This window comes from Citrobacter sp. Cpo074 (genome assembly GCF_030332745.1).
GTDB lineage: Bacteria > Pseudomonadota > Gammaproteobacteria > Enterobacterales > Enterobacteriaceae > Citrobacter > Citrobacter portucalensis.
The window spans coordinates 1-922,746 of record NZ_JAOWHG010000027.1 but is presented as its reverse complement, the minus strand read 5'-3'; the positions used below and the strand labels follow the sequence as shown (position 1 = coordinate 922,746).

870 protein-coding genes, 8 tRNA genes, 3 other RNA genes, 11 pseudogenes and 2 other annotated features (1 of these 894 only partly in view) are annotated in these 922,746 nt (G+C 51.1%); of the genes and pseudogenes, 451 read left to right on the top strand and 441 right to left on the bottom strand.

All coding sequences use genetic code 11. The features are described 5' to 3' along the window. Nucleotides 1-422: the 3' portion of a phosphate starvation-inducible protein PhoH gene (gene phoH, locus OGX83_RS09065; RefSeq protein ID WP_003832078.1), read on the top strand. 367 nt of this gene lie to the left of the window's left edge; the window shows 422 of its 789 coding nt (coding positions 368-789); its start codon lies off the left edge, out of view; it ends in the stop codon at nucleotides 420-422. A 326-nt stretch (nucleotides 423-748) separates the two neighbouring features. On the opposite strand, the gene OGX83_RS09060 is transcribed toward phoH, so the two are convergent. Beyond that, a non-coding RNA gene (locus tag OGX83_RS09060) (RtT sRNA) lies at nucleotides 749-885 on the bottom strand. A gap of 227 nt (nucleotides 886-1,112) precedes the next feature. Beyond that, nucleotides 1,113-1,200 (bottom strand) — tRNA-Ser (locus tag OGX83_RS09055). 236 nt (nucleotides 1,201-1,436) lie between these two features. Between OGX83_RS09055 and ghrA the strand changes: the two genes are divergently transcribed. The 4 genes from ghrA (at nucleotide 1,437) to OGX83_RS09035 (ending at nucleotide 4,485) form a co-directional block, all read left to right on the top strand. Continuing rightward, nucleotides 1,437-2,375 carry a glyoxylate/hydroxypyruvate reductase GhrA gene (ghrA, locus tag OGX83_RS09050; protein ID WP_286587833.1) on the top strand — a complete coding sequence of 313 codons (939 nt, stop codon included), beginning with the start codon at nucleotides 1,437-1,439 and terminating at the stop codon, nucleotides 2,373-2,375. A gap of 210 nt (nucleotides 2,376-2,585) precedes the next feature. Next, nucleotides 2,586-3,323, top strand: a complete 738-nt coding sequence (locus tag OGX83_RS09045; RefSeq protein WP_008784332.1) for a phosphatase — start codon at nucleotides 2,586-2,588, stop codon at nucleotides 3,321-3,323. A gap of 23 nt (nucleotides 3,324-3,346) precedes the next feature. Further along, complete coding sequence (locus tag OGX83_RS09040; RefSeq protein ID WP_003832084.1) at nucleotides 3,347-3,901, top strand: TorD/DmsD family molecular chaperone; 555 nt, start codon at nucleotides 3,347-3,349, stop codon at nucleotides 3,899-3,901. Between the two features lie 101 nt (nucleotides 3,902-4,002). After that, the gene (locus OGX83_RS09035) at nucleotides 4,003-4,485 is read left to right on the top strand and encodes a DUF1097 domain-containing protein (RefSeq protein WP_071444799.1); all 483 of its coding nucleotides are present in this window, start codon (nucleotides 4,003-4,005) and stop codon (nucleotides 4,483-4,485) included. Between the two features lie 46 nt (nucleotides 4,486-4,531). Here OGX83_RS09035 and csgG read toward each other — a convergent pair whose 3' ends face one another. The 4 genes from csgG to csgD are packed head-to-tail and all read right to left on the bottom strand — an operon-like array spanning nucleotide 4,532 to nucleotide 6,883. Then, on the bottom strand, nucleotides 4,532-5,365 hold the full coding sequence (csgG, locus tag OGX83_RS09030; RefSeq protein ID WP_003036082.1) for a curli production assembly/transport protein CsgG: 834 nt from the start codon (nucleotides 5,363-5,365) through the stop codon (nucleotides 4,532-4,534). 25 nt (nucleotides 5,366-5,390) lie between these two features. Beyond that, a complete protein-coding gene (gene csgF, locus OGX83_RS09025) occupies nucleotides 5,391-5,804 on the bottom strand; it encodes a curli production assembly/transport protein CsgF (protein ID WP_003832089.1) in 414 nt (137 codons plus the stop codon). Between the two features lie 25 nt (nucleotides 5,805-5,829). Beyond that, nucleotides 5,830-6,228, bottom strand: coding sequence for a curli production assembly/transport protein CsgE (gene csgE, locus OGX83_RS09020; protein WP_008784336.1), 399 nt, complete (start codon nucleotides 6,226-6,228; stop codon nucleotides 5,830-5,832). A gap of 4 nt (nucleotides 6,229-6,232) precedes the next feature. Next, nucleotides 6,233-6,883 carry a biofilm master transcriptional regulator CsgD gene (gene csgD, locus OGX83_RS09015; RefSeq protein ID WP_003832092.1) on the bottom strand — a complete coding sequence of 217 codons (651 nt, stop codon included), beginning with the start codon at nucleotides 6,881-6,883 and terminating at the stop codon, nucleotides 6,233-6,235. Between the two features lie 760 nt (nucleotides 6,884-7,643). Here csgD and csgB point away from each other — a divergent pair. The 6 genes from csgB to OGX83_RS08985 all read left to right on the top strand — a co-directional run bounded on the left by csgB (nucleotide 7,644) and on the right by OGX83_RS08985 (nucleotide 11,519). Beyond that, nucleotides 7,644-8,099 (top strand): curli minor subunit CsgB, encoded by a 456-nt coding sequence (gene csgB / locus OGX83_RS09010; protein ID WP_032941802.1) that lies wholly within the window; start codon nucleotides 7,644-7,646, stop codon nucleotides 8,097-8,099. Between the two features lie 40 nt (nucleotides 8,100-8,139). Continuing rightward, nucleotides 8,140-8,589, top strand: a complete 450-nt coding sequence (gene csgA / locus OGX83_RS09005; RefSeq protein ID WP_008784338.1) for a curli major subunit CsgA — start codon at nucleotides 8,140-8,142, stop codon at nucleotides 8,587-8,589. A gap of 60 nt (nucleotides 8,590-8,649) precedes the next feature. Next, nucleotides 8,650-8,982, top strand: a complete 333-nt coding sequence (gene csgC, locus OGX83_RS09000) for a curli assembly chaperone CsgC (protein ID WP_286574442.1) — start codon at nucleotides 8,650-8,652, stop codon at nucleotides 8,980-8,982. A 150-nt stretch (nucleotides 8,983-9,132) separates the two neighbouring features. After that, on the top strand, nucleotides 9,133-9,453 hold the full coding sequence (locus OGX83_RS08995) for a YmdA family protein (RefSeq protein WP_057069114.1): 321 nt from the start codon (nucleotides 9,133-9,135) through the stop codon (nucleotides 9,451-9,453). A gap of 100 nt (nucleotides 9,454-9,553) precedes the next feature. Next, complete coding sequence (gene ymdB / locus OGX83_RS08990; RefSeq protein ID WP_286587832.1) at nucleotides 9,554-10,096, top strand: O-acetyl-ADP-ribose deacetylase; 543 nt, start codon at nucleotides 9,554-9,556, stop codon at nucleotides 10,094-10,096. Further along, on the top strand, nucleotides 10,029-11,519 hold the full coding sequence (locus tag OGX83_RS08985; protein WP_204191349.1) for a phospholipase D family protein: 1,491 nt from the start codon (nucleotides 10,029-10,031) through the stop codon (nucleotides 11,517-11,519). The genes ymdB and OGX83_RS08985 overlap by 68 nt, the downstream gene beginning before the upstream one ends. 19 nt (nucleotides 11,520-11,538) lie before the next feature. Here OGX83_RS08985 and mdoC read toward each other — a convergent pair whose 3' ends face one another. Further along, nucleotides 11,539-12,699 carry a glucans biosynthesis protein MdoC gene (mdoC, locus tag OGX83_RS08980; protein ID WP_032942947.1) on the bottom strand — a complete coding sequence of 387 codons (1,161 nt, stop codon included), beginning with the start codon at nucleotides 12,697-12,699 and terminating at the stop codon, nucleotides 11,539-11,541. 271 nt (nucleotides 12,700-12,970) lie between these two features. Between mdoC and mdoG the strand changes: the two genes are divergently transcribed. From mdoG to OGX83_RS08965, 3 genes are all read left to right on the top strand, one after another. After that, complete coding sequence (gene mdoG / locus OGX83_RS08975; protein WP_103014639.1) at nucleotides 12,971-14,506, top strand: glucans biosynthesis protein MdoG; 1,536 nt, start codon at nucleotides 12,971-12,973, stop codon at nucleotides 14,504-14,506. Next, complete coding sequence (gene mdoH, locus OGX83_RS08970) at nucleotides 14,499-17,027, top strand: glucans biosynthesis glucosyltransferase MdoH (RefSeq protein WP_032941800.1); 2,529 nt, start codon at nucleotides 14,499-14,501, stop codon at nucleotides 17,025-17,027. Before mdoG ends, mdoH begins: the two co-directional genes overlap by 8 nt. A gap of 76 nt (nucleotides 17,028-17,103) precedes the next feature. After that, nucleotides 17,104-17,331 carry a YceK/YidQ family lipoprotein gene (locus OGX83_RS08965; RefSeq protein WP_003832117.1) on the top strand — a complete coding sequence of 76 codons (228 nt, stop codon included), beginning with the start codon at nucleotides 17,104-17,106 and terminating at the stop codon, nucleotides 17,329-17,331. Here the strand turns inward: OGX83_RS08965 and OGX83_RS08960 are convergent, their stop codons facing one another. After that, nucleotides 17,332-17,709, bottom strand: coding sequence for a MysB family protein (locus OGX83_RS08960; protein WP_008784346.1), 378 nt, complete (start codon nucleotides 17,707-17,709; stop codon nucleotides 17,332-17,334). A gap of 692 nt (nucleotides 17,710-18,401) precedes the next feature. Between OGX83_RS08960 and OGX83_RS08955 the strand changes: the two genes are divergently transcribed. After that, a complete protein-coding gene (locus tag OGX83_RS08955) occupies nucleotides 18,402-19,733 on the top strand; it encodes a sensor domain-containing diguanylate cyclase (RefSeq protein ID WP_032944370.1) in 1,332 nt (443 codons plus the stop codon). A gap of 63 nt (nucleotides 19,734-19,796) precedes the next feature. Here the strand turns inward: OGX83_RS08955 and mdtG are convergent, their stop codons facing one another. Together mdtG and OGX83_RS08945 are read right to left on the bottom strand one after the other, a co-directional pair. Beyond that, nucleotides 19,797-21,017, bottom strand: a complete 1,221-nt coding sequence (gene mdtG, locus OGX83_RS08950; protein WP_032942948.1) for a multidrug efflux MFS transporter MdtG — start codon at nucleotides 21,015-21,017, stop codon at nucleotides 19,797-19,799. Between the two features lie 155 nt (nucleotides 21,018-21,172). Beyond that, on the bottom strand, nucleotides 21,173-22,093 hold the full coding sequence (locus OGX83_RS08945; RefSeq protein WP_003036136.1) for a Kdo(2)-lipid IV(A) acyltransferase: 921 nt from the start codon (nucleotides 22,091-22,093) through the stop codon (nucleotides 21,173-21,175). Nucleotides 22,094-22,313: 220 nt separating this feature from the next. Between OGX83_RS08945 and trhO the strand changes: the two genes are divergently transcribed. Further along, complete coding sequence (gene trhO / locus OGX83_RS08940) at nucleotides 22,314-23,366, top strand: oxygen-dependent tRNA uridine(34) hydroxylase TrhO (protein ID WP_071444803.1); 1,053 nt, start codon at nucleotides 22,314-22,316, stop codon at nucleotides 23,364-23,366. 45 nt (nucleotides 23,367-23,411) lie between these two features. On the opposite strand, the gene OGX83_RS08935 is transcribed toward trhO, so the two are convergent. The 9 genes from OGX83_RS08935 to mdtH all read right to left on the bottom strand — a co-directional run bounded on the left by OGX83_RS08935 (nucleotide 23,412) and on the right by mdtH (nucleotide 30,158). Continuing rightward, nucleotides 23,412-23,987, bottom strand: coding sequence for a YceI family protein (locus OGX83_RS08935; protein WP_100272655.1), 576 nt, complete (start codon nucleotides 23,985-23,987; stop codon nucleotides 23,412-23,414). A gap of 1 nt (nucleotide 23,988) precedes the next feature. Beyond that, on the bottom strand, nucleotides 23,989-24,555 hold the full coding sequence (locus OGX83_RS08930; RefSeq protein WP_048214474.1) for a cytochrome b: 567 nt from the start codon (nucleotides 24,553-24,555) through the stop codon (nucleotides 23,989-23,991). A gap of 262 nt (nucleotides 24,556-24,817) precedes the next feature. Continuing rightward, nucleotides 24,818-24,931: a YceO family protein gene (locus OGX83_RS08925; RefSeq protein WP_003036148.1), complete on the bottom strand. Its 114-nt coding sequence runs from the start codon at nucleotides 24,929-24,931 to the stop codon at nucleotides 24,818-24,820. Between the two features lie 55 nt (nucleotides 24,932-24,986). Further along, nucleotides 24,987-26,102, bottom strand: a complete 1,116-nt coding sequence (solA, locus tag OGX83_RS08920; RefSeq protein ID WP_286587827.1) for an N-methyl-L-tryptophan oxidase — start codon at nucleotides 26,100-26,102, stop codon at nucleotides 24,987-24,989. 114 nt (nucleotides 26,103-26,216) lie between these two features. Beyond that, the gene (gene bssS, locus OGX83_RS08915; protein ID WP_003036154.1) at nucleotides 26,217-26,471 is read right to left on the bottom strand and encodes a biofilm formation regulator BssS; all 255 of its coding nucleotides are present in this window, start codon (nucleotides 26,469-26,471) and stop codon (nucleotides 26,217-26,219) included. Nucleotides 26,472-26,811: 340 nt separating this feature from the next. Continuing rightward, the gene (dinI, locus tag OGX83_RS08910; protein ID WP_003036157.1) at nucleotides 26,812-27,057 is read right to left on the bottom strand and encodes a DNA damage-inducible protein I; all 246 of its coding nucleotides are present in this window, start codon (nucleotides 27,055-27,057) and stop codon (nucleotides 26,812-26,814) included. A 65-nt stretch (nucleotides 27,058-27,122) separates the two neighbouring features. Continuing rightward, a complete protein-coding gene (gene pyrC, locus OGX83_RS08905) occupies nucleotides 27,123-28,169 on the bottom strand; it encodes a dihydroorotase (protein ID WP_032942952.1) in 1,047 nt (348 codons plus the stop codon). Nucleotides 28,170-28,274: 105 nt separating this feature from the next. Continuing rightward, complete coding sequence (locus OGX83_RS08900) at nucleotides 28,275-28,835, bottom strand: lipoprotein (protein WP_020996498.1); 561 nt, start codon at nucleotides 28,833-28,835, stop codon at nucleotides 28,275-28,277. Between the two features lie 114 nt (nucleotides 28,836-28,949). Further along, nucleotides 28,950-30,158, bottom strand: a complete 1,209-nt coding sequence (mdtH, locus tag OGX83_RS08895; protein ID WP_003832142.1) for a multidrug efflux MFS transporter MdtH — start codon at nucleotides 30,156-30,158, stop codon at nucleotides 28,950-28,952. Between the two features lie 259 nt (nucleotides 30,159-30,417). Between mdtH and rimJ the strand changes: the two genes are divergently transcribed. The 4 genes from rimJ (at nucleotide 30,418) to murJ (ending at nucleotide 34,367) form a co-directional block, all read left to right on the top strand. Then, nucleotides 30,418-31,002: a ribosomal protein S5-alanine N-acetyltransferase gene (rimJ, locus tag OGX83_RS08890; protein WP_003832145.1), complete on the top strand. Its 585-nt coding sequence runs from the start codon at nucleotides 30,418-30,420 to the stop codon at nucleotides 31,000-31,002. A gap of 34 nt (nucleotides 31,003-31,036) precedes the next feature. Then, on the top strand, nucleotides 31,037-31,684 hold the full coding sequence (locus tag OGX83_RS08885; protein ID WP_032942953.1) for a YceH family protein: 648 nt from the start codon (nucleotides 31,037-31,039) through the stop codon (nucleotides 31,682-31,684). A 1-nt stretch (nucleotide 31,685) separates the two neighbouring features. Further along, complete coding sequence (locus OGX83_RS08880; protein ID WP_032942955.1) at nucleotides 31,686-32,609, top strand: Gfo/Idh/MocA family protein; 924 nt, start codon at nucleotides 31,686-31,688, stop codon at nucleotides 32,607-32,609. Nucleotides 32,610-32,831: 222 nt separating this feature from the next. Continuing rightward, complete coding sequence (gene murJ / locus OGX83_RS08875; RefSeq protein WP_003832150.1) at nucleotides 32,832-34,367, top strand: murein biosynthesis integral membrane protein MurJ; 1,536 nt, start codon at nucleotides 32,832-32,834, stop codon at nucleotides 34,365-34,367. Nucleotides 34,368-34,452: 85 nt separating this feature from the next. Here the strand turns inward: murJ and flgN are convergent, their stop codons facing one another. The 3 genes from flgN to flgA all read right to left on the bottom strand — a co-directional run bounded on the left by flgN (nucleotide 34,453) and on the right by flgA (nucleotide 35,925). Next, a complete protein-coding gene (gene flgN / locus OGX83_RS08870) occupies nucleotides 34,453-34,875 on the bottom strand; it encodes a flagella biosynthesis chaperone FlgN (protein WP_003036178.1) in 423 nt (140 codons plus the stop codon). 3 nt (nucleotides 34,876-34,878) lie between these two features. Then, the gene (gene flgM / locus OGX83_RS08865) at nucleotides 34,879-35,172 is read right to left on the bottom strand and encodes a flagellar biosynthesis anti-sigma factor FlgM (protein WP_032942956.1); all 294 of its coding nucleotides are present in this window, start codon (nucleotides 35,170-35,172) and stop codon (nucleotides 34,879-34,881) included. Nucleotides 35,173-35,265: 93 nt separating this feature from the next. After that, entirely contained in the window at nucleotides 35,266-35,925 is a 660-nt protein-coding gene (gene flgA, locus OGX83_RS08860) for a flagellar basal body P-ring formation chaperone FlgA (protein WP_008784358.1), read from the bottom strand. A gap of 157 nt (nucleotides 35,926-36,082) precedes the next feature. On the opposite strand from flgA, the gene flgB reads away from it, so the two are divergent. The 11 genes from flgB (at nucleotide 36,083) to flgL (ending at nucleotide 46,009) form a co-directional block, all read left to right on the top strand. Continuing rightward, nucleotides 36,083-36,499 carry a flagellar basal body rod protein FlgB gene (gene flgB / locus OGX83_RS08855; RefSeq protein ID WP_003036189.1) on the top strand — a complete coding sequence of 139 codons (417 nt, stop codon included), beginning with the start codon at nucleotides 36,083-36,085 and terminating at the stop codon, nucleotides 36,497-36,499. A gap of 3 nt (nucleotides 36,500-36,502) precedes the next feature. Next, nucleotides 36,503-36,907, top strand: coding sequence for a flagellar basal body rod protein FlgC (gene flgC, locus OGX83_RS08850; RefSeq protein ID WP_003036191.1), 405 nt, complete (start codon nucleotides 36,503-36,505; stop codon nucleotides 36,905-36,907). A gap of 11 nt (nucleotides 36,908-36,918) precedes the next feature. After that, nucleotides 36,919-37,617 carry a flagellar hook assembly protein FlgD gene (gene flgD, locus OGX83_RS08845; protein WP_003832158.1) on the top strand — a complete coding sequence of 233 codons (699 nt, stop codon included), beginning with the start codon at nucleotides 36,919-36,921 and terminating at the stop codon, nucleotides 37,615-37,617. A gap of 26 nt (nucleotides 37,618-37,643) precedes the next feature. Continuing rightward, complete coding sequence (gene flgE, locus OGX83_RS08840; RefSeq protein ID WP_125363407.1) at nucleotides 37,644-38,930, top strand: flagellar hook protein FlgE; 1,287 nt, start codon at nucleotides 37,644-37,646, stop codon at nucleotides 38,928-38,930. Nucleotides 38,931-38,950: 20 nt separating this feature from the next. Continuing rightward, entirely contained in the window at nucleotides 38,951-39,706 is a 756-nt protein-coding gene (locus OGX83_RS08835; protein ID WP_003832161.1) for a flagellar basal body rod protein FlgF, read from the top strand. Nucleotides 39,707-39,719: 13 nt separating this feature from the next. Then, nucleotides 39,720-40,502, top strand: coding sequence for a flagellar basal-body rod protein FlgG (flgG, locus tag OGX83_RS08830; protein ID WP_003036202.1), 783 nt, complete (start codon nucleotides 39,720-39,722; stop codon nucleotides 40,500-40,502). A gap of 57 nt (nucleotides 40,503-40,559) precedes the next feature. Next, the gene (locus tag OGX83_RS08825; protein WP_032934415.1) at nucleotides 40,560-41,258 is read left to right on the top strand and encodes a flagellar basal body L-ring protein FlgH; all 699 of its coding nucleotides are present in this window, start codon (nucleotides 40,560-40,562) and stop codon (nucleotides 41,256-41,258) included. 33 nt (nucleotides 41,259-41,291) lie between these two features. Next, a complete protein-coding gene (locus OGX83_RS08820) occupies nucleotides 41,292-42,368 on the top strand; it encodes a flagellar basal body P-ring protein FlgI (RefSeq protein WP_050579918.1) in 1,077 nt (358 codons plus the stop codon). Continuing rightward, a complete protein-coding gene (flgJ, locus tag OGX83_RS08815) occupies nucleotides 42,368-43,318 on the top strand; it encodes a flagellar assembly peptidoglycan hydrolase FlgJ (protein ID WP_016152632.1) in 951 nt (316 codons plus the stop codon). Before OGX83_RS08820 ends, flgJ begins: the two co-directional genes overlap by 1 nt. A gap of 64 nt (nucleotides 43,319-43,382) precedes the next feature. Further along, a complete protein-coding gene (gene flgK / locus OGX83_RS08810; RefSeq protein WP_008784364.1) occupies nucleotides 43,383-45,041 on the top strand; it encodes a flagellar hook-associated protein FlgK in 1,659 nt (552 codons plus the stop codon). Nucleotides 45,042-45,055: 14 nt separating this feature from the next. Then, a complete protein-coding gene (gene flgL / locus OGX83_RS08805; protein ID WP_008784365.1) occupies nucleotides 45,056-46,009 on the top strand; it encodes a flagellar hook-associated protein FlgL in 954 nt (317 codons plus the stop codon). 78 nt (nucleotides 46,010-46,087) lie between these two features. On the opposite strand, the gene OGX83_RS08800 is transcribed toward flgL, so the two are convergent. After that, the gene (locus OGX83_RS08800) at nucleotides 46,088-47,287 is read right to left on the bottom strand and encodes an MFS transporter (RefSeq protein ID WP_286587824.1); all 1,200 of its coding nucleotides are present in this window, start codon (nucleotides 47,285-47,287) and stop codon (nucleotides 46,088-46,090) included. 99 nt (nucleotides 47,288-47,386) lie between these two features. Here OGX83_RS08800 and OGX83_RS08795 point away from each other — a divergent pair, with 99 nt between their 5' ends. Continuing rightward, on the top strand, nucleotides 47,387-48,334 hold the full coding sequence (locus OGX83_RS08795; RefSeq protein ID WP_502873518.1) for a LysR family transcriptional regulator: 948 nt from the start codon (nucleotides 47,387-47,389) through the stop codon (nucleotides 48,332-48,334). Nucleotides 48,335-48,374: 40 nt separating this feature from the next. Here OGX83_RS08795 and rne read toward each other — a convergent pair whose 3' ends face one another. After that, nucleotides 48,375-51,638, bottom strand: a complete 3,264-nt coding sequence (gene rne / locus OGX83_RS08790; protein ID WP_286587820.1) for a ribonuclease E — start codon at nucleotides 51,636-51,638, stop codon at nucleotides 48,375-48,377. Nucleotides 51,639-52,212: 574 nt separating this feature from the next. On the opposite strand from rne, the gene rluC reads away from it, so the two are divergent. Beyond that, a complete protein-coding gene (gene rluC / locus OGX83_RS08785) occupies nucleotides 52,213-53,166 on the top strand; it encodes a 23S rRNA pseudouridine(955/2504/2580) synthase RluC (protein ID WP_003036228.1) in 954 nt (317 codons plus the stop codon). Between the two features lie 82 nt (nucleotides 53,167-53,248). Here the strand turns inward: rluC and OGX83_RS08780 are convergent, their stop codons facing one another. Beyond that, nucleotides 53,249-53,833, bottom strand: a complete 585-nt coding sequence (locus OGX83_RS08780; RefSeq protein ID WP_003832177.1) for a Maf family protein — start codon at nucleotides 53,831-53,833, stop codon at nucleotides 53,249-53,251. 197 nt (nucleotides 53,834-54,030) lie between these two features. On the opposite strand from OGX83_RS08780, the gene yceD reads away from it, so the two are divergent. The 14 genes from yceD to ptsG all read left to right on the top strand — a co-directional run bounded on the left by yceD (nucleotide 54,031) and on the right by ptsG (nucleotide 66,646). Then, nucleotides 54,031-54,552, top strand: coding sequence for a 23S rRNA accumulation protein YceD (gene yceD / locus OGX83_RS08775; protein ID WP_003036239.1), 522 nt, complete (start codon nucleotides 54,031-54,033; stop codon nucleotides 54,550-54,552). Nucleotides 54,553-54,568: 16 nt separating this feature from the next. Continuing rightward, nucleotides 54,569-54,742 carry a 50S ribosomal protein L32 gene (rpmF, locus tag OGX83_RS08770; protein WP_003036242.1) on the top strand — a complete coding sequence of 58 codons (174 nt, stop codon included), beginning with the start codon at nucleotides 54,569-54,571 and terminating at the stop codon, nucleotides 54,740-54,742. A 123-nt stretch (nucleotides 54,743-54,865) separates the two neighbouring features. Continuing rightward, a complete protein-coding gene (gene plsX / locus OGX83_RS08765; protein ID WP_071846967.1) occupies nucleotides 54,866-55,945 on the top strand; it encodes a phosphate acyltransferase PlsX in 1,080 nt (359 codons plus the stop codon). Nucleotides 55,946-56,022: 77 nt separating this feature from the next. Then, nucleotides 56,023-56,976, top strand: coding sequence for a beta-ketoacyl-ACP synthase III (gene fabH, locus OGX83_RS08760; RefSeq protein WP_003832181.1), 954 nt, complete (start codon nucleotides 56,023-56,025; stop codon nucleotides 56,974-56,976). A gap of 15 nt (nucleotides 56,977-56,991) precedes the next feature. Beyond that, nucleotides 56,992-57,921 (top strand): ACP S-malonyltransferase, encoded by a 930-nt coding sequence (fabD, locus tag OGX83_RS08755; RefSeq protein ID WP_003832182.1) that lies wholly within the window; start codon nucleotides 56,992-56,994, stop codon nucleotides 57,919-57,921. Between the two features lie 12 nt (nucleotides 57,922-57,933). Then, the gene (gene fabG, locus OGX83_RS08750; protein ID WP_003036255.1) at nucleotides 57,934-58,668 is read left to right on the top strand and encodes a 3-oxoacyl-ACP reductase FabG; all 735 of its coding nucleotides are present in this window, start codon (nucleotides 57,934-57,936) and stop codon (nucleotides 58,666-58,668) included. 154 nt (nucleotides 58,669-58,822) lie between these two features. Further along, nucleotides 58,823-59,059: an acyl carrier protein gene (gene acpP, locus OGX83_RS08745; protein ID WP_000103754.1), complete on the top strand. Its 237-nt coding sequence runs from the start codon at nucleotides 58,823-58,825 to the stop codon at nucleotides 59,057-59,059. Between the two features lie 85 nt (nucleotides 59,060-59,144). Continuing rightward, nucleotides 59,145-60,386, top strand: a complete 1,242-nt coding sequence (fabF, locus tag OGX83_RS08740; RefSeq protein WP_003036260.1) for a beta-ketoacyl-ACP synthase II — start codon at nucleotides 59,145-59,147, stop codon at nucleotides 60,384-60,386. A 135-nt stretch (nucleotides 60,387-60,521) separates the two neighbouring features. After that, entirely contained in the window at nucleotides 60,522-61,331 is an 810-nt protein-coding gene (pabC, locus tag OGX83_RS08735; protein WP_048214459.1) for an aminodeoxychorismate lyase, read from the top strand. A gap of 2 nt (nucleotides 61,332-61,333) precedes the next feature. After that, the gene (yceG, locus tag OGX83_RS08730; RefSeq protein WP_008784373.1) at nucleotides 61,334-62,356 is read left to right on the top strand and encodes a cell division protein YceG; all 1,023 of its coding nucleotides are present in this window, start codon (nucleotides 61,334-61,336) and stop codon (nucleotides 62,354-62,356) included. Further along, nucleotides 62,346-62,987 carry a dTMP kinase gene (gene tmk, locus OGX83_RS08725; RefSeq protein ID WP_008784374.1) on the top strand — a complete coding sequence of 214 codons (642 nt, stop codon included), beginning with the start codon at nucleotides 62,346-62,348 and terminating at the stop codon, nucleotides 62,985-62,987. Before yceG ends, tmk begins: the two co-directional genes overlap by 11 nt. Further along, nucleotides 62,984-63,988, top strand: coding sequence for a DNA polymerase III subunit delta' (gene holB / locus OGX83_RS08720; protein WP_286587816.1), 1,005 nt, complete (start codon nucleotides 62,984-62,986; stop codon nucleotides 63,986-63,988). The genes tmk and holB overlap by 4 nt, the downstream gene beginning before the upstream one ends. Before the next feature lie 10 nt (nucleotides 63,989-63,998). Next, the gene (locus OGX83_RS08715; RefSeq protein WP_020996495.1) at nucleotides 63,999-64,796 is read left to right on the top strand and encodes a metal-dependent hydrolase; all 798 of its coding nucleotides are present in this window, start codon (nucleotides 63,999-64,001) and stop codon (nucleotides 64,794-64,796) included. 416 nt (nucleotides 64,797-65,212) lie between these two features. Next, complete coding sequence (ptsG, locus tag OGX83_RS08710; RefSeq protein WP_003836725.1) at nucleotides 65,213-66,646, top strand: PTS glucose transporter subunit IIBC; 1,434 nt, start codon at nucleotides 65,213-65,215, stop codon at nucleotides 66,644-66,646. A 55-nt stretch (nucleotides 66,647-66,701) separates the two neighbouring features. On the opposite strand, the gene OGX83_RS08705 is transcribed toward ptsG, so the two are convergent. The 4 genes from OGX83_RS08705 to OGX83_RS08690 all read right to left on the bottom strand — a co-directional run bounded on the left by OGX83_RS08705 (nucleotide 66,702) and on the right by OGX83_RS08690 (nucleotide 71,693). Next, nucleotides 66,702-68,480 carry an aminopeptidase P family protein gene (locus OGX83_RS08705; RefSeq protein ID WP_286587814.1) on the bottom strand — a complete coding sequence of 593 codons (1,779 nt, stop codon included), beginning with the start codon at nucleotides 68,478-68,480 and terminating at the stop codon, nucleotides 66,702-66,704. Between the two features lie 15 nt (nucleotides 68,481-68,495). Beyond that, complete coding sequence (locus tag OGX83_RS08700; protein WP_032942969.1) at nucleotides 68,496-69,950, bottom strand: AMP nucleosidase; 1,455 nt, start codon at nucleotides 69,948-69,950, stop codon at nucleotides 68,496-68,498. Nucleotides 69,951-70,068: 118 nt separating this feature from the next. Next, nucleotides 70,069-71,385: a shikimate transporter gene (shiA, locus tag OGX83_RS08695; RefSeq protein ID WP_003832199.1), complete on the bottom strand. Its 1,317-nt coding sequence runs from the start codon at nucleotides 71,383-71,385 to the stop codon at nucleotides 70,069-70,071. Between the two features lie 80 nt (nucleotides 71,386-71,465). Next, nucleotides 71,466-71,693, bottom strand: a complete 228-nt coding sequence (locus OGX83_RS08690) for a hypothetical protein (RefSeq protein WP_234095939.1) — start codon at nucleotides 71,691-71,693, stop codon at nucleotides 71,466-71,468. A gap of 97 nt (nucleotides 71,694-71,790) precedes the next feature. Between OGX83_RS08690 and OGX83_RS08685 the strand changes: the two genes are divergently transcribed. The 3 genes from OGX83_RS08685 (at nucleotide 71,791) to OGX83_RS08675 (ending at nucleotide 74,830) form a co-directional block, all read left to right on the top strand. After that, a complete protein-coding gene (locus OGX83_RS08685) occupies nucleotides 71,791-72,012 on the top strand; it encodes a hypothetical protein (RefSeq protein WP_286587811.1) in 222 nt (73 codons plus the stop codon). 621 nt (nucleotides 72,013-72,633) lie between these two features. Next, the gene (locus tag OGX83_RS08680; protein WP_103285023.1) at nucleotides 72,634-73,506 is read left to right on the top strand and encodes a hypothetical protein; all 873 of its coding nucleotides are present in this window, start codon (nucleotides 72,634-72,636) and stop codon (nucleotides 73,504-73,506) included. Nucleotides 73,507-73,753: 247 nt separating this feature from the next. Further along, nucleotides 73,754-74,830, top strand: a complete 1,077-nt coding sequence (locus tag OGX83_RS08675) for a hypothetical protein (protein WP_286587809.1) — start codon at nucleotides 73,754-73,756, stop codon at nucleotides 74,828-74,830. A 614-nt stretch (nucleotides 74,831-75,444) separates the two neighbouring features. On the opposite strand, the gene OGX83_RS08670 is transcribed toward OGX83_RS08675, so the two are convergent. From OGX83_RS08670 to OGX83_RS08600, 15 genes and pseudogenes are all read right to left on the bottom strand, one after another. Then, complete coding sequence (locus tag OGX83_RS08670) at nucleotides 75,445-76,020, bottom strand: hypothetical protein (RefSeq protein ID WP_286587807.1); 576 nt, start codon at nucleotides 76,018-76,020, stop codon at nucleotides 75,445-75,447. A gap of 261 nt (nucleotides 76,021-76,281) precedes the next feature. Then, the gene (locus OGX83_RS08665) at nucleotides 76,282-78,771 is read right to left on the bottom strand and encodes a hypothetical protein (protein WP_286587805.1); all 2,490 of its coding nucleotides are present in this window, start codon (nucleotides 78,769-78,771) and stop codon (nucleotides 76,282-76,284) included. Nucleotides 78,772-79,006: 235 nt separating this feature from the next. Beyond that, a pseudogene (locus OGX83_RS08660) lies at nucleotides 79,007-79,609 on the bottom strand (tyrosine-type recombinase/integrase). 104 nt (nucleotides 79,610-79,713) lie between these two features. Then, a complete protein-coding gene (locus OGX83_RS08655) occupies nucleotides 79,714-81,663 on the bottom strand; it encodes a hypothetical protein (RefSeq protein ID WP_286587801.1) in 1,950 nt (649 codons plus the stop codon). Then, nucleotides 81,660-82,280: a hypothetical protein gene (locus tag OGX83_RS08650; RefSeq protein WP_286587799.1), complete on the bottom strand. Its 621-nt coding sequence runs from the start codon at nucleotides 82,278-82,280 to the stop codon at nucleotides 81,660-81,662. The genes OGX83_RS08655 and OGX83_RS08650 overlap by 4 nt, the downstream gene beginning before the upstream one ends. A 1-nt stretch (nucleotide 82,281) precedes the next feature. Beyond that, the gene (locus OGX83_RS08645) at nucleotides 82,282-83,886 is read right to left on the bottom strand and encodes a VPA1262 family N-terminal domain-containing protein (protein WP_103285029.1); all 1,605 of its coding nucleotides are present in this window, start codon (nucleotides 83,884-83,886) and stop codon (nucleotides 82,282-82,284) included. A gap of 579 nt (nucleotides 83,887-84,465) precedes the next feature. Beyond that, complete coding sequence (gene fecE, locus OGX83_RS08640) at nucleotides 84,466-85,233, bottom strand: Fe(3+) dicitrate ABC transporter ATP-binding protein FecE (RefSeq protein ID WP_286587796.1); 768 nt, start codon at nucleotides 85,231-85,233, stop codon at nucleotides 84,466-84,468. Further along, nucleotides 85,234-86,190, bottom strand: coding sequence for a Fe(3+) dicitrate ABC transporter permease subunit FecD (gene fecD / locus OGX83_RS08635; RefSeq protein ID WP_286587794.1), 957 nt, complete (start codon nucleotides 86,188-86,190; stop codon nucleotides 85,234-85,236). Continuing rightward, on the bottom strand, nucleotides 86,187-87,185 hold the full coding sequence (fecC, locus tag OGX83_RS08630) for an iron-dicitrate ABC transporter permease FecC (RefSeq protein ID WP_286587792.1): 999 nt from the start codon (nucleotides 87,183-87,185) through the stop codon (nucleotides 86,187-86,189). Before fecC ends, fecD begins: the two co-directional genes overlap by 4 nt. Further along, complete coding sequence (locus OGX83_RS08625; RefSeq protein ID WP_008784385.1) at nucleotides 87,182-88,081, bottom strand: Fe(3+) dicitrate ABC transporter substrate-binding protein FecB; 900 nt, start codon at nucleotides 88,079-88,081, stop codon at nucleotides 87,182-87,184. Before OGX83_RS08625 ends, fecC begins: the two co-directional genes overlap by 4 nt. A 75-nt stretch (nucleotides 88,082-88,156) precedes the next feature. Then, entirely contained in the window at nucleotides 88,157-90,481 is a 2,325-nt protein-coding gene (gene fecA / locus OGX83_RS08620; RefSeq protein ID WP_286587790.1) for a TonB-dependent Fe(3+) dicitrate receptor FecA, read from the bottom strand. Nucleotides 90,482-90,567: 86 nt separating this feature from the next. Next, nucleotides 90,568-91,521, bottom strand: a complete 954-nt coding sequence (gene fecR / locus OGX83_RS08615; protein ID WP_218659375.1) for a ferric citrate uptake sigma factor regulator FecR — start codon at nucleotides 91,519-91,521, stop codon at nucleotides 90,568-90,570. Beyond that, nucleotides 91,518-92,039, bottom strand: a complete 522-nt coding sequence (gene fecI, locus OGX83_RS08610) for a ferric citrate uptake sigma factor FecI (RefSeq protein WP_008784388.1) — start codon at nucleotides 92,037-92,039, stop codon at nucleotides 91,518-91,520. Before fecI ends, fecR begins: the two co-directional genes overlap by 4 nt. Nucleotides 92,040-92,328: 289 nt before the next feature. Beyond that, the gene (locus tag OGX83_RS08605) at nucleotides 92,329-93,312 is read right to left on the bottom strand and encodes an alpha/beta hydrolase (protein ID WP_174770456.1); all 984 of its coding nucleotides are present in this window, start codon (nucleotides 93,310-93,312) and stop codon (nucleotides 92,329-92,331) included. A 346-nt stretch (nucleotides 93,313-93,658) separates the two neighbouring features. Continuing rightward, nucleotides 93,659-93,734 (bottom strand) — tRNA-Asn (locus tag OGX83_RS08600). 326 nt (nucleotides 93,735-94,060) lie between these two features. Here OGX83_RS08600 and nac point away from each other — a divergent pair. Both nac and cbl read left to right on the top strand, forming a co-directional pair. Further along, on the top strand, nucleotides 94,061-94,978 hold the full coding sequence (gene nac / locus OGX83_RS08595; RefSeq protein WP_008784390.1) for a nitrogen assimilation transcriptional regulator NAC: 918 nt from the start codon (nucleotides 94,061-94,063) through the stop codon (nucleotides 94,976-94,978). A gap of 101 nt (nucleotides 94,979-95,079) precedes the next feature. Then, nucleotides 95,080-96,030 carry an HTH-type transcriptional regulator Cbl gene (gene cbl / locus OGX83_RS08590; protein ID WP_020996493.1) on the top strand — a complete coding sequence of 317 codons (951 nt, stop codon included), beginning with the start codon at nucleotides 95,080-95,082 and terminating at the stop codon, nucleotides 96,028-96,030. Between the two features lie 618 nt (nucleotides 96,031-96,648). Here cbl and OGX83_RS08585 read toward each other — a convergent pair. Further along, nucleotides 96,649-96,724 (bottom strand) — tRNA-Asn (locus OGX83_RS08585). Nucleotides 96,725-96,823: 99 nt separating this feature from the next. Next, nucleotides 96,824-98,311, bottom strand: coding sequence for an EmmdR/YeeO family multidrug/toxin efflux MATE transporter (locus OGX83_RS08580; protein WP_003846749.1), 1,488 nt, complete (start codon nucleotides 98,309-98,311; stop codon nucleotides 96,824-96,826). Nucleotides 98,312-98,471: 160 nt separating this feature from the next. Between OGX83_RS08580 and OGX83_RS08575 the strand changes: the two genes are divergently transcribed. Beyond that, a tRNA-Asn gene (locus tag OGX83_RS08575) sits at nucleotides 98,472-98,547 on the top strand. Between the two features lie 82 nt (nucleotides 98,548-98,629). Here OGX83_RS08575 and paaZ read toward each other — a convergent pair. After that, nucleotides 98,630-100,675, bottom strand: coding sequence for a phenylacetic acid degradation bifunctional protein PaaZ (paaZ, locus tag OGX83_RS08570; RefSeq protein WP_286587786.1), 2,046 nt, complete (start codon nucleotides 100,673-100,675; stop codon nucleotides 98,630-98,632). 285 nt (nucleotides 100,676-100,960) lie between these two features. Here paaZ and paaA point away from each other — a divergent pair, with 285 nt between their 5' ends. From paaA to paaY, 13 genes are all read left to right on the top strand, one after another. Beyond that, nucleotides 100,961-101,890, top strand: a complete 930-nt coding sequence (gene paaA, locus OGX83_RS08565; RefSeq protein WP_195994528.1) for a 1,2-phenylacetyl-CoA epoxidase subunit PaaA — start codon at nucleotides 100,961-100,963, stop codon at nucleotides 101,888-101,890. A 10-nt stretch (nucleotides 101,891-101,900) separates the two neighbouring features. After that, a complete protein-coding gene (paaB, locus tag OGX83_RS08560; protein ID WP_032943000.1) occupies nucleotides 101,901-102,188 on the top strand; it encodes a 1,2-phenylacetyl-CoA epoxidase subunit PaaB in 288 nt (95 codons plus the stop codon). A gap of 7 nt (nucleotides 102,189-102,195) precedes the next feature. Beyond that, the gene (gene paaC, locus OGX83_RS08555; protein WP_020996485.1) at nucleotides 102,196-102,951 is read left to right on the top strand and encodes a 1,2-phenylacetyl-CoA epoxidase subunit PaaC; all 756 of its coding nucleotides are present in this window, start codon (nucleotides 102,196-102,198) and stop codon (nucleotides 102,949-102,951) included. 12 nt (nucleotides 102,952-102,963) lie between these two features. After that, entirely contained in the window at nucleotides 102,964-103,461 is a 498-nt protein-coding gene (gene paaD, locus OGX83_RS08550; RefSeq protein ID WP_286587782.1) for a 1,2-phenylacetyl-CoA epoxidase subunit PaaD, read from the top strand. Between the two features lie 7 nt (nucleotides 103,462-103,468). After that, nucleotides 103,469-104,539, top strand: a complete 1,071-nt coding sequence (paaE, locus tag OGX83_RS08545; protein WP_286587780.1) for a 1,2-phenylacetyl-CoA epoxidase subunit PaaE — start codon at nucleotides 103,469-103,471, stop codon at nucleotides 104,537-104,539. Continuing rightward, nucleotides 104,536-105,303: a 2,3-dehydroadipyl-CoA hydratase PaaF gene (gene paaF, locus OGX83_RS08540; RefSeq protein ID WP_286587777.1), complete on the top strand. Its 768-nt coding sequence runs from the start codon at nucleotides 104,536-104,538 to the stop codon at nucleotides 105,301-105,303. Before paaE ends, paaF begins: the two co-directional genes overlap by 4 nt. A gap of 2 nt (nucleotides 105,304-105,305) precedes the next feature. Next, on the top strand, nucleotides 105,306-106,094 hold the full coding sequence (gene paaG, locus OGX83_RS08535) for a 2-(1,2-epoxy-1,2-dihydrophenyl)acetyl-CoA isomerase PaaG (RefSeq protein WP_048214432.1): 789 nt from the start codon (nucleotides 105,306-105,308) through the stop codon (nucleotides 106,092-106,094). A gap of 3 nt (nucleotides 106,095-106,097) precedes the next feature. After that, nucleotides 106,098-107,516: a 3-hydroxyacyl-CoA dehydrogenase PaaH gene (paaH, locus tag OGX83_RS08530; RefSeq protein WP_286587775.1), complete on the top strand. Its 1,419-nt coding sequence runs from the start codon at nucleotides 106,098-106,100 to the stop codon at nucleotides 107,514-107,516. Next, nucleotides 107,509-107,931: a hydroxyphenylacetyl-CoA thioesterase PaaI gene (paaI, locus tag OGX83_RS08525; RefSeq protein ID WP_003832239.1), complete on the top strand. Its 423-nt coding sequence runs from the start codon at nucleotides 107,509-107,511 to the stop codon at nucleotides 107,929-107,931. The genes paaH and paaI overlap by 8 nt, the downstream gene beginning before the upstream one ends. After that, nucleotides 107,931-109,136 carry a 3-oxoadipyl-CoA thiolase gene (gene pcaF / locus OGX83_RS08520; RefSeq protein WP_286587773.1) on the top strand — a complete coding sequence of 402 codons (1,206 nt, stop codon included), beginning with the start codon at nucleotides 107,931-107,933 and terminating at the stop codon, nucleotides 109,134-109,136. The genes paaI and pcaF overlap by 1 nt, the downstream gene beginning before the upstream one ends. Before the next feature lie 28 nt (nucleotides 109,137-109,164). Next, complete coding sequence (gene paaK / locus OGX83_RS08515; RefSeq protein WP_003832244.1) at nucleotides 109,165-110,484, top strand: phenylacetate--CoA ligase PaaK; 1,320 nt, start codon at nucleotides 109,165-109,167, stop codon at nucleotides 110,482-110,484. A 156-nt stretch (nucleotides 110,485-110,640) separates the two neighbouring features. Then, nucleotides 110,641-111,567 carry a phenylacetic acid degradation operon negative regulatory protein PaaX gene (gene paaX, locus OGX83_RS08510; protein WP_165612492.1) on the top strand — a complete coding sequence of 309 codons (927 nt, stop codon included), beginning with the start codon at nucleotides 110,641-110,643 and terminating at the stop codon, nucleotides 111,565-111,567. Between the two features lie 11 nt (nucleotides 111,568-111,578). Continuing rightward, nucleotides 111,579-112,175 (top strand): phenylacetic acid degradation protein PaaY, encoded by a 597-nt coding sequence (paaY, locus tag OGX83_RS08505; RefSeq protein WP_191221591.1) that lies wholly within the window; start codon nucleotides 111,579-111,581, stop codon nucleotides 112,173-112,175. Between the two features lie 22 nt (nucleotides 112,176-112,197). Here paaY and fhuE read toward each other — a convergent pair whose 3' ends face one another. Beyond that, on the bottom strand, nucleotides 112,198-114,363 hold the full coding sequence (gene fhuE, locus OGX83_RS08500; RefSeq protein WP_191226156.1) for a ferric-rhodotorulic acid/ferric-coprogen receptor FhuE: 2,166 nt from the start codon (nucleotides 114,361-114,363) through the stop codon (nucleotides 112,198-112,200). 349 nt (nucleotides 114,364-114,712) lie between these two features. On the opposite strand from fhuE, the gene hinT reads away from it, so the two are divergent. The 8 genes from hinT (at nucleotide 114,713) to OGX83_RS08460 (ending at nucleotide 120,758) form a co-directional block, all read left to right on the top strand. Next, a complete protein-coding gene (hinT, locus tag OGX83_RS08495; protein WP_003030826.1) occupies nucleotides 114,713-115,072 on the top strand; it encodes a purine nucleoside phosphoramidase in 360 nt (119 codons plus the stop codon). A gap of 2 nt (nucleotides 115,073-115,074) precedes the next feature. Then, nucleotides 115,075-115,449 (top strand): YcfL family putative periplasmic lipoprotein, encoded by a 375-nt coding sequence (locus tag OGX83_RS08490; protein ID WP_286587771.1) that lies wholly within the window; start codon nucleotides 115,075-115,077, stop codon nucleotides 115,447-115,449. A gap of 13 nt (nucleotides 115,450-115,462) precedes the next feature. Further along, nucleotides 115,463-116,104 (top strand): penicillin-binding protein activator LpoB, encoded by a 642-nt coding sequence (gene lpoB, locus OGX83_RS08485; protein ID WP_008784426.1) that lies wholly within the window; start codon nucleotides 115,463-115,465, stop codon nucleotides 116,102-116,104. Next, entirely contained in the window at nucleotides 116,085-116,909 is an 825-nt protein-coding gene (gene thiK / locus OGX83_RS08480) for a thiamine kinase (RefSeq protein ID WP_286587769.1), read from the top strand. Before lpoB ends, thiK begins: the two co-directional genes overlap by 20 nt. A 10-nt stretch (nucleotides 116,910-116,919) precedes the next feature. Next, nucleotides 116,920-117,945 (top strand): beta-N-acetylhexosaminidase, encoded by a 1,026-nt coding sequence (gene nagZ, locus OGX83_RS08475; protein WP_286587767.1) that lies wholly within the window; start codon nucleotides 116,920-116,922, stop codon nucleotides 117,943-117,945. Between the two features lie 21 nt (nucleotides 117,946-117,966). Continuing rightward, nucleotides 117,967-118,509, top strand: a complete 543-nt coding sequence (ycfP, locus tag OGX83_RS08470; protein WP_003030817.1) for an alpha/beta hydrolase YcfP — start codon at nucleotides 117,967-117,969, stop codon at nucleotides 118,507-118,509. Between the two features lie 236 nt (nucleotides 118,510-118,745). Next, the gene (ndh, locus tag OGX83_RS08465) at nucleotides 118,746-120,050 is read left to right on the top strand and encodes an NADH-quinone dehydrogenase (RefSeq protein ID WP_003832263.1); all 1,305 of its coding nucleotides are present in this window, start codon (nucleotides 118,746-118,748) and stop codon (nucleotides 120,048-120,050) included. A 168-nt stretch (nucleotides 120,051-120,218) separates the two neighbouring features. Next, on the top strand, nucleotides 120,219-120,758 hold the full coding sequence (locus OGX83_RS08460; protein WP_003030814.1) for a glycine zipper 2TM domain-containing protein: 540 nt from the start codon (nucleotides 120,219-120,221) through the stop codon (nucleotides 120,756-120,758). A gap of 57 nt (nucleotides 120,759-120,815) precedes the next feature. Here OGX83_RS08460 and OGX83_RS08455 read toward each other — a convergent pair whose 3' ends face one another. Together OGX83_RS08455 and comR are read right to left on the bottom strand one after the other, a co-directional pair. After that, nucleotides 120,816-122,996, bottom strand: coding sequence for a TonB-dependent siderophore receptor (locus OGX83_RS08455; RefSeq protein ID WP_048235621.1), 2,181 nt, complete (start codon nucleotides 122,994-122,996; stop codon nucleotides 120,816-120,818). Nucleotides 122,997-123,251: 255 nt separating this feature from the next. Further along, nucleotides 123,252-123,887 (bottom strand): TetR family copper-responsive transcriptional repressor ComR, encoded by a 636-nt coding sequence (gene comR, locus OGX83_RS08450; protein WP_274659814.1) that lies wholly within the window; start codon nucleotides 123,885-123,887, stop codon nucleotides 123,252-123,254. Between the two features lie 243 nt (nucleotides 123,888-124,130). Here comR and bhsA point away from each other — a divergent pair, with 243 nt between their 5' ends. Then, nucleotides 124,131-124,388 (top strand): multiple stress resistance protein BhsA, encoded by a 258-nt coding sequence (gene bhsA, locus OGX83_RS08445; protein ID WP_003030810.1) that lies wholly within the window; start codon nucleotides 124,131-124,133, stop codon nucleotides 124,386-124,388. An 86-nt stretch (nucleotides 124,389-124,474) separates the two neighbouring features. Here the strand turns inward: bhsA and ldtC are convergent, their stop codons facing one another. From ldtC to OGX83_RS08430, 3 genes are all read right to left on the bottom strand, one after another. Continuing rightward, nucleotides 124,475-125,440 (bottom strand): L,D-transpeptidase LdtC, encoded by a 966-nt coding sequence (ldtC, locus tag OGX83_RS08440; protein WP_032944376.1) that lies wholly within the window; start codon nucleotides 125,438-125,440, stop codon nucleotides 124,475-124,477. Nucleotides 125,441-125,595: 155 nt separating this feature from the next. Next, nucleotides 125,596-129,042 (bottom strand): transcription-repair coupling factor, encoded by a 3,447-nt coding sequence (mfd, locus tag OGX83_RS08435; RefSeq protein WP_079935354.1) that lies wholly within the window; start codon nucleotides 129,040-129,042, stop codon nucleotides 125,596-125,598. 117 nt (nucleotides 129,043-129,159) lie between these two features. Then, nucleotides 129,160-130,224, bottom strand: a complete 1,065-nt coding sequence (locus OGX83_RS08430) for an acyltransferase family protein (protein ID WP_153753298.1) — start codon at nucleotides 130,222-130,224, stop codon at nucleotides 129,160-129,162. Between the two features lie 261 nt (nucleotides 130,225-130,485). Between OGX83_RS08430 and lolC the strand changes: the two genes are divergently transcribed. The 5 genes from lolC (at nucleotide 130,486) to cobB (ending at nucleotide 135,461) form a co-directional block, all read left to right on the top strand. After that, nucleotides 130,486-131,685, top strand: a complete 1,200-nt coding sequence (lolC, locus tag OGX83_RS08425) for a lipoprotein-releasing ABC transporter permease subunit LolC (RefSeq protein ID WP_153753296.1) — start codon at nucleotides 130,486-130,488, stop codon at nucleotides 131,683-131,685. Next, nucleotides 131,678-132,379 (top strand): lipoprotein-releasing ABC transporter ATP-binding protein LolD, encoded by a 702-nt coding sequence (lolD, locus tag OGX83_RS08420; protein WP_003832278.1) that lies wholly within the window; start codon nucleotides 131,678-131,680, stop codon nucleotides 132,377-132,379. The genes lolC and lolD overlap by 8 nt, the downstream gene beginning before the upstream one ends. Next, entirely contained in the window at nucleotides 132,379-133,623 is a 1,245-nt protein-coding gene (gene lolE / locus OGX83_RS08415; protein ID WP_003030804.1) for a lipoprotein-releasing ABC transporter permease subunit LolE, read from the top strand. The genes lolD and lolE overlap by 1 nt, the downstream gene beginning before the upstream one ends. 89 nt (nucleotides 133,624-133,712) lie before the next feature. Then, complete coding sequence (nagK, locus tag OGX83_RS08410; protein ID WP_020996481.1) at nucleotides 133,713-134,624, top strand: N-acetylglucosamine kinase; 912 nt, start codon at nucleotides 133,713-133,715, stop codon at nucleotides 134,622-134,624. A gap of 15 nt (nucleotides 134,625-134,639) precedes the next feature. Beyond that, nucleotides 134,640-135,461, top strand: coding sequence for a Sir2 family NAD+-dependent deacetylase (cobB, locus tag OGX83_RS08405; RefSeq protein ID WP_003832281.1), 822 nt, complete (start codon nucleotides 134,640-134,642; stop codon nucleotides 135,459-135,461). Between the two features lie 21 nt (nucleotides 135,462-135,482). Here cobB and OGX83_RS08400 read toward each other — a convergent pair whose 3' ends face one another. The 5 genes from OGX83_RS08400 to potA form a co-directional block, all read right to left on the bottom strand. Continuing rightward, the gene (locus OGX83_RS08400) at nucleotides 135,483-135,989 is read right to left on the bottom strand and encodes a methyltransferase family protein (protein WP_008784438.1); all 507 of its coding nucleotides are present in this window, start codon (nucleotides 135,987-135,989) and stop codon (nucleotides 135,483-135,485) included. Nucleotides 135,990-136,126: 137 nt separating this feature from the next. Beyond that, complete coding sequence (potD, locus tag OGX83_RS08395) at nucleotides 136,127-137,173, bottom strand: spermidine/putrescine ABC transporter substrate-binding protein PotD (protein ID WP_003030797.1); 1,047 nt, start codon at nucleotides 137,171-137,173, stop codon at nucleotides 136,127-136,129. 27 nt (nucleotides 137,174-137,200) lie between these two features. Next, nucleotides 137,201-137,980 carry a spermidine/putrescine ABC transporter permease PotC gene (gene potC, locus OGX83_RS08390; RefSeq protein WP_111465768.1) on the bottom strand — a complete coding sequence of 260 codons (780 nt, stop codon included), beginning with the start codon at nucleotides 137,978-137,980 and terminating at the stop codon, nucleotides 137,201-137,203. Continuing rightward, nucleotides 137,977-138,834: a spermidine/putrescine ABC transporter permease PotB gene (potB, locus tag OGX83_RS08385; RefSeq protein ID WP_032943032.1), complete on the bottom strand. Its 858-nt coding sequence runs from the start codon at nucleotides 138,832-138,834 to the stop codon at nucleotides 137,977-137,979. The genes potC and potB overlap by 4 nt, the downstream gene beginning before the upstream one ends. Beyond that, nucleotides 138,818-139,954, bottom strand: a complete 1,137-nt coding sequence (potA, locus tag OGX83_RS08380; RefSeq protein WP_003832287.1) for a spermidine/putrescine ABC transporter ATP-binding protein PotA — start codon at nucleotides 139,952-139,954, stop codon at nucleotides 138,818-138,820. Before potA ends, potB begins: the two co-directional genes overlap by 17 nt. A 250-nt stretch (nucleotides 139,955-140,204) precedes the next feature. Between potA and pepT the strand changes: the two genes are divergently transcribed. Continuing rightward, on the top strand, nucleotides 140,205-141,431 hold the full coding sequence (pepT, locus tag OGX83_RS08375; protein WP_286587762.1) for a peptidase T: 1,227 nt from the start codon (nucleotides 140,205-140,207) through the stop codon (nucleotides 141,429-141,431). A gap of 102 nt (nucleotides 141,432-141,533) precedes the next feature. Here the strand turns inward: pepT and roxA are convergent, their stop codons facing one another. The 9 genes from roxA to rluE form a co-directional block, all read right to left on the bottom strand. Continuing rightward, the gene (roxA, locus tag OGX83_RS08370; RefSeq protein WP_003030786.1) at nucleotides 141,534-142,655 is read right to left on the bottom strand and encodes a [50S ribosomal protein L16]-arginine 3-hydroxylase; all 1,122 of its coding nucleotides are present in this window, start codon (nucleotides 142,653-142,655) and stop codon (nucleotides 141,534-141,536) included. A gap of 92 nt (nucleotides 142,656-142,747) precedes the next feature. Next, the gene (gene phoQ / locus OGX83_RS08365; protein WP_008784442.1) at nucleotides 142,748-144,211 is read right to left on the bottom strand and encodes a two-component system sensor histidine kinase PhoQ; all 1,464 of its coding nucleotides are present in this window, start codon (nucleotides 144,209-144,211) and stop codon (nucleotides 142,748-142,750) included. Beyond that, complete coding sequence (phoP, locus tag OGX83_RS08360) at nucleotides 144,211-144,882, bottom strand: two-component system response regulator PhoP (protein ID WP_003846709.1); 672 nt, start codon at nucleotides 144,880-144,882, stop codon at nucleotides 144,211-144,213. The genes phoQ and phoP overlap by 1 nt, the downstream gene beginning before the upstream one ends. 195 nt (nucleotides 144,883-145,077) lie before the next feature. Beyond that, complete coding sequence (gene purB / locus OGX83_RS08355) at nucleotides 145,078-146,448, bottom strand: adenylosuccinate lyase (protein ID WP_032943086.1); 1,371 nt, start codon at nucleotides 146,446-146,448, stop codon at nucleotides 145,078-145,080. Nucleotides 146,449-146,451: 3 nt separating this feature from the next. Continuing rightward, nucleotides 146,452-147,093 (bottom strand): high frequency lysogenization protein HflD, encoded by a 642-nt coding sequence (gene hflD / locus OGX83_RS08350; RefSeq protein WP_003832401.1) that lies wholly within the window; start codon nucleotides 147,091-147,093, stop codon nucleotides 146,452-146,454. A 34-nt stretch (nucleotides 147,094-147,127) separates the two neighbouring features. Then, nucleotides 147,128-148,234: a tRNA 2-thiouridine(34) synthase MnmA gene (gene mnmA, locus OGX83_RS08345; RefSeq protein ID WP_003832402.1), complete on the bottom strand. Its 1,107-nt coding sequence runs from the start codon at nucleotides 148,232-148,234 to the stop codon at nucleotides 147,128-147,130. Nucleotides 148,235-148,287: 53 nt separating this feature from the next. Beyond that, nucleotides 148,288-148,749: an NUDIX hydrolase gene (locus tag OGX83_RS08340; protein ID WP_286587760.1), complete on the bottom strand. Its 462-nt coding sequence runs from the start codon at nucleotides 148,747-148,749 to the stop codon at nucleotides 148,288-148,290. A gap of 9 nt (nucleotides 148,750-148,758) precedes the next feature. Further along, nucleotides 148,759-149,697, bottom strand: a complete 939-nt coding sequence (locus OGX83_RS08335) for a hypothetical protein (RefSeq protein ID WP_286587758.1) — start codon at nucleotides 149,695-149,697, stop codon at nucleotides 148,759-148,761. A 34-nt stretch (nucleotides 149,698-149,731) separates the two neighbouring features. Then, nucleotides 149,732-150,355 carry a 23S rRNA pseudouridine(2457) synthase RluE gene (gene rluE, locus OGX83_RS08330; RefSeq protein ID WP_137378236.1) on the bottom strand — a complete coding sequence of 208 codons (624 nt, stop codon included), beginning with the start codon at nucleotides 150,353-150,355 and terminating at the stop codon, nucleotides 149,732-149,734. A 202-nt stretch (nucleotides 150,356-150,557) separates the two neighbouring features. Here rluE and icd point away from each other — a divergent pair, with 202 nt between their 5' ends. The 3 genes from icd (at nucleotide 150,558) to OGX83_RS08315 (ending at nucleotide 156,018) form a co-directional block, all read left to right on the top strand. Then, a complete protein-coding gene (gene icd, locus OGX83_RS08325; RefSeq protein ID WP_079935311.1) occupies nucleotides 150,558-151,808 on the top strand; it encodes an NADP-dependent isocitrate dehydrogenase in 1,251 nt (416 codons plus the stop codon). A 623-nt stretch (nucleotides 151,809-152,431) separates the two neighbouring features. After that, nucleotides 152,432-154,732 (top strand): SIR2 family protein, encoded by a 2,301-nt coding sequence (locus OGX83_RS08320; RefSeq protein ID WP_158654534.1) that lies wholly within the window; start codon nucleotides 152,432-152,434, stop codon nucleotides 154,730-154,732. A 569-nt stretch (nucleotides 154,733-155,301) separates the two neighbouring features. After that, a complete protein-coding gene (locus OGX83_RS08315; RefSeq protein WP_045281728.1) occupies nucleotides 155,302-156,018 on the top strand; it encodes an HNH endonuclease in 717 nt (238 codons plus the stop codon). Nucleotides 156,019-156,392: 374 nt separating this feature from the next. Here the strand turns inward: OGX83_RS08315 and OGX83_RS08310 are convergent, their stop codons facing one another. Then, nucleotides 156,393-156,734, bottom strand: coding sequence for a hypothetical protein (locus tag OGX83_RS08310; RefSeq protein ID WP_231587310.1), 342 nt, complete (start codon nucleotides 156,732-156,734; stop codon nucleotides 156,393-156,395). A 150-nt stretch (nucleotides 156,735-156,884) separates the two neighbouring features. Between OGX83_RS08310 and OGX83_RS08305 the strand changes: the two are divergent. Both OGX83_RS08305 and tnpA read left to right on the top strand, forming a co-directional pair. After that, nucleotides 156,885-157,052 (top strand): annotated as a pseudogene (locus OGX83_RS08305) (isocitrate/isopropylmalate family dehydrogenase); the annotation flags it as partial. 193 nt (nucleotides 157,053-157,245) lie between these two features. Continuing rightward, a pseudogene (gene tnpA, locus OGX83_RS08300) lies at nucleotides 157,246-157,610 on the top strand (IS200/IS605 family transposase); the annotation flags it as partial. 248 nt (nucleotides 157,611-157,858) lie between these two features. On the opposite strand, the gene OGX83_RS08295 reads toward tnpA, so the two are convergent. Further along, a complete protein-coding gene (locus OGX83_RS08295; protein ID WP_103285070.1) occupies nucleotides 157,859-158,263 on the bottom strand; it encodes a DUF1398 family protein in 405 nt (134 codons plus the stop codon). Between the two features lie 151 nt (nucleotides 158,264-158,414). Beyond that, the gene (locus OGX83_RS08290) at nucleotides 158,415-158,687 is read right to left on the bottom strand and encodes a hypothetical protein (RefSeq protein WP_063941461.1); all 273 of its coding nucleotides are present in this window, start codon (nucleotides 158,685-158,687) and stop codon (nucleotides 158,415-158,417) included. Nucleotides 158,688-158,928: 241 nt separating this feature from the next. Here OGX83_RS08290 and pdeG point away from each other — a divergent pair, with 241 nt between their 5' ends. Further along, on the top strand, nucleotides 158,929-160,452 hold the full coding sequence (gene pdeG / locus OGX83_RS08285) for a cyclic di-3',5'-guanosine monophosphate phosphodiesterase PdeG (protein ID WP_020996464.1): 1,524 nt from the start codon (nucleotides 158,929-158,931) through the stop codon (nucleotides 160,450-160,452). Between the two features lie 169 nt (nucleotides 160,453-160,621). After that, on the top strand, nucleotides 160,622-160,819 hold the full coding sequence (locus OGX83_RS08280) for a hypothetical protein (RefSeq protein WP_003832412.1): 198 nt from the start codon (nucleotides 160,622-160,624) through the stop codon (nucleotides 160,817-160,819). Nucleotides 160,820-160,935: 116 nt separating this feature from the next. Here the strand turns inward: OGX83_RS08280 and OGX83_RS08275 are convergent, their stop codons facing one another. Continuing rightward, nucleotides 160,936-163,023 (bottom strand): TonB-dependent receptor, encoded by a 2,088-nt coding sequence (locus OGX83_RS08275; RefSeq protein ID WP_234610398.1) that lies wholly within the window; start codon nucleotides 163,021-163,023, stop codon nucleotides 160,936-160,938. Nucleotides 163,024-163,418: 395 nt separating this feature from the next. Between OGX83_RS08275 and OGX83_RS08270 the strand changes: the two genes are divergently transcribed. The 11 genes from OGX83_RS08270 (at nucleotide 163,419) to OGX83_RS08220 (ending at nucleotide 171,813) form a co-directional block, all read left to right on the top strand. Next, nucleotides 163,419-165,041: an ABC transporter substrate-binding protein gene (locus tag OGX83_RS08270; protein WP_234102939.1), complete on the top strand. Its 1,623-nt coding sequence runs from the start codon at nucleotides 163,419-163,421 to the stop codon at nucleotides 165,039-165,041. Continuing rightward, nucleotides 165,041-166,015, top strand: a complete 975-nt coding sequence (locus tag OGX83_RS08265) for an ABC transporter permease (protein ID WP_071444754.1) — start codon at nucleotides 165,041-165,043, stop codon at nucleotides 166,013-166,015. The genes OGX83_RS08270 and OGX83_RS08265 overlap by 1 nt, the downstream gene beginning before the upstream one ends. Beyond that, entirely contained in the window at nucleotides 166,005-166,817 is an 813-nt protein-coding gene (locus tag OGX83_RS08260) for an ABC transporter permease (protein WP_060682335.1), read from the top strand. Before OGX83_RS08265 ends, OGX83_RS08260 begins: the two co-directional genes overlap by 11 nt. Then, nucleotides 166,811-167,605, top strand: a complete 795-nt coding sequence (locus tag OGX83_RS08255; protein WP_286587751.1) for an ATP-binding cassette domain-containing protein — start codon at nucleotides 166,811-166,813, stop codon at nucleotides 167,603-167,605. The genes OGX83_RS08260 and OGX83_RS08255 overlap by 7 nt, the downstream gene beginning before the upstream one ends. Beyond that, a complete protein-coding gene (locus OGX83_RS08250; protein ID WP_286587749.1) occupies nucleotides 167,589-168,176 on the top strand; it encodes an ATP-binding cassette domain-containing protein in 588 nt (195 codons plus the stop codon). The genes OGX83_RS08255 and OGX83_RS08250 overlap by 17 nt, the downstream gene beginning before the upstream one ends. 31 nt (nucleotides 168,177-168,207) lie before the next feature. Next, nucleotides 168,208-168,723 carry a phospholipase D family nuclease gene (locus OGX83_RS08245; RefSeq protein WP_003832425.1) on the top strand — a complete coding sequence of 172 codons (516 nt, stop codon included), beginning with the start codon at nucleotides 168,208-168,210 and terminating at the stop codon, nucleotides 168,721-168,723. A 77-nt stretch (nucleotides 168,724-168,800) separates the two neighbouring features. Next, entirely contained in the window at nucleotides 168,801-169,451 is a 651-nt protein-coding gene (zinT, locus tag OGX83_RS08240) for a metal-binding protein ZinT (protein WP_003832427.1), read from the top strand. A 139-nt stretch (nucleotides 169,452-169,590) separates the two neighbouring features. Then, nucleotides 169,591-170,229: a leucine efflux protein LeuE gene (gene leuE / locus OGX83_RS08235; RefSeq protein WP_003832429.1), complete on the top strand. Its 639-nt coding sequence runs from the start codon at nucleotides 169,591-169,593 to the stop codon at nucleotides 170,227-170,229. A 173-nt stretch (nucleotides 170,230-170,402) separates the two neighbouring features. Further along, entirely contained in the window at nucleotides 170,403-170,765 is a 363-nt protein-coding gene (gene yeaR, locus OGX83_RS08230) for a DUF1971 domain-containing protein YeaR (protein WP_003030735.1), read from the top strand. A 3-nt stretch (nucleotides 170,766-170,768) separates the two neighbouring features. After that, nucleotides 170,769-170,951 carry a DUF1869 domain-containing protein gene (locus OGX83_RS08225; RefSeq protein ID WP_003832433.1) on the top strand — a complete coding sequence of 61 codons (183 nt, stop codon included), beginning with the start codon at nucleotides 170,769-170,771 and terminating at the stop codon, nucleotides 170,949-170,951. 217 nt (nucleotides 170,952-171,168) lie between these two features. Continuing rightward, entirely contained in the window at nucleotides 171,169-171,813 is a 645-nt protein-coding gene (locus OGX83_RS08220; protein ID WP_208744395.1) for a hypothetical protein, read from the top strand. A 52-nt stretch (nucleotides 171,814-171,865) separates the two neighbouring features. On the opposite strand, the gene fdhF is transcribed toward OGX83_RS08220, so the two are convergent. Beyond that, nucleotides 171,866-174,013, bottom strand: coding sequence for a formate dehydrogenase subunit alpha (gene fdhF, locus OGX83_RS08215; protein WP_286587748.1), 2,148 nt, complete (start codon nucleotides 174,011-174,013; stop codon nucleotides 171,866-171,868). A gap of 361 nt (nucleotides 174,014-174,374) precedes the next feature. Between fdhF and OGX83_RS08210 the strand changes: the two genes are divergently transcribed. Further along, nucleotides 174,375-174,623, top strand: coding sequence for a GlsB/YeaQ/YmgE family stress response membrane protein (locus OGX83_RS08210; protein WP_003832440.1), 249 nt, complete (start codon nucleotides 174,375-174,377; stop codon nucleotides 174,621-174,623). Between the two features lie 48 nt (nucleotides 174,624-174,671). Here OGX83_RS08210 and yoaJ read toward each other — a convergent pair whose 3' ends face one another. Genes yoaJ through OGX83_RS08195 form a run of 3 tightly spaced genes read right to left on the bottom strand, consistent with a single transcriptional unit; the run spans nucleotide 174,672 to nucleotide 175,920 of the window. Further along, on the bottom strand, nucleotides 174,672-174,746 hold the full coding sequence (gene yoaJ, locus OGX83_RS08205; RefSeq protein WP_095533175.1) for a protein YoaJ: 75 nt from the start codon (nucleotides 174,744-174,746) through the stop codon (nucleotides 174,672-174,674). 2 nt (nucleotides 174,747-174,748) lie between these two features. Then, on the bottom strand, nucleotides 174,749-174,847 hold the full coding sequence (locus tag OGX83_RS08200) for a YoaK family small membrane protein (RefSeq protein WP_032941789.1): 99 nt from the start codon (nucleotides 174,845-174,847) through the stop codon (nucleotides 174,749-174,751). Between the two features lie 47 nt (nucleotides 174,848-174,894). Then, nucleotides 174,895-175,920, bottom strand: coding sequence for a sensor domain-containing diguanylate cyclase (locus tag OGX83_RS08195; protein ID WP_191226113.1), 1,026 nt, complete (start codon nucleotides 175,918-175,920; stop codon nucleotides 174,895-174,897). A 186-nt stretch (nucleotides 175,921-176,106) separates the two neighbouring features. Here OGX83_RS08195 and OGX83_RS08190 point away from each other — a divergent pair, with 186 nt between their 5' ends. Further along, complete coding sequence (locus tag OGX83_RS08190) at nucleotides 176,107-176,355, top strand: putative hemolysin (protein WP_071444728.1); 249 nt, start codon at nucleotides 176,107-176,109, stop codon at nucleotides 176,353-176,355. A 7-nt stretch (nucleotides 176,356-176,362) separates the two neighbouring features. Here the strand turns inward: OGX83_RS08190 and OGX83_RS08185 are convergent, their stop codons facing one another. Beyond that, nucleotides 176,363-176,710 carry a DUF488 domain-containing protein gene (locus OGX83_RS08185; RefSeq protein ID WP_008784512.1) on the bottom strand — a complete coding sequence of 116 codons (348 nt, stop codon included), beginning with the start codon at nucleotides 176,708-176,710 and terminating at the stop codon, nucleotides 176,363-176,365. 198 nt (nucleotides 176,711-176,908) lie between these two features. On the opposite strand from OGX83_RS08185, the gene OGX83_RS08180 reads away from it, so the two are divergent. Then, nucleotides 176,909-177,616: a CTP synthase C-terminal region-related (seleno)protein gene (locus OGX83_RS08180; RefSeq protein ID WP_286587747.1), complete on the top strand. Its 708-nt coding sequence runs from the start codon at nucleotides 176,909-176,911 to the stop codon at nucleotides 177,614-177,616. Between the two features lie 37 nt (nucleotides 177,617-177,653). On the opposite strand, the gene OGX83_RS08175 is transcribed toward OGX83_RS08180, so the two are convergent. Then, nucleotides 177,654-178,841 (bottom strand): CynX/NimT family MFS transporter, encoded by a 1,188-nt coding sequence (locus OGX83_RS08175; RefSeq protein ID WP_128611864.1) that lies wholly within the window; start codon nucleotides 178,839-178,841, stop codon nucleotides 177,654-177,656. Nucleotides 178,842-178,940: 99 nt separating this feature from the next. Between OGX83_RS08175 and OGX83_RS08170 the strand changes: the two are divergent. Further along, nucleotides 178,941-179,739 (top strand): annotated as a pseudogene (locus tag OGX83_RS08170) (AraC family transcriptional regulator). Here the strand turns inward: OGX83_RS08170 and OGX83_RS08165 are convergent. From OGX83_RS08165 to dgcJ, 3 genes are all read right to left on the bottom strand, one after another. Further along, entirely contained in the window at nucleotides 179,716-180,162 is a 447-nt protein-coding gene (locus OGX83_RS08165) for a DUF441 domain-containing protein (RefSeq protein WP_003832453.1), read from the bottom strand. The pseudogene OGX83_RS08170 and the gene OGX83_RS08165 overlap by 24 nt on opposite strands. Before the next feature lie 138 nt (nucleotides 180,163-180,300). Then, complete coding sequence (locus OGX83_RS08160) at nucleotides 180,301-180,804, bottom strand: YbaK/prolyl-tRNA synthetase associated domain-containing protein (RefSeq protein WP_032943105.1); 504 nt, start codon at nucleotides 180,802-180,804, stop codon at nucleotides 180,301-180,303. Between the two features lie 44 nt (nucleotides 180,805-180,848). Then, nucleotides 180,849-182,339 (bottom strand): diguanylate cyclase DgcJ, encoded by a 1,491-nt coding sequence (dgcJ, locus tag OGX83_RS08155; protein WP_174770367.1) that lies wholly within the window; start codon nucleotides 182,337-182,339, stop codon nucleotides 180,849-180,851. A gap of 164 nt (nucleotides 182,340-182,503) precedes the next feature. Here dgcJ and OGX83_RS08150 point away from each other — a divergent pair, with 164 nt between their 5' ends. Continuing rightward, on the top strand, nucleotides 182,504-183,274 hold the full coding sequence (locus OGX83_RS08150) for a class I SAM-dependent methyltransferase (RefSeq protein ID WP_008784518.1): 771 nt from the start codon (nucleotides 182,504-182,506) through the stop codon (nucleotides 183,272-183,274). 94 nt (nucleotides 183,275-183,368) lie between these two features. On the opposite strand, the gene OGX83_RS08145 is transcribed toward OGX83_RS08150, so the two are convergent. Together OGX83_RS08145 and yeaG are read right to left on the bottom strand one after the other, a co-directional pair. Continuing rightward, nucleotides 183,369-184,652: a YeaH/YhbH family protein gene (locus tag OGX83_RS08145; protein ID WP_008784519.1), complete on the bottom strand. Its 1,284-nt coding sequence runs from the start codon at nucleotides 184,650-184,652 to the stop codon at nucleotides 183,369-183,371. 121 nt (nucleotides 184,653-184,773) lie between these two features. Then, on the bottom strand, nucleotides 184,774-186,708 hold the full coding sequence (gene yeaG, locus OGX83_RS08140; protein WP_003030707.1) for a protein kinase YeaG: 1,935 nt from the start codon (nucleotides 186,706-186,708) through the stop codon (nucleotides 184,774-184,776). 433 nt (nucleotides 186,709-187,141) lie between these two features. Between yeaG and OGX83_RS08135 the strand changes: the two genes are divergently transcribed. From OGX83_RS08135 to OGX83_RS08120, 4 genes are all read left to right on the top strand, one after another. Beyond that, the gene (locus OGX83_RS08135) at nucleotides 187,142-187,888 is read left to right on the top strand and encodes a MipA/OmpV family protein (protein WP_008784520.1); all 747 of its coding nucleotides are present in this window, start codon (nucleotides 187,142-187,144) and stop codon (nucleotides 187,886-187,888) included. Between the two features lie 581 nt (nucleotides 187,889-188,469). Then, complete coding sequence (locus OGX83_RS08130; protein WP_071444724.1) at nucleotides 188,470-188,712, top strand: hypothetical protein; 243 nt, start codon at nucleotides 188,470-188,472, stop codon at nucleotides 188,710-188,712. 10 nt (nucleotides 188,713-188,722) lie between these two features. Next, on the top strand, nucleotides 188,723-189,073 hold the full coding sequence (locus tag OGX83_RS08125) for a hypothetical protein (RefSeq protein ID WP_204191786.1): 351 nt from the start codon (nucleotides 188,723-188,725) through the stop codon (nucleotides 189,071-189,073). A 179-nt stretch (nucleotides 189,074-189,252) separates the two neighbouring features. Continuing rightward, nucleotides 189,253-190,107, top strand: coding sequence for an aldo/keto reductase (locus tag OGX83_RS08120; protein ID WP_100272589.1), 855 nt, complete (start codon nucleotides 189,253-189,255; stop codon nucleotides 190,105-190,107). Between the two features lie 746 nt (nucleotides 190,108-190,853). Here OGX83_RS08120 and OGX83_RS08115 read toward each other — a convergent pair. Both OGX83_RS08115 and gapA read right to left on the bottom strand, forming a co-directional pair. Beyond that, the gene (locus tag OGX83_RS08115) at nucleotides 190,854-191,738 is read right to left on the bottom strand and encodes a D-hexose-6-phosphate mutarotase (protein ID WP_153687143.1); all 885 of its coding nucleotides are present in this window, start codon (nucleotides 191,736-191,738) and stop codon (nucleotides 190,854-190,856) included. Nucleotides 191,739-191,810: 72 nt separating this feature from the next. Further along, nucleotides 191,811-192,806, bottom strand: coding sequence for a glyceraldehyde-3-phosphate dehydrogenase (gene gapA, locus OGX83_RS08110; protein WP_003030697.1), 996 nt, complete (start codon nucleotides 192,804-192,806; stop codon nucleotides 191,811-191,813). 341 nt (nucleotides 192,807-193,147) lie between these two features. On the opposite strand from gapA, the gene msrB reads away from it, so the two are divergent. Continuing rightward, nucleotides 193,148-193,561, top strand: a complete 414-nt coding sequence (gene msrB / locus OGX83_RS08105) for a peptide-methionine (R)-S-oxide reductase MsrB (protein ID WP_003832475.1) — start codon at nucleotides 193,148-193,150, stop codon at nucleotides 193,559-193,561. A 42-nt stretch (nucleotides 193,562-193,603) separates the two neighbouring features. Next, a complete protein-coding gene (locus OGX83_RS08100; RefSeq protein ID WP_003030693.1) occupies nucleotides 193,604-193,879 on the top strand; it encodes a YeaC family protein in 276 nt (91 codons plus the stop codon). Between the two features lie 44 nt (nucleotides 193,880-193,923). Here OGX83_RS08100 and yajD read toward each other — a convergent pair whose 3' ends face one another. From yajD to ansA, 4 genes are all read right to left on the bottom strand, one after another. Continuing rightward, nucleotides 193,924-194,268 (bottom strand): HNH nuclease YajD, encoded by a 345-nt coding sequence (gene yajD / locus OGX83_RS08095; protein ID WP_003832478.1) that lies wholly within the window; start codon nucleotides 194,266-194,268, stop codon nucleotides 193,924-193,926. Between the two features lie 94 nt (nucleotides 194,269-194,362). Continuing rightward, nucleotides 194,363-195,616: a chitinase ChiD gene (gene chiD, locus OGX83_RS08090; RefSeq protein WP_020996455.1), complete on the bottom strand. Its 1,254-nt coding sequence runs from the start codon at nucleotides 195,614-195,616 to the stop codon at nucleotides 194,363-194,365. A gap of 258 nt (nucleotides 195,617-195,874) precedes the next feature. Continuing rightward, nucleotides 195,875-196,513, bottom strand: a complete 639-nt coding sequence (pncA, locus tag OGX83_RS08085) for a bifunctional nicotinamidase/pyrazinamidase (protein WP_373878423.1) — start codon at nucleotides 196,511-196,513, stop codon at nucleotides 195,875-195,877. 14 nt (nucleotides 196,514-196,527) lie between these two features. Beyond that, nucleotides 196,528-197,544: an asparaginase gene (gene ansA, locus OGX83_RS08080; RefSeq protein WP_286587746.1), complete on the bottom strand. Its 1,017-nt coding sequence runs from the start codon at nucleotides 197,542-197,544 to the stop codon at nucleotides 196,528-196,530. A gap of 237 nt (nucleotides 197,545-197,781) precedes the next feature. On the opposite strand from ansA, the gene OGX83_RS08075 reads away from it, so the two are divergent. After that, complete coding sequence (locus tag OGX83_RS08075; protein WP_286587745.1) at nucleotides 197,782-198,849, top strand: GlxA family transcriptional regulator; 1,068 nt, start codon at nucleotides 197,782-197,784, stop codon at nucleotides 198,847-198,849. Between the two features lie 35 nt (nucleotides 198,850-198,884). Here OGX83_RS08075 and sppA read toward each other — a convergent pair whose 3' ends face one another. After that, nucleotides 198,885-200,741, bottom strand: a complete 1,857-nt coding sequence (sppA, locus tag OGX83_RS08070) for a signal peptide peptidase SppA (protein ID WP_286587744.1) — start codon at nucleotides 200,739-200,741, stop codon at nucleotides 198,885-198,887. 175 nt (nucleotides 200,742-200,916) lie between these two features. Here sppA and OGX83_RS08065 point away from each other — a divergent pair, with 175 nt between their 5' ends. The 3 genes from OGX83_RS08065 (at nucleotide 200,917) to topB (ending at nucleotide 204,579) form a co-directional block, all read left to right on the top strand. Then, nucleotides 200,917-201,468, top strand: a complete 552-nt coding sequence (locus tag OGX83_RS08065; protein ID WP_008784540.1) for an NAD(P)H nitroreductase — start codon at nucleotides 200,917-200,919, stop codon at nucleotides 201,466-201,468. Between the two features lie 116 nt (nucleotides 201,469-201,584). Next, entirely contained in the window at nucleotides 201,585-202,628 is a 1,044-nt protein-coding gene (gene selD / locus OGX83_RS08060; RefSeq protein WP_186413482.1) for a selenide, water dikinase SelD, read from the top strand. A 4-nt stretch (nucleotides 202,629-202,632) separates the two neighbouring features. Next, nucleotides 202,633-204,579 carry a DNA topoisomerase III gene (gene topB / locus OGX83_RS08055; RefSeq protein WP_032934436.1) on the top strand — a complete coding sequence of 649 codons (1,947 nt, stop codon included), beginning with the start codon at nucleotides 202,633-202,635 and terminating at the stop codon, nucleotides 204,577-204,579. 88 nt (nucleotides 204,580-204,667) lie between these two features. On the opposite strand, the gene gdhA is transcribed toward topB, so the two are convergent. Beyond that, on the bottom strand, nucleotides 204,668-206,011 hold the full coding sequence (gdhA, locus tag OGX83_RS08050) for an NADP-specific glutamate dehydrogenase (RefSeq protein WP_003832501.1): 1,344 nt from the start codon (nucleotides 206,009-206,011) through the stop codon (nucleotides 204,668-204,670). Between the two features lie 252 nt (nucleotides 206,012-206,263). Between gdhA and OGX83_RS08045 the strand changes: the two genes are divergently transcribed. Then, nucleotides 206,264-206,524 carry a YnjH family protein gene (locus tag OGX83_RS08045; RefSeq protein WP_170974251.1) on the top strand — a complete coding sequence of 87 codons (261 nt, stop codon included), beginning with the start codon at nucleotides 206,264-206,266 and terminating at the stop codon, nucleotides 206,522-206,524. Here OGX83_RS08045 and OGX83_RS08040 read toward each other — a convergent pair. Continuing rightward, entirely contained in the window at nucleotides 206,484-206,897 is a 414-nt protein-coding gene (locus OGX83_RS08040; protein WP_057068380.1) for a pyrimidine (deoxy)nucleoside triphosphate diphosphatase, read from the bottom strand. The two genes, OGX83_RS08045 and OGX83_RS08040, sit on opposite strands and share 41 nt — an antisense overlap. 79 nt (nucleotides 206,898-206,976) lie before the next feature. Here OGX83_RS08040 and OGX83_RS08035 point away from each other — a divergent pair, with 79 nt between their 5' ends. Continuing rightward, the gene (locus OGX83_RS08035; protein ID WP_020996450.1) at nucleotides 206,977-207,546 is read left to right on the top strand and encodes a carboxymuconolactone decarboxylase family protein; all 570 of its coding nucleotides are present in this window, start codon (nucleotides 206,977-206,979) and stop codon (nucleotides 207,544-207,546) included. Continuing rightward, complete coding sequence (locus OGX83_RS08030; RefSeq protein ID WP_008784544.1) at nucleotides 207,539-208,162, top strand: CDP-alcohol phosphatidyltransferase family protein; 624 nt, start codon at nucleotides 207,539-207,541, stop codon at nucleotides 208,160-208,162. The genes OGX83_RS08035 and OGX83_RS08030 overlap by 8 nt, the downstream gene beginning before the upstream one ends. A 100-nt stretch (nucleotides 208,163-208,262) precedes the next feature. On the opposite strand, the gene OGX83_RS08025 is transcribed toward OGX83_RS08030, so the two are convergent. The 7 genes from OGX83_RS08025 to xthA all read right to left on the bottom strand — a co-directional run bounded on the left by OGX83_RS08025 (nucleotide 208,263) and on the right by xthA (nucleotide 215,393). Continuing rightward, nucleotides 208,263-209,570: a sulfurtransferase gene (locus tag OGX83_RS08025; protein WP_057068361.1), complete on the bottom strand. Its 1,308-nt coding sequence runs from the start codon at nucleotides 209,568-209,570 to the stop codon at nucleotides 208,263-208,265. A gap of 87 nt (nucleotides 209,571-209,657) precedes the next feature. Beyond that, nucleotides 209,658-210,290: an ATP-binding cassette domain-containing protein gene (locus OGX83_RS08020; protein ID WP_057068359.1), complete on the bottom strand. Its 633-nt coding sequence runs from the start codon at nucleotides 210,288-210,290 to the stop codon at nucleotides 209,658-209,660. After that, the gene (locus OGX83_RS08015) at nucleotides 210,290-211,825 is read right to left on the bottom strand and encodes an ABC transporter permease family protein (protein WP_286587742.1); all 1,536 of its coding nucleotides are present in this window, start codon (nucleotides 211,823-211,825) and stop codon (nucleotides 210,290-210,292) included. Before OGX83_RS08015 ends, OGX83_RS08020 begins: the two co-directional genes overlap by 1 nt. Next, the gene (locus tag OGX83_RS08010; RefSeq protein ID WP_286587741.1) at nucleotides 211,798-212,967 is read right to left on the bottom strand and encodes an ABC transporter substrate-binding protein; all 1,170 of its coding nucleotides are present in this window, start codon (nucleotides 212,965-212,967) and stop codon (nucleotides 211,798-211,800) included. Before OGX83_RS08010 ends, OGX83_RS08015 begins: the two co-directional genes overlap by 28 nt. Before the next feature lie 32 nt (nucleotides 212,968-212,999). Further along, nucleotides 213,000-213,710: a TVP38/TMEM64 family protein gene (locus tag OGX83_RS08005; RefSeq protein ID WP_286587740.1), complete on the bottom strand. Its 711-nt coding sequence runs from the start codon at nucleotides 213,708-213,710 to the stop codon at nucleotides 213,000-213,002. Beyond that, on the bottom strand, nucleotides 213,707-214,363 hold the full coding sequence (locus OGX83_RS08000; RefSeq protein WP_286588147.1) for a TVP38/TMEM64 family protein: 657 nt from the start codon (nucleotides 214,361-214,363) through the stop codon (nucleotides 213,707-213,709). Before OGX83_RS08000 ends, OGX83_RS08005 begins: the two co-directional genes overlap by 4 nt. A gap of 223 nt (nucleotides 214,364-214,586) precedes the next feature. After that, nucleotides 214,587-215,393 (bottom strand): exodeoxyribonuclease III, encoded by an 807-nt coding sequence (xthA, locus tag OGX83_RS07995; protein WP_003030642.1) that lies wholly within the window; start codon nucleotides 215,391-215,393, stop codon nucleotides 214,587-214,589. A gap of 444 nt (nucleotides 215,394-215,837) precedes the next feature. Here xthA and astC point away from each other — a divergent pair, with 444 nt between their 5' ends. From astC to ves, 7 genes are all read left to right on the top strand, one after another. Then, entirely contained in the window at nucleotides 215,838-217,058 is a 1,221-nt protein-coding gene (gene astC / locus OGX83_RS07990; protein WP_258735621.1) for a succinylornithine/acetylornithine transaminase, read from the top strand. Beyond that, nucleotides 217,055-218,089: an arginine N-succinyltransferase gene (astA, locus tag OGX83_RS07985; protein ID WP_060682309.1), complete on the top strand. Its 1,035-nt coding sequence runs from the start codon at nucleotides 217,055-217,057 to the stop codon at nucleotides 218,087-218,089. Before astC ends, astA begins: the two co-directional genes overlap by 4 nt. Beyond that, a complete protein-coding gene (gene astD / locus OGX83_RS07980) occupies nucleotides 218,086-219,564 on the top strand; it encodes a succinylglutamate-semialdehyde dehydrogenase (RefSeq protein ID WP_286587737.1) in 1,479 nt (492 codons plus the stop codon). Before astA ends, astD begins: the two co-directional genes overlap by 4 nt. After that, nucleotides 219,561-220,904, top strand: coding sequence for an N-succinylarginine dihydrolase (astB, locus tag OGX83_RS07975; RefSeq protein WP_003832532.1), 1,344 nt, complete (start codon nucleotides 219,561-219,563; stop codon nucleotides 220,902-220,904). The genes astD and astB overlap by 4 nt, the downstream gene beginning before the upstream one ends. Then, nucleotides 220,897-221,862, top strand: a complete 966-nt coding sequence (gene astE / locus OGX83_RS07970) for a succinylglutamate desuccinylase (RefSeq protein WP_286587735.1) — start codon at nucleotides 220,897-220,899, stop codon at nucleotides 221,860-221,862. Before astB ends, astE begins: the two co-directional genes overlap by 8 nt. Before the next feature lie 349 nt (nucleotides 221,863-222,211). Continuing rightward, nucleotides 222,212-222,697 (top strand): ATP-independent periplasmic protein-refolding chaperone Spy, encoded by a 486-nt coding sequence (gene spy / locus OGX83_RS07965; RefSeq protein WP_048226767.1) that lies wholly within the window; start codon nucleotides 222,212-222,214, stop codon nucleotides 222,695-222,697. Nucleotides 222,698-223,050: 353 nt separating this feature from the next. Then, nucleotides 223,051-223,626 carry an environmental stress-induced protein Ves gene (gene ves, locus OGX83_RS07960; RefSeq protein ID WP_003030626.1) on the top strand — a complete coding sequence of 192 codons (576 nt, stop codon included), beginning with the start codon at nucleotides 223,051-223,053 and terminating at the stop codon, nucleotides 223,624-223,626. On the opposite strand, the gene cho is transcribed toward ves, so the two are convergent. After that, complete coding sequence (gene cho / locus OGX83_RS07955; RefSeq protein WP_286587733.1) at nucleotides 223,586-224,473, bottom strand: excinuclease Cho; 888 nt, start codon at nucleotides 224,471-224,473, stop codon at nucleotides 223,586-223,588. The two genes, ves and cho, sit on opposite strands and share 41 nt — an antisense overlap. Nucleotides 224,474-224,604: 131 nt before the next feature. Then, nucleotides 224,605-225,435 (bottom strand): NAD(+) synthase, encoded by an 831-nt coding sequence (gene nadE / locus OGX83_RS07950; RefSeq protein ID WP_100272572.1) that lies wholly within the window; start codon nucleotides 225,433-225,435, stop codon nucleotides 224,605-224,607. A gap of 210 nt (nucleotides 225,436-225,645) precedes the next feature. Between nadE and osmE the strand changes: the two genes are divergently transcribed. The 8 genes from osmE (at nucleotide 225,646) to cedA (ending at nucleotide 231,990) form a co-directional block, all read left to right on the top strand. Next, the gene (gene osmE, locus OGX83_RS07945) at nucleotides 225,646-225,987 is read left to right on the top strand and encodes an osmotically-inducible lipoprotein OsmE (RefSeq protein WP_003030621.1); all 342 of its coding nucleotides are present in this window, start codon (nucleotides 225,646-225,648) and stop codon (nucleotides 225,985-225,987) included. 298 nt (nucleotides 225,988-226,285) lie between these two features. After that, on the top strand, nucleotides 226,286-226,606 hold the full coding sequence (chbB, locus tag OGX83_RS07940) for a PTS N,N'-diacetylchitobiose transporter subunit IIB (protein ID WP_003832547.1): 321 nt from the start codon (nucleotides 226,286-226,288) through the stop codon (nucleotides 226,604-226,606). Nucleotides 226,607-226,693: 87 nt separating this feature from the next. Further along, complete coding sequence (gene chbC, locus OGX83_RS07935; protein ID WP_003030619.1) at nucleotides 226,694-228,052, top strand: PTS N,N'-diacetylchitobiose transporter subunit IIC; 1,359 nt, start codon at nucleotides 226,694-226,696, stop codon at nucleotides 228,050-228,052. Between the two features lie 54 nt (nucleotides 228,053-228,106). After that, nucleotides 228,107-228,454, top strand: coding sequence for a PTS N,N'-diacetylchitobiose transporter subunit IIA (chbA, locus tag OGX83_RS07930; RefSeq protein WP_048214339.1), 348 nt, complete (start codon nucleotides 228,107-228,109; stop codon nucleotides 228,452-228,454). Between the two features lie 10 nt (nucleotides 228,455-228,464). After that, nucleotides 228,465-229,307, top strand: coding sequence for a transcriptional regulator ChbR (gene chbR / locus OGX83_RS07925; protein ID WP_085951046.1), 843 nt, complete (start codon nucleotides 228,465-228,467; stop codon nucleotides 229,305-229,307). Nucleotides 229,308-229,431: 124 nt separating this feature from the next. Next, nucleotides 229,432-230,787 (top strand): 6-phospho-beta-glucosidase, encoded by a 1,356-nt coding sequence (locus tag OGX83_RS07920; protein ID WP_032943151.1) that lies wholly within the window; start codon nucleotides 229,432-229,434, stop codon nucleotides 230,785-230,787. Between the two features lie 12 nt (nucleotides 230,788-230,799). Continuing rightward, the gene (gene chbG / locus OGX83_RS07915) at nucleotides 230,800-231,558 is read left to right on the top strand and encodes a chitin disaccharide deacetylase (protein ID WP_032943153.1); all 759 of its coding nucleotides are present in this window, start codon (nucleotides 230,800-230,802) and stop codon (nucleotides 231,556-231,558) included. 168 nt (nucleotides 231,559-231,726) lie between these two features. Continuing rightward, entirely contained in the window at nucleotides 231,727-231,990 is a 264-nt protein-coding gene (cedA, locus tag OGX83_RS07910; RefSeq protein WP_008784569.1) for a cell division activator CedA, read from the top strand. 63 nt (nucleotides 231,991-232,053) lie between these two features. On the opposite strand, the gene tcyP is transcribed toward cedA, so the two are convergent. From tcyP to hxpB, 4 genes are all read right to left on the bottom strand, one after another. Further along, the gene (gene tcyP, locus OGX83_RS07905) at nucleotides 232,054-233,445 is read right to left on the bottom strand and encodes a cystine/sulfocysteine:cation symporter (protein WP_006684833.1); all 1,392 of its coding nucleotides are present in this window, start codon (nucleotides 233,443-233,445) and stop codon (nucleotides 232,054-232,056) included. Nucleotides 233,446-233,580: 135 nt separating this feature from the next. Next, complete coding sequence (locus OGX83_RS07900) at nucleotides 233,581-234,180, bottom strand: metal-dependent hydrolase (protein WP_008784570.1); 600 nt, start codon at nucleotides 234,178-234,180, stop codon at nucleotides 233,581-233,583. Nucleotides 234,181-234,263: 83 nt separating this feature from the next. Further along, a complete protein-coding gene (gene kduD / locus OGX83_RS07895) occupies nucleotides 234,264-235,025 on the bottom strand; it encodes a 2-dehydro-3-deoxy-D-gluconate 5-dehydrogenase KduD (RefSeq protein WP_103285098.1) in 762 nt (253 codons plus the stop codon). 146 nt (nucleotides 235,026-235,171) lie between these two features. Continuing rightward, nucleotides 235,172-235,840: a hexitol phosphatase HxpB gene (gene hxpB, locus OGX83_RS07890; protein ID WP_103285099.1), complete on the bottom strand. Its 669-nt coding sequence runs from the start codon at nucleotides 235,838-235,840 to the stop codon at nucleotides 235,172-235,174. A 166-nt stretch (nucleotides 235,841-236,006) separates the two neighbouring features. On the opposite strand from hxpB, the gene OGX83_RS07885 reads away from it, so the two are divergent. After that, nucleotides 236,007-236,543, top strand: a complete 537-nt coding sequence (locus OGX83_RS07885) for a YniB family protein (RefSeq protein ID WP_008784573.1) — start codon at nucleotides 236,007-236,009, stop codon at nucleotides 236,541-236,543. Nucleotides 236,544-236,607: 64 nt separating this feature from the next. On the opposite strand, the gene OGX83_RS07880 is transcribed toward OGX83_RS07885, so the two are convergent. Both OGX83_RS07880 and pfkB read right to left on the bottom strand, forming a co-directional pair. Next, on the bottom strand, nucleotides 236,608-237,468 hold the full coding sequence (locus OGX83_RS07880; protein WP_286587731.1) for a fructosamine kinase family protein: 861 nt from the start codon (nucleotides 237,466-237,468) through the stop codon (nucleotides 236,608-236,610). Nucleotides 237,469-237,738: 270 nt separating this feature from the next. Next, complete coding sequence (gene pfkB / locus OGX83_RS07875; RefSeq protein WP_100272567.1) at nucleotides 237,739-238,668, bottom strand: 6-phosphofructokinase II; 930 nt, start codon at nucleotides 238,666-238,668, stop codon at nucleotides 237,739-237,741. A 287-nt stretch (nucleotides 238,669-238,955) separates the two neighbouring features. On the opposite strand from pfkB, the gene OGX83_RS07870 reads away from it, so the two are divergent. Further along, nucleotides 238,956-239,714 carry a DUF481 domain-containing protein gene (locus OGX83_RS07870; RefSeq protein ID WP_286587728.1) on the top strand — a complete coding sequence of 253 codons (759 nt, stop codon included), beginning with the start codon at nucleotides 238,956-238,958 and terminating at the stop codon, nucleotides 239,712-239,714. 163 nt (nucleotides 239,715-239,877) lie between these two features. Here OGX83_RS07870 and yniD read toward each other — a convergent pair whose 3' ends face one another. Next, nucleotides 239,878-239,985: a small membrane protein YniD gene (gene yniD, locus OGX83_RS07865; RefSeq protein ID WP_003030590.1), complete on the bottom strand. Its 108-nt coding sequence runs from the start codon at nucleotides 239,983-239,985 to the stop codon at nucleotides 239,878-239,880. 304 nt (nucleotides 239,986-240,289) lie between these two features. On the opposite strand from yniD, the gene thrS reads away from it, so the two are divergent. From thrS to selO, 14 genes are all read left to right on the top strand, one after another. Continuing rightward, nucleotides 240,290-242,218, top strand: coding sequence for a threonine--tRNA ligase (thrS, locus tag OGX83_RS07860; protein WP_003832572.1), 1,929 nt, complete (start codon nucleotides 240,290-240,292; stop codon nucleotides 242,216-242,218). Between the two features lie 3 nt (nucleotides 242,219-242,221). After that, complete coding sequence (infC, locus tag OGX83_RS07855) at nucleotides 242,222-242,764, top strand: translation initiation factor IF-3 (RefSeq protein WP_048997935.1); 543 nt, start codon at nucleotides 242,222-242,224, stop codon at nucleotides 242,762-242,764. 96 nt (nucleotides 242,765-242,860) lie between these two features. Further along, on the top strand, nucleotides 242,861-243,058 hold the full coding sequence (gene rpmI / locus OGX83_RS07850; RefSeq protein WP_003030583.1) for a 50S ribosomal protein L35: 198 nt from the start codon (nucleotides 242,861-242,863) through the stop codon (nucleotides 243,056-243,058). 55 nt (nucleotides 243,059-243,113) lie between these two features. Further along, nucleotides 243,114-243,470, top strand: coding sequence for a 50S ribosomal protein L20 (gene rplT, locus OGX83_RS07845; protein ID WP_003030578.1), 357 nt, complete (start codon nucleotides 243,114-243,116; stop codon nucleotides 243,468-243,470). A gap of 120 nt (nucleotides 243,471-243,590) precedes the next feature. Further along, nucleotides 243,591-243,715 (top strand) — a sequence feature (Phe leader region). After that, complete coding sequence (gene pheM, locus OGX83_RS07840; protein WP_001386830.1) at nucleotides 243,596-243,640, top strand: pheST operon leader peptide PheM; 45 nt, start codon at nucleotides 243,596-243,598, stop codon at nucleotides 243,638-243,640. Its footprint overlaps the feature before it by 45 nt. Nucleotides 243,716-243,839: 124 nt before the next feature. Beyond that, nucleotides 243,840-244,823, top strand: a complete 984-nt coding sequence (gene pheS, locus OGX83_RS07835) for a phenylalanine--tRNA ligase subunit alpha (RefSeq protein WP_003832580.1) — start codon at nucleotides 243,840-243,842, stop codon at nucleotides 244,821-244,823. Nucleotides 244,824-244,838: 15 nt separating this feature from the next. Next, the gene (gene pheT, locus OGX83_RS07830) at nucleotides 244,839-247,226 is read left to right on the top strand and encodes a phenylalanine--tRNA ligase subunit beta (RefSeq protein ID WP_032943162.1); all 2,388 of its coding nucleotides are present in this window, start codon (nucleotides 244,839-244,841) and stop codon (nucleotides 247,224-247,226) included. Nucleotides 247,227-247,230: 4 nt separating this feature from the next. Continuing rightward, nucleotides 247,231-247,530, top strand: coding sequence for an integration host factor subunit alpha (ihfA, locus tag OGX83_RS07825; protein ID WP_003030571.1), 300 nt, complete (start codon nucleotides 247,231-247,233; stop codon nucleotides 247,528-247,530). A gap of 121 nt (nucleotides 247,531-247,651) precedes the next feature. After that, nucleotides 247,652-248,632 (top strand): vitamin B12 ABC transporter permease BtuC, encoded by a 981-nt coding sequence (gene btuC / locus OGX83_RS07820; RefSeq protein WP_003832584.1) that lies wholly within the window; start codon nucleotides 247,652-247,654, stop codon nucleotides 248,630-248,632. A gap of 60 nt (nucleotides 248,633-248,692) precedes the next feature. Further along, a complete protein-coding gene (locus tag OGX83_RS07815; protein ID WP_003832585.1) occupies nucleotides 248,693-249,244 on the top strand; it encodes a glutathione peroxidase in 552 nt (183 codons plus the stop codon). Next, nucleotides 249,244-249,993 (top strand): vitamin B12 ABC transporter ATP-binding protein BtuD, encoded by a 750-nt coding sequence (gene btuD / locus OGX83_RS07810; protein ID WP_008784579.1) that lies wholly within the window; start codon nucleotides 249,244-249,246, stop codon nucleotides 249,991-249,993. The genes OGX83_RS07815 and btuD overlap by 1 nt, the downstream gene beginning before the upstream one ends. Before the next feature lie 77 nt (nucleotides 249,994-250,070). Next, on the top strand, nucleotides 250,071-250,535 hold the full coding sequence (locus tag OGX83_RS07805) for an NlpC/P60 family protein (RefSeq protein WP_003832591.1): 465 nt from the start codon (nucleotides 250,071-250,073) through the stop codon (nucleotides 250,533-250,535). A 318-nt stretch (nucleotides 250,536-250,853) separates the two neighbouring features. Beyond that, nucleotides 250,854-251,567, top strand: coding sequence for an EAL domain-containing protein (locus OGX83_RS07800; RefSeq protein WP_063941497.1), 714 nt, complete (start codon nucleotides 250,854-250,856; stop codon nucleotides 251,565-251,567). A 61-nt stretch (nucleotides 251,568-251,628) separates the two neighbouring features. Continuing rightward, nucleotides 251,629-253,071 (top strand): protein adenylyltransferase SelO, encoded by a 1,443-nt coding sequence (selO, locus tag OGX83_RS07795; protein ID WP_286587726.1) that lies wholly within the window; start codon nucleotides 251,629-251,631, stop codon nucleotides 253,069-253,071. Here the strand turns inward: selO and OGX83_RS07790 are convergent. The 8 genes from OGX83_RS07790 to ppsR form a co-directional block, all read right to left on the bottom strand. Continuing rightward, nucleotides 253,068-253,847: a heme ABC transporter ATP-binding protein gene (locus OGX83_RS07790; RefSeq protein WP_286587724.1), complete on the bottom strand. Its 780-nt coding sequence runs from the start codon at nucleotides 253,845-253,847 to the stop codon at nucleotides 253,068-253,070. The two genes, selO and OGX83_RS07790, sit on opposite strands and share 4 nt — an antisense overlap. After that, the gene (locus tag OGX83_RS07785; RefSeq protein WP_003832595.1) at nucleotides 253,840-254,832 is read right to left on the bottom strand and encodes a FecCD family ABC transporter permease; all 993 of its coding nucleotides are present in this window, start codon (nucleotides 254,830-254,832) and stop codon (nucleotides 253,840-253,842) included. Before OGX83_RS07785 ends, OGX83_RS07790 begins: the two co-directional genes overlap by 8 nt. Continuing rightward, nucleotides 254,832-255,653, bottom strand: a complete 822-nt coding sequence (locus OGX83_RS07780; RefSeq protein ID WP_048235502.1) for a heme/hemin ABC transporter substrate-binding protein — start codon at nucleotides 255,651-255,653, stop codon at nucleotides 254,832-254,834. Before OGX83_RS07780 ends, OGX83_RS07785 begins: the two co-directional genes overlap by 1 nt. After that, complete coding sequence (gene chuS, locus OGX83_RS07775) at nucleotides 255,650-256,681, bottom strand: hematinate-forming heme oxygenase ChuS (protein ID WP_048226740.1); 1,032 nt, start codon at nucleotides 256,679-256,681, stop codon at nucleotides 255,650-255,652. Before chuS ends, OGX83_RS07780 begins: the two co-directional genes overlap by 4 nt. Nucleotides 256,682-256,728: 47 nt before the next feature. Continuing rightward, on the bottom strand, nucleotides 256,729-258,711 hold the full coding sequence (locus tag OGX83_RS07770; RefSeq protein ID WP_286587722.1) for a TonB-dependent hemoglobin/transferrin/lactoferrin family receptor: 1,983 nt from the start codon (nucleotides 258,709-258,711) through the stop codon (nucleotides 256,729-256,731). 74 nt (nucleotides 258,712-258,785) lie between these two features. After that, nucleotides 258,786-258,974, bottom strand: a complete 189-nt coding sequence (gene hemP / locus OGX83_RS07765; RefSeq protein ID WP_032943171.1) for a hemin uptake protein HemP — start codon at nucleotides 258,972-258,974, stop codon at nucleotides 258,786-258,788. Between the two features lie 170 nt (nucleotides 258,975-259,144). Then, nucleotides 259,145-260,191, bottom strand: a complete 1,047-nt coding sequence (gene aroH / locus OGX83_RS07760; protein ID WP_111465733.1) for a 3-deoxy-7-phosphoheptulonate synthase AroH — start codon at nucleotides 260,189-260,191, stop codon at nucleotides 259,145-259,147. Between the two features lie 126 nt (nucleotides 260,192-260,317). Next, nucleotides 260,318-261,151: a posphoenolpyruvate synthetase regulatory kinase/phosphorylase PpsR gene (ppsR, locus tag OGX83_RS07755; RefSeq protein ID WP_003832602.1), complete on the bottom strand. Its 834-nt coding sequence runs from the start codon at nucleotides 261,149-261,151 to the stop codon at nucleotides 260,318-260,320. A gap of 328 nt (nucleotides 261,152-261,479) precedes the next feature. Here ppsR and ppsA point away from each other — a divergent pair, with 328 nt between their 5' ends. Next, entirely contained in the window at nucleotides 261,480-263,858 is a 2,379-nt protein-coding gene (ppsA, locus tag OGX83_RS07750; RefSeq protein ID WP_234692323.1) for a phosphoenolpyruvate synthase, read from the top strand. 67 nt (nucleotides 263,859-263,925) lie between these two features. On the opposite strand, the gene fadK is transcribed toward ppsA, so the two are convergent. The 5 genes from fadK to OGX83_RS07725 all read right to left on the bottom strand — a co-directional run bounded on the left by fadK (nucleotide 263,926) and on the right by OGX83_RS07725 (nucleotide 269,004). Beyond that, a complete protein-coding gene (gene fadK, locus OGX83_RS07745; RefSeq protein ID WP_060682297.1) occupies nucleotides 263,926-265,563 on the bottom strand; it encodes a medium-chain fatty-acid--CoA ligase in 1,638 nt (545 codons plus the stop codon). An 82-nt stretch (nucleotides 265,564-265,645) separates the two neighbouring features. Then, entirely contained in the window at nucleotides 265,646-265,939 is a 294-nt protein-coding gene (locus tag OGX83_RS07740) for a ferredoxin family protein (RefSeq protein ID WP_003832609.1), read from the bottom strand. Further along, a complete protein-coding gene (locus OGX83_RS07735) occupies nucleotides 265,936-267,225 on the bottom strand; it encodes an FAD-dependent oxidoreductase (RefSeq protein WP_286587719.1) in 1,290 nt (429 codons plus the stop codon). Before OGX83_RS07735 ends, OGX83_RS07740 begins: the two co-directional genes overlap by 4 nt. Nucleotides 267,226-267,282: 57 nt before the next feature. Next, a complete protein-coding gene (locus tag OGX83_RS07730; protein ID WP_057067844.1) occupies nucleotides 267,283-268,218 on the bottom strand; it encodes an electron transfer flavoprotein subunit alpha in 936 nt (311 codons plus the stop codon). Nucleotides 268,219-268,239: 21 nt separating this feature from the next. Beyond that, nucleotides 268,240-269,004, bottom strand: coding sequence for an electron transfer flavoprotein (locus OGX83_RS07725; RefSeq protein ID WP_286587717.1), 765 nt, complete (start codon nucleotides 269,002-269,004; stop codon nucleotides 268,240-268,242). 506 nt (nucleotides 269,005-269,510) lie between these two features. Between OGX83_RS07725 and OGX83_RS07720 the strand changes: the two genes are divergently transcribed. Beyond that, the gene (locus OGX83_RS07720; RefSeq protein WP_008784594.1) at nucleotides 269,511-270,401 is read left to right on the top strand and encodes an AraC family transcriptional regulator; all 891 of its coding nucleotides are present in this window, start codon (nucleotides 269,511-269,513) and stop codon (nucleotides 270,399-270,401) included. Nucleotides 270,402-270,455: 54 nt separating this feature from the next. Here OGX83_RS07720 and OGX83_RS07715 read toward each other — a convergent pair whose 3' ends face one another. The 9 genes from OGX83_RS07715 to ydiK all read right to left on the bottom strand — a co-directional run bounded on the left by OGX83_RS07715 (nucleotide 270,456) and on the right by ydiK (nucleotide 279,715). Beyond that, entirely contained in the window at nucleotides 270,456-271,607 is a 1,152-nt protein-coding gene (locus OGX83_RS07715; protein WP_286587715.1) for an acyl-CoA dehydrogenase, read from the bottom strand. Nucleotides 271,608-271,620: 13 nt separating this feature from the next. Continuing rightward, entirely contained in the window at nucleotides 271,621-273,216 is a 1,596-nt protein-coding gene (locus OGX83_RS07710; protein WP_008784596.1) for an acyl CoA:acetate/3-ketoacid CoA transferase, read from the bottom strand. A gap of 155 nt (nucleotides 273,217-273,371) precedes the next feature. Further along, a complete protein-coding gene (gene aroD, locus OGX83_RS07705) occupies nucleotides 273,372-274,130 on the bottom strand; it encodes a type I 3-dehydroquinate dehydratase (protein ID WP_060682293.1) in 759 nt (252 codons plus the stop codon). 36 nt (nucleotides 274,131-274,166) lie between these two features. After that, complete coding sequence (gene ydiB / locus OGX83_RS07700; RefSeq protein ID WP_003836604.1) at nucleotides 274,167-275,033, bottom strand: quinate/shikimate dehydrogenase; 867 nt, start codon at nucleotides 275,031-275,033, stop codon at nucleotides 274,167-274,169. Nucleotides 275,034-275,054: 21 nt separating this feature from the next. Next, nucleotides 275,055-276,290, bottom strand: coding sequence for an MFS transporter (locus OGX83_RS07695; protein WP_286587712.1), 1,236 nt, complete (start codon nucleotides 276,288-276,290; stop codon nucleotides 275,055-275,057). 240 nt (nucleotides 276,291-276,530) lie between these two features. Beyond that, nucleotides 276,531-277,751, bottom strand: a complete 1,221-nt coding sequence (locus tag OGX83_RS07690; protein WP_286587710.1) for an MFS transporter — start codon at nucleotides 277,749-277,751, stop codon at nucleotides 276,531-276,533. 48 nt (nucleotides 277,752-277,799) lie between these two features. After that, nucleotides 277,800-278,156 (bottom strand): YdiL family protein, encoded by a 357-nt coding sequence (locus tag OGX83_RS07685; protein ID WP_128316675.1) that lies wholly within the window; start codon nucleotides 278,154-278,156, stop codon nucleotides 277,800-277,802. A 157-nt stretch (nucleotides 278,157-278,313) separates the two neighbouring features. Further along, an RNA gene (gene rprA, locus OGX83_RS07680) (antisense sRNA RprA) lies at nucleotides 278,314-278,421 on the bottom strand. A gap of 184 nt (nucleotides 278,422-278,605) precedes the next feature. Further along, the gene (ydiK, locus tag OGX83_RS07675) at nucleotides 278,606-279,715 is read right to left on the bottom strand and encodes an AI-2E family transporter YdiK (protein WP_003832632.1); all 1,110 of its coding nucleotides are present in this window, start codon (nucleotides 279,713-279,715) and stop codon (nucleotides 278,606-278,608) included. Between the two features lie 213 nt (nucleotides 279,716-279,928). On the opposite strand from ydiK, the gene ydiJ reads away from it, so the two are divergent. The 3 genes from ydiJ (at nucleotide 279,929) to OGX83_RS07660 (ending at nucleotide 283,658) form a co-directional block, all read left to right on the top strand. Next, on the top strand, nucleotides 279,929-282,985 hold the full coding sequence (ydiJ, locus tag OGX83_RS07670; RefSeq protein WP_267452055.1) for a D-2-hydroxyglutarate dehydrogenase YdiJ: 3,057 nt from the start codon (nucleotides 279,929-279,931) through the stop codon (nucleotides 282,983-282,985). Further along, a complete protein-coding gene (gene menI / locus OGX83_RS07665; protein ID WP_008784603.1) occupies nucleotides 282,982-283,392 on the top strand; it encodes a 1,4-dihydroxy-2-naphthoyl-CoA hydrolase in 411 nt (136 codons plus the stop codon). The genes ydiJ and menI overlap by 4 nt, the downstream gene beginning before the upstream one ends. Before the next feature lie 77 nt (nucleotides 283,393-283,469). Next, nucleotides 283,470-283,658 (top strand): YdiH family protein, encoded by a 189-nt coding sequence (locus OGX83_RS07660; protein ID WP_003030540.1) that lies wholly within the window; start codon nucleotides 283,470-283,472, stop codon nucleotides 283,656-283,658. 66 nt (nucleotides 283,659-283,724) lie between these two features. On the opposite strand, the gene OGX83_RS07655 is transcribed toward OGX83_RS07660, so the two are convergent. Beyond that, nucleotides 283,725-284,576 (bottom strand): Vmh family MBL fold metallo-hydrolase, encoded by an 852-nt coding sequence (locus OGX83_RS07655; protein WP_032943195.1) that lies wholly within the window; start codon nucleotides 284,574-284,576, stop codon nucleotides 283,725-283,727. 121 nt (nucleotides 284,577-284,697) lie between these two features. Here OGX83_RS07655 and OGX83_RS07650 point away from each other — a divergent pair, with 121 nt between their 5' ends. From OGX83_RS07650 to ldtE, 8 genes are all read left to right on the top strand, one after another. Beyond that, nucleotides 284,698-285,573 (top strand): LysR family transcriptional regulator, encoded by an 876-nt coding sequence (locus OGX83_RS07650; protein WP_048214311.1) that lies wholly within the window; start codon nucleotides 284,698-284,700, stop codon nucleotides 285,571-285,573. A gap of 488 nt (nucleotides 285,574-286,061) precedes the next feature. Next, nucleotides 286,062-286,430, top strand: a complete 369-nt coding sequence (gene sufA, locus OGX83_RS07645; protein WP_003832645.1) for a Fe-S cluster assembly scaffold SufA — start codon at nucleotides 286,062-286,064, stop codon at nucleotides 286,428-286,430. A gap of 8 nt (nucleotides 286,431-286,438) precedes the next feature. Further along, nucleotides 286,439-287,926 carry a Fe-S cluster assembly protein SufB gene (gene sufB, locus OGX83_RS07640; RefSeq protein ID WP_286587707.1) on the top strand — a complete coding sequence of 496 codons (1,488 nt, stop codon included), beginning with the start codon at nucleotides 286,439-286,441 and terminating at the stop codon, nucleotides 287,924-287,926. Between the two features lie 16 nt (nucleotides 287,927-287,942). Next, complete coding sequence (gene sufC / locus OGX83_RS07635) at nucleotides 287,943-288,689, top strand: Fe-S cluster assembly ATPase SufC (RefSeq protein WP_003832649.1); 747 nt, start codon at nucleotides 287,943-287,945, stop codon at nucleotides 288,687-288,689. After that, nucleotides 288,664-289,935, top strand: a complete 1,272-nt coding sequence (gene sufD, locus OGX83_RS07630) for a Fe-S cluster assembly protein SufD (protein ID WP_032943209.1) — start codon at nucleotides 288,664-288,666, stop codon at nucleotides 289,933-289,935. Before sufC ends, sufD begins: the two co-directional genes overlap by 26 nt. Further along, entirely contained in the window at nucleotides 289,932-291,152 is a 1,221-nt protein-coding gene (gene sufS, locus OGX83_RS07625; RefSeq protein WP_008784609.1) for a cysteine desulfurase SufS, read from the top strand. The genes sufD and sufS overlap by 4 nt, the downstream gene beginning before the upstream one ends. Nucleotides 291,153-291,164: 12 nt before the next feature. Next, a complete protein-coding gene (sufE, locus tag OGX83_RS07620) occupies nucleotides 291,165-291,581 on the top strand; it encodes a cysteine desulfuration protein SufE (protein WP_003832654.1) in 417 nt (138 codons plus the stop codon). A 124-nt stretch (nucleotides 291,582-291,705) separates the two neighbouring features. Continuing rightward, nucleotides 291,706-292,710 (top strand): L,D-transpeptidase LdtE, encoded by a 1,005-nt coding sequence (gene ldtE / locus OGX83_RS07615; RefSeq protein ID WP_032943210.1) that lies wholly within the window; start codon nucleotides 291,706-291,708, stop codon nucleotides 292,708-292,710. A gap of 67 nt (nucleotides 292,711-292,777) precedes the next feature. Here ldtE and lpp read toward each other — a convergent pair whose 3' ends face one another. The 3 genes from lpp to ynhH all read right to left on the bottom strand — a co-directional run bounded on the left by lpp (nucleotide 292,778) and on the right by ynhH (nucleotide 294,938). Beyond that, nucleotides 292,778-293,014 (bottom strand): murein lipoprotein Lpp, encoded by a 237-nt coding sequence (gene lpp, locus OGX83_RS07610; protein WP_003029373.1) that lies wholly within the window; start codon nucleotides 293,012-293,014, stop codon nucleotides 292,778-292,780. A gap of 309 nt (nucleotides 293,015-293,323) precedes the next feature. Then, entirely contained in the window at nucleotides 293,324-294,736 is a 1,413-nt protein-coding gene (pykF, locus tag OGX83_RS07605; protein ID WP_003029366.1) for a pyruvate kinase PykF, read from the bottom strand. A 7-nt stretch (nucleotides 294,737-294,743) separates the two neighbouring features. Beyond that, the gene (ynhH, locus tag OGX83_RS07600) at nucleotides 294,744-294,938 is read right to left on the bottom strand and encodes a protein YnhH (protein ID WP_244293978.1); all 195 of its coding nucleotides are present in this window, start codon (nucleotides 294,936-294,938) and stop codon (nucleotides 294,744-294,746) included. A 375-nt stretch (nucleotides 294,939-295,313) separates the two neighbouring features. Between ynhH and OGX83_RS07595 the strand changes: the two genes are divergently transcribed. Genes OGX83_RS07595 through OGX83_RS07585 form a run of 3 tightly spaced genes read left to right on the top strand, consistent with a single transcriptional unit; the run spans nucleotide 295,314 to nucleotide 297,831 of the window. Then, a complete protein-coding gene (locus OGX83_RS07595) occupies nucleotides 295,314-296,336 on the top strand; it encodes a methionine ABC transporter ATP-binding protein (protein WP_191214753.1) in 1,023 nt (340 codons plus the stop codon). Next, nucleotides 296,329-296,997: a methionine ABC transporter permease gene (locus OGX83_RS07590; protein WP_003029361.1), complete on the top strand. Its 669-nt coding sequence runs from the start codon at nucleotides 296,329-296,331 to the stop codon at nucleotides 296,995-296,997. Before OGX83_RS07595 ends, OGX83_RS07590 begins: the two co-directional genes overlap by 8 nt. Before the next feature lie 21 nt (nucleotides 296,998-297,018). Then, nucleotides 297,019-297,831, top strand: a complete 813-nt coding sequence (locus OGX83_RS07585) for a MetQ/NlpA family ABC transporter substrate-binding protein (protein WP_003029358.1) — start codon at nucleotides 297,019-297,021, stop codon at nucleotides 297,829-297,831. Between the two features lie 94 nt (nucleotides 297,832-297,925). Here OGX83_RS07585 and ttrA read toward each other — a convergent pair whose 3' ends face one another. The 3 genes from ttrA to ttrB are packed head-to-tail and all read right to left on the bottom strand — an operon-like array spanning nucleotide 297,926 to nucleotide 302,741. After that, nucleotides 297,926-300,991 carry a tetrathionate reductase subunit TtrA gene (gene ttrA / locus OGX83_RS07580; RefSeq protein ID WP_286587704.1) on the bottom strand — a complete coding sequence of 1,022 codons (3,066 nt, stop codon included), beginning with the start codon at nucleotides 300,989-300,991 and terminating at the stop codon, nucleotides 297,926-297,928. Continuing rightward, on the bottom strand, nucleotides 300,984-302,006 hold the full coding sequence (gene ttrC, locus OGX83_RS07575; RefSeq protein WP_286587702.1) for a tetrathionate reductase subunit TtrC: 1,023 nt from the start codon (nucleotides 302,004-302,006) through the stop codon (nucleotides 300,984-300,986). The genes ttrA and ttrC overlap by 8 nt, the downstream gene beginning before the upstream one ends. Further along, complete coding sequence (gene ttrB / locus OGX83_RS07570; protein ID WP_020996438.1) at nucleotides 302,007-302,741, bottom strand: tetrathionate reductase subunit TtrB; 735 nt, start codon at nucleotides 302,739-302,741, stop codon at nucleotides 302,007-302,009. Nucleotides 302,742-302,968: 227 nt separating this feature from the next. Between ttrB and ttrS the strand changes: the two genes are divergently transcribed. The 9 genes from ttrS to ydhT all read left to right on the top strand — a co-directional run bounded on the left by ttrS (nucleotide 302,969) and on the right by ydhT (nucleotide 311,913). Next, nucleotides 302,969-304,702 (top strand): tetrathionate respiration histidine kinase TtrS, encoded by a 1,734-nt coding sequence (ttrS, locus tag OGX83_RS07565; protein WP_286588144.1) that lies wholly within the window; start codon nucleotides 302,969-302,971, stop codon nucleotides 304,700-304,702. Then, complete coding sequence (gene ttrR, locus OGX83_RS07560) at nucleotides 304,677-305,261, top strand: tetrathionate respiration response regulator TtrR (protein WP_008784617.1); 585 nt, start codon at nucleotides 304,677-304,679, stop codon at nucleotides 305,259-305,261. The genes ttrS and ttrR overlap by 26 nt, the downstream gene beginning before the upstream one ends. Before the next feature lie 92 nt (nucleotides 305,262-305,353). Beyond that, nucleotides 305,354-305,563 carry a fumarate hydratase FumD gene (gene fumD / locus OGX83_RS07555; RefSeq protein ID WP_003029345.1) on the top strand — a complete coding sequence of 70 codons (210 nt, stop codon included), beginning with the start codon at nucleotides 305,354-305,356 and terminating at the stop codon, nucleotides 305,561-305,563. A 494-nt stretch (nucleotides 305,564-306,057) separates the two neighbouring features. After that, on the top strand, nucleotides 306,058-306,684 hold the full coding sequence (locus OGX83_RS07550) for a ferredoxin-like protein (RefSeq protein ID WP_016152920.1): 627 nt from the start codon (nucleotides 306,058-306,060) through the stop codon (nucleotides 306,682-306,684). A gap of 119 nt (nucleotides 306,685-306,803) precedes the next feature. Further along, nucleotides 306,804-308,906 carry an aldehyde ferredoxin oxidoreductase gene (locus OGX83_RS07545; protein WP_003832676.1) on the top strand — a complete coding sequence of 701 codons (2,103 nt, stop codon included), beginning with the start codon at nucleotides 306,804-306,806 and terminating at the stop codon, nucleotides 308,904-308,906. 10 nt (nucleotides 308,907-308,916) lie between these two features. Next, a complete protein-coding gene (locus tag OGX83_RS07540) occupies nucleotides 308,917-309,582 on the top strand; it encodes a YdhW family putative oxidoreductase system protein (protein WP_286587700.1) in 666 nt (221 codons plus the stop codon). Between the two features lie 64 nt (nucleotides 309,583-309,646). After that, complete coding sequence (locus tag OGX83_RS07535; protein ID WP_020996435.1) at nucleotides 309,647-310,315, top strand: 4Fe-4S dicluster domain-containing protein; 669 nt, start codon at nucleotides 309,647-309,649, stop codon at nucleotides 310,313-310,315. Then, complete coding sequence (gene phsC / locus OGX83_RS07530) at nucleotides 310,312-311,097, top strand: thiosulfate reductase cytochrome B subunit (RefSeq protein ID WP_048235471.1); 786 nt, start codon at nucleotides 310,312-310,314, stop codon at nucleotides 311,095-311,097. Before OGX83_RS07535 ends, phsC begins: the two co-directional genes overlap by 4 nt. A gap of 3 nt (nucleotides 311,098-311,100) precedes the next feature. Continuing rightward, nucleotides 311,101-311,913 (top strand): protein YdhT, encoded by an 813-nt coding sequence (gene ydhT, locus OGX83_RS07525; protein WP_286587698.1) that lies wholly within the window; start codon nucleotides 311,101-311,103, stop codon nucleotides 311,911-311,913. Nucleotides 311,914-311,922: 9 nt separating this feature from the next. Here ydhT and OGX83_RS07520 read toward each other — a convergent pair whose 3' ends face one another. Genes OGX83_RS07520 through OGX83_RS07505 form a run of 4 tightly spaced genes read right to left on the bottom strand, consistent with a single transcriptional unit; the run spans nucleotide 311,923 to nucleotide 315,028 of the window. Continuing rightward, nucleotides 311,923-312,600, bottom strand: coding sequence for an amino acid ABC transporter permease (locus OGX83_RS07520; RefSeq protein ID WP_286587696.1), 678 nt, complete (start codon nucleotides 312,598-312,600; stop codon nucleotides 311,923-311,925). Further along, complete coding sequence (locus tag OGX83_RS07515) at nucleotides 312,590-313,375, bottom strand: amino acid ABC transporter permease (RefSeq protein WP_167819870.1); 786 nt, start codon at nucleotides 313,373-313,375, stop codon at nucleotides 312,590-312,592. The genes OGX83_RS07520 and OGX83_RS07515 overlap by 11 nt, the downstream gene beginning before the upstream one ends. Then, complete coding sequence (locus OGX83_RS07510) at nucleotides 313,375-314,193, bottom strand: amino acid ABC transporter ATP-binding protein (protein ID WP_071446911.1); 819 nt, start codon at nucleotides 314,191-314,193, stop codon at nucleotides 313,375-313,377. Before OGX83_RS07510 ends, OGX83_RS07515 begins: the two co-directional genes overlap by 1 nt. A gap of 1 nt (nucleotide 314,194) precedes the next feature. Then, nucleotides 314,195-315,028 carry an ABC transporter substrate-binding protein gene (locus OGX83_RS07505; protein ID WP_020996433.1) on the bottom strand — a complete coding sequence of 278 codons (834 nt, stop codon included), beginning with the start codon at nucleotides 315,026-315,028 and terminating at the stop codon, nucleotides 314,195-314,197. Nucleotides 315,029-315,333: 305 nt separating this feature from the next. Here OGX83_RS07505 and OGX83_RS07500 point away from each other — a divergent pair, with 305 nt between their 5' ends. Continuing rightward, nucleotides 315,334-316,227 (top strand): LysR family transcriptional regulator, encoded by an 894-nt coding sequence (locus OGX83_RS07500; protein ID WP_286587693.1) that lies wholly within the window; start codon nucleotides 315,334-315,336, stop codon nucleotides 316,225-316,227. Between the two features lie 52 nt (nucleotides 316,228-316,279). On the opposite strand, the gene OGX83_RS07495 is transcribed toward OGX83_RS07500, so the two are convergent. Beyond that, nucleotides 316,280-316,420, bottom strand: coding sequence for a hypothetical protein (locus OGX83_RS07495; RefSeq protein WP_003832695.1), 141 nt, complete (start codon nucleotides 316,418-316,420; stop codon nucleotides 316,280-316,282). Nucleotides 316,421-316,752: 332 nt separating this feature from the next. Between OGX83_RS07495 and OGX83_RS07490 the strand changes: the two genes are divergently transcribed. Beyond that, on the top strand, nucleotides 316,753-318,234 hold the full coding sequence (locus OGX83_RS07490; protein WP_003832697.1) for an APC family permease: 1,482 nt from the start codon (nucleotides 316,753-316,755) through the stop codon (nucleotides 318,232-318,234). A gap of 21 nt (nucleotides 318,235-318,255) precedes the next feature. Here the strand turns inward: OGX83_RS07490 and OGX83_RS07485 are convergent, their stop codons facing one another. Together OGX83_RS07485 and OGX83_RS07480 are read right to left on the bottom strand one after the other, a co-directional pair. Then, nucleotides 318,256-318,954 (bottom strand): cache domain-containing protein, encoded by a 699-nt coding sequence (locus OGX83_RS07485; RefSeq protein WP_103014626.1) that lies wholly within the window; start codon nucleotides 318,952-318,954, stop codon nucleotides 318,256-318,258. A 24-nt stretch (nucleotides 318,955-318,978) separates the two neighbouring features. Further along, nucleotides 318,979-319,704 carry a FadR/GntR family transcriptional regulator gene (locus OGX83_RS07480; protein ID WP_208744355.1) on the bottom strand — a complete coding sequence of 242 codons (726 nt, stop codon included), beginning with the start codon at nucleotides 319,702-319,704 and terminating at the stop codon, nucleotides 318,979-318,981. A gap of 315 nt (nucleotides 319,705-320,019) precedes the next feature. Between OGX83_RS07480 and OGX83_RS07475 the strand changes: the two genes are divergently transcribed. The 4 genes from OGX83_RS07475 (at nucleotide 320,020) to OGX83_RS07460 (ending at nucleotide 325,125) form a co-directional block, all read left to right on the top strand. Continuing rightward, entirely contained in the window at nucleotides 320,020-321,447 is a 1,428-nt protein-coding gene (locus OGX83_RS07475; protein ID WP_208744354.1) for a gamma-aminobutyraldehyde dehydrogenase, read from the top strand. An 11-nt stretch (nucleotides 321,448-321,458) separates the two neighbouring features. Then, nucleotides 321,459-321,932 (top strand): ester cyclase, encoded by a 474-nt coding sequence (locus OGX83_RS07470; RefSeq protein ID WP_032943249.1) that lies wholly within the window; start codon nucleotides 321,459-321,461, stop codon nucleotides 321,930-321,932. 88 nt (nucleotides 321,933-322,020) lie between these two features. Then, complete coding sequence (locus OGX83_RS07465; RefSeq protein WP_286587690.1) at nucleotides 322,021-323,913, top strand: NAD(P)-binding protein; 1,893 nt, start codon at nucleotides 322,021-322,023, stop codon at nucleotides 323,911-323,913. A gap of 3 nt (nucleotides 323,914-323,916) precedes the next feature. Further along, nucleotides 323,917-325,125: a c-type cytochrome gene (locus OGX83_RS07460; RefSeq protein ID WP_167819873.1), complete on the top strand. Its 1,209-nt coding sequence runs from the start codon at nucleotides 323,917-323,919 to the stop codon at nucleotides 325,123-325,125. Nucleotides 325,126-325,168: 43 nt separating this feature from the next. Here OGX83_RS07460 and pdxR read toward each other — a convergent pair whose 3' ends face one another. Continuing rightward, the gene (gene pdxR, locus OGX83_RS07455) at nucleotides 325,169-326,644 is read right to left on the bottom strand and encodes a MocR-like pyridoxine biosynthesis transcription factor PdxR (protein WP_103285127.1); all 1,476 of its coding nucleotides are present in this window, start codon (nucleotides 326,642-326,644) and stop codon (nucleotides 325,169-325,171) included. Between the two features lie 106 nt (nucleotides 326,645-326,750). On the opposite strand from pdxR, the gene puuE reads away from it, so the two are divergent. From puuE to OGX83_RS07425, 6 genes are all read left to right on the top strand, one after another. Further along, entirely contained in the window at nucleotides 326,751-328,013 is a 1,263-nt protein-coding gene (gene puuE / locus OGX83_RS07450) for a 4-aminobutyrate transaminase (protein ID WP_003832711.1), read from the top strand. 213 nt (nucleotides 328,014-328,226) lie between these two features. Beyond that, complete coding sequence (locus OGX83_RS07445; protein ID WP_174770321.1) at nucleotides 328,227-330,359, top strand: TonB-dependent receptor; 2,133 nt, start codon at nucleotides 328,227-328,229, stop codon at nucleotides 330,357-330,359. Between the two features lie 9 nt (nucleotides 330,360-330,368). Beyond that, nucleotides 330,369-331,379: an ABC transporter substrate-binding protein gene (locus tag OGX83_RS07440; protein WP_079933958.1), complete on the top strand. Its 1,011-nt coding sequence runs from the start codon at nucleotides 330,369-330,371 to the stop codon at nucleotides 331,377-331,379. 157 nt (nucleotides 331,380-331,536) lie between these two features. Then, entirely contained in the window at nucleotides 331,537-332,592 is a 1,056-nt protein-coding gene (locus OGX83_RS07435; RefSeq protein ID WP_286587684.1) for an ABC transporter substrate-binding protein, read from the top strand. Next, nucleotides 332,579-333,583, top strand: a complete 1,005-nt coding sequence (locus OGX83_RS07430) for a FecCD family ABC transporter permease (RefSeq protein WP_003832715.1) — start codon at nucleotides 332,579-332,581, stop codon at nucleotides 333,581-333,583. The genes OGX83_RS07435 and OGX83_RS07430 overlap by 14 nt, the downstream gene beginning before the upstream one ends. Continuing rightward, the gene (locus OGX83_RS07425) at nucleotides 333,580-334,332 is read left to right on the top strand and encodes an ABC transporter ATP-binding protein (RefSeq protein ID WP_286587680.1); all 753 of its coding nucleotides are present in this window, start codon (nucleotides 333,580-333,582) and stop codon (nucleotides 334,330-334,332) included. Before OGX83_RS07430 ends, OGX83_RS07425 begins: the two co-directional genes overlap by 4 nt. Here OGX83_RS07425 and OGX83_RS07420 read toward each other — a convergent pair. From OGX83_RS07420 to OGX83_RS07395, 6 genes are all read right to left on the bottom strand, one after another. Next, complete coding sequence (locus tag OGX83_RS07420) at nucleotides 334,319-335,041, bottom strand: substrate-binding domain-containing protein (RefSeq protein ID WP_286587678.1); 723 nt, start codon at nucleotides 335,039-335,041, stop codon at nucleotides 334,319-334,321. The two genes, OGX83_RS07425 and OGX83_RS07420, sit on opposite strands and share 14 nt — an antisense overlap. 186 nt (nucleotides 335,042-335,227) lie before the next feature. Then, nucleotides 335,228-335,304 (bottom strand) — tRNA-Val (locus OGX83_RS07415). A gap of 4 nt (nucleotides 335,305-335,308) precedes the next feature. Next, a tRNA-Val gene (locus OGX83_RS07410) sits at nucleotides 335,309-335,385 on the bottom strand. A 199-nt stretch (nucleotides 335,386-335,584) separates the two neighbouring features. Further along, the gene (locus tag OGX83_RS07405; RefSeq protein WP_100272531.1) at nucleotides 335,585-336,067 is read right to left on the bottom strand and encodes a glutathione peroxidase; all 483 of its coding nucleotides are present in this window, start codon (nucleotides 336,065-336,067) and stop codon (nucleotides 335,585-335,587) included. 168 nt (nucleotides 336,068-336,235) lie between these two features. Then, on the bottom strand, nucleotides 336,236-336,784 hold the full coding sequence (locus OGX83_RS07400) for a GNAT family N-acetyltransferase (protein ID WP_286587675.1): 549 nt from the start codon (nucleotides 336,782-336,784) through the stop codon (nucleotides 336,236-336,238). A 33-nt stretch (nucleotides 336,785-336,817) separates the two neighbouring features. Next, nucleotides 336,818-337,150 carry an EmrE family multidrug efflux SMR transporter gene (locus OGX83_RS07395; RefSeq protein WP_063941528.1) on the bottom strand — a complete coding sequence of 111 codons (333 nt, stop codon included), beginning with the start codon at nucleotides 337,148-337,150 and terminating at the stop codon, nucleotides 336,818-336,820. Nucleotides 337,151-337,707: 557 nt separating this feature from the next. Here OGX83_RS07395 and OGX83_RS07390 point away from each other — a divergent pair. Beyond that, nucleotides 337,708-338,298, top strand: coding sequence for a GNAT family N-acetyltransferase (locus tag OGX83_RS07390; RefSeq protein ID WP_048227035.1), 591 nt, complete (start codon nucleotides 337,708-337,710; stop codon nucleotides 338,296-338,298). A 226-nt stretch (nucleotides 338,299-338,524) separates the two neighbouring features. Beyond that, on the top strand, nucleotides 338,525-338,866 hold the full coding sequence (locus OGX83_RS07385; protein WP_048226653.1) for a DHCW motif cupin fold protein: 342 nt from the start codon (nucleotides 338,525-338,527) through the stop codon (nucleotides 338,864-338,866). Between the two features lie 393 nt (nucleotides 338,867-339,259). On the opposite strand, the gene OGX83_RS07380 is transcribed toward OGX83_RS07385, so the two are convergent. Then, a complete protein-coding gene (locus tag OGX83_RS07380; RefSeq protein WP_103014934.1) occupies nucleotides 339,260-340,174 on the bottom strand; it encodes a LysR family transcriptional regulator in 915 nt (304 codons plus the stop codon). Between the two features lie 114 nt (nucleotides 340,175-340,288). On the opposite strand from OGX83_RS07380, the gene OGX83_RS07375 reads away from it, so the two are divergent. From OGX83_RS07375 to OGX83_RS07360, 4 genes are all read left to right on the top strand, one after another. Next, nucleotides 340,289-341,437 (top strand): M20 family metallopeptidase, encoded by a 1,149-nt coding sequence (locus OGX83_RS07375; protein WP_111465698.1) that lies wholly within the window; start codon nucleotides 340,289-340,291, stop codon nucleotides 341,435-341,437. 108 nt (nucleotides 341,438-341,545) lie between these two features. Beyond that, a complete protein-coding gene (gene dcuC, locus OGX83_RS07370) occupies nucleotides 341,546-342,928 on the top strand; it encodes a C4-dicarboxylate transporter DcuC (protein ID WP_286587674.1) in 1,383 nt (460 codons plus the stop codon). A 40-nt stretch (nucleotides 342,929-342,968) separates the two neighbouring features. Continuing rightward, nucleotides 342,969-344,663 carry an NAD-dependent malic enzyme gene (locus OGX83_RS07365; protein WP_286587673.1) on the top strand — a complete coding sequence of 565 codons (1,695 nt, stop codon included), beginning with the start codon at nucleotides 342,969-342,971 and terminating at the stop codon, nucleotides 344,661-344,663. Nucleotides 344,664-344,818: 155 nt separating this feature from the next. Continuing rightward, nucleotides 344,819-345,862 (top strand): ParB/Srx family N-terminal domain-containing protein, encoded by a 1,044-nt coding sequence (locus tag OGX83_RS07360; protein WP_286588142.1) that lies wholly within the window; start codon nucleotides 344,819-344,821, stop codon nucleotides 345,860-345,862. Nucleotides 345,863-345,971: 109 nt separating this feature from the next. Here OGX83_RS07360 and trpS read toward each other — a convergent pair whose 3' ends face one another. The 5 genes and pseudogenes from trpS to OGX83_RS07340 form a co-directional block, all read right to left on the bottom strand. Continuing rightward, nucleotides 345,972-346,976 carry a tryptophan--tRNA ligase gene (gene trpS, locus OGX83_RS07355; protein WP_286583874.1) on the bottom strand — a complete coding sequence of 335 codons (1,005 nt, stop codon included), beginning with the start codon at nucleotides 346,974-346,976 and terminating at the stop codon, nucleotides 345,972-345,974. A 215-nt stretch (nucleotides 346,977-347,191) separates the two neighbouring features. Further along, the gene (locus OGX83_RS22875) at nucleotides 347,192-348,019 is read right to left on the bottom strand and encodes a sensor domain-containing diguanylate cyclase (protein WP_407197669.1); all 828 of its coding nucleotides are present in this window, start codon (nucleotides 348,017-348,019) and stop codon (nucleotides 347,192-347,194) included. A 207-nt stretch (nucleotides 348,020-348,226) separates the two neighbouring features. After that, a pseudogene (locus tag OGX83_RS22870) lies at nucleotides 348,227-348,412 on the bottom strand (HAMP domain-containing protein); the annotation flags it as partial. A 683-nt stretch (nucleotides 348,413-349,095) separates the two neighbouring features. Then, a complete protein-coding gene (locus tag OGX83_RS07345; RefSeq protein WP_003832733.1) occupies nucleotides 349,096-350,205 on the bottom strand; it encodes an AI-2E family transporter in 1,110 nt (369 codons plus the stop codon). Between the two features lie 299 nt (nucleotides 350,206-350,504). Next, the gene (locus OGX83_RS07340; protein WP_048214280.1) at nucleotides 350,505-350,870 is read right to left on the bottom strand and encodes a VOC family protein; all 366 of its coding nucleotides are present in this window, start codon (nucleotides 350,868-350,870) and stop codon (nucleotides 350,505-350,507) included. A 320-nt stretch (nucleotides 350,871-351,190) separates the two neighbouring features. On the opposite strand from OGX83_RS07340, the gene OGX83_RS07335 reads away from it, so the two are divergent. Then, nucleotides 351,191-352,150 (top strand): YbgA family protein, encoded by a 960-nt coding sequence (locus OGX83_RS07335; RefSeq protein WP_032943299.1) that lies wholly within the window; start codon nucleotides 351,191-351,193, stop codon nucleotides 352,148-352,150. 12 nt (nucleotides 352,151-352,162) lie between these two features. Here the strand turns inward: OGX83_RS07335 and OGX83_RS07330 are convergent, their stop codons facing one another. The 7 genes from OGX83_RS07330 to OGX83_RS07300 all read right to left on the bottom strand — a co-directional run bounded on the left by OGX83_RS07330 (nucleotide 352,163) and on the right by OGX83_RS07300 (nucleotide 358,556). Next, nucleotides 352,163-354,091 carry a putative bifunctional diguanylate cyclase/phosphodiesterase gene (locus OGX83_RS07330; RefSeq protein WP_286587672.1) on the bottom strand — a complete coding sequence of 643 codons (1,929 nt, stop codon included), beginning with the start codon at nucleotides 354,089-354,091 and terminating at the stop codon, nucleotides 352,163-352,165. Nucleotides 354,092-354,108: 17 nt separating this feature from the next. Continuing rightward, the gene (locus OGX83_RS07325) at nucleotides 354,109-354,603 is read right to left on the bottom strand and encodes a putative pterin-binding protein (RefSeq protein WP_003832739.1); all 495 of its coding nucleotides are present in this window, start codon (nucleotides 354,601-354,603) and stop codon (nucleotides 354,109-354,111) included. 410 nt (nucleotides 354,604-355,013) lie between these two features. Beyond that, nucleotides 355,014-355,655 carry a helix-turn-helix transcriptional regulator gene (locus tag OGX83_RS07320; RefSeq protein ID WP_191214726.1) on the bottom strand — a complete coding sequence of 214 codons (642 nt, stop codon included), beginning with the start codon at nucleotides 355,653-355,655 and terminating at the stop codon, nucleotides 355,014-355,016. A gap of 127 nt (nucleotides 355,656-355,782) precedes the next feature. After that, nucleotides 355,783-356,751, bottom strand: a complete 969-nt coding sequence (locus OGX83_RS07315; protein WP_100272521.1) for a threo-3-hydroxy-L-aspartate ammonia-lyase — start codon at nucleotides 356,749-356,751, stop codon at nucleotides 355,783-355,785. Between the two features lie 27 nt (nucleotides 356,752-356,778). Next, the gene (locus OGX83_RS07310) at nucleotides 356,779-357,174 is read right to left on the bottom strand and encodes a RidA family protein (protein ID WP_003832744.1); all 396 of its coding nucleotides are present in this window, start codon (nucleotides 357,172-357,174) and stop codon (nucleotides 356,779-356,781) included. 245 nt (nucleotides 357,175-357,419) lie between these two features. After that, entirely contained in the window at nucleotides 357,420-357,728 is a 309-nt protein-coding gene (locus tag OGX83_RS07305) for a monooxygenase (protein WP_057067232.1), read from the bottom strand. Between the two features lie 36 nt (nucleotides 357,729-357,764). Beyond that, nucleotides 357,765-358,556: a PhzF family phenazine biosynthesis protein gene (locus OGX83_RS07300; protein ID WP_208744339.1), complete on the bottom strand. Its 792-nt coding sequence runs from the start codon at nucleotides 358,554-358,556 to the stop codon at nucleotides 357,765-357,767. A gap of 129 nt (nucleotides 358,557-358,685) precedes the next feature. Here OGX83_RS07300 and OGX83_RS07295 point away from each other — a divergent pair, with 129 nt between their 5' ends. Then, a complete protein-coding gene (locus tag OGX83_RS07295; RefSeq protein WP_286587671.1) occupies nucleotides 358,686-359,384 on the top strand; it encodes an RluA family pseudouridine synthase in 699 nt (232 codons plus the stop codon). A 36-nt stretch (nucleotides 359,385-359,420) separates the two neighbouring features. Here OGX83_RS07295 and mdtK read toward each other — a convergent pair whose 3' ends face one another. Beyond that, complete coding sequence (mdtK, locus tag OGX83_RS07290; protein ID WP_008784661.1) at nucleotides 359,421-360,794, bottom strand: multidrug efflux MATE transporter MdtK; 1,374 nt, start codon at nucleotides 360,792-360,794, stop codon at nucleotides 359,421-359,423. Nucleotides 360,795-361,011: 217 nt separating this feature from the next. Between mdtK and OGX83_RS07285 the strand changes: the two genes are divergently transcribed. Continuing rightward, nucleotides 361,012-361,659, top strand: a complete 648-nt coding sequence (locus OGX83_RS07285) for a riboflavin synthase (protein ID WP_003832752.1) — start codon at nucleotides 361,012-361,014, stop codon at nucleotides 361,657-361,659. A gap of 41 nt (nucleotides 361,660-361,700) precedes the next feature. Here the strand turns inward: OGX83_RS07285 and cfa are convergent, their stop codons facing one another. After that, on the bottom strand, nucleotides 361,701-362,849 hold the full coding sequence (gene cfa, locus OGX83_RS07280) for a cyclopropane fatty acyl phospholipid synthase (RefSeq protein ID WP_008784662.1): 1,149 nt from the start codon (nucleotides 362,847-362,849) through the stop codon (nucleotides 361,701-361,703). Nucleotides 362,850-363,139: 290 nt separating this feature from the next. Then, nucleotides 363,140-364,345 (bottom strand): purine nucleoside transporter PunC, encoded by a 1,206-nt coding sequence (punC, locus tag OGX83_RS07275; RefSeq protein ID WP_032943314.1) that lies wholly within the window; start codon nucleotides 364,343-364,345, stop codon nucleotides 363,140-363,142. Between the two features lie 112 nt (nucleotides 364,346-364,457). Here punC and punR point away from each other — a divergent pair, with 112 nt between their 5' ends. Continuing rightward, nucleotides 364,458-365,390: a DNA-binding transcriptional activator PunR gene (gene punR / locus OGX83_RS07270; protein ID WP_003029215.1), complete on the top strand. Its 933-nt coding sequence runs from the start codon at nucleotides 364,458-364,460 to the stop codon at nucleotides 365,388-365,390. Here punR and purR read toward each other — a convergent pair. Then, a complete protein-coding gene (purR, locus tag OGX83_RS07265; RefSeq protein WP_003832757.1) occupies nucleotides 365,387-366,412 on the bottom strand; it encodes an HTH-type transcriptional repressor PurR in 1,026 nt (341 codons plus the stop codon). The genes punR and purR overlap by 4 nt on opposite strands. A 297-nt stretch (nucleotides 366,413-366,709) precedes the next feature. Between purR and cydH the strand changes: the two genes are divergently transcribed. Further along, a complete protein-coding gene (cydH, locus tag OGX83_RS07260; RefSeq protein WP_003029209.1) occupies nucleotides 366,710-366,799 on the top strand; it encodes a cytochrome bd-I accessory subunit CydH in 90 nt (29 codons plus the stop codon). 175 nt (nucleotides 366,800-366,974) lie between these two features. After that, nucleotides 366,975-368,144: an MFS transporter gene (locus tag OGX83_RS07255; protein WP_008784665.1), complete on the top strand. Its 1,170-nt coding sequence runs from the start codon at nucleotides 366,975-366,977 to the stop codon at nucleotides 368,142-368,144. A 39-nt stretch (nucleotides 368,145-368,183) separates the two neighbouring features. Here the strand turns inward: OGX83_RS07255 and sodB are convergent, their stop codons facing one another. Both sodB and OGX83_RS07245 read right to left on the bottom strand, forming a co-directional pair. Further along, on the bottom strand, nucleotides 368,184-368,765 hold the full coding sequence (gene sodB / locus OGX83_RS07250) for a superoxide dismutase [Fe] (protein WP_003029205.1): 582 nt from the start codon (nucleotides 368,763-368,765) through the stop codon (nucleotides 368,184-368,186). A 127-nt stretch (nucleotides 368,766-368,892) separates the two neighbouring features. Then, nucleotides 368,893-369,723 (bottom strand): C40 family peptidase, encoded by an 831-nt coding sequence (locus tag OGX83_RS07245; protein WP_003832759.1) that lies wholly within the window; start codon nucleotides 369,721-369,723, stop codon nucleotides 368,893-368,895. Nucleotides 369,724-370,057: 334 nt separating this feature from the next. Here OGX83_RS07245 and grxD point away from each other — a divergent pair, with 334 nt between their 5' ends. Next, entirely contained in the window at nucleotides 370,058-370,405 is a 348-nt protein-coding gene (gene grxD / locus OGX83_RS07240; protein WP_003832760.1) for a monothiol glutaredoxin 4, read from the top strand. A 53-nt stretch (nucleotides 370,406-370,458) separates the two neighbouring features. On the opposite strand, the gene rnt is transcribed toward grxD, so the two are convergent. From rnt to OGX83_RS07220, 4 genes are all read right to left on the bottom strand, one after another. After that, a complete protein-coding gene (gene rnt / locus OGX83_RS07235) occupies nucleotides 370,459-371,106 on the bottom strand; it encodes a ribonuclease T (RefSeq protein ID WP_003029200.1) in 648 nt (215 codons plus the stop codon). Nucleotides 371,107-371,201: 95 nt separating this feature from the next. Further along, nucleotides 371,202-371,609 (bottom strand): lactoylglutathione lyase, encoded by a 408-nt coding sequence (gene gloA, locus OGX83_RS07230; RefSeq protein ID WP_003832762.1) that lies wholly within the window; start codon nucleotides 371,607-371,609, stop codon nucleotides 371,202-371,204. A 97-nt stretch (nucleotides 371,610-371,706) separates the two neighbouring features. Then, entirely contained in the window at nucleotides 371,707-372,804 is a 1,098-nt protein-coding gene (locus OGX83_RS07225; RefSeq protein WP_008784667.1) for an alkene reductase, read from the bottom strand. Nucleotides 372,805-372,858: 54 nt separating this feature from the next. Next, the gene (locus OGX83_RS07220; protein ID WP_003832766.1) at nucleotides 372,859-373,458 is read right to left on the bottom strand and encodes a TetR/AcrR family transcriptional regulator; all 600 of its coding nucleotides are present in this window, start codon (nucleotides 373,456-373,458) and stop codon (nucleotides 372,859-372,861) included. Nucleotides 373,459-373,559: 101 nt separating this feature from the next. Here OGX83_RS07220 and OGX83_RS07215 point away from each other — a divergent pair, with 101 nt between their 5' ends. From OGX83_RS07215 to sodC, 3 genes are all read left to right on the top strand, one after another. Continuing rightward, nucleotides 373,560-373,799: a DUF1289 domain-containing protein gene (locus OGX83_RS07215; RefSeq protein WP_003832768.1), complete on the top strand. Its 240-nt coding sequence runs from the start codon at nucleotides 373,560-373,562 to the stop codon at nucleotides 373,797-373,799. 49 nt (nucleotides 373,800-373,848) lie between these two features. Continuing rightward, nucleotides 373,849-374,745: an aldo/keto reductase gene (locus tag OGX83_RS07210; protein ID WP_048214269.1), complete on the top strand. Its 897-nt coding sequence runs from the start codon at nucleotides 373,849-373,851 to the stop codon at nucleotides 374,743-374,745. An 81-nt stretch (nucleotides 374,746-374,826) separates the two neighbouring features. Then, nucleotides 374,827-375,351, top strand: a complete 525-nt coding sequence (sodC, locus tag OGX83_RS07205; protein WP_234095854.1) for a superoxide dismutase [Cu-Zn] SodC — start codon at nucleotides 374,827-374,829, stop codon at nucleotides 375,349-375,351. Here sodC and OGX83_RS07200 read toward each other — a convergent pair. The 3 genes and pseudogenes from OGX83_RS07200 to OGX83_RS07190 all read right to left on the bottom strand — a co-directional run bounded on the left by OGX83_RS07200 (nucleotide 375,327) and on the right by OGX83_RS07190 (nucleotide 378,466). Then, nucleotides 375,327-377,367 (bottom strand): annotated as a pseudogene (locus tag OGX83_RS07200) (FUSC family protein). The gene sodC and the pseudogene OGX83_RS07200 sit on opposite strands and share 25 nt — an antisense overlap. Further along, nucleotides 377,364-378,227, bottom strand: coding sequence for an efflux RND transporter periplasmic adaptor subunit (locus OGX83_RS07195; RefSeq protein WP_286587670.1), 864 nt, complete (start codon nucleotides 378,225-378,227; stop codon nucleotides 377,364-377,366). Before OGX83_RS07195 ends, OGX83_RS07200 begins: the two are co-directional and overlap by 4 nt. Before the next feature lie 2 nt (nucleotides 378,228-378,229). Continuing rightward, on the bottom strand, nucleotides 378,230-378,466 hold the full coding sequence (locus tag OGX83_RS07190) for a DUF1656 domain-containing protein (protein ID WP_003029180.1): 237 nt from the start codon (nucleotides 378,464-378,466) through the stop codon (nucleotides 378,230-378,232). A gap of 192 nt (nucleotides 378,467-378,658) precedes the next feature. On the opposite strand from OGX83_RS07190, the gene slyA reads away from it, so the two are divergent. Beyond that, nucleotides 378,659-379,099, top strand: a complete 441-nt coding sequence (gene slyA, locus OGX83_RS07185) for a transcriptional regulator SlyA (RefSeq protein WP_008784672.1) — start codon at nucleotides 378,659-378,661, stop codon at nucleotides 379,097-379,099. 46 nt (nucleotides 379,100-379,145) lie between these two features. On the opposite strand, the gene slyB is transcribed toward slyA, so the two are convergent. Continuing rightward, complete coding sequence (gene slyB / locus OGX83_RS07180; protein WP_003029175.1) at nucleotides 379,146-379,613, bottom strand: outer membrane lipoprotein SlyB; 468 nt, start codon at nucleotides 379,611-379,613, stop codon at nucleotides 379,146-379,148. A 274-nt stretch (nucleotides 379,614-379,887) separates the two neighbouring features. On the opposite strand from slyB, the gene anmK reads away from it, so the two are divergent. From anmK to pdxY, 5 genes are all read left to right on the top strand, one after another. Next, nucleotides 379,888-381,009: an anhydro-N-acetylmuramic acid kinase gene (gene anmK / locus OGX83_RS07175; protein WP_008784673.1), complete on the top strand. Its 1,122-nt coding sequence runs from the start codon at nucleotides 379,888-379,890 to the stop codon at nucleotides 381,007-381,009. An 87-nt stretch (nucleotides 381,010-381,096) separates the two neighbouring features. Next, the gene (mliC, locus tag OGX83_RS07170; RefSeq protein ID WP_003029170.1) at nucleotides 381,097-381,426 is read left to right on the top strand and encodes a C-type lysozyme inhibitor; all 330 of its coding nucleotides are present in this window, start codon (nucleotides 381,097-381,099) and stop codon (nucleotides 381,424-381,426) included. Nucleotides 381,427-381,485: 59 nt separating this feature from the next. Beyond that, on the top strand, nucleotides 381,486-382,142 hold the full coding sequence (gene pdxH, locus OGX83_RS07165) for a pyridoxamine 5'-phosphate oxidase (RefSeq protein WP_003029169.1): 657 nt from the start codon (nucleotides 381,486-381,488) through the stop codon (nucleotides 382,140-382,142). Between the two features lie 126 nt (nucleotides 382,143-382,268). Beyond that, nucleotides 382,269-383,543, top strand: coding sequence for a tyrosine--tRNA ligase (gene tyrS / locus OGX83_RS07160; RefSeq protein ID WP_020996426.1), 1,275 nt, complete (start codon nucleotides 382,269-382,271; stop codon nucleotides 383,541-383,543). Nucleotides 383,544-383,607: 64 nt separating this feature from the next. After that, complete coding sequence (gene pdxY, locus OGX83_RS07155) at nucleotides 383,608-384,468, top strand: pyridoxal kinase PdxY (RefSeq protein WP_008784675.1); 861 nt, start codon at nucleotides 383,608-383,610, stop codon at nucleotides 384,466-384,468. An 83-nt stretch (nucleotides 384,469-384,551) separates the two neighbouring features. Here the strand turns inward: pdxY and gstA are convergent, their stop codons facing one another. The 12 genes from gstA to blr form a co-directional block, all read right to left on the bottom strand. Next, entirely contained in the window at nucleotides 384,552-385,157 is a 606-nt protein-coding gene (gene gstA, locus OGX83_RS07150; protein ID WP_003832787.1) for a glutathione transferase GstA, read from the bottom strand. A gap of 104 nt (nucleotides 385,158-385,261) precedes the next feature. Beyond that, a complete protein-coding gene (dtpA, locus tag OGX83_RS07145) occupies nucleotides 385,262-386,767 on the bottom strand; it encodes a dipeptide/tripeptide permease DtpA (protein WP_020996425.1) in 1,506 nt (501 codons plus the stop codon). A gap of 613 nt (nucleotides 386,768-387,380) precedes the next feature. Next, on the bottom strand, nucleotides 387,381-388,016 hold the full coding sequence (gene nth / locus OGX83_RS07140) for an endonuclease III (protein WP_003029161.1): 636 nt from the start codon (nucleotides 388,014-388,016) through the stop codon (nucleotides 387,381-387,383). Beyond that, a complete protein-coding gene (locus OGX83_RS07135; protein ID WP_008784678.1) occupies nucleotides 388,016-388,708 on the bottom strand; it encodes an electron transport complex subunit E in 693 nt (230 codons plus the stop codon). The genes nth and OGX83_RS07135 overlap by 1 nt, the downstream gene beginning before the upstream one ends. Nucleotides 388,709-388,710: 2 nt before the next feature. After that, the gene (gene rsxG / locus OGX83_RS07130; protein WP_071446499.1) at nucleotides 388,711-389,331 is read right to left on the bottom strand and encodes an electron transport complex subunit RsxG; all 621 of its coding nucleotides are present in this window, start codon (nucleotides 389,329-389,331) and stop codon (nucleotides 388,711-388,713) included. A gap of 9 nt (nucleotides 389,332-389,340) precedes the next feature. Further along, the gene (gene rsxD, locus OGX83_RS07125; RefSeq protein ID WP_008784680.1) at nucleotides 389,341-390,393 is read right to left on the bottom strand and encodes an electron transport complex subunit RsxD; all 1,053 of its coding nucleotides are present in this window, start codon (nucleotides 390,391-390,393) and stop codon (nucleotides 389,341-389,343) included. Beyond that, on the bottom strand, nucleotides 390,394-392,511 hold the full coding sequence (rsxC, locus tag OGX83_RS07120) for an electron transport complex subunit RsxC (RefSeq protein ID WP_174770301.1): 2,118 nt from the start codon (nucleotides 392,509-392,511) through the stop codon (nucleotides 390,394-390,396). It lies immediately after the preceding gene. After that, a complete protein-coding gene (gene rsxB / locus OGX83_RS07115) occupies nucleotides 392,504-393,082 on the bottom strand; it encodes an electron transport complex subunit RsxB (RefSeq protein WP_032943340.1) in 579 nt (192 codons plus the stop codon). The genes rsxC and rsxB overlap by 8 nt, the downstream gene beginning before the upstream one ends. Beyond that, nucleotides 393,082-393,663, bottom strand: a complete 582-nt coding sequence (gene rsxA, locus OGX83_RS07110) for an electron transport complex subunit RsxA (RefSeq protein ID WP_003029144.1) — start codon at nucleotides 393,661-393,663, stop codon at nucleotides 393,082-393,084. Before rsxA ends, rsxB begins: the two co-directional genes overlap by 1 nt. 75 nt (nucleotides 393,664-393,738) lie before the next feature. Next, on the bottom strand, nucleotides 393,739-394,179 hold the full coding sequence (locus OGX83_RS07105) for a DUF2569 domain-containing protein (protein WP_020996422.1): 441 nt from the start codon (nucleotides 394,177-394,179) through the stop codon (nucleotides 393,739-393,741). 91 nt (nucleotides 394,180-394,270) lie between these two features. Beyond that, nucleotides 394,271-394,486, bottom strand: a complete 216-nt coding sequence (ydgT, locus tag OGX83_RS07100) for a transcription modulator YdgT (RefSeq protein ID WP_008784684.1) — start codon at nucleotides 394,484-394,486, stop codon at nucleotides 394,271-394,273. A 291-nt stretch (nucleotides 394,487-394,777) separates the two neighbouring features. Continuing rightward, entirely contained in the window at nucleotides 394,778-394,903 is a 126-nt protein-coding gene (gene blr, locus OGX83_RS07095; protein ID WP_003029134.1) for a division septum protein Blr, read from the bottom strand. A 241-nt stretch (nucleotides 394,904-395,144) separates the two neighbouring features. On the opposite strand from blr, the gene OGX83_RS07090 reads away from it, so the two are divergent. Beyond that, nucleotides 395,145-396,185, top strand: coding sequence for an oxidoreductase (locus OGX83_RS07090; protein ID WP_186413426.1), 1,041 nt, complete (start codon nucleotides 395,145-395,147; stop codon nucleotides 396,183-396,185). A gap of 104 nt (nucleotides 396,186-396,289) precedes the next feature. On the opposite strand, the gene add is transcribed toward OGX83_RS07090, so the two are convergent. Beyond that, the gene (gene add / locus OGX83_RS07085) at nucleotides 396,290-397,291 is read right to left on the bottom strand and encodes an adenosine deaminase (RefSeq protein WP_079934112.1); all 1,002 of its coding nucleotides are present in this window, start codon (nucleotides 397,289-397,291) and stop codon (nucleotides 396,290-396,292) included. A 442-nt stretch (nucleotides 397,292-397,733) separates the two neighbouring features. Here add and OGX83_RS07080 point away from each other — a divergent pair, with 442 nt between their 5' ends. Continuing rightward, complete coding sequence (locus OGX83_RS07080; protein WP_048235434.1) at nucleotides 397,734-398,150, top strand: hypothetical protein; 417 nt, start codon at nucleotides 397,734-397,736, stop codon at nucleotides 398,148-398,150. Between the two features lie 44 nt (nucleotides 398,151-398,194). Here the strand turns inward: OGX83_RS07080 and OGX83_RS07075 are convergent, their stop codons facing one another. The 3 genes from OGX83_RS07075 to malX all read right to left on the bottom strand — a co-directional run bounded on the left by OGX83_RS07075 (nucleotide 398,195) and on the right by malX (nucleotide 402,518). Next, nucleotides 398,195-399,544 (bottom strand): sensor domain-containing diguanylate cyclase, encoded by a 1,350-nt coding sequence (locus tag OGX83_RS07075; protein ID WP_071446494.1) that lies wholly within the window; start codon nucleotides 399,542-399,544, stop codon nucleotides 398,195-398,197. Between the two features lie 198 nt (nucleotides 399,545-399,742). Beyond that, nucleotides 399,743-400,915 carry a MalY/PatB family protein gene (locus OGX83_RS07070; RefSeq protein ID WP_060682248.1) on the bottom strand — a complete coding sequence of 391 codons (1,173 nt, stop codon included), beginning with the start codon at nucleotides 400,913-400,915 and terminating at the stop codon, nucleotides 399,743-399,745. 10 nt (nucleotides 400,916-400,925) lie between these two features. Continuing rightward, entirely contained in the window at nucleotides 400,926-402,518 is a 1,593-nt protein-coding gene (gene malX / locus OGX83_RS07065; protein WP_191219412.1) for a maltose/glucose-specific PTS transporter subunit IIBC, read from the bottom strand. 169 nt (nucleotides 402,519-402,687) lie between these two features. Here malX and OGX83_RS07060 point away from each other — a divergent pair, with 169 nt between their 5' ends. Continuing rightward, nucleotides 402,688-403,716 (top strand): Mal regulon transcriptional regulator MalI, encoded by a 1,029-nt coding sequence (locus OGX83_RS07060; RefSeq protein ID WP_125363523.1) that lies wholly within the window; start codon nucleotides 402,688-402,690, stop codon nucleotides 403,714-403,716. A 47-nt stretch (nucleotides 403,717-403,763) separates the two neighbouring features. On the opposite strand, the gene OGX83_RS07055 is transcribed toward OGX83_RS07060, so the two are convergent. Together OGX83_RS07055 and manA are read right to left on the bottom strand one after the other, a co-directional pair. Next, nucleotides 403,764-405,272, bottom strand: coding sequence for a YdgA family protein (locus OGX83_RS07055; protein ID WP_060683731.1), 1,509 nt, complete (start codon nucleotides 405,270-405,272; stop codon nucleotides 403,764-403,766). Between the two features lie 106 nt (nucleotides 405,273-405,378). Beyond that, the gene (gene manA / locus OGX83_RS07050; RefSeq protein ID WP_032943354.1) at nucleotides 405,379-406,554 is read right to left on the bottom strand and encodes a mannose-6-phosphate isomerase; all 1,176 of its coding nucleotides are present in this window, start codon (nucleotides 406,552-406,554) and stop codon (nucleotides 405,379-405,381) included. A 262-nt stretch (nucleotides 406,555-406,816) separates the two neighbouring features. On the opposite strand from manA, the gene fumB reads away from it, so the two are divergent. Together fumB and fumC are read left to right on the top strand one after the other, a co-directional pair. Next, nucleotides 406,817-408,463, top strand: coding sequence for a class I fumarate hydratase (gene fumB / locus OGX83_RS07045; protein ID WP_008784695.1), 1,647 nt, complete (start codon nucleotides 406,817-406,819; stop codon nucleotides 408,461-408,463). A 141-nt stretch (nucleotides 408,464-408,604) separates the two neighbouring features. Continuing rightward, the gene (gene fumC, locus OGX83_RS07040; protein ID WP_286587667.1) at nucleotides 408,605-410,008 is read left to right on the top strand and encodes a class II fumarate hydratase; all 1,404 of its coding nucleotides are present in this window, start codon (nucleotides 408,605-408,607) and stop codon (nucleotides 410,006-410,008) included. Here the strand turns inward: fumC and tus are convergent. The 3 genes from tus to OGX83_RS22780 form a co-directional block, all read right to left on the bottom strand. Further along, nucleotides 410,005-410,934 carry a DNA replication terminus site-binding protein gene (gene tus, locus OGX83_RS07035; protein WP_286587665.1) on the bottom strand — a complete coding sequence of 310 codons (930 nt, stop codon included), beginning with the start codon at nucleotides 410,932-410,934 and terminating at the stop codon, nucleotides 410,005-410,007. The two genes, fumC and tus, sit on opposite strands and share 4 nt — an antisense overlap. A 73-nt stretch (nucleotides 410,935-411,007) precedes the next feature. After that, nucleotides 411,008-412,309 carry a two-component system sensor histidine kinase RstB gene (gene rstB / locus OGX83_RS07030; RefSeq protein ID WP_103285163.1) on the bottom strand — a complete coding sequence of 434 codons (1,302 nt, stop codon included), beginning with the start codon at nucleotides 412,307-412,309 and terminating at the stop codon, nucleotides 411,008-411,010. A gap of 230 nt (nucleotides 412,310-412,539) precedes the next feature. After that, nucleotides 412,540-413,058, bottom strand: a complete 519-nt coding sequence (locus OGX83_RS22780) for a hypothetical protein (RefSeq protein WP_103014909.1) — start codon at nucleotides 413,056-413,058, stop codon at nucleotides 412,540-412,542. A gap of 234 nt (nucleotides 413,059-413,292) precedes the next feature. On the opposite strand from OGX83_RS22780, the gene OGX83_RS07020 reads away from it, so the two are divergent. Then, a complete protein-coding gene (locus OGX83_RS07020) occupies nucleotides 413,293-413,649 on the top strand; it encodes a DUF1294 domain-containing protein (protein WP_286588140.1) in 357 nt (118 codons plus the stop codon). A 13-nt stretch (nucleotides 413,650-413,662) separates the two neighbouring features. On the opposite strand, the gene OGX83_RS07015 is transcribed toward OGX83_RS07020, so the two are convergent. Further along, on the bottom strand, nucleotides 413,663-414,454 hold the full coding sequence (locus tag OGX83_RS07015) for an MBL fold metallo-hydrolase (protein ID WP_286587663.1): 792 nt from the start codon (nucleotides 414,452-414,454) through the stop codon (nucleotides 413,663-413,665). 189 nt (nucleotides 414,455-414,643) lie between these two features. Here OGX83_RS07015 and OGX83_RS07010 point away from each other — a divergent pair, with 189 nt between their 5' ends. Further along, complete coding sequence (locus tag OGX83_RS07010; RefSeq protein WP_286587661.1) at nucleotides 414,644-415,486, top strand: aminoglycoside phosphotransferase family protein; 843 nt, start codon at nucleotides 414,644-414,646, stop codon at nucleotides 415,484-415,486. A gap of 120 nt (nucleotides 415,487-415,606) precedes the next feature. Continuing rightward, nucleotides 415,607-416,635: a HoxN/HupN/NixA family nickel/cobalt transporter gene (locus tag OGX83_RS07005; protein WP_137377877.1), complete on the top strand. Its 1,029-nt coding sequence runs from the start codon at nucleotides 415,607-415,609 to the stop codon at nucleotides 416,633-416,635. Nucleotides 416,636-416,701: 66 nt separating this feature from the next. On the opposite strand, the gene rstA is transcribed toward OGX83_RS07005, so the two are convergent. After that, the gene (gene rstA, locus OGX83_RS07000) at nucleotides 416,702-417,445 is read right to left on the bottom strand and encodes a two-component system response regulator RstA (protein ID WP_003832842.1); all 744 of its coding nucleotides are present in this window, start codon (nucleotides 417,443-417,445) and stop codon (nucleotides 416,702-416,704) included. Nucleotides 417,446-417,562: 117 nt separating this feature from the next. Between rstA and OGX83_RS06995 the strand changes: the two genes are divergently transcribed. Then, nucleotides 417,563-417,898, top strand: coding sequence for a GlpM family protein (locus OGX83_RS06995; RefSeq protein ID WP_008784705.1), 336 nt, complete (start codon nucleotides 417,563-417,565; stop codon nucleotides 417,896-417,898). Here OGX83_RS06995 and folM read toward each other — a convergent pair. The 6 genes from folM to ydgH form a co-directional block, all read right to left on the bottom strand. Beyond that, the gene (gene folM, locus OGX83_RS06990) at nucleotides 417,895-418,617 is read right to left on the bottom strand and encodes a dihydromonapterin reductase (RefSeq protein WP_048214244.1); all 723 of its coding nucleotides are present in this window, start codon (nucleotides 418,615-418,617) and stop codon (nucleotides 417,895-417,897) included. The genes OGX83_RS06995 and folM overlap by 4 nt on opposite strands. Before the next feature lie 255 nt (nucleotides 418,618-418,872). Then, nucleotides 418,873-419,352: a hypothetical protein gene (locus OGX83_RS06985; RefSeq protein WP_048235422.1), complete on the bottom strand. Its 480-nt coding sequence runs from the start codon at nucleotides 419,350-419,352 to the stop codon at nucleotides 418,873-418,875. A 53-nt stretch (nucleotides 419,353-419,405) separates the two neighbouring features. Continuing rightward, on the bottom strand, nucleotides 419,406-419,933 hold the full coding sequence (locus OGX83_RS06980; protein ID WP_286587659.1) for a hypothetical protein: 528 nt from the start codon (nucleotides 419,931-419,933) through the stop codon (nucleotides 419,406-419,408). A 45-nt stretch (nucleotides 419,934-419,978) separates the two neighbouring features. Continuing rightward, nucleotides 419,979-421,124 carry a hypothetical protein gene (locus tag OGX83_RS06975; protein WP_139762104.1) on the bottom strand — a complete coding sequence of 382 codons (1,146 nt, stop codon included), beginning with the start codon at nucleotides 421,122-421,124 and terminating at the stop codon, nucleotides 419,979-419,981. Nucleotides 421,125-421,777: 653 nt separating this feature from the next. Further along, on the bottom strand, nucleotides 421,778-423,160 hold the full coding sequence (locus tag OGX83_RS06970; RefSeq protein WP_079934001.1) for an amino acid permease: 1,383 nt from the start codon (nucleotides 423,158-423,160) through the stop codon (nucleotides 421,778-421,780). Between the two features lie 245 nt (nucleotides 423,161-423,405). Beyond that, a complete protein-coding gene (gene ydgH / locus OGX83_RS06965) occupies nucleotides 423,406-424,350 on the bottom strand; it encodes a DUF1471 family protein YdgH (RefSeq protein WP_003832856.1) in 945 nt (314 codons plus the stop codon). A 525-nt stretch (nucleotides 424,351-424,875) separates the two neighbouring features. On the opposite strand from ydgH, the gene pntA reads away from it, so the two are divergent. Together pntA and pntB are read left to right on the top strand one after the other, a co-directional pair. Beyond that, nucleotides 424,876-426,405: a Re/Si-specific NAD(P)(+) transhydrogenase subunit alpha gene (pntA, locus tag OGX83_RS06960; RefSeq protein WP_003028945.1), complete on the top strand. Its 1,530-nt coding sequence runs from the start codon at nucleotides 424,876-424,878 to the stop codon at nucleotides 426,403-426,405. 10 nt (nucleotides 426,406-426,415) lie between these two features. Next, on the top strand, nucleotides 426,416-427,804 hold the full coding sequence (gene pntB, locus OGX83_RS06955) for a Re/Si-specific NAD(P)(+) transhydrogenase subunit beta (RefSeq protein WP_286587656.1): 1,389 nt from the start codon (nucleotides 426,416-426,418) through the stop codon (nucleotides 427,802-427,804). 41 nt (nucleotides 427,805-427,845) lie between these two features. Here the strand turns inward: pntB and OGX83_RS06950 are convergent, their stop codons facing one another. Continuing rightward, nucleotides 427,846-428,697 (bottom strand): aldo/keto reductase, encoded by an 852-nt coding sequence (locus tag OGX83_RS06950; protein ID WP_079934003.1) that lies wholly within the window; start codon nucleotides 428,695-428,697, stop codon nucleotides 427,846-427,848. Between the two features lie 262 nt (nucleotides 428,698-428,959). On the opposite strand from OGX83_RS06950, the gene OGX83_RS06945 reads away from it, so the two are divergent. Beyond that, a complete protein-coding gene (locus OGX83_RS06945; RefSeq protein ID WP_048235417.1) occupies nucleotides 428,960-430,156 on the top strand; it encodes a multidrug effflux MFS transporter in 1,197 nt (398 codons plus the stop codon). 31 nt (nucleotides 430,157-430,187) lie between these two features. Here OGX83_RS06945 and OGX83_RS06940 read toward each other — a convergent pair whose 3' ends face one another. Then, nucleotides 430,188-431,222 carry an AI-2E family transporter gene (locus tag OGX83_RS06940; RefSeq protein WP_003832866.1) on the bottom strand — a complete coding sequence of 345 codons (1,035 nt, stop codon included), beginning with the start codon at nucleotides 431,220-431,222 and terminating at the stop codon, nucleotides 430,188-430,190. A 138-nt stretch (nucleotides 431,223-431,360) separates the two neighbouring features. Here OGX83_RS06940 and OGX83_RS22865 point away from each other — a divergent pair, with 138 nt between their 5' ends. The 3 genes from OGX83_RS22865 (at nucleotide 431,361) to mdtI (ending at nucleotide 432,320) form a co-directional block, all read left to right on the top strand. Beyond that, a complete protein-coding gene (locus OGX83_RS22865; protein ID WP_087050578.1) occupies nucleotides 431,361-431,531 on the top strand; it encodes a protein YdgV in 171 nt (56 codons plus the stop codon). A 107-nt stretch (nucleotides 431,532-431,638) separates the two neighbouring features. Then, entirely contained in the window at nucleotides 431,639-432,004 is a 366-nt protein-coding gene (gene mdtJ / locus OGX83_RS06935) for a multidrug/spermidine efflux SMR transporter subunit MdtJ (RefSeq protein WP_162623449.1), read from the top strand. Next, complete coding sequence (gene mdtI / locus OGX83_RS06930) at nucleotides 431,991-432,320, top strand: multidrug/spermidine efflux SMR transporter subunit MdtI (protein ID WP_008784713.1); 330 nt, start codon at nucleotides 431,991-431,993, stop codon at nucleotides 432,318-432,320. Before mdtJ ends, mdtI begins: the two co-directional genes overlap by 14 nt. Before the next feature lie 34 nt (nucleotides 432,321-432,354). Here mdtI and OGX83_RS06925 read toward each other — a convergent pair whose 3' ends face one another. The 6 genes from OGX83_RS06925 to msrP form a co-directional block, all read right to left on the bottom strand. Continuing rightward, nucleotides 432,355-433,176 (bottom strand): trypsin-like serine peptidase, encoded by an 822-nt coding sequence (locus OGX83_RS06925; protein ID WP_286587654.1) that lies wholly within the window; start codon nucleotides 433,174-433,176, stop codon nucleotides 432,355-432,357. A 100-nt stretch (nucleotides 433,177-433,276) separates the two neighbouring features. Next, the gene (gene ydgU, locus OGX83_RS22860; protein WP_049259791.1) at nucleotides 433,277-433,360 is read right to left on the bottom strand and encodes a small membrane protein YdgU; all 84 of its coding nucleotides are present in this window, start codon (nucleotides 433,358-433,360) and stop codon (nucleotides 433,277-433,279) included. A gap of 86 nt (nucleotides 433,361-433,446) precedes the next feature. After that, on the bottom strand, nucleotides 433,447-433,842 hold the full coding sequence (gene asr / locus OGX83_RS06920) for an acid resistance repetitive basic protein Asr (RefSeq protein ID WP_048214236.1): 396 nt from the start codon (nucleotides 433,840-433,842) through the stop codon (nucleotides 433,447-433,449). Nucleotides 433,843-433,979: 137 nt separating this feature from the next. Next, nucleotides 433,980-435,467, bottom strand: coding sequence for a carboxypeptidase M32 (locus OGX83_RS06915; protein WP_286587652.1), 1,488 nt, complete (start codon nucleotides 435,465-435,467; stop codon nucleotides 433,980-433,982). Nucleotides 435,468-435,514: 47 nt separating this feature from the next. Then, nucleotides 435,515-436,141 (bottom strand): protein-methionine-sulfoxide reductase heme-binding subunit MsrQ, encoded by a 627-nt coding sequence (gene msrQ, locus OGX83_RS06910; protein ID WP_008784717.1) that lies wholly within the window; start codon nucleotides 436,139-436,141, stop codon nucleotides 435,515-435,517. Then, nucleotides 436,142-437,146, bottom strand: coding sequence for a protein-methionine-sulfoxide reductase catalytic subunit MsrP (gene msrP, locus OGX83_RS06905; RefSeq protein ID WP_003832879.1), 1,005 nt, complete (start codon nucleotides 437,144-437,146; stop codon nucleotides 436,142-436,144). A gap of 188 nt (nucleotides 437,147-437,334) precedes the next feature. Here msrP and OGX83_RS06900 point away from each other — a divergent pair, with 188 nt between their 5' ends. The 3 genes from OGX83_RS06900 to OGX83_RS06890 all read left to right on the top strand — a co-directional run bounded on the left by OGX83_RS06900 (nucleotide 437,335) and on the right by OGX83_RS06890 (nucleotide 440,374). Then, the gene (locus tag OGX83_RS06900) at nucleotides 437,335-438,057 is read left to right on the top strand and encodes a winged helix-turn-helix domain-containing protein (RefSeq protein ID WP_286588138.1); all 723 of its coding nucleotides are present in this window, start codon (nucleotides 437,335-437,337) and stop codon (nucleotides 438,055-438,057) included. Then, nucleotides 438,054-439,544 (top strand): sensor histidine kinase, encoded by a 1,491-nt coding sequence (locus tag OGX83_RS06895; protein WP_286587650.1) that lies wholly within the window; start codon nucleotides 438,054-438,056, stop codon nucleotides 439,542-439,544. The genes OGX83_RS06900 and OGX83_RS06895 overlap by 4 nt, the downstream gene beginning before the upstream one ends. Before the next feature lie 143 nt (nucleotides 439,545-439,687). Next, nucleotides 439,688-440,374, top strand: coding sequence for a CPBP family intramembrane glutamic endopeptidase (locus OGX83_RS06890; RefSeq protein WP_286587648.1), 687 nt, complete (start codon nucleotides 439,688-439,690; stop codon nucleotides 440,372-440,374). 33 nt (nucleotides 440,375-440,407) lie between these two features. On the opposite strand, the gene ynfM is transcribed toward OGX83_RS06890, so the two are convergent. Continuing rightward, on the bottom strand, nucleotides 440,408-441,661 hold the full coding sequence (ynfM, locus tag OGX83_RS06885) for a multidrug efflux MFS transporter YnfM/SxtP(Kp) (protein ID WP_003832886.1): 1,254 nt from the start codon (nucleotides 441,659-441,661) through the stop codon (nucleotides 440,408-440,410). Nucleotides 441,662-441,768: 107 nt separating this feature from the next. On the opposite strand from ynfM, the gene ynfL reads away from it, so the two are divergent. From ynfL to bioD, 3 genes are all read left to right on the top strand, one after another. Next, nucleotides 441,769-442,668, top strand: a complete 900-nt coding sequence (ynfL, locus tag OGX83_RS06880) for a multidrug efflux transcriptional activator YnfL/SxtR(Kp) (RefSeq protein ID WP_032943386.1) — start codon at nucleotides 441,769-441,771, stop codon at nucleotides 442,666-442,668. Nucleotides 442,669-442,796: 128 nt separating this feature from the next. Next, on the top strand, nucleotides 442,797-444,017 hold the full coding sequence (gene mlc / locus OGX83_RS06875) for a sugar metabolism global transcriptional regulator Mlc (protein ID WP_003832888.1): 1,221 nt from the start codon (nucleotides 442,797-442,799) through the stop codon (nucleotides 444,015-444,017). 125 nt (nucleotides 444,018-444,142) lie between these two features. Further along, entirely contained in the window at nucleotides 444,143-444,838 is a 696-nt protein-coding gene (gene bioD / locus OGX83_RS06870) for a dethiobiotin synthase (protein ID WP_020996409.1), read from the top strand. Here the strand turns inward: bioD and clcB are convergent. From clcB to OGX83_RS06840, 6 genes are all read right to left on the bottom strand, one after another. Further along, nucleotides 444,794-446,083, bottom strand: a complete 1,290-nt coding sequence (gene clcB / locus OGX83_RS06865; protein ID WP_137377883.1) for a voltage-gated ClC-type chloride channel ClcB — start codon at nucleotides 446,081-446,083, stop codon at nucleotides 444,794-444,796. The genes bioD and clcB overlap by 45 nt on opposite strands. A 119-nt stretch (nucleotides 446,084-446,202) precedes the next feature. After that, nucleotides 446,203-446,817, bottom strand: a complete 615-nt coding sequence (dmsD, locus tag OGX83_RS06860; RefSeq protein WP_186413412.1) for a Tat proofreading chaperone DmsD — start codon at nucleotides 446,815-446,817, stop codon at nucleotides 446,203-446,205. Nucleotides 446,818-446,859: 42 nt separating this feature from the next. Continuing rightward, nucleotides 446,860-447,714 (bottom strand): dimethyl sulfoxide reductase anchor subunit family protein, encoded by an 855-nt coding sequence (locus tag OGX83_RS06855; protein ID WP_048235411.1) that lies wholly within the window; start codon nucleotides 447,712-447,714, stop codon nucleotides 446,860-446,862. A gap of 1 nt (nucleotide 447,715) precedes the next feature. Further along, nucleotides 447,716-448,333 carry a dimethylsulfoxide reductase iron-sulfur subunit DmsB gene (gene dmsB / locus OGX83_RS06850; protein WP_008784727.1) on the bottom strand — a complete coding sequence of 206 codons (618 nt, stop codon included), beginning with the start codon at nucleotides 448,331-448,333 and terminating at the stop codon, nucleotides 447,716-447,718. 10 nt (nucleotides 448,334-448,343) lie between these two features. Then, a complete protein-coding gene (gene ynfE / locus OGX83_RS06845; RefSeq protein WP_153687223.1) occupies nucleotides 448,344-450,782 on the bottom strand; it encodes a selenate/tellurate reductase subunit YnfE in 2,439 nt (812 codons plus the stop codon). Nucleotides 450,783-450,930: 148 nt separating this feature from the next. Then, nucleotides 450,931-451,239: a DUF1161 domain-containing protein gene (locus tag OGX83_RS06840; protein ID WP_008784729.1), complete on the bottom strand. Its 309-nt coding sequence runs from the start codon at nucleotides 451,237-451,239 to the stop codon at nucleotides 450,931-450,933. A 102-nt stretch (nucleotides 451,240-451,341) separates the two neighbouring features. Here OGX83_RS06840 and OGX83_RS06835 point away from each other — a divergent pair, with 102 nt between their 5' ends. Beyond that, nucleotides 451,342-452,052: a YnfC family lipoprotein gene (locus tag OGX83_RS06835; protein WP_081003631.1), complete on the top strand. Its 711-nt coding sequence runs from the start codon at nucleotides 451,342-451,344 to the stop codon at nucleotides 452,050-452,052. A gap of 6 nt (nucleotides 452,053-452,058) precedes the next feature. On the opposite strand, the gene speG is transcribed toward OGX83_RS06835, so the two are convergent. Together speG and OGX83_RS06825 are read right to left on the bottom strand one after the other, a co-directional pair. Continuing rightward, entirely contained in the window at nucleotides 452,059-452,619 is a 561-nt protein-coding gene (gene speG, locus OGX83_RS06830) for a spermidine N1-acetyltransferase (RefSeq protein WP_008784731.1), read from the bottom strand. Nucleotides 452,620-452,654: 35 nt separating this feature from the next. After that, nucleotides 452,655-452,996 (bottom strand): DUF1283 family protein, encoded by a 342-nt coding sequence (locus tag OGX83_RS06825; protein WP_003032382.1) that lies wholly within the window; start codon nucleotides 452,994-452,996, stop codon nucleotides 452,655-452,657. A 153-nt stretch (nucleotides 452,997-453,149) separates the two neighbouring features. Between OGX83_RS06825 and OGX83_RS06820 the strand changes: the two genes are divergently transcribed. The 4 genes from OGX83_RS06820 to OGX83_RS06805 all read left to right on the top strand — a co-directional run bounded on the left by OGX83_RS06820 (nucleotide 453,150) and on the right by OGX83_RS06805 (nucleotide 457,821). Next, a complete protein-coding gene (locus tag OGX83_RS06820) occupies nucleotides 453,150-453,476 on the top strand; it encodes a YnfA family protein (protein ID WP_008784733.1) in 327 nt (108 codons plus the stop codon). Between the two features lie 107 nt (nucleotides 453,477-453,583). After that, nucleotides 453,584-454,798 carry a starvation-sensing protein RspA gene (rspA, locus tag OGX83_RS06815; RefSeq protein WP_043016367.1) on the top strand — a complete coding sequence of 405 codons (1,215 nt, stop codon included), beginning with the start codon at nucleotides 453,584-453,586 and terminating at the stop codon, nucleotides 454,796-454,798. 60 nt (nucleotides 454,799-454,858) lie between these two features. Next, a complete protein-coding gene (locus OGX83_RS06810; protein WP_051642672.1) occupies nucleotides 454,859-456,193 on the top strand; it encodes an MFS transporter in 1,335 nt (444 codons plus the stop codon). Nucleotides 456,194-456,354: 161 nt separating this feature from the next. Next, nucleotides 456,355-457,821 carry a mannitol dehydrogenase family protein gene (locus OGX83_RS06805; protein ID WP_286587644.1) on the top strand — a complete coding sequence of 489 codons (1,467 nt, stop codon included), beginning with the start codon at nucleotides 456,355-456,357 and terminating at the stop codon, nucleotides 457,819-457,821. Between the two features lie 74 nt (nucleotides 457,822-457,895). Here the strand turns inward: OGX83_RS06805 and ydfZ are convergent, their stop codons facing one another. The 3 genes from ydfZ to ydfG all read right to left on the bottom strand — a co-directional run bounded on the left by ydfZ (nucleotide 457,896) and on the right by ydfG (nucleotide 459,810). Then, nucleotides 457,896-458,099: a putative selenium delivery protein YdfZ gene (ydfZ, locus tag OGX83_RS06800; protein ID WP_003032393.1), complete on the bottom strand. Its 204-nt coding sequence runs from the start codon at nucleotides 458,097-458,099 to the stop codon at nucleotides 457,896-457,898. A 191-nt stretch (nucleotides 458,100-458,290) separates the two neighbouring features. Then, nucleotides 458,291-458,977, bottom strand: coding sequence for a GntR family transcriptional regulator (locus OGX83_RS06795; protein ID WP_003032396.1), 687 nt, complete (start codon nucleotides 458,975-458,977; stop codon nucleotides 458,291-458,293). An 86-nt stretch (nucleotides 458,978-459,063) separates the two neighbouring features. Next, nucleotides 459,064-459,810, bottom strand: coding sequence for a bifunctional NADP-dependent 3-hydroxy acid dehydrogenase/3-hydroxypropionate dehydrogenase YdfG (gene ydfG, locus OGX83_RS06790; protein ID WP_125363458.1), 747 nt, complete (start codon nucleotides 459,808-459,810; stop codon nucleotides 459,064-459,066). 137 nt (nucleotides 459,811-459,947) lie between these two features. Here ydfG and dcp point away from each other — a divergent pair, with 137 nt between their 5' ends. The 3 genes from dcp (at nucleotide 459,948) to OGX83_RS06775 (ending at nucleotide 463,554) form a co-directional block, all read left to right on the top strand. Next, nucleotides 459,948-461,993, top strand: a complete 2,046-nt coding sequence (dcp, locus tag OGX83_RS06785) for a peptidyl-dipeptidase Dcp (RefSeq protein WP_286587642.1) — start codon at nucleotides 459,948-459,950, stop codon at nucleotides 461,991-461,993. Between the two features lie 218 nt (nucleotides 461,994-462,211). Then, nucleotides 462,212-462,472, top strand: coding sequence for a hypothetical protein (locus OGX83_RS06780; protein WP_071446472.1), 261 nt, complete (start codon nucleotides 462,212-462,214; stop codon nucleotides 462,470-462,472). 155 nt (nucleotides 462,473-462,627) lie between these two features. Further along, a complete protein-coding gene (locus OGX83_RS06775; protein WP_048235406.1) occupies nucleotides 462,628-463,554 on the top strand; it encodes a diguanylate cyclase in 927 nt (308 codons plus the stop codon). Between the two features lie 284 nt (nucleotides 463,555-463,838). Here the strand turns inward: OGX83_RS06775 and mgtS are convergent, their stop codons facing one another. Beyond that, entirely contained in the window at nucleotides 463,839-463,934 is a 96-nt protein-coding gene (gene mgtS / locus OGX83_RS06770; RefSeq protein ID WP_003032406.1) for a protein MgtS, read from the bottom strand. A 486-nt stretch (nucleotides 463,935-464,420) separates the two neighbouring features. Here mgtS and urtA point away from each other — a divergent pair, with 486 nt between their 5' ends. Genes urtA through urtE form a run of 5 tightly spaced genes read left to right on the top strand, consistent with a single transcriptional unit; the run spans nucleotide 464,421 to nucleotide 469,888 of the window. Continuing rightward, entirely contained in the window at nucleotides 464,421-465,692 is a 1,272-nt protein-coding gene (gene urtA, locus OGX83_RS06765; RefSeq protein ID WP_267449113.1) for an urea ABC transporter substrate-binding protein, read from the top strand. 43 nt (nucleotides 465,693-465,735) lie between these two features. Continuing rightward, nucleotides 465,736-467,310, top strand: coding sequence for an urea ABC transporter permease subunit UrtB (urtB, locus tag OGX83_RS06760; protein ID WP_270423423.1), 1,575 nt, complete (start codon nucleotides 465,736-465,738; stop codon nucleotides 467,308-467,310). Beyond that, on the top strand, nucleotides 467,310-468,383 hold the full coding sequence (urtC, locus tag OGX83_RS06755) for an urea ABC transporter permease subunit UrtC (RefSeq protein WP_048214208.1): 1,074 nt from the start codon (nucleotides 467,310-467,312) through the stop codon (nucleotides 468,381-468,383). The genes urtB and urtC overlap by 1 nt, the downstream gene beginning before the upstream one ends. Then, the gene (gene urtD / locus OGX83_RS06750) at nucleotides 468,383-469,180 is read left to right on the top strand and encodes an urea ABC transporter ATP-binding protein UrtD (RefSeq protein ID WP_286587639.1); all 798 of its coding nucleotides are present in this window, start codon (nucleotides 468,383-468,385) and stop codon (nucleotides 469,178-469,180) included. The genes urtC and urtD overlap by 1 nt, the downstream gene beginning before the upstream one ends. Before the next feature lie 9 nt (nucleotides 469,181-469,189). Continuing rightward, a complete protein-coding gene (gene urtE / locus OGX83_RS06745; RefSeq protein WP_048214207.1) occupies nucleotides 469,190-469,888 on the top strand; it encodes an urea ABC transporter ATP-binding subunit UrtE in 699 nt (232 codons plus the stop codon). A gap of 40 nt (nucleotides 469,889-469,928) precedes the next feature. Here the strand turns inward: urtE and ydeE are convergent, their stop codons facing one another. Beyond that, nucleotides 469,929-471,116 (bottom strand): efflux MFS transporter YdeE, encoded by a 1,188-nt coding sequence (gene ydeE / locus OGX83_RS06740; protein ID WP_032943415.1) that lies wholly within the window; start codon nucleotides 471,114-471,116, stop codon nucleotides 469,929-469,931. 198 nt (nucleotides 471,117-471,314) lie between these two features. Between ydeE and eamA the strand changes: the two genes are divergently transcribed. Continuing rightward, on the top strand, nucleotides 471,315-472,214 hold the full coding sequence (eamA, locus tag OGX83_RS06735; protein WP_071446469.1) for an O-acetylserine/cysteine exporter: 900 nt from the start codon (nucleotides 471,315-471,317) through the stop codon (nucleotides 472,212-472,214). A gap of 518 nt (nucleotides 472,215-472,732) precedes the next feature. Here eamA and marB read toward each other — a convergent pair. The 3 genes from marB to marR are packed head-to-tail and all read right to left on the bottom strand — an operon-like array spanning nucleotide 472,733 to nucleotide 473,818. Next, the gene (marB, locus tag OGX83_RS06730; protein WP_003832934.1) at nucleotides 472,733-472,951 is read right to left on the bottom strand and encodes a multiple antibiotic resistance protein MarB; all 219 of its coding nucleotides are present in this window, start codon (nucleotides 472,949-472,951) and stop codon (nucleotides 472,733-472,735) included. A gap of 30 nt (nucleotides 472,952-472,981) precedes the next feature. Then, nucleotides 472,982-473,365: an MDR efflux pump AcrAB transcriptional activator MarA gene (marA, locus tag OGX83_RS06725; RefSeq protein ID WP_003032424.1), complete on the bottom strand. Its 384-nt coding sequence runs from the start codon at nucleotides 473,363-473,365 to the stop codon at nucleotides 472,982-472,984. An 18-nt stretch (nucleotides 473,366-473,383) separates the two neighbouring features. Further along, on the bottom strand, nucleotides 473,384-473,818 hold the full coding sequence (marR, locus tag OGX83_RS06720; protein ID WP_003832935.1) for a multiple antibiotic resistance transcriptional regulator MarR: 435 nt from the start codon (nucleotides 473,816-473,818) through the stop codon (nucleotides 473,384-473,386). A 257-nt stretch (nucleotides 473,819-474,075) separates the two neighbouring features. Between marR and OGX83_RS06715 the strand changes: the two genes are divergently transcribed. Next, on the top strand, nucleotides 474,076-474,741 hold the full coding sequence (locus OGX83_RS06715; protein WP_003832936.1) for a MarC family NAAT transporter: 666 nt from the start codon (nucleotides 474,076-474,078) through the stop codon (nucleotides 474,739-474,741). A 37-nt stretch (nucleotides 474,742-474,778) separates the two neighbouring features. Here the strand turns inward: OGX83_RS06715 and OGX83_RS06710 are convergent, their stop codons facing one another. Further along, entirely contained in the window at nucleotides 474,779-475,975 is a 1,197-nt protein-coding gene (locus OGX83_RS06710; RefSeq protein WP_008784749.1) for a sugar transporter, read from the bottom strand. A gap of 222 nt (nucleotides 475,976-476,197) precedes the next feature. After that, on the bottom strand, nucleotides 476,198-477,073 hold the full coding sequence (gene ptrR, locus OGX83_RS06705) for a putrescine utilization regulator PtrR (protein ID WP_008784750.1): 876 nt from the start codon (nucleotides 477,071-477,073) through the stop codon (nucleotides 476,198-476,200). A 102-nt stretch (nucleotides 477,074-477,175) separates the two neighbouring features. On the opposite strand from ptrR, the gene sad reads away from it, so the two are divergent. The 7 genes from sad (at nucleotide 477,176) to OGX83_RS06670 (ending at nucleotide 484,889) form a co-directional block, all read left to right on the top strand. Further along, nucleotides 477,176-478,564: a succinate-semialdehyde dehydrogenase gene (sad, locus tag OGX83_RS06700; protein WP_286587636.1), complete on the top strand. Its 1,389-nt coding sequence runs from the start codon at nucleotides 477,176-477,178 to the stop codon at nucleotides 478,562-478,564. A gap of 103 nt (nucleotides 478,565-478,667) precedes the next feature. Then, nucleotides 478,668-480,245: a methyl-accepting chemotaxis protein gene (locus OGX83_RS06695; protein WP_208744316.1), complete on the top strand. Its 1,578-nt coding sequence runs from the start codon at nucleotides 478,668-478,670 to the stop codon at nucleotides 480,243-480,245. A 62-nt stretch (nucleotides 480,246-480,307) separates the two neighbouring features. Beyond that, complete coding sequence (glsB, locus tag OGX83_RS06690) at nucleotides 480,308-481,234, top strand: glutaminase B (protein WP_003832944.1); 927 nt, start codon at nucleotides 480,308-480,310, stop codon at nucleotides 481,232-481,234. Next, nucleotides 481,234-481,593 (top strand): DUF4186 domain-containing protein, encoded by a 360-nt coding sequence (locus OGX83_RS06685; protein WP_008784753.1) that lies wholly within the window; start codon nucleotides 481,234-481,236, stop codon nucleotides 481,591-481,593. The genes glsB and OGX83_RS06685 overlap by 1 nt, the downstream gene beginning before the upstream one ends. 80 nt (nucleotides 481,594-481,673) lie before the next feature. After that, nucleotides 481,674-482,201 carry a GNAT family N-acetyltransferase gene (locus OGX83_RS06680; RefSeq protein WP_286587631.1) on the top strand — a complete coding sequence of 176 codons (528 nt, stop codon included), beginning with the start codon at nucleotides 481,674-481,676 and terminating at the stop codon, nucleotides 482,199-482,201. Between the two features lie 106 nt (nucleotides 482,202-482,307). After that, nucleotides 482,308-483,759, top strand: a complete 1,452-nt coding sequence (locus OGX83_RS06675; protein ID WP_008784755.1) for a tagaturonate reductase — start codon at nucleotides 482,308-482,310, stop codon at nucleotides 483,757-483,759. A gap of 215 nt (nucleotides 483,760-483,974) precedes the next feature. Beyond that, complete coding sequence (locus OGX83_RS06670) at nucleotides 483,975-484,889, top strand: bestrophin family protein (protein WP_286587629.1); 915 nt, start codon at nucleotides 483,975-483,977, stop codon at nucleotides 484,887-484,889. Here the strand turns inward: OGX83_RS06670 and OGX83_RS06665 are convergent. Both OGX83_RS06665 and tam read right to left on the bottom strand, forming a co-directional pair. Next, entirely contained in the window at nucleotides 484,886-485,263 is a 378-nt protein-coding gene (locus OGX83_RS06665) for a GFA family protein (RefSeq protein WP_003832953.1), read from the bottom strand. The genes OGX83_RS06670 and OGX83_RS06665 overlap by 4 nt on opposite strands. A 131-nt stretch (nucleotides 485,264-485,394) precedes the next feature. Then, on the bottom strand, nucleotides 485,395-486,153 hold the full coding sequence (tam, locus tag OGX83_RS06660) for a trans-aconitate 2-methyltransferase (RefSeq protein WP_057067518.1): 759 nt from the start codon (nucleotides 486,151-486,153) through the stop codon (nucleotides 485,395-485,397). A gap of 110 nt (nucleotides 486,154-486,263) precedes the next feature. Here tam and OGX83_RS06655 point away from each other — a divergent pair, with 110 nt between their 5' ends. Then, nucleotides 486,264-486,785 carry a GNAT family N-acetyltransferase gene (locus OGX83_RS06655; RefSeq protein ID WP_048226507.1) on the top strand — a complete coding sequence of 174 codons (522 nt, stop codon included), beginning with the start codon at nucleotides 486,264-486,266 and terminating at the stop codon, nucleotides 486,783-486,785. A gap of 9 nt (nucleotides 486,786-486,794) precedes the next feature. On the opposite strand, the gene OGX83_RS06650 is transcribed toward OGX83_RS06655, so the two are convergent. The 11 genes from OGX83_RS06650 to OGX83_RS06600 form a co-directional block, all read right to left on the bottom strand. Beyond that, complete coding sequence (locus tag OGX83_RS06650) at nucleotides 486,795-487,631, bottom strand: DMT family transporter (protein ID WP_153753091.1); 837 nt, start codon at nucleotides 487,629-487,631, stop codon at nucleotides 486,795-486,797. 52 nt (nucleotides 487,632-487,683) lie between these two features. Continuing rightward, entirely contained in the window at nucleotides 487,684-488,061 is a 378-nt protein-coding gene (locus tag OGX83_RS06645; RefSeq protein ID WP_048235393.1) for a hypothetical protein, read from the bottom strand. 23 nt (nucleotides 488,062-488,084) lie between these two features. Beyond that, nucleotides 488,085-489,086 carry an HAD family hydrolase gene (locus OGX83_RS06640; protein ID WP_048235392.1) on the bottom strand — a complete coding sequence of 334 codons (1,002 nt, stop codon included), beginning with the start codon at nucleotides 489,084-489,086 and terminating at the stop codon, nucleotides 488,085-488,087. Then, entirely contained in the window at nucleotides 489,083-490,096 is a 1,014-nt protein-coding gene (locus OGX83_RS06635) for an oxygen tolerance domain protein (RefSeq protein ID WP_270423418.1), read from the bottom strand. Before OGX83_RS06635 ends, OGX83_RS06640 begins: the two co-directional genes overlap by 4 nt. Next, a complete protein-coding gene (locus tag OGX83_RS06630; RefSeq protein WP_286587624.1) occupies nucleotides 490,093-491,607 on the bottom strand; it encodes a tetratricopeptide repeat protein in 1,515 nt (504 codons plus the stop codon). The genes OGX83_RS06635 and OGX83_RS06630 overlap by 4 nt, the downstream gene beginning before the upstream one ends. Then, complete coding sequence (locus OGX83_RS06625) at nucleotides 491,604-492,581, bottom strand: VWA domain-containing protein (RefSeq protein WP_286587623.1); 978 nt, start codon at nucleotides 492,579-492,581, stop codon at nucleotides 491,604-491,606. Before OGX83_RS06625 ends, OGX83_RS06630 begins: the two co-directional genes overlap by 4 nt. After that, nucleotides 492,574-493,014, bottom strand: a complete 441-nt coding sequence (locus tag OGX83_RS06620) for a DUF4381 domain-containing protein (protein WP_048235388.1) — start codon at nucleotides 493,012-493,014, stop codon at nucleotides 492,574-492,576. Before OGX83_RS06620 ends, OGX83_RS06625 begins: the two co-directional genes overlap by 8 nt. After that, the gene (locus OGX83_RS06615; RefSeq protein WP_286587621.1) at nucleotides 493,015-493,920 is read right to left on the bottom strand and encodes a DUF58 domain-containing protein; all 906 of its coding nucleotides are present in this window, start codon (nucleotides 493,918-493,920) and stop codon (nucleotides 493,015-493,017) included. It abuts the gene before it with no gap. Continuing rightward, complete coding sequence (locus tag OGX83_RS06610; protein ID WP_286587619.1) at nucleotides 493,920-494,924, bottom strand: AAA family ATPase; 1,005 nt, start codon at nucleotides 494,922-494,924, stop codon at nucleotides 493,920-493,922. Before OGX83_RS06610 ends, OGX83_RS06615 begins: the two co-directional genes overlap by 1 nt. After that, complete coding sequence (locus OGX83_RS06605) at nucleotides 494,921-496,216, bottom strand: anaerobic sulfatase maturase (protein ID WP_079934030.1); 1,296 nt, start codon at nucleotides 496,214-496,216, stop codon at nucleotides 494,921-494,923. The genes OGX83_RS06610 and OGX83_RS06605 overlap by 4 nt, the downstream gene beginning before the upstream one ends. Before the next feature lie 81 nt (nucleotides 496,217-496,297). After that, nucleotides 496,298-497,890 (bottom strand): arylsulfatase, encoded by a 1,593-nt coding sequence (locus tag OGX83_RS06600; protein WP_079934031.1) that lies wholly within the window; start codon nucleotides 497,888-497,890, stop codon nucleotides 496,298-496,300. Between the two features lie 626 nt (nucleotides 497,891-498,516). Here OGX83_RS06600 and OGX83_RS06595 point away from each other — a divergent pair. From OGX83_RS06595 to OGX83_RS06570, 6 genes are all read left to right on the top strand, one after another. Further along, the gene (locus tag OGX83_RS06595) at nucleotides 498,517-500,130 is read left to right on the top strand and encodes a mechanosensitive ion channel family protein (protein WP_032943434.1); all 1,614 of its coding nucleotides are present in this window, start codon (nucleotides 498,517-498,519) and stop codon (nucleotides 500,128-500,130) included. Then, the gene (locus OGX83_RS06590) at nucleotides 500,130-501,245 is read left to right on the top strand and encodes a BamA/TamA family outer membrane protein (protein WP_502873515.1); all 1,116 of its coding nucleotides are present in this window, start codon (nucleotides 500,130-500,132) and stop codon (nucleotides 501,243-501,245) included. Before OGX83_RS06595 ends, OGX83_RS06590 begins: the two co-directional genes overlap by 1 nt. A gap of 28 nt (nucleotides 501,246-501,273) precedes the next feature. After that, the gene (locus tag OGX83_RS06585; protein WP_286587617.1) at nucleotides 501,274-502,212 is read left to right on the top strand and encodes a hypothetical protein; all 939 of its coding nucleotides are present in this window, start codon (nucleotides 501,274-501,276) and stop codon (nucleotides 502,210-502,212) included. Nucleotides 502,213-502,229: 17 nt separating this feature from the next. Beyond that, nucleotides 502,230-503,342, top strand: a complete 1,113-nt coding sequence (locus OGX83_RS06580; RefSeq protein WP_225280800.1) for a BamA/TamA family outer membrane protein — start codon at nucleotides 502,230-502,232, stop codon at nucleotides 503,340-503,342. After that, a complete protein-coding gene (locus tag OGX83_RS06575; protein WP_174770263.1) occupies nucleotides 503,343-504,458 on the top strand; it encodes a DUF4056 domain-containing protein in 1,116 nt (371 codons plus the stop codon). A 92-nt stretch (nucleotides 504,459-504,550) separates the two neighbouring features. Beyond that, nucleotides 504,551-505,738 (top strand): OmpP1/FadL family transporter, encoded by a 1,188-nt coding sequence (locus OGX83_RS06570; protein ID WP_060682211.1) that lies wholly within the window; start codon nucleotides 504,551-504,553, stop codon nucleotides 505,736-505,738. 297 nt (nucleotides 505,739-506,035) lie between these two features. Here the strand turns inward: OGX83_RS06570 and OGX83_RS06565 are convergent, their stop codons facing one another. The 3 genes from OGX83_RS06565 to OGX83_RS06555 form a co-directional block, all read right to left on the bottom strand. Continuing rightward, nucleotides 506,036-506,518 carry a GNAT family N-acetyltransferase gene (locus OGX83_RS06565; RefSeq protein ID WP_063941970.1) on the bottom strand — a complete coding sequence of 161 codons (483 nt, stop codon included), beginning with the start codon at nucleotides 506,516-506,518 and terminating at the stop codon, nucleotides 506,036-506,038. Further along, the gene (locus OGX83_RS06560) at nucleotides 506,506-506,772 is read right to left on the bottom strand and encodes a type II toxin-antitoxin system TacA family antitoxin (RefSeq protein WP_008784769.1); all 267 of its coding nucleotides are present in this window, start codon (nucleotides 506,770-506,772) and stop codon (nucleotides 506,506-506,508) included. The genes OGX83_RS06565 and OGX83_RS06560 overlap by 13 nt, the downstream gene beginning before the upstream one ends. Before the next feature lie 153 nt (nucleotides 506,773-506,925). Then, on the bottom strand, nucleotides 506,926-508,908 hold the full coding sequence (locus tag OGX83_RS06555; protein WP_286587614.1) for an alkyl/aryl-sulfatase: 1,983 nt from the start codon (nucleotides 508,906-508,908) through the stop codon (nucleotides 506,926-506,928). Between the two features lie 254 nt (nucleotides 508,909-509,162). Here OGX83_RS06555 and OGX83_RS06550 point away from each other — a divergent pair, with 254 nt between their 5' ends. Next, nucleotides 509,163-509,549 carry a KPN_03583 family lipoprotein gene (locus OGX83_RS06550; RefSeq protein ID WP_008784771.1) on the top strand — a complete coding sequence of 129 codons (387 nt, stop codon included), beginning with the start codon at nucleotides 509,163-509,165 and terminating at the stop codon, nucleotides 509,547-509,549. Nucleotides 509,550-509,661: 112 nt separating this feature from the next. Here the strand turns inward: OGX83_RS06550 and OGX83_RS06545 are convergent, their stop codons facing one another. Next, nucleotides 509,662-510,291 (bottom strand): winged helix-turn-helix transcriptional regulator, encoded by a 630-nt coding sequence (locus tag OGX83_RS06545; RefSeq protein WP_003832974.1) that lies wholly within the window; start codon nucleotides 510,289-510,291, stop codon nucleotides 509,662-509,664. A gap of 237 nt (nucleotides 510,292-510,528) precedes the next feature. Beyond that, a complete protein-coding gene (locus OGX83_RS06540; protein ID WP_048235374.1) occupies nucleotides 510,529-511,716 on the bottom strand; it encodes an OmpP1/FadL family transporter in 1,188 nt (395 codons plus the stop codon). Nucleotides 511,717-512,348: 632 nt separating this feature from the next. Here OGX83_RS06540 and OGX83_RS06535 point away from each other — a divergent pair. From OGX83_RS06535 to OGX83_RS06515, 5 genes are all read left to right on the top strand, one after another. Further along, the gene (locus OGX83_RS06535; protein ID WP_286587613.1) at nucleotides 512,349-517,682 is read left to right on the top strand and encodes a peroxidase family protein; all 5,334 of its coding nucleotides are present in this window, start codon (nucleotides 512,349-512,351) and stop codon (nucleotides 517,680-517,682) included. Between the two features lie 10 nt (nucleotides 517,683-517,692). After that, nucleotides 517,693-519,432 carry a type I secretion system permease/ATPase gene (locus OGX83_RS06530; protein WP_128611581.1) on the top strand — a complete coding sequence of 580 codons (1,740 nt, stop codon included), beginning with the start codon at nucleotides 517,693-517,695 and terminating at the stop codon, nucleotides 519,430-519,432. After that, nucleotides 519,432-520,760, top strand: coding sequence for an HlyD family type I secretion periplasmic adaptor subunit (locus tag OGX83_RS06525; RefSeq protein WP_171845945.1), 1,329 nt, complete (start codon nucleotides 519,432-519,434; stop codon nucleotides 520,758-520,760). The genes OGX83_RS06530 and OGX83_RS06525 overlap by 1 nt, the downstream gene beginning before the upstream one ends. A 134-nt stretch (nucleotides 520,761-520,894) precedes the next feature. Further along, entirely contained in the window at nucleotides 520,895-521,182 is a 288-nt protein-coding gene (locus OGX83_RS06520; protein WP_032943454.1) for a VF530 family protein, read from the top strand. Between the two features lie 12 nt (nucleotides 521,183-521,194). Then, nucleotides 521,195-522,562: a glycoside hydrolase family 10-like protein gene (locus OGX83_RS06515; RefSeq protein ID WP_153753065.1), complete on the top strand. Its 1,368-nt coding sequence runs from the start codon at nucleotides 521,195-521,197 to the stop codon at nucleotides 522,560-522,562. On the opposite strand, the gene OGX83_RS06510 is transcribed toward OGX83_RS06515, so the two are convergent. From OGX83_RS06510 to hdeB, 5 genes are all read right to left on the bottom strand, one after another. Then, the gene (locus tag OGX83_RS06510) at nucleotides 522,559-523,077 is read right to left on the bottom strand and encodes a hypothetical protein (protein WP_153753063.1); all 519 of its coding nucleotides are present in this window, start codon (nucleotides 523,075-523,077) and stop codon (nucleotides 522,559-522,561) included. The two genes, OGX83_RS06515 and OGX83_RS06510, sit on opposite strands and share 4 nt — an antisense overlap. A 54-nt stretch (nucleotides 523,078-523,131) precedes the next feature. Continuing rightward, on the bottom strand, nucleotides 523,132-524,403 hold the full coding sequence (locus OGX83_RS06505; protein ID WP_286587609.1) for a type II toxin-antitoxin system HipA family toxin: 1,272 nt from the start codon (nucleotides 524,401-524,403) through the stop codon (nucleotides 523,132-523,134). Beyond that, nucleotides 524,396-524,710, bottom strand: a complete 315-nt coding sequence (locus OGX83_RS06500; RefSeq protein WP_195994653.1) for a helix-turn-helix domain-containing protein — start codon at nucleotides 524,708-524,710, stop codon at nucleotides 524,396-524,398. The genes OGX83_RS06505 and OGX83_RS06500 overlap by 8 nt, the downstream gene beginning before the upstream one ends. Nucleotides 524,711-524,886: 176 nt before the next feature. Further along, nucleotides 524,887-526,833: a methyl-accepting chemotaxis protein gene (locus OGX83_RS06495; RefSeq protein ID WP_284878802.1), complete on the bottom strand. Its 1,947-nt coding sequence runs from the start codon at nucleotides 526,831-526,833 to the stop codon at nucleotides 524,887-524,889. A gap of 155 nt (nucleotides 526,834-526,988) precedes the next feature. After that, on the bottom strand, nucleotides 526,989-527,318 hold the full coding sequence (hdeB, locus tag OGX83_RS06490; protein WP_003019999.1) for an acid-activated periplasmic chaperone HdeB: 330 nt from the start codon (nucleotides 527,316-527,318) through the stop codon (nucleotides 526,989-526,991). Nucleotides 527,319-527,719: 401 nt separating this feature from the next. On the opposite strand from hdeB, the gene OGX83_RS06485 reads away from it, so the two are divergent. The 7 genes from OGX83_RS06485 to OGX83_RS06455 are packed head-to-tail and all read left to right on the top strand — an operon-like array spanning nucleotide 527,720 to nucleotide 534,637. Then, a complete protein-coding gene (locus tag OGX83_RS06485) occupies nucleotides 527,720-528,586 on the top strand; it encodes a MurR/RpiR family transcriptional regulator (RefSeq protein ID WP_003832990.1) in 867 nt (288 codons plus the stop codon). Nucleotides 528,587-528,600: 14 nt separating this feature from the next. Then, nucleotides 528,601-529,188 carry a D-alanyl-D-alanine dipeptidase gene (gene ddpX, locus OGX83_RS06480; protein WP_008784783.1) on the top strand — a complete coding sequence of 196 codons (588 nt, stop codon included), beginning with the start codon at nucleotides 528,601-528,603 and terminating at the stop codon, nucleotides 529,186-529,188. A 15-nt stretch (nucleotides 529,189-529,203) separates the two neighbouring features. Beyond that, the gene (locus OGX83_RS06475; RefSeq protein ID WP_003832992.1) at nucleotides 529,204-530,766 is read left to right on the top strand and encodes an ABC transporter substrate-binding protein; all 1,563 of its coding nucleotides are present in this window, start codon (nucleotides 529,204-529,206) and stop codon (nucleotides 530,764-530,766) included. 44 nt (nucleotides 530,767-530,810) lie between these two features. After that, on the top strand, nucleotides 530,811-531,833 hold the full coding sequence (locus OGX83_RS06470) for an ABC transporter permease (RefSeq protein ID WP_003020008.1): 1,023 nt from the start codon (nucleotides 530,811-530,813) through the stop codon (nucleotides 531,831-531,833). Next, nucleotides 531,830-532,726, top strand: coding sequence for a D,D-dipeptide ABC transporter permease (gene ddpC, locus OGX83_RS06465; protein ID WP_003832993.1), 897 nt, complete (start codon nucleotides 531,830-531,832; stop codon nucleotides 532,724-532,726). Before OGX83_RS06470 ends, ddpC begins: the two co-directional genes overlap by 4 nt. Beyond that, nucleotides 532,723-533,709, top strand: a complete 987-nt coding sequence (locus OGX83_RS06460) for an ABC transporter ATP-binding protein (RefSeq protein ID WP_181511109.1) — start codon at nucleotides 532,723-532,725, stop codon at nucleotides 533,707-533,709. Before ddpC ends, OGX83_RS06460 begins: the two co-directional genes overlap by 4 nt. Beyond that, entirely contained in the window at nucleotides 533,702-534,637 is a 936-nt protein-coding gene (locus tag OGX83_RS06455; RefSeq protein ID WP_125363645.1) for an ABC transporter ATP-binding protein, read from the top strand. Before OGX83_RS06460 ends, OGX83_RS06455 begins: the two co-directional genes overlap by 8 nt. 19 nt (nucleotides 534,638-534,656) lie before the next feature. Here the strand turns inward: OGX83_RS06455 and OGX83_RS06450 are convergent, their stop codons facing one another. Further along, nucleotides 534,657-535,547 (bottom strand): LysR family transcriptional regulator, encoded by an 891-nt coding sequence (locus tag OGX83_RS06450; RefSeq protein ID WP_003020016.1) that lies wholly within the window; start codon nucleotides 535,545-535,547, stop codon nucleotides 534,657-534,659. A 142-nt stretch (nucleotides 535,548-535,689) separates the two neighbouring features. On the opposite strand from OGX83_RS06450, the gene OGX83_RS06445 reads away from it, so the two are divergent. From OGX83_RS06445 to OGX83_RS06420, 6 genes are read left to right on the top strand one after another with little or no spacing between them, the layout of a single operon-like run. Next, a complete protein-coding gene (locus OGX83_RS06445) occupies nucleotides 535,690-536,397 on the top strand; it encodes a CoA transferase subunit A (protein ID WP_008784788.1) in 708 nt (235 codons plus the stop codon). A gap of 1 nt (nucleotide 536,398) precedes the next feature. Further along, complete coding sequence (locus OGX83_RS06440) at nucleotides 536,399-537,055, top strand: CoA transferase subunit B (RefSeq protein WP_008784789.1); 657 nt, start codon at nucleotides 536,399-536,401, stop codon at nucleotides 537,053-537,055. A gap of 10 nt (nucleotides 537,056-537,065) precedes the next feature. After that, entirely contained in the window at nucleotides 537,066-538,271 is a 1,206-nt protein-coding gene (locus tag OGX83_RS06435) for an acetyl-CoA C-acetyltransferase (RefSeq protein WP_286587605.1), read from the top strand. Next, entirely contained in the window at nucleotides 538,261-539,184 is a 924-nt protein-coding gene (locus tag OGX83_RS06430; protein ID WP_286587603.1) for a 3-hydroxyacyl-CoA dehydrogenase family protein, read from the top strand. Before OGX83_RS06435 ends, OGX83_RS06430 begins: the two co-directional genes overlap by 11 nt. A 43-nt stretch (nucleotides 539,185-539,227) precedes the next feature. After that, the gene (locus OGX83_RS06425; protein WP_199771095.1) at nucleotides 539,228-540,622 is read left to right on the top strand and encodes a GntP family permease; all 1,395 of its coding nucleotides are present in this window, start codon (nucleotides 539,228-539,230) and stop codon (nucleotides 540,620-540,622) included. A gap of 11 nt (nucleotides 540,623-540,633) precedes the next feature. Then, nucleotides 540,634-541,404, top strand: coding sequence for a 3-hydroxybutyrate dehydrogenase (locus OGX83_RS06420; protein ID WP_286587600.1), 771 nt, complete (start codon nucleotides 540,634-540,636; stop codon nucleotides 541,402-541,404). An 84-nt stretch (nucleotides 541,405-541,488) separates the two neighbouring features. Here the strand turns inward: OGX83_RS06420 and OGX83_RS06415 are convergent, their stop codons facing one another. After that, nucleotides 541,489-541,920: an OsmC family protein gene (locus tag OGX83_RS06415; protein WP_005126807.1), complete on the bottom strand. Its 432-nt coding sequence runs from the start codon at nucleotides 541,918-541,920 to the stop codon at nucleotides 541,489-541,491. Between the two features lie 227 nt (nucleotides 541,921-542,147). Between OGX83_RS06415 and sra the strand changes: the two genes are divergently transcribed. The 5 genes from sra to OGX83_RS06390 all read left to right on the top strand — a co-directional run bounded on the left by sra (nucleotide 542,148) and on the right by OGX83_RS06390 (nucleotide 546,973). After that, entirely contained in the window at nucleotides 542,148-542,288 is a 141-nt protein-coding gene (gene sra / locus OGX83_RS06410; protein WP_003833009.1) for a stationary-phase-induced ribosome-associated protein, read from the top strand. Nucleotides 542,289-542,467: 179 nt separating this feature from the next. Continuing rightward, nucleotides 542,468-544,165, top strand: a complete 1,698-nt coding sequence (maeA, locus tag OGX83_RS06405; RefSeq protein ID WP_003833011.1) for a malate dehydrogenase — start codon at nucleotides 542,468-542,470, stop codon at nucleotides 544,163-544,165. A 309-nt stretch (nucleotides 544,166-544,474) separates the two neighbouring features. Next, entirely contained in the window at nucleotides 544,475-546,190 is a 1,716-nt protein-coding gene (locus OGX83_RS06400; protein ID WP_286587598.1) for an ABC-F family ATP-binding cassette domain-containing protein, read from the top strand. Between the two features lie 220 nt (nucleotides 546,191-546,410). Then, complete coding sequence (locus tag OGX83_RS06395) at nucleotides 546,411-546,689, top strand: type II toxin-antitoxin system RelE/ParE family toxin (RefSeq protein ID WP_003833016.1); 279 nt, start codon at nucleotides 546,411-546,413, stop codon at nucleotides 546,687-546,689. Then, nucleotides 546,689-546,973 carry a HigA family addiction module antitoxin gene (locus OGX83_RS06390; RefSeq protein WP_003833018.1) on the top strand — a complete coding sequence of 95 codons (285 nt, stop codon included), beginning with the start codon at nucleotides 546,689-546,691 and terminating at the stop codon, nucleotides 546,971-546,973. Before OGX83_RS06395 ends, OGX83_RS06390 begins: the two co-directional genes overlap by 1 nt. Before the next feature lie 41 nt (nucleotides 546,974-547,014). Here the strand turns inward: OGX83_RS06390 and OGX83_RS06385 are convergent. From OGX83_RS06385 to fdnG, 4 genes and pseudogenes are all read right to left on the bottom strand, one after another. After that, nucleotides 547,015-547,615 (bottom strand): annotated as a pseudogene (locus OGX83_RS06385) (inorganic diphosphatase); the annotation flags it as partial. Between the two features lie 129 nt (nucleotides 547,616-547,744). Continuing rightward, a complete protein-coding gene (gene fdnI / locus OGX83_RS06380) occupies nucleotides 547,745-548,401 on the bottom strand; it encodes a formate dehydrogenase-N subunit gamma (protein ID WP_003020054.1) in 657 nt (218 codons plus the stop codon). Continuing rightward, a complete protein-coding gene (fdnH, locus tag OGX83_RS06375; RefSeq protein WP_003833024.1) occupies nucleotides 548,394-549,278 on the bottom strand; it encodes a formate dehydrogenase N subunit beta in 885 nt (294 codons plus the stop codon). Before fdnH ends, fdnI begins: the two co-directional genes overlap by 8 nt. Before the next feature lie 13 nt (nucleotides 549,279-549,291). Beyond that, nucleotides 549,292-552,339 (bottom strand): formate dehydrogenase-N subunit alpha, encoded by a 3,048-nt coding sequence (gene fdnG / locus OGX83_RS06370; protein ID WP_095533095.1) that lies wholly within the window; start codon nucleotides 552,337-552,339, stop codon nucleotides 549,292-549,294. A gap of 288 nt (nucleotides 552,340-552,627) precedes the next feature. Between fdnG and yddG the strand changes: the two genes are divergently transcribed. The 3 genes from yddG to OGX83_RS06355 all read left to right on the top strand — a co-directional run bounded on the left by yddG (nucleotide 552,628) and on the right by OGX83_RS06355 (nucleotide 555,576). Then, complete coding sequence (yddG, locus tag OGX83_RS06365; protein WP_048214181.1) at nucleotides 552,628-553,509, top strand: aromatic amino acid efflux DMT transporter YddG; 882 nt, start codon at nucleotides 552,628-552,630, stop codon at nucleotides 553,507-553,509. A 460-nt stretch (nucleotides 553,510-553,969) separates the two neighbouring features. Beyond that, nucleotides 553,970-555,052, top strand: coding sequence for a porin OmpD (ompD, locus tag OGX83_RS06360; RefSeq protein ID WP_103770613.1), 1,083 nt, complete (start codon nucleotides 553,970-553,972; stop codon nucleotides 555,050-555,052). A gap of 83 nt (nucleotides 555,053-555,135) precedes the next feature. Beyond that, nucleotides 555,136-555,576 carry a GFA family protein gene (locus OGX83_RS06355; RefSeq protein ID WP_003833032.1) on the top strand — a complete coding sequence of 147 codons (441 nt, stop codon included), beginning with the start codon at nucleotides 555,136-555,138 and terminating at the stop codon, nucleotides 555,574-555,576. Between the two features lie 3 nt (nucleotides 555,577-555,579). Here OGX83_RS06355 and OGX83_RS06350 read toward each other — a convergent pair whose 3' ends face one another. After that, entirely contained in the window at nucleotides 555,580-557,064 is a 1,485-nt protein-coding gene (locus OGX83_RS06350; protein ID WP_057068229.1) for an MFS transporter, read from the bottom strand. Between the two features lie 117 nt (nucleotides 557,065-557,181). On the opposite strand from OGX83_RS06350, the gene OGX83_RS06345 reads away from it, so the two are divergent. The 7 genes from OGX83_RS06345 to OGX83_RS06315 all read left to right on the top strand — a co-directional run bounded on the left by OGX83_RS06345 (nucleotide 557,182) and on the right by OGX83_RS06315 (nucleotide 567,101). Then, nucleotides 557,182-557,760, top strand: coding sequence for a TetR family transcriptional regulator (locus OGX83_RS06345; protein ID WP_057068227.1), 579 nt, complete (start codon nucleotides 557,182-557,184; stop codon nucleotides 557,758-557,760). A gap of 212 nt (nucleotides 557,761-557,972) precedes the next feature. Continuing rightward, complete coding sequence (locus tag OGX83_RS06340; RefSeq protein ID WP_208744297.1) at nucleotides 557,973-559,358, top strand: NarK family nitrate/nitrite MFS transporter; 1,386 nt, start codon at nucleotides 557,973-557,975, stop codon at nucleotides 559,356-559,358. Between the two features lie 96 nt (nucleotides 559,359-559,454). Continuing rightward, nucleotides 559,455-563,195 carry a nitrate reductase subunit alpha gene (locus tag OGX83_RS06335; RefSeq protein ID WP_008784806.1) on the top strand — a complete coding sequence of 1,247 codons (3,741 nt, stop codon included), beginning with the start codon at nucleotides 559,455-559,457 and terminating at the stop codon, nucleotides 563,193-563,195. After that, nucleotides 563,192-564,736 carry a nitrate reductase subunit beta gene (gene narH, locus OGX83_RS06330; protein ID WP_008784807.1) on the top strand — a complete coding sequence of 515 codons (1,545 nt, stop codon included), beginning with the start codon at nucleotides 563,192-563,194 and terminating at the stop codon, nucleotides 564,734-564,736. The genes OGX83_RS06335 and narH (OGX83_RS06330) overlap by 4 nt, the downstream gene beginning before the upstream one ends. Then, the gene (gene narW, locus OGX83_RS06325) at nucleotides 564,736-565,431 is read left to right on the top strand and encodes a nitrate reductase molybdenum cofactor assembly chaperone (protein WP_048214176.1); all 696 of its coding nucleotides are present in this window, start codon (nucleotides 564,736-564,738) and stop codon (nucleotides 565,429-565,431) included. Before narH (OGX83_RS06330) ends, narW begins: the two co-directional genes overlap by 1 nt. After that, on the top strand, nucleotides 565,428-566,108 hold the full coding sequence (gene narI / locus OGX83_RS06320; protein WP_003833047.1) for a respiratory nitrate reductase subunit gamma: 681 nt from the start codon (nucleotides 565,428-565,430) through the stop codon (nucleotides 566,106-566,108). Before narW ends, narI (OGX83_RS06320) begins: the two co-directional genes overlap by 4 nt. 99 nt (nucleotides 566,109-566,207) lie before the next feature. Next, entirely contained in the window at nucleotides 566,208-567,101 is an 894-nt protein-coding gene (locus tag OGX83_RS06315) for a PhzF family isomerase (protein WP_137377935.1), read from the top strand. A gap of 58 nt (nucleotides 567,102-567,159) precedes the next feature. Here the strand turns inward: OGX83_RS06315 and nhoA are convergent, their stop codons facing one another. Next, a complete protein-coding gene (nhoA, locus tag OGX83_RS06310; RefSeq protein ID WP_286587587.1) occupies nucleotides 567,160-568,005 on the bottom strand; it encodes an N-hydroxyarylamine O-acetyltransferase in 846 nt (281 codons plus the stop codon). A gap of 157 nt (nucleotides 568,006-568,162) precedes the next feature. Between nhoA and OGX83_RS06305 the strand changes: the two genes are divergently transcribed. Together OGX83_RS06305 and OGX83_RS06300 are read left to right on the top strand one after the other, a co-directional pair. After that, nucleotides 568,163-568,735, top strand: coding sequence for a flavin reductase family protein (locus OGX83_RS06305; protein WP_003833054.1), 573 nt, complete (start codon nucleotides 568,163-568,165; stop codon nucleotides 568,733-568,735). Between the two features lie 213 nt (nucleotides 568,736-568,948). After that, nucleotides 568,949-570,925 carry an alkyl/aryl-sulfatase gene (locus tag OGX83_RS06300; RefSeq protein WP_057068212.1) on the top strand — a complete coding sequence of 659 codons (1,977 nt, stop codon included), beginning with the start codon at nucleotides 568,949-568,951 and terminating at the stop codon, nucleotides 570,923-570,925. Between the two features lie 37 nt (nucleotides 570,926-570,962). Here OGX83_RS06300 and pptA read toward each other — a convergent pair whose 3' ends face one another. Next, on the bottom strand, nucleotides 570,963-571,190 hold the full coding sequence (pptA, locus tag OGX83_RS06295) for a tautomerase PptA (RefSeq protein ID WP_286587585.1): 228 nt from the start codon (nucleotides 571,188-571,190) through the stop codon (nucleotides 570,963-570,965). A 34-nt stretch (nucleotides 571,191-571,224) separates the two neighbouring features. Next, nucleotides 571,225-572,229: a LacI family DNA-binding transcriptional regulator gene (locus tag OGX83_RS06290; protein WP_162623432.1), complete on the bottom strand. Its 1,005-nt coding sequence runs from the start codon at nucleotides 572,227-572,229 to the stop codon at nucleotides 571,225-571,227. A 320-nt stretch (nucleotides 572,230-572,549) separates the two neighbouring features. Between OGX83_RS06290 and OGX83_RS06285 the strand changes: the two genes are divergently transcribed. Both OGX83_RS06285 and OGX83_RS06280 read left to right on the top strand, forming a co-directional pair. Then, nucleotides 572,550-573,746, top strand: coding sequence for an L-talarate/galactarate dehydratase (locus tag OGX83_RS06285; protein ID WP_071445651.1), 1,197 nt, complete (start codon nucleotides 572,550-572,552; stop codon nucleotides 573,744-573,746). Nucleotides 573,747-573,820: 74 nt separating this feature from the next. After that, nucleotides 573,821-575,131: an MFS transporter gene (locus OGX83_RS06280; protein WP_008784815.1), complete on the top strand. Its 1,311-nt coding sequence runs from the start codon at nucleotides 573,821-573,823 to the stop codon at nucleotides 575,129-575,131. Nucleotides 575,132-575,200: 69 nt separating this feature from the next. Here OGX83_RS06280 and OGX83_RS06275 read toward each other — a convergent pair whose 3' ends face one another. Continuing rightward, nucleotides 575,201-575,818 carry a glutathione S-transferase family protein gene (locus tag OGX83_RS06275; protein WP_071445649.1) on the bottom strand — a complete coding sequence of 206 codons (618 nt, stop codon included), beginning with the start codon at nucleotides 575,816-575,818 and terminating at the stop codon, nucleotides 575,201-575,203. Between the two features lie 112 nt (nucleotides 575,819-575,930). On the opposite strand from OGX83_RS06275, the gene OGX83_RS06270 reads away from it, so the two are divergent. Both OGX83_RS06270 and OGX83_RS06265 read left to right on the top strand, forming a co-directional pair. After that, entirely contained in the window at nucleotides 575,931-576,860 is a 930-nt protein-coding gene (locus tag OGX83_RS06270; RefSeq protein WP_071445647.1) for a LysR family transcriptional regulator, read from the top strand. Nucleotides 576,861-576,949: 89 nt separating this feature from the next. Further along, nucleotides 576,950-577,939, top strand: a complete 990-nt coding sequence (locus tag OGX83_RS06265; RefSeq protein ID WP_060682186.1) for a zinc-dependent alcohol dehydrogenase family protein — start codon at nucleotides 576,950-576,952, stop codon at nucleotides 577,937-577,939. 35 nt (nucleotides 577,940-577,974) lie between these two features. Here the strand turns inward: OGX83_RS06265 and OGX83_RS06260 are convergent, their stop codons facing one another. From OGX83_RS06260 to OGX83_RS06235, 7 genes are read right to left on the bottom strand one after another with little or no spacing between them, the layout of a single operon-like run. After that, nucleotides 577,975-578,748 (bottom strand): amino acid ABC transporter ATP-binding protein, encoded by a 774-nt coding sequence (locus OGX83_RS06260; protein WP_008784819.1) that lies wholly within the window; start codon nucleotides 578,746-578,748, stop codon nucleotides 577,975-577,977. Continuing rightward, nucleotides 578,732-579,658, bottom strand: a complete 927-nt coding sequence (locus tag OGX83_RS06255) for an amino acid ABC transporter permease (RefSeq protein ID WP_008784820.1) — start codon at nucleotides 579,656-579,658, stop codon at nucleotides 578,732-578,734. Before OGX83_RS06255 ends, OGX83_RS06260 begins: the two co-directional genes overlap by 17 nt. A 9-nt stretch (nucleotides 579,659-579,667) precedes the next feature. After that, entirely contained in the window at nucleotides 579,668-580,177 is a 510-nt protein-coding gene (locus OGX83_RS06250; protein ID WP_003833076.1) for a GNAT family N-acetyltransferase, read from the bottom strand. A gap of 10 nt (nucleotides 580,178-580,187) precedes the next feature. Beyond that, a complete protein-coding gene (locus OGX83_RS22855; protein WP_079934057.1) occupies nucleotides 580,188-581,120 on the bottom strand; it encodes an ABC transporter substrate-binding protein in 933 nt (310 codons plus the stop codon). 12 nt (nucleotides 581,121-581,132) lie between these two features. After that, nucleotides 581,133-582,446 carry an LLM class flavin-dependent oxidoreductase gene (locus OGX83_RS22850; RefSeq protein ID WP_502873514.1) on the bottom strand — a complete coding sequence of 438 codons (1,314 nt, stop codon included), beginning with the start codon at nucleotides 582,444-582,446 and terminating at the stop codon, nucleotides 581,133-581,135. Nucleotides 582,447-582,471: 25 nt separating this feature from the next. Then, the gene (locus OGX83_RS06240; protein ID WP_032943504.1) at nucleotides 582,472-583,593 is read right to left on the bottom strand and encodes an amidohydrolase; all 1,122 of its coding nucleotides are present in this window, start codon (nucleotides 583,591-583,593) and stop codon (nucleotides 582,472-582,474) included. After that, entirely contained in the window at nucleotides 583,590-584,591 is a 1,002-nt protein-coding gene (locus OGX83_RS06235) for an MsnO8 family LLM class oxidoreductase (protein ID WP_286587580.1), read from the bottom strand. Before OGX83_RS06235 ends, OGX83_RS06240 begins: the two co-directional genes overlap by 4 nt. A 514-nt stretch (nucleotides 584,592-585,105) precedes the next feature. Here OGX83_RS06235 and OGX83_RS06230 point away from each other — a divergent pair. Both OGX83_RS06230 and ansP read left to right on the top strand, forming a co-directional pair. Then, nucleotides 585,106-586,647 carry a methyl-accepting chemotaxis protein gene (locus OGX83_RS06230; protein WP_048235339.1) on the top strand — a complete coding sequence of 514 codons (1,542 nt, stop codon included), beginning with the start codon at nucleotides 585,106-585,108 and terminating at the stop codon, nucleotides 586,645-586,647. Nucleotides 586,648-586,927: 280 nt separating this feature from the next. Further along, entirely contained in the window at nucleotides 586,928-588,370 is a 1,443-nt protein-coding gene (gene ansP / locus OGX83_RS06225; protein ID WP_003833088.1) for an L-asparagine permease, read from the top strand. 41 nt (nucleotides 588,371-588,411) lie between these two features. Here the strand turns inward: ansP and OGX83_RS06220 are convergent, their stop codons facing one another. The 4 genes from OGX83_RS06220 to OGX83_RS06205 all read right to left on the bottom strand — a co-directional run bounded on the left by OGX83_RS06220 (nucleotide 588,412) and on the right by OGX83_RS06205 (nucleotide 591,753). Beyond that, nucleotides 588,412-588,633 carry a YgdI/YgdR family lipoprotein gene (locus tag OGX83_RS06220; RefSeq protein ID WP_003020157.1) on the bottom strand — a complete coding sequence of 74 codons (222 nt, stop codon included), beginning with the start codon at nucleotides 588,631-588,633 and terminating at the stop codon, nucleotides 588,412-588,414. Nucleotides 588,634-588,770: 137 nt separating this feature from the next. Beyond that, nucleotides 588,771-589,832: a 7-bladed beta-propeller protein YncE gene (gene yncE / locus OGX83_RS06215; RefSeq protein ID WP_003833093.1), complete on the bottom strand. Its 1,062-nt coding sequence runs from the start codon at nucleotides 589,830-589,832 to the stop codon at nucleotides 588,771-588,773. Between the two features lie 252 nt (nucleotides 589,833-590,084). Next, nucleotides 590,085-591,119, bottom strand: a complete 1,035-nt coding sequence (gene curA / locus OGX83_RS06210) for an NADPH-dependent curcumin/dihydrocurcumin reductase (RefSeq protein ID WP_071445629.1) — start codon at nucleotides 591,117-591,119, stop codon at nucleotides 590,085-590,087. A 58-nt stretch (nucleotides 591,120-591,177) separates the two neighbouring features. After that, nucleotides 591,178-591,753 carry a helix-turn-helix domain-containing protein gene (locus OGX83_RS06205; protein WP_003833097.1) on the bottom strand — a complete coding sequence of 192 codons (576 nt, stop codon included), beginning with the start codon at nucleotides 591,751-591,753 and terminating at the stop codon, nucleotides 591,178-591,180. Nucleotides 591,754-591,790: 37 nt separating this feature from the next. Here OGX83_RS06205 and OGX83_RS06200 point away from each other — a divergent pair, with 37 nt between their 5' ends. Then, nucleotides 591,791-592,309, top strand: a complete 519-nt coding sequence (locus OGX83_RS06200) for a GNAT family N-acetyltransferase (protein ID WP_048235335.1) — start codon at nucleotides 591,791-591,793, stop codon at nucleotides 592,307-592,309. Further along, nucleotides 592,306-592,755: a DMT family transporter gene (locus OGX83_RS06195; protein ID WP_048227592.1), complete on the top strand. Its 450-nt coding sequence runs from the start codon at nucleotides 592,306-592,308 to the stop codon at nucleotides 592,753-592,755. The genes OGX83_RS06200 and OGX83_RS06195 overlap by 4 nt, the downstream gene beginning before the upstream one ends. A 64-nt stretch (nucleotides 592,756-592,819) precedes the next feature. Here the strand turns inward: OGX83_RS06195 and OGX83_RS06190 are convergent, their stop codons facing one another. Together OGX83_RS06190 and OGX83_RS06185 are read right to left on the bottom strand one after the other, a co-directional pair. Further along, a complete protein-coding gene (locus tag OGX83_RS06190) occupies nucleotides 592,820-593,053 on the bottom strand; it encodes a YdcY family protein (RefSeq protein WP_048235333.1) in 234 nt (77 codons plus the stop codon). A gap of 17 nt (nucleotides 593,054-593,070) precedes the next feature. Beyond that, entirely contained in the window at nucleotides 593,071-594,669 is a 1,599-nt protein-coding gene (locus OGX83_RS06185) for an ABC transporter substrate-binding protein (RefSeq protein WP_286587576.1), read from the bottom strand. A 282-nt stretch (nucleotides 594,670-594,951) separates the two neighbouring features. Between OGX83_RS06185 and OGX83_RS06180 the strand changes: the two genes are divergently transcribed. The 3 genes from OGX83_RS06180 to OGX83_RS06170 are packed head-to-tail and all read left to right on the top strand — an operon-like array spanning nucleotide 594,952 to nucleotide 601,404. Next, complete coding sequence (locus tag OGX83_RS06180) at nucleotides 594,952-596,259, top strand: SrfA family protein (protein ID WP_286587574.1); 1,308 nt, start codon at nucleotides 594,952-594,954, stop codon at nucleotides 596,257-596,259. 4 nt (nucleotides 596,260-596,263) lie between these two features. Then, nucleotides 596,264-599,245, top strand: coding sequence for a virulence factor SrfB (locus tag OGX83_RS06175; protein ID WP_137377949.1), 2,982 nt, complete (start codon nucleotides 596,264-596,266; stop codon nucleotides 599,243-599,245). Further along, nucleotides 599,242-601,404, top strand: coding sequence for a virulence factor SrfC family protein (locus tag OGX83_RS06170; RefSeq protein WP_286587571.1), 2,163 nt, complete (start codon nucleotides 599,242-599,244; stop codon nucleotides 601,402-601,404). Before OGX83_RS06175 ends, OGX83_RS06170 begins: the two co-directional genes overlap by 4 nt. A 19-nt stretch (nucleotides 601,405-601,423) precedes the next feature. On the opposite strand, the gene OGX83_RS06165 is transcribed toward OGX83_RS06170, so the two are convergent. Further along, nucleotides 601,424-601,597: a GhoT/OrtT family toxin gene (locus OGX83_RS06165; protein WP_181511168.1), complete on the bottom strand. Its 174-nt coding sequence runs from the start codon at nucleotides 601,595-601,597 to the stop codon at nucleotides 601,424-601,426. A 192-nt stretch (nucleotides 601,598-601,789) separates the two neighbouring features. Here OGX83_RS06165 and yncL point away from each other — a divergent pair, with 192 nt between their 5' ends. Then, complete coding sequence (gene yncL / locus OGX83_RS06160; RefSeq protein ID WP_071524268.1) at nucleotides 601,790-601,885, top strand: stress response membrane protein YncL; 96 nt, start codon at nucleotides 601,790-601,792, stop codon at nucleotides 601,883-601,885. A gap of 119 nt (nucleotides 601,886-602,004) precedes the next feature. On the opposite strand, the gene OGX83_RS06155 is transcribed toward yncL, so the two are convergent. Then, complete coding sequence (locus OGX83_RS06155) at nucleotides 602,005-602,784, bottom strand: AraC family transcriptional regulator (protein ID WP_286587567.1); 780 nt, start codon at nucleotides 602,782-602,784, stop codon at nucleotides 602,005-602,007. A 101-nt stretch (nucleotides 602,785-602,885) separates the two neighbouring features. Between OGX83_RS06155 and OGX83_RS06150 the strand changes: the two genes are divergently transcribed. Then, nucleotides 602,886-604,013: a multidrug effflux MFS transporter gene (locus OGX83_RS06150; protein ID WP_286587564.1), complete on the top strand. Its 1,128-nt coding sequence runs from the start codon at nucleotides 602,886-602,888 to the stop codon at nucleotides 604,011-604,013. A 193-nt stretch (nucleotides 604,014-604,206) separates the two neighbouring features. Here the strand turns inward: OGX83_RS06150 and patD are convergent, their stop codons facing one another. The 7 genes from patD to OGX83_RS06115 form a co-directional block, all read right to left on the bottom strand. Further along, a complete protein-coding gene (gene patD / locus OGX83_RS06145; RefSeq protein ID WP_003833127.1) occupies nucleotides 604,207-605,634 on the bottom strand; it encodes an aminobutyraldehyde dehydrogenase in 1,428 nt (475 codons plus the stop codon). A gap of 21 nt (nucleotides 605,635-605,655) precedes the next feature. Continuing rightward, nucleotides 605,656-606,462 (bottom strand): ABC transporter permease, encoded by an 807-nt coding sequence (locus OGX83_RS06140; RefSeq protein ID WP_003020204.1) that lies wholly within the window; start codon nucleotides 606,460-606,462, stop codon nucleotides 605,656-605,658. Continuing rightward, entirely contained in the window at nucleotides 606,452-607,396 is a 945-nt protein-coding gene (locus OGX83_RS06135; RefSeq protein ID WP_003833133.1) for an ABC transporter permease, read from the bottom strand. The genes OGX83_RS06140 and OGX83_RS06135 overlap by 11 nt, the downstream gene beginning before the upstream one ends. Then, nucleotides 607,397-608,413, bottom strand: coding sequence for an ABC transporter ATP-binding protein (locus tag OGX83_RS06130; RefSeq protein ID WP_048235324.1), 1,017 nt, complete (start codon nucleotides 608,411-608,413; stop codon nucleotides 607,397-607,399). 16 nt (nucleotides 608,414-608,429) lie between these two features. Next, nucleotides 608,430-609,575, bottom strand: coding sequence for a putative ABC transporter substrate-binding protein YdcS (ydcS, locus tag OGX83_RS06125; protein ID WP_286587562.1), 1,146 nt, complete (start codon nucleotides 609,573-609,575; stop codon nucleotides 608,430-608,432). 327 nt (nucleotides 609,576-609,902) lie between these two features. Continuing rightward, the gene (locus tag OGX83_RS06120) at nucleotides 609,903-611,312 is read right to left on the bottom strand and encodes an aminotransferase-like domain-containing protein (protein WP_103015370.1); all 1,410 of its coding nucleotides are present in this window, start codon (nucleotides 611,310-611,312) and stop codon (nucleotides 609,903-609,905) included. Between the two features lie 136 nt (nucleotides 611,313-611,448). Further along, a complete protein-coding gene (locus OGX83_RS06115) occupies nucleotides 611,449-612,456 on the bottom strand; it encodes a stealth family protein (protein ID WP_195994675.1) in 1,008 nt (335 codons plus the stop codon). 213 nt (nucleotides 612,457-612,669) lie between these two features. Between OGX83_RS06115 and OGX83_RS06110 the strand changes: the two genes are divergently transcribed. From OGX83_RS06110 to OGX83_RS06095, 4 genes are all read left to right on the top strand, one after another. Beyond that, on the top strand, nucleotides 612,670-614,073 hold the full coding sequence (locus tag OGX83_RS06110; protein WP_060682173.1) for a cytochrome ubiquinol oxidase subunit I: 1,404 nt from the start codon (nucleotides 612,670-612,672) through the stop codon (nucleotides 614,071-614,073). Beyond that, complete coding sequence (cydB, locus tag OGX83_RS06105) at nucleotides 614,073-615,083, top strand: cytochrome d ubiquinol oxidase subunit II (protein ID WP_103285248.1); 1,011 nt, start codon at nucleotides 614,073-614,075, stop codon at nucleotides 615,081-615,083. The genes OGX83_RS06110 and cydB overlap by 1 nt, the downstream gene beginning before the upstream one ends. Next, entirely contained in the window at nucleotides 615,083-615,208 is a 126-nt protein-coding gene (locus OGX83_RS06100; RefSeq protein ID WP_003020230.1) for a DUF2474 domain-containing protein, read from the top strand. The genes cydB and OGX83_RS06100 overlap by 1 nt, the downstream gene beginning before the upstream one ends. Nucleotides 615,209-615,399: 191 nt before the next feature. Next, nucleotides 615,400-615,630: a DUF2554 family protein gene (locus OGX83_RS06095; protein ID WP_003020233.1), complete on the top strand. Its 231-nt coding sequence runs from the start codon at nucleotides 615,400-615,402 to the stop codon at nucleotides 615,628-615,630. Between the two features lie 3 nt (nucleotides 615,631-615,633). Here the strand turns inward: OGX83_RS06095 and rlhA are convergent, their stop codons facing one another. Both rlhA and OGX83_RS06085 read right to left on the bottom strand, forming a co-directional pair. Then, nucleotides 615,634-617,595, bottom strand: coding sequence for a 23S rRNA 5-hydroxycytidine C2501 synthase (rlhA, locus tag OGX83_RS06090; RefSeq protein WP_286587557.1), 1,962 nt, complete (start codon nucleotides 617,593-617,595; stop codon nucleotides 615,634-615,636). Between the two features lie 79 nt (nucleotides 617,596-617,674). Beyond that, on the bottom strand, nucleotides 617,675-618,211 hold the full coding sequence (locus tag OGX83_RS06085; protein WP_071446326.1) for a helix-turn-helix domain-containing protein: 537 nt from the start codon (nucleotides 618,209-618,211) through the stop codon (nucleotides 617,675-617,677). A gap of 105 nt (nucleotides 618,212-618,316) precedes the next feature. On the opposite strand from OGX83_RS06085, the gene OGX83_RS06080 reads away from it, so the two are divergent. Further along, nucleotides 618,317-619,483 (top strand): benzoate/H(+) symporter BenE family transporter, encoded by a 1,167-nt coding sequence (locus tag OGX83_RS06080; protein ID WP_286587555.1) that lies wholly within the window; start codon nucleotides 618,317-618,319, stop codon nucleotides 619,481-619,483. Here OGX83_RS06080 and OGX83_RS06075 read toward each other — a convergent pair. Beyond that, nucleotides 619,466-620,335, bottom strand: coding sequence for an AraC family transcriptional regulator (locus tag OGX83_RS06075; protein WP_057068172.1), 870 nt, complete (start codon nucleotides 620,333-620,335; stop codon nucleotides 619,466-619,468). The two genes, OGX83_RS06080 and OGX83_RS06075, sit on opposite strands and share 18 nt — an antisense overlap. Before the next feature lie 184 nt (nucleotides 620,336-620,519). Here OGX83_RS06075 and OGX83_RS06070 point away from each other — a divergent pair, with 184 nt between their 5' ends. Next, the gene (locus OGX83_RS06070; RefSeq protein WP_032943534.1) at nucleotides 620,520-621,428 is read left to right on the top strand and encodes a DMT family transporter; all 909 of its coding nucleotides are present in this window, start codon (nucleotides 620,520-620,522) and stop codon (nucleotides 621,426-621,428) included. Between the two features lie 37 nt (nucleotides 621,429-621,465). Here OGX83_RS06070 and OGX83_RS06065 read toward each other — a convergent pair whose 3' ends face one another. The 3 genes from OGX83_RS06065 to tehA form a co-directional block, all read right to left on the bottom strand. Beyond that, complete coding sequence (locus OGX83_RS06065) at nucleotides 621,466-622,140, bottom strand: DUF3313 domain-containing protein (protein WP_003833157.1); 675 nt, start codon at nucleotides 622,138-622,140, stop codon at nucleotides 621,466-621,468. Nucleotides 622,141-622,295: 155 nt separating this feature from the next. Beyond that, nucleotides 622,296-622,892: a tellurite resistance methyltransferase TehB gene (gene tehB, locus OGX83_RS06060; protein ID WP_204192517.1), complete on the bottom strand. Its 597-nt coding sequence runs from the start codon at nucleotides 622,890-622,892 to the stop codon at nucleotides 622,296-622,298. Continuing rightward, on the bottom strand, nucleotides 622,892-623,893 hold the full coding sequence (gene tehA, locus OGX83_RS06055; protein WP_008784854.1) for a dicarboxylate transporter/tellurite-resistance protein TehA: 1,002 nt from the start codon (nucleotides 623,891-623,893) through the stop codon (nucleotides 622,892-622,894). The genes tehB and tehA overlap by 1 nt, the downstream gene beginning before the upstream one ends. A gap of 113 nt (nucleotides 623,894-624,006) precedes the next feature. Here tehA and ydcK point away from each other — a divergent pair, with 113 nt between their 5' ends. Further along, a complete protein-coding gene (ydcK, locus tag OGX83_RS06050) occupies nucleotides 624,007-624,987 on the top strand; it encodes a YdcK family protein (protein WP_286587553.1) in 981 nt (326 codons plus the stop codon). Here ydcK and rimL read toward each other — a convergent pair. Further along, entirely contained in the window at nucleotides 624,979-625,524 is a 546-nt protein-coding gene (gene rimL, locus OGX83_RS06045; RefSeq protein WP_286587551.1) for a 50S ribosomal protein L7/L12-serine acetyltransferase, read from the bottom strand. The genes ydcK and rimL overlap by 9 nt on opposite strands. 218 nt (nucleotides 625,525-625,742) lie before the next feature. On the opposite strand from rimL, the gene alr reads away from it, so the two are divergent. After that, a complete protein-coding gene (gene alr, locus OGX83_RS06040) occupies nucleotides 625,743-626,969 on the top strand; it encodes an alanine racemase (protein WP_286587549.1) in 1,227 nt (408 codons plus the stop codon). Nucleotides 626,970-627,035: 66 nt separating this feature from the next. Here the strand turns inward: alr and OGX83_RS06035 are convergent, their stop codons facing one another. The 4 genes from OGX83_RS06035 to OGX83_RS06020 form a co-directional block, all read right to left on the bottom strand. Further along, entirely contained in the window at nucleotides 627,036-627,260 is a 225-nt protein-coding gene (locus OGX83_RS06035; RefSeq protein WP_003833168.1) for an HP1242/YdcH family protein, read from the bottom strand. Nucleotides 627,261-627,427: 167 nt separating this feature from the next. Next, nucleotides 627,428-629,083 (bottom strand): glucan biosynthesis protein D, encoded by a 1,656-nt coding sequence (locus OGX83_RS06030; RefSeq protein ID WP_047411098.1) that lies wholly within the window; start codon nucleotides 629,081-629,083, stop codon nucleotides 627,428-627,430. Nucleotides 629,084-629,276: 193 nt separating this feature from the next. After that, nucleotides 629,277-630,620, bottom strand: coding sequence for a 2-oxoadipate dioxygenase/decarboxylase HglS (gene hglS, locus OGX83_RS06025; protein WP_153687277.1), 1,344 nt, complete (start codon nucleotides 630,618-630,620; stop codon nucleotides 629,277-629,279). A 120-nt stretch (nucleotides 630,621-630,740) separates the two neighbouring features. Then, a complete protein-coding gene (locus OGX83_RS06020) occupies nucleotides 630,741-631,643 on the bottom strand; it encodes a manganese-dependent inorganic pyrophosphatase (protein WP_003020285.1) in 903 nt (300 codons plus the stop codon). Between the two features lie 231 nt (nucleotides 631,644-631,874). Between OGX83_RS06020 and pcaQ the strand changes: the two genes are divergently transcribed. Continuing rightward, nucleotides 631,875-632,798: a pca operon transcription factor PcaQ gene (gene pcaQ / locus OGX83_RS06015; RefSeq protein ID WP_003020288.1), complete on the top strand. Its 924-nt coding sequence runs from the start codon at nucleotides 631,875-631,877 to the stop codon at nucleotides 632,796-632,798. A gap of 56 nt (nucleotides 632,799-632,854) precedes the next feature. Here the strand turns inward: pcaQ and OGX83_RS06010 are convergent, their stop codons facing one another. The 3 genes from OGX83_RS06010 to OGX83_RS06000 form a co-directional block, all read right to left on the bottom strand. Then, nucleotides 632,855-634,540: a methyl-accepting chemotaxis protein gene (locus tag OGX83_RS06010; protein WP_286587546.1), complete on the bottom strand. Its 1,686-nt coding sequence runs from the start codon at nucleotides 634,538-634,540 to the stop codon at nucleotides 632,855-632,857. A gap of 169 nt (nucleotides 634,541-634,709) precedes the next feature. Then, nucleotides 634,710-635,828, bottom strand: coding sequence for an S-(hydroxymethyl)glutathione dehydrogenase/class III alcohol dehydrogenase (locus OGX83_RS06005; RefSeq protein ID WP_008784862.1), 1,119 nt, complete (start codon nucleotides 635,826-635,828; stop codon nucleotides 634,710-634,712). Nucleotides 635,829-635,860: 32 nt separating this feature from the next. After that, nucleotides 635,861-636,136 (bottom strand): metal/formaldehyde-sensitive transcriptional repressor, encoded by a 276-nt coding sequence (locus OGX83_RS06000; RefSeq protein ID WP_003833178.1) that lies wholly within the window; start codon nucleotides 636,134-636,136, stop codon nucleotides 635,861-635,863. Between the two features lie 721 nt (nucleotides 636,137-636,857). Between OGX83_RS06000 and OGX83_RS05995 the strand changes: the two genes are divergently transcribed. Continuing rightward, the gene (locus tag OGX83_RS05995; protein WP_286587544.1) at nucleotides 636,858-637,220 is read left to right on the top strand and encodes a CHAP domain-containing protein; all 363 of its coding nucleotides are present in this window, start codon (nucleotides 636,858-636,860) and stop codon (nucleotides 637,218-637,220) included. Nucleotide 637,221: 1 nt separating this feature from the next. Beyond that, nucleotides 637,222-637,674, top strand: coding sequence for a DUF3828 domain-containing protein (locus tag OGX83_RS05990; protein WP_182315638.1), 453 nt, complete (start codon nucleotides 637,222-637,224; stop codon nucleotides 637,672-637,674). A gap of 491 nt (nucleotides 637,675-638,165) precedes the next feature. Here OGX83_RS05990 and OGX83_RS05985 read toward each other — a convergent pair whose 3' ends face one another. The 4 genes from OGX83_RS05985 to OGX83_RS05970 form a co-directional block, all read right to left on the bottom strand. Further along, nucleotides 638,166-638,954: a hypothetical protein gene (locus tag OGX83_RS05985; protein ID WP_286587540.1), complete on the bottom strand. Its 789-nt coding sequence runs from the start codon at nucleotides 638,952-638,954 to the stop codon at nucleotides 638,166-638,168. A gap of 185 nt (nucleotides 638,955-639,139) precedes the next feature. Continuing rightward, entirely contained in the window at nucleotides 639,140-640,186 is a 1,047-nt protein-coding gene (gene ompA, locus OGX83_RS05980; protein WP_032943541.1) for a porin OmpA, read from the bottom strand. Nucleotides 640,187-640,336: 150 nt separating this feature from the next. Continuing rightward, nucleotides 640,337-641,605 (bottom strand): Y-family DNA polymerase, encoded by a 1,269-nt coding sequence (locus OGX83_RS05975; RefSeq protein ID WP_063940790.1) that lies wholly within the window; start codon nucleotides 641,603-641,605, stop codon nucleotides 640,337-640,339. Between the two features lie 2 nt (nucleotides 641,606-641,607). Then, nucleotides 641,608-642,027, bottom strand: a complete 420-nt coding sequence (locus OGX83_RS05970; RefSeq protein ID WP_032943548.1) for a translesion error-prone DNA polymerase V autoproteolytic subunit — start codon at nucleotides 642,025-642,027, stop codon at nucleotides 641,608-641,610. A gap of 260 nt (nucleotides 642,028-642,287) precedes the next feature. On the opposite strand from OGX83_RS05970, the gene OGX83_RS05965 reads away from it, so the two are divergent. Beyond that, nucleotides 642,288-643,214 carry a DMT family transporter gene (locus OGX83_RS05965; protein ID WP_079934082.1) on the top strand — a complete coding sequence of 309 codons (927 nt, stop codon included), beginning with the start codon at nucleotides 642,288-642,290 and terminating at the stop codon, nucleotides 643,212-643,214. Between the two features lie 38 nt (nucleotides 643,215-643,252). Here the strand turns inward: OGX83_RS05965 and cybB are convergent, their stop codons facing one another. Continuing rightward, nucleotides 643,253-643,783 (bottom strand): cytochrome b561, encoded by a 531-nt coding sequence (gene cybB, locus OGX83_RS05960; RefSeq protein WP_008784870.1) that lies wholly within the window; start codon nucleotides 643,781-643,783, stop codon nucleotides 643,253-643,255. 189 nt (nucleotides 643,784-643,972) lie between these two features. On the opposite strand from cybB, the gene gap reads away from it, so the two are divergent. Further along, on the top strand, nucleotides 643,973-644,974 hold the full coding sequence (gene gap, locus OGX83_RS05955) for a type I glyceraldehyde-3-phosphate dehydrogenase (protein WP_286587537.1): 1,002 nt from the start codon (nucleotides 643,973-643,975) through the stop codon (nucleotides 644,972-644,974). Nucleotides 644,975-645,100: 126 nt separating this feature from the next. Beyond that, entirely contained in the window at nucleotides 645,101-646,027 is a 927-nt protein-coding gene (locus OGX83_RS05950; protein ID WP_204192504.1) for an alpha/beta hydrolase, read from the top strand. Between the two features lie 41 nt (nucleotides 646,028-646,068). Here the strand turns inward: OGX83_RS05950 and aldA are convergent, their stop codons facing one another. From aldA to hrpA, 3 genes are all read right to left on the bottom strand, one after another. Continuing rightward, nucleotides 646,069-647,508 (bottom strand): aldehyde dehydrogenase, encoded by a 1,440-nt coding sequence (gene aldA / locus OGX83_RS05945; RefSeq protein WP_234691977.1) that lies wholly within the window; start codon nucleotides 647,506-647,508, stop codon nucleotides 646,069-646,071. A 199-nt stretch (nucleotides 647,509-647,707) separates the two neighbouring features. Next, the gene (locus OGX83_RS05940) at nucleotides 647,708-648,505 is read right to left on the bottom strand and encodes a YdcF family protein (protein WP_286588134.1); all 798 of its coding nucleotides are present in this window, start codon (nucleotides 648,503-648,505) and stop codon (nucleotides 647,708-647,710) included. 79 nt (nucleotides 648,506-648,584) lie between these two features. After that, on the bottom strand, nucleotides 648,585-652,487 hold the full coding sequence (gene hrpA / locus OGX83_RS05935; RefSeq protein ID WP_286587534.1) for an ATP-dependent RNA helicase HrpA: 3,903 nt from the start codon (nucleotides 652,485-652,487) through the stop codon (nucleotides 648,585-648,587). Between the two features lie 201 nt (nucleotides 652,488-652,688). On the opposite strand from hrpA, the gene azoR reads away from it, so the two are divergent. Then, complete coding sequence (gene azoR, locus OGX83_RS05930) at nucleotides 652,689-653,294, top strand: FMN-dependent NADH-azoreductase (RefSeq protein ID WP_003020341.1); 606 nt, start codon at nucleotides 652,689-652,691, stop codon at nucleotides 653,292-653,294. A gap of 43 nt (nucleotides 653,295-653,337) precedes the next feature. Here azoR and OGX83_RS05925 read toward each other — a convergent pair whose 3' ends face one another. The 4 genes from OGX83_RS05925 to OGX83_RS05910 form a co-directional block, all read right to left on the bottom strand. Continuing rightward, the gene (locus tag OGX83_RS05925; RefSeq protein WP_008784880.1) at nucleotides 653,338-653,529 is read right to left on the bottom strand and encodes a hypothetical protein; all 192 of its coding nucleotides are present in this window, start codon (nucleotides 653,527-653,529) and stop codon (nucleotides 653,338-653,340) included. Nucleotides 653,530-653,653: 124 nt separating this feature from the next. Continuing rightward, on the bottom strand, nucleotides 653,654-653,980 hold the full coding sequence (locus OGX83_RS05920; protein ID WP_286588132.1) for a YdbL family probable chaperone protein: 327 nt from the start codon (nucleotides 653,978-653,980) through the stop codon (nucleotides 653,654-653,656). Between the two features lie 7 nt (nucleotides 653,981-653,987). Further along, nucleotides 653,988-654,179, bottom strand: a complete 192-nt coding sequence (locus OGX83_RS05915) for a YnbE family lipoprotein (protein ID WP_008784882.1) — start codon at nucleotides 654,177-654,179, stop codon at nucleotides 653,988-653,990. Beyond that, complete coding sequence (locus OGX83_RS05910; RefSeq protein WP_286587532.1) at nucleotides 654,176-656,815, bottom strand: YdbH family protein; 2,640 nt, start codon at nucleotides 656,813-656,815, stop codon at nucleotides 654,176-654,178. The genes OGX83_RS05915 and OGX83_RS05910 overlap by 4 nt, the downstream gene beginning before the upstream one ends. A gap of 616 nt (nucleotides 656,816-657,431) precedes the next feature. Between OGX83_RS05910 and OGX83_RS05905 the strand changes: the two genes are divergently transcribed. Both OGX83_RS05905 and hslJ read left to right on the top strand, forming a co-directional pair. Beyond that, nucleotides 657,432-658,421 (top strand): 2-hydroxyacid dehydrogenase, encoded by a 990-nt coding sequence (locus tag OGX83_RS05905; RefSeq protein WP_003833196.1) that lies wholly within the window; start codon nucleotides 657,432-657,434, stop codon nucleotides 658,419-658,421. Between the two features lie 112 nt (nucleotides 658,422-658,533). Then, nucleotides 658,534-658,950, top strand: coding sequence for a heat shock protein HslJ (gene hslJ / locus OGX83_RS05900; RefSeq protein WP_286587530.1), 417 nt, complete (start codon nucleotides 658,534-658,536; stop codon nucleotides 658,948-658,950). A 13-nt stretch (nucleotides 658,951-658,963) separates the two neighbouring features. On the opposite strand, the gene OGX83_RS05895 is transcribed toward hslJ, so the two are convergent. Next, nucleotides 658,964-659,230, bottom strand: a complete 267-nt coding sequence (locus OGX83_RS05895; RefSeq protein WP_003833199.1) for a putative hemolysin — start codon at nucleotides 659,228-659,230, stop codon at nucleotides 658,964-658,966. A gap of 274 nt (nucleotides 659,231-659,504) precedes the next feature. Here OGX83_RS05895 and nifJ point away from each other — a divergent pair, with 274 nt between their 5' ends. From nifJ to ttcA, 7 genes and pseudogenes are all read left to right on the top strand, one after another. Next, on the top strand, nucleotides 659,505-663,029 hold the full coding sequence (gene nifJ, locus OGX83_RS05890) for a pyruvate:ferredoxin (flavodoxin) oxidoreductase (RefSeq protein ID WP_286587528.1): 3,525 nt from the start codon (nucleotides 659,505-659,507) through the stop codon (nucleotides 663,027-663,029). Between the two features lie 367 nt (nucleotides 663,030-663,396). Beyond that, nucleotides 663,397-664,521, top strand: a complete 1,125-nt coding sequence (gene ompC, locus OGX83_RS05885) for a porin OmpC (RefSeq protein WP_048235297.1) — start codon at nucleotides 663,397-663,399, stop codon at nucleotides 664,519-664,521. Between the two features lie 147 nt (nucleotides 664,522-664,668). Continuing rightward, nucleotides 664,669-664,881, top strand: coding sequence for a KTSC domain-containing protein (locus tag OGX83_RS05880; protein WP_003833205.1), 213 nt, complete (start codon nucleotides 664,669-664,671; stop codon nucleotides 664,879-664,881). Between the two features lie 81 nt (nucleotides 664,882-664,962). Next, nucleotides 664,963-665,397, top strand: coding sequence for a universal stress protein UspF (gene uspF, locus OGX83_RS05875; RefSeq protein ID WP_003833207.1), 435 nt, complete (start codon nucleotides 664,963-664,965; stop codon nucleotides 665,395-665,397). 185 nt (nucleotides 665,398-665,582) lie between these two features. Continuing rightward, nucleotides 665,583-665,825: a DinI family protein gene (locus OGX83_RS05870; protein WP_032943565.1), complete on the top strand. Its 243-nt coding sequence runs from the start codon at nucleotides 665,583-665,585 to the stop codon at nucleotides 665,823-665,825. Between the two features lie 321 nt (nucleotides 665,826-666,146). Next, nucleotides 666,147-666,410 (top strand): annotated as a pseudogene (locus OGX83_RS05865) (tyrosine-type recombinase/integrase); the annotation flags it as partial. 49 nt (nucleotides 666,411-666,459) lie between these two features. Next, entirely contained in the window at nucleotides 666,460-667,395 is a 936-nt protein-coding gene (gene ttcA, locus OGX83_RS05860; RefSeq protein WP_286587527.1) for a tRNA 2-thiocytidine(32) synthetase TtcA, read from the top strand. Nucleotides 667,396-667,473: 78 nt separating this feature from the next. Here ttcA and dbpA read toward each other — a convergent pair whose 3' ends face one another. From dbpA to OGX83_RS05840, 4 genes are all read right to left on the bottom strand, one after another. Further along, nucleotides 667,474-668,847: an ATP-dependent RNA helicase DbpA gene (gene dbpA / locus OGX83_RS05855; RefSeq protein WP_008784890.1), complete on the bottom strand. Its 1,374-nt coding sequence runs from the start codon at nucleotides 668,845-668,847 to the stop codon at nucleotides 667,474-667,476. A gap of 28 nt (nucleotides 668,848-668,875) precedes the next feature. After that, nucleotides 668,876-669,043 (bottom strand): proline-rich small protein YnaL, encoded by a 168-nt coding sequence (ynaL, locus tag OGX83_RS05850; RefSeq protein ID WP_191553967.1) that lies wholly within the window; start codon nucleotides 669,041-669,043, stop codon nucleotides 668,876-668,878. Between the two features lie 275 nt (nucleotides 669,044-669,318). Next, entirely contained in the window at nucleotides 669,319-670,302 is a 984-nt protein-coding gene (gene zntB / locus OGX83_RS05845) for a zinc transporter ZntB (RefSeq protein ID WP_003833215.1), read from the bottom strand. A 154-nt stretch (nucleotides 670,303-670,456) separates the two neighbouring features. Then, nucleotides 670,457-671,566 carry a methyl-accepting chemotaxis protein gene (locus OGX83_RS05840; protein ID WP_103285283.1) on the bottom strand — a complete coding sequence of 370 codons (1,110 nt, stop codon included), beginning with the start codon at nucleotides 671,564-671,566 and terminating at the stop codon, nucleotides 670,457-670,459. A gap of 411 nt (nucleotides 671,567-671,977) precedes the next feature. Between OGX83_RS05840 and OGX83_RS05835 the strand changes: the two genes are divergently transcribed. Both OGX83_RS05835 and OGX83_RS05830 read left to right on the top strand, forming a co-directional pair. Beyond that, a complete protein-coding gene (locus OGX83_RS05835; protein WP_286588130.1) occupies nucleotides 671,978-674,092 on the top strand; it encodes a putative bifunctional diguanylate cyclase/phosphodiesterase in 2,115 nt (704 codons plus the stop codon). A 67-nt stretch (nucleotides 674,093-674,159) separates the two neighbouring features. Next, nucleotides 674,160-675,392: a GGDEF domain-containing protein gene (locus OGX83_RS05830; RefSeq protein ID WP_234096147.1), complete on the top strand. Its 1,233-nt coding sequence runs from the start codon at nucleotides 674,160-674,162 to the stop codon at nucleotides 675,390-675,392. Between the two features lie 12 nt (nucleotides 675,393-675,404). On the opposite strand, the gene smrA is transcribed toward OGX83_RS05830, so the two are convergent. Further along, nucleotides 675,405-675,968, bottom strand: coding sequence for a DNA endonuclease SmrA (gene smrA / locus OGX83_RS05825; RefSeq protein WP_008784894.1), 564 nt, complete (start codon nucleotides 675,966-675,968; stop codon nucleotides 675,405-675,407). A gap of 225 nt (nucleotides 675,969-676,193) precedes the next feature. On the opposite strand from smrA, the gene ogt reads away from it, so the two are divergent. The 3 genes from ogt to uspE all read left to right on the top strand — a co-directional run bounded on the left by ogt (nucleotide 676,194) and on the right by uspE (nucleotide 678,758). Then, entirely contained in the window at nucleotides 676,194-676,709 is a 516-nt protein-coding gene (gene ogt / locus OGX83_RS05820; RefSeq protein WP_008784895.1) for a methylated-DNA--[protein]-cysteine S-methyltransferase, read from the top strand. A 194-nt stretch (nucleotides 676,710-676,903) separates the two neighbouring features. Then, entirely contained in the window at nucleotides 676,904-677,656 is a 753-nt protein-coding gene (fnr, locus tag OGX83_RS05815) for a fumarate/nitrate reduction transcriptional regulator Fnr (protein ID WP_003020397.1), read from the top strand. A gap of 151 nt (nucleotides 677,657-677,807) precedes the next feature. Beyond that, nucleotides 677,808-678,758 (top strand): universal stress protein UspE, encoded by a 951-nt coding sequence (gene uspE, locus OGX83_RS05810; RefSeq protein WP_003833229.1) that lies wholly within the window; start codon nucleotides 677,808-677,810, stop codon nucleotides 678,756-678,758. Between the two features lie 48 nt (nucleotides 678,759-678,806). Here uspE and OGX83_RS05805 read toward each other — a convergent pair whose 3' ends face one another. Continuing rightward, complete coding sequence (locus OGX83_RS05805; RefSeq protein WP_003020403.1) at nucleotides 678,807-679,067, bottom strand: DUF2534 family protein; 261 nt, start codon at nucleotides 679,065-679,067, stop codon at nucleotides 678,807-678,809. A 244-nt stretch (nucleotides 679,068-679,311) separates the two neighbouring features. Between OGX83_RS05805 and OGX83_RS05800 the strand changes: the two genes are divergently transcribed. Then, nucleotides 679,312-680,343: a mechanosensitive ion channel family protein gene (locus OGX83_RS05800; protein ID WP_219988312.1), complete on the top strand. Its 1,032-nt coding sequence runs from the start codon at nucleotides 679,312-679,314 to the stop codon at nucleotides 680,341-680,343. A 38-nt stretch (nucleotides 680,344-680,381) separates the two neighbouring features. Here the strand turns inward: OGX83_RS05800 and OGX83_RS05795 are convergent, their stop codons facing one another. The 4 genes from OGX83_RS05795 to OGX83_RS05780 all read right to left on the bottom strand — a co-directional run bounded on the left by OGX83_RS05795 (nucleotide 680,382) and on the right by OGX83_RS05780 (nucleotide 683,102). Next, entirely contained in the window at nucleotides 680,382-681,434 is a 1,053-nt protein-coding gene (locus OGX83_RS05795; RefSeq protein WP_286584907.1) for an NAD(P)-dependent alcohol dehydrogenase, read from the bottom strand. A gap of 43 nt (nucleotides 681,435-681,477) precedes the next feature. Beyond that, nucleotides 681,478-681,885 (bottom strand): cupin domain-containing protein, encoded by a 408-nt coding sequence (locus tag OGX83_RS05790; protein WP_020996378.1) that lies wholly within the window; start codon nucleotides 681,883-681,885, stop codon nucleotides 681,478-681,480. Nucleotides 681,886-681,917: 32 nt separating this feature from the next. Beyond that, nucleotides 681,918-682,547, bottom strand: coding sequence for a carboxymuconolactone decarboxylase family protein (locus tag OGX83_RS05785; RefSeq protein WP_502873517.1), 630 nt, complete (start codon nucleotides 682,545-682,547; stop codon nucleotides 681,918-681,920). A 171-nt stretch (nucleotides 682,548-682,718) separates the two neighbouring features. Then, nucleotides 682,719-683,102, bottom strand: a complete 384-nt coding sequence (locus OGX83_RS05780; protein ID WP_048235289.1) for a VOC family protein — start codon at nucleotides 683,100-683,102, stop codon at nucleotides 682,719-682,721. A 120-nt stretch (nucleotides 683,103-683,222) separates the two neighbouring features. Between OGX83_RS05780 and OGX83_RS05775 the strand changes: the two genes are divergently transcribed. Further along, nucleotides 683,223-683,993: a DeoR/GlpR family DNA-binding transcription regulator gene (locus OGX83_RS05775; RefSeq protein WP_008784903.1), complete on the top strand. Its 771-nt coding sequence runs from the start codon at nucleotides 683,223-683,225 to the stop codon at nucleotides 683,991-683,993. On the opposite strand, the gene OGX83_RS05770 is transcribed toward OGX83_RS05775, so the two are convergent. Next, nucleotides 683,990-684,274 (bottom strand): Rho-binding antiterminator, encoded by a 285-nt coding sequence (locus OGX83_RS05770; RefSeq protein ID WP_057067376.1) that lies wholly within the window; start codon nucleotides 684,272-684,274, stop codon nucleotides 683,990-683,992. The genes OGX83_RS05775 and OGX83_RS05770 overlap by 4 nt on opposite strands. 66 nt (nucleotides 684,275-684,340) lie before the next feature. Beyond that, nucleotides 684,341-684,571 (bottom strand): glutaredoxin family protein, encoded by a 231-nt coding sequence (locus OGX83_RS05765; RefSeq protein WP_008784905.1) that lies wholly within the window; start codon nucleotides 684,569-684,571, stop codon nucleotides 684,341-684,343. A gap of 114 nt (nucleotides 684,572-684,685) precedes the next feature. On the opposite strand from OGX83_RS05765, the gene OGX83_RS05760 reads away from it, so the two are divergent. Both OGX83_RS05760 and OGX83_RS05755 read left to right on the top strand, forming a co-directional pair. Then, complete coding sequence (locus OGX83_RS05760; RefSeq protein WP_286587521.1) at nucleotides 684,686-685,249, top strand: MarR family winged helix-turn-helix transcriptional regulator; 564 nt, start codon at nucleotides 684,686-684,688, stop codon at nucleotides 685,247-685,249. Between the two features lie 80 nt (nucleotides 685,250-685,329). Continuing rightward, nucleotides 685,330-685,494: a hypothetical protein gene (locus OGX83_RS05755; protein WP_156183241.1), complete on the top strand. Its 165-nt coding sequence runs from the start codon at nucleotides 685,330-685,332 to the stop codon at nucleotides 685,492-685,494. A gap of 530 nt (nucleotides 685,495-686,024) precedes the next feature. Here OGX83_RS05755 and OGX83_RS05750 read toward each other — a convergent pair. Continuing rightward, entirely contained in the window at nucleotides 686,025-686,600 is a 576-nt protein-coding gene (locus tag OGX83_RS05750; RefSeq protein ID WP_111465502.1) for a hypothetical protein, read from the bottom strand. Nucleotides 686,601-686,794: 194 nt separating this feature from the next. Continuing rightward, entirely contained in the window at nucleotides 686,795-688,408 is a 1,614-nt protein-coding gene (mppA, locus tag OGX83_RS05745; RefSeq protein ID WP_008784907.1) for a murein tripeptide ABC transporter substrate-binding protein MppA, read from the bottom strand. A gap of 184 nt (nucleotides 688,409-688,592) precedes the next feature. On the opposite strand from mppA, the gene mpaA reads away from it, so the two are divergent. Beyond that, entirely contained in the window at nucleotides 688,593-689,321 is a 729-nt protein-coding gene (mpaA, locus tag OGX83_RS05740; protein WP_048216283.1) for a murein tripeptide amidase MpaA, read from the top strand. Here mpaA and ycjG read toward each other — a convergent pair. Further along, nucleotides 689,296-690,261 (bottom strand): L-Ala-D/L-Glu epimerase, encoded by a 966-nt coding sequence (ycjG, locus tag OGX83_RS05735; RefSeq protein WP_008784909.1) that lies wholly within the window; start codon nucleotides 690,259-690,261, stop codon nucleotides 689,296-689,298. The two genes, mpaA and ycjG, sit on opposite strands and share 26 nt — an antisense overlap. 115 nt (nucleotides 690,262-690,376) lie before the next feature. Between ycjG and tpx the strand changes: the two genes are divergently transcribed. Continuing rightward, on the top strand, nucleotides 690,377-690,883 hold the full coding sequence (gene tpx / locus OGX83_RS05730; RefSeq protein ID WP_003020437.1) for a thiol peroxidase: 507 nt from the start codon (nucleotides 690,377-690,379) through the stop codon (nucleotides 690,881-690,883). Between the two features lie 53 nt (nucleotides 690,884-690,936). Here tpx and tyrR read toward each other — a convergent pair whose 3' ends face one another. The 4 genes from tyrR to pspE form a co-directional block, all read right to left on the bottom strand. Beyond that, a complete protein-coding gene (gene tyrR, locus OGX83_RS05725; protein ID WP_008784910.1) occupies nucleotides 690,937-692,481 on the bottom strand; it encodes a transcriptional regulator TyrR in 1,545 nt (514 codons plus the stop codon). 147 nt (nucleotides 692,482-692,628) lie between these two features. Then, entirely contained in the window at nucleotides 692,629-693,690 is a 1,062-nt protein-coding gene (locus OGX83_RS05720; RefSeq protein WP_286587517.1) for a YcjF family protein, read from the bottom strand. Further along, nucleotides 693,687-695,084 (bottom strand): YcjX family GTP-binding protein, encoded by a 1,398-nt coding sequence (locus tag OGX83_RS05715; protein WP_286587516.1) that lies wholly within the window; start codon nucleotides 695,082-695,084, stop codon nucleotides 693,687-693,689. Before OGX83_RS05715 ends, OGX83_RS05720 begins: the two co-directional genes overlap by 4 nt. A 142-nt stretch (nucleotides 695,085-695,226) precedes the next feature. After that, a complete protein-coding gene (gene pspE / locus OGX83_RS05710; RefSeq protein WP_008784913.1) occupies nucleotides 695,227-695,544 on the bottom strand; it encodes a thiosulfate sulfurtransferase PspE in 318 nt (105 codons plus the stop codon). A 155-nt stretch (nucleotides 695,545-695,699) separates the two neighbouring features. On the opposite strand from pspE, the pseudogene OGX83_RS05705 reads away from it, so the two are divergent. Next, nucleotides 695,700-695,825 (top strand): annotated as a pseudogene (locus OGX83_RS05705) (LacI family DNA-binding transcriptional regulator); the annotation flags it as partial. A 165-nt stretch (nucleotides 695,826-695,990) separates the two neighbouring features. On the opposite strand, the gene pspD reads toward OGX83_RS05705, so the two are convergent. Genes pspD through pspA form a run of 4 tightly spaced genes read right to left on the bottom strand, consistent with a single transcriptional unit; the run spans nucleotide 695,991 to nucleotide 697,536 of the window. Next, nucleotides 695,991-696,221, bottom strand: a complete 231-nt coding sequence (gene pspD, locus OGX83_RS05700) for a phage shock protein PspD (protein WP_003833267.1) — start codon at nucleotides 696,219-696,221, stop codon at nucleotides 695,991-695,993. A gap of 8 nt (nucleotides 696,222-696,229) precedes the next feature. After that, entirely contained in the window at nucleotides 696,230-696,589 is a 360-nt protein-coding gene (pspC, locus tag OGX83_RS05695; RefSeq protein WP_003020497.1) for an envelope stress response membrane protein PspC, read from the bottom strand. Beyond that, a complete protein-coding gene (gene pspB, locus OGX83_RS05690; RefSeq protein WP_003020509.1) occupies nucleotides 696,589-696,813 on the bottom strand; it encodes an envelope stress response membrane protein PspB in 225 nt (74 codons plus the stop codon). The genes pspC and pspB overlap by 1 nt, the downstream gene beginning before the upstream one ends. A 54-nt stretch (nucleotides 696,814-696,867) precedes the next feature. Further along, the gene (gene pspA / locus OGX83_RS05685) at nucleotides 696,868-697,536 is read right to left on the bottom strand and encodes a phage shock protein PspA (RefSeq protein ID WP_003020532.1); all 669 of its coding nucleotides are present in this window, start codon (nucleotides 697,534-697,536) and stop codon (nucleotides 696,868-696,870) included. A gap of 155 nt (nucleotides 697,537-697,691) precedes the next feature. On the opposite strand from pspA, the gene pspF reads away from it, so the two are divergent. Together pspF and OGX83_RS05675 are read left to right on the top strand one after the other, a co-directional pair. Continuing rightward, nucleotides 697,692-698,681, top strand: a complete 990-nt coding sequence (pspF, locus tag OGX83_RS05680; RefSeq protein WP_208744255.1) for a phage shock protein operon transcriptional activator — start codon at nucleotides 697,692-697,694, stop codon at nucleotides 698,679-698,681. Between the two features lie 94 nt (nucleotides 698,682-698,775). Then, nucleotides 698,776-699,420, top strand: coding sequence for a quinolone resistance pentapeptide repeat protein QnrB9 (locus tag OGX83_RS05675; RefSeq protein ID WP_004201260.1), 645 nt, complete (start codon nucleotides 698,776-698,778; stop codon nucleotides 699,418-699,420). Nucleotides 699,421-699,461: 41 nt separating this feature from the next. Here the strand turns inward: OGX83_RS05675 and OGX83_RS05670 are convergent, their stop codons facing one another. Continuing rightward, nucleotides 699,462-699,914 (bottom strand): SgcJ/EcaC family oxidoreductase, encoded by a 453-nt coding sequence (locus tag OGX83_RS05670; protein WP_286587513.1) that lies wholly within the window; start codon nucleotides 699,912-699,914, stop codon nucleotides 699,462-699,464. Nucleotides 699,915-700,448: 534 nt separating this feature from the next. Here OGX83_RS05670 and sapA point away from each other — a divergent pair. Genes sapA through sapF form a run of 5 tightly spaced genes read left to right on the top strand, consistent with a single transcriptional unit; the run spans nucleotide 700,449 to nucleotide 705,731 of the window. After that, complete coding sequence (gene sapA, locus OGX83_RS05665; RefSeq protein ID WP_003833288.1) at nucleotides 700,449-702,092, top strand: ABC transporter substrate-binding protein SapA; 1,644 nt, start codon at nucleotides 700,449-700,451, stop codon at nucleotides 702,090-702,092. Continuing rightward, complete coding sequence (gene sapB / locus OGX83_RS05660; RefSeq protein ID WP_003020545.1) at nucleotides 702,089-703,054, top strand: peptide ABC transporter permease SapB; 966 nt, start codon at nucleotides 702,089-702,091, stop codon at nucleotides 703,052-703,054. Before sapA ends, sapB begins: the two co-directional genes overlap by 4 nt. After that, nucleotides 703,041-703,931, top strand: coding sequence for a peptide ABC transporter permease SapC (gene sapC / locus OGX83_RS05655; RefSeq protein WP_003833291.1), 891 nt, complete (start codon nucleotides 703,041-703,043; stop codon nucleotides 703,929-703,931). Before sapB ends, sapC begins: the two co-directional genes overlap by 14 nt. After that, nucleotides 703,931-704,923, top strand: coding sequence for a peptide ABC transporter ATP-binding protein SapD (sapD, locus tag OGX83_RS05650; protein ID WP_003020556.1), 993 nt, complete (start codon nucleotides 703,931-703,933; stop codon nucleotides 704,921-704,923). Before sapC ends, sapD begins: the two co-directional genes overlap by 1 nt. A 1-nt stretch (nucleotide 704,924) precedes the next feature. Beyond that, on the top strand, nucleotides 704,925-705,731 hold the full coding sequence (gene sapF / locus OGX83_RS05645; RefSeq protein ID WP_003020558.1) for a peptide ABC transporter ATP-binding protein SapF: 807 nt from the start codon (nucleotides 704,925-704,927) through the stop codon (nucleotides 705,729-705,731). Nucleotides 705,732-705,769: 38 nt separating this feature from the next. Here the strand turns inward: sapF and OGX83_RS05640 are convergent, their stop codons facing one another. Further along, nucleotides 705,770-706,462: an EAL domain-containing protein gene (locus tag OGX83_RS05640; RefSeq protein WP_032943595.1), complete on the bottom strand. Its 693-nt coding sequence runs from the start codon at nucleotides 706,460-706,462 to the stop codon at nucleotides 705,770-705,772. A gap of 442 nt (nucleotides 706,463-706,904) precedes the next feature. Between OGX83_RS05640 and fabI the strand changes: the two genes are divergently transcribed. The 7 genes from fabI (at nucleotide 706,905) to osmB (ending at nucleotide 715,034) form a co-directional block, all read left to right on the top strand. Beyond that, on the top strand, nucleotides 706,905-707,693 hold the full coding sequence (gene fabI, locus OGX83_RS05635) for an enoyl-ACP reductase FabI (RefSeq protein ID WP_003020565.1): 789 nt from the start codon (nucleotides 706,905-706,907) through the stop codon (nucleotides 707,691-707,693). A gap of 213 nt (nucleotides 707,694-707,906) precedes the next feature. After that, nucleotides 707,907-709,052, top strand: coding sequence for a carboxymuconolactone decarboxylase family protein (locus OGX83_RS05630; protein WP_286587510.1), 1,146 nt, complete (start codon nucleotides 707,907-707,909; stop codon nucleotides 709,050-709,052). Nucleotides 709,053-709,141: 89 nt separating this feature from the next. Then, complete coding sequence (locus tag OGX83_RS05625) at nucleotides 709,142-711,076, top strand: exoribonuclease II (protein WP_057067367.1); 1,935 nt, start codon at nucleotides 709,142-709,144, stop codon at nucleotides 711,074-711,076. A 265-nt stretch (nucleotides 711,077-711,341) separates the two neighbouring features. Continuing rightward, nucleotides 711,342-713,333 (top strand): cyclic di-GMP phosphodiesterase, encoded by a 1,992-nt coding sequence (pdeR, locus tag OGX83_RS05620; RefSeq protein ID WP_008784927.1) that lies wholly within the window; start codon nucleotides 711,342-711,344, stop codon nucleotides 713,331-713,333. Between the two features lie 183 nt (nucleotides 713,334-713,516). Beyond that, nucleotides 713,517-713,699 (top strand): YciZ family protein, encoded by a 183-nt coding sequence (locus OGX83_RS05615; protein WP_003833313.1) that lies wholly within the window; start codon nucleotides 713,517-713,519, stop codon nucleotides 713,697-713,699. 95 nt (nucleotides 713,700-713,794) lie between these two features. After that, entirely contained in the window at nucleotides 713,795-714,547 is a 753-nt protein-coding gene (gene yciT, locus OGX83_RS05610) for a DNA-binding transcriptional regulator YciT (protein ID WP_003020580.1), read from the top strand. A gap of 268 nt (nucleotides 714,548-714,815) precedes the next feature. After that, on the top strand, nucleotides 714,816-715,034 hold the full coding sequence (gene osmB, locus OGX83_RS05605; protein ID WP_003020583.1) for an osmotically-inducible lipoprotein OsmB: 219 nt from the start codon (nucleotides 714,816-714,818) through the stop codon (nucleotides 715,032-715,034). A gap of 91 nt (nucleotides 715,035-715,125) precedes the next feature. Here the strand turns inward: osmB and yciH are convergent, their stop codons facing one another. The 5 genes from yciH to pgpB all read right to left on the bottom strand — a co-directional run bounded on the left by yciH (nucleotide 715,126) and on the right by pgpB (nucleotide 718,778). Next, entirely contained in the window at nucleotides 715,126-715,452 is a 327-nt protein-coding gene (yciH, locus tag OGX83_RS05600; RefSeq protein ID WP_003833315.1) for a stress response translation initiation inhibitor YciH, read from the bottom strand. Further along, nucleotides 715,453-716,190: an orotidine-5'-phosphate decarboxylase gene (gene pyrF, locus OGX83_RS05595; protein ID WP_003833316.1), complete on the bottom strand. Its 738-nt coding sequence runs from the start codon at nucleotides 716,188-716,190 to the stop codon at nucleotides 715,453-715,455. A gap of 189 nt (nucleotides 716,191-716,379) precedes the next feature. Continuing rightward, nucleotides 716,380-717,549, bottom strand: coding sequence for a lipopolysaccharide assembly protein LapB (gene lapB / locus OGX83_RS05590; protein ID WP_003833317.1), 1,170 nt, complete (start codon nucleotides 717,547-717,549; stop codon nucleotides 716,380-716,382). Between the two features lie 6 nt (nucleotides 717,550-717,555). Continuing rightward, on the bottom strand, nucleotides 717,556-717,864 hold the full coding sequence (locus tag OGX83_RS05585; protein ID WP_003020595.1) for a LapA family protein: 309 nt from the start codon (nucleotides 717,862-717,864) through the stop codon (nucleotides 717,556-717,558). Nucleotides 717,865-718,013: 149 nt separating this feature from the next. Beyond that, complete coding sequence (gene pgpB / locus OGX83_RS05580) at nucleotides 718,014-718,778, bottom strand: phosphatidylglycerophosphatase B (RefSeq protein ID WP_003833318.1); 765 nt, start codon at nucleotides 718,776-718,778, stop codon at nucleotides 718,014-718,016. Nucleotides 718,779-718,979: 201 nt separating this feature from the next. Here pgpB and ribA point away from each other — a divergent pair, with 201 nt between their 5' ends. Next, entirely contained in the window at nucleotides 718,980-719,570 is a 591-nt protein-coding gene (ribA, locus tag OGX83_RS05575; RefSeq protein WP_003020601.1) for a GTP cyclohydrolase II, read from the top strand. 48 nt (nucleotides 719,571-719,618) lie between these two features. Here ribA and acnA read toward each other — a convergent pair whose 3' ends face one another. From acnA to topA, 5 genes are all read right to left on the bottom strand, one after another. Continuing rightward, complete coding sequence (gene acnA, locus OGX83_RS05570) at nucleotides 719,619-722,294, bottom strand: aconitate hydratase AcnA (RefSeq protein WP_057067364.1); 2,676 nt, start codon at nucleotides 722,292-722,294, stop codon at nucleotides 719,619-719,621. 308 nt (nucleotides 722,295-722,602) lie between these two features. Continuing rightward, nucleotides 722,603-722,773, bottom strand: coding sequence for a YciX family protein (locus tag OGX83_RS05565; RefSeq protein WP_165755481.1), 171 nt, complete (start codon nucleotides 722,771-722,773; stop codon nucleotides 722,603-722,605). A gap of 2 nt (nucleotides 722,774-722,775) precedes the next feature. Next, nucleotides 722,776-722,916 carry a YmiA family putative membrane protein gene (locus OGX83_RS05560; RefSeq protein ID WP_213732144.1) on the bottom strand — a complete coding sequence of 47 codons (141 nt, stop codon included), beginning with the start codon at nucleotides 722,914-722,916 and terminating at the stop codon, nucleotides 722,776-722,778. Nucleotides 722,917-723,227: 311 nt separating this feature from the next. Further along, nucleotides 723,228-724,202: an HTH-type transcriptional regulator CysB gene (gene cysB, locus OGX83_RS05555; RefSeq protein WP_003020610.1), complete on the bottom strand. Its 975-nt coding sequence runs from the start codon at nucleotides 724,200-724,202 to the stop codon at nucleotides 723,228-723,230. Between the two features lie 208 nt (nucleotides 724,203-724,410). Further along, entirely contained in the window at nucleotides 724,411-727,008 is a 2,598-nt protein-coding gene (gene topA, locus OGX83_RS05550) for a type I DNA topoisomerase (RefSeq protein WP_003833325.1), read from the bottom strand. Between the two features lie 398 nt (nucleotides 727,009-727,406). Between topA and OGX83_RS05545 the strand changes: the two genes are divergently transcribed. Next, entirely contained in the window at nucleotides 727,407-727,658 is a 252-nt protein-coding gene (locus OGX83_RS05545) for a YciN family protein (RefSeq protein ID WP_003020616.1), read from the top strand. 108 nt (nucleotides 727,659-727,766) lie between these two features. On the opposite strand, the gene sohB is transcribed toward OGX83_RS05545, so the two are convergent. After that, the gene (sohB, locus tag OGX83_RS05540; protein WP_286587508.1) at nucleotides 727,767-728,813 is read right to left on the bottom strand and encodes a protease SohB; all 1,047 of its coding nucleotides are present in this window, start codon (nucleotides 728,811-728,813) and stop codon (nucleotides 727,767-727,769) included. A gap of 221 nt (nucleotides 728,814-729,034) precedes the next feature. Here sohB and OGX83_RS05535 point away from each other — a divergent pair, with 221 nt between their 5' ends. Together OGX83_RS05535 and cobO are read left to right on the top strand one after the other, a co-directional pair. Further along, a complete protein-coding gene (locus tag OGX83_RS05535; protein ID WP_048216262.1) occupies nucleotides 729,035-729,796 on the top strand; it encodes a YciK family oxidoreductase in 762 nt (253 codons plus the stop codon). Next, nucleotides 729,793-730,383 carry a cob(I)yrinic acid a,c-diamide adenosyltransferase gene (gene cobO / locus OGX83_RS05530; protein WP_003833333.1) on the top strand — a complete coding sequence of 197 codons (591 nt, stop codon included), beginning with the start codon at nucleotides 729,793-729,795 and terminating at the stop codon, nucleotides 730,381-730,383. Before OGX83_RS05535 ends, cobO begins: the two co-directional genes overlap by 4 nt. An 83-nt stretch (nucleotides 730,384-730,466) precedes the next feature. Here the strand turns inward: cobO and rluB are convergent, their stop codons facing one another. The 3 genes from rluB to rnm all read right to left on the bottom strand — a co-directional run bounded on the left by rluB (nucleotide 730,467) and on the right by rnm (nucleotide 732,938). Continuing rightward, on the bottom strand, nucleotides 730,467-731,342 hold the full coding sequence (gene rluB, locus OGX83_RS05525) for a 23S rRNA pseudouridine(2605) synthase RluB (protein ID WP_003020625.1): 876 nt from the start codon (nucleotides 731,340-731,342) through the stop codon (nucleotides 730,467-730,469). Between the two features lie 100 nt (nucleotides 731,343-731,442). Continuing rightward, complete coding sequence (locus tag OGX83_RS05520) at nucleotides 731,443-732,063, bottom strand: L-threonylcarbamoyladenylate synthase (protein ID WP_003833336.1); 621 nt, start codon at nucleotides 732,061-732,063, stop codon at nucleotides 731,443-731,445. After that, on the bottom strand, nucleotides 732,060-732,938 hold the full coding sequence (gene rnm / locus OGX83_RS05515) for an RNase RNM (RefSeq protein WP_060682125.1): 879 nt from the start codon (nucleotides 732,936-732,938) through the stop codon (nucleotides 732,060-732,062). Before rnm ends, OGX83_RS05520 begins: the two co-directional genes overlap by 4 nt. A 135-nt stretch (nucleotides 732,939-733,073) precedes the next feature. Between rnm and trpL the strand changes: the two genes are divergently transcribed. From trpL to trpA, 6 genes are all read left to right on the top strand, one after another. After that, complete coding sequence (gene trpL / locus OGX83_RS05510; RefSeq protein ID WP_012905981.1) at nucleotides 733,074-733,118, top strand: trp operon leader peptide; 45 nt, start codon at nucleotides 733,074-733,076, stop codon at nucleotides 733,116-733,118. Continuing rightward, nucleotides 733,095-733,189, top strand: a sequence feature (Trp leader region). Its footprint overlaps the gene before it by 24 nt. Before the next feature lie 23 nt (nucleotides 733,190-733,212). Further along, on the top strand, nucleotides 733,213-734,775 hold the full coding sequence (locus OGX83_RS05505; RefSeq protein ID WP_057067329.1) for an anthranilate synthase component 1: 1,563 nt from the start codon (nucleotides 733,213-733,215) through the stop codon (nucleotides 734,773-734,775). Continuing rightward, nucleotides 734,775-736,370: a bifunctional anthranilate synthase glutamate amidotransferase component TrpG/anthranilate phosphoribosyltransferase TrpD gene (gene trpD, locus OGX83_RS05500; protein WP_057067328.1), complete on the top strand. Its 1,596-nt coding sequence runs from the start codon at nucleotides 734,775-734,777 to the stop codon at nucleotides 736,368-736,370. The genes OGX83_RS05505 and trpD overlap by 1 nt, the downstream gene beginning before the upstream one ends. A gap of 3 nt (nucleotides 736,371-736,373) precedes the next feature. After that, complete coding sequence (gene trpCF, locus OGX83_RS05495; protein WP_458411004.1) at nucleotides 736,374-737,732, top strand: bifunctional indole-3-glycerol-phosphate synthase TrpC/phosphoribosylanthranilate isomerase TrpF; 1,359 nt, start codon at nucleotides 736,374-736,376, stop codon at nucleotides 737,730-737,732. A 10-nt stretch (nucleotides 737,733-737,742) separates the two neighbouring features. Next, entirely contained in the window at nucleotides 737,743-738,936 is a 1,194-nt protein-coding gene (gene trpB, locus OGX83_RS05490) for a tryptophan synthase subunit beta (protein ID WP_003020645.1), read from the top strand. Then, nucleotides 738,936-739,742 carry a tryptophan synthase subunit alpha gene (trpA, locus tag OGX83_RS05485; protein WP_008784942.1) on the top strand — a complete coding sequence of 269 codons (807 nt, stop codon included), beginning with the start codon at nucleotides 738,936-738,938 and terminating at the stop codon, nucleotides 739,740-739,742. Before trpB ends, trpA begins: the two co-directional genes overlap by 1 nt. Before the next feature lie 32 nt (nucleotides 739,743-739,774). Here trpA and OGX83_RS05480 read toward each other — a convergent pair whose 3' ends face one another. The 4 genes from OGX83_RS05480 to ompW all read right to left on the bottom strand — a co-directional run bounded on the left by OGX83_RS05480 (nucleotide 739,775) and on the right by ompW (nucleotide 744,092). Continuing rightward, the gene (locus tag OGX83_RS05480; RefSeq protein ID WP_213752781.1) at nucleotides 739,775-741,247 is read right to left on the bottom strand and encodes a GGDEF domain-containing protein; all 1,473 of its coding nucleotides are present in this window, start codon (nucleotides 741,245-741,247) and stop codon (nucleotides 739,775-739,777) included. 186 nt (nucleotides 741,248-741,433) lie between these two features. Continuing rightward, a complete protein-coding gene (locus OGX83_RS05475; protein ID WP_103285304.1) occupies nucleotides 741,434-741,709 on the bottom strand; it encodes a hypothetical protein in 276 nt (91 codons plus the stop codon). Nucleotides 741,710-742,313: 604 nt separating this feature from the next. Next, the gene (locus OGX83_RS05470) at nucleotides 742,314-743,030 is read right to left on the bottom strand and encodes a YebC/PmpR family DNA-binding transcriptional regulator (protein WP_003020658.1); all 717 of its coding nucleotides are present in this window, start codon (nucleotides 743,028-743,030) and stop codon (nucleotides 742,314-742,316) included. Nucleotides 743,031-743,453: 423 nt separating this feature from the next. Continuing rightward, complete coding sequence (ompW, locus tag OGX83_RS05465) at nucleotides 743,454-744,092, bottom strand: outer membrane protein OmpW (RefSeq protein WP_128611646.1); 639 nt, start codon at nucleotides 744,090-744,092, stop codon at nucleotides 743,454-743,456. Nucleotides 744,093-744,384: 292 nt separating this feature from the next. On the opposite strand from ompW, the pseudogene OGX83_RS05460 reads away from it, so the two are divergent. From OGX83_RS05460 to yciA, 4 genes and pseudogenes are all read left to right on the top strand, one after another. Beyond that, nucleotides 744,385-744,462, top strand: a pseudogene (locus tag OGX83_RS05460) (YkgJ family cysteine cluster protein); the annotation flags it as partial. A gap of 28 nt (nucleotides 744,463-744,490) precedes the next feature. After that, nucleotides 744,491-745,234 carry a YciC family protein gene (locus OGX83_RS05455; RefSeq protein WP_003020663.1) on the top strand — a complete coding sequence of 248 codons (744 nt, stop codon included), beginning with the start codon at nucleotides 744,491-744,493 and terminating at the stop codon, nucleotides 745,232-745,234. 54 nt (nucleotides 745,235-745,288) lie between these two features. Further along, a complete protein-coding gene (locus OGX83_RS05450; protein WP_048235264.1) occupies nucleotides 745,289-745,828 on the top strand; it encodes a septation protein A in 540 nt (179 codons plus the stop codon). A 165-nt stretch (nucleotides 745,829-745,993) separates the two neighbouring features. Further along, nucleotides 745,994-746,395, top strand: coding sequence for an acyl-CoA thioester hydrolase YciA (gene yciA / locus OGX83_RS05445; RefSeq protein ID WP_008784945.1), 402 nt, complete (start codon nucleotides 745,994-745,996; stop codon nucleotides 746,393-746,395). A 64-nt stretch (nucleotides 746,396-746,459) separates the two neighbouring features. Here yciA and tonB read toward each other — a convergent pair whose 3' ends face one another. Beyond that, nucleotides 746,460-747,188 (bottom strand): TonB system transport protein TonB, encoded by a 729-nt coding sequence (gene tonB / locus OGX83_RS05440; protein ID WP_170974248.1) that lies wholly within the window; start codon nucleotides 747,186-747,188, stop codon nucleotides 746,460-746,462. Between the two features lie 215 nt (nucleotides 747,189-747,403). Here tonB and OGX83_RS05435 point away from each other — a divergent pair, with 215 nt between their 5' ends. Then, nucleotides 747,404-747,700 (top strand): YciI family protein, encoded by a 297-nt coding sequence (locus OGX83_RS05435; protein ID WP_003020675.1) that lies wholly within the window; start codon nucleotides 747,404-747,406, stop codon nucleotides 747,698-747,700. A gap of 295 nt (nucleotides 747,701-747,995) precedes the next feature. Next, nucleotides 747,996-750,005: an acyltransferase family protein gene (locus OGX83_RS05430; protein WP_286587504.1), complete on the top strand. Its 2,010-nt coding sequence runs from the start codon at nucleotides 747,996-747,998 to the stop codon at nucleotides 750,003-750,005. Between the two features lie 277 nt (nucleotides 750,006-750,282). Here the strand turns inward: OGX83_RS05430 and OGX83_RS05425 are convergent, their stop codons facing one another. Further along, nucleotides 750,283-750,897 carry a serine acetyltransferase gene (locus OGX83_RS05425; RefSeq protein ID WP_286576865.1) on the bottom strand — a complete coding sequence of 205 codons (615 nt, stop codon included), beginning with the start codon at nucleotides 750,895-750,897 and terminating at the stop codon, nucleotides 750,283-750,285. 236 nt (nucleotides 750,898-751,133) lie between these two features. Continuing rightward, complete coding sequence (locus tag OGX83_RS05420; protein ID WP_122984013.1) at nucleotides 751,134-751,307, bottom strand: YciY family protein; 174 nt, start codon at nucleotides 751,305-751,307, stop codon at nucleotides 751,134-751,136. Nucleotides 751,308-751,449: 142 nt separating this feature from the next. Between OGX83_RS05420 and cls the strand changes: the two genes are divergently transcribed. Together cls and OGX83_RS05410 are read left to right on the top strand one after the other, a co-directional pair. Beyond that, entirely contained in the window at nucleotides 751,450-752,910 is a 1,461-nt protein-coding gene (gene cls / locus OGX83_RS05415) for a cardiolipin synthase (protein WP_003020687.1), read from the top strand. 34 nt (nucleotides 752,911-752,944) lie between these two features. Beyond that, nucleotides 752,945-753,274: an HI1450 family dsDNA-mimic protein gene (locus OGX83_RS05410; protein WP_003020691.1), complete on the top strand. Its 330-nt coding sequence runs from the start codon at nucleotides 752,945-752,947 to the stop codon at nucleotides 753,272-753,274. A 37-nt stretch (nucleotides 753,275-753,311) separates the two neighbouring features. Here OGX83_RS05410 and OGX83_RS05405 read toward each other — a convergent pair whose 3' ends face one another. The 7 genes from OGX83_RS05405 to ychE form a co-directional block, all read right to left on the bottom strand. Continuing rightward, nucleotides 753,312-754,148: an ion transporter gene (locus OGX83_RS05405; RefSeq protein ID WP_003833361.1), complete on the bottom strand. Its 837-nt coding sequence runs from the start codon at nucleotides 754,146-754,148 to the stop codon at nucleotides 753,312-753,314. Between the two features lie 45 nt (nucleotides 754,149-754,193). Further along, entirely contained in the window at nucleotides 754,194-755,198 is a 1,005-nt protein-coding gene (gene oppF, locus OGX83_RS05400; protein ID WP_008784949.1) for a murein tripeptide/oligopeptide ABC transporter ATP-binding protein OppF, read from the bottom strand. Beyond that, entirely contained in the window at nucleotides 755,195-756,208 is a 1,014-nt protein-coding gene (oppD, locus tag OGX83_RS05395; RefSeq protein WP_003833364.1) for a murein tripeptide/oligopeptide ABC transporter ATP-binding protein OppD, read from the bottom strand. Before oppD ends, oppF begins: the two co-directional genes overlap by 4 nt. 11 nt (nucleotides 756,209-756,219) lie before the next feature. Further along, nucleotides 756,220-757,128, bottom strand: a complete 909-nt coding sequence (gene oppC, locus OGX83_RS05390; RefSeq protein ID WP_003020701.1) for an oligopeptide ABC transporter permease OppC — start codon at nucleotides 757,126-757,128, stop codon at nucleotides 756,220-756,222. Between the two features lie 14 nt (nucleotides 757,129-757,142). After that, entirely contained in the window at nucleotides 757,143-758,063 is a 921-nt protein-coding gene (gene oppB, locus OGX83_RS05385) for an oligopeptide ABC transporter permease OppB (protein WP_003020708.1), read from the bottom strand. Between the two features lie 232 nt (nucleotides 758,064-758,295). Beyond that, on the bottom strand, nucleotides 758,296-759,927 hold the full coding sequence (gene oppA / locus OGX83_RS05380; RefSeq protein ID WP_286587502.1) for an oligopeptide ABC transporter substrate-binding protein OppA: 1,632 nt from the start codon (nucleotides 759,925-759,927) through the stop codon (nucleotides 758,296-758,298). Nucleotides 759,928-760,698: 771 nt separating this feature from the next. Beyond that, nucleotides 760,699-761,346 (bottom strand): NAAT family transporter YchE, encoded by a 648-nt coding sequence (gene ychE / locus OGX83_RS05375; protein WP_286587500.1) that lies wholly within the window; start codon nucleotides 761,344-761,346, stop codon nucleotides 760,699-760,701. A gap of 486 nt (nucleotides 761,347-761,832) precedes the next feature. On the opposite strand from ychE, the gene adhE reads away from it, so the two are divergent. Then, nucleotides 761,833-764,511, top strand: coding sequence for a bifunctional acetaldehyde-CoA/alcohol dehydrogenase (gene adhE, locus OGX83_RS05370; protein ID WP_008784953.1), 2,679 nt, complete (start codon nucleotides 761,833-761,835; stop codon nucleotides 764,509-764,511). Nucleotides 764,512-764,747: 236 nt separating this feature from the next. Here adhE and tdk read toward each other — a convergent pair whose 3' ends face one another. Next, complete coding sequence (tdk, locus tag OGX83_RS05365; RefSeq protein ID WP_286587498.1) at nucleotides 764,748-765,365, bottom strand: thymidine kinase; 618 nt, start codon at nucleotides 765,363-765,365, stop codon at nucleotides 764,748-764,750. A 610-nt stretch (nucleotides 765,366-765,975) separates the two neighbouring features. Between tdk and hns the strand changes: the two genes are divergently transcribed. Further along, complete coding sequence (gene hns, locus OGX83_RS05360) at nucleotides 765,976-766,389, top strand: histone-like nucleoid-structuring protein H-NS (RefSeq protein WP_003020723.1); 414 nt, start codon at nucleotides 765,976-765,978, stop codon at nucleotides 766,387-766,389. Between the two features lie 137 nt (nucleotides 766,390-766,526). Here the strand turns inward: hns and galU are convergent, their stop codons facing one another. The 3 genes from galU to rssA all read right to left on the bottom strand — a co-directional run bounded on the left by galU (nucleotide 766,527) and on the right by rssA (nucleotide 769,655). Then, entirely contained in the window at nucleotides 766,527-767,435 is a 909-nt protein-coding gene (gene galU, locus OGX83_RS05355; protein ID WP_003020727.1) for a UTP--glucose-1-phosphate uridylyltransferase GalU, read from the bottom strand. A gap of 204 nt (nucleotides 767,436-767,639) precedes the next feature. Beyond that, on the bottom strand, nucleotides 767,640-768,653 hold the full coding sequence (gene rssB / locus OGX83_RS05350; protein ID WP_286587496.1) for a two-component system response regulator RssB: 1,014 nt from the start codon (nucleotides 768,651-768,653) through the stop codon (nucleotides 767,640-767,642). A gap of 90 nt (nucleotides 768,654-768,743) precedes the next feature. Then, entirely contained in the window at nucleotides 768,744-769,655 is a 912-nt protein-coding gene (rssA, locus tag OGX83_RS05345; protein ID WP_008784956.1) for a patatin-like phospholipase RssA, read from the bottom strand. A gap of 111 nt (nucleotides 769,656-769,766) precedes the next feature. Here rssA and OGX83_RS05340 point away from each other — a divergent pair, with 111 nt between their 5' ends. From OGX83_RS05340 to OGX83_RS05320, 5 genes are all read left to right on the top strand, one after another. Further along, nucleotides 769,767-770,222, top strand: a complete 456-nt coding sequence (locus tag OGX83_RS05340) for a YchJ family protein (protein WP_286587494.1) — start codon at nucleotides 769,767-769,769, stop codon at nucleotides 770,220-770,222. A 55-nt stretch (nucleotides 770,223-770,277) separates the two neighbouring features. Beyond that, nucleotides 770,278-771,120, top strand: a complete 843-nt coding sequence (gene purU / locus OGX83_RS05335) for a formyltetrahydrofolate deformylase (protein WP_048224038.1) — start codon at nucleotides 770,278-770,280, stop codon at nucleotides 771,118-771,120. Between the two features lie 156 nt (nucleotides 771,121-771,276). Next, a tRNA-Tyr gene (locus tag OGX83_RS05330) sits at nucleotides 771,277-771,361 on the top strand. Between the two features lie 36 nt (nucleotides 771,362-771,397). Further along, nucleotides 771,398-771,482: transfer RNA gene (locus OGX83_RS05325), tRNA-Tyr, on the top strand. Nucleotides 771,483-771,526: 44 nt separating this feature from the next. Then, nucleotides 771,527-771,657: non-coding RNA, RtT sRNA (locus tag OGX83_RS05320), on the top strand. Between the two features lie 669 nt (nucleotides 771,658-772,326). Here the strand turns inward: OGX83_RS05320 and narI (OGX83_RS05315) are convergent. The 5 genes from narI (OGX83_RS05315) to OGX83_RS05295 form a co-directional block, all read right to left on the bottom strand. Then, nucleotides 772,327-773,004 (bottom strand): respiratory nitrate reductase subunit gamma, encoded by a 678-nt coding sequence (narI, locus tag OGX83_RS05315; RefSeq protein ID WP_003833386.1) that lies wholly within the window; start codon nucleotides 773,002-773,004, stop codon nucleotides 772,327-772,329. Further along, nucleotides 773,004-773,714, bottom strand: a complete 711-nt coding sequence (narJ, locus tag OGX83_RS05310; RefSeq protein ID WP_048235259.1) for a nitrate reductase molybdenum cofactor assembly chaperone — start codon at nucleotides 773,712-773,714, stop codon at nucleotides 773,004-773,006. Before narJ ends, narI (OGX83_RS05315) begins: the two co-directional genes overlap by 1 nt. Further along, a complete protein-coding gene (narH, locus tag OGX83_RS05305; protein ID WP_003833388.1) occupies nucleotides 773,711-775,249 on the bottom strand; it encodes a nitrate reductase subunit beta in 1,539 nt (512 codons plus the stop codon). The genes narJ and narH (OGX83_RS05305) overlap by 4 nt, the downstream gene beginning before the upstream one ends. Further along, nucleotides 775,246-778,989 (bottom strand): nitrate reductase subunit alpha, encoded by a 3,744-nt coding sequence (locus OGX83_RS05300; RefSeq protein ID WP_063940833.1) that lies wholly within the window; start codon nucleotides 778,987-778,989, stop codon nucleotides 775,246-775,248. The genes narH (OGX83_RS05305) and OGX83_RS05300 overlap by 4 nt, the downstream gene beginning before the upstream one ends. Before the next feature lie 395 nt (nucleotides 778,990-779,384). Continuing rightward, nucleotides 779,385-780,776: a NarK family nitrate/nitrite MFS transporter gene (locus OGX83_RS05295; protein WP_003833390.1), complete on the bottom strand. Its 1,392-nt coding sequence runs from the start codon at nucleotides 780,774-780,776 to the stop codon at nucleotides 779,385-779,387. A 340-nt stretch (nucleotides 780,777-781,116) separates the two neighbouring features. Here OGX83_RS05295 and narX point away from each other — a divergent pair, with 340 nt between their 5' ends. Both narX and narL read left to right on the top strand, forming a co-directional pair. Beyond that, nucleotides 781,117-782,913, top strand: a complete 1,797-nt coding sequence (narX, locus tag OGX83_RS05290) for a nitrate/nitrite two-component system sensor histidine kinase NarX (RefSeq protein ID WP_003833391.1) — start codon at nucleotides 781,117-781,119, stop codon at nucleotides 782,911-782,913. Next, complete coding sequence (narL, locus tag OGX83_RS05285) at nucleotides 782,906-783,556, top strand: two-component system response regulator NarL (RefSeq protein ID WP_003833392.1); 651 nt, start codon at nucleotides 782,906-782,908, stop codon at nucleotides 783,554-783,556. Before narX ends, narL begins: the two co-directional genes overlap by 8 nt. A gap of 21 nt (nucleotides 783,557-783,577) precedes the next feature. Here the strand turns inward: narL and OGX83_RS05280 are convergent, their stop codons facing one another. Then, a complete protein-coding gene (locus tag OGX83_RS05280) occupies nucleotides 783,578-784,963 on the bottom strand; it encodes a YchO/YchP family invasin (protein WP_137377198.1) in 1,386 nt (461 codons plus the stop codon). Between the two features lie 218 nt (nucleotides 784,964-785,181). On the opposite strand from OGX83_RS05280, the gene OGX83_RS05275 reads away from it, so the two are divergent. Together OGX83_RS05275 and OGX83_RS05270 are read left to right on the top strand one after the other, a co-directional pair. After that, complete coding sequence (locus OGX83_RS05275; RefSeq protein ID WP_048235258.1) at nucleotides 785,182-785,535, top strand: DsrE/DsrF/TusD sulfur relay family protein; 354 nt, start codon at nucleotides 785,182-785,184, stop codon at nucleotides 785,533-785,535. Nucleotides 785,536-785,796: 261 nt separating this feature from the next. Further along, the gene (locus OGX83_RS05270) at nucleotides 785,797-786,042 is read left to right on the top strand and encodes a DUF1883 domain-containing protein (RefSeq protein WP_038641131.1); all 246 of its coding nucleotides are present in this window, start codon (nucleotides 785,797-785,799) and stop codon (nucleotides 786,040-786,042) included. Nucleotides 786,043-786,096: 54 nt separating this feature from the next. On the opposite strand, the gene OGX83_RS05265 is transcribed toward OGX83_RS05270, so the two are convergent. Further along, the gene (locus OGX83_RS05265; protein WP_016156738.1) at nucleotides 786,097-786,792 is read right to left on the bottom strand and encodes a gamma-glutamylcyclotransferase; all 696 of its coding nucleotides are present in this window, start codon (nucleotides 786,790-786,792) and stop codon (nucleotides 786,097-786,099) included. Between the two features lie 403 nt (nucleotides 786,793-787,195). Here OGX83_RS05265 and chaA point away from each other — a divergent pair, with 403 nt between their 5' ends. Further along, on the top strand, nucleotides 787,196-788,296 hold the full coding sequence (chaA, locus tag OGX83_RS05260; protein ID WP_048216245.1) for a sodium-potassium/proton antiporter ChaA: 1,101 nt from the start codon (nucleotides 787,196-787,198) through the stop codon (nucleotides 788,294-788,296). A 54-nt stretch (nucleotides 788,297-788,350) separates the two neighbouring features. Here chaA and OGX83_RS05255 read toward each other — a convergent pair whose 3' ends face one another. Both OGX83_RS05255 and OGX83_RS05250 read right to left on the bottom strand, forming a co-directional pair. Further along, nucleotides 788,351-790,042 (bottom strand): amidohydrolase, encoded by a 1,692-nt coding sequence (locus OGX83_RS05255; protein ID WP_286587491.1) that lies wholly within the window; start codon nucleotides 790,040-790,042, stop codon nucleotides 788,351-788,353. 28 nt (nucleotides 790,043-790,070) lie between these two features. Further along, nucleotides 790,071-790,661, bottom strand: coding sequence for a TetR/AcrR family transcriptional regulator (locus OGX83_RS05250; RefSeq protein ID WP_286587489.1), 591 nt, complete (start codon nucleotides 790,659-790,661; stop codon nucleotides 790,071-790,073). 72 nt (nucleotides 790,662-790,733) lie between these two features. Here OGX83_RS05250 and bdcA point away from each other — a divergent pair, with 72 nt between their 5' ends. After that, complete coding sequence (gene bdcA, locus OGX83_RS05245) at nucleotides 790,734-791,447, top strand: SDR family oxidoreductase (RefSeq protein ID WP_048216243.1); 714 nt, start codon at nucleotides 790,734-790,736, stop codon at nucleotides 791,445-791,447. A gap of 67 nt (nucleotides 791,448-791,514) precedes the next feature. On the opposite strand, the gene kdsA is transcribed toward bdcA, so the two are convergent. The 6 genes from kdsA to hemA are packed head-to-tail and all read right to left on the bottom strand — an operon-like array spanning nucleotide 791,515 to nucleotide 796,819. Beyond that, a complete protein-coding gene (gene kdsA / locus OGX83_RS05240; protein ID WP_003020772.1) occupies nucleotides 791,515-792,369 on the bottom strand; it encodes a 3-deoxy-8-phosphooctulonate synthase in 855 nt (284 codons plus the stop codon). A gap of 35 nt (nucleotides 792,370-792,404) precedes the next feature. Beyond that, the gene (gene sirB1, locus OGX83_RS05235; protein ID WP_003020775.1) at nucleotides 792,405-793,214 is read right to left on the bottom strand and encodes an invasion regulator SirB1; all 810 of its coding nucleotides are present in this window, start codon (nucleotides 793,212-793,214) and stop codon (nucleotides 792,405-792,407) included. A 2-nt stretch (nucleotides 793,215-793,216) separates the two neighbouring features. Further along, nucleotides 793,217-793,609 carry an invasion regulator SirB2 gene (gene sirB2 / locus OGX83_RS05230; RefSeq protein ID WP_032943708.1) on the bottom strand — a complete coding sequence of 131 codons (393 nt, stop codon included), beginning with the start codon at nucleotides 793,607-793,609 and terminating at the stop codon, nucleotides 793,217-793,219. Beyond that, nucleotides 793,606-794,439 (bottom strand): peptide chain release factor N(5)-glutamine methyltransferase, encoded by an 834-nt coding sequence (prmC, locus tag OGX83_RS05225; protein WP_137377202.1) that lies wholly within the window; start codon nucleotides 794,437-794,439, stop codon nucleotides 793,606-793,608. Before prmC ends, sirB2 begins: the two co-directional genes overlap by 4 nt. After that, entirely contained in the window at nucleotides 794,439-795,521 is a 1,083-nt protein-coding gene (prfA, locus tag OGX83_RS05220) for a peptide chain release factor 1 (protein ID WP_003020786.1), read from the bottom strand. Before prfA ends, prmC begins: the two co-directional genes overlap by 1 nt. A gap of 41 nt (nucleotides 795,522-795,562) precedes the next feature. Then, nucleotides 795,563-796,819: a glutamyl-tRNA reductase gene (gene hemA, locus OGX83_RS05215; protein WP_003833420.1), complete on the bottom strand. Its 1,257-nt coding sequence runs from the start codon at nucleotides 796,817-796,819 to the stop codon at nucleotides 795,563-795,565. A 211-nt stretch (nucleotides 796,820-797,030) separates the two neighbouring features. On the opposite strand from hemA, the gene lolB reads away from it, so the two are divergent. The 4 genes from lolB to dauA all read left to right on the top strand — a co-directional run bounded on the left by lolB (nucleotide 797,031) and on the right by dauA (nucleotide 801,526). Then, nucleotides 797,031-797,654 carry a lipoprotein insertase outer membrane protein LolB gene (gene lolB, locus OGX83_RS05210; protein ID WP_286587486.1) on the top strand — a complete coding sequence of 208 codons (624 nt, stop codon included), beginning with the start codon at nucleotides 797,031-797,033 and terminating at the stop codon, nucleotides 797,652-797,654. After that, the gene (ispE, locus tag OGX83_RS05205; protein WP_032943712.1) at nucleotides 797,651-798,502 is read left to right on the top strand and encodes a 4-(cytidine 5'-diphospho)-2-C-methyl-D-erythritol kinase; all 852 of its coding nucleotides are present in this window, start codon (nucleotides 797,651-797,653) and stop codon (nucleotides 798,500-798,502) included. The genes lolB and ispE overlap by 4 nt, the downstream gene beginning before the upstream one ends. A 269-nt stretch (nucleotides 798,503-798,771) precedes the next feature. Next, nucleotides 798,772-799,719, top strand: coding sequence for a ribose-phosphate diphosphokinase (gene prs, locus OGX83_RS05200; RefSeq protein WP_001518537.1), 948 nt, complete (start codon nucleotides 798,772-798,774; stop codon nucleotides 799,717-799,719). Nucleotides 799,720-799,843: 124 nt separating this feature from the next. After that, nucleotides 799,844-801,526, top strand: coding sequence for a C4-dicarboxylic acid transporter DauA (dauA, locus tag OGX83_RS05195; RefSeq protein ID WP_218659190.1), 1,683 nt, complete (start codon nucleotides 799,844-799,846; stop codon nucleotides 801,524-801,526). 97 nt (nucleotides 801,527-801,623) lie between these two features. On the opposite strand, the gene OGX83_RS05190 is transcribed toward dauA, so the two are convergent. Both OGX83_RS05190 and OGX83_RS05185 read right to left on the bottom strand, forming a co-directional pair. Beyond that, a complete protein-coding gene (locus OGX83_RS05190; protein ID WP_032943714.1) occupies nucleotides 801,624-803,087 on the bottom strand; it encodes a pyridoxal phosphate-dependent decarboxylase family protein in 1,464 nt (487 codons plus the stop codon). 15 nt (nucleotides 803,088-803,102) lie between these two features. After that, on the bottom strand, nucleotides 803,103-804,488 hold the full coding sequence (locus OGX83_RS05185) for a diaminobutyrate--2-oxoglutarate transaminase (RefSeq protein WP_286573529.1): 1,386 nt from the start codon (nucleotides 804,486-804,488) through the stop codon (nucleotides 803,103-803,105). Nucleotides 804,489-805,096: 608 nt separating this feature from the next. Here OGX83_RS05185 and lysC point away from each other — a divergent pair. After that, complete coding sequence (gene lysC / locus OGX83_RS05180; protein ID WP_286587483.1) at nucleotides 805,097-806,458, top strand: lysine-sensitive aspartokinase 3; 1,362 nt, start codon at nucleotides 805,097-805,099, stop codon at nucleotides 806,456-806,458. A gap of 126 nt (nucleotides 806,459-806,584) precedes the next feature. Here the strand turns inward: lysC and ychH are convergent, their stop codons facing one another. Continuing rightward, nucleotides 806,585-806,866, bottom strand: a complete 282-nt coding sequence (gene ychH, locus OGX83_RS05175) for a stress-induced protein YchH (protein ID WP_003833480.1) — start codon at nucleotides 806,864-806,866, stop codon at nucleotides 806,585-806,587. 274 nt (nucleotides 806,867-807,140) lie between these two features. Between ychH and pth the strand changes: the two genes are divergently transcribed. Continuing rightward, nucleotides 807,141-807,725: an aminoacyl-tRNA hydrolase gene (gene pth / locus OGX83_RS05170; protein WP_003020814.1), complete on the top strand. Its 585-nt coding sequence runs from the start codon at nucleotides 807,141-807,143 to the stop codon at nucleotides 807,723-807,725. A gap of 115 nt (nucleotides 807,726-807,840) precedes the next feature. Further along, the gene (gene ychF, locus OGX83_RS05165; RefSeq protein WP_003020818.1) at nucleotides 807,841-808,935 is read left to right on the top strand and encodes a redox-regulated ATPase YchF; all 1,095 of its coding nucleotides are present in this window, start codon (nucleotides 807,841-807,843) and stop codon (nucleotides 808,933-808,935) included. 171 nt (nucleotides 808,936-809,106) lie between these two features. Here the strand turns inward: ychF and OGX83_RS05160 are convergent, their stop codons facing one another. Genes OGX83_RS05160 through OGX83_RS05145 form a run of 4 tightly spaced genes read right to left on the bottom strand, consistent with a single transcriptional unit; the run spans nucleotide 809,107 to nucleotide 813,044 of the window. Further along, nucleotides 809,107-809,373, bottom strand: coding sequence for a YkgJ family cysteine cluster protein (locus OGX83_RS05160; RefSeq protein WP_048224059.1), 267 nt, complete (start codon nucleotides 809,371-809,373; stop codon nucleotides 809,107-809,109). Beyond that, nucleotides 809,370-810,941, bottom strand: a complete 1,572-nt coding sequence (locus OGX83_RS05155; RefSeq protein WP_286587480.1) for a cobalamin adenosyltransferase — start codon at nucleotides 810,939-810,941, stop codon at nucleotides 809,370-809,372. The genes OGX83_RS05160 and OGX83_RS05155 overlap by 4 nt, the downstream gene beginning before the upstream one ends. 46 nt (nucleotides 810,942-810,987) lie before the next feature. Continuing rightward, nucleotides 810,988-812,085: a hypothetical protein gene (locus OGX83_RS05150; RefSeq protein ID WP_048216231.1), complete on the bottom strand. Its 1,098-nt coding sequence runs from the start codon at nucleotides 812,083-812,085 to the stop codon at nucleotides 810,988-810,990. Between the two features lie 38 nt (nucleotides 812,086-812,123). Then, nucleotides 812,124-813,044, bottom strand: a complete 921-nt coding sequence (locus OGX83_RS05145; RefSeq protein WP_103285325.1) for a helix-turn-helix transcriptional regulator — start codon at nucleotides 813,042-813,044, stop codon at nucleotides 812,124-812,126. Nucleotides 813,045-813,573: 529 nt separating this feature from the next. Here OGX83_RS05145 and OGX83_RS05140 point away from each other — a divergent pair. Next, nucleotides 813,574-814,185, top strand: a complete 612-nt coding sequence (locus OGX83_RS05140) for a GntR family transcriptional regulator (protein WP_048216229.1) — start codon at nucleotides 813,574-813,576, stop codon at nucleotides 814,183-814,185. 53 nt (nucleotides 814,186-814,238) lie between these two features. On the opposite strand, the gene fucO is transcribed toward OGX83_RS05140, so the two are convergent. The 7 genes from fucO to OGX83_RS05105 all read right to left on the bottom strand — a co-directional run bounded on the left by fucO (nucleotide 814,239) and on the right by OGX83_RS05105 (nucleotide 822,333). Further along, entirely contained in the window at nucleotides 814,239-815,390 is a 1,152-nt protein-coding gene (gene fucO / locus OGX83_RS05135) for a lactaldehyde reductase (protein WP_286587478.1), read from the bottom strand. Nucleotides 815,391-815,469: 79 nt separating this feature from the next. Further along, nucleotides 815,470-816,366 carry a dihydrodipicolinate synthase family protein gene (locus OGX83_RS05130; protein WP_286587476.1) on the bottom strand — a complete coding sequence of 299 codons (897 nt, stop codon included), beginning with the start codon at nucleotides 816,364-816,366 and terminating at the stop codon, nucleotides 815,470-815,472. Nucleotides 816,367-816,395: 29 nt separating this feature from the next. Beyond that, nucleotides 816,396-817,496, bottom strand: a complete 1,101-nt coding sequence (locus tag OGX83_RS05125; RefSeq protein WP_125362587.1) for a mandelate racemase/muconate lactonizing enzyme family protein — start codon at nucleotides 817,494-817,496, stop codon at nucleotides 816,396-816,398. 47 nt (nucleotides 817,497-817,543) lie between these two features. Next, entirely contained in the window at nucleotides 817,544-818,539 is a 996-nt protein-coding gene (locus tag OGX83_RS05120; protein ID WP_079934766.1) for an aldo/keto reductase, read from the bottom strand. Nucleotides 818,540-818,567: 28 nt separating this feature from the next. Then, on the bottom strand, nucleotides 818,568-819,947 hold the full coding sequence (locus tag OGX83_RS05115) for a PTS transporter subunit IIC (RefSeq protein ID WP_053069329.1): 1,380 nt from the start codon (nucleotides 819,945-819,947) through the stop codon (nucleotides 818,568-818,570). Between the two features lie 13 nt (nucleotides 819,948-819,960). Further along, on the bottom strand, nucleotides 819,961-820,815 hold the full coding sequence (locus tag OGX83_RS05110; protein ID WP_103014332.1) for an amidohydrolase family protein: 855 nt from the start codon (nucleotides 820,813-820,815) through the stop codon (nucleotides 819,961-819,963). Between the two features lie 522 nt (nucleotides 820,816-821,337). Continuing rightward, the gene (locus OGX83_RS05105; RefSeq protein WP_234096198.1) at nucleotides 821,338-822,333 is read right to left on the bottom strand and encodes a LacI family DNA-binding transcriptional regulator; all 996 of its coding nucleotides are present in this window, start codon (nucleotides 822,331-822,333) and stop codon (nucleotides 821,338-821,340) included. Nucleotides 822,334-822,507: 174 nt separating this feature from the next. Between OGX83_RS05105 and OGX83_RS05100 the strand changes: the two genes are divergently transcribed. The 3 genes from OGX83_RS05100 to OGX83_RS05090 all read left to right on the top strand — a co-directional run bounded on the left by OGX83_RS05100 (nucleotide 822,508) and on the right by OGX83_RS05090 (nucleotide 826,247). Next, nucleotides 822,508-823,944 carry a glycoside hydrolase family 32 protein gene (locus tag OGX83_RS05100; protein WP_208744223.1) on the top strand — a complete coding sequence of 479 codons (1,437 nt, stop codon included), beginning with the start codon at nucleotides 822,508-822,510 and terminating at the stop codon, nucleotides 823,942-823,944. A gap of 30 nt (nucleotides 823,945-823,974) precedes the next feature. After that, nucleotides 823,975-824,922: a PfkB family carbohydrate kinase gene (locus OGX83_RS05095; protein ID WP_071446229.1), complete on the top strand. Its 948-nt coding sequence runs from the start codon at nucleotides 823,975-823,977 to the stop codon at nucleotides 824,920-824,922. A 65-nt stretch (nucleotides 824,923-824,987) separates the two neighbouring features. Further along, nucleotides 824,988-826,247, top strand: a complete 1,260-nt coding sequence (locus OGX83_RS05090) for an MFS transporter (protein WP_071446227.1) — start codon at nucleotides 824,988-824,990, stop codon at nucleotides 826,245-826,247. A 76-nt stretch (nucleotides 826,248-826,323) separates the two neighbouring features. Here the strand turns inward: OGX83_RS05090 and OGX83_RS05085 are convergent, their stop codons facing one another. From OGX83_RS05085 to ycgZ, 4 genes are all read right to left on the bottom strand, one after another. After that, nucleotides 826,324-826,875 carry a LuxR C-terminal-related transcriptional regulator gene (locus OGX83_RS05085; protein WP_071446225.1) on the bottom strand — a complete coding sequence of 184 codons (552 nt, stop codon included), beginning with the start codon at nucleotides 826,873-826,875 and terminating at the stop codon, nucleotides 826,324-826,326. 133 nt (nucleotides 826,876-827,008) lie between these two features. Further along, nucleotides 827,009-827,275 carry a biofilm development regulator YmgB/AriR family protein gene (locus OGX83_RS05080; RefSeq protein WP_008784990.1) on the bottom strand — a complete coding sequence of 89 codons (267 nt, stop codon included), beginning with the start codon at nucleotides 827,273-827,275 and terminating at the stop codon, nucleotides 827,009-827,011. A 34-nt stretch (nucleotides 827,276-827,309) separates the two neighbouring features. Then, complete coding sequence (locus tag OGX83_RS05075; RefSeq protein ID WP_008784991.1) at nucleotides 827,310-827,582, bottom strand: hypothetical protein; 273 nt, start codon at nucleotides 827,580-827,582, stop codon at nucleotides 827,310-827,312. A 40-nt stretch (nucleotides 827,583-827,622) separates the two neighbouring features. Further along, nucleotides 827,623-827,859, bottom strand: coding sequence for a regulatory protein YcgZ (gene ycgZ, locus OGX83_RS05070; protein ID WP_003833500.1), 237 nt, complete (start codon nucleotides 827,857-827,859; stop codon nucleotides 827,623-827,625). A 318-nt stretch (nucleotides 827,860-828,177) separates the two neighbouring features. Between ycgZ and OGX83_RS05065 the strand changes: the two genes are divergently transcribed. The 17 genes from OGX83_RS05065 to OGX83_RS04985 all read left to right on the top strand — a co-directional run bounded on the left by OGX83_RS05065 (nucleotide 828,178) and on the right by OGX83_RS04985 (nucleotide 848,846). Further along, complete coding sequence (locus OGX83_RS05065; RefSeq protein ID WP_286587472.1) at nucleotides 828,178-829,407, top strand: diguanylate phosphodiesterase; 1,230 nt, start codon at nucleotides 828,178-828,180, stop codon at nucleotides 829,405-829,407. Nucleotides 829,408-829,610: 203 nt separating this feature from the next. After that, nucleotides 829,611-830,342, top strand: a complete 732-nt coding sequence (locus OGX83_RS05060; RefSeq protein WP_008784993.1) for a MerR family transcriptional regulator — start codon at nucleotides 829,611-829,613, stop codon at nucleotides 830,340-830,342. Between the two features lie 309 nt (nucleotides 830,343-830,651). Next, on the top strand, nucleotides 830,652-831,182 hold the full coding sequence (locus tag OGX83_RS05055) for a Csu type fimbrial protein (RefSeq protein WP_003833507.1): 531 nt from the start codon (nucleotides 830,652-830,654) through the stop codon (nucleotides 831,180-831,182). 14 nt (nucleotides 831,183-831,196) lie between these two features. Then, the gene (locus OGX83_RS05050) at nucleotides 831,197-831,919 is read left to right on the top strand and encodes a fimbrial biogenesis chaperone (protein ID WP_267449578.1); all 723 of its coding nucleotides are present in this window, start codon (nucleotides 831,197-831,199) and stop codon (nucleotides 831,917-831,919) included. A 55-nt stretch (nucleotides 831,920-831,974) separates the two neighbouring features. Beyond that, complete coding sequence (locus tag OGX83_RS05045) at nucleotides 831,975-834,260, top strand: fimbria/pilus outer membrane usher protein (protein WP_286587469.1); 2,286 nt, start codon at nucleotides 831,975-831,977, stop codon at nucleotides 834,258-834,260. A gap of 13 nt (nucleotides 834,261-834,273) precedes the next feature. Next, nucleotides 834,274-835,242, top strand: coding sequence for a Csu type fimbrial protein (locus OGX83_RS05040; RefSeq protein WP_286587468.1), 969 nt, complete (start codon nucleotides 834,274-834,276; stop codon nucleotides 835,240-835,242). 321 nt (nucleotides 835,243-835,563) lie between these two features. Next, a complete protein-coding gene (locus OGX83_RS05035) occupies nucleotides 835,564-836,838 on the top strand; it encodes a Glu/Leu/Phe/Val family dehydrogenase (RefSeq protein WP_032943729.1) in 1,275 nt (424 codons plus the stop codon). Between the two features lie 325 nt (nucleotides 836,839-837,163). Then, nucleotides 837,164-838,234 carry a dihydroxyacetone kinase subunit DhaK gene (dhaK, locus tag OGX83_RS05030; RefSeq protein WP_008784998.1) on the top strand — a complete coding sequence of 357 codons (1,071 nt, stop codon included), beginning with the start codon at nucleotides 837,164-837,166 and terminating at the stop codon, nucleotides 838,232-838,234. 11 nt (nucleotides 838,235-838,245) lie between these two features. Continuing rightward, complete coding sequence (gene dhaL, locus OGX83_RS05025; RefSeq protein ID WP_020996617.1) at nucleotides 838,246-838,878, top strand: dihydroxyacetone kinase subunit DhaL; 633 nt, start codon at nucleotides 838,246-838,248, stop codon at nucleotides 838,876-838,878. 10 nt (nucleotides 838,879-838,888) lie between these two features. Further along, nucleotides 838,889-840,319: a dihydroxyacetone kinase phosphoryl donor subunit DhaM gene (gene dhaM / locus OGX83_RS05020; RefSeq protein ID WP_048235235.1), complete on the top strand. Its 1,431-nt coding sequence runs from the start codon at nucleotides 838,889-838,891 to the stop codon at nucleotides 840,317-840,319. 170 nt (nucleotides 840,320-840,489) lie between these two features. Beyond that, a complete protein-coding gene (locus tag OGX83_RS05015) occupies nucleotides 840,490-842,202 on the top strand; it encodes an alpha,alpha-trehalase (protein ID WP_128612278.1) in 1,713 nt (570 codons plus the stop codon). A 207-nt stretch (nucleotides 842,203-842,409) separates the two neighbouring features. Continuing rightward, complete coding sequence (locus OGX83_RS05010) at nucleotides 842,410-843,432, top strand: ABC transporter substrate-binding protein (RefSeq protein ID WP_008785002.1); 1,023 nt, start codon at nucleotides 842,410-842,412, stop codon at nucleotides 843,430-843,432. 26 nt (nucleotides 843,433-843,458) lie between these two features. Continuing rightward, a complete protein-coding gene (locus OGX83_RS05005; RefSeq protein ID WP_502873516.1) occupies nucleotides 843,459-844,418 on the top strand; it encodes a FecCD family ABC transporter permease in 960 nt (319 codons plus the stop codon). Continuing rightward, nucleotides 844,415-845,176 (top strand): ABC transporter ATP-binding protein, encoded by a 762-nt coding sequence (locus tag OGX83_RS05000; RefSeq protein WP_286587465.1) that lies wholly within the window; start codon nucleotides 844,415-844,417, stop codon nucleotides 845,174-845,176. The genes OGX83_RS05005 and OGX83_RS05000 overlap by 4 nt, the downstream gene beginning before the upstream one ends. Nucleotides 845,177-845,185: 9 nt before the next feature. Beyond that, the gene (locus OGX83_RS04995) at nucleotides 845,186-845,998 is read left to right on the top strand and encodes a class I SAM-dependent methyltransferase (protein ID WP_275398082.1); all 813 of its coding nucleotides are present in this window, start codon (nucleotides 845,186-845,188) and stop codon (nucleotides 845,996-845,998) included. After that, nucleotides 845,995-846,852: a ModD protein gene (gene modD, locus OGX83_RS04990; RefSeq protein WP_286587464.1), complete on the top strand. Its 858-nt coding sequence runs from the start codon at nucleotides 845,995-845,997 to the stop codon at nucleotides 846,850-846,852. The genes OGX83_RS04995 and modD overlap by 4 nt, the downstream gene beginning before the upstream one ends. A gap of 23 nt (nucleotides 846,853-846,875) precedes the next feature. Beyond that, on the top strand, nucleotides 846,876-848,846 hold the full coding sequence (locus OGX83_RS04985; RefSeq protein WP_286587463.1) for a TonB-dependent receptor plug domain-containing protein: 1,971 nt from the start codon (nucleotides 846,876-846,878) through the stop codon (nucleotides 848,844-848,846). A 41-nt stretch (nucleotides 848,847-848,887) separates the two neighbouring features. On the opposite strand, the gene OGX83_RS04980 is transcribed toward OGX83_RS04985, so the two are convergent. Next, a complete protein-coding gene (locus OGX83_RS04980) occupies nucleotides 848,888-849,142 on the bottom strand; it encodes a GlsB/YeaQ/YmgE family stress response membrane protein (protein WP_048212573.1) in 255 nt (84 codons plus the stop codon). Between the two features lie 201 nt (nucleotides 849,143-849,343). On the opposite strand from OGX83_RS04980, the gene ycgR reads away from it, so the two are divergent. Further along, complete coding sequence (gene ycgR, locus OGX83_RS04975; protein ID WP_048235228.1) at nucleotides 849,344-850,078, top strand: flagellar brake protein YcgR; 735 nt, start codon at nucleotides 849,344-849,346, stop codon at nucleotides 850,076-850,078. Between the two features lie 11 nt (nucleotides 850,079-850,089). On the opposite strand, the gene emtA is transcribed toward ycgR, so the two are convergent. After that, a complete protein-coding gene (emtA, locus tag OGX83_RS04970) occupies nucleotides 850,090-850,701 on the bottom strand; it encodes a membrane-bound lytic murein transglycosylase EmtA (protein WP_016153365.1) in 612 nt (203 codons plus the stop codon). Nucleotides 850,702-850,799: 98 nt separating this feature from the next. On the opposite strand from emtA, the gene ldcA reads away from it, so the two are divergent. Both ldcA and OGX83_RS04960 read left to right on the top strand, forming a co-directional pair. Further along, entirely contained in the window at nucleotides 850,800-851,714 is a 915-nt protein-coding gene (gene ldcA, locus OGX83_RS04965; protein WP_286587462.1) for a muramoyltetrapeptide carboxypeptidase, read from the top strand. A gap of 97 nt (nucleotides 851,715-851,811) precedes the next feature. Further along, complete coding sequence (locus OGX83_RS04960; protein ID WP_008785011.1) at nucleotides 851,812-853,545, top strand: potassium/proton antiporter; 1,734 nt, start codon at nucleotides 851,812-851,814, stop codon at nucleotides 853,543-853,545. A 104-nt stretch (nucleotides 853,546-853,649) separates the two neighbouring features. Here OGX83_RS04960 and dadX read toward each other — a convergent pair whose 3' ends face one another. Both dadX and OGX83_RS04950 read right to left on the bottom strand, forming a co-directional pair. Next, nucleotides 853,650-854,720, bottom strand: coding sequence for a catabolic alanine racemase DadX (gene dadX / locus OGX83_RS04955; protein WP_048235226.1), 1,071 nt, complete (start codon nucleotides 854,718-854,720; stop codon nucleotides 853,650-853,652). 12 nt (nucleotides 854,721-854,732) lie between these two features. Next, on the bottom strand, nucleotides 854,733-856,031 hold the full coding sequence (locus tag OGX83_RS04950; RefSeq protein WP_003833553.1) for a D-amino acid dehydrogenase: 1,299 nt from the start codon (nucleotides 856,029-856,031) through the stop codon (nucleotides 854,733-854,735). A gap of 322 nt (nucleotides 856,032-856,353) precedes the next feature. Between OGX83_RS04950 and OGX83_RS04945 the strand changes: the two genes are divergently transcribed. Further along, a complete protein-coding gene (locus OGX83_RS04945; protein ID WP_003833557.1) occupies nucleotides 856,354-857,886 on the top strand; it encodes a SpoVR family protein in 1,533 nt (510 codons plus the stop codon). 102 nt (nucleotides 857,887-857,988) lie between these two features. Here the strand turns inward: OGX83_RS04945 and fadR are convergent, their stop codons facing one another. Beyond that, complete coding sequence (fadR, locus tag OGX83_RS04940) at nucleotides 857,989-858,708, bottom strand: fatty acid metabolism transcriptional regulator FadR (RefSeq protein ID WP_003833559.1); 720 nt, start codon at nucleotides 858,706-858,708, stop codon at nucleotides 857,989-857,991. Nucleotides 858,709-858,944: 236 nt separating this feature from the next. Between fadR and nhaB the strand changes: the two genes are divergently transcribed. The 3 genes from nhaB to OGX83_RS04925 all read left to right on the top strand — a co-directional run bounded on the left by nhaB (nucleotide 858,945) and on the right by OGX83_RS04925 (nucleotide 861,613). Next, nucleotides 858,945-860,489 (top strand): Na(+)/H(+) antiporter NhaB, encoded by a 1,545-nt coding sequence (gene nhaB / locus OGX83_RS04935; RefSeq protein WP_008785014.1) that lies wholly within the window; start codon nucleotides 858,945-858,947, stop codon nucleotides 860,487-860,489. A 141-nt stretch (nucleotides 860,490-860,630) separates the two neighbouring features. Then, the gene (gene dsbB / locus OGX83_RS04930) at nucleotides 860,631-861,161 is read left to right on the top strand and encodes a disulfide bond formation protein DsbB (RefSeq protein ID WP_003844060.1); all 531 of its coding nucleotides are present in this window, start codon (nucleotides 860,631-860,633) and stop codon (nucleotides 861,159-861,161) included. 110 nt (nucleotides 861,162-861,271) lie between these two features. After that, a complete protein-coding gene (locus OGX83_RS04925) occupies nucleotides 861,272-861,613 on the top strand; it encodes a TehB family protein (protein WP_003020940.1) in 342 nt (113 codons plus the stop codon). Nucleotides 861,614-861,642: 29 nt separating this feature from the next. Here OGX83_RS04925 and ycgN read toward each other — a convergent pair whose 3' ends face one another. The 3 genes from ycgN to OGX83_RS04910 all read right to left on the bottom strand — a co-directional run bounded on the left by ycgN (nucleotide 861,643) and on the right by OGX83_RS04910 (nucleotide 863,204). Beyond that, nucleotides 861,643-862,089 (bottom strand): cysteine cluster protein YcgN, encoded by a 447-nt coding sequence (ycgN, locus tag OGX83_RS04920; protein WP_003020944.1) that lies wholly within the window; start codon nucleotides 862,087-862,089, stop codon nucleotides 861,643-861,645. A 92-nt stretch (nucleotides 862,090-862,181) separates the two neighbouring features. Next, nucleotides 862,182-862,841 carry a fumarylacetoacetate hydrolase family protein gene (locus tag OGX83_RS04915; protein ID WP_100272295.1) on the bottom strand — a complete coding sequence of 220 codons (660 nt, stop codon included), beginning with the start codon at nucleotides 862,839-862,841 and terminating at the stop codon, nucleotides 862,182-862,184. 69 nt (nucleotides 862,842-862,910) lie between these two features. Further along, nucleotides 862,911-863,204: a YcgL domain-containing protein gene (locus tag OGX83_RS04910; protein WP_003833735.1), complete on the bottom strand. Its 294-nt coding sequence runs from the start codon at nucleotides 863,202-863,204 to the stop codon at nucleotides 862,911-862,913. A gap of 126 nt (nucleotides 863,205-863,330) precedes the next feature. Here OGX83_RS04910 and minC point away from each other — a divergent pair, with 126 nt between their 5' ends. The 3 genes from minC to minE are packed head-to-tail and all read left to right on the top strand — an operon-like array spanning nucleotide 863,331 to nucleotide 865,144. Next, nucleotides 863,331-864,038 (top strand): septum site-determining protein MinC, encoded by a 708-nt coding sequence (gene minC, locus OGX83_RS04905; protein ID WP_003833736.1) that lies wholly within the window; start codon nucleotides 863,331-863,333, stop codon nucleotides 864,036-864,038. 23 nt (nucleotides 864,039-864,061) lie between these two features. After that, nucleotides 864,062-864,874, top strand: coding sequence for a septum site-determining protein MinD (gene minD, locus OGX83_RS04900; protein ID WP_003020956.1), 813 nt, complete (start codon nucleotides 864,062-864,064; stop codon nucleotides 864,872-864,874). A gap of 3 nt (nucleotides 864,875-864,877) precedes the next feature. Further along, on the top strand, nucleotides 864,878-865,144 hold the full coding sequence (gene minE, locus OGX83_RS04895; protein ID WP_003833739.1) for a cell division topological specificity factor MinE: 267 nt from the start codon (nucleotides 864,878-864,880) through the stop codon (nucleotides 865,142-865,144). 86 nt (nucleotides 865,145-865,230) lie between these two features. Here the strand turns inward: minE and OGX83_RS04890 are convergent, their stop codons facing one another. Further along, nucleotides 865,231-866,148, bottom strand: a complete 918-nt coding sequence (locus OGX83_RS04890; RefSeq protein WP_020996618.1) for a LysR family transcriptional regulator — start codon at nucleotides 866,146-866,148, stop codon at nucleotides 865,231-865,233. A gap of 103 nt (nucleotides 866,149-866,251) precedes the next feature. On the opposite strand from OGX83_RS04890, the gene OGX83_RS04885 reads away from it, so the two are divergent. The 4 genes from OGX83_RS04885 to OGX83_RS04870 all read left to right on the top strand — a co-directional run bounded on the left by OGX83_RS04885 (nucleotide 866,252) and on the right by OGX83_RS04870 (nucleotide 871,393). Next, nucleotides 866,252-867,334 (top strand): tartrate dehydrogenase, encoded by a 1,083-nt coding sequence (locus OGX83_RS04885; RefSeq protein WP_079934746.1) that lies wholly within the window; start codon nucleotides 866,252-866,254, stop codon nucleotides 867,332-867,334. Nucleotides 867,335-867,585: 251 nt separating this feature from the next. Next, on the top strand, nucleotides 867,586-869,187 hold the full coding sequence (locus OGX83_RS04880; RefSeq protein ID WP_286587459.1) for a BCCT family transporter: 1,602 nt from the start codon (nucleotides 867,586-867,588) through the stop codon (nucleotides 869,185-869,187). A 44-nt stretch (nucleotides 869,188-869,231) separates the two neighbouring features. Then, nucleotides 869,232-870,356, top strand: a complete 1,125-nt coding sequence (gene yeaW / locus OGX83_RS04875; protein ID WP_286587456.1) for a carnitine monooxygenase, oxygenase subunit YeaW — start codon at nucleotides 869,232-869,234, stop codon at nucleotides 870,354-870,356. 71 nt (nucleotides 870,357-870,427) lie between these two features. Next, entirely contained in the window at nucleotides 870,428-871,393 is a 966-nt protein-coding gene (locus tag OGX83_RS04870) for a PDR/VanB family oxidoreductase (RefSeq protein WP_079934745.1), read from the top strand. A 49-nt stretch (nucleotides 871,394-871,442) separates the two neighbouring features. On the opposite strand, the gene rnd is transcribed toward OGX83_RS04870, so the two are convergent. The 5 genes from rnd to yoaA all read right to left on the bottom strand — a co-directional run bounded on the left by rnd (nucleotide 871,443) and on the right by yoaA (nucleotide 877,876). Continuing rightward, nucleotides 871,443-872,558, bottom strand: a complete 1,116-nt coding sequence (rnd, locus tag OGX83_RS04865; protein WP_286587454.1) for a ribonuclease D — start codon at nucleotides 872,556-872,558, stop codon at nucleotides 871,443-871,445. 84 nt (nucleotides 872,559-872,642) lie between these two features. Then, nucleotides 872,643-874,328, bottom strand: a complete 1,686-nt coding sequence (gene fadD, locus OGX83_RS04860; protein ID WP_125362605.1) for a long-chain-fatty-acid--CoA ligase FadD — start codon at nucleotides 874,326-874,328, stop codon at nucleotides 872,643-872,645. 204 nt (nucleotides 874,329-874,532) lie between these two features. Continuing rightward, entirely contained in the window at nucleotides 874,533-875,117 is a 585-nt protein-coding gene (locus tag OGX83_RS04855) for a Slp family lipoprotein (RefSeq protein WP_003020975.1), read from the bottom strand. A gap of 94 nt (nucleotides 875,118-875,211) precedes the next feature. Then, on the bottom strand, nucleotides 875,212-875,907 hold the full coding sequence (gene tsaB, locus OGX83_RS04850; protein ID WP_032943756.1) for a tRNA (adenosine(37)-N6)-threonylcarbamoyltransferase complex dimerization subunit type 1 TsaB: 696 nt from the start codon (nucleotides 875,905-875,907) through the stop codon (nucleotides 875,212-875,214). 58 nt (nucleotides 875,908-875,965) lie between these two features. Then, entirely contained in the window at nucleotides 875,966-877,876 is a 1,911-nt protein-coding gene (gene yoaA / locus OGX83_RS04845; RefSeq protein ID WP_286587452.1) for a DNA repair helicase YoaA, read from the bottom strand. Nucleotides 877,877-878,017: 141 nt separating this feature from the next. Here yoaA and OGX83_RS04840 point away from each other — a divergent pair, with 141 nt between their 5' ends. After that, nucleotides 878,018-878,362 (top strand): RidA family protein, encoded by a 345-nt coding sequence (locus tag OGX83_RS04840; protein WP_003020984.1) that lies wholly within the window; start codon nucleotides 878,018-878,020, stop codon nucleotides 878,360-878,362. A gap of 6 nt (nucleotides 878,363-878,368) precedes the next feature. On the opposite strand, the gene OGX83_RS04835 is transcribed toward OGX83_RS04840, so the two are convergent. Next, on the bottom strand, nucleotides 878,369-878,548 hold the full coding sequence (locus OGX83_RS04835) for a YoaH family protein (protein WP_003020986.1): 180 nt from the start codon (nucleotides 878,546-878,548) through the stop codon (nucleotides 878,369-878,371). A gap of 83 nt (nucleotides 878,549-878,631) precedes the next feature. On the opposite strand from OGX83_RS04835, the gene pabB reads away from it, so the two are divergent. The 4 genes from pabB to pdeD all read left to right on the top strand — a co-directional run bounded on the left by pabB (nucleotide 878,632) and on the right by pdeD (nucleotide 883,855). Next, nucleotides 878,632-879,993, top strand: coding sequence for an aminodeoxychorismate synthase component 1 (pabB, locus tag OGX83_RS04830; RefSeq protein ID WP_071446194.1), 1,362 nt, complete (start codon nucleotides 878,632-878,634; stop codon nucleotides 879,991-879,993). A 3-nt stretch (nucleotides 879,994-879,996) separates the two neighbouring features. After that, the gene (locus tag OGX83_RS04825) at nucleotides 879,997-880,575 is read left to right on the top strand and encodes a CoA pyrophosphatase (RefSeq protein WP_003020991.1); all 579 of its coding nucleotides are present in this window, start codon (nucleotides 879,997-879,999) and stop codon (nucleotides 880,573-880,575) included. A gap of 183 nt (nucleotides 880,576-880,758) precedes the next feature. Then, nucleotides 880,759-882,123, top strand: a complete 1,365-nt coding sequence (gene sdaA, locus OGX83_RS04820; protein WP_003833765.1) for an L-serine ammonia-lyase — start codon at nucleotides 880,759-880,761, stop codon at nucleotides 882,121-882,123. A gap of 130 nt (nucleotides 882,124-882,253) precedes the next feature. Then, nucleotides 882,254-883,855 carry a cyclic di-3',5'-guanosine monophosphate phosphodiesterase PdeD gene (gene pdeD, locus OGX83_RS04815; RefSeq protein WP_008785025.1) on the top strand — a complete coding sequence of 534 codons (1,602 nt, stop codon included), beginning with the start codon at nucleotides 882,254-882,256 and terminating at the stop codon, nucleotides 883,853-883,855. Nucleotides 883,856-883,861: 6 nt separating this feature from the next. Here pdeD and yoaE read toward each other — a convergent pair whose 3' ends face one another. Next, on the bottom strand, nucleotides 883,862-885,421 hold the full coding sequence (gene yoaE / locus OGX83_RS04810; RefSeq protein WP_008785026.1) for a CNNM family cation transport protein YoaE: 1,560 nt from the start codon (nucleotides 885,419-885,421) through the stop codon (nucleotides 883,862-883,864). Then, complete coding sequence (locus OGX83_RS22845; protein WP_370766360.1) at nucleotides 885,409-885,567, bottom strand: protein YoaL; 159 nt, start codon at nucleotides 885,565-885,567, stop codon at nucleotides 885,409-885,411. Before OGX83_RS22845 ends, yoaE begins: the two co-directional genes overlap by 13 nt. 313 nt (nucleotides 885,568-885,880) lie before the next feature. On the opposite strand from OGX83_RS22845, the gene manX reads away from it, so the two are divergent. The 5 genes from manX to mntP all read left to right on the top strand — a co-directional run bounded on the left by manX (nucleotide 885,881) and on the right by mntP (nucleotide 890,085). Then, nucleotides 885,881-886,843, top strand: coding sequence for a PTS mannose transporter subunit IIAB (manX, locus tag OGX83_RS04805; protein WP_003833768.1), 963 nt, complete (start codon nucleotides 885,881-885,883; stop codon nucleotides 886,841-886,843). 58 nt (nucleotides 886,844-886,901) lie between these two features. After that, nucleotides 886,902-887,702 carry a PTS mannose/fructose/sorbose transporter subunit IIC gene (locus OGX83_RS04800; protein ID WP_003021004.1) on the top strand — a complete coding sequence of 267 codons (801 nt, stop codon included), beginning with the start codon at nucleotides 886,902-886,904 and terminating at the stop codon, nucleotides 887,700-887,702. Between the two features lie 12 nt (nucleotides 887,703-887,714). After that, entirely contained in the window at nucleotides 887,715-888,566 is an 852-nt protein-coding gene (locus tag OGX83_RS04795) for a PTS mannose transporter subunit IID (protein WP_003833769.1), read from the top strand. A gap of 60 nt (nucleotides 888,567-888,626) precedes the next feature. Then, a complete protein-coding gene (locus OGX83_RS04790; protein ID WP_048216190.1) occupies nucleotides 888,627-889,085 on the top strand; it encodes a DUF986 family protein in 459 nt (152 codons plus the stop codon). A 433-nt stretch (nucleotides 889,086-889,518) separates the two neighbouring features. Next, nucleotides 889,519-890,085: a manganese efflux pump MntP gene (mntP, locus tag OGX83_RS04785; RefSeq protein ID WP_020996621.1), complete on the top strand. Its 567-nt coding sequence runs from the start codon at nucleotides 889,519-889,521 to the stop codon at nucleotides 890,083-890,085. Here the strand turns inward: mntP and rlmA are convergent. The 6 genes from rlmA to mgrB form a co-directional block, all read right to left on the bottom strand. Next, nucleotides 890,082-890,891, bottom strand: coding sequence for a 23S rRNA (guanine(745)-N(1))-methyltransferase (rlmA, locus tag OGX83_RS04780; protein ID WP_048216189.1), 810 nt, complete (start codon nucleotides 890,889-890,891; stop codon nucleotides 890,082-890,084). The genes mntP and rlmA overlap by 4 nt on opposite strands. A 63-nt stretch (nucleotides 890,892-890,954) precedes the next feature. Next, on the bottom strand, nucleotides 890,955-892,700 hold the full coding sequence (ftsI2, locus tag OGX83_RS04775; protein WP_003833773.1) for a peptidoglycan DD-transpeptidase FtsI2/PBP3(PARA): 1,746 nt from the start codon (nucleotides 892,698-892,700) through the stop codon (nucleotides 890,955-890,957). A 219-nt stretch (nucleotides 892,701-892,919) separates the two neighbouring features. Next, nucleotides 892,920-893,129 (bottom strand): transcription antiterminator/RNA stability regulator CspE, encoded by a 210-nt coding sequence (gene cspE, locus OGX83_RS04770; RefSeq protein ID WP_001062678.1) that lies wholly within the window; start codon nucleotides 893,127-893,129, stop codon nucleotides 892,920-892,922. Nucleotides 893,130-893,141: 12 nt separating this feature from the next. Beyond that, nucleotides 893,142-893,285, bottom strand: coding sequence for a DUF2627 domain-containing protein (locus tag OGX83_RS04765; RefSeq protein ID WP_003034983.1), 144 nt, complete (start codon nucleotides 893,283-893,285; stop codon nucleotides 893,142-893,144). 636 nt (nucleotides 893,286-893,921) lie between these two features. After that, nucleotides 893,922-894,206, bottom strand: coding sequence for a YebO family protein (locus OGX83_RS04760; RefSeq protein ID WP_003833774.1), 285 nt, complete (start codon nucleotides 894,204-894,206; stop codon nucleotides 893,922-893,924). Between the two features lie 74 nt (nucleotides 894,207-894,280). Next, entirely contained in the window at nucleotides 894,281-894,424 is a 144-nt protein-coding gene (gene mgrB / locus OGX83_RS04755) for a PhoP/PhoQ regulatory lipoprotein MgrB (RefSeq protein WP_003034977.1), read from the bottom strand. A gap of 164 nt (nucleotides 894,425-894,588) precedes the next feature. Here mgrB and OGX83_RS04750 point away from each other — a divergent pair, with 164 nt between their 5' ends. After that, nucleotides 894,589-894,828, top strand: a complete 240-nt coding sequence (locus OGX83_RS04750) for a YobH family protein (RefSeq protein WP_003034975.1) — start codon at nucleotides 894,589-894,591, stop codon at nucleotides 894,826-894,828. Nucleotides 894,829-894,942: 114 nt separating this feature from the next. Here OGX83_RS04750 and kdgR read toward each other — a convergent pair whose 3' ends face one another. Then, on the bottom strand, nucleotides 894,943-895,734 hold the full coding sequence (gene kdgR, locus OGX83_RS04745; protein WP_003833778.1) for a DNA-binding transcriptional regulator KdgR: 792 nt from the start codon (nucleotides 895,732-895,734) through the stop codon (nucleotides 894,943-894,945). Between the two features lie 174 nt (nucleotides 895,735-895,908). Between kdgR and OGX83_RS04740 the strand changes: the two genes are divergently transcribed. After that, nucleotides 895,909-897,282, top strand: coding sequence for an MFS transporter (locus tag OGX83_RS04740; RefSeq protein WP_286580110.1), 1,374 nt, complete (start codon nucleotides 895,909-895,911; stop codon nucleotides 897,280-897,282). Between the two features lie 47 nt (nucleotides 897,283-897,329). Here OGX83_RS04740 and htpX read toward each other — a convergent pair whose 3' ends face one another. The 4 genes from htpX to msrC form a co-directional block, all read right to left on the bottom strand. Beyond that, the gene (gene htpX / locus OGX83_RS04735; protein WP_003034964.1) at nucleotides 897,330-898,211 is read right to left on the bottom strand and encodes a protease HtpX; all 882 of its coding nucleotides are present in this window, start codon (nucleotides 898,209-898,211) and stop codon (nucleotides 897,330-897,332) included. Nucleotides 898,212-898,403: 192 nt separating this feature from the next. Beyond that, a complete protein-coding gene (prc, locus tag OGX83_RS04730; RefSeq protein WP_048235216.1) occupies nucleotides 898,404-900,452 on the bottom strand; it encodes a carboxy terminal-processing peptidase in 2,049 nt (682 codons plus the stop codon). A 19-nt stretch (nucleotides 900,453-900,471) separates the two neighbouring features. Next, a complete protein-coding gene (proQ, locus tag OGX83_RS04725) occupies nucleotides 900,472-901,158 on the bottom strand; it encodes an RNA chaperone ProQ (protein WP_286587448.1) in 687 nt (228 codons plus the stop codon). Between the two features lie 96 nt (nucleotides 901,159-901,254). Then, complete coding sequence (gene msrC, locus OGX83_RS04720) at nucleotides 901,255-901,752, bottom strand: free L-methionine (R)-S-oxide reductase MsrC (protein WP_003833782.1); 498 nt, start codon at nucleotides 901,750-901,752, stop codon at nucleotides 901,255-901,257. Between the two features lie 128 nt (nucleotides 901,753-901,880). On the opposite strand from msrC, the gene yebS reads away from it, so the two are divergent. The 5 genes from yebS to OGX83_RS04695 all read left to right on the top strand — a co-directional run bounded on the left by yebS (nucleotide 901,881) and on the right by OGX83_RS04695 (nucleotide 907,898). Next, on the top strand, nucleotides 901,881-903,164 hold the full coding sequence (gene yebS / locus OGX83_RS04715) for a membrane integrity lipid transport subunit YebS (RefSeq protein WP_032943765.1): 1,284 nt from the start codon (nucleotides 901,881-901,883) through the stop codon (nucleotides 903,162-903,164). Further along, nucleotides 903,133-905,766, top strand: a complete 2,634-nt coding sequence (locus tag OGX83_RS04710; protein ID WP_063940870.1) for a PqiB family protein — start codon at nucleotides 903,133-903,135, stop codon at nucleotides 905,764-905,766. Before yebS ends, OGX83_RS04710 begins: the two co-directional genes overlap by 32 nt. Nucleotides 905,767-905,845: 79 nt before the next feature. Next, nucleotides 905,846-907,267 (top strand): 16S rRNA (cytosine(1407)-C(5))-methyltransferase RsmF, encoded by a 1,422-nt coding sequence (gene rsmF, locus OGX83_RS04705; protein ID WP_286587446.1) that lies wholly within the window; start codon nucleotides 905,846-905,848, stop codon nucleotides 907,265-907,267. Nucleotides 907,268-907,367: 100 nt separating this feature from the next. Next, nucleotides 907,368-907,604, top strand: a complete 237-nt coding sequence (locus tag OGX83_RS04700; protein WP_165612495.1) for a YebV family protein — start codon at nucleotides 907,368-907,370, stop codon at nucleotides 907,602-907,604. Between the two features lie 102 nt (nucleotides 907,605-907,706). Beyond that, nucleotides 907,707-907,898, top strand: coding sequence for a YdfD/YebW family protein (locus tag OGX83_RS04695; RefSeq protein ID WP_003034941.1), 192 nt, complete (start codon nucleotides 907,707-907,709; stop codon nucleotides 907,896-907,898). Here OGX83_RS04695 and pphA read toward each other — a convergent pair whose 3' ends face one another. Continuing rightward, a complete protein-coding gene (gene pphA / locus OGX83_RS04690; RefSeq protein ID WP_286587444.1) occupies nucleotides 907,899-908,540 on the bottom strand; it encodes a protein-serine/threonine phosphatase in 642 nt (213 codons plus the stop codon). It lies immediately after the preceding gene. A 340-nt stretch (nucleotides 908,541-908,880) separates the two neighbouring features. Here pphA and OGX83_RS04685 point away from each other — a divergent pair, with 340 nt between their 5' ends. Continuing rightward, nucleotides 908,881-908,988 (top strand): DinI-like family protein, encoded by a 108-nt coding sequence (locus OGX83_RS04685; RefSeq protein ID WP_080626304.1) that lies wholly within the window; start codon nucleotides 908,881-908,883, stop codon nucleotides 908,986-908,988. 181 nt (nucleotides 908,989-909,169) lie between these two features. Here the strand turns inward: OGX83_RS04685 and OGX83_RS04680 are convergent, their stop codons facing one another. Together OGX83_RS04680 and OGX83_RS22775 are read right to left on the bottom strand one after the other, a co-directional pair. Then, nucleotides 909,170-909,442 carry a hypothetical protein gene (locus tag OGX83_RS04680; RefSeq protein ID WP_172313143.1) on the bottom strand — a complete coding sequence of 91 codons (273 nt, stop codon included), beginning with the start codon at nucleotides 909,440-909,442 and terminating at the stop codon, nucleotides 909,170-909,172. Between the two features lie 79 nt (nucleotides 909,443-909,521). Further along, a complete protein-coding gene (locus OGX83_RS22775) occupies nucleotides 909,522-909,698 on the bottom strand; it encodes a YnfU family zinc-binding protein (protein WP_216350677.1) in 177 nt (58 codons plus the stop codon). A gap of 153 nt (nucleotides 909,699-909,851) precedes the next feature. Between OGX83_RS22775 and OGX83_RS04675 the strand changes: the two genes are divergently transcribed. After that, complete coding sequence (locus tag OGX83_RS04675; protein ID WP_080625052.1) at nucleotides 909,852-910,085, top strand: YnaE/YdfK family cold shock protein; 234 nt, start codon at nucleotides 909,852-909,854, stop codon at nucleotides 910,083-910,085. 19 nt (nucleotides 910,086-910,104) lie between these two features. Here the strand turns inward: OGX83_RS04675 and OGX83_RS04670 are convergent, their stop codons facing one another. Continuing rightward, nucleotides 910,105-918,687 (bottom strand): glycoside hydrolase family 94 protein, encoded by an 8,583-nt coding sequence (locus OGX83_RS04670; RefSeq protein WP_286503290.1) that lies wholly within the window; start codon nucleotides 918,685-918,687, stop codon nucleotides 910,105-910,107. Nucleotides 918,688-918,842: 155 nt separating this feature from the next. Continuing rightward, complete coding sequence (locus OGX83_RS04665; protein ID WP_216350678.1) at nucleotides 918,843-919,007, bottom strand: YnfU family zinc-binding protein; 165 nt, start codon at nucleotides 919,005-919,007, stop codon at nucleotides 918,843-918,845. 365 nt (nucleotides 919,008-919,372) lie between these two features. Between OGX83_RS04665 and OGX83_RS04660 the strand changes: the two genes are divergently transcribed. The 3 genes from OGX83_RS04660 to OGX83_RS22770 all read left to right on the top strand — a co-directional run bounded on the left by OGX83_RS04660 (nucleotide 919,373) and on the right by OGX83_RS22770 (nucleotide 920,988). Next, nucleotides 919,373-919,591 (top strand): cold shock domain-containing protein, encoded by a 219-nt coding sequence (locus OGX83_RS04660; RefSeq protein ID WP_080625051.1) that lies wholly within the window; start codon nucleotides 919,373-919,375, stop codon nucleotides 919,589-919,591. Between the two features lie 300 nt (nucleotides 919,592-919,891). Beyond that, complete coding sequence (locus OGX83_RS04655; protein WP_080625050.1) at nucleotides 919,892-920,119, top strand: hypothetical protein; 228 nt, start codon at nucleotides 919,892-919,894, stop codon at nucleotides 920,117-920,119. A gap of 752 nt (nucleotides 920,120-920,871) precedes the next feature. Beyond that, nucleotides 920,872-920,988 (top strand): YnaM/YnfT family protein, encoded by a 117-nt coding sequence (locus OGX83_RS22770; protein WP_352477250.1) that lies wholly within the window; start codon nucleotides 920,872-920,874, stop codon nucleotides 920,986-920,988. Between the two features lie 47 nt (nucleotides 920,989-921,035). On the opposite strand, the pseudogene OGX83_RS04650 reads toward OGX83_RS22770, so the two are convergent. Continuing rightward, nucleotides 921,036-921,409 (bottom strand): annotated as a pseudogene (locus tag OGX83_RS04650) (HumD family translesion DNA polymerase). Between the two features lie 264 nt (nucleotides 921,410-921,673). Further along, complete coding sequence (locus OGX83_RS04645) at nucleotides 921,674-922,258, bottom strand: DUF4376 domain-containing protein (protein ID WP_286587441.1); 585 nt, start codon at nucleotides 922,256-922,258, stop codon at nucleotides 921,674-921,676. Nucleotides 922,259-922,746 lie beyond the last annotated feature (488 nt).

The window sequence follows — 922,746 nt, the reverse complement described above, 5'->3', positions numbered from 1 at the left end:
TACCTGGAGATGTTTCCGAGAAGTTTGCTCCCTATTTTCGCCCCGTGTATGACGTGCTTGTCAAACGGCTGGGAGCCTCCTTCATGCAATATTGCCTGCGACCTGAGATTGGTAAGGTGGAAATCGCGCCGTTCGCCTATATGCGTGGACGTACATTTGAAAATGCAGTGGTCATTCTTGACGAGGCTCAGAACGTCACTGCTGCGCAAATGAAGATGTTTTTGACCCGCCTCGGGGAGAATGTGACGGTGATTGTGAATGGGGATGTGACCCAGTGCGATCTACCAGCTCACGTTCGCTCAGGGCTTAGCGATGCGCTGGCCCGTTTCGAAGAAGATGAGATGGTTGGGATTGTTCGTTTCAACAAAGACGATTGCGTCCGCTCTGCGCTCTGTCAGCGGACGCTCAACGCTTACAACTGATAAGTACTCTGTCTTCAAGGCCCGGGAAACCGGGCTTTGTTGTTTGACGCCAGCACATGACCGGTCGGGGCTTCTCATCCCTCCGTAGATGTGCACATGCGAAAAAAAAGCCCGTACTTGTGTACGAGCTCTTCTCAAAATATGGCGGTGAGGGGGGGATTGACTCGCTTTACTCGCCCCTGCGGGGCAGCCCGTTCGCTGCGCTCCCGGTCTGTCCAGCTGGCTGTGCCAGCAGTCGAACCCCGGTCGGGGCTTCTCATCCCCCCCGCAGATGTGCAACATGCGAAAAAAAAGCCCGTACTTGCGTACGAGCTCTTCTCAAAATATGGCGGTGAGGGGGGGATTGACTCGCTTTGCTCGCCCTTCGGGCAGCCCACTCACTCCGTTCGCGGTCTGTCCAGCTGGCTGCGCCAGCAGTCGAACCCCGGTCGGGGTTTCTCATCCCCCCGCAGATGTGCAATATGTGAAAAAAAAGCCCGTACTTTCGTACGAGCTCTTCTTAAAATATGGCGGTGAGGGGGGGATTGACTCGCTTTGCTCGCCCCTGCGGGGCAGCCCGTTCGCTGCGCTCCCGGTCTGTCCAACTGGCTGCGCCAGTAGTCGAACCCCGGTCGGGGCTTCTCATCCCCCCGTAGATGTGCAACATGCGAAAAAAAAGCCCGTACTTTCGTACGAGCTCTTCTTAAAATATGGCGGTGAGGGGGGGATTCGAACCCCCGATACGTTGCCGTATACACACTTTCCAGGCGTGCTCCTTCAGCCACTCGGACACCTCACCATATTGTTGTTCCTGTGCTACCGGAACGGGCGCTAATGTAGGGGAAACACCGCCCCGCCGTCAATCAACTTTTTGAAAAAAATGTGCATTTACACAAACTTCAAGCAACATGGAGCATAAATAAGCGGGAATTGTTTTTTTTGCCAGCACCCTAAAATTTGCTACTCTGATGTTCCCTCGAAAAATGATGATAATAAGTGCGAGAAAGTTCCGCACAACAATGTTCAGGAGACAATATGGATATAATTTTCTATCACCCAACATTCGATACGACCTGGTGGATTAATGCGTTGGCAAAGGCCATACCTGGTGCGAACGTACGTGAGTGGAAAGCGGGTGATAATGCACATGCTGACTATGCGCTGGTCTGGCATCCGCCGGTTGAAATGCTCGCAGGACGAAAATTAAAAGCCGTATTTGCGCTGGGCGCGGGCGTCGATTCTATTCTCAGTAAACTCAATGTTCATCCGGAAATGTTGGATGCGTCGATCCCGCTTTTCCGTCTGGAAGATACGGGTATGGGCCTGCAAATGCAGGAATATGCGGTCAGTCAAGTGCTGCACTGGTTTCGTCGCTTTGATGATTATCAGGCATTGAAAAATCAGGCGAAATGGCAACCGTTGCCAGAATATACTCGCGAGGAGTTTACCGTCGGGATCATGGGGGCAGGGGTATTGGGCGCAAAAGTTGCCGAAAGCCTGCAAGCATGGGGATTCCCACTGCGCTGCTGGAGTCGTACGCGTAAATCCTGGTCTGGCGTGGAAAGCTTCGCCGGTACTGAGGAACTGGGCGCATTTTTGAGTCAAACTCGCGTGCTGATCAACCTTCTGCCTAATACGGCAGAAACCGTAGGCATTATTAACGCTGATTTACTTAGCCAATTGCAGGATGGCGCCTACGTGCTGAACCTTGCACGCGGTGTTCATCTCAATGAAGACGATCTTCTGGCATCGCTGGAAAGCGGCAAGGTGAAGGGGGCCATGCTGGATGTTTATAGTCGTGAACCGCTGCCAGAAAACAGCCCATTATGGAAACATCCGCGTGTGGCGATGACGCCACATATTGCCGCAGTTACCCGTCCGGCAGAAGCGGTGGACTATATCTCCCGCACGATTATGAACCTGGAGAGCGGGCAAGTCGTAACAGGTCAGGTCAATCGCGTTCGGGGATATTAATGGTAACCCGGCAAGTACCGGGTTTCAGCTAAAATACCCGTCATACTTCAAGCTGCATGTGCGTTGGCTACGGTTGTTCACCCGAATCACTTACTTAAGTAAGTGATTCGGGTATCACTCCCTTGCCACCTGCCTGCGACTCGAATTTTTAGGGTATTAATGGCGGCGATACCTGCTATCCTTGACGGAAAATGACTACAGGAGAGAGTTATGTATCCCGTTGACCTGCATATGCATACCGTCGCCAGCACCCACGCCTACAGCACCTTAAGTGATTACATCGCGGAAGCTCGTCGCAAAGGCATCAAGCTGTTTGCCATTACCGATCATGGACCGGACATGGCGGATGCGCCTCACCACTGGCACTTTATCAATATGCGTATTTGGCCGCGTGTCGTGGATGGCGTGGGGATCCTGCGCGGAATAGAAGCCAATATTAAGAATATTGAAGGTGAAATTGACTGTTCAGGTCCGATGTTTACCTCCCTGGACCTCATTATTGCGGGCTTCCATGAGCCGGTTTTTGCACCTCACGATAAAGACACCAATACCCAGGCAATGATAGCTACGATGGCCAGCGGTAATGTGCACATCATCAGTCATCCGGGAAATCCCAAATATCCTGTTGATATTAAAGCAATTGCGCAGGCGGCGGCAAAGTACCAGGTCGCACTGGAAATCAATAACTCTTCGTTTTTGCATTCGCGTAAGGGCAGTGAGGATAATTGCCGTGCGGTTGCTGCGGCTGTGCGTGATGCTGGTGGCTGGGTGGCGTTAGGGTCGGATTCACATACCGCTTTCACGCTGGGAGAATTTGGCGAATGCCGTAAAATCCTGGATGATGTTAATTTCCCTGAAGACAGAATTTTAAACGTCACACCTAAACGTCTATTGGCGTTTCTGGAATCGCGAGGCATGGAGCCGATCGCGGAATTTGCTGAACTGTAATTGTTACTAACTGGAATATATCAATGAACGAGTTTTCTATCCTGTGTCGTGTACTGGGCTCGCTGTTTTACCGCCAACCGCAGGACCCTTTACTGGTTCCCCTGTTTACCCTGATTAGTGAAGGTAAACTGTCCGCCAACTGGCCGCTGGAACAGGACGAACTGCTCACCCGTTTACAGAAGAGCTGCGATATGCCCCAGTTGGCTGCAGATTACAACGCGCTGTTTGTCGGTGACGAGTGTGCAGTGCCGCCTTATCGTAGTGCCTGGGTAGAAGGGGCGAAAGAATCCGATGTTCGTGCATTTCTTTCAGCCCGGGGCATGCCGCTTGCTGATACACCGGCAGATCACATTGGTACGCTGTTGCTGGCGGCTTCATGGCTTGAGGACCAGTCTGCGGAAGATGAAAGTGAGGCGCTTGAAACCTTGTTTGTAGACTACTTGCTGCCCTGGTGCGGTACGTTCCTTGGTAAAGTTGAAGCGCACGCGAACACGCCTTTCTGGCGTACGATAGCACCGCTGACGCGTGATGCCATTGGTGCGATGTGGGACGAATTGCAGGAAGATACAGACGAATAAATGTGACGTGCGTCACTTAAAGGTGCAACTCAATTTATAAGCTTGCATAAATTGTGTGCGCGATCTCATTACCATGCCGTTTTTCTGCTAAGATGCGCGGCATGAACATACTTCTCTCAATTGCAATCACAACGGGCATTCTCTCCGGGATCTGGGGATGGGTGGCCGTTTCTCTTGGTTTACTCAGTTGGGCTGGCTTTCTGGGTTGCACGGCTTATTTCGCCTGCCCGCAAGGTGGGTTAAAAGGACTGTGGATCTCGGCGTGTACGCTGCTAAGCGGTGTGGTGTGGGCGTTGGTGATTATTAACGGTAGTGCGCTTGCTCCGCATATGGACATTATTGGTTATGTCATGACAGGAATTGTCGCGTTTCTGATGTGTATCCAGGCAAAGCAATGGCTGCTTTCATTTGTACCGGGCACGTTCATTGGCGCATGTGCAACATTTGCAGGGCAGGGCGACTGGCGACTGGTTGTACCGTCACTGGCACTGGGCCTCGTATTCGGCTATGCAATGAAAAACAGTGGTCTGTGGTTGGCATCTCGCCGTGAAAATAGAATATCACCGACGCTGACCAGTAAATAAAAAAGCGTGAGGGTTTTCCTCACGCTTTTTATGCTGTATAGACCCATCAGGATTCTGGCGGTACCGACATATGACGGTATTTAACCAGAATGTCATTATCAACTTGTTTCTTATCCTGCAAATCCCACAATCCGCGATCGATGCCGTCATTAATCAGGAAGATGACGCCCGTTTCAATCGCTGACATCAGACAAAGCATAACCGGTTCGTTAGAGGTGTAGCCAATTTCACCTTCCAACAGACGCTGGTAGTCAATAAAGCGGAACACCCCAGCCTGTACTTCATAAGACAGAATGGTTTTACTGGTATTCACTGACGACAGGATCTCACCGGTGCTGACGTTAACTACGCGCAGGTTTACCGCTATCTGGTCGAGCTGGTATTGCGTATCGGCGCCAATACCAAAATAACGTGCACCGACACCACCCGATTTAACGTTGCTTTCATAACCGATAATTGACCCTTCCACCATGACGTTTGCCGCGGTCAGGGACTGTAGCGGGATCCGGTTATTAATCGCAACCGTACCGTTTTCCTGAGCTGCACGAATGATTTTGCGTTCGTTAAGCAAGTTCTGTAACCCCTGACGTTCCAGTGGGACGAACCAACGAGAATCTTTCAATGCGGTGACAAGCATAGCCGTGGCGCTTTGCGGGACGGCGGTTGAGAAGTTACTTGCCGGGTAAGGTTTAAATTGGCCAGTCTCATCCTGAATGTTGTATACCGACACAAAGATCTTACCTGTAGGCATAGGCAGATGCGTCAAGTCTTTATAGCTTTGGGCTCGGGGCATTAATGTCGGCTTAGCGGCTTCTTGAGGCGGAGCTGTTAAACATCCGCTGAGTAAAATTACTGCCACCATGATAAGTAAACGCTGCATGATTATTTCCTTTCGTGGCTATAACTTAGAAGTCGGTCGACTGTGTTTGTAAACCCGACACTTCAATTGTCGAAGTTTTCCCCGATTTCCTGTCGGTGACATTCAATTGCAGTTGTCCGTCCCGGTTGGCGATATCAATGATAAAATCATTGGTCACCATTCTTCCTGGTTTACCGGTATTAATGTTGGTGAGTAGGCCACCGAGAATTTGTGACTGAATCGCCTGAGTAAAGTTATCCAGAGCTGACGGGGTTTCAATACCGTAATCGTCATAGCTTGGATCTTTATATGAGTTCTGGGCCTGGGCGCTGTTCAACAGAAAAGCACCATTATTCGGGTTGCCACCAAAGTTTGGGTTGCGAAACTGGAACGTCATGTTTCCGGCCCAACTTAATGGTGAAATTAGCATGAGCAAAACCACTGCATGTTTAACACGCATGAAAGCCTCCGGACAAAATCATGTTTTAGAATTCATCACGCGCTAAATCGCTTGTGCTTAATAGTGTTTGATCTATTTGCCGGCGATTTAATGCTTCCTCAGTTTGTGCCAATGCGAAGACTACAATTTTGTCGAAGTCTTTTTTCGTCGGAAATAAAAAAGTCTGGAAGATAACGTCCTGATTGACCGTTATGGTGATCCAACTTCCCCAACGCGCACTGGGTCTTTCATTAATGGTTAAGTTTCCTGTGTACTCGCTTTCCCACTTATCACTAAAGGCCCGATAAAAATCATGCCCGATTGAAGAGACAGTGTGGTCAGTTAACAGCCCGGGAACCTCCACCTCTACGGTTGTCGCTGCGTGCAGACTCCCGGCAGCAAAGAATAAATTTGCTGCCACAATCCAGGTCAAATACCGTTTCATGGCTTTATCGCCTGAGGTTATCATTGGCCCATGAGACCGCCTGCGTACGGTTTTTGACAGCTATCTTTTTGAAAAGATTATAAAGATGTGTTTTTACCGTATTTTCACTGATAAACAGTGAACGAGCGATTTCAATATTTGAGGCGCCGATACGCAATTTATTAAGGATCTCTTTTTCACGGTGCGTCAGCAGTGCCGACTCCGTGCTGTTATAACGATAATTTCCAGAGTGCGTGATCAGATAACTGGCAAGTTTTTGCGTGAAGTAACATTCACCGCGCAAGATACCCTGCAAGCCGCTTACGACACGCTGCTCGTCTTCAGTTGCGTAAAAAACACCATTGATATGCGGCCAGTTTTCGATATCCCGATAAGGGTAATCATCAGGAGTATTCAACAATAACGTCTTTATATTGTTGTTTTTTCTACTCAAATTATCTTGCCAGTAATGGATCAGTTTTTTATCTGCCTCCATCATATCCAGTAAAACAATGCAGCTGGAGGATATATCATCCAGAGAACGTTGAATATTATGTAGTTTTCCGGTGAGTGCCAGTGATTGTTTTAAATGCTGTAATAATGCAGTTGCCTGCAAAGAAGGTTTTGTGATCAACAATAATGTATGACCATGAATACTATGGACTTCATTAAACATGATGAAACTCCACTTTTTAGTCGCACACCTGACAGCTGTCTCTACTAAAATAGAGGCACCAGAAGTACTGACAGATGTTGCACTGCTGTGTAGATATAAAATATCGACCCAAAGGGGTGAAAATATTAAAACAAATGGACTTCAACTGATTTCAATCTAGCTATTACAAATCTTAAAGCAAGTGTTAAACATGTAACAACTTGTAAAATTATATATTGAAATGTGATTTTATGGTTTTATTAGAGTTTAGATTTGATAGGAAAGTTGTACATTTTACCTTTGCTGCATAGATTTAAAAAATCATACAAATTATAGTAACACATTGATTTTAAGTCAGTTAATTAATAGATGTTGAGTTTTAGATTTCTAATGAATTCTAAAATCCTTGTCTCAATTTACGTTGGTCAATTTTAGATGGAAAAAAATGACCTTTGTCACGACTTGTACCGATGTCTATCTCGACGTTGTACTGAGAGGCCCTGATATCGTGCAAAATGCACTTTCTCAGTGACTGCATAGAAATTCATTACTGATAGCAAAATAAAAATAAAAGCCAGACCTGAAGCGGTGTTATTCACTGTTAATTAGTACTTTGGTGTGAATCCGGATATAAAAATACCACTCGCGGGTGAGTTATTTAAAATGTTTCCACGGACATACTCTTCATCGTAACGTGGCGTTAACAAATGTAAGTCATGTTAACAACAATTTGAGTGGTAATTAATTTAACTTCATGTACGACCAGGTCCAGGGTGACAACATGAAAAACAAGTTGTTATTTATGATGTTTACAATACTGGGAGTGCCTGGGATTGCATCCGCAACCAGTTATGATTTAGCTAATTCAGAATATAACTTTGCGGTAAATGAATTAAGTAAGTCTTCATTTAATCAGGCAGCCATTATTGGTCAGGTTGGTACTGCTAATAGTGCAAATACTCGCCAGGAGGGCACCAAGTTATTGTCGGTCATTTCGCAAGAAGGTTCAGGTAACCGGGCGAAAACAGACCAGACGGGATCAAATAACTTTGCATATATTGATCAAACGGGTAGCTCTAATGATGCGAGTATTAAACAAAGCTCTTACGGTAATACGGCGATGATTATCCAGAAAGGCTCTGGTAATAAAGCCAATATTACCCAGTACGGTACACAAAAAACAGCAGTTGTGGTGCAGAGACAGTCGCAAATGGCAATTCGCGTTACTCAACGCTAATCCATAAACGACGTTTAAATCAATCCGATGGGGGTTTACCATGAAACTTTTAAAAGTGGCAGCATTCGCAGCAATCGTAGTTTCTGGCAGTGCTCTGGCAGGTGTTGTTCCGCAATGGGGCGGTAATCATCATGGTGGCGGTAGCAACTATGGCCCAGACTCTTCAATGAGTATTTACCAATTTGGTTCTAGTAACGTTGCGAATGCGCTGCAAAGTGATGCACGTAAATCAGACGTGACTATCACACAACACGGACATGGTAACGGTGCGACCGTCGGCCAAGGTGCTGATGACAGTACCATTAGCCTGAAACAGACCGGCTTCCAGAACAGTGCTGATATCAATCAGTGGAATGCAAAAAATGCTGATATCAGCGTAACTCAGTTCGGTGGTCGTAACGGTGCTGTGGTTAATCAGACAGCGTCTGACTCCAATGTGCTGATTCAGCAGGTTGGTTATGGCAACAATGCTACAGCTAACCAGCACTAATTCAGTTTTCTGACTGATAATAAACAGGGCGAAAGCCCTGTTTTTTTTCGGGAGAATATTATGCACACGCTATTACTCATTGCCGCGTTGGCAAATCAAATAACATTCAATACAACTCAGCAAGGTGACATGTACACCATTATTCCTCAGGTGACATTAGCTCAACCGTGCGTATGTGAAGTGCAAGTCCTTGCCATACGTAAAGGAAAGGGCGGACAAAGTCAGTCACAGCAGAAAACAAGCCTTTCGGTCCCTGCTAATCGGCCAATTGAATTAACAAAAATGAGCTTTAATATTTCACCGGAGGATTCGGTCAAAATTATCGTTACCGTTTCTGACGGGCAGTCTCTGCATCTGTCGCAACAATGGCCTGACTCAAACAGTCACCCATAATTTTTTGCCGGATTTGCATTAAGGGTGTGGCTGGGAGTGCAGTGCTGTTCTATGAATATAGAAACGAACAAACGGTTTATTTGATCGTAACTCGCAGCGGTGAAGGATCATTGCGATCCCTCAAGGATGATTAATCATTGAGGAACCCTTATGTGTACATTATTAAAGCGTATTTTAAATACCGGTTTGTGGGCTTTTTCTCTTTTCACCCTCCCCGCAATGGCGACGCAAATCTTACCCGGCGGGGTTATTCATTTTCGTGGTGCAATAGTTGAAGCACCTTGCGACGTTAACACTCGACAACAACAGATTGAATTGTCATGTATGCGTGATGGCACGATGAGTAATAGTCTCTACGACCTGCAACAGGTCACGACAGCGCCTCAGAGTGTGCAACAAATTGCCACGGTGAAAATGCATTACCTCAATGAACAGAAAAGCATGGCTATTCTGAATATTGAATATAAATGAATCATTCTGGCGTAGGTATGCACGCTTATGGCTAAAAAGTGAGATTTCAAGGAAAACCCTGCTGTACACTTAACGGAGAGTGTTTTGTCAGGGGGAACTTATGCAATCGCGTGTTCATGTGTTACAGGGCGACATTACGACGATCGCGGTAGATGTGATCGTCAATGCGGCCAACTCCTCGTTACTGGGAGGAGGTGGAGTCGATGGCGCAATTCATCGTGCTGCCGGGCCTGCGTTGTTGGAGTCCTGCAAACAGGTTATACAACAACAGGGAGAATGCCCGACCGGGCATGCCGTTATCACGTTGGCTGGAGCGCTTCCGGCAAAAGCAGTTATTCACACCGTAGGACCCGTCTGGCAAGGCGGTGATCACCACGAGGCTGAACGACTTGAAGAGGCCTATCTAAATACATTGCAACTGGCCTTAGCCAATGGTTATCAATCCATTGCTTTTCCAGCTATAAGCACCGGAGCTTATGGTTACCCACGTGCTGCAGCGGCAGAGATCGCGGTGAAAACGGTGTTGAAATTTATCACCCGACGTACGCTTCCCGATCAAATATACTTCGTGTGCTTTGATGAAGAAAACGCTCGACTATACAAGAGATTACTTACCCAACAAGGCGATGAACGCACGGACTGATATGACGCGACTTGAGCGTGCCATCACGCCGCTATGCGTAAACCACCCGGGAGAATGCGGCATTCTGACGTTGGATGACAGCCTGGATGCGTTTGCTGCTCGCTATCGGTTGACGGAAATGGCGGAACGTACCCTGGATGTTCAGTATTACATCTGGGAAAGCGACATGTCCGGGCTATTGTTATTTTCCGTTTTGCTGGCCGCAGCGAAGCGGGGCGTCCGGGTGCGTTTGTTGCTGGATGATAACAACACGCCAGGTCTGGATGACACGCTGCGTTTGCTGGACAATCACCCTAATATTGAAGTCCGCCTGTTTAATCCCTTTTCCTTTCGCATCCTGCGTGCCCTGGGCTATTTAACCGATTTTGCCCGGTTGAATCGGCGTATGCACAACAAAAGTTATACCGCTGACGGCGTCGTAACTCTTGTGGGGGGGCGAAATATAGGCGATGCCTATTTTGGCGCAGGCGAACAACCACTGTTTTCCGATCTGGACGTTATGGCAATTGGACCGGTTGTCCAGGATGTTGCAGACGACTTTGACCGTTACTGGCACTGCCGCTCGGTTTCAACATTGCAAAACGTACTTGAGGTGGCTGAACCAGCTTCTACGCAAAAAATCGAACTTCCCGAATCCTGGTATAATGATGACATCACGCGTCGCTATCTACATAAGCTGGAAACCAGCCAGTTTATGACCCATCTCGATCAGAGGTCGCTGCCGCTAATTTGGGCGAAAACGCGCTTGCTGAGTGATGATCCTGCAAAAGGAGAGGGGAAAGCGCCGCGCCACTCACTATTACCACAGCGTTTGTTTGACGTGATGGGATCTCCGACCGAGCGTATTGATATTATTTCCGCCTACTTTGTACCAACTCGCGCCGGTGTGGCGCAGCTCCTGAGACTGGTGAGAAAAGGCGTTAAGATCGCAATTTTAACTAATTCTCTGGCAGCGAATGATGTCGCGGTTGTTCACGCAGGCTACGCGCGCTGGCGAAAAAAACTCTTGCGCTACGGTGTGGAGTTATACGAGCTCAAACCAACCCGCGATCGCGTTTCAGCAGTTCATGACCGGGGATTAACCGGTAATTCAGGCTCCAGCCTGCATGCGAAAACCTTCAGTATTGACGGTCGTAAAGTGTTTATCGGTTCGCTTAATTTTGATCCCCGTTCAACGCTGCTCAATACGGAAATGGGGTTTGTGATTGAGAGTGAAGTACTGGCCGAGTTGATTCATAAACGTTTTATGCAAAGTCAGCGTGACATGGCCTGGCAACTACGTCTTGACCGTTGGGGCAGAATCAACTGGGTTGATCGGCTTTCTGGCAGCGAACAGGTACTGAAAAAAGAACCCGCTACAGGATTCTGGAAGCGGGTTCTGGTGAGGCTTGCATCCGTGTTGCCCATTGAATGGCTGCTCTGAACCATTCAATGCAAGAAAACTAACCGGCTACCGCCTTGTTTTTGTCCTGCTTAATGGGCGGTTTACCCGAAAAGAGAAACTTCAGCACCGGGATCCGTAAATGGATTTCGTACAGTATGACCGCAATTCCAACCACAAAAAGCAGACCGCAGAGAAAACCCAGCAGATTCGACTTGATATGCGGTGTGATATACGCGCCAAAAAACAGCGTTAACGGGTGGTGCACCAAATAGATGAACAGCGACGCGTTGACAAAATAGGTCACGCGAGCCGACTGGAAATTCAGTAAACGGTGGCCAAGCGAAAAGACGACATTCACCATCCATAGCCCCATGACCATGGTAATGACATATTCGGTTTCATACATCCAGGCATCGCCGTTGCCGTAACGTTGATTGAGCAGGTATGCGACAAATGCGAATGCGGCGCCTAGCGTGCAGCCGCGCGATGGCGTGGTAAACAGTGCTTTCAGATTCGGATTGATAAACGCCAGCGCACCGAGCATAAAGAAAGGCACATAGAACAGCGTTTGCATAACGATAAAATTAAACATGCCATCGCTGAGAATCGAAGGGTAGAGGATGAAAATCGTTCTTCTGACGGCGGCATAGCCGACACCCAACAATATAAAAATCAGCGTTAATTTGGTCATTGACACCCCCGATGCAGGGGTACCGTCTCCACGCGATAGTCTGTTTTTCATCTGGGTAAACACCCACATGCTCAGGGTCGTTAACACCACCAGAACCAGTAAAAACCACAGATGGGAAATCAGCTCCCAGGCCAGCGCATTGTATTTGTCATAGCCGCTGAGGGTATGCCAGCTGTCTGCTTTCCCTTTCACGTATTGCAGCATGATAAATTGCGGCAGTGTAAGCAGCGGAATCGCGGTCAGCATGGGGATCCCCACGCGTTCTACACGCACCTTCCACCAGCGTTTTAACGGATAGCGCAAAAAAAGCATGTAGGAAAAATAACCTGAAATGACAAAGAAGACCTGCATGCGAAATGCATGGATAAAGTCGTTAAAAAGGGTTAACCACCACGAAGGTTCTGCGCTGTTCACGTGCCAGGTGTGGGTGGAGTAGATCAATGAAATATGGAATGGGATCCCTAACAACATTAGCCAGGCACGGATGGAGTCAAGAAAATATTCACGTGGTGGTGATACAGAGCTCATAGACAGTTACGTATTCTCAGACTTTTCGTCTTATCCCTAAGACGAATAATGGTTACATTCGAGGGCAACCCTACACGAAGTCCAACAACCTGTCTCCAGGATAAGCACGCAAAGTGAAAACAGGCAGATGAACCTGCTTAAACCATGAGCCAGCGCGCGAACAATACAGGGATTCAGTTGTCGGAGTACCCGATTATCCATTAAAATGGATCGGATCAATATAAGCACACAAAGGGGGAAGTGCTTACTAATTATGAAACATAAACTACAAATGATGAAAATGCGTTGGTTGGGTGCAGCAGTCATGTTAACGCTGTACACATCATCGAGCTGGGCGTTCAGTATTGATGATGTTGCAAAACAAGCTCAATCCTTAGCCGGGAAAGGCTATGAGGCGCCAAAAAGTAACTTGCCCTCCGTTTTCCGCGACATGAAATATGCGGATTATCAACAGATCCAGTTCAATCGCGATAAAGCGTACTGGAGCAATCTCAAGACCCCATTTAAGCTCGAGTTCTACCACCAGGGTATGTACTTCGACACGCCGGTCAAAATCAACGAAGTTACCGCCACGGCGGTGAAAAGAATCAAATACAGCCCGGATTATTTTAATTTTGGCGATGTTCAGCATGATAAAGACACGGTAAAAGATCTCGGCTTCGCCGGGTTCAAAGTGCTGTATCCGATCAACAGCAAAGATAAAAACGATGAAATCGTCAGCATGCTCGGTGCCAGCTATTTTCGCGTTCTGGGTGCAGGTCAGGTCTACGGCCTGTCAGCGCGTGGCCTCGCGATTGATACCGCTCTGCCTTCTGGTGAAGAATTTCCCCGCTTCCGTGAGTTTTGGATCGAGCGTCCGAAACCGACTGATAAACGTTTAACCATTTATGCTTTGTTGGATTCTCCGCGTGCAACCGGAGCGTATCGTTTTGTCATTATTCCAGGCCGTGACACGGTCGTGGATGTTCAGTCCAAAGTTTACCTGCGCGACAAAGTGGGCAAACTGGGTGTGGCACCGTTAACCAGTATGTTCCTGTTTGGACCGAACCAGCCGTCTCCGGCGACAAACTATCGTCCGGAACTGCATGATTCTAACGGTTTGTCTATCCACGCGGGCAATGGGGAGTGGATTTGGCGTCCGCTGAATAACCCGAAACATCTCGCGGTGAGCAGCTTCGCAATGGAAAACCCGCAAGGATTCGGACTGTTGCAGCGTGGCCGTCAGTTCTCGCGTTTTGAAGATATCGACGATCGTTACGATCTGCGCCCAAGCGCCTGGATCACGCCAAAAGGTGACTGGGGTAAAGGTAAGATTGAGTTAGTTGAAATCCCAACTAACGATGAAACGAACGATAACATCGTTGCGTACTGGACGCCGGATCAACTGCCTGAAGCGGGCAAAGAGATGAACTTCAAGTACACTTTGACGTTCACGCGTGATGAGGACAAGCTTCATGCGCCGGAAAGCGCCTGGGTACAGCAGACTCGTCGTTCTACCGGTGATGTAAAACAGTCCAACCTGATTCGTCAGCCTGACGGTACCATCGCGTTTGTGGTGGACTTTACCGGCACAGATATGAAAAAGCTGCCGCAGGATACCCCGGTTACCGCACAAACCAGTATTGGCGACAACGGTGAAATCGTTGAAAGCACTGTGCGCTATAACCCGGTATCTAAGGGTTGGCGTTTGATGCTGCGCGTGAAAGTGAAAGACGTGAAGAAAACCACTGAAATGCGTGCTGCCTTGGTCAATGCCGATCAGACGCTGAGTGAAACCTGGAGCTACCAGTTACCTGCCAATGAATAAGACAACTGAGTATATTGACGCAATGCCGCTTTCGGATATCGAGAAAGCGGCACTGCCGAAAACTGACATCCGCGCCGTTCATCAGGCGTTGGATGCCGAGCATCGTACTTACTCGCGCGAAGATGATTCACCGCAGGGTTCTGTGAAAGCTCGCCTTGAGCAAGCATGGCCGGATTCTTTGGCTAAAGAGCAGTTGGTTAAGGACGATGAGGGCCGCGATCAGCTGCAGGCGATGCCAAAAGCAACGCGTACCTCTATGTTCCCCGATCCCTGGCGTACCAACCCGGTTGGTCGTTTTTGGGATCGCTTGCGTGGGCGCGATGTGACGCCGCGTTATCTTTCGCGTTTGACGAAAGAAGAACAGGAGAGCGAGCAAAAATGGCGTACCGTAGGCACCATCCGCCGCTATACGCTGTTGATTCTAACGCTGGCGCAAACGGTCGTAGCAACCTGGTATATGAAGACGATCCTCCCGTATCAGGGGTGGGCATTTATTAATCCGGTAGACATGATGGGGCAGGATTTATGGGTCTCCTTTATGCAATTGCTGCCCTACATGCTCCAGACCGGCATTCTTATTTTGTTTGCTGTGCTTTTCTGTTGGGTGTCTGCGGGATTCTGGACTGCGCTGATGGGCTTCTTGCAACTGTTGATTGGACGAGATAAGTACAGTATCTCGGCTTCAACGGTTGGGGACGAACCGCTGAATCCTGAACACCGTACCGCGCTGATTATGCCTATCTGTAACGAGGACGTTGACCGCGTATTTGCGGGACTTCGCGCCACGTGGGAATCGGTCAAAGCAACGGGCAACGCCGAACATTTCGATGTTTATATCCTGAGCGACAGCTACAATCCTGATATCTGCGTGGCAGAACAAAAAGCGTGGATGGAGCTGATTGCTGAGGTGCAGGGCGAAGGACAGATTTTCTACCGCCGTCGTCGTCGTCGCGTGAAGCGTAAAAGCGGCAACATTGATGACTTTTGTCGTCGCTGGGGAAATCAGTACAGCTACATGGTGGTGCTGGACGCTGACTCAGTGATGAGTGGTGACTGTTTGAGCGGCCTGGTGCGTCTGATGGAAGCGAATCCGAATGCCGGGATTATCCAGTCTTCACCGAAGGCTTCCGGTATGGATACGCTGTATGCGCGCTGCCAGCAGTTTGCGACCCGTGTTTATGGACCGCTGTTTACCGCCGGGCTTCACTTCTGGCAGTTAGGGGAATCACACTATTGGGGCCACAACGCAATTATCCGCGTGAAGCCATTTATCGAGCACTGTGCGCTCGCGCCGTTACCGGGCGAAGGCTCGTTTGCGGGATCGATCCTCTCCCATGACTTCGTGGAAGCGGCATTGATGCGTCGTGCTGGCTGGGGCGTGTGGATTGCTTACGATCTGCCGGGCTCTTATGAAGAGCTGCCGCCGAACCTGCTGGATGAACTCAAGCGTGACCGCCGCTGGTGCCACGGCAACCTGATGAACTTCCGTTTGTTCCTGGTGAAAGGGATGCACCCGGTTCACCGTGCGGTGTTCCTGACCGGTGTAATGTCCTATCTGTCTGCGCCGCTTTGGTTTATGTTCCTCGCGCTCTCTACCGCATTGCAGGTGGTGCATGCGTTGACGGAGCCGCAGTACTTCCTGCAACCGCGTCAGCTGTTCCCGGTTTGGCCGCAGTGGCGACCTGAACTGGCGATCGCGCTGTTTGCTTCAACGATGGTGCTGCTGTTCCTGCCGAAGCTGCTGAGTATTTTGCTCATCTGGTGTAAAGGGACGAAAGAGTACGGCGGGTTTATCCGCGTCACGCTGTCGCTACTGTTGGAAGTTCTGTTCTCCGTGTTGCTGGCGCCGGTGCGTATGTTGTTCCACACCGTCTTCGTCGTGAGTGCCTTCCTCGGTTGGGAAGTTGTGTGGAATTCGCCGCAGCGTGATGACGATTCGACCCCGTGGGGTGAAGCGTTTATGCGTCACGGTTCTCAGTTACTGCTGGGGCTGGTGTGGGCTGTGGGTATGGCCTGGCTGGATCTGCGTTTCCTGTTCTGGCTGGCACCGATTGTCTTCTCGCTGATCCTGTCACCGTTTGTTTCCGTGATTTCCAGCCGTTCCACGGTGGGGTTACGTACCAAGCGCTGGAAGCTGTTCCTGATCCCGGAAGAGTATTCTCCGCCGCAGGTGCTGGTGGATACCGATACTTATCTGGTGATGAACCGTAAACGTACGCTGGACGATGGCTTTATGCATGCGGTGTTTAATCCGTCGTTTAACGCACTGGCCACGGCCATGGCGACTGCACGCCACCGCGCCAGCAACGTGCTGGAGATTGCACGCGATCGTCATGTGGAACAGGCACTGAACGAAACGCCGGAGAAACTGAATCGCGATCGTCGCCTGGTGTTGTTGAGCGATCCGGTGACCATGGCGCGTTTACATTACCGTGTCTGGAATTCACCTGATAAGTATTCTTCGTGGGTGAACTACTATCAGGGACTGACACTGAACCCGCTGGCGCTCAGGAAAAAATAAGCGTTCTGTAACGTGAAAATACCGGCCTGGTGCCGGTATTTTTTTATATTGAATAGAATGAGTCGTGAGGTAGCAGGTGCGAATATTGGCTGTAGGAATAATGATCTTCTTCCTGAGCGGATGCGGCAGCATTATTAGTCGTACCATCCCAGGGCAAGGACACGGAAACCAATACTATCCTGGTGTGCAATGGGATGTTAGGGACTCCGCATGGCGCTACGTCACTATCCTCGATCTGCCATTTTCGCTGGTGTTTGATACGTTGCTGCTGCCGCTCGACATACATCATGGACCTTACGAGTAATTATCGCTCATCCCATTCATCGGCTGCGGTCTGTCCCTCTTCAGTATCAAGGGGAGGTTCCAGCTGGAATTCACCTTCATCCCATTCGTGAAGCGTATTTTCTTCCTGCCACTCCTGGCGGATTTCAATTTCATCATAGTCGCCATCAAAAACGCTCTGGGCCGCTTCTCCGCTCAGGATTGGAAGACATTCACCATCTACATCATCCTCGTCAGCAAAGAATTCCGCCTGCCACATAATGTCGCCATCCTGTAGCACGTATTTTTGGACGCTTAGCTGTTGAACGCTGGCGTCGTCTGACTCAAGGTCAGGGTTATCAGCCAGAAACACTTCACGAGCTGCATCAATAGCCTCTTCCAACGTGGCATAAAAATTCATGTCATTCTTTGCCATATTTCTTCTCCTAAGGCGAACAATAAAGGGGGATGATTCAATCTATAGACGGCGATCCGCAGAGCGTCAAACCCGTTAGCTGCATGGCTCACTCAATCAGATGATTACTGCCTGCAATGCCTACGAGACTGGGGGAAAGTAACTTCGGTTGTTTATGAAAAAATTTACATTGGCAGATACTGAAGCCGACGTAATATCAGGAAAAAAATTCAAGAAAAAATAGTAATGTATGTGGTTTGCAATGTAGTAATGAAAATCGAAAAATTAAAAAATGACGTTATATAAGGAAATCTTCAGGGTTAAACGTTATCTTTTATGTGTTTTAGAGGGGGAATCCGATCGCTTATGACGTAATATTTCATAACTTAATAAAAATAAAGAAGAAAATTAATGCCCAATACGGAAGTGTCGCAGGGGCAATCAATGAAAGTGGCTAAACTTAGTGGTGTCTCTGGTAGTGACAAAGTATCTTTTGTGTATGGGGACTGTGAATGGTGTGAGTGATACTAAAATAGTATACATAATAAAATGTTATTAATGACAAAGGTTATAAATCTATAAGAAACCATTAAATAAGAAATGAATTAGTGTCATTGAATCTGTGCAGATATAATAGTTTGCAAAATCTTATGCTTTATTATATAAAATGCAAAATTAAGAGAGCCCTTAAGGTTGTTATGGATAACGGCAATTCAAATAATAGAAGGTTAATGGCTTTCTATATAATCTGTTTGGCTAGCTATGTTCTTGGTGGAGTGTGTCTTACACAATTTAAATTAACGATACAAAGTGTGCCGCAAACAGTATATCTGATTATAATTGTAGGGTTATTCTTTTTATATGGGATAATCTTCCTGTTTATGTTATTCCAGTATCTTTGTAGAAAAGATCTCACCTGCCTTATGATATTAGGTATGGCGTTTCTTGGGAATAACATATTTTTCATCGAGACTATCTACATCGTTCAGGACTTGATTAATGATTATGCCTCAATCGAAAAAAGAACTAACGATATAGCCATATTCTATTACTTTCGGCAGATTAGTTTCATCGCTCTGCTATTTGTTTCATTAAAATCTTATAAAGTATCCTCGACAGTTATTGAAACCAAAGAAAGAGAACCTTGCTATATCGTTCTGTCTTTTTTAATCATGCTTGTTATTGCGGTGGTGGCGCACGCTCTGGCCAGTTACAACCCTAATTTTACACTCGAGATCACAAGCCTGAAGCCTGATAATGTCACCGTGCACTGGCATATTGGGTACATTTATTCGCTTATTGTATCCTGGGGACTGGTCCTGTTGTATTTAATCATTAAAACCAGAACGCATAACATCTTGTGGAAAAGTATAGGGCTACTGTGTTGCTCAGCAATATTGACCAATGTACTACTTCTGAGCCTGGATGAATATAGCATGTATATTTGGTATGTAAGCCGGGGGATTGAGGTGATAAGTGCCCTGTGTATAATCTCAATACTGATGTACAACACCTTCATCATCTTAAAAAAAGAAACGGATTCAGCTATTAAAGACGCAATGACTAAAATATATAATCGTAAACTATTCTATAAGTCATTAAAATCATCATTAGCAAAAGGCGCAGTATGTGTGATGGTTCTGGATATTGATAAATTCAAACGGATTAACGATACCTACGGCCATCAGGAAGGTGACAGAGTGATAATCAGCATTGTCGACATTGTCAATAAATCAATCAGAGATACGGATATTTTTGCCAGAGTAGGCGGCGAAGAATTTGCGATCCTTCTTAAGTGTAACGATAAAGATGAGGCAATTGTTGTTGCAGAGCGAATTAGGCGAAATGTAGAGAATGGTACGACAATACCAAATTCGTATGAGTTAAAAGAAAAAATGACGATAAGTATCGGTGTATATTGCAGTAAGATTGATGATGAATCAGCGGATAAAGTTGTTTCATACGCCGATGCCGCATTGTATGAAGCCAAAAATTCTGGCAGAAATAAGGTGTGTTACTATTATCATTAAGGTGAAATATACGCCGTGTAAGATAAGTTTATTATTCCGAACCGGCGAATACAAATACACAAATCATCCCACGACCTCTGTACTCCGACGACGGCGCAGGCTATTCCACGAGTACAGGGCGTTAAACAGTACGACGCCCGCGGTCACACAGAAAACGGCACGAAAACCGTAGTTGGCGGATATCGCTGCCCCCATTAGAGGTCCTGTTACGTTACCGATATCGCGAAATGACTGGTTATAACTGAAAATACGTCCAGCTATTTGATTGGTCGAGTTGTAAACCAGCAGCGTTTGTACCGCTGGGAGCAGAGCGCCGTCGGCCGCACCCAATAAAAAGCGCAGAACACCAAGCTGCCAGGGCGTATGGACAAATGACATTGGAATAAGCAGTAACACTGAAACGATCAGCGCGACGATCAGGATCTTCTCCGGGCCAATTCGATCGCCTAATTTGCCAAGTTTCGGGGCGCTGATTAATGCCGCAACGCCGGGGACAGAGGCTATCATCCCACTGATAAACGCAATATTGCTGACGTTGCCAGCCAACTCTCGAACGTACAGAGTCAGTATTGGCGCGATAGAACCGGTGGCTACCTGAATGATCAAAGTGGTGATAAACAGGCTCAGCACCAGTTTGGGGTTCTTTAAAGAGGCCACGACTTCACGAATGTGCAGCATCTCCTTCTTGCTCACCGGCTGGAAACGCTCGCGGATAAAAAATAGCGTCAGGATGAAGCAGACCAGCAGCACGCTGGCGGTGATGAAAAATACAGGGCGTAATCCGTACTGATCCGCGAGCAGCCCGCCCGCTAGCGGCCCGAGCAGTGCGCCACTAACGCCACCGGTTGAAAGCGTTCCCAGTGCCCAGCCGCTTTTATTGCGTGGAACCTGGGTGGCGATCAGTGCATTCGCATTGGGGATGAATCCACCAAGCAGCCCTAACAAGGCGCGCAGGATTAAGAACTGCCAGATATTTTGCGCCAGCCCCATCAGCAGCATCACAATTGCCATGCCCAACGCGGAACGCAGCAGCATGATTTTTCGTCCTTTGCGATCGGCAAGACCACCCCAGAAAGGAGAGGCAATGGCTGAAAAGAGAAAGGTGATGCTGAAGACCAGGCCTGACCACATATTCAGGGCGCTATGACCCGTGACGCCGAGACTCTCGACGTAAAGAGGCAAAAAGGGCATGACCAGGCTAAATGCTGCTCCGGTTAAAAAACAACCTAACCAGGCAACGGTGAGGTTGCGTTTCCAGTTTATGGGGGCATCTGAGGGTGACATAGCGATCCGCAGTGTGATGCGCTGTTTGCGCTATCGATTGAATATAAGTAAGCAGGCTAATTATGCGCCTGGTTGATAGTTGCTGCAATGCGGATAGCAGTTAAACCTAAAACGGGTTGGGAGGGTGTTGCAGCCCACTGGACTGCAACACTGCGTCAGTACAGAGAAGGGGAGCCTTCAGGACGCGTCTTGAAGCGACGATGCAGCCACATATACTGCTCTGGCGCCATCATTATGCATTGCTCAACAATTTTGTTCATCCACGCAGCAGTGGTTTCTGCGTCGTCCAACGGTGGTGAGCATTCTGGAGGCAACATAATCAATTGATACCCTTTACCGTCAGGTTTGCGGCGGGGAACAAACGGTACCAGGCAGGCATTGGACATGCGCGAAAGCATCCAGGTCCCTGAGGTTGTTGCGGCTTGTTCAACGGCAAAAAGTGGTACAAACACGCTGGCGCGAGGGCCGTAATCATGATCCGGCGCGTACCAGACCACTTCGCCCTTTTTCAAGGCTTTAATCATCCCTTTCAGGTCTTTACGATCGAGCATTGATTTATTCGAGCGCATGCGGCCCCAGGTTTGTAGCCAGTCCAGCAGCGGATTATCATTAGGGCGATACACACCAATACCCGGCTCCTGCAAGCCAAACTGGCGCGCACCCAGTTCCAGAGTCAGAAAGTGCAGACCCACTAACAGAATCCCGCGTTTTTGCGCCTGAACATCACGGATATGTTCCATTCCGATCACTTCCGTCCAGCGCGAAATACGCTTATCGGACCAAAACCAGGCCATCCCGGTTTCCATTACGCCCATGCCTACTGATTCAAAGTTCTTGACGACCATCTGCTGGCGTTCCTGCTCACTCATCTGCGGGAAGCACAGTTCCAGATTTCGGGAAACAATTTTTGCCCGACGTTTCATCAAACGTAGCGCCAGTCGACCTAATGCACAGCCCAACTTAAAGAGGATGGGGTAGGGTAACTGCACGATTAACCAAAGGATGCCAATACCCAGCCAGGTTAACCAATAGCGTGGATGCAGTAACGCAGCCGAAAACTTGGGTAAATTCGTCATGTCTATCCTGTCTTCAAACGACCAATTCCCTGTATTGTCGCATTTTTTCGCGCGTATCAAAAATTTGTGACGGGAGAACGGTGATTAATTCCGCAATTGTTGTTGCGATTTTATCGTGAAGTATGAAATGTAGCGTAAAATGTGTGGATGTAAATTGGCGATGTTTGCTTTATTATGCCGCCGATTTTCATTTATTCCTTATTTGCAGGATACGTACACCATGCCAGTGTTACACAACCGCATTTCGAACGACGCCCTCAAAGCCAAAATGCTGGCCGAGACCGAGCCGCGCACGACGATCTCATTCTATAAATATTTCACCATTGCCAATCCTCAGCACACGCGTGATGCGCTGTACCAGATGTTCATCGCATTGAACGTCTTCGGGCGAGTATATCTTGCCCATGAAGGAATTAACGCGCAAATCAGCGTACCGCAAAGCAACGTCGAGGCATTTCGACAGCAGCTCTATGCGTTTGATGCTGCATTGAAGGATTTACGTCTGAATATTGCGCTGGATGATGACGGTAAATCGTTCTGGGTACTGCGTATGAAAGTCCGCGAACGTATCGTGGCGGATGGTATTGACGATCCAGACTTTGACGCCAGCAACGTGGGGGATTATCTCAAGGCTGCAGAAGTAAATGCCATGCTGGACGATCCTGAAGCGGTATTCATTGATATGCGCAACCACTATGAATATGAGGTGGGTCATTTCGAGAATGCGCTGGAGATCCCGGCAGACACGTTCCGCGACCAGTTGCCGAAAGCTGTTGAAATGATGCAGGCGCATAAAGATAAAAAAATCGTGATGTACTGCACGGGTGGGATCCGCTGTGAGAAAGCCAGCGCCTGGATGAAACACAATGGATTTAGCAGAGTCTGGCACATTGAGGGCGGTATTATTGAGTATGCCCGCAAGGCGCGTGAACAGGGACTTCCGGTACGTTTTGTCGGTAAAAACTTTGTCTTTGATGAGCGTATGGGCGAAAGGATCTCTGAAGATGTTATCGCACATTGCCATCAGTGCGGCACGGCGTGCGATAGCCATACTAATTGCAAAAATGATGGCTGCCATCTGTTGTTTATTCAGTGCCCGGCTTGTGCGCAGAAATATAAAGGCTGCTGTAGCGAGCTGTGTAGCGAAGAGAGTGAGTTGCCGGAAGAGGAACAACGGCGTCGTCGTGCGGGGCGTGAAAATGGCAATAAAATCTTCAATAAATCACGCGGTCACCTGAATACCAAACTGGGTATTCCAGACCCTGCGCAATAACATGATGCCGGATGAGGGGCAGATCCTCATCCGGTAATTCATGCGTTACTTCTGCTGAACACCTTCCACTGAGATGATCAAATCGACTTCCTGCGATGCAGGGCCGAGATCGGTGGTGATGTTGAAATCCTTCAGCTTAATCTTACCTTGCGCTTCAAAACCAGCGCGCGTACCGCCCCAGGGATCGCCACCCTGACCGATGAGCTTCGCGTCCAGCGTAACCGGTTTGGTAACGCCGTTCAGGGTCAAATTACCGGTGATATCCAGGTCATTCCCCTCTTTTTTCACGCTGGTGGAGCTGAAGGTCGCCTGCGGGAATTTTGCCACGTTAAGGAAATCTGCACTGCGCAGATGCTTGTCGCGTTCGGCGTGATTAGTGTCAACGCTGTTGGTGTTGATGGTTACGTTAACCTTATCGGCTGCGGGATTTTTCTCATCAAAGGTAAACGTACCGTCGAAATCTTTGAAAGTGCCGTACAGCCAGCTGTAACCCAGATGCTGAATACGGAAATTAACAAAGGCATGCTGTCCTTCCTTGTCAATTTTGTAATCTGCCGCCACGGCCGACCCGGTGGTTAATAACAGAGAAGCGAGTGTAAGTCCCAGCAGGTTTTTTTTCATTTTAAGCTCCATAGTCAGATGACGATTTTCCCAACATGCGATTGAGGGTATCGTCGTTATCAATAAAGTGATGTTTCAGGGCCATCAGTCCGTGTAGTAGGGATAAAATCACCACGGTCCACGCAAGCCACAGGTGCAAGCTACCGGCGAGGTCGGCCTGGGTACCCGCATTGGCCAGGGTGGCAGGAATGTCAAACCAGCCAAAGACGCTTATCGCTTTGCCATCTGCGGTGGAAATCAGATATCCACTGATGACAATCGAAAAGAGCAGCAAATAAAGTGCGAGGTGACCCAGTGCCGCGGCGATACGGGTTAAACGGGAGTAGCTTGCCAACGCAGCAGGCGGAGGGGAGAACAACCGCCAGACAACGCGGATAACCAGTCCCATCATGAGTAGGATGCCGATGCTTTTATGCAGTTCGGGAGCCTGGTGATACCAGCCGTCGTAATAGCTGAGCGTGACCATCCATAACCCCAACGCAAACATGCCATATACAGCAATCGCAATCAGCCAATGTAATGTGGCTGACACTACGCCATAGCGCTGTGGAGTATTATTGAATTGCATAAGCACACCGATTGATATTTCAGAAGTGAATGAAAATGGCGTGTAAAAGACATTAATGCAACTAATAAATAACAATAGTGATGATATTTATTTTTTGTTCAATAAAGTTGACTGATTGTTGAGGTAATCATCAAGGGATTAGTGCGAAAATATGTGGCGGGGCTTAGTCTATGGGATGTTATGGTTTTTGTTATTGTTCAGTTTATTGCAATGAAAATTAAGCTAATCTCAATTTTTGTCAATTATTGTCAGCGCGCAGGAATCAGAAAAACATAATATATATTACATCCATAATGGCCAGCAGTGACCATAAAATAATGTAGAGCATAAGATGTTCGCGAATATTATTAACCAGATAGTGAAAGATACGGCGCATTGACGTTATTCCTGTCATTAAAAATGGCCTCACCAACGAGGCCATTCATTTATTATCACTTAAAACGGCTTAGCCTGAAGGGGGTCAGGTCAAAGTCAGACGGTTTGTCCTGAGCGAAGTCTGCCGCAATCTCTCCCAGTACAGAGGCAAACTTAAAGCCATGTCCGCTCAGTCCGGTAATGATCAGCGTGTTGTCATGTTCCGGCAGAGTATCAATTATAAAGTCTTCATCTGGTGAATTATCGTAAGTGCAGGATGCGCCGTGCAGGCAACAGCCAACGCCAGGCAGAATTGTGCGCAGGAATGGGAAGGCTTCAGAACCGTCGCTGGCTACAGCGGCAAATGGCTTACGCTCTTCTGCAGAGTGGATTACCTGTCCGCCATTGTGCTTACCAATTTTCAGCTCGTCGTTTTCAGCCGGGAAACCGTAGTATTGATCGCCATTTGGCAGCTCGCCGGTGAAAGCCGGGAAGTTATTCTTAACGCTGTAGCGCCCATCGGCCTGATACCAGGCGAACACTTTGCGCACAGGTTGTATCGGTATTTCAGGGACTAAAGCCTGCACCCAGGTACCGGCGCTGATCACTGCTTTCTTCGCGTGGTAGTCACCGTCAACCGTTTCTACCGTGATGCCATCATCACCGTGATGAATTGCGCTGACCGGGCATTTAAACAGTTGCGCACAGCCTGCTTCTTCCGCCAGACGGATCCAGGTTTTAATTGCTAACTCACTGCGTAAAAAACCGGACTCCGCTTCAAACAGACCGATATAGTTGTCAGGTACGCGAATTTCCGGCCAGCGAGCCATGATGGCCGCTGCATCTAATTGTTCAACGTTAAGTTGCCACTGTTTTGCGCTTTGCGCTGCAGTTGCTAAGAAGGTTGACTCTGCCGGACCGAGGTTGATAACTCCGGAGCGAACAAAAATCGGTTCTTCATTATGGGTGGACAGTTCATCCCACAATGTTTGCGCACGTAGCACCAGCGGAACGTATTTTTCGCCTTCGCCATAAGCATGACGGATTAATCGAGTATCGCCGTGGTGGCTGCCCTGTTGATGTGGTGGCATATGCGCATCGATCATCAGAACCTTCAGACCGGCACGAGTGGCATAGTATCCAGCTGCGGCGCCTACCGAACCGCTGCCAATAATGATTAAGTCGTATTTCATCCGCTTCTCTCTGCAATCGCGATAGTAGAAGGGTAAATAACTGACCTGGAATATTCAACCTGGAAATAAGAAAGGCACCGCTAAGGTGCCTTTTGATGGTTGGATGTATCAGGTTTAATGTCGCTGATACTCATTTACCTGGTAATCGCCAGATTCAATTTTGGCGATTCCTGCTTCTAATATCGAAATAAATTGCCTGGCAACATCAGTGGTTAACCAGAGCGTTTGACCAACTTCAGTCCCATCCGGGTCAGGGCGGTTCGGGGTTTGGTAGTGCAAACGCAACATCAGCGCATCGTAGCTATCAACAGTGCTGATGTCCCACCCTACAAGCGGATGAGTCTGAATGACTTCATTATTCTTTTCCATCATGCCCCCTAATTCGTGTTACTAGACAACGGTTTTCGAGGTTCAATGCGTTTTTTTCTGAAGCAACTTCAGTATATCAATAAATAAGGGTATTCATTGAAAATTTAAAGAGGGAAGGGCATAAATTTTTTGTTTTCAGCGTTATCTGACTAAGAAACCGACATGTTATTCATTTTTTTTTAGTATGTTGCACAATTATTTTGTTGTTTTGGTTAAAAGATAATCGGTGGGTTAATATTAAATTAAATGTTCGTCAGAAGAAATGCGCGATTGATTACAAGATAGCGTGTATAAAAAAGCCGGGGCGACCCGGCAAACAAACATCACTGCATATCATTATTTATTCGTTGATGAACCAGTCATCCGCGCTTTCCCAGGTTTCCTGTAGGATCTCGCTGATGCGCTCTTTGTCCTCTTTGGTCGCGCCAATAACCGACAGATTGTTTGCGCCGGCATAACGGACGGTAACGTTACCTTCGTTATCCGGAAAATGGTGCTGAATACGGCGGGAGAGTTCACCTGCCAGTGCGTCAATTGCACCGGCAGGTAAAGGTGAAGTTTTGGCAATAGTGACTTCAATACGCATAGTAGCCCCCTGTGGAATATACTGTTTATTTATACAGTTATTCGAATCGGTTGGCTACACTTTTTTTAGCTTTTTACTGACCAGCGTACCGTTTCGCCACCCAGGAAAGGCACCAGCGTATCGTCTTCCAACGCTATGCTCTCAGGAACCAGGTGCTCCACGCGTTCCAGCTCAATAAAGGTCTCATTTACCGGCAAACCATAGAACTGTGGGCCGTTGAGTGAGCAGAAGGCTTCGAAATGGTCCAGCGCATTCATCTCTTCAAACACGGTGGCATAGCTGCCTAGTGCGGTCGGTGCATTAAAGCATCCAGCACAGCCACAGCTTGACTCTTTGCGATGACGTGCGTGCGGCGCTGAGTCGGTACCGAGGAAGGCGCGCGTAAACCCGCTGGCAACCAGTTCACGCAGCGCCTGTTGGTGGACGTTACGTTTGAGGATCGGCAGGCAGTACAGGTGAGGACGAATCCCGCCAACCAGCATGTGGTTGCGGTTAAACATCAGGTGCTGTGGCGTAATAGTCGCTGCCAGAAGCTCGTTACCGTCGCGCACGTATTCGGCAGCATCTTTGGTAGTGATATGCTCGAACACTACTTTCAGCGAGGTCAAACGCTGGCGCAGCGGTTCCATCACCGTTTCAATAAAGCGCGCTTCGCGATCGAAAATATCGATATCTGCATGCGTCACTTCGCCGTGCACCAGCAGCGGCATACCCAATTTTTCCATCCTCTCCAGCACCGGCATGATGGCGTCAATAGAGGTTACGCCATGCGTCGAGTTGGTGGTGGCATTGGCCGGATAGAGTTTTGCTGCGGTGAATACGCCTTCGTTAAATCCACGTTCCAGCTCGTTGGGATCCAGCGTATCCGTTAAGTAGCAGGTCATTAATGGTGTGAAGTCGTGTCCAGCAGGTACCGCGTCAAGAATGCGCTGGCGATAAGCGATAGCCGCGTCAACCGTGGTGACGGGCGGTGCCAGGTTCGGCATGACAATGGCGCGACCATAAATTTCACTGGTGTAGGGCACGACAGTTTTTAACATGTCGCCATCGCGAAAGTGAAGATGCCAGTCGTCTGGGCGGCGGATCTTTAAAACCTGGGATGGTGCAGTCATTAATATGCTCCGGCTGAGGATAGTCTTTTTTGCCGGAAACAAAGGATAAGCGGAAACGTTTTCGTTTGCACGAAAAAAAAGGGCGCATCGGCGCCCTCAGTTTTATTAGTCGGTGAACGGGATGATGATTTCCCCCGGTTTCACCTCAATTCCCTTCGCCAGTTTTTTCGCCAGTGCTTCACCCTGGCTACTGTCATCCTGCAGAATGTAGGCTGGCTGCTGGTTGAAATAGTTACGCAGCGACTGGTTTAAATAAGGCATCAGCGTTTGCAGTACCGACTGCATTTTTTCTGGTGTAACGGTCGCATCCACGACTTCCATCTCTTGCAGATAAATTGCGCCTTTCTCTTTGTTGAATACCGGTAAGGCTTTTAACTTCAGCTTCATGGTCGCTTTTTGGCTGCCAAACAGGGAATTCATGTCCAGGTTGGCATCTCCGGTCAGCGTCACTTTATTGGGTTCTTCACGGCCAATCTGACTGGCGAGATTATTTAGTACGATGTGTGCTTCAGCAACGCCGGGCAAGCCGATATCTTTAGAAAAGTTATTATGCTTTGCCAGGGCCTGATTAATTTCTTGCTCGCTAACCGTGTATTGCGTGAGTTGATTACAACCAACCAACAGGCCGCTGACAATCAGTGCAGCGGCAAAAAAAAACTTTTTCATGGGGTTCCTCAACATGATGCATGTGGCGTAATCGTGACACAAAGCATCATCGAGTACCAGCGCCCCGGACGCCAGCAGAAAAAACTGAAAAGCGCCCGGAAGCAGGTTCGGCTATCAGGCGTCTGGCTCCAGCATGCCTCTCGTTGGGCGTTTGAGACTGAATTGCCAGCCCAGCGCCAGGAAGGTGATGAGGCCGATAATACCGAGCATCATCCAGGGCAACTCAGGCTGTGCCAGGGCCTTGCCCATATCAAACAGCCAGCCGCCGCCGATATATCCAATTGCGCCGCCGATAGCGAGCCCCAGTCGACTGAAGCCCATATAGCTTCCTCGGGCACGTGCATTCGCCAGTGAGGCGCTAAGGGTTTCACGCGCTGGTTCGGCGATGATCGAGCCAATATAGAACGTACAGATCAGGGTGAACAACTGCTGCAAATTCCCCACCAGACCGATCGGCATCATGCTCAGAGACATCACCAGCAGACCGGCCATCAGACGATGTTCAAGGCGAAAACGTTTTTCACTCCAGCGGGCAATTGGGTAGAGCAGCGTCAATGAGAGGCACGCCTCGATGGCATACATCCATTTCACGGCGGCCGGTGAACCTGCGATGTCGTTCACCATGATTGGCAGCATCAGCATCACCTGTACCGCCAGCATGTAATAGCCCGCCAGCGTCAGCACATAGGTGACAAAGCGCTTGTCATGCATCACGTGGCTCATCCCTTCGCGCACTGGAATTTTCACCGTCGACAGCTTCCATGCCGGGAGCAGCCAGGCGTTAAACGCCGCGCACAGAACGAACAAAATTGCGCCGGTGGCACAGACCAGACGGAAATCGTATTGCAATAACCAGCTGCCAAGCAACGCGCCAACCACGGCCCCGGCGCTATCCTGCATCATCAGAATAGAGAAAAAGCGCCCGCGCTTTTCCGGGCGGATCAGTTTAACCACCAGCGCCGAGCGGGGTGGGTCGAATAGTGTACCGCCCAGTCCGGAGAGAAAGCAGGAAAACCACAGCAGCCACGGCTCATGGGCAATGCCCATGGTGGCGAACCCGGCAGCGCGCATCAGCATGCCGGTGACGATCATCGGTTTTGCACCGAAACGGTCCGCAATAGCACCGCCGAAAATACCCAACCCCTGCTGGATAAATTGACGTAATCCTAGTGCAATACCGACCATCACGGCGGCCCAGCCCATTTGGTCGACGAAACGAATTGAGATCAGCGGGAAAACGACGAAGAAACCCAGCACGACCAGCATATTATCGATGAGAAGGAAGTATTTACCCAGGTTCCTTGCCTGCGAGACTTGCGACATTTCCCCTCCAGGGAAAAACTCGTCACTCTGGATAGAGTTTAAAAGATAAGCACCTCCTATTCTGCGGTGTCGTCATCGCTTTTCCCACCCTTCGCGGGACAATATTTTTTTATCAAAAGTCCGTCTTGATAGAGAGTTTTCATCAAAATGTGTGAATAATTCAAAAAATGGCATTTTGCTCTTTTCACAGGGCGTATTCGCACAGGTATAGTAATGCGAATAGCGTATTGAAGACGTTACGGGAAGGAGTAGGTATAGAATGTTTGGCTATCGCAGTAACGTGCCAAAAGTGCGCTTAACCACCGACCGCCTGGTCGTGCGTTTAGTGCATGAGCGTGATGCCTGGCGTCTGGCAGATTATTACGCAGAAAATCGTCATTTCTTAAAACCCTGGGAACCTATTCGCGATGAAAGCCACTGCTATCCGTCCGGCTGGCAGGCGCGTCTGAGCATGATTTCTGAGTTTCATAAACAGGGCACCGCCTATTATTTTGCGCTGCTCGATCCGGACGAAAAAGAAATTATCGGCGTTGCGAACTTTTCAAACGTGGTGCGGGGATCCTTCCATGCCTGTTATCTCGGCTACTCCATTGCGCAGAAATGGCAGGGGCAGGGGCTAATGTATGAAGCCTTAACCTCGGCCATCCGTTATATGCAGCGCACGCAGCATATTCACCGCATTATGGCTAACTACATGCCACATAATAAGCGCAGCGGTGACCTGCTGGCGCGACTGGGTTTTGAAAAAGAAGGGTATGCCAAAGACTACCTGCTGATTGACGGGCAGTGGCGCGATCACGTGCTGACGGCGTTGACCACATCAGAATGGACCCCCGGCCGCTAAGTTTCAGATGCAGCCATGATTAATGGAGAAGACGATGAAATACGAATTAACCGCCACCGAAGCACGAGTGATTGGCTGTTTATTAGAAAAACAAGTGACCACGCCGGAACAGTACCCACTCTCCGTTAATGGAGTCGTAACAGCCTGCAATCAAAAAACGAATCGTGAACCGGTGATGAACCTGTCGGAATCGGACGTGCAGGAGCAGTTGGATAACCTGGTTAAGCGACATTTTCTGCGCACGGTGAGCGGTTTTGGCAATCGCGTCACGAAATATGAGCAGCGTTTCTGCAACTCTGAATTTGGCAATCTGAAGCTTAGTGCCGCAGAGGTGGCCATAATCACCACACTGCTGCTGCGGGGCGCTCAGACGCCTGGTGAACTGCGTAGCCGCGCATCCCGTATGTACGAATTCAGCGATATGGCCGAAGTGGAGTCGACGCTGGAAAATCTGGCGAACCGGGAAGATGGGCCTTATGTGATCCGCCTGTCGCGTGAGCCGGGCAAACGTGAAAGTCGCTATATGCACCTGTTTTGTGGTGAGGTTGATGAAGCCATTGCCGCGGCAGATGAACTCCCTGTAGCCTCCGGTGATCTGCAGGCGCGCGTGGAAGCGCTGGAAACGGAAGTCGCAGAACTTAAGCAGCGACTTGATTCCTTGCTGGCGCACCTGGGAGACTAACGTGAAAAAATTACGTATCGGCGTAGTCGGCCTGGGCGGTATTGCGCAAAAGGCCTGGCTACCCGTGCTAGGCACCTCCGCGGACTGGACGCTGCAAGGCGCCTTTTCACCTTCGCGCGATAAAGCGCAGCGTATCTGTGATACCTGGCGAATACCCTACGTGGATTCATTGAAGAATCTGGCGCAAACCTGCGACGCGGTTTTCGTCCATTCCAGTACCGCGACGCACTATGCGGTAGTCAGTGAATTGCTGAATGCCGGAGTTCACGTGTGTGTGGATAAACCGCTGGCGGAAAACCTGCATGAGGCTGAGCAACTGGTCGAGCTGGCCGCGCGGAAAAAACTCACGCTGATGGTCGGGTTTAACCGTCGATTTGCACCGCTGTACCAGGATCTCAAAACCCAGTTGGGCACCGCAGCGTCTGTACGTATGGATAAGCACCGTACGGATAGCGTTGGGCCGCACGATCTGCGCTTCACTCTGCTGGACGACTATCTGCACGTGGTCGATACCGCTTTGTGGCTGGCGGGAGGGCAGGCGCAGTTAAATAACGGCACGCTGCTGACCAATGAATCTGGTGCGATGCTCTACGCCGAGCATCATTTTTCTGTCGGTCAAATGCAGATAACGACCAGTATGCATCGCCGTGCCGGTAGCCAGCGCGAGAGCGTGCAGGCGGTGACGGACGGCGGCCTGATTGACGTCACTGATATGCGGGAATGGCGGGAGGAGCGTGGGCAAGGTGTTGTTCATAAGCCGATAGCGGGCTGGCAAACGACCTTAGAACAGCGTGGTTTTGCCGGATGTGCGCGTCATTTCATTGAGTGCGTGCAAAATCAGACGGTTCCCCAGACGGCAGGCGAGCAGGCGCTACTGGCCCAGCGTGTTGTTGAAAAGCTGTGGCGGGAGGCGATGGCTGAATAACCCCCTGTAACATCTGGCGGTAGTAATTCATTGTAATCCAGGTACTATATGCCCACTCAAAATAACACCTCTTTTCAACCATAGGCTGGTTTGTCGGCCTGATAAGGTGCCAGGGTGTCGCCATCAGGCACAGCAAAAGTGTCGGATGGCGGCGAGAATGCCTTATCCGACCTACGGGCAGGTTTGTCGGGGTTTTGCCTCAGAGTCTGGAATACAACATAGATGAATTTATTAAAGTCGCTGGCAGCCGTCAGCTCGATGACGATGTTTTCACGTGTGCTGGGTTTTGCGCGTGATGCGATTGTCGCCAGAATCTTTGGTGCAGGGATGGCGACAGATGCCTTTTTTGTGGCATTCAAACTTCCTAACCTGTTGCGCCGAATTTTTGCCGAAGGCGCATTTTCGCAGGCGTTTGTGCCGATTCTTGCTGAGTACAAAAGCAAGCAGGGGGAAGATGCTACCCGCGTGTTTGTTGCCTACGTTTCCGGACTGTTGACGCTGGCGCTGGCCGTGGTGACGGTAGCCGGGATGTTGGCTGCGCCATGGGTGATATTAGTCACCGCGCCGGGATTTGCCGACACAGCGGATAAATTTGCGCTGACCACTCAACTGCTGCGGATCACTTTTCCCTATATTCTACTGATTTCACTGGCCTCACTGGTTGGTGCGATCCTTAATACCTGGAACCGCTTTTCCATTCCTGCGTTTGCCCCGACCTTTCTGAATATCAGCATGATCGGCTTCGCGCTATTTGCGGCACCCTATTTTAACCCGCCGGTGCTGGCGCTGGCGTGGGCCGTTACGGTTGGCGGCGTGCTACAGCTGATTTATCAGCTTCCGCACTTGAAGAAAATTGGCATGCTGGTGCTGCCGCGCGTGAACTTCCGTGATGCGGGGGCGATGCGTGTCGTCAAGCAAATGGGCCCGGCGATCCTTGGGGTATCGGTCAGCCAGATTTCACTGATCATCAATACGATTTTCGCCTCGTTTCTGGCCTCTGGCTCAGTTTCATGGATGTATTATGCCGACCGTCTGATGGAGTTTCCGTCCGGTGTTCTGGGCGTGGCGCTGGGGACTATCCTGCTGCCATCGCTGTCCAAAAGCTTTTCCAGCGGTAATCATGATGAATATTGTCGCCTGATGGACTGGGGCCTGCGCTTGTGTTTCCTGTTGGCATTACCGAGTGCCGTAGCGTTGGGTATTCTGGCCAAACCGCTGACGGTGTCTCTGTTCCAGTACGGTAAATTTACCGCCTTTGATGCCGCGATGACCCAGCGTGCGCTGGTGGCGTACTCGGTAGGTTTGATTGGCTTGATCGTGGTGAAAGTGTTGGCTCCGGGCTTTTACTCGCGCCAGGATATTAAAACGCCAGTGAAGATTGCCATTGTGACGCTGATTATGACCCAGGTGATGAACCTGGCGTTTATCGGGCCGTTAAAGCATGCCGGGCTGTCGCTGTCGATTGGTCTGGCGGCATGTCTGAACGCTTCACTGCTGTACTGGCAACTGCGGAAACAGAAAATCTTTACCCCACAACCGGGCTGGAGCTGGTTCCTGGCGCGTCTGGTGATTTCCGTGCTGGTGATGTCTGCGGTGCTGGTTGGGATGCTCTACATCATGCCGGATTGGTCGCAGGGAACGATGTTGTGGCGTCTGCTGCGTCTGATGGCGGTCGTGGTGGCAGGTATTGCCGCTTACTTCGCAGCACTCGCCGTACTGGGCTTTAAAGTAAAAGAGTTTGTGCGTCGGACGGCGTAAAGGATCAATGCCGGATGGCGGCATAACGCCGTATCCGGCCTACAAAAGGCGTAGGCCTGATAAGCAAAACGTTATCAGGCTGACATCAAATAGAGAATTTTTTCCCGCCGCGGTGCGCAGCAGAGGTTTGACCGTTTGCGCCATACAACGCTGGTTCCTGGTGCGGTTTCAGCACTTGTATTGCTTGTTGATTACGCTCGATCTGCCCTTCCAGCAGCCAACCGTTGTGCTGGTTGAGGTCGCGTAAATGCTGTGTTTTCTTGGTGATAGTCTGCCAGCGTTCAGCAATCTCATCATTGGCGCTGCGCGTGGCGTCATGTTCCAGGCGGCGCTGCTGCTCAAGATAATCAAGGGTTGCCAGCAAGGAGCTTTTTTCTTCTGTAATACGTTGTAGCTGGCTGCCGTTGATATGCCCTGCGGAAAGCTGCTGCTGTTCAGCATCCATTACCGTTTTCAGGTCATTGAGGACGGTCGTCATCTGGTCAAGTATTTCTGACAAACGAGTCATACTTTATTTACTCTGTAGGTAGCTCTGCGCCTCGCGAATCAGCGAGTCGGCAATTTTTCCGGTATCCATTTTCAATTCACCGTTACGGATTGCGGTTTTCAGTGCTTCCACGCGTTCCATATTGATGTCATTGCTGCCGGGCTGCATCAGTTTGGCCTGGGCGTCGCTCAGCATGACGCTGGTGCTGGTGGTCGCGGTGGTTTTTTCCTTCCGCGCTTTTTGTACCGGCGCATCGCTGGTTTCACGCGGCTGAACGGTGCTTACTGGCTTCAATGGTGAGGTACGATCAATGCTCATTTTATTTTTCCTCATCGAGGGGTTACGCTATAGCGGCCCGCTGTAATCATTGGTTGTTTATCTATCGGCACACGCTAAAAAATCTTTAACCTATTATAGGTTAATAAGAATATTCCCATCAGAATCGACGACGCCGCTCACCACCTGGCCTGAAATCATCCGCACTCGCGCATTCTGTGCGACAGCGGCGTTGTTCAGCGCTTTACCTTCGGCATTGACCCGAAATCCATCTCCGTTGGCAATAACCAGTACGCGCTGACCGGCCTTGATCCGCCATGCCTGGCGTAACATCGAAAGCTGTATCGGTTGGCCCGGCACCAGATCGCGCAGGCTCACTGCATCCTGCACCTGACTCATATCCAGCACCGCGCGCGGCGGTAGTTGGTCCAGTCGACCACGTTTCAGCGTTACGCTGGCTGGGGTCAGGGTGCTACCTCGCGCTACGGATGCAGCGGCAACAACGTAGTTTCCTGTCGCCTGCACGTTCACTTGCAGATAACGTTTTTCGTTGGCACAGCGGGCCAGCACATTCACATTGCCCCACAGTTTTGCGCTACCGGACACGCTTAATGCCGGTTGTTCGCAGTTGGGCAATAAGTTTGGTGACGTTCGGATAGTGACTACCACCTCATCGCTAAATCCGGCCAGGCGCTGGGAAAACCATGCCGTTAGCTGCGAATTCAGGTCTTGCGCCAGCGTCATAGGGCTGAACAGCAGTGCTGCCACGACTATTCCACGTTTAAACGTTTGCATCAAAACCTCGCGCTTTTTCAGGTAGTGGCAGGATTTTACCTGTGTGACGCAGTCATCAACGCAACAAATAGCGACGCATTTTGCGTTTATTCCGGCGATAACGCGCGCGTAATGGGATTTAAGCTGTCGGCTGAATTTTGTCATTTGCGGAGGAGATATGCTCGATAAGCTCGACGCCGCCTTACGTTTTCAACAGGAAGCGCTGAATTTGCGCGCCCAACGCCAGGAAATATTGGCGGCCAACATTGCCAATGCCGACACGCCGGGGTATCAGGCGCGCGACCTGGATTTCGCCAGTGAATTAAAAAAAGTCATGGTGCGAGGACGGGAAGAAACCGGCGGCGTTTCGTTGACGCTGACCTCTGCACAACACATTCCGGCCCAGACCGTTTCTGCGCCGTCTACGGAGCTGCTCTACCGTATTCCTGACCAGCCATCTCTTGATGGCAACACGGTAGATATGGACCGGGAGCGCACGCAATTTGCAGACAACAGCCTCAAATATCAAATGGGGCTGACGGCGCTGGGTGGACAAATCAAAGGCATGATGAACGTGCTGCAAGGAGGGAACTAATTCGTGGCGCTGTTAAATATTTTTGATATCGCAGGTTCTGCGCTGACGGCTCAGTCTAAACGCCTGAACGTCGCGGCCAGCAACATGGCGAATGCGGATAGCGTCAGCGGACCCGACGGTCAGCCGTATCGCGCGAAGCAGGTTGTTTTTCAGGTAGATGCTGCGCCAGGTGCGGCAACCGGTGGCGTAAAAGTCGCTGACGTCATTGAAAGTCAGGCACCGGATAAGCTGGTTTATGAACCCGGTAATCCGCTGGCCGATGCGAACGGCTACGTAAAAATGCCGAATGTGGACGTTGTTGGCGAGATGGTCAACACCATGTCTGCCTCACGTAGCTACCAGGCAAACGTCGAAGTGCTCAACACCGTGAAAAGCTTGATGCTTAAAACGCTGACGCTAGGCCAGTAAAGGAGGCGCACATGTCTATTGCTGTAAAAATGAATGACCCGAGCACGACGGGGGTTAATGCCGCCACGGGGAATAGCTCACTGACGGGCAGCAACGCCGCTGACCTGCAAAGCAGCTTTCTTACGCTGCTGGTTGCACAACTGAAAAACCAGGACCCTACCAACCCGCTGCAAAACAACGAACTGACTACCCAGTTGGCGCAAATCAGTACCGTGAGCGGGATTGAGAAGCTGAACACCACGTTAGGGTCAATCTCTGGGCAGATCGACAACAGCCAGTCGCTGCAGGCCAGTACGCTGATTGGCCACGGTGTCATGATCCCGGGTACGACCATTCTGACCGGTAAAGGGACAGAAGAAGGTGCCAAAACTACGACAACACCATTTGGCGTTGAGCTGCAGCAACCGGCAGATAAGGTTACCGCAACCATTACCGATAAAGACGGCAAAGTGGTACGCACCATTGACATTGGTGGATTGAAAGCGGGCGTTCATACCTTTACCTGGGACGGCACCATGACCGATGGCACGGATGCACCAAGCGGTTCTTACAACGTGTCAATTGCTGCCAGTAATGGCGGAACGCAACTGGTGGCCCAGCCGCTTCAGTTTGCGCTGGTGCAGGGCGTTATTCGCAGTAACGGCGGTAATACGCTGGATCTGGGCACCTATGGAACCACCACCCTCGACGAAGTACGGCAGATAATTTAAGCCTTCACACTTATCAGGAGTAAGTCATGGCCTTTTCTCAAGCGGTCAGCGGTCTGAACGCTGCAGCGACCAACCTCGATGTCATTGGTAACAACATCGCCAACTCCGCCACCTACGGTTTTAAATCTGGCACGGCATCTTTTGCCGATATGTTTGCCGGTTCGAAAGTCGGTTTGGGCGTTAAAGTTGCGGGTATTACTCAGGACTTTACCGACGGTACTACCACCAACACCGGACGTGGTCTGGACGTTGCTATCAGCCAGAACGGTTTTTTCCGTATGGTAGACAGCAACGGTTCCGTTTTCTACAGCCGTAACGGTCAGTTCAAACTCGATGAAAACCGCAATATCGTTAACATGCAGGGGCTGCAGCTGACGGGCTATCCGGCTACCGGTACACCGCCAACAGTTCAGCAGGGTGCGAACCCGGCACCGATCACTATCCCGAATACGCTGATGGCGGCTAAATCAACCACCACTGCGTCAATGCAGGTCAACCTGAACTCCACTGACAAGGTCCCTACCAAGACCCCGTTTAACCCAAGCGATGCCGATTCCTACAACAAAAAAGGCAGTGTTACCGTTTTCGATAGCCAGGGTAACGCTCATGACATGAACATTTTTTATGTCAAAACAGGCCCTAACAAATGGGATGTCTACACCCAGGACGCCAGCGTTGCGGGTTCAGTTGCCAGTAAGAATGCGGTTATGAACTTTAGTGCTAACGGTACGCTGACTTCTGTGAATAATTATGTTGAAGAGCCAGTAGACCCCTTAGATCCAACCGGACCAAAACATATCGTGGAAGGACCAGCCAACCCTCAACCGCAAATTCAGATCTCCACCGGTACGATCAATGGCGCAGTTCCGGCGAACTTCTCTCTGAGCTTCCTGAACTCCATGCAGCAGAACACCGGTGCCAACAACATCGTTGCCACGAATCAGAACGGCTACAAGCCGGGCGATCTGGTGAGCTACCAGATTAATAATGACGGTACGGTGGTCGGTAACTACTCCAACGAACAGCAACAGGTTCTGGGGCAGATCGTGCTGGCAAACTTTGCCAACAACGAAGGTCTGGCGTCTCAGGGCGACAACGTCTGGGCGGCGACTCAGTCTTCCGGCGTGGCGCTGCTGGGTACCGCAGGCGAAGGTAACTTCGGCAAGCTGACCAACGGCGCGCTGGAAGCGTCAAACGTGGATTTGAGTAAAGAACTGGTGAATATGATTGTCGCCCAGCGTAACTATCAGTCGAACGCGCAGACCATCAAAACCCAGGATCAGATCCTCAACACGCTGGTCAACCTGCGCTAAGCGCCTGACGGGATGGCTTAATGGATCACGCAATTTATACCGCTATGGGCGCGGCCAGTCAGACGCTGAATCAACAGGCGGTGACGGCCAGCAACCTGGCAAACGCCTCCACGCCAGGGTTTCGTGCGCAGCTCAATGCACTGCGCGCGGTTCCTGTAGAAGGATTGTCTTTACCAACGCGTACGCTGGTGGTGGCCTCCACGCCGGGGGCCGATATGACGCCCGGTCAGATGGACTATACCTCCCGCCCGCTGGATGTGGCGCTGCAACAAGATGGCTGGTTGGCTGTGCAGACTGCGGACGGTAGTGAAGGATATACCCGTAACGGCGCTATTCAGGTAAGCCCAACGGGTGAACTGACTATTCAGGGACACCCGGTAATTGGCGAAGCCGGACCGATAGCCGTACCGGAAGGTTCAGAAGTCACCATTGCGGCGGACGGGACCATTTCTGCACTTAACCCAGGCGATCCGGCTAATACGGTCGCGCCAGTGGGGCGGTTGAAGCTGGTGAAGGCTACAGGGCTTGAAGTACAACGTGGCGATGACGGTATGTTCCGTCTGACCCAGGCCGCACAGGCAACCCGTGGTGCGACGTTACAGGCTGACCCCAGCATCCGTGTGATGTCTGGCGTGCTGGAAGGCAGTAACGTTAAACCGGTTGCTGCGATGAGCGACATGATCGCCAACGCCCGCCGCTTTGAAATGCAGATGAAAATTATCAGTAGCGTGGATGATAACGCGGGCCGCGCCAACCAACTGCTGTCGATGAGTTAATACAGGACATTTTATGATCAGTTCATTATGGATCGCCAAAACAGGCCTGGATGCGCAGCAAACCAACATGGATGTGATTGCCAACAACCTGGCAAACGTCAGCACCAACGGATTTAAGCGCCAACGTGCCGTATTTGAAGATCTGTTGTACCAGACGATTCGTCAGCCTGGCGCACAGTCTTCTGAGCAGACCACACTGCCGTCTGGTTTGCAGATTGGTACCGGCGTACGTCCGGTTGCGACCGAGCGTTTACACAGCCAGGGTAACCTGTCGCAGACCAACAACAGTAAAGATGTGGCGATTAAAGGCCAGGGCTTTTTCCAGGTCATGTTGCCCGATGGTACGTCCGCTTATACCCGCGACGGTTCTTTCCAGGTGGATCAGAACGGTCAGTTGGTGACGGCGGGTGGTTTCCAGGTTCAGCCTGCCATCACCATTCCGGCTAACTCGCTCAGTATCACCATTGGACGTGACGGCATTGTCAGCGTGACTCAACAGGGGCAGGCGGCGCCTGTTCAGGTCGGGCAGCTTAACCTGACAACCTTCATGAACGATACCGGTCTGGAAAGCATTGGTGAGAATCTGTACACCGAAACGCAGTCATCCGGTGCGCCGAATGAGAGCACGCCAGGGCTGAACGGCGCGGGTCTGCTGTATCAGGGCTATGTTGAAACCTCTAACGTCAACGTGGCGGAAGAGCTGGTAAACATGATCCAGGTTCAGCGCGCTTACGAAATCAACAGTAAAGCGGTATCGACCACCGATCAGATGCTGCAAAAACTGACGCAACTCTAAAGTGGAGCCCGGTGGGGTGAAAACCTCACCGGCACACTGATTTTGAAGATGACCGCAATGCGAAAATACGCGCTTCACCCATACCCAATTTTAGCCCTGCTGGTGGTTTCACTAACAGGATGTGCCTGGATCCCGGCCACGCCGCTCGTGCAGGGCGCAACGTCTGCCCAGCCAGTTCCAGGTCCAACGCCGGTGGCGAATGGCTCAATCTTCCAGTCGGCACAACCGATTAACTATGGTTATCAGCCACTCTTTGAAGATCGTCGTCCACGCAATATTGGCGATACGCTGACCATCGTATTGCAGGAAAACGTCAGCGCGAGCAAAAGCTCTTCGGCGAACGCCAGCCGCGACGGCAAGACAAACTTTGGCTTTGATACCGTACCGCGCTATCTGGAAGGATTGTTCGGTAACGAACGTGCCGACGTAGAAGCCTCCGGCGGCAACTCCTTTAACGGTAAAGGCGGCGCGAACGCCAGAAATACCTTCAGCGGTACGCTGACCGTAACGGTCGATCAGGTACTGGTGAATGGCAACTTACATGTCGTGGGTGAAAAACAGATCGCTATAAATCAGGGCACTGAATTCATCCGCTTCTCCGGGGTTGTTAACCCGCGCACCATCAGTGGCAGCAACTCCGTACCGTCAACCCAGGTTGCGGACGCGCGTATTGAGTACGTCGGTAACGGCTACATCAATGAAGCGCAGAATATGGGCTGGTTGCAGCGTTTCTTCCTTAACTTGTCGCCGATGTAAGCGAGGTACCCAGTGTTTAAATCTTTTGTTGGAATGGTACTGGTGCTGATAACCACCTTTGCGCATGCTGACCGTATTCGTGACCTGACCAGCGTTCAGGGCGTGCGGGAAAACTCGTTGATAGGTTATGGGCTGGTGGTGGGTCTGGATGGAACGGGTGACCAGACCACACAGACGCCGTTTACGACGCAAACGCTCAATAACATGCTTTCGCAGTTGGGGATAACCGTGCCAACTGGCACCAATATGCAGCTGAAAAACGTGGCGGCGGTGATGGTTACCGCGTCGTTTCCTGCATTCGGTCGTCAGGGACAAACCATCGACGTAGTGGTCTCCTCTATGGGGAACGCCAAAAGCCTGCGCGGCGGTACGCTGCTGATGACCCCGTTAAAAGGGGTCGATAGTCAGGTGTATGCCTTGGCACAGGGGAATATTTTGGTGGGCGGTGCGGGCGCGGCTGCAGGTGGCAGTAGCGTACAGGTTAACCAGCTCAATGGTGGACGCATTACCAACGGCGCGATTATCGAACGTGAATTACCCAGCCAGTTCGGCGGTGGTAACACCATTAATCTGCAGCTTAATAATGAAGATTTCACGATGGCGCAGCAGATTACCGACACCATCAACCGCGCGCGTGGCTTTGGTAGCGCAACAGCATTGGATGCCCGAACCATTCAGGTGCGCGTGCCAAGCGGCAACAGCTCGCAGGTGCGTTTCCTCGCTGATATCCAGAATATTGAGGTGAACGTCACGCCGCAGGATGCGAAAGTGATTATCAACTCGCGCACCGGATCTGTCGTCATGAACCGTGAAGTGACGCTGGATAGCTGCGCTGTGGCACAAGGCAACTTGTCGATTACGGTAAACCGCCAGGCGAACGTCAGCCAGCCGGACACACCGTTTGGCGGTGGACAAACCGTGGTGACGCCCCAAACCCAGATTGACCTGCGCCAGAGCGGTGGTTCACTGCAAAGCGTGCGTTCCAGCGCCAACCTGAACAATGTGGTGCGTGCGCTGAATGCGCTGGGGGCAACGCCGATGGATCTGATGTCCATTCTGCAATCGATGCAGAGCGCGGGTTGCTTACGCGCCAAACTGGAAATCATCTAATGATTGGTGACAGCAAACTGCTGACCAGCGCGGCCTGGGATGCGCAATCACTGAACGAACTGAAAGCGAAAGCGGGTCAGGATCCGGCGGCGAATATCCGTCCGGTCGCCCGTCAGGTTGAAGGGATGTTCGTGCAGATGATGCTGAAAAGCATGCGTGAAGCGCTGCCGAAAGATGGCGTGTTTAGCAGCGATTCAACGCGCTTGTATACCAGTATGTATGACCAACAAATTGCGCAGCAAATGACCGCAGGCAAAGGTCTGGGGCTGGCTGAAATGATGGTCAAGCAGATGACTGAAGGGCAAGCGCAACCTGCGGATGACGCGCCGCAGGTGCCGATGAAGTTTTCACTGGAAACGGTGACCAGCTATCAAAATCAGGCATTGACGCAACTGGTCCGCAAAGCCATCCCCCGGGCGACGGAAAGCAATGATGAGCCGCTGTCAGGTGACAGTAAAGACTTCCTCGCCCAGCTATCGCTGCCGGCTAAGCTGGCCAGCCAGCAAAGCGGCGTCCCGCATCATCTGATTCTGGCACAGGCGGCGCTGGAATCCGGATGGGGGCAGCGACAAATTCGCCGTGAGAACGGTGAACCGAGCTTTAACATTTTTGGCGTGAAGGCTTCAGGAAGCTGGAAAGGTCCAACCACTGAAATCACCACGACTGAATATGAGAACGGTGAGGCGAAAAAGGTGAAAGCCAGATTCCGCGTCTATAGCTCTTACCTTGAGGCGTTGTCGGATTATGTCGGTCTGATATCGCGTAACCCGCGCTATGCGGCAGTGACCGCTGCCGCGACAGCCGAGCAAGGGGCGCAGGCATTGCAAAATGCGGGTTACGCCACGGACCCTAACTATGCGCGAAAATTAACCAGCATGATCCAGCAGTTGAAATCGATGAGTGAAAAAGTGAGCAAAACCTACAGCACGAACATCGATAATCTCTTTTAAATAGCTCAAGTCTACCGACCTGCTGCCGATAATAACGAGTATTGAAGGATTACAAGGAACCTCCATGTCCAGCTTGATTAATAACGCGATGAGTGGACTCAGCGCAGCGCAGGCCGCGTTGAATACTGCCAGTAACAACATCTCCAGCTATAACGTTGCCGGATATACCCGACAGACGACAATTATGGCGCAAGCGAACAGCACGCTGGGTGCGGGGGGCTGGGTAGGCAATGGTGTCTATGTTTCTGGTGTACAACGTGAATATGACTCCTTTATCACTAACCAGTTGCGAGCAGCGCAGAACCAGAGCAGCGGTCTGACGACACGTTATGAGCAAATGTCAAAAATCGACAATCTGCTCTCCAGCAAAACCAGTTCTATTTCGACCTCCATGCAGGACTTTTTTACCAGCCTGCAAACGCTGGTCAGCAACGCCGAAGATCCGGCGGCACGCCAGGCGCTAATCGGTAAAGCTGATGGATTGGTAAATCAGTTTAAAACGACCGACCAGTATCTGCGCGATCAGGATAAGCAGGTCAATACCGCGATTAAAGCCAGCGTTGATCAGATCAACAACTATTCGAAACAAATTGCCAGCCTCAACGACCAGATTTCTCGTATGACAGGCGTCGGCGCAGGTGCGTCTCCTAACGACCTGCTTGACCAGCGCGATCAGCTGGTCAGTGAATTGAATCAGATTGTCGGTGTTGAAGTCAGCATTCAGGATGGAGGCACTTACAACCTGACCATGGCCAACGGCTATTCGCTGGTGCAGGGCAGCAATGCGCGTCAACTGGCGGCAGTGCCTTCCAGCGATGATCCTAATCGTACAACCGTGGCCTACGTTGATGGCGTTGCCGGAGCTGTTGAAATTCCGGAGAAACTGCTGAATACCGGTTCACTGGGCGGACTGCTCACCTTCCGTTCTCAGGAGCTGGATCAGACGCGTAATACCCTCGGCCAACTGGCGCTTGCATTTGCCAGTGCATTTAACGCCCAGCATAAAGAAGGTTTTGATGCCAACGGCGATCAGGGTAAGGATTTCTTTGCTATCGGCAGCCCGGAAGTCTTCAACAACGCGAAAAATACGGGTACAGGATCGTTAAGCGCTAAGATCACTGACAGCTCCGCTGTGCAGGCGACAGATTATAAAATCGTTTTTGATGGGACGGACTGGCAGGTTACTCGCCTGGCGGATAATACCAGCTTCAAAGCCACCGTGACCGGTGGAAAAATGTCCTTTGACGGGATGGAAATCACCGTTAATGCTGGCGCGAAAGCTAATGACAGTTTTACTGTAAAACCCGTGAGTAACGCTATCGTTGATATGAAAGTTATGGTGACCGACGAGTCGAAAATCGCCATGGCTCAAGTGTCTAAAAATGATACGGACCCCACCATCGATAAAGGCAAGAGCGACAACCGTAACGGTCAGAAACTGTTAGATCTGCAAACCAAAGCGACTGTCGGCAATAAGACCTTCAACGATGCATATGCCACGCTGGTAAGCGATGTCGGGAACAAAACCGCTACGCTGAAAACCAGTGCCACCACCCAGAACAACGTGGTGACACAGCTTTACCGGCAGCAACAATCTATTTCCGGCGTTAACCTCGACGAAGAGTACGGTAATTTACAGCGTTTTCAGCAGTATTACCTGGCTAACGCGCAAGTGCTGCAGACCGCGAATGCGTTGTTTGATGCACTGATTAATATCCGCTAAGGGAGAGGGACACAATGCGTATCAGCACCCAGATGATGTACCAGCAGAATATGCGTGGCATCACTAACTCTCAGGCTGAATGGATGAAGTTCGGCGAGCAGATGTCAACGGGCAAACGCGTGATCAACCCATCAGACGATCCGATTGCCGCCTCGCAGGCCGTGGTACTTTCTCAGGCTCAGGCGCAGAACAGCCAATATACGCTGGCACGCTCATTCGCGACGCAAAAGGTGTCGCTGGAAGAGAATGTTCTGAGCCAGGTGACGACGGCAATTCAGGCTGCACAGGAAAAAATCGTTTATGCCGGGAACGGAACGTTAAGTGATGATGACCGTGCATCGCTGGCCACCGACCTGCAGGGGATCCGCGATCAGCTGATGAACCTGGCAAACAGTACCGACGGTAATGGTCGCTATATTTTCGGTGGATATAAAACAGAATCCGCACCGTTTGCCCAGGCAGATGGCGCTTACAGCGGCGGTACAACAAACGTTACCCAACAGGTCGATGCCTCCCGAACCATGGTGATTGGTCATACTGGCGATAAAGTATTCGCCAACCTGACCAGCAACGCTGTACCGGAACCTGGTGGCGGCACTCAGGAAAAGAACCTGTTCAAAATGCTGGATACCGCTATTGATGCGCTCAAAACCCCTATTGAGGGTAATGACGTGGCAAAAGCTACCGCCGCTGCTGCCATTGATAAAACCAACCGTGGCCTGAAAAACTCGTTGAATAACGTCCTGTCCGTTCGTGCAGAATTAGGTACGCAGCTGAGTGAATTAAGCTCGCTGGATTCACTGGGTGCCGATCGTGCATTAGGCCAAACTCAGCAGATGAGTAATCTGGTGGATGTCGACTGGAACGCCGCGATCTCGTCTTATGTCATGCAGCAAGCTGCGCTACAGGCATCATACAAAGCGTTTACCGATATGCAGGGAATGTCGTTGTTCCAGCTCAATCGTTAACGCCTCGTTTTGAAACATATCTTGAAACTGGGTATGTTTGTCTGCCCGCTCCTTTAACACCCCGGAGCGGGCATTTTTTTAGGCAACCGACGTATTACTAAGCGACGGGTTCCCCGTCAGTCTTATGACCAACGCAATTGCACTGCTGAAGGTAGCCAACGCAACGACACCTTCCCAATTGGCCAGGGCGTAGACCTGACTTCCGAGAACCGAACCCAGCGCCATACCGATAAACACCATCGTAAACAGCAGAGCGTTCAATCGTCCTCGTGCCAGAGGTTCCAGGCTATAGACCAGATTCTGGTGGGCAACCAGGCTGGATTGCAATCCGAGATCAAAACCTACAGCCGAAAGGGCGATGAGCAGCCACTGCCCCTGAACGGGCAGGGCGGGTAACAAAAACATCAGTGCGAAAGATACCGTTACCAGCAAAGCACCCAATTGCGTTACTTTTGCCGCACCCACTTTATCGGCAAGATGGCCCGCCATCGGTGCGGCAAGCGCTCCGGCTGCTCCCGCGATACCAAAAGCACCCGCTATAGCGCTACCCATGTGGTAATGCTCAGATAACATCACCGCCAGCGTAGACCAGAAGGCGCTAAAAGCAATGGACAGAAAGCCTTGTGCCAGTGCTGCGCGGCGCAAGGTGGAATATCGTTGCCAAAGTTGCGCCATTGAGAGCATTAATGATGGATAGCTCAACGTGGAATGGACCGTAAAGCGAGGCAGTACTTTCCACATAATCGCGGTAATTACGGCAATGCTGACGGCAGCGAGTTGATACATCTCGCGCCAGCCAAACGCTTCGCCCACCAGCCCACTGACGGTACGTGAGAGTAAAATCCCCAGCAGAAGGCCCGTCATCACGGTGCCCACCGTTTTTCCCTGCTTGCCTTCGGGCGCCAGTATTGCCGCCGCAGGCACAATATCTTGTGCCATGGTTGCCGCCATCCCCATCAGCAGGCTCACCAGTAATAGCGAATGCAACTGACCGGTAAAGCTACAGGCCAGCAGCAGCACGGCAAGAGAGATGCTTTTCAGCAGGATTAATGTCCGGCGGTCATAACGATCGCCTAATGGCAATAAAAACAATATACCTAACGCATATCCCGCCTGGGTCAGCGTCGGGACCAACCCCATACCGGTGAGACTTAAGGCCAGATCCTGACCCATTAAAGGCAGAAGAGGCTGGGCGTAATAGATAGCGGCCACGCTGAATCCGGCGCCCATTGCCAGAACAAAAATGACCCAACGGGAAAGTGCGGTATGTGTGTTCACAAATGATTCCTCAATCACAGGATGTGCGGCTATTTTTATCCTTAAGCGAGTGGCGCGGTAGCGAGCGCAGTGGTAAAACAGTTATACGTCAGACGTATGATGAAACTGAAAATGATAAAAAATGAGCGTATAGATAGGGTGGAGCTGATGCGTACGTTTGTACGTATTGTCGAAGCAGGATCGCTTTCGGCAGCGGCAAAACAGATAGGGACGACGCAGGCGACCGTTAGCCGACGGCTGCAATCGCTGGAAACGCTGCTGGGTGTGAAACTGCTTATGCGTACCACGCATGCGATGAAATTGACCGACGATGGTGAAAGAGGCTATCAGCATGCTAAGAAGATTATTGATGTCTGGCTGGCGCTGGAAGATGGACTTAATGTCACAGAAGATGAACCGGTGGGGACGTTGCGAGTCCGCGCACCGCATGCGTTCGGGCAACAACAACTACTTGAGCCGCTTTTGCAGTTTCTTTCGCGCTATCCCCAGTTGGCAGTAGAGTGGATGCTCAACGATAAAACCGTTGATTTTCTGAGCGATAATATTGATTGCGCGATCAGGGTTGGTGCTGAGGTGGATCCGGCCACGGTTTCCGTCTTACTGGCTGAAGTTCCCCGTAGTATGGTGGTGAGTCCAGGACTGCTGGAGCAATATGGCGAGCTTTCTCATCCTGAGCAGTTATCAGCGCTGCCCTGGATTGCCGTGAACACGTTTTATCAGCATAGCGTTTCGTTGTTGCACCAATTGCGTAATGAGCCAGTCACGCTGAATATTTCACCCAGATTAAGCACAGACAGTATTTATGTCGCAAGAAATGCCGCGCTGGCGGGGTTGGGAGTGACTATTGTTTCAAGCTGGATGGTGGCGGAGGATATTGCCAATGGACGTCTGGTTGCGTTGCTACCTGAGTGGCATGCGGCGCCGTTGCCTGTACATTTGGTTTATCCGTGGGCGCGTTACTATCCGACCCGCTTACGCAAGTTTCTGGCCCTAATGAAGGATGTTATGCCGCAGCTGACGGGGATGAAAGGTGTAGATCAGATATAAAAAAGCCGACCCGAGGGCCGGCTTTGATATTGATTATGGCTTACTCAACAGGCTGTGGACGTGTTGCTGGCGCAGTCGCTTGATGCGTTGCGCTGTGTCCACCTGCGGCACCTTTGCCTTCAAAGGCGAATGCCGGACGCTGCCAGTCACTATGACGCGGCGCTTCTGGCACATATTCCGGTGCCGGAGCGCGGGTCATTGGCGCGGTTGCATGGCTGTGCAGGTGTTCAGCATCAGCGCTGGCTGCGACAACTTCAGCCTTAACGACTTCAGTTTCGACGACAGGCGCGGCAACAACGTCTTTCGGCGCTGCAACTTCTTCAACAACTGGCGCTGTTTCCACAACCTCAGTAATCTCTTCAACCACTTCTGGCTGGGGAATAACAACCTCTGCAGGCTCTTCGGCAACCGGTGCAGTCACAACGTCAACCACAGGTTCGGCTTCAGCGGCGATTTCTTCTGCTACGGGTGCATCAGATGCAGCGATAATTTGCGGTTGTTCCTCGACCGGGGTCGCAATCACTTCCGGATGCGTGGTTTCAACCTGTGTGGTTTCAACAACGGCGGCCTGAGGCTCAGCTACGACAACCTCTGGTTGCACGGTTTCAACCGGCGCAGGGGTATCCACAATGTGTTCAACGGCAGCGGCAGCAACCTGAGGCTCTGCGGCGACAGGTGCAGCTTGCTGCTGGACCATTTCCTGTTCGCGCTGTTCTTCAACCTGCTGATCCTGAGGACGTGCAACAGGGTAGCGGATCCAAACCTTACCGGACGCTAATTCAGGAGATGCACAGGCGACCGTTAACGGCATCGGCGACTGAACCGGATAACGCTCGTCACGGTAACGACGACGACGCTGTCCACTGACGCGCAGATGGCGAGGAGAGCGGCGAGAACGACGCGGCATACCGTTGGAGTCACGAGCTTCGCTGTTGTCTTCCTGCTCAGTCGCAACGACGGCTGGCAGATCAACTTTCGCCAGTTCGGTGCGCTGTGCCGGTACCGGCTGCTCTGTTGGTTGAGCAACAGCAGTTTCAGCGATTGCAGCAACAGCAGCCACTTCGGCTTCAACCGCCGGGCTGTCTGTGAAACGAACTTTCTGAGTCAACTGACGCTGTTTGCGGCGGGTTTGAGGCTGACGTACGCGCTCTTCCTGCTCGGTATCCTGCACAGGTTGTTCAGCCTGGTTCAGCTCTTTAACTTCCTGCTGAGCCTGACGCTTGTCATCGTTACGACGGCGGTTACGTTCGCGACGCGGCGCCTGCTGTTCATCACCGGATTTCGCTTTGTCTGCAACATCAGTGGTTTGCTGGCGGTTATCGCGAGCTTCCGCATTTTGCTGCTGGGACTGACGACGGTTACGGCGGTTATCTTCACGGTTTTCGCCGTTTTCTGAACGTTCGCTACGGTTGTCGCGGTCACCGCGATTATCACGGTTATCACGACGATCGTTACGGTCGCGACGATTGTTCTGACGCGGTTTACGACGATCCTGCTGGCGTTCGGTTTTCTCTTCAGCTTTCGGCGCAGGTTGTTCAACCGGTTTCACTTCTTCGCTACCACCGAAGATGGACTTCAGTGCGCCAAAGAAACGGCTAATCAAACCGGGCTGTGCGGCAACGGCTGCGGTTGCTGCTGCAGCTTTAGGCGCGGTGGCTTTCGCGGCAGGTTCCTGCAGAGCAGGGGCTGGCGGAACGTCTGGCATAGCGAAGGTGGCCAGCGCCGGTTGCTCAGGCTGTTTACGCTCGACGTACTCTTCTTCCGTCGGCAATGCCATTGCCTCTTCATGCAGTTTCGGCAGCAGGTAGCTCAGGGTCGGTGTTTCTTCCCCTTTGCGTACGCGCAGCACAGAATAGTGCGGGGTTTCCATCTGATCGTTTGGCACAATCACACAGCGCACGCCATTCTGACGCGTTTCGATAGCATTAACCGCGGTACGTTTTTCGTTAAGCAGGTAAGAGGCGATTGGCACAGGAACAATAGCATGAACTTCTTGCGTATTTTCTTTCAGTGCTTCTTCTTCGATCAGACGCAGAATAGACAGCGACAGTGATTCGTTATCACGTACGGTACCGGTGCCGGAACAGCGCGGGCACACGTGATGGCTGGATTCACCCAGAGACGGGCTCAGACGCTGACGAGACATCTCCAGCAGACCGAAGCGAGAAATATGGCTGATCTGAATACGCGCTCTGTCCTGGCGTACGGCCTCGCGCAGACGGTTTTCAACCGCGCGCTGGTGGCGAACCGGCGTCATATCAATGAAGTCGATTACAATCAGACCGCCGAGGTCGCGCAGACGTAGCTGACGGGCAATTTCATCGGCTGCTTCAAGGTTAGTGTTGAACGCAGTTTCTTCGATGTCGCCGCCGCGAGTTGCACGCGCGGAGTTGATATCGATAGCGGTCAGGGCCTCTGTGCTGTCAATAACGATTGAGCCGCCGGACGGCAGGCGCACTTCGCGCTGGAACGCGGATTCAATCTGAGACTCGATCTGATAGTGGCTGAACAGCGGGATTTCGCCGGTGTACAGTTTGATTTTGCTGCTGAAATCCGGACGACCCAATGCGGCGATGTGCTGACGCGCCATCTCCATCACTTTCGGGTTATCGATAAGGATTTCGCCGATGTCCTGACGTAAGTAGTCACGGAAAGCGCGAACGATAACGTTGCTTTCCTGGTGGATCAGGAACGGAGCAGGGCGGCTGTCAGCGGCTTTTTGAATCGCTTCCCAGTGCTTCAGGCGGAAGCTCAGGTCCCACTGCAGTGCTTCGGCGGATTTGCCGACCCCTGCGGTACGCACGATAAGGCCCATGCCATCAGGCAGTTCCAGGCTTGCCAGCGCTTCTTTTAATTCGGTACGGTCGTCGCCTTCAATGCGGCGGGAGATACCGCCCGCGCGCGGGTTGTTCGGCATCAGAACCAGATAACTACCCGCCAGGCTGATAAAGGTAGTCAGCGCAGCGCCTTTATTGCCGCGTTCTTCTTTATCGATCTGAACGATGACTTCCTGACCTTCGCGCAACACGTCTTTAATGTTGGGACGACCATGGGAGTTGTAGTTAGCGGGGAAGTATTCGCGGGCAATTTCTTTTAACGGGAGGAAACCGTGACGTTCAGCGCCGTAATCAACAAAAGCAGCTTCCAGACTCGGTTCAATACGGGTAATTTTGCCTTTATAGATGTTGGCTTTTTTCTGTTCGTGTCCAGGACTTTCGATATCCAGATCGTACAGACGTTGCCCATCTACAAGGGCGACACGCAACTCTTCCTGCTGAGTTGCGTTAATTAACATTCTTTTCATCGTAACTTACTCATTATTCTTACATTGACGACTAAGCTGCGGGCAGAGTAATGCCTTTCCGGGTGTGAACCGATGGCCTCGTGTCTATTCGCGTCGCCAACCTCACGGTTATCGTCAGCTCAAAGAGGCGCAGAGTGTCGGTTGCCTGTATTTCATACGGAAACACAGCGCAATTATCAGGGGAACAGTCTGGGTGTTACTCTCCAGAAAAGCTTCCATATTACCGGTAAGGACTGCAACCCGCAGCCCGCTAACTGCCTGAAAGATCAATACGTCTTACGCCATTGCTGCGTTGATGATCGGTCGGGCAAAATTGGGTCATTCCGGAAAAGTTCTTGTTTTAACAAGATTCAACACGGAAACAACCTCATTATTCCACTGCTAACCTTGTTATAGCAAGATGACTTTTGCCATTTATCACCCGGTTACTCACAGTTTTTTCACTTCCGCGTAGTGATTGCTTTAATAACCACCAAATCGGCTATGTCAAACTTAAGTAATAAGGTATAGCAGTTAATATAAGCATAGAAAAATGTGTGGCGCGAATCTTGATGGCTATTTAAAATCGGCCCCCATGAAAACAGAGACTCCAGCCGTAAAAACAGTTGCCATTACTGCCGACGAAGCAGGGCAACGCATCGATAACTTTTTGCGCACCCAGCTTAAGGGCGTGCCGAAAAGTATGATTTATCGCATTTTGCGTAAAGGCGAAGTGCGGGTGAATAAAAAACGCATTAAACCCGAGTACAAACTCGAAGACGGGGATATTGTGCGTATTCCACCTGTGCGGGTCGCTGAACGTGAAGAAGAGGCCATTTCACCGAACCTGCAAAAGGTCGCGGCGCTGACCGACGTCATTTTATATGAAGATGACCACATTCTGGTGCTTAACAAACCTTCAGGTACGGCCGTACATGGCGGAAGCGGGTTAAGCTTTGGCGTCATTGAAGGATTACGTGCGTTGCGACCTGAAGCGCGTTTCCTTGAACTGGTGCATCGCCTCGACCGGGATACCTCCGGCGTTTTGCTGGTGGCTAAAAAGCGCTCAGCCTTGCGTTCATTGCATGAACAACTGCGTGAAAAAGGCATGCAGAAAGACTATCTCGCGCTGGTTCGAGGCCAATGGCAGTCGCATGTCAAAACCGTGCAGGCGCCGCTGTTAAAGAACATTCTGCAAAGCGGCGAGCGTATCGTGCGGGTGAACCAGGAAGGCAAACCGTCAGAAACACGTTTTAAAGTGGAAGAGCGCTATGCGTTTGCCACGCTTGTGCGCTGTAGCCCGGTGACCGGACGTACGCACCAGATTCGTGTGCATACCCAGTATGCCGGTCATCCAATTGCTTTTGACGATCGCTACGGTGACCGTGAGTTCGATAAGCAACTGGCGGATACGGGGTTGAATCGACTTTTCCTGCACGCCGCAGCGTTGAAATTTACCCATCCGGGAACGGGTGAAGTGATGCGTATTGAAGCGCCGATGGATAAGCAATTGAAGCGCTGCCTCGAGGTTTTACGTAGTAAAGCCTGATGCGCGTTGCTTATCAGGCCTACAATCGTGTGATGCACCGTAGGCCTGATAAGACGCATCGCGTCGCCATCAGGCAGATCAATCAGGCATTCAACGGGTTCATCTCTTCCCGCCGCAGCATTTGACACAACGCGATAAGCGGCAAACCGATCAGGGTATTTGGGTCACGACCCTCCAGGCGTTCAAAGAGTGCAATACCTAACCCTTCACTTTTGAAGCTACCTGCACAATGGAGCGGGCGCTCTTTGCGCAGATAATCATCAATTTCCGCCTCGCTTAAATGACGGAAATGCACGTCAAAAGGTTCTACTTCGGTTTGTAAATGTCCGGTCGCAGAATTATACAGCGCCAGTCCGGTGTAAAACGTCACAATATTGCCACGGGCTTTGAGTAATTGTTGGCGCGCATTTTCTTCAGTTAATGGTTTGCCGGTTATTTCACCATCAAGAACACAAATTTGATCGGAGCCAATAATCAGATGCGATGGGTAACGGTGGGCGAGAGATTGCGCTTTTTTCTGCGCCAGTCGCAAGACTAAATGGCGTGGTGCTTCGCCGGGCAACGGCGTTTCATCAACCTCTGGCGCAGCGCATTCAAACGGGATTGCCAGTTTTTCGAGTAAAGCGCGACGCCAGGGGGAGGTAGAAGCAAGAATAAGTTGAGGCATATTTTTTCCCTCGCATATAGCGTATTGATGAGAGCCATTTTAAACTATGGACTTCGACCTACAAGCTGGCTGTAGTGGCTTGTCTTGAGTGATTTTAAGTCGATGACCCGCAATGTGTGCGAATTATTGGCAAAAGGCAACCACAGGCTGCCTTTTTCTTTGACTATATGACGTTACAAAGTTAATATGCGCGCCCTATGCAAAAGGTAAAATTACCCCTGACTCTTGATCCGGTTCGTACGGCTCAAAAACGCCTCGATTATGAAGGTATCTATACTTCTGATCTGGTTGAGCGCGTCGCCGATTCTGTAGTCAGTGTGGACAGTGATGTGGAATGCTCCATGTCGTTCGCTATCGATAACCAGCGTCTCGCCGTTATAACCGGTGATGCGAAGGTATCGGTTACGCTCGAATGTCAGCGTTGCGGGAAACCGTTCCCACTTCATGTTCACACAACATATTGTTTTAGTCCTGTCCGTTCTGACGAGCAGGCTGAAGCACTCCCGGAAGCGTATGAGCCGATTGAGGTTAACGAATTCGGTGAAATCGATCTGCTTGCAATGGTTGAAGATGAGATTATCCTCTCCTTGCCGGTAGTTCCGGTGCATGATTCTGAACACTGTGAAGTGTCCGAGGCGGACATGGTCTTTGGCGAATTGCCTGATGAAGCGCAAAAACCAAACCCATTTGCCGTATTAGCCAGCTTAAAGCGTAAGTAATTGAGGAGTAAGGTCCATGGCCGTACAACAGAATAAACCAACCCGTTCCAAACGTGGCATGCGTCGTTCTCATGACGCTCTGACCGCAGTCACCAGCCTGTCTGTAGACAAAACTTCTGGTGAACAACACCTGCGTCACCACATCACTGCCGACGGTTTCTACCGTGGCCGTAAGGTAATCGCTAAGTAATCACGCATGACTCAATGGCTTTCCCACTTCTGGTGAGAAAGACAAAGAGTGAACGCGTGATGAAGCTTAGTGAGGCTTTCCCCGGGTGACTGGGGAAACACCTAACCGGGCAGCGACGATACCTTGACACGTCTAACCCTGGCGTTAGATGTCATGGGGGGAGATTTTGGCCCTACCGTGACAGTGCCTGCAGCATTGCAGGCACTGAATTCTAATTCGCAACTCACACTTCTTTTAGTCGGGGATCCCGATACAATCACGCCATTACTTGCCAAAGCTGACTTCGAACAACGTTCGCGTCTGCAGATTATCCCTGCTCAGTCAGTTATTGCCAGTGATGCCCGGCCCTCGCAAGCTATTCGCGCCAGTCGTGGAAGCTCAATGCGTGTTGCCCTGGAGCTCGTGAAAGAAGGTCAGGCACAAGCTTGTGTCAGCGCCGGTAATACGGGCGCACTCATGGGACTTGCGAAGTTATTGCTCAAACCTCTTGAGGGGATTGAGCGTCCTGCGTTGGTGACGGTGTTACCCCATCAGCAAAAGGGCAAAACGGTGGTGCTGGATTTGGGCGCCAACGTAGATTGTGATAGCACGATGTTGGTGCAATTTGCCGTCATGGGTTCCGTGCTGGCAGAAGAGGTTGTTGGCATTGCCAATCCTCGCGTAGCGTTACTCAACATCGGCGAAGAAGAAACGAAAGGTCTCGACAGTATTCGAGATGCTTCAGCTGTGCTAAAAACAATCCCTTCCATTAATTATATCGGCTATCTTGAAGCCAATGAGTTACTGACTGGCAAAACCGATGTGTTGGTCTGTGACGGGTTTACAGGTAATGTCACATTAAAGACGATGGAAGGTGTTGTCAGAATGTTCCTTTCACTGCTGAAATCTCAGGGTGAGGGCAAAAAACGGTCGTGGTGGCTTCTGTTATTAAAACGTTGGTTACAAAAAAGCCTGACAAGGCGATTTAGTCACCTCAACCCCGACCAGTATAATGGCGCCTGTCTGTTAGGATTGCGCGGCACGGTGATTAAGAGTCATGGTGCGGCCAATCAGCGAGCATTTGAAGTCGCGATTGAACAGGCAGTGCAGGCGGTGCAGCGACAAGTTCCTCAGCGAATTGCCGCTCGCCTGGAATCTGTATACCCAGCTGGATTCGAACTGCTGGACGGTGGCGAAAGCGCAAAATCACGAGCACACAGATAACGGTGCGTTTGTGAATGTGGCCAACGTATCAGCGATTTGCTCGTAGCGGTATATAACCAAAAAGTGACTGAGCGTACATGTATACGAAGATTATTGGTACTGGCAGCTATCTGCCTGAACAAGTGCGTACTAACGCCGATTTGGAAAAAATGGTTGAGACGTCTGATGAGTGGATCGTCACTCGTACAGGTATCCGTGAACGCCATATTGCAGCGCCAAATGAAACAGTTGCGACGATGGGCTTTGCCGCCGCAAACCGTGCGATTGAAATGGCGGGCATCGACAAAGAACAAATTGGTCTGATTGTGGTTGCTACCACATCATCCACTCACGCATTTCCAAGCGCGGCGTGCCAGATCCAAAGTATGCTGGGGATCAAAGGCTGTCCGGCGTTTGACGTTGCAGCCGCTTGTGCTGGCTTCACTTACGCCCTGAGCGTTGCCGACCAGTACGTTAAATCTGGCGCAGTTAAGCATGCTCTGGTCGTTGGCTCCGATGTCCTGGCCCGTACCTGCGATCCAACCGATCGCGGAACGATCATCATTTTCGGTGATGGGGCTGGTGCGGTTGTACTGAGCGCATCAGAAGAGCCAGGCATTCTCTCCACGCATCTGCACGCTGACGGTCGCTACGGCGAACTGTTGACGCTGCCTAACGCCGATCGCGTGAACCCGGAAAACCCGATCCACCTGACGATGGCGGGTAACGAAGTATTTAAAGTCGCGGTGACCGAGCTTGCGCACATCGTTGATGAAACGCTGGAAGCCAATAATCTCGACCGTTCTGCGCTGGACTGGCTGGTGCCGCATCAGGCTAACCTGCGCATTATCAGCGCGACAGCTAAAAAGCTGGGTATGTCGATGGATAATGTTGTCGTGACGCTCGACAGACATGGTAATACCTCTGCTGCCTCCGTACCGTGCGCGCTGGACGAAGCCGTCCGCGACGGGCGTATTAAAGCTGGGCAGTTGATATTGCTTGAAGCCTTCGGGGGTGGATTCACCTGGGGCTCCGCGCTGGTTCGTTTCTAGTATAAGGATTTAAACATGACGCAATTTGCATTTGTGTTTCCGGGGCAGGGTTCCCAGACCGTTGGGATGTTGTCTGAAATGGCAGCAAACTACCCAATTGTTGAAGAAACATTTGCTGAAGCATCAGCTGCACTGGGCTATGATCTGTGGGCGTTGACTCAGCAAGGTCCGGCTGAAGAACTGAATAAAACCTGGCAGACGCAGCCCGCGCTGTTGACCGCATCCGTTGCGCTTTATCGCGTATGGCAGCAGCAGGGGGGTAAAACACCTGCGCTGATGGCGGGTCATAGCCTGGGCGAATATTCTGCTCTGGTATGTGCGGGTGTTATCGGTTTTGCCGATGCCGTACGTCTGGTTGAACTGCGTGGCAAATTCATGCAGGAAGCGGTTCCGGAAGGCACTGGCGGCATGTCTGCTATTATCGGTCTGGACGATGCTGCTATCGCTAAAGCGTGCGAAGAGTCTGCCGAAGGCCAGGTGGTTTCACCGGTAAACTTTAACTCACCGGGTCAGGTGGTTATTGCCGGGCATAAAGAAGCCGTAGAACGTGCTGGTGCTGCCTGTAAAGCCGCGGGCGCTAAGCGTGCGCTGCCGCTGCCAGTCAGCGTTCCTTCTCACTGCGCGCTGATGAAGCCTGCCGCTGAGAAACTGGCCGTTGAGCTGCAGAAAATCACCTTTAACGCACCGACTGTTCCGGTTGTGAACAACGTCGACGTGAAGTGTGAAACTACGGCAGACGCAATTCGCGATGCGCTGGTTCGTCAGCTGTATAGCCCGGTTCAGTGGACTAAAACCGTTGAATTTATGGCATCCCAGGGCGTAGAGCACCTGTATGAAGTCGGTCCGGGTAAAGTTCTGACCGGCCTGACGAAACGTATTGTTGACACCCTGACTGCTTCGGCACTGAATGAGCCGGCGGCATTGTCTGCGGCGCTAGAGCAATAAAAGAGGAAGACCATGAGTTTTGAAGGAAAAATCGCGCTGGTTACCGGTGCAAGCCGTGGCATTGGCCGCGCAATTGCTGAGACACTTGTTGCCCGTGGCGCGAAAGTTATCGGTACTGCTACCAGCGAAAGCGGCGCGCAGGCCATTAGCGATTACTTAGGTGCAAATGGTAAAGGTCTGATGTTGAATGTGACCGATCCGGCATCTATCGAATCTGTTCTGGAAAATATTCGCGCAGAATTTGGTGAAGTCGATATCCTGGTCAATAATGCCGGGATTACTCGTGATAACCTGTTAATGCGCATGAAAGATGACGAGTGGAACGATATCATCGAAACCAACCTGTCATCTGTTTTCCGTCTGTCAAAAGCGGTAATGCGAGCTATGATGAAAAAGCGTCATGGGCGTATTATCACTATCGGTTCTGTGGTTGGTACCATGGGAAATGCGGGTCAGGCTAACTACGCTGCGGCGAAAGCGGGTCTGATCGGCTTCAGTAAATCACTGGCGCGCGAAGTTGCGTCTCGTGGCATTACTGTAAACGTTGTTGCTCCGGGCTTTATTGAAACGGACATGACGCGTGCGCTGTCTGATGATCAGCGTGCGGGTATTCTGGCGCAGGTTCCTGCGGGTCGCCTCGGTGGCGCTCAGGAAATCGCCAGTGCGGTTGCATTTTTAGCTTCTGACGAAGCAAGTTACATCACAGGTGAGACTTTGCACGTCAACGGCGGGATGTACATGGTTTAACCACGATGAAAAATATTTGCGTTATTGTAGGTCTTGGCCTCAAAATAACGTAAAATCGTGGTAAGACCTGCCGGGATTTAGTTGCAAATTTTTCAACATTTTATACACTACGAAAACCATCGCGAAAGCGAGTTTTGATAGGAAATTTAAGAGTATGAGCACTATCGAAGAACGCGTTAAGAAAATTATCGGCGAACAGCTGGGCGTTAAGCAGGAAGAAGTAACCAACAATGCTTCCTTCGTTGAAGACCTGGGCGCAGATTCTCTTGACACCGTTGAGCTGGTAATGGCTCTGGAAGAAGAGTTTGATACTGAGATTCCGGACGAAGAAGCTGAGAAAATCACTACCGTTCAGGCTGCCATTGATTACATCAACGGCCACCAGGCGTAAGTGAACATCTCCAGGCGGTCATTCGACCGCCTGAGTTTTATCTTTTTATCCCACTTGAATTATTTTCCCTCCCTGGAGGACAACCGTGTCTAAGCGTCGTGTAGTTGTGACCGGACTGGGCATGTTGTCTCCTGTCGGCAATACCGTAGAGTCTACCTGGAAAGCTCTCCTTGCCGGTCAGAGTGGCATCAGCCTGATCGACCATTTCGATACTAGCGCCTATGCAACGAAATTTGCTGGCTTAGTAAAGGATTTTAACTGTGAAGACATTATCTCGCGCAAAGAGCAGCGCAAGATGGATGCCTTCATTCAATATGGAATTGTCGCTGGCGTTCAGGCCATGCAGGATTCTGGCCTCGAAATTACGGAAGAGAACGCTCATCGTATTGGCGCCGCTATCGGCTCTGGTATTGGCGGTCTCGGTCTTATCGAAGAAAACCATACCTCACTGGTAAACGGTGGACCGCGTAAGATCAGCCCGTTCTTCGTTCCGTCGACGATTGTTAACATGGTGGCTGGTCACCTGACCATCATGTACGGCCTGCAAGGGCCAAGCATCTCCATTGCGACAGCCTGTACTTCAGGCGTGCATAACATCGGTCATGCCGCACGTATCATTGCATACGGCGATGCAGACGCGATGGTTGCGGGTGGTGCTGAAAAAGCCAGTACGCCGTTGGGTGTGGGTGGCTTTGGCGCGGCACGTGCACTGTCTACGCGTAATGATAACCCGCAAGCGGCAAGCCGCCCATGGGACAAAGAGCGTGACGGCTTTGTGCTGGGCGACGGTGCTGGCATGGTGGTACTGGAAGAGTACGAGCATGCGAAAGCGCGCGGTGCAAAAATCTATGCTGAAGTCGTTGGCTTCGGTATGAGCAGCGATGCTTACCACATGACGTCGCCACCGGAAAACGGTGCAGGCGCTGCGCTGGCAATGGTCAACGCACTGCGCGATGCGGCTATCGAAGCGGGTCAGATCGGCTATGTCAACGCACATGGTACGTCTACGCCTGCAGGCGATAAAGCTGAAACCCAGGCAGTGAAATCTGTCTTTGGCGATGCGGCAAGCCGTGTGATGGTAAGCTCCACCAAATCCATGACCGGACACCTGTTGGGTGCGGCGGGCGCGGTAGAGTCTATTTTCTCTATCCTGGCGCTGCGCGATCAGGCTATTCCGCCAACCATCAACCTGGATAACCCGGATGAAGGTTGTGACCTGGACTTCGTACCTCACGAAGCGCGTCAGGTTAGTGGTCTGGAGTATGCGCTGTGTAACTCCTTTGGCTTCGGTGGTACCAACGGCTCTTTGATCTTTAAAAAGATTTAAGTCCGTCAGGTGATGCGCTAGCATCGATAGCAAATTGAAAAGGTCCGCTTGTCGGGCCTTTTTTTATTCGGTTTTCCGCCCTTGTCCTGCGTTACTCATCCTGCCAAACTAGCGGACCAGAAATAAGGAGCCACCATGTTCTTAATTAATGGCTGCGAGCAAGATATGCTGGCCGCAAGCGATCGAGCGACCCAATTTGGTGATGGCTGTTTTACCACTGCCTGTATTATCGACGGTGAAATCCCTCTCTTTGCAGCGCATCTTGAGCGTTTACAAGACGCTTGCCAAAAACTGCTGATCTCTTTTGAAGATTGGTCCGAGCTGCAAAATGAAATGAAAATGCTGGCGAAAGGGCACGTACGCGGTGTGTTGAAAGTGATTATCAGCCGTGGCAGTGGAGGCCGGGGTTACAGTGGCAAAAATTGTCATAGTGCCACACGCATCCTCTCCGTTTCAGCCTGGCCCGATCATTACGATCGTTGGCGGCAAGAAGGCATTACGCTGGCGCTAAGCCCTGTTCGGCTGGGACGTAATCCACTGCTTGCCGGGCTTAAACACCTGAATCGACTGGAGCAGGTGTTGATTCGCTCTCATCTTGAACAGACGGACGCCGATGAAGCGCTGGTTCTTGACAGCGAGGGATGGGTTACGGAATGCTGTGCGGCTAATTTGTTCTGGCGTAAAGGCGATGTGGTTTACACGCCCCGGCTGGACCAGGCCGGAGTGAACGGTATTATGCGACAATTCTGTATCCGGATGCTGGCACAATCGCCATTCAGTATTGTCGAAGTGTATGCCGGGTTGGAGGAGATAATGCAGGCTGATGAAATCGTCGTCTGTAACGCGTTAATGCCCATTATTCCCGTGCGTGCCTGTGGCGACACGTTGTTGTCTTCACGTTTGTTATTCGATTATTTAGCCCCACTTTGTGAGCACCCGAATTAGTCATGAAAAAACTGTTACTTGTTGTCCTGTTATTGCTGGTTGTGCTGGGCATTGCCGCTGGAGTGGGAATGTGGAAAGTTCGCCATCTGGCGGACAGCAAATTATTGATTAAAGAAGAAACGATTTTTACGCTGAAAGCGGGGACGGGCCGTCTGGCTCTCGGCGAACAGCTGTATGCAGACAAAGTTATCAATCGTCCGCGCGTGTTCCAGTGGCTGCTGCGTGTGGAGCCCGAGCTGTCGCATTTTAAGGCCGGAACATATCGCTTCACGCCTGACATGACGGTGCGGGACATGCTGCAACTGCTGGAAAGCGGCAAAGAGGCGCAGTTCCCGTTACGTCTGGTTGAAGGGATGCGCCTGAGCGATTACCTCAAACAGCTGCGTGATGCCCCGTATATCAAACATACGCTGAGCGACGATAGCTATGAGACCGTGGCCGAGGCGCTGAAGCTGGAAAACCCGCAATGGGTGGAGGGCTGGTTCTGGCCAGATACCTGGATGTATACCGCCAATACTACTGACGTAGCGTTGCTAAAACGCGCGCATCAGAAAATGGTTAAAGCGGTGGATACTGTCTGGGAGGGGCGCGCTGATGGCCTGCCTTATCAGGACAAAAATCAGCTGGTAACCATGGCTTCTATTATTGAAAAAGAAACTGCGGTTGCCAGCGAGCGCGACCAGGTGGCTTCGGTCTTTATTAACCGCTTACGTATCGGTATGCGTTTACAAACCGATCCGACCGTGATTTACGGGATGGGTACACGGTATAATGGCAAATTGTCGCGTGTGGATTTAGACACCCCGACCGCCTATAACACCTATACCATTACGGGACTGCCGCCAGGCCCGATTGCCATGCCGGGAGAGGCTTCATTGCAGGCCGCGGCGCATCCGGCAAAAACGCCGTATCTCTATTTTGTGGCTGACGGTAAAGGCGGCCACACGTTTAACACCAATCTTGCCAGCCATAACCGGTCCGTGCAGGATTACCTGAAAGTGCTTAAGGAAAAAAATGGGCAGTAACTATATCGTCATTGAAGGCCTGGAAGGCGCCGGAAAAACCACCGCGCGTAACGTGGTGGTGGAGACACTTGAGCAACTCGGTATTCGTGACATGGTTTTCACCCGTGAACCTGGTGGAACGCAGCTGGCTGAGAAACTAAGAAGTCTGGTGCTGGATATTAAATCGGTCGGTGACGAGGTCATTACCGATAAAGCCGAAGTTCTGATGTTTTACGCGGCGCGTGTACAGTTGGTCGAAACCGTTATTAAACCTGCACTGGCGAAAGGCGCGTGGGTAATTGGCGATCGTCACGATCTGTCGACCCAGGCGTATCAGGGCGGCGGACGCGGTATCGATCAAAACATGCTGGCAACCCTGCGCGATGCGGTGCTTGGTGATTTTCGCCCGGACCTGACGATCTATCTGGATGTGACGCCAGAAGTCGGGTTGAAGCGTGCCCGTGCCCGCGGCGAGCTGGATCGTATTGAGCAGGAATCTTTCGACTTCTTTAATCGTACTCGCGCGCGCTATCTTGAGCTGGCTGCCAAAGACACCAGCATTCGTACTATAGATGCTACGCAGCCGTTGGAGGCTGTGATGGCTGATATCCGTCATACCATCACCCAATGGGTGAAGGAGCAGGGCGCATGAAATGGTACCCATGGTTACGACCGGATTTTGAAAAACTGGTAGCCAGCTACCAGGCTGGTCGTGGTCACCATGCGTTACTGATTCAGGCGTTACCCGGAATGGGCGACGACGCGCTGATTTACGCCCTCAGCCGCTATTTAATGTGCCAGCAGCCGGAAGGGCATAAAAGCTGCGGACAGTGCCGCGGCTGTCAGCTAATGCAGGCGGGGACGCACCCTGACTACTATTCGCTGCTGCCGGAAAAAGGCAAAAGCACGCTCGGGGTTGATGCGGTACGCGAAGTCAGTGAAAAGCTGTACGAGCATTCGCGTCTCGGCGGTGCGAAGGTCGTGTGGATCCCGGATGCTGCCCAGTTAACCGATGCCGCCGCCAACGCCTTGCTGAAAACGCTGGAAGAACCCCCTGCACAAACCTGGTTTTTCCTCGCCAGCACAGAGCCAGCTCGCTTGCTGGCGACATTACGCAGTCGTTGCCGGTTACATCATCTTGCGCCACCTCCGGAGTCGTATGCGATCTCCTGGCTTGCTCGTGAGGTGACTGCATCGTCAGAAGCGCTGCTGAGCGCGTTACGCCTGAGTGCAGGTTCGCCAGGCGCGGCACTCACGTTGTTACAGGCTGAAAGCTGGGCGCACCGCACAGATTTTTGTGCGGCACTGGTGAACACATTAAACACAGGCGACTGGTATATACTGCTCGCGGCGTTAAACCACGATCAGGCTGCCGCTCGTTTACACTGGCTGGCAACGTTGTTGACCGATGCGTTGAAACGTCCGTATGGCGTTTCCTATTTAACGAATCCTGATGCGCTGGACCTGATATCTTCTATCGCAGAACGGTTATCCGTTGCCCAGATACAGGCGATACTCGGTGACGTTTGTCATTGTCGTCAGCAACTGCTGAACGTAACAGGCGTAAACCGTGAGCTGGTGTTAACCGATCTTATTCTTCGTATTGAGCATTACCTGCAACCAGGCACCGTACTGCCTGTTCCCCATCTTTGAGAGAGACATTATGTTTTTAGTCGACTCACACTGCCATCTTGATGGCCTGGATTATCAATCTCTGCATAAGGACGTGGATGACGTGCTGGCAAAAGCGGCCGCACGTGATGTGAAATTCTGTCTTGCCGTCGCGACAACTCTGCCTGGATATCGCAGTATGCGCGAACTGGTCGGTGAGCGTGACAATGTCGTTTTCTCTTGCGGCGTGCATCCGTTAAATCAGGATGAAACCTATGATGTTGAGGACCTGCGTCGTTTTGCCGCCGAAGAGGGGGTTGTGGCGATGGGAGAAACCGGGCTGGACTATTTTTACACGCCGGAAACAAAGGTGCGCCAGCAGGAATCTTTTATCCACCATATTCAGATCGGCCGTGAGTTACAGAAGCCGGTTATCGTGCATACCCGCGATGCGCGAGCCGATACGCTGTCTATTCTGCGCGAAGAAAAAGTGACGGATTGTGGCGGCGTACTACACTGTTTTACAGAGGACAGAGAAACGGCGGGCAAATTACTGGACCTTGGATTCTATATCTCGTTTTCCGGCATCGTCACGTTCCGAAATGCAGAGCAGCTCCGTGATGCCGCCCGCTATGTTCCTCTGGACCGGTTATTGGTCGAGACGGATTCTCCCTACCTTGCGCCTGTACCGCATCGTGGAAAAGAGAACCAGCCCGCCATGACTCGTGACGTTGCAGAGTACATGGCCGTAGTGAAAGGTGTTGCCGTTGAAGAACTGGCGCAGGCAACCACTGATAACTTTGCCCGCCTGTTTCACATCGACGCTTCTCGCCTGCAATCTGTTCGTTAACTGACTTTTTTTAAAGCTCGTAATTAATCACTAATGCGAGTAAAGTTCACCGCCACAAAATGGGCGGTGAATAATCAGTTTGACACATTCAGAAACGCATTTTATCGGAATGTGCGGATTTTGCGGCCATTCACGACTGAACTGTGATAGCCGTCAAACAAAAACAAACTGAATTATTTTACTCTGTGTAATAAATAAAGGGTACTTAGATGCCCTGTACACGGCGAGGTTCTCCCCCCTCGCCAATGCGTGAGAACGTAGAATACACAAAGTCAATCAAGCTGCATCAAGGCGGCAAGTGAGTGAATTGCAGGAGCTTACTAGAGTAAGTGACTGGGATGAGCGAGCGCAGCCCGCCCTGAGGCGGTTTGAAGGATGAAGTGTATAAGCACAAATACTCAGGAGCACTCCTAATTATGTTTAAGAATGCATTTGCTAACCTGCAAAAGGTCGGTAAATCGCTGATGCTGCCGGTATCCGTACTCCCGATTGCAGGTATCCTGCTGGGCGTCGGTTCCGCTAACTTCAGCTGGCTGCCAGCCGTTGTATCGCACGTAATGGCAGAAGCAGGCGGTTCTGTTTTTGCGAACATGCCGCTGATTTTTGCTATCGGTGTTGCGTTAGGCTTCACTAATAATGACGGTGTATCTGCACTGGCATCCGTTGTTGCTTACGGCATCATGGTTAAGACCATGGCTGTTGTTGCGCCGCTGGTTCTGCATTTACCTGCTGAAGAGATCGCCGCTAAACACCTTGCTGATACGGGTGTTCTCGGGGGGATTATCTCCGGTGCGATTGCAGCGTATATGTTCAACCGTTTCTACCGTATCAAATTGCCTGAGTATCTTGGCTTCTTTGCGGGTAAGCGCTTCGTTCCTATCATTTCTGGTCTGGCTGCCATCTTCACAGGTGTGGTTCTGTCCTTCATTTGGCCGCCGATTGGTACTGCTATTCAGACGTTCTCTCAGTGGGCTGCATACCAGAACCCGGTCGTGGCGTTCGGTATCTATGGCTTCATTGAGCGCTGCCTGGTACCGTTTGGTCTGCACCATATCTGGAACGTTCCATTCCAGATGCAGATCGGTGAATACACCAACGCTGCGGGTCAGGTGTTCCACGGTGATATTCCTCGCTATATGGCGGGTGACCCGACTGCGGGCAAACTGTCCGGTGGCTTCCTGTTCAAAATGTACGGTCTGCCGGCTGCTGCTATCGCTATCTGGCACTCTGCTAAACCAGAAAACCGCGCGAAAGTGGGCGGTATCATGATCTCCGCGGCGCTGACCTCGTTCCTGACCGGTATTACCGAGCCGATCGAGTTCTCCTTCATGTTCGTGGCGCCGATCCTGTACATCATCCACGCGATTCTGGCTGGTCTGGCATTCCCGATCTGTATCCTGCTGGGTATGCGCGACGGTACGTCGTTCTCCCACGGTCTGATCGACTTTATCGTTCTGTCCGGTAACAGCAGCAAACTGTGGCTGTTCCCGATTGTCGGTATCGGTTATGCGATTGTTTACTACACCATCTTCCGTGTGCTGATCAAAGCGCTGGACCTGAAAACGCCAGGTCGTGAAGATGCTACCGAAGACAGCAAAGCAGGTGCGACCGGTGAAATGGCTCCGGCTCTGGTTGCTGCATTCGGCGGTAAAGAAAACATCACTAACCTCGATGCGTGCATCACTCGTCTGCGTGTCAGCGTGGCTGACGTTGCTAAAGTGGATCAGGCTGGCCTGAAGAAACTGGGTGCGGCAGGCGTTGTGGTAGCTGGTTCCGGTGTTCAGGCTATCTTCGGGACTAAGTCCGATAACCTGAAAACTGAAATGGATGAGTACATCCGTAACAGCTAAGCAGTAAGAAGTTGGGGAGAACTAAGGCAGCCTGCGGGCTGCCTTTTTTATTGCATTAATTAGCCTGAATGCGAATCGGTGCGGTGGCGGCGAACAGCCAGGGACGAGCCTCTGCGTTCACGCGCGGGGATAGCGTCTCTCTGACCTGCTGGTGGTAATCATCAATCCACTGTTTCTCAGCATCACTCAGCAGATGCAGTTCGACCAGATTCAAATCAATCGGTACCAGCGTCAGCGTTGAGAAACGACAGAAACCAGGACGACTGTTGATAATCTCCACCTGATTCTCAATACGGATCCCATATTGTCCGGCCAGATAATAACCCGGCTCGATGGTGATGATGTTGCCTGCGACCAGTGGCCACGGGTTTACTTTTTTGGCAATGCGATGTGGCTGCTCATGAATAAGCAACTGGTGACCCACGCCGTGTCCCGTGCCATGATCAAAATCCAGACCCAGCTCCCACAACGCCCGGCGACTAAAAGCATCCAGTTGATGGCCCTGAGTCCCGCTGGGAAACTGCAGCGAAATTAGCGACAAAAAGCCTTTCAACACGGCGGTGTAATGCAGGCGACGTTGCGGGTCCTGTGGGCCAAATGCGAGGGTACGCGTCGTATCCGTCGTACCATTGTGGTACTGGCCACCGGAATCATTCAGATACATGGCCTGCGAGGTAATTGGCGTATTGGTTTTTTCACTGGAGTGGTAATGGCACATTGCGGCATTGCTGGCAGAGGCCGAAATCGTGCTGAAACTTTGCTCGATAAATCCCGGCTGCTGCTGGCGAAATTCCAGTTGCTTGGCCTGCGCTTCCAGCTCGGTGACCGGATTGCCTGCCGCTTCGCGCAAAGGAACTTCATGGGCCAGCCAGGCAAGGAAGTTTACCCAGGCTGCGCCATCTTGTTCATGGCATTCCCGATAGCCTGCCAGTTCAACGTCATTTTTGTGGGATTTCATCAGAGTGATGGGATCGGGCGCCCAAAGAACGTTGCCACCGTGTTCTTCAATGGCAAAACGCAATGCGACCGGGGCGTAGTCTTTATCGACCAGGAAACGCTTCCCATTAGCTAATTGCTGGCAGCGAGTCAGAAAATTCTCTTGCGGGGCCAGAGTAAGCGTATCCAGCAGTGATGCGGGGAGCTGTTGCGTTTTATTGCTATCCACAAACCATTCCAGCTCACCGCTGCGATGGAGCAGGGCAAACGAAAACGGCACTGGTACCATGGACAGATCCGAACCACGCACATTCAATAACCAGGCAATGTTATCCGGCAGAGTAATTGCCAGCACGTCAGCCTGGTGTTGAGCGAGTTGTTCCACGACGCGGGCACGCTTTTGCGTGCTGCTTTCCCCGCTGATTTCAATGGGCATTTCACGAATGATGCCGCAGGGTGCTGCCGGGCGGTCTAGCCATACCTGGTCAAAAGGATCTTGCTCAAGAGGCACCAGCTCGCAGTGGGTTGCCGACAGTGCTTCAAACTGACTATTGACCATCAGCATTGGTTCAAAGCCGATACGTTTACCTGCTGCAACATGAGACTGCAAATAGTCGGCCAGCGGCTCATCGTGTAAATGATGAATTTCAAAATCATCCAGCGAGACTTCATTGCGTACCTGGACCTGATAGCGTCCATCGACAAACATTAACGCGCGATCCCGAAGGACCAACGCGAGGCCAGCAGAGCCGCTAAAACCGGTCAGCCAGGCTAGTTTATTGTCATGCGGCGTACAATCTTCACTTTGATGAGCATCGGCGCGCGGAACAATCATGCCATCCAGCCCCTGCGCTATCAGCAGGTTGCGCAGGGCGGAAAGAGGAGTTGAGTTGTGCATAGTTACCTTCAGGTCTTAACGGAACGGCGGTTCGTTGAATGTACGTAATTTACGGGAGTGCAGTCGGTCGCCTTCAGCACGCAAACGATCGATAGCCCGGATACCTATTTGCAGATGCTCAGAAATGGCACCTTCATAAAAACGGTTGGCCTGACCAGGCAGTTTGATCTCACCGTGCAGCGGCTTGTCGGAAACGCACAGCAGCGTGCCGTACGGAACGCGGAAACGATATCCTTGGGCGGCGATGGTGGCACTTTCCATATCGATAGCCACCGCGCGGCTGAGGTTAAAGCGTAGCGCAGAAGCGGAATAGCGTAGCTCCCAGTTGCGATCGTCAGTGGTGACGACGGTACCGGTACGCAGGCGTTGTTTAACCTCTTCGCCGGGCATACCGCTGACTTCTTTGGTAGCGTCATACAGTGCGCGCTGCACTTCCGCGATGCTCGGAATTGGAATATCTGGCGGTAGAACTGCATCCAGCACGTGGTCGTCACGCAGATAAGCGTGGGCCAGAACATAGTCGCCAATCGCCTGGCTTTCACGCAGTCCGCCACAGTGACCAATCATCAGCCAGACGTCAGGACGCAGTACGGCCAGATGATCGCAAATGGTTTTGGCGTTAGACGGGCCAACGCCGATATTGACCAGCGTGATCCCCTGACCGTCGGCGGTGATTAAATGCCAGGCGGGCATCTGGTGTTTCTTCCAGGCGAGATCGGAGATCGCTTCTTCAGGCGCTTCAGTTTCAGCGGTGATCCAGATCCCGCCCGCACAAGAAAGCGCGATATACGGGCTGTCCGGGTCGAGGATCTGGCTGCAACCCCAACGCACAAACTCATCGACGTAGCGGGTGTAGTTGGTGAACAGCACAAACGGCTGAAAATGTTCAACCGGTGTTCCCGTGTAGTGGCGCAGTCGCGCCAGCGAAAAATCTACTCGTCGGGCGTCGAAGTGCGACAACGGGGAGAATTCCGCCGGATGATAGGTACCGTCGGCTGTTTCATCGCCAATCTGTGACAGCTCGGTTGTGGGGAAGTGGCGCGTTAGGCCGGCACTCATCGAGCGGTCGAGCGTCAGTTCAGAACCGTCAATGACATACGGATAGGGGATTTCATGCTGCGACGGCTCAACGGAGATATGCGCATCATAATCCTGATACAGCAGCGTGAGTTGTTCTTCAAGATACGGACGAAAAAGCGACGGACGGGTAATCGTAGTGGTGTAGCAGCCCGCATGGGTAAAACGACCATAGGCGCGGGTTTTAGGGGGATTGGTGGCGCTGCCATCCCAGGTGACACACAGTGATGGGTAAACAAAAAGACCGTTATGGCGGGCGATTACGTCAGGGAGCGTCCCTGTTTCAATATACTTACCAATGGCGCTACGCAGTGCTTTTACCGACTGCTCGTACAGCGCGTCCAGTTTATCCAGTGCCTGAGCTGGGGTCAGGCTGGAGCCCTTATTGTTCATGTCTGTCTCCTTGTTCCACAGATGTACTGCTCTCCCGATAGTATGTCACAGGAATGTGAAACAAAAGTCAGACGTTGAGGAAGATTGTGCGAAGACCGGACGGCCTCCGCACCCGGGCTTAACCGTGCTGCTTATCCCGCATCAGCAATGCTGTAGTGGCGGAAATAAGACAACCCGCCATCAGATAAATGGCCACACTGTGCCAGTCTCCGCCGGAGAATGTTACCAGCGCAGCAGCAATGAAGGGGGTAAAACCGCCGCCAACCACGCTTGCTACCTGATAACCAACGCCTGCGCCGCTGTAGCGATAGCTTGCGCCAAACAAACCGGTAAACATAGGTTGCTGCACGCAGACCACCATATCGTGTGCAATGTTGGCCAACATAATCGCGAAGAAAACGATCCAGAAAATGGATTGCGCTTCTAACGCCATAAAGAACGGGAATGCGCTGAGCGTCCCGACCAGTGCGCCGGTAATGTAAACGCGCCGGCGACCAAAACGGTCGGCGAGCCAGGCAAAGCAGGGGATGGTCAGACAGCTCAGCCCTCCCACCAACAAGCCGATATTCAGAAACAGTTCACGGGGTAAGCCCAGATTCTGCGTGGAGTAATTTAGAGCAAACGCAGTGACGATATACATCGTCAGCAGTTCACACAGGCGCAGAGCGATAATTTTCAAAAAGGCACCTGGATGACGGATTAACGCCTCGACTACCGGTAGTCTCTTTTTCTCTGGTTGCGGTGCCTGCTGCTGCTGTTCGAATTCGGCTGATTCATCCATTCGGTTACGCATCCATAACGCGCCCAATACCAGCACGATGCTGAACAGGAATGGAATACGCCAGCCCCAACTCAGGAACTGCTCATCGGTGGTTTGCGAGCTAATCAGCGAGACCAGACCGGTAGAAAGCAGTAGCCCGACGCCATAACCGACCTGAACACCGCTGCTGTAGAAGGCTTTTTTATTTTTCGGCGCGCTTTCGACCGAGAGCAACGCCGCGCCGCCCCATTCACCGCCAACGGCGAATCCCTGAATAGCACGCAGCGTCACCAGCAGAACGGGAGCCCACCAGCCAATGGTGTCAAAGGAAGGAATAATCCCTATCAGTGCAGTGGCGATCCCCATCATCCAGACGGTGAGCATCAGCATACGTTTACGCCCCAGGCGATCGCCGAAGTGGCCGAAGATCACCCCGCCTAGCGGGCGGAACAAGAATCCGACGCCAAAGGTGGCAAATGCGGCAAGTGTCCCCATCGCCGGGCTGACTTGCGGGAAGAACTCGCGGTTAAAGACCAGTGCGGCAGTGATGCCGTAAAGCAGAAAATCATACCAGTCGACCACGGCACCCGCGAAGCTACCAAGCGCAGCGCGTCGGGCGCGGTTAAGTGAAGAGGCGTCCTGTTGGGGACCCGTGGAGGTGAGGGAGGAATCCATAGTTATCCTGTCTGTACTGTTTTTTAGTTATTAGTATTTGAGTTGGGTTACACACATTGCAGTCGCAATATTAACGACCGTTATGAGATTACCGCGACAGACGGGAAGTGAAAACGATTATCTCCCTCATCTGATGGCAACATGAAAAATAAGATGAATGAGAAAACAGAAAAGCAAAAAAACCGCTCGAAAGCAGGGTGTTCAAAAATTGTTGCCTTTTGTTCAAAGTGTGCGCAGTAGATGCGGTAGCCCAGCGTATTAAGCAACATCGCGTCGGCAGGTGTGGCTTCACGGATTTGTAATGTCATGAATGATTCCTGTCCTGGTAATAAATTAACGATTACTGAACTATATCAAAACTGTCAGTGATACAGTGGCATGCGAACATTTCAGAGGCTTATCAGTATGAAGGTTGTTTTTATCCCTGCGTTGATCGTAGTTCTGATTGATAAAGAACAGGACATAGGACGGGAATTGACCCGCTATGAGGTTGAGTCCATTCGTGATGGTGCTACAGCCATCCGCCTGCCAGCCGAAGCAGCCGAGGATATAATCAGAGAGCGTGGCTACCGCGATATTGATCCTGAGAATGTCTGGCGCGAGTGGCAGGCGTATAAAGCTGACTGAATGTTGATGGGAACACACTGCTTTAGTGACACATGAAAATTGTGCACTTACACGGATGGGTTTACTACGCACCTGTCGTGGAGCTGAGGGGCAACTTTGAGCGAGGAACGGAAGTTCGTTTTCAGGTAACATAATCCCTATGCAAGAGGATTTCTAAAAGAGAATGGGGCGTCTTCACATGAACGATGTATAATAAATAGCGCGTCCGACCTGCAGTCTAATACCCTCCTTCTACGGAGTTTGTGCTTTATGAACCTCAATCTTAACTCAGGAGTAAGATAGTGGACACTTTGTCTTATTAGATAGTTTTCTCATGAATGATGAAGTTAATCCGTATTACTTTGAACCAGCCAAGATTGTGAACCTGATTAAAAGATTGTAGCTTCGTTCAAACCCCGCCCTTGCGGGGTATTTGCATCATGCGTCAATAACAGCTATTTGATCTGCGTCCCGTTGATCCGCGCAATATCCTATTAGATAATGCCGCTTTTGCACGGAGCGGATACGCTTGTGACAGAGGGACTGCTCTGAGTGATCAACAGGTATTGCTAACTGCATTCAGTGTGGAACAACGAGAAGCAGGTCAGACCATTATCGACTACTAAGATCCAAGGAGAGCTTGTGCAATTCAGTGACATAATAAAAATGGTGCAAGACATTTGGTCATTTTCCTGGCCCCCTCTGGGAATTTGTGGCCTTGCATATTTTATGGCTCGTTTCTTTCACCCTGCCGGTACCACCAGTTCGTTACAGAAAATTTTATCAGGAATGAAAAAATACGGAGATAAGCTTGAAAGTACTCGCACGATCCTTGAACCATATGGCCTAACGAAGTTAGTGCCTGCTATTTCAATTATTATGCTCGTTAGTTGCATGTTTCTTCTAAACGGGCCGATTACTAGCCTTGTCAGCAACATTCCTCCATATGTTTCTTATAACCCCGCCTTACTTGCCACTAAGACAATGTCAGAAGCTCAGCAACTCGCGCTAATTCGAAAGTACCCAATGGCACAAAGTGTTGTCGAGGCATACTACCTCGCGCTCAGAAGTGCTGAATTGGAATCGAAAATAAAACCAGACTACGAAGGATTAAGTCTATGGAACCAAGCGCAAGACCTTCTCAAGTTCGCACTGGTTTTTGCCACTATCATGCTTATCGTTAGTCTCAAGGCGAAGCTTCCCATTGGTAAACAAATTACAAAATATTTATTGGTTTTAGTTGTGCTTATGTTCCTATGGACAATTTCCTTAGCTGGTCTTCTCTTTCAACAAGAACGAGTCATTAATGAGGAATCAGATATGGTGGTCATTCCTTTAATAAAGGATGCAAGTCCCTTACTTACATTGCCTATTACAGAAAAAGAAATGGATGAATTAAACCAAGTATCTCATGAGATGAGCCAGAATTGGTGGCAGGTCTATGTTATAGATGAGTATCGCTGGGAGTGGGTGAAAAAGACATTCTATCCTAATAGTGAACCTAAATGGCATTGACCTGCTCCCCTGTTGATCCACACTAATTTTATTAGCTACTTCCGCTTCTGGCACTAAGTGGCTAGGCATGAAGGTCTTCTATAAGCGAGGATGGAAGTTGCCTCTGATTATCAATAGCCAAGATCCAGAGTATTAAATTAACAAAATGGTTACAAAAACAACAACTACTTAGTTGCTGATTAAATCGGGTAGAGGTATAACATAACAAGTAAGATCTCTAATAACTTTCTAAAATTTTTGGAGTGACATGAAAACAACCCTTCCCTTTTGGTCAGTTGATGCATTTTTGTATTGGGTCACGCCTCGCAGATATACAGCTGAATGGTCTTCAGAGCTCATGTCACGCGTTTCTGGTTTTTTAGATGCATACATAATGTTTGACACTGTCATTATTCCAGAAAGATATAAAGAGGAAGGTATATTAAAAAAACTTGACCCCAACCGATCTATATTTGAATATGTTAAATCAAATGCTCTCATAAACTCCGATGATCTGTGCAATGGACTGACAATAGATTTATCACTTAATATCCCTGATATAAACGCTTTAAAAAAAGATGATTACTTATGGTTTTCTCAACATACTGGATATTGCAGTCCAGAAGATTTTGATGAAATGGTAAGTGAAAATTTCATGTCATTTTCATTGTTAAGGCTGTGGCAGTTGTCTTTAATTAATGAAATTACTGAACTTACAGAGTGTTGTGCGATCCTCCCATTGTCACTTCGTGACATAGATCTATTTCAAATAAAAGAACCACCTTTTCACTTAAATAAAATTAACGAACTGAATGTCCATTATCAATCGATGATAAAAACTGTGTCAGTAGCTGTCGGTGAACAATTTAATGATTACCTAGAAAATATTCCGCCATTTCTATCATTAGTCATCGATCAATCATTAAGCCAAGAACATTCAATCGAGGTCATTGCCAAAATTAGAGAGGATTATAAGGAATTACGATCTAGCGGATCGTTATACAGCTCAGAAATAATTCGAAGCAAGGGACTTAGGAATAAGAAAGAAATAATTGACGAATGGAATGAATCATGGGATAAATTGCTTAAGAGTAGTTTTAAAAAACCTTCTTTGTTCAAACGAAAGCTTTCTTTAGGTGATATTTCAAAGGCTGTAGTCACGCCACAAAAAGCAGGAATTTCAAGTATAATCCAGCTTTTTCTAGAGCATATTGAAGAATACTCTTCCTATAAACGGTTTAGGATATACTGTGATTTATATACTGAACTGGATAGCATTACGTTTTCAAAAAATAAATTAGAAAAAACATTCTCTGTCAACCTAAAAAACAAGTTGTCAATCTAATCTGTTAATCCTAGCTTTTTTGGAGAATCAGCTACGACTAACATACAGCTAGTTATCAGCCGATAGCCCTTCAACTTTTAATATTGTTTAAAATAATTGTTTGATGTATCTATCGAAACTACTATCTAAGGACAATTATCCCCCCTGCATATGGCACTTTAAATTTATTTAGGGCATATGGTTACTGATTGCAAATATCGAGCCCTAAGTTAATTTAAGGCAAAACCAGCTTGGATTTTTTCTAAAATTAAAGTTCATATAAAGCCTAAAAAAGGGGACTTTGATCATATAGAAAAACATTACCAATGTCCGCTCCTGGCACTCAGCAGACCTTCAGAATGAAATGAAGGTCTGCTTTGAGCGAGGAGCAGACATAATTTTTACTTAACTGGTTTATTGGTTACGGTTCAACAATATCCCATATTGAATGTAATAAAAATAATTGGTATAAAAATTAACACTTGGTTTTTATGCTTTCACTTATAGTTTTTCATTTCAACTATGTGCAGCCTAATAATGATAATGAAAGCCAAAAACATTAGCGATGTCTTTTAAAGGGGCATTAACTAGAATTTTCAAAAAGAAAAAGGAAAGAACTTACATTAATTTAGCTATCAATGTTTACTATACTTCTCGTATATCTCAGCATAAAAATGAGCTATCCATTCTTCATAGCTACTGAGGTGTACAACTAACCCACGAATGTCTGCCACATCGAAAATAACATAAGCAGCAACGTTAGCATTAATTTTCCCTCCAAAAACTTTTTTATAATCGTGGGCATCACTTGCAAAAAAAATCATTCCATCTTCATTAGGTATTCTTTTTGCAGCCCAATGTGCAAAGATATTTCTATAATCTCTGCGATATTTTATTTCTTGTAGTTTTCCTTTAACCTCATCAACTTTAGAAGACTCAATAAGGTCTTCACTCACTAACGCTATGAGCTTGCCTAAAATATATGGAATGTTCACCTTATCCTTTGGTTTTGTTTTAATAATTCCCGTTGACTCAAGTTTATTAAACAATCTATGCATATTTAGCTCTATAAAACAATACATCTGTATATATTGACCTAAGAGCATAAAATCCTCGTTTGTTAGGTTCCACAATTCATGTGCTTGATATTTATTTGCTTCTTGTTCTAAATATTCTACTCTTTCATTTCTGTATTCAATCGGTAATGCCATTATAATATCCTTGTTTTAGCTCGGATGACTTAGGTAAGAATAGCATACTTCAAGAAGCCATGCATTCCTCTATGATTATATAGTGCTTGCGCGAGCTATATACGTCAATATAAAATATAGATCTTTATAATCAGTTCCAAAATAAGTACTTTTTAAGTCTACTTCTGGCATGAAGGGTCTGCTTTGAGCGAGGAGCAGACATTGTGCTCATGCGGAAAACCGGAGGATTTAGCATCCGATTTTCCACACTCTTGGGTTACATTAATGATCTTCAGCATCTCGTATAGGCACCGCAGCAGCTTGTCGTACCTGACGACGCTGATTTCTTTTTTCCCACTTTGCTCGTAACCATTCGCTATATGACGGCATGTTAAGATATAGCTGCTGTGTCATATCGGCCAGAATGCGAAGATTATCTGTATAGCTGAAGTGTCCCTTTCCAATTTCAGCATGGCGGCCACCTGCAGTATCCCAGGCTTGAGAAAGCGAATATGGTGCGAACAGCTCTAGGCCAGTTAGGAGGATTACAGGAGCCCTTGTTTGTCGACGCTCGTGGATATATTCACGCCCCCAAGAAGCGAGTTTTGTAATCCGCTGAATTTCGGCCGGAGAAAGATCGCCTGCCTGCTTCATGGTCGCAAAAACCAAAATTGCGCCAGGGAAGCGGATAGCAAGTTGTTTCATTCTCTCAACATCTTCGACTTCAAATGCATCCACAACTACTTTTTTCTCTTCAGAATTCTCGCCCCTAAAGCTTTTTGCCTCTCCAAATACGAGTTCTGCGTGGTGATCCAGCCCATTGAAAACTTTGCGTTGGTGCCAGAGTATTAGGTCTGCTTCAATATTTTGTTTTGGGGCCAATGTCAGTATTTGACCGGTTGACCATGTAATGGTGGTATCGTGGCTTGCAAATGTGTTGGCAAGAAATCTTAGCGTTAGGGACGCAGCGTACCCCCCACGAGCATAATCGGGAAGGGCAAAGGGGCCTATCAGCCTGTAAGCCCAACGGGACAACTGACTCGAACTTGGATCGATCGTTGGAAAGCTGAACTTATTTAGGCAAAGGCCGCATGCTACTACATGATCCAGTTCGCGTAGCGCGTGCCACCCCCAAGTAGAACATTTTGCACATTTTAGTTCTAAGCCAAGCTCAACAGCACCAAGCTCAACTAAAGTTTCTGCATTTTTATTTCGCCATATATCACCCTTCACCACATTTTTAATTTTATTCTGAAATTCTTGGTATTGAATCGAGGGTGAAATGGGCCGTCGCGAAATTTTATTGAGAAGTTTCACTACCTCTGCATGGGCAAAACTACTAATTCCCCTGAAGCCTCCGAGTGTATTAATAATTTGCTGTGTAGCTTGCCCTGCATCAGAGATTTGGCTTTCGACTCCATTATTTTTTAGCCATTCACTTATCGCAGTTGTGCCATCACTTAGACGCCATAGGTCAGATATATTTTTGTACTTACAAAAGGTAACAAAACCTTCAGTCGTAGACAAAATTTTTCCCTGTAACGCATGAAAACGAGAGATCTTTGGTGACCGATAATCACAGGGAAAAACGGTTGCGACTCGGCTTGAATTTAACCAATCTTTAAATCTCACAACGTTTGCCCAGCGAGCGTTGCTGGCAGCATATCTCTCAGCGAAATCTGGATAGAGATTGTCAAACCGAACTTCGGTTCGGTCATCATCAATTTGTATGTCGAACGTTTTCTCTCCTGCAGAGAGAATGGGGCGCGTATTACGAACGGCAAAATGTGGGGACGGACGCCAAATTGGAGGGTACCAATCTTGTCGGACGTTTGCCCCATCACGATCCACACGCAAGTAGTCAGCATACAGTTGTTCGATGGCAGCAGAAGTGAGGGACCTTGCAAACAACACATTAGCATGGGTCATTACGCCATGTGGATTTCCTCGAAGCGGTCGGTAGCAATGTTCTATGTATTCTCTACAATACGGGGAAAGCACATCGAGCCATTGGATTGGGATGGGGCGGACATTCCTCCTTACTGCACGAAGATTCCAGTAGTCAATTAGATCGCGCGAGTCCTGTGCATCCATGACGAAGAGTGTTGGATCAGTATGATCTTGATAATTAATCTCAATATTCGAGTGACCGATTTGTAGTGCGGAATTAAATCCTTCATTGTACAGCTCTGCTAGAGCTTCTGGAGATAGTTCAACCTGTTTGGGATCAAAAGCATCACAGAATCCTTGGCCAAAATATTTAAGGTCTTCATCCTCAGGGAAGCTGCCGGCTAGGCAAGCACAAAACGATTTCAATGCATTCGTCCGAGGTATTAGTTCCACGATATTGTGCTCATGTCGACGCACGAATTGGAATTGCTTCTTATACAGATCTTTATATAGATCGAAGACATCAAGCCCAACTTGGCCTCGCGGTTCGTTAGATCGCCTTAGCATGGCTGAAAGTTGCAGTATTCGGTCTGGATCATAGCCAAGCCCTTTAGCCAGCCCTGCTTCAGCTTCTACAAGGAAATCAGGTTCGAAAGCATCAAGATAGCCATTGACGATCTGCAAAGCGCTCTCAGGTTTGTAGTCATCCCTATCCCACCATTTAGGCACATGGCCAAAAATTGGAATTATAGGGTTAAATTTACCGCCCCAAAGGCATGTGTTTATTTGGAAGATTTCCAGTAACCGTTTACTATCATTGGGTTTAACGAGGAATGCGAATCGAATTGGTCGTAGGGTTACGACGGCGCTGATATGAGCCATAATTCTTCCTGTCAGAATATAATGCGTTCACCTTGAGGTTGCATAATTGATTTGTCACGCACCGCTTAACTGAGCGTTTACCAGCATTCTACTTTGATTTACCTGCCGTTTAAAAATGGTTTAAGCATTATGTTGTATGGAAAAAGAGGCTACTGATCTACGCCTAGAATTAAATTTGCGTTCAGTTAATAACGTCCGCATTTGGCACAGGGCTGCTGTTGCAGCCCTGACAGTCCTAGACTTCAATCGATTCAGAGATCTCTAACACATCATCGACTTCAATGCCCAGATAACGGGCTGTGTTTTCCAGTTTCTTATGGCCCAACAGAAGTTGGATTACCCGAAGATTCTTAGTTTTCTTGTAGATCAGGTAAGGTTTTGTTCTTCTCATGGAATGTATACTTTAAAGCGAATCTTCGAGACCAAGCTTTGCTACCCACTCATGAAAAATTCGATTGTATTGGCGGGTTAAGATGTGCTGATCAGTACCGACCCGAGACCGGAACAAGAAGTCTTTACTGCGCAAATTGCCAAGCTTTATCAATGCGGCAACAACTTCTCTTGTCCCTTTGGTTATCTCAAATTGCGCAGGGCTACCGGTTTTCTGTTGCAACACCGTTGCTCTGCTTGAAACAGAGCTACCATATGCGCCATCAGATACTTTGAGTTTGACCAGATCATAGCCCCGAAGCTTACTGTCCTGGGTCATATTGAACAGATTCAGGTCGCGCGTTTTACCTTCAAGTTCAAGCCTGATTCTGATCACCCAGATATGAGATATCTGAAGTGGTCTTTTTTGGCCGATGATACGGTCTTTGTTCCACGGTGACGTGTTCATACTCAAATCTCCTGCAATGGGGAGATTTGAGTATGATTGCAGGTGCTAATTCTTAGCGAAGAGGCCGTCGGCAAAGTCTTATGTGACTTCTGCCAGAACCGGTACTACAGCAGAGGGTGGAGGTCCGCTATTTCCTTTTGATTGAGCGGATAACGCTGCCCATCAATGCCATTTAACTTCTTTATATGATCGATTATTTGGGACAGTTCGATGTCTGATTCAAGAAGAACCGCTTTTAGAGCCACAGGACTTATATTGTTTCTCATACAGCTTGAAAGCATAACAATGAAATCCTTCAGGTCAGAACGATAATAGCGAAGGTATTGATTGAACGTCGGGTATTCTGACGGGACGAACAGCGATTCAGTTGAAGCATCCCCCAAAGATTTGTCCCAGATGGCACGCCTTAGGCAAAGATGCAGATAGGCTTCCTTCCAGTATTTGGTATTGATGGTGTCATCAATAGTCATCATCTCCGTCACGGCATCATACAGATGCTGGTGCAGGTCGATAACGTCCTGCTGATAGCGCTGTTGCCCATCGGTAAATAGCCCTGCGAGTTGGTCCAGCGCAGCAATACCGGTTGTACACAACACTAAAAGCATCTCACCTACCTGATGGCGTAACGTATATTTTTCTGAAGGCGAATCAGCAAAACCGAATTCCGCAACCTCCCTGATTAAATAAGCTGAATTCCACAAGGCCAGCCATTCTTCGGCTGTATTGCCCTGTTGGACAAGTGGGAAGGCAAACAGATGTGAAGCGAGCCCAGGAAAAGGTTGTCCCTCTCTCCTGTAAAACATTGAGAGGCGTGAGGAGAATTGATCCAATGCCACCTTGCTGATTTCACTGGATTCCGGACGCCATAACCGATTAAAGATGGTTACATCCTGTAGAGGATAGCTGTTGTCATGAGCATAGTTAGAACGGGCAGCATAATAGCTGAGGACTTCCCATGCAGGGGCTTGGGGCGGGCTGCTATCGGGTAAGGATATGGCAGAGGCTTTTCTGCCCAATGCATCGTTTAGCAGTGAGTATGCGAAACTCGGGCGGGATAGATCTTCGCATCCCCGTTCATCCAGCAGAATCTGGCGCGTTAACCAGGCCGACCAACGGGTTACAATTCCGGCGTAGTCCGGACGAAGGCTTAGCGTTTTGGCAATAATTTCCGTCAACGCCTCCAGTTCGGCCCTAAAAATTTCTTCTGGGACTTTTTCTCGTTTCAATAGTTGGTGAGGAAGTTCCTGCAATCTTGACATGACGTGCGAAAGTAACAGGGGCAGGAATATATTTTCATTCCACTCACCCTCATCAGAAAACGCAGGAGCCGCGCTAGCTGCCAATCTTTTCCATCGTTCAAGCCGGGGTGTAAACATTCCCGCACCTGAGACCATCAGGATAGAATCAAGCAAAAATGGGTTTTCAGATGAATTCAGAAGAGCTATCAGTTTCTCGAAATCAATATCGGCCAGCAGCGCAAACAGCTCAGCCTCCTGAAAACCTGTTGGGTCTGCCAGGTGTATGCCGCGCCAGACTTGTTCAAGCTTTTCACGAGTGTTCGCCCAGGCGGAAAGACGATTGGCATTATCATTTCGTTGTCGGTGAAAAGACGGGATGAGCTTTCCGCACTCAATGGCGTTAAAAACAGAAGTTATCAGTTGGACATATATTTCTTCAACGTCAGAGTTCTGTTTGCAGAGCGCCAGCATAGCATTTCGTAATCCATACTCAACGACAGCCGAATTCGCTGCCAGGCTGCGCACTTTTTCCCAAGTTTGAATGTCCGGATACAGATTAAGAATCTTCGCGCAGAACAGAGGAGCAATGAACTCATAATCAGTGTCTTGAGTGTTACCATCACACCATGACGCTATAAGCGGTTCCACATCGGTTTGACTTGCGATGAATGCGTGCTGCAGATCCGCTACAGCATTCTCCAGTAAGCCATCAAACGAAATCAGCCAAGAAAAAAACGAATCCGCTGAAGAGGCAGGGTCGCTGACTGCTGAATAAATTTTACGACTAATGTCAGGCCATTCCACTAGTTCATTCACACCATCACCTTCCAGGCCAAATTAAAGAAATCTGCAGCGCCAGTTTCTATCGCACACCAGCCCCTGCTGACCGCGCTCAGAGAGGTATGAAACCCACCGACGGTCGCCCCGAAGTGCCAGAGTTCATCATCAATTATTGCAAATCGGTCATGTATTAAATCGTTATCCATTTTTTGCCTGATGACTAAGGAAAACTTCGTTTGTCCGGAAGCGCGCCTCTGGTTTATGTCGCCAACAAGGGCATCAAAAATGGAGCGCTGGGAAGCATCAAATCCAGGATCATGACATGTCAGAATGCGTATATCAGTGGCATCAATCCGAGGGTGAAACCATCCTGCAATATCAAGCACATAATCATCCTGTTTGATATTATCACTGGGTGAGGACAAGAAATGGCTATCCATTATCCAGACTCGGTTTTTAGCTTGTTTAACTGCCTCGACGAAATGTGACAAGGGGAGAGGAGCACTTAAGCCGCGGCGTTGATGCAATGCGCTTATGTCTGGTGGAAACCGTTCAGGATCACCGTCCGGCAGGCACCCCCAATAAATTGCCTGAGCAGGAAGTGTTCTTGGACTTGGAACGGGCACTTGGACTGGAGATGAAAATCTTCCCATCTTATTCATCCTCCTTATCCAATCGCTCGCCTGTATTCACATTAAAGTAGACGTTTATAGGCTGCCCCCTAGTCTTCAGTTTCTTGAGGTTATCAATGATTGGCTGCGGGTCTGGGAGCTTAACGATTACGGAAGCCTGTTTGCCAAATGCATTCAGCGAATTTCCAGAAAACCAGACCTCGCTGTCAATAACCACAAAGCGATCGTGCAAGAGGTTGCCTGGTAGAATATGTGTATTAACGGTTATATGCTGCGTCTGGCGAAGATGATCAATTCTTTGGCTGAAGACTGCGGCCTTTTCTTCAGAAGATTTTCCTTTGAAAGATTTACTCGTGGTGAGAATGTCCACAATGACTTCAGGAGAACTCACTTTGTATAAATACTGAGCGAACTGAAGCCCACTGAAATAGGGATCAGCAATGATAATTTGTTTTTTTGCTCCCTGAATAAGGGAATGGAAAAAGCGCATTGCGTCTATACGGCTATCATCATTGAACCACCGCTGACCTTGTGTATCAGCTTGGAGCTTTCGTTCACGCCGAATATGCTGCTCGCGCCGTAACGCTCTGTACCTCAGAGATTCTGTTTTATTGGCTACCACTGAAGTGGTGTTGTGAAGCGTGCTCCGTGAAGCGTGATAAGTCATACGGGGTGAGCCTGGGGAATCATCGATAGGAACGTCAATGATGTGCTGATTTCTGTCAGCAACCCCAACACCTACATTAATACTACGGAGGAAAGGCGCGGGAGCACTGAAAGCCAGAATCCCATGTTCCTGAGAGCGGAGTACGTATCCATATTCACCATCACATGTCCCTTTCATCTGCTGGACGATCCCATCCTCCTGCAGCGACACCGTCTGGAAGTCGGTCAGTAGATTCATATCCTTATCAAACGTAGTGAGTTGGAGTCCTTGCACTGTCTGACCGGGTCTGGGGACAAAACGAAAGAACAGCGATTCTTCGCCGGTAGTTATATCTTCAGTTATGAAATTTTCAATCTGACGGATGACAGGTTGAGGGCTGACATAACACGCACTACCAAGGTACTCCTGATAGGCACGAAAATTTATGTGCATACGACTAGCTATAAAAGCGCAGGCTTGATCATCAAGTAAAAAATGCTCAAATTCCCGGGCACCACTACTGAATCGGCGGTGTATACAGGATGTCATACTGCCAATAAAGGGAGCTGGGTCATTTTCTGCAGAGGGCAGGCTGAATAAACCCTCTCCAATGGGTAAACTCATCAGAGGCCAAGGTTTTTCATCAAATAATGGACCGACAAAAAACTTTATCCCATCGTATTTTTCATTCCTGTCCACTTCACGAGTTGGTAAGGGAGTTTTAGAAAAACCATCACTCAGAGAACGGTACCATTCCAATGCCTCTGATTCTAAAAGTAATACTCGCCGAAAATAAATATTTTCATCAGATCTTTTGACGCGAATCCGGTCAACCCCAGCCATTGGAGGAGGCGGCATTCTCTCTGGAGCAAGCGCAGTCACAGTGGCGAACAATAATCTGGCTGGCCCCTTGCCTTTAGGGGGCGAGATCGTTGCGAGTCTGATAATTGCCCAGCGTTCCGGTGTGTCGAGTAAGTCCATTACTAATAGCCGTCGCGATTTTAATGAGAAAAACACAATATACGCTGGGCCATAGACTGAAATCTAGAGAGTTTCAGATCATCGCTGGTTCAGTCTAGTCAGTCCATGCTTCGTTTGTGCTGACTGCATAAAGATCTCACTTGAGAAAATTTCAGTGATCTGGCATACGAACGATCTTTCCAAAAACTCCAATAATAAAGGTGCAGCTCGTTTTATCTCACTGGTTTCTCTAACCACAACTTAATCCATTTTAAACTGTTCTCACTTGCTTCACACAGACTGCTGTTAGCTACTTCCGCTTCTGGCACACAGCGGACGTTGGTATGAAGCAACACGGCGCCTGTTAATATTAAGCGGAAAGATTAATTAACGTGTCTCCCCGTTTTGTCATCCTCTTCGCTTTTTCCTTTATCCTGCTTCTCTTGCTGCGCATACAGCGACGTGTTCTCACTCGGTAAATGAAAAAATTACCGAAGTTACGAGAACTTGCCTCTGCCACGGGTAATCAGCGTACCGAAACCTGGGCAGAGTGAAGTCATCGCAGCACGAGTGATATGAAGGCGACCCAGACGGTGTCATCTACCTCACTACACACATCGGCCTGCCAGATACTGGTTCGGGGTGTATCTCCGTATCCACGCTGAATATGGTTCTCAGCAATCCAGGGTTCATCACCTCTTCTGGTGTGCCTTGCGCCATAATATGTCCGTTCGCCATGACCACCAGATGGTCACAGTACCGGCTGGCCTGATTAAGGTCGTGCAGCACGGCGACCACCGTTTTCCCCTGAGCCCGGAGTTCGCCCATCAGCCGCATCAGTTCCACCTGATGATTGATATCGAGATAGGTGGTTGGCTCATCGAGTAGTACAACGGGCGTATCCTGCGCCAGGACCATTGCCAGAAATGCGCGCTGTCGCTGACCGCCAGAAAGATCGGTTAACCGTCGGTCGGCAAGATGTTGGATCCGGGTCTGGTTCATAGCATCATGGACCCGCGTATTGTCTTCAACGGAGAGACGCCCCCAGAGTGACAACCACGGGTTGCGACCGTACGAAACAAGCTCCTGGACGGTGATCCCCTCGGGAGTTAAATGGTGCTGGGGCAGCAGCGCCAGCCTGCGGGCTAGCTGGCGTGATGAGAGCGTATTGATGGCACTATCGCCGAGAAATACGCCTCCGGACTGCGGCGTTAACAGTCGTGAAAAACAGTTTAACAACGTTGACTTCCCGCAGCCGTTAGGGCCGAGCAGGGCGGTTGTCTTCCCCGCTGGTAGGGCGAGTGAAACGCCATCAAGCACCTTGTTTGTACCGTAACAGACCGTCAGATTTTCAGTTCGTAATGTCATTTATCGCATTCTCACAAGCAGCCAGACAAACCATGGTGCACCGATAATGGCGGTCAGCACGCCAGCCGGAAGTTCCAGAGGAGGATGAATAATTCGCGCCAGCAGGTCGGCAACCACCAGCAGCAACGCACCTGTCATGGCTGAAACGGGCAGCAGCCAGCGGTGACGTCCACCGGTAATGCTGCGCACCATATGCGGCACCACAAGACCAATAAAGCTAATTGGGCCGCAGACGGCCACGCCGGTCGATGTCATGGCGACGGCCAGTAGCAAAGCCTGGAGCCGAATACGCGGCACCGACACACCGAGCGTGGTGGCGCGCGCATCGCCCAATGCCAGGAGGTCGAGATCGCGGCAAAAACGCAGACTCAGCGGCAGAAACAAAATCAGCAGTGGGGCGGCTATTTTCACAAAGCTCCAGTCACGGCCCCATAAGCTGCCGGTCAGCCACAGCAGGGCGCTGTTCACATCCTGCGGACGCGAAAGCATCAGATAATCCGTCAGGCTGGCCCAGCAGGCAGAGAGCGCAACACCCGTGAGCGCCAGCTTCATCGGCTGGCTGGTGTTCGCCAGTATTCTCAGCAGGAGCAGGCCCGCCATGCCACCGGCAAAGGCCAGTAGCGGCAGAGTAATCACCGGTAGTGACGGTAAGAGAAGCAGCGCGCCCACAGAGGCAAGACTAGCAGCATGGTTTACGCCGAGGATATCCGGTGATGCCAGAGGGTTACGCACGATCCCTTGCACCAGCACGCCTGCCACTGCGAGGGCTGCACCAACAAGCAGCGCCAGCAGCAGTCGCGGCAGGCGGTACGACGTTAATACGAAATGATATTCGCGCCCGGTTTGCCAGTCGCTCAGCAGAGCACGCCAGGGAACGGCGATCACCCCCATTTGTAGTGACAAAACCGAAAGTCCTGCCAGCGCGAGGGCGATGAAAATGACGAACGCAATTTTCATCCACGCCTCCTGACCAGCCAGACAAAACAGGGTGCACCAATCAGCGCCACTACTGCCCCCGCGGGCAATTCGCCAGGGAAGGCCAGCGCTCGGGCCAGAACATCAGCCAGCAGCAGCAGCGTGGCGCCCATAAGCATGCTCATCGGCAGGACCTTGCGCTGATCGAATCCCACCCAGAAGCGAGCCAGATGCGGCATCAGCAGACCGATAAACGCCACCGGACCTGCCACGCTGACGCAGGTACCGACCAGAAGCAGCACCAGAATATTGATGATCAAACGGAGCTTCGGCAGATTCACCCCCAGCGTGCGGGCGGTGCTGTCACTGACGTTAATCAGGTTCAGTTGATTAGCCAGCAGCAATACCACCGGTACAGCAACCACTACCATTGGGAAAAGCTGCCAGAACTCCTGCCAACGTGCGTGGGATACGCCTCCCGCAAGCCAGTAAAAAATGCCGTAGGCGTGATCTTCCGTCAGCAGCAGAGTGATGCGGGTAAGGGCCATGCAGAAAGCCGAGAACGCAATGCCCGCGAGGATCAGTTTGTTTCTGTCCTGGGTGTGGCGAAATCCACCACCTGCGGTCATCACCATCAGCCAGCTTACGCCGCCACCGCAGGCGGCGATAAAGGCGATGGAGTAACCCGTAACGGGCGCAGGGCTGATAGCGCTGGTAAGCGCCATCGCCAGCGCTGCGCCACTGTTAATACCGAGTAGTGAAGGGGAGGCCATTGCATTATGCGTCAGGGTCTGCAGCAGCGTTCCCGCCAGAGCCAGGCTTGCGCCGATCAAAATGGCGACCAGGCTTCTCGGCAAACGAAGGTTTTGCACCAGCGCTTGTGGAAGTGTCGGCGTATGGCCTGGCAGCAGGGCGTGAATGGCATCAACGCCAGAAACAGGAATGGCCGAGTAGCAAAATAGACTCAGCCAGAAGATAGCGATAAGCGCGACAAGGGGAAGCCCCCACTGTAGCGCTGGATGTTTGAAAATTGTCATTTCACATCGGATAAAGGCTGGTGGTGAAAGATTTTTACCGTGTCGCTGGCAATGCGTTCGGCTGCGAAAATGCCGCGCATCCGCGCCCAGGCGTTACTGTCGACCGACGCCGTCTGCTGTTTTTGCGCCGCAGTTAACATCTGCCACAGCGGGTCTTGTTGCCAGCGTTTCACGATGCTCTCTTCACGATAGTGCGCGACCAGCAGCCATGCCGGATTGAGCGCCAGCAGCTGTTCCAGACCGATGGACGGCATAGACGAACCCGCCATAGCCGCAGGCACCGTCAGCCCCAGAGAGGTCAGGACGCCCCCGGTCCAGGTCTCCTGAGTATGCAGGTTGAACTGCTGCTCCCGGGACGTACCAAACACCACCATCGTGTCTTTTGGCAGTTGGCTGGCCCACGCTGACATCTGTTGTTGGTGTTGCGCCAGGCGTGACTGCATCTGTGCTTTTTTACCCACAATTTCACCGATGATGGCCGCAGATTGCAGATTTTCAGCGTAGGTTTCATTGCGAGACTTGAGCAGCAGCACAGGTGCTATTTGCTGTAAGGCGATGTAAATACCCGCATGGCGGCTGCTGTCGGCAATGATCAGATCCGGTTTCAGCGCGCTGATGGCTTCTAAACTCGGCTGCGCACGCGTGCCGACAGACTGCCAGGGTTTCAGATGGGCACGAACCTCTGGAAGAATGCGTGTGGCATCGTTATCGTCGGCAATGCCGACCGGACTGACATCGACAGCAGCCAGTGCGTCCGCGAACGACAGTTCCAGCACCACTATCCGTTGTGGCGTTTTATCAAGCGTAAAGGTGCCATGTTCGTCATGAACCGTGGCGGCAAAAGCATGGCCGGTGAGCAGCAGAGCGGCGAATAGCGTGCGTAATGGTGTGAACATGTAAATTGCCTGCGTCGGGTGGCGTTTCGTTTGCCCGACCTACAAAAACAGCATGCAGGCCGGGTAAACGGGGGGTTAGAACTTCAACGAACCCTGCATATACAGCGTGCGCGGCTGGCCTGCGTAGATGCCTTTGTTGTTGTCGTCGTAAGAGCGGGTGAAATACTCTTGGTCGAAGATATTTTTCACACCGAACGCCAGGTTCAGGTCTGCCATCTGCGGGCCGAAGTCATAGGCTACGCGTGCGCCCCAGAGCATAAAGCCAGGGATGCGACCGGTACTGCCGTCAGCGCTCTCTTTAACGGTGTTGGCGTTATCCGCAAACTGGCTGGACTGGAAATCACTATTCAGATTGAAGGTCCAGTTGCCCGGCTTATAGTCCACGCCCAACGTGCCTTTGTGTTTTGGTGAGAAGGGCACCTGATTGCCATAGGTATCGCCTTTCTCGCGAATCTCAGCGTTCACATACGCATAGCTTGCGTAGACTGAAACGTTGTCGAGCGTTGGCGTCAATGTGCCGAGATCATAGCGAGTCTGAGTTTCCAGTCCGGTATGACGCGTTTTACCGCGTGCGGTAACGGTGTCGTTGGTTTGGTTGGAATCGTACTGATTATTAAAGTTAATCAGGAACAGCCCCATTTCCGCCGTCAGCGCGCCATCGTCGTATCGGGTTCCGAGCTCCCAGGTTCGCGCTTTTTCCGGTTCCACATTGCCGCTTTGCACAGCCTTGCCAATTTGGCTGTACTGTACGGTGCCGAATGAGCCTTCAGTGTTTGCATAAAGATTCCAGCTATCAGTCAGGTGATAAAGTACATTTAGCGCCGGAAGTGGGGCGTTGTAGCTTACTTCCTCATGTGTGCCTTTGATGGCGTTGTTCTGGTATGACTCGATATGTTCAAAGCGCATACCCGGTGTGATAGTCCAGTTGCCAATGTCGATTTTGTCATCCAGATACCAGGCGTGCGCTTCGGTGCCCGAACGAGTGTCGCGATCGTAAGGGCTGGCGCTGGACGGCAGTTGTCCACTGCTGGTGGCCGTGTAGTAACGCATTTCATGCGTCGACTCGCTCACATAGCGGTATCCCACGCCCACTTCGTGCGCGGAAGGACCCACCATAAAGCTCTGACTGTAGCGTGGTTCAATGCCGCGTACCCAGTAGTTACGCGGTGAAAGGGTGAGGCGTTTTCCCTGTTCCAGGTAGCCGCTGCGCAGGGTTTCAGTGTAGAAGCCCTGAATATTGAATTTATGTTGGCTGTCCGGCTGGAACTGATAGCCGAGGCTTGCCAGCTTGCGGCGCCCCCAGAAGCGATCGTAAGGGCGCGTGGATTGCCAGCGGTCGGCATCGTAATCCGCGCGAGACAGGCCGCCGGGCATGTCAGCTTCACCGTCGTAGTATTGCAACAGACTGTTGAAGGTATGCACTTCGTTTGGCGCATATTTGCTTTTCAGCATCAGGTCGTCGATGCGGGTCGCGCTGTGTTCGCGCCAGTCGCTTCCACGTGTACCGGAGTAAAGCAGGGCGATACCAAAACCGTTGTCCGCCGTGCCGCCCACCATCAGGTTGTGCGTTTCTTTTGGGTTATTTTGTGAAGATGTTGGGCTGAGCTGGCCTTCCACGCCGGCTTCGATGCCGAAGTCTTGCGGAATAGCGCGGGTAACAAAGTTCACCACACCGCCCACGCTCTGTGGCCCGTAACGCACCGCGCCACCGCCGCGAACCACGTCGATGGCGTCCATATTTCCGAGTGAGACGGGCGCCAGTGAAAGCTGCGGCTGGCCGTAAGGGGCAAACGGCACGGGAATACCGTCCATCAGCACCGTTGAACGGCTGGCCAGGCGCGGATTCAGGCCGCGAATACCAAAGTTCATTGCCAGATCGTGGCTACCGGTGCCGTTGTTTTCTGGGGCGGTAACGCCAGGAATGCGGTTCAGTACCTCGCGCATGGATGTTGCGCCGGTTTTGTCAAAATCCTCACGGCGGATAACGTCACGTGCGCCGGCATGCTCGAATACGTCGTTTTCGCGCGCATCCCCCAGCCAGTCGCCCACCACGGTCAGGGCATCTTCTTGCGGTGTTGGTGCGGGCTCCAGCGTCCAGCTGTTATTACCCAGCGGTTTCACCTGCAGGCCACTACCGTTCAGCAGGTGTTGCAGGCCGGTTTCGACGTCGTAGTCACCGTGAAGACCGTTACTCTGTTTGCCGCGCGTCAGGCTGGCGTCAACCGACAGGGTAATTCCGCTGAGCGCGGCATACTGATTAAGGGCTTTGTCGAGCGAACCCGGTGCAATATCAACCTGCGCTGCGAAGGCGGATAACGACAGCCCGGCCAGCGGTAGCAGGCTCAGGCGAACGGCGTTAACCAAAGGTGTTGTTTTGCGAAAAACGCGTAAAGGCGTCATACCTTCTCCATCATCATTTTTGTTGTGTTCATCTATGAGTCGAATGAGAAGGGGAAAAAGGACAATCGAAATGAGAATTATTTTTCTTACAATGCGGAAATATTTACCCAGTACCGCGTAACTGACTGAATTTTCACTGGAAGAGTCTTGGCAATAACATCCAGGATTGCATCAGTATTTTTCAGCGGGAAAGTGCCACTCAGGCGTAATCCGGCCACAGCCGGATCGCAGCGCAGCACGCCGTTGCGATAACGGCTCAGCGTGGCAATCACTTCACCCAAAGGTTTATCGCTGAAGCTCAGAATGCCCTGCGTCCAGGTGGCGCTTTCATCATCCGCTAAGGCTATTGCACCAAATTCAGACGCGCTAAACTGCAGGCTCTCGCCAGCGCTGACGATGCGTTTTTCCTGCGGACGATTTGCCAGTAAGACTTCAACAGCGTGTTGTTGAACGACAACGCGTGTGACGTTGTCATGCTGGTAGACGGTAAATTCTGTGCCTAATGCGGTGAGCTGGCCCTGGCGGGTCACAACGCGGAAAGGTCTCTGCTGCGCGTCTTTTGCGGTAGTAATAGCAATTTCGCCGTACCAGAGATGGACAGCGCGTTGACGCGTATCAAAACGAACGTCCGCGGCGCTTTGTGTGTTGAGCGTCAGCAGAGAACCATCTTCCAGCCTCTGATGGCTGACCGCGCCTTTGGCGGTGCGGTAATCCGCGCGCAGACCTTCACCGGCTTCAGACTGCCAGAGCTGCCAGCCGCCGCCCACGCCGAGCAGCAGCAGTAGCCCTTTCATGACATGACGACGGGTAAAGCGCGTATCGTGCAGCGCCCGGCTGGCAACATCGCCCGGTACGCGGCTGAGCTGGCTGCGCAGGTTTTCAACCTGTTGCCAGGCCCACTGATGATCTTTGTCCTCTTCGTACCATTGTTGCCAGCGCGCTTCTTGCTGTGGGCTGACACGCTCGCCGCTCAATACAGCATACCAGTGCGATGCCGAGCGCAATGCCTGGCGGCGAGAATCGGTGATAGAAGCGTTCACAGACCGTGCTCCAGACGAAACAGCAGACAATGTTCGATAGCCTTTGCCATATACTTTTTCACCGAACTGACGGAGATACCGAGCTTCAGCGCGATCTCGCTGTATGTCAGACCATCCAGTTGCGAAAGCAGAAACGCCTCTCGTGTTTTTCCGTTCAGCCCGTCAAGCATGCTGTCGATGAGTTGCAGGGTTTCGAGCTGGCTCTCGCGTTCCTCGGGGGAAGGCGCGAGCGCCTCCGGCATAAGCGCCAACATCTCCAGATAGGCTTTTTCCAGCGCGTTTCGGCGAAACAGGTCGACCATCACCCGTTTGGCGAGAGTGCACAGAAAGGAGCGCGGATCGCGGATCGTCGAGAGCGAGTCGCTGCCCATTACCCGTAGAAAAGTGTCCTGGGCAATGTCATCTGCATCAAAGGCGGACTGGAGTTTGCGCGTCAGCCAGCTTTTCAACCAGCCGTGATGTGCGCCATAAAGCGACTCGAGCGTAAAGGAAGCAGTGGTAGTGGCGTGGTCAGACATGTGGAATGTATCAAAAGTTAATTATCACGCGATTATAGTAATATGAGAATGGTTATCATTACAATTAGAAATATAATTGTATTACGTTGAACTTCTTAATGCGTTGTTATTTATAAAAATGTTATGAGGTGGATATCGGATGGGGAAGGGGAGTCTGCTTCTGGCATGTGACGGTTGGAATGACATCTGACCATGTCTGCTGTGAGCATGGAGCAGACGAATGCTTTAAAGCATGCTGAACTCTTTAAAAGTAAACCGTCTTGGGAGGACACCGAGAGCAGAGCAGCTGTTACTTTTCGGGAAAAGGTGAGTTGCGGATCAGGAAATGCTCAATCGAGTCGATTAAACCGGGAGCTAAGGGGAGCGCGGGTTCAGCGTATGTCGCGATATTCGCTTTGCGATCGTCCGAAGTCACCTCTTTCATAACATGGTTCATATTGGGCAGTATAACCAGGGACGCTTGAGGATTCGCGGCCTTAAGCAGTCTTGCATCCGTTTCTTCCACCTGGAGATCGCGTTGCCCTTGTAGCACTAACACGGGTTTGGAAATACTCGAAATGAGATGACCCGGATTATATGAAAATGCATTGATCAAAAACCCCTGAACAGCAGGATTAAAGATACTTTGCAGTGCTGGGTGAATATTCGTAATATCGACTCGCCGCCGATGCTCCAGAGCATCAATTATCGGCAGCGCCTGCTTTAATAGAATTTCATTTTCCGGATTAGCGTTAAGTTGCCCCCTCAACACCTCGCCCATCGGCCTCCCAGGCGTTGCGATAAGAACCACACCGCACACATTCTCTTCTTGAGCCGAGGCAAGTGCGACTACACCCCCTTCGCTGTGTCCTAAAACCCAAACACAGGGAGTGTGCATGTGACGTCTAAGCACGTCTACCCAGGATCGAATGTCGTCAACATAGTCAGCAATCGTCACCGCATTGGCATCGTCTACGGCCATTGCGCTAGCGAACATTCCACGTTTGTCGATACGAAGCGTCGCAAAACCTTTGGCAGCCAGGCCTTCAGCAAGAAGTCGGTAAGGCGATGCCTTCACACCAAGCGGGTTGTTTCCATCCCGATCGGTTGGCCCGGAGCCAGGAACGATAAGAACAACGGCTGTTGGTTTTGAATTCGGGGTGAGTAACGTGCCTTTCAAAGGGCCTTTTGGCCCTGCGGCATCCAGGGCAGTTTCGGAAAAGGTCACCGGTACTGCCGCCAGACTCACAAATGGGCAAGCGCCCAAAAGGGCAATTGAGGCGGCAATATTCATTGGAGATGTTCCTGTAAAATTCAGCGTACCCGTCAATTTATATTATAAATATGGCCTGCTCTACATTGATTAATATATCAGCGGCGATAGAAAACGCCGCTTCTGGGCACAGAGCGGACGTACTGGGTGAGTTTAAAGTCTACTGTGAGCGAAGAGTGGACATCTCAACTCATTGTTGTTCCTGTTTATTGATATGGAAGCCTGGAACGGCAAGCGTCTGGAACAAATACCTGCGGCTATTATGAATGAAGTGTTGGCCAGACTAAGTTGAGGTTTTGATATGCGCACTGAGCAATGGCATAAAAGCAAAAAGCCTGCTTAGTTTCCTAAGCAGGCTTCTTAAATATGGCTCCTCTGACTGGACTCGAACCAGTGACATACGGATTAACAGTCCGCCGTTCTACCGACTGAACTACAGAGGAATCGTTTGAACGAGGCGCATATTAGCGAGGGTGGTGAGGCTTGTCAAAGGGGTAAATACATTTGTGTGTTCGTTTGCTGACAAAATCAGCAAAGCGGCGATCTTTCCGTCTTTTTATGCTTTTGCCCCATTCTGGTGCGTGTCTACCTCTTCCAGGGCAGCCTGAATGAGATACTTAGGTACACAGAATGATCTTCCTTCGCTTTTACTCCTGACTTTACGCGGCTTTAACCGTAAAACATCATTTTAGACGAAAGTGGCAAGCATCTTGCAATCCTGAATTTAATGACTGCCAGCACGGGTTCTGGTATTCCGACAGGAGGCAAAATGAACTTCAGACGACTGAAATATTTCGTGAAAATCGTCGATATTGGTAGCCTGACCCAGGCAGCGGAAGTGTTGCACATTGCGCAACCCGCGCTGAGCCAGCAGGTCGCTACGCTGGAAGGTGAGCTGGATCAGCAATTGCTGATTCGTACCAAGCGTGGCGTCACGCCGACGGAAGCAGGAAAAGTGCTATATACCCACGCCCGGACGATTTTACGTCAGTGCGAACAGGCGCAACTTGCGGTTAATAACGTGGGCCAGACCTTGAGTGGACAGGTCTCTATCGGCCTTGCGCCGGGGACAGTCGCGTCATCCATTACCATGCCGTTATTACAGACGCTACGTGCCGAACTGCCTGATGTGCTGGTCTATTTGCATGAAAACAGTGGGGCAGTGCTGAATGACAAGCTGCTCAGCGGGCAATTAGATATGGCAGTGCTCTATGAGCGTTCACCCGTGGCGGGCATCAGCAGTCAACCGTTGCTTAAAGAGGATCTGTACCTGGTTGGCACGCGTGAGTGTCCTGGCCAAAGCGTCGATTTAGCCGCAGTGGCGCAGATGAATTTGTTCTTGCCACGGGATTACAGCGCGGTTCGCCTGCGCGTGGATGAAGCTTTTTCGCTACGTCGCTTAACGGCTAAAGTGATTGGCGAAATTGAGTCTATCTCCACCCTAACGGCCGCCATTGCCAGTGGTATGGGTGTCACAGTGTTGCCTGAGTCGGCCGCCCGTTCATTATGCAATGCGGCTAACGGCTGGATGGCGCGCATCACAACACCGTCGATGAATCTGCCATTATCGTTGAACGTATCCGCCAGAGGGAGCTTATCGCCCCAGGCGCAGGCCGTGAAGGAGATCCTGTTGTCGCTGGTCAGCCGTCCGGCGCTGGAAAATCGCGAGCTGCAGCTGGTCAGCTAAACCTTATTCCCGCAAGGAATAAGATGCAGGTTTTTATTATTTGTTATGCCGGGCATCAGACTTTAACAATAGCGTAATGTCTGATGTGCCCGGAGCGAAACGTGAATTTCCAGCAACTTAAAATAATCCGCGAGGCGGCCCGTCAGGATTACAACCTGACAGAGGTCGCGAATATACTGTACACCTCGCAGTCGGGCGTCAGCCGACACATTCGTGAACTTGAAGATGAACTTGGCATCGAGATTTTTATCCGTCGCGGTAAACGCCTGTTGGGCATGACCGAACCGGGTAAAGCCTTGCTGGTTATTGCCGAGCGTATTCTGAATGAGGCCAGCAATGTTCGTCGACTGGCGGATCTGTTTACCAATGACACGTCCGGCGTTCTGACGATTGCCACCACGCATACCCAGGCACGCTATAGCTTGCCTGCGGTGATAAAAGCTTTTCGTGAGCTGTTCCCTGAGGTGCGTCTGGAACTTATTCAGGGTACGCCACAGGAGATTGATGTCCTGCTACAAAATGGCGGGGCAGATATCGGAATTGCCAGTGAGCGGCTGAGCAGCGATCCATTGTTGGTGGCTTTTCCCTGGTTTCGTTGGCACCACAGCCTGCTTGTTCCTAATGACCATCCATTAGTGAAAGCCTCTCCGCTCACGCTGGAGTCTATTGCTCACTGGCCGTTAATTACCTATCGTCAGGGGATTACAGGGCGTTCCCGCATCGATGAAGCATTTGCTCGCAAAGGGCTGATACCGGATATTATTCTCAGCGCCCAGGACTCGGATGTGATTAAAACTTACGTGTCGCTGGGGTTGGGGATTGGGCTGGTGGCAGAGCAATCCAGCGGCGAGCAGGAAGAGGGGACCTTAACCCGTCTGGATACCCGGCATTTGTTTGATGCAAATACCGTTTGGCTGGGGCTTAAACGCGGACAGCTGCAGCGCAACTACGTCTGGCGATTCATCGAGCTATGCAATGCAGGGCTATCCGTCGATGAAATTAAGCGCCAGGCGATGGAGCCAGATGAGGCGGTGATTGATTATCAGATTTAACTACAAAAGCCCGTGAGCGATCGGGCTTCTCTGACGTCGCTGAATGGCGGGTAGAAAGCTGCGTTACCTCAAGGTCTCCAGCCTCAGATCCTGCGTCGGCACCCGCGACAATATCGAACAAGACACCGCCCGTCCCGAATCCGCATAAATAAACTGAAATCCATTCTTCACCGAAAGAACATCTCGATTGGTAAACGTATAGAATTTATTACTCTGACTACGGCGGGCATCGGAAACATAAAAACTATTGTTTTCCCACAGCACGCTAACGTGCTGGAACAAATGAAATGTCACCTCCGCCCAGCCTCTGTCCGGGCAACGTAGCGTGACTTTCTCACCGGCTATTGTACTCAGTGGAATTACTAATAAAGTGGTTAGCGCTGCTTTCAGCAGTATCGGCATGGGCAAGTATGGGTCTCATTCTGATGTCGTTGCACGATAAGATACTTAACCATGACGTTAACGAATTGGATCATAGAGACATTTTGCATAAGCAGACGGACATTCTCCCGTAGCCAGTATGGAAAAACCTGGTGTGGAGTGAAGCGTTCTACCTGGCGAATAGGATCGCAGAAAAGCAAAAAGCCTGCTTAGTTTCCTAAGCAGGCTTCTTAAATTTGGCTCCTCTGACTGGACTCGAACCAGTGACATACGGATTAACAGTCCGCCGTTCTACCGACTGAACTACAGAGGAATCGTGTGAACGAGGCGAATATTAGCGATGCCGCTCAGCGTTGTCAAAGCCTGAATAGATAAATGCGATCGTTTGCTGAAATATTCCCCATTTCGCCGCTTATTCAGACGCAACCGGTTGTTTTATGCACTTTTCGCGTTCGGGGCGCGGGTATTTCCACAGCCAGCGGCCGGTGACCATACGCCAGTAAAATAACGCGGCGCGTACGGCCCAGTCGAAGAACATGCCTAACCAAACGCCGACAACTCCCCATCCTAATACGATACCCAGGGTGTAACCCGCGACTACGCGGCAGCCCCACATGCCCAGCATCGATACCCACATAGCAAAACGTGCATCTCGCGCACCTTTAAAGCCTGCTGGTAACACCCAGGAGGCTGCCCATATCGGCATAAATGCTGCGTTGAGCCAAATCAGGATGACTATGACCTCTTTTACATCCTGATCGTGGGTATAAAATGAGGCCATCACCCCGGCGAAAGGAGCGGTTAACCAGGCAATTGCCGTCAGGCCGATCGTCGACAGCCAAAATACATGCCGTAGCTGGATTTCAGCCTGGGCAATCTGGCCATTTCCCAGACGCCTGCCGGTAATGATTGTCGACGCGGAACCTAAAGCATTCCCCGGTAAGTTGATAAGCGCGGCGATAGAAAATGCAATAAAGTTCCCGGCGATAACGCTGGTTCCCATGCCTGAAACAAACATCTGCGTCAAAAGTTTACCGCCATTGAACAGCACTGACTCGATACTTGCCGGAATGCCGATCCCCATCACCTCCCAGATAATGGCGAGATTGAGTGGCTTAAAATAGCTTTTGAAGGGGATTCGCAGCGCGGGGTTAAAACCAATCATCAGTACCCAGATGATGGCAATCGCCCCGATGTAGCGCGAAATGGTCAGTCCCAGGCCTGCTCCCACAAATCCCAGACCTTGCCAGGAAAAGATCCCGTAAATCAGGATGCTACTGATGATGATATTCAGGATGTTCATGCCGCCGTTAATCAACAACGGTATTTTTGTATTTCCGGCTCCACGTAGTGCGCCACTGCCAATCAGCGCAATGGCTGCCGCCGGGTAGCTGAGCACCGTCAGCTCCAGATAGGTGAGTGCCAAAGCTTTAACATCTGGCGTTGCTTCACCTGCGACAACGTCAATAATCTGTTGACCAAAATAGTGAATGACAGCTGCCAGAACGGTAGCAAAAATTGTCATGATCACCAGTGATTGTCTGGCCGCGGCTCTGGCCCGTCGACGATCTCGTTTCCCGAGGCTAAATGCTACAACCACGGTGGTGCCCAGATCGATGGCGGCGAAAAATGCCATGATGACCATATTAAAGCTGTCGGCGAGTCCAACCCCGGCCATCGCTTCTTTTCCCAACCAGCTGACCAGGAAGGTACTGAGAACACCCATCAATAGCACACAGGTGTTTTCCAGAAAAATGGGGACAGCCAGCGGAGTGATTTCGCGCCAAAAGAGAACCTTATAACTCTTGCGTTTGGCATACCAGGGCGTGCGGGAAGCGACCTGGCGTAAGGCAGCGGAGACGTTCAAAGTGGACCTTAACGAAGAAAGTTGAAACCTCATTTCAAATGATGAGGGAGAATCAAAAAAGCTGCAAAGTTTTTTCTATTTAAAATGTCTGTAAATGCAACAAACTGTCGAGAGAAGCATCAATTGATTCGCATTCGAGGAAATGGGGTTTGACAAAATTTTTTTCGCCGCTAAGATAAGCCTCCACAACGATTCCTCTGTAGTTCAGTCGGTAGAACGGCGGACTGTTAATCCGTATGTCACTGGTTCGAGTCCAGTCAGAGGAGCCATATTTAAGAAGCCTGCTTAGGAAACAAAGCAGGCTTTTTGCTTTTTGTTTCAAGCCTGATCGAGCGAACCTACACCGGAATCTTACGCCGGGAAATCCCCATGCTGACGCGCAACCAACGTCAGAATGGAATACAGCGCCACCGCCTGCTGGTGCTGATTAAAGATCTCCACCGACCACTCCACCACGCCGGTCGCTTTTTCTTCGGCATTGCGCTGACGTTTCACCGTTTTGCGTTTGCAGGTTAAACGCACCTGGATAGTGTCGCCCGGCTTAACCGGCTCGATAAAGCGCAGGTTTTCCATGCCATAGTTGGCAATCACCGGACCGACGCCCGCGTCAACAAACAGACCGGCTGCGGCGGAAATCAGGAAGTAACCGTGCACCACGCGCTCGCCGAAAATGGAATCGGCTGCTGCAATCTTGTCCATATGGGCGTAGAAGTGGTCACCGCTGAGGCAGGCAAAGTTAACGATATCCGCTTCGGTCAGTGTACGACGTGGCGTCAGCAGGCTGTCGCCCGGCTGGATCTCTTCGAAGTATTTACGGAACGGGTGAATACGATCTTCCTCCACCCGAGCGCCACGTACCCACTGTTGGCTTACCGCCGCGAGCATGGTTGGGCTGCCCTGAATGGCGGTGCGTTGCATGTAGTGTTTCACCGCGCGCAGACCACCCAGCTCTTCACCGCCGCCTGCACGTCCAGGCCCGCCGTGGACCAGCTGTGGCAGCGGAGAGCCGTGACCGGTCGATTCCGCCGAGGACTCTTCGTTCAGCACCTGAATACGCCCGTGGGCGCGGGCCGCACCGAGGACAAACTCTCGCGCCAGTTCGCCGCTCGCCGTCACCAGCGTTCCTGCCAGACTGCCTTCACCGGCGCGTGCCAGCGTCATGGCATGCTCGGTATTTTGATACGGCATCAGCGTGGCGACCGGGCCAAAGGCTTCAATTGCATGTACCGCGGCAATTTCATCCGGCTGCGGACAAAACAGCAGAGTTGGCGGGAAGAAAGCCCCAGCCGTGCTCAGATCTGCTTTTCCACCCAGCAGCACCTCACACCCGGCTTCAACCAGACGATTCACATTTTCCTGCACGTCCTGACGCTGATCGTTATTCACCAGCGACCCCATCTTCACGCCTTCCTGCGCCGGATCGCCCACTACCACTTTTTGCAGACGGGTAATCAGCGCCTCGCTGACCGCTTTCACCTGCGCCTGTGGCACGATAATGCGGCGGATAGCGGTACATTTCTGCCCGGCTTTGGTCGTCATCTCGCGCACTACTTCACGTACAAACAGTGCAAACTCAGGCTGTTCTGGGGTGACGTCATCACCCAGCACGCAGCAGTTGAGTGAATCCGCTTCCATGGTGAAAGGAACCGATTTAGCCACCAGATTGGGGTGCACGCGCAGCTGCTGTCCGGTATGAGCAGAACCGGTAAAGGTCACCACATCCTGGCTGTCGAGGTGATCGAGCAGGTCACCCGCGCCGCCGCAGATAAGGCTAATTGCGCCGTTCGGTACCAGACCACTGTCGATAATCGCTTTCACCATTGCCTGAGTGAGCTGCGCGGTGGCGGTTGCAGGTTTGATAATGGCGGGCATCCCGGCAAGCCAGGTTGGCGCCAGCTTCTCCAGCATACCCCAGCAGGGGAAGTTAAAGGCGTTGATATGCACCGCAACACCGGATTTGGAGGTCAGCACGTGGCGTGCGGCAAAACCGCCCTGTTTGGAGAGCGGGATCAGTTCGTCTTCCGGCCACAGCGTATCGTCCGGCAGCTCGCGGCCACCGAGACTGGCATAAGTGAAAAGCGTGCCAATGCCGCCTTCGATATCGACCCAGCTGTCACCGCGCGTTGCTCCGGTTTGCGCGGATATGGCATAGAAATCGGCTTTCAGTTCCATTAAATGCTTCGCCACCGCTTTTAGCATCGCGCTGCGCTCAATAAAACTCATTGCCTGTAACGCTTTGCCGCCGTGCTCAATCGCAAAGCGGCGCGCCTGCGCCATATCCAGTCCAACGCTTGTCACTTCCCAAAGCGCTTCACCGGTAAGGGCGTGGTGGATGGTGCGGGTGCGGCCCCGGCCTGTCTGCCAGGCACCGGATAAATAACTGGCTAACTGCTGCATCGTTAATCTCCAGATGTGTTCCGTAATATCTCTTTAAATAGTTCTTTTATGAATCACAAAATGCAAGCGAGATTTTAATAATTTGTTAACAATGAGATCGCGAACACTTTACCTTCATTGGTTATCTATCTGTTATTAATGGATAAACAAAAACCCTTTGCGACAAGTATCGCAAAACCAGCAAACAAAATTTGTGGTTTTATTTAACCAAGATGTAACTTTTATAAAACAAAGTGATTCACAAATATTGATTTGTTGAAATTATCGGAATCATAAGGTGATGACGTGACTGAAGAACAACGCTTTGACCAGCGCATCGCGCAGGAAACGGCCATCGAGCCGCAGGACTGGATGCCGGACGCATACCGTAAGACGCTGATCCGCCAGATTGGCCAGCATGCGCACTCGGAAATTGTCGGCATGTTGCCGGAAGGCAACTGGATAACCCGCGCACCCACGCTGCGGCGTAAGGCCATTCTGCTCGCAAAAGTACAGGACGAGGCCGGACACGGTCTGTACCTCTACAGCGCGGCGGAAACACTGGGCTGCGCGCGTGAAGATCTGTACCAGAAGATGCTCGACGGCCAGATGAAATACTCCTCCATCTTCAACTACCCAACCCTGAGCTGGGCGGATATCGGTGTGATCGGCTGGCTGGTCGATGGCGCGGCGATTGTTAACCAGGTGGCGCTGTGTCGTACCTCCTACGGCCCGTATGCCAGGGCGATGGTCAAAATCTGCAAAGAAGAGAGCTTCCATCAGCGTCAGGGCTTCGAAGCGTGTATGGCGCTGGCTACTGGTAGCGAGGAACAGCGTCAGATGCTGCAGGACGCCATCAACCGTTTCTGGTGGCCTGCGTTGATGATGTTTGGCCCGAACGACGACAACTCACCGAACAGTGCCCGCAGTATGGCGTGGAAAATCAAACTGCACTCCAACGACGAACTGCGTCAGCGCTTTGTTGATAACACGGTCCCGCAGGTAGAAATCCTCGGTATGACCGTGCCGGACGCCGACCTACAGCTTGATGAAGTGACGGGGAAATATCGATTCGGTGAGATCGACTGGCAGGAATTTAATGAGGTCATCAACGGTCGTGGTGTCTGCAACCACGAACGTCTGGGCGCAAAGCGTAAGGCCTGGGAAGAAGGGGAATGGGTGCGCGAGGCCGCACTGGCGCACGCCGAAAAGCAACAGGCCCGCGACGCGGCGTAAGGAGAGAGTCATGAGCAAAACATACTGGCCGTTATACGAAGTTTTTGTCCGCAGCAAACAGGGGTTATCACACCGTCACGTTGGCAGTCTGCATGCCGCCGATGACCAGATGGCGCTGGAAAATGCCCGCGATGCCTATACACGCCGCAGCGAAGGCTGCTCCATCTGGGTGGTGAAAGCCAGCGAAATTGTTGCGTCACAGCCGGAGGAACGCGGTGAATTTTTCGACCCGGCGGAGAGCAAAGTCTATCGCCATCCCACGTTCTACACCGTGCCGGACGGCATGGAACATATGTGAGGCAACGATGAATAACCTGAATCCCGTTGCAACCTATGCCCTGCGTCTGGGCGATAACGGCCTGGTGCTGGCTCAGCGTCTGGGTGCCTGGTGCGGCCATGCGCCGGAGCTGGAGATTGATCTGGCGCTGGCTAATATCGGCCTCGACCTGCTGGGGCAGGCGCGCAACTTCCTCAGCTACGCAGCCGAACTGGCGGGTAGCGGCGACGAAGACACGCTGGCTTTTGGTCGTGATGAGCGTCAGTTCCGCAATCTGTTGCTGGTGGAACAGCCTAACGGCAACTTTGCCGACACGATCGCTCGCCAGTTCTTTATCGACGTCTGGCACGTGGCGCTGTTCACTCGTTTGGTTAACAGCCGCGATAAGCAGATTGCGGCTATCGCTGCCAAAGGACTGAAAGAAGTGCGTTATCACCTGCGCTTCAGCCGCGGCTGGCTGGAGCGACTGGGGAATGGTACTGACTACTCCGCACAACTGATGCAGAAGGCGGTGGACAATCTGTGGCGTTACACCGGCGAATTGTTCCTTGCCGACGAACTGGAGATCGCTCTGGCCAGGCAGGGCATTGCCGTCGATCCGCGCGAACTGCAAACCGAATGGCAGACGACGGTACACACTGCGCTGATTGATTCTGGTTTACACGTTCCGCAAGAGGCGGCGTTTCGCAACGGCGGTAAGCAGGGGCTACACAGCGAACATCTCGGGCCGATGTTGGCCGAGATGCAGTACTTGCAGCGTGCGTATCCTGGTCAGCAGTGGTAGCAGGGGGTGGCTATGCAACGTCTTACCGCGATCGCACCGCCAGAGGTGCACGCCGTTTGGGGGCTGTTAAGTGTGATTTCCGATCCGGAAGTGCCGGTGCTGACCATCACCGATCTCGGCATGGTACGCAGCGTTGAGCGCTGCGGCGACGGCTGGGTAATCGGCTTTACGCCGACGTACTCCGGCTGCCCGGCCACCGAGCATCTACTGGGTGAAATTCGCATGGTGATGGCGGAGCACGGCTATACGCCAGTACATATCGTCCTGCAGCTTGACCCACCGTGGACCACTGACTGGATGAGCCCGGACGCCCGCGAACGCCTGCGCCAGTATGGTATCAGCCCGCCGCAGGCCCACGCCTGTCATGCCGAAATGCCAACTGACGTACAGTGCCCGCGCTGCGCCAGCCCCCATACTTCGCTGATTAGCGAATTCGGATCCACGGCCTGTAAAGCGTTGTATCGCTGCGACAGCTGCCGTGAACCCTTTGATTACTTTAAATGTATTTGAGGTTGCGATGACAACATTTCATTCGCTTACCGTGGCCAACGTCGAAGCGGAAACGCGCGATGCGGTGACCATCACTTTCACCATTCCCGACGCGCTGCGTAATGCCTACGCCTTCCGACCGGGCCAGCATTTGACGCTGAAAGCTCACCTCGGTGGAGAAGAGCTGCGTCGGTGTTACTCCATTTGTCGCAGCCGCTCGCCGTCGGAAATTAGCGTCGCGGTTAAAGCTATCGACGGTGGGCGTTTCTCCCGCTATGCCCAGCAGGATATCCAGCAGGGTATGGCGCTGGAAGTGATGGTGCCGCAAGGGCACTTCGGCTACCAGCCGCAGGCCGAGCGCGAAGCCGAATATCTGGCGATTGCCGCCGGGTCCGGCATTACGCCGATGATGGCGATTATTGAAGCGACGCTGACGACCGAACCGGCCAGCCAGTTCACGCTGATCTACGGCAACCGCAGCAGCCACAGCATGATGTTCCGTCAGGCGCTGGCCGATCTGAAAGACCGCTATCCGCAGCGTTTACAGGTGGTGCACCTGTTCAGTCAGGAGTCGATGGACAGCGATCTGCTACAGGGTCGTATTGACGGCGACAAACTGCGTGCGCTGGGCAAAAACCTGCTCGATTTCAGCCGCTTTGACGACGCCTTTATCTGTGGCCCATCGGCAATGATGGATGAAGCTGAAGTGGCACTGCGCGAACTGGGCATAGCGGAAAAATCCATTCACCTTGAGCGTTTCAATACGCCGGGGACCAGCGTGAAACGCGTCACCGGCGTGCAGGCGGAAGGCCGCACGGTCACCCTTCGTCAGGATGGGCGCGATCGCCTGATTTCACTGAATGCGGAAGATGACAGCATTCTCGACGCCGCGTTGCGCCAGGGCGCTGACCTGCCGTTCGCCTGTAAAGGCGGCGTGTGCGCCACCTGCAAATGCAAGGTGGTCAGCGGCGAGGTGGCTATGGCCGCCAACTACAGCCTTGAAGCCGATGAACTGGCGGCGGGCTATGTGCTGAGCTGCCAGGCGCTGCCAACCAGCGGTGACGTAGTGGTCGACTTCGATGCGCGGGGGATGGCATGAGCGAACTGCTGATTTCCCGTCACGACCGTGTACTGCAACTGACTCTGAACCGTCCGCAGGCGCGTAACGCCCTGAACAATGCGCTGCTAACGCAGATTGCTGACGCGCTGGAAAGCGCGGCGGCGGACGCCAGCATCAGCGTTTGCGTGATTAGCGGCAACCCGCGCTACTTCGCTGCCGGAGCCGATCTCAACGAAATGGCGGAAAAAGATCTGCCCGCCACTTTCGACGATATTCGCCCACGCCTGTGGGCACGTATTGATGCCTTCAACAAGCCGTTGATCGCGGTGGTTAACGGTTACGCGCTGGGAGCCGGGTGCGAGCTGGCTCTGCTGTGCGACCTGGTGATTGCCGGGGATAACGCCCGCTTTGGTCTGCCGGAGATTACTCTCGGCACCATGCCAGGGGCGGGCGGTACGCAGCGGCTTATCCGTTGTGTTGGCAAAGCGCTGGCCAGCCGAATGGTGCTGAGCGGTGAAAGCATTGATGCCGAACGAGCGCAACAGGCCGGGCTGGTGAGTGATATTCACCCGGCGAACCTCTCCGATGAATACGCGCTCAAGCTGGCGGCGACCATCGCCCGTCACTCACCGCTGGCGCTGCGGGTGGCAAAGCAGTCTCTACGCGCTGCGCAAGAAGTGGGTCTCCAGGCCGGTCTGGTGCAGGAACGTCAGCTGTTTACGCTGCTGAGCGGCACCGAAGATCGTCGTGAAGGCGTCAGCGCCTTTTTAGAAAAACGCACACCGGAATTTAAAGGACGCTAATCGTGGACGTATTTATTCTCAGCGAAGTGGAGCAGGGCGTGATGACTATCACCCTGAACCGCCCGGACCGACTCAACAGCTTTAACGACGTGATGCACCAGCAGCTCGCCGACTGCCTGAAACAGGCCGAGCGCGACGACACCATTCGTTGTCTGCTGATCACCGGCGCCGGACGCGGATTTTGCGCCGGACAGGATCTGAACGACCGTAACGTTGACCCGAGCGGTCCCGCGCCGGATCTGGGCATGTCGGTGGAACGCTTCTACAACCCGCTGGTGCGCCGCTTAGCCGCGCTGCCGAAGCCGGTTATCTGTGCCGTCAACGGCGTTGCCGCTGGTGCCGGTGCCACACTGGCCTTGGGCTGCGACATCGTCCTCGCCGCGCGCTCGGCGAAGTTTGTTATGGCCTTCAGCAAACTCGGCCTGGTGCCGGACTGCGGCGGAAGCTGGGTGCTGCCGCGCGTAGCCGGTCGCGCTCGCGCCGTGGGTTTGCTGATGCTTGGCGATAACCTCAGCGCCGAACAGGCCGCGCAGTGGGGCATGATCTGGCAAGTGGTCGACGATGCCGAGTTGAAAGATACCGCGTTGACCATGGCGCGCCATTTCGCGACGCAGCCGACCTATGGCCTGGGGCTGATTAAGAAAGCCTTGCAGCTTTCCGAAACCAACACGCTGGATCAGCAGCTTGAGCTTGAGCGCGACTACCAGCGCATGGCCGGTCGCAGCGACGACTATCGCGAAGGGGTCAGCGCCTTTCTCGGCAAACGCCCACCACAGTTCAGCGGGAAATAAGCCATGACGCAAACTCTTCATCGCGTTGCCGTGATCGGCGGCGGAACAATGGGTGCAGGCATTGCCGAAGTGGCTGCCAGCGCCGGACATTCGGTCCTGCTGTATGACATTTCCGCTGAGGCGATTACTCGCGCCATTGAGGGTATTCGCCAGCGACTCGACGTTCGTGTTGGTCGTGGAAAAATCAGTGCGGAACAGGCCAGTGAATTACTGGCACGGATCGCCCCCGCGACTGAACTGAATCAGCTTGCCGATGCACAACTGGTGATTGAAGCCGCTTCCGAGCGGCTGGAAATTAAAAAAGCGCTGTTTAGTCAGTTGGCGGAGATCTGTTTGCCGTCAACGCTGCTGACCAGTAATACCTCGTCGATCTCAATCACCGCAATTGCGGCGGGAGTGAAGCATCCGGAACGTGTGGCGGGGCTGCACTTCTTTAACCCTGCACCGGTGATGAAACTGGTGGAAGTGGTGAGCGGCCTTGCCACCTCAACGGAAGTGGTCGAGCAGCTTTGCCAGTGCGTGACCGCCTGGGGCAAACAGCCGGTGCGCTGCCGCTCAACGCCGGGTTTTATCGTCAACCGCGTGGCACGTCCGTATTACGCTGAAGCCTGGCGCGCGCTGGAAGAACAGGTTGCGTCAGCGGAAGTGATTGATGCGGCTCTGCGTGACGGCGGCGGCTTCCCGATGGGACCGCTGGCGCTGACCGACTTGATTGGCCAGGACGTCAACTTTGCCGTGACCTGTTCGGTGTTTAACGCCTTCTGGCAGGACCGCCGTTTTCTGCCGTCTTTGCTGCAACAGGAGCTCGCTCTGGCGGGGCGTCTGGGAAAGAAGAGCGGTTACGGCGTCTATCGCTGGCCTGCTGAGGTATCGCCTGAACTGGCTGTTGCAGCGGTAGCGCCTGAAAATGCAGCAAAAAATATCAAGCGTGACGTTGTCACTGAACTGGATGATGTGCTGCTCCTTGAAACGACCGGTGAAACCGCGCTGGCCTTAAGCGTGCAGCACCAGCGCCCGGTGGTGGTGTATGACCATGCTGCGGGCGACACCGTCGTGCTGGCAAGCGCACCAACCAATCCGGATTCTGCCACCGACAAAGCAGTGTACTACTTCCAGCAGCAGGGCAAAAAAGTGCTGCGTATTGCCGACTATCCAGGGCTGCTGGTATGGCGCACGGTAGCGATGCTGGCGAACGAAGCGCTGGATGCGCTGCAAAAAGGAGTCGCCAGCGCCGAGGATATCGATACCGCCATGTGTTTGGGGGTCAACTACCCGCACGGGCCGCTGGCCTGGGGTGAATCGCTCGGCTGGGGACGTGTGCTTCGTCTGCTGGAAAATCTACAACAGCACTATGGCGAAGAACGCTATCGCCCGAGTGCGCTGCTGCGCCAGAAAGCGCTGATGGAGATGCGTCATGAGTAATGAAGCCTGGCGCAACGCCCGCGCCATGTATGTGAAAGACACCTGCGCGCAGGCGCTGGGGATTGAAATTATTGAGATGGACGACGGTTATTCGCAGATGACAATGACCGTGTCGCCGTCGCAGCTGAATGGACATCAGACCTGTCACGGTGGGCAACTGTTCTCGCTGGCGGATACCGCCTTTGCTTACGCATGCAACAGTCAGGGACTGGCAGCAGTAGCCTCAGCGGCCAGTATCGACTTTCTGCGTCCGGCTTTTGCAGGTGACAAACTGACCGCCACCGCGCGGGTTAAGCAGCAAGGCAAACTCACTGGCGTTTACGACATTGAAATTGTCAATCAGCAACACAAAACCGTGGCTCTGTTTCGCGGCAAATCCCACCGCATCGGTGGCACGATTACAGGAGAAGTCTAATGCGTGACGCATTTATTTGTGACGGTATTCGTACCCCGATTGGTCGCTACGGCGGGGCGCTGGCAGGCGTGCGTGCCGACGATCTGGCGGCCATCCCGTTGCGTGAATTACTCAACCGCAACCCACGCCTGGATCCCAGCGCTATTGACGATGTGATCTTCGGTTGCGCCAACCAGGCGGGCGAGGATAACCGCAACGTGGCGCATATGGCGACCCTGCTGGCGGGTTATCCGCACAGCGTTGCCGGCACGACCATCAACCGTCTGTGCGGCTCCGGGCTTGATGCGATCGGCTTCGCTGCTCGCACGATCAAAGCCGGTGATGCCGACCTGCTGATCGCTGGTGGTGTTGAGTCAATGTCACGCGCGCCGTTTGTAATGGGCAAAGCCACCGCGCCGTTTCAGCGTCAGGCAGAAATGTTTGATACCACCATTGGCTGGCGTTTTGTGAACCCGCTCATGCAGCAACAATTCGGAACTGACAGCATGCCGGAAACGGCGGAGAATGTAGCTGAATTGTTAAATATAAGCCGAGAGGACCAGGACGCCTTTGCGTATCGCAGCCAGCAGCGCACGGCGAAAGCCCAGCGTGACGGCATTCTGGCGCAGGAAATTGTGCCGGTACAAATCATTGGCAAGAAAGGGGCAGTTAGCGCAGTACGTGAAGATGAACATCCGCGTACAGAAACCACGCTGGAGCAACTCGCACAACTGAAAACACCGTTTCGTAAGAACGGCGTGGTCACCGCAGGCAATGCCTCTGGGGTGAACGACGGCGCGGCAGCAATGATCGTAGCCAGCGAGCAACACATAAAGGCCCAGGGACTAACGCCGCGTGCACGCATTGTCGCGATGGCGACGGCGGGCGTGGAGCCGAAGTTTATGGGGCTTGGGCCAGTTCCTGCGGTACGAAAAGTGCTGGAGCGCGCCGGGCTGAATATCAACGATATGGATGTGATTGAGCTGAATGAAGCCTTTGCCGCCCAGGCGTTGGGTGTGATGAGACAGCTTGGACTGGCAGATGACGCAGAACACGTGAATCCCAATGGGGGGGCTATCGCTTTAGGTCACCCGCTGGGGATGAGCGGTGTGCGGTTAGCGCTGGCCGCAACGCTGGAGCTGGAACGACGCAATGGACGTTATGCGCTGTGTACGATGTGTATTGGCGTGGGTCAGGGCATTGCCATGATCCTTGAGCGAGTGTGAGCTAATTGACCTGCGAGTGCCCTACAAAATGACAACGACAACAACAAAATTAGATCCGATTGAAACCGCATCGCGTGACGAATTACAGGCTTTGCAAACCGAGCGCCTGAAATGGACGTTAAAACACGCCTATGAAAATGTCCCGATGTACCGCCGTAAGTTCGACGCGGCGGGGGTTCACCCGGATGATTTCCGTGAGCTGAGCGATCTGAGCAAGTTTCCCTGCACCACCAAGCAGGATCTGCGTGACAACTATCCCTTCGACACCTTCGCGGTACCGATGGAGCAGGTGGTGCGTATCCATGCATCATCCGGCACCACGGGTAAACCGACGGTGGTGGGCTATACGCAAAATGATATCGATACCTGGGCTAACATCGTCGCCCGCTCGCTGCGTGCCGCAGGCGGTACCGCGAAAGATAAAATCCACGTCGCTTATGGCTATGGCCTTTTCACCGGCGGACTGGGCGCGCACTACGGCGCGGAACGCCTGGGGGCAACGGTTATCCCGATGTCCGGCGGTCAAACCGAGAAACAGGCGCAGCTGATTCGCGATTTCAAACCTGACATGATTATGGTCACGCCATCCTACTGTCTGAACCTGATTGAAGAGCTGGAGCGCCAGATGGGCGGTGACGCGCGGGGTTGTTCGCTGCGTACCGGTGTCTTTGGCGCAGAGCCGTGGACAACGGGGATGCGCGCGGAGATCGAACGTCGCCTGGGTATTACGGCGCTGGATATTTATGGCCTCTCGGAAGTGATGGGGCCGGGCGTGGCGATGGAGTGCATCGAAACGGGTGATGGTCCGACAATATGGGAGGATCATTTCTTCCCGGAAGTGGTCAATCCGGATGACGGTACGCCACTGGCCGACGGAGAGCACGGCGAACTGCTGTTCACCACGCTGACGAAAGAAGCGCTACCGGTCATTCGTTATCGTACCCGCGACCTGACGCGCCTGCTGCCGGGTACCGCACGCACGATGCGTCGTATGGATCGCATTAGCGGGCGCAGCGACGATATGCTGATTATTCGCGGCGTCAACGTCTTCCCATCGCAGGTGGAAGAAGAGATCCTCAAGATTGAACATCTGGCTCCGCATTACCAGTTGGAAGTGGATCGCCGAGGACATCTTGATTCGCTTTCGGTACGCGTGGAGCTTAAAGAGAGTAGCCTGGTGCTAAGCCATGAGCAGCGCTGCCAGATTTGCCATCATTTGCGTCATCGTATTAAGTCGATGGTCGGTATTTCAACGGACGTAAGCATTGTTAACTGCGGCAGCATCCCGCGCTCAGAAGGAAAGGCGTGTCGGGTGTTCGACCTGCGCAAAGTTGCCGCCAACGGCTAAGCCTCGTAGGCCTGATAAGCGCAGCGCCATCAGGCGAGAGCGCACAAGTTGCCGGATGGCGCGTTGCCTTATCCGGCCTACAAATTCCTGCCATATCGCGGAAATTTTCCTGTGCTATGATTCAAAAAGGACAAAAAAGACAACAGTATGAATCATATGGAAAAACTCGATAGTTTTATTCAGCAGGCGGTAACCGCAATGCCGGTCAGCGGCACCTCGCTTATCGCCTCGCTTTACGGGGACTGTTTATCGCAACGCGGTGGAGAAGTCTGGCTCGGTAGCGTTGCCGCGCTGCTGGAAGGGCTTGGCTTCGGTGAACGTTTTGTACGTACCGCGCTGTTTCGCCTTAATAAAGAAGAATGGCTGGACGTAGTACGTATCGGCCGTCGCAGTTTCTACCGCCTGAGTGATAAAGGGCTACGCTTGACGCGCCGCGCCGAGAGCAAAATCTACCGTGCCAACGCCCCTGAGTGGGACGGTACCTGGCTGCTGCTGCTGTCGGAGGGGCTGGAGAAAAATACCCTGGCCGAAGTTAAAAAGCAGCTGTTATGGCAAGGTTTTGGCGTGCTGGCGCCGAGTCTGCTGGCGTCGCCATCGCAAAAGCTGGCGGACGTACAGTCGCTGCTCCATGAAGCTGGGGTGGCGGAAAACGTCATCGTTTTTGAGGCGCATTCGCCGTTGGCACTCTCCCGCGCTGCGCTGCGTGAGCGGGTAGAAGGGTGCTGGCACTTAACCGAACAAAATGCCATGTACGAGGCGTTTATCACGCTGTTCCGTCCGTTGTTACCGCTACTGCGTGACGCCGGGCCGGACGAACTTACGCCAGAGCGCTGCTTCCAGATCCGCCTGTTGCTCATTCACTTCTATCGTCGGGTTGTGCTCAAAGATCCGCTGCTGCCGGAAGAATTGTTGCCTGCTCACTGGCTGGGTCAGACGGCGCGTCAGCTGTGCATTAATATTTATCAACGTGTTGCGCCCGGCGCCCAGGTTTTCGTCAGCGAAAAAGGCGAGAGCTCGGTGGGGGAACTGCCCGCGCCGGGTCCGCTCTATTATCAACGCTTCGGCGGATTAGCCGAGGTGTAACAGGAGAAGCCATGCCGATTTACCAGATTGACGGGATGATCCCGGTAGTTCCTGCAGAAAGCTATGTTCACCCAACCGCAGTGCTGATTGGCGATGTCATTCTCGGCAAAGGTGTTTATGTTGGTCCCAACGCCAGCCTGCGCGGAGATTTTGGGCGTATCGTGGTTAAAGATGGGGCGAATATCCAGGATAACTGCGTGATGCACGGATTTCCCGGCCAGGATACGGTGGTGGAAGAGGACGGACATATCGGCCACGGCGCGATTCTGCATGGCTGTGTGATTGGGCGTAACGCGCTGGTCGGCATGAGCGCGGTGATTATCGATGGCGCGACCATCGGTGAAAACAGTATCGTTGGTGCTTCGGCGTTTGTGAAAGCGCGCGCTGAGATGCCTGCCAACCATCTGATTGTCGGCAGCCCGGCAAAAGCGATTCGCATGTTAACTGAGCAGGAACTGGTGTGGAAAAAACAGGGCACTCGCGAGTATCAGGTGCTGGTGGAGCGCTGTCAGCAGACGCTTGCAGAAGTGAAGCCGCTGACTGCGGTAGAACCCGACAGAAAGCGGCTGGAGTTTGATGAGAATTTGCAACCTAAGTCAGCGAGTTAGCGATTCTACGCAATACCCGGTGTCAGAACTGATAGCTGGCGGTAACGCTGACGTTACGCGGCTCACCATAAACGATAGAACCGTCGATATTCGTGTCGTAGGTTTTATCGAACAGGTTATTAAGGTTACCCTGCACTGAGAAGTTTTTTGTTACCTGGTAGCGGGTGAACAAATCTACCAGGGCGTAGCTTCCTTGTTCCGCGCGGAATGTGCCATAAGGCGTGACCGTATCGCTGTAAACACGATTCTGCCAGTTAACTCCACCGCCGACGGTCAGTTCCGGCATGGCTGGCAGGCGATAACGGGTAAACAGTTTTACCGTGGTCCGCGGCAGGTTTGGGTTTACTGCATTGCCTTCGTTGTCTTCTGCAACATAGCGTGTCGCACCAAACGTCATCTGCCAGTTATCGGTGATCGCACCGTTAATCTCGAATTCGACCCCTTTGCTGACCGTACCATCCATCGCTTTAAAGGCCGTGTCGCCATTGCTACCGGCGATTGGCACACCGGTTGATTGCGCTACGTTATCCTGTTCAATGCGGAACACCGCGAGCGTGGTGGTTAAACGGCTGTTCATCCAGTCGGACTTCAGGCCAAGCTCATAGTTGTTGCCGGTGATCGGAGAGAGATATTTACCGGAACTGTCGCGCTTGTTCTGCGGCTGGAAGATTGAGGTATAGCTGGCGTAGGTAGACCAGTTATCGTCAATGTCATAGACCAGACCCGCATACGGCGTGGTGTGGTTTTGCTCCATGCTGTAGGTCAGGGTGTCGATACGCCAGTTGGTGTAACGTGCGCCAACAATCAAATGCAGTGGGTCGGCCAGCGAAATACGCGTTGCGGCGTATAGCGATTTCATGTGCGTGGTATCGTCCTGAGCCAATGACTGCGGGTTCCAGTTGGTTTCCGGGAAGTTACCATCGTAGGTATAGAAGCTGCCGATTTCGTTGGGGAAAACGTTCGCCCACGAGCTTTCATAACGGTTATTCTGTTTACTGTAGCTGCCGCCCAGCATCAGATTATGCTGACGACCAAACAGATCGTAACCGCCGTCGGCAAATAGATCGACAGCATCCACTTTACGTTTGCCGCTGTTCCAGCCGGTTCCTCCGACATTACCATATGGGCCAATCAGCGTGCCGTCGGCCTTATTAACATAGGCATCGACGTACATCATTTTACTGTCGAACTTGACCTCGGAGTGGGTGGCGTTCATGGTCGCCTGCCAGGTATCGGCAAAACGTTGTTTGATGGTGACAAACACTTTGTTGAAGTCTTTATCGTTGTAAGCCCAGTCCGGCGCAGTGCTACGCGAGCGGTCGTAGCTGTTTTTACTGCCATCGGTATTCCAGCGCGGCAATCCACCCCAGGTTGGGCTGTTGATATCAATGCGCTGATATTCATAGCCCGCAGACAGGCTGGTGGTGTCACCCAAATCGGCATCGACAATCCCGGAGAAGAACATTTTTTCGCTATTGTAGCGATCAAGCCAGGAGTCGTTATTCTGGTAACCCGCCACGATGCGGCCGCGCACGTTGCCGTCTGCTGTAAGCGGGCTTTGCAGATCGGTCACATAGCGTTGTTTGTTCCAACTGCCATATTCCGCTGAAACATTACCGGTGAACTCGCGGCTGGTGGCATGCTTACGGATCATGTTAATGGAGGCTGAAGGGTTACCCGTCCCGGTCATTAGCCCGTTTGCGCCACGGACCACTTCGACACGCTCAAAAAGGGCGGTGTCAGAAAGGGCGTCACCGAGATTCCAGCGGGATTCAAAATAGGTCGGGATCCCATCGACCATATAGTTATCAATCTGAAATCCGCGCGAGTAATAGCTGCTGCGATCTGAATCCGCCTGGCTTTTGCTTATCCCCAACGTGTTATCCATCACATCGCCCAGCGTTTGCAACTGCTGATCTTCCATGCGCTGCTGGCTGACAATGCTGACTGATTGCGGGATATCGCGCTGTGTCATCTGCATTTTTGTGCCAGCGGTCGTCGATTTAACGCTGTAATCCTGCTCCTCACTGGATGCGGCTGGAGCAGAACCCTCCACGATCACTGTCTCTTCAGCAGGGGCTGCGAGGCTGGTGGAAGGTAAAAGCGCTAGCGTGATGCATGCTGCCAGCAAAGAAGGGGCAAGGCCCGGTTGGCGTTGAACATTCCCGTTGAGTGTTGTGAAAGACATCGAAAAGTCCTTGATAATTATTAATATTAAGTTCAAATCACCGGTAGTTGTGATGAACCCTTTGGTTGTAAATTATTAAATGCGCATGTAAATACAAATGCGAAATATACGCATTAGCACTCAATGTGTAAACAGATGCTACGGCATAAATGAAATATTGTTTCAGTACTATGCTTGAGCAATAGCGCAGGGAAATGGTTATAAGAGCAGCACTGACTGGGGTTTTCGCTTAAAAAATCGAGGGTTAAAGTTGAAAGAGCGTGAGTAACTCGCTCATACTCTATACTCGCAGAGTTACCCGGCGTAGCATGGCAAAACGCTTGGGCTGTTAATGAAAAAGGAAAACGTCGTGGCAGAAGAAACTATATTCAGCAAAATTATTCGTCGTGAGATTCCGTCGGATATCGTATACCAGGATGAACTGGTCACTGCGTTTCGTGATATTTCCCCTCAGGCACCAACGCATATCCTGATCATTCCTAACATTCTGATCCCCACTGTCAATGATGTGACGGCGGAACATGAACAGGCATTGGGCCGCATGATCACCGTTGCGGCGAAAATTGCTGAGCAGGAAGGCATTGCTGCAGATGGGTACCGCTTAATCATGAACACCAACCGCCACGGGGGGCAGGAGGTGTATCACATTCATATGCACCTGCTGGGTGGACGTGCGCTTGGCCCAATGCTTGCGCATAAAGGTCTGTAAGCATGACCAGAGGATGCATTGCGCTTTCACTAGGTTTGTTGTTGCTGGCGGGTTGTCGAACACATCCTGAAATCCCGGTAAGTGATGAACAGTCGCTGGTGATGGAATCAACAATTCTGGCGGCGGGTATTACAGCAGAGCAGCCCACGTTAACAACGTCTGATATTCAGGCCTCGGCATCCTCGCGACTCTATAACGAAAGGCAAGAACCCGTTACCGTTCATTATCGGTTTTACTGGTATGACGCCAGAGGGCTGGAAATGCACCCTCTGGAAGTGCCACGCAGTGTGATTATTCCGGCCCATTCGTCGGTGACGCTGTACGGCAGCGCCAATTTTCTGGGGGCGCACAAGGTTAGACTTTATCTTTATTTGTAAGGGGTGAATCTTGATGAACAAAATGAATCGCTACGCACTGATTGCCGCGCTGGCGATGTTTCTCTCTGGCTGTGTGGCGCAACGTGAGCCCGCGCCGGTAGAGGAAGTGAAGCCGGTACCGGAACAGCCTGCGCAGCCGCAACAGCCGGTGCCGGTTGTGCCAACGGTGCCAAGTATACCGCAGCAGCCGGGCCCAATTGAGCATGAAGACCAAACGGCGCAGCCTACGCCACGTCAACGTCACTATGACTGGAACGGGGCTATGCAGCCGATGGTCGGCAAAATGCTGCAGGCAGACGGCGTCAAAGCGGGCGGCGTTCTGCTGGTTGATAGCGTGAATAACCGCACCAACGGCTCGTTGAACGCGGGTGAAGCCACCGAAACCTTACGTAACGCACTGGCGAATAACGGTAAGTTTACGCTGATTTCTGCCCAACAGCTGGCTGTCGCCAAACAGCAGTTAGGTCTGTCGCCGAATGACAGTCTGGGAACGCGCAGTAAAGCGATTGGTATCGCCCGTAACGTTGGCGCGCAGTATGTGCTTTATTCCAGCGCATCCGGCAACGTCAATTCGCCTGCGCTGCAAATGCAATTAATGCTGGTACAAACTGGCGAGATAATCTGGTCAGGTAAAGGTGCCGTTCAGCAACAATAACAGACTCACGCGCGGCGAAGTGTTGTCGCGCTATTTCCCGCAGTATCATCCCGTCGCAACCAGCCAAACCGGCCTGAGCGGCGGGAGCTGCATCATTGAACACCGTTCCCACCGACTGGTACTGCGCTGCCATCACGACCCTGACGCGCCGGAATCTCATTTCTTACGCCAATATCATGCGCTAAAACACCTGCCAGAAAGCCTTGCGCCACGTCCTCACTTTTATACGCGTGGGTGGATGGCAGTCGAGTTTTTTCACGGTAAGGTAGAATCCAGATTACCGGACGCCGACGAACTCGCAGGCTTACTGTATCATCTGCACCAGCAACCCCAGTTGGGCTGGCGAATCAACCTGCTTCCGCTACTTGAACAGTACTGGCAGTGTGGCGATCCGGCGCGTCGTACACCATGCTGGCTGCGCGCGCTGAAGCGGCTAAGGAAACGAGGTGAGCCTCGACCTTTGCGTCTGGGGCCGCTGCATATGGATGTTCACGGTGACAACATCGTACGTACGGCATCAGGGCTGCGGCTGATTGACTGGGAATACGCCGGAGACGGTGATATTGCCCTGGATCTGGCGGCAGTATGGGTTAGCGATGAATCCCAGCACCAACAGTTGGTTAGCACCTACGCCCAACGAGCGCACATTGAGCCAGACGTTTTGTGGCGACAGGTCAGACAATGGCAACCCTGGATAATGATGCTGAAGGCGGGGTGGTTTGAGTATCGCTGGCGGCAAACCGGCGATCGACAATTTATCAGGCTGGCCGATGAAACCTGGCGGCAGCTAACAATGAAAGGATAAGGAGAGCAGTGTGGGCCCAGTAATGTTGGATGTCGAAGGGTATGAGCTGGACGCTGAAGAGCGTGAGATTCTGGCACATCCGCTGGTAGGTGGGTTGATCCTCTTTACCCGAAATTATCATGATCCGGAACAGCTGCGTGAATTAGTGCGTCAGATCCGGGCTGCGTCACGTAACCATCTGGTGGTGGCGGTAGATCAGGAAGGCGGACGCGTACAGCGTTTTCGTGAGGGCTTTACCCGCCTGCCTGCAGCTCAATCCTTTGCTGCGTTGCACGGTCTGGAAGAGGGCGGCAAACTGGCTCAGGACGCAGGGTGGTTGATGGCCAGCGAAATGATCGCGATGGACATTGATATCAGCTTTGCACCCGTGCTGGATGTGGGCCATATCAGCGCGGCAATCGGCGAGCGTTCTTACCATGCCGATCCGCTAAAAGCGCTGGAGATGGCGACCCGCTTCATTGACGGGATGCATGCTGCTGGCATGAAAACGACCGGTAAACATTTCCCAGGACATGGGGCGGTGACGGCGGATTCACACAAAGAAACCCCAACCGATCCGCGCCCAGAAGCCGAGATTCGTGCGAAAGATATGTCCGTGTTCCAGACGTTGATTACGGAAAACAAACTGGATGCCATTATGCCTGCGCATGTCATCTACAGTGATGTCGATCCGCGTCCGGCGAGTGGCTCACCTCACTGGTTGAAAACGGTGCTACGTCAGGAACTTGGCTTCGATGGTGTCATTTTCTCCGACGATTTGTCGATGGAAGGGGCGGCGATTATGGGAAGCTATGCGGAGCGTGGACAGGCGTCGCTGGATGCAGGTTGCGATATGATCCTGGTCTGCAATAATCGTAAGGGAGCGGTCAGTGTGTTAGATAATCTGTCGCCGATCAATGCAGAACGTGTTACACGTTTGTATCATAAAGGTTCATTTTCACGTCAGGAACTGATGGACTCGGCACGCTGGAAGACGGTAAGCGCTCAGCTTAACCAACTTCATGAGCGCTGGCAGGAAGAGAAAGCAGGTCATTAACGCAAGTTTGGCGAGGATGCGATGATTATCTATTTACACGGTTTTGACTCTAACAGCCCGGGCAACCATGAGAAGGTGTTGCAGCTGCAATTCATCGACCCGGATGTCAGGCTGATTAGCTACAGTACGCGGCATCCTAAACATGATATGCAGCATCTGCTGAAAGAAGTGGACAAAATGCTGCAGCTGAATGTGGATGACCGTCCGCTGATTTGTGGTGTGGGGCTCGGGGGATATTGGGCTGAACGGATTGGTTTCCTGTGTGATATTCGTCAGGTAGTGTTTAATCCCAACCTGTTCCCGTATGAGAACATGGAAGGCAAAATCGACAGACCTGAGGAGTATGCAGACATCGCAACAAAATGCGTGACCAATTTCCGTGAGAAGAATCGCGATCGCTGCCTGGTGATCCTGTCACGTCATGATGAAGCGCTTAACAGTCAGCGTTCGTCGGAAGAGCTGCATCATTTTTACGAGATAGTCTGGGACGAAGAGCAGACGCATAAGTTTAAGAATATCTCTCCGCATTTGCAGCGCATTAAAGCGTTCAAGACGTTAGGTTAATCCTTATTGAGTGTGTAAAAAACCAGCCATCGGGCTGGTTTTTTTGTTCTTAAAGTTCCGGTTGTCTATCTTTTCAGCATCAAAACTTGATACATATCAATTTTGGTATGACCAATGCACCGTTCGTGTTATTCTCACTCTCGAAGAACATTTTCATTACCGTAACTTGTTGTTAATTAAAGGCTATGCTCATAACTTTTAATTAACAATTGGTTAATAAATTTGAGGGGGTCACGTTGACTACACCATTGAAAAGGATCGTGATTGTCGGCGGCGGTGCTGGCGGACTGGAAATGGCGACGCAGCTGGGTAAAAAACTCGGGCGTAAGAAAAAGGCCAAAATCACACTAGTAGACAGAAACCACAGTCACTTGTGGAAACCGTTACTGCATGAAGTGGCGACGGGTTCACTGGACGAAGGTGTGGATGCGCTGAGTTATCTGGCTCATGCTCGTAACCATGGCTTCCAGTTCCAGTTAGGCTCGGTGGTGGATATCGATCGTGAAGCGAAGACCATTACTCTCGCTGAGCTGCGCGATGAGAAGGGTGAGCTGCTGGTTCCTGAGCGTAAAGTGCCGTATGACACGCTGGTGATGGCGTTGGGCAGTACGTCCAACGATTTCAACACCCCTGGCGTGAAAGAAAACTGCATTTTCCTCGATAACCCGCATCAGGCGCGTCGTTTCCACCAGGAGATGCTGAATCTGTTCCTGAAGTATTCCGCGAATCTGGGCGCTAACGGAAAAGTGAATATCGCCATTGTGGGCGGCGGTGCGACGGGTGTTGAACTCTCCGCTGAGCTGCACAATGCGGTAAAACAACTGCACAGCTATGGTTACAAAGGGCTGACCAATGACGCGCTGAACGTTACGCTGGTCGAAGCCGGTGAGCGTATTCTGCCTGCGTTGCCGCCGCGTATTTCCGGTGCTGCGCATAATGAGTTAACCAAACTGGGCGTACGCGTACTGACCCAGACGATGGTAACCAGCGCTGACGAAGGGGGACTGCACACCAAAGATGGCGAATACATTAAAGCCGATCTGATGGTGTGGGCGGCGGGTATCAAAGCGCCAGACTTTATGAAAGACATTGGCGGTCTGGAAACGAACCGTATTAACCAACTGGTGGTTGAGCCAACTCTGCAGAGCACGCGCGATCCTGACGTGTACGCGATTGGCGACTGCGCTTCCTGCGCTCGCCCGGAAGGCGGTTTTGTGCCTCCGCGCGCTCAGGCAGCACACCAGATGGCGACCTGCGCGATGAACAATATTCTGGCACAGATGAACGGTAAGCCGCTGAAAGCGTATCAGTACAAAGATCACGGCTCTCTGGTCTCGCTCTCTAACTTCTCTACCGTGGGTAGCCTGATGGGCAACCTGACCCGTGGTTCGATGATGGTGGAAGGACGTATTGCGCGCTTTGTGTACATCTCACTGTACCGCATGCACCAGATTGCTTTGCACGGCTACTTCAAAACCGGCCTGATGATGCTGGTCGGCAGTATCAACCGGGTGATTCGCCCGCGTCTGAAACTGCATTAATATCGACCTGTGGCGTCGGATGATTTTACGCATCCGACGCCTTCCTTCAGAGTTGTCTGAATCATTCCGCTTTCGCTCCACCTCCCGCTATTTTCATCCGTAATCTGATTGGCATTCCTTACCTTCTGTTGCAAAGTTGTTGCTAATAGCAAAAAAGGAGGTAGTCCCGTGAATAAATCAATGTTGGCGGGTATAGGGATTGGCGTAGCTGCTGCGCTGGGTGTTGCAGCGGTGGCCAGTCTGAACGTTTTCGAGCGTGGCCCACAGTATGCGCAAGTTGTCTCTGCAACACCGATTAAAGAGTCGGTAAAAACACCGCGTCAGGAGTGCCGGAACGTAACGGTCACCCACCGCAAGCCGGTACAAGATGAAAACCGTATCGCGGGTTCCGTACTGGGCGCGGTTGCGGGTGGTGTTATTGGGCATCAGTTTGGCGGTGGACGTGGTAAAGATATTGCTACCGTGGCCGGTGCTTTAGGCGGCGGCTATGCAGGTAACCAGATTCAGGGTTCGATGCAGGAAAACGATACTTACACCACCACGCAGCAGCGTTGTAAAACGGTGTATGACAAATCTGAAAAGATGCTGGGCTACGACGTGACGTACAAAATTGGCGATCAGCAGGGGAAAATCCGTATGGATAAGGACCCCGGCGCGCAAATTCCGTTGGATAACAACGGACAGTTGGTACTGAATAACAAAGCGTAAAATAGCATTATCCTGAACATTAGCCCCCCATTCGCTCAGGCTGGGGGGCTTTTTTTATCAGAAGGTTAAGGCGTAGTTCAGACCAAAAGTACGACCCCGGCCCTTGTATTCATACAGTGACGGGCTGCCGTAGGTTGGGCTATACAGCAGTGGCGCACGTTGTCCCCACAGTGTGGTGTACTCTTCATTCAGCAGGTTTTCCACGCTGAAGGTCAGCTTACCCAACGGGAGCTGATAGCTGCCGATAAAGTCCATCGTGTTATAGCCATCCAGCTTGTTACCGCTGGCGTCGGTCAGATCAAATGTTTGCTGGCTCTGTACGCGCAAGGTCCACGGTTCTGGTGCCCAGCCGACCCACGCGGTTGCTTTGGACGGTGAGGCCAGCGTGACATCCCATTTTTGCCATTTACCGTTCTGTTTCACTTCCGATTTAATGACGTTGAAGTTGCCACCCAGGCTCCAGTCCGTGTCCGCAATGAAATAATCCACCGCACCTTCAACGCCATAAATGCGGCGATCGTCGGGCTGAACGTTAATGGTCATATCGCTGCGGTTGATAACGATCGATTTATCTGAAGTCGAGTAGTAAGCGGCCAGTTGCGTGCGCAGACTATCGCCGGTGTAGCGCCACCCCAGTTCGTACGAGTTAACTTTAATCCCTTCCAGACGTGAATCCGCCACGTTGACGCTGCGCTGGAGCTGGTAATGATCGCCAACCAGCGAATAGGTACCATTACCGTAATATTTCCCTGGGTCCGGAAGCTCCACGCCCTGAGAAAAGTTAAACCACGTTTGCTGACGGTCGGTCAGGTGGGCAAGGATACCGGCGTTGAACAGGAAATTATCGTAATCGGTTTTGCCGCCCGGAATAGTATCGGCAGAGTTCGCAAGCCCGGTCGCGATTCCCTGCTGTTGAGCATAGCCAACGAAATCATCAACCCTGTTTTCGGTCCACTGATAGCGCACGCCGCCGCTGAGGGTAAAAATGTCGTTAATGTCATAGCTGTTTTGCAGGAAAGGCGCGAAGTTGGTGATGCTGTAACCGGGGTAACGCCCGGTGGTATAAGCGGTACGGTTGTCCATGCCGCCGGAGGGCAGGGACCAGGCCAGATCGAAGAATTTCTGATTGGAGTCGAAGGTTTCGTGATCGGCATCGACACCCCACGTCAGCTCCCAGTTATCCATCAACTGGCTGTTGAGGGTAATTTTGGCACCAAACTGGTCTGTGTCCTGCTGTGATGCGGAGAAACTGGTGACTTTGCCTTTGCTGAGCGTAGGGAAGGGGTAGAATTTCAGCGATTCGTCACGGTAATAGATTTGGCTGACCAGGTTCTGGCCAAAAAAATCCGCATCCGAATATTGCAGGCTAATAAGATGACGTTCGGTGCCGGGAATACGATCGGAATTCAGTCCGCTGCTGGTGTATGCTTTGCCGTTTCCGGTCACGGCGGACATGTTCTCGCCGAGATCCAGCCCGTAATCGTCATCCCCCTGACTTTTATAGTACTGCGTAACCAGTTGCAACTGACGGTTGTCGTCAAGTTCAATCGTCCCTGTGCCCATGACGTCCAGGCGATCGGAGTGCTGTAGCCCGGTTTGGGTGTTATCGAGCAGCAGGGCATCGTGATTACCGTCATACCAGCCGCCAAATCGTTGATACGCGACGGACATACGCCCGGAAGCGCGATCGGTTCCGCCACTCACCGCCGCGGCAACGCGTTCATCATGATCGTTGCTATTGTTGAAGCCGCTTTTGCTCCCCAGTTCGAGTTCTACTTCACGCTCCGGCTGACCTTTTTTGGTGACAATGTTGATTAATCCGCCGGTACTGCCACCGCCATAAAGAGAGGTTGCGCCTGAAATGACTTCAATATGCGCAATGTTAAATGGGTCAATGGAGTCAAGCTGACGGCTGTCGGTTCGCGAGGAGTTCAGACGGACGCCGTCAATTAGCACGACAATGGCGCGACCGCGCATGTTCATGCCGTAGTTTGTGCGTCCCTGGCTACTAACATCGATTCCTGGGATTAGCTGAGCAAGAACATCCTTGAACTCTTTTCCTCCCTGAACCTGTTGTTCAATCTCGCTTCCTTCAATAACCCAGGTTGTTTGCGCCATTTCTGCCACTGTGCGCTGGCTACGGTTGGCGCTGACGATGAGGTTCTCTTCCTCAGCCGCAACAGCGGGTAGAGTTAAAGATAACAGGAGAGGATTGAGCACCCAGAGACGCTTATGCATTTGTATTCCTTTTAAAAAAAGTCGGTCTGTTTTTGTTATAGCGGTAGAGAAACCGATGGTTACATTGTGAAACAGGCATTAAAACAAATGCGAATATTGCTGATAATAATTGTCGTTATCAATACTTTTTACAAAAAATGATCGGGTAACACGATGAAAACAATGAGAAATGTAGGGACAATAGAACGGGAATCTAACCGGGGGCTTTATCAGCTCCCGGTGGTGTGAGTACAGCGGGGGAATTGCGGGAAAGGGTTAAGCTTTGACGAGTTCGGGCCACAGCCGCAGAGTTGTGTGTGCGATCTGCATCAGTTTTTCAAACGTTGCGCCTTCACGGGCGCTGATCGACATACCTTGTAAAATACAGTTCAGGTATTCGGCCAGTTTTTGCACGTCGCAATGGGCCGGAATTTCGCCTCGTTGCTGGCGCTGGTGAAGGAACTGGGTAAGCGTCTGTTCCTGCATTGCATGGCGGGATTTCACCGTGTGTGCAATATCGCGGGAAGAGGCTGCCAGCGTCGCAGAAGTATTAATCATGAAACATCCCGCCGGGGTGTCCTTGCTGGTAAAGCAGGTCGCTATAGCGGTGAAATAGTCTTCCAGTGCAGACTCAAGGCTTTTTTCTTCACAAAACAGCTGGGCTTCGTGTTTCGCCGCAAAGCGGGTGATGTAGCGGTCCAGTACGGCACGGAACAACCCTTCTTTATTGGTGAACTCCGCATACAGCGTGGGCGCTTTTGCGCCGGTGGCTTCCACGAGATCGGCGAGCGAGGTCGCTTCATATCCGTGCTGCCAGAAGAGTGTCATGGCCTTATCAAGCGCGGCTTCCCTGTCGAACACTTTTGGTCGGCCACGGCTTTTTTTTGCACAAACTGTCGTTTCAGTTGTCATGGCGCCGATGTACCTTTGTTGGGTTTATTGAATAACCATTATAAAAATATTCGACTGCACACTCCAGCGGATTCACGATAAAAATAATTTATAGCTATTAGTATGAAAAATAAGACCTTTATATTTTATATAACGATCATTATAAAAAAATGTTGACGTGTGACCTGGATCACACCTATGATTTACCTATCGATCGTTAAGTTAATCTTTTCGACACCCATTCATCTGCTAAAGGTCACTATCATGAAAAACGTAAAAACACTGTTTGTCGCTGCTGTTCTTAGCTCACTGTCATTTGCAAGCTTTGCCGCTGTTGAAGTTCAGTCCACTCCTGCGGGCCAAGAGAAAGTCGGTACTATTTCTGCGAATGCGGGGACTAACTTAGGTTCTCTGGAAGATCAACTGGCGCAGAAAGCCGATGAGATGGGTGCGAAGTCTTTCCGTATTACTTCCGTTACCGGTCCTAACACTCTTCACGGAACTGCTGTTATCTACAAATAAGATTTAACCCATCGCAATGCCACTGCGAGTTAAATAAAAAACCCCCGCGGAATAAAATCCAGCGGGGGTTTTTTTATACACTACGTTTACAGCGGTTGTTGAGCAACATCATGATGACGAGTCACATCGACCGGCATGCCTGAGCGAATCTCCATCGCATGATCCATGACGGCGGTATCTGTTTGCGCCGCATTTTTAAATGTCTGCATGGACGCGTTCAGCACGATCGGCAGCAGTTGTGGGTCGTCATTGATTTTTTCGGACAGCGGTTGGTGTACTTCCACCAGGCGCACGCCGTTAGGCTCAACGGATGCTTTGATCGGCGTATTGATAATATTGACCTTAGTTCCGGGCGTTACCTGACGGAACAGGGTTTCTATATCACCGTCGCGCAGACGAATACAGCCGGAACTGACGCGCATTCCGATGCCAAAATCAGCATTTGTACCGTGCAACAGGTACACGCCGCCGTATGCCGCTAAGCGAATCGCATGATGGCCCATCGGGTTATCCGGACCGGCAGGCACAACGGCAGGCAGGTCAATCCCGTTTGCTTTGTATCGCGCGCGGATATTTGCCGTCGGCGTCCAGGTGGGGTTGGCGCGTTTATCAGAGATGGTGGTTACCATCGTAGGCGTCAGCGTGTCACCACCTAACTGACCAATACCAATAGGATACACGGTCACCGAATTGGTCCCCGGCTGGTAATAATAAAGACGCAGTTCAGCGAGGTTGATAACAATACCTTCGCGCGGGGCATCAGGTAGCAGAGTTTGTAACGGGATCGTCAAAACGCTGCCCGGACGTGGTACGTAAGGGTCAACGCCAGGGTTGGCCTGCAGCAGCGCGAGAAAGCCGACATTGTACTTTTTCGCAATCGCTTCCAGAGAACCGCCATTGTCTTCAACAACGTGAACGGCATTCTGACCCACCAGACGGCTTCCCGGTGGCGGCAGCGGCCAGGTGTTTGCCTGAGCCGGAAGTGCTAACGCGAATGTCGCTGCAAGCGTAAAAAACGCGAGCCAGCGAGAGAGTCGTTTATTGTTTAACATCACCATAAATCCATTGTTTTTACGTGGTTTTTATTATGTAAAAGTAAACGAGAATTATGGCTGTTTGCTGTGTCGGGAAGTGCAGGGAAGTGCAAAGAGTTTGTAAATTCATCAGGCCGGGTGAGTGGTGTGCTCACCCGGCCTGTTCACTATGCTTATGCTACGGCGTTTTCTTCAAGCTGACGCATAAACTGGCGGACCCATTCGATCCGCGTTTTACGCTCGCTCAACTCCTGCATGAATTTCAGCCGGGTTGGACCGTCCAGACGGAAGTGCTGCGGCTGCTTTTGCAGTAAACCAATCAGCCAGACCGGGTTGACGTGGTTTTTCTCGGCAAATTCAATGGTACCGCCTTTTTCATTGCCTTCGAGCTTTCTGATCCCCAGTTTCTGCGCCTGCTGGCGTAAACGGGCGATATCCAGCAGCGTACGAGCCGGGTCGGGCAGCAAGCCAAAACGGTCTATCAGCTCAACCTTAATTTCTTCCAGTTCGTTTTCGCCTTTCGCACTGGCAATGCGCTTGTAGAACGACAGTCGGGTGTTTACATCCGGGATATAGTCATCCGGCAGCAGAGACGGCATGCGCAGTTCAACTTCGGTTTGCTGGCTGGTGAGATCTTCCAGTGACGGCTCACGCCCTTCTTTGAGCGCATCGACCGCGTTTTCCAGCAGTTCCATATACAGTGAGAAGCCGATGCTTTCCATGGAACCACTCTGATCTTCACCCAGTAATTCCCCGGCGCCGCGAATTTCGAGGTCGTGGGTCGCCAGCGCAAAACCTGCACCCAAATCTTCCAGCGAGGCGATGGCTTCCAGACGTTTTTGCGCGTCGGTGGTCATCGCTTTCGGATGCGGCGTCAGCAGCCAGGCGTAAGCCTGGTGGTGAGAACGTCCCACACGACCGCGCAACTGGTGTAATTGCGCTAAACCGAAGTGATCCGCTCGTTCGATGATGATGGTGTTAGCGGTGGGGATGTCGATCCCGGTTTCGATAATGGTGGTACACACCAGCACGTTAAAACGCTGATGGTGGAAATCATTCATCACGCGTTCCAGTTCGCGCTCGCGCATTTGTCCGTGACCGATACCAATACGCGCTTCCGGCACCAGTTCAGCTAATCTGTCAGCGGTTTTCTGGATGTTTTCGACGTCGTTAAACAGATAATAAACTTGTCCCCCGCGCAGAACTTCACGCAGGATCGCCTCGCGTACCACCAGGTTGTCGTATTCGCGCACGAAGGTTTTGACCGCCAGACGACGAGCGGGCGGCGTGGCGATAATCGACAGATCGCGCATGCCGCTCATTGCCATATTGAGCGTACGTGGAATTGGCGTTGCCGTCAGGGTCAGAATATCGACATCTGCGCGCATCGCCTTGATGCGTTCTTTGTGGCGCACGCCGAAACGGTGCTCTTCATCGACAATCAGCAGACCCAGATCTTTTAACTTCACATCCGCTTGCAGCAGTTTGTGCGTGCCGATGAGAATATCAATTTTTCCCTCGGCAACTTGCTCCAGAATCTGCGCTTGCTCTTTGGCGCTACGGAAACGGGACAACATCTCAATGCGTACCGGCCAGTTGGCAAAGCGGTCGCGGAAGTTGTCGAAGTGCTGCTGTGCGAGCAGGGTGGTCGGCACCAGCACGGCAACCTGCTTGTGGTTCTCTACGGCGAGAAAGGCCGCGCGCATCGCGACTTCGGTTTTACCAAAGCCGACGTCGCCGCACACCAGGCGGTCCATGGCCAGCGGTTGACACATATCGCTGAGTACCGCGTTAATCGCCTGCGCCTGGTCAGGCGTGGTTTCAAACGGGAAACTGTCGCAAAACAGCTGATACTGTTCACGGTCATGCTTAAAGGCAAAGCCTTCTTTCGCCGCGCGCTGGGCATAAATATCCAGCAGCTCTGCCGCAACATCGCGCACCTTCTCAGCGGCTTTCTGTCGGGCACGTGACCAGGCATCGCCGCCAAGTTTATGCAGCGGCGCATTCTCTTCTGCGCCACCTGCATAGCGGCTGATCAGATGCAGTGACGACACCGGCACGTACAGTTTGGCGTCGTTGGCATAGGTGAGCATCAGATATTCACCGGTGATGCCGCCCGCTTCCAGCGTGGTCATACCGGCATAACGACCCACGCCATGCTCCAGATGCACCACCGGCTGACCGGGATGCAGCTCTGCGAGGTTACGAATTAACGTATCCGGGTTGATGGTGCGACGAGAATCCTGGCGGCGGCGCGCCACGCGTTCCCCAAGCAGATCGCTTTCACAAATCAGCGCCAGATTGCGTTTGCTATCGATGAAGCCGTGCTCAGCTGCGCCAATCATCAGATAACGACCGTTATCTACGGCTTCATCGAGTCGCAATATCCGCTTCGGCGCCACTTTGATACGGGCGAGCAGTTCGCCAAGTGCTTCACGGCGGCCTTCACTTTCCACCGAGAAAATCACCGGACCGGTGAAGCCTTCAAGGAATTTACGTAACGCATCTAACGGCGCTTTTTGCTGTGCCTGAACGGCGATATCCGGCAGCTTCTGGAACCCGAGGTTAGTATTCGCTGCTTTGTTCGCCAGACTCTCGGTTTTCAGTTGAACGCGCGGCCAGCGTTTAAGTTCAGAAAACAGCTCATCAACCCGCAGCCACAGCGATTCCGGCGGCAGAAGCGGGCGCATCGGATCAACACCGCGATTTTCAAAGCGTGACAGGGTATCGGCCTGGAAGCGTTCTGCGCTGGTCTCGATATCACCGGTATTGACCAATAACGTATTGGCGGGGAAGTAGCTGAACAACGGCGGCAGCGGCTCGCTGAAAAACAGCGGTTGCCAGTATTCAATACCCGCAGGTAACGTGCCTTTGCTGACCTGCTGGTAAATATGTTCGGCGTCGCGTTTCACCTCAAAGGTATCGCGCCACTGGCTGCGGAATAGCTCGATGGCCGTTTTGTCAGTCGGGAATTCGTGTGCGGGAAGCAAATTAATGGCATCGACTTCTTCCAGCGTGCGCTGGGTGTCGGTATCAAACAGACGCAGGCTGTCGATTTCGTCATCAAAGAAATCCAGACGATAAGGCAACTCGCTGCCCATCGGGAACAAATCCAACAACGCGCCGCGTGTGGCGTATTCGCCGTGCTCCATCACCTGATCAACATGGCGATAGCCCGCACTGTCCAGCTGTTCACGCAGAGCGTCACGTGAAAGTCGCTGGCCCTTTTTCATGACCAGCGCATGACCGTGCAGATAGCTGTGCGGACAAACGCGCTGCATCAGTGTATTTACCGGAACGATCAGCACGCCGCGCTGCATGGCAGGCAGTTGATACAGCGTGGAGAGCCGCGAGGAGATAATCTCCTGATGGGGAGAAAAGCTGTCGTAGGGTAGCGTTTCCCAGTCGGCCAGGTTCATCACCATCTGGTCAGTAAACTGACGAATTTCATCATGCAAACGCAGCGCATTTTGCATGTCCGGCGCGATCAGGACCACTGGACCCGCGTGATGTTCGGCGATTTCGGCGACCAGCGTTGCGCAGGCGGCACCGGTAAGCTCACCTAACTGGCGCTGATCGCCAGCTTTCGCCGGGAGCGTGTAACGATGTTGTTCAGGCATTCGGTTGTCAGGATCTCGTTTAGATATACATCTGATAAGCAATGTTCTTTATTATCCGTGATCGTTTCTCATAAGCAAATTGATTCGCCCCCTGATGGGGGCAAAAGCGCGTAGGGGTTAGCGCGAGACAGCCGATAAAGAAGGCGGGGAAAAGAGCAGGTCGGCCACTGTTTTTTGTGAAATTTTACGTACCAACAGGCCAAACAAGGTGCACAGTAGCAGGCAGGCGAACGGATACACCAGCAGCAGGGCCAGCTCCGCATATACAGGCCAGGCGGTATGATTGATTTTGGGGATTAGCGTTAAGCTGAACAGCTCAACCAGAATACGGTGGGTGGTGTAGATGGCGATGGTATTGGCACCAATCACGCTTAACGGGCCGGACTCACGCATACCAAAGCGCAGCTCAAATTGATAAAACAGCTTCATGATCAGCACAATGGAAAGCAGAGAAAGTAATAGTGAGACATTTGCCAGCCACGCGACGACGGCGGCGATTGCGCTAACCAGAACAATGACCGCATGGCGGCGCAGGGGCACCTCCTTAATCCATACCATCAGCGTTGCGCCAAACCATGCACCGAGGCTGTACCAGGGCAGATTGCGAATCACGCTGTTCATTCCCCACCACGGCGTCGGGACAAAATTGATCGCCACGCTTAGCACCACAAATACCGCCAACAGCGGCACCGCCCAGCGGCTGAAAATTTTACACAGAACAAAATAGACAATCAGCGCGTACAGATACCACAAGCTGGTACTGGCGGTCAGCATTCCGTGGGTAAAACCCGCGATCGAATCGGCATACGCGGCGTTGGCAGCATGGCTCAGATCGCGCTGTGGGGCCAGCCAGTTATTGAGCGCGACTAACGCCAGCCATTGCACTACTCCCCAAAGCACCAGCACCCAGGCAATGCTCCAGATCCGCTTATCCACGCAGGTGGTCCACGGGACGCTATCAATGTAGCGACGGATCAGATACCCCGAAATAAAGAAAAAGACCGGCATGCGAAACGGCGCCAGGTACAAATTGAGGTAAATCCAGCATTTGCTCAGCAGCTCTGAAAGCGGATGCTGAAAAGTAGTGAGGTGCGGGTAAAACGTGATTACCGAGTGGTAAATCACCACCAGACAAATACATAACCCTTTGATTTGATTAATCCATAGTTCTTTTTTCTTCATCGAGACGGCGTATCCATATTGTTGGCTATAGCCTGCCATCCTGCGCAACCCGCTGTGCGCTGTAATGCGTAACTGTCTGCATTTTGTTTTTTTAAGATAAAGATCAGGGACCCGGGCTGAAGGGTAGAGGGACAACTTTAGCGAATTGATTTATTTATACTTTTAGGAATAGTGCTGACGAACACTTACGGTTCAGTCATTTACCCATTCCGCTTTCGCTTATATACTCGTGACTTTGCTAACAGCAACCAGACGGATTTCATGTACCAACCTGTCGCTCTATTCATCGGCCTGCGTTATATGCGTGGGCGTGCAGCAGATCGCTTCGGTCGCTTCGTTTCCTGGCTCTCCACCATAGGCATTACTCTCGGGGTAATGGCGCTGGTCACGGTGTTGTCGGTGATGAACGGTTTCGAGCGCGAGCTGCAAAACAATATTCTTGGCCTGATGCCTCAGGCCGTACTCTCGTCTGAACAGGGTTCCCTCAACCCGCAACAACTGCCGGAAAAAGCGGTGGTGTTGAACGGCGTCAACCGCGTTGCACCTATAACTACGGGAGATGTGGTGCTGCAAAGTGCGCGTAGCGTGGCGGTCGGCGTGATGCTCGGTATCGATCCGGCGCAAAAAGATCCGTTAACGCCGTATCTGGTCAATGTGAAGCAAACAGATCTGCAACCGGGTAAGTATAATGTCATCCTCGGCGAGCAGCTTGCCGGGCAGTTGGGCGTGAACCGTGGCGATCAAATCCGTGTGATGGTGCCCTCGGCCAGCCAGTTTACGCCGATGGGACGTTTGCCGAGCCAGCGTTTGTTTACAGTGATTGGCACTTTCGCCGCCAACAGCGAAGTCGATGGCTACCAGATGCTGACCAACATTCAGGATGCCTCGCGTCTGATGCGTTATCCGGTGGGTAATATCACTGGCTGGCGTCTGTGGCTGAACGAACCGTTAAAAGTTGACACGCTGAGCCAGCAAACGCTGCCGCAAGGCACCAAATGGCAGGACTGGCGCGAGCGCAAAGGGGAACTGTTCCAGGCCGTGCGCATGGAAAAGAACATGATGGGGCTGCTGCTTAGCCTGATCGTGGCGGTGGCGGCTTTTAATATTATTACCTCGCTGGGTCTGATGGTAATGGAGAAGCAAGGGGAAGTGGCGATTTTACAAACGCAGGGGCTAACGCCGCGGCAGATAATGATGGTGTTTATGGTTCAGGGGGCCAGTGCCGGGGTGATTGGCGCGCTGCTGGGCGCTGTACTGGGTACCTTGCTCGCCAGCCAACTGAACAATCTGATGCCAATTATTGGTGTGCTGCTGGATGGCGCTGCGCTGCCGGTCGCTATCGAGCCGCTGCAGGTTATCGTCATTGCGCTGGTGGCGATGGCCATCGCGCTGCTGTCTACGCTTTATCCTTCCTGGCGCGCTGCCGCCACTCAACCCGCTGAGGCTTTACGTTATGAATAAGATCCTGTTGCAATGCGACAACCTGTGCAAACGCTATCAGGAAGGCACTGTGCAGACCGATGTACTGCACGATGTCAGTTTTTGCGTCGGCGAAGGTGAGATGATGGCGATTGTCGGCAGCTCAGGCTCCGGCAAGAGTACGTTGCTGCATCTGTTAGGTGGGTTGGATACCCCGACTTCCGGTGACGTCATTTTTAGCGGTCAGCCAATGAGCAAGCTCTCGTCGGCGGCGAAAGCGGAACTGCGCAATCAGAAGCTGGGCTTTATTTACCAGTTCCACCATTTGCTGCCGGATTTTACCGCGCTGGAAAACGTAGCGATGCCGCTGCTGATCGGCAAGAAAAAACCGGCTGAAATCACCGAGCGCGCACGGGACATGCTGAAAGCGGTAGGGCTGGATCATCGTGCCAGTCATCGCCCGTCTGAACTGTCTGGCGGCGAACGCCAGCGTGTGGCCATCGCGCGTGCGCTGGTGAATAACCCGCGCCTGGTCCTGGCAGATGAGCCAACGGGTAACCTGGATGCGCGTAACGCGGACAGCATTTTCGAGCTTCTGGGTGAGCTGAACCGCTCTCAGGGCACGGCATTTCTGGTGGTGACGCACGATCTGCAACTGGCGAAGCGGATGAGTCGCCAGCTTGAAATGCGCGATGGTCGCCTGACGGCTGAACTGAGCCTGATGGGAGCTGAGTAATGGCTTCGCCTTTATCGTTATTGATTGGTCTGCGCTTTAGCCGTGGTCGGCGGCGCGGCGGTATGGTTTCGTTAATTTCGGTGATATCTACCGTTGGCATCGCGTTGGGTGTGGCGGTGTTGATCGTCGGTTTAAGTGCCATGAACGGATTTGAGCGTGAGCTGAACAACCGTATTCTGGCCGTAGTCCCACACGGAGAGATTGAAGCCGTAAATCAGCCGTGGAATAACTGGCAGGAAGCGCTCGACAAGGTACAAAAAGTGCCGGGTATTGTCGCCGCGGCGCCTTATATCAACTTTACCGGACTGGTGGAGAGCGGGGCGAACTTACGCGCGGTGCAGGTGAAGGGCGTAGACCCGAAACAGGAACAGCGTTTAAGCGCGTTGCCATCCTTTGTGCAAAACCACGCCTGGGATAATTTTAAAGCCGGTGAACAACAAATCATCATTGGTAAGGGTATTGCCGATGCGCTGAAGGTGAAGCAGGGTGACTGGGTGTCGATTATGATCCCTAACGCCAGTGCGGATCATAAGCTACAGCAGCCTAAACGCGTGCGTTTGCACGTGACGGGGATCCTGCAACTGAGCGGTCAGCTCGATCACAGCTTTGCCATGATCCCAATGGAAGATGCGCAGCAATATCTTGATATGGGAACCAGCGTCTCCGGGATCGCGCTGAAGGTTAACGACGTGTTTAACGCCAATAAGCTGGTGCGAGACGCGGGTGAAGTCACCAATAACTATGTTTACATCAAGAGCTGGATCGGCACCTACGGCTATATGTACCGCGATATTCAGATGATCCGCGCCATTATGTATCTGGCTATGGTGCTGGTGATTGGCGTGGCCTGTTTTAATATCGTTTCCACGTTAGTGATGGCGGTAAAAGACAAAAGCGGCGATATTGCGGTATTAAGAACCCTCGGGGCGAAAGATGGGTTGATCCGTGCCATTTTTGTCTGGTACGGCCTGCTGGCGGGTCTGTTCGGTAGCCTGATAGGCGTCGTCATCGGGGTGGTTGTCTCGTTGCAACTGACGCCGATCATAAACGGGATTGAGGCGCTTATCGGCCATCAGTTCCTGTCCGGCGATATCTATTTCATTGACTTCCTGCCATCGGAATTACACTGGCTGGATGTGATTTACGTGCTGGTGACAGCACTCGTGCTGAGTCTTTTGGCAAGTTGGTATCCGGCGCGTCGCGCCAGCAATATTGATCCTGCGAGAGTACTTAGCGGCCAATAACAACAATAATACACGACAGCATTCATGCTGCATCAAGGCGTAGCCAACGCAGAGGCATCTTGAAGGATGACGTGTATCAAGGAGCGGTGATGTATTACGGATTTGACATCGGCGGGACCAAAATTGCGCTGGGCGTGTTTGATAAGCAACGTCGTCTGCAATGGGAAACTCGCGTTCCTACGCCTCGCGACAGCTACGACGCTTTCCTTGATGCGGTCTGCAATCTGGTGACGGAAGCGGATCAGCGGTTCGGCATCAAAGGTTCGGTAGGCATCGGCATTCCGGGCATGCCGGAAACCGAAGACGGCACGCTGTACGCGGCCAATGTTCCTGCCGCCAGTGGCAAACCGCTCCGCGCCGATCTCAGCGCTCGCCTTGACCGCGATGTGCGTCTGGATAACGATGCGAACTGTTTTGCTCTCTCCGAAGCCTGGGATGACGAGTTCACCCAATATCCGCTGGTGATGGGGTTGATCCTCGGTACGGGCGTCGGCGGCGGCCTGGTGCTTAACGGGAAATCCATCACCGGGCGCAGCTATATCACCGGTGAGTTTGGTCATATTCGTTTGCCGGTCGATGCGCTGACGCTGATGGGCTTTGATTTCCCGCTGCGCCGCTGCGGATGCGGTCAACTGGGATGCATCGAAAGCTATCTTTCCGGCGGTGGATTTGCGTGGTTGTATCAGCATTACTACCATCAACCGCTGGATGCCCGCGAAATCATCGCGCTGTGGGAGCAGGGTGACGAACACGCGCGTGCCCACGTTGAACGCTATCTGGATTTGCTGGCAGTGTGTCTTGGGAATATCCTGACTATCGTCGATCCTGATTTGGTGGTGATTGGCGGAGGCTTGTCGAATTTTACCGCTATTACGACGCAACTGGCGGATCGACTGCCACGTCATCTGCTGCCGGTTGCCCGGGTACCGCGTATTGAGCAGGCACGGCACGGTGATGCCGGCGGGATGCGCGGGGCTGCTTTCCTACATCTTACCGATTAATACAAAGAGGTTGTTATGCTGTCGCGTCGGGGTCATCGGTTAAGCCGCTTTCGTAAAAATAAACGCCATTTGCGCGATCGCCTGCGTCAACGAATCTTTTTCAGAGACAGAGTGGTGCCTGAATTGATGGAAAAACCAAGAGTGCTGGTACTGACTGGAGCGGGAATCTCCGCTGAGTCAGGAATTCGAACATTCCGCGCGGCGGATGGTCTCTGGGAAGAACATCGGGTAGAGGACGTTGCGACTCCGGAAGGATTTAGTCGAAACCCGGAACTGGTTCAGTCGTTTTATAACGCCCGTCGCCATCAGTTGCAGCAGCCTGAAATCCAACCCAACGCGGCGCATATCGCACTGGCAAAACTCGAAGCCGAGCTGGGCGATCGTTTTTTACTGGTGACGCAGAACATTGATAATCTGCATGAGCGTGCGGGCAGCCAGAACGTTATCCATATGCACGGCGAGCTGCTCAAAGTTCGCTGTTCGCAAAGCGGGCAGATTCTGGAGTGGACGGGCGATGTGACCCCGGAAGATAAATGTCATTGCTGCCAGTTTCCGGCACCGCTGCGACCACACGTAGTGTGGTTTGGTGAAATGCCGCTGGGTATGGATGAAATTTATATGGCGCTGGCAATGGCAGATGTGTTCATTGCGATTGGCACATCGGGACATGTTTATCCGGCAGCGGGTTTTGTGCATGAGGCGCGGCTGCATGGGGCACATACGGTAGAACTCAATCTCGAACCGAGCCAGGTAGGCAGTGAGTTTGAAGAGAAGTATTACGGTCCGGCAAGCCAGGTAGTACCTGAGTTCGTTGAGAAGTTATTGAAAGGGCTGTAACGGCTATCCGGATAATACTGTTTAAGCCTGTACAAGCTGGCGGTCCTCACGCAGGGCCGCCATAATCAAAAATCCTACGATGTAAAAACAACAGATCAGCCCCAGTGCGCTCAGCCATATGGGTAGTCGGGTAATGTAAACCAGGCTGCACGAGATAATCACCAGAATAATTCCGGTATACATGGGGTGCGCAATCCAGGCAAAAATGCCGCGCGTGACCCTTTTTGCACGGGGTAAATAGTAGCCTGTCCATGTATGGCTCTCCCCCAAATCCCATTTTCCTTTGATGACCAGCGCGTTACCTACGATCGCCAAAATCAGACATCCCCACTCCACCGGACCAATCTGATGACTGAAAAACAGGCTATAACCAAAAACCAGGATCGGTATTAAAAAGGTGAGCCGTAGCAGGCGGGTTGCGGTGACAGGCAGCAAAGGACGAGCGTTTACCGGCTGCTTACGTGGGAGAATCACCAGCGTAAATACGATCAGATTAGCCAACTCAAGTAGCAGCCAGAGCGTTGTCATTGGAAGCCTCAGAAGCCGGCCTGGAATACTGTAAGCATAGCCAGAAACTGGGGAGCGGGAATCAGCCGAAAGGCGTAAAAAGTAGGGATTGGCAGGTAGCAACCCGGCGCAGCGACGCCTGCCGGGTTGCACGAGTATTAGCGTCCTGCTTTTAGCTTCTGATAATACTCTTCGTAGATAGCGCTGGCGGAACCGACATCGTTTTGCCATTCCCCTTTGTTGATGGTTTCCGCGTCAGGGTAGAGCGTTTTGTCGTTCGCGACCTCAGGACTTAACAGCTTGCGTGCTGCCAGGTTCGGCGTCGGGTAACCGATAGTTTCTGCGACTTCTTTCGCGACGTCCGGGCGCAGCAGGAAGTTAATCAGCTTCAGCGCACCTTCTTTGTTTTTCGCGTTAGCCGGAATAGACAGGCTGTCCATCCAGAAAATGCCACCTTCTTTCGGCCATACCACTTCCAACGGTGTGCCCGCCTGACGCGCAACATACGCGGAGCCGTTCCACACCATCCCCAGATTAACTTCGCCTTCCATATACGGGTTGGCCGGGTTGTCAGAGTTAAATGCCGCAACGTTAGGCATCAGCTTCTTCAACTCGTTATAGGCGGCTTCAATCTCTTTAGGATCGGTGGTATTGCCGGAATATCCCAGCTTGCGCAGCGCCATCTGGAACACTTCTCGCGCATCATCCGTTAACAGCAGACTGCCTTTGTACTCCGGCTTCCACAGATCGGCCCAACTGGTGACGGTTTTCGGATCGATAGCATCGCTGTTGACGCCAATGGCCGTCGCACCCCAGATATACGGGATGGAGTAGTCATTGTTTGGGTCAAACGGCTTGTTGAGCATTTCCGGATCGAGGTTGTGGAAGTTGGTCAACGTCGACTTGTCGATCTTCTGGATCATGCCTTCTTTACGCATTTTATCGACGTAATAGGTGGACGGAACCACCAAATCGTATGCGCCGTCTTTATAGGTTTTGAGCTTGGCGTACATGGTTTCATTCGACTCGTAGGTCGAATAGATAACCTTAATGCCGGTTTCTTTAGTGAACTGTTCCAGCAGACCCGGTGGGACGTATTCAGTCCAGTTATAGAAATAGAGCGTGTTGTTGTCATTCGCGTGAGCGGCGCTCATGCCCAGTGCCAGAGCACCCGCCGCGAGCAGGTGGCGTGACCATTTTTTCATCATTTAACGTCCCCTGAATTAAGGGCCTTAGCGGCCCTTGGTTTTATCACGTGCAATAAGCTGGCTGGCAATAACCATAGCCAGCGACAGAACCAACAAAATGGTCGCCAGCGCGTTCACCTCTGGTGACACGCCGACTTTAACCATTGAGTAGATTTTTAATGGCAAAATTTCATAACCCGGTCCGGTGACGAAAGATGAAACAACAACATCATCCATCGACAGCGTAAAACTCAGCAACCAACCCGCAGCCACCGCAGGCATAGCCAGTGGCAGTATTATCTTGCGCAGAATAGTTACTTCGCTGGCACCCAAATCTTTAGCCGCCTCAAGCATGCGGACATCAAAACCTTTCAGGCGAGAGTAAACCGTCACCACCACAAAAGGCAGACAAAAAGTGATATGCGAGAACAGCAGCGACCAGAAGCCCAGTTGAATGCCGATCAGCATAAACAGCACCAGCAGAGATATTGCCATCACAATATCCGGCGACATCATCACCACGAACAGCATGCCACTGACGAACGGTTTACCGCGAAAACGGTAACGGTACAGCGCAACCGCAGTGAGTGAGCCAATCAAGGTGGCAAAGGTGGCGGATAGCACCGCCATCGTCAGCGAGTGCTGCGCCGCCTGCAACAGGCTGTCGTTATTCATCAGCAGGCCGTACCATTTAGTAGTAAAACCCTGCCAGTTGATGCCAAAGCGCGAACTGTTAAAGGAGTTCACAATCAGAATGATGATTGGAATATACAGATACGCGTAGATAGCGGTCATAAAACCGCCGCGAAGCAGTCGACCGATCATTCGAGTTCCACCTTCTTGTTCAGTAAGCGGGAGGCGCGCCAGTAGATCAGCAGCATCAGACCCATCACGATGGTCAGCGTAATGCTGGTGGCTGCACCAAACGGCCAGTCGCGGATGTTCAGGAACTGAACTTTAATTACGTTACCAATCAGCAGGTTTTTCGCGCCGCCCATTAAGTCGGAAACGTAAAACAGCCCCATTGCGGGCAGCATGACCAGCAAACATCCGGCGATAATCCCCGGCATCGTTAACGGAATAATGATGCGGGTGAAGGTCTGAAGCTTACTGGCGCCTAAATCGCGTGCGGCTTCCAGCAGCGGTTTATCGAGCTTTTCAATGCTGGAATAGAGCGGCATCACCATAAACGGCAGCAGGATGTATACCAGCCCGATAATCACCGCGCTGGGAGTAAACATAATGCGAATGGGTGTATCGATAACGCCGAGCCATAACAGAAACTCGTTGAGATAACCTTTGGTACTGAGGAAAATTTTGAGTCCGTAGATGCGAATCAGAGAATTGGTCCAGAACGGAACAATCAGCAGGAACAGCAGCAGCGGGCGTACTTTTTCCGGCAGTTTTACCAAAAACCAGGCAAACGGGTAGCCGAGTACCAGACAGGCGAGCGTGGCAATCAGCGCCATATTGAGGGAGTGAACCAGTACCTCAAAATAGAGCGGATCGAGCAGGCGCGTATAGTTCTCCAGCGTAAAGACCATTTTGACGAAATTGGCGTCGTCACGGGTCAAAAAGCTGGTGCCGATGATCATCAGGTTGGGCAGAAAGACAAATAACACAAGCCAACCGACAATGGTGAAGATCACCACACTCTGGAATTTACTTGTGCTCTTCATCAGCCAGTACGACCTCCCAGCTTTCTACCCAGTTAATTGCCATTTTCTGGTCGAGCGAGTGGTCAAAGTCAGGATCGTCTTCGTTGAAGAATTCGCTGACCATCACCATCTTGCCATTTTCCAGTTCCACAACCGACTCCAGCGTCATGCCTTTGTAGTTGCGTTCACGCACGTAGCCGATCAGGCCTTCGATATGATTATCATCGTTGATTTCATCAACGCGCAAATCTTCAGGGCGTAACAGGACGTGCAGCTTTTGTCCGGGAACTACCGCGAAGTTGACATAAATATTGCACTCGCGGCCTTCAACGTTAGCACGAACACGCTGTTCATCCAGACGTTCAATCACCGTGGCGTTAAACATATTGATCTCACCGATAAACCCGGCGACAAACAGATTCTTTGGCTCTTCGTAGATTTCGCGCGGCGTACCGTCCTGCTCAATCTTACCATCGCGCATCACCACGATGCGGTCAGACATAGTCAGCGCTTCTTCCTGATCGTGTGTGACAAAGACAAAAGTGATACCAAGCTTACGCTGCAGTGCTTTCAGTTCATTCTGCATCTGCTTACGCAGTTTGTAGTCCAGCGCAGAGAGGGATTCATCTAACAAGAGTAAGCGGGGTTTGTTGACCACTGCTCGGGCAATCGCTACGCGCTGCTGCTGTCCGCCGGAAAGTTGATGCGGTTTTCGCTGGGCGAACTCTTCCAGTTGCACCATGCGCAGGGCTTCGGTAACGCGGGGAGAAATGTCGGCTGCGGGCGTTTTTTGCATGCGCAAACCAAAGGCCACATTTTCAAACACAGTCATGTGGGGGAATAGCGCATAGCTTTGGAAGACGGTATTCACGTAGCGATTTTCCGCTGGAACGTGAGTGATGTCCTCGTTGTCCAACAAAATATGACCGGAATCAACCGTTTCCAGACCGGCAATCAGGCGAAGAACGGTTGTTTTACCGCAGCCAGAGGGGCCAAGTAGCGTAAGAAACTCGCCATTATTGATGGTCAAATCCAGGCTGGAAATCACCTCTTTGCCATCGAAACTTTTGCGAATTCCCGCTAATTGCACCAGTGGAGAAAGCGAACGCGGTTGTTTATTCAATTTTTTACTCTGTCCCATGTAAACGCAACGGATGGCTGACCGATGCGGGGTTTGTGGTTAACCACCTTGATGACTCTTAATGAGGGCCGTTATTCTACGGCAAACCATTGTAATCGCCAATCCTTGTTGCGAATTACTGACTTAGCCCTATAGTCAGAGGGGATGTCAGGGCGAAATATTCTCACTTGCGGGGATAAAAGTGACCTGACGCAATATTTGTCTTTTGTTGCTTATTGATAATGTTGTCACAAAAAGTGAGGGTGACTGCATGGATAAACTACTTGAGCGTTTTTTACACTACGTGTCGCTGGACACCCAATCAAAATCGGGCGTGCGGCAGGTTCCCAGCACCGAAGGACAGTGGAAATTATTACAACTGCTCAAACAACAGCTCGAAGAGATGGGGCTGGTTAATATTTCACTGAGCGAAAAAGGTACGCTGATGGCAACGTTACCCGCGAACGTTGCTGGTAATATTCCTGCGATCGGCTTTATTTCCCATGTGGATACCTCACCGGATTTCAGCGGTAAAAATGTCAATCCGCAAATCGTTGAAAACTATCGCGGTGGCGATATTGCGTTAGGCATTGGTGATGAAGTTTTATCGCCGGTGATGTTCCCGGTGCTGCATCAACTTCTGGGTCAGACGCTGATCACCACAGACGGTAAAACGTTGCTGGGCGCGGATGATAAAGCAGGCGTGGCGGAAATCATGACCGCGCTGGCTGTGCTTATCCAAAAAGATATTCCGCACGGTGATATCCGCGTAGCCTTTACGCCGGACGAAGAAGTGGGTAAAGGGGCGAAGCATTTTGATGTTGCGGCATTCGATGCGCAGTGGGCCTATACCGTTGACGGTGGTGGCGTAGGTGAGCTGGAGTTTGAAAACTTCAACGCCGCGTCGGTCAATATCAAAATTGTTGGCAACAATGTGCATCCCGGCACCGCAAAAGGGGTGATGGTGAATGCGCTGTCGCTGGCGGCGCGTATTCACGCTGAGGTCCCGGCAGATGAAAGCCCGGAGAAGACGGAAGGCTACGAAGGCTTTTATCATCTGGCGAGCATGAAAGGGACGGTCGATCGGGCGGATATGCACTACATTATTCGTGATTTTGACCGTAAGCAGTTTGAAGCGCGTAAACGCAAGATCATGGATATCGCCAAGAAGGTCGGCAAAGGGTTACACCCGGACTGCTATATCGAACTGGTGATTGAAGACAGTTACTACAATATGCGCGAAAAAGTGATTGAGCATCCGCACGTGCTGGATATCGCCCAGCAGGCGATGCGCGATTGCGATATTGAGCCGGTGCTGAAACCGATCCGTGGCGGCACTGACGGCGCACAGCTGTCATTTATGGGATTACCGTGTCCGAATCTGTTCACCGGTGGCTACAACTATCATGGTAAGCATGAGTTTGTAACCCTGGAAGGAATGGAAAAAGCGGTGCAGGTGATTGTGCGTATTGCTGAATTGACCGCGAAACAAAAATAAAATATGTGTAGTTGCCGGATGGCGCTTTGCTTATCCGGCCTACAATATTTCACTCCAGTAGGCCTGATAAGACGCATTGCGTCGCATCAGGCACAGTCCGCATTACCCTTCGAAGAACCAGTACCCGCTGTTGACCAGCGCGGCAAGCATGGCAAGGAAAGAAGGATCTTCCAGCGCATCCTCAAAGTTCTCAGCCGTCAGCACAATATGACTGGCCAGCGCTTCCAGCGCAGGGCGATGCGGTGAATCAATTTTCTCACCGTTAGCGTAGACGTCGTCGCCAATGCGCAATACGCGCAATCCGCCCAGACGCACTAACACATCACCTTGTTTCAGGGCATCATAAATTTCGTCTGGCTGATACGGTGGCTCCGGCGGGGCAATATCCAGCTCATGACGAGACTGAGAAATAAACTCGCCAAACCACTGCTGGAAATGTTCTGGCTGATTAATCAGGCCCAGCATCATTTCGCGCAGCTTGTCCATTTCCTGCGGCAGAACATCTGCCGGATGATCGCGCGGTGGCAGATCAGGATCGCTGTAATAGGTGCTGCCCAGTTCGCGTTGTAAAACGTAATCGGCGAAGCCGCTGATCAGCTCGCGAGTGTTTGGCGCACGGAAGCCAACCGAATAGTTCATCGCGTTTTCTAACGCATAGCCTTCGTGCGGGAATCCCGGTGGAATGTACAGGATATCGCCGGGTTCCAGCTCTTCATCGATGATAGCTTCAAACGGGTCGACCTGAAGGAGATCCGGGTGAGGGCAGTGCTGCTTCAACTGCAGCTTTTCGCCTACGCGCCAGCGACGACGACCGGTTCCCTGAATGATAAATACATCGTACTGATCCAGGTGCGGGCCAACGCCGCCACCGGGTACAGAGAAAGAAATCATCAGATCGTCGATACGCCAGTCCGGTAATTCACGGAACGGGCGCATCAGCGCGGCGGTAGGTTCGTGCCAGTGGTTGACCGCCTGCACCAGCAAAGACCAGTTGTTCTCGCCAAGATGGTCGTAGCTTTCGAAGGGACCGTGGCTAACCTGCCATTTACCATCCTGATGGCTGACGAGTCGGCTGTCGACTTCGCTTTCCATTGCCAGTCCAGCCAGTTCGTCAGGAGAAAGAGGATCAATAAAGTTATTAAACCCGCGTTTTAAGACCACCGGGCGTTTCTGCCAGTGGCGTTCAAGAAAATCGGGCCAATTAAGTGTGAGTTGGTATTCCATAGTGAGCATCCCGCAGGCTGGTATCTGCAACCGATTATAACGGATACTTAACCTCAAGCGTGAAGTCAGTACATATTTATTACATGCGATGATTACTCGTCTTTCTGGCCCGGCTGCTGGCGGCCAAAAATAACTTCCATGCGCGCACCACCCAGCAGGCTATCACCAGCAATAATCTGCCCGTCATACTGTTCGGTGATTTCTCGCGCCACCGCCAGACCGACGCCTTGTCCTGGACGTAGCGTATCTACGCGCTGTCCGCGGTCAAACACCACTTCCCGTTTGCTTTGCGGAATACCAGGACCATCGTCTTCGACCAGAATATGCAGCTGATCCTCAGACAGTTGCGCCGAAATCTCGACAAACTCCAGACAATATTTACAGGCGTTATCCAAGACGTTGCCCAATACCTCGACAAAATCATTCTGTTCGCCCACAAAGCTGATCTCAGGTGAGATATCGAGATTAATGTTGACCCCTTTACGCTGATACACTTTATTCAGCGCCGAGGTGAGCTTATCCAGCAACGGCGCGACCGGGTGCAGCTCGCGGCTGAGTAGGGCACTGCTGCCACGCATACTGGCGCGATGCAGGTAATAGCCTATCTGTTGGGAAATACGGCTGATTTGTTCCAGCATGATAGGCTCTGCGTCGCTGACGTTCATCTTTTCATTACGCATTGAGCGCAACGTACTTTGCAGTACCGCCAGTGGCGTTTTCAGGCTATGAGTGAGATCGGTTAACGTGGTGCGGTATTTATCGTAGCGCTCACGTTCACTTTTTAAAAGTCGATTGAGATTACGAACCAGGCTGGTCAATTCGCGTGTGGTGGCGGGGTTTAGCATCTCACGATGATGTTCCTCAAGCTCACGGACTTCACGCGCTAGCGATTCAATTGGCCGCAGGCTCCACCAGGCTGCTACCCATAACAACGGAATGACCAGCAACAGATTGGCGACCAGCACATAAATAAACCAGCTCCAGACCATATACGAGCGCTTCAGCTCTATAGGAATGGTATCGACAACTACAATGGTCAGTTGCGGCATTCTGGCTGTGGCGGGGTAGACGTTCACCGCCACGGAGTGGGTCATTTCGGCGTCGTCATCATCTTCTCTGACTTCTTTTAACTGCTGCTGAGCGGAGTGATCTTCGCCCAGTAAAGTGCTGGTGGCGTCTACATTGGCTTCAATTTCATGAAAACCGTTCGTTTTTAGCCAGTCCGGTTGGATACTTTTCGTCAGCCAGGGAACATTGCGCTGAGCCCACAACAACTCACCGCTTTCGTTATAGATCAGCGACATTGTTGGGCTTTGCATATCGAGATTTTCAGGCAACTCGACGTTTATCTTGCCGTTTTCCCACTTTGCCAGGGTATAAAACAGATTACTTTCACCCCGCAGCAGGCGAAACGTTGTCTTATCAAAGCTGACGCTGTAGCCCACCAGAGCAACCATGCCGTAGGCCAGCGAGAGCACTAATACAACGCCTGCGGTTGCCAGTAAAAAGCGCAACCGTAGCGATAGCGGGAAAAAATGACGCAATAGTTTATTCATTAGCGCAGTTCAAAAAGATATCCCTGACCACGCACGGTGGTGATGACGTCGTCCGGATATTGCGCCTGAATTTTCTTACGCAGACGTCCCATTAGAACATCAATGGTGTGACTTTCGCGCAGCTCGGCATCCGGGTAAAGCTGCAGCATGAGCGAATCTTTACTGACCACTTTGCCATTATTACGGATGAGCGTTTCCATAATGGTGTATTCAAACGCAGTGAGCTTGATAACTTCATCATTGACGGATAACTCGCGTCGAGAGAGATCCACCTGAAAAGGCGGAAGGGAGATAATTTGCGATGCCAGACCGCTGTTGCGGCGCATCAGTGCCTGCATGCGCGCAGCCACTTCTTCGATGTGAAACGGTTTGGTGACGTAATCGTCAGCGCCAGCGCTGAGGACTTCCACTTTATCCTGCCAGCCTTCACGCGCGGTTAATACCAGAATCGGCAGCGAAACCTCATTACTGCGCCAGCGGCGGATCAGCGACAAACCATCTTCATCGGGGAGTCCTAAATCAACGATCGCGATATCCGGCAGATGTTCATTCAGATAATAGTCCGCTTCCTTCGCATCTTCTGCATCATCCACCTGATGCCCTAAATCCTGCAACTGAACCTTGAGGTGGTGGCGTAATAAAGCATTATCCTCGACAACCAGTACGCGCATCATCGTTTCTCCCTAAAATAATGGTATGAATAGTTTAACGCTGATTATGTGGCTGTGGGGATAAACATTTAATAAACCGGACAAAGGGATAATCTCGTGGGCAATAAAAAAGCCGGAAACGCTGATGCATTCCGGCTTACTACGATATGAACGAAATACCGGAACAGGTGCAAGCGCGCTCCGGCATCAAACAGATTACTTCAGTTCATCAACCATGGTGATGGCACGACCAATATAATTGGCAGGCGTCATTGCTTTCAGGCGAGTTTTCTCTTCTTCCGGCAGCGCCAGACTGTCGATAAACTGCTTCATACCTTCGGCGTCAACGCGCTTACCGCGGGTCAGTTCTTTCAGCTTCTCGTACGGCTTCTCAATACCGTAGCGACGCATCACGGTCTGAATCGGCTCTGCCAGAACTTCCCAGTTATGGTCCAGTTCATCCAGCAGATGATCGCGGTTCACTTCCAGTTTGCTCACGCCTTTCAGCGTGGACTGATAGGCGATCAGCGCATAGCCAATACCTACGCCCAGGTTACGCAGAACGGTAGAGTCAGTCAGGTCACGCTGCCAGCGGGAGACCGGCAGTTTGCTTGCCAGATGCTGCAGTACCGCGTTAGACAGACCCAGGTTACCCTCGGAGTTTTCGAAATCAATAGGGTTAACTTTGTGCGGCATGGTGGAAGAGCCGATTTCACCCGCGATGGTTTTCTGTTTGAAATGGTTCAGCGCCACGTAACCCCAGACATCGCGGTCAAAGTCGATCAGGATGGTGTTGAAACGGGCGATGCAGTCAAACAGCTCGGCAATGTAGTCGTGCGGCTCAATCTGCGTGGTGTACGGGTTCCACTGGATGCCCAGCGAGGTGACAAACTCTTCGCTGAACTGATGCCAGTCAACTTCCGGGTAAGCGGCGATGTGGGCGTTATAGTTACCGACTGCACCATTGATCTTACCAAGAATTTCAACCTGGTTGAGCTGACGATACTGACGCTCCATACGGTAAGCCACGTTAGCCATTTCTTTGCCTAGCGTAGACGGGGTGGCTGGCTGACCGTGGGTACGGGAGAGCAGAGGAATATCGCGATACTGTACAGACAGATCTTTCACCGCGTCGATAAGCTTACGCCAGTACGGCAGAACCACTTCGTCGCGTGCGGTTTTCAGCATCAGCGCGTGAGACAGGTTGTTGATGTCTTCTGAGGTACACGCAAAGTGGATAAATTCGGAAACGGCATGCAGTTCCGGGATATCCGCCACTTTCTCTTTCAGGAAATACTCAACTGCCTTCACATCATGGTTGGTCGTACGCTCAATGGTTTTGATGCGCGCAGCATCTTCTTCATTGAAGTTAGCGACGATCGCATCAAGGAAACCGATTGCGTCGGCAGCAAAAGCAGGAACTTCCTTGATCGCTGCGTGCGCGGCCAGTTTTTGCAGCCAGCGTACTTCAACCTGTACACGGAATTTCAGCAAACCGTATTCGCTGAAAATCCCGCGCAGCGCGCTGACTTTATCGCCGTAGCGTCCATCGACAGGGGAAACGGCGGTCAGTGAGGATAATTCCATAGATCACAACTCCGGGGTTAAATGAGCAAGAATTTGTTTTGCCTGAGTCGTCAGGCGATTACGAGAAAACATGAGTTGCAGACGGCCTCCACCAACCTGATGCCAGAGCACGGCAGCACGGATGCCAGCCAGCAGCGAAGCGCGTACTTTAGCCTGTACTTGTGGGCTCTGAAGGATGGCCGGGGAACCCGTGACCTGAATACGCGGGCCGAGTGGGCTGATGACGTCAACATAAATGCCAGCCATCGCACTCATCAACGTTTCTGACTGCAAATCAAAATGGTCCAGCTGGCGCTGCAAGCCGCTAATACGGTCTCCCAGCGTGTCCATAGCGCCCTTGGCTGCTGACAGCTTACGCTCCAGCACCATCAGGCTTAGCGTATAGCGGGTGAGTTCCGCATTCAGTCCCTGACGACTGCTGGCGTTCAGCACGCCAAGCAGCGTTTCAAGGCCAAGACGCAGGTTGGCTTCGCTGCCGCCAAACACGCCCAGCGTAGAGCTGGGATTCATGTCGATGACACTGTTCAGTGAAACGTGTAATGCATCGGCATCACAATGCCCCTGGTGCGCCAGTTCCTGCACCAGGCGTGCCGACTGACAAATGCCTGCCAGGGCGAGGGTGATGTCATAATAATTCTTTGCCACGTTCACTGCTTCCTTGTATCAAATGTGTAAGTAATTATACCGGCAGAGGCAATCGTTGTTCGATAATGCCGCCGCCGAGGCACACTTCGCCATTGTAAAAGACAGCCGACTGACCCGGCGTGACCGCCGCGACTGGCTCGTCGAAAATGACTTCAATACGCTCAGCATCCAGTGCCTTAACGGTGCACGGAATGTCGGTCTGACGATAGCGGGTTTTCACCGTGCAGCGCATGGTGCCGGTGAACGGTTCGCGATCGACCCAATGCAACTGTTGCGCCACCAGGCCAACGGACATCAGACGTGGATGTTCATGACCCTGAGCGACAACCAGAATGTTATTCTCAACGTCTTTATCCACCACATACCATGGATCTTCTGTCCCTTCTTTCGTTCCGCCAATACCCAGACCTTTACGCTGACCCAGAGTGTGGTACATCAGCCCCTGATGCTGGCCAATCTCTTCGCCGTCAACGGTGATGATTTTGCCTGGCTGAGCCGGCAGATAACGACCAAGAAACTCGCGGAACTTACGTTCGCCAATGAAGCAGATGCCGGTGGAGTCTTTTTTCTTGGCCGTAATCAGACCAAGATCTTCGGCAATTTTACGCACCTGCGGTTTTTCCAGTTCACCGACCGGGAACAGGCTTTGCGCGATTTGCTCATGGCCGAGCGTATAGAGGAAATAACTCTGGTCTTTATTGCCATCGAGCCCACGCAGCAGGCGGCTTTTGCCGTCGACATCCGCGCGACGCACGTAGTGACCGGTGGCGATGTAATCGGCACCTAAATCTTCGGCGGCAAACTCAAGGAAGGCTTTAAACTTAATTTCTTTATTGCACAGAATATCCGGGTTCGGCGTACGGCCCGCTTTGTACTCTTCAAGGAACAGTTCAAAGACGTTGTCCCAGTATTCTGCGGCAAAGTTGACGGTATGCAGTTCAATGCCGAGTTTGTCACAGACAGCCTGCGCATCCGCAAGGTCGGCGGCCGCTGTGCAGTATTCCTCGCCATCGTCCTCTTCCCAGTTCTTCATGAACAGGCCTTCTACCTGATAGCCCTGTTGTTGTAACAGCCAGGCAGAAACGGAGGAATCGACACCGCCGGACATGCCGACGATCACTTTTTTTGGACTTTCAGACATAGGAATACTCACGACATTGAACTTCAAGGCGGCATATTCTAGCACGCAGCCCTTTACTTGACACCCTCTGTAAACGGCCAGTTAAATTCGCCGATCATGGCCAGTGGGTAGCGCTGTCCGCTCAGATAACAGCGAATACTCTCCGCAACCAACGGCGAACGCAGGTTTGGCGCAGAGAAAATCTCTTCTGCGCTGACCCAACGACAGCAATCTATATCGCTGTCATGGGGTTCTGTAGCGCACATATTGGCAAGCTCGATAGAGAAAAGAAAACGCAAAAAGGGCGTTCTGTCCAGTGCAATCCATTGATGCATACGAATGAAATGCTGCGGCTGCGCTTTAATGCCCGTTTCTTCCCACAGTTCGCGTGCTGCGGCTTGCACCAGCGTTTCATCGGCTTCCAGGTGTCCTGCAGGTTGATTCCACAAGGCTTTGCCATTGATCGTTTCTTCAACGACTAAGAATTTATCTTCTGCATGCACAATGCAGGCGACCGTGACGTGCGGTTTGAACATGTTTTCCCCTTATTCCTCAGCAAATCCTTCGGTAACATCTGGCCAGCTAATTTCGCCGCTGGCCTTGTCAATACTGATATAAGCCACGGGAGGTGACGTTTGTGGGTCGGCCCCTCCACGGCACAATGCGGTTTGATGATCCTCGCGCACGATAATCTCAATGGCCTTTTTAGCATTCCAGCTTTCATAAAAGATACATTGGTGGTCGTGACGTAGCCCAAGGGTGGCGACTCTCGTTGCTTTTTCTGTCGACAGCGGGTTGATGTCGTCGCGATAGTGGTCACCGCTGTTTATAGCCTGTAACTGCGACTTTTTTAACCAACCGCGTATAATTTGGCGATCGGTGGTGTAATAGACCGCTTCCATAAAATCATCGTTGGATTGTTCTTGTACAGAGACGAGGTCGCCGGGCACTAAAAATACGGACGGGCTGCGACACTGTTCGGTTGGCATCGCATAGAACCATGCGCGGGTGTCTCCTGTTACCTGATAGTGGTTTGTGGAGGAGGAGGGTAAGAACCCGCGCTGCGACATCGCTTTATTTGCCCATGTCTGGCAAGACGCGCTTACTGCAAGCGGACTGGATAACGGCGTTAATCCATTAACCGAGACCCAGCCAGTGGCGAAGGTTCCTTTAGCGTCCCGATAACGTACGTAACGATAAGGCTCATCTTTGGAAAGCATGCCCGTGCTTTTGTAGCGCTGTGAACTCCTGAGCACCTCGACGGTGTCGCCATTGACCATGAACGCGGGGAGTTTACACTCTGTTGCTGGTGCAGAATAGAAATGCAGGCGTGAGTCGGTTTTTACTTTGGCAGACTCATAAAGGTAGTTTGCCTCTCCGGCTGCTGTTCCGGCAATTGTCTCACAGTCCAGTTTTGCTGAACAAAACGGTGACGCGCCGAGCAGGATGAATGCTGCAAAAAGCTGCTTATCCATTTTTTTCATTCTTCCCTGTTAACACTCACGTTAAACCGTACGGTTACGATTTCAGTTCCCGCCACTCGCCGTTAGCAAGATTTTCCAGCGTGTAATCCCCCATGGCATAGCGGATGAGGCGCAGCGTAGGAAATCCAACATTCGCTGTCATACGACGTACCTGACGGTTGCGACCTTCATATAAGGTAACTTTCAACCAGCTGGTGGGAATGTTTTTCCGTTCCCGAATCGGCGGATTTCTCGGCCACAGCCATACGGGCTCCTCTACTACTTCAATGCCTGCGGGTAGCGTGGGGCCATCATTGAGCGTTACTCCGTTACGCAGGGCGTCCAGCGCTTCTGCTGTCGGCTCGCCTTCAACCTGGACGTAATAAATTTTCCCGGTACGCTTACCAGGTTGCGTTAACCGCGCCTGCAGCGCGCCGTCATTGGTCAGCACCAAAAGCCCTTCGCTGTCCCGGTCGAGTCGGCCCGCCGCATAAATTCCCGGCACGGGAATAAAATCTTTTAACGTGCTTCTGCCAGCCTCGTCAGTAAATTGTGGCAAAACATCGTAGGGTTTATTGAACAAAACCACGCGTTTTGGCTGGTTTTCTTTACGCTGCTTAGTGACTTGTCGTGAGCTGAATCGCTCAACCCGGTGATTTCTAAAAGAAGTTTTTTGCATGGTATTTTCAGATTATATCAATTGCCGCATTATAGCCTAAGAACGAGTGTCTTTCATGGCGGCGAACAATAGGGTAGTATTGACACGCTCATTACAAATCATTAACAAAAAGTTGCTCTAACGCATCCGTGTAGCAGGACGCAAACGCACATGCAGCGTGATGACAGACGAGCAGAACCAGAAGCGCTCGAAGGAGAGGTGAATGGAAAGCAAAGTAGTTGTTCCGGCGGAAGGTAAGAAGATCACCCTGCAAAACGGCAAACTCAACGTTCCTGAAAATCCGATTATCCCGTTCATTGAAGGCGACGGTATCGGCGTTGATGTAACCCCACCGATGATCAAAGTTGTCGATGCTGCTGTCGAGAAAGCCTATAAAGGCGAGCGTAAAATCTCCTGGATGGAAATCTACACCGGCGAGAAATCCACTCAGGTTTATGGCCAGGACGTCTGGCTGCCTGCTGAAACCTTAGATCTGATTCGTGAATATCGTGTTGCCATTAAAGGCCCTCTGACCACCCCTGTTGGCGGCGGTATTCGCTCTCTGAACGTAGCTCTGCGTCAGGAACTTGACCTGTATGTCTGCCTGCGTCCGGTGCGTTATTATCAGGGCACACCAAGCCCGGTTAAACACCCTGAACTGACCGACATGGTCATCTTCCGCGAAAACTCCGAAGACATCTACGCGGGTATCGAGTGGAAAGCTGACTCTGCCGATGCTGAGAAAGTGATTAAATTCCTGCGCGAAGAGATGGGCGTGAAGAAAATCCGCTTCCCGGAACATTGCGGCATTGGTATCAAACCGTGTTCTGAAGAAGGGACTAAACGCCTGGTGCGTGCAGCGATTGAATACGCCATCGCCAACGATCGTGATTCAGTTACCCTGGTACACAAAGGCAACATCATGAAGTTCACCGAAGGCGCGTTCAAAGACTGGGGTTACCAGTTAGCACGTGAAGAATTCGGTGGTGAACTGATCGACGGCGGTCCATGGGTGAAAATCAAGAACCCGAAAACCGGTAAAGAGATCGTGGTTAAGGACGTTATCGCCGATGCGTTCCTGCAACAGATCCTGCTGCGTCCGGCTGAGTATGACGTGATTGCCTGTATGAACCTGAACGGTGACTACATCTCCGATGCGCTGGCCGCACAGGTTGGTGGTATTGGTATCGCGCCGGGTGCAAACATCGGTGACGAATGCGCTCTGTTCGAAGCAACCCACGGTACTGCACCGAAGTATGCAGGTCAGGATAAAGTGAACCCAGGTTCCATCATTCTGTCTGCTGAAATGATGCTGCGCCACATGGGTTGGACTGAAGCGGCTGACCTGATTGTTAAAGGTATGGAAGGCGCGATCAACGCCAAGACCGTAACTTACGATTTCGAACGTCTGATGGAAGGCGCTAAACTGCTGAAATGTAGCGAGTTTGGCGACGCAATCATCGAAAACATGTAATGCGGTAATTTGTTAAATTCATTAACGGGAGCGTAACGCTCCCGTTGTTTTTTGTTAGGCTGCTAACGGTTATCAAAATTTTATCAAAATAAGTTATCAAAACCCCCTTGGGAGTTTGGAGTAGGATGGTCGGTCAGATGCCAGTTCTACTGCCAGGTCCCCATTTGACATTCTTCAGCTTTTTATTATTTCTGGTACACGCTTGTTAATGTTTAGGTCCGTTCTGTGCCAGAAGCGGACGTTGATGACATAGCAGTGTGTTAAACAACCGCAAACAGGTCAGTCAGTTGGTGATGGGTATGAGTTGTCAAAAGTTGTCGCCCGCCATCACCGCCAGAGGCGATTCTTGACTGTACGAACTCGAAGTTATAATGTCTTCAATGTGTGTTTTTAACTTTACGGACAGAATTAACATTGTTATTAGGTGATATGATTTAGATACGATAAAGCATTGTATTTCAATTGGTTGTGTTATTTTTAAATCCTGCCAATCAACATTTGAAAGTTCGTAAAATAAAGGATAAAGTTAAAATCATAGGCTTTTCTGACCAGAAGTTTCACTAAAATCAATGCTATCTCTTAAAATAAAGCCTCAACTTCTAAACAAATATAGGGAATCTCTAATGGAAATTGAAAGTAAAAATACTTTTGAGCGAGTTTTGCGAGAAGGTATTAATGTTTTTACCGGGGCTGGGTTTTCTGTTTTAGCTTCTGATAAAAATGGGGAAATACTTCCGATTGGTGATGGGCTTAGAAAGGAAATTATCAGAGAGTTTCCAGGTTCTCCATCCATACTACAGCTACCTCAATTGTGTACTTTAATCTCTAGATCCAGGAGAGAGGACCTTTACCGTTACATACGAGCTAGATATGAAGTTGGCGATTTTAGTTCTAAATATCAGCAATTGGCGAATGTAAACATTAAGAATATATTTACTACAAATATAGATAATCTTGTAGAGAAAATATTCAAAGGAAATCCTCATAAATATGTTAATAATGCAATGTTTAATGGCGTAAGCTTTAGAGATAAGATTGCTATAGATTATTTTTATTTACATGGGTCGGTCAGTGATCCTGAGTCTCATTTAATATTTGGTGACCTTGATATTGCTAATGCTTTTTCAACTGAACCAACAAAGTGGAATTATTTAAAATCTGTAATGAATAAATTCCCAACTGTTTTTTGGGGGTATGCACTAAAGGATGCGGGAACTTTACAGGTATTTGCAGATGCACTGAATGATAAAAACAGGAAAAATGCTTGGATAATTGTACACCCTAAGTTTGTTGATGAGGGTGAGATTGAATATTATCAATCATTAGACCTTAAGATAATACGTGCAGATACAGAGGAGTTTTTAGATTATTTATCTAGCTTCGAAGGTATTGATTCCGTTGATGGTACAATTAATAAGTATCAAAATCCGTTTATGGAATATTCTGTACCGTCTCATTCAGAAATAGAAAGACGGTCAATTAATGACTTTTACCAAGGGGCCAATCCCTCCTGGAGTGATATTTATTCATCTCGCGTAATTAGATTGAGTTATTATTCAATTGTTGAGGAATATATAAATAGCGGGAAGAATATACTAATTACAGGCGGGCCTGCTACAGGGAAATCAACCCTATTAATGCAGTTGGCAGCATTTCATGACTTTAATGGCGTCAAATTATTTCTCTCGGATATATCTATAACTAAAGCTGAAACTCTAGCTGCAAGATTAAAAGATATTCCAGTTCTTCTGTTTGTAGATAACATGCAAACTTCAATGGATGCTCTTAATAACCTTTCTCTCAAGTCAAATATTAAATTAGTTATAGCTGAAAGAGATTATGCTTACCTCTCAGCTTCTAGGGCAAACTTTTTAAGGAAAAACATCGAGATAATTGATATCACTCAAATAACTGATGCTGATTGCCAAGGGATTACGGATAATATACCAGTGGATTTAAAATCAAGAAAATTTTATAATAAGAAAGATGGCGATTCATTATTTGAATTAATTGAGCATAACTGTCGCACTCCAAGTATTAAAGAAAGATTTAAGAATGTTCTGAATGAATTAAAGAAGAGGGATGAGAAGTTAGTGCAACTATTTTTGCTGGCTTGCTACCTTCATAATAGCCGAAGCGTGACATCAATGGATGTTATTTACAGTTATTTCCAAGGGGAACGTGTTGGGCATGAAGAAATATATGCTTTAATACAGATATTGAGTAGTTGCTTATCTGAGAACGTTGGTGAATATTCTGATAGTGATCAGGATTGCTTCTCAATTCGCTCAAACCTACTGGCGGAACATATTACAACTATAGCTCCAGAAAAAGAACTTGCTTGTATGTTAGTTAACTTCCATAATAATGTATCACGTTTTTGTATTCCTAATTATGATGCTTTTAAAAGACGCGCTTATGATGCCAGGTTATTTGAAAAAGCATTTCCAGAAACCAATGATGGTGAGGAAATATATGATATTATCTTTAGAAAACATGCTTCCCCCTTTAACTTGCAGCAGAAAGCGCTCTATTTGAGTAGAAGAGGTAATCATGAAAGAGCATTTATTGTTATTGATGAGGCCATAGCGAAAAGTGGAAGCGGTAACTGGTCTGTCAGAAACTCTTACGCGATTATTAAGTTTAAAGCAAATATTGGCAGAGCGGATTCAAATGATGTTAGAAAAGCATTGGATGAAAGTATGGAGTCGTTAGAGCAATGTCATGATGCTGATTTAAGAAAGGCATTTCATGCTATGTCATATGCAGATCAGTCCCTGAAGTATTGGAGAAAATATAGGGATGATACGGCTCGAGGATATCTTAGAAAGTCCAAAGAATGGCTGGGAGAAGAGGCCGATAAAGATAATAAAATTGGAAATGTCGGAAGACTCCTAAAACAAATCAATAAGTCTTTAGGATAAATAAAAACCGCCATTAAAGCAAGTTTGTTTGTATGCCTAATGGCGGTTTTTAACATTAACATATAATACTTGACCAAATATTGGTGTTCATTTTAGTTTAAAGCTGTAGAAAATTTTTTAAATAGACTTAAGAAAAATCTAAGTGACTAATGATCACTTTATGCAGGGTGCATAAAATCAGTTAAGGATACTCTCAGGGATTTAGTGCGATTACAATCTCATAACCCCCTTTTGAATCTGTGTTTTCTTACTCTGATCTTTTCATATTATCACCAAAATTAACCAACCAGCCCCTGATTACTACCCAACTGTATAACGGCAATCTTTACATATAGTCCTGACCAACCACTAACAACTGTAGTGAATAGCTAAATTTGGTTACTATAACAGATATGTCAATGTTCGCTTCTCGCTCACAGCGGACCTTAAGCTCAGTATGTCAGCCCGCTTTGTGCCAGGAGCGGAACTTGCTTACATCATGCTATGTTAGTTTGCTGGGAGCAGGTCAAAGATGTTCACCGCGCCTATGCTTCAGCAACACCTTCCAGAACTTTTCAAGGAATAGAGAAATGGCTCGTAAGTATGTTTATGGTGATAAACCAATCCGCACAACAACCGCTGAGATAGTTGAAAACGAGTTTGCTGGAAAAGCTACGGCTGCTCAGGTCGATGCAATTTTAAAGAAAAGATTTCCACATTACAAAGACAATACTTATTTGAATCTGATAGTTAACGCAGTTAACTGCAATCGTGGTCACTGGAGTTTTAACAGGACTGCCAGACGAACAGATGATGCCACCCATCGCCACCATGAATATGATCGACTTTTCAAGCGCGGAAACGTTTTCGAGGTCTATGATTCCGCACTTCATGGTGTTTTTGAAATCTATGAAGCTTCAGACGGCAAATGGCTAACACGTCCGGTTAAAAGTGAGTTTGAAAAGGCCATAGAAACAGCGTCTCAACTTACCTCAGAACAACGTAGAGAGAAGCTGGCTACAGCCAACACCACGCCAGAAAGGGTCATTATAAAGAGCTATACCTTCAAGCGTAATCCCCTCGTTGTAGCAGAGGTATTAGCCTTAGCTGGAGGTAAGTGTCAAAGCTGCCTACGTGATGCACCATTCAAGCGGGAAGATGGTAGACCGTATCTTGAAGTGCATCATGTGGAGTGGCTTGCTAACGGTGGAGAAGACTCTGTTGAAAATGCTATCGCACTCTGTCCGAACTGTCACCGCGAAGCACACTACGGCACGCTTGTGTTGAAGCCGACTAACATTAAGTAGTCTTCTTATAGCCCTCAACGTCTGCACTTCGCTCATAGCAGACGCTCACATAAGTTATGGCTAAAAAGCAGGAATGAGGGGAAGGTGACAGGCTATGGTGAAAGAAAAGTGGGCTGCTGTTTGTGGTCGCATTGAGCGTGGCGAATGAGGCAAAGGAGCAAAAACAAAAAAGCCCGCATCAGCGAGCTTTCATGTCACTCTGGAGCCACGGCTCCTTTGTGTATCCTTTTTTGCCCCATCACCGTCTGGTCGGTGTCCTGCTGAGACTGCTAACTTCCTGTTATTGCTGGTGATGTACTATCACTTTCCAATCATGATTGGTGGAGCAGGCGGGAGTTGAACCCACTGCCGGTATGAAGAACATAGAACATGAATTATTGTTTCAAAATTGCCTCAGCCATTGCTCTCAGACGTTCAATTTGAACGTTTATTTCCGAAACAATTTCTTCAGGCTTCAGCCCCTTGTTAGATTGCACAAAATCTCTAATTTGCATCATTTGATGTGCACGAATTTCTAATTCGCTATAAATACTTAGCTCGTCAGGATCATCTGGCGATTGTTCACCTGTTTCAAATTCTACATAGGTATGTGGCGGATTGTGATAAACACGAGAAATAGGGGTCGGCCACCATTCCTCACCGGTCACTACGTCCGCATCGAATGGCACAGTTTTGTCAATTTCCATTAATTTCTGAATGAGAACAGAAGTTTTCAAGCGAACCTCCATTTAGCCCTAAAGTGGTTATCAAAATGCTACGTAAACTATACAAAATCAGTGAGTTATCGTGAAGGTAAAAAAACAAGTTTAGATACTTGCTAAGCATAAAATCGTTTTAATTCAATTGGATATAATAAATTGCTAAATCTACTGTTACGCCACATGGGTTGGGTCGAAGCGGCTGACCTGATTGTTAAAGGTATGGAAGGCGCGATTAACGCCAAGACCGTAACCTATGACTTCGAACGTCTGATGGACGGTGCTAAGTTGCTGAAATGTTCAGAGTTTGGTGACGCGATCATCGAAAACATGTAATCCAGATCCTGGGTTATATGAGAACGGGAGCCGAGAGGTTCCCGTTTTTTTGTGCACAGAAAACCCCCAGCTAGACTGGGGGGCCGGAAAGCTTTCAGCTTTGGGCCAGTTATTAAAACCCCTTTTGATTTGTTAAAACACCTTGCGGTCTGGCAACTGCAAGGATTAAACAAGAAATCAAAAGAGGGTCCCAATGGGAGACGAAAAGAACTTAGTGCACACCCGATGGAACTGTAAATATCACATAGTTTTTGGGCCTAAATACCGAAGACAAGCATTCTACGGGGAGAAAGGTAGGGCGATAGGCAGCATCTTAAGAAAGCTGTGTGAGTGAAAAACGTGCGGATCCTGGAATAGGAGTGCTGTGCAGATCGTATCCATATGCTTATGGAAATCCTGCCCAAAATGAGCGTATCCGGCTTTATGGGGTATCTGAAAGGGAAAAGCAGTCTGATGTTGTATGAGCAGTTTGGTGATATGAAGTTTAAATACAGGAACAGGGAGTTCTGGTGCAGAGGTTACTACGTCGACATGGTAGGTAAGAAAACGGCGAAGATAACTACCTGCAGGAGTATATCAGGACGCAATGCCTGAATTAACTGAGCCAGCTTAATTGCGGATTTCATATACCTGGGTGTCCAATCAATTAAGCACAGTACAATGACATAATCATGCGTTATGTCGCCGCAGTGTTCCGCATTAACTATGACAGTAGCCCGATGTGGTGATCCTTCACGCGGGTTTGTCCCTTAAGCCAGCTTCTACGGTGCTGAGTGGAAGAAATCGGACTACTAGTTCAACTATCATTATATTAATGGATTATTGTTCTCAACATCTTCCATGTATAAAAGCGTATCGTCAACAGAGTAGTAATGCCGTTTGTTATCATTGACATCCGTAACCCATCGGAAAACGCCAGCATTGACAAGTGTTGCAGTATATTCACGAAATGTGGATTTCCCGGAATAATGAATCTGGGCTGCTTTTTTTACTTGTTCCGGGTTCTTGTTTGTACTGACTTTCAATAAGTCTCTTTTCCCTCTTATTAATATTACTTCATCATTTTCTGTCACAACTCTGATGTTATCAGTAGCCAGGTAGTAAATATAATAAGCAATATTCTGGCGTTTTAGTTCAGAGTAAAACCACGGAAAGTTATGTTCCTTTCTCACTTGCTCAAACATCTTTTCAAGAACATCAACCTGATCCATCAGGGTTATAACCTATTGTTAGTCATGAGAGCGTATAGTGTGCACGAACGGTTTTATCACTTCAATCTGGTCTGACTTCTTGGTGCGGACAGCAAAGCCATGAGAGCAATTGCGTACAGCCCATTTACGCGTGCGCACCCGGTGTGTGCAATTATTCTTTTGCTGAAAGTTTGTACGGAAATACATGCAGAGCGTTGGCTGCGATGGGATAAACGCCCAGGCCTTCTGTTCTGGCTTTGATTTCCTCGAAAGAGAGTGAAGGGGAGGGTTCTCGTCCGCCCCACAGATTAATGCCTTCAGGAACATCGTCCCGGCTGTACTCCTCGGCGATCTCGATGGTTCCGCCACTATTCAATTCGATGACAACGCTTTTTCCGTCAACAGGAATCAGGTTCCCGTCATTGTCAGTGATAAAGATTTTCATTTGATTACCTCTTATTAGTGCATTCCTATGATAGCAAAATTGGATGAGGTGAAACGCCGGTTTTGTACTGCGAATTTCAGTAATGATTTTATCAATAAATTAGTAAGTTACGTTGTTATTGAGGAAATGTGACTGGGCGCATGGCGGCTTTTGTTTCTGTCTACCATGCTCTGTAGATATAAATTAGAACACGTCAATGCTCATCGCAACGACCGATCGGCTTTCACCACAGGATATGAGAATGCGCAAAGCACTTTTACCGGTAACTGCTGCGGTGTGTCTTTTTTTAATCGGTGTTTTTATTCTTAATATGCAGCTTTGGTATTCATCTTCGATGGAAAACCTCGGGGGGGCCAGATATGCCGCGAAAAATATGGATAACATACTTGATGAAGCTTTCCAGGCAACCCGTACCGCTATGAACATCGCTGAAAAAAAATGCGATTTGGAGGGGCAATACCAACTTGGAACCGAAGCTGCGCTCCGACCCCATTTGCGAACGCTGATCATTATTCGACAGGGGAAGGTTTGGTGTACATCTTTGCCGGGTAATCGGATATTACTTAAGCATATTCCCGTTATAGCTGATACTAATTTACAACTGACTCCCGCAAGCAATACCGAGAATGAAATACCTGTTCTGCTGTATCAAACACGTTTTCACACAGGCCGTATCATCGTCACCATAAGTGGCGTGCATATCCGAGGGGCAATGAATGTCCCGTTAGCGGGAGTAACGTACTCGTTGCTTGTGGGTGACGCAGCACTCGGTTTATTGGGCGATGTAAAAACCGTTACAACAAGCGCACGTGCGTCTGGTCAAGTTAATTCCGCAAAGTATCCGTTCAGTATTATTTATAATAAACCGCCACTGTTTAGTGCAAAAAGACTGGTTACACAGGGTTCAGGGATTCTGGTTTTTATCCTGTTAATGTCTTTTGCAGCCGCTTATGCCATTGATAAGTATCTGAACAAGAACGATACCCCTGAAGAAACGTTGCGCAGGGCGATAGTAAAAGGAGAGATCGTGCCTTTTTATCAACCTATCGTAAATGGTCGCGAGGGGACGTTACGCGGTGTTGAAGTGCTGGCCCGATGGAAACATCCAAAAGCCGGGTATATTTCTCCTGCTTCCTTTATACCTGTAGCGGAAAAATCAGGCCTGATAGTGCCACTAACTCAAAGTCTGATGAGGCAGGTCGCTGCGAATATGAACGCCATTGCCAGCAAACTGCCATCCGGCTTCCATGTCGGCATTAACTTCAGCGCATCCCATATCACATCCCCTACATTCGTGCAGGAGTGCCTGCATTACAGGGATAGCTTTAACCGCGATGACCTCAATCTGGTAATCGAAGTTACTGAGCGCGAGCCGTTAGATGTGGATGAAGATCTTGTGCAGAGGCTCAATATCCTGCATGAGAATGGCTTTGTGATTGCGCTGGATGATTTTGGTACGGGCTATTCTGGGCTTTCTTATTTGCATGACCTGCACATTGATTACATTAAAATCGATCAGAGCTTTGTGGGAAGGGTAAATGAGCTTCCCGATTCAACCCGAATTTTGGATTGTGTTCTCGATTTGGCGCGCAAGCTGTCTTTAAGCATCGTTGCTGAAGGGGTTGAAACGAAGGCTCAGCTTGATTATCTCAACAAAAACAACATTGTTTTCCTGCAAGGGTACTATTTCTATAAACCAGTAACCTTCACTGAGTTCGTCATGATTCTGCTGTCAAAGCCTAAAGTGAAGGTTTTTGTCGAATAAATACAAGATAACCTAATTGATGAAAAGTGAGCATGAAATCTGCTTCGGTAGCAAAAATCCGACGATTATCTTTATCGTGAGGCAAATCTCGGATTCTGTTATTTAAAATCTATACCCTTATCGATGTGGTGGTTATTTGTGTTTTCATATACAGCAACTGGATAATGGTATGGCAGATATAACATTCGCGATGGAGCGTGATTCAAGTCACAAAGCGGCGAAAAATAAGTTGGATGTGCGAAGCAAAGCGAAGAACACAAATCGCAATCAGCTTGCGATTGCCGCAGTCCTGTTTTTAGGCGGTATCGTCGGGATTATTGTTTTGGCATTATATCTAATGGTGCAGGAAGGGGTATTTCTGTATTAATTGTTTAAATATTCTTATATGTTAAAATAAGATGATGATTATATCTTGTGTCTTCTCTCAATAATATTCTGCTGGTCGGGGTATTAGTGTGCCCCGACCAACAGGATCTTATAAAATTAGAACTGATAATTTAAAGACACCCAGTAGTTACGACCAGGGTTTACGTATCCGGTAGTGGATTGTGCAGTCTGATAATAATCACCTGCGTAGGTACTATTACGCCCCACCTGGTACAATTTGACCTCACTAAAGTCTTTATCCAGCACGTTATTAACCGCCGTATTAAGCGTCAGATCTTTAGTCAGCTTATAAGACATCCCCATATCGACAACGGTCCAGGCTTTTAAATCAGCGCCTTTATCGTCATAGACGGCCTTTTGTACCGCGCTAAGGTTGTCGTAATTTTCGGTAAAGCGTGGGGCTTTGCCGCGATAACGTGCGCTGAGCCAGGCGTTCATATCTTCCGTTGCCTGCCAGTTCAGGCGGGCGTTAGCCATATGTTTTGGGGTGTAACTTAATGGCGCGCCTTTATTGTCACCATCTTTTTGCTTGCTCTGAGTGTAGGTGTAGTTGAGAGATAGGGTCAGCACATCCGACCATAGAGGGAAGGTGCTGGCAAATTCAACGCCATCGGTCCTCGCCTTGCCGCTGTTGGTATAGCTGTTGGTATTATCATCGATAGAATATGAGACAATTTTATTTTTGTATTCGGTATAGAAGCCGGTAATGTTGGCGTTAAGCCCGGCGTCGTTCTCGTAATACAGCCCGGTTTCGTAGCTGATACTTTCCTCAGGTTTGAGGTCCGGGTTACCGACCGTATTCACCGTTCCCTGTGCGGTTACACCGCTGATCCCGTTATGCAACTGGCTTAGTGATGGTGCTTTATAACCTGTCGTTACGCCGCCTTTGAGCGTCCAGTCGTCGGAAACGTCCCAGACCATATAGGCACGCGGGCTGAGATGACCGCCAAAGACATCGTTATGCTCATAGCGTGTTCCTGCGGTTAAGGCCAGCGAGTCGAGAATATGCCATTCATCTTCCGCATAAGCTGCCCACGTTTTTTGATGGAACGTCTCGCCGGTATTGGCCAGTACCACACCATCTTTCATCCGTGCATCCCAGTATTCTCCGCCAAGGGTTAAGAGGTGTGAATCACCTAATGGCGTCAGCAGCACTGAGTCAAGAATGACGTTGGTGTTCTTCAGTTCACGCGCGTCACCGGCCCGGCCTGCGTTCTCTGGTGTGAGTGCGGAAGATACCAATTGCCGGCCTTTGTTTTCGGTTTCATTCCAGCCGAGGGAGGATTTCCAGGTGCCGAACGTTAAGGCTGTATCGTGGCCGAGGGTCACTTTGTTACGCTCATAGCGTAGCGTTTTATCATACCCCCCTGTCAGGTTGCCCAACTGCCCATCATCGTTGTCATAGCGCTGTCTGGCGGAGTCGAGATCTAACCACAGCGTATTGTTCTCATTGGTTTTCCAGTCGAGGCGCGTGCCAATATTATAGTTTTCCGATTCGGTAGGATAAGGTACGCGGGTGGAGGCGGTATCGCTGAGGGAGGTGACGCTGGAACCCTGACGCTGGGTTGTGCTCCCCCGAACCTGCATATCCAGTACGCCCGCAATCAACGGGCCGCTTGACCAGAAGTTGGCGACCGTACTGTTACCCCATTTATTACTCTCTTGCAGGTTAACGCCGGTATTGATGGAAGTGCTCCATTTATCGGTGCTTTTTTTGGTGATGATATTCACCACGCCACCGATTGCGTCGGACCCATAAAGCGTCGACATCGGGCCGCGGATTACCTCAATATGATCGATCGCCGCCAGCGGGGGCATAAAGCTGGTATTCATGGCAGAGAAACCGTTTGGCGTTACGTCGCTGCTGCCGTTTTGACGAATACCGTCAATCAGGATCAAGGTATAGCTGGCAGGCATGCCACGGATGCTGATCTCCAGACCGCCGGTTTTACCGGTGCTGCTTTCAACATCTACCCCTTCAACAGAACGCAGGGCTTCACCTAAGTCATTATATTTATTGGTTTGTAACTCTTGCTGAGAAATAACAGAGACGCTGGCGGCGGCATTGGTGATTTTCTTTTCATAACCGGAAGCGGTTACCACCATGACATCTTCAGCAAATACCAGGGGGCTGGAAAATCCTAAACAGGACAGAACGACAGAGGCAACAGGTTTTAAACGCATAGTCAAACTTCCTTTGTTAAAATTCAAAGGCAGTAAGATAATTGATGGAAATGATAATACAAATAATTATCATTACAAATTTACATAACTTGTCACTTCTGGTGTTTTTCTTGAATAAATATACATAAATTGTCATGAGTTTTAGATAAGGAATTAGCAGGAAGGGCCAATAGTCCGCACAGGCAATTATTAGTTCGGGATTAATATTCCTGTGAATAAATGGCGAGGGATTAATCTATTTTCTGAGATTCACATCGTACTCATAACGGAGTATCAGAAAAAAGTATGATAATTTTAGAAAATCGTCATACTTTTCTGCGCCGCATCATTTTTTTCATCATTTCTGTCCGCCATAATCCCTTCCCCAGGAGACTGCTTAACGACGGTAAATCGTTATGCGGCATAAAAATAACGTAAATCTGGATAACATAATGATCAAAGGCAAGCTGGCACTGCTTACGTGCGCATTGACTCTCGCATTAACTTCACCACTTCTTGCCGCGCAAAATGCGAACGAAGGGCAGACGTTAAAACTGGCAATTGGCCCAGAACCAACGGAAGGTTTTGACCCGATGCTGGGCTGGAGTCATGGCAGCTATTTGCTTTTGCATGCACCATTATTAAAACAAAATGCAGATATGAGCTGGGGAAACCTGCTGACGGAAAAAGTAGAGACCAGCGCAGACGGCAAAACCTGGACGTTGACGTTAAAACCTGACCTTAAATTCTCTGATGGTTCCCCGCTAACCGCTGAAGATGTGGTGTTCACCTATAACAAAGCAGCAAAAAGCGGCGGCAAAATCGACATGGGAAACTTCACCCATGCCAGCCTGAAAGATAATCGCACGGTAGAAATTACGCTAAATAGCCCACAGAGCACCTTTGTGAATGTGCTGGGTTCTTTGGGTATTGTTCCGGCGAAACGGTATGACGAAAAAACATTTGCCAAAAATCCGATTGGCGCGGGTCCTTATCGACTGGTGAGTTTTCAGCCGGGACAGCAGTTGATCGTGGAGGCTAACCCCTGGTATGCCGGTAAGAAAAATGATTTCAGTAAGCTGGTGTTTGTCTTCCTTGATGAAGATAACGCTTATGCCGCAGCGCTCAGTGGCCAACTGGGACTCGTACGTATCGCGCCGTCGATGGCGGTCGCTCCTCAGCAGACAAATTTGAAACTTTGGGTACGCGATAGCGTGGAAAACCGGGGCATTGTGTTCCCGATGGTTCCTGCAGGTAAAAAAGACGCCAATGGCTATCCGATTGGGAACGATATCACTGCCGATGTTGCCATCAGGCGCGCCATAAACTATGCCATCGACCGTAAGCAGCTTGCCGATCAGGTCATGGAAGGTCATGCGATTCCTGCATATAGCGCAGTGCAAGGGCTGCCATGGCAGGGGCAATCCGTTGCGTTCAAAGATGGTGATAGCGAAAAAGCACGTACGATTCTGGAAGAAGCCGGCTGGAAGGTAGGTAAAGATGGCGTGCGAGTGAAAGACGGCAAAGAGGCTCGACTGACTTTATGGTACGCCAGCGGTGACAGTACGCGCCGGGATTTAGCCGAAGCTGTTCGCGCAATGCTGGAGCCGGTGGGTATTCAGATCTCGCTGCAATCAGGAAGCTGGGAAACCGTTGAACGTCACATGCATGCGAACCCGACGTTATTTGGTTGGGGAAGCCTGGATCCGATGGAGCTTTTCCATCATTACAGTAATCAGGCCGCGGGCGTGGAATATTACAACCCAGGTTATTACAGCAATCCTGTTGTTGAACAGCACCTTAAACAGGCTATCGACGCCCCAGACTGGCAAAAGGCGTTACCTTTCTGGCAACAGGTGGAGTGGGATGGTAAGCAAGGGGCTGGCGTGCAGGGCGATGCTGCCTGGGCATGGCTGCTGAATATTCAGCACACTTATCTGGCAAATCCGTGTATTGATTTAGGCAAAGGCGCACCGGAGATTCACGGTAGTTGGTCACTGCTCAATAATTTGGACGAATGGACCTGGACCTGCCGTTGATGAAGTCTGTTGTGGGCCATTTTCTACGGCTGATAGTGTTATTAGTGCTGGTTGCGGCTGGCACTTTTGTGCTGCTCAGCTTTTCTCCAGTCGATCCGATTCGCGCTTATATCGGCAACGATCTCCTGCATGTGCCGCCGGAGCAATATGCACGCATTGCTGCTCGCTGGGGATTGGACCAGCCGCTATGGGAGCGTTTTGGTCACTGGTTTGTTCGTGTATTGCAGGGCGATCTCGGCTATTCCATGTTGTTTAATGCGCCGGTTGCCAGCGTGATCAAGGAACGCTTTTCCACCTCGTTTGCGCTGCTTGGCGGCGCGTGGCTACTCTCCGGCATATTGGGAACGGCAATGGGGTTTGTCGCGGGTCGCTACCTGAATCGCTGGCCGGACAAAGCAATCTGTCGCCTCAGCTATCTGCTTTCTTCGCTGCCGACCTTCTGGATTGGCATGTTGCTGCTGGCGCTATTTGCCGTGCGCTGGCCGGTATTTCCGGTCTGCTGCGCGTGGGAGCCGGGCAACAGCGGCGATATGGTGACGCTGACCGAGCGTCTGCGTCATCTGGTGCTTCCCGTTTGCGCGCTCAGTTTGCTGGGACTGGGGCAAATTACGCTTCACACGCGGGAAAGCATCGCCAGCGTAATGAAAAGCGAATTTGTCCGTTTTGCGCGTTCCCAGGGAGATAAAGGCTGGTCACTGTTACGCCATCAGGTTCTGCGTCATGCAATTACGCCTGCGCTGTGTTTGCAGTTTGCCTCACTGGGAGAACTGTTGGGAGGTGCACTATTGGCCGAAAAAGTCTTTGCTTACCCAGGACTGGGGCAGGCCACTATTGATGCCGGGTTACGCGGCGATCTGCCGTTACTGATGGGGATTGTGTTGTTCAGTACCGTACTGGTGTTTATTGGCAACTCGCTGTCTACCTGGCTTGTCCGTATGTTGAACCGTGCTCTGGAGCGACCTGATGCTCTATAACCCGACGCCGACGCTAATTCGTCTTTTGTTCTCTTTTAGCTGCCTGTTATTCATTGCAGTGTATGGTGCCGCAATGCTGGATAACCCGTTGAGCGTTAATCTGCTTGCCCGTCATCTTCCACCTGATGCGATGTACTGGTTTGGCACCGATAACCTCGGTCGCGATCTGTGGATCCGTTGTTTTCAGGGTGCACTGACCAGTCTGCAAATTGGTATTGGTGCGGCGTTGTGCAGTGGCTTGATTGCGCTACTAATGGCGGCGGTTTCGCGCATACATCCGCGTCTGGATGTGCTTATGCGTCTAATTACTGATGCCATGCTATCGATGCCGCATCTGCTGTTGCTTATTTTGATCTGTTTTACGCTGGGTGGTGGGAAAAACGGGGTAATCATGGCGGTTGCACTAACGCACTGGCCGCGTCTGGCGCTGATCCTGCGTGCTGAAGCGCAGCGCGTGGCCCACAGTGACTATCTGACGTTGACCTGGCGTCTGGGACACGGCCATTTTTACTGCTGGCGGCATCACTATCTACCGGCGTTGTTACCCCAGTGGCTAACCGGGACATTGCTGATGTTTCCCCATGCAGTGTTGCACAGCGCGGCGTTAAGCTTCCTCGGTTTTGGACTGGCACCGCATGAACCGTCGCTGGGCCTGCTGCTGGCGGATGCGCTGCGGTTTATCAGTCATGGTGACTGGTGGTTAGTGCTGTTTCCAGGACTGATGCTGTTCAGTCTGGTGATGTTATTCGATCAGCTCGCAAGGGCGGTGCATCGTTTGTGGTTACGAGGTGACGCATGTTGAGTTTAAGGCAGGTCTCGCTGGACGTGGCGCGTTATCGCTGGTACGGCGCGAAAAACTGGTCTTCGCTGTTGCAGGATATCTCTTTCGACGTAGCGCCTGGTCAGATGGTGGCGCTAGTTGGAGGAAGTGGAGAAGGTAAAAGCCTGTTGCTGCAATGTCTACTCGATCTCTTACCAGACAATTTGCGTTTCAACGGCGTTATTACCCTGGAAGGTAAAACGCTGGGCAGTGATGATATTCGCAAATGTCGTGGCAATACCTTCAGCTACGTCCCGCAAGGTATTCAGGCACTTAACCCGCTGCTATCAATTGAAAAGCATCTGCGCAGGGCATGCCAGCTTTCTGACCAGCAATGGAATGCCGGAAAAATTGAACGATTGCTCCAGCGTAGCCGACTGGAAAGTCGCGTATTAGATGCTTTTCCGCGTCAGCTTTCAGGCGGTATGGCAAAACGTGTTCTGGCTTGTCATGCGTCTCTGAGTCAGGCTCGCTATATTCTGGCGGATGAAATTACCGCCTGGCTTGATGCACCTCTCGCTAATCAACTGCTTGAGCAGTTGCGTGGTTTATGTGAACAGGGGGCTGGTGTTTTATGGGTAACGCACGATCTCACGCTGGCGGCCCGCCATGCGGATCGCATCGTCGCGCTGCACCAGGGAAGCGTGTCGGATAACGTTAGTCGTGAACAGCTGTTGCGCGGGGAAATTAGCGAGCATCTGCAACGTCAATGGCAGGCTCTGCCTGAAAGAAATCAACTTTTTGGAGAGCGCGATGCTGTGCTGTCGTGATGTCGTGATTAGTCAGGGAGGGAAGGTGCTGTGGCAAAACCTTTCTTTCTCATTGCACCCCGGTGAACGTATTGGGATTTGTGCGCCCAGCGGAACCGGCAAAACGACGTTGGGACGTGTGCTGGCGGGCTGGCAAAAGCCGACCTCGGGCGACATTCTTATCGATGACCAGCCGCTACCGACGCATCAATATTGCCCGGTGCAACTGGTACCGCAGCATCCGGAATTAACCTTTAACCCACGGCGTAGCACCGGTGATGCGGTTCATGACGCCTGGCGGCCTGGCGCAGAAATCCTTACCCGCCTGCATATCAAACCGGAATGGTTAACCCGTCGCCCTGGACAGCTTTCTGGTGGTGAACTGGCGCGAATTGCTTTACTTCGCGCGCTGGACCCGCGGACACGTTTTCTTATTGCCGATGAAATTACAGCCCAGCTTGATCCTTCTATTCAACGGGATATCTGGGCGCTGCTGCTTGAAGAATCTCAGCGTCGGCCATTGGGTATGCTCATTATCAGTCATCAGCAGGCGCTGCTTGATCAGATCTGCACGCGAGCGCTACTCTCTTAGGTCTCTTTCGCATTTCAGGCAAATAACTAACGTGATTGTAAAAACTATCGCTGTGGCTGCGCTAATGTACGGGGCGGGTGCTTTTGCAGCACATGCTTCCATTCAGGTGGGTTTTTCACCGGAAGGGTCGGCTCGGGCTTTAGTGCTGGATTCAATTAACCATGCGCAGCACAGCATCGATATGATGGCTTATTCATTTCAGTCTGCAGATATTGTTCAGGCCCTGGTAAACGCTGAAAAGAGAGGCGTAGTGGTTCGGGCTGTTATCGATAAGAAACGTAACCAGGGCAAGGTTAGCCAGAAGGCCATCGCGTTTGCTGCCGCGAATGGGGTTGATGTGCAACTGGATGGTCACTACCACATCCAGCATGACAAGGTAATGATTATTGATGGCGACACGCTGGAAACCGGTTCATTCAACTTTGCCAAATCCGCAGAATTTGCCAACTCTGAAAATGTGTTAGTTATTCGTGACGAACCTGCCGTTGTTGCGCAGTATCAGGCCCATTTTGACAGCCGTTGGAAAATCGCGCACCAGAGCGGTTAAATGCTTCACAACGCCGTTGATTTAAATGTGATGTTATATTATAACAATTCACTCGCAAATGATTTGAGGGTGAAATTTTGGCTATTCGTTTTAAGAAACTGACAATCGCTCTGGGGATGCTTTTAGTCAGTAGTTCGGTTCTGGCGCATGGTCATCATTCCCATGGTGCGCCAATGAGTGAAGCAGAACAAAAGGCGTCGGAAGGGGTATTTGATGACAACCAGGTGCAGAACAGGGCGCTGACCGACTGGGATGGCATGTGGCAATCTGTTTATCCGTATCTGGTCAGCGGCGAACTTGACCCAGTATTCAAAAAGAAAGCGGAGAAAGATAAAAGCAAAACGGCAGAACAAATCAAAGCGTATTACCGTACAGGCTATGCAACCAACGTAGACACTATCGGTATTGAAAATGGCGTGATGGAGTTTCATACCGGGAATCAGGTTGCATCATGTAAATACGACTACGCCGGATATAAGATCCTGAATTATAAATCAGGCAAGAAAGGTGTACGGTATCTGTTTGAGTGTAAAGCTGCTGACAGCAAAGCGCCTAAATATGTGCAATTTAGCGATCATATTATCGCGCCGCGTAAATCGAGCCACTTCCATATCTTTATGGGAAATACCTCGCAGGCAGCCTTGCTTGAAGAGATGGAAAACTGGCCTACCTACTACCCTTATCAGTTGAAGGGAGAAGAGGTTGTGGATGAGATGCTGCACCATTAATCCGGACTAACCTTATCTGTACACACCCGTCACCAGTGGCGGGTTTTTTAATTCATAACCTTCTCTTTCCATCACCCGATGCATTCGTTAGCATATTGTATCGCAGCAAGTGCATGTGTTTTTTCAGGAAGAGGTTAACGTGTTCGCAGAGTATGGAGTTCTGAATTACTGGACGTATCTGGTGGGAGCCATTTTTATCGTGTTGGTACCGGGGCCAAATACGATATTTGTGTTGAAGAACAGCGTCGGTCGGGGAGTGAAGGGTGGTTATCTCGCCGCAAGCGGTGTGTTTATCGGTGATGCCGTGTTGATGTTTTTGGCCTATGCCGGTGTTGCCGCATTGATCAAAACAACGCCCGTTTTGTTCAACATCGTTCGTTATCTCGGCGCTTTTTATCTGCTGTATCTCGGTGCGAAGATCCTGTATGCGACACTGAAATCGAAAGCAAGCGACGCCGCACCTGAGGAAGTCCCGTTTGGCGCTATTTTTAAGCGAGCATTAATTCTAAGCCTGACGAATCCCAAAGCTATTTTGTTTTATGTTTCGTTCTTCGTGCAGTTTATTGATGTCAATGCACCGCACTCAGGGCTGTCATTCTTTATTTTGGCCATTACGCTTGAAGTAGTGAGTTTTTTCTATCTGAGCTTCCTTATTTTCTCCGGCGCGTTCGTGACGCAGTATATTCGCACCAAGAAAAAACTGGCCAAAGTGGGTAATTCCCTAATCGGCCTGATTTTCGTTGGTTTTGCCGCTCGTCTGGCCACGCTTCAGTCGTGATGCTATCGGCCCGCTGGTTGCGGCGGGCCTTCAATATGACGCTTTGCTTTTCATTTGTAATTGCAGGGTTATAACCAATAAATGGTATTTTAAATGTATATTTTGAGGCGTACCCTGTGTACAGCAGCGATTCAATAAGACTCGCTGGTTGTCGACTGGAAAAGGGAAGAAAAATGCTTCAAATTCCACAGAATCATATCCATACACGCTCTACACCATTCTGGAACAAAGAAACTGCGCCTGCCGGAATTTTCGAACGCCACCTTGATAAAGGAACTCGTGCCGGGGTTTATCCACGACTTTCGGTTATGCAGGGGGCGGTCAAATATCTCGGATACGCCGATGAACACAGTCCGGAGCCAGTAGAGGTGATGGTTATTGAAGCCGGTCAGTTTGGCGTTTTTCCGCCGGAAAAATGGCATAACATCGAAGTGATGACCGACGACACTTACTTTAATATCGATTTTTTCGTTGCCCCGGAAGTTCTGATGGAGAGTGCAAATCAACGAAAAGTCGTGCGCACCGGCAAGGAGTAAATCATGGGCAAAGCAACCTATACCGTAACAGTGACCAATAACAGCAACGGTGTTTCTGTGGATTATGAAACAGAAGCGCCCATGACATTACTGGTGCCGGATGTGGCAGCAGAAGTGGTCAAAGACTTGGTCAATACCGTCCGTTCGTACGATACCGAGAATGAGCACGAAGTCTGCGGATGGTAGGTATTAAATACTCTTACTGATTGAATACACAGAATTTTAATGTACTAACCGCACAGCGTTTTGACGGCGCCGTGCGGTTTTTTTATTTGTGTTGAACGTAGTGATGTCCGAAAAAGATTTCTTAAGAATACCTTAAGAAATCCGCATTGAATGCTAATTGTCGATCATTCACAGGAGTTATGATCGCAAAACAGTAACAATACAGAACATCGCGCTTATGAAACTGAATACCCAAATTACATTCCCCACACTTATTCTAGGACTGGTCATTGTGGCGATCCCGTTCACCGCGAACTGGAATCTTCCGCTGCTTAACGGCACTGTCGTCAGATGGATCGAAAATGGGCAGGCGCTATGGCTACTGTTTGGTGCCGTATTTACCCTTGGCTATATCCGGCCTTTATCACGCCCTGAAGGCGAGAAGCAATTTTGGCTTTGGGCAGCCGTGTGGTGGTTGGTATTGCTGGGGAGAAGCACCAGTTGGGGCCGTGACTATTTCCCGGAGCAGCCTAAACTTCTGTTCAGAGCTATCTCTGTTGTAATGATTTCCATGATTATTCTGCCGGTGCTGATGTCGAAGCGCTTACGCCTGGATATTGTCCGACGCGTGCGTAATGAACCGCTACCGCTCTGGCTGCTGGCGATCACCGCCTGCGCATTTTTGATTTCCGATACGGTAGAGCATCATCGTCTGCTGGCTCCCATCTTCCTGCACAATGTCCAATATGGCGATATGATTGAAGAATTGTACGAACTGCCGTTTATGGCTGGCCTGTTTCTGATGAACCTCGGTTTTATGCAGCGGGATATGCAGGAGGAATCTGCCTCCATCCGCTTCAGTGAACCACACCTGGTAAAGTAATGAGATAAAACCTGAGTCTGGGTATCCAGACTCAGGTGGCGATGGTGGGGAATTACGCAATGGCCTCACATAAGCGCGATTTCATGTCGCTATACGATTGAGCGGCATACTTTTCAGCCCATCCCTGATCGCTAATGTGCTCGATATTTACGGCACAATATTTGGTTTCCGGCGTTTTCGAGATTGGATCGAGGTTATCCTGGGTCAACTCGTTGCATGCACCAATCCACCATTGATAGGTCATATACACCGTTCCGGAATTGATACGCTCGGATACATCCGTACGGCTGATGACCTTACCCCGACGCGAGCTGACCCACACCAGATCACGATGACGGATACCCAGTTTTTCGGCATCATGGGTATTGATTTGCACATATCCTGGTTCATCAGCCAACGCTTGTAACGCTGCGCAGTTACCGGTCATCGAGCGACAGGAGTAATGCCCAACTTCACGCACGGTACACAACACCAGCGGATAATTGTCATCCGGGACTTCTGCGGGCGCTCGCCACGGTGCGGCAAACAGTTTGCCTTTGCCGTTGACGGTATCAAACTGGCTGTGCGCGTAAAGGTACGGCGTACCAGGACTATCGAGATCGGGGCACGGCCACTGAACATGCCCCATTTCCCCCATTTTCTCATAGGTCACGCCGTAGAACAGCGGGCACAGCTCGCGCATCTCATCCCAGATTTGCTGGTTATTTTGATACTGCATTGGATAGCCCATTTCGCTGGCCAGCAGGCTGATAATCTCCCAGTCACGCTTTACATCACCGGTGGGTTCAATCGCTTTCTCAAAACGCTGGAAGCCACGATCGGCGCAGGTAAAGACACCGCCATGTTCGCCCCATGAGGTGGCCGGCAGGAGGACGTCGGCCATTTCCGCTGTCTTAGTCATGAAGATATCCTGCACGACGATAAAATCGAGCGCGTTAAACCCTTCGCGAACCAGGCCCAGGTCCGCCTCGGTTTGCAGCGGATCTTCTCCCATGATGTAGTAGGCTTTTATTTTGCCTTCGAGAGCCAGATGAGGAACTTCAGTGATGCGCGTTCCAACCTTGTCATCCATCTGATTAACGTCAATGCCCCATGCGCTGGCGAATTTTTCCCTGACGGCGGAATCGGTCACGTCCTGATACCCCGGGAACTGGTTAGGTAGTACCCCCATATCGCACGCTCCCTGCACGTTATTTTGCCCGCGAACGGGACCAACGCCGACGTTAGGGCGACCCAGATTCCCGGTCAACAACGCCAGGCTCGACAAACCGCGAACCACATCAACGGCCTGACCAAACTGGGTGACGCCCATCCCCCACATTACGGTTGCCGATGGTGCTGCGGCAAATGTACGCATTGCCTGACGAACCTGCTGTGCGGGAATGCCGGTCAAATGTTCAACGGCTTCAGGCGCATAGCCCTTAACGGTTTCCCAGTATGTTTCCAACCCTTCCGCATGCTTTTGCACATACTCGCGATCGTAGAGTTGCTCTTCGATAAGAACATGACCAAAGGCATTAACCAGCGCCATGTTGCAACCGTTTTTCAACTGCAAATGTTGGTCAGCAATACGGGCGGTTTCAATACGACGTGGGTCGCAGACAATGATTTTTGCGCCATTCTGGCGAGCTTTAATCACTCGTCGGGCCACGATTGGGTGCGAGTCGGCGCAGTTATAACCAAAGATCAGCAGGCATTTTGAGTTTTCAATGTCGCTGATGGAATTGCTCATGGCGCCATTGCCTAACGTTTCCTGTAATCCGGCAACGGAAGGGCCATGACAGACGCGGGCACAACAATCGACATTATTGGTATGAAGTACGCCACGTGCGAATTTTTGCATCACGTAGTTGGTTTCATTTCCGGTTCCCCGGGAAGAGCCGGTAGTCATGATGGCGCGAGGGCCATAGGTATTTTTGATTTCAGATAAGCGTTTTGCGGTGTAACGAATGGCTTCATCCCAGCTAACGGGCGTGAATTTGCCACCTTTTTCATAACGGATCATCGGGCGAGTCAGACGGGGAGTCAGGAGGCGTGTGTCGTTAAGAAAGTCCCAACCATAATAGCCTTTCAGGCATAACTGATTTTGGTTCGTTACACCCTCTGCGGCTTCGGCGCGGATGATTTTGTTATTTTCGACAACAAGCTTGAGCTTGCACCCGGCCCCACAGTATGGGCAAACACTGGTGATTTTTTTCATCAATAACAGACCTGTTAAATGCTGAAATAGCGCGAATTGTAGACGCAGCCACGCGATAAGCACCGCGGACTACGATTTGTCGTATCGACGGGTTGTTTAAGCATAAAGTGTGCCAGAAGTGAAAACCCAGCAATAACGGGGCTGACGGCAAAAGAGTTAAGCATAATGACTGACGATTCGACATTAATGACGAGGAGCGGCAAAAATTTAGCCTGCCGGTCAGCAGTCATAACCTTATGAAACATCGGAAAAAGATGAAAATATGAAGTGATGACGATCACAAATTTTAATTTTTCAGCGCTATGCTATGCTTTTATACAACGAGTGAATCGTTAATTTAAAAACATAAGTGAGGAAAATTATGGGCATTATTTCATGGGTGGTTTTCGGTCTTATCGCTGGGATTTTGGCAAAATGGATTATGCCGGGTAAAGATGGCGGCGGATTCTTTATGACCATTATCTTAGGGGTTGTTGGTGCGGTAGTGGGTGGCTGGATCAGTACCTTCTTTGGTTTTGGTAAAGTTGATGGTTTCAACTTCGGCAGTTTCGTCGTAGCGGTTATCGGTGCGATTGTGGTATTGTTTATCTACAGAAAAATCAAAAGCTAAGTAAACATACAGACAATAGGGGCCACTGATAAGTGGCCTTTATTTTGGTTACCACCACCCCAGTTCCGTGCCCAGAACCACGATGATCGCCACGCCAATCATAATAATCGTTGTTTTTTTCATCGTTATGCTCCCGGCGCAGCGTAGCCGCCAATAAAAAACCAGGATAAGAAAACGACAGCGGAAATGAAAATAATGACAGGGAAAATAATACCGAGTCGCATACGATTATCTACCAGAGTTATTTAAAGACGAGCCAGCATAGCAGGGCTTAATGTACGACAAAAGGGGTTTTATCCTGACGCTTTTTATCCTGATACATTGCGCTGTCTGCAAGATGAAGCGCACAGTTTACATCAGTCTCCAGCGGATCAATTTCCACCACACCCAGACTGGCACCAGGATAATACAGATGAATGTCACCCAGGTGGTAGTCACCGCAAATCTGCTGTTGTAGCTGATTTTTCACCTGCTGCAGACGCATAAGTTGATCCAGTTCATCTTCCGCTGACAGGCGAACGACTAAAAATTCGTCACCGCCCAGTCGACCGAGAATGTCATTATCATTACATTCACGGAGCAGGCGCTGCCCAATCTGGATCAGGAACTGGTCACCTACCTCGTGGCCAAAGCGGTCATTGATCAATTTGAAATCATCCAAATCGATATAGGCGACAACTATCTTCTGCCTGAGATGGCGGGCAAGCGAAAAAAGGGTCTCTACATTTTCAAAAATTGCGCGCCGATTCGGTAACCCTGTCAGGGCATCGGTGTAGGAGTGAGCAATCAGCGCAGCGTTCGCTTCACGTAACTGAGCAACCAGCGACTCTTTTTGAATCGACTGGGCGATCAGACCGGCAAACAGATGTAATACTTGTTCTCCACGTTGGCTCAATGCCTGCTGGCGGCGGCTGGTAGCGCAGAGTGTACCGTAAAACGTTCCGTCAGGAAGATGAACGGGAGTGCTCAGAAAGGTGGTGATGTCCAGTGCGCGAGCGGCGGTACATTCCGGCCAGCGTGCGGGCACGTTGTCACTGTACAGACAGTTTTCCTCAATAGCGCGTTTGCACAGCGTTTCATCCCACGGCACGGATAGCCCTTCGGGGATCTGCATTTGGCGGCTATTACGCGCATACAGAATATGCTGCAGACGGGCATCCAGATCGACCTTGGTCAGGTAGGTCGATTCCATCTCAGTCACCATCTCCAGCATCTCCAGAAGTTGCCGAACCAGACTTTCAACAGACTGCTCCGTGGCTAAGGATTGTGAGACTCTGGCAAGGATCATGTCCGACATGAGATGTAAATGCTCCTGAGTAATGACTGGGCTGACGTTGCCCGCATGATAGAACATCAAGGTGAAAGATGAAACACGCCATCCAGCTCAGAATGTAAACATAAAATGGATAGCTGGCAGGAAAACATGGAGATAGATGGAAAGTCGGGGTAACCTGCCAGGATAAGGTTTTTAACAGGAGTAAATATGAAACTGGCATCTATTGTTTTGCCCGGCTTGCTGGTGCTGGCGGGGTGTACCACACAACCTGAAGCCCCTAAACCACCAAAAATTGGCATGGCGAATCCAGCATCGGTGTATTGCGAACAAAAGGGTGGTTCTCTGATTGCGGTGCAGACTCCGCAAGGTGTTAAGTCTGACTGCAAACTACCCAACGGGGAAGTAATTGATGAATGGTCACTCTGGCGTAGAGATCATCCGGCAACGGCCAAGTAATACGCGGTCAGCATTGACGTAGCCACTCAGCGAGCACCAGCGCGTGGTTTTGCTGGGTATTCTTCGCCGCATACAGTAGCGTTAAGGTTTGCTGCTGGGCAATCTCTGCGAGGCGCTTTCCTTCCTGCTGCTGTTGGGCCAGCTCTGCACGATACTGTTCGGAAAAGTGTGAAAAATCGATCAGTTCTGCGTGGAATGCTTTGCGCAATTCAGAGGATGGCGTCAGCGTTTTATTCCATTCGTTGAAAGCAAGGTCAGTCTTTTTTATCCCGCGTGGCCACAACCGGTCGACCAACACGCGATAACCATCGCTTTTTTCTGCCGGGTCATACACGCGTTTACACTGAATCTTCATCTCTTCATCCGCTCCTTTCAGCTACCGCTCAGGTATTGCTCATCAACTTTATTACGGTTAAATAAGATCGTAAAACGTGACCATTATAGCATTTTGCCCGCCCTGACTCCCAATTTAAGGGATTGTGATACCACTAAAAAGTCGGTAGGCTGAGGCTCCTTATGCTGTCCCTTATTGTCAGGACACAAGGAAAGCTTAATGGAAATTTCCCCAATTAAAGATACGCTTCGCATTGCGCTGGTGGGCGATTACAGCCCCGATATTGTGGCGCACCAGGCTATTCCCCTTGCTATCGATGATGCTGCCGCCGTCCTGGAATTGGTGGCTGATTACGACTGGCTAACCACATCTGATATCAACAGCAGTGAGGACTTGATTGGCTATGATGCCATCTGGGTCGTTCCAGGCAGTCCATATCGCCATCTTGAAGGGGCGCTGATAGCGATACGCTACGCGCGTGAAAACAGCATCCCGTTCCTGGGGACCTGCGGCGGCTTTCAACATGCGATTCTGGAGTACGCCCGCAACGTGCTGGGCTTGAGCGATGCCGCCCACGCCGAGACGGACACCACGGGTCGGATGGTGATAGCACCATTGACCTGCTCGCTGGTAGAAAAAACGGATGATATTGAGCTGCGGGCCAATACGCTGATTGCCAAAGCCTACGGGCGGGATGTTATCACCGAGGGATATCACTGCAACTATGGCGTATCGGAGGATTTTGCCGCCGAGCTTGAAAGCGGCGATCTTCGGGTGACCGGTTGGGATGAGGCTGGTGATATTCGTGCCATTGAGCTGGTGACGCATCCATTTTATGTTAGCACGCTCTTTCAGCATGAACGCGGAGCGTTGGCGGGAAAACCCGTGCCGTTAGTTCAGGCGATGCTGCGCGCCGCGCGCGGATAAAAAAACGGGCAGGTTGTTCACGAACCTGCCCTGTGCATTATGCGCTCGCGATCTCCCGATTGCGCCCCGCGCACAAACCAAATACCGCCATCAGCATCGCTAACACGGCGACCCCGCCAAGAGGAATCAGCCAGCTATCGTTGAGGTCGTGAATTTTCCCCATCAGTGGTGGTCCGCAGGCCGCCAGTAAATATCCGACAGACTGTGCCATGCCGGAGAGGGCAGCAGCCTGATGCGCTGAGCTTGCGCGCAGGCCAATAAAGGTCAAGCCGAGGATCATCGTCGCGCCCGAGCCAAAGCCAAACAGAATGGTCCATAGCAATGCCTGGTCGGGCATTATGGCGAATCCCGCCGCGCCGACGGCGCACATTAATGAAACCAGAGCGGCGATGGCGCGCTGATCCTTAAATCTGTTCAGGACGAGAGGAATCAATAATCCCGGCGCGGCGGTCGCCAGCTGCAGTAAACCATGCAGCGAACCGGCCTGCGCCTCGCTGTAACCGTGGCTGATCAAAATGGCGGGCAGCCAGCCGATGATGACGTAGTAGATAAGCGAATTGATCCCCAGAAACAGCGTCACCTGCCAGGCGAGGCTGGAGCGCCAGATCGCGCGGGAATGCAGAGCGCGCGAGTTGCTCAAGCTGGCATTGGCCGTCTGGCGGCATTGGGGTAACCAGATAATCAGCGCCAGCAGCGGAAAGGCCATCAGTACCATCAGCGCGCCGCGCCAGCCAAACCCGTTCAATGCCAGCGGTACCACAATGGCGGAACCCAGTGCCGCTGCTGCGCCCATGGTCAGCGAGTATGCGCCAGTGAGTTTCGCCACATGCTGAGCAAAATCACGCTTAATCAGTCCGGGTAAAAGCACATTGCCCAAGGCGATTCCGCAACCAATGATCGCGGTGCCGCTAAACAGGAACCCTGGTGAGGGCAGCGAACGTATCGCAATACCCGCGCAAATCAGTAGCATAGCGACAAACAGGCTGCGTTCGATACCCCAACGGCGCGCAACGGCGGCAGCCAGAGGTGAAACCAGTGCGAAAGCCAGCAGTGGCAGGGTGGTCAGAAGCCCCGTCTGGGCGGTACTCAGACCGTAGTCGGCGCGAATTGCATCCAGCAACGGGGCTGCACCGGTAAAGGTGACGCGCAATGTGGTGGCAATCATCAGGATCCCCGCGATCAGCAACGCTGCGTTCTTGCCACGGGAGGAAGGTGTATTTGTCATTTTTTTCTCATATCGTCAGGCGAGGCGATACCTTAGCGTTTTTACTCAATGGATGAATCAAGCTAAAATGACAGTTTATCGCTTAAATCGGACATTTTTATGTTAGGACTGAGGCTGGATGGATACGAACCCGATCTTCACCACGATGCAGCGGTGGCGTTTTGTATTCAGGCCCGGGAAGATGAACTTTTCAGTCCGCTGCATCAGCACCGTAAAGGCCAGTTGATTCTGGCGCTGCATGGCGCGATCACCTGTGAGGTTGAGAATGCTATGTGGATGGTGCCCCCGCAATATGCGGTGTGGATCCCCGGTGAAATTCCACACAGCAACCACGTTACCGTTGGCGCACAATTGTGCTTTTTGTTTATTGAGCCGCAGGCCGTCGTGATGCCCGATCGTTGCTGCACGCTGAAAATTGCTCCGTTGTGCCGGGAGCTTATTCTGGCGCTGGCATCCAAAACGGATGCCCAACGGCTGGAGCCGGCAACCCAGCGGCTGACGCAAGTGTTGTTTGATGAACTGCCGCAGCAACCCCAGGAGCAAATGCAGTTGCCGGTTTCCGATCACCCGAAAATTCGCAGAATGGTCGCAACGATGGCGAGAGAGCCTGCACAATGGCAGACGTTGGGACAATGGGCCAGCGTATTTGCGATGAGTGAACGTAACCTTTCTCGCCTGGTCGTCAAAGAAACGGGGTTAAGTTTTCGCCGCTGGCGTCACCAGCTCCAGCTGATTCTGGCGCTGCAGGCGTTAATTGATGGTCGCAATGTACAACAGGTCGCGCAAATGCTCGGGTACGATTCGACCACGGCATTTATCACTATGTTCAAAAAAGGCCTGGGACAGACGCCAGGCCGTTATCTGAACGGGCTGGCTACTGCTTCCCAACAATCAATGAGACCAGACCTGCCGCAATAAGCGGCCCCACTGGCACACCGCGAAACAGCGCCACGCCCAGTACCGTGCCCACCAGTAAACCAGCAACAAGCTGAGGCTGGCTGCCCATTAGCGTAACGCCGCGTCCGCCAAGCCAGGAGACAAATACCCCAACGGCAATAGCAACCAGTGATTTCCAGTTCACAAAGGAGTGGATGAGCGTGGAGGGCGGTAGCGTTCCGCTGGCGATCGGCGCCATGACGCCAATGGTCAGAATTATAATCCCGACGGTCAGGCCCTGTTTTTCAATCCAGGGAAAGAAGGTATTCAGTGGGGTAACACGGACTATGATCAGCACCAGAATTGAAACAGCGACAGTGGTGTTGTGGCTGACAAAGCCCAGAGCTGCCAGTCCGAGCAGGATCAGCAGAGTGACATCAAACATCGTAGTTTCCTTGCCAAAAGAAAAAATAAGCCTGCTTACTGTACGCGTAAATGCGTGACGGAACAGGCTTTTTTTAATGATTATGATTTTTTTTGGGCTAACGCACGAAGCGATGTTTTTTACTGCTAACTTGTGCAGTTATTGTTCTCTGCGGAACGGGATTAATTCCGGTTGCGCGATGCGCAGGTAATCTGCGGTATCCATGATCACAGATTTTTCCAGCATTCCGGCATTGAACGCAATTTCATTAAAACGCTCAAACAACAGTGGGTCGGCGACCAGCTTGAGGTTCGGATGAAAACTGAACGGTGGGATAGCGCCAAATACGCAGCCAGTCAGTTCATCTACCTCCGCCGGGCTGGCAAGTGACGCTCTCAACCCGCCAATATGGCTGGCCAACAGGCTCAGGTCGGCCTGCTGATCGGCAGAGAGGATCGCCAGAACATGCTGATTGACGCCGTTGCCTTTTACTTTGCAGACCAGCGCTTTTGCACCCTGACCCAGTGCGGTACCGCGAATTTCAGAGACAGCTTCACATTTGCCTACGGCTTCATGGCTGACTACGCGGTAGGTCGCACCGTGTTCTGACAACAGGGAGATTAAACGCTGGTGCGTTGCGTTACCTTTGTTTACTTCCGTCATGACTTACTCCTGGTACAACAATGAAAATCCTGTCAGAAAAATAATTACGCATCGGTGCGTTTTTTCTGTTTGTTCAGGTAGAGCTGTGCATCAGATGCTTTGTAGGCATCATCAATGGTGTCGTTTGGCTGCATATTATAAATCCCGACAGAGAAGCTGATTGATCTATCTTGCGCAATAATTTGTAAGTTATAGCGAATCCTCTCCAGCAGGCGGGGCGTTAATTCACTGGGGTGATCGATGAGGATAATGCAAAACTCATCGCCGCCGAGGCGGATGGCATAGTCGCTTTTGCGAATGGACGTTTGAATAGCTTTGGCCAAAATGGTGATAATGCGATCGCCTTCCTTATGCCCCAACGTATCATTAATAACTTTTAGTTTGTCGCAATCAATGGCGATAAAGGTCACGAGCGTTCCTGTGTTCACCAACTGTTGCAAACGCTGCTCAAGCGCTGGCGTTAAAATTTTACGGTTGTAGAGCCCTGTCATCGCATCACTGACATTTTCCCGTGTGACGTTGTGATACAAGCGAAAATGCGTTCTGACCATATTCAGCAGCAATATCGTTGCCAGTAGATAGAAGGCGAATATCTTCCAGGACGAGACAATAAAGTACATAACATCAAGTGAGAGGGTGATACGTATACCGCCAGGTATGTCCTTCTCATAGTGAACATAGCGGAACAGATCGGTTTCACTTTTGTGAACGAGGATCTCTTTACCTGAACTGGTGTCAGAGACCGTTACGTTAAGATAACGCCAGACGAGAGGGCGGTCGCTGGTATAGAAAATATTCTGTAAATTCTCTTTATTAATATCCACCATCACCACGCCTTTTAGCTTATTGGCGTAGTAAACCGGTGTTAAAAAGCTCATCACCTTTTTCTCGGTCAGGTTATCTTCATAAATACTGGAGATCACCGTGCGGCCAGTAAAAATACCGTCAATATCATTCTGGTCGATTCCCAACGTACCTTTTTGCAAAAACGACCAGTTGTGTATCGCAAATCTCCGCGAGTCGATCACATCATAGAAATAAACGTAGTTATTTTTGAGATCGACGTAATATCGAAATTTATACTCCAGCGTCCCTAATCCCTGACCGTAATCTTTCTGCTGGCGATTAACATTGACCGCCCGGTCAAAAGAGGGCAGCAGAAAAATGTCATCAAGCTGTTCGCTACATTTTGTTGAGGTGGTCTGCAACGTACCGTGTAATGGCAGATAGTTGCGCTTAGTGAGATTGAGCCCATGAGTGCCGTTAACGCTGTCGAAAGCGTTGCAAAGTACTTTTTGCTGTTCGAGAGAAGCAGGCCCCTGAGGGGATGAAAATGTGCGCATCAGATGGGCTGCGATGCTCTGATTTGTGTACTTATCATAGAGAAACGAGGAGTCGGCTTTCTCATTGATATAGCGCATGTACGCATTCATTGCTTTATCACTAGCAATGAGCTCATAAACCAAAAAAGAAGATGTCAAAACAATTACGCTGACGGAGATAAAGATCCTGAGCGCTTTATGATGCAATTTCATAATGATTTACAGCCCTGTAAGTCTGATACTTCAGTCTATCACACGGCATACATCCGCTCTAACGCTACGGGAAAGGACATTTTGAAATAAAAATCATTCGCGTACTTCACCTTTAACTCTTAATGTTGTATTTATAATGCAACTTATAAAAAGGAGACAGGCCAATGAGCGCGACTGAAAAAGCGGGTCATACATTTTTAGCCAGCCTGGGCAAAACCCGTCTGCGTCCGGGCGGTGTTGAAGCAACAGAATGGTTGTTTAGCCAGTCACAGCTGACGCCCGGCAGCCAGGTACTTGAAGTGGCGTGCAACATGGCCACGACGGCGATAGAGTTAGTTCAACGCTATGGCTGTACCGTATACGCCATTGATATGGATAAAACCGCACTGTCAAATGCAAGGAATAACGTAGCGGCAAATGGTCTGGAAAATCATATTCATGTGATGGCTGCTAACGCCAACACTCTTCCTTTTGCGGATAACAGTTTCGATGTTGTGATTAACGAAGCCATGCTGACAATGTATGCCGATAAAGCGAAGGCGAAGTTAATTGCCGAATATTATCGCGTGTTGAAGCCCGGTGGGCGTCTGCTCACCCACGATATTATGTTCACCGCCCAAAAACTGGGCGCGGGCGATCAGGGCCAGCTTGTCGATGTGGTGAAATCAAACGTTAGTCCAATGACCAGACAAGGCTGGCGTGATTTGTTTCTTAACTGCGGGTTCGAACAGGTCCTGCAGCAGAATGGCAACATGTCGCTGATGTCGCCGCGCGGATTAGTTCGTGATGAAGGGCTTACGGGGGCGGTAAAAATTGTGTTTAACGGCTTACGCACGAGCGAAAATCGTCGTCGTTTCCTGAAAATGTTTCGCTTCTTCCGTTCGCAACGTCATCAACTCAATTACATTGCCTGCTGCTCTGTAAAGGGAAAATAAAAAGGATAAACGGATGAATATTGATAAGATGAAAAAACAGCACCCGTAAAAAATCAGCCAGAGAAGATAACCTCTGGCTGATTTGTTTAGGTGGTTAACTATTGCTGGTCGTACTTTGTTTATGAAACAGTTCGCGGAATACCGGGTAAATATCATCCTGGTCGCGAATATGTTGCATCGCAAAGTTATCAAAAGTTGATTGCAGATGTTCGTATTCACGCCACAAGGTTTGGTGAGCGCGGCGAGTGATTTCGATATAGCTGTAATAGCGGACCACTGGCAGCAGTTTTTTCGCCAAAATCTCATGACACAGCGGTGAATCATCAGCCCAGTTATCACCGTCCGATGCCTGTGCAGCATAGATGTTCCACTGGGCAGGGTTGTAGCGCTCTTTCACCACTTCATCCATTAACTTCAGCGCACTGGAGACAATGGTTCCCCCGGTTTCCTGAGAGTAGAAGAACTCATGCTCATCCACTTCTTTCGCCTGGGTATGGTGGCGAATATAAACCACCTCCACGTTCTTATAGGTCCGGCTTAAGAACAGATACAGCAGGATATAAAAACGTTTAGCCATATCTTTGGTCGACTGATCCATTGAACCAGAGACGTCCATCAGGCAGAACATCACCGCCTGGCTGGAAGGATCGGGGCGTTTTTCATAATTCTTGTAGCGTAAATCAAAGGTGTCGATAAATGGCACGCGTTCGATTTTTGCCCGTAGTTCAGCAATCTCTTTGCGTAACCGTTCCTCTTCCAGCAACTGCGCTGGTTCGCTTTTCGCGATGGTTTCCAGATCCGCTTCGAGAGCATGCAGTTCGCGACGCTTACCCGCTGTCATCGCCGTGCGGCGCGCCAGTGAGTTTTGCAGGGATCGCACCACGCTGATGTTGGCAGGCACACCGTTAGAGGTAAAACCTGCCCGGTGCGTTTTGTACTCCGTTAACTGACGCTGCTGATTCTGCTTCAGGTTAGGAAGTGCTAAATCTTCGAACAACAGATCGAGATATTCATCTTTAGAGATCTGAAAGACGAACTCATCCTGACCCTCACCATCCTGGCTGGCCTGGCCTTGTCCGCTTCCTGAACCGCCACCGCCGCCCTGTGGGCGTTCAATGCGGTCATTCTGCACAAAATGGTCATTACCCGGATGCACGCGATGGCGCAGGCCACCACGTCCCTGATGAAACATTGGTTCGCTAATATCATCAGTCGGAATAGAGACAGATTCGCCGCTATCCACATCAGTCACCGAACGCTTGTTAATGGCCTCGGAGATCGACTGTTTAATTTGCGATTTATAACGGCGTAAGAAGCGCTGGCGGTTTACCGTGCTCTTGTTTTTGCCGTTAAGACGCCGGTCAATAAACCAGGTCATAAGCCCCCCGTACTGCCAACTGTTCGCCATGTCTGTAAGTGCCGGATGGCGCTGGCGCTATCCGGCCTACGGAACATTGTTTTGCAAGCCCGGTAAGCGCATGCGCCACCGGGCACTTATGTTAAGACGATTTACGTACGCGCAAATACCATTCGCACAGTAAACGCACCTGTTTACGCGTGTAGCCTTTTTCCATCATACGGTCGACAAAATCGTCGTGTTTTTTCTGCTCGTCAGTCGAGGTTTTAGCATTGAACGAAATGACCGGCAGCAGCTCCTCGGTATTGGAGAACATTTTCTTCTCAATAACCGTGCGCAGTTTTTCGTAACTGGTCCAGTTTGGATTGCGGCCGCTGTTATTCGCTCTGGCACGCAGAACAAAGTTGACGATCTCGTTACGAAAATCTTTCGGGTTACTGATACCCGCCGGCTTCTCAATTTTCTCCAGTTCTGAGTTCAGTGACTCGCGGTCAAACAGCTGACCGGTATCCGGGTCGCGATACTCCTGATCCTGAATCCAGAAATCCGCATAAGTGACATAACGGTCGAAAATGTTCTGTCCGTACTCGGAATAGGATTCGAGATAAGCCGTCTGGATCTCTTTGCCGATGAATTCAGCATATTTCGGGATCAAATAGCCTTTCAGGAACTCAAGATAACGCTCAGCTTGCTCCTGCGGGAACTGTTCACGTTCGATTTGCTGCTCCAGTACGTAAAACAGATGTACCGGGTTAGCTGCCACTTCGGCATGGTCAAAGTTAAAGACGCGAGAGAGGATCTTAAACGCGAAACGCGTGGAAAGACCGTTCATTCCCTCATCAACCCCGGCGTAATCCCGATACTCCTGATAGGATTTCGCTTTCGGATCGGTATCTTTCAGGCTTTCGCCATCGTAAACGCGCATCTTCGAGTAAATGCTCGAGTTCTCAGGTTCTTTCAGGCGAGAAAGAATGGTAAAGCGAGAGAGCGTTTCCAGTGTGCCCGGTGCGCAAGGCGCATGGGTCAGCTCACTGTGGTTAAGCAGTTTTTCGTAAATTTTGATCTCTTCAGAGATACGCAGGCAATAAGGCACTTTGACGATGTAAACACGGTCAAGAAACGCCTCATTGTTTTTGTTATTACGGAACGTTACCCATTCGGACTCGTTCGAGTGGGCAAGAATAATCCCGTTAAACGGCAGGGCAGAGATACCTTCTGTCCCGTTGTAGTTTCCTTCCTGGGTGGCGGTCAGCAGAGGATGCAGCACTTTAATCGGTGCTTTAAACATCTCAACGAATTCCATAATCCCCTGGTTTGAACGACACAGTGCACCCGAATAACCGTAGGCATCAGGATCGTTCTGGGCGTGGTGTTCGAGTTTACGAATATCCACTTTCCCGACCAGCGCAGAAATATCCTGGTTGTTTTCATCACCAGGCTCCGTTTTGGCGATTGCGATCTGCTCCAGAATAGACGGCCAGACTTTGACGACGCGGAATTTTGTAATGTCCCCGCCGAAATCGTGCAGACGTTTCGCAGCCCAGGGCGACATGATCGTACCGAGATAGCGACGCGGGATCCCATACTCTTTTTCCAGGATCTGCGCGTCTTCCTGCGGATTAAACAGGCATAACGGATGATCGTTGACCGGGCTACGTTCGCCATTGGCACTCAGGACATAAATCGGTACTCTCTGCATCAGCGACTTCAGTCGCTCAGCAAGAGATGATTTCCCCCCTCCCACAGGCCCCAGCAGATACAGGATCTGCTTCTTCTCTTCCAGACCCTGAGCCGCATGTTTCAAATAAGAAACAATTTGCTCAATGGCATCTTCCATGCCGTAAAACTCTTCAAAGGCGGGATAGCGTGCAATTACCCGATTCGAAAAGAGTCGAGAAAGTCGAGGTTCGTGGGCAGTGTCGACCATGACAGGCTCACCAATAGCCATTAATAGCCGCTCTGCCGCGTTGGCATAAGCACTGCGATCTTGCCGACAAGTGGTAAGAAACTCCTGCAGCGTGAACTCTTCGTCCTTGGCAGCTTCATAACGCTGGCGATAGTGATCGAATATATTCATGGTATGCCGTCCTTTCGTTTTTTAGCACATGTTAAGAGCCGTTCATATGAATAGTAGAGGCCCCTGAAGAGGTAAACTGAACGACGTCGCTGCTGAAGAAATAAGCAACTCTCATGCCATTTTGGTGGTCAGGAGATCAACGTATTCGGTGATACACCTTCTAAAATTAAGCGTAGATGGCATTTGCAAAACTTGCCTGTGTGCGCAAATGAATTTCAATGGCATATCAATAACTCATCAGCAAAAAAAGCACATCTTATGTAAAGAATTGGAGCGGGATTCATGCGGTGTTCACCGTCCTGCAAGCAAAATGTCATCACTCGCTGAGAAATTAGGGGGTTACATTCTGGGGCGAATACGTAAAATAGTTGGGCTGAAGCGTATTGGCGGTTACACTTTGACCGCTACACATTTGAATAAGGAATTATGGATTGTGACCAAACTCAAACTTCTGGCACTTGGCGTCCTTGCCGCAACCGCAGTTAGCACCGCACAGGCGGAAAGTCAGTGGACTGTTGGCGCGGGTGTCGGCGTGATTAACAGCCCGTACAAACAGTATGACCGCGATGTTTACCCTGTTCCGGTTGTCACCTATGAAGGCGATAATGTCTGGTTCCACGGCTTGGGTGGCGGCTACTATCTGTGGAATGACACGGCAGATAAGCTTTCCATCATGGCGTACTATGATCCGACGCATTTCAAGCCGGGTGATAGCGATAGCCATGCTTTGCGCCAACTCGACAAGCGTAAAAGCAGCTTGATGGCTGGCCTCTCGTATGTACATAACACCCAGTATGGTTTCCTGCGTACTGCACTGGCGGGTGATACTCTGGATAACAGCAACGGCTTTATCTGGGATCTGGCCTGGCTCTACCGTTACACTAATGGTGGGCTGACTCTGACGCCGGGTATCGGTGTGCAGTACAGCAGCGAAAACTACAACGACTATTATTATGGCGTGTCCAATCACGAGTCTCGCCGCAGTGGTCTGAAAAGCTACAACGCTGACGATGGATGGGATCCGTACCTGGAGTTGACCGCGAGCTATAACTTCATTGGAAACTGGAACGTATACGGAACTGGCCGTTATGTGCGCTTGAGTGATGAAGTGAAGGACAGTCCGATGGTCGATAAGTCCTGGTCTGGCATCTTCTCAGTGGGTGTGACCTACAAGTTCTGATGACATTCAGTGTTGAACACAAGCCCGCAGACATGCGGGCTTTTTTGTGCGCTACTGATATGAATATTGATCTAAAACATGAGATTTCATCTTTTGTGCTGATTTGACATTCTGTCAGGCTACAACGAATTTTTAACGTATTATTCCTGTCGCTGTTACTAAAAATAAACCTGCTATTTTATTAGCCTGTTATCTATTCATTTTTGAATGAAATAAAGTCGTGAAGGTTTAGCAAATCATTGTCATGAGGTAATGGTTTGTAGCTATACAATGCGTTGATAATACTAGGGTTTACGATCGAGGTAAGCGTTGTTTTCTTATTGTTAAGCACAATGAAAATTATTGATAACTCTTTTAGCATGTTTATCTCATGGCGAAAGTTAACTTTCATGTGAAAAAAACAAAAATTAATCAATTGATTTTAATTTTACATCTTTAGGTATTTATCTGAAAAAATTAAAATTGACATTAAATATTCCATTGCAGATATTAATTAAACTTTAAAGTATCGACAGCAACTCTTCATGGCATTAAATATAATGCGCCATGTGGATTTTTTGAGAATAAACCTGGTATATATAATGAAAAAGTTAATCATGATAGCTGTGATGGGCGGGATTCTGGCTGGTTGTTCCACCGAGGCTTCACGCATGAATGCTTGCGAAAGCAAGGGTGTGAGCCGTGATGCCTGTTATGTTGCGGAGCAAAACCGTCAGGCGACAATCAATGCTGCCGCTGAAAAACAGGCTATGGAAAACGCGCAAAACTTGTATGGCACAAATGATACAAATTCCAGTCACCACCACAAACACGATAAATATTAAGGTTTAACTAATGAAGAAATTAATTATTATCGCTGCGTTGGTGGCTTTCTCTGCTGCGCCTACGTATGCCATCAGTGAGGCTTATCGTCAACAGTTACAGCATGAACATAAAACCATGGTCAGTGACACGAATGCCCCGGTACACGCCAGTAAAATCACGCCCGTGCATGCGAATAAACTTGGAGTGGACTTTAAACGTGGTGCTGATGGCATTGCTTATATTAATGGCAAACCTGCGGCAAATGATGAGAATAGTGCAGAAGCTCAGTCTTATAGCGCAGGTTTGATTTCCGTTATCGTCTATAAAAACGGAAAAATCAACGCTATGAAAGAGGGGAAATATTTAGGTCGGTTGAAATAACCACTTCGTAGATAAGATTTTGTATTTTTTCGGCCCGGGAACATCTGCTGTTCCCGGGCTTTTTATTTCGCTCGCCTTAACGATCGGTTTCCAATCCATGATGGTGCAATTTGTGCACCCTAACAGGACACATGCACGTTGTTTTGCTTTACTGTGGTGCATTAACACAGGAGGGTGCGATGACAGCGAAACAGGTGACGTTTACAAACCAGGTATCGCTTCCTGCTATTGGGCAGGGAACATGGTACATGGGCGAGGATCCAAGCCGACGCCGGGATGAAGTGTCTGCGCTGCAGGCCGGACTGGATCTCGGCCTGCGATTGATTGATACAGCAGAAATGTACGCTGATGGTGCAGCGGAAGAGGTGGTGGGTGAAGCATTAACGGGACGGCGTGATAGCGCTTTTTTAGTCTCGAAAGTTTACCCATGGAATGCCGGTGGACAGAAAGCCATTGCCGCCTGCGAAGCGAGTCTGCGTCGACTGAAAACTGATTATCTGGATCTCTATTTGCTGCACTGGATGGGCGATTTTTCATTTGCAGAGACCATCGATGCCATGGAAACACTGATTGCGCAGGGGAAAATCCGCCGTTGGGGCGTCTCAAATCTCGATTATGATGATATGCAGGCGTTATGGCAGGTACCCGGTGGACGAGAGTGTGCGACTAACCAGGTGCTTTATCATTTAGCCTCGCGCGGTATTGAATATGATTTACTGCCGTGGTGCCAGCAGCAGCAGATGCCGGTCATGGCATACAGTCCGCTGGCTCAGGCGGGACGACTGCGTGGCGATTTGCTTTCTAACTCTGTGGTGAATGACATCGCGCGTGCGCACAATGTTAGCGCTGCGCAGATTTTGCTGGCATGGGTGATTCGTCAGTCGGGTGTAATAGCCATCCCGAAAGCCGCAAGCGTAGCGCATGTCGAACAAAATGCCGCCGCGCTGGAGATAACGCTCTCTGTAGATGAGTTGAAGCAGTTAGATAAGGCGTATCCGGCGCCAAACGGTAAAACCGCGCTGGATATGGCCTGATTTGCCAAATGCCGATGTTCCCGCAGCTTATCAGGCCTACGGCTGCATGTAGTTTGTAGGCCGGATAAGGCATTAGCCGCATCCGGCATGGTGCGCGGAACTGCCTGATGCACTGTGCTTATCAGGCCTACGGCTGTATGTAGTTTGTAGGCCGGATAAGGCATTAGCCGCATCCGGCACGATGCGCGGAACTGCCTGACGCGCTGTGCTTATCAGGCCTACGGCTGTATGTAGTTTGTAGGCCGGATAAGGCGTTAGCCGCATCCGGCACGGTGCGCGGAACTGCCTGATGGCGCTGTGCTTATCAGGCCTACGGCTGCATGTAGTTTGTAGGCCGGATAAGGCGTCAGCCGCATCCGGCACGGTGCGCGGAACTGCCTGATGCGCTGTGCTTATCAGGCCTACGGCTGCATGTAGTTTGTAGGCCGGATAAGGCGTTGGCAGCATCCGGTACGGTGCGTAGAGCTGCCTGATGGCGCTGCACTTATCAGGCCTACGGCTGCGTGTAGTTTGTAGGCCGGATAAGGCGTTAGCCGCATCCGGCATGGTGCGGGGAACTGCCTGATGGCGCTGTGCTAATCAGGCCTACGGCTGCATGTAGTTTGTAGGCCGGATAAGGCGTCAGCCGCATCCGGCATGATGCGCGGAACTGCCTGATGGCGCTGTGCTTATCAGACCTGCGGCTGCGTGTAGTTTGTAGGCCGGATAAGGCGTTAGCCGCATCCGGCATGGTGCGCAGAGCTGTGTTAGCGTTTAGCTACACGAATAGTTTGCGCGAGGCGAGATGGTTTTTCTTCGGTGGTTTTCTGCGGAGCGGTCGCGTAAGCCGTTTCTACACAAACAAACGTTTTGTAGCCATCATCCGGCATGTCGCCCATGCTGACGGACAGCGCCGGGCCAGGGTTCCAGCCCACGACATTCAGGTGGTGGTGATGGACAACATCTATATTGCGATTCAACGCATCATCATGAATCACACTGCACGCTTCCGGATTCAGATAAACGCGATCGGTGCGGTCCGGGAAGGTCTGGATACCATCAGCCAGCACATCTTCTTTAGCATCATTCACTTTATCGATCAGGCGATCGCCAAGACCACTGACTTTCACTGCCGCAATATCACCAACGTTGAAATAGGTATGCAGTGCCGAGGTGGTTTCAAACTCACCATGAGCTTCCAGCTCCATTTCACAGGTGGCTCCCACTTTGAAGCGGGCCAGCAGGCAGAACTCGTGTGGCCATAACTGACGCGTTTCAGCGTTGCTCTGCAGTTCAAACGTCAGCACCACGCCATTGTCGTCTTCGTTGTGCGCTTTCAGCGTCCATGGCAGGTTGCGGGCAAAACCATGCGAAGGCAGGCCCTGCTTAGCAGCCGGACCAAACCACGGCCAGCAAATTGGTACGCCGCCACGCAGCGCTACGCCGGTTTTAAACGGGGTATTATTACTTAACCACAGGACTTCCTCTTCACCATTTGGTTTCCAGGAAAGAAGATGTGCGCCCTGCAGCGCGAAAGAAGCTTTAACCTGTGGGTGATCGACAACAAGAACCTCAAGCTCATCAAGCTGACGGCGGGAGAGGACAGGGGTAATTTGTTCGATTACCGGAAGTGCAAAAATTTTATTAATCATTACGCAATCCTTTCTTCAGGCAAAAAAAAGAGCGACCTGAGTCGCTCTTACAGATTACTGTTTCATCTCAACTTATTTGGAGATGTGAGCAATCAGGTCCAGAACTTTGTTGGAGTAGCCGGTTTCGTTGTCGTACCAGGATACCAGTTTCACGAAGTTGTCGTTCAGTGCGATACCTGCTTTAGCATCGAACACGGAAGTGCAAACTTCACCGTTGAAATCGGTAGATACTACGTCGTCTTCGGTGTAACCCAGAACGCCTTTCATCGGGCCTTCGGAAGCAGCTTTGATTGCTTTCTTAATTTCTTCGTAAGAAGCAGCTTTTTCCAGACGAACGGTCAGGTCAACAACGGATACGTTCGGGGTAGGAACGCGGAACGCCATACCAGTCAGTTTGCCGTTCAGTTCTGGCAGTACTTTACCTACAGCTTTAGCTGCACCGGTAGAGGACGGGATGATGTTCTGGGATGCGCCGCGGCCGCCGCGCCAGTCTTTGTGAGACGGGCCATCAACGGTTTTCTGAGTAGCGGTGGTCGCGTGAACAGTAGTCATCAGACCTTCGATGATGCCGAAGTTGTCGTTGATAACTTTAGCCAGCGGAGCCAGGCAGTTAGTGGTGCAGGAAGCGTTAGAAACGATGTCCTGACCTTCGTATTTGTCAAAGTTAGCGCCTTTAACAAACATCGGAGTGTTATCTTTGGACGGACCAGTCAGAACCACTTTTTTCGCGCCAGCAGTGATGTGCTTACGAGCGGTTTCATCTGTCAGGAACAGGCCAGTAGCTTCAGCTACTACGTCAACACCAACTTCGTCCCATTTCAGGTTAGCCGGATCACGTTCAGCGGTAACACGGATTTTTTTACCGTTTACGATCAGATGACCGTCTTTCACTTCAACGGTACCGTTGAAACGGCCGTGAGTGGAGTCATATTTCAGCATGTAAGCCATGTAGTCAGCGTCTAACAGGTCGTTGATTGCAACGATCTCGATGTCAGAGCGTTCTTGAGCAGCACGGAAAACAATGCGACCGATACGGCCAAAACCGTTGATACCTACTTTGATAGTCATATATTCCACCAGCTATTTGTTAGTGAATAAAAGGTTGCCTGTAAAATTACAAAAACCTTACGCAGCGTCAAGCGGAATCGTGTCAATCATTGCGACAAATCAATCTGCTGCCTAAGCTTTGCGCAACTGACTCGCCTCACTCTTCCTTTGGGCTTGAAACCACATGGGGTCGGCGGCCCGAATTTTAAAGGGCAATCAAGATAAAAACGTGATTCTGATCACGAATTGCAGGCTGCCATTTCGCAAGGATCAAGTTTAGAACAAAAGTTCGCACTCCGGTGTTAATGTTTTGTTAGAATCTGTCTCGCGATGTGAGTTTAGATAAAGCGAGATGTGAGCAAATGGCTAATCAACCTTCTCCAGAAGAACTGAAAAAAAATTTAACCGAAATGCAGTTCTATGTGACGCAGAATCACGGGACAGAACCGCCATTTACCGGACGTTTGCTACATAACAAACGTGACGGCATCTACCACTGTTTGATCTGCGACAATCCGCTATTTCGTTCCGAGACAAAATATGACTCAGGCTGCGGCTGGCCCAGCTTTTACGAGCCTGTCAGCGATGAGGCTATCCGTTACATAAAAGATACGTCACACGGCATGCAGCGCATTGAAATCCGCTGCGGAAACTGTGATGCACACCTGGGACACGTCTTCCCGGATGGTCCGAAACCTACCGGTGAACGGTACTGCGTTAACTCAGCGTCTTTGAACTTCACCGATGGTGAAAACGGTGAGCAAACCAAGGGTTGAAGAAACGATTCAGCAAATTATTCTACGGAGAGTGGTTTTAATATGAATCTTGATGAGATGATCAACAGCATGACGCCGGAAGTTTATCAGCGCTTATCGACTGCCGTTGAACTCGGAAAATGGCCGGATGGCGTAGCGCTAACGGCAGAACAAAAAGAGAATAGCTTACAGCTGGTGATGTTATGGCAGGCGCGAAACAATATTGACGCGCAGCATATGACGATTGATACCAACGGTGAGATGGTGATGAAGAGCAAGCAGCAGTTGAAGGTTGAGTTTGGTATTACGCCAGAACCGATTGCGACGTTTAAATCCTGATTACCCAGGCCCGGCAAACATCTGTGTCGGGCCTGCAGTTGATGTTATTTCTTGTTCATCATCGCTTTCAGATCGGCGAACGGGTTGTATTTCGCTTCGCCCACGGCCTTTTGCGCATCTTCTCCTGCAACCACCGTTGAACCATACTGGTCCGCTTCCGTATATTTGGAATGCTCGTGATCGTGGCAGTACAGGCACAACATTTCCCAGTTGCTACCATCTTCCGGGTTATTTGAGTGATCGTGATCGATATGGTGTACCGTCAACTCGCGCAAATTTGAATACACGAACTCACGGGAACAGCGTCCGCAGACCCAGGGAAAGAGTTTAAGCGCCTTTTCCCGGTAACCGACTTCCAGACGGGCGTAATTTTTAGGGATAAAAGCCATAAAAGCGCATGCCTCCAGTAGAAAATGAAGAGCTGCGCCAAAAGCTGGCGCAGCAGAATGCGCTAATCATAACCTATTGTGTCAGGCGTTGGGATCAGTGTTTGATGCCTAACGAATCGGCTAACTGCTTCGCCAACTGATTATTGTCATCTGCGCCGTACTCCCAGAACATGGCGCCTGCCAACCCTTTGCTTTTGATGTAGTCGGCTTTGATCGCCACCGAACGCGGGTTTTCATAGGAGAGGGCAAAGAGTTTTTTTCCATCCGCAGACTGTACCGACAGCCACGGCACTTTCGCTTCATCATCCCAATGTTGGCTAAAGCGTTTTTGCGGATCGTTGATCAACTTCGCCACGATATCGTTGTACTTCACGTAGGTGTCTTTGCTCAGGTCGACGCCCAGTGATTTGAACAACTCAATTTGAGCTGACTCGAAATAGGGTTGGGTAGCCGGGTTTTTCTGCGCGTCAGGTTTGCTCCAGTCAATACCTGGCTCAACGGCGCGTTTTGGTACGCGTCCATAAAAGCCAATGCCCAGATTCATTTGACTCGGTTTCAGACCGGCTGCGAGATAGTTATTGACCACAAAATCGGCGCTGTACTTATCCGCCGCGGCGACCGTTGGCCATTGCGTCGAATCGTACAGGTTCGAGTTGAAATATTGGGTGCCGTAAGCCATGTCATAGGTCATCAGGTTGATGTAGTCGAGCGATGGTGCAATGGCTTTTACATCCACCCAGCTTTTCGGACTTTCCGCATTCGCGCCCACGGCGATGGTCAGCAGTTTTTTATGCCCCAATGCGGCACGCAGCTCTGTTAACAGCGCGGTGAAGTTAGCGCGGTCAGCCGGTTGGCTTTCGACCAGTCCCCAGGCGCCGTTAACTGGATATTCCCAGTCGAGGTCGATGCCATCCAGACCATATTTCGCAATTATCTCCTGTGCAGACTGAATAAACACTGCGCGTGTTTCCTTCGTTGCTGCCGCGCCAGAGAATCCACGCGCTCCCCAGCCGCCGACGGAAAGCAAAACTTTCAGGTTTGGATTTTGTTTACGCAGCTGTGGAATTTTCAGCAAATCATCCTGCACTTTCTGTGAAAGCCAAATCTGATGCAGTTTGCTGGCGTCTTTTAAGGCGTCATTGGTCTCGTCTTTTTCGTTGTTGTAGACAAGGCCAAACGAATAGTTGAGATGGGTTATCTGGCGAACATCCAGTTTATTGATGTCGCCACCGGGACCGGCAGTGACGTCGCCGCCACCATTAAAGTAGCCAACTGACATCAGTGAACTGGCGGAAACAACGCTGGCGCAGAGCAGGGGTAATGCTGCCAACAAAGGCAATAGTTTCATCGGTGTTCCTCTTTGACATTTAAACAAGCAAACACGCCACGGAAATGGCGTGGCGAAAAAAACAGCACCCGCAGGTTAACAGTTTCATAACAGGAAAAATGCGAAGGGGTTCACGCCATGCTGGAGCAGCGGCAAACCAATTTTGGTAGGTTGTATTGGTTAGAGGAGTACTGGTTGAAAGGGAGATGCGTATTAATCCGGCCTATAAATTTGCAAAAATGTGCAGTTTCAATCGACCGGATATAACGTTTTAAAGCATTAGCGCTGGGTTTCCAGCCAGTCGTCCAACGTATACAGCGTTGCGCCCGCAGCCGCCATTTCCATAAAGGCGTTTGCACTGTCCTGGGGTTGAATATTAACGCCACGGCAGCCGTCGGTTATAACGCTGACGGTGTAGCCAAGATCGAGCGCATCCAGTACGGTGAATTTGACGCAATAGTCGGTAGCCAGACCCATGATGATGAGCTCGGCAATGCGGTGTTCGAGTAGCCATGCATTCAGCGCGGTTGCCTGACGACGACCGTTATCAAAAAAAGCACTGTAGCTGTCGACCAGCGGGTTCTCACCTTTAGTGAACGTTTGAGTTATCGCACGCTGGTTCAGCAGCGGATGCAGGGCAGCACCTTCGCTGTTTTGTACGCAATGATCGGGCCAGAACGTCTGCGCCAGGCCATCGAGTTGTCCCTGGCTGTAGGGCTCGACCTGATGCTGGCTGGCAAAACTACCGTGATTAGCCGGGTGCCAGTCCAGACTGGCAACGACCGTGTCGCCGCGTATGGCACACCAGTCAATCAGGCGGTTGGCGATATCGATTGTGCTGTCACCTTGTGGGACCGCGAGGGCACCACCGGCACAAAAGTCATTTTGTAAATCGACCAACAGTAAGGCTCGGGCCATGGGCATAGACTCCTTTAATCGTCAGACGTGAGTTCACCACGCAGATTTTGCGTCATTGCTTCACGAATTGTCTGCGTATCCAGTCGCTGACTCAGCAAATAGTGCAGTTTGGTGAGTGTGGCTTCGACGGTCATATCCGCGCCGCCAATCACGCCAGCATGCGCCAGCGCATTCCCTGTCGCGTAGCCCCCCATGTTCACCTTGCCGGACATACACTGCGTAAGGTTCACCACCACAATGCCACGCGAGCTTGCATCTTCAAGTTCTTTCAGGAACTCTTTATTCTGCGGCGCATTGCCCACGCCGTAGGAGCGCAAAATTAATGCTTTTACCGGCTGGCGCAGGAAGTTGCGTACTACATCAGCGGAGATCCCTGGATAAATGGTGACCACGCCAATCGGTTGTGGAGTGATAGGATGGACAATCAACTCACCTGTGCCGTGAGGTGCGGGCGGTGTTCCCAGCCGACGAATGTGGATCCCGGCTTCCAGCAGTGGTGCAAGGTTGGGTGAGGCAAACGCGTCAAAACCATCAGCATGCGCTTTAGTGGTCCGGTTACCGCGAAACAGTCGGTTGTTGAAAAACAGGGTCACTTCATTGATCGGATAATTTGCTGCAACGTACAACGCATTCAGCAAATTGATTTGTCCGTCAGAACGTAGCTCTGCTAATGGGATTTGTGACCCTGTCACAATGACTGGCTTGCCCAGATTCTCCAGCATAAATGAGAGCGCCGAAGCCGTAAACGCCATGGTGTCAGTGCCGTGCAGAATGACAAAACCATCGTAATCGTCGTAGTGCGTCTTAATGTCTTCAGCAATATGCTGCCAGTCTTCTGGCGTCATATCGGAGGAATCCATCAGCGGGACGTATTCGTGGATGGTGAAGTCTGGCATCTCTGGGCGGTGGAATTCAGGCATCAGTGCCAACTGACGCTGGAGATGACCGGAAACAGGAATATAACCCTGTTCTGAGCGCTGCATACCAATGGTACCGCCGGTATAGGCAACGTAAATCGATTTCTTTTGCATGGGCGTCACAGGTTAAGTTGTGCATAAACAGGCGCAGTATAAAGTTCCCCCCGAAAAAATACAGTGCAAATGACGCATACCTGCCATCCGATCAATATGTCATTTATGTTCAGTGCCTTGTCCCGTTTGTTCAGTGTGGTTTTGCTCCCTCGGCCCTACAGTAGCAGCCTTGCTTTTTGGATATAGCGATTGCCGTTATCATGTTTCGTCGTAATGACAATACGCATGGAGCCTGAAGTGAAGAAAGACCTGAGAATTTATCAGCCAGGCGAGTGGGCGGATGGAGACATCATTACGGCTATCGATGCGAGTCAGACAGAGACACCGCACAGACCACAGTTGAATGTCGGCATTCTTCTGTGGCCGGAATTTCCTCTGCTGGCGCTGGCGGGGTTAACCGATGCGTTACGTCATGCGGCGGATATGGGGGATGATAGCCAGAAAATTCGCTGCTCCTGGCGTCTGATGAGCGCTACACCAGACCGACCTGTTCTAAGCAGTTCAGGAATGGCGATGATGCCGGATAGCGAATTCGTTGCACCGGAACAATTTGATTATGTGGTGGTGATTGGCGGCTTGCTGCGCAGTATGGCGAAAGCCGATCGGGCCGCGCGACGTTACCTGCATCTTGCGCATCAGCTCAACATTCCGCTGGTAGGTATCTGCACGGGCAGCTTTGTTCTGGCGCAAGAAGGTTTCCTCAATGGGTTGATGGCGGCGATTCATCCCTGGCATCTGAATGATTTTAAAACGCAATTTCCTCAGCTGGCTGCCCGTAGCGGGGTCGATTTTGTTGAGGAAAAAGGGATTCTGACATGTCCGGGGGGCATTTCGACGATAGGGCTGGCAACAGAGCTTATTCGCCGCCACTGTGGTCCCGACAGGGCGACAAAAGCCATCTTCCAGATGTCCGTCCCCAACCGCATAGACAGCACGTCAGTGGCGGTCTCCAGAGCGATAGGTTTTACCCACGTGAGCGACAGTCGGTTACGCAAAGCGGTCTTTTTAATTGAGCAAGGACTGGTAAAGCCCATTTCGACCCGCTGGCTGGCCGCTGAAGTCAACCTGAGCCCGCGACAGCTTACCCGGTTGTTTAACGCCGAGTTCGCCCAATCGCCGGGAGAGTTTATCCGACGTGCGCGTTTGCGTTATGCCCACTGGCTGCTAATGAATTCTGGAGAGAGTGTCACGGAGATTGCGCTGCGTCTGGGATTTAGCGACTGTGCGCACTTTATTCGTTTGTTTAGTCGGGAGTTTGGCTGTACGCCAGGAGATTGTCGCAGTACGCGACATCAGAATGCATAAAAAATGCTGCCCCGACTTGGGGCAGCATTGGCAGATTAGCGAACGTTGGCGCAGGTCAGGCAAAACGCATAGCGGTTTTGCGGATCGTTAAACGCGGCCAGCTTATCGCTCTCCGCTTTAACCGTACTCGCCGCAGAAGCGAGCGGCGCCGGGAGCATCGCCTGGATAGCTTCAGGCAGCATGGCACGAACGGAACCGGACATGCTATCCATCACCATATCAACGAATGTCGGTTCGTCCTGATAATACTCAATGTGCCATTGCTTCAGTTTGGCCAGCTCAGCCGCTTTCGCCACGGCGTCATCAAAATCACCCAGACTGTCTACCAGACCGTTGGCTTTCGCATCCTGGCCGGTCCAGACGTGGCCCTGCGCGATTTTGTCAATCTGCTCAGGCGTTGTCTTACGCGCATCTGCGACCAGCGTGATAAAGCGCTTATAGCCGTTCTCGATGCTCAGTTGCATCATTTGCTGCACTTCAGGTGGTAACGCTTTGGTGATGGAGATATCCGCCAGTGGGGATGTCGCCACACCGTCGGTGTGTACACCAATGGAATCCAGACTGTTCTCGACGGTGTTGATCACGCCAAAGATCCCGATTGAACCGGTCAGCGTGCTGGGGTTCGCCACAATGTAGCTTGCTGGGGTGGAGATCCAGTACCCGCCGGATGCCGCCATGCCCCCCATGGACACGACAACCGGCTTGCCTGCTGCTTTTGCCGCAGCCAGCTCAGCGCGAATGACTTCGGAAGCGCTGACGCTGCCGCCAGGGCTGTTCACGCGCAGCACAATTGCTTTCACTTTCGGATCAAGACGCGCTTCGCGGATCTGCGCGGCAGTCGTGTCACCGCCCACATTCCCAGGGGTTTCTTCACCGTCCATAATTGCGCCATTCGCGAAGACGACGCCAATGCTGTCCCCAGTATCCGCTGGCGTTTTCAGCGAGTAATCGTAATAGCTGACGGCGCGATAATTTTTATCCGCTTTGCTCCAGCCAAACTGTTTGGTCAGCATTTTTTCGACTTCAGCGCTGGAAGCGAGTGCATCCACCAGTTTGTTGTCGAGCGCATATTTCGCGGTATCACCATCGACTTTTGTCAAACCGTCCAGCATGGCCTGTGCGCCCGGGAACACCTGCTGAGCAGGGATCTGGCGGTTGGCAGCGACCGTGTCGAGATAGTTCTGCCACAGCTCGCCGATCCAGCGGCTGTCGGCCTCGCGCGCGGCAGGAGACATATCATCACGAATGAACGGTTCTACGGCAGACTTATAAGTCCCGACACGGAACACGTGTGTGGAAACTTTCAGCTTGTCGAGCAGGGACTTGTAGTACAAACCGTTGGTGGCAAAGCCGTGCAGATCAACGGAACCCTGCGGAGAGAGATAAATTTTATTGGCGAAACTGGCGAGGTAGTACTGCCCCTGGCTGAAGTTATCGCCCACGGCAAAGACCGGTTTGCCGCTGTCGCGGAATTCCCGCAGCGCTTTACCGATATACTGCATGGAAGGCTGGTCGGCCCCGGCAAAATTTTTCAGATCCATCACAATGCCGGTGATGTTGCGATCATTTTTTGCCTGGCGAATAGTATTCACGATATCGAACAGGGAGTTTTCCTGCAGACGATCGGAACTGGCGCAAAACAGCTGACGACCAATAACGCTTAAGCGACTGGTGCTCGAAGGCTTATCGACAATCACCCCCGAGATATCCAGCAGCAGTGCGCCTCGCTCAGCGTGTTCACTGGTATTGCTGCTGCTGACCTGCATCCAGATGCCCACGCCCACCAGCACCAAGAAGATGAAGAACAGGTTAAGCACAAATTCACGGACGAAATTGAGTAATCGCCATGTCCATTTAAAAAATCCGGCAATAAATCGCCACAGGGTTCGCATGTATTCTCCCTACCGATTAACAACACGCCACCCCGAAATTCCGGAGAAAGGCGATAAGATGAGGCTATCGTAATGACCCGACAGGCACTTGTCAGCAGGAATCACCGCCTGTGCTGTAACAAAATCCGCTCACGTGTTAATTTTGTGAACAAATCTCATTGTTGGAGTTAAGCAAATGGATGCACTCGAATTACTGATTACCCGTCGTAGCGCCTCTCGTCTCGTCGAGCCAGCCCCGACAGGAGAGCAGCTGCAAAACATTCTGCGTGCGGGAATGCGCGCGCCAGACCACAAAACGCTGCAACCGTGGCAATTCTTTGTCATTGAGGGCGAAGGGCGTGAGCGTTTTAGCGCGGTGCTTGAAAAAGGGGCGATTGCCGCAGGCAGTGACGAGAAAGCCCAGGAAAAAGCGCGCAGCGCACCGTTTCGCGCGCCGTTGATTATTACCGTGGTGGCGAAATGTGAAGAAAATGACAAGGTTCCTCTGTGGGAACAAGAAATGTCTGCCGGTTGTGCGGTGATGGCTATGCAGATGGCCGCAATTGCCCAGGGCTTTGGCGGTATCTGGCGCAGTGGTGCATTAACCGAAAGTGCGGTCGTTCGCGAAGCATTCGACTGTCGCCCGCAAGATAAAATCGTCGGTTTCCTCTATCTGGGCACACCGCAGCTAAAAGCATCCACGACGATTAACCTTGCCGATCCGAGCGCATTCGTCCGTTATTTCTGATATCAACGGCAAAACTGTCTGGATTCTGAGCAAAGACACCCGAATTCAGACAGTCACTCTTACCACATCAAAGAATGAGCGCTACCATATCCGGATTGCAATGACAGGAGATGTCCATGAGCGAGCAAGCTATTCGTTTAACGCAATACAGCCACGGAGCCGGTTGCGGTTGTAAAATTTCCCCAAAAGTGCTGGAAACCATCCTGCACAGCGAGCAGGCGAAGTTTGTTGATCCGAACTTACTGGTGGGTAATGAAACCCGCGACGACGCGGCCGTATACGATCTGGGAAACGGCACCAGCGTTATCAGCACCACCGATTTCTTTATGCCGATTGTCGATAATCCGTTTGATTTTGGACGCATCGCCGCGACTAACGCCATCAGCGATATTTTCGCCATGGGCGGCAAACCGATTATGGCAATTGCTATTCTGGGCTGGCCGCTGGATAAGCTGGCACCGGAAATCGCCCGCGAAGTAACCGAAGGCGGACGCTTTGCCTGCCGTCAAGCGGGTATTGCGCTGGCGGGCGGCCACTCTATCGATGCCCCAGAGCCTATCTTTGGCCTTGCGGTAACCGGCGTTGTGCCGACCGAACGCGTGAAGAAAAACAGCACCGCTGAGGCAGGGTGTAAGTTGTTCCTGACCAAGCCTCTGGGTATTGGCGTTCTGACAACTGCAGAGAAAAAATCACTGCTGAAGGAAGAACACAAAGGACTGGCGACAGAAGTTATGTGCCGGATGAACATTGCCGGTGCGGCATTCGCCGATATTGACGGCGTGAAAGCCATGACCGATGTTACCGGTTTTGGTCTGCTGGGGCATCTGAGTGAGATGTGCCAGGGCGCAGGCGTTCAGGCGCAGATCGTCTACCAGGATATTCCTAAGCTGCCTGGCGTTGAAGAATACATCGCGCAGGGCGCGGTGCCGGGTGGTACCCAACGTAACTTTGCCAGCTACGGACACCTGATGGGTGAAATGCCGCAATCGGTACGCGATCTGCTGTGCGATCCGCAAACTTCCGGTGGCCTGTTGCTGGCGGTAACGTCGGAAGCTGAAGCCGAAGTGAAAGCGGCAGCGGCGCAGTTCGGTATCGATCTCACCGCCATTGGTGAGTTAGTGGAAGCTCGTGGCGGTCGCGCCATGGTTGAGATTCGTTAACTCGATGCGGTTGTTTATTGCCGAAAAACCAAGTCTGGCGCGTGCTATCGCCGATGTGCTGCCGAAGCCGCATCGCAAAGGCGATGGTTTTATCGAATGCGGAAATGGACAAGTGGTGACCTGGTGTATTGGTCACCTGCTTGAACAGGCGCAGCCGGATGCCTACGACAGTCGTTATGCTCGCTGGAGTCTGGTCGATCTGCCGATTGTCCCTGAAAAGTGGCAACTGCAACCGCGCCCCTCGGTGACCAAACAGCTCAACGTCATTAAGCGCTTTTTGCATGAGGCCAGCGAAGTTATTCACGCCGGTGACCCCGATCGTGAAGGGCAACTGCTGGTGGATGAAGTGCTGGATTACCTGCAACTGGCGCCTGAAAAGCGCCAGAAGGTGCAGCGTTGCCTGATTAACGACCTCAACCCGCAGGCCGTTGAGCGGGCTATTGAGCGGCTGCGCGCCAACAGTGAGTTTATCCCGCTGTGCGTGTCAGCACTGGCGCGAGCGCGTGCGGACTGGTTGTACGGTATCAATATGACGCGCGCTTACACCATTCTTGGACGTAACGCGGGCTATCAGGGCGTACTTTCGGTCGGGCGCGTACAAACGCCGGTGCTCGGGCTGGTTGTGCGTCGCGATGAAGAGATAGAGAACTTCGTCGCCAAAGACTTCTTCGAAGTGAAAGCGCATATCGTAACGCCCGCCGATGAGCGGTTCACCGCTATCTGGCAGCCGAGCGAAGCGTGTGAGCCGTATCAGGATGAAGAAGGGCGCTTGCTGAATCGCACGCTGGCTGAACACGTGGTGAACCGCATTAACGGTCAACCGGCGATAGTCACCAGCTATAACGATAAACGGGAATCAGAATCCGCGCCGTTGCCGTTCTCGCTGTCGGCGTTGCAGATTGAAGCGGCGAAGCGCTTCGGTTTAAGTGCGCAAAACGTTCTGGATATCTGCCAGAAGCTGTATGAAACCCATAAGTTGATTACCTATCCGCGTTCGGATAGCCGTTATCTGCCGGAAGAACACTTTGCCGGACGTCACGCGGTACTGAACGCGATTAGCGTCCATGCGCCGGATCTGCTCCCGCAGCCGGCGGTCAATCCCGATACGCGAAATCGCTGTTGGGACGACAAAAAAGTGGATGCGCACCACGCCATCATTCCTACCGCGCGCAGTTCGTCCATCAACCTGAATGACAACGAAGCGAAAATTTACAACCTGATTGCCCGTCAGTATCTGATGCAATTTTGCGCAGATGCGGTATTCAGGAAGTGCGTCATTGAGCTGGACATCGCCAAAGGCAAGTTTGTCGCTAAAGCCCGTTTTCTGGCGGAAGCCGGATGGCGCACGCTGCTCGGCAACAAAGAGCGCGACGAAGATAATGACGGGACGCCGCTGCCGGTGGTGGCAAAAGATGACGAACTGCTGTGCGAAAAAGGCGAAGTAGTTGAACGTCAGACCCAGCCCCCGCGGCACTTTACTGATGCAACTCTGCTGTCAGCGATGACCGGGATTGCGCGATTCGTGCAGGATAAAGATCTGAAAAAGATCCTGCGCGCAACGGATGGTTTAGGTACGGAAGCGACGCGCGCCGGAATTATCGAGCTGCTGTTTAAGCGCGGGTTCCTGGTGAAAAAAGGACGTTATATCCATTCGACTGACGCGGGAAAAGCGCTGTTCCACTCGCTGCCAGAAATGGCGACGCGCCCGGACATGACAGCGCACTGGGAATCTATCCTGACCCAAATCAGCGAAAAGCAGTGTCGCTATCAGGATTTCATGCAGCCGCTGGTGGGAACGCTGTATCAGCTTATCGATCAGGCGCGCAGCACACCGGTACGACGCTTTCGTGGAATTGCCGCGCCGGGCGGTAGTGGTAGCGATAAGAAAAAAAGCGCGCCGCGTAAACGTCCGGCGAAAAAAAGCCCGCCATCTGAAGAGGCGGGCCTGTAAGTTTGTAAGCCTGATAAGCATAGCGCATCAGGCTTAGCCGGATGCGGCACCCGTGCCTAATCCGGCCTACTGGCCTGCAGAGACAATATTAAATCACGCCCTGACCCAGCATCGCGTCGGCAACCTTCACGAAGCCCGCGATGTTGGCGCCACGTACGTAGTTGGTCTGCTTGCTTTCGCCGCCGTATTCAACGCAGGCATGGTGAATATCCAGCATGATGTGGTGCAGGCGCGCATCCACTTTCTCCGCTTTCCAGCCCAGACGAGCGGCGTTTTGCGCCATTTCCAGACCGGATGTCGCTACGCCACCGGCGTTGGCGGCTTTACCCGGTGCGAACAGTACGCCCGCTTCGAGGAACAGATCGGTGGCCTCGATAGTGGTCGGCATGTTTGCCCCTTCGGCGACAGCTTTCACGCCGTTGGCGATCAGTACGCGCGCTGCATCGACATCCAGTTCATTCTGAGTGGCGCACGGCAGGGCGATATCGACCGGAACCGACCACGGCTGTTTGCCTTCCAGATAGGTCAGGCCAAACTCACGGGCGTAATCCGCCACGCGACCGTCACGGCTGTCTTTGATCGCGCACAGACGCGCCAGCTTTTCTTTAGTAAATCCGCTTTCGTCGACCACGGTACCGCTGGAATCGGAGGCGGTAACTACTCGCGCGCCAAACTCCATGGCTTTCTCAATGGCGAATTGCGCCACGTTGCCGGAGCCAGAAACCGCCACGCGCATGCCTTCAAAGCCCAGACCATGGCGTTTGAGCATTGCTTCGGTGAAGTACACCAGACCGTAGCCGGTGGCTTCCGGGCGGATCAGGCTGCCGCCAAAAGAGAGACCTTTACCGGTAAAGACGCAGGCGCTGTTGTTGGACAGTTTTTTCATCATCCCGGCCATAAAGCCGACTTCACGACCACCCACGCCGATATCGCCCGCCGGGACGTCGGTATCAGGACCTAAATGGCGGAATAGTTCGGTCATCAGTGCCTGGCAGAAACGCATGATTTCGCCTTCGCTTTTACCTTTCGGATCGAAATCGCTCCCGCCTTTACCTCCGCCCATTGGCAGCGTGGTGAGGGCGTTCTTAAAGGTCTGCTCGAAACCCAGGAATTTCAGGATCGACAGGTTCACGGAAGGGTGGAAACGCATACCGCCTTTGTACGGGCCAATGGCAGAGCTAAACTGTACGCGCCACGCGCGGTTGACCTGCACCTGATTGCGATCGTCCAGCCAAACTACGCGGAACTGGATCACGCGCTCCGGTTCAACCAGACGTTCCAGCAACGACATCTGACGATAACGCGGGTTCTGCTCAAGAAAGGGCCACAGCGTCGTCATTACCTCACGAACGGCTTGCGCGAACTCGGTTTGATTCGGGTCGCGCTTTTGCACATGGTTGAGAAATGACTCCAGAGAACATGTCTGATCCATAGATATAAGAACCTCTTATGTATTGATATGGTTATATTTTTGATATTTATGTTATGTGTTGTGCAGTTTTTGACTATACCATCAGCAGTGTGACGTGACGCAAGAAAAAATTAACCCCGCTAAGTAAATTAATATTGCGCCGTGGGTCATAACCAAAAGCGATGATGGAAGGGACTAAAGTTTCTGCCGATTTATACCGTTATACTGAGCATAAATGTCAGTTAAAAAGGAAAGACAATGCGCCGTTTAATCATGGCAGGAGCGTTGGTACTGGTGTCCAGCGCGACGCTGGCAAATCAGCTTTATCGCCCGGATGTGCAGGTGAATGTACCGCCGGAAGTGTTCAGTTCCAGCGGTCAGCGGGCTCAGCCCTGTAGCCAGTGCTGTATTTATCAGGATCAAAACTACTCTGAAGGGGCGGTGATTAAAGCCGATGGCGTTCTGTTGCAGTGCCAGCGCGATGATAAAACGATCAGCACGAATCCGCTGGTCTGGCGGCGTGTAAAAGGATAAACGTCTCTAACAACGGGATATCGGCGGGTGCCAGCGGATAACGCAGCGCCTCTTCGGGTGAGCACCAGACGATATCCTGATGTTCATGCGCTCTAAGTTCCCCTTGATACGAAGGCACATGCCAGGCATGCAGGTGAATCAATCGGCCTGAAACCTCGCGCTGATGACTGGCAATGTAGCGCCCCACGACTGCCTCAATACCCAACTCTTCACGCAGTTCGCGGATCAGCGCCTCGGGCTGACTTTCGCCCGGCTCAACCTTACCGCCGGCAAACTCCCACATGCCTGACTGATCCGCATGCAGCGGACGCTGAGCCAGTAAAATTTTGCCATCACGTTCAATGATAGCGGCAACCACGTCGAGGGTTTTCATCATATTCATCAAGATCTAACAGCAGAAAATGACATACTATCGTTATCTTTGTTTTATCTAAAGTATTCAGGAGCCACCGTTGAACGAACCTCAGTCGTGGGTAAAGCCGTTAACGCGTATCCCTTCCAGTTTAAAACCGCTCGTTGCCACGCAGAAAAAACATTATGGCGATGTGCTGCATCCAACGCGCTGGTGGGGGCGGATGCCGTTTCTGTTCTGGCTGGTGGCGCTGTTTGTCGGGTTTCTGGAGCGTAAAAAGGCGCGCTTAACGCCGGTGATGCGCGCGCTGTTGATGACCCGCGTTTCTCAGGTCTGCCACTGCGCTTTCTGTGTTGATGCGAATAGTTTACGGCTGGCAGAACGCTGTGGCGCGCTGGATAAAGTCATGCAGGTTGCCACCTGGCAAGATTCGACGCTGTTCAGTGCAGAAGAGCGCGTAGCGCTGGCCTATGCCGATGCGGTTACCGCAACGCCTCCACAGGTTGACGATGCGCTGAAAGTGCAGATGAAGCAGCATTTTACCGATGATGCCATTACGGAAATGACCGCGCTGATTGCGTTTCAAAATCTCTCGGCGCGTTTTAATGCCGCTCTCGATATTCCCTCGCAGGGACTGTGCGACAGTTTTAAAGGACGCCCGCATGCTTGACCGCCATCTTCATCCACGATTAAAACCGCTGTTGCATCGGTGCGTAGGTATTATCGATAAACCGGCGATTACCCCGGACGGACTTACGCTGGTAGGATTTGCCATTGGCGTGCTGGCGTTGCCATTTCTGGCGTTAGGCTGGTATCTGGCGGCGCTGGTGGCCATTGTGCTCAATCGGTTGTTTGACGGACTGGATGGGGCGCTGGCACGGCGCAGAGGGCTATCCGACGCGGGGGGATTTCTCGATATCTCGCTCGATTTTTTATTTTACGCCCTTGTGCCGTTTGGTTTTATTCTTGCCGCTCCGGCGCAGAATGCGCTGGCAGGCAGTTGGCTGTTGTTCGCGTTTATTGGCACCGGTAGCAGCTTTCTGGCCTTCGCCGCACTGGCAGCGAAACATCAGATTGATAACCCCGGTTACGCACATAAATCGTTTTATTATCTGGGCGGGCTGACCGAAGGAACTGAGACAATTTTGCTGTTTGTGTTGGGGTGTCTGTTCCCTGACTATTTTGCCGTGCTGGCGTGGGTCTTTGGCGCGCTGTGCTGGATGACAACGTTCACCCGGATCTGGAGCGGATATCTGACGCTGAAAACCGTTCAGCGTCAGGCGTAAGGTAATGCGTTGCCGGATGCGCTTCGCTTATCCGGCCTACAACGATGATATATCCAGGCTGGGTAAAGCGTTCTCGCCGCATCCGGCAATAATGCCAGTCTTACTTGCTAGCGTCCGGACCCCGTTCACCGCTGGTGACCGGGTTTTTCGGATTGCTGCTCCACTCGTACCAGCCACCATCGTAAACAGAGACGTTTTTCCAGCCCATCGCGCGGGCATACATAAACGTTTCTGAAGCACGCCAGCCGGTACCGCAATAGAAAGCGACCTGTTGATTCGGCAGGATATTCCATTGCTTCCACATGGCGGCGATGTCATCCGCGCTGCGCATGGTGCCATCCGGGTTATGGAAATCTTCCATGTGGGTGGAGTCGCTGCCCGCGTGGCCCCAACGCGCGCCTGCGATCTCACCTTTTGGCTTAATGTAGCTGTAACCGCTGGTGGTACCGACAAATTCCGGCCATGAACGAATGCTCACCAAAGATGCATCCTGGCGATGCAGCAGACCGCGAGCCTGTTCCGTATCGAGCATCAGTTGCGGCTGGGCAGGGATTTTCACGCCGAAATCAGGCTCTGGTTTCACCGTTGGCGGAGTGCCGCGTTCGACCGGTAAACCTGAGTCGGACCAGGTTTGCCAACCGCCGTCGAGCAGACGAACGTCTTTCACGCCTGCGTACAGCATAATTTGCGCCACGCGAGCGGCGGCATAGACATCGCGGCCGTATAAAATTACCGTGGTGTCGTGGCGGATACCGTGTTTCGCCAGCATCGCTTTAAGCTGCTCGTCGGAAACTTTATTCCACAGCGGTTCGCTTTCAACTTCATTGGTATCAATGTAACCCGCGCCGGGGATGTGGCTGAGCAGATACAGCTTCGGCGCGCCCCAGGCGGCTTCAATCACTTTCCAGTCACCCGCTGGTTTGGCAGTCACGTCTTTACCCTGCTGAAGATTGTGCAGCCACTGTGGGTAAACCAACTGTTCGAAGTGCGGCAGACGTTGCAGACGCGCAGGATCTGTCAGCGCATCGCTGAGGGTTGAAATCTGGTTAAAGCCAACTTTTTGCAGACGGGATTTAACGGCCTGCATGTCGTTATCACTGCCATATAGCGCCACCGGAGCGTCGGTCTTAAGTTGATGTGACTTAACCCAGGCGCTGAGTTGTTCATCATTCATCTTGTCGAGCCAGGCGGCAGACAGGTTCAGTGCGGAAGGTTCGTGTCCTGAAGGACCATTGAGCGATTGTGGCCAGCCGTTGTAAAAAGCGCTCTGACGGGTATCGATCGCCGCGCCTTGCTTTTGCTGTAACTGGTTGAGGGTGAGCGTCTGTGCTGTTTCAGCAGCCCAGGAAGAAGCGCAAGCGAGCCCTAAAGCCAGTGCCAGCGCGGTCATTTGAGAAACACGTTTCATCGAATAGCCCGACGTTGAAAAAAGAAGACGACATTCTGTGCCGCCAGTTACGTAAAAACCTTGCGTTAACGCAGCATATCGCCACATTCACGCCCAGTTTTCCATCTGAAATACGCGGCCTGCAGGCGGGACATCCTGCGCATCATGCGTGACTTGTACCACCGGGATCCCCAGCTTACGCACCTCGGTGAAGACCCATTGGCGAAAGTTATCGCGTAGCGACGCATCCAGCCTGCTAAAGGGTTCATCAAGTAACAGCGCCTGGGGCTGAGCCAGCAGCGCGCGGAGCAGGGCGACACGCGAGCGTTGTCCGCCGGAGAGTGACGCCGGATCGCGCGAATAAAAACCTGCCAGGTCAGCGCGTGCGAGAGCGCATTCAATCTCATGGCGTCTGGCGGGACCTTGCAGGCTGGCGGGTAAGGCCAGCAGTAAATTCTGCCCAACGCTGAAATGGTCAAACAGCAGCGCATCCTGGAACAAAATGCCAATCTGGCGCTGCGCGGTAGGTAACGTATCGATGCGTCGTTCATTAAGCCACAGTTCGCCTGAGGCCTGAAACTGGGGAGACAACCCCCCGATCATCCATGAAAACAGCGAAGATTTCCCGCTGCCGGAAGGCCCCATAATTGTGACAATGTCACTTTTGTTAACCTGAAAATTAACGTCTTTCACCAGCGCTTTCACGCCCTGGTACAACGAAACGCCTCGTACGGTAAGCATTAGCGGAGTCCTTGTCGAAAGCGGCCGATCCACGTGGCGAGAAAGGCTGCAAGTGCGAAAACGAGCAGTGGTAGAAGCAGCTGCCACAACGCTTGTGTTGCCAGAATCGCACTGCTACCGCCGCTGCTTAATGCCACCGCTTCGGTGGTTAACGTGGGATAGCGGCCGGCACCTAGCCACAGCGTTGGCATATACTGGGCGATACTAACCGAGAAGCCAACCGCGAAGGCAATCAATGCCGGGCGCGCCAGCTGTGGGCATTTCACCAGCCAGAATATCCGCCCCCGCGTCCAGCCCAGGGTTTGTGCAATCAAAATTAATCGTGGGTCAATGCGCTGCCACGCCGGTTTAAGCACAAATAGCATCCAGGGCATCACCCACAGCAGATGGCCCCAGATAATGGTCGTCATCAGTCCATCTTGTTCGGCATATAACGCCAGCAGGTATTGTCCGGTTACCAGCGGTAGCGCAGGCAAAATGAGCGGTAGCCAGACCCAGCGGTGTCCGGTTTGTGGACCCCATTCCAGCCAGGCAAAAAGTATCAGAAGCGCCAGCACGCTGGAAAGGAGCCCCAGTTGCAGGCTGTTGCTGAGCGCCTCGCTGTTTAGCGAGGAATAGCTGGCGATAAGCGCCAGTACCAGCGCGCATACCACACCGCTGACGGGCAAAATCTGTACCAGCGGGCGTGCGATTGTCATAGATGAAAAATGCTGGCGTTCACCGTTTACTGCCGGAATAGTATGTCGCCAGGCACGCCAGAGCAGATAACCCACCAGCGCGATAACAAGGAGCAACAGCACCAGCAACAGACTGGCAAGTGCGCCTTTCGCCTGCTGTTCGACGTCGCCCTGACTGAGCCACTGCCAGCTCAATACGGCAAGCGTTGGCGGATTGCCGGGGCCAAGAACGATTGCCACATCAACAACGGAGAGCGACCAGGCGACAATCGCCAGCATAGCTTTGCCTAATGCCGGGCCAATAGCGGGCAGTACCAGCCAGTTCAGGCATTGCAGTCGGCTGTAACCCAGCGAATCCAATACGATAACCTGCTGCGAAAGTTGTTTTTCACTCAGTAGAGCCGAGAGTATCCATAACAAAAAAGCGCTCTCTTTCACCGCCAGCGTTACGCCAAGTCCAATACCGTAGCGGTCCGGCTGGGGACTGAGGAACGGGAGCCATTGCCAAAGCATACCGCCTTCGGCAAAAACCAACAGCACGCTGGTGGCGAAGGCAACGTGCGGGATCGCCAGCAGCCACGGAAGACGGGTGCACAGCCGCGCCCAGCCTGCGCCGGGCCATAAAGTGAGGATCGCCAGCAGCGCGATGATCAGCGCGCCGCCAGCCGCGAGGCCTACGGAAACCAGCGTTGCCAGTAACGCCTGCGGGAGTTGAGGATCGGCAAAGAGCGCCAGCCAGTGTGTGGTACTAAGCGCTGGTGTTATCAGAGACCATGCCGCTGGCGCCAACGGCAGATAAACTGCCGCCATGATGGCCCAGAGTAGCAGAACTAATGCGTACCGTAGCGGCGTAGCCATTCTTGTTCCAGAGCGTTTACCCAGGCTGCATGCGGTTCTGGCAACACGGCAGGGAGCCCCTGAGGGATCCGCGCCAGCAGCGCATCACGCTGTTCGTCAGGCAATTTTTGTGGATCAAGCACCGAAGGATCTCCCCAGACAGCCGGGTCAGCTTTGCGCAGTTGTGCTTCAGGAGAAAGCAGGAAGTTTGCCACGACTTTTGCTCCGGCACTGGCGTGGGCATTCGCCGGAATGGCAACAAAGTGCACGTTGCCGAGCATGCCCTGTGAGAAACCAAAACTGTAGCTGCTTTTAGGCAACTCGCCGCTGGCTACTTTTTGCTGCGCGTGGGCAGGGTTAAAGGTCAATGATAAACGCAGGGTACCGCTATTGAGCAGTGAATCCATTCGTGCTGGCGTGGGCGGAAAATCTTTGCCTTCACGCCAAAGTACAGGATGCAAGGTATCAAGATACTGCCACAATGGCGCGGTAACTTCGGCGAATGTCGCCGCATCTGGCACAACTTTCAATGCCTGTGGTTTGGTGGTGAGCGAAATTAGCAACTGTTCAAGGAAAGCCGTTCCGGTAAAGTCTGGCGGGCGTGGATAGGTCACCGTGCCAGGGTGCGCCTGCGCAAATTCAAGAAGTGCCTGCGGAGATAACGGCGGCTGCGCGGTGAGATCGCGCCGGGCAATAAAGGTGAATTGGGCACCGCCCCACGGTGATTCAGCCCCCTCTGTTGGAACGGAGAAATCTTCGGTCACCGGTTTTTGTGTATCAACATAGCGCCAGTTAGGCAGCGTTTGCGCCCACTGGGTTTGCAGCAGCCCGGCTTCTTTTAGCGTACGGAAGTTTTCGCCGTTAACCCACAGTAAATCGACAGAGCCGCCGGTTTTTCGCCCGGATGCCGCTTCCGTCTGGATGCGTTTTACGGCATCGGCGGCGTCTGCCAGGCGCACGATTTTCAGGTTAATGTCGTAGTGCGTTTTCATCTCGCCGCTAACCCAGTCGAGATACTGGTTAACTGCATTGTCGCCACCCCAGGCGTTGAACCACACCGTTTGACCACGGGCGTCATTTTTGATTTGTTGCCAGCTGGCGTCCTGGGCAAACGTCGCCAGCGGGCAGAGCAACAAACTCAGACACAATAAGCAGTAACGCATAATATCTCCATGGCTAAAAATGGGGGAAGGTCTCAGCTTTTTTTCCGTTGGCGATCAAGATAAAGGCTTCTCGCCACCGATATCACCACGCTTAGGGCAAACAGGACAAACAGACCCGTCACAAACCAAAATGTGCCGCCAGTTAACAGGCTTCCCGCCCATGAGTAGACGATAGTGGCGGGTAACTGTCCGATGCCGGTGGCGATGAAAAAATGGCGAAAACGAATTGAGGTCAGGCCAGCCGCGTAGCTTACCGGGTCGAACGGCACAAAAGGTAACAGGCGGCAGACCAGAATAGTGTGCTTACCATAGCGCTCGAAAAAAGCGTCCATATTGTTCAGCACCGTTTTTCCGGTCAGCTTTTCTACCGCACCGCGACCTAAAGTGCGGGCGATAAAAAAGCACAGCGCCGCACCTGCCATTGCGCTGCTCCAGGATAGTACGCCGCCCCAAAATGCGCCAAACAGCGAGGCATTGGCAAACGTGATCACAAACGCAGGAAGCGGTGCAACGATGGCCTGTAAGATCATCAGGAAGAACGACACCACCGCCGCCTGGGTTCCATAAGAACGAATAAAGTTCTCAAGAGCATGCTGATCGAGTGTGGTAAATGCTGTCAGGCTGCCGTGGAGAAAATCACTCACGCCAGGTATCCATGCCCATGCCATTAGCGCGAGCAGTAGCAGAGCAATCAAACCCGCCCGGTAATAGCGAGCCAGCCGCGCTTTATTCCGTTTTATCATTTACCCGTACACTCATGGTTGGCTGACGGATCGATATGCTTATATCGGGCCCAGGCTTTGGCTGCCTGAACGAGGACGAATAACGCCAGCCCTGCCACGCTGAGCTTACCGATGAATACCAGGGTAATGCCTTCGCTGGCGAGTTCATGCGACATCAGCGTATAGATAAAGATACCGGGTAAGGTGGTAAGTGCCGATATTACGGTAAATGACCAGAACGGAATGGCCGTCAGCCCATAGGCGTAATTTTGAATATTATAGGGGAACAGCGGCACGAGCCGGGTCAGGATTAGAAAGTCTACTCCGCTATGGGCAATGCCTTTTTCGATAGCCTGAAACGTCGCAGTGTGCCCAACGTATTTCAGTAGTAGATCCCGTCCAAGCCAGCGAGCCAGCAAAAACGACAGCGCCGAGGCCACGGTTGCTGCCACTAACGAGATAAGCGTCCCAGCCACGGGGCCAAACAGCACACCGCCGACGATCACCAGGATGCTGCCTGGGATCAGACACAGCGCAGCAACAATAAACAGCAGGATATAAAGCGTATAGCCGAACATACCGCTTTGGCGGATGACGTCTTGTAAATGATGGAAATTGGTTATCAGGTCGGTCAGACCATAATGATGGAAAACTCCCGCCAGAACGCAGAACAGGACCGCGACAATCAGCAGCCGGTATTCTGCTTTATGCGAACTTCTTTTTCATGGGGGTTCTCCTGTAAAACCGAGTGCAATGGAGCATTTTCATCAGCGAAAAGCGCGCGCGAAGATATAATAAATTCCCGGCCGTAACAATGTATTACCGTCACTTTATTGATTTTGCACAGAATAAACAGACTCTCCAGGCCGGGCCTGGAGAGTAAAAAGACGCAGAAGGTCAGACGCGGAATTTAGCCCATACAGGCGCATGGTCGGACGGTTTTTCCATGCTGCGAATTTCATAGTCGATGCCGGTTTCTTCGCAGCGTTCCGCCAATGGGTTGCTCGCCAGCAGCAGGTCGATACGCAGGCCACGGTTATCGTCAAAGCCTTTTGAGCGATAGTCGAACCACGAGAACTGGTCATTCTTTTCAGGATTTGCGTGACGGTAAGTGTCCACCAGACCCCAGCCCAGCAGGCGTTCCATCCACTCACGCTCCTCCGGCAGGAAGGAACATTTACCGGTGCGCAGCCAGCGTTTACGGTTTTCTTCACCGATGCCGATATCGAGATCGGTTGGGCTGATATTCATATCGCCCATAATCAATACCGGATTGTCGCGCTTCAGTTCAGTCTCCAGATAGTTTTGCAGGTTCTGATAAAACGCAGCTTTGGCCGGGAATTTGGTTTCATGGTCACGGCTTTCGCCCTGCGGGAAATAGCCGTTGATCACCGTGATGCTGCCCAGAGGGGACGGAATTTCTGCCATGATGATCCGACGCTGCGCTTCTTCGTCATCGCCCGGGAAGCCACGACGTACCGCAATTGGCGTTTCTTTCGTTAACAACGCCACGCCGTAATGACCTTTCTGACCGTGATAAAAGACGTTGTAACCGAGCTTTGCTACCTCTTCGAGAGGGAACATATCGTCGTGGACTTTTGTCTCCTGTAAGCCAATAACATCCGGTTGATGTTTTTCGACAATGGCTGCCAGTTGATGGGGACGGGCACGCAGGCCGTTGATATTAAAAGAGACAAATTTCATAGTCGCTGCCACTTTGCAAGATGAATAGTGCAAGGATGGTAGCAGAATTTCTGCAGCCTGACTGCTTCTTGTCACCTGATTCCAACAATGATTGCTAATGGTGTTAACGATGGAGCAAAAACTGCACCGTTTTGGCGCGAAGCGCGTCGGAATGGAGCAATAATTTCCGAAAAATTTCGTATACGATCACAATTCCAGAATTATATTTGGCGACTGAATAAAACTGCGTTTTTTCCTCTGTTTAGTCGCCTGATGCGCAAACATATTCACTTTATATGCACATGCAGTGAATATCGCCACGTTGTAACCTGTTGATATTCCGTCATCGACCTCCGTTTATGCACTTTTTTCGCTGGCTGGCACGAACCCTGCAATCTACATTTACACCGCAAACACTATATTTATTAACATATAAATAACCTTTTATTTACCGTTGAGGTCGCTATGTCTCTGTCAATTACGCGTGAAAATTTTGATGAATGGATGATGCCCGTATACGCTCCGGCCCCTTTTATTCCGGTGCGGGGTGAAGGTTCACGTCTGTGGGATCAGCAGGGTAAAGAGTATATCGATTTCGCGGGAGGCATTGCGGTTAACGCGCTGGGTCACGCCCACCCGGCATTGCGCGAGGCATTAAACGACCAGGCGAGCAAATTCTGGCATACGGGAAATGGCTACACCAACGAGCCGGTACTGCGTCTGGCGAAAAAGCTGATTGACGCCACCTTCGCCGAGCGCATTTTCTTCTGTAACTCCGGTGCAGAAGCCAACGAAGCGGCACTAAAACTGGCGCGTAAATATGCCCACGATCGTTTTGGCAGCCAGAAGAGCGGGATTGTAGCGTTTAAAAATGCTTTCCATGGCCGCACGCTGTTTACCGTCAGCGCCGGAGGACAGCCTGCCTATTCACAGGATTTCGCGCCGCTGCCGCCGGATATCCGTCATGCCGTATACAACGATCTCGATTCTGCCAGCCAACTGATTGATGACACCACCTGTGCGGTTATCGTGGAGCCTGTGCAGGGTGAAGGCGGTGTGGTACCGGCAACAAAAGCCTTTTTGCAGGGGCTACGTGAGTTATGCGATCGCCATAATGCGCTGCTGATTTTTGATGAAGTTCAGACCGGCGTTGGCCGTACCGGGGAGCTGTATGCCTATATGCACTACGGCGTGACGCCGGATCTGCTGACGACAGCAAAAGCGCTGGGCGGTGGTTTCCCCATCGGCGCACTGCTGGCGACAGAGCGTTGCGCCACCGTGATGACGGTTGGTACACACGGTACAACGTACGGCGGAAACCCGCTGGCGACGGCGGTGGCAGGTAAATTGCTGGAAATTGTGAATACACCGGAAGTGCTCAACGGAGTAAAACAGCGCCACGACTGGTTTGTGGAGCGTATAAACGCCATTAACGAACGTTTTGGACTGTTTAGTGAAATTCGTGGACTCGGACTGCTGATCGGCTGCGTGCTGAACGAGGAATTTGCCGGGAAAGCGAAACTCATCTCGCAAGAAGCGGCTGTTGCCGGGGTGATGGTACTGATCGCTGGCGCTAACGTGGTGCGTTTTGCGCCAGCGCTCAACGTCAGCGAAGAAGAAGTCGCCACCGGACTGGATCGCTTTGCGCTGGCCTGCGAACGCATTAAAGCAGGAGGTTCATCATGATGGTGATTCGTCCCATTGAACGCGCGGATATCACCGCGTTGATGCAGCTTGCCAGTAAGACCGGCGGCGGGTTGACCTCGCTACCGGCGAATGAAGCTACGCTGATGGCGCGTATCGAACGTTCACTCCAAACCTGGCGCGGTGAGTTGCCAAAAAGTGAGCAGGGATATGTGTTTGTGCTTGAAGACAGTACCAGCGGAACCGTGGCCGGGATTTGCGCCATTGAGGTGGCGGTAGGGCTAAACGATCCCTGGTACAACTATCGGGTTGGTACGCTGGTCCACGCCTCGAAAGAACTGAATGTCTATAACGCGCTGCCGACGCTGTTTCTGAGTAACGATCATACGGGCAGTAGCGAACTTTGCACTCTGTTTCTCGATCCGGACTGGCGTAAAGAGGGCAACGGTTATTTGCTGTCGAAGTCGCGTTTTATGTTTATGGCGGCCTTTCGCGATCGATTCAATGAGAAGGTCGTGGCCGAGATGCGCGGCGTGATCGATGAGCATGGCTACTCGCCGTTCTGGCAAAGCCTCGGCAAACGATTTTTCTCGATGGAGTTTAGCCGGGCGGATTTTCTCTGCGGAACAGGACAGAAAGCCTTTATTGCTGAACTGATGCCCAAGCATCCTATTTATACCCATTTTCTGTCTGATGAAGCGCAAGGCGTGATTGGTCAGGTGCATCCGCAAACTGCCCCGGCGCGGGCGGTGCTGGAGAAAGAAGGATTTCGCTACCGCAACTATGTCGATATTTTCGACGGCGGGCCAACGCTGGAATGCGATATCGACCGGGTTCGGGCTATTCGTAAAAGCAGGCTGGTGGAAGTGGCGGAAGGTCAGCCAGCAACCGGCGATTATCCGGCCTGTCTGGTTGCCAATGAAAACTATCAAAATTTCCGCGTCATGCTGGTTCGCGCAGACCCGGATACCCAACGTCTGGTACTGACGGCGGCGCAACTGGATGCCCTGAAATGCCACGCGGGCGACCATGTACGTTTTGTACGTCTTTGTGCAGAGGAGAAAACAGCATGACACTATGGATAAACGGTGACTGGGTGACGGGTCTGGGCGAGCGTCGGGTGAAAACCAACCCGGTAAGCGGTGATGTGCTGTGGCACGGTAATGATGCAGATGCAATGCAGGTGACGCAAGCGTGCCAGGCCGCACGCGCAGCCTTTGCCGGTTGGGCTAAACAGCCTTTCAGCGCACGCCAGACTATTGTTGAAAAGTTTGCTTTATTGCTGGAAAGCAATAAAGCCGAGCTAACTCAGATTATCGGCAAGGAAACCGGAAAACCTCATTGGGAAGCCGCGACTGAACTGACGGCGATGATCAATAAAATCGCCATCTCCGTCAAAGCTTATCACGCCCGTACCGGTGAGCAGCACAGCGAACTACCGGATGGTGCGGCAACGTTGCGCCATCGCCCACACGGCGTGCTGGCGGTTTTTGGTCCGTATAACTTCCCCGGACATTTACCCAATGGTCATATTGTTCCGGCATTGCTGGCAGGCAATACGTTGATTTTCAAACCCAGCGAGTTGACGCCGTGGACCGGTGAAGCAGTAATAAAACTGTGGGAGCAGGCGGGGTTGCCGCCGGGCGTGCTGAATCTGGTGCAGGGCGGACGTGAAACGGGGCAGGCGCTGAGTGCGCTGGAAGACCTCGATGGCCTGCTGTTTACCGGCAGTGCGAATACCGGTTATCAGCTGCATAAGCAGTTATCCGGCCAGCCGGAAAAAATCCTTGCGCTGGAGATGGGGGGCAACAACCCGCTGATTATTGAGAATCCGGAGGATATTGATGCCGCGGTGCATCTGACTATTCAATCCGCATTTGTCACCGCCGGACAGCGCTGTACCTGTGCCCGCCGCCTGCTCGTAAAAAAAGGCGCGCAGGGTGATGCGTTCCTGACGCGTCTGGTGGAGGTTAGTCAGCGTTTAGTGCCCGGCAACTGGGATGCACAACCGCAGCCATTTATGGGTGGACTGATTTCCGAACAGGCCGCGCAGCACGTCTATGATGCCTGGCAGCGTCTGGCGTCGTTGGGCGGTCGTACGCTGTTAGCGCCACGTCTGGTAAATGCCGGAACGTCACTGCTGACCCCTGGAATCATCGAACTGACCGGGGCGGGGAACGTACCTGATGAAGAGGTTTTCGGTCCGCTGCTCGGCGTCTGGCGTTATGACAGCTTTGATGATGCGATTCGTCTGGCGAACAACACCCGCTTTGGATTGTCGTGTGGGTTAGTTTCGCCCGATCGCGGCCAGTTTGAACAGCTACTTTTGGAGGCGCGGGCAGGGATCGTCAACTGGAATAAGCCGTTAACCGGCGCTGCGAGTACCGCACCGTTTGGCGGTGTAGGCGCTTCCGGGAACCATCGCGCCAGCGCGTGGTATGCCGCAGATTATTGCGCCTGGCCGATGGCAAGTCTGGAATCCCCGGCCTTAACGCTGCCATCGGCGCTTAGCCCCGGACTGGATTTTTCTCGCGAGGATAAGCTATGAAAGCCCGTGAGGTAAATTTTGATGGTCTGGTGGGGCTAACTCACCACTATGCTGGATTGTCATTTGGTAATGAGGCCTCAACCAAACATCGATTTCAGGTGTCGAACCCGCGTCTGGCGGCAAAGCAAGGTCTGCTAAAGATGAAAGCACTGGCGGATGCAGGATTTCCTCAGGCGGTGATCCCGCCCCACGAGCGGCCTTATATTCCGGTTCTGCGTCAGTTGGGTTTTAGCGGCAGTGACGAACAGGTGCTGGATAAAGTGTCGCGTCAGGCGCCTCACTGGCTCTCCAGTGCCAGCTCCGCATCGCCTATGTGGGTAGCGAATGCGGCAACGGTTTGCCCTTCGGCAGACTCGCTGGACGGGAAAGTGCATCTGACGGTGGCGAATCTGAATAATAAGTTCCACCGTTCACTGGAAGCGCCTACTACCGAAGCATTGTTACGGGCGATTTTCCGTGATGAGAATAGCTTTGCGGTCCACGGCGCGTTGCCCCAGGTTGCGCTTTTCGGTGATGAAGGGGCGGCAAACCATAACCGGCTGGGTGGAGATTACGGTGACCCCGGCGTACAGCTGTTTGTTTACGGTCGTGAAGAAGGCAATGCATCCCAACCGAAGCGCTATCCGGCAAGGCAATCCCGTGAGGCCAGCGAAGCGGTCGCGCGACTGAATCAGGTCAACCCACATCAGCGCATTTTTGCCCAGCAAAACCCGGACGTTATCGATCTTGGCGTGTTCCATAACGATGTGATTGCGGTATCGAATCGCCAGGTGCTGTTTTGTCATCAGCAGGCGTTTGTCAGACAGCAGGCATTGTTAGAGCAGTTGCGCAGTCAGGTGGCAGGTTTTACCCCGCTGGAAGTCCCGACAGCGGAAGTGTCGGTGCAGGATGCCGTGACCACTTATCTGTTTAACAGTCAGTTGCTGAGTCGTAGTGACGGTTCGATGATGCTGGTCCTGCCGCAGGAGTGTCGGGAGCATGCTGGCGTGTGGCGGTATTTGAACCGGCTTCTCGAGGAAGACAATCCGATCGATGACCTGCGGGTATTCGATCTGCGTGAAAGTATGTCCAACGGCGGTGGTCCGGCATGCTTGCGCCTGAGAGTGGTGCTCACTCCGCAGGAACAGCAGGCGGTGAATCCGGCGGTTATCATGAACGACACGCTGTTTAACACGTTGAATAACTGGGTTGACCGTTACTATCGCGATCGTCTTACCGCTGCCGACCTTGCCGACCCACAGCTGTTGCGCGAGGGGCGTGAAGCGCTGGATACGCTGACGCAATTGCTCAACCTCGGCTCAGTGTATCCTTTCCAGCAGGAGGGGATGCGCCATGGATAACTTTCTGGCGATCACGCTCGCAGGCGCCACTCCAGAGAAAACGCAAGGAACCACTCATGGTTTTGACTGGCAGTGGATCGGTCACGGAATTCTGGAACTGACGCCGCTTGCACCCGTTGAACATTCACTGGTGCTGTCTGCGGGGATCCATGGCAATGAAACCGCGCCGGTAGAGATACTCGATTCATTGCTTTCCAGTCTGTTTAGCGGCGAGCTGACACTGACATGGCGGCTGCTGGTGATTCTGGGAAACCCGCAGGCGCTGGCTGCGGGAAAACGATATTGTCATAGCGACCTGAATCGTATGTTTGGCGGCCGGTGGCAGATTTTTACCGCGAGTGAAGAAACGCACCGAGCCCACGAGCTTGAGCTGTGTCTTGAAGATTTTTATTCGCGCGCAAAGGAGCCTGTGCGCTGGCATTTGGATCTGCACACCGCGATCCGCGGTTCACAGCATCTGCGCTTTGGCGTATTGCCACAACGCAACGTTGCCTGGGACGAGGATTTTCTTGAATGGCTGGGAGATGCGGGACTGGAAGCGCTGGTTTTCCATCAGACGCCTGGCGGCACGTTCACCCATTTTAGCGGGGAACATTTTGGTGCGTTGGCCTGTACGTTGGAACTGGGTAAAGCGCTGCCGTTTGGACAAAACGACCTCACCCAGTTTGCACAAACGGCAGACGCACTGGAGAAACTGCTGCGGGGTGAGCGGGTGCCGACGAAAGAAATATCCCCGCTGCGTTATCGCGTGGTGTCGCAAATCACGCGTCGTAGCGACGATTTCATTCTCCACATGGATAACCAGACGCTAAACTTTACCCCCTTTAAAGAAGGCACCTTGCTGGCGCAGGACGGAGATGAACGTTTTATCGTCACCCATGATGTTGAATACGTTCTCTTTCCCAACCCTAACGTGGCCTGTGGTTTACGTGCCGGATTGATGCTCGAAAAGTTGTGACAAATATATTCGCCCTGCAGGTTTATCCTTTAGGGCTTATTTTTGCGTGCTGTTTTTATTTATTACGGATTATTCCTGGTGAATTGCTTTCTTAATAATCAGGGTTCAGGTATAGTTCTCCATAATTCTTTCAAAATCATCCGGTTGTAATTTTTTATTGCAACTCTGCGCAATTTATTCTTTTTTTCTTCATAATTGATGAAAGTTTGTTTTTTACACTTTCACTGTTTTACCGTTGCTCTGATTAATTGACGCTTAAGCCGGTAAAGTTAATCTCGTCAACACGACATCACATTGCATAAGAGTCGCATGAGTGTCGTAAAAATAACTGAAAGAAAGGATAAAAATTATGCGTAAACTGACTGCTCTGGTTGTTGCCTCTACTCTGGCGCTGGGTGCTGCGAACCTGGCTCATGCTGCTGACACTACAACAGCTGCACCAGCGGATGCCAAACCGATGATGCACCACAACGGCAAGTTCGCCCCGCATCACGACATGATGTTCAAAGACCTGAACCTGACCGACGCGCAGAAACAGCAGATTCGCGAAATCATGAAAGGCCAGCGCGATCAGATGAAACGTCCGCCGCTGGAAGAACGCCGTGCAATGCACGATATCATCGCCAGCGATAGCTTCGATAAAGCGAAAGCCGAAGCGCAGATTGCGAAGATGGAAGAACAGCGCAAAGCCAACATGCTGGCGCATATGGAAACCCAGAACAAAATTTACAACATTCTGACCCCGGAACAGAAAAAGCAGTTTAATGCCAATTTTGAGAAGCGTCTGACAGAACGTGCAGCGCAGAAAGGTAAAATGCCGGAAGCTGCCGAGTAATCGATCAGCGTCTACACTAAATCATTCACACTGTGTCGCGCTGATTGCCGCACAGTGTGAAACCAAACTCAAGACCGCCGCTCTTGTCCACAACACGTATAACGATGTGGGCAGGATCGGCGGTTTTTTCATTTCTGCCTATTGCACCGGACGCACGACACGCTATTCTCCTGAAGCCCGCGAAAATTCTACCTGGATCAGCGCGTTATTCTTTTTTGCAAAATGCCGGGTTCATCGCTAAGGCAAATCAACTCTGCTGCCGATAACAATAATCTGCAGGGTGAACATAATAATGATGATTTATGGCTGTCTGTTTACGGCAGGCTGCCATGCTGCTCCTTTCTGGAGGGATGATGGAATACTTTGATATCCGCAAAATGCCGGTTAACCTCTGGCGGAATGGTGCGGGAGAAACGCGTGAGATTTGCTGTTTTCCGCCAGCAACACGAGATTTTCACTGGCGGGCGAGTATCGCCTCCATTGCAGCAAACGGCGAGTTTTCACTTTTCCCGGGTGTAGAGCGCGTGATTACCCTGCTGGAAGGCGGAGAAGTGACCCTGGAAGAGTCGAACACCTTCACGCATACCCTGAAACAGCATCAGCCTTTTACCTTTGCCGGTGACAAGGTGGTAAAAGCGAAGCTGACGGAAGGGCAGATGTCGATGGATTTTAATATCATGACCCGACGAGATGTTTGCCAGGCAAAAGTCAGAGTGGCCGATCGCACCTTTACGACCTTTGGTTCACGCGGCGGCGTGGTGTTTGTTATCAGCGGCGCCTGGCAACTGGGCGATAAACTGCTAACGGCCGACCAGGGTGCGAGCTGGCATGACGGCAAACACACATTACGACTGCTGGAACGCGAGGGAAAATTGCTGTTCAGCGAGATTAACTGGATGCCGGGGCATTCTCCGGATGCAGTTCAATAATGTCATATTGACCAGACAGAACAGGCCGGCAGAGAATTTTGTAGCCATCATGGTCAAAGCCTGCTGGCATACGCGCCAGGGTAGTCGCTTCATCCAGCGTTGAAACGGCTCCCAGCCACAGCCAGTTGTTGATGATATGGTACTGTGTCATTTCGGCACCGGTTTCTTGCAAGGCAATGGCATTGCTCCATGGCCAGCAAATCACTCTCACTCTTTCCAGCGCCGCTAACAGACGCAAATGATGCGCTTCATGACTCTCTTTCCCGCAGCACGCTCCGGCGCAGCGTTTAAGCGCGGAGCGAAAACAGGCGCGCCCGCGGCTCAGGGGTTCCAGCCCCAACAGGCCGTAGCACAGCTGTTGTTCATCCGCGAGGCTTTGCAACGCTTGTAGCGCTGCGCGACGATTGGCAAACAGGCCAAACAGATTGGGTGCATGGGAGAAATCAATATCTCGTGCGTAGACAACCTGAACAGTTCGGTCGGTAAGCTGCAAGGCGCAAAGCTGACGATTGCGCCGCAGTCGTTTATTAAACAACGGCTGTTGTTCTTTGATCAACCGCGCTTCCAGCAGCAGGGCACCAATTTCTCCCGCCGTACAAATCCAGCTAATGCGTTTGGCCTGACGCAGCATTGCCGCTTCGTCTGCGGTACGCAGGTGTGCCAGCACGCGGCTGCGAATATTGACGCTTTTACCAATGTAGAGCGGCATAGTGTCACTTTCACTGTGAAACAGATAGACGCCTGGCGCGGTGGGCAGCGCACTCAAAAATGGACGCAGGTGTTCAGGATATTCATAGATTGCCGCTGCCTCAAATGTCAGGCGTGGGGCTGATTGACGCCGTACCACTTCTCACTCCGGATGCTGGTTATTCATCCAGTGTAGCAGTTTGAAACCGATTAAAAAAGCGGCATCAGACAAGGAAGAGTGGCCGGACAGCGGTGATCCCAGTGCTATCCGGCAATATGTGACTAAAAAAATTACGCTTTTTTCCAGAAGTCATCAAACACCGTAATCGGTGTGCGACGTTTGTGTTCGGTCTTCAGATACCAGCCTTCAATTTTTTTCGCGATGTCGGCAGCCAGCGTTTTTCCTTCCAGATAATCGTCGATGTTGTCATAGGTGACGCCTAATGCGGCTTCATCCGGCAGAGAAGGGCGATCGTCTTCGAGGTCGGCCGTTGGCGCTTTCTTATATAAATGTTCCGGGCAACCCAGTGCGGCAAGCAGCTGCTTACCCTGACGCTTGTTCAGGCGGAAAATAGGGTTAATGTCAGTACCGCCATCGCCGTATTTGGTGAAAAATCCGGTGATGGCTTCTGCTGCATGATCGGTACCCACGACAACACCGCTGGTCATTCCGGCGATACTGTACTGGGCCTTCATACGTTCACGGGCTTTTTCATTGCCACGGACAAAATCGCTCAGTTCAATACCCGCTTCACGCAGGGCCTGTTCACTGGCCAGTACCGCACCCTTAATATTTACTGTGAGCACGCGGTCAGGTTGGATAAAGGCGATGGCATCCTGACAGTCCTGTTCATCAGCCTGAACGCCATACGGCAGACGTACGGCAATAAACTGCAGCGCGTCATTCCCCGTTTCTTCGCGAAGCTCGGAAATAGCCATCTGGCAAAGTTTTCCCGCGAGCGTTGAGTCCTGTCCGCCGCTTATCCCTAATACCAGTGATTTCAGAAAAGGGTACGTTTGCAGGTAGGATTTCAAGAAATCCACGCTGCGGCGAATTTCCTCTTCTGCATTAATTCGCGGTTTTGCGCCAAGCGCCTGGATTATCTCTTGCTGCAGAGTCATTTAACCCCCTCCGAAAAATGAAATGATCAAAAAAATGATGTGTTAAAGCTAACGCGTTGGGACCCAAACGACAAGGGATGCAGGCCTGATCTAACATCATTTTGTTTTAATAGAATTTTCCGAAACGACCTAAGTATCATCTGATTGCTTGAAAAATGTGTTGTTGTGCTCCAGGCTTATATAACACGCTGAAATACAAGAGGACGGAATATGAACAAGAACCTAACAGGAATTCTAAGCGCAGCGGCTGTTTTGACTATGCTGGCAGGGTGTACGGCCTACGATCGCACCAAAGACCAATTTGTTCAGCCCGTGGTGAAAGATGTGAAGAAAGGGATGAGCAGGGCGCAGGTGGCGCAGATTGCCGGTAAACCTTCTTCTGAAGTCAGTATGATTCATGCGCGCGGGACATGCCAGACCTACATCCTGGGTCAACGAGATGGTAAAGCTGAAACCTATTTTGTTGCTTTAGACGACACCGGACATGTGATTAACTCCGGTTACCAGACCTGCGCAGAGTACGACACTGACCCGCAGGCGGCGAAGAAGTAACAACTGCTTATTGCCTGAGCATTCAGAAGAACCGGCCATCGCGCCGGTTTTTTTGTGCCGAACGATCTTATTTATTGCCGCGAATTATTTGCCCGAAATGTGAGGGGGGTCATAACGACAGGTCAAGGAGAGACAATTTAGTTGGTCAAGGAAATACCATCCACCGGTGCAATCCCGTATACTCATTTCAGCCACCTAAAAAAGTAATTTAGCTGACGCAAGTTACCCAGAGCATGGATGCAGGTTATGGCTTGCGGAGTGTCTGGTTGACAGATAATCGCACATGAGGATCGTTTTAATGGAAAAGAAACACATTTATCTGTTTTGTTCTGCGGGCATGTCGACTTCATTGTTGGTTTCGAAGATGCGTGCTCAGGCCGAAAAATACGAAGTGCCGGTTATTATTGAAGCATTTCCTGAAACGCTGGCCGGAGAAAAAGGTCCTGTCGCCGATGTCGTGTTATTAGGTCCACAAATTGCTTATATGTTGCCCGAAATTCAGCGTTTGTTACCCAACAAGCCTGTGGAAGTGATTGACTCGCTGCTGTATGGCAAAGTCGATGGTTTAGGCGTGCTTAAGGCTGCTGTTGCAGCAATTAAAAAAGCCGCAGCAAATTAATTATTTTATTTTAATTTTTCCCGTCAAAGAGTTATTTCATTAACATTCACCGCAATTATTAATTGCGGTATTTAAGGGTATTTTTCTATGAGTAACGCTATTGCTTCACTTGAAAAGGTACTCCTTCCTTTTGCTGTAAAAATTGGAAAGCAGCCACACGTTAATGCAATCAAGAACGGTTTTATTCGTTTAATGCCGTTAACCCTCGCAGGGGCCATGTTTGTATTAATCAATAACGTTTTCCTGAGCTTTGGGGAGGGGTCGTTTTTTTATTCAATGGGCATTCGACTTGATGCTTCGACTATTGAAACTTTGAATAGCTTGAAAGGCATTGGTGGAAACGTCTATAACGGTACGCTGGGTATCATGTCATTGATGGCACCGTTCTTTATCGGCATGGCGCTGGCAGAAGAACGTAAAGTCGACTCACTGGCTGCCGGGCTGTTATCCGTCGCCGCGTTTATGACCGTAACGCCTTATAGCGTGGGGGAAGCCTATGCCGTTGGCGCGAACTGGCTCGGCGGTGCCAATATTATTTCCGGTATTATTATCGGCCTTGCGGTCGCGGAAATGTTCACCTTTGTGGTTCGTCGCAATTGGGTCATTAAATTACCTGATAGCGTACCGACATCCGTATCGCGCTCTTTCTCTGCGCTGATTCCTGGCTTCCTTATCCTCTCCATTATGGGGATCATCGCCTGGGCATTGAACACCTGGGGTACGAACTTCCACCAGATCATTATGGATTCCATTTCAACTCCGCTGGCGTCGTTGGGCAGCGTGGTGGGCTGGGCCTACGTGATTTTTGTTCCGCTGCTGTGGTTCTTCGGTATTCACGGTTCACTGGCGCTGACTGCGCTGGACAGCGGTATCATGACGCCATGGGCGCTGGAAAACATCTCTATCTACCAACAGTTTGGTTCCGTAGATGCCGCGCTGGAAGCCGGTAAGACGTTCCACGTCTGGGCGAAACCGATGCTCGACTCCTATATTTTCCTTGGGGGTAGCGGAGCAACGCTGGGTCTGATTATCGCTATCTTCCTGGCATCGCGTCGTCCTGACTATCGTCAGGTTGCTAAACTGGCACTGCCGTCAGGTCTGTTCCAGATTAACGAACCTATCCTGTTCGGTCTGCCGATCATCATGAACCCGGTGATGTTTATCCCGTTCATTCTGGTGCAACCGATTCTGGCGGCGATTACGCTGGCAGCTTACTACTCAGGCATTATTCCACCGATTACCAACATTGCACCGTGGACTATGCCAACCGGTTTGGGCGCGTTCTTTAACACCAACGGTAGCGTCGCTGCTCTGCTGGTCGCGCTGTTCAACCTCGGTATCGCAACGCTGGTTTACCTGCCGTTCGTGGTGGTAGCCAACAAAGCGCAGAACGTTATTGACCAAGAAGAAAGCGAAGAAGATATCGCTAACGCATTAAAATTCTAAATTTAATCCGGCATGGCTTTACGGTCATGCCGGACTGAACCAGAGGAAAAAAGTATGTTGGATATCGAGAATATCGTCGACACGCAGTCAGAAGCAGAAGAACTTGAAGAAGTGGTGATGGGCCTCATCATCAACTCCGGTCAGGCGCGTAGCCTGGCGTACGGGGCACTCAAAATGGCCAAGCAAGGTGATTTTGAGTCGGCCAGGGCCATGATGGACCAGTCTCGTCTGGCGCTGAACGAAGCGCACCTCGTGCAAACGAAATTGATTGAAGGCGATCAGGGTGAAGGTAAAATGAAAGTCAGCCTGGTGCTGGTCCACGCACAGGACCACCTGATGACATCAATGCTGGCGCGTGAGCTGGTGACTGAACTGATTGAGCTTCACGAAAAGCTGAAATAGCGAGGAGTGCATAATGCAGCTACAGATTAACGCACCGGAAATCAAAACCGTTTATGAACAGCAGCTGTTTAATGGCAAAAATTTCCATGTGTTCATCTATAACAAAACTGAGAGCATCAGCGGGCTGCATCAGCATGACTACTATGAGTTTACCCTGGTTTTAACCGGGCGCTATTATCAGGAAATCAACGGTAAACGCGTACTGCTCGAGCGTGGAGACTTTGTCTTTATCCCGTTGGGATCGCACCACCAGAGTTTTTATGATTTTGGTGCGACAAGGATCCTTAACGTCGGTATCAGTAAACGTTTTTTTGAACAGCACTATCACCCGCTGCTGCCATTTTGTTTCGTTGCATCGCAGGTCTATCGGGCGAATAACTCGTTTCTTACCTACATTGAAACGGTTATTGCATCACTGAACTTTCGTGAGAGCGGGCTGGATGAATTTGTAGAAGTGGTCACCTTCTATATTATTAATCGGTTACGCCATCATCGCGAAGAGCAGGTGCTGGATGATATTCCGCAGTGGCTTAAAACCACCGTCGAGACCATGCACGACAAACGGCAGTTTAGCGAGAATGCGCTGGAAAATATGGTACACCTGTCCGCGAAATCCCAGGAGTATCTGACCCGCGCTACCCAGCGTTATTACAGCAAAACGCCGATGCAGATTATTAATGAAATCCGCATTAACTTTGCTAAAAAACAGCTGGAAATGACGAACTATTCTGTAACGGATATTGCTTACGAGTCTGGCTACAGTAGCCCAAGCCTGTTTATTAAAACGTTTAAAAAGCTGACGTCGTTTACACCGAATAGCTACCGTAAGAAATTAACTGAATTTAATCAGTAGATATTATTTGCCAATAACCCATTTTTTATAGCTTGCCCAAAATAGCGTCGGGACAGCCACGCTATACCTGACAAACGGGTTGAGCATAATACACGTCAGTGTTTTTACACTGAAGGGAGAAAGTATGAGCCAGAAATTAAAAGTCGTCACTATCGGTGGCGGGAGCAGCTACACCCCTGAATTACTTGAAGGCTTTATTAAGCGCTATCATGAATTACCGGTTTCTGAGTTGTGGCTGGTTGATGTCGACGGTGGAAAAGAGAAGCTGGACATTATTTTTGACCTTTGCCAGCGCATGATCGACAAAGCCGGCGTACCGATGAAGTTGTTTAAAACGCTGGACCGCCGTGAAGCACTGAAAGATGCTGATTTCGTTACCACCCAACTGCGCGTAGGGCAACTGAAAGCCCGTGAAAAGGATGAACGCATTCCGCTGAGCCACGGTTATCTGGGACAGGAAACCAACGGTGCGGGTGGGCTGTTCAAAGGTCTGCGTACCATTCCGGTTATCTTTGATATTATTAAAGATGTGGAAGAACTGTGCCCGAATGCCTGGGTGATTAACTTTACTAACCCGGCAGGGATGGTGACTGAAGCGGTCTATCGCCACACGAATTTTAAGAAATTCATCGGCGTGTGTAATATTCCTGTCGGCATGAAAATGTTCATTAGCGATGTGCTGGCGCTGAAAGAGAGCGATGATTTATCCATCGATCTGTTCGGTCTGAACCACATGGTCTTTATTAAAGACGTGCTGGTGAACGGTACATCGCGCTTTGATGAACTGCTGGACGGCGTGGCTTCTGGACAACTGAAAGCTTCCACCGTGAAGAACATTTTCGACCTGCCGTTCAGCGAAGGGTTGATTCGTTCGCTGAAGCTGCTGCCGTGCTCGTATTTGCTGTACTACTTTAAGCCAAAAGAGATGCTGGCGATCGAAATGGGCGAGTACTATAAGGGCGGCGCACGTGCCCAGGTAGTACAAAAAGTAGAAAAACAATTGTTTGACCTCTACAAAAATCCTGAGTTAAACGTTAAGCCGAAAGAGCTGGAGCAGCGCGGTGGCGCGTATTACTCCGATGCGGCCTGTGAAGTGATCAACGCCATCTACAACGACAAACAGACCGAGCACTACGTCAACATTCCACATCATGGACATGTTGATAACATTCCTGCGGACTGGGCGGTTGAGATGACCTGCACGCTCGGACGTAACGGTGCTACGCCGCACCCACGTATTACCCATTTTGATGAGAAAGTACTTGGCCTTATCTACACCATTAAAGGCTTTGAGGTTGCGGCGAGCAATGCGGCATTGAGCGGCGAGCTGAATGATGTGCTGTTGGCGTTAAACCTGAGTCCGCTGGTGCATTCTGACAGCGATGCCGAGATTCTGGCGCGTGAGCTAATCCTGGCGCATGAAAAATGGTTGCCAAACTTCGCCGGGTGCATTGAGAAACTCAAAAGCGAACAACACTAACTGAGGTCGGCTATGGAACGCGTACTGATAGTGAATGCGGATGATTTTGGCCTGAGTAAAGGACAAAACTACGGCATTGTTGAAGCCTGTCGTAATGGCGTTGTCACCTCGACAACGGCACTGGTTAACGGTGCGGCGATTGACCATGCGGTACAGCTGAGTCGCGACATACCTGCACTTGCCGTCGGAATGCATTTTGTTCTGACGCTGGGTAGGCCGTTGACGGCAATGCCGGGCCTTACCCGTGACGGATTACTGGGGAAATGGATCTGGCAGATGGCAGAGGAGGACACTTTGCCGCTGGATGAAATTTCTCAGGAACTGGCCGCGCAGTATCAGCGTTTTATTGACCTGTTCGGGAGGGAGCCGACGCATCTGGATAGCCATCACCATGTGCATATGTTCCCGCAAATTTTCCCTATCGTAGCCGGGTTTGCTGCCGAGAAGGGGATTGCATTGCGTATCGATCGTCAGACCGTGTTTCAGGCGTCTGATTTTCCGGAAACGTTACGTACCTCCCAGGGATTCAGCAGCGAGTTTTACGGCGAAGCGATTTCCGAGGCTCTGTTTTTACAGACGCTGGATGCGTCAGCCGACCGGGGAGAGTCTTCGCTGGAAGTGATGTGTCATCCGGCCTTTATCGATGACATTATTCGTCAAAGTGCCTACTGTTACCCCCGCTTAACTGAGCTCGACGTGCTGACGTCTTCGTCACTGAAATATGCAATTGCGGAGCGCGGTTATCGTCTTGGCAGTTTTCTGAACGTGTAATTCCTGAGTTTGCGGCGCTTAATGCGCCGCATTTTTTTGCTTGTGGCACAAATAGCACCTGCAACCCGTCTGCGATCCCCGATATAGTCATTCCCTTCATGAATACGCTGTTTTTGCACCGCCCAGTGGCAAAATCGGCTAAGATAGCGGTTTTCTGATTTTTAGAATTTGTCTTTAGTGAAGCAACTGATTATGAAACCTCTTCGCCAACAAAATCGTCCGGTTATCAGCTATGTTCCTCGCGTGGAGCCCGCGCCACCAGAGCATGCGATTAAAATGGATGCGTTTCGTGACGTATGGATACTACGCGGAAAATATGTCGCTTTTGTCTTAATGGGGGAGGCGTTTCAACGTTCGCCTGCATTTACGGTCCCGGAATCAGCACAGCGCTGGGCTAATCAGGTTCGCCAGGAAAATGAACTAAGGGATTAATGGATTTAAAAAAACCGCCGGAGCATGATACTCCGGCGGTTTTTTGTTTTTTAGCTGACAGACTTAGCGATGCGCCAGTTCGGCGTTATCGTCGCTGTCCAGAATCGTTTTATCAGTCTGCTTGAGCCATTGGCTGGTCAGCGTACCGGCAGTCATGGAACCGCTTACGTTCAGCGCGGTACGACCCATATCGATCAGCGGCTCAACGGAGATCAGCAGCGCAACCAGCGTGACCGGCAGACCCATAGCGGGCAGGACGATCAGCGCGGCAAATGTTGCACCGCCACCCACACCCGCAACCCCTGCGGAGCTCACGGTCACGATACCAACCAGCGTGGCAATCCACATTGGGTCCAGTGGGTTGATACCGACGGTCGGTGCAACCATTACTGCCAGCATTGCCGGGTACAGGCCCGCACAACCGTTCTGACCAATCGTGGCACCAAACGAGGCGGCAAATGAGGCGATGGATTCAGGCACGCCCAGACGACGGGTCTGCGCTTCAACGTTCAGCGGAATTGAGGCTGCGCTGGAGCGGCTGGTGAAGGCGAACGTCAGCACTGGCCATACCTTGCGGAAGTATTTCAGCGGGCTAACGCCGTTCACACCCAGCAGGATCCCGTGAACCACGAACATAATGCCCAGACCGAGATAAGAGGCCACGACGAAGCTACCCAGCTTGATGATGTCCTGAAGGTTAGAACCCGCAACCACTTTGGTCATCAGCGCCAGAACACCGTACGGCGTCAACTGCATCACCAGACGAACCAGTTTCATCACCCAGCTTTGCAGGGTATCGATAGCGACCAGAACGCGCTCGCCTTTTGGTGCATCATCTTTCAGCAGTTTCAGTGCGGCTACACCCAGGAATGCGGCGAAGATAACCACGCTGATAATCGACGTCGGGTTCGCGCCAGTCAGATCGGCAAACGGGTTTTTCGGAATAAACGACAGCACCAGTTGCGGAACGCTGAGGTCAGCCACTTTGCCAACATAGTTGGTTTCAATCGCGTTCAGACGGGCGGTTTCAGCACCACCTTGCACCAGACCTTCGGCGGTCAGGCCGAACAGGTTGGTCACCAGAACACCTACCAGTGCGGCAATCAGCGTGGTAAACAGCAGCGTGCCGATGGTCAGGAAGCTAATTTTACCTAACTGAGAGGCGTTGTGCAGACGCGCAACGGCGCTGAGAATAGACGCAAATACCAGCGGCATAACAATCATCTGCAGCAGTTGGACATAGCCGTTGCCGACAATGTTGAACCACTGTACTGAATCTTTAAGAACCTGGCTGTCGGAGCCATAAATGGTGTGCAGGGCAAGGCCGAACACGACACCCATGACCAGACCGACCAGTACTTTTTTGGCCAGACTCCACTGTTTGTGACGGGCTTGCGCCAGCACGAACAGCAGCACTACGAACACGATAATGTTCGCGATTAATGGAAAGTTCATCCCCGTTCTCCTGATCTTATTATGCGTATCACCGTTTAAAGGTGATTCTGTTGGCGCAAGATTAGCAGAACTGTGACTTGCCTCTTATATTCAAATGGAATTGTTTATACCTAAAATGATTTTTTGGCTGATTTATTAGTCAATCTGATGCGTTATGAAACGATTGAACTGCATTTGTAGCGTATTAATCATCTGCGAAGACCAGCGTACCGCGCTGTTCTCTTGTACGGTTTGCGGCATCCAGATTGCCCACGCGAACAGTGCCATGCACAGAAACCGCTCCAGTTGATTGCCTTTTTGCGGCACGAGGATGGGCAGACGAAAACGCCAGCGGCAGGGCCAAAGCAGGGGAACGCCTGCTGGGGTCAGCATGTCGGCCAGAATGTGACTAAGATAGCCGAGTACCATACCTTGTAAGGCATCGGCAGGTATTATCCAGGTATCCGGGACTTTCAGGTAGAACGTGGCCAGCAGGGCAAAAACCGCCAGCAGGCTATGTGTAAACCCGCGATGACCAAATGCCCGGGCAATGGGTTTTGATATCCACTTCAGACGCTGCCCCAGCAGAGATTTGGGATGATCGATATCCGGCAGCAGGCACGTTAAAATGGCTGAAGGAACAATATGCCACCAGTCACCCTGCGCAAGAACGGGCGTTAGCTCGGCATTCTTGGCAAATACCGCACAGGCAATAGAAAAAAGAAGGTGGCCTTCCGCCGTCATGATAAAACCCAATAAACTGTCGATTCATACAGTATAGGGGTTTTATACAGTAGGCGGAAGAGGTGACGTTGTAACCCTTTGTCACAAGTGCGCCTTTACCGCGCCAGCCAACCGCCATCCACCGCCAGCGTATAACCATGAATATAGTCAGAGGCGGGACTTGCAAGGAAAACAACCGGGCCTTTCAGGTCATTTGGCGTGCCCCAGCGTCCGGCGGGAATACGATCGATAATCTCCTGATTGCGCTCGCTGTCTGCGCGCAGTTGCTGGGTGTTGTTGGTCGCCATATAGCCGGGCGCGATGGCGTTGACATTAATTCCTTTGGCCGCCCATTCATTGGCGAGCAGGCGAGTGATGCCCAGAACGCCGCTTTTTGATGCGGTATAGGAAGGTACACGGATACCCCCCTGAAAAGAGAGCATCGAGGCAATGTTAATGATTTTTCCGCCATTGCCCTGAGCCAGAAACTGACGCGCCACAGCCTGCGACAGAAAGAAAACGGATTTGAGATTCAGATTCATCACGTCATCCCAATCTTTTTCACTGAAGTCCAGTGCATCCTGACGGCGTATAGTTCCTGCATTGTTGACCAGAATATCGACCCGGCCAAACGCCGATACCGTTTGTGTCACGATGCTGGTGAGAGCATCTTGTTGACTGAGGTCGGCCTGAATGGCCATAAAGCGTCGACCGAAGGCGTTAATTTTCTCTGCGGTTTCATGCGGTATTTTACGATTCACGCCGACTACATCGCAGCCCGCTTCAGCCAGCGCCACTGCCATACCCTGCCCGAGGCCGGTGTCACATCCAGTGACGATGGCGACTTTACCCTCGAGACGAAAAGCTTCCTGAATCATGTTTACCTCAACTATTTATGTCATTAACGCTTGCGCTATAGGGCAAGGATAGGAGAGGTTAAACAGAAATACAATTAAAAATGAAACGGCGTTTTAAAATAGAAAGTCTGAAAAGACGGGCAATACGATCATTGCCCGTTACAGGATTAGCCGCGCAGATGAGCGGCTGTGAGTTCGGTGAGCGAGGTTAGTTTGACGTCGGCAAGCACGAAGCGAGGATCGTCCTGATTCTCATGCGCTGGTACGACGATGGAACGCATACGGGCAGCTTTCGAGGCAATCATGCCGTTCACTGAGTCTTCCAGTGCTACGCAGTTTAACGGGCCAATGCCCAGTTTTGCCGCACAATCGAGGTAAACTTGCGGGTGCGGTTTGCTGTAAGGCAGTTTTTCTGCAGAAGCCAGCGCGTCGAAGTCATCGCGCAGATCAAACATGGTCAGCACTTTTTCCAGCATATGTAGCGGCGAGGCGGATGCCAGTCCTACTTTGATTCCCTGAGATTTGCACAGTGCCACAGCTTCACGAACGCCTGGCAGCAGCGGTTTTGTCTCTTCAACCAACGCAATGGCCCGGGTAATGATGCGCTCGGTGACTTCCTGACGTGAGGGGCCGTTCCAGGGTTGCTGCGCAAACCACAAATCAACCACCATGTCGATGCGTAAGCCAAGGGTATCGGGAAGTTCATGGCGGCGGGAGATATCAACGCCTAAACTTGCTATCACATCCAGTTCAGCCTGATCCCAAAGCGGTTCAGAATCGACCAGTAACCCATCCATATCGAAAATTGCAGCAAGAATTTGACGCGGGGTTGACATTACAACCTCTCCTTTACGGTGATAAAAGGGATTAGAGCCAGCCTGGACGGACTCTGAGCGTTCATTATGGCTAATTCAGAAGTATACCGCCTTTAAAGATCAGGCGAAAACGGTAATCAACGGGTAAACTTAGGCCAAAATGACACGTCTTAATCAAGGGGAACTCATGACGTATCAACAAGCTGGACGCATTGCCATCTTGAAAAGGCTGGTGGGATGGGTGGTTTTCATTCCCGCGCTGATTTCAACGCTGGTTTCAGTACTGAAGTTTATGTACGCGCACAGCGAAAAGCAGGAAGGGATTAACGCGGTCATGCTCGATTTTGCCCATGTGATGATCGACATGATGCGGGTGAACACACCTTTTCTTAACGTGTTCTGGTATAACTCGCCAACGCCCGATTTTCAAAGTGGGCTGAATCTCGTTTTTTGGCTGATATTCATCCTGATTTTTATCGGCCTGGCGTTGCAGGACTCAGGCGCCAGAATGAGCCGTCAGGCGCGTTTCTTACGCGAAGGCGTAGAAGATCAGCTAATTCTGGAACAGGCAAAGGGCAGTGAAGGATTATCCCGCGAGCAACTGGAGTCGCGAATTGTGGTACCGCACCATACGATCTTCTTACAAATTTTCCCGCTTTATATTCTGCCGGTGATCGTTATCGTGATCGGCTACTTCTTCTTCTCATTGCTGGGCTTTTTGTAAGTGCCGAACTATCGGGCCTGCCACGTTGCGAAACGGCAGGCCTGATAAGCAACGCGGTACGTCGTTAAGCCGCCAGTAATCTATCCAGTGCTTTCTGCGCCACAACCAAATGCTGTCCCCCGAACAGAATTGCCCGATTCAGCAGCGTATAGAGCTGGTAGATTGGCTGCCTGTCGAGAAAGTCCAGCGGCAGTGGCGAGACAGACTGGTAACCGTCATAAATTTGCGGCGGCTGATCGGTATGTAACGGCAGCATTGCCAGGTCACACTCTCTGTCCCCCCAGTAGCAGGCAGGGTCAAAGATGTACGGACCGTTAGGACCGAGGGCGCAGTTCCCGGACCACAAATCACCGTGCAGGAGAGACGGCTGCGGCTGATGAGAAGAGAGACGTTGCTGAACGTGTTCGACGATGGCGTCAATATTGCCAAACGCTATGCCTTTTTCAGCGGCGAGTTCCAGCTGCCAGCCTATACGCTGCTCGGCGAAAAAGGTTGACCAGCGACGTTGCCAGGTATTTGGCTGCGGCGTGGTAGAGAGCGCGTTATCGAAGTCGAGACCAAACTGAGGCTGGTCGCTCCATTCGTGCAAATGCGCAAGCTGTTGACCGAGGATAAACGCGTTATGCGCATCAAGCGGACGGGGAGGGAGGAAATCCATCACCAGAAAGCTGTAATCTCTGTCTGCGCCTACTGCCCAGATTTTCGGTACAGATACAGTTTGACTGCGGGAAAGTAGCTCCAGCTGATCGGCTTCTGCCGTAAAGCCGGTTAACAGCTCTCTTTCATCGCATTTGACGAAAAAATCTCGCCCCGCATAGCGTAAATGCCATGCGGCGTGGATCTCTCCGCCGGGCAGTTCATTACGCAGTTCGATTTCGCCTTCACCTAATTGCTCGCTTAAAAGACGACTGATAGCCTGCCACATGATGTCTCTCCCCATGTTGTCTGCCAGATCATAAGGTTAGCGCAAGAATGCGGTTAAAAAACACGAACTGACGCACACCACGGACGCGTCATCGCTGGAAAGGCACTTAATGTTTGTCGTTCTTCTTCACCTCGCACCGTTGTGGAGACGTCTGACTGCACATGATTCACTTCTTTGTAATCACGTGATTTTTTATCATAGTCGCATAACACCCATGCTGACAGTTTTACGCGAGAATCCCCCTTTTTCTTCAAAAGAGGGACGGTGTTATTACTGAGCGAGATACGAATATATTTTTTGCGTGTCGTCCAAAGAGCACAGGCGAGTACCCTGATTCAGCGTTGCTGCGCTGCCCGCGGCGACACCGTAACGGACAATATCCTCAAAAGGCGCGTTCTCTGCCAGTTTAAGCGTCATGGCCCCGACCATACTGTCGCCTGCACCTACGGTACTTTGACTTTTCACCGGTGGCGGAACCACCTGAACGCAGGTATCGCGATCTACACCCAGCGCCCCTTGCGGCCCAAGCGATACCACAACGCGGTGCGCTTTTCCGCTTTGCACGATTTCCTGCGCGGCCTTGCGCACATCATCGGGCTGTGTCAGTTCGCGGTTTACCAGCGCACTCAGTTCTTTGAGGTTGGGTTTGACCAGTTCGATATTGCCGATGGCTAACGCCGCCGTCAGTGCTTCGCCTGAACTGTCGACAATACAGCGGATCCCCTGTTTTTGTGCGGTGGTAATGAGTCGGGTCAACTTCTCAAGCTGTACGCCGGGCGGCAAACTGCCGCTGATGACCAGCAGCGCACCAGACTCAATTTCCAGCACCTGATCCTGAAGCTGGTAGAACTCTTCATCGGTCAGCGCAGCGCCTGGCATGACAAAACGATATTGTTCGCCGCTGGACTCCACGTGGACATGAAGATTTTGTCGGGTCCAGTCTTTGGCTTCGACGGTAGATACGGGAACATTTTCGTCGGCGAGCAATGCAACAAGATGCTCTCCGGTTGCTCCCCCCGCGGGGAAAATCGCCGTTGCGGTTCCGCCAAGATGGGCAATTGCGCGAGCGACGTTGATACCGCCGCCGCCGGGTTCAAAAACCGGCGAGGTACAACGAAGCTTACCTTCCGGGTAAATTTGCGGGGTGATTGTTGCGCTATCGAGAGAGGGCGCAAGTGTTAACGTATAGATACGTACCATCTTTACCTCCTGTTAGGCTGAACTCAGTCTGGCACTTAACCTCCCGAAAGTGAAGTAATTAACAACATGATTTTTCATATCTTTATTTAAAATTATCGTCATAAAGATATATAAATAAAATAAAGGTTTAGGAACGCTCTTATTCAAAAAATGAAATAAGAATTTATTGCTATGTTATTCGAGTCTTTTTATAATTTGTTACCTTTCAAGGGTCTTTTGTCATTGATCCATATGAAAGTTTCCGAGACCGTAATGGTCTCTTTTTTTGTTGTACGGACTCTTAATAAATGAAGCTTTTGAAGACAGTGCCCGCAGCATTACTGCTGACGGGAGGCCTGCTTGCGTCAATGCATGCTGTAGCCGATGATTCCGTTTTTACTGTCATGGATGACCCTTCCAGCGCGAAAAAACCCTTTGAAGGTAACCTGAACGCGGGATATCTCGCCCAGTCAGGCAACACAAAAAGTTCTTCTTTAACCGCAGATACCACCATGACCTGGTACGGCCAAACGACCGCATGGTCTCTGTGGGGAAATGCCAGCAATACCTCCTCAAATGATGAGCGTTCATCGGAGAAATATGCCGTAGGTGGCCGTAGTCGTTATAACATGACCGACTATGACTATATCTTTGGGCAGGCAAGCTGGTTGACCGACCGTTACAACGGTTATCGCGAGCGTGACGTACTGACCGCAGGTTACGGTCGTCAGTTCCTCAACGGACCTGTGCACAGCTTCCGTTTCGAATTCGGTCCTGGCGTGCGCTATGACGAGCACACGGATGGCACCACCGAAACACAGCCGTTGGGCTATGCGTCCGGGGCCTATGCATGGCAGATGACGGACAATACCAAGTTTACTCAGGGTGTGTCGGTATTCGGCGCTGACGATACCACGCTCAACTCTGAAACTGCCCTGAACGTTGCCATCAACGAGCACTTTGGGTTAAAGCTGGCTTACAACGTGACCTGGAACTCTGAACCGCCGGCAACAGCGCCGGAGCATACCGATCGTCGCACGACAGTTTCCCTCGGCTATCGGATGTAATGACAAGCCGGGTCAAATAAATGACCTGGCTTTTCTAAGTTAAAGTTAAGTTTATTTAATATTTAATTTGCGTTTTATTTTTTATCTGGTCATAACGCGCTATTTTCAGACAAATTCGATTAATCGATAAATAAACGAAAGCGGAACCGTGGGTGAGCGTCATTTAGCCCCAGATCATCGCAGCCCAGCGCAGCATCAACATGGCCGCACAAATAACGAGCAGAATCACAACCATCTTCCAGTGTTTCTTCGCAAAGCGATTTGTGGGCATTGTTTTTTTCCTGCTCAGGTTAGATGACTTTGTGCAAGTGTAACAAAGACGGTTGGGTGTCAGTGAATTGATTTACATCATAGAGCGCGCGTTGATTGTTGCTTTGATCGACCCGTAATGCCGTGTACACTGTCAAGCGGTGTTATCAAAAAGCGGGTGTAGGTCCAGTGTGGTCTTTAAGGCAACCAGTGACATATTTCGCAGAGTGAAGCGGGAATCAGCCCACACCTTTTTGATAATTTTAAATATTGAATCTTTGTATGTGATCTTACGTGTGGGTCACCACTGCAAATAAGGATATAACATGCCTGTTATTACTCTTCCTGATGGCAGCCAACGCCATTACGACCACGCTGTAAGCCCCATGGATGTTGCGCTGGACATCGGTCCAGGTCTGGCGAAAGCCACTATTGCTGGCCGTGTTGACGGTGAGCTGGTAGATGCTTCCGATCTGATTGAGCATGATGCGAAGCTCTCCATCATCACCGCGAAGGATGAAGAAGGTCTGGAGATCATTCGTCACTCCTGTGCGCACCTGTTAGGGCACGCGATCAAACAACTCTGGCCGCACACCAAAATGGCGATCGGACCGGTTGTTGATAACGGTTTTTACTACGATATCGATCTTGACCGTACGTTAACCCAGGAAGACGTCGACGCGCTCGAGAAGCGGATGCACGAGCTCGCTGAGAAAAACTACGATGTCATTAAGAAGAAAGTCAGCTGGTACGAAGCGCGTGAAACCTTCGTGAAGCGTGGCGAGACCTATAAAGTCTCCATTCTTGATGAAAACATTGCCCATGATGACAAGCCTGGCTTGTACCATCATGAAGAATATGTCGATATGTGCCGTGGCCCGCACGTGCCGAACATGCGTTTCTGCCATCACTTCAAACTGATGAAGACCGCAGGGGCATACTGGCGTGGCGACAGCAATAACAAGATGCTGCAGCGTATTTATGGTACTGCATGGGCAGATAAAAAAGCCCTGAATGCCTACCTGCAACGTCTGGAAGAAGCGGCCAAACGCGATCACCGTAAAATCGGTAAACAGCTTGACCTGTATCATATGCAGGAAGAAGCACCGGGTATGGTGTTCTGGCACAACGATGGCTGGACTATCTTCCGTGAACTGGAAGTATTCGTTCGTTCAAAACTGAAAGAATACCAGTATCAGGAAGTGAAAGGTCCGTTCATGATGGACCGCGTGCTGTGGGAAAAAACAGGTCACTGGGATAACTACAAAGATGCAATGTTCACCACCTCTTCTGAGAACCGTGAATACTGCATTAAGCCAATGAACTGCCCAGGCCACGTGCAGATCTTTAATCAGGGTCTGAAATCCTATCGCGATCTGCCGCTGCGTATGGCTGAGTTTGGTAGCTGCCACCGTAATGAACCGTCAGGTGCGCTGCATGGCCTGATGCGTGTTCGTGGCTTCACTCAAGATGATGCACATATCTTCTGTACTGAAGAGCAGATTCGTGATGAAGTTAACGCGTGCATTCGTATGGTCTACGATATGTACAGCACCTTTGGCTTCGAGAAAATCGTCGTCAAACTGTCCACTCGCCCCGAAAAACGTATCGGTAGCGATGAAATGTGGGACCGTGCTGAAGCTGACCTGGCCGTTGCGCTGGAAGAAAACAACATCCCGTTTGAGTTCCAACTGGGTGAGGGCGCGTTCTACGGTCCGAAAATTGAATTTACCCTGTATGACTGCCTCGATCGTGCATGGCAGTGCGGTACTGTACAGCTGGACTTCTCCCTGCCGTCCCGTTTAAGCGCCTCTTACGTTGGCGAAAACAACGAGCGTCAGGTTCCGGTTATGATTCACCGTGCAATTCTTGGGTCGATGGAACGTTTCATCGGTATCCTGACCGAAGAGTTCGCTGGCTTCTTCCCGACCTGGCTCGCACCAGTTCAGGTTGTGGTCATGAACATCACCGATTCTCAGTCTGAATACGTTAACGAATTAACGCAGAAACTACAAAATGCGGGTATTCGTGTAAAAGCAGACTTGAGAAATGAGAAGATTGGCTTTAAAATCCGCGAGCACACTTTACGTCGTGTCCCTTACATGTTGGTCTGTGGCGACAAAGAGGTAGAAGCAGGCAAAGTTGCCGTGCGCACCCGTCGTGGCAAAGACTTGGGCAGCCTGGACGTAAATGAAGTGATTGAGAAGCTGCAACAAGAGATTCGCAGCCGCAGTCTTCAACAACTGGAGGAATAAGGTATTAAAGGCGGAAAACGAGTTCAAACGGCACGTCCGAATCGTATCAATGGCGAGATTCGCGCCCTGGAAGTTCGCTTAACAGGTCTGGAAGGCGAAGCTTTGGGTATTGTGAGTCTGAGAGAAGCGATCGAAAAAGCTGAAGAAGCTGGAGTAGATTTAGTTGAAATCAGCCCTAACGCCGAACCGCCAGTTTGTCGTATTATGGACTACGGCAAGTTCCTTTATGAAAAGAGTAAGTCTTCTAAGGAACAGAAGAAAAAGCAAAAAGTTATCCAGGTTAAGGAAATTAAATTCCGTCCTGGCACCGACGATGGCGATTACCAGGTAAAACTCCGCAGCCTGGTACGCTTTCTGGAAGATGGCGATAAGGCTAAGATCACGCTGCGTTTTCGCGGTCGTGAGATGGCCCACCAACAGATTGGTATGGAAGTGCTCAACCGCGTCCGTGACGATCTGAGTGAACTGGCAGTAGTCGAATCCTTCCCTACGAAGATCGAAGGCCGCCAGATGATCATGGTGCTCGCTCCTAAGAAGAAACAGTAAGGCCTTCAAGTAGCAATGTCTGTGGAGCCTACGGGTTCCACAGCCGTTGTTCGCCTACGTTTCGTTTATTAACAATGCGAAGTGGAAGTTATTAAAATGCCAAAAATTAAGACCGTACGCGGTGCTGCTAAGCGTTTCAAAAAAACCGGTGGTGGTGGATTTAAGCGTAAGCACGCAAACCTGCGTCATATTCTGACCAAAAAATCTACTAAGCGTAAACGTCACCTGCGTCCAAAAGGCCTCGTGTCTAAAGGCGATCTGGGTCTGGTTATCGCGTGCCTGCCGTACGCATAAGCCGTTAACGTTTAATTCATTTTTTTACTAAGAATATAGATACAGGAGAGCACATATGGCTCGCGTAAAACGTGGTGTAGTTGCCCGTGCACGTCACAAGAAAATTTTGAAACAAGCTAAAGGCTACTACGGTGCGCGTTCTCGCGTATACCGCGTTGCCTTCCAGGCTGTTATCAAAGCTGGTCAGTACGCTTATCGTGACCGTCGTCAGAAAAAGCGTCAGTTCCGTCAACTGTGGATTGCGCGTATCAACGCAGCAGCACGTCAGAACGGTATTTCTTACAGCAAATTCATCAACGGCCTGAAAAAAGCCTCTGTTGAAATCGACCGTAAGATCCTGGCTGACATCGCAGTATTCGACAAAGTAGCGTTCACCGCTCTGGTCGAAAAAGCGAAAGCAGCTCTGGCATAAGCCGGTGAAAAGAGGGAGCCTGGCTCCCTCTCTTTTATTTGTAGTGCAATCAATTAGTTGACAATTTATCCGTAAGCCTTTTCAATAAAGGTTGTCCGGTTTTTACCACACAAGGTAACGCAAGCATGAATGCTGCTATTTTCCGCTTCTTCTTTTACTTTAGCACCTGAACTCAGGAGGCTTGCGCGTGAAAGAAGAAACGGAAAACAGCGCCTAAAAGCCTCCCTGGTGGAGGCTTTTTTTATACGCGTCATCCTTCAAGTTGTCTCTGTATTGGCTGCATTCGCTCTTTGGCCGCGTTGATACAACTTGAATGATTTTGCGTATATACGAGCGACTAGTGAATATCGCAACATAACGAGGAAAACCATGTCACATCTCGCAGAGCTGGTTGCCAGTGCAACGGCCGCCATTAACCAGGCTTCAGATGTTGCCGCGTTAGACAATGTCCGCGTCGAATATTTGGGCAAGAAAGGGCACCTGACCCTTCAGATGACAACCCTGCGCGAACTGCCGCCAGAAGAGCGCCCGGCAGCAGGTGCGGTGATTAACGAAGCCAAAGAGCAGGTACAGCAAGCGCTGAACGCGCGTAAGGCCGAATTAGAAAGTGCTGCGCTGAATGCTCGTCTGGCTGAAGAAACGATCGATATCTCCCTTCCTGGGCGTCGTATCGAAAACGGCGGTCTGCATCCTGTAACGCGTACAATCGACAGGATTGAAAGTTTCTTCGGTGAGCTGGGCTTTACCGTGGCGACTGGTCCGGAAATCGAAGATGACTATCATAACTTCGATGCGCTCAACATTCCTGGCCATCACCCGGCGCGCGCTGACCACGACACTTTCTGGTTTGACGCGACGCGTCTGCTGCGCACACAGACTTCCGGCGTGCAGATCCGTACCATGAAAGAAAAACAGCCGCCGATCCGTATTATCGCCCCGGGCCGCGTATATCGTAACGATTACGATCAGACACACACACCAATGTTCCACCAGATGGAAGGGCTGATTGTTGATACCAACATCAACTTCACCAACCTGAAAGGCACGCTGCACGATTTCCTGCGCAACTTCTTTGAAGAAGACCTTCAGGTTCGTTTCCGTCCTTCCTACTTCCCGTTCACTGAACCATCTGCGGAAGTTGACGTGATGGGCAAAAACGGCAAATGGCTGGAAGTGCTGGGCTGCGGGATGGTTCACCCGAACGTGTTGCGTAATGTTGGCATCGATCCGGAAATCTATTCCGGCTTTGCATTCGGTATGGGTATGGAGCGTCTGACCATGCTGCGTTACGGCGTTACCGATCTGCGTTCTTTCTTCGAAAACGATCTGCGTTTCCTCAAACAGTTTAAATAAAGGCAGGATAAAACAATGAAATTCAGTGAACTGTGGTTACGCGAATGGGTAAATCCGGCGATTGATAGCGATGCGCTGTCAAACCAAATCACGATGGCGGGTCTTGAAGTTGACGGTGTGGAACCTGTTTCCGGCGCGTTCAATGGCGTTGTGGTAGGTGAAGTGGTTGAATGCGGCCAACACCCTAACGCTGACAAACTGCGCGTCACCAAAGTGAATGTAGGCGGCGACCGCCTGCTGGATATCGTCTGCGGTGCGCCAAACTGCCGTCAGGGGTTGAAAGTGGCTGTGGCAACCGTTGGTGCCGTTCTGCCGGGCGATTTCAAAATTAAAGCCGCGAAACTGCGCGGTGAACCGTCTGAAGGCATGCTGTGCTCGTTCTCCGAGCTGGGTATTTCCGACGATCATAACGGGATTATCGAACTGCCTGCCGATGCGCCAATTGGCACCGATATCCGTGAATACCTGAAGCTTGACGACAACACCATCGAAATCAGCGTCACGCCGAACCGCGCCGACTGCTTAGGCATCATCGGTGTAGCGCGTGATGTTGCTGTACTGAACAAAGCCCCGCTGGTTGAACCGGAAATCGCGCCAGTAGCCGCGACCATTAGCGACGTCCTGCCGATTCAGGTTGAAGCCGTGGAAGCCTGCCCACGCTATCTGGGCCGCGTGGTGAAAGGCATCAATGTTAAAGCGCCGACCCCGCTGTGGATGAAAGAAAAACTGCGCCGTTGCGGTATTCGTTCTATCGATGCCGTGGTTGACGTGACTAACTATGTGCTGCTCGAACTGGGCCAGCCGATGCACGCATTCGACAAAGACCGCATTGAAGGCGGAATTGTTGTCCGTATGGCAAAAGAGGGTGAGACCCTGGTATTGCTGGACGGCAGCGAAGCGAAGCTGAATGCAGATACGCTGGTGATTGCGGACCACAACAAAGCGCTGGCGATGGGCGGCATCTTTGGTGGCGAACATTCCGGTGTGAACGATGAAACACAAAACGTCCTGCTGGAATGTGCATTCTTCAGCCCGCTGTCTATTACCGGTCGCGCGCGTCGTCACGGCCTGCACACCGATGCATCTCACCGCTATGAGCGTGGTGTCGATCCTGCGCTGCAACATAAGGCCATGGAACGTGCAACGCGCCTGCTGATTGATATCTGCGGCGGTGAAGCGGGCCCAGTCATTGACGTGACGAACGAAGCCACGCTGCCAAAACGCGCAACCATTACGCTTCGTCGTAGCAAACTGGATCGTCTGATCGGACACCATATTGCCGATGAGCAGGTGAGTGACATTCTGCGTCGTCTGGGTTGTGACGTGACGGAAGGGCAGGATGAGTGGAAAGCGGTCGCGCCGAGCTGGCGTTTCGATATGGAAATCGAAGAAGACCTGGTCGAAGAAGTCGCCCGCGTATACGGTTATGACAATATCCCGAACACGCCGATTCAGGCGGGTCTTATCATGGGTACGCATCGTGAAGCGGATTTGTCGCTGAAACGTGTAAAAACCATGCTGAATGACAAAGGCTACCAGGAAGTCATTACCTATAGCTTCGTCGACCCGAAAGTCCAGTCGCTGCTGCACCCGGGTGAAGAAGCGCTGCTGCTGCCAAGCCCAATCTCTATTGATATGTCGGCAATGCGTTTGTCCCTGTGGACCGGCTTGCTGTCTACGGTAGTGTATAACCAGAATCGTCAGCAGAACCGCGTACGTATTTTCGAAACGGGTTTACGTTTCGTGCCAGATACGCAGGCCAACCTCGGGATCCGTCAGGATCTGATGCTGGCTGGCGTGATCTGCGGTAACCGTCATGATGAACACTGGAATCTGGCAAAAGAGACCGTTGATTTCTATGATCTGAAAGGCGATCTGGAAGCGGTTCTCGACCTGACAGGCAAACTGGCAGACATTCAGTTCAAAGCTGAAGCGAATCCAGCACTGCATCCGGGTCAGTCTGCGGCGATTTATCTGAAAGGTGAACGTATTGGTTTCATTGGGGTTGTTCATCCTGAACTGGAACGTAAACTGGATCTGAACGGTCGCACTCTGGTGTTTGAACTGGAGTGGAATAAGCTCGCAGACCGCGTGGTGCCTCAGGCGCGTGAAGTTTCTCGCTTCCCAGCGAACCGTCGCGATATCGCAGTCGTTGTGGCAGAAAACGTTCCCGCTGCGGATATTTTATCCGAGTGTAAGAAAGTTGGCGTAAATCAGGTAGTTGGCGTAAACTTATTTGACGTGTACCGCGGTAAGGGTGTTGCGGAGGGCTATAAGAGCCTCGCTATCAGCCTGATCCTTCAGGATACCAGCCGTACACTTGAAGAAGAGGAGATTGCCGCTACCGTCGCCAAATGTGTAGAGGCATTAAAAGAGCGATTCCAGGCATCATTGAGGGATTGAACCTATGGCGCTTACAAAAGCTGAAATGTCAGAATATCTGTTTGATAAGCTTGGGCTTAGCAAGCGGGATGCCAAAGAACTGGTCGAGCTGTTTTTCGAAGAGATCCGTCGTGCTCTGGAAAATGGTGAGCAGGTAAAACTCTCTGGTTTTGGTAACTTCGATCTGCGTGATAAGAATCAACGTCCGGGCCGTAACCCGAAAACGGGCGAAGATATTCCCATTACAGCACGGCGCGTGGTGACCTTCAGACCCGGACAGAAGTTAAAAAGCCGGGTTGAAAACGCAACGCCCAAAGAAGAGTGATTTAACGATACGCAGAGTATGACGCGTATAACTAAAAAGGCCGCTATGCGGCCTTTTTCCTTTTCACTACCGAATCAGCACCGTAGAATCACCTCCATCTCTTTTCAGCAGAATGGAAAACATGCTGACTTTCGCCCATCAACAACAGCGCCGAAACGTGCGCTGGATACTGTCACTGTCAGTACTTATGCTACTGGCAACGATTCTAAGCTTGTGCGCAGGAGAACAATGGATCGCTCCCGGCGACTGGTTCAGCGCCCGCGGCGATCTGTTCGTCTGGCAAATTCGACTTCCCCGTACCCTTGCCGTTTTGCTGGTAGGCGCTGCATTGGCCTTATCTGGCGCAGTGATGCAAGCTCTGTTTGAAAACCCGCTCGCAGAGCCTGGATTACTGGGCGTATCTAACGGCGCGGGAGTCGGGCTTATCGCGGCGGTGCTGCTGGGGCAGGGGCAACTCCCCGGCTGGGCGTTGGGCCTTTGCGCCATTGCCGGAGCGCTGATTATCACACTTATTCTGCTACGTTTCGCCCGTCGACATCTGTCTACCAGTCGTCTGCTGCTGGCGGGAGTGGCGCTGGGGATTATCTGCAGCGCGCTGATGACATGGGCTATCTACTTCTCTACCTCGTTTGACTTACGACAGCTGATGTACTGGATGATGGGGGGCTTCGGTGGCGTAGACTGGCATCAGGCCTGGCTCATGGTGGCGTTGATTCCGGTGCTGGTGTGGATCTGCTGTCAGTCGCAGCCGATGAATATGCTGGCGTTAGGAGAGACTTCTGCGCGTCAGCTAGGACTGCCATTATGGTTCTGGCGCAACCTGCTGGTGGTTGCCACAGGCTGGATGGTTGGCGTGAGCGTGGCTCTGGCAGGGGCGATTGGTTTTATTGGGCTTGTGATCCCGCATATTTTGCGACTGTGCGGCCTCACCGATCACCGTGTTTTACTGCCAGGTTGTGCGTTGGCTGGCGCAATCGCATTATTGTTTGCTGATGTTGTCGCGCGTTTGGTGCTGGCCTCGGCTGAGTTACCTATCGGCGTGGTAACGGCCACCATGGGTGCACCGGTATTTATCTGGCTATTGTTAAAAGCCGCGCGCTAGAACGCGTTGGTTCGGTCTATGATTAAAAACTGAAAATCCACCTGTTGTTCTGGAGATGCTATGCAAAACACTATCCTCGATACAGAAGTGACGACCATCGACGGCGAGGTTACCTCACTGCAGCCGTATTCCGGGAATGTGCTGTTAATCGTCAACGTTGCTTCAAAATGTGGACTGACGCCGCAGTACGAGCAACTGGAAAATCTGCAGAAAGCCTGGCACCAACAGGGCTTCAGCGTTCTTGGTTTCCCTTGCAATCAGTTTCTGGGCCAGGAGCCGGGCAGCGAAGAGGAAATAAAAACGTACTGCAGTACCACATGGGGCGTAACTTTCCCGATGTTCAGCAAAATTGACGTCAACGGCGAGGGACGCCATCCGCTGTATCAGAAGCTGATTGATGCCGCGCCAACGGCCGTTGCGCCTGCGGATAGTGGGTTCTACGAGCGAATGGCGAGCAAAGGTCGTGCGCCGCTCTACCCGGACGATATCCTGTGGAATTTCGAGAAGTTTTTAGTGGGTCGCGATGGAAAAGTGCTGCAACGATTCTCACCGGATATGACGCCTGAGGATCCCATCCTGGTGCAAACCATCAAGCAGGCGCTGGCAAACTAATGTCTCGATTGATGCAGCTACAGGACGTCGCGGAATCGACCCGTCTCGGCCCGCTTTCTGGTGAGATCAAAGCAGGAGAGATCTTGCATTTAGTGGGACCAAACGGTGCCGGAAAAAGTACGCTGTTGGCGCGTATGGCGGGTCTGACAAACGGAGAAGGCAGTATCACTTTTGGTGATATGCCGTTGGAGGAATGGCCCGCCGCCAGGCTGGCGCAATATCGCGCCTATCTTGCGCAACAGCAAAATCCGCCGTTTGCCATGCCGGTCTGGCATTTTCTGACGCTGCATCAACCCGACAAAGCACGCACCGATCTGTTACAGGAGATCGCCGATGCGCTCGGCCTGGGAGATAAACTGGGGCGCGGCGTGAACCAACTCTCCGGCGGTGAGTGGCAGCGTGTGCGCCTGGCTGCGGTTATCCTGCAGATTTGCCCACAAGCGAATCCATTAGGTCAGCTTTTACTGCTGGATGAGCCGATGAACAGTCTGGATGTCGCGCAACAAAACGCACTGGACCGCTTGTTGAGTCAGCTTTGTTTGCAGGGCATAGCGATTGTGATGAGTAGCCACGACCTTAATCACACCTTACGCCATGCGCATAAAGCCTGGCTACTCAAACGCGGGAAACTGCTTGCCAGTGGTTCACGAGATGCGGTACTGACGCCGGCCAATCTGTCTGCGGCCTATGGCGTCAACTTCCGACGTTTGGATATTGAAGGGCACAGAATGCTCATATCAACCACTTAAGTGAAATGGGTTCTTGAAAATCATATAATTTCCACGCTAAATTGGCATAAAAATAAAATTCAGAGGATTCGTACTGAATGCGCTTTTGGCTCCTTTTCATCACAGCATTGTTTTTGGCGGGCTGCAGCAGCCATCGTGCGCCTGCGCCAAATGCCCGCTTGTCGGATTCTATTGCCGTTATCGCCGGTCTTAATGATCAGCTACAAACCTGGCATGGCACACCCTATCGTTATGGCGGTATGAGTCGTAGTGGGGTGGATTGTTCTGGATTTGTTTTGATGACGATGCGCGATAAATTCGACCTGCAACTTCCGCGCGATACGCGTACGCAATCAAAGATTGGTACCGAAATTGATAAAGACGATTTGCTGCCCGGCGATCTGGTTTTCTTTAAAACCGGGTCTGGGGAAAGCGGTCTGCATGTTGGTATTTACGATACCAATAATCAATTTATTCATGCTTCAACCAGCCGTGGCGTGATGCGCTCGTCTCTGGATAACGTTTACTGGCGTAAAAACTTTTGGCAGGCACGACGTATTTAATCCCCCGCAACTCCGAGGCTGCCATCGAGTGCGCAGCCTCAACATCACCATTTGAAAGTTAACTTTTATTTCTGCTTTTGGTTAGACAATACCCCTGAACATTAAGAGCGTATCTTGCTAAAAATATGATTTATTCCGAGATATTAAAAAGTGCAAAGCTGGATATTCGCTTATAATCAGGATAAGCTAAAAAAAAGGATTCGATTTACCGGCTAAAAAGGGAAAAATGAAAGGGCCTCTACTTGCATCAGCAGTAACGTATTTCTCCATCCTTTGCTACAGGATGCCGGATAACACCCATGCAGCGGGGCTGGCACGATGATTGTTTCACTGGATAATCTTTACCATTCTGAGTTCTCTTTTCTTCCTGCGAGAAGCGAAAAAGGCGATCTTGAATTCGTCGATATCATCACCAGTTTCGCCAGTGCGCATGGGGATGTGCGTATACCCACCGAGCTGGTCCTACCTCGGATGTCAGACGACGAACAATGTCGTTTATTTGTAGAAAAACTAGAATTAATCGAAACGTGCCAACATTTTTTTATTCAGCGAAAAGTATCCGCCTGGATTAATTTAACGCCAGCAGTTGCTAATACTTTATTATCAGATACTGAACTTGCTTCACAAGTTGAACGATTTTCATTTCTGGAGCTGACTATTAATGAAAGCTATCCGGAGTTAAACAAAGGTAAAGATAATCCAATATTGGCCGCACTTGCTGCGCGATTTCCATTAGTCCTGACAAACTATGGTTCTGGCGGTATATCAACCCGGGCAATTTTTGACGGCCTGTTCAAACGCGTCGTGCTGGATAAAAACTTTGTTCAACAAAGGATTGCACATATTTCGTTTGAACCGTTTATGCGGGCTATTCTGGCGCAACTATCGCCCAGCTGTGAGTCAATAATCATTAGCGGAATTGATACACAAGAGATGCTGGAGCGCGTCTTGCCTGTGGGATTTAGTGCCATGCAGGGAGGATTGTGGCCTGCGGTGCCTCCTGCGCAGATAATTTCGCTCGCTAAGATATAACCCTTTTATTTGCTGGTGTTTAACAGCCTATTAACAGTCTACACTAGAGGCAGGAGGCCCTATGACCCTGTCTTTTACCACTCGCTGGCGTGATGAACTACCAGCAACCTATACCGCGCTTTCACCCACCCCTCTGAAAAACGCGCGCCTTATCTGGCATAACGATGCGCTGGCGGAGCAATTAGCAATTCCTGCGGCGCTATTTGATATTCCGACTGGTGCAGGCGTTTGGGGCGGCGAATCGTTGCTTCCCGGGATGTCGCCTTTAGCCCAGGTTTATAGTGGGCATCAGTTCGGCGTCTGGGCTGGTCAGCTTGGCGACGGACGAGGGATCCTGCTGGGCGAACAACAGCTCGCGGATGGTTCAACGTTTGACTGGCACCTGAAAGGCGCCGGACTCACGCCGTATTCCCGCATGGGTGATGGGCGTGCCGTGCTGCGCTCGACCATTCGTGAAAGCCTGGCCAGTGAAGCGATGTACTACCTGGGAATACCGACCACGCGGGCATTGTCGATTGTCACCAGTGACACGCCGGTTTATCGCGAAACGGTCGAAGCAGGGGCGATGCTCATTCGTGTGGCGCAAAGCCATATGCGGTTTGGCCATTTTGAGCATTTTTACTATCGCCGAGAGCCGGAAAAAGTGCGCGAGTTGGCTGACTTTGCGATTCGCCATTACTGGCCGCAATGGCAGGAAGAAGCCGATAAGTATCAGCTGTGGTTTAACGATGTTGTCACGCGTACTGCGACGTTAATCGCTGACTGGCAGGCGGTAGGATTTGCGCATGGTGTTATGAACACGGACAACATGTCGATTCTGGGTCTGACGATGGATTACGGTCCATTCGGTTTTCTTGATGATTACGTGCCCGATTATATCTGCAACCACTCTGACAATCAGGGGCGATACAGCTTCGATAATCAACCGGCTGCCGCGTTGTGGAACCTGCAACGTCTGGCGCAAACTCTGTCGCCGTTTATCCCGGTCGAGGCGCTAAATGATGCGCTGGACAGTTACCAGCTGGCGCTGTTAACTCGCTATGGTCAGCGGATGCGGCAAAAGCTCGGCTTCTTTAGCGAGCAGGAAGACGATAACGAACTGCTTAGCGAACTGTTTAGCCTGATGGCGCGAGAAAGAAGCGACTATACGCGAACGTTTCGCATGCTCAGCGAAACGGAGCAGCACAGTGCGCAATCTCCGTTGCGCGATGAGTTTATCGACCGCGCAGCATTTGACGACTGGTTCACGCGGTATCGCTCGCGCCTTCAGCAAGACAATATTGCCGATGCAGTCAGACAAACACAGATGAAGGCGGTAAATCCGGCGATGGTATTACGTAACTGGCTGGCGCAACGGGCGATTAGTCAGGCAGAGCAGGGGGATTATGCCGAACTGCATCGGTTGCACCAGGCGTTGCGTACCCCGTTTGCCGATCGCGATGATGACTATGCCAGCCGTCCACCTGACTGGGGCAAACGGCTGGAAGTAAGTTGTTCAAGCTAAGGGGCCAGAAATACCTGCGGGGAGGCGTTGGCCGGATGCTGGCCAACGTGTACCTGAGCACCGTACCAGCGCTTCAGATCATCGGCCTTTAACACAGTTTCCGGTGTTCCCTGCGACACCAGCCTGCCGTTGTGCAGCAGCACTATTCTGTCTGCCCACAGTGCGGCGAGGTTCAGATCGTGAAGCACAATGCACACATGCAGCTCACCCGAAGCGGTTAGCGTTTTTAGCATGCGCAACAGATGCTGCTGGTGGTAAAGATCCAGCGCGGAGGTCGGTTCATCAAGGAATAACCAACCGCGAGGCGCACCGTCGTACCAGAGTTGCGCCAGCGCACGGGCTAACTGCACTCGCTGTTGCTCGCCGCCGGAAAGCGCGGCGTATTGCCGGCCTGCCAGAGGCGTACATCCGGTCATCTCCATTACCTGTGCAATAAGCCCAGGTTCCGGTCGTTGGGTCCAGGGCGCGCGACCCATCGCGATGACGGCCTCTACCGGCCAGTCAAATCCAAGTTGCGTTTGCTGACGCATTACCGCCCGGTGTCGCGACAGCATTTGGGTAGGCCACTCCTCCAGCAGTTTGCCCGCCAGCACGCAGCGCCCGGTAGCCGGTTTCAGAAAACCGGTCAGCAAGCGTAGCAGAGTGGATTTCCCCGCACCGTTTGGGCCGATGAGCGCCACCAGTTCACCTTTTGTAAGGGCGAGTGATACGTCGTCGATCACCGCTCTGCCAGCTACGTGATAGTGAAGCCCTTCAGCGATGAAATGTTCAGCCATGCGGTCCTCGCTGACGAAAAATAAGCCATAAAAACCACGGTGCGCCGAGAAGACTGGTCAACAGACCGACCGGCATCTCCGCAGGCGCAACCGCCGTACGGGCCAGTGTGTCTGCAATCAGCAATAAAAACGCGCCCGCCAGCACGGAACCCGGAATAACGGCCCGATGGTCTGAGCCGAGCCACATACGTATTAAATGTGGGATGACCAACCCGATAAAGCCAATCACGCCGCTTACCGCCACGGCTGAGGCAACCAGTAGTGCGCTACAAAGCAGCAAAATACGCTGGATTGTACGCACATCAACGCCGAGATAATGCGCCTCTTCCTCACCCAGTTGCAGAAGATTCAGCGCCGGAGCAAGTCGCCAGATGATCAGCACTGTCGGGATTGTCAGTGAAGTGACAGCCAACAGTGTGGACCACTGCGCGGCCCCCAGACTTCCCATTCCCCATAGCGACAGCTGGCGCAGTTGCGCATCATTACTGACCCACGACAAAACGCCAACCGCCGCCCCACAGAGCGCGTTAATGGCAATGCCGACCAGCAGCAGGCGTGAGAGTGAACCGTCGCGCTGTTGGCTAAGGATAAAAATCACTACGGTTGCCGCCAGCGCGCCGAAAAAAGCGGCCAGCATTGGAGCATACAACATCAGCAGCGCGGGCAAGGATACAGGCAGCACCACCCACAGGGCCACAGCGCAGGCGGCGCCACTGCTTATTCCCAGTAATCCAGGGTCTGCAAGTGGATTGCGAAACAGCCCCTGCATCACGCAGCCCGCGAGCGCCAGAGAGCCGCCAATCACCAGCGCCAGCAGGACGCGGGGCAGACGAATCGTGAGCCAGATTTGACGCAATGCCTCATCGCCATCACGCCAGAGCAGACTTACCGGCAGGCGCAACGCGCCAAAACCGGTAGCCAGAACCGTCATTACAACCAGCATCAATGCCAACATCCACAATGAACAGGTGATCCGCCGGGACATCAGGGCAATTGCTCCGCTTTAGCACGAAGCTGCAAAATAGCCTGTGGCGTGCGAACGCTGAAGCCCAACAGCGCCATATCGTCAACCTGCAATACCTGTTTATTCCTTCCGGCAGGTGTTTGCGCAAGTCCCGGTAGCGCCCACAGATTTGCCTCGCCACCCATCGCCTTAACACCTTCTTGTGAAATCACTACCAGATCGGGCTGGCTGGCAATGACGCCTTCTTGTGACAGCGGCTGATAGCGATTAACGCCCTGCATCGCGTTGCGTAGACCTGCGGCACGAATCGCCGCATCGGCTCCGGTTTGCTGGCCCGCCGCCATCGCGGTCATCCCGCCATGATTGAGAATAAACAGCACACGTTTATTAAGTTCAGATGACGGGAGCGTCGCCAGTTCCTGACGTAACGTTGCGCGCAGCGTTTCGCCGTCGGCCTCCCGATGAGTAGCCTCGGCGATAACCCGAACTTTTTCATCAATCGCGTTAAGATCGTTGCTTGCTGGGATCGTGACAACCCTGACGTTGCTCTGCTCGAGCTGTTTTAACACCAGAGAAGGCTGCGCCTGCGCGCTGGCAAGGACCAGCGTAGGGCGTGTGGCAAGGATCCCTTCGGCGTTGAGCTGGCGCAAATAACCAACATCAGGTAACGCGGTTGCCGCAGCAGGCCATTGGCTGGTGCTGTCTCTCGCCACAAGGGAGGGTTGTGCTCCCAGTGCGTATACGATCTCGGTGACATCGCCACCGAGGGCAACAACTCGTTCCTCGGGCGCAGCCAGTGCGGCGAAGGGCAGCAGCACGATCAGGGCCAGCAGTTTTTTCATGCGGCCAGTCCTTTCGGCGTTAGCGCGTCAATCTGTGTGCGCCATTGCGTCTGTTCCGGCTCGCCTTCCGTACGTTGACCATACAGTTGTGCGATTTGCGTACCGTCGGCAGCAAACAGTTCCAGACTGGTGACGTGACCATCGGCGGTCGGTTTGCGCGTCACCCACGTTTCAGCCACGCTCTCTTCCAGCAGATGTAGGGTAAAGGTTGGGTTGAAGATGTTTAGCCAGCCTTTCATCGGTACCAGTTTTTCAATCACGCCGGTAAAAATCTGTACACAGCCGCGATTACCCACAAAAACCATAATTTCGTTGCCATCCTGACGCGCGGTGTCGAGTAACTGCGCCAGTGCACTATTAGAAACCTTACAGGCCAGATCGTCGCCCACCAGATTAAATGCCTGTTGGCGAGTGAGTTCATGGCGTTTCAGCAGACCGAAGAACTGGTGGACATCGGTCATCGCTCGCCACTCTTGATCAACGGTCTGCGCATCGACCGTGACGGCGGCAGGCGCAGAATTGTTGGCGGGTTGCAGTGCCAGCGGCGGGTTTTCTGCAAAGATGAAACGGGTCAGCAACGCTGCCCATTCCTCAACGAGGGTATTTTGCGTGGTATAGACCTTCAGCAGCGCATCTCCCTGATGGTCGAAGAACTGAATGCTCTGACGCTCACCATGGGCGGTTGTTTCGCTGATATGAAAGGTGCTGGCCCACTGATTCAGGAAAAGACGCAGATCGAGGGCGCGCGGATTGAGAACCAGTCCGGCATGACCGTTGAGGTGCTGATTGGTAAAAGCACCCACCTGCTCATGTACTGCGTATTCATTGCGGCAAATACATTTGGTTTCGCCAACTGCTTCCAGTGCGCTGAGAATTTCACGCACTTCGCCACGTAAGCGCCAGGCATCGTGACCGACGCGTGCAAAGGTCAGTTCGGCTTCGCTAATATTCATCAACCCCGCAATATCACGTGCGTATTTGCCAGGATTTTCTTTCTTCAGTTCCAGCCAGCGTGTGTAATGATTCATTGTCTCTTCCTTCCAGATTGCGGCCCCGGCGAACCGGGGAAAAGTGATTACCACTGATAACTCACGAAAATTTTGCCATTACGACCATCCTGCGGAATGCCTTGCGGCGACCAGTACTCTTTGTCGAAGGCGTTGCCCAGTACCAGCGTGGTGGTCATGCCTTTCAGCGCTTGTTGGCCCTGATAGCTGACGTAGAAATCGTTTACCGCATAGCCGGGCTGTTTAGCGTAGGTGCTGCTGATATGCGTTGAACGGTCAGCAAATGTCCCTATCCAGCCGACAGAGAAACCGCTGTGCGCAACTGGCACATTCAGTTTGCTGGTGACGGTGTCCGGGTTAATGCTGGAAATGTATTCGCCGGTGTCAGTATCTTTTCCGCGTGTGCGGTTATAGGCCATGTCGAGGCTGAACAGATCGGTGGAATATTTCGCCATCACATCCCAGCCCCAGATTTTGGCGTTGGGTACGTTATAGGACATGGTTGTCGCAGCGGCGAAATCGACGCTGGTGGAGATGTAATCTTTCGCTTTGGTGTCGAAATAGCTGGCTTTAAATTCGAGCGCGTCGCTCGCCATCAGAAGATCGTCAAAGCGCAGGCCAAATCCGTATTCCTGTGTTTCGTTGGTTTCCGGGCGCAGGTTAGGGTTCGGCACCCAGTAGTTGGTGTAAAAACGACCAATCGAGAAGTGTTTCGCATCGTTATACATCTCGCCCATAGTCGGGGCACGGAAAGCCTGAGCGTATGAACCGAACAGCATCAGCCAGTCAGTTGGCGCAACCGTTAATCCGGCGCGGGACGACCATTTATCGGCATCGACATCTTCATAACCGTCGCTGCTGCCGCGATAAGAGTCATAACGGGTACCGCCCAGCAGCGTAACCGGCAGGTCGCGCAGGGTGATTTCATCCTGGAGCCAGCCGGAGCTGAAATCGATCTTAGCCTCCGGGAAACCAGTTGTTGCTCCTCCCGGTTGTTGTTCCTGACGATAGTATTCACCGCCGTAGGTCAACAGGTGAGATGCAAAAGAGTCGGTAAACAGGCGGCTGCGGTTGTCGATCTTCCCGCCTTTGGTGGTTTGCTTGCGGAATTCGCCAGTGTTATCTGCATTCTGAGCATTAATGCGCGCTTCGGACCAGTAGATACGGGCGTCAGCGTTCAGCCAGTTATTGTCCGCCGGAGCGAGCGAGTAGGTCAGTTGCGCATCACGCTGGATCGTTGAACGGTTGGTCATCGGATTGCTGGCATCCGCCGCGCTGGTCTGCGGGTTTTTAGGTTCCCGGGCGTCATTATTGTAGTAACGCAGCGAACCGGCCAGCGTCTGGGCGCTGTCAATTTTCCAGCTACCTTTCGCCAGCATATTGTTAATTGCTTCGTCATTCGGCGCAGTAGTACCGTCACTCTGGCGTAAATCACCGCGATCGCGGCTGGACCAGGCAAGCAGTCCGTCCAGCGTATCGGTACGGCCATACGTGCTGGCGCCCATGCCGAGACTGTGATCGCCGGTCGCCGAGGTACCGAACACGCGATAACCACTGTTTTTCCCGACTTCCAGTAGATCTTTGGCATCTGCAGTGTCATAGGCGATCACGCCGCCTAGCGCGCCGCTACCGTACAGTAGTGCGGAAGGGCCACGCACGACTTCGATGCGTTTGATAAGCGCCGGGTCGAGGAAGGTACTGTTCAGGTGTCCGGTGTCGGTTCCCTGACGAACGCCGTCAACCAGTACCAGAACTCCGCGTCGATCATAGCCGCGCAGATTCACGTCCTGGCCGTTGGTACGGCCCGTACCGTCAAGGGTCAGGCCTGGAACCTTACGTAACAGGTCGGCAGCGGAGCTGGCGGTTTGGTTTTCTGGGGCGGTGGCGTCAATGACGCTAACCATCATTGGCGCTTCAAAGGCGCTACGGGCATTGCCGGTGGCGGTAACGGTCATATCCTCGACCGCCGCCCAGGCGACGGCGGGCAGGTTACTGATAATCGCCAGCGCCAACAGCGATGGGCGCAGGGAAGCGGTGTGCAGGTAAGGCATAGCAACTCTCCATTAGGAAATCGAAAAGCGCTGGCTGCCTGGGTATGACCTGGGTGGCTGGCGAAATGTGTTGTTTATTTAGTCAGAATGAGTTTTCCGGCTTGTGTCTGGCGCAGCAGGTAGTGCTGACCATCATGTTCTATGATCACGCGTCCTTCGTTACCAAGCAGGGTTTTACTGTCAATTCGTCGCTCGTTTGGCGCGACGGAAGGCGGTGTTTTGTCTTTTGCAGGCGTTGCCGTTGTGTTATCCATACGTGATATAGTGTTTAAAAATAACAATCAATGTAACAATGATAATCATTATCATCAAACTACAAATTTGCGGCAAGCGTTTTTGTGAAATAATTGTGACGAGAACGTTTTTTGCGCAATAAGCAAGGGGAAAACAAGGGATTAGCGCCGGGCAAGGTGATATTGCCCGGCGAACAGCATTAAAAACGGCTATCAACCGCAGAGGCGAGTTTTTCAACCAACAGTTCAGTATCTTCCCAGTTCAGGCACGGGTCGGTAATGGACTGACCGTAAACCAGCGGCTGGCCGCTAACGATTTTTTGCGTACCTTCACGCAGGAAACTCTCCGCCATAATCCCGGCAATCGCCGTCGAACCATTGCGAATTTGCTGGCATACATCATCACAAACGTCCAACTGACGGCGATGCTGCTTCTGGCAATTACCGTGGCTAAAATCGACCACCAGATGCTCAGGCAGGGAAAATTCGTGCAGGGTATCGCAGGCGGCTGCAATATCTTCAGCATAATAATTCGGCTTTTTACCGCCACGCATGATGATATGCCCGTAAGGGTTACCGCTGGTCTGGTAAATGGTCATCTGACCGGTTTTATCCGGCGAGAGGAACATGTGACTGGCGCGGGAGGCGCGAATCGCATCGACGGCGATGCGCGTGTTGCCATCCGTTCCGTTCTTAAAGCCAACCGGGCAGGAGAGCGCGGAGGCCATTTCACGATGGATCTGACTTTCGGTGGTGCGCGCGCCAATAGCTCCCCAACTGATTAAATCGGCAATAAACTGGCCGGTCACCATGTCGAGGAATTCAGTCGCCGTGGGGACGCCCAGTTCGTTGACCTGCAACAGCAGTTTGCGCGCCAGTTCAATACCGTGGTTTACACGATAACTGCCGTTCAAATCCGGGTCGGAAATCAGGCCTTTCCAGCCTACGACGGTGCGTGGTTTTTCAAAATAGGTACGCATCACGATTTCCAGACGCGCCTCGTGCTTAGTGCGCAGCGCCTGTAACCGTGTCGCGTATTCCATCGCGGCATCAAGATCGTGAATCGAGCAGGGACCTACGATCACCAGTAAACGGGGGTCTTCACCATTTAAAATTCTTTCTATCCGACGTCGGGAGTCCGTAACATGACGGGCGACGGAGGACGAAACAGGATGCCGTTGCGCAAGCTCTGCTGGAGTGACCAGGTTGTCAATACGCGCAGTACGGAGTTCATCGGTTCTGTTCATTACTTGTCTCAGAAATTTGTTGCTTCAACGGCAGGACTACCGGGAAGTGATGTACATCACAATATCACACTCATCCTGCCTGGTGGCGAGCATAATAACAAAAAATCGAACCAATGCACTAGCATTCTAGTACATGCGGCGATTCAGTCCCATGATATCGAGGATCTTGGTAGCAATCTCTTCTACCGAATAATTGGTACTGTTCAGCCAGGGGATCTGGTTTTTCCGGTACAGCGCTTCTACCTCAGCGACTTCCATACGGCACTGACGCAGCGAGGCGTAACGGCTGTTCTCACGGCGTTCTTCGCGGATGGCCGCCAGGCGCTCAGGGTCGATAGTCAGACCGAACAGCTTATGCTGCAACGGCTTCAGGGAGGTGGGCAGCACCAGATTATCCATATCATCGGCAATAAAGGGGTAGTTGGCCGCGCGGATACCAAACTGCATGGCCAGATACAAACTGGTCGGGGTTTTGCCGCAACGGGAAACGCCGAGCAGGATTACCTGCGCCTGATCGAGGTTGCGCAACGAAATACCGTCGTCGTGGGCGAGGGTGTAGTCAATGGCAGCGATGCGCGCGTCGTACTTGTTGAGGTTACCGGGATTCAGACCGTGCGTGCGGTGGGCGATAGGCGTAGGGTCGAGTTTCATCTCGTGCTGCAGTGGGGCAACCAAGGCCTGCACGATATCCTGACAAAACCCTTCGCTTTGCAGAATGATCGAGCGAATTTCCGGCAGGACGATGGAGTAAAACACTAAAGGGCGCACGCCAGTTTGTTGGTAGATAGCGTCAATCTGGTCTTTAACCGCGCGCGCACGACTCTCATTTTCCACAAACGGCAGCGTAATACTGCTGATCGTGACCGGAAATTGCGACATCACCGCGTGACCCAATACCTCGGCGGTGATGGCCGTACCATCAGAAATATAAAATACGTGACGATCAACAGCATTATCCATTTTGCTCATCCTGGGGCAGATATAATTCTCTGAAAGCATAAATTAAAATTCGCCAGAAGCGAATATTGCGGCATCTATTTTATAAAATGAAACGGTATTTTTATATTTAATGAAAAGTACATTTCATTTTTCGGAACAAATGTTTATACCGGTCATTTTTGTGGTGATCCCGTGTGGCTCGCGGGTTTGCGCAAATGCGGAAACAATCTGAAAAAATAAAAAATAAAGTTGCTTGAACGATTCACCGTTTTTTTCGCCGGAGTAAATATGCCAAGATAATTACGCAAAATTGAGTTTCCTAACCTCGTTCATATATAAGGATTGTTCGATGTCCAACAATGGCTCGTCACCGCTGGTGCTTTGGTATAACCAACTCGGCATGAATGATGTAGACAGAGTTGGAGGCAAAAATGCCTCCCTGGGTGAAATGATTACTAACCTTTCAGGTATGGGTGTTTCCGTACCGAATGGTTTTGCAACGACCGCCGATGCGTTTAACCAGTTTCTGGACCAGAGCGGTGTAAACCAGCGCATTTATGAGCTGCTGGATAAAACGGATATCGACGATGTCACTGAGCTTGCGAAAGCCGGGGCACAGATCCGCCAGTGGATTATCGACACTCCTTTCCAGCCCGAACTGGAAAATGCCGTCCGCGATGCCTACGCGCAGCTGTCAGCGGACGATGCCAATGCCTCTTTTGCCGTGCGTTCTTCCGCTACCGCAGAAGATATGCCAGATGCGTCATTTGCCGGTCAGCAGGAAACCTTCCTCAACGTCCAGGGATTTGATGCCGTACTGGTTGCCATCAAACACGTATTTGCCTCGCTGTTTAACGACCGCGCGATCTCTTATCGTGTTCACCAGGGCTATGACCACCGTGGCGTCGCACTTTCTGCTGGCGTTCAGCGGATGGTGCGTTCTGACCTCGCGTCCTCAGGCGTAATGTTCTCCATCGATACCGAATCCGGTTTCGACCAGGTTGTCTTTATCACGTCCGCCTGGGGCTTGGGCGAAATGGTCGTGCAGGGCGCCGTTAACCCGGATGAATTCTACGTGCACAAACCGACCCTGGCGGCTAACCGTCCGGCGATCGTCCGTCGCACAATGGGATCGAAAAAAATCCGCATGATTTACGCGCCGACCCAGGAACACGGTAAGCAGGTGACCATTGAAGATGTCCCGCAGGAACAACGCGACATTTTCTCCCTGACTAACGAAGAAGTGCAGGAACTGGCCAAGCAAGCGGTGCAGATCGAGAAGCACTACGGTCGTCCAATGGACATCGAATGGGCGAAAGACGGCCATACCGGCAAGCTGTTCATTGTTCAGGCGCGTCCAGAAACCGTGCGCTCTCGCGGTCAGGTGATGGAGCGTTATACGCTGCATGCTCAGGGTAAAATTATTGCTGAAGGTCGCGCCATCGGCCACCGCATTGGCGCGGGTCCGGTCAAAGTCATTCATGACATCAGCGAAATGAACCGCATCGAACCAGGCGACGTACTGGTTACCGACATGACCGACCCGGACTGGGAACCGATCATGAAGAAAGCGGCAGCAATTGTCACTAACCGTGGCGGTCGTACCTGTCACGCGGCAATCATTGCCCGTGAACTGGGGATCCCGGCCGTGGTTGGCTGTGGCGATGCGACCGAGCGCATGAAAGATGGTGAGAAGGTAACTGTCTCCTGTGCCGAAGGTGACACCGGTTATGTTTACGCTGACATGCTCGATTTTAGCGTAAAGAGTTCCAGCGTGGAGACCATGCCGGATCTGCCGTTGAAGGTGATGATGAACGTCGGTAACCCGGACCGGGCTTTCGACTTTGCCTGTCTGCCAAACGAAGGCGTCGGCCTGGCGCGTCTGGAATTTATCATCAACCGCATGATTGGCGTACACCCGCGTGCGCTGCTGGAGTTCGATGACCAGACGCCTGAGCTGCAAAATGAAATCCGCGCCATGATGAAAGGTTTCGATTCTCCGCGTGAATTCTATGTCGGTCGTCTGATGGAAGGGATCGCGACGCTGGGTGCGGCGTTTTATCCAAAACGCGTCATCGTGCGTATGTCTGACTTTAAGTCCAACGAATATGCCAACCTGGTCGGCGGTGAGCGTTATGAACCGCATGAAGAGAACCCGATGCTGGGCTTCCGTGGGGCGGGCCGTTATGTTGCCGACAGCTTCCGCGACTGCTTCGCGCTGGAATGCGACGCAGTAAAACGTGTCCGTAACGACATGGGCCTGACTAACGTTGAAGTGATGGTACCGTTTGTACGTACCGTTGCCCAGGCGAAAGCGGTGGTGGAAGAGCTGGCACGCCAGGGGCTGAAACGCGGCGAGAACGGACTGAAGATCATCATGATGTGTGAGATCCCGTCTAACGCCTTGCTGGCCGAGCAGTTCCTCGAGTACTTCGACGGCTTCTCCATCGGCTCAAACGACATGACGCAGCTGGCGCTGGGTCTGGATCGTGACTCTGGTGTGGTTTCTGAACTGTTTGATGAGCGTAACGACGCGGTGAAAGCGCTGCTGTCGATGGCGATTCGTGCAGCCAAGAAACAGGGTAAATACGTGGGTATTTGCGGCCAGGGACCTTCTGACCACGAAGACTTCGCGGCCTGGCTGATGGAAGAGGGGATCGACAGTCTGTCGCTGAACCCGGACACCGTCGTACAAACCTGGCTGAGTCTGGCGGAACTGAACAAGTAATATCATGCCTTATCCGGCCTATTCAACGTAGGCCGGATAAGATGCGTGAGCATCGCCATTCGGCGCTTTATCCTGTAATACTCTCCACGCTCAAACGCTGAATAATATCCTGACGAAGCTGGTATTTTTGTACTTTACCGGACGCCGTGCGCGGTAATTTCTCCACGATCACAATGTGCTCAGGGTATTTGTACTTTGCCACCCGCTTGCGGCTAAAAAAGGCCACCACTGATTCCAGCGACAACGAATGATGCGGGGGTTTTAGGACCACGTAAGCACACGACCTTTCACCTAACCGTTCGTCCGGCATCGCGACAACACAGGCATCGTGAATGCGAGGATGCTGCAATAAAATATCCTCAACTTCGCGGCTGCTGATGTTTTCTCCACCGCGGACAATGATATCTTTTTTCCGTCCGGTGATTTTGATGTACCCCGCATCGTCCATTCGGCATAAGTCGCCGCTGTAATACCAGCCGTCTTGATCCAGCGCGCGGGCGGTGAGTTCGGGTTCATCGAGGTAGCCCATAAACACATTGGGACCACGCGAAGCTTCTTCACCTTCTACCCCCGCGGGCAACGTATTGCGTGCTTCGTCGACCACTTTAATTTCGACGCCTGCAGCAGCATATCCGTCGGTATTCATCATGCGAGAAAGCGAATCATCGAGATTGACCAGCGCATGCGGTGAACTCTCTGTCGAGCCATAAATGCTTAATAATTTTATGCCGAGCAGCTGGCAGTCACGGGCAATCTTTTGTGGAATGGTTGTGCCCCCACATAAGAAAAAGCGTAGCGATGAGAGGTCGCGTGGTCGTTTTTCCATGCTACACAACATGTCGTAGACGAAGGGCGTTGCGCCGAGCACACAGGTACAGTGTTGTTGCTCCAGCAGTTCAAGACAGGCGATTGGGGTGAAAATGTCTAACAATACGCTGCGTGCGCCGATTAAAAACGGTGCGGTAACGCCATGCAGAAAACCGGTAGCGTGTCCCAGTGGTGCGGGCATCAAAAACACATCCTGCCAGGTGAGATTGAGGCGGGCACAATAGGCGCGCTCGCTGGCAAGGATGTTGTTGTGGGTCAGCATTACGCCTTTTGGCATTCCCTCGGTACCGGAGGTAAACAACACCGCCGCCAGTTCATCGGCGTGAACATTAATCGTCTGGGTTAAAGGCGGAGCTAAAAGCAGTTGACTGAGCGCCAGCGAGGTAGTTGCCGGAGCCAGTTTATCCACGGCAACGATCTGTTGCAGATGCGGCAACTGGTTTTGTAAGGGGAGGATCAGATCGACCGGTCGGGTCTGTTTAAACAGCGTCGGTGCGAAAAAAATCTTCGCTTTGCACTTATTTAGCACCCATACCAGCTCTGCTTCACGCCACGCTGGCAGCAGCGGTACGGAAACGGCCCCGGTTTTCAGGCAGGCCAGGTAGATAATCGTAAACTCGCACCAGCCCGGTAACTGGAAGGCAATGCGATCGCCGGGTTGAATACCGCAGGCTAAAAACCAGGTTGCCAGACTGCTGGCCGCGCTGTCGAGTGCAGCATAGGTGTATGAAGCGCCATGGTTATCAACCACGGCGATTTTATCTGGCATGGCTCTGGCAGTTTGGTTCCAGTAATCGCCAAGCGAAGCATCTCCCCATAAACCCTGTTGCCGCCAGACTTCGCGGCGTTCGGCGTTAAACGTTAGTGTGATACTCATGAAGTTATTCCCAGGATGATTTCGGCATACATCTGACCGGATGGCCGGCGTGGCCGATCCGGTGTACTACAGGCAAAATCCATTAGCCGTAGCGAAAATCAACGCCAAATGTTCCGACCGGATATTCCCATTGGTCGAGGATTGTGTCGCCGCACAGTACTCGACACGTTCCGCACTCCAGGCAACCAGCAGAATCAAAATGAATGTTTCCACTCTCGTCCTGCTTATACAGCCCGGCGGGGCAGGCTTTCAGCAGCTTGCGAAATTCATTAAGGTCTGGATGTTCGGCCAGGATGATGTGCGGGTGGCCTTCATCGACATTGAATTTATTGACGCCCAGTTTGACGTCAACGTTAACGGTATTGTCCTGATTCATAGTGCAGTTGCCCCCTTGATACCGTCTCTCAGTAAGTTCATCAGCCCGATTTGTTTTGCGTGGGACATAATCATCTTGCGAACCGGTTGATTTGGACGTCCGTCAACGGTGAACATATCGCTCATGATGTCGGCCACCATACGCGGATACTGAGTGAACAACCGTGGGTTTTCCATTAACGCCGGGATCTTGCGAAAATGCTGTAAATCACGCATCACACAGCCCTGTTCGAGCGCGCGCTTGTAGTCCATCAGGCTGCTGGCAGAGAAATCCTGGCGTTCTTTTGCTGCAATAGCTGTTTGGGCAGCGGCTTCTGCGGAAGCGATGGCCAAATCCATACCTCGCACCGTGAAACCCAGGTTCAAACAGAAACCGGCGGCATCGCCCACGATCATCACACCGTCATCGACCAGCTTTGGAACCATTGCCAGACCGCCTTCCGGCACCATATGCGCGGAATATTCCAGTAGTTCTCCACCGGCAATCAATGGCCGAATAGTTGGATGTCGCTTAAAGTCTTCCAGCATTTGTGGAATGCTTTTTGTGGCATGGGCAATATCCCCCAGACCACACACCAGACCCAGAGAGATGGAGTCCTGGTTGGTATACAAAAATCCGCCTCCCATCAACCCATCAGACGGTGAGCCTGCAAACAGCCAGGCCGCGCCTTCATTACCTGAAAGATTGAAGCGATCTGCAATGACCGCTGGAGGTAAGCCGATCAGCTCTTTTACGCCAACGGCATAGTGATGTGCAGAAGAGGGCGGAACCATCCCCAGAGAACGCCCCAGCATAGAGTTGACGCCATCGGCAAGGATGACAATATTGGCTTCCAGGATATCGTCACCGGCCTGAACTCCGGTAACCTTATTACCTTCGCGGATCAGGGCATCGACGCGCACGCCGGGGATGAACTGCACGCCAGCTTGTTCCGCCTTATCCATTAGCCATGGGTCAAGTCTGTTGCGCAAAACGGTATACGAATCCTGCGTTGGTGCGTCAGCTTTTTCACGATGGAAATCGAGAGTGACGGCGCTTTCTTCGGTCAGAAAGGAGATTTTTTCGCGGGTGACTTTACGCTCGAGCGGCGCTTCCTGCGCGAACCCCGGCATGATGCGCTCAAGACTATGTGCATAGAGTCTTCCGCCGGTCATATTTTTACTGCCTGCATTGTTTCCGCGCTCGATGACCAGTACGTCCAGTCCGGCCTGAGCCATCACGTAGCCTGCAACCGTACCCGCCACGCCAGCACCGACCACAATGGCATCAAATTTTTCATCTGACATGCTTTATGCTCCTTTCCCGCTGCGAGGGCAGCGGGATATGTGCGTTAAATGTGGGGGTTAGCGGCTGAGATGCTCGATAAGAGCCGGAACGACTTTGTAGATGTCGCCGACCAGTCCGTAATCGGCGTAATTGAAAATAGGGGCTTTCTTATCTTTGTTGATGGCAACAATGACTTTCGCGCCGTTACCGCCAACCATATGCTGAATTTGTCCTGAAATGCCGAGGGTGAGGTAAAGGTCCGATTTCAGTAACACGCCAGAAACGCCGATGTAGCGTTCGCGTTCCATCCAGTTTTCGCCTTCGGCAATCGGTCGTGAACAACCCACTTCTGCACCCAGTACAGACGCCAACTGGTGCACCATCTCCAGATCGTTTTGCGCAACCAGGCCGCGGCCCACACCCACCACACGTTTGGCTTTGCTGAGATCCACGCTGCTCACGGATTTGGCGCGACGTTCCTGGCACATAATTTCATGGTGTGGTGCGATGTAAGGTGCAGAGACAACAGGGCAGGTATGTGAAGCATTAGCCTCTACCGGTTCAAGTACGCCTGGGGCAAGGGTGATAATTGCCTGAGTTGTTTTGATTTTTTCTTTGCCGAATGCCAGGCCACCGTACATACGGTGTTCTGCGAACAGTGAGCCATCATCAAGCGTTACCGACGTGGCGTCATTTACCATCGCTGCATTGAGCTGAATACTTAACCGCGCACCAAGGGATTTAGCGCGTTTTGTAGCTGGCATCAGCAATAGCCCGGTGTGTTCTTGTATCAGGGCGGCGATGGTCTCGGCAAAATTTTCAACACGCTGTAAACCAGACGTTGTTTCAAGCACGACAATCTCATCGGCACCCAGAGGTTTAACCTGATTGGCCTGTTCGTTGCCTTGTACAATAAGGTGTACCTGTTCACCCCACAGGCGTGCGCCGGCCATTAATTCTGCATAGCGTTCTACGTTATCGCTGAACACCCATACGTTAGCTAATTTACTCATGATAATTTCTCTCCGTTGGGCTTAGTTCAGGGCTTTTTTCAGATGCTCAGCCAGCTCGGCGATGGCTTCTGCTGAGTCATTTTCCAGAATGATGTGCTTACGTTCTGTTTGTGGCGGAACGGTGAGGCTCACCAGTTCTGCTAACGGTGAGGCAGGTGTCCAGCCAATATCGCTGGCTTGCCACGGTGTGACCGGTTTTTTACCTGCGCCCAGAATGGCTTTCATCGAGGGAATACGCGGCGTGTTGATATCCGAGGTTACGCACAGCACGGCGGGGAGCGGCAGTTCAATCACTTCAACTTCGTCTTCCAGCGTACGTTCAACCACAATGCGATCGCCGTTACGTTGGATGTTGCTGACGGCGTTAATCACCGGAAGTTGTAAGAGTTCGCCAACCAGTAAGCCAACCTGCTGGGCGTAGATGTCTCCAGACCCTTCGCCGAACAGCATCAGGTCGAATTCAATGTTTTTGGCCGCGCAGGCCAGCGCCTGAGCCGTGTCTCGCGGTAATGAATGCTCCAGTTGGGGATCCTGCACCATAAACAAACTGTCCGGCCCGCGGGACAGTACGTCTTTACGCACTTTGGAGTTTTGCAGTAGCGAGCCGCCAACCGTTAAGGCGACAATTTCATCACCTTCCGCACTAAATTGCGTCGCGGCCTCTATTGCATTCAAATCAAACTGACTGATTTTGGCATCGGCCCGGTCAAAGTTAAGCGAACGTTCTGGGGTAACAACAATGTCCTGTTCTTCAGGCACCAACTTAAAGCAGGTTATTAGTTTCATGGCATCTCCAGTGATTCTCGTGTTGATGATGACGGGGAGTGCCATCATCAACAGTAGGGAAAATTGACTGAAAATAGTGTGCGGCAGAGGGAGACTGTTTTCGACGGGGCAATCTGTTTTCATTCCCAACAATCTTGCAAAAAAAAGGACTTTAGGAATGCTGAGTTTATGAACGTAAAGACGACGTCGGGTGTTAAAGTGATAAATATGGAAATAAAATCGAGACTTTTTTTTGAGAAATGGATCATATTTTTATCCGTTTCTGCATGCACTTTGTTTCTGGTGTGTAAATTATTATTGCTGACTTAATAACATTTACACTTTCCTGTTATTTTAAAATAAAAACAATTTGTGCGAGCAGCGTGCTGAAGTTGGAGGTGTCATCTTGCAGACGACGCAAATAATTTTGTTTCGCCTGGACAGAATAACGTTGTATAACGTCTTCATCGTTTTTACTTTTCGATATTAATTATCCGCAAAATTACTGCCTTTCGGTGGAGGTTGTCATGTATCAACGCTGTTTTGATAATGCCATGGAGACCCTTTTTGAACAGGGAAAAACCCCGAGATTTTCGCGATTCGTCATCAGTGATGATCCTAACTGGGAGTCGGGTCATCATGTTCATGACAATGAAACAGAGCTTATCTATGTAAAAAAAGGTGTCGCAAGGCTAATTATCGACTCTTCGCTGTATGTCGCACATGCGGGTGACATCGTAGTGATAGAACAAGGGCGGTTACATGCGGTTGCTTCCGATAGCAGCGCACCTGCAACCACTTACACCTGTGCGCTCTACGGCTTTCGTTTTAACGACTGGCAGGAGAACCAACTCTTGCAGATGCACTCGTGTCCGGTTATTAACGTCAGCCAGGGCAAAGAGGTTATTAAAAGTATCTTTAATGAACTGAGTGTTATGATCCCGCAGAGCAAGAATAACCTGACGTCTTCCGCTTATGACGCCTTCGCTTATGCATTAACTGTTTTATATTACGAAAACTTTAAAAATGCTTATCGTTCTGAGCAGGGATATATTAAAAAAGATATCTTAATTAAAGATGTGTTGGTTTATTTAAATAACAATTTCCGAGAGAAAATTACGCTGGAACAGTTGTCTAAGAAATTTCGTGCCAGCGTGAGCTATATCTGTCACGAGTTTACTAAGGAGTATCGTATTTCGCCGATTAATTATGTGATTCAGCGGCGAATGACAGAGGCAAAATTTGCCCTGACGAATACGGAGTCCTCGTTGGCAGAAATTTCCTGGCGGGTAGGGTATGAAAATGTCGATCACTTTGCCAAACTCTTTCAGCGGCATGTGGGTTGTACCCCCAGCGATTATCGTAAGCAGTTTAAAAATAACCTTGTAGAACAAGAATGTTTGATGCCAGAAATATGATTCACCTGGCACGTGCCGGATAACGCATTTGCGCTATCCGGCAAGCATTACTGCTTACTTATTCTGATAATCTTTCAGGATTTGGCGACCCGCGACGTAAATCATGATTTCATCTGTGCCACCGCCAATGCGTTCACAGCGAACATCGCGCCAGAAGCGGGAAACGCGTGCTTCGTCGGTGTAACCCAGCCCACCCATAATCTGAATGGCGTCATCAATCACTTCCATTGCAGTACGTGCACAATACAGTTTTGCCAGCGCTGCACTGGTGCGCAGAGACTGTTCCTGATCGGCCTGCCAGGCGACTTTTAACACCATATTGCGCATGTTATCGATTTTAATCGCCATCAGCGCCAGTTTTTCCTGGATCATCTGATTGTGACCAATTGGCTTACCGAATGCGATGCGCTGGTTGGCGTAACGGGCGGCATCTTCGAAGGCGCATTCAGCAAAACCGGTACTGCGCGCAGCGTTGATCAAACGTTCCATTTCGAAGTTGTACATGACGTTGAGGAAACCCATGCCTTCCTCTCCGACCATATCACTTTCATCCACTTCAACGTCATCAAGATAGACTTCGCAGGTGCTGAGCATATGCCAGCCGATTTTGTGCAGCGGATTAACCTTAATGCCGGGTTTCTTCGAATCGACCCACCACAGCGTAAAAGCTTTTTTCGGATCTTTTGGCTCCGGATCGCGGGCCAGTACCAGCATATAGGGATACTCTTTCGCGCCGGTAATAAAGGTTTTCTGCCCGTTGAGATAGACCTTACCGTTTTTGCGGGTGTAGCTGGTGGTCGCGCTGTTGTTGTCGGAGCCAGCTCCCGGTTCGGTTAATGCCAGCGCATACGCTGGATCGCCCGTTTCCAAGGTGCTTTCTGCGGTCTTACGCAGCTGTTCGGCGGATCCAAAACGACGCATACTGTGAATGCACTGACCGTTAGTGATCAAAAAAGCGGGTGCGCCGCATTTTGAAACTTCCATCAGTGCCAGCATCTGTGTGACGTAATCCGCCGGGATGCCACCAAACTCTTCCGGAACGCCCAGCATCGAAATACCGTTGTCCGCCAGGGCACGCATAAACTCTTTCGGGTAGGTCGCCGTTTGATCGCAGGTACGGAAATATTCTTCCGGGAAATTGCTGGTAATCAGTTCTCGAATACTGGCAAGCAGCAGTTCTTGTTCTTCAGTTAAAGAAAAGTCCATCAGGGTACTCCTTTTAATTGGCGGCGTCGGGTAATACAAAACCCATCGAGGCATCGATAAATAATCTTTCGTCCATCAGCTTCAGATTTGGCGAAATAATTGGCGTGAAATCCATCTTGTCCAGGATGTCTTCCTGTAAAGAGACTCCCGGTGCAATTTCGATTAAATGAAGACCATCTGCTTTTAACGTAAAGACAGCGCGTTCAGTGATGTAACGCACATCAAGTCCACGTTCGAGAGCAATTTTTCCGCTGAAAGTCACTTCAGGTAATTCGTTGACGAATTTTTTCACCCGACCTTCCTGCACAATATTTAACTTGCCATCGGCAACTTCCGTTTTCAGACTTCCGGCAGTTAACGTGCCGCAGAAAATAATTTTTTTGGAAGTGGCGCTAATATCTATAAAACCGCCGGTACCCATGATCTTGCCATTGAATTTGTGTACGCCGACGTTGCCGTGGCGATCGACTTCGGCAAAACTTAAATAGCACACGTCCAGTCCACCACCGTGATAGAAGTCAAACTGGGAGGTCATATCCAGAATAGCGCGGGTGTTGACGTTGGCGCCGAAAGCAATACCTTGAGAGGTGATGCCGCCAATCGGACCCGTTTCGACTGTCAGAATAAAATCGTCAGCACAGCCTTCTTCGCGCGCGACGAGGCCAATGCCATCGGCAATGCCTACGCCAACGTTGCCGACCGCACCTTTGCGCATTTCAAACAGGGCGCGTCTGGCCACCAGTTTACGCTGATTGAGCGGCAGGGCAGTCTGTTGGCTGTCATCGAGAACAAAATCGCCGGAGATAAAGCGGTTAACCGGCGCGCCACCATACAGTTGCGTTTGGTCGGGGTCGATGACCACAATATCGACCAGATAGCCGGGAATACGCACCGATTTCGGATGCAACGTGGCTTTCTTCACCATCTTTTGCACCTGCATCATCACGATGCCACCGTTATTGTGTACGGCCTGGGCAATCACCAGCGCATCAAGATACATCACTTCATCTTCAAAGGTGGCGTAGCCTTCACTGTCGCAAGTGGTGGCGCGAATAAAGGCGATGTTTGGCGCAATGGCCTTGTAATACAGGTACTCTTTGTTATCAATTTCCACCAATTTGATCAGATCTTCGGTGGTCACTTCATTCAGCTTACCGCCCTGTTGGCGAGGGTCAACGAATGTACCGATGCCGATATCACTAAGGATCCCTGGCTGGTGAGCCGCCGATGCACGCAGGGTTTGGGTTAATACGCCCTGAGGATAGTTATAGGCGGCAATTTTATTTTGTTCAGCCAGATCGGAGATTCGCGGTGATTGTCCCCAGTGTCCGCATAATGCCCATTTGACTAAACCTTCCTGTGCCAGTGGGCTAATTCCCCGGTCGGCACGGTCACCCAAACCTGTAGGACTAATCAACGCTAAATTTCGCGGTGACTGTGAGTTTTTATATTTTTCAGCCAGTGCATTAATTAATGTTGTTGCTTCGAGAATACCCCCGCCTGCACCTAATACACAAAGCGTTGCTTCATCAGGGATATAATTGACTGCATCTGCAGCGGATAATACGGGTACCCGACCATCTATACGATTTGGCCTTGAAAATTTCATGTGAACTCCAGATTATATGCGTGCGACTACCTGTCACTATATTCGACAATAATATTGTGAGTTATTTAATAACGCTTAATTACCGGCCAGATATCCGTGGTTAAACGAATATCTGGGGTAGGGCATTACTGATATTTATATGGATATATCTGTAATTAAGCCTGATGCAATATTGTCAATACAGTACGCAGGTCGGTGACCGAAATTTGTCCTGGTGCGGAGGCTTTTTTTACTGCCCCAAAGGTTGCCGCTGAACCGAAAACCTCACCAGACAGACGTGAAATCACCCCTGTTTTAGCCATCGACATGGTGATTATCGGGCGATCGGCATAGCGTTCTTGCATTTCCAGCGTGGCACTAAGCAGCGTCAGAACATCCGTTTTATTTTGCGGCATCAAGGCAATCTTCGGGATATCTGCACCCAGCTCCTGCATTTTACGCAGGCGCTGGACAATCTCTTCCGCGGCTGGTGTCTTATGAAAATCGTGATTGGACATAATCACAAAGACATTTTTCGCATGCGCATGCTCGACGGTCGCTTTGACCAGTTCGTCTCCGGTAAACAGTTCCAGATCGATCATATCCACCAGACCGCTGTCTACCGCCGCGCGGTTAAGTGCAACATAGTGCTCGACAGACAGAGCCTGTTCACCGCCTTCTTTGGCGCTACGGAAGGTGAAAAGCAGTGGTTTGTCAGCCATCACATCGCGGATGGTGCGCGCAGCTTCCAACACCGCCTCAATGGAAGAGACATCAGTGAAATGGTCTACGCGCCATTCCAGAATGTCGAAATCCGCTTTGCGATAGGTCAGCGCTTCGCTTTTTACCGTTGCGATGTCTTTACCCATCAGCGAGACAATGATCTTCGGCGCACCCTCGCCAATAACGAGGTTTTTTACGGTTACGGTTTTCATTGATTACCCTTTAACTATTGTACAAATGCTTGCCTGTCAGGCGGCAAAACCCATAACCTGTTTCACATACTCCAGTGGGAAATCTTTCCCGGTCCAGAGCTTGAACTGTTCAGCCCCTTGCCACAACAACATGCCGTAACCATCAATTGTTTTGCAACCAGCACTTTGTGCCTGCTGCAATAATTTGGTCATATGCGGGTTGTAGACGCATTCGGTTACCAGCAGTTCCGGACGCAGCAGGGACGCGTCGGTCACGAGAGATTCATTTTCCAGCGGCTTCATGCCGACTTTAGTGCCGTTGGTCAAAATATCTGCGCTGGCAAGTGCGTCAGCAAAAGCCTGGCGATCGGCGAGATCGATAACGGTGACCACGCAGTCGGTGTTTTCATTGACGCGTTTGGCAAACTCCTGCGCTTTGGCAAAAAACTCATCCTGGCGGTTAAAGAGTTTAATTTCTTTGATGCCTTCAATCGCTGCCTGTGCACCAATAGCCGTCGACGCACCGCCTGCGCCCAACAGTACCATGGTTTTACCTTTGATATCGAAACCACTTTCCTTAATTGCACGAATATGGCCTGTGCCATCGGTATTGTAACCACGCAGGTAACCATCATCATTGACGATAGTGTTAATTGCGCCGACCAGCTTGGCTGCGGGTGTTAATTCATCAACATACTCACATGCCAGCTGCTTGTTGGGCATTGAGACCCCGGTACCCCGCATCTTTAAGGCCTTCAGCCCGGCAATTGCATTAGCAAACGTTGAGTTATCAACTTCAAATGCCATGTAAGTGAATGGCAATCCCGCTTTTTCTAATGCCTTATTTTGCATTTCAGGCGACAGACTGTGTCTGATAGGGTAAGCCATCAAACCAATCAGTTCATATTTAGCAGTTACGTCCATTTGATACTCCTTCTAAACAATTTATTGAAAATAACGCTCGCCCAACCGCACATCATTTTTGGGGATATCAAATACGCGGTAGTAACGAATAAAGACGATGATGGCGGTGACAAAAGCCAACAGAGCAAATGCAAGGTCCAGCAAAATAATGTATTGCAGACCAATGTTAGAGAGGTATCCGGTGATTAATGGGATAATAAAGTTGGCTACGCCACCCATCATCATATAAATACTGGTGACTTTGGCTTTGCTCTTGGGAAAGAACTCTGACATCACCGAGACACCGAGCTGTAAAATACCGCCAGCGGCAGAGAATCCAATGAGAAATGAACCGGCGTTACATACCAGCGGAGATGGGTATAAATAGATCACGGCTGCGGTGATGGTTGCCAGTCCGGCATTAAATACATTCGCCCAAATAGGCCGTACCCATTTTTTCAACAGTGCGGCAAAGATAAATACGCAGACCAACGAACCCATACTGTAGTAAGAGATTGTTTTCAGTGCGTCGGATTCTGCCATGCCAGCAAAGGCCATCGCATATTTCGGCATCCAGACCACGATGACGTAAAAAGTCGAAAAGGCAGCAACACCAAACATGACGGATGCCACACCTTCCAGCCAGACCAACGGTTTACTGTTCATCTGTGGCAGATCTTTTGCGATGCCGGCATCCACCATCTGGCTGGGGAAACGACTTTTTAGCAGCATCAGGGTAATGACTACAAACAACGCACCTGGGATAATGACCGCATAACCGTACCAGATATGGTTGAGCAGCATGGTGCTGACGACGATGGGGTAGATCATCTGCCCAAACGAGACCATAGCTTTCACCAGGATAACGGCTGAGCCAGAGGCTTTAGGGAAGCATTCCATTAACGCCGGGTACCCACCGGTATCCAGTGCCGAGTTTGCCACGCCAACGCAAACGGCCAGAATAAAGGCAATCATCAGATTAGGGCTGGCGGGAATACCGAAGAAGAACAGTATATAAAGAATAGCCCCTAACAGAATGATAGCCCGACGACCAAATTTATCTGAGAGCACGCCAAAGAATAAGATGCTCACCAGTCGCCCCAGACCAATGCCTGAAATTAAATAGGCAATTCCTGCATTGTCGGTGGAAAACTTTTCTGCAAGAGAGGTCATATTTTGCGCCAGTGTAATGACGCTAATGCCGTGTAGGAAATAACTTAAATAAATACAGGTTATCGCCAAAAGAAATGGCGTATTAAAGGCCTTGCTTTGAGACATTTTCACAACTCCTTGCGGATTTTAAAATTGTTCTGTGCTCGTCGATATTGTTTAAATTGCGGCGACCTTGTAATTAATATACCGGGCAGCAGCCACAGAGCCTACATAGCATGGCGTTTAAGTTACCAGGTATATTGCATAACACACTGTGAAATTGAACTCTGCCAGCCGGTGTTTTGTTGATGTTTTAAAACATATGCCAATTATTTTGCAGAAGGGGGGAACAATATTGCATCCACGCTATTCTACGGCTTGTATCATTTTTAGCTGATGCTTTGACGCGATGTGGCTGCGATAACCAATAAACAACGCCAACAGGAACCCAACAGCGGCTATACCAGTATCAAACCACATGATGTGAGCAATACTGGTTTCTGAGAGTTTTGCTGTTATCAATGGAATGGTGAAGGTCGCAATGCTGCCCGCGCTATAGTAAATCCCGGTCGCTTTACCCTTCGCATGCGGAAAGCGTGCGGCCATGAGCGTTAAACCGATTTGCACAACGCCCCCAGCGGAAGAAAAACCGATGACAAACGCAAAGATAATGACCACGTAGGGTGTCGGATGCAGACAAACCATCAGCAATGCGACAAATGAGATAAACGTATACAGCATCAGCATCGATGTCGCGCGTTCTGCTTTTCGCGCCAGCGGGGCGGTGATCAGCACGCACAGTAGAGAGCCGCAGGTATAAATGCTTAACAGTTTGATAGATAACGTATAGGACATTCCTGCGACAAACTGTCCGTATTGCGCCAGCCACTGGCTTACCAGGTAAAATGTTGCCATTGCGATGTAGCCGTATAGGGTGTAACTGGCAAGGTCGAGCAGGGAGCAACGATGTTTAGGTTGTGCGGTTTCTCGTTTAGCAGGTTGTGCCCGGATGACGATATGAGGCCCTGGGTGTGGAGGAAACCGACAGCGAAACAAAAACACGCCGTTGAGTATCATAACGGCAGCCGCCAGCAGGAAGGACCAGCCAAACCAAAGTTCGCTCCACACCAGCAGGCTGATGATCATCGGCAGCAGGAACTGACCGCTGGAGACGAAGGCTTTTATCAAAATATTGGCTGTGCTGGGGGAACGGGGGAATGCCTCCATCAGGCTGGGATAGGTTCCGGCATCGAGAAAACTGTTTGCCATTCCTGCTAAAAAACCAAAAGCATAGGCAAGAAAAATACTGTGAGTATTGATGATGCCAATAAAGAAAATCAGGTAGCAGGTCATACCAAGGATAATGAATGGTCTGCGACCGTAGCGATCGGAAAGCATCCCTGCCACTAATAAAACGCTTAAGCGGCCGATACCGAGTGAGGAAATAACAATCGAGACGCCCGCAGCATTGGTTTGCCACTGTTGTTCCAGCGAAGACATATTGAGGCTCATCAGAATGACCCCCATGCCGTGCACCAGGTAATTTAGGTACAGCCCTATCGCAGTGGAGAAATAGGTGTTTTTCATAATGTGTTACTCAGCGAAGAGGCTAAATAGGTATGGCGTTGCTATCTCTTAACACATACGCTCGAGATCGTGAGCATAGAGTTCAACGGCAGCCGACTGATAGATTTTCCAGTCGAGAAAACTATCGTGGTGATAAACCGCCTGAAAAGCGTTCAGATCGGGGAAAAAACGCATGGTGTTATTACCGATACGATTATTTATTTTGTCGATAATTGCATTAATTCTTAACTTCCTCCTTGCTTTCATTTCTGAACAAATGCGGATGATGTCTTCTGGAATTTCTCTTTCACCCTTTTCCCATTGCTGCCAGGCGGCAACATTGTTATCGCGCGCGATATACCTGGCGCTTTCTTCCACCGTCATAGCAAAAATATGGCGGATCGCCTGTAGTTCTAATGCGTTCATTATTTGGTCACTTCATAAAAGACGGTGGAATAGTAATAACATTGCTGTGGATATTTCTGCTTGAAGAGAGTCACAGTATTTTGTGCAATATTATTTGTTTCTTGACGGGGAAGATAATGTGTTGGTGCGTTAAGGTTGGTGGAGTGGCGCGCGAAGGACAAAAAAAAGCCCAACGTGGGAGTTGGGCAAAGACTACACACAGCAATTCGTTGTTTCACTCAGGGGATTTCCATGCTTATAAATCAATGTGTTGATCTAAAGCCATGGGCTAATAGTAGGCATAGTGATTTTTTACGTCGATCAGATTCATCTCAATAGTTTAAAAACTGTAAAGAATTTGCGACACAAATGATTATTTTAAGAAAGACGAGATTGGGTCTAATCCCGTAAGAGGGAGGGATTGATTAGTATTGTTAAACAATCAGGCGGCGCTGCCGCCTGGTGTTGGATTACTTATTGCGTTCGATTTCAGCAATTTCTTCGAGGATTTCATCCGGATTGGTACCTGGCGCAGGGGCTTCGTTTACCCAGGCGGAGAACAGACGCCAGGAAACGGCCAGCACTACTGGACCGATAAACAGACCAATCATGCCGAAGGCAATCAGTCCGCCGATGACCCCGGAGAGAATCAGGATCAGTGGCAAATCGGCACCCATACGAATCAGCATTGGTCGAATTACGTTATCCAGCGTTCCGACTACGCCGCTCCAGACCAGCAGAACAGTGCCCCAGGTTGAATCACCCGTCCAGTACAGCCATATAATGGCCGGAATCAGCACCGGCAACGGCCCCAGTTGCACCAGACAAGACAGGATCATCAATACCGCCAGCAGCGTGGCGTAAGGCACGCCTGTTACCGCAAGACCAATTCCCCCGAGCACTGCCTGCACCAGAGCGGTGACCACAACGCCCAATGCGACGGCGCGAATGGCTTGCGCGGCCAGCAGAATGGCAGCATCGCCACGTTTTGAGGCAAGGCGGCAAGCGAAGTGACGAATACCTAATGCGACCTGTTCACCGCGCCAGTACAACAGGGCGCTGAACAGCAGCATCAGACCACAGTGCATCATAAAGCGGCCGATATGGGCGGCCTGACCGACAAACCAGGTGGTGGTGGTACCGATATAAGGACGAACTTTGGCCATAATGGCCGAACCGCCCATATCCAGTAAACTGTGCCATGCGCCATACATCTTGGCACCCACCAGTGGAATGCTGTTCAACCATGCCAGATCCGGTAGTGTCATATCACCTGCGGTTACGGCATGGATCAGCGGCCCGCTGCCATCGACGATACTGTTAACCAGCAGCGCGATAGGGATGATGAACAACAGCACTAACAACAGTGTCATCACCAGTACGGCAAGTGAACGACGTCCCCAGAGCAATTTTTGTAAGCGTAGCAGGATAGGCCATGTCGCAATGACAATCGTGCCTGCCCAGGCAAAACCGAGGATAAAGGGTTGCACAATCCAGAGACAGGCCACAATCAGGATGGCTAAAAACAGCACCGATAGCAGCACTTGTGCAATATCCCTGGGCTGACGGAAATTTACCATAAATACTTTTCACCTTTGTCTTTGCGCCAGAACGTTGACGCGACGTGAACACGTTAATCACACTCTATAATGATGAGCAATTTCAGCGGTTTTGAACAGGCGGATTCTGCCTGTAAATCTGCTGAGCGTATTAGAAAAAAATGTGATACAACAAACAAAGCAACACGCAAACGATTAAATTCACAACACAGACCGCAGGAAAGGGTCACTATAATGATTCCACAAATTTCTCAGGCGCCAGGTGTCGTTCAGCTGGTGCTCAATTTTTTGCAGGCGCTGGAGCAGCAAGGATTCACGGGTGATACGGCAACGAGCTATGCCGATCGTCTGACAATGTCGACGGATAACAGTATTTATCAGCTGCTTCCTGATGCTGTCGTTTTCCCTCGTTCAACCGCAGATGTGGCGTTAATCGCCCGTCTGGCGGCAGAACCGCTATTCTCGTCGTTGATTTTTACCCCGCGCGGCGGCGGCACCGGGACCAACGGTCAGGCGCTGAACCAGGGCATTATTGTTGATATGTCCCGCTATATGAGCCGGATTATTGAAATCAACCCGCAAGAAGGTTGGGTGCGGGTAGAAGCCGGGGTGATAAAAGACCAGCTCAACCAGTTTCTGAAGCCATATGGCTATTTCTTTGCCCCGGAATTATCCACCAGTAACCGGGCAACGCTCGGCGGGATGATCAACACCGATGCGTCCGGGCAAGGATCGTTGGTTTACGGTAAAACTTCCGATCATGTGTTGGGCATCCGTGCGGTGCTGATGGGCGGTGATATTCTGGATACCCAGCCCATGCCGGTCGAGCTTGCCGAAATGCTGGGTAAAAGCAATACCACGATTGGCCGTATCTATAAGACCGTTTATGAGCGTTGTCGTGATAACCGACAGCTGATCATGGATAAATTCCCGAAACTTAATCGCTTCCTGACGGGTTACGATCTGCGGCACGTCTTTAACGATGAGATGACCGAATTTGATTTAACCCGCATTCTTACCGGCTCTGAAGGTACGCTGGCGTTTATCACCGAAGCCCGCCTTGATATCACGCCACTGCCCAAAGTCAGACAGTTGGTTAACGTTAAGTACGATTCGTTTGATTCGGCGTTGCGTAACGCGCCGGTGATGGTGGAAGCGCGCGCATTGTCGGTAGAAACCGTCGACTCCAAAGTACTCAATCTGGCGCGTGAAGACATCGTCTGGCACTCGGTAAGCGAACTGATTACCGATGTCGCGGATAAAGAGATGCTGGGCCTGAATATTGTCGAGTTTGCCGGTGACGACGAAACCTTGATTAATTCGCAAGTCAGCGCACTCTGCGAACGCCTGGATGGGTTAATCGCTCGCCAGGAAGCGGGCGTTATTGGCTGGCAGCTATGTACCGAACTGGCGGGCGTCGAACGAATTTACGCCATGCGCAAAAAGGCTGTCGGTCTGCTGGGCAATGCAAAAGGTTCCGCGAAGCCCATTCCGTTCGCCGAGGATACCTGCGTTCCTCCGGAGCATCTGGCTGACTATATTGCCGAGTTTCGCGCGCTGCTCGACAGCCATGGTCTGAGTTACGGTATGTTCGGCCACGTGGATGCTGGCGTGCTGCACGTCAGGCCGGCTTTAGATATGTGCGACCCGCAGCAGGAAGTGCTGATGAAACGCATTTCTGATGATGTCGTCGCGCTGACGGCAAAATATGGCGGTTTGTTGTGGGGTGAGCACGGGAAAGGTTTTCGTGCGGAATACAGTCCGGCGTTTTTCGGTGATGAACTGTATCGTGAACTGCGCAAAGTGAAATCGGTGTTTGATCCGCAAAACCGGCTCAACCCCGGCAAAATCTGTCCACCGGAGGACGTTGATGCGCCGATGATGAAAGTGGACGCGGTGAAACGCGGAACGTATGACCGTCAAATCCCGCTGGCCGTACGCCAGGAGTGGCGTGGGGCAATGGAGTGTAATGGCAACGGGTTATGCTTTAACTTCGATGCGAAAAGCCCCATGTGTCCGTCGATGAAAATCAGCCTTAACCGTATCCATTCTCCGAAAGGGCGAGCTACGCTGGTACGTGAATGGCTGCGTCTGTTGGCCGATCGCGGGATCGATCCTGTGCAACTGGAAAAAGAGCTACCGGAGAAACGCGCCAGTTTACGCACGCTGATTACCCGTACCCGCAACAGCTGGCATGCACGCAAGGGCGAATACGATTTCTCGCACGAAGTAAAAGAGGCGATGTCAGGTTGCCTGGCGTGTAAAGCCTGTTCCACACAGTGTCCGATTAAAATTGATGTGCCGGAGTTCCGCTCACGCTTCCTGCAACTGTACCACACGCGTTATCTGCGCCCGTTGCGCGATCATATGGTGGCGACCGTTGAGAGCTATGCACCGCTAATGGCGCGGGCGCCTAAAACGTTTAACTTCTTCATCAATCAGCCGCTGGTGCGAAATCTGGCTAAAAAGCACATTGGAATGGTTGATTTACCGCTGTTGTCTGCGCCGTCGCTGCAACGCCAACTGGTGGGGCATCGTTCTGCCAATATGACGCTGGAACAGCTCGAATTACTCAGCCTCGAGCAAAAAGCCCGCACGGTGCTGGTGGTACAGGATCCGTTCACCAGCTATTACGATGCGCAGGTGGTGGCTGATTTTATACGTCTGGTAGAAAAACTGGGTATGCAGCCGGTACTGCTGCCGTTTTCGCCAAACGGCAAGGCGCAGCACATTAAAGGCTTTTTAAACCGTTTTGCCAAAACGGCGAAAAAGACATCCGAGTTTCTTAACCGGGTAGCGAAGCTGAATATTCCGATGGTGGGTGTTGATCCGGCGCTGGTGCTTTGTTATCGCGATGAATACAAGCTGGCGCTGGGAGAACAGCGGGGTGATTTCCATGTGCTGCTGGCCAACGAATGGTTATCAAAAACTGTGGAAACACAGCAGTCAGTCGCTGTTGGCGGTGAACCGTGGTACTTCTTTGGCCACTGTACCGAAGTGACGGCTTTACCGGGCGCGCCTGCACAATGGGCGGCTATTTTTGCTCGCTTTGGCGCAAAGCTGGAGAACGTCAGCGTGGGGTGCTGTGGTATGGCTGGCACTTACGGTCACGAAGTGAAGAATCACCAAAACTCATTGGGTATCTATGAGTTATCATGGCACCAGGCAATGCAACGATTGCCACGTAACCGTTGTCTGGCTACAGGGTACTCCTGTCGCAGCCAGGTTAAACGCGTTGAAGGTACGGGCGTTCGCCACCCATTACAGGCACTGCTGGAGATTATAGGATGATCTGGAAACGTGAAGTCACACTCGAGGCGCTCAATGCCATGGGTGAAGGAAATATGGTTGGGTTGCTCGATATTCGTTTTGTGCACATTGGCGACGATACGCTGGAAGCTACGATGCCGGTGGACCATCGCACCAAACAACCCTTTGGGTTGTTACACGGCGGCGCATCCGTGGTGCTGGCGGAAAGCATTGGTTCGGTAGCTGGCTACTTGTGTACTCAGGGTGAGCAGAAAGTGGTGGGCCTGGAGATCAACGCCAACCATATCCGTTCTGCACGGGAAGGGCTCGTCAGGGGCGTATGTCGCGCGTTACATACAGGTTCTCGTCACCAGGTGTGGCAAATAGAAATCTTCGATGAGCAGGGTCGATTGTGCTGCACGTCGCGTCTGACGACCGCAATTTTGTGATGCATATTGCTTTTGGTCATTATCTGCACAGGGAATGGTGTTATACTGTGCAGGTTTTGAACACAAGCGAGGATGATATGTCTACCCAATTAGACCCTGCCCAACTGGCAATAGAATTTTTACGTCGTGATAAAACCGATCTTTCACCGGCTCAGTACCTGAAAAGGCTGAAACAGCTTGAGCTGGAGTTTGCAGATCTGTTGGCGCTCTCTTCCACTGAACTGAAAGAAGAGATCTATTTTGCCTGGCGCATGGGCGTTCATTGATTCCGGTATGCTTATCGTAACGAAACCCCGACACGCGTTCGGGGTTATTTTTGCCTTAAATCTTCATTACCACTTCATCTCGCCGCTGTTAACTTTTGCACTTAGTTCCAGCGAGCTTACGTCTGCAAGGCCTGGCCATGCTGCCGTCATGGTTTTAATCACATAACCCGATCCTTTTTTCGCCCCTAGCGCCTGCTCAAACGACTGCAAATAGTCCTGGGTGAAGCGAATAGCTTTATCACCGGTTGGGCGGTCGCCAATGTAATGACCCGGTACCACCTGAGTGGGCTGTAAGCTCTGCATTTCGCTCAGTACGCTACGCCATGCACTACGTTGTTGTTCAGACTGTGTGTCCGCCGTCCAGACGTGAATACCTGAAGCCACGCCTGTGCCGCCAATAATGGCTCGATTCGCCGGGATCCAGATATACGCTGCATAATCGTTGGCGTGACGCAGTTCCAGCGTTTCGTCATCAACCGTGAACTGCGTTTGCGTAGTCGCCTGCGGAACGGTGAGCGATGTTGGTGCGCCGTCCTTCATTTGCGGGCCCCAGAACTGCAGCTTGGCCTCTTTGGTGGCGCGGATATGGTCTACCACCTGCGGCGTTGCCAGGACTTTTACCTGTGGGAAGGCCTCAACGATGGGCTGCAAACCAAAATAGAAATCCGGATCGCCGGAGGTGATCACAATAGCCTTCAGCGTTTTACCGCTGGCTCGAATCATTTGCACCAGTTGTTCGCCATCTTTGGTACTGAACTGGGCGTCAAACAAAATCGCCTCTTTTGGGCCAGACACCAGCGTCGAAGAAACCGGGAAAATAGCCTTATCCTGTGGATTATAGACGTCCAGCTGTAGTGGCGCGGCGAAAGCTGAAGACGCAAACAGAGGTAACAGCAGGGCCAGAGTTTTAACTTTCATACCAGGTAACCTTGTGCAGGAAATTGTCTTTTGATAGTTCCCGTATTTTAAGGATATTCGGATCTGTTAGAATTCCCTCATTAGGACATGCTGAGTTTCATAAAACGATCGGATGGGAACAATGGACAGAGTGATGGCGGCAACGGTATTCAACCATATCTGTGATTTGGGTAGCCTGAGCGCAGCCGCGCGTGCGTTGGGGCTTTCCCGTCCGATGGTCAGTCGTTATCTCGACGAGATGGAAAAATGGGCAGGCGCAAGGCTTATCCATCGCTCATCGCGTCGTTTGACGATCACGCCAGCGGGTGAAGAGGCATTAGTGAAAACACGTTCTCTGGCGCAACTTTCGCTGGATATTGGTGCCGCCAGTGCCGCGCAAATTCCCTCCGGCACGCTACGTGTAGCCTGCGCCCATTTTACCGCGATGCATATTCTTGCTCCGGTTCTGCCGACGTTTATGGCGCAATATCCGCAATTACGTATTGAGGTGGAGATCAATAATCAACCGGTAAGCCTTGTGGGGGAACGCATCGATGTGGCGATCCGCATAACAGATAATCCAGAGCCAGGGACTATTGCCCGTCGGTTGGGCGACTGTAAATCGGTGCTTTGCGCGTCTGCAGATTATCTGCATCAACATGGCACACCTGAGACAATCGACGATCTCACACGGCACAATTGCCTGTACTACAGCGGTTTTGCCGGGCAATCCTGGCACTTTTTGGATCCTCAGGGGCAGTCTGTCTCCGTTGCAATCAAAGGGAATTTGAGTGCAGGGATCTCTTCGCTGCTCTGCGAGTCGGCGGTGGCCGGAATGGGGATCGCGTTGGTGCCAGAGCTGGAGGCGCAGGAAGGGCTGGAGCAGGGAAAGCTAATTCGATTACTGCCAGAACTTCAACCTAAATGCCTGCCGATTTATGGTTTGTACCTTTCACGTGAACATCAACCCGCAGGGCTACGCCTGCTGCTGGACACGCTCAGTGAGGCACAGCGTTAAATATGTGATTGAACGCGTTTATAAAAGAGTCAAACCGCAATTAGTGTTAAAAAAAACTAATCGGTGTATGAGATTCTTCTTATCGCCCCTTCAAGAGCTAAGCCAATATGAGTGCCGGAGATAAGCGCCGGATGGGGCCGGAACCCTTAAGCCTGCCAGCAAGCAGACTTAAGGGTTTTTTGTTGTTTGTTTATTATTTGAATTGTTTTTCCCTACCTTCATCCCCACCTATCCTTTAAATAGACATTTTCTATACATCTTATGTCATTTGACCTGACTGAACGATTGGATTTTCATAATCCATTATTAATCAATGCATTGAACAAAATAATCCATCCCTGTAAACCCTCGCTGCAGGGTCTATGCTTAGTAAAAGTAGTCAGAAAGGGCGATTAACCCGAATGCCCCTGCTGTTGAGGGGTTGAAGTGATAATCATTATCACTAACATGGTGTTATAGCTTAAAAGCTAGTGACTCGAGGTAACTCTATGGAATTGCATTCAGGAACATTTAACCCGGACGATTTTGCCTGGCGTGGGCTGACGTTAACGCCAGCGGCTGCGGCGCATATCCGTGAACTGGTGGCAAAGCAACCTGACATGTTGGGTGTGCGTCTAGGTGTGAAGCAAACAGGGTGCGCGGGATTCGGCTACGTGCTGGATACCGTCCGCCAACCCGAAAAAGACGATCTGCTGTTTGAAACGGAGGGCGCCAGACTTTATGTGCCGTTGCAGGCGATGCCGTTCATTGACGGTACAGAAGTCGATTTCGTTCGCGAAGGATTAAACCAGTTATTTAAATTTCATAACCCGAAAGCCCAGAACGAATGCGGCTGTGGCGAAAGTTTTGGGGTATAGGCGGTACTATGTCTCGTAATACTGAAGCAACTGACGATGTCAACACCTGGGCTGGCGGGCACCTTAATTACAAAGAGGGCTTCTTCACCCAACTGCAAACCGATGAGCTGGCAAAAGGGATCAATGAAGATGTCGTGCGCGCGATTTCGGCAAAACGAAATGAACCCGACTGGATGCTGGAATTTCGCCTGAATGCCTTTAAAGCGTGGCTGACCATGGAAGAACCACACTGGCTTAAAGCGCATTACGACAAACTGAATTATCAGGAGTATAGCTATTACTCCGCACCTTCCTGCGGTAACTGCGATGAAACCTGTGCGTCCGAACCGGGAGCGGTACAGCAAACGGGCGCGAATGCATTTTTAAGCAAAGAGGTTGAGGACGCATTCGAACAGCTTGGCGTGCCGGTACGTGAAGGCAAAGAAGTGGCGGTTGATGCTATTTTCGACTCGGTATCGGTAGCGACCACCTATCGCGACAAACTGGCGGAGCAGGGCATTATTTTCTGTTCGTTCGGTGAGGCCATTCACGATCATCCTGAGCTGGTAAAACAGTACCTGGGCACGGTTGTCCCCGGCAATGACAATTTCTTTGCCGCGCTGAATGCGGCGGTGGCATCTGACGGCACGTTTATTTATGTACCGAAAGGCGTACGTTGCCCAATGGAGCTGTCGACCTATTTCCGTATCAATGCGGAAAAAACCGGGCAGTTTGAACGCACCATTCTGGTTGCGGATGAGGGCAGCTACGTCAGCTATATCGAAGGCTGTTCAGCCCCGGTGCGCGACAGTTACCAACTACACGCGGCGGTGGTGGAAGTCATCATTCACAAAGATGCCGAAGTGAAATACTCCACGGTGCAAAACTGGTTTCCCGGCGATGGCAATACGGGCGGTATTTTGAATTTCGTCACCAAGCGCGCACTCTGCGAAGGCGAAAACAGCAAAATGTCGTGGACGCAGTCGGAAACCGGCTCGGCCATTACCTGGAAATACCCAAGCTGCATTTTGCGTGGCGACAACTCGATCGGCGAATTCTACTCCGTCGCGCTGACCAGTGGACATCAGCAGGCCGATACCGGCACCAAAATGATCCACATTGGCAAAAACACCAAATCGACCATTATCTCGAAAGGGATCTCCGCCGGACACAGCCAGAACAGTTATCGCGGCTTAGTGAAAATCATGCCGGCCGCTACTAACGCCCGCAACTATACCCAATGCGACTCGATGTTGATCGGTGCGGATTGTGGGGCACACACCTTCCCGTATGTGGAGTGTCGTAACAATAGCGCCCAGCTTGAACATGAAGCCACCACGTCGCGTATTGGTGAAGACCAGTTGTTTTACTGCCTGCAGCGCGGCATCAGTGAAGAGGATGCCATTTCGATGATCGTGAATGGTTTCTGTAAAGACGTGTTCTCTGAACTGCCGCTAGAGTTTGCTGTGGAAGCGCAAAAACTTCTCGCCATAAGTCTTGAGCACAGCGTCGGTTAAATTTTAAGGAAAGCACATGTTAAGCATCAAAGATTTACAGGTCAGTGTGGAAGATAAGGCGATCCTGCGTGGGTTGAGCCTTGAGGTTCGACCCGGAGAAGTTCACGCCATTATGGGACCAAACGGTTCGGGGAAAAGTACGCTTTCCGCAACTCTCGCTGGACGGGAAGACTACGACGTCACTGGCGGAACGGTAGAGTTCAACGGCAAGGATTTACTGGAACTGTCGCCGGAAGACCGGGCCGGTGAAGGGATCTTTATGGCATTCCAGTATCCGGTGGAAATCCCTGGCGTCAGTAACCAGTTTTTCCTGCAAACGGCGCTGAATGCGGTGCGGAGTTACCGTGGCGAAGAGTCGCTGGATCGATTCGACTTCCAGGATCTGATGGAAGAGAAAATAGCGCTGCTGAAGATGCCGGAGGATTTGCTCACGCGCTCGGTAAACGTCGGTTTCTCCGGCGGTGAGAAAAAACGTAATGACATTCTGCAAATGGCCGTGCTGGAGCCTCAGTTGTGCATTCTTGATGAGTCAGACTCCGGGCTGGATATTGATGCGCTGAAAATCGTTGCGGATGGCGTGAACTCGCTGCGTGACGGGAAACGCTCATTCATTATCGTCACTCACTATCAGCGCATCCTGGACTATATCAAACCCGATTTTGTTCACGTTCTCTACCAGGGGCGAATTGTGAAGTCCGGTGATTTTACGCTGGTCAAACAACTGGAGGAGCAAGGTTATGGCTGGCTTAGCGAACAGCAGTAACGTGCTGCAACAGTGGCATCATCTGTTTGAGACGCAAGGGGAGACACGCTCACACCATGCGCAGCAGCACTTGCAACAGATGCTGCGTCTGGGGCTGCCAACGCGGAAGCATGAGGACTGGAAATACACGCCGCTGGAGGGATTAACCAACAGCCAGTTTGTCAGTCATGTCGCTGAGATAACGTCAGCCCAATGTGCAGCGTTGTCGCCGACAATTGATGCTGTACGACTGGTGTTTGTTGACGGACAATTCTCTCCGACGCTCAGCGACAGTACAGACGGTAGCGGTTTTGACATTACCATTGACGATGCGCGCCAGGCGCTGCCAGCGGCTATCCAACCGGAAGTGTTTTTGCACCTTACCGAAAGCCTGTCCCGTAGCGTAACGCACATTCAGGTGAAGCGTAACCAGCGCCCCGCGAAACCGCTGCTGCTGCTGCACATAACCCAGGGGCTGGCGGGCGATGAGGTGAATACGGCGCACTATCGCCACCATCTGGAGCTAGCGGAAGGCGCAGAAGCCACCGTCATTGAACACTATGCCAGCCTCAGCGAGCGTCGCCATTTCACCGGCGCACGCTTAACGATGAACGTCGCGGCAAACGCCCATTTGCGCCATATCAAACTGGCGTTCGAAAATCCGTTTAGTCACCACTTCGCGCATAATGACATTCAATTGGGCGCGGATGCTACTGCCGTTAGCCACAGTTTCTTGCTTGGTGATGCGGTATTGCGCCATAACACCAGTACGCAGCTTAACGGTGAAAACACCACGCTTCGGCTGAACAGTCTGGCGATGCCGGTGAAAAATGAAGTCTGTGATACACGGACCTGGCTTGAGCACAACAAAGGGTATTGCAACAGTCGCCAGCTGCATAAAACGATTGTCAGCGATAAGGGACGAGCGGTCTTCAATGGTCTGATCAACGTCGCCCAGCACGCCATCAAAACCGACGGTCAGATGACCAACAATAATTTGTTGCTCGGAAAGCTGGCGGAGGTGGATACCAAGCCACAGCTCGAAATTTACGCCGACGATGTGAAATGCAGCCACGGGGCGACGGTAGGGCGGATCGACGACGAACAGATGTTCTATCTGCGTTCGCGAGGGATCGGCCAGCAGGATGCTCAACACATGATTCTCTATGCGTTTGCCGCTGAGCTGACGGAAGCCCTGGGCGATGAAACGCTGAAACAACAGGTACTGGCACGGATCGCCCAACGCTTGCCGGGAGGCGCAGCATGACATTTCCCATTGAAAAAGTACGGGCTGACTTTCCGGTCCTGACGCGTGAAGTGAACGGTTTACCGTTGGCGTATCTGGACAGCGCTGCCAGCGCGCAAAAACCCAATCAGGTGATTGATGCCGAGGCCGAGTTTTATCGTCACGGCTATGCGGCGGTCCACCGCGGTATTCATACGCTGAGCGCCCAGGCCACGGAAAAAATGGAAAATGTGCGCAAGCTTGCCTCGTTGTTTATTAACGCCCGCTCAGCGGAAGAGCTGGTGTTTGTTCGTGGTACGACGGAAGGCATCAATCTGGTGGCGAACAGCTGGGGCAGCAGCAATGTGCGAGCGGGCGATAACATTATCATCAGCGAAATGGAGCACCACGCCAATATTGTGCCCTGGCAGATGCTGTGTGCCCGCGTAGGGGCAGAGCTGCGCGTTATTCCGCTCAATGCCGATGGTACGTTGCAGCTGGAGACGCTGCCGACGCTGTTTGACGATCGTACGCAACTGCTGGCGATTACCCACGTTTCTAACGTGTTGGGTACCGAGAACCCGTTATCAGAAATGATTGAGCTGGCGCATCAATACGGCGCAAAAGTGTTGGTGGATGGCGCACAGGCGGTGATGCATCATCAGGTGGATGTCCAGGCACTGGATTGCGATTTTTATGTTTTCTCCGGGCATAAACTTTATGGACCAACCGGTATTGGCGTTCTGTATGCCAGAGAGTCGCTGTTGCAGGAGATGCCACCCTGGGAAGGCGGTGGTTCAATGATTGCGACGGTGAGTTTGAGTCAGGGAACAACGTGGGCTAAAGCCCCCTGGCGTTTTGAAGCCGGAACGCCAAATACCGGAGGTATTATCGGACTCGGCGCGGCTATTGAGTATGTTTCAGCACTGGGGCTTACTGAAATCAGCGAATATGAACAGTTCATGATGCGCTATGCGTTGGAGCAGCTGGCGGATGTGCCGGATTTGACACTCTACGGACCGGATAACCGCTTGGGTGTGATTGCATTTAACCTTGGTAAACATCACGCCTTTGACGTCGGCAGTTTTCTTGATAACTATGGAATAGCCGTGCGGACGGGGCATCACTGCGCTATGCCGCTGATGGCCTACTATAACGTTCCTGCTATGTGCCGGGCGTCGATTGCAATGTACAACACCCATGAAGAAGTGGATCGCCTGGTAACGGGCCTCAAGCGTATTCATCACTTACTGGGCTAACAGGGAGGCGTTATGGCTGCGCTACCGGATAAAGAAAAGTTGTTGCGTAATTTTCTGCGTTGCGCTAATTGGGAAGAGAAATACCTGTACATTATTGAGCTGGGTCAGCGTTTGCCGGAATTAAACGACGACTTACGCTGCCCGGAAAATAGCATCCAGGGATGTCAAAGTCAGGTATGGATTGTTATGAACCAGAATGGCGAAGGGATTATTGAATTACAGGGCGACAGTGATGCGGCAATTGTGAAAGGACTTATTGCCGTGGTGTTCATTTTGTATGATCGCATGACGGCCCAGGATATTGTGAATTTTGATGTGCGTCCGTGGTTTGAAAAAATGGCGCTCGCACAGCACCTCACGCCGTCTCGTTCACAAGGGCTGGAGGCGATGATTCGGGCTATTCGCGCCAAAGCCGCAACTCTTAGCTAAACTGATAAAACACGTTAACTTTCAGACCGACTTGAAAGCGTTCGTGTAAGGCAACGCAGTGACTCGTAAGCCGGATTGGGCGCTCGCCGCCGTCCGGCAAGAACGCCAGGGGGGGTGAGTGAGTATGAAACGCGCGTCTGTTATTACGTTAATGCTAATCGGCGCTTACAGCGCTATTCAGGCCGCATGGGCGGTCGATTATCCTTTGCCCCAGGCGAACAGCCGCCTTGTTGGGCAAAACCAAACCTACACCGTGCAGGAAGGCGATAAAAACCTACAGGCGATAGCCCGTAAGTTTGATACCGCTGCCATGCTGATCCTTGAAGCCAACAATACTATTGCCCCCGTACCTAAACCCGGAACCCTGATTACTATTCCCTCACAATTACTGCTGCCGGATGCACCACGCGAAGGCATTATTGTGAATCTGGCGGAACTGCGTCTGTACTACTTCCCGCCGGGAGAGAATATTGTTCAGGTATTCCCAATTGGTATCGGTTTGCAGGGGCTGGAAACGCCGGTAATGGAAACCCGGGTTGGGCAGAAAATCCCAAATCCTACCTGGACCCCTACACCAGGCATCCGTAAACGCTCTCTGGAGCGCGGCATCACATTACCGCCTGTTGTACCTGCCGGGCCAAATAACCCGTTAGGACGCTTTGCACTGCGTCTGGCGCATGGAAACGGTGAGTATCTGATCCATGGCACCAGCGCGCCGGACAGCGTGGGCCTGCGTGTGAGTTCTGGTTGTATTCGCATGAACGCGCCGGACATTAAAGCACTGTTTGCTCAGGTCCGCACAGGCACGCCGGTCAGGGTGATTAATGAGCCGATAAAATATTCGATTGAGCCGAACGGCATGAGGTATGTCGAAGTGCATCGACCGCTGTCGCCGGAAGAGGAGCAAAACGTCCAGACCATGCCGTATGTGCTGCCAGCCGGTTTCACCCAGTTTAAAGATAATAAAGCGGTGGATAACAGTCTGGTGGAAAGGGCGTTGTATCGTCGCGCAGGTTATCCAGTCACCGTCACTGCCGGGCAAGCATCGGTCGCGAGCAATGGGCCAGAAGTGAAGTCTGCGCAAAATGGCGTGCCGGGAGGAGATGCTGAGGTGCGCGCTACGCAATAACAGGGAAGGGGAATTCAGAGCAAAAAAATGGCGCACAATGTGCGCCATTTTTATTACACAGATACTATTACTTGCGGTATTTAGTAGCTGCGTTGTCCAGACGCTGGTTAGCGCGAGCTGCGTCATCTTTAGCAGCCTGAACGTCGGAACGCATTGCGTTCACGTCGTTGCTCAGCTGGTCAACTTTAGCGTTCAGAGTCTGAACGTCAGAAGACAGCTGATCGATTTTAGCGTTGCTGGAGCAACCTGCCAGCAGAGTAGAACCCAGGATTACCGCGCCCAGTACCAGTTTAGTACGATTCATTATTAATACCCTCTAGATTGAGTTAATCTCCATGTAGCGTTACAAGTATTACACAAACTTTTTTATGTTGAGAATATTTTTTTGATGGGAATGCACTTATTTTTGATCGTTCGCTCAAAGAAGCATCGAATTGTGCAAAAACGGCTAAAAACCCGAGTGAAAACAGAAAGCTTCCATCGGATTCATCTTAGATAATCACGGATTAGATAGTGAAATCCGATTTGATTTTTTATTAATTGTGGCTATCGATAAAATAAAAAAAGCGCCACCAGGGCGCTTTTTTTAGCAAATTAATTCGCGATGGAATTATTACAGCACGTGAACAGATGCGGTGTTGGTGGTGCCACTCGGAACCAGTGCACCAGAAACCATAACCACAACGTCACCTTTTTGAGCCAGACCGCTTTCCAGAGCGACTTCTTTACCCAGACGATAGAAATCATCGGTAGAGCTGATTTCTTTAACCACCTGTGCAACAACGCCTTTGCTCAGCACCAGCTGACGCGCGGTAGTTTCGTTGGTGGTCAGCGCCAGGATGGTGGCATCCGGGAAGTATTTACGTACTGCGCGAGCGGATTTACCACCCTGGGTTGCGACGACGATCAGCGGCGCGTCCAGTTTTTCAGCAGTTTCAACCGCGCCACGGCAAACGGCTTCGGTGATGCGCAGTTTGCGGCTGTCGTTGTTGAAGTCCAGACGGCTGGTCATCACACGGTCAGTACGCTCACAGATGGTCGCCATGATGGTAACGGCTTCCAGCGGGTATTTACCTTTTGCAGACTCGCCAGACAGCATTACTGCGTCGGTACCGTCGAGGATGGCGTTCGCTACGTCACCGGCTTCAGCGCGGGTCGGACGCGGGTTTTTGATCATGGAGTCCAGCATCTGGGTCGCAGTGATAACGACTTTACGTGCACGGATACATTTTTCGATGATCATCTTCTGCGCGAAGATAACTTCTTCAACCGGGATCTCAACGCCCATATCGCCACGCGCAACCATGATGCCGTCAGACGCTTCGAGGATTTCGTCGAAGTTGTTCAGGCCTTCCTGGTTTTCGATTTTGGAGATGATCTGGATGTTTTCGCCGCCGTGTGCTTTCAGGTGCTCACGGATTTCAACGACGTCAGAACGTTTACGGATAAAGGACGCTGCAACGAAGTCAACGCCTTGCTCGCAACCGAAGATCAGGTCTTGTTTGTCTTTTTCAGCCAGTGCTGGCAGCGCGATGGAAACGCCCGGCAGGTTAACGCCTTTGTTTTCGCCCAGGTCGCCGTTGTTCAGCACTTTACAGATAACTTTGTTACCTTCGATAGCGGTAACTTCCATGCCGATCAGACCATCATCAACCAGAACGGTGTTGCCGACGGACAGATCTTTAGTGAAGCCTTCGTAAGTTACAGCAACGATTTCGTTGTTACCTACGACAGATTTGTCGGTGGTGAAGGTGAAGGTCTGGCCCGCTTTCAGGGAAACGTCGTTACCGCCTTCCAGTTTGATGGTACGGATTTCCGGACCTTTGGTGTCGAGCAGGATTGCGGCTTTCTTGCCGGTTTTGCTCATAACGTTGCGCAAATTCTTGATGCGCTGACCGTGTTCTGCGTAGTCGCCGTGGGAGAAGTTCAGACGCATGACGTTCATGCCCGCGTCCAGCATTTTGGTTAACATCTCTTCGGATTCGGTTTTCGGACCGATGGTGCAAACAATTTTCGTCTTTTTCATGACAGTCTTAGTCTTTAAGTTGAGAAGGATATGGAAATCTGGCTCCCATCGCGCACGGATGGGAAGCTAAACCTGAGTTACGAAAGTTGTGATGCCTCGCTCTAAGGATAGGTGACATCGAAAAAGCGTGCAGAGGAATGTGTGCTTGTGTTTCAGCCCAACGGGATGGTGAGTTCTGTAGTCGTTGAGTTTTACAGGTCAATGTGCTGAAACCATTCAAGAGACAATTGGCGCGCATTATACGCTGAAAATTATCAAAAAGGAAAATGGAAACAGCGTTTCAAAACACTTCTGTGCAGTTTTACAAAAATTATTCATTAATTTGTTCATCGGTATGGATAAAGAGGTTATCCGGCGTTGCGATTTGTTGCGCAACAAACTGCATTTAACATCTCGATGACTACGTTTTATGCCGTTGACGTCGATGCAGTACTATATTTCTAAAAGTTATATCAAATGCGTTTTAATTCATTTTAAAAGCCAATTCCACTGATTACACTCGTTTGGACATCCATACTGCTAAACAGCCAAAAGCGCTAGCAGAAGAACAATAAGCAGCAGCGGATACCCAAACGACATGATTGTCCTGAAAAATATTTCGAAAGTGTTTACGCCAGGCAGGCTTGCCATCACCGCTGTCGATAACGTCAACCTGACGGTTGAACAGGGGCAGATTTACGGCATTATTGGTTACAGCGGGGCAGGTAAAAGCACCTTAATTCGTTTGCTCAATGGTCTCGAAAAACCGACCTCCGGCAGCGTGACGATTAACGGCCACGATATCTCGGCCGCCAGTGGGGAATCGTTACGCCAGGCGCGACTGAAAATCAGCATGGTGTTTCAACACTTCAATTTGCTGTGGTCGCGGACCGTTAGCGAAAACATTGCGTTCTCTATGCAAATCGCCGGTGCGTCCAAAGCGTCCATCAAAACGCGGGTTGCTGAACTGATTACGCTGGTTGGGCTGAGCGGTCGTGAAAATGCGTATCCTTCCCAGCTCAGCGGTGGGCAAAAACAGCGTGTAGGAATTGCTCGTGCGCTGGCGAACAATCCAGATGTCCTGCTGTGTGACGAAGCCACCTCGGCGCTGGATCCGCAAACTACCGATCAGATCCTCGATTTACTCCTCGATATTAACCGTCGTTTCAAATTGACCATAGTGCTGATCACTCATGAAATGCACGTGGTACGCAAAATCTGCGACCGCGTCGCGGTAATGGAAAACGGCAAGGTCGTTGAGGAAGGTGATGTGCTCAGCGTCTTTACCCATCCTCAGCAGCCTATTACCCGACAATTTGTTCGTCAGGTGAGCCAGTACACCGAAGAAGACGAGTTTAATCCGCAACTGGCAAGCGAGTTGGGTGGGTTGGTTATCAAATTAACCTTTACCGGGCAACGTACCCACCGCCCTGTGGTTGGGGAATTGACCCTGCGCTATGGCCTGCCGTTCAACATCTTGCACGGCAAGATGACGCAAACCGCACATGGCGTGTTTGGGCAACTCTGGGTGCACGTGGTGGCCTCTGAGGAACAATTGAACAATATTTTGGCCGACCTGCGCCAGAGCGACATTGAAGGCGAGGTGATTCAACATGGCTGAAGAACTGTTTCCCCATCTGAAGTGGGAACAACTGTTAGCGGCAACCCAGGAAACGCTGTATATGACAGCTCTTTCGGGGGCGGCGACCTTTATCTTGGGCATCGCGCTTGGCCTGGCATTGTTCCTGACCGCGCGCGGCGGATTGTTCCCTAATCGCGCGGTATATAGCGCTATTTCGCTGGTGGTGAATATCTTTCGTTCGATCCCATTCATCATTTTGATCGTGCTGCTGATCCCGTTTACCAAAGCGATGGTAGGCACCATCCTCGGCGCCAATGCCGCGTTGCCTGCGCTGATCGTGGGGGCAGCGCCGTTTTATGCGCGTCTGGTCGAAATCGCTCTGCGTGAAGTGGATAAAGGCGTTATTGAAGCGACGCGTTCAATGGGTGCACGACTGAGCACACTTATTTTTCGAGTTTTACTGCCGGAATCATCTCCTGCTCTGGTGTCCGGGATCACCGTGACGCTAATTGCGCTGGTGAGCTACAGCGCGATGGCAGGGGTAATTGGTGCCGGTGGTTTAGGGAATTTGGCCTATCTGGAAGGATTCCAGCGCAACCACAGCGACGTCACGCTGGTGGCGACGGTGACGATTTTGCTCATTGTCTTCATCATCCAGCTTTGCGGCGATGTGATCACCTCTCTGTTAGATAAACGCTAATAAAATACGGAAACCATAATCATGAAAAAATCACTGACGTTACTCGCCGCAGCAACCTTAAGCGCCCTGAGCTTTGCCTCCTGGGCTGATACTCTGACCGTTGGCGCGTCTAACGTGCCGCATGCGGAGATCCTTGAACAGGCCAAACCGATTTTGGCGAAGCAGGGGATCGATCTGGAGATTAAACCGTTCCAGGATTACATTCTGCCGAACACTGCGCTGGCTGGCCGTGAGATTGACGCCAACTACTTCCAGCATATTCCGTACCTGAACAGCGTGATTAAAGACCATGCAGGCGATAAAACGTATGACTTCGTCAGCGCCGGAGCGATTCACATTGAGCCGATTGGTATCTATTCGAAAAAAGTGAAATCACTTAAAGATCTGCCGGAAGGCGGCAAAGTCATCATGCGTGACGCGGTATCTGAGGAAGGCCGTATTCTGTCGATTTTCGAAAAAGAGGGGGTGATCAAGCTGAAGCCGGGCGTGGATAAAGTAACTGCGCGCATTAGCGATATCGTCGAAAACCCGAAAAAGCTGAAGTTCCTGCCAAACGTGGAAGCCGCGCTGTTACCGCAGATGTATAACAACGACGAAGGCGATGCGGTGGTGATTAACGCCAACTACGCCATCGACGCCGGGCTGGATCCAGTGAAAGATCCTATTGCTGTTGAAAGTGGTGAAAACAACCCGTATGCCAACATCATTACCGTGCATCGTGGCGACGAGAAGAAAAAGGATATCGTAGCGCTGGTTGATGTCCTGCATTCAAAAGAGATCCAGGACTGGATCCGTACTAAATATAAAGGTGCGGTGATCCCGGTAAACAACTGATCTGCTTTTTGCCGGGTGGCGGCAGTGCTTTATCCGGCCTACGATGTCCTGTAGGCCGGGTAAAACGCGTTCGCGTTGCCATGTGGCACCAGAGCTACACTCGCTCAATTCTCGCTGGCAACCCCTGACGCACCGACGCACCCGACACCCAGTCAAGCCAGGTATTGGCTACCTGTCGGGTTGGGTCCGCAAAACCCAACTCGTTGAGATTAATCCCCGACTTAATCTGCTCATCAAACGCCATCGGCTCACCGTCGAGGGTATGCCGTGCCGCGCCCATTTCTTTATGCCCGTAACCATGCTCGATGGCGATAACACCCGGCATGACGCCATGCAGCAGGCTTATCTGCGCTTGCGCCTGACCACCTGGGGTGGTAATACGCACGATATCGCCGTGTGCTAAACCATACCGCTGACCATCCTGTGGATTGAGCGCCACCAGATTAACCGGCTTCAGATGATGAAGGCGTGGGATAACCGCCGTGGCGCTGGACATGGTATTGGATTTAAAGGAAATCAGTTTCAACGGCCACTCTTGTTCCGGGAACAACTCCTCGACCGCACGTCCATCTGACAGACGTGAAGGATACCAGGCCGGGCAGCCGCTGAAGCGCTCGCCGGTAATCGCATGGCGGTGCGCGGCGACGTTCGCATTCCAGATTTGGAGCGGTTTTTCCCAGGCATTGCCGACGCGGTTATCAACTCGCCCGCTGTTGTCCGGCGCAAAGCGCCCGCCGCGGGAGTAGATAAACGCCACTCGGCTGATTTCATCGGTTTTCAACGTTTGGGTCATCACAGGCATGATCCGCTGGACCCCGGTCAGCGCTATGTCTTCCGGCTGTGCTTCAGCAACCGGAGCTTTGCCCATAAACGCAATATTGGCCGCGAGACGCAGGTAGTAATCTTCCGCACGGTTTAACGGATAGTGATTACCTTGCGGATCGGTAATTGCATTGTCGCCGAATCCAGGTAGCCCGATGCGCTTTGCCACTGCGATACAGAAAGACTCCATCGAGGCCGGTTGACCGTCAGCCGTGAGGCTGGTCGCCGATCTGACAACTGGCCAACGCGCGGTGGTGGCTTTGCTGGCCACGCCCGCCCACGGAGCGCTGAATCCCCAGCTTTCGAAGTTGTGGGTATCCGGCACGATGTAATCTGCCAGCGCCGTGGTTTCGTTCATAAAGGCGTCAATGGCAATAAACAGCGGCAGACGAGCAGGATCCTTGAGCTTTTCTTCCGCCACGCCGCGTAACCCCGCAATGCCGTAAAACGGGTTGGTCATGTTGGAGATCCAGGCTTTCAGCGGATAAGGGTAACCTTCAAGCGCCGAGACGAGGAGTTCGGTAAGCTGACCGGCGACAAACGGATACCACGGCGCTTTAGCCGGGAAGGGCGATTGCCCGGCAGCCACCTTATTGCGGTACTCTTCCGAAGACTCATAAGCGGTTTTACTGCGCGCGATGCTTAACCCTTTCGGTTTTACCTTCCCGGCGAAGCTGTCCATGTTGTAGCGCGGACCGTCGGTGGCGCCATTAAACTTGCCGCCGCCGACGAACACGCCGCCTTCAAGGCTGAGGTTGCCAATCAGCGCATTGAGCATCATCACCGACCAGGCGTTATAAAATCCATTGCCTGCCATCATTCCGCCGTGCGTGATCACTGCCGCTTTACGCCCGTGGCGGGTGAATGCGTCGGCCAGAGCGGCAATGTCTGCTTCTGACACCCCACACTGCTGGCTGTACTGCGTTAGCGACAGTTTTTCTGCGGACTCACGCAGACACTGGAAGCTGCTTTTTACCGTTACTGTCTGCCCGTCGGCCAGCGTCACTTCACGGGTAACAAACAGCTGAGCGCGCGGGCAACTGCTGGCGGCGACAATCTCACCGGCCTCGTTGACGACCACCGGCTCCTGGGCTGCGTTTGCACTCAGATGGGCGAGGGTCAGGTGTTGTCCGGCAAGCGTTGGAATTTCATCGGTAATTACCAGATGCGTAGCGTTAGTCCAGCTTTTTTCTCCAGCCTGCTGCATGGCCTGCACGCCGGGAATGGCGAGATAATCAGCGTTATAGCGTTGTTTATCGATAATCCAGCTTATCATTCCCATAGCCAGCGCGGAGTCGCTTCCCGGTCGTACGGGTTGCCAGTGGCCGCGATCGTCAGCCAGCACCGTGGTTAATGGCAGGGCTGGTGCCACCACAACATAGCGGAAGTCGTCACGTAAACGGGCGCTGGCCAGCTGGCGGGCCTGGCGCTTAAACGGGTTGCCGGATTGCGCCGGAGAGGTGCCCATAAACAGCGCGAATTCGACGTTATCCCAGTCGGGTTTCACGTGGGTATTTTTATCCAGATCGCCCATTAACGCGCCGGAACCGGCCCGATAGGCCAGGCCGCAGTAAGCGCCATGAGCACCGAAGTTTTTACTGCCGAAACTGTTCAGTGCGAAGCGACGTAAAAAGGTATCACGTCCTTCATCGCTGGTATTGGTGACCAGCAGTTGATTGGATTTTGGGCCAAAGCCGGGATGTTTCGCATCAAGCGGTGTAGTGGGATCGTGGATGGCTCTCAGACCATCAACGTGGCCTTCACCAAACAAATCGCCACCTTCCACCACCTCTTTGATCAGCTGTTCGAAGCTGATGCGCTGCCATTTTCCTTCACCGCGTTTACCGACGCGCTTCATAGGCTCCAGAATTCGTAGCGGGCTGTACAGACCTTCGAGTAAGGTTGCGCCACGGGCGCAGGCGGTAGAACGTGCGTCAAGACCTGACTCCCCGGTCAACTGTTCCATTGCCGTGGCAAAGGGGACGGAGGCGTCTATATGGTGCTCGTGCGACAACGGATGATAAGGGTTGCCCGCAATGCGCAGCACTTTGCCTTGCTCTGTGTCAACGCGAACCCGTACACCACACTGCGTCCAGCAACCAAAGCACTGCGTCATCGAGATCACCTGCTGCGGGTTTTGCTGCCAGTGAGGCCGGGCGTTGGCTTCGGGGATGAGCGCGTTGGCAAAAATGCGGTCACGGGTAATTTTGCCCGAGGTTCCGTCCAACAAACCGTCTATCGCGCGCTTTGCCACATCCCGATAACTCAGGCCAAAAGTCACCATACCACCTACGGCAAGGCCCACCTTAAGCCACTGACGACGGGTTAAATTAGCCATGTTGCATTCTCCTTGCGATCGCGTTCAGGGCTTCACGAACAATAATAATCAGTGCTATCCACAGGCCGAAGGTACCCACAATAGCCAGCCAGCCATCGGTGCCGCCGGGCAGGGTATAGGGATTAAACTGCGCGTTAAATTTCGGTACGGTCTGCACCTGGATGAGTAACGTCCAGCGCATTAGCCAGCACAGCGCCATAGCGCTAAAAGCGAGTAATATGCGCAGCGGTAGCGACAAGGGGTATCGTACAACCAACCCGCAAAGAGCAAGCGAAACAAGCCATAGCGCAACCCAACCGATAGCGTAGTGTTGTGCTGAAGAGGCAACATCCAGCCACTGACGGATAGCCGAACCGGAAAGCGTATTACCACTCGCCCAGGTCGCCACCACGATAGCAAGCGCAATCAACGTGACCATTTGCCCCCACGCTAGCTTACGCGGTAGTGCGTCCTTGCTATTTGTCGTGGCAATAAGCAGGGCAAGAAATGTTTGCAGCGCGCTGAGGAACATCGCAACCGGAAAGGCGTAACTGAACCAAATGGGACGCGCCTGTAACACCGACACTTCACGGCCGGTGTAAACCAGCAATCCGATGGCGGACAGCGCGCTACCAAGCGCTAACCATTTTGTGACGCTGTAACTTTTTAGCGTTAGCCGTTTCACATGTTGCGCCAGAAACCACAGACCTAAAAAACCGGTAAACAGCGGTAAAAACAGTGCGCCCCACGGCATCCAGGACCATGGCGTCGGATACGCATAGAAATGCCAGACGCGGGCGGTTTGGTGTAGATCAGCGGTCAGCGCCAGTGGCGCGGTAATCGCGCAGGTCAGGGCGATTAACAGCGTCAGATTCTCCAGGTCTGCCGTTTCTTTTTTGCGCCAGTGAAGAACGCAGGCGAACAGCGCGGCGCAGGCGGCAATGCCGATGAAAAAGAAATATTGTACGGCCCAGGGTAACCAGCTTACGTCCTGGGGATGGGCCAGAACCTCGTCGATAATCAGTGAATGGTTCATTTAAACCTCCTGCCAGAGAGCGGGTTGAGCTCGTCCCATCAATGGGGTGACAAACGCCTCATCCAGTCCCAGATAGAACACGTGAGGAGACGTACCGCTTTCCGGCTTCAGGACTTTGATGGCGTCATGGTGTTCATGCAGCATTTGTGAAATGCGGCTGTGCGGATCTTTAATATCGCCAATGATGCGCGCGCCGCCGACACAGGATTCCACACAGGCCGGGAGCAGCCCCGCTTCTAGGCGGTGAACGCAAAAGGTACATTTATCGGCGGTTTGCGTTTCATGGTTGATGAATCGCGCATCATAAGGGCAGGCCTGCACGCAATAGGCGCAGCCCACGCAGCGTGTGTTGTCGACCACCACAATACCGTCTTCGCGTTGGAAAGTGGCCTGTACCGGGCAAACGGGCACGCAAGGGGGATTATCACAATGGTTGCACAGTCGCGGCAGCAGGACGTTGGTAACGCTTTGCTGGCCTTCAATCTGTACTTGATACTGGTTGACGAGGGTACGAAATTCGCCCTGTGGCGTCTGGTTTTCAATGGCGCAACTGACGGTACAGGCCTGGCAGCCGATACAGCGTCGCAGGTCAACCAGCATGGCGTAGCGATGCTGTTGTGAGCCTTCGTGGCGTTCAGGCGAAAAGGGAAATTGCGCCTGAGCCAGCGGAACCAGTGATGCGCCAGCGGTCAGGACGCCCAGTTGCTGGAGAAACTGCCGTTTACTGCTGTCCATATTTTCTCCCGTCACGATGCAACAACGAAACATTGGTCACGCCGTTGATTTGCGTGTGATGAATAAAGAATCTCAATGATTTACAGTGTAAAAATCGTGACGGGGTATACTCTATTGTGGTTAACCACATACCCGGCTTGTTGTTGATCTAAAACAACATAATTGACAGGGACAATTGAGTGGGACGCAACGTAGTAAGATGTCTGACGGTGCTGGCGTCGCTGTGGATGCTAAGCGGCGCGGTCAGGGCGCAGACATGGAACATTGGCGTTTTGGCGATGCGCGGGGAGGTTTCAACACGTAATCACTGGCAGCCGCTGGAAACCTTGTTGAATCAGCAAATCCCCGGTGAGCAGTTTCATATTCAACCGCTGGACCTGCGGCAGATGCAGGAGGCGGTGAATCGTGGAACGGTACACTTTGTGGTCACCAATCCGGCGCAGTTTGTCCAGCTTAACAGCCGCTCGGCGCTACGCTGGCTGGCGTCGTTACGCTCCACCCGTGGTGGGAAAGCCACCAGTAACGTGATTGGCAGCGCCATTCTCGTCAGGCGCGACAGTGGGTTAACCTCCGCACACGATCTGATCGGCAAAACGGTTGGCGCCATTGATGCTCAGGCGTTTGGCGGCTATTTGCTGGGATATAAAGCGCTCAGTGATGCCGGTCTGCGCCCTGAACGTGATTTACGTCTGACGTTTACCGGATTTCCCGCCGATGCCTTACTCTATTTATTACGTGAAAAAGCCGTGCAGGCGGTGATCGTGCCGGTGTGCCTGCTGGAAAAAATGGATGAAGAAGGCCTCATCCGTAAAACCGATTTTATGACCGTGTTGAATCATCCGACTTCAATTCCCTGTTTAACCAGTACGCCGCTCTATCCGGACTGGTCATTTGCCGCACTACCTGCAGTGAGTGACGAGCTGGCCGATCGCGTGACGCGGGTACTGTTCAATGCACCGCAAAACGCGGCGTTTCGCTGGGGCGCGCCCGCCTCGACCCGTGAAGTAGAAGCGTTGCTGCGCGACGTCCGCCAGCATCCGCAGCAGCGTCAGCTGTGGCTGGATGTCAAAAGCTGGTTTATTCAACACCGACTGGCGATGGGGGGCGTGGTCATCGTATTGCTGTTGCTTACGCTCAATTACATCTGGGTGATGCTGTTGGTTCGCCGACGTGGCAGGCAGCTGGAGCGGAACAACGTGTTGTTGCACAAACAGGAACAGGCGCTGGAGACTGCCCGCCAAATGAGCGTGCTGGGGGAGATGACCTCCGGTTTTGCCCATGAGCTCAATCAGCCGTTGTCGGCTATCCGCCATTATGCCCAAGGCTGTCTGATTCGCCTGCGTGGTCAGGATGAGCAGCATCCGTTGCTGCCCGCGCTTGAGCACATAGACGCCCAGGCACAACGAGGAGCCGATACGCTGCGCAATCTCCGGCAGTGGGTCAGCCAGGCACAGGGCAATCCGGTACTCTCCGATGACTGGCAAGCCATCAACGTTCACGATGCTATCCATCACGTCTGGCAATTACTGCGCATGCCCCAGCAATTCCCGGCGGTAACGCTGCACACGCAGGTTAGCAAGGCGTTAACGTTGATGCTGCCAAGCGTTCTTCTTGAGCAGGTGCTGGCTAATCTGGTACTCAATGCCGCCCAGGCAGGCGCTACGACGGTATGGTTTAGCGCCCTGCACAAGGATGGTGGCGTGCGTATTCAGGTGCAGGATAATGCCGGAGGCATTGACGAGGCTCAGTTGTATCAGGCGTTTCAGCCGTTTATGACCACCCGTAAAGAAGGTATGGGACTAGGACTGGCAATTTGTCAGCGACTGGTGCGCTACGCAAACGGAGATATTGAGATCAAAAATCAGCAGGCCCCGGACGGTAAAGCGGGGGCGAGAGTGACATTGTATTTTAAACCAAATCAGGAAGGAGGCCGTAGTGGCGATAATTCATCTGCTGGATGACGACATTGCCGTCACCCAGGCCTGTGCGTTTTTATTGGAAAGTCTGGGATATGAAGTGTCTTGCTGGGAGCAAGGCGAGAAATTCCTCGCCGAGGCAAATCTGCACCAGGTGGGCGTACTACTGCTGGATATGCGTATGCCGGTACTGGATGGGCACGCTGTGCATGAAATCATGCGTCAGAAAGCAAGTACGCTGGCGGTGGTCTTTCTCACCGGGCACGGCGACGTGCCGATGGCGGTTGAGCAAATGAAACGTGGCGCGGTCGATTTTTTGCAAAAACCCGTGTCAGCCGTGCCGCTTCAGGCAGCATTAGAACATGCCTTGCAGGTCTCGGCAGCGGCGTTCTCGCGACAAGAGATCATCTCATGCTACCAACAACTTACGCCAAAAGAACGGGAACTGGCGCATCTGGTAGCAAAAGGGTTAATGAATCGGGAAATTGCTGATGCCATGAATATTGCCGTGCGTACGGTTGAAGTGCACCGGGCGCGGGTGATGGAAAAAATGCAGGCAGGAAGTCTTGCTGAGCTCGTTAATCGACTTCAGAGAGTTCAGTAGAATGATGACATTTATTTGATTTTCATTGAATTTTGTCTAAATCGTCAGAGTGATATATGCTGTTGGTTTGAGTTAATGACGAGCGGGCAAAAATGGGAAATCAGACGAAAGACGACGAGTTGTACCGTGAAATGTGCAGAGTAGTCGGTAAAGTAGTGCTGGAAATGCGCGATCTGGGACAAGAACCTAAGCATATCGTCATTGCGGGAGTACTGAGAACCACCCTTGCTAACCAGCGCGTGAAGCGCAGTGAGTTAGAAAAACAGGCTATTGAGACTGTAATTAAAGCATTGGCCGGTTAATTCATAAAAAGAGGACCGCAGAAATTTTTTGCCGTCCTCTTATTCTCGATACGTTAATCTATCAATCTATATAATTTATCTCCGTTAATAATTGGTTGTAGAGAACTATAAATCGATATGTATTTATTTATATATCGGTTGTCGTACGGCATTATATTTGGGAGAGGGTTCACAAATATTTGTAATTTAAATGGGCTGCTATTTCACTCTATTTCTTAATGATAATAAATCTCACTCCGCATTAATTATATCCCTTCCGTTTTTTAATTGATGACGATCAAGACTATGCATGCTGAATAACCACATTATTTCTGCGCCTAACCCTAAAGGATTAGATTCATTCAGTTTAACCACCGTCATTTACGCGATCAGGTTAGGGCAAAAATTTACGTGTTGTTGGCAACATTAACCGCCCGATATGGCTTGAGCTGCGCTGGTTTAAATTAGCCTGGAGGTGTTGCTACCACAGCATTTGCGAAGAGGATGCGAAATAAATGAACCAGGTTGATCGTCCATTTTTAGATTGTGGTTTAACGCGACTAGAATTCCTGCGGATATCAGGGAAAGGACTGGCGGGATTAACGATTGCCCCCGCGCTGTTATCCCTATTTGGTTGTAAGCAGGAAGATATCGATAGTGGGACCGTGGGGCTTATCAATACGCCGAAAGGGGTTCTGGTGACCCAGCGAGCGCGCTGTACGGGCTGTCACCGCTGTGAAATATCCTGTACCAATTATAACGATGGTGCCGTAGGGACCTTCTTTTCCCGGATAAAAATCCATCGCAATTTCTTCTTTGGCGATGATGGCGTCGGGTCCGGTGGTGGGCTGTATGGCGATTTAAACTATACCGCTGATACCTGCCGGCAATGCAAAGATCCTCAGTGCATGAAGGTCTGCCCAATTGGTGCAATTACCTGGAAACAGGAAGATGGTTGTATCGCGGTGGACCACAAACGCTGTATTGGCTGTAGTGCGTGTACCACAGCCTGCCCGTGGATGATGGCGACCGTAAATACCGAAACGAAAAAGTCCTCAAAATGTGTGTTATGCGGGGAATGCGCCAATGCTTGTCCGACTGGAGCATTAAAAATTATCGAGTGGAAAGATATTACTGTTTGATAGATGACAGGCATACCTGATTCGCGCCATTAATTGCCAAAAATACTGCAGTTTTGGATAAAAAACTGCCTGAAGAATGGCGGGTATATCTATTAAACCTTCTTGCAAAGGAAAACATGATGGCTAATGGTTGGACAGGTAATATTTTACGGGTCAATCTCACCACGGGTAATATCACCCTTGAAGATTCCAGTAAATTTAAAAAATTTGTCGGTGGGATGGGCTTTGGTTATAAAATTATGTACGACGAAGTCCCGCCAGGCACCATGCCTTTTGATGAAGGGAATAAGCTAGTTTTTGCCACCGGACCATTAACGGGGTCTGGCGCTCCCTGTAGCTCCCGCGTCAATATCACCTCCTTATCGACGTTTACCAAAGGTAACTTAGTCGTAGATGCCCATATGGGCGGTTTCTTTGCTGCACAAATGAAATTCGCCGGTTACGACGCAATTATTATTGAAGGCAAGTCTGCATCACCGGTCTGGATCAACATCAAAGACGATAAAGTCAGCATCGAAAAAGCCGATTTCTTGTGGGGCAAGGGGACTCGCGCCACAACCGAAGAGATTTGCCGGATTACCAGCCCGGAAACCTGCGTTGCCGCTATTGGGCAGGCGGGTGAGAATCTGGTGCCACTGTCCTGCATGATCAACAGCCGCAACCACAGCGGCGGTGCCGGTACGGGTGCGGTGATGGGTTCGAAAAACCTGAAGGCCATTGCGGTAGAAGGGACTAAAGGCGTCAACATTGCCGATCGTAAAGAGATGAAGCGGCTCAATGACTACATGATGACCGAGCTTATCGGCGCCAACAACAACCACGTTGTGCCAAGCACCCCGCAGGCCTGGGCAGAATACTCTTCGCCAAACTCGCGCTGGACAGCCCGTAAGGGACTTTTCTGGGGCGCGGCAGAAGGGGGGCCAATCGAGACCGGTGAAATCCCGCCGGGAAACCAAAATACGGTGGGTTTCCGTACCTATAAATCGGTGTTCGATCTGGGTCCAGCCGCAGAAAAATACACGGTCAAAATGAGCGGCTGCCATTCATGCCCTATTCGTTGTATGTCGCAGCTCAATGTCCCGCGGGTGAAGGATTTTGGCGTGCCGAGTACCGGCGGCAACACCTGCGTGGCGAACTTTGTTCACACCACCATTTTCCCCAATGGCCCGAAAGATTTTGACGATAAAGACGATGGGCGAGTCGTTGGGAACCTGATCGGACTGAACCTGTTTGACGATTACGGTATCTGGTGTAACTACGGCCAGTTGCACCGTGACTTTACCTACTGCTATTCGAAAGGCGTCTTTAAACGCGTGCTGCCAGCCGAAGAGTACGCGGAGATCCGTTGGGATCAACTGGAGGCGGGCGATCCTAACTTTATCAAAGATTTCTACTATCGACTGGCGCATCGTGTGGGGGAACTCAGTCATCTTGCGGACGGCTCGTATGCCATTGCTGAACGCTGGGATTTGGGCGAAGAGTACTGGGGTTATGCCAAAAATAAACTGTGGTCGCCGTTTGGTTTTCCGGTCCATCATGCAAACGAAGCCTCGGCGCAGGTGGGGGCGATCACCAACTGTATGTTTAACCGTGACTGTATGGCGCACACCCATATCAACTTCATTGGTTCCGGCTTACCGCTGAAATTACAGCGCGAAGTGGCGGGCGAGTTATTTGGGTCGCAGGACGCCTACGACGAGACCAAAAACTATACCCCAATCAATGCCGCCAAGATCAAATATGCCAAATGGACGCTGCTGAAAGTCTGCCTGCATAACGCGGTTACGCTGTGTAACTGGGTTTGGCCGATGACGGTTTCACCACTCAAGAGCCGCAACTATCGCGGAGATTTGGATCTGGAAGCGAAATTCTTCCAGGCTGTCACCGGTGATGAAACCACGCAGGCGAGTCTGGACCTGGCCGCTGAACGCATCTTTACCCTGCATCGTGCCTATACGGTCAAACTGATGCAAACCAAAGATATGCGTAATGAACACGATCTCATCTGCTCCTGGGTGTTTGATAAAGACCCGAAAATTCCGGTCTTCACCGAAGGCACCGACAAGATGGACAGAGAGGATATGCGTCAGTCACTGACGATGTTCTATCAGGAAATGGGCTGGGATCCCGAGTTGGGTTGCCCAACGCGCGAAACCCTGAACCGACTAGGGCTTGAAGACGTGGCAGCCGATTTGGCTGCGCAGGATCTGTTGCCAGCGTAAGGAACGCGAGATGACTAACGTGAGCAACGTTCAGGCACCCGTTGGGGCGCTTCCTGACGAGGTTGATAGCCAAAAGAGACACTGGCTACAGGCGTTTCACCCGCCGGTCGAGCAGGTGACTGTGCCGCAGGTTCAGGAAGCCGCCAGCCCGGAGTCGATTGTTGCAGATTTTATCCGTCAGCATTCGGCATCGGGGCACCTGGTAGCGCGCAGCGTGTTTCTGCAGCCACCTTATTCGGTTCCTGAAGCCGATCTCTCCGCGCTGCTGGATGTGCTGTGCCAGGAAGCGAATAACGCGGATATCACCCGTGTGCAGGGTGCGGAAGATGTCTATTTCTACTCAACGCAAACCATGACGGCAAACTACGCCGACATGTGCGTGCAGGTGGTGGAAAACGACATCTGCCGTGCGATTGCCGAGGCGGTACGCTTCGACGGTCGTACGTATCCTCGCCCCTATAAGGTCGCCATGTTGACGCAGCCGCCGTACAGCTTCGAGTCCCAACAAATTACAGCGGCGCTAACGGCCATGGAAACGCATCCTGATTACGCAGATATACGTACTGTGGAATCGTCAAATGCGGAGCCTTATTTGTTCAGCGAACGTTTTATGAGTTATGGCAAAGCGTACGGCCTGTGTGAATGGTTTGAGGTTGAGCAGTATCAGAACCCCTGAATTCTTCAGGTTGATGTCATGGAATGTGTGGACGACCACTGTCACAGCATTAGAGGATAACCCGATGTCCTTCACCCGACGAAAATTTGTCATTGGCATGGGGACGGTGATTTTTTTTACCGGCCCAGGTCAAAATCTGTTAGCGAGTACCAGGAGCCCTAAAGCCGTTCGTTACGTCATGATTCACGATGAATCACTGTGTAACGGATGCAATATTTGCGCTCGTGCATGCCGGAAAACCAACCATGTACCTGACCAGGGCAGCCGTTTGTCGATCGCTCATATTCCTGTAACCGATAACGACAACGAAACGCTGTATCACTACTTCCGTCAGTCCTGCCAGCATTGTGATGATGCACCTTGTATTGAGGTGTGTCCGACCGGTGCCTCCTGGCGAGATGAGAACGGTATTGTGCGAGTAGATACGTCTTGCTGTATTGGTTGCAGTTACTGTATTGGCGCGTGTCCTTATCAGGTGCGTTATCTCAACCCGCAAACCAAAGTGGCGGATAAATGCGACTTCTGCGCTGAATCTCGGCTGGCGAAAGGTTTCCCTCCGATCTGTGTTAACGCTTGCCCGGAACATGCGCTGATTTTCGGTCGTGAAGATAGCCCGGAAATTCAAACCTGGTTGCGAGAAAACAAGTATTACGAATATCAACTTGCAGGCGCCGGGAAACCCCATCTGTATCGTCGGTTCGGTCAACATTTGATTAAAAAGGAAAATGTATGAACGCGTCGCAGAATGCCGAACAGTTTCACGCCCAGCTTGCACAGTATGTTCCCCTGTTTTCACCGGACTACTGGCCTGTGTGGTTAGTCGTTGCCGGGTTAATGCTGGTGGGAATGTGGCTGGTGCTGGCGCTTCACGCCATGCTGCGCTTTCGGGCGGCTCATAAAGCGTCGGCAGGGCACGGTGAGAAGGTCTATTTATATTCGAAGGCTGTCCGCCTGTGGCACTGGTCGAATGCGCTGCTGTTTCTGTTGCTTCTGGTTAGTGGCCTGGTCAATCACTTTTCTGCCGTCAGCGCGCCGGTAATGAAAAGCCTGCTTACCGTTCATGAGGTCTGCGGCTTTTTGCTACTTGCCTGCTGGATTGGTTTTGTGCTGATCAACCTGATTGGCGGCAACGGACATCACTATATTATTCAACGTCAGGGCTGGATCGCACGTGCGCAAAGACAAACTCGTTTTTACCTGTTTGGCATTATGCAGGGCGAGTCACACCCATTTCCGGCCTCACCTCGCTCTAAATTTAATCCGTTACAGCAGGCGGCCTATGTTGGCGTGATGTATGGTTTGTTGCCACTGCTACTGATCACTGGATTGTTATCGCTTTACCCGGTAGCTGTCGGCGATCTGTTCCCCGGGGTGCGTTACTGGCTGCTTCAGGCGCATTTTGCGCTGGCAATAGTCAGTCTGTTTTTCATTTTTGGGCATCTTTATCTCTGCACTACGGGGCGCACGCCGGGCGAAACCTTTAAGTGTATGGTGGATGGCTACCACCGGCATTAAGCGATGATGATTACGCGAAGTGACTTACGGGCCTGGCGTGTTGGGCCCGTCATGTACCGCTGGTTTCTACGTGCGTTTCCCGCAGGAGGAAGCTATGCCGATGTTCATCGTGCGCTCCAGCGGGAAGGGTATACCGATTGGGCAAATAGCCTGGTGGAATACGGCTGGTCAAAATGGCGGGAAGAGGCGAGTTTTGCTCAGCAGGATATTGACGCAATGGGGAATATTTCCTGTGAGCAAGCTGCAGGGGAAACCAGTCGTCCGTTGGCGAGTGCGGAAGATTATGCCCGATTTAGCAGTGCGGGTGACAACGTTAAAATTGCCAGCGCCGGGTATGCTGCGCAGATCGCCAGTGCCGGTTATAGCGCACGGATTGGCAGTGTAGGCTATAACACGCATATCGGCAGTTCAGGCGATCGCGGGCGAATAGCGATTGCGGGAAACTCGGCGCGTATCAGCAGTGTGGGCGACGGAACGCGTATTGCCAGTACCGGCATGCGCGTACGTATCAGTTCGCTCGGCGACCGAAATCGGATTGCCAGTAGCGGTGATTTAACCCAGCTGGCCTGTTTTGGCGCAGAGGCGAAAATCGCTAACTGCGCGGACAATATCCACATTATTGCCAGCGGAGAGAACGCCGTTGTTGCCAGTACCGGTGCTGTCGACTCGATAATTCTTGGTCCCGGCGGATGTGCGGCGCTGGCTTATCACGATGGCGAAAGAATGCGTTTTGCGCTTGCCGTTGAAGGGGAAAATAACATTCGGGCGGGCGTGAAATATCGGCTCAACGAAGACCATCAGTTCGTGGAATGTTGAGCCGAGAGGTCATTTTAGTGCGAATCGGCGCTGGGTGATTTTTTCAAGGCTAAAGCACAGCAGGTAATAAACCAGCCCGGTAAAGATAAAAATGGCGGCGGGGTATATTTGCACCCGGCTGTTAACCTGACCGGCAACCGTCGTGAGTTCCGGCACGTTAACGATAAACGCCAGTGACGTGTCCTTCAGTAGCCCAATAAAAATCCCTGTCAGCGACGGCAGTACGTTACGCAGCACCTGCGGCAGCAAGATAAGCCACAGGGCCTGTTCCGGGCGAAAACCCTGAACGACTGCCGCTTCATATTGCCCGCCAGGCAGTGCGCTAATTCCAGCATACACCGAGTGCATCACCGAGGCGGCGGTGAACCATGCCAGCGCCAGCGTCACTGTAACGGCACCGGGCAGATCGCTTCCGGTCAGCATGGGTAGCAAATACCACATCCAGAAAATTACAAAGATGAGCGGAATGCCGCGAATAAATTCCGCCCAGATAAACAACCCGCTGCGAACCGCGCCCGGAAATCGCCAGGCGCAACAGGCAAGAACGATCCCGCCAGGCAGCGCCAGCAAAGCCGCACCGATAGCCATCAGCAAAGTGAGCAGGACGCCACCGGGTTGCCCCTCAGCTACACGTCCCCACAGGAGATAGTCAAGATTGTCGGTAATGACCGAAATATTAGCGATCATGCAGTATGCTCCTGACGCTGAAGATGCGCATTCTTATCTTTGACGATTTACCCGACGCAGACTGCGGGCCAAGGCGGGTAAGCAGCATACCCAGAACGATGCCGGTAAACAGATAGAGTGCGGTGCCAACGGCAAAGGCTTCCAGCGCGTGCGCGTTGTAGCTCTCAATTTGCCGTACCTGGTAGGTGAGCTCAGCAAATCCAATACCGCTGGCAAGCGAGGAAAGCTTCATCAGGTTGAGATATTGCCCAACAATCGGTTGCCAGGCGTTTGCCAGCCCCTGAGGCAGCAGAATGTGACGAAATATCGCCCAGGATGAAAACCCCTGCGCCACGGCAGCCTCGCGTTGTCCGGCAGAAACAGCCTGTAAACCCGAAGCGATCTCTTCAACCAAAAATGCTGAGGTAAATACCCCCAACCCCCATGCTGAACAGATAAATTCCGGCGTTAACCACCAGACATCACCCGGCAAAATTGACCATGGATGATCGGCATTGATAAAGCTAATGACGTTACGGGGTAGCCAGTTCCAGGCGGCAAAATACCAGAACATCAGTTGCACCAGTAAAGGCGTGTTGCGAAACACCGAGACCCACACCCCGACCATCGCTTTAGCGAGACGATTGCCCGTCAGGCGCAGGCCGAGCAGTGAGATGGCAATGAGCGTGGCGAGCACGATACCTGCCAGCGTCACCCAGAGCGTGGTGAGAAAACCGGAAATTATCCATTGCAGGGGTTGCCCGCTCAGCACTCCCTGCCAGTCCATTGCATGCATTATGACGATGACTCCTGGTGTAACGGGTCGAGCACTTTTTTCAGGAAACGCTGGGTTCTCGGGTGCTGTGGTCGGACGAAAAAATCCTCCGGCGCGGCCACTTCCAGAATATCGCCACCATCGATGAAAACCACCCGATCGGCAATTTCGCGGGCAAAATGCATTTCGTGGGTCACGACGATCATGGTGATACCGCTGTGGGCCAAATTTTTCATTACCTGTAATACCTCGCCGATCATTTCCGGATCCAGCGCGGAAGTGGGCTCATCAAACAGAATAATTTGTGGCGACGAGGCCAGTGCGCGGGCGATGGCCACGCGCTGCTGTTGCCCACCGGACAACTGCGCGGCATAGGCGTTGGCTTTTTCCGCCAGTCCCACTTTTTCCAGCAACTCAAGTGCCCGACGATCCGCTTCCGTCTTGTTCCAGCCGTGAACATATTCCAACGCCAGTGCGATGTTCTGCAGCGCAGTCAGGTGCGAATAGAGATTGAATTGCTGAAATACGAAACCGATACGGCTACGTAGCTGGCGTAACGCCGCCCCGCGCAACTGGCCAATCGGTTTACCATCAATGAAGATTTCGCCACCGCTGAGCGACTCAAGCTGGTTGATAAGACGAATAAGAGTGGACTTTCCTGAGCCGGAAGGCCCCAGAATAGTCACCACTTCACCGGGTTCAACCGCCAGGCTAACGCCGTTAAGGACGGTGTGAGCGTCATACTGTTTAATCACATTGCGTAGTTCGACGCTCGCCTGGCGCAAATGGGTAAAATCCGCAGCCGAAGCTGCGGATCGAGGAAAAAGGGCTGAGAGCATATTACTTGGCTTCTATTTTAAAGGCGCGGGCTTGCGGATTTTTGGTTTCAGGACCAAACCAGACATCATAAATTTTGGCTGCCTGCCCGGTAGATTCCAGCTTCAAAAGTTCATCGTTGACGGCTTTTAACAACGCTGGCTCACCTTTTTTCACCCCCACGCCGATCTCTTCTTTGCTCAGCAGGTCCGGCAGAATTTTGAAATCAGCTTTATCCGGCGCAGCGCCTAATAACCCGGCCAGAATCGTACTGTCCTGGGTAATGGCCTGAACATTGCCGTTGCGTAACGCGGTTAACGCCAGCGGGATATCGTCGTAGGCCAACACGCGCGACTGCGGGAAGCGCTGATGCAGTGCCTGTTCACCAGTAGTGCCTTTTACCGCGCCGATGCGTGCTTTACTGTATTCATCGAGCTTATCCGGAGATTTTGCTGGCACAAGGAACTGCTGGCCGGTAACAAAATAAGGGACGGAGAAATCTATTACCTGCGCCCGTTCAGGTGTAATCGTGATATCCGCGACGATTAAATCAGCTTTACCAGATTGTAATAACGGAATGCGGTTTGCCGGATTGGTCGCTACCAGTTCCAGTTTTACACCAAGGGATTTGGCCAGCGCTTCGGCAAAATCAACGTCGTAGCCGACAATCTTATGGGTTTTGGCATCGACGGAGCCAAACGGAGGATTCGCGTCAAATGTCGCGACTTTTACGACGCCTGCGGCTTTGATATCGGCCAGTTGGTCAGCCTGAACCTGCGAGACGGTAAGTCCTGAGGCCAGCAGCACGCCCAATGCCAGCAGTGTTTTTTTAGCGCGGTTAGTTTTCGTTGCCATCATTGTATGAAATCCCTGTAGTTTTTGGTTTGTGCTTTTTACGCTCCCATAACTTACGGTTGGGACAAAATAAGAAAAAATTCTTATCTATATACAAAATGTTATTAGTGAAGGATGTGTTAATAGCGGGTGAAAATAATGCATGAGTGAAAGGTAAAATCGTGCATAAGCCTGGTAATAATTCGCATTTTGTTTTTGTGTGAGAGCACGCTTGAATAAGATTGAGCTGTGCTAATGTCCAGAAATGCTACTGGAATACCCTCCGGACCTGTACCATATATCACAACAGGTCTGGAGTGGGGATAAGCATGCTGCGTGATAATTTTAACGATCTCTATTATCTCATTATCGTTGCCCGCGAGCGTAGTTTTACCCGGGCAGCGGCAAAACTTGGGGTTTCGCAATCCGCGCTAAGCCATGCGATTCGTGGGCTTGAAGAGCGGCTGGATGTACGGCTTCTGACCCGCACCACGCGCAGCGTTGCGCCGACCGAAGCCGGAGAACGGCTTATCAACAGTATCAGCCCGCGTTTTGATGACATTGAAACAGAGCTGCTGGCATTAACCGATGTCCGTCAGCGCGTGGCCGGTAACATCCGCCTGACGCTGGGCGAACATGCATTGCAATCTACCGTCTGGCCCGCGCTGGAGCCGTTTTTGCAGGCTTACCCTGATGTTAATGTGGAAATGACCATCGACAATAGTCTGACGGATATTGTGACTGGCCGTTATGACGCGGGTATTCGGCTCGGTGAGCAGGTGGCAAAAGACATGGTAGCCGTCAGAATTGGCCCGGACTGGCGCATGGTAGTGGTGGGGTCACCGGCGTATTTTGCTCGTCATGGCAAACCGCAAACCCCTCACGACCTGCAAAATCACAGCTGTATTAACATGCGCATGCCGACGTTGGGCGGATTATACGCCTGGGAGTTTGCTAAAGACGGGCAAGATTTGCGCGTACGGGTGGAAGGGCAGCTTATTTTTAACAATCTACCCCCGCGAATTAGCGCAGCGATGGCGGGAATGGGGCTGGCTTTTGTGCCGGAAGACACCGTCGAGCAGGCTGTTGCAGAGGGGGCATTGGAAAAAGTGTTGGAGGACTGGTGCGAACCTTTCCTTGGCTATTATTTGTACTATCCCAGCCGAAAACAACATACCGCCGCCTTTGCGCAACTGATTGAGGCCTTACGGTATACGGGCTGAAGTGGGTGGGGTTAACAGGCGATAAAAAACCGGCATTGCGCCGGTTTGGAAATCAGATTTTGCAGGCGTCGCCGCAGTCATTATCAGCAATAATTTCCTGCGCTTTCTTGTCTGCATCTTCCAGACGTTCAGCGTTACGCTCTTGCGCTTCTTCCAGTCCATCAAAGACCAGATTATCGAGATCAATTTCCATCATTCACCTGCTCAGGTTCAGCGTTTAACATCACGTTATTATATTGCAAAAATGTTGCTTAACAGCAGCGATTCTTGCTACTTAGCATCGAACGCAATCCGCTGTGCGTATTTATCCGCCAAAATAGCCTATGGTTCGCAATTGCTAAAGAATCGTTGGTTGTAAATACCGCAAAATCCTCGCTCTCTCTACCGTTTTATCTCCACTTTTTCATTAACGTGATGCGCGATCATTTTTAACAAACCTGCGACAAAATCACTATACATATAACTTAATATCTTTTATACATTAATTGTTCAACCCTGCGACTATTCCACAAAAGAGAAAGCAATATGGAACAGACACCTGATAAGAAAAATGATAATTTTCAAAAAGATGGCAAAGAACAGTTCAATCGCTCGATCGGTCTTATTTCAAACTTTGCGTTGGGTTTTACCTACCTGTCGCCGCTTACTGCCGTCTATTCGCTGTTTGCACTGGCCGTAACGCTGGCGGGGCCGCCCGCAGTATGGTGGATTTTAATCGTCGCATGTGGGCAACTTTTGGTGGCATTGGTGTTTGGTGAGGTCGCTTCCCAGTATCCGATAACCGGCGGGCTTTACCCCTGGGCCAGAAGGTTGTGGGGCAAGAAGTATGCGTGGATCGCCGCCTGGATCTACCTGTGGGCGCTGGTGGTCACCATTACGTCGATCGCGGAATATACATCAACGTTTGTTGAATCACTCTTCCACTATGGTCAGACGCCGGCCACGATGTTGGTGACTTCCGTCCTGCTGCTGCTGTTGATGATGGCCGTTAATATGTCCGGGACTAAAAATCTGGCCCGGGTGGCAAAAATTGGCTTCTGGTGTGAAATTGTCAGTGTGATCGCGCTGGGGATTTATCTGCTGATTTTCCACCGTTCACAGCCGTTCTCTGTGATTTTTGACTCGATGGGCGTGCTGGCTCATGACGGCAGCTACTCCACCGCATTTATGTCTGCTGCGCTGATGGGACTGTTTATGTTCTTTGGCTTTGAGGCCTGCGGTAACGTTGCGGAAGAGGTGCAGAATCCGAGTAAAAAGATCCCGGTGGCGATGATTTTAAGCATCGTATTCGGCGCGATTTCCGCCATTATTTCTGTTATGGGTTATTTGCTGGCTTCACCGAATCTAGTCAGCATCGTGAATGGCAAAACGTCCGATCCGATCCCGGCAATCCTTAATGAAGCTCTGGGCGAAACTGGCGCGACTGTCTTTATCGTGGTTGCAATTATCGCTATGTTGTCGTGCATTTTGTCTCTGCAGGCTGCGTTAAGCCGTCTTATCTTTTCTTTCTCCCGCGACAGAATGCTGCCGGGAAGTGAATGGATGGCCAAAATCTCTAAAAATGGTGTTCCGGATAATGCCATGGTCGTCAGTTGCCTGCTGCCAGTGATCATCTGCGTTTGGGTTTATTTCCAGCCAGATAACCTGTCGCGTATCACCGCGTTTGCTGTTATCGGGATTTACATCTCGTTCCAGATGGTTGTGCTGGCCGCGCTGCGTCAGCGTCTGAAAGGCTGGAAACCGGCGGGGGAGTGGACCATTGGCGGTTGGGGCGTAATCGTGAATGTGCTGGCGTTAGCTTACGGATTGTGCGGGATCTGGTTACTGGCGCAACCGGCAGACAGCAGCGACTTCATCGACCGTTGGACGGTCCTGTTCGGCCTGGCGATTGTTGTTGGCTCGGGGCTTATTTATATGTTCCTGACCCGTCCGTTTGGTCGTTCAGCGGCGCCGGAAAACGACGCCATTGCCTACGCCAATAAGCTCAATATGGGGCAGGATAACTAAAAACTAAGGGCCTTCGGGCCCTTAGTTTTGATAGTGATAAAGGATAAAGTAGTCGCTCCGATACACCACGGTACTGTTTGCAGGTGACAGCAATTCACCCACGCGAAAACGTGGCCAACTGGAGAAAATGATCCTGTTTTCCAGATTAGTCAGAATCACATAGTCAGGATGGGCACAGGAAAGCAGTTCGGCTTCTATCTGACTGACCAGCAGATCGACCGCGGCAACACCGAGAAACTGGTTGTTGTAGTAGACCGGGACGGCTGACGTTAGGGTATAGGAGATATTGCAAATATAGTCGACGTAGGGGCCGTGGATATAGGCTTTGCCTGCCGGAGGAGAATGCTTAAACCACTCAAAGGTTCTGAAATCCAGTCGTTGTTGCGTGGCCTGATCCAAATCCAGATGCGCCTGGCTTAAACCATTATCTTTCTTATACCACCACTCCAGCAACCAGTACTCTTTTGTGGTTGCGGTGCTCTCAATATGGCTGGCGAATCCTGCCCCTGAGCAGTAATGGTTGTTATTGAGCGTGCGCTTGATGTGCTGTTGAACGGTGGATCTGACTGAGGGGTCGAGAACGACCTCGGCTGAGGCCTTTTGTACCCCTGAAATCGCCTCATGGATGCTCCTCGCCAGCGCAACGGTAGAATCTACGGTAGAAACAGTAATGTCATCAATTTTACGAATTAATGCGCTTAGGGATGTCGAAGAGCTCATTGTCTGTCCTGCCTTCACTGATTGTCAGTTCGAGTTATATTTCAGCTTTTTTTCAATAAGGTAGTAGGTAAACGTGTCGATGATCTGCGTGGCAAACTGTACTGACTCTGCCTCGTTGTGAGCAGCCAGCGCATCGGCCAGCGCCGAATAAAGCGCGATAATTTCTGCATGAATACTGTCTGTGCGATAAAGTATCGCCACCAGCGATGCCCATTCAGCCTGAACCTGCAGCTCCTGATTGGCCAGTCGCGCTGAATGCGAACTGGCGGCAATCGCCAGCAGACAACGCATATCGGCCTGGGTCATCAGCTCAGGTGAGTTTGCCTTTCTGAGCACCTCGACAAACTCGCGAAATTTGGCGATATCCGCACCGGTCATCCGTCGGGAAGCCAGCCTCGCGCTATGGCTAATAATGGCGCAATGCATTTCACCCAGATCAGACAGATAATCCGTACTGATCGCCTTGAACGGATGCAGGGCGCTATTTTTGCCATCAATATATTCGCAAACGAAACTCCCGCCATTACGACCACGAACCGTATGGATAAGATTATTAGCCCGAAGCGTGTTTAGCGCTTCCCTGATAGTGATATGTGAGACACCCATCATCTTTGCCAAATCAGTTTCGTTGGGGAGCTGTTCTTTTGGCTCCAGCAACCCCGTGATAATGGCATTTGAAAGGCGTTGGACTATCTGGTCTGAACGACTGACCTGCCCGATAGGCGCAAATATGACCGCGTGAGTAATCATAATCTTTTCTGTACTCAATTCCCTGAAACAACGACCATTTTTAACACATGCCCGTCGGGCAAGGAAGGTAAGAATGGCCGAGTTATTTTACATGCCTGGGCGCAACGTCACTGCACAAGCGGATGTGTGTCCCGATAACCTTATGATGAGCTGGGCGTAACGCGTCAGCTGGCAATAAAAAGCCTCATCCTGCAAATGTGAAGATTAAGTTAAAAATGCGAGGCTTATCATAGTGTCAATGTTGCGCATTTGAAAAAATTTTACAATATATATATTACATAAGATTCTTTATGTATTAATTGGCAGGAGACAAACATGAAAACCCTGAAGCATTTTATTAATGGGCACTATGTAGCAGGCAGTAGCGAAGATAGCTTCGAACTGGTGAGTCCGGTTGACGGTGAAACGTACGCAATATCTCCCAACGCTAACGAGGCGGAGGTAGAGCAGGCTTACTCAGCGGCGGAGGCGGCGTTTAGCATCTGGAGAAAATCGACGCCGGCACAGCGGCAAAAGGCGTTATTGCGGCTGGCCGATGAGATTGAACGTAACGTTGAGCGACTGGTAACCGCGCAGAGTCAGGAAACCGGTCAGCTTCGCCATTTTATTGAGAAAGAGGAGATCGCGGCATCTTGCGATGCCATCCGCTTTTTTGCCGGAGCGGCGCGCTGTCTTGAAGGAAAGGCGGCCGGAGAATATTCCGCAGGATTTACTTCAACCATTCGTCGTGAACCGCTGGGTATTGTTGGGCAAGTGACGCCGTGGAACTACCCGTTCATGATGGCGGTGTGGAAGATTGCACCAGCGCTGGCGGCAGGCAACACGGTGGTGTTAAAACCAAGCGACACCACGCCAGTCAGTACGCTGCTGTTGGCTGAACTGGCCGCACCATTGTTCCCGAGAGGGGCGTTTAACGTTGTGTTGGGCAAAGCCAGCACTGGTTCGCTGGTGGTTTCAAACCCGAAAGCCTCACTGGTCTCGATTACCGGTTCGGTCCGTGCGGGTTTGCAGGTTGCGGCTTCGGCGGCGGCAAATCTGACCCGAGCACACCTGGAATTGGGCGGGAAAGCGCCCGCAATCGTGTTCGCCGATGCGGATATGGACAAGGCGATTGCGACGATTACCACAGCAGGCTTTTTCAATGCCGGGCAGGATTGCACAGCGGCAACGCGGATTCTGGTAGAGCAATCCATCTACGCAGAGTTTCTGGAAAAACTGATCCAGAAAACAAAAAGTATCAAATATGGGCCGCCAGAAGATCAAAATGCACTGTACGGCGCATTGAATAGCCGGAATCAGCTGGAGCAGGTGAAAGGCTTTATTGAGCGTTTACCGGCACATGCAAAAATTGAAACCGGTGGGCGCGCAGGATCTGGTCCAGGCTTCTATTTTGAGCCGACGATCGTCTCCGGTTTGCATCAAAATGATGAAGCTATTCAGCATGAAGTATTTGGCCCGCTAATGACTATTCAGTCGTTTTCTACTGACGAAGAGGTACTACACAAAGCGAATGATGTGGAGTATGGTCTTGCCGCAAGCGTCTGGACCAGTAACCATGGTCGCGCCCAACGCTTCAGCATTGACCTCGATTTTGGCACGGTGTGGATTAACAATCACATTCCTCTGTGTGCCGAAATGCCGCACGGCGGGTTCAAAAAATCGGGGTACGGCAAAGATCTCTCATCTTATTCACTCGAGGAATACACTCGGGTGAAACATATCATGTGCGACATTTCTGAATAGAGAGGATTACGATGAAAACATTAAAAATCGCGGTGCTTTCATTAGTGATGTTCTCGGGCTATAGCCTGGCAGAAAGTACATCGCTGAATACCGTAAAAGAGTATATGGCGGCGTGGAATGCGCATGATGCTTCGCGAGCCGCTCAATTTCTTGCTGATGATGCGGTCTATTATGATGCCGCCGCAGGGGAACCGATAAACGGCAGGGAAAAAGCAGAAAAAGAGGTTATCGGCGCTTTTATTAAGGCGGTTCCAGATCTTAGCTGGAAAATGGTTGGAAAACCCGTCTACGACGAAGATACCGTGGCCTTTCGTTGGGAATTTTCAGGCAAAAATAGTGGTGAATGGGCAGGGAGTCCGCCGACAAATAATCCGATCAAATTTGAAGGCGTCAGCTATATTCATGTTAAAGCAGGAAAAATCACCTGGCAGGGTGATTATTATGATTCTAAAAAACTGGATGAAGAGTTAAAGCCAGTGAAGTAGTCGGTTGTACCCCTTTATAAATAAGAAGGGGTATCTCTCTTATTTGTGTCGTATTAAAGGCAGTGTGTAGCAATAAGGAAAAAAGTTAATGGCAATTACCAGACGTGATTTTCTCAACGGCGTCGCGGTGACTATTGCGGCGGGACTTACCCCGCTGGAGTGGGTCAGGGCGGCAGGAAAGGGAAACGCATTTATAGATGGAAATTATTATCCTCCTGCGCTGACGGGGCTGCGGGGTAATCATCCTGGATCGTTTGAAATGGCGCATGCGCTAGGCCGCGAGCATAAACATTTTGATTTAAACGCTCTGCCCGTTGAGGAAGAGTACGATCTGGTGATTGTGGGTGGCGGGATTAGCGGGTTAGCTGCCGGTTGTTTTTGGCGTCAAGTTGCCGGGCAAAATAGCCGGATCCTGATCCTCGATAACCATGACGACTTTGGTGGACATGCCAAACGTAATGAATTTACCAGCTCGGGTAAGAAATTACTCGGTTATGGTGGCAGCGAAGCATTCCAGTCACCTGCGCATAATTTCAGCCCTGAAGTACAAAAGTTGATGGAAACCGTGGGCGTCAGCGTCACGCGGTTAAAAGAGAGTTTTGACGTAAACTTCTACCCCGACTGGCAGCTCAGTCGCGGCGTTTTCTTCGATAAGAAGAATTTTGGCGAAACAAAAATCGTCAGCGGCGATCCGGGACGCGCGGTATCTGATGATATTCCGCCGGACAGGCTCAATGGGCGTAAAATTGAAGACTTTATCAATGATTTTCCGCTAAGTGAGAACGACAGAAAAGCGCTGATCGACCTGCACGTCCGGCCCGGTGATTACCTGCCGGGGATGACGGTCGATGAGAAAATGGAATGGCTGGATACCCACAGCTACAGTGAATTTTTGGCAACAAAAGTTGGTTTGAGCAAAATGGCGCTGCTCTATTTCCAGCAGCGTTCCAACGACTTCTTTGCTATTGGTATTGAAGGTATTTCCTGTAGCGATGCCCGTGCGTGCGCCTTACCCGGCATGGAAGGGATGGGGTTACCGCCGTTGGACGGTGAGTCACTGGCCGACCTCGAAGAGCCGTATGTTTACCACTTCCCGGACGGTAACGCCGGGTTAGCCCGCCTGTTAGTCAGATATATGCTGCCGGATGCGCTATCGGGCAACACGATGGAAGACTCTGTCCTCGCCAGACTACATTACGAAAAGCTGGATCTGCCGGAAAACACCACGCGCCTGCGCCTGAACAGCACGGTGATTAATGCGGCCAACGTGCAGGATGGCGTGGCGGTGACCTATCTGCGTGACGGTAAAATGCACCGTGTGCGCGGTAAGAACACCATCATGGCAGGCTATAACATGATGATCCCGTATCTGGTGCCTGAGATGCCGGAACAGCAGCAGGCGGATCTTAAACTGAACGTGAAGGCACCGCTGGTGTACACCAACGTGGTGGTCAAAAACTGGCAGGCGTTCAAACAGCTTGGCGTACATGAGTTTTATTCTCCGGCGGCACCTTATAGCAGGGTTAAGCTCGACTATCCGGTCAGTATTGGTGGGTATCAACATCCGGCCTCCCCGGACGATCCGATGGTCATTCATATGGTCTATGTGCCGACCTATCCGGGCAGTAACCTGTCGGCCAGAGAGCAGTTCCGTCTGGGACGAGCCTATTTGCTGGGGACCACCTTTGCGGCGCATGAGGAGATGATTCGCTCCCAGTTGCAGGAGATGTTTGGCTCAACCGGATTTGATAATCAACGCGATATTTCCGCCATTACGGTTAACCGCTGGGCGCATGGCTATGCGTACTACGCCAACTCGCTGTTCGATGATATGGATAAGATGCCAGAAATTATCGAACGGGCGCGTAAGCCAGTCGGTCGCATTGCCATCGCTAACTCTGATTCTGACTGGAGTGCTTATGCCCACACGGCAATCGATCAGGCATGGCGTGCGGTTAATGAACTCAAGGATATGGGGTGATCTATGCGTAATGTAACCATTCTCGCCGCCTGTTTATTTACCGCTTCGGTTTCCGCTGCTGAATCTAACGGTGAATACATCGCGCGAATTTCAGACTGCGTCGCCTGTCACACCGCTGAAGGTGGTGCGGCGATGGCGGGGGGCAAAAAGTTTCCTACTCCGGTGGGGGATATTTATTCGACCAATATTACCCCGGACAAAACGCAGGGTATTGGAAATTATTCTTACGAGGATTTTGAAAAGGCCGTACGGCAGGGGATCGCCAAAGATGGTCATCCGCTCTATCCGGCTATGCCTTATCCCTCCTATGCGAAACTTTCTGACGAGGATGTTAAGGCGCTGTATAGCTATTTTATGCATGACGTCACGCCGTCAGCACAGCCCAATAAAGAGAATGCCATTCCGTGGCTACTCTCCGCCCGCTGGCCGCTGCATATCTGGAACTGGCTGTTTACCGACGCGCCAGTGACGGCTGTAGAGGGCGCGAAAACGGATGATAATGCTGCCCTGGTAAAACGAGGTGCTTATCTGGTGGAAGGCCCCGGACACTGCGGTTCATGCCATACCCCGAGAGGCATGGCGATGAACGAAAAAGCGTATACTAATGCTGATGCCGAATACCTGAGCGGCGCGATGATTGACGGCTGGTATGCACCGTCGCTGCGCGGCACCGGTATGTCTGAGCAGGAGTTAAAATCGCTGTTGCTGACCGGTAAAAGCAAGCATGCCGCGGTTTCAGGTTCGATGGCTGAAGTCGTCACGCAGAGTACACAGTATCTGACCGACGAAGATGCCACGGCGATCGCCCAATATCTGTTGAGCCTGAAAAGTGCGAAGCCTGAAACGGTACGTGCTGCGGCGACTACAGCATCCTGGTCGAATTCACCTGAGGCGGGCAAAGTGACCTATAACCGCTACTGTTCAACTTGTCACGGTCTGGAAGGGAAAGGTACGGATGATAACGCGCCTTCTTTAGTTAACAATCCACTGGTGATGGTTGATGACCCGACACCGCTGTTCAGAGTGATTGCTCACGGCGCAGAAACACCGACAACGCGTGGCAGCGTCTCCTTTAAGATGCCTGCCTACGGTGGCTTGTTAAGCGATAACGAAATGCGCGACGTGATCAACTACGTGCGTAAAAGTTGGGGTGAAGGGAATAGCGAAGTAAGCCAGGAAGACCTGGCTGGCGTTAAAAAAGCGTCACATTAAACAGTATGCCGGAGAAGGTGCTTGCACCGTCATCCGGCAGTGCTTACACGGTGTTTACCCTGATAATATCCGCGAGTCGGGTAAACGCCGCCGTCATTTCATTTTCTTCTATACTGGCAAATCCCAGCAACAGGCCGCTGCGTTTCTCTTCATTCACGTAGTAGCGTGACAGTGGGCGCACCAACAACCCTTGCGCATTCGCCTGTTGGGCAATGACCGCATCATCGCTCCCGGTGGGTAGCTGTAAGATCATATGCAGTCCGGCGTTGCTGCTGAAAGAACCAAGAAAATGTTCACCAAGCTGGCGGCTGATAAGCTCTACCAGCATCTGGCGACGACGACTGTATAGCTGACGCATTTTCCGAATGTGTGCCGCGTAATAACCCTCGCGAATAAACTCCGCCAGTGCGGCCTGAATCAACAGATGCCCACCACGATAGAGGTCGTTATGAACCTTTTTCAGCGGAGCGGCTAACGATTTAGGTAGCACGACATACCCGAGTCGCAGTGCGGGATAGAGTGTCTTACTGAATGTCCCGATGTAAATGACCGGTGTCTCTTCTTCCAGCCCCTGCAAAGAGGGAATCGGCTGGCCGGAAAAGCGGAACTCACTGTCGTAATCATCTTCCACTATCCAACTTCGCGTTTCACGTGCGCGAAAGAGAAGTTGCCGGCGGCGGCTCAGACTCATTACCGAACCGAGCGGGTATTGATGTGACGGTGTCACAAAAATAAGTTTTGGCGGTGTTTCACCTGCATCCGGCGGGACCATGCCTTGTTCATCAACCGGGATAGCCGAAAAATTAACGGCATTGATGCGCAGAATATTTTTGATTCCCCAGTAGCCCGGTTCCTCAATCCAGGCGTGATCGCCGGGGTTGCATAAAGTCCGGGTCACCAGATCCAGGGCCTGGTGAATACCTTCAGTAATCAGAATTTGCTCCGGTGAGCACCGTACGCCGCGAGCGGTGCGCAGATAGTCTGCCAGTGCTTCTTTTAGCTCATTCACGCCGCCTGTGGCATCGTAAGTGAGATACTCCGGGCGCAGTCGTCTTGCCAGCCTGTCCTGAATTTTCTTGAGCACCCGGTGGGGGAAATGCTCTACATCAGGTACGCCTGGAATAAATGCCCCCCACTGACGGGGACTGGCGCTGGCATGACCCAGCAGCTCAAGGCAGCGGTCGGATAAGCGGGTGTGATCTTCCAGAGCGGCAGCAACAGGCTCTTTTTCAGGACGCAGGTCGAGATTGTCCAGCACGCTGTCGGTCACAAATGTGCCGCTGCTGGTGCGCGCGGAAATATACCCTTCAGCTTGCAACTGTTCGTACACCCGCAGGACGGTATTGCGCGATAGCGTCAGCTCTCCTGCCAGGTCACGCGACGGAGGCATTCGGGTAGCCGGTTTCAGGCTACCTTCGAGGATGCAACTACAAATGGCGGCATACAGGCGGCGATGTAGTTTTTCGTCAGTCTGCTGATTAAATGCATGCTTGATCACATCTCCGGCAAGTGAACGCATTTGGATCCTTAAAATAAAACGATTTGGCTCTCGATTAAAGTACCAGACGGCGTCTAAATTTAAAGGGTAATTCAACCGAAATGTATTAATGGACAAGGTGTAGAGAATGAACAATAAAAACCTGCAACAACGTCGTCTGGATGCCACCCCGCGTGGCGTGGGTGTGATGTGTGATTTTTATGCCCAGTCGGCAGAAAACAGCACGATTACCGATATCGAAGGCAATCAGTACATCGATTTTGCCGCCGGGATCGCCGTGCTGAACACCGGACACCGCCATCCTCGCCTGGTGCAGGCAGTCGAAGCGCAACTTCAGGCTTTTACCCATACGGCTTATCAGATTGTCCCGTACGAAAGCTATGTGTCTTTAGCTGAGAAAATCAACGCCGTTGCGCCAATCGACGGCAAGCGTAAAACCACATTCTTCACTACCGGGGCTGAAGCGGTAGAAAACGCGGTGAAAATTGCGCGCGCGCATACCGGCCGTCCTGGCGTTATCGCATTTGGCGGTGGTTTTCATGGGCGAACTTACATGACGATGGCGTTAACCGGCAAGGTGGCACCCTATAAAAAAGGTTTCGGCCCGTTCCCTGGCTCTGTTTACCATGCGCCGTATCCTTCTGAATTGCAGGGTATTTCCACGGCGGATTCCCTAAAAGCGATTGAGCGTCTGTTTAAAGCCGATATCGATCCAACCCAGGTTGCGGCGATTATTTTCGAACCCGTCCAGGGCGAAGGAGGCTTCGTGGTGGCACCGCCAGAATTTGTGGCTGCCATCCGCCGTATTTGCGACGAGCATGGCATCGTGATGATCGCTGATGAAGTACAAAGCGGGTTTGCCCGTACGGGTCAGCTGTTTGCGATGGATCATTACGCCGATAAAGCGGACCTGATGACCATGGCGAAAAGCCTTGCGGGCGGCATGCCGCTGTCAGGCGTCGTGGGCAAAGCCGAAATTATGGATGCGCCTGCGCCGGGTGGTCTGGGGGGAACCTACGCCGGAAACCCGCTGTCGATCGCAGCGGCCCATGCGGTGCTGGATATCATTCGTGATGAGCAGCTATGCCAGCGTGCGGCGGCTCTCGGCGAACAGCTGCGCGCCGCTCTGACAGACGCGCAAGCAGGGTGTCCTGAACTGGCCGAAGTGCGAGGTTTAGGCTCTATGATTGCTGCTGAATTCTGTGATGCAGCGACAGGAGAACCCAACGCTGCCGCCGCACAACGCGTGCAGAAGAAAGCCCTTGAGCAAGGATTGCTGCTACTGACCTGCGGTCAGTATGGCAACGTTATTCGTTTCCTTTACCCGCTGACAATTCCGCAGGATCAGTTCGCTAAGGCGCTCGATATTATCAAAGCAGCAACCAAGTAATTCGTTAGTTGTCATTTACCCAAAGCCGACGGTCGTCATCACCGTCGGCTTTTTTGTTGCCGTGGATTTACCAACCACATGCCGTTATATATTTACATATATATCGATTGGATCTATTCTATTCATCATACAAATATAATAACTGTACTCTTCAAGAGAAGGCGCTTGCGTTAGCGGCCTCCAGTCTTCCTATCTAACGAATTGAATTAACGAATGTTAAATAACAAATTTACCCCAGTGGCCTCTGGGTTGTTAACCTTTGCCTGTTTTTCCACCGCCGTCACGGCTCATGCTGAAGATACCGTCATCGTTTCGGCGCCAGCCACGTCACAATCCTCGTTATCGGAACATGAACCTCCGGCGAGCGAAAAAAAAGTCACGTTAGGTAGCCTCGGCGAGCGAGAGTTGATAGACGTTCCCTGGTCGGTGCAGACGTTGTCGAAAAAAGTGCTGGATCAGCAACAAATCAAAGATGTGAAAGACGCCTATCGCTACCTACCGTCCGTTCAGGGTGACGGCGTCCGCCCACAAACCCGCGGCATGCAGGGGAGCGTGGTACAAAACCATATGATTGATGGCCTGAACGCCGTCTCCACGACGGAATATTCGACCGAACAGTTCCAGAACATTGAGGTGTTGAGCGGCATCGCTGGATCGCTGTATGGCCCTGCTAATCCAGCAGGGATGTTTAATTTGGTGTCTAAACGACCTGTCGATACACCGTTGCATCGTGTCACAGTAGGGCAAGGTACAGGGTCGGGAACGTTGGCATCGATGGATTTCAGCGGCCCAATCGATGCGGGAGACCGGGTGAAATATCGCCTCAACTTGCTGAACGATGAGGGCCATAGCTACACCACCGATAGCCATGTCCGTCGACAGTACGCTGGCTTGGGGCTGGACTTTCAACTGACAGATCAAACGGTGCTGGAGAGTAATTTCAGCTATTACCATTATTACGAAAAAGGCATGCCGGGTAGCTTTGCCCTGGCGAAAGGCGTTCACTTTCCCGCGGCATTTGATCCTACGGACAGTAAATATGGTCAATCTTATGCGGGTCATGATGACGAAACGACTACCGTCGATATGCATATTAAGCATGATTTTGACGGCAACTGGATGCTGGATCTGGGGGCGCTGCACCAGGTTGCAGACCGCGAGTCGACGGCCGTGACCAACACCCTGACGGATAACCGGGGCGATTACACCACTACAACCTCTAATTCGGCGGCCAGTCGGTTTACCATCAACAGTTATTTAGCGAACCTGACCGGTAGCATTGATACCGGCTGGCTGACGCAGGATATTGCTACCGGAATGCGTGGATTTGTGTGGAAAAACTATAATCCAAGAAACGGCGGCACTTTCACTCTGGGGCATTCTTCCCTCGATCAACATCCCGACTACCCACGACCACCGTATCCAGATTTTAACGATCGCTATCATTCAGCGACCACCACTCAACATGCATTTTTGCTCAGCGATACGCTGCATTTTTCCCCGCAGTGGAGTTTGCTGCTTTCCGGCAGCGAGAACCTGTTTACCGTCAGTAACTACAACAAAGCTGGACATGAAAGCAGCCGTCAGCAGGACAATGGCATGAGCGGTTCTACCAGCCTGATGTATAAACCGGTGGAGAACGTCACGCTGTATACCACCTGGGCGGACAGTTTGCAGCAGGGCGATACCGCGCCCGCTGGGGCGCGCAATGCCGGGCAGGTGTTAGATCCCTACCGTAGCCATCAACTGGAGGTGGGCGCAAAATATGCGCCAGTAAAAGATCTGCTGCTCACCGCTGCGCTTTTTGAAGCCAAACGCCCCTTTGCCTATACCAACGACAATGGCGATTTTGCTCAGGATGGTACGCAGAAAAACCGTGGGCTGGAACTGATGGCTGATGGGCATATCACCCGTAATTTGCGCGTGTTAGGCGGCGGAGCCTGGCTTGATCCAACGCTTCATAATACCGCGGCCAGCAATGCGGATGGTAAGCAAGTTGTTGGTTTGCCGCGCTTCGCCTCGAATATCCTCGCAATCTACACCATCGAACGGGTTCCGGGACTGGATATCGACACGAACGTGCATTACGTCGGACGTCGGGCTACCGATAATGCCAACGACAGCTGGGTCGGGAGTTACACCACGGTGGACATCGGTACGCGTTATGCCACCAGACTGTGGAACACATCAACCACTTTCCGGTTTGATATCACCAATCTCACCGACCGTCACTATTGGACCAATATTGTTCCGGGCGCATTGACTGGTTACACCGGCGCAGGGGCTGCCAGCGCTCAACTTGGCGCACCGCGCCAGGCTCAGTTTTCTGTTCAGGTTGATTTTTAGGGGTTGCTTATGAAAACGTGCCACACATGGCTGCTTTGTGTGTGGCTGGCGTTTCCTGCCCTGGCAACACGCCAGGTTGTGGATGATGCTGGCCACACAGTTACCGTTCCCGCGCATGTTGAACGTATCGCGGATGGGTGGTTTGCCCATCATTCGGTGCTGATGACGCTGGGTGCTGGTCGTAACATTGTTGCGACGGTCAACCATGAGGAAAACCAGCCATGGATGTTCAAAATCAATCCTTCTCTGAGACAAGCCTTACAGATACGAGGAACATCATTTAATAGCGAGGATTTGCTGGCCCGGCACGTCGACGTCGTGTTTGTGGCAAAAGGAAAAGGGGATGCTCAAAGCTACAGTCAGGCGGGTATTCCGGCCCTTGAAATGGCATTTACTGACTATGCTTCGATGGAAAAATCGGTCACTACGACCGCAGAGGTTCTGGGTACCGAGCAGGCTCGCGTCCGTGCAACGGCTTACAATCAGTATCTCAACCGTGTACTCGCGGATGTGCAGGCTAAAACTGCGGAGCTGGCGGAAAATCAGCGCCCTCGGGTACTTCATATTCAATCGCTAAATCCGCTTAAAGTCGACGGCAGGAACACGTTGATCGATACCTGGATTACGCTGGCGGGTGGACGGAATGCGGCAGGTGAAGTTGACGGCAACATGAAAGAGGTGTCGCCCGAGAGGGTGCTCTACTGGCAACCGCAGGTCATTATTCTCGGTGCGGGGTGTGGTGATATCGCCAGTTCGCCATACGCAGCATTGTTCAAAGAACTTAACGCAGTGAAACAGGGTAACGTCTGGCGCAATCCGGCGGGCGTGTTCCCCTGGGATCGCTACGGCACTGAAAGCGCGTTGCAGCTACAGTGGGCTGCATCGAAACTGCATCCGGCATTGTTTAGCGGCCTGGATATGGTCAGCGTAACGCGAGATTTTTATCGCCAGTTCTTCGATTATTCGCTCACTCAGGAGCAGGCGATGCGAGTTTTAAACGCGTTACCCCCACAGGAGTAGCGCTCACGTATAAAGACAGGCGTGATAAGGATTGCACGCCATTTTTACCCCTCTGAAATGTGGGGTTTGGTGCGCTCATGATGAAAATGGTTTGCCAGGCCTCTCGTTATATAATTTAATACATATCGTTTTTACTCCTCTATTCATATGGTATCCCATGTTAACTTTCCGCTCTTTTGTGCTGGTTTGCGCCAGCATGTTGTTTGCGTTTTCTGCTCAGGCCGACCGAACGATCACCGATCAGCTTGGTCGACAGGTCACGATTCCTGACCACGTGGACAAAGTGGTCGTGCTGCAACACCAGACGTTGAATATTCTGGTCCAGCTCAATGCCCAGCAGGACATTGTTGGTGTGATGTCGAGCTGGAAAAAGCAGCTCGGGCCTGAATTTGCGCGCTTTATGCCGACGATTACTACATTGCCGACGCCAGGCGATCTCACCAGCGTGAACATCGAAAGCCTGTTGGCGATTCATCCGCAGGTGGTTTTTGTCGCCAACTATGCGCCCGCGGAAATGATCCAGCAGATTCAGAACGCCGGTATTCCGGTCGTGGCTATCTCATTACGCAAGGATGCCACCGGGCAACAGAATAAAATGAACCCGACCATGGCCGATGAAGAGCAGGTCTACAACGAAGGGTTGAAGCAGGGTATTCGCCTGATTGCGGACGTGGTTGGGTGCAAACCGCAGGCCGAAACGTTAATCGACTACGTTTTTGCCGCGCGGGCAAAATTCAATGCGCCGGTTGCAAAAATCCCGGATGCACAAAAAGTCCGTATTTATATGGCTAACCCCGATCTGATGACTTACGGCTCCGGGAAGTACACGGGACTGATGATGCAGCACGCGGGGGGATTAAATGTGGCGGCTGCCAGTGTGAAAGGTGCCCGTCAGGTTGCGCTGGAGCAGGTATTAGCGTGGAACCCGCAGGTGATTTTTGTCCAGGATCGCTATCCGCAGGTGGTAACTGAGATCCAAAACGATCCGAACTGGCAGGGGATTGATGCGGTGAAAAATCATCGCGTCTGGTTGATGCCTGAATATGCCAAAGCCTGGGGCTATCCGATGCCGGAAGCGTTGGCGATCGGTGAACTTTGGATGGCCAAAAAACTGTATCCGGATGCCTATAAAAACGTGGACGTTGATGCGCAGGCCCAGGACTACTATCAACGTTTTTATCGTGTGAACTGGCAGCCTGATGCAGCTAAGTAACCGTATTTTGCCCCAGCAACCGCTCTTAATCGTTGTGGTCCTGTTGCTGGGCGTCAGTTCGCTATGCCTCGGACAGTATCCGCTGTCGTTAAGCGAAGTGTTTTACCACCTGACGCACTATAGCGACGCTGAGGGAATAGGCAGCCAGGTTATCTGGACGGTCAGGCTACCGCGTATTCTGATGGCACTGCTGGCGGGGGGCGCGCTTGGGTTATGCGGCGCGACGCTGCAAGGGGTATTTCATAACCCTCTGGTCGACCCGCATATTATCGGCGTGACGTCGGGGGCGGCCTTTGGTGGAACACTGGCCATCCTGCTCGGTCTTTCGCCCTGGCTGATGATGGGATCAACGTTTTTCTTTGGTCTGACAGCGTTGATCCTGGTGTATGCCATTGCTGCGTTACAGGGGCTGGAGAATACGCTGGTATTGATCCTGTCGGGTATCATTTTGAGCGGTTTTTTTGCCGCGCTGGTGAGCCTGATCCAGTATCAGGCTGATACCGAAGAGACGTTACCTAATATTGTGTTCTGGCTACTGGGCAGCTTCGCGACGGCCAACTGGCATAAAGTGCTGCTGTTGGCGGTCCCGGTCGGTATCGCCGCGACGGTTTTGTACCAGCTACGCTGGCGGATAAACCTGTTGTCGCTCAATGACAAAGATGCCAGAGCACTGGGTGTGGCGGTGGTTCCTCTGCGACGCAGCGTTTTGGTGTGCTGCGCATTTTTGGTCGCTGCTCAGGTGGCGGTCAGCGGCAGTATTGCCTGGGTTGGATTAGTGATTCCGCATCTGGCGCGTTTGCTGGTGGGGGTTGATCATCGTCGTTTACTACCGTGCGCCTTCTGGTTGGGGGGCGGATTTATGATTGTGGTGGACGATATTGCTCGCACCCTGATGCACGCGGAGATACCGTTGGGGATTATTACCGCATTGTTCGGCGCGCCGTTGTTTGCTTTCTTACTCATTCGTACCAGCCGTCGGGAGAAATCATGATACCTGCCGCACTGCGTGTAAATCAGCTTACTTATGGGTATCGTACGCCGCTATTTGAGCCGCTAACGTTCTGTTGCCAGAAAGGTGAGATCTGGGCCGTGCTGGGACGCAACGGCTTGGGTAAAAGTACACTGCTCGATACATTAACCGGCACGTTGCCTGCTTTAGGCGGGAGTATTGAAAATAACGGTGGGATAGGGATTGTGGCACAGCATAGCCATCTGCCGTTTCCGTACACGGTCAGTGACGTGGTGCTGATGGGGCGAGCACAGCACGTGAAGCTGTTTGCGCAACCCAGTCCGCAGGATCAAAAAAGAGCAATGCAGGCGTTAGAGCAGTTGAATATCGCGTATCTCGCCTCCAGCTCATTTGGCTCACTTTCTGGCGGGCAGCAACAGTTGGTGATGATTGCCCGGGCTTTGGTGACAGAGTGTCAAACGCTGTTACTGGATGAACCGTGTTCCGCGCTGGATCTCGCCAATCAGCAGGTGGTGCTGCAGCTCATCAGCGATCTGGCCCATCAACAGGGATGCAGCATTCTCTTTTCGACCCACGATCCGCTTCATGCGTTACAGGTTGCTTCCCATACTTTGCTGCTACTCCCTGAAGGAAAATGGCGGGCAGGGCCCACGAACAGCATTGTGACGGAGGAGAATTTATTCCTGGCCTATGGCTTAACGCTGAGAAAACTCAGCGTGGAGAACTACCAGACGCCGTTTATCGCACCGTTGTTTTCTATTCGTCGTTAAGCGTTAAGAATCCTGCGGCGCTAAGAAATTCCTGCCCGCCGCGGGAGAGTATGAATTCAACCAGCGCCATGACTTCATTGGATGCATCAAGCACCGCCAGTTGGTATTCGCAGCGAATATTGTGCTCATCGGGAATAGCCACGTAATGTACGTCGGGCATTGCGCGCAGCGCGTGTGCGTAATGCGCGTAACCGATAAACAGATCGGCCAGTCCCTGGCGCAGGATCCAGGCGCTCGCCAGTTCTCCTTGCGGGATTTTTACCGTATCACGACCACCCACCAGCGGGATTGCGCGTGTCCGAAGCTGTTGCCCGAGTCCTGGTTCCAGTACATCCATATTGTCGAAAAATGCCCAGGTATAGTCTCCGGAAGGGTCGCAGCCGGGCGTTGATGTACCAGGTCGCAGCGTTGGGTCGTGGAGTAAATCCAGCCAGACACCGGTTCGGTTGCTGACAAGGCTCAGTTTGTTCCAGCAAAAAGTGTGCGTAGAGACGGCTTTATTACGTGCTAACAGGTTTTGCGGATGTTCCCTGTTGGCCGAGGCAAAGAGCGCACACGGTTCTCCCGCTTCAATACGTTCACGCAATAAACCGGCCGGACCATATTCAACCTTAACGTCTATTCCACTCATGCGCGTGAACTGGCTTATCAGTGGCGTAAATGCAGGGCGCAAACTGCCTGCGGCTAACAGGAATATGGAAGAGGGCATGGTATCCGATCTCTGGCGAATGACATTATGCGAAGAAGATGAATGATACGCGTTGAGCATGGAATTTAGAATGATTTAGCGCAGTGCTATTGAATCATCAAAGGAAATGATAAAACTGACGGATACAAACTGAAGATAAAAAGATAGTTTTGAAGTGAAATAGCACCAAATCAAAGGGATATGATTTGGTGCGTCCGAGTGGACTCGAACCACCGACCCCCACCATGTCAAGGTGGTGCTCTAACCAACTGAGCTACGGACGCAAAATGGTGCGTTCAATTGGACTCGAACCAACGACCCCCACCATGTCAAGGTGGTGCTCTAACCAACTGAGCTATGAACGCAACGTTGTAGGTGACAACGGGGACGAATATTAGCGGCACAGACCGAATGAGGCAAGAGGGAAATAGCATTTTTCTTCCTGATCTCACGCGATTGCAGAGTAATTAAGCAAGTTGATTATATTTTGTTGATTTTGCAGCGTGTTTTTTATTCAGACAGCGAACTGGGGCATACCAGGGGCGGTTTGAATTACAGAGGTGCTCAGACTTTAAGCGCTGTAAGGATAGTGGTTTCAATTTTCTCTGGGGTAGTGAAGGGGGCAAATCGCTTAAGCGGCTTGCCGTCACGCCCGATCAGGAACTTAGTAAAATTCCACTTGATCCGACTACCCAGCACGCCAGGTAATTCGTCTTTCAGGTAACGAAATACCGGGTGCGTAGCGGCACCGTTGACTTCCACTTTCTCAAACATCGGGAAGCTTACACCGTAGTTGATGTGACAGGTTTGCGCGATTTCGTCGGCTCCACCGGGCTCCTGGTTACCGAACTGGTTGCAGGGAAAACCAAGCACCACCAGACCCTGCGCGGCGTACTTCTTGTAGAGCGCTTCGAGGCCTGCATATTGTGGAGTGAAACCACAATGGCTGGCGGTATTAACCACCAGAACCAGTTTGCCAGCGTAGTCGGCCATACAGATGGGCTGGCCATGCAAACTGGTGGCAGTCAGTTGATGAAAGGGGGCCATGCCAGAATCCTCAAATAAGATAGCATTACTCATGTTGCCCGCGAGTGACAGGCTTCGCTGCGTATCTATTTATTATGATCGCAACTGTAGTTTTAATAAACTTGCCATTGGTGCAGGGCAAAAATAGAAATTCTCTGCGGTTCGGTTATGGACATTCCATAATTTATTTTAACCAACCTGACGAGCGTTCCATTCGTCGCGCGTGATTTCCCAAAGTTCAGAATCCAGCAAACCGCTGACATACTCTTTCTTTTCCGTTTTGATAAGCCGCATGCCGCTACTGTCTGAAATACGTTTGGAACGGATATTGAGAGAGGCTTTCGGCGCACGCAATACCGTCTTATTTAACGTATTAAACCAGTAATCCGTAGCGACATTACTGGCTTCACGCATAAAACCCTGCCCCTGATATTCCGGAGCTAACCAAAATCCACGGTTATTATCCTCAACGTCATAAAGGCAAATTAAACCTATGAGAACGTCAGGGGCCTCACGGAGTCTGATAGTCCAGATCCACGCAATCCCTTTATCCATATCAGGCAGGGCAACGTTATTGACGTAATTCTCCGCACCGTTATCAGGATAGGGCCAGGGTACTGAGGAGACCATATAACGAACTATCTCCCAGCGGGGATAAAGCACCTGAATCTGCGAGGCATCTTTGGCTTCTAATGGTTTTAACAGCAAGCGTTCCGTATGGAGTATTGGTATTTTCATATGCACTTTTCCTACTCGATCAAGATAAGAGGATCAATGTGGGGAGGATTTTGAAAAAATATTAATAACCAGAACCCCAGCACAAATAAGAAGCATACCTGCGATCGCCGGAAAATCTAGCTTTTGCCCACTTACCAACCAGCCCAAAAGACTGATTAATACGATTCCAGCACCTGACCAAATTGCGTACGCAATACCCGTTGGAATGGTCGACAGAGTTTGGGAGAGAAGATAAAAGGCCGTGCAGTAGCACACAATAGTTGCTACAGATGGCCATAGGCGTGTGAATCCGTCAGAGAACTTCATCAGGGTTGTACCTATGACTTCAGCTACGATGGCCCCGGCAAGGAAAATGTATGAATTCAAAATCTGATCCCATGTGACAATCTAAAGCAAATATCGTATCACAAAGGGGTGGGTGAGTTTGAACACAGAAGTTATCCGCCCAAGACTTCGAAGCTGCCGTACTGAACTCATAGCGATTAGATTTCCGTTGGTGAGTTCTCCTGCCAAGAGCAAAAGAAAACTCCGGCTGATAATGCGATGGACATATCCATACAACGCAGATCTGTTTGGGCAAGTCTTGATGGGGATGTCGATTCCTTGATAAACATAAAACCATGCTTTTCGTAGAAAGTTTGCGCGTTTGGTGTTGAGGTCAAGGTTAACTGTTTCAGCCCTCTTTTAATCGCCTCATTACATTTATAGATTTATCATGAAACGGTTTCGTTTCAACATCGTTGTTTTACAAAAGAGGGAAGTCCATTACTGGCACGGAGTGGACAAGTTACCATCATGAGCAGTGAGCAGATAATCGACTCTTGATGAGTCGATTATTCAATGCAAACGGGGCATAGTAATTCATTCAGTACAGGATTATGCAGCTCAATCCATCGACACAAAATAATTGTGAGGTCACAAATATGACGCCTACATTGCAAGGATCTCTTGTCACGCTCCGTCCTCTGCTTGAGACAGATGCTCAGCTATTGATTGATGCGGCAGCGGATGGGGAACTCTGGTCTCTGCCATTTACGGTAGTTCCGTCTGCTGATACCGCAGATTTGTACATTCAGAAAGCCCTCAAGGGGCAGATCGAAGGCACAGTCATGCCGTTTGCTGTAACGCTTTTGTCCGATCAACGTGTCATTGGATCAACACGTTTCTGGAAGATTGATAGAGAAAACCGAAAGCTCGAAATTGGTCATACCTGGTATTCACAAAGCTGGCAAAAAACAGCTGCAAATACCGAGAGTAAACTGTTATTGCTGCGGTACGCCTTTGAGCAACTGAAGTGTGTTCGCGTTCAGTTTACGACTGATGTATTGAATGAGCGCTCGCAGGCTGCCATTCTCCGTATTGGTGCGATCCAGGAAAGCATCATCAGAAATGAACGAATTATGCCTGATGGTCGAAAACGTACTTCCATACGGTACAGCATAATTGATGATGAGTGGCCGCAGGTTCGGACCAACCTTGAGCACCGCCTTTCCAGTTACAGGAAAGAGAAATAACTCGAGGTTTTGCGGACAGAAGGTCTGCTGTGAGCGAACAGCGGTCGTTACCGACACCAGCGGATTTTCATTAATGTAGCACTTCAAATTGGTATATAACTTGAATCAGGTTCAACTTCGTCACTACATATGGAAAATAAAGTGTTGATGTATAATTATTTTTTCTTATGTTAATTCATTCTAACCTGAGCTCAAGAAATCATTCTTAACGACGGAAGGTCATAAAATGAATATCGAAGCATTTGCTTTTGGTACCACCAACTGGGGTGAAGTCGAAAAAACAGAACATCCAGGGGAAACAGGCATAGCCTACTGGCGCACACAATTTTTTGGCCACAAGCCGAACCAAATCCGTGTGCGAATGGTTGAATATACCCCAGGCTACCTTGCGGATCATTGGTGCAGTAAAGGTCATGTCCTTTTATGCCTGGAGGGAGAACTCGAAACACTGCTCGCAGATGGCCGCAAATTCACTTTAACTGCGGGGATGAGTTATCAGGTTGGTGATAACGCAGAACCACATCAGTCCAGAACGGAGACAGGAGCAAAACTCTTTATTGTGGACTGACGGATTCGTCGTTGTTGCGTTTGCGATGTCCGCTCCTGGCTCTGAGCAGTCGTATGAGGAGGTACTGTTTTTCACGTGAAATTTGAATAGTTGAAGGCCATAAGTACGGATGATGAGAGGCTTGAATAACCTGTGTGGTTTTGGAGTGGTTTTACCCCACTTGAGGCGTGATTTTGGGGGCATCTTTAGGAGCAGGGACATAAAAAGGGACACATTAATAGCTGCTATAACCCGCTATTAACTGTCCCAGTAATTGTTTATCGTAATGATTTATATGTTTTTTTTGAGTTTTGAAATGATTGTATTTTGTTAATTTTGCAGAATGCTATTTACTCAGGCTGTGCGTCGGGCGAGTCACACCTGATTGTTAAACTGCGTGATGTTTTTACATTTCTACGTGCTGGAGTCACTTAAATAATTACACAGCAACTTCCATAAGTAATGAGCAGCCGGTGTAAAACGATGATCGGAGCTACGCAATACATGCCACTGACACTCTCTGGCAATATGATGATCAATCGGTATTGCCGTCAATTCCCCAGGATAAGAATTTGCATTAGCGGTTTGTTCTGTCATAAAAGCAATCCCCAGTCCCGCACGGCACAGGGCTATTGCGCTGGTAAACAAATTACAGCAGTAGGATGGCCTGAACATAATCGCTTCATCGCGAAACATCGCAGTGAGATATCGCTGAAGCCCAAAATTGTCATGCATAGCAATCAGGCGATGCCGGGAAAGTTCCTGAAGCGTTACTTTCTTTAAATCAGAAATAACATGATCCTTCCTGACAATGGCACAAATGGCTCCCCGATTATAGCTATATCGTTTAAGTGCCGGTTGCCCAACGGGACCAAATCCCACGGCCATATCCACTTCACCTCTTGCAATGAGTTCCATCGACGTTTCCATGTTGCCAGAGGTGATATCGACAAACACATTCGGGTAGATTTGGGCAAAATCGCTCACGACGTGGGTAATGATTTCCTGGACCATTCCTTGTCCAACGCGCAGCGTAACGGTCCCTCCACGCATATGGCGCATATCGCTGAGTTGCCGCTCAAGTTCATTGCGTTTTTGTTGAGTAATGGCGTAGTCATCAGCCAGTAATCTTCCCGCCTCGGTGAGGACAACGTTACGTCCTCTTTTCTCCAACAATGGCAGCTGTATTGTTCTTTCCAGAAGAGAGATTTGGCGACTGACAACCGAAGGGTTAAAGCCAAGGATGTCGGCGGCTCTGCGGATCCCACCGTACAATCCGACCATATATAGATAACGGATCGCTTTTTCTGGATAGGTGCTCAATGTCATGTTTTTGCCATTATTGTTGACCTGAAGGCAACAATAATAGCATAGAAGCCTGATTCTTTTTCAACCGGGATTCATTACATACTAATGCTAAATACCTATACGGAGAGTGTGGCAATGAAGAGCGTTGTTAATTACTTACAGAAACATACTGACCTTATCATGGAAGATATCAGCGATTTGGTACTGGCTGAGTCTCCTTCAACGGATAAAGCTGCTGTTGACCACTGTGGTGACGTTTTAAAAGCTATTTTCGAAAAGCGTCTGGGTATACAGGCTGAAACTGAAAAACAGACACATTACGGTAACCAGTTAAAATTTGTTCTGGGAAAAGAGGGCCCGCAAACCACAATTTTGGGGCATTTTGATACGGTCTGGGATAAAGGGGTACTCTCACTTCGCGAAGAAGAGGGGAAATGGTATGGCCCGGGGATCCTCGATATGAAAGCCGGGATGATTCAATCTATCTGGGCAGTTCGTGCGTTAAAAGAGAGCGGGCAGCTCGGCGGTAAGCGCATTGTTTTCCTGTGCAATAGTGATGAAGAACTCGGAAGTCCAAGTTCGAAGGAATGGATTATCCGTAATGCTACAGGATCTGAGCAAGTATTGGTTGTTGAACCGGCGACAACTCATGGTGATTTAAAAATTGCCCGTAAAGGCACTGGCCGCTACCGCATTGCTATCACAGGTCTTGCTGCGCATGCAGGCAATAATCCTGGTGAGGGGGTTAGTGCTATTGAGGAAATGGCTTTTCAGATCCTCAAATTGCGAGAGTTGAATGATCCTGAGCGCGGTACCACCGTTAACGTTGGTATTGTACGGGGTGGCAGTAGGGTCAATGTCGTCGCGGATTATGCCGAATTAGAAATTGATACCAGAGTGGAAAATCAGTCAGAAGCTGCACGGATCCATGATGCTATCACCCGTTTGACACCTCATTTGCAGGGTAGCCAACTCAGGATTGAAGGAGGGCAAACTCGCCCACCGATGGAACGTTCTTCAGCTTCCGAACAGCTATTTGAAAAAGCGCAAAAGATTGCGGAAATACTGGGCATTACGATTACCGCGAAATCGGCTGGAGGTGGTAGTGATGGAAACTTCACCGCGGCGTTAGGTATTCCTACATTAGATGGCCTTGGTGCGACAGGAGCCGGTATCCATGCGCTCCATGAGCATATATTACCCGAAAATATCGTTACCAGAACCGCACTGGTTGCTGGAATGATGCTTAACGATATTAATTCTGATGATGGGGCAAAATTTTAGCTAAATACATCATGCTCACTCAACGACATTATTGTTTGTTATCCTCATGTAACCACTGTGGCTATATGGATTATTAATATCTTGACGAATAAATAACAGGACATATCCATGAGTGCTTTTATTATTACGATAGTTATTACTGTCGTTGCGGCTTGGTTAATTATCAAGAATTACCAGCCGCAAACTATTTTGCTGTTAGCGGGGCTTTCCTTGTTAACAATTACAGCTATTTTCTACCCTGAAAAAAGTATCTTATATGGAAATGCAAAATCCACAGGGTCTGTCTGGATTGATATATTTGCTTTTGTAAAAGGTTCATTATCAACGCAGGTAGCAGGGATCGGTTTGATTATTATGGCGGCCGGTGGTTTCGCCAGCTATATGGATCATATTAAAGCTTCAAAGGCCATGGTTGACGTCTGCATTAGGCCGCTGGAGGCTTTAAAAGCACCTTACCTGATCCTTGCCATCGGCTACATTTTTGCGCAATTGCTCCATGTTGCCATCTCCAGTGCTGCGGGCCTTGCAATGTTATTGCTGGTGACATTTTTCCCGGTCTTGGTTCGGCTTGGGGTAAGTAAGGCTGCTGCCGCGGCTATGATTGGCATGTGTGCCTTTATGGATCTTGGGCCGGCCGTTGGCACCGCGAACTTAGCTGCTGAATATGCTGGCATGGAAACAGCACTGTATTTTGCTCATTATCAGATGCCGGTAGCTGCGGCGGTGATGGTTGTCGTTTCTATATTAATCTATTTTACGGCGAAATATTTTGACAAAAAAGATGGACATGTTGTTGCGTCACAACGTGCTATGCCTCCCGAGATTGCTGAAAAAGATGACGCGCCAGCACCTAAGTTCTACGGGTTATTGCCCATTTTTCCTGTCGTTCTGGTATTGGTGTTCAGTCCGTTGGTTGTTGATACCATTAAAGTCGATGTCGTGACTGCAATGGTTATCGGAACTATTGTCGCCTTTATTTTTGAGCTATGTGTAAAACGAAACTTTAAAGAGTGCTGCAAGGGAGTACAAGTCTTCTTTAAAGGTATGGGGAGTATGTTTACCAGTATCGTTTCATTACTGGTATGCGCCGAAATTTTCGCACAGGGATTACAAAAAATTGGTGCAGTGGATTATTTACTCGATGCGACACATAACGCTGGCTTTGGTTTCACCAGCATGACGATTGTAATGGCATGTTTGGTCGGGGTAACGGCTGTACTGACAGGATCGGGGGTTGCAGCCTTCTTTTCATTTGCCGGTATGGCGCAGTCTATTGCAACAAAGTTTGGTATGAACGCCGTACATATGCTTCTGCCGATGCAACTGATGGCTGGGATGGGGCGCGCAATGTCGCCTGTAGCCGGTATTATTATTGCCGTCAGTAAATCGGGTGAGTGTTCCCCATTTATGATCGTGCGCAGAACGGTCATTCCGGCACTTGGTGGAATCATAACTATGCTAATCGCTAATACGCTAATTTCCAGTATGTAATAGTAACTGAATACGGAAGATTTTTATCTGGATGAACACTATGTTAAATGAAAATGTAGATAATTTACTCTATATTCCTTACTCAGGTTCTGTCCTACTCGAATCTCCTCTTCTTAATAAAGGAAGTGCTTTTAGCAAAGAGGAACGAGTGATATTCAATCTGGAAGGATTGCTACCCAATGCAGTTGAAACAATTGAGGAGCAATCCCATCGAGCATATCGCCAGTTTAGCGATTTTAAGTCTGCTATCGCACAGCATATCTACCTTAGGAACATTCAGGACACTAACGAAACGCTATTCTATTATCTGGTAAATAAACATTTAGCAGAAATGCTCCCTATTATTTATACACCTGTTGTTGGCCATGCATGTGAACATTTTTCTGATATTTACCGTAGGGCCAGAGGGTTATTTATCGCATGGCCGGATCGCCATAAAATTGATGATATATTGCATAATGCCACGAAACAGCATATTCGTGTCATCGTCGTCACCGATGGTGAACGGATCCTGGGACTTGGGGATCAAGGTATTGGCGGTATGGGGATTCCAATCGGAAAACTGTCTTTGTATACCGTCTGCGGTGGTATAAATCCGGCAAATACATTACCCATTCTGCTGGATGTTGGAACCAATAATTCTCAACTGCTAAATGATCCTCTTTATATGGGATGGCGTCACCCAAGAATTACCGGGGAGGAATATTTTGAGTTTGTGGATATGTTCATAAACGCGGTTAAACGTCGATGGCCTGAGGTCCTACTGCAATTCGAGGATTTTGCTCAGCAAACGGCACTTCCTCTTCTGGAGCGATACAGAGATGAGATGTGCTGTTTTAATGACGACATCCAGGGAACTGCTGCCGTCGCGCTAGGATGTTTAATGGCGGCAAGCTCAGTCTCTGGTCGTTCATTATGCGAGCAAACAGTCGTATTTCTGGGGGCCGGATCGGCTGGTTGCGGTATTGCTGAGCATATTGTTCAACAGATGGTCGCTGAAGGCTTGTCTGAAGTGGAAGCTCGCGCCAGAATTTTTATGGTGGATCGGTTCGGATTGTTGACTGATGACCAGGCAAACCTTCCACCTTTTCAGCGACAACTGTCACAGCCTCGAACGATCGTCGAAAGCTGGGGTGTGGAAAGCGAAAAAATGACGCTGATGGATGTTGTTTGTCACGCGTATCCTACGGTGTTGATAGGTGTTACCGGCCAACCAGGCTTGTTTAGCGAAGCTATTATTAGGGGAATGTACAAGTACTGTAAGCTCCCAATAATCATGCCGTTATCCAACCCAACTTCACGGGTCGAGGCGAGGCCGGAAGATATTATTGAATGGACAGAGGGAAACGCCATTGTTGCAACGGGAAGTCCATTTAATCCCGTAATATACAAAGGAAAGGAGTATCCCGTTGCACAATGTAATAATGTTTACATCTTCCCTGGTATTGGACTAGGGTGTCTGGCAAGCCGCGCCACACGAATTACAGAAAATATGCTAATAACGGCAAGCCGAACGTTAGCCTCTTTTTCGCCAATGAAAAGCAATAAAGATTCTCCATTATTACCGGATATAAATAATATTCAGGAAGTAACAAAGGCCATTGCCTTTAGTGTTGGTATTGCAGCGCAACGTGATGGCGTAGCCATTCGTATACCGGAGGAATCATTACGAGGCAAAATTGACGAGATTTTTTGGCATCCGCAGTATCGTCAATACAGACGGACCTCATACTGACGCTAATCAACCCCCTCTCTGGAGGGGGATTGACGCCACTCATCGATAGGGAGGTTGGATTTTGGCACAATGCATCTTATTCTCAACGCAAGATACCCTTGCTGACCGATGGCGAAGCTCATGGGATATTAACCCGTTACTCAGGGAAGGCGGCAATGACAGATTATTGGTGGAAAGACCTGGTTGATCGTAATAACCAGTGGCAAGGGTTGGAACTGATCTTCAAAGAAAATCAAAGAACTGAGCCAGCGATGGAAATGCTCAGTGGCCATTTTGGGCGTATGGCATTGCAGCTCGCCGGAGAGCCGTTATTCTGGGCCTCAATGCTTGAAGATCATTCCGGCGTTTGGCTGGTTTTTAATGCAGATCATCCACGGAGCCAGGAGATATTACCTGAGGTAACTTCTGAAGATATTGAACGGATAAAAGCCAAAGGCGAGCAGGTGCGGATCGGCGAATGGTGCCGGTATTTTGTTCGTCAGTTAATGAATGCGCCAACACCATTACTCTCACCGCAGCGTTGGTTGATAAGACCGATGTTACCGATTCAATGTTCATCGCGCTATTCCAGTCCCCAACCCGTTGCGTTAGAAAACTGGCGTTTCTCAGCGCCAGAAAGCACTGAAAATATTAACTGCCAGTGGACGCTGTACGGTGAAGATTTCCCTGATCTGACGCAGCCGGAAAACGTCAGATTAGTTGACTGGTGGTGGGGCGGTTATTTGCTGCGGGGGCGTTATGCCATTCAACCCAATACGGGGAGAGTAAAATGGTGGCGTAAAAAATGCCGAGAGGGGACGTTGCCGCCGATACTGGTCTGGTATATCGCCGGATTAGGATCTTATGTGATCCTTGATGGGCATTATCGATTACAGGCGGCGATCGAAGAGCAGATCCCCCCTTTATTTCTGGTGCTGAGCGAGCTTAATGAAACGGAATATCCTGCCGATGCTGCCCATCAGGCGCGTATCGTTCAGTCGCTGGAAAAGCAGCTGGCTAACAACTCCAATTACAGTGTCAATGCGGTAAATCAGACGCTGATTAGTCTCTATGACAGACGATATCTTTACGCGTCAACGCATAGCCGCGCTACTCTCGGTGAGGGAACCCAATGGGCTACGGAGGTGGAACGTTATCTGCAAAAACATCATCTTGATGCGTATCGGGACAAGATTTTTCAGCGGGTTAAGGGAGATTGATTTTTACCCTACATTTTGTCGATAAAACGCGAGCCAGCTTCTGATAACTCCCGGCGGTGGCATTCAGACGGGAGTCATCGTTACTTATCGCTCCTGTTGCAACTCGATATCAGAACACCGGCAAACCCAGTCCTTGCTTCACTTCTCTTAATGTCTGCTGCGTAATCTCGTGCGCCTGCTCGCTTCCTTTTTTGAGCATCGCCATCAGCATGCCTTTATCCTGAATGTAGGTTGCACGCCGCTCGCGCATTGGCGCGATGAGTTCTTGCAAGCACACTTCCAGCTCGTTTTTGCATGTCCGGTCACCCAGTCCACCCCGTTGGTAATGCGCTTTCATTTCCGCCACTTTTGCTTTATCCGGATGAAAAGCATCGAGGTAAGTGAATACCATATTGCCGTCTATTTGCCCTGGGTCGGACACTTTCAGATGATTAGGGTCGGTGTACATTGCGCTGACCGCGCGGTGAATGGTTTCTTCGCTGGCTGACAGGAGCAATGTGTTACCAAGCGATTTTGACATTTTGGCATTTCCGTCGATCCCTGGAAGGCGGCTGGTTTCACTCAGCAGCGCTTTGCAGTGCGATAAGACGGGGGCCGGTAACAGGCTATTCATCTTATGTACTATCTCATTAGTCTGTTCAATCATTGGCAACTGATCGTCGCCGACGGGAACGACTTCGGCTTTGAAGGCCGTAATATCTGCCGCCTGACTGATGGGATAAACCAGAAAACCAACCGGTAATGAGCGAGCGAACCCTTTCTGCGCAATTTCGTTTTTGACCGTAGGATTACGCTCCACGCGAGCCACGGTGACGATGTTCATATAAAGCGCGGTTAACTCTGCGAGAGCAGGCAGTGCCGATTGCAGACAGATGGTAGTAAGTGACGGGTCTATTCCTGCGGCAAGATAGTCGGCAAGTACTTCGGGAATATTGTTGCGGATCTTTTGCGGTGTGCTGCCGTTATCGGTTAACCCTTGTAGGTCAGCCACCAATATAAACTGCTGATAATCGTATTGCAGCGTGGCGCGCTGGCGCAATGACCCCACATAATGGCCAAGATGCAGCGGGCCGGTGGGACGATCGCCTGTGAGGATGATGGTTTTATTGTTCATGTCAGACTCCTTAGTCATAAAACCGAAAGGGGTCTCTAAATGCAAATAACCGCCTTTCGGCGGTTATTTAAAATGAGGAAAACACATTCTGACCGCCTTTAAGAAGGCAGCCACCACAGGTTGTGATTAAAACCGTTGATATCGTGTTTTGTGTTCATCCAATTAACATACCACCTGGCGTAGAGGTAAAGCAATGCCCGAAGTGCTGGCGCATATCAGCTCGCTTCCAGCATGCCAAAGCTCACAATGCGCGAACGACCTAACTCTTTCGCGCGGTACAGTGCGACATCTGCGGCGCGTAACAGGTTGTCGCTCTGGGCGTGCTGCGGGTAACTGGCGACACCTATAGAGACATCCACGTGTCCAATATCGGAAACGCCAAAGCGCAGCGACAGTTCGCGTACGCCGTTGTAGATTTCCGTAGCAAAGCGGTTAGCGGCCTGTTCATCCGTATTGGCCAGCAGTACCAGAAACTCTTCACCGCCGTAGCGGAAGGCCATGCCGCTGTCGTGGACAACGCGCTGAATAGTCGCAGCGATACTTTTAATCACACTATCGCCAGCCTCATGGCCAAAGCGGTCATTAATACTTTTAAAATGATCGATATCGATCATCAAGCAACTGATTGGTTCTTTGTTACGCACTGCCTGGCTCATCTGGGTACGCAGTGTATCTTCAAGATGATGACGGTTGCGCAGTCCGGTTAGCGGGTCGTAGAGCGCTTTCTCCAGCAGGGCGTCACGCAGACGCTGGTTGGCTAATGCGAGGCCGAGTGCTTCTGCCATCAGCTCCAGATATGCACGGGAGGGGGCGGAATCATCGCTAAGGTTCTGGAATGAGAGCAGACCGATGGCTTCGCCCTGGGCAATCAGCGGGACGCACAGAGTATGGTGCTGGCATGACTCTGGCAGATGGTAGCAGGCGATATCGGGTTCACCTTGTACCGGAGGATGACTCTGGCCGCGGCGCACAGCCCAGCATTCGTCCGGGTGGAACGCATCCGCTTTACCCTGCGGAGAAAGCCATTGTGCAACGCAGCGCATTTGCCAGGGTTCCTGGTCCAGTATGTAAAGCCGCCCGGCGATACCTGGAGCAATATTCGGTGCAAACAGCTCTGCCACATTGATGACATCGGCAAAACTCTCGCAACCCTGCAGACGTTGCGTCATGCGCGCCAGCAGATCGCGGATTGCCCAGTCGGCATCTCGCTCTTTCTCCAGTCTCTGACGCGCCAGACCGTTCTCGCGAAATATCCGGATCGCCTGCGCCATGTCGCCTATTTCATCTATCTGGTTAAAGCTGGGCGTCTCAACGGCATAATCCTGCGATGCGAGACGGTTTACGACATCGCTCAAACGCACGACGGGACGCAGTACGCGACGCTTTAAAATGAAACCAAGAACGAATAAAAACAGCAGCGCTGTCAGACCGACCATCACTTCAGAGGCTGTTCGTAGCATGCGGGATGACTGGGTTGCATCTTCAATCGTATTACGTACGCGGTTATCGAGCAGTTGGCGGAAATGATCTATCCGGTCCTGGGCGCGTTCCAGTTCCTGTTCATAGCTTTTCCCATAGAGCAGGGCAATAGCCTGCGACTCTTCTGCGCGCGCGACGCTGGCAAACGCCGCAGCTTGCTCGTCCTGCAGGGCATCAACAATCTGCAGCCCTTCGTGCAATAGCGCCAGCTCTTCATCCGTTGCCCCAAGGTCTTTGAGCTTTGACAGCCGATGCTCAACAGCTTTCAGCGTCGCTTCTTTCTGACGGTAGGCGTTAAGCACCTCAGGATCTTTTGCAATAACATAGTCGCGTGCCAGGTCTGACAGCGACCAGGCATCGAGTTCGACTTCTTCGGTAAGTTGATCGAACTGATAACGCTGTTCTACCACCTGGCGTTCTGTGTTATCGGCGCTGGATGCCATCAGCATGACAACGCCTGAAGCGATGGTCAGGCATACCGTCGCGCTATAGGCCCAGTTGGTGATTGTGGCAATTCGCACTGATTAGTTCCTTCTGCGACGATTAATGAATACGCATGATTGCAATTATAGGAAACGCATGATTTTGCGTGAAAATAAAAAAGGCGGTCCCGAAACCGCCTTCTGTTATCGTCCTGCAATCATAAATCTGGAGGATTTTTTCCTTCTTCCATAAAGGCTTCGTCGATTCCTTCCACGTTACCTTCATGGTCACGCCCGGAAAACAGGTTCCAGCAGGTTATGAATAGTGCAGCAATCAGGGGGCCAATCACAAAGCCGTTAATGCCGTAGATCTCCATGCCGCCGAGAGTGGTAATCAAAATCAGATAGTCCGGCATTTTGGTGTCTTTACCTACCAGCAGCGGGCGCAGGATATTGTCCACCAGCCCAACGATAATCACGAAGAAGCCAACGATAAACAGCCCTTGCCATAGCTGGTGGGTGGCGAACAGGAATATTGCTGCAGGTACCCAGACGATCGCTGAGCCCACGGCAGGCACGAGCGAGAGAAACGCCATCAACGCCCCCCACAGAACGCTGCCGTCGATATCCACAATTGCAAACGCGATGCCGCCAAGAATACCCTGAACCAAAGCGACGACCGCCGTGCCCTTGACGGTTGCCCGCGTCACGCCGACGAATTTGGCAAACAGGTGCTGTTTGGCAAAATCAGAAAGGGGTAATGAGTCCAGAATCTGGCGCACCAGATACGGTCCATCCTTCAGTAAGAAGAACAGCAGATACAGCATGATGCCAAAACTGATAGCAAAGCCGAATGTCCCTTTCCCAATCAGAAATGCACTGCCAGCAAGGTACTGCCCGCCTTGCAGCACGACATCGGACAGTTTTTTCTGGATCTGCGCGACATCATCCAGATTGTGTTCTGCCAGAAATCCTCTGGCCCAATCAGGAAGGTACGAAAGAATAGAAGTGACGACTTCCGGGAACTGCGTGTCATTCTGTTGCAGTTTGGTGTACACCACGTTCAGTTCAATGGCCAGCGATGACAGGATTACCATCAGCGGGATAAAGACAATCAGACAGATAATGACGATGGTAATCAACGATGCCAGCCCGTTGCGTTCGCCAAGCGCGCTACGCAGTCTGTTTTTTACCGGGTTAAAGATAGTCGTTAATATCGCGGCCCACAAAATGGCGGAAAAGTAGGGGGACAATACATCGAAGAACGCCCAGGTCACGAGGGCAAGTATGAAAATGAAGAAACCTTTAGTCAGTCCGTTAAATCGCATTAGTAAACCCTGTAATGAGAAGCAGTCCCGACTATAGAACCGTTCAGGGGATTTACCAACTTTAGCTGCAGATATTTAGAATAAAGATGTTGCACTAAGGCTACATTCTTATTGTCCTTGCTTCACTGGCGGGAGAGCTATCCTCGCCTCAGTTCAAACTTAATCTTAGACATATACGAATTCCTTCTTTTCAACGATACTCTTATGTCTTGACTTCAAATAAGCAGCGTTATTACAGCTCTTCAGACAGATTCAATATCAACGTCGAATAATTTTTCGATATCCAAACTGCACCTTAATCAGTCCGGCGCATGGCAGACAGCCTCAATATTATGGCCATCAGGTGCAATGACAAATGCGGCATAGTAGTTTTCACTATAGGAACGTAAGCCAGGTGCTCCGTTATCCTGGGCTCCCGTGCGCAAAGCAGCATTGTAAAATTCATCAACTTGCTGCCGGGTTTTTGCGACAAACGCCAGATGCAGAGGAGCCGGCTTGTCATTCGTCTGGAACAGACAAAGTGAAACATTCTCGGAGCCCATTTCAACACCGTAGCTTGGTGTGCCTTCATCGATGAGTTCTACGCCAAGCGGCTGAAGCGCGTTGAGAAAGAAAATTTTACTTTTTTCGTAATCACTTACACCGATTTTCACATGATCGAACATACTTTATTCCTCATGAAGATATGAACAAATAAAGAGTATATAAAGAGATTGAAGTCGCATTCACGTAAGAACCTGTCAATGTGATGAACATCAATTTAGAGATCTATATATCTACAGTACCTGCCTTTGCTGTTTTAATTGGATTCTTTGATTGCCTGGTTTGTATCCCGCCTAAATATTCATTAGGAATGGCACGATTATGGGGGATACTTACACTTGCATCTATCAGTTCAACTCACAGCAGATAACTTACGCTATGATTTAATAGTGAAACCGTCATTTTTTCCCGAAAAGGGTCGTCAATTAACGAGGGGGTCGCTATGAACACTCAGCCTGTCATCGGGATTAGTGGATGTTTAACTGGTTCAGCCGTGCGATTCGACGGTGGGCATAAACGGATGGGGTTTGTAACGGACGAGCTGGCTCAGTGGGTGACTTTCAAACCTGTCTGCCCAGAGATGTCCATCGGTTTGCCTGTACCACGTCCCGCGTTGCGTCTGGTTCAAACCGCCCAAGGGAATGTCCGCATCTGTTTTAGCCATGCGCCTGGTGAGGATGTAACCGATAAAATGTCCGATTTCACCAACTCATATCTTCAGGGACTTGGTGGCCTCTCGGGTTTTATCGTCTGTGCTAAATCACCGAGTTGCGGTATGGAAAGAGTGAGACTGTATGACGAGAAGGGAAATCGTGGGCGAAAAGAAGGGACTGGTCTGTTTACTGGCGCGTTAATGGAAACCTACCCGTGGTTGCCAGTCGAAGAAGATGGCCGCTTGCACGATCCAGTGCTGAGGGAGAACTTTGTCGAACGTGTGTTCGCATTGCATGAGCTTAATAGGCTGCGGGCCAATGGTCTTACTCGCCATGGCTTACTCAACTTTCACAGTCGCTATAAGCTACAGCTTCTGGCTCATCACCAGGCCGGTTACCGGGAAATCGGCCCATTCGTTGCCTCGCTTCACCAGTGGGATGATTTGGACGCTTTTTTCGTTGTCTATCGTGAAAAGCTCATGACGATCCTCAAAAAGCCCGCCTCACGAAAAAATCACACCAACGTACTGATGCATATCCAGGGCTACTTCCGCGAACGGTTGAACTCCCGCCAGCGCGGAGAGTTACGTGACGTTATCCTCAACTATAGCGGTGGGCTGCTGCCAATATTGGCGCCTCTGACGCTACTCAAGCACTATCTGGCTGAATACCCAGACAGCTATCTGCTTACCCAGAACTATTTTGATCCTTATCCGAATGATTTAGCGCTACGGTTGATGATCAAATAGTCTGAGAGCGATTCAACCGTTTCTGATTTTCTCATCGATACAAGGCTGAGGTTTACCAAACAGATATCCTTGGGCGAAATCGCAGCCCAGCGCCTGAAGGCTTTTTAGTTGTTCCTGCGTTTCAACACCTTCAGCAACAGCCTTCATATTGAGGGATTTCGCCATGCCGGTGATCAGTTTGATGATATTAAGCGCATCTTCCTGTGTGGATATTGAATGGACAAACGACTTGTCTATTTTAATTTTATCGAAGGCAAGCCTGCTCAGGCGCGAAAGGGAAGAATATCCGGTGCCAAAATCATCGATCGAGATTTTTACACCCATGGCTCTGAGTTTATTAAGTGTATTCATCGGCGTCGTACTCTCAGTGAAGAGAGAGGATTCTGTTACTTCCAGTTCAAGACGATCGGCTGGGAGTCCAGTTTCTTTCAGAATAGACAGTACGATACCGACAAAGGCTTTGCTGCTTAGCTGGACAGGAGAGACATTCACTGAAATTTTAGCCGGAACCGCCCAACAAGCCGCTTCCCGGCAGGCAATTTCAAGCACAGCTTTCCCCATCTCATTAATCATTCCGGTTTTTTCAGCAACAGGAATAAAGTTATCCGGCGACAGGAGGCCCTTTAGAGGATGGAGCCAACGAATTAGGGCTTCATAGCTATAAATTTCCTGGCTGAAGGAGTCAACAATGGGCTGATAATAAACCACGAATTCTTTGTTCACTATTGCCAATGCCATATCATGCTCAAGCGTTCTGCTTTCTTGTAGTTTATCTAACATTCGTTGTCGGAAGACTTTTATCTTACCAGAGCCTTCACCTTTGGCTTCATAAAGGGCCAGATCGGCAAATTTATAAAGATAGTCGGAACGACGTTCAGTGTCTGAGATAACAATGCCAACACAGGTGGTTATGTTGATAATCGTGTTATAAATAGTGTAGGGCTGGCTGATAAATTCACATATTTTCTGGGCGCGCGAAACAGCGTGGCTTTCTGTCAGGCCACTTGAGAGAAACGCAAATTCATCTCCACCCAGGCGATACAGCGTATCCGAAGTAAGGCTCATCGAAACCAGTCGGTCAGATATCTGGCGTAGCAACATATCACCGGCATCATGACCATACGTATCATTTACTTCTTTGAATCGATCTAAATCAAACAACATCACAGTCACAGAATCGTGATTTTTTTCTGCTCTCTCAATTGTTTTATTTAAATCGCTCCAGAATAGCTGACGGTTATTCATCTCGGTAAGAGAGTCATGGTAGACGTCATATTCCAGTTTAGCATTCTGAATTTGCAGTTTTTCTTTAGATTTCTGCAGTTCTTCGGCAAGACTCTTGACCTGCAGGTGCGCCCGCAGAATATTTCTGTTTTGATAGAAAATGAGCACGCCCAGAATCGCACTCAGTATTATCAGCAGCACAGAGGTTGCAGAATAAATATAGTACAGCGTCTGAATTTTTTGGTTGGCGTTATTGATCGAGTTAACATCTTTGTTTAACGCACCAGATGAAAGACGACCCAGTGGCGCATCCAGAGTATGCATTTTTTTCAGATAAGCCTGGAGTGCTGAACGGTTCATTTTCTCTAGATTAACATCCAGAAAACTAAGGGTATTTTCAAGTTTTACCGCCAGTTCACGGTGGGCTATATTGCTTTCGATGTAGCGCCCCAGGTCACCTTCTTTTATCAAATCACTCTGGCTAAGCATAATGTCGAGGCGCATGCGTACATCATCGAGATTCATCGTATCATCGATAGTGTAAAGACCAAGCAACGATTCAAATCGGTAATATTGTGATACCAGCTGAGCAGCAGACCAGGAATCGGTGTAGTGAGTCAGTTTCTGTAACTCTTGTTGCCGTTCATGCACGAGGAAAGAGATATACCCGGTAGATATAAAAAGAAAAAAGATGATGCCAGCCAGTATTCTGTTCATGATGTTCCTCTGAACGCTTACTCAATATCCATACTACTGACCTGCCATGCAGACCTTGAATAATAAATCTGATTATTCAATTCTGGCATGCTGTCATAGGGGTACACAATGAATAACGGGCCTTTGTCACGGATGCGCATATATTTTCCGTTGATTTTTAACGCAAGGATAGCATTGTATTTTTTGAAATCACTAAGAGGGATAACAGTGGTGTAGTCATTGAGTGCAGTGACCTTAACAACAGAGCCGTTCGCCCCGACATAATCCATGAGCTTTTGTAGCGGAATACCCGTAAAGGTAGTGCGCCCATTATACCAGGGGGAGGTGGTCTGGAAACTGACCATGCCCAGCTTCTCAAGGCTGGCGGTATCAAAAACGGCTTTCCCGTCTGCATTTGTATTTTCAATATTACCCGACAGCGTTAAAAGCACTTTACCGGTGGGCCTGGAAAGTTCACCTGCCCATAGCTGGGTGGAGAGTACAAAGCTTACCAACATGACCATTAATCGCATTCTTACCTCACCAATCAGCCGGATGTTAAAGAATTATAATTTAGATATCACGCTATTTATATATATTGCATGGGTATTATTGGTGTAATAACTTCAATGGTTTTTTAACTCTTTTAAATCAGTTAGTTAGTTGTTACCTGTTCTGCTGTGGTGCATTAAAATGCTAGTGTGTTATTTGAGTAAAGCTAAATTTCACTATGTATGTACAAAAATAAATCATCTATTTACTCAGTGCCAATAAATGCGCACGAAAATAAAGGTTAATTTTTTTCACTGTAGCTGGATTTGGTTGTTTACTGGTGGGTAACTATATCGGGCACGAAGCCGCCTTTAGTGGAGCGGGAGCGCTTCGTGTCGGTAATCAAGGACAGAAATTCTCTACGTGGCAAGTGTGGTCTATCTGAACCCGTTTATTCACCCGCCTGAGCTGACTGGCGGGCATACAGATAGGCGGTGGCCCTCGATACGCCCAGATGCTGTGCAACCGTATCCATAGATTTGCGTACGTTCAGCAAACCGTCCTGGCGTAATTGTTGAATCAGCAGCTTACGGTCTTGAGGTTTAAGGGCTCGGGCCGTCGTCGCGCGTTTAGCGGCAAAGTCATCAATACGCTGGCGGATGACTTCATTACTGCCGGGATCGATATGTTCCTTAATGGGGGAATTTTCAGTTTCAGTAAAACGCGCAAGAGCACTCTGCATACCACGGAACAGCGTCATATCGACATTCAGGCAAAGTGCCGCTACGTATTTGCCGTCTTCGTCCTTGATGCCAATGGAGGTACTTTTCACCGGGCGGCCATCGGCAAACTGATTGCTGTAGTTCGCAATGATGCTGGGAAAGTCAGGTGACGCGATTCTCGCCAGGCCAAGCTCGGTTGCTGGCTGGCCGGGTTGACGTCCGGAAAGATTATTATGGATGGACAAAATGGCATGTTCAGGATTTTTGAGGTCATGAACCACCACTTCGCAAAACGGAGAGAAGGTCTCACTCAATCCCCTGGCGATAGTATCAATTTGGCTGAGAAGCGAGTTATTGTCGTTTTTTGGCATGCCAGTCTCCTGCGGTGATGTCTGTTGCCATGATTGCGAGCAGTTTACAGTGACCTGGGAGCGTTTTTCCAGACGGGAGTGTACAGACAGTAAAAGTAGGGTATCTGCATGGCAGATACCCTGTTTATCATCCGGCCAGAAATTCACTGTAGCGACTGATATCCACATTTCCGCCGCTGATGATAATGCCGATTTTCTTGCCGCGAAGCTCAGCTTTACGCGCTCTGGCGGCAGCAAAACCCAGACACCCGGTTGGCTCTACGACGATTTTCATGCGTTCAGCGATAAATTTCATTGAGGCAACTAACTCAGCGTCTGAAACAGTCAGAATATCGTTCACATTTTGCTGGATAATCTGAAATGTATAGTTCCCGAGATGTTGAGTCTGAGCACCGTCAGCAATGGTTTTGGGCGTATCGATATGAACTATTTTTCCACTTCGGAACGACTGTTGACCATCGTTACCCGCCTCAGGTTCGACACCATAGATGATGCAGTCAGGAGACAGATGTCTGGCCGCCAGGGCGGATCCTGAGAGCAGGCCGCCACCGCCCAGACACACGAAAAGAGCGTCTAACTGACCCACTTCTTCAATTAGCTCTTTTGTGGCGGTGCCCTGGCCTGCTATCACGTGCGGATGGTCGTAAGGGGGGATTAGCGTTAACCCCTGTTTCTCTGCCAGGTCCCGACCAATTTTTTCACGATCTTCAGTATAGCGATCGTAAGTTACCACTTTTCCGCCATAGCCTTTCGTCGCCGCAACTTTGGCCGCCGGGGCATCATGCGGCATGATAATTGTTGCTGGAATACCCAACAACTTTGCCGACAGGGCAATGGCCTGTGCATGGTTGCCGGAAGAAAATGTCACGACGCCCGCAGCGCGTTGTTGTGGCGTGAACTGGCGTAGCGCATTCATAGCGCCGCGAAATTTGAAGGCGCCCATTCTCTGGAAGTTTTCGCACTTAAAGAAGACTTCCGCGCCAAATTCTTCGTTAACCGTTCGGGAGGTCATCACCGGCGTTTTGTTAGCATAATCTGCGATGCGCTCTGCCGCAGCGGCAACATCGTTATAATCAGGCAGTGTCATTTCAGTCATTGTTGTTCACCTGTATGTTGTTAAACGTCACGCTTGCGGGGCCAACGCAATAGCTTCAACTTCCAGCGCAAAACCATAATGAAGTTCCGCAACACCTGCTACTGCACGAGATGGACGGAAATCGCCGATCCACTCTCCATAGATTTTGTTAAACGTCGGCCACTGGTTCATATCCGTCACATAGACGCGAACAGACACCAGATGCTGACGTGATGCCCCAGCACCAGCCAGACAAGCATCAATATTCTTGAGTACCAGCCGGGTTTGATCTTCAAAAGAGGCATCCGCTTTTTTCTCGCCGTCGAAAGTGACCGGCAATTGCCCAGAAATGAAGACGAATCCGCCAGCCGTTGTACTGTGCGAGTAATGACCTGCTGGCGGGAAGCTTCCAGCAGATGAGTTCAGTGTAATGTCCGCGGTCATATGAGAATCTCCAGTCGCAGTTTGTGATTCATTTTGTATAAAATAATACTGTTTGTATTATTTTATACTCCTTCATAGTGCGTTCGGCCAGCGATAGTTTTCGCTAACGCTGATTTTGTGAACTACTGCAAACGTGGCCCAGGCTAAATCACTGTCCTGGAGCGGTGACGGGGATATCGCTGTTGAAAGGGGAAAGCAGGGGGAAATGAAGAAACGCCCCGGTAGGGGGCGTCTAAGGCAAAAGTTTAGCTGATATGACCGTGGTTAATTTTACTTAGCGGTTCATTGATATCGAAGATTTTGAACGTTACTTCCTCCACACCCAGGTGCTTCAGGCGGGCGGTATGCTTTTTGATATAGGCCTGAGCGGTGTCTTCGTCCTGGAACAGGTAGATGCCTCCCGCTTCGTGATTTGCTTCGTTCTCGGTCCAGATTTTCCAGATGAACCCCGGCTCCTGGTTGATTGATTCGGCCAGTTCAACGAGCTGATTCGACATCTCAGCCCCAAACGGACCATGAAAATCAAAGTGTATCTGCACGAGTTTGTTCGACATAAATCCTCCATGGATTGGTTATTTTGGGTAAGGCTGCTAGCGCAACAGCACTTTACCGGTCAGATAAGTTATCGCCTGCCCACTGATATATACACGCGTTCCTGCTAACTGACAGCGTAAATCCCCGCCGCGTTCAGAGACCTGGCGTGCCAGCATCTGTGTTTTATTCAGTTTTCCAGCCCAGTAAGGGATCAGCATGCTATGTGCCGAGCCTGTGACCGGGTCTTCCGCGACGGCTTCGCCCGGGCAGAAGAAACGGCTGACAAAATCGTATTCCCCGTCACCTGGCGCGGTGATGCATACCATTTTCCCCAGCGGAATCATGGCGTGGATGTTTGGGCGCACAGCCTCAACCTGCTGTTGATTTTCCAGCACCACCATGTAATCGCGTGCCACACGCACCTCTTTGTATTCGGTGATGCCTAATGTTTCCAGCAGTAAAGCGGGCGGCACGGCAGATTCGCTTTGCCAGGCTGGAAAATCAAGCGTCAGCCATTCACTGCAGCGCGTGACCGTCAGCGGTCCCACAAAGCGGGTAGCAAATTGGATTTTGGTATCCGGGTAATCCAGATGTTCAAAGATGACATGCGCGGCGGCAAGCGTGGCATGCCCACACAGATTAATTTCACCCTGAGTGGTAAACCAACGCAGCTCAAAGCCATTCTCATTGGCGACAAAAAAAGCGGTTTCTGACTGGTTATGCTGCTGCGCCATCTTTAATAATGTTTCATCGGGCAACCAGTCCGTGAGCGGACAGACTGCTGCGGCATTACCACCAAATGTCGTGGTGGTAAAGGCATCCACCATGTAAAAATCGATTTGTTGCACAGAGTAACCCTCTCATCGCACTCAGGATAAATCACACTCTACCATGCCAGCCATTGGGTCAATGCTCAGATTCGCCACTGTGGTGAAAATTCGTTATCATCCGTTCCCACACCTCATTCTGGCCGCCTGATGTCTACGATCCTCGATACCTTTATTGCCCCGCCTTGCCATGACGAGATAGAGACCCTCTATCAGGACGAGCATCTGGTGCTCATCAATAAACCCAGCGGGTTGCTTAGCCTGTCGGGCAAAAATCCGCAGAATCTCGATTCGGTACATCACCGGCTGGTACAGATTTACCCTGGCTGCACGCTGGTACATCGGCTTGATTTCGGCACTTCTGGGCTGATGGTGGTCGCTCGTAACAAGGCTATTAACGCCGCGCTTTGCCAGCAGTTCAGCCAGCGGACGGTCACTAAGGTGTACAGTGCGCTGTTATGCGGGCATCTGGAAAACGACGAAGGGGTTATCGACGCCGCAATTGCCAAAGACCCGGCGCTGTTTCCATTGATGTCGATTTGTGCTCTCAACGGCAAACCCGCGTGCTCGCGCTATCAGGTTGTCGAGCGTTTTTATCATCGTCAGGAAGAGGGGACGTTGCTCCCCTTGACGCGGGTACAACTGACCCCTGAAACCGGGCGCACCCATCAACTACGGATCCATTGTCAGCAGTTGGGACATCCTATTTTGGGGTGCGATCTGTACGGTGGACGTCTGCTGCCGGGGACTGAACAAACGCCACGGCTGATGCTGCATGCCAGTGAACTGCATTTCAGGCATCCCATTAGTGAAGCGTGGATGAACGCCAAAAACGCCAGCCCGTTTTGAGGCGAAAAAAGCCGCCTGGTGGCGGCTTTTATGAGGTTATCGCGCAGCGCGTTGTAAAATAACCGCTGACGGCTGGCGTTGTAGAAACCGCATCCGCAGCATCATCAGTATCGCCGCAGAGGTCAGGCCGATAATAAAGCCCATCCAGAATCCCGCCGGTCCCATCCGGTCAACTACCAGATCGGTAAGCGCCAGAATATAACCGCTCGGCAGGCCCAGCACCCAGTATGCCGTAAAGGTAATAAAGAAAATGGAACGCGTATCTTTATAACCACGCAGGATCCCGCTGCCAATAACCTGGATAGAGTCCGAAATTTGATACACAGCGGCCAGTAACATGAGCTGAGCCGCCAGGGCGACAACTTCCGGGTTATTGTTATAGAGCAGGGCAATATGCTCGCGGAATGTCACGGTGAAAATCGCTGTTACGACCGCCATGCACACACCAACCCCCAGACCCGTTCTGGCTGCGGTTTGCGCATCCAGCGTGGAACCCTGGCCCAGACGATAACCGACACGAATGGTGACGGCGGCAGCCAGAGACATTGGAAGGACGAACATTAACGAGCTGAAGTTCAGTGCGATTTGGTGTCCGGCTACGTCGACAATCCCCAATGGAGAAACCAGCAGCGCGACCACCGCAAACAACGTCACTTCGAAAAATAACGCCAGCGCGATAGGTAAACCCAGCTGTACCAGACGCTTCATTACTGCGGTGTCAGGTTTCTGGAAACCACGCTCATTACGGATATCGCGCATTGAACGCGCACGTTTGATGTAAGAGAGCATGGCGATAAACATCACCCAGTAAACCGCTGCTGTTGCCACACCACAACCCACGCCACCCAGTTCCGGCATGCCTAAATGCCCATAGATGAAAACATAGTTAACCGGAATGTTCACCAGCAGGCCGAGAAATCCCATCACCATCGCCGGTTTAGTCTTGGCTAATCCTTCGCACTGGTTACGGGCTACCTGGAAGAACAGATAACCCGGTGCGCCCCACAGCAGGGCACGCAGGTAGCCAACGGCTTTATCTGCCAGCGCCGGGTCGATGTTATGCATGGAGCGAATAATGTACCCCGCGTTCCATAGCACAACCATAATCAGCACGGAGACGCTGCCCGCCAGCCAGAATCCCTGACGTATTTGATGGGCGATACGGTCGCGGCGTCCGGAACCATTGAGTTGCGCAATCACCGGCGTCAACGCCAGCAGTAGTCCGTGACCAAACAGAATGGCCGGTAGCCAGATGGACGTACCAATGGCGACTGCCGCCATATCCGTCGCGCTGTATCCGCCCGCCATGACGGTATCAACGAATCCCATTGCGGTTTGAGCGATTTGCGCAAGAATCACCGGAATTGCCAGAGCTAATAACTGACGCGCTTCACTTACATACTTTTGCACGTGTACACCACTATATTGTTGTTATTTGAGAGACTAAAAAAGCCGCCTTATATGGCAGCAAGGAGAAAAAGCAGGGGAAATTTCAGTCTATTGTAGCGAGGAATACGTAATTCTCCAGTGAAAAAACAGGCGCTGGTGGCGCATTGCTGGCAACCTGAATTTCCACCTGCTATTGTGCTGTGCAGAGATGTCTTAATTGAGTTCAGGAGTAGGAAGTATGTTTACGGGTATTGTGCAGGGCACTGCAAAATTGGTGTCCATTGATGAAAAACCGAATTTTCGTACGCATGTTGTGGAGTTGCCTGAATATATGCTGGATGCGCTGGAGACCGGCGCATCGGTTGCCCACAATGGATGCTGCCTGACGGTCACCGAAATTAACGGTAACCAGATAAGCTTCGACCTGATGAAAGAAACGCTGCGTATCACCAACCTGGGCGATCTGAAGGTTGGAGATTTGGTTAACGTTGAACGTGCGGCAAAATTCAGTGATGAGATTGGCGGACATTTAATGTCGGGCCATATTATGACCACTGCCGAAGTGTCGAAAATTCTGACCTCGGAGAATAACCGTCAGGTGTGGTTTAAAGTCCAGGATCCGTCGCTGATGAAATATATCCTGTACAAAGGATTTATTGGTATTGACGGTATCAGTCTGACGGTCGGTGAAGTGACGCCGACGCGTTTCTGTGTACATTTGATCCCGGAAACGCTGGAGCGTACGACGCTTGGCAAGAAAAAGCTGGGCGCACGGGTTAATATCGAAATCGATCCCCAAACGCAGGCGGTGGTTGATACCGTTGAGCGTGTCCTGGCGGCGCGTGAAAGCGCCATCAGCAACATAACGGGCGAAGCGGGAGCCTAAGCCTGAGAGGAAAGCCCCCGTTGCTACGGGGGCGAAAACGATTAGCGGGGAACGCGCAGACCGTGTTCAACACCGCGTGAAAAGACCACCTGCCATAGCTGAATATCTCGAGCACGAAACGCCCCGGCGCAGGCGTTCAGATAATAGCTGAACATCCGCTTGAAACGTTCGGTATAGTTATCGGCGATTTCAGGCCAGGAACTCATGAAACGCTCGTGCCATGCCATCAGCGTCGTGTCGTAATCCGCGCCAAAATTATGCCAGTCTTCCATCACAAAATGCGGTTCGCTGGCGTTGGCAATCTGGCGAACTGACGGCAAACACCCGTTTGGGAAGATATACTTATTGATCCACGGATCAACGTTATTGTCGGTCTTTTTGGAGCCGATGCTATGCAGTAAAAAGAGACCATCCGGTTTTAAATTACGATCGACCACCTCAAAATAGGTGGCGTAGTTCTTCGGTCCAACATGTTCAAACATGCCGACGGAGACAATGCGGTCGAATTTGTCGTTCAGGTCGCGATAATCCTGCAGCAAAATGGTGACATCCAGCCCAGCGCAACGTTCCTGTGCCATTTTCTGCTGTTCTGCCGAAATGGTCACACCCACCACGCTCACGCCATATTGCGATGCCATAAACTGGGATAAACCACCCCAGCCACAGCCAATATCAAGCACCCGCATTCCTGGCTTCAGTTGCAATTTTTCAGCAATCATTTTGAGCTTCGCCTGCTGGGCAGATTCCAGAGTGTTGGCATCTTTCCAGTAGGCGCAGGAATACTGCATATAGGGGTCAAGCATGCGGGTAAAGAGATCGTTGCCCAAATCGTAATGTTCTTTGCCGACCATCCACGCACGTTTTTTGGTCTGTAAATTGAACAGGCGAGCCGTGGCGATACGTAGCGTATCTTTAAAGTGGCGGGGGAGTTGGTTTTCAAGACCGGCGCGCAAGACTTTACTAAAAAACATGTCCAGCCGGTCACATTCCCACCAGCCATCCATATAACTTTCACCCAACCCTAACGATCCTTCCTGCAATACGCGTTTGAAAAAATCGGGGTTCTTTACTCGAATATCAGCCGGTGCATTGCCATTAATGGCAATGCCTGCACGGCTCAATAATTCATTGGTAATGCGGTACCAGTCATCATCCGGTACGCTGACGTCTTCTATACATGATGAACTCATAGCTTCTCCATCACTGGTCGGTGATCAGAACCTTAAAACAGCGTAGACGCTTTTTTGGGCTTTGTGAGAAATCTCACGGAATTAATCCGCGAATCTATAATCCGACGTAGAACAGAGGAAGGGAGAAACCCTTGCCGAAAAGGCCATCCGTGGTAAAACGGGAACGTTCTTGTCCCCGTTAACGCATTAAAATTATCGTTTTTTTAACAACTGGAAATCAGTATATGCCTGAATTTTTGACGATTCAACCAATAATTGTTAGCGGGCTAACTAAATGCCCGCAACCATTATTAGTGCGACTCTCCGTGGGCAACTTGCGCACGATCATCTGTTTGCGGGGCGTCAGTTTTCTGCGACTGCATTTTGTAACCCACAGCAGCCAGCAATACTGTTGTCAGCATAACGCTGGTGGTGGTGAGCAGTGGGGTGGCAATCAACCAGGAAACGACAAGGCTTGCCAGGAAGCATAAACCCAGTTGCAGCGTATTCTGCAATGCGGCTGCGCGTCCAGTGGCCTGTGGGAAAGGGCGTAATGCCTGCGCGACAACGATAGGGTAGATTGCGCCGTTCGCAATCGCCATAACGCAGAATGGGATCAGGATTTCAGCCAATGCAACATGATGAATAAAGCCGGTCGCCCAGGTGCCTACAACGCTGAAGGCATACAGAATGAGTAACCAGGGTAGCAGCTGACGACCCTGCCATTTTTGCAGCGCTGCACGACAGCCGTAACCACCAATTAAGAAGGCGATAGTTTGCGGAACATAGCTCAGACCAATTACCGCTGGGCTATAACCCATTTCGCTGAGGATGAACGGGGAACCCGTCAGCCATGCGAAAAAGCTCGCGGAACAGGCGGCATAAATCAGCACGTTTCCACGGTAAGTTTTCGAGCGCAGCAAGGTGGCGAAAGTCAGTTTATCCTGGCTGTCATCGCGCGCTTTAGCCGTTGGCTTTAGACGCAGAGCCGGAAGCATCAGAATCAGAGTAATGGCAAACAGAGTTGCAAAAATGGCCTGCCAGGAAAAATGTACCAGGATCCAACTGCCTAAAAGCGGGGCGAGTGCAGGAGATAACCCGACCAGCGGCATAATAGTGGCAAAGATGCGGTTTACTTTTTGTGAAGGATAATAATCGGTAACCAGCGCTTGCCAGATAACCGATGCCGCACAGACGCCAACGGCCTGAACAAATCGCAGTACCAGCAGACCAGTGGCGTTTTCAACCCATAGCATGCCCAGACTGCCCAGTGCGAAGATAGATAAACCCAGCAGCAAAATAGGCTTGCGACCATAGTGGTCAGAAAGCGGCCCCCACAGCAGTTGCGCGACGGCAAACCCCGCTAAGAACAAGCTCAGGCTGGCGCTGACGGCAGATGCAGGTGTTTGCAGATCGGACTGAATAGCAGCAAAGGCGGGTAGATACATATCCGTTGCCAGAAAACCGAGCACGCTAAGACCTGCCAGCCAGACTAAAAACCCTTTCCCAGGTTGCATCATCATTTCTCTTTTTTAGCAGTAGAACAATGCCGCTGAGTGTAGTGAGTGTAATTCTCGCTGTGAAACGCTAATATTTGCTTACTGATTTCAAATTTTTTGCAGGCAGAATATGTGGTCGGAATATTCACTTGAAGTGGTTGATGCGGTTGCGCGTAACGGCAGTTTTAGTTCGGCTGCGCAGGAGTTGCACCGTGTACCTTCGGCAGTAAGCTACACCGTGCGCCAGCTGGAAGAATGGCTGGCGGTGCCACTTTTTGAGCGACGCCATCGGGATGTGGAATTAACGCCTGCCGGGGCATGGTTTTTAAAAGAAGGCCGCTCTGTTATCAAAAAAATGCAGATCACGCGCCAACAATGTCAGCAAATTGCCAACGGTTGGCGCGGACAGCTGGCGATCGCCGTCGATAACATTGTCCGCCCGGATCGTACCCGACAGATGATCGTGGATTTCTACCGTCACTTTGATGATGTGGAGTTGTTAGTTTTTCAGGAAGTGTTTAACGGCGTGTGGGACGCACTGTCTGATGGGCGTGTGGAGCTGGCCATCGGGGCCACACAGGCCATTCCGGTCGGGGGGCGCTATACCTTCCGCGATATGGGAATGCTGAGCTGGAGCTGCGTGGTAGCCAGTCATCACCCACTGGCGTCAATGCCCGGACCGTTAAGTGATGACACGTTGCGCAACTGGCCGTCACTGGTGCGCGAAGATACCTCCCGAACATTGCCGAAGCGTATTACCTGGCTGCTGGATAACCAAAAGCGCGTCGTCGTGCCGGATTGGGAATCCTCTGCGACCTGTTTGTCCGCGGGATTGTGCGTGGGCATGGTACCGACGCATTTTGCCAAGCCGTGGATCGATAGTGGTAAATGGGTTGCGCTGCAACTGGAGAACCCCTTTCCTGATGCCGCATGTTGTCTGACATGGCAGCAGAACGATACGTCACCGGCATTGAGTTGGCTGCTGGACTATTTAGGAGATAGTGAAACGTTGAACAAGGAATGGCTGCGGGAGCCAGATGAGACTCCCGCACAACAGGCTTAACGGCGGTAATCGCGGAACGGACCGTCGGCAACGGAGCGACGCTCAACCAGGCGCGGATGCACCTCGATAGACTGTGACTCTTCACGTTTATTCACGATACGGTCTAACAGCATGTTGAAGGCCGTTTCACCCAGTGAATCCTTCGGCTGGTGAATGGTCGTCAAGGCCGGCGTGAAGAAGCGGGCGTTGCGCACGTTGTCGTAGCCGATGAGTGAGACATCCTGCGGTACGCGCAGTCCCATTTCGTCAGCGGCGCACAGCGCACCCATTGCCATAATATCGCCACCGCAGAAGACCGCGGTCGGACGATGAGACTGCGACAGAATTTGCTGCATGGCTCGGTAGCCGGATTCAGGCTCAAAATCGCCCTGGACAATCCAGTTTTCAGGCACTTTAATCAGCGCTTCTTCCATCGCTTTCATAAAGCCAGCCAGACGCCCGGCCCCGGTGTTACGTTCCATTGGGCCAGGGATCACGCCAATCTCACGATGACCGCGTTCTACCAGATACCGGCCCGCCATGTAACCGCCTTCGAAGGCGTTATCAATGACCGTATCAGTAAAGTCGGCTTTTGCTTCGCCCCAGTCCATGACGACCATCGGGATATGGCGATACTCTTCGAGCATCGAAAGCAGCGACTCCGGATACTCAGAACACATCACCAGCAGACCATCAACGCGCTTTTGCGCCATCATCGACAGATAAGCCTGCTGTTTTTCGAGACTGTTCCATGCGTTACCCAGGATCAGGGTATAGCCTTTCTGGAAACAGTTTTTCTCAACGGCTTCGATAATTTCGGCGAAATAGGCCGCTTCGCTGCTGGTCGCCAGCAAGCCGATAGACTTGGTGTGATTTACCTTCAGGCTGCGGGCAACTGCGCTCGGAGAATAGTGCAGTTCTTTGATTGCTGCCCAGACAGCATTACGTGTTTCTTCCGCGACAAAGCGCGTCTTGTTAATTACGTGTGATACGGTTGTAGTGGAAACGTTTGCTCGCTTCGCTACATCTTTAATTGTTGCCATTACATCTCACTCCAGACCATATCCTAAGCTCCTGAGAATACTCCAGGTAAACGTTTGCCTTTACACACCCTTATCGCAACGTAAGGGTTGCGGCACGCCGGGAAAACGACACGGAACGTCAGGAAGGGGTCAATGGCCGGTACGCTAATCAAGTAAGCGTGGAATTTTGTCTGATCTTAACGAAAAGGGGAAGAGTTAAAAGCAGTTATCAATATAAATCGTGAGAGATTTTTGCTTTCAAGTGTGTAAAAATGCGCAATATCACTTTTTGTGTGGGAATAAAAAGGAGAAAACTTGATGAGCACCGATCTGAAATTTTCGTTAGTGACTACCATTATTGTTCTGGGTTTGATCGTCGCGGGTGGTCTGACCGCAGCGCTGCATTGATTTCCCCGAGGGAGTTAGCTCTCCCTCATCCCTTCGACTCGTTTTTCCCCTCTATTGTTTGCGAATAAGCAAAAGTCTTTTGCAGTTTTGTTAACTTTATTAATTTTGCGATCAATGTCATGCTTTTGACTCTTATTTTATGTCGTGCCACGGCTCGACGATACGGAGTCGAAATATGAAAATCAATTACCCTTTACTGGCGCTGGCAATCGGGGCGTTTGGTATTGGCACCACCGAGTTTTCGCCAATGGGGTTGTTGCCCGTCATTGCTAAAGGTGTGGACGTCTCGATTCCGGCGGCTGGCATGCTGATCAGCGCTTATGCGGTAGGTGTGATGGTAGGTGCACCGCTGATGACATTGCTGCTGTCTCATCGTGCGCGACGTAATGCTTTGATATTCCTGATGGCGATTTTCACGCTGGGTAATGTGCTTTCGGCTATCTCGCCGGATTACACCACGCTGATGCTATCGCGTATTTTGACCAGTCTTAATCATGGAGCCTTTTTTGGTCTCGGTTCTGTGGTTGCAGCCAGTGTGGTACCCAAACATAAGCAGGCCAGCGCTGTGGCAACGATGTTTATGGGGTTAACCATCGCCAATATTGGCGGCGTTCCGGCGGCGACCTGGCTTGGTGAAACCATCGGCTGGCGCATGTCGTTTATGGCCACTGCGGGGCTGGGTGTCATTGCGATGGTCAGCCTGTTCTTCTCATTACCCAAGGGTGGAGCAGGAGAGCGCCCGGATGTCCGCAGCGAACTGGCGGTGTTGATGCGCCCACAGGTGCTGTCGGCGTTACTGACTACCGTACTGGGTGCTGGGGCGATGTTCACGCTGTATACCTACATCTCGCCGGTTCTGCATACTATCACTCATGCTACACCGGCATTTGTTACCGGGATGCTGGTGTTGATAGGCGTTGGCTTCTCGATCGGTAACTATTTTGGCGGCAAACTGGCTGACCGTTCAGTCAACGGTACGCTGAAAGGCTTTTTACTGCTGCTGATGGTTATTATGCTGGCCATTCCTTTCCTTGCGCGTAATGAGCTGGGAGCGGCGGTCAGTATGGTGGTCTGGGGCGCGGCGACGTTTGCGGTCGTTCCACCGTTGCAGATGCGTGTGATGCGCGTTGCCAGCGAAGCACCTGGATTATCATCGTCAGTCAATATTGGCGCGTTTAATCTGGGGAACGCTCTGGGGGCTGCGGCCGGTGGGGCGGTAATATCTGGCGGCCTGGGCTACAGTTTTGTGCCGGTAATGGGGGCGATTGTGGCGGGTCTTGCGCTGCTGCTGGTGTTCATTTCCGCAAGAAGACAGCCTGAAGAGGCTTTCACTACCGCGAATTAATGCAAAAACGCAGAAGGAAGTCCTTCTGCGTTATCTTTTTTATGCTGCGAAGTTCTTCGCAACAAATTCCCAGTTCACCAGCGCCCAGAAATGTTCCAGGTAGCCAGGACGAGCATTGCGATAGTCGATGTAGTAGGCGTGTTCCCATACGTCAACGGTCATCAGCGGCGTCGCGTCGGTAGTCAGCGGAGTACCTGCGTTGGAGGTGGAGACGATAGCCAGTTTGCCATCCGTTCCTTTAACCAGCCAGGTCCAGCCAGAACCGAAGTTTTTGATAGCGGCATCGGTGAACTGCGCTTTGAAATCTGCAAAGCTGCCAAAGGAAGCGGCGATTGCATCAGCCAGTTTACCGGTCGGTTCACCACCTGCGTTTGGTGCCAGGCAGTTCCAGTAGAACGTGTGGTTCCATACTTGTGCTGCGTTATTGAATACACCGCCTTCAGAGCTACGAACGATCTCTTCCAGTGATTTGCCTTCAAACGCCGTGCCTTTAATCAGATTGTTCAGATTGGTCACGTAGGTTTGATGGTGTTTGCCATAGTGATATTCCAGCGTTTCGGCAGAAATGTGCGGTGCCAGAGCATCTTTGGCATACGGTAATGCAGGTAATTCAAACGACATTGCTTCTCTCCTTATTATTTATATTGAGTACACACAATAGCCTCATTGTGAGTAAGGATAGGGTAGCAAATTGAAAGGTTATGCAAAAGAAGAACTTACCCTACAGCATGTTCTGTAGGGTAAGTTTTTAGCGAATTGTTTTTGGCGTCATTACCCGACGAGCGCCCACATAGTGGCGCTGCCAGTAATCTTCGCTCAGAGAGGTGATTTGAATTTCCTGCCCGCTGCGCGGTGACTGAATAAACTTACCGTTGCCGACGTAGACGCCGACGTGATCGGCTGTTCCGCGACCCTGGGTACGAAAGAATACCAGATCACCATTTTTCAGTTCGCCACGTTCAATTGGTGCGGCATCACGCAGATGGTACATTTCATTCGCGGTACGCGGAATGCGGAACTTCACCAGATCTTTATAGGCGTAATAAACCAGACCGCTGCAGTCAAACCCGGTTCTTGGCGAGGAGCCGCCCCAACGATAAGGTTTGCCGATTTGGTTCATCAAGGTGGACATAGCGGTTTTAGTCGCTTTCTGTACTTTCACTTTATGTGCGTCAGCAAGCGTAGTCGGTGCAGTGGTTTTCACCTTCACGCAGCGTGGTTTATGACCTTTGCGCGGTGTGCATTTTTCCGTCCAGGTAACGGCTGCGGTTTGTGCTGCGGCAGTTTTACCACGGCGATTTGCAGTTTTAGTCGACTTTGCCGGAGTGGCAGTGCGTTTTTTAGAAGAGGAAGCGGTTTTGGTGCTGGTTTTGCTGGTGGTTTTTGTCGCCGTTTTCTTACTGGTCTTTGTTGTTTTTTGGCTGGTTGTTGCGCTTTTCTTTTTATCTACCGTTTTGATGGTGTGAGAATTGGTAGGTGTCGTCCTGGCCTGCTTGGAAGCATGAGCCATAGGCGTAAAGGGCAGTGTAGTAAAAAGTAAAGCACAGAGCGTGATCGAGATTCGGTTTATCCGCGCCACTGAGCAGTCCTCTGGTAAGGCAGGTCTATCGTGCCTGCGTGTGATTTTCAAAACTTGACGATTCTAATCTATAGAAAGAGGGAAAGTTAATAGCTTTTTTAGTTTAAAACTGCGTTTCGTAACCGACCGCAAAAAAAAACAGCAAATAGAGATAGAATTGGTGAACAGATAATCAAATCCACATGTTTAAAGGGGATAAGTGAGATTGTGAATGCAACTTTTAGCGTCAGGGGATAAAATAATAACGCGTAATGAAAATGTTATTTTCCGTTGCCTGTCTGACCCGTTACAATGTCAGACTACTGCCGTAAAAGAAGTTTAAGGAAGCAAGATAATGAGCACCACTATCGAAAAAATCCAGCGCCAGATCGCTGAAAACCCGATTCTCCTGTACATGAAAGGTTCCCCTAAACTGCCAAGCTGCGGTTTCTCCGCACAGGCTGTGCAGGCGCTGTCAGCCTGTGGTGAACGCTTTGCTTATGTTGATATTCTGCAGAACCCGGATATTCGCGCCGAACTGCCGAAATACGCAAACTGGCCAACTTTCCCACAGCTGTGGGTTGATGGTGAGCTGGTTGGCGGTTGTGACATTCTGATCGAAATGTACCAGCGCGGTGAGTTGCAGCAGCTGATTAAAGAAACAGCAGCGAAATACAAAACCGAAGAGCCGGACGCTGAGTAATACCAGCAGAAGTAAAAAAGCGACCTGAAATGGTCGCTTTTTTTATGTCGCCGTTACGCTTCTTCAGGCACGGGAAGAGGCCAACCGCCGAGACGTTTCCAGCGGTTAACGATTTCGCAAAACAGCACGGCCGTGCGTTCGGTGTCATACAGCGCCGAGTGCGCCTGATTCCCGTCAAACTCCATTCCCGCCGCCAGGCACGCTTTTGACAACACAGTCTGCCCCAGAGACAGACCGCTTAATGCCGCCGTATCAAAGGTTACAAATGGGTGGAACGGATTACGTTTGAGCGAGGCGCGTTCTGCTGCAGCCATCATGAAACTGTGGTCGAACGTAGCGTTATGCGCCACCATGATCGCCCGATTGCAGCCGCTGTCTTTAATTCCTTTACGCACCATTTTGAAGATGGCATGCAGAGCATCATATTCGCTGACCGCACCGCGTAGCGGATTGTTAGGGTCAATACCGTTAAAGGCGAGCGCTTCCGGTTGCAAATTGGCACCTTCAAACGGCTCTACGTGGAAATGTAACGTCGTGTCCGGCATCAGCCAGCCTTGTTCATCCATTTTCAGTGTGATGGCGGCAATCTCAAGCAGCGCATCGGTTTTGGCATTGAACCCTGCGGTTTCGACATCAATGACGACAGGATAAAAACCACGAAAACGGTCACACAGACCGGAAAGTTGAGCGTTATCGGACATCTGGGTCTCTTAATACGGGAAAATTGCAGCGCGTATTATGGCAAAATGATGAGTATAAAACTATGGGCACAGACGATCTGCGCCCGAGGGGGAGATTAATCGCCCAGGCCGCGCCCGGCGTCTTTCTCTTCGATCAGCTCAATTTTGTAGCCGTCCGGATCTTCAACGAACGCAATCACTGTGGTGCCGCCTTTTACTGGACCTGCTTCACGCGTTACGTTACCGCCATTCTGGCGAATACGTTCACAGGCTTCAGCCGCGTTGTCTACGCTCAGGGCGATATGGCCATAGGCAGTACCCAGATCATACTTGTCGACACCCCAGTTATAGGTCAGTTCGATTACTGCTTCACTGGTTTCAGGACCGTAGCCGACAAAAGCCAGAGAGTACTTGTATTCAGGGTTTTCGCTGGTACGCAGCAGCTTCATGCCCAGCACGTTGGTATAAAACTCGATGGAACGCTGCAGGTCACCCACGCGCAGCATGGTATGGAGTAAACGCATCTTTTTCCCCTTCGAAAATGGCTAATACATTCAAAATGTTGTTTTAGTATAGCGGCGTTGTTACGCCGCTATCAATGGCAGAACGGAGATTGTGACGTTAGAGGGTAGGATAGTCGGTGTAACCTTCCGCGCCGCCGCCGTAGAAACTCTCGGCACGTTGCGGATTCAGTTCTGCTTTTCGTTGCAGACGCGCCACCAGATCCGGGTTAGCAATATAGGCGCGACCAAAAGCAACGGCGTCGATCAGACCTTTCTCGATCAGCGCTTCTGCTTTTTCTGGGGTGTAAGCACCAGCACCAATGATAGGGCCGTGGAAGCGCGCGCGAACTTTTTCGCGGAACGCATCGGAATACGGCTCGCCACCGGCCCAGTCCGGCTCAGACATGTGCAGGTAAGCGATTCCGCGCTTGCCCAATTGTTCAATCAGATACAGCGCATCGGCTTCTTCGTTTGGACCATTGTCTACGTTCTGGAAAGTGCCAATCGGGGAGACGCGAATACCAATGCGATCGGCACCCCATTCTTTAATTCCGGCATCAACCACTTCCAGTACCAGACGCGCACGATTTTCGACGCTGCCACCGTATTGATCAGTACGCTGGTTAGACGTTGGCGACAGGAACTGGTGCAGCAGGTAGCCGTGGGCAGAGTGCAGTTCAACCATATCGAAACCCGCTTCGCGCGCATTGGCTATCGCCTGACGGAAGTCATTAACGATGCCCGGAATCTCTTCGGTTTCCAGCGCACGCGGCATTGAGGTATCGGCACGCGTTGCCAGGCCGTTTTCATCGCGCAGCGAGGTGCGGGTTCCAGCGCTAATCGCGGAAGGTGCAACTGGAGCTTGACCGTTTGGCTGCAGACTGGCGTGAGAGATGCGTCCAGTGTGCCACAACTGGACAGCAATATGACCTTGCTCAGCGTGTACGGCAGTAGTGATTTTCTTCCATGCGGCAATTTGCGCTTCGCTGTGTAAGCCGGGTGCTCCGGCATAGCCTTTCGCCTGTGCGGAAATCTGCGTCGCTTCGCTGATGATAAGACCCGCGCTGGCGCGTTGACGGTAATACTCGGCCATCAGCGGAGTAGGGATGTCGCCAGGCTCAATACTGCGCAGACGCGTCAGTGGCGCCATAAATACGCGGTTTGCTGCCGTAATGGCACCCACTTTCAGTGGGGAAAACAGTTTTTCAGATGACATGTGGTACTCCTGAATAGACCGGTCGTCTAGTAATGAAGAAAATAAAAACGCCTGTTAAACGGCAGGCGTTGTGATGATGTTTTTAACGTGCGCCAGCGCATTTTCCAGCGGAGTGGCGCTACGAGAAATCTTGGCCTGCAGGTTGGCGCCAAGCCACAGCGCATACAGTACCTGCGCCTGCTGTAACGGCTCGCCAACAAAAGACAGACAATGGCTGGCCTGACCTTTCTCCAGCGCCTGCGCTAACAGCACAATAATGTGCCGCGCGCCTTTATCCATCGCTGTGCGCATATCTTCTGACAGATCGCACACTTCGGCAGACAGTTTTACAGTTAAACAGCCGCTAATAATGCCGTGCTGGCTAAACTGGTTCAGGGTTTCCTGATAGTAGGCCAGAATGCGATCGCGGTAGTTTCCCGCTCCCGTATCAAAGTGCGTAGCCAGTCGCCGATGATAGGCCGCATAGTGGCGTTCCAGCATCGCGACACCGAACGCTTCTTTAGAGCGAAAGTAATGATAAAACGAACCTTTGGGTACTTCAGCGGTTTTCAGTAGTTCGCTTAACCCCATGCCGGTGAAGCCGCGCTGCATACACAGCAGTTCGCCAGTCGCCAGCAGATGTTCGCGTGTATCGTGTTCAGTGATTTTGTTCATGGGAAGGAGTGTAATAGACCAGTCGGTCTAATGCAATAGCGCTTGCGAGAAATTCAGTTAACGTCTTCAATAGGTATATCAATCTTATTAAAGGAGGGGATGTGGCCGAACAGCTGGAGTTTTTCCCCGTCCAGAGCCCATGCCGTGGAATATGTCAGTCTGACGAACGCGGCTTTTGCCGTGGCTGTTTTCGCAGTCGGGATGAGCGTTTTAACTGGCAAAAGATGAGCGATACCCAAAAGCAGGAAGTGCTGCGGCTTTGTCGTCAGCGCCTGATGCGTAAATTACGTGCAAACAAAGCCAACCCTTCGGAAGAACCGCAACAACCTTCACTCTTTTAAAAGCGTAATTGCGTATACTCGAGGCACATTCACTTAAAAGGAAGCTGCTATGGTTCAGCGTATTACTATTGCGCCGCAAGGCCCGGAATTTTCTCGCTTTGTGATGGGGTACTGGCGCCTGATGGACTGGAATATGTCCGCGCGCCAGCTTGTCAGCTTTATTGAAGAGCATCTGGATCTTGGCGTGACCACCGTCGATCACGCCGATATTTACGGTGGATACCAGTGTGAAGCGGCGTTTGGTGAGGCAATGAAACTGGCTCCGCATTTGCGTGAAAAAATGCAGATTGTGACCAAATGCGGGATCGCGACGACGGCGCGCGCGGAAAATGCGCTGGGCCACTACATCACCGACAGTGCACATATTATTGCCAGTGCGGAAGAGTCGCTGAAGCTGCTGGCGACCGATCATATTGATCTGCTGCTGATCCACCGTCCCGATCCGCTTATGGATGCTGACGATGTCGCCGACGCTTTTAAAAAATTGCACCATAGTGGCAAAGTGCGTCACTTTGGCGTCTCCAACTTCACCCCGGCACAGTTCTCATTGCTGCAATCGCGTCTGCCGTTTACTCTGGCGACCAACCAGGTAGAAATTTCACCAGTACATCAGCCGCTCCTGTTGGATGGTACTTTAGATCAACTGCAACAACTGCGCATTCGCCCGATGGCCTGGTCCTGTCTCGGCGGTGGTCGCCTGTTTAATGATGATGCTTTCCAGCCTTTACGTAATGAGCTTGCCGTGATCGCAGAAGAGTTGAATGCGCAGTCTATTGAACAGGTGGTATACGCCTGGATTTTACGTCTGCCGTCTCAGCCGCTGCCGATTATTGGCTCAGGAAAAATAGAGCGTGTACGTGCTGCCATTGAGTCTGAGTCGCTGAACATGTCTCGCCAGCAATGGTTCCGCATTCGTAAAGCGGCGCTGGGTTACGACGTACCCTAATCGCGTTTTTGGCGCATCTCCGTTCAAAATTGTGTCACTGGTTTACACTTAACAATCAGACACCTTTTGGACGGAGGTCTTATGAAGCGTTTGAGTTTGGCCATCATCACTCTACTCGCCTGTGCAGGTGCGCAGGCTGCCAATGAAGAAAAAGTGACGATGAATCTGGTCACGTCGCAAGGCGTCGGCCAGGCGATTGGTACGGTCACTATTGCTGAAACCGCAAAGGGGCTGGAGTTTACGCCCGATCTGAAAGCGTTGCCGCCAGGTGAACATGGCTTCCATGTGCATATGAACGGCAGCTGCCAACCCGCGATTAAAGAAGGGAAAGCCTCAGCCGCAGAATCGGCTGGTGGCCATTATGATCCGCACCAAACCGGTAAACATGAAGGCCCGGAAGGCGCAGGTCATATGGGCGACCTGCCGCTATTGGTGGTGAATAACGACGGTAACGCCACAACGCCGGTCGTTGCGCCGCGGCTTAAAACGCTCGATGAGGTTAAAGGTAAAGCGCTGATGATCCATGTGGGCGGCGATAATATGTCCGATCAACCGAAACCGCTTGGCGGTGGAGGAGCGCGCTACGCCTGTGGTGTTATCAAATAATCAACGACTGAGAGTACCCGGCGGCGGCGCCTGTTCGAGTTGTGAAAGCGAGCAGTGTAGTCGCCAGACCAGTGCCGACAGTTCCTGCGCAGCGGGTTGATGATGGTGGGCAAGCGTATCGCAGATGCGCTGTAGCTCATTCAGCGTGGCATTAAGTGGTCGTTGCTGGACGCCACGTTCGCTCATTACATCGCGCAGCAGCGAGATACACACGTCCCTGACGCGAGCCAGCGGATCGGAACGCGCCTCCCAGGTGCGCAGTTGCCACACCACGTGCGAGCAGTTCAGTAAAACGACCCCCCAACGTAATAACCAGCGTCGCGCCAGCGCATCCTGACTGTTGCTGAGCTGGCTGACGTGATGATAGGTCAGCGATTCAAATTCGTTTTCACTGAGTGATGGATGTCGGCTGAGCTGATCGACAAAATCCCGGCGCAGGGCGCGAATATGGCGGCGACTTTTCCGTGCATCCGATCCGGGGCGCAGAATGGCGAAGGCCAGCCATGACAGCGCCACGCCGGTGATTTTCGCCATATTGTCATTCAGGAAATCAGCAAAATCATATACCGGCGGATTGGTCACCGCGATAAACGAACCCATAAATACAATCAACTGCCCCCAAAGACCTGCCAGGGCAGGCATTTGTAGCTTCAACAGTTGCATGGTGGCGAGTAGCGGGAAGAGAAAGAGAATAAACTGCCAGAGGTCGGAAATTTGCACCATCAGGCCAAACTTAACCACAAAGCTAAATAGCGACAGTAGAACCAGCGTACGCATCAGCAAAGAAAGCGACTTGAACGGTGTGGCAACGGCGGAATACAGCACACTACTGATCGCAGCGAGCGTGAGTGCGCCAGAGCCTGATTCCCATTGTGCACCAATGCTCCATGCGCCGATAAGCATCAAAGTGCAGAACGTACGCAACCCGCTCCAGATAGCTTCCGCATTATCGGTATGACGGGCAAGTCCCGGCGTGCGGGCGATATTAATACGCTCGGCGGTAACACCATTTTCCAGTAAATGCAGATAATGACTGCTGCGCAGGTAGAGCCGACAAAAATAACGCAGTCGTTGCCAGAAGGCGACGTGTCGATAGTCGCGGGCATCGACGGGCCGCAGTGGGGCAATTATACGTGCGACGGTGTAGCTATTCGCATTGGATTTTATTAGTTCGCTGAGCAACTGCTCAATGATTTCCCGGGTGTTGGACGGGGGATTAGGCCAGTTCAGCAGCATCCTGCGCAGACTGGAAATCACGCTGGTCATCCGTAACTGCTGGTGCAACAGCGAATTGAGCAAAGCATTCTGGCGACGAAAGCGGTAATGACTCCAGAAAGCCTGAATACGCAGCAGGTTCATGGTCAGAATCTGCCCGATAACACCTTCATGGGCTGTGCGAATGGCATCCGTGGTTTCTGGTTGCCAGAGTAGGCTGGCATGTTCCAGTAAACGTGAATGCATGTTTTTCAATGCAGTCAGTAACGTGGTGCCATCGGAGGTGCTGGGCAGGATCATCATCATCACGCCGCCACACAGGATACCGACGATGACTTCACACACGCGTGCCTGCGCGATATCCCATAACTGCGTAATTTCCACGGTATTGACCATGGGAAACGCAATGATCGCCGCCGTATAACCCGCCAGTTGAAAGGCGTAGGCAACGTTATTGGTGAAGTGCGCGCATGCCCAGGTACAAAAACCGATCCACACTGACATGCTCAGCAAAAACAGCCACGGCTCATTGAGAGTATGACCGGCAATAATCAGTGCGGCGGTGGCTCCCAGTAGGCTACCCGCCACGCGACCCAGACTTTTGCTGATAACCCCGCCAACGGTGGGAAAACTAACCACCGCCGCAGAGGTCATCGCCCAGTAGGGCTCATCCAGATTCAGATAATAAGCAAAAGTTAACGCCAGGCACATCGCAATGGTGTTACGCAGCGCATAACGCCACTGTGCCGCCGTGGCTTTAAACCACGGCAAATTGCCTGGTGTCAGGCGGGGCAGTTTCATTTACGCTGGCCGATGGATACGCTGCAGGTTGTACCTGACACCAGCGTGACCTCCCGCGGCAGGGCGTCGAATTCGATGCGTACCGGGACACGCTGCGCCAGACGCACCCACGGCACGTTGGGTTTGATGTCGGGAATCAGGCCGGAATCACTTTCCACACTTTGATCGTAGATGGCACGGCCAATACTGGAAACGTGACCCTGTAACTTTACATTGCCGCTGTAGAGTGTAATCGTCGCAGGTGCGCCTTCTCGAATATGGCGCAATTTGGTTTCTTCAAAATATCCCATCACATAAAAAGAGTGACTGTCGACAAGGGCAAACAGGGGCTTACCGGTTGAGGCGTAATCACCGGTACGGGTAGACAGGTTTGTGACCCAACCCGCCACGGGGGCTTTGACCACCGTTTGCGTCAGTTGCCACTGGGCCTGGCGCAAACTGGCCTCAGCCGCTTCAACGCTTGCCTGCATGGCTTTCACGTTGAGATTTGCGGTATCCAGATCCTCGGCTGAGATGTAATTTTGCGATAAATGACGGCGGCGGTTGGCTTCGTTATTGGCTTTCGCCAGGTCAGACTGCGCTTTTGCCAGTTGCGCTTGCGCATTCAGTTCAGCAATGTGAAATGGCGTCTTGTCGATAACAAAAAGGACATCGCCTTTATTCACAAACTGGTTATCTTTTATATAGAGTTCGCTAATGCTGCCTGACACCTGCGGCGTGATGCTGACCTGCTCAGCGCGTACTTTGCCATCACGTGTCCAGGGCGATTGCATATAGTAATTCCACATCCACCATCCGGCGAAAACTGCGATTGCAGCGACTATAATAGTTGAGAAGTATTTAACGGTTTTAAGCGACATAATCACCACGCTATCAGCATAACAAAGGCCAGACATACGCAAAGCGTAAAGAGTGATAGATCCATTAGCAGGGGATGCCAGATTTCGCCGGAGTAAATCCAGTCGCGCAGCAGGCGATGAACAACCAGCCAGAGAATAAATCCTGCTACAATCGCCTTGAAAACAGGAGGGAAGTAGACAGATGCGCCGATCATTAAATCTTGTAGGGGCAATCCTGTTGCATTAAACATAAACTTCACGGGCAAAATCCTTGGCGGAAGAGAGCATTGCTATAGGTTTAGCAAAAAAGAGACAATGAGTCTCCGTAACGCATAATGTCTGAAAAAATGTCAGCCGGTAAGCAAATTTGGCAATACATTTGTTTTGGGAATACAAATGCTGCACACTATTCTAAAATCAGCACAATAACTTAGCAAGCTAATTATAAGGAGATGAAATTGGAATCGCCATTAGGTTCTGATCTGGCACGGTTGGTGCGCATTTGGCGTGCTCTGATTGACCATCGCCTGAAACCTCTGGAGTTGACGCAGACGCATTGGGTTACGCTGCACAACATTCATCAGTTGCCGCCGGATCAATCGCAGATTCAGTTGGCTAAAGCGATTGGCATCGAGCAGCCTTCGCTGGTACGTACGCTTGACCAGTTGGAAGAAAAGGGACTCATTTCACGACAGACTTGCGCCAGCGATCGTCGAGCTAAGAGAATTAAACTGACAGAGAAGGCTGAGCCGCTGATCGCTGATATGGAAGCGGTGATCAACAAAACACGTGGAGAAATTCTGGAAGGGATTTCAGCTGAGGAAATTGATCTGCTGATTAAGCTGGTTGCCAAACTCGAACACAATATTATTGAACTGCAGTCACAAGGTTGAAACGATAAGTTACGTGTGGCCAGAGCCTGACCACACGTGAATTCGATTAGCGTGGCGACACGGTAACCTGGCTGCCGTTGTTAGCCATAACAACGCGCTGGCCGGCTGAAAACTTGGTCGCACCCTGTTTCTGAACCACCATGATGGTATTACCATCATCCTTACGGATTTCCAGTTCCACACCCTGGGTTTTATTCATCGCACCTTGTACGCCTTGACCCGCTACGCCACCGGCAACTGCACCTGCAGCCGTCGCTAATGAACGACCCGTACCGCCGCCGACGGTGTTACCAAGGAACCCGCCGAGTACCGCACCACCAATAGCACCAATCACGTTTGCGTCATCGCCACCCTGGATTTGCACCGGACGAACATGAACAATCGTACCGTAGGTAACGTTCTGAACTTGTTTCGCTTCGGATGCGGTATATACGTCGCCTGAAAGGCTGTCATTGTTAACGCAACCCGCTAAAGATACGCCCATTAATGAAACAATCAGCACACGTTTAATCATTTACAAATCTCCTTTGTCACCACGAAACGCTAATAAAGCACCCTTCATGGCTAAATTATATGGCATTTGTGAGCCTAAGGTCACATGTTCTACTGGAACAATATGAATATCTTAACCGAAATCGGATCAACCGAGTATAAACGAATCATTCATGTAATTGATGTAATTAAACGATCATTGTAATGATTAGCCACCAAAAATCATTAAGGAAGCATGGCATTAGTCGACACTTTATGGTTGAGTGTCAAGGCTAATTTGCTTAAAAGGATGACCTATGAAATCGGGCCGTTTTATCGGTGTAATGTCTGGAACCAGCCTTGATGGCGTCGATGTTGTGCTGGCGACAATAGATGAAACGATGGTTGCGCAGCAGGCGAGTCTGACCTGGCCCATCCCCATTCATGTTAAACAAGCGATTCTGGATATCTGCCAGGGGCAGCAGCTTACACTTTCTCAGTTTGGTCAGTTAGATGCACAGCTCGGTTATCTATTTGCTGAGGCGGTGAATGCGCTGTTGGCGCAAGAAAAATTGAAACCGCAGGATATCGTTGCGATTGGTTGCCACGGGCAAACCGTGTGGCATGAACCGAACGGTGCTGCGCCGCACACGCTGCAAATTGGTGATAACAACCAGATTGTCGCGCGTACCGGGATAACCGTAGTCGGCGATTTTCGTCGACGTGATATCGCCCTCGGCGGGCAGGGTGCACCGCTCGTTCCCGCGTTTCACCAGGCACTTCTGGCACATCCAACGGAACGGCGAATGGTGTTAAACATCGGCGGAATTGCCAATCTGTCTCTGCTTATTCCGCAACAACCCGTTCGCGGATACGACACCGGTCCGGGCAATATGCTGATGGATGCATGGATCTGGCGGCAATGTGGCCAGCCCTACGACAAAGATGCGCAGTGGGCCATTTCAGGAACGGTGATCCTGCCGTTGCTGCAGAATATGCTTAACGACCCTTATTTTTCCGCGCCTGCGCCGAAAAGTACCGGCCGTGAGTATTTTAATTACGGCTGGATAGAGCGTCATCTGGCGCAGTTTCCGGGAATTAGCCCACGAGATGTACAGGCGACGCTTGCCGAACTGACGGCAGTAACCATTTCAGAGCAGGTCTTGTTAAGCGGCGGCTGTGATCGACTCATGGTTTGCGGTGGAGGGAGCCGTAATCCACTGCTGATGATGCGTCTGGCGGCATTATTACCGGGTACAGAGGTTACCTCTACTGATGAAGCCGGGATCAGCGGTGATGATATGGAAGCGTTAGCCTTTGCCTGGCTGGCGTGGCGAACGCTGGCCGGATTACCGGGAAATTTACCGTCTGTGACTGGGGCGTCAGAGCCGAGTGTTTTAGGGGCAATTTATCCTGCCAATCCACGAACTCAGAGTTAACTGAAATTATTCAGCGCGGTGTGCCGGTAAACTAAGGATATTAGGGAGGGTGCCATTACCCTCCAGGACCAGGAAAGTCTTCAGGATATGGCTATGAAAAAACTGTTGTTAGTGTGTCTGCCCGTACTGCTTAGCGGTTGTAGTGTGTACAACCAATTTGTCGAGCGTATGCAAACGGATACGCTTGAATACCGCTGCGACGAAAAACCGCTGACCGTGAAGCTGAACAATACCCGCCAGACGGCAAGCTTTGTTTATGATAATCAGCTATTGAACCTCAAACAGGGCGTGTCGGCATCAGGTGCACGTTATACCGATGGTATCTACGTATTTTGGTCTAAAGGCGACGAGGCAACGGTCTATAAACGAGACAGAATTGTGCTAAATAACTGTCAGTTACAGAACCCGAAGCGTTGAGATTTTCACCTGGGCGGCGCACAATAGCGTCACCCACTGACAATCCGTAGCCCAACATCATGTCTGATAACGACGAATTGCAGCAAATTGCGCATCTGCGCCGTGAATACACGAAAGGCGGTCTTCGCCGCCGCGATCTTCCCGCCGAACCCCTTGCGCTGTTTGAGCGCTGGCTGGGGCAAGCCTGTGATGCCAAACTGGCCGATCCCACCGCAATGGTCGTTGCGACCGTCGATGAAAATGGTCAGCCGTATCAGCGTATCGTGTTACTCAAACATTATGATGACAAAGGGCTGGTGTTCTATACCAACCTTGGTAGCCGTAAGGCGCATCAGATCGAGAAAAATCCACGCATCAGCCTTTTATTTCCCTGGCATACGCTGGAACGGCAGGTGATGGTGATCGGCAAGGCAGAGCGTCTTTCCACACTCGAAGTGGTGAAATACTTCCACAGTCGCCCACGCGACAGTCAGATTGGCGCCTGGGTCTCAAAACAATCCAGTCGAATCTCCGCGCGCGGTATTCTCGAAAGCAAATTCCTCGAACTGAAGCAGAAGTTTCAGCAAGGGGAAGTTCCTCTGCCCAGTTTCTGGGGCGGCTTTCGCGTGAGTATTGAACAAATGGAGTTCTGGCAGGGCGGTGAAAACCGTCTGCACGATCGTTTTTTATACCAACGCGAAGATAACGCGTGGAAAATTGATCGTCTGGCCCCCTAAAGATGCAAATTTCTTGTTTTAAGCGCTGGTGCTGATCAATCCGGCGCTTTATTCTATGTTTCTTTCGCATCAGGCGAAAAGTCGTGTACCGGCAAAGGTGCAGTCGTTTTATACATGGAGATTTTGATGGCAAGCAGTAACTTGATTAAACAATTGCAAGAGCGGGGGCTGGTGGCCCAGGTGACGGACGAGGAAGCGTTAGCAGAGCGACTGGCGCAAGGCCCGATCGCGCTCTATTGCGGCTTCGATCCTACCGCTGACAGCTTGCATTTGGGGCATCTGGTTCCATTGTTATGCCTGAAACGCTTCCAGCAGGCAGGCCATAAGCCTGTTGCACTGGTAGGTGGCGCAACCGGTCTGATTGGTGACCCGAGCTTTAAAGCCGCCGAGCGTAAACTGAATACCGAAGACACTGTGCAGGAGTGGGTGGATAAAATCCGCAAACAGGTTGCACCGTTCCTCGATTTCGACTGTGGCGACAACTCGGCGATTGCTGCGAACAACTACGACTGGTTTGGCGGTATGAACGTACTGACTTTCCTGCGTGATATCGGCAAACACTTCTCCGTTAACCAGATGATCAACAAAGAAGCGGTTAAGCAGCGTCTGAACCGTGACGATCAGGGGATCTCCTTTACCGAGTTTTCTTACAACCTGCTGCAGGGTTATGACTTTGCCTGCCTGAACAAACTGCACGGCGTGGCACTGCAGATTGGTGGTTCTGACCAGTGGGGTAACATTACTTCGGGTATCGATTTAACCCGTCGTTTGCACCAGAATCAGGTGTTTGGTCTGACCGTTCCGCTGATCACTAAAGCTGATGGCACCAAATTCGGTAAGACGGAAGGCGGCGCAGTGTGGCTGGATCCGAAGAAAACCAGTCCGTACAAATTCTACCAGTTCTGGATCAACACCGCCGATGCGGACGTTTATCGCTTCCTGAAATTCTTCACTTTCATGGACATTGAAGAAATCAATGCGCTGGAAGAAGAAGATAAAAACAGCGGTAAAGCGCCGCGTGCCCAGTATGTTCTGGCCGAACAGGTTACGCGTCTGGTTCACGGTGAAGAAGGTCTGGTCGCGGCAAAACGCATTACCGAAAGTTTGTTCAACGGCAATCTCAGCGATTTGAGTGAAGCAGATTTCGAACAGCTGGCGCAGGATGGTGTGCCGATGATCGAGATGGACAAAGGTGCCGATTTGATGCAGGCGCTGGTGGACTCCGAGCTGCAACCTTCTCGCGGTCAGGCACGTAAGACCATTGCGTCAAACGCGGTAACCATCAACGGTGAGAAGCAGTCCGATCCGGAATATTTCTTCCAGGATAGTGATATCCTGTTCGGGCGCTATACCTTACTGCGCCGTGGCAAGAAGAACTATTGTCTGATTTGCTGGAAGTAAGATTGAGTTAGCAGGGGCGTGGGAAACTACGCCCCTTTATTTTTTCAGGGTTGTGGTAAGTAAAATGAAGAATATCCTCGCCATCCAGTCCCACGTTGTTTTTGGTCATGCGGGCAACAGTGCAGCAGAATTTCCGATGCGTCGTCTTGGCGCAAATGTCTGGCCGCTGAATACCGTTCAGTTTTCAAACCACACGCAGTATGGCAAATGGACCGGTTGCGTTATGCCGCCGAGCCACCTGACTGAAATTGTTCAGGGCATTGCTGATATCGATAAACTCCAGACCTGTGACGCAGTACTGAGCGGCTATCTTGGCTCAGCAGAACAGGGCGAGCATATTTTGGGTATTGTTCGCAAAGTAAAAGCGGCAAACCCGCAGGCAAAATACTTTTGCGATCCGGTGATGGGACACCCTGAAAAGGGGTGTATTGTTGCACCCGGAGTGGCGGAATTTCATGTACGCCATGCGCTTCCGGCCAGTGACATTATTGCCCCAAATCTGGTTGAGCTCGAAATTCTGTGCGAGCATGCGGTGAACAACGTCGATGAGGCCGTTGCAGCAGCGCGTGAACTGATCGCTCAGGGACCTGAAATTGTACTGGTGAAGCATCTGGCACGCGCAGGTATCAGCACCGACCGTTTCGAAATGCTGCTGGTCACCGCTGAACAGGCGTGGCATATCAGTCGTCCGTTAGTCGATTTTGGCGCACGTCAACCGGTTGGTGTGGGTGATGTGACGAGTGGCTTGTTGCTGGTGAAACTGCTGCAGGGCGCATCTTTACAACAGGCGCTTGAGCATGTGACTGCGGCGGTGTACGAAGTGATGATCACTACCAAAGAGATGCACGAGTATGAGCTGCAGGTCGTGGCCGCGCAGGACCGTATCGCCAAGCCTGAACACTACTTTAGCGCAACGCAGCTGTAATCGATGCCCGATGGCGCTCACGCTTATCGGGCATATTTTTAGCTGTAGGCCGGGTATGTGCAAGTGCCACCCGGCAACAACAATTAATTTAAGCCTTCTGCTTTCAGCGCGGCGGCAACCGCCGGGCGTTCAGCCATTCGCGCCATATAGGCATCAATATTACTTAATCCTGCCATATTCAGCTTAACCGCATAGGCCCAACGCAGTACGGTAAACAGATAGGCATCGGCGATGCTGAAGCGCGGGCCGCAGATCCATTGGTTATCTTTCAGCGAGTCGTTCACATACTGCATTTTTTTCTCCAGCAGCGCACGAACGGTTGGCTTAAAGTCTTCCGGCGTATCGGGACGGAACAGTGGCGTAAAGCCTTTATGCAGTTCAGTCGCAATGTAGTTAAGCCATTCGATGGTTTTGTAACGGGAGAGGCTGCTGGTAGGGGCAAGGAGCTGGCGGTCTGGCACGCTGTCCGCCAGGTATTGCATGATGGCGACACCTTCGGTAAGTAGCGTACCGTCATCCAGCAACAGTGCGGGAACTTGCCCTTTTGGGTTTACCGCGAAAAAATCATCGCCATTTTCCAGACGTTTCTTCATCAGATCAACACCATCCAGCGTGAAATCTTTACCGCTCTCACGAAGTGTGATGTGGGAAGCGAGAGAACAAGCGCCCGGTTTGTAGAACAGTTTCATCGGTAACTCCTTTTGGCTGAGGTATATCGTATGGTAGTGCTACCTCAGGCAAAAAAAAAGCCGCTAACAACAGTTAGCGGCCTGAAAATGAGTTTCCCTGAGAATTACGCTGTCGCGGCCTTAGAGGCTTTCTCATTGACGTCATCGTCCTGAGTCATACGGTTCAGTTTCGGAGCCGTCAGCAGCATCAGAACAGCGATAACTGCCGTTGCGACACCAATCTGCAGGAACACACGACCGTAGACTTCAAGGGACATCAGCGGGTCAGTCACGTTCTCTGGTACAGCCATCATGTTAGCTACGTAGCCACCGATGATGTTTGCACCGGCAGTGGTCAGGAACCAGCTACCCATGATGAAGCCCATCAGGCGTTGCGGAACTAACTGTGCCACCATTGCCAGACCCAGACCGGAGATCATCAGCTCACCGATACTTTGCAGACCGTAGCAGATAATCAGCCAGTTAACGGAAACGATGCCCGCATCGGTAGCGAATTTCGCGCCCAGTGGCAGGATCAGGAACGCACCGGAACACAGCACCATACCAATCGCAAACTTGGTCGGCATTGGCAGGGTATCGCCCATCTTGTTATAGATAGCAGCGAGGATTGGGCTACCAATGATGATCCAGAACGGGTTCAGCGCCTGGTACTGTTCAGGTTCAAAAGCAATGCCAAGAATAGAGTGCTCAACGTTACGAATCGCAAAGAAGTTCAGCGAAGTCGGCATCTGGCTGTACAGCACGAAGAAGATAATCGCTTCCAGCATCAGGATGAAGGCGACGATCATTTTACGACGCGCAGCACCGTGCATGGTGAAGGCTTCTTTACCGAAGATGAACACGATACCCAGCGCAATGACGCCCAGAACCATACGTGCGATCTGCTGGTTGTGCAACAACCAGGTTGCAATCGCGATCAGTACCACAACGCCAGCAATGGTCAGCAGCAGGTTACGGAAGTTGATCGGTTCAAAGTCAGGTTTAGAACCGTACTGTTTAACCCAGCGCTGACAGAATGCGAAGTTAACAACGGTAATCAGCATACCCACGACGCTCAGAGCGAACGCGGTGCTCCAGCCGTAGCGCGCAGCCAACCATGGCGTTGCCAGCATAGAGAAGAATGAACCGATGTTGACGGACATGTAGTACATGGTAAATGCACCATCAAGACGCGGGTCATCTTTGGCATAGCAGGTAGAGAGCAGGGAGGATGGGTTTGCTTTAAACAGGCCGTTACCGACCGCGATGGCCGCCATGCCCATATAAACGATACCTGCATCGTGACCGGACCATGCTACCAACGCATAACCGATGGCCAGCACAACGGCACCCAGCATAATGACACGTTTTGTTCCCAGAACTTTATCACCTAACCAGCCGCCAATGGCAACCAGACCGTACACCAGGGCGCTAAAGGACGAGAAAAGGGTGATGGAATCCGCTTCTGACATACCCAGCTGTTTAACCAGGTAGACGGCCATAATCCCTTGCAGGCCGTAATAACCAAAACGTTCCCACAGCTCAATAGAGAAAATGAGATAGAACGCTTTTGGTTGTTTGAAGGCGTTTAAACTTACGCTTTCTGTTGGTTTATTGTTTGCAGTAGACACTTTTACCTCTTTTTTTACATCCCATATCAACGGGGGTGTTCAGGTACGTGATGAGTCAAGTTCATCCGTCCGATTGTTATAGTGGGAGGGGAAACGGCAAGTAATGTTCACTATCTTGACCATTCAGACAAGTGGTTTGTAATAATCTGTTACATATATCATGACTGGTGAAATCGTCGGGGCTGTGAAATGTTATCTAGCGTTAAATTTCTTCATTTCTAAAATGGCAGATTTTTACACTGTTTAATCACCGCCATAACCGCAATGTGGCGATATGTTCTGCTATTTAAGGTTGAATCCAGTGATATAGGCCATTATCTGAAAAATAGGCAGTGTAATGTTTTGTTTAGAAACTGTGCAGTTAGGTCATCTAATTGTCACCTTAACTAAAAAATAAAAATTTATTAACATTGTGTTAGCTGGATGATCTGGATCACGTATAGATAGAAATTTCTTTTGCTAAAAAAACGATTAACCTGCTCAGGTGTTAATTAACAAGAATATTGCATTAGATATGAGCAATTGAATGGCATCATTATCGGGAAAATAAACGCTAGGGAGTGCATAACTAATCGTTATGTATGTAAGGGGCTAGGAGGATGCCCCGGCAGCATTAGATATCGACTTTCTCTTTGAATTCGCAGAGATCTTCAATAATACAGGAACCACAGCGCGGCTTTCTGGCGATGCAGGTGTAGCGACCATGAAGAATTAACCAGTGATGGCAATCGACTTTAAATTCACTGGGTACGACTTTCAGCAGCTTCTCTTCAACCTGCTCGACGTTTTTACCCGGGGCGAATTGCGTGCGATTACAGACGCGAAAAATGTGGGTGTCTACGGCGATAGTGGGCCAGCCAAAGGCGGTATTTAACACTACATTAGCCGTCTTTCGCCCAACTCCAGGGAGAGCTTCTAACGCCGCACGGTCTTCAGGCACTTCACCATTATGTTGTTCCAGCAGAATGCGGCAGGTTTTAATTACGTTTTCTGCTTTGCTGTTAAACAAACCGATTGTCTTGATGTAGGACTTAACACCTTCAACACCGAGCTCCAGCATCGCAGCCGGCGTATTGGCGACGGGGTATAGCTTAGCTGTCGCTTTATTGACGCTGACATCGGTCGCTTGTGCGGAGAGCAAGACCGAAATCAACAGTTCAAACGGCGATGTAAAATTAAGCTCGGTTGTCGGATGCGGGTTGTTATCCCGCAGGCGCGTCAGTATTTCCAGACGTTTTGCTTTGTTCATTACGCATTCCCTGTTTCACCCGCGGGACTGTCCACGACAGCCGCCTCGGCACGACGTTTCTTCATTTTCTCATCAATCAGATACTTCACCGCCAGCATCAGACCCAGGCCAATAAACGCGCCCGGTGGCAGCATGGCCAGCAGAAACGGCGTATCAGTATGGAAGATCTCAACGCGCAAGACTTTGGCCCAGCTACCCAATAAACCATCTGCACCATCAAACAGTGTACCGTTACCAATTATTTCACGCAGCGAGCCCAGAACAAACATGGCACCTGTTGCGCCCATGCCGATGGAGAAACCATCAAGTGCGGATAACGCAGGGCCCTTTTTGGCGGCGAAGGCTTCTGCACGGCCAACAACAATGCAGTTGGTTACAATCAGCGGGATGAAGATACCCAGAGACTGATACAGGCCGAAGGCGTAGGCATTGATCAACATCTGTACCGCACTCACCACGGAGGCGATAATCATGACATAAATCGGAATACGAATTTCTGGCGGTGTCCAGCGGCGAAGGGCTGAAATCGTCAGGTTGGTCAGCGTCAGGACGAGCGTAGTCGCAAGTCCAAGACCCAGCGCGTTAGTTGCGGTAGAAGTGACGGCCAACAGCGGACACATCCCGAGTAGTTGCACAAGCGCGGAGTTATTTTTCCATAACCCCTGGACAATCACGTCTTTAATTTCGCTCATGGTTATTCTCCACAGGCGCTAAGTTGAGGGAGTTGCGCAGGCAGCGTCTGCGCATACAGGCCGGCACGTTTAACCGCGTTAACCACCGCACGTGGTGTAATGGTTGCGCCAGTAAACTGGTCAAAGTCGCCGCCATCTTTTTTCACTGCCCAGTGAGAGGTGTTATCCGCAGAAATTGTTTTACCGCTAAAATGGGTGATCCAGTCGGACAGTCGCAGTTCGATTTTATCGCCCAGCCCAGGTGTTTCATGGTGTTCGGTAACCCGCGTACCCAACACGGTACCCGTGAAATCGACACCCACCAGCAGTTGAATCGCCCCGGAATAACCATCTGGCGCCGTAGCTTCAAGAATCGCAGCAACAGGACGATCGTCCTGGCGGGCAATATATACACGGTGCGTACCTTTGCCTAACGCCGGCGCATTGACCAGATAACAACTTTCAGACAAGTTATTATTGTAGCGATCGCCAGGTATAACCTGATCGAACAGCGTTTTTTGCTGTATCGCGGCCTGTTCATCAATGGTTGACTTGGTTAATTGATTGATTGCTGCGGTTAACCCCGTTGAGCCCGCAGCAAACAGCGCCAGTGTAATACCGTGTTTACGAATCGTTTTCAGCATATCTAGTCCTTAGCGATGTCCGTACACGCGAGGGCGGGTGTAATAATCAATCAGGGGAACCGTGATATTGGCCAGCAACACGGCAAAAGCCACGCCATCAGGATAACCACCAAAACTGCGTATCAACCACACTAACAGGCCCGCAAGCGCGCCAAAAATCAGACGACCACGGTTGGTTGTTGATGCTGTAACGGGATCGGTAAGAATAAAGAACGCACCTAACATCGTCGCGCCGGAAAGCAAATGCAACTGAGGCGATGCCAGTGAGTCTGGCGAAAAAATCCAACCTAAAGTGGCGCAAACGGCGAGCGACAGCAGGAAGCTAACCGGGATATGCCAGCGAATCGCTTTTTGCCATAACAGCACGATGCCACCAACCAGCCAGGCAAGGTTCACCCACTGCCAGCCAGCGCCTGCCAGCATGCCGCTGTAGATCGGGTATTGCATCACCTGCTCAACGGTACGTCCGGCATGCAGGGATGTCTTAAAAGTATCAAGAGGTGTTGCCTGACTGATACCATCGATACCCATACGCAGCGAATTCATATCCCCTCCGCTGGCGGTATGCCCGTTAAAGATAACGTTCAGGGCGTCAAAGAAACCAGGCACCGTGGCCGCAATTTCATGCGGCGGCAGCCAACTGGTCATCTGTACCGGAAATGAGATGAGCAGCACGACATAGCCAATCATGGCAGGGTTAAACGGGTTCTGCCCGAGCCCGCCATACAGCTGTTTCGCAATGATAACCGCAAATACCGTGCCTAATACCACCATCCACCATGGCGCGAGGGGCGGAATACTGACGGCCAAAAGCAACCCGGTGAGTAACGCAGAGTTGTCTTTTAAAATTGCCACAATGGGTTGTTTACGCAGTTTAAGCACACCCGCTTCGGCAGCAATAGCGCTGATGGCAGCGAGAACGATCTGGAACAACGTGCCCCAGCCGAAGAACCACAGCTGAGCGGCGATCCCCGGCAATGCAGCAAGTAACACCAGCATCATGATACGCGATGTCTGGCGCTGGTTATGGGTATAAGGGGAGCTTGCTATTCTGAATACCATTTATTCCTCGTTTACAACCTGCTGCTGTGCGGCTTTCTTTGCCTGAGCGCGTGCGATGGCGGCCGCGACGGCGGCTTTACGTGGATCAACCGGCTCGGCTGTTTCTGTTACCGCTTCTTGTTCAAGCTTGCGGGCTTTGGCGCGGGCGATTGCCGCTTCCACGGCAGCTTTACGCGGATCAACCGGTTCGGTTGTTTCTGTTACCGCCTGCTGCTCGAGCTTGCGAGCTTTGGCGCGGGCGATTGCCGCTTCCACGGCAGCTTTACGCGGATCAACCGGTTCGGCCGTTTCCGTTACCGCTTCTTGCTCGAGCTTGCGGGCCTTGGCGCGAGCGATTGCTGCTTCGACGGCGGCTTTACGCGGGTCAACCGGCTCGGCCGTTTCTGTTACCGTTTCTTGCTCAAGCTTGCGGGCTTTGGCGCGGGCAATTGCCGCTTCCACGGCAGCTTTACGCGGGTCTGTACCCGTGCTGCTGCCTTCACTTTGCGGCGGATTTTCCTTACGGGAAGCACGAGCTTGCGCCTTACGCGCCTCGCGTGCGGCAATCACGGCGCTATTGTCAGGTTTTTCACCTGCCTGAATGACCACCGGTTGCAGTGCCTGAGCCTGCTTTTCTTTTACGCGAGCCAGCGCGGCGGCAATGGCATCATGATCTTTGGCCGCCGGCTGAGCAGCGGCGCTCTTATGGCGTTCAAGACGTGCCGCTTTTTCACGTTCAAGGCGCGCCTGTCGGGCTTCAAACCGAGCTTTTGCTTCTGCGGCGCGCTTTTCTTCCTGACTAATGGCGTAAATCTCGGCTTTTTCCTGACGGAAATACTGTACCAGTGGAATATTGCTTGGGCATACCCAGGCGCAGGCACCGCATTCAATACAGTCGGCGATATTGTGGGCCGTCGCTTTGTCGTGCTGTTGCCCTTTACTGAACCAGTAAAGCTGTTGTGGCAGGAGATCGGCCGGACAGGCATCGGCGCATGCGCTACAGCGAATGCAGCCTTTCTCTTCTGGCGTTTCACCCATTTCACTGGCAGAGGGGGCCAGAAGACAGTTGGTTATCTTCACCACCGGGACATCCAGCCACGGCAGCGTAAAGCCCATCAGCGGCCCGCCCATAATCACCATCTGGTCGGCGGAAGGGCAGAAGCCCGCGTCGTTGAGCAGATGACGAACCGGCGTACCTAAACGCGCCCAGACGTTGCCCGGACGACTGACTGCTTCACCGGTTAGCGTCACGACACGTTCGGTGATCGGCTCTCCGTCGATTACTGCACGTTTAATTGCATAGGCGGTTCCGACGTTTTGCATCAATACGCCGATATCAGAGGAGCGTCCGCCGTGGGGAACCTGCTTGCCGGTCAGGATTTGTGTTAACTGCTTGGCCCCGCCGGACGGGTACTTGGTGGGGATCACGCGTAGGCTAATGTCGTGTGAATCAGCCAGCACCGCGCGCAGCATAGATATTGCCTGCGGTTTGTTATCTTCGATACCCAGGAGGATCTCGCGTGGCTGAAGAATGTGCGCCAGGATGCGGATACCTTCGACGACCTGAGCGGCACAGTCCTGCATCAGGCGGTCATCTGCCGTAATGTACGGCTCGCATTCGGCGGCGTTAATGATCAGCGTTTCAATTTTATCTCCGCCGCCCTGCAGTTTAACGCCGGTGGGAAAACCTGCGCCACCCAGCCCGGCGACGCCGTACTGATGAATACGCGCAATCAGCTCTTCCCGGCTGTGGGAGCGATAATCGGTCCAGCCGTCTCGCTCAATCCAGCGATCTTCGCCATCGGCGTCTATGATGACGCTCAACTCAGCCAGTGCCGAAGGATGCGCGGTGGAGTGCGGGGCAATCGCAACAACGGTGCCTGATGTTGGCGCATGGACTGGAAGCATTCTGCCACGTCCGCGGGTTAAGGGCTGACCACGCAGCACGGTGTCACCCACGTTTACGCACAGTTCACCCTCCGCACCAATATGTTGTTTCAGCGGAATAACGAAACGCGGCGCCAGTGGAACCTGTCGCAACGGCGTTCCGTTTGACTGGGTTTTCATTTCTGGTGGATGAATGCCGCCATCAAAGTCCCAGATTTTATTTTTTCTGAATGCAGAGAATAACTTAAACATGTTGTTCCACGGGAATGATGCGCACAGGGATGGTGTTTAAATCCCATTTCCAGCTATCGGGTGTCTCGGCTACCGGGCGTAATTCAATACATTGCGTCGGGCATGGGTCAACGCACAGGTTGCACCCGGTGCAGAGATCGCTCATTACCGTGTGCATGGCGCGGGTCGCGCCCACGATGGCATCGACCGGGCAGGCCTGAATACACTTAGTGCACCCAATACAGTTATTTTCATCAATGACCGCCAGCATTCGCACCGGCGTAACGTCTTGTTCATCGCCATCAATAGGCTGCGGATCGACATTCAGCAGGGCGGCAATTTTTAACATCACCGCTTCGCCGCCGGGGGCGCAACGGTTAATTTTTTCACCCTGAGACCCGATCGCTTCAGCATAAGGATGACAGCCCGGATAGCCGCACTGGCCACACTGGCTTTGCGGGAGAATTTCATCAATTTTCTCCACGACCGGATCATCTTCAACGGCAAAACGTCGTGAGGCGTACCCCAAAATAGCGCCGAACGCCAGACCCAGTAGACTCACTGCGGCAACGGCAATCCAGATAGCATTCATTACAACTTCACCAAACCACTAAAGCCCATAAAGGCCAATGACATTAAACCAGCGGTAATCAGCGCAATCGCATTGCCGCGAAACGGCGCTGGGACGTCCGCCACGGCGAGGCGTTCGCGGATCGCGGCGAACAGTACCATCACCAGCGAGAAGCCGACGGCGGCGGAAAAACCGTATAGCGCCGACTGTAAAAAGTTATGGCCGAGGTTAATGTTCAGTAGCGCCACACCTAACACTGCGCAGTTAGTGGTGATCAGCGGCAGGAAGATCCCCAGCAGGCGGTACAGCGCAGGGCTGGTTTTGCGCACAACCATTTCGGTAAACTGCACGACGACGGCGATAACCAGAATAAAAGCCAGCGTGCGCAGATAGATGAGATTGAGCGGAATTAGGATCCAGGTATCAATCAGCCAGGCGCAGATGGATGCCAGTGTCATGACAAACGTCGTGGCAAGGCCCATACCCATTGCGGTTTCCAGTTTTTTGGAAACGCCCATAAACGGGCAAAGGCCCAGAAACTTCACCAGTACAAAGTTATTGACCAGTACAGTTCCGACAAACAGCAGCAGGTAATCAGTCATTTTTCGGCCTGAAATAAAAAGCCGCCTATTATCTGACAATCTTCAACAGGCGACAACAGGTTAACTGTAGGGTTATTACGGGTTCACAAACGTCGATTTAACGCGCTGCGATCGTTTGAAGTAGGGCACCAACAGTGCTGCAGCCAGTAATGGGAACAGCAGTTGGCGCACGGCAAAAGCGTCTGGGACGGGTGAAAACGCAAACGCTTTAATCGCCAGCAACACGGAGATCAGCAGCCACAGAATGTAATGCTTAGGTACACAGGCTCTACGTTTGAAAAACGCAATCGTCAGCCACAGTGTGTAATACCACATGGCGATCGCGGTAATAAAAGAAACACCCCATAACAGCAAATTGGCCGTACTTTGCTCACCCAGCGTTTTGAAGGTTTGCGGTGTAGCCAGCGCAGTGACATAAAGTAATAACGCCAGCGAAGCGCTCAACAAAGCGACTAACAGCCAGGCCAGTGGCCCAAGTAGCCAGCCTCCGATACGTTGTGCCGGTGTCGTAGTCATCTCTTCTCCAGGTTTACGCGCGCAATCAATCATGCCATTCATTTTGGGGCAATTATTATAAAGCTTTTAACGTTGAGCGCTACTTTCTTCTTTATTGCACGTAATGCCAGACTGATTTAGGTACCTGACCAACATCAAACAGACGACCTCCGGAGATAAGCTCCGCACGGCGATGGTCTGCGGCACGGTACATATTGATAATGTCGTTATCATCGGTGAGCGTGTAGTTAAGATGGTCAAACAGTTTTTCCAGACTTTCGAGCGAACTGATTTTGCGGAATTTTAATAAGTAATCCTGAACGGTCATAAATGCAGATCCATATTAATAAAATAATACCAACGGAGTAGAAAATATAAAAATAAACAACGAGCACAGGTAAAAACGCATTTACGTGCAAATGTAAGAAGAGTGTTCATACCTGTGAAAAATCAGGCGCTATGCGCGTCTTGAGCAAGGGTAACGCGCTTAGCGATCGCTGGCAATATGCAGCGGAGCGGGACGCGGCATAATTCGCTTTTTTTGACAGAAAGCGATCTTTTGCCGGCAGACCCTGCAACTACCAATGTTAATTGCCGGGCAATAAAAGGCTGCGGATGCTTATTTCTTCTGCACTGCCGCAACGGGCTCTGGTGGCTGGTAATTGTCAATATGATTGGCAACACCCAGCAGGATCACGGAGACGGCGAGAACAATCCAACCTGTTAATTCAATAAGACGATTCATTACTGATGACATTTGTTTTGATTTATCCATAAACACAGGCTGCAAATGTTACTAATCTCTCATTAATACAGCAAGATGATTGGGAACGATTTCTACCTCTTTTTCGCTGCAAGTTAAGCATAAGTGGCATATGTTTGACTTAAGTTAAAAAACAACCTTTGTAGCGCAAAGGTTATTAAACTATTGAGACGTTGCAAGGTATGGTGTGAAATAGGTCAGTCCTGAATTGAGAGGCAATAACATGAGTGACAACATCCGCGTTGGGCTAATTGGCTATGGTTATGCCAGCAAAACCTTCCATGCCCCACTGATTGTGGGCACGCCGGGTCTGGAACTGGCTGCAGTGTCCAGTAGTGATGAAGCAAAAGTGAAGGCAGACTGGCCTACGGTAACGGTTGTTGCTGAGCCTAAGCATCTTTTTAACGATCCAAATATCGACCTGATTGTGATCCCCACGCCAAACGACACGCACTTCCCGTTAGCGAAAGCAGCGTTGGAAGCGGGCAAACATGTGGTTGTTGATAAGCCCTTTACCGTGACACTGTCACAAGCACGTGAGTTGGATGCGCTGGCACGTAGCCTGGGGCGTGTGTTGTCTGTATTCCATAACCGTCGCTGGGACAGTGATTTTCTGACGCTGAAAGCTCTGCTGGCGGATGGTGTTTTGGGAGAGGTGGCGTATTTCGAGTCCCATTTCGATCGTTTCCGCCCACAGGTTCGTGACCGTTGGCGTGAACAGGGCGGTCCGGGAAGCGGTATCTGGTACGATTTAGCACCGCATCTTTTGGATCAGGCGATTAATCTGTTTGGTTTGCCCGTCAGCCTGACGGTAGACCTGGCCCAGCTGCGTCCGGGCGCGCAGGCGACGGATTACTTCCATGCCATCCTGACGTATCCGCAGCGTCGTGTGATCCTGCATGGCACCATGCTTGCTGCTGCAGAATCGGCCCGTTATATTGTGCACGGATCGCGTGGCAGCTATGTGAAGTATGGTCTTGACCCGCAGGAAGAGCGCCTGAAAAATGGCGAGCGCCTGCCTCAGGAAGACTGGGGTTATGATATGCGCGATGGCATATTGACCCGAGTAGAAGGCGAAGAGCAGGTTGAAGAAACCTGGCTGACCGTACCGGGCAACTATCCGGCGTACTATGCTGGCATTCGTGATGCGCTAAACGGCAACGGTGAAAACCCGGTACCGGCGAGACAGGCTATCCAAATTATGGAGCTGATTGAGCTGGGTATAGAATCTGCGAAACATCGTTCGACGCTGTGCCTTGCCTGATTAGGTAAATGGCGCAAGGCGATACCTTCCTGGTATCGTATCCGGCCTACAATGAAAACCAACGTAGGCCGGATAAGCGTTAGCGCTATCCGGCACTTTACCTGTTACGCTGCGGCGACTTTCTCGCGCAAGGCTCGTTTTTCCTCGTTACTCAGGAATGCCATTTCCAGACCGTTGATTTGGGCCTGACGGATCTGTTCGCGCGTTAGGCCTGCAGCTGGTGCGGCAATGGTGTACTCGTGAATAATATCCACACCCTGAACAGCCGGGTCGTCCGTATTCAAACTGGCGATAACACCATGCTCAAGGAACGTTTTCAGCGGATGGTTCGCTAGTGAGGCAACGGTGCTGGTCTGAATGTTTGATGTCAGGCAGGATTCGATACCGATACGGTGCTCGGCGAGGTAATCCATCAACGCACGATCTTCAACGGCTTTAACGCCGTGGCCAATACGCTCAGCGCCTAGCTCTTTAATGGCCTGCCAGATGCTTTCTGGTCCCGCGGCTTCGCCCGCATGCACGGTAATACGCCAGCCGGCGTCGCGTGCCTGGTTGAAGTGAGACAGGAACAGGCTGCCCGGGAACCCCAGTTCGTCACCGGCCAGATCCAGTGCCGTAATATGGTCTCGGTGGGCTAACAGCGCATCCAGTTCCTGCAGACAGGCGGCTTCGCCGAAAGTACGGCTCATAATGCCAATTAAGCGAGCTTCGACGCCAAAGGTCTTGCAGCCCTCGCGTACGCCTGCGATGACGGCTTCAACTACACCTGCAACCGGGAGCTGATGCGCCATCGCCATGTAGCCTGGGGAAAAACGCAGTTCAACATAGTGCAGGCCGTTACGTGCTGCGTCCTCAATATTTTCAAATGCCACGCGACGACACGCATCCAGCGAGGCCAGTACCTTCACGCCCCAGTCGAGCTTGGATAAAAAACTCACTAAATCTGGCTCAGTTGATGTGACTTGCACATGAGGGATCAGCGTTTCCAACGTTTGTGCCGGAAGCGTTAAGTTGAACTGACGGCCCAGATCCAGGATCGTTTGTGCACGGATGTTACCATCAAGGTGGCGATGGACGTCGGTCAGGGGGAGGGAAGTATCAATCATGGTCGCACTCGTGTATTTAGGTAAAGTGCAGGCCATTATACAACAGAAAAATGTTCCTCTAAAAACTTTAAAAAAAGCAGTGCAGAGTTCGGGGTTATGGGGAAGCAAGCATCGCCAAATTGTTGACCATGCTGTTAGCGTACTAACAGAGTGGTGTTCCGACTCCCTGATCCTTGAGACCGTATCACGATGCTTTTGCCTTGCGGTGGTAAGACGGGCGTAAAGTAAGCAATAACGCATTTCCTGCAGCATGTGTGTAATAAAATGATTTTAATTTAAGATTATTTACCTCGTTTTTATTTAATTACTGTCTGTCAGTGTTATTTCATTCGGATATTTATTGAATAACATTGCTAATAGCGAAAAATGGACACTTTCCAGTTTATGAATGTGCTGCAAGGTATGTTATAAAAACACAATAACGACTGAGGGTATTAATAAAGTGAAAAGTGTAAAGCTAATTGTCAGTACAATGTTCTGTGGAAGTTTGCTGCTGGCAACTGTGCCTGCGCATGCGGCGTATAAAGCGGATGAAACGCATGTAATCCAGTTTAAGAAAGGTACCAGTGGCGCAGATATCAAGGGGACAATTACGGGTGATAAAACAAAAGATTATACGTTTGTCGCCAAAAAAGGGCAGACCATGCAAGCAGTTCTGAAAAGCGCCTGGCCTCATCCTTTCATGAGTATTATTGCACCGGGCGAACAATTCATTTTTGATGGCATGATGAGTGGTGACACTTATAAAAATACGCTGCCTGCCAGCGGTAAGTATACCATCAGAATATATCAAAAAGGCGCGGCGAAGGATGAGGGGAAAACCAACGCATTCCAGCTGCACATGAAAATTACCAACTGATCATGAGGAAAAGATCGCCCTGGTGGTGATCTTTTCCTTTGCTATTAAACTTCTTCGCCAGAATAAGCCACAACGCAATTACGGCCTCGGTTTTTTGCCATATACAGGGCGCGGTCTGCGCAATCAGCAAGTTGTTCGGGGGCTGAACGGTTATCAACCGAGGTTACGATACCCAGGCTGATGGTGATGATGCGTGGAAAATCACCTTTAGTCGTGGCCTGAGTTTGTTGTTCTACGTGTTTTCTGATTCGCTCTGCGATGTTAAATGCTGCATCAGCGTTAGTTTCAGGTAGCAGAATAGCAAACTCTTCTCCGCCAATGCGTGCCACGATGTCGTTACGCCGACTCAGTCGCTGCATAATTTCTGACAGTTTGATTATCACTCTGTCACCCTGCAAATGTCCCCAGGTGTCATTGACCGACTTAAAGAAATCAATGTCGCAAAAGACAATGCTCAGGGGTTTATGGGGCGCTGTCATTTTAATCTCATTGCTGAGTGCGTTATAAAAATAGCCACGGTTGAAAAGTCTGGTCATCGGGTCGCGGACTGAATTTTCATAGGATAATTCATAGGCCTGACGTGAGGCTTTGTAGCGCTTGAAAATATCAGACATGAGCACGATCATCACGGCCATTGCGCTAAGGCACTCCAGGCCTCTGGCGAGATACCATCCAGCGGAGTCTATATGCGTGTACTTCAGCATAATGATGACACTTAACAGATTGCTCAGGGCAACCAGTGACATACTTACCCAAAACTGTGTTTTTAGCCGGGTTAATTTTGCCCCTAATAAAACGATACAGGTCCACAAGATAATGAGGACATAAATAAAGCTACCACGCCAGGGTCTAAGCCATTCAAACGTTTCTGTGTCAACCAACTGAAACGATATTGGCGTAATACGGATGGAGTAGAGGATAGCCATTACCAGATGCAACATGCACCATAAATAAGTGGCGTAAATAACTGTTTTACCATGTTTTTCTTTTTTATTTTTAAACGTATATAAATAGTATGTTGCAAAAAACAACCCCGTAATTAACATGTTCCTCATAAAGTATAAAACAGCAATGTCATTGTAGATGACACCAGGAAGGCCGTTTTTATAAAAATAAATATAGAGCGCAAGAAATAAGAAAACCCCCGAGAAATAAAACGCGCAGGCCAGGGGTAAAAGATATTTTTTGCGCCGATAACTCATGTAATTCATCGTCATAAAGCACCCCGTCTGAATGTGCAATACACCAGCAAAGGTTGCAATAACCGGGTAAAAAGAGAGGCTATAACGCTGATTACTAAAAGGGATATACCAAAGAAAAATGGATGTCGTTAGGGACAGGAGTAAAAAAAAAGTTAAATTCTTTTTGTGAATGTTTATTTGTGTTGTATTCATGATTTTTATGTATATAAAACAGCGCTATATTTCGGCTATCTTCTCAGCTTTGTATTTTGTCTTTTTGATTTTTATTGCTGTTAATTTTGACTGGCAGGAAAAGTCAGGGGGGAATTGGTATTTAAAAAAACGATAAAAAACAGATTTGTTTTTTTATATAAGGAGTTGCGCAATGAGTTCTTCATTGCGCAAGACTATTTAACGTATTGTGCGGATGGCGTTAATCAACCCCTGAACGCCTTTTTCAAGTTTGGAACGTGGACATCCGGCATTGAGGCGCACAAAACCGCGTCCTTCTTCTCCGTATGTGTATCCGGGCATGATGGCGACTTTCTGCTGATGGATGAGTGCTTCCTGCAGTGCGTGGTCATCAAGGTTGAGTGGACGCAAGTCAATCCATGCCAGATAGGTGGATTGCGGAACCTGCCAGTTCAGTTCGGGGAATGCGTCATTCAGCTCGTGCGCGATGTAATGCAGGTTACTGGCAAGATAATCCCGCAGCGCATCAAGCCAGCTAGCGCCCTGTTGGTAGGCTGCGATATGTGCGCTAAGCGCGAGCACTGCAGGTGAGGAAAGACCATCCCGACCCTTTAACGCACTGAGGTAATCGTTTCGACTCTGCTCATCCTCAATAATCCCGTAAGCCCCGGTTAATGCCGGAATATTGAAGCTCTTTGAACCGGAAGTGAACAGCGCCCAACTGTCGCGCGCGACGTTACTCCACGGGATGTGTGGCTGGTCTGCCCATACCATATCCATATGGATCTCATCAGAGATGACTTTTACACCGTGGCGCTGACACAGCTCCGCCATGGTTTCCAGTTCATCGCGCGTCCACACCTTACCGGTTGGGTTGTGCGGGCTGCAAAGCAGGAGAATTTTGCTTTCAGGCCGGGACAAAGCTTTTTCTAGTGCAACCATGTCGCAAAACCAACCGTCAGCGCGTTTTTCAAGTCCGACAGCGCATACCTGACGCTGATTACCTTCAATCGCTTTGTAAAACGCGTCGTAAGCCGGCGTATGAATAACCACCGCATCACCCGCAGAAGACCACTGGCGGATCAGCTCCGATACCATATAGATGACCGAGGGGCCATAAACCAGCGACTGAGGATCGATTTGGGTATTATGACGCGATAGAAACCAGTGGCTAATCGCCGCCAGAAATTCATCATTTTTCCAGCGACTGTAACCCAAAACGCCATGTGACAGGCGCTGAGCCAGCGCCTCCAGAATGCAGGGGGCGGTGGCAAAATCCATATCGGAGATGGTGAACGGCAGCAGGTCGGCTGAACCAAAACGGTCGGCAACGTAATCCCACTGGGTACACCAGGTACCATGCCTGTCCACAACTTTTGAAAAATCAAACATATTGTTGTCCTTAAGCCTGTACGGTGTTCATCAGAACTGCGATCTCGTCTTTCACTGACTGGACCTGCGGACCAATAACAACCTGAAGATTATGCTGATTGAGTTGCACTACGCCAATGGCGCGATTGTCCTTCAGTGCCTGTACGTTCACAAGCGACATATCCTTCACTGACAAGCGCAGACGGGTAATGCAGTTATCAAGGCTGACAATGTTTTCCGCACCGCCCAGCGCCGCCAGAATGGCAGGGACGTTGTAACCGGATTTACCCGGTGCTCCCGCCATGACTTTTTCGATATTGCTGGCAATTTCGACGTCCCGACCCGGGGTCTTCAGATTGAAGCGTGTGATGGCGAAACGGAAGATCACGTAGTACACCGCGAACCAGATCGCAGCCACGACAGGGACCAAATACCACTTGGTAGAGAGTCCGTGCAGGATGCCGAATACCACAAAGTCAATCAGGTTACCGTCCGTGTTGCCGATGGTGACGCCTAACACCGCCATCACGGTGAAACCAAGACCGGTCAGCAGGGCGTGGATTACATACAAAACAGGGGCAACGAACAGGAATAAGAACTCGAGGGGTTCGGTTGTACCGCCGATCACGCAGGCAATGAGACCAGAAATTAACAGCCCTTTAATTTTATGACGATTTTCAGGGCGAGCACAGTGGTACATAGCGAGCGCTGCCCCCGGCAAACCACCGAGGAACGCCGGCATTTTACCCTGCGACAGGAAGCGGGTTGCGCTTTCAGAGAAACCTTGTGTTGTCGGGCAGCTCAGTTGAGCCTGGAAAATAGTCAGTGCGCCGCTCACGCTGTGACCGCAGACTTCCTGCGTGCCGCCAGCTTCGGTGAAGCGAATGAGCGCCACCAGAATATGATGCAGACCAAACGGCAGCAGCAGACGTTCACCGGTACCAAACAGCATTGGACCAAATTCGCCCGCGCTGTTGATGATGTGGCCGAGCCCGTTAATGCCCATGGCGAAAACCGGCCAAACCAGGGGAATGACCAGGCCGACCAGTCCCATCACCACCGAAGAGATAATTGGTACAAAGCGGGTACCGCCGAAGAAGGCCAGTGCATCCGGCAGGCGAATGTTGTGGAAACGTTCATGCAGCATCCAGACGATGATCCCGGCAATAACAGCGCCGAGGATCCCGGTGTCGATCGACTGGATCCCCAGGATATTCTGTACGTTGTTAGCCTTCAGGATCGTGGCATCCGTGGTAGGCAAGATACCTTTCGCGGTTAACCAGAAGTTGACGGCAAGGTTCATCACCGCATAACCAACAAAACCGGCAAATGCCGCTACGCCTTTGTTCTCGCGGGCCAGGCCGAGAGGTATGGCAATACAGAACATCACCGGTAAGAAGCTAAACGCAAATGAGCCTACTTTGCTCATCCAGGTAAAAATAGCCTGCAGTACCGGATTACCCAATGCCGGAATCAGCGTTAAGACATCATGACTACTTAACGAGCTGCCGATCCCTAACATGATCCCGCAGAATGAGAGCAGAGCCACGGGCAGCATAAAGGTTTTGCCCAACTGCTGGAAAAATTCCCATAACGTAATTTTTGGTGTGGTTCTCGTCGTCATCAAACGACTCCTCGTAAAAGCTAGCTGACTAATGATGGCGAGAAGATAAAACGTTTTACCTAATTTTAGTGCGGTATAAATCACATTATCGAACGATAATAGGGCGTATAAATATATGTGATTGATAAAACGTTTTATCCGTCACGTTATCAGGGAGTTTTCCGTTTTTATGGCTATAGCCAAAAAAATAACCATCCATGATGTTGCGCTGGCCGCGGGCGTTTCGGTTAGTACCGTCTCATTGGTGCTCAGTGGAAAAGGCCGTATTTCATCCGCGACCGGCGAACGGGTGAATGCCGCTATTGAGCAACTGGGGTTTGTGCGTAATCGCCAGGCATCAGCGCTGCGTGGCGGGCAGAGCGGGGTAATTGGTTTGATCGTGCGCGACCTTTCCACCCCGTTTTACGCCGAGTTGACGGCGGGTCTGACGGAAGCTTTAGAAGCGCAGGGGCGCATGGTCTTTTTATTACATGGTGGCAGAGATGGCGAACAGCTGGCGCAGCGTTTCGCTATGCTGCTTAATCAAGGGGTTGATGGTGTGGTGATCGCCGGGGCTGCCGGCAGTAGCGACGACCTACAACAACTGGCCGCCGATAAGGGGATTCCGGTAGTGTTTGCGTCTCGGGCCAGCTACCTGGATGACGTCGACACCGTCAGGCCTGACAACATGCAGGCAGCGCAATTGCTGGTTGAACATCTGATACGCCATGGACATCAGCGCATCGCGTGGTTGGGGGGACAGAGTTCTTCATTGACCCGTGCAGAGCGTGTCGGCGGCTATTGTACGACGTTGCTAAAGTATGGTTTACCGTTTCATAGCGACTGGGTGCTGGAGTGCTCATCCAGCCAAAAGCAGGCCGCAGAGGAGGTGACCGCGCTATTACGTCGTAACCCAACGATCAGCGCAGTGGTGTGCTACAACGAAACCATAGCCGTTGGCGCCTGGTTTGGCCTGATGAGAGCAGGGCGTCAGAGTGGTGAAATTGGCGTAGATCGCTACTTCGAACAGCAGGTCTCGTTAGCTGGATTTGCCGATGTAGCGGAAAATGCACTGGACGATATCCCCATTATTTGGGCCTGTACGCCCGCGCGTGAAATGGGATATACCCTTGCTGAGCGCATGCTACAGCGCATTGGGCACGATGATGGTCATTCGCGTAACTTAACGCTTTCCGCCCGTCTGGTGGTGGCAAAATAAAAAAGGCCCGATAAACACACGGTTATCGGGCCTGTTGTCACGCGTATTTACTGTTGCGGAATAGCCGGGGCATCCGGTTCGCCGAGAGAAGGCATACCGAACATGCCAACAAACTCATCCAGCGACATTTTTTGTCCGTTTAAGGTAACCTGGCCGTTTGCGTATTGCAGGCTGGAGCCGATGACGTTGTCCTGCATCGTTGTAATCCGGAACATCTGACCCATTGCCGCCAGGCCATTCACCTGTTGTTTCGCCAGATCGGCCGCTTGTTCCTGCTGATAGCCTTCAATTTTGGCAATCTGCGTCATGAACTCAGTCGCCATATCAACCGGAATCGTCAGCTTAGCATCCAGTGATTTGACCGAACGATCCACTTCCTGAGCCAGCGTTTGTGGTTCCTCAGTATTTGCTGTCGGATCTTTTAGCAGCAGTGACAGATTAAATGCAGTTTCACCTTTTGCATTTTTCCAGCTCAGCGGGGCAATGGTGATAACCGGCTCGCCTTTCATCAGAATCGGCAGCGCATTGAAGAAGGCTTCAGTGACTTTTTGCTGATAAAGCTCAGGATTTTGTACCACATCAATCTGCGCCATCAGCGCCTTGGTTTGGGCGCTATACTGCTGACTGAACTGGTGTAATGCTTCACCGTCAATCTGGCCAACTTTCAGCGTCAGTTTACCGCTACCCATATCCTGACCCTGCAATTTCAGGCTGTTCAGCGTGTAATCCAGCTGGCTGTTGACAGTTTTACCCTCGTTGATCAGATCGGATTTGCCATCAATACCCATGCCTTCCAGTACCGCCAACTCTTTACCTTCGACGGAAATCGACAGTTTATCGAGTGACAATTTTTGGTCGCCGATGCGCTCACCAAAGCTGGCAATACTGCTGGAACCCTCAGTTTTCAGGTTATTGAAAGTCATTTGTACTTTCTGGTCATACTCGTTGACCGCATTGACCACGCCGCTTTGCGCATTGCCTGTCAGCGAGACAGCATTACCTTCTTTGTCTGCTGTAAACTGGAATTCCCCGCCACTGAAGGCTACTTTTTCGTCGCCTTTCTCATAGTTCAGTGGTTTGAGGGAGAGATCGGAACGGGTATCGCCGCTGTAGCTGATACGGGAGTTAATGACAAATGGCGACTCACCTTTAGCAATATCAAACAGCGGTTTGGTAACGTCGTTATTGACCAGCGTCGTTTTCACGGAGGCCATAGCCGGGACCAGATTCAGTGATTTCAACTGAGCCAGCGGGAATGGACCGTGATCGACGGTTTCATTCAGGACGATACTTTGCCCCGGTTTTAGCCAGGAATCTGCCTGCCCGGCGATTGGTTTCACCACCAATTGCAGTTGGCTATTGAACACCCCGCGCTGGTAGTTTTGATAACTCAGTTCAATGCCCGCCTCAGGGGAGAAACGTTTTAACTGATCGTTTGCCTGTGTCACCATCTCGGCGAGATGCGTTTCAAGTTTCTTACCTGTGTACCAGGCGCCGCCCGTCCAGACGATACCCAGCGCAACCACCACACCCGCAGCTACCAGCGATTTTTTCATTTCGATATCCATAAAATAAAACCAGGCGTTTGAAGACGCCTGGAGGAGTGACATGTCTTTAACTCACTACAGCTTAGCAAGAGTTGTTAAAAATATCAGTATCTTGCTATAGCTTGTTATAAACCCGGGCTAAACGACCTGCGCCACTGATGTTAACCGGCGATTCATTCGCGCCAATAAAGGCCGATTCACCCGGTCGCAGAACCAGACGTTGCTCGCCTTTGCTCAGCACGGCTTCACCCTCGATGCAGAACAAAATGGCTGCACTTTGCTGGCTGATATCTGCGCCATTGGTAGTAAGGTCATGCAGGGAGAACGCAAAATCGTCAACCGGGATTGGGAAGTCCAGTTCACCATCAGATTCAACCGGCGTGGTCAGTAACTGGTTTGCTGGCTTGGCGACAAACTTCACGTTGGCGACCAGTTCCGGGATATCAATATATTTTGGCGTCAGTCCGGCACGCAGCACGTTGTCCGAGTTAGCCATCACCTCAAGCGCCACACCTTGCAGGTAAGCGTGCGGGGTTTCGGCAAATAAGAACATAGCCTCGCCTGGATTGAGTTTCACCACATTGAGCAGCAGCGGGGAGAAGAGCCCACTGTCGTTCGGGTAGACGTCAGCGATCAGACGGATGGTTTGCCAGGGTTCACCCTGCTGGCTGTTCAGCGCTGATTTCAGGATCGCCAACGCATGGGATTTCTCCTCATCCTGCATATTCAGCAAGCTGGCGAAAAGATAGCTCAGACGTTCCGCACTCGGCTCTTCCAGGAAATGTGCAATAGCCGGATGTGCGGCGGAAACGGGTTGTAACAATGCAACAATGTCAGAGAACTCGCGGAATGCGTTCATCGCCAGGAAAGGCGTCAAAGCAAATACCAGTTCTGGTTTGTGGTTAGGATCTTTGTAGTTGCGCTCGGCGGCATCCATCGGGATCCCCGCAGCGTTTTCTTTGGCAAATCCAATTTCAGAATTGTGCTTGTTAGGATGAACCTGAATCGAAAGCGGTTGAGCAGCACAGAGCACTTTAAACAGGAAGGGCAGTTCACCAAAACGTTGCGCTACGGCATCGCCTAGCAGTGCGGATTTATCGTGCTCGATAACGTCGCGCAGAGCAACCGTCTGACCGTCAGCGCCCAGAACCTGCGAACTGCTTTTCGGATGCGCGCCCATCCACAACTCAGCCATCGGTTGCTGAGTGGGGTTGGCAATGCCATAGAGTTCCGTTAACGCCGTTTTACTTCCCCAGGCGTAGTTCTGCACTGAGTTGATGAGTTTTTGCATTATCAAGCCCTGTTTCAATGTTGAATTTTCTACGGCTATTAAACCAAGAAACCCTGAGGGAAGTAACCTGCACATGTAAAAAGTCGTACTTGTCTCAGTTTTTGTTAAAAAAATGTGTAGGATATGGTGACTCGCTTTTAATACCCTGAGTAATTCCGGTTGCAGAAAGCTCTTCCTTCTACAACCGGATCTGCGGCAGGGAAGCAGGGCAATGGAACATCTGCCCAGAGAATAACCAGACCGAGCAGTAAGTGAGAGCACAATGTCAAACAAACCCTTTCATTATCAGCATCCTTTCCCCCTCAAAAAGGATGATACCGAATACTATCTGCTGACCAGCGACTATGTCTCTGTTGCCGAATTTGAAGGGCAGGAGATTGTTAAAGTTGCACCTCAAGCCTTAACCCTGCTGGCTCGTCAGGCCTTTCATGATGCGTCGTTTATGCTGCGTCCCGCACATCAACAGCAGGTAGCTGATATTCTGCGCGACCCGGAGGCCAGCGAAAACGACAAATATGTGGCCCTGCAATTCCTGCGTAACTCTGACATCGCGGCAAAAGGCATTTTGCCGACCTGTCAGGACACCGGAACTGCGATTATCGTGGGTAAAAAAGGTCAGCGTGTCTGGACCGGTGGGGGCGATGAGGAGGCGCTGGCACGAGGCGTCTATAACACCTACATCGAAGACAACCTGCGCTATTCACAAAACGCAGCGCTGGATATGTATAAAGAGGTGAACACCGGTACCAACCTGCCAGCACAAATCGATTTGTATACCGTCGACGGAGATGAATACAAATTCCTGTGTATTGCCAAAGGTGGTGGTTCGGCGAATAAAACCTATCTGTACCAGGAAACCAAAGCGCTGCTAACACCGGGCAAATTAAAAGATTACCTGGTTGAGAAAATGCGTACGTTGGGCACTGCGGCTTGTCCGCCGTATCATATCGCGTTCGTAATCGGTGGAACATCGGCAGAAGCCACGCTGAAAACGGTCAAACTGGCTTCTGCAAAATACTACGACGAATTGCCGACAGAAGGTAACGAACATGGCCAGGCATTCCGCGATGTAGAGCTGGAAAAAGAGCTGCTGATTGAGGCGCAGAATTTGGGGCTTGGCGCGCAGTTTGGCGGGAAGTACTTCGCGCATGATATCCGCGTGATCCGCCTGCCGCGTCACGGCGCGTCGTGTCCGGTTGGAATGGGCGTTTCTTGCTCAGCCGATCGAAATATCAAAGCCAAGATCAACCGTGAAGGTATCTGGATCGAAAAACTGGAACATAATCCTGGCAAATTTATACCGGAAGAGCTGCGCCAGGCGGGAGAGGGCGAAGCGGTGCGCGTTGACCTCAATCGTCCGATGAAAGAGATTCTGGCTCAGCTTTCCCAGTATCCGGTTTCCACGCGTCTGTCGCTCAACGGTACAATTATCGTTGGCCGTGATATTGCGCATGCGAAACTGAAAGAACGTCTGGATAACGGCGAAAGTTTGCCGCAGTATGTTAAAGATCACCCGATCTATTACGCAGGTCCGGCAAAAACGCCGGAAGGCTATGCCTCTGGTTCGCTGGGGCCAACCACTGCCGGACGTATGGACTCGTATGTTGACCAGCTTCAGGCCGCTGGTGGGAGCATGATTATGCTGGCGAAAGGCAATCGCAGCCAGCAGGTGACCGATGCTTGCCATAAACATGGCGGCTTCTATTTGGGCAGTATTGGCGGCCCCGCCGCGGTGCTGGCTCAGGGCAGTATCAAGAGCCTGGAGTGCGTGGAATACCCGGAACTCGGGATGGAAGCCATCTGGAAAATTGAAGTAGAAGATTTCCCGGCATTTATCCTGGTAGATGACAAAGGCAACGATTTCTTCAAGCAAATTCAGACGTCGCAGTGCGCACGCTGCGTTAAGTAACGTCAGCCGCCCTTCGGGGCGGTTTTTTTTACCGCACGAACCACCAAACGACAGCTTTATCCTCGTTAATACTCATAAGACCAATGCAAATGGGCAATGTCGAAACATAACCTAATCAACTGTTAATGTAAGGAGCAGGTAATGGTAACGGTACGCCGCGAGAATGATTCAATGGGGGCGATTGATGTTCCTGCCGATAAGCTTTGGGGCGCGCAAACCCAACGTTCGCTGGAGCATTTTCGTATCTCTACGGAGAAAATGCCGGTCTCGCTGATCCATGCGCTGGCGCTGACGAAACGCGCCGCGGCAAAGGTTAACCTGGATCTGGGGCTGCTGGCGGAGGATAAAGCCAGGGCTATTATGCAGGCTGCAGATGAGGTGTTGGCAGATAAACACCGCGATGAGTTTCCGCTGGCCATCTGGCAAACCGGCTCAGGCACGCAAAGCAATATGAATATGAACGAGGTGCTGGCAAACCGGGCCAGCGAATTGCTGGGCGGTGTGCGGGGGATGGAGCGAAAAGTACACCCCAACGATGATGTCAATAAAAGCCAAAGCTCGAACGATGTCTTCCCGACCGCAATGCACGTTGCCGCACTGCTGTCGCTGCGTAAATCTTTGATCCCACAATTAAATGTGTTGACCAAAACGCTCAGTGATAAGTCCCACGCTTTCGCCGATATCGTTAAAATTGGTCGTACACATCTGCAAGATGCAACTCCACTTACGCTTGGCCAGGAGATTTCCGGCTGGGTAGCAATGCTTGAACATAACCTCAGACACATTGAAAACTGTTTACCGCATGTGGCAGAACTGGCGTTGGGGGGAACCGCGGTAGGTACCGGACTGAACACTCATCCCGAATACGCCCGCCGGGTCGCGGATGAACTGCGGGTCATTACCTGCGCGCCGTTCGTTACCGCTCCGAATAAATTTGAAGCGCTGGCCACCTGCGATGCCCTGGTTCATGCCCACGGAGCGCTAAAAGGGCTGGCAGCGTCGCTGATGAAAATCGCCAACGATGTACGCTGGCTGGCATCTGGCCCACGCTGTGGTATTGGCGAAATTTCAATTCCGGAAAATGAACCGGGCAGCTCGATCATGCCGGGTAAAGTCAATCCTACCCAGTGTGAAGCGCTGACCATGTTGTGCTGCCAGGTGATGGGTAACGATGTCGCCATCAATATGGGCGGGGCGTCAGGTAACTTTGAGCTCAACGTCTATCGACCGATGGTCATCCACAACTTCCTGCAGTCGGTACGCCTGCTGGCGGACGGTATGGAAAGCTTCAATGAACATTGCGCGACGGGAATCGAGCCCAACCGTGAACGAATAGATCAACTGCTCAATGAGTCGCTGATGCTGGTGACCGCGCTCAACACCCATATCGGTTACGATAAAGCGGCTGAAATTGCCAAAAAAGCGCATAAAGAAGGGCTGACGCTAAAAGCCTCCGCTCTGGCGCTGGGATATCTAACCGAAGCGGAGTTCGACAACTGGGTACGTCCGGAGCTGATGGTTGGCAGCATGCGGCCAGGCAGTTAATCCGCAACGTAAAGGTGCAGCCGGGGAATAATCAATCTCAACGGCTGCGCCTGAGGTTTAAAGCGATGCTGAACGTTATCGGCATCGTAATTCAGTAACTCGCCGATATCCGGTACGGTCATACCGTTGTCGTTATTAAGCAAAGCAATCAGTGGCGTCGGGCAGGCATATTGCACCTGTTTTTGCTCTCCTTTGTACCAGACGCGGGCAATAGGCTGCACTTTTACCGGCCTTTTAATTTTCAGGCGGGCCTGCTGCGGTAAGGCGGCGATATCCTGATATTCGCGTTCAAGCTTCGCCTGCCATTCTTCACGTGTCCAGGGATGTACGCTGCGCGGTGAGGTCAGGCTTTTTTCCAGTTGCTGCAGTACTTCATCGCGTTTCAGGTTTTTAATAATGTGCTTGTTAGCCCAGCCGAATCGCAGGGTGGCAGGATCTCTGACAACGGTGAGCGTGCGATAGGCATTCAGTGTAATCAGCCCCGGCAGGTGGCGATGCACCCATTCGAAACGTGCGGCCGGCGCCAGCCCTGACTCTACTGTAACAATGCGCTCGAAGGTGGTTTTCAACTGGTTTATACGCTGGATTTGTTCTTCCAGAGCACATTGCGCCGCATTATCAACCTGGTAGCACAATACACCCGGTAGGCGGATGGCCGCTTTGCTGCTGCGGTTTTCGGACTGCTGCTGAATAAACAGGTGACGGTAATGGCGCAGTGCCAGCGCTTCAGCCTCTTTGCCTAAATGCTGCTTAACATCAATGCTCTGCAGAGGGGCATGCTCTGCCTCTTTGACCACTTCCGGTAACGAGAATACGCGGGCAATAAGCAGCGTCTGCTGCAACAGGTTTTCGTTCAGAAGCGCCAGTTCTTGTTCCATCTGGCGAAAGGTGCCGTTCAGGCGGTCAACGAGATCGTAACGGGCCATAGATTTACCATTTTAGTTACAACATACTTTTTTATAGCACAACATCCACCGCCTGGCCACCGAGCAGAATAGGTCAGGCAGCCGAAATTTCAGGAATGTTATGCCAGACGGGCCAACAGAAAGTAAACCGGGCGCCGCCAAGTTCACTTTCATCACAGACGACCGTCCCTCCCATAGCCAACGCTATTGAGTGGACGATGGCTAACCCAAGCCCACAACCCCCGGTCGCCCGGTCACGGCTGGGGTCAAGGCGTACAAACGGTTCAAAAACCTGTTCGCGAGCGTCTGGTGCAATACCGGGACCGTCGTCTTCCACTACCAGCGTGGCTTGATTGCCGTTCAGCAGCAGACTGGCTTGCACCGTTGACTGGCAATAGCGCAGGGCATTATTCAGCAAATTATCCAGGACCCGCTCCATCAGGCGCATATCCAACGCGCCGTAGTCGCCAGTTTCGAGATGACGTAATTGCACCGCACGGTCAGGATTTACGCTTTGCACATCCTCCAGATGGGTTGTCAACCAAGCAGGCAGGTCCGGTACGCTGAGCTTCAGTTCATTTTGCGGGCGATCCAGGCGGGCGTAGGTCAGTAACTCTTCTATCAACGCTTCCAGTTGGCCGATATCACGATTCAGCGCCTGAGATTCCTGCTCGGTGAGGTTATCACTCATTTCCAGCCGGTAACGTAAACGTACCAGCGGGGTACGAAGCTCATGGGCAATACCATCGATGAGCTGTTTTTTACTGGCGATCAGCGCATTGATATTGTCGGCCATTTGGTTAAACGCTACGCCCAGGCGCTCAAAGCTGGAACCGCTGTCAAAATGAAGGCGTTCACTCAGATGTCCTTCACCAAAACGTTGTGCGGCGGATTCGAGTCTGAGCATTTCCTGCCAGTGCGGGCGCATCCAGATCAGTACCGGGAAGGCCAGTGAGATAGCAATAAACGCCATCAGCGCGATGTCCAGCAAGCGCATTTGATGGAGAAAATAGAGGTAGGGAACCGGACCGACGGCCAGCACATAATGGCTGCGAGGAATGCGTTGAATGAAGGTGTATTGATCGTCAAGTGCCACAATATCGCCTTCGCGCAAACGCTGCATGGTTGGGGCATCCAGTGTGTACTTATTCAGCGGTTCAACGCGCAGGTCAAATGAGAGGTTTAAATCCATCTCCTTCAGCGTCTTACCCCAGTCACGTGGCGGGATTTCGCGTAGTTCACTGCGCATCAGGTACAACGAGCTTTTCATCAAATCGTCGAGCGACTGTCTGCCTGCGCGTTCTGCGGTGAATTTGTATACCAGACCGACCAACAGGGTCATCACCAAAAAGCAGACAAACAGCAGGAGGTAAAACTGCACAAACAGTTTCTTCATAAAAAATCACCGAACGCTCAATAAGTTAGCGAGTGCACGTGTCCCTCAGGGGAAAAGTGAGCACAGCGGTATCCGCCGATGCGTGGGTTCAGAAAGGTTCTCCGATCACCATCCGGCGTGCTTGTCCACGCAGAGTACACTGTATATCTCTTTTCTGCATTCTTATGGCTCCTGGGGGCGCGGAATGACCTTTAGCTGGATCACGCATTGCTTTCTACGCTGTAAGTTAATCAAAATCGGGATGGAGTTGTTCTGGCGTATGTCACGACCGCACCTAAAAGGTTACTTCGTTTCTCAACGTAGATGGTGTTGTTATATTCGTAGTTACCTTCGGGATAGCAAATTCTTATGTTAGTCCCGAGATCCGGATCGTCAACATCAGCCCCCGAACAGCTTTTAGAACTTCCTGTAGCATAGACGTATGTGGCGGTATAGGACGAGGGGACACCCGGAATGAACCAGGTTATCGCCATAACCATGATCACTGAAAACAGCACCATGGCAATGCTGATGCCACCAAATAATTTCAGATAGGTTTGGAAGGGACTTTTTTTCATTATCCCATTACCTACCAGAAATAAGGTAATTAACAATGACACTGCCAGAGAAATAAGCATGAGGTATTTGGATGTGAGCGGGTAGAGAAATGTCGCTCTGTATATCGTTACCTTCCACCAGTAAAAGAGAAATATTGCGCCGAGAGATGAGACGGTAACAAAAAACAAATATGGATATGAGTATTTTCTCATCCTTGTGACTCCAGAACAATTTCTCCATTTGGGTTTAATAAATTACCATTTGTTTTGAATAATGAAAACGGCTCTCTTGTTTGAATTGTTAGGTACGCCGCAGACCAGAGAATTTGCGCTATCTTTGGGGATATAGGCATAATAATAAAAGGGATATTCTCACCCGTGGCAGGGATGACTGACCTTGCGTATAATGTGTGCCGATACTTCCTGAAAAGTGCTGTGACTGAAAATATGAATCTCAATCGCTGTTGTTATTCGCTACTCATTTTCGCAGCGGTCGGCTGCATTTTCACCGCTTATCCTCTTGTTATATGGTTTCTACTCGCCAACGTTCTGACGCTGCTGTTATACGGCGTGGACAAAATGGCGGCACGCAAGGACTGGCGCAGAGTGCCGGAATCCACATTGCTGGTGTTTGGCGTTGTGGGCGGATGGGGCGGCGCGATAGCGGGTCAACAAATCTTTCGCCATAAAACACAAAAGCAGCCTTTCAAAACCTACTTCATTATCAGTGTGATAGTGAGTGTTTCTGTGATGGGCGTGATTTATAAGTTCTATCCATTTTTCCTTCCTGAGCATGGTTGGTGAATAAACTGCCGGTTTATTTGAGGCAGGAAATATATTTTTCACCTGAACGGCGCACAATTTCATCGGCATTTTGCGTAATATCTTTTCCTTCAAATGCGCCGTAAAGTTGCTTAAATTTCACTGTTCTCAGGCGTTGGATGATGTCGCTGACGGTGGCGGCTGGCAACGGTAGCATATTGGGGTAGCTCCACATAAAAGAGACTGCATGGGCACCTGGTGTAACTTGAACGATGTCGCCAGAAAGCACCACGCCTTCGTCACGTGCCCAGTGCAGGACGCAGCCGCCAGCAAAGTGCCCGCCGAGACGTATCATCGTGACGTCACGGGTTAACTCAATGGTGTCGCCATCCCAGAATCTAATCCACGGGCTGTCACGCATTACCCACCTTCTGTCGCTGGTATGAAGGTAAATCGGCGCGTTAAATTCCGCAGCCCAGTCCTGCATGGTGGTGTAGTAATGAGGATGCGAAATCGCGATAGCCTTAAGGCCGCCAAGGGACGTTATTAGCGTTTTTGTGGCATCGTCGAGCGTGGCAATGCAGTCCCACAGAATATTTCCTTCTGGGGTACGCACAAGAAACGCGCGCTGATCAATTGCAAAATCAGGAACGGTGCGGATGCTGAGGAGGGTACTGTCGTGTTGCTTCCACTTATTTGTATGCGATGCACACAGGGTGTCAAAATCGATCCATTTCTGCCCGCTTGTGGGGACATATTGACGTTCATCCAGGCAGATACCGCAATGTTCCGGATGGGCGCCAGTTACCTCATAGGATGTTCCACAGGTTTTGCATAACGTGATCATCGTGTCCTCCTCATATACCGAACACAGTCAGCATGGCACACAGATACACAAGGATGTGCCTGTTAGTGCTCTACCCGATAAGTCAGTGATGATGGAAGTGGGGGTTGTGGCTCAACCAAAAGAAAACAGGAATAATGCCGACACGGATCTTTTTGATTACCATCTTCCAGAGAAAAATGAGGATATTGTTTGGAAAATCGTCTGTTCAACACCTGGCTCAACCGTTGGGGGCTCACTCCAGATGGTGAACCGTTTGAAACGCACACATCGCAGCTTTTGCCTGTGGTGGTGGTCAAGGACGGGCAGAAAGCCATACTAAAGATCACCGATGATGACAGTGAACGGATCGGCTGTGAACTCATGGTCTGGTGGAACGGAAATGGCGCAGCGAAAGTACTTGCTCATGCAGCAGGGGCGATTCTGCTGGAACGTGCGACAGGGAAAGGGTCTTTAGCGGACATGTCCTGGACTGGCAACGATGCGCAGGCCTGTCGCATTATTTGCCATGCTGCCAGTAGACTCCATCTCTCCCGAAATGCTTCTACGCCTGCGTTAACACCTCTGCACCATTGGTTTCGCGATCTGGCTCCTGCCGCGAAAAAGCATGGCGGTATCCTGACGCGTTGTGCTGCGGTGGCAAACGTACTGCTATCTTCACCCCATGATGCAGTCGTATTACATGGCGATCTACACCACGGCAATATTCTTGATTTCGGAACGAGAGGATGGCTGGCTATCGATCCCAAAGGGCTGGTGGGCGAGCGTGGCTTTGATTATGCCAATATCTTTACTAACCCCGATCTTGCCGAACCTACCAGACCTGTCGCCATTGAGCCGGAAATATTCACGCAACGAGTCAACATTGTGTCTGAAATCGCCAGAATTGAACGGCAGCGTTTACTGATGTGGATTGTTGCCTGGTGTGGGTTGTCGTCCGTTTGGTTTCTGCAAGAGGGTGACAGCGCAACGGTACCTCTGCGTATTGCGGAGCTAGCGATGGCAGAACTTGCTTCAGGTGGTAATCAATTTTGATCTACGACACTGGGTTAGTAATTCTTAAGAGTTATCATTAGCCTGGTAAACGTTGTATTAATCAATTAATGAACGGCGGTGTGGTGTGTTGTTGAGCGAAAATTTGACAGGCCGGAAACAATGAACGCATTGTTTTCATTATTAAAAAAACGCCCGAATATTCTTTTGTTGATGGTCTTACTCATCGGGGCAAACATCGTAGCGTGGCTGTGGGCTTTCACCGCGTTTAGCAACAATACTTCCTTATTGGCACTGAGTCTGATTGCGTGGTGCTATGGTTTGCGCCATGCCGTTGATGCCGATCATATCGCCGCGATAGACAGCGCGACGCGTAAACTCATGCAGCAGAAAAAACGTGCCCTGACAACGGGGGCCTGGTTTTCTCTGGGACACTCTACCATTGTGGTGCTAGCCAGCATTGGCATTGCGCTAACTACCAGCGTGTTTAAGCAACATATGGCATGGTTTCAGAATGTCGGTGGTCTGATCGGAACTACGGTTTCTGCCGTATTTTTGCTGATTCTGGCTGCCATCAATCTCATTATTTTCTGCCAGGTCTGGAAGGCATTCCGCCATCTTAAACGCACCGGTACTTACGATGGCACCACGGAAGACATTACAGTTTCAGGCCCTCTGAACTGGCTTTTCCGCTCAGCGTTTCGGCTGGTAGGTAAAGACTGGCATATGTATTTTGTCGGCTTTCTGTTTGGTCTGGGTTTTGATACCGCCACTGAAATTTCTCTGCTGGGAATTTCTGCTTCAAGCGCGTCCAGCGGCATGTCGATTTGGTCAATTCTCGTGTTCCCGGCGCTGTTTACCTGCGGTATGGCGTTAATTGATTGTCTCGACAGTATTCTGATGGTTGAGGCCTACGGATGGGCGTTCAATAAGCCGCAACGTAAGCTCTATTACAATATGACCATTACCGGGACTTCCGTGATTGTTGCGCTATTTATTGGCGGGCTGGAGGCGCTGGGACTTCTCTCTGACGCGTTTTCGCTTCAGGGTGGTTTGTGGGATACCGTCAGCAATTTGAGTGACCATATGGGGAATGTCGGTTTTGCGATTATTGGCGTCTTTATCGGCTGTTGGATTATCTCCGCCGTAAACTACCGTTGGAAAAAATACGACGGACTGACGTTTAGTTAGCTATCAATGTGACAGTGTAACGCCAGGTAATTAAGAGGGCCGATCAAAGTGACCGGCCCGGTTGGATTACTTCTGCGGCTCGTCGTCCCAGGCGTGCGGTGCGAACAGATAACCTTTGTTGCGTACCGTTTTGATTCGATAGGGTTCAGTCGCGTTATCGAGCAGTTTTTTGCGTAAGCGGGAAATCGCGACATCGACGCTGCGATCCATGCCGTCATAACTTACGCCACGCAGGTTTTTTAGCAACGCATCACGGTCCATAATCTGCCCGGCATGGGTTGCCAACTCCCACAGTAATTCAAAATCAGCGGTGGAAAGAGAGATTTGCTCGCCGCCGAGCAGCACGGAGCGGTTGGTGGGATCGATAGTGAGTGTGCCAAAGCGCAGCGTTGTGTGCGGTGTGATGGTTGCCGCTTGAATGCCTTTAGACTGTGCTGAGTGTTCATTCTGGCGCAGGTGCAGGCGCAGGCGAGCCAGCAGCACAGCTGGCGGCGTTGTCTTCAGGATGTAGTCACAGGCGCCCATTTCCAGCGCCAGGATATGGTTCATGTCGCTGTCCAGCGAGGTGAGCAGAACAATCGGGCCTTGCCAGCGTCCGCGTAAATCGCGGCAGATAGTCATCCCGTCTTTGCCCGGCAGCATGATATCTAATAACACCAGATCGGGTTGAACGTGCAGGATTTTCTCCTCGGCCAAATCACCACGAGGTTCAAGGATAACCTCAATATCATGCCGGGCCAGATAGGCTGCAATCAGTGAGCCAACTTCGGGATCATCTTCAACAAATACGATGGTGTTCATATCATTCATTTTGAATATAAAACGCCAACATACACCGCCCCGGTTTTTCCTTCCATTAATCTTTTCTAAACAAGAACGCTTCCGTTATGCTAGAGGCTGATGTTATTGATGTGTTAAGGCAGAGTGATGGGACTCGTTATAAAAGCGGCGCTCGGTGCGCTGGTGGTGGTGTTGATAGGTTTGCTGGCGAAAACAAAGAATTACTATATTGCTGGATTAATTCCACTGTTCCCGACGTTTGCGTTGATTGCCCACTACATCGTGGCCAGTGAGCGTGGGATCGAGGCGTTACGTACAACCATTGTATTCAGTATGTGGTCGATTATTCCCTATTTTGTCTACCTTGTTTCACTGTGGTATTTCACCGGGTTTATGCGCTTACCCATCGCGCTCGGCGGTGCAGTAGTGTGCTGGAGCCTGAGCGCGTGGTTGCTGATCTTTTGTTGGATCAAACTGCACTAACGTAGATGACGCCCGCCATCAAGGGCAAAACTACGTCCGGTGACAAAACAACTGGTTAGTAGATAGTCAATTAAATCAATGACCTCTTTTTCACCAGGCGCGGTTTTCATCAGTGATTTGTTTAGTGCCTGCTGGCGATACTCTGCATCGTCGCCCTCGTTAAACAGGATAAGTGAGGGGGCAATCGCGTTCACTTTCACTTCCGGTGCCAGTTTGCGCGCGAACGAACGGGTCATATTATCCAGCGCCGCTTTGCTGGCAGCATAAGCAATGTGTTTGTCGCTGCCACGCTCCACAACATAATCCGTGAAATGGATGATGTCGCTGGCTGCGTGCCCATGACCGCGTAGCAATCCTTCCAGCGCGTGGTTGAGCAGGTAGGGCGTATTGACGTGGATCTGCATCATACGTGACAGTACTTCGCTAAGCGGTGTGCCGGGTTTTTCGGCGACCCAGGCGCTGGCATTATGCACAATGGCGCGCAAGCCATCCGTCTGCGCTTTGACCTCATCAGCAAAGGCCAGTACGCCTTCATCCGTGGAAAAGTCAGCCGGGATACAAATCGCGCCCGCTTCTCGCAGGCCGTCAATGGCAGGATAGTGAGTTCGGTAGCTGACGATAACTGGCTGTTTTTGGTTCAGAAAGTGCCATGCGACGGCGAGGCCGATACGACGACCACCTCCGGTGATAAGAATTGGCAAAGGAGGTTTTTTACCCATTGTTATACTCAGGCTCCGTTAAAAACAGCATCTTACAAGAGAAAGGGTGTAAGTGGTGTAGTGATCAGTACAAACTCATGTGTACACAGTAGCACACAGGAATAAAGTTGTTGGGGTTTGTTACAGCATCCTGATTTAGCGGCGAGCACATTTTAGTCGGGCTATAGTCGAAGGAGTAATAGAGAGAGGGGGATTAACGTAATAGAATGATTAGTCATTAAAAAAGGGAACCAGAAAACAGGCTCCCCATTGTAGCTATGTTTTCCTAAGCTCTCTCAGTTTATCCATTATTTTATTGAATTCTTCTGTGAACTTTCTGTGATCTCTTTCTTCTGCTTCTTGCATAATACGAGCGGCTTCAAGCCTTCTTGCTTCAATCAATCTTTGTTCTCGTTCTTTAATCTGAATCTTCAATCTCTGTTCAAATTCTGATATGTCGATAGAAGCAACAATCACCGGATTCTCTAAGAGTTGGTAGAGTGGGGAAAATAAATCTGAATACTGATCTACAGCGTCTTCTGGCGGTGGTGAACGATAGAAGGTTAAACCTTTTCTCCATCGTGATAGTTGTGCATAGTTCAGCTTAGGTTTCTTGCCTGTGCCTTCATACGCCTCTTTCACAGCATCTAACACAGCGGCAGGTTTTACGTCCTTGCTTATCTTTAACGCTTCTTTCATTCGGCGTTCTTGTGGCTGTGTGCTGTCTCCGAGTAAGATCAGATTTACGTTCTTCATTGTCTACCCTTAAATGATTAAGGGAGCATGATAATACACACAGCCTCTTGTGTTCAATCTGATGGCTTCCAATTAGGAAAGATAGCTATCATCATCTCTATTGCTTTCTGTTTTGCCCGTGTTGCTGCCTTCTCTGCAAAAGCTTTTAGTTCAGCTTGTGATTCTTCTTCGATACGTTCGACGATACCCGCAAAAATGGCTTTCTGATTGTCCTCAGAAGCGATAGAAGCAATAACCTGATTTTGTTGTTGTGACGCTCTCAGTTCCGCTGTGAGACGGGCAACTTCTTCCTTTAGCTTTTCTTCTGTGCTCTTACTGGGGGACTGCTGAAATCGTGCGGGAATTTCTCCGAGATCATCGGCGAAAAACTTGTTTAACCATCGTTCTTGTAAACGGCAACCAGCAGATGCATTTAACCATTTGAGGAAAAAGCGGAGATTTACATTACCTTCTTTTACAGCAAGGCGTAGCTTTTCTAATTCAATACCACGCTGAACAGAGACACCTGCTTCATTGTTTAGCTTCTTGAATGGTTCAAGATCAATAAGTTTTAGAAAATCTGCTGCTGTTAAAACTGACATAATTATTTCCTCTAAAAAGGCTGGATTGCTCCAGCCTCATTTAGTTTAGATATTCCAATACAAGATGACACTATCACCGAGTTTATCGTTATACACGGTAGTCGCTGGTGTGGCTGGGGTAATCGTTGATGCTGGAACAACGTGAACCACGACAGGAGGATTCACAGGCGTCGCAGGAGTCAGAGGAGTTACGGGTACAACGTGTACGACAACTGGAGTTGGTTGTGGTTGTGGCGGAGTGATATCGGTGATTGTTTTCACTTCACCCGTTTTCAGATTTTCTGCCTTCTCTGCATAGTGACTAGGGCCATATGCCCCAACAGTTGCTATGCCAAGTGAATTGACTGAAGTTTCGATTGCATAACCATCTTCTTTAGCTACGCCCTTAGAGAAACCATACCCAACAGTCTCATTTCCAACATAACCACGAAGGTGAGTGATTGTGAGATCACCTTCTTTCACCATAACATTATGAGTACGCATGGTTGGTGCAATCACTGTTGATGCTACACGAGTCAGGTCAGCGTTTTTGAGCGCGTGGGTAGTTTTCACTGCGTTGGATACATCGTTGTATGCAGTGACTGTACCAATAGCTTCATCACCTTCTTTAGTGCCGTGAATCGACAGGCCGCCAACGCCTTCAACATAGCTATGGTCGGAGAAATGCGTTACATCACCGTTCGTCACGTCAACGGTGTGGGAACGCATTTCAGGCGACACAACAGTTGATGCTGTTTTGGTCACACCATCACGAGTAACTGTTGAGGTACGAACCACACCTGTTTCTTGACTGATTGTGGTTGTCGCAGAATATTGTTCATTAACACCGTTGTAGGCAATGTTTTTAGTAACGACACCATCTTTCACACTGATGGAACGTGTCGTGTTATCTGCAATGGGGTGATCGCTCATATTGATGGAGCCTTTAGAGAATCCTGTGAAGCCACCACCTGCATTCATGCGCTCCGCAAAGTGACCACCAAACGAATGACCACTAAAAGCATGACCAATGTTACCACCATGGCCATGGCCACCAAAATTGTGACCGCCCATACCTCCATGGCCACCGTGACCATGAGCAAAAGCAGACATTGGAAGAACTATTAATACTGCAACCACTGATTTCTTAAACATTTTAATACTCCATTTAGGATTAATAGGGGGTGTCATCATTAATTCTTTATTTATCATTTTGTTTGTCCTTCAATGACTAAATACTGCCGACTACATAATTAATCGATGCAGTAACAGCTATTAATAAACCTTTTTTATTTCCGACATAATTGACGAGGGGAGTGTAGCTGGTGGGACCAGCGCACGGGTTGCATTATCATCAAACACAAATACCAACACAACTGCATGATAAACTCAACACAAGATAAAGCACAAATAGTTAATTGTGTGATGATTAATTGTTCTTTTATTTATCCATATATTATGATGTGTATGTGTTCGTTAAGTGTTTCTTTTTTATCTTTTATCAATATAAAAAGTGAACAAAGAATTGAGAAGGTTATGATGTGTTTCTGTATGTTATGTTGTGATTCATAAGAAGATAAAGCAGGTGATCGTGACTGACTGTTGCGCCGTAAAGCAGTTTGCGATTGTGAAGTGTAGAAAGAATAACTCGAACTCAATAGGGGGATCACACCTTGTGATGAGTCATCATCTGGAGAGCCGTGATAAGCGCTTCACACGCAGCAACAAATAGTGTGGGGGGCAAGCATGAAGGGAGAGCAAGAGCGATTATTTTCGATTAATCAGCGTTAACCATGATATCCCGATAGTCCTTTATCAGGATATTCATAGTCTGATATTTTCCGAAGCCAGCGATGGGTATAACGTTAGCTTATCAGCATCCAGGTAGCTGGCACAGCAGCAACAAGCAACAGGCCGATCAGCGCCATCTCCTGGCGTTTTAATACGTTTTCATGCGTGTGCGTTTTACGGGCATAAAGGAAAACCAACAGCCCTGGCGCATACAACACTACAGACAGCAGCAGATGCATCGGACCTGACGCATACAATAACCAGATGCCATAAATACTCGCGCCGATACCGACAGCCTTATGAATCGGACGGGTGGCAATTTTTAACAGAAATGCGCCGACCAGCAAATAGGGCACCAGAATCATCTCTGAGGCGATTGTCAGTAACGTATTGTAGTCGGAGCCTGTGAGCCAGATTAGCACAAGGCAGATTTGTACACAGATGTTGGTTAGCCACAGCGATGCCGATGGCGCACCCTGTGCATTCTGTCGTGCAAAAATACGCGGAAACGCTTTGTGCGTGGAGGCGAGGAACGGCACTTCCGCCGCCATAATCGTCCAGCTTAAATAGGCACCGCACACGGAAACAATCAGACCCGCGGCAATAATAATTTCGCCCCATGGCCCCATCATTTTAACCATCAGACCGGCCATTGATGGATTGCGGATCTCTGCCAGTTCTGGTCGCGCGACAACGCCGAGAGATAGCAGGGTGACTAACAGGTAAACGCCCAGTGCGGCGAGTACAGCTAACAGCGTGGCGCGACCAACATCGCGTTTATTTCTGGCGCGGGCAGATACCACCACCGCGCCTTCCACACCAATGAAAACCCACAGGGTGATGAGCATGGTGTTTTTGACCTGCTCCCACACAGGCACGCCCAACGCGACGCCGGTAAAATCGAGAGTAAAGGTGTCGAGCTTAAACAGCATGAATGCCAGCACGATAAAGAGGCCTAGCGGCAGTAGTTTTGCCAGAGTAGCGGCCAGGTTAATGCTGGCCGCGGTTTGTACTCCCCGCAACACCAGAAAATGGACTATCCATAACAGTACCGATGCGCCGACAATCGACTGCCAGGTATTACCGTCGCCGAACAGACGTAATTCCGGTGTGTCGGTAAAGAAACTGAGCGCAGAGAAGACGATGACCAGATACGAAACGTTAGCGATAACAGCGCACAGCCAGTATCCCCACGCAGAGCAGAAGCCAATCAACTCGCCGAAACCTTCACGTGCATAGGTGAAGATACCGCCGTCCAGTTCAGGACGGATACGCGTCAGGATCAGCATGGCAAAGGCGAGCAAAAGAATACCCGCACCGGTAATCGCCCAACCAATCAGTAATGCAGCCGGGCTGGCTACTGCCGCCATATTTTGTGGCAGGCTGAAAACGCCAGCGCCGAGCATTGAGCTTAAAACCAGCGCGGTCAGTGCGCTCAGACCCAATTTCTTTTCCATTTGTATCCAGTTACAAAAACGAGAGTGAGAGAATAATTATTTTGGCAAACCGCATAAAAATGGTGAAAGCCACTAAGGCGCGGGATTTTACGGAGAGAAGAGAACGCATGCAATGGGGATAGAGAGATTTGTGACTAATAGTGTGAAAAGTTGTCTTAATACTGCTGTTTTTGTTTTATCTGGAAACAGAACCGCGCGAAATTATCAGGTCTACAAGGACTGTAGACCTGATAAGGCATTGGGTATTACTTATACAGATCGGCGCTGATTGTCACGTTGTTACCACGTTCTGACCACTGGCGGGTAATGTGATAGTACTTCGCGCCTTTCTTCGCTGCGCGTTTTGCTACCTGATAAGAGACTTCCGTCATGTTGCCGTAGTTACCGGTGAACTTGATGCTGTCGAACGGTACCATCATGGCGGCGGTCGCTTTGTTCAGCTCCTCAACTTTGGTTCCATCAGGCAACGTGACAGTGTAACGTCCGCCTTTGGTAGATTGAGTTTCGAAGAAGCGGCCGACTTCAGCACTCGGAGAAGCGGTAGTTGCTACGCCCGGGATCTCAACTTTCTTCGCGGCTTCGCCACCTGCTGCTAATGCGGCACGACCAGCATCTGAATCTGCTGGGATCGCATCAGGGCTTTGTACAATGCGTTTTTTCGCATCAGCTTTATAGATGAATGCAGTAATACGCTGGTTGCCGCCCTGGTTAGCATCGACCTGACGCACGATATAGAAGGAGTAAGCACCTTTCTCTTTCGCTGCTTTGGTGATGGCATCGTTTACTTCAGGCTGGCTACGGTAGAAACCTTGCACTGTAACGGTGTCGTAAGGTTCTATCAGAACGGCCTGATCTTTTGGCAATTCCATAACGCCGTTAATGACACGGTTTTTTGACGCTTCCGCTTTTTCAGCGTCGGCTTTATAGACGTCGGCAACAACGCGCCAGTTACCGCCGCTGCCAAAATCTGAGGTATCAACAACATAAAAGGAGGCTGCACCGTCTTTATCTGCACGGCGCGAAACGGCAGCAACCGCATCACCGATAGCATTAAAACGGCCGGTGACCACAATGCGGTCATAGGGTTTCAGGGCAGCCGCTTGCTCCGGCGTCAATTCTGTCGCTGCATTTACAGAAAAAGCAGTCGCAGAAATTAGTGCGGACGCCAGGAGAGTGTTCTTAAGCTTCATAAAAATAATCCTTCGCCTTGCGCAAACCAGGTACTGGTATTGTTATTGACTAGAAACGTCGCTGATTATTGCATTTAAATTGTGTCAGTGTCTGCGTCATTTTTCACTCATCGTGTCACGTTAGGTAACAACAGCGATAACATTTTGTGATATGCCGAAAATTTCGGCGTTTGGTGACCAAAACTGATAAAGCAGTTGAATTTCATAAGTTAATTTAATGTTAATTAATTGTTTTTGGCAGGTAGGTAATCATGTTTTGCCGCTTCGCTTGAGCGAATTATCAGCCTTTGTGGGCTATTTTTAGGGCATTTTATCTGTCTGAGGTTCGATTCATCTCTATTTCGCGAATTTCATAATAAATACTGTTTTTTGGCGCTAGATCACAGGCGTCATTTTCAGTAGGTTATACAGAGTTTGTTACTGTTTTATTTTATTGAGGTAACACTGACCTCTCTCGAGAGTGCGCGCATGCCTCGTGCGAACATTGATAAACCATCATCATAATTACAGATGGAAGGGAACATTATGCGAATTGGCATACCAAGAGAACGGTTAACCAATGAAACCCGCGTTGCAGCCACGCCGAAGACGGTTGAGCAGTTGCTTAAACTGGGTTTCAGCGTCGCGGTTGAAAGCGGTGCAGGTCAACTGGCGAGTTTTGACGATAAGGCGTTTGTACAAGCAGGCGCAGAAATTGTTGATGGAAATGCAGTCTGGCAGTCAGAGATCATCCTGAAGGTCAATGCGCCGGAGGAGGCGGAAATTCCGTTACTCAATCCGGGCACGACGCTGGTGAGTTTTCTTTGGCCCGCGCAAAACCCTGAGCTGCTGCAAAAACTTGCAGAGCGCAACGTGACGGTCATGGCGATGGACTCCGTGCCGCGTATTTCGCGTGCACAGTCGCTGGATGCCTTAAGCTCGATGGCGAACATCGCCGGGTATCGCGCTATTGTTGAAGCTGCACATGAATTCGGTCGCTTCTTCACCGGCCAGATCACCGCCGCAGGCAAGGTTCCACCTGCCAAGGTCATGGTGATTGGTGCGGGTGTGGCAGGTCTTGCGGCGATCGGTGCGGCAAACAGCCTGGGCGCTATCGTGCGCGCTTTTGATACCCGTCCGGAAGTGAAGGAACAAGTGCAGAGTATGGGCGCAGAGTTCCTTGAACTGGACTTTAAAGAAGAAGCGGGCAGCGGCGATGGCTATGCCAAAGTGATGTCCGAAGCGTTCATCAAAGCTGAAATGGAACTCTTCGCTGCGCAGGCGAAAGACGTCGACATTATCGTTACCACAGCGCTGATTCCGGGCAAACCGGCCCCGAAACTGATCACTCGTGAAATGGTCGATTCGATGAAAGCGGGCAGCGTAATTGTCGATCTTGCCGCGCAAAACGGCGGTAACTGCGAATATACCGTGCCTAATCAGGTGACCACCACCGAGAACGGGGTGAAGGTTATCGGCTATACCGATCTGCCTGGCCGTTTGCCAACGCAGTCTTCCCAATTGTACGGCACGAACCTCGTCAACCTGCTCAAACTGTTGTGTAAAGAGAAAGACGGCAATATCACTGTCGATTTTGACGACGTGGTTGTACGTGGTGTCACGGTGGTTCGCGAGGGTGAAATCACCTGGCCTGCGCCGCCGATCCAGGTTTCTGCTCAGCCGCAGGCAGCGCCAAAAGCCGCACCTGCGCCGAAAGAAGAGAAAAAACCTGTCTCTCCGTGGCGCAAATATGCGCTGATGGCGCTGGTAGTGATTTTGTTTGGCTGGCTCGCCGACGTCGCGCCGAAAGAGTTCCTTGGTCACTTTACGGTGTTCGCGCTTTCCTGCGTGGTGGGTTACTACGTGGTCTGGAATGTGTCACATGCGTTGCATACTCCGCTGATGTCTGTGACTAACGCCATCTCGGGGATTATCGTGGTTGGGGCGTTATTGCAAATTGGCCAGGGTGGCTGGGTGAGTTTCCTGAGCTTTATCGCGGTGCTTATTGCCAGCATTAATATTTTCGGTGGCTTCACCGTGACTCAGCGCATGCTGAAAATGTTCCGGAAAAACTAAGGGGTAACATATGTCTGGAGGATTAGTTACAGCTGCATACATTGTTGCCGCGATCCTGTTTATTTTTAGTCTGGCGGGGCTTTCGAAACACGAAACCTCTCAGCAGGGTAACAACTACGGCATCGCCGGGATGGCGATTGCGCTGATTGCTACGATTTTTGGCCCGGATACCGGCAACGTTGCGTGGATCCTGGTAGCGATGATCATCGGCGGCGCGATTGGTATTCGTCTGGCGAATAAAGTCGAAATGACCGAGATGCCGGAGTTGGTGGCGATTCTGCACAGCTTCGTCGGTCTGGCTGCGGTACTGGTGGGTTTCAACAGCTACCTGTATCACGATACGGGCCTGGAGCCGATTCTGGTGAACATTCACCTGACGGAAGTGTTCCTGGGTATCTTCATCGGTGCGGTGACCTTTACCGGTTCTGTGGTGGCCTTTGGCAAACTGCGCGGCAAGATCTCCTCTAAACCGCTGATGCTGCCGAATCGTCACAAAATGAACCTGGCGGCGCTGGTTGTTTCTTTCCTGCTGCTGGTGGTGTTTGTTCGTACCGAAAGTGTGGGCCTGCAGGTTCTGGCGCTGCTGGTGATGACCATTATTGCACTGGCTTTTGGCTGGCATCTGGTGGCGTCCATTGGCGGTGCGGATATGCCGGTTGTTGTTTCAATGCTTAACTCCTATTCAGGATGGGCGGCGGCGGCGGCGGGCTTCATGCTGAGCAACGATCTGCTGATCGTTACCGGTGCGCTGGTCGGTTCTTCTGGTGCGATCCTGTCTTACATTATGTGTAAGGCGATGAACCGTTCATTTTTCAGCGTTATTGCGGGTGGCTTTGGTTCTGACGGTTCTTCTACCGGGTCTGATGAAGAAGTGGGTGAACATCGTGAGATTACTGCGGAAGACACAGCAGAAATGCTGAAGAACTCGCACTCCGTGATCATCACCCCGGGCTACGGCATGGCAGTGGCTCAGGCACAGTATCCGGTCGCGGAAATCACTGAGAAACTTCGCGCGCGCGGCATCAAAGTGCGTTTTGGTATTCACCCGGTAGCAGGGCGCTTGCCTGGTCATATGAACGTGCTGCTGGCGGAAGCCAAAGTCCCTTATGACATCGTGCTGGAAATGGATGAGATCAACGATGATTTCGCTGATACCGATACCGTGCTGGTCATTGGTGCCAACGACACGGTAAACCCGGCGGCGCAGGATGACCCGCGCAGCCCGATCGCCGGCATGCCGGTGCTGGAAGTGTGGAAAGCGCAGAACGTAATTGTGTTCAAACGTTCAATGAACACCGGCTATGCAGGTGTGCAGAACCCGCTGTTCTTTAAAGATAACACCCATATGCTGTTTGGCGATGCCAAAGCCAGCGTGGATGCGATCCTGAAAGCGCTGTAATTGCCAGTAAAAGTAAGACGGCCTCTGCGGAGGCCGTTTTTTTATACATCCAGTTTACGCTGGGTGATCCATTCCACACGAGCCGGATCGCGATGCGAGAAGAACGCGCTGGTTCCGCTGTCCATCGCGGCAATTTGCGTCATCTCTTCCGCCGTTAGGGCAAAGTCCAGCACCTGAATATTCTCGGCCATCCGCGTTTTACGCACGGTTTTCGCCAGCGAAATTATCCCACGTTGATAAATCCAACGCAGCACGACTTGACCAACGCTTTTGCCATATTTTTCACCAATAGCCGATAAGACCGGGTTCTGAAACAGGTCATTGCGTCCTTCAGCGAACGGCGCCCAGGCTTGCGGTTGAATATTCCGGCTCTGCATCCAGGCTACGGCATGCGGTTGCTGATGAAAAGGATTCACCTCAATCTGGTTAACGGCTGGAATAATGCGATTGAAAGCGATTAAATCCGCCAGACGATCCGGATGAAAGTTACTCACGCCAATCGCGCGGATTTTCCCTTCTTCATATAATTCTTCCATCGCGCGCCAGGCACCGTGCACATCGCCATAGGGCTGATGAATCAAATAAAGGTCAATATAATCCAGTTGAAGCCGTTGCAGAGAACGTGCGAATTGCGCCTTTGCGCCTGCATAGTTGGTATCCTGTAACCACAGTTTGGTAGTCACAAAAAGCGCCTCGCGGGGGACTCCGCTTTGCTTAAGTGCATTGCCGACCTGAGTTTCATTCTGGTAGGAGGCTGCGGTATCAATCAGGCGATATCCTGTATCAATGGCATCCCGTACGGCTTGCTCACATTCGCTGGCATCAGTCATTTGATAAACGCCAAATCCGAGCAGGGGCATCTCAACTCCGTTATTCAGAACTGTTGTATTCATTGGGTTCTCCTGAGCATCATCGTTGCATTGGCTGCAGATTAGCAAATCTGTGTTGATACGATTAGCCTGTGAAATTCGCATGGACCTATGAGTAGAATTCATTTCTGAAAGGTAATTGTTGGAAGTCAGTCACAAAATATGACGCATATGATTTCACCATTCATGATTTCATTTCATAAACTCATGCGGTTTTAACCGTCTAATCACGGTAATACGTTGTCTATATACTGCGACCTGACTTTTTAGAACATGACAGGGCACTATGCGTACACGTGAACATGCCTCACCGGTAACTACCGCAAGCCAGACCGGTCTTACTTTTATTCTGATCCTCAGTGGCCTGATGGCCTTTACATCGCTTTCTACCGATATTTATCTTCCAGCAATGCCGACGATGGCCGAGGATTTACATGGCAATGTTGAGCTGACGATTACTGGTTTCTTAATTGGTTTTACTATCGCACAGTTGATTTGGGGGCCGATTAGCGATCATATGGGACGGCGCAAGCCGCTGTTTATCGGCATGGTGCTATTTATCATTGGTTCCGCAGGGTGTGCGCTGTCTACAAGTATCACGCAAATTGTTTTCTGGCGGGTGTTTCAGGCGCTTGGAGCCTGTACCGGGCCTATGCTGGCGCGAGCGATGATCCGCGATCTCTTTGCACGTACTCGTGCGGCGCAAATGCTCTCGACCCTGGTGTTGGTGATGGCGATTGCGCCAATCGCCGGACCGTTGATTGGCGGGCAAATTATTCGCCTGAGCACCTGGCACTCTATTTTTTGGCTGCTGGTGGTGATTGGTGCGCTGATGTTTATCTCCCTAAACTGGCTGCCCGAAACATTGCCGGAAGATAAACGGGTGAAAGCCTCTTTGGCTGGCGCATTTCGTAATTACCGCTCGTTGTTAACGAATGGGCGTTTTATGCGCTATACCCTGAGCCTGACGTTTTATTACGTCGGTGCGTACGCGTTTATTACCGGGTCACCGTTTGTTTATATTAGCTATTACCATGTTGATCCACAGCATTACGGCTGGTTGTTTGCGCTAAACATTATCGGTGTTATGGCGATGAGCGTGGTTAACCGTCGTCTGGTTCAACGACATGCTCTGGAACAACTGCTGAAATATGCGACGATGCTGGCGGCGCTGGCCGCAGTGGCGCTTGCACTGCTGGTTAAGCTGGAGTCAGGAGGAATTGTTGCCATTATCGTTTCCATTTTTCTGCTGTTCTCGATGAATGGCATTATTGCCGCGACGTCGACTGCTGCGGCGTTGGACGCGGTACCGAACATTGCGGGTTCAGCTTCGGCGCTGATTGGCGCGTTGCAATATGGCAGCGGTATTATCTCATCGTTGCTGCTGGCCGCCTTCAGTGATGGCACGCCCTGGACCATGGCGTGGATAATAGCGCTATTTACGCTGTTAAGCGCCGTTTTGGCTTTCCGCGTGAAACGATAAAGGAAATGCCCCGTAATGGCGGGGCGAAAACTCATTCTTTGTTCAGATCGCTAAGCAGCACGGCAATGCTTTGACCGCCGTTGGTTTGTTCAAGCGCGATTTTCACGATGATGGTCAGCGGCACAGAAAGCAGCATCCCCACGGGACCGAGCAACCAGCCCCAGAAGATTAACGACAGAAATACTACCAACGTGGACAGCCCCAGCCCGCGGCCCATGATCCGCGGCTCGAGGATATTCCCGAATACCAGGTTGATGACCAGATAGCCTGCCAGAACCACCAGCGCATCGTAAAGACCGCTGAATGCCAGCACCTGAGCGATAGGGGGAATGGCTGCCAATACAGAACCGATATTAGGGATGTAGTTCAGGGCGAAGGCCAGTAATCCCCAGACAAAGGCAAAGCGCACATCCAATGCAGCAAGCATGCCCCAGGCGACCAACCCGGTCACAATGCTGATTGCCGTTTTAAGCACCAGATAGTGGGAGACGCTGTCGATGGCGCGTTGAATCGCCGCCATACCTTCAATGGGGCGACTCATCATTTGTTTGAGTTTGTTGGGCAGTTGCGGTACTTCCAGCAGCATAAAAACTACCGTCAGTAGCAGTAAAAATATCGATGACATAGCATTTGAAAGCTGCGCCAGTAAATTGGTCACCAGCGTCATTGCCGCGTTCGGATCGATATATTTGACGAGCTCGTCCACGGAAACGCCGATCCCTGCGCGTTGTAACCATGGTTCAAGATTTTTCAGTGGGATAACCAGTGAAGAGCGATATTGCGGTAGCGTTCGCGCAAGTTCATTTAAGGATGTACCTAAATACGCCAACAGCAGCACCATTAACATTACAATAATAACGATAAGCAATGACACCGCAATTACGCGCGGTATGCGAAGCTTGACCATCCGCTGCACCACGGGATTGAGCACAACGGCTATAAATAACGCCAGAATAAAGGGGACGATGATATCTGCGGCAAAGCGAATACCGCTCAGGATGATAACCAGCATGCCCAGCATAATGACTATTTTTAGACCGTTAAGCGTGATGATCGGTTTCGCCATGTGTATTCCCGCATTTTTCATTTTTGAATCTGCATAATAATGTGATTTGCGTCGAGCCGTTATAACAAAAATCAAACGGGGCAGGTAAAGAAGTGAAAAGACTTTGAGTTCGTCTTGAAGCTATGATACAAATCATCTGTGTTTAACTACCGAGGACAATTATCATCCGCGATGATGAGAAGCAACACTGCGGATAATTGTAATATTATGGACAATATGTTCAGGATGTTTTTGCGTTTACCTACACTTCTTCGTACCTCCTCCACTTTCTTGCTTGCGGGTGAGCAACACTGGCGCAACGCGCTTTAGTCCCTTCTTCTGCCTGAGCTGGCGCTGTGCGCTGAGCTAACTAATTTTATTTTTTGGTTTACTGCATGCAGTAGGCCTAAAGGACTATATTCTCAAGCAGGAGAAGTATCATGTTTTACTGGATATTATTAGGTCTGGCCATCGCGGCTGAAATTACTGGTACGCTGTCAATGAAATGGGCAAGCGTTGGCCATGGTAATTCAGGCTTTATTTTAATGCTGGTAATGATCGCCTTATCATATATTTTTCTTAGTTTCGCTGTTAAAAAAATTGCCCTTGGTGTGGCCTATGCCTTGTGGGAAGGTATCGGTATTTTATTTATTACGCTGTTTAGTGTGTTGTTATTTGACGAAACCTTGTCCACGATGAAAGTGGCTGGACTGGTCTCGCTGGTATTAGGCATTGTGCTGATCAAGTCTGGTACTCGAAAACCTGCCAAAACGAGCAAAGAGGTGACCCATGCAGCAGTTTGAGTGGGTTCATGGTGCCTGGCTTGGCATGGCCATCGTGCTGGAAATAGTCGCTAACGTCTTTTTGAAATTTTCTGATGGATTTCGCCGCAAGGTTTATGGCGTGCTGTCGCTGGCTGCCGTGTTAGCGGCCTTTAGCGCACTGTCGCAGGCGGTAAAAGGTATTGACCTTTCTGTTGCCTACGCTTTGTGGGGCGGGTTTGGGATTGCCGCGACGTTAGCGGCTGGTTGGGTGTTGTTTGGTCAGCGCCTGAATAATAAAGGCTGGATCGGTGTGGCGCTGCTGCTGGCCGGAATGGTGATGATTAAACTTGCCTGATATCCGTGCTGCCCGTTAATGCGGGCAGCATATGTTACTCCTGCGCCAACTCTTCCAGCTTATCGCGAAAACCGGTCACGGATATGGCGCGATTATCGGCTCGCCAGCGATCTTTCGCCGCCGGAGCGGAGCTTTGTACGCCAATCAACTGCCAGCCTGAATCTGTCTTCAGCATCAACGGTGAACCGCTGTCGCCCGGGAGCGTGTCGCACTGGTGCGACAAGACGGTATTCTGCGCCCAGCCGGTCACCACGCAATCCTGATGGGTGTACAAATCGTCCAGATGATCTTCCGGATAGCCCGACTGTGTGACTTTGCGATCGGCGGTTTTCAACGCCGCGGTTAACGCCGCTTTATCACCTTCAAATAATGGTAGGGGCGTGATTCCGGAAGGCGGGTAACGCAGCACCACCAGACCAAAATCCCACGGGGCTGCGGATGGCGGCACAATCCAGCCATCGCCATCGGCTTTCAAACGCTTACCGAGTGAGGGATCAACCCGTCCTTCGATTCCATGGATTTCATAGCGCCAGACACCCTTTTTCGACACAAAGCGTAACGCGACGGCTTTATCCGGTTTGCCTTTCGGTGGAGCGAGCAAGCAGTGTCCGGCAGTCAGGGCCAGATGCAGTGAAATGAGCGTGGCGGTACACAGATTACCACTGGCGGTTTCCAGTTGTCCGATAGCGTCCCACGGTGATTGCGTTGGGTCCGTTACTTTCGTGCGATCGTCATGACCAAAAAACAGCGTTTTTATGCTTTCTGCTTCAGCGGTGGTCGTTGCTGGCTGATCCGCATGCGCAACAACAGGAAAAAAACAAATTGAGCCCAGTAATACAGCAATGGTTTTATGCATATCACACTCTGGTGGGGAATTATGATTATAAACAGCAAACCCTCAGTTAATACTATAGACGGGACGGCGAGAAAGTGGGAGTAAAATCAGATAACTACACTCAGGAAAGATAAAAATGCATGGCAATGAGGGCGCAAATTATCAGAGTAATAAGAATGAACTCAAAGCGGTAATGTGACACCATTTTACCCTCCGAAAGGCGGCGCTACATCAGGTTGATCTAGCGCCGTATGCTATGGCGTGGGGGACGCCATAGTGACTACAAATGCGTTATGCTGCAGGTTGAGCTGCTGGTTTAGCGGTGTCGTGTTTTACGGCTTTTTTGGTGTGTTTTTTAGCGGCCTGAGCTTTCTGCTCTGGGGCTTTTTGTTCTGCTGCTGGCTTGGTTGCTGCTTTTTTGGTGTGTTTTTTAGCAGCCTGAGCTTTCTGCTCTGGCGCTTTTTGTTCTACAGCCGGTTTAGTGGTGGATTTTTTAGCGTGTTTCTTGGCAGCCTGCGCTTTCTGCGGCGCTGCTTTGTGCTGTTTTTTATGATGCGTGGTTTTTGCCGGCGCTGCTTTGGTGGTTGCAGCAGCAGTCGGAGCGGTAGTAGCAGTTGTTTCAGCAGCAAAAGCAGCAGAAGACAGACCCATAGCAGCGGCAACAACCAGAGCTAATACTTTTTTCATTCTCATACCCTCGATTTGGTTTTTCATTCAACCCCACTGCGGGGCCGTTGAAATAACTATATCGCTGTAAACACAGGGCTTCCGTGAGTCATTGGTTTCGGCGTGTAACGATATGTACAATGACTCACGGTATGAGATTACAAATAGCGGGCTTCCAGATGAGAACGGAAATAACGGCTGCTGAGCGGCTCTCCGGTCGCCTGGGTAATAAGCTGTTCAGTAGTAAAGCGGCTGCCATGCTGCCAGATGTTCTGACGTAACCAGTCAAACAGGGCACCAAACTCACCTTGGGCAATAGACTGATTCAAATCAGGCAATGCGCGGTTAGCGGCACTGAACAACTGCGCTGCATACATGGCGCCTAAGGTATAGGAAGGGAAGTAGCCAAAGCCGCCGTCAGTCCAGTGAATATCCTGCATACAACCGTTACGGTAGTTTCCGATCGTTGACAGCCCCAGCCAGGCCTGCATTTTCTCGTTCCACAATGCCGGGATATCATCCACTTCAATATCGCCATTAATAAGCGCACGTTCGATTTCATAACGCAGGATCACGTGAGCGGGATAGCTTACCTCGTCGGCATCAACACGGATAAACCCGGGTTTGACCTGCTGGTTCCAGGCGATGAAATTGCTTTCTTCAAACGCTGCCTGATCGCCAAAGTGGCGCGTTACAGTCGGAATCAACCGCATCAGAAAGGCTTTACTGCGTCCCAGTTGCATCTCAAAGAACAGACTCTGGGACTCATGAATGGCGGTTGAGCGTGCCAGAGCAATAGGTTGGCCAGACCAGCTGCGTGGCAGGTTTTGCTCATAGCGCGCATGACCGGTTTCATGGATCACGCCAAACAGCGCGCTGAGTAATTCGTTTTCATCATAGCGGGTGGTAATGCGAACATCTTCTGGTACGCCGCCACAGAAAGGATGTGCACTGATATCCAGCCGACCAGCGGTAAAGTCGAAACCTAGCTGTGCCATTGTTTCAAGACCCAGCTCTCGCTGTACAGCTGTTGGGAAGGGACCTACCGGGGCGATGAGCGACTGTTGAGACTGCTTTGCCACCACCTTGTTTAGCAGATCGGGCAGCCAGCTTTTAACGTCCGCGAAAAGGATATCCAACTGACCGCTGGTCATACCTGGTTCAAAGATGTCCAGGAGTGCATCATATGGAGAACAACCTTTTGCTTCTGCGCGCAGTCGGGCTTCTTCGCGGCTATACTTCACAACCTCTTTCAGGTTTTCGGAAAATCCTTCCCAGTCATTAGCTGGTCGCTGGCTACGCCAGGCATGCTCACAGCGGCTTCCTGCAAGTGATTTTGCTTCTACCAACGATTCGGGCAACAAGGATGCCTGGTGATGCAATCGCGACATTTCGCGCAGGTTCGCCTGTTCTACATCGTTGAGATCTTCCTGTTGCGCTGCGGCGATCCACATTGCCACTTTCGGATCGGTTAACAGTTGGTGCTCAAGCACGCTCAGCTCGGCCAGCGCTTCGCCTCGGGCTTTACTGCCTCCTGGCGGCATCATGGTAAACATGTCCCAACTGGCGATTGCCGAGAGGTGGGAGAAGCGAGAGAGCCGCTGGAACGTGCGGGTGAGCTGATGGTAATTATCATTGTTACTCATTTTTTGTTCTCGTTCTGTTTAGGTGTGGTTAAGAAGTTTACCGTGATTCACTCACTTTTCATAAACACACCTTTGTACCCGGTTTTCCGTAACAGCTTTTTATAGCGAAAAGCCAGCAGAACCACAAAACAGATGGCGTAGATAATAGGGAGCGGTGATAGCACTTTTACCGACCACAGATAATGCAGCGGTAGCAAAATGGCGGCCAGGTAGACGTAGTTGTGCAATGTTTGCCAGCGTTTGCCCATTTTACGCTGAGCGGCTTGTGTCGAGGTCAACGTCAACAGGAATAAGATAATCCAACCGGCCATACCCAGCATGAGCCATGGGCGTGAAACCAGTTCACGACCCAACAATCCCAGGTTTTGTATACCCAGTTCCAGCAGAGCATAGCTGGTTATATGCAGTGTGGCCCATGCAAAGCACCATAAACCTAACAACCGCCGGGTACGAAACAACAAAGGTTGCTTTGCGTAGCGTGCAAGCGGCGATACCAGCAGGGTAGCCAGCAAAAACTTCAGCGCGGTAATGCCCGTAAAGTGCTGGATATCTTTTCCTGGGTCGGCACCCAACCCGCCATGCTGCGCGGCCCAGAAGAGCCATAGCAGGGGTAAAAAACCGGCGAGATGCAGCAGCACTTTCAGGCCGGTTATCTGTTTTGCAGTCAACCTCACTTAAAAATACTCCCGAAGATCCATGCCCTGATATAACGATGCCACCTCATCGGCATAACCATTAAAAGGTAACGTGGGCTGTCGCTGTACATCGAGAATGCCACCCGAACCGATAAAACGCTCAGTAGCCTGAGACCAGCGAGGGTGATCCACCTGCGGATTTACGTTGGCGTAAAAACCGTATTCATTCGGTGCTGACATATTCCAGGTCGTCGGTGGCTGCTCACGCGTCAGCTTGATACTGACTATCGATTTAATGCCCTTGAAGCCGTACTTCCAGGGTACAGTCAGACGTATTGGCGCCCCGTTTTGCGGCGGCAATGCTTTGCCATATACGCCTACGGTGAGAAGTGTGAGCGGGTGCATAGCCTCATCCAACCGAAGACCTTCGACATAGGGATATTTCAACCCACCGCCAATAAAGCGGTCTTTCTGACCCGGCATTTCATCAGGGGCGTAGCGTGTTTCAAAAGCGACGTATTTGGCGTGACTGGTTGGCTCAACCAGCGCCAGTAATTTATGCAACGGAAAACCCACCCACGGCACAACCATCGACCAGGCCTCAACGCAACGCATCCGATAAATACGCTCTTCTAATGGAAAGCGTGTGGTCAGCGCATCATGATCCAAGGTTAAAGGTTTGTTGACCTCACCGCTGATGGTTAACGTCCAGGGATCGGTTTTCAGGCTACCGGCATTGGCGGCAGGATCGGCTTTATCCAGACCAAATTCGTAGAAATTGTTGTAGCCCGTCACCTTGTCTTCTGGCGTCAGTGACAGGCTGTTTTGCCAGCGTTCGGGCTTTGTGAACTCAAGCGCTTTGCCTGCGGGTGCGGGTGGACGATCGTTGCCTTTAAACCAATCCAGCAAATTAGCCTGTGTAGGGGAGGACAGCGTGGCCGCAGCAGCACCTATCCCAAGTGCTTTGAGGATCTGTCGTCGTTGCATAAAAAATACTGACTCGGCTGTAACATCTGCTTCCCGAAGTGGACGTTTTTTTAGCATGACTTTGCCTTCTTATTTTCATGTTAAGGAAAACAAGCGACGTTTCCCTGTTGATGTCTGACGTGTCTATAACGACATACTGCTCGCATGCGTATCCCTGGATCCTCACGAAAAGTTAAAAATTTTGTGATAACTTCCGCCCCTTGCCTGAGGTAAGCTTTCAGCACGACGAGAGGGGGATGACACTGATGGCAGGCGCGAAAAAGATATTTTTGGTTGAAGATGACAGCGATATTGCCTCACTTTTGCAGCTTAGCCTGAAGGATGAGGGTTACGAGATTGTTCATGAGGCAGACGGAGCTCGTGCGCTTGAACAACTGGAGAAACACGTCTGGGATGCCGTTATCCTCGATCTGATGCTGCCGGGTGTCGACGGGCTGGAGATCTGTCGTCGCATTCGCCAAATGAGTTTTTATTTGCCCGTCATTATCATCAGCGCCCGCACCAGCGAAACGCACCGTATATTGGGGCTGGAGATGGGTGCCGATGATTATCTGGCCAAACCTTTCTCGGTGCTGGAGTTGATGGCCCGGGTAAAGGCATTGTTTCGTCGTCAGGAAGCGATGAGTCAGAACCTACGTATGGAGGCGGGGATTATCACCGTTCATGGCGTAGAGATTGACCCATTAGCCCGGGAAGTCCGGCTGCATGGTAAATCCCTCGATTTAACGCCGCGCGAATTCGATCTGCTCTATTTTTTCGCCCGTCATCCAGGCGAGGTCTTTTCGCGTCAGGCGCTGTTAGATCAGGTGTGGGGCTACCAGCATGAAGGGTATGAGCATACGGTGAACAGTCATATTAATCGCCTGCGGACCAAAATTGAAAAGGATGCTGCCGAGCCGGAAATTATTCTCACGGTTTGGGGACGAGGCTATAAGCTTGCTGCGGTTAACGCGGAGCATCAGCCATGATTTATCGCCTGTCGCTGAGCCAGCGTCTGACCCTCGTCTTTACCGCCATTATGCTGATTTGTGCGGTTACCGTCAGTGTTGTCCAGATCCGCAGCAGTAAACAGTATGGCGACGCCATGGTGCAAAGGCTCTCGCTGGAGTTGGCGAGCAAGATTGTCAAAAGTGAGTCGCTTATTGATGCCAGCGGGCAGATTAATCGCCAGACCTTAAAAGGATTGTTTAATCACCTGATGACGCTTAACCCCAGCGTGGAGCTGTATCTGATTTCACCGTCAGGTGAAATACTTGCTGATGCCGCACCGCCGGGGCATATCCAGCGGCAGAAAATTAGCGTACAGCCGATACAGGATTTCCTTAATTCAGATGCGTTGCCCGTCTATGGCAACGATCCGCGTAGCAGCCAGCAAAAGGTATTCAGCGCCGCGCCAGTTTTATATAACGGTGAGCTACATGGCTATTTGTACATTATTCTGCAGGGCGAAGATCTGAATATGCTGGCGAATACCGCCTGGCAAAAAACGCTCTGGAATACCGTGGCCTGGACGTTAATACTGGTTTTATTCGCCGGTGGAATTGCAGGTTTTCTGGTGTGGCGATGGGTGACGAATCCAGTAAAAAGGCTAACCGGACAGGTGGTAAAACTGGAGAAGGACAGCATTACCGTCATCAAACAATTGGCACAAAAAAATCCCGATCCGGTACCGGAGAATGAAATAGCGCTGCTGAACAATGCGTTTATTGAGTTAGCGCAGAAAATTGCCCAGCAGTGGGATTTATTAGCAGACAGCGATCGTCAGCGCAGAGAGTTTATTGCCAATATTTCGCACGACCTACGCACGCCGTTGACTTCGCTGTTGGGGTATCTGGAAATGCTGTCGCTGAAAGCCGATACGATGACGCCGGAGGAAAACCGGCATTATCTTAGCATCGCGCTGCGCCAGGGGCATAAAGTTCGCCATCTGTCACAACAGCTGTTTGAGCTGGCAAGGCTGGAGCATGGCGGTATAAAACCGCAGCGTGAACGTTTTGCTATTGGTGAATTGATCCAGGATGTGGCACAGAAATTTGATCTCCCTGTTGCCACGCGTCATTTGCAGTTGCACCTTGACGTAACGGGGCCGTTACCGCTGGTGAATGCCGATTTATCGATGATAGAAAGAGTCGTGACGAATTTGCTGGATAACGCTATCCGTCATACGCCTGACGGAGGCGAAGTGCGGCTAAAAGTCTGGCGTGATGAAGACCGTTTATTCGCCGAAGTGCAGGACAGTGGGCCAGGGGTAGAAGACGCTGTGCGAGAAGTATTGTTTCAGCGCCCGACCGCGTTAATTCCCCGTGAGCAGCGGGCCGAGCGCGGCGGCCTGGGCTTACTGATCGTGCGTAGAATGCTCGAACTGCATGGAGGAGATATACATCTGGTTAACTCAACGGCAGGGGCCTGCTTCCGTTTCTCGTTGCCGTTGGCGGATTCTCCACTGAGTAGTTGACGGTGAAGTTCCGGAGTAAAGAGGGTTTTGGCATTGTACTCATGGGCATTGCGTAAAAGTTGGTAGGTTGTCAGTGATAATGAGAATTTTTATCATGCATAGGTAATTCATCAACTTATCTTCGATGAGCGCAAGGAGATCGTATGTCACAGGATGCCGACAACCAGTATATCGCCAGGACTAAAGCAGTTGCTGGCTGCTTTTCAATGTTTTTACTGATGTTTGGCCTCACGTTTACCCCGTTGTTTTTCCCCGCGAGTCAGGACCTGCTTGCCAAAGGGTTACTTTTTCCGCTGCTGTTTGCGCTGGAATTTGTTGTGCTGGTTCCGCTGTATTATTTCTTCTTTAGAAAAAGAGAGGGACTGGGCAAAGGCATTTTCAACGCCAGGTGGTTTGCCATTTTGTTCGCGGCGCTGCTGTTTATTCAGCTTATCCTGCCATTGATTTTGGGTCTCAGACAAACTGAAGCGTGGGTGACCAGCCAAATATCCTTAAGTAGTTATGCGTTGTGGTTATCTACGTTGACCCTGATATTTATCGCGCCAGTTTATGAAGAAATTGTTTTCAGAGGCTGTTTATTCAACGCGTTCCAGTACTGGTTCAATAATAAAACCTGGCTGTCGTCAGTGGTGGTATCGGTCATTTTTGCCATCATGCATACGCAGTATGTGGATCTACGCACGTTGCTGATGTTGTTTCTTGTGTCGCAGGTGTTGATCCTGGCCAGACTGAAAAGCAACGGTCTGTTGATGCCAATTTTGCTGCATATAGTGATGAACGGGACAGTTGTTGCTCTGCAGATGGCGGCTCAGACGTTACAGCCAGGGTGATGAAGGTGATGCCCGGAACCCGGGCATCGCGGATTATACGTGCAGACGATGGTGCAAACGCGCACCGACCAGCAACGCCAACACCAGCATCAGGGCGATAAATCCGCCCACGCCGTTCCAGCCATAGCTGTGCCAGAACACACCGCCCAGCGTACCGGCAATACTGGATCCCAGATAATAGCTGAACAGATACAGGGAAGAAGCCTGGCCTTTAGCGCGTTTTGCTCGTGGTCCAATCCAACTGCTTGCTACGGAGTGCGCGGCAAAGAACCCGGCTGAAAAGAGCAGCATCCCGGCGAAGATCAGCCATAGCGATGTGAACAGGGTCATCAAAAGTCCAACCAGCATCACGCCTGTTGAAAAGAGCATTACCGGGCCACGGCCATAACGAGTGGTCATAGAACCCGCCTTTGGCGAACTCCAGGTCCCGGTCAGATACGCCACAGATAACAAACCTACAACCGCCTGGCTGAGCTCCCACGGGGAGAGCATCAGGCGGTAGCCGATATAATTAAACAGCGTGACAAACGATCCCATCAGTAAAAAACCTTCCGCAAACAGCAGCGGCAAACCTTTGTCGCGCCAGTGCAAGCGGAAGTTGATAAACAACGTTTTCGGGCGCAGCGACGTTGGTCTGAAATGACGAGATTCCGGCAGGATTTTCCAGAACATCAGTGCAGAGGCAAGGGCAAAACAGCCGATCGCCGCCAGCGCGATACGCCAGTTAAAAAAGTCGGTAAACACGCCGCTGATCAAGCGACCACTCATTCCGCCAATTGAGTTACCGCTGATATACAGGCCCATTGAGAAGGCGACGAAACTGGGATGAATTTCTTCACTCAGATAGGTCATCCCTACCGCTGCGACGCCGCTCAGTGAAAGTCCTATCAGAGCACGCATGATTAAAATACCGTGCCAGCTGGTCATCATCGTTGAAAGCAGCGTACAACAAGAGGCGAGCAGCAGCGCGGTAACCATCACCGGCTTGCGGCCAATAGCATCTGAAAGTGGGCCGGTAAACAGTAACCCTATCGCCAGCATCGCCGTCGAGATGGAAAGCGAGATACTGCTGCTTGCGGGAGAAACCCCAAACTCGTGCGAGAGCACTGGCAGTATGGGTTGAACGCAATAGAGGAGGGCAAAAGTCGCCAGTCCGGCAGAAAACAGCGCCAGCGTGACGCGCATAAATGGGGATGTTCCGCGTTTGATAAAACCATCCGGCGGGGTAACTATCTGTTCATCAACATCGCTTGTTGGCGCGGTATCGACAGTTGTTGTACGGCTCACTTGAAATCCTTGCTCATTCAATTACGTCTACAGGACCAGCCTTAAGAGTATGAAAATCACAATATTCTGTCTAATATATTAATAATCTCAAATAATACTTTTAAAATATGAATATCGAACTGCGTCATTTACGTTACTTTGTGGCCGTTGCCGAAGAGTTGCATTTTGGTCGGGCTGCGGCGCGGTTAAACATTTCGCAACCGCCGCTAAGCCAGCAGATCCAGATCCTTGAGCAGCAGGTTGGCGCCCGGTTACTTGCCCGAACTAACCGTAGCGTGGCGCTGACCTCTGCCGGAAAGCAGTTTCTGGCGGACAGTCGGCAGATCCTCGGGCTGGTTAATGAAGCCGCCGCCAGGGCTGAGCGTTTGCATCTGGGAGAAGCAGGGGAATTGCGTATCGGCTTTACGTCGTCCGCGCCGTTTATCAAAGCGGTTTCAGATACGTTATCGCTGTTTCGCCAAAGCTACCCGGCAGTGCATATGCAAACCCGTGAAATGAACACGCGTGAGCAAATTGCCCCGCTCAATGAAGGAACGCTGGATTTGGGACTTCTGCGTAATACGCAGCTTCCGGAAACGCTGGAGCGTGAAATCATTCTGCATGAACCACTGATGGCGATGATCCCACGCGCGCATCCGTTGGCGCAAAAACCCGTGGTCACGTTGGCCGAGCTGGCGAATGAGCCATTTGTCTTTTTTGACCCCCATGTGGGGACAGGGTTGTATGACGATATTCTGGGCCTGATGCGTCGCTATGGACTGAAGCCGACGATTGCGCAGGAGGTTGGCGAGGCGATGACTATCATTGGGCTGGTGGCCGCAGGATTAGGGGTTTCTATACTTCCTGCTTCTTTTAAACGGGTGCAACTGTATGAAATGTGTTGGATCCCGATAGCGGAAGAAGATGCTGTCTCGGAAATGTGGTTAGTGTGGCCAAAGCATCATGAGCAAAGTCACGCCGCGCAACGCTTTCGCGAGCAGCTTCTGGCGGCCGTTCAGAGCGGTTAATTTAGTTTAAAAATGGGCGAAAATGTGCAGTAAATCACAAGGCTAAGTAAAAAGTTGACGGAAGCCATTGAAGTGCTTCACCATAGCCCGCAGATTATTTCGGAGCGCGAAAATAAAGGGAGTAAGTGGTGGTTGCTGATAGTCAGCCTGGGCATATCGATCAAATTAAGCAGACCAATGCGGGTGCGGTTTATCGCCTGATTGATCAGCTGGGTCCGGTATCGCGTATTGATCTCTCCCGCCTGGCACAATTGGCGCCTGCCAGCATTACCAAAATTGTCCGCGAAATGCTCGAAGCGCATCTGGTGCAAGAGCTGGAAATTAAGGAAGCGGGTAGCCGTGGTCGTCCGGCCGTTGGGCTGGTTGTCGAAACGGAGGCCTGGCACTACTTATCCATTCGTATCAGTCGTGGCGAGATTTTTCTGGCGCTACGCGATCTGAGCAGCAAGCTGGTGGTTGAAGATTGTCTTGAAATGGCGCTGGTCAGCGAAACACCGTTGCTGGATCGCGTGATAACCCAGGTCGATCAGTTTTTCATCCGCCACCAGCAAAAGCTGGAGCGCTTAACCTCCATTGCCATCACCTTACCCGGTATTATCGATACTGAAAACGGTATCGTTCATCGCATGCCATTTTACGAAGATGTCAAAGAGATGCCGTTGGGCGAAGCGCTTGAGAACCATACCGGCGTGCCGGTGTATATTCAGCACGATATCAGCGCCTGGACGATGGCCGAGGCGCTTTTTGGCGCATCGCGCGGTGCGCGCGACGTCATTCAGGTGGTGATCGATCATAACGTGGGTGCAGGGGTGATCACTGACGGCCATTTGCTGCATGCAGGCAGCAGTAGCCTGGTGGAGATTGGCCATACGCAGGTCGATCCCTACGGTAAACGCTGCTACTGCGGCAACCATGGTTGTCTGGAAACAATCGCCAGTGTCGACAGCGTGCTCGAATTGGCGCAGGTGCGGCTGAAGCAGTCAATGAGTTCTTCTCTACATGGACAACCGTTAACGGTAGACGCGCTGTGCCTGGCGGCCATGCAGGGTGATTTATTGGCGAAAGATATCATTAGCGGCGTTGGGACCCACGTCGGTCGAATTCTTGCCATCATGGTGAATTTGTTCAACCCGCAAAAGATATTGATTGGCTCTCCGCTCAGTAAAGCGGCAGATATCTTGTTCCCAACCATCGCTGACAGCATTCGTCAGCAGGCGCTTCCGGCTTACAGTCAGCACATAGTCGTTGAAAGTACCCAGTTTACCAATCAGGGGACGATGGCGGGGGCGGCACTCGTGAAGGACGCGATGTATAACGGTTCTTTGTTGATTCGTCTATTACAGGGTTAACATTTTTTAACTGTTGTACGAAAAATTGCGCTATCTCAAGCTGATCCTGGTCGTCATACCTTAGACTTTCTCCACTGTTTTATTTTCCTGACTTATATTTTCAAAGCATAACGGTGGAGTTAGTGATGCTGAAGCGTTTCTTTATTACAGGTACAGACACTTCTGTTGGGAAGACCGTGGTTTCCCGCGCATTACTACAAGCGTTAGCGTCAGGGGGTAAAAGCGTTGCGGGTTACAAACCTGTAGCCAAAGGAAGCAAAGAGACGCCTGAAGGTCTGCGCAACAAAGATGCACTGGTACTGCAAAGTGTGTCATCTATCGAGCTGCCTTATGAGGCGATTAACCCAATTGCGTTGAGCGAAGATGAAAGTAGCGTGGCGCATAGTGGTCCGGTCAATTACACCCTGTTATCCAACGGTCTCGCAAGCCTCAGCGAAAAAGTCGATCACGTTGTCGTGGAAGGCACCGGAGGCTGGCGGAGCTTGATGAACGATCTGCGTCCGTTATCGGAGTGGGTGGTGCAGGAACAACTGCCGGTGCTGATGGTAGTGGGTATCCAGGAAGGCTGTATTAATCATGCGATCCTCACCGCGCAGGCGATAGCCAGCGACGGACTGCCGTTGATTGGCTGGGTTGCGAATCGCATTAACCCGGGGCTGGCGCATTATGCGGAAATCATTGATGTGCTGGGTAAAAAATTACCTGCACCGCTGATCGGTGAACTGCCTTATCTGCCTCGTGCAGAGCAGCGTGAGTTGTCGCAGTACATCCGCCTGTCAATGCTCGGCAGCGTGCTGTCGGTAGATAGAGTCGTGGCGTAACGTACGCGACAGTACCGACGCCAGGACACAGGCAATCAGTAATCCGGGGAGCAGGCGATACTCCCCGGTCATTTCACAAACCATCAACGTCGACATTATTGGTGCATGCGTGGTAGCTGCCAGCAGCGTGGCCATCCCCGTTAATCCCAGCAAAATGGCAATTTCATCCGAGCCCGGAAGCCATAATCCCCATACCTGACCCAGCAACATGCCCACCGACAAGCCGACAAACAGCGTTGGCGTAAACACGCCACCCGGGGCACCGGATCCACTGCTGGCAAGCACCGCCAGTAATTTGCAGATAAAAATCCCGCTAACCACTGCCAGCAGCGGTGGTGAAAGTAAATATGACTGCACCACGCTGTAGCCATTACCCCAGACCGTAGGCGTGAGCAATGAAAGCAGGCCAACGATCAACCCGCCAAGCGCCAGTTGCCACGGTGGCGAGAGTTTTAAGCGCAAAAATACATTATGGCTGGCGGTCATCAACCACATGAAGAGCGGTCCGCAGATGCCAGCAGCCAGACCGGTGCTGATAATCATAACGTATTCCAGAACATGTAATTCCCGCGACAGGTGCACGGTATACAGCAGCGCATTGCTGTCGCTAAGCAGATTGGTGGTGAGTAATGCGACTACGGCGGACACCACTACCGGTCCCAGTGAGGCGAGGATCAGCGTGCCAAACAATACTTCGGCAATAAATAAACTGCCCGCCAGCGGGGCATGATAGGCTCCAGCCATACCTGCAGCGGCGCCGCAGGCAATCCATAACTTCCATTCTGTACGCGGGGTAAAGCGTTGAGCAAAGCAGGAGGCCGCCAGCGCCGCCAGTAAAATCATGGCACCTTCACGTCCGATGGCGCTCCCGCTGGCGACGACCAGTAACGAGGCCAGCGATTTCACCAGGCTTGCACTGACGTCAAATTGTCCGTCGGTTTGCAGGGCTTCCATATAATCAGTGGGGGCCTGCGGACGTAAACGGTTAAATTTTTGCCAACCCCACAGTAGTAATCCAGCCGCCAGGCCGCCGAGTGCAGGTGTCAGCATACGCCTTAAAGGCGAAAGGTTTGTCGCTGCGTTGACCAGACTTCCCGTGTTGTTGCTCAGAAACAACCATTCGAGAAGCAGCATGGCATGACGAAATCCTGCGACGGCCAGCGCAGCAAGGACGCCAATCAACGCGGCGAACAGCAGGCGGCGGAACATTGCTCGCAGGTCAGGGTAAGCATGTAAATGATGCATGAGTGACCAGACTGGAAAATTCAGACGCTCTATTTTGCGGCTATTAGGCAACAGAAGCAAAAGCTCAGCGTGCGCAACAGGATGCACCACAGGCAGGACAATTCCTGCCTGTGACGAAATTAACGGAACAAAGGCTTATCGGCTACCGGGATCAGTAACTGTGATTGCCACTGTGCCAGCGTCAGGCGCGCCAGCTCACCAAGCGCCTGGTAGAACGGGTGATCGGCTTTTTCGATAAACACATTAAGAAAGCGTGATGACCATGGGAACAGATGCCAGGCCAGCAGTTGCTCGCACTCGGTGTGGCGTTCGTTCTCGGCAAGCCAGGCCGTCAGCAACAGCAGCGAACCAAAGTGATCTTCTGGCTCATTTTGCTGCATGGCAAACTGGATGCCGTTGTCCCGCATCCACTGGCGTAATGCCAGCGTGGAGTCGCCAAACAACACGTTTTCACGATCCAGCCAGACGGAACCCCATGGCGGAGAAGGGAGCGCATAAGGCCCAACAAACAGACGTTGCCAGGCCTGCGGGAGAGACTCATCAGCCTCAGCCTGAAACTGATCGACTAACGACGAAAGCGTTGTTTTTTCAAGCGGCCACTGCGACTGCCAGCCATCGGTTCTTAACGCACTGACCAGTGCCGAAGCTTCTGCACTGTCTGGGGCATAGTAAAATAGCGCGCCGAGCACGCGCGCTGCGGTAGAAAAGTTGTCACGTTGTGAAAAATGGGTCATGCAAACAATCCTGAACAGTGCGGGTTGCCCCGCACCCGAAAGTTAACCTGCGACAGCCATTCCGACTGTCATATGTAAACCGTAAAACAAACCGCGGCCAATGATTTCACCGACAAGCACCAGAATTAACCCGAGCGCCAACCCGCCAACGGACGGTCCTTTGCGACGGATCAACGGACATATCCAGCAACCCAGACCCGCGGCCAGCAGCAGGACTCGCCAGACCTGTAAACTGCCGTAGTCGGGAACCAGTGCACTGGCGGATTGTACCGAACTGTGGATCTCGCCGAGTGACAGTCCCTGCAACACAATAACGGCCACCGTAACCAGCAGAGCCAATACGCTGATACCGGCGAATCTGGCGGCGTTAAAAGAAACACCTGCAGCACGCAGCAGCAGAGCGGCAAATAGCGGTCCACTGAGCAGCATCGTCATGAAAAACGCCAGTGTAGTATAACCGTTATACCAGGTTGGGACGGTGTCTATCTGGTAGACGTTGGTCATCGCAAAGACAAATACCAGGCCCAGCAACATGCTCAACAGCATCCAGATTTTACCTAACGCTGCGGGCATTTTACCGAGAAACGCCACCAGCCACCACAGGCCACCGACGGCGAAAAACAGCGAACCGCTGGCGATTTCGTTACTTAGCGCCGATGCGCCAATTCTGTTCAGCGAGTTAAACGCGCGCAGCGGCGAACCTAAATGCATGATCGAGGCGAGAAAGGCGATGCCCATTACCAGCCAGAGAAAAAACATACTGCGAACGATACGTTGTTTTGCCAACTCGTCTTTAGCGGTCAGCCAGCCGTAACCACTGACGATCAGCGCCCCGGCTACGCACTGGCCCAGCACCGTGAACAGTACCAGCGGCCATTCATGCCATCCATTTCCCATTTTACACCTCCTTTGGATTAGCCAGAAAACCCGTGGTATCCCCGGTCGGGCGGCAATTGGCGTTTGGTTTGATCACAATATTTGGTTTGGTGAAGTGCGCACCCGGCAGCGGGGCGACGGCAGCCAGTTCACCATGTTTTTTGCGCAGTTCGTCGATGGGGCCAAAATCCAGCGCACGCAGCGGACAGGACTCGACGCAGATGGGCTTTTTGCCGTCTGCCACACGATCATGGCAGCCATCACACTTGGTCATATGTCCTTTTGCAGCATTGTACTGTGGCGCACCGTACGGGCAGGCCATATGACAGTAGCGACAGCCAATGCACACGTCTTCATCGACCACCACAAAACCATCCTCACGCTTATGCATCGCACCACTTGGGCAAACCTTGGTGCAGGCCGGATCCTCGCAGTGGTTACAGGAGATGGAGAGATAGTAGGCAAAAACGTTCTGGTGCCAGACACCGTTGTCTTCCTGCCAGTCACCACCTGCGTATTCGTAAATCCGCCGGAAACTGACGTCAGGGGTGAGGTCTTTGTAGTCTTTGCAGGCCAGCTCGCAGGTTTTGCACCCGGTGCAACGACTGGAATCAATAAAAAATCCATACTGAGTTGTCATGGGTTAGTCCTTAAACCTTCTCGATCTCGACCAGATTAGTGTGCTGTGGGTTGCCTTTTGCCAGCGGTGAAGGGCGCTGTGTTGTCAGCGTATTAACGCAGGCACCATGGTCAATTTTGTCGCCGGCCATATCCGCATCGTGCCATGCACCCTGGCCCATTGCGCTGACGCCAGGCAGGATCCGTGGCGTCACTTTGGCCGGAATACGTACTTCCCCGCGGTCGTTAAAGACCCGCACCATATCGCCATTTGCAATACCACGTTTTTGGGCATCGACGGGATTGATCCACACTTCCTGACGACAGGACGCCTGCAGAACATCGATATTGCCGTAGCTGGAGTGCGTACGGGATTTGTAATGGAAGCCAAACAACTGCAGCGGAAATGCGCTGCGTTTGGGATCGTCCCACCCTTCAAACGTGGAGGCGTAGACGGGAAGTGGGCTAATTACTTCATCCTTCTGCAACTCCCATGTGTTGGCAATTTTCGCCAGCCGGCTGGAGTAAATTTCAATCTTTCCAGACGGTGTTTTGAGCGGATTGGCCTGCGGATTGTCGCGGAATTTTTTATAAGCGACAAAATGCCCGTTAGGATCTTTGCGTTTATAGATCCCCATTTTTTTCAGCTCGTCATAAGAAGGGAGCGCGGGGTCCTTGGCCAGCATTTTTGCATACAGATACTGGAGCCATTGTTCCTGAGTACGGCCTTCCGTAAACCGTTGATAGATATCATTGCCAAGGCGTTTGGCGACTTCGCTCATTATCCAGTAGATCGGTTTGCGCTCGAACTTCGGTGACGTCGCGGGTTGAATAAAAATGAGGTATCCCATGTTGCCCGCATAGTCGTTAGGAATGATGTCTTCCTGTTCGACGGTCATTAGGTCCGGCAGCAGGATATCGGCGTATTTCGCCGAAGATGTCATGAAATTTTCGATGACCACTATCATTTCGCATTTCGTATCATCCTGAAGGATCTCATGCGTTTTATTGATATCTGAGTGCTGATTAGTAATGGTGTTGCCCGCGTAGTTCCAGATAAATTTAATCGGTACATCGAGCTTATCTTTCCCGCGCACGCCATCGCGGGTTGCGGTCATTTCCGGACCCCGGGCGATGGCGTCGGTCCAGCTAAAGCAGGATATCTGGGTCTTGATGGGATTATCCGGCAGCGGCATGCGTTCAATCGTGATGGTGTAGGTTGATTCTCGTGCACCGCTATTGCCGCCGTTGATGCCAACGTTGCCGGTCAGGATTGGCAGCATTGCGATCGCGCGCGAAGTCAGTTCGCCGTTAGCCTGACGTTGTGGACCCCAACCCTGACAAATATACGCCGGTTTTGTACTACCGATTTCTCGTGCCAGTTTAATGATGCGCTCGGCCGGGATCCCTGTGACATGCGAGGCCCATTGGGGCGTTTTAGCGACACCGTCATCGCCATTGCCAAGTATATAGGCCTTGTAATGTCCGTTAGCGGGGGCGTCAGCGGGTAGGGTTTTCTCGTCATAACCGACGCAATATGTGTCAAGGAATGCCTGGTCGACGAGATCTTCGTTAATCAGGACCCAGGCGATTCCCGCCACCAGTGCGGCATCGGTCCCCGGACGGATAGGGATCCACTCATCTTCACGACCCGCAGCGGTATCGGTATAACGCGGGTCGATGACGATCATGCGGGCGTTAGAACGCTCGCGGGCCTGCTCAAGGAAGTATGTTATGCCACCGCCGCTCATGCGCGTTTCGGCAGGGTTATTGCCGAACATCACCACCAGCTTCGTGTTTTCAATGTCGGAGGTACTGTTGCCGTCATTTGAGCCGTAGGTGTAAGGCATTGCCGCCGCGATTTGTGCGGTACTGTATGTGCCGTAATGGCTCAGAAATCCGCCATAGCAGTTCATCAATCGAGCGACCAGCGAGGCATAAGGGGAGGAGCGAGTAATATTGCCGCCGACAATGCCAGAGGTGTAGTTGATGTACACGGCCTCATTACCGTATTTTTGTACGGTATTTTTTAAACTGGTGCTGATGGTATCCAGCGCTTCCTGCCAGGTTATGCGTTCGAATTTACCCTCACCGCGTTTGCCCACGCGCTTCATAGGATAATTGAGGCGATCCGGATGATTGATCCGTCGACGGATTGAGCGTCCACGTAAACAGGCACGCACCTGGTGCTGACCATAAATATCGTCTCCGGTCGTATCAGACTCCACCCATACGACCTCGTCATCTTTGACGTGGAGTTGCAGGGCACAACGACTGCCGCAGTTCACAGAACAAGCGCCCCAAACCACTTTCTCTTCAGCCGGTTGTATCGCCTGTTGTACCGCAGCAGCTGCGGTGCGCATCCCAAAAGGTAACGATAACCCGCCAGCGGCAAGCGCCAACGAACCTATAGCCGAGGATTTCACTAACATCCTGCGGCTAATGCCTCCATATTGCTCAGTATCAGACATAACTCACTCCATTATAGTTATCGCTATATATTAATCTCTACAGCGAAATTAATAGCATGCTAATAATAGAGTGAGTTTACCCATTTATGAGTATGGCATCTTAATGCATATCAAACTGGAGTAACCCTCCGCGTACGGAGGGTATGATTTATTGCGGTTCGGCGACGTGCCCGTCCTGTGCAGGCGAGCTGTTGGCAGGGGCGTTTCCACTGTTAGTCCGGGTGTAGAGAATTTTGTGCGTATCGTTTGCACAATGTCCTACCACCAGTGAATCAGGTTGATCGGCCTGATCGTTGGGGACAATGTTCAGCGTAAAACTGGACTCTGCGACGCCATTATTGATGATGCGCTGCTCGATATCGCTTTTCACGCGTTCACATGACGCAGGTGCGGCCAGAACCTGTGGGGATGCAACTGCCAGTAAGATCGCGGCAATTCCTGTTACGTATTTCATCATCAGCTCCTTTATGATCGACATAGACTAAGATTAGCATTTCTGGTGTAAATAACTGTATTTGCTAATATGATTGAGAATTATCTTCTTATCCCGGTGAAAAATGTGAAGAAACAGACCCTGTTAGGTTTCCTGTGTGTCGTGCTGGTTGGGTGTGATAACGCCAAAGGGCTGGTTTCCTTTACGCCGGAAATGGCCAGTTTTTCCAATGAGTTTGATTTCGATCCGCTGCGCGGGCCGGTGAAAGATTTCAGTCAAACGCTGCTCAACGACAAAGGTGAGGTCACCAAGCGCGTCGCTGGTACCCTGTCACAGGAAGGGTGTTTCGATACACTTGAACTGCACGATATCGAAAACAATACCGGTATGGCGCTGGTCCTGGATGCTAACTACTATCGGGATGCCGAAACGCTGGAAAAACGGATCCGTTTACAGGGCAAATGCCAACTGGCGGAACTGCCTGCTGCAGGTGTGGTGTGGGATACCGACGATAACGGTTTTGTCGTTTCCGCCACGGGGAAAGAGATGAAGGTGCAGTATCGATATGATGCCGAAGGCTACCCGCTGGGCAAAACAACCGTCAGTAAGGACAGTACTTTGCAGGTTGATGCTAAACCGTCGGTTGACCCATTGAAGAAGTTAGATTACACCGCGGTGAGCATGCTCAACAATCATCCGTTAGGCAATGTCAAACAAACGTGCAAATACGATGAATACGCAAATCCGATCAACTGCCAGCTTGTTATCGTTGATGAGAGCGTGAAGCCGGCAGTTGAACATCATTACTCGATTGAAAACACGATCGACTACTACTAGTCGTGTTTACTGAGCGGTAGGCGGCAGCAGATTAGGGCCTGCCGTTTTGTGCTCTGCCAGATACTGCTGCTGGAAGATACACATACGAATCGTGTTGCGGTATTGGCCGTTGATAAAGAACTCATGGATCAGCTCGCCTTCCACCATAAAACCGAGTTTACGGTAAATGTGGATAGCCTTTTCGTTCTCTTTATCGACGATCAGATACAGCTTATAGAGGTTGAGCACGGTAAAGCCATAGTCCATTGCCAGCTTTGCTGCCCGTGAGGCCAGACCCTTCCCCTGATATTCCGGCGAAATAATAATCTGGAATTCGGCCCGGCGGTGTACATGGTTAATTTCAACCAATTCCACCAGCCCGGCTTTTTCACCGTCGCACTCCACCACGAAGCGGCGTTCGCTTTGGTCGTGGATGTGTTTGTCATACAGGTCTGACAGCTCAACAAACGCTTCGTAAGGCTCTTCGAACCAGTAGCGCATTACGCTGGCATTATTATCAAGCTGATGGACGAATCGTAAATCTTCACGCTCCAGCGGGCGCAACTTAACACTGAGGGCGCTAGTCATATCGTATCCTTTCAATATCCTTCAAAGTGCAATGATTATGGGGCAACGGTGCGGCCAGTACGGCGGTCGAGGCAGCGCAGGGTGTTAGGTTCCCAGTACGCATTAATATTAGCGCTTTGCTCGCACTTATCACGGCTATCAAAGGCCGTATCGGCTTTGTCCCACTCTTTCTCTGCACGTTTATTGACTTTCTGGCGAAGCTGACGCGTATCGTTCCATTGTTCCTTTTCCATTGCGGCTTGTTGACGACTTTGCGCACTGTCTCCGGATTCAATGACCAGTTTACTGGTTTCAGCAAATGCCGAAGAGGTGTACACAGCCGCAGCCAGCGTCAGCATAGCCGTCAGGCACAGGCGTTTGGTCAGTGTAATTTTCATGGTGAATTCCTTTTATGGGAAAGGGTAAAAACGATAAAACAGGGTTAAATTCTACACTATTCCAGTTTGCGGGCATACCCACCCGGTGGATATGGATACGCTAACGAGATTCTGTCGTATCATGGTTAAACCGAAGGTAACTGAATAACACCAATGCTTAAGACCACATTTCTTTTTTTCATCACCGCGTTATGCGAAATCATTGGCTGCTTTTTACCCTGGCTTTGGCTTAAGCGAGGAGCTACAGCCTGGTTGCTGATACCCGCCGGGGTGTCACTGGCTTTATTCGTCTGGTTGCTGACACTGCATCCGGCAGCCAGCGGGCGTGTATACGCAGCCTATGGCGGTGTTTACGTGGTGACCGCGCTGCTATGGCTACGTATTGTCGATGGTGTAAAACTCAGTTTGTATGACTGGTCTGGCGCGCTGGTGGCGTTGTGCGGCATGCTGATCATTGTGGCTGGATGGGGGCGCGCATAGCGCCTTTTTTGTGATCAAACAGCGCTTTTTTGATCTTCATACTTGTATGGTAGTAGTTCAGTTGAGTAAATTTCCTGCATCACAAGAACAGATGTAGGGAATAAGAAATGAAGATTGTTGGGGCTGAAGTGTTTGTCACCTGTCCTGGGCGTAATTTTGTAACGTTGAAAATTACGACAGAAGATGGGATCACCGGGCTGGGAGATGCCACGTTAAATGGACGCGAGCTGTCCGTGGCGTCCTATCTGAAAGATCACGTGTGTCCGCAGCTTATTGGTCGCGATGCGCATCGTATTGAGGACATCTGGCAGTTTTTCTACAAAGGCGCTTACTGGCGTCGTGGTCCGGTCACCATGTCGGCGATTTCTGCGGTGGATATGGCTCTCTGGGATATCAAAGCGAAAGCGGCGAATATGCCGTTGTACCAGTTGCTCGGCGGTGCTTCTCGTGAAGGGGTTATGGTCTACTGCCACACCACAGGCCATACCGTTGATGACGTACTCGAAGATTATGCGCGTCATAAAGAAATGGGCTTTAAAGCGATTCGCGTACAGTGCGGCGTGCCGGGTATGAAAACCACTTACGGTATGTCTAAAGGCAAAGGACAGGCCTACGAACCCGCCACCAAAGGGCAATGGCCGGAAGAGCAGTTGTGGTCAACGGAGAAATACCTGGATTTCACACCAAAATTGTTTGCTGCCGTGCGTGACAAGTTTGGTTTTAACGAACATCTCCTGCACGACATGCACCACCGTCTGACGCCAATTGAAGCGGCCCGTTTTGGCAAAAGCATTGAACAGTACCGTTTGTTCTGGATGGAAGATCCAACGCCAGCTGAAAACCAGGAGTGCTTCCGCCTGATCCGCCAGCATACGGTCACGCCGATTGCGGTAGGGGAAGTGTTCAACAGCATCTGGGACTGTAAACAGCTTATTGAAGAACAACTGATCGACTATATCCGCACCACCATCACCCATGCGGGTGGTATCACCGGTATGCGCCGGATTGCCGATTTCGCGTCGCTGTATCAGGTTCGTACAGGTTCACATGGACCTTCCGATCTGTCGCCTGTGTGCATGGCCGCCGCGCTGCATTTTGATCTGTGGGTACCGAACTTCGGCGTACAGGAATATATGGGCTATTCCGAGCAAATGCTGGAGGTGTTCCCACATAACTGGACCTTTGATAACGGCTATATGCACCCAGGAGACAAACCTGGTCTTGGGATCGAGTTTGACGAAAAACTGGCGGCGAAATATCCGTATGACCCTGCATATCTGCCCGTTGCTCGCCTGGAAGATGGCACGCTGTGGAACTGGTAAATATAAATTTTACGTACGAAAGATGTTGATTAACCCAATACCCTACAGAAGGTTAAACTTATGGTTAGTTCAGTCGATATTAAAAATAACGTAGATAATAAGCCTATTATTCGTCGAGTAGCTTCAGCATCCGCAATTGGTACTGCTGCTGAGTATTATGATTTTTTTGCATACGGGACAGCAGCTGTACTCTTTTTTGGTCATCTATTTTTCCCGAGTGACGATCCGTTAATAAGTACTCTCGCTGCTTTTGCAACCTATGCTGTTGGTTTCCTCGCAAGACCATTAGGAGGAATCGTCTTTGGGCATATTGGCGATAAGGTTGGGCGTAAAAAAGCACTGGTTATTACTATATTAATTGTTGGTTTGGGGACGTTCTGTATAGGGTTATTACCTACATATGAGAAAATAGGTGTATGGGCTCCAGCTTTACTTATTTTTATTCGTGTATTACAGGGATTTGGTGTTGGAGGTGAGCAAGCCGGTGCAGTACTGATGACGGCTGAATATTCTGAACCCAAACATCGTGGATTTTTTTCCAGTTGGGTTCAAATCGGTGCGCCGGTTGGTTTCCTCCTGCCGTTAGCGCTCTTTGCGCTGTTAAATGCCACACTTTCTCCAGAGGCAATGATGGATTACGGGTGGCGTATACCGTTTCTGTTGAGTCTGTTACTGGTTATTGTTGGACTGTTTATCCGCTTAAAAATTGATGAATCACCTGTCTTTGCTCAGATTAGGGAGACAAAAGCAGAAGAATCACGTCCATTAGTTGAAGTTATCCGCGATTTTCCTGGCATTGTTGTCAAGGGGGTCTGCGCGAAACTGATTGAAGCTTGCACATTTGCAATGTTCACAGTGATTGTTTTGGCTTACGGTAAGGCAAACAATCTTGATGCTAATATTTTGATGGAGACAATGATCGTTGCGGTCATAATAGAAATAATTGCAATACCGTTGATGGGGTCGCTATGCGATAAAATTGGACGTAAACCAGTCTATATTATCGGTGCGCTGCTGCAGGTCGTGATGATTATTCCTTTCTTCCTTGCGATTAATCAGGATAGTTTTTGGCTTACACAAATAGTAATGATCCTGGTGCTGAGTGTTGGGCATAGTATGTGTTATGCACCTCAGGCTTCTTATTTTCCGGAGCTTTTCCCAACTCATATTCGCTGTAGCGGAATAGCTTTAATTTGGCAACTGGGGTCGCTAATAGGCAGTGGCATTCTTGGCTTGGTAGCAGTAAAAATTCTGCAAGTAACAGGTGGACATTACTATGGACTTGCAACCTATGTGATTGTACTTGGAGTTATCTCAATTATTGGTTTGTTGATGATGCCGGAAACCGCTCCGCAAAGACTTAAGCGTGAATACCAGCAGTGGCAGAAACATTAATATCCTTTGGCGGCAGTATGCCGCCAAATTCACTGACTTTGGTATATAACTCAACAAATGATGTCATACCAATCATAAAAAGCTTAATGCAAATCAAAACATACAACCATACAGGCGTTACTCTGGAACAGTCCTGATTTCATTTATAAGTAGGCCATACCATGCAAAACAAGCTCTTAGCGGCAAAGGCTGCACTTCCTGAATACGAACGTACAAAACTGGTTCCGCGTATTGTTCATCTGGGGTTTGGCGCGTTTCACCGCGCACATCAGGGTGTTTACGCTGACATTCTGGCCGCCGATCACGGCAGTGACTGGGGCTACTGCGAAGTGAACCTGATTGGCGGCGAGCAGCAGATTTTCGATCTGAAACAGCAAGATAATCTGTATACCGTTGCAGAGATGTCTGCTGATGCCTGGACTGCGAGAGTCGTGGGCGTGGTGAAAAATGCATTGCATGCGCAGGTTGATGGTCTGGAAAGCGTACTGTCAGCGATGTGTGAACCGCAGGTCGCGATCGTTTCCCTGACCATCACCGAGAAAGGATACTGCCATTCTCCGGCGACCGGCCAACTGATGTTAGACAACCCGATGATTGCAGCCGATCTGCAAAACCCTAAACAACCAAAAACTGCGCCGGGCGTGGTGGTTGAAGCCCTGGCGCGTCGCAAAGCTGCCGGTTTAGCCGCCTTTACCGTGATGTCCTGCGATAACATGCCAGAAAACGGTCATGTGATGCGCAATGTTGTCACTGCATATGCCCGAGCGGTGGATATGGAACTGGCCGCGTGGATCGAACAACATGTGACATTCCCATCAACAATGGTTGACCGCATTGTCCCGGCAGTTACGCAGGAGACGCTGGACAAAATTGAACATATCACCGGTGTACGCGACCCGGCAGGCGTGGCATGCGAACCGTTCCGCCAGTGGGTAATTGAAGATAACTTTGTTGCCGGCCGTCCTGAATGGGAAAAGGCCGGGGCGGAACTGGTGGCTGATGTCATTCCGTTTGAAGAGATGAAACTGCGTATGCTCAACGGCAGCCACTCTTTCCTTGCGTATCTTGGATATCTGGCGGGATATCAACACATTAACGATTGCATGGGCGATGAAAACTATCGTCTTGCTGCACGTGCGCTGATGTTGCAGGAACAAGCACCTACGCTGAAAGTAAAAGGTGTTGACCTACAGCGTTACGCCGATCTGTTAATTGAACGCTACAGCAATCCGGCGCTGCGTCATCGTACCTGGCAGATCGCCATGGACGGTAGCCAAAAACTGCCGCAGCGTATGCTTGATTCCATTCGTTGGCACATTGTGCACGGTAGTGACTTTGCGCTGCTGGCACTGGGTGTCGCTGGTTGGATGCGTTACGTAGGTGGTGTGGATGAACAGGGCCAGGCGATTGAAATTAGCGATCCACTGTTGCCGGTGATCCAGAATGCGGTGCGTAGCAGCAACGAAGGCGAAGAGCGCGTTCAGGCGCTACTGGCAATCGATGCTATTTTTGGCCGTGAACTGCCACAGGTTGAACTGTTCAACCGTCAGGTCACACAAGCGTATCTTACTTTACTGGCTGAAGGGGCGAAGGCGACGGTTGCGAAGTATGCAGCAAAACTGAAGTAACGAAGATTATGCTTTATGTCGCCATCTGGCTTGCAACGGCCAGATGGCGCTGTGTTTTCTGGCATTCACACCAATTAGTTCATGCCTAAACGAATCAGCTCGAGGGGGGCGTATTTGCCTTCACATCCTTCGATTTCCACTGTTTTCCCGCGGCGAATCTGCTCAGCGGTCAGGCCATCGGTATCTATTGCTGTAATGCGGCCTGTGAGTCCGGTGTCGCTGATCATGACGCGGCTGCCAGTGGTGATTGCGTTACGGTTACGATCGTATGTTTTCATGGTGTTTTCTCCTTTCCAACTTACCGTCAAAGCCCGTGGGCTTTTAGTCCCACGTAACGGGCGCAATATAAATACGCTTCTTGTTAATGATTTTTTTTGTTTTCGATCAAAATCACAGCTTTTTTTATGCAGTTATGCGGGCGCGGGGAAAACGCAGGAGAAACTCACCCCGGAGTGAGGTGAGCGTAGTATTAATCTTCGCTGAACCAGTCGCTATTTTCCTGGCGAATAAGCTGAACGGACTCACCAATTTCCTGAAGATGGAGCATCATTGCGCGCTCGACCGCATCGCCATCATGCTTCTCAAGGGCGGCAAAGATATCGTGATGCTGGCGTAGCAGCATCTCAGGCGGGGAAATATGATCCAGGCTCATATAACGAACGCGGTCAATTGTAGCCTTTATATTCTCAACGGTATCCCAGGCGAGTTGGCACTCGGCGATTAAAGCCAGTTTCTGATGAAACTCATCATCAAGCTGGAAGAAATCATTAATCTGTTTTCGGTCAATTGCGATGCGCTGCTGATGCAAATTCTGTTCAAGCTGATAGCACTGTTGATCGTTGATCAGCGATGCGGCACGGCGTACCACGGCACATTCAATTGCCTGGCGAACAAAACAGCCGTTTTGCACCTGCGACAGCGAAATTTTATTCACGTAGCTGCCACGCTGCGGGCGGATCTGAATCAGACCGTTCTCAGCCAGTTTGATGAATGCTTCTCGTACCGGCTGGCGTGACACATTAAAGCGTACAGAAACCTCTTTCTCCGACAGCGGTGTACCGGGTGCGATCAGACAATGCACGATATCACGGCGAAGAATACGGTAAATCTGTTGATTTACTGGCTGTGTAGGGTTGAGCTGCGTTTCTACGGTCATTCATTCTTACTTTTTAGAGAGTTAACCCGGATATTTTATCACTTCTTTCAGGCTATCTATACCCGGCACAAGGCCGGGCAGAGAAATTAGCCACGATGAATACTCAGCCCGGCAAAAGACTGTGTGACAGGCATCATTTCAAGGGTGTTGATATTGACATGAGCCGGTAAAGAAGCCACCCACCATACCGCTTCTGTAACATCTTGCGGAGTCAGCGCCGTGGTATTTTCGTAGGCTTTTTCAGCTTTGGCGTCATCACCTTTAAAACGGACATTAGAGAACTCCGTACCGCCAACCAGACCCGGCTCGATGTCGGTAACGCGAATTGCAGTGCCGTGTAAATCAGTACGTAAATTCAGGCTAAACTGGCGAACAAACGCTTTGGTCGCACCGTAGACGTTACCGCCAGCGTATGGCCAACTGCCCGCGGTAGAACCGATATTGATAATATGACCGCGGTTGCGTTCAACCATGCCAGGCAGAACGGCACGGGTCATATAAACCAGCCCCTTGTTGTTGGTGTCGATCATATTCTCCCAGTCTTCAATGCTGGCCTTGTGAGCAGGCTCAAGGCCCAGCGCCAGACCCGCGTTGTTGACCAGAACATCAATATTGCGCCATTCAGCAGGAAGGGCGTCCAGCATCTCTTCAATCGATGCACGATTACGTACGTCCAGCTGCGCGGTATAGAGGCGGTCACCCAATTCCTCTTTCAGTTCCTGCAGGCGCTCCTGGCGGCGTCCGGTGGCAATAACTTTATGCCCATTCTCAATAAAACGACGCGTAATGCACTCACCAAAACCTGCGGTTGCTCCGGTTACTAAAACGATCATCTCACTGTTCCTCAACGCTTTTTATGTCGTACTACCATAGCACGTCATTTCCGTTCAGAGCTATTCCTGCGTAACGCGATTGCGGTTGATTCCTGGTAAGTCTACTCTGGTAAACAAATCGTTTTCAGGAGTGAAAGATGTCGTTAACGAATCCTTTTTTACGTCACAGCACGTTGCCGTACCAGGCACCGCAGTTTGATCAGATAGAGGTGCAGCACTATCGCCCAGCGTTCGATGAAGGCGTGCGGCAAAAACGTGCAGAGATCGAGGCGATTGTGCAAAACCCGCAGGCCCCAGATTTTGCCAATACGTTGCTGGCGCTTGAACAAAGCGGCGCTTTGCTGACACGCGTAACCAGCGTTTTCTTCGCGATGACGGCGGCGCACACCAACGATGAACTACAGCGCCTTGACGAAGAGTTTTCCGCAGAACTGGCGAGCCTTGCCAATGATATTTATCTCAATGGCGCGCTTTTTTCGCGCGTTGAAGCGGTCTGGCAACAGCGAGGTTCGCTGGGGTTGGATAGCGAATCATTACGCTTGCTGGAGGTCATCCACCAGCGTTTTGTATTAGCCGGCGCGCGTTTGAATGAGGTCGATAAAGCGAACCTTAAAGCGCTCAATACAGAGTCCGCCACGTTGACCAGCCAGTTTAATCAACGGCTGCTGGCGGCGAACAAGTCCGGTGCTCTGGTGGTGGATGATGCACGTTACCTGGACGGACTCAGCGCAGAGGAAATTGCTGTTGCCGCCGAAGCTGCAAAGGAGAAAGGGCTTGAAGCGCGTTGGGTTATCCCGCTATTGAACACGACTCAGCAACCGGCGCTTGCGGCGTTACGCGATCGCCAGACCCGTGAGAATCTGTTCAACCGCGCATGGGCGAGAGCAGAAAACAATGACGCTAACGATACTCGGGCGATTATTCAGCGACTGGTCGAGATCCGGATGCAGCAGGCGAAACTACTCGGTTTTGCCAATTACGCTGCATGGAAAATTGCCGATCAGATGGCAAAAACACCGGAAGCGGCACTCAATTTCATGCGGGCGATTGTTCCCGCTGCGCGAGCCAGGGCATTGGATGAACAGGCCGAAATCCAGAATGTTATCAATCACGAACAGGGGCAATTTAACGTCGAGGCCTGGGACTGGACATTTTATGCCGAGCAGGTTCGTCGTGAAAAATATGCACTTGATGAGGCGCAGCTCAAACCTTACTTTGCCCTTGATACGGTGCTGAACGAGGGCGTTTTCTGGACAGCTAATCAACTCTTTGGCATAAAATTTATAGAACGGTTCGACATTCCTGTTTATCACCCGGATGTTAGGGTATGGGAAATATTCGATCACGATGGCGTAGGGCTGGCGTTATTTTACGGCGATTTCTTTGCCCGGGAATCGAAAAGCGGTGGTGCCTGGATGGGCAATTTTGTTGAGCAATCGCAACTCAATGAAACCCGGCCGGTTATTTACAACGTGTGTAATTATCAAAAACCGGCAAAGGGTCAGCCTGCATTGTTATTGTGGGATGATGTTATTACGTTATTTCATGAGTTTGGGCACACGTTGCACGGCCTGTTCGCCACTCAGCGTTATGCCACGCTTTCAGGGACCAACACTCCGCGTGATTTTGTTGAGTTTCCTTCGCAGATCAACGAACACTGGGCGAGTCATTCGCAGGTCTTTGCTCGTTTTGCTCGTCATGTTGATACCGGGGAGCAAATGCCACAGGCGTTGCGGGATAAGATGCAGCGGGCCAGCCTGTTTAACAAAGGTTACGACATGACCGAACTGCTCAGTGCCGCATTGTTGGATATGCGTTGGCACAGTCTGGAAAAGAGCGCGTTATCTCTTTCGGTCGATCAATTTGAACAGCAGGCGCTGGCGGCTGAAGGTTTGGATCTCAAGGCTGTGCCGCCTCGTTATCGCAGCAGCTATTTTGCCCATATCTTCGGCGGCGGTTATGCCGCAGGTTATTACGCCTATTTGTGGACGCAAATGCTGGCCGATGACGGCTATCAGTGGTTTGTAGAGCAGGGCGGATTAACTCGTGAAAACGGGCAAAAGTTCCGTGAAGCGATTTTGTCCCGCGGTAACGGTACTGATTTAACTGAACTTTATCGCCAATGGAGCGGGCGTGATCCAAAAATGGAGCCAATGCTGGAACATCGTGGTTTGAGCGTCTAAGAGATTATTAGCCAGAATATTGAGCCGGGCGTGATGCCCGGTTTTTTATTATTTTTAAAGATGGCAATTTTTAGGGTTTTATATGAAAGTTGACAATAATGGTTATCAACAAATGATGATGAAATATATTCAGGAATGCTAGTTTAATAATGATGATGCCTTTGGATGTTTGATAAGATTAGCGTTCATGTACGGGCAGGTTTCTCAGGTAATTGTTAATGAAAATAGGGGTTCTAATAGCTGTGCTTGTTATGTCCGGATGTGCAGATAGTACAATTGTGCAATCCAGCGTCACTCCGTTTACGCCACATGTTTCACGCTCAAATGCTGAAATCATCGCACGGTATAAGGAAGCGCGTGAATCCGGGTTTTCCCATGGTTCTGCGTATCAATATGCCAGAGGCGACAAAACCTACACATCCGATCAATTAGAGGTGATTGGGCTTAATGAAATGCTGAATGAACCGTCATTGGTTTGACCACTTTATTGACAACGCTATGCCACACCATATGGTATAGCGTAATATCCTGTTAATTACGATTTATTAATTACTATTAAAAAATTTACATAAATTTTCTTTTTTATCGTTAAGATAATTCCATCAGAAACGCTCGAACAGGGAGGGAGAACGTGATGATGAGAAATACGAAGGAAATAGATGCAATTTTGATTGAGTTGAACAAGTCCATTGATGCCCACTACAAATGGTTAGTGACAATGTTCCGCTGCGTGGTGTCTTCAGATGTTACGCAGCCAGATATTATGGGTGAAAACTCGCATTTTGCTTGTCGATTTGGACAGTGGCTTAATAATCAATCACGGTACAATGAGGATGATTGTAGTTACGTAAGCAAGATAAGCGCCACCCACGAAAAGATGCATTTATCAGGCAAGAAATTGCTAATGGCTATCGTGGAGAATCGTAGCCATTCATGGCATTTCGACAGCTTCCAGGATGCGCTGCTGGCATTTACCTCATCTGTAATGGACTACAAAATATATTTATTGAGTATCCGCAGTAATATCGACGCATTAACAGGTTTACCTGGCAGAAGAATGCTCGATGAGTCTTTTGATCGGCAGTTGCTCGATGCCGAACCGCTTAATCTTTATATATTGTTGTTAGATATCGATCGTTTTAAATACGTTAACGATACCTACGGCCATTTGGTTGGTGACGTGGTATTGCGGGCTCTGGCATCAAATTTATTGTCATGGACGCGATATGATGAGGCGGCGTACCGCTACGGTGGAGAAGAGTTCATTATCATCATCAGAACAAAAACGGACGAGCAGGCATGCCAGGCGGGTTTGCGACTTTGTCGTCTGATTGGTCAGAAAAAAATTCCCTACACTGAGGGAGAGATCGGTATCACGGTGACGGCAGGCATAACCCGGGTTCAACAGGGTGAAACGCTGGATACCGCGCTTGGTCGGGCCGACAGGGCGATGTATCAGGGGAAACAGACCGGCAGGAATCGCTGCATGTTTATAGATGAAAATGAGCAAATTGCGTTGGTGGACACCAATGACGGAACCTCGTATCCCCTCAGTGCGTGAGTTTTCGAAAAACGCTTTGAGGTAGTTGCGTTTCGTTTAACTTTCATTGGGGTTGTCGGTGATAGGTTAGCTGACTATCCGTTATCTTCGCAGGGAATTGCCAGATAGCGTATAAAAGCAAAACACAAATCTATCCATGCAAGCATTTACCGCTGGTTTATCCGGCGGTTTTTTTTATCTGTAAATCAAGAAAAAGGCACAGCGAGTGCGATTCAGGTAAAAAAATGGCCCCTTGTGCAGTTACGCTACAAGGGGCCGGGTCGGTGCAGGACTATCTCCGTTCATCAATCATCCCATCTGTGGCTAAAATACGCGGCCAGGAAACCGGAAAATAAAATAATTCCCAGAACAGCCATAAAAATATTCATATTACCCAGCATAGTAAATGCTCCTTTATCTGTGAGTTTCCTCTCTTACCTTAAGTTCACCTCGCTTATGACTATAGTAGCTATTCAATCTTAAACAAAGGCTGAACTGTGTGATTATTTCGACTGAAAAGTAAATTTTTGACATGATCACGTCGAATAAAATAAATAATAGTGACGAGACACATTTATCTGCGCACAAATAACCCTGTTTTTAAACCCTGAGACGCTGTTATGACGGTGTGCTGCTGATACAGATTGTTGCACGTTTATAATGCAGAGTTGTCTCATGGTGGTTCAATTTTTCGTGTGATTAATCCTTTTGGCGGGGAAATGTAATACTGATCTATGTGCGCGAGATGCTAATTTGTTGATTTTATATGAGGTTTTAATATCTGGCATCGTTTTTGCCTTATCACTTCTGAACACCCTTAATTTGCACCGTTTTGTCTGCCCGGCTGCACCGGAGCTTTCAGCAAGTCTAATTTCAGGAGTGAAACTATGCAGCGTCGTACATTTTTAAAAGCTTTTGCACTTTCTGCCTCTGTTGTCGCAATGGGCGTGAGTTTTAGCGTTCAGGCAGCCGACACCATTAAGGTTGGCATCATGCATTCGTTATCCGGCACGATGGCCATATCCGAAACGCCGCTAAAAGATGTGGCGTTGATGACCATCGATGAAATAAATGCTCAGGGCGGTGTGTTGGGTAAAAAGCTGGAACCGGTGGTGGTTGACCCGGCCTCGAACTGGCCGTTATTTGCTGAAAAAGCAAGACAACTGCTGAGTCAGGACAAGGTGGCGGCAGTTTTCGGCTGCTGGACATCGGTTTCGCGTAAATCGGTTCTACCGGTATTTGAAGAGTTGAACGGTCTGCTGTTTTACCCGGTGCAATACGAAGGTGAGGAGATGTCGCCTAACGTCTTCTATACCGGCGCAGCCCCCAATCAGCAGGCGATCCCTGCGGTTGAGTATCTGATGAGTGAGGACGGCGGTAGCGCGAAACGCTTCTTCCTGCTGGGCACGGATTATGTTTATCCGCGCACGACCAACAAAATTTTACGCGCCTTTTTGCACTCAAAAGGGGTCGCCGATAAAGACATCGAAGAGGTGTACACCCCATTCGGACACAGCGATTACCAGACCATTGTCGCCAGTATTAAAAAATTCGCCGCAGGGGGAAAAACGGCGGTGGTATCAACCATCAATGGGGATTCTAACGTACCGTTCTATAAAGAGTTAGCGAATCAGGGGCTGAAAGCCACCGATGTGCCGGTGGTGGCTTTTTCCGTGGGTGAGGAGGAGCTACGCGGTATTGATACCAAACCGCTGGTGGGCAACCTTGCCGCCTGGAACTACTTTGAGTCCGTCGATAATGCGGCCAACAAAAAGTTTGTCGCTGATTACCGGGCGTATGCCAAAGCGCACAAATTACCGAATGCTGATTCGGTGGTGACGAACGACCCAATGGAAGCCACATATGTTGGCCTGCATATGTGGGCGCAGGCGGTAGAAAAAGCCGGAACTACCGATGTGGATAAAGTTCGTGCTGCTATGGCGGGGCAATCCTTCGCTGCGCCATCAGGTTTTACCCTGACCATGGATGAGACCAACCATCACCTGCATAAACCCGTCATGATTGGCGAGATTGAAGGCAACGGCCAGTTTAACGTGGTGTGGCAAACCGATGAGCCGGTCCGCGCCCAGCCGTGGAGTCCGTACATCGCTGGTAATGATAAAAAATCTGAACAGCCTGTGAAAACCGCCAGCAACTGATCTAACGCCCTCCTGCGGGAGGGTAATGCTTTGGAGAACGCTCATGAAAGCTATGCGCTTTATTCGTGGTGTGTTGTTGCTGATGTGGTTTTTGCCGTGGATAGCCCAGGCCGCAGATGCTGATACCTTTACCGCCGCCAACCGTGCTCAGCAGGCCGCCTTGCTTGAACAATGGGCGGTGAATCCTGACGTTCAGCGCATCCCGCTGCTCAGCGCACTGCGAGATGAGAACCTGCTGACCGATAACACGAAAAATGCCTTCATCATGAACGGCTCGCACGTACAGCCGTTAGGAACAGCGATAGCCCCAAACGGCGAGCTAAAAAAAATTCGCCTGACTAACCGCCTGCGTAATCTGGTAGCCGGAGCGTTGGCTGTCCATCAGCTTTTAAGTGACAGTGTCACGGTAAGGGAGGAGGCAGCTCGTACATTACAGCGTGAGGCGCAGCCGGACATGCTGCCGTTTTTACAACAACGACTGGCTCAGGAGTCAGATGGTGATGTGAAATCCGCACTCGCTATTGTACTGGCAAATCTGCAATTGGGTAGCACCTCGCCGGAAGTCAGGCTTCAGGCAATCGAACTATTAGGGGCGTCAAATGATCCTGAAACTCAGGCGCGCCTGCAGCCATTCACCAGGGCTGAACATGAACCCGATGCCCGAGTGCGTGCTGCCGCTGACGAAAGTCTGAATTCCATCTCGCATCGCATGAAGGTTGGGGATCTTCTAGGGCAGGCTTTCATGGGACTGTCACTGGGTTCTATTTTGCTGCTTGCGGCATTGGGTCTGGCGATAACCTATGGATTACTCGGCGTCATCAATATGGCGCATGGCGAGATGTTGATGCTCGGGGCGTACTGTACCTGGATGGTGCAACAGTTGATGGGGCAGTTTTTCCCGCACGGGTTAGCCTGGTATCCGGTTATTGCACTTCCGGTCGCCTTTTTGCTGACTGCGGCAGTAGGAATGCTGCTCGAGCGTGGGGTGATACGCCATTTATATGGCCGTCCGCTTGAAACGCTACTGGCGACCTGGGGTATCAGCCTGATGCTCATCCAGTTGGTGCGTATGACTTTTGGCGCGCAAAACCTGGAAGTCGCCAATCCGGCATGGCTTTCCGGCGGCATTCAGGTTTATGCCAATCTGATATTGCCGTGGAACCGAATAGTGGTGCTTGGCTTTGCCATGCTGGTGCTGTTCTTCACCTGGCTGCTGTTGAATAAAACGCGCCTCGGGCTGCGCGTGCGTGCCGTGACGCAAAATCGCAATATGGCGGCCTGTTGCGGCGTACCTACCGGACGAGTCGATATGCTGGCCTTTGGCCTTGGTTCAGGAATTGCCGGACTGGGAGGTGTGGCGCTCTCGCAACTAGGTAACGTAGGGCCGGAGCTGGGGCAAAGCTACATTATCGATTCGTTTTTGGTGGTGGTACTGGGCGGCGTTGGACAGCTTGCCGGGAGCGTGGCTGCGGCATTTGGGCTGGGGATCTTCAATAAAATTCTGGAGCCTCAGGTGGGAGCGGTTCTCGGCAAAATCATGATCCTGGTGTTGATCATTCTGTTTATTCAGAAACGACCTCAGGGACTGTTCGCGCTGAAAGGGAGGGTTATTGACTGATGACGATGCCAATGACAATAACGCTGGCGCGTAAAGCGCCGCGTACAACACGCGTGCTGGGTCTGGGCTTACTGCTGGCGTTGATTATTCTGCCGTTTCTTGCGTTGTTACCTGCGGAGCATCCGCTGGCCATATCGGTGTGGACGTTGACGCTGGCCGGGAAAATTCTCTGCTATGCCATTGTGGCCGTTGCGCTGGATCTGGTGTGGGGCTATGCCGGAATGCTCTCGCTGGGACACGGTATCTTCTTCGCGCTGGGGGGATATGCGATGGGAATGTACCTGATGCGCCAGGCTTCCGGCGAAGGATTACCGGCCTTTATGTCGTTCCTGTCGTGGAGCGAGCTGCCCTGGTTTTGGTGGGGGACGCAACATTTTCTCTGGGCAATGCTGCTGGTTGTTCTGGTGCCGGGCTTGCTGGCGCTGGTATTTGGTTGGTTTGCCTTCCGTTCAAAAATCAAAGGTGTCTATTTCTCCATCATGACCCAGGCCCTGACTTTCGCCGGAATGCTGCTGTTTTTCCGCAATGAAACCGGCTTTGGTGGAAATAACGGTTTTACCGGTTTTACCACCATTCTGGGGTTTCCGGTGACCGCGACGTCCACCAGGATCGCGCTGTTTCTGGCGACGGTTATGCTGCTGGTGCTGGCAATATGGCTGGGACTTGCGCTGGGCCGCAGTAAGTTTGGTCGTATTCTGACCGCCGTGCGCGATGCCGAAAACCGTTTGATGTTCTGTGGTTACGATCCGAAAGGTTTCAAGTTACTGGTGTGGACGCTTTCCGCTGTACTTTGCGGCCTGGCCGGGGCGCTTTATGTCCCGCAGGTAGGGATTATCAACCCCAGCGAAATGTCGCCGACCAACTCGATTGAAGCGGCGATTTGGGTTGCTCTCGGCGGACGTGGAACCCTGATCGGCCCGGTATTTGGCGCTGTACTGGTGAACGGTGCTAAAAGCCTGTTTACCGTCATTATGCCGGAATACTGGCAGCTGTTTCTTGGCCTGATCTTTATTGGCGTTACGCTTTTTTTACCCCGTGGTGTGATTGGCCTGTTTCGCAAAGGAGACAAATAATGCAGCCGGATGAAGGACTTTTTACTCGCCAGATGCCTGGCGATCGGTTTCGCGAACAAACGGACCCAGTGCTCCAACTGGAAAAAATTAACGTTAATTTCGACGGATTCCAGGCGTTAACGGATCTCTCGCTCAATATTGGCGTCGGGGAGCTGCGCTGTATTATTGGCCCTAACGGCGCCGGGAAGACGACGTTAATGGATGTCATAACCGGTAAAACCAGACCGCAAAGTGGTCGTGCGATATACGATCAGTCGACCGATTTAACAACGCTGGATCCCATTGCCATCGCGCGTCAGGGGATTGGACGGAAATTTCAAAAGCCCACGGTATTTGAAGCATTAACGGTGGAAGAGAACCTGGAGCTGGCGCTGAAAAATGATAAATCTGTCTGGGGGGTTCTACGGGCACGACTCTCAGGCGAACAAAGGGATCGTATTGATGAAGTATTGGCGCTGTTGCGGCTGGGTAATGAGCGGGTCCGCCGCGCCGGTCTGCTTTCGCATGGGCAAAAACAGTTTCTCGAAATTGGCATGCTGCTGGTGCAGGAGCCGCATTTACTGCTACTGGATGAACCCGCGGCGGGGATGACGGATGCGGAAACGGAATACACGGCGGAGCTGTTTCGCCAGCTTGCCGGTAAGCACTCTCTGATGGTTGTTGAGCACGATATGGGATTTGTTGAAACCATTGCCGATCGCGTCACAGTATTACATCAGGGACGTGTCCTCGCTCAGGGGAGTCTTCGCGATGTGCAGGCCAACGAGCAGGTTATTGAAGTTTATCTCGGGCGTTAAGGAGTTTACATGCTGCAGGTGAAAGAACTGAATCAATATTATGGTGGCAGCCATATTCTGCGCGGGGTGAGCTTTGAAGCGCGTATCGGTGAGGTGACATGCTTGCTGGGGCGTAACGGCGTGGGGAAAACAACACTACTAAAGTGTCTGATGGGGCTTATTCCGGCCCGTAGCGGAAGCGTACTCTGGCAGGATAAAAATGTCACTCACTGGAAGCCACACCAGCGGGTCAGAGCCGGTGTGGCGTATGTCCCACAGGGGCGTGATATTTTTCCGCGTTTGACGGTCGAAGAGAATCTGCTGCTCGGTCTTTCCCGTTTTTCAGCACCGGAGGCCCGACATGTGCCTGATGATATTTACGCGCTCTTTCCGGTTTTACAGGAGATGAAGCATCGGCGTGGCGGAGATTTGTCCGGCGGGCAACAGCAGCAACTGGCCATTGGACGAGCGCTGGCAAGTCGCCCACAGTTGTTGATTCTTGATGAGCCAACGGAAGGGATCCAGCCGTCGGTGATTAAAGAGATTGGTCAGGTGATTTCTCAACTGGCGCACCGGGGGGATATGGCTATATTGCTGGTGGAGCAATTCTACGATTTTGCGCAGCAGCTGGCCGACAAATACCTGCTCATGTCGCGGGGCAGCATTATTCAAAGCGGCGATGGTAAAAATATGGAGGCCGAGGGCGTTCGGGGACTGGTTGCAATCTGAGGTATGCGACAGAGCGGCTTCGGCTCTGTCGCTATACTCATCAGCAGACCACCGTCTGCCCCCAGGGCTTGGCGCGCATGCCTTTTATCATGAGCGCCCAGGCAAGAACGATCGCCACTATCAGCGCGACAAACAGCGACCATGGCGGCAATGTGGTTAAAATGACGCCGCTGACTAATGGGTTAACCGCTGCGCCAAGCCAGCCCAACGACTGGGCGGAAAAATAGCTGGCTTTCATGCCTGCTGGCGCGATGTTGTCGATAAGCATGTATTCACCCGGCGCGTAAATGACTTCGCCGATAGTGAAAAAGGCAGCAGAAATTCCCCATAACAACAGACTGTTGCCGGAGAAAGCGAAACCGACCAGGCCAACGACAAAGAAGACTGTACCCACTGTCATCAACGGGCGGATATTCGTGGCGGTGAGCCTACGACCAAGTGCGTATTGCAGTGATACTACGATGGCGGCGTTAACGGGCAGGACGACTGCTACCACTTTCTCGGCAAAATCGCCATCCGCTACCACCATAACGTATTGCGAAATACAGGACGCAAAAGCACCGCCAACAAACGATGCCAGAAAGGCCGATAACGTAAACCAAAATAATGCCCGGTCGCGCAGGAGTACCGAAGGGGACCACACCGCGGCGTTTAAACCTTCTGATGGTGCTGTCGAACGTTTTACCCAGGTCTGGATAAACACCAGTGGCAATGCTGAACAGGCGGCAGCCAGCCAGAATGGCAGGTTAATGCTTTGCATCACCAGTAGAGTGCCCAGCGGTGGACCAACGGTCCAGCCAATATTCAGCACGGTATAGTTAAGCGAGAAAATTTTAGTCTTGTTGGTGGCTGACAGATTATCGGCAAACCAGGCCTTCAGCACCGTGGCGAAGACGGAGTAGGCACAGTTGATCAGGGCAAAGAGTAAAACCACTACCACCACGTTATGCACCAGCGGGATTGCAATAAAGCCGGAAGCAAAGCCACAAATTGCCAGCAGCATATAGCGTTTTTTATCGAACTTGTCGGCCAGAATACCAAAGCCAAGGCTGAACACCACGCCAATGGTCAGCGCGACCGTCATCGCATAGCCGATCAGGTCAACGCTCAGATGATACTGCCGACTGAGGTAAATCGTCATAAATGGCAGAGTGGCGCCACGGCCAATTGTTAATAACAAAGATGACGCGAGTAACGCGAGAGTGGACCTTCTCAAGGAGATATTCATTTGCCTGCCCGACAATGCATGTTGTTATGTTTTTTTTAGATATAAGAAACAAATAGCATGTCAAAACTGTGATGTACACTCAATAAGTTGTCCGAAAATGCCTTGCGTGGCCTACCTGAAATAATGATCTGTTACGGCACAACGATTTCCGTTACTTTAACTTGTTTACAAAAATTTAATATTTGCAGGGGCGGTGGTATGTCGCGTAAAGACGGGTTGTTAGCGTTACTGGTTGTCGTGGTTTGGGGACTGAACTTTGTCGTTATTAAAGTGGGTCTGCACAATATGCCACCGCTAATGTTGGCGGGATTACGTTTTTTACTGGTTGCGTTTCCGGCAATACTCTTTGTTGCCAGGCCGAAAATCCCACTTTCGCTGTTGCTCGGCTATGGCCTGACCATCAGTTTTGGGCAGTTCGCATTTCTCTTTAGCGCTATCAAATTCGGTATGCCTGCAGGGTTAGCTTCTCTGGTATTGCAGGCTCAGGCGTTTTTTACCATTGTTCTGGGCGCATTTGCTTTCGGTGAGCGCCTGCAGGGTAAACAATTGGTTGGGATTGCGCTGGCGGTATTTGGCGTGCTGGTGCTGATTGAGGCCAGTCTGAACGGTCAGCATGTTGGCATGCTCGGTTTTATGCTGACGCTGGCGGCGGCGCTAAGCTGGGCCTGCGGCAATATCTTTAACAAAAAAATCATGCAGCATACCTCGCGTCCGGCCGTTATGTCGTTGGTGGTATGGAGCGCGTTAATTCCCATTGTTCCGTTCTTCCTGGCATCATGGCTTCTGGATGGTCCAACGCAAATGACCCACAGTCTGGTGGAGATAGATATGACCACCATTCTTTCACTGGTTTATCTGGCGTTTGTGGCGACCATTGTGGGTTACGGTATCTGGGGTTCGTTACTCGGACGCTATGAAACCTGGCGTGTCGCGCCGTTGTCGCTGTTGGTGCCGGTCGTTGGACTGGCAAGCGCCGCCGTGCTGCTGGATGAAACGCTGACCGGATTGCAACTGCTCGGTGCGCTACTGATCATGGCAGGGTTGTATATCAATGTGTTTGGCTTTCGGTTGCGTAAGGTTGCGTCGGTGAGGGGCTAAAAAAGCCCCGCTGTGGAGTAATGCTCGTCAGTTAAGCTGTATGGTGAACATGTGATTATTGCTCATGGTTCCGTTCACCTCAGCGGTGTCATTTCTCTGAAGCGTAGATACCCGTGAACGTGCAAGGGAGACTCACCGCCGTCTCCCTTGCATCCCAGGCTCCCGGCGGGAAAATCGTCGCTGCGCGAGTTATTCGTCTTATGTCGTCTGCCTGTCGGGTCGGGGCCGAGCCTGCGTCCCTGCGGGCCGTCCCCTCTGTCCGCATCCCTGCGGACAGACCCGGTCAGCCGTCAACACCTCATCGATTTTCCTGCCGGGAGCCGGGATTGTAAAGGGCGTGGCGGAGAACGCCCTTTACACGTTCACAGGAGTCAGTGTTTTAGAGAAGCAATGCACATGAGGTGAACGGAACTCTTTCTCCTAGATAGCATGTTATTTACCTCCGCCAGCACAGGTTGATGCTTACTGAAACTGAGGCGCTAACTGACAGGCATTACCGCAGTTGCTGGGCAATATAATTACAGGTTGCGCATATTGTAATAAGGCACACCTAATTCGTCGGACTTGTCGCTGCCTGCACCCATATGATTAAAATCGAACGGGGACTGATCGTGCGCAGGGGGCATAATCATCGCGTCGCGACTGTTCTGGGTGGCAGGTTGCGCGGTCTGTTCCGCCATGCTCTGGCCCGAAACAACAAACAGCAGGGCCAGCATTGCATAAGACAGAAGTTTCATGATTTCCTCGGTTACGTCGTTAACTGGCGATTAGCAATTACATTGATTGAGTGGAAGCAAATAGCGTGATTCGCCGTGCATATTCGTCATACGGTACTTATGCGGCGGAACATCAAAATAGTTTTTGAATGTCCGGGTCAGCGTCTGCTGAGACTCAAAACCGTAACGCTCTGCCAGATAAAGAATGGGCTCGTTACTCTCTTTTAATTTTTGCGCTATTTCAGTCATTTTACGGCTGCGAATGTATTGACCCAGTGAATGGCCGGTTTCTTTTTTAAACATCCGTTGCAGGTGCCATTTGGAGTAACCTGAACGCTCAGACACTTTTTCCAGCGAGAGCGGCGATTCAAGGTTATTTTCGATCCAGTCCAAAATGCTATGAATAGTGATTGTGTCAGTATTGCGTCTGGACATCGTCATACCTCTTTCTGTTTACGGCAGGATTCTCTTAAGCAAGTGCTCAAGTGTGGCTACTTCATCCGCCGTTAAGTTTTTTGTTAGTTCCTGGTGCAGGTCTTGCCCTACTAATTGATGACACTGCTCGCAAATTGCTGCGCCATGCTCAGTGAGTTTCACCAGCACGCCACGCTTGTCATGTGGATTCGGAAGCCTTTCGATCCAGCCTTTACAGGCCAGTCTGTCCAGCATTCGCGTCAGGGCGCCAAGGTCGACAGACAGCACTTTTTTCAATTCGACAGGGGTGATGCACACCGCGCAACGGATGGAGCAGAGCACCTTGAACTGCGATGCCGTGATATCCAGCGGTGACAGATAGTCGTTTAGCAAACGATCTTTTTTCTGATTAACCATATAGATCAAACGACCCAGTGGGATGATTTCGTTAAACAGATCACTGGTGTTTTTCACAATGGTTGCCCTGGCAAGTAGTTAGTCACGGCTGATATTATTGCTTAGGCAAATATAAGTCAAATGAATGAGTCAGCAAATGCCACGTTTTGTTAAATCATCAGACTCAACATCCGATGAGTGAAATTTTAACGATCTGATAATTATGGTTTATACGCGTGGATGAAAAATGAATCCTTACATCGCGAAAATGGCTTATCTCGCGGATTTCACCGTATACTTGCCGTTGACGATTAACGCACAGGAAAGATGACATTATGATGGACTTGTTTAAAGCGATAGGACTTGGGCTGGTAGTCCTGTTACCGTTGGCAAACCCGTTAACCACCGTAGCGTTGTTCCTTGGCCTTGCCGGCAATATGAACAGCGCAGAGCGTAACCGTCAGTCACTCATGGCTTCCGTTTACGTGTTTGCCATCATGATGGTGGCGTACTATGCCGGGCAACTTGTGATGAATACCTTCGGGATTTCGATTCCCGGACTACGTATTGCGGGTGGGTTAATCGTTGCGTTTATCGGCTTTCGGATGCTGTTTCCGCAGCAGAAGGCGCATGATTCTCCGGAAGCGAGAAGCAAGTCAGAAGAGCTGGAAGACGAGCCGACTGCCAATATCGCCTTTGTACCGCTGGCTATGCCAAGCACTGCCGGTCCGGGGACGATTGCGATGATCATCAGTTCCGCGTCAACCGTGCGTCATGGTTCCGAATTTCCGGACTGGGTGATCATGGTCGCACCGCCGATTATTTTTGCGGTTGTTGGGATTATCCTGTGGGGCTGTTTGCGCAGTTCCGGGGGGATCATGCGCCTCGTCGGCAAAGGTGGTATCGAAGCGATTTCTCGTTTGATGGGCTTCTTACTGGTGTGTATGGGCGTGCAGTTTATTATTAACGGCGTGCTGGAAATTATCAAAACCTACGCTTAAAACACTGTGCCCGGTAATATCTACCGGGCATATTTTTTTATGAATGCTGAGGTTGTTCTTCCAGCGATACCGGCCATTTACGAAAGATAATCACCGACCATATCAACGCCACCACGGCAGGCACTGCGCCGACGTAACCAATCGTAGACATCGACCAGTGTAAACTCACCTGGTTGCCTACCAGCGCACCAGCGCCAATACCGATATTAAAGATACCTGAGAACAGCGCCATTGCGACGTCGGTCGCATCCGGAGCAAGTGCCAGCACTTTCACCTGCATACCCAGACCTATCAGCATGATGGCGACGCCCCAGAAAATACTCAGGACAGCAAGGTGCATTTCGCTGTCAGCAGCGGGAAGTAACAGCACCAGGCATACCGTCAACAGGGCAATGGCACTGCTAATCAGCACGGATGCATGCAGATTCCCCAGCTTACCGAAAATGACGCTACCGACAATTCCCGCGCCACCCAGAACCAGCAACAGCACGGTAGCAAAGTTTGCGCTCAGACCCGCGACGGTCTGCACAAACGGCTCGATATAGCTGTAGGCCGTGTAATGTGCGGTGACCACAATCACCGTCAGTAGATACAGACTCATCAATGCCGGACGATGAAATAACACCGGCAGGCTTTTTAAAGAGCCGGAGTGCTCACTGGGTAGTTTGGGCAGGAGCTTAATCAGGCAAAGCAGGGTAACTAACGCCCCCATACCGATGGCGAAGAAGGTCGTGCGCCAGCCAAAATACTGACCGACGATACGTCCGATTGGCAGGCCAAGCACCATCGCCAGCGCGGTGCCGGTGGCAATCAGGCTGAGAGCCTGTGCACGTTTACCGGCAGGGGCCAGGCGGATCGCCAGCGATGCGGTAATCGACCAGAAAATAGCGTGCGCAAAAGCAATACCAATACGGCTAATTACCAGCACGGTAAAATTCCATGCCAGGAAAGAGAGCACATGGCTGGCGATAAACACAACAAACAGACAGATCAGCAGTTTTCGGCGCTCCACCTGACTGGTAAGTAACATAAAAGGGAGCGACATCAGGGCGACAACCCAGGCGTAGATCGTCAGCATGATCCCGACCTGAGCGGTCTGCATATTGAAGCTTTGTGCGATGTCGGACAGCAAGCCGACAGGGACAAACTCGGTGGTATTGAAAATAAAACCGGCAATGGCAAGCGTAACTACCCGTAGCCACGCGACCTTGCGGGAAACAGTGTCTGTTGTCATATCAAAAAAGAGGATTAGCTGCGAAAAGGTAAGGCCACGATCTTAAAACGTTTGCTGGCGAAAATACAATCATTTTGTGATATGGATCTCATTTCATTGGTAGGGCGCTACAATTTGCTGCCGAACATTCCTCGTATTTTTAAGTATTTCAATAATAATGAAATTCCGGGCGTATGACTTCACCCGGATTTACAGGTACTCATGTTTTTTGAGGATCGCCAGTTACTCCGGGTCGTGTGATAACTGAGGGTTCAACACCTCAATAAACGCTTCCAGTTGACGTGTCATTGCACCTCTGCGCCAGACCAGCCATGTATTAAGCCAGCGCCAGTTCTCGCTTAGCGGCCAGGCGTTGACCTGATGATGCCCTGGCATGCTCTCCAGCATCGAACGCGGGATCAGTGCGATACCCGCGCCGGCAATGACGCAGGCCAGCATACCGTGATATGACTCCATTTCATGAATGGTGCCGGGCATGGCGCGATCGGCATGAAACCAGCTTTCAAAATGGCGGCGATAGGAACAGTTGGCGCGAAAGGCGTAAATACTGCAACCGTTGACGTCGCTGGCCCGCTGAATGGGGGGATGGCCGTGCGGCGTCACGATCATCATCTCTTCACGGTAGACCGGCATTCCTTCAAGTCCCGGATGGGTAATTGGGCCATCGACAAAGGCCGCGTTCAATGTTCCGTCGAGTACGCCGTCCAGCATTGTGCCTGAAGGACCTGTCGCCAGCGCGAACTGAATTTTGGGGTAACGCTGATTATATTCAGCCAGCGTAGCGGGGATGCGAACTGCTGCTGTACTTTCAAGCGAGCCGAGAGAGAAGAGTCCTTGTGGCTCATCCCCGGCGACGACCATCCTGGCTTCCTCAACCAGTGCCAGGATCCGCTGGCTGTAGCGCAAAAAGTTGTGCCCGGATGGGGAAAGCCGCAGGCGCTGGTTTTCACGAATAAACAGATCAACGCCCAGGTCGGCTTCAAGCTGACGTATACGGGTGGTGAGATTGGATGGCACGCGATGCACCTTCGCGGCGGCCTGCGTAATACTGCCAGTCTCCGCGACGGCATTGAACATTTCCAGCTGCGTCAGATCCATAATCTTCTCTATTCGTGAATGGTATGGTTAATATTATTCATTTTTCAGAAAGAGTAAATATGCTCATGATATAACCATACCCTGCGATAAAGAGAGGCACTTATGACTATCACAGCAGCAACACATGCGATTTCCATTGACCCTGCCAGCGGTGAAAGGCTGACGGCGACGCCGTGGGCCAGCGCGGAAGAGATTGATCATGCGCTGAACCTTGCCGCGAATGGCTATAGCGAATGGAAACATACTTCCGTTGAGCACCGTGCGCAAACGCTGCGCCAGATCGGGCAAGCTCTGCGCCATCGTGCGGAAGAGATGGCGCAGTGTATCTCACGTGAAATGGGTAAACCCATTAAGCAGGCGCGTGCTGAAGTCGCCAAGTCAGCTGCATTGTGTGACTGGTACGGCGAGCATGGACCGGCGATGCTCAATCCGGAACCTACGCTGGTGGAGAATAATCAGGCGGTGATTGAATATCGCCCGGTAGGAACCATTCTGGCGATCATGCCGTGGAACTTCCCGCTCTGGCAGGTAATGCGAGGTGCCGTCCCGATACTGTTGGCCGGAAATGGCTACCTGTTAAAGCATGCGCCTAACGTAACCGGCTGTGCTGCAATTATTGCGCAGGTTTTCGCTGATGCTGGTGTACCCGCGGGGGTTTACGGTTGGGTTAATGCCGATAACGCTGGGGTCAGTCAGATGATCAAGGACCCGCGTATTACGGCGGTAACGGTGACAGGCAGTGTACGTGCCGGTGCGGCGATTGGCGCCCAGGCGGGTGCCGCGCTGAAAAAATGTGTGCTTGAACTGGGCGGCTCCGATCCGTTTATTGTCCTCAATGATGCTGACCTCGATCTGGCCGTTAAGGCAGCGGTCGCTGGGCGTTATCAGAACACCGGGCAGGTTTGTGCGGCAGCCAAGCGCTTTATTATCGAAGAAGGGATTGCGGCAGAATTTACTTCACGCTTTGTGGCCGCTGCGAGCGCGCTCAAAATGGGCGATCCGCTGAACGAAGAAAACGATCTGGGGCCGATGGCGCGATTTGATCTGCGTGATGAGCTGCACCAGCAGGTAGAAGCTACCCTTGCCGAAGGGGCACGGTTACTTCTCGGCGGGGAAAAAATTGCTGGTCAGGGAAATTACTATGCCGTGACGGTACTGGGCGATGTCACTCCAAAGATGACGGCGTTCCGCCAGGAGCTGTTTGGTCCAGTTGCGGCAATTACCGTGGCGAAGAATGCTGAACATGCCTTAGCGCTGGCGAATGACAGTGATTTCGGCTTATCCGCCACGGTGTTCGCTGCGGATGAAGCGCTGGCGCAGAAGATGGCGTCACGCCTGGAGTGTGGTGGCGTATTTATCAATGGTTACAGCGCCAGCGATGCCCGCGTTGCGTTTGGTGGTGTGAAGAAAAGTGGCTTTGGCCGCGAACTTTCTCACTTTGGCCTGCATGAGTTTTGTAACGTGCAGACCGTCTGGAAAAACCGCCTTTGATGGTGTGGGTGCCTCCGCTGGGGGCACCTGTCTTATTTCTGCAATTTTTCTGTCATTTACTCTCCGTACACTCGCGGCTAACGCTTTGATACAGAAGAGTAATATGAACATAACGCAAATTTTCCATCGTCTAATACCCCGTCAGTTCGGTCTGTTAACCGGCATTTTTTGCATTATTGCGCTGTTCTCTGTTTTGCAGGTCGTGTCCTCCTTGATGCTCTCGGCCTCAGTCAGCGACGCACAGCATAATGAAGGGCGTAATCAACTCGCGCTTTTGCAGCAGGCAAAGGTCGATGAAGCGCGGGTGGCGTTATTATCTGCCAGCGATTTACTTAACCGTGCGGGAATTTATTTTATGCAGGATGCCGCCACCGGTTCGGACGGGAGTTGGCGTCCGTTAATGGAAGAGGCGTATCGGGCGCTGGCGCAGTCAAAAAGTGCATGGGATGCCTGGCGGGATATGAAGCCGCAGTCGGACCCGGATCTAACGGAGAGCTATCAGCGTTTTTATAGCGGTATTCAGGAGCAGGCGGATGGGCTGATGCAGTCAGGTTCCATTGATGCGTTTTTTGCCGTACCCGTGCAGGCCTTTCAGACAGACTTTAACGCTAATTACGCGCGCTTTCAGCAGGACAGTGGGCGACATGCGGAAGCTGGGCGTCAGCAGCTGTTGACCAGTCTTGAGCGTTTACAAAATCTATTTTTGTTTATTCCTCTGGTGCTGGTGGTTATCGCCTTTCTGGTCTGGCGTAGTATGTTCCGTTGGGTGATTATGCCGCTGCGACGGCTGATCGATCATATCGATATTTTAGCGGCGGGTGATCTTTCTCGGCCAGCCCCGCAGGTGAGTCAGTTTAATCGGGAAGTGACGCAATTAAGTTCGCGTATTGCTGCAATGCAGCAGGGGCTCTGCGCGCTGGTGCGGCAGGTGAATGATGCCACCACCGCAATGGTAGGAAATATCAACGAACTTGCGCAGAACAATAAACAACTATACCAGCAGTCGGCAAAACAAAGTGAAGAGTTGAGCACTGTGACATCGCATATTTCGGTTCTGGAAACGCATGTTGAGGATAACAGTGGCTTTGCTGAACTGGCGAATCAACGCGCAGTGCAGGCGCGTGATATTGCGGCAGGTGGAGACCGAATGATGGCGACGGTAAATGCGTCAATGCAGGCGATTGTGACTCGCTCGTCTGAAATGCGAGGGATTACAACGCTTATCGACAACATTGCATTTCAGACAAATATCCTGGCTCTTAACGCGGCAATCGAGGCAGCACATGCCGGGGAGCAAGGGCGCGGGTTTGCCGTGGTTGCGAAAGAAGTTGGGCTGCTGGCGCGAAAAAGTGGTCAGTCTACGCAAAACATTCAGACACTGATTAAACACTCGTTACAGGGCATTGAAGAGGGCTTTCACGCGGTTAACGGACTGGATAAGAATTTGCAGCAGGTTATCGCACTGGTGGAAAACCTCGGCGCGTTACTGAACGACATTTCGACTGCAACGTTAAATCAGGGGAACAGTATTCATCAGTTAACCCGTCAGCTCCATGTCCTGAACGGCGAAGCCCGACAAACCAGTGATCTGGTGAATGCTGCATCTGATTCTTCCTTACAGCTTCACCATGAATCTAACCAGCTTATGCAGGCCGTGGCCAGATTCCGCCTTCCGGCCTGACGCTGCGTATTCAGCTCTGTTATACTCGCAGGCCTTTCATACCTGCGAGCAAGGAGCATGTTGTGGCCAGGGCCATGGACAATTCAATTTTAGAGACCATTGTGCAGCAGGTTCGTCCGCTGATTGGTCAGGGTAAAGTCGCTGATTACATTCCGGCATTAGCCTCCGTCGACGGTTCAAAACTGGGTATTGCTATCTGTACCGTTGATGGACAGCACTATCAGGCGGGAGATGCGCAAGAACGTTTTTCTATTCAGTCGATTTCAAAGGTGCTCAGTCTGGTCGTGGCGATGCGTCACTATCAGGAAGAGGAGATCTGGCAGCGTGTCGGCAAAGATCCTTCCGGTCATCCTTTTAACTCCCTGGTGCAGCTGGAAATGGAGCAGGGTATCCCTCGCAACCCCTTTATTAATGCCGGGGCGCTGGTGGTTTGCGATATGCTGCAAGGGCGTCTAAGCGCACCGCGTCAACGGATGCTGGAAGTGGTGCGGGCATTAAGCGGCGTTTCGGATATCGCCTATGATGCGACGGTCGCGCGATCGGAGTTTGAGCACTCGGCGCGTAACGCCGCTATTGCCTGGCTGATGAAATCCTTCGGCAATTTTCACCATGACGTGCCCACCGTTTTGCAGAACTATTTTCACTACTGCGCGCTGAAAATGAGCTGTGTGGAACTGGCGCGGACTTTTGTCTTTTTGGCAAATCAAGGGCATGCCTTTCATCTTGCTGAGCCTGTGGTCACTCCTATGCAGGCCCGGCAGATCAATGCGCTGATGGCGACCAGCGGCATGTATCAGAACGCAGGGGAATTTGCCTGGCGGGTCGGGCTTCCGGCGAAATCAGGTGTGGGTGGCGGCATCGTGGCGATCGTGCCACACGAGATGGCGATTGCTGTCTGGAGTCCGGAACTGGATCCGGCGGGAAATTCACTGGCCGGTATCGCCGTGCTGGAGCAATTAACACAACAGCTGGGGCGCTCGGTTTACTGATGAAAACGCTCGATCCTCTTTTTGCCCGGCTGGCGAAATCAACGTTTCGCTCGCGGTTTCGTCTTGGTCAGAAAGAAAGGCAGTATTGTCTGGATAAAGGGGCGCCAGTTATCGAGCAACATGCTGCGGATTTTATAGCTAAACGACTGGCACCTGCGTTTCCCGCCAATGATGGAAAACAGACTCCTATGCGTGGTCACCCGGTATTTATTGCTCAACATGCTACGGCGACGTGCTGTCGAGGGTGTCTGGCGAAATGGCATGATATACCTCAGGGTGTAGCGCTAAACGATGAACAGCAACGTTACGTTGTCACGGTTATTTACCACTGGTTAGTGCTCCAAATGAACAAGCCATAGATAACATTATCCTATGATATGCCCCCTTGTGTTGTGTAATTGTTAAAAGCAGTATGAAGGGGTCAATCTAAGGAGAAACCATGGCTTCCGGCAAACCCTGCTTTGTGCTGAGCGCGGCACAGATTCTGTCGAGAATCGACGAGCTCAGCGATGTTCTTGAACAGTGCGTCAATGACGGCGCCTCCATCAGTTTTATGCTGCCCTTTAATCGCGAAAAATCAGAGCCTTTCTGGATGAAGGTCGCGCAAAGTGTTTCTCGCGGTGAACGGATCGTTCTTGGTACGCAGAATGCGCAGGGGGTGCTTGTCGGTACCGTCCAACTCATTATCGATCAACCCGAAAATCAACCTCATCGTGCTGATGTCGCCAAACTGCTGGTTCACCCTTCAGCGCGACGCGGTGGCCTGGCCCGTGAATTGATGAACGAACTGGAAAGTTGCGCGCGTCAACAAGGTAAAACGCTGCTGGTGCTTGATACGGCGACGGGCAGTGGTGCGGAGTTGTTCTACCACAATTGTGGGTGGAAAAAGGTAGGGGTGATACCTGACTATGCCCAAATGCCCAACGGGACGCTGACCGGAACCACACTTTTCTATAAAACGCTCTAATTTGTCGCCGGGGATTGATCAAAACAGGGTTTCAATGTATTAAAGTTTGCTAACCTATTGGACCAATTCAATCAGGTTGTATGACTAATCATAAAGGGAACCCATTGTGCAAACACTAAATCGTCGCGATTTCCCCGGTGCTCAGTATCCTGAACGCATTATTCAGTTTGGTGAAGGAAACTTCCTGCGCGCCTTTGTAGACTGGCAGGTAGATCTGCTCAACGAGCATACCGATCTGAACGCTGGTGTGGTCATTGTTCGTCCTATCGAAAGTTCCTTCCCGCCATCGCTGAGTACGCAGGATGGCCTCTATACCACTATCATTCGTGGTTTGAATGAGAAGGGCGAGGCCGTCAGTGATGCCCGTCTAATTCGTTCAGTTAACCGTGAAATCAGCGTCTATAGCGAATACGATGAGTTCCTGAAGCTGGCGCATAATCCTGATATGCGTTTTGTGTTCTCTAACACCACGGAAGCAGGTATCAGTTACCACGCAGGCGATAAGTTTGACGACGCGCCAGCGGTTAGTTATCCGGCTAAACTGACGCGTCTGCTGTTCGAACGCTTCAGCTATTTTAACGGCGCATTGGATAAAGGCTGGATTATCATCCCTTGCGAACTGATTGATTATAACGGTGATGCACTGCGTGAACTGGTTCTGCGCTACGCTCAGGAGTGGGCGCTACCGGAAGCATTTATTCAGTGGTTGGATCAAGCCAACGCATTTTGTTCCACGCTGGTGGACCGTATTGTTACCGGCTATCCGCGTGATGAGGTAGCTAAGCTCGAAGCTGAACTGGGCTATCATGATGCTTTCCTCGATACCGCAGAACATTTCTATCTGTTTGTCATTCAGGGGCCGAAGTCATTAGCCGCAGAACTACGTCTGGATAAGTATCCGCTGAATGTCCTGATCGTGGATGACATCAAACCGTACAAAGAGCGCAAAGTGGCGATTCTCAACGGTGCTCACACCGCGCTGGTCCCTGTTGCCTGGCAGGCAGGGTTGGACACCGTGGGCGAGGCGATGAATGACGCTGAGATTTGTGCTTTCGTGGAGAAAGCGATCTATGAAGAGATCATTCCGGTACTGGATTTACCACGTGATGAGTTAGCTTCTTTCGCCAGCGCGGTAACCGGTCGATTCTGCAACCCGTATATAAAACATCAGCTGCTGTCGATTGCCCTGAATGGCATGACCAAATTCCGCACCCGTATATTGCCGCAACTGCTGGCAGGGCAACAGGCCAGCGGTAAGCTGCCGGCGCGTTTGACGTTTGCGCTTGCCGCGTTAATTGCTTTTTATCGTGGAGAGCGCAACGGTGAGTCTTATCCGGTTCAGGATGATGCGCACTGGATAGAACGTTTTCAACAGCTGTGGTCCCAGCATCGCGATCGCCAGATAAGTACCGAAGCGTTGGTCAAATCTGTACTGGGTGTCAAAGAACACTGGGAACAAGATCTGACGCAGGTTTCTGGACTGGTGGAACAGGTCTCTGCCGATCTCGATACCATTCTGGCAAAAGGTATGCGTGAAGCCGTTAAGCCACTGTGCTAAGACGACTACCGACAACCCGGCTCAGGCCGGGTTTTTTGTGGATATGCATTAGTTACAACATACTGTGTGGTTTATATCATAAACCCGGTCTGTAACTTAGGTGCGGCTTCATTTTAAGCAGGGCCAAAGTTGTTGGGATAATGTTGCGATTAACTTGCAACATTGATCGCTATCGCGTCTAATGTGACGGATTTCACATTTTCCCGAAGATAACCATGATCGTTCGTCCCCAACAACACTGGCTGCGCCTGATATTCGTCTGGCATGGTTCCGTATTATCTAAAATATTCTCACGGCTGCTGCTGAACTTCCTGCTCTCCATCGCCGTTATCATCATGTTGCCCTGGTATACGATGTTGGGTATCAAATTTACCCTGGCACCGTTCAGTATTCTGGGCGTGGCGATTGCTATCTTTTTAGGTTTTCGCAATAACGCCTGCTATTCACGTTATGTCGAAGCCCGACACCTGTGGGGGCAGTTGATGATTGCTTCCCGATCACTACTTCGCGAGGTGAAAACCACCTTACCGGATGACGCCGAACTGGGGCAGTTTGTTCGTCTGCAAATCGCATTTGCCCACTGTTTACGCATGACATTACGTCGAAACCCACAGGCAGAGCCGTTGGCGAAATATCTCATCGAGAAAGATCTGCAGACGGTATTTGCCGCACAATCGCCAGCAAACCGCATTTTGTTGCTGATGGGGGAGTGGTTGGCCATACGCAGACGTGATGGACAGCTGTCCGATATATTATTTCATAGTTTAAACAACAGATTAAATGATATGTCGGCAGTACTGGCAGGTTGTGAGCGAATCGCGAATACACCAGTTCCGTTTGCTTATACTTTGATCCTTCATCGCACTGTTTATCTGTTTTGTATCATGCTGCCATTCGCGTTGGTGGTGGATCTTCACTACATGACGCCGTTTATTTCAGTGCTTATTTCCTATACTTTTATCTCACTCGATGCGCTTGCGGAAGAGCTTGAAGATCCGTTTGGTACTGAGAACAATGATCTGCCGCTGGATGCGATTTGCAATGCAATCGAAATCGATTTACTGCAAATGAACGATGAAACCAATGTGCCAGCAAAACATATGCCGGATAAACATTACCAACTAACTTAGTTTCGTTCTGTTTCCCACCATGCTGGCCGCATATCAGAAAACGAATGAAACTCCGGCGCCAGATCTTCATCATTAGGATCGTCAAAAGCGCCGGCTAAAAGCGCAATGACCGGAGCGTCATCGATGGCGCCCACGGAACTACCGCACTGAGGGCAAAAAGCCCGACTGGTGGTTTCAGATGAGCGCCAGGTTGTTGGTTTTCCGGCTTTTCCCGTCCATTCTACATTTTCTGCATCAAACTCAATCCAGACGACAGTCGGGGCCCCCGTATGTTTCCGGCATATATCGCATGAGCAGGTATGGGAATTATTAGGACTGCTGGCAGTGAAGCGGATCGAGCCACACAGACACCCACCAATGTAGACTTTAGACATAACAACCCCCGTCAGAAACATGTGGCAAGACACTAGCAGATGCCTGACATAGCCACTAGATCCTTATGATAAAAAGGCGAGGGCGCGCATACTCGGTAGCCCTGTCCTGTGATCTGTCTGATGATAAACGCTTAACTATTGCGTCTGGCAACAATAAACAACCGCGGAAAGGCCAGCAAAATATTGCCGTTTTCCTGCAACGGATATTGATCCTGAAGCAGTTCATGGTAGCGAGCCAGGTAATGACGCTGCTCGCTTTCGCTCAAATCCTGCAACCAGGGGCGTAGTCCCGTTGAGCTTACCCAGTCGATAATCGCCTGATGCGAATCCATAATGTGATAATACGTTGTACGCCAGATATCCACATCACAACCCGCTTCGGTTAAAATATCATAGTAGGCGTGAACGCCAGGAAGCGGAGCACGCCCCCGGTCGGGGTAATCTTGTTCATAAGCCACTTCGCGCATCAGTACATGCGTGGGCTCCAGCCAGTTATCCGGCATTTGCACGGCCAGAACGCCGTTGTGACTCAGCTGTGAGACCAAATGTGGGAATAATTCATAGTGATCGGGCACCCACTGTAACGACGCATTTGCATAAAGCAGATCCACGGGATGCTCGGGCTTAAACTGGCTAATATCCGCTTCGATAAAATGGCAGTCAGGTAATGCGTTGCGTGCTTCATTCAGCATAGCAGGTGAAGAATCGACACCTGTTGTCTTTGCCGTGGGCCAGCGCTGATGCAGCAATGCCGTACTGTTTCCCGGACCACAACCAAGATCAACAACTGAGCGGACATTTTCTAACGCCACACGGCTGAGTAATTCTGCTGCGGGTCTTGAACGTTCAGTTGCATATTGCAGATAAAGCGAAGGGTTCCAGTCGGCCATGTATAAATCTCCAGTATGAGAGGAAAAGTCGGAAAAGGACGGTATAAGACCTTGCCGATGAGCCACTTATTTTAGAAGATTATATGAAAATGAATGATAAGGGCAGGAATATGCTGGAAACATCAAGGTTGATATTACGACAGTGGGAGGCTAAAGACCGAGCCCCTTTTGCTGCACTCAATGCCGATTCTGACGTGATGCGTTTTTTCCCCGCGCCGCTACAGAAAGCTGAAAGCGATAACCTGGCCGATAGATTTAGTGAAGGTATTGCAGAACGCGGCTGGGGATTTTGGGCCGTAGAGCTAAAAGAAACACACCAGTTTGTGGGCTGTGTGGGGTTGCATCCACAACCTGATAAATTTCATTTTTCACCCTGTACCGAAATTGGCTGGCGCCTTGCTAAAGCATACTGGCACCAGGGTCTGGCGTTAGAAGCCGCGCAAGCGAGTCTTGCATTTGCTTTTGACGTACTGGCGCTAAATGAAGTCGTTTCATTTACTTCTGTGCTGAATAAACCGTCAGAGAATCTGATGATACGACTTGGTATGAATAAAACAGAAGAGTTCACGCATCCCGCGTTGCCGCCAGATCATCGATTGGCACAACATGTTCTGTATCGTCTTTGCCGATAATTAATTAGTCTATTTTGCTCCTTTTCTCATATCAGAGAAAATAACTAAGCCAATTCCAGCCAAAATAATGACGCTTGCGAGAAGAATTCTGACGGTGAGCGTTTCGCCCAAAAATAGGATCCCACCGAGAGTGGCCAGACAAGGTACGCTGAGTTGAATAGTACTGGCCGTTGTGGACCTGAGTAAGGGGAGCAATGAATACCAGAGCAGATATGCACCTCCCGATGTAATTGCACCAGAAAGCACGCCCAGAACTAATCCATATATATCAATATGAAGATGAGAGCGGAAGAACAGAGGGATAATCAATGCGACCGGGATTGCCAGGATGAAATTCCCCCCGGTTGAGGCAGCAGCATCCGTGATTTTTTTCCCTGTGATACTGTAGAAAGCCCAGGCTAACCCAGCAATAACCATCATTATTGCAGCATACAAGGAAGGGCGTTCTGCACCAGGAAGCAGCAATATGGCTATTCCAGCCAATGCCCCGAGTATTCCTGTTATTTTTAAAATTACGAGCTTTTCTCCCTGAGCTATCCCCCAAACTGTCATGACGAGCTGAACGGTACCAAAGAGCAGCAGGGCACCAGCACCGGTGCTGAGAGAAACATAGGCAATGGAGAATGAAAAAACATAGATACAAAGGAGCAGGGCATTTAACCACTTGAACTCAAATTTTCTGCTGTCAGATGTTATCGCAATAAAAAAGAAAAGGGCAATTGCGCCACTTATCAACCGGAGGCTGCTGAATGAAATAGCATCAGCATGCATCCCCTTCAATGCGAGTCGGCAAAGTACGGAGTTGCCGGCAAATGCGACCATTGCGATGATGATTCTGATGAGCAAGATAACGTCCTTTAGTCGATACGATAATTAGCGCAAGATGCAGGTGTTGTCTTTAAAAACAGGTGTGTTGATTAACATAATTGCCAACATCAACGACTCTATTCGTGTTGGGATCGACATTAAGAACGACAAAACGCATTTGCGGGCAGAACAGCTCTGCACTTTTCTTGCTGCATTCAGTTTGTAGCCATCGATGCTCACCCTGTTCGGTTACAACCGTGTTCACGTTTCCGTATTCGCTGCACACAAAACCTTTTTCAGTTGCTCTTTGCCTTGCTCCCTCCAGGCTCAGACCAATAACATTCAGCTCATCGACCTCTTTGGCATGTGTGCTGTCGGAAACACGGGTTAATGTGCAGCTCGACAGCGTAGAGGTAGAAAGTAGTAATAATATGATACGTAAGAAGATGTTATCGTCTTTTAGGAACATGGACTGATGCCTTAAACAGATCGTTATGGTGATGATTTCACGACGCACTGCGCCGGGTCAAATACGGTCTTCCAGTCCTGTTTCATATCAACCACGGTCCAGCCATGCGATTTCGCCTGCGTTAATCCATCAACAAGTTTTCCGCTTGCGGGTGGGTGACTATCATAGGCGTATTCACGTGCGGCATCGGTATGATGGACCAGCAGTCCGAAGGTTTTCGCGTCCGGATTGGCGGCCGTGTACTGCAGCATGGCGAGATCGCCATCGCTATTGCCAAATGCGCCCACGGGGCGCTGCCCCATAAACAGGTGGATCGCCACGGGCTTGTTCGCCGCGTCATCATTGAAGGCTCCCGACATCGTCTTGGTGATTGTTGTCCCATCTCCGGATAACGCGAACTCGCCGAGCGCGAACGATCCGATCACCTGTTCTGGCGGAATACCATACATTTTTTGCGAGAGCACGCGCATGAAATCTATCCCGCCGCCGGAAACAATCCAGGTTTTAAAGCCATTCTCTCGTAGATAATCCAGCAACTGACGCATAGGTTGATATCCCATCTGGTCATACTGGCAGCCAAAACGTGGGTCTTTATGCGTTGAAACCCAGTTGGCAACCCGCTGAGTAAAGTCCTCCGTTGTCATGCCACTGTGCGTGAGCGATAGCAGGTGCATAAGCCCTTTTTCTCCTGAACCGACGACGCTTTTGAGGTCGTCTTTCAATACGGCCTGCACCAGCGGATCGTTCGACCAATTGGGATTTTCTGGGGCAAGACGTTTAATCTCGTCCAGCGCGAACTGGATCTGAAACGTCATCGGCGCTTCCGGCCACAGTGTCCCGTCATTATCAAATACGACGTAGCGTTTATCAGTGGGAATAAACGTTGGACGATCGGGGTTGGTGGCATTTTGTACCCATTCTTCAATAGCGTGTTTGGCTGCCGTGTCATTCCATGCGGAGAGGGGCTCAGCCGCGGCGGTGCTGCAAAGGCCGCATAAAGCCAGTGTAATTAACGTACGCTTCATTGTGAGTTCCTGTTATCTGGGGTTTGTCCCGGTAACGAAATCGGCTGCCAGAATCGGCACCAGCGGTGAGATAAATAACGCGCGCTACGCAGCAATGTGCGGCGGAAAATAAACATAAGAACGAGTAAAGCGAGGCTGCCCGTCAGCAGCAGCACGGTCGACCATGTGAAGGTGTCGCGGCTGCCTTTTAACACAGATTCTGCCCCAGCGGTGCGTGAAGCGGCAACGGTATATTTACTGCCGGGCAGTTCAGCGATTTGCCATTGCTGATGGGTTGTATCCCACCAACGTAATTTAATCGGCGGTAGTGTGATTTCTCCTGCAACAACCGGTAAATAGCGGAGTGTTTCCACGCGTTCAGCGCCTGTAATGTCACCGCGCCCCGACGTCAGCATACGGTTTTCAGGTGTCAACCGTTGGGTGTGCGTGCCGTTTATAGCATACAGCAGCTGTGGGATCTGAGCGGGCATCACATCGGTAGCGCTGGCGGTGACGACGCGTTCGATTACGTCACCGGCGCGCAGCGTTTTATCTTCACCACTGCGGTAAATATTGACCTTCTGGCTGAGCGACAAGCTGGACGCGGGCAGAAAACGGTCCGGTTGTTGGACGCCTGTCGGCCAGCTAACCGCCGTTTCCAGTGCAGGCAGATTGACCGTTACGGGGGCTTGCCCGGATGCGGTTAATGTCATTTCGAAAGCCGGTAAATCCAGCTTACCCTGATCCCATGCAGTGATTTGGCGTTCCATGCGCACGCCGCTCCAGCTTGTACCGCCATCGTGACGGGTCAGCAACTGATTCGGTGACGTACTGGTTAGAATGTCGCCATTTTCTACTGGGAAATCAGGCCACTGCGGCGGCGGGTTAAACCAGGAATCTGTCCAGAACGTTACCGCTACCCGCACCGGCTGGCCAGGGACAACGTGTTCGGGGGCGATCAATTCGCGGGAGACCGTCATTGCTGCCTGGCAGGGAAGTACCGCCAGCAGTAATAACCAGATAAGCTTCATTGGTCTTCTCCTGGCTGGGTTCGGTAGAGGCTTTCTAACAGCCCAGAAGGTGAAACCGCCAGATTTTCATACCACTGATTCACCTGTGGATTCCCTCCGGCAATGGGCTGAATATCCTTTTGTTCTACCCCCTGGTGGGGCTTCAGGTCGTGCTTAATATCATCGGGTTTATAATCTTCTTCTTCTCCCTGAGCCGATTTATTTTCGCGCTCCTTTTGTCGCAGTTGCATGATGATTGCGGCGATTTTTGCGCGGTTACCCTGCGCCAGCTTCCAGTCCGGGCGCAGGCTTAACGCCCGATCGTAGCTGTTCAACGCCTGTTGCCACTGCTTTTGCTGGGCGTAGCTATTGCCTGTCCAGAGCAGTGCTTCCGGGGTTTGTTCCGCCTGTCGGAACGCGGCGGTAGCGGCGGGATAATTTCCCGCCCGATACCATGCGATACCTTGCCGGAGTGGATCGTTAAAATGCTGGGCCGCGCGGGCGTAATCCCCTTTGGAGAACGCACGCTGCCCCTGCACATCGGGGCTTATCCAGGCATCCAGCCAGGCGGCGTGGCCGGAAGGCTGCCAGAGCAGCAGCGGCGCGACCAACACCCAGCAAAAGAGCTGGCGTCGCCAGATTAACAGCAGGGCAAGTATTGGGATCGTTAGCATCCAGCCATCGTTCCGCCAGTGTAAATCGCTGCGGGCATTGTTTTGCGCGGTGACACTTTGCTGGATGTGGCTCTGTACCACGGGCAGGTCTTCATCATCGGTGGTTACCAGCGTGACCGGAATTCCGTCGTCGCGCATCTGCTCGAAGCGCGAAACGTTCAACCGTGTATCCGTACCGCTGGCGGCATATTTCTCGGGCAGCACGCCCCCTTGCGCGGTTCCGGGCACCCAGATTTGTAGCGGCGTATTTTGTTCACCAAGCCATCTGGCGTCTTCCGCGCTTAAGGTATCGGTCACCAGGATAATGCTGCGCGGCGCGGCGGGCATATTGTGCATTGCCAGCGAGACCGCATGTTGTAATCCAGAACCTTCGCCAGACGGTAATAGTGTAGGCGTTTGCGCATGCAGGAACAGCGAGTAAAAGGCCGTATCGACGGTAAGTGGAGTGGTAAGCCAGGCCCCGGCGTTATAGACCACCAGGCCAAAGCGTGTTCCCGGCATGCGTTCCATCAGCGACATGATTTTGGTCTGCATCCGCTGATGTCGGCTGGGAGGCAGGTCGCTGGCAAGCATCGCGGTATCCTGCTGCAAAATCACCATCACGTTGCTTTCTGGCGTCAGGGCGGCGGGAAGCTGACGCTGCCAGCTTGGGCCTGCGAGCGCGATAACACCAAGTATCACCAGCCACGGCAGCGCCCGACTGAGTTTACGTTGTCGCCCGACGATCAGCGCGTTTGCCAGCGACTTATCCATAATGCGCGACCAGGCGCTACGCCCTGCAGAGGGTAACCACCACAGTGCGATGGCAGGAATCAACAGCAGCAAACGCCAGGGGTATAAAAAGTGAAAATCACTCATGCCATTCTCTCCCTGAGCGCGCGATAAATATTCAAAGCCAGCAATAAAACCAGTGCGGCAGCGAGAGGCCAGGCAAACAACGGTATTCGCCATGACCAGCCAATACTCTTCACCTGCACCGGCGTGATGGCGTCAATTTCTTGCCAGACCGCATCCAGCGACGCACCGCTGTTCTGCGCCGTCCATGCGCGCCCGCCGGTGGTATGGGCGATATCCTGCAAAAGACCTAAATCCACCTTGTCATCGCCGCTGCTGTTGACGTCGCCAAAAGCGATGGTGTGGACCTGTACGTGATGGCTGGCCGCCAGCTGTGCGGCAAGGCGAGGTGTCAACTGCGAAGCTGTGTCGTTACCGTCGGTCAGAAGAATGGCCAATTTGCTGGCTTCATTATCACCGCTGGAATCTAACAGTTTCACCGTCACGCCCAACGCGTCGCCAATCGCCGTCTGTTGCCCCGCCATGCCTGGCGCAAGCTGATTGATACGGGTTTCCAGCGCCTGTTTATCCTCACTGACGGGCGCAAATGGCCAGGCGCTGTTAGCAAAGATCACCAGACCGATACGATCTGATTTGCGGGCGGCCACGAATTTTTTAACCGATTCCTGCACCGCCTGTAGCCGGGTAATGCCCCCCGCAACATCGTTTTTTTCCATTGATCCAGAAACGTCCAGAATCAGCATGATGTTGCGCATTGGTTTTTCAATATGTTGTAGCGGAGTCAGCAATTCCGGGCGGGCAAGCGCGCAGACCAGCAGCGCCCAGACCAGCCAGAACAGCCCGGTCGATAACTTTCCGCTGTGGGCAGGCTGGCTATTGAGCTGGAGTTCATTGATCAGCCCGGGCAAAAAAGGGACCCGAACATACTCTTTAAGTGAGCGCTCTTTGGCCATCACAAAGTGGCCTACCAACGGTAGGATAAGTAGCAGCCAGGCCCATGGCCAGGCGAACGCCAGTCGTGAGAAGTATTCAGACATGGGGTAGTCCTTCAAGCCAGGTGCGAAGCTGCACACGCAGCCGTGCGGTATCGGCATCACTCAACTGGTTGTCTGGTTGACAGTATCGTTCGCAAAGACGTTGGCGCAGCGCATTATCCAGTGGGACAGACGGGAGCCATTGGGCAGGGGCCAGCGCACCGCTGACCTGTTCACGCGGCTGATGCACCAGCAAAATACGTTTCATCAGCAGCAGCCAGCTGTCCACCGTTTGCGGTTGAGTGAGGGCCGTCAGGGCCTGACGACGCCACAGATTGCGGCGCCATCTGGCGACGCGAAAGATGAGAAAAACCAGTATCACGAGGAGCACGACGCCGCCCAGAGCGAACCATCCCGGCGGCAGGGGAAACCATGACGGTGAATCGGGGAGAACCGGTTCCGCCAGTTCGGGTACCGTAAATCCTTTCTCCAGCATCTAAACCCCTTTTTGTAGCTGTCTGAGCAGATCCCCGGCGACAACAATCTGCTTCACCTGGACGCCAAGCCGCGTGAGGCGCGACGCCTGCGCCGAAAGCCGCGCTGTAATACTCTGTTTGATGCCGTCCTGTAGTGCAGGCGAGAGTGAAAATGCCGCCTCTTGCCCTTCATAACGGGCCGCCAGTCGCCCGTGAGCAGGCAGGCGCAAATGCAGATCGTCGAGCATCACGAACGCGCTCACTTCTCCCCGACGGCGCAGGGCCGCCAGCAGTGCATCGCATTCACTATCCATATCGTGAAAGTCGCTGATTAACGCGACCCAGCAGCCGGTTGGAATCAACGGCAGGCTGTGGCGCAGGATGGCTGCCAGCGTGAGCGGATGGGGGGTTTCATGCGGATAGTTGTCCGCCACGGCGTGGTTGTACTGCACTAAATCGTCGAGAAATGCAGGGAGTGAAGCGTTTGGCGCACGGCATTTGCGCAGGGAAAAGTCCTGGTCACCAAAGACGATACCGCCTAAACGATCGCCGTCGTGCCAGCTGCGCCAGGCCAGCAGCCCGGCGGTTTTAGCCGCAGCGACGGATTTTGTCTGCACGCGCGTCGAAAAAAACATATCCCGCCTCTGGTCGACCAACAAGAACACGGGACGTTCTTTCTCTTCGTTATACAGGCGAATCCACGGCGTACGCATGCGCGCGGTGGCCTGCCAGTCAATCAGCCGGACGTCGTCGCCGGGCTGATAGCGGCGTAGGCTGTCAAAGTTCAGCCCGCGACCTTGCTGTCGTGATGTGCGCTCTCCGCCAAGTGCACCTGGTGGGATCTGCCCTGGCGGATTGGCAATGGCTCGCGCATCGCCAGCGAGCTTCAGCAGCGTATCGCGGTCAACGCGAACGGCACTGTTCATCACGCTACCACGGCATCAAGGAGCATCCGTACGGCATCATCCGGCGTGCAGTTGTCGGCGCTGGCCTGGTAGCTGAGCATCAGGCGGTGGCGCAACACGGCCGGGGCTATCTTTTTAATGTCTTCTGGCAGCACCGCATCCCGACCTTCCAGCCAGGCCTGCGCGCGACCGCAGCGCTCCAGCGCCAGGGTGCCGCGGGGACTAATGCCAAAGGTCAGGTACCCGGCCAGCGTATCGCTCACCGACTGCGGATGGCGGCTTAAGTCCACCAGATTGACGATATAGTTTTCGACAGTAGAGGAAACATGAACGGCGGAAATAGCCTGCCAACATTCGGCAATTTCTTGTTGGCTCAGCATCAGCGCATCGGGTTGTTCAGGTGCGGTCGGTGTGGCGTTCGTCAATTGTTGGTACTTTTGCTGCTGTTCTCTGCGCACCAGTTGCATCACTTTCTGTTCGTTTTCTTTAGACGGGTAATGCACCAGCACCTTCATCAAAAAACGGTCCAGTTGGGCTTCCGGCAGCGGCCAGGTTCCTTCCTGATCCACCGGGTTTTGCGTGGCAAGGACCATAAAAACACCGGGCAGAGGCCAACTGTTGCCCGCCACCGTTACGTGACGTTCTTCCATGGCTTCCAGCAGAGCGGACTGCACGCGCGCCGAGGCGCGGTTAATTTCATCGGCGAGAATGATATTGCCGAACACCGGGCCAGGGCGGAAGCGGAACTGATCCTCTTCGCGGGATGCGTTTTGCTGATAGATTTCGCTGCCGGTGATGTCTGAAGGCAGAAGGTCCGGCGTGAACTGAATACGGCGGTAATCCCCCTCAACGTGGCGCGCAAGCTCACGCACAGCGCGAGTTTTCGCCAGACCCGGTAGGCCTTCCAGCAGAACGTGTCCATCACAAAGCAGGGCGATGATCAGCATGCGCACCAGCTCTTCCTGACCGAGAACCTGATCATTCATGCGTTGTTCAAGCTGTAATAATTTTTCTCGATTTATCATCGGCGTAGCCCTGCAAAATCACGTTTAAGTAAGGTTGTGATGCCCACCAGAATCGGCTCGGCATAGTTAAAAAAGGCTTTAATGCCCGGGCAAAGGTAGTTCAACCCCAGCTCGCCGTCCGGTGTGCGGACAATGCGGTTTTTCGGGCATTCGCCCCAGCACAGCTTCAGATAAGGGCAGGTTTTGCAGTAGTTGGGTAGCGTGTCGCGTTTGCCCATGCCGAAGGCTTTTTGCCGTTCGGAAAAAGCCAGGTGTGAAAGCTGGGCATGTTCAATATTGCCGATCTGGTACTCGGGATAGACGTAGTGATCGCAGGAAAAAATATCGCCGTTTTTCTCGATCGCCAGCCCTTTACCGCAGAACTCTGAATGGGTACAGATTTGAGCAGGCATTCCCATCGTCTGCGCGACCGCCGTTTCGAACAGATTGACCTGTACGCGGCCCAGATCGTTATTAACCCACTCTTCAAACACGGCGATCAGAAATGTGCCCCAGTCCTCCGGGTCAACTGACCAGTCGGTGACGATCGAATCGAGATCGCCAGGGCGCGCGCGGCGGCTACCGGTCAGCGGGATACTTTCGTCCTGCCAGAACTGCGGTGCGGTTTGCTTGAAATCAACCGGTTCGACGCACGGGTTAAACTGTACGTAGGTTGCGCCCAGTTCACGGGTGACGAAGCGGTATACTTCCAACGGAAAGCGGGCATTGGTGCGGTTTACCGTGACCAGGGCGTTAAATGGGACGCCGTGACGCTTGAGGGCCTCAACGCCCGCCATCACTTTGTCGAATGTCGGTTTGCCGCTACGGGTGACACGGTAGCGGTCATGCAGTTCTCGTGGGCCATCAATTGACAGCCCCACCAGAAATTGATGTTCTTTAAGAAATTCAGCCCATTTGTCGTTCAACAACACGCCATTAGTTTGTAAATCGTTCTCGACGCGCTGGCCGGGCTTCTGGTACTGCTTCTGAAATTTGACTACTTTCTGGAAGAATTCCAACCCCATCAATGTGGGTTCGCCACCTTGCCAGGAAAAGACCACCTGGTCGCCGTCCTGGCCATCAATGTATTGACGAATGAAATTCTCTAGCACCTCATCGCTCATGCCAGTATGTCTGTCCTGATGCAGCAGCTCTTCTTTGTGCAGGTAAAAACAGTAGGAACAGTCAAGGTTACAGGTCGAGCCGGTGGGCTTGGCCATCACATGAAAGCGGCGCTTGTATTCTGGCCCTTTGCCGTCATATTTTTCCGCCGACGGAAGCGCTTTAACCGGTAGTGTGGTGCTGTACTTCATATAGCAGACCCCTAACAAGAAAACGTCACTACTCTTCAAAAAACGGGCAGGCTGTCTGAACAGCCTGCCCGGAGGCTTAGGTTATTTATTGATATTAGAGCCTTGTTCCAGCATCGCCGAAGCGTCGGAAATGGTGAACGAACCCGGTTTCTGACGCGGTGGGAACTCTTTGAAGGTTTCCAGCATCTCTTTCGCGTATTTCTGCGCGCCGCCCATCAGGAACAGACGGTCGTAGAACCAGGAGTTGTAGCCCATACCGTCGCTGCCTTTCTCCAGCGGATCGACTTCAAGGTCAAAGATCAGTGGCGTACGCAGCTTGGTGAACGGGTATTTCCACAGATCAAGACCGGTATGCTCCTGAATCATAAAGTGAACTTTCCAACGCTCGTAGCGCATAGCCAGCAGATCGCCGTCATCGCTCCAGTAGAAGAACTCTTTACGTTGATTCGGGCCCTTGCCCTGGAGGTAGTCGAGCTGGTTGTAGCCATCCAGGTGCACCTTGTAGGTAATGGACGGCGTTTTGTAGCCTTTTAACAGCTCGTTTTTAATGTTCGGATCGCCCGCAGCCGCAACCAGGGTAGGGAACCAGTCGTTACTGCCGAAAATGCCGTCAACAATGGTGCCTGGCTTAACGTGGCCCGGCCAACGAATCATCGCCGGTACGCGGAAACCACCTTCCCAACCGGTGTTCTTCTCGCCGCGGAAAGGCGTTTCGCCTGCATCCGGCCAGGTTGCTGTCATCGGGCCGTTATCGGTGGTATAGACGAGGATCGTATTGTCTTCGATGCCGAGATCTTTAATCTTCTGCAGCACTTCACCAATCATCTTGTCATGTTCCACCATGCCGTCGGCGTAGGTTCCAAGGCCCGTAGCACCAATGCTCCCGTCTTTCAGGTGCGTTTTGTTATGCATACGGGTGGTATTGAACCAGGTGAAGAATGGCTTACCGGCTTTAACCTGACGTTCCATGAAGTCGTTGTTGGCCGCGAGCGTTTCTTCGTCCACGGTTTTCATACGCTGGACGGTAAGCGGACCGGTATCTTCAATCTTGCCATCGGCGGTGCTCTTAATGACGCCACGTGGGCCAAACTCTTTGCGGAAGGCCGGATCTTTCGGGTAGTCCGGGTTCTCCGGTTCTTCTTCGGCGTTCAGGTGGTAAAGGTTACCCATGAACTCATCGAATCCGTGCGCGGTTGGCAGGAATTCATCGCGATCACCGAGGTGGTTTTTACCAAACTGGCCAGTAGCGTAGCCCAGTTGCTTCAGGATGTTCGCAATGGTCGGATCTTCTTTTTGCAGACCCTGTGGCGCACCCGGCATCCCCACCTTACTCATCCCGGTACGGAACGGCATTTGTCCGGTAATGAATGAAGAACGGCCAGCGGTCGAGCTTTGCTCAGCGTAGTAGGAGGTGAACTTGGCACCTTCGGCAGCGATGCTGTCGATATTTGGGGTTTTATATCCCATGGTGCCCTGATTGTAGGTACTCAGGTTCCAGTAGCCGATGTCATCACCAAATATAACGACAATATTTGGTTTAGATGAGTCTTGCTTTGGCGCATTTTCCGGTGCGGTAGATGTCGCCGGTGCAGCATGAACAGTGGACACAGCGCCAGCTGCTAACGTTAGCACACTGGCAATCATCGTCCTTCTAAAAGGGACACTTTTATGCATGGTGGGGAACTCCGTTCATTAGGAAAGCCTTTTGAGTATAGACACGAAAAAAATCCTCCAAATTTTTTCTAATGGAGGTTAATTACTTTCACAAGATAACTATTCGAGAATTCCTGCAAAAATATGAATAATGCAGGGCATATCTTTCGCATCGTGATTAATTTAATGCAGCTTAATTAAGGCGGAGGGGTTATTCCATCTGGAAGTTATTTAATAATAAATTATGGAAGAAGTTATCATTATTGGATTTCAACATAATGCTGAATCGATGCAACACACACTGACAGTTAATTTTATGCACCAGGACGCTATGCAAGCCACGCGGATACATAGCTGCCAAATGCTCTATTCAGGTCAAAGAGGCGCTATTTCTTTACGAATGGATACGCTGACTGACCCCGTAGGGAAGCGTTATTTACCTTTTTATCAGAGGGGATAATCGAACGCTTATATTTAGTAATGAGGAAAAGAACCTTTGAAAGGCAATGTCATCTTTCACATGAAATGAAGATCTCTTTATCACTAACATTGCGTAAGTGAAAGGCTGGTCTATGCTAAAAAAAGCAATCAAATTTGCGTTGGCTTTTTGAATAATAACGATAATTCTCGTGTTTTCGGTGGCGAATATGAACAGGATTGTGATCGCTTTTTTAATGTGCTTTCTTTCCTCTTTGGTTGTTAACACATATGCGGCGGAACCTCGTCAGGAGCCCACCGAAAAGGAACGCGCGCGAACGGTTTATATTTTTCATCAACCGATTGTCATGCTCCAGGCGAAATTCGGCCTTACCACGCCAGAAGAGCGGGTGCTGCGCATCCGCAATACGCTACGAAATTTCACTGAAGCCGATGTTCGCGAACCGCTACAGGTTGTGTCGGTCACGCGTTATAACCAGCCGGGAAGGCTTATCGTGATGAACGGTAAACCGGTGATGTTGCTGACACAAGGCGATCTCGACGAAGGAGACGATCTTACGCTCGACCAGGCGGCGCAGCGCGTACTGGCGCGCATGGAGGCGCAGCGGTCTGCATTGAGCGATCAGTATAACAGCGGCTGGCTGGCGCTGTCGGCGGTGAAAACGGTGGCTGGTCTGGTGGGACTGGTGCTGTTTTGGTTCGGTGCATACCGTTCCTGGCGTTGGGTCAGACGCGTTTATCGTCGTCGCATTTTTGAGAACAAAAGCTGGATCCCCCAGAGTTGGCGGCGTTTTATCGGCGCTATCGAGACACGCCTGTACGCACTGTTGATGATCCTGCTGGGTATCGTTGCACTTTACGTTTGGCTGAGTTGGGTCTTTAGCCTGTTTCCCTGGACGCGCGTCTGGGGAGAGTCCCTTGGTGACTGGTCTGTACGCGTAGTGCGTGATATTGCATTGTCGATTGTCTCAGCGTTACCTGGCTTGATGATCGTCCTGATCATTTTTCTCATCACGGCCTTCATCCTGAAGTTGCTTAAAGTGGTTCTCAACCAGGTGGAGGCAGGGCGTTTGCAGTTGCCTGGAATTCACCCTGAAACCGTGGGCGCAACCCGTAAGTTGATCTCTGTGGTGGTGTGGCTCTTTGCGCTATCTGCAGCCTATCCCTTTTTGCCCGGTGCCAATTCACTGGCGTTTAAAGGTATCAGCGTTTTCTTTGGCCTGATGCTCACGCTGGGGTCGGCCGGGGTGATGAACCACGCAATGAGTGGACTGGTTTTGATCTATTCGCGCGCGCTGCGCAAAGGCGACATGATTCGGGTAGCGGACAACGAGGGATTGGTAAGCGAAATTGGTATGCTCGCGACCAAAATTATCACTCGTGAAAATTACGTGGTCACCGTGCCAAATGCGGTAGTGGTTAGTGGAAAAATTACTAACCTTAGCGCGCAAAGCACCAACGGCGGCGTCAACCTGACGGTCGGCGTTACCATTGGCTACGACACGCCCTGGCGCCAGGTCCACGCAATGCTGGAGTTGGCAGCCAAGCGTGCCAAAGGAATCGATCTTTCACAGCCGCCGTTGGTGCGTCAGCTGAGTCTGATGGACTGGTATATTTCCTATGAATTGCAGGTGCGCCTGCTGCCGGATGTATCTCTGGCAGATGCCCGTAATGAACTGCATAGCAATATTCAGGACGTCTTCAACGAATTTAACGTGCAGATTATGTCTCCGAATTTTGTGCTACAGCCAGAAAACAGCGTGATGGTGGCCAAAGAGAATTGGTATACCGCACCCGCAACACCTCCAGAAGGCGGGAAATAATGCGTTGGCTTTTTCTGCTAATTCCTCTGCTGTGCTGGCGCGCTATGGCGACAGGGCTTATCGATCCTGAAGACGGCATGGTGGACATGAGCCGTTATTTACAAGAAAACCCGTACGGTTTTCTACCGATTCCGCTGGTTATTACCGAACCGGCCGTTGGTTATGGCGGCGGCCTGTTCGGTCTGTTTCTGCATGGCAAGGGACGACAGGTTGATGGGCAGTTTATTCCTCCGGCCATGAGCGCGTTTGGCGGTGGCGGAACGCAAAACGGTACCTGGTTTGTAGGTGGGGGGCATCGCCACACCTGGCAGGATGACCACATTCGCTATCTGGTTGCAGGAGGCTATGCCGATGTCAATCTGGATATATATTCCGGTGACGTATTGGGCTTTGGCAATAACCGGGCCGTGGAAACCGAAACTCGCGGTTATGGCGGTATGCAAAAGCTTCTCTTTCGCGCAGGGGATTCTCCCGTTTTTCTGGGAGCATCACAGTTCTGGGCAAAGATGGATATCTCTGCCCGCAATAATCCGCTCGTCAACCAGGTATGGCGGCAGCTATTGGGTGAAAGCAGCATCACCTCTGCATTGGGGGTGGTAGCGGAATACGACACAACTGATAACTTCTTTTGGCCCGGACGCGGGCTTTCTCTTAGCGGCGAGTATCAATTCTACGGCCACTATCTTGGGGGGGACTATCGCTACGACCTGCTGACGCTCGAAGGCAAGTTTTTCCTGCCACTGAACGCCGACTGGACGCTTTCACTTGCAGGGGACTATCAAACGCTGTCGCAGCAGGATAAACATCTGCCACCAATGGCGCGCCCTTATATCGAACTTCGTGGTATCTCTCGCTATCGCTACCAGGGGGATGACGTGAGTACCGTTCAGACGCAGTTAGCCTGGCAAATGTCGTCGCGTTGGATTGTTTTGGGTTTTGTCGGTGCTGGAAGTGCGGCAGACAGTACATCAGAGCTTTACCGTAGCGCAGAAGTGGCCTGGGGCAGCGGTATTCGATATTTGATTGCGCGCGAATACGGACTGCGTACCGGTGTAGATGTCGCTTTTAGCGATAACGAACAAGCAGTTTATTTTAATGTTGGCTCTGGCCTGTAGGGATGAGCGGAATGAATGAGGACAAATAATGAAATGGTTCCACGCGGTTGTTCCGTTGCTGTGGGTTTCCGGCGTGGCCAGCGCAGCTGAAACTGATGCCAGCACGTTTCCGATTTGGGGCGAGGAGGCCAGGGCGCGGGGATATGCCATTCCGCTACCGTTTGGCATCAACCTGAGCTATATGAACATGCGGCAAAATATTGATGTCGATAGCATCAGTTTTTCCGGACTGGCGCTTGGCAATCACCCGATTCCTGTCGATATGTTCAATATTGATGCCGACCATACGCGTGAACAGAGCAAAACTGAAAACCTACGTCTGGACATGTGGGTCTTCCCGTTTTTGAACATTTACGGGCTGGTAGGGCACACACGCGGATCGTCGGTCTCGAATGTTTCAGTAGATGCAGACCCTTCGCGCTACACCGGTGTTGACCGCATTATCGCATCATCTGTGCATCAGCTTTATCAGAGCGGTGAGCTACAGGATATTGATTTTGTTCTCGATTTTAAAGGCACAACCTGGGGAACCGGTATTACTTTGGCAGGAGGATACGAAAACTGGTTTGCCCTGGTGGATACCAACTATACCCGTACTGATTTTGACATTCTGGATGGCAAAATTTCAGCCCTTACCGTGTCTCCCCGTGTTGGGTATCGCTTTAAATTTCAGGGGCCGGTGGGCGAATCTCATCTGAGCGTCTGGGTGGGGAGTATGTACCAGAACGTGCAGCAGGAGTTCAGGGGTAGCCTCTCCGATCTGCATATGCCCGCTGAGCTTCAGCCACTGATCCAGGCCGTAAACCAGGATGGCAACGGGCGATTTGATGTTAAACAGAATCTGACCTCTCCGTGGAACATGCTGCTGGGGACTCAGTTTGAAATGACACCACAATTTAACGTCCTGACGGAGTTTGGATTTAACGAACGCAATAGCTTCTTTATTGCCGGTGAATATCGCTTCTGATGAACGGTTTTCGCGTCATGTTGACATCGCTATTGGCTCTGACGACCTGGTCTGCGGAGGCGTTAACATTGGATCAACCCTCAATTGACGCTTTCCTCGGGAAGCTGGGTGCGGATAACCAGTACGATCCGGCAAAAGGGGTGAACTGGAGCGTGTTGCCGGGGCCATTTTACACTCCAGAGCTGAAGCTGGGTCTTGGCATGGCGGTGGCGGGGATCTACCGGGTGGATGCGGCAGATAAAACAACTCAGAACTCTTCTGTTTCCTTGACGGGTTATGTCAGTGCCAGCGGGGCGTTGGGAATGGGGATCAGCAGTTATACCTTTTTTACCGACGACCGTTGGCGATTGTTTGTGGACGGCTCAGTGAACAAAGTGCCAACGGGTTTTTGGGGCATTGGCTACGACGCAGCCCAGGGTAATGAACAGGATTACACCAACAACTCCGTGAGTTTGCATCCTGTATTGATGCGAGAAATCGCTGAACGCGTTTATCTTGGCGCGGGTTGGGATTTTTCTTCTATGCAGGCGGACGTTGACGATCCGCATCAGGGGGACGTGTTCAGCCTAAATAATGCGCAGACATCGCCGTTATCGTCTGGACCCAGTGTAAGTCTGAGTTACGACACACGTGACGTTGTCACGCGGCCACAGCATGGACACTATTTTAAGCTGGAGTACACCTGGTTTGATCCGTCTTTTGGTTCAGATACTCATTTTACGGCAGCACAGGTTCAATACGATCGTTACCTTTTACTTGATGACAGGACTGTGCTGGCGTTCGATTTATGGGGACGTTTCACTCGTGGAGACGTGCCGTGGGATCGTTTATCAATGGCCGGAGATGACCGCCGTCTGCGGGGGTATTACCAGGGGCGTTATCGGGATAAGGATGTGGTAAGTGGGCAGGTGGAATATCGAAAAAAACTCAACTGGCGACATGGTTACGTGTTGTGGTTGGGCGCAGGAGCTTTAGGCAGAAACATTGACGATATGGGACATCATCCGATCTTACCTAATGCGGGTGTCGGTTATCGCTTTGAAGTGAAGCCCGCCATGAATATCCGCCTGGATTTAGGTTTTGGGAGAGAGAGTGCAGGATTCTATTTTCAAATTGCGGAGGCATTCTGAATGGCTAAAGGATTTCTGTTTTTACTGCTGGTAGCCGGATTTGCCTGCGCGGAAGTTCCTGGCCTCACTCTTAAACAAGCGCATAAGGCATATCCCGTTGTCGGCCATTTAGCACCGCCGGAGTCACTACGCCCATGCTGCGCGTTTGGCTATGATCTTCATGTCAGGGCGATAGGTGTGCCGATCCCTGTCTACCAGATTGGCAATGTATTAACGTTAGATTCACTGGGGCGTCATCACTATAACGATAGTGCGTTGGGGGCCGTGAAAAATATCGTTGGACTGAGTGAGGAAAAAAACGGACTGCTTTATACCCACCGTGGGGGTTTTATCGACATAGCGCACGTTCGCGATACGGCGGATAACACCCTTTACCTCTTTTCTCGTATTTATCCAAAACTTGGTCAACAGTGGCGTTTTTTTTACAGTGAAGAATTGGGCGTCAGACGGATACAGCTACACGGTTTCACACCTCCTGCAGCAATGGCGCAGCGTTACACATTGGCCGCCTGGTTGGCGGGGAATCTGGCCTTTGAACTGGCTCAATGGCACGAAATTGCACAGTGGTATGGATTCGAGTCTGTTCCCGGTTTTTCTGAGCAGATTTCTGCATTTTCCCCGGAAGATCTCTATTCAAATCTACTGGGTGCTCGTATCGCCATCAACGTGATTTTACAGGGCAGGGTGGAATCCATTGCGGCCTACAACGCGGCGGTGGATCGCGAACTGCAGCGGGTTTTACTGCAACTTGGCGTCGCAACCCGGACTGAAACTGAGCGTAAGTTTCGCGAATTGGACGGTGACTGGTGGAACAGTAAACGTAGGGTTCCAGATAAATTTCTGGTGTTAAAGCGTAACTATAATCTTGAGCATAACCGGTTACCAACCCCAGTTTCGTACGAGAACGCCACGCCACTGCAACTGACTTTTCCCGCCGTGATCGAAGGATATCGGCTTGCGCGCCTGGGCGAGTTACAAATTTACCCGGGCACTTCCATGCAATCGCTTCCGCGACCGAAAACTTATTACGCACCAGATAGTTTTCAGTCCCTGGCTGACACAGCGAGTGAAGCAGACAAAATCCAGCTCGAACGTATGCACAAGTCGCGCTTTTAATCCGGTGCTTTTGCCTGACAATTTAAATGCTGCAAGCTACGCTTTTACAGACGCTAACTACTTCAATAATGAAGAAATTCTGCAGGTGGCCTATGAAAAAATTGACCTTGATTTATCTTAGTCTTTTTTGCTCGCCGTTAGCACAAGCTAGCGCACTCTATTTTTATGAAATAGGCACCGAAGATACGGCTTTGGCAGGGGCGGGGCAGGCAGCACGTGCGCAGGATGCCTCCACCATCGTGACTAACCCCGCAGGAATGACGCGACTTCCGGATCATATGTTCACCGGTGGATTACAGGCAATGGATGGTGATGTGTCCTACACCCTTGAAGACGAGACGGGGCGTAAAAGCCCCGGTGACATCATGCGCTTCTTTCCAAATGCCAGCGCATTCTATGCCCAGAAGGTGAATGACGATCTTTATGCTGGTATTGGGCTATACGGAAATTACGGTCTGGGGATCGATTTTGGCAATTGGTCCGGCGACCGGCTGATTAAGAAAAGCACCATGGTTGCGATGACGCTCAGTCCATCGCTGGCTTATAAGCTTAGTGACAGGGTTTCCGTTGGGGGCTCTGTTAACGTCAATTACGGTTTTCTGTCACTCACTCGAAATGTTGATGGCAACGATGAAAAAGAAAAGGATCATGACTGGGCGATGAGCTATCGTCTGGGATTATTGATGGAACTGACCGATCAAACCCGGGCCGGTATCGCCTGGACCAGCAAAACTGAGTACGATTTTGATATTGACGGCAAAGCGCGTTTCCCGAACTTACCGAACGTGGAATACGATTTGCCTATTTCTGCGCAGGTACGTGCTCCACAACAGATTATGTTAAGTCTGGTTCATGACATTAATAAACAGTGGTCAGTGATGGGCGATCTTGGCTGGCAGGACTGGAGTCAGTTCGGCGCGCCGCAAATAACGGTGGTCGGGCAAGAAGTTGATAAGTCCAGTCGTCTTAAGGATTCGTGGCATACAGCTTTAGGTGTGCAATTTCGACCTACGGAACAATGGCGTTTGAATGCGGGCGTAGCTTTTGATAGTACAGTCTATAATTCGCAAAGCGATGTGGCGCTGACGTTGCCGACCGGTGATGAATGGCGATTTGCTACCGGAGCGCAATATCAAATTACACCACAAAGCAATATCGGTGCTGCTGTGTCGTATCTGCATATGCAGTCGTCCCACGTACAGTCACCATCAATTTATCAGGGGAGTTACGATAATCCGTATCTGTGGTTTGCCAGTGTGAACTACAGTTATCAGTTTTAATGTTCAGTGAAGTGAGAGTCGCGGTGGAAATGTAGAAGACATAAAACAGCTATTTGCATAACCAGCTGTAGTCGAGAGCCATGATCCAGAACTGTTAGCGCTGTTGAGGCAACTGTGCTTGAAAGGGTTTTGAGGCGTCATTATTGAGCAGCACAAGGATGACCATAAAACATCAGATTCAGCCTTTATCTACGTTAGTGCGCATAATGTATATTATGTTAAATGCAATTTGATACGTACTCAGTTAAGTCCCCATGTGGCCCACGTTTGGCCATTGACCTCCTCTGCTCATTACAATCATGAAAGCCTGAGAAACAGAGTTCGTTCCTGCAGTTGAGATGCTTTGAATCCGTGGTGAAGATAAAAACGTTTAGCTTCGTCTGTGAGCGCATGCACCATAACGGCACGCACGCCAATATTTTCTGCCACTTTGTAACACCGCAGTACCGCATCGTGAAGCAGATCGGCCCCTAACCCTTTTCCACGAACAGAAAGATCTACGGCCAATCTGGCAAGGATAATTACGGGGATTGGATCTGGCATGTTACGCCGAAGATTGCCTGTTGCTTCTGTGTGGTTGACGCTACCAGTGGCCAGTGAATAAAAGCCAGCGACTTGTCGCGTGTCTGTTTTGCAGACAACAAACGTCCTGGCTGCGCCGAGAGCCTGATTTTTTAGCCCTTTTTGCTTTAACCAATCATCGAGAACAATTTCTCCGCTGACAAATTCCGCCAATTGATGAATGTGAGTTAGTGGCTCAGGTGCGGTTACAAATCCCACTGTGGTTTCCTTGCCAGTAGCTTCCTGATAGCGGGATCTTCGGCAACCGGAGCATCAAGCATCTCGATAAACTCAGCGTATTGTTCATCATTAAAATTAAACACTCGGCGATCGAGAATAACGTTCTCTGCCGCCTGGCAGGCCATTTCCAGAATAAAGTCTGTACGCGATTTATGTAGAATCTCTGCGGCCGCATCAATAAGTGCGCGTTGGGATTCTTTAGCTCTAAGGTTGAGCTGGACATCTGATTTCATTATTAAGCCTCTTGTATAGCAATTGCTTTACAAGCATATCATAAGGCTTATGTATAGCAACTGCTATACAGTCTCGTACAACTCAATACTCTGATAAGCAACAATAAAAAACCCGCCAGTGCTGGCGGGTTATGGCATGGTTTGTCTCTACAATTAAGGCGTTACCATGTTAAACCAGAAATCAAAGCTATCTAAATACCCGAGGAACTCATCAAGCTTGGCATGATTGCCGGAAATTTGTACATCACCCTTCTCTTCTGCCTGTTTCAGCGATTCTTCCTTGAGAATAATTTTGTTCAACGTTGCACGGTTAAGCGTAATGGAGGCATCAGCGTTGCTGGCCTGTGTATCAGCGCTATGGTTAAGAACACCGTTTTCCAGTTCCAGTTTGTATTTACCGCCGTCAGCACCTAAATCGATGTTGAAGACTGCCTGCGCATTTGCCGCTTTTTCTCCGTTAATATGTACCGCGAGATAATCAAAGAACATCTCAGGTGACATGGCTTTAACGGTATCCGGGCTGGCGGTATTTGGTGTCGCGCCTTTCACCACACCGTTGCGTAATTCTTGTGCACCAGTCAGATAAAAATTACGCCATGGACCGGACTCAGCCTGGTAACCCATTTGCTCAAGGGCATCTGCTTCCAGATTACGGGCTTCTTTATTGCTCGGATCTGCAAAGACGATATTGTTAGTGACTTGCGCCACCCAACGGTAATTGCCCTGGGCATAATCAGTTTTCGCTTTTTGCATGATTGCATCGGCGCCGCCCATATAATCGACATATTTCTTCGCGGCATCAACGGGCGGTAATTCATTCAGTGTTGCCGGATTACCATTGAACCAGCCGAGGTAAAAGACATACGTTGCTTTCACATCATGGCTGACAGAACCATAGTATCCACGGCTGGCCCATGATTTTTCCAGACCAGACGGCAGTTTGAAGTTAGCGGCGATTTCGTCACGGGTCAGCCCCTGGTTAGCCATGCGCAGCGTCTGATCGTTGATGTAACGGTACATATCACGCTGACTTTTCATTAACTTCACCACATTTTCATTACCCCAGGTCGGCCAGTGATGCTGAGCAATAATAATGTTTGCCTTTCCACCCCAGCGGCCAATAACGTCATTGATATATTTTGACCATGCCAGCGGATCGCGGATCTTCGCGCCACGTAATGAATAAGTGTTATGCAGCGTATGGGTGACATCCTCTGCAGCTTCGATCATTCCCTTCTCTTCTACATACCACAGCATTTCAGAAGGTGCTTCCGATCCCGGCGCCATCATGAAGTCATAGGTTAGACCGTCGATAACTTCTTTCTGCCCGGTGTGGGTAATATAGTTAGTGGGTTCAATCAGCGTCACCGTACCGGCGGAGGTTGTCGTCCCCAGACCCGCACCGACCTGACCTTTTGCATCCGGTTTCAACAGATTGCCATACATGTAACTGGCTCGGCGACTCATGGCGTTACCTGCCATAATATTTTCAGATACAGCTTCCTTCATAAAACCAGCCGGTGCATATACCTTCACTTTACCGGATTTCACATCCGCTTCATCAATCACGCCGCGGACGCCACCGTAGTGATCAACATGGCTGTGTGTATAAATGACGGCAACAACGGGTCTTTTACCGCGATTCTTATAATAAAGGTCCATTCCCACTTTCGCAGTTTCTGCCGAGACAAGCGGATCAATGACCGTAATACCCTCTTTCCCTTCCATAATTGTCATATTCGAGAGATCAAGATTACGGATTTGATACACGCCATCGGTGACCTGGAACAAGCCGCCAATATTGATCAACTGCGACTGACGCCACAGGCTTGGATTAACCGTGTCGGGGGCTTTTTCGCCCTCTTTGATAAAGGCATATTGCTGAGGGTCCCAGACAACATTTCCCTGCTCCCCTTTAATCAATTCATTGGGAAGCGGAGCAATAAAACCTTTATGAGCGTTCATAAAATCGGTTTTATCAGTGAATGGCAATTGACCATATAAGGCGTCATTCGCACTTTTGGTCTGAGCAGTCGCATCTTTTGCCCCTTCCTGTGCCAATACAGGTAGTGATATTAATGATGTTGAACACACACCAGCTAAAGCCAGATAACTTACTAGTTTATTAAGTTTCATAAATCCTCGCTAATAATATATTATCAAGAAGAAAGAAACCCTGCTGCTCTGATTGCTGAGAAGCTTCCTTAATACTGTATTTATCAGGTTTCTATGATCTAATGCTCGTAGGCTAACATGGTCTTCTGAAACAATGTAATGCAATGACATTTATTTTTAAATTTCCTTTTGTTTTTATTTAAACAAAATAGCTGTAGACACCTGACTGTATAAAAAGATAATGGCTGGCATCCATTGTCTTTAGAACACTATATATGCGCACTCTCTATCTACTTCTCATCACTGGGATACTTTCTGGCTGTAATACTTCTCCCCCAGAGAAAGTTGTTAAGATCAATAAAATGGTGATCCCTGTTGTTCAGGCACAACCCGAGTCAAAATCAAGTAGTGACTCGGCATCCCTGTCCTTATATCAGGATAATAAACAGCAAATTGAAAACGTCGTGAGTTCGTTAAAAAATGAATATCTTCATGAGGTTAAGCCAAGAGAGATGTTTGACGTTCATAGCCAGGCGTACCAGGTTTATGCTTCTTTAACCAAGCTCGAACAAATGCAGCAAATGAACAATTTTTATTATAAGGAGCATAATCAAACAGGACTGTTAAGCATTAATCAGTCCGTGAACTCTCTTATTGAATAACAAAAAATCCTCCTCAGAGAATGATGAGGAGGATTTTTTACGATTGATATCATGCTACTACAATAGAATATTAAAGTTAGATAATCGATTTGTAACTTGTTTGTGGGTTTATTTAAAATCGCTCAGGCAATTTATTGATGGAAGTAAGATACCCTCCGCGTTCAAAATCAATATACCCTCCTTTTTTTAACGCAGATACAACATTTAAAACACTGCTGCGCGATAAGTGGGTCCGATCCTGAATATAATCCAAAATAGAGACTCGCGTGCGCGTCTCTTCCGGCAACAAAATCATCTCTTCGAGGTGGTTACGTATCACTGAATAAGTACGCTGCTGTACGACTAAATCATCACGATAAAAGAGATAGCCCGTATGATATGAAAGCACTGCCGCCGCATCTTCCCACAAGCCTTGTTGATGAAAGAGTTCTCGTGCTTTATCGGCATCGACGCGTAATAAGGTTGATTCTGCTTCAGCGCGCAATAAATGGCCGTGTACCGGTTGGATCATTTCGGCAATACCGAACAGATGGGGTTCATAGACGGTCACGATTAACAGACCATCAGAAGAACGTAAAATGGACAGCTCCCCTTGCAAAAAAAGGTAGAGTTGAGGCTTATTCTTGTATTTCCACATGATACGCCGCCGCGGCACAACTTTCATCTTTTCTGCAATCGGTTCAAGTGCTTGCATTAAACGTTGTATGCTTTGTTCTGGGCGTACCGGAGGTGAAATTTGCATAATCAAACCTGTATTATTTAGATTGAAAACAATATGCTTTTACCTATATTCCATGAAGGTAGTACAGATTCATATTAAAACCATAAATTGCTCAATAATAAAAGTACAAATTTATTTTTATTTAAACGAGCGTGTGTGATAAGACCACCAGCAGATGGTCACCAGACACCGCCGGATAGATAATCCGCTATGGTGACTATTAACAATGCGTGAGATATTTAATCGGGAATAACGGCGCTAGAATTGATAGCTGTAGTTGACACTGGCAAACCATAACCACGGGTTCTTATACTGGCCTGCAAAGATATCAGATTTGACGTTGGACGACTGCATGTGCAAATACTCAACGGCAACGCCAATATTGCTGGCTGGCGTAATCTGGTACTGTGCACCGGTGGCAAGTCGCCATTCATCGCCGGTTGGCATCGAAAGCGCTACATCACTTTGCGATTTGTACGGTGAACTGTCATATGCAATACCGGCATTAATGCGCCACTGCTCATCGGGATGATATTGCACGCCCAGCGCTGTATGCCATGTATCTTTCAGACGATTATCACGATCGCTTTGCTGACCATTCATTGTAATCTGCGGGCTGCCAAACTGGCTCCAGTCCTGCCAGCCTAGATCGCCCATTACTGACCACTGCCTGTTGATATCGTGAACCAGACTAAGCATCACCTGCTGCGGAGCACGGACTTGTGTGGAGATCGGCAGATCATATCCAATATTAGGTATATTGGGAAAACGCGCTGTCCCGTCAATATTGAAATGATAATCAGTCTTGCTGGTCCAGGTTACACCCGCTCGAGTATTGTCAGTTAAGTCCATTAATAACCCAAGGTGGTAATTCATCGCCCAGTCATGATCGCTTTGTTTCTCATCGTGGCCATCGACATCTCTGCTTAGCGACAGAAAACCATAGTTTAGCCCTGCAGCTGCGCCAACCGACACCTTATCACTTAGTTTCCATGCAACGGCGGGACTCAGCGTCATCGCAACCATGGTACTTTGTTTAATTAACCGATCCCCAGCCCAGTTGCCGAAGTCGATACCTAACCCATAGTTGCCGTACAAACCCAAACCGGCAGAAACGGTATCACTCAGCCGTTGCGTATAAAACATGCTGGCATTGGGGAAAAGCGTCATTACATTACCGGGGCTTTGTCTGCCATCTGTCGTATTATTCAGCGTATAGGGAATATCTCCGCCCATCGCCTGTAATCCTCCGGTGACCATATGGTCAGGTAAACGAGTCATCCCCGCAGGGTTCGTTAACAGCGTAGAGGCATCCTGAGCACGAGCGGCCTGCCCTGCACCAGCCAGTGCGGTATCTTCCGTTCCGATTTCATAGAAATAGAGCGCACTGGCGTGACCGACCGACGAAAAGATCATCCCGGAGAGAAAAATTATATTTTTTTTCATTGTATTACCTGTTTGGAGGGGGCGTTCTTTACTAAACGTAGGGTCAGCTATCACACGGTATTGATTTATGCTAATAGCATAATCAGGCATCAGGAATGATGTCGTGTTAAATTTTATCCAATATTAAATTTTATAATTCAACACAACGACATCTTAAATGCCGACTTAATGAGAACTCTTCTTAATAAGTGATTTGACATAAATTCTAATGTAAAGAAATGAAAATTTAATCTTTTCATAAAAAAGTATGAGTGAAGTCGCCAACGGAAAAACCATAGTTATGATCATCACATAACTGTAATATGCGTTTTAAAAAGTAAAACCTTTACAGCCTTGAGGAGACCTTGTCTTCTCAAAACATTGTGTCTCAAATATGTCTGTGATTTCAATGGGACACGATGATCATTAACCTCTAAAACCTAATATATAAGTGAGGCGAATATCTTATTGTGCTAACTAATCCTCAGGAGAATAACGCTAATCTGGTCATGGATACATCATTTTTAAAATATGGACTTTTAATCATGCAATAACAATCAGGTATCTTATACGACTCATTCTTCTGTCAATTTTTGTAAGTGGAAGAAAAGAGTGATGATAGCTAATACAGGTAAAGATAGGGGTAATGACTTATGGCCTCACAATATGACTTTACTGTCACCCTGCACGATCTTGCTTTTATTCTTAAGCAGATCAAAATATCCGAAGCGGCAACTAACCCAGATGGTAGCGTTAATGCTGAATTGCTTAGAGAATTAGTTTCCAGCCCGCTATTACCTTATGGACTTCGCACGGTAGATGGTTCATGGAATAATCTTCTACCGGGTCAGGAGTTATATGGCTCTGCCGACCAGACAATGCCGAGATTAACCGCGTTAAACTGGCAAGATGCGGACCAAATGACCAGTTATATCCAAATTGGTGGCACCGTTATTGATGCCGACCCACGTATTATTAGTAACTTAATTTCCGATCAAACGGCATCTAACCCAGCCGCACTGGAGGTATTTAACGCATTAAAAGATGCTCCCGGCGGGGGGACTATTACAGGAGACGGAGAAACGTTATCCATTCCTAACCAGTCTCCCGATATCGGTCTCTCCCCTGCTTTTAACGGTTGGATGACCTTCTTTGGCCAGTTTTTTGACCACGGTCTGGATTTGATTCCCAAAGGAGGCAACGGTATCGTTTTCATTCCGCTACAGCCGGATGACCCTTTATATGTGGAAGGGTCGTCAACAAACTTTATGCTATTAACCCGGGCAACGGTGGATGAAAATCGAGAGACAGTAAACCTGACGACCCCCTTCATCGACCAAAACCAAACCTACACCTCCCATCCTTCACATCAAATTTTCATCCGCGAATACGTCATTATTGATGGGAAACCTGAGCCTACCGGGAATTTATTAGGCGGTGCGAACGGTGGACTGGCGACCTGGGCCGACGTTAAAAACCAGGCTGAAACCCTGCTTGGCATTAAACTCACCGATCAGGATGTGTTTAATGTTCCCCTGCTGGCTACGGATCGCTATGGTAATTTGATTTTAAGTGAAAATGGAAAGGTACAGATTGTTACCACCGGGGGACTGGTTGAAGCCAACGGCGGTCTGTTGCCTGAGGGAACATTCCGCACCGGCCATGCGTTTCTTGATGATATTGCGCATACTGCCGCGCCAAAAGCGGGTCTGCTGGCAGATGATGACACTGCGATTGGGGGAGAAGGAGCGCAACCGGCAGGAACCTATGATAACGAACTGCTCGATCGTCACTTTATTACCGGTGACGGGCGTGGGAACGAAAATATAGGTTTAACCGCGGTGCACGCCGTTTTTCACAGCGAGCATAACCGTCTGGTTGAGCAATATAAAACAACACTGCTGGAAACCGGTGATATCGACCTCATTAATCAGTGGTTGATGCCCAATCATCAAATCACGGAATTACCTGCCGATACCAGTACGCTGGTATGGAACGGTGAGTACCTATTCCAGGCAGGTCGTTTCTCCACGGAAATGCAATATCAGCACCTCGTATTCGAGGAGTTTGCCCGTACCGTACAACCCGCCGTCGATCCGTTTGTTTTCTCCAACACGGCGGATATAAACCCGATGATCTTTGCCGAGTTTGCGCATGTGGTTTACCGTTTCGGGCATTCAATGCTGACTGAAACCGTGGCGCGCACCGACATTGATATGCAAAGCGGCGATATTGACCTGATTTCAGCATTCCTGAATCCGGTAGCATTTAATCAAATCAACGGGGCCACCGTCACGGACGATCAGGCTATTGGCGCAATTGTGCGTGGTATGACGCGTCAGGTGGGTAACGAAATTGATGAATTTATTACCGATGCTCTGCGTAATAATCTCATCGGCCTGCCCCTCGATTTAGGCGCGCTTAATATAGCCCGTGGCCGTGACACCGCAATGCCGACGCTGAACCAGGCCCGCGAGCAGTTTTTTGCATTAAGCGGTGATAGTCAACTGAAGCCTTATACCAGTTGGGCTGACTTCACTACCTACCTGAAAAATCCCGCTTCAATCATTAACTTTATGGCCGCCTATGGTCAGCATGAGCTGATCCTCAATGCCACCAGCCTTGAAGGTAAGCGTGCAGCGGTAAACTTCCTGTTGTTTGGTGATGCTAACAATGCCCCGCCTGCGGATGCGATGGATTTCTTTAACAGTACCGGAGCGTGGGCAACCAAAGAGACCGGCCTGAATATGGTCGATTTCTGGATTGGCGGGCTGGCAGAGCGCAAAAATGAATTTGGCGGCATGCTCGGCTCAACCTTCAACTTCGTCTTTGAAACACAAATGGAAATGCTTCAGGACGGCGATCGTTTCTACTATCTGAGCCGCGTTCAGGGGCTGAACTTACTCAATGAACTGGAGGCCAACTCGTTTTCCGCGCTGGTAATGCGTAACAGCGATCTTGGCGATGAGGGATCCTCCCACCTGCCCGCAAATCTGTTCCAGACACCGGACCATATTTTTGAAGTGAACCGCGTGCTGCAAACGGAAATCGACCCGAAATGGGGAAATCCACTGAAGGATCTGCTCTCGCCGTTGTTGGTGCGTCGTGACCCAGGTGCGGATGTTGACGGCGATAGTTTTGCCGATGGCGGGTATCTGAAATATACCGGCGATGGGCATGTGGTGCTTGGAGGGACGGCAGGCAATGATACGTTAATCGGCGGTAAAGGGATCGACAGTCTGTGGGGTGATGGCGGAGATGACCGACTGGACGGCGGCGACGAAGCAGACGTGGTCCATGGTGGTGACGGTGATGACATTATTACCGATACCGGTACGCCTGTAGGTGATGCGGACTTCCTGCACGGTGATGCCGGACATGACGTTATCTTCTCCGGTAACGGAAACGATCTGGTCTTTGGTGGCAGCGGTAGCGACTTCGTGGTGGTCGGCGAAGATGCGCAGGAGGTCTTCTCGGGTCAGGATAACGACTTTGCGCTTGGCGGCTCGGGTGGTGATTTCCTGATGGGCAACGAAGGCGATGACTGGCTGGAAGGCGGTGACGGGTTTGACACGCTGGCGGGTGACAACTCCGAGTTGTTCTTCAACAGTACCATTATCGGTCACGATGTCCTCAACGGTCAGGGTAACGACACCGACTACGATGGCGAAGCCGGTGACGACATCATGGTTCAGGGCGCGGGGATCCAGCGCAATAATGGCATGGCCGGTTTCGACTGGGCTATCCATAAAGGCGACCCAAATGGCGCTAACTCTGACCTTGGGATCCCTATTTTTGTCAACCAGCAGGAGTTTATTCTACGCGACCGTTTTGATCTTGTTGAAGGGCTGTCGGGCTGGAAATACGACGATATCCTGACCGGGACAGAACAGCCGATAGGTACTGCGCCTGTTCAGGGCGTTCCCCTCTCTAACAACCTGACCCAGGAAGGTGCGGATCGGATCACCGGTTTACAGGCTATTCTCGGCGTAGAGCGTTCTACAAATCCGGACGCGGTGCTCCTGAATCCTGATGATGGTAGCGATATTTTACTCGGCGGTGGCGGTAGCGACCGCATTATGGGTAAAGCCGGTAACGATATCATTGATGGTGATGCATGGCTCAACGTGCGTATTGCCGTTACGGGTATGGCAGGACTCACCAGCGCCGAAGGTATGGCTGAACTGAAATCGTACATGCTGGCCGGCACGCTGAAACCGAATCAGCTGTCGATTGTGCGAGAAATCCTGCATGAAGGTAACGGCACGGAAACTGACGTCGCGGTGTACCGTGATGTCAGCAGCAACTATGTCTTTACCCGTATGGCAGACGGTAGCCTGCGCGTCGATCACGCCACGCCGGATGCCGCGCTGAACCTGAATGATGGCATCGATCGTCTGTTGAACATCGAAAAACTGGAGTTTGGCGATGGGAAGCAGCTGTGGGTGACGGCGCAGCAAGCGACGGGCGATCTTACCATCAGCAATCCTAACCCTTCGGTGGGCGACCTGCTGCGCGTCAACGTGGCGAACTTGCTGGATGGTAACGGGCTGGCGGCGGATGTGGCCATCACCATGACCTGGCAGGCATTCGTCAACGGCCAATGGCGAGATCAGGCAACCGGCGTTGAGTTCAGAGTGCCTGGCACTATTCAGGGCGCACCGCTGCGTGTGGTAGCCAGCTTTAACGACCGCATGGGTGACGCTGAAACCCTGGTGTCGGCACAAACTCAGGCGATCCTACCGCGAAATCAGGCCACGACCGGTGTGCCGGTAATTAACGACCTCACCCCAACTGAAAGTCTGACGCTGACCGCGGTGGTTTCAGGCATTGCTGACGCCGATGGTCTGAGCGGCGGTAATTTCACTTATCAATGGAGAATGAGTTCGCCAACCGGATTCGTCAACATTAACGGTGCGACTTCCGCCACCTATACGCCGGGTCAGGCTATGGTTGGCAGAACGTTGCAGGTGGTCGTTACCGTCGTCGACGATGAAGGCAACCCCCCTGTTGTCCTGACGTCGACCACCACCCAGCCCGTGGGCGATCTGATTGTGGGTACCAACGGGGCTAACACCCTCGTCGGTACTGCCTGGAGCGATATCCTACGCGGTGAAGGCGGTAATGACACCTTACTCGGCGGTGCAGGTGACGATCTGCTCATTGGCGGTGCGGGAAACGACAACCTCTCTGGTCAGGCGGGGCAAGATATTCTGCAAGGTGATGCCGGTAATGACACGCTTGATGGCGGGCTTGGTGCCGACAGTATGACCGGCGGCACGGGCGATGATACCTACATCGTTGATGATTTCGGTGATGTAGTTATCGAAGGTGTGAATGGTGGCACGGACGTTGTCCGAACCAACCTCAGCAGCTACGACCTCACCGATAACGTGGAAGAACTGGTATTTACCGGCAGCGGTAGTTTTATCGGTACCGGTAATGCCATTGCGAACACCATTACGGGAGGGACCGGTAACGACTATCTGTTCGGCATGGGCGGTAACGACCAGTTGTTTGGTGGTATCGGGAATGACTTCCTCGATGGCGGAGATGGCGCTGATAACCTGCAAGGCGGAGTTGGTAACGACGTCATGATTGGCGGTGCGGGCGCGGATACCCTTTCAGGCGGTAGCGGGGACGATATTCTTAATGGTCAGGAAGGTAACGACATTCTGGACGGTGGTGCCGGTAGCGATATCTTTGCCTTTGGCGCCAACTTTGGGCAGGACCGAATTACCGGTTTTGACAGTAACCCCAACGGCGGGCAGGACTTCCTTGATCTCGTCTTGTTAGGTATCAACGCGGGTAATTTTGCCAGCAGCGTGTCTATCACCGGAAACAATGGCAACACCATTGTGACTATCGGTACAGATACCATCACATTGGTGGGCGTCAACTCAACCACCGTGAATATTGGTGACTTTTATCTGGAAATGCCCACCACCCTTGCCAGCAACAATGGCAATAGTTCATTGATCGTATAAGGAGAAGACTATGTCGCGCCAGCATACGCCAACAGAACTGAATGATGCATTAAAAGGAACGAAACCCACTTTTCTGATGCTGCTGTTTTTTAGTTGTGTGATTAATATGCTTATGCTGGCGCCGGCAATTTATATGCTACAAGTATACGACCGCGTGCTGGTGAGTAAAAATACCACCACGCTGTTAATGTTGACCTTATTGATTGTCGGCTTGTACATCGTTATTGCCATGATTGAATCTGCCCGCGCGCAGGTTATGGTCAGGCTTGGCAACAGGCTTGATATAAAGCTAAGCCAGTTGGTCTTTAACGCAGCCTTTAAAAGAAAGATGGTTACCGGCGATAACAATCCGGCGCAATCTTTAGCCGAACTGGATCAGGTTCGTCAGTTTCTTTCCGGGAATAGTCTATTCGCCTTACTGGATATTCCCTGGACGCCAATATATCTGTTCATCGCCTTTTTGGTCCATCCCCTGCTGGGATACCTTTCTCTCGGCGGAATAACGTTATTATTTATTCTGACGCTGGTATCTGAAATCTCTACCAAACGCCCGATTCAGCAAGCGCACGCCTTAACCATTAACAATGCCAGCAAACTGAATAAACAGCTGCAAAACGCTGATGCCATTGAGGCGATGGGTATGCTCTCGACCCTGAAGTCCAACTGGCAGGAGCAACATAACAAAGTGCTGGCGCTACAAACGCAGATTGCCGACAAAACGGCCGGGTTAAGCAGCCTCAGCCGCTTTGTGCGGGTGTTGCTGCAATCTATTGCGCTGGGTGCCGGGGCTTTACTGGTGATCGGCGGCCATATTACTCCGGGCTTGATGATCGCCGCCTCGATCATTCTTGGCCGCGTCCTCAACCCGGTAGAACAAGTTATTGGCAGCTGGAAGCAGTTCGTGCAGTTTCGTAGCGCGTGGCATCAGCTCTCAACCTTGCTGAAGGAGTATCCGGCACCGAAAGAGGTACTGACCCTGCCGCGTCCGAACGGCAACATCAGCGTCGAAAGCGTCTTCGCCGCTGCCCCCGGCCAGCCTTCCCCGCTACTGCGTAATATCTCATTCCAGCTGGAGCAAGGTGAAGTTCTGGGGATTATCGGCCCCTCAGCCTCAGGGAAAACCTCGCTGGCAAAGGTTCTGGTTGGCGTCTGGAAACCGATATCAGGGAAAGTCAGATTAGACGGCGCAGATATTTGTCAGTGGGATAAAGCGCTGCTGGGCCCGTCTATTGGCTATCTGCCGCAGGATGTGGAACTGTTTGACGGTACCATCGCGCAAAACATTGCCCGCTTCGCGCAGAATGACAGTGAGCTTATCGTCGCCGCCGCATTACTGGCAGGCGTTCATGAGATGATCCTGCGCTTGCCACAAGGTTATGACACGCTGTTGGGCGCAGGCGGATACCAGCTCTCCGGCGGGCAGCGGCAGCGTATCGGGCTGGCACGCGCCGTGTATAACAATCCTGCGTTCATCGTGCTTGATGAACCGAATGCTAATCTTGACGACGCGGGTGAATTTGCACTCGTTAAAGCCATCAATACCCTGCGTACACAGGGACAAACTACCGTCATTATCTCACACCGCCCGACGCTGCTCGGCGTGGTCAATAAGGTTTTGCTGCTTAACGATGGCGCCATACAGGAGTTTGGTACCCGCGATCAGGTTTTTGCCCATTTGCGTCAGGCCAACGTACTGAAACCGGTGGCTACGCCTTCTCCATCCACGACTGAACAGCAACGTGAGGCCTGATGATGAAAAAGAATCCCCACAACACGGCATCTGCTGGCGTAGATACCAATATCTGGTCGCCGATTATCCGGGGCGTGATCGTCATTGTGCTTGGTGTCGGTAGTTTTATCCTCTGGGCAGTGCAAGCTCCATTAGATGCGGGCGTGGTCGCTGATGGTACGGTAACCGTATCGAGTAACCGCAAAACCATTCAGCATCTGAGCGGCGGTCGGGTAACGGATATCTTTATCAAAGAAGGCGACTTCGTGAAGAAAAATCAGGTTCTCGTCCGGTTGGATAAAATGCAGCTCGAAATGCGTTTCAGCGCGTTAAATGCCCAGTATATTTCTGCAAAAAGTATCGAAGATCGCCTGTTGGCAGAACGCGATGGCCTGGAAGCGATCCGCTTTAATACGACGCTGACGCAGCAATTCTCTGGCAATAAACGGCTGACAGAAGTCAGAAATCTGCAGGCCAAGCTTTTCGATACGCGTCGCAAAACGATTCAGGACGAACTGTCGATGATTGAGGAGACGCTCGATGGTCTTGTTGGGCAAACGGATAATCTCAATAAAATAAAAGGCTATCGCGACCACCAGTTTTCCCTGATTAACCGGGAGTTGGGGGCTATTCGCGCGCTGAGCGAAAAGAACTATTACCCCAAAGCGCAATTACTGGTGCTGGAGCGCGAAGCGGCTGAAATATCTGGCAGCGTTTCAGAAGATATTCTTAATATTGCCAAACTGAAATCGCAGCAAAACGAATTAAAAATTAAAGCCTACCAGGTGCGTCATCAATATTTACGTGAAGTTGAGTCTGAACTGACGGAAAACCAAAAAGAAGTGGCAATGCTGGAGGATGAACTGGTGTCCACCCGTCACGAGCTGGATAACACCGAGATCCGCTCACCGATTAACGGTATCGTGCTGGATGTTAAAGTCAGTACCGTGGGCGGCGTCATTCAACCCGGCGAACATCTTATGGATATTGTCGCCGCCGGACAACCGATGCAAATTGATGCCAAAATACCCGTGCATGCCATTGATAAACTGGTCCCCGGCTTAACCGTTGATGTGCTTTTCCCTGCCCTTAACCATGCCCTGTTGCCGTCGGTTCCGGCCCGGGTTCTGACTATCTCGGCGGACCGCTTAATTGATGAAGCCACTCAGCAGCCTTACTACCTTGCGGAAGTACAGGTTTCAGCAGAGGGGGCGCGTTTGCTTGGCGATTACAAAATTAAAGCGGGAATGCCTGCCAGCGTGACGATCAAGACCGGTGAGCGAACCCTGATGAGTTACCTGTTTAAACCGTTGATTGCCCGTCTGGAACTGGCTTTTAAAGAGTATTGAGCCATCCATTGCCGGTATGGCGTACGACTTGTCGCGCCATACCGCTTTCTGCCGTTGCTGGCAGCTTTGCTTTCTTGTAACCTTCTTCCCGTCACACTACTGACAAAATCTGGAACCACTGAACTGGACTTCATATGAATGCTCATATTTCTAAAGACCCTTTACATGGCGTAACGCTTGAAATGCAGGTCAATGCCCTGGTTGAACGTTATGGTTGGGCTGAACTGGCGCAACGCATTAATATCAACTGCTTTAAAAATGAACCGAGCGTTAAATCCAGTCTGAAGTTTCTGCGCCGTACGCCATGGGCGCGGGCAGAAGTTGAAGCGCTGTACCTTGATTCGCTGCATGACCTGGCCTCAAACAACACCCCCGAACCGGCCTTCGATCCCTGGGCTAACAGCCGCAATAAAAAGAAATAAGAGCAAAATCAGATGGCAGCATCCGGTTTCTTTTCAGGAAATTATCAGAAAAAACTGGCGAAGATTCTCGCCCGTTCTCGTGCCAGACTACCGCTGACCAACATGAAATGGTTTGCTGTACTCGTGGGCAGTATGTTGTTACTTGGCAGCTGTTCTTCACAACCGCCCGGCCCCAAAACCACTCCGCTATCTCCGGTGAGCAAACCACAGCAGAGCAAGGAGCCAGTGCGCGGGATCTGGCTGGCGACGGTTTCACGTCTTGACTGGCCGCCTATCTCATCCGTGAACATCAGTTCGCCTGCCGTACGCATCAGCCAGCAGCAAAAAGCGCTGACGGATAAGCTGGACAACCTGAAACGGCTTGGTATTAACACCGTTTTTTTCCAGGTTAAGCCCGATGGGACCGCATTGTGGAAGTCAAAGATTCTACCGTGGTCAGATACCCTGACCGGTACGATTGGCCAGGATCCGGGTTACGATCCGCTGCAGTTTATGCTCGATGAAGCGCATAAACGCGGAATGAAAGTTCATGCCTGGCTTAACCCCTACCGCGTGTCCGTAAACACCAAACCTTCGACGGTCTCTGAATTAAACAGCACGCTGTCACAGACGCCGTCCAGCGTATACGTCCTGCATCGGGACTGGATCCGCACTGCGGGCGAGCGTTTTGTGTTAGACCCCGGTATTCCCGACGTGCGCGACTGGATCACCAGCATCGTGGCGGAAGTGGTTGAGAATTACCCGGTTGATGGCGTGCAGTTTGATGATTACTTCTATACCGAATCTCCCGGCTCTGCGCTCAACGACAGCCAGACCTTCAGAAGATACGGCCAGGGATTCGCTTCCAAGGCTGACTGGCGTCGCGATAACACGCAACGGCTGATTGCCCAGGTATCGCGGACCATCAAGAAACTCAAGCCTGAGGTTGAATTCGGCGTCAGTCCTGCGGGTGTGTGGCGCAACCGTTCGCACGATCCAGCGGGCTCCGACACGCGCGGCGCGGCAGCGTATGATGAGTCGTATGCAGACACCCGCCGTTGGGTGCAACTAGGTTTACTGGATTACATTGCACCGCAACTCTACTGGCCTTTTGCCCGTGACGCAGCGCGTTACGATGTACTGGCAAAATGGTGGGCAGATGTCGTGAAATCAACCAACACCCGCCTCTACATTGGTGTGGCACTGTATAAAGTCGGTGAACCATCGAGAAAAGAGCCGGACTGGACGGTAAAAGGCGGTGTGCCGGAACTGAAAAAGCAGCTCGATTTAAACGAATCCGAACCGTACATCAACGGCACGATCCTGTTTCGCGAAGATTATCTTAATCAACCGCAAACGCAGGAAGCCGTGACCTATATTCGTAATCGTTGGGGACGTTAATAGTTGTCCTGAGTGGGAAGTCTGAGCCAGACGCTCACGTAGCGGGTAAATTTCCCCACAAAAACGCCGGCGAACATGCCGCCTGTAATGATAGCCAGAGCGCTCATTGCGGGTTGACGTAAAACGTCGGGAGCAGTGGCGTTAAGTACGCCAAGAACGTACTTAACGCCAAATGCCAGCAACATAAATGGCAATGCGGAATAATCTGCCGGACGATGAATACTCCGCGGTGCGCTACTGCGGCTCAAACGGTCTGGGTTAATTAATATGTAGCCAATTATCGCGCCGCTGATAATACCTATCGTCCACTGGATATAGGTAATGAGGGTCGGGTCGCGATAAATTATTAAATCGTAGATATCCCAGAACAGAAAAATAGCCGGGATCAGCGCCAGCTTTTCCAGCGTGACGGTGGCGGGTGTTCTGGCTTTAATCCCTCTGTAAAGTAGAAAGGCAAACAGCAGATACACCCAAACTGGCGTGTGTTCCAGCATACCCAAGACAAATTCAGCCATAACATTGCCCCGCTCAGATTTAATTCTTCGCTAAGTGTAGCGGCTGTATCTGCGTTACCGGGACATTAACCGACGGACATTATCATCAATTTGTTTCTGAATCGTCTTCAGCGTGGATTGCGTTATCTGATCGGGGTATTTGTCCCTGGCGATGGCGCTCAATGCCGTGGCAAAGTGACAGACTTTTTCGATTATGCCGTTCACATGGTCAGCAGATAACTCAGCTTCCTGAACGCCAAGCGACTGAAGGTGCTTTCTTTTGATATCCAGCGCCTCTCCCAGCACGTCCATTTGGTGATACCCGCCAGGCCCTTCGCACCAGGTGACATCGTAAGCCGGAGCCAGAGTCCAGTCTCCATCGGATGACATTAAATAGGCAAAATTCTTCGGATGATCGTCGCGGTTGTTAAATGCCACGTTGAAAACCACGCGTTCGAACGCTTTTGCCTTTTCTCTGACATCATTGGTACAAATCTGCGTGGCGCGCAGAAAATCCCGGTAGTCTAAAGCGCCGGGTATCTGGTAATTTGCCCCGGTAAGTGCCGCCAGGCTCTGCATAGGAATACGTATCGACTGGTCACGGTCGAAACGGCGAGTGGCAAATGCCGCCTGTCCGCCGGGCAGATTGAAATACGCAGTATCGGGCGTGGTGATCCCACATTGGCGCAAGCATTCAGCATAAACCGCTTCGATGGCACATACCTCAGCATGCTCATGCCTGGCGGGAAATTTAATCAGCCAGCTTTCGCTCCCGGGTAGCGGCGCAGTGGTAAATTTTGACGTGACAGTGTCACGATAAAGTAACGCTTTTGGCCTTGCCCCTTGTGGCGATCCGCCCATCTGAAGCAATTTTTGCAAGAATTCCCCGCCGTCTCCACTCAGGACTTCCTGCACCTCTGCGGCCAGTTGTTCGAGAGGAACATCCTCTTTTGAAATCTTCTCGACATCTGACTGAACGGGCTGGAATGTCATGGCGCCCATCGCGTTGTTGCCGACCCAGGTTAAACGCTCTAATGGACCTATGCGTGCTGCGTTGAGTCCGCGGCGTTTAAATAGTCGGTCCATCAACAGCATACCCCAGCCGTCAGGTAGCGAATCATAGACTGGCCCAGATAATCCCAGCTGATGAGCCGGGAAATCCCTGCGTAAACGGGGACCGTTCAGCGGTAACATCAGTCGGGACAGTTCCAGCCCCTTACGTAAGGCCTCTTCACTGTATTCAAAGGCGATCAACGGACGTCCGGTCAGGGCTGTGGAAGACACCAGTTTGCCCCACAGCCATTTCTCACCCCAGCCTTCATAGAAGACATCAACTTGCTCAGGCATCAGAATTTTTCCTTTTTATCCGCTGGCGCGTTGCGCTCTTTTCGTAACGCAAAATATCATCGAGACTATCAATCCTGGGTTTGAATAACCCCTCCAGCGCATCGCCATAGCCTAACACCATCGCGACTTTGACCAGATTCTCAAATCCTACATTCTTACCGGTTTCCAGATTTGAAACGGTATTCACACCGACACCTGAACGCGCGGCAACATCAGCTTGCGTCATTTGCTGCGCGAGTCGTTCTTTACGTAATCTGTCGCAAAGCAGTTTGACGATATCAGCTGCAGTATTTAGCGTTAAATCCATAATATTGGCTCTTATTGGGATAAAAACGACTTTACACCCAATATTATAGAGTTAAGTTGGGAATGATTCAAAATCTTATAAGACACAATAAAAGGGAGTTAAACCGGAAAATCTTGCTTAAGGGAGATTATACTGGAGTTATCCGGGCACATTGTCTGTACCCGGATATGGTGTGGTTATCCGGCAACGCCAGGCTCAGGTAATCTGAAGGATGAGACCAGCAATGCCAGTTGTTCCGCCTCCTCTTTCAGCGCCTGCGTCCGTGCTGCGGCATCATCAATTAATGAGGCGTTTTGCTGAACGGTGCTGTCCATCTCGGTAACGGCCAGCGTAACTTCGGAAACGCCCTTACGTTGTTCTTCACCCGCAACGCGTATTTCCCCCATCAACTGGCGCACCTGACGCACATTGTTGACCAGTTCTCCCAGACGCTCACCGGCATTGTGAATTTGCTGACTTCCGCTACCAACATGAGAAACGGATTCATCAATCAATGTTTTAATTTCCTGGGCGGCGGTGGCACTGCGCTGAGCCAGCGTGCGCACTTCGGAGGCCACGACGGCAAACCCTCTGCCAGCATCGCCCGCTCTGGCTGCTTCAACCGCGGCATTCAGGGCGAGAATATTGGTCTGGAACGCAATGCTGTCGATGACCGCGACAATTTCCACCATTCTGCCGGATGAGGCGCTGACGTTATCCATTGTTGAGATCACGCCCTGCATCACATCGCCGCAGCGGTTGGCCGTTTGCGCGGTGCTATCGGATAGCTCATCCGCCAGTTGTGTATTACTGGCGTTTTGATGAACGGTCGCATTTAACTGCTCCATAGCCGCCGAACTCTCTTCCAGCGCAGCGGCCTGCTGCGTTACGCGAGATGAAAGCTCCATATTACTGTCAGCCAGGCTAACGGCGTTATTCGCTACCACTGTGCTACTGCTTCTGACGGTGATCAGGATGGCCGAGATTTTATCGACGAACAGGTTAAACGCCTCGGCGATAGCCGAAATCTCGTCTTTGCCACGAACATCCAGACGACGGGTAAGATCGCCTTCTCCCTGCGCGATGTCATCAAGTGCCTGACGAGTATCATCGAGACGTGAAATTAGTCGACGAACCACCAGCCATGATCCCACCAGCAACAGCGTCATGATAGGGATCAATACTTCCAGAACGTCCTGCATCATCACTTTGGCAAGACCGACAATACGAGATTCCGGGGTTGCAAGTCCTACGACCCAGCCGGTATCTGGCATCGGGAACAGCATTACCTGTGACGCGGTATTCAGGACGTTGTCGTTTGCCAGCGTGATAGTCTTCACCCCATCTGTCGGGCGCAAAGATTTCAGACCGTTTTGCACCGGGATAAGCCACTGCGCGCTTTGCGCCAAATCGTTAATGGTTTTATATTTTGCCAGGTCGGCCTGCGGGAAATAGAGAATTTGTCCCTGCTTGTCTACCACAAATGCGTAACCACCGGTGCTGTTTCCCTGCTGCTGCATGAAAGTGGCGACGTTATCCAGACGGATATCAGTGGTAGCGACACCGGCAAACTTGCCCGCCTGTTGATAAGGCACGCTGCATGTCACCATGTTGACGCCTGAACTGGCATCCTGGTAAACGTCAGACCATAAACAGCTGTTTTGTGAATGGCCTTTGGCCAGTTGATACCAGCTTTCATTGTGGTATCCACTCGATCCTTCGACGTTATAATCATTGGAATACACCAGCTTTCCTTCAGCATTACGCGCCCAGAAAAAGCTTCTTTTCTCCACACCTGGGGTGAAGGCGTCTGGTTCTGGCCAGATGCCGCCGCCGGTTATAATCGAGTCTTTACCTTCACCAATAAGATGCGGAACAACGCTTTGGTACAGTGATTCATCGTTAGGCAACACTTCAGCCAATCGCGACAGGCTGACGGTCTCACCTTCAATTCGGGACAATACGGTACTCAACTGACGGGTTAAACCTTGCCCTGTTTCTTCGATCAGGGCGGTGTTGATTTCAACGACGCGCGGCTGACCGCGCCAGAGCATAATCACCACGATAACAAGGGTCGTTACTGCAAGCAGCAGAATGCCGCCGATGGTTAAACGCGTTGAAATACGAGTAGGATACCAGGCCATACAAACTCCTTCTGCAAAAGGCTAACTTTTATCCAGTATCGGCACAGGCGTTTATATCTTTATAAAGTTTTCTTAAGTATCACAAAACAAATTAGTGACAGCGTCACAAATAACAAAACCCAGCACTTTGGCTGGGTTTTAATAACGGTTTAATCTTATTTAGATAATTCTTTTTTGATTTCGTCTTTTATTTTACTTAATTCACTCTGCGGATGTTTCTTACAAAGTTCAACGGTCAGAGGAACTGCAGTCGTAACGGTTTCGTTATAGTCGACGTAGTCACCACCTTTGAAGTCTTCGTCTTCATTGAGCACCCAGAAGGCCACCGGAGCCATAGTTTGTGGGTTTAAATCAATAAACTCCTGGCAGTTCATGCCTTTCGGAGTCACTTCAGTTTTAGCGTTATCTGTTGCTGCATTGACGCTGACACTGGTTAACAGCGCTGCGACCAGAATACCTGCTGTAGAAAGGGAGAATTTATTCATTGTAGTACTCCATTTATAATATAAATAATATCTACACTTGCGCTTAACACCGTTAATGTAGCTCGCGAAAAATAATACCTCTACCATCATAAGAATAAAGATTGCTGTTATTGATATGGCTGAAATTTATATTTCCCATTACTGATTCTTATGTCTGAGGGATAAATGTTGCCCACAATGTGATCGTTCCGACGAAATCAGCAGATTCATACCCCTCTTCCTCTGCCGTTGCACCAAAACTGAACTACGCTGCACAAATGTTGATCATTGGTTAATGAATATCGGTTTATTTTTAACAAAAACAGCCGACGTGCCGCTGTTACGCACATGGCACGCGTCCTGCATTGTTAATTCGCTAACAGAAATACAGTATCTGACAGGCAACTAACAGCGAGAAGGTAATGACAGCCAAACCAGAGTTATTTACCCGCATAGAGCAAACCTTTAGCCAGCTGACGCCCAGCGAAAAGCGCGTGGCCGGGTGGCTGTTAGCCCATGCTGTGCAGATCCCATTTGAAACCGCAGATGGCATCGCCAAAGCAACCGGAACCAGCGGCATTACCGTCGGACGTTATCTGCGTAAACTGGGTTTTCGTAACCTGGAGGATGCAAAAGCCAGTCTGCGTGAACTGCCCGTTGTTCCGTATCAGCCCTGGGGAATGAATGAACGACTGGATTCCTGGCACCAGCAACAAAGCCTGCCGGATCGGGCACAGCAGTCGCTGTTACTGGAGATCGACGCCATTACCCACGTCTATCAACTTGCCCAGGGTGAGACGTTTCAACGCATTGCGCAGCAGCTGGCGCATGCGGAAGCCGTATACATCCTCGGGATCCAGTCCACCCGCGGGATCGCCAACGCCTTTTTTAGTCACCTGGAATACCTGCGACCTAAAGTCAGCTACTCCGAAGGCCTGTCCGGCAGTTGGGTTGAGTCGCTGAACTCGGGATTCAGCCAGCCTTACGTGGTTATTACCGATATGCGCGCCTACTCCGCTATTTCGCGACAATATTGCCGTGTCGCCACAGAGCGCTGTATTCCGCTGGCGCTCATTACCGATGTGTGGTGCCCATGGGCCAGGGATTATTCCATTGATTTACTTCAGGTAAAAACTGACACCGGGCATTTCTGGGACTCACTGGCACCGGTGAGCTGTCTGTTCAACTTATTACTTTCTGCGGTGGTGGCGCAACTGGGTGACGCCCTCGCAGGACGCCTGCAAACCAATCGCCAGTTACAACAACAATTTGGTCAATTCGAACAATAAACAGGAAACGTGCTATGTCAGAACTCCCAGAACTGGTCGATCTGTCGGTGATATTTCCGTCGCTGCATATCGATCTTAAATACGCTACTGCCGATAACATTACCGGCGCACCTATCTACCGGGAAGCGCGTTGTCTGTTGCACACTGAGGCGGTAACCGCGCTGGCTAAAAGCATCAGCATTGCGCAACTGGCCGGCCTGCAGCTTGTGGTGTACGACGCGTATCGCCCCCAGCAGGCGCAGGCGATACTGTGGAATGCCTGTCCCGACCCGCAGTATGTTGTCGATGTCGCAATTGGTTCCAATCACAGTCGCGGAACGGCCATTGACGTTACGTTGATGGACGATCGCGGCCATCTCCTTGATATGGGGGCCGGTTTTGATGAAATGCACGACCGTTCCCATGCCTGGCACCCGTCTGTACCTCCGGCAGCGCAGCGTAACCGCCTGCTGCTCAATGCCATTATGTTTGGCGGTGGTTTTGTCGGTATTAACAGTGAATGGTGGCATTTTGAATTACCTGATGCCGCTCGCTATCCGCTGCTTGACGATCAAATAGATTGTTACACTGTCACGTCCATAACAACACAACATCCCCTTTAATTCTGGAGCCTGGTTATGAAGACTACACCTGCGTTAAACGCTTTTTTCCGCCCCGCTCTGATAGCCGTTGCGTTAGCGTTTGCCCTGCCCGCCGCACAGGCTGCCGTTCCCAAAGATATGTTGGTGATTGGTAAAGCCGCCGATCCGCAGACGCTCGACCCCGCCGTGACCATCGATAACAATGACTGGACAGTCACCTATCCTTCCTACCAGCGGTTGGTTCAATACAAAACCGACGGAGGTAAAGGCTCCACGGAAGTTGAAGGTGATTTAGCCAGCGGCTGGAAAGCCTCTGACGATCAGAAAGAGTGGACGTTTACCCTGAAAAACGATGCCAAATTCGCCGACGGAACGCCGGTAACGGCAGATGCGGTAAAGCAATCCTTTGAACGTTTGCTCAAAATTGGTCAGGGACCTGCGGAAGCTTTCCCAAAAGATCTGAAGGTCGACGTCATTGATAACAACACGGTGAAATTTACCCTCAGCCAGCCGTTTGCCCCGTTTCTGTATACGCTGGCAAATGACGGTGCCTCAATCATTAACCCGGCCATCTTAAAAGAGCATGCCGCAGACGATGCCCGCGGATTCCTCGCGCAGAACACGGCAGGCTCTGGTCCCTTCATGCTGAAGAGCTGGCAAAAGGGACAACAACTGGTGCTGGTGCCGAACCCGCATTATGCCGGGGCGAAACCGACATTTAAGCGTGTCTCAGTCAAAATCATTGGTGAAAGCGCCTCTCGTCGCCTGCAACTGTCGCGTGGTGATATCGACATTGCCGATGCGCTTCCTGTTGACCAGCTTGCCGCTTTAAAACAGGAGGGCAAAGTGAACGTGGCGGATTATCCCTCATTGCGCGTGACCTATCTGTATCTCAACAACAGTAAGGCCCCGCTTAATCAGGTGGATTTACGCCGCGCCATCTCGTGGGCCACCGATTATAAAGGCATGGTCAACGGGATCCTGAGCGGCAACGGGAAGCAAATGCGTGGCCCGATCCCTGAAGGCATGTGGGGTTTTGACGACAAGGCCATGCAGTACAGCTTTGATGAAGCCAAAGCCAAAGCAGCGTGGGACAAAGTTGCCACCAAACCTGAAAGCCTGAGCTTCCTGTACTCCGATAATGACCCTAACTGGGAACCTATCGCGCTCGCCACCCAGGCAAGCCTTGGCAAACTGGGCATTAAGGTGAAACTGGAAAAACTGGCAAACGCCACCATGCGCGACCGCGTGGGCAAAGGCGATTACGACATTGCCATTGGCAACTGGAGTCCGGATTTTGCCGACCCGTACATGTTTATGAACTACTGGTTTGAGTCAGATAAGAAAGGCTTGCCGGGTAACCGTTCGTTCTATGAAAACGGTGAGGTCGATAAACTGCTGCGCAGCGCGCTGGCCACGACCGATCAGGTGGCCAGAACCAATGACTACCAGCAGGCGCAAACCATCGTGATTGATGAAGCGGCCTACGTCTATTTATTCCAGAAAAACTATCAGCTGGCGATGAACAAAGACGTCAAAGGATTTGTATTCAACCCCATGCTGGAACAGGTCTTCAATATCTCCACCATGAGTAAATAAGCCACGTTTATGCGGAGCCGCTCTGGCTCCGCAAGGGGAAGCTAATGACGTTCTGGAGTATTTTACGCCAGCGATGCTGGGGACTTATTCTGGTGGTTATCGGTGTTTGCGTAATCACCTTTATTATTTCACACCTGATACCTGGCGACCCCGCGCGGCTGCTGGCGGGCGATCGCGCCAGCGATGAAATTGTCGAAAATATTCGCCAACAGCTGGGGCTGAATCAACCGCTGTATGTCCAGTTTTTTCGCTATGTCAGCGATATTTTTCACGGCGATTTAGGTACCTCCATTCGCACCGGGCGTCCGGTACTGGATGAGCTGCGCATTTTTTTCCCCGCGACCCTTGAATTGGCTTTCTGTTCTTTGTTGCTGGCGCTGGTGATAGGTATCCCGCTGGGTATTTTATCTGCGGTCTGGCGCAACCGCTGGCTTGATCACCTCGTTCGCCTGATGGCGATTACCGGCATCTCCACGCCTGCATTCTGGCTGGGGCTGGGGGTTATCGTGCTGTTTTACGGTCATCTGCAAATTTTGCCCGGCGGTGGGCGTTTAGACGACTGGCTGGATCCACCTGCTCACGTCACCGGTTTCTACCTGATTGATGCTCTGCTGGAAGGCAATGGTGAAGTCTTTTTCAATGCGCTCCAGCACCTGATCCTACCATCACTGACGCTGGCTTTTGTGCACTTAGGAATCGTTGCCCGCCAGATTCGCTCCGCCATGCTGGAGCAACTGAGTGAAGATTACATTCGTACCGCGCGCGCCAGCGGGCTGCCGGGCTGGTACATCGTGTTGTGTTACGCGTTGCCGAATGCGCTTATCCCATCAATCACCGTCCTCGGCCTGGCGCTGGGCGATCTGCTCTACGGTGCGGTATTGACCGAAACGGTCTTTGCCTGGCCTGGCATGGGCGCCTGGGTGGTGACCTCAATTCAGGCTCTCGACTTCCCGGCGGTAATGGGATTTGCGGTGGTGGTCTCGTTCGCCTATGTGCTGGTCAACCTGGTGGTGGATTTACTCTATCTGTGGGTAGACCCTCGAATTGGACGTGGAGGTGCTGAATGATGCTCACACAAGAAACGCCGACCGCCCCTCAGACTGCACGCCGCCGCACGGACTGGGCCAAACTGTTCTGGATGATGAAAAGTAGCCCGCTGACGCTGGTTGGCGGGGTCATCATCGTATTGATACTGCTGCTGATGGTGCTGTCGCCGTGGATAACACCCCACGATCCGAATGCCATCAATTTGAGTGCGCGCCTGCTGCCCCCGTCAGCCGCTCACTGGTTTGGAACCGATGAAGTCGGTCGCGATCTGTTCAGCCGCGTTCTGGTAGGAAGTCAGCAATCTGTCGTTGCGGGTCTGGTGGTAGTGGGTATCGCCGGGGGATTGGGCTCACTGCTGGGTTGCTTGTCGGGTGTCATGGGTGGGCGTGCCGACGCGATAATTATGCGGATGATGGACATTATGCTGTCCATTCCTTCGCTGGTGTTGACGATGGCGTTAGCCGCCGCGCTGGGCCCCAGCCTGTTTAACGCCATGCTGGCGATTGCAATCGTCCGTATCCCTTTCTATGTACGCCTCGCCCGCGGTCAGACGTTAGTGGTACGCCAGTTTACTTATGTACAGGCTGCCCGGACCTACGGCGCTTCACGCTGGCATCTGATTAGCTGGCACATTTTACGCAATTCTCTGCCGCCGCTCATTGTGCAGGCATCACTGGATATCGGCAGTGCGATCCTGATGGCCGCCACGCTCGGGTTTATCGGTCTGGGCGCCCAGCAACCCAGCGCTGAATGGGGTGCGATGGTCGCAATTGGCCGCAATTACGTGCTTGATCAGTGGTGGTATTGTGCTTTTCCCGGCGCCGCCATTCTGATTACCGCCGTGGGCTTTAATCTCTTTGGCGATGGTATTCGCGATCTGCTGGATCCGAAAGCCGGAGGAAAACAGTCATGACACAACCCGTACTGGAAATCGAAGATTTGCATCTGAGTTTCCCCGGCTATAAAGCTGACGTGCATGCGCTGAACCATGTATCACTGCACATCAACCGCGGAGAAATCGTTGGTGTGGTGGGTGAATCCGGTTCCGGTAAGTCCGTGACCGCCATGCTCACCATGCGTCTGCTACCGGAGGGAAGCTATCGTATTCACCAGGGACGCGTTTCGCTGCTGGGTGAAGATGTGCTCAATGCCAGTGAGAAACAAATGCGCCAATGGCGCGGTGCACGTGTCGCGATGATCTTTCAGGAGCCCATGACGGCACTGAATCCGACCCGCCGTATCGGCCAGCAAATGGTGGAGGTGATCCGCCATCATCAGGCGTTAAGCCGCACGGATGCCCGCCAGAAAGCCGTCGCTCTACTCGAAGAGATGCAAATCCCGGACGCGCCGGAGGTCATGAAACGTTTTCCGTTTGAGCTTTCCGGCGGTATGCGCCAACGCGTGATGATTGCGCTGGCCTTTTCGTGCGAGCCGGAGCTTATCATTGCCGATGAACCGACCACTGCACTGGACGTCACGGTGCAACTGCAGGTGCTGCGTTTGCTGAAGTTAAAAGCGCGCGCCAGTGGAACAGCCGTGTTATTTATCAGCCATGATATGGCGGTGGTTTCACAGTTATGCGACCGGTTGTATGTCATGTATGCCGGGAGTGTGATTGAGAGTGGCCCGACGCAAACTGTTATTCAACGCCCGACTCACCCCTATTCCATCGGCTTGCTGAAATGTGCACCGGAACACGGCGAACCGCGCGCATTGCTGCCCGCCATTCCCGGCACCGTGCCGAACCTAACCTGCTTACCTGCCGGATGCGCGTTTCGCGAGCGCTGCTTTGCAGCTGGTCCTCGTTGTGAAGAAACGCCGGCGTTAAGTAGTCAGGGAGGTGCAGATCAACAATCTGCCTGCTGGTATCCGCAACTGGAGACAACACATGTCTGATTTTTTACTGGCGCTGCAGGATGTTCATGTCAACTTTCCTGCGCGTAAAAACTGGCTTGGCAAGGTTACGGAACGGGTGCATGCGCTCAACGGTCTGGATTTACAGATTCGCCAGGGTGAAACGCTGGGGATTGTTGGCGAATCCGGCTGTGGAAAAAGTACGCTGGCGCAACTGTTGATGGGCATGTTGAAACCCAGTCAGGGAAGCTATTCTCGCCGTGGTGATAAGCAGCATAACGGTATGCAAATGGTCTTTCAGGACCCTCTTTCATCACTGGACCCGCGCTTACCGGTGTGGCGGATAATTACCGAACCGGTGTGGATCCAAAAACGGAGCCCGGAGCGTGAACGACGCATGCTTGCCGAGGATTTGGCACGGCAGGTAGGCATTCGTCCTGAATATCTCGACCGCTTGCCGCACGCGTTTTCCGGTGGACAGCGCCAACGTATTGCTATTGCCCGGGCGCTATCGTCAGAGCCGGATGTTATCGTCCTCGATGAGCCCACTTCAGCGCTGGATATCTCCGTGCAGGCGCAAATTCTCAACCTGCTGGTGTCGCTACAGGCGCGCAGAAACCTGACCTACGTATTGATATCGCATAACGTGTCGGTGGTCCGCCATATGAGCGACCGTGTGGCGGTGATGTACCTCGGGCAAATTGTTGAGCTGGGTGATGCCCAACAGGTTCTCACTCATCCCGCCCATCCGTACACACGATTATTACTGGACTCGGTACCTAAAACGGGCACACCGCTGGCGGAAGATTTAGTGTTACGTAAGACTGAGCTTCCGGGAAACCGAACGTTGCCTCAGGGCTGCTTTTTCCGTGACAGATGTCCATTGGCAACCCACGGTTGTGAGAAGAAACAGGCATTGCTGAAGAGTGATACCGGATGTGACGTTCGCTGCTGGCGGGCGGTTACATGACCTGAGCCGTTGAGAAAAGTCAGGTGCGATACGCCTTTTTCAGTGAATCCACCAGCACCTCGGAAGCGGTAGATAATTTATGATGCGCCGAACGCAAAACCCCGATCCGACGCTGGATCACCGGCGTATCCAGATCGATACAGGTTGCGCCTAACTCTGTCATTTGCGTGCGGCATAGCGCAGGTACGGCGCTACCGCCCAGACCGTTAGCCACCAGACGGCCAACGGTCACCAGTTGATGGCTCTCCAGCGCTACTTCCAGCGTATGTCCGCTTTGCACCAGTTGTTCTTCCAGCATCAGCCGCACGGCGGACGGGCGTTGCAGGGTGATAAAATCCAGCGTCAGCAGTTCGCGCCACGCAATACGATCCCTGTCTGCCAGTCGACAGGTTGGCGGCACAATCGCGATAAAACGATCCACGCCGAGCGGCGTGAAATGCAGATGTCCCGAATAGTCCGGCTCGAAGGCTATGCCCATCTCGACCCGCCCTTCACTGACCATTTCAATCACGTGTTCATTGATCACATCATGAACCGTTACGTTGATACCGGAATAAGAATCACGAAATGTTTTCAGTACCGATGGCAGGACGTTGGCGGCAAATGAGGGCATGGCGGCGATCGATATTTTACCGCGCTGCAGCGTAAAGCGCTGGCGCATGGCTTCTTCCGTATTCTCCCAGTCCGCCAGCAACTGTCGCCCCATATTCAGCAGCGTTTCTCCCTCCTGCGTCAGGGTCACTTTACGGGTCGTTCTTAACAGTAACGCCCCGCCCAGCGAATCTTCCAGTCCTTTAATCGCCAGGCTTAACGCGGGTTGCGACATATTCAGTCTTTCGCTGGCATGAGCAAAATTCAGAGTGTGAGCTACCGCTAAAAACGCGCGTAACTGTTTGATGCTCATTCCCATTTCGCATTCCTTTAACTTGTTGAATACCTTTAATTAACATTAAATTGATAAAAAAACCCAATGAGTGAGTCACAAATTTAAAATTAACAAATCATTTTTCACCCCCAATGATGTCGGCAAGGACAACTGGGGAGGCAAGTGTATGGCTGGACTGGATAAACGTGTTGCCACTTATCAAGAGGCGCTGGAAGGACTGACTGACAACATGACGCTGCTGGCAGGTGGTTTTGGTCTATGTGGGATCCCTGAAAACCTGATTACCGAAGTACGCCGTCGGGAGGTTCAGGGACTTACCGTTGTATCAAACAACTGTGGCGTGGATGGCTTTGGCCTTGGCGTGCTGCTGGAAACGCGTCAGGTGCGCAAAGTGGTCGCGTCCTATGTGGGGGAAAACGCCCTGTTTGAGAAACAGGTGCTTAGCGGCGAACTGGAAGCCATCCTGACGCCACAGGGTACGCTGGCAGAGCAGTTGCGCGCGGGCGGCGCGGGGATCCCGGCATTTTTTACCGCGACCGGATATGGAACCCCCGTGGCGGAAGGGAAAGAGGTTCGCGAGTTTGCCGGACGCCCTTACATCCTTGAGCAGGCGATAACCGGTGATTTTGCGTTGGTTAAAGGCTGGAAAGCCGACTGGTACGGCAACATCATCTATCGCCACACCGCACAGAATTTTAATCCGCTGATGGCCGCCGCCGGGCGCATTACCGTCGTGGAAGTCGAAGAGATTGTCCCTCCCGGAGAACTGGACCCTGCTGCGATTCACACTCCCGGAATTTTCGTTAACCGCATCATTCAGGGGCAGTTTGAAAAACGTATTGAACAACGCACCCTGCGCCAGAAAGGAGCCTGACATGTTAACGCGTGAACAAATGGCGATGCGCGTCGCCCGAGAGCTGCGCGACGGATATTACGTCAACCTTGGGATCGGCATTCCCACGCTGGTGGCAAATTACATCCCTGATGGCATGGATGTGATGCTGCAATCAGAAAACGGTTTGCTGGGTATGGGCCCGTTTCCCACAGAAGACGAAATTGATGCCGACATGATCAACGCCGGGAAACAGACTGTGACGGCGCGTAAAGGCGCGGCGATTTTCGACTCGGCGCAATCCTTCGCCATGATCCGCGGCGGCCACGTTGATCTGACGGTGCTCGGTGCGTTTGAAGTCGATGTTAACGGCAATATCGCCTCATGGATGATCCCCGGAAAAATGGTGAAAGGCATGGGCGGCGCGATGGATCTGGTTGCCGGAGCCGACAATATCATTGTGGTAATGACCCATGCTTCCAAAAGCGGTGAGTCCAAACTGCTTCCCGCCTGCACCTTGCCGCTGACCGGCGTGGCCTGCATCAAACGTGTGCTTACCGACCTGGCTCTGCTGGAAATTACCGACGGTGCGTTCATTCTGCGTGAACGTGCACCGGGCATCAGCGTGGATGAAATTGTCGCCAGAACCGCCGGCAAGCTGATCGTTCCCGAAACTGTCCCCGAAATGCACTTTAGCTGAGGAGCTGACCATGCAGGATGTTGTAATTGTCGCGGCAACGCGCACCCCGATTGGCAGTTTTCATGGCGCGCTGGCACCACTTTCCGCCGTAGAGTTAGGTACAGCGGTAGTCCGTTCGCTGCTGGAAAAAACAGCTGTGGCACCTGAGCAAATCGATGAGGTGATCTTAGGTCAGGTTTTGACTGCGGGCTGCGGTCAGAATCCGGCCAGACAAACGGCGTTACGGGCAGGACTGCCGGTCACCACGCCCGCGTTAACCATCAACTTGGTGTGTGGTTCGGGTCTGAAGGCGGTGCATCAGGCGGTACAGGCGATTCGCTGTGGCGATGCGCAAATCGTGATTGCCGGGGGCCAGGAGAGCATGAGCAATGCGCCCTATTATCTCGACGGCGCGCGGGCCGGTCTGCGGTTGGGTCATGCCAGTATGAAAGACAGCGTGGTGCATGACGGCCTGTGGGATGCGTTCAACGACTATCACATGGGTATTACTGCCGAAAATCTGGCGGATAAGTTCGTAATCAGCCGTGAGCAACAGGACGCTTTTGCCCTGCACTCCCAGCAAAAAGCTGCCGCCGCCATTGAAGCGGGTCGTTTTAACGCGGAAATCACGCCGGTTAGCGTCCCGCAGGGCAAAAAGCCGCCACGTGTGGTGGATCATGACGAACAACCTCGTCCGGATACTCAGGCCGACAAGCTGGCGCAACTTAAACCGGCGTTTCGTCCGGGTAACGGCACGGTGACCGCCGGAAATGCATCATCCATCAATGATGGTGCCGCCGCGGTGATGTTGATGAGCACCGCCAAAGCGGCGGAACTCAATCTGCCAGTACTTGCCCGGGTGGCAGGCTACGCGGTTTCTGGCGTCGATCCCGCAATTATGGGGATTGGGCCGGTAGAAGCGTCACTCCAGTGCCTGAAGCGTGCTGGCTGGACGCTAAATGACGTGGATCTTATCGAAGCCAACGAAGCCTTTGCTGCGCAAGCGCTGGCGGTTGGCGAATCCCTGAACTGGGACAGCAACCGGGTAAACGTGAACGGCGGTGCGATTGCGCTGGGGCACCCGATTGGCGCATCAGGTTGCCGAATTCTGGTAACGCTGCTGCATGAAATGGCGCGTAGCAACGCAGCCAAAGGATTGGCCACGCTGTGCGTAGGTGGTGGTCAGGGGGTGGCGCTGGCGGTAGAACGTCCGCAGGGGGTAGCTCATGCAAAGTAAGCCTATCTGCGTTCTGGGCGCGGGGTTAATGGGTGTCGGCATTGCTACCCACTTCGCCCGTTTTGGTTACGATGTCTGGTTATACGATACCGATAGCAGCCGAATTGCAGAAATAAGCGCCGTAGCCGGCGGTATTCTGGATGAGCTGATTGTCACCGATCAATTTGCAATTGGTGAAAAAGCGACGGTCGTGGCTCGCCTGCACGGCACAACCTCGCTACAGGATATTGCCGCATGCAGGTTACTGATTGAAGCGATCCCGGAGCGGCTCGAACTCAAACACGCACTGTATGCGCAACTGGAAGAGCTGATCGCGCCGGAGGCCGTTATTGCCAGTAATACCAGCGGCCTGCCGCCGGATGCGCTGGCAGAAAAACTCACCCATCCCGAACGGTTGCTGATCGCCCATTTCTGGCACCCGCCACATTTTATTCCGCTAGTCGAAATTGTACCTGGCACCACAACGAAGCCAGAGTATCTCCATGAATTGCAACAACAACTGATCGCGATGCAACTTGAGGCGGTGGTGCTCGACCGCGCAGCACCAGGGTTTGTTGGCAATCGACTGCAGTTTGCCCTGCTGCGTGAAGCGCTACATATCGTTAAAAGCGGCATCGCCAGCGCAGAAGTGGTTGATCAGGTGATGCGCGCCTCGCTCGGACGTCGCTATGCAATGGTCGGTCCGCTGGAGGCTGCTGATATGACCGGACTTTCTACGGTGCAGGACATTTGTCGGCATCTGCTTCCGGAACTGGCAACCGGCAGCGACATGATGTCGCTGGTCGCTGACAAGGTTGCCAACGGTGATACCGGGTTGCGCAGCGGCCAGGGATTTTATCGCTGGGATGATTCGCGCAAGGAATACATCCAGCAACGCAGGGAGCATCAACTGCGCTTTGCCCTGAAACCGTAACTTCTCTTTCTGTACCCCACTATAACAATGATATTGAGGAGTCATGATGAGTGTATTAATCGCCCTGGCAGCGTTGGGCCTGCTGATGCTGGCAGCCTATCGCGGATATAGCGTTATCCTGTTTGCCCCCATCGCGGCATTAGGTGCTGTATTGCTTACCGAACCTAGCGCCGTCGGCCCTGCTTTCACCGGCCTGTTTATGGAAAAAATGGTCGGTTTTGTGAAGCTTTACTTCCCGGTGTTCTTGCTGGGGGCAGTGTTTGGCAAGTTAATCGAGTTATCTGGGTTTTCACGTTCCATTGTTGCCGCCGCTATCAACATTCTCGGCCGTCGCCATGCCATTCCGGTTATTGTGCTGGTATGTGCGCTGTTGACCTACGGCGGCGTATCGCTGTTCGTCGTGGCGTTTGCGGTGTATCCGTTCGCGGCCGAACTGTTCCGTCAGAGCAATATCCCGAAGCGGCTGATCCCGGCAACCGTTGCGCTGGGCGCGTTCTCCTTCACCATGGATGCCCTGCCAGGTACGCCGCAAATCCAGAACATTATTCCGACCAGCTTCTTCGGTACCAACGCCTGGGCCGCGCCGTGGCTGGGTTTGATAGGTTCCGTATTTATCATCATTGTTGGTCTGGTTTATCTCGAACGTCAGCGTCGTAAAGCACAGGCTAAGGATGAGGGTTATGGCACTGAACTGTTAAACGAGCCGGAAACGCCGGATAACATTAATCTGCCGAACCCGATCATCGCGATCTCTCCGCTGATCCTGGTTGGGGTATTTAACCTGCTGTTTACCCGCTGGATCCCACAATGGTATGGCGCCACGCATCAGCTTGAACTTCCGGGCCTTGCCAAGCCGATTACCACCGAAGTCGGTAAAATCACCGCTATCTGGGCAGTGGAAGCGGCGCTGATTTCTGGGATCCTGCTGGTGGTGCTCTTCGGCTACCGCAACATAAAAGGTCGCCTGGCGGAAGGCAGCAGAACGGCGGTTGGCGGCGCGATCCTCGCGGCGATGAACACCGCGTCAGAGTATGGTTTTGGCGCAGTGATCGCCGCCCTGCCTGGTTTCCTTGTACTGTCAAAAGCGCTGGCGGCTATTCCTGACCCGCTGCTCAATGAAGCTATCAGTATCACTACGCTCGCCGGGATCACCGGTTCGGCGTCTGGCGGGATGAGTATTGCCCTTGCCGCCATGTCTGACACCTTTATCGCGGCCGCTCACGCTGCCAATATCCCACTTGAAGTCTTCCACCGCGTGGCGTCTATGGCCAGCGGTGGTATGGACACCCTGCCGCATAACGGCGCAGTCATTACCTTATTAGCTATCACCGGTCTCAGCCATCGTCAGGCGTATGGCGGAATTTTTGCTATTACCGTCATTAAAAGTCTGGCCGTACTGTTTGTCATCGGCGTCTTCTACACCACCGGAATTGTTTAAGGAGAATCATCATGAACTTAACGGGAAAAACCGCCCTGGTTACCGGCTCGACCAGTGGTATCGGATTAGGTATCGCACAGGTGCTGGCGCAAGCGGGCGCCACCCTGATCCTCAACGGGTTTGGTGATGTGGATGCCGCCAAAGACGCTGTTGCCCAATATGGCAAAACTCCAGGCTATCATGGCGCAGATCTGAGCGACGAAGCGCAAATTGCCGACATGATGCGCTATGCCGTGAGCGAATTCGGTGGCGTTGATATTCTGGTCAACAATGCGGGGATCCAGCATGTATCCCCGGTGGAAACCTTCCCGGTTGATAAATGGAACGCGATTATCGCTATTAATCTCTCTTCCGTTTTTCACACCACGCGTCTGGCACTTCCTGGTATGCGCGCGCGAAACTGGGGGCGCATCATTAATATCGCTTCTGTTCACGGCCTGGTGGCCTCAAAAGAGAAATCTGCCTACGTAGCGGCGAAGCACGGCGTGGTGGGATTCACCAAGACCATCGCACTGGAAACCGCGCAGACGGGTGTCACCAGCAATGCGCTGTGTCCCGGCTGGGTGCTCACGCCGCTGGTTCAGCAGCAGATCGATAAGCGCATTGCCGAAGGCGCAGAGCCTGAGGCTGCGCGTGACGCCCTGCTGGCGGAAAAGCAGCCGTCGCGCGAATTCGTCACGCCGGAACAGTTAGGTGAGCTGGCACTATTTCTGTGTTCAGACGGTGCGGCGCAGGTGCGTGGCGTGGCGTGGAATATGGATGGCGGTTGGGTAGCGCAATAACATCATCAGGTGCCGGATAAGACTGACTTACATCCGGCACAATCGTAGGTCGGATAAGACGCAGTCGCATCCGGCGCGCCATGATTAAGACTTCAGCTGATAATCCAGCGTAATTTCCGCGTTTAGTACCTGCGATACCGGGCATCCGGCTTTTGCTTTCTGGATGATGCCGTCAAACGTGGCGGCGTCTATCCCCGGCACGCTCACCTGGCTATGCAACGCGACTTTAGTGATCGCAAACCCGGCATCTACTTTATCCAGAGAAACATCGGCAGTGGTATCAATGGCATCTGGTGTAAACCCTGCTTCGCCCAGCATCAGCGAAAGTGCCATCGAGAAGCAGGCAGCATGGGCCGCGCCAATCAATTCTTCAGGATTGGTGCCTTTCACACCTTCAAATCGTGTATTAAACCCATACGGTTGCTGATTCAACACGCCACTTTCGGTCGACACAGTGCCTTTGCCGCGCTTAATGTCGCCTTCCCAGTGTGCCTGACCTTTCTTATGGATAGTCATTACCACTCTCCTGTGTTGTCGTCGGAGTTACTAGTATAGGACGGCTGAGAAAAAGCATGTTACATACGGGATAGTTCTCATTTGCCGCTTAAGCATTGACCTTTCAGATAAAATGACCGACCATCCAGAAAGCCGTTATGTTGAACATCGGCTTTATATCAGGTTGTATTTCGTCCGTTCTCATACGGGCTCGCCCTTGAAACCAGTAACAGGATTAAGGAGTTAGAATGAAATCGAACCGTCAGGCCCGTCATATTCTCGGACTGGACCACAAAATCTCAAATCAACGTAAAATCGTGACCGAAGGTGACAAAACCAACGTGGTCAATAATCCTACTGGAAGAAAGCGCCGCACTGACGGCAAGTAGCCTTTCGCACGTCTGACTGAGTAACGAGATAAACACCATTGCAACCGCAGTGGTGTTTTTGCTTATAAAACCCCTTAACCCATTCACAATGCTTTATACTTCGCCCGTTTCCCTGGCGGACAGGCCACATACGATCATAAAGAGCGCCAGGGACGGTTATTCAAAAAAGAGTGAGTGACATGGAAAACGAAACCAAAAAACTGCGTTCCCTTTACATCCCCTACGCTGGCCCGGTACTGCTGGAATTCCCTTTACTGAATAAAGGGAGCGCCTTCAGTGTGGAAGAACGCCGTAACTTCAACCTGCTGGGGTTACTGCCGGAAGTGGTCGAGACGATTGAGGAACAGGCTGAACGCGCCTGGATCCAATATCAGGGATTCAAAACCGAAATCGACAAACATATTTACCTGCGCAACATCCAGGACACCAACGAAACCCTGTTTTACCGACTGGTGCATAATCACCTGGATGAGATGATGCCAGTTATCTATACCCCAACGGTCGGCGCGGCCTGTGAGCGTTTCTCTGAGATTTATCGTCGTGCGCGCGGCGTGTTTATCTCTTATCAGAACCGCCACAATATGGACGATATCCTGCAAAACGTCCCTAACCACAATATCAAGGTCATCGTTGTCACCGATGGCGAACGTATTTTAGGTCTTGGCGATCAGGGGATCGGCGGGATGGGCATTCCAATCGGTAAACTGTCGCTGTATACCGCATGTGGCGGAATTAGCCCGGCCTATACTCTTCCGGTGGTACTGGACGTGGGGACCAACAACCAGCAACTGCTGAACGATCCGCTGTATATGGGCTGGCGCAATCCGCGTATCACTGATGATGAATACTACGAATTCGTTGATGAATTCATCCAGGCCGTGAAGCATCGCTGGCCGGACGTGCTGTTGCAGTTTGAAGATTTCGCCCAGAAAAACGCTATGCCACTGCTGACCCGTTATCGTGATGAAATTTGCTCGTTTAACGACGATATTCAGGGCACCGCGGCGGTTACTGTCGGTACGCTGATTGCGGCTAGCCGCGCGGCCGGTAGCCAGTTGAGTGAACAGAACATCGTCTTCCTCGGCGCAGGTTCCGCCGGTTGCGGGATTGCCGAGCAGATCATTGCGCAGATCCAGCGTGAAGGTTTAAGCGAAGAAGCGGCGCGTCAACGCGTATTCATGGTCGACCGCTTCGGCCTGTTAACAGACAAAATGCCGAACCTGCTCTCCTTCCAGACCAAACTGGTGCAAAAACGCGAAAATCTCCAGCATTGGGATACCCAAGAAGATGTGCTGTCGTTGCTCGATGTGGTCCGCAACGTTAAGCCGGATATCCTGATCGGCGTTTCCGGACAAACCGGCCTGTTTACCGAAGAGATCATCCGCGAAATGCACAAGCATTGTCCGCGTCCGATCGTCATGCCGTTGTCTAACCCCACTTCCCGTGTTGAAGCTACACCACAGGATATTATCGCCTGGACCGAAGGTAACGCGCTGGTTGCGACCGGTAGTCCATTCGCACCGGTACTGTGGAAAGATAAAATTTACCCAATCGCCCAGTGTAACAACGCCTATATCTTCCCGGGTATCGGCCTGGGTGTGATTGCGTCTGGCGCGTCGCGCATCACTGATGAAATGCTGATGTCGGCGAGTGAAACGCTGGCGCAGTATTCACCGCTGGTGCTCAACGGTGAAGGTCTGGTGCTACCGGAACTGAAAGATATTCAGACCGTTTCTCGCGCCATTGCCTTTGCCGTCGGTAAAATGGCTCAGCAGCAAGGTGTGGCAGTGAAAACCTCCGCCGAAGCGCTGCAACAGGCGATTGACGATAATTTCTGGCAGGCAGAATATCGCGACTACCGTCGTACCTCTATTTGACGGTTTGCCCGGCGGCACACTGCTGCCGGGCGTTCAACACTTGCGCTTTTGCGTAACTTACGATTACACTTTCACCACCGATTAACATTCTGAAAAACAAAAGGAGGATACTTATGCTGTACTGTGAACGTTTTATCGTTTCACATGCTTTTGGCGATCGCCAGTGCTCAAGCGTTATCGGTATCGTGCTGCGATAACTTCTGCTTGAGCGAAGCTAACTTCTAAATCCCCTTCTCTCGGGCTTACCGGGTTATCGTCAGCGATGTTTGACGAGGCGTTTTCACGCCTGTAACTCTTGAGTAAGCAACAATGAGCACATTACTAACCGCACAATCCTTACACGTTGATACGGCATTCGGCACGCTATTCGACGATCTTTCCTTTACCCTGAAAAAAGGCGACCGCATCGGGCTTATCGGTTACAACGGCTGCGGCAAAAGCACGCTGTTAAAACTGCTCGATGGCACGATCTCGCCCACCAGTGGGGCAATCGCGCAGGCGAATCACTGCCATCTCGCGCGTGTAGAACAACATCTACCTGACAATATATTGCCTCTTACACTGCAGGAAGCCGTTCTCGCTCAACTTCCCGAGCATGAACGCGCAGCTCAGCAGTGGCGGGTTGAAGCACTGCTTGCCGAAATGGGTTTTACGCCAGAGAATTTATCTCTGACTGCGCAAACGTTGAGCGGTGGCCAGCACACGCGCTTGCTATTAGCGCGGGCACTGATGCGTAATCCTGACCTGCTGCTGCTGGATGAACCGGGTAACCACCTGGATTTGCCTACATTACTGTGGCTAGAGCAGTTCTTACAGAACTGGTCTGGCAGTTTTGTGGTGGTCTCCCACGACCCGCAGCTGCTGGACGCGGTGACTCACGGAACCTGGATCTTGCGCGATCGCACTCTCCATGCGTTTGATCTACCCTGTAGCGCGGCGCGTCAGGCTCTGGCAGAAAGAGATGTCAGCGATGCTCTGCGCCACAAGGCTGAGCAAAAAGAGATAGACCGGGTGACTGCCAGCGCCAAACGGCTGGCTACCTGGGGGCGGGTCTACGACAACGAAGATCTCTCCCGCAAGGCCAAGCAGATGGAAAAACAGGTACAGCGCCTGAAAGAGGTGCAAACAGAAGTAACGTCAGGAAGTCAGTGGACACTAACATTGCAGGGTGATGCCCTGCGTGCAGATCGTTTGCTGGAGATGACCAATCTGTCTGTAGCCCCTGCTCCCGGTGCAGATACGCTGTTTTCCATTGCCGGTATCCGGTTAAAAAGCGGCGATCGCGTGGCGATTGTCGGGCGTAACGGTTGCGGGAAATCATCGCTGTTAAGGCTTATCTGGCAACAGTTTCAGTCACAGCTGGCATCACCTTCACTGGTGTTACACCCGCGCGTTACCCTGGGTTATTACGACCAGACGCTGCATCAGCTTGCCGATAACGATTCATTGTTTGACGCGCTGGAAGCGTTTGCCCCGCAGCCAGAGATTCGCAAGATGGCGTTGATTAGCGCGGGATTTCCGTGGGTTCGTCATGCGCAGCGAGTCAGCACGTTAAGCGGCGGTGAGCGCTCCCGGTTACTATTTGTTGGGCTGACGCTTGCGCGCTACAGTCTGCTGATGCTCGATGAACCGACCAACCATCTGGATATGGAAGGCAAAGAGGCGCTGGCAGAAACGCTACAAAGCTATAACGGCGGCGTGTTGCTGGTCAGTCACGACCGGCAGCTTATCAGCCAAAGCTGCAACCGGTTCTGGCTAATCGACAATGGCGAACTCAGTGAATGGCACGATCTGGAGGCGGTCAATGCGCGTATTCGGGAAACGTCCGCGGAGATAACCGTTCCCAAAACGGCGGTCGAAGCGAAAACTGAAATAAGCGGTGACAGCGATAGATTGCTGGAGCAACTTCTCGATCTTGAGCAGCGTCTGGCCGACGATCTCGCCCGCAAGCCGAAACATCAAAAACCGTTGTTACAGGCGCAATGGCGTAAAGAGATTGAACGTCTGAACGCACAACTGGAGTAACCTTTATTGCCGGATGGCGCAAGCTTATCCGGCCTACATCAGCAAAATGCGCGTGTAGGCCAGCCATCCGGCAATTCTTGCGTGACGCTTTCCAGTTATTCCCCTTCTCCCTTTTTCTTTTTGCACATTCGCCGCACAATTTTAAATATCGCAATCTTGGTGTTGCGTTTAACGGAACATTGATGGTAGTGTTCCTCTTGAAGGAACAAGGATGATACGGATGATCATGAACTTCAGGCACAAGGGATTGCGCGATTTGTTTCTTCATGGACGAACATCAGGCGTTATGGCGAAACATGTCCGACGATTACGACACAGACTTGCCGTTATTGATGCGGCAAGCAAGGTTACAGATATCAATATGCCCGGTTATAAGCTACATCCTCTGGTGGGGGAACGCGACGGCATATGGGCAATTTCTGTTTCAGGTAACTGGCGTATTACGTTTGAATTCGTCAATGGCGACGCGTACATACTGGATTACGAGGACTATCATTGATGAAGATGGCAAATCATCCCCGTCCTGGGGATATCATTCAGGAAGCGCTGGAAGAACTCAATGTCAGCCTGCGCGAGTTTGCCAGAGCTATGGAGATTGCACCGTCAACGGCAAGTCGACTATTAACCGGGAAAGCGGCTCTGACGCCTGAGATGGCGATTAAACTCTCCGTAGTGATTGGCAGTTCACCCGAAATGTGGTTAAACCTGCAAAATACCTGGAGTCTGGCAGAGGCCCAAAAAAGCGTGGATATTTCACGTCTGCGTAAGCTGGCGGTACAGTGATATAAATGCCGGATATACTTTTGTCATCCGGCATACCATTTATTGCTGCGGTTTTTTCTCTTTCCAGGCATCCCAGGCCTGTTTGATCTCTTGCTTTGCCGTAGCGGCGTCATTGAAACCGTTTAATTCGACCTTCTTGCGCCCTTCCGGCAGATCTTTGTACACGCGGAAGAAAGATTCCAGACGTTGAACTTCAATCTTGGGCAGATCGCTCAACTCTTTGATGTCGTCATAAGTGGGGTCAATTTTACTGGCCGGAACGGCGACAATTTTGTCGTCCTTTTCACCGCCGTCGATCATCTTCAGGACGCCAATAGCGCGCAGCTTAATCAACGTTCCCGGAGCAAGCGGCGCACGGGTATAAAAAATGACGTCCAGCGGGTCACCGTCACCGGCTAAAGACTGGGTGAGTGAACCGTAGTTGGCGGGATAGGCAACCGGCATTGACTGGAAGCGATCGGCAACGATAAAACCGGTTTTGGCGTCGGTTTCATATTTAATCATTCCACCTGCCGGAATTTCGGTTACGGCATAAAACTCTTCCGGGTTGTTCTCCGGCTGAGGAAATTCGAGGATGTTCTGTGCCTGAGCTGAAGCACAAAGAAACACGCTGACTGCGAGTAATTTTTTCACCAGATGCATTGTCTTTTAACTCTTCTATTATCGGAAAGACAACACCTTACGTTCAGCAGATGACAGAAACATGACGTTTTTTTGGCAAAAAAATGGCGCTACCGATGTAGCGCCATTGCGTAGAGGGAACATCAGGGATTAGTTAACCCCTTCCTCGCTCTCTTTTTTCGCTTCTTGTCTTTCAACTTCGCGATACCAACGTGGGTGATGTTTCTTCGCCCAACGACGGCTCACTTTCCCTTCGACCATACCTTTAATCGATCCTTTCACCCAGAATGCCATATACATATGGATGAGGATGGCGTGCATCAGGATAATCCCCGCAGCCGCATGGATCAGCAGGCTATAGCGCACGACCTGCATCGGGAAGAACTGCGCAAAGTACGGACGCCAGATAATGATACCGGTAATCAGCAGCACGAAAATCATGCTCATAATCGACCAGAACATCATTTTCTGCCCGGCGTTGTATTTGCCCACATCCGCCACTTTGTGTTCATTGCCTTTCAGTACTTCCACAATGTTTTTCAGCCACGGAATATCTTTCTTATCCGGGATGTTGTGGTGCACAAAGCGTACAAACATGAACATCAGCGCCACGAAGATCAGTATGCCGAAGAACGGGTGCAAAATGCGTCCCATCTGCGGCGTACCGAAGGTTTGCGTCAGCCATTGCAGAGTCGGGAAGAAAAATGAAATCCCCGACAGCGCTACCAGGAAGAAGCAGATCACCACCGTCCAGTGACAGGCGCGGTCGATAAATTTCGTGCGCACAATCATTTTCGACTTACTCATGATGATCCTCCTCGTCGTCGTCCACTTCCTTATTCGGACCAATACCAATGTAGTGGTAAATCAGTCCGGCGAAGGTGGCGATAAATCCGGCAGCGGCCAGCGGCTTCAGCGCTCCTTTCCACAGATTGATAGAGGTATCTATCTGCGGGTCTTTTGGCAGGCCGTGATACAGTTCAGGCTGGTTGGCATGATGCAGAACGTACATGACGTGCGTGCCGCCCACACCTTCCGGGTTGTAAAGACCGGCATGTTCAAAACCGCGTGCCTTCAGTTTGGCCACACGCTGTTCACCCATTTCCAGCATTTCCTGCTTGGTGCCGAAATGTATTGCCCCGGTCGGACACGTTTTCACGCAGGCAGGTTCCTGCCCGACGCTGACGCGGTCCACACACAGCGTACATTTATACACGCGGTTATCCTCTTTATTGAGGCGCGGAATATTAAATGGACACCCGGCAATACAGTAGCCGCAGCCAATGCAGTGCTCTGACTGGAAATCGACAATCCCGTTGGCGTACTGGATGATGGCCCCGGCAGACGGGCACGCCTTCAGACAGCCCGGATCTTCACAGTGCATACAGCCGTCTTTACGAATCAACCACTCCAGCTTGCCGTTCTGTTCGGTTTCGGTAAACCGCATCACCGTCCAGGACTTGGCGCTGAGATCGGCGGGGTTGTCATAAACCCCGACGCAGTGGCCGACTTCATCGCGGATATCGTTCCACTCTGAGCATGCCACCTGACAGGCTTTACAGCCTATGCAGGTGGAAACGTCGATCAGCTTCGCGACCTCTGCTTTGTAATCACGAGCCTGAGGCGGCGGCGTGATGGAGTTTGTTGCGGACCGTTTGATGATGTCCTGCGTTTCCATAGACATATGTTCGCCTCCCTTACGCCTTCTCGATGTTAACTAAAAACGCTTTGTATTCCGGCGTTTGCGAGTTTGCATCACCGACGTTCGGCGTCAGGGTGTTGGCGATAAAGCCTTTACGCGCGACTCCTTCAAAGCCCCAGTGGATTGGGATCCCAACCGTTTCTACCTGCTGACCGTTGACGTTCAGGGTACGCAGACGACGAGTGACCACGGCAACTGCGCGAATAAATCCACGTTTGCTGCTGACTTTCACGTGATCGCCGTTGTTGATCCCCTTCGCTGCCGCCAGCGTTTCGCTGATTTCCACAAACTGCTCTGGCTGGGCAATCGCATTCAACAATGCGTGCTTGGTCCAGGTATGGAAATGTTCGGTCAGACGATAGGTCGTCCCGACGTACGGGAAGTCCTGTTTCGTGCCCATACGAAGTTTATCCGCCTCGTACAGACGCGCTGCCGGGTTGGAGATCACATTCGGGTGCAGCGGGTTAGTGCCCAGCGGCGTTTCCATCGGCTCGTAGTGTTCCGGGAACGGACCTTCCGCCATCTTATCGATAGCAAACAGACGCCCCAGCCCTTCCGGCTGCATGATAAACGGATTGGTGCCACTGCCCGGTGCCGCGGTATTGAAGTCCGGGATATCGTTCCCCGTCCACTTCGTACCGTTCCACTGGATAAGCATACGTTTTGGATCCCACGGTTTACCCTGCGGATCCGCCGAAGCGCGGTTATACAGCACGCGACGGTTTAGCGGCCATGCCCAGGCCCAGCCCAGCGTATTACCGAGACCTGACGGGTCGGCGTTATCGCGATTGGCCATCTGGTTGCCCTGCTCGGTCCAGCTACCGGTATAAATCCAGCAGGATGATGACGTAGAACCATCATCGCGCAGCAGCGCAAAGCTGTTGAGCAACTGACCTTTCTTCGCAACCAGCACGCCGTTGGCATCATAGAGATCTTCCAGCGCATAGCCGTTGTTCTCTTTCGCCACTTCTTCGGAGTGCGGTTCGTCCGGCTGCTTATAGTTCCAGCTCATTTTCAGAACGGGTTCTACAGCTTTACCGCCTTCAGTGCGATACATGTCGCGCAGACGGTGGTAAATACCGGCAAGGATTTCGCCGTCGTTGCGGGCTTCGCCAGGGGCATCCTGACCTTTCCAGTGCCACTGCAGCCAGCGGCCGGAGTTGGCGATGGAACCGTCCTCTTCCGCAAAGCAGGTAGAAGGCAAACGGAAAACTTCGGTCTGAATCGACGCCGGATCAACGTCGTTTGATTCACCGTGGTTCTGCCAGAACGTTGAGGTTTCGGTCACCAGCGGATCGATAACCACCAGATACTTCAGTTTGCTGAGGCTCTGCACCACTTTGTTTTTGTCCGGGAAGGACGCAACAGGGTTAAAGCCCTGACAGATGTAGCCGGTGACTTTCCCGCTATCCATCATGTTGAAGTATTTAATGACGTCGTAGGACTGATCCCACTTCGGCAGCCACTCAAAGCCCCAGTCATTTTCTTTCTGCGCTGCATTGCCGTAGAAAGATTTCATCAGGCTGACGAAGAACTTCGGATAGTTGCCCCAGTAGTTAACCTGATCGGCCAATGTCGCTTTTGGCGTGTTTGCGGCCAGATAGGTTTGCAGGTCTGTCTGTTTCTCTGACGGCAGCGTCAGGTAGCCCGGCAGGCTGGTAGAGAGCAGACCTAAGTCGGTTAACCCTTGAATGTTGGAGTGGCCGCGCAAGGCGTTGACACCGCCACCTGCCATCCCCATGTTGCCGAGCAGCAACTGGATCATCGCCATGGTGCGGATGTTCTGTGCCCCGACGGTATGCTGAGTCCAACCCAGCGCGTACAGGAACGTGGTGGTGCGATCGGCTGCACTGGTGGAAGCCAGCACTTCGCAGACTTTCAGGAAGTCTTCTTTCGGCGTACCACAAATGTTTTCCACCACATCCGGCGTGTAGCGGGAAACGTGCTGTTTTAGCAGGTTCCAGACACAGCGAGGATGGCTTAACGTTTCATCGCGTTTCGCGTAGCCGTTTTCATCGAACTGGTAGTTCCAGGACGATTTATCGTATTGGCGTTTTTTCGCGTCATACCCGCTGAACAGACCGTCTTCAAAAGCATAGTCATCCCGCACCAGCAGGCTGGCATTGGTGTAATGCTTAACGTATTCAGCGTTAATTTTGTTGTTTTCAATCAGGTACAGCAAGACGCCGGACAGGAACGTAATGTCCGTGCCGGAACGAATTGGCGCATAGATATCCGCCACCGAAGCTGTACGTGTAAAACGAGGGTCAACAACAATCAGCGTGGCATCATTGTTGTTTTTAGCTTCCATCGCCCAGCGGAATCCCACCGGATGTGCTTCAGCGGCGTTACCGCCCATCACCATCACGACGTTAGCGTTTTTAATATCAACCCAGTGGTTGGTCATAGCACCGCGACCAAATGTTGGAGCAAGACTTGCTACCGTTGGTCCGTGTCAGACGCGCGCCTGGTTGTCTACTGCCAGCATGCCGAGTGAGCGCACAAATTTTTGCGTCAGCATACCGGTTTCATTACTTGCCGCAGATGCACACAGCATCCCGGTTGAAAGCCAGCGGTTTACCGTTACGCCCTGCTCATTCTTCTCAATAAAGTTGGCGTCACGGTCAGTTTTCATCAGCTTCGCGATACGGGTGAATGCTTCATCCCAGCTGATACGCTGCCATTTGTCGGAACCTGGTGCACGGTATTCCGGGTAACGCAGACGGTTTTCACTGTGCACGTAATCCAGTAATCCTGCGCCCTTAGGGCATAATGCCCCACGGCTCACCGGATGATCCGGATCCCCTTCAATATGGTAAATCGACTCTTTGGCGTTTTTTGCTCCATCTCCCAGGCTATACATTAATAGCCCGCAACCTACGGAACAGTATGTGCAGGTGTTTCGGATCTCTTTGGCGCGTAACAGCTTATAGTTTCGCGCCTGAGCCAGTGCCATTTTGGGTGCAAAACCCAGAGCAGCTACTGTTGTTCCCGCCATACCGCCCGCGCAGATTTTAAAAAATTGTCTGCGGCTGACGTCCATTGCTTTCCTCTTTTTTGCAGGGATTCGTACAGGACATCTCTCAAATCGCGCCAGCGCGGCATAATTGAAAGATGACATGTACAACTTCGCGACGAAACTATCAGCTATATCCATATTTTTTTTGCGTCAAATCAATAACGAAACGGTTCCGCTACTAAATAGTGCACTTTGTTTAACCTTTGTACCCATAAGGGGGTAGGTGAAAGGTAATTAGTTAGCGCGCTACGGTGTAAAAGTGCTATAAATTTCAGCTTGAATTTTTGCCAGCACCATGGACAGACAATCAGAATGACAAAACAAAAAGCGACGTTAATTGGGCTCATTGCCATCGTGCTCTGGAGCACGATGGTCGGGCTAATGCGTGGGGTAAGTGAAGGACTGGGTCCTGCGGGTGGCGCAGCAATGATTTTTTCGTTAAGTGGCCTGTTGCTGATTTTTACCGTTGGCTTTCCGAATATCAGAAAAATTCCTGTGCGTTATTTAATCGCGGGTAGCGTGCTTTTTGTTACCTATGAAATATGTTTAGCGCTGGCTCTCGGTTATGCGGCTACTCGTCACCAGGCTATTGAAGTCGGTATGGTCAATTATCTCTGGCCGAGTCTGACGATATTGTTTGCTATTTTATTTAATGGTCAAAAAACAACCTGGCTGGTAATCCCTGGATTAATTATCGCATTGACCGGGGTTTGTTGGGTATTGGGTGGCGAAAATGGCCTTAATCCTGGTGAAATTATAAACAACGTTGCCAGCAGCCCGCTGAGCTATTTCCTCGCCTTTCTTGGCGCATTTATCTGGGCAACGTATTGCACGGTGACCAATAAATACGCAAAAGGCTTTAACGGTATTACCGTATTCGTTTTACTAACGGCTGCAAGTTTGTGGGTTTACTATTTTATGACTCCGCAACCAGAAATGAATTTCAGCACTTCGGTGACTATTAAAATGTTCTCAGCGGCATTAACGTTAGGATTTGCCTATGCGGCGTGGAATATTGGCATTTTGCATGGCAACGTGACCATCATGGCCGTAGGTTCCTATTTTACCCCAGTGCTCTCCTCCGCTCTGGCTGCTGTGTTACTCAGCGCCCCGTTGTCGCTATCTTTCTGGCAGGGTGCATTGATGGTTTGTGCGGGTTCGCTACTTTGCTGGTTGGCAACACGCCGCGCCTGAAAAAAATCCGGGTTTTATCGCGCAAATCTAAAACCCGGCTACACTGTAATCAAATTAATGAATAATAAATGTTCATTCCACTTGTGGTTTATGTTTATTTTTGTTTAATTTAATGTTAAATAATTGGTAATTAATTAACTCCCGGAAATATTGCATGCTTATCTATATTCCTCAGCATGTATATATTATACCTGCGTGACTAACTCCATTTAAACCATAGACGGCACAATAGTCCCCTACGTAAATATACCCATTCAGATTTGTCACATATAAAGATTAATACAATCAGCTATATTATGTAGATCTGGATCACACAAATTCAAATATTTCGCAATATTATGAAACTTATTATTGAACTTATACCACTGCGTCATTTAAAAATAGTTTGCCATTGACGAACCCCTTCGTTTAGCAATGGTTTAGGAAACACACCAAGAAAAAATTATAAGGATTATTTAGAATGAAACTTAAATTAGTTGCAGTGGCAGTGACTAGCCTGTTGGCGGCAGGTGCGGTAAACGCAGCTGAGGTATATAACAAAGACGCAAACAAACTGGATATCTACGGTAAAGTTCACGCTCAGCATTACTTCTCTGACGACAACGGCAGCGATGGCGACAAAACCTACGCGCGTCTGGGCTTCAAAGGCGAAACTCAGATCAATGACCAACTGGTTGGTTTTGGTCAGTGGGAATATGAATTCAAAGGTAACCGCACTGAATCCACCGGTGGTTCCAACAGCGACAAAACTCGTCTGGCATTCGCTGGTCTGAAATTCGCTGAATACGGTTCTTTCGACTACGGTCGTAACTACGGCGTAGCATACGACATCGGCGCATGGACCGACGTCCTGCCTGAGTTCGGTGGTGATACCTGGACCCAGACTGACGTATTCATGACTGGCCGTACTACTGGCGTTGCAACCTACCGTAACACCGACTTCTTCGGTCTGGTTGAAGGTCTGAACTTTGCTGCTCAGTACCAGGGCAAAAATGACCGTAGCAACGACAAAGAAGCTAATGGCGACGGTTTCGGTCTGTCTTCTACTTACGAGTATGAAGGCTTCGGCGTAGGTGCTACCTATGCGAAATCTGACCGTACTGACTCTCAGAGCAATGCTGGCAGCGCGTTCAAAGCTGACGGTAAAAACGCTGAAGTATGGGCTGCTGGTCTGAAATATGATGCGAACAACATCTACCTGGCAACCACCTACTCCGAAACCCGCAACATGACCACCTATGGTTCTAAAGTTAACGGTATCGCTGATAAAGCACAGAACTTTGAAGTTGTTGCACAGTACCAGTTCGACTTCGGTCTGCGTCCGTCCGTTGCTTACCTGAAATCCAAAGGTAAAGACATCAACAATTACGGCGACCAGGATCTGGTTGAATACGTAGACCTGGGTGCTACCTACTACTTCAACAAAAACATGTCTACCTTCGTTGATTACAAAATCAACCTGCTGGATGACAATGCATTCACCAATGCTGCCGGTGTAAGCACTGACAACATCGTGGCTGTTGGTCTGAACTACCAGTTCTAATTTTGTTTTAGTCTGAATACAAAGCCAGTCCTCCAAGGGCTGGCTTTTTCTCTTAATGTAGACTCGGTCATAAGGAGTATGCCGTGCAGACATTCACTGGTCGTTGTCTTTGCGGACAGAGTCATTTTACCGTTGACGTCGAAATGCTGGATGTCTATGCCTGCCACTGTACGCTGTGTCAGAAATGGTCAGGCGGCATCGCCATGTATCTGGAAGCCAGCGCTCACCCGCTGATGTCGCCAGAATCGGCAGAACCTTCGCACTTTCCTTCTTCAAATCGTGGTGAACGGTTCTTCTGTTCCGGCTGCGGATGCCCACTGTGGTTTACGTTGACGGACAGCGATCGCTACTTTATTCCATGGACACTTCTGGAACTTAATGAGGTAGATCGCCGCCGCCTGATATTAGCGGCAGAGATCTATACGGAAACGCAACCTGCGTTCTGGAGACTGACGGGGCAATACGCTCGACTGAGTGGGAAAGAAGTCGAAGAGATGGATTACCCCTGTCATTTAGCTCACTAGTTATTAACGTTGTACCTTTGCCAGACTGAACCACATTCCTATCGCTAATATGATAAGCATGCTGCCGGCGCTGCTTAAGGCCACGCTATGTGACCAGGTGAACGCTTCTCTGGCAGCCGTCAGCAATGCCTCACTCAGTGACGACGGGAGCGAGTGCGCCAGTTGTACCGCCTCCCCCATTGACGATGTGGCTCGTTCTACTTCCTGCGGATTAAGTCCGGCTGGCGGCAGAATCGATGCAGAAAAGCTACGGCTCAGCAGTAAGCCAAAGATAGCGATCCCAAGTCCTGCCCCCAGTTCATAAGCCATTGTCTCGATGGCGCCAGCGGCCGCGGCTTTTTCCGCCGGCGCTGCTGCCATGATAGCCGCCGTTGAAGCCAGGAGCGCACTGGCGGCGCTGAAGCCGAGCAAAGCCATCAAAATCCAGGCTTGTATCTGTTGGCTACTGAAATCCGTCATCGCCAGGCCGTAAAAACTGACGGCGCTCAGCGCCATGCCCGCCGTTGCCACACAACGTAATCCCAGGCGTGAAACCAACATACCGGCAATCGGTCCGCTGAAACCACTTGCCAGCATCACAGGCAGCATGAACAATCCAGCCTGATACGGTGTTAAACCGTGAACAAACTGTAGTTCCTGAGCCATCAGCAACTCAAAACCCACCAGCGTTATCATCGCGGTCATCGCCATCACTACACCGCTCAAGATAATGCGATGCGTGAACAGACGCATATCAATCATCGGGCGAGCTGCCGCAAGCTGGATACGGACAAACTGCCACAACAGTAAAGCGCCGGTTAACAGCGTCAGGGCGATGGCAACGGTCGCCGTATGCCCTTTCAGCGCAGTTTTAGCGCTGTAAACCAACAGCAGAATGGCAACAATCAGCATGATCGCATGACCAAAATTTAACGATTGATCGCGACGTCCGGCCTGGCGTGGCACTAAGCGTGCGGTTAAGGCCATTACCACCAGGACAATTGGCACATTAATTAAGAATACGGACCCCCAGTAGAAGTGCTCCAGCAGCATCCCGCCAACCAGTGGGCCAAACGCCGCACCGCCGGAACCGACCGCCGCCCAGACGCCGAGCGCCATATTTCGATGCCGTTGCTCAGAGAACGTGGCGCGAATACCCGCCAGCGTTGCCGGAACAATCATCGCCGCGCCAATCGCCAATACCGCCCGGGTGGCAATCAGCCAGCTTGCGCTATGAGCAAAAGCGGCCGCCAGCGATGCGAGACCAAATAATCCACCGCCTAACAGCAGCAGACGTTTAAAGCCGATGCGATCCCCCAGCGCACCCATTGGCAATACCATTCCGGCCATTACCAGGGAATAAATATCAATGATCCACAGCAGCTCGTTACCACTGGCACCCAGCGTCATACTCAGCGTGGGCGCGGCAACGTGCAGCACCGTTGCATCAATCGCAACAGGGATGTAGACCAGCACAATAATGACTAACGTTAACCACTGACGAAACATAAAACTCCCTAACGAAACCAAAACTGGACACATGTCCAGCTTTAGCGATCCTACGGAAAATTGAACATATGTCCAACTTTTTGTTAGACTGCGATCTATACGGGTACAGGAGGAATGATGAGCTATCTAAATCGGGATGAACGTCGGGAAGTGATTCTGCAAGCAGCAATGCGTGTCGCACTTGAAGAAGGATTTTCCGCCATGACGGTTCGACGCATTGCTGCAGAAGCTCACGTCGCGACGGGCCAGGTACATCACCATTTCGCCTCTGCCGGCGAACTCAAATCCCAGGCATTTGTGCGCCTTATCCGCACCCTACTTGATGCCGAACTGGTCAGCGAAGACGCCAGTTTCCGTGAGCGACTGCATGCGATGCTAGGCAGTGAAGATGGTGGTCTGGAACCCTATATTAAGCTATGGCGTGAAGCACAGGTTGTTGCGGGTAAAGATCCGGAAATTAAAAGCGCCTACCTGTTGACCATGCGAATGTGGCACGAAGAAACCGCCAACATCATTACACAAGGACAGAAAGCCGGTGAGTTCTCATCCGCGCCTGATGCCGCCGACGTCGCATGGCGCTTAATCGCATTAGTCTGCGGCCTGGATGGTATGTACATATTAGGTATTGAGGAAATGGCCGATCCTGCATTCGATCGTCACCTTGATCGTATGATAACGCAGGAGTTATTTATTTGATGTAATAGATGGATTAACAATACATCTTTTATGTTTACAATTAGTAACACTTAAGCAACGTGTAATTCTCCCATCACGCCGCGTTATTGCGCTTTTTTATCTATTCTTTCAGTCAATATTCCTAAAACTTTTCAATAGTTTCTAAAAAGAAGCCGCGCGGCGCTGCATGCGTTTATTTCTTTTTCATGAACGGCATGTGCATGGAGAATAATATGTCATCATCAAATGAGAAAAATAATCGTTATCTTTTAACTGACTGGAAACCAGAAAACCCCGGCTTTTGGGAAAATAAAGGCAAGCACATTGCGCGCAGAAACCTCTGGATATCAGTAAGTTGTCTGCTGCTTGCGTTCTGCGTCTGGATGTTGTTTAGCGCCGTAGCCGTCAATCTGAATAAAATTGGTTTTAATTTCACCACCGACCAACTGTTTTTATTAACGGCATTGCCATCTCTTTCTGGTGCAATATTACGCGTGCCCTACTCCTTTATGGTACCTATATTTGGTGGTCGTCGCTGGACCATTTTTAGCACGATTATTCTGGTTATTCCCTGCGTCTGGCTCGGATTTGCCGTGCAAAATACCGCTACTCCGTTTGGAGTATTTATAATCATTGCGCTGATGTGTGGTTTTGCTGGCGCTAACTTTGCCTCCAGCATGGGCAATATCAGCTTTTTCTTCCCCAAAGCGAAGCAAGGTAGCGCATTAGGCGTTAACGGTGGTCTCGGCAACCTCGGCGTCAGCGTGATGCAGTTGATCGCGCCACTGGTGATCTTTCTGCCCATATTTACCTTTTTGGGCGTACAGGGCGTACCGCAAGCTGACGGCTCGTTATTGTCGCTGGCCAATGCAGCATGGATATGGGTGCCGTTACTGCTGATAGCCACCGTGGCAGCGGGCATGGGAATGAACGACATTGCCAGCTCGAAGGCCTCAATTGCCTCCCAGTTACCGGTACTCAAGCGTTTTCATCTGTGGTTATTAAGTCTGCTGTATCTCGCCACCTTCGGTTCATTTATCGGTTTTTCGGCAGGCTTTGCCATGCTGGCGAAAACCCAGTTCCCCGACGTGAATATCCTGCAACTGGCGTTCTTCGGCCCCTTCATCGGCGCGCTTGCACGATCGGCGGGCGGTGTTATCTCTGACAAGTTTGGTGGTGTGCGTGTCACCTTAATTAACTTCATCTTTATGGCACTGTTCAGCGCCCTGCTGTTTCTCACTTTGCCCGGCTCGGGCGAAGGTAGCTTTTTCGCGTTTTACCTGGTGTTTATGGGCTTGTTCCTGACCGCGGGTCTGGGCAGCGGTTCAACCTTCCAGATGATTGCGGTGATCTTTCGCAAAATCACAATTTATCGGGTGAAGCTGCATGGTGGTACCGAAGAACAGGCTCAGCGGGAAGCGGTAACCGATACCGCCGCCGCCCTGGGATTTATTTCCGCTATTGGCGCAGTGGGGGGCTTCTTCATTCCTAAAGCGTTTGGCTCATCGCTGGCGTTGACCGGCTCTCCGGTGGGTGCCATGAAAATATTCCTCGTGTTTTACATCGTCTGCGTGCTGGTGACCTGGTTGGTCTATGGCCGTAAATCACAAAAAAAATAACAAAATGGATACCGCAGGATCGGACATTTAGGTCGGCTGGATCAGGCCTGGAGTTCGATTTACCGTCGGCAATATTATCGAAGCAGGAGTTATGTCATGAGTAAACTGTTAGACCGCTTTCGCTACTTTAAACAAAAGGGCGATACGTTTGCCGAGGGGCACGGGCAAGTGATGCACACCAACCGGGACTGGGAAGACAGCTATCGTCAGCGCTGGCAGTTCGACAAAATTGTGCGTTCTACCCACGGCGTTAACTGTACCGGCTCATGCAGCTGGAAGATCTACGTTAAAAACGGGCTGGTGACCTGGGAAACGCAGCAAACCGACTACCCGCGTACTCGTCCTGACCTGCCAAATCATGAGCCCCGTGGCTGTCCACGCGGCGCCAGCTACTCGTGGTATCTCTATAGCGCTAACCGCCTGAAATATCCCCTGGTGCGTAAACGCTTAATCGAATTGTGGCGCGACGCCCTCTCCCGCCAGCCCGATCCGGTGCTGGCCTGGGAATCCATTATGAACGACCCGCAAAAATGCCAGAGCTACAAGCAGGTACGCGGGCGCGGTGGATTTATCCGTTCGAACTGGAAAGAGCTTAATCAGCTGATTGCTGCCGCCAACGTCTGGACGGTGAAAACCTACGGCCCGGATCGCGTGGTCGGCTTCTCCCCGATCCCGGCGATGTCGATGGTTTCCTATGCCGCCGGCACTCGCTATCTCTCGCTAATCGGCGGAACATGTCTGAGTTTCTATGACTGGTACTGCGACTTACCGCCCGCGTCACCGATGACCTGGGGCGAGCAGACCGACGTTCCTGAATCCGCCGACTGGTATAACTCCAGCTATATCATCGCCTGGGGTTCTAACGTGCCGCAGACTCGTACCCCGGATGCGCACTTTTTCACAGAAGTACGCTACAAAGGCACCAAGACGATTGCCATTACGCCGGATTACTCGGAAGTCGCCAAACTGTGCGATCAGTGGCTGGCACCCAAACAAGGAACAGACAGCGCGCTGGCAATGGCGATGGGCCACGTCATCCTGAAAGAGTTCCACCTCGACAATCCCAGCGATTATTTCCTCAATTACTGTCGTCGCTATACCGACATGCCGATGCTGGTTTTACTGGATGCCCGCGAAGATGGCAGCTACGTGCCTGGACGCATGATGCGTGCTTCAGACCTTGTCGATGGCCTGGGTGAAAGCAACAATCCGGAGTGGAAAACGGTAGCCTTTAACAGCGCTGGCGAACTGGTTGTCCCGAACGGATCTATCGGTTTTCGCTGGGGGGAAAAAGGCAAATGGAACCTGGAACCACTGGCGGCTGGCGCTGAAACTGAACTTTCTCTTTCGCTGCTTGGTCAGCATGATGAAGTGACCGGCGTGGCATTCCCCTATTTTGGCGGCAACGAAAACCCACATTTTCGCAGTGTAAAACAAGAACCGGTGCTGATCCGGCAACTACCGGTAAAACATCTTACCCTCGCTGACGGTAGCCGTTGCCCGGTGGTGAGCGTTTATGATCTGGTGCTGGCGAATTATGGCCTCGATCGTGGTCTGGATGACGTTCATAGCGCGCAAGATTACAGCGAAGTGAAAGCCTACACCCCGGCCTGGGGCGAGCAAATTACCGGTGTGCCACGCCGTCATATCGAACAGATCGCCCGTGAGTTTGCCGATACGGCGCACAAAACGCATGGCCGTTCGATGATCATTCTCGGGGCTGGCGTCAACCACTGGTATCACATGGATATGAACTACCGTGGCATGATTAATATCCTGGTGTTCTGTGGCTGTGTGGGACAAAGCGGCGGCGGCTGGGCGCACTATGTGGGTCAGGAGAAACTGCGTCCGCAAACCGGTTGGTTGCCGCTGGCCTTTGCGCTGGACTGGAACCGACCACCGCGTCAGATGAACAGCACTTCGTTTTTCTACAACCATTCCAGCCAGTGGCGTTATGAAAAACTTACCGCGCAGGAACTCCTCTCTCCACTGGCCGATGCGTCGAAGTTTAGCGGACATTTGATTGACTTTAACGTGCGGGCTGAAAGGATGGGCTGGCTGCCGTCTGCGCCGCAGCTTAACCTCAACCCTTTGACTGTTAAAGCAAAAGCCGAACAAGCAGGGCTATCTCCTGCGCAATACACCGCACAGGCGCTGAAGTCAGGTGATATTCGTTTTGCCTGCGAACAGCCAGATAACGGCAAAAACCATCCGCGCAACCTCTTCGTCTGGCGCTCTAACCTGCTCGGCTCCTCCGGTAAAGGGCATGAATACATGCTCAAATATTTGCTGGGTACCGAAAGCGGGATCCAGGGGGAAGCGCTCGGTTCAAGCGAGGGTATTAAACCTGAAGAGGTTGAATGGCAGTCGGCGGCGATAGAGGGCAAGCTCGATCTGCTGGTCACGCTCGATTTCCGTATGTCCAGTACCTGTTTGTTCTCCGATATCGTTCTGCCAACCGCTACCTGGTATGAAAAAGACGATATGAATACCTCGGATATGCATCCGTTTATTCACCCGTTGTCTGCGGCGGTCGACCCGGCATGGGAATCGAAGAGCGACTGGGAAATTTATAAAGGCATCGCCAAAGTATTTTCTGAGGTTTGCGTCGGACACCTTGGACAAGAAACGGATGTGGTATTGCAACCGCTGCAACACGACTCTCCGGCAGAGCTGGCGCAGCCGTTTGACATTCAGGACTGGCGCAAAGGCGAATGCGATCTCCTCCCGGGCAAAACGGCACCGAATATCGCCGTTGTGGAGCGTGACTACCCCGCCACCTACGAACGCTTTACTTCACTTGGCCCGCTCATGGACAAACTCGGTAACGGCGGGAAAGGCATTGCGTGGAATACCCAGGCGGAAGTCGATTTCCTCGGCAAGCTGAACTACACCAAGCGCGAAGGCCCGGCAAAAGGACGCCCGCTGATTGACACCGCGCTGGATGCCTCTGAGGTGATCCTCGCCCTGGCACCGGAAACAAACGGTCAGGTGGCGGTGAAAGCCTGGGAAGCGCTGGGGGCGATGACCGGACGCGACCATACGCACCTGGCGTTGAACAAAGAAGACGAAAAGATCCGTTTTCGCGATATCCAGGCGCAGCCGCGCAAAATCATCTCCAGCCCCACCTGGTCCGGGTTGGAAAGTGAACATGTTTCCTATAACGCAGGCTATACCAACGTCCACGAGCTGATCCCATGGCGTACTCTGTCCGGTCGCCAGCAGCTGTATCAGGATCATGCGTGGATGCGTGCGTTCGGTGAAAGTCTGGTGGCGTATCGTCCACCTATCGATACCCGCAGCGTCAGTGAAATGCGCGAGGTTCCGCCTAACGGCTTCCCGGAAAAAGCGCTCAACTTCCTGACGCCGCACCAGAAATGGGGGATCCACTCTACCTATAGTGAAAACCTGCTGATGCTGACGCTGTCGCGCGGCGGACCGATTGTCTGGATCAGCGAGACCGATGCCAAAGAGCTGGGCATTGAGGATAACGACTGGATCGAAGCCTTCAACGCCAACGGTGCGCTCACCGCGCGTGCAGTGGTGAGTCAACGCGTGCCACCGGGAATGACCATGATGTATCACGCTCAGGAGCGAATCATGAATATCCCTGGCTCAGAAGTGACCGGGATGCGCGGCGGGATCCATAACTCGGTGACCCGCGTCTGCCCGAAACCCACGCACATGATAGGTGGCTATGCGCAGCTGGCATACAGCTTCAACTATTACGGTACGGTCGGCTCTAACCGCGATGAGTTCATCATGATTAGAAAAATGAAAAATATTAACTGGCTGGATGATGAAGGTCGCGATCAGGTACAGGAGGCGAAAAAATGAAAATACGCTCACAGGTAGGCATGGTTCTTAATCTGGATAAGTGCATCGGCTGCCACACCTGCTCCGTTACCTGCAAAAACGTCTGGACCGGACGTGAAGGGATGGAATACGCGTGGTTTAACAACGTCGAGACCAAACCGGGTATTGGTTATCCGAAGAACTGGGAAGATCAGGAAGAGTGGCAAGGCGGCTGGGTTCGCGATGTTAACGGCAAGATAAGACCGCGTCTGGGCGGTAAGATGGGCGTCATCACCAAAATTTTCGCCAACCCGGTAATCCCGCAAATCGATGATTACTATGAGCCGTTTACCTACGATTATCAACATCTGCATAGCGCGCCGGAAAGCAAGAATCAGCCCACCGCGCGTCCGCGTTCGCTGATCGATGGTAAGCGGATGGACAAGATTATCTGGGGTCCAAACTGGGAAGAACTGCTTGGCGGCGAATTTTCAAAACGTGCCCGCGACCGTAACTTCGAGAAGATGCAAAAGGAGATGTACGGCCAGTTCGAAAACACCTTCATGATGTATTTACCGCGCCTGTGCGAGCACTGCCTGAATCCAAGCTGTGTCGCCACCTGCCCAAGCGGTGCTATCTATAAGCGTGAAGAAGACGGCATTGTGCTGATCGACCAGGACAAATGTCGCGGCTGGCGCTTGTGCATCAGCGGCTGTCCGTACAAAAAAATCTACTTTAACTGGAAGAGCGGTAAGTCAGAGAAGTGCATTTTCTGCTATCCGCGTATTGAGTCTGGCCAGCCGACGGTATGTTCGGAAACCTGCGTTGGACGTATCCGTTATCTCGGCGTATTGCTGTATGACGCCGACCGCATCGAAGAAGCGGCCAGCACCGAGCATGAGACCGATCTCTATGAGCGTCAGTGCGATGTATTCCTCAATCCGCACGATCCGGCGGTCATTGAAGAGGCGTTAAAACAAGGTATTCCGCACAACGTCATCGAAGCGGCCCAACGTTCGCCAGTCTACAAAATGGCGATGGACTGGAAACTGGCGCTGCCGCTGCACCCGGAATATCGCACCCTGCCGATGGTCTGGTATGTACCGCCATTGTCACCGATTCAGTCGGTCGCCGACGCGGGCGGACTGCCGCACAATGGCAACATTTTGCCGGCGGTTGAGTCGCTGCGAATTCCGGTTCAGTACCTCGCCAACATGCTCAGTGCGGGTGATACCGGTCCGGTGCTGCGCGCGCTGAAACGTATGATGGCCATGCGCCACTATATGCGTGCGCAAACAGTGGAAGGCGTGACGGACACCCGCGCGATTGAGGAAGTAGGTTTGACCGTTGAGCAGGTTGAAGAGATGTATCGCTATCTGGCCATCGCCAACTATGAGGACCGCTTTGTGATCCCGACCAGCCACCGTGAAATGGCACGCGATGCCTTCCCGGAGAAAAACGGCTGCGGATTTACTTTCGGTGACGGCTGCCATGGCTCAGATACCAAATTCAACCTGTTTAACAGTAGCCGTATTGATGCCATCGACATCACCGAAGTGCGCGATAAAGCGGAGGGTGAATAATGCAAATCCTGAAGGTTATCGGCCTGCTGATGGAATATCCCGACGAGCTGCTGTGGGAGTATAAAGACGACGCGCTGGCGCTTGTGGCCAGCGATGCCCCCATGCTTACCGAATTTAGCCAGGGATTGCTCAATGCGCCACTGCTGGATAAACAAGCGGAATGGTGCGAAATCTTTGACCGGGGCCGGGCCACCTCTCTGCTGCTGTTTGAGCACGTGCACGCCGAGTCCCGTGACCGGGGTCAGGCGATGGTTGATCTGCTGGCGCAGTATGAAAAGGTCGGGCTACAGCTCGACTGCCGCGAACTACCGGATCACCTGCCGTTGTATCTGGAGTATTTGAGCGTGTTGCCGGAGGACCAGGCCAAAGAAGGACTGCAGAACGTTGCACCGATTCTGGCTCTGTTGGGCGGGCGCTTAAAACAGCGCGATACGCCGTGGTATCAACTGTTTGACGCCCTGCTGCTGCTTGCCGGAAGCCCTCTTTCAAGTGACAGTGTCACTAAGCAGGTTGGTGCTGAAACCCGCGATGATACTCGTCAGGCGCTGGATGCGGTGTGGGAAGAGGAACAGGTGAAGTTTATCGAGGATAACGCCACCGCCTGCGACAGTTCACCGTTACAAAACTATCAACGACGCTTTAGCCAGGACGTTGCGCCGCAGTATGTCGACGTCAGCGCGGGAGGCCCGAAATGATACAGTACCTGAACGTCTTTTTTTACGATATCTACCCGTACCTGTGCGGTACGGTATTTATCCTCGGCAGTTGGCTACGCTATGACTACGGGCAATACACCTGGCGCGCCTCTTCCAGCCAGATGCTGGACAAACGCGGCATGGTGCTGTGGTCAAACCTGTTCCACATCGGCATTCTGGGGATCTTTTTCGGTCACCTGTTCGGCATGCTAACGCCGCACTGGATGTATGCCTGGTTCCTGCCGATTGCGGTGAAACAACAGATGGCGATGATTGCCGGTGGGCTTTGTGGCGTACTGACGCTGGTTGGTGGCGCAGGTTTGCTGGTGCGGCGTCTGACCAACCCGCGCATTCGTGCAACGTCTTCCACCGCTGATATTCTGATCCTTTGCGTTCTGCTGATTCAGTGTATCCTCGGCTTAACCACCATCCCGTTCTCTGCGCAACATCCAGACGGCAGTGAAATGCTGAAACTGGTCGGTTGGGCGCAGTCGGTGGTGACTTTCCAGGGCGGCGCATCTGCGCATCTGGATGGCGTGGCGTTGATTTTCCGTGTGCACCTGGTTCTGGGGATGACTATCTTCCTGCTATTCCCGTTCACCCGTCTGGTCCACGTATGGAGTGCGCCGTTTGAGTACTTCACTCGCCGCTATCAGATAGTGCGTTCCCGCCGATAATTGAACTCTGATGCCCGGTAGCGCTTGCGCTTACCGGGCCTGCATCGCTATCCCGCTTTTTGTACGTTATGATGCTTCTCCATTTCAGGGAGAACACTAATGAAACCACAGGTTTACCACGTCGATGCCTTTACCTCGGTCCCTTTTCGCGGCAACTCAGCAGGTGTGGTTTTACATGCTGATGGACTGAGTGACGCGCAGATGCAGCTCATCGCTCGCGAGCTGCGTCATTCAGAAACCGCATTTCTGCTGACCAGTGACGACAGCGATGTTCGCATCCGCTATTTCACCCCGACGGTCGAAGTTCCTATCTGTGGGCATGCTACCGTCGCCGCGCATTATGTGCGGGCTAAGGTGCTGGGTCTGGGTAACTGCACGGTCTGGCAAACCTCGCTGGCCGGACGTCATCGGGTGGATATTGACGCTACCGGGAACGACTATCGCATTAGCCTTGAGCAAGGTGAACCGGGTTTTGAACCTCCGCTGGAGGGCGCTGTTCGTACTGCGATTCTCGATGCGCTGCACCTGAGCGAAGACGATATGCTGGCAGGCTTACCCATTCAGGTTGCCACGACCGGACATTCGAAAGTGATGATTCCACTGAAACCCGAGGTGGACCTTGACGCCCTTTCCCCTGATTTACCGGCTTTGACCGCCATCAGCCAGCAAATTGGCTGTAACGGCTTTTTCCCTTTTCAAATCCGCGAGGGCGAAAATGCCACTGATGGCCGCATGTTTTCACCTGCTATTGGTATTGTGGAAGACCCGGTTACCGGCAATGCCAACGGTCCAATGGGCGCGTGGCTGGTCCACCATGGGCTGATGGCGCATGATGGGAAAACGTTACGTGTTCAGGGGCATCAGGGCCGTGCGCTCGGGCGCGACGGGATTGTTGATGTGACGGTGACTATCCGTGAAAACCAGCCGGAAAAAGTCACCATTACCGGTTCGGCGGTGATCCTGTTTCACGCAGAATGGGCGATAGATTTTTAATTGTTCCCGAAAGCCGGATAAGGCGATGACGCCGCATCCGGCATTAATTCCGATGCCCCTATTTCCCCGCCTCCGGATGCGTATCAAACGCCGCCATGACCGTCGCCAGCTCATCTTCGGTAAACCCATGCTTCACGTCATCCACACCCAGTCCAAATCGTTCTTGCAACAACGCATACAAACTGGCGACATCAGGCAAATTAATCTGCTCTACCGCATGTCCATCCTGATAATGGGTAAAGTGAAAATTGGTTAACGTTAATTTTCCGCCGTCGGGCAGATGACGGCACATCAGCAGATGATGGCGAAAATGTGATTGCGGCCAGTGTGCGGACCAGAAGTTGCCCATCAGATAATCGCTCTGATGCTGCACGACCAGATCGAAATGATACATTGACTGCCAGTGTTCGTGATGACGGAACTGGAGGATCCAATCTTCACCTTCCTGAATCAGCCGATATTCGCCGTGTGGCGTCTTCTGCTCAGTGTTAGCCTGCAGACGAATTGGTGCTGTCAGAGTTTGCCCGCCGAAACCGACGTCGGCGATCCACTGCTCTCCCTGCAATTCAACCAGCAACAAACGATGCGTGCGCGGCGGCAGACTTGACGGATTTGCCAGTACCACGCGACCGAGAAGGCTACGTACGTTAAAACCGATTTCGCGTAACGCGCGCTCAAACACGCCGTTCTGTTCAAAGCAATAACCGCCACGACGCGCCGTTACCAGCTTCTCTTCCAGCGACAAATCGTCAAGCTGCATCTCTCTTGGCAGTAATACATCCAGGTTTTCAAAGGGAATTGCGCTGTTGTGCAGTAGATGTAGCGCTTGCAAGGTTTCAAGGTTGACGTTGGCCGAACCTGACCAGCAAATACGGGCAAAATAAGCGGTTAAAAAAGGCGTCATACGGAGTTCCTGTTCGATTAATGCAGTACTTATAACGTATTTTTCGTTTTACGCTGTCGATTTTGTGCGTTGTTAATTCCTGTGAGGCGACAAAATCGCTAATACCGTTAATATCTATGTTTATTGTGGTGTGTTATCTCTCAGCCAAGGAGCATCCATGAGCCATTTTCGTCCGATCGAATTAAAACATGCCAGTCGGCTACTCAATCATGGCCCAACGATATTGATAACCAGCCGGGATGAGCATACCGAGCGGCGAAATGTGATGGCTGCGGCATGGTCAATGCCCGTGGAATTTGAGCCGCCGCGGGTAGCAATTGTTGTTGATAAGACCGCCTGGTCGCGGGATCTCATTGAACGTAGCGGTAAATTCGGCATCGTTATTCCGGGTATCGCCGCCGTCAACTGGACCTGGGCCGTAGGCAGCGTTTCCGGTCGCGTGGAAGATAAATTCAACTGTTACGGCATTCCCGTGGTGCAAGGACCCGTGCTAGGTTTACCGCTGATAGAAGCGAAATGTCTGGCCTGGATGGAGTGTCGCCTGTTGCCAGCCACGGCGGCACAGGAAAAATATGACACTCTGTTTGGGGAAGTGGTCTCCGCTGCCGCTGATGAGCGAGCCTTCGTGGAAGGACGCTGGCAGTTTGATGATGGCAAGCTCAATACTCTGCATCACCTTGGGGCAGGAACGTTTATCTCCAGCGGGAAACGCATTATCGCAGGTGAATGATAGTATGCTAACGGATGGCAGTTCTGCTCTGTCATCCGCAACTGTTTTCTTAAAACTTCTGAAAAACCAGTTAGATAAATTACTCTGCCTTCCTTGCCTAATCATTCATGTGAATTATAGTTAATTTTGCACTAACGCAAATACCTAATCAAAACGCTATCCGTCAAAGCAGCATCCCCAACTGTACTTTTGAAGTGTCAGAGAGGTTTTACGATGCAACTTAATAGAATCGCACAAAGTTTTATACTTGCTGGGTTACTCACATCGTTTTCTGTTCCCCTTATGGCCGCTGAAGCCCCCAAAGACGCTACAGCCGCCACGCAACAAGCCAACAACGCGCTTTACAATCAACTGCCCTTCTCCGATAACACCGACTTTACCGACGCCCACAAAGGCTTTATCGCCCCACTCCCGCAGGACGTGATCAAGGGCGAGCAGGGAAATGTTATCTGGAATCCGCAGCAGTACGCGTTCATCAAAGAAGGCGATAAAGCCCCGGATACGGTAAACCCGAGCCTGTGGCGTCAATCTCAGTTGATCAACATCAGCGGGCTGTTTGAAGTAACGGATGGCGTTTACCAGATTCGTAACCTCGATCTGTCAAACATGACCATTATTGAAGGTAAAGAAGGCATCACCGTTGTTGACCCGCTGGTCTCGGCAGAAACGGCCAAAGTCGGGATGGATCTTTACTTTAAAAACCGCGGTAAAAAACCGGTTGTTGCAGTGATTTATACCCACAGCCACGTTGACCATTACGGCGGCGTACGCGGCGTTGTCGATGAAGCCGACGTTAAAGCGGGCAAAGTGAAAGTTTATGCGCCAGCCGGCTTTATGGAAGCCGCGGTCGCTGAGAATATCATGGCCGGTAACGTCATGAGCCGCCGCGCGAGCTACATGTACGGCAACCTACTCAAACCTGATGCCAAAGGCCAGGTCGGCGCGGGACTGGGAACCACGACCTCCGCGGGAACCGTTACCCTGATTGCGCCAACAAATATCATTGAGAAAGATGGACAAAAAGAGGTCATCGATGGCCTGACCTATGACTTCATGCTGGCCCCGGGTTCCGAAGCACCGTCGGAAATGCTGTGGTACATCGAAGAGAAGAAACTGATTGAATCCGCAGAAGATGTTACCCACACCCTGCACAACACCTACTCCCTGCGCGGAGCCAAAATTCGTGAGCCGCTGCCGTGGTCCAAATACATCAACGAAGCGATTGTGCGCTGGGGTGATAAAGCCGAAGTGCTGATGGCGCAGCACCACTGGCCAACCTGGGGTAATGACAAGGTGGTCAGCCTGCTGAAAAGTCAGCGCGATCTGTATCGTTACATCAACGACCAGACGCTACGCATGGCTAACGAAGGTCTGACCCGCGATGAAATCGCTGCCAACTTTAAGCTGCCGGACTCACTGGCACATACCTGGGCTAACCGCGGTTACTATGGCTCCGTGAGCCATGACGTAAAAGCGACCTATGTGCTCTATCTCGGCTGGTTTGACGGCAACCCGGCAACGCTGGATGAGCTGCCGCCGGAAGAGTCTGCGAAGAAATTTGTCGACTACATGGGTGGTGCGGACGCCATTTTGCAGAAAGCAAAAGCAGACTATGACCAGGGTAACTACCGCTGGGTAGCACAGGTGGTAAGCAAAGTCGTGTTTGCCGATCCAAATAACCAGGCCGCACGTAATCTGGAAGCAGATGCGCTTGAGCAACTGGGTTATCAGGCTGAATCCGGCCCGTGGCGTAACTTCTACCTGACCGGCGCGCAAGAGCTGCGTAACGGCGTGGTCAAAGGCCCAACCCCGAATACCGCCAGCCCGGATACCGTTCGTGCTATGACGCCGGAAATGTTCTTCGATTATCTGGCAGTGCATATTAACGGACAAAAAGCGGGTGATGCGAAGTCGGTGTTTAACATCGATCTTGGCAGTGATGGCGGTAAATATAAGCTTGAGCTGGAGAATGGCGTCCTGAACCATACCGCCAATGCCGAAGCGAAAGATGCCGATGCTACGATCACGCTTAATCGTGATACGCTGAACAAAATCATCCTCAAGGAAGTGACGCTGAAACAGGCACAAGACAGCGGTGACGTGAAGATAACCGGTGACGGCGCCAAGCTTGATGCCATGCTCGGCTATATGGATAAATTCGAATTCTGGTTCAACATCGTTACGCCATAAGCACAACGAAAACGGGCGGAAATCCGCCCGTTTTTTCTTACATACTGTAGCCAGGTTTTTTAATTAATCTCGCCATCTGCGGCAAAATTTCCTTATCCCACACGGCCTGCCACGCCTCTGGCTCAACTTCATTGAGCGCCACGCTGACTGAACTGTCTTTGCTTTGCAAATGACGAATAATAACCTCGGTAATATCCGCCGCCAGGGCGGTTTTCTGTTCGTCGGTAAGAGAGCGAGGAAAACATTTAATATCAACGTGCGGCATAGCAGATTCCTTATTGTTTTGGGTTGCAGGTAACTTATGCGGACTCTCGTTCAACCAGATGAAAACCGACATCAATAATATCGTCTTCACGCGGAATTTGTTCGATACGATCGGCAAGCAGTGAGGCAGCACGTTGCCCGATGGCCCGTCTGTCGACGCTGACGGTGGTGATGGCGGGCCGATTGCTGGCAGCAAAATCCAGATCGCCAAAACCGATTACCGCCAACTCTTGCGGCACGCGTATACCGCGACTTTCGGCCTCCATGATCGCCCCCTGGGCTAGCGTATCAGAGCTACAGACAATGACATCAAACTCGCGCTCCGCCAATAGCTGCGTTAATCCAGTGCGTCCCAATGCCAGAGAGGCCGGTAGCGGGACGTCCACCTGTGCGTCAGCCGCAATACCATGACGACTCAACGCATCGCACAGTCCTTGTTTACGCTGGCCTGCCCGGCGATCGGCAGTCCATAACAACCCCGGACGTCGATAGCCTTTATTCAGCAGATAGTCTGCCACCGCTTGCCCGACCTTTTCATGCGAAAAACCGACCAGCATATCGATGGGTGTTGGGGTTAAATCCCAGATTTCCACGACCGGGATGGCCGCATTAAGAATCACTTTTTTCAGCTCAGCGGTATGATGAATACCGGTGAGTACTACACCATCCGGGCGACGAGAAAGCAGCGTCGCCACCAGCTCCGCCTCTGTTTGCGGCGTATAACCCGACACGCAGAGCAAAATGTGGTATCCGCGTTCTGCCAGTTCATCACTTAATGACTGGATGGTATCGACAAACATATTGTTGTTAATTTGCGGAATAACCACGGCGATAAGCTTGCTGCGACGCGACGCCAGTCCCCCAGCCAGTGCGTTGGGAATATAGCCGGTGGCGCGCACCGCCTGCATCACTTTTTCAACCGTTTTCGGGCGCACCAGCTGCGGGGTATTCAACGCCCTGCTCACCGTCATGGGTGACAATCCCGCGGTACGGGCAACATCTTCCAGCGTGGGAGCGCGCGGTGGTTTGGGATTTTTCACTGTCGATGCCCTTGTCAAAAATCGCTGATTTATCCTGGCATTATTCATCATGATTTTGGCTATTGCCAGCGTTGCTCAGTGATAACGCAGGGAAAACAGCAGCTTAGTTAATTAAGCGTCATCCAAAATGATAGCGCAATCACAATGATTTGTGCATTTCTCCATAAAGTACTGGAATGTGACGTCGTCTATAATTTACCACCCTTTTCTCTCTGCATTTGTGAGCAATTGTTCAAATCGCAGTCAATTCGCTGGCACAGTGATTACGCTAATATTAAAAATGATAGCGCAATCATTTGTTATCATCAGGAAAGAACAATATGTCTTTAAGTGCCAATTCCGATGCTGTGACTTATGCCAAATCGGACAACGCCAAAACCGCAGCAGAAACCGGTGACCGTATTGAATGGGTAAAGCTGTCTCTGGCTTTCCTTCCTCTGGCAACACCCGTGAGCGATGCCAAAGTGCTCACCGGTCGCCAGAAACCGCTAACTGAAGTCGCCATAATCATCGCCGAGATCCGCAGCCGCGACGGGTTTGAAGGCGTGGGATTTAGTTACTCCAAGCGGGCTGGCGGCCAGGGAATATATGCGCATGCCAAAGAAATTGCCGATAACCTGTTAGGCGAAGATCCAAACGATATTGACAAGATCTACACCAAGCTGCTGTGGGCTGGCGCTTCCGTGGGGCGCAGCGGCATGGCGGTACAAGCCATCTCCCCTATCGATATCGCATTATGGGATATGAAAGCCAAGCGTGCAGGATTGCCGCTGGCAAAACTGCTTGGCGCGCATCGGGACTCCGTGCAGTGCTACAACACCTCCGGCGGATTCCTGCATACGCCGCTGGATCAGGTGCTAAAAAACGTGGTTATTTCCCGTGAAAACGGCATTGGTGGTATCAAACTCAAGGTTGGTCAGCCAAACTGCGCCGAGGATATTCGCCGCTTAACCGCGGTGCGTGAAGCGCTGGGGGATGACTTCCCGCTAATGGTCGATGCCAATCAGCAGTGGGATCGGGAAACCGCCATCCGTATGGGACGTAAAATGGAGCAGTTCAATCTAATCTGGATTGAAGAGCCGCTGGACGCCTACGATGTTGAAGGCCACGCCCAACTGGCCGCCGCGCTTGATACCCCGATTGCCACCGGTGAAATGCTGACCAGCTTCCGCGAACATGAACAGCTGATCCTCGGCAATGCCAGCGATTTTGTGCAGCCCGATGCACCGCGTGTGGGAGGGATTTCACCGTTCCTGAAAATTATGGACCTGGCGGCTAAACATGGTCGCAAGTTGGCTCCACACTTCGCTATGGAAGTTCACCTGCATCTGTCCGCCGCTTATCCGCTTGAGCCATGGCTGGAGCATTTTGAATGGCTGAACCCGTTATTTAACGAACAACTTGAGCTGCGCGATGGCCGGATGTGGGTTTCCGATCGTCACGGTCTGGGCTTCAGCATCAGCGAGCAGGCGCGCCGCTGGACGCAATTAACCTGCGAGTTTGGCAAACGTCCTTAATTAATTTGGCGGGTAAGCAATACCCGCCATCCTCCCCTACAAAAACGCTCTCAACCTTATGAAAGGAGTGGGTGATGAACACAATAATAAAGCGTACAAAAGTGCGTTACGGCATTCTGATATTTCTGTTTCTTGCGACCGTATTTAATTACGCCGATCGCGCGACGTTATCCGTCGTGGCGCCGATTATGAGCAAAGAATTAGGTTTTGATCCTGAAGCAATGGGGCTGGCCTTTTCTGCCTTCGGTATTTCTTATGTCATTATGCAACTACCCGGCGGCTGGCTGCTGGATCGCTATGGCTCGCGTCTGGTATACGGCTGCGCACTGATTGGCTGGTCGCTGGTCACTATGTTTCAGGGCACCATTTATCTGTACGCCAGCCCGCTTGTCGTATTGATTATCTTACGATTACTGATGGGTGCGATTGAAGCTCCGGCCTTTCCGGCCAACAGCCGATTAAGCGTGCAGTGGTTTCCTAATAACGAACGGGGCTTTGTTACCTCTGTCTATCAGGCCGCGCAATATATCTCGTTAGGGATTATTACGCCGCTAATGACGATTATTTTGCATAATCTCAGTTGGCACTTTGTGTTTTATTACATTGGGGCAATAGGCGTTATTCTTGGCATCTTCTGGTTGGTCAAAGTCAGAGACCCTATGCATCATCCAAAGGTGAACCAGCAGGAAATTGACTATATTCGGGAAGGCGGTGGTGAACCGTCGCTGGGTAATAAAAAAGAACCACAGAAGATTACCTTTGCGCAAATTAAAAGCGTCTGCGTCAACCGCATGATGATTGGCGTATATATCGGACAGTTCTGCGTGACATCCATTACCTGGTTCTTCCTGACCTGGTTCCCTACTTATCTGTATCAGGCGAAAGGCATGTCGATCCTCAAAGTGGGGTTTGTCGCCAGTATCCCTGCCATTGCCGGTTTTATCGGTGGATTATTAGGCGGTGTTTTCTCCGACTGGCTTTTAAAGCGCGGCTACAGCCTGACGATTGCCCGTAAGCTGCCGGTTATCTGCGGAATGCTGCTTTCCTGCGTCATCGTTATCGCCAACTACACCTCGTCAGAATTTGTGGTGATCGCGGCGATGAGTCTGGCGTTTTTCGCCAAAGGTTTTGGCAATCTGGGATGGTGCGTACTTAGCGATACCTCGCCAAAAGAAGTGCTCGGTATTGCAGGTGGCGTTTTCAATATGTGCGGCAATATGGCCAGTATCATCACGCCACTGGTGATCGGCATCATTCTGGCGAATACCCAGTCTTTTGATTACGCCATTCTGTACGTCGGTTCGATGGGGCTGATTGGTCTGATTTCTTATCTGTTTATCGTGGGTCCATTGGATCGTATTACGCTGACCCCTTCTGTCGCGTAATTTAAAACTTATGGCGATAGTTCGCCCGCTGTTCCGGGATTTGCACTCCTGCGGAACAGCGTTTTTTACTCAAATAATCTTATTGCTTTTCAGTACGGTACGCAGCCTCGGATGCTGACAAACCGCATCGGCGATGGCGCTAATATTCGGCGTGTTGTCCTGAAACCAGTCATGCCCTGGTCCCCAGGAGCGCATAACGGCAATGTAAATGTCCAGCAGTGTTAGCTGATCCCCAAATGCGTACGGCTCGGCGCTTAGCTGGTTGTTCAGCCACATATAGAGGGATTTACGGTACTCAATGCAGTTCTTTTTCAACTGCGCCGGGGCGTCCGGTACCCATCGGTCAGGATAATCGGCATAGGTAAACGTGGGATAGACATTTGCCACCAACCATATCAGCAGACGCTGAAACTGCTGGCGTTCGGCGTGTCCAACGGGTGGTGAAAGTTCGGGGCGACGATCGAGGATCATCAGCGCGATCGCCGCCGTTTCCGTCAACACGCTGCCATTTTCCAGTACCAGCGTGGGCACCTGGCATAGCGGATTCATTGTTTTAAGCAACTCCCGCGAAGGACCATCGCTGTCAAAACCGTCCACATCAATAAAGCTGTAAGGGATCTCCGCCAGTGTGAGCATCACTTCACTGATGGCCGATCCCCAGCCCGGTACCCCATAGACCTTAATCATGCTGCAACCCCCAACGTTAAAACCCTAAGTGTAGAGCAGCATTCGGCAACCTATGCAGACATGATTATTACTTTCATAATAACAATGGTCGAATACCGGGAGAGAATAAGCAATGCGTTCCAGTATGTTTGAATACATGAACATTTTTGTACAGGTTGTTGAGCAAGGTGGATTTGCCAGAGCCGCAGATGTGTTACACCTGCACCGCCCTGCGGTCACCAAAGCTATCCAACATCTTGAAGACGACCTGGGGGCAAAGTTGCTTAACCGCACGACTCGTAAAGTGAGTCTGACAGAAGAAGGTGATGCTTTTTACCAACGCACAAAAATACTGCTCAGTGACGTTGATGACATCATGGCTTCTTTCTCGCCAACTCGCCCGCCACGCGGAAAACTCAGGGTTAATGCACCTCTGTCGCTGGCGCACTCCGTGTTAGTTCCTGCGCTGAAAGATTTCCAGTCGCGGTATCCTGACATCGAGATGGTGCTCACCTCCACCGACCGTAGAATCGATATGCTTGCCGAAGGCATCGACTGCATGATCCGTATTGGCGAGCTACAAGATTCGACCTTGATCTCCAGGCGGCTTGGTGAGGTCAAAATGGTGACCTGTGCTTCACCGGATTATCTGCAAAAACAGGGGGTGCCGCAGGTACCAGAGGATTTATCCCGACACCAGGCGCTTAACTTTTTTAGCGAGCGTCATCGCGAAGCGCTGGAATGGACCTTCGTCAACAGAGGTAAAACCGAATCGTTCACCCCCGCAGGGCGGATAAGCGTTGATAACTCCGATATTCTGTTGACCGGCTGCTTATCTGGACTCGGCATTATACGTGGCGTTCATGCTGTCCTTGCCCCCTATCTTCAGTCAGGCCAGCTTGTTGAGGTGCTGGCCGATTATACCGGAGAATCAAAACCAGTTTCGGTGCTTTACCCGGACAGACGTCATCTCGCCCCTCGGGTTCGGGTATTCATTGACTGGTTATGCGAACTTTTTAGCCAACAAAAACCACGGCTTCAGGGATTATTACAAAATAAGTAATAGTGAAGTTCCGCAACAACGGTTTTTCACTCTCATCTGAGTCGTTAAATTGTGCAGACCCAATACAGAACAATTTACTGAGGTCTGCTATGTCTAAGGTCGTAGTTTTTAATCAAATTGGTGGCGCTGAAGTCCTGAAGATTCAGGAGATGCAGGTTCGCGCGCCTGATGCAAATGAGGTTCAGATCCGCGTGCGGGCTATTGGTATCAACCGTGCGGAAGTTATGTACCGCACCGGACAGTATATTTACCAACCTAATTTCCCGGCGCGACTGGGTTATGAAGCTGCCGGAGTCATTGAATCAGTGGGAGACAACGTACGTGAGTTTGCACCTGGCGATTACGTTAGCGTCATCCCGGCATTCAGCTTTCATCAATATGGAATGTATGGTGAAGTCGTTAATGCCCCCGCTCACGCGGTCGTAAAGCATCCACAAAACCTGAGCTTTACCGAGGCTGCTGCCAGCTGGATGATGTATGTGACCGCTTTCGGTGCGCTGGTTGAATATGCGGATATTAAGCCCGGTGATAACGTGCTGATCAATGCTGCTTCCAGCAGCGTCGGACTGGCGGCAATTCAGATTGCTAACATGCGGGGAGCAAAACCGATTGCGATGACACGGACCAGTGAGAAACGTGATCAGTTGCTGCAACTGGGCGCGGCAGAGGTTATTGCAAGCCAGGAGCAGGATCTGGTGGCCGAGATTCAGCGGATTACTGAGGGTAAAGGAACCCGCGTGGTGTTCGATCCGGTCGGTGGCCCAGCGGTGGCAAAAATTGCCCAAGTGATGCCAGCCGGTGGGCTCTTTTTCCAGTATGGTTCGCTTGATTCACGTGACCTTTCTATCCCGGTCATTGAGATACTCGGTCGCCATCTGACCTTCCGCGGCTATGAGATTTTCGAAATCACCACGGACGCAGAAAAACTTGCGCGGGCGAAACGGTTTATCTTTGAAGGATTGCAGTCTGGCCAGCTCAAGCCGCTGATTGATAAAACCTTTGCCTTTGATGATATCGTCGAAGCACATCAATACATGGAAGCCAACGGCCAGGTAGGCAAAATCGTCGTCACTCTGTAATCTCTGTGCGGCACAGCCTTGTGCCGCAATGTGTCTCAAAGCACTTTCGACAAAAACTGCTGAGTGCGCGTGTGGCGTGGATGATTCAGCACTTGCTCGCTGCTGCCCTGCTCGATGATTTTGCCATCGACCATAAACACCACCTGATCCGCCACTTCCCGGGCGAAGCCAATCTCATGCGTTACCACAACCAGCGTGGTTCCCGACTTCGCCAGCGCTTTAATGACATCCAGTACTTCACCGACCAGTTCAGGATCCAGTGCAGATGTAGGCTCATCAAACAGCATGACACGCGGATTTAACGCCAGCGCACGGGCAATAGCGATACGCTGCTGCTGACCTCCGGATAAGTGACGCGACCAGGCATCGGCTTTATTCCGTAACCCTACCGCATCAAGCAGAGTTAATGCCCGCTCGGTGGCGGTTTTACGCGTTGCCAGTCCGTGCGCAATGGGCGCTTCAATCAGATTCTCCAGAACCGTTAAGTGGGGGAACAGATTAAAGTTCTGGAACACATAGCCGACGTTAACACGCTGGCGCAAAATTTCCGCCTCTTTCAGCTCATATAGCTTGTCTCCCTGCCGACGATAGCCAATGTAATCGCCATCGATTTGAATAAACCCCTCATCAACGCGTTCCAGATGGTTGATGGTCCGCAAGAGTGTGGATTTCCCTGAACCGGACGGGCCAAGAATAACCGTTACCGTACCGGGAGGGATCTCCAGCGACACATTATCCAGCGCTTTGTGGCGACCAAAGTATTTGCTAACGCCGGTAATAGAAATATGGCCTTCAGGCGAGCGGGACATGGACGGCCTCCTGCTGTGGACGTTGACGACTGCGTTTTTCTGCACGACTCACCCGGGCTGTGTTGATCGCTGAACGTCGTTCGCTGCGTGCCAACGCACGTTCAACCAGGTGCTGAATTAACGACAGGACGCTGGTGATCACCAGATACCACACCGCACCCACCATCAGCAGCGGGATCACTTCCTGCGTGCGGTTATATATCATCTGGATGGTGTAGAACAGCTCCGGCATTGCCAGCACATATACCATCGCCGTCCCTTTCGCCAGGCTGATGATTTCATTGAATCCAGCAGGCAAAATGGTGCGCAGCGCCTGCGGCAGAATAATCCGCAGCGTACGTCGCCCTGCTGGTAAGCCCAGTGCTGCCGCTGCCTCGTACTGACCGTGATCGACCCCTAAAAATCCACCCCGAATAATTTCAGCGGTATAGGCGCTTTGCACCAGCGTCAGGCCAACCACCGCAGTGGAAAACTGACCGAGTACATTGATGGTCTCAAAACTTCCCCACTGAATGGGAGTGAACGGAATACCAATCGTCAACGTGTCGTACAGATAGGAGAAGTTGTACAAAACGATCAGCACCACAATCAGCGGTAACGAACGAAACAGCCAGATGTACCCCCATGCCAGACCGTTCAACAGCCAGGAAGATGAAAGCCGTGCCAACGCCAGCAGACCGCCGATGACAATACTCAACAGCGTCCCGATCAGCGTCAGTAACAGCGTTTGCCCGAGGCCGGACAAGATAACCGGATCAAAGAACCAGCGGGCAAACACGCTCCATTCCCAGCGCGGATTAAACGCCACGGACTGAAGAATTACCGCAAGGGCAAATAAGGCAATGACCGCGCCTACGGTACGCATGGGATAACGTGCCGGTACGACTCTAATGCTATCTGTCGTTTTCATTTTCTCTCCTCAGGCGATTCTGGCCTGACCGGCAATAGTCAGCAGTTTGGTAAAGCGCAGCCGTCCATCAAACGGCGGCAGGCTGTACTCTTCGGGATCGCGCGTCGTATCAAATTGCGGATCGTAGCCCTGGCTTAAATAAAGTCTGACGGCCTCCGGCTGGCGAAATCCCGTGGTTAGATAAATCCGGCTGTAGCCTGCGAGCAGCGCTCTACGTTCCAGTTCCTGCACCACGCGCGCCGCCAGCCCCTGCTGACGCAGGCTGCTTTTTGTCCAGATACGCTTAATCTCGGCGGTGTCCTTGTCGTAAGGTTTGTAAGCCCCGGTGGCGATAATTTCGCCGCGGCGCTCCAGTACCACAAAAAGTCCCTGCGGCGCCAGATACCATTCGGTCAGTTCCACTTCAGCGTCGCGAGAAAAGTAATCGCCATAGCGGGCGGCATATTCACCGAACAGACCGTTCAAAATGGGCTGCAGCTCGCTGGCTTCCGGTGAGAGCACGCGAAATTGATCGCTCACGATGACCTCCTTAGTCGCCTAAACCGGCCGGGTTGATTTCAGATTGTGGAATGCGTTCCACCCCTTCTCCCCAGCGATTCAGCACCTTGTCATAGTCGCCGTTGCCAATCACGCCGTTGAGGGCGGTTTGTACCGGCAGAACCAGACCGCTGTCTTTTTTCAGCGTCACAGCGATATGTGCCGCTTTTGGCCAACCGCCATCAACGCTACCCACTAATTGCGTTTTACCGTTGAGTGCAGCTTTCCACGCGCCGATTACATTAGGACCGAAGTAGGCATCGGCGCGGCCTGACTGTAGGGCCAGGGTTTGCGCGGCATCATCTTTGGTATATACCGGCGTAAACGGCTGTAACCCTTTCTTCACGTTCTCATCGTTCCAGGCCAACAGAATGGCTTCCTGGTTAGTCCCCGAACCGACGATAATGCGTAGTCCTGCGATATCTTCCGCCTGCTCGATTTTCTTCAGCTTGCTACCGGTTTTGACATAAAAGCCAAGAGAGTCCTTCCGATACGTCGCGAAATCGAATTTTTCTTTGCGTGCTTTGGTGACGGTAATATTGCTGATCGCGGCATCGTATTTGCCGGAAGTGACGCCCAGCGGCCAGTCTTCCCATGACGTAGGTACAACGTTGAGTTCCAGCCCCAAACTGTCAGCCACCAGACGCGCGATATCCGCCTCGCTGCCGATCAGCGTTTTATTGTCATCGGCAAAGACGGTCAGCGGCGGCTGGCTGAGCCCGGCAATCGCCACGGTGAATTTACCCGGTACGGCCAGGTGCAGGTTTGCGGGCAACTGCGCAATCGCCTGCGGATTCTTAGCTGTATTGATCGGCGCTTTATTGGCTTCCAGGCTTACGCCGGTGCCGTTAATCGTCACCTCATTTGCCCAAACGGTCGCGCTTAAAGCCAGTGACAGCGCGAGAAATACTGATTTTTTCTGCATAGCGTTTTTCTCTTATTGTGTGAATTGATTTGCAGGTATCGCTAATCCCAGGCTTGCGCGCAGGGTCGTACCGGGATATTCATGGCGGAACAGGCCGCGCGCCTGAAGCACAGGGACAACCTGTTCGACAAAACGCGGGAAGGTATCCGGCGTGCCACCCTGGATGATAAAACCGTCTGCGGCTTTTTCGTCGAACCACTGCTGCAGGCCGTCGGCAACCTGTTGTGGCGTGCCGCTGAAACGCGGACGTGGACTGGCCGCTTCCAGAGCAACCTGACGAAGTGTTAAACCACGCTCGCGTGCGTTGCGTTTGATCTCATCAGTCGTACTGCGAAAGCTGTTTTGTCCGAGAGAGCCCAGATCCGGGAACGGTGCGTCCAGCGGATATTGGGCAAAATCATGATGTTCAAAGTAGCGGCCAAGATAGTTCAGCGCGTCAGTAACGGAGACCAGCGCAGCGGTAGTCTGATACTGCTGCTCAACGTCTTCTGCGCTGTCGCCAACAATAACGCTGACGCCCTGGAATATATGCAGTTGATCGGGATGTCGTCCGGCGACTTCCAGCTGGCTTTTTACATCCTGATAGAAAGCTTTAGCCTCTGCCAGCGACTCCTGATGGGTAAAAATGGCATCAGCATGCTGCGCCGCTAATTTCTTGCCATCTGCTGAAGCTCCCGCCTGAAATATAATCGGACGACCTTGTGGTGTACGCCCAATATTTAATGGCCCGGCGACCTGGAAATAATCTCCATGATGGTTAAGCGTGTGCATTTTTTGCGGATTAAAAAATTCCCCGCTTGTTTTATTACGGGTAAAAGCATCGTCTTCCCAGGAATCCCACAGTCCTTTCACTACCTGTAAATATTCATCGGCAATACGATAACGCTGGGCATGCTCTGGATGCTGAGCGCGAGAATAGTTTTTTGCCGATCCTTCCAGAGGCGACGTCACCACGTTCCAACCCGCGCGCCCCTTGCTGAGATGGTCCAGGCTAGCGAACTGCCGTGCGGTCGTAAACGGCTCGCTGTATGATGTGGACACCGTGCCAACCAGCCCCAGATTCGTGGTGATACTGGCCAAAGCGGATAATACTGTCAGCGGCTCAAAACGATTTAAAAAGTGTGGGATTGATTTTTCATTAATATACAGACCATCGGCGACAAAAATAAAATCCAGCTTCCCTTTTTCCGCAATAAGCGCCGTCTCTTTGACAAAATCAAAATTAATACTGGCATCAGCCTGAGCCGCCGGATGGCGCCATGCGGACATATTTCCCGATGCGCCATGTAGAATAGTGCCGAGCCGTAGTTGCCGATTTTCAGCCATAATAACCCCTACCCAACAGGTAAACTTAAAGGTGTGCGAATGCCGTTTTTGCTAACTGCGCAAAGTAGTGCGCGGCAGGTTCAATTAAACGCTCGTCCGGATTAAATCCCGGGTGATGTAATCCGTATTCACTGGCGCTGCCAATACTGACAAATGCGCCAGGTGTATTTTGCAGGTAGACGGCAAAATCCTCCCCGCCCATATGCAGGTCGGCATGGTGGGTGGTATAGCCTGACTGTTTCGCCACCGCGGTGGCAATATCGGCCCAACGATCATCATTTACCAATGCGGTTGGTCCCGCATGCCAGATTACGTCGATTTGTGCGCCAAAGGCGTGGGCAAATCCGGCGGCGATGTCATTAACGCGGGCCTTAACCTGCTGCTGTACCTGGGTTCGGTGCGTTCTGAGTGTCCCTTCCAGCTCAACGGACTCCGGCAGTACGTTCCATGTGTTTCCCCCCTGAATACGGGTCACGCTGAGCACCACCGAATCCAGCGTGTTTATGTCGCGGCTGGCAACGCTTTGCAGCACCGTTACCAACTGGCTGGCGAGCAGGATGGCATCTTTACCTTCATGCGGACGCGCCGCATGTGCGCCCTTGCCATTAATGCGCAGTACGAAGCGGTCGACATTGGCATAAAATGCGCCGCCGCGTGTGGCAAATTCGCCCACTGGCAAACCGGGCTCATTGTGCATACCGAAAATAGCCGCTACGTTTTGCAGCGCACCGGCGCGGATCAACGTTTTTGCGCCGCCGAAACTCTCTTCAGCTGGCTGAAACAAAATACGTACTCGCCCCGGTAAGGTTATTTCCTGCTGTTTTAGCAGCAGTGCTGCACCAAGCATGACGCTGGTATGGACGTCATGCCCGCAGGCATGCATCACGCCCGGCGTGAGTGAACGAAACGGAACATCGGCGCTTTCTTCTATCGGTAGCGCGTCGATATCCGCCCGCAGCGCGATGACATCTTCTCCCTGACCAATTTCCACGACCAGACCGGTTTTCAGCTCGAACGGCAGAATGTCGACGTCCGCAGCGTGCAACCAGGCGTGAATGCGCGCCGTGGTTGCTTCCTCCTGCAGGGAAAGCTCCGGATGCTGATGTAGTTCACGACGCCAGTCGATAAGCGTTGAGCCGAGAGTCATCTGAGCACCTCCACGGCGTTATGGGCTTGCGCTAACAAACGCAGCGATGTCAGACGCGCATGCCCTTGCGCCACTGGCGTGTCGATAATGAACTCGTCAATGCCTAATTGCGTATGCAGAGCATTCAGCTTTGCCATCACCTCCTGAGCGGTGCCGTGTAGCAACGCCTGCTCACGACGCGCGATTTTGCGTGGTGGGCTGCCAGACTGAGCGGCAAACGCCAGCGCCTGTTCTTCGCTGGCTACCGTGACACGTTGACCATCTTCCAGCTCCACGCCCCAGATTTGTACGTTTTCCGCCAGTTGCGCAGCGGTGTCGTAACTGTCAGCCACAATCACCTGGACGGCGACTATCGTCGGGCGTGCACTGTGGGTCTGCCAGAAGGACAAAACGTCATGCAATAACGCTTTGTCACCGTTAAGGTGCGCAGCGAAGATAAAATTCCAGTCGGATTGCGCTGCTAATTGAGCGCTTTGCACACTGGCTCCCAGCACAAATCCTTCCGGTGGTATCGGTGGAATTGGCGTTGGGAATACCGTCACCCCACTTTCCGTTCCACGCAGCACCAGCCAGTCGTTAAGCTGGGAAAGCTGGTCAGCAAAACTGCCTTTTTCATCCTGATGTAGTCCCTGCTGTAACGCCTGGGTCGAAAGCGGTAAGCCGCCAGGGGCTTTCCCTACGCCGAGATCGACACGTCCAGGGGCCAGTGATGCCAGAAGATTGAAGTTTTCCGCCACTTTGTACGGGCTGTAATGTTGCAGCATTACGCCGCCGGAACCTACGCGGATACGCTGGGTTTGCCCGAGGATCCAGGCGATCACCAGCTCCGGCGATGGGCTGGCCAGCTGTGCCGTATTATGGTGTTCCGCGATCCAGAAACGATGGTACCCCCACTCTTCTGCCAGTTGCGCCAGGCGCAACGTCCGGGAAAGCGCGGTCGCGGCAGTTTCACCTTCACCGATGGGGCTTTTATCCAGAATACTCAGGCGATATGACATGTTACGAGCCTATGTTTGTTAACATGTCTTTATTATTAATTTATCAAATAGCCATACTGAAACATTTAATTCACATTTACTCAGCTAAAAAGTAGATAACAGCCCCTGTCGCTGCCAGGGTTAAAATTTGGATCGCCCAGTACTGGTTGTAACGCTAAACAGAAAAACACCCGCAATTAATAGCCTACAAAATATAATAGGGTCGTTGGCATCACGGTAATAGCATCAAAATCATTTCATGCCAGTTTTCTTTTTACGAAAAGGTTTTTTAACGCGATTTACGTTAAGTCAGTTTAAACGACTTGTCACGTTATGCGCTTGTATTAATTGTTTCACTTTTATGACACAGGATGAATGATTTACATAGGAATTTTTATTTTAACTACTTCCACAGAATTGATGATTAGTAGAGAATGCAACGTTCTTATTAAAACGGTTTAAAACAGATTTTAATATCCCCCGATTTTATTGCGGGGATTTTTGTATGGATTATACATAGCACCATGGGACCTCTATGAAAAGTAACATGCCCGTTACACAAATTGAGCACGCACTTAACGATAAAGCGACGCTGCTTTCTACGACGGATAAAGAAAGTCATATTACCTACGCCAACTCCGCGTTTATTGATGCCAGCGGATTTAACGAACACCAGTTAATGGGCGAACCACATAATATTATTCGCCATCCCGATATGCCTCCCGCGGCGTTCGCCGATATGTGGTACACGCTACAGCAGGGAGACAGCTGGACGGGGATGGTGAAAAACCGTCGACAGAATGGCGACCATTACTGGGTTCGCGCCAACGTTACGCCAGTCTGGCACAATGAAAAACTCACCGGCTACATCTCGGTGCGTACCGTTCCTTCGCGCGATGAAATAACTCAAAGCGAAAGCTTATATCAAAAAATTAATAATCAGCAGCTTAAAGGGTTTCGTCTTTTTAAAGGCATTATCATTCGTCGCGGAATATTGTCATGGGCATCAATGTTTAAATGGCTGAGTATTAGCCAGCGCGTCAATTATTCTTTAGGGGTAATCGCCCTGCTCGCTGTGCTATTTCTCTTCGCTCCTGTTAATCCATTTATTCAGGCGGGAGGGTTATTGTTCTTATTTCTGATGCTTGCTATTTACCTTAAGTATCAAATTTGTCAGCCAGTTAATACGCTACTGACGCAAATGAAGAAAGTGGTATCCGGGAGAAAACCTGATAACTGTCATTTAAATCGGGTGGATGAGATCGGAATGCTGATGCGTCTGGTTAATCAGTCCGGGCTTAATCTGAATTCCCTGGTCGATGATGTCAGTACGCAAATATCCGGTATTCGCGCCATCAGTCAGCGGGTATCAAAAGAAGGTACGGCGCTGCACAAGCGTTCAGAAGAAACCTCCGCCGACCTGCAACAAACCGCTGCCGCCATTGAAGAAATTGGTAGCGCGGTACAGCAAACTGCTGAGACTGCGGCTCATACTATGACCATGGCCGATAAAACCAGCGCCAATGCGGCAGAAGGCGGCGATATTATGAAACAAACTATCGCCATGATGCAGGCGATATCGCGTGACAACGGGCAGATAGTCGACATCATCGGCGTTATCGACAGTATTGCTTTCCAGACTAATATTCTGGCGCTCAATGCCGCGGTTGAGGCCGCGCGGGCCGGGGAGTCCGGGCGTGGTTTTGCCGTTGTAGCGGCAGAGGTCCGTAATCTGGCGCAGCATTCGGCGTCTGCAGCAAAAGAGATCAAACAGCTGATTGAGAAGAATGTCGCTAACGTTAACAGCGGTGTCAAAATGGTGGAGCAAACGGAAACGCATCTCACTGGGATGATTGGCGATGTCCTGCAGATGTCGATGATGATCAAAGATATTAGTCTGGCGACGCGTGAGCAAACCCAGGCGCTGGATCTGATTAACGATTCGATTTCACGCGTTGGCACCATGACACACAATAACGCCGAGATGGTGGAGCGTGTCACCGATGCTACCGCCGATCTGACTCAACGTTCATCGCGCTTACAGCAGGCCGTTCAGGTCTTTGGCGTATCAGCATAACCTTACGGTGCTTATCGGGTGAATGTCTCGATAAGCGCACACCTCTCCACGTATTTACGCCCTTCTCTTTTATTGGCTGAATCGAGGCCACACCGCGCCAGTGCTGGCTGTACAAAAATGCTGAATTCTTGTTATCGGGGCTTTGCGGAACCGAACAATTGAATGTAGGATGCTCGGCCGGCAGTTTTCCCCCATAACTCAATGAAGGGTAAGGCTGTTTTCGCCGCAGCAGGTGCGGCAAAAAGGATTTTGTATTTTTGTCAGGTCAACAGGAAAAGTAATGAACACAAACAACACGCAAGCCGCGGAACAACATGCGGCGAAACGACGCTGGTTGAATGCCCACGAAGAGGGGTATCACAAAGCGATGGGTAATCGACAGGTACAAATGATCGCCATTGGCGGCGCAATTGGTACCGGGTTGTTTTTAGGGGCTGGCGCACGCTTGCAAATGGCGGGTCCTGCTTTGGCGCTGGTCTATCTGGTGTGCGGTATTTTTTCGTTCTTTATACTGCGTGCGCTTGGTGAACTGGTTTTACATCGCCCTTCCAGCGGCAGCTTTGTCTCCTACGCTCGTGAATTTTTAGGTGAGAAAGCCGCCTATGTGGCTGGCTGGATGTACTTCATCAACTGGGCGATGACCGGCATTGTCGATATCACCGCGGTGGCGTTGTATATGCATTACTGGGGCGCATTTGGTGATGTACCGCAGTGGGTGTTCGCCCTCGGCGCGCTGGCCATTGTCGGCACCATGAACATGATCGGCGTGAAGTGGTTCGCGGAGATGGAGTTTTGGTTTGCGCTGGTCAAAGTGCTGGCGATTGTGATTTTCCTGGTGGTGGGTACCGTCTTTTTAGGCACTGGAAAGCCGCTGGATGGTAACGCCACCGGTTTTCACCTGATCACCGACAACGGTGGGTTCTTCCCACATGGTCTGCTTCCAGCGCTGGTACTGGTTCAGGGGGTAGTTTTTGCGTTTGCCTCCATTGAACTGGTGGGCACCGCTGCTGGAGAATGCAAAGATCCGCAAACCATGGTGCCAAAAGCGATCAATAGCGTTATCTGGCGTATTGGTCTGTTCTATGTGGGTTCTGTCGTGCTGCTGGTTCTGTTACTGCCGTGGAATGCCTATCAGGCGGGGCAAAGCCCGTTTGTTACCTTCTTCTCCAAACTGGGCGTGCCGTATATCGGCAGTATCATGAATATTGTGGTGCTCACTGCGGCGCTTTCCAGCCTTAACTCTGGGCTGTACTGCACCGGGCGTATTTTACGTTCCATGTCGATGGGCGGATCGGCGCCTAAATTCATGGCTAAAATGAGCCGTCAACAGGTACCCTGGGCTGGGATCCTCGCCACGTTGGTCGTCTATGTCGTCGGGGTATTTCTGAACTATCTGGTGCCGTCGCAGGTGTTTGAGATCGTGTTGAACTTCGCGTCGTTGGGCATTATTGCGTCGTGGGGCTTTATCATGGTCTGTCAGATGCGTCTGCGCCGGGCCATAAAAGAAGGTAAAACGGCAGACGTCAGCTTTAAACTGCCGGGCGCTCCGTTTACCTCGTGGCTAACCCTACTGTTCCTGCTGAGCGTGCTGGTGCTGATGGCGTTTGACTATCCAAACGGCACCTACACCATCGCGTCATTACCGTTGATTGCCATCCTGCTGGTTGCAGGCTGGTTCGGCGTACGTAAACGCGTCGCGGAAATCCACCGCACCGCGCCGTAATGGCTGAAGGCCTGACTGGTTAACCCTTCAGGCCTTCATTTTTAGTTCGCTTCAATCAACTGCGCTACATCGTTGCTGTTAATTTCCCGCGCATTTCCATCCTGATCGGTATAGCTGGTCATTCCCGTATCTTTATCCAGTTTTGGCTTACCCTGGGTGGTGATGGTTTGTCCGCTTTTGGTCGTCATGACGTAATCGGTGGTACATCCTGCAAGGGTAAACAGCATTACGCCTGCACAAAGACAGATAAATGGCTTTTTCATGGTATTCCCGTGTTATTCAGTTAGCCGTTGAGGGCGTAGTGTAAGTCCCTGAAGTGGCTCGGGCTACTGGCGGGGTGTAACGAGGCGTATCGTGGGGTTTAGAGAAATGACAGGAGGGGTTTCCCCCTCCGGATGTTTTATAGCGCAATACGAATAACATCGTCCGGCTGGGTGGCTTCCTGCTCGCGGGTAGATTTCTGTTTCACGCTGACGTACAGGGTTTTACCATCGGCGGAGAGCGCCAGGCTATTCGGGAACGTTGGGGTCTCGAATGTTTTGACGACTTTATAGCTTTTCGCGTCGATCACACTCACTTTACCGGCCTGGCGATGAGTCACGTAGGCTTCATTACGCGTTGGGTTGAACAACACGGCCAGGGATTCCGGCGCGGCGACTTTTGCCAGTACATTGCCATTACGGGTGTCGATTACCAACACTTCCGCCGCTTTAGAGTCGGTGACAAATGCGCGGTTGCCCGCTGTGTCCAGGCTCAGGTTGATAAAGAAATGCTCTTTCCCGTCATCCAGCAGTTTTTTGCGGCTGAGAATTTTGTTAGTGGCGGTGTCAATGGTAATGAATTCACCGTCGGCATTGGCGGTGTACAGGCGTTTAGCCTTGCTGTCGACAGCCAGAGCGGTGCTCATTTTGCCGGTATTCTGGATGGTGTCCTTCAGCTTGATCGTCTCACCGTCCACCACCCAAATCACGCTCTCTTTACCAATACCGCTAATGTATACCGTGTTGGTAGCATCATCGGCGACCAGCTCACGCGGCTGCAGCGGGCGAACGTCTTCAGAACGCTTACGCGCATCCAGCACCAGACGTCCTTTCACCGCACCGGTTTTGGCATCCATCGCCGTAACCGCGCTGTTTACCGTGTTGCCGAACCACAGCGTTTGCGTGGCGTTGTTGATGGTGGCACCAAATGGTTTGAGATCGTTATGAATCACCTGGGTCACTTCGAGGGTGACCGGGTCAAGACGATAAACCACCCCGCCGGTATCCAGTTTGCGGCTCTGTGAGGTCGCCAGCCACAGCGCGTTCTCTTGCTGGCTGTACGCCATTTCATAGGCGCCTTTGCCGACGGCTTTGCGCAGCAGTTCTTCTGCAGCCTGCGTAGTAAAAGATGATGCAACGAGCAGTGAACCTAACAGTAAAGAACCACGCAGACGCGGCGAAAACAGATGACGTAAAGACATGACGACTCCCTTTGATAAATTCGTTTGTTACTGCTTCACATAGCTTCAATGAGCAAAATCATGGTTTTGCCTTTTTAAGAATGAGAATAGTAATCATTATTTATCTCAATGTGGAGTGTTTATTCGCTTTCGGGTAGTAACCTTCTTATTTTCTCCATGAATACCAGATAACGACATTGGCATTTTACCAGGCCTACATTTTGTACGAAGCAGGCCTGGTTACAGGCATTCACCGTCTTCCACCTTTACGCATCAATCCTCAGCAAGACGAATCACTACCTTGCCGAAGTTTTTGCCGGTCAGCAGACCGATAAAGGTTTGTGGCGCATTTTCCAGACCGTCGGTCACCTGCTCGCGGTAGTGGATTTTGCCCTCTTTAACCCAGCGCCCCATCTCCCGCTGAAACTCATGAATACGGTGTCCATAATCCTGACCAATGATAAAACCCTGCATGCGGATACGCTTTTTCAGCAGCGTTGCCATTAACAGCGGTAATCTGTCAGGTCCGGCCGGAAGCGACGTTGCGTTATAACCGCTGACCAGGCCACAAAGCGGGATCCGCGCTGAGGTGTTGAGTAACGGCAAGACAGCATCAAATACTTTTCCTCCGACGTTTTCGTAATAAATATCAATACCCTGCGGACAGGCTTTTGCCAGTTGTTGCGCAAAATCTTGTGCGTGGTGATCGAGACAAACATCAAAACCCAATACCTCGGTGGCATGTCGGCATTTCTCTGCCCCACCCGCCACACCGATCACCCGACAACCCTTAAGCTTACCGATCTGCCCGACCGTTGCGCCAACCGGCCCGGTTGCGGCAGCTACCACCAGCGTTTCCCCCGCTTTTGGCTGACCGATATCCAGCAGGCCCATATAAGCGGTAAACCCCGGCATACCCATAACACCCAGCGCCCAGGAGGGATGCTCGGGATGATCGCCAAGCTTCACCAGCCCGTTACCGTCGGAGATGTCATAGTCCTGCCAACCGCTGTAGCTCAATACCCATTCGCCTGGCTGGTAGTCCGGATGGTGGGATGACACCACGCGACTTACGGTACCCCCAACCATGACACCACCAATATCTACTGGTGGTGAGTAAGATGGCTCATCGCTCATGCGGCCACGCATGTAGGGATCAAGGGAAAGATAAACGGTGCGCAACAACATCTGGCCTTCGCCCGGTGTTGCGACTTCATCTTCTTCAAGACGGAAGTTCTCTGGGACCGGCGCGCCATGCGGGCGGGAAGCCAGTACCCAACGACGGTTACGATTAGTCTGTTGACCCATGATGTGCTCCTCTGCTTTTGGCATGAATCCATCAATAGTAGCAGCCCGTTCCTGCTATTTAGCTGACGACGTGGTTTAACCGCACAACCAGGTAAACGCAGGGTTGCGCGGTTTCATTGATAAACCGACAGTCATTCGGCGGGCCAAGTTCCAGGCAATCACCTGCCTGCATTTCATGGCGTACGTCCCCTTCGACAAAGACTAATTCTCCCTGCTGTAACCAGATAAGTTGTCTGGCCTGCACATAGGAAGAGGCTGGCATCGGGATATCACTTCCGGCAGGTAATTCGATCTGCACCAGATCGATAGGCAGATCGCTGCGCGGTGAAACATGGCGGCGCAGATAGTGACTTTGTGGATCGTGCCAAACAGGCTGATCGACGAAGCGCAGCAGCTTGCCCTCTTGCATTTCAGCCCGCGCAATCAGGGTAGACATGCTAATGCCAAACGCGCCGGAAAGCCTGCCCAGCAGCGTAGCCGTTGGACTACTCTCGCCGCGTTCTATTTTATGGATCATGGCCCGCGACACACCCGCGCGCTCGGCAAGTTCCGTGAGTGACCAACCGCGAGATTCCCGCTCGATGCGAATTCTTGCACTGATCCGTTGATTTATGCTGTCTTCAATAGTATTCATATTGTAATACTATAGTGAACAAGCCCTGAGGTTCAACATGTCAATTCGATTTGCCAGCAAAGAAGACTGCGCCGCCATTGCAGAAATCTACAACCATGCGGTACTGCATACGGCGGCTATCTGGAACGATCAAACGGTCGATGCCGAAAACCGTATTTCCTGGTATGAAGCCCGCCAATTGATGGGGTATCCGGTGCTGGTGAGTGAAGAGAATGGCGTGGTTACGGGATACGCCTCCTTTGGCGACTGGCGTAACTTTGATGGCTTCCGTCATACCGTTGAACATTCGGTGTATGTTCATCCTGAACATCAGGGAAAAGGGCTAGGACGGGCACTGCTCAGCAGACTGATAGACGAAGCCCGCGCATGCGGCAAGCATGTGATGGTGGCAGGTATTGAGTCTCAGAATCAGGCATCACTGCATCTGCACAGCTTGCTGGGTTTTAAAACCACCGCGCAAATGCCGCAGGTTGGAACCAAATTTGGGCGTTGGCTGGATCTGACCTTCATGCAGTTACAGCTAGACGATCGCCGCGATCCGGATGCCCGTAGATGAACCAGACGCTGACCCTCTCCTTTCTGATTGCCGCAGGTATTGGTCTGGTGGTGCAAAATACCTTGATGGTACGCATCACCCAGACATCCTCGACGATCCTCATCGCCATGTTGCTTAACTCGCTGGTCGGGATCGTGCTGTTTGTCAGCATACTGTGGTTTAAACAAGGAGCTGCGGGATTTGGAGAACTGGTATCCAGCGTGCGCTGGTGGACACTCATCCCCGGATTGCTGGGATCGTTCTTTGTTTTTGCCAGTATCAGTGGGTACCAAAATGTGGGGGCCGCTACCACTATCGCGGTGCTGGTGGCTAGCCAGTTAATCGGCGGGCTGGTGCTGGATATTCTACGTAGTCACGGCGTGCCGCTGCGGGCGCTGGTAGGTCCGGTCTGTGGCGCGGTGCTGTTGGTCATCGGGGCGTGGCTGGTGGCGAGACGTTCATTTTAATTGCCTGACGGCGCTTCGCTTATCAGACCTACAGAACGTGCCTGTAGGTCGGATAAGTGAAATATCAGAGGATTGTGCCGCCTTTGGTCAACTGTTCGCGACGGGCTTCCATATCTTCTTTATGCTGACGGCCATGATGTGCGATAGCCGTACGCAAACGCTGTTGCTGGGTATAGCGGTCTTCCCGGCTCAACGCGATATCATCGCTGAGCTCAATCAGCAATTCATTCATATGCGTAATGACGCTCTCTTCAATGGCGGCATCAACACGTGCGCTGACCTCATCCAGATGCGACATAACCTCTCCTTAACTCATTAATTTAATTTTGCTTTTGAAAAATCACTGCCCATCAGGCTGACGCTGTATCCGCTAACGTTGCTGCGTGTAGCATAGAACGTTTTACCGTTTGCCAGGGCTATCCACGGAGCCTGCTGGTAGAAAATCTCTTGCGATTGCTGGTAAAGCGCGGCGCGCTCTTCCGGTTTACTCACCAGCTTCGCCTTTTGAACCAGCGAATTATACTCTTTATCGCACCAGCGCGCGGCGTTAGATCCGGTTTTTATGCTGTCGCAGCCCAGCAGCACATCGGCGAAATTATCCGGATCGCCGTTGTCTGACATCCAGCCAAACAACGCGGTGTCATGCTCACCTTTACGCATTCCGGAGAGATATTCCCCCCACTCGTACGACACAATTTTCGCCTTCACGCCCACCTTTGCCCAGTCGCTCTGGATCATCTCAGCAATCCGTCGGGAGTTCGGGTTGTAAGGGCGCTGAACCGGCATTGACCACAGCGTCATTTCAAAGCCGTTTTCCAGCCCCGCCTGCTTCAGCAGATCTTTCGCCTTTTGCGGGTCGTAAGTGTAATCCTGCAGATCTTTATTGAAGCCCATCATATTCGGCGGAATCGGCGATTTTGCCACCGTACCGGAACCTAAAAAGACGGCGTTAATAATGGCCTTTTTATCGGTCGCGTAGTTTAGCGCCTGACGCACCAGTACGTTATCAAACGGTTTTTTCTCGGTATTAAACGCCAGATATCCGACGTTCAGCGCTTCAACCGAATGCAGCGTCAAATCTTTATTCTTTTTAATCTCGTCAAACTGTACGGGGGCTGGTGCCGGGATTATCTGGCACTCATTGGTTTGCAGTTTTGCCAGCCGCGTCTGGACGTTTGGCGTGATTGAGAAGATCAGGTGCTTCGTTGGAACGGCGCCATCCCAGTAGTTCGGGTTGGCAAGATAGCGGATTTGCGAGTCCTGCTTGTACTGTTGCAACACGTAAGGCCCGGTGCCAATCGGCCAGTTATCGACGTTTTCCGGGGTGCCTTTTTTCAGCATCGCGTCGGCATATTCCGCAGAAAGGATAGAGGCAAAATCCATACCCCAGTCGGCAAGAAACGCGGCATTAGGTTCATTGAGGACAAACTGAACGTGATAATCATCGACCTTCTTCACTTCTTTAATCAGTTTATCCAGACCAACATCGTTAAAGTATTCGTAGCTTCCCTGAGAAACCTTGTGATACGGATGATCGGCATCTTTCTGCCGTAATACCGAGAAAATCACGTCATCAGCGTTGAAGTCGCGGGTCGGTTTAAAGAATTTATTACTGTTGAATTTCACGCCCTGACGCAGGGTAAACGTGTAAGTCTTACCATCCGGGGAAATCGTCCAGTCCGTTGCCAGAGACGGTATCGGGGTATTCTTTACTGGATCAAAGTTGATGAGTCGGTTGTAGAGCACCTGTGAACTGGCCACAAATGAAGGACCTGAACTGGCGATTTGCGGGTTAAATGACTCCGGAGATGCTTCAGAGCAATAGATGATGGTGTCAGTATTGGCCGCGAACGCAGCGCCTGACGGTAAGACGGCGCTGAGAGCCAGCGCGAGTAACGTTTTCCTTGCAATCATGGTTATAAGCCTTCTTATTTTATTATTAACCGAGATATCAGAGCATAGCTGACAAAAACTGACCAATAACAAATCACTATCAGGTTATTCTAATCCGGTGTATTTCGCTGAATAATTCATCACCCTAAACGAATTAATTTCCCTTAAGTCTTTTTCAAAACGTCAAGATTTTTCCCGGCACTCTATGCCATGAAAATTAGCCCCTTTTTGCCTCTCTTTCGCCGTTTGCTCGCTTTTATAAAACGTAAAGTAGATACGTGAAGAAGTCTAAGGGGTAACAACGTGGCAAAAACTCTCTTGCGCAGCGGCAATTTGGATGACTATCAGGCCGTGGGCGGCGGTGGTCAGGCCGTGTTTGATTCAGCATTGCAAATTCGTGAAACGCTTCGTCTGCGTAAACAGCAGGTGATGGTGGATTGTCTGGCGATCCCACAAATTAACGACAACGGCGATCGGGTTGACTGGTATTCCCCGATAGAAGGGAAAGCCGTGGCGTGGAAAGCCGCTGATGAAGAAGCACGTTTTCGTGCGCTGCGCTATCTGGGGAGCACGCTGGAAAATGCGGCGACCCTGAGCCGTAAAAGCCTGCAATCGGGGAAAACTTCCCTACAGCTGTTTGGCTCGCTGCTCGAAAAAGCCATCCAGTTTCCCGGTGAAAATCACGTGTTTCTGGTTGATGGCAAACCCGTTATTACGTTCTGGGGCTTCGTCAATCTGAATGAAAATCCCCGCGACGATGTGCTCGACTGCCTGCGCATTGCCGATGTTCCTCCTGTGGTTACCGTAGCAGAGCCAGAACAGGAAGAAGAAATCGCACCGGAAATTACCTTTGCCGAGGCCGATGCCCCCTTACTGACGCCGGTCGTTGATCTGCCAAAACCGGCTGAACCTGAACCTCACCCCCCGGTTATTGTTAACGAACCTGAAGTCACTGCCCCGCCGGTACATGAGAAGCCCATACGCCGCCTGCCGCTGTGGAGCCTCCCCGTTGCCGCAGTGATTATTGCAGCCATCGTTGGGCCGCTGCTGTGGAAGCAACAGACCACCCAGCCCGTACCCGCAGTAGCCGCTATTGAAGTCGCTAAGGTTGATATGGCACCGCTGCCAGCACTGACATCTGCACTGCCCCTGCATCGTGCTGAAGTGACTCCAGCTGCGAAGAAAGAGAAACCTGTCGAAGGACCGGTGGTGATTGCCGCAATTCCAAAAGATGCGCTGGTGATGGATGCCAACCAGATGAAGGCAGGAACGACGCGTTTTCTCAACGGTAACTGGCGCGTCATGGTCGATGTTAAAGATCCGGTGAGCGGCAAAGCGCCGTCGCTGCGCTATCAGATCCAGGCCAATAAAGGCACTGCGCGCGTGGTTCATGGTGACAACATTGTTTGTCGTGCCGAGATTTTCTCTGGTTTGCACCAGTCGGGTGAATTAATGATTAAGAGTCGCGGCAATGCCCGTTGTACCGACGGTTCACGTTATCCGATGCCTGAAATTACCTGCAAAGCGGGAACCAATGACGTCGCCGCCTGTACCGCGCGTTATGACGATCACGCGGAAATCCCTCTGACGATCAAAAAGATAGGTGCCTGATTTTATGTTGGTGAATCTGTGTGATTACAAACAGAGCGTGACGCTCATCGCCAATAGCGGTGTGCAATTTCTGGATTTCGGCCTCACGCCGCAGGAATCTGCGCACCATGGACGCTTTGTGCGCAAAACGGCAAACGGTCCGCTACTGAGACTAGACTTCGATCTGACGTCAGGACGCTATACCCTACCGGGCAGCACCGGCGCGCAACCCGAAGTGGTGAAGCCGGAAAGTACTCAGACGCTGCACTATTCGCTGGACGTGCTCGACGGCGTCTGGCTGCCGCTGCCGTTTTTGCGCTTTAACCCGCCGCGTACGTTTGTTGAAGGCCCGGATAACTGGGCACGCGTGCAGGTGCGAAAGCTGCCGCAGCCGGACAGCGCGGGCAACACCCACCGTGTTACCGTAGCGCTGGACAGCCAGCTTACTGAAAATGCCCCTGCGGCGTTAACCCCCAACGAAAATGATCTGCTTAACGGTACACGGTTTGCGCTGGCCTGGCATGACAACGAAATTGCTGATTTCCTTGACCAGACCTGGATTGACGGCTGGTTGCGCGAATCTTTTATGCACCATGTCACCCAACATGAGAACCGCTCAGAACAAGAGATCCAGCAGGCGCTGCGTAACTTTGAATACCAGGCGCACTGGCTGAATGTGCTGACCCTGTTAGGTGAGCAGCTTTCCGTCCCGGAAGTGAAACTGGTTACGCACACCCTTAGCACCCCCGCCATTCCCGTCGATCTTATTTTGGATATCGGTAATACCCATACCTGTGGTGTCCTGATTGAAGATCACGGGGATGCCAATGACGGGCTGCGTCAGACCGCTGAATTGCAGGTCCGTTCGTTAAGCGAGCCGCAGTTCCTCAACGATCCGCTGTTCACCAGTCGGCTGGAGTTTTCCGAAGCGCGCTTTGGTAAACAGCACTTTTCCGTTGAGAGCGGACGTGATGACGCCTTTATCTGGCCGTCGATTGTGCGTGTAGGTGATGAAGCCCGTAAGCTGGCGATGCAACGTATGGGCACCGAGGGCAACAGTGGGATCTCCAGCCCGCGCCGCTATCTGTGGGATGAAACGCCGGTGCTACATGACTGGCGCTTTAGCCAGATGAATGGCAAAACCCAGCGCGAACCGCTGGCTACCGCCTTCCCGCTGATGAATCTAATGAACGATGACGGGCAACCGCTGTTCAGCCTGCCGCAGGACGATCGTCTGCCAGTGTTCTCACCACAATACAGCCGCAGCACGCTGATGACGCATATGCTGTGCGAAATACTGGCCCAGGCGCTGGGGCAAATTAACAGCGTAGCGACGCGTTTGCGCCTCGGATTCCCGGCGTCTCCTCGTCAGTTGCGGACGCTGATCCTGACCCTACCGTCGGCGATGCCCAAACAGGAGCGCGAGATTTTCCGCCTGCGCATGTTTGAAGCTATTGCCCTGGTCTGGAAAGCGATGGGCTGGCACCCACAGGATGAAGACTTCACCACCCGTAAGCAGCAGGAAAAGAGTGTGGTTCCCGTACCTGAAATTCAGATGGAATGGGATGAAGCCAGTTGCGGGCAACTGGTGTGGCTGTATAACGAGGCTATCTCACACTACGATGGCCACACCGAATCGTTCTTTAACGCTCTTGCCCGCCCGGACCGTTTGCCAGAGCCTGGTGAGACTAAAGGCCGTGCACTGCGCGTGGCATCGATCGACATTGGCGGCGGGACAACGGATATGGCCGTCGTTCATTACCAGCTTGATGACGGCGTTGGCGCGAACGTCAAAATTACCCCGCATCTGCTGTTCCGTGAAGGTTTTAAGGTGGCTGGCGATGACATGCTGCTGGACGTGATTCAGCGCTGCGTGTTGCCTGCGCTGCAAACCCGCTTACAACAGGCTGGCGTGACCGACGCCGCCGCATTGCTGGCCACGCTATTTGGCGATTCTGGTCGCATTGACACCCAGGCGATTTTGCGTCAACAAACGGCATTGCAGCTCTTTATGCCGCTTGGTCATGCGGTCCTCTCTGCCTGGGAACAAAGCGATATTAACGATCCGGTCGCCGGACTACATGCCACCTTTGGGGAACTCCTGAGTCAACAACCCACGCGCAACGTGATGAACTACATCCAACAGGCTATCGATCATGCGTTGCCAGCAGGGTCGCCAGCGTTTGATGTTCTGAGCGTGCCGTTACAGGTACAGTTCAGGCAGTTACAAGAAGCACTATTGACGGGGCAATTTACCCTGACTTCCCCACTGCACGCGGTTTGTGAGGCCATTTCACATTATCGCTGCGATATCTTATTAGTGACCGGCAGGCCCGCCTGTTTACCGGGTGTACAGGCGTTGATCCGCCATCTGCAACCTGTTCCGGTTAACCGTATGATCTGGATGGATAACTACCGCGTGCATGAGTGGTATCCGTTCAGCCAACAGGGGCGGATTGGTAACCCTAAATCCACCGCTGCTGTAGGCGCTATGCTGTGCAGCCTGGCGCTGGATTTGCGTTTGCCACGTTTTAACTTTAAAGCTGCCGATATCGGCGCTTACTCGACCGTACGCTTTCTCGGTGTGCTGGATAATACGGTCAATACCCTGCGCGATGAGAACATCTGGTATCACGATATTGATCTGGATAAACCTGGGGCGAAGCTGGATGCCCGGTTGCATTTCCCGTTACGTGGCAACGTGACGTTAGGATTTCGGCAACTGGCAAACAGCCGCTGGCCTGCCACGCCGCTGTATACGCTCAGCATAAACTCTGCCGAACTGGCAAAAACTATCGCCGGAGATGGCGTGTTGAATGTTCGGCTGCAGCTACGCGGCGGCAGCAAAGAAAGTGGCCCGGAATTCTTCATCCTGAGTGATGCCTGGTTACAGGATGGCACCCCCGTTGCCGCCAATGCCTTAACGTTAAAACTGAATACGCTGGCAGACCGTCGCCATAGCGGAAGCCATTACTGGATTGATAGCGGGAGCGTGTACCTGAAATGAGTAAGATGTTAAATACCGCGCAGGCCGCCATCGAGTGGGTGGTAGATACCCGTCAACGTGCGGCGCGTCTTGATGATGAAGCGGATGCCCTGCTGGCACAGCTTACGCTAGCCGCAGTGAGTGAATCTGCGCTGAAGACGACCTTTTCATCGCAAGGATGTATAGGGTTATACGGACACTCACAATCGGCAAAAGCACATCTGCTGGCGGCATTGTGCTGCAATGCCACTGGCAAAGTGAATATTGTTACCCCGGATCGCAGCTTTGATTATTTCTCGCATATTAATCCGGGCCATGCACCAACCAATATGGCGATCCGCTTTACGCGCGATGAAAATCCGCATGATAGCGAATGGCCGTTGCGTCTGCGATTACTCAGTGAAGCCGAACTGGTACAGCTATTTATCGCCCAGTTCAGCGCGCTCCCGGGCAACCGACAGGTCGAGAAATCGATTATTGAGGCGCGCCTGGAAAAATGGCAAACGCTGCGTCAGCGTCACCCGGTGCCGGGCATTACCGCACATGATGTTGCGGCAATTGGTCGTTTCTGGCGCTCCTGCGTACCGGCAAACCAGCAGCAAATTGACGATGCACTATGGTATCAGTTTGTCACGTTGCTGCCCGCACTGGACCTGACTACCCGGGCAAACGCCTGGGCGTTACTGTGGGGAGAACAACCAGAGCTGACGCAGCAGTGGCTGGCGCTGGCGCACACGTTGCAACAAACCGGACACGCGCAAGAATTAGCGGCCCCGCTGAGTCTGCTGGTTGATCATTTTGGTTTACCGGCCGAAAGTTTCCTGACCCAGGTGGCATTGACCAGCAATAATGAGACGCAAAGCGATGTGGTGGTTCATCCGATTGAAAATCATCAGTTGCTCAATGCGGTCAGTCTTTCTTTGTCGTCACTGGCGCTGCTCACGCGCGAGCTGGTCCTGACGGTTGAAGACTCGGTGCTGGAGAATGTCGATCTGCTCGATATTCCCCTCGCCCCGGATGCTCATCCTAACCCACTGTGGCAGGCAAAATTAGGCTGGATGCTGGAACATTATCGCCAGCACCTGCAACCGGATGTGCTCTTAATCTGCAACGCGGTCTCTGCCCGCGCCCAGACGCCCGCCATCACCCGCAAGCTGTTGGGCTGGGTCAACGATACCCAACCTGTTCATGATGCCGCATTACCGGGCGTGGTTTGGGCCATCACCCCACAGGATGCGCGTTTTAGTACCCAGCAAAACCTTGATGAATCCGTGCAGCAATTGATGGGCAAGCCCGGGCTGCATTGGGGTACGTTGCAGGCGCTGGATAAACATAGCTTACAACGTCTTGTCGAATGGCTGACTCAGGCAACCTCACCACAGCAGCGCCAGGCCAGGCTGACTTCTCTACGCGAGCAGCATCAACAGCGCATCCGCGAAACTCTGATAAGCTGGATTAATCCCGCTCAAGCTGAATCGGATAGCCACGAGTCGGTGATCCGCCAGTTACAGGCGCAAGCGGCAAAACATGGCGAACTGCTGGATGGTTTGCTCCCGCCGATACGCATTTTTGAGTCGCTGCTGCGCATTCAGCAACCACGCGAGGAGCAGGTAAGCGGTTTATTTAATGAAGAGATTGACCTGTTTGCCGAAGTGCGTGACACACTACACTCGCCGGAAAGTCAGGAGACCGGATATCAGGCACACAAAATGTGGATTAACCACGTGCGCCAGTGGTGTCGCGATGAAAATAATGCCCGCCGTTTACGACTCGATCCCCGTACGTTAAGGCTGGTTGCCGACATTCTCGTCACCACCAGCTATCGCCTGGAGATGCCACAACGCTTACAGCGCATTATGCAGCGAGAAAACGTCTGTGCCGCGCAGTTACACGCCGATATTGGTGATTTTGTTACCTGGCTTGGATTTGCCGACGTTGCTGAGGAACAGCGCCCTGCCAGCAGGATCCAAAAAGGATCGGCTATTTTTAGCGCGCCGAAGCAATCGCCGATGCTACGCCTGACGAAGCTGGATGAACAACCCTCGCATGGTGCAAGCCGTTACGTTTACGACTGGCTGGTTGCCTTGTACACCCGTGCGAATGAGAATGCGGAATATCAGCACCCACAGGATGTCTCTGAAACCGACAAAAAACGATTAGATGCCCTGCTTTTCTCCTGAAACGGCGTATACGCCGTCATCAGAAAAGAGAAAACATCAGCGCAACGGGAAAACTCATCGGCCAGGTCGCCCCGACTAATACCGCGCTAAGAAAGCGGATCCGCTTTTTATCGCGGGAAAGAAACCAGGTGATGATTGCCGTGATGATGGCCATCACCGCATAAAAAACCAACATTTTTTGGTATAGGGACATTTAAGGCATCCTGGCCAGAAGAGAAAATCGCGCGCAATATGCTATTTTTCATGACTCACATCAAGTTTTATTAATTAATTTAAGAAAAACGGCTGTAAAACAACCCATTTTCATTATGTTCAGAATTCGTACTATTGCGGATAGTTATAAGCCGTACTATACCCATAAGGGTTAAAACGAAAGGTGGCAAAAATGAATGTTTCCAGTAAAACTGTGGTGCTGATAAATATATTTGCTGCTGTAGGACTTTTCAGTCTGATATCCGCAAGGTTCGGCTGGTTTGCTTGATGTAACGCTTCTTGATTAATTGCAGCGTCCGCTGGCAGAGAGGATCTTCTCTCTGCCATCAGTAAACAATCTTCCCACTCTGCTATCACTGGGTAAATTATCCTTAATATGTAATACCCCTAATCCTTCTGCGGCATTATATTGCCCGAATAACGGCCAGGTGTTGTGCCGGTATGTTGATGGAAGAAAGCAATAAAAGCACTGTCGCTGACAAACTCCAGATATTGCGCGACCTGGCTGATATGGCATCCATCAGCCAACATTTCCATGGCTTTTAACAACCTAAATTGCTGCCGCCAGTCCTGATAATTCATCCCGGTATCCCTGATAAATATTCGGCTGATCGTCCTCTCGCATGCCCCAACCTGTCGGGACAATTGATTCAGTCGTGGTGGCAATTCACCCATGCGTAATCCCTTGAGCCACTCGTTAAGCCGTGGATCTGAGGGGTACTGCAATGTCCAGTTTTCACTGCGGGCGGCACGCATTTCCTCACAAAAAACGGTAATGAGGCTGGACTGCTGTGCGGCAGGCATTTCCCATGGCCAGAAGGCCATACGTTCTATCACTTCAAAAAACAGCGGATTAACTTCGACTATCTGCAGCGGTAACTCAGATAACGGCAATGTGGTTGAAAAGTACAAAGAGCGATAAGCCATCACACCACGCATTATGGCGCGATGTACCGTGCCTGCCGGGATCCAAACCGCACGGCGTGGCGGTAGCAGACACAGGGCCTGCTCCAGTTCAATCGTAATACTTCCCGCTGCCGAAAAAAGTAGCTGATGACGAAGATGACTATGCCGCCCGGAATCATGTACGCCCATATCGGCAGCAATACCGATTACCGGTTTATCAAAGCTATCCGCATCAAAAGCATCATCAGGGGCAATTTTCATTATCTGTCTGATATTTGATATTTAAAGTCCTGATAATGGTAATACGACATATTCCTTTCAGCAATAATGCCCGCCTATTTTCTGTCTCTTTGGATATTGCTATGAACACACTTCGTCGCCCACCGCTGTGGCTTCTTACGCTACTGATTATGTTTCCACAACTGGTGGAAACCATTTACAGCCCGGCATTGCCGGGTATCACTACCTCTTTTCACGTAAGCAGTGAGCGCGCGGCTCAAACACTCTCCGTTTATTTTGTTGCCTTTGCCGTCGGCGTAGCGATGTGGGGTTGGCTAAGTGACTGCATCGGACGACGTTGGGCTATGCTGGCAGGGCTTATCTGCTATGGAACAGGTTGCGCATTGGCCGTTGTTGCCACCGACTTCAGCGTTTTGCTGCTGGCGCGGATGATCTCCGCCGTCGGTGCGGCTGCGGGGTCGGTCGTGGTACAGACCATGCTAAGGGACAGTTATGAATCAACTGCGCTATCCCGCGTCTTTTCCGTGATGGGGGCCGCGCTGGCATTGAGTCCAGTTTTTGGCCTGCTAAGCGGAGGTTGGTTGGTGAGTCTGTATGGCCATACCGGTGTCTTTGTTGCCCTTGTGCTGTTGGCGTTGCTACTGCTAATACTGACAGCGACTATGCTGCCAGAAACCCGGCCCGAACATACGCTCAGCCCGAAGCTTGCCGCGCTGTTTTCCCGCATGATGCGGGACAGTGAGTTGCGGAAAAACGCCTTGCTGGTTGCCCTGCTGAACACCATGCTATTTAGCTATTACAGCCTGGCGCCGTTTCTTTTTGGGCAATTAGGATGGAGCTCCAGAGCCTTTGGCTGGACGGGGTTGCTACTTGCGTTTGCTTCTCTGTCAGGTAGCCTGCTGAACCGAAGACTGTTAACGACAGGTCTGACGCCGGAACAACTGGTACGTTATGCCTGTGTGCTGGCAGCGTTGTCAGGTCTCGTCGCGTGGTGTTTGCAGCACTCCGCGTGGATCCTGATTCCGGTGTTCGGCGTGGTGATTGCCTATGGTATCGCCATTCCCAATGTGCTGAGTCAGGCGCTGCGTCACTACCGTGAACAGGCCGGTGCCGCAGGTGCTTTGTTCGGATTAAGCTATTACCTGTTACTTGGGATGATGCTGGGTTTAGCAGGCATGGTGCAGCAACTGGGGCTGGTTCTGAGCGTCTGTGCCCTACTCGCCTGGCTTTGCAGCCTGGGCCGCAGATAAACCCGATGGCGATCCTGAAAGCACAAAGCCCCGGCTATATGCTGGGGCTTTGTTGTATCAATTAGCCTGACCTCGCGGATATTTCCAACTTACCGCCGTCCGATGGCGACGAGGCCAGTGGCGCGAATAGTATAGACACACGTATGCCAATATTTAGCTATCCGTGCCCCATTCGCCGATCGCGCTTAAGATATTACTCATGCTTGATCATAACATGGCGAATAACCGTGTAATCCTCCAGCCCATAAACCGACATATCCTTTCCATAGCCGGACTGTTTTTGCCCACCGTGCGGCATCTCGCTAACCAGCGTGAAATGGGTATTGACCCAGGTGCAACCATATTGCAGGCGAGCGCTAAAGCGATGCGCTCGCCCAACATCCCGGGTCCAGACGGAGGATGCTAGGCCGTATTTCGAATCGTTGGCCCATGCCAGCACCTGATCTTCATCATCAAATACGGTCACGCTGACCACCGGACCGAAAACTTCCCGCTGTACGATGGCGTCGTCCTGCTTCGCCCCAGCAAGCAGCGTCGGGGCAAAATAGTAGCCTGAACCATCCACTTTTTTACCGCCGGTGATGACCTTAATATGGCCCAACGCTTTAGCCTCATCGACCGCTTTAGTCACGCGATCGAGATGTGCCTGCGAGCTCACTGGTCCCAGCTCGGTCGATTCATCATTCGGCGGACCGATTTTCAGGCTGGCAACGGCGGCGCCAAGTTTCTCGACCAGTGCATCATAAATGCCTTTCTGGGCATAAATTCGGCAAGCGGCGGTACAGTCTTGCCCGGCGTTGTAATAACCAAAGGTCCGCACGCCACTCACCACTGCATCCAGATCGGCATCATCAAAAATGATCACCGGAGCTTTTCCGCCCAGTTCCATATGCGTACGCTTAATTGACGGCGCGGTGTGCTGAATAATGTGTTCACCGGTTGCAATGGAGCCGGTCAGCGAAACCATGCGCACTTTTTCATGACCGGTCAGCGGATCGCCCACCGTTTTACCGCGGCCAAACAGCACGTTAATCACGCCAGCCGGATAAATGTCTTTGGCGAATTCGGCTAATTTAAGCGCCGTCAGCGGGGTAATCTCTGACGGTTTAATCACCACGCAGTTCCCCGCCGCCAACGCTGGAGCCAGCTTCCACGCCGCCATCATCAGCGGATAGTTCCACGGCGCAATAGAAGCCACCACGCCCAGCGGATCACGGCGAATCATCGAGGTATGCCCTTCCAGATATTCACCGGCCGCCTGTCCTTGCAGGGTACGCGCCGCACCGGCGAAGAAACGGAAAACATCGACAATAGCGGGAATTTCATCGTTGAGAACACAGTGCAGCGGTTTACCGCAGTTAAGTGATTCCAGCTCAGCGAAGGTTTGCGCGTTATCAGCAATAGCATCCGCTAGTTTCAGCAGCAGTTCAGAGCGGACTTTCGGCGTGGTTTGCCCCCAGGTGGCAAACGCGGCGTCTGCCGCACGTACAGCGGCATCAACCTGCATGGCTGACGCCTCAGCAATCTCCAGAATGAGTTCACCAGTGGCAGGGTTATAGACTGGCTGCTTTTCACCTTCACCGTTGACCAGCTCGCCATTAATCAGTAATTGATGTTGCATAGCAATTTCCCATATCGTCGTTTATTTACCGTTTCCGGCGAGAGTGTCGCCTTCACGCGTTAGCCACCAGGCCCCTAAAATTGGCAGTGTTGTCACCAGCATTACCAGCAATGCCACAACGTTGGTGACCGGCACATCCCGTGGACGGCCCAATTGATTGAGCAGCCACAGAGGAAGTGTTCTTTCATGTCCGGCGGTGAACGTTGTCACGATGATTTCATCAAACGACAAGGCAAACGCCAGCATCCCCCCCGCCAGAAGTGCCGATGCCAGGTTTGGCAGCACGACATAACGAAAGGTTTGCCAGCCATTGGCGCCAAGATCCATAGACGCTTCGACCAGACTCCATGAGGTACGGCGAAAACGCGCCACAACGTTGTTAAACACCACCACCACGCAAAATGTCGCATGGCCCACCACGATCGTGAGAAAACCCGGTTCCAGGTTGATGGTTTTAAACGCGGTCAACAGCGCAAGGCCGGTAATAATGCCCGGCAGCGCGATCGGCAACAGTAGCAACAGCGATATTGCACTTTTGCCAAAAAAGTCCCTACGCCACAGCGCGGCCGCGGCCAGCGTCCCCAGAACAAGGGCAATAGCTGTCGACAACGCAGCGATCTTAAGTGACAACGTCACAGACTCCAGAATATCGCTACGCTGCGCAGCAACGCTAAACCACTTCAGCGTTAATCCCTGGGGTGGAAAACTAAAAGCAGCCTCCTCAGTATTAAAAGCATAGGTGGCGATGATGAGGATGGGAAAGTGCAGGAAAATAACCCCGCCCCATGCCGCCAGTTTGAGTAGCCAGGGTGCGCGTTCAGAGTGCATCGAAAGCTCCCAGACGCTTCACGAACGCCAGATACAGTGCGATTAACACAATCGGCACCAGAGTAAATGCCGCCGCCATCGGCATATTGCCGATCGCCCCTTGTTGTGAATACACCATGTTGCCGATGAAATAGCCCGGCGGTCCCACCAGTTGCGGCACAATAAAGTCACCCAACGTCAGAGAGAAGGTAAAGATCGAACCCGCTGCAATGCCTGGTATCGCCAATGGAAGCACCACATAGCGGAAGGTTTGACGCGGACGCGCGCCCAAATCAGCAGAAGCCTGTAACAGCGACGGTGGAAGTCTCTCCAGCGCGGCCTGTACCGGTAGGATCATAAACGGCAGCCAGATGTAGACGAACACCAGGAAACGCCCTAACCCTGAAGTCGACAGCGTATTGCCGCCTACCGCAGGCAATGTCAGGAAAGAAAGCAGCAACGGCTCCAGCCCAAGGTGGGTTAAAAACCACTGTGCCACACCGTCTTTAGCCAACAGCAGCGTCCACGCATAGGCTTTAACGATGTAGCTGGCCCACATTGGCAACATTACGGCAATGTAAAAAAAAGCCTTCATTTTGCCGCTGGTATAGCGAGCCATATACCACGCCATCGGAAACGCCAGAATCGCGCTGGCGATGGTGACCGCTACCGCCATCGTCAGAGTGCGCAAAATGATGTCGTAGTTAGCGGGATTAAACAGCGCCTGCAAATTCGCCAGCGTCAGGTCTGGTGTGACTGACATGGTGAAATCGTCGAAGGTATAAAAACCTTGCCACAACAGCGTCAGTAATGAGCCAAAGTAGACGATGCCAAACCACATCAGCGGTCCGAGGAGCAGCAAAAACAACCCCAGCCCCGGATTACGCCAGAAGTAACCTGAGATCCGGTTCAGGTTAGTCGACTGTGGAGGCGAATGTAAGACGTTCATAGCCATTCACCTCTCCTCAACCAGCGGTACCATCACGTCGCGTGACCAGGATGCCATCACCTGCTGACCTGGCGACAACGTTGACGGTAGCATTTCTCCCGTCAGGTTCGCCTGGCTAACCAGCAATTTTTCCCCTCCGGCGAGTTTTAGCTCAAACCGCGTCGCCGCCCCCTGATACTGCACCGCCTGAATAACCCCCCGGGCCTGAACTTCTCCCCCGGTATCATTCAAGCGAATGTGTTCCGGACGCAGGGAGAACATCCCCTGTAGCCCACAAACGTTCGCCGACATCGTCGCATCGAAGACATTGGACGTCCCGACGAAACTTGCCACAAACGGCGTACGTGGACGCATATACAGTTCACGCGGAGAATCTACCTGTTCAATGCGACCGTTATTAAACACCGCCACACGATCGGACATCGACAGGGCTTCCCCCTGATCGTGGGTAACAAAAATGAACGTGATGCCAAGAGATTGCTGTAATTTTTTCAGTTCCAGCTGCATCTGTTCACGCAATTTAAGATCCAATGCCCCGAGCGGCTCATCCAACAGCAGGACGCGCGGCTCATTGACCAGCGCCCGGGCAATCGCCACGCGCTGACGTTGCCCACCGGAAAGCTGCGACGGTTTACGCTCATGCACAAAACCGAGTGCGACCTTATCCAGCGCTTCACGTGCTTTCGCGTGGCGCTGTTTTTTATCGATGCCTTTGACCATCAGCCCGTAGGCGACGTTGTCGAGAATCGACATGTGCGGGAACAACGCGTAATCCTGAAATACTGTATTGACGTCCCGTTCCCAGGGCGGCAATTCGCTGGCCTGCTTACCAAAAATGGTAATTGCGCCGCCTGACAGCTGCTCAAACCCGGCAATCAGGCGCAGACAAGTGGTCTTGCCGGAGCCGGATGGCCCCAGCATAGAGAAAAACTCACCGTCGTTAATCGCAATACTTACCCCATCAACTGCACGAACATCCCCATACAAACGCGAGACGTTATGAAACTCCACTGCGTACGTCATAAAACCCCCAGTGGAATTAACGACCGCCCATAATGGCGATGTAATCCTGCGTCCAGCGACTGTAAGGAACGAATTTTCCACCTTCGGCAATCGGCGTTTTCCAGAAGGCAATTTTGTCAAAGTAGCTATAACCGTTGGTTTCACAACCCTTTTCACCCAACAGAGGGCTGGCTTTACAACCTTCAGGCACCACTGGCAGAGAACCAAACCAGGCCGCTACGTCGCCCTGTACTTTCGGGGTTAATGACCAGTTCATCCATTTGTAAGCACAAACCGGGTGTTTCGCTTCACTGTGCAGCATGGTGGTATCAGCCCATCCGGTAACCCCTTCTTTTGGGAAAACCGTGGCAATTGGCTGACCTTCGCCTTTCAAGGCGTTAGCCTGATAAGGCCAGGCGCTTGACGCCACCACGCCTTCGTTTTTGAAATCGCTCATTTGCACGGTGGTATCGTGCCAATAGCGATGGATCAGCGCGTGCTGATCGCTCAGGACTTTGATCACCGCCTGATACTGTTTTTCAGTGAGCTGATAGGGATCGGTAATACCCAACTGCGGCTGAGTGGCTTTAACGAATAACGCGGCATCGGCAATATAGATCGGGCCATCGTAGGCCTGAACGCGCCCTTTATTGCTTTTCCCATCCTCAAGTTTTTGCTCAACAAACACCACGCTCCAGCTATCCGGCGGCGTTGGAAAAATTTTGGTGTTATACATCAGCAGGTTTGGTCCCCACTGGTACGGTGCGCCGTAAACTTTTCCGCCAACGTTAAACCATTCGCCTTTTACCACGCGTGGATCGATGGTTTTCCAGTTAGGGATCAGCGCGGTATTAATTGGCTGAACGCGTTTTCCCATAATCAGGCGCAGTGAGGCATCACCAGAAGCGGTAACCAGGTCGTAGCCGCCTTTTGCCATCAGGCTGACCATTTCATCAGATGTGGCTGCCGTTTTTACATTAACCGCGCAGCCGGTATCTTTCTCAAACTGTGAGACCCAGTCATATTGCTTATCGGTTTGCCCACGTTCGATATAACCCGGCCAGGCAATAATATCCAGGCGGCCTTCCGGTTTATCTAATGATGTGGGGGGTTCGGCTGCCTGCGCAGTCATCAGCGTCATACTGAGTGCGCACAGGCTACTGAGGGCAAACTGCTTGCTCATAACGTCTTACTCCTGTCTAAAAAATATTGAGCGGCAGCCTTGCCGTAAATATATGTCCTTTTCTAAAAATAGTCGGGGTGTTGTAAGCGTTCCTGCTGGCGCAAGGAAATTTAATCAGGTTGTGAGCTAACGCTCATTACGCTACAGACTCTGACCTGGGGGTAATCTTCTGGAGTATAGACAAGGAGTTAGACGCAGAGGTGGCAATAGTAATAACTATTGATATTTTGTATGGACGCACCCGATATAAATAATACCGTGGTTCAGCATTCACTATTTCGAAAATAAGAACACGCTATTCATTTATATTGAATAGCGCGTTATGGTTTATTTCATCATTTCACGAATTAATTTACCAAGCTGTTTTACGGCCTGCTCTTCGCGATCTCCCCAGTGCCATGCAGTATTAAAACGAAAAAAACGTGTCCAGCTTCCCGAGGTCGAGAACATTTTCCCCGGCGCAATACTGATGTGGTGTGCCAGCGCATGGGTACTGAGCACACCAGCATCAAGCGGTTCCGGCAGTTCCAGCCATAGAAAATAACCGCTGTCGTTGTGGTGAATGTTGACTTCCGCCGGAAGATGACGCAGCAGCGTTTGCCAGGCCTGTTGTTTACGTTCCGCCAGTTGCCGACGCAAGCGCCGCAGATGCGCGTCATAGCGCCGGGTTGAAAGATAATCAACAAGGGCAAGCTGCATAGGCGAACTGGTAGATAAGGTGCTCATTAGCTGGAGTCGCTGAATACGCCGGGCATGTTTCCCTGCTGCTACCCAGCCAATACGAAATCCTGGCACCAGGCACTTGGAGAAAGACGAACAATGCAGAACGCTGTCGGCGCGATCCCAGGCTTTGGCGGGCAACGGTTTTTCGCGGCCAAAGTACAGCTCGCTGTAAACATCATCTTCAATCAGTATTACGTGGTATTTTTCCAGCAAGGCAACCAGACGCGCCTTTTTCTCTGCGCTGAGCGTAAAACCCAGTGGATTTTGGCTGTTTGTCATTAGCCAGCAAGCTTTTACCGGGTACTCCTGCAACGCCTGCTCCAGCGCGGTGAGATCGATCCCCTCTTTTACGTCGGTGGCAATCGAAAGCGCCTTCAGACGTAATCGCTCCAGGGCCTGCAACGCCCCGTAAAAACAGGGGTTTTCGACAATTACCCAATCACCCGGTTCGGTGACTGCTTGCAGGCTCAGGTTGAGGGCTTCCATCGCGCCGGTGGTGATGACGATTTCGTCCGGTGAAATGGTCATCCCCTGTTGAGCATAGCGACGGGCAATGGCATGACGCAGCTCAGCATTCCCCGGCGGCAGGTTTTCAATCACGCTCATGGCGGTGGCAGTTTTACTCACCTGCGCCAACGAGCGATTCAACTGCTGAAGTGGAAACAGCCGCGGGTCGGGGAATGCGGAGGCAAAGGGCATCACTGACGCATCCCGGCTGGCCTGCAACATATCAAAAATGTAGGTATTGATATCCACCGCTTCATCGCGCATGACCTGCACCTGCGGCGCAGCAAATTCACGTTCGGGGCGCGCGGCGACATAATAGCCAGACTGCGGTCGGGCAATAATCCGCCCCTGGCTTTCCAGCAACTGGTATGCGTGTCCGACGGTCATAAAACTCATTCCGCTGCTGACCACCTGCTCACGCAAGGATGGCAAGCGATCGCCTGGCTGCCATACGCCAGACGCAATTTGATCGCGAATTTGCTCTGCCAGTCGCTGGTACTTTTTCATTCTGAAAATCCGTTCAGGTAACCACCATCATGTATATCAGTTTACATAATCTCTACATTTTTACTAACTGTTATGAATAGTTTTGTTTCAATGCCGAAGTTGCAGCCTGCCAAGTGAAACCTAAACTGTTATTGTCTTAAATCTCATATCCTGACTTTTCACTAAACACATTTTCAAATGCTGTGCGCAATTTGTCGGTCACCGCATCAAAATCGTTGAGTATCTCGGTGTCATTAAAACAGGTTTGAGCAGTTCCATCGGTTAGTGTTTTGATAGCATCGTTTATGCTTTTAGAGGATAAATTGAAATACTTACCTCTCTTTATAGGGTTTTTAGGGTTAAATTTCCCATTCGCCAACTGCCAATATCGGAATAAGTATTGCGTTAAGCACAAAGGCTCGCGGAATTTCTTACTGACTGTTTCCCTCAGCAACTGTTCTTCCACCTGCCATATCTCATTGAACGTACTTTTCAAAAATGGTTGCGGAATGTGTCGACTATAAAACCCTTCGAAAAACTTTTCTTTTCGGTTAGCGAAATTTTTCAGTAGCCGTCTTTTATAACACATGCTGTAATATTTATTCTTATTTTCCTGCATCATCGCACGCTTGCTAAAGTGGCTATTTAATATGCTGATGTTGAGAAAATCTGATGAGGCCATGATGAGATTATCTTTGTTGGTTGGAGGATTTTTCTTTAAAATCAAAAAGTCATTTGGATTTCCATTATCGAAGTAGAAATCTTCAGCCAGCGGTGCCGTAATGAACATATCATCATTAAACAAGACAAACTTGTCGCTCAGATCATTTATCTTATGAATATTAAGCTCTATCGCATTAGAGTTAAATGTAGGCAAGTACTTGTTTTCGATAAACTGTTCATGAAAAACAATGTTTAACTTTTTATGATTCACATTAAGCCATGCGGGAATCTGTCCGCATGTAACTAAATGTATCTTTCTTACCCATGGCGCATATTTTTCCACACACCTGAACCAATAATTAAAAATACCCATATCTCTGAAACGCGCCGGATGCCTAGCCCCCTCATCATGGCAACCCGCCGCTTTATGCTTGGCAAAACTCGCCTGCCAGGCTAAATCACTTGAGTCAACCCACAAAACGACAAAGTCGATTCCGCTCATTTTATTGTTCCAATGAATAATTTTCGGCGAATATAACAAAGTGCCAATTCAATGTTTGAACTAATCAAGGCATCAATATTGAGGATTCCATCTTTTGTGAAAGCTATAGCAATTGTGCAACTGTTATGGTTAAAAAGAACTGTTCTGTTTCTGCCTTCCACTGCTCCTCAGACTTAGAATTGCGCTAAATCAATTTTGCCTGCGGAGTTAAGCATGTTCGGTCTTGACGCGTTTCACCTGGCAAGGATCCAGTTCGCGTTTACGGTATCCTTTCACATCATCTTTCCGGCTATTACTATCGGGCTCGCCAGTTATCTGGCTGTGCTGGAAGGGCTATGGCTAAAAACGAAAAATCCCACCTGGCGATCGCTTTACCATTTCTGGTCGAAAATATTCGCCGTAAATTTTGGTATGGGTGTAGTTTCCGGGCTGGTGATGGCTTATCAGTTCGGCACCAACTGGAGTGGTTTTTCCGAGTTCGCCGGGAGTATCACTGGGCCGTTACTGACCTATGAAGTATTAACCGCCTTCTTCCTCGAAGCTGGTTTCCTTGGGGTGATGTTGTTTGGCTGGAATCGGGTTGGTCCAGGACTTCATTTCTTTGCCACCTGCATGGTCGCACTGGGTACCATTATTTCAACCTTCTGGATCCTCGCCTCCAACAGCTGGATGCAGACACCGCAAGGCTATGAAATAGTTAACGGCCAGGTCGTTCCCGTCGACTGGTTCGCCGTTATTTTCAATCCCTCATTCCCCTATCGTCTGCTGCATATGTCGGTTGCCGCCTTCCTGAGCAGCGCGTTGTTTGTTGCTGCCTCGGGGGCATGGCATTTGCTGCGCGGGAATAACACACCAGCAATTCGAGCGATGTTTTCGATGGCGCTGTGGATGACATTAATCGTCGCTCCACTGCAGGCCTTGATTGGCGATATGCACGGTTTGAATACGCTGAAGCATCAGCCGGCAAAAATTGCTGCGATTGAAGGACACTGGGAAAATCGCCCCGGTGAACCGACTCCGCTGCTGCTGTTCGGCTGGCCGGATATGGAGCAGGAACGCACCCGCTATGGGCTGGAAATCCCGGCGCTGGGCAGTCTGATCCTGACCCATAGTTTGGACAAACAGGTCCCGGCCCTAAAAGAGTTTCCTAAAGAAGACAGGCCCAACTCCACTATGGTGTTCTGGTCGTTTCGCATAATGGCCGGGCTAGGCATGCTGATGATCCTGTTGGGCGCGTTTGCCCTGTGGCTGCGCTATAAGCAGCGTTTATACACCTCGCGCCCTTTTCTGCGCTTTGCCTTATGGATGGGCCCCTCCGGTCTGATTGCCATCCTTGCCGGTTGGGTGACCACTGAAGTTGGCCGTCAGCCTTGGGTGGTTTACGGTCTGCAACGTACGGCGGATGCGGTTTCTGCACATGGCGATTTACATATGAGCATCAGCCTGCTGTCCTTCTTTGTGGTGTACAGCTCAGTGTTTGGCGTGGGTTACAGCTACATGATCCGCCTGATCCGTAAAGGGCCACAGGAAGATGACCCGACTATTCCGCCAACAGGCACGCCTGCCCGGCCGCTTTCAGCCGCCGTCCTCGATTCTCAACCGGAGGCACATCGCTAATGGGTATCGATTTATCAGTTATCTGGTTTGTAATTATCGTCTTCGCCACGCTGATGTATATCGTGATGGACGGTTTTGATCTCGGGATTGGCATTTTATTCCCAGCGATTCAGGACGCTGACGACCGCGATGTTATGGTCAACAGCGTAGCCCCGGTATGGGACGGCAATGAAACCTGGCTGGTATTGGGCGGAGCCGGATTATTCGGCGCTTTCCCCCTGGCCTATGCGGTGATCGTCGATGCGCTGACCATCCCGTTGACCCTGATGCTAATCGGCCTAATTTTTCGCGGCGTCGCGTTCGAGTTTCGCTTCAAAGCCACACCTGCTCACCGACCATTCTGGGATAAAGCCTTTATCGGCGGTTCAATCCTCGCGACATTCACGCAAGGTGTCGTGGTGGGTGCCGTACTCAACGGGTTTTCCGTTACCGGACGCAGCTACAGCGGCGGTCCTTTCGACTGGTTGACCCCGTTCACGTTGTTCTGCGGCGTTGGTCTGGTCGTGGCTTACGCCCTGCTGGGGGCGACATGGCTGGTGATGAAAAGCGAAAATCCGTTGCAGGATAAAATGCGCAGTGTGGCCAAAAAACTGCTGCTGGCAATGTTGGTTGTGATTGCCATTATCAGCCTGTGGACACCACTGGCACATAGCGCGATTGCCGAGCGTTGGTTTAGCCTGCCCAACCTTTGGTTCCTGATGCCGGTTCCGCTGCTGGTTGCGCTTATCAGTCTCTGGCTGTGGCGTTCGCTGGGGCAACATAACTGCCATACGCTGCCTTTTGTATTAACGCTGGGGCTGATTTTTCTCGGGTTTAGCGGGCTGGGGATCAGTATCTGGCCACATATCATTCCACCGTCTATTACGCTCTGGCAGGCGGCGGCTCCGGCACAAAGTCAGGGCTTTATGTTGGTTGGCGCACTGCTGATTATCCCGATAATCCTGGTGTACACCTTCTGGAGCTACTACGTTTTCCGCGGCAAAGTTCAACATGGTGAGGGGTATCATTGATGCAACAAACAATCTGGAAACGCCTGATGTGGCTGGTGATCCTCTGGGGCGGCAGCGTGCTGGCCCTGGCCGCCGTTGGTATGTTCTTTCGTCTCCTGATGACGGCCGCCGGATTTAAGTCCTGAATCTCGCCCTGATAACACCCGGTCAGCGCGCTGCACTGCCCGGGTGTTACAAATTCCAACATCGACTAAACAAAAATGTAAAAAACATCGAAATGGCAAAACAGAGATTGTCATTAACCCGATTAAAATATTGAATAGTCACCGGGCGAAATTATCGCCAATTCCGCAGCTAACGTACCAGAGGGTGCATGATGTTTAAGAAAGGGTTAACGGTGTTATTGCTGGCCAGCGCGCTTTTTTCCGGTCAACTTTTCGCTACTAATCAGGGACATGAATATCTTCAGGTGCAGGATGCCGATCATTTACTACGACACACGGCCGACAGCGATGAACTTCGAGTGACGGCGGAAGAATCCGCCGCCGATCTTCGTGAGCACCATCACTGGCAAAAATCACGCAAACCCGATACACATCTGAGCTAACGATTAACCTTTGCGCTTCGGCAGTGTCTTCATCAGTTCTTCTGGACTGACCGAAGCCACGACGCTGCCCGGCAACGGCATCTTCAGAATGTGATGCTTCATCTTGCCGATTACGTGCATTTCGCACGGTCGGCAATCAAATTTCAGCGTCAGGACTTCATCGCCGTTAACCAGTTGCATCGGTGTTGCTTTCCAGCTTTTGATGTTACCTTTCGCCTGTTTCGGACACAGGTTAAAGGCGAAACGCAGGCAATGTTTGGTGATCATCACCGGCACTTCGCCCTTTTCTTCATGTGCTTCATAGGCTGCATCAATCAACTGAACGCCATAACGGTGATAAAACTCACGCGCTTTTTGGTTGTAGACGTTAGCCAGGAAACTCAAGTGCGTTTGTGGATAAACCGGCGCTGGCTGAGATACCGGTTTGCGGCTACCGCGCTGATAGCTTTGCAGGCGCGCTGCATCCAGCATATCAACGGCTTCACGCCGGAACTGATTTAGTTGACCGTTTGGCACAAACAGCGCGCCCGGCAGATTCACCTGAATATTGCGGGCGTAGTACATCGTCTGACCAAGTTTTGCCAGTCCGTCCTGTAGGTTACTCAACGCTTTTTCCGCATTGTTCGCTTCCTCAAACTGGCCGTCCAACGTATGGGTGATACTCACGCCCTCTTCACTGGTGAGCGTCAGAATCAACTGCTCCTGCCAGCCGCCGAGCTCAATATCGATCGCAACACGGCGTTCGCTGGAAGTTTTTGTTAACGCTTGCTGCCAGTTATGATCGAGGTTGCGATTCAGCGGATGATGCGGACGCACTTTGCGCAGATCGGCGGGCATTTCATTCGGCCATACCCGATAACGATTGTTCCCCGTTTTTTCCACGGTGTTGGCGCGAAATCCAACAACCTCACGTTTGATTAACACGTTCAGGCCATCCCCGTTTGCCAGCGGTTCGGTCACCTCAACATCGAGATGATCTTTTGCCACCTTCAGGACTTCGCCGACCGGCAAACCGATAAACTTTGGTGAGTCGAATGCGCCGATATCCCCTTTACGGGCATTCACAAAATAATCGGTACTGCCGCGATGGAAGGTTTTCTCTGTGGATGGGGTAAAGAAATGTTCGGTGCGTCCCGCTGATGAACGGGCCAGATCGCCGCGTTCTTCAATGATGGCGTCGAGCATCTGGCGATAATGCGCGGTAATATTCTTCACATAACTCATGTCCTTATAGCGCCCTTCAATTTTGAAGGAACGCACACCTGCGTCAATCAACGCACCCAGGTTGGCGGTCTGATCGTTATCTTTCATCGACAGCAGATGTTTTTCATAGGATACCACGCGCCCCTGATCGTCTTTCAGGGTATACGGCAGACGGCAAGCCTGGGAACAGTCGCCGCGGTTAGCGCTGCGTCCGGTTTGTGCATGTGAAATATAACACTGCCCTGAATAGGCAACGCACAGCGCACCGTGAATGAAAAACTCAATGGTCGCATCGGTAGCCTGATGGATAGCGTTAATCTGCTCAAGGCTCAGTTCGCGCGCCAGCACAATCTGGGTGAATCCCACATCGGATAGAAATTTCGCCTTCTCAACGCTGCGAATATCGCACTGGGTGCTGGCGTGCAGTTCAATCGGGGGAATATCCAGTTCAAGAATCCCCATATCCTGCACGATCAGGGCATCAACGCCGGTCTGATACAGATCGGTAATTAACCGTTGTGCGGGCTCCAGCTCATCATCATGCAAGATCGTGTTTAGCGTCACAAAGATTTTTGCCCCGTAACGATGGGCAAAAGGCACTAATTCGGCAATATCTTTCAGGCTATTACTGGCGTTATGACGCGCGCCAAAACCTGGTCCACCAATGTAAACGGCGTCTGCGCCGTGCAAAATGGCTTCGCGCGCAATGGCGGTATCCCGAGCCGGGCTTAACAATTCAAGGTGATGAGGCTGCTGGCGCATACAGTTGTTACCATCCACAAGCGGTAAAAATGGCGGTTATTGTAGTCACAAGCGCGGCGTTTCGAAATAGTTTTCCCGATTAACCGCGTGGGTAATGGATCAGCGAGTGAAAATGAACCGTTTGCTCGCTACTGTTACGGTAGCTATGTGCCGTATCTCCGGCGAAACGGACACCTTCACCGGATTTAAAGGTGCGCCACTGCCCCTCAATACACATATCCAGCAGACCACTAATCACCACTACGTGCTCAATTACGCCGGTTTCATGCGGAGTAGATTCACTGAGCGCGCCGGGTGCCAGCAGTATCGAAAAATGATCGAAGCACAGTTGCGGATCCCACGGGAACAACGGTGTGACGACCATCGCCTGCTGCTGGGGATCGAATGTTAGCGTGCCGTCTGACTCTGGTGGTGAAATAAACGTTGAAAACGGGACGTTCAGTCCGGTGGCTATTTTCCACAATGTTGCCACCGTTGGACTGGATTCGTTGCGCTCAATCTGCCCCAGCATCGCTTTTGACACGCCAGTTTCCTCCGCCAGACGCGAAAGGCTCCATTCCCTCTGGTGACGTAGCGTTTTGAGCGTTGTGGCCAAATAGTGGGTTAAGTTGTCCATTTTTCTCCTTTGTCGCTCTCCTTTCTCAGGGCTACAGCTTAGCACTTGTACGCTATAACGCACAGTGTTACAGTGACTGACCGTTATAACGCACGCGGAGTTGCTATGCGCACATTTTACATCCCCTTGCCTACAGTTTTGTCGGGTTTTGTGGCTGTCCTGGTCGGCTACGCCAGTTCAGCGGCCATTATCTGGCAAGCGGCGCTCGCCGCAGGTGCGACGACCGGACAAATCGCAGGCTGGATGACCGCACTGGGGCTAGCAATGGGGGTCAGTACGCTGGCGCTGACATTGTGGTATCGCGCCCCTGTACTCACCGCATGGTCAACGCCCGGTGCCGCGCTGCTGGTGACGGGCCTGCAAGGGGTATCGATTCAGGATGCTATCGGTGTTTTTATCGTAGCTAATGCATTGATTGTGCTGTGCGGTATAACCGGGCTGTTTGCCCGCCTGATGAAAATTATTCCCCACTCGCTGGCATCGGCCATGCTGGCCGGGATCTTGCTGCGTTTTGGTTTGCAGGCGTTCAATAGCCTGAACAGTGAGCTTATCTTGTGCGGCAGCATGCTGCTGGCGTGGTTGGTACTAAAAGTAATTGCCCCACGGTATGCCGTTATCGCCGCAATGTTGGTAGGTATAGCCATCGCCCTGGTTAAAGGTGACATTGTCACCGATGGTGTTAATCTGTCACCGGTGTTGCCAGCGTTTACTGCACCACACTTTTCATTAGCCCACAGTATCAGTATTGCGCTACCGCTGTTTCTGGTCACTATGGCTTCGCAAAATGCCCCAGGTATTGCGACCATGAAAGCATCTGGATATTCGTTACCCGTTTCACCCCTGATTGTTTTTACGGGTCTGTTGGCACTGCTATTTTCGCCGTTTGGCGTCTATTCTATCTGCATCGCCGCCATAACCGCCGCAATTTGCCAAAGCCCCGAAGCCCATCCAGATGCAAATCGACGCTGGCTCGCCGCAGCGGCAGCGGGTGTCTTTTACATTCTGGCTGGGGTGTTTGGCAGTTCGATCACAGGTCTGATGGCAGCCCTGCCCGTAAGCTGGATCCAGATGCTTGCTGGTCTGGCATTACTCGGCACGATTAGCGGTAGTTTATTTCAAGCCTTACATAATGAAGCAGAACGCGATGCGGCTATCGTGACTTTTCTGGTTACGGCCAGTGGTCTGACGGTATTAGGTGTTGGGTCTGCATTCTGGGGGCTGATCGTCGGCGGTATCTGCTACTCAGTGTTGACGTTATTTCGCCGCGCGTAGCTGCGTTGGCGTTTTACCCGTCACTTGTTTAAACCGGTTACTGAAATGGCTCGCCGAACTGAACCCACAGGCCATTGCAATATCCGACAGGCTGCGTGATGAATAACAGACCAGTTGCTGCGCCAGCGCCATACGGCGTTGCATGACGTACTGATGAGGCGCCATATTCATCGACTGGCGAAACATTCTGGCAAAATGGAATTCACTTAGCGCTGCTTCACCTGCCAGATCGCTCAACGTTATGGGATACGCCAGATGTGCTTCAATATAGGCCAGCACGTTGCGCAATGTGGCAGGCGCAAGCCCTCCGGTGACGACGGGAAGTCGCCATTGCACATTGCTGTAATGCTGGATCAGATGCGTTAACAGTAGTGAAGATGCCGCGCTAAGCGTGAGGTGATTGGCCGGTTGCTGCCAGTCATTACCAAGCAAAAACTGACGGTAAACCGCCGTGATCCCCGGGTCACTGCCAAACGTATGCTCGTCCAGCGTGAAGCTATAGGGGCTTTTGTCCCAGACTTTTTCACCCACTTCGCGCAAATGCGCGTCCGTACAATAGAGATGAACAAAGGAAAGATCGTCACGAATATCCCAACTGGACTCACTCTCTTTCGGCATCAGGCAAAAACGGTCTGGTCCCCCGCCATTCTTCCAGCCTCCCGCCGTCTTGTGGTAACTCTCGTAACCATCTGCGATGTATAAACTGAGCGTATGGTGATCGCAATATTGGGTGATGGTATCGCGTTTGTTCGACCAGGCCGCCAGTTGGATCCCTGAATGTAACGCAACCGATTCATGCAACACGGCATTATGTTTGCGCAAGTTTTCAAAGGCACCGTAAGGCTGAGACATACCATCACATTCAAAATAAGTTAGCAGGCTTTCAGTCTATATCAGCTACATATCGTTAACAGCTGCCTTTTCACTATTACGCTAAAAAAAGCGCAAGATTTTGCAAGTCCACCGCAAGCCGATGAAAGCCTCCTGCATTCCGTCGTGACACAGTGTAAGTCTGAATGAATAAAGAGAGAGTCGTATGAACGCACTGTTGTACTGCCTGGTGGTGGTTATTTGGGGAACGACATGGATTGCGATTTATTTGCAGCAAGGTCCGGTTTCTGCGCCGGTTTCTATCTTTTGGCGCTTCGCCGTTGCCAGCTCAGTGATGATAGTGATCCTGTTGCTAAGCGGTAAATTACGCAAACTGTCTGGCCGCGATCATCTGTTTTGTCTGTTACAGGGCGGATGCGTTTTTTGCTTTAACTTCTGGTGTTTTTATACGGCTGCGGCGTGGATTAATACCGGCCTGGAGTCGGTGATTTTCTCGATGGCCGTCCTGTTCAATGCAGTCAATAGCTTCATCTTTTTTGGGCAAAAACCACCGCTGCGCTTCTATATTGCAGCGGGTTTGGGACTGACGGGCATCGTGACTCTGTTCTGGCAGGATTTGCTCAACAGCGGGTTTAATCATTCACTGCTGCTGGGCATCGGCTTAAGCGCCCTCGGGACCTTCGGCTTCTCACTGGGCAATATGATCAGTCTGCGTCACCAGAAAAAAGGGTTAGAAGTGTTAACGACCAACAGCTGGGCCATGCTGTACGGCACATTGCTGATCGCGGCCATTGCGCTGGTGCGCGGCGACAACTTCACGCCACAGTGGACATTCAGCTATCTTAGCGCGCTGTTATATCTGGCTATTTTCGGCTCAGTGATTGCCTTTGGCGCTTATTTCACGCTGGTAGGTCGCATTGGTCCCAGTAAGGCGGCATACAGCACGCTGCTGTTCCCGCTGGTGGCGCTGACGCTGTCAACATTGTATGAAGGATACATCTGGCAAGTTAATGCGATTGCCGGATTGGTGTTGATCTTACTGGGAAATCTGGTGATGTTTGCCCGACCGGAAGCGCTGATGGGTAAACTACTCTATCGTCGTCGTGTGGCATAAAAAAACGCACCATCCTGAGATGGTGCGTTCATCATTTTTATTGTGGTTTTTTGTTCACATCAAACATGGAGGCATCGGTCGCCATGTCATCAACAACTTTCTTCAACGTTTCGAACGCCATCGGCGTGCTTTCGTTGTTCAGGTCTTTACCTTCACCCTTACGTACAACTTTAATCACCGGTTTATTGGTCGCTGCATCAATCAACTCACCCTCGAAATAGAGGTTGGTATCCATGGTACGGTGACCCGTCGCCATTTGCGTTCCTGCAACCAGCAGTGCAACCGGGACCACTTCATAGAACTGCAGTCCTTCTTTGCTGGTCGCAACACCGGTAATCGCTCCGCGGAAAATCAGGCTACGTGGCCCTGGGGTTGTAACCAGAGGTTTACGCTGACCGATCGCCGTTTTCAACTTCGTATTGGTATAGGTCAGTAATTGATCAAGAACCTGCTGCCCTACCTGTGTAGTAGGTTTAGGAACCGGATAATACGTTACCGGGTTATACACGATGTTGTCATATTTGGATTCGTTGTAGCTCGGATCAACCCAACGGAGTACCGTTTGTCCCGATGCTGATTTTGTTTCCTTCAGATCAGAGTAATTTTTTAAAAACCCAGAATATTTATCCGGCTCGGTCACTTTTGACGCACAGCCGGATAATGCCAACAAGCCAGTAAGCACTGCAACTTTAAATAAAGTTTGAGTACGCATGAAACGATCCCTTTAGTTTTCGCAATGATGCCTAAAAAGGATAGCAAAACAGTTTCATTTTGGATGTACTAAAAATGGTAAGCACCGCACAATTTTATCTCTGCGTTCAGCACAAAAAATGCTGAACGCAGAAAGAGTTAACCCAAACGGGAGGTTCAGGAAGTTTTGCGTGCCAGCATGGTGGCAAAGCGCAGTTTAATTCGATTACCGTTTTCATCTGTACGATGAAGTTCACCTACGTCTTCGTTATATTTCAGCAGATCCCACCCGCTGTAATAACGACGTAATTCTCCAGATTTAAACGCAAACGGAAAACCAACGGTGCACGGAAAATCTTCGGTATCCATCGCCGCGACGATTAAGTTGTATCCACCCGGTTTAGTACAACGTTGCATATTCTCAATAAGGCCAGGGATTGTTTTGGCTTCAAGGAACATCAACACAACGGTAGATAGAATAAAATCGTATTCCCCCTCAAAACGTAACGCATTAAGGTCAGCGACCTTCGCGTTCAGGTTGGTCAGCCCCTCAGCCGCTTTGATGCGCTCAAGGTTAGCGATGCTCATGGGGTTTTTATCCCATGCAGTAACGTCATAGCCGTTTGCCGCCAGGTACAGGCTGTTTCGGCCGTTACCGCAGCCCAGATCTAACGTTTTACCTGGTGCAACCACTTTTGCCGCTTCAACGACATCGGAATGCGTACGGGTTAAATCATATTTTTCAGTAAAGTAGTTTTCGTCGCAAAGGGTCATTATTTATCCTCAGATTTCAGTAATGCAGCACGCTCCGTGCGGATGAGCAGTTTCCCCTGCATCAGCAATGCAAACGTACGTATCAGTAATAATGCAATGATAAAATTGGTAAAAATAAATAGTGGGATAGACAGCGTATGAAAAAATCCTGATTCACTGCCGTGTCCAAGATGCAATCCCGTTGTCGCCAACGCAGACACGCCAAACGAGAAGCTCCAGAATGACGCATTAAATGGCTGTGACAAATACCACGGCATAAGGCGTAGCATGAACAGAAGTTGCAGCAGACCATAACCAAATAGCATTTTAGCTAACGTATCCCCCTCGCCGCCGTTGACGCTAAGCCAGGCGCTACAGGCGACCAGCGCGGGTGCCAACTGAATACCAAGTGAAGTCCGTAAAACCGTCGGCAGCTCGCCGCAGCTTCGTAAACGTTGCAGAATCACTGGCTCCAGGCTGAGCCATGAAAATACCCCGGCGCCCAAAAACACCAATCCGGCATCGTTGAACCCAAGTGCACCACAGGCCATGGCGCTGATAAAGTTATTGGCAACGGTTGGCAGATACAGACCCGGCGTGGTGGCCTCTTCCGGATGCTCCCCACGCCACAGCCCTGCCGTTTGCCAGGCTGCGTATGCCAGCTGTATGACCACGCCAATACTGAATAACCCAATCGCCAGCGGTCGATACCACGGAACAAATCCAATCGCGACCAGCATCGTGGTGGCCGGAAACAGACTGACAAAGCTACTCATCACCGGATGACGAATTTCCGCCAGTACGCTATGCGGAAAACGCAGTAAACGGCTCAGAAAGGCCAGCGTCAGCAATCCCCAGATGACCATTGCAAGGATGACTAAGCCATCACCAATCCAGTGGCTCACCGGCCACACCTGGCTGGCGTAACGCCACGCAAATCCCATCCCAATTGTACCCAGTACCATGCCAAAATAACCGGCCGGAAGATTGAGGACCCGTTCACTCTGTTTGTTTTTACTCATTTTGTTTATTTTTTAAAGTATATTTGAAATGCATTTTATGGAATATCTGCCGGTTTAGCCAGTGCAGAAAACTTTGCTACGTTTAACTAAGGTGCGCAACATGGAAATGAGCTATGACCAAATACCGTCTAAGCGATGAATCTCGCTCCTTTAGTTACCTGGATAATGGCAATAAAAAAAGTGTATTACTACGCCAAATCATCGCACTCATTGATTTTAATGATGTTAGATCCGGTACGCTCGGTGGCTGGATTGATGATGAAAGCGTTCTGTCGCAAAGCGGTAATTGCTGGATATACGATGAGAATGCGCTCGCGTTTTGCGGCGCGACGATAACCGGAGACGCCCGTATTACACAGGCAAGCGTGGTCAGAGATGGAGCGCAGATTGGTGATGCCGTCTGGATTGACCGAGCAGAAATCAGCCATAACGCGCAAATACGTGACAACGTCACTATTCAGAATTCTGTTGTTCGCGGTGAGTGCCTCATCTGCGGTGATGCACGCATTGTGTGTGACTCTGAAATCATTGCAGCCAGAGGGTTAACCCGTGAAAGCGACCAGCTCCTGCAAATTTACGAGCGGGCGGCAGTCAGCAATTCACGCGTGGTGCATCAGGCGCAAATCTATGGCGATGCGATGATCAATTATGCCTTTATAGAACATCGGGCTGAAGTTTTTGATTTTGCACGGATAGAAGGCAACGAAGAGAATAATGTCTGGATCTGCGATTGCGCCAAAGTCTATGGGCATGCACGCGTCATCGCCGGAACGGATGAAGACGCCATTCCTACCCTGCGCTACAGCTCGCAGGTGGCGGAACACGCGGTGGTTGAAGGTAACTGCGTGCTGAAACACCACGTGCTGGTTGGGGGGCATGCGCAATTACGTGGCGGACCGCTCCAGCTTGACGGTCACATCCTGATTGAAGGCTATGCCTGTATTCTGGGTGAAGTGCTGATTGAGCATCATATTGAGATAACCGATCAGGCCCAAGTTGAAGCCTTTGATGGCGATGCGATCCATCTGCGCGGGCCAAAAGTGATCAACGGCGAACAACGTATCACGCGCACCCCTATCGCCGGTTTATTCTGAAGAGCCATCAATGATGCGGGCGTAGAGATTCACGTCATGGTAATCGCCATTAAGGAACTCCGCCTGTTGCATACATCCTTCCAGTCGGAAGCCATTGCGCAGTGCAACCTGGTTGCTCTTGACGTTATCTACACGACATTTAATCACGAAGCGGCGAATCTCCTGGCTCTGCGCATAATGATGAATCATTGCCTGTAGCGCCTGAGACAGAATGCCTTTGCCCTGGTGCTCTTCATCCAGCCAATAACCAATATAAGCGGCTTTGTTCAGCGGCTCTATCTGGTTAAACGAGATAACGCCAGCCACCTCACCTTGTTCGAAAATAAGGAACATTTTGGCGTAGCCGCGCTGGTGCAACATCATATTCCCCTGCACGTTCTTACGCGTGTCGTCCTCAGATTCGACAAACTGCGGCCAGTTCAGTGACTGTTGGAGCCAGGTTTTATTTTTAAGCACCAACTGATGCAGAGGGGTGACGTGTTGTTCTTCTACCGCCCGCAGTTCCAGCGCGTCACTAACGATAATTATTTCTGACATGTTTATCTCCTTTGCGATCGTAAACGGGGCATTTCTGACTGGCAGTAGCCGATATTACTCTGTTTAGCGCCGGGGATGTCTTATTTTTATGCTGTAACAGCAATCACTTAGAAAGAATCTCTGGCGTGGAACCCGTTACTCTGGTGATCCGGGTATCCCCTCATGGATAGACCGTAATGATGACAATAACACTTTCATTCTATTGCTAAGGAGCAAGCATGGCAGCACCTTTGGGTCGTTTAGCACTTATTCCGCTTTTACTGATTACCGCCTGTCACCAACCTGTTTCCACCACGCAAGCGGGCCCCGTTCCCTTTGCCGTCAATAAGCAACAGGTCGTGGATAATACCACGCTGGAAATTTCCCGTAGCGCGCTGGAATATAACATTCATAAAGTTCAGCAACTGCTGGGAGATAAAACCCGGATGTGCGCCATTCTTAAAGGCGACGCGTATGGCCACGATCTCTCACTGGTAACGCCAGTGATGATGCAAAACGGCGTGCAATGTATTGGCATCGCCAGCAACGAGGAGATTAGTACCGTTCGCCAGTCAGGCTATACATCGCAGCTCATGCGCGTGCGTAACGCGACGGAAAAAGAGATGCGCCAGGCGGCGGATTTCGATACCGAAGAGCTTATCGGTAATCTGGATATGGCTAAGCGTCTAAGTGCAATCGCTCAGGAGAAAGGTAAAACTATTCGTATCCATCTGGCGCTGAACTCTGGCGGTATGTCGCGTAACGGTCTGGAAGTCAGTACCGCTGCAGGTCTGGAAGAAGCACGCGCTATTTCCGCATTACCCGGCCTGAAAATTGTCGGCATCATGTCGCATTTCCCGGAAGAAGATGCGGCAGTGGTAAAACGCGATCTGGCCCGTTTCAATGCGCAATCAGCCCAGGTACTGAAAATTACCGGGCTTAAGCGCGAAGATGTCACCCTGCATGTCGCGAATACGTTCGCTACCCTGACCGTTCCAGAATCCTGGCTCGACATGGTGCGTGTTGGCGGTATTTTCTATGGCGATACCATCGCCAGCACCGAATACAAACGCGTCATGACGTTTAAATCTGCCATCGCGTCGGTAAACCATTACCCCAAAGGAAACACCGTCGGATATGACAGAACCTATACCCTTAAACGTGATTCCGTTCTGGCCAATATCCCGACAGGTTATGCCGATGGTTATCGCCGTGTGTTCAGTAATGCGGGGCACGTGCTGATCCGCGGCCAGCGGGTTCCGGTACTGGGTAAAACATCCATGAATACCGTGATCGTCGATGTAACCGATTTGCCGCAGGTTGCATCCGGTGATGAAGTGGTGCTGTTCGGTAAACAGGGAAATGCGCAGGTTAGTGCAGAAGAAGTCGAAGAAATTAGCGGCGCGTTGTTCACTGAAATGTCGATCCTCTGGGGGGCGACGAACAAACGCGTGATGGTCGATTAACACCTAAAACAGGAAGGGCTTCCGTTTCTCGCAGGAAGCCCTTTTACACAGCAAGCGCCGTTCTACTCAGCTCTCACTGACACTCTCTTTTTGCAATATTTTGAGCAGATCTTCCTTCAGGTGGAGTTTCTGTTTCTTAAGACGAACAATGTCCAAACTATACCCCCGACCATCCGAACCTTCCAGTCTGGAGATCTCATGATCAAGGCTGTTGTGTTTTTCGAATAAGGACAGAAAGCGAGGGTTCTCGGATTTCAGTCGGGAAATAAGGTCTCTGTATTCTGGAAACATACTTTCTCCCTGTTAGTGGACAAGAACGTGTATAAGAAATACACACCCACAGAGTACCCATTTGCCATACAGAAAAATGCGAACAGGATCGAGTAAATAGTGTACAGAGTCGTTATGAGGATGAATGCAGATACGGCTCCCCATCAGGAGAGCCGTAAAGGGCGTGATTAACGCATCTCGCGGTCGTCAACGTACTGACGTTTATCCGGCGCAGGCGGGAAGTACTGATACAGCCAAGTTTCGCTGATGGCGTCACCCTGACAACGCAGGAACATACGCATATCTACCGGATCGGTCGAGTCAGAGGTTGGATACCAGTCAAACTGAATGCGATAACCGTCGATAGGCTCCACGTAGAGGATCTCAATCTGTTTCGCTTCACCGCTGGAGAGCGTAATCACCGGTTCAATGCCTTTCGGCGCAGCAGCTTTTAGATCGCCACCAACGAAGTCAACGGCAAAACGACGCGCCCATTTTTCCGGGTAATGCTCGCCCGGTGCCCATCCTTCCGGGAAACCGCCCATGCCTGTCCGGGTCGCCATCACGCGAGCCAACGGTGAACGCACCGGCGGCTGAGCGCTCCAGTACAGGCGATATTTGAATTCCAGCTCATCGCCAGCTTTGATCTTCTTGTCCGGCTGCCAGAAGCAGACAACGTTATCCAGCGTTTCGCCGGTCGTCGGGATCTCCATCAGACCGATGGTCCCCTTGCCCCACTGGTTGCGCGGTTCGACCCACAGGCTTGGGCGCTTGTTATACCAGCCCATGATGTCCTGATAATGGGAGAAGTCGCGATCGAGTTGCAGCAAGCCAAACCCTTTCGGGTTGTTATCGGTATAGGCGTTGAACTGCAGCTTTTGCGGGTTATTCAGCGGACGGCAGATCCACTCGCCATTGCCCCGCCACATCGCCAGACGATCGGAGTCATGGATTTGCGGGTGAATAGTGTCGCACATCCGACGCTCGTTGTTGCCACAGCTGAACATGCTGGTCATCGGCGCAATGCCGAGCTGCTTGATGTCTTTGCGCGCATAGATGTGGTTTTGTACATCCATAATCACCTGCGTTTTCTCGCAGTGGATCACGAACTTGAATGCGCCGGTTACGCTTGGGCTGTCGAGAAGCGCATACACGGTAAAGGAGGTTGCGCCCGGTTTAACCGTTTCGAACCAGAAAGAGGTGAAATCAGGAAACTCTTCTTTGCTGTCGGTGTAGGTATCTACCGCCAGACCACGGGCCGATAAACCGTACTGATAGGTGTCATCCACGGCGCGGAAATAGCTGGCGCCCAGGAAAGAAACGACATCGCGGCGGGCCAGTTCTGGCGCTTTAAACACGCGGAATCCAGCGAATCCGAGGTCAGTCTGCCCTTCCAATTGTTTGGTATCCACACCCGCGTCGTTGTATTTAAACAGTTCCGGACGGAAGTGAATTTCACGCGCCATATGCGTACTACCATCAACCGAGAACATGCGTACACGACGACGGAAGCCCATTCCCACGTGGAAGAACTGCGCATCAAGCTGACGATTTTCAACATTGTTCCACAGAGACTGCTCTGCATCATATTGAATGCTGTTGTAGGCCTGCGGCGTCAGTTTCGCCAGCGTGTCCGGTAACGCGCGTGGTGCACCGCCCCAGGGCTTCTGTGCTAAGTCATGGGCCATCGATTGCAGAACGGAAAAATCAAAACGTACGGTTTTTCCGTCTGCAATGTCAGACTCTGCCGCAAAGGCGGCGCGGGAAAAGAGTGATGCAATACCACTGGTTCCGCACACGGCGGCCATTGCCATTGAACCTTTAATAAATCGTCTGCGATTCATGCCTGAAAGTGAGTCCTTCTGGTCGTGTAAATGGTCCCGCGCCGGTCAAAATCTGCGGCATGAGAGTGCACATTTCTGACCGCTCACTCTAGACAAAATTCATTAATAATCCAATTGTTGGTCGCCGATTATCTGTACAAAATCGAAAATATTTTATGTCGATGGGAACAGACCGAATCCCATGTAAATTCCATTAAAGTAAACCACACCGACGTTTACTTCGTTCTTGAGCCTCCTGATACAGCGCAAACTCATCATAAACCGCGCAACCCAGCGCCTGTTCAAACGCGTCGCGGCTGGAATTTCCGTGGCTGCGAGCTTGTGTTTCATTGCCCAAATTGGACTGGAAAATTCCTGCGGCGCTCACCGGTAAAAAATCTTCGTAGGTGATGGGTTGCGCAACCAGCCAGCCCCGTTCAATAAGCGGCTGCGGATCGTCATCAGGGCGAATCGCCTGCCGATGCGCTTCACCCGATGGCGTCAGACGATAGCGGAACCAGGCTAGCCCCTGCTGGCGCAGCAGGAATTCGCTGTCCGGGAAGGCTTTAAACACCTCCTGAAGATGTAGCTGGTGCGTCAGATTGTCTTTCCCCGTTCCCGCTTTATTCAGCAATTCGTCGTACAACGCCCTACCTTTCGGCGTCAGGGCCACGCCGCGCTGTTCGATCTCACCAAAACGTGCCGTGTGAGTGCCGCGCATTTCACCGGCAAACAACACCGGTTCTTCCAGCGCTTTGAAACTGGTCTGACGCAATAAAATGGGCACCTCGCGGCGCGGCGGCCCTTCAATCAGTATTTTCGGTTCAATGCCGCATTCCGGCATCATCGACTGCACCCGGTCAATATCCAGCGTTCGCGGTGTCAGATGGTTGATATGACAACCGGGGAAGCACACTACATCAGCAATCAGCCGGTGTTCGTTATGTAATGCGTGATAGGTCGCTTCATCGACCGTGGCATGCTGATGCCAGCGGAATGTTTCCAGCGCTTCATGCACAAATTCTTGCGCCTGTTCAGATGTAAAACTGCCCTGCGCATCAAATTCATCCAGCAGTTCGTGGCAACGGCGAGTGAAAATATCGCGTTTCGCGAGGATCTCAGCGGCTTCTTGCCGCAGCGCGGCGTTTTCGATTAGTTCGAGCCGTAATAACGAGGTGAATACCCGAAACGGGTTGCGCGATAGCGAGGCATCGTCGATGGGACGAAAGGCTGTGGAATGTACAGGGACGCCCGCCTGGGAGAGATCGTAATAACTCACCGGATACATGCCCATAACGGCAAACATCCGGCGCAGCGTAGAAAGCTCCTGCGCGGTACCCACTCGAATGGCGCCATGACGCTCAACGTTTAGCCGGGCCAGTTCATCCGCATTCGCCAGTTTTTCATGCAGCGTCGGATTATTTTCCAGTACCGCCAGATTCACATCAGCGACAAGTTCCAGCAACGTGCCGTACTGCGGGACTTCCTGCTGGTACATTGCTGACATTGCCTGCGAAAATTGTTCCCGAATCTCATCTGCCGTGATGGTGTTCGCCATAATGTCATGCCTCCAGTGAATATTACCTGGAGTGTAGAAAACGCCGCTGACTCCGGTGGGAAGAATTTACAAAGTGTGACCCCGCGTAAACTTCCCACCCATACAAACGATGAACAGTACCTACTGGCGTGGTTTCAAATGACTTTCCAGCCAGGGCAGCATCTGTTTTTTACGGCTAAGCATACCTTCTACCTTGCAAGGCTGCGGGATGTCTGAAAGTTCTGCTCCAGCAAACCATAAGCTGGTATCACCCAGATTGATGTCAGTGAGCATCAGCACGACTAACGCAGCGTTCTTTTCTTCTGCATAGCGCGCCATTTCCTGACGGAGATCGTCCAGTACCGCATCCACCTGTTGCAGCGCATAGAGTTCGAGCTGCGCGACACAGACTGAATGTCCATGGATGGTGAAGGTTTTAATGTCTTTCTGCAAAAGTTCCCGGGCGCTCATCCCTTCCACGCTGGTTTTAGCTGACAGCAGGTCACGACTGAAAGCGTCAAGATCCACTCCGGTTTTTTGGGCCAGCGCATCAACCGCCAGGCGATCGTCAGTGGTCGTCGTAGGTGAACGAAGCGTGACAGTGTCACTCAATACGGCGCCGAGCAGTAAAATAGCCTCAGCGGAAGATAACTGGTTGCGTTCATCCTCCGTCATCAGTTGCCACAGCAGGGTTGCGCTACTGCCGACAGGCTTCACCCACACTTCCGGTGGCAGACGGGTGACTAACCCACCAAGTCGGTGATGATCGATAATTCCCACCACGTTACTTTCTGTTAACGATTCCGGTCCCTGGGCCGGCTCGGTGAAGTCGACCAGCCAGACATCACGATCGGTCAGTTCAAACGTCAACCGTTCAGGCATCGTCAGCCCCGCATGCTCAAAGATAAACTGCGTTTCGCGGTTAGGCTCGCCCAAACGCCATGCCGTCGCCTGCTGGCCACGTAAACTAAGCCAACGCGCCGTCATTGCGGCGGTGCAGATGGCATCGCTATCGGGATTAAGGTGCCCTATTACATGTATCATTCATCAGTGCCTTGTGAAGAGAAATCGTTCAAAAGTAAACAATCACCAAAGTATAACGACTGGGCACACTCCCTTCCATGATCCCACCACCCAGCAATGCTGTACAAAACATAAGCAAAATAAATCAGTTGTAAGTAAAACATGATAAATGTTAATAATATTTTGCTATCAAGTTATCAAAAACAAACAACTTTACTTGTCACCGATACGGCTCTGTTTTTAACATCGCTTATGGAAAAAAATGTTCTGTTCAATCAGCGCATTCGCTTGCGCCACCTTCATACTTTTGTCGCCGTTGCACAGCAGGGAACGTTGGGGCGCGCGGCTGAGACCCTTAACCTGAGCCAACCGGCTCTCTCCAAAACGCTAAATGAACTGGAGCAACTGACCGGTACCCGTCTCTTTGAGCGTGGCCGCCTTGGCGCGCAGTTAACGCTGCCCGGAGAACAGTTTCTTACCCACGCGGTAAGAGTGCTGGATGCGCTCAACACCGCCGGACAAGCGTTAAATCAGCGCGAAGAGTCGCAGACTGATGTCGTACGGATCGGGGCCTTACCCACCGCGGCACTGGGCATTCTGCCTGCGGTAATTGGTCCTTTCCACAAGCAGCAAATGGAGACCACGCTACAGGTCGCCACCATGAGCAATCCGATGATTCTGGCAGGTTTAAAATCCGGGGAAATCGATCTTGGCATTGGTCGCATGGCCGATCCGGAATTGATGGTCGGTCTGAATTATGAATTGTTGTTTCTGGAATCACTTAAACTGGTCGTGCGCCCTAACCATCCGCTGTTGCAGGAAACCATCACGTTAAGTCGGGTAATGGAGTGGCCGGTGGTGGTTTCGCCAAAAGGAACCGCGCCTCGCCAGCACGCAGAAGCATTGTTGCAAAGTCAGGGTTGTAAAATGCCGCCAGGCTGCATTGAAACGCTGTCAGCATCGCTTTCCCGCCAGCTGACGGTTGATTACGACTATGTGTGGTTTGTCCCTTCAGGCGCGGTTAGAGAGGATTTACGCCAGGCGACGCTGGTGTCGTTGCCGATACCTACCCACGGTGCGGGTGAGCCCATCGGTATTCTTACCCGTGTCGATGTGCAACTCTCTCAGGCCGCGCAGATCCTTATCGCCGCAATACGCAAAACCGTACCGTTTTGATGCCAAATATTAAGGGACCATCAGGTCCCTTAATTTATTGTTAAAACGTTTCCCAGTTATCTTTCCCAGTTATCGCCACTGGCCGTTGCCGTCTGCGGACGCGATTGGTCAGGCGTAGTGGTTACGGGAGGGCGTTTAATTGCACTCGTTCCCGTTAAGCGAAATGTACCTACGGCTTCCGTTAAGCGCGCCGCCTGCTCTTCGAGAGATGCCGCCGCAGCCGATGCTTCTTCAACCAGCGAGGCATTTTGCTGCGTAACCTTATCCATTTCTGATATCGCCTGGCTCACCTGTACGATACCCCGGCTCTGCTCATCAGAGGCCGCCGCAATTTCCAGCATGATATCGGTCACGCGTTTTACCGCGTCGACAATATCCGTCATCGTATTGCCCGCCGCGACGACTTCTCCGGAGCCCTGGTCAATCAGTCGGACCGATTCGCTGATCAATCCTTCAATCTCTTTTGCCGCCTGAGCGCTGCGGCTTGCCAACGTACGGACTTCACTGGCGACCACGGCAAATCCACGCCCCTGCTCTCCTGCCCGCGCCGCCTCAACCGCCGCGTTCAGCGCCAGGATATTGGTCTGGAAAGCAATGCTATTAATCACGGCTGTGATTTCGGAGATTTTCTTCGAACTCGTTGAGATATTACCCATGGTTTTCACCACGCCAGAAACCATCTGACCGCCCCGGCTGGCCTTACCGGAAGCATCTTCCGCCAGTTTGCTTGCGTGATGCGCATTGTCGGCGTTTTGCTTCACCGTGGCGGTCAGCTCTTCCATGCTGGCTGCCGTTTGTTCAATCGCTGCGGCCTGTTGTTCAGTACGTGAAGACAAATCGGTATTACCCGCCGAAATCTCACTGGTACCGCGGTATATTTCTTCCGCACCCTGACGTACCGTACCCACCGTTTTCCCCAACGATCGTTGCATTGTCTGTAGGTGACGGCTCAGACGGCCAATTTCGCTACGCCCGGTCGGTTCATCTTGCATCGTCAGATCGCCCGCGGAAATTTGCTCAATACGCTTGGCCGCGCGTAGCAGAGGGTGAATGACCGTGCGGCGCAGAACAATGAACGTCATTACGGTCAGCGCCAGCGCCAGGACAAATGCGCCCAGCATAAAAGCCATGCCGAGTTGTGTACGCTGATGCGCCTGTTCGCTTAACTGGTTCGCCCTTGCGGTACGGATGTCGATCGCTTTCAACAATACCTTGTTGTAAGCAGTATCCAGCGATCTGGCATGTTCGTTTTCATGGTTGATAATGGCTTCAAACATACCGTTTCTGGCGTACTTCAACATGGGCTGTAAACCGTCGGTATAGGCTTTGAAGCTGGCGCTCAGTTCAGCATCTAGCGCTTCATCAGCAGACGTTTTTACCGCACGCGACATATACGCGTTAAAACCGTCCTGCGATTGCTTAATACGTTTTTCTGCCTCGGCGATATTGGCCTTCATATCATCCATTTCGGCGATACGGCTCGCCGCGCCGGCGTGGATCATGTTGATACGCGCGGTGCGTAAGTGGTTAGAGCTGTTAGATAACCCCATCCTGACCTGAATCTCATCGGTCACGTCGCGCTGATCGCGATCGGCCTGCATAAGAAAATAGCTTGCCAGCCCAGAACTTAGGGCGAACAGCAGGAGAATGCCACCGAGAATGGAGGAAAACAGCGGAACCAGCCGGATTTGATGCAGAAAGCCCAGTTTATGCTGGGCTTGCATCGATGTAGTGTTGTCCATGACCGTCGACTCTCTTGTAGGGTTTATGCGTGAAAACACGCCCGTTAGATAGTCATCGGCAATCCGGGAAGTTTACTTACCGTGAAAAGCGCCGGATTCGTCACACTTTCACAACATAATTCTAAAAAATTCAGGAAAGTGCCAGCGGTTAAATCCGCTGGCCAATGAATCAGTTATCGCCAAAGTGGATAACGGTACGGATGGACTTACCCTGGTGCATTAAATCGAACGCTTCGTTAATCTGCTCCAGCGGTAAACGGTGGGTAATAAAGGGATCCAACTGAATTTTCCCGCTCATTGCTTCTTCAACCATGCCAGGAAGCTGAGTACGCCCTTTCACGCCGCCAAACGCGGAACCGCGCCAGACACGCCCGGTAACCAACTGGAACGGACGCGTTTTGATCTCTTGCCCTGCTCCCGCCACGCCAATGATGATGCTTTCGCCCCATCCTTTATGGCAACATTCCAGTGCCGCGCGCATCACGTTAACGTTGCCGATACATTCAAAGCTAAAATCCACGCCGCCGTCGGTCAGCTCGACGATCACATCCTGAATCGGTTTGTCGTAATCCTTTGGGTTGATGAAATCGGTCGCGCCCATTTCACCTGCCAGCTTAAATTTTTCCGGATTGGTATCAACGGCCAGAATACGCCCGGCTTTCGCCTGCACCGCGCCCTGAATTACCGCCAGACCAATACCGCCCAGACCAAATACGGCGACGGTGTCGCCTTCTTTCACTTTTGCGGTGTTATGGACTGCTCCGATACCGGTGGTCACGCCACAACCCAGCAGACACACTTTGTCCAGCGGGGCCTGCGGGTTAACCTTCGCCAGAGAGATCTCCGCGCAAACGGTGTATTCGCTGAAGGTGCTGGTGCCCATATAGTGATAAATCGGCTCACCGTTATACGAGAAGCGCGTTGTGCCATCCGGCATCAGACCTTTGCCCTGGGTCGCACGTACGGCCTGGCACAAGTTGGTTTTACCCGATTTACAGAACTTACACTCGCCGCACTCTGCGGTGTACAGCGGGATCACATGATCGCCCGGCTTCAGACTGGTAACGCCTTCGCCTACTTCAACCACAATGCCGCCACCTTCATGGCCAAGTACCGCCGGGAATACGCCTTCCGGATCGTCGCCAGAGAGCGTAAAGGCGTCGGTGTGGCACACGCCGGTATGGGTAATTTTAACCAGCACTTCACCTTTCTTTGGCGGTGCGACGTCGATTTCGACAATTTTTAACGGTTGGCCGGGGCCGAATGCAACTGCTGCACGTGATTTCATTTGTCTCTTCCCATTATTGCGAGGTGATGATGTTATTTTAGATAAGCACGCAGAAGATGGCCGATTTCAGCCATGCGCACGGCACGCTGGTCTGGCGTTGTTTCTCCGCTGACCAGCTCGTCTTTCAGATGGATCTCAACCATTTCGCCCATCAGGCCATTGGATGCACCGCGCACGGCGGCAATTTGCTGCAGGATTGCCAGACACGGTTCGCCAGATTCCAGTGCACGCTCAAGCGCATCAACTTGACCGCGAATACGGCGTACACGGGTGAGAATGCGTTTCTTGTCTTCAGGTGAATGCGGCATACGCCCTCCAGATACTATAGGGGGGTATACTATCAGATTTGTTATTTCATTGTAAAATATAAGACTTATTTAATATCAGTAGCTTAGATTAAGCTGTTATCGGATATATGCGGACACCCGTTTACTATCGCCTGCACAGGCAAACGGAACCCCGGTTTATATCCACAGCGCTATGTGGGTATGAATGACTGTCGCCAGTTCCCGCTGGCGGCGGTCAACCACCTTCTAATAGTCACTACGCTGCGATGGAGCTGGGTGCTGATTACTGGCAATAAAAAACCGCCCAAGGCCGGCTGATTTTGATGTGTAACGGTTTAGCTAATTGGTTGATGATTAGTGTCTAATATCATTTCCCAAATATTGAAATTCTCTTCAGTACATCTGGCCATAAGATAAAGCTGTCGCCCTGGCTGTGCGAAATTACCAATACGATACTCGATCTGTTCACCACCTGATTAGACACAAAAATTTCTTTCATCCGAAGGTTGTGCTGCGCCCCTTTTATTTTACGCTCGCTAATTTAACGACGGACCTTCGTTAACCACTTCGGCTCCCCCCCCTTTTTCATTACCTAAATATATAATTCCATGTTTTATGACTTAATTAACTTCATATTTATTCTTGATGATGATTAACATCACTTAATGATAACTTACAAAAACAATTAAATTTAAAGCGTAATGTTTTATCGTGGGCTTTTTTATTAATACAAGGAAACGTTATGAGCTGGAATAAAGATGCTGCCGTTAATTACGCACGAAATCACGCAGGAAGTGCCAGTCAACATAGATGCGCTCATTTTGTCTCTAATGCCGTACGCGCTGGCGGCGCTAGACTCATCAATACAAACTATGCAAAAGATATGGCGTTTAACCTACGTGCAGCAGGCTTTCGAGCTGTTTATGGCGCCCCAATGAAAGGCGATGTTGCTGTAATACAACCGATCGCTGGCCATCCGGCGGGACATGCTTGCATTTACGGCGGTGATGGCACCTGGTGTTCAGATTATAAACAAAACAGCATGTACCCTGGCAATAATTGGGCATCTGCGGCACCGTCTTATCAATTATTCAGGCACAATTGATATGAAATTATTAATATTTACCAGCCTACTAATCTGCACTTCCGCGTTCGCGACTGTTTCCCCTACTGGCCCAGAGGCAGCAGCATTGAAGTTTAATCACTGGTATATTGCACAATTGTTAAAAGAGAAAAATCCTTTAACGGATTACGCTGGACTTAAACCTTACGTCACTACCAGCACGATTGCCGCATTGAAAAAATCTAATGCGGCTGACCCCAATACCGAAGACGTACCGGACTCTGATATGTTTATCAAAGCCCAGGATTATAGTGAAGACTGGCGGCAGATCGAGATTGTGTCGTCAGATTATGATCCCGTGTGTATGCAAGTTTATGTGTCGTTTGGAACGAAAAAAGCACATACCGTTATCGACTGTATGGTGCAGGAAGGCGGGGCCTGGAAAGTTCAATCTGTAGCCAGACAGGATATCTTGCCGAACATCAGTCTAAAGTAATCTATGTAAAGCCCGTTAATTCGTACGGGCTTCATTCCCCTTAATTATTTTTTCGTTGCGCTATAAGCTTGCGCAAATCGATACCAAACCGTTTTTTAATACCCCGAAGATAACTTCCTTCAGCCCCTTATAACCGAGCATACCCAACACAAACACGATCTCATTGTGTGTAAATGTGACCTCGCCAACTTGCGGGATAGTGAACGTTACGTTTGGGAGGTGAGCTGCTGCAAACATCATGATCACTGCCCCGATCAGGACGTCACCGCAACATTCACGGAACTTTCCACCCCAATGAAAAAACCGAACGATAACGCCCAGGGCAACCAGGATTACTAATTTATGGTTCACCGCAGCAGATTTATCAATACCTCATCACAGGCCATCGCGAGGGAACGGATATTATTCAGCATTTCAAGGAGTACGGCAGCAGAGAAACGCAGCATCACAAGTTTGTATTACTGCCAGGACTAAAAAAAATTGTTTTTTTATCACATTAATTTGAACAACACACGGATGGGTTTTAATTGTGTAAGATGCTCCCAAAGATTATGTAAATTAATAAGACCTGCCTGAGCTAATATTGCTATCGTGATCATCAATGTGGATGCAGTAATTACAAGCATTAAGCGGTTAATGTTTCGTTGGATCCTGAACTGTTGCTTGTCCCTTCTCTCCTCAGATTCCCATGTGACAATTGTTGAAATAGCCTTGCCTTGTATATAATATTTTTCATCACTAAATCTGACATCCTCTGTAATTACAAGTGACTGGAGCAGCAGAAAGACCTTCCTCCTGAAATCTTCATTCTTGATATGTTTATACCAAAGCGTCCCGTACAATAGATCAATAACCTCATCACATGTTACTCCAGTGTGAGTTTTCTCTGGCGATTGATGTACATATTCGTTCACCAGCATCTGTAGCAACATTATACGATCAAGTCCACTCAACGCCTTGTTACTGGTGAATGAAGAAAAGAGATTGCTTTTTGCTCTCGTCAGCGCATTTTTTGCATAAGCAATACGTGTAAAATAATTTATTGCAAAAAGAAAAATCGAATCAAACCTTAATGGACCTTGCTTTCTCCAATGAATAATCTCAACATTCATTTTTTCAATATCATTGAGTGGAAGGTTTATTTTCTCCATATAGGCGTGCTGCTCAGCATGCCATTTTTCAAGCACAACATTTTTGCCTCTTAGGCTCACAAGCTGATATTTTTCTTGTTTTACATCCGAAAAATAAACACCATAGTAATTATATACTTGATCATCCACATGATTTTTCAGAGTAAACCGTGGCAGAAAATAACGCCATAATCTACCTTTAGCTCTCGAAACGAAGGATTCTATGAACATAATTACGCTCTAACATCTTTAATTTGTCACAGTTAATGATAGTCCACTGTGCGAATAAAAAAGCCCTCCCCATTCGATAATGTGGAGGGCTTTTGTACACCGATTTAGTACTTATCAGTGATCTCAACAACGACATGGCGATCTGGAGCAAGGCAATTAATCAGCTGCTGTCCGGTCTGCCCATCACAACTGGATCCCGTGACAGAATCACTCGAACCATGTCCTTGTGCAGTAATATTTGCAGCTGGCATGCCTAACGCGACTAATTCATCGGCAACAGCCTGCGCGCGCTGGGCTGACAGTTGCTGGTTATAATCTGCGGCTCCGGTGCGATCGCTATAGCCAATAACAACGGTCGCTTTGTCTTTGGCCGGTTGCAGACCGGGATTTCGGTATAACTGCGCAATCGCCGCTTTCCCTTCTGGGGTTAATGCTGCTGAATCATAACCAAACATCACATCAGATTTTAAGTTAAAACGCTGAGGTTCAGGCGCAGGAGTTGCGGCAACAGCCGGTGCAGGCGTAACCTCCGCGTCGTCATGCTGGCCAAAACGATATGACAACCCAGCGGTAACGGAACTAACATCACTTGATACGCCAATCTGGTTTTCATTACCCACATTGCTCACCCATTGATATTCCACGCGGCCAGCCCAGTTCTTGTTAAAGGCATATTCCGTACCAACAGCCACAACCGGACGCACACCAGTATCAAAGCGGTTATTGCCTTTAATATCTGACTCCGCGCGATATCCCATTGCCCCTGCACGACCGTAGAGATCCCAATCATCAGTCAAACCATAACTTGCTTTCAGCGATAATTGCAGACCCTGGCTTTTCATTTGAGAACCTGAAGAACCATTTTTACCGTTGAATTGCATATTACCTAAATAATCATAGCCGCCTTCAACTGCCAGCCATGGAGTAATCTGGTAGCCTGTAAATACCCCGCCACCGACGTTATCGCTATCAAAACCAACATCACCATATTTATTACCATTGGCCCCCGTTTGCTGGCTTGCGCTGGTATCAAAGTAATGTGACCAACCAAATTTCCCACCAGCATACCAGGTTCCCGCATCCGCTGCGGCAAATGCCGTAGTCGCGGTCAGCGCATTTGCAATAATGAGTGTAATAAGCGTCTTTTTCATAAATTTCCTATTATAGACTTGCCGTTTGTCAGTTAGTTATCTGTTAGTCGGCGCTACAATAAGATTTTTAATGAAGGCTGATAATCGTTTTTTTATTTATTTCTGGACAGTTTTATAATCGCTCTGGACGCTTATTTACGATAACAATGACTATCCCACCCGCAGTAAATCGCTATATCTCGTTGTATAACGCGGTGAAAGCATATCTCGCTTCATTGCCCACGGTTGTTGTATACCTTGTCCGGCAAAATAGAGTGTTCCTTTACCCTTTTCAGCATTGAGTGTATCCAGAACGGCCATCAGCTTATCGCTGTTATGCCGTGGGGCGTTGTCATCAAACAGATTCAACTGCGCAACGCCAGAACTAAAAAAATCGCCCAGCATGACCCCTGCTTTTTGATAACGCAGCCCCTCCCGCCATATTGCGTCCAGGCTACGTGTGGCCGCCCTTATAATTTCCCGACTATCCTGGGTTGGTGTCAGCAGTTTTATCGATGCGCTGTTACCGTAATACGGTTCATTCAGGGAAAATGGGCTGGTTTTGATAAACGTAGAGATAAACCGGCAGAACTGGTGCTCTCTGCGTAATTTTTCCGCAGCACGTGCAGCATAGGTACAAATAGCCTCTCTCATCGCATTGTAATCCGTGAGTTTTTCACCAAACGATCTTGAACAAATGATCTCCTGCTTAACTGGCGCAAACTCTTCCAACGCCAGGCACGGTTCACCGCGCAATTCCCGCACAGTGCGCTCAAGCACGACGTTGAAATGTTTGCGGATAAAGCGAATATCGGTATCCGCCAGGTCGCAGACCGTTTTAATACCCATGGCGTCCAGTTTTTTACTGATACGGCGTCCGACACCCCAGACTTCATCAACCGGGAGCGCAGCCATCAGCTTACGCTGACGCTCAATATTCGAGAGATCCACCACCCCGCCAGTCTGTTCCTGCCACTTTTTGGCAGCATGGTTCGCCAGCTTGGCCAGGGTTTTGGTCTGGGCGATACCGACCCCAACCGTGAGGCGTGTTTTCTGTAAAATGGTTTCTCTGATTTCACGACCAAAATCTGTAAGATCCCTGCAGTTTCGCACGCCGGTTAAATCACAAAAGGCTTCATCGATACTGTACATTTCCACGCGCGGAGACAGCTCCTCCAGAATCGACATTACCCTGCTGCTCATATCCGCATACAGCTCGTAGTTCGAACTAAAGCAGAACACGCCGCAGCGCCTGAACAGATCTTTCTGTTTGAAGTATGGTGCTCCCATATTGACGCCAAGCGCCTTCGCTTCCGCGCTGCTGGCAATGACACAACCATCATTATTTGAAAGAACAACAACGGGTTTACCTTTCAGGTCCGGTCGGAATGCCGATTCACAACTGGCATAAAACGAATTAACATCCACCAGCGCAAACATAATCAGCCCGCGGATTTAATGATAAATGTCACCACACCAAATATATCCAGTGTGTCCTCGCTGCCGATCATGATCGGCGCGTAGGCGCTGTTCTCTGGCTTCAGCATCACCACCGGATGCAATTGCAGGCGCTTAACGGTGAATTCGCCTTCAATAGCAGCAATCACAATGTCTCCGTGGGCCGCTTTTCTGGCACTGTCGACTACCAGCAAGTCACCAGCACCGATCCCTGCCCCCATCATGGAGTCGCCAGACGATTTAACAAAATAGGTTGCGCTGGGATGCTGCACCAACAGGTCGTTAAGATCGATACGTTTCTCAACGTAATCCTGCGCCGGAGAAGGAAAACCGCAGGGCACGAGATCGCTAAATAGCGGGAATTGTTTGATTTCGCGATGTTCTACTGGCTGGAAAAACAACATAATAATCTGCCTCTCATGTAACTGTATTTATATACAGTAGTTTTAATGAGGACAGTGATCAAGTGACAGACGTGGCGAACTGAGCGTTGTTTAATCATCTTGCCGGTAAGCGTTTATGCTATCTGGAAAAATAATTTTCGGTTTTATTCCACAGAATAAAGTACAAATTTTCGCGACATGTACTCAGCCGGAATGATAACGACTACGGCGCCCTGAAAGCGCGTATAGTGGCGTACTAAAATCATTAAAACGGACACATTATGACCACCGCAGGGAAAAGTCATCCGCTGGCCATTGGCGGCCTCATCACCTTAACGCTCATCTGGAGCTACAGCTGGATCGCGATGAAACAGGTCACGCACTACATCGGCGCGTTCGACTTCACCGCACTACGCTGTTCTTTTGGCGCATTATTGTTATTCATCGTTCTGTTACTGCGTGGCCGAGGAATGCGCCCGACACCTTTCGGCTATACGTTAGCGATCGCCTTACTACAAACATGCGGCATGGTTGGATTATCACAATGGGCGCTAGTCAGCGGCGGCGCAGGTAAAGTAGCCATACTGAGTTATACCATGCCATTCTGGGTGGTGATTATGGCCGCCATTTTCCTCGGTGAACGCATGCGGCGTTTACAGTATTTCGCCATTGCCGTGGCAGCTGCGGGATTATTGCTGGTTTTACAGCCATGGCAACTGAACTTTGCCTCAATGCAGAGCGCGCTACTGGCGATCCTTTCTGGGATCAGTTGGGGGGCCAGCGCGATTGTCGCAAAGCGAATGTATACCCGCCATCCGAATATCGATCTGTTAGCGCTGACCGCATGGCAGATGCTGTATGCCGCGCTGGTGATGAGCCTGGTGGCCTGGCTGGTTCCACAGCGAGATCCAGACTGGCAACCTGTCGTTTTCTGGGCATTAGCTTATAGCGCCGTGCTGGCGACGGCGCTGGCATGGAGTTTATGGCTGTTTGTGTTGCGTAACTTACCAGCCAGTATTGCCAGCTTAAGTACGCTGGCGGTACCTGTCTGTGGCGTTCTGTTTTCCTGGTGGTTGCTGGGTGAAGAGCCTGGCGTTGTTGAAGGTTGCGGTATTGTGCTGATTGTTGTTGCGCTGGCTATCGTCAGCCTGAAAAAACGCGTCTCCCAGGTTCAAAGCGTACGAAAAGCACCATCCTGCGAAAATTAATCGGCTAAAAAAATGCCCCGCATTTGCGGGGCGTTACCTCAGGAGCGTTTACGCGGCATCATGCGCAATAGCGTATTATCCTTCCAGAAATAGTGATGCATCAGGGCGGCAACGGCATGCAGACCAATAACAAAATAACCCAGGTTTGCCAGCGTCACGTGCCAGGACTTCAGCATATCCACTAAATCAAAGTTAGCCTCTGCCGCATGCGGCATAACGATGCCGAATGCAATCCACGGATTACCCCGGTTGTACATCATCACCAGCCCAATAATAGGCAGCACAATAAACAACAGATAGATAACCAGATGCCCCAGATGCGCCATGCCGGTCATCATTGGCTTTGGTTTTGGCACAATCGGCGGTGCCGGATATTTCAGCCTGACCAGCAGACGCGCCACCATCAGCGTTAATATCGTGATACCACAGGATACGTGCACCATGTTGAATAAGGGACGATAGCTGCGCGGGAAAAATCCGCGAAACTCCATGGCGCTATAGGCCACAATAACTAACAAAAAGACCAGCCAGTGAATACCGATTTGCAGGCCAGAATACTTATTCCCCATAACACTTCCTGAATAAAAACAATAATGCGTCAACATAACGGGCTTTTGTTAAAAATTCATTAACTTTTGTTCACCCATTTTCAGTCGCTTACGCTTAACAGCAAGAACCGCTATTGCCGAGGATGCCTGTCTGGACTAAGCCTGGTAAGGAAAATATGTCGTACCGCCTCATCCTGACAGGAGAAAACCATGAGTAAAATTGGCATTAACGGTTTTGGTCGTATCGGTCGTCTGGTATTGCGTCGGCTACTGGAAGTCAAAAGCAACGTGGAGGTTGTGGCCATTAATGACCTCACCTCGCCCAAAATTCTCGCCTATCTGTTAAAGCACGATTCAAACTACGGCCCGTTTCCCTGGAGCATCGACTTTACCGAAGACGCGCTGATTGTCGACGGTAAAAAAATCGCAGTCTACGCAGAAAAAGAGGCCAAAAATATCCCGTGGAAAACCACTGGCGCTGAGATAATCATCGAATGCACCGGTTTTTATACCTCGACAGAAAAAGCCAACGCACACCTGGATGCAGGGGCCAAAAAAGTGCTGATATCCGCCCCGGCTGGCGACATGAAGACCATTGTCTTTAACGTCAACGACGACACAATGGATGCGAACGATCGGATTATCTCGGTCGCATCGTGCACCACCAACTGCCTGGCACCGATGGCGAAAGCGCTGCACGATAGCTTCGGTATTCAGCTTGGCACTATGACCACCATCCACGCCTACACGGGAACGCAGTCGCTGGTTGATGGTCCACGCGGGAAAGATCTGCGCGCCTCGCGGGCAGCAGCAGAGAACATCATTCCCCATACCACTGGTGCCGCCAAGGCCATTGGTCTGGTTATTCCGACGTTGAGCGGAAAATTAAAAGGCCATGCCCAGCGTGTTCCGGTGAAAACAGGATCTGTCACGGAACTGGTATCGATATTGGGGAAAAAAGTCACTGCTGAAGAGGTCAACAACGCGCTGAAAAAAGCCACGCAAAATAATGAGTCGTTTGGTTATACCGACGAGGAAATCGTCTCGTCAGATGTCATTGGCTCGCATTTCGGTTCGGTATTTGATGCAACACAAACCGAGATTACCGAAGTGGGCGATCTGCAACTGGTAAAAACCGTCGCCTGGTACGATAACGAATACGGTTTTGTCACCCAGCTTATTCGTACGCTGGATAAATTTATCAAGCTCTAATGTTCTGGCGGAGGCCTGCCTCCGCCCTCTTTCATTTCCCGCGAATTCAATACGTTGTGAGTCTCTCCCCGTTTTCGATTCACTGACTGTGCTATAGCTAACCTTTGCCACTGAGGGAGCATAGTAATGGAAGCACTGAGTCGTGAAACGTTAGAAAACATGATGGAGCAAGCCGTTGCCCACGCAACCACCGTCTCATTCTGGCCGCAGAGTGAAGCCCCCGGAGCAAAAAACAGCGATGCGGTGTTTACGCCTGAACCCCGACATACAGGAACATCTCAGTATGATCGTGCGGTCACCGGTATTCGTGCCCCGGAAATTACCGTTTATGCCCCCGAAAAACCTAACGGCGTAGGGATCCTTGTTACACCGGGAGGTTCTTACCGTCGCGTGGTGATGGATAAAGAAGGCAGCGTACTGGCACCATTCTTTAACGCCCGCGGTTATACCCTGTTTGTGATGACCTACCGCATGCCGGGTGATGGCCATGAGGAAGGTGCAAACGCGCCGCTGGCCGATGCCCAGCGCGCCATGCGCTACATTCGCGCCAACGCCCATGAATGGAAAATTAACCCTGATCGTATCGGTGTGTTGGGCTTCTCTTCCGGTGGTCACGTAGCCGCCAGTCTGGGAACCCGGTTTGCCGAACCGGTTTATACACCGATTGATAGCATAGACGAGCAACCAACGCGTCCTGCGTTCATGGCGTTGGTCTACCCTGTGATTACTCTGCGTGAAGACATCGGCCACCCGGGCTCTCGTCTTGAGCTGGTTGGCGCTACGCCCGAAAAGGAAGATCTGCGCCACTATTCTCTGGAAGAGCGAGTGGATAACACGACACCGCCGACATTCCTGCTACACGCCATCGACGATCCGGCGGTGAAAGTAGAAAACAGCCTGGTTTTCTTTAATGCGCTACGTGGGCTGGGCGTTCCGGTCGAAATGCATCTGTTTGAACGCGGTAAGCACGGATTTGGTATTCGCGATGCGCAAGGGTTACCGCTGGCCATCTGGCCGGAAATGATGATGAACTGGATCGCCACCAAAGTGTGAGAATTGCGCCGGGTGGCGTACAGGCTCACCCGGCGAAAAACTTAAGACTGCAAATACACTACCTGTGTTTGCAGGTATTCATTCAGACCGTGTTTACCATCTGCCCCGCCAATCCCGGACTTGCGCCAGCCAGCGTGGAAGCCCTGCATCGCCTCGAAGTTTTCGCGATTAATATAGGTTTCGCCAAACTTCAGCCCCTTAATCGCCTTCATTGCCGTATTCAGATTCTGCGTATAGATCGATGAGGTCAGTCCGTAGTCGCTGTCATTGGCCATCGTCAACGCCTGTTCCAGCGTATCAAATGCCACCACCGGCAGCACCGGACCAAACGTCTCCTCGTGCATAATCGCCATATCCTGGCGCACGTCTAACAGTAATGTCGGCGGATAGTAATAACCTTTACCAGCAACGGCTTTACCACCCAGCACCACACGGGCGCCTTCCTGCACCGCTCGCTCGACTTTTTGCTCTACACGCGCCAGCGCAGCGGCATTAATCAGCGGCCCCATCGCAATGTCATTGCGTTCGGCCGGATTGCCAAACTGCACGGCTTTCATCGCCTCACCCAGACGATTAACGAACTGGTCATAGATACCTTTCTGAACGTATACGCGCTCGGCACAGTTGCATACCTGTCCGGTATTGATCACCCGCGAGTCAACAATAGCCTTCACCGCCAGCTCAAGGTCAGCATCGTCCATCACGATAGCCGGGGCCTTGCCACCCAACTCCAGACAAACTTTGGTGATGTTTTTGGCCGCTGCGGCCATAATTTTCTCACCCGCTCCGACGCTACCGGTCATGCTCACCATGGCGACCTTCGGGTTTCCGGCCAGCTCCTGCCCGACCGTTTCACCGCGTCCCAGCACGAGGTTAAAGACTCCGCGCGGTAAACCAATGTCATCAACAATTTTGGCAAAGGCGATGGCGTTATTCGGTGTGAATTCACTCGGCTTAATGACGATGGTATTTCCCGTCAGCAAGGCGGGAGCCAGTTTGCGGGCAATCAGGAAAAACGGGAAGTTCCACGGCAGAATGCCCGTCGTCACGCCCAGTGCACGCTTAAACAGCAATATATTCTCACCTGGGCGATCGCTTTGCAGGATCTCGCCTTCATAGCGACGCGCCCACTCCGCCATGTAATCGATATAGTCAGCGGTAAACGCGACTTCAACGTCAGCCAGTTGTTGAATTTTTCCACCTTCCGCCACAATCAACGCGCTGATTTCATCGGCTCGCTGGCGGATACCTGCAGAAATTTTGCGTAACCAGTTTGCCCGCTCAATGGCAGGCAACGCTTCCCATTGCGGCTGAGCGCGATCCGCGGCATCGATCGCTTTACGCGCATCTTCGGCACGCCCATCGGGAATACGCGAGATAATCTCTTCCGTGGCCGGATTGACGACATCAATCCAGGCGTCATCGTGCCAGGTCACAAACTGCCCATCGATATACATAGGATGTTGTACGGGTACTGACATGCGGCTCTCCTGTGATTGATTTGTTTTTAACAAGTAAAACTATTGTTAATTAATATCAATCATGCATGACGCATTATCGCTGGAGTGGCGGTTCTGTGAACTGCTTCATAAAAGCGTCTGGAAAAGTAAGAATAAAGAGAAAAACCAGGTGGGATTTCTGCCCGTTTGCCGTAAAACGCCGACAAACGGGCAGCAAGAATTACAGAGAACGGCTCTCCAGTAAGTCGGTCAGCGCGGTATCATTTTTTAGCTGCTGCCAGGCTTGCTCGACGTCCTGGGGTATATCAACATGTACGATAAAATCGTGTCCACAGGGCCCGTAGCCAGTTGCATCATCACGCAGACGCGGAAGTTCACCGGTAATGAGAGAAAGGTAGCGTTCTACCGACCACAGACCTTCTGCGGCAGGCACAAAATCCACGCCGTTGTGCTGTTGAGACAGTTCAGGGATGAAACCAGGGAAACTCAACCAGCGCGGCGCATGCGGCTCATCGCGGGTGACGCGCTGAAACGTGGCCATTGTGCGGCGTTGCATAGTGGGATCCTGCACCACTATGACGGTATGAATACTTTCTGCCGCCTGATTCAGTAATGCACAGCTAAACCGGGCATTCTCACCGCAGTTTGTCGACTGATCTTCCACCCAAATTTTCTCACCCGGAATTTGCCAGAACTGGTGAGCAATATCGGCAAGGATCGCCGCTTCCGCGCGTCCGGTAGTACGAATGATGTTATAACGCGGATGCTGGGCAATCGCATCATACAGAAAGCGCGTGGAATGACCGATACCACCGCTAATCAGCAAGGGAACCTGTTGCTCTTTCGCGATCCGACAGGCGGCGTCGATGGTCGGAATAACCGCGTTCCCTGCCAGAATCACGCAATCTGACTGAACGGTGATATTCCCCGTAAAATCATTCTGCGCCAGCCATCGCCCTACGGTATTGATAGCCGCAAGGGTGGTTGCGGAAAGTGTCGGAAACTGATTCATATTGATGACTCCTGGTGTTTATCTTTACCGGGTACAGATGCCGGATGGCGGCTACACCTCATCCGGCCTACGGCCCTGCACCGATTTATCCCGAAATCTGCCCCATCGCCTGCAGAATACGTTTATCGGAGATCGGATACGGCGTACCAAACTGCTGGGCAAAATAGCTGACGCGCAGCTCTTCTATCATCCAGCGGATCTCTTTGACATCGGCATCTTGACGGCGCGCGGGAGGCAGTTTATTGAACCACTGCTGCCAGGCCTGCTGCACAATGTCCACTTTCAGCATCTGTGCACGGTCACGGTGCGGATCGATAGCCAGTTTTTCCAGACGTTTTTCAATAGCCTGCAAATAACGCAACGTATCGCCCAGACGTTTGAAACCATTGCCGGTAACAAACCCGCGATACACCAGTCCGCCCATTTGCGATTTGATATCCGCGAGACCCAGCGCCATGGTCATATCCACGCGCCCTTTCAGACGTTTATTGATATTAAACACTGCGGTCAGGATCTGTTCGACCTGCTTCGCAATCTCCACCACCGTATCGTTCAGTTCAGCCCGCACTTTCTCATGCAGCGCGGTAAAGCCTTCTTCAGTCCACACCGGGCCACCGTTGGCGTCAATTAACTGATCCACACCGCAGGAGATACAGTCGTCAATCAAATCCAGAACTTTACCGTATGGGTTAAAGTACAGCCCCAGCTTGGCTTTATTGGGCAGCTTCTCATGCAAATATTTGATTGGCGAAGGAATATTCAGCAGCAACAGGCGGCGTAAACCGCACCACATCGCCTGCTGTTGTTCCAACGGATTATCAAACAGTTTGATGGCAACGCTGTCACGCTCATCGACCAGCGCCGGCCACGCTTTGACCTTATAGTTACCGCGTTTTTGTTCGTAACTTTCCGGAAGCTGACCGAAGCTCCAGATGTGCAACCCGCTCTGTTCGATGCCGTCATCGGCCACCGCAGACAATGTTTCCTGAACTTTACCCTTCAGCGCATCCTTCAAATCTTGCAGCGAACGCCCTTCCTGTAGCTTCTTATTTTTATCATCCACCACCCGGAAGGTGATTTTTAGGTGATCGGGCACCTGATCCCAGTGCCAGTCTTCACGGTCAACGGTAACGCCGGTCATGCGGCGCAGTTCACGCTCCAGCGAGTCCAGCAGCGGCAGTTCCAGCGGTGTGACGCGGCCTAAAAACGCTTCCGCATAGTTCGGCGCGGGCACAAAGTTGCGTCGTACCGGTTTTGGTAACGACTTAATCAGGGCGATCACCAGTTCGCGGCGCAGCCCCGGGATTTGCCATTCAAAACCGCTCTCTTCGATCTGATTAAGCAGCGGGAGTGGAATATGTACGGTCACACCGTCCGCATCGGCTCCAGGTTCGAACTGGTAGCTCAGGCGCAGCTTAAGGTTACCCTGATGCCAGAAGTTCGGATAATCCAGCTTACTGATTTTCTCCGCACCCTCTTTGATGAGCATGCTCTTTTCAAAGTTGAGCAGATCCGGTGTTTCACGGCTGACCTTTTTCCACCAGCTATCAAAGTGACGAGCAGAAACCACGTCATGGCTGATGCGTTGGTCGTAAAACTCAAACAGCGTCTCATCATCGACCAGAATGTCGCGACGGCGTGATTTGTGCTCTAACTCTTCCACTTCAGCCCGTAACTTCAGATTGTCACGGAAAAACGCATGGCGCGTTTGCCAGTCGCCTTCCACCAGCGCATGACGAATGAACAGTTCACGCGACAACGCGGGATCGATCTGGCTGTAATTCACCTTACGGGCCGCAACAATCGGTAAGCCGTAGACGGTGACTTTTTCTGTCGCCATCACAGCACCCTGCGCGCGTTCCCAGTGCGGTTCACTGTATGAACGTTTGATCAGATGCTGGGCTACCGGTTCCACCCATTCGGGATCGATACGCGCGGCAATACGTCCCCACAGGCGGCTGGTTTCCACCAGCTCCGCGACCATCGTCCACTTCGGCGGTTTTTTGAATAAACCTGACCCCGGGAAGATCGAGAAGCGAGCGTTACGCGCCCCGGTAAACTCCTGCTTATCGGTATCTTTCATCCCGATGTGCGACAGTAAACCGGTCAGCAACGCGACGTGGATCTCCCGATATTCAGCAGGTTCGCTGTTGACCGGAATACCCAGCTCTTTCACCACCTGGCGCAGTTGCGTGTAGATATCCTGCCACTCGCGCACGCGCAGGTAGTTCAGAAAATCAAGTTTGCACTGGCGACGGAACTGGTTTGACGACAGCGCTTTTTGCTGCTCGCCGAGATAGTTCCACAGGTTCACAAATGCAAGAAAATCAGACTCTTTGTCATGGAAGCGGCGGTGCTTCTCGTCGGAAGCTTGCTGCTTGTCCATCGGGCGCTCGCGCGGATCCTGAATGGACAGCGCTGAGGTGATGATCATCGCTTCGCGCACACAACCATGTTTTTGTGCTTCCAGCACCATTCGCGCCAGCCGTGGGTCTACCGGAAGTTGCGACAGCTGACGGCCCAACGGCGTTAACTTGTATGCAGTTGCCTGTTCGTCGGTGGTTATCGCCCCCAACTCTTCGAGCAGGCGTACACCGTCCTGAATATTGCGCTTATCCGGCGCTTCAACAAACGGGAACGCCGCGATATCGCCCAGCCCCAACGCGGTCATCTGCAAAATAACGGATGCCAGGTTGGTACGCAGGATCTCCGGGTCGGTAAACTCCGGGCGCGACAGGAAATCGTCTTCGGAATACAGACGAATACAGATCCCTTCCGAAACACGACCGCAGCGACCTTTACGCTGGTTAGCAGAAGCCTGCGACACCGGTTCAATCGGCAAGCGCTGAACTTTGGTGCGGTAACTGTAACGGCTGATACGCGCGGTGCCCGGGTCAATTACGTATTTGATTCCCGGAACGGTCAGCGACGTTTCCGCCACGTTGGTCGCCAGCACGATGCGGCGACCGCTGTGCGACTGGAACACGCGGTTCTGTTCGCTGTTTGAAAGACGCGCATACAGCGGTAGCACTTCGGTATGTCGCAAATCCAGCTTATTCAGCGCATCGGCGGTATCGCGAATTTCACGTTCGCCGCTCATGAAGATCAGAATGTCGCCAGGCCCTTCACGCCCCAGTTCATCTACGGCATCAAAAATTGCCTGCAGCTGGTCACGCTCAGTGTCATCTGCATCTTCAACAATTGGACGATAGCGCACTTCCACCGGATACGTTCGGCCGGAGACTTCGATAATCGGCGCGTTATTGAAATGCTTTGAAAAACGTTCAGGATCGATGGTCGCCGAAGTGATGATAATTTTTAGATCCGGGCGACGCGGTAGAAGTTCTTTCAAATAGCCGAGCAGAAAATCGATATTCAGACTGCGTTCATGCGCTTCATCGATGATGATGGTGTCGTACTGCATTAGCAGCCGATCCTGTTGGATTTCTGCCAGCAGGATACCGTCCGTCATCAGCTTGACCATGGTGTTATCACTGACATGATCGCTGAAACGTACCTTATAACCGATACAGCCGCCCGGTTCGGTCTGCAGCTCTTCCGCAATACGGTTCGCCACGGTGCGCGCCGCCAGACGGCGCGGCTGGGTATGGCCTATCAGCCCTTTTACCCCGCGCCCCAGTTCCATACATATTTTGGGTAACTGGGTGGTTTTCCCCGAACCGGTCTCACCGGCGACAATCACCACCTGATGGTCGCGAATAGCCTCCAGAATATCCTGTTTTTTCTGGCTGACGGGCAGGTTTTCCGGGTAGCTAATTTCCGGACGCGCCGCTTCACGCAGCACAACTTTACCGGCTGCCAGCTCAATCTCTTTCGCCATCTCCTGGTAAATGGCCTGTTGTGCATCAGGATTTTTAACCTTCTTCACACCGTGCAGGCGGCGGGCAAAACGCTGTCTGTCACGCAGCATCAGTGAGTCCAGCTGTTGCTGCAACATGTTGAAGGTTAATTTTTGTTGTTCTGTCATAGCGTTAAAAGGCAGTGCTCTGCCGGGTTAAATCTCTTTTAGATGATGGGTATAGAGTACCACATCGGCGCTTTTCATGTGTTGTTCAATAATTTCGAACATAGGATTCGATATATTGCGCTATCACTGCGACAGGATTGTGAATAAAGTGTCAACAAGCAACGGGGCACTACCCCTTCAAACACATAAAAGGAAACACCCATGAGCAAGGTATTAGTTCTTAAATCCAGTATTCTGGCAGGGTACTCTCAGTCTGGTCAGTTGTCTGATTATTTTGTTGAACAGTGGCGTGAAAAGCACTCTGCTGATGAAATCACTGTCCGCGACCTGGCTGCAAATCCTGTACCGGTACTGGATGGCGAACTGGTGGGTGCGATGCGCCCGAGCGATACACCGCTGACGCCGCGTCAGCAAGAAGCGCTGGCGCTGTCCGATGAGCTGATTGCTGAGCTGAAAGCGCATGATGTGATTGTTATCGCCGCGCCGATGTACAACTTCAACATCCCAACGCAGCTGAAAAACTACTTTGACCTGATTGCCCGTGCAGGTGTGACTTTCCGTTATACCGAGAAAGGCCCGGAAGGTCTGGTGACAGGTAAACGCGCGGTGGTGCTGACCAGCCGTGGTGGTATCCATAAAGACACACCAACCGACCTGATCACGCCGTACCTGAACGTATTCCTGGGCTTTATCGGCATCACCGACGTGAATGTCGTCTTTGCTGAAGGTATTGCTTACGGCCCGGAAGTAGCGTCTAAAGCACAGTCTGATGCGAAAGCCGCTATCGACAGCGTGGTAGCTGCCTGATAATTCCCCCTCTCACCATCCGGTGGGAGGGTTTCTCCGACACTTACTTCTTTCCCTGCATTTGTATCTGTTTGCCGTGAATGCGATTGATATCACGCCAGATGGTTGCATAATCCCTGCATTTCGCCAGATTCTCTTCCCAACAATGAAGCAAAAACTGTTCAGGCTCCGCGACATCCCGGCTTAACAGTTTGAATACCCAACGATTCCAGACATACCACTTGAGAAGCCACATGATTTCACCCCACGACGCGACCGGTGTTGGACTATACCAACATCCATTTTATGCCGTGTGGCAACTATTGCGATGTCGATGAATAATCCAGCGTCGTGTCCCTCTGGCTGTGTGAAAAAGCGATTTACTCTTTTCTCAACCACTTACCATTTATACCCTGCACGTACTCTCCCGGTTTAGCGCGAGCAACCAGCTTTTGCCCGGCCATTTTCGCCACTTCATCTGGCGGAATATTATTGCTCTCAGCCAGTTGCTGATAGCTGGCGTTGCGCGCTTTATTAATCTCACTCACCAGCGCCTGCGTTTCGGCATCGGTTTTCAATGCAACCAGATAGCCATTGAGCGTTTCCGCTACTCGCCCCTGAGTTCTGGCTTCATTCAGGGTCAATGCCCACGCATTGCTGCAGAGTAAACTCAGGACGACCAGCGCCACTGCAAACTGTTTTCTCATCATGACCTCAGAACAAATCGCTGCGCGATTTCAATAAACTTTCGACGTCTTTATCAACTTTGATATGGATCTCATGCTCGATTTTGACGTTCATATTAATGGTGATGGGCTCTTTTGGCGCAGCCACTTCGATTCTGGGAGTACACCCTACCAGCAGAGATGAAGTCAGCAGACCCAGCATGGCAGCTATCGTTTTCATTGTTGTTCCTCACATTCCTTGCCTTCCGGGCAATGGGTTTCCGGCAGCGCTGCATTTTGTTCAAGCCATGCCTGTAAATTGTCGCCAAAACGCAAACTGCGCCATAGCGTAAAGACGTTTTCCTCGTGGGTATAATTCAAATTAACCGTACCTACTTTGCCATCTACCCGACTATTGCCAGTCACGGTTGACTGCATGGTTAAGACACCGAGGTTATCCAGATTTATTTTCGTCCACGAATGGCTTATTTCCATATAACGCAGCCAGTTAATGGCCGCCCCCGCCGCCATGTTATCTTTGACGACCGCATCCGCTGTGTCCTTATCAATACGCAACGTCATCGGCCCTGGATTAGTCAACCAGCCGTCTTTAATGATCCATTTTTCGTTGTCCAGCCATAATGGCAATGCACCACTGACCGGGCCAGACATGGCGAACTGTTTGGGGTTAACCGCACTGATAAGCTCGCTGGAAGAGATATTCTGCACCCGCAATAAGGCCGGGTCGTGCTGCGGCATCCGCAGTTGCTGCATGATGATTTTGCCACCCAGCAGGTCGGCACTGACATCGCTCAACAGTAACGGGTTGTTTTCACTCCAGGGGTACGCCCCCTGCAAATCGGCGGCGATATTCTTCACCGTCACCTGATTCACCACTTCCGCAATACGCAGTGAAATAGGTCCACGCGTACCCAGTTGCCATGCGCCTTCACTGAACCGGAAAGGCAATACAAAATCGACACCGTTGATTTGGTTATCGGGCATCCAGGCGCTACCGCCTTTTAACACCCCATGACCGCCTGCTTCAAAGCCCTGCTCCGGGGCTGCCGAAAACGCAACCTGCGCATACAGATCACCTTCACGTAGCTTCATTTTCCAGTCAGGTGGAACCAGAGGTTGGAATACGGTGAGCGATTGTTTTGGCCACCATGCCTGTCCGCGCAGGCGGATACCGTCCCAACGACCATTCAGCTGTACGGGCCCAATCGCCCCTGCGTGAAGCTGGCCTTTGAACTGGAAAATTGTTGGATCGCTACCTTCCACGCTGAACTTCAGCGTCGATGGTGGTAACACGCTTCCCCCGGTGAAGGTGGTGTTCCCCGCGTCCAGCGACAGCGCGCCGCTAAATGTCGGTTTGGTTGCATCCCGCACCCAAACTATCGGTTCGTCCATCACCAGACGCGGATTTTCCACCTTCATCGTGCCGTATTGCAGATGATCAAATCCGGTAGAAAGATCAAATAGCTTCAGGGTGTTGTCATGCCATTCTCCCTTACCCGCGACGTCCCAACGGGCATGCATCGGCGTAAAGCTGCCTTCCCCCCAATATCGCCACTGCCAACGACCGGCATCAGGAAGAAAATCATTTGCCAGGCCATCCAGATGCAGTTCAAAGCCCCCCATCTGGTTTTCATGCGCACGTAAAATAGCCTGCAGACGCCCATCCACACCACGTTGCGTGACTTTTACGCCTGCCAGCGGCCAGCGAATCTCGTCAATATCCAGCGAATCAATCACCCGCCCACGTGAGCGCAGCAGCGCTCCTGGCTCAAAAGCCAATTGTGGATCGTTCAGACTTCCGCTAAGTCTGGCGGGCAATTTCGCGTAGAAGATCAGATCGCCCTGTTTCGCTTCACCGGTCAACTGTAGCGGCATCTCGCTACTATCCATGCCAAGCTTACCCGGCCCCAGCGTTAATACGGCATTTCCTTTACCGGCGTCGCCATGCGTCAGAACGTTCAGACGCCCGCTCACCACCGCGTTTTCCAGTCCGGCCTGCCAGTTTTCAACTTTTATGCCCAACCGCCCGCTTAAGGGGAATCCCTGATAAGGCCAGTTCCAGCGTCCGTCGCTGATGGTCAGTTGCTGGCGTGTTATTTCCCACGGAAGGTCAAGCAGCGGATCGACATTATCACGCGCCATGACGATCAGTTGTCCGCTGTTTTCTTGCCACTCCAGTTCGGCGTCCACAAGCGTGGGCTCTTGCGGCAGACTTAACGTCGCAACCGCATGACCGCTTACCGGTAGTCCATCGGGCACCAGTGGCATAGTAAATTCACCGACCAGTTTTACCGGCGGCTGGCCTTCAAATGCCGCAACATCCAGCTCCGTTACCGTGAGGTTTTGCCCGTGCAAACGCCCCTGAAATTTAACTTTTTCACCCTGGTAACGCAGCTGTTGAGTAGCGGGAGTGAGCGAGAGTGACAGTTTTCCCTGCCATTCCTGCCATGGAGAAAGAATAAGTTTGTCGATGTTAATCCAGGTATTGGGCAGCATTGACTGCCATTCAGCCAGCGTTTTAGGCGCTACCGGCGATGGCTCTGCCTGCGGCAATTTGGCCAGGCAAGCTGAATCCAACTCAATGGTCCCGACATTCAGCGCCCAGCGGCTGGGGTGAGACAGATCCGCCTGAGTGATGCGTGCTAGCGGGCAATCTTCAACCAGATAGCGGAGTTCAGGTATATGCAACCCATGCCGTGTCAGCCGCGGGCTCTCATCCAGCGCGATGCGTGTTCCAACGGGTAACCAGATACCCACCAACGTAGGCACCCACAGGCCAAGCGTCATCACTAGCGTCAGCGGCACGAGAATCAATAATAAGAGGAGTGCCAGAACGGCTTTATATTTACCCTTCATGGGTAGTTAATATCCTGATTTAGCAAAAATTTAAGCCGGTTTAGGCCTGTATTGTGGCATGTTTAACTGGATATGCCCACATTAAGGATAGATAACCGATTTCTAGGCACGCTGTTACACGTGCCGTCGGGGATATTAAGATTCAGACTCAATGAGGCCTAAGTTGTCCATCGCTATGTTTAGGTCCGATACGACCTGCTTCTATCAGAATTTCCTCAATGAGTTCTTCGAGGCACTCCCTACCATGATGATCGCAGACCAGATGTACCTGCCGGGAAATCTCATCAGGTTTCATACCATCGCATAATGCCGCCTTGAGCATTAGGGTGGCCCATCGTTTTGCTTCAGAGTGAGTCAGCATAACCCCTCCCGATAATTGCTACCTGTATAAGCGTAGCTGTCCGGATGTGATTCGGCTGGCTTTTTACCTGCCGCGATATTCGGGGGGTGAGTTGGATAGAAAAATATACAGTTGTTGAAATTGTGTAACCTGCCCACACTAACAACAGATGCGCTGACATTATTCATTACGCCTATGACTATCAATAACTTTTTAGATTTTGTAAAATAATTTGAATTGGATTAATGTGACGTCAAAATCACTGGAGAAAGTCTTATGAAACTCGCCATCTATAGTACAAAACAGTACGACAAGAAGTATCTGCAGCAGGTTAACGAGGCTTTTGGTTTTGAACTTGAATTCTTTGACTTTCTGTTGACGGAAAAAACAGCGAAAACCGCCCATGGCTGTGAAGCTGTGTGCATTTTCGTCAACGACGATGGCAGCCGCCCCGTTCTGGAAGAACTGAAAAAGCATGGCGTGAAATACATTGCGCTGCGTTGTGCCGGGTTCAATAACGTCGATCTCGACGCAGCAAAAGAGCTGGGTCTGCAGGTGGTTCGTGTTCCAGCTTATTCACCAGAGGCTGTCGCTGAGCATGCGATTGGCATGATGATGACGCTGAATCGCCGTATTCACCGCGCTTATCAGCGTACCCGTGATGCCAACTTCTCTCTTGAGGGGCTGACCGGTTTTACTATGTATGGCAAAACCGCTGGGGTGATCGGTACCGGTAAAATCGGTATCGCTGCGCTGCGGATCCTGAAAGGTTTTGGTATGCGTCTGCTGGCGTTCGATCCTTACCCGAGCGCTGCTGCTCTGGAGTTAGGCGTTGAATATGTCGATCTTAAAACGCTGTTTGCCGAGTCAGATGTCATCTCTCTGCACTGCCCGTTAACACCGGAGAATTATCATCTGCTCAATCACGAAGCCTTTGAACAGATGAAAAACGGCGTGATGGTCATTAACACCAGTCGTGGTGCATTGATCGACTCACAAGCCGCTATCGATGCGCTGAAAAACCAGAAAATTGGTTCTCTGGGTATGGACGTGTACGAGAACGAACGCGATCTGTTCTTTGAAGATAAATCCAATGACGTCATTCAGGATGATGTATTCCGTCGTCTGTCAGCCTGCCATAACGTGCTGTTTACCGGTCATCAGGCATTCCTGACCGCAGAAGCGTTAACCAGCATTTCTGAGACCACGCTGCAGAATCTGGCCCAAATCTCTAAAGGCGAGACCTGTCCAAACGCCCTCTTCTAATTCCTGTGCTCCCCTGGCGTCAGGGGAGCATTTTCAGACAATCACCGATGATAAATCATTCAGTATCATTATTATATTGAATGTATTCCCGTCACAAACGTAGAGAAATTTAATGAAGAACGTTGTCACGTTGATTGCGCTCAGCATGCTGATGGCTGGCTGTGTGAGCAATGGAAAAGTTTCCGTCAATCGCGAACAGTTGCAGCATCACCGCTTCGTTTTGCAAAGCGTGAATGGTAAAGCCGTCACCGCCACCAACCCACCTGAGTTAAGTTTTGGCGAAAACATGACGGTATCAGGAAAGATGTGTAATCAATTCCGCGGTCAGGGCAAGCTGTCCGACGGTGAGTTGAAGGTAAAAGATATGGCGATGACGCGTATGATGTGCGCCGATCCACAGCTTAACGCGCTCGACGGGATCGTCAGCGAAATGTTTAAGAAAGGCGCACAGGTCGATCTGACTGCTGACCAGTTAACGCTGGCGACAGCAGAACAAACGCTGACGTATAAACTCGCGGATTTAATGTAGGAAACGTGGTGGCTTAATAGCTCCCACAACTTCCGGCGGCAAGCGACTGCTCACTACAGCGTTTGCCGTTGGGTAGCGCACACATCCCGATAGCAGAACCATCCAGTTGACGAGCAACAGAGAGCGAACCGCCAATCATGGCGCAATTAGCTTCTCCTGAACTGGACATTGCTGCCTTCATGCCCGGTGCGACATGCGCGGCGGTTGCCTGCTGAACAGGTTCGCTGCTACAAGCCGATAATAATAACGCGGCACATCCTACCCAAAACGCTGCGCGCATCTTACTCCCCTCTGAATATTAACCAAACGACACAGCCATAAATAATAGGCAGCGGAAACACCGCCGTCGAGAGGCAAAATACGCATTTATGCGTACTGTTTACATTTTCTGGCAATTTTTTGCCTGCTCCTTTGATCAAACCATTCATTCTGTTTATTCCAGGGACACAAAAGCGAAAATCTGTCTTTAGCGCTTTTGCTAAAATAGAAAGATAACTACAGGATTCGCCGCTGTTACGCGTGTCCCTCTTTTTGCGCAATGTAAGGGTGTCAGTATGATCACAATTGACGGTAATGGTGCGGTTGCTTCAGTCGCATTTCGTACCAGCGAGGTTATCGCCATCTACCCGATTACGCCCAGTTCGACGATGGCTGAACAGGCAGATGCCTGGGCCGGGAACGGGCTTAAGAACGTGTGGGGGGATACCCCTCGCGTCGTAGAAATGCAGTCAGAAGGCGGTGCGATCGCAACCGTTCATGGCGCGTTGCAGACCGGTGCGCTCTCTACGTCGTTTACCTCATCGCAGGGCCTGTTGCTGATGATCCCAACGCTGTACAAACTGGCCGGTCAGTTGACCCCGTTTGTACTGCACGTTGCGGCTCGTACAATTGCCACTCACGCATTATCGATCTTTGGCGATCATTCCGACGTGATGGCGGTGCGCCAGACAGGATGTGCGATGCTGTGTGCCAGCAGCGTTCAGGAGGCACAGGACTTTGCGCTGATTTCGCAAATAGCCACCCTGAAAAGCCGGGTTCCGTTTATTCATTTCTTTGATGGTTTCCGTACATCCCATGAAATCAATAAAATTGTGCCACTGGCCGACGACACGATCCTCGGACTGATGCCGCAGGCGGAAATCGATGCTCATCGCGCTCGGGCGCTTAATCCTGAGCATCCGGTTATTCGCGGTACGTCTGCGAACCCGGACACCTATTTCCAGTCACGCGAGGCAACAAACCCGTGGTACAACGCGGTTTACGATCATGTAGAACAGGCGATGAACGATTTCGCCGCAGCGACAGGTCGCCAGTACCAGCCATTTGAATATTACGGCCATCCTCAGGCTGAGCGCGTCATTATCTTAATGGGATCGGCGATTGGAACCTGCGAAGAAGTCGTTGAAGAACTGCTGGCGCATGGCGAGAAAGTCGGCGTTCTGAAAGTGCGTCTGTTCCGTCCATTCTCTGCCAGGCATTTACTGCGCGCGTTGCCGGAAACCGTACGCAGCATCGCCGTCCTGGATCGCACCAAAGAGCCCGGCGCACAGGCCGAACCATTGTATCTGGACGTGATGACCGCGTTAGCAGAAGCCTTCAACTGTGGCGAGCGAGAAACGCTGCCGCGCGTGATTGGCGGACGTTATGGCCTTTCTTCCAAAGAGTTTGGTCCAGACTGCGTGATGGCGGTCTTTAATGAGCTGAGCAGCGCGAAGCCGAAACCTCGCTTTACGGTCGGTATCTATGATGATGTCACCAACTTGTCGCTACAGTTACCGGAAAACACCCTGCCCGGTACGGCTAAGCTCGAAGCGCTGTTTTACGGGCTGGGCAGCGACGGTAGCGTGTCAGCCACCAAAAACAATATCAAAATTATTGGTAACTCGACGCCATGGTATGCGCAAGGTTATTTCGTCTACGACTCGAAAAAAGCAGGCGGTCTGACAGTTTCCCACCTGCGCGTTAGCGAGCAGCCTATTCGATCAGCGTATCTGGTTTCACAAGCCGATTTTGTTGGCTGTCACCAGCTGCAATTTATCGATAAGTATCAGATGGCCGAGCGCCTGAAACCAGGCGGTATCTTCCTGCTTAATACGCCATACAGTGTGGATGAAGTCTGGGGTCGTCTGCCACAGGAAGTTCAGGCGGTACTGAATCAGAAGAAAGCCCGTTTCTACGTGATTAATGCGGCCAAAATCGCCCGCGAATGCGGTCTGGCAGCGCGTATTAACACCGTTATGCAAATGGCCTTCTTCCATTTGACGCAAATCTTACCCGGCGACAGCGCGTTGGCTGAATTGCAGGGGGCGATTGCGAAAAGTTACAGCAGTAAAGGACAGGACCTGGTTGAACGTAACTGGCAGGCTCTGGCCCTGGCGCGCGAATCCGTCGCCGAAGTAGCACTCCAGCCGGTTGATCCGCACAGCGCAAACCGCCCACCGGTGGTTTCTGATGCCGCACCTGATTTCGTGAAAACCGTCACCGCGGCAATGCTCGCCGGTCTGGGTGATGCCCTCCCCGTATCCGCGCTGCCGCCAGACGGTACCTGGCCAATGGGCACCACGCGTTGGGAAAAACGCAATATCGCCGAAGAGATCCCCATCTGGAAGGAAGAACTGTGTACCCAGTGTAACCACTGCGTTGCCGCTTGCCCGCACTCGGCAATCCGCGCCAAAGTGGTTTCACCTGAAGCGATGGAAAACGCCCCTGCCAGTCTGCATTCTTTGGATGTGAAATCACGCGATATGCGCGGTCAGAAGTATGTCCTGCAGGTTGCACCAGAAGATTGCACTGGCTGTAATCTGTGTGTCGAAGTTTGCCCGGCAAAAGATCGCCAAAACCCGGAAATCAAGGCCATCAATATGATGTCGCGCCTTGAGCATGTTGAAGAAGAAAAAGTTAACTATGACTTCTTCCTCAATCTGCCGGAGATCGACCGCAGCAAGCTTGAACGCATTGATATCCGTACCTCGCAGTTAATCACTCCGCTGTTTGAATATTCCGGCGCCTGTTCTGGTTGTGGTGAAACACCGTATATCAAACTGCTTACGCAGCTGTATGGCGACCGCATGCTGATCGCTAACGCGACCGGCTGTTCATCGATTTATGGCGGTAACCTCCCTTCAACGCCGTATACGACCGATGCCAGTGGTCGTGGACCTGCGTGGGCAAACTCTCTGTTCGAAGATAACGCCGAGTTTGGTCTGGGCTTCCGCCTGACGGTGGATCAACACCGTGTGCGCGTCATGCGTTTGCTGGAGCAGTTTGCGGATAATATTCCGGCTGAACTGAATGACGCCCTGCATGCTGAAGCGACGCCAGAAGTACGCCGTGAGCAAGTTGCTGCGCTGCGCCAGCATCTGAAAGATGTCGAAGGTGCACAGCAACTGTTAACCGATGCCGACGCGCTGATCGAGAAGTCCATCTGGCTGATTGGCGGCGACGGCTGGGCTTACGATATTGGTTTTGGCGGACTGGATCACGTCCTGAGTCTGACCGAGAACGTCAATATTCTGGTGCTGGATACCCAGTGTTACTCCAACACGGGTGGACAAGCGTCGAAAGCCACACCGCTTGGGGCGGTTACCAAGTTTGGTGAGCATGGCAAGCGCAAGGCTCGCAAAGATCTTGGCGTCAGCATGATGATGTACGGGCATGTTTATGTCGCACAGATTTCTCTGGGCGCCCAGTTGAATCAGACGGTCAAAGCTATCCAGGAAGCTGAATCCTACCCCGGCCCGTCGCTGATTATCGCGTATAGCCCATGTGAGGAGCATGGCTATGATCTCGCGCTAAGCCACGATCAGATGCGTCAACTCACGGCTACCGGATTCTGGCCGCTGTACCGCTTTGACCCACGTCGAGCAGACGAAGGTAAGCTGCCGCTGGCGCTCGACTCGCGCCCACCGTCAGATGCGCTGGCCGAAACATTGCTTAACGAGCAGCGTTTCCGCCGCCTGAACGCCCAACAGCCAGAAGTTGCAGAACAGCTGTGGAAGGATGCGACGGCTGATTTGCAAAAACGCTACGACTTCCTGGCCCAACTGGCAGGCAAAGCGGAAAAGAGCGGTACCGAATAATACGTTTTTCTCAGTATTAGCCCGGAACCAAAAAAAAAGCCCGAACAGTTGTTCGGGCTTGTCAATTTATTCGCTGGCTAATTAATAAGTGTCATCAATATACCAACAAAAAATAAAACGTGACAATAAAGGCATATAACACGCGCAGAATAGCCCAACAAAATTCAATTGTATAATTTTTATTTTATATATATTTTCATTAACTCATTCATGTCAACTATCACTATTTCCGTAGAATTATTTGTTTAAGGTTTTACTTAAGACGTAACAATTCATATTTATCTCTTTACGGAACTTCTCCTTTAGCATGCTTTTACTCCCTACATGGGTAGTCACAGGTTAATAAAAAAACTAAAGGATTATTTCAATGAACAGAAAAGTACTGGCTCTCGTAATTCCTGCCCTGCTGGCTGCAGGCGCTGCTCACGCTGCAGAAGTTTATAATAAAGACGGCAACAAATTAGATCTCTATGGCAAAGTAGACGCCCTGCGCTATTTCTCTGATGATGCCAACAAAGATGGCGATCAGACTTATTTCCGTGGCGGCTTCAAAGGCGAAACTCAGATTAACGATATGCTCACCGGCTATGGTCAGTGGGAATATCAGGTTAATGCCAACACCACTGAAAGCAACCGCAGCAACAACTTTACTCGTCTGGCCTTTGCCGGTCTGAAATTCGGCGATTACGGCTCATTCGACTACGGTCGTAACTACGGCGTACTGTACGACGTGGAAGGCTGGACCGATATGCTGCCAGAATTCGGTGGCGACTCCTACACCTACTCTGATAACTTCATGACCGGCCGTGCGAACGGTGTAGCAACCTACCGTAACACCGACTTCTTCGGTCTGGTTAATGGTCTGAACTTTGCACTGCAGTATCAGGGTGCGAATGAACAAGCGGGTGATGAGCAGGAAGGCACCGGTAACGGCAGCGACCGTAACATTCAAAACTCTAACGGCGACGGCTTCGGTATCTCCTCTACCTACGATCTGGGTATGGGTGTAAGCTTCGGTGCGGCGTATACCACGTCTGACCGTACTAACGACCAGGTTAACGCGGGTAAAATCGGCGGCAACGTTGCCGGCGGTGATACAGCCGACGCATGGACTACCGGTCTGAAATACGACGCCAACAACATCTACCTGGCAACCATGTACTCCGAAACCCGTAACATGACTCCGTACGGGGACAGCGGCGTAGCCAACAAAACTCAGAACTTCGAAGTAACTGCACAGTACCAGTTCGACTTCGGTCTGCGTCCGGCAGTGTCTTTCCTGATGTCTAAAGGTAAAGATCTGAACGCTACCGACGGCGACAAAGACCTGGTTAAATATGCTGATATCGGCGCTACCTACTACTTCAACAAAAACATGTCCACCTATGTTGATTATAAAATCAACCTGCTGGACGAAGACGACAGCTTCTACACTCGTAACAACATCTCTACTGATGACGTAGTTGCATTAGGTCTGGTTTACCAGTTCTAAGTTCGTCAGCCCGCTGGCAACGGCGGGCTATCCTTATTTTCTGTGTAACTCCGTTTTATCTCATTCAAAACATTATATCTGTTGCGTTAAAACACATCTCTGATAGATGATATCTTGCATTAAGGTCTGTAGTAGAGGATACCTGCAATGAATCATCATCCTGTAAAATCATCCCGTATTGCATCCGTCGGCTATGACGAATCCTCTTGCACGCTAGAAATTCGCTTTCACCAGTTGGCTACCCTGCAATATCAGCAGGTCCCTGCCCGTATTTTTCGTGATTTCCTGATCGTGGTCTCTAAAGGCCGATTTTACGATGGGGTAATAAAAGGCAAATTTCCTGAAATCAAAATAAAGTGATGCCAAAATGTGATCGTTGTCATTGTACATAAAGTGCCATTACGCGGTAAGCTTTACGTGGATACTTAAACAGGAGGTTTTATGAACAGAACGATTCTTGTACCCATCGATATTTCAGACTCAGAATTAACTCAACGCGTTATTGCCCATGTTGAAGCAGAAGCAAAGATCGACGATGCACAGGTTCATTTTTTGACCGTCATTCCGTCATTGCCCTATTACGCTTCCCTGGGACTGGCCTACTCTGCAGAGTTACCGGCCATGGACGATCTGAAAGCCGAAGCGAAATCTCAACTGGAAGAGATTATCAAGAAGTTCAATATCCCAACGGACAGAGTGCACGTTCATGTCGCAGAAGGTGCGCCGAAAGACAAGATTCTGGAGATCGCTAAAAAATTACCGGCTGATATGGTCATTATTGCCTCACACCGACCTGACATCACCACCTACCTGCTGGGCTCTAACGCCGCGGCGGTAGTGCGTCACGCGGAGTGTTCGGTACTGGTAGTCCGCTAAGCTTTCTGGCCCGCACATCGCTGCGGGCTTTTTGTTTCTCCCTCATTTTCCCCACGATTCCTGATCGAAGCATACAAGGCCATTTCAGTATCGCTATGTCGTGACATCATTACGTCCCCTCTTGAAACCCAGGTAAAAACAGAGTATAAATACTGTATATAAACCCAGTAAAAGAGCGATAAGCAATGTTCGTGGAACTCGTTTATGACAAAAGGAATTTTGATGGTCTGCCCGGCGCAAAAGATATTATTCTCGGCGAATTGACCAAGAGGGTTCATCGGATCTTCCCCGATGCTGAAGTTCGGGTTAAACCGATGATGACACTTCCGGCGATCAACACTGACGCCAGCAAGCATGAAAAAGAACAGATAAGCCGAACGGTTCAAGAAATGTTTGAAGAGGCTGATATGTGGCTGGTTTCAGATTAAGCACCTTGAATCGTCATATTGCTTAAGTACCATCCGCTGTGACTGGCAATCATTCAATACTCGCACTATCGGACGTTTGCCGGTCGGCCGCAGCCATGCTCTTGCATACGGCATGGTTGCGGCAGTTTGCCACACCCTGCGTTTTTCGCTCCCTGACATTGCTCGTTGATAGTTCAGAACTGAATTATCTGTCGGTAAGTTGCTCCACAATTTTCTTCAGCGCTTCAATATCTGCTTTCAACTGATTAATTGCTTCCTGTCCGGGGCCATGTACCTTTATCCAATCATGCTGTTCGCTGTTTATTCTGGTCTGGTCACGAAGAGCAAAAATCTTACTACTCTATGAGTGGCATTGGTGCCAGATGGAACGCCGCTGTAAAACGTGCTGGTATTCGTCGCCGTAATCCGTACCATACGCGGCATACTTTTGCCTGCTGGCTGTAATCGGCTGGAGCGAACCCATCATTTATAGCTAATCAGATGGGGCATGAAAACGCGCAAATAGTGTACGACGTCTACAGTACATGGATTGAAGAAATGAATGACGATCGGGTTGCAATGTTGAATAGCCAACTAGCCCTGTGATTGAAGTTTGCCCATTATATGCCCCTTTTGGTTTTTGAGAACGGTAAGAATGCAATATAATCAACAAGTTACAAAGAAAGAACAATACAACCTGAACAAACTGCAAAAACGTCTGCGTCGTAACGTGGGCGAAGCCATTGCCGATTTCAATATGATCGAAGACGGCGATCGCATTATGGTGTGCCTTTCCGGCGGGAAAGACAGCTATACCATGCTGGAGATCCTGCGTAATTTGCAGCAAAGCGCCCCGATCAGTTTTTCCTTAGTTGCGGTTAACCTCGATCAAAAACAACCCGGTTTCCCGGAGCACATTCTGCCAGAGTATCTGGAACAGCTGGGCGTTGAGTACAAGATTGTCGAAGAAAACACTTACGGGATCGTCAAAGACAAAATCCCTGAAGGCAAAACGACCTGCTCGCTCTGCTCTCGCCTGCGTCGCGGCATTCTGTACCGTACGGCAACCGAATTAGGAGCCACCAAGATTGCGCTCGGCCACCATCGCGACGACATCCTGCAAACGCTGTTTTTAAACATGTTCTACGGCGGGAAAATGAAAGGCATGCCGCCGAAGCTGATGAGTGATGACGGTAAGCACATCGTGATCCGCCCGCTGGCTTACTGCCGTGAGAAAGATATCGAGCGTTTCTCCGAGGCGAAAGGTTTCCCGATTATTCCGTGTAATCTGTGCGGCTCACAGCCTAACCTACAGCGTCAGGTCATTGCTGATATGTTGCGTGACTGGGACAAACGCTATCCAGGCCGCATTGAAACCATGTTCAGTGCGATGCAAAACGTTGTACCTTCACATCTGAGCGATATCAATCTGTTCGATTTTAAAGGCATTAAGCACGGTTCAGAGGTTGTGGACGGCGGGGATTTAGCGTTCGATCGTGAAGAGATCCCGCTGCAACCTGCGGGCTGGCAGCCAGAAGAAGATGATGCTCAACTGGATGAGTTACGCCTGAACGTGGTGGAAGTGAAGTAAGCGTCTGTCAGGCCTACAACGTGCATAAGCGCCTGTAGGCCTGATAAGCGGAGCGCCATCAGGCGCCCCAACGGGTAGTTATTTCAATAACCGGACCCGGCAAGTCTTGCCTTTGATCTTACCGTTTTGCAATTGTTTCCACGCCTTGTGCGCTATGTTCTGGCGAACGGCGACATAGACGTGTGCCGGATGAACGGCAATTTTGCCGATATCTGCGCCATCCAGACCAATATCACCGGTCAGAGCCCCCAGAACATCACCAGGGCGCATTTTCGCTTTTTTACCGCCATCAATGCATAACGTCGCCATCTCTGCTTCCAGCGGCAGGATTGAGCCGTTAGCTGGCGCAGTTAGCCAGTTCAGCTTCAGTTGCAGCATTTCAGAAAGAATGTTGGCACGCTGCGCTTCTTCCGGCGCACAGAAGCTAATCGCCAGACCGCTGTTGCCGGCACGCGCGGTACGTCCGATACGATGGACGTGTACTTCCGGATCCCACGCCAGTTCGAAGTTAACTACCAGCTCAAGTGATTTGATATCCAGGCCACGTGCGGCCACATCGGTTGCGACCAGGACGCGCGCGCTACCGTTGGCAAAACGAACCAGCGTCTGATCGCGATCGCGCTGTTCCAGGTCGCCATGTAATGACAGTGCGCTTTGCCCTGCCGCATTCAGTGCATCACAAACGGCCTGACAATCTTTTTTGGTGTTACAAAAAACCACGCACGATGCGGGTTGATGCTGGCTGAGTAGCTTTTGCAGCAGCGGAATTTTTCCGTGGCTGGAGGTTTCGAAAAACTGCTGTTCAATCGCCGGTAACGCATCGACCGTATCAATTTCAATCGTTAATGGATTTTGCTGTACCCGGCCACTGATAGCAGCAATGGCTTCCGGCCAGGTTGCGGAAAACAGCAAAGTCTGACGTGACGCAGGCGCAAAGCGAATGACATCATCAATCGCATCGCTAAAGCCCATATCCAGCATGCGGTCGGCTTCATCCATAACCAGCGTATTCAGGGCATCCAGAGAAACGGTGCCTTTTTGCAGGTGGTCAAGTAAACGACCCGGTGTGGCAACAATAATATGTGGTGCATGTTGCAGGGAGTCACGCTGTGCGCCAAAGGGTTGCCCACCGCACAGCGTTAAGATCTTGGTGTTTGGCAGGAAGCGTGCTAAACGACGCAGTTCACCCGCTACCTGGTCGGCAAGCTCGCGCGTTGGGCACAGCACCAGAGACTGCGTCTGAAACAGCGCGGCATCAATATGCTGTAATAGCCCAAGACCAAAAGCAGCCGTTTTGCCACTGCCGGTTTTAGCCTGCACGCGAACATCTTTACCCGCCAGGATTGCCGGTAACGCAGCAGCCTGAACAGGCGTCATTTCAAGATAGCCCAGCTCGTTAAGATTCTCGAGTTGAGCAGCAGGTAAAACATTCAGGGTTGAAAAAGCGGTCACAATTTAATCTCGCGGTAAAAACTCACATTCAGCAGGCGCGTATCCTCGCAGATATGTGCCCGTGATGCGACAATTTAATCGGTTCTTCATCCGGCGGCGGATCCGGCATGGGCTGCGGACGAGGTATGGGATCGGGAATGGGAACCGGATCGGTCGGTAGCGAATTAGTGTTCGACGTTGCAATCAGACAGGTCATATACCCCTCCAGTCATTCAGGTTGACTCTTTTAGGGTAGACGCTGATTTCCTGCAGGCAAAAAAAAGCCGACTAATCTAAGTCGGCGTCGTACGAATCAATTGTGCTATGCAGTAATTCAAAAAAGGAAGTAAGACAATATGGAGCGCAACGCCCATCGCTTGACGTTGCATTCACCTGCGAGAGAGATATTGCCCCGAATAGGTAGATGGTTTATTGACTTCGCTCAAAAATCAGGACGTTTTCATGCGCAAAAGCCACTAAAAAACGTTGTTGTTACAACCATTTACTACGATGCAACCATAAAGTAACACCACCAATCAGGACCACTAACAGAATACAAAAAAGTGAGAAACCAAACTGCCAACCACCGCCGGGGATACCGCCGAGGTTAACGCCGAAAAGCCCGGTTAAAAATGTGCTGGGAAGAAAAACCATTGCCATCAATGACATTGTATACGTTCGGCGAGCCAGAGACTCCTGCATCACCTGCGCAATTTCATCCGCCATAATACCAGTCCGGGCAATACAGGCGTCTATTTCATCCAGCCCTCTCCCCAGCCTGTCAGCGATATCCTGCATCCGTCTCCGATGGTCGTCGGTCATCCAGGGTAAACGTTCACTCGCCAGACGCGCATAAACATCTCTCTGAGGAGCCATATAACGTCGCATCACAATTAGCTGCTTACGCAGTAAAGCCAAAAAACCACGCGGTGGGATCTGCTGATCGAGCAGGTTATCTTCCAGATCGATAATCTTGTCGTGCAGCTGTTCGATAAATTCGCTGGCATGGTCGGTTAGCGCATCACAAACATCCACCAGCCAACTGCCACAATCAGCCGGTCCCGTCCCTTCCTGGAGATCGCTGACCACATCATCCAGCGCCAGCACTTTGCGCTGACGGGTTGAGACAATCAGACGTTCATCCATATATAAACGCATCGCCACAAGTTGGTCAGGACGCTCGTCGGTGCTGCCGTTAATGCAGCGCAAAGTGATCAAGGTACCTTCCCCAACTCTACTGACGCGTGGGCGTGTACTTTCGCCTGCCAGCGCATCACGCACATTGTTGGGAAGAAGAGGTGTTGTCGCCAACCATTGGGCACTTTCAGGATGTGTGTAATTAAGGTGTAGCCAGCAGGGATGCTGACTATCAATTACATCATTATCGCTCAGCGGTTTTACTCCACCTCGACCATCCAGCAGCCAGGCAAACACGGCATCCGGCACATTAACATCCGTTCCCTTAATGGCTTCCACAGCGCCTCCACAAACATTCAGCCTTTTTCGTTAGTCTAGCTGTCAGAATATGTTAAGCAATATCTCATTGTCCCATTGTGCTGAAATGATTCATAAAAGTCTCTGATAACAGGAAAAGCTCTGACGAATACGACGCTTGCTTCGAGATACCCGGTTAAGCCCGCTGCCATCTCGCTGACTCAAGAGTATTACTTAAGCGAAATTTATGTGTCCGCGACTGGAGATCAATCACCTGGTTTTTCAGGATACCCGAGGAATCAGAAAGCTCATCAACCATAATGGCATTACTTTGGGTTACATTCTCCAGTTCGGCCAGTGCATGAGTAATTCTGATAATTCCTTTCTCCTGTTCCTGTGTAGTGGTTAATATCTCGCCCATCAGTTGGTTTAATTGACCGGCACCACCGACAATATCATGCATATTTTTTTCTGCTTCACGCACAATAGCTGCACCTTGCTGAACATTTTGATGGGTTTGCGCAATCAGCTGCTTAATATTCTTAGCAGCATCCGCACTACGGTGTGCAAGCATTCTGACCTCACCGGCCACCACGGAAAAACCTTTGCCATGTTCACCGGCCCTCGCCGCTTCCACGGCAGCATTCAATGCCAGAATATTTGTCTGGAATGCGATACCATCAATTAGCGTAATAATTTCCGTCATCTGCTGTGCACATTCAGTGATTGAACGCATATTTGTCGCAACCTGCACCATTAATTCGCCACCCTGAATGGCACATTGCGTGGCAACTGTTGCCTGGACGCTGGCGATCTGCGTGTTGTCAGCATTATTTCGCGTATTAACGGCTATTTCATCCATATTAGCAGCCGTCTGCATCAATGCTCCGGATTGTTGTTCCGTTTTCACTGAAAGCTCGGCGCTGCGTTCCGCAAGCTGTTCAGAGAGCGCCATCGCCGTTTGTGAGGATGTTCTGATCTCATTAACGAGTGTTGAAATATTACTCGATAAACTATTGATGCCCGGTATTAGTCTACCCGCACAATTATTACCAAACTCAGGAATACTGATCGCCAGATTCCCAGACGTCACTTCCTCAATGCTCCTTTTTACCGTATTGATCGGCATGACCAGGTATTTCGTCATATACCACCATAAGCATAATATAGAAATAACGCTTACCACATTTGTACCAATTATAATTTCCGGCGCGGCCGAGAAAATCATCTCAACAATATTGAGAGCAACTGCCGAAATGAGCAGAAATAAAATAATAAAGGTTCTGACGCTAATATCATTTAACATTTTAGTCCTGTGCACTAAGAAATTATGTAGATATTATTTTTTATAGCACCTGCAATGCAGAATGCCATTGCTCTGCGACGAAAGCTGAACTTTCAATGAGAGCCTGCAATCCTTTTACTTAAGGCAAGAAATTACACCTTTTATTCCTGTTAGTTCAGTGTTTTATTCCATCAAATGGCTGTGATGGTGCCAGTCATCAGGTTATTGTGATGACAAGCACATGGAGAGCATAAAACACACAGAACTATAAATTTGGTGAATGTTTATATAAGTAATGGCTCGTTATTTTCACTATCTTCCTGTTTCCTCTAATACCAGTGTAAAAACATAAGAACATTCCCGGTTTTATCATGTTAACTGGACAAAACCTGCTAGATTTATTACCACGGCTTTTTTTCGATAGGTAGTATGATGTTGAACGTGTCGTGGGACCCTGTATTGATTGGGATTTCCTTTGTTGTCGCGTTTATTGCCTCTTTTATTGCTCTCGATAGTGCGGGCAAGGTGGCAATCTCCAATCGACGTGAATCAACCTTCTGGCGCCTGTCTGGCGGGGCTACGCTAGGGATGGGGATATGGTCAATGCATTTTATCGGTATGCTGGCCATGAAAATGAGTATGCCGATCAATTACCATTTTTCGCTCACGGCATTTTCTTTCTTTGTTGCGCTCATTTCTGCAACTCTCGCCATTAATATCGCCATTTCCGGTAATACGCTTTCAACAAAACGATTAGTCGTAGCCACAGGAATATTAAGCGCCGGTGTCGTCACCATGCACTACGTTGGCATGTATGCCATCATTGAGCATGTTGCCATCCTATGGAGTCATTCGCTGATACTGCTCTCAGTGATGATTGCCATCGTTGCATCTGGTGTGGGTTTGTGGTTGGCGTTTCATTTACGCCAAAATACCCGTCGAGCCCTGATCAATCGGCTTGTCGCCGCCCTTATTATGGCGCTGGCGATTGCCTCTATGCATTACACCGGGATGGGAGCGGCAACATTCACCCATTTTGGACACACGGTACACAATGGACTCAGCACACTGGAACTCTCTGTCTGGGTCTGCGCCGTCACGCTGGTTATTTTGGGTATCATGCTGGTGGTGTCGATGGTGGATTCGCAACTGCGTACCTCCCGACTGGCAGACAACTTACATCAACTTAACTGCCAGCTTGAGCATCAGGTCCACTTCGACGCACTTACTGGACTTGCCAATCGCACACAGATAGATGCCTGCTTACAGGCCTGTCTGCAGCATTCCAAACTGCATCAGCATCAATTTGCTCTGGTATTCATCGATCTCGATCGCTTCAAAGTCGTTAACGATACCTGGGGACATCACATCGGCGATCAGTTGCTGATCGCCAGTACGCAGCGAATCTACAGCTGCCTTGATGACACCATGACGCTGGCGAGGCTGGGGGGAGATGAGTTTATTCTTCTGGTTCCTGACTGTAATAAAGAGGATATCACCGCTCTGCTGACCCGGATTGCGGCTGCGATTGGTGATCCTTTCACGCTGTTTGGGTACACCATTCGGGTTTCGTTAAGTGCGGGAAGCAGTATTTATCCTGAACATGGTTCCACGTTGCATGAGTTAAAAGTAAAGGCTGATATGGCGATGTATCATGTCAAACAGGCTGGCAGAAACGGTTGGGCTATTTATAGCCCGGAAATGGAAGCTATCGCCGATACACCGCCGACATTTTTACAGGAACTGTCACAAGCACTGGAACACGATCAATTTGAGCTTTGGTACCAGCCCAAATACACCGCCGGGGATCATTCCCTGACCGGTTTTGAAGCGTTATTACGCTGGCATCACCCGGAACGCGGCATGCTGTTACCCGCAGAGTTTCTGCCTGCGCTGGAAGAGACAGGCCTTATCATTCCGGTCGGGAAATGGGTTATCCAGCAGGCATGCCAGCAGTTACATCAATGGAAGTTACAAGGCCATGCGGAATGGACCCTCGCCGTTAATCTTTCCCCTTCCCAGTTTGAACAACATGACATCGTTGATGTGGTTTGCAGCGCCCTTGCACAATATCAACTATCACCTGCATATCTCACGCTGGAATTGACTGAAAGTACAGCACTTAAAAATTTAAAACGTAGCGCTGAAGTCTTAAATGCATTTTCAGCTTTAGGGATCACCGTTTCTATTGATGATTTCGGTACCGGTTATTCAAATATATTGATGTTGAAGTCTCTTCCGGCACGGGAATTAAAAATTGACAGAGTATTTGTTAAAGATATCAGCGAGAACAGCAAAAATACAAAGATTGTGTCTACTATTATTGACATAGCCCACTCCATGAATATGCAAGTAGTGGCTGAAGGAATAGAGACCCAGGAGCAGGAAATACTCCTGACCCAGATGGGATGTGGCGTGCTGCAAGGTTTCTTGTTTGCAAAACCGTTGCCTGCGCATCAGATCCATGAATTGATTCCAACGGAAAGCAACATTAAGCAGCAGCGAATCGTACAGTCTTTGTCTCCTCAACAATCAATAACATTATGAGACTGTAATATAAAAAACAGATGCCATTAAACGGGCAACACAGCAGATAAAGATAACGGGATTATCGATGAGCACAACCGAGCTGCATTCACTGGATTTATTAACCCTGCCGGTGTGGATTGTTTCGCCGCATACCGAAGAACTGGTGTTCGCTAATACCGTTGCACGGGAACTGATGCAGGCCCCCTGCTTTTCTCTACTCCGCAAGGGCATATTTTCAACTCATGCCCAGAATGATTTAACCATGTATCTCAGCGATTTGAGAAATCATCACGACATTGTAGAAATCCTTACGGTTTGCCGAGAAGGTGAAGACGTCGCGATGGCCTGTCGCCTGTCCATCCGCTCTCTGCCGGAATCAGGTGACGTTATTCTTTTCGAAGGCATTGAAACACCGACTTCGCAAGGTCTGAAAGCGAGCCGTTCAGCGAATTATCAGCGAAAAAAACAGGGATTTTACGCGCGTTTTTTCCAGACTAACTCGGCCCCAATGTTGCTTATCGATCCGTCCCGTGATGGGCTTATCGTTGATGCAAATCTCAGTGCGCTAAATTTTTATGGCTATAGCCATGATACGATGTGCCAGAAACATACATGGGAAATCAATACGCTGGGCCGTCATATACTCCCGGTGATGCATGAAATCGCCCATCTTCCCGGTGGCCATAAACCTTTGCATTTTGTGCATAAACTGGCAGACGGCACATCCCGTCACGTACAAACCTACGCCGGGCCAATCGAAATCTACGGTAATAAGCTCATGCTGTGCATTATTCATGATATTACCGAGCAAAAACGGCTGGAACAGGAGCTTGAGCGTGCGGCCCTGCGTGACGCCTTAACGGGATTGCTTAACCGCCGACATTTTTATCAGGTAACCGAGCCGGAACAGACCCACGCGATGTCATTGACACAGGATTACAGCCTGCTGTTGATCGACACCGATCGCTTTAAAAGCATTAACGATCTTTTTGGTCATTTAAAAGGTGATGAGGTACTTTGCGCTCTGGCACGCACACTTGAATCCTGTGCAAGAAAGGATGATCTGATTTTTCGCTGGGGAGGTGAAGAATTTGTGCTGCTGCTGCCGCGAACCTCGTTAGATATTGCCCTCAATCTCGCAGAAGTGATACGGGCGACGGTGGCCAAAGTGACTCTCCCGGGCCTTCCCCGCTTTACCGTCAGCATTGGCGTAGCTCGGCACGAAACAAACGAAAGCATCGATGAGTTATTCAAACGCGTTGACGACGCGTTGTACAAAGCCAAGAACGAAGGCAGGAACAGAGTGCTGGCCGCCTGATGTTTACGTCGTTCAGCGACTACGTTTAGCGTGACGCTCCCAGTTGTCCTGTTTTGCCTGTGCGGTTTTACGCAATGCCACATAACATGCCCCGCTGCCGCCGTGATGCGGCAGTGCGGCGCAGTATGCTTGCACGTCGTCAAATTCCGTCAACCAGCGCGCCACGTAGCTGCGAACAATATTGGCATGGGAGTTATCGTCACGTCCCTTGCCGTGTATCACCAGCACGTTACGCAACCCTTCCTGCTGCGCCTGCAGAATAAAGCTAAAGAGCATCTGGCGACATGTTTCAACAGGTTGGCGAATAAGATTAAGGCTCGCCTGCTGCGGGTATTTTCCGTTTCGCAGCTTGTCGGTCACGCCGTTCTGTAAACCTTCGCGACGAAACTCGAGCGGCACATTCAACGGGACAATATCGAGAAATCCCGTCGAGAGAAAATTATCCAGTTGTAGCGTATCGATACGCGCCGGAGTGCGAAGATTGCGCATGGGCTGCCAGTGCACATCGGCATGGTGTTTCAGCGGTTGAACATCCCCCATTGCGTCAAGAAACAGCGATGCATCATCAAGGTTCATGTTTCATCCTCCAGCGTATTGCGACGGGCATTATCATAACCGCGCACTATTATACCGACAACTGTACCGGTAACGGTTTACGATTATTTCCAATAATTAACCGGATCCTCCGCGCTGAACCGATCTACTCACGACAAGTTGATATCCGTTTTTAGGGGTATAGCTGCGACGGTCACTGCCGTGATAATGTGTAGGCTCGCCTGAATGCTGTAATGAGAGAAACGGATGCTTAACTTACTGGAAGACACCATCGACACGCCGCTGGGCCCGCTGTGGGTTATTTGTGATGAGCAATTTCGCCTGCGCGCAGTGGAATGGGATCAGCACAGCGATCGCATGGAACAATTGCTTGATATTCATTACCGTACAGAAGGTTATCAGCGCATTACCGCCAAAAATCCTGGTGGATTAAGCGACAAACTCTCTGAGTATTTTGCCGGAAACCTCAGCATCATTGACACGCTGGAAACGGCAACCGCTGGGACGCCTTTCCAGCGTGAAGTCTGGCAAGCATTACGCACTATCCCCTGCGGGCAGGTCATGCATTATGGTCAGTTGGCCGAACAGTTGGGGCGCCCCGGCGCTGCAAGAGCCGTCGGCGCTGCTAATGGCTCCAATCCAGTAAGCATTGTGGTTCCCTGTCATCGCGTCATTGGACGTAACGGCACCATGACCGGATATGCCGGCGGTGTACAACGAAAAGAGTGGTTATTGCGCCACGAAGGTTATTTGCTACTCTAGATTCCAGGCAATTAATGCCTTATTCATCACACTTCCGCATAATGCGACACCAAATTAAGTGTGGTTAATCAAGCAGATAAAAACATTCGCTCCAGTTATGCCTGAATTATTCTCTATTGGGAGTAGCTCAGGCTTACGTGCTCACCAAAAAGATGTTAAAATTGACAAATATCAATTACGGCTTGAGCAGACCTATGATCCCGGAAAAGCGAATTATACGGCGCATTCAGTCTGGCGGTTGTGCTATCCATTGCCAGGATTGCAGCATCAGCCAGCTTTGCATCCCGTTCACACTTAACGAGCATGAGCTTGACCAGCTCGATAACATCATCGAGCGCAAAAAGCCTATCCAAAAAGGGCAGACGCTCTTTAAAGCAGGTGATGAGCTTAAATCACTCTACGCTATCCGCTCCGGAACGATAAAAAGCTATACCATTACCGAACAAGGCGATGAGCAAATTACCGGTTTCCATCTGGCGGGTGACCTGGTAGGTTTTGACGCCATTGGCAGCGGCCATCACCCGAGCTTTGCTCAGGCGTTGGAAACCTCAATGGTATGCGAAATTCCTTTCGAAACCCTTGATGACCTGTCCGGTAAGATGCCGAACCTGCGTCAGCAGATGATGCGTCTGATGAGTGGCGAAATCAAAGGCGACCAGGATATGATCCTGTTGCTGTCGAAGAAAAACGCTGAAGAGCGCCTGGCGGCCTTTATCTACAATCTGTCTCGTCGCTTCGCCCAGCGTGGGTTCTCGCCTCGTGAATTCCGCCTGACCATGACCCGTGGCGACATCGGTAACTATCTCGGTCTGACGGTTGAAACCATCAGCCGCCTGCTGGGTCGTTTCCAGAAAAGCGGCATGCTGGCGGTGAAAGGCAAATATATCACTATTGAGAACAGCGACGCGCTGGCAGTTCTTGCCGGCCACACGCGTAACGTTGCGTAATCTTTCCGCAAGCCTCTCTGTTATCCTTCTGTCAAATCGCTAAATTTTCCCGATTTATTGATCTGGCAGGAGGTTATTCCCTGTTTCAATCTACATTATTGGGTTACTCTTTTAGTTACAAACTGCGATGACAGTTGTAAGGAGACCCTGTATGGCTATGTATAAAAATATGCTGGTCGTCATCGACCCTAACCAGGACGATCAACCAGCATTACGGCGAGCTGTTTATTTGCATCAACGGATTGGTGGCAAAATTAAAGCCTTTTTGCCGATCTATGACTTTTCCTATGAGATGACTACCCTGCTGTCGCCTGATGAGCGTACGGCAATGCGTCAGGGGGTCATCAGCCAGCGAACTGCATGGATACGTGAACAAGCGAAATACTACATCGAAGCAGGGATCCCTCTGGAGATTAAAGTGGTCTGGCATAACCGACCCTTTGAAGCCATCATCCAGGAAGTCATCAGTGCCAGGCATGATCTGGTCCTCAAGATGGCGCACCAACACGACCGCCTCGAAGCCGTAATATTTACGCCAACCGACTGGCATTTATTGCGTAAATGTCCAAGTCCGGTATGGATGGTGAAAGACCAGCCATGGCCTGAAGGGGGTAAAGCACTGGTTGCCGTAAACCTCGCCAGTGAAGAGGCTTATCACAACGCGCTCAATGAAAAACTGGTCAAAGAGACGCTACAGCTTGCAGAACAGGTTAACCATACCGAAGTGCATCTGGTTGGCGCCTACCCTGTCACACCAATCAACATCGCGATTGAACTGCCTGAATTTGATCCCAGCGTTTATAACGACGCAATCCGTGGACAGCATCTGCTGGCCATGAAGGCGCTACGCCAGAAATTCAGTATTGATGAGAAAGTGACGCACGTTGAAAAAGGCTTACCTGAAGAGGTCATTCCTGATTTAGCCGAGCACTTGCAGGCGGGTATTGTGGTATTGGGGACCGTCGGACGTACCGGTATTTCTGCTGCGTTTCTTGGTAATACCGCGGAACAGGTTATCGATCATCTACGCTGTGACCTGCTGGTCATCAAGCCGGATGAATATCAAACGCCAGTTGAACTGGACGACGAAGAAGACGATTAACCACTCAATGAAATGCCGGATGGCGATATCATCCGGCATTTTAAACGCCTAGTGTTGCTCCTCACCACCGAGGAAATAGATACCTAGCGGGATAGCCAACAGAATCGTAAACACCATGCTGTAGACACAAATCATTGCAGATTGAATGGCGTACATTGAAGCGGTCCAGTCGGATAGCGGAATGTCATACTGTTCAATAACGCCACCGATCGTCGCTCGCGTCACGACCGACGCTGCGATAATAAACACTCCAAGCAGGCACAACAGAAACTTCCGTCCCTTCGCTGTTTTCAGCTTAGCCATGATCATAGTATTGTCCTTTTGCAGATGAAAACCTTGTTACTTTGCGCTAACAATACCATGACATCAACTGACTGTCTGCTACATAAACCGCATACAGGGTTGACGTCAGCGTTATTTCGCTGAAAATAGCGCTGATTGCATTATTTATCTCTCCTTTTGATTAATGATCTGACCGCCTTAACTGAGTAAAATATCTGGGGATTAGGATATCAGATGATATTTAGCTAACACGGAGTTGCCAGGAAGAATCATGATCGCTGAACTGTTTATGAATAATGCGTTTAATTTGACGGTAATTCTTAGCTGCTGTGCCGCGCTGGTCCTGATGAGCGTCTGGTATCATCGTGGAGAGCGTCGCTGCAAAGGATTCATATTTCATGCCGCACAATTTTTTGTCTATGCCATTATCATTGGGACGTTTGGCAGCATTGCTAATAACGTTATCGAAAGTTACAGCCTGAAATTTATCTCCCCCAGCGTGGTCGACTTTATCTGCACCTCGTTGATTGCGTTGATCCTGACCATCAAACTTTTTCTGGTGATTAATCAGTTTGAAAAGACGCAGATTAATAAAGGCAGAGATATCACCAGCGCGAGGATCCTGTCGCGTATCATCAAGATTACCATCGTGGTTGCCATCATTTTACTGTATGGCGAACACTTCGGTATGAGCTTATCCGGCCTGTTAACCTTTGGCGGTATTGGCGGTATCGCAGTGGGTATGGCGGGGAAAGATATTCTGAGCAACTTTTTCTCAGGCATTATGCTCTATTTCGACAGACCGTTTAGCATAGGCGATTGGATCCGCTCCCCGGACCGCAATATTGAAGGCACGGTAGCAGAAATTGGCTGGCGAATGACTAAAATAAACACCTTCGACCATCGTCCGTTGTATGTGCCAAACTCGATTTTCTCCTCCATCAGCGTAGAAAACCCAGGGCGCATGACCAACCGGCGAATTAAAACGGTGATCGGGTTACGATATGAGGATGCCGATAAAGTCGGTGCCGTTGTCGAGTCGGTCAGAGAAATGCTGCAAAACCATCCTGGAATAGACCAGAAACAAACTCTGTTGGTCTATTTTAATGAATTTGCCGATTCATCGTTGAATATCATGGTGTATTGCTTCACGAAAACCACCGTCTGGAAGGAATGGCTCGCGGTACAGCAAGACGTTTATTTAAAGATTATCACGATAGTCCAGACAAACGGCGCCGACTTTGCGTTCCCCAGCCAGACGCTGTATATGGACAATCCTGAAGCATCGCCATCGACACACTAACAAAAGAAAAGACGCGGAAATCCGCGTCTTTTTTGTACTTATTTCAATGAGGAAATATCAATTACAAAGCGGTATTTCACATCGCTTTTCAACATCCGCTGCCAGGCACGATTAATATCCTGAATATCGATCACTTCGACATCGGCGGTAATACCATGCTGACCGCAAAAATCCATCATCTCCTGCGTTTCAGCAATGCCGCCGATAACTGAACCCGCCACAGACCTACGCCCAAGGATCAGGGGAACCGTATTCAGAAACGGATCCAACGCACCAAGATAACCGACCAGCACCAGCGTACCGCTTAGCGCCAGGGTTGGGATATAAGGGTTCAGGTCATGAACGTAGGGCACAGTATCGATAATCAGATCAAACTGATTCGCTGTCGCTTTCATCTGTTCACTGTCAGTGGAAAGCACAACGTGACTGGCACCCAAACGTCTGGCATCAGCTTCTTTGCCCGGTGAACGCGTAAACAGCGTAACTTCCGCGCCCAGCGCATTAGCAAGTTTGATTGCCATATGCCCGAGTCCACCCAGACCGACAACCGCGACTTTACTGCCCTCGCCTACCTGCCAGTGGCGCAGAGGCGACCATGTTGTGATCCCGGCGCAAAGCAGCGGCGCCGCACCGCGTAAATCGATCCCTTCAGGGACCTTCACCACAAACTTTTCGGTAACGACAATTTTGTCAGAATAGCCGCCGAAAGTAGGCAGACCGTCATGACGGTCGATATCGTTATACGTTAGCGTGTTACCTTCTTCGCAATACTGCTCTAGCCCCTGCTCGCAGGCGCTACAGTGTTGACACGAATCAACCATGCAGCCGACCCCTGCGAGATCGCCCACTTTGAATTGTGTTACCGACTTACCAACATGCACCACGCGGCCAATGATCTCATGCCCTGGTACCATCGGATATTTAGCACCGCCCCAATCGTTGTAGGCGTTGTGAATATCCGAGTGGCATACACCGCTGTATAAAATATCGATAACCACATCATCTTCACGCGGATCGCGACGAACAAAATTATGGGGGACTAAATCTTCTTTCACCGCCAGAGCAGCATAACCCTTCACATTCATGACCATTGAGATCTCCTCAGGGATTAGGTGTTACCAGAACCAGCATAGTTCAGGGCAGCAGGTTGTACTCAGCGTCGCTAACCGGTTCCAGCCATTCGTTCGACGCGCCAGGGGCCGGGATTTCCACGGCGATATGGGCAAACCAACTATCACGCGCGGCGCCGTGCCAGTGTTTCATTCCCGCCGGAATGTGCACGACATCGCCGGTTTTCAGCTCACGTGCCGGTTTATTCCACTCCTGATACCAGCCTCTGCCACCGGTCACCAGCAATATTTGTCCACCCTCATGATGAACATGCCAGAAGTTACGACAACCCGGTTCAAATGCGACATTGCCAATTACCACGCCTTCCATGGAGAGCATGGTCAGATAGCTGTCGCCAGTGAAATACTTCGCATACGCTTCATTTTTCTCTCCACGTGGAAAGACGCTGTTACCATCAAATTGTTCGTTCATAGTGACTCCAGTATGGATAATGTCCGCGGTGTTCATACCAGACATTCATCAAGAACCGTACGGGCATTTTCCCCAATCCCGGCTCCACAGTGCTGTTCGAGTATCGTAATAAACTCACTGAGTTGCTCAGGGAGGATCCCGATGTTAAGGCATATCGCAAAATGGCTTTTCAACTGGCTGTTAACGCCGCCCAGAACGGCCAGCGCCGAAACGGTCACCCATTCACGGTCCTGCCAGTCAAGTACATCTCGCTGAAAAATATCGCCAAACAGATGTGCTTTAAGCCAGACATCAATAGCGGGTGCAAAGTCAAACAGCGGACCGCTTACAGGCTGTCCAACCAGTTGCGTCTGAGTTAGGCTCCCAGCCTGAACACTGTTCCAGTCTGCAGGTGGCGGCGTGGCCGTTCTACCTTCGTCGTCTGAAAGCCCTTTCTCGCTTCGAGTTTTCACCACCGACATAAAGCAGGACAGACCGTTCAGGCTGCGAGGGAAACCGCAGTATGCGTAGAGCTGTAGCAGGATCTCTTTTACTTCATTGAGCGTGAGTCCCGCATCCAGTCCGGCGTTGAGCGCGACGTCCAGCTTTTCCATCTGTCCTGTGGCAGTGAATGCCGCAATGGGAATGATTGCCTGTTGTCTGGCATCCAGTTGGTATTGCATATTCGACTCTCCAAATGGTGGCAACATTGCACCACCGGGGGCTGAAAACAGTAAAATTATAGAGACTCGACGTGTCGGTGATTAGAGAGGAAAAGAAGGACAAACTTATGAGCTGTACTCATTAATAATCAGCAGCAGGTACTCTTTATTTGCAGGTAACTGATTGAAGACTTACGCCACAATCTCGATTAAATTGCCGTCAGGATCTTTTATCACCGCTTCGTAATAACCATCGCCAGTAGTGCGCGGACCTGAGACTAATATCCCCTGTCCCTGCGCTTGCATTGCAATGGCATCAACATTTTCATTGCCGCCAACAGAAATGGCGAGGTGTACCCATCCGCAACGATTATTGTCAGGTTGCTGCCCGATAAGACCCGGTTTGGTCATTAACTCAATCGCAATTTCCTCGCCAATTTTGACAAAATAAGATTCAAACCCAGGATTGGTTTTACTGCGGTATTTCTCGTTGATCTTGCCGTCAAAAAACGAGACCCAGAAGCGAGCTTGCTGCTCGAGATCCTGTGTCCATAACGCCATATGCGCAATCTTCATAGCGAACCTCTTCCCGTTGTATCCAGAATAGTACGGCCCCTGTAAGGGATGTTGACATCGTTAATCATAATGCACGATCATGCACTCTATTGCTCGATGTTTATTTCACCTGGAGTATCCATGCTCGATTACGCCGCATTCCCGGAACAGCGCCAGGCGCTTATCTTTCAGATCCTGCAAGAAAACGGCAGGGTCATTTGTTCTGAACTTGCTAACCGATTAGGTGTTTCTGAACACACAATTCGTCGTGATTTGCATGAATTGAGCAAAGATGGCGTGTGTAAAAAAGTTTATGGTGGCGCGGTCATTACACTCCCTGAATCCGAAGACATAGACGTACGCAAGAGTATTAATGTAGCCAAAAAGAGCAACATCGCGCAGAGATGTGCCCGACTGGTCAAATCTGGAAGCTGTATTTTTATCGACACGGGTAGCACCAATCTGGCAATGGCAGAAGCTCTGCCCGCCGAACTGGCGTTAACCGTGGTGACAAATTCACCGGAGATTGCCGCCGTTTTGCTAAAAAAACCGCTGTTTGAAGTCATTATGCTGGGTGGCGTGGTGCAGAGATCTTCAGGTGGGTGCGTGGGAGCTTCCGCCATCGCACAAGTGCAGGACATTTTATTCGATCAGGGGTTTATTGGCGGCTGCGCGATGTCGCCTGAATCCGGCTTAACGGGATTTGATTATGCGGATTGTGAATTCAAAAAAGCGGTGATTAAACAATGTAATGAAACTATCGTCGCGCTAACGGCTGAAAAAATCCCAGCCGTCGCCCGATATGTCGTTACCGAAAGCAGCAATATCGATGTGATTGTTGTAGAGGACAACATCAGCAAAGAGTACGCCACAGCGTTCCAGGCGCACGACATTCGAATTTATACCGTCTAACCGCGGTAGGCCCGCTGAAAATTTACTGTGCTAAACGTCGCTCCTGGTGTCAGCGCGGTGATCGCTGACAGATAATCCAGACGGATTTTTTGCTGGTTTTCAGATTGATCCACTACCAGAAATTCTTCTTTTTCCACGGTGGTACACGTCGTCAGCGCTTTAGCATCAAAACATGTGCCATCCGTTAGTTCAATGTGCAACCAATAGTGGTACATGCAGGCGATTTCCAGATAATCATGAAGATCGCAATCTATCGGGTGATACTCTTCGGTCGTTTTCATCACGCTACCTTCCCCAACGTCTTGTAAATTCGGGAAATCGCCAACGCAACTTCCCGAACTTTCCAGCTATTTCAACGCTTCAATGGGAGCGCCGAAATTAATATGCAGCACATTGCCGTCAATCACCAGCGCCGGAACAGATTTCACGCCAGCCACTTCAGCCTCAGCAACCCGATCAGGTTGCTCTCCCAGATGAACCACATCGATTTCAACATCCGCAGACAAATGCTGCAGAAGTGTCTGTTCTGCGGAAACACAAACCGGGCAACCTGCATGATAGAAACGAGCTTTAGTCATGATACATCTCCTTTAAATTATAGTATCGATTCGATACTATAATTCATGCTACGCTGCTTTTACCCTTTGTCAATATAGTTTTTAATCGATACTATATACCGAGGAGGATTTGTTATGCCCGACATGTCACTTTTCGACGTACTTGACCGGCTTTCCAGCCTGACAAGGATGTGGTTTCGCCAGCATCCTTTACTGGCGGATCTCCAGCCAGTGCAACTTAGCGCGTTAATGTATCTGGCCCGTTGCAACCGTTATTCCAATACGCCGCTTGGCGTGACAGACTACCTTGGGCTCACCAAAGGTACCGTGTCACAATCGCTGAAGCTTTTGGAAAACAAAGGGTTGATTGTTCGTAAGCCGGATCACCGTGATAAACGTAGCGTCCATCTACACTTAAGTGAGTCGGCCAATACCTTACTGGACGCCCTGCTCCCGCCAACGTTTTTAGTGGAGGGTGAATCGGCAATGGGTGAACGGGCGATCGTGCTCAGAGAGCTGCTGTTAGAACTGTTACGCGGGATCCAGAGGACCAACAATGTGCCTGGCTTTGGTCTTTGCCATAGCTGTCGGTTCCACCAAAAAATTGATGGTCAGGGATTTTGTAATCTGACGAAAGAGAGATTGAGTGAAGAAGATTCATTGCTGATTTGCCGGGAGCATCAGCCGCCGGAAACATAAAATGGCTGGTGCAAAATCACACCAGCCATTATCTCTGTTAGTGTTTGATTATAAATGAACATGGTATTTCATTGTTCTAAATGGATAAAATTACGAATACAGACAACCAATATCGTCAATTAATGTTGTTGTTTGCCGCGACGACTATTCTTGCTGGCTATGGCTCTCACTACGATGAAGAGAAAGCGCTGGCCCGCAGTGCTCAAACTCAAGCGGCTAAAGAACAACATAACATCATCGCATAAGGCTTCAATTCTGTACTGAATGCCTGGAATTGTACTAACGCCAACGGGAGTGGTGAATCAATACTGGCTGTGCGAGCTATGATGAACGTGGTCAGGATATGCCCCTGATGATCACCCGTGCTGGCGTTAAAAACGCTATACAAGTACGACGCAGGGATGGTGGATGGTGTCCTATATTTAACCGACCCTAATGGTGAGTCTAAACATTTAGCCCGTTTTAAATGGGGGGCTTACGCTGATAGCTACGACATACTGGTCCTGCGAGATACAGACTTCGAGTCTGAGTTACATTGCAATCAGATTAAGGATCAATCCCTTAAATCCAAGAACATAGTGGCGAAAGTGATCCCTACCGTAGCGGAGGTCACCCCACTGGCAATTATGATTGGCTCAGACATAGTTATTCTGTGTGTAGAGGATCAGGCTTCACCGGCTGGATTTATCAACAAAGCACATAGTGGTTGATTCCCGTGAGTCTGAAGTAGAAAAGGCCGACATATGGCGACCGCTAAACTTTGAATAGGATTTTCTCAATGAACTGCTTCGTGATAAATAATCTGTGCGCCCATACCTGAAATCAGCTTATCTACGCGAATATAATCCGTATAGAAAAAAGATGGAGCATCATCCCAGTGACAGAGTGCGATTTCACGCTTCAGATATGTGTCATAGTAGATAACATGAGCCTTACATGACCTAGTTTTTCCTCCAGATTGTGTTGGGTATCTCATCTTGAATCGGTAATTGTCACTCACATGCTTATTAGCTGATGAGATCATTATTAACTCTGGAACGTTCCAAAAGATAAAAGTCAGGTACATCATAACGGTGAGGCAAACGCCAAAAAGCCTCTTAACCATACCTGCAGCGAACTTATTCTTTAAGTACACACGCCAAGCAATGAACATTCCTATTAGGAAGGAAGTCCCAACAATTACTGACTTATAAAGCCCCTCATCAAAAAGGTACGTGTCGTGAGTGATTTTGTCTGCCCATGCACACCAAATAACCCAAATGACTGCACAGCAGAATGAAATCAGCTCTATCTTTGTTGGCAACCTTATTATCATTAATATTTTTCTCATCTTCCTTGCGAATACGCCCATAGAGTAATCTTCACCTGATTATCCCAGTCCAGTTGCGGTGCTGCTGGTAGTGGCATCCAATGACCCTCTTCCCGTCGCTCTGTTTCAAAGAAGCCATCATCCACTACGATTATACGAGAGGTGCTGGCGCTGAAATCCGCGCCAGCTCTGGTTTTAGATGAGGTTAACGAAGGTTATCAGGAGAGTGTATTCAACTAGTGCTTAACGATATACATTGTGCGGCTATAGGCCACATCTTCAGGGTTAGTAATCGGATACCCTTTCAGCCACGGTTTAATTAAACGCCCGTTGGTATACTGATAAATCGGTGCAATAGGTGCCTGTTCCATCAGAATTTTCTCCGCGGCGTTATAATCAGCATTGCGCGCTTTCTCTGTATTCTCCAGAGTTGCCTGGGTCAACACTTTGTCGTACGCCGGATCATTAAAGCGGGAGATATTGCCTGTATGGGTCGATGTTAATAGCGACAAGAACGTAGAAGGCTCATTGTAGTCACCCACCCATGAGGCGCGGATCACATCAAAATTACCGGTATTACGGCTGTCGATATACGTTTTCCACTCCTGGTTCTGCAGTTTCACGTCAACACCGAGGTTCTTCTTCCACATAGAAGCCACTGCGATAGCAATCTTCTGATGATTTTCTGAGGTGTTGTACAGCAGCGTCAGTTTAAGCGGTTTCTGTGGGCCATAGCCCGCCGCACGCAGCAGCGTTTTTGCCTGCGCGTTCAGTTCTTCCTGACTCATTTGCTCAAACGGTGAAGGTTCCGGCACAAATCCTGCCGTTACATCCGGCGTAAAATGCCATGCCGGTTTCTCACCGGTACCCAAAACTTTCTCCGCCATCAGACGACGATCGATAGTCATACTGAGCGCCAGACGCACGCGTGAATCGGCGGTCGGTCCCTTCTGGGTATTGAAAGCATAATAATAAGTACCAAGCTGCGGCGGGGTGTAAACCTGACCCGGGATATCCTTCAGCAGTTTCTGGTACATATTTTTCGGGAAGGATTCCGTGATATCAATATCACCAGCAAGATAGCGCTTGGTGGCAGCTGATTCCTGGTTGATCGGCAGGAAGGTGACTTTTTGCAGCACCGTTTTGGCGTTGTCCCAATAATGTGTGTTTGGTACCACTTCCAGTTTTTCGTTCACGACGCGATCTTTGAGCACATAGGCGCCGTTACCAATAAGATTGCCTGGTTTGGTCCACTCTTTGCCGCTCTCAACGTTAGCTTTTTGTACCGGATAGAATGCAAAACTCGCTGTCAGATTGGCAAACCAGGGCAGCGGTTTATCCAGTTGAACTTTCAATGTCCGTGCATCGACAGCACTAACGCCAAGTTTATCAGGCGTGGCTTTGCCATCGATAATAGCCTGAGCATTATTAATACCCGCCAGCGCAGCAAACCAGGCAAACGGCGACAGCGTTTTTGGGTCAACCAGACGCTGCCAGCTATAGACAAAATCCTGCGCCGTTACCGGCGTACCATCCGCCCATTGCGCATTGTCACGCAGCGTAAACGTCCAGATGCGGTTATCGTTACTCTTCCACTGAGTAGCGACACCAGGCACGATCTCACCCTTCTCATTCTGGTTGACCAGCCCTTCAAATAGATCACGAATAACCTGTATTTCAGGCAGCCCTACGGCTTTTGCCGGATCAAGCGACGCCGGTTCATCTTTTATATGACGCACCAGTTCTTGTTTCTCTGCCAGTACCGTTCCGCTGGGAACATCAGCAGCCCAGGATAAAGAAATGCTGCTAACCAACAACGCACAACAGGTTACTGAAACAGAATGCTGCATAAGATACCCTCAATTCCGGCTACTAAGTGAATGTGTAATTATTTGTATCGCCAGCAGGAAATGCAATTAACTTCCGACAAGAAAGTGATATTACACCTGAAAAGATAAGTGTGTGAAAACGATTTGATTATCCATACATTTTGCACAACACTGCGAGTAACAATCCAAGCATTCAGAGATGACTATGACCGTTACCCGTCCCCGTGCCGAGCGCGGCGCATTCCCACCTGGAACCGAACATTACGGACGTTCATTGTTAGGCGCACCGCTAATCTGGTTTCCTGCACTGGCAGCCGATCGTGAAAGCGGCCTGATACTGGCGGGAACGCACGGCGACGAAAACTCCTCGATCGTTACCCTTTCTTGCGCATTGCGTACGCTTAACCCTTCCTTGCGTCGCCACCATGTAGTGCTGGCCGTAAACCCTGACGGTTGCCAGCTTGGACTGCGCGCAAATGCGAACGGCGTCGATCTGAACCGTAATTTTCCCGCCGCAAACTGGAAAGCGGGAGAAACGGTGTATCGCTGGAACAGTAGCGCAGAAGAGCGTGATGTGGTGTTGTTGACCGGCGAAAGTCCGGGTTCGGAACCAGAAACCCAGGCGTTGTGTCAGCTTATTCACCGAATTCATCCCGCCTGGGTAGTCTCTTTTCACGATCCACTGGCCTGTATTGAAGATCCCAGAAGCAGCGAGCTGGGTTCGTGGCTGGCACAGTCGTTTGAATTGCCTCTGGTCACCAGCGTAGGTTATGAAACGCCCGGCTCTTTTGGGAGCTGGTGCGCAGACCTGAATTTACACTGCATAACCGCCGAATTTCCGCCCATTTCATCGGATGAAGCGAGCGAAAAATACCTGCTGGCCATGTCCAATCTGCTGCGCTGGCACCCTAGAGATGGAGCTGCCCGGTCGTAAAATGCAGGGCTGGCTCCGCATCGCTGGCCAGCCAGGTAGGGCCATCAAGATCGGCAAAGTTAACCTGCGGCGTAAGCGGTAACGCCGCACCGATAGCCCGGGAGGTACACAGCATGCAGCCCAGCATCAGCGCAAATCCCTGCTCGCGGGCTTCCGTTGCCAGCGCCAGTGCTTCCGTCAGACCGCCTGTTTTGTCCAGTTTGATATTGACCATTTCATAGCGTCCGTGCAGCGCTTTCAGGCTGCTGCGAGTGTGGCAACTTTCATCTGCGCAGATGGGCAGCGGATGCACAAAATTCTCCAGAGCGGCATCATCCTGAGCCGGCAGCGGCTGCTCCAGCATTGCCACCCCTAAATCAGCCAACAGCTGACAGCGTGCCGCAAGGCCTTCTGCCCGCCAGGATTCATTGGCGTCGACAATAATCGTAGCGTCAGGAACAGCCGCACGAATGGCAACCATCCGCTCACTAATCAAGCGAGCATCCAGTTTAACTTTCAGCAGTTTTGCGCCATTTCCCCACAGCGCAGCCGCGCTCGCAGCCATTTGTTCCGGCGAGCCAATCACTACGGTTTGCGCCGTCGTCACCACTTCCGCCAGTTCACTTCCCACCAATTCCGCCAGCGATTTCTGCTGTTGACGCGCACTTAGATCCCACAACGCGCAGTCTACGGCATTTCGCGCAGCCCCTGCTGGCAGCAGCTTTTGCAGCTCTTCACGCGTCAGTCCGTTTTCCAGTTGTGGTGCAATGCTCATAATTTGCGCCAGGACAGAGGCATCGCTTTCACCGTAGCGTGGGTACGGTGTGCACTCGCCAATACCTGTGACGCCATTTTCTGTCAATTCGACGACAACCACATGCGCTTCGGTCCTGCTCCCACGGGCGATGACAAAGGGAGTGTGCAGCGGCCAGGCTTCCTCATATACCTTAACTGTTCTCATTTGTTTTCCTTAATGCAGTCCCTGAAACGGATATCCGCAAATAGCGTTTGCCGTGTTAACTGTTGATGGCATAAACTAGCCTCGACGTTAACTATATGTAAACAGGAAGATAACCATGTCACAAACCGTTCATTTCCAGGGCAACCCGGTTGCAGTTGCCGGCTCCATTCCTCAGGCTGGAAGCAAAGCTCAGGCTTTTACCCTTGTGGCTAAAGACCTGTCTGACGTTACGCTGGGCCAGTTTGCAGGCAAGCGCAAAGTGCTGAATATTTTCCCTAGCATCGATACTGGCGTTTGCGCGGCATCGGTACGTAAGTTTAACCAACTGGCGACAGAAATCGACAATACCGTCGTACTGTGTATTTCGGCCGACCTGCCATTCGCCCACTCTCGTTTTTGCGGCGCGGAAGGTCTGAGCAACGTTATCACGCTGTCCACCCTGCGCAACGCAGAATTCCTGAAAAACTACGGTGTTGAAATCGCTGAAGGCCCGTTGAAAGGTCTGGCCGCACGTGCCGTAGTTGTTATCGATGAAAATGACAACGTCGTCTTCAGCCAACTGGTCAATGAAATCACCAACGAACCAGACTACACAGCGGCGCTGGACGTACTGAAAGCGTAAGCTGCGTTTGCATACAAAAATGCCTCCGAATGGAGGCATTTTCATTTACGGCATTACTCTTCGCTTTTTTTCTGTTGGCTCAGGCCGTACTCGCGCAATTTATTGGCAATCGCGGTATGCGAAACGCCGAGGCGCTTGGCCAGCTTGCGCGTGCTGGGATAATTCATATACAGCTGCGTCAGCACGGAGCGTTCAAAGCGGCTGGTAATTTCATCCAGCGACCCTTCCATCACCTCTTCTCCGACCGCAACCGTTGCCGCATCATAATCCGGCAGTAAAATATCCTGCGGCCGTAGCTCATAGCCTTCAAGCTGGGTCAACGCCCGGTAGATAGCGTTTTTAAGCTGACGCACGTTGCCCGGCCAACCGTAACGGGTTAACACCGTGCTGAGATCGGCGGACAGCTTCGGACGCGGCACGCCCTGCTCATCGGCAAAACGCGCCACGAACAGTTCGGTGAGCGGCATAATATCTTGTGGGCAATCGCGCAGCGGCGGCAGGTTTAACGTCAGTACATTCAGACGATAATAGAGGTCTTCACGGAAAAGTCCTTTCTGCACCAGCTCCACAAGGTTCTTTTGCGTTGCGCAAATCACGCGAACATCGACATGAACTTCGTGATCTTCTCCCACACGACGGAACGTGCCGTCATTGAGAAAACGCAGCAATTTGGTCTGCATACGCGGCGACATTTCGCCAATTTCATCTAACAGAACCGAACCGCCATTCGCCTGCTCAAAGAACCCTTTTTTACCTTCCGGCGCATGGCCAAACAGCTCGCTTTCAACCGCATCTTCAGGGATTGACGCGCAGTTCAGCGCCAGATACGGTTTCGACGCACGCGGGCTTGCCAGATGGCAGGCGTGAGCAAAGAGATCTTTGCCGGTGCCGGTATTACCAGTAATCAGCAGCGGCGCGCTCAGCGTCGCCAGCTTGCGCGCCTGTTCCACCACGTGTTTCATTTTGGCGCTGACGGCAATAATCTGGCTAAACGCGCTGAGATCCTGCGTAGTCATATTTTGCAGCTGACGACCCATTCGGATGGTGGAGCGCAACATCACCACCGCGCCGGTCAGCATCTGCTCCTGATTTTCGCCCTGCAAATGGACAGGCGTAATTTCCATCAGGAAATTCTGCCCGTTAATCACGACATGTTCGCTATGGGAATCCTGCGGATTGCTTTCCAGCCAGCGCTGGAAGTTAAACCCATTGATTAACTGGGCTGCGGTATGGTTGCGCATCCGCTCCTGGGTGTGCGCAAAAAGTTGACAGCTCGCAGGGTTCGCCATCTCAACTTTGCTTTTCATATCAAGAGAAAGGACCGGCTCTGGCAACGCTTCAAGCAGCGCACTTAGCGCCAGATGTTCACGTTCAGAAGGCATCCAGGGCACGGTGCGCACATCCGTAACACCTGAAATACGGCGAATTTCAGCCATCAGGCTGCTGAAGTTGGTGAACTCCAGCTCCGCAAAATTAAGGTAAATCCGCCCGATGGGGTCAATCTCGATACCGCGTAAATCAATGCTTCTCAGCACCAGTAAATCGAGCAATTCGCGGGTCAGACCAAGACGGTCTTCACAAAAGACTTCCAAACGCATAGGAACCTTCATCAGGACAAGGGATTATGTAGTAAATGATAAGACAGTATTTGGTTCGCAGGAAGAACTCTGTCAACAAATATTGACAGCGCGCTGGAAAATTGGGCGCCGGGGCGTAAAGTTATACGATCGGCGCCTGTTTTTTAGCTAACTTTCGCGCGGAGATTTGTTCTTTTGTAAGGTCTCTTTCACCTGAGCAATCAGTTGACGGCGAAAATCGCCCAGTCGTGGCTTATCATCATCGATCCACGGCAGCGGTCGGCAAAGTTCCATAGCTTTAATGCCCAGACGCGCCGTTAACAACCCCGCCCCAATGCCCTGTGCGGCACGCGTTGATAAGCGGGCGGCTAAATCCTGCGACATCCAGTCCATCCCTACTTCCCGCACCAGCTCACTGGCCCCGGCAAAAGCGATATTCAACAACACCAGGCGGAACAGGCGCAGACGGCTGTAATAACCAAGTTCAATGCCATACAGCGATGCAATGCGATTAATCAGCCGCAGATTTCGCCAGGCGATAAACGCCATATCCACCAGCGCCAACGGACTGACTGCAATCATCAGCGTGGACTCTGCCGCTGAACGGCTAATCTCACGCCGGGCTTGCGCATCCAGTACCGGCTGCACAAGATGGGCATACAGGCTGACCACTTCGCGATCGTTCTGCGTTTCATGAATTGAGGCATACCAACGCTGTAGAGCCGGATGCGACTGATCGATACCCGCCTGCTGCGCCAGTTTTTCACAAAATGCACGACCTTTTCCGGTTCCATGGCTGTGGAGCAAGTCTCGCGCTTCATCACGTTCGTGCGCGCGCTGACGCAATCGCCACAATCTGCGCCACTCGGTCGCCACCGATCCGACACCTGCGCCGATAATCAATGCGCCTGCGGCACATCCTCCCAGCGCGACCCAGTCCTGAGTCTGCCATGCGTTCATGGTCCACTGCACACCCTGAGCAACAACGCTTACGCCAAACAGCGCCAGCCCGCCCATCACCATCTTGCGCCACAGACTGCGTTTGGGGCGTAAGGCCGCATCAATGACGGCCTCCGCCTGACCTTCGTCTTCCAGGGGTTCATCCACTTTCGCTGGAGAAAAAGTCTGCGCCTCCGTCTCATTGAACATTTGCTGCGCTTTAAACGCCGTGTTTTGTTCCACGTCCAGCGGACCTGAGAAATCGATACGCGGTTTTAACAGCTCGCTCATCGCAATTTATCTCCTATTAAAAACTCCAGCGCGGCATCAAGGCGGATATGCGGTAAGGGTTTATCGACATCCATAACCTGCGGGCGAAACGCCTCAAACTGAAAGCCCAGGCTGTCCCAGAACGCCTGTCCTGGCAGTCGCGCGGGCACTTCCCCCGGATAAACGGTTAGCGGTTCGCCATCGCTCAGACGATTACCACGCAGCGCCGGGATCTTTTCACCTTTCACGTCGATCAAGCCGCTGGTGGTTGCCTGCACCGATGCCAGCCCCAGACAATCCATGCTGATACCTTCGAACGCCGCGTTTTGCCATGCGTCCTGGATCAGCTGCTGCAATAACGACACCATATTGGCGTGCTGATCGACCGTGACGTGGTCGGCTTTGGTGGCGGCAAACAGCAGCTTGTCGATCACTGGAGAAAATAGCCGACGAAACAGCGTACGCTGCCCGTAATGGAAGCTTTGCATCAACTGGGTAAGCGCCAGGCGCATGTCGTTGAACGCCTGTGGCCCGCTGTTGAGCGGCTGCAGGCAATCTACCAGCACAATCTGGCGGTCAAATCGCAGGAAGTGATTCTTATAAAACCCTTTGACGACCTTTTCGCAGTAATAATTGAATCTTTCGCGCAACATGCCCGCGTTGGTGTGTTTGTCAGCCTGCGCCAGCTTTGATTCCCCCCAGGCATCGACATCCGGCCACGGGAAGAATTGCAGCGCAGGCGCGCCCGCCATATCTCCGGGCAGGACAAAACGGCCCGGTTGAATAAAATGCAGGCCCTGCTGTTTACACTGATGCAGATACTCCGTCCAGGCGGCAGCAATTTCCGCCAGACGGTTTTCATCAGCAGGCGCCAACGGATCCAGCCCCTGGCATAACTGCCGCCATTTTGCCGACCATTCGCCCCGCTGCCCCTGCAATAATCCGGTCATTTGCCGCGACCAGCTCAGATAATCCTGGGCAAGCATCGGTAAATCGAGCAGCCACTCCCCCGGATAATCGACGATCTCCAGGTACAACGTGGAGGTGTCTTTAAAGTGGCGCAGTAAAGAGTCATTGGATTTATAGCGCAGCGCCAGACGTATTTCACTCACGCCGCGCGTAGGGGTCGGCCAGGTCGGCGGAGAGCCGTACAGTTGCGCCAGTCCCTCATCATAGGTAAAGCGCGGAATGCCAAAATCGCGTTGAGGAACCCGTTTCACGCCGAGCAAACGCTCTTCGCGCACGCAACTGAGCAACGGCAGACGCGCACCGGCATGAATATTGAGTAACTGATTTACCATCGCGGTGATAAACGCCGTCTTACCGCTGCGGCTAAGTCCGGTGACAGCCAGGCGTAAATGCCGGTCTACGCCGCGATTAACCAGCGAATTGAGTTCATTTTTAAGTCGCTTCATCGCCATCCCGTTTTGCTGAAGGAACCGAAGAAATTATAACAAACAGGAAGTAAAGATAGGGGTCAATTCTTACTTATCAACTACCTGGGCGGTACCTGGCGGCATTATTCTTACCGCCAGGAGCAGAAGAACTGCGTACGGCTTATTTATTCTCTACTTTAGGAAGCGAGATCTGGTTGATGCCACCTTCATTCGTCACCTGCGTATAGCCCATTTCAGTCAACATATCCTTCGCTTGTCCCGATTGACGCCCGGAGTTGCAGTACAGCTTCACAGTGTCGTTCTTATCAGGAACTTCAGCTGCAATACGTGCCTTCATTTCTTTTAATGGAATATTGACGGCCCCCTGAATATGCTGCTGTTGGTACTGTTCAGGAACGCGAACATCGATCCAGTGTTCGGCTGCGTAAACCGGCATGCCGATGACCAGAGCCAACGCTAATACACCTTTTTTCAACATAATATCTTCCTGACTGATAGTTGGATTTACCTCTACACTATACGCCAGTTCTTAAGAAAATATTGCGACCACATTATCACCGTCTGCAGGCGCGGACGATTGTTCCTCAGGTTACCCATGCTGCAGTTAGCCTGTTGATTTTTCTACCCACATTTGATGTTCCTACCCAACAATTAGGTGAGCAAAGCTGTAATTTATTATTTAATCTGATTGCAGGTGAGAAAGGATTACAGAATATCACGATAGGAACACAAAGATTGCTGACCGACTTCCTGATATAAAACTTGGGTATTAATGCTCTGCGAAATAGATTTTTTAGTTCACCCTCAATACCCGTGGTAACGATCCAAAAGAATTCTGACAGCCCCAAAATTATATTTGTGAGCTGCCGCAAATTAACTGAGGGAATGTTGATTAATTGTTGCTTGCTTTTGCTGATTCAAATATCAGGGTTGATTACCTGAATAACGTTTCGACAATTTTGCCGCAGCCCGACTCAACACCGGTTCCAGAACCAACGCCAGCAGCATTTTTAGCGGGCGTCGGGCGACGGACTTCACCGCCCACCCTGCTACACCCGCCGGGCCGTAGCGCAGCGCGGTCAGAAGCACCAGCTTACCTGCTATTTTAAAGCCCGGCTTAACCCTTTGCCCGGCACGTTGCCAGCGATTGTTCATTTCTGTCCTCACAATTGACGGAAGCGACTACGTAAGGAAAAAGTATCGGACGTCACATAACGCTCCATTTCACGTAAACGCTTTTCACTAGCCGCCAGCTCGCGATCGACGGCATCCAACAGCTCACCGCTTGATGGCTGCTGCTCGCCGGAAACCACATTATCCGGCATCGGATCCAACACAAAGGTCAGCACGATGTAGGCGACGAAGGTGAAAAAGGCCAGGCCAAAAAAGACTGACAACACCACCAGGATCCGTACCAGCTTCACAGGCACATCAAGATAATGCGCAATCCCAGCGCAAACCCCCTTCACCATGCCCTGCTGCGGAATACGCCACAGTTTTTTGTTCAGATTAACGCCTCCCATTAGCGGTCCCTCCAGTTTGGATGTTCAGCATCAAGAATGTCTTCCAGCGCCTGAATGCGCTCGCGCATCCGCTGTGCGTCATCGTTGAGTTCAACCAGGCGTTGCTGTTCACTTTGCGACAGTTCGCCACGACTGGAACGGTTGCTGTAGTGCAGCCAGAGCCAAATCGGTAAAACGAACAACACAAAGATGGTTAATGGGATGGCCAGAAATAGCGCGCTCATGAGTACTCCTTACAGGTGATGAGCGGCGGCGCGTTCGGGCGCCGCCAGATGTTATTATTGCTTGTCTTGCTGCATTTTGGCTTTGAGTTGCGCCAGCTGCTCGCTGATTTCATCATCTGCTTTCAGGTCAGCAAATTGCTGATCCAGGGATTTCTGTTTACCGAAGTTATGGCTTTCAGCCTCGGCTTCCATCTGATCGATTCGACGCTCGAAAGATTCAAAACGCGCCATCGCTTCATCAAGTTTACCGCTGTCCAGTTGACGACGAACATCACGCGAAGAACTCGCTGCCTGATGACGCAGCATCAGCGCCTGCTGACGAGCACGGGTTTCACTAAGTTTGTTTTCCAGCTCACCGATCTCTTTTTTCATACGCGCCAGCGTATCGTCAACCAGCGTCACCTCATGCTCCAGAGAGGCAATTAAATCGGTCAGTTTCTGCTTTTCAATTAACGCAGAACGCGCCAAATCTTCTTTCTCTTTACGCAGCGCCAGTTCAGCTTTTTCCTGCCACTCTGCCTGTTGCGCGCTGGCCTGTTCAATACGGCGAGATAATTGTTTCTTTTCTGCCAGCGCACGCGCTGAGTTGGAACGTACCTCAACCAGCGTGTCTTCCATTTCCTGGATCATCAACCGCACCAGCTTCTGCGGATCTTCAGCCTTTTCCAGCAACGCGTTAATGTTGGCGTTCACGATGTCGGCAAAACGAGAAAAAATACCCATAATGTAATCCTCACTTACTGTTCTGATATCGGGCAATGCCCTGCTGTTTTCGTAATGCACGGGGCGTGCCAACTTTTTATCTAATTGATTCTAATAATTATATCTAATTTTACCTGTTGCGAAAACTAGGGTAAATTGGTGAAGAACACTAACAAATGGTGAATTTCATCATGGCAGGATACAAAGATAATCTTCTGGGCGAAGCGAACAGCTTTATTGAAGTGCTGGAGCAGGTTTCTCATCTCGCGCCGCTGGATAAACCAGTACTGGTTATAGGTGAGCGCGGGACCGGGAAAGAACTTATCGCCAACCGCCTGCACTACCTCTCCACCCGCTGGCAAGGCCCGTTTATTTCGCTTAACTGCGCGGCGCTAAATGAAAATTTGCTTGATTCCGAACTGTTTGGTCACGAAGCGGGTGCCTTTACCGGCGCGCAAAAACGCCATCCAGGACGTTTCGAACGCGCCGACGGCGGTACGCTGTTTCTCGATGAACTGGCAACTGCCCCGATGTTGGTACAGGAAAAATTGCTGCGGGTTATTGAATATGGCGAGCTTGAGCGCGTAGGTGGTAGCCAACCATTACAGGTTAACGTACGACTTGTTTGTGCGACCAATGCTGACTTACCTCGCATGGTTAGCGAAGGCACTTTCCGCGCGGACCTGCTGGATCGCCTGGCCTTTGACGTGGTGCAACTCCCACCGTTACACGAGCGTCAAAGTGACATTATGTTAATGGCCGAGCATTTTGCCATTCAGATGTGCCGCGAGATCGGATTACCTCTGTTTCCGGGTTTTAGTGCCGAGGCCAGAGAAACTCTCCTCCACTACCGTTGGCCGGGCAATATTCGTGAACTGAAAAACGTCGTGGAGCGTTCCGTTTACCGGCATGGAACCAGTGATTACCCGCTGGATGAGATAATCATTGACCCCTTCCGCCGCCACACTACGCAGCCGCAGGCGTCGGAAACTAAACCGATGTCTGTAGGTTTACCGCTGGATCTGCGTGAATTCCAGCAGCAGCAAGAGAAAGACTTTCTACAAACCAGCTTACAGCAGGCAAAATTTAACCAGAAAAAAGCCGCTGAATTACTGGGTCTGACTTACCATCAGCTTCGCGCTTTGCTGAAAAAACACCAGATTTAACGCACATTTGCAGATGTCATATTGGCGGATTTGACGCATAACCTCATCAGGGTTTACCATGACGCCATTACTGTATAAAAAAACAGGTACAAATATGGCACTGGCACTCGTTGGCGAAAAAATTGACAGAAACCGCTTCACCGGTGAGAAAATTGAAAATAGTACATTTTTTAACTGTGATTTTTCAGGTGCCGACCTGAGCGGCACTGAATTTATCGGCTGTCAGTTCTATGATCGTGAAAGCCAGAAAGGGTGCAATTTTAGTCGTGCGATGCTGAAAGATGCCATTTTTAAAAGCTGTGATTTATCCATGGCGGATTTTCGCAATGCCAGTGCGCTTGGCATTGAAATTCGCCACTGTCGTGCGCAAGGCGCAGATTTTCGCGGCGCAAGTTTTATGAATATGATCACTACTCGCACCTGGTTTTGCAGTGCATATATCACTAACACAAATCTAAGCTACGCCAATTTTTCGAAAGTCGTGTTGGAAAAATGTGAGCTGTGGGAAAACCGTTGGATGGGTGCCCAGGTACTGGGCGCGACGTTCAGTGGTTCAGATCTTTCCGGCGGCGAGTTTTCGACTTTCGACTGGCGAGCAGCAAACTTCACACATTGCGATCTGACCAATTCGGAGTTGGGTGACTTAGATATTCGGGGCGTTGATTTACAAGGCGTTAAGTTGGACAACTACCAGGCATCGCTGCTCATGGAACGTCTTGGCATCGCGATTATTGGCTAGTCTTCAGGGAGCGGTGAATATTCCGCCCCCTGCACTGCTTTTTACCCCTCAGGCATCGCTGAAGAGTGGTGTGTGGAAATTTTCCACTCTTTACCGTCCCATGCATAAGTGAATGTGTAGCGGGCTGAAACCGTTGATTTGTCCGCGAAGGTAAATGTGTAGGTACCGGTGTCTATCGCCTTATTGCACCCCAGGCGAATGGTACGCATGTCAATTTTCCCGGTCGGCTTTTTCGCAAGAAAATGCTCGAAATAATCAACACGTTCAGCGTCCGTTAAACGCGCTTTATTGGATACAGTAGGCAACAATACCGCATCGCTAAGATAATTTTCAGATACCGTCTGCGCGTTACCTGTTTTCAATGACTCGTTCCACTTATCAAATAGCGCTTCGATTTGCGCTTTATTCACCTTCACACAGACTGGAGTCGACGCTGCAAAAACGGCTCCAGGCAATAGGGCAAGTGAAACAACAAGGCTCAGTAATTTATTCATACAATTCATTCCATTAGAAGTTAAATGGCAACAGAAAACCGTTCATAACCAGGATCAAAGCCAAAATGCATTTAATAACCAATGGAAATCATCACCATAAATGGGTGAGAAGATTAAGATGCCATGAAGAAAAAATGGAATTAACATATTGAAATAATTATAGATACTTTAGCTATTACAACTCACATAACGTGTACTGCTTCCTGAATGATTATAGTTCAGCATTGATAGTGACACTCTAAATGCTCGCTCCACACTTCGTTATCGATGCCATACTCCATCTTCCGAGCACACACTGATATCAATCAGTAAACAACGACAGGTACGCCCCCACGTTTATAGCAAGTCAGATGGGCCATGAAAATGCTAAGATAGTTAACAGAGTAGATTCAAAGTGGATAGCAGGTATGAATTTTGACCATGTCGCGGTGTTGAACTCGCGCTTATCGAACCTGTTACTCCCAAAAACAAACGGTAATGGCAAATGTCATTAAGTATTAGTAAGATAGCCTCTTTATATAATCCATTAAAATTATGCGCCTGGTTTTATCATCTCTGATCGTGATGGCTGGATTTCTGAGTGGTCAGGCTGCTGCTGCGCCTGAGCAAGCTCCGCACGCTGATATCCGTGACAGTGGGTTTGTCTATTGCGTCAGCGGGCAAGTCAATACGTTCAACCCACAAAAAACGAGCAGCGGTCTCATCGTCGACACGTTAGCGGCCCAATTGTATGACCGACTGCTTGATGTAGATCCCTACACCTATCGGCTGGTGCCTGAGCTTGCTGAAAGCTGGGAGGTGCTGGATAACGGCGCAACCTACCGCTTCCATCTGCGTCGTGACGTTCAGTTTCAGAAGACTGCCTGGTTCACCCCCACCCGCAAACTGAATGCAGACGATGTGGTGTTTACCTTTGAGCGCATCTTTGATCGCCACCATCCGTGGCACAATGTGAACGGCAGCAGTTTCCCCTACTTCGACAGCCTGCAGTTTGCCGATAACGTCCAAAGCGTGCGCAAACTGGACAACAACACCGTTGAATTCCGCTTAACGCAACCGGATGCCTCCTTTATGTGGCACCTTGCCACACACTATGCCTCCGTAATGTCGGCGGAATATGCCGCTAATCTGGCAAAACAGGATCGCCAGGAGTTGCTCGACAGACAACCCGTCGGCACAGGCCCGTACCAGCTTTCGGAGAATCGTGCCGGCCAATATATTCGGTTGCAGCGACATGAAAAATTCTGGCGTGGCACTCCTCTGATGCCGCAGGTCGTAGTGGATCTCGGTTCTGGTGGAACCGGACGCTTATCGAAATTACTCACTGGCGAATGTGACGTCCTTGCCTGGCCTGCCGCCAGCCAGCTCAGCATATTGCGTGATGACCCTCGCCTGCGTTTGACGCTGCGCCCGGGGATGAACATTGCCTATCTGGCGTTCAACACCAATAAACCGCCGTTGAATAACCCTGCCGTGCGGCATGCGCTGGCGCTAGCGATCAACAACCAGCGCTTAATGCAGTCTATCTACTACGGGACGGCAGAAACCGCGGCATCTATTTTGCCTCGCGCCTCGTGGGCTTATGATAACGAAGCTAAAATTACAGAATACAACCCGGCAAAATCGCGCGAGCAGCTAAAAGCGCTGGGGCTGGAGAATCTGACGTTACAACTTTGGGTCCCTACCAGCTCTCAGGCCTGGAACCCCAGTCCGCTGAAAACCGCCGAGCTGATTCAGGCAGATATGGCTCAGGTGGGTGTGAAAGTGAAGATCATCCCGGTAGAAGGTCGTTTTCAGGAGGCGAGATTAATGGATATGAACCATGATCTGACGTTATCCGGCTGGGCGACGGACAGTAACGATCCTGACAGTTTTTTCCGGCCGTTGCTCAGCTGTGCCGCCATCAATTCACAGACCAACTTTGCCCACTGGTGTAATCCGCAGTTTGACAGCATTCTGCGCAAGGCTCTCTCTTCGCAGCAGCTTTCATCGCGAATTGATGCCTATGACGAAGCGCAAAATATTCTTGCCCAAGAGTTACCGATCCTGCCACTGGCCTCTTCACTGCGTCTACAGGCTTACCGCTACGACATCAAAGGGTTGGTGCTCAGTCCATTCGGTAATGCCTCTTTTGCCGGCGTGTCCAGGGAAAAGAAAGATGAGGTGAAAAAACCATGATTATCTTCACCTTGCGTCGATTTTTATTGCTACTGGTAACCCTGTTCTTCCTGACCTTTATTGGCTTCAGCCTGAGCTACTTCACACCTCATGCGCCGTTACAGGGTGCATCGCTGTGGAACGCTTGGGTATTCTGGTTCAATGGTCTCATTCACTGGGATTTCGGCGTATCCAGTATCAACGGTCAGTTGATCTCAGAGCAGCTGAAAGAGGTGTTCCCGGCCACAATGGAGCTGTGCATTCTTGCCTTTGGTTTTGCACTAATGGTTGGGATCCCCGTTGGTATGCTGGCCGGTATCACGCGGAACAAATGGCAGGACCGCTGCATCAGCGCATTGGCTCTGATGGGGTTTTCTATCCCCGTTTTTTGGCTGGCGCTGCTGCTGACATTGCTCTTCTCGCTGACCCTCGGCTGGTTACCCGTTTCCGGGCGTTTTGATCTTCTCTACGAGGTGAAACCTGTTACCGGTTTTGCCATTATTGATGCGTGGATCTCCGACTCGCCCTGGCGCGATGAAATGCTGGTCAGCGCTATCCGTCATATGGTGCTCCCGGTGCTGACGCTCTCCGTTGCGCCCACCACAGAAGTTATCCGCCTGATGCGTATCAGCACCATTGAGGTCTTTGACCAGAACTACGTCAAAGCGGCGGCCACGCGCGGTTTGTCACGATTAACGATTTTGCGTCGTCACGTCCTGCACAATGCCCTTCCGCCAGTGATCCCGCGTCTGGGATTACAGTTTTCCACCATGCTGACGCTGGCGATGATCACCGAGATGGTCTTTAGCTGGCCAGGTCTTGGCCGTTGGCTGATTAACGCGATTCGCCAGCAGGATTACGCGGCGATTTCAGCGGGCGTGATGGTGATTGGTTCACTGGTTATTATCGTTAACGTCATCTCTGATATTTTGGGTGCTATGGCTAACCCTCTGAAACATAAGGAATGGTATGCCTTACGATAGCGTCTACAGCGAAAAACGCCCGCCAGGTACGTTGCGCACCGCATGGCGCAATTTCTATGGCGATGCGACTGCGATGATCGGCCTGTACGGCTGTGCGGGACTGGCTATTCTGTGTATTTTTGGTGGTTGGTTTGCCCCTTACGGCATCGATCAGCAATTTCTCGGCTATCAGCTTTTACCGCCGTCATGGTCGCGCTATGGCGAAGTCTCATTCTTCCTCGGGACTGACGATCTGGGACGTGACGTTTTAAGTCGTCTGCTCAGCGGTGCGGCCCCGACCGTTGGCGGCGCGTTTGTCGTTACTCTTGCTGCCACGCTGTGTGGTCTGGTATTGGGTGTAGTTGCCGGTGCGACGCACGGCTTGCGCTCTGCGGTGCTGAACCACATTCTGGACACCCTGCTGTCGATCCCTTCTCTGCTGCTGGCGATTATTGTGGTGGCGTTTGCCGGGCCGCATCTGACACACGCCATGTTTGCCGTCTGGCTGGCGCTGCTGCCGCGCATGGTGCGCTCCGTTTACAGCATGGTGCATGACGAGCTGGAGAAAGAGTACGTCATTGCCGCTCGCCTGGACGGTGCAACCACACTGAATATTCTGTGGTTCGCCGTTCTGCCCAATATTACCGCTGGCCTTATTACTGAAATCACCCGCGCACTGTCGATGGCGATTCTGGATATCGCCGCGCTGGGTTTTCTCGACCTTGGCGCACAGCTGCCGTCCCCGGAATGGGGAGCCATGCTCGGCGACGCACTGGAGCTGATTTATGTCGCACCGTGGACGGTGATGCTGCCAGGCGCGGCAATTATGATAAGCGTGTTGCTGGTTAACCTACTGGGTGACGGCGTGCGCCGCGCAATTATTGCGGGGGTGGAGTAATGCCATTACTGGATATCCGCAACCTGACCATTGAATTCAGGACCGGTGACGACTGGGTAAAGGCTGTTGATCGTGTCAGCATGACCTTGAATGAGGGTGAAATCCGCGGGCTGGTCGGCGAATCTGGCTCCGGCAAAAGTCTGATCGCTAAGGCCATTTGTGGCGTCGCTAAAGATAACTGGCGCGTAACCGCAGACCGTATGCGTTTTGATGATATCGATCTGCTACGCCTTTCGGCGCGTGAACGACGCAAACTGGTCGGTCATAACGTCTCCATGATCTTTCAGGAGCCGCAGTCATGTCTCGATCCGTCCGAGCGTATCGGACGTCAACTGATGCAAAATATTCCGGCATGGACCTACAAAGGTCGCTGGTGGCAGCGCATCGGTTGGCGCAAACGCCGTGCGATTGAACTCTTGCACCGCGTCGGGATAAAAGACCATAAAGACGCCATGCGCAGCTTTCCATATGAGCTGACCGATGGCGAATGCCAGAAGGTCATGATCGCTATCGCATTAGCGAATCAGCCGCGTTTGCTGATTGCCGATGAACCAACGAACGCGATGGAGCCAACCACCCAGGCGCAAATTTTCCGTCTGCTAACCCGTCTGAATCAAAACAGCAATACCACCATTTTGTTGATTAGCCATGACCTGCAAATGCTCAGCCAGTGGGCTGACAAAATCAACGTGATGTACTGCGGGCAAACGGTCGAAACCGCGCCAAGTAAAGATTTGGTGACCATTCCTCATCATCCTTACACTCAAGCGTTGATTCGCGCTATTCCTGATTTTGGTAGCGCAATGCCGCACAAAAGCCGCCTGAATACCATGCCAGGAGCTATTCCATTGCTGGAACAATTACCCATCGGCTGTCGTCTGGGGCCACGCTGCCCTTATGCACAACGCGAATGTATTGAAACCCCAAGACTGACCGGAGCAAAGAATCATCTCTACGCCTGTCATTTCCCGCTGAACATGGAGAGAGAGTGAGATGGTAGAAACCCTGCTCGAAGTTCGTAATCTGAGCAAAACCTTTCGCTACCGGACAGGTTTATTTCGCCGCCAGACCGTTGAGGCCGTTAAGCCCCTGAGTTTCACCCTGCGTGAACGTCAGACGCTCGCCGTCATTGGTGAAAACGGTTCGGGGAAATCTACGCTGGCAAAAATGTTGGCGGGTATGATTGAACCCACCAGCGGTGAGCTGCTGATTGACGATCATCCGTTAAAATATGGCGATTATTCATTTCGTAGTCAGCGGATCCGTATGATTTTCCAGGATCCGTCAACATCGCTTAATCCGCGGCAACGTATCTCGCAGATCCTTGATTTTCCGCTACGACTGAATACCGACCTCGAGCCTGAGCAGCGTCGTAAACAGATCGTGGAGACCATGCGCATGGTCGGGCTGCTGCCCGATCACGTAAGCTATTACCCACATATGTTGGCCCCAGGGCAAAAACAGCGTCTGGGCCTTGCCCGTGCGCTCATTTTACGCCCCAAAGTCATTATCGCCGACGAAGCCCTGGCCTCTCTGGATATGTCGATGCGTTCACAGCTCATCAATCTGATGCTGGAATTGCAGGAAAAACAGGGGATTTCGTATATCTATGTGACCCAACATATTGGCATGATGAAGCACATCAGCGATCAGGTATTAGTCATGCATCAGGGCGAAGTGGTAGAACGCGGCAGTACAGCGGATGTTCTGGCGTCCCCGCTTCATGAGCTTACCCGCCGCCTGATTGCAGGTCATTTCGGCGAAGCGCTCACCGCTGATGCCTGGCGAAAAGATCGTTAGCAAACGGCTGCCCTCCTCAACCGGGGGGCAATCTGTCATCAGTGACACAACGTGGGTAAGAGCAGCGTATCAACTTCGGTAAACGCGACTGACGGGTAAAGGGCACCACCTTGCATTGCCCAGACACCTGCGGTACTGGCCTCGTCGATAAGTCGTACTGTTTCTACTCCCTTCACCACAACACGGTCGCAATATTCCCTGATATTTTTGATCAGCACCGGGAACATCGGTTTTTCTACCTGTTCCAGGAAGAAACCGCGATCCAGTTTCACAACGTCAAAATGACCGCAAACCAGCGGACTGGCCCCTACGCTGCCGGAGCCAAGATCGCCCAACCACAATGCGTTTGGGCCGTCGCGAAGTGAATTAATCAGCAAATTATTCAGGCACACGGTATTCGACAGAAAACGTTCTGAAAGTTCCAGTGCTATAAATGGTAGAGCATGTAAGGCCGACTTGATGGCTGGATCACCAATCGCCAGCAGTGCCATTTCGTCAATGAGGTTCAGGGTGCAAATAAGGCTGTTGCGCTCAAACCAGTCACGCTTTTCGGCAATTAGTCGAATTTGCTCGAGCATGAAATTACGCTTTTGTTCGCTATCCCACGCTGAAATGATGAAATCTGGATGCAACGGGTGAACCGTATCTGAAGTAAACCGGGCGTTAATCTCTACACCCAGTAATTTATCTGTTGTGTCTCTCATCGGTTCCGCGATGAAATGATAGTGCATAAGACCACTCCAATTGATCATAACATCCTGATAATGCACTTCTAATCACAATCAATCAATAATATCGATCAATGAATCGATATTGATCGATAAAAACAATATATCATAACAAGCTGAATATTGTCATATTTTTTGTTTTAAGAAAGTTCCTACCTTGCTATGTTTATTAACATCAGCTAGCAATGAAATAATACCATTTCAATGCCTTTGAAACCTCGTATTTTCTCTGATTCACCGACGTTAGATGCCTGAACGAAGCATAAGCGGAGGGGGATGATATACTCCTCACATGTAATGAAGTGACAGGTCACGTGAGGCGGATAACCATTCTCCAGGGAAAAAGCGTGGGATATAATTTCAGGCCAATTTCGAGTGCATTTAATGTGTCAATCATAACTCATTGATTGATAAAAGATAAGTGTTAACCAAAAGGATTAAAGCCATGGGTTTTTTATCAGGTAAGCGCATTCTGGTGACAGGCCTTGCCAGTAAATTGTCTATCGCATGGGGAATCGCTCAGGCGATGCATCGTGAAGGTGCCGAACTGGCGTTCACCTACCAGAACGACAAGCTGAAAGGTCGTGTGGAAGAATTTGCAGCGCAATTAGGCTCCAACATTGTTTTGCAGTGTGATGTAGCTGAAGATGCCAGCATTGACGCCATGTTTGCTGAACTGAGCAAAACCTGGCCGAAATTCGACGGTTTCGTACACTCCATCGGCTTCGCACCTGCTGACCAACTGGATGGTGATTATGTGAATGCAGTTACCCGCGAAGGATTTAAAATTGCGCATGACATTAGCGCTTATAGCTTTGTTGCGATGGCAAAAGCATGTCGTTCTATGCTAAACCCTGGCTCTGCGCTATTGACGTTGTCCTATCTGGGCGCAGAGCGTGCAATCCCGAACTATAACGTGATGGGCCTGGCGAAAGCCTCATTGGAAGCAAACGTCCGTTATATGGCTAACGCAATGGGGCCTGAAGGCGTACGCGTAAACGCAATTTCCGCAGGTCCAATCCGCACCCTCGCCGCTTCCGGTATCAAAGATTTCCGTAAAATGCTGGCCCATTGCGAAGCTGTTACGCCGATTCGCCGCACTGTTACCATTGAAGATGTGGGCAACTCTGCGGCATTCCTGTGTTCCGATCTTTCTGCCGGTATCTCTGGTGAAGTCGTACACGTTGACGGTGGTTTCAGCATCGCTGCAATGAATGAACTAGAACTGAAATAATCTTCCAATCTTTCTGGGCGGCCCACTGTCGCCCATGATGCTCGTTTTTAATTCCCCTCTACCCTGTCCCATATATGCTTTTCTGATATTTATTATCACGTAACAATCTTTCATCCCCTCTTCTGCTTACGTCAGGATATTGCAGCGCAAACGATCCGGCGTAGTGGTATGACGACGTGTCCGGGTCGCCACTTTTTAGACCAAGGACCGCCCATGGAACAACGCCGAATTGAAGGCAAAAGCCACTGGTATCATGAGACGCAATCCAGCATGTATCCACAAGATGTTCTGCCGCTGGTGCCGGAAGCCGCTCATGTCGACGACTGCTTTTTACTGGATCTGGCGATATCTGATGACGCCCTTTTACCTTTTCAATCCTGGTTAATCCCTGCCCGTAAACTTGCACAGATCCTCTTCCCGACCCACGTAAATCTGAGTCAGATGCACACATTCAGTGCCTATGAACGGATGAGTACGGCGTTAACCGTCGCTCAGGTATATGGCGTCCAGCGATTATGTAATCACTATGCCGCGCGTCTAACACCGCTTCCTGGGCCGGACTCCTCGCGGGAAAGTAACCATCGACTGGCGCAAATCACCCAATATGCTCGTCAACTTGCCAGCTCTCCTGCCGTGATAGGCGCGCGCGATCGCCAGCATCTGGATGCAGTCGGGCTGACCACCGGCGATAGCATTCTGATGAATCAAATTATCGGATTCGTCGGTTTTCAGGCCCGTATCGTGGCCCTGTTTCAGGCCTGGTGTGGACATCCGGTGCGCCGAATTCCGGGTCTCGATATACAACAATTCGCTCACGCTTCACCATTTAGTGCAGCAAACGCTACCTGGCACGCTTCGCCATTTCCGATTGAAAAACATCTTAATCATGATGAGTCGATAGAAAGACGTTATCCCGAGGAACTGCAAGCGTTACTGCCATTACTGATACATTCCCCCGTCATTTTGGATTTACTCGGGTCGCTCATTTCCAGCACGCAACGTAGCGGGATACCGGTACAGGCATTTTCATTGGCGACGCTGATGACTTCACGGATTAATGGCAGCGTGGCCTGTTTTAATGAACATGCGTATTCAACTCATGAATTAACCGAGGCCATTACCGTTCTTCGTCAGGATGAACGTGAATTACAACGGTGGGAACAACGACATCCGGTTGAGCGCGTCACCCTACAGGCGGTACAATGGCTGACCCGGGCGCCCGACCGCTTTAGCACCGCACTGTTAACGCCTTTGTTCGATCAGGGAATCTCTTCAGAGCAGGCCATTAACCTGCTAGCCTGGAGTGGATTGTGCGGATGGTTGAATCGCTTGAAAATCGCGCTGGGCGACACTGATTAACCGATCCACTTACTGAAAGAGCGCTTGCTGCAACTGGCAGAATCGCGTAAAACTGTCAGCCGCTCTTTTAGCCACGAAAATAGACAATTATGCTTCAGGACAACCCGCTGCTAGCGCAGCTTAAACAGCAACTACATTCCCAGACGCCACGTGCTGAAGGGGTGGTAAAAGCCACGGAAAAAGGCTTTGGCTTCCTGGAAGTCGATGCACAAAAAAGCTATTTCATTCCACCGCCGCAGATGAAAAAAGTGATGCATGGCGACCGTATTGTTGCGGTTATCCATACAGAAAAAGATCGTGAATCTGCTGAGCCGGAAGAACTGATCGAACCCTTCCTGACGCGCTTCGTGGGTAAAGTTCAGGGCAAAAATGACCGTCTGTCCATTGTGCCGGATCATCCGTTACTGAAAGATGCTATTCCTTGTCGTGCAGCCCGCGGCGTTGAACATGAATTTAAAGAAGGCGACTGGGCTGTTGCAGAAATGCGCCGCCATCCGCTGAAAGGCGATCGCACCTTCTACGCCGAGTTAACCCAATTTATCACTTTTGCTGATGACCACTTTGTCCCGTGGTGGGTCACACTGGCACGCCATAATCTGGAAAAAGAAGCACCAGACGGTGTAGCAACCGAAATGCTGGACGAAGGCCTGGTTCGTGAAGATTTAACCGCCCTCAATTTCGTCACCATCGACAGCGCCAGCACCGAAGATATGGACGATGCGCTGTATGCTGAAGAACAAGCTGACGGCACGCTACAATTAACCGTCGCCATTGCCGACCCAACAGCCTGGATTGCAGAAGGCAGCAAGCTGGATAAAACGGCAAAAATTCGCGCGTTCACCAATTATTTACCGGGGTTCAATATCCCGATGTTACCACGTGAATTGTCTGACGATCTCTGCTCTCTGCGCGCGAACGAAGTGCGCCCGGTTTTAGCTTGTCGTATGAGCATTACCGCCGATGGCACGATTGAAGACAACATCACCTTCTTCGCCGCAACCATCGAGTCTAAAGCGAAGCTGGCCTATGATAATGTTTCCGACTGGCTGGAAGGTACTGGCGAGTGGCAACCAGAAAACGACGCGATTGCGGAACAAATCCGTCTGCTGCATCGTATTTGCCTGAGCCGAGGAGAGTGGCGTCATAACCACGCGCTGGTCTTTAAAGATCGCCCGGATTACCGTTTCGTTCTCGGTGAAAAAGGTGAAGTACTGGACATCGTCGCTGAGCCACGCCGCATCGCAAACCGTATCGTGGAAGAATCCATGATTGCGGCAAATATTTGCGCCGCCCGTGTGCTTCGCGACAAGCTGGGCTTCGGTATTTACAACGTCCATATGGGATTCGACCCGGCCAACGCCGACGCTCTGGCCGCGCTGCTGAAAACCCACGGTATGCACGTCGATGCCGAAGAAGTACTGACACTGGAAGGTTTCTGCAAACTGCGCCGCGAACTGGATGCACAGCCATCCGGCTTCCTCGACAGCCGAATTCGCCGCTTCCAGTCTTACGCTGAAATTAGTATTGAGCCAGGTCCACACTTTGGGTTGGGTCTGGAGGCATATGCCACCTGGACTTCCCCAATCCGTAAGTACGGCGATATGATCAACCACCGTCTGCTTAAGGCCGTCATCAAAGGAGAAACCGTCGCCCGACCTCAGGATGATACCACCGTGCAAATGGCGGAACGTCGTCGCCTGAACCGGATGGCTGAGCGTGATGTGGGTGACTGGCTATACGCCCGTTTCCTGAGTGATAAAGCCGGAACTGACACCCGCTTTGCGGCCGAGATCATCGACGTCAGCCGCGGCGGCATGCGCGTACGTTTGGTTGATAATGGCGCTGTTGCCTTTATTCCTGCCCCCTTCCTGCACGCCGTGCGTGATGAACTGGTCTGCAGCCAGGAAAGTGGTACCGTACAAATCAAAGGTGAAGTGGTTTACAAAGTCACTGATGTGATTGACGTAACTATCGCCGAAGTTCGCATGGAAACCCGTAGCGTTATCGCGCGTCCAGCAGCGTAAACTGACAAATCCAACGACCTTTCTCTTTTTTGAAAGGTCGTTTTCTTTTTTTAGCGGCCAAATTTCAACCACACACTACACTTCTCTTATCCAGTCAAAATTTTTTTTTACTATTTTTCAGTTCCGCTGGCTTTGCTTTTTATGGATTCTGGATTACATATAAATATATAAATAAAACAATACGTTCAGCCATAATCACCCTGAATGAATCATGGCTACCCTTACTTTTGAGGCTTTATGCGCTTTAAACGGGATAGTACACATCATGAAAGACGTCCGGGAGCTGGTTACGTTGTATAGCTATGTGGGCACTCATAACCCCTACTGGCGTTTGTCAGAGGATTGCAACATCCTGCATTTCTCTATTGACGAAACAGCAGACGCTGAGCAGACCATCGAATTATCACCCGAGCAGGCCGACCGCATTCGCGAGATGACGGTAATTACGTCAAGCCTGTTGATGACGTTACCTATTGAAGATGACGATATTCCGGTACATTTGGTCGGGCGGAAAATCAATAAGCGCGAATGGGCCGGCAGCGCATCAGCCTGGGATGACACCCCTTCCGTCGCACGCGATCTGGCTCAAGGTCTCTCTTTTGCCGAGCAGGTGGTTTCAGAAGCCAACTCCGTTATTGTCATTCTTGACCGCATGGGCAACATTCAGCGTTTTAACCGTCTGTGCGAAGAGTACACCGGACTCAGAGAACGTGAAGTCATTGGCCAAAGCGTATTCACACTGTTTATGAGTCGACGTGAAGCCGCAGCCTCCAGACGCAACATCGAGGTCTTTTTTCGCGAAGGCAACTCATATGAAGTCGAACGTTGGGTGAAGACCTGCAAAGGTCAGCGCCTGTTTCTTTTTCGCAATAAGTTTGTACATAACGGTAGCGGCAAGAACGAAATATTTCTGATCTGTTCCGGCACCGATATCACTGAAGAACGCCGCGCGCAGGAACGCCTGCGTATGTTGGCTAATACCGACTCCATCACCGGATTACCGAACCGTAACGCCATTCATGAGCTAATAAGCGACGCGATTGAGAACGCAGGTGATACTCAGGTTGGGATTGTATATCTCGATCTGGATAACTTCAAAAAGGTGAACGATGCCTACGGGCATATGTTTGGCGATCAGCTATTACAGAGTGTGTCGCTTGCAATCCTCAGTTGTCTTGACGACAACCAGCTATTGGCTCGGTTTGGCGGTGATGAATTTATCGTCCTTGCCACCGAAACGTCCCAGAGCACTCTGGAAGCTACCGCATCGCGCATTCTGACACGCCTGCGTCAGCCCTTTCGCATTGGCCTGATTGAAGTCTATACAGGCTGCTCTATTGGTATTTCCCTTGCTCCACAGCATGGTCAGGACTGCGAGAGCGTCATTCGTAACGCCGATACGGCCATGTACACCGCGAAAGAAGGCGGCCGCGGACAGTTTTGTGTTTTCTCTCCGGAAATGAATCAGCGGGTATTTGAATACCTGTGGCTGGATACTAACCTGCGCAAGGCGCTGGAAAACGATCAACTGGTTATCCATTATCAGCCAAAGATAACCTGGCGAGGCGAAGTGCGCAGCCTGGAGGCGCTGGTACGCTGGCAGTCTCCGGAACGCGGCCTCATTCCACCACTGGAATTTATCTCCTACGCCGAAGAATCAGGGCTTATCGTTCCGCTGGGTCGCTGGGTTATTCTGGACGTTGTGCGTCAGGTCGCAAAATGGCGCGCCAAGGGAATCAATCTGCGCGTGGCGGTAAACGTTTCTGCCCGCCAGCTCGCCGATCAGACGCTATTTACCGATCTCAAACAGGTGCTTCATGAACTCGACTTTGAATATTGCCCCATCGATGTCGAGTTAACGGAAAGCAGTTTGATTGAAAATGAGCAGTTGGCACTGTCCGTCATTCAGCAGTTTAGCCAGTTGGGGGCGCAAATCCATTTGGATGATTTTGGTACTGGATATTCGTCACTGTCTCAACTGGCCCGCTTCCCGCTTGATGCAATTAAACTGGATCAAACCTTTGTCAGGGATGTACACAAACAACCTATTTCGCAGTCGCTGGTACGTGCCATTGTTGCGGTCGCACAAGCACTCAATCTGCAGGTCATCGCCGAAGGTGTTGAAAGCGCGAAAGAGGATGCGTTTTTAACCAAAAATGGTGTCAACGAGCGTCAGGGTTTTTTGTTTGCCAAACCAATGCCAGCGGCTGCATTTGAACGTTGGTATCGACGACATCTGAATAAAAAAACGCGCTAATGCTGTGGGATCAAACGTCGTTAATAGCCATAAATGGACATTACGTAACGATCCTATCTGCATGTAATCACAGAATATATAATATTCTTCTATCATTGATAGTTAATACTATTTTTCCCTTCTCTTTTGCCATGAAATTCTGCATCATGAAATTCAAACTCTATTGCCATTAGGATGATAACCATGTCTGATATCGACGCTCAGCGTCTGGCCGAACGCATTGATACCGTGCTGGATATCCTCGTTGCAGGTGATTACCACTCAGCCATCCACAATCTCGAAATTCTGAAGGCTGAGCTGCTAGACACGGCCAAAGAAGATGCCGAATCTTTGCCCAAAAAGCACAAGGCTCCCTGGGAGATCTGATGACATTAACCCTTTAATGTCGCTGCTATAAGCAAACTGCGTATTAAGCAGTTTCCGTTTAATTTCCGATACGATATCGCAATAAAATTAATATTATGAATTCCCGACAACAATCTATTTTGCAGATGGTGACTGATAAAGGTCAGATGAGCGTTGCCGAACTGGCAAAAATCACCGGTGTCTCGGAAGTGACGATTCGACAGGATCTGAACACACTGGAAAAACAGAGTTATTTACGCCGTGCGCACGGTTTTGCCGTTTCATTGAACAGTGATGATGTGGAAACGCGCATGATGACTAATTTTACGCTGAAGCGTGAACTGGCCGAATTTGCCGCATCTTTGGTAAGCCCTGGCGAGTCCGTATTCATTGAAAACGGCAGCAGCAATGCGCTCTTGGCCAGAACGCTGGCGGAGCAAAAAGATGTCACCATCATTACCGTCAGCAGTTATATAGCCCATCTGCTGAAAGAAACCCCCTGCGAAGTGATTCTCCTTGGCGGCATCTATCAGAAAAAAAGCGAAAGCATGGTGGGGCCCTTAACTCGCCAGTTCATCCAGCAGGTACACTTCAGCAAGGCCTTTATCGGCATTGATGGCTGGCAGGCTGACACCGGCTTCACCGGACGCGACATGATGCGTTCTGATGTGGTTAACGCGGTGCTGGAAAAAGGTGCAGAAGTTATTGTACTTACTGACAGCTCAAAATTCGAAGCCATTCACCCTTACACGCTGGGTCCATTAGAGCGATTCAGCCGCGTAGTCACGGATTCCAGACTCAGCGCCAGCGTACAAATGCAGCTCGAGCATTCAGGATTAACCGTCAATATCATTGATGCGCACGCATAAAATCTTCAGCAGATGATTTGTCAGTCGGCAAATCATCTCCTCTCTGAGAGTTATCTGACAGTCCAATTAAGACTTTTTACCTGTCGTTAACAGGATTAAGTCGTAAAATTAATGTTAGCGATATAACAGGAACGAACCTCCAATCTCAGGATAGTGTTTGTCATGCCTTCGCTAAACGGTTTCACGGAAATATCTTCGTTAGCCTAAATTTAGCGCTACTCTTAAAGAACACTGGATTCCGTGAATCAATAATTCAGGAGAAAGTATTATGTTAGTAACGAGCAAAAAAATGACCGCTGCCATTTTGGCAATTACTCTGGCAATGTCGCTGAGTGCCTGCTCTAACTGGTCCAAACGTGACCGTAACACCGCAATTGGTGCTGGTGCTGGTGCAATCGGTGGTGCAGTCCTGACTGACGGCAGCACGCTGGGCACGCTGGGTGGTGCTGCAGTAGGTGGTATTATTGGCCACCAGGTGGGTAAATAATTTACGGTTAAACGGCTCGATATAATAATACGTTTACTTTTTCAGGTCTGTATTATTAAAAAGCCACGGAAAAATTCCGTGGCTTTTTTTATTAACCGCCAGCCAATTTAACTTTCATTCCTTTGGCTTCCAGCAGCGATTTAATCAGGTCGCGTTTATCACCCTGTATCTCAATCACGCCATCCTTCACTGCCCCGCCGCAACCACATTTTTTCTTCAGTTCCGCAGCTAATTTGGTCAGTTCAGCATCGTCCTGATCTATTCCAGTAATCAGGCACACGCCCTTACCTTTGCGGCCACTGGTCTGTCGCTGGATACGGACAATGCCATCGCCTTTGGGACGCTCTGGGACGGCTTTCGGTTCATCAATACGCCCGGTGTCAGTTGAGTAGACCAGACGAGAATTTGAGTCGTTCATTTACGCACCTCGTTTCAGGGAGGCATTGATCATCTTCAGCGTCTGAGCCGGATCTGCCGACTGTGTGACCGGACGACCAATAACCATATAATCCACGCCAGCTGACTGTGCCTGTTCCGGCGTCATAATGCGACGCTGGTCGCCTGCCTCGCTACCTTCAGGGCGAATACCCGGCGTAACCAGTTTAAATGCCTGGCCAAACGCCTGCTTGAATCGCACTGCTTCCTGCGCTGAGCATACAACGCCATCCAAACCACAATGTTGGGTTAAGCGCGCCAGCCTTTCCGCATGCTCCGCAGGTGACAACGTCACGCCAAGGTCGGCAAGATCGCTGGCTTCCATACTGGTCAGAACTGTTACTGCAATCAGCAGCGGCGCATCCTTGCCAAAAGGCACCAGGGCTTCACGTGCAGCGGTCATCATACGCGCCCCACCTGAAGCATGAACGTTAACCATCCACACACCAAGCTCGGCAGCTGCCGCAACGGCATGCGCGGTAGTGTTGGGAATGTCATGAAATTTCAAATCAAGAAAGACGTCAAAGCCACGCTGTTGTAGATCGCGAACCAACTGAGGCCCAAAAAGCGTGAACATCTCTTTGCCCACTTTCAAACGGCAATCACGAGGATCAATTCTGTCGACAAAAGCTAATGCTTTATCACGATTGGAATAATCGAGAGCGACAACGACAGGAGAATCAGTAACAGCACGAGAAGAAGATGAAGCAGTAAACGTCATGACCAGACCTTCCTGAGGATGGGCGCCATCGGCGGCGCAAAATGGGTAAACGGCGTGCATTCTACCTGCGGCAATAGAAAATTAACAGGCGCGATTACATTTCTGCCAGGCGAATTTGGCAACGGGGTTGAGGATGGATTGGTTACACATCATTAGTATGTTGTAACTAAAGTGAAGTTTTTTTAAAAATTACAGCCCATCAAGTCCACGAATAGGCTTAATGGTTGACCATGAGCGACAGGATGGGCAGTGCCAATACAGTGTATATGCGGTAAATCCGCACTTCTGGCAACGATACCGAGGCTTGCTGCGCACCTGCTCTCCGACCATATCGCGCAGAACCATCAGGCTCTCTTTCGCGCGCCCTTCTTCTGCTTCGTTAAGATGGTAATCCATCAACTTGTGGAACACGCGCATCGTAGGATGGCGTTGTAGCTGGCGGGTAATATAAACCTGAGCGGTATCAGTCCCCTCACGCGCTTCAAGAATATCGGCCAGCATCAGCTCTGCGGCGGCGCCAGTATTCTCCTCAACGGCCCGACGTAAAAACTCGGCCCACTCATCGTTTTTCCCCAGATGCTGGTAGCAGCTTTGCAGCATTTCCAGCGTTTCGCTGACCAGTTCTTTATCCTGAGAAATCACGCGTTGTAGACATTCAACGGCCTTCGCGTAATCGCCTTTCACCATGTACACACGGCCCATCATGATGGAAACACGGGCACTGTTTTTGTCTGCCGCAGCCCCTTTTTTCAACAGCGTCATGGCGCGATCCATATCGTCGCTGCCCATCTGCTGTAAGGCCAGTTCGCAGTAGAAGTGAGCTATCTCGATACGTTGTTTATCTTTACCGAGCTTCACCAGACGTTCTGCGACATCAATCGCTTTCTGCCATTCACTGGTCGCCTGATAAATTTGCAGCAGTTGCTGTAATGCACCGACGCGAAAATCTGTTTCATCGGTAAGCTGATTAAACATGTCTTCCGCGCGGTCGTACAGACCTGCGGCCATGTAGTCGCGCCCCAGTTGTTGTACGGCCAACAAACGCTGCTCGTAGGTTAGCGAAGCACTTTCCATTAACGTTTGATGGATGCGGATTGCGCGGTCGACTTCACCGCGCGAGCGAAACAGGTTTCCGAGGGTGAGATGAGCCTCAACGGTGCCCGTATCCTCTTTTAGCATATCGAGGAACAGATCCACCGCTTTGTCTTGTTGGTTGCTCAGAAGGAAGTTAACCCCGGCGACATAGTCACGGGAAAGACGGTTAGCTTCATCCTGCTTGGTTTGTTGCGCACTTCTGCGACCCATATACCACCCATAGGCAGCGGCTACAGGCAAAAGCAGAAACAACAACTCCAACATAAATAATTATTCCTTCACAACCGACGAATCGGCAGAAACCGCAACGTCGGTCGCAGGCGTAAGCTGGTTTTCCAGTCGTTTGATTTTACGTTCGGCGCGCGCAAGAGACACACGAACCTTCAGCCAGAAAAGGCCGCAAATTAACCAACCAATCGCAAAACCTGCGGCAAACAATACAGCAAGCAGCGTAGAGATACGATACTCACCCTGAGCCAGCAGGTAATTAAACGTAACCTGTTGATCGTTTTGCGCACCTAATGTCACCGAAATAACAAAAATCGCCAACACCAGTAAGAAAATGAGTAAATATTTCACATTACTTCCCGTTATGTGGTTTAAGCGAATAAATCGTGTACAACTTACCGCGTTGAGCCCTTTAAATTACCATTTTCACACCGAGTGCGAAACGGAAAAGCGCTTTCCCCTTTCTGATTTAAGGGCAAAATTCGAAAAATCAATCATGGCTAACTTTCTTGTTCACGCTGAGCGATTTCTTTTTCCTCCTGCACAGGTGGCGTTAATGGCCCGCATACCCGCTGCGCAAGCCATGTCGCCAGTGTTACCAGCAACCATGAAATCAGCGTTGCAACGACCAAATCACGGGGCCAGTGCATGCCTAATAGCAAGCGACTCCCCATAACACCCGTAGCCCAGATAAGTAAAAACACAATCGTCAGCGTACGTCGGCGTGGCCATAACAGCCCTACTGCAAGTAAAGCCCAACTGGCGGCAAACATCGTATGCCCTGACGGAAAGGCAAACCCTGTTTCTTTTTGCCAGTGCTTACGTAGAAACGTCGGAATATCCTGTTGTTCGGCCAATTGCTCTTTAACTAAGTGACCACGATCTTTACGTTTTAAAGTGTAGAACTCATCAACCGGAATATGGTGCGTTTTTTCCAGCCACACGACAAAGGGCCGAGGTTCCTGCACCCTGTCTTTAACCCAGGACTTCACGCCCTGACCGACTAAAATTGCCGCAGCCAGGATCGCAAACAGCATTACCGCAGCTTTCAGACGAAAACGCAGACACCACAGAAACCATGCACAGAGAACAACGTGAGTGATAATGCCCCACGGCTGCGTCACCGTTTCCGTTATCCAGTACAGAGATTTTAGCCACCAAACGTTATGTCCCGGCTGCCAGCTCCAGCCCGATACCCATACGGCAACCGGCATAATAAGTAGCAGCCCGGCCCCGACCGCAGTGCGCTTTGCAATTGACAGCATTGCCTCTCCTTTCGTCGATAAGTCTCACAATCATAACTGAAAAAAGCGCATGCCGGGGAAATTGACAATTTTGTGCCATTCCAAAAGCGAATCCGTTGTCGCGATTAGGTGAACATCGTTGCCTTATGGCAAAATAGTGCAATATAGAACAGAAGCCAACAGGCGACGGCACGACAGTGCCAGCATAATCTGGAGAATTACATGCAGCTTAAACGTGTGGCAGAAGCCAAACTGCCAACCCCCTGGGGTGATTTCCTGATGGTGGGATTTGAAGAACTGGCAACCGGACACGATCACGTCGCACTGGTTTTTGGCGATATCACAGGCCAAACGCCTGTCCTGGCGCGTGTCCACTCCGAATGTCTGACTGGCGATGCATTGTTTAGCCTGCGTTGCGATTGCGGTTTCCAGCTCGAAGCGGCTCTCACCCATATTGCTGAAGAAGGGCGCGGTATCCTGCTTTATCATCGTCAGGAAGGACGCAATATCGGCCTGCTCAATAAAATCCGCGCCTACGCGTTGCAGGACCAGGGTTATGATACCGTTGAAGCTAACCATCAGTTGGGCTTTGCGGCAGATGAGCGTGATTTCACGCTGTGTGCGGATATGTTCAAGCTGCTTGGTGTGGACGAAGTTCGTTTGCTGACCAATAACCCGAAAAAAGTGGAAATTCTGACCGAAGCGGGAATCAACATTGTTGAACGCGTGCCGCTGATTGTGGGTCGTAACCCGAACAATGAACATTACCTGGACACCAAAGCCGCCAAGATGGGACATTTGCTGGGCAAGTAATAGTTGTTACCGCCGATAAAAAAGCCTGCTCTCGCAGGCTTTTTACTTCTAGCTCAACATATTACGAATCACGTAGTGCAGAATGCCATCGTTTTGGTAGTACGTTAGCTCCGTCGCGGTATCGATACGGCAGCGGCATAAAACCACCTCTTTACGTCCATCCGAGCGAACCATACTCACCGGCACTGTTGCTCCCGGTTTGATGTTTTGCAGATCCGTAATATCGATCGCTTCCTCACCGGTTAGTCCCAGCGTTTTACGCGTGACGCCCTGCGGGAATTCCAGCGGTAAAATCCCCATACCAATCAGATTAGAACGGTGAATTCGCTCAAAGGACTCTGCGATAACCACGCGAACCCCCAGCAAGCGCGGGCCTTTCGCCGCCCAGTCGCGGCTGGAGCCAGAGCCATACTCTTTCCCGGCAATAACCGCCAGGGGAATATTCTCTTGTTGATATTGCATAGCCGCATCATAGATAGCCACTACCTCAGTTCCCGGCAAATGACGCGTCATCCCACCTTCCACGCCGGGTACCATCTCATTGCGAATACGAATATTGGCAAAGGTACCACGCATCATGACTTCATGATTCCCGCGTCGTGAACCGTAGGAGTTAAAATCTTTACGCTCCACGCCGTGGCTTTGCAGATAACGCCCCGCCGGGCTGTCCGGCTTAATACTACCTGCAGGAGAAATATGGTCAGTGGTGACGGAATCTCCAAGCATTGCAAGGATACGCGCACCATGAATGTCCTGGACCGGATCCGGCGTCGCCTGCATACCATCGAAGAACGGCGACAAACGGATATAGGTTGAGTCAGACTGCCAGCCATAGGTATCAGCCCGATCAACCTGGATTGCTTTCCATTCCGGCGTGCCTTCAAACACTTCAGCATACTCTTTATGGAACATGGCGGTAGAGACCTGCTCCACGGCACGGGCAATTTCCTGAGCCGTCGGCCAGATATCTTTCAGATAAACGGGATCGCCCTTTCTGTCATGCCCTAACGGATCTTTCGTCAGATTGATATTCATATTCCCCGCCAGCGCATAGGCCACCACCAGCGGCGGAGACGCCAACCAGTTGGTCTTCACGAGCGGATGGATACGCCCCTCAAAGTTTCGGTTGCCGGAAAGCACAGCACCAACGGTGAGGTCGCCTTTTTTGATAGCTGTCTCGATAGGATCGGGTAACGGTCCCGAGTTACCGATACAGGTGGTACAGCCATAACCTACAAGGTTAAATCCCAGCTCATCAAGGTATGGCGTGAACCCTGCCTGCGCCAGATAATCAGACACCACCTTCGATCCTGGCGCCAGCGAGGCTTTCACCCACGGCTGAGGTTTCAGACCAAGCGTCACTGCTTTTTTCGCCAGCAGCCCCGCCGCCATCAATACGCTTGGGTTAGAGGTGTTGGTACAGGAAGTGATCGCTGCAATAACCACAGCACCATCCGGCAGCTGGTACTGGTGACCGTTCATTGTATAATCCACTGGCTGGCGATCTTTCAGCGAGCTATTCACTTCGAGTTCATTACTCGCCGAAAACGCTTTCGGGACATCAGCCAGTGCCACCCGATCCTGCGGACGCTTCGGTCCGGCAAGACTAGCTTCCACACTGCCCATATCCAGCTCCAGTGAACTGGTAAATACGGGTTCATCCCCCGGATTACGCCACATTCCCTGCGCTTTGGCATAGGCGCTGACCAGCTCAACCTGCTCCTCACTGCGCCCACTCAGACGCATATATTCAAGAGTGATGCTATCTATCGGGAAGAAACCGCAGGTTGCGCCGTATTCCGGTGACATGTTCGCAATGGTTGCCCGATCGGCCAGCGGTAAGGTGTCCAGCCCATCACCGTAGAATTCAACGAATTTACCGACCACGCCGTGCTTACGTAGCATCTGGGTGACGGTTAAAACCAGGTCAGTAGCGGTGATGCCTTCCCGCAGTTTGCCCACCAGTTTGAAGCCCACAACATCCGGGATAAGCATAGAGACCGGTTGACCCAGCATTGCTGCTTCAGCTTCAATGCCTCCAACGCCCCATCCCAGCACACCGAGACCATTAATCATTGTCGTATGGGAATCGGTTCCGACCAACGTGTCAGGGTAAGCCACCCACTCACCGTCCTGTAACTCGCTCCAGACGGCTTTGCCGAGGTATTCAAGGTTAACCTGGTGGCAAATCCCCGTTCCTGGTGGTACAACGCTGAAGCGACTAAATGCCTGCTGTCCCCATTTCAGGAACACGTAACGCTCATGGTTACGTTCCATTTCCAGGCGAACGTTTTCTTCGAAAGCATCATCATCACCAAAACGGTCCACCGTTACCGAGTGGTCAATGACAAGATCCACTGGCGAAAGCGGATTCACTTTTGCCGTATCCCCACCCAGACGTTTCACCGTTTCGCGCATGGCGGCCAGATCGACCACCGCCGGCACGCCGGTAAAATCCTGCATCAGAACACGAGCGGGTCGATAGGCAATTTCACGATCGGCATGGGCAGTCTTCAGCCAATGCGCGAGCGCATGAATATCATCTTCGGTTACGGAATTACCATCCTGCCAACGAAGCAGGTTTTCCAGTAACACTTTCAGCGATTTGGGTAGTCGGGTGATATCACCCAGTGATTTAGCGGCCAGAGGTAAACTGTAGTAGCGGTAGGTTTTATCTTTAACCTGCAATGTGTCCTTACTGGCTTCTCGTAGGGTCGACGACATAGCTCCTCCTTAAATGACAGGGTTGGATCCCCTGATTTCCTCAGGGTTAGTATTAAAGATAACACAAACAAAATGTAACGCTTTGATAACAACTCAAATTGATAAAAGTAGCGCGCGATACAAAAGCGCGAAGTGAGGTCAATGGTAGGGAAGAAGGTCTAGCCGTGTAGATTAATAGGATGAATATTCAGCAGGCAATAGCGCAATCGATAATACGTTGATTAGGTGGCTGATGGTGAATACATGGGATAAACAATTCGATATTTAAGGCCACGAGGTAATCGTTATTATTATAAAATACGTACGAATTATTGTTTCTGTTCATCATCACCGGTTAACAGATCAATAAACGCCCGTTGTTCAGGAGAAAGATTCCAGGATTCGGGTATCTTTGGCTCCTTCTCGGCGACGGTTTTGCTCTCTTGCTCATGGTCATGAGACGCTGGCGTCACGGTAGAGTGCTGCTCCGGTGCGGACATACTTACCCCCACACGTTCCAGGCCACGAGTGCGACAATAATCCAGAATATCGCAGAGCCAAGAAACACGGCGAACCAGGCTTTACGTTTCATCGCGGGATCCCGGCGTGCAGGCTGGTTTCCTGAAGGCATCGCTAACCTCATACTATCGAAATCACTTATCATTTAGGCACCAAACAATTGGTACAATTAATCATCAGATAGGAGGAATCCTAATAAAAAAGGCAAAAAAAAGCCAGTTAATTTTCGGAGTCGATCTGATAAATAAATCAATTGTTTGATCAATTATGAATATTTGAGCGTGATTTTTGGCAAGCTGACTAATTTGAAACTACTTTAGAGAACTTTTTCCATAAATAATATATGGTTAATATATAGGAGGAGAAATAATGAATTCAGACTCCCCCGTCGGTATCACTTTATGCTTACAGATACCGACGAGGTAACAACCGTTATTATTTCTCAGGCAATTTAATATCTTTAAACATGGCTTCAATATCATCGTTGGAACGCAGCGCCACCGCCGTGTCCACCACATCACGCGTCAGATGCGGCGCGAAACGTTGAATGAAATCATACATGTAACTACGTAAGAAGGTGCTGCGACGAAAACCAATTTTGGTGGTGCTATGGCTGAAGATATCGTGCGCATCCACACGTACCAGGTCAGGATCGGAAACAGGATCAACCGCCATACTGGCAATTACACCCACGCCGAGACCCAGACGGACATAGGTTTTAATAACATCGGCATCGGTCGCGGTAAAAACAATACGCGGCTCCAGACCCGCACGGTTAAACGCGGTGTCCAGCTCCGAACGCCCGGTAAATCCAAAGGTGTAGGTCACCAGTGGATACTGTGCCAGTTCCTCAATAGAAACCGAGGATTTTCCCGCCAGCGGATGATCCGGCGTGACGACAATCGAACGGTTCCAGTGGTAGCAAGGTAACATCACCAGATCGTCATACAGATGCAGGGCTTCCGTCGCGATGGCAAAATCCGCATTCCCTTTCGAGACGGCTTCGGCAATTTGCGTCGGCGATCCCTGATGCATATGCAATGAAACACGAGGATATCGCTCAATAAAACCCTTAATCACGTTCGGCAAAGCGTAACGTGCCTGGGTGTGCGTGGTGGCGATATATAGCGAGCCTTTATCCGGCCAGGTATGTTCGCCAGCAACGGACTTAATAGCATCTACCTTAGACAGTACTTCGCGCGCAATACGGATGACTTCCTGCCCCGCTGGCGTAACCTGGGTCAGATGCTTACCACTACGGGCGAAAATCTGGATGCCAAGTTCATCTTCCAGCATACGAACTTGCTTACTGATACCGGGCTGAGAGGTATAAAGCCCTTCCGCCGTTGAGGAGACATTAAGGTTGTGGTTCACCACCTCAACAATGTAGCGAAGCTGCTGTAATTTCATGTTATGCCATCCCGATTCGCGCCATCAAATCATCGTTTCAGTGCAGGCTCGTGGGCGCTGCTAATACGATTTAATAATAAAAAGTCTGTTAACTATAACCACTATATCATTTATATGTACGCTGTATAGGTATGACAAAAAATAATATGCCAGAAACAAAAAGGGCCGCTTACGCGACCCTTTGAGGAGAAATTCAGCCGTAACGCTGTTATTTCTTCCCTTCTACCCATTTACCGTCAACGAAGAACGCGGACCAGCCAGTCGCCTTACCGTCTTTCTCAGCGGCAACGTATTGCTGCTTGGTTTTACGGCTGAAACGAACCATAGACTTGTTACCATCCGGGTCTGTTTGCGGCGCATCTGCCAGATAACGCAGTTTTTCCGGCAGGCGATCGCGGAAGCGATACAACTCTTCCACCAACGGCGCACGAGTCTCACGTGATTTCGGGAACGTATTGGCCGCCAGGAAGATACCTGCAGCACCATCACGTAACACGAAATACGCGTCAGATTTTTCACACGGCAGTTCCGGCAGCGGAACCGGATCTTCTTTCGGCGGAGCAACTTCACCGTTACGCAGGATCTTACGGGTGTTTTTACACTCGTCGTTAGTACACGCCATGTACTTGCCGAAACGTCCCATTTTCAGGTGCATTTCAGAACCACATTTTTCGCACTCTACGATAGGACCGTCATAACCCTTGATACGGAATTCACCCTCTTCGATCTCGTAGCCGTCGCAGGTTGGGTTATTACCACACACATGCAATTTACGCTTAGGATCGATGAGATAACTATCCATTGCCGTACCGCACTTCTGGCAGCGGCGTTTGGCGCGCAATGCGTTCGTTTCCGCGTCATCGCCTTCCAGCACGTTCAATACTTCGTTTTCCGGCACCAGGTTAATGGTGGTTTTGCAACGCTCTTTCGGGGAAAGTGCGTAGCCGGAGCAACCAAGGAAAACGCCGGTACTGGCGGTACGAATACCCATCTTGCGTCCGCAGGTCGGGCAATCAATGCTGGTCAGCACCATCTGGTTTGGACGCATACCGCCTTCTTCAGGATCTTTCTCGGCTTTATCTAACTGCTGAGTAAAATCAGTGAAGAAGTTGTCGAGTACGCCCTTCCATTCGGCTTCGTGATTCGCCACCTGGTCGAGGCTGTCTTCCATCTGCGCGGTAAAATCGTAGTTCATCAGCTCGCGGAAGTTTTCTTCCAGACGATCGGTGACGATTTCACCCATTTTTTCAGCGTAGAAGCGACGGTTTTCAACGCGAACATAACCGCGATCCTGAATCGTAGAGATGATCGACGCATAGGTGGATGGACGACCAATGCCACGCTTTTCAAGCTCTTTAACCAGCGAAGCTTCACTGAAGCGCGCAGGCGGCTTGGTGAAATGCTGCGCAGGTGTCAGCTCGATAAGCGTCAAGGTATCGCCTTTGTCCACCGCCGGTAAGATGCGATCTTCATCGCCCTTACGCAGCGCTGGCATCACTTTGGTCCAACCATCGAAGCGCAGAATACGACCACGCGCTTTCAGACGGAAATCACCCGCACCCACGGTCAGGGTGGTAGAGTCATATTTCGCTGGCGTCATCTGACAAGCAACAAACTGGCGCCAGATAAGCTGATACAGTTTTTGCGCATCGGCTTCCATATCTTTCAGCGACTCCGCTAGTACGGCGACATCGGAAGGACGGATAGCTTCGTGTGCTTCCTGCGAGTTCTCTTTGCTGGCGTACTGGTTCGCGCTCTCCGGCAAATATTTTTTGCCAAAATTATCACTGATGTAATCGCGAACCATGGTGACAGCATCCTGGCTCAGGTTGGTTGAGTCAGTACGCATGTAAGTGATGTAACCCGCTTCATACAAGCGCTGCGCCATCATCATGGTTTTCTTCACACCAAAGCCCAGACGCGTGCTCGCAGCCTGCTGTAGCGTGGAGGTAATGAACGGTGCGCTCGGCTTGCTGCTGGTCGGTTTATCTTCACGTTCCAGGACGCTATAGCGCGCTTTTTCCAACAGGCTAACCGCGGCAAGCGTTTGTTCCCGATTTACAGGACGGAACGGTTTATCATTTTGATGCGTCACCTCAAGCGGCAACGCGTCACCGCCCGGCGTGGTCGTGTTAGCATCAATTTCCCAGAACTCTTCTGGAACAAATGCTTTGATTTCGCGTTCACGCTCAACCACCAGACGCACAGCCACAGACTGTACGCGACCGGCAGACAGACCACGCGCAATTTTTTTCCACAGCAGTGGCGACACCATATAGCCCACCACACGGTCCATAAAGCGGCGCGCCTGTTGCGCATTAACACGATCGATGTTCAACTCGCCCGGTTTTTCAAACGCCTGGCGAATAGCATTTTTGGTAATTTCGTTAAACACCACGCGGCTGTAGCGGGTGTCGTCGCCACCGATGACTTCCCGCAGGTGCCATGCAATGGCTTCCCCTTCGCGGTCAAGGTCGGTTGCGAGATAGATGTGGTCGGCTTTTTCAGCCAGTTGCTTCAGTTCAGAAACAACTTTCTCTTTACCAGGCAGCACTTCATAGCGCGCATCCCAGTTGTGCCACGGGTCAACACCCATACGGTTGACGAGAGCGCCACGTTCATCCTTTTTGGGCTTTTTAGCCGTTTTGGTGGAGGTTGAGTCGGCGCTCTTTTTAGTTGCTGAGCCACTGGTCGGCAAATCACGGATATGACCGACGCTGGATTTCACCACGTAGTCATTACCCAGATACTTGTTGATCGTTTTGGCTTTTGCCGGGGACTCAACGATGACAAGAGCTTTACCCATATTCACCTTTACCTAATTTGATTCTTCCAGAATGCGTCGCACGTTGATTCACCTTCCACTGGCGACGAGACATCGATATGGTCTCTGCGTCGGCGGATATCAACCCCTTAAACTGTTTCGCGCTTGTAATGTAACTCTCATGTAACTGAGTTAACAGGCTTTTTTTCTCACAAACGCTCTAGCACGACGAAGTATTGGTCGAATGTCAAGCAAATCTGTTGCCAGATTGACGAAAGCGTCACACTGTACCTGATAAAATGCGTTACGCAACTTTATTAGCATGCAAAAACAAATCTCGCCAGTTGTAACACTGTCGTAAAACCTTCATTTATGTCAGGGAATATTTGCCCATAAGGCGGGCTCAGCGTAGACTAATGTCCTTGTTTAAGGAGTAAATCATGCATAAAGACACTCAACCCATCGATCGCGAAACACTGCTGATTGAAGCCAACAAAATCATTCGTGAGCATGAGGACACGCTGGCGGGGATTGTCGCCACCGGCGTTACGCAGCGAAACGGCGTGCTGGTTTTCAGCGGAGATTACTTTTTAGACGAGCAAGGGCTACCAACGCCCAAAAGTACGGCTGTGTTTAATATGTTTAAACACCTGGCGCACGTACTTTCTGAAAAGTATCACTTGATCGATTAACTCGAGAAATAATTTGCCGGATGGCGGCAACACCTTATCCAGCCTACATTGATGCCTATTTGTAGGCCGGATAGGATATGTGAGCATCGCTATCCGGCAATGACAATTTTACATCAGTGGCTTCTGCCCCCGCTGCCACCAGCGCATCAGCAAACGATCGGCGCTCTCCGCCGCACTACCGGTAAAACGATCCATCAGCTTTTTACGCTGCAGATAGCGAACGTTCAACACTTCACGACCTTCCATCAGCCCGAGGATCACCTCATCGCTGGTGTTGATCTCATCCACCAGCCCATTTGCCAGCGCCTGTTGACCAAACCAGTGTTCACCCGTGGCAACCTGCTCAATGTCCAGAGTCGGGCGCATACGATGGACAAAATCTTTAAACAAATGATGTGTTTCGTTCAGATCTTCACGGAATTTCTGCCGCCCTTCTTCCGTGTTCTCGCCAAGCAGCGTCAGCGTACGCTTGTACTGTCCGGCGGTGTGCAGTTCGATATCAATATCTTTCCCTTTCAGGAAGCGGTTAAAGTTCGGGATCTGCGCCACCACGCCAATTGAGCCGACGATAGCAAACGGCGCCGAAACAATTTTATCTGCCACGCAGGCCATCATATATCCGCCGCTCGCAGCGACTTTATCTACCGTGACGGTCAGTGGGATCTGCTTATCGCGCAGGCGTTGTATCTGGGACGCAGCCAGGCCATAACCATGTACCACACCGCCCGGGCTTTCCAGACGAACCACCACCTGATCCTGAGGTTTAACAACCGCCAGCACCGCCGTCACCTCTTCGCGTAATGCGCTGACCTCATGGGCATCCATACTGCCTTTAAAATCAAGCACCCATACACGAGGTTTATCTGATGACGTACTGTCACCCAGTTTTGCTTTTGCCTTGGCAGCCTTCGCCTCCAGCTTCTGTTTCTTTTTCTGCGCCTTATGCCAGAATTTTTGCTGATGCCCATCCAATAAGGCCAGCGACAGGTCTTCCTTCATCTCTTTATATTGATCGCTGAGGTTAATAACCCGCAATTCCCCACGCTGACGTTTGCGTTGTGTCGCGTTTACGATCAGCATCACCACCACTGCAATAGCCACCACGACAGTGACAATTTTTGCCAAAAACAGCCCATATTCAGACAACAATTCCACGAGACCCACCTTGGTTAAACAACGCGACTTCCGCTCAGTGTACAACAGGCGTGTCACCTCGTCTTGCTTCATACATCCAGTGCTGAATCAGTAAAAAGCATGACAAAGCGTTCATTTTGCGGTGTTATTGCCTTTGGCTGATTGAAAAAGAACAGGGTTTAAGGCATAAAGCCCAAAAGTTATTGCGAACGAGATGGCCAGGGCGTCGCCGAGGAGTAGCCGTGCATTACCAACCTAAACAAGACCTTTTACAGGGCCGCATTATTCTTGTCACCGGTGCCAGCGATGGTATCGGACGCGAAGCCGCGCAGACCTATGCACGCTATGGCGCGACCGTTATCCTGCTTGGGCGTAACGAAGAAAAACTGCGTCAGGTTGCCCGCACTATCGCCGATGAAAACGGAACACAACCACAGTGGTTTACACTGGATTTACTGACCTGTACCTCTGAAGAATGTCACCAGCTTGCACAGCGCATTGCCGCACATTTCCCGCGTCTGGATGGCGTACTGCATAACGCCGGATTACTCGGCGATATTTGCCCAATGAGTGAACAAAACCCGCTGGTCTGGCAGGATGTGATGCAGGTAAATGTGAATGCCACTTTTATGCTGACTCAGGCATTGCTGCCGTTGTTACTCAAATCCGATGCCGGATCGCTGGTCTTTACCTCTTCCAGCGTTGGCCGCCAGGGACGCGCCAATTGGGGTGCATATGCCACCTCAAAATTTGCAACCGAAGGGATGATGCAGGTTCTGGCTGATGAGTATCAAAACCGTCATCTGCGCGTAAACTGTATCAATCCTGGTGGAACACGAACTGGCATGCGAGCCAGTGCATTCCCCACGGAAGATCCACAAAAATTGAAAACTCCCGCCGATATTATGCCGCTCTACCTGTGGCTGATGGGCGATGACAGCCGCCGTAAAACCGGTATGACTTTTGACGCCCAGCCGGGCCGTAAACCAGGAATTGCCCAATGAGTGAAGAACGCTATCAGCAACGTCAACAGCGCGTAAAAGATCGGGTTGACGCACGCGTTGCCGCCGCTACGGACGAGCGCGGGATCATCATCGTATTCACCGGAAATGGTAAGGGTAAAACCACCGCCGCATTCGGTACCGCCACGCGCGCGGTGGGCCACGGTAAAAAAGTCGGCGTCGTACAATTTATTAAAGGTACGTGGCCAAACGGAGAACGTAACTTACTTGAACCCCACGGCGTAGAGTTTCAGGTTATGGCAACAGGATTTACCTGGGAAACGCAAAACCGTGAGTCCGACACCGCGGCCTGTATGGCCGTGTGGGAACACGGCAAGCGGATGCTAGCCGACGATGAACTGGATATGGTGGTGCTGGACGAGCTGACCTATATGGTGGCATACGACTATCTGCCGCTTGAAGAGGTCATCACTGCCCTAAACGCGCGCCCTGCCCATCAAACGGTGATTATCACCGGCCGTGGATGTCATCGCGATATTCTGGAGTTAGCGGATACGGTCAGCGAGCTGCGCCCGGTCAAGCATGCGTTTGAAGCGGGCGTGAAGGCCCAGATAGGGATTGATTACTGACAGTAGGCCGGATAAGGCGCTTGCGCCGCATCCGGCTCCACGCTAACGCCTGATGGCGCTTTGCTCATCAGGCCTGGTCATAATTAACCGTTGTTGCTACGACCTCCCGGACGACGGCTGCTACCGACCTGTGAGTGGCGCTTCACCGCACGACGGATCTGATTTGCCTTCATGCGACGACGATCTTTCTCGACGGCAACTTTAGATGTCGTTTCCGGCTTCAGCTCCACCAGTTCACGCAGATAGTTGGTCTGCGCGAGGTCAAGCTCGGTCCAGCCACCACGCGGCAGGCCTTTCGGCAGCGGGATATCACCGTAACGAACACGAATAAGACGGCTTACCTGTACACCTACAGCTTCCCACAGGCGACGGACTTCACGGTTACGCCCTTCGGTCAGCGTGACGTTATACCACTGGTTGATCCCTTCACCACCGCTGAATTTGATCGTTTTAAATGCCGCCGGACCATCTTCCAGCTGTACGCCACGACTCAGATCGCGCAGTTTGGCATCATCAACCTGACCAAACACACGTACCGCATATTCACGTTCAACTTCACGGCTTGGGTGCATCAGACGGTTAGCCAGTTCACCATCGGTGGTAAACAGCAGTAAACCGCAGGTATTCACGTCCAGACGCCCTACGGCAATCCAGCGCGCATCACGCAGTTTTGGCAAACGATCGAACACGGTCGGACGACCTTCCGGGTCGTTACGGGTACACAGTTCACCTTCTGGCTTGTAATAGGCCAGAACGCGGCAGATTTGCTCCGCAGACTCTTTAACCGAAATCAGATGACCGTCGATACGGATTTTCAGACCCGGAGTGACTTCAACGCGATCGCCGAGCGTGGCAATTTTGCCATCAACGCTCACGCGACCCGCGGCAATAATAGATTCGATTTCACGGCGAGAACCGTGGCCAGCGCGCGCCAGCACTTTTTGTAACTTTTCGCTCATAGAGCTTCCTTTAGATGTCGCCTTCACAGGCGTCGAACAGGAGAATCAACGGCGCCAGTCAGCGCCATTTTAAGGCCGCGTAGTATAGCGGTTCGCGCCCTTATAAGAAAGGTTTAACGTCGCCGACGCCTTCACGCAACACCACCGGAGAATCGTCGGTTAAATCGATGACCGTGGTCGGCTGCTGGCCGAGATAGCCACCATGGATAATCAAATCCACCAGTTTTTCCAGACGGTCTTTAATTTCTTCCGGATCTGACTCGGTAAATTCACTGCCCGGCAGCATCAGCGATGTAGAGAGCATCGGCTCGCCCAGTGCTTCCAGCAGCGCCAGCGCAATCGGATTCGATGGCACACGCAGGCCGATGGTCTTACGTTTTTCCTGCAACAAACGGCGCGGAACTTCTTTCGTCCCTTTCAGGATGAAGGTGTAGTTACCCGGCGTGTTGTTTTTAATTAAACGGAATGCCACGTTGTCGACAAACGAATAGGTCGACAGTTCGGACAGGTCACGACACATCAGCGTAAAGTTGTGTCCGTCCGGCAGGTGACGGATGCGGCAAATGCGCTCCATGGCGCCTTTATCTTCAATTTTGCAGCCCAACGCATAACCGGAATCGGTTGGATAGACGATCACCCCACCTTTACGCACGATTTCAACGGCCTGATTGATCAGTCGCTGCTGCGGGTTTTCGGGATGAATATAAAAAAACTGACTCATACTTTCCTCTCTGTGATCGCGGGCTGCTCCCAAAGTTGCCAGACGCCTTCTACGCCTGCGGGCAACCAAAGTTTACGGCCCAACTCAATCCATGGGCAGGGTAGATGAAAATCAGACCCTTGCGATGCCCACAGTTGATGCGAACGCGCAAGCGTCGCCAGATGGGTGCGTTCATTGGGAGACTGCTGGCACTGTGCTACTTCCATCGCGTCGCCGCGATGTTCAGCAAAATGTGCAACCAGTCTTTTCAGCCACTTAGCGCTAAGATCGTACCGCCCAGGATGAGCCAGAACAGCCTTACCGCCAGAATGATGAATGACATCAATAGCTTGTTCTATTGTACACCACTGTGGCGGAACGTAACCGGTTTTCCCACGGGCAAGATACTTTTTAAAGACATCCGCCATGGTTGTGGCTTTTCCACATTCCATCAGGAAACGTGCAAAATGGCCCCGCGTAACCGCCCCGCCATCAGCCAGGCGTAACGCCCCTTCCCACGCGCCGGGGATATGCGCTTTGTCGAGTCGTTCAGCAATCAGGCGTGCACGCTGCTGACGACGTTCCGTTTGTTGCGCCAGAAACTCACACATCATGGGATGGGCGATATCAATGTTCAGACCCACTATATGGATCTCATGGTTTTCCCAGACCGTTGATATCTCGACGCCAGGGATCAAATTTAAGGCTAAACCTGAACGTGAAATTTCTTCTCTTGCCGCCGCAATGCCGGCCGTGGTGTCATGATCGGTGATCGCCAGTGTACCGACTCGCATCTCTACCGCACGGTGTACTAAGGCTTCTGGCGTTAATCGCCCATCGGAGGCTGTAGTATGACTGTGCAGGTCATAAATCACTGCGTAATTCGTGTCGCTCAAGGCGGCTCCCGTTTCAATAAATGTCGTATCACGCCCATCATAGCGGTTTCGACAAATATACTGAAATCAGGTGTTGACTTTATTCCATCGAACTAGTTAACTAGTACGCAAGTTCACATGAAGAAGGTATCTGAGATGAAAGCAACATTTGTTCTGCACGGTTGGTGGCGCACTTCCTGATTTCGGGCAGTGTCTTACGTCTGCAATATGCAACCAGATACCCGGCCCGCCAAATGAGCGGGCTTTTTTTTGAACAAAATTAATGAGAATAACGATGCAAACTCAAAAACCGACACTCGAACTGCTTGCCTGCGATGCCGCCTACCGTGAGAATCCGACGGCGCTGTTTCATCAAGTGTGTGGCGCACGTCCAGCAACACTGCTGCTGGAATCTGCAGATATCGACAGCAAAGACGATCTGAAGAGCCTGCTGCTGGTCGACAGCGCATTACGCATTACCGCTCTCGGTGACACTGTCACTATTCAGGCATTGTCCGCAAACGGCGCATCGCTGCTGTCGCTGCTGGATGTTGCCCTGCCCGCTGGCGTTGAGAACGAACAACAGCCGAATGGTCGTCATCTGCGATTCCCTGCCGTCAGCCCACTGCTCGATGAAGACGCCCGCTTATGCTCCCTGTCCGTATTTGATGCATTCCGTTTATTGCAGGAGCTGGTTAATGTTCCAGCGCAAGAACGTGAAGCAATGTTCTTCGGCGGTCTGTTTTCTTACGATCTGGTTGCGGGTTTTGAAGAGTTGCCACAGCTTGAAGCGGGCAACCGTTGCCCTGACTACTGCTTCTATCTGGCAGAAACGCTGATGGTTATCGATCACCAGAAAAAAAGCACCCGTATTCAGGCCAGTATTTTTATCCCCAATGATGCGGAAAAACAGCGTCTTAATGCTCGTCTGGCGCAATTGAGCCAGCAGCTTACCGAGCCTGCGCCGCCGTTGCCGGTCACTGAAGTCCCGCAGATGCGCTGCGAGTGCAATCAGAGCGATGAAGAGTTTGGCGCCGTAGTTCGTGGCATGCAAAAAGCGATTCGCGCGGGCGAAATTTTCCAGGTGGTGCCATCCCGCCGTTTCTCGCTGCCCTGCCCATCTCCGCTGGCGGCCTACTACGTGCTGAAGAAAAGTAACCCCAGCCCATACATGTTTTTCATGCAAGACAACGAGTTCACGCTGTTTGGCGCCTCCCCGGAAAGCTCGCTGAAATACGATGCCACCAGCCGCCAGATTGAGATCTACCCGATTGCTGGTACTCGCCCGCGCGGTCGTCGTGCGGACGGTTCGCTTGATCGCGATCTCGACAGCCGTATCGAGCTGGAGATGCGTACCGACCATAAAGAGCTTTCTGAGCACCTGATGCTGGTTGACCTTGCGCGTAACGACCTGGCGCGCATCTGTACGCCTGGCAGCCGCTATGTTGCTGACCTCACCAAGGTCGATCGTTACTCCTTCGTTATGCACCTGGTTTCGCGCGTGGTCGGCGAACTGCGTAGCGATCTGGATGTGCTGCACGCTTACCGCGCCTGTATGAATATGGGCACGTTAAGCGGAGCGCCAAAAGTTCGCGCCATGCAGCTTATCGCCGAGGCAGAGGGTCGCCGCCGTGGCAGCTACGGCGGTGCGGTAGGTTACTTCACGGCGCATGGCGATCTGGATACCTGTATTGTCATTCGCTCCGCCCTCGTGGAAGACGGTATTGCCACCGTACAAGCCGGTGCCGGGATTGTTCTGGATTCTGTACCGCAGTCTGAAGCCGATGAAACCCGTAATAAAGCGCGCGCGGTTCTGCGTGCTATCGCTACCGCGCACCACGCACAGGAGACCTTCTAATGGCTGACATTCTGCTGCTTGATAACATCGATTCTTTTACCTATAACCTGGCGGATCAGCTGCGTACTAATGGTCACAATGTGGTGATTTACCGCAACCATATTCCGGCCCAGACGTTGATTGACCGCTTAGCAACCATGAAAAATCCGGTGCTGATGCTTTCTCCAGGACCAGGCGCGCCAAGCGAGGCAGGTTGCATGCCGGAGCTGTTAACCCGTTTGCGCGGCAAGCTGCCAATCATCGGTATTTGTCTGGGACACCAGGCCATTGTTGAAGCCTATGGTGGATATGTGGGTCAGGCCGGAGAGATCCTGCACGGCAAAGCGTCCAGCATTGAACACGACGGTCAGGCGATGTTTTCTGGTCTGGCGAATCCGCTGCCGGTGGCACGCTATCATTCGCTGGTTGGCAGCAACGTACCTGCTGGATTGACCATTAACGCCCACTTTAACGGCATGGTGATGGCGGTACGTCACGATACCGATCGCGTCTGCGGCTTCCAGTTCCATCCGGAATCAATTCTGACCACCCAGGGCGCGCGTTTGCTGGAACAAACGCTGGCCTGGGCGCAACAGAAGCTTGAACAAACCAATACGCTGCAACCCATTCTGGAGAAACTGTATCAGGCCCAGACGCTGTCCCAGCAGGAAAGTCACCAGCTGTTCTCCGCCGTGGTTCGCGGCGAACTGAAGCCGGAACAACTGGCTGCGGCGCTGGTGAGCATGAAAATTCGGGGCGAACACCCGAATGAAATTGCCGGTGCGGCAACCGCGCTGCTGGAAAACGCCGCCCCGTTCCCGCGCCCTGATTATCTGTTTGCCGATATTGTCGGTACCGGCGGCGACGGCAGCAACAGCATCAATATTTCTACCGCCAGCGCCTTTGTTGCGGCGGCTTGCGGGCTGAAAGTTGCCAAACACGGCAACCGCAGCGTCTCCAGCAAGTCTGGCTCTTCGGATCTGTTAGCGGCATTTGGCATCAATCTGGATATGAACGCTGATAAATCCCGTCAGGCTCTAGACGACCTCGGGGTGTGCTTCCTGTTTGCGCCGAAATATCACACCGGTTTTCGCCATGCCATGCCGGTACGCCAGCAGTTGAAAACCCGCACGCTGTTTAACGTGCTCGGCCCGTTGATTAACCCGGCGCATCCGCCGCTGGCGCTGATCGGCGTTTACAGCCCGGAACTGGTGCTACCGATTGCTGAAACGCTGCGCGTGCTGGGATATCAACGAGCAGCCGTGGTGCACAGTGGTGGCATGGACGAAGTTTCGCTGCATGCGCCGACCATTGTGGCAGAGCTGCACGATGGGGAAATCAAGAGTTATCAACTGACGGCAGAAGACTTTGGTTTGACGCCTTACCACCAGGAACAGCTGGCTGGCGGCACGCCGGAAGAAAACCGTGACATTCTTAGTCGCTTGTTACAAGGTAAAGGTGAAGCCGCTCATGAAGCTGCTGTTGCCGCGAATGTCGCCATGTTAATGCGCCTGCACGGTGAAGAAGATTTAAAAGCCAATGCGCAAACCGTGATTAATGTACTGCGTAGCGGTGCGGCCTATGACCGCGTCACTGCACTGGCAGCAAGAGGGTAAATGATGCAAACCGTTTTAGCGAAAATTGTCGCAGACAAGGCGATTTGGGTAGAAGCCCGCAAACAGCAACAACCGCTGGCCAGCTTTCAAAATGATGTTCAGCCTGGCTCACGTGATTTCTACGATGCGCTGCAAGGTGCACGCACCGCCTTTATTCTGGAATGCAAAAAAGCATCTCCATCAAAAGGCGTGATCCGTGATGACTTCGACCCTGCACAGATTGCGAGCATCTATAAACATTATGCTTCCGCGATCTCCGTACTGACCGATGAGAAGTATTTCCAGGGGAGCTTTGATTTCCTGCCTATCGTCAGCCGCATCGCACCGCAGCCGATTCTGTGTAAGGACTTTATTATCGATCCTTACCAGATTTACCTGGCGCGTTTCTACCAGGCGGACGCCTGTTTGCTGATGCTGTCGGTGCTCGATGATGAGCAATATCGTCAACTCGCCGCCGTCGCCCACAGCCTGAAAATGGGCGTACTGACCGAAGTCAGTAACGAAGAAGAGCTGGAGCGTGCTATCGCACTGGGCGCCAAAGTCGTTGGTATCAACAACCGTGACTTACGCGATCTGTCGATTGATCTGAATCGCACCCGTCAACTGGCACCCCGACTGGGTCATGGTGTGACCGTCATCAGCGAGTCCGGCATCAATACTTACGGTCAGGTGCGCGAGCTCAGCCACTTCGCTAACGGTTTTCTGATTGGCTCCGCGCTGATGTCGCATGCTGATCTGCACGCCGCCGTGCGACGCGTACTGCTCGGCGAGAATAAAGTCTGCGGTTTAACCCGGGCTCAGGATGCAAATGCGGCATACGAAGCGGGCGCCATTTACGGCGGCTTGATTTTTGTCCCCACATCACCGCGCGCGGTCAACGTAGCACAGGCGCGAGAGGTCATGACCGGCGCGCCGCTGCAATACGTCGGGGTGTTTCGCAACTCAGATATTAGCGACGTGAGCGCAACAGCGGCGGAGCTGGGACTAACTGCCGTGCAACTGCACGGTAACGAAGACCAGTCCTATGTTGACGCCCTGCGCGACTTACTGCCCGCACAGGTGCAAATCTGGAAGGCACTCAGCGTCAGCGAGACGTTGCCAGCCCGTGATTATCAGCATGTCGATAAATACGTCTTCGACAACGGCCAGGGCGGCAGCGGTCAACGCTTCGACTGGTCACTTTTAGGCGGACAATCGCTGGATAACGTTTTACTGGCTGGCGGACTCGGCGCAGATAACTGCGTTGACGCGGCAAAAACCGGCTGTGCCGGTCTCGATTTCAATTCTGGCGTAGAGTCACAGCCGGGCATCAAAGATGCACGTCTTCTGGCTTCGGTCTTTCAGACGCTGCGCGCATATTAAGGAAAAGGACATGACAACATTACTCAATCCGTACTTTGGTGAATTTGGCGGTATGTATGTGCCACAGATTCTGATGCCTGCCCTGCGCCAGCTGGAAGAAGCTTTTGTCAGCGCACAAAAGGATCCTGAATTTCAGGCGCAGTTTACAGATCTGCTGAAAAACTATGCGGGTCGCCCAACCGCACTGACCAAGTGCCAGAACATTACTCAAGGCACCAACACGACGCTGTATCTCAAGCGTGAAGACTTACTGCACGGCGGTGCGCACAAAACCAACCAGGTGCTGGGTCAGGCGTTGCTGGCGAAGCGCATGGGTAAAACGGAAATCATCGCCGAAACAGGCGCGGGTCAGCACGGTGTTGCATCTGCTCTCGCCAGCGCACTGCTGGGGTTGAAATGCCGTATTTATATGGGCGCGAAAGATGTTGAACGTCAGTCGCCTAACGTTTTCCGTATGCGTCTGATGGGAGCTGAAGTCATTCCCGTTCACAGCGGTTCCGCGACGCTGAAAGATGCCTGTAACGAAGCGCTTCGCGACTGGTCTGGCAGCTACGATACCGCGCACTACATGCTCGGTACGGCGGCTGGTCCGCACCCCTTCCCGACCATTGTGCGTGAGTTCCAGCGCATGATCGGTGAAGAAACCAAGGCGCAGATTCTGGAAAAAGAAGGCCGTCTGCCGGACGCCGTTATCGCCTGCGTGGGCGGCGGTTCTAACGCCATCGGGATGTTCGCCGATTTTATTAATGAAACCAGCGTCGGTCTGATTGGCGTAGAGCCAGGCGGTCACGGGATTGAGTCTGGAGAACACGGCGCGCCGTTGAAGCATGGTCGTGTCGGGATATACTTCGGCATGAAGTCCCCAATGATGCAGACTGAAGAAGGACAGATTGAAGAGTCTTACTCTATTTCTGCAGGGCTGGATTTCCCATCGGTCGGGCCACAGCATGCATACCTGAACAGCATTGGTCGCGCCGATTATGTTTCAATCACCGATGATGAAGCACTGGAAGCCTTCAAAACGCTGTGTCTGCACGAGGGAATTATCCCGGCACTGGAGTCCTCCCATGCCCTGGCGCACGCGTTGAAAATGATGCGTGAGAATCCAGAAAAAGAGCAGTTGCTGGTGGTTAATCTCTCCGGTCGCGGCGACAAAGACATTTTCACCGTACACGATATTTTGAAAGCGCGAGGGGAAATCTGATGGAACGTTACGAAAACCTGTTTGCACAGCTGAAGGACCGCAAAGAAGGCGCTTTTGTCCCCTTCGTAACCCTGGGCGATCCGTCTGTTGAGCAGTCACTGAAAATCATTGATACGCTGATTGAAGCCGGTGCCGACGCGCTTGAGCTCGGCATTCCGTTCTCCGATCCGCTGGCAGATGGCCCAACTATTCAGGAAGCCACCCTGCGCGCGTTTGCCGCCGGCGTTACACCGTCGCAATGCTTTGAAATGCTGGCGCTGATTCGCCAGAAGCATCCGACGATTCCCATTGGGTTGCTGATGTATGCCAACCTGGTCTTCAGTAAGGGCATTGATGAATTTTACGCCCATTGTGAGAAAGTGGGTGTGGATTCTGTATTAGTGGCCGATGTTCCCGTTGAAGAGTCTGCACCATTCAGAACCGCAGCGCTCCGTCACAATATTGCACCAATTTTCATCTGCCCGCCGAACGCTGATGAAGAACTGCTACGCCAGATTGCCTCTTATGGTCGTGGCTACACTTATCTGCTTTCACGTGCAGGTGTGACCGGTGCCGAAAATCGTGCGGCATTACCGCTGCACCATCTGGTCGAAAAGCTGAAAGAATATGGTGCGCCACCTTCTTTACAGGGCTTCGGTATCTCTGCGCCTGAACAGGTCGCTGGTGCTATTGAAGCCGGTGCTGCCGGTGCAATTTCCGGCTCGGCAATTGTGAAAATCATTGAGAAAAATGTTGCGGCACCGGAACAGATGCTGGCTGAGCTGAAAGCGTTTGTCAGCACGATGAAAGCCGCCACCCACCAGTAAGCTAAATCAACCGCCAGAAATTTCTGGCGGTTTTATCCTTCTTTCGTGTGCTTCATTCTATACATAGCGCTATCCGCATTCTGAATGGCCACATCCAGTTCACCATTCACCTCTGCAATCCCCCACGATACTGACAATGGCACGGTATGGCCATCCACCACAAACACATGGCTGGTCACCTGCCCACTAATACGTTGCGCGATTGCTATAGCGTCAGTTGCCTGCGATCGAAACAGCAGGATCATAAATTCATCCCCGCCGGTACGAATCACAATATCGTGACTGGTGCGGGTGTTTGACAGCATCCTGTTGGCGATAATTTGCAGTGCACGATCGCCTGCCGCGTGGCCCCAGGTGTCATTGACGGCCTTGAACTTATTACAGTCAAGTAGCACCACCGAGCAGTGTGATAAATCCCGACGCTTGATGATGTCGAGAATTCGGCGGTTAAAACAACCGGTCAGGGTATCAATATAAACCTTGAGGTCACTTTCGTTCAGCCATGATTTTAACGAGAAGCTGATCATGATGAAGAAAAACGGCGCCAGCAGAATCACGATACCTGCATGCGTGTCGCGCGTCATAAAACGACCTAATGATAACGAATAGTGCAGCGCATATTTCTCTGAAAAATTGCGCACCATAAAGCGGGATTGACCGGTACATTTACCGGATAAACATAGACTCTCATTGTTGGTCAAATTCACCAATTCTACGTTCAATTCTGGTGGAATTTGGTAGTCAAATGCCTGGGCTAACGCTTCCTGCAATTCGGACTTTGAATGGTCATAGACCAGATAAGCCACGATTTGGTCTGATATCTCTTTGCCAGACAGATCGTAGATATAACTCACCACGCTGTAAGCTTTTTCACCGGTAATTTTATCGGTATAGAAATTCGTTGAGCTGAGGGCTTTATTTTTGACGTTTTTCTGCAGCAGTCGGGTATAGAAATCGACGGGGGGATAGAAAAATTGCGTGATATCCCGCGCCATTTCAGAATTAGAGAAACTGAAATTGCGCGAATCGGAAGCCATAAACCAGTAAAAATAATCTGAGTTTTTGGCGATAATATAACGATGTGCATCAAAACTGCCCGGGTTTAGCTCATTGACCATACCGCGAATAAACTCCGCCGCCGTATACATACACAGCGCGTTGTGGCTGGTTTGCTGAGCAACCATTGTCCCCGTTGCCGAATGCAGCCGCTTTGGGTCGGCGTTAATTCCCCATTCATTCTCATCCCGGGGGGCGAACTGTGAAATATCACCGCATTGATCACCCGTTTTGATATGATGGTAGCGCTCGCCAATCGCATCGGCGATCAGCTCGTTGTCGTTAAAAATGTCCATCATGCGCGCTTGCAGGCGGTTAACACCTTCGCTGGCAGCGGCCATTCGCTGTTCATAAATAATAAACAGAAACAACGACGTAAATATCAACGTAATGAGCCCTGATACCAGCAGTGCCTGCCTGTTTCTGAGCTTATCCTGCACAATCTTCACGAGTCCACCCTGATAGTTAACAGTATTGCCAAATCGGTTACCCGTTTATGTTGTTGCATAACAGCGTTGTACGTTGATAGAGAATGTTCGCCACCCCGATGCAGGTAAGTTGATGTAGCCCGCAGTCGCGCGCTTAGGTTACAGTTTTATACAATAAAAGCACATATTTGTTAACATAAACGCAAACTAATCATCACCTTCAATAGGATACCCTGCCCGTCGAATGGCCTCGCGGCAGTCATTTACGCCTGCGGCATAGCCCGCCTCAATCTCACAAACCGGACTGGCGCTGCAATAAGGTAGTGTAACTGGAGTCGCAATAAGTTTCTCCAGCGCCTCAATTTTATCCATGTAAAGCAATAACTCACGTGCAGCACTTACGGCAAACGCTGCCGTTTGATCTTCGGAGAACGGTTCCAGAAGTGCGATTTTTTGCTGTAGCAGATGGCGGGTCAACATCATCAGCAATATCCTCAAAATTGTTTTGCTTAAAGAGTAGCACTACATCAAAGGGGAGAAAGGTAGGATGGGATTGTTTAAACGATGGGTCTAAGTAAGGATATTGTCTGAAAACGGTAACAGACAGCTCCGTGCGAATCTCTGGCGAAGATCAGATATTTTTAGTTGATGACGATGGAGAATATCCGAGTTTGTAATAATAGTGCACTCATTGTTTCCATACTGTCTGAGACTGTCAATCGTTAGACTACTCTGAGCGTGAAGCGGACCATAATTTCTGATGTAAAGCTTCACTGATAATGTCGGGACAGTGATGAGTGAGAAACTCACGTTGTGCTTACACCAGGATTATCTGGAATGATGGAGTTAACATCTCAATTGTTCATAGCGGCGCTGAGTGGATGCAGGATATCGCGGGGCATATTGGACGTATAACGTTTATCGCGTACCTAAGAAGTTAAGACCAGAGGTTTTAATTATTACATTTTTTATGATAGTGGTTTTTATCTGTTTTTTAGAATTGCCATACCTGGCCAGACATTCTTATCCATAACAACTTTATGAGTTAAAAAAATCTGCCATATTGACAGATTCTTTTAATCTATCATTAGAGATTTGCAACGTTATGATATACTTTTTGAACATCATCGTCATCTTCAAGGGCATCAACAAGCCCTGCGAAGACTTCTAAATCTTCTGGTGAAAGTTCAATTTCTGATTGAGCAATCATCTCTAATTCTGTGGTAGAGAATTCAGTAATCCCTGCGGCTTTTAAAGCTGCAATGCCTTTGTGAAGATCTGTAGATTCTGTATAAATAACGATGTTTCCTTCTTCTTCGGTTACATCACGAACATCTACTTCAGCATTAAGCAAAATTTCAAAAATGTGGTCAGGGTCTGTCCCTTCAAAAACAATCACTCCGGTATTGTCAAACATATAGCTGACAGAACCAGCCGCTCCGATATTCCCGCCTTTTTTATTAAAAATTGAGCGGACATTAGCAATCGTACGGTTAACATTTGAAGTCAATGTTTCAGCGATAATCAGTGAGCCACTGGGACCAAAGCCTTCATAACGCCCTTGCACGAACGTTTCATCACTGCCGCCTTTGGCTTTATCAATGGCTTTATCAATAACGTGTTTTGGAACCTGCGCTTGTTTAGCACGTTCAATAACGAATTTTAAAGATGTATTTAATTCTGGGTCTGGTTCGCCTTGTTTAGCAGCAGCATAAATTTCGACACCGAATTTTGCATATACATTAGACGTTGCACCGTCTTTAGCTGTTTTTTTAGCAACAATATTTGCCCACTTACGTCCCACTGGAATGATCTCCTCAAAAATTCATTTACATAGCCGACAGGTAAATAACCTAGCATTACATTATATCATGACGTATAAATCCTCGTCTATTAAAAATAAAAATATTCGAATTTTACGATATGTTACTTTAAATTTATCAATAGTTAACATTATTGATAAATTATCCTCTGGTTCTTTTTTGTTCTTAATAAATGGTCCGCAGCAATAATGCATAAGAAAAGAGAAACAAAAGTAATATTCCAGACAAACACTTCTACTATTAAAGTTGCTGCTGCACTGCTTATAGCGAGGTATCGACACACAAATTTTGTCAGGCCAGATGAGCAAAATAATGGCCGATCAAGACAACGATACGCGAGGAAAAGAATGGAAAAAAACTGGCCATTTGACGACCAGTTTTGCAGAAGTGTTTTACAGTAAATATCAGAAACGATAACCCGCAGAGAACATAAACACCCACGGATCGAGGCGTACACTGTCTCGCTGCTGGACGCCACCCATTTTATAGCTTGCGGTGGTATCGATATCCATGTACCAGACCGACATGTTAATCAGCCAGTCGCGGTTAATCAGATAGTCCATACCGACTTGCCCTGCTGCACCCCAGGAATCTTTCAGGCTCAGGTCCGATAACCCCGTTTTTTTGCCGTTATCGTTAAAGCCTTCATCGAAGAAGGTCGTGTAGTTCACCCCAACACCTACGTACGGACGCAGTTTACTGCTGGAGTCACCGAAGTACCACTGCGCCATTAACGTCGGCGGTAAATGATGTACGGTGGCAATATCACCCGTTGCAGCAGTGCCGATTTTATGGCGGAACGGCGTAGCTGCCAGTAATTCAACACCGATATTGTCGGTTGCCATGTAGGTAAATGTCAGACCCAACTGCGTGTTATTGCTGACATTAAAACCACCTAAGCTGCCCAGCGTACCACCTGCACCTTCCGTCGGCCTGACGGTGGCAGAACCCGCACGAATAAAGAATTCTCCAGCTTCATGCGCAAATGCGTTACCAGAGAGAAGAGTTGTTAAAGCCAATGCTGCAACTGTTAATTTTTTCATGTCCGCTCCATCGTTATGGTTATAAAAGCGGAACGAATATACCCACATTGGAGTAATAAGTGATCTAACATGGATCACATTGACTTTGATAATTTAACATTTATTGATCCAGATTAAGTTAGAACTTGCATTCAAAATCCTGGTTAAATTAATTCAGATCAATTTTGATATATTTTCAATGTGCAAGTACCTCCAGCTCATTGCTGATGGTTGATGGATATCTGCGCGTGATGCGCAGATAACAAACAGCGTTCATGCACGACGCTGAAGTCATAGCCAAAAATTACTGCAGCTTTACAAAGATATGCTTTTCCATACATCGCGCGATGCTGCCACTGTAGAGTTATCCAGGGTACAATTGCCCGCAAATGAACACCTGCAAAACTCAAGGAGAGTGCATGTCTATCACGGCGAAATCCGTTTACCGTGACACGGGAAACTTTTTCCGTAATCAATTCATTACCATCTTGCTGGTATCGTTGTTGTGCGCGTTTATCACAGTGGTGTTAGGGCATGCCTTTTCCCCCACTGACGCACAAATTGCGCAACTCAGTGAAGGCGATCAGTTAACCAGCAGCGTGGGGCTGTTCGATCTGGTGCAAAACATGACCCCGGAGCAACAGCAAATTTTGCTACGCGCATCCGCAGCGTCGACGTTTTCCGGTCTGATTGGTAATGCCATCCTCGCCGGGGGGGTCATCCTGATGATTCAGCTGATTTCAGCAGGTCATCGCGTCAGTGCGTTACGTGCCATCGGCGCCAGTGCGCCAGTGTTACCGAAGCTGTTTATTCTGATTTTTCTGACTACTCTGCTAGTGCAAATCGGTATTATGCTGGTTGTTGTTCCCGGTATTCTGCTGGCGATCCTGCTGGCACTCGCACCGGTGATGTTGGTACAGGACAAAATGGGTGTCTTTGCCGCGATGCGCAACAGTATGCGTCTGGCGTGGTCCAATATGCGACTGGTTGCGCCGGCAGTGATCGGTTGGTTGCTGGCAAAAACGCTGCTGTTGCTTTTTGCGCCAAGTTTTGCAGTACTTACGCCGAATGTAGGCGCGGTATTGGCGAATACGCTGAGCAATATGATCTCCGCCGTGTTGCTGATCTATTTGTTCCGCCTGTACATGCTGATTCGCCAATAAACCCTGAACGCATTCCGGGCTTGTTCCCGGTGCTTTTGATGACGGAATCGAAGAATGAAGCAGTTTCTTGATTTTTTACCGCTGGTTGTCTTTTTTGCTTTTTATAAGCTTTACGACATCTATGCGGCAACCTCGGCGCTGATTGTCGCGACGGCTGTAGTGTTGATTTACAGCTGGGTTCGCTATCGCAAGGTCGAGAAGATGGCGTTAATCACCTTTGTCCTGGTGGCCGTATTTGGTGGCCTGACTATTTTTTTCCACAACGATGAATTCATTAAGTGGAAAGTAACGGTGATTTACGGGCTGTTTGCTGGTGCTCTGCTGGTTAGCCAGTGGGTGATGAAAAAGCCGCTGATTCAACGCATGTTAGGTAAAGAGCTGACCCTACCGCAGTCAGTGTGGTCGAAACTTAATTTAGCATGGGCCGTCTTTTTCATCCTGTGTGGTCTGGCGAATATCTATATTGCATTTTGGCTACCGCAGAACATTTGGGTCAACTTCAAGGTGTTCGGTCTGACCGCCCTGACTTTATTCTTTACGCTGCTGAGTGGGGTCTATATTTACCGTCATCTGCCGCAAGAAGATAAATCATAATTCATGCTCGCCAGATCTGCGGATCTGGCGAATTTTTATCCCCTCGCGTTCCATTGTGCTGACAACCTGACTTACATCTGCTCTGCACGCCGCATCACCTCTGTTCTCAACGCACAAATTCTAGTAGCATCGCGCCTGTAATCTTTCTCTATAGTCGGTTCTACAATGACAACAACGAATAACACTCCCCAGGGCGAACTGGTTTTACGCACTCTGGCCATGCCTGCCGATACCAACGCAAACGGTGATATTTTTGGCGGCTGGCTGATGTCACAAATGGATATAGGTGGCGCGATTCAGGCCAAAGAGATCGCACATGGTCGTGTGGTAACGGTGCGGGTAGAAGGAATGAGCTTTTTGCGCCCGGTCGCCGTAGGTGATGTAGTGTGTTGCTATGCGCGCTGTGTGAAACGCGGGACAACCTCGATCAGCATCAATATTGAAGTTTGGGTGAAGAAAGTTGCTTCTGAACCAATTGGACAGCGCTATAAGGCTACCGAAGCTCTGTTTATCTACGTTGCTGTTGATAAAGACGGGAAACCACGTCCAATTCCCACGTTGGTCTGATAGCACACGTCAGTACTGCTATCCGGCAATCATCACTCTTGATCATTGCCGGACTGCCTGATGCTTACTCGATCTGCGTTGTGCCGTTTAATTTGAAAACAATATTCACCACAAGCCCGGAACCGGGTTTGCCTGCTTCATAACGCCATCTACGCATCGCGTTTTTCACTTCACGCTCAAACATATTGGCAGGCTGTGCAGACAGGATCTCCACATTTTCAACCCGGCCATCCGGCGTTACGTTAAATTTGACCTTTACCCGGCCTTCAATGCGCAGCGCCTGAGCTCGCGCCGGATACTGAGGCTGATTACGGCTTAAAGCGCGTGGACCCGATGGCGCACTGACCACCGGTTTGCTGGTAGTTGCCGGCGCGGTATTGGTCATTGTGCGAGTAGGTGCCGTATTTTCCACTGGGGAGGCCGGGCGCGGTTCTGCTGGTTTAACATCGCGTTTCGGTTGCTCTTCCACCTTTTTCACCGGTTTTGGCTTCGGTTTAGGCTTGGGCTTCGGTTTTTCAATCACCACCGGCGCCTCTTTTGGTGGCTCTGGAATCGGTTCAGGTTCCGGTTCAGGCTCGACAACGGGTTCCGGCGGCGGCTGAACGGCCTGAGGCGGTTCGAGATCGGCAGGCGCGACCATCGTGACAGAGATCGGCTGCGCTGGCGCAGGTAGTTCAATAACCTGATGTACCGAGGTATACAGCAAACCAGCCACTACGGCACCATGAATGCCGACAGACAGTAACGTTGGCCAGGGAAAGCGACGAGGTAAATCAAGGGTCATTGAAGTCATAATCGTTTCAGTAAAAAAACCAGACCCTGATTTTAAATGCAAATAGCAATCATATTCAATAAGCCCGTGGAGCTAACTGACATTTAAAACGCGATTTTATGATAAAAAACCACTTTCAGAGTATGGCCTTAACATATCAGTTATCTTTCCGTTGCAGTTGTTAGGCCTTTCCAATAACGTTATTAACGACTTTTACCGTTCAAGGAGCCCTACCCGTGCTGTATGTTATTTACGCTCAAGATATCGCAGACTCTCTCGAAAAACGTCTTTCCGTGCGCCCTGCTCATCTGGCTCGCCTGCAACTCCTTCATGACGAAGGTCGTTTGCTCACGGCGGGCCCTATGCCAGCGGTCGACAGTAACGATCCCGGTGCGGCGGGTTTTACCGGCTCGACGGTGATTGCTGAATTTGAATCTTTGGAGGCGGCACAGGCGTGGGCAGAAGCCGATCCGTATGTTGCGGCGGGCGTTTATGCGCAGGTTTCAGTAAAACCTTACAAGAAAGTATTTTGACAAAACAAAAAGCCATTTTCATTTATAAAAATACTGAACAGTAAGCAAAATACATAGCCATTGAGGGCGCATTTAGGTGCACATTAGTCTAAACGCCCTCACTTCTCGTCTCTATGCATTAATTCAGCATATCAAAGCAATGATAAGTACCCTTATAAAAGGTAGCTACGACCGTTTATTAGCGTGTCATTGATTGTTTCTTACTCAACCTCAGTGTATTTTATTATCTGTCGAGATTAATTTGTCACAATGCAGACAGGCTGCGTTGTCACGATATACGGGATTTTAGTCAATTATGGCTTTTGATTCGTTCCGTCCCGCCTCTCCCTCTCCTAAAGCATTCCGCCATGATATCAATGGCCTGCGAGCATGGGCTGTATTAGCGGTCGTATTTTATCACTTTGGCGTACCCGGATTTAGCGGTGGCTTTATCGGCGTTGATGTTTTTTTTGTTATATCAGGTTTCCTGATGACCGCCATCATCGTGAACGGCCTTGAACGTGGCAATTTTTCATTATGGAGTTTCTATCTGGCACGTGCCAGACGAATTATTCCTGCCTTAATTGCATTATGTAGCACGTTACTTTTCTTGGGTTGGTTTTGGTTGCCCACCGCTGATTATCATGTGCTGGCAACCAATGCGATCACAGCGCTTACTTTTGTTTCCAATCTCAAGTTTTGGCGTGAAGCGGGTTATTTCGATATCACTTCCAGAGAAAACTGGTTGCTGCACACATGGTCTCTTTCGGTGGAGTGGCAATTTTACATTTTGTTGCCTGTTGGCTGCATTTTACTCTGGCGCTGGTTTGGCCTGCAGGGTGTTAAGTTTGCACTTATCGCCGCAGGCGTACTGTCATTAGCTCTATCAATTTACGTGAGCCCTCGACTCCCAGGTAGTGCGTTTTACCTACTCCCCACCCGCATTTGGGAATTATTAGCTGGAGGAGCTGTATGGTGGCTAACTCGTCGGCATTCTATGTCGCAACGCCCAGCCCGGATGCTAGAGTTGGTGGGTTTTATTTTAATTGCCCTGTCAGTCACACTCCTGGATGCGACACGACCATGGCCGGGAAGTTATGCCGTGGTTCCTGTGTTGGGGACCGTGCTGGTTCTTGCGGCTAATCGCCAGCGATCATTTTTTACATCTACGGCAATTTTTCGCCAGATAGGTGCCAGTTCTTATTCAATTTATCTGTGGCACTGGCCGCTGGCGGTGCTGCTCAGTTATGCCGACAAACAGCACAATCCCTGGTGGATTGCTACTGGCATCGTAATGAGTTTGCTATTGGGAAAGACCTCTTTATTGCTCGTAGAGATTCCGACACGCAAACAGCTTGCGCTAACCCCTGCACGCAAACAGAGCTGGGTATTATTACTGTTAATTTTGAGCACTGGTGGATTGGCCGCAGGGGCTCGTTATCAGCAAGTCGACGGCAGAATTAACCCGGCAATTGAATTAGCGATGATCCCGAAACTTGATTACGCAGTCCGATTTGAAAAATGTCTGCTCGCGCCGGGTAAAGGAAGCGAGTCTCCTATGTGCAGATATGGCAAAGGAGAGTTAACGGCCATTGTCCTTGGAGACAGTCATGCAAGCATGCTGGTTTCAGCTGTCGCAGAGGCTGCACCCGGTGCGGTTGTTGAGATGACCTATGCGAGCTGTCCGACAGTGTTAGGCATGAAACGAAGAGAGGATATTAATGATGACTGTAAACTATTTAATGATCGAGCTATTAATTTACTAAATAATGAATATAAAAATAAACTCGTCTTTATCGCCAACAGAAGCAGCCTCGCTATCCTGGGACAAAATGAAATGGACGATTTTTTTAATATTCCTATGGGATTTTTTGATACACCGAATGAACACCCCAATCAGAATTTAACACAGCAGTTTAGCCAGCAACTCGTAAAAACTCTGTGTTCCATAGAGAATAGTCAGAGGGTATTTCTGGTCCGCCCTATTCCTGAAATGGCAGTCGATGTGCCTAATACAATGGCCAGGGCACTGATGTTTGGTAAGTCAGACAGTACAGTATCTATTTCTCTCGATGAATATTACCAGCGACAAACAGCCATTTGGGCAGCACAAGATGAGGTGGCCCTGCGCTGCGGGGTCAATATTCTCAATCCGTTACCCTATCTTTGCAAGGATGGGCGGTGTTGGGGAGATGCTGGTGGACGTCCACTTTACTCAGACAGTAACCACCTAAGTGCATTTGGCAGTACGCTTTTACTCCCCATGTTTCAACGCGCATTTAAACAAGCAGAACATACCGAGGCAACTAACGCCCTGCAACTTTGACGCTTGACCAGAAACATGGGGATCATATCCATTCGGATACTAATATTCACTCAAGTAAAAAAGCCGCAGATAGCGGCTTTAGTTGTTACTTTTTCTCGTCAGTGTAGCGACGAGCGTTGTCAAAAAGATTTGTACACATAATGACCTCCCTCAAAAGACAATAAACTAACAGAATAGGATAACGGGTAATACCTGACCACACTATTATGAACCACTAGCCCCAGAATGTAGAATCATCGTATTGATAATAAAAAGAAAAGTATAATCAGCGAGAAATTTACGCTGCCGTTTTTTCAACAGTTCTTTCTTGAAACAACGGTGCTTTATTCATTACGTCTGGGATGCACCCGGTTTTAACAATCACACCAGGATTACCAACAACGACAGAAAAAGGCGGGATACTTTCGGTCACAAACGCCCCGGCAGCAATTTTACTCCCTTGCCCAATGATAACCCCGCCGACGATGACAGCATTTGGACCAATCCAAACTTCATCTTCAATAATGGGGTAACCCGTGATGCGGGTTCCTGCTCCCTGAATAGTATCTCGCTGACCGATAGTTACACCATGAAATAAGGTAACGTTCTTTCCAATTCTTGCACTCGGCGATATCACTATCCCCCAGCCATGAGTGATAGCCAACCCGGCACCAACCTGTGTGCTCGATGGAAAATCCATCGAGCCCATGTGAGCAGCACACCGATGCAAGATCTTAAATGGATAGAGCATGATACGCAGCGGTGTGCGCGAAACCGCACAGTATTGGCATAAACGCATCATCACAATGATACGGAATGTTCTGCTAATTACTGTACCAATTATTAGTTTACTCCATGAGAAATAACCAAATTCACGGTGGGTATCGGCTTTAATTTTGTCGAATGCCATCATACTGTCTCGTTGTTTAATCGTTAAAATGTATCAGTTCTCACTGAAATAAAAACATATTTTCTTGTCACCAGCATTCTTCTTTTCGAGTAGATACGGCACCTGAAAGATGACAATAATATAAATAATGAAATGGTTATCTCTTACCTGGACCAAAAACAATAATGACGGCAGGAAAGTATTTAAGAATCAATACGGGAAAACAGACATTGGGCACCGCCAGCGGTGCCCTTTTGGGATCAGATGCTGTGGATCGCAAACAACAACGAGTTACGCTGGTGGTTGAGAACGCACTTCCTGATGGTATGGATACGCATATTACGACGCGATTGTCCTTCAAGCCAACGTGCTTTACGGCGGCTAGCCTGACGCAGCATCCGCCAGCGTCCCACTTCCGTTCTACTACGCTTCATGTTAACTACTCTTCCAGTCACTGAGCGGCCATTATAACGCCAGACCGAATGCAGACCAGTGGTTTTCCCGTGTTTTTATTTGCCAGATTAATCCTGATGCGTAAACTCTTAACAATACGCTTTCAAAAGGATTTTTAAATTTATGACAACCTTCTACACCGTGGTGAGTTGGCTGGTCATTCTGGGTTACTGGGTACTCATTGCTGGCGTAACGTTACGCATTCTGATGAAGCGACGCGCAGTGCCCTCCGCAATGGCCTGGCTGTTGATCATCTACATTCTGCCATTGGTAGGAATTATTGCTTATCTGTCCTTTGGTGAACTTCACCTGGGCAAGCGACGTGCCGAACGCGCCCGGGCGATGTGGCCTTCAACCGCCAAATGGCTGAACGACCTCAAGGCCTGCAAGCATATTTTTGCCCAGGAAAACAGCAGCGTCGCCTCTTCGTTATTTAAACTGTGCGAGCGTCGTCAGGGTATAGCTGGCGTAAAGGGAAACCAGCTGCAGTTGCTCACCAGTTCAGATGACGTGATGCAGGCGCTGATCCGTGATATTCAGTTGGCGCGCCACAACATCGAAATGGTGTTCTACATATGGCAGCCAGGCGGTATGGCCGATCAGGTAGCCGAGTCGTTAATGGCTGCCGCGAGGCGTGGCATTCACTGTCGCCTGATGTTGGACTCCGCCGGCAGCGTGGCGTTTTTCCGCAGCCCTTGGGCGGCGATGATGCGTAACGCAGGTATCGAGGTTGTAGAAGCGCTGAAGGTGAACCTGATGCGTGTATTTTTACGCCGTATGGACCTGCGTCAGCACCGCAAAATGATCATGATCGATAACTACATTGCTTATACCGGCAGCATGAACATGGTCGACCCGCGTTTCTTCAAACAAGATGCGGGCGTCGGGCAATGGGTTGATTTAATGGCGAGAATGGAAGGTCCTGTCGCCACTGCTATGGGCATTGTCTATTCCTGCGACTGGGAAATTGAGACCGGAAAGCGCATTTTGCCTCCGCCACCGGACGTCAATATCATGCCGTTTGAGCAGGCCAGCGGCCACACCATTCACACTATCGCCTCGGGTCCTGGTTTCCCTGAAGATTTGATTCATCAGGCGCTGCTAACCGCTGCTTATTCAGCGCGTGAATATTTAATTATGACCACCCCCTACTTCGTCCCCAGCGACGATCTGTTGCACGCGATCTGCACGGCAGCGCAGCGTGGGGTTGACGTCAGTATCATTCTTCCACGTAAAAATGACTCCCTGCTGGTTGGCTGGGCAAGTCGGGCCTTTTTCACCGAGCTGCTGGCGGCTGGCGTTAAAATTTATCAGTTCGAAGGTGGCTTGCTGCACACCAAGAGCGTACTGGTCGATGGCGAGCTGAGCCTGGTCGGTACGGTTAACCTGGATATGCGCAGTCTGTGGCTCAATTTTGAAATCACGCTGGTCATTGATGATGCCGGATTCGGTGGCGATCTCGCGGCAGTGCAGGATGATTATATTTCGCGTTCCCGCCTGCTTGATGCCCGTTTGTGGGTAAAACGACCACTCTGGCAGCGGATAGCAGAGCGACTGTTTTACTTCTTTAGTCCGTTGCTGTAAAACGTGCCCATCAGACAGTAAACAGGTAGTCATTATGGATATGGATTTGAACAATCGCCTGACCGAAGACGAAACGCTTGAACAGGCTTATGACATTTTTCTCGAACTGGCTGCGGACAATCTGGATCCAGCCGACATCATTCTGTTCAATTTGCAGTTTGAAGAGCGTGGCGGTGCCGAGTTGTTCGATCCGGCAGAAGACTGGCAGGAGCATGTTGATTTTGACCTGAACCCTGACTTCTTTGCCGAGGTGGTGATTGGTCTGGCAGATACAGAAGACGGCGAGATTAACGATATTTTCGCGCGCGTTTTATTATGTCGCGAAAAAGATCATAAGCTCTGCCATATTCTCTGGCGCGAATAATCAAACAAAAAAGCTGCTCTCGCAGCTTTTTTCATTTTTAACCCGGCAGTTTACTTCCACAGCGGTTACAAAATTGCGCACTATGTTCGTGCTGCGCCTGCTGGCACTGCGGACATTTTCGTTGGTGCCCGCGCTGCTGGAACGCACTGCTCATGTGCGTGGTAATCAATCCCGTCGGTATTGCAATCACCGAGTAACCAATCAGGATAAGCACAGACGCCACCATGCGCCCCAACGGTGTGTGCGGCGTGATATCGCCATAGCCGACGGTGGTTACAGTAACAATCGCCCAATACACCGACGCATTCAGCGTAGTAAACCCATATTTTGGCCCTTCAATCAGATACATCATCGCGCCAAAAACCACCATCAGGATGGCGATAAAGGAATAGAACAGCATCAGCTGATGTCGGGCGCTTTTTAACGCATTCCAGAACACCCGCAGAGAAGGCATAAAGCGCAGCAGCTTGAGAATACGCAGGACGCGCAGGACACGCATCGCTCGCCAGGCGAAAACATAGCTCAGACTGATTTCCGGCCATAGCCACATCACATACAGAGGCAGAATGGTGGCAAGGTCAATTATCCCCCAGAAGCTGAACACATATTTAGCGGGGTTAGCCCAGCAACATAAGCGCAGAAGATATTCGAGGGTGAAGACCAGAGTAATGAAGATCTCCAGCCAGACAAAAACGCGCCATTCCTCAAAGGTTAAATGGTATTGCGTCCCTACTCCGGACTCAATGAAGATAACGATAACGCTGAGCAAGGCAAATAGCGCGCACATACCTTCAAAGCGACGCCCTGAACGGGTATTTAAATCAAATAATTTGCGATAGAGCGCACGGCGGACAGAAGAGACTAAACCTGGCACAGATACCTCACCAAAAAAAGGGCTGACCTTTGTCAGCCCTCAGGATTATAGCGGGTCTACTTTCAGGCAGGAAACAGCATGTCGGAAACTTCCTTCCAGAACCGGGCGCGTTTTTGCGCATTCCGGTCCAGCAATCGGACAGCGCGTACGGAACACGCAACCGGAAGGAGGATTAATCGGGGACGGTAACTCGCCTTCCAGCAACTGAATAACCTTATTCCTTTCCTGATCCGGATCGGGGATTGGCACCGCAGACATCAGCGCTTTGGTATAAGGATGCAGCGGGTTATGGTACACCTCGTCATAAGTCCCTAATTCCACCGCATGTCCGAGATACATAACCAGCACACGGTCGGAGATGTGTTTAACCACCGCGAGGTCGTGGGCAATGAAGATTAACGATAATCCCATTTCGCGCTGAAGCTGTTGCAGCAGGTTAACCACCTGGGCCTGGATTGATACATCCAGCGCCGAAACCGGTTCATCGCAGATAATCAACTTCGGTTCGAGGATCAGCGCGCGGGCAATACCAATACGCTGACACTGGCCACCGGAAAACTCATGTGGGTAGCGGTTAATCAGGTTAGGCAGTAGTCCAACCTTCATCATCATCGCCTTCACACGGTCGCGGACTTCCTGACCAGGAAGATTCGGATGATAAGTTCGCAGCGGTTCGGCAATGATTTCACCAATAGTCATGCGCGGGTTTAACGATGCCAGCGGATCCTGGAAAATCATCTGGATATCGCTGCGCACTTCCCGCCACTCATCGGGTTTCATACCCAGTAAATCTTTACCCAGCCAGGCAACCTTTCCATCGGTGGCCTTCACCAGGCCGATAATCGCACGGGCAAAGGTCGATTTCCCGCAGCCTGATTCACCGACCACGCCCAGGGTTTCGCCCTCATACAGTCGCAGGGTTACGCCATCAACCGCCTTCAGGGTTTTAGACGGTTGCCAGAACCACTGTTTGCCATCTTTAATATCGAAATGGACTTTAAGGTCGGCAATCTCAAGGAGCACTTTACGTTGTTCGGTCACCGTATTCATACCAGTTCCTCCACCGGCTTAAAGCAGGCACGCAGACGGCCTGGGCTAAATTCCTCCAGTGGCGGAGCACTGCTACAGATTTCCATCGCATGCGGGCAACGCGGCTGGAATGGACAACCTTTTGGTAGACGCAGTAAGTTCGGTGGGTTGCCAGGGATAGTGAGCATCTCTTCCCCTTCGGCATCCAGACGAGGTACGGCATTTAGCAAACCAATCGAATACGGATGAACGGGTTTATAAAAGACATCCCGCGCACTGCCGTATTCCATAGTACGTCCGGCGTACATCACCAGGACTTTATCGCAAATACCGGCAACAACCCCCAGATCGTGGGTGATCATGATAATCGCGGTGTTGAATTCACTTTTCAGTTCATTCAGCAGCGTCATAATTTGCGCCTGTACCGTCACATCGAGCGCAGTGGTTGGTTCATCGGCAATCAGTAATTTGGGCCTGCACAGCAGCGCCATGGCGATCATTACGCGCTGACGCATACCACCAGAGAATTCATGAGGATACATTTTCATACGCTTACGCGCTTCCGGCATTTTCACCGCATCCAGCATTCTGACCGACTCTTCAAAAGCTTCCGCTTTGCTCATGCCTTTATGCAGCATCAGAACTTCCATCAACTGCTCCCCGACCCGCATGTACGGGTTGAGAGACGTCATCGGGTCCTGGAAAATCATCGAGATTTGCTCGGCGCGCAGTTTGTTCAGCTCACGTTCCGGTAAATTCAGAATTTCACGCCCGTTGAACGTTGCGGAGCCCCCGATACGACCATTCGCCGCCAGCAGCCCCATCAGGGCAAAGGCCGTCTGCGATTTACCCGAACCGGATTCACCGACAATACCCAACGTTTCTCCGGCTCGCAGAGAAAAGTTTAAATCGTTGACCGCAGTTACATCGCCGTCGGGGGTCGCAAACGTCACACGCAAATCTTTTACGTTTAGCAGTGCGTTAGCCTGTTGTTGCGCGAGCGGCGCGGTTGAGGTTTCAATTACGCTCATGGCTGCACTCCTTAACGGTCTTTCGGGTCGAGGGCATCACGCAGGCCATCGCCAATAAAGTTAAAACAGAACAAAGTGACCACCAGGAAACCAGCCGGGAACAGCAGCAGCCATGGTGAGACTTCCATAGAGTTGGCACCATCACTGAGCAGCGCGCCCCAGCTACTTAACGGCTCCTGCGTACCTAGTCCCAAAAAGCTCAGGAAGGATTCAAACAGGATCATGCTCGGCACCAGCAATGAAGCGTAAACCACCACCACACCCAGCACGTTCGGCACAATATGGCGGATAACGATACGCACGGTAGACACCCCACCCACTTGCGCCGCTTCAATAAACTCTTTGCGCTTGAGACTCAGCGTTTGCCCGCGCACGATACGCGCCATATCCAGCCAGGAGACCATCCCGATAGCGACAAAAATCAGCAGGATATTTTGCCCAAAGAAGGTGACCAGCAGGATCACGAAGAACATGAACGGGAAGGAGTTGAGGATTTCCAGCAGACGCATCATCACCGAGTCAATTTTTCCGCCGAGGTAGCCCGACAGAGAACCGTACAGCGTACCAACAACCACCGCGACTAACGCCGCCGCAATGCCGACCATCAGCGAAATGCGCCCGCCAATTGCCACGCGCACCAACAGGTCTCGTCCCGAAGAGTCAGTACCGAAATAGTGGCCTGATTCCGTATCCGGCGCGCTGGACATCATGCCCCAGTCGGTATCGAAGTAGGTAAACTGCGACAGCATCGGTGCCAGCGTCACGAACAGCGCAATAATTACCAGCACCACCAGGCTTGCTACCGCCGCGCGGTTATGCATAAAGCGTCGACGCGCGTCCTGCCACAGGCTGCGGCCTTCGACCTCCAGCTTTTCACTGAAATTCTCCAGCGCCTCGCTGTTTTTCTTACTTAACATCATAGCGAGCTCCAGTATCAGTAACGAATTTTCGGGTCGATAACGGCATACAGCACATCGACAATCGCGTTAAACACGATGGTCAGCGTACCCACCAATATGGTCAGACTAAGAACCAGCGAATAGTCGCGGTTTAACGCCCCATTGACGAACAACTGGCCAATACCCGGCAAACCATAAATGGTTTCAATAACCATCGAACCGGTGATAATGCCGACAAATGCCGGTCCCATATAGGACAACACTGGCAACAGCGCAGGTTTCAACGCATGGCGGAAAATAATCCGCCGCATCGGCAGCCCTTTAGCGCGCGCGGTACGAATAAAGTTAGAGTGCAGTACTTCAATCATCGAACCACGAGTAATACGGGCGATACTGGCGATGTAGGCCAGTGACAAGGCCACCATCGGCAGGATCATAAATTTCAGCGCCCCGCCGTTCCAGCCCCCGCCGGGTAGCCATTTCAAGGTGATGGCAAATATCATGACCAATAAGGGAGCGACCACGAAACTGGGGATAACCACCCCGGTCATTGCCACCCCCATCACCGTATAGTCCCAACGTGTATTTTGCTTCAGCGCGGCTATCACTCCGGCGCTAACACCGACGAGCACCGCCAGAATAAAGGCTGCCGCACCCAGCTTCGCAGAAACCGGGAAGCTCGAGGCAACCAGGTCGTTAACCGTGTAGTCTTTATATTTAAAGGATGGTCCAAAATCGCCGTGCGCCAGCTGTTTCAGATAGCTGAAATACTGTGTGGAGATGGGATCGTTTAGATGATATTTCGCTTCAATATTAGCCAGCACTTCTGGCGGCAATGCGCGTTCCCCGGTGAATGGGCTACCCGGCGCAAGGCGCATCATAAAGAATGAAATCGTAATAAGAATAAACAGCGTCGGAATCGCTTCCAGACAGCGACGTAATATAAATTTTAACATTGCCCGTACCTTCTGGCGTGTGCCTTTATACCCGTCATACTTCAAGCTGCAAGTGCGTTGGCTTTACTCGCTCACGCCAATCACTTACTTAAGTAAGCTCCTGGCGATTCGCTGCGTTGCCGCCTTCCTGCAACGTGAATTATTTAGGGTATACCTCTCTTTGTCTAAAGAGGTATATATAGTTCGAAGAAAAAGACACTGTGGGGCAACATGATTGCCCCACGTCTTGCCATTAATGCTTGATAATATACAAGTCTTTAACGTGGATATTATCCATCGGGTCTTTACCGGAGTATCCGCCAACCCATGGTTTAACCAGGCGGGCGTTAACATAGTAATAAACTGGTACAATCGCAGAATCTTTATCCAGCTGCTGTTCCGCTTTCGAATACAGTTCGCTGCGTTGCGCTTCATCCGTCACTTTCAGCGTATCCGCAATCAGCTTATCAAATGCCGGGCTCTTATAGTGGACGGTATTATTGGAGCTGTCGGACAGCACCATATTCAGGAAGGACGTCGGTTCGTTATAGTCCGCACACCAGCCCGCACGTGAAACATCATAGTTGCCCTGATGGCGCGTATCGAGGAACGTTTTCCATTCCTGGTTTTCCAGCTTCACATTAGCACCCAGATTTTTCTTCCAGATAGATGCCGCGGCAATAGCCAGCTTCTTATGCAGGTCTGAGGTGTTATACAGCAGATCAAAGGTCAGCGGTTTCTCAGCGGTATATCCGGCCTCAGCCAGCAGTTTCTTCGCTTCTTCATTACGTTTTTCCTGAGACCACTTGAACCACTCTGGCTCAACCAGTTTCGCGCCATCGGTGTATGGAGGAGTAAAGCTATATGCTGGCAGGTCACCCTGGTTTTTCACTTTATTGACGATAATGTCACGATCCAACGCCAGCTTCAGGGCGGTACGAACACGAACATCGTTGAACGGTGCTTTCTGGTTGTTGATTTCGTAATAATAGGTGCACAGATACGGGTCAACGTGGACTTCGTTCGGGATCTCTTTTTTCAGTTTCTGGAATAACTCAATCGGCATGTTGTTAAAGGTCATGTCGATTTCACCGCTGCGATAGCGGTTTACGTCAGTCACTTCAGAAGAAATAGGCAGGTAGGTTACCTGGTTAATAACCGTTTTGGCGTTGTCCCAATAGTTGGTATTACGCTCAAGCACAATGCGCTCGTTCACAACCCAGTCTTTCAGTTTATACGCACCGTTAGTAACGATGTTAGCGGGCTGGGTCCACTTCTCGCCAAATTTTTCAACAGCCGCTCTGGGAACCGGTGAAACGGAAGAGTGCACAAGCAGTTTGTAGAAATAAGGAACTGGTTCGCTGAGGGTAACTTCAAAAGTATGATCGTCGAGAGCTTTTACGCCCAGATCGGTGACCGGTTTTTTACCGGCGATAATATCATCAATGTTGACAATATGACCGTACTGCAAATAACTGGCATACGGTGATGCAGTATTTGGATTAGCCAAACGTTGCCAGCTATACACGAAATCTTGCGCAGTAACAGGCGTGCCGTCAGACCATTTAGCATCTTTACGCAGATGGAATGTCCAGACTTTAAAATCTTTATTTTCCCATTTTTCAGCCACGCCAGGCGATGGTTTGCCATCGACATCACTGATTAATAAACCTTCAAACAGGTCACGGTTAATGTTGGATTCAGGTACACCTTCGATTTTATGGGGATCGAGTGATTGCACTTCCGAACCGTTATTACGCACCAGAGTCTGCTTTTCAGCAAGCTGCACACCCGCTGGCACTACTGCCGCCGTGGCAACATTTCCTGCGACTAGCGCAGTTAAGATCCCCGCAGCTACTAAACTTTTTTTAGTGATGTTAGTCATTGTGTTGTACTCCCTCATTATTATGGCTGGTTTTTTAACCAGACTGTTAATCCTGTTAGGATCCCTGTACGGCACCGGAGATTTTCTGCCGTCAGGTGGTTTATTGTTTTACTGCTTGCTATCACCGACTTTATTTATTCTGGCGATTCGTATGACCGCCTTGCGTCGATTCTCTACGTGCCTCCCCTGCCGGAAACACGCTATTACCCTGTTGAGAGAAACTAACTGCAAATGATTCTCATCAACGTGAATTCTTCTGCATAATACTTGGCCGGAAAGTATCAAATGCGTTTCTTAACCGCCAATACATTTTACAAATTTGTTAACCAATTCTCTTTTATTGGAAATAAATCTCACTTAAAAAGTCTTACGAATGAAGATTTATTATGAGAAGTTCACAAAAATCAATGCATTATGTCGGCCATGGTGTTAACCATCCTTTCCTAAGTCAACGCCATGTCAAAATGCACATAAATTTAACAATTGGTTATTAATTAGCACATTCATCTGAAATAAAGGCTGAAATAACTAATAACATTTCGATAATCCTTCAGCAAGCCCCAGAGTATGATGTTAATAAAATAACAGCAGTATCGGTCTTCGTCGGGCGTACTGGGACGTGTTATATCTTTAGAATCAATGGCTAACAGGAGAGTTAATCATCAGCATTTTTTATTATTGCTCTGCTGATTTTCAACTTTAGTGAGAAGTTTTACTGATAATGAAATGAAACGGAGCCGGACACGACTCCGTTTGCACAGAAGAGAGGTTTCAGGCCAGCAAACCAGGGAAAATGGATTTGATGCCTGTAACGATAAATTCGATACCCAAAGCCATTAACAGCAGCCCCATAATACGCGTAATGACGTTGATACCGGTTTGGCCCAACAGGCGCACTAACCATGGTGCCATGCGGAACAGCCCCCAGCAGCACATGGCAAACAACGCAATCGCTACAAAAAAGCCAAACAGGTTAATCGCACTATGATATCGCGTACCCCAGACAATAGTTGAGCTTATCGCACCCGGTCCCGCCATCAACGGCAATGCCAACGGTACAACGCCGATACTTTCACGGATTGCGGTTTCTGATTTTTCCTGTTTGTTTTGTTTATCTTCCCCTAGTTTTCCGCTAATCATTGACATCGCGATAGTCACAACCAGAATACCGCCAGCGATCCTGAACGAGTCAATTGAGATGCCGAAAAGTTGCAGAATACCATCACCAAGAAACAGCGAAGTCCACAGGATGATTGCGACCGAAAGGTTTGCCGTGAGGTTGGTTTTGTTTCGTGCTGCGGCAGTTTGATAGCTGGTCATACTGATAAAGACGGGGATGATCCCTACCGGGTTGACCAACGCAAATAACCCAATGAAAAATTTAAAATAGACAGGAAAATCAAATAGCGTTTGGATCACGGTTAGCTCCGAAGCGTTAGCCGGATAAAATGAGTCATAAAATTGATAAAATCCGCGCTGAAGATACGCCTTTTGTCAGCATACTTCACCTTCTATCTTCGTATATCAATGTAAATACGCTACCAATACTCAGTGTTATTAATATGTATTAAATATGCTAATGTTATTAGCATTCATTACGTCAATTTATTAACACTTAACGAGAAACGCTAAAAGGGCCTGCTGAAAGGTGTCAGCTTTGCGAATTTTTGATCCAGATCACGCAATTACTACTCAGAAGTGAGTAATCTTGCTTACGCCACCTGGAGGTAACGCGTTAGAGTTAACAGGCGCTAGCGTATAAGCTCTTTTAGTAAATCAAAGTAAAGTGGGCGTTAATTAACCGTTTGATTTTCAAACCATTACACAAATTTTCGTCGGTCTGTCTATACTCTCGTATCGAGCAGATGATTTACTAAAAAAGTTTAACATTATCAGGAGAGCATCATGGCTGTTACTAATGTCGCTGAACTTAACGCACTTGTAGAGCGCGTAAAAAAAGCCCAGCGTGAATATGCCAGTTTCACTCAAGAACAGGTTGACAAAATCTTCCGTGCCGCCGCTCTGGCTGCCGCAGACGCTCGAATTCCTCTCGCGAAAATGGCCGTTGCCGAATCCGGCATGGGTATTGTCGAAGATAAAGTGATTAAAAACCACTTCGCTTCTGAATACATTTACAACGCTTACAAAGATGAAAAAACCTGTGGTGTGCTGTCTGAAGACGACACTTTTGGTACCATTACCATTGCTGAACCGATTGGTATCATCTGCGGTATCGTTCCAACCACTAACCCGACTTCTACTGCAATCTTCAAATCACTGATCAGCCTGAAGACCCGTAACGCCATCATCTTCTCTCCGCATCCGCGCGCAAAAGATGCAACTAACAAAGCAGCTGACATCGTTCTGCAAGCAGCAATCGCTGCTGGCGCACCGAAAGATCTGATCGGCTGGATCGATCAACCTTCCGTTGAACTGTCTAACGCGCTGATGCACCACCCGGACATCAACCTGATCCTTGCGACCGGTGGTCCAGGCATGGTTAAAGCGGCATACAGCTCCGGTAAACCGGCTATCGGCGTAGGCGCAGGTAACACCCCTGTGGTTATCGACGAAACCGCTGATATCAAACGTGCTGTTGCATCTGTTCTGATGTCTAAAACCTTCGATAACGGCGTAATCTGTGCTTCTGAGCAGTCTGTCGTCGTGGTTGACTCTGTATATGATGCAGTACGTGAGCGTTTTGCGACTCACGGCGGCTACATGCTGCAGGGCAAAGAGTTGAAAGCAGTTCAGGACGTTATCCTGAAAAATGGCGCGCTGAACGCAGCTATCGTTGGTCAGCCGGCATACAAGATTGCTGAACTGGCAGGCTTCTCCGTACCAGAAACCACCAAGATCCTGATCGGTGAAGTGAAGGTTGTTGACGAAAGCGAACCGTTTGCTCACGAGAAACTGTCTCCGACGCTGGCAATGTACCGTGCGAAGGACTTCGAAGACGCAGTCATCAAAGCTGAAAAACTGGTTGCGATGGGCGGTATCGGTCATACCTCTTGCCTGTACACTGACCAGGACAACCAGCCAGAGCGTGTTGCTTACTTCGGTCAGATGATGAAAACCGCACGTATCCTGATCAACACCCCTGCTTCTCAGGGTGGTATCGGTGACCTGTACAACTTCAAACTCGCACCTTCCCTGACACTGGGTTGTGGTTCCTGGGGTGGTAACTCCATCTCTGAAAACGTTGGTCCTAAGCACCTGATCAACAAGAAAACCGTTGCTAAGCGAGCTGAAAACATGTTGTGGCACAAACTTCCGAAATCTATCTACTTCCGTCGTGGCTCTCTGCCAATCGCACTGGATGAAGTGATTACCGATGGTCACAAACGTGCGCTGATCGTGACCGACCGCTTCCTGTTCAACAACGGTTATGCAGACCAGATCACCTCCGTTCTGAAAGCTGCTGGCGTTGAAACCGAAGTGTTCTTTGAAGTTGAAGCTGACCCGACTCTGACCGTTGTTCGCAAAGGTGCTGAGCTGGCTAACTCCTTCAAACCAGACGTAATCATCGCACTGGGTGGTGGTTCCCCGATGGACGCCGCGAAAATCATGTGGGTTATGTACGAGCACCCGGAAACTCACTTCGAAGAACTGGCACTGCGCTTTATGGACATCCGTAAACGTATCTACAAGTTCCCGAAAATGGGCGTAAAAGCGAAGATGGTTGCAGTTACCACCACTTCCGGTACCGGTTCTGAAGTGACTCCGTTTGCGGTCGTTACCGACGATGCAACTGGCCAGAAATACCCGCTGGCAGACTACGCGCTGACTCCGGATATGGCGATTGTTGACGCCAACCTGGTTATGGATATGCCGAAGTCACTGTGTGCGTTCGGTGGTCTGGATGCCGTCACTCACGCTCTGGAAGCTTACGTTTCAGTACTGGCTTCTGAGTTCTCTGACGGTCAGGCTCTGCAAGCGCTGAAATTGCTGAAAGAAAACCTGCCAGCGTCTTACCATGAAGGTTCTAAGAACCCGGTAGCGCGTGAGCGTGTACACAGTGCAGCAACTATCGCTGGTATCGCGTTTGCTAACGCCTTCCTGGGTGTATGTCACTCAATGGCGCACAAACTGGGTTCTCAGTTCCACATTCCTCACGGTCTGGCGAACGCCCTGCTGATCAGCAACGTTATTCGTTACAACGCGAACGACAACCCGACTAAACAGACTGCATTCAGCCAGTACGACCGTCCGCAGGCACGCCGTCGCTACGCTGAAATCGCAGACCATCTGGGTCTGAGCGCACCGGGTGACCGTACTGCCGCGAAAATCCAGAAACTGCTGGGCTGGTTGGAAGAAATCAAAGCTGAACTGGGTATTCCTAAGTCTATCCGTGAAGCTGGCGTTCAGGAAGCTGACTTCCTGGCACACGTGGACAAACTGTCTGAAGATGCGTTTGACGACCAGTGTACTGGTGCTAACCCACGTTACCCGCTGATTTCTGAACTGAAACAGATCCTGCTGGATACCTACTACGGTCGTGAGTATAGCGAAGGTCAGACCGCCGCTAAGACTGAAGCAGTAGCTGCACCGAAAGCAGAAAAGAAAGCGAAGAAATCCGCTTAATTTGCTCAGATAAGTTTTAGCTTCATCATAAACGGTCCCAATTGGGGCCGTTTTTTTCGTCTTGTGTTATGAAAATCGGGGAATACACAATTTAACCATGTGAATAGAATGGCAGTGTAAGAGATTTATTCAGGAAGATGTGAGACCAGCCGTCAGAAAAGAGTCTGACAGGGTAGAGAACATTGACGAAGGTTCCGGCCTACCCTGTGTTTATAAGCGCTCAGAAGCGTACAGGGTTAATCGTGGCTGTGTCGTTCTTGTATCGCCGTCAGAGAGCCCTCAGACTGCGCTTGTTTGTAGTGTTTACGACATACCGACACATAGCGTTCATTCCCGCCGATAACCACCTGCTCGCCCTCGTTATAAGGTCTTCCAGCCTGATCAAGGCGTAATACCATGCTGGCCTTACGGCCACAAAAACAAATGGTCTTTAATTCAACCAGTTTATCTGACCACGCAAGCAGGTATTCGCTGCCACCAAATAACTCACCACGAAAATCAGTGCGTAAGCCGTAACACAAAACAGGAATATCCAGTTGATCGACAACTTCAGATAATTCATAAACCTGTTGTCGGGTCAGAAACTGAGACTCATCGACCAGTACACAGTGAATTCTTTGCTGCGCATTCTCAGCGCGAATCTCTTCGAACAATGATGAATTTTGGTTAAACAATTTTGCAGGTGACGACAGACCTATACGTGAACTTACTTTTCCAGCACCAAAACGGTTATCAATTTCCGCTGTATATACAACGGCACGCATCCCACGTTCCTGATAATTGTACGAAGATTGCAACAAGGCAGTCGACTTACCTGCGTTCATTGCAGAATAGTAAAAATATAGTTGTGCCATTGACCGAAGGCCCTCACGAGGGGAAATAAATATGGGCTGGATTGTATCATATTTCACGAACATGTCGGTGTAGCGTTGGCCGCAAAGGCGTATAAATGAGCGGGCAAGCTCGCACAGTGCCGCCTGAATTTAAGTAACGGATAGTGAAAGAGCATACAACCATCGACCAAACAGCCTGTGCTCGGACGCGTATATACACACTCTTTCACAAATAGTGCTCATGAAATTTATCAATGTCACTTATCATCATACGGCAATAAAGAAACCCTTCCCATATTGTTATTGAATCTACCCACTGTCGCCGTGTATTAGCGAATTCACGTAAGCAAAACTAATACAAAAGGTTGAAATCACTGCAAAGAGATACTATTTGTACACCATAAAATGTGACCTGAATCTTGAATTTTTACTCTCAGCCGCTGAGAAGCCCCCTCGTCAATAAGCCTTTTTTATGCCCAACATCATGGGGAATTTAAGACAGGAGAATTAATTCTGATACTAAATAAAGCGCAATTTTGAATTCCTTACATTCCTGGCTATTGCACAACTGAATTTATCGCTCTATTATTAGCTCAACAAACCACCCCAATATAAGTTTGAGATTACTACAATGAGCGAAGCACTTAAAATTCTGAACAACATCCGTACTCTTCGTGCGCAGGCAAGAGAATGCACTCTGGAAACGCTTGAAGAAATGCTGGAAAAATTAGAAGTTGTAGTTAGCGAGCGTCGCGAAGAAGAAAGCGCTGCTGCTGCTGAAGTTGAAGAACGTACTCGTAAACTGCAACAATATCGTGAAATGCTGATCGCTGACGGCATTGATCCGAACGAATTGCTGAATAGCATGGCTGCTGTTAAATCTGGCACCAAAGCTAAACGCGCTGCACGTCCGGCTAAATATAGCTATGTTGACGAAAACGGTGAAACTAAAACCTGGACTGGCCAGGGTCGTACACCGGCAGTGATCAAAAAAGCGATGGAAGAACAAGGTAAACAACTGGACGATTTCCTGATCAAGGAATAATTCAGAAATAGTTTGCTTAAAATCCCGCCACTGGCGGGATTTTTTTTACCGGTACTTCGTTCAACCCTACCCGGATTAGGTATAAAAAAAACGGCGCTGTTAATACAGCGCCGTTCTGACCAGATAATACCAGAAGGTTACTTCTTAATACCCATCTCGTCTTCCAGCCAGGCTTTAAATTCGGCGCCGAGAGTATTATGGCGAATACCATATTCAACGAACGCCTGCATATAGCCCAGTTTATTACCACAGTCATGGCTTTTGCCCTTCATGTGATAGGCTTCAACCGTCTCTTTTTCAATCAGCATATCGATAGCATCTGTCAGCTGAATTTCATCACCCGCTCCCGGAGGGGTTTTAGCCAGCAGAGGCCAGATATCGGCACTAAGAACGTAACGACCCACAACGGCCAGATTAGAAGGCGCAACATCAGCTTTTGGTTTTTCAACCACGCCAACCATCGGAACGCTTTCGCCCGGGGATAATTCAACGCCTTTACAATCAACAACGCCATAAGCTGTAACATCTTCTACCGGTTCAACCATAATCTGGCTGCTACCTGTTTCATCAAAACGATGAATCATTTCGGCAAGGTTGTCGCGGGATAAATCAGATTCGTATTCATCAAGAATTACGTCCGGCAGGATTACAGCTACCGGTTCATCGCCAACCACAGGGTGCGCGCACAATACCGCGTGGCCCAGACCTTTAGCCAGCCCCTGACGCACCTGCATAATAGTCACATGTGGCGGGCAAATAGATTGCACTTCTTCCAGAAGCTGGCGTTTTACACGTTTTTCCAGCATCGCTTCAAGTTCAAAGCTGGTATCAAAGTGGTTTTCAATAGAATTTTTAGACGAGTGAGTTACAAGTACAATTTCAGTGATGCCCGCAGCAATACATTCGTTTACGACGTACTGAATTAATGGCTTATCAACCAACGGTAGCATCTCTTTCGGGATTGCTTTCGTAGCCGGTAACATCCTGGTTCCTAATCCCGCAACCGGGATAACGGCTTTTTTGACTTTTGAATTAAGGGCAGCCATTTAAAACTCTCCTGGACTGTTCATGTATTGAACGTGTTCATCATTCTGTATCGCATCCGAGTATATCAGTACAGCGACAAGCTTCTGGTCTGAAAAGGACGCGCGTCGGTATAATTAAGATAAATACGAATAAAACTGGCGCCGATAGTAGCACTCACAGCATGGGGAGGGTGAACCAATTTCATTTACACGCCTCTCAATTGTTCATTCTGCAGACAACATCAAGCGCAGGCGACCTCCCTCCCCCCAAATTTGGCATTGCCATGACTCACAATGTTGGCTCAACTGATTAAGATACGTATTACCTAAGGTACCCAGCGGAACGCCATTGCTGATTTGCACTTGGTGGGAACCTGTATTTAATGTCGCATTCAGCCCTGCCGATACCAGAATCAGATTTTTTAATCCGCTGTGGTAATACCCCACCAGCAAGGGAAACTGCCCTGGTAAATTGGCTTGCCGCAACAAATGATTTACCTGTTTCAATAACGTACCTAGCTCCGGCAACCGTTGATTTTGTTGTGTCAGTTGCTCCTGCAGTAAACCATTAAATAGCGCCCGCAGTAATAATGCAGCCAGCACGCCATTATCCCCTGCACGCGTCACATCAAGGCAATAGAATGCAAGGTCATGATCCGACAGCGGCGCAATATCCAGCACCAGCCCCGGTTGGTCGGCTGCCACCAATTGTCGATAGTTAATGCGACAGTGCGAAATCACTTGCGACACTGGAGGCTGTAATTCTTTTAGCAGCTTCGCGGCGGCGGCAGGATCGTCCACCATCGCATCCCAGTCGCGAAATAGCCGCTCTTCTTCTTCCACGCGTGAATTAAACATGTTGGGATAAAGACATGCAAAGACGGTTTCTCGCAAGCGATTAAGGTCTTTCACCGGCTTCAACAGGACGTCATCCACACCGAGTCGTAACGCTTTGGCTATGTCGGACATGTTTTCCGTCGCAGAAATCACCAGTATCGGGGTCTGATCGCCACGATTGCGTAAATACTCAACCAGTTTGAGACCGTTCATTCTTGGCATAGCCAGGTCGCAGATCATCAGGTCAGGTTTAAAATGCCCAAGCAAGTCCAGTGCTTCAAGTCCGTCACCAGCTACCGCCGTTGTCGCTCCCAAAGAGGAAAACCATGAGTCCATGAGTGAGCGAAATACCGGCTCATCCTCAACGATAAGAATCTGTTTTCCGACCAATGGCTGCGTCATATTCTCCCCCCTGACTGGCTTTAATAAATAGTGGCATGCTATTGCCACTCACGCCTGTCAGAATTAGCTTAAGTGTTGATAAAAAATGCGTTAGACGTTGGTTTTCACCAGGGGTAGAAGCTCATCCATTTTCTTCTCGACCGCTAACTGCCCGGCAGCAATTGCCGCACTGGCGCGGTGAAAATCCAGCGTGGATATTTGTGGACAAAACGGCTGAATCAGAATGTCTGGAGGGTCACCGGCCATGCGGTTACGTTTCAGTCGGTTTTCCAGAACCTGAATAGACGTCGTCATAATCTCCATCGCCGTGGGCGCAGTTACTGCACGCCTGGCAGTAATGTTGCTCAAGCGTTCTTTCAGACGGGCATGCCATGAGAGTTCGTCAGCATCATCACCCGATTCGGCATCGCTATTGACGTTGAAGGAGAGTAAATCTTGTTGCATGAGATGCGCATCGTGTTGCAGGTCGACCGCAATAACAATATCGGCCCCCAACGCGCGAGTCAGGGAGACAGGGACAGGATTCACCACCGCACCATCGACCAGCCAGTAACCATTGTGCGCCACAGGTGACATCAGGCCAGGAATACTGCAGGAGGCCCGGACAGCAAGATGTAAATCACCTTCGGTGAACCAAAGTTCCCGACCCGTACTCAGATTGGTGGCCACTGTTGCGAAACGGCGAGTACATTGCTCAATTGCTTCTACCGGCATCACATTACGGTACTGATTGAATACCCGTTCACCGCGCAGTAAACCTCCCCTGCGCCACGAGAGATCCATCAACCGTAAAACATCCCAATAGCTGAAAGAACAGACCCACTTTTCGAGAGCAGGCAGCTTATTGCAGGCGTAGGCAGCGCCAACCAACGAACCGATGGAGCACCCTGCCACGATATCAACATCAATGCCCATATGCTTAAGGGCTTTAATAACGCCAATATGCGACCAACCTCGCGCCGCGCCGGAACCTAGCGCCAGCCCAATTTTTATTTTTCTCATTATACGTACAAACTTCCCCTGGCTTGCAGACGTAGCAACATCGCTACCGCTCAGTTAACATAGTGCCACTCTGGCGTTTTTACGCCGTTTTTATATTCCAGGGAGTACTTTGTGTCTCAGCTTTGTCCCTGTGGTAGCGCTGTCGAGTATAGCCTATGTTGCTACCGTTATGTGTCCGGCGCGCAAGTAGCACCTACGCCGTCACACCTCATGCGTTCTCGTTACTGTGCTTTTGTGATGAAAGACGCAGATTACCTTATCAGAACCTGGCATCCGGATTGCCATGCGGCCGAGTTTCGCGACGACATTATCGCAGGATTTACTCATACCGAATGGCTTGGACTGACCGTTTTTGAACAAGAGACGGCAGACACAGAAAATATCGGCTACGTCAGTTTTGTCGCACGGTTTTCTGAACAAGGTAAAACAGGTGCAATTATCGAGCGCTCTCGTTTTTTAAAAGAAAACGGTCAGTGGTACTATATAGACGGTATACGCCCTCAAATTGGACGAAACGATACCTGCCCTTGTGGCTCCGGTAAAAAATTTAAAAAGTGCTGCGGCTAATCAACGCCCGACAGTATCAATTTTGCAAACATTCTCAACAGGATCACCGCTGCAAATGCATTCATTACAACGAAAAGTGCTGCGTACTATTTGCCCGGACCAAAAAGGTCTGATCGCGCGCATTACAAATATCTGTTACAAGCATGAACTGAACATCGTGCAGAACAATGAGTTTGTGGACCACCGTACCGGACGCTTTTTTATGCGTACCGAACTGGAGGGCATTTTTAACGACGTCACGCTGCTTGCCGATCTGGACAGCGCCTTACCTGAAGGCTCGATTCGTGAATTAACCCCAGCAGGCCGCCGCCGCATCGTCATTTTGGTCACCAAGGAAGCGCATTGCCTGGGCGATTTATTAATGAAGGCCAATTATGGCGGGCTGGATGTTGAAATCGCCGCGGTGATCGGCAATCACGAGACCTTGCGTCCTCTGGTTGAACGGTTTGATATTCCGTTTGAGCTGGTGAGCCATGAAGGTTTAACACGTGACGAACATGATGAGAAAATGGCTGATGCTATCGACGCCCACCAGCCGGACTATGTCGTGCTGGCTAAATACATGCGCGTTCTGACCCCGACATTTGTTTCACGCTTCCCGAATAAGATTATCAATATTCACCATTCATTCCTGCCAGCATTCATTGGTGCTCGTCCATACCATCAGGCTTATGAGCGCGGCGTGAAGATCATCGGCGCGACGGCCCACTACGTGAATGATAACCTCGATGAAGGCCCAATCATTATGCAGGACGTGATCCATGTTGATCACACCTACACCGCCGAAGATATGATGCGCGCGGGTCGCGACGTTGAAAAAAATGTATTAAGCCGTGCGCTGTATCAGGTTCTGGCTCAACGCGTCTTTGTTTACGGTAACCGAACGATTATTCTGTAATCGATTGATAAGTTAATTGGTTACCTTTACATCTTTACGTGTAAAAATCAGGCAACCAGTTCTTTTTTATCAACGGAATGCTTTACAGGGGCGCATCATTTGATATGATGCGCCCCGCTTCCAACGGAAGCAGGCCAGTAATTAGCATTACCCCGTGGTGGGGTTCCCGAGCGGCCAAAGGGAGCAGACTGTAAATCTGCCGTCATCGACTTCGAAGGTTCGAATCCTTCCCCCACCACCATTCATTCCTGTAGATTCATAAAATTAGTATACCCCTGGTGGGGTTCCCGAGCGGCCAAAGGGAGCAGACTGTAAATCTGCCGTCATCGACTTCGAAGGTTCGAATCCTTCCCCCACCACCATCACTTCATAAAGCACCAACAGTAAATCAATCTCTAATGCCCCATATTCTGCCCATGTGGGAAGGATGAGAAGCTTCGACTAAGGTTCGATTCGAGCGTAGCGAGAAAGCGTTGCCGCAGGCAACGACCCGAAGGGCGAAGCGCGTAGCGCTGAGTAATCCTTCCCCCACCACCATCACTTCATAAAGCAACACACTCAATTCCTCAGCAATGCCTTTTATTTGCCTGATGCGCTATGCTTATCAGGCCTACTAACTCGACATGTGCCCGTAATTTGTCTGCTGCGCTGCGCTTATCAGGCCTACGAACTCGTCACGTGCCCGCAATTTGCATGATGCGCTGCGCTTATCAGGCCTACGAACTCGTCACGTGCCCGCAATTTGCCTGATGCGCTGCGCTTATCAGGCCTACGAACTCGACACGTGCCCGCAATTTGTCTGCTGCGCTGCACTGCTCTTATCAGGCCTACTAACTCGACATGTGCCCGTAATTTGTCTGCTGCGCTGCGCTTATCAGGCCTACAAACTCGACACGTGCCCGCTATTTGCCTGATGCGCTGCGCTTATCAGGCCTACGAACTCGATACGTGCCCGCTATTCGTCTGATGCGCTGCACTTATCTGGCCTACGAACTCGATACGTGCCCGCTATTTGTCTGATGCGCTGCACTTATCTGGCCTACGAACTCGATACGTGCCCGCTATTCGTCTGATGCGTTGCGCTTATCAGGCCTACAGCGCTCGCTGATACCTTCGTAGGCCGGATAAGGCGCTTGCGCCGCCATCCGGCAAACAGGCATAAAAAAACCCCGCCGAAGCAGGGTTTTGTCATTCTCAAATATACGATTAGTGACGCGCGCGAACAATCTGGTATTTGCGTGTCAGATATTCGACCGGGACGCTCCAGATGTGTACCAGACGCGAGAATGGGAACAACAGGAACAGCGTCATACCCAGCACCAGGTGCATACGGAAAATGAACGCAACACCATCCAGATATTGAGACGCTCCGCCCTGGAAGGTCACCACTGTCTGCGCCCAGTTCACCAGCTTCATCATCTCGCTACCGTCCATATGCTGGGCGGAAAACGGAATGGTCAGCAGGCCCAGCGCACACTGGATCACCAGCAGTGAGAGGATCAGAATATCCGCTCCGGTGGTGGTGGCCCGCACGCGTGGGCTGAACAGACGACGTTTCAGCAGCAGTACGCCACCAATCAGACACATCAGGCCACTGGCACCGCCCGCAAACATTGCCATCTTTTGTTTCACTTCAAGCGGTAGCCAGGCTTCATACATCCAGTGCGGCGTCAACATGCCAAGGAAGTGCCCAGCAAAGATACCCAGGATCCCGATGTGAAACAGGTTTGACGCCAGGTTCATCCCTTTGCGATCCAGCATCTGACTGGAAGCTGCACGCCATGTATATTGCCCATAGTCATAACGCAGCCAGCTGCCGATCAGAAAGACAGAACCCGCGATGTACGGATAGATGTCAAAGAAGAACGTATTCAGGAAGTGCATTATTGCTGTCCTCCGGTGGTGATATTCAGATACTGCGGCGCAACGGCCCCGGCAAAACGACGCTGGTGAGCGGAGATTTCCGACTCGCCACACCCCTGATCGGCGAAGAATTTCACCTGCTCTTCTTCCCAGACCGCATCCAGCGCTTGTGGAGTATCGTCACGGGCTTCATCCGCAATTTTTTCAGCCACTTTATCGCTGTCGATAACGGTATTCGCCAGTTTTAACAGCAGATCGAACAGCACCGCATAACGGCTTTCACGCTGTTGCAAACGAGCGCTGAGCAGCGCCAGAATCGGCGCAATATCCTGTAAGCCACCTAGCGCTTCGCTTTTCGGCAGTTGCGCAAGGTATTCCAGATACAGCGGCAGATGATCGGGAAGTTCGCGGCTGTCGAGCTGTAAACCGTGCTGCTCATACTGTGCCATCAGGTCAACCATAGCCTGACCGCGATCGCGGGATTCACCGTGAACATGTTCAAACAGCAGCAGCGATGTCGCGCGGCCACGGTCAAACAGTTCGCTGTAGGCAGCCTGCACATCCAGCATGTCCTGCGAGGTTAGATCGCGCAGGAAAACGCCCAGAGTCTGGGCATCCTCTTTATCCAGGTTCTCAGATGACGCGAGTGCATCGAAAAGTTCCTGCTGATGCTGCCACAAGGCAGCATCCGGGTACTCGAGCAGACGCGAAACAATGACGAGTTCAATCATTGGTGCGGCTCCGTTTTGCTGGTCACATCGACAGCGTCGATGCGGCGGCTGTTGAACAGATTGAATTTAGTATCAGAACCGTGGCAACCGTCGCCGAAGGTAAAGCCACAACCGCTTTTCTCCGGGAACGCGTCACGCGCCAGTTCACGATGGCTGCTCGGTACCACGAAACGATCTTCGTAGTTCGCGATTGCCAGGTAACGATACATTTCCTGTGCCTGTGCTTCGCTTAAGCCCACCTCTTCCAGCGCACGGGTATCAACTTTGCCGTCAACAGTTTCCGCACGTTTGTAGTGACGCATCGCCAGCATACGTTTCAGCGCCAACAGTACCGGCTGGGTGTCACCTGCAGTCAGCAGGTTCGCCAGGTACTGAACCGGAATACGCAGGCTGTCAACATCCGGCAGAATACCGTTGCTGCCCAGCTCGCCGGCATCAGCAGCTGACTGAATCGGTGACAATGGCGGCACGTACCAGACCATCGGCAGTGTGCGGTATTCCGGATGCAGCGGCAGCGCCAGCTTCCAGTCCATCGCCATTTTGTAAACCGGAGACTGCTGTGCGGCATCAATGACGCTCAGCGGAATACCATCTTTCAGCGCCTGTTCAATAACAGCCGGATCGTTCGGATCGAGGAACACGTCCAGCTGACGCTGGTACAGATCTTTCTCGTGCTCGGTGCTTGCTGCACTTTCGATCGCATCTGCGTCATACAGCAGTACGCCGAGGTAACGGATACGACCTACACAGGTTTCGGAGCAAACGGTCGGCTGACCAGCTTCGATACGCGGGTAGCAGAAAATGCACTTCTCAGATTTCCCGCTCTTCCAGTTGAAGTAGATCTTCTTGTACGGGCAGCCGGTGATACACATACGCCAGCCGCGGCACTTGTCCTGGTCGATCAGCACGATGCCATCTTCTTCACGCTTGTAGATAGCGCCGCTCGGACAGGTCGCCACACACGCCGGATTAAGGCAGTGCTCACACAGACGCGGCAGGTACATCATGAAGGTGTTTTCGAACTGACCGTACATCGCCTTCTGCATGTTTTCGAAGTTCTGGTCTTTGGCGCGTTTTTCAAACTCGCCGCCCAGAATTTCTTCCCAGTTCGGACCGCTGGTAATTTTATCCATTCGCTGACCGGTGATCAGCGAGCGTGGACGAGCAATCGGCTGCGCTTTGCTGTCTGCCGGAGCGTTATGCAACGTCTGGTAGTCAAAATCAAACGGCTCGTAGTAATCATCCATGCCCGGCAGATGCGGGTTAGCAAATATTTTACCCAACAGCAGCGCTTTGTTACCCATGCGCGGCTGCAGTTTGCCGTTGATTTTACGGATCCAACCGCCCTTCCATTTTTCCTGGTTTTCCCAGTCGTTCGGGAAGCCAACGCCAGGCTTACTTTCGACGTTGTTGAACCAGGCGTACTCCATACCTTCACGGCTGGTCCAGACGTTTTTACAGGTCACTGAACAGGTGTGGCAGCCGATGCACTTATCGAGATTCAGCACCATGCCGACTTGTGAACGAATTTTCATTTTACGCTCTCCTGTACCTGGTCATTGCCTTCGCCATCCAACCAGTTAATGTTCTTCATCTTACGTACAACTACGAACTCATCACGGTTTGAACCGACGGTGCCGTAGTAGTTAAAGCCGTAGGCCAACTGCGCATAGCCGCCGATCATATGGGTCGGTTTCGGTGTAATACGGGTCACCGAGTTGTGGATCCCACCGCGCTGCTGGGTGATTTCTGAACCCGGCAGGTTAACGATACGTTCCTGCGCGTGGTACATCATGGTCATCCCGGCCGGTACACGCTGGCTGACAACTGCACGTGCCGTCAGCGCACCGTTGCTGTTGAAGACTTCGATCCAGTCGTTATCTTCGATTCCCAGATCCTTCGCATCGACTTCGCTCATCCACACAATCGGGCCACCGCGTGACAGCGTCAGCATCAGCAAGTTGTCGCTGTAAGTGGAGTGGATACCCCATTTCTGGTGCGGCGTCAGGAAGTTGAGCGCTTTTTCCGGGTTACCGTTAGATTTCTCGCCAATCACCGCTTTCACCGAACGGGTGTCGATTGGCGGACGGTAAACCAGCAGGCTTTCACCAAAGTCACGCATCCACTGATGATCCTGATACAACTGCTGGCGACCAGACAGCGTACGCCATGGGATCAGCTCGTGAACGTTGGTATAGCCGGCGTTATAAGACACGTGTTCATCTTCCAGTCCTGACCAGGTCGGGCTGGAGATAATTTTGCGCGGCTGCGCCTGAATATCGCGGAAGCGAATTTTTTCGTCTTCTTTATTCAGCGCCAGATGCGTATGGTCACGACCGGTAAATTCACTCAGCGCAGCCCAGGCTTTAACGGCTACCTGACCGTTGGTTTCCGGCGCCAGCGTCAGGATCATCTCGGCTGCATCAATTGCGGTATCCAGCATCGGCTGGCCTTTTGCCGGTCCTTCAGCCTTGGTGTAATTGAGCTTACGCAGCAGATCCATTTCGCTCTGGGTATTCCAGGCAATCCCTTTACCGCCGTTACCGATTTTTTCCATCAGCGGGCCGATGGAGGTGAAACGCTCGTAGGTTGCCGGATAATCACGCTCAACGGTCATGATGTGCGGTGCGGTAACACCAGGAATCAGGTCACATTCACCTTTTTTCCAGTCCTTCACGTCCAGCGGTTGTGCCAGTTCTGCGGCAGAGTCGTGCTGAATAGGCAGCGTAACGACGTCAGTTTCTTTACCGAGATGGCCCACGCAAACTTCAGAGAATTTCTTGGCGATGGCTTTGTAGATTTCCCAGTCGCTCTTCGATTCCCAGGCCGGGTCAACGGCCGCAGACAGAGGATGAATAAACGGATGCATGTCCGAGGTATTCATATCGTCTTTTTCATACCAGGTTGCGGTCGGCAACACGATGTCGGAATACAGACAGGTGCTCGACAGACGGAAGTCCAGCGTGACAACCAGATCCAGTTTGCCGTCCAGGCCGTTATCCTGCCATTCCACTTCTTCAGGCTTCACGCCGCTCTGCTGGCCGAGATCTTTGCCCTGAATACCATGTTCAGTACCCAGCAGATACTTGAGCATGTACTCGTGGCCTTTACCGGAAGAACCGAGCAGGTTAGAACGCCAGATAAACAGGTTGCGCGGATGGTTTTTACCGTTTTCCGGCTGCTCTGCCGCAAAGCGAATAGAACCTTCTTTCAGGGATTTAACGGTGTAATCCACCGGCGTCATACCTGCTTTCTGCGCTTCTTCGGCGATACGCAGTGGGTTAGTCCCTAACTGCGGCGCAGATGGCAACCAGCCCATACGTTCAGCGCGAACGTTAAAATCAATCAAATGACCGCTGTAGCGGGATTTGTCTGCCATCGGGGAAAGCAGTTCCTGCGCAGTAACCGTCTCATAGCGCCATTGGCTGGAGTGGTTATAGAAGTAGGAAGTGCTGTTCATATGACGAGGCGGACGCTGCCAGTCAAGAGCAAACGCCAGCGGCTGCCAGCCGGTTTGCGGACGCAGTTTTTCCTGGCCGACGTAGTGGGCCCAACCGCCGCCGCTCTGACCGATACAACCGCAGAACACCAGCATATTGATCAGGCCACGATAGTTCATATCGAGGTGGTACCAGTGGTTCAGGCCCGCACCGACGATGATCATCGAACGACCGTGCGTTTTATCGGCGTTATCCGCAAATTCACGGGCAATGCGCACGATCTGAGAACGTGATACGCCAGTGATTTTTTCTGCCCATGCCGGCGTGTACGCTTTCACGTCATCGTAGCTGGTCGCGCAGTTTTCGTCGTTCAGACCACGTTCCAGGCCATAGTTAGCCATGGTCAGGTCGTAAACGGTGGTCACCAGCGCGGTAGAGCCATCGGCCAACTGCAGGCGTTTAACCGGCAGTTTGTGCAGCAGAATATTTTCCAGCTCTACTTTACTGAAGTGCTCGGTACCTTCGCCGCCAAAGTACGGGAAGCCCACTTCAGCGATATCGTCCTGGCTACCCAGCAGGCTGAGTTGCAGTTCGGTTTCATCACCGGACGTACCGTCGCGTTGCTCAAGGTTCCATTTGCCCTTTTCGCCCCAACGGAAACCAATTGAACCGTTTGGCGCAACCATTTCGCCGTTGCTGTTGATAGCGACAGTTTTCCATTCTGGGTTATTTTCCTGGCCCAGAGAGTCGACCAGATCCGCCGCACGCAGCATACGACCAGCAGCATAGTAACCGTCACGCTCTTCGAGCATCACCAGCATTGGCATGTCAGTATAACGACGAACGTAGTCGGTGAAGTACTGGCTCGGGTTATCGAGGTGGAACTCGCGCAGCATGACATGGCCCATCGCCATTGCCATCGCAGCATCGGTTCCCTGCTTCGGTGCCAGCCACAGGTCGCAAAGTTTGGCGATTTCTGCGTAGTCCGGAGTAATCGCTACCGTTTTGGTGCCTTTATAGCGAACTTCAGTAAAGAAGTGTGCATCCGGAGTACGGGTCTGCGGTACGTTAGAGCCCCATGCAAGAATGTAGCTGGAGTTATACCAGTCGGCAGATTCCGGTACGTCGGTTTGCTCGCCCCAGGTTTGCGGGGAAGCCGGCGGCAGGTCACAGTACCAGTCGTAGAAACTCAGGCAGGTACCGCCAATCAGCGACATATAGCGTGCGCCGGAAGCATAAGAAACCATCGACATCGCCGGGATCGGAGAGAAGCCTGCAACGCGGTCAGGGCCATAGGTTTTGATGGTGTAAACGTTAGATGCAGCAATCAGTTCATTCACTTCCTGCCAGGAAGAACGAACAAATCCACCACGACCACGCGCTTGTTTGAAGCTTTTTGCTTTGTCGGCGTCTTCGATGATGGATGCCCATGCGTCTACCGGATCGCTGTGCAGTCTTTTTGCTTCACGCCACATCTTCATCAGACGTTTGCGCATCAGCGGGTATTTCAGACGGTTAGCGCTGTAGAGATACCAGGAATAGCTTGCACCACGTGGGCAGCCGCGAGGCTCGTGGTTAGGCATATCTGGACGCGTGCGTGGGTAGTCAGTTTGCTGGGTCTCCCAGGTCACCAGACCATTTTTCACATAGATTTTCCAGCTGCATGAGCCCGTGCAGTTTACCCCGTGGGTTGAACGCACGATTTTGTCATGCTGCCAACGCTGGCGGTATCCGTCCTCCCAGTCCCTGTTGGTATTGAGAAGCTGGCCATGCCCATCGGCAAAGGTTTCGCCCTTCTGCTTGAAGTAGCGAAACCGGTCCAGGAATTTACTCATCGGTTTTCTCCTGTAGGAGCCTGACGGCTCTCTGATAAATCGACATTGCTTGATTGAGAGCGAAGGTAACGCTCTGAAAGGGCGTGAGAATTGATAACGATCAAGGCATGCAGGGATGAAAAATGAAGGTTGGTTTTTACATACCCCCAAAGTGGGATATTGTTTTTTAACGTAATATTTTGAATTTAAAGGATTTTAAATAATTCACTTATCATACAAATGTTAAATTCTTTATAAGTGGGTATTAAGGGGTATCCCCCCTGCCAGGCATATTACTAGCACCGTTTTCGCAGACTTTCGTCATGAGCTCACATATAAGTATGTTGTAACTAATTTAGAACAAAAAAAAGCGCGGTCTAACACCGCGCAATGGATAATCAACTGCTACTACTTTTTTACTTTTTAGAATGACGTCCGTATACCGCCCAGGTGATGACCACACAAGCGACATAGAAGATCAGGAAGACTTTCATCGCATCGACCGGCGAACCGGTTAACGCCAGAGACGTACCAAATGCTTTCGGGATAAAGAAGCCGCCAATCGCACCAATGGCTGAGATAAAGCCCAACGCTGCCGCGGTGTCGGTTGCTGCTTCGCGCATTGCTTTCTCTTCTGAACCGCCTTCAGCTTTCACTCTGTCCATCGTCAGCTTGCGGAAGATAACGGAGATCATCTGGAAGGTTGAACCACTCCCCAGACCAGCCGTCAGGAACAATGCCAGGAACACCGCGAAGAAGGCGATAAAGTTGCCGCCAACGCCGTTTGATGGCAGCGTCAGGAACAGTAAGGCACTGAAAATTGCCATCAGCACGAAGTTCACCAGCGTTACACGGGTTCCGCCCAGACGGTCAGAGATTGCGCCGCCCGCTGAACGAGCCAGCGCGCCAATCAACGGTCCAAAGAAGGCGTAATGCAGGATCTGTACCTCAGGAAACTGCGTTTTTGACAACATGGCAAAACCGGCAGAGAAACCGATGAATGAACCGAAGGTTGCCAGATACAGCAGGCTCATAATCCACAGATGCCCACGTTTCAGCACCGGCAATTGCTCTTTCAGCGACGCTTTTGAGGTTGCCAGTTCATTCATACCAAACCATGCAGCCAGCGTTAACACCGCAAGGAACGGTACCCAAATCCATGCGGCGTTTGCCAGATACAGCTGCGTACCATCAGGTTGTTCAACCCCGTGGCTACCAAATGCGGCAAAGATTGACAGTGAAACCACCAGCGGCGCAACCAACTGCATCACGCTGACGCCCATGTTGCCCAGGCCACCGTTCAGACCCAGCGCACCACCCTGTTTCTGTTTTGGAAAGAAGAAACTGATGTTTGCCATGCTGGACGCAAAGTTCGCACCGGCGAAACCGCACAACAGAGAGATAATAATAAAGGTACTAAACGGCGTGGAGGTATCCTGCACCGCAAAACCTAACCATACGCAAGGAATGATCAGGATACCGGTGCTAAACGCTGTCCAGCGACGTCCACCAAACAGGGGAACCATAAAGGAGTACGGTACACGCAGCAGCGCGCCGGACACCGAAGGTAATGCCGTCAGCATGAACAGCTGTTCAGTGGTGAAATCAAATCCGACTTTCGGTAAGTTCACCGCCACGGCGCTAAATAACATCCACACGCAAAACGCCAGCAGCAAGCAAGGGACGGAAATCCACAGGTTACGGCTGGCGATTCGTTGACCACGCTGCTGCCAGAAGGCGGGATCTTCCGGCCGCCATTCGGTAATTACAGCTCCAGATGCCCTTTCCGGGGCAGATGAGTGACTCATAGACACCTCTGATACTTGTTTCGATGCCTGCAACATTAGGGTTTACAGCTGGAGGTAAGTTGATATAAATCAAAGGAAAAGGTGTCATTATTCATGCCTAAAATTTATCATTACCCTAAATGAGTACATAACTTCGGTAAAAAAGATGTGGTTTTTCACGCTTCTGTCGCCCCCTACTCCCCCTCGCCCAGGATCTCTCCCTCCACTGGCAATTAAGAGGTAGCCCGTTTGAGGTATGGGTATACTCCAGTGTATCGCCGAGAATAACGCCACTGCCTGCAGCAGAATCGTCATTCAATAAGGTTTTCTGTTCGACGAAAACCCGAAGGAACAAGTCACCATGTTTAAACGTTGTCTCTCCCCGCTTACGCTGGTCAACCAGGTGGCGCTGATTGTTTTATTGTCCACAGCCATCGGCGTGGCGGGTATGGCTGTCTCCGGCTGGCTGGTTCAGGGCGTTCAGGGTAGCGCCCATGCAATCAACAAAGCGGGATCGCTGCGCATGCAGAGTTATCGCCTGCTGGCAGCCGTACCGCTGGACGCTAGCGATCAACCGCTTCTGGATGAAATGGAGAAAACGGCATTTAGCCCGGAGTTGACGCGTGCCGCAAAGCGAGACGGACAACAGGCGCAGTTAAAAGCACTACAGGATTACTGGCACACTGAACTGGCGCCGGGGCTTGCGCATGCGCAAACGCCTGATGCGGTAGCGCAGGATGTAACGCGCTTTGTAGGCGGTCTGGATAAGCTGGTTACCGCCTTTGACCATACCACCGAATTACGCATTGAACGCGTCGTCCTGCTGCATCGCCTGATGGCCATATTTATGGCATTGCTGCTGGTTTTCACCATTATCTGGCTGCGCGTGCGCCTGTTAGAGCCGTGGAAGCAGCTGCTGGCGATGGCGCGAGCCGTCAGCCAACGTGATTTTACCCAACGCGCGCGTATCAGCGGGCGTAATGAGATGGCCGCTCTGGGCTCGGCACTGAATAATATGTCGGAAGAACTGGCCGAAAGTTATGCCGTGCTGGAACAGCGGGTGCAGGAAAAAACGGCGGGACTGGAGCACAAAAATCAGATCCTTTCTTTTCTGTGGCAAGCCAACCGCCGCCTGCACTCTCAGGTGCCGTTGTGCGAACGCCTCTCTCCGGTACTGAACGGTCTGCAAAATTTGACCTTGCTACATGATATTGAACTCCGGGTTTACGACCTGGAAGATGAAGACAATCATCAGGAATTTACCTGTCAGTCCAATGCCAGCTGTGATGAAAAAGGTTGCCATCTGTGTCCTCGCGGAACGCTGCCCGCGATTGACGGCGGGATCACATTGAAATGGCGGCTGACCGATGCGCATACCCAATATGGTATTCTGCTCGCCACCTTGCCGAACGGACGCCATCTCAGCCACGATCAGCAGCAGTTGGTTGATACCCTGGTTGAGCAACTGACCGCAACGCTCGCGCTCGACAGACATCAGGAGCGTCAGCAGCAGTTGATCGTGATGGAAGAGCGTGCCACCATTGCACGCGAACTTCATGATTCTATTGCACAATCGCTCTCTTGTATGAAGATGCAGGTTAGCTGTTTGCAGATGCAGGGCGATGCGCTTTCAGATAACTGTCGCGAGTTGCTCAGCCAGATTCGTAACGAGCTGAATGCTTCGTGGGCACAACTGCGTGAGCTGTTAACCACCTTCCGTTTACAGCTCACAGAACCTGGATTACGGCCGGCGCTGGAAGCCAGCTGTCAGGAGTACAGCGCCCGTTTTGGATTTACGGTTAAGCTGGATTATCAGCTACCGCCACGCCTGGTCCCTTCGCATCAGGCGATTCACCTGCTACAAATTGCGCGCGAAGCCCTGAGTAATGCACTTAAACACTCTCAGGCCAATGAAGTGGTCGTGACGGTGGTGCAAAATGGCAAGCAGGTCAAACTAACAGTGCAAGATAACGGCTGCGGCGTACCGGAAAACGCCGAACGCAGTAACCACTACGGCATGATTATAATGCGCGATCGTGCGCAGAGCTTGCGCGGCGATTGCCGCGTACGCCGTCGCGAGACGGGCGGTACTGAAGTTGCTGTCACTTTTATTCCCGAAACAAACTTCACAGAAGTCCAAGGAGATACCCATGAGTAATCTGGAACCGGCAACCATCCTGTTGATCGACGATCATCCGATGCTGCGAACCGGTGTAAAACAGCTTGTCAGCATGGCGCCCGATATTACCGTTGTCGGCGAAGCCAGCAATGGTGAGCAGGGTATCGAGCTGGCTGAATCCCTTGATCCCGATCTGATCCTGCTTGATCTCAACATGCCCGGCATGAACGGCCTGGAAACTCTCGATAAGCTGCGTGAAAAGTCACTGTCGGGCCGTATCGTTGTGTTTAGCGTATCCAATCATGAAGAAGACGTAGTTACCGCACTGAAACGCGGCGCTGACGGTTATCTGCTGAAAGATATGGAGCCTGAAGATTTACTCAAAGCCTTACAGCAATCAGCGGCCGGTGAAATGGTGCTGAGTGAAGCCTTAACGCCGGTTCTGGCCGCCAGCCTGCGTGCTAATCGTGCAACGTCGGACCGTGATGTCACCCAACTGACACCGCGTGAGCGCGACATTCTCAAGCTCATTGCCCAGGGGCTGCCGAACAAGATGATCGCCCGTCGTCTGGACATCACTGAAAGTACGGTAAAAGTCCATGTGAAGCATATGTTGAAGAAAATGAAGCTCAAATCACGCGTCGAAGCCGCGGTATGGGTACATCAGGAACGCATTTTCTGATAACGCGTTGATGCTTCATTGCTAACGAGGATCATTTTCCGAAACGGTAATAAACGGTTCGGTCAGTGATAGCGTGATCTCATTGGAAGAGACACGCTGACCCTGCTCATCTTCTACCACCACAGACAACCGCCAGCGGTTTGTCGCGCCTTCGCTGCTGTCCCACTTCGGCATAATAATCGTCCAGCCTTGCGCGCTTCGGTTATCGCTACCCGCCGTTAAACTCAACGCCTGGGTATCACCCTGCCAGGTCAAATGGCGGATCCCATGCAAACTACGCACCTGCAGCTTCAGCGCCACCGTCTCACCAGACTTGAGATCCCAGGGCGGCGTGGCCAAAAATACCGACAATGTTTTACGCTGGCGATATTCCAGCGTCGGCAGATTGTTACGCTGCGGATCGTCATAACGACTGCCGCGCAGCGATCGGCTGTTTGCCACCTCGCTGACCATCAGTTGTTTTTTTAGCGGCACGCCAAAGCGGTAATTCAGCGTTAAGCCGAGGTTATTCTGGCTGACTCCGCTTTCGCCCTGCTTATGTTGTGCCGTCACGGTAATCAATGGCACCGGCGTATAGCTCAATCCCAGATTCACCGCCACAGGATTGTGGTACCCGGTTCCGGAATGAAACAAATCCACCCGGTCGCCAAAATACTGTTCCACGCTGACGCTGGTATTGAGGTGTTGATAGAACGGCATGCGCATTTGCGCAGTCAGGTCGTAGCCGCGGGCCATCCGTTGTTCCTGGGTTGCGGAACGCTCCTGCCAGGAGGACAACGGTTGGTAATAGTTAGCGGATAAGCGCAAGTATTCGCCCCACGCCTCGGCGCCAAGGCCTCCCCGGGGCAGATTTTCATCCAACAGGTTGTCATAGAAAGTGTTGTAACCCAGAAACCAGCCGTCGCGTACCCAGCGCTGCCCAATCCCCGCATTGCTGACTAAACCTTCGTCCTGTTGCGTCAGCCCCAACTGGCTCCAGGTTAAATATCGTTGATTGTCCTGCCATGGGATAAACCAGCTTCCCCGACTTCCGGTAAAGCTGCCTTCGTTATCCACCTGCAATCCAACGCTGGCGTTTCCCCAGGGAGAGAGCCAGGATTCCAGTTGCTGATTAACCTGTTCGCTGACCGTGTCACGCACCTGACCAAATGCGAACTGCTTCGCCTGTTCACCCGTATCAAGCCCGTTATCGGTCATGCTGGCTTCACCAAACGCTTTGACCATTTCGGCAAAGTGCTTTTCGCCTGCCCGCGACTCCGGCGCCATACCGAGATCGGGTAAGCCATCACTATTGTTATCGAAAGGGTTTTCAGCCTGGTGAATAAAAGATGTCCGTGCATTGGCAATACCGCCTGCCAATGGCAAGAGTGAGAATACAGCGAGAGAAAAATAAATATTACGGCTCAAATCGTCAGTTGTTTCTTACATCAATTAATTAGACACACTTAACCTAAACCATAACGTCTTCGGCTGTTAATTGCAGCCTTTATCCCCGTTTTCGGGATTTTCTGACATGGATAATTAGAGGTACCCACTCCTGCAACCATGCTTTCTTTCCCACATCAGGAACAGGGAGTAACATACACGCCAGGAATTATCCCTTCCATCTGACAACAGGAGTAATAATGCAAAAGATAGTGATCGTCGCGAACGGTGCAGCCTATGGAAGCGAATCGTTATTTAACAGCCTGCGTCTGGCCATCGCCCTGCGCGAACAGGATGCGGAACTCGACCTACGTTTATTTTTAATGTCGGACGCGGTAACGGCGGGGCTTAGCGGTCAAAAACCTGCGGAAGGATATAATATTCAGCAAATGCTGGAGATCCTGACGGCGCAAAATGTGCCGGTCAAACTGTGTAAAACCTGCACCGATGGCCGCGGGATCACGACGCTTCCGTTAATTGACGGAGTAGCCGTCGGCACGCTGGTAGAACTGGCTCAATGGACGCTGGCTGCAGATAAAGTATTAACCTTCTGATACACCGCTTCAGGCAAGCTCACTGAAAGTGTCGATAATTTCCGAATTTAATCTTAGATGGGCGCGGTTTCGTTGAACGTTAGCACGCCCTTTCAACCCTTTTGAGGGATTTTGTCACTTTTGTTTAATCGTTATGCCATTTTTTGATCAAAATCAGCATCCTGTTGCCCCCCCTTTGGTGTTATGCAATGAGTGAAATGTGAACAACATCACGCAGCACTTTCGAGAGAAAGTACGTTGTTTTCAAGAACGGGGTGAAAAATGGCATTAGTGAAGGCGAGTTTAAAGTTATTTGGTGGCGATACGGTGGTAGTGCGCTGTTCCGAGCGCTGCCACATCCACCTGATGAGCGAGAAAAATCACGTCAAAGACACGCAGTCCGACATCTTAAGCGTGCAGGATCGTGATAACGCATGGTTAACCGTACCGTATACCGGCGTCTGGAATGTGCTGATCGACAGCCATAGCCAGTCGCTTGAGCATTCGATAAGTTTTATTGCAGCCTAAGCGTTAAACGCCCGATAAGCACCTGGCTTATCGGGCATACAACATCGGGCGATATTAGGCAAATCCTGGACGCATAACACCTTCCGGCAGATTCTCTCCCAACAATCGTTTGACCGTGATCACCAGATCGTTAAGACAATCATCCTGCATCCCCAACTTGACCAGCTCCTGTTCCAGTGAGAACAGATACTGGGCGTTGGTGCCTAAAGGTCCGCTCGCCGCGGCGATAAGCGGCGCAATAACCTGCGCGCGCGTGTCTGACTCAAACAGCGGATGACGCGGATCCATAATAAAGACCAGTGCGTTCACCGTCCTGCCGTCATCAAGCGCCAACTGACACCAGGTCGGCAGATAACAGCCGGTGATCATTTCTCGCTTCCACAGCAGTGAAAGCTCTTGTTCCAGGGACGCGTCCGGCAAACGGTAGGCCACACCGGTGGTGCGTCCGCCCTCTTTCAGGGCCAGCATACGTCCTGGCTGACACGCCGTTCCTCGCCCCGCCGTCAGACGCAGGCAAAAGGCACGGTGCCAGCCGACTAACGTCCCGGTACAGGACTCTTCAAACTCTAAGGCCGGGTTCCACATCAACGATCCATAACCGAAGATCCACACCGGTCCATCATCTGGTCGGCATGCAAGCGTGGCGGCCAGTGAGGCTGCCCGTTGTTCCGCTGACCAGAGTAGTGATTCTTCAATAGCACCAAATGCCGTCTTACAGTCGGCATTCAATAAAAAATCACGCGTTAACACCTTACACCTCCGCCACTGCTGCTTCCCTGCGACAACTTTTTTGACGCCTTCCGGGCTTTTTTGCTGCTCATTTTGAAACCAATAACTGGACGATAGGCAATTCACCGCTCGCTTGCAAGGGAACAAAGTGTCAACGGCACTTTATATCCTCTCGGGGTGGTACGTCCTGCACTATCATTTGTATCAGTACGATCATCAATTTTTGTGAACGCTAAAATCTAATGTGCTGTTATTTAAATATTCTCTAAACAAGATATGCAATTTCATTCGCTCGGATGCAAAAAATAGTCCATGCCGTAAAATTACGTAAAATCAGATCGGAAATACCGAAAGTTCTGTTATTTTTTACATTCTTTAATACTTTTATAATTATAAATACCTGCAGAGATGGAGAATTAGTTCAATGACACACGTACATGAGGCGGTAAAAACCCGCCACAAGGAGACCTCTCTCGTCTTCCCGATTTTGGCACTGGTAGTACTGTTCTTATGGGGGAGCAGTCAGTCACTACCAGTGGTCATCGGCATTAATGCGCTGGCCCTTATTGGTATATTAAGCAGTGCATTCAGTGTTGTCCGTCATGCGGACGTATTAGCACATCGACTTGGTGAACCCTACGGGTCGCTGATCCTCAGCCTGTCCGTTGTTATTCTTGAAGTCAGCTTAATCTCCGCATTAATGGCGACCGGCGATGCAGCGCCTACGCTCATGCGCGATACGCTATATTCAATCATTATGATCGTAACCGGCGGCCTGGTCGGTTTTTCATTACTGTTAGGTGGCCGTAAATTTGCCACTCAGTATATGAATCTGTTTGGCATTAAGCAGTATTTAATTGCACTGTTCCCACTGGCCATTATTGTACTGGTGTTCCCAATGGCTTTACCGGGTGCGAATTTCACTACCGCACAAGCGCTGTTGGTGGCGTTAATTTCTGCGGCAATGTACGGTGTATTTTTGCTGATCCAAACTAAAACGCATCAGAGCCTGTTCATTTACGAGCATGAAGACGAGGGTGACGACGACGACCCGCATCACGGTAAACCGTCAGCACATAGCAATTTGTGGCACGCTGCCTGGCTTATCATTCATCTGATCGCCGTTATTGCCGTGACCAAGATGAACGCCAGCCCGCTGGAGACATTGCTGACTGAACTGAATGCCCCAGTGGCATTTACCGGTTTCCTGGTCGCATTGCTGATCCTCTCTCCTGAAGGCCTCGGCGCGCTGAAAGCGGTTCTGAGTAATCAGGTACAGCGGGCGATGAATTTATTCTTCGGTTCGGTGTTAGCCACCATTTCACTGACCGTTCCGGTAGTGACTTTGATCGCATGGGCAACCGGGAATGATTTGGTCTTTGCGCTGGGCGCGCCAGAGATGATTGTGATGGTTTCATCACTGGTACTGTGCCACATCTCTTTCTCCACCGGACGCACCAACGTGCTTAACGGTGCGGCGCATCTGGCGCTGTTTATCGCCTATCTGATGACGATATTTGCCTGATGAGTTTTTCTGGTAGAACCCACGGCCCTTCTCAGGGCCGTTTTCTTTTACCGCTCACAGCTCCGGATAAACCTGTTGACCATCGACAAACGTTAATAACGACTCCGTTTGGTGCAATTTATCTGCCGGAATAGCCATAATATCCTGATTAAGCACCGCAAAATCGGCGAGCTTACCTGCCTGCAAACTTCCCCTCTGCTGTTCTGCAAAAGCTATCCAGGCGGCATTGAGGGTATACATTTTTAATGCATCTTCTCGGCTTAACTGGCGCGTATCATGACGTACCGAACCGTCGAGCGCTTTACCTGTTACATGATATTCAATGGCATGCCATACTCCTGTAACGCCAATCCGCGTCGCATCCGTACCACCTACAACGATAACCCCCTGCTCTAACGCGGGTTGAACTGGTGATGATAGCGCCGCCACCGTTTTACCATTCGCGCGCTCAATGGCGGGAGATTCAAAATATGGCCCCATCTGGACAGAATAGGCCAAGCCGAGTTTCTTCATGCGGGTAATTGTTTCTGGCGTACCGGTATTGAGATGCGCAATAGACCAGCGTAACGGAGCAATGTCATACGATTTAGCCACCTCGCTAATGAGATCTAAAATCGCATCCGCACTGTCATCAGTATAGGCATGTATTTCTACGGCGACCCCTTCCTGGGCGGCAAGCTGGAGCACCTTAAATTGTTCTTGTTGGGATTGTGCAGAAGACTTAAATCCAGATGACATCCGTACGCCGTCATTCATTGCCATCACCAGGCTTTCACCGAAGCCCAGAAAGGCTATTCTGCCGTCATCGTGTATTGCCGGGCGAAATGCCAGACGTTGTTTAAACCATTCCGTTTCATTACCAGGCGGTGCGGATAAACGATATCCAACACGTATCCTGAGAGGTTGCTGCTGCTGAAGTTTAAAGAAATCACGATAAGCTTGCTCATGCCCGGCAGAAGGATCGATAAACCCGACCACGCCGCGTTTATTTAAATAACGAACAAAGGCGTTAAGGTTCTTTTCAACATCGGAAGTCTGGCTAATCTGGGCGAAAAGCTGGTTAAAACTGCCAATGGTCCCGCGCAATTTCCCCGTTGCCAGCCCTTTGTCATCGCGTTCTATCACGATCCCTGCCGGAACATCCGGCTGTGGACTATTAAGTTTTAGGGTCTCGATAGCCTTTTGATTTAACAGGGCATAGTCATAAAGGCTTTGTATATACGCAGGATGCTGAGGCACCGCCTGATTCAGTTCCTGAACCGTCGGATCCCGTTTTTCAGCAAATTGTTCAGGTATCCATGAGCCAGCCACCGCCACCCATTGCGCAGTATTTTTCTGTGCCGCAGATTGCGACAATTTATTTAACGCATCGGGTAAATTTTTAGTATCAAACCAGTAGGTTTCAAATAAAAACGTCCTCCCACCCCGAATGCCATGCAGATGCGCATCAATTAATCCCGGAATAACGGTTTGCCCCGTAAGATTGATTTCCTTCGTGTTCGGTCCGGACCATTTTTTCACCGTTTCATTATTACCCACCGCAATAATATGCCGCCCTTTTACCGCCAGCGCCTGCGCGTTGGGTTGTTGTTCATCCATGGTAATCAGCTTGCCGTTATACAAAATAACATCGGCCTTGTCCTGAGAATGCGCCAGAAATGAAGTTCCGATCAGAATTGCGGCCAACGTTGCTTTGCGAATAGCCGGAGGGGGAGTATTAAAGCGAAGTCCCAGTTTACCCATCATATTTATCTACCTTTTCACGTGATGAAAATCAGGAAAGCTGATGCCGCACCGCTACGCTGGCGATTCGCGCGCTGGCTAGCAGACGTTCGAACGAATACCCGCAGCGCGCTTTTCCCGACAGGCCAAGCATTGTGGTACTGACGTAATCAGTCAGGCTGTCAGCCTCTTTAGGATGCCGCTGTGCGATAAAGTCGTGAATTTTATGTTCGGCAGCCGAGTAGAAACTCCGCGCGACCTTCCGCGCTTGCGGATCGTTACTGTGCGTGCCCTCCAGGACCAAACATCCCGGCGTATGCGGATCTGCGGCATAACGTCGCGCCGCCTCTTCAAGCAGATCGGTAAGACATGCAGAAACGGGTTTGTCGGGGCGCAAAATATCATCAAACGGAATCGCCTCAGTTTGTACGTAGCGGTCAAGAACACGTTCATAAAGACCGATTTTGTTCCCAAAAGCAGCATAGAAACTGGGGGGCTTGATCGACAACGCCGCGGTGACATCCGCCACGCTAACGGCGTCATAGCCATGTGCGTGAAACAAGGGTTGTACTTTGGCAACGGCCATTTCTGGATCAAAATTACGTGGGCGTCCAGGTGCTCGAGTGCATTTTGTAGTGTTCATTACAAATCCATTGACAGAAAACTGTGCACCTATTATATATCGATCACTACATAATTGTTCAAGGAGTACCTCATGTCTTCTTTTAATGGCAAGTCAGTTCTGGTTCTTGGCGGCAGTCGTGGGATTGGCGCGGCTATCGTGCGCCGTTTTGCTGCGGATGGCGCATCGGTTACCTTTACCTATTCAGGCTCCCCTGACGCTGCCAAAGCGCTTGCTGATGAGACGGGTACCCAGACAGCGCAAACCGATAGCGCCGATCGTAACGCCGTCATCAACCGGGTACGCGAAAGCGGCCCGCTGGACGTGCTGGTAGTTAATGCAGGCATTATTCTGTTTGGTGATGCGCTGGAGCAGGATCCGGATGACGTGGAGCGCCTGTTCCGGATTAACATTCACTCCCCATACTATGCGGCCGTGGAAGCGGCACGACAGATGCCTGACGGCGGACGCATTATCATTATTGGTTCTGTGAATGGCGACCGTATGCCTCTTGCTGGCCTGGCCTCTTATGCGGTGAGCAAATCAGCGCTGCAAGGGCTGGCCCGGGGGCTGGCACGTGATTTTGGACCGCGGGGCATTACGGTAAACGTGGTTCAACCAGGCCCTATTGATACCGATGCCAACCCGGAAGATGGCCCACTGAAAGAGGTGATGCACAGTTTTATGGCGCTAAAACGACATGGCCGTCCAGAGGAAGTTGCGGGAATGGTTGCCTGGCTTGCAGGCCCTGAGGCTGGATTTGTGACGGGGGCAATGCATACAATTGATGGTGCGTTTGGCGCCTGACGCCCACCCTTAACACTTTTCTCAAACAGCAGTCCGAAGAGATATCTCTCCGGACTGCAACACTTTCTTAGTTCTCAGTATCCAGCTCGTCGAAGCTTTTAACCAGGTCATCAATCGCTTTAATCTGAGTCAGGAACTGTTCCAGTTTCGCCAGCGGCAGCGCGGATGGACCGTCGCATTTCGCATTGGCTGGATCAGGATGCGCTTCAATAAACAGACCGGCCAGACCTACCGCCATACCTGCGCGCGCCAGTTCGGTAACCTGCGCACGACGACCGCCGCTTGCTGCGCCAAACGGGTCACGGCATTGCAGCGCATGGGTAACGTCAAAAATCACCGGCGAGTTGCCAGAAACTTTCTTCATCACGCTGAAGCCCAGCATATCCACAACCAGGTTGTCATAACCAAAGTTCGCGCCACGGTCGCACAGAATTACTTTGTCGTTGCCGCCTTCATGGAATTTGTCCACGATATTGCCCATCTGGCCCGGGCTTACGAACTGCGGTTTTTTCACATTGATAACGGCACCGGTTTTCGCCATCGCTTCCACCAGATCGGTCTGACGAGCGAGGAAGGCCGGCAGCTGAATCACATCCACCACGTCAGCAACAGGCTGAGCCTGGCTGGCTTCGTGAACGTCGGTGATCACTTTTACGCCAAAAGTCTGCTTCAGTTCCTGGAAGATTTTCATCCCTTCTTCAAGGCCCGGTCCACGGTAAGAGTGGATGGAAGAACGGTTGGCTTTATCAAAGGAGGCTTTGAACACGTAAGGGATACCCAGCTTTTGAGTAACGGTTACGTAGTGCTCACAAATGCGCATCGCCAGATCGCGGGATTCCAGCACGTTCATTCCGCCAAACAGCACGAACGGCAGGTCATTTGCCACGTTGATGTCGCCAATGCTAACCACTTTTTGTTTCATAGGATCGCCTTAAACGGTAGGTAAAGTGTCATTAATCAATGCAATACAATTTGCTTGTGCGAAATAGTATTAATCTGCGCACGAATCATTTCGCTGATCGGGTCTTCCGGACACTGTTCAACGAAATAACTTAAATCGGTCAGCGCAACATGTTCACACTCCAGTTGCGCGTAAATTAATCCACGATCGCGTATTTCATACGGATCTTCAGGATTAAACTGTAATAGTGCTTCGCTGGCACGCAGCGCCAGCTCCATTTGCCGCTCTTCCATCAGCGATGATTTCAGCGTGTCAAGCAGCTTACGAATTACTTCTGCATTATCCGCCTCATCCAGGTCTTCGTTAAACAGCTCCGCGACCGGGCTGATATTCCCCTTCAGCCACACTTCCAGCGTGTGCTCATTTAACGTTTCGCCATTGAACGGATTGATTAGCCACATTTCGCCATCGAGCGATTCAATACGCAGGATGAGTTGTGTAGGGAAAATCACCGGCACCAGTGGCAGCTCCAGTCGGTTGGCAATCCACAATAAGATCGCACCCAGGGATACGGCGCTGCCCTGACGATTTTTCAGTACCTGATCAAGCCATAGTGCATCAGAAAGACGATAGACGCCGTGGGTATCCGTAAACCCCCATTCGCCGTAAAAAAGTGCCAGCAGTTTTTCCAGTTGCTCATCCTGAGACAGGAGCTGGCTAATTTCTTCTTGCGCCAGACTGACCAGACGTTCCAGTTCGTCATAGACAGTTTGTGTTGGAAAATCCAGACGGATAGACTCCGACGCCAGGATCATCCCATCACACAATGGCGCTTTATTAAATTCGAAATCAGCTAACGACCTCATGCTTACCCCAGTAACGGTATTTTTGTGGTGGCGAGTTTAATGATGATGTACAGCACCACCAACGCCAGCGGAAAAGCGATTAATCGCGCCTGCTGACTGCGCGCCCGACGATAATCGAGCGCAATAAAACCCAAAACGATGTAAATGATAACCCCAAACAGCTTTTCAGTCAGCCATGTCCCGTGCTCAGTGAATGGCAGGATGTGCGCTTTAACCATTAACGCTACGCCGCTGAGTAATAAAACGGTATCGACAACCGGCGGCACGATGCGCGTCCAGCGCGCGCAGGCAAGGCGCGAGTCGGTGTAACGCCACCAAAATCGCAGCGTCAGCAAACCAACCGAAAGCGCAATGCTGATGAGATGGACGTTGAGTAACACACCGAAGGTACTCATGATGGGATGCGTCCAAGCGTAATTCGCTCGTTGCCGCCATAGTCACGACAGGTTTCAACTGCCACGTAACCCGCACGAGTAAAGGCATCACGGACGACCTCGCCCTGCTGCCAACCATGTTCCAGCAACAGATAGCCGCCGGGCGTTAACACGCACTGAGACTGGTCAATGATATGCACGATATCCGCCAGCCCCTGATCGCCCGCCACCAGCGCCGACAGCGGTTCAAAGCGAACGTCGCCTTGCGCCAGGTGCGGATCCTGTTCGTCAATATACGGCGGATTGCTGACAATCATGTCAAACTGCTGTCCCTGCAATGCGCTAAACCAGTTACTTTGCAGCACGCAAACATTGTCGATGCCCAGTTGCTGCTTGTTGCGAATGGCCAGTGCCACGGCATCGGGCATGCGGTCTACGGCAGTCACTGCACAATCCGGACGCTCGGTTGCCAGCGCCAACGCAATGGCACCCGTGCCGGTTCCCAAATCAAGAATACGACACGCTGAGGCCGGCAGGCGAGCCAGCGCCTGCTCCACCAGACACTCGGTATCCGGACGCGGAATAAGCGTGGCTGGAGACACAAACAGCGGCAACGACCAGAACTCGCGCACACCGGTTAAGTGTGCCACCGGCTCTCCCCGCTGACGCCGCTCCAGTAGCGTATCAAGCTGTTGACGCTGCGCCTCGGTTAACTCCGTTTCGCCGAAAGCCAGAATAAAGGTGCGCCCTTTGCCAGTAACGAACTCGAGTAAAATCTCGGCGTCACGGCGCGGGCTTTCGCTTGCCTGTAATTGGCTAATCGCCTCACGCAGCCAGTGCTGATAATCCATTAATCCTGCTCGGACAACGCCGCCAGTTGGTCGGCCTGGTATTCCTGGACAATCGGCTCAATGAGCATATCCAGTTTGCCTTCCATCGCTTCATCCAGACGGTAGAGCGTCAGGTTAATGCGGTGATCGGTCACACGACCCTGCGGGAAGTTATAGGTACGGTTACGATCGCTGCGATCGCCACTGCCCAACAGGTTGCGACGCTCAGAGGCTTCCGCCTGTTGACGTCTTGCCACTTCGGCGGCACGAATTCGCGCCCCCAGCACCGACATCGCTTTGGCTTTGTTTTTATGCTGTGAACGTTCGTCCTGGCATTCCACTACGATACCGGTCGGTAAGTGGGTAATACGGATTGCGGAGTCGGTGGTGTTAACGTGCTGACCGCCCGCGCCTGATGAACGGAAGGTGTCAATACGCAGATCGGCCGGGTTGATGTCCGGCAGTTCGGCATCCGGCAGTTCCGGCATAACCGCGACCGTACAGGCAGAGGTATGAATACGCCCCTGCGATTCCGTCGCAGGTACGCGCTGCACGCGATGGCCGCCAGACTCAAACTTCAGTCGCCCGTAAACGCCTTCGCCGCTAATCTTGGCAATGACTTCTTTAAACCCGCCATGCTCGCCTTCGCTGGCGCTCATGATCTCAACCCGCCAGCGACGCGATTCAGCGTAACGGCTGTACATGCGGAACAGATCGCCGGCAAACAGCGCCGCTTCATCACCACCAGTTCCCGCGCGCACTTCGAGGAAGGCGTTACGTTCGTCATCGGGATCTTTAGGTAATAGCAGGACCTGCAGATGCTGTTCCAGCTGCTCACATTTCTCTTTTGCTTCGCGCAGTTCATCCTGCGCCATTTCACGCATTTCAGGATCGTCGAGCATCATCTGAGCCGTCTCGATATCTTCCTGAACCTGTTGCCAGTCCGTAAAACAGCGAGATACATCGCTTAATTGCGCATATTCGCGCGACAGCGCACGAAAGCGATCCTGGTCTGCGATAGTACCCGCATCACCGAGCAGCGCCTGAACTTCTTCATGGCGTTCATGCAGGGCTTCCAGTTTGGCAACGATAGAAGGCTTCATAGGCGTAAATGCACCCTGTAAAAAATAAGATTGGTGTGCTGCTACTCCAGCCCGAGGCTGTCGCGCAGAATATTCAGGCGTTCACTATCCCCGTCACGGGCGGCCTGTTGAAGTGATTTGGTTGGTGCATGAATCAGGCGATTGGTCAGTTTCCAGGCCAGATCCTGCATAATGGCTTGCGCATCACCGCCCTGTTGAAGAGCGGCCAACGCTTTGGCGGTCAGTTCATCACGGATCTGTTCTGACTGACTGCGATACTCGCGGATAGTGTCGCTTGCGCCCTGGGCGCGTAGCCAGGCCATAAACTCGCTGGCTTCCTGCTCCACTATCGTTTCGGCTTCCACCGCCGCCGCTTTGCGCTGGGCCAGGTTATGCGAAATGATGCTTTGCAGGTCATCAACGCTGTACAGATAGGCGTTAGACAATTTACCCACTTCCGGCTCGACATCGCGCGGTACGGCGATATCCACCAGCAACATAGGCTGATTGCGGCGGTTTTTAAGCGCACGTTCCACCATTCCTTTGCCGATAATCGGCAGCGGACTGGCGGTAGAACTGATAATGATATCGGCATCCTGTAAACGCGCGTCTATATCACTCAGTGAAATCACCTCGGCGCCGACTTCATCCGCCAGCACCTGCGCACGCTCGCGAGTGCGGTTGGCGATGATCATCTTCTTCACTTTGTGCTCGCGCAGATGTCGCGCAACCAGCTCAATGGTTTCGCCCGCACCGACTAACAGCACGGTTACCGTGGAGAGCGATTCAAATATCTGCCGCGCCAGGGTACAGGCGGCAAACGCCACCGACACGGCGCTGGCGCCGATGTCAGTTTCTGTACGTACACGTTTTGCGACAGAGAATGATTTCTGGAACATGCGTTCCAGCGCACTGGCGTTCAGGTGACCTTTTTGAGAATCCGCAAACGCTTTTTTCACCTGCCCCAGAATTTGCGGTTCACCGAGCACCAGTGAATCCAGACCGCTGGCAACACGCATCAAATGACTGACCGCGTCGTTGTCCTGGTGCCAGTACAAGCTGTTGCGCAGATCTTCTTCATTGAGGTTATGGTATTCACACAGCCAGCGAACCAGCGCTTCTTGCAGGTTATCCTGCTCTTCAACGCTGAGATACAGCTCCGTGCGGTTACACGTCGACAGCACTACCCCGCCCTGCACCATCGGCTGCGCGAGCAGGCTGTCCAGCGCCTGATCGAGCGTATCCGGCGAAAACGTTACGCGTTCTCGCAGCGATACAGGTGCCGTTTTATGGTTAATACCAAGCGCTAAAAGGGTCATGTGTGCGGGAATAGTACCAGCGTTGATAAGGTTAGACTGGGTGCATCATACAGGATGCGTGCGGTCAATAAAAGAGACTGACCCCTTTTGGAGTAATAGCTTAGTGCACAAATTTAAGCGATTTAAGATAACTTGAACGTAGACGATGTCTGATGGCGGCGCTAGCATTAAGAGTTATAACTGCAACGTATCTCAAGGATTTGTCATCATTATGACCCTGCCTGATTTTCGCCTGATTCGCCTGCTGCCGCTGGCGGCCCTGGTTCTTACTGCCTGTACGCTCAACGCGCCTAAAGGTCCCGGTAAAAGCCCCGATTCTCCGCAGTGGCGCCAGCACCAACAGGAAGTTCGCGCCCTGAACCAGTATCAGACGCGTGGTGCGTTTGCCTATATTTCCGATCAACAGAAAGTGTATGCCCGCTTTTTCTGGCAGCAAACCGGTCAGGATCGCTATCGTCTCCTGCTGACCAACCCACTGGGCAGCACGGAACTGGAACTTAATGCGCAGCCTGGCAACGTCGAACTGGTCGATAACAAAGGCAAACATTACACCGCCAACGACGCTGAAGAGATGATCGGCAAACTGACCGGCATGCCTATCCCATTAAACAGCCTGCGCCAGTGGATCCTTGGACTGCCAGGTGACGCCACCGATTATAAGCTCGACGACCAATATCGTCTGAGTGAAGTGAACTACAGCAAAGACGGTAAAAACTGGAAAGTGGTCTATAGCGCCTACGACAGCAAAACCCAGCCAGCGATGCCAGCAAACATGGAGCTGTCCGACGGCTCCCAGCGTATTAAGCTGAAAATGGATAACTGGATTGTGAAATGATGACCCATTGGCCCTCTCCGGCAAAACTGAATTTGTTTTTATACATCACCGGACAGCGTGCGGACGGTTACCACACGCTGCAGACCTTATTTCAGTTTCTTGATTATGGCGACACGATAGATATTGCACCGCGTAGCGACGGCGAAATTCACCTGTTAACCCCAGTGGAAGGCGTTGCGCATGAAGACAATCTGATCGTCCGTGCGGCACGTTTGCTGATGAAAGCGGCATCTGAAAGCAATCGCCTTCCCAAAGGGAGTGGTGCGGACATCAGTATCGACAAACGCCTGCCGATGGGCGGCGGTCTTGGCGGAGGTTCGTCTAATGCGGCAACCGTTCTGGTGGCGCTGAATCATCTCTGGCAGTGCGGACTTTCGGTTGATGAACTGGCGGCACTCGGCTTAACGCTGGGGGCGGATGTTCCCGTATTCGTGCGCGGCCATGCGGCCTTTGCCGAAGGCGTTGGCGAAATTCTGACGCCGGTCGAGCCTGAGGAAAAGTGGTATCTGGTTGCTCATCCGGGAGTCAGTATTCCGACACCGGTGATTTTTAACGATCCCGACCTCCCGCGCAACACGCCAAAAAGGTCAATAAAAACGTTACTAAAATGTGAATTCGGCAATGATTGCGAGGTTATCGCAAGAAAACGTTTTCGCGAGGTTGATGCGGCGCTTTCCTGGCTGTTAGAATACGCGCCGTCGCGCCTGACTGGTACAGGGGCTTGTGTCTTTGCTGAATTTGACACTGAGTCTCGTGCTCGCCAGGTGCTTGAGCAAGCCCCGGAATGGCTCAAAGGCTTTGTGGCGAAAGGCGTCAACCTCTCCCCATTGCACAGAGCGTTACTCTAAATCCTTCGGATTTCAGGAAGATGGCGAAATGACGAATCGCCAGGTGCATACAACTTCAGTATGTAACTGGTGTGAGGAATTGATGCCAGCGCAAATGAAACGCGAAAGATAAAGAGTAAGCCGGGCAAGCTGAGTTGCGGTGACAACGTCACCCTGTTCCAGACGTTGCATCGCGCTCTTTAATACACCGCATGGAGAGGATACTGCCTGGCCCGCACAGTTTTCGGCAGATTCTTTCCACCAATGGACGCATGCCTGAGGTTCTTCTCGTGCCTGATATGAAGCTTTTTGCTGGTAACGCCACCCCGGAACTAGCACAACGTATTGCCAACCGCCTGTACACTTCACTCGGCGACGCCGCTGTAGGTCGCTTTAGCGACGGCGAAGTCAGCGTACAAATTAATGAAAATGTACGCGGTGGTGATATTTTCATCATCCAGTCCACTTGTGCCCCTACTAACGACAACCTGATGGAATTGGTCGTTATGGTTGATGCGCTGCGCCGTGCTTCCGCAGGCCGTATCACCGCCGTTATTCCTTACTTCGGCTATGCACGTCAGGATCGTCGCGTACGTTCCGCTCGTGTACCGATTACCGCTAAAGTCGTCGCTGATTTCCTGTCCAGCGTTGGCGTTGACCGCGTCCTCACCGTTGACCTGCATGCTGAACAGATCCAGGGCTTCTTTGACGTACCGGTTGATAACGTATTCGGTAGCCCGATCCTGTTAGAAGACATGCTGCAGCTGAACCTGGACAACCCGATTGTGGTTTCTCCGGATATCGGTGGCGTCGTGCGTGCCCGCGCTATCGCTAAACTGCTGAACGATACCGACATGGCTATCATCGACAAACGTCGCCCGCGTGCGAACGTTTCTCAGGTGATGCACATTATCGGTGACGTTGCAGGTCGTGACTGTGTTCTGGTTGATGACATGATCGATACCGGCGGTACGCTGTGCAAAGCAGCAGAAGCACTGAAAGAACGTGGTGCTAAACGCGTATTTGCGTACGCCACTCACCCGATCTTCTCAGGTAATGCGGCAAACAACCTGCGCAACTCAGTGATTGATGAAGTCGTTGTCTGTGACACTATTCCACTGACTGACGAAATCAAAGCGCTGCCAAACGTGCGTACATTGACCCTGTCGGGTATGCTGGCCGAAGCGATTCGTCGTATCAGCAACGAAGAATCCATCTCTGCTATGTTCGAGCATTAATCGAGCCCGGCTCAAAAACCCGCTGCGGCGGGTTTTTTTATCTGCAATACTTATTTGTATGACTTATGCCTCCTTCACCTGCCATTTAGTTGACAGATGATGCGCTCATGGATGAAACATTATTGTGAACAGATTATTTTCCTCACATGTGATGCCTTTCCGCGCCCTCATCGACGCTTGTTGGAAAGAAAAATATACTGCCTCTCGCTTTACCCGTGACCTGATCGCCGGGATAACCGTTGGGATCATCGCCATTCCGCTGGCAATGGCCCTGGCAATAGGCAGTGGCGTTGCGCCGCAGTACGGCCTGTATACCTCAGCCGTCGCTGGGATTGTTATCGCCCTTACCGGGGGATCGCGCTTTAGCGTATCTGGCCCAACCGCCGCCTTCGTGGTGATTCTGTATCCGGTGTCGCAACAGTTTGGGCTGGCAGGCCTGCTGGTTGCCACGCTCATGTCCGGGATATTCCTGATCCTTTTCGGCCTCGCTCGTTTTGGCCGCCTGATCGAATATATCCCCGTGTCGGTAACGTTAGGTTTTACATCGGGTATTGGTATCACCATCGGTACCATGCAGATTAAAGATTTTCTTGGCCTGCAGATGGCCCATGTCCCGGAGCACTATCTGCAGAAGGTTGGCGCGCTGTTTATGGCCTTGCCGACCATCAATTTCGGCGATGCCGCCATTGGCGTAGTGACGCTGGGGATCCTGATTTTCTGGCCGCGCCTGGGGATCCGACTGCCGGGTCACCTTCCCGCACTGCTGGCAGGCTGTGCGGTAATGGGTATCGTGAACCTGACCGGCGGCCATGTCGCCACCATTGGTTCTCAGTTCCACTACATTCTGGCTGACGGCTCACAGGGTAATGGTATCCCGCAGTTGCTGCCGCAGCTGGTCCTGCCGTGGAATATGCCGGAGTCAAACTTTACCCTGAGCTGGAGCTCGTTACAGGCGCTGTTACCGGCAGCCTTCTCGATGGCGATGCTGGGGGCAATTGAATCTCTGCTGTGCGCCGTCGTACTCGATGGGATGACCGGCACCAAGCATAAAGCTAACAGCGAGTTGATTGGCCAAGGGCTGGGTAACATCGTGGCACCGTTCTTTGGCGGTATCACCGCCACAGCGGCAATTGCCCGCTCTGCGGCAAACGTCCGCGCCGGGGCGACCTCGCCAATGTCTGCGGTTATCCACGCGATTCTGGTGATCCTTGCCCTGCTGGTACTTGCGCCGCTGCTTTCCTGGTTACCGCTTTCCGCCATGGCCGCCCTGCTGCTGATGGTGGCATGGAACATGAGTGAAGCGCATAAAGTGGTGGATTTGCTGCGCCATGCACCGAAAGACGACATCATTGTCATGCTGATGTGTATGTCGCTGACGGTACTGTTCGACATGGTTATTGCCATCAGCGTCGGTATCGTTCTCGCCTCTCTGCTGTTTATGCGTCGTATTGCGCGCATGACTCGCCTGGCGCCGGTCAACGTAGACGTACCGGACGATGTGCTGGTGCTGCGCGTTATTGGTCCGCTGTTCTTTGCCGCGGCGGAAGGATTATTTACCGATCTTGAGTCGCGTATTGAAGGTAAACGCATCGTAGTCTTGAAGTGGGACGCGGTCCCGGTACTGGATGCCGGTGGTCTGGACGCTTTCCAGCGCTTTGTAAAACGTCTGCCGGAAGGTTGTGAATTACGCATCAGTAATCTGGAATTCCAGCCGCTACGTACCATGGCGCGCGCGGGTATTCAGCCGATTGCCGGGCGCCTGACGTTCTTCCCGAATAAAGATGCTGCGCTAGCAGATATCCGCTAACGTGTAGCCCGGCCAGGCTAAACGCCGCCGGATTGCAAATGACAGACAAAAAAATGGCTCCCTTACCTGGGAGCCATTTTTATAACAAGCTTATTGCTTACGCGTTCAACAGTTGCTCAGCCGTTGCCTTCACGCTTGCCAGCAGGACTTTAACATCCTCCAGACATACCGTCGGATTGAGCAGCGTTAGCTTCAGGCAGGTGACACCATCTGCTTCGGTCACGCCGACGTTGGCGCTACCTGAAGCCAGAAGAACGTCGCCAATACGCTGGTTCAGCAGCGCGACAAATGCCACGTCGTCACTTTGCGGGCGGAAGCGGAACAGCACGCTTGCCAGCTGCGGCTCCATCACCAGTTCAAGATGCGGCTGGGTTTTGACAAACTCAGCAACATCACGCGCCAGCGTCACACCGTTATCAATGATCTCGGCATACTGCTTTTTGCCCAGCGCTTCGAGGCCCATCCACAGCTTCAGCGCATCGAAACGACGCGTGGTCTGCAGCGACTTCGATACCAGGTTTGGTACGCCAGCCTCTTCATCGAAATCAGAGTTCAGGTACGCCGCCTGGTAACGCATCAGCTCGTAGTGGCGCGCATCTTTTAACAGGAACGCACCGCAACTGATGGTCTGGAAGAACTGCTTGTGGAAATCCAGCGTCACGGAATCTGCCAGTTCAAGGCCGTTCAGGAAGTCACGGTACTTATCAGAAAGCAGTAACGCCCCGCCCCATGCCGCATCCACGTGCATCCAGATCTGATGTTCTGCAGCCAGCGCTGCAATATCCGCTAACGGATCGATTGCGCCCGCATCGGTAGTACCGGCAGTGGCGACGATTGCCATCACCTGCTCACCGTTGGCTTTCGCCTGGGCCAGCTTGTCTTTCAGGTCAGCCAGATCCATGCGTGAAAATGCATCGGTCTTCACCTGGGTGACGGAACGGTAGCCCAGCCCCATCAGCGCCATGTTCTTCTGCACGGAGAAGTGCGCGCTTTCAGAGCAGAACACTTTGATTTTACTCAGATCACCGGTCAGACCATCCTGCTGAATGGAGTGCCCCTGGCGAGCGAAGAAAGCATCACGCGCCAGCATCAGGCCCATCAGGTTACTCTGCGTACCGCCGCTGGTGAATACGCCCGCATCGCCTGTCGGGTATCCAACCTGCTCACGCAACCACTCGATCAGCTTGATCTCAATGATGGTGGCCGACGGGCTCTGGTCCCAGGAGTCCATACTCTGGTTGGTGGCGTTGATCAGCACTTCCGCCGCCTGGCTAATTACCAGGCTCGGGCAGTGCAGATGCGCCACGCACTGCGCATGGTGAACCAACAAGCTGTCTTTGAGAAAGTATTCAACCGCACGCTCAATAGCGGCCTGGTTGCCCAGGCCCTGAGACGTAAAATTCAGGTTGATACGTTCACGCAGTTGCTCAACGGTTTTACCCTGATACATCTCAGGCTGCTTCAACCATTCAACGACCGCTTGCGTACTCTGCTCGATAGCGTCCTGATAAGCTGCAATGCTTTGCGCCGAGCCGGACAGAATCGGGTTTACGTCTGACATTCGATCCAACTCCGTTTAAACCGGCTTCACGCCAGCGCCCAGCAGGGCGTTTTCGAATTTATCGAGGAAGATTTCCAGCTCAGCGTTGGTGATCAGCAGTGACGGCAGCAGGCGCAGCACGCACCCGTTGCGGCCACCACGCTCCAGAATCAGCCCATTTTCGAAGCATTTTTTCTGCAGCAACGCGGACAGCTCGCCATCGGCCGGGTAGCAGCCCATGTGATCCTGTGCTTCGTTCGGCTTCACGATTTCCAGGCCGATCATCAGACCCAGACCGCGCACCTGGCCAATAACCGGGTAGCGTTTCTGCAGGTCAGCCAGTTTGCCTTTCAGCCACTCGCCCTGGGCAGCAACTTTATCGGCAATCTTGTCGTCTTTGAGGATCTTCAGCGTTGTCAGACCGGTCGCCATCGCCAACTGGTTGCCGCGGAAAGTACCAGTGTGGTGGCCCGGAGCCCACGCATCGAACTGCTTTTTAATGCCCAGCACCGCCAGTGGCAGACCGCCGCCAACCGCTTTGGACATCACGATGATATCTGGCTCAATACCGGCATGTTCGAAGGCGAACAGTTTACCGGTACGTGCAAAGCCCGCCTGAACTTCATCGATGATCAGCAAAATGCCATGTTCCTGCGTCACTTTACGAATGCGTTGCAGCCACTCGACCGGAGCCGGATTCACGCCACCTTCACCCTGCACCGCTTCAAGGATCACGGCAGCCGGTTTACGCACGCCGCTTTCAACGTCGTTGATCAGGTTTTCGAAGTAGTAGGTTAATGCTTTAACGCCAGCGTCGCCGCCGATACCCAGCGGGCAACGGTATTGATGCGGATACGGCATAAACTGCACTTCCGCCATCATGTTGCTGACCGCTTCTTTCGGCGACAGGTTGCCGGTCACGGACAGCGCGCCGTGGGTCATCCCGTGGTAGCCACCGGAGAAACTGATGATGCTGGAACGGCCGGTGACTTTCTTCGCCAGCTTCAGCGCCGCTTCAACAGCATCAGCGCCGGACGGACCGGTGAACTGCAGGCAATATTCTTTGCCCTGACCCGGTAATAAAGAAAGTAAATATGATGAGAATTCATCTTTTAACGGCGTGGTAAGGTCAAGCGTATGTAACGGTAAGCCGCTTGTGACGACACTTTGAATGCTCTGCAGCACTTCAGGATGGTTATGACCAAGCGCCAGGGTTCCGGCACCTGCCAGGCAATCAAGATATTGATTATTTTCTACATCAGTAATCCAGACGCCCTGCGCTTTAGCGATCGCTAATGGCAGTTTACGTGGATAGCTGCGGACATTAGATTCAAACTCAGCCTGTCTTGCTAAAAAGGTATCATTGCTCTGCGGTAATGAATTAGCACTTAAAGTATCAATACGGACTTTATCCGTCATCATATCACTCCTACAACCAGGTGTAGATTAACGCCTGATTGAATAAATGGTTATAAGGATTACCTGTAAAAAAGCGCGGCTAATATATGTTGTTTTAGCTTAGGACTCAATCATTTATTTTTCGGCATTAAAAATAACAACCTTTTCCTTTAAATTCAAAGCGTAACAACTATTTACCACTACTAAATCCTAAAGAAATATATCTATTTAATTAACAATGTTGTAGCTAATTGCAACGCAGACAATCTAATAAAAACCATGGGATTTTCGTGTTTTTATTATTTTTTTACACGTTTTTACCATTAATGATGCTCTCGATATCTTGTGATGACATGATTTTTCACTTATTTGTCGATAAATCGAATAAAAAAGTCGATCCCTAAATATAAATCACTTAGTATGGCGCGCTTATTTGCAGGCTATGTAGATAAAATTAATGCGCAGCACCCGATAACGTGTACAGGCGACACGCGTTATCGACAACAGGTATTCCCTGGGTTGTCAGCAGAAATGTTCGCGGGCGGACATTTCGTAAGGCGAACTTCGTTCCCTTATGCCGAGAATGAAAATTTTCTAGCCATACTTTTATGGCGCCCTGATATGAGATTGTTATGACTCGCATTTATCCACCATCCGTCGTTGCCAAATTTGGCGGCACCAGCGTCGCTGATTTTGATGCGATGAACCGCAGCGCCAGCATCGTCCTTGCTGATCAAGATGTCCGTTTAGTCGTTTTGTCTGCTTCAGCAGGCGTGACAAACTTACTGGTTGAGCTTTCTGAAGGTCTGGAAACACATCAACAATTAGATAAGATTGAGACTTTACGCGCCATCCAATACAACATTATTTCCCGCCTGAAGCAGCCGTCCGTTATCAGCACGGAAATCGATAATCTTCTAAACAATATACGTCGACTTGCACAAACGGCGATGGTTTCGCCGTCTGATGCGTTAAGCGATGAGTTAGTCAGCCATGGCGAGCTGATGTCCTCGCTACTGTTTACTGAAGTCTTACGTGAACGGCATGCCGAGGCCGGGTGGTTTGACGCCCGCAGCGTGTTGCGTACTAACTCGAACTTCGGCTGCGCCGAACCCGAGCTTGGCACACTGCACCACCAGGTGGAGACTCACCTGCGCCCTCGTCTTGAGCAAGCGATTATGGTGACTCAGGGATTTATCGGGCGTGATGCCGCAGGACACACCACAACGCTTGGACGCGGCGGTAGTGATTACACGGCTACGCTTCTCGGTGAGGCGCTTCACGCCACACGCGTTGACATCTGGACCGACGTTGCAGGGATCTACACCACCGACCCACGCATTGCGCCGCGGGCCAAACGAATCGACCATATCTCATTTTCCGAGGCCAGCGATATGGCCGCCTACGGTGCGAAGGTCCTCCACCCGGCGACACTGCTCCCGGCAATGCGTAAAAGCATTCCGGTCTTTGTTGGCTCAAGTAAGGATACTGCCGCCGGAGGTACGCTGGTGCACAACACCACCGATAATCCACCTCGCTATCGCGCGCTCGCCGTGCGTCGTAAACAGACGCTGTTGCGGTTACACAGCCTGGAGGCGCAACCTTCCTGTTCTTTCCTGGCGCAGTCCTTCGCCATTTTAGCTCGCCATGCGGTCACGGTGGATTTGGTTACAACCTCAGAGAATAGTATTGCGCTGGCGCTGGACGCCACTCATGCAACCTCAGGTGAAGACCATGTGCTGACCACCGCATTGTTTACCGCCTTGTCCTCCCACTGTCGTGTGGAAGTGGAAACCGGGCTGGCGCTGGTCACTTTGGTGGGGAATCAACTCACACAGGCTGCGGGAGTTTGCAAAGACGTTTTTGCCTGGCTTGAAGAGCATACGGTACGAATGATTTGCCATGGGGCGTCAAACGACAACCTGAGTATCCTGTTGCCGGCTGACAATGCAGACAGCGCGATCAAAGCGTTACATTATCGGTTATTCGAATAAGGCTTCTTTGTAGTATGCCACCAAAGGTAGAAGTCGTTTAATCCAGTACTGACGAACAAGCAGAGCCCTGGTTTTTAAACCAGGACTTTGTGTTCAAACAACTGCACTCCGAGTTGGGAGAGCTATTTAGTTATGCCGATGATTGGTATCACCGCGACGGCAGCGTTTGTCATAGTGGCGCACCCACCAGTAACGATCGCTGATTTGTTCGTGCCCCCCCACTCTGGCACCGGCCAACCAGAGGACTCCACCAACAAAAATACTGAGCACGGCACCATGTGCGAAAAACTGTGGCAGATTAAATTGCGGCAGTTGGTTTAAAATAGAGTAACCAACACCACCCACCATCACCACCAACCCTAAAGCCATGAGCACGTTACCGAGTAACGAAGCGTTTTTGCGTTTCATGTGTCACCTCCGGAACTTTGGGTTGTTACAGGGAATACCCCTAATCCTTATGTGTAAAGTATAGACAACACTGCCGTTCGCAAGTGCGGGAGCGATCACAATTACAAACACTCATGCAACAAAACTTTACAAATAAGCCACTGAACACACTCATTTTCTAATAGTCCATTTGTGCAATTATTCAGCTTTTGGCGATAAGCACGCAGTTTTTTGTCAACAGCAGCGTCAGACAGTAAACTACACGTCGTTTATCGAAACACTCAGGACAAAACACGTGGCGATTAAATTGATTGTCGGCCTGGCAAACCCCGGCGCAGAGTATGCGGCAACGCGACACAATGCAGGCGCATGGTATGTCGATCTGCTGGCAGAAAGATTACGCGCTCCCCTGCGCGATGAGCCGAAATTCTTCGGCTACACCTCCAGAGTTACGCTTGAAGGTGAAGACGTCCGTCTGCTGGTGCCAACCACATTTATGAATCTGAGCGGCAAGGCTGTCGGTGCGATGGCCAGTTTTTATCGTATTAACCCCGATGAAATTTTGGTCGCACACGATGAGTTAGACCTGCCCCCTGGCGTGGCCAAATTTAAGCTTGGCGGCGGTCATGGCGGACATAATGGCCTGAAAGACATCATTAGTAAGTTAGGTAATAACCCCAACTTTCATCGTTTACGCGTTGGAATTGGCCATCCGGGCGATAAAAACAAAGTTGTCGGATTTGTTTTAGGCAAACCGCCTGTTTCAGAACAGAAGTTAATTGATGAAGCAATTGACGAAGCGGCACGTTGTACCGAGATTTTGTTCAAAGACGGCCTGACCAAAGCGACGAGCCGGTTACACACCTTTAAAGCGCAATAAGCAGCGATGTGCGGCATTTTTCTCGCGTGCTGTGTATAATAGGCAAAGTTATTTACATTTCTACAATCTGTTTTCCATAACAGGTTGAATATCAAAAGATTAAGGTGATTTAAACATGGGATTCAAATGCGGTATCGTCGGTTTGCCAAACGTAGGCAAATCCACCCTGTTCAACGCGCTCACAAAAGCGGGTATTGAAGCGGCAAACTTCCCGTTCTGTACTATCGAGCCGAACACCGGTGTTGTCCCGATGCCCGATCCGCGTCTGGATCAGCTGGCCGAAATCGTCAAACCGCAGCGTATCCTGCCAACAACGATGGAATTCGTCGACATCGCCGGTCTGGTAAAAGGCGCGTCTAAAGGTGAAGGCCTGGGTAACCAGTTCCTGACCAACATCCGTGAAACCGAAGCTATCGGCCACGTGGTGCGTTGCTTTGAAAACGACAACATCATCCACGTTAATAACAAAGTGGATCCGGCTGACGACATTGAAGTTATCAATACCGAACTGGCGTTGTCCGACCTCGACACCTGTGAGCGCGCTATCCATCGCGTACAGAAGAAGGCCAAAGGCGGTGACAAAGACGCTAAAGCAGAACTGGCTGCGCTGGAAAAATGCCTGCCACAGCTGGAAAACGCTGGCATGCTGCGCGCGCTGAAAACGCTGACTGACGAAGACAAAGCGGCCATCAAATACCTGAGCTTCCTGACGCTGAAGCCAACAATGTACATCGCCAACGTCAACGAAGACGGTTTTGAAAATAACCCGTACCTCGATAAAGTGCGCGAAATCGCGGCTGCCGAAGGTTCTGTTGTGGTTGCCGTTTGCGCAGCCGTTGAAGCTGACATCGCAGAACTCGATGATGCTGACCGTGAAGAATTCATGGCTGAAATGGGTCTGGAAGAGCCGGGCCTGAACCGCGTTATCCGTGCTGGCTACGAATTGCTGAACCTGCAGACCTACTTCACTGCTGGCGTGAAAGAAGTCCGTGCATGGACCATTCCTGTCGGTGCCACGGCTCCGCAGGCAGCCGGTAAAATCCATACCGACTTCGAGAAAGGCTTTATCCGCGCACAAACCATCGCGTTTGAAGATTTCATCACCTATAAAGGTGAGCAAGGTGCGAAAGAAGCTGGGAAAATGCGTGCCGAAGGTAAGGACTATATCGTCAAAGATGGCGATATCATGAACTTCCTGTTCAACGTCTAAATAAAATTTGTTATCTCATGAGGTTTCAACGAATCTCATGAAAATCACAAAACCTATAAAATCCACGCAATTGCGTGGATTTTTGTTTTCACAGCATCTCAACTCATTTCGTCACAGCACCGTCAAAAATGAGTACATATTGACCCAGACCCCTTCGTGAAGCACACCGCCCTACAGTTTCTCCAGAATTAAACACGCTTCACGATTAAGCGTAATAAACTCCTGCCAGCTATATTGCTGTTGGTAGTTAAGCTGATACTGCTTTTCTACCTGGCAAATAAGCGGACGTGTTTCATAAATCGCGCACAGCTTTGTCTCCATCTGATAGTGACGACAAATGCCGTCACCGCGATCAAGAAATTGCGTTTCACTGGCGCGATCGACGTGGCGACAACAAGCGCCACACTGGTTACAGGGAAACGCAGGCGTGAGCGTCATAGCTTACTTAACCAGCTACGTACAGAGCGAGTATTCCCTGCTTCAAACGGTAGCGCAATATTTCGGCGCTCAATCTCTGCACGCAGCAACAAACCACGCTCAATTTCATTGTTCACCGCGTTAAGATGCAGCGAGAAACGCGATAACGCTGACGTATCAATAGCAAACTCTAACGCCGAAAGCTCCAGTAGAAAACGATCGAGTTCAGCATTCACCTGTTGATAATACTCTAGTGCTTTCTGATACTTATCTTTAAACGTATCCAGAAACGCCCAGACCTTTTTCATCAATGCGCTGTGTTCCAGGAAGTAGTTCATTACCAGCGTCAGAATACCTGTCGCCAGCGCACCGCAGAAAGCGGCCAGTTCCGGACCAAAAGGAAAGACGAGCATCTTGGCTAAAGCTTCGTTAACCACCACACCAGCAGCCACGGCCACACCCGCAGCCACCAGCTTGCTTACAGCTTTAGCGAGCTGCCCCGGCGCTAAGCCTTCAGGGTTAAAGACCATAACTTTAAAGGCCTGTACCAAATTGTTCCACATCTCACGAATCAGGCGCACCATCATCTTCTTAGTCGTAAAGAAGATATTGAAGAGCGTCGTCGTAATGCTGGAGAGCACGCCACCGATGGCTCCGTCTTTAAAGGACGTCAGGAAAGTGCTGAATTTACCCTGCACTCGCTGCCAGACTGCGCGTAATGCCTCCGCCGCATCTTGCAGGAAGTCTCCGGCATCGAATGAATGACGATGCTTCTCAAACATCACGGGAATACGCTCGCGGAACTCAAACCAAGTCTCTGCCAGAATCAGTCCCAACATCTGCCGCGTTCCCATGCGAAACGCATTGTTCATTGTGGCGGTGGCGACATTCTTCGCAAACTTACTGCTGGTATAATATTCCTGATTGATCGTACTGTTGTATTTTTCCCGCGCCTTTTTGTCGGCCTCTTTCATCCGTTCAAAATCGGCGGCGGCTTTATTTTCCAGCTTATTCAGCTGTTTTTGCTCTTGCTCGGAAAGCGTTGCCTGGCTGCGTAAACGGGCAATTTCCTGCGTGGTCACAGCATGCTGTTCTTGTAGCGTTTGCACGAAGGCATCCATCGTTTTCGCCTTCTTCGCCTTATTCAGAGACTCATTCGTGAAGGTCAGATTTGATGAATCATTAGCCAGATCGGCACCATCGCATTCGGCAAGGATACGCCCAGGATCGTTGTGAATTTCATGGGCGGCAATAATATGGTCGAGGTTCTTTTTATCATTAGCCGCAAATTTCTCACCGGTGTAGGTATCGGTCAACGTACCGGCCTCGTGCGCCTTTTTTCCCGCCCGGTTGGTGGCAATGTAGTTTTCGTGGCTATGGTAATGATGAGAATCATACCCTTCACGTTGCTCGTACCGTTGACGCTCGGCATCGGTGGCATACACTCCCTCGCGAGCGTTATGAATGGTATTCACATCGCCGCCGTGTTTATCCTCCAGCAAGAGAAAATCCAACCCAAAAGAGGTGGTCAGACTCTTAACCACCGTCTGATGTAACTCTTCACCCCAGTCAAACCTGGCTGTGTTCATTGTGCTCGCCCATAGCAATGCCGGGCAGATTCGCCCGGCGCGTCGATTAAATACGAGAAGAAAATGCGTCAAACTCAGAAGCAGAAACCGCCAGTTTTTCGTCCAGAATCTCTTTGTTCAGCAGGTTCATACCGTTGCTGTCGGTCTGCAGTTGGATCACGCCATCTTCGATAACGGCTTCACCGTTTTCCTGCGTCACCGGCTTGAACAGCGGCGTGGTGATCACGTCGGTCATGATGGCGGCTAATTCATAACCATGGTCGATAATCGCCATGATCTCTTCCGACTCACTAATCTCGGTGGTTATATTCTTCTCATGACGTTCAACAATGATGGCATGCATCGCTTTCAGCGGTTCAAAGTAGTGTTGAACAAAGACGCTATGCATACGGGTTATTGATTCATAAATGCTATTTACATACTGCTGCACCTTCGTCAGCTGCGCTTCAGCCGCATTCATTTTTTCCACCGCAGCTGTCACTTCACGGGAGCTTTGATAAGCATTGTTAAGCGCCTTTTCGGCATGGCTATCGTAAGCCCAGCCTGCGATAGCAATCAACGGAGCCACTACCGCGCCGCCAAGTACCATCGCACCGCCCGCCATTCCCCAGCCGCCTGCGGCCAGAGAACCGCCGCCAATAGCCGCCATTGTGGCGTTATACGCCGCCGCACCAGACAGGGCGGCAATCGGCGTACCGGTAGACGCTGCGGCAAACGCCATCACGCCGCTGTACACGGCAAAACCAGCGGCAGCACCGGACACCCCGGCACCGACGACCGTCGTCAGGTATTCCGTGGCGGAAATCGCCAGACTCTGAATTTTATTGATGTTGTGCTGCGGTACCTTCAGACGAAGATCTTTATGCCCATCCTTAGCCATACGCGCCAACAGATCGTCGGCAATCGTTTTAAATTCATTGAAATCTTTACCGATCTTCAGTTCTTTTTCACCCAGCTCGGCCAGTTTTTTCGACGTTGTTTCATTCGCCAGATCAAAGCTCTCTTTATGCTTATCAAAGCGACGCTGCGCGCGATCTAAAACATCGTCGGCTTCAGATTTTTTCTGGTAGCCATCATAAGCTTTTTTGCCACCAAACGCCGTTGCCGCTGCCGCGACGCCCAGAATAATGAAAGGTAATGCCATAAATAAAAATCTCCTGTGCAATAAGTCGTAGTTACCCGCTACACATCACATTCCAGAACAGGAACAGAGTCGCGATCGCCAGTGATGTAGTTATGCAGTATGTTGATGACCGTTTTTTTCAACCATTCAGGTTCCAGAATTTCTATATTCGGTAACCAGAATAGAATTAGTGGAATAATTTGATTCTGATGTGCTGCCTTGCAAAGCAAAGTCACGCCATCATTCTCTTCACGCACTAATTCTTGCTGAGGCAGTAAATCTCGTCTTGCGAAGTAGCCTGCAATGCTGTGTTTAATACGCACCCGCACCTCAAACGTCTCTTCACTTACCCAAGGATCGCGATGCTCATCAATTAATGACAGTGTGGGTGTATCGACCGTAAAATGCTCTTTCCGGATATCCAACCACCGAATTTTACTTAACGAAAAAGACTTTAGCTTTCCGTCCTCGGTCGCCTGCAGATACCAAATATTTTTCTGGTTAACTAATTTATAAGGGTGAACGGTGCGCGTTTTGTCTTTATATAAAATATGACAGACACTGTTTTTCTGAATCGCTTTTTCTAATAAGTTAAAATACTTTCGCAAATCATTTCTGACTGAATGTTCAGGGCGACCAAACTGAACTCTAACATGCTGTTCTACCGCTCGTTTTTCTAAGCTAAGCCAAAAATCCTCATCTCTATCAGGAAAAACCGCGTCGGCGTCCAGCAGCTTTGCCAGTGGGTCATGAAGGGCATAGGCGCTATTATTCTGCGCGCGAATCGGTATCAATCGATACTCTCCTCCACCACACCCCTCAATAAAGGAGGAAAGCATATTAAGATCACGATAGACCGTTCGTTCAGTGATATTAAATTTCTTCATCAACTGATAGCGATTCACTACGCCACAAGTTTGCAGCTCTATTAGGATATCGACTAAACGTTCTGCTGAGCAACTCCTTGCTGAATCAGCCATAAGCACCTACTTTTCTGTTTTCCTGACATGAATTATATATAAAATGCTGACATATCCTGTCAGTGTATCGGCACGCTGATCATTTTTTTTAGAGAAATCGACAATTTATTTGACCATTAGTCGCATTGGACAATTTTTAGGGACAAAAAGCGCTCCTCATCAGGAGTAAATGCCAGAGACATGGCGGCCAAAAGACCACCTGCATACATCCTCATCAAACTGGCTAACGGCTATCTCTTCCACTAAGCCAAATTCAACGCTGAGTTTGCAAAGGTGGATTGTCAGGAGAGTTTCTTAATGATGGCCAGTATCGTGGTATGAACGCCAGTATTTGGTTTCTTCACGCTGAGTAAAAAAACATCATCTGCAGAAGGATGTGGATGCGCTGGGAGCTGTTAGTGCTGCTGACTGAGTCGTTGAAACACGAGCTAATTCGTTGTACAACCGGGCTTACCCATTGATTTCATAGTGACAAGGGGCTAATTTGTATCTCATTAAACATGATTATGACCCTCATTAAAGCCAGACTATGAACATCAGCGAAAAAACATATCATCAATTGAAGGCCAAAATCATCGCCAATGAGTTGGTGGGGGCTATCTCAGAAAATGAGCTATGTCAGGAACTTAATGTCAGCCGTACGCCGCTGCGCGAAGCTTTGTTTCGCCTGATGACTGAAGGCTGGATTGAGCCTTCCAAAAATAAAACGAAAACCATTAAACCCATTACGCTCAGTGAAATACGTGATATTTTCCAGATCAGAAAAGATATTGAAATAATGGTATTGAATTTGTCATGGGAGAACCAAGACCCGCAACGGTACCAGACGATTAAAGATAAAATTGAAGTCGGCTTTCATGATTCGAATGTGTCTTTATTACTCGAAGCTGATAACGAGCTACATGAACAAATGCTATCCGATTGCCACAACGCCATTGTGACTAAAACGCTGACCTTCATGTATGACCGGTTACGCATGCTGCGTTCAGACAAAATGAAAAATGATTCAATCATTGATTCATCCAAAGAACATTTGAAAATTTGCGCCGGTATTATTGCCCGCGATATAGAACAAACCCGTGAAGCCATTGCCCATCACGTCAACAACTCCTACAACCGCCTGTTCTCCAGCTTTAAATAGGCTATGCATATAACATGGCCGGTATTTCTACCGGTCATGTGGGAAGTTAAAAATTAGTAGAGCTGTCGGTACAACGCTTTAATCTCTTCAATACAGGTATCTCGAGGGTTTCCACCGGTACAGACGTCCGCCATTGCCGCGGCTGCCAGAGCATCGATATCTTCATATTTCATGCCGATATCGCGCAGTCGGGCGGGAATATTTACGTCGCGGTTAAGTTGCACCACTGCTTCTACAGCCGCCTGACGCGCCTCTTCAATCGGCATCACCATGGCCTGAGTATTGCCCAAAGCCTGTGCAATTTGGCGATATTTGTCTCCAGTAAACTCGGCGTTGTATGCCATGATATGCGGCAATAGCACTGCATTGGCGACGCCGTGTGGCGTACCATAGAATGCTCCCAGAGGATGGGCCATTCCATGCACCAGGCCCAATCCGACATTAGAGAAGCCCATCCCGGCAATATACTGCCCCACCACCATGCCTTCAGCGTCCTGGGCGATTCCCTGTATCGAACCGCGTAGCGAACGCCCTATCATCTCAATCGCCTTTAAATGAAGCGTATCGGTTAATTCCCATGCCCCTTTCGTAATATATCCTTCGATTGCATGAGTCAGCGCGTCAACACCGGTTGCCGCTTTTAAACTGGGCGGCATGCTGGCCATCATGTCAGCATCAATAATGGCAACGACCGGAATAGCATGAGGATCGTAGCAAACGAACTTACGTCGGTTCTCTACATCGGTAATCACATAGTTAATAGTCACCTCAGCTGCCGTACCCGCGGTCGTTGGAATGGCAATCATCGGTACAGCGGCATTTTTAGTGTCAGCCCCACCTTCGAGGCTGCGGACATCGGCAAACTCAGGGTTGTTAATGATTATCCCTACCGCTTTGCACGTATCCTGCGGTGAACCGCCACCAATAGCGACCAGGTAATCCGCCCCCGCCTGACGAAATGCCTCAACACCTTGCTGCACGACGTCAATCGTAGGGTTAGGTATGACCTTATCAAAAATTTGGTAAGGCAACCCTGCGCTATCAAGAATATCAAGTACCTTGGTCGCTACATTAAACTGGATAAGATCGTGGTCAGTAACTACCAGCGCTTTTTTAAAACCTCGCTTTTTAACTTCATCAACGATAGCGTTAATTGAACCCACGCCAAAATATGAGGTTTCATTTAATATCATTCTATAAGACATATTCTATACCTTATAACAGAGAGGTATAACAGCAATACAGCATTGCCGTAGCATAATGTATGCTGTTATTGATTTTTGATTATTTGATACTGAACATTATGTCAATCTGTTGCGATTCCTGACGAGTTAGTTCCCCCGCAAAGCTTCTTGATTTCTCCCCAGAATACTGAAACTTATGAGCCACCGCGGTTTTAATTGTAGTAACAAAATCATTACCAATATTATAAATAGCAGAAAGTCGGCTTATCTCACGCTGTATGCCAGTAAGCTGGGTAAGATCATTTTCATCCCAGGCTTTAATTGCCTGCACAAAAAGTTCGGGACAAATATTATTTAATCCTGAAATAACTCCCGCGCCACCCGCCAGAAGATTTGGGATAAGATATTCATCATAACCGGACAGAACAACAAAATCGTCTCTAACGGACGCGACTGACTGAATAATTGCGCGAGTATGAGAGAGGCAATCAACAGTATCTTTAACACCCACAAAATTGGGAAATTCTGCCGCTAATTGCGCTACCAGTACCGCGTCCAGATCGCATCCAGTTCGGGCAGGAAAGTTGTATGCGAACCATTTTCCATTCAGGCGCTGCCCCAGATCGCGGTAGTATGCCAATAGTTGGGCCGGCGTTTGTTGAAAATAGTAGTGAGGTAGAATCATCACTGCTTGATACCCGCAATGCCAGGCCTCTTCTGCCAGACGTATCATATCCGCAATACAGGTAGCTGATATATTTGCCACCAGCGGCAGCGATGACATTTTCCGTGCCTCACGGATAAGCATCAGTCGTTCATCCAGCGTTAATGCGGTGAACTCCCCAATACTTCCCATTAGCAATACGACATGAGTCCCAGCCTCTTCCAACCGTCGCAAATGCTGCTGCAGTGCCGATAAATCAATATTTCCTTGTTGATCAAAAGGCGTAATTGATGGGCACCATGCACCGTGAAATTGAGCATGATTATCAGACATAATATATTCCTGAGAAAATAAAAATTGTTTTATTCAATGACATGGTAAACAACAGTATCAGCCTGTATTTTCTGCCAGTCCCACTGAATACCCAAACCAGGTTCTTCTGGTGGGAAAGCATATCCCTCGTGAATATTCACCTTATTAAGAGTAACACTATCGAGCTGTGGAATATACTCCAGCCAACGGCTATTAGTAATGGCGCAACATAATGATATATGCAATTCCATCAAGAAATGCGGGCAGACAATTTTATTAAAGCATTCCGCCATATGTGCAACTTTAAGCCATGGTGTAATACCACCAATACGAGCCACATCAACCTGAATAATATCTGCGGCATTATTCTGTAAATACTCTTTGAAGTGCTGGATAGAATAAATGGACTCACCCACCGCGACAGGAATGGTGGTTGACTCACACAATTTTTGATGAGAATCAACATCATGTGCCAGAAACGGCTCTTCAATCCATGAAAGATTAATATGCTCCAACAACGCTGCTCGCTGTTTGGCTTCCGAGAATTTAAACGCCTGGTTGCAATCAGTCATGATCACGTACTCATCACCCACCGCTTCACGTACAGCAGTCAAACGCTCGATATCACGCACCGGACTTTCAGAACCAATTTTGATTTTAGAACCGCAGAATCCCTGCGCCTTAACAGCCAGCGCATCATCAACTAATTCCTGAGTACTTAAATGCAGCCAGCCCCCTTCGGTGGTGTATAACTTCATGCGCGACTTCGCACCACCTGCGACTTTATACAGCGGCAAATTCATGCGCTTACACTTCAAATCCCATAATGCGGTATCAATGGCTGCCAGTGCCAGAGACGTAATGGCGCCAACCGAGGTCGCATGAGTTGAGAACAGCAATGATTCCCAGATGCCCTCAATCATCGTCGCATCCTGACCAATCAATTTCGGTAACAGGTGATCTCGTAACAGCGCAACCACAGATGAGCCGCCGGTGCCAATTGTGTAGGTATAGCCCTCACCAATTTCTCCACTCGATGTTGTTAAACGAATAATCGGCGTCTCTTGTGAGACAAAAGACTGAATCGCATCGACACGTTTTACTTTAGGTTTCAAATCAACCATAAAGATTTCGGCTTTAACTATTTTCATTACATCCTCAATATCTGTTAATTTTTTCGCAAAGTTACAAATGATGCTTACTGAATACCAATGCTGGCCAGTTCATCCCACAATTCCTGCGGAATATCCCAGTTAGCCCAGGCAAAATTAGTCAACGCTTGTTCTACGGATTGAACGCCGCAGGTTACGGTGACCACATTTTGGTTTCTTAATGGGAATTGCAGCGCCGCAGCACCAATCGGCACGGCATGTTTTGCACATAGCGCTTCTATCGCATTTACTTTTTCAATAACCTGCGCTGGCGCGGAACCGTATTCATACAACGCCTTCGATTTATCTTTCGCGACTAAAACTCCGGTAGCGAAAGGTGCAGCAACAGCCACCGAAACATTGTTGCTTTCACATTTAGCAAAGAACGCCTGGCGGTCTGTTTCCAGCAGGTTGTAGCGGTTGGCGAGCATTAAGATATCCGGGGCAGCGTTATCCATCACCTCCATCAGGATTGCCTCTTCATTCGCGCCTGCGCCCCAGGCTTTGATATCACCATTGCGCTTTAGCTCTTCTAAAGCCTTCTGCCCTGACTCGCAGAAGGTTTTAAAATGTTGGCGTTCCAGTTCCGTATTGCCGTAGGTATAAGTGCCGAGATCGTGTACATAGAGAATGTCGATATAACGGGTTCCCAGCCGCTGGATAGAGTTTTCGTATGAGCGCATGATGCCCTCATAGGAGTAATCAGCCTGTCGGTTAAAAGGGTTCTCATCATAAAAAAATTCCCCTGCTTCAAGGCCTGGCTCTTGTTTCCGGGATTGCAGCAGACGACCAACCTTGGTGGACAAAACATATTCGCTACGCTCCAGTCCACGTAATCCCAGACCTAAACGCAACTCAGAAAGTCCGCTACCATAATGTGGTGCAGTATCAAAGTAGCGCCAGCCAACCTGAATGGCCTTATCAACAATGTCCATTGCTTCGTTATTGCTCAGCGTTCTGAATAAATTAGCCAGGCTGGCTGCGCCGAAGGTTAAAGAAGGTACACTAAGCCCTACACTTTTAATTGTATTCTGAGTAATCATAATATTCCCCTGATGTTTATCAGTATTCTTAGTCAACTTTGTTAGCAGTTAATGAGGCCGCGGTCGTTGATTTATTATTAATATTAAAAATCAACTTCAGCACATAAATAATAATCCCAGTCACTACGATAGAAAAAAGACACAAGAGTGCAGGATTCATTCCTTTTAACAGCTCGAACATTTTGTAGAAGATATAAGATATAGCGTGTGAGCCACCATCAATTGATGAGGCCATCATCTCTTTTGGCACATTCAGTTGCGCCTTTTCGGCCAAAGCCTGCGACACAACCGCGAGATCCGAACCAAACCACAGGATCCCACACACGATGACAATGCCATTAATTAATCCGCGGAACATGTTTCCGTTGCATGCAACCGTGCCAAAGACAACAAATATCGGCAGATAAGGAATATCGGCGAATGGCATCATGGTATTAAAAGGCAAAATAGTACTAATCAGAATCGTGAGTGGCACCATCAAAATACCTACAGACAATACCGCAGGATTTTTAAAAGCAATTTCACCGCTGATACCAAAATAAAGTGACTTTGTTGGAAAACGTTTCTTTACCCATTCAGAAGCAATTTCAGTAATCGGTACCAGACCACTGACCAGCACTCCCGCCATCGTCGGTAATAACACCATGACCGCAGCAAAATTCATTCCACTCTTAATAATATCGCTGAACGGTAGCGCGCCAAGCATACCGATGATCACCCCCAGAATGGCCCCCATCGCTAACGGACTACCAAAAAACCCTAGTTTGGCTTCAATTTTGCTGAGATTAAGGTCAATTTTGTTAATCAACGGAATGCGATCAATTACACGGTCCATTAAAAATGCCAGCGGGGCCCATGCGACGATCTCCGCCTGAGTAATGGTCACGTTTGGCGTGTCACAGAATTTCTGCACATGTGGGGCAATGTAATCGGCGATTTTTAGCGTAATAATAAATGTGATCCAACTTGCAAAAATCCCCATCCAAAATGAACCCGTCACCTGTTCAACGATGATTCCGGCAAATACAAAGTGCCAGTAATTCCAAAAATCAACGTTAAGGGTTTTGGTGGTATTGGTTGAAATCATCAACAAATTAGTGGCAAAACATAACGCATAAACAATCGGCAGAGAAAGCGCAGCCAGACTGAAGGCGCTAATTAACGGCCAGCCCAGATCCAATACTTCATAATGAAGATTGAGGTTTTTTACCATCGCTTCTGTCGAGCTGCTAAGTGATGTCACCATAAAACCGATCAGCAACGAAAGACCGAGAAACCCAATACCTACCGTCATTGCATTTTTCGCCGCATCGGCAAGTTTCGCGCCAAATAGCACGGCAAATAAAAACATAATCATTGGAATGACCACTGCCGGGCCAAATCCGAGGATATATTGAACGACTTCCATAAGTGCCCCCCTGTTACTTTAATGAGTAAACCTTCTCTGCCACGCGATAAAAAAAGTTATCGCTGGAAAGAGCCTGGTGAGATTGCAGGTAGTTCTGGTAAAGCCCTAAAGTGTCGGCATACGGTAATGCCAGTAGAGAAACAGGCCAGTCAGATCCATACATCACTCGCTCATCACCAAATGCGGCAAAAACCGAGCTAAAATAAGGTTCAAGCTCCTGGCTCGCCTGCCCAGGTCCCGTCCAGCGGGCATAATCTGCTTCCGTGACCAGGCCTGATAGTTTGCAAAAAACATTGCTGTAAGCCTCACCAATCAACATTAACTGTTCACGCCAGCGGGTAATTTCTCCGTCGCGAACTGCGGGTTTTGCCGCATGTTCGATAACAAAGGTCACTTCCGGACAAGCAGAGATAAGCTGGCTTGCCGCCTCCAGCTGTTGGTGCGTAACCAGCAGTTCATACACCAGCCCCTGCTCTCCAACGCAACGTACCCCCTGGATAAATTGCGGGGTCACTAAATGGCTCTCAGGCAAGCCCTGAGACATATAGCGGATCCCTTTCAGATAGCGGGATTTTCTCTGCAGTCTCTGCAAATCCTCTGCGATCCCAGCCCCGCGGTTTATATCCACCCATCCCACAACACCTTTTACTTCATCGTGATGCTCAGCTATTTCCAGCAGCCATTCGGTCTCCTCAATTGAAGGGATGGCTTGTACTAAAATGGCGCCTTCGATGTGGTTTTCAGCCAATACGGCCTGCAAATCGTCAATAAGAAAATCACGGCGAATTGCCGCCAGATCGTCTGTGATCCAGGCAAAATGCTCTCCCTGGCAATGCCAAACATGGTTATGGGTATCAATCACTTTCATACTCACCATCCTGTATTTTAATTGTATACAATGAGAATACAATAAAAGTCTGTGGTTAAAAGGCAACCACGGAATGCACTATCTGAGTACGGGATCACAATTTTCACGGTTTATATGTAGGCTAAAAAAGGGACGTAAAAGCCTATAACCGTCGTAGAATCCGATGTCCCTGAGCTGAACTATTGCATGTGGTTAATGTGGTGGACGCTTGTGCGTCCCGCTGAAGTTACAGAAGCAGAATGAGCAGAGAAGAGCGATAGATGGGTAAGTACGAACTAAAATCTAAACGTTTCGTAAGTTACGATGTATTGATACGTTAACATTAATAAATAACGGTTATTTTATTGAAACCCTAAATTACGACGAGAGTTTAATACACGCCCCAACTTTAAGCCTTGCGCGCTAAACAGTGACTTAACAGTACCCCCACGTTTCAGTTTTGTAACATCCACCAGAAAATTAGCGATACCCCCACATAATTCACACATTCCTCCGGTTGATGAAACGAAGCAGTTAGGTTATTCATATTGAGGCGCGCGGAAGCCAGGGGCTGTCTACCCGCACGGTATCCCGGTGATCGAGTCCCTGGATAAGATGCAGCGCGCTAAGACGACCGATTTCATAGTGCGGCAGCTGTACCGTTGATAGCGGCGGCAAAAATAGCTCGCCGGTGCCCACCATATTGTCATAGCCCAGCACAGCGACGTCCTGCGGAATGCGCAGCCCTCGCCCCAGCAAGAGCTGGTAGATAACAAAAGCCACGCGGTCGTTACCACACACCACCGCATCGAAGATCGGGCGCGCGCCGCTCAGGTAATGCCCGGCAATCTCCGCCGCATCAATATGGTGGCGCTCGCCCGGCGGAAGATAGTGGTGGAACATTGCATCAGGGTCGACACCCGCTTCACGACAAGCCCTCTCCATTCCCGCCCGACGGCGATCGGTCGCCACAATTCCTTTCGGTAGGTGGATGCACAGCAGTCGACGATAGCCTGCGGCCAACAGCGCTTTCACGCCAAGATATTGCCCTTGTTCATCATCGGGAATATAGGTGGGGAAAGGGCCGCTTGTGCTTTCACAGTTCGCCAGCACGCAGCGATACTTATGCAGCTTTTCCGGTACCGGTACCTGGCGCAGTCCCATCGCGGTGTAGATAATACCATCCGGGCGATGCGCCAACAGCAGATCAACCATTTTCTCTGGCTTGTCATTGCTGAACATATTCACCACAAAGCTATTCCAACCGTGCGCCCGCGCGGTCTCTTCGATAGAGAGCGTTATCTCCACGGAAAATGGCGTAGTCATGGTGTCCAGCGCCAGCACCCCAATCGTGTTAGCCGTGGTTTTTGCACCACGAATTTTTTTAGCGGAGAGATCGGAGACATACCCCAGCGCATCTACCGCTTCCATCACCTTTTTATAGGTTTCAGGCCGTAGTCGTTCGGGCTCGTTAATCGCCCGCGATACGGTCATTAACGAGACGTTAGCCCGCTGCGCCACATCCTTTAAAGATGCCATACCCTCTCCTTCGCCGATGTTCACTTTGCCGGGGTCTGAAAATGCGATCTCGATAACGCCCGCAAAATGTTAACGTTAACTTTTGTGATTAACATCGATATTACCATCAAATCTGCGAGAAAACCGAGAATGTTAACGTTATCTTTTGATCAATTCACTTACAGGGACAAGCAAATGACGTCACTACTTTCCAAAGCCAACGAAGCCTTAAGCCAGCAGAAAGACCTTATAAACCCGCGCTGGTATCCACGCTATCACCTGGCGCCACCGGCGGGTTGGATGAATGATCCCAACGGTCTGTCCTGGTTCGATGGTTACTACCATGCGTTCTATCAGCACTATCCGTGGCAGCCGGTCTGGGGACCAATGCACTGGGGCCATGCGCGCAGCCGCGATATGGTGAACTGGGAGCACTTACCCATCGCACTGGCACCAGAAGGGCCGGAAGATAAAGACGGCTGTTTTTCCGGTTCAGCGGTGGTTGAAGGCAATAAGCTGGCTCTGATCTACACCGGACATAAGTTTGACGGCGAGGCGAAAGAGGAAAACCTGTATCAGGTACAGTGCCTGGCCACCAGCACCGACGGGATTCACTTTGAACGCCAGGGCATGATTCTGGATACCCCGCGAGGTGTACACCATTTTCGCGATCCGAAAGTCTGGCAAGAGGGAGACAACTGGTACATGGTGGTGGGCGCCCGGGTCGATGACGTGGGCGAAGTGCAGCTCTATCGCTCGCAAGATCTACAGCACTGGCAGTTTGCCAGCACGCTCGGCAGGGCCGATGACGGCATGGGCTACATGTGGGAGTGCCCAGACCTCTTCCCACTCAACGATAAGCTCGTCTTCATGTTCTCGCCTCAGGGCATCGCCGCAGACGGATACGATTGCCGTAACCTGTTCCAGAGCGGCTATATGGTCGGCGAATGGCAGGATAATCTCCATTTTCACGTCACCCACGCCTTCCAGGAGATGGATCACGGGCATGATTTTTACGCCCCCCAGTCATTTACCACCCCGGATGGGCGCCGCATCGTGATTGGCTGGCTGTCGATGTGGGAATCGCCAATGCCAGAACAAGCCGACGGCTGGGCGGGCATGCTTACCCTCCCCCGCGAGGTGACGCTCGATACCGATCAGCGGCTGCGTATGAACCCGGTGAAAGAGCTGGAATTATTACGCGGTGAGCTTCATGTCTGGCCGGTCAGCGAACTGCACAATCGCATCCTGATGGTAGAGGAGCAGGCGCACGCTATTGAAGTCGAACTGAGCATCGATATCGCCCGCAGCAGTGCTGAAGAATATGGTATCGCGCTGGGTGGCGGACTACGGGTCTACGTCGATGCTCAGGCACAGCGTCTGGTGCTGGATCGTCGCTACCCGCAGCATGGTCTCTCTGGTTATCGCAGCGTGCCGCTGCCAGTTGGTGACCGGCTGGATCTGCGCTTATTTATCGACAGCTCCTCGGTAGAGGTATTTGTCAATCACGGTGAATATACCCTTAGCAGTCGTATTTATCCTGAACCGGACGATCGCCAACTGACCTTATTCAGCCTGAACGGACACGCCATTTTTAATCAAGGGCATGCCTGGCTGCTCAGCGCCAAATAAACACCCGTCTTACTGCTTTGGGGAAAAATAATGACTATCTGGACGCTCGGAGACGCTGTGGTGGATTTATTGCCGCGCGACAATATGCAGTTTGAAGCCTGCGCGGGAGGGGCTCCCTTCAATGTGGCAATCGGCGTGGCTCGCCTTGGCCGCGCCAGCGGTTTTATTGGCCGTGTGGGCAATGACACTTTTGGTCGATTTCTGCATCAGACGCTGGAAACAGCGCAGGTGGATACAGGAAGTCTGGAGTTTGATGCACATCAGCACACCAGTACCGTACTGGTTTCACTGGCTCCCAACGGCGAGCGGCAGTTTGAGTTTTTGGTCAATCCGTCTGCCGATCAATTTCTCAGCCCGGCGAGCCTGCCCGACTTTGGCGCCGATATTCTGCACTTCTGCTCGCTGGCGCTGGTTGCCCCTGACTGCCGCGCCACCCTCGCCCAGGCTATGGCCGCATTGCGACAGACCGGCGGCACTCTGAGCTTTGACATCAATCTGCGTCCGCAGATGTGGAGCAACGAGATGCAGATGTTTGACCTTGTCAACGAGTTTGCCCGGCAGAGCGACATTCTGAAGATGTCGGAAGAAGAGCTGCTGTGGCTAACGCAGACCAACTGTCTCAGTAGCGCCTGCGAACGTCTGGTTGATTTTCCTGCACGCCTGAAAATCGTCACCCGCGGTGCCGACGGCGCTATCGCTTTCTGGCAAAACAGTAGGCTAACTTTAAGCGGCTATAACGTCGAAAGTATCGATACCACTGGCGCCGGTGATGCCTTTATGGCCGGGCTGCTGGCGGCACTCGCCGAGGAAGGCTGGCCCAAATCGACGTCAACGCTACTTCCACTTATCGAGCAGGCCAGCGCTTGTGGTGCTCTGGCGACCACCCGGCGTGGCGCGCTAAGCGCGTTTCCCGACAACCAACACCTGAGCAGCTTTATTCAGTCACAACCGTCGCTACGGAGGACGATTACCCCGTAATAAAGCGCACTCGTTACGTCGTATCAGAAAGACCTTACAATGACCTGATCTGGATTGGAAAAATCATGAAGATAAATATGCCGTTCAGTAATGACAAATATCGGTACTCGTCCGGGTATCTGCTTTTTTTCTTTGCCGCCTGGTCGTTGTGGTGGTCTTTTTATGCGATATGGCTAAAAAATAAACTTGGCCTGTCCGGAACGGAGCTGGGAATGCTGTATGCCGTAAACCAGTTCTTTAGCATGCTGTTTATGCTGGTCTACGGTTTTCTGCAGGATAAGCTCGGCACCCGTAAACACCTTATCTGGCTGATGGGGATAGTCATCACGCTCAGCGGCCCGTTCCTGATTTATGTTTACGAACCGCTGCTGACCTCCAACTTCAAACTTGGTATGGCGCTGGGAGCCATTTTCTTTGGCCTTGGCTACCTCGCGGGTTGTGGTCTGGTAGAAAGCTTCGTCGAAAAAGTGAGCCGCAAATTCAACTTTGAATTCGGCACCGCCCGCTTGTGGGGATCGCTTGGCTACGCCGCAGGGACATTTGTTGGCGGTATCTTCTTCAGCATCAACCCACACATTAACTTCTGGTGCGTATCGGTAATGGGGGTGTTATTCCTGTTGATTAACGTGTTGTTCAAAACCAACTCACCCGCCCCATCTTCTGTAAAAACGCGTTCTCCTGAACCTGACGCGCTGACCCGAAAGGATTTTCTCACTATCTTTAAAGATACGCAGTTCTGGTTTTTCGTTATCTTTGTCGTCGGTACCTGGTCGTTCTATAGCATCTACGATCAGCAGATGTTCCCGGTGTTTTACGCCAGCTTATTTGACGATCCCGAACTGGCACCACGCGTATACGGCTACCTCAACTCGGTACAGGTCTTTATGGAAGCAGTCGGTATGGCGCTGGTTCCATTCCTGATTAACCGCATCGGGCCTAAATCCGCATTGCTGCTGGGTGGCACAATCATGACCTGTCGAATCCTGGGTTCAGCACTGTTCACCGATATCTATATTATCTCCTTGATTAAAATGCTTCATGCGCTGGAAGTCCCACTGTTTGTTATTTCAGTGTTTAAATTCAGCGTAGCAAATTTTGATAAACGCCTGTCATCAACGATATATCTTATTGGCTTCAATATCGCCAGTTCCATTGGCATTATCGTGCTGTCACTGCCTGTCGGTAAGTTGTTTGATAAAGTGGGCTATCAGGAAATCTTCCTGATTATGGCCAGCATTGTGGTAATAACGCTAATATTTGGCTACTTCTCGTTGAGCAAAAAACATCATCAGCAGAAGATGGGAAATGAACTGGTGACAGAGTAGCGAAGTTTAAAATATATCGGACAGGGCCATTGGCCCTGTCGTATCCCCCAAAAGTAAGTACGAACTGTCGATTTATTCAGGCATGTTCCAGCCAGTTGCGGAATATTTTCGCTCGCAGTATTCCCTGAAAATCAATCAGCCCAGAACAACCAAGCTTCTTGATCAGATTCTGCCTGGCCTGGTAAATCGTTTTCAAATGTAGATTTAACAAGGCGGATATCTCAAAAATAGTTCGCCCCTCCCCTAACTGCGTTAAAATATATTTATCTCGCGCAGTCAGCGAAATATTTAGTTCTGACTGATTGTCGTGTATACCGCCAGAACGAGTAATATCAATAATAAATTGTTTGAATGTGGCAACGCTAACATCTATTGGCAGTCTGTAAAGTGATAAATCATTGAGATATCTGTACAGATGACCATCAATCAGCAGTACCAGACGATGCGTTTTCAGATCGTAATTTTGCCTTTTTACCGCCTCAAAGTGATTGGCGGTGAAAAAAACCAGATGCGTCTTATCATCTTCGAAAACAATATCTGCAAGAATATTCTTTAGCCCTTGCCTGATAAAAATATCATCAATCCATAACTCTGCGTTTCCAGTGTGTTCCTGAACGATGTTCATCATTATGGCCTCAATGAAAAATCACAATTGTTCTAGAGAGAGTGCTATGTATAGTCTTAATCAAAAAAATGCTCAGCATGAGTGCTTTCAGCATATAACAAAGGTACTGTACATATTATATTAATATGAAGACTTTTTAGACGTCGTCAGCTGTGTAGCGCAGCACTATTTCCAGGGTTTTTCTGATAACATCTGCCTGGACAACGTCAACTGTTGATTCCAGAGAACTAATCAGGCTTAAAATGATGTTTTTATTATTAACATTATCACCTGCCAGAATTACATTGGTTACCGCCTGACCCAATACCACAGACTCATCTGCTAATAGCTCACCTGCATTATGGAAGTAACTTGATAAAGCTTTATCCGTCATTACACTGTGGACATTAATTTCATGAAGCATGGTAACCTCGCTTGTATAGTCTGGAAGATTATCTTTAATGTAATTTAGGGTTTTTGCTGGCACTGAAAGCACTCTCATCTCTGGTTTTATCCGGTTTTCTACTTATCTTCCCCGGATTAATGTTTGTAAAATCATTGATAACGCTGTCAATTAATTGCTTGCGTGTGCCATCTATTTCACTGGCCTGCATAAGTCGCAATTGCTTAATCACTGCGGCTAACGAAACGTCTGTATGCATTCGCAAAATTTCTAGCACAGCCAAACCTGTAATTTCATGTTTCAGGCGTTCACTATCAGTTTTCTTCATAACTCCTTCACTACTTACCCCTATAAGTAAGGGGTTTATTTTATTCAAAAAGCAGACCAATTAACGCATTGTAATGTTTCTGTTCTTTCTCCCCGGATGCTTTTTCAAGACGACACAGAAGCTTGGTGCAAAGTGATTTGCGGTTCAGATTTCGTCCATCCTTGAGTATCTCAGTGACGATTTCTCCCAATGTTTCCTGTTGAGTTGGCAGATGCGCCTTCGCAAAGTAACGAGAAATCGCGCTTGCAGTATCAGTGCGAACGGTATGCTGCTGCATGTCATGCTCCTGTAACAAAATGCTGGTGAATATTAAGTTTTATAACAGTAGCAAAGTTGTACCGAAAATGTGTACAAATCGAACCATCAATTTTTATCAAAAAGTGCTAAATCAATATAATCAGTAATTTAGATCAATATCAAACTACATAAAATCAAATTCAGTTGTACAATCCACTTCGTTTAACGAATGAATTCGATCTTTTTAAGGGCCTTTGCTTGTAAAAATAAAGTTAGAATAATGTATTAAAATCAGGACATAAGATGGTTTGTTTGATACTGTCCATATCTCTTCCCTTCCCTTGATCCCGGACTGTCCATGCTCACGACCATTATTTACCGTAGCCATCTACGTGATGACGCCCCCCTCAGAGCGCTTGAGGATATGGTGACAGCCGCAAATCTAAAAAACCGGCGATCCGATGTTACGGGAATTTTACTCTTTAATGGCCGCCACTTTTTCCAACTGCTTGAAGGACCTGAGGAGCAGGTAAAAGAGATTTATCGTTGTATATGTAACGACCCACGGCACCACAATATCGTTGAGCTGATGTGTGATTACGCGCCTGCGAGAAGATTCGGAAAGGTGGGAATGGAGTTATTTGATTTACAAAAACATGAACGCAATGACGTCCTGCAAGCGGTACTTAACAAGGGAACATCAAAATTTCAGCTCACCTATGATGACCGGGCATTACAGTTTTTCCGCACATTTGTCCTTGCGACGGAAAAATCGAGTTATTTTGAAATACCTGCGCCTGATTACTGGAGTTTTATTACCGACAACTCTTGTACTCTCCTGGATGGAAGCACACTCCAGTCCAATATCGATTTCAGCTTTGCTTTTCAACCCATTATCGATCCTATGTCGCAGCGCGTCATTGCTCTGGAAGCACTTATTCGTGGTAGAGACGGTGAAACGCCCGCAACTTATTTTGGCAACTTAAATCCTGAAGAACTGTATACCGCCGATCTGCAGAGCAAAAAGACTGCTTTTGCAATGGCAAGCGCGCTGGGACTTAACGACAAAATGCTGTCAGTCAATCTGCTCCCCATGACCCTGGTAAACAAACCCGATGCAGTCAGCTTTCTGATAAACGAAATCGCGGCGCACGGACTGGTGCCTGAACAAATCATTGTAGAGTTTACCGAAAGCGAAGTTATATCGCGCTTTGATACGTTCGCGCAGGCCGTAAAGTCACTCAAGGCTGCGGGGATCTGTGTGGCGATAGATCATTTTGGGGCAGGTTTTGCCGGGCTTCAGCTTCTGTCTCGTTTTCAACCCGACCGAATTAAGATAAGCCGCGAGCTGATCACGGATGTGCATAAAAGTGGACCAAGACAGGCCATCATTCAGGCAATTATCAAATGTTGCACTTCACTGGAAATCATGATTTCCGCAGTCGGCGTTGAAAAACCTGAAGAGTGGATGTGGCTTGAGTCCGCAGGTATTGAAATCTTCCAGGGTAACCTTTTTGCACAAGCCTGCCTGAATGGTATTCCGTCTGTTGCATGGCCAGAGAAAAATGATTTCTCAGCGTCAAAATAACTAACGCATTGTTATAAATAAACAATCAAAACAACCGCCCTCATGCTGAACATAAAAATTCAGCATTTACTCCCTGCGTGATAGTAAAGTAAATCTTAATTTTGCTAGAATCCTCTGTATGTTTTGTACAATTTGATGCATGTTGTACAAAGTAACAGGAACCGCATATCGGTGACGGAGAATCAGGAGTGTCCGGGGGAACTATGGCTTATTACAGCATTGGGGATGTCGCAGAACGTTGCGGGATAAATCCTGTCACCCTTCGGGCATGGCAACGACGTTACGGTTTACTCAAACCTCAACGCAGTGAAGGTGGCCACCGACTCTTTGATGAAGAAGATATTCAGCGTATTGAAGAAATAAAACGTTGGATTAGCAATGGCATACCTGTTGGGAAAGTTAAGGCATTGCTGGAAACCAGTACCCGTCAAGCTGACGACGACTGGAATCAATTACAAGAAGAGATGATGAGCATTCTTCGCATGGCGCATCCGCCGAAGCTGCGAGCCAAAATTACCGCACTCGGTCGCGTTCACCCCGTAGATGCGCTGATCGATCACGTTTATCTTCCCGTACGTCAACGGCTGATACTTGACCATAATACATCCCGCATAATGAACAGCATGCTTGATGGCGCATTGATTGAATATGTTGCCACACTGCTGTCTGAAACGCGGCGCAAGTCAGGAAAGGATGCCCTCCTGATGGCCTGGGATGTTGAAGACAGAACCCGTCTGTGGCTCGAAGCCTGGCGCTTATCGCAATCTGGTTGGCATATTGCCGTTCTGGCTGAACCCATTGAATCGCCAAGACCTGAACTTTTCCCTGGGCAAACCCTTTTTGTCTGGACCGGTATTACGCCAACCCGCAGACAAAATGAACTGCTCCAACACTGGAATGAACAAGGTTATAAGGTCATTTTCCACAGCCCGTAACCTACACGTAATACGTGTAAGATAAATCATACAACTCTCATTTTTTGGCTGGTTATTTTGAGTACCACCCAAGGAATATGTTGCCCTCTATCCTCCTGACTTAACCCCGGCCATAGCATAAAAATAAAACAATATACTAACCCATTGGTATTATTTTTTTGCAGACGACATCACCTTTTTCCTAAGTAAAATTCATTAGATCAACTGGCGTACGTCTAATACTTATTCTAGGGTTAAATTATGTCTTCTTGTGCCACATTATTGTTTTTCTAAAGTAATAAATGTGGTTATTTGAAAAAGGTAAAGGATATGGCTCTAGTCTTAGACAAACGCTTAATTCTTTGTTGCTGCGCCTTTTCCATTATTTCTGTGGCAAATGCAGCAACCGTTAACGGTACATTTCAGGTGCTGATGACGATTCAAAAGGCCTGTACCGTAACTGCCGGTTCGGCTTCAAATATTACACTTGGTCCGGTGAATACCACGGCGACAAATACCAGTGCAAGCAACACTATTTCAATTAATTGCTCAAAAACCACGCCCTATTTTATCGGTCTGGCACCGTCGGCTGCCAATGGAGGGACGACAACAGGATCTGGCGCCATGTCCTCCGTAGCTAACGCTGCCACCAATACCGACAAAGTGCCCTATCAGCTAAATCGTACATCAGCAACAGGCCCGGTGTGGGGGAATACCGCCACCGACACCGCACCTGGAAATGGGGTAGCGGCGACGGGTACAGGTCTGGCGCAAACGTATACTGTTTATGCCACCGCACCGAGCGCCAACTTCACTCCTGACGACTATGCCGACACGGTAACGGTTAACGTTAACTACTAACTTCAGGAAGCCATATGAGAGTAAAACTGCCTGTAAAGCAGTGTGCCTGCGCATGCCTGCTAGGGATGGTTGCGAGCGTCAATCTTGCCACCGCCAGCGGACTGCAAATAGCCCCGGTCACGTTAACGTTGCAAGCGACGCAAAATGCCGATGGTATCTGGCTGAGTAACGCGGGTGAAAATGTGCTCAATGCCCAGGTTCGGGTTTTTCGCTGGAGTCAAAGCGCTTATGACGACAAACTTTCTCCCTCTCAGGGGCTGGTGATTAGCCCACCGATGTTAGCATTAGCCCCTGGAGAACGTCAGTTGATTCGTGTTATTCGCACAAACCCTCCCTCGGCACATGCCGAAGACGCTTATCGTTTGTCGATAGATGAGTTACCGCCTGCAAAAGTAGAAAAAAACAAGCTTCAGTTTGTGCTGCATTATTCTGTTCCCGTTTTCATTCAACCAACATCAGCGGCACAAACGCAGGCAAAACTGCAATGGAAATTACAGCAGTTGGATGGCAAAAAATTTATTGAAGTCAGTAATCAGGGAAATGGGCATGCACAGTTATCTGCTGCAACATTTATAAGCCCTGACGGTACTAAAAAAGTCATTACACCCGGACTATTAGGCTACGTTTTACCCGGATCAACAATGCGCTGGATAGTCTCCCCGTCAGCCAGGAATAATCATTACGGCGGGAAAGTTGAAGTCACAATCAATGGCCAAAAAACAGTACAAGATCTGTAACAGATCCTGGCTTCTGGTGAAATATTGCTTTCTCAATGGAGTATTAATATCGGGAATGGTTTGCGCACAAACGCTGAATAGTAACCAGAACGAAAATAATGTTATTAATAGCGTCTCGCAGATTACGGGGGTCGATTTGTATCTCGACGTCACCTTAAATGGGAATCCCGTTGGGCTGGTTCATTTTGGCTACGATAATGGAAAGCTTTATGCAGGAGCAGATACTCTGCGTAAAATGGGCTTTCGCTTTGATCCAGACGCCACTAACGCCGTCTGCCTGAACGATATCCCCCAGCTAACCATTGACTACAACGTTCAGTTGCAAACGCTCTCGCTTACTGCGCCGCTCAGTTCACTCGATCTTGCGACCACGCAGCTTAACTCGCCCACCGAAACCGCGCCAACGGCAACAACATCACGCGGGGCGCTGCTCAATTATGATATCTATACGCAACAGGGGGATGAAAGCGCAATCAATACCTTCAGCGAAATTCGCGCCTTCAATGCGGCCGGCGTGCTCAGCACCACCCAGTTGACGCAGTACTCTACCGAGGAATATGCCGATAACAGCGTTGAGCGCCTCGACACCAGCTGGCGTACGTCATTTCCTGATTCGATGTTGGCGTTAACCGTTGGCGATACCCTGACTAGTTCACTCATCTGGTCCCGACCGACGCGAATCGGCGGCATTCAGATAGGCACCGATTTTGGGTTACAGCCCTATATGCCAACCACCCCGCTTCCAGCATATCTGGGATCCGCGACGTTACCGTCAAACGTTGAGCTGTACGTCGACGGCGTCAGGTACTACAACGGAGAAGTCCCCGCAGGTAGCTTTCAGATCAACACAATGCCTAACATCAGCGGCGCGGGAACGGGTCAGGTGATGATGACAGATGCGTTGGGCAGAACGAGCGTACAAAATTTCTCGTTCTACAACGATCAGCAACTCCTGCGGGAAGGATTAACCGCCTGGTCGGCAGAATTAGGCACGGTACGCGAAAATTATGGTTACTCCTCTTTTGATTATGCCAGCGCACCAGTATTGAGCGCTACGTGGCGTCGCGGGTTTAGCAATACGTTCACCGCCGGGACTCACGCGGAAACCAGCGATGGACTGATTAACGCGGGCTTCAGTAACGACTGGATCCCAGGAACCCGCAGCGGCACGTTTTCGACCTCACTTGCCGCAAGTACCGACTCAGGAAAGAACGGGTTTTTGTATAGTTTTGGTTACCGTTGGTCCGGCGAACGGTTTAATTTCAGTACCAGTACCACGGCAACTTCCGGCGATTATCGCGATGTCGCCACCCATTACGGTGAGCCGCCCCCCACGCTTAACAGCAACACGGTTATTGGTTATTCGCTGGAAGCAGCTGGAAATGTCAGCCTGAGCTATTTGCAGTTTCGATATCCACACGAAAATGCGGTGCGCTACGCCAATGCCAGCTGGTTTAAATCTCTCACCGACAACATCTCACTAAATGCCGGATTCAACCAGAACATTGACGACAACCGCGATCGTAGCCTCTATCTGATGGTAACCATCACGACCGACAACAATCTGAGCGCCAGCAGCACCCTACAACGTACCAACGACGAAACCGGTTACCAGCTCAACGCCAGCCTGACGCCCCCTGCCGACGGCGGCTGGGGCTGGAATCTGGCTGCCAGTCAGCAGGCTTCCCGGCAAAGTGGCCAGGGCGAAGTGGGATATCTGGGACGTTATGGTAAAGCGTACGCGGGATTCAGCCGTTTACCGGATAACCATTACGGTTATGCAGGCGCAACCGGATCGCTGGTGACCATGGGAGGCGGCCTGTTTGCAGCAAGAGAAATCAATAATGGTTTTGCCGTCGTCTCAACTGACGGCGTGCCTGATGTTCCGGTCAAATTGCAAAATAACCTGATTGGCCGCAGCGATGACCAGGGACTACTGTTGGTCACCCCGTTGAACAGTTATCAAAAAAACCTGATCAGTATTGACCCGATGGATCTCCCTGCCAATATGCGGATCGCACGCGTTGAGACGAATGCCACGCCAGCCGATCGTTCCGGTACTTTGGTTAGCTTTGGCATCACCCCCGTCCGCGCTGCGCAGATTATCCTCGTCGACCATCAGGGTAAGCCAATTCCTGAAGGCAGCATGGCTTACGCCATCAACGGAAAAGGACAATCGTCTGTCGTTGGCTTTGATGGAATGACATGGTTCGACACCCTGGAGCAGCACAACACGCTGCGCGTTGATACGGACATCGGTAGTTGTCGCGTGCAATTTGACTATCCCGCGTCAGCAAAGGGGATTGTGCAAATAGGTCCACTGGTTTGTCGCCCACACTAACAGGAGTGCGCTCATGAGGTTAAGACATCTGCTACTCATCGCTGCCGTACTTTTTTGTCCGGCAATTAGCCATGCGGTAACCTGTTCGGTGAGCAATGTGCAAGCCATAAATTTAGGTTCGGTCAATCCACTGTCTGCGACAGGCGCAACGTCATCAATGACGTTCAGTTACACTTGCACCAAAGAGCTTGGTGACGTGCTGGCAGGGATCAATCTCTGTTTTAATATTGGCGCCTCGGCCGTCAGTGGCCAGGTGACACCGCGAAATATGTCATTAAGCGGAAACCCCGCCAGAACGCTGGCATACCAGCTTTACCAGGATAGCGGGCGCACCAAAGTCTGGGGCAGCCAGTATCAGTCGGGAACCACTTTTCCCATGGTACAGCTTAACCTGCTGAATTTGACGCCAGTGACAGGTTCACTCACGGTATCGGCGCAGATCGTCACGCCACAAACTTCAGCCGTCCCTGGAAACTATCAGGATAGCTATACGACGGCAACAGCCCTTGTCACCCTCAACCCCGGATTACTTTTCCCGCCGACCACCTGTGGTGATACCGTTGCCGCCAGGTTTCCTTTCACCGTCACAGCTGCTGTCAGCAAACAGTGTAATATCACCTCCGCGACTAACATCAGCTTTGCTCCCACCAGCGGAACGGGTCGTAATCTCACGGCGTCAAATAACGTAGGCGTAGCCTGCTCTAATAACACCCCTTACACCATCGGACTTCAACCCTCCAACGGCAATACGGCAGGCAGCGGCGTGATGGCAGGCACGGGGTCAAATACGGATAAAGTCCCCTACCAGCTTAGTTCGACACCAGGTCCTTCCGGTATGGTGTGGGGCAATACATCGCTCAATACCGTTGCTGGCAGCGGCACGGGGACAACGACTACCTACCCGGTTTACGCCACCGTTCCCAGCGCGAACTACACGCCAGACAACTATGCCGATACTGTCACCATCGCCGTGACCTACTGACGCCCAGTTTAACAGCAATAAAGCAAACACATTTTATTATCATATTGTTTACTTTTAGAGGTGCGTCATAAATCTGACAAATTGCGATTTTTACAAGTTATGCATATTAAACTAAATAAACTGCAAAAAACTGCGATGACAGCAAGAATAAAGAATAACTATTCACCACCAAGCCAAAACCCACACTACTCATACCGATAATCCGTGTTAGCCAGGCAGGCTGTTCTATGAAAAAAATGTTAAATTTAGGTTTATATGGTGAGATTCACTGTATACCACGGCCAAATTAAGAACATATTACTTTTATAACTAAGGTTTATCATGGATAAGTTATCTTACGCTTCAGATAGCAGCACATCTGCCTGGAATACCTACCTGCAACAAATCGAGCGTGTGGCCCCTTACCTGGGCGAACTTTCCCATTGGGTGGACACCCTGCGCCACCCAAAACGCGCGCTGATTGTCGATATCCCGGTGCAGATGGATGACGGCACTATCCGTCATTTTGAAGGGTATCGCGTGCAACATAACCTCTCCCGCGGTCCGGGCAAAGGCGGTGTGCGTTATCATCCTGATGTTGATCTTAATGAAGTGATGGCCCTGTCTGCATGGATGACCATCAAATGCGCAGCGTTGAACCTGCCGTACGGCGGAGCCAAAGGCGGTGTGCGCGTCGATCCGTTCTCACTTTCTGAAGGTGAACTGGAGCGTTTAACCCGCCGTTATACCAGCGAAATCGGCATTATCATTGGGCCGCAGAAAGACATTCCTGCGCCGGATGTAGGTACGAACGGAAAAGTCATGGCCTGGATGATGGATACCTACTCCATGAACCACGGCACCACCGTGACCAGTGTGGTCACCGGTAAACCTATTCACCTCGGCGGCTCGTTAGGCCGTGATAAAGCCACCGGTCGCGGCGTTTTCGTCAGTGGTCTGGAAGTCGCGCGTCGTGCGAACATTGAAGTTGAAGGCGCTCGCGTGGCGGTACAAGGTTTCGGTAACGTCGGCAGCGAAGCCGCCCGCCTGTTCGCCGCAGCGGGTGCGCGTGTCGTCGCTATTCAGGATCACACCGCAACGCTGTTTAACTCCACGGGTATCGACATGACCGCGCTGTCTGCCTGGCAGTTGGAGCACAAACAGATTGCCGGTTTCCCAGGCGCTGAAACCATCGCCAGCGAAGCCTTCTGGAGCGTGGAGATGGATATCCTGATCCCTGCCGCGCTGGAAGGACAGATTACCCGTCAGCGTGCAGAAATACTGACCTGCAAACTGGTACTTGAGGGCGCTAACGGCCCGACTTACCCGGATGCCGATGATATGCTGGCAAGCCGCGGTATCATCGTGGTACCTGACGTCGTATGTAACGCAGGCGGCGTAACCGTCAGTTACTTCGAATGGGTCCAGGACATGGCAAGCTTCTTCTGGAGTGAAGAAGAGATCAACAATCGCATGGACAAAATCATGACTGATGCGATGGTGCACGTATGGGAAAAAGCAGCTGAGAAATCCTGCTCCCTGCGTACCGCAGCCTACATTGTTGCCTGCGAACGCATTCTGCTGGCACGTAAAGATCGCGGAATTTATCCGGGCTAATACCGATAATTTTCCCTCGCATAAACCACCTGCCAGGCAGGTGGTTTTTTTTTGCAAAATCCTGCACGTAGTCTTTCCCCATTAAATACTGCCCGATCTCTCATTTTCGCTGTTTTATGCATCACTACGTTTCAATATGGAACGTTATAAAATGATGGCGTTCCGTATTGAAACGCCCTTCACATCAATTTTCTTTTGACTACCCGTGTGCAAAATTACCTTATCGGCAGCGAGCGGTCGCCGTGACGTTGAACCAACCGATACCCTACATCAGATGCCTGCCCGAATTTGGCAGCCATCCAGGACTGTCTGCGGAGCATAAATAATGAAAAAATTGATCAACCGTGTTGAAGACGTACTGAATGAACAACTCGCCGGACTGGCGAAAGCGTATCCTTCCCTGGCACTGCATCAGGATCCGGTATATGTCACCCGCGCAGATGCGCCGGTGATGGGCAAAGTGGCTCTGCTTTCCGGTGGCGGCAGCGGACACGAACCTATGCACTGCGGCTACATTGGTCAGGGCATGCTCTCTGGCGCCTGTCCAGGTGAGATTTTTACCTCACCCACGCCGGATAAAATGTTCGAATGCGCCATGCAAATTGACGGTGGCGAAGGCGTGCTGCTGATAATCAAAAATTACACCGGCGACATTCTTAATTTCGAAACCGCCACCGAGCTGCTGCATGAAAGCGGTGTCAAAGTCACCACCATGGTGGTGGATGACGACGTGGCGGTGAAAGACAGTTTGTATACCGCCGGTCGACGTGGCGTGGCGAATACCGTATTGATCGAAAAACTGGTCGGCGCGGCCGCCGAACGCGGTGATTCGCTGGAAGCCTGTGCGGCGTTGGGCCGTAAGCTGAATAACCTGGGCCACTCCATTGGCATAGCCATTGGCGCCTGTACCGTTCCAGCCGCCGGACAACCGTCGTTCACGCTGCAGGATAACGAAATGGAGTTTGGCGTAGGTATCCACGGGGAACCGGGCATTGACCGTCGCCCCTTCACCTCTCTCGATCAGACCGTTGATGAAATGTTCGATACCCTGCTGGAAAACGGTAACTACAGCCGAACACTCCGCCACTGGGACAACGTCCAGGGCGCGTGGCAGGAAGGTAAAGAAAGCAAACGTGCGTTACAAAGTGGCGATCGCGTTATTGCGCTGGTCAATAATCTCGGTGCGACGCCGTTGTCTGAGCTCTTCGGCGTGTATAACCGCCTGGAAAGCCGTTGTCAGGATGCAGGCATCGTCATTGAGCGCAACCTGATCGGCTCTTACTGTACCTCTCTGGATATGACCGGTTTCTCGATCACCCTGTTACAGGTAGATGACGAAACGCTGAGCTTATGGGATGCACCGGTTCACACCCCTGCTCTCAACTGGGGTAAATAAGGAGATTCATGATGTCCCTCAACAGAACGCAAATTGTTAACTGGCTCTATCGCTGCGGCGAGATCTTCACCACAGAAAGTGATTTTCTCACCGGACTTGACCGGGAGATCGGCGATGCCGACCACGGTCTGAACATGCATCGTGGTTTCAGCAAAGTCGTTGAAAAGCTGCCGTCCATCGCAGACAAAGACATCGGCTTTATTTTGAAAAACACCGGTATGGTGCTGCTCTCAAGCGTCGGCGGGGCCAGTGGACCACTGTTTGGCACCTTTTTTATTCGCGCCGCTCAGGTGACTCAGGCTCATCAAAGCCTGACGCTTGAAGAGTTGTATCAAATGATGCGTGATGGCGCAGAAGGTGTGATTAGCCGCGGTAAGGCTGAACCTGGCGACAAAACCATGTGCGACGTCTGGCTACCGGTGGTCGAATCTTTACGTCAGTCCTGCGAGCAAAAGTTAAGCGTACAGGCAGCGCTGGAAGCGGCAAGCCAGCAAGCGGAAGCCGCAGCGCAAAGCACCATCACCATGCAGGCTCGCAAAGGCCGTGCCAGCTATCTTGGTGAGCGCAGTATTGGGCATCAGGATCCCGGCGCAACGTCGGTCATGTTTATGATGCAAATGCTAGCTCAGGCGTCCAGAGAGTAAGGATAAAGCGATGGTAAACCTGGTTATTGTTTCTCACAGCGCCCAACTGGGCGAAGGCGTCGGTGCGCTGGCCCGGCAGATGTTAATGGGCGGTGATTGCAAAATCGCCATTGCCGCAGGCATTGATGATCCTGAGAATCCGATTGGCACCGATCCGATCAAGGTGATGGAAGCCATCGAGTCCGTGGCCGATACGGACCACGTGCTGGTGATGATGGATATCGGTAGTGCATTACTGAGTGCGGAAACCGCGCTGGAACTGCTCGACCCTGGCATTGCCGCCAAAGTGCGTTTGTGCGCAGCACCACTGGTTGAAGGCACACTGGCCGCGACGGTTAGCGCCGCCGCGGGTGCTGATATCGATCGGGTCATCCGTGATGCCATGAACGCCCTCGACGCCAAATGTGAGCAACTGGGTTTACCTTCGCCATCCGCAGCGAAACCCGCATCTGCTGCACTGTCTCCCGATGCAGATGCCCGTTCTGTTGCCATTGTGGTGAAAAACCCTAACGGCATCCACGTTCGCCCGGCTTCGCGGCTGGTTTCCGCGTTGTCTGGTTTTAACGCCGACATGTGGCTGGAGAAAAACGGCAAGTGTGTGGTTCCTGATAGCCTGAATCAGATAGCTCTGCTGCAGGTACGCTGTAATGACACGCTGCGCCTGATTGCCAAAGGCGAACAGGCAGAGGATGCGCTGGCCGCATTTAAACAGCTGGCAGCGGAGAATTTTGGTGAATCGCTCGAGTCCGCTAATGCTGATAACAAGGCAACTCAGGCTCCCTCAAAAGTCACGGGGACGGCATTCTGTCACACGCCGTTCTCGCCCGAGGTAAACCCGCAGCCAGCCGCATCACTCCAGGCTGAGCAGCAGCGATTACAGACCGCCATCCAAAGTACGCTGAACGATCTGAGCGAACTCACCGCACTTGCTGAAGAACGATATTCCGCAGATATCGCCGCCATCTTCTCCGGTCACCATACGCTGTTGGACGATCCTGAACTGTTTGAAATGGCCTGCGATGTAATGCGCGAAAAGCAGTGCAGCGCCGCCTGGGCCTGGCATCAGGTGCTGAGCGATCTCAGCCAGCAGTATTTACAGCTCGATGATCCTTATCTGCAGGCGCGATACATTGATATTGAAGATTTGCTGTCCCGTTCACTGCAGCATTTGACGGGAGAGAGCGCACAAATTCCCGCGTTCTTGCGCCCCACTATCCTGGTCGCTGATGTCATTTATCCGTCTACGGTACTGCAACTCGATCCGAAGACCATCAAAGGTATCTGCCTGCGGGACGGCAGCGAAGCCTCGCATCCGGCGATTATCGCTCGTGAAATGGGTCTGTGCTGGATGTGTCAGCAAGGCGCGGCTCTCGATAGCATCAAGATGGGCGATACTCTGACCATTGACTGTGTCACACAGCGGATAACCCGCGCAAACTGATACCGAAGCACACCCTTTCCAACAAAGGGTGTGCTTCTTCTCTATTCGCGTCGGGAAATGTCTGTTTATTCGCAAAATGGGGAGCCGATCACGCGAAACGGTCATTCCTGAACTAAGGTTTTCTCATGGTAAATGCCGCTACTTCGGCACGCCGCTAAGGAGATTAACCGATGATAACGCCAGCAACTCGCCATCCTGGCCTGCTCTCTGTTGCAATAAAACTGACGCTCGCAAGCACCTTTTTTGCCCTTTCCTCTTTTACCGTCAACGCCGAGGACGCACCAGCCGCTACGCCTGCTCCGCCTGATATTCTGCTTGGCCCCCTGTTTAACGATGTACAAACAGCCAAACTGTTTCCTGACCAGAAAACCTTTGCGGACGCGGTGCCAAACAGCGATCCATTAATGATCCTTGCCGATTACCGGATGCAGAAAAACCAGTCCGGATTCGACTTACGCCATTTTGTGCAAGTGAATTTCACTTTGCCGAAAGACGGCGAGAAATACGTGCCCCCGGCCGGGCAATCATTACGCGAACATATCGATGGCCTGTGGCCGGTACTCACCCGTTCGACAACCGACGCTGAAAAATGGGATTCGCTGCTGCCGCTCCCGGAACCGTATGTGGTACCTGGCGGGCGTTTTCGCGAAATATATTATTGGGACAGCTATTTCACCATGCTGGGGCTTGCCGAGAGCAATCACTGGGATAAGGTCTCGGACATGGTGGCAAACTTCGCTTACGAGATTGATTCCTGGGGACACATTCCTAACGGCAACCGCACCTACTACCTGAGTCGTTCGCAACCGCCGTTCTTTGCCTTTATGGTTGAACTGCTGGCGCAGCACGACGGGAATGACGCGCTGAAAAAATACCTCCCACAGATGCTCAAAGAGTACAGCTACTGGATGGAAGGCGTCGAAACACTCCAGCCCGGTCAGCAAAATAAGCGCGTAGTTAAACTGGATGACGGCACCATTTTGAACCGCTACTGGGATGAGCGCGATTCGCCTCGGCCAGAGTCCTGGGTAGAGGATATCGCCACCGCTAAAAGCAACCCGAACCGCCCGGCCACAGAAATCTACCGCGACCTGCGTTCAGCTGCCGCGTCCGGCTGGGATTTTAGTTCCCGCTGGATGGACAATCCTAATCAGCTGGGCACTCTGCGCACCACCAGCATCGTTCCGGTCGATCTCAATGCGCTGATGTACAAAATGGAAAAAATGATCGCCCTCGCCAGCAAGGCTGCTGGTGATGATGCCAAAGCGGCGCAGTACGATGGCTTCGCTAATGCCCGACAAAAAGGGATCGAGAAGTACCTGTGGAACGACAAAGAAGGCTGGTATGCCGACTACGATCTGAAAAGCCACAAAGTACGCAACCAGCTCACGGCTGCCGCCCTGTTCCCGCTATATGTCAATGCAGCGGCAAAAGATCGCGCCAGTAAAGTCGCCACGGCCACCCAGGCACATCTGCTGCAACCGGGCGGCCTTGCTACCACGTCGGTGAAAAGCGGCCAGCAGTGGGATGCCCCCAATGGCTGGGCCCCGCTCCAGTGGGTAGCAGCATCCGGGTTACAGAATTACGGTCAGGATACTGTCGCCATGGACGTGACCTGGCGATTCCTCACCAATGTTCAACACACCTACGATCGCGAGAAAAAGCTGGTTGAGAAGTATGACGTGAGCACCACTGGAACCGGCGGTGGCGGCGGTGAGTATCCGTTGCAGGATGGTTTCGGCTGGACAAACGGCGTAACGCTGAAAATGCTCGACCTGATTTGCGCCAAAGAAAAGCCCTGTGACAACGTACCCGCATCACGACCTACCCCGGCAAGTACTGCGCCAGTCGAGTCTAAAAAACAGACTCAACCGACGCCATAACATCATAGCCTGAGCCGTTTTACTTCCTGAATCCGCGCTTCGTCGCGGATTTTTCTTTCTTATATTTCCCCCTTCCAGCTGTCTCTATGGCCTCTAGCCCTTATGGGGTATCCGGGGTTTTCATCCGTGAGAAATTGATTCTGAACATGTTTTTATTCGCTGTATATGTAAATATATAGCGATTTTGTAACCTTCAGGATAACAATAATGCCACTGACAAGACGGATGTTTGCCCAACTCGTGGCATCTGCACTGCTGCTACGCCATCTTCCCGCGTTTGCTCAAACCTCGCTGACTGTGGCCATTGGAGACTCTCCGAAGCCAGAAACGACCCAACGCGTGGTCAGCGCGGGCGCGCCTGCTGACATGCTGCTGCTGGCCGTCGCACCGGAAAAACTGGTGGGGCTTTCCTCCTTTGATTTCTCTCGCCAGACCGCCATCCCGTTTAACGATAACATTCGGACTTTGCCGAAACTCGGCAGGCTGGCGGGGCGCGCCAGCACGCTCTCGCTTGAAGCACTCCTGGCGCTTAAACCTGACCTGGTTATTGACTGCGGTAATGCCGATGAAACCTGGCTTTCTCAGGCCAGACAAGTGAGCACACAAACACAGATTCCCTGGCTGCTGATTAACGGCGAATTGCGCCATACCCCAGAACAGCTGCGCGCAGTCGGTGAAGTATTGGGCGTAGTCTCGCGAACCGCAATGCAGGCCGCGCTGGCCCGTCGATTTATCGATGATGCAATAGCTTTCTCGCATTCACCCGCGGCGAATCTGCGTTTTTATGCCGCGCGCGGTGCCAGAGGACTGGAGACTGGTTTACAAGGTTCTCTGCATACCGAAGCAGCAGAACTACTGGGGTTGCACAATGTGGCGCACATCCCCGGACGACAGGGGCTCACACAGGTCTCAATGGAAAATCTGCTCAGCTGGCAGCCGGATATTATCCTGGTGCAGGATGCGGTGACAGCGCAGTTCCTACGAGAAGATCCGGTCTGGCAAGGGGTCAAAGCGGTTGCTGACCGGCGCATTCTGTTTCTCAGCGGTCTGCCGTTTGGCTGGCTGGATGCACCACCCGGCATCAACCGTTTACTGGGGTTACGCCGCCTGCACGCCTGGCTTGATCCACAGGTTGAAGCGAGCTTTAAAACCGATATGCAGCGCTACAGTGAATTGTTCTGGCACACCACGCTAAGCGACGCACAGTATCAAAGGTTGGTGGCAGTCTGATGAAAGCATCAACCCTCGGTTTTCTGATGATTGCTGCGGTGGTGCTTTGCGCGAGTGTCGCCGCGGTATCAGGCGCGTATCGCCTGGATACACAGCAGGTTCTGAATCTCGTGACCGGTGCAGATGGCGTTCCAATGCAGGACAAAATCGTCTTCTGGCAAATCCGCCTGCCACGCATACTGGCTGCATTGCTGCTCGGCGCGGCGCTTGCGGGCGCAGGAACCACCTATCAGGGCATGTTCCGCAACCCGCTGGTCTCGCCGGATATTCTCGGCGTGGCGGCGGGTGCGGGTTTAGGTGCCTGTTTAGCAATCCTGTTAGGTTTACCGATCCTGTTCATTCAGCTGTATGCGTTCATGGGCGGTTTATTCGTGGTCGCCGGTGTCTGGTTGATTACCCGGCGAGTCAAGCGTCACGACCCGGTGTTAACGCTGGTGCTGGTCGGGATTGCGCTGGGCACGGTATGCGGCGCGGGAATTTCACTCATCAAAACGCTGGCCGACCCGTATACCCAACTCCCGTCTATCACCTTCTGGCTGCTTGGCGGTTTATCGACGATCACGCTGCACGATCTGTGGTTCTCGGCACCGCTGATCTTCGCAGGACTGATCCCGCTATTGCTGCTGCGCTGGCGCATGAACCTGCTCACCCTGTCGGATGATGAAGCACGATCGCTTGGGATCAATGTCTCGCGATTACGACTGGGACTGATCGTCTGCGCAACGTTAATCACCGCCTGTACCGTTGCCATCGCGGGCATTATCGGCTGGATTGGGCTGGTTGTACCGCACATCGGCAGACTCCTCAGTGGCAATAACCACCAGCAGTTGCTGCCCGTTTCTATGGGGATCGGCGCCATTTTGCTGCTGCTCACCGATACTCTTGCCCGCACGCTGAGCAGCACAGAAATCCCGCTGGGGATCCTGACGGCATTTATTGGCGCACCGTTCTTTTTGCTGCTTTTGCTACGGGGAAATCGCCCATGACGCTTCTGACCCTCCGCCATGCGTCGTTGGGATACCACAGTCACCAGCCCGTGTTACGCGATGTCTCATTTCAGGTTTCGCCCGGCTCCGTCTGTTGTCTGATTGGGGCCAACGGCTGTGGAAAAACCACCCTGATGCGCACCATTCTCGGCGTTCTTTCGCCGCTTCACGGTGACATTCTGCTTGATGGCGTCGCCATAAATCATCTCAGCGATCGGCAACGCGCCGCCGCTATTGCCTGGGTTCCTCAGGCACATGACGGCGCGTTTGCCTTCACTGCGCTGGACATGGTGATGATGGGGCTGGCCCCGCAACTGGCGGCATTTGCGGTTCCCGGCGCTAAAGAGCGTGAAAATGCGCACCAGCAGATGACGATGCTGGGAATCTCTCACCTGGCGCCCCGACGCTGGAACACGCTGAGCGGCGGAGAGCGGCAACTGGTGTTAATTGCCCGCGCGCTGGCGCAGCGTCCGCGTCTTTTGTTGCTGGATGAACCCGCTTCCAGCCTGGATTTTGGGCATCAAATCCGTCTGCTCGACACGCTAGTGACGCTGAAAAACTCGGGTATGGCCCTGCTGATGTCGACCCATCATCCATTGCACGCCCGGGCAATCGCCGACAGCGTGGTACGCGTTGAACCGAACGGTGCAGTGTCGCAGGGGCTTCCTGAACAGCAGCTCGCCACCGATCGTCTGGCGGAACTGTATCGCGTTACACCGTCACAAATCGCTCGCCATCTCTTTGGCTCACATAACTAAGGAATAATAATGCTCATTGACGACATTGATTTTGCCGATCTTTACCGTAAACAGTTACAACTGGCGAACAGAACCGAGAAAAAGCCGGAGCACTGGGATAAACGTGCGGAAAAAATGGCGGAAAATTGCGCCTCATTAACCGACAGCTATCTGCTGCAACTGCTGGGGAAAATCGACCTGAAAGGGGCGGAGTCGCTGTTTGACATGGGTTGCGGTCCCGGTACCGTCTCGCTGGCGCTGGCTAAAAAGATGCCAATAATTTACGGCGTAGATTACAGCCAGGGCATGCTTAGCGTAGCTGCCCGCCGCGCTGCGCAAATGAACGCCCGTCACGTGCAGTGGGTGCAGCGGGCCTGGGAGGAACACTGGGATGATTTACCCCAGTGCGATATCGCCGTCGCCTCGCGCTCTACGCTGGTTGCCGATATGCGCCAGGCGATGACCAAACTGAATAATCAGGCCCGACTGCGGGTTTACACCACTCATCTCGTCAGTTCATCTTTCGTTTCCCCCACCATTCAGCGTGCACTGGGCCGCGAAGTGATTGAGCTTCCCAACTATATCTATGCGCTTAATGTCCTGTATCAGATGGGGATCCACGCGCATGTTGATTTTATCCGCGGACCCAACTGCCAGCAGGACAACAGCACCTGGACACGTTTTCTGGAAAACGTGCGCTGGAGTATGGGTGAACTGAGCGCCGACGAGGTCGAACGTCTGGAAAGCTGGTATCAACAGCAGGATCCACGCACGATTGCCCCCGCCAGCCGTGACTGGGCGCTTATCTGGTGGGACAGCGTGCCGCGGGAGGCGCTGCGATGATCTACTTTTCGCAGGCGCAAACCGACGCGCTGCTGCTGGAAGATATTCAGGGCGGCGATCTGACTACCCGCGCGTTGGGGATCGGCGCACAGCCGGGCGTTATGGCGTTTTATCATCGCCAGGGCGGATGCGTTAGTGGCACCGCCGTTGCCAGACTAATGCTCTCCTCATTAGGGCTGACCGTCAGCGACATGGTGGCCGATGGTGAACAGGTAAGTGCAGGACAGCGATTGATTCGCGCACATGGGAATGCGGCGGCGCTACACCAGGGTTGGAAAGCGGTACAAAATGTCCTGGAGTGGAGCTGCGGGGTTTCGGGCTATCTTGAGAGCATGTTGAGCCAACTGCGACAACGCTATCCTGATGGGCAGATTGCCTGCACCCGCAAAGCCATTCCCGGCACGCGTTTGCTGGCGACTCAGGCAATACTCGCCGCGGGAGGCATTATCCATCGCGGAGGATGCGCCGAAACGGTACTGCTGTTTGCTAATCACCGCCATTTTCTTACCAATCCAAACGACTGGACAGGCGCGATTGCGCGCTTACGCAGCCATGCGCCAGAAAAAAAGATCGTGGTTGAAGCAGATACGCCAGATGAGGCATTAGCCGCGCTACGCGCCGCGCCCGATGTCCTGCAACTCGACAAATTTACCCCTGAGAAAGCAACAGAAATTGTCCGCCAGGCCCCTTCTCTGGCCCCCCATTGCACGCTGGCGCTGACTGGCGGCATTACCCTCGCCTCGCTGGCGAGTTATCTCGACTGTGGCATCAGACTTTTCATCACTTCCGCACCTTACTACGCTCCGCCCGCGGATATCAAAGTTAGCCTGAGCCCGGACGCACGTGGCATATAACATTAATAAATGGACTAAAAATAATGAATTTCAACAAAAGTTGTCTTTACACAGCCCTGTCGTTTGCTTTCGCGCACAGTGCTTTTGCTGGGCAGGAAAGCGAAACCATGACCGTCTGGTCAAGTCCGGCCTCCGCCGCAACCACTACGGTTCTCGGCCAGGAAACGATGCAGCAACTGGATAAGCAAAACGTGGCGCAGGCACTGAGCGTTGTCCCCGGCGTCGTGCTGCAAAAGTCAGGCAACCGCAATGAACAGCAGGTGAAAGTCCGCGGTTTTGACAGCCGTCAGGTTCCCGTCTATTTTGACGGCGTGCCGGTATACATCCCCTATGATGGCAACCTCGATTTAGGCCGTTTTCTGACCTCCGATATCGCTTCGGTTGAAGTCTCCAAAGGCTACTCGTCGCTGTTACAAGGGCCGAACCAGATGGGCGGCGCCATCAATATCACCACCCAAAAGCCCACCAAACCGATTGAAGGCAGCATTGGCTATCGCCAGGGCTGGAGTCGTAGCAAAGACAATGCCCACGATATGCACGCTTCATTTGGCGCCAGCAACGATCTCGGCTACATCCAGCTCAGCGGCAGTCAGTTGAAGCAGGATTTCCTTGGCTTACCGCACGGCGTGGACAATCCTATTGCGGGTAGCAACGGCAAGATGATTAACTCCTCCGCCGATGACAAACGCGGCATCGTGAAGCTGGGCTTTACCCCACGTGGTAATGACGAATATGTGCTGACCTATATTAATCAGGACGGTGAAAAAGATAACCCGCCGTACGCTGGAACCAGCAGTCAGAAATCACGCTACTGGCAATGGCCACAGTACGATAAAGAGAGCTATTACTATCAGGGCACCACCCATCTGGGCGATCGTTTCACCCTGAAAAGCCGTCTGTATCGCGATACCTTTGAAAATACGCTGATGATGTACAACTCGCTTGCCGATCTGAAAAACAAAAAAGGCAGCTACAGTCATTATTCAGACTATAGCGATGGGGCTGGTCTGCAGCTCGCTGCGGATATGCGTGAAAACGACCAGCTCTCTTTCGCCGTGAACTGGAAGGATGATGTTCACCGCGAGAAAGGCGCACCTAATGCGGCTTACGATCGCTACGAAGACCGTACCTGGTCCGTTGCCAGCGAATACCAGTGGGCAGCAGCGGATAACGTCGATGTCGTGGCGGGAATAAGCTATGACTGGCGCGACAGTCTGGAAGGCATGAAGCACGAAAAAAATGGTAGCGTCACCCACTATGATGACAACAATCAGTCGGCCTTCAACTGGCAGATGATGACCAAATATCACTTTGAAAATTCAGACACATTAGCGCTGTCCTACTCTGACAGAACACGTTTCCCAACACTGAAAGAGCGCTACACCACCTCGAAACCGGCCTATAACCAGGTGGCGCTGGTCAATCCGCAGCTTAAACCGGAACGCGCCCGCAGCGTGGATCTGACCTGGAATGGTTCACTTGGTAAAGACTGGGGATTCGAAGCCAGCGTCTATTACAACCGCATCAGCGATGCCATTCTTTCACACAATATTGATGCTGATACCATCCAGAATCAGAACAGCGGCCGGGTGGATTACACCGGTCTGGATGCAGGCGTTAAAGGTAAAGTCTTTGATATGCTAGATGTTGGGCTGAGCTATGGCCTGATTCATGCGGACGTCAAACGCAGCGACATCGGCAAAATAACCGATTTGCCGACGCAAACCCTCACCGCATGGATGACGCTGAAACCGTGGGATCCGCTGAGCATTACGCTGTCTGAAGAGGCCCGCTCATCGAGCTATAGCAATAGCGACGGCTCGCAGAAAGCCGCTGGTTTCGCCATTACCCATTTACGCGCCGACTACGCCATCGGTCACGGGTTTAGCGTCAACGCTTCGGTCAATAACCTGTTCGATACACAATACGTGTACAGCGAAGGATTTATCGAAGAAGGCCGTAATTACTGGGCTGGGATTGAGTATCAGTTCTGACTTAGCGACATAGAGAAACGGCCCCCACAGGGGCCGTTCGATTAATCTCGTCGTACAAGCCGGAAGACACCCAGCACAACAATCGCGCCGACCACGGCCACCAGGAAGCTATGGAGATTAAATCCGCTGACATCGCCGCCAATACCAAACATCGTTGCCAGCCATCCACCGACCACAGCACCGACAATACCGAGAATACAGGTCAGGATAAACCCACCGCCATCACGCCCCGGCATAATCAGTTTGGCGATAACCCCCGCAATCAGACCAAAAATAATCCAGGCAATAATTCCCATTTTCAGGCCCTCTTTCCAGTGAACGCACGCGCAAGACATTCCTGCGCCAGCACTTAAAGTATAGGCAAGCCATCGCGACATGCTTTTATCACTCAGACTTAATTCATTGGGTTTGGTAAAAAATTTCATCCATTTGTATTAAGTTCCGTCGATTAATGCCGATAACCCAACGACAAACCAGGCATCCAGGAGTCATTAGGTGTGAGTAACTACAATGAGCAGTTCCTGAAGCAAAATCCGTTAGCGGTGTTAGGTGTACTTCGGGACTTAAAGTCGCAGCAGGTTCCACTGCGTATCTCCTGGTCAGGCGGCCAGTTCATCAGCAAAATTCTGACCGTCAGTCCCGATGAACTGATCATGGATTTTGGCAGCCAGGAATATGAAAACCAGGCCGTACAGCGGGCCAGCCAGATCTCAATTATCGCCGAAACGCAGGGAGCCAAAGTAGAATTCACCCTGCCACAGCTGAAAAAAGGCGAGTATCAGCAACTGCCGGCGTTTATTTCATCCTTGCCGCCTTCTCTGTGGTTTGTGCAGCGTCGGGAATATTTCCGTATCGGCGCTCCGCTGCATCCTCCCTATCGCTGCACGGCAAAAATGCCGGACAACAGCATTCTGCATTTTCGCTTATTCGATCTGTCTCTCGGCGGCATGGGCGGGCTGTTAGAAGTTGCAAAACCAGAGGGGTTGGCAGAAGGTATGCGCTTCTCGCAGGTTGAACTAAATATGGAGCAATGGGGGGTGTATCACGTTGACGCCCAACTTATTTCCATTAGCGAACGCAAGGTTATCGATGGGAAAAACGAAACCATTACCACTCCCCGCCTGAGCTTTCGTTTTCTCAACGTCGGCCCGGCGGTGGAGCGGAACTTACAGCGGATTATTTTTTCCCTTGAACGTGAAGCCCGGGAAAAGTCGAACAAGGTGCGCGATTAGCATCACCTGAATTACATCACATCCAGCGCTTGTTGAAGCTTCCAGATATAGCGCGGGGCCTGCGGCGCCGGATGATTGTCCGCAACATGTTCAATAAATTCATCCGGGCTGAGGTCGTTGATTTTATTGATCGCTTTTTTCCTGTCGGATGAGAACGTGCGTAACAGTGCGCCCGCACCGTTGGCGTACGATACTACCAGCGCGTACTGCATCACCTGCGGATCTTCAATCCCGGCCAGCGGCCCGGTTTCGAGAATACTCAGGTATGCGGCCCCCATTGAGATATTGCGCTCAGGGTTTTTCAACTCGCTGGTCGACGGCTCTCCGCTCCAGCCCATGCGGCGATAAACATCGCGTCCTGAAGTTGAGGCTTTCAACTGCATCAGACCAATCGCATTGGACTTACTGACCGCATTCGGATTTCCGCCTGATTCAATGGCGATAATAGCGGTAATCAATTGTGGACTGACACCCCAGGCCGCACCGGCTTTTTCACTGATCGGCATCCATTGCATTGCGCGTTTAACCGGAACTTCAGCATTCCACGGCGGGTTTTTGTAATCCTGTTTTGAACTACAGCCCGCAAGTAATACAACCAAAAAAGCAAACCATCTCAATTTCACGTCATCTATCCTTATAGCCGGAACCTGTCGCTGAGGTGACAACGACATACCTACGCGGCATGATATACATTTGGTTTTAGTTGTAGCAAGGAAATGCCATGTCCCGGTTTCACTTAATTGCCCCGTCGGGCTACTGTATCAATCAGCAGGCTGCCTTACGTGGGCTTGCGCGTCTTACTGAGGCCGGTCATCAGGTCGACAATTCAGCGGTCATTGCGCGCCGCTGCCAACGTTTTGCGGGGACAGAGGCAGAAAGGCTTGCTGATGTGAACTCGCTCGTTAATCTGAAAACCCCCGATACCGTTGTGATGGCGGTACGCGGCGGCTATGGCGCGAGCCGTTTACTGGAAGATATTGACTGGCAGGGGCTGGCAGCCCGCCAGCAACAAGATCCGCTACTGCTGTGCGGACACAGCGATTTTACGGCGATCCAGTGTGGTCTGCTGGCACAGGGGAAGGTGATTAGCTTCAGCGGCCCGATGCTGGCGGCGAACTTCGGCGCCGAAGAAATGAACGCATTCACCGAGCACCATTTCTGGCAGGCTTTGCGTAATGCCCAATTTACCCTCGAATGGCAGGGTGACGGTCCGCAGTGCGCAACTGAAGGTACACTGTGGGGCGGAAATCTGGCGATGATCATTTCGCTGATGGGTACACCGTGGATGCCGGCCATCAAAAACGGCATTTTGGTGCTGGAAGACATTAACGAGCATCCATTCCGTGTCGAGCGCATGCTGCTGCAGCTGTACCACGCCGGAATATTGGCCCAGCAAAACGCCATTATTCTCGGCAGTTTTAGCGGTAGCGCACCCAATGATTACGATGCCGGTTACAATCTTGATTCAGTTTGTGATTTTCTGCGCACCAGATTGTCAGTACCGTTGATCTGCGGCCTCGATTTTGGCCATGAACAACGCACTGTCACTCTGCCTTTGGGAGCCAATGCGGTGCTGAAAAATGATAAAAACGGCACTCAGCTCACCTTAAGTGGGCATCCGGTACTAAAATCGTAAAAAAAGCGGCTAATGGGGCTAAGCAAAACGCTGTTTCTGTCGTTATTATGGTAGGGTTTATTAATACGAAACAGCGTAATTCAGGAGTAACCGAACGTTGGATGCCGCAGCAATTATTAGCCTTTTTATTTTGGGTTCCGTTCTCGTCACCTGCAGTATCTTACTCAGTTCATTCTCATCACGCCTCGGTATCCCTATCCTGGTGATATTTCTCGCTATCGGTATGTTAGCGGGCGTAGATGGTATAGGCGGCATACCTTTCGATAACTATCCATTCGCCTACATGGTGAGTAACCTGGCACTGGCAGTTATCCTGCTCGACGGCGGGATGCGCACCCAGGCCAGCTCTTTTCGCGTTGCGTTAGGCCCGGCGCTATCGTTGGCGACGGTCGGTGTGCTGATTACTTCCGGACTCACTGGCATGATGGCCGCGTGGCTGTTTCATCTGGATCTTATCGAAGGACTCCTGATTGGCGCGATTGTTGGTTCAACCGACGCCGCGGCGGTCTTTTCCCTGCTTGGCGGTAAGGGGCTTAACGAACGCGTTGGCTCTACGCTGGAAATTGAATCCGGCAGTAATGACCCGATGGCCGTGTTTTTGACCATCACGCTCATCGCCATGATCCAAAACCACGAAACCGGTTTAAGCTGGATGTTCGCGGTGCACATTATCCAGCAGTTTGGCTTAGGCATCGTTATCGGTCTGGGCGGTGGATATATGCTCCAGCAGATGATTAACCGCATTTCTCTGCCTGCCGGACTGTATCCGCTATTGGCGTTAAGCGGTGGGATCCTGATTTTTGCCCTGACCACTGCGCTGGAAGGCAGCGGTATTCTGGCGGTTTATCTGTGTGGTTTCTTGCTGGGTAATCGCCCTATTCGCAACCGGTTTGGCATTCTGCAAAACTTCGACGGTCTGGCCTGGCTGGCGCAAATCGCCATGTTCCTGGTGCTCGGACTGCTGGTTACGCCGTCAGACCTGCTACCTATCGTGGTTCCTGCGCTGATTTTGTCTGCGTGGATGATTTTCATTGCCCGCCCACTTTCGGTTTTCGCCGGACTGCTGCCGTTTCGCGGCTTCAATCTGCGCGAACGCATTTTCATCAGTTGGGTGGGTCTGCGCGGTGCGGTACCCATCATCCTCGCCGTCTTCCCAATGATGGCGGGTCTGGAGAACGCGCGCCTGTTCTTTAACGTCGCGTTCTTCGTGGTACTGATCTCGTTGCTGTTTCAGGGAACCTCACTTTCTTGGGCCGCTAAAAAAGCCAAAGTGGTGGTCCCTCCCGTCGGCTGGCCCGTGTCGCGCATTGGCCTGGATATTCATCCGGATAACCCGTGGGAGCAGTTTGTTTATCAGCTCAGCGCCGATAAGTGGTGCGTAGGAGCCGCATTGCGCGACCTGCATATGCCGGAAGAAACGCGAATAGCCGCCCTGTTTCGTGACAACGTGCTGTTTCACCCCTCCGGCAGTACGCGTCTTCGCGAAGGCGATGTATTGTGTGTTATTGGCCGCGAGCGCGATCTCCCGGCTCTTGGCAAGCTGTTCAGCCAGTCGCCACCTGTGTCGTTAGACCAGCGCTTCTTCGGTGATTTTATTCTTGAAGCCAGCGCAAAATATGCCGATGTGGCGCTGATTTATGGCCTGGAAGATGGCACCGAGTATCGTGATAAGCAGCAAACGTTGGGTGAAATTGTCCAGCATCTGCTTGGTGCCGCGCCGGTCGTCGGTGACCAGGTGGAATTCGCTGGCATGATCTGGACCGTAGCCGAGAAGGAAGATAATGCGGTGCTGAAGGTCGGTGTTCGCGTTGCTGAAGATGAGGATGAGTAGAGCGGATGTTTTGCCGGGTGGCGGCTGCGCCTTACCCGGCCTACAAAATGCATTGACTCTGGAGGCCTGATAAACGCAGCAGCATCAGGCAATGCTATATAAAGTTACACCGTCACAACTGGCACGCGCAGCGCCAGAGAACACATTAACTCGTAGCCCACCGTACCTGCGGCGGTGGCCACATCGTCAATTTTAATCTCTTTGCCCCACAGCTCTACCGGCGTCCCGATCCCTGCCTGCGGGCATGGTGTCAGATCTACCGCCAACATATCCATTGAGACTGTCCCCACCGTCCCGGTACGTACACCGTCCACCAGCACCGGAGTACCACTTGGCGCATGGCGTGGATAACCGTCTGCATAGCCGGTCGCTACAATGCCAATGCGCTGCTCGCCGCTGGCAGTGTAGCGTCCACCGTAGCCCACCCGATCGCCAGCTTTCAGCGTTTGTATGCCGATGATCTCACTGCTCAGCGTCATCACTGGCTTCAGGCCGGTGTTAGCGATGTCCCGCCATTGTCCTGAAGGCGACGCACCATACAAAATAATGCCCGGACGAACCCAGTCATAATGCGCTTCGGGGTGCCACAGCGTGGCTGCCGAATTCGACAGCGATCGTCTGCACTCCAGCCCTTCAGTTGCCTGCGCAATACGTGTCATAGCCTCCTGGATACCTTCCGGGTGCTCTGCATCGGCAAAATGGGACATCAGCGTCATTTCACCGACGTTGGGCATCGCCCGCAGCTGTTGCCAGACCGTGGGAACTCTTTCCGGTAAAAAACCAAGGCGGTTCATACCACTGTTCACCTTCAGGTAAACATCGAGCGGCGCCTTCAGGCGCGCATTCTGCAATGCTTTTAGCTGCCAGTTACTGTGTACACAGGTGGTGAGTCGATAATTGTCATATACCGTCAGGTCTTCGGCGTGGAAAAAACCCTCCAGCATGAGTATCGGACCTTTCCATCCGCGCTCGCGTAGGGTTATCGCCTCTTCAAGATTGAGCATGGCAAAACCATCGGTTGTGCCCAGCGCATTCCAGACGCGTTCAATACCGTGTCCATACGCATTGGCTTTCACCACCGACCAGACGCGGGCGTCCGGCGCGGCCTGGCGGGTAATGGTCAGATTTTGTTTCAACGCCTGCAGGTCAATGCTGGCCAGTATCGGGCGGGTCATCTCACGTCCTTATCAGTTATGTGCGCCATGTAAATGCCGTGGACGAGATGGGGTAAACCCCGGACTGTAACGCGCCACGCTCAGATCGTCATAAGGTATGGCTGGCGTGCGGCCAGAAAGGATATCGCTCAGTAGCTGACCGGAGCCGCAGGCCATGGTCCAACCCAGCGTGCCGTGGCCGGTATTGAGCAGCAGATTCTTAAAGCGGGTGCGCCCCACCACCGGCGTTCCGTCCGGCGTCATCGGACGCAGTCCGGTCCAGAAGGTTGCCTGCTCCACATGACCGCCGCGGGGGAAGAGATCGCGTACGACCATTTCCAGCGTTTCACGACGAGGTTGTAGCAATTCTGTATTAAAGCCGACAATCTCCGCCATGCCGCCAACGCGAATACGATTGTCAAAGCGGGTAATAGCGATTTTGTAGGTTTCATCAAGGATAGTAGAAACCGGCGCACCGTCGTCTTGCGCCACCGGAATAGTCAACGAATAGCCTTTGAGCGGATAGACCGGGATATCAACGATCCCTTTCAGCATTGCCGTGGAGTACGAACCAAACGCCATCACATAGGCATCGGCTTTAACTATCTCTTCGCCGCACTGGACGCCATAAATCTGCTCACCATCGCTCAGCAGCTTATCGACCGGGGTGTTAAAGCGAAACTTAACGCCTGCCTGCTCCGCCATCTGCGCCAGACGCTGGGTAAACAGCTGGCAGTCGCCGGTTTCATCATTCGGTAAGCGCAGACCACCGGTCAGTTTATGGGCCACTTCTGCCAGTGCGGGTTCGACTTCCGCCAGACGGTTTGCTTCCAGCAGTTGATATGGCACGCCAGCGTCTTCGAGCACGGCGATGTCGCGGGTAGCGTTCTCATACTGTTGAGCGGTACGGAAAAGTTGCAGGGTTCCGCCCTGGCGCCCTTCGTACTCGATACCGGTAGAAGCGCGCAGCGCTTTCAGGCAATCACGGCTGTATTCCGCCAGTCGCACCATGCGTCCTTTATTTTCCATATAGTGGCTGGTGTCGCAGTTGCGCAGCATCTGCCACATCCATTTCAACTGGAACTGGGTTCCGTCAAGACGGACGGCCAGCGGAGCGTGGCGCTGAAACATCCACTTAATTGCTTTTAGCGGTACGCCTGGTGCCGCCCATGGTGCTGCATAACCTGGAGAGATTTGCCCCGCGTTCGCCGCACTGGTTTCCAGTGCCGGACCGGGCTCACGATCAATGACGGTGACATCGTGTCCAGCCTGACTTAAGTACCAGGCGCTGGTCACGCCAACGACACCACTTCCCAGTATGACAACTCGCATAGCCACTCCGTTAACAGTAAAAGAACAATCATCTAATTACATCTTGATAACTCAGTTGAAAATATTATTCAACATATGGCTTTTTTATGGTGACTTACCTCACATATAGCGGTGATGGCTGGGGACTCTCCGCTTTGGCATCTCCTGCTGTGCGTTATTTTTATCCAGCATAAAATTTTGCGGCCATGCCATTTTTCGACGCCTCGCTAACGTGAAATCGCAAAGAAAAAATTTCTGCCGCAGCACGTTTTTTAACACCATGATCTATGCTTGACATGAGGTACTCCAGACAGAGAGTGCCGCCAACAATGAGGGTGCGCGAATGGCTACGATTGATTCCATGAACAAGGACAGCACACGGTTAAGCGATGGACCCGACTGGACGTTTGATCTGCTGGATGTCTATCTGGCAGAGATAGACCGCGTGGCGAAACTCTACAGACTGGATACCTACCCGCACCAAATCGAGGTGATCACCTCCGAACAGATGATGGACGCTTATTCCAGCGTCGGGATGCCGATCAACTATCCTCACTGGTCGTTTGGTAAAAAGTTTATTGAAACCGAGCGCTTGTATAAGCATGGTCAGCAGGGGCTGGCCTATGAGATCGTTATCAACTCCAATCCGTGCATCGCGTATCTGATGGAGGAGAACACCATCACCATGCAGGCGCTGGTGATGGCGCATGCCTGCTACGGACACAACTCCTTTTTCAAAAACAACTACCTGTTCCGAAGCTGGACGGATGCCAGTTCCATTGTCGATTACCTGATCTTCGCGCGAAACTATATTACCCAGTGTGAAGAGCGTTACGGCGTGGATGAAGTCGAAAAGCTGCTCGACTCCTGCCATGCGCTGATGAACTACGGCGTTGACCGTTACAAACGCCCGCAAAAAATTTCCCTACAGGAAGAGAAAGCCCGTCAGAAAAGCCGTGAAGAGTATCTGCAAAGCCAGGTGAATATGTTGTGGCGCACGCTGCCGAAGAAAGAGGAAGAGAAAACCGTGGCGGAAGCCCGGCGTTATCCCTCTGAGCCACAGGAGAACCTGCTGTACTTCATGGAGAAGAACGCCCCGCTGCTGGAGTCCTGGCAACGCGAAGTGTTGCGCATTGTACGCAAGGTCAGCCAGTATTTTTATCCGCAGAAACAGACGCAGGTGATGAACGAGGGCTGGGCCACTTTCTGGCATTACACTATCCTGAACCACCTTTATGATGAAGGTAAAGTCACCGAACGGTTTATGCTGGAGTTTCTGCATAGCCATACCAATGTGGTATTTCAGCCGCCCTACAACAGCCCTTGGTATAGCGGGATAAACCCGTACGCTCTGGGATTTGCCATGTTCCAGGATATCAAACGTATTTGTCAGTCGCCGACCGAGGAGGACAAATACTGGTTCCCGGACATAGCGGGTTCCGACTGGCTGGAAACCTTGCATTTCGCGATGCGCGATTTCAAAGATGAGAGCTTTATCAGCCAGTTCCTGTCGCCAAAGGTGATGCGTGATTTCCGTCTGTTCACCGTGCTGGATGACGATCGTCACAACTATCTGGAGATTTCAGCGATTCATAACGAGGAAGGATATCGTGAGATCCGCAACAGGTTGTCGTCGCAATACAACCTCAGTAACCTGGAGCCGAATATTCAAATCTGGAATGTCGATCTGCGTGGCGACCGTTCGCTCACCTTACGCTATATTCCGCATAATCGCGCACCGCTGGATAAAGGACGCAAAGAAGTGCTCAAGCACGTACACCGGCTTTGGGGTTTTGACGTGATGCTGGAGCAACAGAATGAAGATGGTAGCGTGGAGCTGTTGGAGCGTTGCCCGCCAAGGATGAACGGTCTGTAAATCTTATTACCGGAGGCGGTGTAAACACCATATCCGGCCTACGAAGTGCACGTATTGTAGGCCGGATAAGACGCTTTGGCGTCGCCATCCGGCTCTGATCAATTAACGGCCCTGAATCGCCAAATCGCCCGGCAGGCTCTTTTGCATGCGATGCCAAATTTCGCCACTGTCGTGACCATAGCGACGCACCGTTTCATACACTTGCTCATGAGCGCCCTGCTCGCAGAGTTCTGACAGTTTACGGTAGAAGCTCAGCGCCAGCGCGCGCGCTTCCGGATTGGCAAAATAATGACGACCAATGCGGGTATATAATCCTTTCATACCGTTGAGGATCAAACCGTAAATCGGATTGCCGGAGGCAAATGCCAGGCCGCGGAAAATGTTATAGTCCAGATCGGCAAATGCGTCAGCGTGGTCGGCCACCTGATTTGCCGTCGCCAGAACCTCCTGTGCTTTATCAGGATGCTGGCGAAACGCAGTACGAACAAAGATCGTCGAAATATTGGTACGCACGGACAGCAGATTATCAATCAACTGCGGGACACTCTCGTGATCGAGACGCGCCAGCGTTTCAAGAATATTCAGCCCGGAGGTTTCCCAGAAGTTATTCACCTTCGTCGGTTTGCCGTGTTGAATGGTCAACCAGCCATCTCGCGCCAACCGCTGCAATACTTCGCGTAGCGTGGTACGTGTCACCCCAATAAGTTCGGAGAGTTCACGTTCAGCGGGCAAAATAGTGCCAGGTGGGAAGCGGTTATTCCAGATACTTTCAATGATGTACTCTTCCGCGAACCCAGCCGGGCTTTGCGCCTTAATGACCATAGTAAAAATTCCATTACACAGCAAAACATAGTTACACACATCATACCAGATGGGTATCTTAGCTGATAGCTGACGCAATGAAGAAAAAGTGGATCAAGGCTTCATTTTCCAAATAACGCTACAGCACAGCCAACCTTGCCAGTCTCGTGAATAGCTTGCCTGTACTCCCTCCTCCCGCTAAGCTTTGCGGTCAAACATAAAAACATGATTTCATTTTTAAAGGTAGGGAAATCACCATGGAGCTATCATGGGGCCGCGCTATGTGGCGCAATTTTTTAGGTCAATCACCAGACTGGTACAAACTTGCACTGCTTGTCTTCTTAGTCGTTAACCCGATTATTTTTTTCATCAACCCTTTTATCGCCGGCTGGTTGCTGGTGGCCGAGTTCATTTTCACGCTGGCGATGGCGTTAAAATGCTACCCACTGCTGCCAGGCGGGCTGTTGGCTATCGAAGCTGTCATTATTGGCATGACCAGCGCCACGCATGTGCGTGAAGAGGTTGCCGCAAATCTTGAGGTGTTATTGCTGCTGATGTTTATGGTGGCAGGCATCTACTTTATGAAGCAGTTATTACTGTTTATTTTCACGCGTCTGCTGCTCACTATTCGCTCCAAGACGCTGCTGTCACTGTCTTTTTGTGTTGCAGCCGCTTTCCTCTCTGCGTTCCTCGATGCGTTGACCGTCGTTGCCGTGGTAATCAGCGTTGCGGTCGGGTTTTATGGTATCTACCATCGCGTTGCTTCTTCTCGCGCGGAAGACAACAACATGCTTGATGACAGCCATATCGATCAGCACAATAAAGTCGTACTTGAGCAGTTCCGCGGTTTTCTGCGTAGCCTGATGATGCACGCGGGTGTCGGTACGGCGTTAGGCGGCGTGATGACCATGGTGGGCGAGCCACAAAACCTGATTATTGCCAAAGCGGCTGGCTGGCATTTTGGCGACTTCTTCCTGCGCATGTCGCCAGTTACCGTCCCGGTACTGATTTGCGGCCTGTTAACCTGTGTACTGGTCGAGAAATTGCGCTGGTTTGGCTATGGCGAAACGCTGCCGGAGACCGTCCGTGATGTCCTGCAACAGTTTGACGATCAGAGCCGCCAACAACGTACCCGCCAGGACAAAATCAAACTGATTGTCCAGGCGATTATTGGCGTCTGGCTGGTCGTTGCTTTGGCCCTGCATCTGGCAGAAGTCGGATTGATCGGTTTGTCGGTCATCATTCTGGCAACCTCGTTGACCGGCGTAACCGACGAACATGCGATAGGTAAGGCCTTTACCGAGTCGCTACCCTTCACCGCGCTGCTGACCGTGTTCTTCTCTATTGTCGCGGTGATTATCGATCAACAGCTCTTTTCACCGATTATTCAGTTTGTTTTGCAGTCGTCTGAACATGCACAACTGACGCTGTTTTATCTCTTCAACGGCCTGCTGTCTTCGATCTCTGATAACGTTTTTGTTGGTACGATTTATATCAATGAAGCCAAAGCCGCGATGGAACATGGGACCATCAGCCTTAACCAATTTGAGCTGTTGGCGGTGGCGATCAATACCGGGACCAACCTGCCTTCGGTGGCCACGCCAAACGGCCAGGCTGCATTCCTGTTCCTGCTGACCTCTGCACTGGCGCCGTTGATTCGCCTCTCTTATGGTCGCATGGTGTGGATGGCCCTGCCTTATACTCTCGTCCTGACGCTCGTCGGCCTGCTTTGCGTCGAGTTCACGCTAGTTCCGGTGACCGAGTGGATGACCCAAACGGGCTGGTTAGCTACACTTTCATAACAATTAACCGGGCAAATCACTGCCCGGTTTGACTTTTTGCATGATAAATATCCGATTACGCAAATTTTCAATTCCCGCTAGTGGCGCATAAAGTGAATTGGTTTAAACTGCGGTCTCTACGCATGTTGCAGGGAAATGATTATGTTGCGATTTTTAAACCAGTGCTCCCGAGGTCGTGGAGCATGGTTATTGTTGGCGTTAACCGCCTTTGCGCTGGAGCTCGTCGCGCTGTGGTTCCAGCACGTCATGCTGCTAAAACCTTGCGTGTTGTGTATTTACGAACGTAGCGCATTATTTGGCGTGATGGGTGCAGGGCTGGTGGGTGCTATCGCACCAAAAACACCGCTTCGCTATGTGGCGATGATAATCTGGATTTACAGTGCCTGGCGCGGACTTCAGTTAGCGTATGAGCACACCATGATTCAGCTGCACCCATCCCCGTTTATGACCTGTGATTTTGCCGCACGCTTCCCAAGCTGGCTGCCGCTGGACAAATGGCTGCCGCAGGTGTTTTTAGCGTCCGGTGACTGTGCTGAGCGCCAGTGGTCTTTTTTAACCCTGGAAATGCCGCAGTGGCTGTTGGGGATCTTCGCCGCCTACCTGGTGGTCGCCGTGCTGGTAGTGATAGCACAGCCGTTCAAACCGAAAAAACGTGACCTCTTCGGTCGCTAACAGAGACGCTCCTTCGGGAGCGTTTTTTTTGCCTTAAATTCATTGCCTGCTGGCATCTATAAGATGTATATTAAATACATCTTATAGATGCCACACCAAGGAGATGTCTTATGTCCCATTTACGCATCCCGGCAAACTGGAAAGTTAAACGCTCTACTCCCTTCTTCACGAAAGACAACGTCCCGGCAGCACTGCTTTCTCACCATAACACTGCAGCAGGCGTTTTTGGACAGCTTTGTGTGATGGAAGGTACGGTAACGTATTACGGCTTTGCCAATGAAGACGCAAAAGAGCCTGAAGTGAAAGTGGTGATTAATGCCGGTCAGTTTGCGACCAGTCCACCGCAGTACTGGCATCGCGTTGAATTAAGCGACGACGCGCAATTCAACATCAATTTCTGGGTTGAAGATGACAACCATGGCGATGAGATGTATCAGGCGAAAAAGTCTTAAGCCTTAACGCCTGCTAATCGATGGGCGGCTTAGTCCGCCCATGAAGGTTTGTTCAGAATATGATCCTGCCAGTCACGCACTTCCGATTCTTTCACCGCAATATGACGTACTGAAATACGTTCACCGTGCATCGCCGCTTTTGATCCCGTCAGCAGTGGATGCCACTCCGGCAGCCCTTTACCTTCCGCTAGCAGACGATACGCACAGGTCATCGGCAGCCATTCAAAGGTAGGCAGATTATCGCGCGTCAGTTTGATACAGTCAGGCTCGTACTCGAATCGGCGTTCGTAATTACGGCACTGACAGGTTTTGATATTGAGCTGCTTACACGCGACGTTAGTAAAATAGATTTCGTCGGTATCTTCATCCATCAGCTTATGCAGGCAGCATTGACCACACCCGTCACATAATGACTCCCACTCGGCATCGGTCATTTCATCCAGGGTTTTACTTTGCCAGAAAGGTATGTCGCTCATCAGGGTATCCGCTATTGCAATAAAGCTGCACCTTATAACCAGTCTGGCACGCTGATGCAAGTTTTGCCGCCCGAAAAGGCGGCAAGAAGAGATTACAGCACGCGTGTCGTCAGCGTTTGACCATGAAAACTGATAGCCAGTTCATCACCGCTGTTTAACGGCCCAACTCCTGCTGGCGTCCCCGTCAACACAACATCGCCCGCTTTGAGGGTAAAGAAACGACTCATGTAGGCAATCAAAGGAACGATGTGATGGATCATATCCGCCGTGGTGCCGTGCTGGCGCTGTTCACCGTTAACCGTTAACCCGAGCATCGTATCCTGAGGATCACCATTAAATTCCGCCACCGGAATAAACCCTGACAGCGGGCAAGAGTTATCAAAGCCCTTCGCTTTTTCCCACGGTTGCCCCGCCTTCTTCATTTTGCCCTGAATATCACGCAGGGTCAGATCCAACGCGACGCCATAGCCCGCAATGGCTTTGCGCACATGTTCTTCCGTCGCCTGACGTAGGGTCGCGCCAATCAAAACAGCCAGCTCAACTTCATGGTGAACCGCACCCATATCAGATGGGATCACCAGCGGCTGGCGTAAATCGCACAGCGCGGTTTCCGGTTTAATAAACAGCACCGGTTCTTCCGGAGGCGTTCCACCCATCTCTTTAATATGGTTGGCATAGTTACTCCCTACGCAAACCACCTTACTCACCGGATAATCCAGCAGAGCACCATGCCAGTTATGATGTTGATACATTACTTTCCCCTAACGTAGTTATCAATTTCAGGTACTGCATCGATGGGGCGTGCTGCTGCCGGATGCAGTTTAGCGTTTATCGTCTGGTGTATTTTGTTTCGTCGCGGCCAGATGCTGTTTAAGTAAATCTTCTGGCGGCGGTGGTATTTGTAAATAATAGCCCTGCTCGGTGAGTGCCTGTTTTACTTTTTCCAGATCGGCATTAACCAGCTTTTTACGGCCATCAAGCGGCAACATCATTGCCAGCGTCGGCTGACCAAATCCTTTCATCAGTTCTTCAGGAACTCGCGAGAAATCGTCTTTTTTTTCGACATATAAATAGGTCTGGTCACGTTTACTGCTTCGGTAGATCACACAAAACATATCTTTTACTCTGAATTCACGGAATGGTGGCTTGCCTCAATATAATACTGACTATAACATGCCTTATAGTCTTCGGAATATCACCCCGCGCTGGGGATGATAAATAGCAAATTGAGTAAGGCCAGGATGTCAAACACGCCAATCGAGCTTAAAGGCAGTAGCTTCACCTTATCAGTGGTTCATTTACATGAAGCAGAACCCGAGGTTATTCGTCAGGCGTTGGAAGACAAAATCGCGCAGGCACCTGCTTTTTTAAAACATGCTCCCGTAGTGGTTAACGTGAGTGGTCTTGAAAGCCCGGTAAACTGGTCAGCGCTGCAGAAGGTTGTCGCGTCTACCGGATTGCGCATTATCGGCGTTAGCGGATGCAAAGACGCCAGACTCAAGGCTGAAATCGACGAAATGGGTCTTCCTTTACTGACTGAAGGTAAAGAAAAAGCTATTCGTCCTGCGCCCGTTGAGGCCCCGGCTCCCGTCGCTCCGCCACAAAACGTTACTCCCATCACAAAAACACGATTAATAAATGTGCCGGTTCGTTCCGGTCAGCGCATTTATGCACCACAATGTGATCTGATTGTTACAAGCCACGTCAGTGCAGGCGCAGAGCTTATCGCTGATGGCAATATTCATGTTTATGGAATGATGAGAGGCCGTGCGTTGGCAGGCGCAAGCGGTGACCGGGAAGCGCAAATTTTTTGTACCCATCTGACGGCAGAACTGGTGTCTATCGCAGGTGTTTATTGGCTGAGTGATAAAATCCCAGCAGAATTTTATGGCAAAGCGGCACGTCTGCAATTAGCAGAGAACGCTTTGACAGTTCAACCGTTGAATTGATCCCTTTTTAACAAGGAATTTCTATGGCACGCATTATTGTTGTTACTTCGGGTAAAGGGGGCGTTGGCAAAACCACCTCCAGCGCGGCCATCGCTACAGGTTTGGCCCAGAAGGGAAAGAAAACTGTCGTTATTGATTTTGATATCGGCCTGCGTAATCTTGATCTGATTATGGGTTGTGAACGCCGCGTCGTTTACGACTTCGTCAACGTTATTCAGGGCGATGCGTCGTTAAATCAGGCGCTAATCAAAGATAAGCGTACCGAAAATCTCTTTATTCTTCCGGCCTCACAAACTCGCGATAAAGACGCGCTGACGCGTGAAGGCGTCGCGAAAGTTCTGGACGATCTGAAAACGATGGAATTCGACTTCATCGTCTGCGACTCTCCGGCGGGTATTGAAACCGGTGCGCTGATGGCCCTGTATTTTGCCGATGAAGCGATTATTACCACCAACCCGGAAGTCTCCTCTGTACGTGACTCTGACCGTATACTGGGTATTCTGGCGTCGAAATCTCGTCGCGCGGAAAACGGTGAAGATCCGATTAAAGAGCATTTGTTGCTGACGCGCTACAACCCTGGCCGCGTTAATAAAGGTGACATGCTGAGCATGGAAGACGTACTGGAAATTCTGCGAATCAAGCTGGTTGGCGTGATTCCTGAAGATCAGTCAGTCCTGCGCGCGTCTAACCAGGGTGAGCCGGTTATTCTCGACATCAATGCTGATGCCGGTAAAGCCTATGCTGATACCGTAGACCGTCTGTTGGGAGAAGAACGTCCTTTCCGCTTCATTGAAGAAGAGAAGAAAGGTTTCCTCAAACGCCTGTTCGGAGGATAAGTTATGGCATTACTGGATTTTTTTCTCTCGCGGAAAAAGAGCACAGCGAACATCGCTAAAGAGCGACTGCAGATTATTGTTGCGGAACGTCGTCGTAGTGACGCCGAGCCACATTATTTACCGCAGCTGCGTAAGGATATTCTCGACGTTATCTGTAAGTATGTACAAATTGATCCCGAAATGGTCACGGTACAACTTGAACAAAAAGACGGCGATATTTCGATCCTCGAACTTAACGTGACATTACCTGAAGCAGAAGAGTCTAAATAAGCTCTTTTGTCGCTAAATCATGGTTACGAAAAAGGCAGATTATTCTGCCTTTTTTATTTTCTGTCTCTGACTAACCTATCGAGCATTTATTCCAAAGTAAACTTTGGGTAGTTTTCGGCAAAATAGCGGCGTAAATACTCAACCGTAATACGGATTTTTGCCGACGTCGCCAGCCGGGAGACATAAACCGCCCATATATTGGCGGGTTGATAATACTCAGGCAATATATGCACCAGATGTCCGCTGGCAATGTTGTCGCAAACGTCCCACCACGAACGCAAAGCAATTCCCTGCCCATCCAGACACCATTGATGTACCACTTCGCCATGGTTAGACGACAGCGGCCCCGTAACCTTTATTGAGTGTGCGCCCTCTTTATTACGCATTTGCCAGATACCAAACGGATGGTCACGTTCTTTAATAACCAGGCAGGGGAAAGTAGAAAGATCGTTCAGTTGTTTCGGCACTCCATGCCGCGCCACAAATTCCGGCGAGGCGCACAGAATACGATAGTTAGTCGCCAGCTTGCGGGCAATCAGGTTCGGCGCGATATCATCCCCGATACGAATATCGAGATCGACGCCCTCATTGACCATATCGACCAGACGGTCTTCAACATCGAACCTCAGTTCTAACTGCGGGTACTCTTTTGCCAGCGCAGACAGCGCCGGAGCGACCACCCGGCGGCCAAAACCAAAGCTACTGATAATTCGTAGCATCCCCTGCGGGATCTGCCTGGCATCGGACAGCTCGTCCATCATCTGATCGACATCCTGCAGGATCCGCTGTGCCCATTCGTAGATCCGCTCCCCCTCTTCCGTGATGGTTACGCGCCGCGTTGTTCGGTGCAACAGCACCACGTTCAGCGTTTGCTCCAACAGGGCAACGCGCTTACTGATAAAAGCCGGAGATACGCCCAGCTCTTCGGCAACGGCGGCAAATCCCGCACGACGTGCAACCAGCATAAAGACGCGTAAATCATTTAGCAGCGGCAGATTATTCATGATCTGTGTTTTATGTTTCACCAGTTAGGGGGATTAACTATTAATCAGTCAATTATAGGATACGGGGAAAGTCAATTTTGATGGCGTACAAGTGAGAGCTGCTATGAAGAAAACCTGTCGTATTGCCGCTATCCCCGGAGATGGCATTGGTAAAGAAGTCCTGCCTGAAGGCATTCAGGTGTTGCAGGCAGCCGCCGAGCGTTGGGGGTTGTCACTCAGCTTTGAGCAAATGGAATGGGCCAGCTGCGAGTACTACGCCCATCACGGAAAGATGATGCCGGATGACTGGCACGAGCAGTTACAATCCTTCGATGCTATCTATTTTGGTGCCGTTGGCTGGCCGGAAACCGTACCGGACCACATCTCATTATGGGGCTCGCTGCTTAAGTTTCGCCGCGAATTCGACCAGTATGTCAACCTGCGCCCGGTACGCCTGTTTCCGGGCGTACCTTGCCCACTGGCAGGTAAGCAGCCTGGCGACATCGATTTCTATGTGGTGCGCGAGAACACCGAGGGAGAATACTCTTCACTCGGCGGACGCGTAAGCGAAGGTACAGAACACGAAGTGGTTATCCAGGAGTCGGTCTTCACCCGTCGCGGTGTGGATCGAATTTTGCGTTACGCTTTCGAGCTGGCGCAAAACCGCCCGCGCAAAACCCTGACCTCGGCGACCAAATCCAACGGCCTGGCCATCAGCATGCCGTACTGGGACGAGCGTGTAGAAGCAATGGCGGCTCACTATCCCGAGATCCGTTGGGATAAACAGCATATTGATATACTCTGCGCCCGCTTTGTGATGCAGCCGGAGCGTTTTGACGTGGTGGTTGCCTCCAACCTGTTTGGCGACATCCTCTCCGATCTCGGTCCAGCCTGTACCGGAACGATTGGCATTGCGCCTTCAGCCAACTTAAACCCGGAACGCACCTTCCCGTCTCTGTTCGAGCCAGTACACGGTTCGGCCCCCGATATCTACGGCAAGAACCTCGCCAACCCTATAGCGACTATCTGGGCTGGCGCCATGATGCTCGACTTCCTTGGCAACGGTGATGCTAACTATAAAGCCGCCCACGACGGTATTCTGGCGGCAATTGAGCAGGTTATTGCCAGCGGCCCGAAAACACCGGATATGAAAGGCAATGCCACCACCCAACAGGTTGGCGAGGCCATCTCTCGGGCATTGCGTTAGAGGTCAAACCACGGAATATGAGCCGCGTCACTGACGCGGCTTTTTTATGCTTTTTATGGCACCAATAACCTGCGCCAATTCACCTTTTATTATTTCCGTTCTGTGTTTTATTGCTTCACGCATCGAGCAATTGTTTAATTCATGTAAAGAACAAATAATAAAATTGTTAAATACAAGATCACTGATTCCCTACAGCATGATAACAACGACAGGCTAATGCCATACGCGGGCAACTGTGCCCAGGAGATCCCATGTTGAGCAACGTTAAGAAAAAAGACATGCCGCTGATAGCCATCAGTCTGGTGGCTATTCTTTTCATCGCCGCCACACTTAGTCTCTTCCCTCAGCAGTCTGCACAAGTCGCAAATACCCTTTTTAACGGCGTTACCCGGATGCTGGGTTCCGCCGTGCAGATCCTCGTTCTGATGGCGATGGGTCTGGTCGTCTGGCTGGCCACCAGCAAATACGGCAACATTCGTCTGGGAGAAGGAAAAGCGGAATACAGCACGCTGTCCTGGCTGTTTATGTTTATTTGTGCCGGACTAGGTTCCTCCACGCTCTATTGGGGCGTTGCTGAGTGGGCCTATTATTACCAGACCCCAGGTCTGAATATCGCTCCGCACTCGCAAAAAGCGCTGGAATACAGCTTACCCTACTCTTTTTTCCATTGGGGAATCAGCGCCTGGGCGACCTATACGCTGGCTTCATTAACCATGGCCTACCACTTTCATGTGCGGAAAAACAAAGGGCTGAGCCTGTCCGGAATAATCGCCGCTATCACCGGCGTGCATCCGCAGGGCGTCTGGGGCCGGCTGGTTGATTTGATGTTCCTGATCGCCACAGTTGGCGCGTTAACCATCTCTCTGGTTGTCACCGCCGCCACCTTTACCCGTGGTTTATCGGCTCTCACAGGTTTACCGGATAATTTCACCTTACAGGCGTTTGTTATCCTGTTCTCTGGCGGCATTTTCTGTCTGAGCTCCTGGATTGGCATCAACAACGGCTTGCAACGTCTGAGCAAAATGGTCGGCTGGGGGGCGTTTTTACTGCCGCTGCTGGTGCTGATTGTCGGCCCGACCGAGTTCATCACCAACAACATCATTAACGCCATCGGTCTGACGACACAAAACTTTTTGCAGATGAGTCTGTTCACCGACCCGCTCGGCAACGGTGAGTTCACCCGCAACTGGACGGTGTTCTATTGGCTGTGGTGGATCTCCTACACCCCTGGCGTGGCAATGTTTGTCACTCGCGTATCCCGTGGTCGCAAAATCAAAGAGGTTATCTGGGCGTTAATCCTGGGTAGTACCGTTGGCTGCTGGTTCTTCTTTGGCGTGATGGAAAGCTACTCCATTCACCAATTTGTGAACGGTGTGATCGACGTACCGCAGGTTATGGCCACGTTAGGCGGCGAAACAGCCGTACAGCAAGTGTTGATGTCGTTGCCTGCCGGGAAACTGTTCCTGGTGGCGTATCTGGCGATCATGATTATTTTTCTCGCCTCGCATATGGATGCCGTCGCCTACACCATGGCGGCCACCAGCACGCGTAACCTGCAGGAAGGGGAAGATCCGCAGCGTAGCTTACGTCTGTTCTGGTGCGTGGTCATCACCCTGATCCCATTATCAATTTTGTTCACCGGCGCGTCCCTGGAAACCATGAAGACCACGGTGGTTCTGACCGCACTTCCCTTCCTCGCCATTCTGTTGGTGAAGGTTGGCGGTTTTCTTCGCTGGGTACGGCAGGACTATGCCCACGTTCCTGCACATCAAATTGAAGGTCATCTCCCCGAAACGCCAGTGGACGTCCCCGTCGCACCACCGGCCGGGACATTACTCAAAGGCGACAACTAAGCGCCAGTAAAAAATCCTCTTACTCACAAATTAAAGGTATTCCAATGAGCAATCTGAGCCCTGAGTTTATTCTGCCGCAAAATTTCTGTGCCAACCCGCAGGACGCCTGGACTATCCCTGCCCGGTTCTATACCGACCATCAGGCCTTCGAGCACGAGCAGGAGAAAGTGTTCGCTAAGAGCTGGATTTGCGTCGCCCACAGTAGCGAACTGGCGAAACCCAATGACTATGTAACCCGGGAAGTGATTGGCGAGAACATCGTGCTGGTACGTGGTCGCGATAACGTGCTGCGCGCGTTCTACAACGTTTGCCCGCATCGTGGTCATCAACTGTTGAGCGGCGAAGGGAAAGCGAATAATGTGATTACCTGCCCTTACCACGCCTGGGCATTCAAGCTTGACGGTAACCTGGCGCATGCACGTAACTGCGAAAACGTTGCCAACTTCGACAGTGAGAAAGCACATCTCACCCCGGTACGGCTGGAAGAATATGCCGGATTCGTGTTTATCAACATGGATCCGAACGCAGGCAGCGTAGAAGAACAACTCCCAGGTCTTGCAGACAAAGTTATCGAAGCCTGCCCTGATGTGCATGACCTGAAGCTGGCGGCGCGCTTTACGACCCGAACTCCAGCCAACTGGAAGAATATTGTCGATAACTATCTGGAGTGCTACCACTGCGGCCCGGCTCACCCTGGTTTTTCCGACTCGGTTCAGGTTGATCGTTACTGGCATACTATGCACGGCAACTGGACGCTACAATACGGTTTCGCCAAACCGTCTGAGCAGTCATTTAAGTTCGAAGAGGGTGTTGATGCCGCCTTCCACGGTTTCTGGCTGTGGCCGTGCACCATGCTCAACGTTACGCCAATCAAAGGCATGATGACCGTTATCTACGAATTTCCAGTGGATGCAGAAACTACGCTGCAAAACTATGACATCTACTTCACCAACGAAGAGCTGACCGAAGAGCAGAAACAACTGATCGAATGGTATCGCAACGTCTTCCGCCCTGAAGATTTACGTCTGGTTGAAAGCGTCCAAAAAGGGTTGAAATCGCGCGGGTATCGCGGTCAGGGCCGCATTATGGCCGACACCAGCGGCAGCGGTATCTCCGAACATGGCATTGCCCATTTCCATAATCTGGTCGCGCAGGTGTTTCAGGAATAACCAGAGGCTGTAACGACAGGTTCCGGCGCATCGTCAAGCCGCGCCGGACAGATTTTTTAGGGAGTGCCGCAATGTCTGATTATCAAATGCAAGAAGTCCGGGTCAGCCGGATTGAGACGATTACCGCGCAGGTAAAACGCTTTACCTTAACGGCGACATCAGGCGAGCCGTTGCCCGCGTTTCAGGGTGGCAGCCATATTATCGTGCAGATGCGCGATGGCGAGAATCTGTACAGCAATGCATACTCGCTGATGAGTTCACCCTTTGATACGAGCACCTGGCAAATCGCCGTACGACTGGAGGAAGCATCCAAAGGCGGCTCACGATATCTGCATCAAAACGTGAAACCCGGCGACACGCTCACGATCTCCACACCAAACAATCTGTTCGCCCTCGCTCCTCAGGCACAACAACATCTGTTGATTGCTGGAGGTATCGGCATCACACCGTTTTTATCGCATATCCCGGAGCTGGAACATTCTAAGGCGCAATGGCAACTGCATTATTGCTCTCCCAGTCAGGACAACTGCGCGTTTTATGACGAACTTCTGCAACACCCCAGCGTCGATCGTATTCATCTGCATCTGTCAAGCGCAGGGACCCGCCTTGATTTATCTCGCCTGCTGGCCGATGTCGAACCCGGCACACATATTTACACCTGCGGGCCAGCAGTGCTCAACGATGCCGTCAGAGAAGCGGCTTCCCTCCATAGACTGGACAGCAATACGCTACATTTCGAACAATTTGCGCTGGAAGATAAAAGCGGTGATGCCTTTACCCTGATTCTGGCGCGTTCAGGACGCGAGTTTGTGGTCCCGGAAGAGATGACCATTTTGCAGGTTATCGAAAATAACAAAGCCGCGCGCGTTGAGTGCCTGTGCCGGGAAGGTGTTTGCGGCACCTGTGAAACGACGATTCTTGAAGGGGAAGCGGATCACCGCGATCAGTATTTCAGCGACGACGAAAAAGCCAGCCAGCAAAGCATGCTTATTTGCTGCTCACGCGCCAAAGGTAAGCGCCTGGTGCTTGATTTGTAGCGTTGCGCAGGCCGGGTTAGCAATGGCGCAACCCGGCGAGCCTGGTGACTTACTGCGAATATTCCTGCAGCAGCGCGTTGAGACGATCGGACATCAGTTCGCCACGCCAACCGGAAACCAACTCCGGCAGGGTCTGCTGCGGCTTTAATTTCCAGTGCCAGTTGAGTAGCTGGTTGATTTGACGGCGTGAAGCCAGCAGTTCGACGCTAAGATTATGCTCAGTACTCACCTCGGCAACCAGCGCCTTAATGGCTTTAAACGCTTTGCGGTATCCAGGCATATCCATCAAATTCAGCAGCGGCTGTGGCAGTGATTCTTCCGGTAAAGCCTGCGCTTTTTCTACCAGAGAAATCAGCGTTTTGCCGTGGAAGCGAATTTCACTACCGGAAAGGCCGAGGCTGTCCAGTTCACCCAGACTCCCTGGCATATAACGAGCGACCGCCCACAGGTGTTCTTCACGCACCACAAAGTTCACCGCCAGATCGCGCTCACGCGCTTTACGCAGTCGCCAGTCGGCAAGCAGTTGCAGGCAGGCCAACTGACGGGTACGCAGTTGCCAGGCGTTGGTGATGTCGCGCCATGCGTCTTCAGGCGCCAGAACCTCCTGGCGACGCTGCTGCATTAAGCGACATTCGTCCAGTGCGGCTGGCAGCCAGCCGCTGGCTTCAGTTTCAACCATCAGTTTTGTGGTGATCGGTAATAGATACCAGACATCAGCCGCCGCGTACTCACACTGACGCTCGGTCAGCGGTCTGGCCAGCCAGTCGGTGCGGGATTCGCTTTTGTCCAGCGCCACCCCCGTAAACTCTTCCACCATCGCGGCAAACCCCCACGACAGCGGACGACCGCAAAAAGCAGCCAGAATTTGTGTATCAATCAACGGCTGCGGCAGTTCGCCAAAAGCGTTGAGAAACACTTCCAGATCTTCGCTACCTGCATGCAGGAATTTGGTGATGGCAGTATCACGCAGAATATCGCGCAGCGGCGACCAGTCGGTGATCCCCTGCGGATCAATCAGAGCAACGTGTTTGCCATCAAACAGCTGGATCAGCCCCAACTGCGGATAATAGGTACGCGTGCGAACAAATTCTGTATCCAGGGCTATCGCCGGAAATTCACGGACGGCTTCGCACAGCGTGGCCAACGCGTCGTCCGTGGTGATCATTTGATAATTCAAATCGTGCTCTCTTAGGTTTGCGCCAAAAAAAACGCCGGATTTCCCGGCGTTTTCTACTGGCTGACTTAACGCTCAGCCTTTATTGTCCACTTTGGCACGCGCTTCGTCACGTAATTCTCGTCGCAAAATTTTACCAACGTTAGATTTCGGCAACTCATCGCGAAACTCCACCAGCTTTGGTACTTTATAGCCCGTCAGGTGACGACGACAGAAAGTGACCAGCGCGTCATCGGTTAACGAGGCATCTTTCTTCACCACGAAAATTTTCACCGCTTCACCGCTGCTGCCGGACGGAACCCCAACAGCAGCCACTTCCTGCACGCCAGGGTGTTGCATAACCACGTCTTCAATTTCATTAGGGTAGACGTTAAAGCCGGACACCAGGATCATATCTTTCTTACGATCGACAATACGCAGGAAGCCTTCATCATCCATCACCGCAATATCGCCGGTGTGCAGCCAGCCGTCTTTGATGATTTCGTCAGTGGCGTCTGGTCGCTGCCAGTAGCCCAGCATCACCTGTGGACCTTTCACACACAGCTCACCCGGTTCTCCCGGCGGCACTTCGTTGTCGTCGTCGTCCACCAGCTTGACCTCAGTGGAGGGAACCGGTAAACCGATACTTCCGCTGTGGTAGTCAATATCGTGAGGGTTAACACTCACCAGCGGCGCGCACTCCGTCAGGCCATAACCTTCCAGAAGATACTGCCCTGTCAGCTTCACCCAGCGCTCAGCCACTGCCTGTTGAACCGGCATTCCGCCACCTGCTGAAAGGTGCAGTGACGAGAAGTCCAGTTGCTGAAACTCTTTGTTATTCAGCAGCGCGTTAAACAGCGTATTGACGCCGGTCATCGCGGTAAACGGATACTTCGCCAGCTCTTTTACCAGCCCCGGAATATCACGCGGGTTAGTAATCAGCAGGTTTTGACCACCCAGCTCAATAAACAGCAGGCAGTTCATCGTCAGCGCAAAAATGTGATACAGCGGTAGAGCCGTTACCACCAGTTCTTTGCCCGGATGCAGCAACGGGCCGTAGGTGGCGTTAACCTGCTCCAGGTTAGCCAGCATGTTGCGGTGCGTGAGCATCGCGCCTTTCGCCACGCCGGTTGTCCCGCCGGTATATTGCAGGAACGCCAGATCTTCCGACACCACTTCGGGTTTCACATACTGCATGCGATAGCCGTTTTGCAGCGCACTGCGAAACGAGATGGCATCCGGCAGGTGATACTTCGGCACCAGGCGCTTGATGTACTTCACGACAAAGTTAACCAGCGTTCCTTTGGCGGTCGACAGCTGATCGCCCATACGCGTCAGGATCACGTGTTGCACCGACGTTTTGTCGACCACTTTTTCCAGCGTGTGGGCAAAGTTGGACACGATGACAATCGCCGACGCGCCGCTATCGTTGAGCTGATGTTCCAGCTCGCGAGGCGTATACAACGGGTTCACATTCACGACGATCATGCCGGCACGTAAAATCCCAAACAGTGCGACCGGATATTGCAGCAGATTCGGCATCATCAGCGCGACGCGATCGCCCTTTTTCAGCCCGAGCCCCTGTTGTAAATAAGCGGCAAACGCACGGCTACGCTCTTCAAGCTTGCGGAAGGTCATCACCTCCCCCATGTTTACAAACGCGGGCTGATCGGCATAGCGTCTTACTGAGTGTTCAAAGAGTTCCACCAGGGATTGATAACGGTCAGGATTGATCTCCGCAGGAACACCAGCGGGATAACGGTTAAGCCAAACCTTTTTCAATACATCACCTCTAAAATGCGTATTCGTCGTCATCACAACCCCAGGCAATAAACAAACTGTTAACATAATATTAACTCAGCGTACCAGTTTGTTTATTACACAACGACAAGGTTGCGAAGCACGTCACTATTTATTTTTCTTATATCCACGTTAATGCAGAAACAGCGGACGAGCCGCTGTTTCTTTTACCAATAAAACAAAGAGTTACTCTGTTACTATGGTCTGAACCTGTGCCGGGCCGGGATTGTACCAGCCCCATCCGCCGTAGCCGCCGTAAGGCCAGCCACGCGCACCGTAGAACCAGGGGTCGATAGGCTGAGGCGGCATGACAATCTGCTGAGTAATATGCCAACGTTTATAACCAGTTACCTGCATCAGCATGAATTTATACGGCGTATTACCGATTTTTCCGTCCACCGTACCGCTTATCGGGCCGACGACGGTGACCAGTTGCCCGCGAAAGTCCACCGGGTCAAGGAAGCCATTTACATCAGCATATATCCGCCCACGAGAGGCTTCACCCAGCACGGGGCGTGCACCGCTATCGAGCGGAACGGTGGCAATTTCCAGACGGGATTTTCCCTGCTGGTTCTGAATATCCACCACTTTGCCGCCGAAACGCGCTTCCTGTCCGACATACAGCTGCGGCGCATTCATCACCCGCACCAGATCCTGCTGCGGCATCGGGCTCGAACCTTTAATCGCATCCGGGATGGTGACGCAGCCGCTAAGCATTAACGCTAAGGCCCCCGCCAACACACCTTTCAATAACTGCTTTTGCACCGCCATATTGTGACTCCCTTTTCTTAGCTTCTGCCCCGGCCTGTTCACAATGCTGTGCACTGACGACTGTACGTCTTAGCCGGGGTTCTACTACTAAGATTCATTCTTTACCGGGAAGTTTCTTCCACGCCACGGTGTTACGTAAATAAACCGGTTCAGCGTGTTCGACCGCTACGGTCTCACCCGCAGCCAGCATTTGCGTGGCGACGGGCAGCATGTCTTCAGCCGCTGGAAGCAGCACGTCACCATCGCTGAGCGTCAGCCCGCTGTCTTTACCAAGCTCAGGCCATGCCGGCCAGCCCGTCCCGACCGTCACCCAGTCGCCAGACAGCTGCAATAAACGCTCATGTACCTGCTCGGGGGTTAACACCGCTTCGGTTTCTTCACCGTGCCAGTTACCGTTGTCATCACGCTGGTATTCGGCCCAGTAGACTTCGCCCATTCGCGCGTCAATCGCCGCCAGCACGCGAGTCGCGCCCGACTTACGCCAGGCGCCCTGCGCCATGGTCGCCAGGGTGGAGACGCCGATCATCGGTAAGTTTGCGCCTAACGCCAGCCCCTGAGCAATGCCAATACCGATACGCACGCCGGTGAAACTGCCGGGACCGCGACCAAACGCCAGGGCGTCGATATCGGTTAACGTGAGATCGCCAGCGGCCAGGATTTCCTGAACCATCGGTAAAATTCGTTGGGTGTGTTCTCGTGGGCAAAGCTCAAAGTGAGCCTTGATAGTACCGTCATTCCACAGGGCAACAGAGCACGCCTCTGTGGCGGTATCGATAGCCAGAATTCGCATGGGTGTTTGTGATCAGATCAATAAATTTGGCGCGCATCTTACCACACTCCGTAACAAATTACTCAGTCGTTGGTATGGCAAGAAAGCGAACCGCGCGAGCGATGTCACGCGTCCGCGGCGCAGGAGGAAGACTCGCCAGGAAGGTGGCGCCGTATGGCCGCATAACCAGACGATTGTCGCAAATCACCAGCACGCCGCGATCGTCAGCATCACGTATCAGACGCCCTACCCCCTGCTTCAGGGTGATTACCGCATCCGGCAACTGGACGTCTTCAAACGGATCGCCGCCGCGCAGTCGACAATCCTCCATTCGGGCTTTTAACAGCGGGTCGTCCGGCGAGGTAAACGGCAGTTTATCGATTATTACCAGCGACAGGGTATCACCGCGCACGTCCACGCCTTCCCAGAAGCTGCTGGTGGCAACCAGTAGCGCATTACCTGCGCTGACAAACTGCTGTAGCAGTTGTCCTTTGCTGGTTTCGCCCTGCAGCAGTACGGGAAGCGTCATAGTAGCGCGGAATTGTTCCGCCAGATCGCGCATCATCGCGTGCGAAGTGCACAGCATAAAACAGCGACCGTTGTTCGCTTCGATAATAGGTCGCAGCATGGATGCCAGCTGACGCGCAGCCCCCGGCTGGTTGGTTTGCGGGAGATTACGCGGTACGCACAGCAGCGCCTGGCGCGTGTAATCAAATGGGCTCGGCAGCAGCATCGACTCGGCATCTTCAATACCCAGTCGTGCAGTGAAATGATGCAGGTCATCGTTTACCGACAGCGTCGCGGAAGTAAAAATCCAGCAGCCCGGCTTTTGTTCCATCACTTCTTTGAATTTATCCGCCACCGTAAGCGGCGTCAGCGCGAGGGTGAAATGGCGGGAGGTGCATTCATACCAGTAGCTGAAGCCTGGCTGGTTGATCTCTTTCAGGCGCTTCAGACGCGCACGATAAAGCGTGGCGCGCTCAAACGCGGCATCCAGCAATGCCGAACGTCCGAGAGACAGCTTCGCCACGTCATAACACAGCTCCAGCGTGTCATCGAGCAGCAAAAACGCGCGCTGTACGCGCTGGTCGGCCAGCAGTTCCCGCAGGTTTCCGCGATAGCCCGGCTCACCAAGCTGCAAGCGGAAGTCCTGAGCGCTTTGTGCAAGGCGATCGGCGCACTTTTGCAGCTGCTGAGTGTCTTTCAGCTCGGTGCGATAGGCAATGGTGATGTCTTTCGCCAGGTCTAACAGCTGGCGACTGGAGAGCGATTGACCAAAGTACTGGCTGGCGATATCCGGTAACTGATGCGCTTCATCGAAGATCATCACATCAGCTTCCGGGATCAGTTCGCCAAACCCGCTCTCTTTTACCACCATATCGGCGAGAAACAGATGATGGTTAACCACGACGACATCCGCATCCATCGCTTTTTTACGCGCTTTAACGACAAAACACTCTTTATACAGCGGGCAGTCGCTGCCCAGACAGTTGTCATTAGTGCTGGTCACCAGCGGCCAGGCCTGAGAGTCTTCCGCCACGCTGACGCAGGTGCTGATGTCCCCATCAAGGGTTTGATTTGACCAGGAGCGCAGCAGAATGACGTCGCTTAACGTTTGTACCGGCAAGTCGCCACCCGCCAGCGCCTGCTGTTCGAGACGCTCAAGGCACAGATAGTTTGAACGCCCTTTCAGCAGCGCCAGTTTACCGGTGAACTTCAGTGCTTTCGCGACGGTCGGGAGGTCGCGGCTGTATAGCTGATCCTGCAACGCCTTCGAGCCCGTGGAGACAATGACCTTCTTTCCGGCACGCAGCGCTGGGGCAAGATAAGCGTAGGTTTTACCCGTTCCGGTTCCGGCTTCTACCACCAGCGGTTGTGATTTTTCGATGGCATGACTGACGGCGATGGCCATCTGCCGCTGTGGTTCTCGCGGTTTAAAACCCGGTATCGCTTTAGCCAACTGACCGTCTGCTGCAAAATCGTCCCTCACACTGCCCCCTGTTCATTTGAACAGGGATTATGTCAGGCCAGCGGGTCTTTCGCCAGTTGAAGAGGTGACGTGGGCACAACATTATGGCAGTCTTGGCGCAACCCAAAGCTATTATGAAAAAACGTAAACGAGGAATGATTTATGACGATTGTGCGCATTGATGCCGAAGCGCGTTGGTCCGACGTGGTAATCCACAACAACACGCTGTATTACACCGGCGTGCCGGAAAATCTGGATGCAGACGCCTTTGAGCAGACGGCAAATACGCTGGCGCAAATTGATGCGGTGCTGGAAAAACAAGGCAGCAACAAGTCACGTATTCTTGATGCCACCCTGTTTTTGGCAGACAAAAACGATTTTGCCGCCATGAACAAAGCCTGGGACGCGTGGGTCGTTGCTGGCCACGCGCCGGTACGTTGTACCGTTCAGGCCGGATTGATGAACCCGAAATACAAAGTTGAGATTAAGATAATCGCTGCAGTTTAAGCGGCGTTATTCGTCTTCATCTTCAAAACGCGCCACGATCCGCTCGCCGGTATGACTGGCGCGTAACTCTTCAGCAACCAGAGCAATGGCTTGTCCGCTGCTCATCCCCTGCGACATCAGCTCCTGAATACGCTCTACCGCTTTTTGCTGCTGCTCATGACTGAGTGAAGGTAAACCTGCAAACATTGTTAACTCCTGCTAAATTGTCTGCGCTAATTATTTCATGCTACCGGGCAGTTAGCCAGTAGAGTAGCAACGAGTCAGGACTGATGAAGACGTTATCTCCCGCAGTAATCACATTACCCTGGCGTCAGGACGCCGCTGAACGCTATTTTTCGACATTAAGCCATCTGCCCTGGGCGATGCTGCTGCATTCAGGTCAAGCCGACCATCCGCATAACCGCTTTGATATTCTGGTGGCGGATCCCGTCACCACGTTGGTTACACGTGCTGAAGAGACCGTAGTGCAGGACGGGCACGCAATCACGCGCTCGCTTGATGATCCAATGACGGTATTACATTCCGCGCTAGCTGCACACAAGATTCACCCCGAGTATCACCCGGATCTGCCGTTCCAGGGCGGCGCGTTAGGTCTGTTTGGCTACGACCTTGGCCGACGCTTTGAATCTCTGCCCACTATTGCTGAGCGCGATATTACGCTACCGGATATGGCCGTTGGCATTTACGACTGGGCGCTGATTGTTGACCACCAGTTGCAGACCGTATCGCTGCTCAGCCATACCGATGTCGAGGCTCGCCTGAAATGGCTCGACGCGCAACAACCGCCAACGCGTGAGCCGTTTACATTGACCTCGGCGTGGCAGTCCAATATGAGCCGCGCCCGGTACGGCGAAAAATTCCGCCAGGTACAGGGCTATCTGCACAGCGGCGATTGTTACCAGGTCAACCTCGCACAGCGTTTTCAAGCGCATTACGAGGGGGATGAGTGGCAGGCATTTGTCAAACTCAATCACGCTAACCGCGCCCCGTTCAGCGCGTTTATTCGTCTTGAGGAAGGCGTTATCCTCAGTCTTTCGCCAGAACGTTTTATTCTGCTGGAGAACCAGCATATCCAGACCCGTCCTATTAAAGGTACGTTGCCCAGGCTTGAAGATGCCGATGCCGATCGTGAGCAGGCCCGGCGGCTGGCGAATTCGCCGAAGGATCGTGCGGAGAACCTGATGATCGTCGATTTGATGCGTAATGATATTGGCCGCGTTGCCGTACCGGGTTCGGTACAGGTTCCGGAGCTGTTTGTCGTCGAACCGTTCCCTGCCGTTCATCATTTGGTCAGCACCATTACCGCACGTCTGCCAGAGTCATTACACGCCACCGATCTGCTACGCGCCGCCTTCCCCGGCGGCTCTATTACCGGTGCGCCGAAAGTGCGGGCGATGGAAATTATTGACGAACTGGAGCCACAAAGACGTAATGCCTGGTGCGGCAGCATCGGTTATCTGAGTTTCTGCGGCAATATGGATACCAGCATCACCATTCGCACGCTGACAGCCACAAACGGACAAATTTATTGTTCCGCTGGCGGCGGCATAGTGGCGGACAGTCAGGAAGACGCTGAATATCAGGAAACATTTGATAAAGTGAATCGTATTTTGCACCAACTGGAGAACTGAGACGTGGAATACAGCAGCCTGACGCTTGATGATTTCTTATCGCGCTTTCAACTCCTGCGCCCGCAGGTCAATCATGCCGCGTTAAACCAGCGCCAGGCCGCCGTACTGATCCCCGTCGTGCGTCGTCCACAGCCGGGGTTGTTGTTAACCCAGCGTTCCGTTCACCTGCGCAAGCACGCCGGACAGGTCGCCTTCCCCGGTGGGGCGGTGGATAGCAGTGATGCCTCGTTAATTGCCGCCGCCCTTCGCGAGGCACAGGAGGAGGTGGCGATCCCACCTTCATGCGTAGAAGTGATCGGCGTTCTGCCGCCGGTCGACAGCGTGACCGGTTTCCAGGTCACCCCAGTGGTAGGCATTATCCCGCCTAATCTGCCGTATCGCGCCAGTGAAGATGAAGTCTCAGCAGTGTTCGAAATGCCGCTGGCCCAGGCCCTGCATTTAGGTCGTTACCACCCATTGGATATTTACCGTCGTGGCGATTCACATCGCGTATGGCTTTCCTGGTATGAGCAATATTTCGTCTGGGGAATGACTGCCGGAATAATTCGTGAGCTGGCGCTGCAAATTGGCGTCAAGCCCTGACTATACTTATCTTTACGCACTCCATAGACAACTTGAAACTCAGGTCACAACATTAGTAAAACCGCGGTTATCTATTAGTTTAATTCATGTGAATAGTTAAGCCGATCGCCGCGTTCCCTCTTACACTATGCGCAGTTATAACATCGTTACTGGAAAGCCCAGTCGCCCTGTAGGAGTATTATCGTGATTAGTCTATTCGACATGTTTAAGGTGGGGATTGGTCCCTCATCTTCCCATACCGTAGGGCCTATGAAGGCGGGTAAACAGTTCGTCGATGACCTGGTCGAAAAAGGATTACTGGACAGCGTTACTCGTGTCGCCGTCGACGTGTATGGTTCACTGTCGCTCACGGGTAAAGGTCACCACACCGATATCGCCATTATTATGGGTCTGGCGGGCAATGAGCCTGCTACCGTGGATATAGATAGCATCCCCGGATTTATCCGCGACGTAGAAACGCGTGGACGCCTGCTGCTTGCACAGGGTCAGCACGAAGTGGATTTCCCGCAGAATGACGGGATGCGTTTTCACAACGGCAACCTGCCGCTGCATGAAAACGGAATGCAGATCCATGCGTACAATGGCGAAACCGTCATTTATAGCAAAACCTACTACTCAATCGGCGGTGGATTCATCGTTGATGAAGAACATTTTGGTCAGGATGCCGCGGGCGAGGTCAGCGTGCCTTATCCGTTCAAATCCGCGACTGAAATGCTGGAGTACTGCAATAGCACCGGCCTGTCTCTCTCTGGCATGGCGATGCAGAACGAACTTGCTCTGCACAGCAAAAAAGAGATTGAAGAGTACTTTGGCCACGTCTGGCAAACCATGCAGGCCTGTATCGATCGTGGCATGAACACCGAAGGTGTGTTGCCGGGTCCGCTGCGCGTTCCTCGTCGTGCTTCAGCTCTGCGTCGTATGCTGGTTTCCAGCGATAAGCTGTCCAACGATCCGATGAACGTGATCGACTGGGTGAACATGTTCGCGCTGGCCGTTAACGAAGAAAACGCCGCGGGCGGTCGCGTGGTGACAGCGCCAACCAACGGTGCCTGCGGTATCGTGCCTGCGGTATTGGCCTATTACGATCATTTCATCGAGTCCGTCAGCCCGGATATCTATACCCGCTATTTCCTGGCGGCCGGTGCAATTGGCGCGTTGTACAAAATGAACGCCTCAATCTCTGGTGCAGAAGTAGGTTGTCAGGGTGAAGTGGGCGTAGCCTGCTCCATGGCTGCCGCTGGTCTGGCTGAACTGTTGGGCGCGAGCCCTGAGCAGGTGTGTGTTGCTGCCGAAATCGGCATGGAACATAACCTCGGCTTAACCTGCGATCCGGTTGCCGGTCAGGTACAGGTTCCGTGCATTGAGCGTAACGCCATTGCTTCAGTGAAGGCGATCAACGCTGCGCGTATGGCAATGCGCCGTACCAGCGCGCCGCGCGTCTCGCTGGATAAAGTCATTGAGACCATGTACGAAACAGGTAAAGACATGAACGCCAAATACCGCGAAACGTCACGCGGTGGCCTGGCAATCAAAGTTCAATGTGACTAATACTTAATTTTCGCCCATCTGCGACGGATGGGCGAATTTGCCCCCTCTCCCTCGTCTACTGTAATTTTCCCCACTACACTTGCTCTGTTGCTGTTGGCTTCTGTGACCAACGGCTTATCGGGCGGCCCGCATGCAAACAGCACAACGGATCATTAAAAATTATCGCCGGAATCGCTTAATCGTTTGCACAGTATGTGCACTACTGACGCTCATCCTCACATTAACTGTTCGATTTATTTCGGAGCGTAATTTAAATCACCGAAATATCGTCACCTTTGCCAACCATGCTGTAGAAGAACTGGATGACGTACTTTTACCCTTGCAGACCGGACGTGATGTATTGCTGCCGTTAATTGGCCTCCCCTGCTCAGTGGCACGTTTACCGTTAAGCAAACATGCCGCAAGACTGCAAACGGTTCGTTCTATTAATCTGATTCAAAGCGGGATCCTCTATTGCTCCAGCATTTTTGGGTATCGCAATGTCCCCATTCGTCAACTACAGCCCGAATTACCCAGCAGGGAACCGCAACTGCTGCTGTCTACTGACCATTCGCTGATAAAAGGCAGCCCGATTCTGACGCAATGGTATCCATCCTCTGCCGATGGTGAAGATGGCGTGCTGGAAATCGTCAATATTGATTTATTGTCGTCTATGTTGCTTGAACCCCAGCCGCCGCAGATCACCGATGCCAGCTTAACCGTTGGTAATCGGCATCTACTGTATGATCAAGGTGTGGTCGATACTCTGCCTAAGCTAAATGATGAAAAACGCTACCAGCTGTCATCTCAACATTTCCCGTTTACCATTAGCGTCACCGGCCCCGGTCCCAGTGAACTGGCGATTAAACATCTGCCAACACAGCTGCCGCTGGCGGTGATCCTAAGTTTATTAGTGGGTTACCTGGCATGGCTGGCGACCGCCAGCAGAATGAGTTTTTCCTGGGAGATTAATCTGGCCCTTGCTGCTCGGGAATTCGAGCTATTTTGCCAGCCGCTGCTTAATGCGCAAACCCAGCAATGCATGGGCGTGGAGATTCTTCTACGCTGGAATAACCCACGCCAGGGTTGGATCTCTCCGGAAGTGTTTATTCCCATCGCTGAGGAGCACAACCTGATTGTGCCGCTAACCCGTCACGTCATCGCAGAAACCATTCAGCAAAGACACGTTTTCCCGATGAGCAGTCAGTTTCATATTGGGATTAATGTCGCCGCCAGCCATTTTCGTAACGGCACGCTGCTAAAAGATCTTAATCAGTACTGGTTCAGCCAGCACCCAATCCAGCAGTTGGTTATCGAACTGACCGAACGAGATGCGTTACTGGATGTGGATTATCGGGTCGTACGCGAATTAAATCGTCTTGGCGTAAAACTGGCAATTGATGATTTCGGTACCGGTAACAGCTCGCTCTCCTGGCTGGAAAAACTCCGCCCGGATGTGCTGAAGATCGATAAATCATTTACTTCGGCAATAGGAACAGACGCCGTGAACTCAACCGTCACAGACATCATTATCGCTTTGGGGAAAAAATTGAATATAGAACTGGTGGCGGAAGGCGTTGAAACCCAGGCGCAGGCTCAGCATTTGCGCCGACACGGCGTACATTTGTTGCAAGGTTTTTTGTACGCAAAGCCAATGCCGCTGCGTGATTTCCCAAAATGGCTGGCGGGCAGCACGCCGCCGCCCACCCGACATAACGGGCGACACAGTATGCCCGTCATGCCGTTTCGCTAAACCCGATTACTCGTCTTCGTCGTGAGCGGGTTGTTCTTTAACAATGCGAACTAAATCCACACGATAGTCATTCGCTTCGACAATCGTAATGCTCAGCGGTGCAACCTCGATAACATCACCTACGCGTGGAATATGGCCGTTAGCCGCAATGACTAAACCTGCCACCGTGGCGATATCTTCGTCTTCATTCACTAACGTATCCACGTCCAGCGCCTGTTGCAACGCATGCAGATCGGTACCGCCTTTGACCAACCAACCACCTGCATCAGCAATAATTTCAGGTGTTTCATCGGCATCCGGGAATTCACCGGCAATGGCTTCTAATACGTCCAGCGGCGTGACCAGACCCTGTACTACGCCAAACTCGTTAGTGACGATAACGAAGCTACCGCGGGCACGACGCAGTACGCCTAACAGATTGATCGGATCCAGCGTCTCCGGAACAACAATAGCCGGAGAAGCAGAGGCAATCGCCGCCACATCCACACCGTCTTCCAGCGCCACCAGCAGCTCTTTAGCACGCACGATACCGATGATTTCATCCAGTTCGCCACGACACACCGGGAACAGGCTGTGAGGTGAAGAGAGCAACTGCTCGCGAATTTCTGCCACGCTCAGGTCGGCATCAACCCAGCTGATTTCACCACGAGGCGTCATAATGCCGCGTAACGAACGCGACGCCAGGGAGAGGACGCCGTTGATCATATAGCGTTCTTCTTCCACAAACGCGCCTTCCGGGACAGGAACCGGCACCGGGTTATCGGATTCCATCTGCACGCTGGCCTGACGTTTACCGCCCATCAGACGCAGGATTGCATCGGCAGTACGTGCACGCAGCGGCAGCGTCGACTGGTGGCGAATAAAGTTACGACGGGCAATCTGGTTAAACAACTCGATGATGATCGAGAAACCAATCGCCGCATACAGATAACCTTTCGGAATATGGAAGCCAAACCCTTCGGCAACCAGGCTCAGACCAATCATCAACAGGAAGCTCAGACATAGCACCACCACCGTCGGGTGTTGGTTCACAAATCGTGTCAGCGGCTTAGAGGCCAGCAGCATCACGGCCATGGCAATCACTACTGCCGCCATCATCACTGGCAGATGGTTGACCATGCCGACCGCCGTAATCACGGCATCCAGCGAGAACACCGCATCGAGGATGACAATCTGCGTTACGACAACCCAAAAGCTCGCATACCCTTTCGTCTGGCCGGTATCATGTTCACGGTTTTCCAGCCGCTCATGCAGCTCTGTCGTAGCCTTGAACAAGAGGAAAATACCCCCCAGCAGCATAATCAGATCGCGCCCCGAGAACGCATAGTCCATTACCGTGAACAGCGGCTTTGTCAGCGTCACCATCCACGAAATCACGGACAACAAGCCCAGACGCATAATCAGTGCCAGTGACAAACCGATTAAACGCGCTTTATCACGCTGTTTCGGCGGCAGCTTATCAGCCAGGATCGCAATGAAGACCAGGTTATCAATACCCAGAACAATTTCGAGAACGACAAGCGTGAGCAAACCCACCCAAATCTGCGGGTCCATTAATAATTCCATGACAAGCTCCTGCTTAAGGAATGACCAAACTGCGCGCTGAGGATCTCAGGCGTTAAAGCGATATGCAGAGAAAATTTGTGGCAAAAAGTGCCAATCTGACAGGCTTGATACGGCCTGAAGGTGAAATGACGTCGGTGACGATCCATATGGTGGGCTACTGCCCTATACTCCTGAGTAATTAAACAGATGCTAAACATAACAGAGAGAAGCTGTTTTTAGCAAAGATTTACCTTCCTTTGCAATAAGTTGTTTCGGAGATATTTTACCCTTCGAAATTTCTTTTAATCGGAAGTTAAATTACGGATCTTCATCACATAAAATATTTTTTTCGATATCTAAAATAATTCACGAAAATCATAGGTTTTTCTTTGTAACCCTTATCTGAATCGATTCGATTGCGGACGACGATTCAAATACATCTTCACGTTGATGTGTTAACGATAATAAAGGAGGTAGCAAGTGACCATTGCTATTGTAATAGGCACACATGGTTGGGCTGCAGAGCAGTTACTTAAGACGGCAGAGATGCTGTTAGGCGAGCAGGAAAACGTCGGCTGGATCGATTTCGTTCCAGGCGAAAATGCTGAAACGCTGATCGAAAAGTACAACGCTCAGTTGGCAAAACTCGATACCAGTAAAGGCGTGCTGTTTCTCGTTGACACATGGGGAGGCAGCCCGTTTAACGCTGCGAGCCGCATTGTCGTCGATAAAGAGCATTACGAAGTAATCGCCGGTGTGAACATTCCCATGCTGGTTGAGACCTTCATGGCGCGTGATGACAACCCAAGCTTTGATGAATTAGTGGCACTGGCCGTTGAAACCGGCAGCGAAGGCGTGAAAGCGCTGAAAGCAAAACCGGTGGAAAAAGCCGCTCCTGCCCCCGTCGCGGCACCGAAAGCAGCAACCCCCGCGAAACCGATGGGGCCGAACGATTATATGCAGATCGGCCTGGCGCGTATTGATGACCGCTTAATCCATGGTCAGGTGGCAACTCGCTGGACCAAAGAAACCAACGTAACGCGCATTATCGTCGTCAGTGATGAAGTTGCCGCCGATACCGTGCGTAAAACGCTGCTGACTCAGGTAGCACCTCCGGGTGTGACGGCGCATGTGGTTGATGTCGCGAAAATGATCCGCGTCTACAACAACCCGAAATATGCAGGTGAGCGTGTGATGCTGTTGTTCACCAACCCAACCGACGTAGAACGTATCGTTGAAGGTGGTGTGAAAATTACCTCCGTAAACATTGGCGGTATGGCTTTCCGTCAGGGTAAAACGCAGGTAAACAACGCAATTTCTGTCGATGACAAAGACATCGAAGCCTTCAAGAAACTCAACGAACGCGGCATTGAGCTTGAGGCCCGTAAGGTTTCTACCGATCAGAAACTGAAAATGATGGATTTGATTGCCAAGGTGAAATAATTCCCTGGCATTTACTTAGTTTTCACACTTAAGTCTGTATAGCAATAGGAGAAGTACAATGGAGATTACCACTCTTCAGATTGTGCTGGTGTTCATCGTCGCATGTATCGCGGGTATGGAGTCGGTACTCGATGAATTTCAGTTCCACCGTCCGTTGGTGGCCTGTACGCTGATTGGTGCCGTTCTTGGGGATATGAAAACCGGTATTATCATCGGTGGTACCCTGGAAATGATCGCCCTGGGCTGGATGAACATCGGTGCTGCGGTTGCACCAGATGCCGCACTGGCCTCAATTATCTCTACCGTTCTGGTTATCGCGGGTCATCAAAGCATTGGTGCCGGTATCGCGCTGGCTATCCCACTGGCAGCAGCAGGCCAGGTACTGACCATTATCGTTCGTACAATCACCGTAGCATTCCAGCATGCAGCGGATAAGGCAGCCGAAAACGGTAACCTGACTGCGCTCTCCTGGCTGCACGTATCCTCGCTGTTCCTGCAGGCTATGCGTATCGCTATCCCGGCGGTAATCGTAGCGATTTCTGTTGGTACCAGTGAAGTTCAGAGCATGCTTAACGCCATTCCGGAAGTCGTAACCGGTGGTCTGAACATCGCAGGCGGTATGATCGTAGTGGTTGGTTATGCGATGGTCATCAACATGATGCGCGCAGGCTATCTGATGCCATTCTTCTACCTCGGCTTCGTCACCGCGGCATTTACTAACTTCAACCTGGTTGCTCTGGGTGTGATTGGCGCAGTCATGGCCATCCTCTACATTCAGCTGAGCCCGAAATATAACCGCGTAGCCGGTGCACCTGCTGCGGCGGCTGGCAATAACGATCTCGATAACGAACTGGACTAGCAGGTGAGCGAAATGGTTGATATGACTAAAACTACCACCGAGAAAAAACTCACTCCGAGTGACATTCGTGGCGTGTTCATTCGTTCTAACCTGTTTCAGGGTTCATGGAACTTCGAACGTATGCAGGCGCTGGGTTTCTGTTTCTCCATGGTACCGGCTATCCGCCGCTTGTACCCGGAAAACAACGATGCACGTAAGCAAGCGATTAAGCGTCACCTGGAATTCTTTAACACCCATCCGTACGTAGCGGCTCCAGTACTGGGCGTTACGCTGGCAATGGAAGAACAGCGTGCAAACGGCGCAGAGATTGACGATGGTGCCATTAACGGTATCAAAGTTGGTCTGATGGGTCCGCTGGCAGGCGTCGGTGACCCGATCTTCTGGGGTACCGTACGTCCGGTTTTCGCCGCACTCGGCGCAGGTATCGCGATGAGCGGCAGCCTGCTGGGGCCACTGCTGTTCTTCATCCTGTTTAACCTGGTTCGTCTGGCAACCCGTTATTACGGTGTGGCATATGGCTACCGTAAAGGTGTCGATATCGTTAAAGATATGGGCGGCGGCTTCCTGCAGAAACTGACCGAGGGGGCGTCAATCCTCGGCCTGTTTGTCATGGGAGCATTGGTTAACAAGTGGACGCACGTAAACATCCCGCTGGTGGTTTCCACTATCACCGGTCAGGATGGTCAGACTCGTGTTACCACCGTGCAGACTATCCTTGACCAGCTGATGCCGGGTCTGGTTCCTCTGCTGCTGACATTCGCCTGTATGTGGCTGCTGCGTAAAAAAGTGAACCCGCTGTGGATCATCGTTGGCTTCTTCGTCATCGGTATCGCGGGCTACGCTGTCGGACTGCTCGGCCTGTAAGACTGTTGTACATCACCGGGGGCTTGCCCCCGGTTTTTCTATTTAGAGGGTTGAGGATTCATGACTATCACGGACCTGGTGCTGGTTCTATTCATCTTTTCGCTGCTGGCGTATGCCATTTACGATCAGTTCATCATGCCCCGCCGTAATGGCCCTACTCTGCTTACTGTCGCCCTGCTTCCCCGCAGCAGAGTCGACAGCGTTATCTTCCTTGGCTTGGTAGCTATTCTTATCTACAACAACATCACCAGCCACGGCGCGCAATTTACCACATGGTTATTATGTGCACTGGTATTGATGGGGTTGTATCTGTTCTGGATCCGTACGCCAAAAATCATCTTCAAGCAGAAAGGTTTTTTCTTCGCCAACGTCTGGATTGAATATAACCGCATTAAAGAGATGAATTTATCTGAAGACGGTGTATTAGTGATGCAATTAGAACATCGAAGGTTGTTGATCCGCGTACGAAATATAGACGATCTTGAGAAGATATATAAACTTTTAATTTCAAATCAATAGGTTACAAATATAGCCTGAACTATGTTTTTTATATATCAGTATAAAAACAAACATAGCCAAGGCTATATTTAACTGTCCACAATGTTATTTATTTTAACGTTTTATTTATAAATAAATCTAAATGAAAATCGTTTTCAATTAGAAGTCAAATATTATTTCTGCGTTTCTTGTTTTATATTCTCAAAATATGTTAAGGTTGCGCCCGTCGTTGGGGAGTAGCCGATTTCCAGACTCCGGAAATGTACGTGTCAACATACTCGTTGAAAAACGTGGCGCGTACGGACTGAATTTACAGGTTCAGTCAGGCGAGACCATAGGCACATCAACTGCAATGCATATCTGAATGGCGCTGTATTTACAGTGATTCCGGCCTGTATGCATGGTTACTGGGGGCAGTGATGTGTTTTATGGATACCCCGGTCAGGACGCTGTTATGAATCTCACCGCTACCGTTCTTCTCGCTTTTGGCATGTCGATGGATGCTTTCGCTGCATCAATTGGCAAAGGTGCCACCCTGCATAAACCCAAATTTTCTGAAGCATTGCGCACAGGTCTGATATTCGGCGCAGTTGAAACGCTTACGCCGCTGATTGGTTGGGGCATGGGTATGTTGGCCAGCAAATTCGTGCTGGAGTGGAACCACTGGATCGCCTTCATTCTGCTGATCTTTTTAGGCGGGCGAATGATAATCGAAGGTTTTCGCGATAACGGTGATGAGGATGAAGAACCGCAGCGCCGTCATGGTTTCTGGCTGCTGGTTACCACCGCCATTGCCACCAGTCTCGACGCAATGGCCGTCGGGGTGGGTCTGGCTTTCCTGCAGGTTAATATTATTGCCACCGCGCTGGCCATCGGCTGCGCCACATTGATTATGTCCACGCTCGGCATGATGATTGGTCGTTTCATTGGCCCGATGCTGGGCAAACGAGCAGAAATTTTGGGTGGGGTGGTGCTGATTGGTATCGGTGCCCAGATCCTCTGGGCACACTTCCACGGTTAATTCAGACGCTGCCAGACATGAATACTAAAATCGGTCTGGCAGTCAAACGTCGTTTTCTCCGCTAACGTTTTCCACACCTCCGGCTTTGCCCGCCAGGCGAACGGCGTCATTTGCAGTAACGCAACGGCCTCGCTGCCCTGAAGCTGCATCTGATACCCCAGCGCAATACTCTGTTGCAGAACAAAACCGTCCAGTTGCTCTGTGTGCGGCGCATGCAAACGCACCTCATCATAAATAAGCCCTTTCAGTTCCATTAAATGACGCGGTCCCGGCGTGGCGGTGATAACCCATCCCCCCGGTTTAACCACGCGTGCCAGCTCTTGCGCTTTACAGGGCGCGTAGATCCTGATGATGGCATCCATTGACTCATCTGCGAACGGCAGACGATGGCTGGAGGCAACGCAAAAGGTCACCTGCGGATAGCGTCTGGCTGCAGCTTTAATTGCCACTTTGGAGACGTCAAGACCAAAGGTTGTACAACCCGTCAGCGCGTCGGCAAACGCATGGGTGTAATACCCTTCCCCACAGCCAATATCCAGGATCGCTGCATCTTCTGAAGTCGACTTCTCTTTCAGCACATTCACAATCGCATCACGCAACGGTTGATAGTGCCCGGCATCAAGAAATGCCCGTCGCGCCTGCATCATCTCAGCGCTGTCACCCGGATCGCGCGATCGTTTATGCTGAACCGGCAGTAAGTTGACATACCCTTCTTTCGCCACGTCAAACTGGTGCCGCCCGGGGCAGACAAAACTGTTATTCGCTTGAGTAAGAGGCTGGTGGCAAAGAGGACAGGAAAACGACATGACAACTCCGGCAGGTGACTTAAGGGCGCAAGTGTAACTCGAATTGCGCCCTGGGAAAATAACTTACAACGACGGCGAGGATACGTTGCTGCCGTGCATCACCAGCAGATGATCGGAGTCAGCAGGCATGCCATCCGGTTTAACGTTCTCCAGACGCAGGACATCACCCATTATCTGGCTGAAGACAGGCGCAGAGACAGCCCCACCATAATAAGCACCGTTTTGCGGATTATTGATGACGACCACCAGTGCAAATTTCGGGTCGCTCGCTGGCGCAACGCCTGCCGTGTAGGCCACGTATTTATCGACATACTTACCGTCATCACCAATTTTCTTTGCCGTTCCTGTTTTAACCGCCACGCGATAATCCCTGACCGCGGCTTTAGTTCCCCCACCACCGGGTAACGCAACGCTTTCCATCATATGTTCAACCTGGTGAACCAGCGCCTCCGGCATCACTCGGGTACCGATTACCGGCGGGTCAATACGGGTAATCGAAAGGGGCCGATAGATACCAAAACTACCAATGGTTGCATATACGTGCGCCAACTGCAGCGGCGTTACCATTAACCCATAACCAAATGCAAAGGTCGCGCGATCCAAATCGCTCCAGTAGCGGCGCTGAGGCATCAAACCGCTGCTTTCACCGGTTAATCCCAGTCCGGTTGGATCGCCAAAACCAAAGCTTTTATAGGTATCCAGCAATTTTTGGACAGGCATAGCCAATGAAAGGTGCGACACGCCGGTATCGCTCGATTTCTGCAAAATTCCGGTCAGCGACAGTTCCGGGTAAAATCCGACGTCACGAATACGATGCCCATCAAGGTAAAAAGGATGGGTATCAATCACGCTGTCGGGTTGTACTATCCCCTGCTGGAGTGCAGTCATGATCACCAGCGGTTTAACGGTTGAACCGGGTTCAAACGTATCGCTAATTGCACGGTTACGAAAATCATCCAGTACCGCGCCATCACGATTATTGGGGTTGAAGTCAGGAAAGCTCGCCATGGACAGTATTTCACCGGTAGCAATGTTGACCAGCACTGCGGCTCCTGATTCTGCTTTATTCCACGTAACGGCATTGTCCAACGCATCTTCGGTGACCGTCTGCAGACGCTCGTCGATGCTGAGCTGTAATTCGTGTGCAGGTACAGGCGTAACTTCGGTGATATTCTCAATGACATGGCCAAATTTGTCTTTACGTACCAGACGGGAGCCAGGTTTACCCATCAGCTGGTTATTAAAGCTCTTTTCCAGCCCTTCAATGCCTTGTCCATCAATGTTGGTAAAACCAATGAGATTCGCCGCTACGTGGCCTGCGGGATAGAACCGGCGGGATTCCTCGCGCAGGTTGATGCCCGGGAGATTAAGATCATCGACCCACTCAGCCTGCTGAGGGGAAATTTGTCGTGCCAGATAAATAAAACGTCCGCCAGGATTACTGTTAACGCGTTCCGCCAGAGTGCTCAGTGACAAATGCAGAGTCCTTGCCAGAGCCTGCCAGCGTTCGTTGTAACCCACGCCTCCCTTGCTGATGATGGTCTTAGGATCGGCCCATACGGCGTTAACCGGAACACTTACCGCCAGCGGTCGCCCTTCTCTGTCGGTAATCATCCCGCGCGGCGAGGCAATAGTTACCTCACGTAACGAACGCATGTCTTCCTGTTTCACCAGACTCGTCGGCGTGACAATTTGCAGCCACGCAACCCGACCCAGCAGCAACCCCAGACTCAATAATATTGCCACACAAAGCAGGGCAAAACGTACGGGAGTAAAATTGCGCGCGTCGCCGTCGTTTTTCTTTTTCACCTGGTCTCCAGCAAGATAGTTTTTCAGGTGTCTGATTTAACGAGAAATGTCGTAAGAAAGCGGGGAAAACTATGCTACGAACATCACGCCTTTGCAACAAAGCGCTAATGGAAGGGCATTTAGAAATATTTAGACGTATTTTGAATTAAAAAGCCCCGCATAGGCGAGGCTTTATATCTGAGATGGTTGCGCATATGCGCTTCAAATCAGTGGTGTCGATCAGATAGCTGTTACGTTAACAGCAGCCGGACCTTTCTGGCCGTCCTGAATTTCGAACTCAACGTTCTGGCCTTCAGCCAGAGTTTTGAAGCCGTTACCCTGGATAGCGGAGAAGTGTACGAACACGTCTTTGCTGCCATCAGCCGGAGTAATGAAACCAAAACCTTTAGACTCGTTGAACCACTTAACTTGACCTTTAATCTTTGCCATTTGCAAAATTCCTTAGAGTATTTTCTTCGCCCGCAGGCATAACATAGATAAAACTGAGACATTACTGCTTGAGGCACTAATATAAGGTTCGGCAGAGAAGCGGTATTCAACGTCAACGTGTTTACTCAGGACTTCTTTACTGAAAATGCCACACATAAACAGAACTGTACCTCGTTTAACCCAAAACGTGTTATCACATACAACGTTAATAATGGCAAGCCATTTTTAAACGTGTCTCGATCGGTCGCACAAATCCCGTCGTTCATCAAACAGCAACTGCACAGTTATGCGCCACACCGAGTAGTGTTATATTCCCGCCTCTCGCCCCATCCCCCGCCTGGCTTGCACCATAGCCGGGACATTTCTACCATAGCTCAATAGCTTCGGTTGTTCCAGATTAGCTGTTACAGGGTGTGCCGGATATCATTTTTTATGCTTAGTAATGCATAAAATGTCACAAGCGTAAAAATGAGATCCGCCTTCTGCTTTTGCACCAAAATAATGAAAGAATGATGACAATGCACAAAAAAAGTAAGAGAAACGTTTCGCTGTTAATAAAACGATCGCTATCACAAAAATGACATAATCATATTTTTATCGTATGGGAAATTATATTTATATCAGACCGGGGATAAGATATTAATTGGTTGGAGCATCTGAAAATACTGAGTTTACACGCGTATCAGAGTGCTAATTACACGACATATACAGAAGAAAATAATCTGGCACGTTGGTGACAGGATGAAACATCTGAGAACAAAAGCAACAGATCCTCACCCTGTCATACCGTTTTTACCGCTCAGCTACCAGGCGGATGATGTCATCATCTTCATCCTTCGCTGTGACCGCAGCAGGCTCTGCTGCTTTTTCAGGTTCGTTAGCTTCGCAAAGGCGACGGAGCAATGCGTTCTGTCTTTTTTGCTGATCTAACAATGCTTCAAGCAGCTCAATCTGCTCATTAGTACGCGAACTTGCCCGATTGACGAAAAACCACAGTACAAGCCCGACAACCAGAATCACCACCGATACAGCCAAAGACGCCAAACTCAACGCGCCAGAATTCAAAACTTCGTTCATTTCACCACCTCAATGTAGACAGCGTAGTTTACCACTGCCGCACAAGAAGGTAATCAACTGTGGCAAAAATGCGCTTACCAGGGAATAAATTTATTGATGGCACAAATACCGCTGAAAAATTGTACATCCTGATCGCACATGATGTTGAACACTTGCGCCCACATCAGTATGCATACCAGCACGACAACTATCAGCACTACCCAGCGAATTTTTTTCACTCCAGCTCCACTCTTCGAATCTACATCTTATGTCTATAAATTATCATGCGTTACCTAAACCCAGCGTTAACTGTATCGGCATTCAATCTTTTTAGGAATGATTCACTTGTTTCATCCCATGTACAGGCTAATCTAATAATAACGAGAAAAGATAAGAGGTTGTAATGCGTCTGATAATCCGCGCTATTGTGTTGTTAGCTCTGGTTTGGATCGGTTTATTACTGAGCGGCTACGGAATTTTGATTGGAAGTAAGGAGAATGCAGCGGGTCTGGGCTTACAATGCCAATATCTGACCGCCCGCGGAACCAGCACCGCACAATACGTCCACACAAACAGCGGTATCATTGGCCTGTCGGATTGCCCTTTGCTAAGAAAAAGTACGGTCATTATTGATAACGGTTAATATAGCAACAATACATACGCTACGTTATTTGCACCAACTAACGTTATGACTGTTCATAAAAAACCCCAGATACAAAAATACCTGGGGTTTTTAAGTTGACGCTATTACGCCAGATTAGAACGGATAGTCGTTATAACCCATTTGTTCTGAAATTTTACGCGCAGCCGTATGCAGCATCGCCACATACTCGTGCAAACGTTCCTCTGAGAAACGCAGCGTCGGGAATGAAATACTCAAGCCTGCAATCACCACACCGAAACGGTCAAACACCGGCACACCGATGCAGCGCAGACCTTCTTCCTGTTCTTCGTTGTCTTCACCGTAGCCCTGCTCACGGACTTTATCCAGCAGTACCAGCAATTCATCAGTATTGGTAATAGTACGGTCGGTACTGCGTTTGTACTCAATACCATCCAGAATTTGCTTCACTTCATCGCGGTCACGCCATGCCAGCAGAACTTTACCGATAGCCGTGCTGTACAGTGGATTACGGCGACCTACGCGAGAATACATGCGCAGATTGTACATGGAGTCGATTTTATGAATGTAGACGATGCTGTCTTCATCCAGTGCGCCAAGGTGTACTGTCTCTTTGGTCAGGCGCGAAAGTTCGCGCATCTGAATATCAGCGCTACGGATAAGATCGACGTTTTGTAACGCGCGAGCACCCAGCTCGAATAGTTTCAGGGTCAGTGAGTATTTCTCAGACTCCCCTTCTTGTGCCACATAGCCCAGCGTTTTCATGGTCTGCAAAAAGCGATAAACGGTGCTTTTCGACATCATGACGCGTTGCGACAACTCGGTAATACCAATTTCGCGCTCTTCACCCAGCGCCTGCAGGATGCCAAAAACCTTCAGCACGGAAGATACAGAATCAGGTTGTTTATCCAGATCTGCGATTGCCATTTATCACCCCTTTCGAGTGTTTTATAAAAATCAGAACCGGTTTTTATTATAATTTCACGTATCAGCCCTCGCAATCGCTCTTTGCTTACTTAGTTACAAATCTGCGACCTAACGCCTGAATATCAATGCTAAAATTATTATTCTCATCATAAATTCCGACAATATTGACTTCCTATGGAAAAAACTCAGACCGATGGTCTGCCATTGCCTCAGCGATACGGCGCAATTTTAACCATTGTTATTGGCATCTCTATGGCAGTACTCGACGGCGCAATAGCGAACGTTGCCCTCCCCACTATCGCCACCGATCTTCAGGCCTCACCCGCCAGCTCAATCTGGATTGTGAACGCCTACCAAATTGCGATCGTTGTTTCGCTGTTATCGCTCTCTTTTTTAGGTGATATGTTTGGCTACCGACGCATTTATAAGTGTGGTCTGGTCGTGTTTCTGTTCGCGTCGCTATTTTGTGCCTTGTCAGACTCGCTGCATATGCTGACGTTAGCGCGCGTGGCTCAGGGGTTTGGCGGCGCGGCGCTGATGAGCGTTAATACGGCATTGATCCGACTCATTTATCCTCAGCGCCAGCTTGGCCGCGGAATGGGTATTAACTCCTTTATCGTGGCTGTATCCTCGGCAGCGGGTCCGACTATTGCGGCGGCTATTCTTTCTATTGCCTCGTGGAAATGGCTATTCCTGATTAACGTTCCACTGGGGATCATCGCCCTGCTACTGGCTATGCGTTTTTTGCCACCCAATTCATCACGTGGCAATAAACCGCGCTTCGATCTGCCCAGCGCAGTGATGAACGCCTTAACATTCGGTTTGTTAATCACGGCACTCAGCGGATTTGCACAGGGACAGTCGCTAAAACTGATTGGTGCTGAACTTGTGGGTCTTCTTGTGGTAGGGTTTTTCTTTATCCGCCGCCAACTCGCATTGCCAGTACCGTTATTACCGGTTGATCTGCTACGCATTCCGCTGTTTTCACTCTCTATTTGTACTTCAATCTGTTCATTCAGCGCACAGATGCTGGCGATGGTTTCTCTCCCCTTTTTCATGCAAACGGTTCTCGGGCGCAGCGAGGTTGAAACGGGCCTGCTGCTGACGCCGTGGCCGCTGGCAACCATGGTGATGGCCCCACTGGCGGGATATTTGATTGAACGTGTTCATGCGGGTCTGCTGGGCGCGCTGGGCATGGCAGTAATGGCGTGTGGGCTGTTTTCGCTGGTGTTGCTGCCCGCATCACCTTCTGATTTTAATATCATCTGGCCAATGATTTTGTGCGGTGCGGGTTTTGGCTTGTTCCAGTCACCGAATAATCACACCATCATCACCTCCGCGCCGCGTGATCGTAGCGGAGGCGCGAGCGGTATGCTTGGAACGGCGCGTTTACTGGGCCAGAGTACCGGGGCCGCACTGGTTGCGCTGATGCTAAATCAGTTTGGCGACAGCGGAACACACGTTTCGCTGATAACAGCGGGTATTCTGGCTTCGCTAGCCGCAATCGTGAGTGGCTTACGTATCACACAACCGCGAGTTCAGGCATAAAAAAAGCGCGTCTGTCGACGCGCTTTTTATTTTAAGTCTGCTGCCAATTATTTCAGGTATTCACCGCTGCGCAGCGCTTCAATACGTTTGTCCAACGGCGGGTGAGTCATAAACAGCTCACTCAACGATTTGGATTTACCGTTGATGCAGAACGCCATCATGCTGGTCGCTTCCTGCGGCTCATAGCTGGTTTTCAGGCGCTGTAGCGCGGCGATCATTTTTTCACGACCCACCAGTTTCGCTGAGCCTGCATCCGCATGGAATTCACGATGACGTGAGAACCACATCGTAATAATGCTCGCCAGAATACCAAATACCAACTCCAGTACCGTTGCTACCGCAAAGTAGATTAACGGGTTACCGTTGCTACCCTCTCCCTCATCGCGGTTGCCGCCCATAAACCCAGCGGCAATCTGCGCCAGAATACGTGAGATAAAGATAACGAAAGTGTTCACCACACCCTGAATTAACGTCATGGTAACCATATCGCCATTAGCAATGTGGCTGATCTCATGCGCGATAACCGCTTCGGCTTCATCCGGACTCATGTTTTGCAACAGGCCAGTACTTACAGCCACCAGCGAGGCATCCCGGCGCGCACCGGTAGCAAACGCGTTAATATCTGGCGCATGGTAGATTGCAACCTGCGGCATAGCGATCCCGGCCTGGCGGGCCTGGTTCGCGACTGTATTCATCAGCCAGCGTTCTCTTTCATTGCGAGGCTGTTCGATCACTTCCCCGCCAACGGACTTTAACGCCATCCATTTGGACATCAGCAGCGAAATGAAGGAACCACCAAAACCAAACAGCAGTGCCATGATCAACAAGCCTTGAACGCTGCTTGACTGAATCCCTGTCAGGCTCAATACCAGCCCGAAAACGACCATCACAGCCAGGTTCGTCAGCAGGAAGAGCGCGATTCGCATCATAATTTTCTTTTAACCTCAATTTAACAAAACGCACTATGCGATTACCCATATCGTATGGGTCTTATGACTATTTTCAAGCATCCATAGGTGCTAAGTCACCAGAAAGACACAACTTTACATTTTATCGTATCAGACTGACGTCTTCATGCACTTGTTAAAAAAACAGGCACAATTTCTTGTGCCTGTTCGAGGTTATTGACTGGTTGCGGGCTGTTCCGCTGGCTTTTCTTTTTCAAGATGCGCCAGGTCGAGCGCGATTTTTACCGTTTCATCCAGGTATGGATCCGGTTCCTGGTAATCCTTCGGTAGATCGTCCAGTTTCTTCAGCAGCGGTTTGCCTTCACGCTTGAACCGATCGTTAATACGCGCCAGACGCATTGCGTCATCTTCGTTATTCTCTTTTTCACGCTGAGCGTAATTCAGAGAAGCGATGTTGCGCTTATCCTTCATCGCATTGAAACGCGCAATGTCCTTCATGATGTACTGGAACTCAGGATCGTTCGCAATACGTGCATTGTGCTCTTTCAGCAATTCAGGTCCGAACGGCGTCAGATTATCTGACTTGGTGTAGGTCGCCGCATCAATGCTGTCCCACGGCAGCGCGTTATCTTCAAACTTCTCGCCGGTTTCAGTTTCTTCATTACCTGTCGGCATGATGATATCTGGCGTAACACCCTTACGCTGCGTGCTGCCACCGTTTACGCGGTAGAATTTCTGGATCGTGTACTGAACAGAACCCAGCGCAGGCCATTCCGGACGCAGCATCTGATCGTAAATACGATTCAGGGAGCGATACTGCTGTACGGTGCCCTTCCCAAAGGTCGGTTCACCGACGATCAGCGCACGGCCATAATCCTGCATTGCCGCGGCAAAAATTTCCGATGCCGAGGCACTGAAGCGATCGACCAATACCACCAGCGGGCCTTTGTAGTACACAACGCCGTCGGTATCGCTGTCTTCACGCACTTTGCCGTTATTGTCACGAACCTGAACCACCGGACCGGAAGGAATGAACAGACCAGAAAGCGAAACCGCTTCGGTCAGCGCTCCACCGCCGTTGGTACGCAGATCGATGATGATGCTGCTGACGTTCTGTTTTTCCAGTTTCTGCAGTTGGACTTTGACATCATCAGTCAGGCCAACATAGAAACCAGGAATATCCAGTACGCCGACTTTTTCTTTGCCAACGGTTTTCACGGACATTTTAACGGCACGGTCTTCGAGACGGATACGTTCACGCGTTAGCGTCACGGTGCGCGTCTTGGTACCTTTACCGGCAGGCAGAATTTCAAGGCGCACCTTGCTGCCTTTAGGTCCTTTGATCAGTGCTACGACATCATCCAGACGCCAGCCAATCACATCGACCATGCCCTTGCCCGTCTGCCCGACGCCGACAATACGATCGCCAACACTGATCGCTTTGCTCTTGGCTGCCGGACCACCTGCCACCATGGAGTTAATGACGGTGTAGTCATCATCCATCTGCAGAACCGCGCCAATACCTTCCAAAGACAAGCTCATTTCAGTATTGAACTGCTCGGTATTGCGCGGAGAGAGATAGTTAGTATGCGGGTCGATTTCACGGGCGAACGCTGTCATCGCCAGTGAGAACACATCTTCGCTGTTGGTCTGCGCCAGACGGCGAATCGCAAATTTGTAGCGGCGCGTCAGCGTTTCGCGGATTTCCGCATCGGTTTTACCGGTCAGCTTCAGGCTGAGTTCGTCAAATTTAACCTTGCCGTCCCACAGCGCATTAAGCTCTGCTTCGCTCTTCGGCCACGGCGCTTTGCTTCGGTCGAGGTTAAAGGTGTCATTACCGGTGAAATCCATTGGACGTGCCAGTACGCTTAATGCGTACTGATAACGTTCAAATCGGCGTTTTTGCGCCAGATTATAGAGATCGTAAAAGACATCCAGCTTGCCGGTGCGCAGTTCATCGCCGAGGACCGTTTTCTTTTTTGCATACTGTTCGATATCGCTCGCCAGCAGCACGTTGTGGCTGTAGTCGAGCAAATTCAAATAGCGGTCAAAAATTTTTGCCGAAAACGCCTGATCCAGATCGAACTGGCGATAGTGTGATCGCGTAAAACGCGACGTCACACGTTCGCTTACCGTCGCATGCTGGGTTTCTTCCTTTAAAACGGGGATTTGATCGGCACGCGTGATGTCTTCCACAGCAAGTGCCTGGCCTGCTAATGCAAGCAGACCAGCTAACGCAGTAAGCCTAAAAAAAGTGTTCATGCCAGGCCTGGCCTCCGTTTCAGAACACCAGGTGTTCTGCGCGTACAATCAAAGACATACCCGAATTCAGCTGTACACGGACGCCATCTTTGGTGATTTCTAATACGGTGGCATCCATCGCATTATTTCCTGCTTTCACCTTCAGAGACTGCCCTACCGTCAGTACTGAAATATCAGATACCGGGGTATGCTGTTCTTCGCGAGGAGCACGCGGTGCTTTTGCTGCTGGTTTTTCAGCGCGAGGTTTACGCTCAGCACCTTCTTTACGACGCGGTGCAGGACGCGGCTTACGCTCGCGACGCGGTGCGTCTTCTTTTTCACCGGCGGCAGCGGCCGCTTCGCGTTTTTTCGCCTGTTGCTCTACGCGTTGCGCCTGAACACGGGCTTTAGCTTCTTCCAGCTGTTTGCGAGCATGTTCAACATGTTGTTCATCCAGCTCACCACAAGGGTTGCCGTCGAGATCAACACGCGTTGCGCCCAATTTAACGCCATACAGATAGCGCCAGCTTGAAGTATAGAGACGTAAGGCAGAACGGAGCTGCGTCTTGCTGAGGTTCATTTCACCCTCAACACGCTCTACCAGATCCTGAAAAATGCCAATTTTCAGTGGGCGCGCTTCGCCTTCCGCACTAAAACACTGCGGGAAGCGTTCGGCCAGAAACGCGATGACTTCTTTACTGCTATTCAACTTAGGTTGATTTTCCATGAAATTTCCTGATTACAACGGACGTAGCCAACAAGCGCAGGCATGAACAGGCGACATTATAATGACGTCATCAGTAATTGCTACGTTATCCGTTGATTATCCTGCGACGCGCGCAAAGAATTTTTTGTAATCCGTCGTTGCAAGCACGGTTTCAAGCTGTGCCACAAGCGTACGCAGACCTTGTTCATCTTCTTCAGTAAAGCGGCCAAATGCCGTGCTATCAATATCCAGCACGCCGATTATCTGATTGTCGACAGCGATCGGCAGGACGATTTCAGCGTTGCTGGCGGCATCACAGGCGATGTGCCCATCAAAAGCATGTACGTCCTCAATACGCTGAACCTGGTTCTGCGCCACTGCGGTACCGCACACACCGCGCCCTACCGGGATCCGCACGCAGGCAATTTTGCCCTGGAAGGGACCAAGCACCAGCGTATCGTCCTCAAGCAGGTAAAAACCGGCCCAATTCACTTCTGCAAGACGCTCGTACAACAATGCACTGGTATTCGCCAGCGTTGCCAGAAAACTGGTTTCACCTGCCATCAATGCCTGAAAATCACGGTTCAGATCCGTGTATAGCTCTATTTTGTTCATTATATAATCACTTAGTTGTCTTACTTAAAACTGCAGCCTACTAAAATAAACATTAAATGCGTTAATGCTCAAGATCATTCCCGTCATGAGTTAAGATAACATTACTTCAACAATTTGATTCGCGATACATGGCCTTAACGACACCACGCATCACGCCAACTAAAAAAATAGCCATCAGGTCCATCGGTGAGGCACTACCTCGTGCACATTATCATCGCTGCCCTGAATGTGACCTGATATTTAGCTTGCCTAAAATGCGTTCGCACCAAAGTGCCTTTTGCCCACGCTGCCAGGCAAAAATTCGTGACGGACGCGACTGGTCGTTAACGCGACTGGCGGCAATGGCTTTCACCATGTTGCTGCTGATGCCCTTTGCCTGGGGAGAGCCACTCCTGCACATCTATTTATTAGGCGTGCGCATTGATGCCAATGTGATGCAAGGCATCTGGCAAATGACCCGACAAGGTGATCCCCTCACCGCCTCCTTCGTGCTTTTTTGCGTCGCTGGTGCGCCACTAATTCTCGTGACCTCAATCGCTTATCTGTGGTTTGGTAATATTCTCGGGATGAACCTGCGCCCGGTGCTGCTGATGCTGGAAAGGCTCAAAGAGTGGGTGATGCTCGATATTTACCTGGTGGGTATCGGCGTCGCATCAATCAAGGTTCAGGACTATGCTTTTTTGCAGCCTGGCGTGGGGCTGTTTGCTTTTATTGCGCTGGTGATCCTCAGTATTTTGACGCTGTCACATCTTAACGTTGAGCAGCTTTGGGACCGTTTCTACCCGCAAAGACCGGCTCGTCGGCCCGATGAAAAGCTCCGCGTCTGCCTCGGCTGCCATTTTACAGGTTATCCGGATGCCCGCGGTCGCTGCCCTCGCTGCCATATCCCGTTGCGCTGGCGCAGAAATCAAAGTATCCAAAAGTGTTGGGCGGCACTGCTGGCCTCGATTGTCCTGCTTTTGCCCGCTAACCTGCTGCCCATCTCGATAATTTATGTCAACGGCGGCCGACAGGAAGACACAATTCTGTCAGGCATAATCTCTTTGGCAAACAGTAATGTCGGCGTAGCGGCGATCGTGTTTATCGCCAGTATATTAGTGCCATTCACCAAAGTGATTGTGATGTTTACGTTGCTATTCAGCATCCACTTTAATTGTGAACAAGGGTTGCGCACCCGTATAAAACTACTGCGTATGGTGACCTGGATTGGCCGCTGGTCAATGCTCGATCTCTTTGTTATCGCGTTAACCATGTCGCTGATAAATCGCGATCAGATACTTGCTTTTACTATGGGACCGGCTGCGTTTTATTTCGGCGCAGCGGTAATATTGACTATTCTTGCTGTGGAATGGCTGGACAGCCGCTTACTTTGGGATGCACATGAGTCAGGAAACGCCCGCTTCGCAGACTGAAGCGCAGATTAAAACAAAACGCCGTATCTCCCCGTTCTGGCTGCTGCCGTTCATCGCGCTGATGATCGCAGGATGGCTTATCTGGGGAAGCTATGAAGATCGCGGCAATACCGTGACCATCGACTTTATGTCTGCGGACGGCATTGTGCCAGGCCGTACTCCCGTTCGTTATCAGGGCGTTGAAGTGGGCACGGTACAGGATATCAACCTCAGCAAAGATCTGCGCAAAATTGAAGTCCGCGTCAGCATCAAATCGAGCATGAAAGATGCTCTGCGCAAAGATACCCAGTTCTGGCTGGTCACGCCGAAGGCGTCGCTTGCTGGGGTTTCTGGTCTGGATGCGTTGGTTGGCGGCAACTATATCGGCATGATGCCCGGTACTGGCGAGGCCGAGGATCATTTCGTCGCCCTCGACACCCAGCCCAAGTATCGTCTGGATAATGGCGATTTAATGTTGCATCTGCGCGCCCCTGATCTCGGATCGCTTAATAGCGGTTCACTGGTTTATTTCCGTAAGATTCCGGTGGGCAGGGTCTATGACTACACCATCAACCCGAACCATCAGGGCGTAACCATCGATGTATTGATTGAACGTCGCTTCACCAATCTGGTGAAAAAAGGCAGCCGCTTCTGGAACGTCTCCGGTGTAAATGCGGATGTCAGCCTTAGCGGTGCGAAGGTAAAACTGGAGAGTCTGGCGGCGCTGGTCAACGGTGCCATTGCTTTTGATTCACCCGAAGACTCAAAACCTGCTGCGGCAGACGACACGTTTGGTCTATATCAGGATCTCGCGCACAGTCAGCGTGGAGTAATCGTCAAGCTTGATTTACCCAGCGGAGATGGACTCAAAGCAGGCTCAACATCGCTGATGTATCAAGGATTAGAAGTCGGTCAGCTCACAAAACTGGATTTAAACCCAGGCGGTAAAGTCACCGGCGAAATGACGGTCGATCCCAGCGTCGTAACGCTGCTGCGTGACAACACACGAATTGAGTTACACAGCCCTAAATTATCGTTAAGCGATGTGAATCTCAGTTCGCTGCTAACAGGTAAAACTTTCGAGCTGGTACCTGGCGAAGGCGAGCCGCGTAACCAGTTTGTCGTTATTCCCGCTGAGAAGTCGTTGTTACACGACCCAGGCGTCATGACGTTTACGCTGACCGCGCCGGAGAGTTACGGTATTGATGCTGGCCAGCCGCTAATTCTTCACGGCGTACAGGTCGGTCAGGTGATTGAGCGTACGCTTTCCAGCAAAGGCGTCTCATTTACCGTTGCTGTTGAACCACAGCATCGTGACCTGGTGCAGGGTGACAGTAAGTTCGTGGTGAACAGCCGCGTGGATGTCAAAGTCGGACTTGATGGCGTGGAGTTCCTTGGCGCCAGCGCCAGTGAATGGCTCAGCGGCGGCATTCGTATTTTGCCCGGTACTAAGGGTGAAATGAAAAAAAGCTACCCGCTTTACGCTAACCTGGAGAAAGCGATTGAAAACAGTCTGAGCGATCTGCCAACCACTACGGTCAGCCTGAGCGCCGAAACGCTACCTGATGTACAGGCTGGCTCGGTGGTGCTTTACCGCAAATTCGAGGTCGGTGAAGTGATTAGCGTTCGTCCTCGCGCCGATGCGTTTGATATCGATCTGCATATCAAACCGGAATATCGCAACCTGTTGACCAGCAACAGCGTGTTCTGGGCCGAAGGCGGAGCAAAAGTTCAGCTTAACGGCAGCGGATTAACCGTACAGGCATCTCCCCTTTCACGCGCGCTGAAAGGGGCGATTAGCTTCGATAATTTAAGCGGTGCCAGCGCCAGCCAACGTAAAGGCGACAAGCGTATTCTGTATGCTTCGGAAACCGCCGCGCGTGCGGTCGGCGGCCAGATAACGCTGCATGCGTTCGATGCCGGTAAACTCGCTGCAGGCATGCCGATTCGCTACCTGGGAATCGATATCGGACAGATCCAGACGCTTGAGCTGATCACCGCCCGTAACGAAGTTCAGGCAAAAGCGGTTCTGTACCCGGAATACGTGCAGACCTTCGCGCGAAGCGGTACCCGTTTCTCCGTGATCACCCCGCAAATCTCGGCAGCGGGCGTGGAGCATCTGGATACAATCCTGCAGCCGTATATCAACGTTGAACCAGGACGCGGTAATCCGCGCCGTGATTTTGAGCTGCAGGAAGCCACCATTACCGACTCTCGTTACCTCGATGGTCTGAGTATTGTGGTTGAAGCACCAGAAGCAGGTTCGCTGAATATCGGAACCCCGGTGTTGTTCAGAGGTATTGAAGTGGGGACCGTCACCGGGCTGACGCTGGGCTCGCTTTCCGATCGTGTGATGGTTGCCATGCGCATTAGCCAACGCTATCAGCATCTGGTACGCAACAACTCCGTGTTCTGGCTGGCATCCGGCTACAATCTCGACTTCGGCCTGACCGGCGGTGTCGTGAAGACCGGTACCTTCAATCAGTTCATCCGCGGCGGCATCGCCTTCGCGACTCCACCAGGTACACCGCTGGCTCCGAAAGCACAGGCCGGTAAACACTTCCTGTTGCTGGAAAGCGAACCAAAAGAGTGGCGTGAATGGGGAACCGCCCTGCCACGTTAATCTCTCCACTTGCTCCGGCGTACTCGCGCCGGAGCACTTATGCTACACTGCGCACCTGTTTTTTTGCCGGTGGTACCAAGTGGCTTATTTTCCCGACGCCTTTCTGACTCAAATGCGTGAAGCAATGCCTTCCACGCTCTCATTCGATGAATTTCTCGCTGCCTGTCAGCGCCCGTTGCGCCGCAGCATTCGCATCAATACGCTGAAAATCTCCGTTGCCGATTTCCTCGCACTGACAGCACCTTACAACTGGTCTCTCACTCCGGTTCCCTGGTGTGCTGAAGGCTTTTGGATCGAGCGCGATGATGAAGAGTCAGTGCCGCTCGGCAGCACCGCAGAACATTTAAGCGGCCTGTTTTATATTCAGGAAGCCAGTTCAATGCTGCCAGTCGCAGCACTGTTCGCCGAAGGCAATACCCCGGAACGCGTAATGGATGTTGCGGCAGCCCCCGGCTCCAAAACCACGCAAATTGCCGCAAAAATGAATAATCGAGGCGCCATTCTGGCGAATGAGTTTTCTGCCAGTCGCGTCAAAGTACTGCATGCCAATATCAGTCGTTGCGGGATAGCCAACGTCGCCCTGACCCATTTTGACGGACGCGTATTTGGCGCTGCGTTGCCGGAATCATTTGATGCCATATTGCTCGACGCACCGTGTTCCGGTGAAGGCGTGGTGCGTAAAGACCCCGATGCGCTAAAAAACTGGTCTGTAGAAAGTAATCTGGAAATTGCCGCAACCCAGCGCGAATTGCTCGACAGCGCCTTCCACGCCCTACGTCCCGGTGGCACACTGGTTTACTCGACCTGTACGCTTAATCGTGACGAAAATGAAAATATCATGCAGTGGTTGATTGAGACCTACCCTGATGCCGTCGAGTTTTTACCTCTGGACGATTTATTTCCGCAGGCCGAACGCGCCCTGACGCCGGAAGGATTCCTGCATGTATTCCCGCAGATTTACGATTGCGAAGGTTTCTTCGTTGCGCGTTTGCGCAAAATAGCTGCAATCCCTGCACTACCTGCGCCGAAGTACAAAGTCGGTAACTTCCCGTTTAGCCCGCTTAAAGGGCGCGAGTCTGCGCTTGTCACGCAAGCCGCGAACGCTTGTGGACTGCAGTGGGAAGATAATTTGCGCCTGTGGCAGCGCGATAAAGAGATCTGGCTGTTCCCAACTGAAATTGAACCTCTGATTGGCAAGGTTCGCTTTTCTCGACTTGGGATCAAACTGGCCGAAACCCACAATAAAGGGTATCGCTGGCAGCATGAGGCCGTTATCGCCCTCGCCGACCCGAACCACAGCCATGCATTCGAACTGACCCTTGCCGAAGCGGAAGAGTGGTATCGCGGTAGAGATGTTTACCCGCAAACCGCACCGACGACTGATGACGTACTGGTTACGTTCCAGCATCAGCCGATCGGTCTGGCAAAACGCATTGGATCGCGACTGAAGAATAGCTACCCGCGCGATCTTGTCCGGGATGGCAAACTCTTTACGGGATAACGCACGTTTTTACTGGCGCTTTTGCTAACGTTGACTACGCTGAAAAATGGACGCCCTAACTGGTCGTACCACAACCAGCAAATTAACGGAGAGCACGATGATGAAAACCAGTGTGCGCATTGGCGCTTTTGAAATCGACGACGCCGAGTTACATGGCGAATCGCCGGGGGACCGAACGTTAACCATTCCGTGTAAATCCGATCCGGATTTATGTATGCAACTGGATGCCTGGGATGCCGAAACCAGCGTCCCGGCCCTGTTGAACGGAGAACATTCAGTACTATTTCGCGAACACTACGATCGTAAGTCAGATGCCTGGATCATGCGCCTTGCCTGATTCAAAAAGAACCCGTCGCCAGACGGGTTATTTCTTAGTTAATTTCCCTCATCTATCAACATCTTCTACACTACAGGTATGGCTTTACCATTTGAGGATGGAATGTTCACGCTGGTTCTTTTTGTGTGCTATCTGGATGGCGGTTGTGAAGATATCGTGGTTGATGTCTACAAAACTGAGCAGCAGTGCCTGATATCGATGGACGATCAACGTATTCGTAACGGCGGATGTTTACCTGCGGACGACTACATCGACAGTTTCTGGCATCCGGCCCAGGAATACAGCGATTTTTGATTATTGCAGTTGTACCAGCGTTAACTCGCCGCCAAATACAGCACCGGTATCAATATAGTGTAAATTCTCGCGATCCAGCCGATGGCGCAGCGGCGTGTGGCCAAACCAGAAGTGATCCGCGCCCTGAATCGCACAACCACTGTTCATCAGCCTCGAACGGTCCCACAGCACGCGCTGTAAATCGATCTCTTTTAGCCACTGATAATCATCATCCGGGTAATCGGCATGAGCAATAACGTGTATACCGTTCTGACAATGCAGCTCCAGTATCCAGGGTAACTGCCAACACGCTTCAAGAGCAAATTTCGCTGCCGGTTGCTCCGCCTGCTCGAACCACGAGCCACCATTCATAAACCACATGAATTGATCCCCCGTCGCCAGCGCGTCCAGCGCCATCTGTTCATGATTCCCCCTGACCGCGACAATCCAGTGTTTACGCAGTAGTTTCAGACAACGCAAACTGTCTGGTCCACGGTCGATAACATCCCCCACTGAAACCAGCAAATCCTGCCAGGGATCAAAACGGTACTGGCGCAGCTTAGCCATCAGCATCGAGAAGCATCCGTGGATATCCCCAACCACCCATACGTGACGCCACTGCGTACCGTCGATTCGTTGATAGATATTGCCAGGTTGTCCCATGTCGCCTCCAGAGTACAAGGGTACCTGATTATAATTTTAGCAATGTTGGTAAAAAAGCCTGGACGATCGTGGGCAGGAGTATGGTATGGTTTATGGAGAATGCAGCATGCAATACGCCGTGTTTTGCCCTGGATGGCATCGCATTCGCCACATAAAAAGAGACCGAATACGATTCCTGTTTTTTCCAAAATTATTTTTTATCCTTCATTTTCAATGCAATAACAAACCATTAGAACAAAAAATGCACAAATAAAGGTGTGTTTTCAGGCACTAAAAATCATATAGTTAGCCAACATTTCGGACATATTCGGACCGGTTTCGGACAGTTTTTCCTTCCAAAATTGAATGCGTTGACGCCAGCAAGCATAAAATAGAACAGATAAGCCGAAGTGTTCAGGAAATGTTTGAAGAGGCTGATATGTGGATGAATGATTTCTTAAATCTCTAACCAGATAGCCCAACAACAGAGGGAATAACCAGATTAATTCCATGTTTTCTATGAGTTAATATCTGTATTAATATAGCTGTGCATATTAGTTCTAAAGGCCACATTAATGTAACTCTGTAGCTCAACACATAATTCGTTTCTGCCGAAACGTGTAACGGCTGTTATTAAACTCATGGATTTATCATTGATATTCAGTAAATTGTCTCCTTGATTCATCATCCTCAAGGTACTCAAAAGAAAGAAGGCGAATCTTGGTAAGTTTATAAAACCACTCGCAATCTTTTCGTTGAATAATTTCGCCAGGTTTGAAACATATCCCGGATGTCACCCGGATAATCGCATATTTACCATTACTAAACCTGACCCGGTGAATGCAGAAAGGTTGACCGGCCTGCCCGTGACAGCTATTCGACAGAATATGTCCTTCAATAAAAACAGATTTTTTAGATTTCATTATCATACCCTCGACAACTGCAAAACAGGATAAACATTGTCATTTCCCGACATCACTTACGTTAAAAGGCAGAAGCTGATCAGCCGCCGATACACCAGCATTCTGAAGGTCTGAACAACAGTCCGCAGGCAGGGCACTCAAGAACTGCATCTTTTCTTAGTTTACCTGCTTTCTGATCAGCTTTGTGTGCGCATACCGGGCAGGCAACATGAACCGGTCTTTCTTTAAAATACCTGAGCCCTTTTGTATAAGACATAAATAATTCTCTGAGGGATACAGTAATTATTATACGCTTTAATATAAAAATAACTGGCATAAGTTATGTTAAGTTGTGTCTGAATCAGGATATCAAATATTGAAAATTGAACGTCTGATTTATGATACACTACCCTTCCGTGAGAGATTTATAATGAAATCAGAAGACACCCTTGACTGGTATCCGGCACAACTACCGCCAGTGAAAATTATTCTTGGCGAAGCCGTGCTGGCTGTGGGTAAACAGGGCCGACCGATTAATACCCGCACCTTGCTGGAATACCTTCAGTTCATGCAGGACAAACAAAAAAGGCGGGATGACAAAATCGCCATGCAAACTGCGATTGATGTTCTCAGGGATAATCAGCGCATTAACGGCAGACGTTAATGCGCCTCCGGACTCAGTGTCAGTTCTGAATGATCTCAACCATATGGTTTTGTCCATCATCCTTCAGCGGTATTCTGTCATCAGGGAGGAGAACACCATCCAGTGTCACGCGATATTCTGCATCGCCGCGTGAGACACTAATTTGATAATGGCTTTCGCCATATTGATAGCTCATAGAAAAAGATGTCCACCCATCCGGCAACCTGGCATGAACCGTAAAGTCAGCACCGGAACGTTTTATCCCCAGTAATTCCTCGGTAAGTAAACGCCAGGCCCAGCCTGCAGAACCAGTATACCAGCTCCATCCTGCACGTCCGGTATGGGGAGCGACACTGTAGACATCAGCACTCATGACATAAGGTTCAGCTTTATAAATCCCGGCCGAATCTGTATTCAGAGTATGATTTATCGGGTTGAGCATTGACCAGAGTTGCCAAGCGCGTTCGGCATTCCCCATTCGGGCAAATGCCATCACAGCCCAGATAGCGCCATGTGTATACTGCCCTCCGTTTTCCCTCACACCAGGCAGGTAACCCTGTATGTAACCAGGATTTGGACCGTGCCCATCGAAAGGAGGTGTTAATAGTTTTATCAGTCCCCCCTCGTTATCCACAAGGTGCTTATCCAGCGCCTGCATGGCCATTGCGCACCGTCCCGGGCTTGCGGCCCCGGACAATACAGACCAGCTCTGCGCAATCGCATCAATCCGGCAGTCCTGTGAAGCCTTCGACCCCAGGGGAGTACCATCGTCAAAATATCCACGCCGGTACCATTCACCATCCCAGGCGTGGGCTTCGAGATTGCTTTGCAGGCGCATAGCCTGTGAACGGCACATTGAGGCGACGCTTTCATCCAACCTGCGATCAGCCAGCGCCGCAAACTGCTGCAAAATGTCGAACAGGAAGAAGCCCAGCCAGACGCTTTCACCTTTGCCTTCAATCCCCACCCGGTTCATGCCGTCATTCCAGTCACCAGCCCCCATCAGCGGCAGACCATGCTCCCCGAACTGTTGTCCATACTTAATGGCTTTGACGCAGTGTAACCAGAGTGTCTCTTCGGTACCGCTGATCACCGGCGTATCATAGGCAGACTCTTCACCAGGCTGAAGCGGACGTCCCTCCAGATAAGGAATACGTGTTTCCAGTACATCCATATCCCCCGTCGTTTCGACATAGTGGCAAACGGCAAGCGGAAGCCACAGATAATCATCGGAACAGCGAGTGCGCACTCCGTTGCCGTGTGGCGGGTGCCACCAGTGCTGTACATCACCCTCAATAAATTGCCGTGATGCACACAGGATTATCTGTTCTCGCATCCGGTTCGGATCAGCATGGCTCAGCGCCAGCGTATCCTGCAGTTGATCGCGAAAACCAAATGCGCCGCCGGACTGGTAGTAACCGCTGCGAGCCATCAGGCGACAGGCTACCGTCTGGTACAATAGCCAGCCATTCACCAGTAAATTTACCGATGTGTCGGGAGTGTTAGCCACAATTTTATCGAGCACATTGTGCCAGTGGTTGTGAACCCGGTTCAGCTCCTCGCGGACCGTCTCCTCATTCATATAACGGGCAAGCGTCTCCTGAGCTCGAATATGATTCTCCTCTGCGCCTAGGATAAAAATAAACGTCCTCTGATCCCCATCAATTAATGTTACCGCCGATTGTACTGCCCCGCAGGGATCCAGACCGGCGCCCGTTTTACCTGAAAGCCTGCGTAGCTTCATGACCGACGGGGCGTGCAGAGAACCATTACGACCGATAAACTCCCGGCGATCCCCGGTCAACGAACAGTCATTACCGCTGACGGCAAAAAAGGCAGTACGACCGCTACCGTTATCGCCATAAAAGTTGTTCGCCAGCACTCCGCAGCCGCCAGGTGGTCTGGCCGCATGTGTCACAATGTGATGGGCTGAGCGAGTTCGTGTTCCTCCGAGCGTCCACTCCACATAGCCGGTGACGGAAAGTTTGCGTGTCCGACCCGAAGAGTTACTGAGCGTCAGGAGCGCCAGTTTAACCGGCGCCTCTTCGGCAACCAGGACCGTCAGCTCGCTGTCTATACCATTCTCTCGATGGGCAAACACGCTGTAACCAAAACCATGGCGGGTCAGGTAATCACCATGTCCGCGAACAGGTAAAGCCGTCGGTGACCAACACTCACCACTCTCTTCATCGCGCAGATAAAACGCCTCGCCGCTGCGATCGCTCACAGGATCGTTCTCCCACGGTGTCAACCGATATTCATGTGCATTCTCATACCAGGAGTAGGCCTGTCCCGCCTCTGAAATCACAGTGCCAAAACGGGCATTTGCCAGTACGTTTGACCAGGGCGCCGGTGTCTGCGCATCTTCCCGCAGAACAATCTGATATTCCCGACCATCCTGAGAAAATCCACCGTACCCATTGAAATGGCATAACTGACTGATATCGGGACTCCAGTCCGTATGTTGATTACGCTCGCGTACAGCCCGTGGAATGAGTGCTCTGGCCTGAGGTTTAAGGGTGTGAGTACGCTGATTAAGCTGCTCATTGATACTACCTGTGCGGTCATCAAGATAAAGACAGGCCACGCTCATCAAAAGCAACTTATCCTCAGCAGAGAGATGCTCGCCATTACGAACAAAAATACCGCCCGTTTTGTCCAGCAGACTGGCTTCAGACCCGGCATAAACTAAGTCCATAATCTGATTTTGTAAGCCCTGCTGGTAGCCGCCGGGACTGTTATTCAGGATAACCAAATCAACATCCAGTCCTTTCTGTCTCCAGTAACGGTGTGCCTGAATCAGTGTGGTCACTGAAGCAATATTTTCCTCGCTGGTAATACTGATCAGCACTATCGGCAGATCACCTGAAATTGCCCAGCCCCACAGACCGGACTGACCACGCCGGTTGCGGCTGATCGCCTGGCCTTCGGCGCGCAGCTCCTGGACAGGGTAAAGCACCGCGCTGGCAAGACGATTAAACAAAGTGGCATCATCTTCACTGGCGTTCATCTGGCGTAACACCACCAGACTGTGAGACCAGGCCAGTTCAAATACGCGATCAGCGATAGGGTAATCGCGGTATTTTTCCAGCAATGCCAGGCTCTGCTGGCGGGTCTCGCTGATGCCATAAATGATATCAATCGTGACCGGCTGCCCCGGCTGCAGAGTGATGGCGTGGCGTATTGCCAGGATCGGATCCAGCACTGACCCCGACGTGTTGCTGAGCGCTCCGCCTGCCTTTATTGCCTGGGCATCCGCAGGGTTTCTGCCACGACCAAGAAATTTTGCCCTGTCTGTTTCAAACGAAACGTTATGACGGTTATCGCCATGCACCACCATCATGTGAAACAGGCAGGGACTCTCTTCACCCGGAGAACGCGGGCGCCGGTGGCAAAGAATAGCGTCACGCTCAGGATCCAGTTCCGTCTGAATAAACAAATTGCTAAATGCCGGGTGTGCCAGATCGCTGGCTTCAGGCGCCAGTACCACTTCGGCATAGGTTGTCAGTTCCAGAGAGCGAGGCTGGCGACCACGATGAATCAGTGTGAGTCGTCGCAACTCAATATCATCCTCTGGGGAGATCACAACCTGAGTTTTGATGCTGAGCCCATCGAAAGAGCGTCTGAATTCAGCACTCGCATCGGTGAATATCACTTCCTCGTCATGCCCGCTGGTGTGGGCTGTCGGTTGCCAGGTATTGCTCGACACATTCCCCGTCTGTATATCGCGGATATAGCAGAATGCTCCCCAGTTATCGCGGGTGGTATCACTGCGCCAGCGCGTGAGCGCAATATTATTCCAGCGACTATAGCCGCCGCCGCCCGTGGTCAACATCAGATGATAATGGTTGTTGGACAGCAGTTGAATATCCGGGGCCGGCGTGTCCACGCCATAGAAAATACGGGGTTCATAGCGAACGGGTTTGACCCTGCCCTCATGAGATTCAAAATGACGGCGCGGACTGTACAGATCGACTGCATCCGGCACGCGTTCCTGTAACAGCAGGCTCGCTGAGCGGAAGACCGTACTGGACATGAAGCGTTCAGTCATCGGGGCGTCAAGCAGCACATGAGCCAGCGCCTGAAACGCCATCCCCTGGTGATGCGCCATCCAGGACTGAACCACCGCATAGAGCTGACCGGTTGCGAGGCGTGAGGGAGTATAGTCCAGCGCTTCATAAAAACCGTATTCACCAAGTGCGCCATTTTTTTGCAGCCTTATCAGGTTCTCACAGGCTTTCTGTGGGGAAACCATCAACGCCAGCAGTGTGGCGTAAGGGGCGACAACCATGTCATCAGCAAGCCCCCTGCGCAGGCCGAGACCCGGCACACCAAATGCCTGATATTGATAATTATGCTGAACATCAAAAGCATGATAACCAGACTCTGAAACGCCCCACGGTACTCCGCGTTCTTTCCCCCAATGAATCTGGCGCATAACCGCCGACTGACTCATTTCATCGAGCAGGCTGCCAGGCCAGGTGGGCATTACCAGATTCGGCATCAGGTATTCAAACATTGACCCGCTCCATGACATCAGGGCTGTTTCATTGTCAATGGTGGTGAACAGTCGCCCCAGCGCGTACCAGCTTTTAAGAGGTAGCTGATTAGTGGCAATGGCAAGGAAGCTGGTCAGGCGGATTTCAGACGGCAGAAGATCGTAGTGGCTCTTGTCAGACATATTCGTGTCACAGTTATAGCCAACACTGAGCAGACTGGTTGCTTCGCTGTACAGAAAGGCGAAATCCATCCGGGCATGCTCATCCAACCGTTGTTCAAGTTCAGTGATAATATTGAGTCGCATTCGGGCCTGCTCCGTCGCTGACGCCGAGGGGGTTCCTGCACCAGTAAATGTTGCGCGGGCAAGCTCGCACAAAGTCGGCAGCGTCTGTTCGTTCCAGGATGCGGGTAACCAGCCAAGCAGCAGCGACCACTCATGGCAAACCTGAACCAGTTGATGCTCCAGATGTCCTGCCCAACGCATCTGAAGAGGAGATCCCTGATGGCATAGCGTGTTCAGGTGATTGCACTGGGTGCGCATATTTTTCAGCTCGCTGAAAAATGTCTGCGGAGAGAGCGACACCGCGCTCAGGCAGTGTTTTCGCAGCAACCGCAAGCTGTCAGGCGGGTTCTGACCCCACTGTTTTTCCAGAATATCCAGCGTATCATTCAGTCCTGCCAGTATCTGTTGGCGGTTTAAAACTGGCTGATGACGCATGGCGGACAGCCCTGCACGCAGTGTCAACAAATGCCCTGCCATGTTGCCGCTGTCGACGCTTGAGATATAGCGTGGGCTGAGGGGGGCCAGCGTACGAGTGTCATACCAGTTGTAGAGATGGCCCCGGTAGTGCTCCATTTTATCCATTGTGTCGAGCGTGAGCGACACGCGCCGTAGCACTTCCCCGCCGGGCAGGTAGCCAAAGTCCCATGCCGTCAGGTTAGCCATGAGGGAAAGGCCAATATTGGTAGGAGAGGTTCGATGGGCCACCGTCGGCTGCGGTATTTCCTGGTAGTTATCAGGCGGAAGCCAGTTCTCTTTTTCTGTTGCAAAGGTTTCAAAAAACGCCCAGATTTCACGGCTTGTCTGGCGCAACAGCTGTTTTTGTTCCGGATTGGGCGAAAACACCTTACGCGCAGGCTGGCGACTCAGCCAGCTCATCAGCAGCGGTGCCACACACCATAACAAACCGATCGGCAACGCAATCCCCAGCAGTTGTGGAGCAAATTGTCCGGTCAGTATTATCAGCATCACACCACATGCAACATTCAGCCACATCGCCTGATAAAAACGCGCGACAGTGGGTCCGGCCTGATTGCTGTCCAGGCTGTGGCTGAACCACTGGCTGAGGTGACGCCTGCTGATCCCCAATCTCCATAACGTCACGGCGATCGCTTTTAGCGAATATCCGGCTTCGTGCGGCAGTATCGCAAAATTAAGGCCGATACCTGACAAACGCTTCAGCGCGCCCGCCCCTACCAGTAACAGATGCGGCTTCAGGCGGCGACGCAGAGGTTTATGCAGCAGGTCATAGGTGATGCAGAGGATTGTTGGCAACAGCCATATCAGCGACAGTACGCCCAGCCAGTAAACCGGATTAGGTACCCCTAGCAGGGTGAAGAACAGCAATACCAGTAATGAAGGGGCGACCAGACTGCGACGCAGATTATCGAGTAATTTCCAGTAAGAAAGCGCGGTCAGCGGATTCCTGGTCCGGGTTCCATCGGCTCTTCTGACACGTGGTTTCAGCCAGTTAAGCAGTTGCCAGTCACCCCGGATCCAGCGTGAACGGCGTGCAACATCCGACAGATAATTATTCGGGTACTGTTCATAGAGTAACACCTCACTCAGCAGACCCGAACGTGCATAGCATCCTTCGAGTAGATCATGGCTGAGAACCAGGTTTTCCGGGCAGGTGTTGGCAGTGGCTTGCATAAAAATGTCAACATCGTAAATCCCTTTGCCCACGAACGATCCTTCCCCAAAAAGATCCTGATAGATATCCGAAGACATCATCGAATAGGGATTATTGCCTGGTGTGCTGCTGCGCATGGCGGCGTAACGTCCCTGACCGTTGCGTGGTATCTCCTCCGCAAGGCCGGGTTGTAAAATGCCAAATCCTTTGACAACCCTCTGGCGTACCGGATCATACTCTGGCGTATTCAGCGGATGCGCCATCGTCGCGACCAGTTTGTGCGCCGTATCGCGCGGCAGCACCGTATCACTGTCCAGGGTAATGACGTATTTAATGTGGCCCGGTAAAAGGTTAGCAGGCATGTCTGCAACGCTGACGAATTGTGTCCCCGGATGGCGCAACCAACTATTCAGTAACGCCAGTTTTCCCCGCTTGCGTTCATAGCCCATCCACGTTCCTTCCGCGGGGTTCCATTCAGGCTGGCGGTGTAGCAGATAAAAACGTGGGCGGCTGGAGGGATAGCGGCGATTCAGCGCCTGCGTATCGGCGATCGCCTGTCTGAGCAGCATCTGGCTTTCCGGCGAGGGTTCATTTGCAGAATCAGCGAAATCAGTGAGCAGCGCAAACCTGAGATTTTCGTTTTCATTCCCCAGCCAGCAGACTTCAAGACTGGTGAGGAGCTGACTGAAACTTTCGTGGCTGGTCAGCATGCAGGGGATGACTAACAGAGTGGCGCTGTCAGGGGGAATGCCGGTTGAGAAATCCATCCGCGGCAAGGGGCGAGGAACGCGAAAACGGGTGGTTGCGTCACTGAGTAAATCGCTCATTAACTGAGTTACAGCGATAATCAGAGGGAATATCACCGCGATCAACAGCCAGTCTGCGCCCTGCATGGCTGTTTCGTGCAAAATCGTTGCGGTCGTTGCGATTGTCAACAACGCCAGGCTTCCAAGCCATGACAGCAGGGTTATTCTGTTGAAACTGTGCCGCAAGCGCATGAGCCTTGAGGTGTCTGCTAACAGATGAATTTCCAGCGCCTGCCGACCTTCGCCTGCGAGATAATAACCAACATGATGTTCCAGTGTATCGGGAGCACTGTTCCCTGAAAGCGTCAGCACCCTGTCAGCAACTTCAGGCTCGCTGAGACCACTGTCCCTGGCCAGGACCTCAACAACGTGCCGGTAATGATCCCGGGTATTGAAGTGCATCCGGGGATAGATACCGGCAGGATCATTGCGTAATGCCTGTTCGACGACACTTATCGTTTCGGCGAAATCAGCCCAATCCGTTTCACTCAGTAATCGCAGACCCGCGATGCTGTTACTGACAGATAGCTGGCTGGCGGCAAGCTGTTGATTGAAATTATGTATGAGAACGTCGGTGGTGATCCCCTGTTCCCGAAGGCACTGATCAACCCAGGTCAGAGGTAACGACAACGCATTGCCATGCCCCTGCAGGCGCCGCACCAGCTCTGCGACAAACGCACTGGTTAACGTAGGTCGGGAGCGTGCCATATCGGCAACCACCATGATTAAATCGCCAGGGGCATTCTCTGCACATTCGAAAATCCTGGTTATCCACGTATCGGCAAGGTTTCTGTCCTGCTGCGCATTTATCACTTCCATGCTGATACGACGAAGATTTTCAATCAGCGCCAGGCGCAGCATTCCCGGTAGCGCCCAGACTTCACCTAGCGTCAGCGGTGTCACCTGTTGATAGGCAGTGAGATAGCTGGTCAGGCTCGCGGCGTCCCAGCGGCCATCACCGTGAGCAACTGCCTCAGATGCGATATGATAAATTCGTGGGCAATTCAGCGGCGACATCAGCGACGGGAGACCTTTACCAAAGCTTTTCGGCAAGTGCTGGCGGACCGTGCGGATTTGTTCCTCAATAAGATAATAATTGTCCAGCAACCACTCCCCGGCAGGCATGATGCTGGTCTTTTTACCCGCGTTAAACTCATAACAGCTTTGGGTGATGATGGCCTCATTCTCGCCGAGTCTTTTTAGAAGATAATAAGGATGTTTATCCGGCGATAATTTATGGGTCCGGGCGAGCTTCTGACCATAGCGTTCCATCTGGGCGGTCGAAAAGAGTTCTGACTGCAGAGTGCTTTCACCGGCAGGATCGTTCGCCGAAAACGTTACGCTTTCGGTAGCATTCATCGGAATATGGGAGCGGTTAAACCACGCCCTGGGGTTCATTTTCATAGCATTGCTCTGATGCAGAGTTAGCATGCAGGAGCAGTTGCAAAATCAGTTCAGAAACGTTCTCTGAGGATGGGCGTAAGGCATCAGGGATTTAACAGCTGCCGGGATTTGACTTAAGTATAGAATATGAGTTTTGTCTGCGTTTTTTGGCCGCGCTAGCGTCGGGAAATAAACAGAGCCTTACATCCAGGGCAAAGCATGGCCTGATTGCGCCGGATTTTTGACAGAAGTTGAGCCGATTTTAAGCCACAAACAGGGCAGACGGCAGTGGCGGTAGACGCACTGGTGAAGAGTTTCATTGCGTAATTGATAATAGACATAACCATTAACCTTTCAATGAACGAGCTTCACCGTATCACATGTGGTTAAGTTTTAATCTATTTATTTTGAGGCACTGAAATTCAGGAGAGGTAGATATTCGCAACCACAGGCACCCTGAAGGGAGGTTGAGGCCTTTGCCAGTTTAATTTCTCTTGCAGATTCTCTGGATGGCTAAAATATAATTTGCTTATTATTAATTACCGTGCCTTAATGAATCCCATCAGTTCAATGTACAGACGAACGTTAAACATTTTCCGTGTAGTCCTCATTACCAGGTGTTATCGCTGATATCCCCCCCTTTTGAGTCCATACGTTTAATACTATACGTTTACTATCAATACAATCATGTGTGGCAGGAGTTGGTATGACCATAAGAATTAAAGGTTTGGTAAAATGGTTTAACGAAGACAAAGGGTTTGGCTTCATCTCTCCTCTTGATGGTAGTAAAGACATCTCTGTTCATTTTTCTGCGCTTAACGGCGACAACTTTAAGACCTTATTTGAAGGACAGAAAGTTGAATTCGCCATTCACAGTGGTGACAAAGGCCCTGCTGCTGCAAACGTAATACTTTGCGATAAATAAATCTTTGTGGATCTGCGATAACGATGAATAATTATTCCTGAGTAGACAGTTCCATAACTTAAATCAGATAAAAGTCGTTTATTCTTAATATCAGGTCAGCATATTTTTTCGCAATTATGAGTGTGCTGACCGATGTGATGAAGTGCAGGACTGCTGCATAAAAGTCTGAAAGCAGAAGCTAACTGCTTGTTAAATAATAAAGTGCGTAAGAGGCGAGGCTGCCTCCGAAAGCATCACGTCTTTGCTTTTACCTTATGGCATCTGACTGTTTACATCCACGAGAGAACAGGGTAGTGGAATATGATAAAAGTCCTTGTTTTCTTTAATGCTGAATCCTGTAAAGTCATGACTGTTCTGGAAGGTATATCCTCTATCAGGCAGGAATATCCGAACGGTGAAGAAACGCATCTTCGGATTATGTCTGCAGGCTTTCCTTCCTTAACTGGCGTTCATGGTATTGTTTACGTAGCTTCTGACAGGGAGTTAACGTCACAGGAGATACTTGATGCTGCAAGGAAATATTTATAGCTTTTTTTTATGCTCTCTGCTTCACGTTTGATTGCATTCTTACCATATTTATCAGAAGCGAACAAAAAATGAGTTAAAAATATTTACGGCCTGCTAACAGCAGGCTTTTTTTCATATTCAACATTTTAATACCTACACTGACATGAGAGAAATATTCTTTGTTATCTGATTAAATGCCGATATCTCTCCCACCCTCTTCATGCTATCTTGCCTTTTATGATGAATCCTTCTGAGCGGCTGGGCTAATTAACCTGATGACTTCTATGCTGGAATGTTCATCATGCACGACTGAAGCAGCGAGTCATGGGAGGTTACCCAAAGACTTACCGGGAGGCACCCGGCATCATATATAAGCCCCTGCATATTGCTGCAAGGGATTTTTTACAGGAAATTTCATGCTTCTGATCACTAAAAGTGATTATCGAACAATTGTTATTTATTTCCGCTTTTAGCACATAGCAATCCTAAAAACAGTAGCCACCGTCATGGGGTCTCGGGGGGCGGAGGTTCAAACCCTCTCGTGCCGACCAAAACTCCTTTAAGAACCAGACTTTACGGCTGGTTTTTTTATGCCTGTTTTCTTTACGGGGAAACTCAGGGGGATTATTGGGGTGAAACTATCGACAGATTACCAGCCAACTACGTTCTATCGGGTTGTAATATCCTCTTGAATAGCAAGCACGATAATTGCCAGGAACCTTTTCCCTATACAGTTGTCTGACAATTGAATTCATCTGACATTAAGAAGCTCTATGATTACTAGTCTCTTATTGGTATTTGCCGCGATTACCACTCTGTGCATCATGTTGTTCGCTGCGGTAAAAGTAGGGATTGGTTTGTCTAACAATCCAGACAGAAATGATAATTAGCCTCAACCACGTAACCCCACTTCATACTTCACTTAGCAATAATGTGCTCACATGGCCGGGCAATCATCAAACTCTGCATTCCTAGCATCATTGATGATGTAAGTAATTACCCAGAATATAGCGGGTGCAGAACCGTATCCGTCATCATCTACTGGCAGCGCCTCCTTTCGCCCGCTCTCCAGATTAATCAGGTTGGGTTGAGGGTGAGTCCGATATCGCTTCCCCGTCGATTGCACATATCAGCAGTGAGTCATCGCAGGCAGTAAGTGATGCCTCTACCACAAGCAGCGCCCCTGGAGTATCCCTTCCCTGAAATGTGAACGTGATACCCGCATGAAGTAAGTCGTTGCTGGTTGATAAGCTGCTGATCGAGTGAGATCCTCGTTTCAACGTAATCACTGGCAGTTGAAGGGAACCCCATAGCTAAAATCCTCCGTTTGGGGTGAACAGTAGTAATCTGGTAATCATTCAATACCCGCACTATCGAACGTTCGCCAGTTTGCCAGCCGCTTTGTGCTCGTTCTGTCTGCCCGTATCCCGATTAACGGGGCATGGACAGGCCACAAAAAAAGGCTCCTGCAAATGCAGAGGCCTTTCTCTATACAAATTAACGAAAATGGCGCGTATACGCGCCATCGGTAGTGAACCAGCATTTCCAGTATCGCTAGCGTGGTAAAGCGACTCATTATGCCTCCTCCGCCCATCCTGGCTGGTAAGCAATTATGGCGCTCATATCTGTAAGCTGTGTCACATCTTCTTTCATCTGTCGCTGCCGTTCGTGAATTCTGAAGCCATGCTTCACCATTGCCTGCACCATCGCTGCCTCCAGCTGTTGCAGGAACGCAAAATTCACCGGAACATCGTGGTTATCCGCATCCGTCCAGAAGAATCCCTCCGGTAACTGTCCTGCACTGCCAGCCATAACCACGGGCGCAAGACGCGCTTGCGACGCTTTGCCTCCATCCCACCGGCGATTGCCCAGTTCAAAAATAATGTTGGCGTTTTCCTGAACGTCCCGCCAGTTGCTGATTTCAGCCAGCTTCTGGTTGCGTAAATCCTCCACCATCTTGTCAGTCACAATAAAAGGGGCTACAGGTCCATACTTTCCTGATTCAAGCTCGCTGTAGATAAGGCGTCCATGCTCCTCAAAATCATTCGGACATGCAGTGAACGGCAGAAACTCATCAAACTCTGCAAATTTAACCCTACAGTTAATCGCAGTATGTTCTTTATTTGCCCACTCAGGAGCCTGAATATTTTCAATATTCATACAATCTCCTTTTATGAAATTCGCTGAAAAAGGCCTGCATAGTAACCCAAATTAGTTCCAGCCAGACCTTCAGAAGAACTGGATGCGATTCCACACGAACGCCATGTACCCGGCAAAGTATATTTGCCAGTACTACCCGTAATACAAAACGACGTTTTTGCGTCGCTGTTGCTGATAATTCCACACGCTATTAAACTTCCCCCCGAATAACTTGTACCTGGATTAGTACCTCTCCCTCCAGGCGCTGGCATATATGCCAGCGCAAACGTACCTACAGCATGAAGAGCACCCGCTGGTACGCCTGCTGGTCCCTGAGGCCCTACAGGGCCAGTTGGTCCTGTTGCTCCCGTTAACCCGATATCACCCTTGTCACCTTTTGCACCCGCCGGCCCCTGTGGACCTACAGGGCCAGTTGGTCCTGTTGCCCCCGTTAACCCGGAATCTCCCTTGTCCCCTTTTTCGCCTTTTGCGCCTGCCGGTCCCTGCGG

Bases quoted from the DNA above. Each gene is read 5' to 3' on its own strand.
- ghrA (WP_286587833.1), top strand. From the start codon at position 1,437: ATGGATATAATTTTCTATCACCCAACATTCGATACGACCTGGTGGATT.
- OGX83_RS09045 (WP_008784332.1), top strand. From the start codon at position 2,586: ATGTATCCCGTTGACCTGCATATGCATACCGTCGCCAGCACCCACGCC.
- OGX83_RS09040 (WP_003832084.1), top strand. From the start codon at position 3,347: ATGAACGAGTTTTCTATCCTGTGTCGTGTACTGGGCTCGCTGTTTTAC.
- OGX83_RS09035 (WP_071444799.1), top strand. From the start codon at position 4,003: ATGAACATACTTCTCTCAATTGCAATCACAACGGGCATTCTCTCCGGG.
- csgG (WP_003036082.1), bottom strand. From the start codon at position 5,365: ATGCAGCGTTTACTTATCATGGTGGCAGTAATTTTACTCAGCGGATGT.
- csgF (WP_003832089.1), bottom strand. From the start codon at position 5,804: ATGCGTGTTAAACATGCAGTGGTTTTGCTCATGCTAATTTCACCATTA.
- csgE (WP_008784336.1), bottom strand. From the start codon at position 6,228: ATGAAACGGTATTTGACCTGGATTGTGGCAGCAAATTTATTCTTTGCT.
- csgD (WP_003832092.1), bottom strand. From the start codon at position 6,883: ATGTTTAATGAAGTCCATAGTATTCATGGTCATACATTATTGTTGATC.
- csgB (WP_032941802.1), top strand. From the start codon at position 7,644: ATGAAAAACAAGTTGTTATTTATGATGTTTACAATACTGGGAGTGCCT.
- csgA (WP_008784338.1), top strand. From the start codon at position 8,140: ATGAAACTTTTAAAAGTGGCAGCATTCGCAGCAATCGTAGTTTCTGGC.
- csgC (WP_286574442.1), top strand. From the start codon at position 8,650: ATGCACACGCTATTACTCATTGCCGCGTTGGCAAATCAAATAACATTC.
- OGX83_RS08995 (WP_057069114.1), top strand. From the start codon at position 9,133: ATGTGTACATTATTAAAGCGTATTTTAAATACCGGTTTGTGGGCTTTT.
- ymdB (WP_286587832.1), top strand. From the start codon at position 9,554: ATGCAATCGCGTGTTCATGTGTTACAGGGCGACATTACGACGATCGCG.
- mdoC (WP_032942947.1), bottom strand. From the start codon at position 12,699: ATGAGCTCTGTATCACCACCACGTGAATATTTTCTTGACTCCATCCGT.
- mdoG (WP_103014639.1), top strand. From the start codon at position 12,971: ATGATGAAAATGCGTTGGTTGGGTGCAGCAGTCATGTTAACGCTGTAC.
- mdoH (WP_032941800.1), top strand. From the start codon at position 14,499: ATGAATAAGACAACTGAGTATATTGACGCAATGCCGCTTTCGGATATC.
- OGX83_RS08960 (WP_008784346.1), bottom strand. From the start codon at position 17,709: ATGAATTTTTATGCCACGTTGGAAGAGGCTATTGATGCAGCTCGTGAA.
- OGX83_RS08955 (WP_032944370.1), top strand. From the start codon at position 18,402: ATGGATAACGGCAATTCAAATAATAGAAGGTTAATGGCTTTCTATATA.
- mdtG (WP_032942948.1), bottom strand. From the start codon at position 21,017: ATGTCACCCTCAGATGCCCCCATAAACTGGAAACGCAACCTCACCGTT.
- OGX83_RS08945 (WP_003036136.1), bottom strand. From the start codon at position 22,093: ATGACGAATTTACCCAAGTTTTCGGCTGCGTTACTGCATCCACGCTAT.
- trhO (WP_071444803.1), top strand. From the start codon at position 22,314: ATGCCAGTGTTACACAACCGCATTTCGAACGACGCCCTCAAAGCCAAA.
- OGX83_RS08935 (WP_100272655.1), bottom strand. From the start codon at position 23,987: ATGAAAAAAAACCTGCTGGGACTTACACTCGCTTCTCTGTTATTAACC.
- OGX83_RS08930 (WP_048214474.1), bottom strand. From the start codon at position 24,555: ATGCAATTCAATAATACTCCACAGCGCTATGGCGTAGTGTCAGCCACA.
- OGX83_RS08925 (WP_003036148.1), bottom strand. From the start codon at position 24,931: ATGCGCCGTATCTTTCACTATCTGGTTAATAATATTCGCGAACATCTT.
- solA (WP_286587827.1), bottom strand. From the start codon at position 26,102: ATGAAATACGACTTAATCATTATTGGCAGCGGTTCGGTAGGCGCCGCA.
- bssS (WP_003036154.1), bottom strand. From the start codon at position 26,471: ATGGAAAAGAATAATGAAGTCATTCAGACTCATCCGCTTGTAGGGTGG.
- dinI (WP_003036157.1), bottom strand. From the start codon at position 27,057: ATGCGTATTGAAGTCACTATTGCCAAAACTTCACCTTTACCTGCCGGT.
- pyrC (WP_032942952.1), bottom strand. From the start codon at position 28,169: ATGACTGCACCATCCCAGGTTTTAAAGATCCGCCGCCCAGACGACTGG.
- OGX83_RS08900 (WP_020996498.1), bottom strand. From the start codon at position 28,835: ATGAAAAAGTTTTTTTTTGCCGCTGCACTGATTGTCAGCGGCCTGTTG.
- mdtH (WP_003832142.1), bottom strand. From the start codon at position 30,158: ATGTCGCAAGTCTCGCAGGCAAGGAACCTGGGTAAATACTTCCTTCTC.
- rimJ (WP_003832145.1), top strand. From the start codon at position 30,418: ATGTTTGGCTATCGCAGTAACGTGCCAAAAGTGCGCTTAACCACCGAC.
- OGX83_RS08885 (WP_032942953.1), top strand. From the start codon at position 31,037: ATGAAATACGAATTAACCGCCACCGAAGCACGAGTGATTGGCTGTTTA.
- murJ (WP_003832150.1), top strand. From the start codon at position 32,832: ATGAATTTATTAAAGTCGCTGGCAGCCGTCAGCTCGATGACGATGTTT.
- flgN (WP_003036178.1), bottom strand. From the start codon at position 34,875: ATGACTCGTTTGTCAGAAATACTTGACCAGATGACGACCGTCCTCAAT.
- flgM (WP_032942956.1), bottom strand. From the start codon at position 35,172: ATGAGCATTGATCGTACCTCACCATTGAAGCCAGTAAGCACCGTTCAG.
- flgA (WP_008784358.1), bottom strand. From the start codon at position 35,925: ATGCAAACGTTTAAACGTGGAATAGTCGTGGCAGCACTGCTGTTCAGC.
- flgB (WP_003036189.1), top strand. From the start codon at position 36,083: ATGCTCGATAAGCTCGACGCCGCCTTACGTTTTCAACAGGAAGCGCTG.
- flgD (WP_003832158.1), top strand. From the start codon at position 36,919: ATGTCTATTGCTGTAAAAATGAATGACCCGAGCACGACGGGGGTTAAT.
- flgE (WP_125363407.1), top strand. From the start codon at position 37,644: ATGGCCTTTTCTCAAGCGGTCAGCGGTCTGAACGCTGCAGCGACCAAC.
- OGX83_RS08835 (WP_003832161.1), top strand. From the start codon at position 38,951: ATGGATCACGCAATTTATACCGCTATGGGCGCGGCCAGTCAGACGCTG.
- flgG (WP_003036202.1), top strand. From the start codon at position 39,720: ATGATCAGTTCATTATGGATCGCCAAAACAGGCCTGGATGCGCAGCAA.
- OGX83_RS08825 (WP_032934415.1), top strand. From the start codon at position 40,560: ATGCGAAAATACGCGCTTCACCCATACCCAATTTTAGCCCTGCTGGTG.
- OGX83_RS08820 (WP_050579918.1), top strand. From the start codon at position 41,292: ATGGTACTGGTGCTGATAACCACCTTTGCGCATGCTGACCGTATTCGT.
- flgJ (WP_016152632.1), top strand. From the start codon at position 42,368: ATGATTGGTGACAGCAAACTGCTGACCAGCGCGGCCTGGGATGCGCAA.
- flgK (WP_008784364.1), top strand. From the start codon at position 43,383: ATGTCCAGCTTGATTAATAACGCGATGAGTGGACTCAGCGCAGCGCAG.
- flgL (WP_008784365.1), top strand. From the start codon at position 45,056: ATGCGTATCAGCACCCAGATGATGTACCAGCAGAATATGCGTGGCATC.
- OGX83_RS08795 (WP_502873518.1), top strand. From the start codon at position 47,387: ATGAAACTGAAAATGATAAAAAATGAGCGTATAGATAGGGTGGAGCTG.
- rne (WP_286587820.1), bottom strand. From the start codon at position 51,638: ATGAAAAGAATGTTAATTAACGCAACTCAGCAGGAAGAGTTGCGTGTC.
- rluC (WP_003036228.1), top strand. From the start codon at position 52,213: ATGAAAACAGAGACTCCAGCCGTAAAAACAGTTGCCATTACTGCCGAC.
- OGX83_RS08780 (WP_003832177.1), bottom strand. From the start codon at position 53,833: ATGCCTCAACTTATTCTTGCTTCTACCTCCCCCTGGCGTCGCGCTTTA.
- yceD (WP_003036239.1), top strand. From the start codon at position 54,031: ATGCAAAAGGTAAAATTACCCCTGACTCTTGATCCGGTTCGTACGGCT.
- rpmF (WP_003036242.1), top strand. From the start codon at position 54,569: ATGGCCGTACAACAGAATAAACCAACCCGTTCCAAACGTGGCATGCGT.
- fabH (WP_003832181.1), top strand. From the start codon at position 56,023: ATGTATACGAAGATTATTGGTACTGGCAGCTATCTGCCTGAACAAGTG.
- fabD (WP_003832182.1), top strand. From the start codon at position 56,992: ATGACGCAATTTGCATTTGTGTTTCCGGGGCAGGGTTCCCAGACCGTT.
- fabG (WP_003036255.1), top strand. From the start codon at position 57,934: ATGAGTTTTGAAGGAAAAATCGCGCTGGTTACCGGTGCAAGCCGTGGC.
- acpP (WP_000103754.1), top strand. From the start codon at position 58,823: ATGAGCACTATCGAAGAACGCGTTAAGAAAATTATCGGCGAACAGCTG.
- pabC (WP_048214459.1), top strand. From the start codon at position 60,522: ATGTTCTTAATTAATGGCTGCGAGCAAGATATGCTGGCCGCAAGCGAT.
- yceG (WP_008784373.1), top strand. From the start codon at position 61,334: ATGAAAAAACTGTTACTTGTTGTCCTGTTATTGCTGGTTGTGCTGGGC.
- tmk (WP_008784374.1), top strand. From the start codon at position 62,346: ATGGGCAGTAACTATATCGTCATTGAAGGCCTGGAAGGCGCCGGAAAA.
- holB (WP_286587816.1), top strand. From the start codon at position 62,984: ATGAAATGGTACCCATGGTTACGACCGGATTTTGAAAAACTGGTAGCC.
- OGX83_RS08715 (WP_020996495.1), top strand. From the start codon at position 63,999: ATGTTTTTAGTCGACTCACACTGCCATCTTGATGGCCTGGATTATCAA.
- ptsG (WP_003836725.1), top strand. From the start codon at position 65,213: ATGTTTAAGAATGCATTTGCTAACCTGCAAAAGGTCGGTAAATCGCTG.
- OGX83_RS08705 (WP_286587814.1), bottom strand. From the start codon at position 68,480: ATGCACAACTCAACTCCTCTTTCCGCCCTGCGCAACCTGCTGATAGCG.
- OGX83_RS08700 (WP_032942969.1), bottom strand. From the start codon at position 69,950: ATGAACAATAAGGGCTCCAGCCTGACCCCAGCTCAGGCACTGGATAAA.
- shiA (WP_003832199.1), bottom strand. From the start codon at position 71,385: ATGGATTCCTCCCTCACCTCCACGGGTCCCCAACAGGACGCCTCTTCA.
- OGX83_RS08690 (WP_234095939.1), bottom strand. From the start codon at position 71,693: ATGACATTACAAATCCGTGAAGCCACACCTGCCGACGCGATGTTGCTT.
- OGX83_RS08685 (WP_286587811.1), top strand. From the start codon at position 71,791: ATGAAGGTTGTTTTTATCCCTGCGTTGATCGTAGTTCTGATTGATAAA.
- OGX83_RS08675 (WP_286587809.1), top strand. From the start codon at position 73,754: ATGAAAACAACCCTTCCCTTTTGGTCAGTTGATGCATTTTTGTATTGG.
- OGX83_RS08670 (WP_286587807.1), bottom strand. From the start codon at position 76,020: ATGGCATTACCGATTGAATACAGAAATGAAAGAGTAGAATATTTAGAA.
- OGX83_RS08665 (WP_286587805.1), bottom strand. From the start codon at position 78,771: ATGGCTCATATCAGCGCCGTCGTAACCCTACGACCAATTCGATTCGCA.
- OGX83_RS08650 (WP_286587799.1), bottom strand. From the start codon at position 82,280: ATGGGAAGATTTTCATCTCCAGTCCAAGTGCCCGTTCCAAGTCCAAGA.
- OGX83_RS08645 (WP_103285029.1), bottom strand. From the start codon at position 83,886: ATGGACTTACTCGACACACCGGAACGCTGGGCAATTATCAGACTCGCA.
- fecE (WP_286587796.1), bottom strand. From the start codon at position 85,233: ATGACATTACGAACTGAAAATCTGACGGTCTGTTACGGTACAAACAAG.
- fecD (WP_286587794.1), bottom strand. From the start codon at position 86,190: ATGAAAATTGCGTTCGTCATTTTCATCGCCCTCGCGCTGGCAGGACTT.
- fecC (WP_286587792.1), bottom strand. From the start codon at position 87,185: ATGACAATTTTCAAACATCCAGCGCTACAGTGGGGGCTTCCCCTTGTC.
- OGX83_RS08625 (WP_008784385.1), bottom strand. From the start codon at position 88,081: ATGTTCACACCATTACGCACGCTATTCGCCGCTCTGCTGCTCACCGGC.
- fecA (WP_286587790.1), bottom strand. From the start codon at position 90,481: ATGACGCCTTTACGCGTTTTTCGCAAAACAACACCTTTGGTTAACGCC.
- fecI (WP_008784388.1), bottom strand. From the start codon at position 92,039: ATGTCTGACCACGCCACTACCACTGCTTCCTTTACGCTCGAGTCGCTT.
- OGX83_RS08605 (WP_174770456.1), bottom strand. From the start codon at position 93,312: ATGAATATTGCCGCCTCAATTGCCCTTTTGGGCGCTTGCCCATTTGTG.
- nac (WP_008784390.1), top strand. From the start codon at position 94,061: ATGAACTTCAGACGACTGAAATATTTCGTGAAAATCGTCGATATTGGT.
- OGX83_RS08580 (WP_003846749.1), bottom strand. From the start codon at position 98,311: ATGAGGTTTCAACTTTCTTCGTTAAGGTCCACTTTGAACGTCTCCGCT.
- paaZ (WP_286587786.1), bottom strand. From the start codon at position 100,675: ATGCAGCAGTTAGCCAGTTATTTATCCGGTGCCTGGCAGACAGGCCGG.
- paaB (WP_032943000.1), top strand. From the start codon at position 101,901: ATGAGCAAAACATACTGGCCGTTATACGAAGTTTTTGTCCGCAGCAAA.
- paaC (WP_020996485.1), top strand. From the start codon at position 102,196: ATGAATAACCTGAATCCCGTTGCAACCTATGCCCTGCGTCTGGGCGAT.
- paaD (WP_286587782.1), top strand. From the start codon at position 102,964: ATGCAACGTCTTACCGCGATCGCACCGCCAGAGGTGCACGCCGTTTGG.
- paaE (WP_286587780.1), top strand. From the start codon at position 103,469: ATGACAACATTTCATTCGCTTACCGTGGCCAACGTCGAAGCGGAAACG.
- paaF (WP_286587777.1), top strand. From the start codon at position 104,536: ATGAGCGAACTGCTGATTTCCCGTCACGACCGTGTACTGCAACTGACT.
- paaH (WP_286587775.1), top strand. From the start codon at position 106,098: ATGACGCAAACTCTTCATCGCGTTGCCGTGATCGGCGGCGGAACAATG.
- paaI (WP_003832239.1), top strand. From the start codon at position 107,509: ATGAGTAATGAAGCCTGGCGCAACGCCCGCGCCATGTATGTGAAAGAC.
- pcaF (WP_286587773.1), top strand. From the start codon at position 107,931: ATGCGTGACGCATTTATTTGTGACGGTATTCGTACCCCGATTGGTCGC.
- paaK (WP_003832244.1), top strand. From the start codon at position 109,165: ATGACAACGACAACAACAAAATTAGATCCGATTGAAACCGCATCGCGT.
- paaX (WP_165612492.1), top strand. From the start codon at position 110,641: ATGGAAAAACTCGATAGTTTTATTCAGCAGGCGGTAACCGCAATGCCG.
- paaY (WP_191221591.1), top strand. From the start codon at position 111,579: ATGCCGATTTACCAGATTGACGGGATGATCCCGGTAGTTCCTGCAGAA.
- fhuE (WP_191226156.1), bottom strand. From the start codon at position 114,363: ATGTCTTTCACAACACTCAACGGGAATGTTCAACGCCAACCGGGCCTT.
- OGX83_RS08490 (WP_286587771.1), top strand. From the start codon at position 115,075: ATGACCAGAGGATGCATTGCGCTTTCACTAGGTTTGTTGTTGCTGGCG.
- lpoB (WP_008784426.1), top strand. From the start codon at position 115,463: ATGAACAAAATGAATCGCTACGCACTGATTGCCGCGCTGGCGATGTTT.
- ycfP (WP_003030817.1), top strand. From the start codon at position 117,967: ATGATTATCTATTTACACGGTTTTGACTCTAACAGCCCGGGCAACCAT.
- OGX83_RS08455 (WP_048235621.1), bottom strand. From the start codon at position 122,996: ATGCATAAGCGTCTCTGGGTGCTCAATCCTCTCCTGTTATCTTTAACT.
- comR (WP_274659814.1), bottom strand. From the start codon at position 123,887: ATGACAACTGAAACGACAGTTTGTGCAAAAAAAAGCCGTGGCCGACCA.
- bhsA (WP_003030810.1), top strand. From the start codon at position 124,131: ATGAAAAACGTAAAAACACTGTTTGTCGCTGCTGTTCTTAGCTCACTG.
- ldtC (WP_032944376.1), bottom strand. From the start codon at position 125,440: ATGTTAAACAATAAACGACTCTCTCGCTGGCTCGCGTTTTTTACGCTT.
- mfd (WP_079935354.1), bottom strand. From the start codon at position 129,042: ATGCCTGAACAACATCGTTACACGCTCCCGGCGAAAGCTGGCGATCAG.
- OGX83_RS08430 (WP_153753298.1), bottom strand. From the start codon at position 130,224: ATGAAGAAAAAAGAACTATGGATTAATCAAATCAAAGGGTTATGTATT.
- lolC (WP_153753296.1), top strand. From the start codon at position 130,486: ATGTACCAACCTGTCGCTCTATTCATCGGCCTGCGTTATATGCGTGGG.
- lolD (WP_003832278.1), top strand. From the start codon at position 131,678: ATGAATAAGATCCTGTTGCAATGCGACAACCTGTGCAAACGCTATCAG.
- lolE (WP_003030804.1), top strand. From the start codon at position 132,379: ATGGCTTCGCCTTTATCGTTATTGATTGGTCTGCGCTTTAGCCGTGGT.
- nagK (WP_020996481.1), top strand. From the start codon at position 133,713: ATGTATTACGGATTTGACATCGGCGGGACCAAAATTGCGCTGGGCGTG.
- cobB (WP_003832281.1), top strand. From the start codon at position 134,640: ATGCTGTCGCGTCGGGGTCATCGGTTAAGCCGCTTTCGTAAAAATAAA.
- OGX83_RS08400 (WP_008784438.1), bottom strand. From the start codon at position 135,989: ATGACAACGCTCTGGCTGCTACTTGAGTTGGCTAATCTGATCGTATTT.
- potD (WP_003030797.1), bottom strand. From the start codon at position 137,173: ATGAAAAAATGGTCACGCCACCTGCTCGCGGCGGGTGCTCTGGCACTG.
- potC (WP_111465768.1), bottom strand. From the start codon at position 137,980: ATGATCGGTCGACTGCTTCGCGGCGGTTTTATGACCGCTATCTACGCG.
- potB (WP_032943032.1), bottom strand. From the start codon at position 138,834: ATGAAGAGCACAAGTAAATTCCAGAGTGTGGTGATCTTCACCATTGTC.
- potA (WP_003832287.1), bottom strand. From the start codon at position 139,954: ATGGGACAGAGTAAAAAATTGAATAAACAACCGCGTTCGCTTTCTCCA.
- pepT (WP_286587762.1), top strand. From the start codon at position 140,205: ATGGATAAACTACTTGAGCGTTTTTTACACTACGTGTCGCTGGACACC.
- roxA (WP_003030786.1), bottom strand. From the start codon at position 142,655: ATGGAATACCAACTCACACTTAATTGGCCCGATTTTCTTGAACGCCAC.
- phoQ (WP_008784442.1), bottom strand. From the start codon at position 144,211: ATGAATAAACTATTGCGTCATTTTTTCCCGCTATCGCTACGGTTGCGC.
- phoP (WP_003846709.1), bottom strand. From the start codon at position 144,882: ATGCGCGTACTGGTTGTCGAGGATAATGCTTTATTACGCCACCACCTC.
- purB (WP_032943086.1), bottom strand. From the start codon at position 146,448: ATGGAATTATCCTCACTGACCGCCGTTTCCCCTGTCGATGGACGCTAC.
- mnmA (WP_003832402.1), bottom strand. From the start codon at position 148,234: ATGTCTGAAAGTCCAAAAAAAGTGATCGTCGGCATGTCCGGCGGTGTC.
- OGX83_RS08340 (WP_286587760.1), bottom strand. From the start codon at position 148,749: ATGTTCAAACCGCACGTCACGGTCGCCTGCATTGTGCATGCAGAAGAT.
- OGX83_RS08335 (WP_286587758.1), bottom strand. From the start codon at position 149,697: ATGAAAAAAATGGATAAGCAGCTTTTTGCAGCATTCATCCTGCTCGGC.
- rluE (WP_137378236.1), bottom strand. From the start codon at position 150,355: ATGCAAAAAACTTCTTTTAGAAATCACCGGGTTGAGCGATTCAGCTCA.
- icd (WP_079935311.1), top strand. From the start codon at position 150,558: ATGGAAAGCAAAGTAGTTGTTCCGGCGGAAGGTAAGAAGATCACCCTG.
- OGX83_RS08320 (WP_158654534.1), top strand. From the start codon at position 152,432: ATGGAAATTGAAAGTAAAAATACTTTTGAGCGAGTTTTGCGAGAAGGT.
- OGX83_RS08315 (WP_045281728.1), top strand. From the start codon at position 155,302: ATGGCTCGTAAGTATGTTTATGGTGATAAACCAATCCGCACAACAACC.
- OGX83_RS08295 (WP_103285070.1), bottom strand. From the start codon at position 158,263: ATGGATCAGGTTGATGTTCTTGAAAAGATGTTTGAGCAAGTGAGAAAG.
- OGX83_RS08290 (WP_063941461.1), bottom strand. From the start codon at position 158,687: ATGAAAATCTTTATCACTGACAATGACGGGAACCTGATTCCTGTTGAC.
- pdeG (WP_020996464.1), top strand. From the start codon at position 158,929: ATGCGCAAAGCACTTTTACCGGTAACTGCTGCGGTGTGTCTTTTTTTA.
- OGX83_RS08280 (WP_003832412.1), top strand. From the start codon at position 160,622: ATGGCAGATATAACATTCGCGATGGAGCGTGATTCAAGTCACAAAGCG.
- OGX83_RS08275 (WP_234610398.1), bottom strand. From the start codon at position 163,023: ATGCGTTTAAAACCTGTTGCCTCTGTCGTTCTGTCCTGTTTAGGATTT.
- OGX83_RS08270 (WP_234102939.1), top strand. From the start codon at position 163,419: ATGCGGCATAAAAATAACGTAAATCTGGATAACATAATGATCAAAGGC.
- OGX83_RS08265 (WP_071444754.1), top strand. From the start codon at position 165,041: ATGAAGTCTGTTGTGGGCCATTTTCTACGGCTGATAGTGTTATTAGTG.
- OGX83_RS08260 (WP_060682335.1), top strand. From the start codon at position 166,005: ATGCTCTATAACCCGACGCCGACGCTAATTCGTCTTTTGTTCTCTTTT.
- OGX83_RS08255 (WP_286587751.1), top strand. From the start codon at position 166,811: ATGTTGAGTTTAAGGCAGGTCTCGCTGGACGTGGCGCGTTATCGCTGG.
- OGX83_RS08250 (WP_286587749.1), top strand. From the start codon at position 167,589: ATGCTGTGCTGTCGTGATGTCGTGATTAGTCAGGGAGGGAAGGTGCTG.
- yeaR (WP_003030735.1), top strand. From the start codon at position 170,403: ATGCTTCAAATTCCACAGAATCATATCCATACACGCTCTACACCATTC.
- OGX83_RS08225 (WP_003832433.1), top strand. From the start codon at position 170,769: ATGGGCAAAGCAACCTATACCGTAACAGTGACCAATAACAGCAACGGT.
- OGX83_RS08220 (WP_208744395.1), top strand. From the start codon at position 171,169: ATGAAACTGAATACCCAAATTACATTCCCCACACTTATTCTAGGACTG.
- fdhF (WP_286587748.1), bottom strand. From the start codon at position 174,013: ATGAAAAAAATCACCAGTGTTTGCCCATACTGTGGGGCCGGGTGCAAG.
- OGX83_RS08210 (WP_003832440.1), top strand. From the start codon at position 174,375: ATGGGCATTATTTCATGGGTGGTTTTCGGTCTTATCGCTGGGATTTTG.
- OGX83_RS08200 (WP_032941789.1), bottom strand. From the start codon at position 174,847: ATGCGACTCGGTATTATTTTCCCTGTCATTATTTTCATTTCCGCTGTC.
- OGX83_RS08195 (WP_191226113.1), bottom strand. From the start codon at position 175,920: ATGTCGGACATGATCCTTGCCAGAGTCTCACAATCCTTAGCCACGGAG.
- OGX83_RS08190 (WP_071444728.1), top strand. From the start codon at position 176,107: ATGAAACTGGCATCTATTGTTTTGCCCGGCTTGCTGGTGCTGGCGGGG.
- OGX83_RS08185 (WP_008784512.1), bottom strand. From the start codon at position 176,710: ATGAAGATTCAGTGTAAACGCGTGTATGACCCGGCAGAAAAAAGCGAT.
- OGX83_RS08180 (WP_286587747.1), top strand. From the start codon at position 176,909: ATGGAAATTTCCCCAATTAAAGATACGCTTCGCATTGCGCTGGTGGGC.
- OGX83_RS08175 (WP_128611864.1), bottom strand. From the start codon at position 178,841: ATGACAAATACACCTTCCTCCCGTGGCAAGAACGCAGCGTTGCTGATC.
- OGX83_RS08165 (WP_003832453.1), bottom strand. From the start codon at position 180,162: ATGTTTGATGTCACTCTGCTGATCCTGCTCGGACTGGCAGCTCTGGGC.
- OGX83_RS08160 (WP_032943105.1), bottom strand. From the start codon at position 180,804: ATGACGGAAGTAAACAAAGGTAACGCAACGCACCAGCGTTTAATCTCC.
- dgcJ (WP_174770367.1), bottom strand. From the start codon at position 182,339: ATGAAATTGCATCATAAAGCGCTCAGGATCTTTATCTCCGTCAGCGTA.
- OGX83_RS08150 (WP_008784518.1), top strand. From the start codon at position 182,504: ATGAGCGCGACTGAAAAAGCGGGTCATACATTTTTAGCCAGCCTGGGC.
- OGX83_RS08145 (WP_008784519.1), bottom strand. From the start codon at position 184,652: ATGACCTGGTTTATTGACCGGCGTCTTAACGGCAAAAACAAGAGCACG.
- yeaG (WP_003030707.1), bottom strand. From the start codon at position 186,708: ATGAATATATTCGATCACTATCGCCAGCGTTATGAAGCTGCCAAGGAC.
- OGX83_RS08130 (WP_071444724.1), top strand. From the start codon at position 188,470: ATGAAAAAGTTAATCATGATAGCTGTGATGGGCGGGATTCTGGCTGGT.
- OGX83_RS08125 (WP_204191786.1), top strand. From the start codon at position 188,723: ATGAAGAAATTAATTATTATCGCTGCGTTGGTGGCTTTCTCTGCTGCG.
- OGX83_RS08120 (WP_100272589.1), top strand. From the start codon at position 189,253: ATGACAGCGAAACAGGTGACGTTTACAAACCAGGTATCGCTTCCTGCT.
- OGX83_RS08115 (WP_153687143.1), bottom strand. From the start codon at position 191,738: ATGATTAATAAAATTTTTGCACTTCCGGTAATCGAACAAATTACCCCT.
- gapA (WP_003030697.1), bottom strand. From the start codon at position 192,806: ATGACTATCAAAGTAGGTATCAACGGTTTTGGCCGTATCGGTCGCATT.
- msrB (WP_003832475.1), top strand. From the start codon at position 193,148: ATGGCTAATCAACCTTCTCCAGAAGAACTGAAAAAAAATTTAACCGAA.
- OGX83_RS08100 (WP_003030693.1), top strand. From the start codon at position 193,604: ATGAATCTTGATGAGATGATCAACAGCATGACGCCGGAAGTTTATCAG.
- yajD (WP_003832478.1), bottom strand. From the start codon at position 194,268: ATGGCTTTTATCCCTAAAAATTACGCCCGTCTGGAAGTCGGTTACCGG.
- chiD (WP_020996455.1), bottom strand. From the start codon at position 195,616: ATGAAACTATTGCCTTTGTTGGCAGCATTACCCCTGCTCTGCGCCAGC.
- pncA (WP_373878423.1), bottom strand. From the start codon at position 196,513: ATGGCCCGAGCCTTACTGTTGGTCGATTTACAAAATGACTTTTGTGCC.
- ansA (WP_286587746.1), bottom strand. From the start codon at position 197,544: ATGCAAAAGAAATCGATTTACGTTGCCTATACCGGCGGTACCATTGGT.
- sppA (WP_286587744.1), bottom strand. From the start codon at position 200,741: ATGCGAACCCTGTGGCGATTTATTGCCGGATTTTTTAAATGGACATGG.
- OGX83_RS08065 (WP_008784540.1), top strand. From the start codon at position 200,917: ATGGATGCACTCGAATTACTGATTACCCGTCGTAGCGCCTCTCGTCTC.
- selD (WP_186413482.1), top strand. From the start codon at position 201,585: ATGAGCGAGCAAGCTATTCGTTTAACGCAATACAGCCACGGAGCCGGT.
- topB (WP_032934436.1), top strand. From the start codon at position 202,633: ATGCGGTTGTTTATTGCCGAAAAACCAAGTCTGGCGCGTGCTATCGCC.
- gdhA (WP_003832501.1), bottom strand. From the start codon at position 206,011: ATGGATCAGACATGTTCTCTGGAGTCATTTCTCAACCATGTGCAAAAG.
- OGX83_RS08045 (WP_170974251.1), top strand. From the start codon at position 206,264: ATGGCAGGAGCGTTGGTACTGGTGTCCAGCGCGACGCTGGCAAATCAG.
- OGX83_RS08040 (WP_057068380.1), bottom strand. From the start codon at position 206,897: ATGAAAACCCTCGACGTGGTTGCCGCTATCATTGAACGTGATGGCAAA.
- OGX83_RS08030 (WP_008784544.1), top strand. From the start codon at position 207,539: ATGCTTGACCGCCATCTTCATCCACGATTAAAACCGCTGTTGCATCGG.
- OGX83_RS08025 (WP_057068361.1), bottom strand. From the start codon at position 209,570: ATGAAACGTGTTTCTCAAATGACCGCGCTGGCACTGGCTTTAGGGCTC.
- OGX83_RS08020 (WP_057068359.1), bottom strand. From the start codon at position 210,290: ATGCTTACCGTACGAGGCGTTTCGTTGTACCAGGGCGTGAAAGCGCTG.
- OGX83_RS08015 (WP_286587742.1), bottom strand. From the start codon at position 211,825: ATGGCTACGCCGCTACGGTACGCATTAGTTCTGCTACTCTGGGCCATC.
- OGX83_RS08010 (WP_286587741.1), bottom strand. From the start codon at position 212,967: ATGCGTTACTGCTTATTGTGTCTGAGTTTGTTGCTCTGCCCGCTGGCG.
- OGX83_RS08005 (WP_286587740.1), bottom strand. From the start codon at position 213,710: ATGATAAAACGGAATAAAGCGCGGCTGGCTCGCTATTACCGGGCGGGT.
- xthA (WP_003030642.1), bottom strand. From the start codon at position 215,393: ATGAAATTTGTCTCTTTTAATATCAACGGCCTGCGTGCCCGTCCCCAT.
- astC (WP_258735621.1), top strand. From the start codon at position 215,838: ATGTCTCTGTCAATTACGCGTGAAAATTTTGATGAATGGATGATGCCC.
- astA (WP_060682309.1), top strand. From the start codon at position 217,055: ATGATGGTGATTCGTCCCATTGAACGCGCGGATATCACCGCGTTGATG.
- astD (WP_286587737.1), top strand. From the start codon at position 218,086: ATGACACTATGGATAAACGGTGACTGGGTGACGGGTCTGGGCGAGCGT.
- astB (WP_003832532.1), top strand. From the start codon at position 219,561: ATGAAAGCCCGTGAGGTAAATTTTGATGGTCTGGTGGGGCTAACTCAC.
- astE (WP_286587735.1), top strand. From the start codon at position 220,897: ATGGATAACTTTCTGGCGATCACGCTCGCAGGCGCCACTCCAGAGAAA.
- spy (WP_048226767.1), top strand. From the start codon at position 222,212: ATGCGTAAACTGACTGCTCTGGTTGTTGCCTCTACTCTGGCGCTGGGT.
- ves (WP_003030626.1), top strand. From the start codon at position 223,051: ATGGAATACTTTGATATCCGCAAAATGCCGGTTAACCTCTGGCGGAAT.
- nadE (WP_100272572.1), bottom strand. From the start codon at position 225,435: ATGACTCTGCAGCAAGAGATAATCCAGGCGCTTGGCGCAAAACCGCGA.
- osmE (WP_003030621.1), top strand. From the start codon at position 225,646: ATGAACAAGAACCTAACAGGAATTCTAAGCGCAGCGGCTGTTTTGACT.
- chbB (WP_003832547.1), top strand. From the start codon at position 226,286: ATGGAAAAGAAACACATTTATCTGTTTTGTTCTGCGGGCATGTCGACT.
- chbC (WP_003030619.1), top strand. From the start codon at position 226,694: ATGAGTAACGCTATTGCTTCACTTGAAAAGGTACTCCTTCCTTTTGCT.
- chbA (WP_048214339.1), top strand. From the start codon at position 228,107: ATGTTGGATATCGAGAATATCGTCGACACGCAGTCAGAAGCAGAAGAA.
- OGX83_RS07920 (WP_032943151.1), top strand. From the start codon at position 229,432: ATGAGCCAGAAATTAAAAGTCGTCACTATCGGTGGCGGGAGCAGCTAC.
- chbG (WP_032943153.1), top strand. From the start codon at position 230,800: ATGGAACGCGTACTGATAGTGAATGCGGATGATTTTGGCCTGAGTAAA.
- tcyP (WP_006684833.1), bottom strand. From the start codon at position 233,445: ATGAACTTTCCATTAATCGCGAACATTATCGTGTTCGTAGTGCTGCTG.
- kduD (WP_103285098.1), bottom strand. From the start codon at position 235,025: ATGATTCAGGAAGCTTTTCGTCTCGAGGGTAAAGTCGCCATCGTCACT.
- hxpB (WP_103285099.1), bottom strand. From the start codon at position 235,840: ATGTCAACCCCGCGTCAAATTCTTGCTGCAATTTTCGATATGGATGGG.
- OGX83_RS07885 (WP_008784573.1), top strand. From the start codon at position 236,007: ATGACGTATCAACAAGCTGGACGCATTGCCATCTTGAAAAGGCTGGTG.
- OGX83_RS07880 (WP_286587731.1), bottom strand. From the start codon at position 237,468: ATGTGGCAGGCTATCAGTCGTCTTTTAAGCGAGCAATTAGGTGAAGGC.
- pfkB (WP_100272567.1), bottom strand. From the start codon at position 238,668: ATGGTACGTATCTATACGTTAACACTTGCGCCCTCTCTCGATAGCGCA.
- OGX83_RS07870 (WP_286587728.1), top strand. From the start codon at position 238,956: ATGAAGCTTTTGAAGACAGTGCCCGCAGCATTACTGCTGACGGGAGGC.
- yniD (WP_003030590.1), bottom strand. From the start codon at position 239,985: ATGCCCACAAATCGCTTTGCGAAGAAACACTGGAAGATGGTTGTGATT.
- thrS (WP_003832572.1), top strand. From the start codon at position 240,290: ATGCCTGTTATTACTCTTCCTGATGGCAGCCAACGCCATTACGACCAC.
- rpmI (WP_003030583.1), top strand. From the start codon at position 242,861: ATGCCAAAAATTAAGACCGTACGCGGTGCTGCTAAGCGTTTCAAAAAA.
- rplT (WP_003030578.1), top strand. From the start codon at position 243,114: ATGGCTCGCGTAAAACGTGGTGTAGTTGCCCGTGCACGTCACAAGAAA.
- pheS (WP_003832580.1), top strand. From the start codon at position 243,840: ATGTCACATCTCGCAGAGCTGGTTGCCAGTGCAACGGCCGCCATTAAC.
- pheT (WP_032943162.1), top strand. From the start codon at position 244,839: ATGAAATTCAGTGAACTGTGGTTACGCGAATGGGTAAATCCGGCGATT.
- ihfA (WP_003030571.1), top strand. From the start codon at position 247,231: ATGGCGCTTACAAAAGCTGAAATGTCAGAATATCTGTTTGATAAGCTT.
- btuC (WP_003832584.1), top strand. From the start codon at position 247,652: ATGCTGACTTTCGCCCATCAACAACAGCGCCGAAACGTGCGCTGGATA.
- OGX83_RS07815 (WP_003832585.1), top strand. From the start codon at position 248,693: ATGCAAAACACTATCCTCGATACAGAAGTGACGACCATCGACGGCGAG.
- btuD (WP_008784579.1), top strand. From the start codon at position 249,244: ATGTCTCGATTGATGCAGCTACAGGACGTCGCGGAATCGACCCGTCTC.
- OGX83_RS07805 (WP_003832591.1), top strand. From the start codon at position 250,071: ATGCGCTTTTGGCTCCTTTTCATCACAGCATTGTTTTTGGCGGGCTGC.
- OGX83_RS07800 (WP_063941497.1), top strand. From the start codon at position 250,854: ATGATTGTTTCACTGGATAATCTTTACCATTCTGAGTTCTCTTTTCTT.
- selO (WP_286587726.1), top strand. From the start codon at position 251,629: ATGACCCTGTCTTTTACCACTCGCTGGCGTGATGAACTACCAGCAACC.
- OGX83_RS07790 (WP_286587724.1), bottom strand. From the start codon at position 253,847: ATGGCTGAACATTTCATCGCTGAAGGGCTTCACTATCACGTAGCTGGC.
- OGX83_RS07785 (WP_003832595.1), bottom strand. From the start codon at position 254,832: ATGTCCCGGCGGATCACCTGTTCATTGTGGATGTTGGCATTGATGCTG.
- OGX83_RS07780 (WP_048235502.1), bottom strand. From the start codon at position 255,653: ATGAAAAAACTGCTGGCCCTGATCGTGCTGCTGCCCTTCGCCGCACTG.
- chuS (WP_048226740.1), bottom strand. From the start codon at position 256,681: ATGAATCATTACACACGCTGGCTGGAACTGAAGAAAGAAAATCCTGGC.
- OGX83_RS07770 (WP_286587722.1), bottom strand. From the start codon at position 258,711: ATGCCTTACCTGCACACCGCTTCCCTGCGCCCATCGCTGTTGGCGCTG.
- aroH (WP_111465733.1), bottom strand. From the start codon at position 260,191: ATGAACAGAACCGATGAACTCCGTACTGCGCGTATTGACAACCTGGTC.
- ppsR (WP_003832602.1), bottom strand. From the start codon at position 261,151: ATGGATAATGCTGTTGATCGTCACGTATTTTATATTTCTGATGGTACG.
- ppsA (WP_234692323.1), top strand. From the start codon at position 261,480: ATGTCCAACAATGGCTCGTCACCGCTGGTGCTTTGGTATAACCAACTC.
- fadK (WP_060682297.1), bottom strand. From the start codon at position 265,563: ATGAGTATCACACTAACGTTTAACGCCGAACGCCGCGAAGTCTGGCGG.
- OGX83_RS07740 (WP_003832609.1), bottom strand. From the start codon at position 265,939: ATGAATCAGGACAATACCGTTAACGTTGACGTCAAACTGGGCGTCAAT.
- OGX83_RS07735 (WP_286587719.1), bottom strand. From the start codon at position 267,225: ATGTCAGATGAAAAATTTGATGCCATTGTGGTCGGTGCTGGCGTGGCG.
- OGX83_RS07730 (WP_057067844.1), bottom strand. From the start codon at position 268,218: ATGAGTAAATTAGCTAACGTATGGGTGTTCAGCGATAACGTAGAACGC.
- OGX83_RS07725 (WP_286587717.1), bottom strand. From the start codon at position 269,004: ATGAAACTAATAACCTGCTTTAAGTTGGTGCCTGAAGAACAGGACATT.
- OGX83_RS07720 (WP_008784594.1), top strand. From the start codon at position 269,511: ATGTATCAACGCTGTTTTGATAATGCCATGGAGACCCTTTTTGAACAG.
- OGX83_RS07715 (WP_286587715.1), bottom strand. From the start codon at position 271,607: ATGGACTTTTCTTTAACTGAAGAACAAGAACTGCTGCTTGCCAGTATT.
- OGX83_RS07710 (WP_008784596.1), bottom strand. From the start codon at position 273,216: ATGAAATTTTCAAGGCCAAATCGTATAGATGGTCGGGTACCCGTATTA.
- aroD (WP_060682293.1), bottom strand. From the start codon at position 274,130: ATGAAAACCGTAACCGTAAAAAACCTCGTTATTGGCGAGGGTGCGCCG.
- ydiB (WP_003836604.1), bottom strand. From the start codon at position 275,033: ATGGACGTAACTGCTAAATATGAACTGATTGGTTTGATGGCTTACCCT.
- OGX83_RS07695 (WP_286587712.1), bottom strand. From the start codon at position 276,290: ATGTCTCAAAGCAAGGCCTTTAATACGCCATTTCTTTTGGCGATAACC.
- OGX83_RS07690 (WP_286587710.1), bottom strand. From the start codon at position 277,751: ATGAAAAACACCTATTTCTCCACTGCGATAGGGCTGTACCTAAATTAC.
- OGX83_RS07685 (WP_128316675.1), bottom strand. From the start codon at position 278,156: ATGAACGCATTAGAACTACAGGCGATCCGCCATATTTTTGCTATGACG.
- ydiK (WP_003832632.1), bottom strand. From the start codon at position 279,715: ATGGTAAATTTCCGTCAGCCCAGGGATATTGCACAAGTGCTGCTATCG.
- ydiJ (WP_267452055.1), top strand. From the start codon at position 279,929: ATGATTCCACAAATTTCTCAGGCGCCAGGTGTCGTTCAGCTGGTGCTC.
- menI (WP_008784603.1), top strand. From the start codon at position 282,982: ATGATCTGGAAACGTGAAGTCACACTCGAGGCGCTCAATGCCATGGGT.
- OGX83_RS07660 (WP_003030540.1), top strand. From the start codon at position 283,470: ATGTCTACCCAATTAGACCCTGCCCAACTGGCAATAGAATTTTTACGT.
- OGX83_RS07655 (WP_032943195.1), bottom strand. From the start codon at position 284,576: ATGAAAGTTAAAACTCTGGCCCTGCTGTTACCTCTGTTTGCGTCTTCA.
- OGX83_RS07650 (WP_048214311.1), top strand. From the start codon at position 284,698: ATGGACAGAGTGATGGCGGCAACGGTATTCAACCATATCTGTGATTTG.
- sufA (WP_003832645.1), top strand. From the start codon at position 286,062: ATGGAATTGCATTCAGGAACATTTAACCCGGACGATTTTGCCTGGCGT.
- sufB (WP_286587707.1), top strand. From the start codon at position 286,439: ATGTCTCGTAATACTGAAGCAACTGACGATGTCAACACCTGGGCTGGC.
- sufC (WP_003832649.1), top strand. From the start codon at position 287,943: ATGTTAAGCATCAAAGATTTACAGGTCAGTGTGGAAGATAAGGCGATC.
- sufD (WP_032943209.1), top strand. From the start codon at position 288,664: ATGGCTGGCTTAGCGAACAGCAGTAACGTGCTGCAACAGTGGCATCAT.
- sufS (WP_008784609.1), top strand. From the start codon at position 289,932: ATGACATTTCCCATTGAAAAAGTACGGGCTGACTTTCCGGTCCTGACG.
- sufE (WP_003832654.1), top strand. From the start codon at position 291,165: ATGGCTGCGCTACCGGATAAAGAAAAGTTGTTGCGTAATTTTCTGCGT.
- ldtE (WP_032943210.1), top strand. From the start codon at position 291,706: ATGAAACGCGCGTCTGTTATTACGTTAATGCTAATCGGCGCTTACAGC.
- lpp (WP_003029373.1), bottom strand. From the start codon at position 293,014: ATGAATCGTACTAAACTGGTACTGGGCGCGGTAATCCTGGGTTCTACT.
- pykF (WP_003029366.1), bottom strand. From the start codon at position 294,736: ATGAAAAAGACGAAAATTGTTTGCACCATCGGTCCGAAAACCGAATCC.
- OGX83_RS07595 (WP_191214753.1), top strand. From the start codon at position 295,314: ATGATTGTCCTGAAAAATATTTCGAAAGTGTTTACGCCAGGCAGGCTT.
- OGX83_RS07590 (WP_003029361.1), top strand. From the start codon at position 296,329: ATGGCTGAAGAACTGTTTCCCCATCTGAAGTGGGAACAACTGTTAGCG.
- OGX83_RS07585 (WP_003029358.1), top strand. From the start codon at position 297,019: ATGAAAAAATCACTGACGTTACTCGCCGCAGCAACCTTAAGCGCCCTG.
- ttrA (WP_286587704.1), bottom strand. From the start codon at position 300,991: ATGGCTAATTTAACCCGTCGTCAGTGGCTTAAGGTGGGCCTTGCCGTA.
- ttrC (WP_286587702.1), bottom strand. From the start codon at position 302,006: ATGAACCATTCACTGATTATCGACGAGGTTCTGGCCCATCCCCAGGAC.
- ttrB (WP_020996438.1), bottom strand. From the start codon at position 302,741: ATGGACAGCAGTAAACGGCAGTTTCTCCAGCAACTGGGCGTCCTGACC.
- ttrS (WP_286588144.1), top strand. From the start codon at position 302,969: ATGCTAAGCGGCGCGGTCAGGGCGCAGACATGGAACATTGGCGTTTTG.
- fumD (WP_003029345.1), top strand. From the start codon at position 305,354: ATGGGAAATCAGACGAAAGACGACGAGTTGTACCGTGAAATGTGCAGA.
- OGX83_RS07550 (WP_016152920.1), top strand. From the start codon at position 306,058: ATGAACCAGGTTGATCGTCCATTTTTAGATTGTGGTTTAACGCGACTA.
- OGX83_RS07545 (WP_003832676.1), top strand. From the start codon at position 306,804: ATGGCTAATGGTTGGACAGGTAATATTTTACGGGTCAATCTCACCACG.
- OGX83_RS07540 (WP_286587700.1), top strand. From the start codon at position 308,917: ATGACTAACGTGAGCAACGTTCAGGCACCCGTTGGGGCGCTTCCTGAC.
- OGX83_RS07535 (WP_020996435.1), top strand. From the start codon at position 309,647: ATGTCCTTCACCCGACGAAAATTTGTCATTGGCATGGGGACGGTGATT.
- phsC (WP_048235471.1), top strand. From the start codon at position 310,312: ATGAACGCGTCGCAGAATGCCGAACAGTTTCACGCCCAGCTTGCACAG.
- ydhT (WP_286587698.1), top strand. From the start codon at position 311,101: ATGATGATTACGCGAAGTGACTTACGGGCCTGGCGTGTTGGGCCCGTC.
- OGX83_RS07520 (WP_286587696.1), bottom strand. From the start codon at position 312,600: ATGATCGCTAATATTTCGGTCATTACCGACAATCTTGACTATCTCCTG.
- OGX83_RS07515 (WP_167819870.1), bottom strand. From the start codon at position 313,375: ATGCATGCAATGGACTGGCAGGGAGTGCTGAGCGGGCAACCCCTGCAA.
- OGX83_RS07510 (WP_071446911.1), bottom strand. From the start codon at position 314,193: ATGCTCTCAGCCCTTTTTCCTCGATCCGCAGCTTCGGCTGCGGATTTT.
- OGX83_RS07505 (WP_020996433.1), bottom strand. From the start codon at position 315,028: ATGATGGCAACGAAAACTAACCGCGCTAAAAAAACACTGCTGGCATTG.
- OGX83_RS07500 (WP_286587693.1), top strand. From the start codon at position 315,334: ATGCTGCGTGATAATTTTAACGATCTCTATTATCTCATTATCGTTGCC.
- OGX83_RS07495 (WP_003832695.1), bottom strand. From the start codon at position 316,420: ATGGAAATTGATCTCGATAATCTGGTCTTTGATGGACTGGAAGAAGCG.
- OGX83_RS07490 (WP_003832697.1), top strand. From the start codon at position 316,753: ATGGAACAGACACCTGATAAGAAAAATGATAATTTTCAAAAAGATGGC.
- OGX83_RS07485 (WP_103014626.1), bottom strand. From the start codon at position 318,954: ATGAGCTCTTCGACATCCCTAAGCGCATTAATTCGTAAAATTGATGAC.
- OGX83_RS07480 (WP_208744355.1), bottom strand. From the start codon at position 319,704: ATGATTACTCACGCGGTCATATTTGCGCCTATCGGGCAGGTCAGTCGT.
- OGX83_RS07475 (WP_208744354.1), top strand. From the start codon at position 320,020: ATGAAAACCCTGAAGCATTTTATTAATGGGCACTATGTAGCAGGCAGT.
- OGX83_RS07470 (WP_032943249.1), top strand. From the start codon at position 321,459: ATGAAAACATTAAAAATCGCGGTGCTTTCATTAGTGATGTTCTCGGGC.
- OGX83_RS07465 (WP_286587690.1), top strand. From the start codon at position 322,021: ATGGCAATTACCAGACGTGATTTTCTCAACGGCGTCGCGGTGACTATT.
- OGX83_RS07460 (WP_167819873.1), top strand. From the start codon at position 323,917: ATGCGTAATGTAACCATTCTCGCCGCCTGTTTATTTACCGCTTCGGTT.
- pdxR (WP_103285127.1), bottom strand. From the start codon at position 326,644: ATGCGTTCACTTGCCGGAGATGTGATCAAGCATGCATTTAATCAGCAG.
- puuE (WP_003832711.1), top strand. From the start codon at position 326,751: ATGAACAATAAAAACCTGCAACAACGTCGTCTGGATGCCACCCCGCGT.
- OGX83_RS07445 (WP_174770321.1), top strand. From the start codon at position 328,227: ATGTTAAATAACAAATTTACCCCAGTGGCCTCTGGGTTGTTAACCTTT.
- OGX83_RS07440 (WP_079933958.1), top strand. From the start codon at position 330,369: ATGAAAACGTGCCACACATGGCTGCTTTGTGTGTGGCTGGCGTTTCCT.
- OGX83_RS07435 (WP_286587684.1), top strand. From the start codon at position 331,537: ATGTTAACTTTCCGCTCTTTTGTGCTGGTTTGCGCCAGCATGTTGTTT.
- OGX83_RS07430 (WP_003832715.1), top strand. From the start codon at position 332,579: ATGCAGCTAAGTAACCGTATTTTGCCCCAGCAACCGCTCTTAATCGTT.
- OGX83_RS07425 (WP_286587680.1), top strand. From the start codon at position 333,580: ATGATACCTGCCGCACTGCGTGTAAATCAGCTTACTTATGGGTATCGT.
- OGX83_RS07420 (WP_286587678.1), bottom strand. From the start codon at position 335,041: ATGCCCTCTTCCATATTCCTGTTAGCCGCAGGCAGTTTGCGCCCTGCA.
- OGX83_RS07405 (WP_100272531.1), bottom strand. From the start codon at position 336,067: ATGGCCCCCTTTCATCAACTGACTGCCACCAGTTTGCATGGCCAGCCC.
- OGX83_RS07400 (WP_286587675.1), bottom strand. From the start codon at position 336,784: ATGAAAATACCAATACTCCATACGGAACGCTTGCTGTTAAAACCATTA.
- OGX83_RS07390 (WP_048227035.1), top strand. From the start codon at position 337,708: ATGACGCCTACATTGCAAGGATCTCTTGTCACGCTCCGTCCTCTGCTT.
- OGX83_RS07385 (WP_048226653.1), top strand. From the start codon at position 338,525: ATGAATATCGAAGCATTTGCTTTTGGTACCACCAACTGGGGTGAAGTC.
- OGX83_RS07380 (WP_103014934.1), bottom strand. From the start codon at position 340,174: ATGACATTGAGCACCTATCCAGAAAAAGCGATCCGTTATCTATATATG.
- OGX83_RS07375 (WP_111465698.1), top strand. From the start codon at position 340,289: ATGAAGAGCGTTGTTAATTACTTACAGAAACATACTGACCTTATCATG.
- dcuC (WP_286587674.1), top strand. From the start codon at position 341,546: ATGAGTGCTTTTATTATTACGATAGTTATTACTGTCGTTGCGGCTTGG.
- OGX83_RS07365 (WP_286587673.1), top strand. From the start codon at position 342,969: ATGTTAAATGAAAATGTAGATAATTTACTCTATATTCCTTACTCAGGT.
- OGX83_RS07360 (WP_286588142.1), top strand. From the start codon at position 344,819: ATGACAGATTATTGGTGGAAAGACCTGGTTGATCGTAATAACCAGTGG.
- trpS (WP_286583874.1), bottom strand. From the start codon at position 346,976: ATGAACAATAAAACCATCATCCTCACAGGCGATCGTCCCACCGGCCCG.
- OGX83_RS22875 (WP_407197669.1), bottom strand. From the start codon at position 348,019: ATGCGCTGCGTTGCACAATGGCTTTCTCCGCAGGGTAAAGCGGATGCG.
- OGX83_RS07345 (WP_003832733.1), bottom strand. From the start codon at position 350,205: ATGCGATTTAACGGACTGACTAAAGGTTTCTTCATTTTCATACTTGCC.
- OGX83_RS07340 (WP_048214280.1), bottom strand. From the start codon at position 350,870: ATGTTCGATCATGTGAAAATCGGTGTAAGTGATTACGAAAAAAGTAAA.
- OGX83_RS07335 (WP_032943299.1), top strand. From the start codon at position 351,191: ATGAACACTCAGCCTGTCATCGGGATTAGTGGATGTTTAACTGGTTCA.
- OGX83_RS07330 (WP_286587672.1), bottom strand. From the start codon at position 354,091: ATGAACAGAATACTGGCTGGCATCATCTTTTTTCTTTTTATATCTACC.
- OGX83_RS07325 (WP_003832739.1), bottom strand. From the start codon at position 354,603: ATGCGATTAATGGTCATGTTGGTAAGCTTTGTACTCTCCACCCAGCTA.
- OGX83_RS07320 (WP_191214726.1), bottom strand. From the start codon at position 355,655: ATGCCAAAAAACGACAATAACTCGCTTCTCAGCCAAATTGATACTATC.
- OGX83_RS07315 (WP_100272521.1), bottom strand. From the start codon at position 356,751: ATGACTGAAATGACACTGCCTGATTATAACGATGTTGCCGCTGCGGCA.
- OGX83_RS07310 (WP_003832744.1), bottom strand. From the start codon at position 357,174: ATGACCGCGGACATTACACTGAACTCATCTGCTGGAAGCTTCCCGCCA.
- OGX83_RS07305 (WP_057067232.1), bottom strand. From the start codon at position 357,728: ATGTCGAACAAACTCGTGCAGATACACTTTGATTTTCATGGTCCGTTT.
- OGX83_RS07295 (WP_286587671.1), top strand. From the start codon at position 358,686: ATGTCTACGATCCTCGATACCTTTATTGCCCCGCCTTGCCATGACGAG.
- OGX83_RS07285 (WP_003832752.1), top strand. From the start codon at position 361,012: ATGTTTACGGGTATTGTGCAGGGCACTGCAAAATTGGTGTCCATTGAT.
- cfa (WP_008784662.1), bottom strand. From the start codon at position 362,849: ATGAGTTCATCATGTATAGAAGACGTCAGCGTACCGGATGATGACTGG.
- punC (WP_032943314.1), bottom strand. From the start codon at position 364,345: ATGCAACCTGGGAAAGGGTTTTTAGTCTGGCTGGCAGGTCTTAGCGTG.
- punR (WP_003029215.1), top strand. From the start codon at position 364,458: ATGTGGTCGGAATATTCACTTGAAGTGGTTGATGCGGTTGCGCGTAAC.
- purR (WP_003832757.1), bottom strand. From the start codon at position 366,412: ATGGCAACAATTAAAGATGTAGCGAAGCGAGCAAACGTTTCCACTACA.
- cydH (WP_003029209.1), top strand. From the start codon at position 366,710: ATGAGCACCGATCTGAAATTTTCGTTAGTGACTACCATTATTGTTCTG.
- OGX83_RS07255 (WP_008784665.1), top strand. From the start codon at position 366,975: ATGAAAATCAATTACCCTTTACTGGCGCTGGCAATCGGGGCGTTTGGT.
- sodB (WP_003029205.1), bottom strand. From the start codon at position 368,765: ATGTCGTTTGAATTACCTGCATTACCGTATGCCAAAGATGCTCTGGCA.
- grxD (WP_003832760.1), top strand. From the start codon at position 370,058: ATGAGCACCACTATCGAAAAAATCCAGCGCCAGATCGCTGAAAACCCG.
- rnt (WP_003029200.1), bottom strand. From the start codon at position 371,106: ATGTCCGATAACGCTCAACTTTCCGGTCTGTGTGACCGTTTTCGTGGT.
- gloA (WP_003832762.1), bottom strand. From the start codon at position 371,609: ATGCGTTTACTCCATACCATGCTGCGCGTGGGTGACCTGCAGCGTTCC.
- OGX83_RS07225 (WP_008784667.1), bottom strand. From the start codon at position 372,804: ATGTCATCTGAAAAACTGTTTTCCCCACTGAAAGTGGGTGCCATTACG.
- OGX83_RS07220 (WP_003832766.1), bottom strand. From the start codon at position 373,458: ATGAACAAAATCACTGAACACGATACACGCGAACATCTGCTGGCGACT.
- OGX83_RS07210 (WP_048214269.1), top strand. From the start codon at position 373,849: ATGGTTCAGCGTATTACTATTGCGCCGCAAGGCCCGGAATTTTCTCGC.
- sodC (WP_234095854.1), top strand. From the start codon at position 374,827: ATGAAGCGTTTGAGTTTGGCCATCATCACTCTACTCGCCTGTGCAGGT.
- OGX83_RS07195 (WP_286587670.1), bottom strand. From the start codon at position 378,227: ATGTCGCTTAAAACCGTTAAATACTTCTCAACTATTATAGTCGCTGCA.
- slyA (WP_008784672.1), top strand. From the start codon at position 378,659: ATGAAATTGGAATCGCCATTAGGTTCTGATCTGGCACGGTTGGTGCGC.
- slyB (WP_003029175.1), bottom strand. From the start codon at position 379,613: ATGATTAAACGTGTGCTGATTGTTTCATTAATGGGCGTATCTTTAGCG.
- anmK (WP_008784673.1), top strand. From the start codon at position 379,888: ATGAAATCGGGCCGTTTTATCGGTGTAATGTCTGGAACCAGCCTTGAT.
- mliC (WP_003029170.1), top strand. From the start codon at position 381,097: ATGGCTATGAAAAAACTGTTGTTAGTGTGTCTGCCCGTACTGCTTAGC.
- pdxH (WP_003029169.1), top strand. From the start codon at position 381,486: ATGTCTGATAACGACGAATTGCAGCAAATTGCGCATCTGCGCCGTGAA.
- tyrS (WP_020996426.1), top strand. From the start codon at position 382,269: ATGGCAAGCAGTAACTTGATTAAACAATTGCAAGAGCGGGGGCTGGTG.
- pdxY (WP_008784675.1), top strand. From the start codon at position 383,608: ATGAAGAATATCCTCGCCATCCAGTCCCACGTTGTTTTTGGTCATGCG.
- gstA (WP_003832787.1), bottom strand. From the start codon at position 385,157: ATGAAACTGTTCTACAAACCGGGCGCTTGTTCTCTCGCTTCCCACATC.
- nth (WP_003029161.1), bottom strand. From the start codon at position 388,016: ATGAACAAAGCAAAACGTCTGGAAATACTGACGCGCCTGCGGGATAAC.
- OGX83_RS07135 (WP_008784678.1), bottom strand. From the start codon at position 388,708: ATGAGCGAAATTAAAGACGTGATTGTCCAGGGGTTATGGAAAAATAAC.
- rsxG (WP_071446499.1), bottom strand. From the start codon at position 389,331: ATGCTGAAAACGATTCGTAAACACGGTATTACACTGGCGCTGTTTGCT.
- rsxD (WP_008784680.1), bottom strand. From the start codon at position 390,393: ATGGTATTCAGAATAGCAAGCTCCCCTTATACCCATAACCAGCGCCAG.
- rsxC (WP_174770301.1), bottom strand. From the start codon at position 392,511: ATGTTTAAGTTATTCTCTGCATTCAGAAAAAATAAAATCTGGGACTTT.
- rsxB (WP_032943340.1), bottom strand. From the start codon at position 393,082: ATGAATGCTATCTGGATTGCCGTTGCCGCAGTGAGTCTACTGGGTCTG.
- rsxA (WP_003029144.1), bottom strand. From the start codon at position 393,663: ATGACTGATTACCTGCTGCTGTTTGTCGGAACTGTACTGGTCAATAAC.
- OGX83_RS07105 (WP_020996422.1), bottom strand. From the start codon at position 394,179: ATGACTACGACACCGGCACAACGTATCGGAGGCTGGCTACTTGGGCCA.
- ydgT (WP_008784684.1), bottom strand. From the start codon at position 394,486: ATGACCGTTCAGGATTACTTATTAAAATTCCGCAAAATCAGTTCGCTC.
- blr (WP_003029134.1), bottom strand. From the start codon at position 394,903: ATGAATCGTCTTATTGAATTAACAGGTTGGATTGTTCTCGCCGTCTCC.
- OGX83_RS07090 (WP_186413426.1), top strand. From the start codon at position 395,145: ATGAGTGACAACATCCGCGTTGGGCTAATTGGCTATGGTTATGCCAGC.
- add (WP_079934112.1), bottom strand. From the start codon at position 397,291: ATGATTGATACTTCCCTCCCCCTGACCGACGTCCATCGCCACCTTGAT.
- OGX83_RS07075 (WP_071446494.1), bottom strand. From the start codon at position 399,544: ATGAATACAACACAAATAAACATTCACAAAAAGAATTTAACTTTTTTT.
- OGX83_RS07070 (WP_060682248.1), bottom strand. From the start codon at position 400,915: ATGTTTGATTTTTCAAAAGTTGTGGACAGGCATGGTACCTGGTGTACC.
- malX (WP_191219412.1), bottom strand. From the start codon at position 402,518: ATGACGACGAGAACCACACCAAAAATTACGTTATGGGAATTTTTCCAG.
- OGX83_RS07060 (WP_125363523.1), top strand. From the start codon at position 402,688: ATGGCTATAGCCAAAAAAATAACCATCCATGATGTTGCGCTGGCCGCG.
- OGX83_RS07055 (WP_060683731.1), bottom strand. From the start codon at position 405,272: ATGAAAAAATCGCTGGTAGCTGCGGGTGTGGTGGTTGCGCTGGGTATC.
- manA (WP_032943354.1), bottom strand. From the start codon at position 406,554: ATGCAAAAACTCATCAACTCAGTGCAGAACTACGCCTGGGGAAGTAAA.
- fumB (WP_008784695.1), top strand. From the start codon at position 406,817: ATGTCAAACAAACCCTTTCATTATCAGCATCCTTTCCCCCTCAAAAAG.
- fumC (WP_286587667.1), top strand. From the start codon at position 408,605: ATGGTAACGGTACGCCGCGAGAATGATTCAATGGGGGCGATTGATGTT.
- tus (WP_286587665.1), bottom strand. From the start codon at position 410,934: ATGGCCCGTTACGATCTCGTTGACCGCCTGAACGGCACCTTTCGCCAG.
- rstB (WP_103285163.1), bottom strand. From the start codon at position 412,309: ATGAAGAAACTGTTTGTGCAGTTTTACCTCCTGCTGTTTGTCTGCTTT.
- OGX83_RS22780 (WP_103014909.1), bottom strand. From the start codon at position 413,058: ATGAGAAAATACTCATATCCATATTTGTTTTTTGTTACCGTCTCATCT.
- OGX83_RS07020 (WP_286588140.1), top strand. From the start codon at position 413,293: ATGAATCTCAATCGCTGTTGTTATTCGCTACTCATTTTCGCAGCGGTC.
- OGX83_RS07015 (WP_286587663.1), bottom strand. From the start codon at position 414,454: ATGATCACGTTATGCAAAACCTGTGGAACATCCTATGAGGTAACTGGC.
- OGX83_RS07005 (WP_137377877.1), top strand. From the start codon at position 415,607: ATGAACGCATTGTTTTCATTATTAAAAAAACGCCCGAATATTCTTTTG.
- rstA (WP_003832842.1), bottom strand. From the start codon at position 417,445: ATGAATGATATGAACACCATCGTATTTGTTGAAGATGATCCCGAAGTT.
- OGX83_RS06995 (WP_008784705.1), top strand. From the start codon at position 417,563: ATGGGACTCGTTATAAAAGCGGCGCTCGGTGCGCTGGTGGTGGTGTTG.
- folM (WP_048214244.1), bottom strand. From the start codon at position 418,617: ATGGGTAAAAAACCTCCTTTGCCAATTCTTATCACCGGAGGTGGTCGT.
- OGX83_RS06985 (WP_048235422.1), bottom strand. From the start codon at position 419,352: ATGAAGAACGTAAATCTGATCTTACTCGGAGACAGCACACAGCCACAA.
- OGX83_RS06980 (WP_286587659.1), bottom strand. From the start codon at position 419,933: ATGTCAGTTTTAACAGCAGCAGATTTTCTAAAACTTATTGATCTTGAA.
- OGX83_RS06975 (WP_139762104.1), bottom strand. From the start codon at position 421,124: ATGATAAATAAAGAATTAATGATGACACCCCCTATTAATCCTAAATGG.
- OGX83_RS06970 (WP_079934001.1), bottom strand. From the start codon at position 423,160: ATGGAAAAGAAATTGGGTCTGAGCGCACTGACCGCGCTGGTTTTAAGC.
- ydgH (WP_003832856.1), bottom strand. From the start codon at position 424,350: ATGAAGCTTAAGAACACTCTCCTGGCGTCCGCACTAATTTCTGCGACT.
- pntA (WP_003028945.1), top strand. From the start codon at position 424,876: ATGCGAATTGGCATACCAAGAGAACGGTTAACCAATGAAACCCGCGTT.
- pntB (WP_286587656.1), top strand. From the start codon at position 426,416: ATGTCTGGAGGATTAGTTACAGCTGCATACATTGTTGCCGCGATCCTG.
- OGX83_RS06950 (WP_079934003.1), bottom strand. From the start codon at position 428,697: ATGAATACAACAGTTCTGAATAACGGAGTTGAGATGCCCCTGCTCGGA.
- OGX83_RS06945 (WP_048235417.1), top strand. From the start codon at position 428,960: ATGCGTACACGTGAACATGCCTCACCGGTAACTACCGCAAGCCAGACC.
- OGX83_RS06940 (WP_003832866.1), bottom strand. From the start codon at position 431,222: ATGGCGAAACCGATCATCACGCTTAACGGTCTAAAAATAGTCATTATG.
- mdtI (WP_008784713.1), top strand. From the start codon at position 431,991: ATGCAGCAGTTTGAGTGGGTTCATGGTGCCTGGCTTGGCATGGCCATC.
- OGX83_RS06925 (WP_286587654.1), bottom strand. From the start codon at position 433,176: ATGCATAAAACCATTGCTGTATTACTGGGCTCAATTTGTTTTTTTCCT.
- ydgU (WP_049259791.1), bottom strand. From the start codon at position 433,360: ATGGTGTCACATTACCGCTTTGAGTTCATTCTTATTACTCTGATAATT.
- asr (WP_048214236.1), bottom strand. From the start codon at position 433,842: ATGAAAAAAGTATTAGCTCTGGTTGTTGCCGCTGCTATGGGTCTGTCT.
- OGX83_RS06915 (WP_286587652.1), bottom strand. From the start codon at position 435,467: ATGAGTAACAATGATAATTACCATCAGCTCACCCGCACGTTCCAGCGG.
- msrP (WP_003832879.1), bottom strand. From the start codon at position 437,146: ATGCTAAAAAAACGTCCACTTCGGGAAGCAGATGTTACAGCCGAGTCA.
- OGX83_RS06900 (WP_286588138.1), top strand. From the start codon at position 437,335: ATGGCAGGCGCGAAAAAGATATTTTTGGTTGAAGATGACAGCGATATT.
- OGX83_RS06895 (WP_286587650.1), top strand. From the start codon at position 438,054: ATGATTTATCGCCTGTCGCTGAGCCAGCGTCTGACCCTCGTCTTTACC.
- OGX83_RS06890 (WP_286587648.1), top strand. From the start codon at position 439,688: ATGTCACAGGATGCCGACAACCAGTATATCGCCAGGACTAAAGCAGTT.
- ynfL (WP_032943386.1), top strand. From the start codon at position 441,769: ATGAATATCGAACTGCGTCATTTACGTTACTTTGTGGCCGTTGCCGAA.
- bioD (WP_020996409.1), top strand. From the start codon at position 444,143: ATGCTGAAGCGTTTCTTTATTACAGGTACAGACACTTCTGTTGGGAAG.
- clcB (WP_137377883.1), bottom strand. From the start codon at position 446,083: ATGCATCATTTACATGCTTACCCTGACCTGCGAGCAATGTTCCGCCGC.
- dmsD (WP_186413412.1), bottom strand. From the start codon at position 446,817: ATGACCCATTTTTCACAACGTGACAACTTTTCTACCGCAGCGCGCGTG.
- OGX83_RS06855 (WP_048235411.1), bottom strand. From the start codon at position 447,714: ATGGGAAATGGATGGCATGAATGGCCGCTGGTACTGTTCACGGTGCTG.
- dmsB (WP_008784727.1), bottom strand. From the start codon at position 448,333: ATGACAACTCAGTATGGATTTTTTATTGATTCCAGTCGTTGCACCGGG.
- ynfE (WP_153687223.1), bottom strand. From the start codon at position 450,782: ATGTCTGATACTGAGCAATATGGAGGCATTAGCCGCAGGATGTTAGTG.
- OGX83_RS06840 (WP_008784729.1), bottom strand. From the start codon at position 451,239: ATGATGAAATACGTAACAGGAATTGCCGCGATCTTACTGGCAGTTGCA.
- speG (WP_008784731.1), bottom strand. From the start codon at position 452,619: ATGACTAGCGCCCTCAGTGTTAAGTTGCGCCCGCTGGAGCGTGAAGAT.
- OGX83_RS06825 (WP_003032382.1), bottom strand. From the start codon at position 452,996: ATGAAAATTACACTGACCAAACGCCTGTGCCTGACGGCTATGCTGACG.
- OGX83_RS06820 (WP_008784733.1), top strand. From the start codon at position 453,150: ATGCTTAAGACCACATTTCTTTTTTTCATCACCGCGTTATGCGAAATC.
- rspA (WP_043016367.1), top strand. From the start codon at position 453,584: ATGAAGATTGTTGGGGCTGAAGTGTTTGTCACCTGTCCTGGGCGTAAT.
- OGX83_RS06810 (WP_051642672.1), top strand. From the start codon at position 454,859: ATGGTTAGTTCAGTCGATATTAAAAATAACGTAGATAATAAGCCTATT.
- OGX83_RS06805 (WP_286587644.1), top strand. From the start codon at position 456,355: ATGCAAAACAAGCTCTTAGCGGCAAAGGCTGCACTTCCTGAATACGAA.
- ydfZ (WP_003032393.1), bottom strand. From the start codon at position 458,099: ATGAAAACATACGATCGTAACCGTAACGCAATCACCACTGGCAGCCGC.
- OGX83_RS06795 (WP_003032396.1), bottom strand. From the start codon at position 458,977: ATGACCGTAGAAACGCAGCTCAACCCTACACAGCCAGTAAATCAACAG.
- ydfG (WP_125363458.1), bottom strand. From the start codon at position 459,810: ATGATCGTTTTAGTAACCGGAGCAACCGCAGGTTTTGGTGAGTGCATT.
- dcp (WP_286587642.1), top strand. From the start codon at position 459,948: ATGTCGTTAACGAATCCTTTTTTACGTCACAGCACGTTGCCGTACCAG.
- OGX83_RS06780 (WP_071446472.1), top strand. From the start codon at position 462,212: ATGAAAATAGGGGTTCTAATAGCTGTGCTTGTTATGTCCGGATGTGCA.
- OGX83_RS06775 (WP_048235406.1), top strand. From the start codon at position 462,628: ATGATGAGAAATACGAAGGAAATAGATGCAATTTTGATTGAGTTGAAC.
- mgtS (WP_003032406.1), bottom strand. From the start codon at position 463,934: ATGCTGGGTAATATGAATATTTTTATGGCTGTTCTGGGAATTATTTTA.
- urtA (WP_267449113.1), top strand. From the start codon at position 464,421: ATGCAGCGTCGTACATTTTTAAAAGCTTTTGCACTTTCTGCCTCTGTT.
- urtB (WP_270423423.1), top strand. From the start codon at position 465,736: ATGAAAGCTATGCGCTTTATTCGTGGTGTGTTGTTGCTGATGTGGTTT.
- urtC (WP_048214208.1), top strand. From the start codon at position 467,310: ATGACGATGCCAATGACAATAACGCTGGCGCGTAAAGCGCCGCGTACA.
- urtD (WP_286587639.1), top strand. From the start codon at position 468,383: ATGCAGCCGGATGAAGGACTTTTTACTCGCCAGATGCCTGGCGATCGG.
- urtE (WP_048214207.1), top strand. From the start codon at position 469,190: ATGCTGCAGGTGAAAGAACTGAATCAATATTATGGTGGCAGCCATATT.
- ydeE (WP_032943415.1), bottom strand. From the start codon at position 471,116: ATGAATATCTCCTTGAGAAGGTCCACTCTCGCGTTACTCGCGTCATCT.
- eamA (WP_071446469.1), top strand. From the start codon at position 471,315: ATGTCGCGTAAAGACGGGTTGTTAGCGTTACTGGTTGTCGTGGTTTGG.
- marB (WP_003832934.1), bottom strand. From the start codon at position 472,951: ATGAAACTTCTGTCTTATGCAATGCTGGCCCTGCTGTTTGTTGTTTCG.
- marA (WP_003032424.1), bottom strand. From the start codon at position 473,365: ATGTCCAGACGCAATACTGACACAATCACTATTCATAGCATTTTGGAC.
- OGX83_RS06715 (WP_003832936.1), top strand. From the start codon at position 474,076: ATGATGGACTTGTTTAAAGCGATAGGACTTGGGCTGGTAGTCCTGTTA.
- OGX83_RS06710 (WP_008784749.1), bottom strand. From the start codon at position 475,975: ATGACAACAGACACTGTTTCCCGCAAGGTCGCGTGGCTACGGGTAGTT.
- ptrR (WP_008784750.1), bottom strand. From the start codon at position 477,073: ATGGATCTGACGCAGCTGGAAATGTTCAATGCCGTCGCGGAGACTGGC.
- sad (WP_286587636.1), top strand. From the start codon at position 477,176: ATGACTATCACAGCAGCAACACATGCGATTTCCATTGACCCTGCCAGC.
- OGX83_RS06695 (WP_208744316.1), top strand. From the start codon at position 478,668: ATGAACATAACGCAAATTTTCCATCGTCTAATACCCCGTCAGTTCGGT.
- OGX83_RS06685 (WP_008784753.1), top strand. From the start codon at position 481,234: ATGAAAACGCTCGATCCTCTTTTTGCCCGGCTGGCGAAATCAACGTTT.
- OGX83_RS06680 (WP_286587631.1), top strand. From the start codon at position 481,674: ATGGCTTCCGGCAAACCCTGCTTTGTGCTGAGCGCGGCACAGATTCTG.
- OGX83_RS06670 (WP_286587629.1), top strand. From the start codon at position 483,975: ATGATCGTTCGTCCCCAACAACACTGGCTGCGCCTGATATTCGTCTGG.
- OGX83_RS06665 (WP_003832953.1), bottom strand. From the start codon at position 485,263: ATGTCTAAAGTCTACATTGGTGGGTGTCTGTGTGGCTCGATCCGCTTC.
- tam (WP_057067518.1), bottom strand. From the start codon at position 486,153: ATGGCCGACTGGAACCCTTCGCTTTATCTGCAATATGCAACTGAACGT.
- OGX83_RS06655 (WP_048226507.1), top strand. From the start codon at position 486,264: ATGCTGGAAACATCAAGGTTGATATTACGACAGTGGGAGGCTAAAGAC.
- OGX83_RS06645 (WP_048235393.1), bottom strand. From the start codon at position 488,061: ATGTTCCTAAAAGACGATAACATCTTCTTACGTATCATATTATTACTA.
- OGX83_RS06640 (WP_048235392.1), bottom strand. From the start codon at position 489,086: ATGAAGCGTACGTTAATTACACTGGCTTTATGCGGCCTTTGCAGCACC.
- OGX83_RS06635 (WP_270423418.1), bottom strand. From the start codon at position 490,096: ATGAAGCTTATCTGGTTATTACTGCTGGCGGTACTTCCCTGCCAGGCA.
- OGX83_RS06630 (WP_286587624.1), bottom strand. From the start codon at position 491,607: ATGAGTGATTTTCACTTTTTATACCCCTGGCGTTTGCTGCTGTTGATT.
- OGX83_RS06625 (WP_286587623.1), bottom strand. From the start codon at position 492,581: ATGTCTGAATACTTCTCACGACTGGCGTTCGCCTGGCCATGGGCCTGG.
- OGX83_RS06620 (WP_048235388.1), bottom strand. From the start codon at position 493,014: ATGCTGGAGAAAGGATTTACGGTACCCGAACTGGCGGAACCGGTTCTC.
- OGX83_RS06615 (WP_286587621.1), bottom strand. From the start codon at position 493,920: ATGAACAGTGCCGTTCGCGTTGACCGCGATACGCTGCTGAAGCTCGCT.
- OGX83_RS06610 (WP_286587619.1), bottom strand. From the start codon at position 494,924: ATGATAAATCGAGAAAAATTATTACAGCTTGAACAACGCATGAATGAT.
- OGX83_RS06605 (WP_079934030.1), bottom strand. From the start codon at position 496,216: ATGAAGTACAGCACCACACTACCGGTTAAAGCGCTTCCGTCGGCGGAA.
- OGX83_RS06600 (WP_079934031.1), bottom strand. From the start codon at position 497,890: ATGCATAAAAGTGTCCCTTTTAGAAGGACGATGATTGCCAGTGTGCTA.
- OGX83_RS06595 (WP_032943434.1), top strand. From the start codon at position 498,517: ATGAACAGGATTGTGATCGCTTTTTTAATGTGCTTTCTTTCCTCTTTG.
- OGX83_RS06590 (WP_502873515.1), top strand. From the start codon at position 500,130: ATGCGTTGGCTTTTTCTGCTAATTCCTCTGCTGTGCTGGCGCGCTATG.
- OGX83_RS06585 (WP_286587617.1), top strand. From the start codon at position 501,274: ATGAAATGGTTCCACGCGGTTGTTCCGTTGCTGTGGGTTTCCGGCGTG.
- OGX83_RS06580 (WP_225280800.1), top strand. From the start codon at position 502,230: ATGTTGACATCGCTATTGGCTCTGACGACCTGGTCTGCGGAGGCGTTA.
- OGX83_RS06575 (WP_174770263.1), top strand. From the start codon at position 503,343: ATGGCTAAAGGATTTCTGTTTTTACTGCTGGTAGCCGGATTTGCCTGC.
- OGX83_RS06570 (WP_060682211.1), top strand. From the start codon at position 504,551: ATGAAAAAATTGACCTTGATTTATCTTAGTCTTTTTTGCTCGCCGTTA.
- OGX83_RS06560 (WP_008784769.1), bottom strand. From the start codon at position 506,772: ATGAAATCAGATGTCCAGCTCAACCTTAGAGCTAAAGAATCCCAACGC.
- OGX83_RS06555 (WP_286587614.1), bottom strand. From the start codon at position 508,908: ATGAAACTTAATAAACTAGTAAGTTATCTGGCTTTAGCTGGTGTGTGT.
- OGX83_RS06550 (WP_008784771.1), top strand. From the start codon at position 509,163: ATGCGCACTCTCTATCTACTTCTCATCACTGGGATACTTTCTGGCTGT.
- OGX83_RS06545 (WP_003832974.1), bottom strand. From the start codon at position 510,291: ATGCAAATTTCACCTCCGGTACGCCCAGAACAAAGCATACAACGTTTA.
- OGX83_RS06540 (WP_048235374.1), bottom strand. From the start codon at position 511,716: ATGAAAAAAAATATAATTTTTCTCTCCGGGATGATCTTTTCGTCGGTC.
- OGX83_RS06535 (WP_286587613.1), top strand. From the start codon at position 512,349: ATGGCCTCACAATATGACTTTACTGTCACCCTGCACGATCTTGCTTTT.
- OGX83_RS06530 (WP_128611581.1), top strand. From the start codon at position 517,693: ATGTCGCGCCAGCATACGCCAACAGAACTGAATGATGCATTAAAAGGA.
- OGX83_RS06525 (WP_171845945.1), top strand. From the start codon at position 519,432: ATGATGAAAAAGAATCCCCACAACACGGCATCTGCTGGCGTAGATACC.
- OGX83_RS06520 (WP_032943454.1), top strand. From the start codon at position 520,895: ATGAATGCTCATATTTCTAAAGACCCTTTACATGGCGTAACGCTTGAA.
- OGX83_RS06515 (WP_153753065.1), top strand. From the start codon at position 521,195: ATGGCAGCATCCGGTTTCTTTTCAGGAAATTATCAGAAAAAACTGGCG.
- OGX83_RS06510 (WP_153753063.1), bottom strand. From the start codon at position 523,077: ATGGCTGAATTTGTCTTGGGTATGCTGGAACACACGCCAGTTTGGGTG.
- OGX83_RS06505 (WP_286587609.1), bottom strand. From the start codon at position 524,403: ATGCCTGAGCAAGTTGATGTCTTCTATGAAGGCTGGGGTGAGAAATGG.
- OGX83_RS06500 (WP_195994653.1), bottom strand. From the start codon at position 524,710: ATGGATTTAACGCTAAATACTGCAGCTGATATCGTCAAACTGCTTTGC.
- OGX83_RS06495 (WP_284878802.1), bottom strand. From the start codon at position 526,833: ATGGCCTGGTATCCTACTCGTATTTCAACGCGTTTAACCATCGGCGGC.
- hdeB (WP_003019999.1), bottom strand. From the start codon at position 527,318: ATGAATAAATTCTCCCTTTCTACAGCAGGTATTCTGGTCGCAGCGCTG.
- OGX83_RS06485 (WP_003832990.1), top strand. From the start codon at position 527,720: ATGACAGCCAAACCAGAGTTATTTACCCGCATAGAGCAAACCTTTAGC.
- ddpX (WP_008784783.1), top strand. From the start codon at position 528,601: ATGTCAGAACTCCCAGAACTGGTCGATCTGTCGGTGATATTTCCGTCG.
- OGX83_RS06475 (WP_003832992.1), top strand. From the start codon at position 529,204: ATGAAGACTACACCTGCGTTAAACGCTTTTTTCCGCCCCGCTCTGATA.
- OGX83_RS06470 (WP_003020008.1), top strand. From the start codon at position 530,811: ATGACGTTCTGGAGTATTTTACGCCAGCGATGCTGGGGACTTATTCTG.
- ddpC (WP_003832993.1), top strand. From the start codon at position 531,830: ATGATGCTCACACAAGAAACGCCGACCGCCCCTCAGACTGCACGCCGC.
- OGX83_RS06460 (WP_181511109.1), top strand. From the start codon at position 532,723: ATGACACAACCCGTACTGGAAATCGAAGATTTGCATCTGAGTTTCCCC.
- OGX83_RS06455 (WP_125363645.1), top strand. From the start codon at position 533,702: ATGTCTGATTTTTTACTGGCGCTGCAGGATGTTCATGTCAACTTTCCT.
- OGX83_RS06450 (WP_003020016.1), bottom strand. From the start codon at position 535,547: ATGGGAATGAGCATCAAACAGTTACGCGCGTTTTTAGCGGTAGCTCAC.
- OGX83_RS06445 (WP_008784788.1), top strand. From the start codon at position 535,690: ATGGCTGGACTGGATAAACGTGTTGCCACTTATCAAGAGGCGCTGGAA.
- OGX83_RS06440 (WP_008784789.1), top strand. From the start codon at position 536,399: ATGTTAACGCGTGAACAAATGGCGATGCGCGTCGCCCGAGAGCTGCGC.
- OGX83_RS06435 (WP_286587605.1), top strand. From the start codon at position 537,066: ATGCAGGATGTTGTAATTGTCGCGGCAACGCGCACCCCGATTGGCAGT.
- OGX83_RS06430 (WP_286587603.1), top strand. From the start codon at position 538,261: ATGCAAAGTAAGCCTATCTGCGTTCTGGGCGCGGGGTTAATGGGTGTC.
- OGX83_RS06425 (WP_199771095.1), top strand. From the start codon at position 539,228: ATGATGAGTGTATTAATCGCCCTGGCAGCGTTGGGCCTGCTGATGCTG.
- OGX83_RS06420 (WP_286587600.1), top strand. From the start codon at position 540,634: ATGAACTTAACGGGAAAAACCGCCCTGGTTACCGGCTCGACCAGTGGT.
- OGX83_RS06415 (WP_005126807.1), bottom strand. From the start codon at position 541,920: ATGACTATCCATAAGAAAGGTCAGGCACACTGGGAAGGCGACATTAAG.
- sra (WP_003833009.1), top strand. From the start codon at position 542,148: ATGAAATCGAACCGTCAGGCCCGTCATATTCTCGGACTGGACCACAAA.
- maeA (WP_003833011.1), top strand. From the start codon at position 542,468: ATGGAAAACGAAACCAAAAAACTGCGTTCCCTTTACATCCCCTACGCT.
- OGX83_RS06400 (WP_286587598.1), top strand. From the start codon at position 544,475: ATGAGCACATTACTAACCGCACAATCCTTACACGTTGATACGGCATTC.
- OGX83_RS06395 (WP_003833016.1), top strand. From the start codon at position 546,411: ATGATCATGAACTTCAGGCACAAGGGATTGCGCGATTTGTTTCTTCAT.
- OGX83_RS06390 (WP_003833018.1), top strand. From the start codon at position 546,689: ATGAAGATGGCAAATCATCCCCGTCCTGGGGATATCATTCAGGAAGCG.
- fdnI (WP_003020054.1), bottom strand. From the start codon at position 548,401: ATGAGTAAGTCGAAAATGATTGTGCGCACGAAATTTATCGACCGCGCC.
- fdnH (WP_003833024.1), bottom strand. From the start codon at position 549,278: ATGTCTATGGAAACGCAGGACATCATCAAACGGTCCGCAACAAACTCC.
- yddG (WP_048214181.1), top strand. From the start codon at position 552,628: ATGACAAAACAAAAAGCGACGTTAATTGGGCTCATTGCCATCGTGCTC.
- ompD (WP_103770613.1), top strand. From the start codon at position 553,970: ATGAAACTTAAATTAGTTGCAGTGGCAGTGACTAGCCTGTTGGCGGCA.
- OGX83_RS06350 (WP_057068229.1), bottom strand. From the start codon at position 557,064: ATGTTTCGTCAGTGGTTAACGTTAGTCATTATTGTGCTGGTCTACATC.
- OGX83_RS06345 (WP_057068227.1), top strand. From the start codon at position 557,182: ATGAGCTATCTAAATCGGGATGAACGTCGGGAAGTGATTCTGCAAGCA.
- OGX83_RS06340 (WP_208744297.1), top strand. From the start codon at position 557,973: ATGTCATCATCAAATGAGAAAAATAATCGTTATCTTTTAACTGACTGG.
- OGX83_RS06335 (WP_008784806.1), top strand. From the start codon at position 559,455: ATGAGTAAACTGTTAGACCGCTTTCGCTACTTTAAACAAAAGGGCGAT.
- narH (WP_008784807.1), top strand. From the start codon at position 563,192: ATGAAAATACGCTCACAGGTAGGCATGGTTCTTAATCTGGATAAGTGC.
- narW (WP_048214176.1), top strand. From the start codon at position 564,736: ATGCAAATCCTGAAGGTTATCGGCCTGCTGATGGAATATCCCGACGAG.
- narI (WP_003833047.1), top strand. From the start codon at position 565,428: ATGATACAGTACCTGAACGTCTTTTTTTACGATATCTACCCGTACCTG.
- OGX83_RS06315 (WP_137377935.1), top strand. From the start codon at position 566,208: ATGAAACCACAGGTTTACCACGTCGATGCCTTTACCTCGGTCCCTTTT.
- nhoA (WP_286587587.1), bottom strand. From the start codon at position 568,005: ATGACGCCTTTTTTAACCGCTTATTTTGCCCGTATTTGCTGGTCAGGT.
- OGX83_RS06305 (WP_003833054.1), top strand. From the start codon at position 568,163: ATGAGCCATTTTCGTCCGATCGAATTAAAACATGCCAGTCGGCTACTC.
- OGX83_RS06300 (WP_057068212.1), top strand. From the start codon at position 568,949: ATGCAACTTAATAGAATCGCACAAAGTTTTATACTTGCTGGGTTACTC.
- pptA (WP_286587585.1), bottom strand. From the start codon at position 571,190: ATGCCGCACGTTGATATTAAATGTTTTCCTCGCTCTCTTACCGACGAA.
- OGX83_RS06285 (WP_071445651.1), top strand. From the start codon at position 572,550: ATGTCTTTAAGTGCCAATTCCGATGCTGTGACTTATGCCAAATCGGAC.
- OGX83_RS06280 (WP_008784815.1), top strand. From the start codon at position 573,821: ATGAACACAATAATAAAGCGTACAAAAGTGCGTTACGGCATTCTGATA.
- OGX83_RS06275 (WP_071445649.1), bottom strand. From the start codon at position 575,818: ATGATTAAGGTCTATGGGGTACCGGGCTGGGGATCGGCCATCAGTGAA.
- OGX83_RS06270 (WP_071445647.1), top strand. From the start codon at position 575,931: ATGCGTTCCAGTATGTTTGAATACATGAACATTTTTGTACAGGTTGTT.
- OGX83_RS06265 (WP_060682186.1), top strand. From the start codon at position 576,950: ATGTCTAAGGTCGTAGTTTTTAATCAAATTGGTGGCGCTGAAGTCCTG.
- OGX83_RS06260 (WP_008784819.1), bottom strand. From the start codon at position 578,748: ATGTCCCGCTCGCCTGAAGGCCATATTTCTATTACCGGCGTTAGCAAA.
- OGX83_RS06255 (WP_008784820.1), bottom strand. From the start codon at position 579,658: ATGAAAACGACAGATAGCATTAGAGTCGTACCGGCACGTTATCCCATG.
- OGX83_RS22855 (WP_079934057.1), bottom strand. From the start codon at position 581,120: ATGCAGAAAAAATCAGTATTTCTCGCGCTGTCACTGGCTTTAAGCGCG.
- OGX83_RS22850 (WP_502873514.1), bottom strand. From the start codon at position 582,446: ATGGCTGAAAATCGGCAACTACGGCTCGGCACTATTCTACATGGCGCA.
- OGX83_RS06240 (WP_032943504.1), bottom strand. From the start codon at position 583,593: ATGACTCTCGGCTCAACGCTTATCGACTGGCGTCGTGAACTACATCAG.
- OGX83_RS06235 (WP_286587580.1), bottom strand. From the start codon at position 584,591: ATGTCATATCGCCTGAGTATTCTGGATAAAAGCCCCATCGGTGAAGGT.
- OGX83_RS06230 (WP_048235339.1), top strand. From the start codon at position 585,106: ATGAAAAGTAACATGCCCGTTACACAAATTGAGCACGCACTTAACGAT.
- ansP (WP_003833088.1), top strand. From the start codon at position 586,928: ATGAACACAAACAACACGCAAGCCGCGGAACAACATGCGGCGAAACGA.
- OGX83_RS06220 (WP_003020157.1), bottom strand. From the start codon at position 588,633: ATGAAAAAGCCATTTATCTGTCTTTGTGCAGGCGTAATGCTGTTTACC.
- yncE (WP_003833093.1), bottom strand. From the start codon at position 589,832: ATGTCTTTACGTCATCTGTTTTCGCCGCGTCTGCGTGGTTCTTTACTG.
- curA (WP_071445629.1), bottom strand. From the start codon at position 591,119: ATGGGTCAACAGACTAATCGTAACCGTCGTTGGGTACTGGCTTCCCGC.
- OGX83_RS06205 (WP_003833097.1), bottom strand. From the start codon at position 591,753: ATGAATACTATTGAAGACAGCATAAATCAACGGATCAGTGCAAGAATT.
- OGX83_RS06200 (WP_048235335.1), top strand. From the start codon at position 591,791: ATGTCAATTCGATTTGCCAGCAAAGAAGACTGCGCCGCCATTGCAGAA.
- OGX83_RS06195 (WP_048227592.1), top strand. From the start codon at position 592,306: ATGAACCAGACGCTGACCCTCTCCTTTCTGATTGCCGCAGGTATTGGT.
- OGX83_RS06190 (WP_048235333.1), bottom strand. From the start codon at position 593,053: ATGTCGCATCTGGATGAGGTCAGCGCACGTGTTGATGCCGCCATTGAA.
- OGX83_RS06185 (WP_286587576.1), bottom strand. From the start codon at position 594,669: ATGATTGCAAGGAAAACGTTACTCGCGCTGGCTCTCAGCGCCGTCTTA.
- OGX83_RS06175 (WP_137377949.1), top strand. From the start codon at position 596,264: ATGTTGGTGAATCTGTGTGATTACAAACAGAGCGTGACGCTCATCGCC.
- OGX83_RS06170 (WP_286587571.1), top strand. From the start codon at position 599,242: ATGAGTAAGATGTTAAATACCGCGCAGGCCGCCATCGAGTGGGTGGTA.
- OGX83_RS06165 (WP_181511168.1), bottom strand. From the start codon at position 601,597: ATGTCCCTATACCAAAAAATGTTGGTTTTTTATGCGGTGATGGCCATC.
- yncL (WP_071524268.1), top strand. From the start codon at position 601,790: ATGAATGTTTCCAGTAAAACTGTGGTGCTGATAAATATATTTGCTGCT.
- OGX83_RS06155 (WP_286587567.1), bottom strand. From the start codon at position 602,784: ATGAAAATTGCCCCTGATGATGCTTTTGATGCGGATAGCTTTGATAAA.
- OGX83_RS06150 (WP_286587564.1), top strand. From the start codon at position 602,886: ATGAACACACTTCGTCGCCCACCGCTGTGGCTTCTTACGCTACTGATT.
- patD (WP_003833127.1), bottom strand. From the start codon at position 605,634: ATGCAACATCAATTACTGATTAATGGCGAGCTGGTCAACGGTGAAGGT.
- OGX83_RS06140 (WP_003020204.1), bottom strand. From the start codon at position 606,462: ATGCACTCTGAACGCGCACCCTGGCTACTCAAACTGGCGGCATGGGGC.
- OGX83_RS06135 (WP_003833133.1), bottom strand. From the start codon at position 607,396: ATGGCTATGAACGTCTTACATTCGCCTCCACAGTCGACTAACCTGAAC.
- OGX83_RS06130 (WP_048235324.1), bottom strand. From the start codon at position 608,413: ATGACGTACGCAGTGGAGTTTCATAACGTCTCGCGTTTGTATGGGGAT.
- ydcS (WP_286587562.1), bottom strand. From the start codon at position 609,575: ATGAGCAAGCAGTTTGCCCTCAGTAGCCTGTGCGCACTCAGTATGACG.
- OGX83_RS06120 (WP_103015370.1), bottom strand. From the start codon at position 611,312: ATGAAAAAGTACCAGCGACTGGCAGAGCAAATTCGCGATCAAATTGCG.
- OGX83_RS06115 (WP_195994675.1), bottom strand. From the start codon at position 612,456: ATGAGCGGAATCGACTTTGTCGTTTTGTGGGTTGACTCAAGTGATTTA.
- OGX83_RS06110 (WP_060682173.1), top strand. From the start codon at position 612,670: ATGTTCGGTCTTGACGCGTTTCACCTGGCAAGGATCCAGTTCGCGTTT.
- cydB (WP_103285248.1), top strand. From the start codon at position 614,073: ATGGGTATCGATTTATCAGTTATCTGGTTTGTAATTATCGTCTTCGCC.
- OGX83_RS06100 (WP_003020230.1), top strand. From the start codon at position 615,083: ATGCAACAAACAATCTGGAAACGCCTGATGTGGCTGGTGATCCTCTGG.
- OGX83_RS06095 (WP_003020233.1), top strand. From the start codon at position 615,400: ATGTTTAAGAAAGGGTTAACGGTGTTATTGCTGGCCAGCGCGCTTTTT.
- rlhA (WP_286587557.1), bottom strand. From the start codon at position 617,595: ATGCGCCAGCAGCCTCATCACCTTGAATTGTTAAGCCCGGCTCGGGAT.
- OGX83_RS06085 (WP_071446326.1), bottom strand. From the start codon at position 618,211: ATGGACAACTTAACCCACTATTTGGCCACAACGCTCAAAACGCTACGT.
- OGX83_RS06080 (WP_286587555.1), top strand. From the start codon at position 618,317: ATGCGCACATTTTACATCCCCTTGCCTACAGTTTTGTCGGGTTTTGTG.
- OGX83_RS06075 (WP_057068172.1), bottom strand. From the start codon at position 620,335: ATGTCTCAGCCTTACGGTGCCTTTGAAAACTTGCGCAAACATAATGCC.
- OGX83_RS06070 (WP_032943534.1), top strand. From the start codon at position 620,520: ATGAACGCACTGTTGTACTGCCTGGTGGTGGTTATTTGGGGAACGACA.
- OGX83_RS06065 (WP_003833157.1), bottom strand. From the start codon at position 622,140: ATGCGTACTCAAACTTTATTTAAAGTTGCAGTGCTTACTGGCTTGTTG.
- tehB (WP_204192517.1), bottom strand. From the start codon at position 622,892: ATGACCCTTTGCGACGAAAACTACTTTACTGAAAAATATGATTTAACC.
- tehA (WP_008784854.1), bottom strand. From the start codon at position 623,893: ATGAGTAAAAACAAACAGAGTGAACGGGTCCTCAATCTTCCGGCCGGT.
- ydcK (WP_286587553.1), top strand. From the start codon at position 624,007: ATGACCAAATACCGTCTAAGCGATGAATCTCGCTCCTTTAGTTACCTG.
- rimL (WP_286587551.1), bottom strand. From the start codon at position 625,524: ATGTCAGAAATAATTATCGTTAGTGACGCGCTGGAACTGCGGGCGGTA.
- alr (WP_286587549.1), top strand. From the start codon at position 625,743: ATGGCAGCACCTTTGGGTCGTTTAGCACTTATTCCGCTTTTACTGATT.
- OGX83_RS06035 (WP_003833168.1), bottom strand. From the start codon at position 627,260: ATGTTTCCAGAATACAGAGACCTTATTTCCCGACTGAAATCCGAGAAC.
- OGX83_RS06030 (WP_047411098.1), bottom strand. From the start codon at position 629,083: ATGAATCGCAGACGATTTATTAAAGGTTCAATGGCAATGGCCGCCGTG.
- hglS (WP_153687277.1), bottom strand. From the start codon at position 630,620: ATGGCGAACACCATCACGGCAGATGAGATTCGGGAACAATTTTCGCAG.
- OGX83_RS06020 (WP_003020285.1), bottom strand. From the start codon at position 631,643: ATGATACATGTAATAGGGCACCTTAATCCCGATAGCGATGCCATCTGC.
- pcaQ (WP_003020288.1), top strand. From the start codon at position 631,875: ATGGAAAAAAATGTTCTGTTCAATCAGCGCATTCGCTTGCGCCACCTT.
- OGX83_RS06010 (WP_286587546.1), bottom strand. From the start codon at position 634,540: ATGGACAACACTACATCGATGCAAGCCCAGCATAAACTGGGCTTTCTG.
- OGX83_RS06005 (WP_008784862.1), bottom strand. From the start codon at position 635,828: ATGAAATCACGTGCAGCAGTTGCATTCGGCCCCGGCCAACCGTTAAAA.
- OGX83_RS06000 (WP_003833178.1), bottom strand. From the start codon at position 636,136: ATGCCGCATTCACCTGAAGACAAGAAACGCATTCTCACCCGTGTACGC.
- OGX83_RS05995 (WP_286587544.1), top strand. From the start codon at position 636,858: ATGAGCTGGAATAAAGATGCTGCCGTTAATTACGCACGAAATCACGCA.
- OGX83_RS05990 (WP_182315638.1), top strand. From the start codon at position 637,222: ATGAAATTATTAATATTTACCAGCCTACTAATCTGCACTTCCGCGTTC.
- ompA (WP_032943541.1), bottom strand. From the start codon at position 640,186: ATGAAAAAGACGCTTATTACACTCATTATTGCAAATGCGCTGACCGCG.
- OGX83_RS05975 (WP_063940790.1), bottom strand. From the start codon at position 641,605: ATGTTTGCGCTGGTGGATGTTAATTCGTTTTATGCCAGTTGTGAATCG.
- OGX83_RS05970 (WP_032943548.1), bottom strand. From the start codon at position 642,027: ATGTTGTTTTTCCAGCCAGTAGAACATCGCGAAATCAAACAATTCCCG.
- OGX83_RS05965 (WP_079934082.1), top strand. From the start codon at position 642,288: ATGACCACCGCAGGGAAAAGTCATCCGCTGGCCATTGGCGGCCTCATC.
- cybB (WP_008784870.1), bottom strand. From the start codon at position 643,783: ATGGGGAATAAGTATTCTGGCCTGCAAATCGGTATTCACTGGCTGGTC.
- gap (WP_286587537.1), top strand. From the start codon at position 643,973: ATGAGTAAAATTGGCATTAACGGTTTTGGTCGTATCGGTCGTCTGGTA.
- OGX83_RS05950 (WP_204192504.1), top strand. From the start codon at position 645,101: ATGGAAGCACTGAGTCGTGAAACGTTAGAAAACATGATGGAGCAAGCC.
- aldA (WP_234691977.1), bottom strand. From the start codon at position 647,508: ATGTCAGTACCCGTACAACATCCTATGTATATCGATGGGCAGTTTGTG.
- hrpA (WP_286587534.1), bottom strand. From the start codon at position 652,487: ATGACAGAACAACAAAAATTAACCTTCAACATGTTGCAGCAACAGCTG.
- azoR (WP_003020341.1), top strand. From the start codon at position 652,689: ATGAGCAAGGTATTAGTTCTTAAATCCAGTATTCTGGCAGGGTACTCT.
- OGX83_RS05925 (WP_008784880.1), bottom strand. From the start codon at position 653,529: ATGTGGCTTCTCAAGTGGTATGTCTGGAATCGTTGGGTATTCAAACTG.
- OGX83_RS05920 (WP_286588132.1), bottom strand. From the start codon at position 653,980: ATGAGAAAACAGTTTGCAGTGGCGCTGGTCGTCCTGAGTTTACTCTGC.
- OGX83_RS05915 (WP_008784882.1), bottom strand. From the start codon at position 654,179: ATGAAAACGATAGCTGCCATGCTGGGTCTGCTGACTTCATCTCTGCTG.
- OGX83_RS05910 (WP_286587532.1), bottom strand. From the start codon at position 656,815: ATGAAGGGTAAATATAAAGCCGTTCTGGCACTCCTCTTATTATTGATT.
- OGX83_RS05905 (WP_003833196.1), top strand. From the start codon at position 657,432: ATGAAACTCGCCATCTATAGTACAAAACAGTACGACAAGAAGTATCTG.
- hslJ (WP_286587530.1), top strand. From the start codon at position 658,534: ATGAAGAACGTTGTCACGTTGATTGCGCTCAGCATGCTGATGGCTGGC.
- OGX83_RS05895 (WP_003833199.1), bottom strand. From the start codon at position 659,230: ATGCGCGCAGCGTTTTGGGTAGGATGTGCCGCGTTATTATTATCGGCT.
- nifJ (WP_286587528.1), top strand. From the start codon at position 659,505: ATGATCACAATTGACGGTAATGGTGCGGTTGCTTCAGTCGCATTTCGT.
- ompC (WP_048235297.1), top strand. From the start codon at position 663,397: ATGAACAGAAAAGTACTGGCTCTCGTAATTCCTGCCCTGCTGGCTGCA.
- OGX83_RS05880 (WP_003833205.1), top strand. From the start codon at position 664,669: ATGAATCATCATCCTGTAAAATCATCCCGTATTGCATCCGTCGGCTAT.
- uspF (WP_003833207.1), top strand. From the start codon at position 664,963: ATGAACAGAACGATTCTTGTACCCATCGATATTTCAGACTCAGAATTA.
- OGX83_RS05870 (WP_032943565.1), top strand. From the start codon at position 665,583: ATGTTCGTGGAACTCGTTTATGACAAAAGGAATTTTGATGGTCTGCCC.
- ttcA (WP_286587527.1), top strand. From the start codon at position 666,460: ATGCAATATAATCAACAAGTTACAAAGAAAGAACAATACAACCTGAAC.
- ynaL (WP_191553967.1), bottom strand. From the start codon at position 669,043: ATGACCTGTCTGATTGCAACGTCGAACACTAATTCGCTACCGACCGAT.
- OGX83_RS05840 (WP_103285283.1), bottom strand. From the start codon at position 671,566: ATGTTAAATGATATTAGCGTCAGAACCTTTATTATTTTATTTCTGCTC.
- OGX83_RS05835 (WP_286588130.1), top strand. From the start codon at position 671,978: ATGTTGAACGTGTCGTGGGACCCTGTATTGATTGGGATTTCCTTTGTT.
- OGX83_RS05830 (WP_234096147.1), top strand. From the start codon at position 674,160: ATGAGCACAACCGAGCTGCATTCACTGGATTTATTAACCCTGCCGGTG.
- smrA (WP_008784894.1), bottom strand. From the start codon at position 675,968: ATGAACCTTGATGATGCATCGCTGTTTCTTGACGCAATGGGGGATGTT.
- ogt (WP_008784895.1), top strand. From the start codon at position 676,194: ATGCTTAACTTACTGGAAGACACCATCGACACGCCGCTGGGCCCGCTG.
- fnr (WP_003020397.1), top strand. From the start codon at position 676,904: ATGATCCCGGAAAAGCGAATTATACGGCGCATTCAGTCTGGCGGTTGT.
- uspE (WP_003833229.1), top strand. From the start codon at position 677,808: ATGGCTATGTATAAAAATATGCTGGTCGTCATCGACCCTAACCAGGAC.
- OGX83_RS05805 (WP_003020403.1), bottom strand. From the start codon at position 679,067: ATGATCATGGCTAAGCTGAAAACAGCGAAGGGACGGAAGTTTCTGTTG.
- OGX83_RS05800 (WP_219988312.1), top strand. From the start codon at position 679,312: ATGATCGCTGAACTGTTTATGAATAATGCGTTTAATTTGACGGTAATT.
- OGX83_RS05795 (WP_286584907.1), bottom strand. From the start codon at position 681,434: ATGGTCATGAATGTGAAGGGTTATGCTGCTCTGGCGGTGAAAGAAGAT.
- OGX83_RS05790 (WP_020996378.1), bottom strand. From the start codon at position 681,885: ATGAACGAACAATTTGATGGTAACAGCGTCTTTCCACGTGGAGAGAAA.
- OGX83_RS05785 (WP_502873517.1), bottom strand. From the start codon at position 682,547: ATGCAATACCAACTGGATGCCAGACAACAGGCAATCATTCCCATTGCG.
- OGX83_RS05780 (WP_048235289.1), bottom strand. From the start codon at position 683,102: ATGAAGATTGCGCATATGGCGTTATGGACACAGGATCTCGAGCAGCAA.
- OGX83_RS05775 (WP_008784903.1), top strand. From the start codon at position 683,223: ATGCTCGATTACGCCGCATTCCCGGAACAGCGCCAGGCGCTTATCTTT.
- OGX83_RS05770 (WP_057067376.1), bottom strand. From the start codon at position 684,274: ATGAAAACGACCGAAGAGTATCACCCGATAGATTGCGATCTTCATGAT.
- OGX83_RS05765 (WP_008784905.1), bottom strand. From the start codon at position 684,571: ATGACTAAAGCTCGTTTCTATCATGCAGGTTGCCCGGTTTGTGTTTCC.
- OGX83_RS05760 (WP_286587521.1), top strand. From the start codon at position 684,686: ATGCCCGACATGTCACTTTTCGACGTACTTGACCGGCTTTCCAGCCTG.
- OGX83_RS05755 (WP_156183241.1), top strand. From the start codon at position 685,330: ATGGATAAAATTACGAATACAGACAACCAATATCGTCAATTAATGTTG.
- OGX83_RS05750 (WP_111465502.1), bottom strand. From the start codon at position 686,600: ATGGGCGTATTCGCAAGGAAGATGAGAAAAATATTAATGATAATAAGG.
- mppA (WP_008784907.1), bottom strand. From the start codon at position 688,408: ATGCAGCATTCTGTTTCAGTAACCTGTTGTGCGTTGTTGGTTAGCAGC.
- mpaA (WP_048216283.1), top strand. From the start codon at position 688,593: ATGACCGTTACCCGTCCCCGTGCCGAGCGCGGCGCATTCCCACCTGGA.
- ycjG (WP_008784909.1), bottom strand. From the start codon at position 690,261: ATGAGAACAGTTAAGGTATATGAGGAAGCCTGGCCGCTGCACACTCCC.
- tpx (WP_003020437.1), top strand. From the start codon at position 690,377: ATGTCACAAACCGTTCATTTCCAGGGCAACCCGGTTGCAGTTGCCGGC.
- tyrR (WP_008784910.1), bottom strand. From the start codon at position 692,481: ATGCGTTTGGAAGTCTTTTGTGAAGACCGTCTTGGTCTGACCCGCGAA.
- OGX83_RS05720 (WP_286587517.1), bottom strand. From the start codon at position 693,690: ATGAGCGAGCTGTTAAAACCGCGTATCGATTTCTCAGGTCCGCTGGAC.
- OGX83_RS05715 (WP_286587516.1), bottom strand. From the start codon at position 695,084: ATGAAGCGACTTAAAAATGAACTCAATTCGCTGGTTAATCGCGGCGTA.
- pspE (WP_008784913.1), bottom strand. From the start codon at position 695,544: ATGTTGAAAAAAGGTGTATTAGCGTTGGCTCTGGTCATCGGCATGCCG.
- pspD (WP_003833267.1), bottom strand. From the start codon at position 696,221: ATGAACAATCGCTGGCAACGTGCCGGGCAAAGGGTTAAGCCGGGCTTT.
- pspC (WP_003020497.1), bottom strand. From the start codon at position 696,589: ATGGGAGGCGTTAATCTGAACAAAAAACTGTGGCGTATTCCGCAGCAG.
- pspB (WP_003020509.1), bottom strand. From the start codon at position 696,813: ATGAGCGCGCTATTTCTGGCCATCCCATTAACCATCTTTGTGTTGTTC.
- pspA (WP_003020532.1), bottom strand. From the start codon at position 697,536: ATGGGTATTTTTTCTCGTTTTGCCGACATCGTGAACGCCAACATTAAC.
- pspF (WP_208744255.1), top strand. From the start codon at position 697,692: ATGGTGAATTTCATCATGGCAGGATACAAAGATAATCTTCTGGGCGAA.
- OGX83_RS05675 (WP_004201260.1), top strand. From the start codon at position 698,776: ATGGCACTGGCACTCGTTGGCGAAAAAATTGACAGAAACCGCTTCACC.
- OGX83_RS05670 (WP_286587513.1), bottom strand. From the start codon at position 699,914: ATGAATAAATTACTGAGCCTTGTTGTTTCACTTGCCCTATTGCCTGGA.
- sapA (WP_003833288.1), top strand. From the start codon at position 700,449: ATGCGCCTGGTTTTATCATCTCTGATCGTGATGGCTGGATTTCTGAGT.
- sapB (WP_003020545.1), top strand. From the start codon at position 702,089: ATGATTATCTTCACCTTGCGTCGATTTTTATTGCTACTGGTAACCCTG.
- sapC (WP_003833291.1), top strand. From the start codon at position 703,041: ATGCCTTACGATAGCGTCTACAGCGAAAAACGCCCGCCAGGTACGTTG.
- sapD (WP_003020556.1), top strand. From the start codon at position 703,931: ATGCCATTACTGGATATCCGCAACCTGACCATTGAATTCAGGACCGGT.
- sapF (WP_003020558.1), top strand. From the start codon at position 704,925: ATGGTAGAAACCCTGCTCGAAGTTCGTAATCTGAGCAAAACCTTTCGC.
- OGX83_RS05640 (WP_032943595.1), bottom strand. From the start codon at position 706,462: ATGCACTATCATTTCATCGCGGAACCGATGAGAGACACAACAGATAAA.
- fabI (WP_003020565.1), top strand. From the start codon at position 706,905: ATGGGTTTTTTATCAGGTAAGCGCATTCTGGTGACAGGCCTTGCCAGT.
- OGX83_RS05630 (WP_286587510.1), top strand. From the start codon at position 707,907: ATGGAACAACGCCGAATTGAAGGCAAAAGCCACTGGTATCATGAGACG.
- OGX83_RS05625 (WP_057067367.1), top strand. From the start codon at position 709,142: ATGCTTCAGGACAACCCGCTGCTAGCGCAGCTTAAACAGCAACTACAT.
- pdeR (WP_008784927.1), top strand. From the start codon at position 711,342: ATGAAAGACGTCCGGGAGCTGGTTACGTTGTATAGCTATGTGGGCACT.
- OGX83_RS05615 (WP_003833313.1), top strand. From the start codon at position 713,517: ATGTCTGATATCGACGCTCAGCGTCTGGCCGAACGCATTGATACCGTG.
- yciT (WP_003020580.1), top strand. From the start codon at position 713,795: ATGAATTCCCGACAACAATCTATTTTGCAGATGGTGACTGATAAAGGT.
- osmB (WP_003020583.1), top strand. From the start codon at position 714,816: ATGTTAGTAACGAGCAAAAAAATGACCGCTGCCATTTTGGCAATTACT.
- yciH (WP_003833315.1), bottom strand. From the start codon at position 715,452: ATGAACGACTCAAATTCTCGTCTGGTCTACTCAACTGACACCGGGCGT.
- pyrF (WP_003833316.1), bottom strand. From the start codon at position 716,190: ATGACGTTTACTGCTTCATCTTCTTCTCGTGCTGTTACTGATTCTCCT.
- lapB (WP_003833317.1), bottom strand. From the start codon at position 717,549: ATGTTGGAGTTGTTGTTTCTGCTTTTGCCTGTAGCCGCTGCCTATGGG.
- pgpB (WP_003833318.1), bottom strand. From the start codon at position 718,778: ATGCTGTCAATTGCAAAGCGCACTGCGGTCGGGGCCGGGCTGCTACTT.
- ribA (WP_003020601.1), top strand. From the start codon at position 718,980: ATGCAGCTTAAACGTGTGGCAGAAGCCAAACTGCCAACCCCCTGGGGT.
- acnA (WP_057067364.1), bottom strand. From the start codon at position 722,294: ATGTCGTCGACCCTACGAGAAGCCAGTAAGGACACATTGCAGGTTAAA.
- OGX83_RS05565 (WP_165755481.1), bottom strand. From the start codon at position 722,773: ATGTCCGCACCGGAGCAGCACTCTACCGTGACGCCAGCGTCTCATGAC.
- OGX83_RS05560 (WP_213732144.1), bottom strand. From the start codon at position 722,916: ATGAGGTTAGCGATGCCTTCAGGAAACCAGCCTGCACGCCGGGATCCC.
- cysB (WP_003020610.1), bottom strand. From the start codon at position 724,202: ATGAAATTACAGCAGCTTCGCTACATTGTTGAGGTGGTGAACCACAAC.
- topA (WP_003833325.1), bottom strand. From the start codon at position 727,008: ATGGGTAAAGCTCTTGTCATCGTTGAGTCCCCGGCAAAAGCCAAAACG.
- OGX83_RS05545 (WP_003020616.1), top strand. From the start codon at position 727,407: ATGCATAAAGACACTCAACCCATCGATCGCGAAACACTGCTGATTGAA.
- cobO (WP_003833333.1), top strand. From the start codon at position 729,793: ATGAGTGAAGAACGCTATCAGCAACGTCAACAGCGCGTAAAAGATCGG.
- rluB (WP_003020625.1), bottom strand. From the start codon at position 731,342: ATGAGCGAAAAGTTACAAAAAGTGCTGGCGCGCGCTGGCCACGGTTCT.
- OGX83_RS05520 (WP_003833336.1), bottom strand. From the start codon at position 732,063: ATGAGTCAGTTTTTTTATATTCATCCCGAAAACCCGCAGCAGCGACTG.
- OGX83_RS05505 (WP_057067329.1), top strand. From the start codon at position 733,213: ATGCAAACTCAAAAACCGACACTCGAACTGCTTGCCTGCGATGCCGCC.
- trpD (WP_057067328.1), top strand. From the start codon at position 734,775: ATGGCTGACATTCTGCTGCTTGATAACATCGATTCTTTTACCTATAAC.
- trpCF (WP_458411004.1), top strand. From the start codon at position 736,374: ATGCAAACCGTTTTAGCGAAAATTGTCGCAGACAAGGCGATTTGGGTA.
- trpB (WP_003020645.1), top strand. From the start codon at position 737,743: ATGACAACATTACTCAATCCGTACTTTGGTGAATTTGGCGGTATGTAT.
- trpA (WP_008784942.1), top strand. From the start codon at position 738,936: ATGGAACGTTACGAAAACCTGTTTGCACAGCTGAAGGACCGCAAAGAA.
- OGX83_RS05475 (WP_103285304.1), bottom strand. From the start codon at position 741,709: ATGATGTTGACCCGCCATCTGCTACAGCAAAAAATCGCACTTCTGGAA.
- ompW (WP_128611646.1), bottom strand. From the start codon at position 744,092: ATGAAAAAATTAACAGTTGCAGCATTGGCTTTAACAACTCTTCTCTCT.
- OGX83_RS05455 (WP_003020663.1), top strand. From the start codon at position 744,491: ATGTCTATCACGGCGAAATCCGTTTACCGTGACACGGGAAACTTTTTC.
- OGX83_RS05450 (WP_048235264.1), top strand. From the start codon at position 745,289: ATGAAGCAGTTTCTTGATTTTTTACCGCTGGTTGTCTTTTTTGCTTTT.
- yciA (WP_008784945.1), top strand. From the start codon at position 745,994: ATGACAACAACGAATAACACTCCCCAGGGCGAACTGGTTTTACGCACT.
- tonB (WP_170974248.1), bottom strand. From the start codon at position 747,188: ATGACTTCAATGACCCTTGATTTACCTCGTCGCTTTCCCTGGCCAACG.
- OGX83_RS05430 (WP_286587504.1), top strand. From the start codon at position 747,996: ATGGCTTTTGATTCGTTCCGTCCCGCCTCTCCCTCTCCTAAAGCATTC.
- OGX83_RS05425 (WP_286576865.1), bottom strand. From the start codon at position 750,897: ATGATGGCATTCGACAAAATTAAAGCCGATACCCACCGTGAATTTGGT.
- OGX83_RS05420 (WP_122984013.1), bottom strand. From the start codon at position 751,307: ATGAAGCGTAGTAGAACGGAAGTGGGACGCTGGCGGATGCTGCGTCAG.
- cls (WP_003020687.1), top strand. From the start codon at position 751,450: ATGACAACCTTCTACACCGTGGTGAGTTGGCTGGTCATTCTGGGTTAC.
- OGX83_RS05410 (WP_003020691.1), top strand. From the start codon at position 752,945: ATGGATATGGATTTGAACAATCGCCTGACCGAAGACGAAACGCTTGAA.
- oppF (WP_008784949.1), bottom strand. From the start codon at position 755,198: ATGAATACGGTGACCGAACAACGTAAAGTGCTCCTTGAGATTGCCGAC.
- oppD (WP_003833364.1), bottom strand. From the start codon at position 756,208: ATGAGCGTAATTGAAACCTCAACCGCGCCGCTCGCGCAACAACAGGCT.
- oppC (WP_003020701.1), bottom strand. From the start codon at position 757,128: ATGATGTTAAGTAAGAAAAACAGCGAGGCGCTGGAGAATTTCAGTGAA.
- oppB (WP_003020708.1), bottom strand. From the start codon at position 758,063: ATGTTAAAATTTATATTACGTCGCTGTCTGGAAGCGATTCCGACGCTG.
- oppA (WP_286587502.1), bottom strand. From the start codon at position 759,927: ATGACTAACATCACTAAAAAAAGTTTAGTAGCTGCGGGGATCTTAACT.
- adhE (WP_008784953.1), top strand. From the start codon at position 761,833: ATGGCTGTTACTAATGTCGCTGAACTTAACGCACTTGTAGAGCGCGTA.
- tdk (WP_286587498.1), bottom strand. From the start codon at position 765,365: ATGGCACAACTATATTTTTACTATTCTGCAATGAACGCAGGTAAGTCG.
- hns (WP_003020723.1), top strand. From the start codon at position 765,976: ATGAGCGAAGCACTTAAAATTCTGAACAACATCCGTACTCTTCGTGCG.
- galU (WP_003020727.1), bottom strand. From the start codon at position 767,435: ATGGCTGCCCTTAATTCAAAAGTCAAAAAAGCCGTTATCCCGGTTGCG.
- rssB (WP_286587496.1), bottom strand. From the start codon at position 768,653: ATGACGCAGCCATTGGTCGGAAAACAGATTCTTATCGTTGAGGATGAG.
- rssA (WP_008784956.1), bottom strand. From the start codon at position 769,655: ATGAGAAAAATAAAAATTGGGCTGGCGCTAGGTTCCGGCGCGGCGCGA.
- purU (WP_048224038.1), top strand. From the start codon at position 770,278: ATGCATTCATTACAACGAAAAGTGCTGCGTACTATTTGCCCGGACCAA.
- narI (WP_003833386.1), bottom strand. From the start codon at position 773,004: ATGCACTTCCTGAATACGTTCTTCTTTGACATCTATCCGTACATCGCG.
- narJ (WP_048235259.1), bottom strand. From the start codon at position 773,714: ATGATTGAACTCGTCATTGTTTCGCGTCTGCTCGAGTACCCGGATGCT.
- narH (WP_003833388.1), bottom strand. From the start codon at position 775,249: ATGAAAATTCGTTCACAAGTCGGCATGGTGCTGAATCTCGATAAGTGC.
- OGX83_RS05300 (WP_063940833.1), bottom strand. From the start codon at position 778,989: ATGAGTAAATTCCTGGACCGGTTTCGCTACTTCAAGCAGAAGGGCGAA.
- OGX83_RS05295 (WP_003833390.1), bottom strand. From the start codon at position 780,776: ATGAGTCACTCATCTGCCCCGGAAAGGGCATCTGGAGCTGTAATTACC.
- narX (WP_003833391.1), top strand. From the start codon at position 781,117: ATGTTTAAACGTTGTCTCTCCCCGCTTACGCTGGTCAACCAGGTGGCG.
- narL (WP_003833392.1), top strand. From the start codon at position 782,906: ATGAGTAATCTGGAACCGGCAACCATCCTGTTGATCGACGATCATCCG.
- OGX83_RS05275 (WP_048235258.1), top strand. From the start codon at position 785,182: ATGCAAAAGATAGTGATCGTCGCGAACGGTGCAGCCTATGGAAGCGAA.
- OGX83_RS05270 (WP_038641131.1), top strand. From the start codon at position 785,797: ATGGCATTAGTGAAGGCGAGTTTAAAGTTATTTGGTGGCGATACGGTG.
- chaA (WP_048216245.1), top strand. From the start codon at position 787,196: ATGACACACGTACATGAGGCGGTAAAAACCCGCCACAAGGAGACCTCT.
- OGX83_RS05255 (WP_286587491.1), bottom strand. From the start codon at position 790,042: ATGATGGGTAAACTGGGACTTCGCTTTAATACTCCCCCTCCGGCTATT.
- OGX83_RS05250 (WP_286587489.1), bottom strand. From the start codon at position 790,661: ATGAACACTACAAAATGCACTCGAGCACCTGGACGCCCACGTAATTTT.
- bdcA (WP_048216243.1), top strand. From the start codon at position 790,734: ATGTCTTCTTTTAATGGCAAGTCAGTTCTGGTTCTTGGCGGCAGTCGT.
- kdsA (WP_003020772.1), bottom strand. From the start codon at position 792,369: ATGAAACAAAAAGTGGTTAGCATTGGCGACATCAACGTGGCAAATGAC.
- sirB1 (WP_003020775.1), bottom strand. From the start codon at position 793,214: ATGAGGTCGTTAGCTGATTTCGAATTTAATAAAGCGCCATTGTGTGAT.
- sirB2 (WP_032943708.1), bottom strand. From the start codon at position 793,609: ATGAGTACCTTCGGTGTGTTACTCAACGTCCATCTCATCAGCATTGCG.
- prmC (WP_137377202.1), bottom strand. From the start codon at position 794,439: ATGGATTATCAGCACTGGCTGCGTGAGGCGATTAGCCAATTACAGGCA.
- prfA (WP_003020786.1), bottom strand. From the start codon at position 795,521: ATGAAGCCTTCTATCGTTGCCAAACTGGAAGCCCTGCATGAACGCCAT.
- hemA (WP_003833420.1), bottom strand. From the start codon at position 796,819: ATGACCCTTTTAGCGCTTGGTATTAACCATAAAACGGCACCTGTATCG.
- lolB (WP_286587486.1), top strand. From the start codon at position 797,031: ATGACCCTGCCTGATTTTCGCCTGATTCGCCTGCTGCCGCTGGCGGCC.
- ispE (WP_032943712.1), top strand. From the start codon at position 797,651: ATGATGACCCATTGGCCCTCTCCGGCAAAACTGAATTTGTTTTTATAC.
- OGX83_RS05190 (WP_032943714.1), bottom strand. From the start codon at position 803,087: ATGTCAGACGTAAACCCGATTCTGTCCGGCTCGGCGCAAAGCATTGCA.
- OGX83_RS05185 (WP_286573529.1), bottom strand. From the start codon at position 804,488: ATGATGACGGATAAAGTCCGTATTGATACTTTAAGTGCTAATTCATTA.
- lysC (WP_286587483.1), top strand. From the start codon at position 805,097: ATGACTCGCATTTATCCACCATCCGTCGTTGCCAAATTTGGCGGCACC.
- ychH (WP_003833480.1), bottom strand. From the start codon at position 806,866: ATGAAACGCAAAAACGCTTCGTTACTCGGTAACGTGCTCATGGCTTTA.
- ychF (WP_003020818.1), top strand. From the start codon at position 807,841: ATGGGATTCAAATGCGGTATCGTCGGTTTGCCAAACGTAGGCAAATCC.
- OGX83_RS05160 (WP_048224059.1), bottom strand. From the start codon at position 809,373: ATGACGCTCACGCCTGCGTTTCCCTGTAACCAGTGTGGCGCTTGTTGT.
- OGX83_RS05155 (WP_286587480.1), bottom strand. From the start codon at position 810,941: ATGAACACAGCCAGGTTTGACTGGGGTGAAGAGTTACATCAGACGGTG.
- OGX83_RS05150 (WP_048216231.1), bottom strand. From the start codon at position 812,085: ATGGCATTACCTTTCATTATTCTGGGCGTCGCGGCAGCGGCAACGGCG.
- OGX83_RS05145 (WP_103285325.1), bottom strand. From the start codon at position 813,044: ATGGCTGATTCAGCAAGGAGTTGCTCAGCAGAACGTTTAGTCGATATC.
- OGX83_RS05140 (WP_048216229.1), top strand. From the start codon at position 813,574: ATGAACATCAGCGAAAAAACATATCATCAATTGAAGGCCAAAATCATC.
- fucO (WP_286587478.1), bottom strand. From the start codon at position 815,390: ATGTCTTATAGAATGATATTAAATGAAACCTCATATTTTGGCGTGGGT.
- OGX83_RS05130 (WP_286587476.1), bottom strand. From the start codon at position 816,366: ATGTCTGATAATCATGCTCAATTTCACGGTGCATGGTGCCCATCAATT.
- OGX83_RS05125 (WP_125362587.1), bottom strand. From the start codon at position 817,496: ATGAAAATAGTTAAAGCCGAAATCTTTATGGTTGATTTGAAACCTAAA.
- OGX83_RS05120 (WP_079934766.1), bottom strand. From the start codon at position 818,539: ATGATTACTCAGAATACAATTAAAAGTGTAGGGCTTAGTGTACCTTCT.
- OGX83_RS05115 (WP_053069329.1), bottom strand. From the start codon at position 819,947: ATGGAAGTCGTTCAATATATCCTCGGATTTGGCCCGGCAGTGGTCATT.
- OGX83_RS05110 (WP_103014332.1), bottom strand. From the start codon at position 820,815: ATGAAAGTGATTGATACCCATAACCATGTTTGGCATTGCCAGGGAGAG.
- OGX83_RS05105 (WP_234096198.1), bottom strand. From the start codon at position 822,333: ATGGCATCTTTAAAGGATGTGGCGCAGCGGGCTAACGTCTCGTTAATG.
- OGX83_RS05100 (WP_208744223.1), top strand. From the start codon at position 822,508: ATGACGTCACTACTTTCCAAAGCCAACGAAGCCTTAAGCCAGCAGAAA.
- OGX83_RS05095 (WP_071446229.1), top strand. From the start codon at position 823,975: ATGACTATCTGGACGCTCGGAGACGCTGTGGTGGATTTATTGCCGCGC.
- OGX83_RS05090 (WP_071446227.1), top strand. From the start codon at position 824,988: ATGAAGATAAATATGCCGTTCAGTAATGACAAATATCGGTACTCGTCC.
- OGX83_RS05085 (WP_071446225.1), bottom strand. From the start codon at position 826,875: ATGATGAACATCGTTCAGGAACACACTGGAAACGCAGAGTTATGGATT.
- OGX83_RS05080 (WP_008784990.1), bottom strand. From the start codon at position 827,275: ATGCTTCATGAAATTAATGTCCACAGTGTAATGACGGATAAAGCTTTA.
- OGX83_RS05075 (WP_008784991.1), bottom strand. From the start codon at position 827,582: ATGAAGAAAACTGATAGTGAACGCCTGAAACATGAAATTACAGGTTTG.
- ycgZ (WP_003833500.1), bottom strand. From the start codon at position 827,859: ATGCAGCAGCATACCGTTCGCACTGATACTGCAAGCGCGATTTCTCGT.
- OGX83_RS05065 (WP_286587472.1), top strand. From the start codon at position 828,178: ATGCTCACGACCATTATTTACCGTAGCCATCTACGTGATGACGCCCCC.
- OGX83_RS05060 (WP_008784993.1), top strand. From the start codon at position 829,611: ATGGCTTATTACAGCATTGGGGATGTCGCAGAACGTTGCGGGATAAAT.
- OGX83_RS05055 (WP_003833507.1), top strand. From the start codon at position 830,652: ATGGCTCTAGTCTTAGACAAACGCTTAATTCTTTGTTGCTGCGCCTTT.
- OGX83_RS05050 (WP_267449578.1), top strand. From the start codon at position 831,197: ATGAGAGTAAAACTGCCTGTAAAGCAGTGTGCCTGCGCATGCCTGCTA.
- OGX83_RS05045 (WP_286587469.1), top strand. From the start codon at position 831,975: ATGGTTTGCGCACAAACGCTGAATAGTAACCAGAACGAAAATAATGTT.
- OGX83_RS05040 (WP_286587468.1), top strand. From the start codon at position 834,274: ATGAGGTTAAGACATCTGCTACTCATCGCTGCCGTACTTTTTTGTCCG.
- OGX83_RS05035 (WP_032943729.1), top strand. From the start codon at position 835,564: ATGGATAAGTTATCTTACGCTTCAGATAGCAGCACATCTGCCTGGAAT.
- dhaK (WP_008784998.1), top strand. From the start codon at position 837,164: ATGAAAAAATTGATCAACCGTGTTGAAGACGTACTGAATGAACAACTC.
- dhaL (WP_020996617.1), top strand. From the start codon at position 838,246: ATGTCCCTCAACAGAACGCAAATTGTTAACTGGCTCTATCGCTGCGGC.
- dhaM (WP_048235235.1), top strand. From the start codon at position 838,889: ATGGTAAACCTGGTTATTGTTTCTCACAGCGCCCAACTGGGCGAAGGC.
- OGX83_RS05015 (WP_128612278.1), top strand. From the start codon at position 840,490: ATGATAACGCCAGCAACTCGCCATCCTGGCCTGCTCTCTGTTGCAATA.
- OGX83_RS05010 (WP_008785002.1), top strand. From the start codon at position 842,410: ATGCCACTGACAAGACGGATGTTTGCCCAACTCGTGGCATCTGCACTG.
- OGX83_RS05005 (WP_502873516.1), top strand. From the start codon at position 843,459: ATGATTGCTGCGGTGGTGCTTTGCGCGAGTGTCGCCGCGGTATCAGGC.
- OGX83_RS05000 (WP_286587465.1), top strand. From the start codon at position 844,415: ATGACGCTTCTGACCCTCCGCCATGCGTCGTTGGGATACCACAGTCAC.
- OGX83_RS04995 (WP_275398082.1), top strand. From the start codon at position 845,186: ATGCTCATTGACGACATTGATTTTGCCGATCTTTACCGTAAACAGTTA.
- modD (WP_286587464.1), top strand. From the start codon at position 845,995: ATGATCTACTTTTCGCAGGCGCAAACCGACGCGCTGCTGCTGGAAGAT.
- OGX83_RS04985 (WP_286587463.1), top strand. From the start codon at position 846,876: ATGAATTTCAACAAAAGTTGTCTTTACACAGCCCTGTCGTTTGCTTTC.
- OGX83_RS04980 (WP_048212573.1), bottom strand. From the start codon at position 849,142: ATGGGAATTATTGCCTGGATTATTTTTGGTCTGATTGCGGGGGTTATC.
- ldcA (WP_286587462.1), top strand. From the start codon at position 850,800: ATGTCCCGGTTTCACTTAATTGCCCCGTCGGGCTACTGTATCAATCAG.
- dadX (WP_048235226.1), bottom strand. From the start codon at position 854,720: ATGACCCGCCCGATACTGGCCAGCATTGACCTGCAGGCGTTGAAACAA.
- OGX83_RS04950 (WP_003833553.1), bottom strand. From the start codon at position 856,031: ATGCGAGTTGTCATACTGGGAAGTGGTGTCGTTGGCGTGACCAGCGCC.
- OGX83_RS04945 (WP_003833557.1), top strand. From the start codon at position 856,354: ATGGCTACGATTGATTCCATGAACAAGGACAGCACACGGTTAAGCGAT.
- fadR (WP_003833559.1), bottom strand. From the start codon at position 858,708: ATGGTCATTAAGGCGCAAAGCCCGGCTGGGTTCGCGGAAGAGTACATC.
- nhaB (WP_008785014.1), top strand. From the start codon at position 858,945: ATGGAGCTATCATGGGGCCGCGCTATGTGGCGCAATTTTTTAGGTCAA.
- dsbB (WP_003844060.1), top strand. From the start codon at position 860,631: ATGTTGCGATTTTTAAACCAGTGCTCCCGAGGTCGTGGAGCATGGTTA.
- OGX83_RS04925 (WP_003020940.1), top strand. From the start codon at position 861,272: ATGTCCCATTTACGCATCCCGGCAAACTGGAAAGTTAAACGCTCTACT.
- ycgN (WP_003020944.1), bottom strand. From the start codon at position 862,089: ATGAGCGACATACCTTTCTGGCAAAGTAAAACCCTGGATGAAATGACC.
- OGX83_RS04915 (WP_100272295.1), bottom strand. From the start codon at position 862,841: ATGTATCAACATCATAACTGGCATGGTGCTCTGCTGGATTATCCGGTG.
- OGX83_RS04910 (WP_003833735.1), bottom strand. From the start codon at position 863,204: ATGTTTTGTGTGATCTACCGAAGCAGTAAACGTGACCAGACCTATTTA.
- minC (WP_003833736.1), top strand. From the start codon at position 863,331: ATGTCAAACACGCCAATCGAGCTTAAAGGCAGTAGCTTCACCTTATCA.
- minD (WP_003020956.1), top strand. From the start codon at position 864,062: ATGGCACGCATTATTGTTGTTACTTCGGGTAAAGGGGGCGTTGGCAAA.
- minE (WP_003833739.1), top strand. From the start codon at position 864,878: ATGGCATTACTGGATTTTTTTCTCTCGCGGAAAAAGAGCACAGCGAAC.
- OGX83_RS04890 (WP_020996618.1), bottom strand. From the start codon at position 866,148: ATGAATAATCTGCCGCTGCTAAATGATTTACGCGTCTTTATGCTGGTT.
- OGX83_RS04885 (WP_079934746.1), top strand. From the start codon at position 866,252: ATGAAGAAAACCTGTCGTATTGCCGCTATCCCCGGAGATGGCATTGGT.
- OGX83_RS04880 (WP_286587459.1), top strand. From the start codon at position 867,586: ATGTTGAGCAACGTTAAGAAAAAAGACATGCCGCTGATAGCCATCAGT.
- yeaW (WP_286587456.1), top strand. From the start codon at position 869,232: ATGAGCAATCTGAGCCCTGAGTTTATTCTGCCGCAAAATTTCTGTGCC.
- OGX83_RS04870 (WP_079934745.1), top strand. From the start codon at position 870,428: ATGTCTGATTATCAAATGCAAGAAGTCCGGGTCAGCCGGATTGAGACG.
- rnd (WP_286587454.1), bottom strand. From the start codon at position 872,558: ATGATCACCACGGACGACGCGTTGGCCACGCTGTGCGAAGCCGTCCGT.
- OGX83_RS04855 (WP_003020975.1), bottom strand. From the start codon at position 875,117: ATGGCGGTGCAAAAGCAGTTATTGAAAGGTGTGTTGGCGGGGGCCTTA.
- tsaB (WP_032943756.1), bottom strand. From the start codon at position 875,907: ATGCGAATTCTGGCTATCGATACCGCCACAGAGGCGTGCTCTGTTGCC.
- OGX83_RS04840 (WP_003020984.1), top strand. From the start codon at position 878,018: ATGACGATTGTGCGCATTGATGCCGAAGCGCGTTGGTCCGACGTGGTA.
- OGX83_RS04835 (WP_003020986.1), bottom strand. From the start codon at position 878,548: ATGTTTGCAGGTTTACCTTCACTCAGTCATGAGCAGCAGCAAAAAGCG.
- pabB (WP_071446194.1), top strand. From the start codon at position 878,632: ATGAAGACGTTATCTCCCGCAGTAATCACATTACCCTGGCGTCAGGAC.
- pdeD (WP_008785025.1), top strand. From the start codon at position 882,254: ATGCAAACAGCACAACGGATCATTAAAAATTATCGCCGGAATCGCTTA.
- yoaE (WP_008785026.1), bottom strand. From the start codon at position 885,421: ATGGAATTATTAATGGACCCGCAGATTTGGGTGGGTTTGCTCACGCTT.
- OGX83_RS22845 (WP_370766360.1), bottom strand. From the start codon at position 885,567: ATGGATCGTCACCGACGTCATTTCACCTTCAGGCCGTATCAAGCCTGT.
- OGX83_RS04800 (WP_003021004.1), top strand. From the start codon at position 886,902: ATGGAGATTACCACTCTTCAGATTGTGCTGGTGTTCATCGTCGCATGT.
- OGX83_RS04795 (WP_003833769.1), top strand. From the start codon at position 887,715: ATGGTTGATATGACTAAAACTACCACCGAGAAAAAACTCACTCCGAGT.
- OGX83_RS04790 (WP_048216190.1), top strand. From the start codon at position 888,627: ATGACTATCACGGACCTGGTGCTGGTTCTATTCATCTTTTCGCTGCTG.
- mntP (WP_020996621.1), top strand. From the start codon at position 889,519: ATGAATCTCACCGCTACCGTTCTTCTCGCTTTTGGCATGTCGATGGAT.
- rlmA (WP_048216189.1), bottom strand. From the start codon at position 890,891: ATGTCGTTTTCCTGTCCTCTTTGCCACCAGCCTCTTACTCAAGCGAAT.
- cspE (WP_001062678.1), bottom strand. From the start codon at position 893,129: ATGGCAAAGATTAAAGGTCAAGTTAAGTGGTTCAACGAGTCTAAAGGT.
- OGX83_RS04765 (WP_003034983.1), bottom strand. From the start codon at position 893,285: ATGTGTGGCATTTTCAGTAAAGAAGTCCTGAGTAAACACGTTGACGTT.
- OGX83_RS04760 (WP_003833774.1), bottom strand. From the start codon at position 894,206: ATGAACGAAGTTTTGAATTCTGGCGCGTTGAGTTTGGCGTCTTTGGCT.
- OGX83_RS04750 (WP_003034975.1), top strand. From the start codon at position 894,589: ATGCGTCTGATAATCCGCGCTATTGTGTTGTTAGCTCTGGTTTGGATC.
- kdgR (WP_003833778.1), bottom strand. From the start codon at position 895,734: ATGGCAATCGCAGATCTGGATAAACAACCTGATTCTGTATCTTCCGTG.
- OGX83_RS04740 (WP_286580110.1), top strand. From the start codon at position 895,909: ATGGAAAAAACTCAGACCGATGGTCTGCCATTGCCTCAGCGATACGGC.
- htpX (WP_003034964.1), bottom strand. From the start codon at position 898,211: ATGATGCGAATCGCGCTCTTCCTGCTGACGAACCTGGCTGTGATGGTC.
- prc (WP_048235216.1), bottom strand. From the start codon at position 900,452: ATGAACACTTTTTTTAGGCTTACTGCGTTAGCTGGTCTGCTTGCATTA.
- proQ (WP_286587448.1), bottom strand. From the start codon at position 901,158: ATGGAAAATCAACCTAAGTTGAATAGCAGTAAAGAAGTCATCGCGTTT.
- msrC (WP_003833782.1), bottom strand. From the start codon at position 901,752: ATGAACAAAATAGAGCTATACACGGATCTGAACCGTGATTTTCAGGCA.
- yebS (WP_032943765.1), top strand. From the start codon at position 901,881: ATGGCCTTAACGACACCACGCATCACGCCAACTAAAAAAATAGCCATC.
- OGX83_RS04710 (WP_063940870.1), top strand. From the start codon at position 903,133: ATGAGTCAGGAAACGCCCGCTTCGCAGACTGAAGCGCAGATTAAAACA.
- OGX83_RS04700 (WP_165612495.1), top strand. From the start codon at position 907,368: ATGAAAACCAGTGTGCGCATTGGCGCTTTTGAAATCGACGACGCCGAG.
- OGX83_RS04695 (WP_003034941.1), top strand. From the start codon at position 907,707: ATGTTCACGCTGGTTCTTTTTGTGTGCTATCTGGATGGCGGTTGTGAA.
- pphA (WP_286587444.1), bottom strand. From the start codon at position 908,540: ATGGGACAACCTGGCAATATCTATCAACGAATCGACGGTACGCAGTGG.
- OGX83_RS04680 (WP_172313143.1), bottom strand. From the start codon at position 909,442: ATGAAATCTAAAAAATCTGTTTTTATTGAAGGACATATTCTGTCGAAT.
- OGX83_RS22775 (WP_216350677.1), bottom strand. From the start codon at position 909,698: ATGTCTTATACAAAAGGGCTCAGGTATTTTAAAGAAAGACCGGTTCAT.
- OGX83_RS04675 (WP_080625052.1), top strand. From the start codon at position 909,852: ATGAAATCAGAAGACACCCTTGACTGGTATCCGGCACAACTACCGCCA.
- OGX83_RS04670 (WP_286503290.1), bottom strand. From the start codon at position 918,687: ATGAAAATGAACCCCAGGGCGTGGTTTAACCGCTCCCATATTCCGATG.
- OGX83_RS04665 (WP_216350678.1), bottom strand. From the start codon at position 919,007: ATGTCTATTATCAATTACGCAATGAAACTCTTCACCAGTGCGTCTACC.
- OGX83_RS04660 (WP_080625051.1), top strand. From the start codon at position 919,373: ATGACCATAAGAATTAAAGGTTTGGTAAAATGGTTTAACGAAGACAAA.
- OGX83_RS04655 (WP_080625050.1), top strand. From the start codon at position 919,892: ATGATAAAAGTCCTTGTTTTCTTTAATGCTGAATCCTGTAAAGTCATG.
- OGX83_RS22770 (WP_352477250.1), top strand. From the start codon at position 920,872: ATGATTACTAGTCTCTTATTGGTATTTGCCGCGATTACCACTCTGTGC.
- OGX83_RS04645 (WP_286587441.1), bottom strand. From the start codon at position 922,258: ATGAATATTGAAAATATTCAGGCTCCTGAGTGGGCAAATAAAGAACAT.